The sequence below is a fragment of the Hymenobacter fodinae genome (genome assembly GCF_004745825.1).
GTDB classification, from domain to species: Bacteria; Bacteroidota; Bacteroidia; order Cytophagales; family Hymenobacteraceae; genus Hymenobacter; species Hymenobacter fodinae.
This window is the reverse complement of sequence record NZ_SRLA01000001.1, coordinates 741,732-1,664,477: the sequence shown is the minus strand read 5'-3', so window position 1 is coordinate 1,664,477 and position 922,746 is coordinate 741,732. Positions and strand designations below refer to the sequence as shown.

The 922,746-nt window shown below is 56.0% G+C and carries 762 protein-coding genes, 9 tRNA genes, 2 pseudogenes and 3 riboswitches (2 of these 776 running past the window's edge); of the genes and pseudogenes, 379 read left to right on the top strand and 394 right to left on the bottom strand.

Annotated features, from left to right (window positions below; all coding sequences use genetic code 11):
- Window positions 1-401, top strand: partial view of a superoxide dismutase gene (locus EU556_RS06985; protein WP_135432465.1) — the 3' portion only. 349 nt of this gene lie to the left of the window's left edge; only the last 401 of its 750 coding nucleotides appear in the window; its start codon lies off the left edge, out of view; it ends in the stop codon at window positions 399-401.
- An 84-nt stretch (window positions 402-485) separates the two neighbouring features.
- On the opposite strand, the gene EU556_RS06980 is transcribed toward EU556_RS06985, so the two are convergent.
- The 5 genes from EU556_RS06980 to EU556_RS06960 form a co-directional block, all read right to left on the bottom strand.
- Window positions 486-2,045 (bottom strand): PepSY domain-containing protein, encoded by a 1,560-nt coding sequence (locus EU556_RS06980; RefSeq protein WP_135432463.1) that lies wholly within the window; start codon window positions 2,043-2,045, stop codon window positions 486-488.
- A gap of 24 nt (window positions 2,046-2,069) precedes the next feature.
- Window positions 2,070-4,445 (bottom strand): TonB-dependent receptor, encoded by a 2,376-nt coding sequence (locus tag EU556_RS06975; RefSeq protein ID WP_317128704.1) that lies wholly within the window; start codon window positions 4,443-4,445, stop codon window positions 2,070-2,072.
- Window positions 4,446-4,553: 108 nt separating this feature from the next.
- Window positions 4,554-4,937 carry a hypothetical protein gene (locus EU556_RS06970; RefSeq protein WP_135432462.1) on the bottom strand — a complete coding sequence of 128 codons (384 nt, stop codon included), beginning with the start codon at window positions 4,935-4,937 and terminating at the stop codon, window positions 4,554-4,556.
- Between the two features lie 164 nt (window positions 4,938-5,101).
- Window positions 5,102-6,262: a glycosyltransferase family 4 protein gene (locus tag EU556_RS06965; RefSeq protein ID WP_167855486.1), complete on the bottom strand. Its 1,161-nt coding sequence runs from the start codon at window positions 6,260-6,262 to the stop codon at window positions 5,102-5,104.
- A 170-nt stretch (window positions 6,263-6,432) separates the two neighbouring features.
- Window positions 6,433-7,770, bottom strand: coding sequence for a carboxypeptidase-like regulatory domain-containing protein (locus tag EU556_RS06960; RefSeq protein WP_135432458.1), 1,338 nt, complete (start codon window positions 7,768-7,770; stop codon window positions 6,433-6,435).
- Between the two features lie 141 nt (window positions 7,771-7,911).
- Between EU556_RS06960 and EU556_RS06955 the strand changes: the two genes are divergently transcribed.
- From EU556_RS06955 to EU556_RS06945, 3 genes are all read left to right on the top strand, one after another.
- Complete coding sequence (locus tag EU556_RS06955; RefSeq protein WP_135432456.1) at window positions 7,912-8,928, top strand: alkaline phosphatase D family protein; 1,017 nt, start codon at window positions 7,912-7,914, stop codon at window positions 8,926-8,928.
- 359 nt (window positions 8,929-9,287) lie between these two features.
- The gene (locus EU556_RS06950; protein WP_135432454.1) at window positions 9,288-12,173 is read left to right on the top strand and encodes an endo-1,4-beta-xylanase; all 2,886 of its coding nucleotides are present in this window, start codon (window positions 9,288-9,290) and stop codon (window positions 12,171-12,173) included.
- A 177-nt stretch (window positions 12,174-12,350) separates the two neighbouring features.
- Window positions 12,351-15,557, top strand: a complete 3,207-nt coding sequence (locus tag EU556_RS06945; RefSeq protein ID WP_245327471.1) for a glycoside hydrolase family 3 N-terminal domain-containing protein — start codon at window positions 12,351-12,353, stop codon at window positions 15,555-15,557.
- Between the two features lie 213 nt (window positions 15,558-15,770).
- Here the strand turns inward: EU556_RS06945 and EU556_RS06940 are convergent, their stop codons facing one another.
- A complete protein-coding gene (locus EU556_RS06940) occupies window positions 15,771-16,655 on the bottom strand; it encodes an alpha/beta fold hydrolase (protein ID WP_135432452.1) in 885 nt (294 codons plus the stop codon).
- 187 nt (window positions 16,656-16,842) lie between these two features.
- Between EU556_RS06940 and EU556_RS06935 the strand changes: the two genes are divergently transcribed.
- Window positions 16,843-18,492 (top strand): 3-(methylthio)propionyl-CoA ligase, encoded by a 1,650-nt coding sequence (locus EU556_RS06935; RefSeq protein WP_245327469.1) that lies wholly within the window; start codon window positions 16,843-16,845, stop codon window positions 18,490-18,492.
- A 262-nt stretch (window positions 18,493-18,754) separates the two neighbouring features.
- On the opposite strand, the gene EU556_RS06930 is transcribed toward EU556_RS06935, so the two are convergent.
- Together EU556_RS06930 and EU556_RS06925 are read right to left on the bottom strand one after the other, a co-directional pair.
- Window positions 18,755-19,276, bottom strand: coding sequence for a DUF2059 domain-containing protein (locus tag EU556_RS06930; protein ID WP_135432450.1), 522 nt, complete (start codon window positions 19,274-19,276; stop codon window positions 18,755-18,757).
- 75 nt (window positions 19,277-19,351) lie between these two features.
- Complete coding sequence (locus EU556_RS06925; protein WP_135432448.1) at window positions 19,352-20,527, bottom strand: acyltransferase family protein; 1,176 nt, start codon at window positions 20,525-20,527, stop codon at window positions 19,352-19,354.
- 373 nt (window positions 20,528-20,900) lie between these two features.
- On the opposite strand from EU556_RS06925, the gene EU556_RS06920 reads away from it, so the two are divergent.
- The 3 genes from EU556_RS06920 (at window position 20,901) to EU556_RS06910 (ending at window position 27,054) form a co-directional block, all read left to right on the top strand.
- The gene (locus EU556_RS06920; RefSeq protein WP_135432446.1) at window positions 20,901-24,032 is read left to right on the top strand and encodes a SusC/RagA family TonB-linked outer membrane protein; all 3,132 of its coding nucleotides are present in this window, start codon (window positions 20,901-20,903) and stop codon (window positions 24,030-24,032) included.
- A 118-nt stretch (window positions 24,033-24,150) separates the two neighbouring features.
- Window positions 24,151-25,716, top strand: coding sequence for a SusD/RagB family nutrient-binding outer membrane lipoprotein (locus tag EU556_RS06915; protein ID WP_135432444.1), 1,566 nt, complete (start codon window positions 24,151-24,153; stop codon window positions 25,714-25,716).
- Window positions 25,717-25,764: 48 nt separating this feature from the next.
- Window positions 25,765-27,054 carry a hypothetical protein gene (locus EU556_RS06910; RefSeq protein ID WP_135432442.1) on the top strand — a complete coding sequence of 430 codons (1,290 nt, stop codon included), beginning with the start codon at window positions 25,765-25,767 and terminating at the stop codon, window positions 27,052-27,054.
- 118 nt (window positions 27,055-27,172) lie between these two features.
- On the opposite strand, the gene EU556_RS06905 is transcribed toward EU556_RS06910, so the two are convergent.
- The 6 genes from EU556_RS06905 to EU556_RS06880 all read right to left on the bottom strand — a co-directional run bounded on the left by EU556_RS06905 (window position 27,173) and on the right by EU556_RS06880 (window position 33,105).
- Window positions 27,173-27,763, bottom strand: coding sequence for a DUF1989 domain-containing protein (locus EU556_RS06905; protein ID WP_135432440.1), 591 nt, complete (start codon window positions 27,761-27,763; stop codon window positions 27,173-27,175).
- Entirely contained in the window at window positions 27,732-28,424 is a 693-nt protein-coding gene (gene gntA, locus EU556_RS06900) for a guanitoxin biosynthesis heme-dependent pre-guanitoxin N-hydroxylase GntA (protein WP_135432438.1), read from the bottom strand. Before gntA ends, EU556_RS06905 begins: the two co-directional genes overlap by 32 nt.
- A gap of 407 nt (window positions 28,425-28,831) precedes the next feature.
- Window positions 28,832-30,610 carry a glycoside hydrolase family 10 protein gene (locus EU556_RS06895; RefSeq protein WP_135432436.1) on the bottom strand — a complete coding sequence of 593 codons (1,779 nt, stop codon included), beginning with the start codon at window positions 30,608-30,610 and terminating at the stop codon, window positions 28,832-28,834.
- A gap of 174 nt (window positions 30,611-30,784) precedes the next feature.
- Window positions 30,785-31,417 carry a M15 family metallopeptidase gene (locus EU556_RS06890; protein ID WP_135432434.1) on the bottom strand — a complete coding sequence of 211 codons (633 nt, stop codon included), beginning with the start codon at window positions 31,415-31,417 and terminating at the stop codon, window positions 30,785-30,787.
- Window positions 31,418-31,514: 97 nt separating this feature from the next.
- Complete coding sequence (locus EU556_RS06885) at window positions 31,515-32,747, bottom strand: serine hydrolase (RefSeq protein WP_135432432.1); 1,233 nt, start codon at window positions 32,745-32,747, stop codon at window positions 31,515-31,517.
- Window positions 32,748-32,895: 148 nt separating this feature from the next.
- Window positions 32,896-33,105: a hypothetical protein gene (locus EU556_RS06880; RefSeq protein WP_135432430.1), complete on the bottom strand. Its 210-nt coding sequence runs from the start codon at window positions 33,103-33,105 to the stop codon at window positions 32,896-32,898.
- Between the two features lie 202 nt (window positions 33,106-33,307).
- Here EU556_RS06880 and EU556_RS06875 point away from each other — a divergent pair, with 202 nt between their 5' ends.
- The 5 genes from EU556_RS06875 to EU556_RS06855 all read left to right on the top strand — a co-directional run bounded on the left by EU556_RS06875 (window position 33,308) and on the right by EU556_RS06855 (window position 38,602).
- Window positions 33,308-34,132, top strand: a complete 825-nt coding sequence (locus EU556_RS06875; RefSeq protein ID WP_135432428.1) for a hypothetical protein — start codon at window positions 33,308-33,310, stop codon at window positions 34,130-34,132.
- A 118-nt stretch (window positions 34,133-34,250) separates the two neighbouring features.
- Window positions 34,251-35,087: a rhomboid family intramembrane serine protease gene (locus EU556_RS06870; protein WP_135432426.1), complete on the top strand. Its 837-nt coding sequence runs from the start codon at window positions 34,251-34,253 to the stop codon at window positions 35,085-35,087.
- Between the two features lie 164 nt (window positions 35,088-35,251).
- Entirely contained in the window at window positions 35,252-36,202 is a 951-nt protein-coding gene (locus EU556_RS06865; protein WP_135432424.1) for a T9SS type A sorting domain-containing protein, read from the top strand.
- A gap of 179 nt (window positions 36,203-36,381) precedes the next feature.
- A complete protein-coding gene (locus EU556_RS26460; protein WP_135432422.1) occupies window positions 36,382-37,509 on the top strand; it encodes an esterase/lipase family protein in 1,128 nt (375 codons plus the stop codon).
- A gap of 67 nt (window positions 37,510-37,576) precedes the next feature.
- The gene (locus EU556_RS06855) at window positions 37,577-38,602 is read left to right on the top strand and encodes a ferredoxin--NADP reductase (protein ID WP_135432420.1); all 1,026 of its coding nucleotides are present in this window, start codon (window positions 37,577-37,579) and stop codon (window positions 38,600-38,602) included.
- A 98-nt stretch (window positions 38,603-38,700) separates the two neighbouring features.
- Here the strand turns inward: EU556_RS06855 and EU556_RS06850 are convergent, their stop codons facing one another.
- Entirely contained in the window at window positions 38,701-41,133 is a 2,433-nt protein-coding gene (locus EU556_RS06850) for a glycoside hydrolase family 31 protein (protein WP_245327467.1), read from the bottom strand.
- A 205-nt stretch (window positions 41,134-41,338) separates the two neighbouring features.
- Here EU556_RS06850 and EU556_RS06845 point away from each other — a divergent pair, with 205 nt between their 5' ends.
- Together EU556_RS06845 and EU556_RS06840 are read left to right on the top strand one after the other, a co-directional pair.
- Entirely contained in the window at window positions 41,339-42,391 is a 1,053-nt protein-coding gene (locus EU556_RS06845; protein ID WP_135432418.1) for a glycosyltransferase, read from the top strand.
- A gap of 23 nt (window positions 42,392-42,414) precedes the next feature.
- Window positions 42,415-42,885, top strand: coding sequence for a YdeI/OmpD-associated family protein (locus EU556_RS06840; RefSeq protein WP_135432416.1), 471 nt, complete (start codon window positions 42,415-42,417; stop codon window positions 42,883-42,885).
- Window positions 42,886-43,095: 210 nt separating this feature from the next.
- On the opposite strand, the gene EU556_RS06835 is transcribed toward EU556_RS06840, so the two are convergent.
- Window positions 43,096-45,156 carry an alpha amylase C-terminal domain-containing protein gene (locus EU556_RS06835; RefSeq protein WP_135432414.1) on the bottom strand — a complete coding sequence of 687 codons (2,061 nt, stop codon included), beginning with the start codon at window positions 45,154-45,156 and terminating at the stop codon, window positions 43,096-43,098.
- Between the two features lie 122 nt (window positions 45,157-45,278).
- Between EU556_RS06835 and ggt the strand changes: the two genes are divergently transcribed.
- Complete coding sequence (gene ggt, locus EU556_RS06830; RefSeq protein WP_135432412.1) at window positions 45,279-47,006, top strand: gamma-glutamyltransferase; 1,728 nt, start codon at window positions 45,279-45,281, stop codon at window positions 47,004-47,006.
- A 593-nt stretch (window positions 47,007-47,599) separates the two neighbouring features.
- On the opposite strand, the gene EU556_RS06825 is transcribed toward ggt, so the two are convergent.
- From EU556_RS06825 to EU556_RS06805, 5 genes are all read right to left on the bottom strand, one after another.
- Window positions 47,600-47,965: a hypothetical protein gene (locus EU556_RS06825; protein WP_135432410.1), complete on the bottom strand. Its 366-nt coding sequence runs from the start codon at window positions 47,963-47,965 to the stop codon at window positions 47,600-47,602.
- A gap of 110 nt (window positions 47,966-48,075) precedes the next feature.
- A complete protein-coding gene (locus EU556_RS06820; protein ID WP_135432408.1) occupies window positions 48,076-48,459 on the bottom strand; it encodes a hypothetical protein in 384 nt (127 codons plus the stop codon).
- 138 nt (window positions 48,460-48,597) lie between these two features.
- Window positions 48,598-48,939: a hypothetical protein gene (locus EU556_RS06815; protein WP_135432406.1), complete on the bottom strand. Its 342-nt coding sequence runs from the start codon at window positions 48,937-48,939 to the stop codon at window positions 48,598-48,600.
- A gap of 101 nt (window positions 48,940-49,040) precedes the next feature.
- Window positions 49,041-49,595 carry a YceI family protein gene (locus EU556_RS06810; protein WP_135432404.1) on the bottom strand — a complete coding sequence of 185 codons (555 nt, stop codon included), beginning with the start codon at window positions 49,593-49,595 and terminating at the stop codon, window positions 49,041-49,043.
- Window positions 49,596-49,631: 36 nt separating this feature from the next.
- Window positions 49,632-50,153, bottom strand: a complete 522-nt coding sequence (locus tag EU556_RS06805) for a hypothetical protein (RefSeq protein WP_135432402.1) — start codon at window positions 50,151-50,153, stop codon at window positions 49,632-49,634.
- A 380-nt stretch (window positions 50,154-50,533) separates the two neighbouring features.
- On the opposite strand from EU556_RS06805, the gene EU556_RS06800 reads away from it, so the two are divergent.
- The 23 genes from EU556_RS06800 (at window position 50,534) to EU556_RS06695 (ending at window position 89,825) form a co-directional block, all read left to right on the top strand.
- Window positions 50,534-50,758, top strand: a complete 225-nt coding sequence (locus EU556_RS06800) for a hypothetical protein (protein WP_135432400.1) — start codon at window positions 50,534-50,536, stop codon at window positions 50,756-50,758.
- Between the two features lie 27 nt (window positions 50,759-50,785).
- Window positions 50,786-51,601: a universal stress protein gene (locus tag EU556_RS06795; RefSeq protein WP_167855484.1), complete on the top strand. Its 816-nt coding sequence runs from the start codon at window positions 50,786-50,788 to the stop codon at window positions 51,599-51,601.
- A 233-nt stretch (window positions 51,602-51,834) separates the two neighbouring features.
- Window positions 51,835-52,656, top strand: a complete 822-nt coding sequence (locus EU556_RS06790) for a universal stress protein (protein ID WP_135432396.1) — start codon at window positions 51,835-51,837, stop codon at window positions 52,654-52,656.
- Window positions 52,657-53,140: 484 nt separating this feature from the next.
- Window positions 53,141-54,709, top strand: coding sequence for a carboxylesterase/lipase family protein (locus EU556_RS06785; RefSeq protein ID WP_135432394.1), 1,569 nt, complete (start codon window positions 53,141-53,143; stop codon window positions 54,707-54,709).
- 302 nt (window positions 54,710-55,011) lie between these two features.
- Window positions 55,012-57,768, top strand: coding sequence for a substrate-binding domain-containing protein (locus tag EU556_RS06780; RefSeq protein WP_135432672.1), 2,757 nt, complete (start codon window positions 55,012-55,014; stop codon window positions 57,766-57,768).
- Between the two features lie 181 nt (window positions 57,769-57,949).
- Window positions 57,950-58,801, top strand: a complete 852-nt coding sequence (locus tag EU556_RS06775; protein ID WP_135432392.1) for a carbohydrate kinase family protein — start codon at window positions 57,950-57,952, stop codon at window positions 58,799-58,801.
- Window positions 58,802-58,913: 112 nt separating this feature from the next.
- A complete protein-coding gene (locus EU556_RS06770) occupies window positions 58,914-62,108 on the top strand; it encodes a SusC/RagA family TonB-linked outer membrane protein (RefSeq protein WP_135432390.1) in 3,195 nt (1,064 codons plus the stop codon).
- Window positions 62,109-62,127: 19 nt separating this feature from the next.
- Entirely contained in the window at window positions 62,128-63,609 is a 1,482-nt protein-coding gene (locus EU556_RS06765) for a RagB/SusD family nutrient uptake outer membrane protein (RefSeq protein WP_135432388.1), read from the top strand.
- On the top strand, window positions 63,609-63,752 hold the full coding sequence (locus EU556_RS25990) for a hypothetical protein (protein WP_167855483.1): 144 nt from the start codon (window positions 63,609-63,611) through the stop codon (window positions 63,750-63,752). The genes EU556_RS06765 and EU556_RS25990 overlap by 1 nt, the downstream gene beginning before the upstream one ends.
- A gap of 58 nt (window positions 63,753-63,810) precedes the next feature.
- Complete coding sequence (locus tag EU556_RS06760; protein WP_135432386.1) at window positions 63,811-65,073, top strand: sugar MFS transporter; 1,263 nt, start codon at window positions 63,811-63,813, stop codon at window positions 65,071-65,073.
- 52 nt (window positions 65,074-65,125) lie between these two features.
- Entirely contained in the window at window positions 65,126-66,562 is a 1,437-nt protein-coding gene (locus EU556_RS06755; protein ID WP_135432384.1) for a glycoside hydrolase family 30 protein, read from the top strand.
- Window positions 66,563-66,775: 213 nt separating this feature from the next.
- On the top strand, window positions 66,776-68,908 hold the full coding sequence (locus tag EU556_RS06750) for an RICIN domain-containing protein (RefSeq protein ID WP_135432382.1): 2,133 nt from the start codon (window positions 66,776-66,778) through the stop codon (window positions 68,906-68,908).
- Between the two features lie 161 nt (window positions 68,909-69,069).
- Complete coding sequence (locus EU556_RS06745) at window positions 69,070-70,533, top strand: glycoside hydrolase family 30 protein (RefSeq protein ID WP_135432380.1); 1,464 nt, start codon at window positions 69,070-69,072, stop codon at window positions 70,531-70,533.
- Window positions 70,534-70,551: 18 nt separating this feature from the next.
- On the top strand, window positions 70,552-72,030 hold the full coding sequence (locus tag EU556_RS06740; protein WP_135432378.1) for a glycoside hydrolase family 30 protein: 1,479 nt from the start codon (window positions 70,552-70,554) through the stop codon (window positions 72,028-72,030).
- A 338-nt stretch (window positions 72,031-72,368) separates the two neighbouring features.
- On the top strand, window positions 72,369-75,440 hold the full coding sequence (locus EU556_RS06735) for a SusC/RagA family TonB-linked outer membrane protein (RefSeq protein ID WP_135432376.1): 3,072 nt from the start codon (window positions 72,369-72,371) through the stop codon (window positions 75,438-75,440).
- Window positions 75,441-75,469: 29 nt separating this feature from the next.
- Complete coding sequence (locus EU556_RS06730; RefSeq protein WP_135432374.1) at window positions 75,470-76,891, top strand: RagB/SusD family nutrient uptake outer membrane protein; 1,422 nt, start codon at window positions 75,470-75,472, stop codon at window positions 76,889-76,891.
- A 142-nt stretch (window positions 76,892-77,033) separates the two neighbouring features.
- Window positions 77,034-77,852, top strand: a complete 819-nt coding sequence (locus EU556_RS06725) for an SDR family oxidoreductase (RefSeq protein WP_135432372.1) — start codon at window positions 77,034-77,036, stop codon at window positions 77,850-77,852.
- An 11-nt stretch (window positions 77,853-77,863) separates the two neighbouring features.
- A complete protein-coding gene (gene uxuA, locus EU556_RS06720; protein ID WP_245327463.1) occupies window positions 77,864-79,054 on the top strand; it encodes a mannonate dehydratase in 1,191 nt (396 codons plus the stop codon).
- A gap of 265 nt (window positions 79,055-79,319) precedes the next feature.
- Window positions 79,320-81,794 (top strand): glycoside hydrolase family 2 TIM barrel-domain containing protein, encoded by a 2,475-nt coding sequence (locus EU556_RS06715; protein WP_245327461.1) that lies wholly within the window; start codon window positions 79,320-79,322, stop codon window positions 81,792-81,794.
- The gene (locus EU556_RS06710) at window positions 81,795-84,551 is read left to right on the top strand and encodes a glycoside hydrolase family 2 TIM barrel-domain containing protein (RefSeq protein ID WP_135432370.1); all 2,757 of its coding nucleotides are present in this window, start codon (window positions 81,795-81,797) and stop codon (window positions 84,549-84,551) included.
- Window positions 84,552-84,754: 203 nt separating this feature from the next.
- Window positions 84,755-87,001: a beta-glucosidase BglX gene (bglX, locus tag EU556_RS06705; RefSeq protein WP_135432368.1), complete on the top strand. Its 2,247-nt coding sequence runs from the start codon at window positions 84,755-84,757 to the stop codon at window positions 86,999-87,001.
- Window positions 87,002-87,192: 191 nt separating this feature from the next.
- Entirely contained in the window at window positions 87,193-88,368 is a 1,176-nt protein-coding gene (locus EU556_RS06700; RefSeq protein WP_245327459.1) for an alginate lyase family protein, read from the top strand.
- Between the two features lie 227 nt (window positions 88,369-88,595).
- Entirely contained in the window at window positions 88,596-89,825 is a 1,230-nt protein-coding gene (locus EU556_RS06695) for a glycoside hydrolase family 88 protein (protein WP_317128703.1), read from the top strand.
- Here the strand turns inward: EU556_RS06695 and EU556_RS06690 are convergent.
- Both EU556_RS06690 and EU556_RS06685 read right to left on the bottom strand, forming a co-directional pair.
- The gene (locus EU556_RS06690; RefSeq protein WP_135432366.1) at window positions 89,822-91,219 is read right to left on the bottom strand and encodes a sensor histidine kinase; all 1,398 of its coding nucleotides are present in this window, start codon (window positions 91,217-91,219) and stop codon (window positions 89,822-89,824) included. The genes EU556_RS06695 and EU556_RS06690 overlap by 4 nt on opposite strands.
- Entirely contained in the window at window positions 91,220-91,885 is a 666-nt protein-coding gene (locus EU556_RS06685) for a response regulator transcription factor (RefSeq protein WP_135432364.1), read from the bottom strand.
- Window positions 91,886-92,397: 512 nt separating this feature from the next.
- On the opposite strand from EU556_RS06685, the gene EU556_RS06680 reads away from it, so the two are divergent.
- From EU556_RS06680 to EU556_RS06655, 6 genes are all read left to right on the top strand, one after another.
- A complete protein-coding gene (locus EU556_RS06680; protein ID WP_135432362.1) occupies window positions 92,398-96,777 on the top strand; it encodes a CusA/CzcA family heavy metal efflux RND transporter in 4,380 nt (1,459 codons plus the stop codon).
- 62 nt (window positions 96,778-96,839) lie between these two features.
- Entirely contained in the window at window positions 96,840-98,057 is a 1,218-nt protein-coding gene (locus tag EU556_RS06675; RefSeq protein ID WP_135432360.1) for an efflux RND transporter periplasmic adaptor subunit, read from the top strand.
- 139 nt (window positions 98,058-98,196) lie between these two features.
- The gene (locus EU556_RS06670; RefSeq protein WP_135432358.1) at window positions 98,197-98,649 is read left to right on the top strand and encodes a thioredoxin family protein; all 453 of its coding nucleotides are present in this window, start codon (window positions 98,197-98,199) and stop codon (window positions 98,647-98,649) included.
- Window positions 98,650-98,653: 4 nt separating this feature from the next.
- Entirely contained in the window at window positions 98,654-99,739 is a 1,086-nt protein-coding gene (locus EU556_RS06665; RefSeq protein ID WP_167855482.1) for an FAD:protein FMN transferase, read from the top strand.
- Window positions 99,736-99,981, top strand: a complete 246-nt coding sequence (locus EU556_RS06660) for a DUF4266 domain-containing protein (RefSeq protein WP_135432354.1) — start codon at window positions 99,736-99,738, stop codon at window positions 99,979-99,981. The genes EU556_RS06665 and EU556_RS06660 overlap by 4 nt, the downstream gene beginning before the upstream one ends.
- Before the next feature lie 74 nt (window positions 99,982-100,055).
- Window positions 100,056-101,339 (top strand): DUF3570 domain-containing protein, encoded by a 1,284-nt coding sequence (locus EU556_RS06655; RefSeq protein ID WP_135432352.1) that lies wholly within the window; start codon window positions 100,056-100,058, stop codon window positions 101,337-101,339.
- A gap of 92 nt (window positions 101,340-101,431) precedes the next feature.
- Here EU556_RS06655 and EU556_RS06650 read toward each other — a convergent pair whose 3' ends face one another.
- The gene (locus tag EU556_RS06650; protein WP_135432350.1) at window positions 101,432-102,637 is read right to left on the bottom strand and encodes a helix-turn-helix domain-containing protein; all 1,206 of its coding nucleotides are present in this window, start codon (window positions 102,635-102,637) and stop codon (window positions 101,432-101,434) included.
- 120 nt (window positions 102,638-102,757) lie between these two features.
- Between EU556_RS06650 and EU556_RS06645 the strand changes: the two genes are divergently transcribed.
- Both EU556_RS06645 and EU556_RS06640 read left to right on the top strand, forming a co-directional pair.
- A complete protein-coding gene (locus tag EU556_RS06645) occupies window positions 102,758-103,219 on the top strand; it encodes a hypothetical protein (protein WP_135432348.1) in 462 nt (153 codons plus the stop codon).
- Between the two features lie 196 nt (window positions 103,220-103,415).
- Window positions 103,416-104,282, top strand: coding sequence for an AraC family transcriptional regulator (locus EU556_RS06640; protein ID WP_135432346.1), 867 nt, complete (start codon window positions 103,416-103,418; stop codon window positions 104,280-104,282).
- Between the two features lies 1 nt (window position 104,283).
- Here the strand turns inward: EU556_RS06640 and EU556_RS06635 are convergent, their stop codons facing one another.
- Entirely contained in the window at window positions 104,284-104,580 is a 297-nt protein-coding gene (locus EU556_RS06635; RefSeq protein ID WP_135432344.1) for a hypothetical protein, read from the bottom strand.
- A gap of 188 nt (window positions 104,581-104,768) precedes the next feature.
- Between EU556_RS06635 and EU556_RS06630 the strand changes: the two genes are divergently transcribed.
- The 4 genes from EU556_RS06630 (at window position 104,769) to EU556_RS06615 (ending at window position 108,799) form a co-directional block, all read left to right on the top strand.
- Entirely contained in the window at window positions 104,769-105,182 is a 414-nt protein-coding gene (locus EU556_RS06630; protein WP_245327457.1) for a DUF983 domain-containing protein, read from the top strand.
- Window positions 105,183-105,319: 137 nt separating this feature from the next.
- Entirely contained in the window at window positions 105,320-106,762 is a 1,443-nt protein-coding gene (locus EU556_RS06625) for an alpha-amylase family glycosyl hydrolase (protein ID WP_135432342.1), read from the top strand.
- Between the two features lie 138 nt (window positions 106,763-106,900).
- Entirely contained in the window at window positions 106,901-107,380 is a 480-nt protein-coding gene (locus tag EU556_RS06620) for a DinB family protein (RefSeq protein WP_167855481.1), read from the top strand.
- 72 nt (window positions 107,381-107,452) lie between these two features.
- Window positions 107,453-108,799 (top strand): alpha-amylase family glycosyl hydrolase, encoded by a 1,347-nt coding sequence (locus EU556_RS06615; protein WP_135432338.1) that lies wholly within the window; start codon window positions 107,453-107,455, stop codon window positions 108,797-108,799.
- Window positions 108,800-108,869: 70 nt separating this feature from the next.
- Here the strand turns inward: EU556_RS06615 and EU556_RS06610 are convergent, their stop codons facing one another.
- The 3 genes from EU556_RS06610 to EU556_RS06600 all read right to left on the bottom strand — a co-directional run bounded on the left by EU556_RS06610 (window position 108,870) and on the right by EU556_RS06600 (window position 112,009).
- A complete protein-coding gene (locus tag EU556_RS06610) occupies window positions 108,870-110,450 on the bottom strand; it encodes an N-acyl-D-amino-acid deacylase family protein (protein WP_135432336.1) in 1,581 nt (526 codons plus the stop codon).
- Between the two features lie 48 nt (window positions 110,451-110,498).
- Complete coding sequence (gene blaOXA / locus EU556_RS06605; RefSeq protein WP_135432334.1) at window positions 110,499-111,314, bottom strand: class D beta-lactamase; 816 nt, start codon at window positions 111,312-111,314, stop codon at window positions 110,499-110,501.
- Window positions 111,315-111,433: 119 nt separating this feature from the next.
- On the bottom strand, window positions 111,434-112,009 hold the full coding sequence (locus EU556_RS06600) for a YdeI/OmpD-associated family protein (RefSeq protein WP_135432332.1): 576 nt from the start codon (window positions 112,007-112,009) through the stop codon (window positions 111,434-111,436).
- Between the two features lie 84 nt (window positions 112,010-112,093).
- On the opposite strand from EU556_RS06600, the gene EU556_RS06595 reads away from it, so the two are divergent.
- The 3 genes from EU556_RS06595 (at window position 112,094) to EU556_RS06585 (ending at window position 114,480) form a co-directional block, all read left to right on the top strand.
- The gene (locus EU556_RS06595) at window positions 112,094-113,044 is read left to right on the top strand and encodes an aldo/keto reductase (RefSeq protein ID WP_135432330.1); all 951 of its coding nucleotides are present in this window, start codon (window positions 112,094-112,096) and stop codon (window positions 113,042-113,044) included.
- A 129-nt stretch (window positions 113,045-113,173) separates the two neighbouring features.
- The gene (locus EU556_RS06590) at window positions 113,174-113,656 is read left to right on the top strand and encodes a GNAT family N-acetyltransferase (protein ID WP_135432328.1); all 483 of its coding nucleotides are present in this window, start codon (window positions 113,174-113,176) and stop codon (window positions 113,654-113,656) included.
- A 107-nt stretch (window positions 113,657-113,763) separates the two neighbouring features.
- Window positions 113,764-114,480 (top strand): DUF421 domain-containing protein, encoded by a 717-nt coding sequence (locus EU556_RS06585; RefSeq protein WP_135432326.1) that lies wholly within the window; start codon window positions 113,764-113,766, stop codon window positions 114,478-114,480.
- Between the two features lie 13 nt (window positions 114,481-114,493).
- Here the strand turns inward: EU556_RS06585 and EU556_RS06580 are convergent, their stop codons facing one another.
- Window positions 114,494-115,180, bottom strand: a complete 687-nt coding sequence (locus EU556_RS06580; protein ID WP_135432324.1) for an alpha/beta hydrolase — start codon at window positions 115,178-115,180, stop codon at window positions 114,494-114,496.
- A gap of 123 nt (window positions 115,181-115,303) precedes the next feature.
- The gene (locus tag EU556_RS06575) at window positions 115,304-116,503 is read right to left on the bottom strand and encodes a serine hydrolase domain-containing protein (protein ID WP_135432322.1); all 1,200 of its coding nucleotides are present in this window, start codon (window positions 116,501-116,503) and stop codon (window positions 115,304-115,306) included.
- A gap of 83 nt (window positions 116,504-116,586) precedes the next feature.
- Here EU556_RS06575 and gloA2 point away from each other — a divergent pair, with 83 nt between their 5' ends.
- The 3 genes from gloA2 to EU556_RS06560 all read left to right on the top strand — a co-directional run bounded on the left by gloA2 (window position 116,587) and on the right by EU556_RS06560 (window position 119,562).
- On the top strand, window positions 116,587-116,976 hold the full coding sequence (gene gloA2, locus EU556_RS06570) for an SMU1112c/YaeR family gloxylase I-like metalloprotein (protein ID WP_135432320.1): 390 nt from the start codon (window positions 116,587-116,589) through the stop codon (window positions 116,974-116,976).
- 256 nt (window positions 116,977-117,232) lie between these two features.
- Window positions 117,233-119,134 carry a phosphoglycerate dehydrogenase gene (gene serA / locus EU556_RS06565; protein WP_135432318.1) on the top strand — a complete coding sequence of 634 codons (1,902 nt, stop codon included), beginning with the start codon at window positions 117,233-117,235 and terminating at the stop codon, window positions 119,132-119,134.
- Window positions 119,135-119,157: 23 nt separating this feature from the next.
- Window positions 119,158-119,562 (top strand): cupin domain-containing protein, encoded by a 405-nt coding sequence (locus tag EU556_RS06560; RefSeq protein ID WP_135432316.1) that lies wholly within the window; start codon window positions 119,158-119,160, stop codon window positions 119,560-119,562.
- A 32-nt stretch (window positions 119,563-119,594) separates the two neighbouring features.
- Here EU556_RS06560 and EU556_RS06555 read toward each other — a convergent pair whose 3' ends face one another.
- On the bottom strand, window positions 119,595-120,950 hold the full coding sequence (locus tag EU556_RS06555; RefSeq protein ID WP_135432314.1) for a D-alanyl-D-alanine carboxypeptidase/D-alanyl-D-alanine-endopeptidase: 1,356 nt from the start codon (window positions 120,948-120,950) through the stop codon (window positions 119,595-119,597).
- A gap of 214 nt (window positions 120,951-121,164) precedes the next feature.
- On the opposite strand from EU556_RS06555, the gene EU556_RS06550 reads away from it, so the two are divergent.
- The 4 genes from EU556_RS06550 (at window position 121,165) to EU556_RS06535 (ending at window position 127,508) form a co-directional block, all read left to right on the top strand.
- Complete coding sequence (locus EU556_RS06550; RefSeq protein ID WP_135432312.1) at window positions 121,165-122,604, top strand: Gfo/Idh/MocA family protein; 1,440 nt, start codon at window positions 121,165-121,167, stop codon at window positions 122,602-122,604.
- A 323-nt stretch (window positions 122,605-122,927) separates the two neighbouring features.
- Window positions 122,928-124,571 carry a CTP synthase gene (locus EU556_RS06545; RefSeq protein ID WP_135432310.1) on the top strand — a complete coding sequence of 548 codons (1,644 nt, stop codon included), beginning with the start codon at window positions 122,928-122,930 and terminating at the stop codon, window positions 124,569-124,571.
- 332 nt (window positions 124,572-124,903) lie between these two features.
- The gene (gene yidC / locus EU556_RS06540; RefSeq protein WP_135432308.1) at window positions 124,904-126,799 is read left to right on the top strand and encodes a membrane protein insertase YidC; all 1,896 of its coding nucleotides are present in this window, start codon (window positions 124,904-124,906) and stop codon (window positions 126,797-126,799) included.
- Window positions 126,800-126,980: 181 nt separating this feature from the next.
- Window positions 126,981-127,508 (top strand): DUF6438 domain-containing protein, encoded by a 528-nt coding sequence (locus tag EU556_RS06535; RefSeq protein ID WP_135432306.1) that lies wholly within the window; start codon window positions 126,981-126,983, stop codon window positions 127,506-127,508.
- A 72-nt stretch (window positions 127,509-127,580) separates the two neighbouring features.
- On the opposite strand, the gene EU556_RS06530 is transcribed toward EU556_RS06535, so the two are convergent.
- Entirely contained in the window at window positions 127,581-129,254 is a 1,674-nt protein-coding gene (locus EU556_RS06530; protein WP_135432302.1) for an ABC transporter substrate-binding protein, read from the bottom strand.
- An 86-nt stretch (window positions 129,255-129,340) separates the two neighbouring features.
- Between EU556_RS06530 and EU556_RS06525 the strand changes: the two genes are divergently transcribed.
- The 7 genes from EU556_RS06525 (at window position 129,341) to lepB (ending at window position 135,536) form a co-directional block, all read left to right on the top strand.
- A complete protein-coding gene (locus EU556_RS06525) occupies window positions 129,341-130,021 on the top strand; it encodes a metal-dependent hydrolase (RefSeq protein WP_135432300.1) in 681 nt (226 codons plus the stop codon).
- Between the two features lie 102 nt (window positions 130,022-130,123).
- Complete coding sequence (locus EU556_RS06520; protein ID WP_135432298.1) at window positions 130,124-130,939, top strand: ParA family protein; 816 nt, start codon at window positions 130,124-130,126, stop codon at window positions 130,937-130,939.
- Window positions 130,940-131,140: 201 nt separating this feature from the next.
- Entirely contained in the window at window positions 131,141-132,097 is a 957-nt protein-coding gene (locus tag EU556_RS06515) for a ParB/RepB/Spo0J family partition protein (protein WP_135432296.1), read from the top strand.
- Between the two features lie 13 nt (window positions 132,098-132,110).
- Complete coding sequence (locus EU556_RS06510) at window positions 132,111-132,725, top strand: DUF5683 domain-containing protein (protein ID WP_135432294.1); 615 nt, start codon at window positions 132,111-132,113, stop codon at window positions 132,723-132,725.
- Window positions 132,726-132,737: 12 nt separating this feature from the next.
- Window positions 132,738-133,397, top strand: coding sequence for a DUF5683 domain-containing protein (locus EU556_RS06505; protein WP_135432292.1), 660 nt, complete (start codon window positions 132,738-132,740; stop codon window positions 133,395-133,397).
- A 14-nt stretch (window positions 133,398-133,411) separates the two neighbouring features.
- The gene (dapB, locus tag EU556_RS06500; RefSeq protein ID WP_135432290.1) at window positions 133,412-134,131 is read left to right on the top strand and encodes a 4-hydroxy-tetrahydrodipicolinate reductase; all 720 of its coding nucleotides are present in this window, start codon (window positions 133,412-133,414) and stop codon (window positions 134,129-134,131) included.
- Between the two features lie 178 nt (window positions 134,132-134,309).
- The gene (gene lepB / locus EU556_RS06495) at window positions 134,310-135,536 is read left to right on the top strand and encodes a signal peptidase I (RefSeq protein ID WP_135432288.1); all 1,227 of its coding nucleotides are present in this window, start codon (window positions 134,310-134,312) and stop codon (window positions 135,534-135,536) included.
- A gap of 110 nt (window positions 135,537-135,646) precedes the next feature.
- Here the strand turns inward: lepB and EU556_RS06490 are convergent, their stop codons facing one another.
- Entirely contained in the window at window positions 135,647-136,312 is a 666-nt protein-coding gene (locus EU556_RS06490) for a uracil-DNA glycosylase (RefSeq protein ID WP_135432286.1), read from the bottom strand.
- A gap of 112 nt (window positions 136,313-136,424) precedes the next feature.
- Between EU556_RS06490 and apaG the strand changes: the two genes are divergently transcribed.
- Both apaG and EU556_RS06480 read left to right on the top strand, forming a co-directional pair.
- Complete coding sequence (gene apaG / locus EU556_RS06485; RefSeq protein WP_135432284.1) at window positions 136,425-136,811, top strand: Co2+/Mg2+ efflux protein ApaG; 387 nt, start codon at window positions 136,425-136,427, stop codon at window positions 136,809-136,811.
- A gap of 192 nt (window positions 136,812-137,003) precedes the next feature.
- On the top strand, window positions 137,004-137,834 hold the full coding sequence (locus EU556_RS06480) for an O-methyltransferase (RefSeq protein WP_135432282.1): 831 nt from the start codon (window positions 137,004-137,006) through the stop codon (window positions 137,832-137,834).
- Window positions 137,835-138,273: 439 nt separating this feature from the next.
- Here EU556_RS06480 and kdsA read toward each other — a convergent pair whose 3' ends face one another.
- Window positions 138,274-139,098 carry a 3-deoxy-8-phosphooctulonate synthase gene (gene kdsA / locus EU556_RS06475; protein ID WP_135432280.1) on the bottom strand — a complete coding sequence of 275 codons (825 nt, stop codon included), beginning with the start codon at window positions 139,096-139,098 and terminating at the stop codon, window positions 138,274-138,276.
- A gap of 73 nt (window positions 139,099-139,171) precedes the next feature.
- A complete protein-coding gene (locus tag EU556_RS06470) occupies window positions 139,172-139,774 on the bottom strand; it encodes a methyltransferase domain-containing protein (RefSeq protein WP_135432278.1) in 603 nt (200 codons plus the stop codon).
- A gap of 115 nt (window positions 139,775-139,889) precedes the next feature.
- Between EU556_RS06470 and EU556_RS06465 the strand changes: the two genes are divergently transcribed.
- Window positions 139,890-140,837 (top strand): hypothetical protein, encoded by a 948-nt coding sequence (locus EU556_RS06465; RefSeq protein WP_135432276.1) that lies wholly within the window; start codon window positions 139,890-139,892, stop codon window positions 140,835-140,837.
- A gap of 85 nt (window positions 140,838-140,922) precedes the next feature.
- Here the strand turns inward: EU556_RS06465 and cphA are convergent, their stop codons facing one another.
- The 3 genes from cphA to rpsA form a co-directional block, all read right to left on the bottom strand.
- A complete protein-coding gene (gene cphA / locus EU556_RS06460; protein WP_135432274.1) occupies window positions 140,923-143,559 on the bottom strand; it encodes a cyanophycin synthetase in 2,637 nt (878 codons plus the stop codon).
- Between the two features lie 328 nt (window positions 143,560-143,887).
- Window positions 143,888-143,958, bottom strand: a tRNA-Cys gene (locus tag EU556_RS06455).
- Window positions 143,959-144,229: 271 nt separating this feature from the next.
- A complete protein-coding gene (gene rpsA / locus EU556_RS06450) occupies window positions 144,230-146,227 on the bottom strand; it encodes a 30S ribosomal protein S1 (RefSeq protein WP_245327455.1) in 1,998 nt (665 codons plus the stop codon).
- Between the two features lie 649 nt (window positions 146,228-146,876).
- On the opposite strand from rpsA, the gene EU556_RS06445 reads away from it, so the two are divergent.
- Complete coding sequence (locus tag EU556_RS06445) at window positions 146,877-147,398, top strand: hypothetical protein (protein ID WP_135432272.1); 522 nt, start codon at window positions 146,877-146,879, stop codon at window positions 147,396-147,398.
- 68 nt (window positions 147,399-147,466) lie between these two features.
- Here EU556_RS06445 and EU556_RS06440 read toward each other — a convergent pair whose 3' ends face one another.
- A complete protein-coding gene (locus EU556_RS06440; RefSeq protein ID WP_135432270.1) occupies window positions 147,467-148,531 on the bottom strand; it encodes a fatty acid desaturase family protein in 1,065 nt (354 codons plus the stop codon).
- 220 nt (window positions 148,532-148,751) lie between these two features.
- Entirely contained in the window at window positions 148,752-150,002 is a 1,251-nt protein-coding gene (locus EU556_RS06435; protein ID WP_135432268.1) for a DUF3298 and DUF4163 domain-containing protein, read from the bottom strand.
- Between the two features lie 126 nt (window positions 150,003-150,128).
- Here EU556_RS06435 and EU556_RS06430 point away from each other — a divergent pair, with 126 nt between their 5' ends.
- Window positions 150,129-150,995, top strand: a complete 867-nt coding sequence (locus EU556_RS06430) for an alpha/beta fold hydrolase (protein WP_135432266.1) — start codon at window positions 150,129-150,131, stop codon at window positions 150,993-150,995.
- A gap of 97 nt (window positions 150,996-151,092) precedes the next feature.
- On the opposite strand, the gene EU556_RS06425 is transcribed toward EU556_RS06430, so the two are convergent.
- From EU556_RS06425 to tsaD, 4 genes are all read right to left on the bottom strand, one after another.
- Complete coding sequence (locus EU556_RS06425; protein WP_135432264.1) at window positions 151,093-151,584, bottom strand: HNH endonuclease; 492 nt, start codon at window positions 151,582-151,584, stop codon at window positions 151,093-151,095.
- A 152-nt stretch (window positions 151,585-151,736) separates the two neighbouring features.
- Window positions 151,737-152,543 (bottom strand): C40 family peptidase, encoded by an 807-nt coding sequence (locus EU556_RS06420; protein WP_245327454.1) that lies wholly within the window; start codon window positions 152,541-152,543, stop codon window positions 151,737-151,739.
- 165 nt (window positions 152,544-152,708) lie between these two features.
- Window positions 152,709-153,182 (bottom strand): SsrA-binding protein SmpB, encoded by a 474-nt coding sequence (smpB, locus tag EU556_RS06415; protein ID WP_135432262.1) that lies wholly within the window; start codon window positions 153,180-153,182, stop codon window positions 152,709-152,711.
- 94 nt (window positions 153,183-153,276) lie between these two features.
- Window positions 153,277-154,287: a tRNA (adenosine(37)-N6)-threonylcarbamoyltransferase complex transferase subunit TsaD gene (gene tsaD, locus EU556_RS06410; RefSeq protein WP_135432260.1), complete on the bottom strand. Its 1,011-nt coding sequence runs from the start codon at window positions 154,285-154,287 to the stop codon at window positions 153,277-153,279.
- Between the two features lie 283 nt (window positions 154,288-154,570).
- On the opposite strand from tsaD, the gene EU556_RS06405 reads away from it, so the two are divergent.
- The 12 genes from EU556_RS06405 (at window position 154,571) to EU556_RS06350 (ending at window position 169,854) form a co-directional block, all read left to right on the top strand.
- Window positions 154,571-159,151, top strand: a complete 4,581-nt coding sequence (locus EU556_RS06405) for a translocation/assembly module TamB domain-containing protein (protein WP_135432258.1) — start codon at window positions 154,571-154,573, stop codon at window positions 159,149-159,151.
- Between the two features lie 74 nt (window positions 159,152-159,225).
- Complete coding sequence (locus tag EU556_RS06400; RefSeq protein ID WP_135432256.1) at window positions 159,226-160,119, top strand: cell division protein FtsX; 894 nt, start codon at window positions 159,226-159,228, stop codon at window positions 160,117-160,119.
- Window positions 160,120-160,181: 62 nt separating this feature from the next.
- Window positions 160,182-160,493 carry a DUF3098 domain-containing protein gene (locus EU556_RS06395; protein ID WP_135432254.1) on the top strand — a complete coding sequence of 104 codons (312 nt, stop codon included), beginning with the start codon at window positions 160,182-160,184 and terminating at the stop codon, window positions 160,491-160,493.
- A 187-nt stretch (window positions 160,494-160,680) separates the two neighbouring features.
- Entirely contained in the window at window positions 160,681-161,469 is a 789-nt protein-coding gene (locus EU556_RS06390; RefSeq protein WP_135432252.1) for an undecaprenyl-diphosphate phosphatase, read from the top strand.
- A 4-nt stretch (window positions 161,470-161,473) separates the two neighbouring features.
- Window positions 161,474-162,301, top strand: a complete 828-nt coding sequence (gene truB / locus EU556_RS06385; RefSeq protein WP_394346107.1) for a tRNA pseudouridine(55) synthase TruB — start codon at window positions 161,474-161,476, stop codon at window positions 162,299-162,301.
- 149 nt (window positions 162,302-162,450) lie between these two features.
- Window positions 162,451-163,404, top strand: a complete 954-nt coding sequence (locus EU556_RS06380) for a bifunctional riboflavin kinase/FAD synthetase (RefSeq protein WP_135432250.1) — start codon at window positions 162,451-162,453, stop codon at window positions 163,402-163,404.
- A gap of 103 nt (window positions 163,405-163,507) precedes the next feature.
- Window positions 163,508-164,983 carry a T9SS type A sorting domain-containing protein gene (locus tag EU556_RS06375; RefSeq protein WP_135432248.1) on the top strand — a complete coding sequence of 492 codons (1,476 nt, stop codon included), beginning with the start codon at window positions 163,508-163,510 and terminating at the stop codon, window positions 164,981-164,983.
- Between the two features lie 52 nt (window positions 164,984-165,035).
- Window positions 165,036-166,271 carry a carboxypeptidase-like regulatory domain-containing protein gene (locus EU556_RS06370; RefSeq protein WP_135432246.1) on the top strand — a complete coding sequence of 412 codons (1,236 nt, stop codon included), beginning with the start codon at window positions 165,036-165,038 and terminating at the stop codon, window positions 166,269-166,271.
- Window positions 166,272-166,301: 30 nt separating this feature from the next.
- A complete protein-coding gene (locus EU556_RS06365) occupies window positions 166,302-167,006 on the top strand; it encodes a CoA transferase subunit A (protein ID WP_135432244.1) in 705 nt (234 codons plus the stop codon).
- A gap of 44 nt (window positions 167,007-167,050) precedes the next feature.
- A complete protein-coding gene (locus EU556_RS06360) occupies window positions 167,051-168,361 on the top strand; it encodes a serine hydrolase domain-containing protein (RefSeq protein WP_135432242.1) in 1,311 nt (436 codons plus the stop codon).
- A gap of 27 nt (window positions 168,362-168,388) precedes the next feature.
- Window positions 168,389-169,045, top strand: coding sequence for a CoA transferase subunit B (locus EU556_RS06355; protein ID WP_135432240.1), 657 nt, complete (start codon window positions 168,389-168,391; stop codon window positions 169,043-169,045).
- A 119-nt stretch (window positions 169,046-169,164) separates the two neighbouring features.
- Complete coding sequence (locus EU556_RS06350; RefSeq protein ID WP_135432238.1) at window positions 169,165-169,854, top strand: 2'-5' RNA ligase family protein; 690 nt, start codon at window positions 169,165-169,167, stop codon at window positions 169,852-169,854.
- Window positions 169,855-169,871: 17 nt separating this feature from the next.
- On the opposite strand, the gene EU556_RS06345 is transcribed toward EU556_RS06350, so the two are convergent.
- Complete coding sequence (locus EU556_RS06345; RefSeq protein WP_167855480.1) at window positions 169,872-170,354, bottom strand: hypothetical protein; 483 nt, start codon at window positions 170,352-170,354, stop codon at window positions 169,872-169,874.
- 173 nt (window positions 170,355-170,527) lie between these two features.
- On the opposite strand from EU556_RS06345, the gene EU556_RS06340 reads away from it, so the two are divergent.
- The 4 genes from EU556_RS06340 (at window position 170,528) to EU556_RS06325 (ending at window position 175,287) form a co-directional block, all read left to right on the top strand.
- A complete protein-coding gene (locus EU556_RS06340) occupies window positions 170,528-171,643 on the top strand; it encodes a T9SS type A sorting domain-containing protein (protein ID WP_135432234.1) in 1,116 nt (371 codons plus the stop codon).
- A gap of 282 nt (window positions 171,644-171,925) precedes the next feature.
- The gene (locus tag EU556_RS06335) at window positions 171,926-173,551 is read left to right on the top strand and encodes a bifunctional GNAT family N-acetyltransferase/carbon-nitrogen hydrolase family protein (protein WP_167855494.1); all 1,626 of its coding nucleotides are present in this window, start codon (window positions 171,926-171,928) and stop codon (window positions 173,549-173,551) included.
- A 154-nt stretch (window positions 173,552-173,705) separates the two neighbouring features.
- Window positions 173,706-174,410, top strand: coding sequence for an energy transducer TonB (locus EU556_RS06330; RefSeq protein ID WP_135432230.1), 705 nt, complete (start codon window positions 173,706-173,708; stop codon window positions 174,408-174,410).
- A 166-nt stretch (window positions 174,411-174,576) separates the two neighbouring features.
- Window positions 174,577-175,287 (top strand): SDR family oxidoreductase, encoded by a 711-nt coding sequence (locus EU556_RS06325; protein ID WP_167855479.1) that lies wholly within the window; start codon window positions 174,577-174,579, stop codon window positions 175,285-175,287.
- Between the two features lie 169 nt (window positions 175,288-175,456).
- On the opposite strand, the gene EU556_RS06320 is transcribed toward EU556_RS06325, so the two are convergent.
- Window positions 175,457-176,185 (bottom strand): RDD family protein, encoded by a 729-nt coding sequence (locus tag EU556_RS06320; RefSeq protein WP_135432226.1) that lies wholly within the window; start codon window positions 176,183-176,185, stop codon window positions 175,457-175,459.
- Window positions 176,186-176,294: 109 nt separating this feature from the next.
- On the opposite strand from EU556_RS06320, the gene EU556_RS06315 reads away from it, so the two are divergent.
- From EU556_RS06315 to EU556_RS06285, 7 genes are all read left to right on the top strand, one after another.
- On the top strand, window positions 176,295-177,263 hold the full coding sequence (locus EU556_RS06315; RefSeq protein ID WP_135432224.1) for a stage II sporulation protein M: 969 nt from the start codon (window positions 176,295-176,297) through the stop codon (window positions 177,261-177,263).
- Window positions 177,264-177,298: 35 nt separating this feature from the next.
- Window positions 177,299-178,354 carry a hypothetical protein gene (locus EU556_RS06310; RefSeq protein WP_135432222.1) on the top strand — a complete coding sequence of 352 codons (1,056 nt, stop codon included), beginning with the start codon at window positions 177,299-177,301 and terminating at the stop codon, window positions 178,352-178,354.
- A gap of 80 nt (window positions 178,355-178,434) precedes the next feature.
- Complete coding sequence (locus tag EU556_RS06305) at window positions 178,435-179,283, top strand: DUF4129 domain-containing protein (RefSeq protein WP_135432220.1); 849 nt, start codon at window positions 178,435-178,437, stop codon at window positions 179,281-179,283.
- Window positions 179,284-179,287: 4 nt separating this feature from the next.
- Window positions 179,288-180,577: a DUF4350 domain-containing protein gene (locus EU556_RS06300; protein ID WP_135432218.1), complete on the top strand. Its 1,290-nt coding sequence runs from the start codon at window positions 179,288-179,290 to the stop codon at window positions 180,575-180,577.
- Between the two features lie 164 nt (window positions 180,578-180,741).
- Entirely contained in the window at window positions 180,742-181,818 is a 1,077-nt protein-coding gene (locus EU556_RS06295) for an AAA family ATPase (protein ID WP_135432216.1), read from the top strand.
- Window positions 181,819-182,370, top strand: a complete 552-nt coding sequence (locus EU556_RS06290) for an NADAR family protein (protein ID WP_135432214.1) — start codon at window positions 181,819-181,821, stop codon at window positions 182,368-182,370.
- Window positions 182,367-183,722: a DUF58 domain-containing protein gene (locus EU556_RS06285; RefSeq protein WP_135432212.1), complete on the top strand. Its 1,356-nt coding sequence runs from the start codon at window positions 182,367-182,369 to the stop codon at window positions 183,720-183,722. The genes EU556_RS06290 and EU556_RS06285 overlap by 4 nt, the downstream gene beginning before the upstream one ends.
- Before the next feature lie 139 nt (window positions 183,723-183,861).
- On the opposite strand, the gene EU556_RS06280 is transcribed toward EU556_RS06285, so the two are convergent.
- Window positions 183,862-185,661, bottom strand: a complete 1,800-nt coding sequence (locus EU556_RS06280; protein ID WP_135432210.1) for a hypothetical protein — start codon at window positions 185,659-185,661, stop codon at window positions 183,862-183,864.
- A 134-nt stretch (window positions 185,662-185,795) separates the two neighbouring features.
- Here EU556_RS06280 and EU556_RS06275 point away from each other — a divergent pair, with 134 nt between their 5' ends.
- Both EU556_RS06275 and EU556_RS06270 read left to right on the top strand, forming a co-directional pair.
- Entirely contained in the window at window positions 185,796-187,904 is a 2,109-nt protein-coding gene (locus EU556_RS06275) for a beta-N-acetylhexosaminidase (protein ID WP_135432208.1), read from the top strand.
- Window positions 187,905-187,924: 20 nt separating this feature from the next.
- The gene (locus tag EU556_RS06270; RefSeq protein WP_135432206.1) at window positions 187,925-188,794 is read left to right on the top strand and encodes a hypothetical protein; all 870 of its coding nucleotides are present in this window, start codon (window positions 187,925-187,927) and stop codon (window positions 188,792-188,794) included.
- A gap of 31 nt (window positions 188,795-188,825) precedes the next feature.
- On the opposite strand, the gene EU556_RS06265 is transcribed toward EU556_RS06270, so the two are convergent.
- The 18 genes from EU556_RS06265 to EU556_RS06180 all read right to left on the bottom strand — a co-directional run bounded on the left by EU556_RS06265 (window position 188,826) and on the right by EU556_RS06180 (window position 213,869).
- Window positions 188,826-192,608, bottom strand: a complete 3,783-nt coding sequence (locus EU556_RS06265; protein WP_135432204.1) for a hypothetical protein — start codon at window positions 192,606-192,608, stop codon at window positions 188,826-188,828.
- Window positions 192,609-192,675: 67 nt separating this feature from the next.
- On the bottom strand, window positions 192,676-196,395 hold the full coding sequence (locus EU556_RS06260; RefSeq protein WP_135432202.1) for a sensor histidine kinase: 3,720 nt from the start codon (window positions 196,393-196,395) through the stop codon (window positions 192,676-192,678).
- A gap of 146 nt (window positions 196,396-196,541) precedes the next feature.
- Window positions 196,542-196,802, bottom strand: a complete 261-nt coding sequence (locus tag EU556_RS06255) for a hypothetical protein (protein WP_135432200.1) — start codon at window positions 196,800-196,802, stop codon at window positions 196,542-196,544.
- A gap of 104 nt (window positions 196,803-196,906) precedes the next feature.
- A complete protein-coding gene (locus tag EU556_RS06250) occupies window positions 196,907-197,461 on the bottom strand; it encodes a DUF420 domain-containing protein (protein ID WP_135432198.1) in 555 nt (184 codons plus the stop codon).
- The gene (locus EU556_RS06245; protein ID WP_210116225.1) at window positions 197,448-198,086 is read right to left on the bottom strand and encodes an SCO family protein; all 639 of its coding nucleotides are present in this window, start codon (window positions 198,084-198,086) and stop codon (window positions 197,448-197,450) included. The genes EU556_RS06250 and EU556_RS06245 overlap by 14 nt, the downstream gene beginning before the upstream one ends.
- Before the next feature lie 27 nt (window positions 198,087-198,113).
- On the bottom strand, window positions 198,114-198,455 hold the full coding sequence (locus tag EU556_RS06240) for a cytochrome C oxidase subunit IV family protein (RefSeq protein WP_135432194.1): 342 nt from the start codon (window positions 198,453-198,455) through the stop codon (window positions 198,114-198,116).
- Between the two features lie 73 nt (window positions 198,456-198,528).
- A complete protein-coding gene (locus tag EU556_RS06235) occupies window positions 198,529-199,302 on the bottom strand; it encodes a cytochrome c oxidase subunit 3 (RefSeq protein WP_135432192.1) in 774 nt (257 codons plus the stop codon).
- 23 nt (window positions 199,303-199,325) lie between these two features.
- The gene (locus EU556_RS06230; protein WP_135432190.1) at window positions 199,326-199,913 is read right to left on the bottom strand and encodes a cytochrome c oxidase subunit 3; all 588 of its coding nucleotides are present in this window, start codon (window positions 199,911-199,913) and stop codon (window positions 199,326-199,328) included.
- Between the two features lie 145 nt (window positions 199,914-200,058).
- Window positions 200,059-200,910 carry a heme o synthase gene (gene cyoE, locus EU556_RS06225; protein ID WP_135432655.1) on the bottom strand — a complete coding sequence of 284 codons (852 nt, stop codon included), beginning with the start codon at window positions 200,908-200,910 and terminating at the stop codon, window positions 200,059-200,061.
- A gap of 53 nt (window positions 200,911-200,963) precedes the next feature.
- Entirely contained in the window at window positions 200,964-202,043 is a 1,080-nt protein-coding gene (locus tag EU556_RS06220; RefSeq protein ID WP_135432188.1) for a COX15/CtaA family protein, read from the bottom strand.
- Between the two features lie 161 nt (window positions 202,044-202,204).
- Window positions 202,205-204,064 (bottom strand): cytochrome c oxidase subunit I, encoded by a 1,860-nt coding sequence (locus EU556_RS06215; RefSeq protein ID WP_245327453.1) that lies wholly within the window; start codon window positions 204,062-204,064, stop codon window positions 202,205-202,207.
- Between the two features lie 25 nt (window positions 204,065-204,089).
- Window positions 204,090-205,157, bottom strand: coding sequence for a cytochrome c oxidase subunit II (locus EU556_RS06210; RefSeq protein ID WP_135432186.1), 1,068 nt, complete (start codon window positions 205,155-205,157; stop codon window positions 204,090-204,092).
- A 92-nt stretch (window positions 205,158-205,249) separates the two neighbouring features.
- Window positions 205,250-206,590 carry a quinol:cytochrome C oxidoreductase gene (locus EU556_RS06205; RefSeq protein WP_245327452.1) on the bottom strand — a complete coding sequence of 447 codons (1,341 nt, stop codon included), beginning with the start codon at window positions 206,588-206,590 and terminating at the stop codon, window positions 205,250-205,252.
- Window positions 206,591-206,596: 6 nt separating this feature from the next.
- Window positions 206,597-207,331, bottom strand: coding sequence for a c-type cytochrome (locus EU556_RS06200; RefSeq protein WP_135432184.1), 735 nt, complete (start codon window positions 207,329-207,331; stop codon window positions 206,597-206,599).
- Window positions 207,331-207,855: a DUF3341 domain-containing protein gene (locus EU556_RS06195; protein ID WP_135432182.1), complete on the bottom strand. Its 525-nt coding sequence runs from the start codon at window positions 207,853-207,855 to the stop codon at window positions 207,331-207,333. Before EU556_RS06195 ends, EU556_RS06200 begins: the two co-directional genes overlap by 1 nt.
- Window positions 207,848-209,308, bottom strand: a complete 1,461-nt coding sequence (nrfD, locus tag EU556_RS06190; protein WP_245327451.1) for an NrfD/PsrC family molybdoenzyme membrane anchor subunit — start codon at window positions 209,306-209,308, stop codon at window positions 207,848-207,850. Before nrfD ends, EU556_RS06195 begins: the two co-directional genes overlap by 8 nt.
- A 76-nt stretch (window positions 209,309-209,384) precedes the next feature.
- A complete protein-coding gene (locus EU556_RS06185) occupies window positions 209,385-212,441 on the bottom strand; it encodes a TAT-variant-translocated molybdopterin oxidoreductase (protein WP_135432180.1) in 3,057 nt (1,018 codons plus the stop codon).
- A gap of 159 nt (window positions 212,442-212,600) precedes the next feature.
- Window positions 212,601-213,869, bottom strand: a complete 1,269-nt coding sequence (locus EU556_RS06180; protein WP_245327450.1) for a c-type cytochrome — start codon at window positions 213,867-213,869, stop codon at window positions 212,601-212,603.
- A 492-nt stretch (window positions 213,870-214,361) separates the two neighbouring features.
- Between EU556_RS06180 and rpsF the strand changes: the two genes are divergently transcribed.
- The 6 genes from rpsF to priA all read left to right on the top strand — a co-directional run bounded on the left by rpsF (window position 214,362) and on the right by priA (window position 223,009).
- Window positions 214,362-214,736, top strand: coding sequence for a 30S ribosomal protein S6 (gene rpsF / locus EU556_RS06175; protein WP_135432176.1), 375 nt, complete (start codon window positions 214,362-214,364; stop codon window positions 214,734-214,736).
- Window positions 214,737-214,745: 9 nt separating this feature from the next.
- Window positions 214,746-214,997, top strand: coding sequence for a 30S ribosomal protein S18 (gene rpsR / locus EU556_RS06170; RefSeq protein ID WP_045687822.1), 252 nt, complete (start codon window positions 214,746-214,748; stop codon window positions 214,995-214,997).
- A gap of 95 nt (window positions 214,998-215,092) precedes the next feature.
- Window positions 215,093-215,536: a 50S ribosomal protein L9 gene (gene rplI / locus EU556_RS06165; RefSeq protein ID WP_135432174.1), complete on the top strand. Its 444-nt coding sequence runs from the start codon at window positions 215,093-215,095 to the stop codon at window positions 215,534-215,536.
- Between the two features lie 225 nt (window positions 215,537-215,761).
- Entirely contained in the window at window positions 215,762-218,152 is a 2,391-nt protein-coding gene (locus EU556_RS06160) for a GSCFA domain-containing protein (protein WP_135432172.1), read from the top strand.
- Window positions 218,153-218,244: 92 nt separating this feature from the next.
- Window positions 218,245-220,281 (top strand): thioredoxin domain-containing protein, encoded by a 2,037-nt coding sequence (locus EU556_RS06155; protein WP_135432170.1) that lies wholly within the window; start codon window positions 218,245-218,247, stop codon window positions 220,279-220,281.
- Between the two features lie 184 nt (window positions 220,282-220,465).
- Window positions 220,466-223,009, top strand: a complete 2,544-nt coding sequence (gene priA, locus EU556_RS06150; protein ID WP_245327449.1) for a replication restart helicase PriA — start codon at window positions 220,466-220,468, stop codon at window positions 223,007-223,009.
- An 814-nt stretch (window positions 223,010-223,823) separates the two neighbouring features.
- On the opposite strand, the gene EU556_RS06145 is transcribed toward priA, so the two are convergent.
- Window positions 223,824-224,405, bottom strand: coding sequence for a hypothetical protein (locus EU556_RS06145; protein ID WP_135432166.1), 582 nt, complete (start codon window positions 224,403-224,405; stop codon window positions 223,824-223,826).
- Between the two features lie 224 nt (window positions 224,406-224,629).
- Between EU556_RS06145 and EU556_RS06140 the strand changes: the two genes are divergently transcribed.
- The 3 genes from EU556_RS06140 to EU556_RS06130 all read left to right on the top strand — a co-directional run bounded on the left by EU556_RS06140 (window position 224,630) and on the right by EU556_RS06130 (window position 227,195).
- Window positions 224,630-225,409, top strand: a complete 780-nt coding sequence (locus EU556_RS06140; protein WP_135432164.1) for a class I SAM-dependent methyltransferase — start codon at window positions 224,630-224,632, stop codon at window positions 225,407-225,409.
- Window positions 225,410-225,479: 70 nt separating this feature from the next.
- Complete coding sequence (locus tag EU556_RS06135; RefSeq protein ID WP_135432162.1) at window positions 225,480-226,715, top strand: S-adenosylmethionine:tRNA ribosyltransferase-isomerase; 1,236 nt, start codon at window positions 225,480-225,482, stop codon at window positions 226,713-226,715.
- A 126-nt stretch (window positions 226,716-226,841) separates the two neighbouring features.
- Window positions 226,842-227,195: a hypothetical protein gene (locus EU556_RS06130; RefSeq protein ID WP_135432160.1), complete on the top strand. Its 354-nt coding sequence runs from the start codon at window positions 226,842-226,844 to the stop codon at window positions 227,193-227,195.
- A 68-nt stretch (window positions 227,196-227,263) separates the two neighbouring features.
- Here the strand turns inward: EU556_RS06130 and EU556_RS06125 are convergent, their stop codons facing one another.
- A complete protein-coding gene (locus EU556_RS06125; RefSeq protein WP_317128702.1) occupies window positions 227,264-229,834 on the bottom strand; it encodes a M14 family metallopeptidase in 2,571 nt (856 codons plus the stop codon).
- Between the two features lie 207 nt (window positions 229,835-230,041).
- Between EU556_RS06125 and EU556_RS06120 the strand changes: the two genes are divergently transcribed.
- Window positions 230,042-231,979: a CocE/NonD family hydrolase gene (locus tag EU556_RS06120; protein ID WP_135432156.1), complete on the top strand. Its 1,938-nt coding sequence runs from the start codon at window positions 230,042-230,044 to the stop codon at window positions 231,977-231,979.
- An 88-nt stretch (window positions 231,980-232,067) separates the two neighbouring features.
- Here EU556_RS06120 and EU556_RS06115 read toward each other — a convergent pair whose 3' ends face one another.
- Complete coding sequence (locus EU556_RS06115; RefSeq protein ID WP_135432154.1) at window positions 232,068-232,328, bottom strand: hypothetical protein; 261 nt, start codon at window positions 232,326-232,328, stop codon at window positions 232,068-232,070.
- A 149-nt stretch (window positions 232,329-232,477) separates the two neighbouring features.
- On the opposite strand from EU556_RS06115, the gene EU556_RS06110 reads away from it, so the two are divergent.
- Entirely contained in the window at window positions 232,478-232,954 is a 477-nt protein-coding gene (locus EU556_RS06110; RefSeq protein ID WP_135432030.1) for a hypothetical protein, read from the top strand.
- A 98-nt stretch (window positions 232,955-233,052) separates the two neighbouring features.
- Here the strand turns inward: EU556_RS06110 and EU556_RS06105 are convergent, their stop codons facing one another.
- Both EU556_RS06105 and EU556_RS06100 read right to left on the bottom strand, forming a co-directional pair.
- Window positions 233,053-234,462 (bottom strand): RagB/SusD family nutrient uptake outer membrane protein, encoded by a 1,410-nt coding sequence (locus tag EU556_RS06105; RefSeq protein WP_135432028.1) that lies wholly within the window; start codon window positions 234,460-234,462, stop codon window positions 233,053-233,055.
- Window positions 234,463-234,482: 20 nt separating this feature from the next.
- Window positions 234,483-237,449, bottom strand: coding sequence for a SusC/RagA family TonB-linked outer membrane protein (locus EU556_RS06100; RefSeq protein WP_135432026.1), 2,967 nt, complete (start codon window positions 237,447-237,449; stop codon window positions 234,483-234,485).
- A gap of 449 nt (window positions 237,450-237,898) precedes the next feature.
- Between EU556_RS06100 and EU556_RS06095 the strand changes: the two genes are divergently transcribed.
- Window positions 237,899-239,068: a ribonuclease D gene (locus EU556_RS06095; RefSeq protein WP_135432024.1), complete on the top strand. Its 1,170-nt coding sequence runs from the start codon at window positions 237,899-237,901 to the stop codon at window positions 239,066-239,068.
- 72 nt (window positions 239,069-239,140) lie between these two features.
- On the opposite strand, the gene aceA is transcribed toward EU556_RS06095, so the two are convergent.
- Together aceA and aceB are read right to left on the bottom strand one after the other, a co-directional pair.
- Window positions 239,141-240,430, bottom strand: coding sequence for an isocitrate lyase (aceA, locus tag EU556_RS06090; RefSeq protein ID WP_135432022.1), 1,290 nt, complete (start codon window positions 240,428-240,430; stop codon window positions 239,141-239,143).
- A gap of 140 nt (window positions 240,431-240,570) precedes the next feature.
- Window positions 240,571-242,202, bottom strand: coding sequence for a malate synthase A (gene aceB / locus EU556_RS06085; protein ID WP_135432020.1), 1,632 nt, complete (start codon window positions 242,200-242,202; stop codon window positions 240,571-240,573).
- A gap of 325 nt (window positions 242,203-242,527) precedes the next feature.
- Between aceB and EU556_RS06080 the strand changes: the two genes are divergently transcribed.
- Window positions 242,528-244,012, top strand: coding sequence for a helix-turn-helix domain-containing protein (locus tag EU556_RS06080; RefSeq protein WP_135432018.1), 1,485 nt, complete (start codon window positions 242,528-242,530; stop codon window positions 244,010-244,012).
- A gap of 37 nt (window positions 244,013-244,049) precedes the next feature.
- The gene (gene mltG / locus EU556_RS06075; protein ID WP_167855478.1) at window positions 244,050-245,099 is read left to right on the top strand and encodes an endolytic transglycosylase MltG; all 1,050 of its coding nucleotides are present in this window, start codon (window positions 244,050-244,052) and stop codon (window positions 245,097-245,099) included.
- A gap of 7 nt (window positions 245,100-245,106) precedes the next feature.
- Here the strand turns inward: mltG and EU556_RS06070 are convergent, their stop codons facing one another.
- The gene (locus EU556_RS06070; RefSeq protein WP_135432014.1) at window positions 245,107-246,597 is read right to left on the bottom strand and encodes a hypothetical protein; all 1,491 of its coding nucleotides are present in this window, start codon (window positions 246,595-246,597) and stop codon (window positions 245,107-245,109) included.
- A gap of 108 nt (window positions 246,598-246,705) precedes the next feature.
- On the opposite strand from EU556_RS06070, the gene dtd reads away from it, so the two are divergent.
- Window positions 246,706-247,152: a D-aminoacyl-tRNA deacylase gene (gene dtd / locus EU556_RS06065; protein ID WP_135432012.1), complete on the top strand. Its 447-nt coding sequence runs from the start codon at window positions 246,706-246,708 to the stop codon at window positions 247,150-247,152.
- A 32-nt stretch (window positions 247,153-247,184) separates the two neighbouring features.
- Window positions 247,185-247,511 carry a nucleotide pyrophosphohydrolase gene (locus EU556_RS06060; RefSeq protein WP_135432010.1) on the top strand — a complete coding sequence of 109 codons (327 nt, stop codon included), beginning with the start codon at window positions 247,185-247,187 and terminating at the stop codon, window positions 247,509-247,511.
- On the opposite strand, the gene EU556_RS06055 is transcribed toward EU556_RS06060, so the two are convergent.
- Together EU556_RS06055 and gcvT are read right to left on the bottom strand one after the other, a co-directional pair.
- Window positions 247,508-248,221 carry a 2-phosphosulfolactate phosphatase gene (locus EU556_RS06055; protein WP_135432008.1) on the bottom strand — a complete coding sequence of 238 codons (714 nt, stop codon included), beginning with the start codon at window positions 248,219-248,221 and terminating at the stop codon, window positions 247,508-247,510. The two genes, EU556_RS06060 and EU556_RS06055, sit on opposite strands and share 4 nt — an antisense overlap.
- A 99-nt stretch (window positions 248,222-248,320) precedes the next feature.
- Window positions 248,321-249,427, bottom strand: a complete 1,107-nt coding sequence (gene gcvT / locus EU556_RS06050; protein ID WP_135432006.1) for a glycine cleavage system aminomethyltransferase GcvT — start codon at window positions 249,425-249,427, stop codon at window positions 248,321-248,323.
- 317 nt (window positions 249,428-249,744) lie between these two features.
- Here gcvT and EU556_RS06045 point away from each other — a divergent pair, with 317 nt between their 5' ends.
- The 3 genes from EU556_RS06045 to EU556_RS06035 are packed head-to-tail and all read left to right on the top strand — an operon-like array spanning window position 249,745 to window position 252,206.
- Window positions 249,745-250,110 (top strand): CZB domain-containing protein, encoded by a 366-nt coding sequence (locus EU556_RS06045; RefSeq protein ID WP_135432004.1) that lies wholly within the window; start codon window positions 249,745-249,747, stop codon window positions 250,108-250,110.
- A gap of 51 nt (window positions 250,111-250,161) precedes the next feature.
- A complete protein-coding gene (locus EU556_RS06040; protein ID WP_135432002.1) occupies window positions 250,162-251,715 on the top strand; it encodes a sensor histidine kinase in 1,554 nt (517 codons plus the stop codon).
- A 47-nt stretch (window positions 251,716-251,762) separates the two neighbouring features.
- Window positions 251,763-252,206 carry a response regulator gene (locus EU556_RS06035; RefSeq protein WP_135432000.1) on the top strand — a complete coding sequence of 148 codons (444 nt, stop codon included), beginning with the start codon at window positions 251,763-251,765 and terminating at the stop codon, window positions 252,204-252,206.
- A 145-nt stretch (window positions 252,207-252,351) separates the two neighbouring features.
- Here the strand turns inward: EU556_RS06035 and EU556_RS06030 are convergent, their stop codons facing one another.
- Both EU556_RS06030 and EU556_RS06025 read right to left on the bottom strand, forming a co-directional pair.
- Window positions 252,352-252,927 carry a ribonuclease HII gene (locus EU556_RS06030; protein WP_135431998.1) on the bottom strand — a complete coding sequence of 192 codons (576 nt, stop codon included), beginning with the start codon at window positions 252,925-252,927 and terminating at the stop codon, window positions 252,352-252,354.
- A gap of 138 nt (window positions 252,928-253,065) precedes the next feature.
- Window positions 253,066-253,311 carry a hypothetical protein gene (locus EU556_RS06025; protein WP_135431996.1) on the bottom strand — a complete coding sequence of 82 codons (246 nt, stop codon included), beginning with the start codon at window positions 253,309-253,311 and terminating at the stop codon, window positions 253,066-253,068.
- A 433-nt stretch (window positions 253,312-253,744) separates the two neighbouring features.
- Between EU556_RS06025 and EU556_RS06020 the strand changes: the two genes are divergently transcribed.
- From EU556_RS06020 to prfB, 8 genes are all read left to right on the top strand, one after another.
- The gene (locus EU556_RS06020; RefSeq protein WP_135431994.1) at window positions 253,745-254,317 is read left to right on the top strand and encodes an NUDIX domain-containing protein; all 573 of its coding nucleotides are present in this window, start codon (window positions 253,745-253,747) and stop codon (window positions 254,315-254,317) included.
- A gap of 79 nt (window positions 254,318-254,396) precedes the next feature.
- A complete protein-coding gene (locus EU556_RS06015; protein ID WP_135431992.1) occupies window positions 254,397-255,212 on the top strand; it encodes a lysophospholipid acyltransferase family protein in 816 nt (271 codons plus the stop codon).
- A gap of 23 nt (window positions 255,213-255,235) precedes the next feature.
- Window positions 255,236-255,523, top strand: a complete 288-nt coding sequence (gene gatC / locus EU556_RS06010; protein WP_135431990.1) for an Asp-tRNA(Asn)/Glu-tRNA(Gln) amidotransferase subunit GatC — start codon at window positions 255,236-255,238, stop codon at window positions 255,521-255,523.
- Between the two features lie 3 nt (window positions 255,524-255,526).
- Entirely contained in the window at window positions 255,527-258,583 is a 3,057-nt protein-coding gene (locus tag EU556_RS06005; RefSeq protein ID WP_135431988.1) for a tetratricopeptide repeat protein, read from the top strand.
- 13 nt (window positions 258,584-258,596) lie between these two features.
- Complete coding sequence (locus EU556_RS06000) at window positions 258,597-259,319, top strand: ABC transporter ATP-binding protein (RefSeq protein ID WP_135431986.1); 723 nt, start codon at window positions 258,597-258,599, stop codon at window positions 259,317-259,319.
- Window positions 259,320-259,420: 101 nt separating this feature from the next.
- The gene (locus EU556_RS05995) at window positions 259,421-259,969 is read left to right on the top strand and encodes a cob(I)yrinic acid a,c-diamide adenosyltransferase (RefSeq protein ID WP_135431984.1); all 549 of its coding nucleotides are present in this window, start codon (window positions 259,421-259,423) and stop codon (window positions 259,967-259,969) included.
- Between the two features lie 158 nt (window positions 259,970-260,127).
- Complete coding sequence (locus EU556_RS05990) at window positions 260,128-261,192, top strand: branched-chain amino acid aminotransferase (RefSeq protein ID WP_135431982.1); 1,065 nt, start codon at window positions 260,128-260,130, stop codon at window positions 261,190-261,192.
- A gap of 118 nt (window positions 261,193-261,310) precedes the next feature.
- Window positions 261,311-262,388 (top strand): peptide chain release factor 2 gene (gene prfB, locus EU556_RS05985; protein ID WP_135431980.1). Its coding sequence is split into 2 segments (ribosomal slippage): window positions 261,311-261,370 and window positions 261,372-262,388, totalling 1,077 coding nucleotides; the frame shifts between segments, so codons are not numbered across the junction.
- Window positions 262,389-262,476: 88 nt separating this feature from the next.
- On the opposite strand, the gene EU556_RS05980 is transcribed toward prfB, so the two are convergent.
- Window positions 262,477-264,099 carry a SusD/RagB family nutrient-binding outer membrane lipoprotein gene (locus EU556_RS05980; protein WP_135431978.1) on the bottom strand — a complete coding sequence of 541 codons (1,623 nt, stop codon included), beginning with the start codon at window positions 264,097-264,099 and terminating at the stop codon, window positions 262,477-262,479.
- 12 nt (window positions 264,100-264,111) lie between these two features.
- Complete coding sequence (locus EU556_RS05975; protein ID WP_135431976.1) at window positions 264,112-267,372, bottom strand: SusC/RagA family TonB-linked outer membrane protein; 3,261 nt, start codon at window positions 267,370-267,372, stop codon at window positions 264,112-264,114.
- A gap of 629 nt (window positions 267,373-268,001) precedes the next feature.
- On the opposite strand from EU556_RS05975, the gene EU556_RS05970 reads away from it, so the two are divergent.
- Both EU556_RS05970 and EU556_RS05965 read left to right on the top strand, forming a co-directional pair.
- Window positions 268,002-271,202: a SusC/RagA family TonB-linked outer membrane protein gene (locus EU556_RS05970; RefSeq protein ID WP_167855477.1), complete on the top strand. Its 3,201-nt coding sequence runs from the start codon at window positions 268,002-268,004 to the stop codon at window positions 271,200-271,202.
- A 20-nt stretch (window positions 271,203-271,222) separates the two neighbouring features.
- Window positions 271,223-272,641, top strand: a complete 1,419-nt coding sequence (locus EU556_RS05965) for a RagB/SusD family nutrient uptake outer membrane protein (protein ID WP_135431972.1) — start codon at window positions 271,223-271,225, stop codon at window positions 272,639-272,641.
- A 77-nt stretch (window positions 272,642-272,718) separates the two neighbouring features.
- On the opposite strand, the gene EU556_RS05960 is transcribed toward EU556_RS05965, so the two are convergent.
- The 4 genes from EU556_RS05960 to lon all read right to left on the bottom strand — a co-directional run bounded on the left by EU556_RS05960 (window position 272,719) and on the right by lon (window position 278,838).
- Window positions 272,719-273,447 (bottom strand): SDR family NAD(P)-dependent oxidoreductase, encoded by a 729-nt coding sequence (locus EU556_RS05960; protein WP_135431970.1) that lies wholly within the window; start codon window positions 273,445-273,447, stop codon window positions 272,719-272,721.
- 116 nt (window positions 273,448-273,563) lie between these two features.
- A complete protein-coding gene (gene hslU, locus EU556_RS05955; protein ID WP_135431968.1) occupies window positions 273,564-274,973 on the bottom strand; it encodes an ATP-dependent protease ATPase subunit HslU in 1,410 nt (469 codons plus the stop codon).
- Between the two features lie 105 nt (window positions 274,974-275,078).
- Window positions 275,079-276,137, bottom strand: coding sequence for a type IX secretion system protein PorQ (porQ, locus tag EU556_RS05950; RefSeq protein ID WP_135431966.1), 1,059 nt, complete (start codon window positions 276,135-276,137; stop codon window positions 275,079-275,081).
- Between the two features lie 199 nt (window positions 276,138-276,336).
- Entirely contained in the window at window positions 276,337-278,838 is a 2,502-nt protein-coding gene (lon, locus tag EU556_RS05945) for an endopeptidase La (protein WP_245327448.1), read from the bottom strand.
- A 280-nt stretch (window positions 278,839-279,118) separates the two neighbouring features.
- On the opposite strand from lon, the gene EU556_RS05940 reads away from it, so the two are divergent.
- Window positions 279,119-281,131: an OmpA family protein gene (locus tag EU556_RS05940; RefSeq protein WP_245327447.1), complete on the top strand. Its 2,013-nt coding sequence runs from the start codon at window positions 279,119-279,121 to the stop codon at window positions 281,129-281,131.
- 159 nt (window positions 281,132-281,290) lie between these two features.
- Here EU556_RS05940 and EU556_RS05935 read toward each other — a convergent pair whose 3' ends face one another.
- The 7 genes from EU556_RS05935 to EU556_RS05905 all read right to left on the bottom strand — a co-directional run bounded on the left by EU556_RS05935 (window position 281,291) and on the right by EU556_RS05905 (window position 288,979).
- On the bottom strand, window positions 281,291-281,791 hold the full coding sequence (locus EU556_RS05935) for a DUF6702 family protein (RefSeq protein WP_135431964.1): 501 nt from the start codon (window positions 281,789-281,791) through the stop codon (window positions 281,291-281,293).
- Window positions 281,792-281,911: 120 nt separating this feature from the next.
- Window positions 281,912-283,258: an RIP metalloprotease RseP gene (gene rseP / locus EU556_RS05930; RefSeq protein WP_135431962.1), complete on the bottom strand. Its 1,347-nt coding sequence runs from the start codon at window positions 283,256-283,258 to the stop codon at window positions 281,912-281,914.
- A gap of 135 nt (window positions 283,259-283,393) precedes the next feature.
- On the bottom strand, window positions 283,394-284,566 hold the full coding sequence (locus EU556_RS05925; protein WP_135431960.1) for a 1-deoxy-D-xylulose-5-phosphate reductoisomerase: 1,173 nt from the start codon (window positions 284,564-284,566) through the stop codon (window positions 283,394-283,396).
- Window positions 284,567-285,191: 625 nt separating this feature from the next.
- Window positions 285,192-285,647 (bottom strand): 3-oxoacyl-ACP synthase, encoded by a 456-nt coding sequence (locus EU556_RS05920; protein WP_135431958.1) that lies wholly within the window; start codon window positions 285,645-285,647, stop codon window positions 285,192-285,194.
- 384 nt (window positions 285,648-286,031) lie between these two features.
- Entirely contained in the window at window positions 286,032-286,877 is an 846-nt protein-coding gene (locus EU556_RS05915; RefSeq protein ID WP_135431956.1) for an endonuclease/exonuclease/phosphatase family protein, read from the bottom strand.
- A 33-nt stretch (window positions 286,878-286,910) separates the two neighbouring features.
- The gene (locus EU556_RS05910; RefSeq protein WP_135431954.1) at window positions 286,911-287,387 is read right to left on the bottom strand and encodes a hypothetical protein; all 477 of its coding nucleotides are present in this window, start codon (window positions 287,385-287,387) and stop codon (window positions 286,911-286,913) included.
- A gap of 92 nt (window positions 287,388-287,479) precedes the next feature.
- Complete coding sequence (locus tag EU556_RS05905; protein WP_135431952.1) at window positions 287,480-288,979, bottom strand: GH3 auxin-responsive promoter family protein; 1,500 nt, start codon at window positions 288,977-288,979, stop codon at window positions 287,480-287,482.
- A gap of 186 nt (window positions 288,980-289,165) precedes the next feature.
- On the opposite strand from EU556_RS05905, the gene EU556_RS05900 reads away from it, so the two are divergent.
- Both EU556_RS05900 and EU556_RS05895 read left to right on the top strand, forming a co-directional pair.
- The gene (locus EU556_RS05900; protein WP_135431950.1) at window positions 289,166-289,594 is read left to right on the top strand and encodes an OsmC family peroxiredoxin; all 429 of its coding nucleotides are present in this window, start codon (window positions 289,166-289,168) and stop codon (window positions 289,592-289,594) included.
- Window positions 289,595-289,709: 115 nt separating this feature from the next.
- The gene (locus tag EU556_RS05895) at window positions 289,710-290,198 is read left to right on the top strand and encodes a hypothetical protein (protein WP_135431948.1); all 489 of its coding nucleotides are present in this window, start codon (window positions 289,710-289,712) and stop codon (window positions 290,196-290,198) included.
- A gap of 150 nt (window positions 290,199-290,348) precedes the next feature.
- Here EU556_RS05895 and dnaA read toward each other — a convergent pair whose 3' ends face one another.
- From dnaA to EU556_RS05880, 3 genes are all read right to left on the bottom strand, one after another.
- Complete coding sequence (gene dnaA / locus EU556_RS05890; RefSeq protein ID WP_135431946.1) at window positions 290,349-291,842, bottom strand: chromosomal replication initiator protein DnaA; 1,494 nt, start codon at window positions 291,840-291,842, stop codon at window positions 290,349-290,351.
- Between the two features lie 142 nt (window positions 291,843-291,984).
- Window positions 291,985-292,911: a bifunctional metallophosphatase/5'-nucleotidase gene (locus tag EU556_RS05885; RefSeq protein ID WP_135431944.1), complete on the bottom strand. Its 927-nt coding sequence runs from the start codon at window positions 292,909-292,911 to the stop codon at window positions 291,985-291,987.
- A 91-nt stretch (window positions 292,912-293,002) separates the two neighbouring features.
- Window positions 293,003-293,758: a 5'-nucleotidase C-terminal domain-containing protein gene (locus EU556_RS05880; RefSeq protein ID WP_135431942.1), complete on the bottom strand. Its 756-nt coding sequence runs from the start codon at window positions 293,756-293,758 to the stop codon at window positions 293,003-293,005.
- A gap of 290 nt (window positions 293,759-294,048) precedes the next feature.
- Here EU556_RS05880 and EU556_RS05875 point away from each other — a divergent pair, with 290 nt between their 5' ends.
- The 5 genes from EU556_RS05875 to EU556_RS05855 all read left to right on the top strand — a co-directional run bounded on the left by EU556_RS05875 (window position 294,049) and on the right by EU556_RS05855 (window position 300,393).
- The gene (locus EU556_RS05875; protein ID WP_135431940.1) at window positions 294,049-295,827 is read left to right on the top strand and encodes a methylmalonyl-CoA mutase family protein; all 1,779 of its coding nucleotides are present in this window, start codon (window positions 294,049-294,051) and stop codon (window positions 295,825-295,827) included.
- A 129-nt stretch (window positions 295,828-295,956) separates the two neighbouring features.
- On the top strand, window positions 295,957-298,071 hold the full coding sequence (gene scpA / locus EU556_RS05870; protein ID WP_135432643.1) for a methylmalonyl-CoA mutase: 2,115 nt from the start codon (window positions 295,957-295,959) through the stop codon (window positions 298,069-298,071).
- A 33-nt stretch (window positions 298,072-298,104) separates the two neighbouring features.
- Window positions 298,105-299,478, top strand: a complete 1,374-nt coding sequence (locus tag EU556_RS05865) for a DUF3696 domain-containing protein (protein WP_135431938.1) — start codon at window positions 298,105-298,107, stop codon at window positions 299,476-299,478.
- Window positions 299,479-299,943, top strand: a complete 465-nt coding sequence (locus EU556_RS05860) for a hypothetical protein (protein WP_135431936.1) — start codon at window positions 299,479-299,481, stop codon at window positions 299,941-299,943.
- Between the two features lie 9 nt (window positions 299,944-299,952).
- Window positions 299,953-300,393 carry a hypothetical protein gene (locus EU556_RS05855; protein ID WP_135431934.1) on the top strand — a complete coding sequence of 147 codons (441 nt, stop codon included), beginning with the start codon at window positions 299,953-299,955 and terminating at the stop codon, window positions 300,391-300,393.
- Window positions 300,394-300,651: 258 nt separating this feature from the next.
- Here EU556_RS05855 and EU556_RS05850 read toward each other — a convergent pair whose 3' ends face one another.
- On the bottom strand, window positions 300,652-301,413 hold the full coding sequence (locus tag EU556_RS05850; protein WP_135431932.1) for an SDR family NAD(P)-dependent oxidoreductase: 762 nt from the start codon (window positions 301,411-301,413) through the stop codon (window positions 300,652-300,654).
- Between the two features lie 99 nt (window positions 301,414-301,512).
- Window positions 301,513-302,442, bottom strand: a complete 930-nt coding sequence (locus EU556_RS05845; protein WP_135431930.1) for a helix-turn-helix domain-containing protein — start codon at window positions 302,440-302,442, stop codon at window positions 301,513-301,515.
- A 421-nt stretch (window positions 302,443-302,863) separates the two neighbouring features.
- Between EU556_RS05845 and EU556_RS05840 the strand changes: the two genes are divergently transcribed.
- The 3 genes from EU556_RS05840 to EU556_RS05830 all read left to right on the top strand — a co-directional run bounded on the left by EU556_RS05840 (window position 302,864) and on the right by EU556_RS05830 (window position 305,864).
- Window positions 302,864-304,306: a Gfo/Idh/MocA family protein gene (locus EU556_RS05840; protein ID WP_135431928.1), complete on the top strand. Its 1,443-nt coding sequence runs from the start codon at window positions 302,864-302,866 to the stop codon at window positions 304,304-304,306.
- Between the two features lie 148 nt (window positions 304,307-304,454).
- Window positions 304,455-304,949 (top strand): hypothetical protein, encoded by a 495-nt coding sequence (locus EU556_RS05835; protein ID WP_210116224.1) that lies wholly within the window; start codon window positions 304,455-304,457, stop codon window positions 304,947-304,949.
- Window positions 304,950-305,132: 183 nt separating this feature from the next.
- Complete coding sequence (locus tag EU556_RS05830; RefSeq protein ID WP_167855476.1) at window positions 305,133-305,864, top strand: HAD family hydrolase; 732 nt, start codon at window positions 305,133-305,135, stop codon at window positions 305,862-305,864.
- A 195-nt stretch (window positions 305,865-306,059) separates the two neighbouring features.
- Here EU556_RS05830 and EU556_RS05825 read toward each other — a convergent pair whose 3' ends face one another.
- Window positions 306,060-307,652, bottom strand: coding sequence for an ABC-F family ATP-binding cassette domain-containing protein (locus tag EU556_RS05825; protein ID WP_135431924.1), 1,593 nt, complete (start codon window positions 307,650-307,652; stop codon window positions 306,060-306,062).
- Between the two features lie 532 nt (window positions 307,653-308,184).
- Between EU556_RS05825 and EU556_RS26625 the strand changes: the two genes are divergently transcribed.
- The 3 genes from EU556_RS26625 (at window position 308,185) to EU556_RS05820 (ending at window position 308,681) form a co-directional block, all read left to right on the top strand.
- Entirely contained in the window at window positions 308,185-308,313 is a 129-nt protein-coding gene (locus EU556_RS26625) for a hypothetical protein (protein ID WP_262709636.1), read from the top strand.
- Between the two features lie 72 nt (window positions 308,314-308,385).
- Window positions 308,386-308,535, top strand: coding sequence for a hypothetical protein (locus tag EU556_RS25985; protein ID WP_167855475.1), 150 nt, complete (start codon window positions 308,386-308,388; stop codon window positions 308,533-308,535).
- Window positions 308,490-308,681 (top strand): hypothetical protein, encoded by a 192-nt coding sequence (locus EU556_RS05820; RefSeq protein ID WP_135431922.1) that lies wholly within the window; start codon window positions 308,490-308,492, stop codon window positions 308,679-308,681. Before EU556_RS25985 ends, EU556_RS05820 begins: the two co-directional genes overlap by 46 nt.
- Before the next feature lie 101 nt (window positions 308,682-308,782).
- Here EU556_RS05820 and EU556_RS05815 read toward each other — a convergent pair whose 3' ends face one another.
- Window positions 308,783-309,823 carry an SDR family oxidoreductase gene (locus tag EU556_RS05815; RefSeq protein ID WP_135431920.1) on the bottom strand — a complete coding sequence of 347 codons (1,041 nt, stop codon included), beginning with the start codon at window positions 309,821-309,823 and terminating at the stop codon, window positions 308,783-308,785.
- Between the two features lie 224 nt (window positions 309,824-310,047).
- Between EU556_RS05815 and EU556_RS05810 the strand changes: the two genes are divergently transcribed.
- Window positions 310,048-310,755 carry a hypothetical protein gene (locus tag EU556_RS05810; protein WP_135431918.1) on the top strand — a complete coding sequence of 236 codons (708 nt, stop codon included), beginning with the start codon at window positions 310,048-310,050 and terminating at the stop codon, window positions 310,753-310,755.
- A 61-nt stretch (window positions 310,756-310,816) separates the two neighbouring features.
- Here EU556_RS05810 and EU556_RS05805 read toward each other — a convergent pair whose 3' ends face one another.
- The 3 genes from EU556_RS05805 to EU556_RS05795 form a co-directional block, all read right to left on the bottom strand.
- A complete protein-coding gene (locus tag EU556_RS05805; protein WP_135431916.1) occupies window positions 310,817-311,227 on the bottom strand; it encodes a DoxX family protein in 411 nt (136 codons plus the stop codon).
- Window positions 311,228-311,313: 86 nt separating this feature from the next.
- Window positions 311,314-311,817: an ankyrin repeat domain-containing protein gene (locus EU556_RS05800; protein WP_135431914.1), complete on the bottom strand. Its 504-nt coding sequence runs from the start codon at window positions 311,815-311,817 to the stop codon at window positions 311,314-311,316.
- A gap of 277 nt (window positions 311,818-312,094) precedes the next feature.
- The gene (locus tag EU556_RS05795; protein WP_135431912.1) at window positions 312,095-314,473 is read right to left on the bottom strand and encodes a SulP family inorganic anion transporter; all 2,379 of its coding nucleotides are present in this window, start codon (window positions 314,471-314,473) and stop codon (window positions 312,095-312,097) included.
- Window positions 314,474-314,957: 484 nt separating this feature from the next.
- Here EU556_RS05795 and EU556_RS05790 point away from each other — a divergent pair, with 484 nt between their 5' ends.
- Both EU556_RS05790 and EU556_RS05785 read left to right on the top strand, forming a co-directional pair.
- The gene (locus EU556_RS05790) at window positions 314,958-315,719 is read left to right on the top strand and encodes a DUF2490 domain-containing protein (RefSeq protein WP_167855474.1); all 762 of its coding nucleotides are present in this window, start codon (window positions 314,958-314,960) and stop codon (window positions 315,717-315,719) included.
- Window positions 315,720-315,847: 128 nt separating this feature from the next.
- Window positions 315,848-316,639: an SDR family NAD(P)-dependent oxidoreductase gene (locus EU556_RS05785; RefSeq protein WP_135431908.1), complete on the top strand. Its 792-nt coding sequence runs from the start codon at window positions 315,848-315,850 to the stop codon at window positions 316,637-316,639.
- A gap of 80 nt (window positions 316,640-316,719) precedes the next feature.
- Here the strand turns inward: EU556_RS05785 and EU556_RS05780 are convergent, their stop codons facing one another.
- The 5 genes from EU556_RS05780 to EU556_RS05760 all read right to left on the bottom strand — a co-directional run bounded on the left by EU556_RS05780 (window position 316,720) and on the right by EU556_RS05760 (window position 320,994).
- A complete protein-coding gene (locus EU556_RS05780; protein WP_135431906.1) occupies window positions 316,720-317,691 on the bottom strand; it encodes a YitT family protein in 972 nt (323 codons plus the stop codon).
- Window positions 317,692-317,828: 137 nt separating this feature from the next.
- The gene (locus EU556_RS05775) at window positions 317,829-318,212 is read right to left on the bottom strand and encodes a hypothetical protein (RefSeq protein WP_135431904.1); all 384 of its coding nucleotides are present in this window, start codon (window positions 318,210-318,212) and stop codon (window positions 317,829-317,831) included.
- Window positions 318,213-318,284: 72 nt separating this feature from the next.
- Window positions 318,285-319,451, bottom strand: a complete 1,167-nt coding sequence (locus EU556_RS05770) for an NAD(P)/FAD-dependent oxidoreductase (protein WP_135431903.1) — start codon at window positions 319,449-319,451, stop codon at window positions 318,285-318,287.
- A 72-nt stretch (window positions 319,452-319,523) separates the two neighbouring features.
- Window positions 319,524-319,964 (bottom strand): DUF4174 domain-containing protein, encoded by a 441-nt coding sequence (locus EU556_RS05765; protein ID WP_135431901.1) that lies wholly within the window; start codon window positions 319,962-319,964, stop codon window positions 319,524-319,526.
- Between the two features lie 16 nt (window positions 319,965-319,980).
- Window positions 319,981-320,994, bottom strand: coding sequence for an alpha/beta hydrolase (locus EU556_RS05760; RefSeq protein WP_167855473.1), 1,014 nt, complete (start codon window positions 320,992-320,994; stop codon window positions 319,981-319,983).
- Between the two features lie 245 nt (window positions 320,995-321,239).
- Between EU556_RS05760 and EU556_RS05755 the strand changes: the two genes are divergently transcribed.
- The 3 genes from EU556_RS05755 to EU556_RS05745 all read left to right on the top strand — a co-directional run bounded on the left by EU556_RS05755 (window position 321,240) and on the right by EU556_RS05745 (window position 324,078).
- Window positions 321,240-321,983 carry a L,D-transpeptidase family protein gene (locus EU556_RS05755; RefSeq protein WP_135431897.1) on the top strand — a complete coding sequence of 248 codons (744 nt, stop codon included), beginning with the start codon at window positions 321,240-321,242 and terminating at the stop codon, window positions 321,981-321,983.
- Between the two features lie 125 nt (window positions 321,984-322,108).
- Window positions 322,109-322,663 carry an NUDIX hydrolase gene (locus tag EU556_RS05750; protein ID WP_135431895.1) on the top strand — a complete coding sequence of 185 codons (555 nt, stop codon included), beginning with the start codon at window positions 322,109-322,111 and terminating at the stop codon, window positions 322,661-322,663.
- 317 nt (window positions 322,664-322,980) lie between these two features.
- Window positions 322,981-324,078: a YncE family protein gene (locus EU556_RS05745; RefSeq protein ID WP_135431893.1), complete on the top strand. Its 1,098-nt coding sequence runs from the start codon at window positions 322,981-322,983 to the stop codon at window positions 324,076-324,078.
- Between the two features lie 187 nt (window positions 324,079-324,265).
- Here the strand turns inward: EU556_RS05745 and EU556_RS05740 are convergent, their stop codons facing one another.
- Complete coding sequence (locus EU556_RS05740) at window positions 324,266-325,666, bottom strand: DUF5723 family protein (protein WP_135431892.1); 1,401 nt, start codon at window positions 325,664-325,666, stop codon at window positions 324,266-324,268.
- 142 nt (window positions 325,667-325,808) lie between these two features.
- On the opposite strand from EU556_RS05740, the gene meaB reads away from it, so the two are divergent.
- Window positions 325,809-326,786, top strand: coding sequence for a methylmalonyl Co-A mutase-associated GTPase MeaB (gene meaB / locus EU556_RS05735; protein ID WP_135431891.1), 978 nt, complete (start codon window positions 325,809-325,811; stop codon window positions 326,784-326,786).
- A 174-nt stretch (window positions 326,787-326,960) separates the two neighbouring features.
- Here meaB and EU556_RS05730 read toward each other — a convergent pair whose 3' ends face one another.
- The 11 genes from EU556_RS05730 to EU556_RS05680 all read right to left on the bottom strand — a co-directional run bounded on the left by EU556_RS05730 (window position 326,961) and on the right by EU556_RS05680 (window position 342,246).
- Window positions 326,961-329,582: a DUF5916 domain-containing protein gene (locus EU556_RS05730; RefSeq protein ID WP_167855472.1), complete on the bottom strand. Its 2,622-nt coding sequence runs from the start codon at window positions 329,580-329,582 to the stop codon at window positions 326,961-326,963.
- A gap of 228 nt (window positions 329,583-329,810) precedes the next feature.
- Complete coding sequence (locus EU556_RS05725) at window positions 329,811-332,735, bottom strand: M56 family metallopeptidase (RefSeq protein WP_135431887.1); 2,925 nt, start codon at window positions 332,733-332,735, stop codon at window positions 329,811-329,813.
- Entirely contained in the window at window positions 332,732-333,151 is a 420-nt protein-coding gene (locus EU556_RS05720) for a BlaI/MecI/CopY family transcriptional regulator (protein ID WP_135431885.1), read from the bottom strand. The genes EU556_RS05725 and EU556_RS05720 overlap by 4 nt, the downstream gene beginning before the upstream one ends.
- Window positions 333,152-333,473: 322 nt before the next feature.
- On the bottom strand, window positions 333,474-335,948 hold the full coding sequence (locus tag EU556_RS05715) for a TonB-dependent receptor domain-containing protein (RefSeq protein WP_135431883.1): 2,475 nt from the start codon (window positions 335,946-335,948) through the stop codon (window positions 333,474-333,476).
- Window positions 335,949-336,434: 486 nt separating this feature from the next.
- Window positions 336,435-337,154 carry a DUF4097 family beta strand repeat-containing protein gene (locus EU556_RS05710; RefSeq protein WP_135431881.1) on the bottom strand — a complete coding sequence of 240 codons (720 nt, stop codon included), beginning with the start codon at window positions 337,152-337,154 and terminating at the stop codon, window positions 336,435-336,437.
- Between the two features lie 49 nt (window positions 337,155-337,203).
- Complete coding sequence (locus EU556_RS05705) at window positions 337,204-337,983, bottom strand: DUF4097 family beta strand repeat-containing protein (protein ID WP_135431879.1); 780 nt, start codon at window positions 337,981-337,983, stop codon at window positions 337,204-337,206.
- Between the two features lie 91 nt (window positions 337,984-338,074).
- Window positions 338,075-338,938 (bottom strand): zf-HC2 domain-containing protein, encoded by an 864-nt coding sequence (locus tag EU556_RS05700; RefSeq protein ID WP_135431877.1) that lies wholly within the window; start codon window positions 338,936-338,938, stop codon window positions 338,075-338,077.
- A gap of 18 nt (window positions 338,939-338,956) precedes the next feature.
- Window positions 338,957-339,493, bottom strand: coding sequence for an RNA polymerase sigma factor (locus EU556_RS05695; RefSeq protein WP_135431875.1), 537 nt, complete (start codon window positions 339,491-339,493; stop codon window positions 338,957-338,959).
- A gap of 171 nt (window positions 339,494-339,664) precedes the next feature.
- On the bottom strand, window positions 339,665-340,024 hold the full coding sequence (folB, locus tag EU556_RS05690; RefSeq protein WP_135431873.1) for a dihydroneopterin aldolase: 360 nt from the start codon (window positions 340,022-340,024) through the stop codon (window positions 339,665-339,667).
- A gap of 150 nt (window positions 340,025-340,174) precedes the next feature.
- Complete coding sequence (locus tag EU556_RS05685) at window positions 340,175-341,212, bottom strand: DivIVA domain-containing protein (protein WP_135431871.1); 1,038 nt, start codon at window positions 341,210-341,212, stop codon at window positions 340,175-340,177.
- 101 nt (window positions 341,213-341,313) lie between these two features.
- Window positions 341,314-342,246, bottom strand: coding sequence for a WD40 repeat domain-containing protein (locus EU556_RS05680; RefSeq protein ID WP_245327445.1), 933 nt, complete (start codon window positions 342,244-342,246; stop codon window positions 341,314-341,316).
- A gap of 135 nt (window positions 342,247-342,381) precedes the next feature.
- Between EU556_RS05680 and EU556_RS05675 the strand changes: the two genes are divergently transcribed.
- Together EU556_RS05675 and EU556_RS05670 are read left to right on the top strand one after the other, a co-directional pair.
- Window positions 342,382-343,041, top strand: coding sequence for a 4'-phosphopantetheinyl transferase family protein (locus tag EU556_RS05675; RefSeq protein WP_167855471.1), 660 nt, complete (start codon window positions 342,382-342,384; stop codon window positions 343,039-343,041).
- 106 nt (window positions 343,042-343,147) lie between these two features.
- Entirely contained in the window at window positions 343,148-343,759 is a 612-nt protein-coding gene (locus tag EU556_RS05670; RefSeq protein ID WP_167855470.1) for a redoxin domain-containing protein, read from the top strand.
- Between the two features lie 89 nt (window positions 343,760-343,848).
- On the opposite strand, the gene EU556_RS05665 is transcribed toward EU556_RS05670, so the two are convergent.
- From EU556_RS05665 to EU556_RS05620, 10 genes and pseudogenes are all read right to left on the bottom strand, one after another.
- Entirely contained in the window at window positions 343,849-344,718 is an 870-nt protein-coding gene (locus EU556_RS05665) for a transglutaminase-like domain-containing protein (RefSeq protein ID WP_135432637.1), read from the bottom strand.
- Window positions 344,719-345,191: 473 nt separating this feature from the next.
- Window positions 345,192-346,919, bottom strand: coding sequence for a ubiquinone-dependent pyruvate dehydrogenase (gene poxB / locus EU556_RS05660; RefSeq protein WP_135431865.1), 1,728 nt, complete (start codon window positions 346,917-346,919; stop codon window positions 345,192-345,194).
- A 91-nt stretch (window positions 346,920-347,010) separates the two neighbouring features.
- A pseudogene (locus EU556_RS05655) lies at window positions 347,011-347,588 on the bottom strand (DUF1572 domain-containing protein).
- A 61-nt stretch (window positions 347,589-347,649) separates the two neighbouring features.
- A complete protein-coding gene (locus EU556_RS05650) occupies window positions 347,650-348,117 on the bottom strand; it encodes a hypothetical protein (RefSeq protein WP_135431863.1) in 468 nt (155 codons plus the stop codon).
- 71 nt (window positions 348,118-348,188) lie between these two features.
- Entirely contained in the window at window positions 348,189-348,539 is a 351-nt protein-coding gene (locus EU556_RS05645) for a low molecular weight protein tyrosine phosphatase family protein (protein ID WP_135431861.1), read from the bottom strand.
- A 41-nt stretch (window positions 348,540-348,580) separates the two neighbouring features.
- Window positions 348,581-349,888, bottom strand: a complete 1,308-nt coding sequence (locus EU556_RS05640) for a hypothetical protein (protein WP_135431859.1) — start codon at window positions 349,886-349,888, stop codon at window positions 348,581-348,583.
- Window positions 349,889-350,006: 118 nt separating this feature from the next.
- Window positions 350,007-350,465 carry a hypothetical protein gene (locus tag EU556_RS05635; RefSeq protein WP_135431857.1) on the bottom strand — a complete coding sequence of 153 codons (459 nt, stop codon included), beginning with the start codon at window positions 350,463-350,465 and terminating at the stop codon, window positions 350,007-350,009.
- Between the two features lie 58 nt (window positions 350,466-350,523).
- Window positions 350,524-352,152 carry an acyl-CoA carboxylase subunit beta gene (locus EU556_RS05630; RefSeq protein ID WP_135431855.1) on the bottom strand — a complete coding sequence of 543 codons (1,629 nt, stop codon included), beginning with the start codon at window positions 352,150-352,152 and terminating at the stop codon, window positions 350,524-350,526.
- A 214-nt stretch (window positions 352,153-352,366) separates the two neighbouring features.
- Window positions 352,367-353,371 (bottom strand): MlaD family protein, encoded by a 1,005-nt coding sequence (locus tag EU556_RS05625; protein ID WP_167855469.1) that lies wholly within the window; start codon window positions 353,369-353,371, stop codon window positions 352,367-352,369.
- Window positions 353,372-353,436: 65 nt separating this feature from the next.
- A complete protein-coding gene (locus EU556_RS05620; protein WP_394346106.1) occupies window positions 353,437-354,243 on the bottom strand; it encodes an N-acetylmuramoyl-L-alanine amidase family protein in 807 nt (268 codons plus the stop codon).
- Between the two features lie 162 nt (window positions 354,244-354,405).
- Between EU556_RS05620 and EU556_RS05615 the strand changes: the two genes are divergently transcribed.
- From EU556_RS05615 to rplS, 8 genes are all read left to right on the top strand, one after another.
- Window positions 354,406-357,228 (top strand): putative LPS assembly protein LptD, encoded by a 2,823-nt coding sequence (locus tag EU556_RS05615; protein WP_135431851.1) that lies wholly within the window; start codon window positions 354,406-354,408, stop codon window positions 357,226-357,228.
- A gap of 213 nt (window positions 357,229-357,441) precedes the next feature.
- On the top strand, window positions 357,442-358,257 hold the full coding sequence (gene panB, locus EU556_RS05610) for a 3-methyl-2-oxobutanoate hydroxymethyltransferase (protein ID WP_135431849.1): 816 nt from the start codon (window positions 357,442-357,444) through the stop codon (window positions 358,255-358,257).
- 104 nt (window positions 358,258-358,361) lie between these two features.
- Entirely contained in the window at window positions 358,362-359,069 is a 708-nt protein-coding gene (locus tag EU556_RS05605; RefSeq protein WP_135431847.1) for an RluA family pseudouridine synthase, read from the top strand.
- Window positions 359,070-359,372: 303 nt separating this feature from the next.
- Window positions 359,373-360,146, top strand: coding sequence for an acyl-CoA desaturase (locus tag EU556_RS05600; RefSeq protein ID WP_135431845.1), 774 nt, complete (start codon window positions 359,373-359,375; stop codon window positions 360,144-360,146).
- A 258-nt stretch (window positions 360,147-360,404) separates the two neighbouring features.
- The gene (locus EU556_RS05595; RefSeq protein ID WP_135431843.1) at window positions 360,405-360,953 is read left to right on the top strand and encodes a 30S ribosomal protein S16; all 549 of its coding nucleotides are present in this window, start codon (window positions 360,405-360,407) and stop codon (window positions 360,951-360,953) included.
- Window positions 360,954-361,070: 117 nt separating this feature from the next.
- Complete coding sequence (gene rimM, locus EU556_RS05590; RefSeq protein ID WP_135431841.1) at window positions 361,071-361,646, top strand: ribosome maturation factor RimM; 576 nt, start codon at window positions 361,071-361,073, stop codon at window positions 361,644-361,646.
- Window positions 361,647-361,657: 11 nt separating this feature from the next.
- On the top strand, window positions 361,658-362,335 hold the full coding sequence (gene trmD / locus EU556_RS05585) for a tRNA (guanosine(37)-N1)-methyltransferase TrmD (protein WP_135431839.1): 678 nt from the start codon (window positions 361,658-361,660) through the stop codon (window positions 362,333-362,335).
- Between the two features lie 179 nt (window positions 362,336-362,514).
- Complete coding sequence (gene rplS / locus EU556_RS05580; RefSeq protein ID WP_135431837.1) at window positions 362,515-362,895, top strand: 50S ribosomal protein L19; 381 nt, start codon at window positions 362,515-362,517, stop codon at window positions 362,893-362,895.
- Between the two features lie 165 nt (window positions 362,896-363,060).
- On the opposite strand, the gene EU556_RS05575 is transcribed toward rplS, so the two are convergent.
- Complete coding sequence (locus tag EU556_RS05575) at window positions 363,061-363,480, bottom strand: hypothetical protein (protein ID WP_135431835.1); 420 nt, start codon at window positions 363,478-363,480, stop codon at window positions 363,061-363,063.
- 146 nt (window positions 363,481-363,626) lie between these two features.
- Here EU556_RS05575 and EU556_RS05570 point away from each other — a divergent pair, with 146 nt between their 5' ends.
- Window positions 363,627-366,620: a M1 family metallopeptidase gene (locus EU556_RS05570; protein WP_135431833.1), complete on the top strand. Its 2,994-nt coding sequence runs from the start codon at window positions 363,627-363,629 to the stop codon at window positions 366,618-366,620.
- Window positions 366,621-366,816: 196 nt separating this feature from the next.
- Window positions 366,817-367,344: an inorganic diphosphatase gene (locus tag EU556_RS05565; protein WP_210116223.1), complete on the top strand. Its 528-nt coding sequence runs from the start codon at window positions 366,817-366,819 to the stop codon at window positions 367,342-367,344.
- Window positions 367,345-367,453: 109 nt separating this feature from the next.
- Here the strand turns inward: EU556_RS05565 and EU556_RS05560 are convergent, their stop codons facing one another.
- Complete coding sequence (locus EU556_RS05560; RefSeq protein WP_135431829.1) at window positions 367,454-368,164, bottom strand: DNA repair ATPase; 711 nt, start codon at window positions 368,162-368,164, stop codon at window positions 367,454-367,456.
- A 285-nt stretch (window positions 368,165-368,449) separates the two neighbouring features.
- Here EU556_RS05560 and EU556_RS05555 point away from each other — a divergent pair, with 285 nt between their 5' ends.
- From EU556_RS05555 to EU556_RS05545, 3 genes are all read left to right on the top strand, one after another.
- Entirely contained in the window at window positions 368,450-368,857 is a 408-nt protein-coding gene (locus EU556_RS05555; protein ID WP_135431827.1) for a 6-pyruvoyl trahydropterin synthase family protein, read from the top strand.
- A complete protein-coding gene (gene folE, locus EU556_RS05550) occupies window positions 368,850-369,530 on the top strand; it encodes a GTP cyclohydrolase I FolE (protein WP_135431825.1) in 681 nt (226 codons plus the stop codon). The genes EU556_RS05555 and folE overlap by 8 nt, the downstream gene beginning before the upstream one ends.
- A gap of 134 nt (window positions 369,531-369,664) precedes the next feature.
- Window positions 369,665-370,576, top strand: coding sequence for a TIGR01777 family oxidoreductase (locus EU556_RS05545; RefSeq protein ID WP_135431823.1), 912 nt, complete (start codon window positions 369,665-369,667; stop codon window positions 370,574-370,576).
- An 80-nt stretch (window positions 370,577-370,656) separates the two neighbouring features.
- On the opposite strand, the gene EU556_RS05540 is transcribed toward EU556_RS05545, so the two are convergent.
- The 8 genes from EU556_RS05540 to EU556_RS05505 form a co-directional block, all read right to left on the bottom strand.
- Window positions 370,657-373,032, bottom strand: coding sequence for a transglycosylase domain-containing protein (locus tag EU556_RS05540; protein ID WP_245327444.1), 2,376 nt, complete (start codon window positions 373,030-373,032; stop codon window positions 370,657-370,659).
- Window positions 373,033-373,238: 206 nt separating this feature from the next.
- Window positions 373,239-373,625, bottom strand: a complete 387-nt coding sequence (locus EU556_RS05535; RefSeq protein ID WP_135431821.1) for a hypothetical protein — start codon at window positions 373,623-373,625, stop codon at window positions 373,239-373,241.
- Window positions 373,626-373,705: 80 nt separating this feature from the next.
- Window positions 373,706-374,086 carry a hypothetical protein gene (locus EU556_RS05530; protein WP_135431819.1) on the bottom strand — a complete coding sequence of 127 codons (381 nt, stop codon included), beginning with the start codon at window positions 374,084-374,086 and terminating at the stop codon, window positions 373,706-373,708.
- Window positions 374,083-374,463, bottom strand: a complete 381-nt coding sequence (locus EU556_RS05525; RefSeq protein WP_135431817.1) for a hypothetical protein — start codon at window positions 374,461-374,463, stop codon at window positions 374,083-374,085. Before EU556_RS05525 ends, EU556_RS05530 begins: the two co-directional genes overlap by 4 nt.
- Window positions 374,460-374,705 (bottom strand): hypothetical protein, encoded by a 246-nt coding sequence (locus EU556_RS05520; RefSeq protein WP_135431815.1) that lies wholly within the window; start codon window positions 374,703-374,705, stop codon window positions 374,460-374,462. Before EU556_RS05520 ends, EU556_RS05525 begins: the two co-directional genes overlap by 4 nt.
- 54 nt (window positions 374,706-374,759) lie before the next feature.
- Entirely contained in the window at window positions 374,760-376,340 is a 1,581-nt protein-coding gene (locus tag EU556_RS05515) for a DUF4153 domain-containing protein (RefSeq protein ID WP_167855467.1), read from the bottom strand.
- 118 nt (window positions 376,341-376,458) lie between these two features.
- The gene (locus EU556_RS05510) at window positions 376,459-376,758 is read right to left on the bottom strand and encodes a winged helix-turn-helix domain-containing protein (RefSeq protein ID WP_135431811.1); all 300 of its coding nucleotides are present in this window, start codon (window positions 376,756-376,758) and stop codon (window positions 376,459-376,461) included.
- A 64-nt stretch (window positions 376,759-376,822) separates the two neighbouring features.
- Window positions 376,823-377,485 carry a hypothetical protein gene (locus EU556_RS05505; RefSeq protein WP_135431809.1) on the bottom strand — a complete coding sequence of 221 codons (663 nt, stop codon included), beginning with the start codon at window positions 377,483-377,485 and terminating at the stop codon, window positions 376,823-376,825.
- 157 nt (window positions 377,486-377,642) lie between these two features.
- Here EU556_RS05505 and EU556_RS05500 point away from each other — a divergent pair, with 157 nt between their 5' ends.
- From EU556_RS05500 to EU556_RS05480, 5 genes are all read left to right on the top strand, one after another.
- Window positions 377,643-378,002 (top strand): hypothetical protein, encoded by a 360-nt coding sequence (locus EU556_RS05500; protein ID WP_135431807.1) that lies wholly within the window; start codon window positions 377,643-377,645, stop codon window positions 378,000-378,002.
- 818 nt (window positions 378,003-378,820) lie between these two features.
- A complete protein-coding gene (locus EU556_RS05495; protein WP_135431806.1) occupies window positions 378,821-379,240 on the top strand; it encodes a hypothetical protein in 420 nt (139 codons plus the stop codon).
- A 39-nt stretch (window positions 379,241-379,279) separates the two neighbouring features.
- Window positions 379,280-380,074, top strand: a complete 795-nt coding sequence (locus EU556_RS05490; RefSeq protein ID WP_135431804.1) for an NUDIX hydrolase — start codon at window positions 379,280-379,282, stop codon at window positions 380,072-380,074.
- Window positions 380,075-380,082: 8 nt separating this feature from the next.
- A complete protein-coding gene (locus EU556_RS05485) occupies window positions 380,083-381,024 on the top strand; it encodes a UbiA family prenyltransferase (RefSeq protein WP_245327442.1) in 942 nt (313 codons plus the stop codon).
- 87 nt (window positions 381,025-381,111) lie between these two features.
- A complete protein-coding gene (locus EU556_RS05480) occupies window positions 381,112-381,714 on the top strand; it encodes a hypothetical protein (RefSeq protein WP_135431802.1) in 603 nt (200 codons plus the stop codon).
- A gap of 46 nt (window positions 381,715-381,760) precedes the next feature.
- On the opposite strand, the gene EU556_RS05475 is transcribed toward EU556_RS05480, so the two are convergent.
- Window positions 381,761-382,420: a DsbA family protein gene (locus tag EU556_RS05475; protein ID WP_135431800.1), complete on the bottom strand. Its 660-nt coding sequence runs from the start codon at window positions 382,418-382,420 to the stop codon at window positions 381,761-381,763.
- A gap of 298 nt (window positions 382,421-382,718) precedes the next feature.
- Here EU556_RS05475 and EU556_RS05470 point away from each other — a divergent pair, with 298 nt between their 5' ends.
- Window positions 382,719-385,040 carry a beta strand repeat-containing protein gene (locus EU556_RS05470; protein ID WP_167855465.1) on the top strand — a complete coding sequence of 774 codons (2,322 nt, stop codon included), beginning with the start codon at window positions 382,719-382,721 and terminating at the stop codon, window positions 385,038-385,040.
- Window positions 385,041-385,131: 91 nt separating this feature from the next.
- Here the strand turns inward: EU556_RS05470 and rho are convergent, their stop codons facing one another.
- Window positions 385,132-387,357, bottom strand: coding sequence for a transcription termination factor Rho (gene rho / locus EU556_RS05465; protein ID WP_135431796.1), 2,226 nt, complete (start codon window positions 387,355-387,357; stop codon window positions 385,132-385,134).
- A 703-nt stretch (window positions 387,358-388,060) separates the two neighbouring features.
- Here rho and serS point away from each other — a divergent pair.
- The gene (gene serS / locus EU556_RS05460; protein WP_135431794.1) at window positions 388,061-389,335 is read left to right on the top strand and encodes a serine--tRNA ligase; all 1,275 of its coding nucleotides are present in this window, start codon (window positions 388,061-388,063) and stop codon (window positions 389,333-389,335) included.
- A gap of 131 nt (window positions 389,336-389,466) precedes the next feature.
- On the opposite strand, the gene EU556_RS05455 is transcribed toward serS, so the two are convergent.
- The 4 genes from EU556_RS05455 to EU556_RS05440 all read right to left on the bottom strand — a co-directional run bounded on the left by EU556_RS05455 (window position 389,467) and on the right by EU556_RS05440 (window position 393,257).
- A complete protein-coding gene (locus EU556_RS05455; protein WP_135431792.1) occupies window positions 389,467-389,733 on the bottom strand; it encodes a UBP-type zinc finger domain-containing protein in 267 nt (88 codons plus the stop codon).
- 32 nt (window positions 389,734-389,765) lie between these two features.
- Complete coding sequence (locus EU556_RS05450) at window positions 389,766-390,212, bottom strand: OsmC family protein (protein WP_135431790.1); 447 nt, start codon at window positions 390,210-390,212, stop codon at window positions 389,766-389,768.
- A gap of 130 nt (window positions 390,213-390,342) precedes the next feature.
- Window positions 390,343-391,407, bottom strand: coding sequence for a glycosyltransferase family 9 protein (locus EU556_RS05445; RefSeq protein ID WP_135431788.1), 1,065 nt, complete (start codon window positions 391,405-391,407; stop codon window positions 390,343-390,345).
- Between the two features lie 98 nt (window positions 391,408-391,505).
- Window positions 391,506-393,257 (bottom strand): DNA polymerase/3'-5' exonuclease PolX, encoded by a 1,752-nt coding sequence (locus EU556_RS05440; protein WP_135431786.1) that lies wholly within the window; start codon window positions 393,255-393,257, stop codon window positions 391,506-391,508.
- A 211-nt stretch (window positions 393,258-393,468) separates the two neighbouring features.
- On the opposite strand from EU556_RS05440, the gene EU556_RS05435 reads away from it, so the two are divergent.
- The 5 genes from EU556_RS05435 to EU556_RS05415 all read left to right on the top strand — a co-directional run bounded on the left by EU556_RS05435 (window position 393,469) and on the right by EU556_RS05415 (window position 397,229).
- Window positions 393,469-393,864 carry a hypothetical protein gene (locus tag EU556_RS05435; protein WP_135431784.1) on the top strand — a complete coding sequence of 132 codons (396 nt, stop codon included), beginning with the start codon at window positions 393,469-393,471 and terminating at the stop codon, window positions 393,862-393,864.
- Window positions 393,865-393,941: 77 nt separating this feature from the next.
- On the top strand, window positions 393,942-394,322 hold the full coding sequence (locus EU556_RS05430; RefSeq protein ID WP_135431782.1) for a hypothetical protein: 381 nt from the start codon (window positions 393,942-393,944) through the stop codon (window positions 394,320-394,322).
- Between the two features lie 104 nt (window positions 394,323-394,426).
- Window positions 394,427-394,834, top strand: coding sequence for an EVE domain-containing protein (locus EU556_RS05425; RefSeq protein ID WP_135431780.1), 408 nt, complete (start codon window positions 394,427-394,429; stop codon window positions 394,832-394,834).
- Window positions 394,835-395,019: 185 nt separating this feature from the next.
- Window positions 395,020-396,600, top strand: a complete 1,581-nt coding sequence (locus tag EU556_RS05420; protein ID WP_135431778.1) for a hypothetical protein — start codon at window positions 395,020-395,022, stop codon at window positions 396,598-396,600.
- 68 nt (window positions 396,601-396,668) lie between these two features.
- Window positions 396,669-397,229 carry a DUF4252 domain-containing protein gene (locus EU556_RS05415; protein ID WP_135431776.1) on the top strand — a complete coding sequence of 187 codons (561 nt, stop codon included), beginning with the start codon at window positions 396,669-396,671 and terminating at the stop codon, window positions 397,227-397,229.
- Window positions 397,230-397,754: 525 nt separating this feature from the next.
- Here EU556_RS05415 and EU556_RS26745 read toward each other — a convergent pair.
- Both EU556_RS26745 and EU556_RS05405 read right to left on the bottom strand, forming a co-directional pair.
- On the bottom strand, window positions 397,755-399,221 hold the full coding sequence (locus EU556_RS26745) for an OmpA family protein (RefSeq protein ID WP_135431774.1): 1,467 nt from the start codon (window positions 399,219-399,221) through the stop codon (window positions 397,755-397,757).
- Window positions 399,222-399,807: 586 nt separating this feature from the next.
- A complete protein-coding gene (locus EU556_RS05405) occupies window positions 399,808-401,103 on the bottom strand; it encodes an aminopeptidase P N-terminal domain-containing protein (protein ID WP_135431772.1) in 1,296 nt (431 codons plus the stop codon).
- A gap of 156 nt (window positions 401,104-401,259) precedes the next feature.
- Between EU556_RS05405 and EU556_RS05400 the strand changes: the two genes are divergently transcribed.
- Window positions 401,260-402,303 (top strand): glycosyltransferase family 9 protein, encoded by a 1,044-nt coding sequence (locus EU556_RS05400; protein ID WP_135431770.1) that lies wholly within the window; start codon window positions 401,260-401,262, stop codon window positions 402,301-402,303.
- A 159-nt stretch (window positions 402,304-402,462) separates the two neighbouring features.
- On the top strand, window positions 402,463-403,695 hold the full coding sequence (locus EU556_RS05395; RefSeq protein WP_135431768.1) for a M16 family metallopeptidase: 1,233 nt from the start codon (window positions 402,463-402,465) through the stop codon (window positions 403,693-403,695).
- A gap of 88 nt (window positions 403,696-403,783) precedes the next feature.
- Here the strand turns inward: EU556_RS05395 and EU556_RS05390 are convergent, their stop codons facing one another.
- The 4 genes from EU556_RS05390 to kaiC are packed head-to-tail and all read right to left on the bottom strand — an operon-like array spanning window position 403,784 to window position 407,901.
- On the bottom strand, window positions 403,784-405,493 hold the full coding sequence (locus tag EU556_RS05390; RefSeq protein WP_167855464.1) for a PAS domain-containing sensor histidine kinase: 1,710 nt from the start codon (window positions 405,491-405,493) through the stop codon (window positions 403,784-403,786).
- A gap of 1 nt (window position 405,494) precedes the next feature.
- Entirely contained in the window at window positions 405,495-405,776 is a 282-nt protein-coding gene (locus tag EU556_RS05385) for a circadian clock KaiB family protein (RefSeq protein WP_245327440.1), read from the bottom strand.
- Window positions 405,777-405,828: 52 nt separating this feature from the next.
- The gene (locus tag EU556_RS05380) at window positions 405,829-406,152 is read right to left on the bottom strand and encodes a circadian clock KaiB family protein (protein ID WP_135431762.1); all 324 of its coding nucleotides are present in this window, start codon (window positions 406,150-406,152) and stop codon (window positions 405,829-405,831) included.
- Between the two features lie 18 nt (window positions 406,153-406,170).
- On the bottom strand, window positions 406,171-407,901 hold the full coding sequence (kaiC, locus tag EU556_RS05375; RefSeq protein WP_135431760.1) for a circadian clock protein KaiC: 1,731 nt from the start codon (window positions 407,899-407,901) through the stop codon (window positions 406,171-406,173).
- A 398-nt stretch (window positions 407,902-408,299) separates the two neighbouring features.
- Between kaiC and EU556_RS05370 the strand changes: the two genes are divergently transcribed.
- The 5 genes from EU556_RS05370 (at window position 408,300) to EU556_RS05350 (ending at window position 415,753) form a co-directional block, all read left to right on the top strand.
- Window positions 408,300-408,752: a YDG/SRA domain-containing protein gene (locus tag EU556_RS05370; RefSeq protein ID WP_135431758.1), complete on the top strand. Its 453-nt coding sequence runs from the start codon at window positions 408,300-408,302 to the stop codon at window positions 408,750-408,752.
- A 46-nt stretch (window positions 408,753-408,798) separates the two neighbouring features.
- A complete protein-coding gene (locus EU556_RS05365; protein ID WP_135431756.1) occupies window positions 408,799-409,443 on the top strand; it encodes an O-methyltransferase in 645 nt (214 codons plus the stop codon).
- A 115-nt stretch (window positions 409,444-409,558) separates the two neighbouring features.
- Window positions 409,559-412,540, top strand: coding sequence for a TonB-dependent receptor (locus EU556_RS05360; RefSeq protein WP_135431754.1), 2,982 nt, complete (start codon window positions 409,559-409,561; stop codon window positions 412,538-412,540).
- Window positions 412,541-412,810: 270 nt separating this feature from the next.
- Entirely contained in the window at window positions 412,811-414,928 is a 2,118-nt protein-coding gene (locus EU556_RS05355; RefSeq protein WP_135431752.1) for a LysM peptidoglycan-binding domain-containing protein, read from the top strand.
- Between the two features lie 117 nt (window positions 414,929-415,045).
- Window positions 415,046-415,753, top strand: coding sequence for a LysM peptidoglycan-binding domain-containing protein (locus EU556_RS05350; protein WP_135431750.1), 708 nt, complete (start codon window positions 415,046-415,048; stop codon window positions 415,751-415,753).
- A gap of 134 nt (window positions 415,754-415,887) precedes the next feature.
- Here EU556_RS05350 and EU556_RS05345 read toward each other — a convergent pair whose 3' ends face one another.
- The 5 genes from EU556_RS05345 to EU556_RS05325 form a co-directional block, all read right to left on the bottom strand.
- A complete protein-coding gene (locus tag EU556_RS05345) occupies window positions 415,888-417,087 on the bottom strand; it encodes a DUF4249 domain-containing protein (protein ID WP_135431749.1) in 1,200 nt (399 codons plus the stop codon).
- 65 nt (window positions 417,088-417,152) lie between these two features.
- Entirely contained in the window at window positions 417,153-418,373 is a 1,221-nt protein-coding gene (locus tag EU556_RS05340; protein ID WP_135431747.1) for a DUF4249 domain-containing protein, read from the bottom strand.
- A gap of 16 nt (window positions 418,374-418,389) precedes the next feature.
- Window positions 418,390-419,541, bottom strand: a complete 1,152-nt coding sequence (locus EU556_RS05335; RefSeq protein ID WP_135431745.1) for a DUF4249 domain-containing protein — start codon at window positions 419,539-419,541, stop codon at window positions 418,390-418,392.
- A gap of 71 nt (window positions 419,542-419,612) precedes the next feature.
- Window positions 419,613-420,725 carry a DUF4249 domain-containing protein gene (locus tag EU556_RS05330; protein ID WP_167855463.1) on the bottom strand — a complete coding sequence of 371 codons (1,113 nt, stop codon included), beginning with the start codon at window positions 420,723-420,725 and terminating at the stop codon, window positions 419,613-419,615.
- A 67-nt stretch (window positions 420,726-420,792) separates the two neighbouring features.
- The gene (locus EU556_RS05325; RefSeq protein WP_135431741.1) at window positions 420,793-421,956 is read right to left on the bottom strand and encodes a DUF4249 domain-containing protein; all 1,164 of its coding nucleotides are present in this window, start codon (window positions 421,954-421,956) and stop codon (window positions 420,793-420,795) included.
- Between the two features lie 240 nt (window positions 421,957-422,196).
- Between EU556_RS05325 and dnaE the strand changes: the two genes are divergently transcribed.
- The gene (gene dnaE, locus EU556_RS05320; RefSeq protein ID WP_135431740.1) at window positions 422,197-425,913 is read left to right on the top strand and encodes a DNA polymerase III subunit alpha; all 3,717 of its coding nucleotides are present in this window, start codon (window positions 422,197-422,199) and stop codon (window positions 425,911-425,913) included.
- A gap of 76 nt (window positions 425,914-425,989) precedes the next feature.
- Here dnaE and EU556_RS05315 read toward each other — a convergent pair whose 3' ends face one another.
- Complete coding sequence (locus tag EU556_RS05315; protein WP_135431738.1) at window positions 425,990-426,865, bottom strand: YsnF/AvaK domain-containing protein; 876 nt, start codon at window positions 426,863-426,865, stop codon at window positions 425,990-425,992.
- A gap of 42 nt (window positions 426,866-426,907) precedes the next feature.
- Window positions 426,908-427,321 carry a YsnF/AvaK domain-containing protein gene (locus EU556_RS05310; protein WP_245327436.1) on the bottom strand — a complete coding sequence of 138 codons (414 nt, stop codon included), beginning with the start codon at window positions 427,319-427,321 and terminating at the stop codon, window positions 426,908-426,910.
- Between the two features lie 579 nt (window positions 427,322-427,900).
- Between EU556_RS05310 and trxA the strand changes: the two genes are divergently transcribed.
- Window positions 427,901-428,230, top strand: a complete 330-nt coding sequence (trxA, locus tag EU556_RS05305; protein ID WP_135431734.1) for a thioredoxin — start codon at window positions 427,901-427,903, stop codon at window positions 428,228-428,230.
- Between the two features lie 88 nt (window positions 428,231-428,318).
- On the opposite strand, the gene EU556_RS05300 is transcribed toward trxA, so the two are convergent.
- On the bottom strand, window positions 428,319-429,281 hold the full coding sequence (locus tag EU556_RS05300) for an energy transducer TonB (RefSeq protein WP_135431732.1): 963 nt from the start codon (window positions 429,279-429,281) through the stop codon (window positions 428,319-428,321).
- 150 nt (window positions 429,282-429,431) lie between these two features.
- On the opposite strand from EU556_RS05300, the gene EU556_RS05295 reads away from it, so the two are divergent.
- Entirely contained in the window at window positions 429,432-429,746 is a 315-nt protein-coding gene (locus EU556_RS05295; protein WP_135431730.1) for a hypothetical protein, read from the top strand.
- 75 nt (window positions 429,747-429,821) lie between these two features.
- Here EU556_RS05295 and EU556_RS05290 read toward each other — a convergent pair whose 3' ends face one another.
- Together EU556_RS05290 and EU556_RS05285 are read right to left on the bottom strand one after the other, a co-directional pair.
- Entirely contained in the window at window positions 429,822-430,286 is a 465-nt protein-coding gene (locus tag EU556_RS05290; RefSeq protein ID WP_135431728.1) for an AsnC family transcriptional regulator, read from the bottom strand.
- A 599-nt stretch (window positions 430,287-430,885) separates the two neighbouring features.
- On the bottom strand, window positions 430,886-433,111 hold the full coding sequence (locus EU556_RS05285; protein ID WP_135431726.1) for a protein-disulfide reductase DsbD family protein: 2,226 nt from the start codon (window positions 433,109-433,111) through the stop codon (window positions 430,886-430,888).
- Between the two features lie 220 nt (window positions 433,112-433,331).
- On the opposite strand from EU556_RS05285, the gene EU556_RS05280 reads away from it, so the two are divergent.
- The gene (locus EU556_RS05280; protein ID WP_135431724.1) at window positions 433,332-434,663 is read left to right on the top strand and encodes a hemolysin family protein; all 1,332 of its coding nucleotides are present in this window, start codon (window positions 433,332-433,334) and stop codon (window positions 434,661-434,663) included.
- Window positions 434,664-434,742: 79 nt separating this feature from the next.
- On the opposite strand, the gene EU556_RS05275 is transcribed toward EU556_RS05280, so the two are convergent.
- The 3 genes from EU556_RS05275 to EU556_RS05265 form a co-directional block, all read right to left on the bottom strand.
- On the bottom strand, window positions 434,743-435,018 hold the full coding sequence (locus EU556_RS05275; protein ID WP_135431722.1) for a hypothetical protein: 276 nt from the start codon (window positions 435,016-435,018) through the stop codon (window positions 434,743-434,745).
- An 87-nt stretch (window positions 435,019-435,105) separates the two neighbouring features.
- Window positions 435,106-435,615: a gamma carbonic anhydrase family protein gene (locus EU556_RS05270; protein WP_135431720.1), complete on the bottom strand. Its 510-nt coding sequence runs from the start codon at window positions 435,613-435,615 to the stop codon at window positions 435,106-435,108.
- A gap of 86 nt (window positions 435,616-435,701) precedes the next feature.
- Window positions 435,702-436,685 (bottom strand): radical SAM protein, encoded by a 984-nt coding sequence (locus tag EU556_RS05265; protein ID WP_135431718.1) that lies wholly within the window; start codon window positions 436,683-436,685, stop codon window positions 435,702-435,704.
- A 263-nt stretch (window positions 436,686-436,948) separates the two neighbouring features.
- Between EU556_RS05265 and EU556_RS05260 the strand changes: the two genes are divergently transcribed.
- Window positions 436,949-437,431, top strand: a complete 483-nt coding sequence (locus EU556_RS05260; protein WP_135431716.1) for a hypothetical protein — start codon at window positions 436,949-436,951, stop codon at window positions 437,429-437,431.
- 9 nt (window positions 437,432-437,440) lie between these two features.
- Here the strand turns inward: EU556_RS05260 and EU556_RS05255 are convergent, their stop codons facing one another.
- The 4 genes from EU556_RS05255 to accD form a co-directional block, all read right to left on the bottom strand.
- Window positions 437,441-438,202 (bottom strand): endonuclease III domain-containing protein, encoded by a 762-nt coding sequence (locus EU556_RS05255; protein ID WP_135431714.1) that lies wholly within the window; start codon window positions 438,200-438,202, stop codon window positions 437,441-437,443.
- A 128-nt stretch (window positions 438,203-438,330) separates the two neighbouring features.
- Window positions 438,331-439,035, bottom strand: a complete 705-nt coding sequence (locus tag EU556_RS05250; protein ID WP_135431712.1) for an OmpA family protein — start codon at window positions 439,033-439,035, stop codon at window positions 438,331-438,333.
- A 412-nt stretch (window positions 439,036-439,447) separates the two neighbouring features.
- Window positions 439,448-440,185, bottom strand: coding sequence for an OmpA family protein (locus EU556_RS05245; RefSeq protein WP_167855462.1), 738 nt, complete (start codon window positions 440,183-440,185; stop codon window positions 439,448-439,450).
- 219 nt (window positions 440,186-440,404) lie between these two features.
- Window positions 440,405-441,295 carry an acetyl-CoA carboxylase, carboxyltransferase subunit beta gene (accD, locus tag EU556_RS05240; protein ID WP_135431710.1) on the bottom strand — a complete coding sequence of 297 codons (891 nt, stop codon included), beginning with the start codon at window positions 441,293-441,295 and terminating at the stop codon, window positions 440,405-440,407.
- Between the two features lie 342 nt (window positions 441,296-441,637).
- Here accD and EU556_RS05235 point away from each other — a divergent pair, with 342 nt between their 5' ends.
- The 3 genes from EU556_RS05235 to EU556_RS25975 all read left to right on the top strand — a co-directional run bounded on the left by EU556_RS05235 (window position 441,638) and on the right by EU556_RS25975 (window position 444,167).
- Window positions 441,638-442,642 (top strand): OmpA family protein, encoded by a 1,005-nt coding sequence (locus EU556_RS05235; RefSeq protein ID WP_245327434.1) that lies wholly within the window; start codon window positions 441,638-441,640, stop codon window positions 442,640-442,642.
- Between the two features lie 197 nt (window positions 442,643-442,839).
- On the top strand, window positions 442,840-443,079 hold the full coding sequence (locus EU556_RS25980) for a hypothetical protein (protein ID WP_210116222.1): 240 nt from the start codon (window positions 442,840-442,842) through the stop codon (window positions 443,077-443,079).
- A gap of 263 nt (window positions 443,080-443,342) precedes the next feature.
- Window positions 443,343-444,167 carry a T9SS type A sorting domain-containing protein gene (locus tag EU556_RS25975; RefSeq protein ID WP_167855460.1) on the top strand — a complete coding sequence of 275 codons (825 nt, stop codon included), beginning with the start codon at window positions 443,343-443,345 and terminating at the stop codon, window positions 444,165-444,167.
- A gap of 79 nt (window positions 444,168-444,246) precedes the next feature.
- On the opposite strand, the gene EU556_RS05225 is transcribed toward EU556_RS25975, so the two are convergent.
- From EU556_RS05225 to EU556_RS05215, 3 genes are all read right to left on the bottom strand, one after another.
- Window positions 444,247-447,090: a TonB-dependent receptor gene (locus tag EU556_RS05225; protein ID WP_135431706.1), complete on the bottom strand. Its 2,844-nt coding sequence runs from the start codon at window positions 447,088-447,090 to the stop codon at window positions 444,247-444,249.
- Between the two features lie 315 nt (window positions 447,091-447,405).
- On the bottom strand, window positions 447,406-450,165 hold the full coding sequence (locus tag EU556_RS05220; protein ID WP_135431704.1) for a TonB-dependent receptor: 2,760 nt from the start codon (window positions 450,163-450,165) through the stop codon (window positions 447,406-447,408).
- 508 nt (window positions 450,166-450,673) lie between these two features.
- Window positions 450,674-451,678 (bottom strand): MBL fold metallo-hydrolase, encoded by a 1,005-nt coding sequence (locus EU556_RS05215; RefSeq protein WP_135431702.1) that lies wholly within the window; start codon window positions 451,676-451,678, stop codon window positions 450,674-450,676.
- A 204-nt stretch (window positions 451,679-451,882) separates the two neighbouring features.
- Between EU556_RS05215 and EU556_RS05210 the strand changes: the two genes are divergently transcribed.
- The 14 genes from EU556_RS05210 (at window position 451,883) to EU556_RS05145 (ending at window position 469,270) form a co-directional block, all read left to right on the top strand.
- Window positions 451,883-453,937 carry an ATP-binding protein gene (locus EU556_RS05210; protein ID WP_167855459.1) on the top strand — a complete coding sequence of 685 codons (2,055 nt, stop codon included), beginning with the start codon at window positions 451,883-451,885 and terminating at the stop codon, window positions 453,935-453,937.
- A gap of 541 nt (window positions 453,938-454,478) precedes the next feature.
- The gene (locus tag EU556_RS05205) at window positions 454,479-454,856 is read left to right on the top strand and encodes a response regulator transcription factor (protein ID WP_135431698.1); all 378 of its coding nucleotides are present in this window, start codon (window positions 454,479-454,481) and stop codon (window positions 454,854-454,856) included.
- A 238-nt stretch (window positions 454,857-455,094) separates the two neighbouring features.
- The gene (locus tag EU556_RS05200) at window positions 455,095-455,853 is read left to right on the top strand and encodes a sugar transferase (RefSeq protein WP_245327432.1); all 759 of its coding nucleotides are present in this window, start codon (window positions 455,095-455,097) and stop codon (window positions 455,851-455,853) included.
- Entirely contained in the window at window positions 455,853-456,593 is a 741-nt protein-coding gene (locus EU556_RS05195) for a TolC family protein (protein ID WP_135431694.1), read from the top strand. Before EU556_RS05200 ends, EU556_RS05195 begins: the two co-directional genes overlap by 1 nt.
- Window positions 456,590-458,719: a GumC family protein gene (locus tag EU556_RS05190; RefSeq protein WP_167855458.1), complete on the top strand. Its 2,130-nt coding sequence runs from the start codon at window positions 456,590-456,592 to the stop codon at window positions 458,717-458,719. The genes EU556_RS05195 and EU556_RS05190 overlap by 4 nt, the downstream gene beginning before the upstream one ends.
- A 45-nt stretch (window positions 458,720-458,764) precedes the next feature.
- A complete protein-coding gene (locus EU556_RS05185) occupies window positions 458,765-460,210 on the top strand; it encodes an O-antigen ligase family protein (protein ID WP_167855457.1) in 1,446 nt (481 codons plus the stop codon).
- A complete protein-coding gene (locus EU556_RS05180) occupies window positions 460,203-461,111 on the top strand; it encodes a glycosyltransferase family 2 protein (RefSeq protein ID WP_135431688.1) in 909 nt (302 codons plus the stop codon). The genes EU556_RS05185 and EU556_RS05180 overlap by 8 nt, the downstream gene beginning before the upstream one ends.
- Window positions 461,108-462,316, top strand: coding sequence for a glycosyltransferase (locus EU556_RS05175; RefSeq protein WP_135431686.1), 1,209 nt, complete (start codon window positions 461,108-461,110; stop codon window positions 462,314-462,316). The genes EU556_RS05180 and EU556_RS05175 overlap by 4 nt, the downstream gene beginning before the upstream one ends.
- A gap of 120 nt (window positions 462,317-462,436) precedes the next feature.
- Complete coding sequence (locus tag EU556_RS05170) at window positions 462,437-463,636, top strand: glycosyltransferase (RefSeq protein ID WP_135431684.1); 1,200 nt, start codon at window positions 462,437-462,439, stop codon at window positions 463,634-463,636.
- A 98-nt stretch (window positions 463,637-463,734) separates the two neighbouring features.
- The gene (locus tag EU556_RS05165) at window positions 463,735-464,772 is read left to right on the top strand and encodes a CgeB family protein (protein ID WP_135431682.1); all 1,038 of its coding nucleotides are present in this window, start codon (window positions 463,735-463,737) and stop codon (window positions 464,770-464,772) included.
- 24 nt (window positions 464,773-464,796) lie between these two features.
- Window positions 464,797-465,684: a glycosyltransferase family 2 protein gene (locus EU556_RS05160; RefSeq protein ID WP_245327430.1), complete on the top strand. Its 888-nt coding sequence runs from the start codon at window positions 464,797-464,799 to the stop codon at window positions 465,682-465,684.
- Between the two features lie 172 nt (window positions 465,685-465,856).
- The gene (locus tag EU556_RS05155) at window positions 465,857-466,948 is read left to right on the top strand and encodes a glycosyltransferase family 2 protein (protein ID WP_245327428.1); all 1,092 of its coding nucleotides are present in this window, start codon (window positions 465,857-465,859) and stop codon (window positions 466,946-466,948) included.
- Between the two features lie 52 nt (window positions 466,949-467,000).
- Window positions 467,001-467,786, top strand: a complete 786-nt coding sequence (locus EU556_RS05150) for a glycosyltransferase (protein ID WP_135431678.1) — start codon at window positions 467,001-467,003, stop codon at window positions 467,784-467,786.
- A gap of 122 nt (window positions 467,787-467,908) precedes the next feature.
- The gene (locus tag EU556_RS05145; protein WP_135431676.1) at window positions 467,909-469,270 is read left to right on the top strand and encodes a lipopolysaccharide biosynthesis protein; all 1,362 of its coding nucleotides are present in this window, start codon (window positions 467,909-467,911) and stop codon (window positions 469,268-469,270) included.
- Window positions 469,271-469,328: 58 nt separating this feature from the next.
- On the opposite strand, the gene EU556_RS05140 is transcribed toward EU556_RS05145, so the two are convergent.
- The 3 genes from EU556_RS05140 to EU556_RS05130 all read right to left on the bottom strand — a co-directional run bounded on the left by EU556_RS05140 (window position 469,329) and on the right by EU556_RS05130 (window position 473,692).
- A complete protein-coding gene (locus tag EU556_RS05140; protein WP_245327427.1) occupies window positions 469,329-471,437 on the bottom strand; it encodes a beta-galactosidase in 2,109 nt (702 codons plus the stop codon).
- Between the two features lie 199 nt (window positions 471,438-471,636).
- Window positions 471,637-472,341, bottom strand: a complete 705-nt coding sequence (locus EU556_RS05135; protein ID WP_135432623.1) for an SGNH/GDSL hydrolase family protein — start codon at window positions 472,339-472,341, stop codon at window positions 471,637-471,639.
- A 211-nt stretch (window positions 472,342-472,552) separates the two neighbouring features.
- The gene (locus tag EU556_RS05130) at window positions 472,553-473,692 is read right to left on the bottom strand and encodes a cystathionine gamma-synthase (protein ID WP_135431672.1); all 1,140 of its coding nucleotides are present in this window, start codon (window positions 473,690-473,692) and stop codon (window positions 472,553-472,555) included.
- Window positions 473,693-473,887: 195 nt separating this feature from the next.
- Here EU556_RS05130 and EU556_RS05125 point away from each other — a divergent pair, with 195 nt between their 5' ends.
- The 8 genes from EU556_RS05125 (at window position 473,888) to EU556_RS05090 (ending at window position 479,948) form a co-directional block, all read left to right on the top strand.
- Entirely contained in the window at window positions 473,888-474,826 is a 939-nt protein-coding gene (locus EU556_RS05125; RefSeq protein WP_167855455.1) for a DUF2167 domain-containing protein, read from the top strand.
- Between the two features lie 71 nt (window positions 474,827-474,897).
- Window positions 474,898-475,608, top strand: coding sequence for a TVP38/TMEM64 family protein (locus EU556_RS05120; RefSeq protein ID WP_135431668.1), 711 nt, complete (start codon window positions 474,898-474,900; stop codon window positions 475,606-475,608).
- Between the two features lie 144 nt (window positions 475,609-475,752).
- Window positions 475,753-475,826: transfer RNA gene (locus tag EU556_RS05115), tRNA-Arg, on the top strand.
- A gap of 178 nt (window positions 475,827-476,004) precedes the next feature.
- Window positions 476,005-476,412 carry a hypothetical protein gene (locus EU556_RS05110; protein WP_135431666.1) on the top strand — a complete coding sequence of 136 codons (408 nt, stop codon included), beginning with the start codon at window positions 476,005-476,007 and terminating at the stop codon, window positions 476,410-476,412.
- A 197-nt stretch (window positions 476,413-476,609) separates the two neighbouring features.
- Complete coding sequence (locus EU556_RS05105) at window positions 476,610-477,500, top strand: AraC family transcriptional regulator (protein ID WP_135431664.1); 891 nt, start codon at window positions 476,610-476,612, stop codon at window positions 477,498-477,500.
- 74 nt (window positions 477,501-477,574) lie between these two features.
- On the top strand, window positions 477,575-478,312 hold the full coding sequence (locus tag EU556_RS05100; RefSeq protein ID WP_135431662.1) for an SDR family oxidoreductase: 738 nt from the start codon (window positions 477,575-477,577) through the stop codon (window positions 478,310-478,312).
- Between the two features lie 209 nt (window positions 478,313-478,521).
- Entirely contained in the window at window positions 478,522-479,535 is a 1,014-nt protein-coding gene (locus EU556_RS05095; RefSeq protein ID WP_135431660.1) for an NAD(P)/FAD-dependent oxidoreductase, read from the top strand.
- 86 nt (window positions 479,536-479,621) lie between these two features.
- The gene (locus EU556_RS05090; RefSeq protein ID WP_135431658.1) at window positions 479,622-479,948 is read left to right on the top strand and encodes a 2Fe-2S iron-sulfur cluster-binding protein; all 327 of its coding nucleotides are present in this window, start codon (window positions 479,622-479,624) and stop codon (window positions 479,946-479,948) included.
- A 120-nt stretch (window positions 479,949-480,068) separates the two neighbouring features.
- Here the strand turns inward: EU556_RS05090 and EU556_RS05085 are convergent, their stop codons facing one another.
- Both EU556_RS05085 and EU556_RS05080 read right to left on the bottom strand, forming a co-directional pair.
- On the bottom strand, window positions 480,069-480,554 hold the full coding sequence (locus EU556_RS05085) for a hypothetical protein (protein ID WP_135431656.1): 486 nt from the start codon (window positions 480,552-480,554) through the stop codon (window positions 480,069-480,071).
- A 201-nt stretch (window positions 480,555-480,755) separates the two neighbouring features.
- Window positions 480,756-487,004 carry an alpha-2-macroglobulin family protein gene (locus EU556_RS05080; protein WP_135431654.1) on the bottom strand — a complete coding sequence of 2,083 codons (6,249 nt, stop codon included), beginning with the start codon at window positions 487,002-487,004 and terminating at the stop codon, window positions 480,756-480,758.
- A gap of 190 nt (window positions 487,005-487,194) precedes the next feature.
- Here EU556_RS05080 and EU556_RS05075 point away from each other — a divergent pair, with 190 nt between their 5' ends.
- The 3 genes from EU556_RS05075 (at window position 487,195) to EU556_RS05065 (ending at window position 489,647) form a co-directional block, all read left to right on the top strand.
- Window positions 487,195-488,109 (top strand): DoxX-like family protein, encoded by a 915-nt coding sequence (locus EU556_RS05075; protein WP_135431652.1) that lies wholly within the window; start codon window positions 487,195-487,197, stop codon window positions 488,107-488,109.
- Window positions 488,110-488,129: 20 nt separating this feature from the next.
- Complete coding sequence (locus EU556_RS05070) at window positions 488,130-488,810, top strand: DUF4166 domain-containing protein (RefSeq protein WP_135431650.1); 681 nt, start codon at window positions 488,130-488,132, stop codon at window positions 488,808-488,810.
- Window positions 488,811-488,879: 69 nt separating this feature from the next.
- Window positions 488,880-489,647: a fatty acid desaturase family protein gene (locus tag EU556_RS05065; protein ID WP_135431648.1), complete on the top strand. Its 768-nt coding sequence runs from the start codon at window positions 488,880-488,882 to the stop codon at window positions 489,645-489,647.
- Window positions 489,648-489,686: 39 nt separating this feature from the next.
- Here the strand turns inward: EU556_RS05065 and EU556_RS05060 are convergent, their stop codons facing one another.
- Window positions 489,687-490,277: a DinB family protein gene (locus tag EU556_RS05060; RefSeq protein WP_135431646.1), complete on the bottom strand. Its 591-nt coding sequence runs from the start codon at window positions 490,275-490,277 to the stop codon at window positions 489,687-489,689.
- Window positions 490,278-490,577: 300 nt separating this feature from the next.
- On the opposite strand from EU556_RS05060, the gene EU556_RS05055 reads away from it, so the two are divergent.
- Entirely contained in the window at window positions 490,578-491,624 is a 1,047-nt protein-coding gene (locus tag EU556_RS05055) for a ComEA family DNA-binding protein (RefSeq protein WP_135431644.1), read from the top strand.
- Window positions 491,625-491,669: 45 nt separating this feature from the next.
- Here the strand turns inward: EU556_RS05055 and EU556_RS05050 are convergent, their stop codons facing one another.
- Complete coding sequence (locus EU556_RS05050) at window positions 491,670-492,464, bottom strand: phosphatase PAP2 family protein (protein WP_135431642.1); 795 nt, start codon at window positions 492,462-492,464, stop codon at window positions 491,670-491,672.
- Window positions 492,465-492,625: 161 nt separating this feature from the next.
- Between EU556_RS05050 and EU556_RS05045 the strand changes: the two genes are divergently transcribed.
- On the top strand, window positions 492,626-493,492 hold the full coding sequence (locus EU556_RS05045) for a hypothetical protein (RefSeq protein WP_135431640.1): 867 nt from the start codon (window positions 492,626-492,628) through the stop codon (window positions 493,490-493,492).
- Between the two features lie 66 nt (window positions 493,493-493,558).
- On the opposite strand, the gene EU556_RS05040 is transcribed toward EU556_RS05045, so the two are convergent.
- Complete coding sequence (locus EU556_RS05040; protein WP_135431638.1) at window positions 493,559-494,551, bottom strand: hypothetical protein; 993 nt, start codon at window positions 494,549-494,551, stop codon at window positions 493,559-493,561.
- A gap of 147 nt (window positions 494,552-494,698) precedes the next feature.
- On the opposite strand from EU556_RS05040, the gene EU556_RS05035 reads away from it, so the two are divergent.
- Window positions 494,699-494,890: a cold-shock protein gene (locus tag EU556_RS05035; RefSeq protein WP_135431636.1), complete on the top strand. Its 192-nt coding sequence runs from the start codon at window positions 494,699-494,701 to the stop codon at window positions 494,888-494,890.
- A gap of 180 nt (window positions 494,891-495,070) precedes the next feature.
- Here EU556_RS05035 and EU556_RS05030 read toward each other — a convergent pair whose 3' ends face one another.
- Together EU556_RS05030 and ricT are read right to left on the bottom strand one after the other, a co-directional pair.
- Window positions 495,071-495,577 (bottom strand): gliding motility lipoprotein GldH, encoded by a 507-nt coding sequence (locus tag EU556_RS05030; protein WP_135431634.1) that lies wholly within the window; start codon window positions 495,575-495,577, stop codon window positions 495,071-495,073.
- Window positions 495,578-495,580: 3 nt separating this feature from the next.
- Window positions 495,581-497,146, bottom strand: coding sequence for a PSP1 domain-containing protein (ricT, locus tag EU556_RS05025; RefSeq protein WP_167855453.1), 1,566 nt, complete (start codon window positions 497,144-497,146; stop codon window positions 495,581-495,583).
- Window positions 497,147-497,522: 376 nt separating this feature from the next.
- Here ricT and EU556_RS05020 point away from each other — a divergent pair, with 376 nt between their 5' ends.
- The gene (locus EU556_RS05020) at window positions 497,523-498,326 is read left to right on the top strand and encodes a M57 family metalloprotease (protein ID WP_135431632.1); all 804 of its coding nucleotides are present in this window, start codon (window positions 497,523-497,525) and stop codon (window positions 498,324-498,326) included.
- 342 nt (window positions 498,327-498,668) lie between these two features.
- Here the strand turns inward: EU556_RS05020 and EU556_RS05015 are convergent, their stop codons facing one another.
- The 7 genes from EU556_RS05015 to rsfS all read right to left on the bottom strand — a co-directional run bounded on the left by EU556_RS05015 (window position 498,669) and on the right by rsfS (window position 507,988).
- Complete coding sequence (locus EU556_RS05015) at window positions 498,669-501,302, bottom strand: S8 family serine peptidase (protein WP_135431630.1); 2,634 nt, start codon at window positions 501,300-501,302, stop codon at window positions 498,669-498,671.
- A 171-nt stretch (window positions 501,303-501,473) separates the two neighbouring features.
- Window positions 501,474-502,637: a zinc-dependent alcohol dehydrogenase gene (locus tag EU556_RS05010; RefSeq protein ID WP_135431628.1), complete on the bottom strand. Its 1,164-nt coding sequence runs from the start codon at window positions 502,635-502,637 to the stop codon at window positions 501,474-501,476.
- 198 nt (window positions 502,638-502,835) lie between these two features.
- Window positions 502,836-503,813, bottom strand: coding sequence for a hypothetical protein (locus EU556_RS05005; protein ID WP_135431626.1), 978 nt, complete (start codon window positions 503,811-503,813; stop codon window positions 502,836-502,838).
- Window positions 503,758-504,555 carry a UDP-2,3-diacylglucosamine diphosphatase gene (locus EU556_RS05000; protein ID WP_135431624.1) on the bottom strand — a complete coding sequence of 266 codons (798 nt, stop codon included), beginning with the start codon at window positions 504,553-504,555 and terminating at the stop codon, window positions 503,758-503,760. Before EU556_RS05000 ends, EU556_RS05005 begins: the two co-directional genes overlap by 56 nt.
- On the bottom strand, window positions 504,530-505,192 hold the full coding sequence (locus EU556_RS04995; protein WP_135431622.1) for a LutC/YkgG family protein: 663 nt from the start codon (window positions 505,190-505,192) through the stop codon (window positions 504,530-504,532). Before EU556_RS04995 ends, EU556_RS05000 begins: the two co-directional genes overlap by 26 nt.
- 182 nt (window positions 505,193-505,374) lie before the next feature.
- A complete protein-coding gene (gene ftsH, locus EU556_RS04990) occupies window positions 505,375-507,495 on the bottom strand; it encodes an ATP-dependent zinc metalloprotease FtsH (protein ID WP_135431620.1) in 2,121 nt (706 codons plus the stop codon).
- A 100-nt stretch (window positions 507,496-507,595) separates the two neighbouring features.
- Window positions 507,596-507,988, bottom strand: a complete 393-nt coding sequence (gene rsfS, locus EU556_RS04985) for a ribosome silencing factor (protein WP_135431618.1) — start codon at window positions 507,986-507,988, stop codon at window positions 507,596-507,598.
- Between the two features lie 42 nt (window positions 507,989-508,030).
- On the opposite strand from rsfS, the gene EU556_RS04980 reads away from it, so the two are divergent.
- From EU556_RS04980 to rlmB, 5 genes are all read left to right on the top strand, one after another.
- Window positions 508,031-508,792, top strand: a complete 762-nt coding sequence (locus EU556_RS04980; protein WP_245327426.1) for a biotin--[acetyl-CoA-carboxylase] ligase — start codon at window positions 508,031-508,033, stop codon at window positions 508,790-508,792.
- 289 nt (window positions 508,793-509,081) lie between these two features.
- A complete protein-coding gene (locus EU556_RS04975) occupies window positions 509,082-509,609 on the top strand; it encodes a T9SS type A sorting domain-containing protein (RefSeq protein ID WP_135431614.1) in 528 nt (175 codons plus the stop codon).
- Window positions 509,610-509,900: 291 nt separating this feature from the next.
- Window positions 509,901-512,882, top strand: coding sequence for a protein O-mannosyl-transferase family (locus EU556_RS04970; protein WP_135431612.1), 2,982 nt, complete (start codon window positions 509,901-509,903; stop codon window positions 512,880-512,882).
- 177 nt (window positions 512,883-513,059) lie between these two features.
- On the top strand, window positions 513,060-514,334 hold the full coding sequence (locus EU556_RS04965; RefSeq protein ID WP_167855452.1) for a GWxTD domain-containing protein: 1,275 nt from the start codon (window positions 513,060-513,062) through the stop codon (window positions 514,332-514,334).
- Window positions 514,298-515,233 (top strand): 23S rRNA (guanosine(2251)-2'-O)-methyltransferase RlmB, encoded by a 936-nt coding sequence (gene rlmB, locus EU556_RS04960; protein WP_245327425.1) that lies wholly within the window; start codon window positions 514,298-514,300, stop codon window positions 515,231-515,233. The genes EU556_RS04965 and rlmB overlap by 37 nt, the downstream gene beginning before the upstream one ends.
- Window positions 515,234-515,341: 108 nt before the next feature.
- Here the strand turns inward: rlmB and EU556_RS04955 are convergent, their stop codons facing one another.
- Window positions 515,342-516,469 (bottom strand): mannose-1-phosphate guanylyltransferase, encoded by a 1,128-nt coding sequence (locus EU556_RS04955; RefSeq protein WP_135431608.1) that lies wholly within the window; start codon window positions 516,467-516,469, stop codon window positions 515,342-515,344.
- 168 nt (window positions 516,470-516,637) lie between these two features.
- On the bottom strand, window positions 516,638-517,576 hold the full coding sequence (locus EU556_RS04950; RefSeq protein WP_135431606.1) for a KpsF/GutQ family sugar-phosphate isomerase: 939 nt from the start codon (window positions 517,574-517,576) through the stop codon (window positions 516,638-516,640).
- Window positions 517,577-517,791: 215 nt separating this feature from the next.
- Between EU556_RS04950 and recQ the strand changes: the two genes are divergently transcribed.
- Both recQ and EU556_RS04940 read left to right on the top strand, forming a co-directional pair.
- Window positions 517,792-519,981, top strand: a complete 2,190-nt coding sequence (gene recQ / locus EU556_RS04945) for a DNA helicase RecQ (protein ID WP_245327424.1) — start codon at window positions 517,792-517,794, stop codon at window positions 519,979-519,981.
- Between the two features lie 167 nt (window positions 519,982-520,148).
- Entirely contained in the window at window positions 520,149-521,858 is a 1,710-nt protein-coding gene (locus EU556_RS04940) for a carbamoyltransferase family protein (protein ID WP_135431604.1), read from the top strand.
- A 114-nt stretch (window positions 521,859-521,972) separates the two neighbouring features.
- Here EU556_RS04940 and EU556_RS04935 read toward each other — a convergent pair whose 3' ends face one another.
- Entirely contained in the window at window positions 521,973-522,395 is a 423-nt protein-coding gene (locus tag EU556_RS04935) for a BrxA/BrxB family bacilliredoxin (RefSeq protein ID WP_135431602.1), read from the bottom strand.
- Window positions 522,396-522,636: 241 nt separating this feature from the next.
- Here EU556_RS04935 and EU556_RS04930 point away from each other — a divergent pair, with 241 nt between their 5' ends.
- The 3 genes from EU556_RS04930 (at window position 522,637) to EU556_RS04920 (ending at window position 526,284) form a co-directional block, all read left to right on the top strand.
- Window positions 522,637-522,930, top strand: a complete 294-nt coding sequence (locus EU556_RS04930; RefSeq protein WP_135431600.1) for a hypothetical protein — start codon at window positions 522,637-522,639, stop codon at window positions 522,928-522,930.
- Window positions 522,931-523,075: 145 nt separating this feature from the next.
- Window positions 523,076-524,140 carry a tetratricopeptide repeat protein gene (locus tag EU556_RS04925; RefSeq protein WP_135431598.1) on the top strand — a complete coding sequence of 355 codons (1,065 nt, stop codon included), beginning with the start codon at window positions 523,076-523,078 and terminating at the stop codon, window positions 524,138-524,140.
- Window positions 524,141-524,247: 107 nt separating this feature from the next.
- Window positions 524,248-526,284, top strand: coding sequence for an OmpA family protein (locus EU556_RS04920; RefSeq protein WP_135431596.1), 2,037 nt, complete (start codon window positions 524,248-524,250; stop codon window positions 526,282-526,284).
- Between the two features lie 136 nt (window positions 526,285-526,420).
- Here EU556_RS04920 and EU556_RS04915 read toward each other — a convergent pair whose 3' ends face one another.
- The gene (locus tag EU556_RS04915) at window positions 526,421-527,473 is read right to left on the bottom strand and encodes a hypothetical protein (protein ID WP_135431594.1); all 1,053 of its coding nucleotides are present in this window, start codon (window positions 527,471-527,473) and stop codon (window positions 526,421-526,423) included.
- An 849-nt stretch (window positions 527,474-528,322) separates the two neighbouring features.
- On the opposite strand from EU556_RS04915, the gene EU556_RS04910 reads away from it, so the two are divergent.
- The 4 genes from EU556_RS04910 to EU556_RS04895 all read left to right on the top strand — a co-directional run bounded on the left by EU556_RS04910 (window position 528,323) and on the right by EU556_RS04895 (window position 532,715).
- Window positions 528,323-528,841 (top strand): hypothetical protein, encoded by a 519-nt coding sequence (locus EU556_RS04910; RefSeq protein ID WP_135431592.1) that lies wholly within the window; start codon window positions 528,323-528,325, stop codon window positions 528,839-528,841.
- Between the two features lie 283 nt (window positions 528,842-529,124).
- The gene (locus tag EU556_RS04905; RefSeq protein WP_167855450.1) at window positions 529,125-530,660 is read left to right on the top strand and encodes an ABC transporter substrate-binding protein; all 1,536 of its coding nucleotides are present in this window, start codon (window positions 529,125-529,127) and stop codon (window positions 530,658-530,660) included.
- A gap of 79 nt (window positions 530,661-530,739) precedes the next feature.
- Window positions 530,740-531,726, top strand: a complete 987-nt coding sequence (locus tag EU556_RS04900) for an ABC transporter permease (RefSeq protein WP_167855449.1) — start codon at window positions 530,740-530,742, stop codon at window positions 531,724-531,726.
- A 227-nt stretch (window positions 531,727-531,953) separates the two neighbouring features.
- Window positions 531,954-532,715 (top strand): ABC transporter permease, encoded by a 762-nt coding sequence (locus tag EU556_RS04895; RefSeq protein WP_167855448.1) that lies wholly within the window; start codon window positions 531,954-531,956, stop codon window positions 532,713-532,715.
- A gap of 673 nt (window positions 532,716-533,388) precedes the next feature.
- Here the strand turns inward: EU556_RS04895 and EU556_RS04890 are convergent.
- From EU556_RS04890 to EU556_RS04880, 3 genes are read right to left on the bottom strand one after another with little or no spacing between them, the layout of a single operon-like run.
- Window positions 533,389-534,297 (bottom strand): SDR family oxidoreductase, encoded by a 909-nt coding sequence (locus EU556_RS04890; protein ID WP_135431584.1) that lies wholly within the window; start codon window positions 534,295-534,297, stop codon window positions 533,389-533,391.
- 21 nt (window positions 534,298-534,318) lie between these two features.
- Window positions 534,319-534,960, bottom strand: coding sequence for a peptidylprolyl isomerase (locus tag EU556_RS04885; RefSeq protein ID WP_135431582.1), 642 nt, complete (start codon window positions 534,958-534,960; stop codon window positions 534,319-534,321).
- A gap of 36 nt (window positions 534,961-534,996) precedes the next feature.
- On the bottom strand, window positions 534,997-535,590 hold the full coding sequence (locus EU556_RS04880; protein WP_135431580.1) for a GNAT family N-acetyltransferase: 594 nt from the start codon (window positions 535,588-535,590) through the stop codon (window positions 534,997-534,999).
- 123 nt (window positions 535,591-535,713) lie between these two features.
- Here EU556_RS04880 and EU556_RS04875 point away from each other — a divergent pair, with 123 nt between their 5' ends.
- Window positions 535,714-536,346 (top strand): DUF2238 domain-containing protein, encoded by a 633-nt coding sequence (locus EU556_RS04875; RefSeq protein WP_135431578.1) that lies wholly within the window; start codon window positions 535,714-535,716, stop codon window positions 536,344-536,346.
- 93 nt (window positions 536,347-536,439) lie between these two features.
- Here EU556_RS04875 and hemC read toward each other — a convergent pair whose 3' ends face one another.
- The 4 genes from hemC to EU556_RS04855 form a co-directional block, all read right to left on the bottom strand.
- Window positions 536,440-537,408 carry a hydroxymethylbilane synthase gene (gene hemC, locus EU556_RS04870; protein WP_135431576.1) on the bottom strand — a complete coding sequence of 323 codons (969 nt, stop codon included), beginning with the start codon at window positions 537,406-537,408 and terminating at the stop codon, window positions 536,440-536,442.
- A gap of 206 nt (window positions 537,409-537,614) precedes the next feature.
- The gene (locus EU556_RS04865; RefSeq protein WP_135431574.1) at window positions 537,615-538,751 is read right to left on the bottom strand and encodes a DNA polymerase III subunit; all 1,137 of its coding nucleotides are present in this window, start codon (window positions 538,749-538,751) and stop codon (window positions 537,615-537,617) included.
- A 9-nt stretch (window positions 538,752-538,760) separates the two neighbouring features.
- Window positions 538,761-539,999: a GlmU family protein gene (locus EU556_RS04860; protein WP_135431572.1), complete on the bottom strand. Its 1,239-nt coding sequence runs from the start codon at window positions 539,997-539,999 to the stop codon at window positions 538,761-538,763.
- A 200-nt stretch (window positions 540,000-540,199) separates the two neighbouring features.
- Window positions 540,200-540,445: a type B 50S ribosomal protein L31 gene (locus EU556_RS04855; protein ID WP_135431570.1), complete on the bottom strand. Its 246-nt coding sequence runs from the start codon at window positions 540,443-540,445 to the stop codon at window positions 540,200-540,202.
- A 201-nt stretch (window positions 540,446-540,646) separates the two neighbouring features.
- Here EU556_RS04855 and EU556_RS04850 point away from each other — a divergent pair, with 201 nt between their 5' ends.
- The 3 genes from EU556_RS04850 (at window position 540,647) to EU556_RS04840 (ending at window position 542,474) form a co-directional block, all read left to right on the top strand.
- On the top strand, window positions 540,647-541,042 hold the full coding sequence (locus EU556_RS04850; RefSeq protein ID WP_135431568.1) for a hypothetical protein: 396 nt from the start codon (window positions 540,647-540,649) through the stop codon (window positions 541,040-541,042).
- A gap of 114 nt (window positions 541,043-541,156) precedes the next feature.
- Window positions 541,157-541,744 (top strand): RdgB/HAM1 family non-canonical purine NTP pyrophosphatase, encoded by a 588-nt coding sequence (gene rdgB, locus EU556_RS04845; protein WP_135431566.1) that lies wholly within the window; start codon window positions 541,157-541,159, stop codon window positions 541,742-541,744.
- Between the two features lie 100 nt (window positions 541,745-541,844).
- Window positions 541,845-542,474, top strand: coding sequence for a uridine kinase family protein (locus tag EU556_RS04840; RefSeq protein ID WP_135431564.1), 630 nt, complete (start codon window positions 541,845-541,847; stop codon window positions 542,472-542,474).
- 72 nt (window positions 542,475-542,546) lie between these two features.
- On the opposite strand, the gene EU556_RS04835 is transcribed toward EU556_RS04840, so the two are convergent.
- Window positions 542,547-543,989, bottom strand: a complete 1,443-nt coding sequence (locus tag EU556_RS04835) for a hypothetical protein (protein ID WP_135431562.1) — start codon at window positions 543,987-543,989, stop codon at window positions 542,547-542,549.
- Window positions 543,990-544,144: 155 nt separating this feature from the next.
- Here EU556_RS04835 and EU556_RS04830 point away from each other — a divergent pair, with 155 nt between their 5' ends.
- The 8 genes from EU556_RS04830 (at window position 544,145) to EU556_RS04795 (ending at window position 552,741) form a co-directional block, all read left to right on the top strand.
- Window positions 544,145-544,483: a hypothetical protein gene (locus EU556_RS04830; protein ID WP_210116221.1), complete on the top strand. Its 339-nt coding sequence runs from the start codon at window positions 544,145-544,147 to the stop codon at window positions 544,481-544,483.
- Window positions 544,484-544,653: 170 nt separating this feature from the next.
- Complete coding sequence (gene secDF / locus EU556_RS04825; RefSeq protein ID WP_135431557.1) at window positions 544,654-547,629, top strand: protein translocase subunit SecDF; 2,976 nt, start codon at window positions 544,654-544,656, stop codon at window positions 547,627-547,629.
- 144 nt (window positions 547,630-547,773) lie between these two features.
- Window positions 547,774-548,370, top strand: coding sequence for an RNA polymerase sigma factor (locus EU556_RS04820; RefSeq protein WP_135431555.1), 597 nt, complete (start codon window positions 547,774-547,776; stop codon window positions 548,368-548,370).
- A complete protein-coding gene (locus EU556_RS04815; protein ID WP_135431553.1) occupies window positions 548,345-549,769 on the top strand; it encodes a hypothetical protein in 1,425 nt (474 codons plus the stop codon). The genes EU556_RS04820 and EU556_RS04815 overlap by 26 nt, the downstream gene beginning before the upstream one ends.
- A gap of 137 nt (window positions 549,770-549,906) precedes the next feature.
- The gene (locus EU556_RS04810) at window positions 549,907-550,794 is read left to right on the top strand and encodes a hypothetical protein (protein ID WP_135431552.1); all 888 of its coding nucleotides are present in this window, start codon (window positions 549,907-549,909) and stop codon (window positions 550,792-550,794) included.
- Window positions 550,791-551,225: a c-type cytochrome gene (locus EU556_RS04805; protein WP_135431550.1), complete on the top strand. Its 435-nt coding sequence runs from the start codon at window positions 550,791-550,793 to the stop codon at window positions 551,223-551,225. The genes EU556_RS04810 and EU556_RS04805 overlap by 4 nt, the downstream gene beginning before the upstream one ends.
- A gap of 7 nt (window positions 551,226-551,232) precedes the next feature.
- Window positions 551,233-551,823, top strand: coding sequence for a YceI family protein (locus tag EU556_RS04800; protein WP_245327421.1), 591 nt, complete (start codon window positions 551,233-551,235; stop codon window positions 551,821-551,823).
- A gap of 12 nt (window positions 551,824-551,835) precedes the next feature.
- Complete coding sequence (locus EU556_RS04795) at window positions 551,836-552,741, top strand: DUF5777 family beta-barrel protein (protein WP_135431548.1); 906 nt, start codon at window positions 551,836-551,838, stop codon at window positions 552,739-552,741.
- A gap of 86 nt (window positions 552,742-552,827) precedes the next feature.
- Here EU556_RS04795 and EU556_RS04790 read toward each other — a convergent pair whose 3' ends face one another.
- Complete coding sequence (locus EU556_RS04790) at window positions 552,828-553,460, bottom strand: NifU family protein (protein ID WP_135431546.1); 633 nt, start codon at window positions 553,458-553,460, stop codon at window positions 552,828-552,830.
- 237 nt (window positions 553,461-553,697) lie between these two features.
- On the opposite strand from EU556_RS04790, the gene EU556_RS04785 reads away from it, so the two are divergent.
- Window positions 553,698-555,068: a sodium:proton antiporter gene (locus tag EU556_RS04785; RefSeq protein WP_135431544.1), complete on the top strand. Its 1,371-nt coding sequence runs from the start codon at window positions 553,698-553,700 to the stop codon at window positions 555,066-555,068.
- A 69-nt stretch (window positions 555,069-555,137) separates the two neighbouring features.
- Window positions 555,138-556,508, top strand: a complete 1,371-nt coding sequence (locus tag EU556_RS04780; protein WP_135431542.1) for an HTTM domain-containing protein — start codon at window positions 555,138-555,140, stop codon at window positions 556,506-556,508.
- Window positions 556,509-556,573: 65 nt separating this feature from the next.
- Here EU556_RS04780 and aroC read toward each other — a convergent pair whose 3' ends face one another.
- Window positions 556,574-557,653 carry a chorismate synthase gene (aroC, locus tag EU556_RS04775; protein ID WP_135431540.1) on the bottom strand — a complete coding sequence of 360 codons (1,080 nt, stop codon included), beginning with the start codon at window positions 557,651-557,653 and terminating at the stop codon, window positions 556,574-556,576.
- 149 nt (window positions 557,654-557,802) lie between these two features.
- The gene (locus EU556_RS04770; protein WP_135431538.1) at window positions 557,803-559,284 is read right to left on the bottom strand and encodes a BatD family protein; all 1,482 of its coding nucleotides are present in this window, start codon (window positions 559,282-559,284) and stop codon (window positions 557,803-557,805) included.
- A 252-nt stretch (window positions 559,285-559,536) separates the two neighbouring features.
- Between EU556_RS04770 and EU556_RS04765 the strand changes: the two genes are divergently transcribed.
- The 5 genes from EU556_RS04765 (at window position 559,537) to EU556_RS04745 (ending at window position 563,432) form a co-directional block, all read left to right on the top strand.
- Window positions 559,537-560,259, top strand: coding sequence for a ferritin-like domain-containing protein (locus EU556_RS04765; RefSeq protein ID WP_135431536.1), 723 nt, complete (start codon window positions 559,537-559,539; stop codon window positions 560,257-560,259).
- A gap of 33 nt (window positions 560,260-560,292) precedes the next feature.
- The gene (locus EU556_RS04760; protein WP_135431534.1) at window positions 560,293-561,171 is read left to right on the top strand and encodes a ferritin-like domain-containing protein; all 879 of its coding nucleotides are present in this window, start codon (window positions 560,293-560,295) and stop codon (window positions 561,169-561,171) included.
- 195 nt (window positions 561,172-561,366) lie between these two features.
- Window positions 561,367-562,086 carry a ferritin-like domain-containing protein gene (locus EU556_RS04755; protein WP_135431532.1) on the top strand — a complete coding sequence of 240 codons (720 nt, stop codon included), beginning with the start codon at window positions 561,367-561,369 and terminating at the stop codon, window positions 562,084-562,086.
- A 13-nt stretch (window positions 562,087-562,099) separates the two neighbouring features.
- Window positions 562,100-562,978: a ferritin-like domain-containing protein gene (locus EU556_RS04750; RefSeq protein WP_135431530.1), complete on the top strand. Its 879-nt coding sequence runs from the start codon at window positions 562,100-562,102 to the stop codon at window positions 562,976-562,978.
- Window positions 562,979-563,243: 265 nt separating this feature from the next.
- Window positions 563,244-563,432: a hypothetical protein gene (locus tag EU556_RS04745; RefSeq protein ID WP_135431528.1), complete on the top strand. Its 189-nt coding sequence runs from the start codon at window positions 563,244-563,246 to the stop codon at window positions 563,430-563,432.
- Window positions 563,433-563,549: 117 nt separating this feature from the next.
- Here EU556_RS04745 and queG read toward each other — a convergent pair whose 3' ends face one another.
- Both queG and ruvB read right to left on the bottom strand, forming a co-directional pair.
- Complete coding sequence (gene queG, locus EU556_RS04740; RefSeq protein WP_135431526.1) at window positions 563,550-564,509, bottom strand: tRNA epoxyqueuosine(34) reductase QueG; 960 nt, start codon at window positions 564,507-564,509, stop codon at window positions 563,550-563,552.
- A gap of 562 nt (window positions 564,510-565,071) precedes the next feature.
- Complete coding sequence (gene ruvB, locus EU556_RS04730) at window positions 565,072-566,118, bottom strand: Holliday junction branch migration DNA helicase RuvB (protein ID WP_135431522.1); 1,047 nt, start codon at window positions 566,116-566,118, stop codon at window positions 565,072-565,074.
- A 221-nt stretch (window positions 566,119-566,339) separates the two neighbouring features.
- Between ruvB and EU556_RS04725 the strand changes: the two genes are divergently transcribed.
- Together EU556_RS04725 and EU556_RS04720 are read left to right on the top strand one after the other, a co-directional pair.
- Complete coding sequence (locus EU556_RS04725) at window positions 566,340-567,020, top strand: DUF3575 domain-containing protein (protein ID WP_135431520.1); 681 nt, start codon at window positions 566,340-566,342, stop codon at window positions 567,018-567,020.
- 124 nt (window positions 567,021-567,144) lie between these two features.
- On the top strand, window positions 567,145-568,122 hold the full coding sequence (locus EU556_RS04720; protein ID WP_135431518.1) for a hypothetical protein: 978 nt from the start codon (window positions 567,145-567,147) through the stop codon (window positions 568,120-568,122).
- Window positions 568,123-568,134: 12 nt separating this feature from the next.
- Here EU556_RS04720 and EU556_RS25970 read toward each other — a convergent pair whose 3' ends face one another.
- Window positions 568,135-568,470 carry an HIRAN domain-containing protein gene (locus tag EU556_RS25970; protein WP_167855447.1) on the bottom strand — a complete coding sequence of 112 codons (336 nt, stop codon included), beginning with the start codon at window positions 568,468-568,470 and terminating at the stop codon, window positions 568,135-568,137.
- A 136-nt stretch (window positions 568,471-568,606) separates the two neighbouring features.
- On the opposite strand from EU556_RS25970, the gene EU556_RS04710 reads away from it, so the two are divergent.
- Together EU556_RS04710 and EU556_RS04705 are read left to right on the top strand one after the other, a co-directional pair.
- Entirely contained in the window at window positions 568,607-569,068 is a 462-nt protein-coding gene (locus EU556_RS04710; RefSeq protein WP_135431514.1) for a DUF4268 domain-containing protein, read from the top strand.
- 111 nt (window positions 569,069-569,179) lie between these two features.
- Window positions 569,180-569,569, top strand: a complete 390-nt coding sequence (locus EU556_RS04705) for a hypothetical protein (RefSeq protein WP_135431513.1) — start codon at window positions 569,180-569,182, stop codon at window positions 569,567-569,569.
- A 146-nt stretch (window positions 569,570-569,715) separates the two neighbouring features.
- Here EU556_RS04705 and EU556_RS04700 read toward each other — a convergent pair whose 3' ends face one another.
- Entirely contained in the window at window positions 569,716-570,150 is a 435-nt protein-coding gene (locus EU556_RS04700; RefSeq protein WP_135431511.1) for a hypothetical protein, read from the bottom strand.
- A gap of 196 nt (window positions 570,151-570,346) precedes the next feature.
- Here EU556_RS04700 and EU556_RS04695 point away from each other — a divergent pair, with 196 nt between their 5' ends.
- Window positions 570,347-570,778 (top strand): hypothetical protein, encoded by a 432-nt coding sequence (locus EU556_RS04695; RefSeq protein WP_135431509.1) that lies wholly within the window; start codon window positions 570,347-570,349, stop codon window positions 570,776-570,778.
- A gap of 77 nt (window positions 570,779-570,855) precedes the next feature.
- Here the strand turns inward: EU556_RS04695 and EU556_RS04690 are convergent, their stop codons facing one another.
- A complete protein-coding gene (locus tag EU556_RS04690) occupies window positions 570,856-571,557 on the bottom strand; it encodes a hypothetical protein (RefSeq protein WP_135431507.1) in 702 nt (233 codons plus the stop codon).
- Between the two features lie 64 nt (window positions 571,558-571,621).
- Window positions 571,622-572,854 carry an acyl-CoA dehydrogenase family protein gene (locus EU556_RS04685; RefSeq protein WP_135431505.1) on the bottom strand — a complete coding sequence of 411 codons (1,233 nt, stop codon included), beginning with the start codon at window positions 572,852-572,854 and terminating at the stop codon, window positions 571,622-571,624.
- 509 nt (window positions 572,855-573,363) lie between these two features.
- Between EU556_RS04685 and EU556_RS04680 the strand changes: the two genes are divergently transcribed.
- Window positions 573,364-575,103: an APC family permease gene (locus EU556_RS04680; RefSeq protein WP_135431503.1), complete on the top strand. Its 1,740-nt coding sequence runs from the start codon at window positions 573,364-573,366 to the stop codon at window positions 575,101-575,103.
- Window positions 575,104-575,273: 170 nt separating this feature from the next.
- On the opposite strand, the gene EU556_RS04675 is transcribed toward EU556_RS04680, so the two are convergent.
- Complete coding sequence (locus tag EU556_RS04675; RefSeq protein WP_135431501.1) at window positions 575,274-577,757, bottom strand: TonB-dependent receptor; 2,484 nt, start codon at window positions 577,755-577,757, stop codon at window positions 575,274-575,276.
- Between the two features lie 58 nt (window positions 577,758-577,815).
- Window positions 577,816-577,923, bottom strand: a riboswitch (TPP riboswitch).
- Between the two features lie 198 nt (window positions 577,924-578,121).
- On the opposite strand from EU556_RS04675, the gene EU556_RS04670 reads away from it, so the two are divergent.
- Window positions 578,122-578,367: a hypothetical protein gene (locus EU556_RS04670; protein WP_135431499.1), complete on the top strand. Its 246-nt coding sequence runs from the start codon at window positions 578,122-578,124 to the stop codon at window positions 578,365-578,367.
- A gap of 176 nt (window positions 578,368-578,543) precedes the next feature.
- Here EU556_RS04670 and EU556_RS04665 read toward each other — a convergent pair whose 3' ends face one another.
- From EU556_RS04665 to pnuC, 4 genes are read right to left on the bottom strand one after another with little or no spacing between them, the layout of a single operon-like run.
- A complete protein-coding gene (locus tag EU556_RS04665; RefSeq protein ID WP_135431497.1) occupies window positions 578,544-578,975 on the bottom strand; it encodes a GNAT family N-acetyltransferase in 432 nt (143 codons plus the stop codon).
- Window positions 578,976-578,988: 13 nt separating this feature from the next.
- Entirely contained in the window at window positions 578,989-579,864 is an 876-nt protein-coding gene (locus tag EU556_RS04660; protein WP_135431495.1) for an aldose 1-epimerase family protein, read from the bottom strand.
- Between the two features lie 27 nt (window positions 579,865-579,891).
- Window positions 579,892-580,446, bottom strand: a complete 555-nt coding sequence (locus EU556_RS04655) for an AAA family ATPase (protein WP_135431493.1) — start codon at window positions 580,444-580,446, stop codon at window positions 579,892-579,894.
- Window positions 580,446-581,120 (bottom strand): nicotinamide riboside transporter PnuC, encoded by a 675-nt coding sequence (gene pnuC, locus EU556_RS04650; RefSeq protein ID WP_167855446.1) that lies wholly within the window; start codon window positions 581,118-581,120, stop codon window positions 580,446-580,448. Before pnuC ends, EU556_RS04655 begins: the two co-directional genes overlap by 1 nt.
- 1 nt (window position 581,121) lies before the next feature.
- Between pnuC and EU556_RS04645 the strand changes: the two genes are divergently transcribed.
- From EU556_RS04645 to EU556_RS04635, 3 genes are all read left to right on the top strand, one after another.
- Window positions 581,122-581,577, top strand: a complete 456-nt coding sequence (locus tag EU556_RS04645) for a rhodanese-like domain-containing protein (RefSeq protein ID WP_245327418.1) — start codon at window positions 581,122-581,124, stop codon at window positions 581,575-581,577.
- Window positions 581,578-581,663: 86 nt separating this feature from the next.
- Window positions 581,664-584,192 carry an ATP-dependent helicase HrpB gene (gene hrpB / locus EU556_RS04640; protein ID WP_135431487.1) on the top strand — a complete coding sequence of 843 codons (2,529 nt, stop codon included), beginning with the start codon at window positions 581,664-581,666 and terminating at the stop codon, window positions 584,190-584,192.
- Window positions 584,193-584,325: 133 nt separating this feature from the next.
- Window positions 584,326-585,027 (top strand): hypothetical protein, encoded by a 702-nt coding sequence (locus EU556_RS04635; protein WP_135431486.1) that lies wholly within the window; start codon window positions 584,326-584,328, stop codon window positions 585,025-585,027.
- Window positions 585,028-585,104: 77 nt separating this feature from the next.
- Here the strand turns inward: EU556_RS04635 and EU556_RS04630 are convergent, their stop codons facing one another.
- Window positions 585,105-585,950 (bottom strand): oxidoreductase, encoded by an 846-nt coding sequence (locus EU556_RS04630; protein WP_135431484.1) that lies wholly within the window; start codon window positions 585,948-585,950, stop codon window positions 585,105-585,107.
- A gap of 466 nt (window positions 585,951-586,416) precedes the next feature.
- On the opposite strand from EU556_RS04630, the gene guaB reads away from it, so the two are divergent.
- The 8 genes from guaB to EU556_RS04590 all read left to right on the top strand — a co-directional run bounded on the left by guaB (window position 586,417) and on the right by EU556_RS04590 (window position 596,740).
- Complete coding sequence (gene guaB / locus EU556_RS04625; RefSeq protein ID WP_135431482.1) at window positions 586,417-587,889, top strand: IMP dehydrogenase; 1,473 nt, start codon at window positions 586,417-586,419, stop codon at window positions 587,887-587,889.
- 213 nt (window positions 587,890-588,102) lie between these two features.
- Window positions 588,103-590,202: a PP2C family protein-serine/threonine phosphatase gene (locus EU556_RS04620; RefSeq protein ID WP_135431480.1), complete on the top strand. Its 2,100-nt coding sequence runs from the start codon at window positions 588,103-588,105 to the stop codon at window positions 590,200-590,202.
- A gap of 14 nt (window positions 590,203-590,216) precedes the next feature.
- Entirely contained in the window at window positions 590,217-590,546 is a 330-nt protein-coding gene (locus EU556_RS04615; protein ID WP_135431478.1) for an STAS domain-containing protein, read from the top strand.
- A gap of 23 nt (window positions 590,547-590,569) precedes the next feature.
- Window positions 590,570-590,983, top strand: a complete 414-nt coding sequence (locus EU556_RS04610; protein WP_135431476.1) for an ATP-binding protein — start codon at window positions 590,570-590,572, stop codon at window positions 590,981-590,983.
- Between the two features lie 180 nt (window positions 590,984-591,163).
- The gene (locus tag EU556_RS04605) at window positions 591,164-593,479 is read left to right on the top strand and encodes a peptidylprolyl isomerase (RefSeq protein ID WP_135431474.1); all 2,316 of its coding nucleotides are present in this window, start codon (window positions 591,164-591,166) and stop codon (window positions 593,477-593,479) included.
- A gap of 261 nt (window positions 593,480-593,740) precedes the next feature.
- Window positions 593,741-595,129 (top strand): peptidylprolyl isomerase, encoded by a 1,389-nt coding sequence (locus EU556_RS04600; protein WP_135431471.1) that lies wholly within the window; start codon window positions 593,741-593,743, stop codon window positions 595,127-595,129.
- A 122-nt stretch (window positions 595,130-595,251) separates the two neighbouring features.
- On the top strand, window positions 595,252-596,220 hold the full coding sequence (locus tag EU556_RS04595; RefSeq protein ID WP_135431435.1) for an AAA family ATPase: 969 nt from the start codon (window positions 595,252-595,254) through the stop codon (window positions 596,218-596,220).
- Between the two features lie 82 nt (window positions 596,221-596,302).
- Window positions 596,303-596,740 carry a hypothetical protein gene (locus EU556_RS04590; protein ID WP_135431433.1) on the top strand — a complete coding sequence of 146 codons (438 nt, stop codon included), beginning with the start codon at window positions 596,303-596,305 and terminating at the stop codon, window positions 596,738-596,740.
- Between the two features lie 99 nt (window positions 596,741-596,839).
- Here EU556_RS04590 and EU556_RS04585 read toward each other — a convergent pair whose 3' ends face one another.
- On the bottom strand, window positions 596,840-597,724 hold the full coding sequence (locus tag EU556_RS04585; RefSeq protein WP_135431431.1) for an SDR family NAD(P)-dependent oxidoreductase: 885 nt from the start codon (window positions 597,722-597,724) through the stop codon (window positions 596,840-596,842).
- A gap of 193 nt (window positions 597,725-597,917) precedes the next feature.
- Between EU556_RS04585 and EU556_RS04580 the strand changes: the two genes are divergently transcribed.
- Entirely contained in the window at window positions 597,918-598,496 is a 579-nt protein-coding gene (locus EU556_RS04580) for a GNAT family N-acetyltransferase (protein ID WP_135431428.1), read from the top strand.
- A 32-nt stretch (window positions 598,497-598,528) separates the two neighbouring features.
- On the opposite strand, the gene EU556_RS04575 is transcribed toward EU556_RS04580, so the two are convergent.
- Window positions 598,529-599,698, bottom strand: a complete 1,170-nt coding sequence (locus tag EU556_RS04575) for a hypothetical protein (RefSeq protein WP_135431426.1) — start codon at window positions 599,696-599,698, stop codon at window positions 598,529-598,531.
- A gap of 200 nt (window positions 599,699-599,898) precedes the next feature.
- Here EU556_RS04575 and recA point away from each other — a divergent pair, with 200 nt between their 5' ends.
- The 5 genes from recA (at window position 599,899) to EU556_RS04550 (ending at window position 604,992) form a co-directional block, all read left to right on the top strand.
- On the top strand, window positions 599,899-600,987 hold the full coding sequence (gene recA, locus EU556_RS04570; protein ID WP_135431424.1) for a recombinase RecA: 1,089 nt from the start codon (window positions 599,899-599,901) through the stop codon (window positions 600,985-600,987).
- 324 nt (window positions 600,988-601,311) lie between these two features.
- Complete coding sequence (locus tag EU556_RS04565; protein WP_245327416.1) at window positions 601,312-602,019, top strand: DUF3108 domain-containing protein; 708 nt, start codon at window positions 601,312-601,314, stop codon at window positions 602,017-602,019.
- 250 nt (window positions 602,020-602,269) lie between these two features.
- Window positions 602,270-602,968, top strand: coding sequence for a response regulator transcription factor (locus tag EU556_RS04560; protein WP_245327480.1), 699 nt, complete (start codon window positions 602,270-602,272; stop codon window positions 602,966-602,968).
- Between the two features lie 159 nt (window positions 602,969-603,127).
- On the top strand, window positions 603,128-604,219 hold the full coding sequence (locus tag EU556_RS04555; protein ID WP_135431418.1) for a sensor histidine kinase: 1,092 nt from the start codon (window positions 603,128-603,130) through the stop codon (window positions 604,217-604,219).
- A gap of 59 nt (window positions 604,220-604,278) precedes the next feature.
- A complete protein-coding gene (locus tag EU556_RS04550; protein WP_167855445.1) occupies window positions 604,279-604,992 on the top strand; it encodes an RluA family pseudouridine synthase in 714 nt (237 codons plus the stop codon).
- 74 nt (window positions 604,993-605,066) lie between these two features.
- Here EU556_RS04550 and EU556_RS04545 read toward each other — a convergent pair whose 3' ends face one another.
- On the bottom strand, window positions 605,067-606,590 hold the full coding sequence (locus EU556_RS04545; RefSeq protein WP_135431416.1) for a glycosyltransferase family 39 protein: 1,524 nt from the start codon (window positions 606,588-606,590) through the stop codon (window positions 605,067-605,069).
- 186 nt (window positions 606,591-606,776) lie between these two features.
- Between EU556_RS04545 and rplM the strand changes: the two genes are divergently transcribed.
- The 7 genes from rplM to EU556_RS04510 all read left to right on the top strand — a co-directional run bounded on the left by rplM (window position 606,777) and on the right by EU556_RS04510 (window position 611,469).
- The gene (gene rplM / locus EU556_RS04540; RefSeq protein WP_135431414.1) at window positions 606,777-607,229 is read left to right on the top strand and encodes a 50S ribosomal protein L13; all 453 of its coding nucleotides are present in this window, start codon (window positions 606,777-606,779) and stop codon (window positions 607,227-607,229) included.
- A 38-nt stretch (window positions 607,230-607,267) separates the two neighbouring features.
- On the top strand, window positions 607,268-607,654 hold the full coding sequence (gene rpsI, locus EU556_RS04535; protein ID WP_135431412.1) for a 30S ribosomal protein S9: 387 nt from the start codon (window positions 607,268-607,270) through the stop codon (window positions 607,652-607,654).
- Between the two features lie 21 nt (window positions 607,655-607,675).
- Window positions 607,676-608,443 carry a 30S ribosomal protein S2 gene (rpsB, locus tag EU556_RS04530; RefSeq protein WP_135431410.1) on the top strand — a complete coding sequence of 256 codons (768 nt, stop codon included), beginning with the start codon at window positions 607,676-607,678 and terminating at the stop codon, window positions 608,441-608,443.
- 141 nt (window positions 608,444-608,584) lie between these two features.
- Window positions 608,585-609,424 (top strand): translation elongation factor Ts, encoded by an 840-nt coding sequence (gene tsf, locus EU556_RS04525; RefSeq protein WP_135431408.1) that lies wholly within the window; start codon window positions 608,585-608,587, stop codon window positions 609,422-609,424.
- 482 nt (window positions 609,425-609,906) lie between these two features.
- A complete protein-coding gene (locus EU556_RS04520) occupies window positions 609,907-610,602 on the top strand; it encodes a carboxypeptidase-like regulatory domain-containing protein (protein WP_135431406.1) in 696 nt (231 codons plus the stop codon).
- 39 nt (window positions 610,603-610,641) lie between these two features.
- Entirely contained in the window at window positions 610,642-611,064 is a 423-nt protein-coding gene (locus EU556_RS04515; protein ID WP_135431404.1) for a roadblock/LC7 domain-containing protein, read from the top strand.
- A 42-nt stretch (window positions 611,065-611,106) separates the two neighbouring features.
- Entirely contained in the window at window positions 611,107-611,469 is a 363-nt protein-coding gene (locus tag EU556_RS04510; RefSeq protein WP_135431402.1) for a hypothetical protein, read from the top strand.
- Window positions 611,470-611,568: 99 nt separating this feature from the next.
- On the opposite strand, the gene EU556_RS04505 is transcribed toward EU556_RS04510, so the two are convergent.
- The 4 genes from EU556_RS04505 to EU556_RS04490 all read right to left on the bottom strand — a co-directional run bounded on the left by EU556_RS04505 (window position 611,569) and on the right by EU556_RS04490 (window position 614,982).
- Window positions 611,569-612,627 carry a DUF3089 domain-containing protein gene (locus EU556_RS04505; RefSeq protein WP_135431400.1) on the bottom strand — a complete coding sequence of 353 codons (1,059 nt, stop codon included), beginning with the start codon at window positions 612,625-612,627 and terminating at the stop codon, window positions 611,569-611,571.
- An 86-nt stretch (window positions 612,628-612,713) separates the two neighbouring features.
- Window positions 612,714-613,937 (bottom strand): hypothetical protein, encoded by a 1,224-nt coding sequence (locus EU556_RS04500; protein WP_135431398.1) that lies wholly within the window; start codon window positions 613,935-613,937, stop codon window positions 612,714-612,716.
- A gap of 31 nt (window positions 613,938-613,968) precedes the next feature.
- Window positions 613,969-614,697: a hypothetical protein gene (locus tag EU556_RS04495; RefSeq protein ID WP_135431396.1), complete on the bottom strand. Its 729-nt coding sequence runs from the start codon at window positions 614,695-614,697 to the stop codon at window positions 613,969-613,971.
- Between the two features lie 39 nt (window positions 614,698-614,736).
- On the bottom strand, window positions 614,737-614,982 hold the full coding sequence (locus EU556_RS04490; RefSeq protein ID WP_135431394.1) for a hypothetical protein: 246 nt from the start codon (window positions 614,980-614,982) through the stop codon (window positions 614,737-614,739).
- A gap of 147 nt (window positions 614,983-615,129) precedes the next feature.
- Here EU556_RS04490 and EU556_RS04485 point away from each other — a divergent pair, with 147 nt between their 5' ends.
- Window positions 615,130-615,315 (top strand): hypothetical protein, encoded by a 186-nt coding sequence (locus EU556_RS04485; protein WP_135431392.1) that lies wholly within the window; start codon window positions 615,130-615,132, stop codon window positions 615,313-615,315.
- A gap of 72 nt (window positions 615,316-615,387) precedes the next feature.
- On the opposite strand, the gene EU556_RS04480 is transcribed toward EU556_RS04485, so the two are convergent.
- Window positions 615,388-616,413, bottom strand: a complete 1,026-nt coding sequence (locus EU556_RS04480) for a YeiH family protein (RefSeq protein WP_135431390.1) — start codon at window positions 616,411-616,413, stop codon at window positions 615,388-615,390.
- 100 nt (window positions 616,414-616,513) lie between these two features.
- Complete coding sequence (locus EU556_RS04475; protein WP_135431389.1) at window positions 616,514-617,407, bottom strand: LysR substrate-binding domain-containing protein; 894 nt, start codon at window positions 617,405-617,407, stop codon at window positions 616,514-616,516.
- Between the two features lie 229 nt (window positions 617,408-617,636).
- Between EU556_RS04475 and EU556_RS04470 the strand changes: the two genes are divergently transcribed.
- The 3 genes from EU556_RS04470 (at window position 617,637) to EU556_RS04460 (ending at window position 623,163) form a co-directional block, all read left to right on the top strand.
- Complete coding sequence (locus EU556_RS04470) at window positions 617,637-619,697, top strand: S9 family peptidase (RefSeq protein WP_135431387.1); 2,061 nt, start codon at window positions 617,637-617,639, stop codon at window positions 619,695-619,697.
- 119 nt (window positions 619,698-619,816) lie between these two features.
- Window positions 619,817-620,413: a hypothetical protein gene (locus tag EU556_RS04465; protein ID WP_135431385.1), complete on the top strand. Its 597-nt coding sequence runs from the start codon at window positions 619,817-619,819 to the stop codon at window positions 620,411-620,413.
- A gap of 812 nt (window positions 620,414-621,225) precedes the next feature.
- The gene (locus EU556_RS04460) at window positions 621,226-623,163 is read left to right on the top strand and encodes a sensor histidine kinase (RefSeq protein WP_135431383.1); all 1,938 of its coding nucleotides are present in this window, start codon (window positions 621,226-621,228) and stop codon (window positions 623,161-623,163) included.
- A 10-nt stretch (window positions 623,164-623,173) separates the two neighbouring features.
- On the opposite strand, the gene EU556_RS04455 is transcribed toward EU556_RS04460, so the two are convergent.
- A complete protein-coding gene (locus tag EU556_RS04455) occupies window positions 623,174-624,460 on the bottom strand; it encodes an MFS transporter (protein ID WP_135431381.1) in 1,287 nt (428 codons plus the stop codon).
- Between the two features lie 257 nt (window positions 624,461-624,717).
- Between EU556_RS04455 and EU556_RS04450 the strand changes: the two genes are divergently transcribed.
- Window positions 624,718-627,579, top strand: a complete 2,862-nt coding sequence (locus EU556_RS04450; protein ID WP_135431379.1) for a PAS domain-containing sensor histidine kinase — start codon at window positions 624,718-624,720, stop codon at window positions 627,577-627,579.
- Window positions 627,580-627,704: 125 nt separating this feature from the next.
- Here EU556_RS04450 and EU556_RS04445 read toward each other — a convergent pair whose 3' ends face one another.
- The 8 genes from EU556_RS04445 to EU556_RS04410 all read right to left on the bottom strand — a co-directional run bounded on the left by EU556_RS04445 (window position 627,705) and on the right by EU556_RS04410 (window position 637,880).
- On the bottom strand, window positions 627,705-629,855 hold the full coding sequence (locus EU556_RS04445) for an FUSC family membrane protein (protein WP_135431377.1): 2,151 nt from the start codon (window positions 629,853-629,855) through the stop codon (window positions 627,705-627,707).
- 152 nt (window positions 629,856-630,007) lie between these two features.
- Window positions 630,008-630,898 (bottom strand): cyanophycinase, encoded by an 891-nt coding sequence (locus EU556_RS04440; RefSeq protein ID WP_135431375.1) that lies wholly within the window; start codon window positions 630,896-630,898, stop codon window positions 630,008-630,010.
- 64 nt (window positions 630,899-630,962) lie between these two features.
- Window positions 630,963-632,525 (bottom strand): FAD-dependent oxidoreductase, encoded by a 1,563-nt coding sequence (locus EU556_RS04435; RefSeq protein WP_135431373.1) that lies wholly within the window; start codon window positions 632,523-632,525, stop codon window positions 630,963-630,965.
- Window positions 632,526-632,617: 92 nt separating this feature from the next.
- The gene (locus EU556_RS04430) at window positions 632,618-632,971 is read right to left on the bottom strand and encodes a hypothetical protein (RefSeq protein WP_135431371.1); all 354 of its coding nucleotides are present in this window, start codon (window positions 632,969-632,971) and stop codon (window positions 632,618-632,620) included.
- 168 nt (window positions 632,972-633,139) lie between these two features.
- Entirely contained in the window at window positions 633,140-634,108 is a 969-nt protein-coding gene (locus tag EU556_RS04425; RefSeq protein ID WP_135431369.1) for a bestrophin family protein, read from the bottom strand.
- 156 nt (window positions 634,109-634,264) lie between these two features.
- Complete coding sequence (locus tag EU556_RS04420) at window positions 634,265-636,109, bottom strand: MutS-related protein (protein ID WP_135431367.1); 1,845 nt, start codon at window positions 636,107-636,109, stop codon at window positions 634,265-634,267.
- A gap of 58 nt (window positions 636,110-636,167) precedes the next feature.
- Window positions 636,168-637,301: a hypothetical protein gene (locus tag EU556_RS04415; RefSeq protein ID WP_135431365.1), complete on the bottom strand. Its 1,134-nt coding sequence runs from the start codon at window positions 637,299-637,301 to the stop codon at window positions 636,168-636,170.
- A gap of 147 nt (window positions 637,302-637,448) precedes the next feature.
- A complete protein-coding gene (locus EU556_RS04410; protein ID WP_135431363.1) occupies window positions 637,449-637,880 on the bottom strand; it encodes a RidA family protein in 432 nt (143 codons plus the stop codon).
- A 122-nt stretch (window positions 637,881-638,002) separates the two neighbouring features.
- Here EU556_RS04410 and EU556_RS04405 point away from each other — a divergent pair, with 122 nt between their 5' ends.
- Both EU556_RS04405 and EU556_RS04400 read left to right on the top strand, forming a co-directional pair.
- Complete coding sequence (locus tag EU556_RS04405) at window positions 638,003-638,800, top strand: energy transducer TonB (RefSeq protein WP_135431361.1); 798 nt, start codon at window positions 638,003-638,005, stop codon at window positions 638,798-638,800.
- Window positions 638,801-638,963: 163 nt separating this feature from the next.
- Window positions 638,964-640,520 (top strand): DNA integrity scanning protein DisA nucleotide-binding domain protein, encoded by a 1,557-nt coding sequence (locus EU556_RS04400; RefSeq protein WP_135431359.1) that lies wholly within the window; start codon window positions 638,964-638,966, stop codon window positions 640,518-640,520.
- Between the two features lie 213 nt (window positions 640,521-640,733).
- Here the strand turns inward: EU556_RS04400 and EU556_RS04395 are convergent, their stop codons facing one another.
- The 5 genes from EU556_RS04395 to EU556_RS04375 all read right to left on the bottom strand — a co-directional run bounded on the left by EU556_RS04395 (window position 640,734) and on the right by EU556_RS04375 (window position 644,690).
- Entirely contained in the window at window positions 640,734-641,240 is a 507-nt protein-coding gene (locus EU556_RS04395) for a DUF4442 domain-containing protein (RefSeq protein ID WP_245327412.1), read from the bottom strand.
- An 81-nt stretch (window positions 641,241-641,321) separates the two neighbouring features.
- A complete protein-coding gene (locus EU556_RS04390) occupies window positions 641,322-641,867 on the bottom strand; it encodes a PPC domain-containing DNA-binding protein (protein ID WP_135431357.1) in 546 nt (181 codons plus the stop codon).
- Window positions 641,868-641,981: 114 nt separating this feature from the next.
- A complete protein-coding gene (locus tag EU556_RS04385; RefSeq protein WP_167855444.1) occupies window positions 641,982-643,214 on the bottom strand; it encodes a DUF4097 family beta strand repeat-containing protein in 1,233 nt (410 codons plus the stop codon).
- A 21-nt stretch (window positions 643,215-643,235) separates the two neighbouring features.
- Window positions 643,236-644,000 carry a hypothetical protein gene (locus EU556_RS04380; RefSeq protein WP_135431354.1) on the bottom strand — a complete coding sequence of 255 codons (765 nt, stop codon included), beginning with the start codon at window positions 643,998-644,000 and terminating at the stop codon, window positions 643,236-643,238.
- A 120-nt stretch (window positions 644,001-644,120) separates the two neighbouring features.
- Window positions 644,121-644,690: an RNA polymerase sigma factor gene (locus EU556_RS04375; protein ID WP_135431352.1), complete on the bottom strand. Its 570-nt coding sequence runs from the start codon at window positions 644,688-644,690 to the stop codon at window positions 644,121-644,123.
- 318 nt (window positions 644,691-645,008) lie between these two features.
- On the opposite strand from EU556_RS04375, the gene EU556_RS04370 reads away from it, so the two are divergent.
- Window positions 645,009-645,539, top strand: coding sequence for a hypothetical protein (locus EU556_RS04370; RefSeq protein WP_135431350.1), 531 nt, complete (start codon window positions 645,009-645,011; stop codon window positions 645,537-645,539).
- An 88-nt stretch (window positions 645,540-645,627) separates the two neighbouring features.
- On the opposite strand, the gene amaB is transcribed toward EU556_RS04370, so the two are convergent.
- Both amaB and EU556_RS04360 read right to left on the bottom strand, forming a co-directional pair.
- Entirely contained in the window at window positions 645,628-647,226 is a 1,599-nt protein-coding gene (gene amaB, locus EU556_RS04365; protein WP_135431348.1) for an L-piperidine-6-carboxylate dehydrogenase, read from the bottom strand.
- A 129-nt stretch (window positions 647,227-647,355) separates the two neighbouring features.
- Window positions 647,356-647,775 carry a hypothetical protein gene (locus EU556_RS04360; RefSeq protein WP_135431346.1) on the bottom strand — a complete coding sequence of 140 codons (420 nt, stop codon included), beginning with the start codon at window positions 647,773-647,775 and terminating at the stop codon, window positions 647,356-647,358.
- Between the two features lie 205 nt (window positions 647,776-647,980).
- Here EU556_RS04360 and EU556_RS04355 point away from each other — a divergent pair, with 205 nt between their 5' ends.
- The gene (locus EU556_RS04355) at window positions 647,981-648,385 is read left to right on the top strand and encodes a hypothetical protein (RefSeq protein ID WP_135431344.1); all 405 of its coding nucleotides are present in this window, start codon (window positions 647,981-647,983) and stop codon (window positions 648,383-648,385) included.
- A 91-nt stretch (window positions 648,386-648,476) separates the two neighbouring features.
- On the opposite strand, the gene EU556_RS04350 is transcribed toward EU556_RS04355, so the two are convergent.
- Both EU556_RS04350 and EU556_RS04345 read right to left on the bottom strand, forming a co-directional pair.
- On the bottom strand, window positions 648,477-649,985 hold the full coding sequence (locus EU556_RS04350; RefSeq protein WP_245327411.1) for a Do family serine endopeptidase: 1,509 nt from the start codon (window positions 649,983-649,985) through the stop codon (window positions 648,477-648,479).
- Window positions 649,986-650,249: 264 nt separating this feature from the next.
- Window positions 650,250-650,696, bottom strand: coding sequence for an Hsp20/alpha crystallin family protein (locus EU556_RS04345; protein ID WP_135431342.1), 447 nt, complete (start codon window positions 650,694-650,696; stop codon window positions 650,250-650,252).
- Between the two features lie 242 nt (window positions 650,697-650,938).
- On the opposite strand from EU556_RS04345, the gene EU556_RS25965 reads away from it, so the two are divergent.
- The gene (locus EU556_RS25965) at window positions 650,939-651,076 is read left to right on the top strand and encodes a hypothetical protein (RefSeq protein ID WP_167855443.1); all 138 of its coding nucleotides are present in this window, start codon (window positions 650,939-650,941) and stop codon (window positions 651,074-651,076) included.
- Here EU556_RS25965 and EU556_RS04340 read toward each other — a convergent pair.
- The 12 genes from EU556_RS04340 to EU556_RS04290 form a co-directional block, all read right to left on the bottom strand.
- Window positions 651,073-651,894 (bottom strand): hypothetical protein, encoded by an 822-nt coding sequence (locus EU556_RS04340; RefSeq protein ID WP_135431340.1) that lies wholly within the window; start codon window positions 651,892-651,894, stop codon window positions 651,073-651,075. The genes EU556_RS25965 and EU556_RS04340 overlap by 4 nt on opposite strands.
- Before the next feature lie 21 nt (window positions 651,895-651,915).
- Window positions 651,916-653,121, bottom strand: coding sequence for a M20 metallopeptidase family protein (locus EU556_RS04335; RefSeq protein WP_394346104.1), 1,206 nt, complete (start codon window positions 653,119-653,121; stop codon window positions 651,916-651,918).
- Window positions 653,122-653,142: 21 nt separating this feature from the next.
- A complete protein-coding gene (locus EU556_RS04330; protein ID WP_135431338.1) occupies window positions 653,143-653,538 on the bottom strand; it encodes a hypothetical protein in 396 nt (131 codons plus the stop codon).
- A gap of 2 nt (window positions 653,539-653,540) precedes the next feature.
- Window positions 653,541-654,098: a sporulation protein gene (locus EU556_RS04325; RefSeq protein ID WP_135431336.1), complete on the bottom strand. Its 558-nt coding sequence runs from the start codon at window positions 654,096-654,098 to the stop codon at window positions 653,541-653,543.
- Complete coding sequence (deoC, locus tag EU556_RS04320) at window positions 654,079-654,750, bottom strand: deoxyribose-phosphate aldolase (RefSeq protein WP_135431334.1); 672 nt, start codon at window positions 654,748-654,750, stop codon at window positions 654,079-654,081. Before deoC ends, EU556_RS04325 begins: the two co-directional genes overlap by 20 nt.
- Before the next feature lie 182 nt (window positions 654,751-654,932).
- Complete coding sequence (secA, locus tag EU556_RS04315) at window positions 654,933-658,340, bottom strand: preprotein translocase subunit SecA (protein WP_135431332.1); 3,408 nt, start codon at window positions 658,338-658,340, stop codon at window positions 654,933-654,935.
- 170 nt (window positions 658,341-658,510) lie between these two features.
- Window positions 658,511-659,539: an acyltransferase family protein gene (locus EU556_RS04310; RefSeq protein ID WP_135431330.1), complete on the bottom strand. Its 1,029-nt coding sequence runs from the start codon at window positions 659,537-659,539 to the stop codon at window positions 658,511-658,513.
- A gap of 184 nt (window positions 659,540-659,723) precedes the next feature.
- A complete protein-coding gene (locus EU556_RS26285) occupies window positions 659,724-660,653 on the bottom strand; it encodes an SDR family oxidoreductase (RefSeq protein ID WP_210116220.1) in 930 nt (309 codons plus the stop codon).
- A complete protein-coding gene (locus EU556_RS26280) occupies window positions 660,650-661,963 on the bottom strand; it encodes a family 1 glycosylhydrolase (protein ID WP_210116219.1) in 1,314 nt (437 codons plus the stop codon). Before EU556_RS26280 ends, EU556_RS26285 begins: the two co-directional genes overlap by 4 nt.
- 185 nt (window positions 661,964-662,148) lie before the next feature.
- The gene (gene glf, locus EU556_RS04300) at window positions 662,149-663,330 is read right to left on the bottom strand and encodes a UDP-galactopyranose mutase (RefSeq protein ID WP_135431327.1); all 1,182 of its coding nucleotides are present in this window, start codon (window positions 663,328-663,330) and stop codon (window positions 662,149-662,151) included.
- A gap of 66 nt (window positions 663,331-663,396) precedes the next feature.
- Window positions 663,397-664,515, bottom strand: coding sequence for a glycosyltransferase family 1 protein (locus tag EU556_RS04295; RefSeq protein ID WP_245327410.1), 1,119 nt, complete (start codon window positions 664,513-664,515; stop codon window positions 663,397-663,399).
- A 289-nt stretch (window positions 664,516-664,804) separates the two neighbouring features.
- Window positions 664,805-665,326 carry a GNAT family N-acetyltransferase gene (locus tag EU556_RS04290; protein ID WP_135431325.1) on the bottom strand — a complete coding sequence of 174 codons (522 nt, stop codon included), beginning with the start codon at window positions 665,324-665,326 and terminating at the stop codon, window positions 664,805-664,807.
- Between the two features lie 140 nt (window positions 665,327-665,466).
- Between EU556_RS04290 and EU556_RS04285 the strand changes: the two genes are divergently transcribed.
- Window positions 665,467-666,486: an aldo/keto reductase gene (locus tag EU556_RS04285; protein WP_135431323.1), complete on the top strand. Its 1,020-nt coding sequence runs from the start codon at window positions 665,467-665,469 to the stop codon at window positions 666,484-666,486.
- Between the two features lie 54 nt (window positions 666,487-666,540).
- On the opposite strand, the gene EU556_RS04280 is transcribed toward EU556_RS04285, so the two are convergent.
- Window positions 666,541-667,032 (bottom strand): DUF6756 family protein, encoded by a 492-nt coding sequence (locus EU556_RS04280; protein ID WP_135431321.1) that lies wholly within the window; start codon window positions 667,030-667,032, stop codon window positions 666,541-666,543.
- A 176-nt stretch (window positions 667,033-667,208) separates the two neighbouring features.
- Here EU556_RS04280 and EU556_RS04275 point away from each other — a divergent pair, with 176 nt between their 5' ends.
- On the top strand, window positions 667,209-668,018 hold the full coding sequence (locus EU556_RS04275; protein WP_135431319.1) for a hypothetical protein: 810 nt from the start codon (window positions 667,209-667,211) through the stop codon (window positions 668,016-668,018).
- 124 nt (window positions 668,019-668,142) lie between these two features.
- Here the strand turns inward: EU556_RS04275 and dapF are convergent, their stop codons facing one another.
- Entirely contained in the window at window positions 668,143-668,940 is a 798-nt protein-coding gene (dapF, locus tag EU556_RS04270; protein WP_135431317.1) for a diaminopimelate epimerase, read from the bottom strand.
- A 75-nt stretch (window positions 668,941-669,015) separates the two neighbouring features.
- Window positions 669,016-669,504: a DinB family protein gene (locus EU556_RS04265; protein ID WP_167855441.1), complete on the bottom strand. Its 489-nt coding sequence runs from the start codon at window positions 669,502-669,504 to the stop codon at window positions 669,016-669,018.
- 99 nt (window positions 669,505-669,603) lie between these two features.
- Between EU556_RS04265 and EU556_RS04260 the strand changes: the two genes are divergently transcribed.
- From EU556_RS04260 to EU556_RS04250, 3 genes are all read left to right on the top strand, one after another.
- On the top strand, window positions 669,604-670,488 hold the full coding sequence (locus EU556_RS04260) for a class I SAM-dependent methyltransferase (RefSeq protein WP_135431313.1): 885 nt from the start codon (window positions 669,604-669,606) through the stop codon (window positions 670,486-670,488).
- Window positions 670,489-670,652: 164 nt separating this feature from the next.
- Window positions 670,653-671,612 carry a Ppx/GppA phosphatase family protein gene (locus EU556_RS04255; RefSeq protein WP_245327408.1) on the top strand — a complete coding sequence of 320 codons (960 nt, stop codon included), beginning with the start codon at window positions 670,653-670,655 and terminating at the stop codon, window positions 671,610-671,612.
- A gap of 99 nt (window positions 671,613-671,711) precedes the next feature.
- Window positions 671,712-672,779 carry an Ldh family oxidoreductase gene (locus EU556_RS04250; protein WP_135431311.1) on the top strand — a complete coding sequence of 356 codons (1,068 nt, stop codon included), beginning with the start codon at window positions 671,712-671,714 and terminating at the stop codon, window positions 672,777-672,779.
- A gap of 81 nt (window positions 672,780-672,860) precedes the next feature.
- Here EU556_RS04250 and EU556_RS04245 read toward each other — a convergent pair whose 3' ends face one another.
- On the bottom strand, window positions 672,861-673,697 hold the full coding sequence (locus tag EU556_RS04245; RefSeq protein ID WP_135431309.1) for a murein L,D-transpeptidase catalytic domain family protein: 837 nt from the start codon (window positions 673,695-673,697) through the stop codon (window positions 672,861-672,863).
- 300 nt (window positions 673,698-673,997) lie between these two features.
- Window positions 673,998-674,876, bottom strand: coding sequence for a murein L,D-transpeptidase catalytic domain family protein (locus tag EU556_RS04240; RefSeq protein WP_135431307.1), 879 nt, complete (start codon window positions 674,874-674,876; stop codon window positions 673,998-674,000).
- A 263-nt stretch (window positions 674,877-675,139) separates the two neighbouring features.
- On the opposite strand from EU556_RS04240, the gene hscA reads away from it, so the two are divergent.
- From hscA to EU556_RS04220, 4 genes are all read left to right on the top strand, one after another.
- Window positions 675,140-676,999, top strand: a complete 1,860-nt coding sequence (gene hscA, locus EU556_RS04235; RefSeq protein WP_135431305.1) for a Fe-S protein assembly chaperone HscA — start codon at window positions 675,140-675,142, stop codon at window positions 676,997-676,999.
- Window positions 677,000-677,224: 225 nt separating this feature from the next.
- Window positions 677,225-678,433: an anhydro-N-acetylmuramic acid kinase gene (locus tag EU556_RS04230; protein ID WP_135431303.1), complete on the top strand. Its 1,209-nt coding sequence runs from the start codon at window positions 677,225-677,227 to the stop codon at window positions 678,431-678,433.
- A gap of 113 nt (window positions 678,434-678,546) precedes the next feature.
- Window positions 678,547-681,597 carry a SusC/RagA family TonB-linked outer membrane protein gene (locus EU556_RS04225; protein WP_135431301.1) on the top strand — a complete coding sequence of 1,017 codons (3,051 nt, stop codon included), beginning with the start codon at window positions 678,547-678,549 and terminating at the stop codon, window positions 681,595-681,597.
- Between the two features lie 30 nt (window positions 681,598-681,627).
- Entirely contained in the window at window positions 681,628-682,968 is a 1,341-nt protein-coding gene (locus EU556_RS04220; RefSeq protein ID WP_135431299.1) for a RagB/SusD family nutrient uptake outer membrane protein, read from the top strand.
- Between the two features lie 85 nt (window positions 682,969-683,053).
- On the opposite strand, the gene EU556_RS04215 is transcribed toward EU556_RS04220, so the two are convergent.
- From EU556_RS04215 to EU556_RS03940, 57 genes and pseudogenes are all read right to left on the bottom strand, one after another.
- Window positions 683,054-683,500, bottom strand: coding sequence for a hypothetical protein (locus tag EU556_RS04215; RefSeq protein ID WP_135431297.1), 447 nt, complete (start codon window positions 683,498-683,500; stop codon window positions 683,054-683,056).
- Window positions 683,501-683,540: 40 nt separating this feature from the next.
- A complete protein-coding gene (locus EU556_RS04210) occupies window positions 683,541-683,858 on the bottom strand; it encodes an FtsB family cell division protein (protein ID WP_135431295.1) in 318 nt (105 codons plus the stop codon).
- Between the two features lie 159 nt (window positions 683,859-684,017).
- Window positions 684,018-685,289 (bottom strand): phosphopyruvate hydratase, encoded by a 1,272-nt coding sequence (gene eno / locus EU556_RS04205; protein ID WP_135431293.1) that lies wholly within the window; start codon window positions 685,287-685,289, stop codon window positions 684,018-684,020.
- Window positions 685,290-685,565: 276 nt separating this feature from the next.
- Complete coding sequence (locus EU556_RS04200; RefSeq protein ID WP_135431291.1) at window positions 685,566-686,348, bottom strand: LytR/AlgR family response regulator transcription factor; 783 nt, start codon at window positions 686,346-686,348, stop codon at window positions 685,566-685,568.
- 27 nt (window positions 686,349-686,375) lie between these two features.
- Window positions 686,376-687,410: a sensor histidine kinase gene (locus EU556_RS04195; protein ID WP_135431289.1), complete on the bottom strand. Its 1,035-nt coding sequence runs from the start codon at window positions 687,408-687,410 to the stop codon at window positions 686,376-686,378.
- A 16-nt stretch (window positions 687,411-687,426) separates the two neighbouring features.
- Window positions 687,427-689,784 (bottom strand): outer membrane beta-barrel protein, encoded by a 2,358-nt coding sequence (locus EU556_RS04190; protein WP_135431287.1) that lies wholly within the window; start codon window positions 689,782-689,784, stop codon window positions 687,427-687,429.
- A 273-nt stretch (window positions 689,785-690,057) separates the two neighbouring features.
- Window positions 690,058-690,630 carry a 50S ribosomal protein L17 gene (gene rplQ / locus EU556_RS04185; protein WP_135431285.1) on the bottom strand — a complete coding sequence of 191 codons (573 nt, stop codon included), beginning with the start codon at window positions 690,628-690,630 and terminating at the stop codon, window positions 690,058-690,060.
- Window positions 690,631-690,838: 208 nt separating this feature from the next.
- Window positions 690,839-691,828: a DNA-directed RNA polymerase subunit alpha gene (locus EU556_RS04180; protein WP_135431283.1), complete on the bottom strand. Its 990-nt coding sequence runs from the start codon at window positions 691,826-691,828 to the stop codon at window positions 690,839-690,841.
- A 149-nt stretch (window positions 691,829-691,977) separates the two neighbouring features.
- Window positions 691,978-692,583 carry a 30S ribosomal protein S4 gene (gene rpsD, locus EU556_RS04175; RefSeq protein ID WP_135431281.1) on the bottom strand — a complete coding sequence of 202 codons (606 nt, stop codon included), beginning with the start codon at window positions 692,581-692,583 and terminating at the stop codon, window positions 691,978-691,980.
- Between the two features lie 125 nt (window positions 692,584-692,708).
- Window positions 692,709-693,101, bottom strand: a complete 393-nt coding sequence (gene rpsK / locus EU556_RS04170) for a 30S ribosomal protein S11 (protein WP_022822149.1) — start codon at window positions 693,099-693,101, stop codon at window positions 692,709-692,711.
- A 79-nt stretch (window positions 693,102-693,180) separates the two neighbouring features.
- On the bottom strand, window positions 693,181-693,558 hold the full coding sequence (rpsM, locus tag EU556_RS04165; protein ID WP_045688471.1) for a 30S ribosomal protein S13: 378 nt from the start codon (window positions 693,556-693,558) through the stop codon (window positions 693,181-693,183).
- A 26-nt stretch (window positions 693,559-693,584) separates the two neighbouring features.
- Window positions 693,585-693,701: a 50S ribosomal protein L36 gene (gene rpmJ / locus EU556_RS04160; RefSeq protein ID WP_045688470.1), complete on the bottom strand. Its 117-nt coding sequence runs from the start codon at window positions 693,699-693,701 to the stop codon at window positions 693,585-693,587.
- Between the two features lie 9 nt (window positions 693,702-693,710).
- The gene (gene infA, locus EU556_RS04155) at window positions 693,711-693,929 is read right to left on the bottom strand and encodes a translation initiation factor IF-1 (protein ID WP_022822146.1); all 219 of its coding nucleotides are present in this window, start codon (window positions 693,927-693,929) and stop codon (window positions 693,711-693,713) included.
- A gap of 4 nt (window positions 693,930-693,933) precedes the next feature.
- Window positions 693,934-694,704, bottom strand: coding sequence for a type I methionyl aminopeptidase (map, locus tag EU556_RS04150; RefSeq protein ID WP_135431279.1), 771 nt, complete (start codon window positions 694,702-694,704; stop codon window positions 693,934-693,936).
- A 4-nt stretch (window positions 694,705-694,708) separates the two neighbouring features.
- A complete protein-coding gene (secY, locus tag EU556_RS04145; protein ID WP_135431277.1) occupies window positions 694,709-696,022 on the bottom strand; it encodes a preprotein translocase subunit SecY in 1,314 nt (437 codons plus the stop codon).
- Between the two features lie 12 nt (window positions 696,023-696,034).
- Window positions 696,035-696,481, bottom strand: a complete 447-nt coding sequence (rplO, locus tag EU556_RS04140) for a 50S ribosomal protein L15 (RefSeq protein ID WP_135431275.1) — start codon at window positions 696,479-696,481, stop codon at window positions 696,035-696,037.
- 13 nt (window positions 696,482-696,494) lie between these two features.
- Window positions 696,495-696,674 carry a 50S ribosomal protein L30 gene (gene rpmD / locus EU556_RS04135; RefSeq protein ID WP_135431273.1) on the bottom strand — a complete coding sequence of 60 codons (180 nt, stop codon included), beginning with the start codon at window positions 696,672-696,674 and terminating at the stop codon, window positions 696,495-696,497.
- A 6-nt stretch (window positions 696,675-696,680) separates the two neighbouring features.
- On the bottom strand, window positions 696,681-697,283 hold the full coding sequence (rpsE, locus tag EU556_RS04130; protein ID WP_135431271.1) for a 30S ribosomal protein S5: 603 nt from the start codon (window positions 697,281-697,283) through the stop codon (window positions 696,681-696,683).
- A gap of 6 nt (window positions 697,284-697,289) precedes the next feature.
- Window positions 697,290-697,640 carry a 50S ribosomal protein L18 gene (gene rplR / locus EU556_RS04125; RefSeq protein ID WP_044003239.1) on the bottom strand — a complete coding sequence of 117 codons (351 nt, stop codon included), beginning with the start codon at window positions 697,638-697,640 and terminating at the stop codon, window positions 697,290-697,292.
- Window positions 697,641-697,649: 9 nt separating this feature from the next.
- The gene (rplF, locus tag EU556_RS04120; RefSeq protein ID WP_135431269.1) at window positions 697,650-698,204 is read right to left on the bottom strand and encodes a 50S ribosomal protein L6; all 555 of its coding nucleotides are present in this window, start codon (window positions 698,202-698,204) and stop codon (window positions 697,650-697,652) included.
- Between the two features lie 20 nt (window positions 698,205-698,224).
- A complete protein-coding gene (rpsH, locus tag EU556_RS04115; RefSeq protein WP_135431267.1) occupies window positions 698,225-698,623 on the bottom strand; it encodes a 30S ribosomal protein S8 in 399 nt (132 codons plus the stop codon).
- Between the two features lie 190 nt (window positions 698,624-698,813).
- On the bottom strand, window positions 698,814-699,083 hold the full coding sequence (gene rpsN, locus EU556_RS04110; RefSeq protein ID WP_135431265.1) for a 30S ribosomal protein S14: 270 nt from the start codon (window positions 699,081-699,083) through the stop codon (window positions 698,814-698,816).
- Window positions 699,083-699,637 carry a 50S ribosomal protein L5 gene (gene rplE / locus EU556_RS04105; RefSeq protein WP_135431263.1) on the bottom strand — a complete coding sequence of 185 codons (555 nt, stop codon included), beginning with the start codon at window positions 699,635-699,637 and terminating at the stop codon, window positions 699,083-699,085. Before rplE ends, rpsN begins: the two co-directional genes overlap by 1 nt.
- Window positions 699,638-699,666: 29 nt before the next feature.
- Window positions 699,667-699,915 (bottom strand): annotated as a pseudogene (gene rplX, locus EU556_RS04100) (50S ribosomal protein L24); the annotation flags it as partial.
- A gap of 3 nt (window positions 699,916-699,918) precedes the next feature.
- Entirely contained in the window at window positions 699,919-700,287 is a 369-nt protein-coding gene (rplN, locus tag EU556_RS04095) for a 50S ribosomal protein L14 (RefSeq protein WP_044003245.1), read from the bottom strand.
- 1 nt (window position 700,288) lies between these two features.
- Window positions 700,289-700,579, bottom strand: coding sequence for a 30S ribosomal protein S17 (rpsQ, locus tag EU556_RS04090; RefSeq protein ID WP_135431259.1), 291 nt, complete (start codon window positions 700,577-700,579; stop codon window positions 700,289-700,291).
- A 2-nt stretch (window positions 700,580-700,581) separates the two neighbouring features.
- Complete coding sequence (gene rpmC, locus EU556_RS04085; RefSeq protein ID WP_135431257.1) at window positions 700,582-700,794, bottom strand: 50S ribosomal protein L29; 213 nt, start codon at window positions 700,792-700,794, stop codon at window positions 700,582-700,584.
- 1 nt (window position 700,795) lies between these two features.
- Window positions 700,796-701,221, bottom strand: coding sequence for a 50S ribosomal protein L16 (gene rplP, locus EU556_RS04080; RefSeq protein ID WP_135431255.1), 426 nt, complete (start codon window positions 701,219-701,221; stop codon window positions 700,796-700,798).
- Window positions 701,222-701,260: 39 nt separating this feature from the next.
- On the bottom strand, window positions 701,261-702,130 hold the full coding sequence (gene rpsC / locus EU556_RS04075) for a 30S ribosomal protein S3 (protein WP_135431253.1): 870 nt from the start codon (window positions 702,128-702,130) through the stop codon (window positions 701,261-701,263).
- Window positions 702,131-702,135: 5 nt separating this feature from the next.
- Window positions 702,136-702,618: a 50S ribosomal protein L22 gene (rplV, locus tag EU556_RS04070; RefSeq protein WP_135431251.1), complete on the bottom strand. Its 483-nt coding sequence runs from the start codon at window positions 702,616-702,618 to the stop codon at window positions 702,136-702,138.
- 2 nt (window positions 702,619-702,620) lie between these two features.
- A complete protein-coding gene (gene rpsS / locus EU556_RS04065) occupies window positions 702,621-702,899 on the bottom strand; it encodes a 30S ribosomal protein S19 (protein WP_088844274.1) in 279 nt (92 codons plus the stop codon).
- A 3-nt stretch (window positions 702,900-702,902) separates the two neighbouring features.
- Window positions 702,903-703,730, bottom strand: coding sequence for a 50S ribosomal protein L2 (gene rplB, locus EU556_RS04060; protein ID WP_135431249.1), 828 nt, complete (start codon window positions 703,728-703,730; stop codon window positions 702,903-702,905).
- Between the two features lie 39 nt (window positions 703,731-703,769).
- Window positions 703,770-704,057, bottom strand: coding sequence for a 50S ribosomal protein L23 (gene rplW / locus EU556_RS04055; RefSeq protein ID WP_135431247.1), 288 nt, complete (start codon window positions 704,055-704,057; stop codon window positions 703,770-703,772).
- Window positions 704,057-704,695, bottom strand: coding sequence for a 50S ribosomal protein L4 (gene rplD / locus EU556_RS04050; RefSeq protein ID WP_135431245.1), 639 nt, complete (start codon window positions 704,693-704,695; stop codon window positions 704,057-704,059). Before rplD ends, rplW begins: the two co-directional genes overlap by 1 nt.
- An 8-nt stretch (window positions 704,696-704,703) precedes the next feature.
- Window positions 704,704-705,324, bottom strand: coding sequence for a 50S ribosomal protein L3 (gene rplC, locus EU556_RS04045; protein WP_135431243.1), 621 nt, complete (start codon window positions 705,322-705,324; stop codon window positions 704,704-704,706).
- Window positions 705,325-705,595: 271 nt separating this feature from the next.
- Window positions 705,596-706,450 (bottom strand): O-antigen ligase family protein, encoded by an 855-nt coding sequence (locus tag EU556_RS04040; protein ID WP_210116218.1) that lies wholly within the window; start codon window positions 706,448-706,450, stop codon window positions 705,596-705,598.
- Between the two features lie 605 nt (window positions 706,451-707,055).
- Window positions 707,056-707,361, bottom strand: coding sequence for a 30S ribosomal protein S10 (gene rpsJ, locus EU556_RS04035; protein WP_022822123.1), 306 nt, complete (start codon window positions 707,359-707,361; stop codon window positions 707,056-707,058).
- Window positions 707,362-707,382: 21 nt separating this feature from the next.
- Complete coding sequence (gene fusA, locus EU556_RS04030; protein WP_135431239.1) at window positions 707,383-709,524, bottom strand: elongation factor G; 2,142 nt, start codon at window positions 709,522-709,524, stop codon at window positions 707,383-707,385.
- Window positions 709,525-709,628: 104 nt separating this feature from the next.
- Window positions 709,629-710,096, bottom strand: coding sequence for a 30S ribosomal protein S7 (gene rpsG / locus EU556_RS04025; protein ID WP_135431237.1), 468 nt, complete (start codon window positions 710,094-710,096; stop codon window positions 709,629-709,631).
- Window positions 710,097-710,180: 84 nt separating this feature from the next.
- Window positions 710,181-710,609, bottom strand: a complete 429-nt coding sequence (rpsL, locus tag EU556_RS04020; RefSeq protein WP_045688446.1) for a 30S ribosomal protein S12 — start codon at window positions 710,607-710,609, stop codon at window positions 710,181-710,183.
- Between the two features lie 217 nt (window positions 710,610-710,826).
- A complete protein-coding gene (locus EU556_RS04015; RefSeq protein WP_135431235.1) occupies window positions 710,827-711,702 on the bottom strand; it encodes a hypothetical protein in 876 nt (291 codons plus the stop codon).
- A gap of 118 nt (window positions 711,703-711,820) precedes the next feature.
- Entirely contained in the window at window positions 711,821-712,171 is a 351-nt protein-coding gene (locus EU556_RS04010) for a DUF3467 domain-containing protein (protein WP_135431233.1), read from the bottom strand.
- 122 nt (window positions 712,172-712,293) lie between these two features.
- Window positions 712,294-716,646, bottom strand: coding sequence for a DNA-directed RNA polymerase subunit beta' (rpoC, locus tag EU556_RS04005; protein ID WP_135431231.1), 4,353 nt, complete (start codon window positions 716,644-716,646; stop codon window positions 712,294-712,296).
- A gap of 152 nt (window positions 716,647-716,798) precedes the next feature.
- Window positions 716,799-717,077 (bottom strand): DUF7660 family protein, encoded by a 279-nt coding sequence (locus EU556_RS26910; protein ID WP_449404962.1) that lies wholly within the window; start codon window positions 717,075-717,077, stop codon window positions 716,799-716,801.
- A gap of 61 nt (window positions 717,078-717,138) precedes the next feature.
- Window positions 717,139-721,014, bottom strand: coding sequence for a DNA-directed RNA polymerase subunit beta (gene rpoB / locus EU556_RS04000; RefSeq protein ID WP_210116234.1), 3,876 nt, complete (start codon window positions 721,012-721,014; stop codon window positions 717,139-717,141).
- Between the two features lie 286 nt (window positions 721,015-721,300).
- Window positions 721,301-721,681 (bottom strand): 50S ribosomal protein L7/L12, encoded by a 381-nt coding sequence (gene rplL / locus EU556_RS03995; RefSeq protein WP_110976700.1) that lies wholly within the window; start codon window positions 721,679-721,681, stop codon window positions 721,301-721,303.
- Window positions 721,682-721,748: 67 nt separating this feature from the next.
- A complete protein-coding gene (rplJ, locus tag EU556_RS03990; protein WP_135431229.1) occupies window positions 721,749-722,303 on the bottom strand; it encodes a 50S ribosomal protein L10 in 555 nt (184 codons plus the stop codon).
- A 20-nt stretch (window positions 722,304-722,323) separates the two neighbouring features.
- Window positions 722,324-723,019 carry a 50S ribosomal protein L1 gene (gene rplA / locus EU556_RS03985; protein ID WP_135431228.1) on the bottom strand — a complete coding sequence of 232 codons (696 nt, stop codon included), beginning with the start codon at window positions 723,017-723,019 and terminating at the stop codon, window positions 722,324-722,326.
- A gap of 18 nt (window positions 723,020-723,037) precedes the next feature.
- Entirely contained in the window at window positions 723,038-723,481 is a 444-nt protein-coding gene (gene rplK / locus EU556_RS03980) for a 50S ribosomal protein L11 (RefSeq protein ID WP_135431226.1), read from the bottom strand.
- 187 nt (window positions 723,482-723,668) lie between these two features.
- On the bottom strand, window positions 723,669-724,235 hold the full coding sequence (nusG, locus tag EU556_RS03975) for a transcription termination/antitermination protein NusG (protein WP_135431224.1): 567 nt from the start codon (window positions 724,233-724,235) through the stop codon (window positions 723,669-723,671).
- Between the two features lie 21 nt (window positions 724,236-724,256).
- A complete protein-coding gene (gene secE, locus EU556_RS03970; RefSeq protein ID WP_135431222.1) occupies window positions 724,257-724,451 on the bottom strand; it encodes a preprotein translocase subunit SecE in 195 nt (64 codons plus the stop codon).
- A gap of 56 nt (window positions 724,452-724,507) precedes the next feature.
- A tRNA-Trp gene (locus tag EU556_RS03965) sits at window positions 724,508-724,578 on the bottom strand.
- Between the two features lie 118 nt (window positions 724,579-724,696).
- Window positions 724,697-725,884 (bottom strand): elongation factor Tu, encoded by a 1,188-nt coding sequence (tuf, locus tag EU556_RS03960; RefSeq protein WP_135431220.1) that lies wholly within the window; start codon window positions 725,882-725,884, stop codon window positions 724,697-724,699.
- Between the two features lie 166 nt (window positions 725,885-726,050).
- A tRNA-Thr gene (locus EU556_RS03955) sits at window positions 726,051-726,122 on the bottom strand.
- A 58-nt stretch (window positions 726,123-726,180) separates the two neighbouring features.
- Window positions 726,181-726,253, bottom strand: a tRNA-Gly gene (locus EU556_RS03950).
- 66 nt (window positions 726,254-726,319) lie between these two features.
- Window positions 726,320-726,399: transfer RNA gene (locus EU556_RS03945), tRNA-Tyr, on the bottom strand.
- A 243-nt stretch (window positions 726,400-726,642) separates the two neighbouring features.
- Complete coding sequence (locus EU556_RS03940; protein WP_135431218.1) at window positions 726,643-729,243, bottom strand: M1 family aminopeptidase; 2,601 nt, start codon at window positions 729,241-729,243, stop codon at window positions 726,643-726,645.
- A gap of 98 nt (window positions 729,244-729,341) precedes the next feature.
- On the opposite strand from EU556_RS03940, the gene EU556_RS03935 reads away from it, so the two are divergent.
- The 3 genes from EU556_RS03935 to frr all read left to right on the top strand — a co-directional run bounded on the left by EU556_RS03935 (window position 729,342) and on the right by frr (window position 731,382).
- On the top strand, window positions 729,342-729,845 hold the full coding sequence (locus EU556_RS03935; protein WP_135431216.1) for a biotin/lipoyl-containing protein: 504 nt from the start codon (window positions 729,342-729,344) through the stop codon (window positions 729,843-729,845).
- Window positions 729,846-729,945: 100 nt separating this feature from the next.
- Entirely contained in the window at window positions 729,946-730,707 is a 762-nt protein-coding gene (gene pyrH, locus EU556_RS03930) for a UMP kinase (protein ID WP_135431214.1), read from the top strand.
- A gap of 111 nt (window positions 730,708-730,818) precedes the next feature.
- Window positions 730,819-731,382, top strand: coding sequence for a ribosome recycling factor (gene frr / locus EU556_RS03925; RefSeq protein WP_135431212.1), 564 nt, complete (start codon window positions 730,819-730,821; stop codon window positions 731,380-731,382).
- An 87-nt stretch (window positions 731,383-731,469) separates the two neighbouring features.
- Here frr and nadD read toward each other — a convergent pair whose 3' ends face one another.
- The 7 genes from nadD to EU556_RS03890 all read right to left on the bottom strand — a co-directional run bounded on the left by nadD (window position 731,470) and on the right by EU556_RS03890 (window position 736,799).
- Window positions 731,470-732,042, bottom strand: coding sequence for a nicotinate (nicotinamide) nucleotide adenylyltransferase (nadD, locus tag EU556_RS03920; RefSeq protein ID WP_135431210.1), 573 nt, complete (start codon window positions 732,040-732,042; stop codon window positions 731,470-731,472).
- A 17-nt stretch (window positions 732,043-732,059) separates the two neighbouring features.
- Window positions 732,060-732,644 (bottom strand): guanylate kinase, encoded by a 585-nt coding sequence (gene gmk / locus EU556_RS03915; RefSeq protein ID WP_135431208.1) that lies wholly within the window; start codon window positions 732,642-732,644, stop codon window positions 732,060-732,062.
- Between the two features lie 9 nt (window positions 732,645-732,653).
- Window positions 732,654-732,938 (bottom strand): hypothetical protein, encoded by a 285-nt coding sequence (locus EU556_RS03910; RefSeq protein WP_135431206.1) that lies wholly within the window; start codon window positions 732,936-732,938, stop codon window positions 732,654-732,656.
- Between the two features lie 22 nt (window positions 732,939-732,960).
- Complete coding sequence (locus EU556_RS03905; protein WP_135431204.1) at window positions 732,961-733,599, bottom strand: sigma-70 family RNA polymerase sigma factor; 639 nt, start codon at window positions 733,597-733,599, stop codon at window positions 732,961-732,963.
- 63 nt (window positions 733,600-733,662) lie between these two features.
- Entirely contained in the window at window positions 733,663-734,484 is an 822-nt protein-coding gene (locus tag EU556_RS25960; protein WP_167855439.1) for an O-antigen ligase family protein, read from the bottom strand.
- Between the two features lie 498 nt (window positions 734,485-734,982).
- A complete protein-coding gene (locus EU556_RS03895; protein ID WP_135431200.1) occupies window positions 734,983-736,041 on the bottom strand; it encodes a glycosyltransferase family 9 protein in 1,059 nt (352 codons plus the stop codon).
- Complete coding sequence (locus EU556_RS03890) at window positions 736,038-736,799, bottom strand: glycosyltransferase family 2 protein (protein ID WP_135431198.1); 762 nt, start codon at window positions 736,797-736,799, stop codon at window positions 736,038-736,040. Before EU556_RS03890 ends, EU556_RS03895 begins: the two co-directional genes overlap by 4 nt.
- 138 nt (window positions 736,800-736,937) lie before the next feature.
- On the opposite strand from EU556_RS03890, the gene EU556_RS03885 reads away from it, so the two are divergent.
- Window positions 736,938-737,741: a T9SS type A sorting domain-containing protein gene (locus tag EU556_RS03885; protein ID WP_135431196.1), complete on the top strand. Its 804-nt coding sequence runs from the start codon at window positions 736,938-736,940 to the stop codon at window positions 737,739-737,741.
- Between the two features lie 316 nt (window positions 737,742-738,057).
- Here the strand turns inward: EU556_RS03885 and ahcY are convergent, their stop codons facing one another.
- A complete protein-coding gene (gene ahcY / locus EU556_RS03880) occupies window positions 738,058-739,377 on the bottom strand; it encodes an adenosylhomocysteinase (protein WP_135431194.1) in 1,320 nt (439 codons plus the stop codon).
- A 141-nt stretch (window positions 739,378-739,518) separates the two neighbouring features.
- Complete coding sequence (locus EU556_RS03875) at window positions 739,519-740,271, bottom strand: DUF4397 domain-containing protein (protein ID WP_167855438.1); 753 nt, start codon at window positions 740,269-740,271, stop codon at window positions 739,519-739,521.
- Window positions 740,272-740,433: 162 nt separating this feature from the next.
- Here EU556_RS03875 and EU556_RS03870 point away from each other — a divergent pair, with 162 nt between their 5' ends.
- Window positions 740,434-741,060 carry a hypothetical protein gene (locus tag EU556_RS03870; RefSeq protein WP_167855437.1) on the top strand — a complete coding sequence of 209 codons (627 nt, stop codon included), beginning with the start codon at window positions 740,434-740,436 and terminating at the stop codon, window positions 741,058-741,060.
- Window positions 741,061-741,217: 157 nt separating this feature from the next.
- Window positions 741,218-742,405: a class I SAM-dependent methyltransferase gene (locus EU556_RS03865; RefSeq protein WP_135431188.1), complete on the top strand. Its 1,188-nt coding sequence runs from the start codon at window positions 741,218-741,220 to the stop codon at window positions 742,403-742,405.
- A gap of 204 nt (window positions 742,406-742,609) precedes the next feature.
- On the opposite strand, the gene EU556_RS03860 is transcribed toward EU556_RS03865, so the two are convergent.
- Window positions 742,610-743,209 carry a DNA-3-methyladenine glycosylase gene (locus EU556_RS03860; protein ID WP_135431186.1) on the bottom strand — a complete coding sequence of 200 codons (600 nt, stop codon included), beginning with the start codon at window positions 743,207-743,209 and terminating at the stop codon, window positions 742,610-742,612.
- A 114-nt stretch (window positions 743,210-743,323) separates the two neighbouring features.
- A riboswitch (cobalamin riboswitch) is annotated at window positions 743,324-743,551 on the top strand.
- Window positions 743,552-743,741: 190 nt separating this feature from the next.
- Between EU556_RS03860 and EU556_RS03855 the strand changes: the two genes are divergently transcribed.
- Window positions 743,742-745,694, top strand: coding sequence for a TonB-dependent receptor (locus EU556_RS03855; protein ID WP_167855436.1), 1,953 nt, complete (start codon window positions 743,742-743,744; stop codon window positions 745,692-745,694).
- 34 nt (window positions 745,695-745,728) lie between these two features.
- Window positions 745,729-746,820, top strand: coding sequence for a YncE family protein (locus EU556_RS03850; RefSeq protein WP_135431182.1), 1,092 nt, complete (start codon window positions 745,729-745,731; stop codon window positions 746,818-746,820).
- 171 nt (window positions 746,821-746,991) lie between these two features.
- Here EU556_RS03850 and EU556_RS03845 read toward each other — a convergent pair whose 3' ends face one another.
- Window positions 746,992-747,267: a hypothetical protein gene (locus EU556_RS03845; protein WP_135431180.1), complete on the bottom strand. Its 276-nt coding sequence runs from the start codon at window positions 747,265-747,267 to the stop codon at window positions 746,992-746,994.
- 278 nt (window positions 747,268-747,545) lie between these two features.
- Here EU556_RS03845 and EU556_RS03840 point away from each other — a divergent pair, with 278 nt between their 5' ends.
- From EU556_RS03840 to EU556_RS03825, 4 genes are all read left to right on the top strand, one after another.
- A complete protein-coding gene (locus EU556_RS03840) occupies window positions 747,546-747,899 on the top strand; it encodes a hypothetical protein (protein WP_135431178.1) in 354 nt (117 codons plus the stop codon).
- Window positions 747,896-748,468, top strand: a complete 573-nt coding sequence (locus tag EU556_RS03835; RefSeq protein ID WP_135431176.1) for an AraC family transcriptional regulator — start codon at window positions 747,896-747,898, stop codon at window positions 748,466-748,468. The genes EU556_RS03840 and EU556_RS03835 overlap by 4 nt, the downstream gene beginning before the upstream one ends.
- A gap of 116 nt (window positions 748,469-748,584) precedes the next feature.
- The gene (locus tag EU556_RS03830) at window positions 748,585-750,078 is read left to right on the top strand and encodes a hypothetical protein (RefSeq protein WP_135431174.1); all 1,494 of its coding nucleotides are present in this window, start codon (window positions 748,585-748,587) and stop codon (window positions 750,076-750,078) included.
- 119 nt (window positions 750,079-750,197) lie between these two features.
- Window positions 750,198-752,540 carry a B12-binding domain-containing radical SAM protein gene (locus tag EU556_RS03825; protein WP_135431172.1) on the top strand — a complete coding sequence of 781 codons (2,343 nt, stop codon included), beginning with the start codon at window positions 750,198-750,200 and terminating at the stop codon, window positions 752,538-752,540.
- A 423-nt stretch (window positions 752,541-752,963) separates the two neighbouring features.
- On the opposite strand, the gene EU556_RS03820 is transcribed toward EU556_RS03825, so the two are convergent.
- The 3 genes from EU556_RS03820 to EU556_RS03810 form a co-directional block, all read right to left on the bottom strand.
- On the bottom strand, window positions 752,964-754,073 hold the full coding sequence (locus EU556_RS03820) for a hypothetical protein (RefSeq protein WP_135431170.1): 1,110 nt from the start codon (window positions 754,071-754,073) through the stop codon (window positions 752,964-752,966).
- A 52-nt stretch (window positions 754,074-754,125) separates the two neighbouring features.
- Entirely contained in the window at window positions 754,126-754,662 is a 537-nt protein-coding gene (locus tag EU556_RS03815; RefSeq protein ID WP_135431168.1) for a GNAT family N-acetyltransferase, read from the bottom strand.
- 484 nt (window positions 754,663-755,146) lie between these two features.
- Complete coding sequence (locus EU556_RS03810) at window positions 755,147-755,389, bottom strand: hypothetical protein (protein WP_135431166.1); 243 nt, start codon at window positions 755,387-755,389, stop codon at window positions 755,147-755,149.
- Window positions 755,390-755,569: 180 nt separating this feature from the next.
- Between EU556_RS03810 and EU556_RS03805 the strand changes: the two genes are divergently transcribed.
- The 6 genes from EU556_RS03805 to EU556_RS03780 all read left to right on the top strand — a co-directional run bounded on the left by EU556_RS03805 (window position 755,570) and on the right by EU556_RS03780 (window position 762,868).
- Window positions 755,570-755,642 (top strand) — tRNA-Gly (locus tag EU556_RS03805).
- A gap of 334 nt (window positions 755,643-755,976) precedes the next feature.
- Window positions 755,977-757,332 (top strand): DNA phosphorothioation system sulfurtransferase DndC, encoded by a 1,356-nt coding sequence (gene dndC, locus EU556_RS03800; protein ID WP_135431164.1) that lies wholly within the window; start codon window positions 755,977-755,979, stop codon window positions 757,330-757,332.
- A gap of 39 nt (window positions 757,333-757,371) precedes the next feature.
- Window positions 757,372-759,483: a DNA sulfur modification protein DndD gene (gene dndD, locus EU556_RS03795; RefSeq protein WP_135431162.1), complete on the top strand. Its 2,112-nt coding sequence runs from the start codon at window positions 757,372-757,374 to the stop codon at window positions 759,481-759,483.
- Window positions 759,484-759,497: 14 nt separating this feature from the next.
- Window positions 759,498-761,075, top strand: coding sequence for a DndE family protein (locus tag EU556_RS03790; RefSeq protein WP_135431160.1), 1,578 nt, complete (start codon window positions 759,498-759,500; stop codon window positions 761,073-761,075).
- A 15-nt stretch (window positions 761,076-761,090) separates the two neighbouring features.
- A complete protein-coding gene (locus EU556_RS03785) occupies window positions 761,091-761,618 on the top strand; it encodes a hypothetical protein (RefSeq protein WP_135431158.1) in 528 nt (175 codons plus the stop codon).
- 2 nt (window positions 761,619-761,620) lie between these two features.
- Window positions 761,621-762,868 carry a DNA sulfur modification protein DndB gene (locus EU556_RS03780; protein ID WP_135431156.1) on the top strand — a complete coding sequence of 416 codons (1,248 nt, stop codon included), beginning with the start codon at window positions 761,621-761,623 and terminating at the stop codon, window positions 762,866-762,868.
- 38 nt (window positions 762,869-762,906) lie between these two features.
- Here the strand turns inward: EU556_RS03780 and EU556_RS03775 are convergent, their stop codons facing one another.
- The 4 genes from EU556_RS03775 to EU556_RS26805 all read right to left on the bottom strand — a co-directional run bounded on the left by EU556_RS03775 (window position 762,907) and on the right by EU556_RS26805 (window position 766,581).
- Window positions 762,907-764,055 (bottom strand): cysteine desulfurase family protein, encoded by a 1,149-nt coding sequence (locus EU556_RS03775; RefSeq protein WP_135431154.1) that lies wholly within the window; start codon window positions 764,053-764,055, stop codon window positions 762,907-762,909.
- Window positions 764,056-764,120: 65 nt separating this feature from the next.
- Window positions 764,121-764,567, bottom strand: a complete 447-nt coding sequence (locus tag EU556_RS03770; RefSeq protein WP_135431152.1) for a hypothetical protein — start codon at window positions 764,565-764,567, stop codon at window positions 764,121-764,123.
- A 44-nt stretch (window positions 764,568-764,611) separates the two neighbouring features.
- Entirely contained in the window at window positions 764,612-765,745 is a 1,134-nt protein-coding gene (locus EU556_RS03765; protein ID WP_135431150.1) for an HNH endonuclease, read from the bottom strand.
- Window positions 765,746-766,353: 608 nt separating this feature from the next.
- Window positions 766,354-766,581, bottom strand: coding sequence for a helix-turn-helix domain-containing protein (locus EU556_RS26805; protein WP_135431148.1), 228 nt, complete (start codon window positions 766,579-766,581; stop codon window positions 766,354-766,356).
- A 129-nt stretch (window positions 766,582-766,710) separates the two neighbouring features.
- Between EU556_RS26805 and EU556_RS03755 the strand changes: the two genes are divergently transcribed.
- On the top strand, window positions 766,711-767,091 hold the full coding sequence (locus EU556_RS03755; protein ID WP_135431146.1) for a hypothetical protein: 381 nt from the start codon (window positions 766,711-766,713) through the stop codon (window positions 767,089-767,091).
- A gap of 428 nt (window positions 767,092-767,519) precedes the next feature.
- On the opposite strand, the gene EU556_RS26435 is transcribed toward EU556_RS03755, so the two are convergent.
- The 3 genes from EU556_RS26435 to EU556_RS03740 form a co-directional block, all read right to left on the bottom strand.
- Window positions 767,520-768,581 (bottom strand): DUF6371 domain-containing protein, encoded by a 1,062-nt coding sequence (locus EU556_RS26435; RefSeq protein ID WP_394346103.1) that lies wholly within the window; start codon window positions 768,579-768,581, stop codon window positions 767,520-767,522.
- A 103-nt stretch (window positions 768,582-768,684) separates the two neighbouring features.
- Window positions 768,685-770,040, bottom strand: a complete 1,356-nt coding sequence (locus EU556_RS03745; protein ID WP_245327404.1) for a DNA primase family protein — start codon at window positions 770,038-770,040, stop codon at window positions 768,685-768,687.
- A 435-nt stretch (window positions 770,041-770,475) separates the two neighbouring features.
- The gene (locus EU556_RS03740; RefSeq protein WP_135431140.1) at window positions 770,476-770,769 is read right to left on the bottom strand and encodes a helix-turn-helix domain-containing protein; all 294 of its coding nucleotides are present in this window, start codon (window positions 770,767-770,769) and stop codon (window positions 770,476-770,478) included.
- A gap of 385 nt (window positions 770,770-771,154) precedes the next feature.
- On the opposite strand from EU556_RS03740, the gene EU556_RS03735 reads away from it, so the two are divergent.
- Window positions 771,155-771,892, top strand: a complete 738-nt coding sequence (locus tag EU556_RS03735; RefSeq protein ID WP_135431138.1) for a hypothetical protein — start codon at window positions 771,155-771,157, stop codon at window positions 771,890-771,892.
- A 158-nt stretch (window positions 771,893-772,050) separates the two neighbouring features.
- On the opposite strand, the gene EU556_RS03730 is transcribed toward EU556_RS03735, so the two are convergent.
- The 3 genes from EU556_RS03730 to EU556_RS26430 form a co-directional block, all read right to left on the bottom strand.
- Window positions 772,051-773,421 (bottom strand): site-specific integrase, encoded by a 1,371-nt coding sequence (locus EU556_RS03730; protein ID WP_135431136.1) that lies wholly within the window; start codon window positions 773,419-773,421, stop codon window positions 772,051-772,053.
- A gap of 269 nt (window positions 773,422-773,690) precedes the next feature.
- The gene (locus EU556_RS03725) at window positions 773,691-776,180 is read right to left on the bottom strand and encodes an outer membrane beta-barrel family protein (protein ID WP_245327402.1); all 2,490 of its coding nucleotides are present in this window, start codon (window positions 776,178-776,180) and stop codon (window positions 773,691-773,693) included.
- On the bottom strand, window positions 776,153-776,548 hold the full coding sequence (locus EU556_RS26430; RefSeq protein ID WP_245327400.1) for a carboxypeptidase regulatory-like domain-containing protein: 396 nt from the start codon (window positions 776,546-776,548) through the stop codon (window positions 776,153-776,155). The genes EU556_RS03725 and EU556_RS26430 overlap by 28 nt, the downstream gene beginning before the upstream one ends.
- Before the next feature lie 407 nt (window positions 776,549-776,955).
- Here EU556_RS26430 and EU556_RS03720 point away from each other — a divergent pair, with 407 nt between their 5' ends.
- Together EU556_RS03720 and EU556_RS26425 are read left to right on the top strand one after the other, a co-directional pair.
- Window positions 776,956-777,468, top strand: a complete 513-nt coding sequence (locus EU556_RS03720) for a response regulator transcription factor (RefSeq protein WP_245327398.1) — start codon at window positions 776,956-776,958, stop codon at window positions 777,466-777,468.
- Window positions 777,469-777,633 (top strand): winged helix-turn-helix domain-containing protein, encoded by a 165-nt coding sequence (locus EU556_RS26425; protein WP_245327397.1) that lies wholly within the window; start codon window positions 777,469-777,471, stop codon window positions 777,631-777,633.
- Between the two features lie 18 nt (window positions 777,634-777,651).
- Here the strand turns inward: EU556_RS26425 and EU556_RS03715 are convergent, their stop codons facing one another.
- On the bottom strand, window positions 777,652-779,187 hold the full coding sequence (locus EU556_RS03715) for an ArnT family glycosyltransferase (protein ID WP_135431134.1): 1,536 nt from the start codon (window positions 779,185-779,187) through the stop codon (window positions 777,652-777,654).
- Window positions 779,188-779,350: 163 nt separating this feature from the next.
- Here EU556_RS03715 and EU556_RS03710 point away from each other — a divergent pair, with 163 nt between their 5' ends.
- Window positions 779,351-779,854 (top strand): DUF421 domain-containing protein, encoded by a 504-nt coding sequence (locus EU556_RS03710; protein ID WP_135431132.1) that lies wholly within the window; start codon window positions 779,351-779,353, stop codon window positions 779,852-779,854.
- Here EU556_RS03710 and EU556_RS03705 read toward each other — a convergent pair.
- The 5 genes from EU556_RS03705 to EU556_RS03685 form a co-directional block, all read right to left on the bottom strand.
- Complete coding sequence (locus EU556_RS03705) at window positions 779,826-780,362, bottom strand: hypothetical protein (RefSeq protein WP_135431130.1); 537 nt, start codon at window positions 780,360-780,362, stop codon at window positions 779,826-779,828. The two genes, EU556_RS03710 and EU556_RS03705, sit on opposite strands and share 29 nt — an antisense overlap.
- 185 nt (window positions 780,363-780,547) lie before the next feature.
- The gene (gene uvrB / locus EU556_RS03700) at window positions 780,548-782,584 is read right to left on the bottom strand and encodes an excinuclease ABC subunit UvrB (RefSeq protein WP_135431128.1); all 2,037 of its coding nucleotides are present in this window, start codon (window positions 782,582-782,584) and stop codon (window positions 780,548-780,550) included.
- Window positions 782,585-782,811: 227 nt separating this feature from the next.
- Window positions 782,812-783,177, bottom strand: a complete 366-nt coding sequence (locus EU556_RS03695) for a DUF6970 domain-containing protein (RefSeq protein WP_135431126.1) — start codon at window positions 783,175-783,177, stop codon at window positions 782,812-782,814.
- Between the two features lie 118 nt (window positions 783,178-783,295).
- Complete coding sequence (locus EU556_RS03690) at window positions 783,296-784,894, bottom strand: outer membrane beta-barrel protein (RefSeq protein ID WP_135431124.1); 1,599 nt, start codon at window positions 784,892-784,894, stop codon at window positions 783,296-783,298.
- Between the two features lie 4 nt (window positions 784,895-784,898).
- Window positions 784,899-785,480 (bottom strand): RNA polymerase sigma factor, encoded by a 582-nt coding sequence (locus tag EU556_RS03685; protein WP_245327396.1) that lies wholly within the window; start codon window positions 785,478-785,480, stop codon window positions 784,899-784,901.
- Window positions 785,481-785,985: 505 nt separating this feature from the next.
- Between EU556_RS03685 and wrbA the strand changes: the two genes are divergently transcribed.
- A complete protein-coding gene (wrbA, locus tag EU556_RS03680) occupies window positions 785,986-786,597 on the top strand; it encodes an NAD(P)H:quinone oxidoreductase (RefSeq protein WP_135431120.1) in 612 nt (203 codons plus the stop codon).
- A 76-nt stretch (window positions 786,598-786,673) separates the two neighbouring features.
- Here wrbA and EU556_RS03675 read toward each other — a convergent pair whose 3' ends face one another.
- Together EU556_RS03675 and EU556_RS03670 are read right to left on the bottom strand one after the other, a co-directional pair.
- Window positions 786,674-787,423: a LytR/AlgR family response regulator transcription factor gene (locus EU556_RS03675; protein ID WP_135431118.1), complete on the bottom strand. Its 750-nt coding sequence runs from the start codon at window positions 787,421-787,423 to the stop codon at window positions 786,674-786,676.
- Window positions 787,424-787,630: 207 nt separating this feature from the next.
- Entirely contained in the window at window positions 787,631-788,893 is a 1,263-nt protein-coding gene (locus EU556_RS03670) for a sensor histidine kinase (RefSeq protein ID WP_135431116.1), read from the bottom strand.
- A gap of 242 nt (window positions 788,894-789,135) precedes the next feature.
- On the opposite strand from EU556_RS03670, the gene EU556_RS03665 reads away from it, so the two are divergent.
- From EU556_RS03665 to EU556_RS03655, 3 genes are all read left to right on the top strand, one after another.
- Window positions 789,136-790,065, top strand: coding sequence for an ABC transporter ATP-binding protein (locus EU556_RS03665; protein ID WP_135431114.1), 930 nt, complete (start codon window positions 789,136-789,138; stop codon window positions 790,063-790,065).
- The gene (locus EU556_RS03660) at window positions 790,062-790,907 is read left to right on the top strand and encodes an ABC transporter permease (protein ID WP_135431112.1); all 846 of its coding nucleotides are present in this window, start codon (window positions 790,062-790,064) and stop codon (window positions 790,905-790,907) included. The genes EU556_RS03665 and EU556_RS03660 overlap by 4 nt, the downstream gene beginning before the upstream one ends.
- 247 nt (window positions 790,908-791,154) lie before the next feature.
- A complete protein-coding gene (locus EU556_RS03655; RefSeq protein WP_167855435.1) occupies window positions 791,155-793,665 on the top strand; it encodes a TonB-dependent receptor domain-containing protein in 2,511 nt (836 codons plus the stop codon).
- Window positions 793,666-793,867: 202 nt separating this feature from the next.
- Here EU556_RS03655 and EU556_RS03650 read toward each other — a convergent pair whose 3' ends face one another.
- Together EU556_RS03650 and EU556_RS03645 are read right to left on the bottom strand one after the other, a co-directional pair.
- Window positions 793,868-794,626: a LytR/AlgR family response regulator transcription factor gene (locus EU556_RS03650; RefSeq protein ID WP_135431108.1), complete on the bottom strand. Its 759-nt coding sequence runs from the start codon at window positions 794,624-794,626 to the stop codon at window positions 793,868-793,870.
- Between the two features lie 97 nt (window positions 794,627-794,723).
- Window positions 794,724-795,908 carry a sensor histidine kinase gene (locus EU556_RS03645; RefSeq protein WP_135431106.1) on the bottom strand — a complete coding sequence of 395 codons (1,185 nt, stop codon included), beginning with the start codon at window positions 795,906-795,908 and terminating at the stop codon, window positions 794,724-794,726.
- Window positions 795,909-796,238: 330 nt separating this feature from the next.
- On the opposite strand from EU556_RS03645, the gene EU556_RS03640 reads away from it, so the two are divergent.
- On the top strand, window positions 796,239-798,728 hold the full coding sequence (locus EU556_RS03640) for a TonB-dependent receptor domain-containing protein (protein ID WP_135431105.1): 2,490 nt from the start codon (window positions 796,239-796,241) through the stop codon (window positions 798,726-798,728).
- A gap of 253 nt (window positions 798,729-798,981) precedes the next feature.
- Here the strand turns inward: EU556_RS03640 and EU556_RS03635 are convergent, their stop codons facing one another.
- The 10 genes from EU556_RS03635 to EU556_RS03590 all read right to left on the bottom strand — a co-directional run bounded on the left by EU556_RS03635 (window position 798,982) and on the right by EU556_RS03590 (window position 810,897).
- On the bottom strand, window positions 798,982-799,743 hold the full coding sequence (locus tag EU556_RS03635; protein WP_135431104.1) for a shikimate dehydrogenase family protein: 762 nt from the start codon (window positions 799,741-799,743) through the stop codon (window positions 798,982-798,984).
- Window positions 799,744-799,903: 160 nt separating this feature from the next.
- A complete protein-coding gene (locus EU556_RS03630) occupies window positions 799,904-800,551 on the bottom strand; it encodes a DedA family protein (protein ID WP_135431103.1) in 648 nt (215 codons plus the stop codon).
- Window positions 800,552-800,644: 93 nt separating this feature from the next.
- A complete protein-coding gene (locus EU556_RS03625; RefSeq protein ID WP_135431102.1) occupies window positions 800,645-801,313 on the bottom strand; it encodes a spermidine synthase in 669 nt (222 codons plus the stop codon).
- 159 nt (window positions 801,314-801,472) lie between these two features.
- A complete protein-coding gene (locus EU556_RS03620; RefSeq protein ID WP_135431101.1) occupies window positions 801,473-802,810 on the bottom strand; it encodes a PQQ-dependent sugar dehydrogenase in 1,338 nt (445 codons plus the stop codon).
- 223 nt (window positions 802,811-803,033) lie between these two features.
- Entirely contained in the window at window positions 803,034-803,864 is an 831-nt protein-coding gene (locus EU556_RS03615) for a phosphosulfolactate synthase (RefSeq protein ID WP_135431100.1), read from the bottom strand.
- A 183-nt stretch (window positions 803,865-804,047) separates the two neighbouring features.
- Window positions 804,048-805,445 carry a tetratricopeptide repeat protein gene (locus tag EU556_RS03610; protein ID WP_135431099.1) on the bottom strand — a complete coding sequence of 466 codons (1,398 nt, stop codon included), beginning with the start codon at window positions 805,443-805,445 and terminating at the stop codon, window positions 804,048-804,050.
- 156 nt (window positions 805,446-805,601) lie between these two features.
- Window positions 805,602-806,633 carry an NAD-dependent epimerase/dehydratase family protein gene (locus tag EU556_RS03605; protein WP_135431098.1) on the bottom strand — a complete coding sequence of 344 codons (1,032 nt, stop codon included), beginning with the start codon at window positions 806,631-806,633 and terminating at the stop codon, window positions 805,602-805,604.
- Between the two features lie 53 nt (window positions 806,634-806,686).
- Entirely contained in the window at window positions 806,687-807,370 is a 684-nt protein-coding gene (locus EU556_RS03600; RefSeq protein ID WP_245327393.1) for a tyrosine-protein phosphatase, read from the bottom strand.
- Window positions 807,371-807,475: 105 nt separating this feature from the next.
- The gene (locus tag EU556_RS03595) at window positions 807,476-809,935 is read right to left on the bottom strand and encodes a GumC family protein (RefSeq protein WP_135431095.1); all 2,460 of its coding nucleotides are present in this window, start codon (window positions 809,933-809,935) and stop codon (window positions 807,476-807,478) included.
- A 35-nt stretch (window positions 809,936-809,970) separates the two neighbouring features.
- The gene (locus EU556_RS03590) at window positions 809,971-810,897 is read right to left on the bottom strand and encodes a polysaccharide biosynthesis/export family protein (RefSeq protein ID WP_135431093.1); all 927 of its coding nucleotides are present in this window, start codon (window positions 810,895-810,897) and stop codon (window positions 809,971-809,973) included.
- A gap of 238 nt (window positions 810,898-811,135) precedes the next feature.
- On the opposite strand from EU556_RS03590, the gene EU556_RS03585 reads away from it, so the two are divergent.
- The 4 genes from EU556_RS03585 to hpf all read left to right on the top strand — a co-directional run bounded on the left by EU556_RS03585 (window position 811,136) and on the right by hpf (window position 814,002).
- Window positions 811,136-812,275 (top strand): acyl-CoA dehydrogenase family protein, encoded by a 1,140-nt coding sequence (locus tag EU556_RS03585; protein ID WP_135431091.1) that lies wholly within the window; start codon window positions 811,136-811,138, stop codon window positions 812,273-812,275.
- Between the two features lie 159 nt (window positions 812,276-812,434).
- Complete coding sequence (gene rpsU / locus EU556_RS03580; protein WP_135431089.1) at window positions 812,435-812,632, top strand: 30S ribosomal protein S21; 198 nt, start codon at window positions 812,435-812,437, stop codon at window positions 812,630-812,632.
- A 152-nt stretch (window positions 812,633-812,784) separates the two neighbouring features.
- Window positions 812,785-813,672, top strand: coding sequence for a tyrosine-type recombinase/integrase (locus tag EU556_RS03575; RefSeq protein WP_135431087.1), 888 nt, complete (start codon window positions 812,785-812,787; stop codon window positions 813,670-813,672).
- A gap of 30 nt (window positions 813,673-813,702) precedes the next feature.
- Window positions 813,703-814,002: a ribosome hibernation-promoting factor, HPF/YfiA family gene (hpf, locus tag EU556_RS03570; RefSeq protein WP_135431085.1), complete on the top strand. Its 300-nt coding sequence runs from the start codon at window positions 813,703-813,705 to the stop codon at window positions 814,000-814,002.
- A gap of 118 nt (window positions 814,003-814,120) precedes the next feature.
- Here hpf and metK read toward each other — a convergent pair whose 3' ends face one another.
- Window positions 814,121-815,383, bottom strand: coding sequence for a methionine adenosyltransferase (gene metK / locus EU556_RS03565; protein WP_135431083.1), 1,263 nt, complete (start codon window positions 815,381-815,383; stop codon window positions 814,121-814,123).
- A 360-nt stretch (window positions 815,384-815,743) separates the two neighbouring features.
- Between metK and EU556_RS03560 the strand changes: the two genes are divergently transcribed.
- Window positions 815,744-817,081 carry a hypothetical protein gene (locus EU556_RS03560; protein WP_135431081.1) on the top strand — a complete coding sequence of 446 codons (1,338 nt, stop codon included), beginning with the start codon at window positions 815,744-815,746 and terminating at the stop codon, window positions 817,079-817,081.
- A gap of 67 nt (window positions 817,082-817,148) precedes the next feature.
- On the opposite strand, the gene EU556_RS03555 is transcribed toward EU556_RS03560, so the two are convergent.
- The gene (locus tag EU556_RS03555) at window positions 817,149-819,605 is read right to left on the bottom strand and encodes a S9 family peptidase (RefSeq protein WP_135431078.1); all 2,457 of its coding nucleotides are present in this window, start codon (window positions 819,603-819,605) and stop codon (window positions 817,149-817,151) included.
- Window positions 819,606-819,862: 257 nt separating this feature from the next.
- On the opposite strand from EU556_RS03555, the gene EU556_RS03550 reads away from it, so the two are divergent.
- Window positions 819,863-821,314 (top strand): glycoside hydrolase 5 family protein, encoded by a 1,452-nt coding sequence (locus EU556_RS03550; protein ID WP_245327391.1) that lies wholly within the window; start codon window positions 819,863-819,865, stop codon window positions 821,312-821,314.
- A gap of 48 nt (window positions 821,315-821,362) precedes the next feature.
- Here the strand turns inward: EU556_RS03550 and EU556_RS03545 are convergent, their stop codons facing one another.
- Together EU556_RS03545 and EU556_RS03540 are read right to left on the bottom strand one after the other, a co-directional pair.
- Window positions 821,363-822,010 (bottom strand): HD domain-containing protein, encoded by a 648-nt coding sequence (locus tag EU556_RS03545; RefSeq protein ID WP_135431074.1) that lies wholly within the window; start codon window positions 822,008-822,010, stop codon window positions 821,363-821,365.
- A gap of 214 nt (window positions 822,011-822,224) precedes the next feature.
- Window positions 822,225-822,659: a GNAT family N-acetyltransferase gene (locus EU556_RS03540; protein WP_135431069.1), complete on the bottom strand. Its 435-nt coding sequence runs from the start codon at window positions 822,657-822,659 to the stop codon at window positions 822,225-822,227.
- A gap of 146 nt (window positions 822,660-822,805) precedes the next feature.
- Between EU556_RS03540 and EU556_RS03535 the strand changes: the two genes are divergently transcribed.
- Together EU556_RS03535 and EU556_RS26620 are read left to right on the top strand one after the other, a co-directional pair.
- Window positions 822,806-824,215 (top strand): PQQ-dependent sugar dehydrogenase, encoded by a 1,410-nt coding sequence (locus tag EU556_RS03535; protein ID WP_135431067.1) that lies wholly within the window; start codon window positions 822,806-822,808, stop codon window positions 824,213-824,215.
- Between the two features lie 104 nt (window positions 824,216-824,319).
- Complete coding sequence (locus tag EU556_RS26620) at window positions 824,320-824,451, top strand: hypothetical protein (protein WP_262709628.1); 132 nt, start codon at window positions 824,320-824,322, stop codon at window positions 824,449-824,451.
- A gap of 140 nt (window positions 824,452-824,591) precedes the next feature.
- On the opposite strand, the gene EU556_RS03530 is transcribed toward EU556_RS26620, so the two are convergent.
- The gene (locus EU556_RS03530) at window positions 824,592-825,599 is read right to left on the bottom strand and encodes a cation diffusion facilitator family transporter (RefSeq protein WP_135431065.1); all 1,008 of its coding nucleotides are present in this window, start codon (window positions 825,597-825,599) and stop codon (window positions 824,592-824,594) included.
- Between the two features lie 162 nt (window positions 825,600-825,761).
- Here EU556_RS03530 and EU556_RS03525 point away from each other — a divergent pair, with 162 nt between their 5' ends.
- The 3 genes from EU556_RS03525 (at window position 825,762) to EU556_RS03515 (ending at window position 830,673) form a co-directional block, all read left to right on the top strand.
- Window positions 825,762-827,141 carry an Nramp family divalent metal transporter gene (locus EU556_RS03525; protein ID WP_135431063.1) on the top strand — a complete coding sequence of 460 codons (1,380 nt, stop codon included), beginning with the start codon at window positions 825,762-825,764 and terminating at the stop codon, window positions 827,139-827,141.
- A gap of 140 nt (window positions 827,142-827,281) precedes the next feature.
- Entirely contained in the window at window positions 827,282-829,756 is a 2,475-nt protein-coding gene (locus EU556_RS03520) for a TonB-dependent receptor (protein ID WP_135431061.1), read from the top strand.
- Window positions 829,757-829,812: 56 nt separating this feature from the next.
- A complete protein-coding gene (locus EU556_RS03515) occupies window positions 829,813-830,673 on the top strand; it encodes a transporter (protein ID WP_135431059.1) in 861 nt (286 codons plus the stop codon).
- 90 nt (window positions 830,674-830,763) lie between these two features.
- Here EU556_RS03515 and EU556_RS03510 read toward each other — a convergent pair whose 3' ends face one another.
- From EU556_RS03510 to EU556_RS03500, 3 genes are all read right to left on the bottom strand, one after another.
- Entirely contained in the window at window positions 830,764-831,135 is a 372-nt protein-coding gene (locus EU556_RS03510; protein ID WP_135431057.1) for a hypothetical protein, read from the bottom strand.
- A 154-nt stretch (window positions 831,136-831,289) separates the two neighbouring features.
- Window positions 831,290-831,679 (bottom strand): SPW repeat domain-containing protein, encoded by a 390-nt coding sequence (locus EU556_RS03505; protein WP_135431055.1) that lies wholly within the window; start codon window positions 831,677-831,679, stop codon window positions 831,290-831,292.
- 189 nt (window positions 831,680-831,868) lie between these two features.
- Window positions 831,869-834,469 carry a lamin tail domain-containing protein gene (locus EU556_RS03500; RefSeq protein WP_167855434.1) on the bottom strand — a complete coding sequence of 867 codons (2,601 nt, stop codon included), beginning with the start codon at window positions 834,467-834,469 and terminating at the stop codon, window positions 831,869-831,871.
- Window positions 834,470-834,637: 168 nt separating this feature from the next.
- On the opposite strand from EU556_RS03500, the gene EU556_RS03495 reads away from it, so the two are divergent.
- Window positions 834,638-835,633, top strand: a complete 996-nt coding sequence (locus EU556_RS03495) for an aspartate-semialdehyde dehydrogenase (protein WP_135431051.1) — start codon at window positions 834,638-834,640, stop codon at window positions 835,631-835,633.
- A gap of 423 nt (window positions 835,634-836,056) precedes the next feature.
- On the opposite strand, the gene EU556_RS03490 is transcribed toward EU556_RS03495, so the two are convergent.
- The 3 genes from EU556_RS03490 to EU556_RS03480 all read right to left on the bottom strand — a co-directional run bounded on the left by EU556_RS03490 (window position 836,057) and on the right by EU556_RS03480 (window position 838,404).
- Entirely contained in the window at window positions 836,057-836,818 is a 762-nt protein-coding gene (locus tag EU556_RS03490; protein ID WP_135431049.1) for an alpha/beta fold hydrolase, read from the bottom strand.
- An 82-nt stretch (window positions 836,819-836,900) separates the two neighbouring features.
- Complete coding sequence (locus tag EU556_RS03485; protein ID WP_135431047.1) at window positions 836,901-837,662, bottom strand: alpha/beta fold hydrolase; 762 nt, start codon at window positions 837,660-837,662, stop codon at window positions 836,901-836,903.
- Between the two features lie 193 nt (window positions 837,663-837,855).
- Complete coding sequence (locus EU556_RS03480) at window positions 837,856-838,404, bottom strand: YceI family protein (protein WP_135431045.1); 549 nt, start codon at window positions 838,402-838,404, stop codon at window positions 837,856-837,858.
- 276 nt (window positions 838,405-838,680) lie between these two features.
- Here EU556_RS03480 and EU556_RS03475 point away from each other — a divergent pair, with 276 nt between their 5' ends.
- Complete coding sequence (locus EU556_RS03475) at window positions 838,681-842,163, top strand: PAS domain-containing hybrid sensor histidine kinase/response regulator (protein ID WP_135431043.1); 3,483 nt, start codon at window positions 838,681-838,683, stop codon at window positions 842,161-842,163.
- A gap of 114 nt (window positions 842,164-842,277) precedes the next feature.
- Here EU556_RS03475 and dxs read toward each other — a convergent pair whose 3' ends face one another.
- On the bottom strand, window positions 842,278-844,221 hold the full coding sequence (dxs, locus tag EU556_RS03470; RefSeq protein WP_135431041.1) for a 1-deoxy-D-xylulose-5-phosphate synthase: 1,944 nt from the start codon (window positions 844,219-844,221) through the stop codon (window positions 842,278-842,280).
- A gap of 264 nt (window positions 844,222-844,485) precedes the next feature.
- Here dxs and EU556_RS03465 point away from each other — a divergent pair, with 264 nt between their 5' ends.
- Entirely contained in the window at window positions 844,486-845,571 is a 1,086-nt protein-coding gene (locus EU556_RS03465) for a lysylphosphatidylglycerol synthase transmembrane domain-containing protein (protein WP_135431039.1), read from the top strand.
- Here EU556_RS03465 and EU556_RS03460 read toward each other — a convergent pair.
- The 3 genes from EU556_RS03460 to EU556_RS03450 form a co-directional block, all read right to left on the bottom strand.
- Window positions 845,558-848,164: an erythromycin esterase family protein gene (locus EU556_RS03460; protein WP_135431037.1), complete on the bottom strand. Its 2,607-nt coding sequence runs from the start codon at window positions 848,162-848,164 to the stop codon at window positions 845,558-845,560. The two genes, EU556_RS03465 and EU556_RS03460, sit on opposite strands and share 14 nt — an antisense overlap.
- Window positions 848,165-848,285: 121 nt before the next feature.
- A complete protein-coding gene (locus EU556_RS03455) occupies window positions 848,286-849,743 on the bottom strand; it encodes an aldehyde dehydrogenase family protein (protein ID WP_135431035.1) in 1,458 nt (485 codons plus the stop codon).
- Window positions 849,744-849,932: 189 nt separating this feature from the next.
- Complete coding sequence (locus EU556_RS03450; RefSeq protein WP_135431033.1) at window positions 849,933-850,349, bottom strand: lipocalin family protein; 417 nt, start codon at window positions 850,347-850,349, stop codon at window positions 849,933-849,935.
- Between the two features lie 229 nt (window positions 850,350-850,578).
- Between EU556_RS03450 and EU556_RS03445 the strand changes: the two genes are divergently transcribed.
- The 5 genes from EU556_RS03445 (at window position 850,579) to EU556_RS03425 (ending at window position 856,550) form a co-directional block, all read left to right on the top strand.
- Entirely contained in the window at window positions 850,579-850,881 is a 303-nt protein-coding gene (locus tag EU556_RS03445) for a LysM peptidoglycan-binding domain-containing protein (RefSeq protein ID WP_135431031.1), read from the top strand.
- 361 nt (window positions 850,882-851,242) lie between these two features.
- Window positions 851,243-851,356: riboswitch (SAM riboswitch) on the top strand.
- Window positions 851,357-851,745: 389 nt separating this feature from the next.
- Window positions 851,746-853,134: an O-acetylhomoserine aminocarboxypropyltransferase/cysteine synthase family protein gene (locus EU556_RS03440; RefSeq protein WP_135431029.1), complete on the top strand. Its 1,389-nt coding sequence runs from the start codon at window positions 851,746-851,748 to the stop codon at window positions 853,132-853,134.
- Window positions 853,135-853,497: 363 nt separating this feature from the next.
- Complete coding sequence (gene metX, locus EU556_RS03435; RefSeq protein WP_135431027.1) at window positions 853,498-854,559, top strand: homoserine O-acetyltransferase MetX; 1,062 nt, start codon at window positions 853,498-853,500, stop codon at window positions 854,557-854,559.
- On the top strand, window positions 854,525-855,802 hold the full coding sequence (locus EU556_RS03430) for a homoserine dehydrogenase (RefSeq protein WP_135431025.1): 1,278 nt from the start codon (window positions 854,525-854,527) through the stop codon (window positions 855,800-855,802). The genes metX and EU556_RS03430 overlap by 35 nt, the downstream gene beginning before the upstream one ends.
- 160 nt (window positions 855,803-855,962) lie before the next feature.
- Window positions 855,963-856,550: an HPP family protein gene (locus tag EU556_RS03425; RefSeq protein ID WP_135431023.1), complete on the top strand. Its 588-nt coding sequence runs from the start codon at window positions 855,963-855,965 to the stop codon at window positions 856,548-856,550.
- Window positions 856,551-856,562: 12 nt separating this feature from the next.
- Here the strand turns inward: EU556_RS03425 and EU556_RS03420 are convergent, their stop codons facing one another.
- Together EU556_RS03420 and EU556_RS03415 are read right to left on the bottom strand one after the other, a co-directional pair.
- On the bottom strand, window positions 856,563-857,783 hold the full coding sequence (locus tag EU556_RS03420; RefSeq protein WP_135431021.1) for an alpha/beta hydrolase: 1,221 nt from the start codon (window positions 857,781-857,783) through the stop codon (window positions 856,563-856,565).
- Between the two features lie 126 nt (window positions 857,784-857,909).
- Entirely contained in the window at window positions 857,910-859,130 is a 1,221-nt protein-coding gene (locus EU556_RS03415) for an alpha/beta hydrolase fold domain-containing protein (protein WP_135431019.1), read from the bottom strand.
- 131 nt (window positions 859,131-859,261) lie between these two features.
- Here EU556_RS03415 and EU556_RS03410 point away from each other — a divergent pair, with 131 nt between their 5' ends.
- Both EU556_RS03410 and EU556_RS03405 read left to right on the top strand, forming a co-directional pair.
- Window positions 859,262-860,167, top strand: coding sequence for a S66 peptidase family protein (locus tag EU556_RS03410; RefSeq protein ID WP_135431017.1), 906 nt, complete (start codon window positions 859,262-859,264; stop codon window positions 860,165-860,167).
- Window positions 860,168-860,186: 19 nt separating this feature from the next.
- On the top strand, window positions 860,187-860,702 hold the full coding sequence (locus tag EU556_RS03405) for a GNAT family N-acetyltransferase (protein WP_135431015.1): 516 nt from the start codon (window positions 860,187-860,189) through the stop codon (window positions 860,700-860,702).
- A gap of 80 nt (window positions 860,703-860,782) precedes the next feature.
- Here the strand turns inward: EU556_RS03405 and EU556_RS03400 are convergent, their stop codons facing one another.
- The 3 genes from EU556_RS03400 to EU556_RS03390 form a co-directional block, all read right to left on the bottom strand.
- Window positions 860,783-861,817, bottom strand: a complete 1,035-nt coding sequence (locus tag EU556_RS03400) for a M28 family peptidase (RefSeq protein WP_135431013.1) — start codon at window positions 861,815-861,817, stop codon at window positions 860,783-860,785.
- A gap of 250 nt (window positions 861,818-862,067) precedes the next feature.
- Window positions 862,068-863,615 carry a cysteine--tRNA ligase gene (cysS, locus tag EU556_RS03395; protein WP_135431011.1) on the bottom strand — a complete coding sequence of 516 codons (1,548 nt, stop codon included), beginning with the start codon at window positions 863,613-863,615 and terminating at the stop codon, window positions 862,068-862,070.
- A 274-nt stretch (window positions 863,616-863,889) separates the two neighbouring features.
- Window positions 863,890-865,029, bottom strand: a complete 1,140-nt coding sequence (locus EU556_RS03390; protein ID WP_135431009.1) for an endonuclease/exonuclease/phosphatase family protein — start codon at window positions 865,027-865,029, stop codon at window positions 863,890-863,892.
- Window positions 865,030-865,156: 127 nt separating this feature from the next.
- Between EU556_RS03390 and EU556_RS03385 the strand changes: the two genes are divergently transcribed.
- The 5 genes from EU556_RS03385 to EU556_RS03365 all read left to right on the top strand — a co-directional run bounded on the left by EU556_RS03385 (window position 865,157) and on the right by EU556_RS03365 (window position 874,749).
- On the top strand, window positions 865,157-868,654 hold the full coding sequence (locus EU556_RS03385) for a DUF7948 domain-containing protein (protein WP_135431007.1): 3,498 nt from the start codon (window positions 865,157-865,159) through the stop codon (window positions 868,652-868,654).
- A gap of 130 nt (window positions 868,655-868,784) precedes the next feature.
- Window positions 868,785-869,258, top strand: a complete 474-nt coding sequence (locus EU556_RS03380; RefSeq protein ID WP_210116217.1) for a ribosome maturation factor RimP — start codon at window positions 868,785-868,787, stop codon at window positions 869,256-869,258.
- 84 nt (window positions 869,259-869,342) lie between these two features.
- Window positions 869,343-870,632, top strand: coding sequence for a transcription termination factor NusA (nusA, locus tag EU556_RS03375; RefSeq protein WP_135431005.1), 1,290 nt, complete (start codon window positions 869,343-869,345; stop codon window positions 870,630-870,632).
- Between the two features lie 123 nt (window positions 870,633-870,755).
- Window positions 870,756-873,884, top strand: coding sequence for a translation initiation factor IF-2 (gene infB, locus EU556_RS03370; RefSeq protein ID WP_135431003.1), 3,129 nt, complete (start codon window positions 870,756-870,758; stop codon window positions 873,882-873,884).
- 385 nt (window positions 873,885-874,269) lie between these two features.
- Window positions 874,270-874,749 (top strand): hypothetical protein, encoded by a 480-nt coding sequence (locus EU556_RS03365; RefSeq protein ID WP_135431001.1) that lies wholly within the window; start codon window positions 874,270-874,272, stop codon window positions 874,747-874,749.
- 83 nt (window positions 874,750-874,832) lie between these two features.
- On the opposite strand, the gene EU556_RS03360 is transcribed toward EU556_RS03365, so the two are convergent.
- The 3 genes from EU556_RS03360 to mscL all read right to left on the bottom strand — a co-directional run bounded on the left by EU556_RS03360 (window position 874,833) and on the right by mscL (window position 876,920).
- The gene (locus tag EU556_RS03360; protein WP_135430999.1) at window positions 874,833-875,291 is read right to left on the bottom strand and encodes a hypothetical protein; all 459 of its coding nucleotides are present in this window, start codon (window positions 875,289-875,291) and stop codon (window positions 874,833-874,835) included.
- A 114-nt stretch (window positions 875,292-875,405) separates the two neighbouring features.
- The gene (locus EU556_RS03355; protein ID WP_135430998.1) at window positions 875,406-876,410 is read right to left on the bottom strand and encodes a DUF3078 domain-containing protein; all 1,005 of its coding nucleotides are present in this window, start codon (window positions 876,408-876,410) and stop codon (window positions 875,406-875,408) included.
- An 87-nt stretch (window positions 876,411-876,497) separates the two neighbouring features.
- On the bottom strand, window positions 876,498-876,920 hold the full coding sequence (gene mscL / locus EU556_RS03350; protein ID WP_135430996.1) for a large conductance mechanosensitive channel protein MscL: 423 nt from the start codon (window positions 876,918-876,920) through the stop codon (window positions 876,498-876,500).
- 230 nt (window positions 876,921-877,150) lie between these two features.
- Between mscL and EU556_RS03345 the strand changes: the two genes are divergently transcribed.
- From EU556_RS03345 to EU556_RS03315, 7 genes are all read left to right on the top strand, one after another.
- Window positions 877,151-877,939, top strand: a complete 789-nt coding sequence (locus EU556_RS03345; RefSeq protein WP_135430995.1) for an enoyl-CoA hydratase/isomerase family protein — start codon at window positions 877,151-877,153, stop codon at window positions 877,937-877,939.
- A 136-nt stretch (window positions 877,940-878,075) separates the two neighbouring features.
- Window positions 878,076-879,578: an MATE family efflux transporter gene (locus tag EU556_RS03340; RefSeq protein WP_135430993.1), complete on the top strand. Its 1,503-nt coding sequence runs from the start codon at window positions 878,076-878,078 to the stop codon at window positions 879,576-879,578.
- Between the two features lie 127 nt (window positions 879,579-879,705).
- On the top strand, window positions 879,706-880,140 hold the full coding sequence (dut, locus tag EU556_RS03335) for a dUTP diphosphatase (protein WP_135430991.1): 435 nt from the start codon (window positions 879,706-879,708) through the stop codon (window positions 880,138-880,140).
- A 118-nt stretch (window positions 880,141-880,258) separates the two neighbouring features.
- Complete coding sequence (locus EU556_RS03330; RefSeq protein ID WP_135430990.1) at window positions 880,259-881,269, top strand: sugar nucleotidyltransferase; 1,011 nt, start codon at window positions 880,259-880,261, stop codon at window positions 881,267-881,269.
- A gap of 115 nt (window positions 881,270-881,384) precedes the next feature.
- Window positions 881,385-883,217 (top strand): tetratricopeptide repeat protein, encoded by a 1,833-nt coding sequence (locus EU556_RS03325; RefSeq protein WP_135430988.1) that lies wholly within the window; start codon window positions 881,385-881,387, stop codon window positions 883,215-883,217.
- On the top strand, window positions 883,210-883,980 hold the full coding sequence (locus tag EU556_RS03320; protein ID WP_135430987.1) for a DUF4292 domain-containing protein: 771 nt from the start codon (window positions 883,210-883,212) through the stop codon (window positions 883,978-883,980). Before EU556_RS03325 ends, EU556_RS03320 begins: the two co-directional genes overlap by 8 nt.
- Window positions 883,964-885,355 carry a murein hydrolase activator EnvC family protein gene (locus EU556_RS03315; RefSeq protein ID WP_135430985.1) on the top strand — a complete coding sequence of 464 codons (1,392 nt, stop codon included), beginning with the start codon at window positions 883,964-883,966 and terminating at the stop codon, window positions 885,353-885,355. Before EU556_RS03320 ends, EU556_RS03315 begins: the two co-directional genes overlap by 17 nt.
- A 346-nt stretch (window positions 885,356-885,701) precedes the next feature.
- On the opposite strand, the gene EU556_RS03310 is transcribed toward EU556_RS03315, so the two are convergent.
- Window positions 885,702-886,658 carry a GAF domain-containing DNA-binding protein gene (locus tag EU556_RS03310; protein WP_135430983.1) on the bottom strand — a complete coding sequence of 319 codons (957 nt, stop codon included), beginning with the start codon at window positions 886,656-886,658 and terminating at the stop codon, window positions 885,702-885,704.
- Between the two features lie 317 nt (window positions 886,659-886,975).
- Here EU556_RS03310 and EU556_RS03305 point away from each other — a divergent pair, with 317 nt between their 5' ends.
- The 11 genes from EU556_RS03305 to EU556_RS03255 all read left to right on the top strand — a co-directional run bounded on the left by EU556_RS03305 (window position 886,976) and on the right by EU556_RS03255 (window position 905,170).
- On the top strand, window positions 886,976-887,200 hold the full coding sequence (locus EU556_RS03305) for a Sec-independent protein translocase subunit TatA/TatB (protein WP_135430981.1): 225 nt from the start codon (window positions 886,976-886,978) through the stop codon (window positions 887,198-887,200).
- 13 nt (window positions 887,201-887,213) lie between these two features.
- Complete coding sequence (gene tatA, locus EU556_RS26615) at window positions 887,214-887,609, top strand: twin-arginine translocase TatA/TatE family subunit (protein ID WP_135430979.1); 396 nt, start codon at window positions 887,214-887,216, stop codon at window positions 887,607-887,609.
- 13 nt (window positions 887,610-887,622) lie between these two features.
- Window positions 887,623-889,065, top strand: a complete 1,443-nt coding sequence (gene gatA / locus EU556_RS03295; protein ID WP_135430978.1) for an Asp-tRNA(Asn)/Glu-tRNA(Gln) amidotransferase subunit GatA — start codon at window positions 887,623-887,625, stop codon at window positions 889,063-889,065.
- 12 nt (window positions 889,066-889,077) lie between these two features.
- A complete protein-coding gene (locus tag EU556_RS03290) occupies window positions 889,078-891,063 on the top strand; it encodes a LysM peptidoglycan-binding domain-containing protein (RefSeq protein ID WP_135430976.1) in 1,986 nt (661 codons plus the stop codon).
- A 246-nt stretch (window positions 891,064-891,309) separates the two neighbouring features.
- Entirely contained in the window at window positions 891,310-893,583 is a 2,274-nt protein-coding gene (locus EU556_RS03285) for an NADP-dependent malic enzyme (protein WP_135430974.1), read from the top strand.
- Between the two features lie 112 nt (window positions 893,584-893,695).
- Window positions 893,696-894,475 (top strand): DUF885 family protein, encoded by a 780-nt coding sequence (locus EU556_RS03280; protein WP_135430972.1) that lies wholly within the window; start codon window positions 893,696-893,698, stop codon window positions 894,473-894,475.
- A 177-nt stretch (window positions 894,476-894,652) separates the two neighbouring features.
- On the top strand, window positions 894,653-895,258 hold the full coding sequence (ruvA, locus tag EU556_RS03275) for a Holliday junction branch migration protein RuvA (RefSeq protein WP_135430970.1): 606 nt from the start codon (window positions 894,653-894,655) through the stop codon (window positions 895,256-895,258).
- A gap of 134 nt (window positions 895,259-895,392) precedes the next feature.
- On the top strand, window positions 895,393-902,850 hold the full coding sequence (sov, locus tag EU556_RS03270; protein ID WP_245327389.1) for a T9SS outer membrane translocon Sov/SprA: 7,458 nt from the start codon (window positions 895,393-895,395) through the stop codon (window positions 902,848-902,850).
- 211 nt (window positions 902,851-903,061) lie between these two features.
- Entirely contained in the window at window positions 903,062-903,442 is a 381-nt protein-coding gene (gcvH, locus tag EU556_RS03265) for a glycine cleavage system protein GcvH (protein WP_135430969.1), read from the top strand.
- A 19-nt stretch (window positions 903,443-903,461) separates the two neighbouring features.
- A complete protein-coding gene (locus EU556_RS03260) occupies window positions 903,462-903,869 on the top strand; it encodes a VanZ family protein (RefSeq protein ID WP_135430967.1) in 408 nt (135 codons plus the stop codon).
- 47 nt (window positions 903,870-903,916) lie between these two features.
- Window positions 903,917-905,170, top strand: coding sequence for a M28 family metallopeptidase (locus EU556_RS03255; protein ID WP_210116216.1), 1,254 nt, complete (start codon window positions 903,917-903,919; stop codon window positions 905,168-905,170).
- A gap of 238 nt (window positions 905,171-905,408) precedes the next feature.
- Here the strand turns inward: EU556_RS03255 and EU556_RS03250 are convergent, their stop codons facing one another.
- The 5 genes from EU556_RS03250 to EU556_RS03230 all read right to left on the bottom strand — a co-directional run bounded on the left by EU556_RS03250 (window position 905,409) and on the right by EU556_RS03230 (window position 910,354).
- Window positions 905,409-905,954, bottom strand: coding sequence for a hypothetical protein (locus EU556_RS03250; protein ID WP_135430963.1), 546 nt, complete (start codon window positions 905,952-905,954; stop codon window positions 905,409-905,411).
- Between the two features lie 332 nt (window positions 905,955-906,286).
- Window positions 906,287-907,183, bottom strand: coding sequence for a YicC/YloC family endoribonuclease (locus EU556_RS03245; protein ID WP_135430961.1), 897 nt, complete (start codon window positions 907,181-907,183; stop codon window positions 906,287-906,289).
- Between the two features lie 212 nt (window positions 907,184-907,395).
- Window positions 907,396-908,532, bottom strand: a complete 1,137-nt coding sequence (locus EU556_RS03240; protein WP_135430959.1) for a polysaccharide biosynthesis protein — start codon at window positions 908,530-908,532, stop codon at window positions 907,396-907,398.
- A gap of 229 nt (window positions 908,533-908,761) precedes the next feature.
- On the bottom strand, window positions 908,762-909,283 hold the full coding sequence (locus EU556_RS03235; protein WP_135430957.1) for an acyltransferase: 522 nt from the start codon (window positions 909,281-909,283) through the stop codon (window positions 908,762-908,764).
- 72 nt (window positions 909,284-909,355) lie between these two features.
- Entirely contained in the window at window positions 909,356-910,354 is a 999-nt protein-coding gene (locus EU556_RS03230) for an AAA family ATPase (protein WP_245327388.1), read from the bottom strand.
- Window positions 910,355-910,673: 319 nt separating this feature from the next.
- Here EU556_RS03230 and EU556_RS03225 point away from each other — a divergent pair, with 319 nt between their 5' ends.
- Complete coding sequence (locus EU556_RS03225; RefSeq protein WP_135430955.1) at window positions 910,674-911,081, top strand: 4-fold beta flower protein; 408 nt, start codon at window positions 910,674-910,676, stop codon at window positions 911,079-911,081.
- A 146-nt stretch (window positions 911,082-911,227) separates the two neighbouring features.
- Here EU556_RS03225 and map (EU556_RS03220) read toward each other — a convergent pair whose 3' ends face one another.
- From map (EU556_RS03220) to mutS, 4 genes are all read right to left on the bottom strand, one after another.
- Window positions 911,228-911,992: a type I methionyl aminopeptidase gene (gene map, locus EU556_RS03220; RefSeq protein WP_135430953.1), complete on the bottom strand. Its 765-nt coding sequence runs from the start codon at window positions 911,990-911,992 to the stop codon at window positions 911,228-911,230.
- A 295-nt stretch (window positions 911,993-912,287) separates the two neighbouring features.
- Window positions 912,288-912,370, bottom strand: a tRNA-Leu gene (locus EU556_RS03215).
- A 90-nt stretch (window positions 912,371-912,460) separates the two neighbouring features.
- Window positions 912,461-912,536 (bottom strand) — tRNA-Gly (locus tag EU556_RS03210).
- Between the two features lie 229 nt (window positions 912,537-912,765).
- Entirely contained in the window at window positions 912,766-915,477 is a 2,712-nt protein-coding gene (gene mutS, locus EU556_RS03205) for a DNA mismatch repair protein MutS (RefSeq protein WP_135432592.1), read from the bottom strand.
- Between the two features lie 328 nt (window positions 915,478-915,805).
- Here mutS and EU556_RS03200 point away from each other — a divergent pair, with 328 nt between their 5' ends.
- A complete protein-coding gene (locus EU556_RS03200) occupies window positions 915,806-916,342 on the top strand; it encodes an RNA methyltransferase (RefSeq protein ID WP_135430951.1) in 537 nt (178 codons plus the stop codon).
- A gap of 77 nt (window positions 916,343-916,419) precedes the next feature.
- On the opposite strand, the gene EU556_RS03195 is transcribed toward EU556_RS03200, so the two are convergent.
- A complete protein-coding gene (locus EU556_RS03195) occupies window positions 916,420-918,924 on the bottom strand; it encodes a T9SS type A sorting domain-containing protein (RefSeq protein WP_135430949.1) in 2,505 nt (834 codons plus the stop codon).
- Window positions 918,925-919,633: 709 nt separating this feature from the next.
- Here EU556_RS03195 and EU556_RS03190 point away from each other — a divergent pair.
- Together EU556_RS03190 and EU556_RS03185 are read left to right on the top strand one after the other, a co-directional pair.
- The gene (locus EU556_RS03190; RefSeq protein WP_135430947.1) at window positions 919,634-920,068 is read left to right on the top strand and encodes a hypothetical protein; all 435 of its coding nucleotides are present in this window, start codon (window positions 919,634-919,636) and stop codon (window positions 920,066-920,068) included.
- The gene (locus EU556_RS03185; RefSeq protein WP_135430946.1) at window positions 920,065-920,850 is read left to right on the top strand and encodes a J domain-containing protein; all 786 of its coding nucleotides are present in this window, start codon (window positions 920,065-920,067) and stop codon (window positions 920,848-920,850) included. Before EU556_RS03190 ends, EU556_RS03185 begins: the two co-directional genes overlap by 4 nt.
- Before the next feature lie 91 nt (window positions 920,851-920,941).
- On the opposite strand, the gene EU556_RS03180 is transcribed toward EU556_RS03185, so the two are convergent.
- Both EU556_RS03180 and EU556_RS03175 read right to left on the bottom strand, forming a co-directional pair.
- Window positions 920,942-921,712 (bottom strand): TerC family protein, encoded by a 771-nt coding sequence (locus tag EU556_RS03180; RefSeq protein WP_135430944.1) that lies wholly within the window; start codon window positions 921,710-921,712, stop codon window positions 920,942-920,944.
- 158 nt (window positions 921,713-921,870) lie between these two features.
- Window positions 921,871-922,362, bottom strand: a complete 492-nt coding sequence (locus tag EU556_RS03175) for a YajQ family cyclic di-GMP-binding protein (protein ID WP_135430942.1) — start codon at window positions 922,360-922,362, stop codon at window positions 921,871-921,873.
- Window positions 922,363-922,594: 232 nt separating this feature from the next.
- Between EU556_RS03175 and EU556_RS03170 the strand changes: the two genes are divergently transcribed.
- Window positions 922,595-922,746: the start of a GNAT family N-acetyltransferase gene (locus EU556_RS03170; protein ID WP_135430940.1), read on the top strand. 289 nt of this gene lie beyond the right edge of the window; only the first 152 of its 441 coding nucleotides appear in the window; its start codon is at window positions 922,595-922,597; its stop codon lies off the right edge, out of view.

Below are 922,746 nucleotides of genomic sequence, written 5' to 3'. Positions count from 1 at the left end.
ACTGGAACCACTCCTTCTTCTGGCTACTGCTGGCCCCCAAAGGCGGCGGGCAGCCCACCGGCGCTCTAGCCGCGGCCATCAACAAGGACTTCGGGAGCTATGAGAAGTTTCAGGAGGAATTCACGAAAGCGGCCACCGGTCGCTTCGGTTCTGGCTGGGCTTGGCTGATTCACGACAAGCAGGCGGGCAAACTGGCCATCACCTCTACCCCCAACCAGGACAACCCCCTGATGGACCTGCCCGGCATTCAGCGCGGCACGCCCCTGCTGGGTCTCGATGTGTGGGAGCACGCGTACTATCTCAAGTACCAAAACAAGCGCCCCGACTACGTGAAAGCCTTCTGGAACGTAATCAACTGGGCCGAGGTAAACCGTCGTTTCGACGAAGCCCGCAAAGGTTAAGCTGCACCCGCTTACAACACAAAAGGCCGCTCCAAGCTAGTTAGAGCGGCCTTTTTGTGTTCGTGGGTACCTCACCCACTCTTCCTACTTCACTTTCACAAACAGCCATAGGCCTAGCAACGACACTGCCAGCACGCCCAGCGCGGAGAGCATAGTCACGATGTCGCGGATGTCTTTCCCGGCTACGGTGCCGATGAAGTGGAACTTGTGCAGGAAGGCAAAGCTCAGCCCCTCATAGCGGTTGGCATTTTCGACGCGGGCGGCGAGACGGCTTGTGGCCGGCTCCACGTAGAGGGTAGTTTTGCCGGGAGTGTTGTAGGCCACTTTCACCACGGGCAGGCGCTTGTTGATGAAGCCGTATTCGCCCTCGAAATGATCAATGAACTCCGTCTTTTCAACTGACGGCAAAGCCGCCGCGCCATCTCCTTCCTGAAAAAACGTGTTAGCTAAGGCGCGGGCGTGCCGCGTGGCCCCATCGGGTAGCAGCTGACCGGTGGCGGCGCTGTAGTAGGCCACTGCCTCGGGCTTCACCGCTTCAACAGGCTGCCCGGTACTGGCTCCGGGTGCAGTTTTGTTAGCCGTATTGTCATCGATGGGCAGATGAAAAACCTGGTAGTACACCTGCCCGTCAAATTCAGCGAGAGCCACGTTTTGCACGGTTTTCCACTGGAGCGGCAGCGCAGTCAGATCGACCTGCAACTGGCCTAGCGGTATGGCAGGGGCGTGCTGGTAACGCAGCCGGTCGTCGGGGTGCAGCTTGAGGTATACGTGATAAGCCCCGCTGCCGGCAAAGGTGAGCGTGACGAAAGCCACCGCCAACCCTACCTGCCGGTGGTACTTGCGCAGCCACCCCACTGTATCCTGAGCATTGCGCGGCTTGCGGAAGCGCTTCCACATGAACCCGTATATCACTAGGCCACTCAGGGTGGAAGCTAGAATGATGCTTAGCAGCCCCAGCATTACCACTACCCGAAATGTGTTGCCGCCAACCAGCTCCAGAAACGACCAGTTGTGCAGCAGGTCAAACACCTTGATGAAGGCACTGCGGGCGCGGTTGTTGAACGTGGCCATCCGGGCGGGCATCGTTTCCACGTACACCGTCAGCCCATCGGGCCGGTCGAAGGTTATTTTCCAGACGGGCAGCAGACGGTTCACGAACTTGTATTCCCCGTCAAAAGCTGTCAGGCGCGTAGCCGAAGCCACCCGCGCGGTGGAGTCTTGCGCGAAATACCGGGCCAGCTGCTCGGCGTATTGACGGTCGGCGGTGGCGGGCAGCTCTAGGCCAGTAGTGGCGCTGAAGTAGCGTGGCACGGCTGTAGGCGTTTCTATTAGTACCTGATACGTGGGCTGCCCCTGCCAGCGCACCAGCCGCACGTTGCGCAGACTGGGCACGTTGTTCTGGCGGAGCACCTGCTGCAAAGGCACCGTGAGGCGCGGGGCGGGCACGGGCACCAGAAACTCCCGCGCAATCTTCGGCCGGAACCAGTTGCTCATCAGCGGGTGCGTCAGGCCACTCAGGGTCCAGAAGATAACGGGTATCACCGTGATGATGCCCAGGATGCGGTGCCAGCGGTACATATTGCGCTGCACCACGCGCCGGACTGATCCGACCGGGGCGGCAGGCGCTTGAGTTGTTGGTTGCATACTATATGGGTTGCAGGCCAGCGCCTACTTTTTGCCGATGAAGTTGTATTGCACGCCCACCGTGAAGGTGCGCGGGGCTCCGGGAGTATAGGTAGTGCGGTCGGTGCGGGCGTTGCCGCGGGTGGCGGCGGTGGCGTACAGCTCGTTGGTAGCGTTGAGTAGGTTCACGAATACCTCTAGGGTTTCGCGCCAGCTATAGCCGGTGCGCAGGTTGAGCACGCTCACGCCGCGGGCCCCAAATAGGCCTTTGTCGTTGTACTGCACGCGGTTTACTTGGTCCTGGTACCAGCTGCTGATGCGCTGGTACTCGGCGGCGGCGCGGAAGCCGGGCAGCCACTGCGGCTTGTAGGTCAGCTCGGTATTAGCCACCCAACGCGGGGCCTGGGGCATGTCGTTGCCGTTTACGTTCTGCACTGCATCGGTTTGGATGGCGCTGAGCTGGAAATCCTCGAAGCGGTGCACCGCGTTGGTACCGCCGAAGCGAAAGAACAGCTCGGCCGTGGGCTTGTAGGTCAGGCTGTACTCGATGCCGCGGTGCAGGGTTTTGCCGGCGCTTTGGTAGTCAGTGGAGTTATCGGGCTGCCGGATGTTAAGCAGCTCATTGCGACCATCCAACTGGTACAGGGCCACATCTACATATACCTTGTTCTCGAGCAGAGAAGCCCACCCCCCAATTTCACGGTTGAAGAAACGGGCTGGCTTCAGGTTGTAGTAGAACTCGGCCGGTGCCCCGGCAGGCGTGTTGGGCCGCTTCCGAAAAATGGCCGTGAGGCCCGGCGGCGAGAAGCCCTGGCTGTAGTTGGCGTACAGCCCGCGACCGTGGCCCAGATCATACGTCAGCCCAATTTTGGGCGTGGCCTGCTGGAAGGTTTTGTTGCCGCTCGACTGGTCGAGGTAGTTGTTATAATCGAACGACAGCCGGTCGAACCGCCCGCCTAACGTGAGTTGCAGACGCTCCAACGGGTGCACATCCAACTGCGCATACACTGCCGAGTTAAGCAGGTCGGTGTCGTAGTCGGCAATGGGCCGGTCGGGTCGGTCGGCTGTTACGGTGTAGCGCTCCACCGACTTCTTATCGGCCCGTAGTTGAGCCGCGAGGTCAATTTGGTGGGCGTTGTACTGGGTGGGCGAGTAATCGAAGCTGGTACCCGCCAGCAGCTTTGAGTTCAGCCAGTTGAACTGCACACTGTGCTGCGCCAGCAGACCATAACTCTTGAACTTGCTCTCGTTAATCTCACCAGTGGCGGTGCTAGCCCCCGACCGCCACCGAATGCCGTAAGTGGGGTTTTGCCCAACGTTATTATCACGGAAGAAGGCCGTGAGCGTGGTTTGGTTACACTCGTTCCACTGCTGCTCGGCGGTGAGGCGGGCGCGCAGGGCGTAGGTTTTGCGGTACGTGAAATCAGTGGTGCTGCTGTATTGACGGCGGTAGTAGGCCACGCTGTCAGTGGGGCTGCTAGTCTGGGAGTCGTAGTCGTTGTAGGAGGCCGCGGCGGTGAGGCGGGTCTTGTCCGACAGGGCATACTCCACCCGGCCGTTCACCGATACCTTGTCGTAGTCGGAGCTGGCAGCCCAGCCGTTGCGCTGCCGGGCCACATAGCCACTCACGTAGGCCCCCAATTTCGGGGAGGCCATGCCCCCACCCCCAAACTGCAGGCGCCGGTAGCCGTACTGGTCTGCCTGCACGCCCACGCTGGCCGTGGGCACGCTGGTGGGCCGCTTGGTCAGCACGTTGAGGGCGCCGCCCACGGCCTCAGGGCCATAGAGCGAGGAAGCCGGCCCTTTCACTATTTCGATGGAGTTGATGGCCAGCGGGTTGGTTTCCAGCAGGGCATTGTGGTTGAACACGCCCATGGGCCGCAGTGGAATCCCATCTTCCAGGTACAGAAAGTAGGCCGAGGTGCCAAAGGGCTGCCGGATGCCCATGGCGTGCTGCTCGTTGCCGTAGTTGAGCATCACCACGCCCGGCACCTTATTAATCAGCTCTACCAGCAGCGTGGGCTTGGTGTCCTGAATGACGGTGGGCGAGAGTTTGGAAATGGCCACCGGAGCGTCGGTGCGCAGCTGGGCTTCGCGGCTGGCGGTTACCACTACTGTTTGCAGGTCTTCCACGGCTGGCTCCAGCGCCACCCGTAGGCCACTGCTTTCGGTGGGCACAGCCAGCGTAAAAGGCTTGTACCCCACGGCCGACACCACTACCTGGGTGGCATCGGTGGTGAGCGAAAACTGGCCGGTGGCATTAGTTGCCGTTCCGAGTTGGGCGTCGGGGGTGCGCACGGTGGCACCCACCAAAGGTTCTTTGGTGGTGGCGTCGAACACGCGGCCCGTGAGGGTACGCTGTGCCCACGCCGCCTGGCTCATCAGTACGAGAGCCAGGGGCAGCAATACACGTTTTTTCACTGAAAAAAGGTTGATTGTACGGCAGGCCGTGCCCGTTTCTGCTCACCACAAAAGGCAGCACGAAGCCGGGCCGCTAGGCCTGTCAAATTCCGAGAAGGCGGGGTACAATCAGCCCTGTGCGGGCGGGTAGTCGGGGCCGGGCCGGTCCCAGGCATAGTGGCCTACGCGGAAGGCAGCGTAGCGCGTAGCTTCCAGAAAAGTGGCCGGGGGTGTGAGGCGCAAAGGCACCACGGTAGCGCAAAACAGCGTGAGGGTTTCCTGCGCAGCCTGCTTGCTGCCGGTTTGTTGTTTCTGCTCCCGCTCTTCCTGGGCTTTTAGCTCCTTGCGCAAATGGCAGCGGCCGTTACACTTCAGCTGAGGCTTGTCGCGGTTGATACAGAGTACCCGCGCAATGTAATCCTGGTTCAGCCACCAGCCTGCCACAATGCCAAACCGCCCGGTGCATTGCACCATGAGCGAGCAAAGAAGCAGAATAGCAACGGCTTGGCGCATGCGGGAAGAAAACAAGAAGAGCTAGGCCAGTTAGCTCCGCGGCTGCAAAGGAACAACCTGAACCGTACGCGGCCAACTTTATTCTTCGCCTACGCGCTTACCAGGCCTGGGGGTTATGGTAGCGCTTGGCAGCACAGGCCTAGCCACGCTAGCCGTCTGGCAGGCTAGTGGCTTGCGTGTACCAGCGCTTGCTCGTAGAGCGCAACCAACTGGGGCCTAATAATATCGGGGTGAAATTCCTGTTCGTAGCAGCGCCGCGCATTCTCGGCCATCACCGCGTATTCTGCCTCTGACAAGGCAAACAGCTTATCTAGGGCCTGCGCTGCTTCTTCGGGCGAGGTCACGGCAAACCCGGCGTTGTAGGCTGTCACTTTATCGTGGATCGGTACCTGCGTTGAGATAATAACGGGCTTGTAGCAGGACAGTGCCTGTGCAATGCTAAGCCCAAACCCCTCTGAGCGCGACAGTTGCATGTACACCTTCGACTCCGCCAAGACGGTATTCCGGTCGGCCTCCGATAGTTTGCCGGTAAACACAACGTCTTCCCCAACTTTCAGCTTAAGCCGATGGCAGAGCTGTTCCCTTTCGGCCGTTGCCTGCTTATCAGCGGGGCCAATCAGGGCGTACGTCACTCCCTTCGCGTGGTCCGAGGTCGTTTTAAATAGGTGAAACGCCGTTAGTGCTAAGTCTATCCCCTTGGTGAATATGCTGAAGCGGCCAATAAAACATACCTGAGGCTTCAGAGCCGCAAGGTTTAGCGGAATATTGGTGTCGCTCACTTGGTTTGCTACCACGCGTACCGGCGAGTTGGTAATGTTTTTCAGGTAGCCCGCGCACCTGGCCGTAATTCCGTGCACCACGGCGGCATTATCCAGCACGTATTTATCAAACACCCGGGTAAAGGCATTGCGGTACATCCGCTTGAGGACCGGCCGCTTCTTCTTGAAAGCCGGATCATACACAAACGAGTCGTGTGGGGTTATCAGGTATGGAATGTTATACTTGGTCAGCAACCTACAGATCAAATAATTATCGAGGTTGTAGATGTGACTCAAATGGAAAATGCACGTCTCGCCCCGAACTGTTTTCAGCCAGTTTTGAAAGGCAATTGGCAGTTGCAACTTATTGCAGTTTCTTATCCCAAACTTGTGGATACAAATGTCATCTGAATGCTCCACCTGGTACCAGTCGGGGGCTTGCTCTAAGCTGAACTCGATAAACTGAATTATAAAATCGGCCTTTAACGCCTGGGTTAATCGGTAGTTGAATTCGGCCAGCCCATCAGCCGCTTCCGTGCGGTAGTGGCCGGGGATATATACTGTCACTCTGTTAGCCGCTCGGTCGGTCATTATCTACAAAACGCCCAAGGCGGTTGGCGGTCATCAATTGCGCGTTGTCTAAACGCACCGCGTACCTAAGACGGTATTCCGTAGGCTTGGGTTAGAAAAAAGCCTCCCGCTGTAGCAGGAGGCTTTTTGCTGGAGCCTACAGCAGGCTAGCGGGCAGGCCTAGTGGGGGCGGGCTTCACCATTGTGCCGAAGGCACCCTTCTTCTCGAAGGCGGCAATAACTTCGTCTTCCACGGGCGTGCGACGCACTACGGGGTTGTTGGCCCAAAACTCGGGGTCGTATTTGATGCTGCGGATGGCCGTCAGGTCGCGGTCCTGCAGGCTCACGCGAGCGTACGGGATGCTGGTGGGCGTGGTGTTGGTGTCGTAGAAGAAGGTAAACGACGACACGTTAAGCGGCGTCACGTCTTTGCCGCTTACGAGGTTGGCGGTCAGGTTGGTTTTCATGTACTCCAACGGGGCCACCTCCCCTTCTGTGTTCTGGAAGCTCATCTCAATGTCGAGCTTGGTGTCGCGGAACTTCTGATCGGGATTGTTCGTGCCGCCCGTGAAGTTAGGTGTAGTCATGTGGTAGCGAACTACGCGGTAGGTGTCAATATCAATCCAGATGGTGCCTTCCGACTTGTACTTAGTCAGCTCGGGCCGGGTATTGAAGTTGATTTCCGCAATGCCGCCCTTGGTTGTGTCGGCTCCGGCCACAATGCCCTTCAGCTCCAGCTCGTAGTTTTTCACCACGTTGGGGCTCAGCAAGGCGAGCGACTTGGTAGTATCGGCGCTGGGGTCGAAGAGACCGTACGACTTGGTGTAGAGCGAGAAGTTGCTGAAGTTGGTAATGGCCTGCTTACCGGCGTAGCGACCCTGAGCAATGGCCGTACCCTCAATACGGGCGTTGTTCGACTTCACGTTCCAAACTACCTCCTGCAGCTCGGTGGGCTCGTTGTCGATGCGGGTAGTTTGGCGGTAGAAGGCCTTGCCATAGAACTTGCGGCGGTAGTTGCGCTGCATGTTGCGGAAGGCCCGGTCTACGAGCTGAAAGGGGTAGCTGCCCACTTTTACTTCGGGCAGCACAATGGAGGCCGAGCCCAGCGCAATTTCAATGACCTGGGTGGGGCTGGTGATGCGCAGGGTGTCGCGCACGTGGCCTAGCTCCGAGGCCAGCAGCACTACCGGCAGCTTCGCCACTTTCAGCGTAAACTCGCCTTCCATGTTGGTGGCAGTACCGTTGCCGGTACCCTGCACGGCCACGCTGGCGAAGGGTAGCCGCTCCTTAGTGTCTTTGTCAATTACAATACCCTTTAGCTGCACCTGGGCCTGGGCGGCGGGGGCCAGCAGCACCCCGAGCAACAGAAACACTACCGGCAGCAGCCAGCGACGGAAGGAAGTAACAGAGGAAGGTTGGGCAGTTGAATACAAAACAGCCTGGTAGTTTAGAAGATGAAACGAGTAACCCAGCCCCGACATAACGCCAATTGGGGCCAGAGGCATATACCACCTTGCAAAACTAAGGCCGTACTGTGGCAAACCGAAGGATTTTATCGGCAAGAGAGGCCTAGGCCTCTCTATACTTTTGCGTTGGTAACACAGACTTCATCTGCGGGCCAGCGCTACCGGCTGCATCTTTGCCATATGAACAAGCCTTTGTCTTTTCTGCTCGGCGCCAGCCTGCTATTGAGCGGCACCACTGCCAGCGCTCAAAAAACCAAAGAAGAGCTGCGGATTGCTTTTGGCTCCTGCAACCGCCACGACCTGCCCCAGCCTCTCTGGGATGATATTGCCCGCGACCAGCCCAACGTCTGGATTTGGCTGGGTGACAACATCTACGGCGACTCCGACGACCCAGCCGTGCTGCGCGCCAAATACGACGCCGAGTTCAACCAGGAGGGCTACCGCCGCCTGCGCGAGCAGGGCACCACTATCATCGGCACCTGGGACGACCACGACTACGGCCGCAACGATGGCGACAAAAACTACCCCTTTAAGGCGCAGAACCAGCAGCTTGCACTTGATTTTCTGCAGGAGCCAGCTGATAGTCCGCGACGCAAACAAGAGGGCATTTACGCAGCCTATACTTACCGCGTCGGCCGTAAAAAGGTGAAGGTGATTTTGCTGGATGACCGGTATTTTCAGGATACGCTTTACCGTGATGCCCAGCAAGTGTATCACCCTAACCCGACCGGCGACATCCTCGGGGAGGCACAGTGGCAGTGGCTGCAGCAGCAACTCCAGAACTCTGATGCCGATGCGCACATCATTGCCTCGGGTATTCAGTTTCTGCCCCAGGAGCACCGCTTCGAGAAGTGGGCCAACTTTCCGGCTGCCCGTCAACGTCTGCTGCAGCTGCTGGCCTCCAGCCAAGCCAAAGGCGTACTGCTCATCAGTGGCGACCGGCACATTGGCGAAATATCTAAAATGACGGTGCCCGGGGTGGCCTACCCCGTATATGAAGTCACCTCCAGTGGCCTAACCCATCCGGCCACGCATAACACCGCCGAGCCCAACCAATACCGAGTGGGGCCACTAGTGAATGACAAGCACTACGCCCTGTTTCAGTTTCGTCGGCAACGGCGGAAGCTAGTAGTTACGGCCTCCTTGCGCGGTGACGCGGGTAAGGTGTTTTACACAAAGCAAATAGTGTTGCATTAGAGTAGGCTCAATCTCACACTGTGCTACTTGACATCAGGTTCTGATTCACACTTCCACAGCACCGGTGGCCTAGGCCACTCTATGTGTTGTGCTATACCTCATCACTAGCAAGTTATAGCTTATTAAAGCAAGCCCCTATCTGGCCTAGCTTGATTACATAATTTTGTGATTAATAGATTTTAACCTACCGAAACCGATTGCAATTTACTACCGCAATCGGTTGCATATTCTTTCTGTTGGGGGCTCCTATTTGGTGCGTTTGGAGGGATAATGATGATTCTATATTAGGACAAATATTAGTTGATGTAGAATTCGGCTAATGTCATTCCTGTCCTCATTCATCCCAAACCCACCACAGTATGATCAAACTCCGACGCTTATTCGGGCTTCTTGGATTGCTGTCTGCCCCCCTGGCAGTGCACGCGCAGAACGCTCCGGTTACGGTTCAGGCCGAAGCCGGCACCATCCGGGACGCGGCTGCCACTCCGGCTGCCCTTACATTCTCATCTGAAGCGGGAACCGGCTTTTTGCGAGTTGTTGGCGACTTCGTAACCCTGAACGGCTCAACGCAGAGCCCCAACGCCGACAACCGGGTGGTATCGTACAACATCACCTTCCCCGGCCCCGGCACGTATGATCTGTACGCCAGAGTTCGGGTTGGAAGCGGTGGCTTCAACGACGACAGCTATTATGTGCCCAACTCCTTCGGGACGCGGTCGGCGTTTGAAACCAGCCGCTGGGTAAATGCCAATGGCCTAGCCGGCGGCGGCTACACTAATGCCACCGACGTGGTTAGCGCCGCGGGCACAGTAGGCACCAATAACGTCTGGAAATGGGTGAGAATGTCGTCCTTCGGGTCCAGCGCTTATACGGTTCCGGCGGGTAGCCTCACCCAAACTTTCGAAATTGGCAGCCGCGAAAACGGGCTTGACATCGACAAGTTTGTGTTCGGGGCCTCGGGGGTGTTCTTCACCGTTGATAACCTCGACAAAGGCCAGCAGGGCTCGGTTACGCCCCCGCCCCCACCCTTCAACCCGCCCGGGCCGCCCATTGCCACGGGCAAGCCGAAGTTCCTCGGCGGGGTGTACAGCAACCCGCAGAAAGTCAACTTTGGGAAGTACTTCAACCAAGTGGTTTCGGAGAATGGCGGCAAGTGGGGCAGCGTAGAAGGCACCCGCAACGTGATGAACTGGGCCGACCTCGATTCCTCCTACCTCAGAGCTAAGCGCCAGAATATTCCCTTCCGGATGCACGTGCTAATCTGGGGCAACCAGCAGCCTTCCTGGATTGAGAACCTCCCCCCGGCTGAGCAGTTGGCCGAAATCAAGGAGTGGTATGCAGCCGTGGCGCAGCGCTACCCCGATATTGCCTTCCTGGAAGTGGTAAACGAGCCTACTCACGATGCGCCCGTCAAGCAAAGCCCCACCGACCAAGGCAGCGGCAACTACATTGAGGCCCTGGGCGGCAAAGGCGCTACCGGCTGGGACTGGGTAATTACCTCTTTCCAACTGGCTCGCCAGTACTTCCCCAACACCCCGCTGATGCTCAACGACTACAGCGTGGAAAACACCACCGCAGGGGCGCAGCAGTACCTCAATATCATCAACCTGCTGAAGCAGCGCAACCTAATTGACGTGGTAGGTATTCAGGGTCACGCCTTCTCCACGCAGCCTACACCGGCGGCTTCGCTCACGGCCAACCTGAACCTGCTGGCATCTGCTGGCTTCCCACTCTACATCACGGAGCTTGATATTGACGGCCTTCAGGATGAAGTGCAGCTGGCCGAGTACCAGCGCGTGTTTCCGCTGTTCTGGGAGCACCCCGCCGTGAAGGGAGTTACACTGTGGGGCTACCGCCCCGGCCATTGGCGCACGGCCCAGGGTGCCTATCTGGCCTACGAGAACGGTGCCGAGCGGTCGGCCTTGAAGTGGCTCCGCGACTACGTTCAGCGCACCGATATTTCTACCATCACCACTGGTAATTTGGCCGCTACCACTTTCTGCGTGGGCAGCCCGGTTAGCGTACCCTTCACGGTGGAGGGAGCAGTAACCGCTAACCGCACCTTCACGGCGCAGCTCTCCGATGCGGCGGGCAGTTTCACGGCTCCTACGGCCATCGGCTCCGTCACGGCTTCGGCGGCGGGTAGCTACACCATTGCGGCCACCATTCCGGCCACGGCCACCGCGGGCACGCTCTACCGCATTCGGGTAGTAAGCACCTCACCTTCGGTTTTCGGCAACGCCAACAGCACCAACCTCACACTGAAGGCCCTGCCCACGGCTACTTTGAGCGGTACTACGGCCATCTGTGCCGGCTCTAGTGCTACCCTGAGCGTGGCTCTCACCGGCACAGCACCCTGGTCCGTGACCTACACCGATGGCACCACGCCCGTAACGGTAACGGGTATCACGGCTTCGCCCTATACGTTCTCGGTGAGCCCAGCTAGCACCAGCACCTACGCACTCACGGCCGTTTCCGATGGCTCCTGCACCGGCACCGCCCTCAGCGGGCAGGCGGTAGTAACCGTGAACCCGCTGCCAACCCCTAGCCTAGCGGTTACGCCTGCCAACGACGTGTACACCGGGGGCGTGCCCACTACTCTCTATCTGGGTTACGGACCACAAAGCGTAACGCTCACGGCTACGGGCGGCACCAGCTACAGCTGGAGCCCCGCCGCTGGCCTCAGCAATGCCGCCATTGCCAACCCCGTATTTACGGCCACCCAGCCCGGCGTGTATCGCTATGTAGTAACCGTAACCAACGGGTTTGGCTGCTCGGCCACCCAGGAGGTAACGCTTACGGTGCTGGACGTGCGCTGCAGCAACAACGCCAATTCCGACAAGGTGCTGGTGTGCCAGAACGGCAAGGTGATTTGCGTATCGGTGAATGCCGTGCCTGCCCACCTGAAGAAAGCCGGCAACGGCCTGGGCTCCTGCACGCCCGAAGCCAGCAGCAACGTGGCTAGCGCCATGGGCGACGCGCTAGGCCAGTCGTTTGATACGTACCCCAACCCATTCACCGACCGCTCCGTGATTCGGTTCCGGAGCGCCGCCACGGCACCGGTGCAGCTGCAGGTGTACAACCAGCTAGGCCAGTTGGTAGCCACGCTTTACCAAGGTGTAGCCGAAGCCGGCCGCGACTACGAAACCACGCTCGAAGGCCGCTCCCTGACCGAGGGCGTATATACCTGCCGTCTGGTTTCAAATGGCAAAGTGGAAACCAAGCGCCTCGTGCTGGTGAAATAACCACTGAGGTTCTTTAGCTTTCGAGTACATAGGTAGAGAGGGCAGCTGAATTCAGCTGCCCTCTCTTTTCTAGGCCACTTGCGCAGCAGCTTACCCTCCCGTTTGGGAGCAGCCGATATTCATCCTTACCAAATACCTTAAATTCGCATTCTACCCATTTAACTACTGCCCTTTCCATTGTCTTCTTCTCGCCTCCTCTCTCTCTTGTGGCTGTTGCTGGTGTTGCTGAGCCCGCTGGATAGCTCGGCTCAAAGCCGCCAGAAATCTTCTACCAAGAAAAAATTTGCCCGCACTGAATCTTCACGACCAACTGCCCAGAAAGCACCGTCGTCAAAGACCTCGAGTGCGAAAGCGGCCAGCGCCAAAGCTGCGCAAGCCGCCAAGAGCCGCAACCAGCCCGTGCCGTTTGCGGGCCAGCTAGGCCAGTCGCGCTGGGTTGACTCGGTGATGAAGACGCTGACGCCCGACCAGCGGGTAGCACAGTTGTTTATGGTGGCGGCCTACTCTAACCGCAAGCGGATTGATGAGGACTCCGTATCGGCCCTAATTCAGCAGTACGGCATTGGGGGCCTGATTTTCTTCCAGGGCGGCCCGGTGCGTCAGAGCAAGCTCCTAAACCGCTACCAGAGCCAGAGCAAAGTGCCCCTGCTGGTAGCTATGGACGCCGAATGGGGAGTGGGCATGCGCCTCGACAGCGTGCAGCGCTTTCCCTACCAGATGAGCATGGGCGGTATCCGCGACAACCAGTTGGTCTACGATATGGGCACCGAGGTAGCGGCCCAGTTCAAGCGCTTGGGCATGCACGTCAACTTTGCACCGGTGGTAGACGTGAACAACAACGCCGCCAACCCTGTCATCGGCTACCGCAGCTGGGGCGAAAACCGCGAGAACGTAACCGAGAAAAGTTACCAGTACATGAAGGGCATGCAGGACGCCGGCGTGCTGGCCGTTGCCAAGCATTTCCCCGGCCACGGCGACACCGACACCGACTCCCACCTGGCTCTGCCTTTGCTCCGCATTGACCGCAAGCGCATTGACACCCTGGAGCTGTACCCCTTCAAGAGCTTGATTAAGCGCGGCATTGGGGGCATGATGGTAGCCCACCTTAACATTCCGGCCCTCGATACTACGGGCCTGCCCTCTACCCTTTCTAGGCCTATCATCCAGGATTTGCTGAAGCAGAAGCTGGGCTTCGAGGGCATCATCTTCACCGACGCCATGAACATGAAGGGCGTTATCAGCAAGTACCCGCCCGGCGACGCTGACTTGCGCGCTCTGCTGGCTGGCAACGACATTCTGGAGTTTTCGAAGAACATTCCGCTGGCCCTGAAAATGGTGCGCGAGGCCATCAATAAAGGCCAGCTCAGCCAGGCCGACCTCGATGCCCGCTGCCGCAAGGTGTTGGCCCTGAAGGAGTGGGCAGGCCTGAACAAGTATAAGCCCATTGACCTGCGCAACCTCACCGCCGATCTGAACACGCCCCACGCCCAGTACCTCAGCCAGCACCTCACCGAGCTGAGCACCACGGTGCTGCGCAACCAGAAAAACCTGCTGCCCCTGCAGCGCCTCGATACCCTGCGCCTGGCCACGCTCACCATCGGCACCAAAGACACCACCGACTTCCAGCGTATGGTAGCCGATTACGCGCCGGTGCGCCACTTCTGGCTGCCTGCCACCGCCAGCATGGACGAGCTGACCAAGATGCGCGAGACCCTGAAAGCCTACAATACGGTGCTGGTGGGCGTGAATAATCTCGGTCGCAACCCCGCCACCAACTTCGGCGTGACGCCTGAAACCAACGTGTTCTTACATGAGCTAGGCGGTAAAGGCCAGAAGGTGATTGTAACGGTATTTGGTAACGCTTACGCCGTTGCCAAAATCCGGGACCTGGACCGTGCCGACGCGGTGGTACTGGCCTACCAGGAAAGCAAGAACGCCCAGGACGTAGCCGCTGAGGTTATTTTCGGAGGTATATCGGCCAGCGGCAAGCTGCCCGTGACGGTATCAGACCGCTACAGCTACGGCACTGGCCTAGCTACCAAAGGCGGCATCCGGCTCAGCTACAGCTTCCCCGAGGCAGTGGGCATGAACAACAACCTAGAGGCCCGCGTGGACTCCATCATGAACGGCGCCGTGGCGGCCAAGGCCTTCCCCGGCGGCGAGGTGGTTATTGCCCGTCGTGGCGTGGTGGTGCTGCGCAAAAGCTACGGCACGCACTCATTCCAGGATGCCCCCGCCCAGGGCGGCAAGCCCAGCCGGCCCGTCCGCAACGACGACCTCTACGACCTGGCTTCGGTGACCAAGGTATCGGCGGCACTGCCGAGCCTGATGAAGCTGCAGGACGAGGGCAAGTTCAACCCCGACATGATGCTAGGCCAGTTGTTCCCCGAGTTCAAGGGCACCAACAAGGACAACCTGAAGCTGCGCGACGTACTTACCCACCAAGCCCGCCTGAAAGCCTGGATTCCGTTCTGGCGCGAGTACACTAAGCCCCGCGGCCTGTTCAACTCCCTCTTCGGCAAGAGCCCCGACCCAAAGGACGTGCCGGTTAATCAGCCTTCGGAGATGAGCCGCCGTTACTTCCGCCCCGATTCCTCGGCTCGTTTCCCACTCCGGGCGGCCGGCAACCTCTGGGCCCGCAAAGATTTCCCCGAGCGCATCACCCGCGAAATTGCTGAGTCGCCGCTGAACGAAAAGCCCGGCTACGTGTACTCAGACTTGTCGTTCATTATGTACCCCCGCTTCATCAAAGCCGCCTCGGGCAAAACGATTGACAAGTTTGTAACCGATGAAATCTACCGCCCCTTGGGCGCCACCACGCTGGGCTACAACCCCACGCGCCGCTTCCCACTCAGCCGCATCGCACCCACTGAGTACGACTCTCTGTTTCGCCACAGCCAGCTGCACGGCACCGTCCACGACGAAGGCGCGGCTCTGCTCGGCGGCCTCTCGGGTCACGCGGGCCTGTTCGGCAACGCCAACGACCTAGCTAAGCTGGTGCAACTCTACGCCTGGAACGGTCGCTACGGCGGGCAGCAGCTCCTCAAGCCCGAAACCGTAGCCGAGTACACCCGCTGCCAGTTCTGCCCCGACAACCGCCGCGCCCTGGGCTTCGACCGCCCCGCCGCCAACCCCACGGTGAATTCAGCCAAGAGCGTATCGCAGCTCAGCTATGGGCACACTGGCTATACGGGCACCTATTTCTGGGTTGACCCTAAGGAGGAGCTGACCTGCATCGTGCTCACCAACCGCGTAAACCCCACCCGCCGCAACAACAAGATTTCAGAATTAAGCGTCCGGTCGGGCGTGTTGCAGGTGGCGCTGGAGAGCATCCGGCAGCCCCATAAGCAGGCCGTGGAAAGCACGGTACCGCAGGAAAATTAGAAGTATTCTGTCTGATTATCCTAAACGGAAGCCGCTCCTGAGGTTCAGGAGCGGCTTCCGTTTTTTGAGTTATTTGAGGCGTCTCCTGCTGCACGTCATCCTGAGCAGCGCGAAGGATCTTACCACGAAGCGTTAGGCTCTAGGCCAGTCGTTCATGCGTGAGAAGATCCTTCGCGCTGCTCAGGATGACGGCTTGAGTATTGTATCGTGTCTCTAATTAGCCGACAGGAAAGTCTCCATGGCCGTGAGAGTTTCTAGGGGGGCACTCAGGTGGGGGCAGTGGCCGGTGGCCTGCAGCTTCACTAGCGTAGACTGGGGCAGGTGTGCGTGCAGGTACTCCCCTACTTCTTCCGGAGCTACGGCATCCTGCGAACATTGCAAGATCAGGGTTGGGATGTTGAGCAATGGCACCTCGGCCCGGTTATCGGCCAGGAAAGCGGTGGTGGCAAACTGCTTAGCAATCTGAGGGTCGGTGTTGCAGAAGAAGCCGGCCAGCTCCTCCCCCAACGACGACTCATTTCTGGCCCCCATCAGAATAGTGGCAAACATATTGGCCCAGCTAGAGTAGTCTGCGTCCATGAGCTGCAGCAGCTGATGCACATCCTCGCGCTCGAAGCCGCCGTGGTAGCCCGGCTCATTGGTGTAGCAAGGAGAGGGCGCCAGCATAATGCACTTTGCAAAATAAGCGGGCTCCTGAATGGCGGCCAGCATAGCAATAGTGGCCCCGATGGAGTGGCCTACCAGCACCACATCGCGCAGATTCAGCACCTGGCAAATATCCACGATATCCTGCGCGTAGCCCTCCAGCGAGCTGTACTTCACTGGCTCGTAAGCCTGGAGGTCTGATTCGCCGGAACCCACATAGTCAAACAGTACCAGCTTGTAGCGCGTGGCCAGCGACGTGGTAAGGTAGCGCCAGATGTGCTGGCTGCAGCCGAAGCCGTGGCAAAACAGCAGCACCTGCTCTCCGCTGCCAATAACCCGCACTTTGTTGCGCTGCAATAGTGGGTGGGTATACTCTAAGGCCTCAAGTGACTGATTAACAAAGGGCTGACCGGGAGTGAGCGAACTAGGAAAAGTTACGGTACGAAACTGCATACAGGTACTACAAACGCTTATTTATCAAGCTCATCAGTAACAACTTGACCACGGAAAGATACTGGCACATACATGAATCGAACCTCAAATAGTTTAATAATTAAATTTTATAGCTACATATTGCTATACTAAGCTCGACGCTAGTAGTTGGCTGGGAAGTAAAACTATGCGGGCAAATACCTAGCTTATGGGTCCCACCAACAAGATTCCCATGCTAGGCCTGATGATGAACGAGCCCCTGCGCATTGCGGGGCTACTGGAGCACGCTGCTAAGTGGCACGCTGACACTGAAATTGTTTCTCGCCTACCCGAGGGTGGCCTACACCGCTACACCTATGCTGCGGCTCACCAGCGCAGCAAGCGGCTGGCCAATGCCCTAACGGAGCTGGGCATTCGTGGCGGCGACCGGGTGGGCACGCTGGCCTGGAACACGCACCGCCACTTTGAGCTGTATTATGGTATTTCGGGCATGGGCGCAGTGTGCCACACCATCAACCCCCGCCTGTTTTTTGAGCAGCTCGTCTACATCATCAACCACGCCCAAGACCGGCTGCTGTTCTTCGACCTCACCTTTCTGCCCCTGGTAGAGAAGCTGGTGCCCCAGTGCCCCACCGTGGAAAGCTGGGTGCTGATGACCGGCCGGGCCCACCTGCCCGAAACCACCACCCTCCCCAATCTACGCTGCTACGAAGACCTGCTGGCGGCCCATAATGCCGAGTACGAGTGGCCTACGTTCGACGAAAACACGGCCTCCTCACTGTGCTACACATCCGGCACCACCGACCAGCCCAAGGGCGTGCTTTACTCCCACCGCTCTACGCTGCTGCATAGCTACGCCGCCTCTCTGCCCGACTGCTTTAACTGCTCCGCCCGAGACGTGGTGTTGCCGGTGGTGCCCATGTTTCACGTCAATGCCTGGGGCATTCCGTATGCGGCGCCCATGAACGGCTGTAAGTTGGTGATGCCCGGCCCCGGCCTCGACGCGGCCAGCCTCTACGAGCTCTATGAACAGGAAGGCGTGACGTTTACGGCCGGCGTGCCCACCATTTGGTTTGGGCTGCTGACGTTTATGCGCGAGAAACAACTACAGTTTTCCACCCTCCGGAAGATGATTGTGGGCGGAGCGTCCTGTCCGCCAGCTCTGCTCAAGGCCTTTGAGGAAGAGTTGGGCGTAGAAATTCGGCACGCGTGGGGCATGTCGGAAACCTCGCCGCTGGGTACCGTGTGCACCCTCAAGCCCCAGCAGCTCAGCCTTAGCCCCGACGAGCAGTTTGCTATCCAGACCAAGCAGGGCCGAGCCATTTTCGGCGTTGACATGAAGATTGTGGATGATGCCGGCCAGGAGCTGCCCCACGACGGCGTGGCCTTCGGCGACCTGCTGGTGCGCGGGCCGTTCATCGTGCGCGAGTACTTCGGATCCGACCAGCCGAGCGGACTCACCGCCAACGGCTGGTTCTGCACCGGCGATGTAGCTACCATAGACCCCAATGGCTTCATGCAAATCACCGACCGCTCGAAGGACGTTATCAAGTCGGGCGGCGAGTGGATTTCGAGCATCGAGCTGGAAAACCTCGCCGTAGGCCACCCCGCCATTGCCGAAGCCGCTGTGATTGGCGTGCCTCACCCCAAATGGAGTGAGCGGCCCCTACTGGTTGTCGTCCGCAAGCCCGAAGCCCAAATCAGCAAACAAGAGCTACTGGCCTACTACGAAGGCAAAGTAGCCCGCTGGTGGATTCCGGAAGCCGTAGAGTTTGTAGACCAACTCCCCCACACCGCCACCGGCAAGCTCCTCAAAACCAAGCTCCGCGAAGATTTTGCCGGGTACGAGTTTTCGTGATGAGGTGATAAGGTGACGGAACGAGTTGGTGAAGTGTCCTAGAACTGCTCTGTCATTGCGAGCATGTGGCATATCGAGCTATCATTATAGCCAGCCTTCCATCTCAGAAAGTAACATCCTGGAGAAATAAGAAGCCCTTACTTCTGCCAAGAAGTAAGGGCTTTTAAACATGATGAACGGTTCGCCTATGAACAAGGAAGAACTAGGTCGTCGGGCCTCCGCACAGTGACGCGCTAGGCCACTTCACTCATCCACTCAATCACTATTTCACCGTTCCCGTGCCTGGAGTTGCTTGCTGACTTTGCATTTTGTCGGCAATGGCTTTCTGCAATTCGGGTAGGTGCTCCTGCACGCGGCGCTGGCCTATTTCCATGCCGGCTTGCATAAGCATGGGCATTTTCTGGATGGTTTTGCGGCCAGTAGGCGTCTGATAGAACTTGTTCAGCTCTTTGAGTTCTTTTTCGGTGAACTCCTGAGCGTAAAGCTGCACCAGGTCTTCCTTCATAGACTGCCAGCTCATGTACTTCGTGAGGAAAGCGCGCATTTCAGGCTCTACCGCTTTCATTTCGGGGCGCTGCTCTAGCTGCACATCCAGCATGCGGCTGGTCATTTCCGTCATGTTCTTTTCGCTGCCAGTTACGGCCAGTAGCTCTTCGGCCGCTTTGCGGTGACTCGCGGATATCGGCGTGGTGGAGGCCGCGGCAGGAGTAGCGGGGGTTGTTTGGGCACTTACGGCCGGGGCAGTTAGCACAAGGGCTGCTGCCAGTATCCACGGATGTTTCATACTTCCAATACGAGAAAGCAGGGCCGTCGTTGGTGTGAGTAGTGGAAATCAGGTACTGAGGTGGCCTAGAGCAGGCTACACTTTAATGATGATCTGCTTCTTATACATCACCCACAGAATGCCCAGCCAAATAAGCACGCATGCAATGGCCCCCGCCAACGAGGCATTAATGGGGCTGAAATACGGCACAAACAGCGTGTCATACATCCACGTCCGTAGGCCAGTTGGGCCGTTAGGGCCGGGCACTTTAATCATGTTCAGCAGGCGCGGTACCAAGCTAGAAAGGAAAAACACGGTGATGGCATTTACGCCGTACACCAAGGGTGCCTTAATCCAGCCACGGTAGCCCTGCACGTCGCAGAGCCAGTAGAATGCGGCTAGTACCGCCACCGCTAGGCCACCGGCGTAAAGCACGTAAGAGCTGGTCCAGAGGCTTTTGTTGATGGGAAACCAACCGTTCCAGATCAGGCCTAGTACCACGCAGGCGCCCCCTGCCACAAACAGCCAGGCCACTTTCGTTGCTGGGGCCACCTCCGGTTGCCGCAGCCAGCGGGCCGTGAGCATACCCAGTAGGCCAGTACCCACGGCGGGCAGGGTGCCCAAAATCCCTTCGGGATCCCAGGTGCGGCTTGATTTCCAGAGGTGGGCTTCCCCCAGAATAGTACGGTCGAGCCAGGCGCCCAGGTTGGTGCTGGCCTCCAGGTTGGCGGGCCCGTAGCCGGGTACTGGCACCAACTGCAGCAGCACATTGTAGAGCACCAAAATGGTAGCCAACAGGCCTAACTGCTGGCGCCAGGTGGTTTTCAAGAACACGATACCACATATCAGGAACACCAAGGCAATGCGGGCCAGCACGCCTGGGATGCGCACCGTGCTAAAATCGAAACTAGGAAACAGGGCCGAGAATAGGCCTAGACCATACAAAATGGCCGCCCGCTTCAAAATGCGCAGCATGATGCGCCCGTGGGTTTCGGGCTGCTGCCGGGCCCCATCGAGGGCATAGACCAAGCTTACGCCTACAATGAATAGGAAGAACGGAAAGATGAGGTCGGTGGGCGTGCAGCCGTGCCAGTGGGCGTGCTCCAGCGGGGCATAGATATGGTCCCAACTACCGGGATTGTTCACCAGAATCATGGCCATTACCGTGATGCCCCGGAAGACATCAAGCGACACAAGCCGGCCAGGTTGGGAAGCTTCGGCTAGGGGCTGGGTGCCGGTGGTTTGCACGGCGGCCTGTGTAGTAGTCTGCATGTAAGAAATTTAATGAGATAACAGTAGCTTAGGGCAACAAAGCTCAGGTGTGGTGCTAGATGCTAGCGGGTAAGTTGAGGCTTTACAATGAGCATTCAAAGTGCGCGGGGCAAGCTAGAGAAACCTCTATATAGTTGATTGCTGAATTTGTGCCTGCTAGCTTTAGCAGCACTTTTTTTCAATTTTTTCAATAAAACTGGCCGTCCTTACCCGAGTTGGGTACTTTTTTCGGTCGTTCAGTTTCATTTTTTACGTCTTTTAGTTTTTCCTTTCTTTTCAGCCTGCCCCCGACAGGCTGTTTTTGATTAGTGTTTCTCGGCGTCCTGCTCCCGCCGGGGCCCCCTCATCCCCACTCATCTCTCACTCACTCTTTATGAAAAAACTTCTATGGTCTCCGCTGGCCCTAGGGGTGCTGCTGGCTTCCCCGCCGAGCTACGCCCAAACGGCTGCTACTCGCACCATAACTGGCGTGGTTACCGGTGCCAACGACCAGCAGCCGCTGCCCGGTGTCAACGTCTTGGTGAAAGGTACCACCCTCGGTACCCAAACCGACGGGGAAGGTCGCTACTCCCTGCCTAACGTGCCGGAAGGCAGCACCCTGGTGTTTAGCTTCATTGGCTACACCAGCCAGGAGTATCGCCTGGGCAACTCCCCCTCCGCCAATATCAGCCTCGCCCCCGACTCTAAGAGCCTCAATGAGGTAGTAGTAACGGGCTACGGCATCAAGCAGGAGCGTACCGACCTAAACTACAGTGCCCCTCAGGTGCAGGGTTCTGAACTGGTAGAGACTCGCCAGACTAACATCGTGAATGCCTTGCAGGGCAAAGTAGCGGGTGTGCAGATTACCAGCTCGGGCGGGGCACCCGGCGAAGGCGCGGCCATTGTAATCCGGGGCGGTAACTCCCTCGATGGCAACAACCAGCCCTTGTTTGTGGTGGATGGCATCATCATGGACAACAACTCATTCGTGGAAAGCACAGCGCCGGGGGGCGGCTCGGGCTTCAACGGCTTGCTGGGTCGCTCTACGGCCAACCAGAACCGCGCCGGCGACTTGAACCCCGAGGACATTCAGAGCATGACGGTGCTGAAGGGGCCGGCCGCGGCAGCTATTTATGGTCTGCGCGCCGCAAACGGAGCCGTAATTATCACTACCAAGAAAGGCGCGGCAGGCCGGGCTACTATCACCTACCGCACGCAGTTCTCAGTAGACGAGGTGAACCGCCTCCCCAAGCTTCAGGACCAGTACAAGCAGGGCGCCAACGGCGTGTTTGACGCCACTACCCGCAACTCCTTCGGGCCGCGTTTTCAGCCCGGCGAGCAGGCGTACGACAACTTGGGCGACTTCTTCCAGACCGGCAAGAGCTGGCAGCACTACCTGACCATGTCGGGGGGCACCGACCGGAGCACGTTCCTGTTTTCTGGCTCCCGCACCGATGTTTCGGGCGTGGCGCCCACCAGCCTCTACGATAAAACCACGCTACGCCTCTCGGGTACCTCCAAGCTCACGGAAAAGCTCAGCGTAACGGGCTCGGCTCAGTACCTGAACGTGGGGGGCCGCACCCCGCTGCAAGGCCCTGGCCTGTTTGCCAGCACGGGCGGCTACTTGGTTAGCTTACTAAGCTGGCCCCGTAATGACGATGCCCGCAACTACCTCAACCCCGATGGCACCCGCCGCCGCCTGCTGGGCACGGGCACCTCGGCCAACGACGCCGATAACCCCTACTTCACGGTATACCGCAACCCGCAAACCACGCGCACCAACCGCTTTATCGGCAACGTGCAGACCACACTGGACCTGTACAAGTGGTTGGGCCTGAGCTACAATATCGGCACCGACTTCTACGTGCAGAAAGACCGCTCCATTCGGGCGGTGGGCACTTCGCAGGCTAGTAACCAAGACGGGGGCGTGGGTGAAACGGCTACCCTAAACCGCCTGCTCACCTCCAACTTCCTGGTGACGCTGAAGCACGAGCTGAACGAAAACGTGAATGGCTCGCTGGTACTGGGTAACACGGTAGAAATGAGCCGGGCCGAAGTCACCGACAACCTGGGTCTGATTTTCCTGAACCCGTTCCCGGCCATTCCATCCATCAACAACACCGTCAACCGCAACACGCTCATCACTAATACTGAGCGGCGACTGATTGGTAACTTCGCGCGCCTCAACGTGAATCTATTTCAGCAGGTGAATGTGGAGTTGAACGGCCGGATCGACCAGTCTTCTACCTTGCCTAGGCCAGGTGAAAACAAGAACTTCGGCCGCACGTTCGGCTATGGCTCCGTGGCGCTGGGCTGGCAGTTCACCAAGCTGTTTGGCCTCGACCAGAACCCTTGGCTGAACTACGGTAAGATTCGGGGCTCGGTAGCCGAAGTGGGCAAAGACACCGGCCCTTACCGCGTTGACTCGCCGCTGGCTCAGGCCACCTACATTGGGGGCGGTTTTCGTAACGGCTTCTACGGCTCCAACCGCTTGCTGGTGCCAGAGCGCACCCGCGCCTACGAAGTGGGCATCGACTTGCAGTTCCTGCGCAACCGTCTAGGCCTGGAAGCTAATATCTACCAGCAAGACACCCGCGACCAGCTGATTGCTCCTCGCGTAAGCCAAGCCACGGGCTTTATTCTGCAGTACATCAATGGCGGTACAGTTACCAACAAGGGTATTGAAGTGGCCCTGCGTGGTACGCCCGTGCAAAGCTCTACCGGTTTCAACTGGGATATCAACGCCAACTTCTACGCCAACCGTAACAAGGCTACCAAGCTGCCCGGCTTCCTGACGGAAGTGTACCAGTCGGATGCCTTTATCATTGACGTAGCACGCGGTGGTGCCTTCCCTGGCAAGCCAATTTCTTCCATCAGCTCCCTTGACTTTCAGCGCGCCCCCGATGGGCAAATCCTGATTAACGCTACCACGGGGTATCCGCTGATCAACACTAGTACCTTCGTGTACGCAGGCAACCGCGCCCCTGACTATACTGTGCAGGTGACCAACAACTTCCGCTACAAAGATCTGTCGTTGGCCTTCCTGCTTGACTTCCGTAAGGGCGGCAAAGTGGTAAACGGAAACGACTGGTTTGCGACCCGCCAGGGCCTAAGCGAGCGGACCCTCGACCGCTACAAGCAAGTAGTATTCTCAGGCGTAGTGGCGCAGGCTGATGGCTCATATGTGCCGAACACCCGGCCCGTGGAAGTTACCCAAGCCTACTATCAGAATATCCTAGGGGCCATCGGCACGCCTTTCATTGAAGACGGCTCTTGGTCGCGTCTGCGCTACGTTACGCTGACCTACAACCTACCCACTACCCTGTTCAGCAATTCCAAAACCGTGCAAGGGGTGGAGCTGGCAGTAACGGGCCGGAACCTGGTGCTGCTCACTAAATACAGCGGCGTCGATCCGGAAACATCGGCGGCTGGTGCGGGTGTGCGCGGCGGCGGTTCCAGCGGCTTCGACTATGGCAGCGTGCCCGGCACGCGTGGCGTGGACATGAGCGTACGCGTGAAATTCTAGCACTCAACTGCTGAACGCTGGGTGAGCGGGGCCGGTTTCTGGGGCATACTGCATCAGTTTCAGATCCTTCCTGGCTCTCACTCAGCCGTCAGCAATTGACAATAAACAGACTTTGTACATGAAACGATATCTTCTTTTTCTAGGCCTGCTTCTCGGAAGTGGAGCCACGCTTACGTCCTGCGAAAGTTTCCTGGACACCAATACCGACCCTAATAATCCTACTACCTCCACGCCGAACTTTTTGCTGCCTGGCATTATTTCGCAGGCCGTGCAAACGCAAATGTTCACCTCGCTTACCACCACGTACATCACGCAGTACACGGTGCGCAAAACTCCGGCTGCCAGCACCGACCAGTTTGTGCTGACCAATGCCAACAGCACCAACCTGTTCAACTACACCTACTATTACTCCGGCGGTAACATCCCGACCATGACGGCCGCCGCCCAGCAGGAAGGCTCGCCGCACTACATTGGCGCGGGCAAAATTATCCAGGCCATGCTGCTGGCGCACGCCACCGATATGCTGGGAGATATTCCGTATTCGGAGGCTTACCAAGGTGCCGCCAACTACACGCCCAAATACGACCCCCAGGAGCAGATCTACCAGAACATTCTCACGCTCTGCGACGAGGGAATTGAGCTGATGAAAACTCCGGTGGCGCAGGAGTTCCGGCCGCTGTACATCACTTCCCCCAGCATTTCCGGTGACATCCTCTTCAAGGGCGACCTTACTAAGTGGATTAAGTTTGCCAACAGCCTCAAGGCACGGCAGCTTAATCACCTGAGCAAGAAGAGCAGCTACAACCCGCAGCAGATTCTGACGCTGGTAGACAATGGCATGACCAGTTCTGCCGACGATGCCCAGCTCCAGTACCAAGTAGCTGTAGCACCGCTGGCCAGCACAACGAATATTTTCGGGACTACGCGCAACAACTACCCAACGGCTACTTTCTCCACCAACATCATTAAGTACCTGAACGGTAACGTGGCCGGCGCTGCCTACCCCGGCGTGGTAGACCCTCGCCTGACCATTATGGCCACGGCCACCAGCACCGGCAACGACCCCGGCGTGACCCAGTCTGCCACCACCAACATTGTAAACGGCTTCACCGATTTCTACAGCTCCTGGTATGCCCGCGACCTGGGCTACTTTGAAGTGCTGAGCTTCCATGAGCTGAAGTTTATTGAGGCCGAAGCTGCCTTTAAGGCTGGCAACCTCGATCGGGCCCTGAAGGCGTACCGTGATGGTGTTCGGGCGCACATGCTCAAGATTGGTGCGGGTGGCTCCAACGGTAACCCAGCCGTTACGTTCCCGGTACTGACGACTGCTCAGGTTGACGCCTACCTCGGCAGCGCGGCCGTGGCGCAGAACACCAGCGAGCTGAGCCTCAAGCGCATCATGGAGCAGAAATACATTGCCATGTTCCTAAACCCGGAGTCGTGGTCAGACCTGCGCCGTTACGATTTCAGCCCGGAGATTTACGTGAACCTGAAGTACCCAGCCAACGCTAACGCAGTGCTGGCGGCCAAGCCCGATTTCAAGGACCGTTGGCCCCGCCGAATGCTACCAGGCGGCACGGAGGTGCTCTACAACCCGCAAGCGGTGAGCAAGGTCTTCTCTGATGTGAATGCTACCAACAACGACGACTACATCACGAAACCGCTGTGGTGGGACCGTCCCTAAGTAGCCTAGCCTTCGCGCGTATTCCTGACTTTTTAACGGACCCTCTCCATGAAATATAGCACACTCCGCCGCTTGGTTCCGGGCCTACTGGCCGTAGTCGGTGGCCTAGGCCTAGCCAGCTGCGAGAAAGAAATTGATACCTATTACGACGAAATAGGCCCCCAGTACCCCACGTTCCTCTCCAACGCCCTGCCCACCATCACGAAGTACGCGACGGGTGAAGTGGTGCAGTTTGAGCTGCAGTTCGCCCAGCAAACGGCTCCCATTCGTGAAATTCGCATTCTGCAGAAAGTAGAGCCCTCCCGCGACTCAACGCTGGCCCAAACCATTCCGTACCGCCCGGCCTTTTCCAAGCGCAAAAATGCCGATACGCTGGTGGTAAACTTTGTAGTGCCAGCCGGCCAGAACAAGGCCAACGTGCGCGTGGATGCCGTGGTAGTGTCGGAGAATTCTCAGACGAAAACCCGGTCCTTTAACTTCCGCCTTGCCGAGTCTACGCCGACGATTAAGGTAAATACGGTAACCAACGTAACGGCCCCGACCGGTGCTACTCCCGTGCCCGGCGACGTGGTACGCTACAACGTGCTGCTGAACGAGGGCGGTATTAATACCGCCTCGGCCCTTACATCCACCGGCACGCTCTATAAGGACCTCGACAGCTTGGTGACCTACGTGAAAGTGGGTAATGCCGCTGAACGCCGGGCGCAGCGGGCCGTACGCCTTCCGGCTGGCACTGCCGCCCAAACTGGCGCGCAAACAGCCGTGAACGTAGATGTGACCATTCCGGCCGGCAGCAGCGGCCAAACCGTGCAGTACCGATTTGAGGCAAAGTCGCGCTACCAGAACACGACGCCTCCCGCTGCACCCAGCGTCCGGACGGCTACAGCTACTGCCGCGGCCATCACGCCGGGCACCGCTACTGGCCTAGCCACTGCTACTACTGTTACACTCACGTATGCCGGTACCACTGGCGGCGACTTAGCAGCTTACGACCTGACGACGTTTGCCGCTGTGCCGGCAGCAGGCGCCGCTACCAGCAAGGACGTAAGCATTAGCAGCACCGCTAGCAATGCCGTGCAGCTGAAGGCCCTCAACACTACCAAGTTTGCGGCTACCACCGCGGCAGTGTATAATGCGGCCACGCTGAACAGCATCCGGCAGGTGTACCAAACCACTGCCGCCGCCAGCCAGCTCACCACCCTCGACAACGTGGCCGTAGGCAGCGTGTACATAGCCCGACTACGTAACGCCGACCAGTACGCCATCTTCACAGTTACGGGCATCAACCGTACCTCCGCTAGCGACGTGACCGTAACACTAGCTGTAAAGTCGCTCTAGGCCACTAGGCTACGCTTAAAACGCAAAAAGCTCCTCTCAGCAATTGAGAGGAGCTTTTTTAATGACCAGTAGGCTAACAAGTTCGCGCTAGGCCAGTACCTGTGGCTGTAGGTGTCAGCTAGTCTAGAATCTGGTAGCCGATGGGCTTAAACGAGTAGTTATTCGACATTTCTGCCGAACAGGCCGTCATACCGATGAGAAGGTCTGTTTTGGCTTCCAGGATAACATAGTCACCGGCTTTGCTTTTGGGCGGCAGTACATCTATTCGGCCGGTTTCGCCATTCACGGTTACGTGCATGAAGATGTTAAAACAGATTGGAATGGCGTCGGGGCTGATGCCGTATTCCTTTAAGGCTTCGCAGAGGTTACCGAAACAGCCGCGGTGCGGGTGCGTGTGGCCGTAGATGATGCGAAAAGTATCGGCGCTGCAGGGAGTCAGCAAAAAATCGTGACGGCCCACGGTGTCCTCCACCAGTTCAAACATAATGTTGCTGCGGTTGGAGTAGAATGGGTGGCCCTTGGTTAGGAAGATGGTCTCAGCGTAATCAATGGTACGCCCCGAGGAAAGGTACTCGGCCCGGTCATCGAGGTTATAGCACACGAAGTCTGAAACCTGCTCGCCCTCAATATCTACTACTTTCAGCTTCTGCCCCTTACGCAGGATAAAGGCGGTGCCGCTACGCGGCGGAATGATGGTTAATGGCTCCATGTTGGCTTAAGAAAGGACACTTCCAGGTTTCGTCATACGCTTTTCCACTGTACTGGTAGGCTTCGGATGCCTCGCCGTAGTCCTGAAGCATGGGGTTGATGGAGCCCGAGTAGGCCACGTCGCGGGTTCGGATGGTGTCGCGGATGCTATTGTAGCGGTCGTTGTTGCGGATTTGCTCAAACTGAGCGTGCGGGTTAAACACCATGGTGGGATACGCAAATTGGCGCGCTGCCCGGGAGCTGCCGGGATGCAGCCCAATCACAAAAAACGCTTCCTCTTTCAGGCTGAAGCTAAAGTCTGGTGAAGAGGGGTCGGCCACTACTCGGCGGTCGTACCCGTAGTGCTGGGCGTCTAGGTTGGAAAGGGACTGTAGGCGCTGCCAGAACAGCTCTTCAAACATAGCCTCGTTGGGTGCCTCAGGCCCCTTGAAGATAACGGCCGCACTATGGTAGAGCTTTTCCGACTGCCGGTAGGTATCCACGAAATCATACACAAACTCCAGAATGGCCGCGTCGTCTTTAGGGCAAGCTAAGTGGTCAACTACCAGGCATTTGATCTGCTGGAAGGTAAGGGCCGTTTTGGCCGCTACGCAGGGGAATTCCTTCTTTTTTATAAAAGAAAGATATTCACTACTATATATATCATCTTGAATGTCAATCATGTTTCAGGTCTTGCAGTAATAAAACCATCGGAATAATTAAAATACCGACGAGTTAGATTTACGCAGGACCTGAACCATATGTTGACCTGAAAGCTGAGGGACAATAGGCTACTTGCTTACTCCGTATTGTGGAGCTTACAGCCATTTTGGCAGCTTTTTACTCCGTACAAACCCCTAGATTCGGGGCATATATTTTTACAAACTGCTGGAAGAGTAGTACTAAATACTGAGGCGTACTTTTCTTCTTTTGTTGAAGAAAAACCATAAAATCTTACACAAAATATTTACTTCAGGCTGCTAAGCTTTCTGGCATTTTCAGTGCAGCCCCAGCCTATCTAGTTCTGCATTTACTAAAACAGGTGGCCTAGATAAGCCACCTGTTAAAGAGTGTAGCAGGAAAACTAAGCTCAGCGTCCGCCAAACAATCGGTCAAAGAAGCCACCCCGCTTGCGCTTGGTCTTCGTTTTTGTCTTGACCTTAGTAGGAGCTGTGCTACTTACCGTGGGCCGGGGCGTTGGCACTGGCCTAGCCGGTACGGTGGGCGCGGGCACCGTAGGCTGGGGCGCTGGGGCCGACGGGCCGGGAGCAGGTGCAGGAGCTTGAGCCACCACAATTTCAGCGGCGCGGCCAGTACTTAGCACCCGCACCGGCGAGCTTTCATTGTGCAGGCGGTCGACGGCAGTAAGGTAGTAGGCGTAGGCCACTCCGCGGCGGGCAGTGGTATCGGCGAAGAACAAGCCGCGGCCCAACTGAGGGCGCAGCACGGCCAGAATATTGCGTGGGTCGTCGGGGGTGGGCTGGGTGTTGCTATCGAAACGGTAGAGTACGTAGTAGGCGGCCGCGTCGCCATCAGAGGCCACGGGGCTGGGTTGCCAGGTAAGCGTATTGGCCGCGGCAGAGGCCGTGAGGGTCAGGTTTTGAGCCGGGCGCGGGGGCACGGCATCCAGCCAAGGCATGGCGGGCACCAGCGCCGGGTACCGGAACTCGTGCTGCCGCAGCGAGTCGGTAGTGTGCAAGGGATTCGACAGCAACGACTTCGAGCTGAAGAACACGCTCCCTCCTACTTCGGTGGGGAAAGTGCGGTTGAAGCGCACCTGCCGGGGCAGCTCGCGGGGGTTGCGCCACGTGGTATCGGCGCGGGTATTTTCGAGCATGCGGTACGCTCCGTGCCCGATGTAGAGGTGGCGGCCGTTGCTGTTGCGGGCCCACCATTCCACCAGCACCGGGTACTGGGCTACTTTAAAATTAGTGCTCCAATAGAGCTGGGGCAGCACGTAGTCGACCCAGCCCTGCCGCAGCCACTCCAGCGCGTCGGCGTAGAGGCCGTCGTAGCCCTGAAAGGCTTTGGTAGCCGAGCCGTTGGGGTCGGTGGTCTGGTTGCGCCACACGCCAAACGGCGAGATGCCGAACTTCACCCAGCGCTTGGTGCTCTGGATAGTATCATGCAAAGTGTGAATCAGCGTGTTCACATTCTCGCGCCGCCACCCGGCCAAGTCTAACTGGTTAGGGTTGTACTGGGCGTAGGCCGCCTCATCGTGGATGGTAAGCCCACCCTCAGGATATGGGTAGAAGTAGTCGTCGAAATGGACGCCGTCGATATCATAGCGCTTCACCACGTCGAGGATTACCTGCGTGATATAGTTGCGCACCTGGGGTAGGCCAGGGTTGTAGAGCAGCTTGCCCCCGAAGCGCAGAAACCACTCGGGGTGCTGGCGAAACGGGTGGTTGGGAGCGAGGCGCCGCGTCACGGAGTCCATAGAGGCGCGGTACGGGTTAAACCACGCGTGAAACTCCATACCTCGGTTGTGCGCCTCCTCAATCAGAAAGGGCAGCGGATCGTAGAGCGGTGTGGGTGCTTTGCCCTGGGTGCCCGTAAGCCACTTGCTCCAGGGCTCCAGGCTGCTCTGGTAAAAGGCATCGGAAGCGGGCCGCACCTGCACAAATACGGCGTTGATGCCGCTGCGCTGGTGCTCATCTAGAATACGGCGATACTCGCGGCGCTGCTGATCCGGGGTGAGGCTGCGGCTGCTAGGCCAGTCAATGTTCTCCACGGTGGCAATCCAAACGCCCCGTAGTTCGCGCTTAGGCGGCGCATCGGTGGCGGTGGCAACGTGGCTGGTCAGCAGCCAGGTAAGAAGCAATAAGGCAAAAAGCGGGAAGCGGCCGGGGGCAAAAAATCGAGACATTGCCCAAAATTACGCTATTCAGCCGTGGCAGAGTCGCCTGCCGCTGAAATAGTAGTGGGCCCTAGGCCAGGTCTGGCGGTTAGGCACACAGCCCGCCTCCGGCTTGGGCCAGCCGACAACAACGAACACAACGCAATTACCTCCTTCGCTTAGTCTGTTGGGCCCCAGAAAACGTTACGCCGAGGCTAGTTGATCGAACGGAATATCGAGCAGATCGAACTCAGCCCAGCTTTGATGATCAAAGTGCCACCACTCGCCGGGGTAGTTAATGAAGCCATGGTACTGCATAGTGGCCAGCAAAATACTGCGGTTCAGCATCACGTGGGCCGGCAGGTCGCCGTAGCGGGAGCGGGCGGCGGGCGTCAGCTCATCGAAGTCAGTAGGGAGCGGCACCCGCTTGCCGTTGCTGAGCATGACTAGGCCTACATCCACGGAGCAACCCCGGTTGTGGCGGGAGCCCCGCCAAGGAGGAGCAGCAAAGTTTTCGTCCTGAATCTGCTCGTACATGCGCACCGTTATGCTATAGGGCCGATACGCATCGTACACGCACAGGCCTAGGTCGCGGTCGGCTAGGCTGGCTTGCACCTGGGCCAGGGCTTCCGCTACGGGTTCGCGCAGGAGGGCCCGCGCCTCCGGATACACAGCCTCGCCCAGCAAATTGTCGGGGGTGGCGTAGCGAATATCAAGCACAACGGACGGAATCAGCTCGGCTAGGTCTACGAGCCGCTGCCCCGCATTGCTTTGCACCAACTGGTGGTATTCTTCAATGGAAGAAACAACGGAAAGCCCATATGACGACTCAGACATACACGAAATACCCTCAACGGTAATTATGGCACAAGTAAGCTACTCTCTTACGCCTGCAAAGCTCCACGGTTATTTTATGGGGCGCACGGGCTACTTGTTACTTCCGGCTTTTGGCTGCTCGTTTCACCTCATGGGCATACACCACCTCTCCCAACCGCCGCAGAAAAGGTAAGCCAATTGCGTCGTATTCGTACTGGTCATCGTTAAGCACGCCATCAGAATTGACGTAGACAACCGCGCTGAGTAGAAGCTCCACGTGCTGGTCGGGGTTTCGGATGTAGGCGTTGTCTATCAGAAAGCCGTAGGCCTGCCCTATCTTGTTAAAAATCTGCACTCCGGTGGGCAGTGGGCCAGCCAGCAGAAACTTGGCGTAATTATCAGGATAGGCCGCCGGGGAATAGCGCGGCCGGTTACTGGCCCGTGGCGCCATGCTCAGGTAGCGCCGCAGCAAACCCAGGTCGGCTGAGTCGAGAGCCAAGCGCTGCGAGGCAGGCACCGACTCAGGAAACAGCACGGCCCGTAACACATTTTGCAGATCAGGCAGCGAGGTAGTGTTTTTAGTAGAGAAGTCGAGGGGCTCCTCTACGCGTTGGCTGCCTTGAAAGTAGGCTCGCCCAATGCGCCGACCATGCTGCCGTACGCTAGGCCACTTCCCTTCGAAGGACGCAGCCGGCTGCACGTACAAGGGGCGCTGCAGCGCAGTATCGGCGTAGATGCTGATGGGGTTGGTGTGCCGGGCGCCGGGGTCCTGGTCGCCCACCGAGAGGCGGTGGCGGAGCACCGTGTGGTGCCAACCGTGGCGGCGTATCCCCTCGTTCAGGGCCTTCGGACCCACAAACTCATATAGTCGGTTGTAGGCATCATTATCACTCACCAGCAGCATTTTACGCACGTACTGGGCTAGGCTGGCCCGCCCCGTGGCACTGCTAGTGTCGCGGAGCACACGTGTTTGGCCGGCAAACGCAGAATCGATGCGCCACGGCGACTCAGGCGTAAGCTCCGGAATGGCTGCCGAAAGAGCCCGCAACTTTTCTAAGGCCAGCGCGGCCGTGGGCAGCTTGATGGAGCTGGCCGGGTAGAAGTACTCCCGCGGCCGGACCCGCAACCGGTAGGTTCGAAAATGGGGCTGCCCCTGGGCGTCGCGGTTGATTTGCGTATACAAAATCTGAAGCCGGTGAGCTCGGGCCTCATGTAGCACGGGCGCCAGCACAGTGTCTTGCCGTAATAGGCGACGTAAGGGGTTGCCCGGCTGGGCCCGTGCCAGCAGCGGCAATAGTGCTAGGCCACTCAGACCAATAAACCGCCCGCTAAATCGAGAAAAAGCCGCCATGCCCGCCAAGTTACAAGGTGGCGCTCAACAACCCCTTGCTGCTATAACACAAGCAATCCGCCCGCAGGCGGAAGGCAGGAGACTCCTTAGCTGGAGTACTGCTGCTTCCCACCTGCGGGCGGAATGACATGCCAGCCTATGTGTGGGCTTAGCTGTTGTGCTCGGGGCCGCCGTCGGGGCCCGCGTTGGCGCCGCCCTCTAGGCCATTGGTTTGGTCGGCGTCGCCGTAACCACCCCGAATACCGTCGCCCTCGTCCTGAGTCAGGTCGCTCTGGTGGGTTTGCGGGGTTTCACCTGGTTGGTTTTCAGCATTTTGCTTGTTGGGTTGTTCGGCAGAATTGGGGGTGGGCGTGTTCATAGGAATAACAGAGGAAGGGATGATACATCAAGAAAACCAGGCGAGGCCCGGCGTTGGCTATACGCCAGCCACGGGCTGCGGTTGGGGTTAGGCGCGGCTGGGCTTTTTTTGCCGCACCACCTCCCCTATCTTGCTTGCCAGGGCTTGCGGCTTACGCTAGGCCTCTGCCCACTTTCTACCTTATCCTATTTCCGCTGCTATTATGTCTGCTCCCGGCAATGATGTCTTTCTGCAAAAAACTGATGATGAGCTACGCTACCTGGTAGCGCATTCTGAGTTTTACCACTCGGCCCTGATTATGGCCGCCACCCAGGAACTACGCCGCCGAGGAATTCAGCTGCCAACTACCCCGCCGCCCCCATCAGCGCCGCCCCTGCCCTACGACTACGAGGAGCCCGAGCCGGCAGCGTGGAAGCGCTGGCTGCCCGTCGCGCTAGGCCTGGTGTTGCTGGTAATAACGGGGTGGCTGGTGCTGCGCCCCAAAGCCCAGCCCGTTGCCAAACCGGTCAGCACGGCGCCTATTGTGCTGGAGGCTGTGAGAGCCCAGCGCCTCCCCGATTTTGAAGCCGAAACCAAGGCCCAAGTGCAGCTGGTGCGGCAGCAGCTATCTGCCGCCGACCGTGCCGACACCACAGCTACCGGCCGCTACCTGCGCATGGCCCGTCGCTATTTTCTGGCCGAAAACCAATCGGCTTACCTCACCAACATTGCTAAGGGCGACTCGGCCGCTGGCACTTTCCCCGGCCAAATTGACCTCACGCTTGAGCGCATTAGTTGGTTTATGAAAGCTAAGGCTTATAACCAGCACCTGCACCCCGTGATGGAAGAGCGCCTCGACCTGATGCAGCAGGCCCTGGTACTGCGCCAGAACTCACTTCTGAACTTCAAGTCGCGCTACGAGTCTGGCCGCCCCATGATGGACCGCGACATGAACCGGGCGGACTTTGAGGCTACGGATATCAGCAACGAGCTGCGTGGCAAGGCCTCCGAGCGGGCCCCCATCCAGGGCAACATCACCGACCTCTAGGCCACTGAGCCCGCAATCCTGTCAGGTGCCTGGGCCCTGGCAGGATTTGTGACGCCCCCGAAGGGCCACCGGGTAGCCACCCCGCGCATGCAGCGGGCTACCCGGTGGCCCTTTACTCATGGCTGGCCCCGACCTTACCTCCTTATTTGCGCAAAAAACCGATGCCGAGCTGCTCTACCTGGCGCAGCACGGGCAGCGCTACCCGGCAACGGTAGTGCAAGCGGCCGTGCAGGAGTTGCAGCGCCGGGGCCTGATTCCGGAGGAGTTGCCCCAGGGCTCTCGGCCTCGGCCCCAGCCTGCCGCCCCGGAGCCCGAGCCTACCGGATGGGCCTTTCTGCGCCAGGTGAGCCGTGGGGTATTTTGGCCGCGCCCCGGCTATGTGGTCACGCCCTTGCTACTGTGGCTGAACGTACTGGCCTACGTGCTGGTGGCTCTGGCTGGGAACCATGCGTTGGCCCCTACCGGCGCTGAGCTGGTGCGCTGGGGAGCCAACTTCTCGCCCCTGACCCTGCCCGGCCAGCCCTGGCGCCTGCTCACTAGTTGCTTTCTGCACGGCGGACCCGCCCACTTACTCATGAATATGTCGTCGTTGGTGTTTCTGGGGCTGATGACGGAAGGCTTAACCGGGCGCCTCCGGCTGCTGGTAGTCTATTTGCTGAGCGGAGTGGGCGGCAGCCTGCTCAGCCTGTGGTGGCACACCCAAGGAGTACTGTCGGTAGGAGCCTCGGGGGCTATTTTTGGGCTGTATGGACTACTGCTGGCTACGCTGGCTGGGCACCCCACCTCCTTCGACCGCTCAGCCCGACGTACGGTGCTGCTTTTTGTGTTCTATCTGATGGCCAGCAGCCTGGCGGGTGGCCTAGAAGCACACACCACCGACAATGCCGCCCACGTAGGGGGCCTCCTGACAGGCTTGGTGCTCGGTTGGCTGTGGCCCCGTCGGCGAGTAGAGTAGGCAGCACCTGTTCTTTGGGAGGGGCACTGCCATTAAAATGCTGCCTCGTGCAGCTTCTAGAGTATTTTATTGTCTATATAATATATTTCTCACAATCCTCTGACATTTAGCCATATCGCGCGTATAGGAGGTTATTGTGCCTTTACCTCTCAGTCTTCCTTCTTATGAAATCAATCTTACGTACTGTAACGGCGGCGCTGGTGGGGCTGCTGTATTCTACTATGGCCCTGGCGCAAACAGCTCCTACGGTTAATAATGGCAGCATGGAACTCTGGGAAGCCCGCCACACCAAGGAGGTTCCGCAAGGTTGGTTAAACACCGACGATATTATTGCGCTGCTGGCCAACGTACCCAGTTTACCAGTTAGCTCTGGCACCATGACCAAATCAACCGACAAGCATGCCGGCAACTTTGGAGCCCTGCTGGAAACGAAGAATTTTGATGTTCTTAGTCAGATTGTGCCCGGCGACATGTACTTAGGCACCCGCCTCAATCCCAATGGAGGGGGTGACTTCCTGGGTGGCGTTCCTTATACCAGCCGTCCCACGCGGGTGCAATTTTGGTATAAAGCAACCCAGGCCCCTAACTCTACCAGCCGGCCAGCCTTTGCTGTTCAGCTGCTGAAAACCACTGCAGGAAATACGCAGGAAGTTGGCTTTGTGGGTGTATACCTGCCAGCTACGACCACTTATACATTGGTAGATCTACCTATTCAATACTCGCAGACAGTTGCCCCTGATACACTGCAGATGCTGTTTACCAGCGACTTTGATAAAACCACAGTAGTAGGCAATCAGTTGTTTGTTGATGACATTGCGCTTACTGGGGTAGTAACGGCTTCGCGCAACCCAGCTACTGATGCTGCCCTGCAGATTTATCCTAACCCTAGCAAAGGCGGGGAGTTTTCGCTGGCTTCCTTGGGTAACGCAGCCATTGCCACAGCCCCGTTCACCGTATCCGACGTAACCGGACGCGAGGTACTACGCCAAGCGGCCGCCTCCCCCGCCGACTCGCACGGCCGGTTGGTAGACTTGCGGGGGCAACGGCCTGGCCTATATACCCTGCGCTTGCAAACGCCCGATGGGCCCGTGGTGCGGAAGCTGGTTGTTGAATAGCCGGCGCTTCTGTTCATAGTTTGCCTGGTCCGGCCGCTACCGCTCGTAGTGGCCGGACTTTTTTACTTGTAAACGGTTTAGCATGTGCCAGACCTACTTCAGGTTTTACCTTAGGCCTGTAGCTTGCCGAATGCCGTCAAATCCTCACCTTTCTACCTCCTCAACCCAATTTCTACCCCGTGCCGGAAACTCCCGATTCACCTGATTTTTCTTCTGCCCCGGACGGAAGCCGCTGGCGACGGGTAGCGGCAGCGGCCGGGCGCGTAGCGCGGGCTCCCTTGGCTGGGGCTGAGTTTCTGTATCGGGCCGGGCAGGAAAACGTGCACTTTACGCTGCCCGTGCTCAACGGCGCCTTCGGCGACCAGCTGGCCGCCCGCCACGACCACCGGGCTATTCAAATGAGCTTCCGCCGCCACGAGGCCGATGTACCAGTGGCCGATTTGCGTCTGACGCCGGGGCCGGCCGGGCAGCCGCAGAAAACAGTGGTATTTCTGCACGGCCTCATGGGCGATGAGATTATCTGGCAAACGGGCTCCCCCACTGGCCTCCGCTATGGACCCGCATTGCAGCAGGAGCTGGGTGCGTGCTGCCTATACGTACGCTACAACTCTGGCCTGCACATTTCCGAAAACGGCCAGCTGCTCCATAAGCTACTCACGGAGCTGGTGCAAACTTTCCCCGCGGCTGTGGGTGAGCTGGTGCTGGTAGGCCATAGCATGGGCGGCCTAGTAATCCGGAGCGCTGGCTATTATGCCGACCAGGAGGCCCGCGCAACCCGGGGTACCACTGCTGCTGAACCGGGGGCTCCAAGCAACTGGCTAGGCCACCTCCGCGACGTGGTGCTGCTGGGTGTGCCCAATGATGGCTCGTTTCTGGAGCAGAACAGCTTTTTCACTTCCCTGATTCTGCGCAAAATAAACCTATGGCCTACTCGCTTCGTGAGTGGGCTGATTGATAAGCGCAGCAACGGCATTAAGGACCTCCGCCACGCCCGCCTGGTGGAACAGGACTGGCAGAACCCTCACGCCGATGACCTGTTTCCGCCCCGCACCGTGGTACCACCCCTGCCCGGCGTGCACTACCACGTGCTGGTGGGCTCCCTGCTAAAGTCGGCTACCTCGGTGCTGCACGAGTATTTTGGTGATGGGCTGGTGGGGGCCGGCAGCGCCCACGGCCGCATTTTCCGCGACCCGGCCGCCCCGCCCGATTTGCGCATCAGCACCCAAGTGTATCCTAAGCTGCACCACGGCACCCTGCTCAGCAACCCCGAGGTATACGCCTACCTTCGCGACGTGGTGGCCCAGTAACTTACCCCTCAGTGCAGAGCACGGAAGTGGCCTAGCGCGCTCCGCTCAACATCCAGCATACCCCTCCGTGACTATTCCGCTCCGCATTACCCGCATTCAGGCAGAAGCGCCACAAGCCAAAACGTTCTGGCTGGAAGCAGATTCACCCCTGCCCTTTCGAGCAGGCCAATACTTGACGCTCTTGCACCCGCGCCACCCGGAGTTGCGGCGCTCCTACTCGTTGTCATCGGCGCCCGAGGTGGATACTGGCCTAGCCATTACGCTGCGCCGCCTTGATAATGGGTTGTTTTCACGATGGCTGGTTGACGATGCGGCTGTGGGAGATGAAGTTCTGACGCTAGGCCCGGGAGGGCTGTTTACGCTGCCTGACCCCGCCGAAGTGGCCTACGAGCAACTACTGCTCTTTGCAGCTGGCAGCGGCATTACGCCACTCTACTCTATACTTAAGTCGGTGCTGCATACCCAGCCGGAAGTACACGTATTGCTTGTTTACAGCAACCGCACTCCCGAGGATGCTATTTTCCGGCGAGAACTGCAGGAGTTGGCCACCCGCTTCCCCGACCGGCTGCACGTAGAATTCCTGTTCAGCAACCACCCCAACTTGGCGCGGGCGCGGCTTTACAAAGACCTGCTTGTGACCCTGGTACGGGAGCACGCCACCACTACCCCAACTCGTATGCTGGCATACGTGTGCGGCCCTCTGGATTATATGCGGATGTGCACCTACGGTTTGCATGCGGTAGGCCTATCTGCTGACCATATCCGGCGTGAAAACTTCGTACTGCCTCCACCCACTCGGCCCGATCTTCCGCCCGACACCGCTACGCATACCGTGCGGGTGGAAGCCAACGGCCAAGTGCATCAGTTTCCCGTCGTCTACCCCGATACTATTCTGCGGGCCGCGCGCCGCCATGGTCTAACCCTGCCCTACAGCTGCGAGGCAGGCATCTGCGGTAACTGCGTAGCTCGCTGCGTGGAAGGCCAGGTGTGGCTCTCTCACAACGAGGTGCTTACGGAGCGCGACTTAGCCCGAGGCCTGACGCTGACTTGCGTAGGCCACCCCGTGGGCGGCGACGTGCAACTAGAGCTGTGACGCTACCTACTACCCTCGTTTCTTTACTTCTAGGCCACTAAAAAGCCCCCGCCAGTCTGAGAACTGCGGGGGCTTTCTGTATGAAGCGCCTTGAGAATCTACCCAATGATCAGCTCCGTAAAACCAGCATTAACCACTACACTTGGCAGCGTGAGGCCGGTTTCCGTAGTCGTTTCGCTGCCTGCAACGTCTGCGCCATCTAGGCTGAAGGCAGCGGCTGCGAAGGGCAAGCCGTGCAGCACTACGTGGTAGGTGGTGAACGAGGTCTGGTAGTCGCCTTCGGTTTCCTGCTGCAGCACTAGGCCGGTTTCGGTGCCTTTTACTTTGAAGCGGCGCGTGGTGCTCTGGCCATTTTGGTAACCGTAGCCTTCCCCGCCGTCGTCGTACAGCACGCTGGTTTCGGTGCCGTTCTTGTAGTACACATGCAGGGTAACTTCTTCCACTACTTTCTCGCCCACGTACTGCATAACGGGGTACATGGGCACTACGGCGCCGGCCTTGATAAAGAGCGGAATCCGGTCGAGGGGCGCGCTGGCCCACACTTCGGCACCACCGGCTTTGGCCTCATCGGTCCAGTAGTAGAACCACTGGCCTTTGGGCAGGTACATCCAGCGGCCATCGGCGCCGGGTGTGGTGATGGGGCATACTAGCAGATGGTCGCCGAGGGCAAACTCGGCCATCCGCAGGTAGGTGTCGGTGTCGGTCTGGTCGAGGAAGGCCAGGGGGCGTAACATGGGCGTGCCCTGCTGGGTGTACTGCCAGAAGGTGGTGTACATGTAGGGCAGCAGGCGGTAGCGCAATTCAATGAAGCTCTTGGCCAGCTCAGCATACTGCTCCCCAAAGCTCCAGGGCTCCTGGTCGCCGTGGTCGCCGGAGCTGTGGGTGCGGAAGAACGGGTGGAAGGCGCCTAGCGCTACCCAGCGCACGTACAGCTCGCCATCGGGCGTGTCAATGAAGCCCCCGATGTCCGAGCCGATGAAGCTGAAGCCCGAGATGCTCAGGCGCTGGCACTGAATGTTAGCCAGCCACAAATGCTCCCAGGAAGCCACGTTGTCGCCGGTCCAGCCGGAGGAGTAGCGCTGCCCGCCCGAGTAGGTGCTGCGCGTGATGGTGAACGGACGGTTGGGGTAGCTGAACTGCTTTACGCCGGCGGCCGTGGCCCGCGCCATCTGCATGCCGTAGATGTTGTGCGCCTTCTTGTGCGAAGCCTGGTGGCCGTCGTAGCTGAAGCGCACGTCATCGGGGAAGGTACCCTTCTCGAACACGGCCGGCTCGTTCATGTCGTTCCACACGCCCTTCACGCCGTCTTCCTGAATCAGGCCCTTAAACAGGCCGGCCCACCACTCGCGCACTTCGGGGCGGGTGTAGTCGGGGAAGTTACAGAGGCCGGGCCACACCGAGCCCTTCATCAGCGGCCCATCGGCGCGGCGGCAGAAGTAGTCGTTCTGCAGGCCCTCGCGGTACACGCTATAGTTGGGGTCAATCTTGATGCCGGGGTCGATGATGACGATGGTTTTGAAGCCATCTTCGGCCAGCTCGCGCACCATGCGCTTGGGGTCGGGGAAGTGAGTGGGGTTCCAGGTGAAGCACCGGTACCCATCCATGTAGTCGATGTCGAGGTAGAGCGCGTCGCACGGAATCTGCCGGTCGCGGAAGCCCTTGGCGATGCCCTTGAACAGGCTTTCGGGGAAATAGCTCCACTTGCACTGGTGGTAGCCCAGGGCCCACAGTGGGGGCAGCTCGGGCGGGCAGGTCAGGCGGGTGTATTCCTCGGTCACCTCCATGAGCGAGGGACCGTAGATGAAGTAGTAGTTCATCTCGCCGCCCTGGGCCCAGAAGCTTGCCACGTCGGCCCGCTCGGCAGCAAAGTCGAAGGAAGCCTTGAAGGTATTGTCGAAGAAGATTCCGTGGGCAATTTTCTGGTGCAGGGCCAGGAAAAACGGAATGTTCTTGTAGAGCGGGTCGGAGCCCTTCACATAGCCGTAGGTGTCGGTGCCCCAGTTGGTGAACTGCTTGCCGCGCAGGTTCATGTTCTCGGGCTTGTCGCCGAGGCCGTAGTAGTGGGCGCCGCTCTGCACCAGCTTGCTCATCTTCACGATGTCGTTGCCGGTATCGTAGTCGTACTCCCAGTGGAAGCCCTTCTCATCCTCGCTCAGCACTGAGCCGGAGCGGTCGAGCACACGGCTGGCTAGGTTGGCCTTGGCAATAGTGCAGATGAGGCGGTCGGTGGTGATGCGGTAGTGGTCGGGCTTTTCCCGGAACTCCAGAAACTCGGGCTCTTGCCGGGCCGGCACACCTTCGGGGAAAGCGTAGCTGAAATCGGGGGCAAACCCGTTATCAGTGGCAAACCGGAAGCGCAGCACTTTATCGGTAATAACCTGTAGCCGGAGCTGCACGCCATTGTCGCAGAGAAAGAGAAAGTCAGCGCCAGTCTGCTGACAGGAAACAACTTGACCAGGATAAAACTCCTGCTTGGCCCGAGCGGCCAAGTCGTTTACCATGTAGTTGTTCTCTTGGATAGTATCGGCCATGGTGGTGAAGGGAGAGAGTAACCCAGCCGCAGCGCCAGCCGCGCCGGCAGGGTCGGTTTAAGCTTGCAAGGTAAAAATGATTCTGGCCACTTCCGGCCCATTACGGTTGAGTTTTTCGGAAAAAGGCCTCTGCAGAACGCGGCGGGCGGCATTTTTCTCTACCTTGCCGTACTAGGTTAGTGCCGCCTTCTGTTATCCCCCCTTTATGACGCCTGCCGCATCCCACGTACTGCTACTCGGCTGGGACGATTCTCCCCGCACTGGCGAGCAGCTTGCTCCGCCCGTGTTTACCCTGGTTCAGGCCCTGGCGCCCTACACGCCCCTAGCCATTGTACTGCCCCGCCGCCCTATCACGTTTACCTCCGCTCCAAACTCCCACGTCACCGTGTTGTCGGAGCTTACGCCTGCGCAAATCAAGGCCTTACCAACTCGTCCGGATCATGCTGCGGGCTGGCAGGCCCCGGCGGCGCCCTACCTGGGCAGCTCTGTAGAGGCTCAGGGTGCCCGAACTGTTGGTGCATCTGCTCCGCTGGCTACACCGGCCGAGCCTTACATTGGGCGGGCGGCGCATGCCTCTACTGCCACGCCAGGTACCGCCATTGCCGCCCAGCGCACCGCCACGGTTGGTCTTGCTTCTCCGGAGGTGCCCGAGCCGCAGCCCATCAGCCCAACGGGTGGCCTACTGAACCTCGACGATTTTGAAGCGGACGGCGCGGAGCCCGAGGCCACCGAAGCTCAGGACCTCGCCCAGCCGCAGGATGATGTAGTACCCGCTCTCCCCACCGTAGAGGTGCCAGTGGCCGCTACGCCCCTTGCGGAGAACTTACCCGACGGCCTGGCGGCTTTGCAGCTCACCCCAGCTCCTGATGCTGACCTTAATTTTCAGGTGATTCAGTACGCTCGCCTGGCCTCCCGCCAAGTAGTAACGGAAGAGTTTGCCGTGATATATGCTACCGACTGGCCTACGTGGCTGGCCGCCATGGAAATCAGGCAGCAAACGGGCCGGCCGCTGGTGCTGCACGTGCACAGCCTGGCCCAGGACCGCAACACGCCCGCCGACCGTGGCTGGATTCAGGAGCTGGAACGCTTAGCCATGCGCCGGGCCGATGTAGTACTGGCCTCATCCGAGGACGTGGCCGAACGCTTGCGTGCTACTTATCCGGTGGCAGCGCAAAACCTGCAAGTGGTAGCGCCAACCGATACTACCAAATTAAATACGGTGTTGAGTGGGTTGGAAACTGCCTGGGCTCACCGCTAGATTGTCTTTTTCCTTCTGCTTACATGAGTACACCCGCCCCCCAACACGAATTCGACGCCGACCTGGAAATGGACGCCTCCGATAATGGCGTTTTCCTTGTTGTTCCCTTCAACGTGCAGGAACTGTACGGCACTACGGCGGCCTTACCCGTGCGCGGCACTATCGATGGCTTCCCCATTCGGTTGAGTTTGCTGCCACTGGGCAACGGGGAGCACATGCTGCCAGTGCGCAAAGAAATCCGGAACGCCATTGGTAAAAGCTGGAGCAGCACCGTGCACGTGGTACTGGAGCGCGATACTGAAGAGCGCCCCGTAGATGTTCCCACTGAGTTGCGCGACGCCCTGGAATATGCCGGCCTGCAAGCCAAGTTCGATGAGTTACCCTACGGCCGCCGCAAGGAGCTAGCCACCTGGGTAGGACGGGCTAAGAAAGGCAACACCCGCGACGAGCGTGCCCAAGAAGCCGTGCAGCGTGTCAAGACAGGAGCTAAATAGTGGCCTAGGCCAGTTTCGTGTACCGGCAATACCCAAACAGGTCCCGTTGCGCTAGTCGCAACGGGACCTGTTTATTTACTAAGCCCGTCATGTCGAGACATCTCGCGCGCTGGCGTTGTTAGCAAAACCAACGATTCAAGCGAGATGTCTCGACAAGCTCGACATGACGGTTTAGAATGGTCGTTGATTCGCTTTAGGCCACTTTTAACTTTATATCCGAGTTAGCACAAGGGCGGTGCGGCTGGTTACGTAGAGGCTGAGCTTGTTTACGCCGTCTTCCTCGAAGGTTTCGAAGGTGACGGTGTTATCGATGCGGCCGAAACCGCCGAACTGTGGGTCGTCGGAGTTGAGCAGGATGCGGTAGCGGCCGGCCAGTGGCACGTAGAAGCGGTAGTCGGGCACACTGCGGTCGACGTGGAAGCTGAAGACAAAGAGCAGGTTGCCACGTTCGAAGATGAGCACCTGGTTATTGGTGTCGATATTCAGCTCGCGGGCCATACCAGCGGCGGTGGGGCTCAGCAGGCGAGTGGCTTTGGCCACCTTGATCATCTCCTGATCGAAGCGCAGCAGGTACTGAAATTTCAGGTCGAGGTTATCAGCTAGGCTCCACTGGCGGCGGGCGAAGTGGTAGCTCCAGTTGTTGCCCTCGCGCGGAAAGTCCACCCACTCAGGATGGCCAAATTCGTTGCCAATAAAGTTGAGGTAGGCCTCCCCGCCTAGGCTAAGCGTAATGAGCCGAATGAGCTTATGCAGGGCAATGCCGCGGGCCGCAATGGGGTCGGGGTCGTCTTTGTGCATGTGCTCGTAGATGGCTCTATCGAGCAGCCAATGGGCCAAGGTTTTGTCACCCACCAGGGCTTGGTCGTGGCTTTCGGCGTAGGCCACCGTTTTCTCGCCCAGGCGGCGGTTAGTGAGCACGTGCCAGAGCTCATGTAGATTCCAGTCCTCGTCGCGGGTGTGTTTGAGCAGCTTGATCCAGTAGTCCGGAATGCCCATGCCCAGGCGGTAATCGAACCCGATACCGCCTTCTTCGATAGGCCTACACAAGCCCGGCATACCGCTCATGTCCTCGGCAATAAGAATGGCGCTGCGCTTGATTTCGCGGACCAGGGTAGTAACTAGCTGCAGGTAGAGGATGGCATCGTCGTCGGCATCGGCACCAAAGTATTGGTCGTAACTTCCGAAGGCCACGCCCTCGCCGTGGTGATGGTAGAGCATGCTGGTAATGCCATCGAAGCGGAAGCCATCAAAGTGAAACTCTTCCAGCCAGTAGCGCACGTTGCTGAGCAGAAACTGCTGCACCTCGGGCTTGCCGTAGTCGAAGAGCTTGGAGTCCCAGCCGGGGTGGCTGCCCCGCTCGCCGGGGTGGAAGTACTGCGCTTCAGATCCATCGAAATCGGCTAGACCCTCGGCTTCGTTTTTCACGGCGTGGGAGTGCACTACATCGAGCAGCACCGCAATGCCGCGGCGGTGGGCTTCATTAATGAGGTGCTTCAGCTCCTCGGGGGTCCCAAACCGCGACGATACGGCGAAGAAGTTGGCCACATGGTAGCCAAAGGAGCCATAATACGGGTGCTCCATAATGGCCATGAGCTGCAGGCAGTTGTAGCCCTCGGCCTGAATGCGCGGCAGAATGAGCTCGGCAAACTCCAGGTAGGTGCTCACCTTGCCCTCCTCGGTAGCCATACCCACATGGGCCTCGTAGATGAACGGCTCCCGCACGCAGTTCGGAATCCGGAACTTCTGGTCGGTCCACTCAAACTGGGTTTCGGGGCGCCACACTTGCCCCGCAAAATCGTGGGTTTCGGGGTGCTGCACGGCGCGGCGCAGGGTGGCCGGCAGGCGGTCTTTGCCGCCTTTGCTGGTTACCACGTGCACCTTAAACAGGGAGTAATGGGTAAGCCTATTCTGGTACTCCTTATCGGCCAGGAACACTTCCCATACGCCATCGGTGCCGCGCGTGAGCGGGGTGGCCTGCCGGTCCCAGCCGTTGAAGTCGCCAATCAGGTAGAGCGCTTCGGCGGCCGGGGCCCACTCCCGGAACCAGTAGCCTTTGCGGCGTGCATCGTAGTTAAGGCCTAGCCGCTGGTGAGCCAAGGCAAACCTGCTCAAGGAGCCGCATTGCTGCCGAATTTCATCGAGGCGTTGCTGCAAACGCTGCTGGCGCGCCCGTAGTACGGGCTCGAAGGGCGTCAGCCAGGGGTCCTGTTGCACCATCGGGAGCAGGTCAGAAACTTCTTCGGGGGCGGTTGTAGGGGTGTCGGTCGTCATGGCGAAAGGCACAGGTAGGTGTGGCCCAAAGCTACGCGGATTGAGGAATTTAGGACGTGAATTGGCGAAATTGTGAATTTGCGAAGAGCATTACCCCACTACCTTCTTCGTACCTTGGGTGTATGAAACGCTTTTTCTACCCACTGGCTTTGGCAGTATTGGTTGCCTGCACCACTACCCAAACCACCACTCCCCCTGCTGCTTCCGCCACCCTAGCCGCTCCTGTTCCGGCGGCCACACCCGTAGTTACCGATAAAGCCATGGTGGTTTCGGCCCACCCTGAGGCTACGCGCGTGGGCGTAGAAATCTTGCGCAAAGGCGGCAATGCGTATGATGCGGCCGTGGCGGTGCAGTTTGCGCTGGCTGTGGTGTTCCCGGTGGCCGGCAACATCGGCGGCGGCGGCTTCCTGCTCTACCGCGGGGCCGATGGACAAGAAGGCGCGCTCGATTTCCGGGAAACTGCCCCCGCCGCCGCTACCCGCGACATGTACCTCGACGCGCAAGGCAACGTGGTGCCTAACCTGAGCACGCTAGGCCACCTCGCGGCTGGCGTGCCCGGCACGGTAGCCGGCATGGTAGAGCTGCACAAAAAGCTGGGCAAGCTGCCCTGGAAAGACGTGGTGCAGCCCGCAGTGGACTTAGCCTCAAACGGGGTTAAACTGACTAAAAAGGAAGCCGCTGGGCTGAATGGCAATCGGGAAGTCTTTGCCAAAATCAACCCCTACAACGCTTATTTAAAGCCGGCGCCGTTCAACGAGGGCGACGTAGCGAAAAACCCGGAGCTGGCCCGCACCCTGGAGCGCATCCGCGACCAGGGCCGGGCGGGTTTTTATGAGGGCGAAACGGCCAACCTAGTGGTGGCCGAAATGCAGCGCGGCAAGGGCATCATCACCAAGCAAGACCTGCTGAACTACCAGCCCAAGTGGCGCACGCCCCTGCACGGCCAGTACCGCGGCTACGATGTGCTTACCTTCCCGCCACCAAGCTCCGGCGGGGTGGCCCTGCTGCAAATGCTGCAGATGCTGGAGCCCTACAACCTGGGCAAAGCTGGCTGGCACTCGCCCCAGGCTACGCACTGGATTACCGAAGCTGAGCGCCGCGTGTACGCCGACCGCGCCACCTACCTCGGCGACCCAGATTTCGGCAAGGTGCCCGTGACGCAGCTGTTGGAGAAATCATACAATAAGCAGCGCATGGCTACTACCCTGGCCTACCGCGCCACGCCTAGCGCCCAGGTAGCGGCGGGGAGTGGCCTACCGGGGTATGAGTCGGACCAGACGACGCATTACAACGTGGTAGATGCCCAGGGCAACGCCGTGAGCTGCACCACCACGCTCAACGGCGCCTACGGCAGCAAAGTAGTGGTAGCCGGCGCCGGCTTCCTGCTTAACAATGAGATGGACGATTTCAGCAGCAAGCCCGGCACCCCCAACGCCTACGGACTGGTGGGCGGAGCAGCCAACGCCATTGCGCCCGGCAAGCGCATGCTCTCCTCCATGACGCCCGCCATCCTGACCAAAAACAAAAAGCTGGCCCTGGTAACCGGCACGCCCGGCGGCAGCACCATCATTACCAGCGTGCTGCAATCCATCCTGGCTACCGTTGATTACGGCCTGAACGCTCAGCAGGCCGTAGCCGCGCCGCGCCTGCACCACCAGTGGCTCCCCGACCAGATTGACGTGGAAGCTGGTGCCCTGGTACCCGCCGCCCAGGATTCTTTGCGGGCCCGCGGCTACACCCTGAACCCACGCAACCCCTGGGGCCGGGTAGAGGTGATTCGGGTGCTGCCCGGCGGCAAGCTGGAAGGCGGCGCCGACCCCCGTGGCGACGATGCTGCGGCTGGGTATTAATATATTAATTAATTAGATTTCATAAGTTAACTTTTTCAACAAGCCTATGCATAAAATAACGTTTAAGAATAATATAGATAAAATTCTAGGTTGGTATTTTTTATTAATTGGATTGACAGGCATCGCCACTTTTTTTCAACTGTTCTTAAAATTAGACAATCAATTTTATGGCCAACTAATAATCTACTCCTTATTTGCATTTAGCCTTTTGAACGTATTTACAGGATACAAGATTCTATTAGGCAAGCTATATTATTATATACTCGCCATTATTATCCAGATATTACAGATAAGCACTTTCTCCTACGAAGGCAAATATTACAAAATACGCAACGGCATTATCGCTATGGGTATATCTATAAAAAATGGAATTTTTCATCAAATGAATGATATACCAGATATAAGCTTTGCAATGTCTGAAGATCCTTTGATAGATAAAATAAAATTTAATATATTTCCACTGTTTATAGTATTCATTATTTTAGCGAGAATTTTTTCATACATAAAATACATAATTGACCCCAACACTACGAAATAAAATAAGAGGCCCGTTCTTTATCAATAAAGAACGGGCCTCTTATTTTATTTGGTTCTTATGAATTCTGAGCGTCTCGGGCGAGCTGTAGCTTGCGAGCTACGTCGGTGAGAGATTTGGAGAGCTCGTCGAGGGAGTTGATGTAGCGGGGATTGGAATCGTCTACAAAGCTGTTGATGTGCTCGGCCAAGGTTTGCAGCACGTCGCTGATGGGGTTGACATCAGTACCGCTGAGGAAGCCTTTGAGCTTTACGAGGTCGGCGGCAATGGTGGCGTGAGCGGTTTCGCCGGATGCGCGGAGCATGGAAATCCAGCCGTCGATGTTTTCAGTAGCTAGGTTCAGGGCCTGGCCTAGGTCTTCGGTGCGAAGCACGCGGAGGGAACCCTCCAATTGGTCGGCGCTGGCAGAATGCGAGATTGACATACGGTATGGAGTTGGGTGAAACAACAGGAGCCTTTGTGTACTGCTTCCTTCCGCTCAGGGTTGGCCTCGGTAACACATACCACGTTTCTCTTAGGCCATGAAGCTGAACACTATAAGGTACTGGCCGCTACGCGCAACGCTTGCGCCAAGTCCTGCAGCTTGCCCTTCGACTCCGCATCGGCCGTGGCGGCGGCCTGGGTAGTTAGCCCAGCTAGTTTTTGCAGACAATCTTTCACCTGCGGCCCGTTGGGCGTCCCGTGGTCGATGGCGTTGTAGAGGTTTTGCAGCTCCAAAATCAGGGGGGCAAACCGGTCACCTTCCACCGTCTGCAAGAGGTTCATCCAGCGGTAGAGGTTGTCGCCGGCGGCGGGGAGCAGGTGCGGTAGTTTAGTGGTTTGCAGGGCGTGCAGAGTAGCTTCGAGGTGGGGCTGGCTGCCCGCTAGCACGGAGCCCGCCGGCTGCTCCTGGCCGGAGGTGGAGTGAGTAGATTCCATAGAAAGAAAAGTAAAACAGAAGAATTAACGATGATGCTCTGGGCCATACGCCCGGCTGCCCTCGTCAAAAAACAGCCTCGCCCATAGAAGGCAAGGCTGATAAATAGGGCGGCAGTGGCCTAGGCAGTTCCTGAATGCTTACGACATTTTGAGGTTGCCGGCGGCCGTGATGAGCACCTGGCCCAGGTGGCGCAGATGGTCGCCTACGCCGTCGTGCATGTTGCGGGCAATCAGGGAGGTTTCCTGGCCTAGGTGCTGCAGCGAGTTGGCAATGGCCGGACGGTCGTCGTTTTGCACGTGGCCGCGCAGGTTGCGCAACTCACCCTGCAGGCCCGCCAGCGCCGAGCCACCCAAGCCATCGAGGGCCTGAATCCAGTTGTCGATGGCCCCGAGCCCCGAGTCGGCGGGGTGCTGGCCGGGATGTTCAAAAGCGTGGTAGATACCTTGGATAGTTTCTTCGATGCGGGCAGCGTGGTCCATATGTGGAAAGGGAGTTGTAGAGTGGAACGTTGCTAAACTGTACGCCAAGGGTGCCGCCCACGTTGCGCCGCCCCGCCCGGAGTGGCCTAGGCTACTGCTGGTCAGCCCCGGATGGCTACTACCTCAAACTCCAGCCGAAACTCGTTGCGAATGGCATAGCTACCCAGGTTCTGAAAAAAGCTACTGGAGTTATAATTGACCCCGAATTGGGTGCGGTCGAGGGTGGCTACGCCGTGGAGGCGTAACTGGCCGGTGGGCAGGCGGGTGATGGTAAGCGGAAAGCGCACGGGCTTGGTAACACCTTTCAGCGTGAGGTAGCCCAGAGCCTGAGCGCCCTGCATTTCCTTTAGTACAAATACAGCCGTAGGATACCGGGCGGCGTCAAAAAAATCGGGGCCGCGCAGGTGCTCAGCCAGTTGGGCCTGGTCTTGCGCAATGGTACGCATATCCACCTCCACCCGGCCTTGGTGCAAGCGGCGTCCGTCATAGGCCACTTCGCCTTGCCGTACCTGCACGGTACCGGTTGGCGCGTAATCGCCCACTTCGGCGTAGCCCGTCCAAGTGATGCGGCTGGCGGCGGGGTCGAGCTTATACGTAGCAGGCACGGGCTGGAAGGCACACAGGCCTAGCAACAGAACTAAAAGCCACAGTTTCATGGGAGACAAATTGAAAAGATGAGCAAATGGACTGGCCTAGCGGACGGTGGCCTCGGTTTCAATCAGGCCCATGCCTTTGTAGAGCTTGCCGGTTTTGTCTTTGGCCAGAATGTACCAGAGTGCATCGCCGCCGTAGAGGCGCTGGGCGCTATCGGCGTAGCGGTAGTTTTTCGCGAAGGTGTAGGTGCGGCCGGGCTGTAGGTGGCCGTTGGGGCACTGGAATAGCTCAGCAAACTCAGCGGGGGTTTCGCGCATGTTGGCTTGCCAACCGGCCTCGCTGTACCAGATAAAGCTGCCGCACTCCACCACGTCTAGCTCGCCTACCTCGGAGCGCACCATAGTGCTATGCTTCCAGACGTAGCCGCCGGGCTGGGCGGGGTTGGGCTCGGGGTAGTTGGGATTGGGCGTGTGCCAGAGCGTGAGACCCACCGGCACCTGCCGCAACTTATCGGGGAGGGCGCGGGTGTGGTCGGTCCAGGCCGGGGGCGTAGTGGGTTGGGCGTGTAGGCCAGGGGTGGCAGTGGCACAGAGGGCGCCGGCCAATAGTAGCTTTTTCATGGTAGTGGGGTGAGGTGAAGCAGTGTTCCAAAGGTGCCCGCTTCAAGCAGGCAAAACGCCCCGTTTCCGGTGCTGGCACGCCCCACTTCATGATCTGGCACCTATTCCCGCTCGGTATCCTCAGGCGCGCTTATCAGGGTTGGCCATGATTTATATCATCTTCTAACCTAATTATTGTCAGTGCTTTACTTCTTGTTATTCCAGAGCTTCACATAGTACTCGTTCTTTTCCACGGGCCTCTCTGGCTCCTCAACCAGCCCCACCATGATTACGCCCACGCTGTTCTTCTCGGTTCTGCTTATTTCGGTGCTCGCGCTGGCGGGCGTTTATCGGCGCGGTACGCAACGGCCCACGCATACCAGCTAATTGCCGTCCGCGCCATGACCCAGCAGCCCCGCCTCCACTACCCTCAGCCCAGGCGCTTTAGCCCCTCGGGACCCAAGCCGCAATCGGCCATCAACACCCCCGCCCTTCAGGCCACTCAGCAGGCCGATGCCGCCCTGCCCCTCGACGTTAGCTGGGGCTGCGACTTCCTGGGCTTTCCGGGCACCCAACGGCCCACCCACTACCAGCCGCGCCCCGACGACGATGCCCCAGCTATGTAGGCCACCCCAGGCTTGATGTCTGCCGTTATGAGTCCGTCTCTCGTTGTCCTCACCGATTTTTTTGCCGTTTCCAACCGGGCCCTCTCTTACGCAGCAGGCCTAGCCGTACCGCTGGGCGCGCATTTGGTCTTGCTGCACGTGCGCCACAACGGCCTTCTGTGCCCCGAGGAAGAAGCTGCCGCACCCACCGTACAGCAAACCCGCCAGGCGCTATACTCCCTGGCCGACACGCAACCGGTGCCCACTCAGGTAGAGATATCGGAGCAGGTGCTGCCCACGGCCGTCACCGAAGCCATCCGTCACCACCAGCCCCAGTTGCTGGTGCTAGGCCACCCCGGCGCCGAAAGTCCGCTGGCCCGCGACTTCGCCAAGGCCGCGCTGAACTTGCTGCACCACGTTCGGTTTCCGCTGCTGCTGGTACCGCCGCCGGGCTGGGATGCATTTCCGCCGCGCCGCGTCCTGCTGGCCCTCGATGGGGAGCCTTTCTCCCTCTACGACAGTCAACAGATTCTGCCCCACCTTCTGCAGGCCCTGCAAGGTATCCTCGCGCTGGTGCACGTTACCGACTCGACGGTGCCTTCACCCGCTGCCTCGCAGGTGCTGCGCATGGTGCGTACCAGTGGCCTAGCCGAGAGCCTAACCGCCGAACAGGTGCACTTGGTGCCACAAACCACTTCCGTAGCCGCCGACATTCAGCGGGTGAGCGGGGAACTGAATGCCGATATGCTGGTGCTGATTGCCCGCCCCCATTCCGTGTTAGACGGCCTAACGCACCGCCGCAGTACGGCGCAACTCCTTCGCGAAAGCGCCATTCCGGTTTTGCTCTTGCCCGCCCTGTCTTAATCCTGCCCTCACTCCCTATTCCTTGCTTTTTGCTCACCTGAACTTCTGCCTGAGTGTGCTCAGCGGCTTCTATCCGTCATCCCGGTAGGCCCTATGGTACGACTCGCTGGCTAGCTGCCGGGGTAGCCGCGTGGTGCTGCACGTAAATCGGCCTTCCGTTTTCAACTGATCTGTGGCTTGCTCCTCTCTGTTTTTAGTTCACTTACAATACGGCCTATGCGGCTACTCTCGCTATGCAGCCAACATTTGTGGTCTTCACTGATCTTTCGGAGCCAGCCGAGGTGGCCCTGAAGTACGCTACCCGCTTAGCCACTGAGCTAGCGGGCCGCCTAGTTCTGCTGAATGTATACCAAGACCCGCTGCTGGAGCCAGAGTCGGCAATGATAACCATGCCCCTGGTGCTAGAAAGCCGCCAGCAACTAAAGGCCGCCTTGGTACAGCGCGCCCAGCAGCTGCCCATACCCACCGAAACTATTGTCTCGGCGGAAAGCCTGGAAGCCACTATTGCGGAGGTGGTGAAACGCTATCATCCGCTGGCGTTTGTGCTGGGTCGGGAACACCCCGAGTCTTTCCTCGACCGCCTCCTCCCCTACCAGGCGGCGCCCGTTTTGCAGGCGGCTCGCTACCCCGTGCTGCTCGTGCCCGAGTGCTGGCGCGACACCCAGCTACCTAGCCGCCTAGTAGTAGCCATCGACGAGGACAGCTTCTGGCTCACAATGCCCTCCCTAGCCCTGGGTACCCTTATGGCTCGGCTGCGGCCGACTACCACGATAGTACACGTGACTCCTCACGATGGACCTTCGCTCGCCGAGGCAGGATTGCAATCAGTGCGCCGCACCGGCCTGTTTGGGGTACTTCCTAATGACAGCTTGTACGAGGTGCGGGGCGAAGCTCCTGCCGATGGCATAGCACGAGCGGCCCAGGAGCTGCAGGCTGATTTGCTGGTGGTTATGGCCCGGCCGCACACATTCCTAGGAGGCCTCTTTCACCGCAGCGTCACGGAACGGCTGCTGCGGCGCAGTTCCCGCCCGGTTTTGGTGCTGCCTACTACTTAACTAGGCTGCTTCTGCCAGCCTCTCTGCCCTACACTCAGGCTCGCCTGCCCATCCCGCTCAGGTGCCCAGCTGCATAGCTGGCACCTGAGCGGGATGGGCAGAAATTTTGCTCTAGTAGTAGTTGGAAGCAGTAGTTAGTGGCTTACGCTTGCTACAGCCAGGCGCCAGAGAATACCCTTAGTGCTTGGCGTTGCCTCCCCTTGCCCACACGAAATCAGTAGTGAACCTCCGGCTCATACTCTAGGCCACCTAGCCACCCCCATACCACTCAGTGGTGGGCGGCTGGGTGGCCTAGACCGTTGTACAACGCTAGGCCTGGCAACTTACTTACTCATCGGTAGGCTTTGTAATCTAGGCAGGTACGGCGGTTGTCACTAGCCCAGCAATTTCTTTTGCAGATTGCACCGCATCTTCCGCACCTAAACGGACCGGTACGTTATGCTTTCCCTATGCAGGCGCCCCGGCTACTTCTACCTCTTGTGTCATGATCAACGCTTTCTGGCGCGCCGCCCGCCCGGCCACCGTAGCCTTTACCGTACTCAGCTGGTTGCTAGGCCAGGGGCTTACGCCCTCGGCAGCCCACGCCCAAGCTACCGACCCTATCGTAAAAACCCGACGAGCCCGCCTGCAGGGCATCCGGGAAGGCAACTTGCGCGTGTTCCGGGGTGTGGCCTATGCTCAGCCGCCAGTAGGTCCGCTGCGCTTCCGCCCTCCGCAACCGCTGAAACGGCAACCGGGCTTGGTGCCAGCCCAGAAGTTTGGCTCTAAGGCTTTGCAAGCAGCCGGCAATGAGGCAGTGCAGGGCTCCGAAGACTGCCTTTACCTCAATGTGTGGGCGCCCGACGCAGTTCCCCGCAAAAAACTACCGGTGCTGGTGTGGGTACACGGCGGGGCCTTTACGGGCGGCTCGGGGCAGGATAACGATGCGTGGACCTTCGCGGCCCGAGACACTATCATTGCCGTGAGCTTCAACTATCGGCTTGGCAGCCTGGGCTTTTTGCAGTTGGGTAAGCGTCTCGGCCCCAGCTACACCCAGGCCGGCAACGCGGGCATATTAGACGCTGTGGAGGCTCTGCGCTGGGTGCACCAAAACATTGCGGCCTTTGGCGGCGACCCAAACCGGGTGACGGTGATGGGCGAGTCGGCCGGCGCGAAGATGGTTGGGGGCCTTCTGGTGACGCCGGCGGCGGAGGGGCTGTTTCAGCAGGTAATTTTGGAAAGCGGGGCCGTGCAAGCCGTGCGGGATACGGCCACGGCGGGCTCCACCACCCGGCAGTTGCTGCAAGAACTTCACCTGACCAACCCGCAGGAGTTGCTAACCCTACCGGCAGAATCGTTGGTGCGCGCTCAAACGGCCTTTACCAATGGTGCCGGCGGGCTGCAGGTGTTTGGGCCGGTACTCGATGGCCTTACCATTCCGACTCCTGCCCTCGACTACGTGCGGCAGCGTGCCAAACGGCCCTTGCGTGTGCTCTTGGGCACCAACCGGGAGGAAGCCAACTTATTCAGCGGGCCCGGCTCCATTATCCACGAGCCTAATGAAGCGGCGTTGCAGCGGGTGTTCGGGCCGCGCAACAGCCCCTACGTTTGGCAGGCCTATCAAAAGCTCAGCCAGACTCAACCGCCCCTGCAAGCTTGGAACTCAGTGCTGACGGACTACCTCTACCGCCTGGCTACTTACCGCTTGGCCTCAACTATGGCTGAGCAAGGTACTCCCACCTGGCTCTACCGCTTCGACTATACCAGCCCCACCTTCCGCCCGATGCACGCGCAGGAGCTCAACTTCGTGTGGAATGCCCCGGCCGGTAGCTCGTCAGCAGCTACGGCAGCAGCCCCACTTACTGCCCCTACTAAGGCAGCCAATGCCGCCCTGGCCGCTGAGATGCACAGCTACTGGGCGCAGTTCATCAAAACAGGGCAGCCAGGTGGCCAGTGGCCGGCCTATAACCCTACCAAGCGAGAGGTTATGATTTTTGATGTACCGAGCCGCATAGAGCCCATCTTGGCACCGTATGAAGATGCCGCCTTCCCGGTGCAGGGCTACGGGTGGTAAACCACTTGCAGCTGATGACGGCCTAGTATAACCAACCTAGGCCCAGCACGCCTTTAGCCAAATATCTAAGAACCGTTTACTCCTTCAGCCAACTCACCCCCCGAACGCTTTTATTTAGCTGCTAAATCCTATAAGCTGAACAAAGCTCTTTGGCCAGTTTTGGCACTACACTGCCCATAAACTGGTATCTTTGATATGGTGCAGGAAGATCTTCCTGCCGTACCAAACTTCCCAAACATCTCGTGAATAGACTACCTGTCCTTCGTTTCGGTTGGCTGGTGCTGCTGCTTTTCAGCTGCCTGATGCTGGAGGGCTGTTCAAAGGAAAAACCTCCGGTGTACCGAATAGGCTTTTCCCAGTGCAGTATGTCGGGCCCCTGGCGCAAAGCCATGCTCACGGGCATGGAGCGCGAGCTTAGCTTCCATCCCGAGGTAGAGCTGCGCATGCTCGACGCCCACGACGACAGCCGGAAACAAGAGGAGCAGATTCGGGAGCTGGTGCAGGAAGGCGTGGACCTACTTATCGTCTCTCCCTACGAATCAGAGCCCGTTACGCCCGCCGTAGAAGAGGCCTACCGCCGTGGCATCCCCGTAATTCTGCTCGACCGCCGCACAGCTTCCGAACAATACACCGCCTACGTGGGCGGCAACAACGTGGAGGTGGGCCAAACGGCGGCGCGCTACATCGCCCGCCTGCTCAAGCAACGCGGCAACATTCTGGAAATTCTCGGCACGCCGGGTTCGTCTGCTACTTCCGAGCGACACCAAGGTTTTGTGCAAGGGCTATCAGCTTACCCTGGCCTACGAGTGGTTGCCCAAGTAACCGGCGACTGGACCGTGCGCACCCTCAAGCCGGAGCTGACGAAGGCTCTACAGGCGCACCCCGAAGTAACCATGATCTTCTCCCACAACGACGGGATGGGACACGGGGCCTATGAGGTATGCCAAGAGCTAGGCCTCACCAAGCAAGTGCGCATCATTGGGGTAGATGGTTTGCCCGGCGCAGACGAAGGTCTGGACCTAGTGCAGAAGAAGATGCTTCATGCTTCAATCCTGTACTCGCCGGGAGGTGAGGAAGCCATCCGGACGGCCCTGAAGGTGCTGAAAAAGGCGCCTTTCAATAAGGAGAACATCCTAGGCACTATTGTTATCGACTCGACGAACGTGCTGACGCTGCTGCAGCAAAACGATAAGATGATGAGCCAGCAGCAGGATATTGAGCGCCAACAGGGCCTCTTGCACCGGCTGCAGCAAACCTACGCCAGCCAGCAGGTAGTACTCAACTGGTTGCTGGTAACACTATTAGGGGCCGTGGCGTTGGGCGCAGCCGCCTGGTACTCGGCCCGCAAAAACCGGCAAATCAACCACCTGCTGGCCCTCCAGAATACGGAGAACGACAAGATTAACCGCCAACTGCTGCGGCAGAATGAGGAAATCTTGCAGCAGCGCAACCAGTTAGAGGTGATGGCCGAGCAGGCCCGCGCCGATACCGAAGCCAAGCTGCGTTTCTTCACCAACTTTTCACATGAGCTGCGCACCCCACTCACCCTTATTCTGGGTCCGGTGGAAGAGCTATTGACCAGCAGCCCCGACCTGACCGCGCCCCAGCGTCAGGATCTGGCCCTGGTGCGCCGCAATACCCAGCGCCTGCTGCAACTGGTGAACCAGCTGCTCGACTTCCGCAAAATTGAAGTAGGCAAGATGGAAGTACGCGCCACCGAGAGCAACTTGGTGGCTTTCGTGCGCGAGATTGTGGATGCCTTTGAGAAGCCAGCCCGCCTGCGCGGGGTAGATCTGCGCTTTCAGGTGGCCCAGCCCGTGCTCATGGCCTGGTTCGATGGCAACATCCTGGACAAGGTTTTCTTCAACCTCCTCTCTAACGCCCTGAAGTTCACGCCCGACCAGGGCCGGATAACTATCAGCCTGCAACCCGCTGATGAAGGCCGATCGGTGCGCGTTAGCGTGGCTGATACTGGCTACGGCATCAGCACCCAAGACCAGGCTCACATTTTTGAGTGGTTTTACCAGGGTGAGCAAGGGGCCGTGGCCAAGGGTTCGGGCATGGGCCTAGCGCTGGCCCAGGGCTTGGTTAAGCTGCACCAGGGGCAGCTCACGTTCAGCAGCCAGCCGGGCCAGGGCAGCACCTTTGTGGTGACGCTCCCCCGCGAGCTACCTGAGGCGCTGCACTCCCACGGCCCCACTGCGCCCCTGCAGCTTTCCCTCGATGAGCCCGAACCTATTACCTCCGACCTAGGCCACCACTTGAGTGAAACACCCACCGAAGCGGCCAGCGAAACGTTGGTTTTGGTGATTGAAGACAACAGTGAGGTCAACGACTTCCTGACGCGCAAGCTCCGGACCGATTTTCGGGTGCAAAGCGCCAGCGACGGCCATACCGGCTTCCGCATGGCCACTGAGCTGATTCCGGATTTGATTGTGTGCGACGTAATGATGCCCGGTCTGAGTGGCCTAGAGGTGGTCACACAACTGCGGGCCGACTGGCGCACCTCGCACATTCCGGTGGTGCTGCTCACGGCCCGCACCGCCCCCGAGCAACAGGTGGAGGGCGTGCAAGCCGGCGCCGACTTGTACCTAACCAAACCGTTCAACCCTACCTTCCTGCTTGAGAGCATCCGCACGCTGCTGGCCAACCGCGCCCGGCAGCGAGAGCACTTCCGCCGGGAGCTATCCATTGATACAGCCACGGTAGCGACTACCAATCCTGACCAGAAATTCCTGGCCGACCTAACTGCCATTGTAGAGGCCAACCTCACCCGCTCCGACCTGAGCGTGGAGGACATTGCCCGCAGCCTGGGTATCTCTCGTATGCAGCTCTACCGGAAGGTGAAAGCCGTGCTGGGCACCGGCGTTACCGACTTCGTGCAGAACCTGCGCCTGACCAAAGCCCGCGAACTGCTGCTCGACGAATCGCTCACGATTGCGGAGGTGGCCTACGAGTTGGGCTTCTCTTCGCCTTCCTACTTCTCGGCCAGCTTCAAGGCGCATTACCAGCTGGCCCCCTCCGAGTTTCGTACCCTGCACATAGCTCCGCACTACTGATATAATTCTGACATCTGTGTTACAATAGTGTTACCGGGCCTCCTAAGGGCCCGGTTTTTTGTTTATATAAATCGTTTGCAGTCAATCAATTACAACTTTTTCATTGATTGAACACATTTTGAAAGATTTGTGAATGCCCTCGGCGGCGCGGAAGTAGACTTTTGCTAGCACTACTACCGCTATGAATCCTTCACCCGCCATCGTTTGCATAGGGGAATTCCTCTGGGACATGCTGCCCGCCGGCCGCCAGCCCGGCGGTGCGCCCTATAACGTAGCGGTGCAACTGCAACGGCTAGGCCACCCAGCCCAGCTTATCAGTCGGGTTGGGGAGGATGAATTAGGGGCTGGCCTGCTGGCTGAGCTGGAGCAACAAGGCCTTAATGGTCAGCTGATCCAGCGCAGTGAAACCCACCTGACGGGCGTGGTGAAAGTAACGCTCAGCTCCGGCCCGCGGGTGTACAAAATTGTAGAGCCCGTAGCCTGGGATTACCTCCAGCACACCGATGAACTTCGTGCCGCCGTAACCGAGGCGCGCATGGTAGTGTACGGCTCGCTGGCAGCCCGCAGCGCCACTACCCGCGAGACACTGTACCGTCTTCTGCAGGTGGCCCGGTTCAAGGTCTTCGACGTGAACCTGCGCCCCCCGCACTACACCCGCACGGTAGTAAAGTACCTGCTCCGGCAAGCCGACTTAGTAAAACTCAGCGAGCAGGAGCTGGCCGAAATCATGGGCTGGCTAGGCCAGTCAAGCGCCGAAGCTACTGCCCTACCCTGGCTGGCGGCGCACTTCAACCTGGAAGCCGTGTGCCTGACCAAAGGCGCCGCCGGCGCGACCCTCTGGTACCGCAATGAACTTATAAGTGAACCTGGCCACCCAGACTCTACAGAAGAGTCTCTGGGCACCAGCGACGCTTTTCTGGCGGCACTGCTCACGCACTGGGGCACTCATAGTGCCGCCGAGTGCCTACGCGCAGCTTTAGCAGCCCGGCCGCTTGGCACCGCGCCGCCCGTGCCCGCCGCTTCTTTCCCCTAGGCCTCTTCTGTGCTGGCCTTCCTCCTAGCTCATTCCCGATTAGCTGCCTCACTTCAGGGTGATGGTAGTTTCCAGATTCCCCTTTAGTCCCACTTCTTAATCCCCCTCTTCTATGCCGTTTTCACTACAATTCCCACACGGCTCTGGCTTCCGTAGCCGCCTTTGGCTTACGCCAGCGGTGGGCGGTGTGCTCCTTTCGGGCCTCACTCTAGCGCAGCCGGCAGTAGCCGCGGCTGCCCCCGCCGCCGCCAAGCGCGATGCTGCTTCCCTGGTAAACAGCCCCGTGAGCGGGCGTGTAGTTGACGCCAAAGGCGAAGGCCTGCCTGGCGTAACGGTGCTGCTGGAAGGCACTACCCTGGGCAGCGCCACCGATGCTACCGGTGCCTACACTATTGCCAACGTACCCGCCGGTTCTTACACCCTAGTGGTGTCTTCGGTGGGCTTCACCACTTCCCGCCAGGCTATTACCGTTGTCGACGGCCAGCCCACGCAGGTTGCCAGCGTTACCCTCAACGAGGATACCCAAGCCCTGAAAGAGGTAGTGGTAGTAGGCTACGGTACCCTAAGCCGTCAGGAGTTGACCACTTCCGTGGCCTCCGTTTCGGCGCCGCAGATTGAGCGTCAGCGCGTAGCGGGCTTCGACCAGGCCCTGCAAGGCCAGGCGCCTGGCGTACAGGTAACGGCCCCCACGGGTGCCCCCGGCGCGGGCATCAACGTGCGTATTCGCGGTAACAGCTCCATCACCGGCAGTAACTCGCCGCTCTACGTTATCGACGGCGTACCCGTACTGCCGACTTACGACCGGGAGCTGAGCGTGGGCAACCAGAAGCCCAACCCCCTCAACACCATCAACCCCGCTGATATTGAGTCAATTGACGTGCTCAAAGACGGTGCCGCCGCTGCTATTTATGGTGTGCGCGCCGCCAACGGTGTAGTGGTTATCACCACCAAGCGTGGTAAGTCGGGCAAGCCGCAGGTTGGCCTGAATGCTTACTACGGTGTGCAAGAACTGCGCAAGAAGCTAGATGTGCTGGACTCCCGCCAGTTTGCCGAGTACTACAATGAGTCGCAGATCAACGGCGGCGCAGCCCCTGGCTTCACCGACCTGAACAACCTGCCCTACAACACCGACTGGCAGGATCAAGTATACCGCTCGGCGGCCATTCAGAACTACCAGCTGAACGTGAGCGGCGGCACCGACAAAACCCGCTACTACGTGGCTGGTGGCTACTTCAAGCAGGACGGTATCATCCTGAATTCAGGCTTCGACCGCTTCAACTTCAAGCTGAACTTTGATCAGCAGGCGGGCACCAAGTTCCGGGTGGGCACCAACATGAACATGAGCCGCACCAACACCAACGGTAGCGTGCGCAGTGAGCTAGGCCTAGGCAACTCGGGTACCGTACTGGGTACGCTGGCTCAGATTCCGACCATTCCGGTGCGCGACGCCAACGGCGTGTACGCCACCAACCCCTTCTCGCTTTCCGACAACCCCGTTGGTAACCTCCTTGAGACCAGCAACAAAGCCGTTACCAACCAGGTAATCGGCAACCTGTACGGCGAGTACGACATTCTGAAGAACCTGAAGTTCCGTTCGTCGCTGGGCATCGACTTCCGCACTCAGCTGGAGAACGAGTTCATCACCCGTAACTATCCCGGCACATCGCGGGCCGATGCTTCTACGCGGGGCAGTGGCCGCACTGGCACCACCCAGCAAACCATCTGGCTGTGGGAGAACACGGTGACGTATAACCCGCAGTTGGGTGAGAAGCACAACCTGCAACTGCTGGCCGGCCAGTCGGTGCAGGAGTCGAACCGCTTTGCTTCCAACGCTTCGGTGCGGGGCTACGCTTCTAATGCCGTGCCCTACCTCTCGGCCGGTACGGAGCGCCTGGGCACCAGCAGCTATGAAGAAGAATGGGGCCTAACCAGCTTGTTTGCCCGTGCTATCTATAGCTTCGATGACCGCTACCTCGCTACGCTGAGCTTGCGCCAGGATGGCACTAGCCGCTTTGACCAGCACTACGGCTACTTCCCAGCCGTAGCCCTAGGCTGGCGCATCTCCAAGGAAGCCTTCTTCCCCCAGAACACGCCTATTTCTGATTTGAAACTGCGCGGCAGCTTTGGTATTAATGGCAACCAGGAGCTGGGCTACACTTACCAGCGCTTTAGCGCCTACAGCGCCGGCTCCAACTACGCGGGCAGCGGCGGCACCATTCAGGGTGGTATTCGCCCCGACCGAATTGGCAACCGCGACCTGAAGTGGGAAACCTCCAAGCAGTATGACTTGGGCCTCGACCTGGGTATGTTCAACGACCGGTTGACGTTCAACTTCGACGCCTACCAGAAGCGCTCCAACAACCTGTTGCTGAGTGTGCCGCTGGCCCCCAGCACTGGCGCCGAGCAGCTGAACATCATCCAGAACGTGGGCACGGTTGAAAACAAGGGTCTGGAATTCAACCTGGCTACAACCAACGTACAGGGCGAAAACGGCGGCTTCACCTGGACCACCAACCTGAATGCCTCACTCAACCGCAACAAGGTTATTGACCTAGGCACCCTGGTGAACGACCAGAACCAACTGGTTGACCGCACCATCATCAACAGCAACAGCATCACGCAGAAGGGCCAGCCCCTGGGCGTGTTCTACGGCCATCAGGTGCAGGGAATCTTCCAGTCGGAAGATGAAATTAAAGCGGCACCCACGCAGCCGGGCAACCCCAAACCAGGTGATATCCGCTTCGTGGACGTGAATGGTGACAAGAAGATTGACAACAACGACCGCACCATCATTGGCAACCCCAACCCCAAAGTAATTGGGGGCGTGACGAACACCTTCACGTTCAAGGGCCTTGATCTGAGCGTGTTCTTCCAGGGCAGCTTCGGCAACGACATTTACAACGCCAACCGTCAGGCCCTGGAGTCGCTGACCGGTCCGGTGAACCAGCTCACCACGGTGCTCAACCGCTGGACTCCCAACAATACCAACACCGACATTCCGCGGGCAGTCTTCAACGACCCCAACAACAACGGTCGGTTCTCGTCGCGTTGGATTGAAGATGGCAGCTACGTGCGTCTGAAAAACCTGACGCTGGGTTACACACTGCCCACGGCTCTCACTAGCAAAGCCCGGGTAGGTAGCCTGCGCGTGTACGTGAGCGGTCAGAACCTCCTCACTTGGACGGACTACTCGGGCTACGACCCAGAAGTAAGCGCCGACCCTTTCTCTTCCACCAGCATCGGTCGCGACTTCGGCGTGTACCCACAATCCCGCACTTATACCGTTGGCCTGAACGCCACTTTCTAAGCTGAGCTCCGCCCTTCCCATGAAAAAGATACTTATTCCTGTTTTTGCGTTGGCCCTGCTCGGTAGCTGCGACGTCCTGGACAAGCAGCCCCTGCCAACTATTGCGCCCGAAAACTTCTTCCAGAATGCTGACGATGCCGAAGCAGCCCTCACGGCCGCTTACGACGCCCTGCAGGCCACTGGCCTTTACAGCCAAGATCTGGTAGTAGTGGGCGAGATGCCCTCCGATAACTGCACCAGCACCAACGGCGACGTAACCACGCTGGACCGCATCAACTGGACGCCCACCACCAGCCAAGTAACCAACATCTGGCGTGCTGCCTACATCGGCATTAACCGCGCTAACGCGGTGATTAAGTACGTGCCCAACGTATCGATGGCAGCCGAGCGGAAAAACCAGATTCTGGGCGAGGCCTACTTCCTGCGGGCCCTGCACTACTACAACCTGGTGAAGCTGTACGGTGCCGTTCCACTGCGCCTCGACCCTACCGAAACCGGCGACCCGTCTGTTATTGCGCTGCCCCGTACCTCATCTGAAACGGTATACGCGCAGATTGTTACTGATCTGACCACCGCCGATGGTCTAGCACCGGCCACCAACACCAACCGCGTAACAAAGGGAGCCGTGAATGCCCTGCTGGCTAAAGTGTATCTTACACAGCGCCAGTGGGCCCAAGCCGTAACGGCCGCCAACAAGGTTATCAACTCCGGCACGTATTCGCTGTTGCCCAACTTCAAGGGCTTGTTCCCGGCTGAAAACAAAGCCCCCGAAACCATCCTGGAAGTGCAAAACCAGGGCAACGCCGATGGCAACAACATCCTGCCCGACCTGGTGCTGCCCTCGCCCCCGGCAACCTACTCGTTCCCGAAGTTTAACATCCCAACCGCCGAACTGCTCCAGTACGCCGATACCTCGTCGTTCTTGGCAGGCGGAACCCGCAAGCCCAACGCCGACAAGCGCTGGACACTGGTGGGCCGCACCAACGCGGGTCGTGACTACGCTAGCTTCGTGTACAGCCGCAGCAGCACCGCCAACGACAACGGCGCATTCGTGTACAAGTGGCCCGGTGCTCCCAACGCGTTTAACAGCCCCGACAACACCTACATCCTGCGCTACGCCGACGTACTGCTGATGTATGCCGAGGCTGCTAACGAACAGAGTGGTCCTTCGGCCGATGTGCTGGCCAAGCTTAACCTCATCCGGACCCGCGCCGGGCTGCTCCCGCTTACTTCGGCCTCGCCCCAGTACGCCAGCAAAAAGGCTATGCGTGATGAAATCGACCGTCAGCGCCGCCTGGAGCTAGCCTTTGAAGGTGAGCGGTGGTATGATTTGCTGCGCTATGCCCGCCACAACCAAGCAGAGGCTGGTGCCCACTCCATAACGGCTCTCGACCTGATTCAGGAGAAGGTAAGCCGTCCGGACGCGAACTACCTGCTGTTCCCCATTCCGCAGGGCGAGATTAACAACAACGCCCAGCTCCAGCAGAACCCTGGTTACTAGTGCTTTTTCGGCCCGGCGGTCTGCAAGCTGCCGGGCCGATTTTGGTTGCTACCACTAGCAGTGGCCTAGGCCACTTGCAGGTTGATTTCGCTCCGCTGTATCCGCTAGAGTCAGCGGAGTTCCTGGGCCGGCCCTGCGATTAGGGGACGCGGGCCGGCCAATCGGGAACCACTTTCCTCCCTTTCTTCCCCTACTGCTTGTATGGCTGCTCCTATTTCCGCATCCACCTTACCCCGGCCCGAGGCCACTACTGAAGAGCCAACCCCGCGCTACACTTCGGCGTTGGCGTCCCTCACCGTGTTGTTCTTTATGATGGGCTTCATCACCTGTCTGAACGACATCTTAATTCCGTATCTCAAGGCTATTTTCAGCCTCAGCTATACTCAAGCCAACTTCATTAACCTGTGCTTTTTCGGGGCCTACTTCGTGATGGGCATTCCGGCGGGCAAGCTGGTGAAGCGCATTGGCTACAAGGGCGGCATGCTCGTGGGCTTTTTGATTGCAGCACTGGGTGCCTTCCTGTTCTACCCCGCGGCCGAAAGCCGCTCGTATGGCCTGTTCCTGGGTGCGTTGTTCGTGCTAGCTACTGGGGTGGTGCTGCTGCAAGTAGCCGGCAACCCTTACGTATCTATTCTGGGCCCCGCCCGTTCGGCTCCGGCCCGGCTTACCCTCACCCAGGCCTTCAACTCCCTGGGTACCACAGTGGCCCCGCTGCTAGGCACGGCCTTTATTCTCTCCAATCTGCCCGACCTGGAGTCGGCATCCGCGGCGGCCATTGATGTGCGGGCCGTGCAGGTGCCTTACCTGGGCATTGGCGTAGTGCTCATCGTGATTAGCGTGCTGCTAGGCCTGCTTAAACTCCCCACCATTACGCTGGCCCAGACCGAGCACGACCCCAACCGCCGGGCCTGGCACTACCGCCATCTGGTGTTGGGTGTGGTGGGCATCTTCGCCTACGTGGGCGCCGAGGTAGCCATTGGCTCGCATATTGTGAGCTACCTAGGCCACTCCGATATCATGGGCCTCTCACCCAAACTGGCCGGCGACAAAGTGGCCTACTACTGGGGAGGCGCCATGGTGGGCCGCTTCTTGGGCGCTTACCTCCTGAACAAGTTCAACCCCGGCCGGCTACTGGCTTTCAACGCGCTGGGTGCCGTGGTGCTGGTGCTACTTTCCATCAGCACGCGGGGCGAGGTAGCCATGTGGAGTCTGCTGGCCGTGGGCCTGATGAACTCTATCATGTTTGCCACCATCTTCACGCTGGCCGTAGCCGGCCTGGGCCGCCACACCGAAGAAGCCTCGGGCCTGCTGAACGTGGGCATTGTTGGCGGGGCCGTGGTGCCCATGCTCTTCGGGCTGGTAGCCGATACCAGCACCCTCCGCTGGGCCTTCGTGCTGCCCGTACTGTGCTACGTGTACATTCTGTGGTACGGCCTCCGGGGTCACCGCCCAAGCCAAGCCTAGTTTCCTTGTCACTCAAGCCTTTGGGCTTTCTTACTCCTTCCACCCGTTCTGCATGTCTTTGCTCTCCAAACCAACTCTTTCGCTGGCCCTGCTGCTAGGTCTAGGCCTGGGCACCGGCTGCCAGCGCATGCCTCAGGCTGGCGCTTCCTCGGCCTCCATTAAGAAGGGCACCGCGGCTTTCTGGCTCACCAACCCCGATAAATCGGCGCTATTCCAAGCGCAAACGGCTCCGGCTTGGACCACCAACGCCGCCACCGGTACCGTTATCGAGGTAGACGATAAGCAGACGTTTCAGCCCATTGATGGGTTTGGCTACTGCCTCACGGGTGGCAGCGCCGAGCTGCTGCACCGCATGACTCCCGCAGCCCGCACCGCCATTCTGAAAGAGCTATTTGCTACCGATGGCAACAACATTGGGGTGAGCTACCTGCGTCTGAGCATTGGCGCTTCTGACCTCGACGCCACCGTGTTCAGCTACGACGACCTGCCCGAGGGCCAGACCGACCCCACGCTGGCCAAGTTCAGCCTCGCTCCCGATAAGCAGCACCTGATTCCAGTGCTGAAGGAGATTCTGGCCATCAACCCCACCATCAAAATCCTGGGCTCTCCCTGGTCGCCGCCCACTTGGATGAAGACCAACGGCAACTCCAAGGGCGGCTCGCTCAAGCCCGAGTTTTACGATGCCTACGCCCGCTACTTTGCCAAGTACGTGCAAGGCATGAAGGCTGAGGGCATCCGGATTGACGCCATTACGGTGCAGAACGAGCCACTCCACCCCGGCAACAACCCCAGCTTGCTCATGCTGGCGGAGCAGCAGGCCGAGTTTGTGAAGAAGAACCTGGGCCCCACGTTCAAAAAGGAGAAAATCGACACGAAAATTATCGTGTACGACCACAACGCCGACCGTCCTGATTACCCCCTGACCATCCTCAACGACCCCGAGGCTAAGCAGTACGTGGATGGCTCGGCTTTCCACCTCTACGCTGGCCCCATTGACGCCCTGAGCAAGGTACACGACGCTCACCCCGATAAGAACCTTTATTTCACGGAGCAGTGGGTTGGCTCAAAAAGCAAGTTCTCGGAGAACCTGCCCTGGCACATGCGCACCCTCATTATTGGGGCTACCCGCAACTGGGCCCGCACCGTGCTGGAGTGGAACCTGGCCGCCGACCCCCAGCAGAACCCCCACACGCCTGGCGGTTGCACGGAGTGCCGCGGCGCCCTCACCCTCGACGGCAACAACGTGACCCGCGAGGATGCTTACTACATCATTGCCCACGCCAGCAAGTTCGTGCGCCCCGGCTCGGTGCGCATTGGCTCCACTACTTCGGAAACGCTGCCCAACGTGGCCTTCAAAACACCTGGCGGCCAGCGCGTGGTAATTGTGCAGAACAACTCCAAAGAAACCCAGGCGTTCAGCCTTCGCCACGCGGGCAAAACCCTCAGCACCACGCTTAATGCCGGTGCCGCTGGCACCTACGTGTGGTAACCCCCCTCTTTTGCCGGGAGCTAGGCCATTGCTAGTGGCCTAGCTCCCAGGTATAGTACCCCTCCGACCTGATTACCTCCTGCCCCGACCGGCCCGCTGGCCCAGGACAGGAACAAGCGCTTAACGCGGAGCCACCTACTCCGCTTTCCCGCTGACTCTCCGGCCTCCCAAGGGCCTGTTAGTGCTTTTTATCACAACCAAAACCCCACCACCATGAACACCAGTACTTTTTGGAGCACCCGGGTGCCCCGCACCCTCAAATGCCTGGCGCTGCTGGCCGGCATAGGCCTAGGCCACTCCGCCGACGCCCAGAGCTTCCTGCGCGCCGATGGCGGCCGCATTGTGAATGCCAGCAACCAGGAGGTTATCCTCAACGGCATGAACCTGGGCAACTGGGCCGTGCAGGAAGGCTACATGATGAAAGTGGGTTGGCCCGGCCTCGATGGCAAGCAAACCCAGGGCAAGGTGAAGAAAACCCTCTACAACGCGGGCATGAGCGACGCGGCCGTGGAGACCTTCTACCAGAACTACCGCGCCAACTTCATTACCAAGCCCGACATCGATTACATTGCCAGCAAGGGCTTCAACTGCATTCGGCTGCCCCTGCACTACGAGCTATTCCTGACGCCCTCGCAGCGGGCCGTGCGCAACAGCGTGATGCGCGGCACCGTCACCTACGACTCGTACGTGAGCCAGCTGACGGGCTGGTACAACAACAATCAGCTCTTCACCGACCCTAACAACATGGCGGCGCTTAGCATGATTGACAATGTGCTGGCTTGGGCCCAAGCCAACCAGATGTACGTGGTGCTGGACATGCACGCCGTGCCGGGCTCGCAGGGTACCGATGCCAACATTGCCGACCAGATTGTGGCCAACGACCTCTGGAACCGCCAGATCAACCAGGACGTGCTCAACCGGCTGTGGGCTTTCATCTCAAACCGGTACAAAAACGACTCGCGGGTGGCTATGTACGACCTGATTAACGAGCCGAACAACTACCCCAACAACCAGAAAATCCACGATGTATTTCAGCGCCTGATTACCACCGTACGGGGGCAGGGCGACAACCACCTGATTCTGGTGGAAGGCAACGGCTGGGGCAACGACTACAACTACATGGAGCCGTTCACCTTCTCGAACCGGTCCAACCTAGTGTATAACTCGCACCGTTATAGCGGCACGGGCTACGAGATGGACAACGGCGTGAACTCCACCGGCGGCGGGCCCAACGACCTGCGCTTCATTGGCAACCTGCGCAACTTCCGCACCACCCACAATGTGCCCATTTGGGTGGGCGAGACCGGCGAGAATTCTGACACCTGGATGCGCGACGCGGCCAAAAACCTCAACTCGGTGGGCATTGGTTGGTGCCACTGGACCTACAAGCGCTTCGAGGACCGCAGCAACCCGGCCTTCATGCACATCAACCCGCCCTACGTGGTAGATGGCCCCGCGGGCCTGAACCAGGTACTCACCAACATTCAGTTTGCGAACTGCGTGCCCAATACTACAGTGGCGGCCGTATCGCCGAACCAGAACGGTATTGTGAACTACCCCGGCGGCGGCAACTACAGCGGTACTGGTGGCACCACCAGCAGCGGCCCTGCCATTGGGCGCATCTATGAAATCAGCTCCAAGAATGGCGGCAAGGCCCTGGAGGTGTCGGCTAGCTCCCAGAGCAACGGCGGCCGGGTGCAGCAGTGGGGCTGGGTAAGCGCGGCCAACCAGAAGTGGAAGCTGGTAGATGCCGGCAGCGGCTACGTGCGCATTGTGAACCTGAACAGCAACAAGAGCCTGGATGTGGCTGGCCCTAGCACCGCCGATGGTGCCTTAACTCACCAGTGGGACTGGCTGAGCCAGGATAGCCAATACTGGCAGATCATCAGCAATGGCGACGGTACTTACCGCATCATCAACAAGTACAGCGGCAAGGCTCTCGACGTGCAGGACAATTCCACGGCCGATGGAGCAGCCGTGCAGCAGTGGACCTACGGCGGCGGCAACAACCAACGCTGGTACTTCTCCGATCAGGGCGCTGCGGCCCGCGTTGCCTTGGCTACCACCTCGGCGGCCAGCGCTGCAACCGATGCTCGCCTGCAGGTGTACCCCACCCTGGCAAGCTCCGAGCTGAACCTGAGCTATAACGCGCCCGCCAACCAGCGCCTGCACTTGCGCCTGGTAGACCTAACCGGCCGGGTAATCAGCCAACAAACTGACCGCGCCGTGACTTCAGGTCAGAATCTGCTCAAGCTGCCAGTAGCCGCAGTGCGCGCGGGCACTTACCTCGTGCAACTCGACACCCCCGAGGGGCTGCTGGTGCGCCGCGTGGTAGTAGCGCATTAATCTGAAACCCGTCAGCCCCGGCCGTGGGTCGGGGCTGATTTTTCGCTTTCTCTATCGACTAGAACCTGTACTCATTGCATGCTGCTCAGCTAAGCCTTTCCCCACTGGCCTAGAAGCCATAAGACAGCTCCTTACACGATAATCCTTCCGCTACTCCTATCATGAAACTCCTTCCATCTCATTTCCCTAAGAGCGCGGCTGCCGTGTTACTGCTAGGCCTGGTAGCCAGCTGCGGCGGCGGCAACAGCACCCCCGACCCGACGCCTACCCCACCGCAACCCCCGGTGCCACCCGTCACGGCAGGCCCCTCGCAAGTGGCCGCCTGGACCACCACCAGTGACCGGAGCACGCTGTTTTACAAGAGCACCCTGCCCCTGAACTTCCAGGCTCCGGTAGGCCAGAACCCCACCATTACGGTGGATACCACCCAGGTATACCAGACCATTGATGGCTTCGGCTACACGCTTACCGGAGGCAGTGCCCAGCTCATCAACCAGATGAGCGCTACCGAGCGAGCAGCCTTGCTGAAGGAGCTATTTGCCACCGATGGTAACAACATCGGGACCAGCTACCTGCGCATCAGCATTGGAGCATCGGACCTGGATGCGCAGCCGTTCACCTACGACGAAACGGGTACCCCCGACCCTACCCTGGCCCAGTTCAGTCTGGCCCCGGATAAGGTGAACCTGATTCCGGTACTGAAGGAAATTCTGGCCATCAACCCCACCATCAAAATCCTGGGCTCCCCCTGGACGGCGCCCACCTGGATGAAGAGCAATAACAGCTACGTGGGCGGCACCTTGAAGCCGGAATACTACGGGGCCTACGCCCAGTATTTTGTGAAGTACCTGCAGGGGATGCAGGCCGAGGGTATTCGCATTGATGCCGTGACCCTGCAAAACGAGCCCCTGAACCCCTATAATAACCCCAGCATGGAGATGTCGGCCCAGCAGCAGGCCACCTTCATCCGCGACCATGTGGGTCCGGCGTTTAAGGCGGCGGGCATCACCACCAAGATCATCGTCTACGACCACAACCTCGACCGGGCTGACTACCCGCTGGCTGTGTTGCAAGATGCGCAGGCGCGGCAGTACGTGGATGGCTCGGCCTTTCACCTGTACGCCGGCAGCATCTCCGCCATGACCAACGTGCATAACGCCTTCCCTGATAAGGCCGTGTACTTCACGGAGCAGTGGACGGAAGGCCCCGGCAGTTTTGCGGGCGACTTTAACTGGCATATGAACAACCTCATTATTGGGGCTACGCGCAACTGGAGCCGCAACGTGCTGGAGTGGAACTTGGCCTCTGACCCCGGCTACGGCCCCCACACGCCCGGCGGCTGCACCAAGTGCATGGGCGCCATCACCATCAGCGGCAACTCCGTGACCCGTAACACGGCCTACTACACGGTGGCCCACGCCGCCAAGTTTGTGCGGCCCGGCTCCCAGCGCATTGATACCAATGTGCCCGGTGGCCTACAGAACGTAGCGTTTAAAAATCCCGAGGGCAAGAAAGTCCTCATCGTGCTCAACACGGGCGCGGCCCAAACCTTCGACATTAAGTACCGGGGCAAGGTAGCCACCACTCAACTGGCCGCTGGGGCCGTTGGGACCTACATCTGGTAACTCTTTTTCTTCTTACGCATGCATAAGTTTCTGATTGCCGCGGCGTTGGCGTCCACTCTCGGCACCGCCGCCACGGCTCAAAAAGCCTCTTCTACCAAGTCTAAGTCCACGTCTTCGTCGTACTCGGCGGCGGGCAAGCAGGTGCAGGTGTACACCACCGCCGACAATTCGCAGTTGCGCCTCTCGGCCACCGACAAGCTCCGCTTCTCGGCCCAACCCCAGCCGCTGGAAACCCAGCCCACCGTGTTCGTGGACCCCACCCACGCCTTCCAGACCCTGCTGGGCATTGGCGGGGCCCTCACCGATGCTGCCGCCGAAACCTTCGCCAAGCTGCCCAAGGCCCAGCAGCAGGAGTTTCTGCGCGCCTACTACAGCCCCACCCAAGGCATCGGCTACACGCTGGGCCGCACCAACATCCACAGCACCGACTTCGGCACTGACAGCTACACCTACGTGGCCGAGGGCGACAAGACGCTCAAGTCCTTCAGTGTCAAGCACGACGAGCAGTACCGGATTCCGCTCATCAAGCAGGCGATGGCGGCCGCCGGCGGTAAGCTCACGATGTACGTGAGCCCCTGGAGCCCCCCGGCCTGGATGAAGGACACCAAGACCATGCTCAAGGGCGGCAAGCTGCTGCCCGAGTACCGCCAGGTCTGGGCCGACTATTACGTCAAGTTCATCAAGGAATATGAGCGGCAGGGCATTCCGATCTGGGGCCTGACGGTGCAGAACGAGCCCATGGCCGTGCAGAAGTGGGAGTCGTGCGTGTTCACGGCCGAGGAGGAGCGCGACTTCGTCAAAGGCTACCTCGGCCCGACCTTGAAGAAGAGTGGCCTGGGCGGCAAGAAGCTCATTGGCTGGGACCACAACCGCGACCTGATCTACCAGCGCGCCACTACTCTCTTCGATGACCCCGAGGCCAGCCAGTACTACTGGGGCCTGGGCTACCACTGGTATGAGACGTGGACCGGCTCGGGCATGCAGTTCGAGAACGTGCGCCGCGTGCACGAGACCTACCCCGACAAGCACCTGATCTTCACCGAGGGCTGCGTGGAGAAGTTTCAGTTCAGCGGTATTAATGACTGGGCCCTGGGTGAGCGGTACGGCTACTCCATGATCCATGACTTCAACGCCGGCACCGAGGCCTGGACCGACTGGAACATCCTGCTGGATGAGACGGGCGGGCCCAACCACGTGGGCAACTTCTGCTATGCCCCCATCCACGGCGACACGCGCACGGGCAAGCTCTTGTACACCAACAGCTACTACTACATCGGTCATTTCAGCAAGTTCATCCGGCCCGGCGCCCAGCGCGTGGCCACGGCCAGCAGCCGCGACGTGCTGCAGACCACGGCCTTCCGCAACCCCGACGGCAGCCTGGCCGTGGTGGTGATGAACCAAACGGACAAGGAGCAGCCCTTCCAGCTCTGGATCAAGGGCCAGGCCGCGCCAACCACTAGCCGCCCCCACTCCATCATGACCCTGCTCGTCAACTAGCGCCGCTAGGCCACTCAGTTGCGCCTGACATTCGGCTGCCCCGCTCCCACCTGCTGCGGAGTGGGGCAGCCGAATCTGTTTTGGCCGTGGCTATTGAAATAGTGGCCTAGACAGAAATCCATGGCCACGTTCTGCGTCATGCGCCCCCTCTCCCCATGGTAATGCACATCAAGCAGGTGTGAGGAATAAGTGGGGTGAGGGCCTCCTACCTCAACAGTAGTGAACTAGGCGCCGTTTTCCGTAATCGTTTCCGTAAATAAATCCCGTTTGCAGCGTCCTGGGCCCGACAAGTTTGTGGAGATTACACTCAGTAATTCCCCCCATCAGCCCTGAGTGATATGCGAAAATTTACCCACCTGTTGCTGCCCGCTGCGGCAGTAATGTCCCTGTCGGCCCATGCCCAAACCAGCCAGGTTACGGGCACGGTGCTGAGTTCCTCGGATAACTCTCCCCTCCCTGGGGTGTCGGTTGTGATTAAAGGCACCACCACCGGCGCCACCACCGACCCCGATGGCAAGTTCACGTTGCCCGTTCCCGCTACCGGCGACCCGGTTCTGGTGTTTTCCTTTATTGGCTTTGAGCCCCAGGAAGTGCGCGTTAACGGCCGCAGCTCTGTTGGTTCAGTGAAGCTCGGGGAGAAGGCCACTGCCCTGAATGATGTGGTTGTAGTAGGCTACGGCAGCCAGCGCAAGCGCGACATTACGGGCTCGGTAGCCTCCATCTCGGCGGAGCAAGTGGCCGAAACGCCCATCACCCGGGCCGACCAGATTCTGCAGGGCCGCGTGAGTGGCGTACAGGTTACGCAAACGAATTCGGAGCCGGGCGGAAACGTTTCCATCCGCATCCGGGGCACCAACTCCATCAACTCCGGCAACGAGCCACTGTTTGTGGTGGATGGCTTCCCGGGGGCCGGCGACCTGAACTCCATCAACCCCAGCGACATTGAATCGATTGAGGTACTAAAGGACGCTTCGGCCACGGCCATTTACGGTAGCCGGGGTGCCAACGGGGTGGTTATCATCACCACCAAAAAGGGCAAGGCTGGCCGTAACGCCATCAACTTTGAGGCCTACACCGGCGTGAGCAACGTGCGCAAGAAGTACGACCTGATGAATGCGCCCGAGTTTGCCACCTACCTCAACGACGTACAGCGGCTCAACAACCTTGAGAACAAAACCAATACGCCTCTCCCCTACACCCAAGAGCAGATAAATGCCATGGGCGAGGGCACCGATTGGCAGGACGAGATTTTCCGGCAGGGCCGCCAGAGCAACTACCAGTTGGGTTTTAGCGGCGGCAACGAGGATACTCGCTACAACCTCAGCTTCAACTATTTTGATCAAGAAGGCATCATTCTGAATTCGGGCTTTAAGCGCGGCTCGGTGCGCCTGAACCTAGATCGGAAGGTGAGCAACAAGATCAACGTAAGCTTCACCAGCCAGCTTTCCCGCACGCAGCAGCGGCTGACCACCGTGAACACCAACGGGGGTAGCAGCGGGGGCGTACTGCTCGACGCCCTACGCTTCAGCCCCATTCAGCCCGTGCGCGATGCCAACGGGGCCTACACCTTCCAGAACCAGCCCCTGCCCGCGGTAGAAATTGCCGGTAACCCAGTGGCCTACGCCGAAAGCGCCAAGGACAACCTCACTACCACCCGCGCCCTAATTAACGTGGCCGGCGAGTACCAGCTGCTGGAAGGCCTGAAGCTGCGGATTTCGGGCGGAACGGACCTGTTTGCCAACCAGCGCAACCAGTTCATCCCCTCCACGGTTTACGTGGGCCAGAACACCAACGGCTCGGCCACCAAAGCTTCCAACAGCAACTACAGCTGGCTGAACGAGAACACCCTGACTTACGACCGCAAGCTCAACGAGAACAACGCCCTGAACGTGGTGGCCGGTCTGACCTTCCAGGAGTTCGTGAATGAGAACTACACCGCCGCGGCCAACAACTTCTTCACTAACGCCCTGGGCTCCGACAACATAGGCCTAGGCGCTAACGTGCTGACGCCCAGCTCAGGCAAGAACTCCAACCGCCTGGCCTCCTACTTCGGGCGCGTGAACTATCGGCTGTTTGAGAAGTACCTGTTCACGTTTACCATGCGCGCCGACGGCTCATCCCGCTTCGGGCCGAACAACAAGTGGGGCTACTTCCCTTCCGCTGCCTTCGCCTACCGCCTGATTGACGAGAACTTCATGAAGGGCTTCACCTCTCTCAGCGACCTGAAGCTGCGCGCCAGCTACGGCATTACGGGCAACCAGGAAATCGGGTCGTATCAGTCGCTGGGGCGCTACGGGCTGAGCGCGTACACCTCCGGCGCTACGCGTTTGGTAGGCCTAGCGCCCTCCAACGTGCCCAACCCCGACCTGAGCTGGGAATCGACGGCCGCCGCCGACGTGGGGATTGACGTGGCTTTCTTTAAAAACCGCCTCAGCGTTACGGCTGACTACTACTACAAGAAAACCACCGACTTGCTGCTGCAGGTGTCAATTCCGCAGACGACGGGCTTCTCCAACATTCTGCAGAACGCCGGCAGCGTGCAGAACAAGGGCTTTGAGTTTGGGCTGAATACGGTCAACTTCGACTCGAAGAAGTTTACCTGGAACACCAACCTGAACTTCTCGCTCAACCGCAACAAAGTGCTCGACCTGAATGGCGAGTACCAGCGCTTCGTAGGCCAGTCGAGCACCAGTATTTTCCCCGGCGCCACGGCCGCTACCAGCGTGCTGCGCATTGGGGAGCCCATCGGCTCGTTCTACGGCTACGTGTTTGATGGTATCTGGCAGACCCAGGAGGAAATTACGGCCAGCGGCACAACCGCCAACGTGCGCCCCGGCGACCCGCGCTACCTCGACCTGAACGGCGACAAGAAGATTGACGGCAACGACCGCACTATCATTGGGCGGGCCCAGCCCAAGTTCATCTACGGCGTCACCAACGGCTTCACCTACGGCCCCGTGAGCCTGAACGTATTCATTCAGGGTGTGCAGGGCACCGACGTGCTCAACCTCAACCGCTACGAGCTGGAATCGGGCTTTACCACCACCAACAAGCTGAAATCGGTGAATGACCGCTGGACCGGGCCCGGCACCAGCAACACCATCCCGAAGGCCAACAGCGTGGTACGCCGCAGCACCGGCATCGTGAGCGACGTGGTGGAAGATGGCAGCTTCGTGCGCCTGAAAACCGTCACGGTATCCTTCAATGTGCCCCTGCCCGAGTCTGTTACCAAAACCATTAAAACGGCCAGCGTGTACGTGACCGGCCAAAACCTGATTACGATTACGGACTACTCCGGCTACGACCCGGAAGTCAACTCGTTCGGCAACTCAGGCCTGAGCCTGAACACCGACTACAACGCCTTCCCCAACACCCGCACCTTCATTGGCGGCATCCGGATTGGCTTCTAATCGAACAGGTACTCCTCATTCCCACTGACATGAAAAAGAAGCTTCTTCTTCTCGGCATATGTTCCCTTGGCTTCTTCTCTTCCTGCGAGTCTTTCCTGGAAGAAAAGCCCTATGATTTCTTGACCGCCAGCAACTTCTACCAAAACGAAGGCGATGCCATTGCGGGCCTGAACGGCGTGTTCAGCCTGATGCAGGCCCAAACCTACTACGGCCGCACGGTGTGGCTAGTAACCGAGCTGCCCGGCGACTACATGGCCGTGGTGGGCGCCACCACCGGCGACCGGGCCGAGCTGAGCCGCTTTACCTACACCGCCAACAACGGCGAAATCGGGAACTGGTGGGTAAATAACTACCGCCTGATTGGCCGCGCCAACGACGTGATTGAGAAGGTGCCGGCCGTGAGCATGGACGAAACCAGCAAGAACAACATCCTTGGCAACGCCCGCTTCCTGCGCGCCCTGGCCTACTTCGAGCTGGTGCGCTCCTACGGCGACGTGCCCCTGCTGACCGCCCCCATTAAAGGCCCCAACGACGACCTGCGCCCCGCCCGCACGCCCAAATCGGTGGTCTACGACCAGATTATTCAGGACCTGCAGTTCGCCGAAGCCAGTTGCCTGAAGGAAAATCAAATTCCGGCCGGCAACAAAGGCCGCGTATCCAGCGGGGCTGCGGCCAGCCTGCTAGCCAAAGTGTACCTCACCCGCGCCAGCACTTCTGACGCCAAAGGCACCGACAACCAGGATGCCCTGGCGGCCTGCAACCGCGTTATCAACTCTGGCTTGTATAGCCTCATGCCGAGCTACGGCGACGTATTCCTGCCCGACCGTGAAAATAACGCCGAGCACATCTTCTCGGTGCAGTTTGATTTGCCCCCGAACGTGGGCAACATCATTGTGCGGCAGAACCTACCGGCGGCGCTGGGCGGTTTCGCCTCGTTTACGGCCGAAGATTGGTTTGTGCGCTCGTACGCGGCTACCGATGTGCGCAAAGACTGGAACCTGAGCAACAAGGCCAACACCACCACGCTGCCCCAGTACTTCTTCAACAAGTTCCGCGACGATAAACGCATTGGCAACGACTCGCGCGCCAATTGGCTGATTCTGCGCTACGCCGATGTGCTGCTCATGCAGTCAGAAGCGCTCAACAACCTCAACGCCGCCGATGTGACCAAGTACCAGGGCATCAACCGGGTGCGGCAGCGGGCCGGCCTGGCGGCGCTGCCCACCACGGCTACTACGAAAGATGCCTTCGTGGATTTGTTGGTGCAGGAGCGCGCCTGGGAGCTGTGCGACGAAGGCCACCGCCGCTACGATCTGATCCGGCTGAATCGCCTGAAGCAGGTGGAGAAAACCATCTTCAACCGCGACATCAGCGACAACTACCTGCTGTTCCCGATTCCGCAAACGGAAATAGCCCTCAACCCCAATCTGGTGCAGAACCCCGGTTTCTAGGCCACTGCACCCGTGCCCAAAGCCGCGCCTGCGGGTTCCTAGGCCACTTCTGGCCACTGGCAGGCGCGGCTCAAGGCCCTTTCTTTCCTGAATCTGATTTGTTGGGAGTGCCCCACAACCGCACTCCGTTTACCCCAACCGCATGAGTGAGAATTTTTCCCTGGAGGGCAAAGTAATTGTAGTAACCGGCGGCACCGGCATCCTAGGCCAGTCGTTTATTGATGCCATTGAAGAAGCTGGCGGCACCGTGGGCATTTTGGGCCGCAACGCCGCCGTGGCCCACGCGCGGGCCGAGGCCATCAACGCCCGCGGCGGTCAAGCCATAGCTCTGGTGGCCGATGTGCTGGAAGAAGACCAACTGCGCGCCGCCTGCCAGCAGCTAGTACAGGCCTACGGTCGCATTGATGGGCTGGTAAACGCCGCCGGCGGCAACGCCCCCGATGGGGTGCTCAACCCTGATCAAGACGTGTTCAAGATGAACCTGGATGGCATGAAGCGGGTGATGGACCTCAACATTTGGGGAGCCATCCGGCCCACGCAAGTGTTCGGGGAGGTCATGGCGCAATCGGGCCGCCGGGGCAGCATCGTCAACATCTCGTCCATGAACTCGAAGCGAGCCATTACCAAGGTGCTGGGCTACAACATGGGCAAGGCCGCCCTCGATTGCTACAACCAGTGGTTTGCGGTGGAAATGGCCAACCGCTACGGCGACAAACTGCGCATGAACGCCCTGGCCCCCGGCTTTTTTCTGACGGAGCAAAACCGCACCCTGCTCACCACCCCCGACGGCGGCTTTACGGCTCGCGGTGAGCTGGTTATCCGGCAAACGCCCTTCAAGCGCTTCGGCCACCCCGACGAGCTGAAGGGCGCTTTGGTGTGGCTGCTCAGCGACGCCTCCCAATTTGTAACCGGCTCCATGATTTGCGTGGACGGCGGGTTCTCCATCTTTGGCGGCGTTTAACTCAACAGCATATGCACCCCCAACAACCCTATTCAATGGAGCAAACCATGCGCTGGTTTGGTCCCCAAGACCCCGTAAGCCTTTCTGATCTGCACCAGGCCGGCTGCACCGGCGTGGTAACGGCCCTGCACCACATCCCGAACGGGCAGGTATGGCCAGTGGCCGAAATTAAAGCCCGGCAGACTGAGATTGAGTCCGCGGGCATGCGCTGGAGCGTGGTAGAAAGCGTGCCCGTGCACGAGCACATCAAAACCCAGACGGCCGGCTTCGAAACGTTCATTCAGAACTATCAGCAGAGCCTACGTAACCTGGCCGAGTGCGGCATCCGCACGGTTACCTACAACTTCATGCCCGTGCTGGACTGGACCCGCACCGACCTGGCCTACGAGGTAGAGGACGGCTCTAAAGCGCTACGCTTTGAAATGGCCGCCTTTGTGGCCTTCGATGCACTGCTACTCCAGCGCCCCGGCGCAGAACGGGCCTACCCGGCGGAGGTACTGGAGAAGGCCCGCCAGCGCTTTGCCGCCATGAGCGACGAGGACAAGCTGCTGCTGCAGCGCAATATCATTGCCGGCCTGCCCGGCAGTGAGGAGAGCTTCACGCTAGGCCAGTTCCAGGAGGCCCTGGACGCGTACCAGGGCATCGACGCCGACAAGCTGCGCCAGCACCTGATTTACTTCCTGCAGCAGGTGGTTCCAGTTGCCGAAGCCGGCGGCATCCACATGGTCATTCATCCCGACGACCCGCCATACCCCATCCTTGGCCTGCCGCGGGTGGTAAGTACCGCCGCCGATGTACAGGCTCTCTTCGATGCGGTGCCTTCGCTCAGCAACGGCCTGTGCTTCTGCACTGGCTCCTTCGGCGTCCGCTCCGATAACGACCTGCCCGCCATGGTGCGCCAGTTCGCCGACCGCATCAACTTCATTCACCTGCGCAGCACCCGCCGCAACGCCGAGGGTGACTTCTTCGAGGACAACCACCTGGAGGGCGACGTGGACATGTACGGCGTGGTGCGCGAGTTGGTGCACGTAATGCAGCAGCGCCAAGTGAGCCTGCCCATGCGCCCCGACCACGGCCACCAGATGCTCGACGACTTGCGCAAGAAAACCAACCCCGGCTACTCCGGCATCGGCCGCCTCCGTGGCCTAGCCGAACTACGTGGCCTAGAGCTTGGCATCCGCCGCAGCCTATTAGAAAGCTAAGCTAGAATACTAGTTCCCCTCCTCGGCTGAGGAGGGGCTAGGGGTGGTTGACTGGCCTAGAACGACTTTGCCAGAACTGTCTCAAAATGCCCGTCATGTCGAGCTTGTCGAGACATCTCGCGTGCTGACGCTGGATTAGTGTTGCAACGATTCGAGCGAGATGTCTCGACAAGCTCGACATGACGTTCGGGTGGTGTCGTTCTAGGCCGATTTCCATCCCAATCCACCTCTCCCACACCTACCTGAAAACAACCCGAGCTTGAGAGTGAATCACCGAGTAACGCAAAGTAAAAACCTGCTCCTGCTACTCCTGCTACTGACTGGCCTACACCCGACGTTCAGCCAGCAGAAAACCCGCCTGAACACTGGCTGGGAGTTCGTGCGCCAGGATTTGGGCGGCATTTGGGAGGCCGTGCGCCCCGTGGGTGCCGGCAACCCCGAAAGCGTGCCGCTCTGGGACAAAGTGACGCTGCCGCACTGTTTTAACGCCCGCGACGCCGTGGACCCGGACGTAAACTATTACCAAGGTCCCGGCTGGTACCGCACGCAAGTGGCGATGCAGAACCCCTACCCCGGCGGCCGCACCCTGCTGCACTTTGAAGGTGCCGGGCAGAAAACCGACGTGTACATCTACACCACCAAAGTAGGCAGCCACGTGGGCGGCTACGATGAATGGACCGTGGACATCACCCAGGCCGTAGCCGACTTCCAGAAGACCGACGTCTACCAGAAGCAGTTCAAAGGCCAGATTCCCATTTCCATCCGCTGCGACAACTCCCGCGACCTGGAGATGATACCCTCCGACCTTTCGGATTTTAACGTGTACGGCGGCCTGTACCGCTACCTCAACCTGGAATACCAGCCCGCGGTATCGTTGAGCCGGTTGGTAGCCAAAGCTGAGGTAGATAAGGCGGGCAAAGCCGGTACTCTCACAGTGAAAGCAGTGTTGCCAGAGACAGTAGCTGCGGGCTCCGCGCCAGTTTTGGTGCGCCTGCTGGACCCGCGCGGCAAGCAGGTGGCCCAATACAAAGGCACGCTGGCCGCGAAACCCGGCGAGCAAGACTTGCACCAGTTTGCCGTGAAAAGCCCGCGCCTGTGGTCGCCGGATGTGCCCCAGCTGTATACCGTGCAGGTGACGGTAGGCACCGGCGCCCAAGCGTATCAGCAGAGTGAGAAAGTAGGGTTCCGCCACATAGAGTTTGTGGAGAAAGGACCCTTCATGCTGAACGGCAAGCGCCTGCTACTGCGCGGCACTCACCGCCACGAAGACCACGCCGACGTGGCCGCCGCCATGACGGAGCCCATGATTCGGCAGGAGATGGTGATGATGAAGCAGATGGGTGTGAACTTCATTCGCCTAGGCCACTACCAGCAGTCGCGCATCGTGCTTAACCTCTGCGACTCCTTGGGCATAACCGTGTGGGAGGAGATTCCGTGGTGCCGGGGTGGCCTAGGCGGCCCCGTGTACCAGGCCCAAGCCAAGCGCATGCTCACCAACATGATTGAGCAGCACTACAATCACCCCAGCATCATCATCTGGGGACTGGGCAACGAGAACGACTGGCCCGGCGACTTCCCCGAGTTCGATAAGCAGAAGATCCGGGCCTTTATGACCGAGCTCAACGACCTCTCGCACCAGCTAGACCGCTCGCGCTACACCGCTATCCGCCGCTGCGACTTTTGCAAGGACATTGTGGATGTGTACTCGCCCTCTATTTGGGCGGGCTGGTACCGCGGCATCTACACCGAGTATAAGGAGGTCAGCCGCAAGGAGTTTGAGGGCGTGAAGCGCTTCCTGCACGTGGAGTGGGGCGGCGACAGTCACGCCGGTCGCCACTCCGAAAACCCCGACAACGCCCTGGCTAAAATCACGGCCGGCAAAGGAGCCGACGAGCGGGCCGGCGACGCCTCCCTGTTTGGGGGCAGCGCCCGGGTTTCCAAGGATGGCGACTGGAGCGAAACTTACCTCTGCAACCTCGTGGACTGGCACCTGAAGGAGCAGGAAACTATGCCCTGGCTGAGCGGCACGGCCTACTGGCCCTTCAAGGACTTCTCCACACCCGTGCGGCCCGATAACCCCATCCCCTACATGAACCAGAAGGGCGTGGTAGAGCGCGACTTCACCAAGAAAGAGGCCTACTACGTGTTTCAGTCGTACTGGACGGTGCAGCCCATGGCCCACATCTACGGGCACTCCTGGCCCGTGCGCTGGGGCGACGAGGGCGAGCTGAAAATGGTGAAAGTATACTCCAACTGCGAGCAGGCCGAGCTATTCGTGAACGGCAAAAGCTACGGCGTGAAAAAGCGCAACAGCCAAGATTTCCCCGCCGCGGGCCTGCACTGGAACGTGCCCTTCTCAGCGGGCCAAAACCAAGTGCGCGTAGTAGCCCGCCAAGGCAAGCAAACGGTGCAGGACGAAATCACCTTCCGCTACCAAACCCAGAAATGGGGCAAGCCCACCAAGCTCACCCTCGAAAAAGTAGCCGAAGCCAACGGCCTGACCACCGTGGAAGCCAAGCTATTCGACGCCCAGGGCGTGCAGTGCCTGGATGCGGCCAGTTGGGTGGAATTCTCTCTGGCCGGCGCCGGCAAACTCCTCGACGACCTGGGCACGAGCAGCGGCTCGCGCAAGGTACAGGCCTACAATGGGCGCGCTATTATTCGGCTGGAAGGCAAACCCGGCCAAACTGCGGTGGCAGTGCAGTCGCCTGGCCTAGAACCCGTGTTACTGACGTTGTAAATGAAGTTGATACACTCTATTCCTTTCCTCAACCACAGGCCTAGTAGCTCCCGCCCCACATGGCGCGGGCTGCTGCTAGGCCTGTGGCTTGCCCTGCTTGCTGGCCCCGCCGTGGGCCAGCGCGTGGTGCAGTCTATTAACTCCAACTGGCTTTTTCGCAAGGACGAAGCTGGCCTGGAACCCGCGCAGGCAGCCGCGGCTAAGGGTTGGGAAGCCATTTCCCTGCCTCACACCTGGAATGCCGCCGATGTGCTCGACGATGAGCCGGGCTACTACCGCGGCGTAGGCTGGTACAAGAAAACCCTGTACGTGCCCGCCGCCTGGCAGCAGCGCCGCGTGTACCTCTACTTTGAAGGCGCTAATCAGGAAGCCGAAGTGTACGTGAACGGGCAGCTGGCCGGTCGCCACGCGGGCGGCTACACCGCCTTCCGGGTGCCCATTATTGGGTTGTTGAAGTTCAGCGGCCAGGCCCCCGCCGCCACCGAAATACTGGTGCGCCTCACCAACCGCCATAACCCCGACATTCCGCCTCTGTCCGCCGACTTCACCTTCTACGGCGGCATCTACCGCGACGTGTACCTGGAAGCCACCGCGCCCGTACACTTCGACCTCGACAACTTTGCCTCTAATGGCACGTTCGTCACCACCCCGGCCGTATCGGCGGAGGCGGCCGAGGTAGTAGTGGCCGGCGCCCTGACCAACGAATCAAACACGACCCGCAAGGTGACGGTGCTTACCCAGTTGCTGGACCGCGACGGGCGCACGGTGGCCAAGCAGCAAACGGCGCTGACCCTCAAAGCCGGCGAAAAGCGCCCGTTCCGCCAAGCTCTGCCGCGCGTGCGCCAGCCCCAACTCTGGTCGCCGGATGCGCCGTACTTGTACCGGGCCGTGTCGCAGGTGCTGGAGGGCAAGCAGGCCACGCCGCTGGATGAAGTCACCAACCAAGTAGGGATGCGCTGGTACCGGTTTGATGCGGCCCAGGGCTTTTTCCTGAACGGGAAGCACCTCAAGCTCATCGGCACCAACCGCCACCAGGACTACCCTGGCCTAGGCAACGCCCTGCCCAATGCCCTGCATGAGCGCGACGTGCAACTGCTCAAACAACTGGGCGGCAATTTCCTGCGCGTGTCGCACTACCCCCAGGACCCCGCAGTGCTCCAGGCTTGCGACCGGCTAGGTATTCTGGCCTCAGTGGAAATTCCTATCGTGAATGCCATTACCGACTCGAAGGGCTTCTTCGCCAACTGCCGCACCATGCAAACGGAGATGATCCGCCAGGGCTACAACCACCCCAGCGTCATCATTTGGGCCTACATGAACGAGGTCCTGCTGCGCCTGCCCGCCGGCATCAAGCGCGACAACGAGCTCGGTAAAGTGTACCTGCGGCGCGTAAACCGCCTAGCCCAGGAACTCGACAGCCTAACCCGCCGCGAAGACCCCGCCCGCTACACCATGATCGTTAATCACGGCGACTTTGAGCTGTACCAACTGGCCGGCCTGCCGGCCATTGCCCAGCTCGTAGGCTGGAACCTCTACCAGGGCTGGTACTCCGGCGACCTAGAGGGCTTTCCGAAATTTCTGGACCGCCACCACCAGGAGCTGCCTACCAAGCCCCTGCTGGTAACCGAGTACGGGGCCGACTCCGACGTGCGCCTGCATTCCTTCCAGCCTCAACGCTTTGATAAAACCTCGGAGTACGCCAACCGCTACCACCAGTTCTACCTCAAAGCCATGCTAGACCGGCCCTTCGTGGCGGGCAGCACGGTCTGGAATCTGGCCGAGTTCAACTCCGAAACCCGGCAGGAGGCCGTGCCTCACATCAACAACAAAAGCCTGCTCACCGGCGACCGGCAGCCCAAAGACGCATACCTGTTCTACCAGGCTCATTTAGTCAGAACGCCTTTCCTGAAGATTGGCAGCCGCTCCTGGACGCTCCGGGCCGGTCAGGCCGCGGGCCCTGATTCCTTGTTCTGCCGCCAGCCCGTGGAGGTCTATACCAACCAGCCCGCCGTACGCCTGCTGCTCAACGGCCGCGACCTAGGCACCCGCCCCGCGGAGTTTGGCGTGGCCCGCTTTACCGTGCCGTTTGGGGCCGGCCTCAACCAGCTCCGCGCTCAAGCACCTGGCCTAGCGGTAGAGGACTTTACGGATATAGAGTTTCAGCTCCTTCCCACCCGCCTCGACTCCCCGCAGCTGCCATTCACGGAACTCAACGTGAGTCTGGGTGACGCGCGTACTTTCACCGACGACAACCTTCACCAAGTGTGGGTACCGGAACAGGCCTACACGCCCGGCAGCTGGGGCTACGTGGGTGGACAGGCCTACAAACAGCCCGGCGACCGGCTCCCCTACGGCTCCGACCGCGACATTCTGGGCACTGCCTACGATGCCATCTACGAAACTCAGCGCCTAGGCCTCAGCCAGTTCCGCCTCGATGTACCCGACGGGGAGTATGAGGTAGTGCTGCACTTTGCGGAGCTGGAAGCCGCTCCCCAGGGCGAGCAGTTGGTCTACAACCTCGCGGGCAACAGCAATGCCACGGGAGCCGCGGCTCCTGCACAAGGCCGCTCGTTTTCGGTGCTGGTGAATGCGCTGCCGGTGCTGCCCGAGCTGAGCACGGCCACCTACCTGCGGCCCTTGCAGGCGGCGAGCTTCACGGTGCACGCGTCGGCCAGGGGGCACAAGGGCATTGTCATTGATTTCACACCCGGGCAAGGCCAACCCTTCCTGAACGGGCTGCAAGTAAAGCGGCTGTAGTCGCGGCGGTAGGCAGTTGGGTTGCCCGCCACTTGTGTCAACGCATCCTGAAGGCTATTGCGCAGGGCGCCGCTAGGCCACTCGCTTGGGCAGATGTAGGGGGTAGAATTTCTACGCTCTCAGCTGCAAGTAGGAGTCGGCTCCGCTGCGCATGGTCTTCAGCTTTTTCTTTCCTGATTCGGCCCTAGGCCACTTTTCGCTTCATGTTCTCTCTTCCTTCCAAATCAACCTTCCTCCTCGGCGTCTTATTACTTCCTTTCACTGGCCTACACGCTCAGCGCGCCACTCCAAATCCGGCTACGGTGGAGCAGCGCGTTACGGCCCTGCTAGGCCAGATGACCCTGGAGGAGAAAGTCGGCCAGCTTGTGCAGTACTCGGGGCGGGAGCTGACCGGCCCGGCCAGCTCCCGCAAAACCGACCTACTCAACAGCATCCGCAACGGGCAAGTAGGCTCCATGCTGAACGTAAAGGGCGTGGCCGACACCCGCGCCATTCAGGCCGAGGCTCTGAAGTCGCGCCTACACATTCCGTTGTTGTTCGGGCTTGATGTCATCCACGGCTACCAGACGGTATTTCCGGTGCCGCTGGGTGAGGCGGCTTCCTGGGACCTAGATGCCATTCGCCTCTCCGCCCACGTTGCCGCCAAGGAGGCCGCTGCCTCCGGCATCCACTGGACGTTTGCGCCCATGGTGGACGTGGGCCGCGATGCCCGCTGGGGCCGGGTGATGGAAGGCGCCGGCGAAGACACCTACCTCGGTGCCCAGATTGCCAAAGCCCGCGTGCTGGGTTTCCAGGGAGAAAAACTGGGCGGCGCCGATGCCATCATGGCCTGCGCCAAGCACTTTGCCGCCTACGGTGCCGCCATTGCCGGCCGCGACTACAACGCCGTGGATATGAGCGAGCAGCAGCTCTGGGAAACCTACCTGCCGCCCTTCAAAGCCGCCGCCGATGCGGGCGTAGCCACGTTCATGAACTCCTTTAATGCCCTCAACGGAGTGCCCGCCACGGCCAGCAGCCACCTCCAACGCGACATCCTGAAAGGCCAGTGGAACTACCAGGGCTTCGTGGTGAGCGACTGGGGCTCGATCCGGGAGATGGTGCCCTGGGGCTTTGCGCCCACCGTGGCCGATGCCGCCCAAAAAGCCATGACGGCCGGCAACGACATGGACATGGAAAACGACGCCTACGGTCCGCACCTGGCCCAGCTGGTGCAAAGCGGCCAAGTACGCGTAGCGCTGGTAGATGATGCCGTGCGCCGCGTGCTGCGCAAGAAGTTCGAGCTAGGCCTCTTCGACGACCCCTACAAGTTCTCCGACGACAAGCGCGAGCGGAACGTACTCCGCGACCCGCAACACCTGGTAGCGGCCCGCGACGTGGCCCGCAAATCAATGGTGCTGCTTAAAAACGAAAACCACCTGCTGCCTCTGGGCCAGCAGCGCACCATTGCCGTAATTGGCCCTTTGGGTAAATCAAAGCGCGACTTGGCCGGCGGCTGGACGGTTATTGCCGACACCGCTCACATTGTGTCGGCGTTTGAGGGCATAAGCCAGCGGGCCGGTAAAAAGGCGCGCCTGCTCTACGCTAAGGGCAGTGAGATTACCGGCGACTCGCGGGCGGGCTTTGCCCAAGCCGTAGAAACTGCCAAAGCTGCCGATGTGGTGGTGCTGTGCGTGGGCGAAAGCTGGGATATGAGTGGGGAGGCCAAGTCGCGGGCTGATATTCACTTGCCCGGCGTGCAGGAAGAACTGTTTCAGGCCCTGAAAGCCACAGGCAAGCCCATTGTGGCAGTAGTAATGGGCGGACGCCCGCTCATCTTCAACACCATGGCCGACCAGGCCGACGCCATCCTCTACGCCTGGTTCCCCGGCTCAGAAGGTGGCCACGCCCTAGCCGATGTGCTTTTCGGCGACTACAACCCCTCGGGCAAGCTTCCCTCTTCCTTCCCCCGCTCCGTAGGCCAGTTGCCGCTCAGCTACCAGCAGTATAACACCGGCCGGCCCGTCACCAAGCCCACCGATATTACCTACAAGTCGGCCTACATTGACGAGCTCAACACGCCCCGCTACGCCTTCGGCCACGGCCTGAGCTACACCACCTTCCGCTACGCTGATCTGAAGCTCAGCCAGCCTACCATGCGGCCTTCGGAAACAGTGCAAGTGCAGTTCACCCTGACCAACACGGGCCCCGTGGCCGGCGAAGAAGTGGTGCAGCTCTACCTGCGCGACCTAGTATCGTCGGTGGTGCGCCCAGTGAAGGAGCTGAAGGACTTCCGCAAGGTCATGCTCAAGCCGGGCCAAAGCCAGACCATCAGCTTCACCATCAACAAAGACAAGCTAGCCTTCTACAACTCCCAACTGCAATGGACCGCCGAGCCCGGCGACTTCCAGCTCATGATTGGCAGCGCCTCCAACGATATCCGCCTGGAGAGCACGCTAGTTCTCGCGCCTTAGTTGAGTTTATCTACCGTCTGCTGCAAACTTAAAGGCCGTCATGCTGAGCGCAGTCGAAGCATCTCTACCGCTGACTAACTACTGGCCTAGAGAAGCGGTAGGAATGCTTCGACAAGTTCAGTTTGGTGGGCTGAATAAATAACGGTTGTCAGTTACACCTATCCTCATGCCCTAAAACAGAGGCCCGCACCATGTCGATGAACCCCAAGGTCGTTTTCCTTCTGTTGCTTCTGCTTGGGTGCTTCGTGGCTCGGGCTGATAGGCCTAGCCGGAAACTGCAGAAGCAGGCGGTGGCGGTGCTGCGTGCTCAGGTACTGGCAGAAGCGGCCTGGGCCCTGCAACAAGAACCTGAAACCGTGACCAGTACCCGCTCTCCGCGCAGCGCCGGTGGCCCCCACGACTTTTATTCCGAAGGCGACTACTGGTGGCCCGACCCCGCCAACCCCGCGGGCCCTTACGTGCAGCGCGACGGTCAAACCAACCCCGACAACTTTGTGGCTCACCGGCTGGCCATGATTCGGTTCAGCCGCATCATTGGGGCCCTGGCCTCGGCCTACCAGCTCACTCACGATGCACAGTACGCGCGCCACGCCCTAGTGCACCTGCGAGCTTGGTTCATTGATCCGGCCACGTTGATGAATCCCTCCCTGCTCTATGCTCAGGCTATTTCCGGTCGTTTTACCGGGCGCGGCATTGGCATCATCGATACCATTCAGCTGCTAGAAGTAGCGCAGGGCGTGCTGGTGCTGGAGCCGGCTTTAGGGGTGAATGATGTGGCCGGAATCAAGAGCTGGTTTGCGCAGTACCTGACTTGGCTCACCACCCACCCGTACGGCCAGGACGAGATGCGGGCGGCCAACAACCACGGCACGTGCTGGGTGATGCAGGTGGCCGCATTTGCGCGCCTCACGGGCAATCAGGAGCTGCTCACGTTCTGCCGCGAGCGGTACAAAACTGTGCTCCTCCCCTCCCAAATGGCCGCCGATGGTTCCTTCCCCCTCGAAACCAAGCGCACCAAGCCTTACGGTTACTCCCTCTTCAACCTCGACGCCATGACGATGATCTGTCAGATGTTGAGCACGCCCCAAGACAACCTTTGGACCTACCAGACTGCTGACGGTCGCGGCATTCGGCGGGGCATTGAGTACCTCTATCCTTACGTCAGAGACAAAACTGCCTGGCCCTTCCTTCAGGACGTCATGTACTGGGAAAACTGGCCAGTAGCGCAGCCCTTTCTGGTGTTAGGCGCCGTGCAGTTTGGCAATCCAGAGTGGTTTGCCACCTGGCAGCGCCTCGACCACCAGCCCGCAGTACCCGAAGTTGTACGTAACCTCCCCGTCCGCCACCCCCTACTTTGGTTGCCATAGCACTCACTATCACCAGTAAATACCGTCATGATAAGCTCAGCCGAAGTAGCTCTACCGCTAACTGCTGGCCTAGGCCTCTGCAACAAAGTGGTGGAGGTATTTCGGCTTCGCCCAGTGTGACGGACTACTGCTTAAAGAGCCCCCAATTTCTACTTCTCTCCTCCGCGCGCTAGGCCACTTCGCAGGTCTCACAAGCCGCATTAGTTCCTTCCCACCACAGCCCATCCATGATGAAACTTCATACGCTAGGCCTTGGCCTCCTGTCGTTGCTCGCGGCTCCAGCCCTAGGCCAGTCGAGTCTACCTAAGAAGACGCTCAAGCTGGCTGAAAAGCAGGCCACCCTCATGCTGGAGCAAGTACCACTCGCGGTGCAGCAAAAGCCCGCGGCGCCGGGCAAGCTTCCGCCGGTTTCGCCCCGCTCGCTCACGCCCGCTGGAGAGTTGGCCGTGGTGCCTTCCAAGGACTGGACCAGCGGCTTTTTCCCGGGTTACCTATGGCTGCTGTCGGAGGCGACGGGCCAGCCCAAGTGGCAGACGGCTGCTAGAACCTACACGGCCAATATTGAGCGTGAGAAGCTCGACGTTACGAGCCACGACGTGGGTTTTAAAATCTACTGCAGCTTCGGTAGCGGCTACCGCCTTACCCAGGATGCGGCCTACCGCGAGGTAATTGTGCAGGCGGCGCGCACGCTTAGCACTCGGTTCAACCCCAAAGTGGGCGCCACCCGCTCCTGGGACCACCACCGCGAAACCTGGGGCTACCCCGTCATCATCGACAACATGATGAACCTGGAACTGCTGTTCGCTGCTACTCGCCTTTCCGGTGATTCCTCCTTTTACAAGGTTGCCGTCAGCCACGCCAACAAGACCCTCGCTAACCACTTCCGCCCCGATTTTAGCTCTTACCACGTGGTAGATTACGACACGCTGACGGGCAGCGTGGTAAAGCGCACCACCCACCAGGGCGCCGCTAATGAGTCGGCGTGGGCGCGCGGACAGGGGTGGGCGCTGTACGGCTTCACCATGTGCTACCGCGAAACCAAAAATAAAGCCTACCTAGCTCAGGCCGAGCAAGTCGCGCGCTTCATCCTCAACCACCCCAACCTGCCCAAAGACCTGGTGCCCTACTGGGACTTCAATGCCCCCGGCATTCCCAATGAACCCCGCGATGCTTCTGCCGCCGCCATTATGGCCTCAGCACTCTATGAGCTAAGCACCTACAGCCCAGCCAGTGCGGACCTATACCGTCGCTCGGCCGATAAAATCATGGACAGCCTGGGCAAGCACTACACCGCCAAACCTGGCAGCAGCCGCGGCTTCCTGCTCCTGCACAGCACCGGTCACAAGCCCGCCAACAGCGAAATCGACGTGCCTATTATCTATGCTGATTATTACTTCATGGAAGCCTTTTTGCGCCGCCGCAGTTTGGCTGCCGGCAAGCCGTTGTCGTTGCGCTAGGCCTCCGGGTGCTGCGCCGGAAACAGCAACGTAAATGTGGTACCCTGGCCTAGCGTGCTATCCACGGAAAGCTGAATCCCCAGCAACGTACACGCCTTGGCCACAATAGAGAGGCCTAGGCCAGTGCCTCCGATGTGCTTGTGAGCCAGGGCATCGGAGCGGTACAATGGGTCAAAAATGCGCGACAGATCCTCGGCCCGAATCCCAATGCCGGCATCGGTAATGGTACACCGTAGGCCACCCTCCGAGTCGGTCAGTCCAATGATGATAGCGGAGCCGGCCGACGAGTACTTCACGGCATTGGACAGCAGATTATCCAGAATCAGATCTACCATGAACGGGTCAGAGGCTACGGTCTGGGTAGCGTGGTCCTGCACGTCTACGCGAATGCGCTTAGCACCCAGCTCTGAGCGGAGGCGGTAGAGCACCTCGTGCACCGCGCTTACTACTGACAGCTCCTGGCGGCGTACCGTCATCTGCCCCGCATCGTCGAAGCGGGCCAGCAGGAGGAGTTGGTCCACCAGCTGGGTCAGGCGGTCAATTTCTTTGATGCTGAGCGTGATGCTCTCCACATATTCGGGGGCGGTGCGAGGCTTGCGCACCAGCACTTCTAGCGTGCCCTTAAGCACGGCCAGGGGAGTGTGCAGCTCATGGGAGGCGTCGGCCGTGAACTGTTTTTCCCGCTCCACGGCCTGCTCAATGCGGGCCAGTAACCCGTTAATAGCGGTGGCCAGCGTGTGTAACTCATCGGGGCGGGCGGGTAAGGCAATGCGCTCAGTGAGGTTGTTGCGGGTGATGCGGTTGGTGGTGGCTGTAATTTCGCTGATGGGCGCGATGCTGCGCCCCGCCAACACCCGCGCGCAACCAAACAGGCCTAGCAGCACCACCGGGAATGAGAGCAGCAGCACCACCCCCAGGCTGCTGAGCACGTGCTGGGCGTCCTCCGAAGAAATGGCCGCCACCACGTAGCCCACTGGCTGCCCATTACGCAGAATGGTTTCCTGGGCCTGCCGCACGGCTTTTCCCCGCAACTCTAGGTTGAGCAAGCGCTGCTCAGCCTGCTTGGGGTCAAACACCAACTGGTCGGCCTTGAGGTTGGGCGAGCGGTCGAGCAAGTGGCCGTACAAATCGTTTATCTGCAAGAAAATAGGGTCGACGTCTACTTCGCGGTGCTCCCGCTCCTCCCACTCGCCGCGGTGGGCAAACTGAATCCGGTGCCCCACAATGCTCAGCTCCCGGCTGTGCTTAGCCGCCTCAAAGCGCAGGCGGGCATCGAGGCCGGCGTACACTTGCTGCCGCACCACCAGAAACACCAGCGCGTAGGCCACGGCCACCAACGCGGCGGTGGCCAGGGTATACTGCAGCGCAATGCGGTTTTTGAACGTGAGAGCCATTTAGTCGCGGGCGACATAGCCAATGCCGCGGATGGTTTGCAGGTAATCTTCGTCTTTGCTGAGGCGCAATTTCTTGCGCAGGGCGTTCATGTACACGTCAATCACGCCGGTATTGTACTCGAAGTGAATGTCCCAGACCTGCTCAATAATGCTCTGCCGGCGGCACACGTTGCCCTTGTGGCGCAGTAGGTACTCCAGCAGGGCAAACTCCTTTTGGGTCAGGGCAATTTCCTCATCGTCGCGGAACACCTGATGGGTAGCCACATCCAGCGCAATGGGCCCCACCGTGAACCGCTCGGGCGGACCCGCCGCTGGCCGCAGCTGCACCCGGATGCGCTCCAGCAGCTCCTCGAAGTGGAAAGGCTTCTTGATATAGTCGTTGGCGCCGGCCTGTAGACCTGCAATGGTATCCTGCACGGTGTCCTTGGCCGTGAGAAACAATAGGGGCGTATGGTTTTGGGCGGCCCGCAACTGACGGCATACCTCTAAGCCCGAGAGACCGGGCAGCATCCAATCTACCAGCAGCAGGTCGTAGGCCTGTTCCAAGGCCCGCGCCAACCCCTCAAGGCCGTTGTCGGCCACCTCCACGGCGTAGGCCTCTTCTTCCAGGCCTTGCTTCAGAAATCGGGCAATGCCGGGCTCGTCTTCAATGACCAGAATGCGCATAGGATGCTTTTATCGATGAGTGAAAGGCAACTGTTAGCAGGCCTAGAAGCTAAAGTCTAGTTCCCCTCCTTAGATAAGGAGGGGCTAGGGGTGGTTGACTGGCCTAGAACAACCACTCTAAAACGTCATGCTGAGCGGAGTCCAAGCATCTCTACCGTTGGCTATCCACTGGCCTAGGGCTAACTCAACGAACCGGTAGAGATGCTTCGACAAGCTCAGCATGACGAATACTACCGCGACATCAGCACGCGAGATGTCTCGACAGGCTCGACATGACAGTCAGGCTAAACAACGAGTAGTCAACCACCCCTAACCCCTCCCTATCTAAGGAGGGGAACTAGGCTCTAATCTTAGCTTAGGCCGTTGTTTTCAGGCTGTGAACCTACTGCTTATTGGGCGTTGATGATAGTGCCCAACCAGTCGTCACGGTGATTTTAAGGAAATCTTAAGGTGCTTGCGGCCACCCGCCTGGGCTGAGCTTGCGTTCTTTGCGGACGCAAAACCGACTTTCGATGCTTTCAAAAATCATAGCGGCCAGCATTCATAACAAGCTGTTCGTGGTGCTGCTGCTGGTGGCGTTGGTGGGCTGGGGCGGCTATTCGGCCGCCCACCTGCCCCTCGATGCCATTCCCGACGTCACCAATAACCAGGTGCAGGTTATCACGCAGAGCCCGGCCCTAGCGGCCCAGGAAGTGGAGCAGCTGCTCACGGTGCCCCTGGAACTGCAGCTGCGCACCATCCCCGGCGTGACGGAAATTCGCTCCATTTCGCGGTTTGGGCTCTCGGTGATTACGGTGGTGTTTGAAGACGACATCGACACCTACCGCACCCGCCAGTTGGTGGCCGAGAAGCTCACCACCGCTCAGGCCGAGCTGGGCACTGGGGCCGCCCCCCAAATGGCACCTATCACAACTGGCCTAGGCGAGATTTATCAGTACAGCATCCACGTCAAGAAAGGCTACGAAGACAAGTACTCCCTTAGCGCCCTGCGCGACGTGCAGGACTGGCTTATCAAGCGCCCCCTGGCCGGCGTGCCCGGCGTGGTAGACGTGAGCAGCTTCGGGGGCTACGTGCGGCAGTATGAGGTTAGCGTAAACCCCGATCAGCTCAATGCGGCCGGCGTGACTATGCCGGAACTGTTTCAGGCCTTACAAGACAACAACGCCAACACCGGCGGTTCTTACCTAGAGCGCGGCCGCAATGGCTATTTCATCCGGGGCGAGGGCCGCGTGTCGTCGCTGGATGATGTGGGCACCATCGTTATCAAGCAGGCCGCCCAGAATGCGCCCCTGCTGGTGCGCGATGTGGCGCAGGTGCGCTTCGGGCACTCCATGCGCTACGGCGCCATGACTCGCAACGGCGGCGGCGAAACGGTGGGCGGTATTGTGCTTATGCTCAAGGGTGCCTCTTCGGAGCAAACCATCAAGGGCGTGAAGGCGCGTGTAGCGGAAATCGAAAAAACCCTGCCGCCTGGCCTAGAAGTGGTGCCCTTCCTCGACCGCACCAAGCTTATCGACAAAGCCATTCACACCGTCACCAAAAACCTAATTGAGGGCGGCGTCATCGTGATTCTGGTGCTTCTGATTCTGCTGGGCAACTTCCGGGCGGGACTGGTAGTGGCCTCCATGATTCCGCTGTGCATGCTGTTTGCCCTGGGCATGATGCGCACTTTTGACGTGTCGGCCAACCTCATGAGTCTGGGCGCCCTTGACTTCGGGCTGATTGTGGACGGGGCCGTGATTATCGTGGAAGCCATGATCTTCCACATCGTGCACTTCCGGCAGGAAACGGAGCACGAAACCATGGACCAGGTGGCCGAAACGGCCGCCACCCGCATGATGCGCTCGGCCCTGTTTGGGCAGCTCATCATCCTGATTGTGTACTTCCCCATTCTTGCCCTCACCGGCATTGAGGGTAAGATGTTCCGGCCCATGGCCCTCACCGTGAGCTTCGCCATTGTGGGCGCTATGCTCCTCTGCCTCACCTACGTGCCGGCCGTGTCGGCATGGGCCTTGCGCAAGGATATCAAGGAAGAAGGTACCCTGGCCCACCGCATCATGCAGTTCCTGCTGCGCGGCTACGAGCCCCTGATTCAGGGCGCCCTCCGGATGCGCGGGGCCGTGGTGGCGCTGGCCCTAGGCCTGTTGGCGCTGTCGGGGGTGCTGTTTTGGCGCATGGGCGGCGAGTTTATTCCCCAGCTTGATGAGGGCGACTTTGCCGTGAACGTAACGCTTTCGCCGGGCTCCTCACTGAGCCAGAGCATTGCTACCACCACCAAAGTGCAGCAGATTCTGCTCCAGAAATTCCCAGAGGTAGAGCAAGTGGTGGGTAAAATTGGTACTTCCGAAATCCCCACCGACCCCATGTCGTTCGAGGATTCCGACCAGATTGTAGTGCTGAAGGACCAGGGCGAGTGGACGTCGGCTGACTCGCGGGAGGGGCTGGCGGGCAAGATGAACGAGGCCCTGGCTAACATCCCCGGCGTGAACGTGGAGTTTCAACAGCCCATTCAAATGCGCTTTAATGAGCTTATTTCAGGCGCGAAATCGGATATCAGCATCAAGATTTACGGCGAGGACCTGGCTGTGCTGTTTGAGAAAGCCACTCAGGCCGCCGCCCTCATTCGTCCCCTGGAAGGGGTAGGCGACCTGAAAGTGGAACAGATTGCGGCCCTGCCCCAGCTGCGCGTCACTTACGACCGCCAGAAACTGGCTCAATATGGCCTCAATGTGTCGGACCTGAACACCCTGCTGCGCTCCTCCTTCGCGGGCGACGTGGCGGGCCAGGTGTACGAAGGTGAGCGGCGCTACGACCTGGTTCTGCGCCTCGACAGCACCAGCCGCCAAGGCCTCGGCGACCTACGCAATCTGTACGTGGATACGCCCTTAGGCCAGAAAGTGCCGCTGGAAGAAGTTGCTACGGTGGCCTACCGCAGCGCCCCCGCCCAAATCTCGCGCGACGATGCGCGCCGCCGCATCAACATTGGCGTAAACGTGCGCGGCCGCGACGTGCAGAGCCTGGTGCAGGAAATTCAGGGCAAGCTCGATGCCAGCCTGAAGCTGCCCACGGGCTACAGCATCAAGTACGGCGGGGCCTTCGAGAACCTGCAGCAGGCCAAGGCCCGTTTAAGCGTGGTAGTTCCTATCTCCCTGCTGCTCATCTTCTTGCTATTGTACCTATCCTTTAACTCCGTGAAGCAGGCGGCCCTGATTTTCACGGGTATTCCGCTGGCTACCATCGGGGGTATTCTGGCCCTGTGGCTGCGCGGGATGCCGTTCAGTATTTCGGCGGGCGTGGGCTTTATTGCGTTGTTTGGGGTGGCCGTACTCAACGGCATTGTGCTGGTAGCCAGTCTCAACGAGCTGGCTCATGCCGGCGTGCGCAACGTGCGCGAACGGGTGCTACGGGCCACCGCCGAGCGGTTCCGGCCGGTCTTGCTCACGGCCTCCGTGGCCTCGCTAGGCTTCTTGCCCATGGCACTGAGCAACTCGGCCGGCGCGGAGGTGCAGAAGCCTTTGGCTACGGTGGTAATTGGCGGGCTGATTACGGCCACCTTGCTTACCCTATTGGTGCTGCCGGTGCTCTACACCTTCTTCACCTCTGATGATGCCGATGCGACACCAACCGCACCCACCGCACCAGATGGATCGCCCGCTAGGCCAGTGGTAGCGCTTAGTGTAGTGCTAGCGCTGTTGGGTTTGCCCGTACTAGGCCAGGCGCAGACGGTCCCTTCAGCACCGACAGCACCCGTGGGTTCTCCGCTCACGCTGCAGCAAGCCTTGCAGACTGGCCTACGGCAAAACCTGTCGTTGCAGTCGTCGGCGTTGCAGGCCCAGCAGCAGCGCGCCCTCACCCGCACCGGCTACGATATTCCGCGTACTGTGCTCGATTACCAGCGGGGCCAGATTTCGGGGCCGCTTACCGACCAGAGCTTCAACGTAATTCAGCAGACCTCGCTGCCCAACGTGTACGCGGCCCAGCGCCGTCTGCTGGAAAGTCAGGCTCTCACGGCAGAACAGCGCGGCCGGGTGCAGCGCCGGGAGCTCAGCCAGAACATTCGCAGTACCTACTACGAGCTGCTGCTCACCTACCGCCGCGCCGCCCTACTGCGCCGCCAGGATAGCTTGTACCGCCGCGCCGCCCGGGCCGCAAAAATCCGGTATCAAGTAGGTGAAACTAACCGGTTGGAGCAGGTATCGGCCGAGGCCCGCTCGCGGGAGCTGCAGAACCAGTTGGCCAACACGCTTACCGCCATTGCCGTGCAGCAGCAGCAACTAGCCCTCCTACTCGGCACTGCGCCCACCCGCATCGATACCACCGAAAACGCCGTGGCCGTGCTATCGGCCGCTGATACCGCCAGCCTTTCCTCCGACTCTAACCCCACCCTAAGCCTGTTGCGGCAGGAACTGACCCAGAGTCAGCGCCAGACCCAGGTGGAACAACTGCGCCGCCTCCCCGATGTGCGCGTGGGCTACTTCAACCAGAGCATCAACAAGGAAAAAGGATTTCAGGTGGCGCAGGCGGGGCTTTCGGTGCCGCTGCTGGGCGGGGCGCAAAAGGCCCGCATTGCCGCCGCCCGCTTGGGTGAGCAAGCCGCCGACAACCAACTGACCTACGCCACCACCCAGCTGACGGGCCAGCAAGCTGCCCTGCGCCAGCAACTGCGCCGGGCCCGCGCCTCCCTCACTTACTACGAGCGCGACGCCCTGCCCCAGGCCCGCCTCATCCTGACTACGGCCGAAAAAAGCTTCCGCGCCGGCGACATCGACTACGTTACTTACGTGGTGAATACCGAGCCGGCCTGGCAAATCCAACAGGCCTACCTCGACCAAGTGCGCCAGTACAACGAGGTAGTTATTGGTCTGCAAGCCTTGGCGGGCACCGATGAGTAACGGCATCTGTTGCTAGGCCACTGTTTCTTTTCACGTTTATCCTGCCCGCTGGGGCTGGCTCCATGAAGTTTCTCCTTTCGCCTTCTTTCTCGCTTCCGCTGACCTCCCTCCTGCTGGCTGCCAGCCTTGCCGGCTGTAAACAGGGGGCTTCCCCGGAGGCCAAAGGCGCTACGCCGCCCCGCCCCGAAACGCCCGAAGCTCCCGCTAACCCCGACCAGGTAACGATTTCGGCGGCGCAGGCGCGGGCAGCGGGCATTGCGCTGGGGGGCTTCACGCGCCAGAACATGTCCTCAGAGGTGCAGGCCAACGGCGTGGTAGATGTGCCCCCGCAGAACCTGGTGTCTATTTCGGCGGTGCTGGGCGGCTACGTGCAGCAGGTGCAGGTGCTACCGGGGCAATTCGTGAAGAAGGGCGCCACCGTGGCCGTGCTGCGCCACCCCGACTATATCAAGCTCCAGGAGGCTTACCTGCAAAGCCGGGCCCGGGTGCGCTTCCTGAGCCAGGAACTGGAGCGCCAGCGCATTCTCGACGTGGAAGATGTGGGCGCCAAACGCAAGCTCCAGCAAGCCCAGGCCGACTACGCCACCGAGCAGGCTACCCAGCGCAGCTTGGCCGCTCAGCTTGGCCAGTTGAATATCTCCGCCGAGCGCCTGGCTGCCTCGGGCCGCATTCAGCCCACCGTGAGCCTCACTACCCCCCTTTCTGGCTATGTGCGTACGGTGAGCACCAACCCCGGCCAGTATGTGAACCCGCAGGATGTGCTGGTAGAAATAGTTGACCGCTCCGACCTGCACCTACAACTTAAAGTGTTTGAGCGCGACGTGGCGCGGGTGCGGGTAGGCCAGAGTATCCTGTTCACGGTGCCCAGCCGGAAGATGGCCCAGGAAATCCTACGCGCCCGGGTGTTCTTGGTGGGCAAAGCTTTTGAGAATGATGCCCGCACGGTAACGGTACACGCCCACCTCGAAGGCCCCGAAACCGAAACGCTGCTGCCCGGACAGTACGTGGCCGCCCGCATCCAGACGGCCGGACAAAAGGCCCGCACCTTGCCCGAAGATGCTATAATTCAGGCCGGGGAGCTGAGCTACGCCTACGTACAAACCCAGGCTTCCGACAGCACCGCCACCTTCCGGCGTGTGAAAATTCGTGCCGGCGCCACGGCCCACGGCGACGTAGCCGTAACCCCCCTCGACCCCATTCCCGATACCACTCGGCTGGTTCGGCAGGGCGCCTACTTTCTGGATGCCGAACGGGCCAAGGGGCAGGGCGGCGACGAATAAAAAGCAGGCAGCACGGGTGACCTAGCCGCTGGTGGCGAAAAATTTAGAGCTGTAAACCGCCGAAAAATAAGCGCCGCCGTATGGGGGAACGGGTTGTGTTTTAATCTGGTTTTAATCACGACCTTTTGCCCTCCCCTCTATGCGCTACCTGTTTGTTTTCCTCTTTTCCCTACTGCTCAGCCGCAGTCAGGCCCAGACCCTAGCGGTTACCTGGAATGCCAACCTTACCCAGGCCCTGCAACAGGCCAAAGCCACCAACAAACCCGTGTTGGCCGTGTTTTCGGGCTCCGACTGGTGCAAGCCCTGCATCATGCTCAAGCAGGAAGTGTTCGACCAGCCGGAGTTCCAGCGATACGCCCAGGATAAGTTTGTGCTGGCCCGGTTCGACTTTCCGCGCAGCAAGAAAAACAAGCTCCCGGCCGAGCAGACCAAGCTCAACGAAGAAGCGGCGGCGCAACTCAATAAAGAGGGCTCTTTCCCGCTTGTGGTGCTGCTTTCCCCTGAAGGAAAGGTGCTGGCTAAAACCGGTTACCGCCCCGGCGGGCCCGCTGCCTACGATGCCTATCTGTCGCAGCTGCTCGCTAAACGCTAGGGGTATGCGTATCGGTTTTTCTCCCGCTACGCTTCGTGGCCCGTTGTTCTGGGTGCTGTTACTGGGCTGGCTGCTACTTGCCGCCGGGGCCGCTGTTGCGCAGGCTCCGGCCAGCCCGAAGGCCCGGAACTTCACTCGCAATGCCCATGTGATGGGCTCCCACTTCACATTCACGGCCGTCTCGGCCGATGATTCGCTGGCTTGGCGCGCCATTCGGGCCGGTATCCGGGAAACGCAGCGCATCGACCGGCTCTTTTCTTACTGGGATTCTACTTCGCAAATCACTCAGGTAAACCGCCAAGCGGGCATCAAGCCGGTGGTGGTTGAGCAGGAAGTGTACGACCTGATTCAGCGGACGCTGAAGCTTTCGGCCCTGAGCAACGGCGCCTTCGATATCACGTTTGCCGGCGGCGAGAAAATCTACCGGTTCGACCGGAAAGAGCACGCCAGCCTTCCGGCCCCGGAAGTAGTAAAGGCCTCCGTGGCCCGCATCGACTATAAGAAGGTACTCCTCGACCCCGCCACCCACTCCGTGATGCTGCAGGAAAAGGGCATGCGCATGAACCTGGCGGGCATTCTGCAGGGCTACGGCGTACGCAAGGCCCAGGCCCTGATGCGGCAGATGGGCATTCAGGGCGGCCTCATCAACGGCTCGGGCGACGTATCGTGCTGGGGGTGGCAGGGTGATGGTTCCCTGTGGCGCATTGCCATCGGCGACCCGGCTTTTCCGCAGTCGGTTTCCTCGTGGCTGAGCGTAACCGACGTGGCCGTGGTGACTGCTGGCAACTACGAGCAGTACTTCACGGTGCAGGGCAAATACTACGGCCACATCATCGACCCGCACACCGGCTATCCGGCCACGGGCCTACGCTCTGTCACCATCATCTGCCCCGATGTGGAGTTGGCCGACGGCCTGGATGAAGTGGTGTTCGTGAAAGGGCCGGAGGAAGGTTTGGCGTTCATCAACAAACTAAAGGGCGTTGACTGCACCCTGATTACCAACGAAGGCCGCACGCTCACTTCCCGAGGTATGGCCATTAATTATTACTCCACTCAAACACCGCAGGCCGCTGCGGCCCCTACGCCATGAGTTACTCTACAATTTCATTGCCGCGTGCGCGGGCAGTACTAGGCCTGTTGGTGCTGTTAGGTAGTAGTGGCCTCAGCAGCTGCGTGTCGGTGGCGGCCTACCAGAAAATGTACCTCAACGATGAGGATATGAAGCTGGCCAACAAGCGTATTGAGGTGTATGAAACCAACTTCGAGAGCTACCGCGAAGGAGTCGGCGGCGCTAACGGTGGCAAAATAGGCGGGGGCTGCGGCTGTAATTAGCCACGTTCCGCTTTTTCTGCTTCGCTAGGCCACTCGACCTTCTCCCCGTCCGTCTCCCACAGCCTCCCCTCCTTATGCTTTCTGGTTTCTACCTCTTCTCGCAGCGCTCTGCGGCCGCAGCCCTGCTGGCGTTGCTGCCCGCGCTGGCTTGGGCGCAGGCCACTCCCGTGCCCAACCGCGTCGATGGCTACGGCGCTCCTAATACCACGGCTCCGAGTCCGCCCGACCCCAGCAGCCACGGCGAAACCGAAGTCAACATTCTTTCCAGCTACTACCAGCAGGATGGCGACCATGGCGCCGTGCAGGGCGGCCGCGGCACCCAGTACCTCACCGACCTCACGCCCACCATCATCCTGAACGTGCCCCTCGACTCGGTTACGCGTGTGTCGGCCAACGTGGGCGTCGATTACTACGCCTCGGCATCTACTGACCGCATTGACCAAGTGCTTTCGTCGCCTTCCTCGCACGATGCGCGCTATCACGTAGACTTGGGCTACTCGCGCCAACTGGCCGACAAACGCACTATTGTGGGGGTGGGCGGAGGCTTCTCTAAGGAGTACGACTATCTGTCCTTCAACCTGACGGGCTCCTGGGCGCATGCCTCCCTGGATGGCAACCGGGAGTTGAGCGTGGCCGGCCAGGCCTTCTTCGACCGCGCCACCCTGATTTTACCTGCTGAGCTGCACGCTGGCGGGGGGCAGGAACACGGCTCGGGCTTCGATACCCGCCAAAGCTTCAACCTGAACGTGGTGTACTCCCAGGTGCTTACCCAGCGCCTGCAGCTGGCCCTGAGCACGGAGCTGGTGGCCCAGCGGGGGCTGCTGAGCACGCCATTTCACAGGGTGTATTTCCGGGAGACGGGCGAGGCCCTAGGCACTGCCAAAACGGAGCGCTTGCCCCGGCAGCGCTACAAATACCCGGTGGGCCTGCGCCTGAACTACTACGCCACCGACCTAGTGCAACTGCGCAGCTACTACCGCTTCTACAACGATAACTTCGGCATCTCGGCCCATACCCTGGAGCTGGAAACGCCGGTAAAGGTGACGCCCTTCTTTGTGCTGTACCCTTTCTACCGCTTCCACACCCAAACGGCCGCCAAGTATTTCGCGCCCTATCTACAGCACTCCGTGTTCGATGAGTACTACACCTCCGACTACGACTTGGCGGGCTTCTCTGCCAATAAGCTAGGCCTAGGACTGCGCTACTCGCCGGTGTACGGCATTGGCCGCTTCAAAACACCCCTCGGAGGGCGCGTGGCCAAGTTTAAGGCCCTCGATCTGCGCTACGCCTACTACCGTCAAACCACCGGCCTAACCGCTAACCTCATCAGCGCCGATTTGTCGTTTACTATGCCGTAGCGGCGGTCTAGTTCCAACCTTGGCGCCTCACCCCCTAACCCCCTCTCCGAGGGCGAGGGGGTTAGGGGGTGAGGCGCGCTACCAGAACAAGCTTAACCCACCGGATAATCACGTGGGGCATAGCCGGTGAACTGCTTGAAGATGCGGTTGAAGGTGGTTTTGGAATTGAAGCCGCTATCCAGGGCAATGCCCAGCAGCGTGAGCCGGTGCGCATCAGGGGTGCGCAGGCGACGCTTCACTTCTTCAACCCGGTAACCGTTTACCAGGTCGTTGAAAGACTGACCGAAACCCTGGTTGACGGTGAAGGAAATCAGGCGGGGCGCTAGGCCAGTATGCGCGGAGAGTTCAGCCAGCGTGAGTGTGGGGTTGAGGTAAAGCTTTTCTTCTTCCAGCGCCCACCTGATGCGCGCCATAGCAGCCTCATCCACGGCAGCCTTCGGGGCGGCTTCGGTTGTGCTGGGGGCTTCTACCAATTGGTTCTCGACTGGCCTAGCTTCAGGCAATACCGGAGTTGGTGTTGCTACGTAGGCTGGCTGTGTGCTTTGCGCAGGTTCTTCCAAGGCCATTTCGGGCTGGAAATTCACTGCCTGCATATCAGCCTGCCGCAGCCCTACTACCCCAATCAGAAACACCACTATTCCCAGAAGTTCCGTGGAGTAATCGTAGGTGTAGTAGAGGTCAAAGAACTCGCGTAGCACCAGTTCCAGCAGCCATTGTACGCTCACCACGCCCACCAGCACTAGTAACGTGCGCAGCCACTGCAGGCGCAACTGCGAGGTTTCGGAGAAGTTGTCGAGCAGCCAGCGGCGGTACTGGCCTAGCAGGCGCAAACTCAGGCCCAGGTACACCACCAACGACAGCCAGGTGCCCAGAAACTCCAAGCGGTACGTGTAGGGCCGGTGCACGTGCTGCCAAAACCAGTTGCGGGTTTCGTAGGTCTGCAGCCTCAGCCACCCATACAGTAACGCCTGCGCCAGCACCGGTACAAAGTGCCAGAAGTGCCGCGGCTGCAGCCGAAACTCATGATTTACGAGGCTCCTGACGTAGAAGTACAGCAGCGGCCCAAACGCCAGGGAGTAATAAATGGGCGCGAAATACCAGTTGGGGTTTTGCCCATAAATGTTAGCCACCCGAAAAAAGCCATCGAGCAGCCACAGCGCAATGCTGAGCATGAGCAGGGCCAGAAAGCGGCTGGGTAGCCGGTTCTGCCGCGCAAACCAGAGCAGCCCAGCCGCAAACAGCGCCTGCGCTATTACGGCAAACAGAACAACAACCAGAGGCGTAAGCGGCAGCTGCATAGTGGCGGGATGGAAGTTGAGGCGGCAAAGGCTCCGGCGGCCCACCGGAGGGCAGTTGATATCTTTACCCCTGCGACCAGCAAAATACTGGTTTCTTCCCTGGCCTAGCACGGAGCCCGCATGAAGCAGAAAATTCGGGAATGGCTGCGGCGCTACCTGCCCGCCGAAGTGCTGTCGGTGGTGGCTACACTGGCGGGCGCCACGCTGGTACTACGCAGCACCCACAGCCCACTTAGCGCGGCGCTGGCGGGCACCTGGGCAGGCAACGTGGCCTATTTCGGGTACCTGCTGCTGCAGGATATGCGCTTGGCCTACCGCCTCCGCCATGCCCGCGGACTGCCCTACACGTGGGGCACTTTCGGGCAGAACGTGCGGGCCCTGGTGGTAGAGTTTGGCCTGGCCGAGGTGGCCGACAGCTTCCTGATTCGGCCGGTGCTGATGTACTACCTGCCCCGCTGGCTAGGCCACTTCGGCGCGGGCATCCTGCTGGCCAAGCTGCTGGCCGACGTGTCGTTCTACGTGCCCGCCATTATAAGCTACGAGCTCAGCAAAAAGCGCCTGCGTAAGTTTGATGAGCCTTGATGCACTATCTAATCTGTAGCTATTTCTTAAGCACATCATCCTAACGCAGGAAGAATCATATCAAGTCTAAACGAAACGACTGGCCTAGCACCTTATGATGACGTGATTAGATCCTTTGCTAGCTCAGGATGACGCTCTTTTTTAACACCTCCTACCCTCATCACCCCGTCACTCCCGTCACCTCGTCACTCGAAATATGAAACCACCTGGCTTACCGGTCTTTACCCTAGAGTCGTTTCCGCAGAACCGGCCGCACCGGCCCTGGTACTTGGAGCGGCTGGAGCGGCACGTGGCCAACTTCCCCGGTATCAGCCAGCCCCACGCCCACAACTTCTACCTGCTGCTCTACGTCACGCAGGGCCACGGTACCCACACCATTGACCTGGTAACCTATGAGCTGCAGCCGGGCAGCCTGTTCTTCATGACGCCGGGACAGGTGCATCATTGGCAGCTCTCCGATGATGCCCAGGGCTACGTGGTGTTTTTTGAGGCCGACTTCTACCTGTTCCGCTACCCCGGCCCCCGCCTCTATGAATACCCATTTTTCAACTCCGCTTACCCGCCTGTCCTACATCTAGGCCTATCGGATGAGGCCATCCGGCCCCTGATTGAGCGCATGTGGGCTGAGGACACTACCCCTGCCCCGCAGCAGGACGAGGTAGTACGCTCCTATCTGCACATTTGCCTAGAGCTGGCAGCTAGGCACTATAACACCCCGCTATTCCCCGCCCCCGACGAACCCCGCCACGCTCAGCAACTCCTGCGCGAGTTCGGGCTGCTGCTCAACGAACACTTCCGCATCCAGCGCAGCGTGCAGCACTACGCCGATTTGCTCCACGTGTCGCCCAACCACCTCAATGCCCTCTGTCGGCGCCAGCTGGGCAAAACCGCCAGTACACTTGTTCAGGAACGGGTGCTAGTAGAAGCCCACCGCCTGCTGCGCCACACCGATGCCACCGTAGGCCAGGTAGCCGATGCGCTGGGCTTTGAGGATGCCTCCTATTTTGGGCGCTACTTCCGCAAGCACACCGGCCAGACACCTGGGGAGGTGAAGGGCGGGTGACTCATACGGCCCTGAGCACCAAGAAGAACAGTAAGTAGCTACCAAAAAAGGCGAAATAGGCTCTTGCTAATTTATGCCGGCTTTTGGCAAGCATAATCGCCCCCATACAAAGGTTAACGACCACACTCAGGTACGGTACTAGCCCCGTAATAATAAAGGCAGTGAGAAAACCGGGGCTGACGGTTTGACTTTTGCTTGTGAGCACTGCCAAGCTTGCTGCCACCCCAAAACAAGCAATAAGACAACCATTAATCTTGAGCGGAATCGAGTACTCCTGATAAAAGGCACGCCAATTCATAGGTCCATAGTAAGGTGCTCTTTGTGTCTGAAAAAGCAAGCAGGCTACAGCACCGCTCTTACTGCTACAAGCTATTAGCTAGCTAAACCATAAGCATTGATTTGTACCAAACAATCCCGCAAACGTAGCTACCCTACCCAGTTTGGCCGTAGTAGTTTTGTATCAACGCTTCTGATGCGCTTACCGCTATGCAAAAGACCGATTCTACGTTCCTCGCAATGCTGGAGCAGAAATGTCCCCGCTGTCATCAAGGACCTTTGTTTTCAACCAGTGCCTTCAATCTGAGCCGATTCGCTGATATGCCCGAGGCCTGCCCCGTGTGCGGGCAGCGCTATGAGCCCGAGCCCGGCTTCTATTGGGGGGCTATGTACATCACCTTCGCCTTTTCCACGGGCATCATGCTGGTAGTGGGCTTTCTGGTGTATTTCCTCCTCAACGACCCCGATACCTGGGTGTACGTGACGGCCGTAGCCTTCTTTGCCGTAATTCTCACCCCGCTCAGCCTACGCTACTCCCGCACCCTTATGCTGTACCTGTTCGGGGGCGTGCGTTATCAGCCTGATCGAGCCAATGGCACCGGCCGGGCCACTACCGCCTCCTAGGCCACTTCATATTGCTTTTTGAAACCAGCCCACCGCGGGGCTGCCCCGGCCCAATAGCTACGGTAGTCTTGTGGTGGGATGGTTTTGCATTGTATAGGCTCTGGCCAGCTCCGTCAGAAAACTGGTATGTTGCGGCTATGTCAACTACCCCTGTTCGTCTGCTCAGTTTCCTCCTGCTAGGCCTGTTAGCGGCTTGCTCCGGATCCGGAAATCCGGCCTCGGCGCCCTGCGATGTACCCGTGCCCAAGGCCTATACCATCCGCCACCCCGCCTGGGCCGACTCCGCCAGCATCTACGAGGTTAACATTCGGCAATACACGCCTGAGGGTACGTTCCGGGCGTTTGAAGCCCATTTGCCACGGCTCCAGAAAATGGGCGTGGGTATCCTATGGCTGATGCCGGTGCAGCCCATTGGTCAGCTGAACCGCAAGGGTACCCTGGGCAGCCAGTACTCCATTCGGGACTACCGCGCCATAAACCCCGAGTTTGGCACTCTGGAAGACCTGCGCCACCTCATAAATGAGGCCCACAAGCGCGGCATGCACGTGATTTTGGATTGGGTGGCCAACCACACCAGCTGGGATAGTAAGCTCAGCCAAGAGCACCCCGACTGGTTTACCAAGAACAAGCAGGGCCAGTTTCAGCCGCCCGTCTCGGACTGGCAGGACGTCATCGACCTCGATTATCGCAAGCCCGAGTTGCGCCGCTACATGCAGGAAAGCATGACCTACTGGGTGCGCGAAGTGGGTTTCGATGGTTTCCGGTGCGACGTGGCCGGCCTGGTCCCCACCGATTTTTGGAACGATACCCGCCAACGGCTCGACAAGATCAAGCCGGTATTTATGCTGGCCGAGTGGGACGAGCTGTTTCCGCCCACGTTCCTGAAGCGTTCTGAATTCGACCCCAACACCAAGCTGCTGGAAAAGGCCTTCGACATGACTTACAGCCTGCGCCTGCATGCCCTCCTCGACAGCATCGCCAACAACAAGAAGCCTGTAGCGGCCCTCGATACCTACCTGGCCGATGAGCGCCGCCGCTACCCGGCCCAGGTGTACCTAATGTACTTCACCACCTCCCACGATATCAATAGCTGGGACGGCACAGAGTATGAGCGGGTGGGTGCCAATGCCCAGCCCCTGGCGGTGCTGGCGGCCCTGCTGCCGGGCATGCCCATGGTGTACTCGGGCCAGGAAGCGGCCCTGAAAAAGCGTCTGCGTTTCTTCGACAAAGACACCATCCCGTGGCGCGACTACCCACTGCAGGATTTCTACACCCGCCTGCTCCAGCTCAAAAAGCGTAACCCAGCCCTGCGCAACGGCGACGCCTGCAGCGAGTTCGTGCGACTGCCCGCCAGCTCCGACCGCCAGGTGTACGTTTTCGTGCGGCGCAAGGGCAACACCGGGGTAGTCACGGCCGCCAACCTCGGCGCCCAGCCCCACGAGGTGACCATGCGCACCCTGGGGCCAGGCGTGTACCGGGAGCTGTTCAGTGAGCAGGTTCTTAAGCTGGGCTCGGGCTCCCGGGTCCTGCTGCCACCCCACAGCTACCGCGTGTACGAGCGCCTGCCCAATCAGAAATAGAAGTGGCGAAGTGAGGAGGTTACGAAGAGAACAGTAATGAGGCGAGCCGTTATAAATAAGACCTGTTCTGCTCCCTCACCTCCTCACCCGCACTTATCACTTCATCACCTAGCACCGATTCGCTTCATCATTTTGGCTATGGAATCTTTGCTCATTGCTCAATATGATCTAGTCAGGAGTGCCCGCGGGGTGCTGCTGGCCTACTGCGCCACCATGGCGCCGGCTGACTTTACGGCTCCAATATCGGCCTTCAACCACACCAGCATCCGCGACCTGCTGGTGCACTGTGCGGCCACGTATCAGCACTGGCTCGTGAATGTGGCGCTAGGCCAGTCGTGGCCCCTGCCTGATGCTGCGGCAGTGCCAGATATAGCCGCTCTAGGCCAGTTATATGCGCAAACAGATACGCTGGTGACAGATTTTCTGGAGCACTTTCGGGGGCAGTGGCACACGGAGCTTTCCTTGCGGGTACCCCGCCGTTCCGAGCCAGTGCAGCTTACTCCGTTGGCCTTGTTCACGCACGTACTCACCCACGAGTTTCACCACAAAGGTCAGGTGCTGAGCATGAGTCGGCAGTTGGGCTACGTGCCCGTTGATACCGACGTTATCCGCACCTAACGGCCCTGGCGGCAGCCCAACTCGACGGTTTTGCGTAGGCACACGAGTTTGTTTGTCTTTTCGCTTTCTGCCGTGACCCACTCCGAGCCACACCCCCACGCGCATTTATTTCAGGTTAAGCACCCCGCGTGGGCAACCCACGCCAGCATTTACGAAGTCAATATCCGGCAGTACACGCCGGAGGGCACGTTTCGGGCCTTTGAGGCGCACTTACCGCGGCTGGCCGCTATGGGCATTACCATCGTCTGGCTGATGCCGATTCACCCCATTGGGCAGGTGAACCGCAAGGGCACGCTGGGCAGCCAGTACGCCGTGCAGGATTATTACGGCGTGAACCCTGAGTTCGGGACCCTGGAGGATTTGCGCCATCTGGTGCAAACGGCTCACTCACTAGGCTTATATGTGCTGCTCGATTGGGTAGCCAACCACACCAGCTGGGACAACCCGCTGGCCACCGAGCACCCCGAATGGTTCACCAAAGACGCGCTAGGCCAGTTTGTGCCGCCCGTGGCTGATTGGCAGGATGTCATCGACCTCGACTATAACCAGCCCGCCCTGCGCCGCTACATGACCGACGCCCTACTCTACTGGGTGCGCGAAGCCGACATCGACGGCTACCGCTGCGACGTGGCCGGCCTCGTGCCCACCGATTTCTGGGACGACGCCCGCCAAGAGCTGGATCAGCTGAAGCCCGTATTTATGCTGGCCGAGTGGGACGAGCTCTACCCCTCCGGCGGCCTGACGTGGGAAGAATTCAACGGCGACACCAAGCTACTGGAGCGCGCCTTCAACATGACCTTCGGGCTGCGCCTGCACTACCTCCTCGACCACATTGCCGAGGAAAAAGCTCACCTGCACGACATTGACGTGTACTTAGCCGCCGAGCGCGCTAAGTATCCGCCGAGCGTCTACCTCATGCACTTCACCAGCAACCACGACGTGAACAGCTGGGACGGCACCGAGTACGAACGCCTGGGCTCCAATGTGCTGCCCTTTGCCGTACTTACCTGCCTGCTGCCCGGCATGCCGCTGGTGTACTCGGGCCAAGAAGCCGCCCTGAACAAGCGCCTCGCCTTCTTCGATAAGGATACCATTGACTGGCAGGATTACCCGCTGCAGGATTTCTACACCCGCCTGCTCCAGCTCAAAAAGCGCCACCCCGCCCTGCACAACGGCCAGCTCGAAAGCCGCTTCCAGCGCCTCCCCTCCGCCCCCACTGTGTACGCCTTCACCCGCCACCACGGCCCCGCGTCCGTGCTGGTAGCCATCAATAGCAGTCCAGAAGCTCAAACGTTGGAGCTGCCCGAAGAAGCCACCGGCTCCTACCTCGACATTTTCAGCGAAGAACAACTCCTGCTCCAGCCCAACGACACCTTACCCGTTCCCGCCCACGGCTGGCGGGTGCTGAAGAAGCTGTAGTACATACATGTGTCCCTCCTACCCCCCCTCTATTTTTGGAGAGGAAACCGGGGGTGAGGCACCCTGCTAGTTACTTTTTCCCAGCCCCATAGAGTATCTGCCCGTTGCGTACGCCTGTGTGCTTTCCTTCTTGCACCGTCAGGCGGCCGTTGACCAGCACATATTTCATTCCTACTGAATATTGATGCGGTTGAGTGAAAGTAGAGCGGTCCTGCACCGTGGCGGGGTCGAAAACGACGATGTCGGCGGCGTAGCCGGGGCGCAGCAGGCCACGGTCGGTAAAGCCCATGGTTTGGGCCGGCAGGCTGGTCATGCGCCGGATGGCGTCTTCGAGGGTGAGTACCCGCAGCTCACGCACGTAGTGGCCTAGCACGCGGGCGTTGGAGCCGTACCCGCGCGGGTGCGGCATGCCCTGCTGCCACACCCGGATGCTGGCATCGGAGGCCACCATATTCTGCGGGTAGCGCATAATCTGCTGCACATCGGGCTCACTCATGCCATGAAACACCATGCCCGCATCGTGCTGCAGTACCAGCTCCAAGATGGTGGCAGCCTCGGCGCGGGCCGTGTGGGGGCGCTTCCGGCGACGGTTGATTTCCTCGATGTTAAGACCCTGATAGCTCGTGTCGGGTGGGAAGCTGGCCACCACGGCGTAGCTGAAGTGCTTGAGGCCCCGCCGCTTCAGGCGCCGGAGCATATCGGCTTCCACGGCCGCGCGTACTTTCGGGCGTTGCAGCCGCACGCGCAGGGAGTCGCGGCCATCGGCCTGCACGTCGTCGGGAAGCAGGGTGCTGAGTGAGGTGGAGCTGGCCGTGTACGGGTATTGGTCGATGGTGACTTGCTGGCCGGCCTGACGGGCTTGCTCAATAAGGCCGAGCAGCTTATCGGCCTGGCCCCAGTTCTGCTGGCCGCCTAGTTTCAGGTGGGATATTTCGAGGGGCAAGCCGGCCTCACGGGCTACTTGTAGTGCCTCCTGAATGGCAAAGGTTACGCTGTCGCTTTCGTTGCGCATGTGGGTGGCGTAGAGGCCGTGGTAGTGGGCCGCCACCCGGGCCAAGCGCACCATCTCGGGTGGCCTAGAGTACGTGCCCGGTACGTAAATCAGCCCCGACGACAAGCCTACGGCGCCCGCCTGCATAGCCTGGGCTACTAGGGCTTCCATCTGCTGCAACTCCGCCTCGGTGGGGGCCCGCTTGGTCCGGCCCATCACAGCCTTGCGCACAGTGCCATGCCCAACAAAGGAGGCCACATTCACGGACAGGCGCAAACTATCCAGCAGCCGGAAATACTGACCTAGCTCCGGCCGTGAGGAGCCGCAGTTGCCGGTTACCACCGTCGTCACGCCATCATAGAGAAAGTTATCGGCGGTGGGCTGCTGCACTTCGTCGTCCTCGATGTGGGTGTGCACATCAATAAAGCCCGGCGCCACGGCCAAACCCTTGGCATCAATAACCGTAGCGGCCGTAAGACCCGCCGGCAACTGGCCTACGGCCACAATCCGCCCGGCCCGAATGGCCACGTCGCCGTAGGTCCAGGCGTTGCCGGTGCCATCGTAGAGCCGCCCGTTGCGAATGACTACATCGGCTTGGGACGTTTGGCACAGGCCTAGGCGCGTGAGAAGCAGCAGACAGAGCAGAAAGAGAAAGCGCATTGGGTGAAGATATAGCAGCCGCGGTTACTCACAACCTGTTGGCTCCTGCTACAGCCACTTCAGCTCCCTCAATACCGCCTCAGTTATGGCTCGGCGGGCACCAATGAACTGCTCGTTGGCGGGGCCTGACTGCGGCTCAATATTTAGCACCACATACACAGTGCGACCATCGGCACGGTCTACCCAGCCTACAAACCACGCATTGTCGGGGTTGGTGGCGGAGCGGAAGCGCCAGCCGGTTTTGCCGTAGAGCGTGTACTCGGGCATTTTCTGCAGCTGCAAAACGCGCTTGACGGCTCGTTGGTGCTGGCCGGCCACAGGCAGCTTCTCGGCGTGCAGGCGGCGCAGGAACTCTACCTGCTCAAACTGCGTGATGCGCGAATTACCGTCCAGCCAAAACGTATCCAGATTTTGGGGTGTGACATCCATGCGGCCGTAGGCCAGTTTCCGGAGCCACTGCTGGTATGGCTTCACCCCTACCCGCCGGGCCAGTTGCTGGTAACACGGCACGCACGACACGCGCAGGGCCTGAGCGTAGCTCATGTCCTGGTTCCACTGTGGGAAGTAGCGCTTCACCCCATCCCACTTGCAGATGGTGGCCGTATCGGGCAGGGCGCCGGTTTGCAGGCCGATGAGCGTGTTGGGAATCTTGAAGGTGGAGGCCGGCAGAAAGCCCTGACGGCAGCGCTTCAGGTTGTAGGCCACATACTGACCGGTAGCCTCCTCAAATAACAGAATAGAGCCGGTTACACCGTACCGATCAAAGTGCGGCTGGAAGTTGCGCTCCGTGATAAGTGCGGCCGGCGTAGCGCCCAGCAGCAGAATGCTCCCTAGGCTCAGGAGCAGCAGACAGATTCGTAGCATGCCGGTGAAGGTAAGGCACCCGCGGCAATAGTCTGCCTGGCCTAGCGCGGGCTCAGTTGATGAACAAGACCATCACGCTGAGCTGGTCGAGAGTGACGTTCTGTTTTATCTACCCTGACCTACGCGCGGCGGTTTTGGGCGGCATTGGCTACTATTCGCGCAATTCGCTGCTGGCGGGTTTCGGGGCGGCGGGCGGCGGCCAGGTTCTGGAGCAGCTGCTTGCGGGCGCTGGGTGGGAAGTTGTTGAAGTGCCGTTGTGCTTCCGGGTTGGCGGCTAGGGCGGCGGCCAGATCCGCTGGTATTACCAGCGCCTCTACCTCGTCGAGCGCCTCCCAGCTGCCGTTCTGCTGGGCAGCAGCAATGCGGGCTTCGCCGGCGGGCAGCATTAGGCCCGCTTTCCGCAACTCTGCAATGCGCTGCTTGTTTACCGCCGACCACACGCTTTTAGGCTTGCGTGGGCTGAACAAGAGCCGGTAGCAGGTGGCATCTACTTTGCGGGGATGCGAGTCAATCCAGCCGAAACAGAGGGCTTCCTCTACCGCGTCGGCATAGGTCATCAGGCGCTGGCCGCTTTCCTTTTTATACAGGGTGAGCCATACTCCGGCGGGCTGCTGGTGGTGGGCTGCCAGCCAGGCGCGCCAGGTGGCTCGGTCGGGCACGTCTACTACTTCTAGGGTGTCGAGCTTGCTTGCCATGCCCCAAAAATACCCGAAAGCTCCATAACCCCAGGGGCGCAATTGGGGTTTATGCTGACCATACCCTCACTTCGCTTTTTCAGTATGCAACACCGTGAACTAGGCCGCTCCGGCCTGCAGATTGCCCCGCTGGTGCTGGGCGGCAACGTATTTGGCTGGACCGCCGACGAGGCCACTTCCTTCCGCATACTCGATGCCTTTGTGGCGGGCGGCGGCAACGCCATTGACACCGCCGACGGCTACTCAGTATGGGTGCCAGGCCACGTGGGCGGCGAGTCGGAAACTATCATCGGCAAGTGGCTGCAGCAGCGTGGCCGCCGCGACGACGTCATCATCGCCACCAAAGTGGGCTGGGAGGTCAACCCCGAAAACAAGGGCCTCAAGAAAGACTACATTCTGCGGGCCGTGGAAGGCTCGCTCAAGCGCCTGCAGACGGATTACATCGACCTGTATCAGTCGCACAAAGATGACCCCACCACGCCCGTGGAGGAAACGCTGGAGGCCTACGCCCAGCTGGTGAAAGAAGGCAAGGTGCGCGCCATTGGAGCTTCCAACTTTGATGTGGCCCGTTTGCGCGAGTCCATCGAGGCCAGCGAAAAGCACGGCTACCCCCGCTACGAAAGCCTGCAGCCCCTCTACAACCTCTACGACCGCGCTGAGTTTGAGCAGGAATTGTTGCCGCTCATGCAGGAGCAGAACATTGGGGTGATTCCGTACTACGGTTTGGCGGCGGGCTTCCTGACCGGCAAGTATCGCTCTGAAGAGGACCTTAAGAAAAGCGCCCGCGGTGGCGGTGTCGGCCAGAAATACCTCAACGATAAAGGCCTGAAAATCCTCGGTGCTCTCGATGCGGTGTCGGCGCGCCTGCAGGCCACCCAGGCCCAGGTAGCCCTGGCCTGGATCATGGCTCAACCCGGCCTTACGGCCCCCATTGCCAGCGCCACCAGCCCCGAACAGGTAACCGAGCTGCTCAAAGCCACCGAGCTGCAGCTAAGCCCCGAAGACCTGACAGAGCTAGGCCAAGCCAGCGAGTAAATAATCAGCAACAGACAATGAGCAATGAGGACTGTGCCCCATCACCCATTGCTCATTGTCTGTTGCTGATTTGTACTGTCGGGTTCTGGTTGTAGCTTGCCTGTACTCCCAGCACTTTATTTCTACTGCATGACCATTCGTATTGCCACGCACAAGGACCTGGATGAACTTTACAGCCTGTGGTGTGAGCTAATGGATGAGCATCAGTCGTTTCACCCGGTGTTTGGGTACCACCCCACCGCCGATTTTCAGTTAAAGCGCGTGTTGCGTAGCCGGCTGGCCGAAAACAACACCCGCATGTTTGTGGCGCAGGGCCGCTACGGGTTGCTAGGCCTGATGGTAGCTACTTACCAGGTGGGCAGTTCGGGGATGCACTACTTCCGGCGCGGCTACATCGCCGAAACCATTGTACGGGAAGAGTACCGCCGCCAGGGCCTCGGGCGGGCTTTGTTTGCAGCTGTCAAAGACTGGCTTACAGCCCAGGGCGCCGACCATCTGGAGCTGCAAGTGGCCGTAGCCAACCCCGCTGGGCGGCGGTTCTGGGAGTCGCAGGGCTTCGCTCCTACCACCTTTCATATGATGCAGCCGCTGCCCAAACCGCCGGAAGAGTAGTTCTCACTCGCACTGGTAAAACCGTACGGCCCAGCTAACCGGAAGCACAACAGTTTCGTTAGGCCTTAAAGCATGGTTCTGCTACCATTGCTTTTGCCTTCGATTGTATGCTGCTTGCCGCTGATATTAAGCCCTTTGACTGGGAAAGAATCCTGTTTTCTGCTGATGCGCCGCCCCTCTTTCTGCTGGAGGTGGCGCTCCGCTGCATCGTAACCTACCTGCTCATGCTGGCGGCCCTGCGCGTTACGGGCCGCCGGGGCGTGCGGCAGCTCTCTATTTTCGAGCTCAGCATCATTCTGGGTCTGGGCTCGGCGGCCGGCGACGCCATGCTCTACCACGACACGCCCCTGCTGTATGCCGCCGTGGTGTTCCTGGTCGTGACGGTGTTGTACCTGCTTTTCAATCGGCTCACGGAGAAATACCCCGGTTTTAGCGACTGGCTGGAGGGCAAGCCAGTGCTGTTGGTGAAAGACGGGCTGATTCAGCTTGCCAATTTTCAGAACCAGAATCTCACCCAGAAAGAGTTGTTCGGGGAGCTGCGCCAGCTGCAGGTAGAGCACCTAGGCCAGGTGCGCCGCGCCTATATTGAGGCTACCGGCGACTTCAGCATTTTCTTCTACGAGGAGCAAGAGCCCGTTAAACCTGGCATGCCCATTTGGCCAGAACGGGTAGAAGAGACCCGTAAACGGGTTGAGACGGCTGGCCAATTTGCCTGCTCTACCTGCGGCCACGTACAGGAGCTTCCGCGTGGCGGCACCGCCACCTGCTCCAATTGCCAAGCCGATGAATGGATACCCGCCTGTGACACCAAACGGGTGGCCTAGTGCGGCCTACACTCTACTTTCCCTCCCTAGTTTTTTGAGCTAGTTGTTGCGTCAGCCAACGCACTACATCCACATCTACCTGGTCGCGGCACTCATCCAGCCCGTGCCGGCAGCCGGGGTACAGCAATAGCTCCTTGGGTTGCTTGGCGCGCCGGTAGATATCTTCGGAGCAGGCGGCCGGCAACACTTCGTCGGCGGTGCCGTGGAGCACCAGCAACGGCCGCGGACTCACGCGGGGCGCTAGGTCGGTGCCGTAGGTTTGGCTGCTCATGGCTACCACTGCCGCTACATCTTCACTTAAGGCGCCGGCACTGATGACTACAGCCCCGCCGAACGAGTGGCCTACTAACGCCACGGGGCCATACCCGCGCAACTGACTGAGATATAACACCCCAAGCAACGTATCGGCCACGCATTCTTCGAGATAGTTAGGCTGGCGGTAGTGCAGACGCAGGGAGGCAATGCCCTGGGCAGCCAGTTGCCCGGCCAAGCGCGGGTACATGCCCCAGGCCGGTCCATCGAGGCCCCCGCCCGCGCCACCAACCCACACCACTGCCGCGGCACCGGGCGCCGCGGGGTGCAGGCGCGCCGTAATCTGGCCGGCATTGGTGCGCATGACCAACTCCTCCACCCCATCAACGGTGTTTTCAACCCTTACCTCTTCCAGTACAAACTCCTGTTCCTGCCGCTGTCGTGCCATCTTTTTGCCCTACTAGGTGCTACCTACCGGTGTACTGCTTCCGCGGCAACATTGATGCAGACGAGCTGCTAGTTTGCGCACTTCTCTGGCGGGCAGCAAGGGCCTAGCCGGACTTTTAACCGATTAAGGCTTTGAATTTTGCTTGGCCGTGTAGGGCACGTAGTTTTCCCACTGCCAGGGCGTGTCGGTGTCGCCGAGCAGGCGCGCTAGTAGCTGCTTGAAAATGCCGTCGGCGTTGGAGCTGTTGCTCAGCAGCAGCAAGCCCTTATTGCGGTCGGCAAACACCACGCTGTGGTTTTCCCAACCATCATCGTGGCCCTCCTTGAAGTAGGCGTGCCCGTACTTCGGCGACTCAAACGTGCCCCACCCCAGCCCGTAGGCCAGTCGGATGGTGCGGTTGCTATCGGGGGCGGCCACGGTGGCTAGCGGCCCGAACTGCGCTTTGTACGGAATGCGCACTTGCCCGCGGGTCATTTCCTGCTTGGCGGCGGGCGTGAGGCCGCGCCCCTGCATCACGGCAGCCAGAAAGGCGGCGTAGTCGGCGGGTGTGGTTTCGAGGGAGCCGGCCGCGCCGGGCTTGGTGCGCTTGCGTTTGTCCAGCGGCTGGCCCTGCTCATCGTAGCCCAGGGCGTAGTTGCTCTCGAAAGCGGGCTGCCACACGTAGCTCGTACGCGTCAGGCCCAGGGGCTGAAACACTCGCTCGGCGCTTAACTCAGTCAGACTTTTCCCTGTCACTTGCTCCACTACCAGCTGCAGCAGCTGCAGGCCTTCGCCGGAATACCAGTAGTGGGCACCGGGCGCAAACTTGAAGCGCAACTTTTTGTCGGGCTCAATCCAGCGCCAATTGGGTAGGCCAGTGGTGTGCGTGAGGGCCATGCGGGCCGTGAGCTGGCGCCACCGTTCGTCGCCGGATAAGTCGCGGTAAGCCTCGTATTCGGGCAGGGGCTTGGGTAGATACTGATAGAGAGGCCGGTCGAGGTCGAGGCGCTTTTCCTGCACCAGCTGCATTACTAAGTAGGCAAACACGGCTTTGCTCAGAGATGCCCCATACATGGCGGTGGTCGGCTCCAGCGGGGCGCGGGTTGCCACATTACGCAGCCCGTAGGTGCGCAGGTAGCGCACGTTGTTGTCTTCCAGCAAGGCCAGCGCCAGGCCTGGAATGCGAGCCGAATCCATGAGCTGCAGCACTAGGCGGTCGATGTCGGGGCTGCGCAGGCGGCGCCCATCTAGGGTGTGAAACGTAACTGGCTTTTGCGCTTGCGCTACTCCTAAGTTCACGCTCAGGGCAATAACCAGCAGACACGCAGGGTAGAGTCGTTTCATCGAGGCAGCAGCTAGTGACCAGAGAAGAAAATCATTTTCCCCGATATTGCCGCGCTACCTCCTGCTCTCCTACTTTACTCCCGATGCTTTCCCTGCTCCGCGTCCACCATATTGCCATCATCTGCTCCGACTATGCCGTTTCCAAACGGTTTTATACCGAGGTGCTAGGCCTGGAAATCCAGCAGGAAATCTACCGCGCCGAGCGCGACTCCTATAAGCTCGATCTGGCCCTCAATGGGCAGTACCTGATCGAACTGTTTTCCTTCCCCGAAACGCCGGCTCGCCTCTCACGCCCCGAAGCCACTGGCCTCCGCCACCTTGCTTTTGCCGTTGCAGACCTTGACGCCACCGTGCTCGGCCTGGAAGCAGCCCAAGTGGCCTACGAACCCATCCGAGTAGATGAGTCTACCGGCCGCCGCTTCACCTTCATCCAGGACCCCGACGGGCTACCGATTGAGTTTTACGAGGTCTAGGCCACTACCAGCAAAAGCCCCGGCTGTAGCCGAGGCGTTGGGCATTGGCCCTGCCCGAAAGGCCAAGTGAGCTTGCATACTATGCTCACTAGTAATGAATAAACCCACTGGCAATTACAGCTGCCTGAGTGGCCTAGCAGCTTTTACGTATAGTGTGGCAGATGGCGAGGCCCAGCATCTACAGCGGCGTTTGAAATCGTAGTTGTGCGCTTGCGGCTATGGCGGTCATCTGATTCCGTTCTACCTTGCCCCCGCTATGCCCGAACCGCACCAACCGCTCCCCTACCTTATCATTGACTTTGACAGCACTTTTACCCAGGTAGAAGGGCTCGATGAACTGGCCGACATTGCCCTGCAGGGCCAACCCAACCGGGAGGAAGTGGTAGGCGCCATACGGGCCCTCACCGACCGCGGTATGAGCGGGGAGCTGAACTTCTCGGAGTCGCTGAAGCAGCGGCTGGAGCTGCTGCCGGCCCGGCGCGAGCACATTGGGCTGCTAGTGGAACGCCTAAAAGGCAAGGTTTCAGAAAGCATCCGGCGCAACCGCGACTTCTTTGAGCGCTTTCCGGGGCGGGTGTACATCGTCAGCAGCGGGTTTCGGGAGTTTATTGAGCCAGTGGTAGCTGAGTTTGGCATCGACGCCGACCACGTGCTGGCCAACACCTTCACCTTTGATGCCGACGGCCGCATCACCGGCTTCGACACGGAAAACGTGCTCAGCCGCGACGGCGGCAAAATCCTGCAGCTTCGCCAGCTTGATCTGGCCGGCGACGTGTACGCCCTCGGCGACGGCTACACCGACTACCAGATCCGGGAGGCAGGCCTAGCCAACCGCTTCTACGCCTTCACCGAAAACGTGCACCGCGAGGCCGTAGTAGCCCGCGCCGATGAAGTGCTGCCCTCTTTCGACGAATTTCTCTACCAGAATAAGCTTCCGATGACCCTTTCCTATCCGAAAAACCGCATCAAAGTTCTGCTCCTCGAAAACCCCGATCCGCGCGCCGCGGAGATGTTTCGCCAGGAAGGCTACCAGGTTGACTCCGTGCCGGGTGGCCTAGACGAAGATGAACTGGTGCAGCAGATTGAGGGCGTGAGCATTCTGGGCATCCGGAGCAAAACTCAGGTGACGGCCCGGGTGCTGGAAGCCGCCAACCGCCTGATTGCCGTGGGCGCCTTCTGCATCGGTACCAACCAGATTGACCTGACGGGCTGCATGAAGAAGGGCGTAGCCGTGTTTAACGCCCCCTTCTCCAACACCCGCTCGGTAGTAGAACTAGCCCTCGGCGAAATCATTATGCTGGCCCGCCGCATCCCCGAGAAAAGCCCCAAAATGCACCAAGGCGAGTGGGATAAGTCGGCAAAAGGCTCCTTTGAAATTCGGGGCAAAAAGCTCGGCATTGTGGGCTACGGCAATATTGGCTCCCAGCTTTCGGTAGTAGCCGAGGCAGTGGGTATGCAAGTGCTCTACTACGATGTGGCCGAAAAGCTGCAGCTCGGTAACGCAGTAAAGTGCCGCACCCTGGAGGAGCTGCTCCGCCAGTCGGATATCGTGACCCTGCACGTAGATGGCCGCCCCGCCAACACCAACCTGATTGGGGCCGCGGAGCTAGCCATGATGAAACCGGGTGCCCTGCTGCTCAACAACAGCCGCGGCCACGTGGTAGATGTAGCGGCGCTGGCGGCCGTGCTACGCTCCGGTCACTTGGGCGGCGCGGCCGTTGATGTGTTTCCGTACGAGCCCAAGACCAACCAGGAGAGCTTCGAGAGCGAGCTACGGGGCCTGCCCAACGTGCTGCTCACTCCCCATATTGGCGGCAGCACCGCCGAAGCCCAGCGCAACATTGCCGAGTTCGTGCCTGAGCGCATCATGCAGTACGTGAACACCGGCAACACCCAGCAGAGCGTCAACTTCCCCAACATTCAGCTTCCCGACCAGCAGGCCCACCGCCTCATCCACATTCACCACAATGTGCCCGGCGTGCTGGCCCGCATTAACAACGTGCTGGCCCAGCACCACGTCAACATTCTAGGCCAGTACCTGAAAACCAACGAGCACATCGGCTACGTGATTACCGACATCGACAAGCAGTACGAGCAAGAGGTAATTGGGGAACTGCGCAAAGTAGAGCACACCATCAAGTTCCGGGTGCTGTACTAGGCCACTATCTTGAAGCTAGACTTATGACCGCAGAGAACCACGCGCAGCAAACTATTCCCGCCATCCGCCTCTTCAACTTGGCGGATGGCAGTTGCACGTTTGAAGTAGGCACGTTGCCTACCAGCGTGCCGCTGCCTGTTAGCTTTTTCGAAGCCGAAACGGTCATATACGATTACCAGAAAAAGCCCCACCCGGCGCCGCGCCCCCAATATGTAGTTACACTGCGGGGCAAGTTGCGCTTCACCGTCAGCAACGGCGACACCTTTATTCTGGAGCCCGGCATACTCCTTCTGGCTGAGGATACGCAAGGCCCCGGCCACCAATGGGACCTCTTGGAAGGAGAAATGTGGGAACGATTATATCTGCCTTTTCCTGCCGAAGCCTCTTCACACTTTATTCCCACGAATAAGGCTATTTCCGAGAACTAGAGCAATTCTTGGTAGTAGAAATGGGTTTGAATTTACATCCGCTCCCGCACTTGGGTTAGCACACGTTCCATTTCCTTCCGGATGGCGCTAGTTTCGGCGATGTGGTTGTTGTTCATGAAGCTGAACGCCAGCAGCCGGCCCGACTTGGTGCGGAGGTAGCCGCAGAGGTTGTGGTTGTTGCTGAGCGTACCGGTTTTACCCCACAGCCAGGGGGTACGCGGGTCGCGGTACACGCGGCGCAGCGTGCCCTGCCCTCCGCCGGTGGCCAGCAGATCAAATAGGCGCGCTTCGGGCACCTCCTGGTGCAGCTTTAGCAGCAAGGCTACTAATGTGCGCGGCGTAACAAGGTTGAGGCGCGAGAGGCCAGAGCCATCTACCCACTGTGGGGCATCGGGTAGGGTGCGCAAGTAGTTGGCCTGCATGGCCCGAATAACTCGTTTGGTACTCAGGGAATCATTGCTGAGGCTGGAGGCACACATCAGCAGCAGTTGCTCAGCCAGAAAATTGTCGCTCACGCGCAGCATGCGGCGGTACAGTGAATCTACGGGCAGGCCGCGCAGGGTACGCACTGAATCCTGAGGCCGCAAGCGCAACGCCAGCGGCACGATGGGGCGCCGCAACGTGTCTTGCAGCAGTTGCAGTAACAAGGTCTGGCTGGTCCGGAAGGGCGTCTCATCCACCCAGTTTTTGGCGCTGGGAAATACGGTAAAGCGGTTTTCGAGCACAGCCCGGCGCACGTGGTCGTCAGTAGGGTTAGGGAGTTGTGCCGATGCCGCTTCAGTGAGGGGGCGGAAGAATTTAGGGTACACCCGGGGCAACGGCTGCCCGGCTTTGCCATAGAAGCGCACGGTGTGGCCGTACACTGGCAAGGGGCCACGCTCGGGCTGGAAGTAGTAATTGTAGTCGTCCCAGGTCCAGCCGGGGCCGAAGGGCTCTACGCAGGGCACGGGCGCATAGAACAGCTTTTCGGGGCGGTTTTGCAGGAAGATGAGGGCCCGGCTAGAAGGTACATCGCCGTGGAGCAGGGTTGGGTCGCCGGTGCCCCAGAACAGCAAAGAATCGGGGCGCAGTACGTAGTGCAGGCTGGGTAGTGAGTCGGGCAGCAAGTGCAAGCCGGCGTAGAGGCTGAACAGCTTCATGGTGCTGGCTGGCGTGAAATACCGGTCGGAGTTCAGCTCATACACCGATTGGCCGGTAGCCACATCGGTCAGGCAAACGCCCACGTTGTGCTGGCGCAGCACCGCCGACTCCTGAAGCATCTGCTCTAGCCAGACTGGCCTAGCAGGGTTTGTAACTGCGGGCACTGCTTTTTTCTGGGCAACAACCGGCGTAGCCAGCAGGGCCAATAGGCCTAGCAGCGCACTCAGGAAGAAACGAAAGAACGACATGGAGGGGAGGCAATGGGCAAAAACTCTCGCAACTTGGGCAAAAGCGTGGCGCTTTTCAAGTCTTTAGCTTTCCTCTAGGCCACTTCTGCACTGGTAGCGCCGAGAGGTTGCTGGCTTTACTCCCCGCTTGGGCAGGTTCATGATTGTGGGCAGGAGCAACTTCCTATCAGCTAGACAGTATGCTTCTGTGTATCATCACCTGACTTTCTGCTCCATGTCTATTACCAATGAACTACTTAACACCGTGCTGCGCGAGGCCAGCCGGGAAGTATCCCGTAAAGAGTTTCTATCGCTGGCAGGCCGCGGTTTGGCCGTGGGCGTAGCAGCCAGCACCCTGGCCAGCTGCCAGTCGGAAGGCCCCGCCGACGCCAAAGCCGCTACCACGCCCACCACGGGTACGCCCGCTTCGGAGGTAAACGGCTCCACTACCTACACTTCACCCGCTGGGCAGAAAGTACCGTCCTCAGAGGCCGTGTCGCCGCCGGCTAAGGTGCCTACGGCGCTGGATCAGCCCATTGAGCTGGAAAAGTGGAAGTCGGACGTAGACCCGCAGTCGGGGCCGGTGCCCACTCCCCTACCGCCCGACAAGCGCGTGGGCTACGCCCTGGTAGGCCTAGGCCACCTTACCCTGGAGGAGATTCTGCCCGCGTTCGGGGAGTGCAAGAAATCGAAGCCGGTGGCCCTGGTTAGCGCCTCACCCGAGAAGCTCAAGAAAGTAGCCCAGCAGTACGGTATCAAGCCCGAAAACTGCTACAGCTACGAAACCTACGACAAGCTCAAGGACAACCCCGAGGTGCAGGTGATTTACATTGTGCTGCCTAACTCCATGCACGCCGAGTACACCATTCGGGGTGCGCAGGCGGGCAAGCATATCCTTTGCGAAAAGCCCATGGCCAACTCCTCCGCCGAGTGCCAGGCCATGATTGACGCCTGCAAGAAGGCCGGCAAAAAGCTGATGGTGGCCTACCGCATCCAGTACGAGCCTTACAACCGGCAGGTGCGGGATATGGTGCGCGACAACAAGTTTGGCAAGCCCAAATACATTGAAGCCCAGAACAGCCAAAGCTCCGCCAACCCCGACCACTGGCGTCACAAGAAAGCCCTAGCGGGCGGCGGCGCCCTCCCCGACATTGGTCTGTACTGCTTGAACACCAGTCGGTTTGTGCTGGGCAACGAGCCCACTGAAGTCTTTGCCTACTCCTACAGCACGCCCGGCAACCCGTTGTTCAAAGAAGTAGAGGAAGTAATGTCGTGGCAGATGCGCTTCCCGGAGGGCGTCCTCGTGAACTGCATCACCCACTACAACACCCATGACTCGCGCTTTTACCGCGTGAACACGGAGCGCGGCTGGATTCACGTAGACAACGCCTACGCCTACACTGGCCAACAGTTGCAAACCTCGCACGCCGAAGGCCCCGCCAAGATGAAGAACCAGATTGTGCTGAGCGAGAAAAATCAGTTTGCCGCCGAAATGGACCACTTTTCGGAGTGCGTGATGGAAGATAAAGCGCCCCACACCCCCGGCGAAGAAGGCCTGCAGGACCACCGCATCATGGAAGCCATCTACCAGTCGGCCCGCGAAGGCCGCCCCGTGAAGCTAACCGAAGTAAAAGGCACCGACGTCTTCCGCGGCCCTGAGCCAAAACAGGCCTAGGAACCGTTGTCTATCCAGCCCGTCATGTCGAGCTTGTCGAGACATCTCGCCTGCTGATGTTGTGGTAGACACTGTCATGCTGAGCTTGTCGAAGCATCTCTACCTCTGGCTAAATAAGTGGCCTACAGAAGCGGTAGAGATGCTTCGACAAGCTCAGCATGACGGTCTGTCTAAGTTATTCTAGGCCAGGCCACCACCCCTAGCCCCTCCTGAGATAGGAGGGGCTAGGGGTGGTGGCTTTAATTAATTACTCAGTTCCCTCGCGCGTAGCGCAAACTTTCCTAGGCGGGGCCGAATTATTCCCGCTAACTTTGTTTCCCGTTATGCCAGACCGAACCCCTACCCCCACGGCTGCAACGGCCAAGTACATTTTCGTCACCGGTGGAGTGACCTCCTCGCTGGGCAAAGGCATCATTTCTGCCTCCCTGGCCAAGCTGCTGCAAGCGCGCGGCTTCCGTGTCACCATCCAGAAGTTCGACCCCTACATCAACATCGACCCCGGCACGCTCAACCCGTATGAGCACGGCGAATGTTATGTAACCGACGACGGCGCCGAAACCGACCTCGACCTAGGCCACTACGAGCGGTTCTTGAACGTACCTACCTCGCAGGCCAACAACGTGACCACCGGCCGCATCTACGACCACGTTATCACGAAGGAGCGCGAGGGTGCTTACCTGGGCAAAACCGTGCAGGTAGTGCCCCACATCACCGACGAGATTAAGCGCCGCATGCTACTGCTGGGTCAAACCGGCGAGTTCGACGTGGTGATTACCGAAATCGGGGGGTCTATTGGTGACATCGAGAGCCTGCCCTTCGTCGAGTCGGTGCGCCAGTTGCGCTGGGAACTGCCCGAGAACAGCTCCCTGGTTATTCACCTCACCCTGCTGCCCTACCTGAAGGCGGCTGGCGAGTTGAAAACCAAGCCCACCCAGCACTCAGTACGCGACTTGCGCAGCGCCGGCCTGCAGCCCGATATTCTGGTGTGCCGCTCCGAGCACCCTATTCCGGCCGAGATGCGTCGCAAAATCGCGTTGTTCTGCAACGTCAACATCAACTCCGTTATCGAGAGCCTTGATGCCGACAGCATCTACTCGGTGCCGCTGCTCATGCTCAAAGAGCACCTCGATGAGCGCGTAATCAAGAAGCTGAAACTACAGGGCGGCACGGCTCAGCCCGACCTGGAAACCTGGAAAGACTTCCTAGGCCGCCTGAAAAACCCCACCGAGGAAGTAACCATCGCCCTCGTGGGCAAATACGTAGAGCTCCCCGACGCCTACAAGTCTATCAACGAAGCATTCGTACACGCTGGCGCTCAGAACGAGTGCAAAGTAACCGTGCGTAGCATCCAGTCTGACCACATCAACCCCGACAACGTGGCTCAGCTGCTGCACGGCGTAGATGGCGTGTTGGTAGCGCCCGGCTTTGGTGAGCGAGGTTTTGAGGGCAAGATCTTGGCGGTGAAGCACGTGCGCGAAAACGGCATTCCGTTCTTCGGCATTTGCCTGGGCATGCAGGTGGCCGTGGTGGAATACGCCCGCAACGTGCTAGGCCTATCGGAAGCTTCCTCTACGGAGATGAATCCGCAGACGCCTGCCCCCGTCATTGCCATGATGGAGGAGCAGAAAAACATCACCCAAAAGGGCGGTACCATGCGCCTGGGCGCCTACGACTGCGAGCTGCGCCGCGGCTCTAAAGCCGCTAAGGCCTACGGCCGCAACCACATCAGCGAGCGTCACCGCCACCGCTACGAGTTCAACAACGAGTACCTCAAGCAATTTGAGGAGGCCGGCATGATTCCTTCGGGCATCAACCCCGACACTGGCCTAGTAGAAGTAGTGGAGGTACCCAACCACCCTTGGTTTGTGGCCGGGCAGTTCCACCCCGAGCTAAAGAGCACGGTGCAAAACCCACACCCACTGTTCGTGCGCTTCGTGCGCGCCGCCATTCAGCACCGGAAGGTGTAGGCCACTAAGGCAATCTACAGAGACCGTCATTCCGAGCTTGTCGAGGAATCTCACGTGCTGATGTTGTAATAGTAACCCTATTGCCAGCACGCGAGATTCCTCGACAAGCTCGGAATGACGTTCTTTTGGTAGGATGATTCGTGCTGTTTATCGAACTACTTCGCCAGTCTACCCCACGCATTTTCACCTTTCCTCCTGACAAAAGAGCCGACTCAACAAATATTCGCCTGACAAGTCCGACCTTTGCGGGAATGTCGCCGGATTTTTGACGGGGACGCGGGGCTGCCGCTGGTGGTGGCTTCGATCTTTTTTCTCTGTACGTACCACTACTAATGGACAGAAATTCAGCAATTGGCCTGTTTTTGATATCGGCCTTGCTCATCATCTACCTCTACGTCGTGCCCCGCCCCAAGCCGAGCGACGAAGCCAAGAAGCCAGCCCAAACCACCGCCGCTGCTCCGGCCGCTGCTGCTACTCCCGCACCACTGGATTCCGCCGCGGCTGCTCAGCAACTGGGTGATTTCGGTGCCGCTGGCGTGGGCAGCGCCCAAACTACGGAGCTGAAAAACGACAACCTCACCATAACGTTCTCCTCAAAAGGTGGCCGTGTAGAGGCTGTTCGTCTGAACAAGTATAAGACCTTCTTCGGCAAGCAGCTTGATCTGTTCGACGCCCAGAGCGCCCAACTAGACACTCGCTTCCGCACTACCGACGGCCGTCAGGTAAAGCTTTCAGACCTGTACTTCCGGGCTGAACCTCAAGGCAATACGGCCATTCGGTTTGTAGCCGATGTAGCTGGTGGCCAGATTGAGCAACTGTACACTCTGCCCGCCAACAGCTTCGAGCTGAGCTATAACCTGCGCTTCAACAACCTGAATAGCGTGGTGGCCCAGGAGCCGCTCACGTTCACCTTCTTGGACCGTGTGCGCCAGACGGAGCAGGACATGAAGCAAAACCGCAACCACACCACCATCAACCGATACCTCGTTTCCGGCGACCATACCGCCCTGGCTGAAGCCTCGGAGAAGCCGGAAGAAATAAAGGTGACGGAGCCGCTGAAGTGGGTTGCGCACAAGCACGACTTCTTCGTGGCCGGCATCGTGGCCGACAACCAGTTTCAGTCGGGCCAGCTTAACTCTACGGTTGACCTCAACGACTCGACCTTCATCAAGACTCTGAGCAGCACGCTGACCATTCCGGCCGCCGATGTGCAGCAGGGCAAAGCCAACTTCCGCTTTTACTTCGGCCCGAACTCCTTCAACACCCTAAAGGAAGTAGCGCCAGATTTCGACCGCAACGTGTACCTGGGCTGGGGCATTTTCCGCTGGGTAAACCGTTTTGTGGTGCTCCCCACCTTCCACTTTCTGGAGCAGTTCATCAGCTCCTACGGCATCATCATTGCCCTGCTGGTTGTGCTGATCAAGCTGGTGACCTGGCCCCTGACCTACAAAACGTATGAGTCGCAGGCCAAGATGAAGGTGCTGAAGCCGGAGATTGACGCCATCAAGGAGAAGTACCCCGAGGATCAGATGAAACAGCAGCAAGAGACCATGAAGCTGTACAGCAGCATGGGCGTCTCGCCGCTGAGTGGCTGCGTACCCACGCTGCTCACGCTGCCGATTCTGTTTGCCATGTTCCAGTTCTTCCCCAACGCCATTGAGCTGCGCCAGCAGCCCTTCCTGTGGGCACACGACTTGAGCACCTACGACGACCTGATTAAGCTGCCCTTCACGGTGCCGTTCCTGGGCAACCACATCAGCTTGTTCACCCTGCTGATGACGCTTTCGACGCTGGCCATGACCTACCAGAGCAACCAGAACAACCCGGCCGCCATGCAGGGCCCGATGAAGTTCTACAGCTACCTCATGCCGCTGATCTTCTTCTTTGTGCTGAACAGCTTCTCAGCCGGTCTGACCTGGTACTACCTCATCTCTAACCTGGTAACGCTGGCTCAGCAGGCCATTACCCGCCGCTTCGTGGATGACACCAAGCTGCGCGCCAAGTTGGAAGCCAACAAGATTAAGAACAAGGACAAGAAGCCTAGCGGCTTTGCGGCCCGCCTCCAAGATGCTATGAAAGCTGCCCAGGAGAAAGAAGCCCAAGCCCGCCAAGGCGCTGGCGCCCGCCCTGCCGCCAGCAACGACACCGACGACTCGGATGATGCTGACTCTGGCACCGGTGCTTCGGATATATCTCCGAAGAAGCCGCGTAAAACGCGTCGCTCCTAGGCCACTCCCTTACAGAAAGCCCCAGTTGCAGCCGCAACTGGGGCTTTCTGTTTTAGAACGAATATCGTACTGCTTCTAATAGGCTGTGGCCACGTTGCGGTACTGGCCTAGGTCACTATCTAGTCAACCATTCCGGCGTGGTTTTTGGCTATCCACCTGCGTACTCCTCTTCTCTACTCTCATGCGCCTACTCCTGCCTATTCTGCTGCTAACTGCTTCTTTGACTAGCTGCACCGCGCAGACTCCGCGCGCCTCGGCTACCAAAGTAGTAACCACGAAAACAAAACCTAAAGCCAAGCCCGTGGGGGCCACCGCCACTAAAGCCCCAGTAACGGCTCAGCCGGCGGTAGTCTTCCGCCGGACGCCCTGCTTCGGCACCTGCCCGCATTATGAGGCCAGCTTCTTCCCCGATGGTCGGATGCAGTACGAAGGCTTTGCGTATGCTCCGGCAGCTGGGAAGCGCGAAGTGCAGCTACCCGCGGCGGTGGTTACCAGAATCATGCAGGACGCGCAGAAGATTGGCTTCTTCCAAATGCCAGATGAATACCCCACCAATTTCTCCGACATGCCCTCCACCATTCTCACCATCCGGGGCGCCAACGGCACCATGAAAACCGTACAGGCCGAAGAAAACTTCCCTCCCGCTCTACAAAAGCTATTCGATTCTATTGACCAAGAAGTGGTCAAGGCCTTTGAGGTAACCAAGTAGTGGCCTAGGCCTATCAAAAACAGAAAAGGAGCCCTGAGTAAGTCAGGGCTCCTTTTTTGTTTTCTGTGTTTGCTATTGCTTACGTACCCGTTCCAACACCAGTTGGTTCATGGGGTTGGGTGTGAGACCCTGCACGTTGTTTTGGGTGAGGCGCACTACCTCGTCGTAATAGAGGGCAATAACCGGGGCCTCTTCCACAATGATGCGGTCCATCTGGCGGTAGAGGTTGTAGCGCTTCTCGGTGTCTTGCTCCAGCTTGGCTTGCTCGTACAGGCGGTCGTAGGCCAGGCTCTTGAAGTGGGTTTTGTTGGGGCCCGCCGGCGAGAAGTTCTTGCTGTAGAACAGCGCCAGGTAATTTTCCGCATCGGGATAGTCGCCGAGCCAGCTTTTAGTGAAGAAGGCCGAGCTACCGTTATCCACCATTTCCTGGTGGGCGGCGGCCTGGTTAACGTCAATATCTACCTGCACGCCCACGTCGGCCCAGTTCTTCTGTAGGTACTCGCACACTTCCTTCCGCTCGGCTACCGTAGCTAGGCGCAAGTGCAATGGGTGGCCTAGGTCATACCCCGCCTGCTTCAGCAGTTGCCGGGCCTTGGCTGGCTGATACGTATAGCCGGGAACCAGCTTCTGACTGTAGGATGGCAACGAGGCCGGCACGAAGCCCGAGAGTCCTGGCACGCCCACGTTGTTGAGGAAGTAGGCCAGTAGCTCGGGCTTATTGAGCGCGTAGTTCAGCGCCTGCCGTACGCGCTTATCCTGCAGTGCTTTGCCGGCCTCGGCGTTATCGCCGCGCAGGCGGGTGGGGTCCAGTTGTAGGCCTAGGTATTCGGTGTTGAGGTAAGGTACTTTCTGCAGCCGGAACTTCCCTTGGAAATCCTCGCGCACGGTACCATCGGGGTACATGATTAGGTCGCGGGAGCCGGCCCGGATGCCGCTTAGGAAGTCTAGCTTGCCTTGCATAAAGGTCAGGAACTCCGATTTGCGGTCCTGAATGAAGCTGATCTGCACAGCATCGAGGTAGGGCAGCTGCTTGCCCTGCGCATCCTTGCGCCAGTAGTTGGGGTTGCGGTGGTAAATAATGGCGTTGCCCTCATCCCACTCTTTGAAGAGGAACGGCCCCGTACCCACTGGGTGCTCTCGGAAATCCTTGCCGTACTTCTGCACGGCCTCCCGCGGTACCACGTAGGCGTAGGGCATGGTCAGGATGCCTAGGAACGGAATAAACGGCTCCTTCAGGTACACGCGCAGCGTGCTGTCGTTAGTAGCCACGAAGCAGGTATCTGATGGCTCACCTTTGGCATTCTCCAGGACCTTCCCGCGGAAAATCCAGCCGCCGGGGCTGGCCGTGGGTCCATCTAGCAGGCGCTTAAAGCTGTACACAAAATCCTGGGCTACCACCGCACGGCCTTTGCCACTGGGGAACACCTCCGAGTCGTGGAAGCGCACGTTGGGCCGCAGCACAAACGTGTAAGTCTTGCCATCGGGCGAGATGCTATAGCGGCGGGCCAGGGCGGGGCCGGGCTTCAGGCTGTCGTCTAGCTCCACTAAGCCATTATAGAGCTGCGTGGCCGCCCAGATGTTGGCCTGCTTGTTTGTGAAAGCGGGGTCGAGGGAAGTCAGCGCCTCGGGCTGGTTGTAGCGGAATACGCGCCGGGCATCCGTGGTCGGGCCGGTCTCAGAGCAGGCCGTTAGCAGAGGCAGCAGAACAAAAGCATAACCGGCAGCACGGCGCGAAAACGGAAACATGGGAACGACGAAACAGTGTATATTTGCAAAGGTATCCCACAAGCCGGGTTTCCGGTTCAAGCGCCGCCGCGCGGCCTTCCTTCCCTATGAATTTAACCTACTACGGCCATTCTTGCTTCCTTCTTGAAGCGGGCGGCAGCAAAGTTCTCTTCGACCCGTTTATCCGCCCTAACCCCCTCGCGAAAGATGTGGACGTGGACAAAATTGAGGCTGATTACATTCTGCTTAGCCACGGCCACGGCGACCACGTAGCGGATGTGGAAGAGATTGGTCAGCGCACCGGCGCCGAGCTGGTAGGCATGGTAGAAACCGTGGGCTGGTTTGGGCAGAAAGGCCTGAAAGCAACCTATGGTATGAACCTGGGTGGCACCATTAGCCTCCCCTTCGGGAAGGTAAAAATGGTGGCTGCGGCCCACTCCAACTCCCTGCCCGATGGCTCATATGGTGGCCTAGCCGCTGGTTTTGTGGTAGAAACGGAAGGCAAAACCTTTTATTTCGCCGGCGACACCGCCCTTACCTACGACATGAAACTGATTGGGGAGCGATACAAGCTGGACTTCGCCCTGCTTCCCATTGGCGACTTTTACACCATGAATGTTGATGATGCGCTGATAGCCGCCGAGTGGACGGGGGCCAGCAAAGTCATTGGCATGCACTTCGATACGTTCCCGCCGCTGGTTATCGACCACGACGAGGCCAAAGCCAAAGCCACGCAGGCCGGCAAAGAGCTGGTGCTGCTACGCGTTGGAGAAACCATTACTTTGTAAAAAAGCTAACGGCGGATAGTCTTTCGGCTATTCGCTTACTACCTTTTGTACTTGCTACGAAAAGCTAACAGCTAAAACCAGTAGCTAACAGCTTCTACTCTCATGGGAAAAATTATTGCGGTAGCCAATCAGAAGGGCGGGGTGGGCAAAACCACCTCCTCGATTAACCTCGCAGCCTCGCTGGCGGCGCTGGAGTATCGGACCCTGCTGGTTGACGCCGACCCGCAGGCTAACGCTACTTCCGGCGTGGGCTTCGACCCGAAAGACATCCAGAACAGCATCTACGAGTGCATGGTGGATGGCATCAACGCGCAGGACATTATCCTGAACACCCAGGTGCTCCCCCACCTCGACCTGATGCCCTCCCACATTGACTTGGTAGGAGCTGAGGTGGAGATGATCAACCTGCCGAACCGAGAGGAGAAGATGAAAGACGCCCTGCGCCCTCTCGTGGACCAGTACGACTTCATCATTATCGACTGCTCGCCTTCGCTAGGCCTCATCACAGTAAACGCTCTCACGGCTGCGCACTCCGTAATCGTGCCGGTGCAGTGTGAGTACTTCGCTCTGGAAGGCTTGGGCAAACTGCTAAACACCATCAAAATCATTCAGAGCCGCCTCAACGAGGAGCTGGAGATTGAAGGTATTCTGCTCACGATGTACGATGTACGCTTGCGCCTTTCTAACCAAGTGGTAGAAGAAGTAAAGCTGCACTTCCAGCAGTTGGTGTTCGATACCATTATCCCTCGCAACGTGAAGCTGTCGGAGTCGCCGAGCTTTGGCATTCCGGTACTGCTGCACGATGCCGAGAGCAAGGGCAGCATCAGCTACCTGAACCTTGCCCGCGAGATTGTGGAGAAGAACATCGTCTCCGCTGACCCCGAGCAGGAGCAGCCCGCCGAGGATACCGCGGCCTAGGGTGGCCTAGCCGGTTATAGCTTAACCAAATCAGAAGTTTGAAAGACGGTCAGTAACTCAAGTTGCTGACCGTCTTTCTTTTTACTTTATGTTCCACGTTTTTTCCGGCGTGGAACAAAAATATCCCGGTCATCCCGGGCGTTTGTGTATTTTTGAATCCCGCTCTCGTCTGCCACTACTAGGTGAGAGCTGAATGCAGGTATGTCAGAGAAGAACGAAGATAAAGCTACGCCGGCAGCGGCTGCCGCAGCGGCCAAACGAAAAATTGGTGGCCTAGGCCGGGGTCTCAACGCCCTGATTGAAGGCAGCTACGAGAAGAAAAGCGAGCGGCTAGGCCTGGTGCCTCACCCCGTGAACTCCGTAGGCCTGATTCCGGTAGGCCAGATTGAGGCCAACCCCTACCAGCCCCGCACGCACTTCGACCAGCAGGCCCTTCAGGACCTGGCCGAGAGCATTAAGGTGCAGGGCATCATCCAGCCCGTGACGGTACGCCAGACCGGCACCAACGTCTACCAGCTGATTTCGGGGGAACGGCGTCTGCAGGCCTCCAAGCTGGCGGGTCTCGATGCTATTCCGGCTTACATCCGCAAGGCCGACGATCAGCAGATGCTGGAAATGGCCCTGATTGAGAACATTCAGCGGGAAAACCTCAACGCCATTGAAATTGCCCTCAGCTACCAGCGTCTGGTAAGCGAGTGCAACCTCAAGCAGGAAGAACTCGGCGACCGGGTGGGCAAGAACCGCTCTACGGTTACCAATTATCTGCGCCTGCTCAAGCTCCCGCCTGATATTCAGATCGGCCTGCGCGACAACGTTATCAGCATGGGCCACGCCCGCGCCCTGGTAAACGTGGAGGACATGGAGCAGCAGCTAGGCCTGTTCCGTCGCATTGTGGCCGAGGATCTGTCGGTGCGCCGCGTAGAGCAGCTCGTGCGCACGGGCAGCGCTGCTCCGGCCGAAGGCGAGAAGAAAGCGTCTCAGCCCGTTGAGCCGGTAGTACCAGCCGCTGAGCTGCGCCGCACCGAGCGTCACCTCACGGAGCGGTTTGGTAGCCGGGTACTGGTAAAGCCAGGCCCGCAAGGTCGGGGCGAAATCAAGATTGCCTTCGACTCAGTAGAGGACATGCAGCGTATTCTGCATATTCTGCAGCCCGCTTAACACTCTTCCTGCCATGCCTGGGCTTTCAGACGCAGTAGCTCCCTTTCTGCTGTTGGCGGCACTGCCGCTAGCCCATGCAACGCACGCGCAGGTACCAGTTCCTACTTCCGCGGCTACCGAAAAACTAGCTTGGTGGTCTGTTACTCGTCCGCAGAAAGCCGGGATATTTTCGGCTCTGCTGCCAGGTGCGGGTCAGGTGTATAACGGGCAAGCTTGGAAAGCGCCACTAGTTTGTGGGGCTGTAGCTGGCTCCGTGTATATAGAGGTACATTATTGGCAGCGGTACCGAGAGTATAAGGCGGGGCGGCAAGCAAGAATGCAGTTGGCTCTAGGCAACGCCTCGGCAGTTGACCGAGGGCCTCGCTCCAGCAAAGAGCCCAGCGATGCAGCACAGCTGTACCGTTTTAACTCTTATCGTACTTCCCGGGATTTGTGGCTAGGCCTGAATGCGGTGGTGTATGGGCTGCAAATTCTGGATGCCGTTACGATTGCGCACCTGCACGACTTTGATATCAGTGAGAAGTTAGCCCTTCGCTGGCAACCAACAGCCCTGCCAGTGGCCTCTTCTGGCTGGGCACCTGGCCTACGGGTTGCCCTGATGGTTCGTTCTTCCAACCGTTCTTTCTAACCTACGCCGCACATGCCCCACACCTTTCAGCCCCGGGTGCTTCTCATTTGGCTGGTTACTATTGTGATGGCCTTACGTACCTTGCCGGGGCAGGCGCAAACCGTTACTACCGGTCCCGACTCTGCGCGAGTCTCTACCCCGGATGTAAATGACTCCTTGCGCCGCACGGAGAAGCTTTTTGGCTGGCGCGTAACCCGGCCGCAGAAAGCAGCGCTGCTGGCGTTAGTGCTGCCTGGTTCAGGTCAGATTTATAATCGCCAGTACTGGAAGCTGCCGTTGGTGTACGGTGGCCTAGGTGGCATTGGCTACGGCCTGGTGTTTTACCAAACGCGCTATAAGGAGTACGTCAACGGGAAAAACCAATTTGTTGATGCCCAAAACGCAGGTAAGCCCATTTCCATTAGTGAACTCTCTGGGTCCCGGGTTAAGCAGGAAACCAGCATCGCCAACGTGCAGCGGGGCATCGTCTTCTACCGGCGCAACCGCGACACCTTTATCGCTTACACCGCGCTGGTGTACGGTGTCACGATTTTGGATGCCTTGGTGGCCGCCCACCTGCGCGACTTTGATATCAGTGAAGACCTGAGTATGCGCCTAGACCCAGCTGTCCTGCCCTCGTCTTCCTTCAAGCAGCCGGCCACTGGCCTAGCGCTGACGTTTACCCTAAAATAACTCTCCCTTCTCGAATGAAGCTTCTCCTGATCGGCTACGGCAAAATGGGCCGGGCCATCGAGGCCCAGGCCATTGACCGGGGCCACCAAATTGTTGGCATTGTAGATCCCGCACACCCCAACGTTCATATCACCGATTTCACGGCTGCTACGGCCGATGCGGCCATTGAATTCACGCATCCCGATGCCGCTTTCCAGAACGTGCAGGCCTGCCTGCGCCAGGGTATTCCGGTGGTCTGCGGTTCAACTGGGTGGCTTCATCACTTTCCCGAAGCGCAGGCTCTTAGCCAGCAGACGGGTACACCATTATTCTACGCCTCCAACTACAGCGTGGGGGTGAATCTGTTCTTCCATTTCAACGAGTACATAGCTGCCAAAATGCATCAGTTTGGCGGCTATGATGTGCAAGTGCGCGAGATACACCACACGCAGAAAGTAGACCAGCCCAGCGGCACCGCCCTGACAACCGCCGAGGGCATTTTGCGTCACTTCCCCAATAAGACTACGTGGCGCAACGAGGCAACCCAAGCTCCGGAGGAACTAGCTATTATCTCGGAACGGGAAGGTGCCGTGGTGGGTACCCACATCGTGACGTACTCCTCCCCTGCCGATACCATCGAGCTAAAGCACGAGGCCCATTCTCGCGACGGGTTTGTGCAGGGTGCCTTATTGGCCGCGGAGTGGCTTCCGGGCCATCAAGGCGTATTCGGCATGAAAGACCTGCTAGGCCTATAGGTGCACCTGTGCGCTAGAGGAATTACTTTGTGGAAGCTCCTGGTACTTCCTACTCTGCTTCTCACTACTGCACAGATTCACGTCTTGCTTATCTTCATTGCATTATTTCGCATCTTCCGGCGTTCATAACTGGAAGCGACCGGTATGTACCGGTTGTCGTTTTTTGGCCCTGACTATTATGGCTGTACAATCCTGGGAGAAATACCTCGAAAAGAATAAACCGGCTCCGGCACCTGTCACGACCAATGGCAAGCCGAAAAAGCACAAGGGCCCAATCAGAGAGTGGACCGACGCTATTTTGTTTGCGGTAGTCGCGGCTACGCTTATCCGGTGGGCGACCTTCGAGGCCTACACCATCCCGACGCCATCCATGGAGCACTCCTTGCTGGTGGGCGACTATCTGTTTGTGAGCAAGCTGCACTACGGCCCGCGCACCCCGCAAACGCCACTGCAGGTGCCGCTCACGCACCAAACTATTTGGGGCACTAATATCAAGAGCTACTCGGAGGCTATCCAGCTGACCAGCCACCGCTTGCCGGGCTTTTCTTCGGTGAAAAACAACGACGTGGTCGTGTTCAACGTGCCAACCGAAGCCGAGCATCCCGCCGACTTGCGCACCAACTATATTAAGCGCTGCATTGGCATTCCCGGCGATGTGCTGACCATTGTTAACGGCCAAGTGTCGGTAAATGGTAAGCCTGCCAAGAACTACCCCGAGATGCAGAGCAGCTATTTTCTGCAAATATCGCAGCCTAATGACGACATGCGGGATGCATTTAAGAAGTATGGCGTTGTCGACTACGACAATACCGAAACTGGTATGCCTTCTGCTCCATTCGGACCCGACCCAACATATGGTGATGGTTATCGCGTAAACATGACGCCGGCGGCAGTAGCTTACTTCAAGCAACAGCCATACGTAAAAGGCATCATTGATTTGAAAACCCCGGCTGGGCAGCCTGAGCCTGGACAGCAAGTATTCCCAAATAACCCTGACGCGCCGTATAGCCAACCCTTAGCTAACCCGCCTTATCCTACTTGGAACAAGGACAACTACGGTCCTATTCAGATTCCGAAGAAAGGTCAGACGGTGCAGCTCACGCCGCAAAACACGCCGTTGTACCAGAAGATTATTCTACGCTACGAGCACAATGATGGCATGATGCTGGACCCGAACGGAGTAATTACGCAGAATGGTCAGCCGCTCACGAGCTATACCTTCAAGCAGGATTACTACTTTATGATGGGCGACAACCGCCACAACTCACTTGATTCCCGCTTCTGGGGCTTTGTACCCGAAGACCACATAGTGGGGAAAGCAGTGCTTATTTGGTTGTCGATAGACCCACACGCATCTTTCCTGAAAAAGATCCGCTGGAACCGCTTGTTCAACTTGGTTGATTAACACCGAGGTTGATTGATGGGCATGGATTTGTGTCCTTAGCCTTCCAAAGCAAAAACGCCTTCCTCTCATGAGAGGAAGGCGTTTTTGCTTTTATATCGTGACTTGGTTAGCTACCAATTGATGGGAGCTAGGCCATTTTTCTCCAGATATGCATTGGTCTGGCTGAAGGGCTTGGAGCCAAAAAAACCACGGTCGGCGGCGTAAGGCGATGGATGAGCGGCTTTGAGCACGAGGTGCTTGCGAGTATCTATGATTTCGCCCTTTTTCTGCGCGTAGGCCCCCCACAGGATGAATACTACATGTTCTTTCTCTTCCGATATCTTTTGGATTACGGCGTCGGTGAACTGCTCCCACCCTTTCTTTTGGTGGCTACCCGGCTCGCCCGCGCGCACCGTGAGGGTGGCATTAAGCAACAGCACACCTTGCTCAGCCCAGCGGTCGAGGTTGCCATTAGGGGCTGGAGGCGTGTTTGGCAGGTCGCTCTGCAACTCTTTGAATATATTCTGCAGGGAAGGAGGCGTCCGGACACCCTCGGCCACCGAGAAGCTTAACCCATGGGCCTGCCCTTTACCGTGGTATGGGTCCTGGCCTAGAATCACAACTTTCACCTTATCAAAGGGGCAGGCATCAAAGGCGTGAAAAATTAGCGGCCCGGGCGGGTATACTGTAGCCGTGGCATATTCGCCCTTTACAAAGGCAATCAGGTGCTGAAAATACGGTTTTTCGAACTCGGCATGGAGTACCTTGCGCCAGCTTTCTTCTATCTTTACAGACATACAGGAGTATATTATTTTGCGGTTGGTTAAGCCTCTTGGAGCTCTGGCTGCGTAGATAAACTAAATTCCTAATACGGCTGTTAGCTTTCTCCCACCCCGGACCTCAGGAGCCATGAATACGACCACAACACAGGGTGTCACCGTTAGCGTAACCACCAATTACCTGCCCGACTATTCGAGCCCAGGTCAGGAACATTACGTTTTCGCTTACAAAATTGATATCCGCAACGACAGTGAATTTACTGTTAAACTGCTGCGCCGCCATTGGTACATCTACGATGCTAACGGCGCCGTGCGCGAAGTAGAAGGCGAAGGCGTAGTAGGCCAGCAGCCCGTACTGGAACCTGGCGAATCGCACCAGTATGTTTCGGGCTGTAACCTTAAGTCGGGACTTGGCAAGATGCGGGGCTCATACCAGATGGAGCGCCTGATGGATGGCAGCGAGTTTGCTGTTGAAATTCCCGAGTTTACGCTTGTGGTTCCGTACCGCTTGAACTAATAGTTGCTTGCCCTAGGCCAGCACAGAAACGCCTTTCTTCCCAGAGCAGCTTGTTGCCTTGGTTGAAGAAAGGCGTTTCTGTGCTGGCTGAGTAGCCTATTCGATCTTAAAAAGCCGCGTAGCTTTGCTGGGCACATTTCAGTCAGCGGCTAGGCCAGTAGTACGGGTCGCTCTTCTCCTCACGTTCGTATTTTGCTGTTTCAACTTCTTAGCTACCTCCGGTTTCTGTTGCAATCAGGCAACACGCATGGGCTACACTCGCCTTTCGTTTTTGGCCTGTATGCGCACGTAATTGGGCATGATGGGCAGTTTGCCGCTTACGAACCCATTGAAACCCGGCGCCGGGAGCTGTTACAGAGCTCAACCAGTATTCAGGTGCGTGACTTTGGGGCTGGCTCGCACACAGGGGCCGGCCGAACCCGCCGCATCCGCGACATTGCTCGTGCTGCTGCCAAGCCCCGGCCGCTCGCGCAGCTGCTGTTCCGGCTAGTGAATGCGTTTCAGCCACGCACGGTGATTGAATTGGGCACATCTCTAGGCCTTACGACGTCTTACTTGGCTTCGGCCGATTCTCGCGCGCGTGTGCTCACGTTTGAGGGCTGCCCGCAAACGGCAGCCGTTGCCCGCGAAACGTTTGCTGCTCTAGGCCTAGGTAATGTAGAGCTCCGGGAAGGTAACCTTGACGAGACCCTCGCACCGGCGCTAGCGGCCCTCAATGCCCCCGTTGACTTTGCGTTCTTCGATGGCAACCACCGTTATGAGCCCACCCTGCGCTATTTCGAGCTGATGAATGCGCACCGTACCGATGACAGCGTATTTGTATTGGACGATATCCATTGGTCGGAAGAAATGACCCGTGCCTGGAAGGCCATCCAACAGCATCCAGATGTTACCCTGACCATTGATTTGTTCTTCATTGGATTGGTATTCTTCCGGCGCAAGCAGCCTAAACAGCACTTTATCCTGCGGTTTGATAACTTCTTAGATAAGCTGCTAGAGCATACTCGCCGACTTTCTGCTTAAGCATCAAGCTCAACCAAAACTAAAAATACTAACCACAGTAGCATAAGAGCCGTTGAATGCTAGTATATTTGGCAAACGTACGGTTGTCACCCCGCCAACGCGGCTGCTTAAAACAGCGAAGCCCGTGCTTGGGGCACGGGCTTCAGGATAAGAAGGGTGTTTAGGCCACCCTCAAATCCAGTCGTTATGGACAAGGGTCGTACAAACATGGATGGGCTTCAGTTTGAATGCTCCATTCATGTGACCACTACTTTCATGGTAAAAGTAGTGGCCGCTTTAGGCGGAATCGGAGGCGTATACCTCCTTTTCGGACTGTAGCGGTAACGGTAGCAGGGGGCGCAAGCTCTCTGCTACTTTCGTTTTCAACGAAACAAATATAGCGTATGTTTTTGCAAAATGTGGCCTCCGTTGGCACCCATTTGCTAGCAAAAGAAGTGGCCTAACGCACCGCTTCCCGCACGCGCGTGAGCTTAATCAGTAGGTCTTCCAACCGATCAAGTGACAGCATATTTGCGCCATCAGATTTGGCGGTGGCGGGGGTTGGGTGAGTTTCAATGAACAGGCCATCGGCGCCCACCGCAATAGCGGCTTTGGCAATAGTCTCGATCAGGGCTGGCTTGCCTCCCGTTACGCCGCTGCTCTGGTTGGGCTGCTGCAAGGAGTGCGTTACGTCCATCACCACGGGCACGCCAAACTCGCGCATCACTGGCAAGTTCCGGAAGTCTACCACTAGGTCGGCGTACCCAAAGGTGTTGCCACGGTCGGTCAGGATCACGTTCTCGTTGCCCGATTGGCGCACTTTATCCACGGCAAACTGCATCGACTCACCAGACAGAAACTGTCCTTTCTTCACGTTTACAACTTTGCCAGTTTTAGCGGCAGCAATGAGCAAGTCGGTCTGTCGGCACAAAAAGGCCGGAATCTGCAGTACATCCACAAACTCGGCGGCCATAGCTGCTTCCTCCGACTCGTGGATGTCGGTAACGGTTGGCACACCAATCTCGCGGCCTACTTTCTCTAGAATACGCAACGCCTTTTCGTCGCCGATACCTGTGTAAGAATCGAGGCGGGAGCGGTTGGCCTTGCGGTAGGAGCCTTTGAAGATGTACGGAATCTGGAGTTTATCCGTAATGTGGCGCACCTGTTCGGCAATACGCAGGGCCATGTCTTCGCCCTCAATCACGCAGGGCCCGGCCATCAGGAAAAATTGGCCAGAATTAGTATTGCGGAAATGCGGCAGCGTGTTAGCAAGAGTTTGTAGCATGAAAGCGCAGGTTAGAGTTTAGCCGAAGCTTGGCGGGTGTATAGAACAGAGACAAGTGGCCTAGGCCACCCCATTATTTTCTTCTCAGGCATATAAACAACTCCCGACCCTGCCGGGGCGGAATGGAATTGAAAGCCGTATCGAAGTGCACAAAGTTGAAGTATGGTTGAAAGTACGCGTGGTACTCTTCGCGGGAGCCGCCAAACGGTGGCCCAGGCTGGCTAAAGGTAGTCGCAAATAAGAGGCCTACCAGCGTACCTCCGGGACGCAGCAACTCGGCGCAGTGCTGGGCGTACGCGGGCCGCAGGTCAGGATCGAGGGCGCAGAAGAAGGTCTGCTCCACCAGCATATCGTAGGGCAGCGAAACGGGCAGCTGAAAAAAATCCTGTTGCAGCAGGTGGCCTAGCGGGAAGTCAGGCACCCGCTGTTGCAGGTCGTGCAGGGGGGCCGCGGCCACATCGGCTACAAATACATTCGACCAACCAGCATAATGCAGGTACTCAGCCTCATAGCCTCGTCCCACGCCCGGAATCAGGATGCGGCGTGCATCTGGCGGGCCCAGCTGCGCAAAATAATCTCGCAGTGGCGGCGTTACCGCACCTGTATCCCAGGCCGTCTGGCCGGTAGCATAACGCTGCTGCCAATACGCAGCATCAAGGGTATAATCCAGTTGCATATGGTGGCAGGATTGTATCTTGGGACTTGCCTGGGTACGGAACTCCGTTATTTTTGCCCTAAAGGTAATGCCTTCGTCCGGACCATCCGGGCTTCACTTAACCCCCTCTCCTTCCATGGAACAAGACAACAGCCCCGAACCAAAGAACAATAACAAATGGCTCCTGCTTATCGCCCTTGTCCTGCTCTTGGTCGGCATCAATGGCTTTCTGTTCTACATGAATCGGCAAAAGACGCAGCAGAATGAGCAGCTGCAGTCGGAAGTACAGGTGAAAGACACCAAGCTGGAAGAACAGATCAAGCAGTACGAAGCTCTAAAAGCTGATTTTGAGCGGCAGAGCCAGGAAGTGCAGGGCATGGGCCTCGCCAACGATTCGCTGGAAGCTAAGCTGGCCCAGATTAACGCCGACCTGCTCCGGCTACGCTCCTTCAAAGCCGGTAGCTTTAGCATTGCCGAGCAGCGCCGCTTCAAGCAACGGGCTGCTAACTTCGAAAATCAGCTGCGCAAAAAAGACGAAGAAATTGCCCAGTTGAAGGCCGACAACGAAGCGCTTTACACTGAAACCACTACGCTCAAGGAGCGTCAGAACAAACTGACTGACACCATCTCCACGGTAGTTCGCTCCAACCAGGAGCTGTCGGAGAAAGTATCTATTGCCTCGCGTTTGCAGGCCGAGAATATCCGGGTTGGAGTAGTTAACAGCCGCAACAAGGAGAAAGACGACGATGACAACGAGTTCAAGGCTCGGCGCGTGGAGAAGGTGAAGGTAACGTTCAACCTGGCCCGCAACGACGTGTCGCCGAAGGAAACCAAGCAGATCATGATGCGTCTGATTGAGCCAGACGGTGCAGCCCTGTATAACCTGAGCACCGGTGGTGGCACATTTACTATTGATGGCTCTGAGGCATTTTACACGGCTAAGCAAGACATCGTATTCGACAACACCCGTCAGCCTGTGCAGTTTCTGTACGCCAAAGGTGCTGCGTACAAAACCGGCTTGCACACGGTAGAGCTGTATGAAGGGGGCGTTATGATCGGCAAAACCACCTTCACGCTGAAATAGGCCTAGGCCACTTCCTAGCCTTAACTATACAAAGAAGGCCGCCCTCTTGGGCGGCCTTCTTTGTTATGGAGCATTGGATATTGACTTATACTAGGGCCTTGGTTTTGGCCTCATACTCATCGAGTTTCTTGATGGTATCCTTGATGTTTTCTGTGAGCAGCACGATTACGGAGCCTTCTTGTGCAGTGCTCAGCACATGATCAATGGCATCCATCTCGTTTTCGATGTAGGTGATAGGCAACTCCGGCGCATCTAAACGCAGCCCTTGCATCATGATTTCCTTGAGCTGCTCGGCGGTCTTGCCACGCAGGTCACGGTCTTGTCGCAACACCACTTCATCAAACATTTTACCAGCGACCCGGGCAAAGCTGAGCGTATCCTCGTCGCGCCGGTCTCCTAGGCCTGATACTACCCCAATTTTGCGCGTGGCCTCAGTGGCCCCCAGGAACTGAGCAAACTTCTCAATCCCGTGCGTATTGTGGGCGTAGTCGACGATGACTTCAAACTTAGGGAACTTGTAGGTGTTCATCCGGCCTGGCATTTTGGCCGCGGAGGGCACAAACGTGCGCAACCCCTGTTTGATTTGCTCTTTATCGAACCCATAGCAATAGCAGGCCAAGGCTGCCGCCAGTGAGTTTTCGATGTTGAAGGTAGCCCGGCCACCGAACGTAATTGGGAAGGCCGTGGCGTGGTCGATGCGCAGCTTGTAGCTGTTCTTGTAAATCGTGATGTAGCCTTCTTCGTACACCGCCGCTAGGCCACCGTGCTCAATGTGCTCCCGAATGCGGGGGTTGTGCTCGTTCATGCTGAACAGCGCCACGCAGCAGTCAACCTTCTCGCGCATTGCATACACTAAGTCGTCGTCAGCATTCAGAACGGCATACCCATCCTTGCGCACAGTACGGGGCAGTACTCCTTTCACGTTAGCCATTTCCTCCACGGTGTATATATCGCGGAGGCCTAGGTGGTCGGCGGCTACGTTGGTCACTACCGCTACATCGCAGGTATGAAAGCCCAGACCGGAGCGCAACATACCGCCGCGGGCCGTTTCCAGCACTGCAAAATTCACGGTAGGATCTTTCAGCACAAACTCGGCGCTTTGGCCGCCCGTACAGTCGCCGCTTTGCAGCTGCACGCCCTGAATATAGATACCGTTGGTGGTGGTGTATCCCACCTGATGCCCAGCAGTGGCTACTACGTGCGCAATAAGCTGCGTAGTGGTGGTTTTGCCATTAGTGCCGGTTACGGCCATAATTGGAATACGAGCAGTGCTACCCCGCGGGAATAGCATATCTACCACCGGCGCCGCCACGTTACGCGGCAAGCCCTCAGTAGGCGAAATGTGCATCCGGAAACCAGGAGCAGCGTTTACTTCAATCACTGCACCCCGCGCCTCATTTAGCGGCACGGCAATATCGTTGGTCAGCAAGTCGATGCCGCAGATATCGAGGCCAATGATGCCCGCTACTCGCTCGGCCAGCAACACATTGTAGGGGTGTACTAAATCGGTGACATCAGTAGCGGTACCACCCGTGCTAATATTAGCTGTGCTCTTCAGGTACACTTCCTGTCCGGCCGGCAGCACCGAGTCGAGGGTCAGGTCGTGGGTTTTAAGGATATCGAGGGTGTGCTGGTCGGCTTTAATGCTGGTCAGGACTTTCTCGTGACCTATCCCCCGACGAGGATCTGTATTTACCTCATCGATGAGTTGCTGAATAGTGCTCGTGCCGTTGCCTTTTACGGCCGCCGGCGTGCGCTTGGCCGCTGCAATCAGTTTGCCATTCACAACTAGCATACGGTAATCGTGCCCTTCAATAAAGCGCTCCACAATTACCGCGCGTGAATACACTTGGGCAGCCTTTAGGCCCTCTACCGCGCCTTCCCAGTCTCGGATGCAAATGGTAGCTCCTTTGCCATGGTTGCCATCCAGGGGCTTGGTCACAATGGGGAAGCCCAGTTCTTCAATAGCGTCGCGCAGTCCTTCTTCTGAGTACACGGTGGTGCCGCTTGGTACTGGTACACCTGCATCCCGCAGCATTGCCTTCGTCCGGTTTTTGTTGCCGGCTACCTCTACACCCGCGTGGGAGGTATAGCTGGTAGTGGTGGCCCAAATGCGTTTTTGGTTTACGCCGTACCCTAGCTGAATAATGCTGCTGTTCTTGAGCTGGATGTAGGGGATATTGCGCGAAGCCGCTTCCGATACTATACTCCAGGTGCTAGGCCCGAAAAACTCCTCTTCCCGAATCTCGTGCAGTTCCTCAATTACGGGCTTAAGACTAACAGAACGCTGGTGGCACAAATCATCTACGATTTGCACGGCAGCCTCGGCAGCCATCCGACCGGCGCGCTCCTCCTGATAAGCAAACACAACAAATTCTACTCCTTCCTGATGCGCCGGATACGATTTACCCCAGTGCACAGGCATGCCGGCTGTGCGCTGCAGTGCCAGTGCTACATGCAGAATCACGTGGCCTAGCGGCTCACCATCGGCCAGTTGCTCTTGGGTGAGAGGCGGATTTTTCTGCGCTGATTTGCTGGAATCATTGTTTTGCGGCTGCGCTAGCTCCGGTAGCAGGTCCGGTAATTGCTCCGCTAACGCGGGCACTGTATTCGACCACGCGTCGGCCAAGTCCTGCATGTCGACTTTCATTACGATGAGCTTGAAGTGCTTCACGGACCAGTAGCTGGGTCCGCGCATCGTGCGGAGGTCAATAATTTTCATGGATGATGAACGGGAAAGAAGTAGTTGCGTGCGCGCTCTTACGCAGAAACGAAATGTAGGGATAATACCGCAAGAAAGGCTTTTTCTCTTCTGCTGGCTTGCTAGGGGCACCTAAGTCATTCTCAGGCACCAAGAATTTTGAAAAAGCATGCTCTTGCATGCTGTTCCGGGCTTCTGTTTCAGCTGCGAGCAGAGTGACCTTAATATCGCAGTACGGTGGCCTAGGCTAGGTGTTATAGTTGGGCGAGGCTTAAAACGCAAAAACCCCGGTCGGGGCTAATCGACCGGGGCACACAAAGCGTACTCTAGAAAACAGGAATTGTAAGAGAGGTGACGAGCGGATTCGAACCGCTGTAGGAGGTTTTGCAGACCTCTACCTAGCCACTCGGTCACGTCACCAGTGGTTTTGAGGATGCAAACATACGCTTTAATCCGACTTAAGCCAAAGTGCAGGTCAGTTTTTACCCAGGTGCGTTGGTAACTAATTGGAGCAGTGAGAGAAATTTTACGCATCTATGAAGCAGTTGCCAATTCAACTGGGGTGGCCTAGCGGTTAGCTAAGACATTGATCATTTGAGTGCAGCTCCAGTACTTCTCTTGCGTGCAATTAGATGGCAACAAAAAAGGCCCCGGATTGCTCCGGGGCCTTTTTGCTTAGAGAGAAGGAAGCTTAGGCTTTCTCGTCTTCTTTTTTGTCAGCATCATCGTTGCCGAGAGCGTGCTTCACGGTGTCTACTACGTCGCCGGCAACTTCCGTTACCTTGTCGATAGCAGCCGAAGCAGCACCCGTTACAGCCGACAGGATACCACCTTCAGCGGGAGCATCTTTAGCGGAGAGCTTCTGCTCACCAGCCTGACGCTCGCTGCCCATCATCTTGTCGCGCAGAGCCGACAGAGCATCCAGGTCACCGAGGGTCGACTTCTCAGCCGCCTGTGGCTTCTTCAGGTCGCTGATTTTGCCTTCGCCTTGGGCGGGAGCAGCACCAGCAGCGGGCTTCTTCTTCGCGAACTTAGCGTTGCGGGAATCATCTTCCTGAGACTGGTTGAACACGGCAGTGTGTGACAGCACGATGCGACGGTCATCCTTCGAGAATTCAACTACGCGGAAGTCCAGCGATTCGCCGTTCTCAGCGTTGCTGCCATCTTCTTTCACCAGCGACTTGGGGTAAGCGAAGCCCTCGATGCCGTACGGCAACTCGAGAACAGCACCGCGGTCGTTTTTCTCGGTGATAGTAGCCTTGTGCACCGAACCGGGGGTGAATACCGTCTGGAACGTATCCCAGGGGTTTTCTTCTAGCTGCTTGTGGCCCAGGGCCAGACGACGGTTAGCAACGTCCAGTTCCAGAACTACCACGTCCAGACGATCACCTACCTTCACTACTTCCGAAGGATGCTTGATCTTCTTGGTCCATGACAGGTCCGAAACGTGCACGAGGCCGTCCACACCTTCTTCCAGCTCAACGAACAGGCCGAAGTTGGTCAGGTTGCGCACCAGACCGTTGTGGTTGGTACCTACTGCGTACTTCGTAGCGAAGTCGCCGCGAGTCCATGGGTCTTCGCTCAGTTGCTTGATGCCCAGGCTCATCTTGCGGTCTTCGCGGTCGAGGGTCAGGATCTGAGCCTCTACTACGTCGCCCTGCTTGATGAAGTCCTGTGGGTTACGCAGGTGCTGGCTCCACGACATTTCTGAAACGTGGATCAGGCCTTCTACGCCGGGGATGATTTCCATGAACGCACCGTAGTCGGCAACGTTCACGATGCGGCCTTTCACCTTCGAGCCTACGCCCATATCGGCGGGCAGCGAATCCCATGGGTGAGGAGTCAGCTGCTTCAGGCCGAGGCTGATACGCTTCTTGGCTTCATCGAAGTCCAGAACTACGATGTTCAGCTTCTGGTCGAGCTGCAGTACTTCGCTCGGGTGAGCGATGCGGCCCCACGAGATGTCGGTGATGTGCAGCAGACCGTCTACGCCACCGAGGTCGATGAACACACCGAAGTTGGTCATGTTCTTGATAACACCCTCGAGGATCTGGCCTTTCTCCAGGTTGTTGAGGATGGCTTCGCGCTGCTTCTCGAGGTCTTTCTCGATCAGGACTTTGTGCGAAACTACCACGTTGTCGAAAGCGGCGTTGATTTTCACCACTTTCACTTCCATGCGACGACCAACATAGATGTCGAAGTCACGGATAGGCTTCACGTCAATCTGCGAGCCGGGCAGGAAGGCCTCAACGCCGTCCAGATCCATGATCAGACCACCTTTGGTACGACGCTTTACCACGCCTTCCAGCACGGTGTCGTTTTCCAGGGCGTCATAGATAGCTTTCCAAGCCTGCTTGATCTTCGCCTTCTTGCGCGACAGGATCAGCTGACCGTTGGCATCTTCTTGGTCTTCAATGAATACCTCTACCTGGTCACCGATTTTGAGGTCGGTCAGGTCACGGAATTCAGTGATAGACACCAGACCATCGGATTTGAAGCCGATGTTCAGGATTACATCGCGGTCGGTGATGCCTACCACGGTGCCTTTTACTACTTCTTCTTCCTGTACCGTCGTGAGGGTCTCACCGTACATCTGTTCCATCTCGGCGCGCTGCTCAGCGGTGTAGTTACCACCGAAGCTGTTGGCTCCAACATTGTCCCAGTCGAAGTTGTCTACTAACTCTGCCATTAGTTTGCTTATAGCCCTGCTCTACACGTCCGGCACAGGGCCAACTCCGGAACGCGTTTTTACTTGATACACAGAGCCAAAGCTCCGGCCCGCCACCCTGGCGGGGGCGCAAAGATACGGAAGTTTGGGGAGAGTTAGAAATGCCGTCTTGCTGTCTAAATAAGTTGGATGCAATCAGTCTGATATAAGAACGACATCCTTAAAGCATCGTGGGTTGTATCTCAGCTTACAACTATCCCCTGAAACTAGATTTGATCCGTGATTCGATACGGTCACCTCATACCTTTTCTCTTGTATACAGTAAGTAACACGAATGTTTTTGCTATTTGAGCCAATAACATAGCCTGTTACTTCGCGGCCATTCTCTCTTATAGTTTCGCCATTTCCAGCGGCTTACTTCTAGGCCAGTAAATAGCAGCACCACTGTAGCTATAGCTAATATATTCCTCCTATTATTCTGAACTCTAATTAACCACTTGTTCCGAGTAACGGTTGATTTTCTTGCCCTTCTGTTCATTCTCAAACGCTATTGAACAAGATGCAAAGAGAAGTAGATATTGCATCTCCTCGATATACCCTATCTATCTACTTAACTATTCGTATTGCTCAGTATTCGTATCTCAACCATTGTCACATAAACACTCGCTTCATGACCCGATTAGAGATTATCAGAAAGACCAGCGTTGCCTACAAGGAAATCCTCAGCAAGATCGAAACCAGGAGAGCTACCTGGAAGAACGATACTCGGAACCTGCTGCTGGAGCAGCTGAACGAGGTGCAGCGGGAAGTGAACCTGAATTGGTACGTGGATACTGATAATTACTTGGAGAATCGGGAGGTGATATTTCTGTCATTTAACTCCTCTCCCAGCGGCATCAAAACCGTATTGCACGACGAGCAACAACATGAGACCGACTTCCGCCACTATGTAAAGAAAGGCGGCGCCCTGCTCTACTCCCAACTTTCCGACTCACGGGTATACGTAAGCATTCAGTACCCCGAGATTGTGGAGCTGAAGGACTGCGGGGAGCCCAAATTCCTAGATAGCTTCGAGCCTGAAGAGCTAACCTCTGATATTATTTTGCACCACGTACAGGAGTTTTTGGAGGAAATGATTCACTGGGAGCAAAACGTGCGCGACATCCCAGGCTTCCGAGTCATTTCTCAGTAAGCAGCAAAACCAAAAAGCCCCTCACCGCTAGCAGTGAGGGGCTCTTTAGTTAATAGGCCTAGCCGAGACTACTTGCGACCTAGCTCCCGCAAGTGAGCAACGTGGGAAGCCACGGCGTAGCGCATCTTGGGGTACTCATTGTATGTAATATTGAACTCCTCGCACACCTGCCGAATAATCTTGTTCAGGGCGGGGTAATGCACGTGCGAGATGTTAGGAAACAGGTGGTGCTCTACCTGAAAGTTGAGGCCGCCTACCAGCCAGCTAATGACTTTATTGTCGGTAGCGAAGTTGGCGGTGGTTTTGATCTGGTGGATGGCCCACTCGTCCTCAATCTTGTTGGTGGTAGCGTGAGGCACCACGAAGCTGGTGTGCTCCACCGTGTGCGCCAGTTGGAACACGATGCTCAGGGTAAAGCCGGCCACGGCCATAAACACCAAGAAGCCTACCAGCCAGCCCAGGAAGCCCACCGTGTAAATGGGCAGGGCCACGAACAGGCCTAGGTGCAGCACCTTGAAGCCCCAGAATACGCCTTGGTCAGAGGCAGACATCTTCTTGATAGCCATTTCACCGATTTTGCCACGGAAATACTTCTGGTAGTCCATGTAGAAAATCCAGGCGATGAAGAGCAGGGCATAGAAGAACCAGAAGTACAGGTGCTGGAAGCGGTGGAGCTTGCGGCGGGGTTGCTCAGGGCTCAGACGCAGCCAGGGCTGAGCATCCAGGTCATCATCCACACCTTCCACGTTGGTGTACATGTGGTGGATGAGGTTGTGCTTCATGTTCCACATGAAGGAGTTGCCACCCATTACGTTGAGAGTAAAGGCTGCGAACTGGTTAACCCATTTACGCTTGCTGAAGGAGCCGTGGGCGCCGTCGTGCATCACGTTGAAGCCAATGGCGGCCCCGATGCCGCCGAGCAAGGCGCACTCCAGGATGCCTAACCAGGCAGTGGGTGTCCAGAACACTAGGTGGAGGTACACTGCCACGAAGGCAGCAGTAAGCAGAATAGCTTTGAATAACAGGGTTTTGCCGCCGGTAGTTGATTTTCCTGCCTCGGCGAAGTAGGCATTGGTCCGGCGTTTCAGCTCTTGGTGAAAAGAGCGCGAGGCCGAGAATTTGGGTGCTTGCATATGGTGGTGAGAAGAAGTCGGGGGTAAAGATACTCCTTCTAATACCGATGAACTTGATAAGGTGCCAAAGGGCGGTATTTTGTACGTAAGCCAGTTGGTTGCACTACGCACAAGAATCGGGCGGTCACAGTGGCCATAACGAGCAAAGTCAGACTGGCCTAGCAACTACTTACGCTCACATAAGTAGTTGCTAGGCCAGTCTGAAGTCTCACTACCGGTATTACTTACGCACTACCTCCCTCCCACCGCCTACGGGCAGGCCCGGTTGCAGCAGAGGTTGCAGCGCCGAGAAAGGCACGAACACCCGGATTTCACCCTGGGCGTACGAGGCTACCTCGTAAGGTACGTATACGAACACGGCGCCACCACTAGTAAGAAACACGTTGTGCGTAACGGGGAGTGTATTCTCGAAAAGAGCTTTGGACAGGGGCTCACCGGGCCGGAGCCCGAGGGTGAGCCGGGCGTACTGGCCTAGCAGCTTCTCCAGGGCATGCTCAGTACCGGGCCGGAAGATGTCGGAGTAGCGCAGGGGTCGGCCAGTGCGGGTGTCGTAGCTGCGCACGGTAGTGCCGTAGTTACCATGGGCACCGCCGCTATAATCAAAGACAAAGAACCCAATACTAAGCAGATTACCCTTGTTCCAGAGCACGTACGTATCGGCTTCCGTTTCATAGTTAAGAGTAGCAGCCGGGCGGTAAGAACTACTGGTATCGGCCAGGGCAGCTTCTACCAGGGGCCCTACGTCTTGCTGGTAGTCCTTCAGCGCGTCGCGCTTTTGCTGCCACACGGCGGCCAGGGTAGGATTAGGCGTAGTATCAACGGTATCGCCGCGCAGGCCGCGCAGCAGATGGTACTGGATGGTTTGCTGCGCGGCCCCGCTGGTAGGCAGTAGGGCGTGCAGGCGTGTACGGCCGAAGATGGAATCCTGCGGGTGGTTGGGCCGGGCGGGCACCGAATCAGTGAAAACCCGAGATACGAAGCCAATACCGCCAGGGGGCTGCACCAGCCGGAACTGCAGTGGCTGGCCCTGCTGAGAGCCCACCAGCAGGAAGCCGTTTTGCTTTAGCCGCCAGGCTGGGCCCTCTCCTGTTTGCGGTAGGCCACTGGTACGGAGGGTAATACTATCGGGAGAGCTGCTGGTGCCGCTTACCTCGTGGGGCTGGCCGTCGGCGGTAGCGTAGAAACCCCAGATGCGGTTTTCGCTGAAGTCGCCGCGGCTTTTGCCAAAGCTCTGCAGGTGTAGCGTCACGGTATCGGGCGTGCCGGGCACCACGCCGCGGTACTGCCGGTACCACGCGCCCGGCGAATTGGATGGATTGGTCGCCGCCGCGGTGGTAGGTGGTGCTGCGCCCGTGGTGGTAGCGGCGGTATCAGATTTGGATTGGCAGGCAACCAGCAACAGGCCTAGGCCTGCTTTGGCAACTATGCTACCTGTACTGGCATCTAAACGGGGGCGGAATATATAGCTCATCCGCTCAAAGGAAGGAGATTCAGAATAGGTGTACAACTTATTGGCGTAAGCTCATCGATACTCTCCCCCAAACGTATGTATCAACTCAATTAGCCTCCATTTCTACACCTCCTAAACCTGACTTTCATGAGCTACATCAAAGCTGGCACCGATGCCAACGGCAACGACGTTAAACTGCATTACATCGATCAAGGCGAGGGTAACCCCATCGTGCTGATTCACGGCTGGCCCGCTTCCTATGAAATGTGGGAATATCAGCTGGCTGAGCTGCCCAAGCACGGTCACCGCGTAGTGGCCTATACCCGCCGCGGCTTTGGTAATTCCTCCAAAACCTGGGAAGGTAACGATTACGATACGCTGGCCGACGACCTCAAGGCCGTGCTAGACACGTTGGACCTGCAGAACGTGACGCTGGTAGGCTTCTCAATGGGTGGCGGCGAGGTAGCCCGCTACATGAGCCGGCACGGCGGTGCCCGCGTTAGCCGCGTGGCGTTTGTTTCGGCTGTAACTCCTTTCCTGCTCAAAACCGATAACAACCCCGACGGCGCCGACAAGGAAGTATTCGATAAAATGGTAGAGGGCATCAACAAAGACCGCTTCGACTTCCTGCAGACGTTCGGCAAGCAGTTCTTCGGTGTGGGCGTAATTAGCCACCCCGTAAGCCAAGCTACGCTGGACTGGATGCAGTCGATTTGCCAGTTGGCTTCGCCCCGCGCTACTGAGCAAGACGTGTATGCCTTCGCCGCCACTGACTTCCGCCAGGACTTAGGCGCCATCCAAGTGCCCACGCTGGTTATCCACGGCAGCAGCGACGATACGGTACCGGCCAAAGTGAGCGGCGAGCGGATGACGCAGTACGTGCCGCACGCTCAGTACGTGGAATACAGCGGCGCCCCGCACGGCCTGTTCATCACGGAGAAAGACCGCCTCAACCAAGACTTGCTGGCCTTCGCGGGCGGCGGCTCGGCTCAGCAAACTGCCGACCGTTACTAAGTAGCCTCACGTAGCCACAAAAAAGAGCCCCTGGCCTAGGCCAGGGGCTCTTTTTTGTGAGAAATAAAAAAACCGACCAGCCCGGAGGCGGTCGGTTTTAGTGAAGATAGGCGTGCCAGTTTTGGTCGAGGGTACCGGCGCTGAGTTTGAGAAATCCGGTAAGGGTAGGTTTTTTGGGCTGTTGCCGAATGGTGAGCCCGGCTTCTTGCGGGGTTCTGTGGCCTTTAGCGTGGTTGCATCTGGAGCAGGCCGTAAGCAGGTTGCTCCAACTGGAGTCGCCACCCCTACTCCTGGGCAACACGTGGTCCAGAGTGAGGTTTTTGGTGGAGCCGCAGTATTGGCACTCGAAATGGTCCCGCTTCATGATGTTGTGACGGCTCAGGGCAATGCCTTTGTAGGGCACACGCACGTACCGCTGCAGCCGGATAATGCTAGGCTTGGGGAAGGCCGTGCTTACCGTGCGCATCACGCCATCTGACTTGGCAATCAACTCCGCTTTTTCCAAAAACAGAAGCACAAAGGCTTTCTGTACACTACACAGCGTTATGGCGGTGTAGTCGCCGTTTAACACGAGCACTTTTTGATCCATATGCGCTATAAGAAAAAGAATCTGTCCTGCCTGAAAGCTAGATGATTCTTAGCGCATTAACAAGTGCTCGTAGTGGTTGATTGCTGGTTATTTATTGGAATAACCCAACGCCCACTATATCTCGCTATATAGCCATCGACCTACCGTACCCATCAATCATCCGACAGAATGCGCTTGATGAGACGCAGCTTGTGAGAATACTTTTTCCGGTCGCGGTTGTAGATGCCGTTGTGGTCGAGGGGGTCTATGCGGACTTCACCGCTGGCGTGCAGAATCTGCTGGTCTTCGAGCAGTACGCCTACGTGGATGATGCGCCCTTCCGCGTTATCAAAAAAGGCCAGGTCACCGGGGCGGGTCTGGGCCACGAAGTGTACCACCTGGCCTACGTTGATCTGCTGGTGAGCATCGCGCGGGAGCTGCACGCCAATAAGACCATAGAGCTGCTGCATGAGGCCCGAGCAGTCAACCCCGAACATGGTCTTGCCGCCCCACAGGTACGGCGACTTCAGAAACGTGAGAGCCATTTTCTGCAACAGACGCAGGCGCTGGTCGACGGGGCCGTGAGGACCATGGCCGTTCTGAGGGTTGGTGGCGGCGCCGTTGTAGAACATCTGCTGCTCACCAAGGCGCAGGGTCATACCATCGAAAAACGGCAGACGAGCGCCCAAGCTCACTGGTATGCGCGTTGTGGTATTGCTCACCATTTGCACCACGTCGAGGGTGCGGGGGTGGTCCTGGGCCTGCCAGGCCTGCAGGTAGTCGGGCGTAACGGGCGTGTGCTGCTTGAAATCAATCCAGCCCACGTATTGGTCGGCGGCGCTGCGCACCTGGCACCAGTTGCCCTGCACCAACAAAATAGAATAGCACTCCCCGAAGATGAGCTGGGTAACAATTTCGGCCTTATCAGAAGGCTCGGCGCGTACCGGCACGACGCTCAGGGCGCAAATTCCGTGATCCAAAGGTGACGTTGTGAGATGATGAAGTTGCGAAGATAGCTACTGCTCCACGTAACAGAGTAGCAGAATTTTACTACCCAAAACTGCTATCGGGCGAAATTCTTGCTTTAATCTGAGCCTACCAAGCCTGCTTCGCAAATTCGCTAGCGCACAACATCAGCACTTGTGTTAGTACTCCCGAGCGCGGTCCATTTCGCGGCGCTGGTCCTTGGCTTTGATGTCCTCGCGCTTATCGAAGAGCTTCTTGCCTTTGGCCAGGGCAATTTCCAGCTTGGCAAAGCCCCGGTCGTTCACGTACATGCGCAGCGGAATGATGGTGAGGCCCTGTTCCTGGTTTTTGTTGGCCAGCTGCTTTAGCTCGCGCTTGTTGAGCAGCAGCTTGCGGGCCCGGGTGGGCTCATGGTTGTTGTATGTACCCTCAGTGTACTTGGCAATGGTGAGGTTGTGCACCCACAGGCTACCATCGGTGTGGAAGGAGCAAAACCCATCCTGGATTTGCACGCTGCCCTCGCGGATGCTCTTGATTTCGGTGCCCTGAAGCATAATGCCGGCATCATACTTCACGATGAAGGCATATTCGTGGCTAGCGCGGCGGTTAAGAATGTTAACGCGCTTGGGAGTATCGTCTTTTTGTTTGGCCATGAAAAAGTAGCCGCAGGAAAGGCGGCATAAGCAAGGTTCGCAAATGCGGGCAGCAAGGTTGCGAATAATTCGAGAGAAGGCGTGAACGAGTGGCCTAGGCTAGCTTTAAGCGTGGGTCGGAGCTGACGAGCTGATCGGCGAAGTCACCGGCTTCGTATTGGAAGTGGGCCGTCATGGCTACCATACCGGCATTGTCGGTGCAGAATTGAAAGGCAGGGATGAACACCTGCCAGCCTTGCACTGCCGCTTCATCCTGCAAGGCTTGGCGTAGGCCACTGTTGGCGGCCACGCCCCCGGCCAGGGCAATTTGCGTGAGGCCGTTATCGGCGGCGGCGCGACGCAGCTGACGCAGCAGCGTCTGGATGATGGTGTACTGGATGCTGGCGCACAGGTCTGGCAGGTTTTCCTGAATAAAGTTGGGGTTTTGGGCTGTTTCTTTCTTCAGGAAGTAAAGCACCGAGGTTTTAAGTCCGCTGAAGCTGAAGTCGTAGCCGGGCATGGCACCCACTGGGAACGGGAAACGCGTGGGATTACCTTCGCGAGCCAGCTTATCGAGGTGGGGGCCGCCAGGGTACGGCAGGCCTAGCAGCTTGGCGGTTTTGTCGAAGGCCTCGCCGGCGGCATCGTCAATGGTCTGGCCAATAATTTCCATGTCCATGGCGCTGCGCACGATGACTAGCTGAGTGTGGCCGCCACTCACGGTGAGGCATAGGAAGGGAAATACTGGCCTAGGCTCTTCAATAAAATGCGCTAGAATGTGGGCCCGCATGTGGTTTACCGCAATCAGGGGCTTACCCAGGGCCAGGGCCAGGGTTTTGGCAAACATGCCTCCTACTAATAAAGAGCCGAGCAGGCCCGGCCCCTGCGTGAAAGCCACGGCATCAAGGTCGGCCTTTGCCACACCCGCCTTTTGGAGAGCGGCATTTACTACCGGAATCAGGTGTTGCTGGTGGGCGCGCGAGGCCAGCTCGGGCACCACGCCGCCGTATTGCTCGTGCACCTGCTGGGTGGCCACCACATTGGAGCGGATTTCGCCCCCGACCATTACGGCCGCCGAGGTATCGTCGCAGGAAGATTCAATGGCCAGGATAACGGGATGTTGCATGGTTATACGAGGAAGGTAAACTGATGAGGGTGGCCTAGAACCAGAGCAGGCGCCCATTACAGAGTCAGGACGAGAGAGTTTTCTCGCATTTTAACACCAGAAAACTGCTAGCTTGTTCGACAAAGGTCGGGCAAAATGCTAAACCTTGCAGCCTCGGCGTTGTCAAAGCTCAACCCCAACGCGTTGCTACCCGTTTCTTGCCGTGCGTAGGCTAGGCAACGCTTGGGGGTAACCCGCTATCTTTGCCCTGGCTGGCCTCCTGCCTCTCCCCTATTTGCTGCCCGTGCCCCGCTTTATAACCGTCATCCTCAAGGTCCTGTTTGCGCTGCTCATTGTGGTAGTGCTGGCCGTAGTGGGTGCGTTGGTAGCGCTACGGGTGCCCAGCGTGCAAACCAACTTGGCTAAGCGGGCGGCAGCCATGCTTACCAACAAGCTCGGCCAGAAGGTGCTGGTGGGGCGGGTTGATGTGCGGCCTTTCTCGCGGGTGCTGCTAGAGGGAGTACAAGTGCTGGACCGCCGCGGCAACGAGTTGTTCAACATTGGGCGGGCCGACGCCGACATCCGCCTCTTCTCGGTCTTCGACCCTTCTCATCTGCACGTGGGCAAGCTAATTTTAGAGGAGCCGCGCTTCAATCTGGTTACCTACCAGAACAGCCCCGACACCACCAACCTCACGGAGTTTATTACAGCCGTGAAGCGGCTAATTGGCCCCTCCGACACCACCAAAGTCAGCAAGCCCTTCGACTTCAAGATTGAATCGATAGGCCTACGCAACGGCCGGTTTGTGCTAGACCGCCAGAATGTGCCGCGCATTCCGGAGTATGGCCGCACCATGGACTACGCCCACATGCGTCTCGACAGCATTTATGCCGATGCCGATCAGCTGTGGATTAAGGGCGACACCATTCACGCCAATATTCAAGGGTTGCGGACGGTGGATACGCCCTCGGGCACGCGGCTCCGGGAGCTTACCTCCAACATGACCTATGGCGACAAGTTCTGGGAGTTTGACAAGCTGATGCTGCGCGTGCAGAACAGCCAGCTCAGCAATTACATCCGCTTCGAGTACGAGCACTTCCTCAACTTCACCGATTTCAACGACTCGGTAAAAGTCATTGCCCGACTGCAGCCTTCGCGGGTGTACTCCGATGATATTGCCAAGTTCGCGCCCCAGCCTTTCGTGCGCGACCTCAAGGAATCCGTGCTGATTTCGGGTCAGGCGAAGGGGTATGTGCGCAACTTCACCACCAAAAACCTGGATATTACCTACGGCAAAAACAGCCGCGTGCGGGGCGACATCAACGTGGAAGGCCTGCCCAACTTCCGGGAAAGCTTCGTGGAGATGCGCCTGCAGCCGTCGGTAGTAGACGGGCGCGACATTCGGCGTTACATTCCAGCTTCGGGGTGGCCCTACGTGCAGCGCCTGGGCGTGGTAAAGCTGAAAGGCCAATTCCTGGGCTTCTACAACGACTTCGTAGCCAATGGCTCCTTCCAAACGGCGCTGGGCTCAGTGGTATCCGACGTTAACTTGAAATTCAAGGACGACCCGCGCTACTCCAGCTACGAGGGCCAGGTGCGCACTACAGGCTTCCAGCTGGGTCGCCTGCTGGGCGATGAGCGCACCATACGCGACGTGACCTTCAATGGCAAGGTGGAAGGGGTAGGCTTTGTGCCCGCTACGGCCCGCGTAACGGCCAACGCCACAGTGCAGAGCATTTGGCTGAATGGGTACCGCTACCGCAACATTACCACCAACGGCCGCTTCAGCCGGGAGTCGTTTACGGGTAAGATTGCCGCCAACGACCCCAACCTGCAGTTCGACGCCGATGGCACCATCGACCTTAATAAGAAAGAGCAGGCCTTTGACCTGCGCGCCCGAGTGCGACGTGCCAGCCTGAAAGCGCTAGGTCTCACCCAGCAGAATGTAATTATAGCGACTACCGCCGATGTGAAGTTTCGCGGTTTGCGCCTGGATGAGTTGCTGGGTTATGCCCGCCTACGTAACTCTCGCCTGAGCTACAACGGTCGCACTGTTCCCGTAGACACCCTAGACTTGGTAAGCCAGTTTGGGGGTGGGCAACGCCGGCTCAATGTGCGCTCTGAGGTGCTCAACCTAAACTTGGCAGGTAACTTCACGCCATCCACTGTTCTGCGCGATGTATCTACCCTGCTGACGGAGTACCAGCTCAACTTTGAAAGCAACGACGAGGTCATTGCCAACTACTACCGCCGTAAGCGTCAGCGCCCCATTCCGGAGTACCAAATTGCGCTCGATCTGTACCTGAAGAAGCCTAACCCGGTGCTGCATGTGTTTATGCCTCAGCTCACGGTGTCGGACTCAACGGTCATCGACGGGTCCTTCCGGAATGGGCCTACGTCGATTTTTGAGTTGGGCGGGCACGTGAACGAGGTGCGCTACGACAGCCTGCTGCTCGTAAACAACGACTTTGAATTCAACACGTCTAAGCTGCCCTACCAACCCGAGATTCTGGCCCAGGCCAACGTAACCTCGGTACGGCAGCGCGTACCTGGCCTAGGCGCCACCGAGAAGTTTTACGTGGAAGGCGTGTGGGACCAGGAGAAAATCAACTTTGCTACTTCCCTGGCCCAAACCGGCACCACCAACCGCGCCCAGATCAACGGAGCCCTGGTATTCCTCAACGACGCCGTGCGGGTAGTATTCCGGCGCTCTGGCGTGAATGTACTGGGTAAGGAATGGACGATTGCACCCGACAACTCCCTGGTTATTTCGGGGGGCGGCAAGGAGTTTGACTTCCAAAACCTAACGCTTAGCAACGGCAACCAGAGCATCAGCGCCCAAGGCTTTATCTCTCAGAATGCCAACAAGCCTTTGGCCCTTACAGTGAAGGACTTCGAGCTTTCGACTCTGAACGGCCTCACGGGTCAGGAGAAGTTTGCGGGCCGCGTGAATGCGCTGGGCACCATCAGCGGCATTTACGATGAGCTGGTTATTAATTCTACGCTCTCAGTTGACTCGCTGAAGATGGATGATGTGCTGATTGGCGACGTGAAGGGCCGCGGCGACTGGGACAACCGGGCTAGCCGCCTGGCCGTGAACCTGGATGTGGAGCGTGACCAGCAGCGCGTGGTGCAGGTAACTGGCACGTTTGCGCCCGGCGAGGCCGAGCAGCAGCTAAACCTCACCGGCACGCTGGCCAATGCTCCGGTAAAACTGGCCCAGCCCTTCCTGCACACGCTTTTCCGCGACCTGGGCGGCACGGCGCTGGGCACGTTGCGTCTCACGGGCCGTCTAAACGCCCCGGTGCTCACGGGAAATATTGACGTAACCAACGGGCAGCTGACGTTTATTTACCTGGGCACTACCTATACCTTCTCCGACCGAATTCGCTTCCTGGAAGACCGAATTGCCTTGCAGAACATAACCGTGCGTGACCCCCAGGGCAACACGGGCGTGGTAAACGGCAATATCTTCGAGAAGGGTTTCCAGGATATGCGGCTGGAGTTGAATGCCTCGTTCCGGAAACTGCAGGTGCTTAATACTACCCGCAAAGACAATGAGCTGTACTTCGGACAGGCCTACGCCACGGGTACTGCCCTCGTGCGCGGCCCGGCCGACAATCTGTTCATTAACGTAACGGCCCGTAGCGAAGCCGGCACACGCATTTCCTTGCCTTTCGACAACGCCGCCAAAGCCGAGCAAGCCAGCTACATCCGGTTCGTGAACCGTAACCTGCCCGATACTGCCCGCACGAAAACGGTAGCTACCACCACGGCCCAGACGGATATTTCGGGTATCCGGTTGAATATGAACCTAGACATTACCCCCGATGCCTATTTGGAAATGCTGCTCGACGAAAGCACCGGCGACATTATCAGGGGTACGGGCAGTGGGCAACTGCGCCTGAATATTGATACGCGCGGCGACTTCAACATGTATGGCCAGGTGGAGATTGTGCGCGGGGCCTACAACTTTACCCTACAGGGCCTGGTGAACAAGGAGTTTGTGGTGCGCCCTGGGGGTACTATTGCCTGGAACGGCGACCCACTGGCCGGCGAAATGAACGTAACGGCCACCTACACCCAGCGCACCTCTTTGGCTCCGGTACTGGCAACCAGCACCTCGGTGGTGCCCGTTACGGCCGTTATGAACCTGACGGGGCCATTGCTGCAGCCTATTATCCGGCTGAATCTGGAATTCAACGATATTCCCTCGTCGCTGGAAGGCGACCTGGCACCGTTTCTCTCAGCCCTCCGCAACGACGAGCAGGAGCTGAACCGGCAGGTGTTTAGCCTTGTGGTGTTCCGCCAGCTCACGCCCGTGGGCTCCCTGGCCGTAACTCGGTTGCAGGGTGAGAACAATGCTATTGGCAACAGTCTAGGCCAGATCATATCTACGCAGCTAGGCCTATTAACCTCCCAGATTGACCCCAACCTGGAAATCAGCTTTAACCTAAACGGTCTGACTTCGGAGCAGCTCCAAGCTCTGCAGGTGCGCCTCAGCTATTCGTTCCTCAATGGCCGGTTACGCGTAACGCGGGAAGGGGGCTTCGGCAACAACGCCCTGCCTACGGGGAGCACCCAGCCCGGCGGCGTACCGCTGCCCACAGCGCAGTCGTCGCTGGTTGGCGACTTGAGCCTAGAGTACTACCTGCGCCCCGATGGCAAGTTCAGGGCAAAGCTGCGCTACGAAACCACTCCCCGTGATTTGACGGCCCAGGCCCAGCTTGCCAACCAGGCCCGCGTAGGCCTCTCCTTGTTGCACACTGAGCAGTTCGACTCGATGCGGGAGCTGTTTGCCCGCAAGCGCCTGCGCCGCCGCGACCAAAACGCCCGGAAGGCCCGCGAGCTTCAGATTGAGGAAGACCCCCGTACTAGCATGTAAAGGTGAACTTGTGAACTGCTTCTTTCACAACTTTGCCTTTATAACTTCGCTCTTCACAACTTCACCTTTACCCAATGTCCCAACCGCGTACCACCCGTAAGAAGAAGCTAGGCAGCTACCCGCACACCATGGTAGTGTTTAGCATTACGCTGGCGCTGCTGGTGATTGGGCTGTTTGGGCTGCTGCTCATTCACGCGCACAAGATGTCGAACCTGGTGAAGGAGAACCTGGAAATGCAGGTCTATCTGGAGCGCAACCTACCCGAGACCCAGCTGCTGCGCCTGCAGCAAGACTTCGCCCATAAGCCTTACGTGGCCTACAAAAATGGGCAGGCTCAGGTGCGCTTTCTTTCCAAGGAAGAAGGCGCCAAGCAGCTCATCGACCAGACGGGCGAGGACTTTCAGCGCTTCTTGGGCGACAATCCGTTGCGCGACGCTTACCTGCTCAAAATCAACGCCGACTACGGCGACGCCAAAAACCTGGCCCGCATCAAGGAAGAGTTACGTCAGCAGCCCGGCGTGTTTGAGGTGGAGTACGTGGAAAGCCTGATTACTTCCGTCAACGAAAACCTGCGCAACGTGAGCTTGGTGCTGCTGGGCTTTGCTGCCGTGCTCACGTTTGTAGTGGTGGTGCTCATCAACAATACCATCAAGCTGGCCATGTTCTCGCAACGCTTCCTTATCCGGAGCATGCAGTTGGTGGGGGCCACGCAGGCGTTTATTCAGTGGCCGTTTTTGCGCCGCGCCGTGTGGCAGGGGCTGGCGGGTGGTATTCTGGCGGGGCTGCTGCTCTTGGCCTTGCTTCAATACGCCTATTTGCAGTTAGAAGAGTTGCGCCTGCTGCGCGATGAGCGCCTGATTGGTGCCCTGATTGTACTGCTGGTGGTGCTAGGCATGGGCATAGGCTTCTTGAGCTCCTGGCGGGCGGTGCGCAAGTATTCGGGCATGTCACTTGACGACTTGTATTAATGAACTACCCGGTTGGTTGAATTTGCGCGGCACCTTCTGCCAACCCTCCTACCTTTGCAGTTATGGAACAGACAACTCCCCGCTTCGCCTTCGGGCCGCGCAACTACCGGCTGATGTTCATCGGGCTGGCCGTGCTGGCTGCTGGCTTTATCACGATGATGCTGGACTCAGCTGATTACGGTGAAGGTTTCCTTGGCATTACGCTGGGCCCCATTCTGCTGGCCGTGGGCTTTGGCATTGAGTTTTGGGCTATCATGAGCCGCGCCGGCAGCACCGCCCCCGTGGCAAAGGATGCCGCAACGGTGAATACTGTACCATCTCAGCCTGTGCCGCCTACTACGGTACCACCGGCCGCCCCTACGTATAAGCGCTAGGCCACTCGCCTGCCAGCTCAGAACGTCATGCTGAGCTGGCCGAAGCATCTCTCCCTCTGGCTAACTACCTGGCATAGACAAAGCGGAAAGGATGCTTCGGCCAGCTCAGCATGACGTTCTCCTATGCTTATGCTACGCCATTCACTAGGCAACTAGCCTCCCTGTTTACTTCCCCAACTCTCCCTCTATGTCGTACTGGCACGCGCTGCTGCTCGCTATTGTTGAAGGCCTGACCGAATTTTTGCCCGTTTCCAGCACGGGGCACATGATTATTTTCGCCAACCTGCTCGGCATCGGGCAGTTGCCCTTCACCGATACCTACATTACCTCCATTCAGTTTGGAGCCATTCTGGCGGTAGTGGTGCTGTACTGGCGCCGGTTTCTGCAGAGCTTTGACTTTTACCTTAAGCTGGCGGCAGCGTTCATTCCGTTCGGGATTTTGGGCTTTCTGCTGAAAGACACCATTGAGGATTTGCTGAAAAGCGTGACAGTGGTTGCTATTTCACTGGTAGTAGGCGGCGTGGTTCTGCTGTTCGTGGATAAGCTGTTTACCAGTCCGCGTAAAGAGGTGACTACGCCTAGCTTTGCGCAGGCCCTCAAAATTGGCTTGTTTCAGTGCATAGCGCTGGTGCCGGGTGTTTCGCGTTCAGCCGCAACTATTATTGGTGGCCTAGCCCAGGGCTTCGACCGGCGCTCAGCGGCCGACTTCTCCTTTCTGCTGGCCGTCCCGACTATGACGGTCATTACCGCGTATCAGCTCTACAAGACCTATAAAGTAAGCGCGCCGGGCTCCGAGGACATCAAGCTGCTGCTATTTGGTAACGTGGTGGCCTTCATTGTGGCGCTGCTGGCCGTGAAGTCGTTCGTAGATTTTGTGTCGCGCTTCGGCTTCCGGGCATTTGGCTTCTACCGCATTGTGGTGGGCGTCGTGATTTTGGTGATGGTGTCGTTGGGCATCAGCCTGCAGGTGCTGTAAGACCATGATGAACGAAGAACAACCTACTTCTCCCGCCCGCTTCGACTTTGAAGCCGGCGAAGTGCTCCTCCTTGATAAACCCTTGACCTGGACCTCGTTTGACGTGGTGCGCAAGGTGAAAAATACGTTGCGCATCAAAAAAATCGGGCACGCGGGTACCCTCGACCCCCTGGCGACGGGCCTGCTGATTTTGTGCACCGGCAAGAAAACCAAGCAGATCGACCTGATTCAGGCCCAGGAGAAAGAGTACACCGGCACCTTCCGGCTAGGCCAGACTACCCCTAGCTTTGACCTAGAGACGCCTGTAGACCAAGAACTGGCCTACGACCACCTCACCGAAATCGAGCTGCGGGCGGCTCTGGCCCCTTTCGTTGGTCTTATCAATCAAACGCCCCCGTTGTTTTCGGCGGTGAAGGTGAACGGGGAGCGGGCATACGAAGTAGCCCGCCGCGGCGACGACGCCGAAATTAAGAGCAAGCAGGTCACCATCAGGGAGTTTGAACTGACGCGCATTGCCCTACCTGAGGTTGACTTCCGGGTGGTGTGTTCCAAGGGCACCTATATCCGCAGCCTAGCCCGCGACTATGGTGCTGCACTAGGCGTGGGCGCCCACCTCACCAAGTTGGTACGTACCCGTATTGGCGAGTACCGCCTGGAGGATGCCCTAACCATGGAAGCCATACAGGCTTTGCGACCACCCCGCCCCGAGGGGGAAGCTGACCGTCCGCCGCGGCAGCGCCGGGAGCGGCAGCCCGAGCGCCGGACTGGCCTAGAGTATTATCAGTCACAGCAGGACGCGGCCGCCGCGCCTGATACGCCACCTGTTTCTTAACTACCCCACACGCCCTGACTGGCCGTATCTGAGTGCGGCGGCTGGGGCTTTTACGTAGGCACTGGGGAGTGGCCTACGCAAGGTCGGGCCCGGTGCTTTACCTTCGCAGCTTCATCAGCTCCCCCTTTTCATCTAGCTTACCCTCCACTATGGACATCATCCGGGACCCCGCGCAGTTTCCGCACTTGGGCAACGCCGTAGTAACCAGCGGCACGTTTGATGGCGTTCATGTGGGCCACCAGCAGATTTTGCGGCGCCTGCGCGAAGTGGCAGACCAGAGCGGCGGCCCGGCCGTTGTTATTACCTACTGGCCCCACCCCCGCCTAGTGCTGGCCCCGCCTACCTCCCACCCGGCACCCATGGACCTGCACCTGCTCAACACCCAGGAGGAGCGCAGCCAGAAGCTGGCCGAGTACGGCGTTGACTACCTGTTTATTATTCCGTTTACGAAGGAGTTTGCCGCTTCAACCTCGGAAGAATATATCCAGAACATTCTGCTGCGCACGGTAGGCACCAAGAAGCTTGTAATTGGCTACGACCACCGTTTCGGCAAAAACCGGGAGGGCGGCTTCGAGTACCTGAGCCAACACGCCGACCGTTACGGCATGAGCGTGGAAGAGATTCCGCGCGAAGACGTGGACGCCGTGGGCGTGAGCAGCACCCGCATCCGGCGGGCCCTAGAGGCCGGCGACGTAGCCACCGCCAACCGCTACCTCGGCTACGATTATCCGCTGACGGGCCTAGTAGTAAAGGGCCGGCAGCTGGGGCGCACCATTGGGTGGCCTACGGCCAATATTCAGTGTGAGGAGTCCCTGAAGCTGATTCCGGCCCGCGGCGTATATGCCGTAATGGCCACCACGGCGGCGGGCACCCACCACGCAGCCATGCTCAATATTGGCGTGCGCCCTACCGTGGGCGGCAACCTGGCTCAGACTGTAGAGGCTCACTTGCTTGACTTTGAAGGCGACCTGTACGACCAGCCCCTCACCGTACAATTCGTGGCCCGCCTCCGCGATGAACAGAAGTTCGATGGCCTCGATGCGCTTAAAACGCAGCTGTTTCTGGACGCCGAAAATGCGCGCCAGCACCTCATTGGAGGCTAAGCAAGTTATATATATATTTCACTGTGCGACAAGGCAATAACAAATTTATTGTTAACCTTATATCATCAGAAACCTATCAATTTCCCTTCTATTATTTTATTCTGTGCTAAAAACTTTACTCCTGCCTTTCTCGGTTTTCCTCGTGCTATTGCTGGGTACTTGGAACGCTACAGCGCAACCTACCTGGCAGCGGCTGTATGGCACCGCTGAGCACGAATCCTGCAGCCGCCTTCTTAAACTCAAGGATGGGGGCTACTTACTCATTGGTAATCATCAAGCCAAAAATGGGTACAACACGGAGCTTTACCTGATCCGTACCGACGAGCGCGGCAATCAGCTCTGGACTAAGCGCCACCCCATTAGTGATTGCACTCAACTAAGCTCTGTAGCAGCCTGTGAAAATGCAGCTGGCCAGGTGTTACTCTCCATGCTCACGGGGCAGGATGTGATAAACCGCCCTTTTACTTCTACGGGCTTACTGCTTATGCTGAAGACCGATGGAGCTATTGCTTGGCAGCAGCGCACTGAGCCAGAAACTGGCGAGGCACTACCCTACAGTGGAATAGCACTTGATAAGACTGGCAATTTTTGGATAGCCACCAACCGACCTACGGGTTCAGCACTGCTACGCCTAACAGCAACTGGTGAACAGCTTCAGCAAGTACCTTTCGCTATTCCTTCAGGCACTTTACCTGCCCCTGCCCCACCAAGTATACCAGCGGGCCCCACTTTCATATATAATCTATTTCAGCTTCCAACTGGCTTATTTGCCTATGCGGGCTCCAGGGCCGGCACGAAGCTCATTGCGCTTTCAGACCAAGGAACACAAGGACGTGAAACGGCACTCCCTTCGTGGGCCTACCAAACTCAAGGCAATACCTACGTCTCAAATGTAGTCTCCTTGGGAGGTGATGACGTGCTGGTAGTATCAAACGGCCAACTTGATAAGCTGCAATTAAATTCTTCTACTATTTATTGGAGCCGCGCTTACTCTAAGAGCACTCTTTTACTACAACCTAGCCAGGCAGCATCTCTACCCGATGGCCGCATTTTGGTATTGGGCGCAACTGGTGGCAGTCATGTATATAGTTTGCTCCTAACAGTGTTAGACGCAACCGGAGCGCAACTTTACGCCGAATCCGCAGGTTTGCCTGGTGCCCAACAGCCGGTACAATATGAACTTGGCAAGAGTTTATCAGCGGTGGGAGCTGGCTTGTTTGTTGATCCGCAAACTAAACAGGTCGTAGTCTGCGGCAGCTTGCGGGGAGATAATCCCGCAGAGGAAATCTTTCTGAGTGCGGGCCCTTTAGAAAGCCTTCGTACCGCTACGCTCCAACCTCTGACGGCTTGGCCTAATCCGGTTACGAGCACCGAAACTCTCACTATTCCGGCTGATTTTGCCCAAAATGGCCAATTTGAGCTCTACTCTATGCAGGGCAGTTTGGTGCACCGATGGCCGGACGCAACCGACGAGGGAGAAGCGCATTTATCTATGCAAGGTATTCCGGCGGGCATGTATCTGCTGACTGGCAAGCAGGCCAACGGTGCGCGTTCTACCATGCGCGTAATAAAGAACTAAGGCATTTTATTGGTCAGCCAATCGGAGGGCAGTTTACCCGTTTATTTGCGGTATGGCCGCTTCTACTCGCTTGCGTATTGCTGTAGCTCTCCTATGCTGGCTGTTGGCGGCTACACCTGGCCTAGGCCAGGTGGGCACGCTCACCGGCACCGTGCGCGACTCCGTAACGCAGGCGCCACTAGAGCTGGCCAGCCTGTTTCTGGCCAATACTACTTATGGAGCTTCTACTACTGCCAAAGGGGAATTTTCGCTGCCAAACGTGCCTGTAGGTCAGTACGATCTGGTGATTTCCTACCTGGGGTACAAGCTATATAAACGGTCGGTGGTCGTGAGGCCGGGCCCGCAGACGCTTACGCTGCTGCTCACACCTTCGGCCCAACAGTTGCGGGAGGTGGTAGTACGGCCCAACCCCAACCGCGAGGCCGATTACCAACGGTTCGTGCAGGCCTTCCTAGGCCAGTCTACTTTCTCCCGGCAGTGCCGTATCCGTAACCCCAAGGATGTGTACGTGGACTACGACAGTGACAAGAACGAGTTGACGGCTACTAGCCCTACGTTTGTGCAGGTAGATAATGCGGCCTTGGGCTACCGCGTCAAGTACTACGGCCTCAAGTTTACTCAGAACTTCCGGGAGCAGTACGTGGTGTTTTACGGCTGGCCAGTGTTTGAGGAGATGAAGGCCCGCTCTGAACGGGAGCGGCGCCGTTGGGCGGCCAACCGCGACCAGGCCTACCGTGGCTCCCTCACGCACTTTCTGCACAGCATCTATACCAGCCAAGTAGTACCCGCAGGCTTTCTGGTGCAGAAGATGCGCATCGTACCCAACCCTAAATTTCCCCGCGCCGATAGCTTGGCCAAGGCCCTGCGGCTGGCGCGCCGTAACTCGGTTTTCTCGCCAGCCGACCAGGATTCATTGGCCCGGTGGGTGAAAGTGCCCCGTGCCTTTTCCATGCTCTACACGGCCCCTAGGCCTCTTGATAGTCTGCGCCGGGTGCAGCCAGACTCGGGCCGGGTGTGGCTGCGCTTCCGCGACTACTTGCAGGTTACGTACCAGAAAGAGGCGCCCGATCCCTCTTATTCCACTCCTAGGCCAGTAAGCGCGGCGGCAGCCGCGGTCTTACCCAAGGGGCAGCTTTCCACGTTGGTGCTACTCAAGCCTGAAATCGAGATTCAGAAGAACGGCCAGCTCACGGACCCGTTAGGCGTTTTTACCGACGGCTACTGGGGATTCGAGAAAATGGGTGAATTTTTACCCCTCGATTACGCGCCGGTTTCTTCGGCTCTCTGACCCAAATTTCCCACCCACCCTTCCTTTCCCATGATCAATAAAGTTGTAGCCAACGCCACTGAGGCCCTCCACGGCATTACCGATGGCATGACCCTGATGCTCGGCGGCTTCGGCCTGTGCGGCATCCCCGAAAACTCTATTCAGGAACTGCTACGCCGCGGCGTGAAAAACCTCACCTGCATCTCCAACAACGCCGGCGTCGATGATTTCGGCATCGGGCTGCTGCTCCAGACCAAGCAGGTGCGCAAGATGATTTCCAGCTACGTGGGCGAAAACGCCGAGTTTGAACGTCAGCTGTTGAGCGGCGAGCTGGAAGTTGAGCTGATTCCGCAGGGTACCCTGGCCGAGCGGTGCCGCGCCGGCGGGGCGGGCATTCCGGCCTTCTACACGCCAGCCGGCTACGGCACTGAGGTAGGCGAAGGCAAGGAAAGCCGGGAGTTTAACGGTAAGATGTACCTGCTGGAAACCGCCTTGCACGCCGATTTTGCCTTTGTGAAAGCCTGGAAGGGCGACACGGCCGGCAACCTCATCTTTAAAGGCACGGCCCGCAACTTCAACCCCATGATGGCCACGGCCGGCAAAATCACGGTGGCCGAAGTGGAAGAGTTGGTACCCGCTGGTGAGCTAGACCCCAACCAGATTCACACGCCCGGCATCTTTGTGCAGCGCATTTTCCAGGGCCAGCACTACGAGAAGCGCATTGAGCAATGTACCGTGCGAGCTACTGCCCACTAAACTCCCCGCGCAGTGGCCTAGGCCACTATCTACACTGCTGCCTCATGAAACAAACTGCCCTCGGGCTGCTGCTGACCCTCACGGTAAGTGGCACCTACGCCCAAACTGCCGCGCCGGCCAAACCTAAAGTTGCGCAGAGCAAGGCGGTAGCCGCTCAGCCCGCCCAGTTGCCAGCCATTGATGCTCTGCTGCGCGAGTATACTGCTGCAAATAAAGTACCTGGGGCCAGCGCCCTCATCATGCGCAACGGCAAGGTAATCTACCGCAAGGCATTTGGGCTGGACGATGTAACTGCCAAAACGCCGCTGCGCGAGGATGCTATTCTGCGCATCGCTTCCCAAACCAAGGCCATTGCCAGCGCGGGCGTGATGATGCTTTATGATGAGGGCAAGTTTCAGCTCGATGACCCCATCTCGAAGTACCTGCCCGCTTTCCGCAGCCCAAAGGTGCTGGCCACCTTTAACCCCACCGACTCTAGCTACACAACCGTTCCGGCCAAGAGCGAAATCACCATCCGGCAGCTCCTGACCCACACTTCGGGCATCAGCTACCCGGTTATTGGCTCCAAAGAGGCACGAGCCATATACGCGAAAGCGCACATTCCGAGCGGTATTGGTACGCCGGGTGGTAAGCTGAGTACCTCCATGGATGCGCTAGGCCAGTTGCCGCTACTGCATCAGCCGGGCGAGAAGTTTACCTATGGGCTGAGCATTGATGTGCTAGGTTACCTGATTGAGGTGCTATCGGGCCAGCCACTAGACCAGTTCCTGCGCACTCGCCTATTTGAGCCCTTGGCCATGCGCGACACCTACTTCTTCCTGCCCAAGGAGAAGCAGCCCCGTCTGGCGGTCCTTTACACGGAGGATGCCAACAAGAATACGGTCAAGGCGCTGAACCCTTTCGCCGCAATGGGCAGCATTAACCCCGATTACCCCAAAACGGCGGGCACGTATTTTTCAGGCGGTGCCGGGTTGTCGTCTACCCTCGATGACTACGCCGTCTTTCTGCAGATGATGCTCAACGAGGGCCAGTACAACGGCAAGCGTATGCTGAAGCCTGAAACCGTGCGCCTGATGACCAACAACCAGATTGGCGACGTTAATCAGGGACTGAATAAGTTTGGCTTGGGCTTCAGTGTTGTTACGGCCAAGGGCGCAGCGCAGGCGGGCTTATCAGAGGGCTCGTTTGAGTGGGGCGGCATCTTCGGAACTACTTATTGGGTTGACCCCAAGGAGAAGATTGTGGCCCTGCTCTACACCCAGAAGTACCCCAACAGCTACGGCGACCTGACCGACAAATTCAAGCACCTGGTTCGCGAAACGATTATTGAATCAAAGCCAGCGCCGGTTAAATAAGCTCCCACTCCTCCCACCCCACCCATCATGCTCGACAAACACGGCATTGCCAAGCGCATTGCGCAAGAAGTACAGAACAACTCCTACGTCAACCTGGGTATCGGCATCCCGACCTTGGTGGCCAACTATATCCCCGAGGGCATCAACGTAGAGCTGCAATCGGAGAACGGCCTGCTGGGCATGGGCCCCTTCCCCACCGAGGCCGAAGTAGACCCCGACCTCATCAATGCCGGCAAGCAAACCGTTACTACTCTGCCCGGCTCCAGCATCTTCAGTTCCGCCGACTCCTTCGCAATGATACGGGGCGAACACGTGGACCTTACCATCCTGGGCGCCATGGAGGTATCGGAAACCGGCGACATTGCCAACTGGAAAATTCCGGGCAAAATGGTGAAAGGCATGGGCGGCGCCATGGACCTGGTTGCTTCGGCCAAAAACATCATCGTGGCCATGCAGCACGTGGCAAAAGATGGCTCCAGCAAGCTGCTGCCGTCCTGCACCCTGCCCATTACGGGTCTGCGCTGCGTGAAGAAAATTGTGACCGAGCTGGCCGTGCTAGACGTAACGCCCGATGGATTTGTACTGCGCGAGCGGGCCCCCGGCGTAACCGTAGACCAGATTAAAGCTGCTACCGCCGGCAAGCTCGTCATCCCCGACGAGGTACCAGAAATGCAGGGCGTGTAGGCCACTGCGGCGGCCATTGATGTATGAACCAGTTCTTCTCCCCTACGTGTACCGTGGAGAGGAACTGGTTTCTTTGCTCTGTTAGAATCCCTGAGCGCTGACTTTCTTTCCCCGTATGCATGGATTTACAGCAGCACTACGACACCATGCGGGCCACGGCCTTTCGCCAACTGGCCCAGGGGCAAGCCGAACTAGACTTGCTAATTGAGTCAGAACACGATACGCGCCGAGGTATTACGCTGTTGGCTAGGCCGCCCGCCTCCATCAGAAACCGCTTGGAGGAACTGCTAGCGGAGTTCAGAAGTATTGAGCCCGACCAATATTTCTATCCGCCATTGGATATGCACCTCACTATCCTTTCTATTATTTCCTGCTACCCAGGCTTTACTCTGGATTTGATTGAGCCTGCTGCTTACCAAGAGGCCATGCGGCATATACTGGTGCAAGTGCGTCCCTTTACCATCACCTTCGCGGGCCTGACAGCCTCCGCCGGCGGCATCATGGTGCAAGGCTTCCTAGAGGGTACTGGCCTAGAGCAGCTGCGCAACAGCGTCAGAAGCTTTTTCCGTAGCTCGGGGCTACAGCAGTCCATTGATCAGCGCTATAGCATTCAAACGGCTCACTCCACCATCATGCGCTTTAAAAGTCCTCTACACAACCCGGCGGCGCTATTGGCTACCATGCAGGAGCTTCAGCAGGAAGTAATAGGCTCTTTTGCAGTTGATACCGTGGAACTGGTGTACAACGACTGGTATCAGCGGGCTGCCAATACTGTTTTACTAGAGACTTATCCGTTGCGTCACGAGTAGAGCGCAGTGGCCTAGGCCTATTTTCTGGTACGGATGTAGGCCTGCGCCATGATGCGCTGGGCCGCTTCTAGGGTGAAATGGGCAAAGTAGCGGCGCAGGTGCTCCAGGGCTTCGATGGCACTGAGGCCACCATCGTGCACGGCCTCAGCCAGGTAGTCGGCCAGGGTATCGGGGTAGGCCGTGAGGGCCGGAAACTCAGCGTGCTCCTTGTAGCGGCTCAGGATTTGAATGCGCAGCCAGGTGGGCGCACCGGGCACTTGCTCTAGCAGCCGCTTCATCAGGAGCTGCACTTCATCCATGAATAGGGTGCGCGCTAGGCCAGGGGGCGGCGGCACCGTTTGGCCGGGCTGCGCTACCAGCAGCACCGCGGCGGGGCTGTCGGGCTGCCAGTGCGCTACGGGCCGGGGCGCACACAGCCACGCCGTAGGCGGATACGCCTCCGAAGCTTGCAAAATAGCAGCCAACGTGAGCAAACGACGTTCGGGCATAGGTGCGGACATTCCGCAAGATACGAGACTAGTGTTAGCCAATGATGAAGTGCCCTCCTGCGTGGGGACAGTCAGCCCACCCGAACCTAGCCTAGCCGCCCCGCACAGCAGCCATACCGGTAGCAATAGCCGAGTAATTAATGCTGTATCTTCCCCCAGGTATATTCCGACATCTACTATCTGCTATGGCTCACTTCTACCAGTTCCTCCCCTTTCTGCTGCTGCCCGCAGCCTCCTTGCAGGCCCAACAGGCCATTACCATCACCCGCAACGACATGCCCAACGTGGGCGATACGCTTCGCCTGAGCCAGACAACCGCCTTCACCGGGCCGGCTCTCACCCAAAAAGGCCCCAACCAGACCTGGAACTACTCTGCCCTGCGCCCCACCAGTCAGCGCGTGGAGCGCTACACGGCGGTAGGCAGCACGCCTGGCTTGTTACCCATTGCCTTTGGCTCACTCGGGGGTGTCAATCGGGCTACTATTGCTACTCAGCAGCCATTGGGCACGTTGGCCAGCGCGGGTTTGCCTCTCACCGATGTGTACTCGTTTTTCAATGAATCGGCCGCTGATTACCGGCAGGTAGGCTACGGCGCCGTGCTTTCCGGTACGGCCCTCCCAGTCACGTATCAAAGTCAGCAGTTGCAGGATGTAGTGTACCGCTTTCCCCTGGCCTACGAGCAGCGCGACTCCAGCTATTCTGATTTTGATGTAAGTGTGCCCCAAACTGCTTATTTGCGCCAACGTCAGCAGCGCGTCAACAGAGCCGATGGATGGGGTACGCTCATCACTCCGTTCGGTACGTTTGCTACGTTGCGTGTAGTTAGCACACTGAAGACCCGCTATTCTATCTCTTTACCGGGCCAAATTGATACGGTGGCGGATGCGCCCATCACGCGGGAGTACAAGTGGTTGGGCAAAGAGCAAGGAATCCCGCTTCTGCGGATTGTCACAACGGAAGCAATTGATCGGGAAGCTGTTGTGCTAGTCGAGTACCGTGACATATATCGTCGTCTCGGAGGCACGTTGGCCACCACCAGGCGCCTACCTGAGTCGGCGGTTACCGCTTACCCCGTCCCGGCCGCGACCACCGAGCCCCTGCACCTCACGTTGCTGGGTACTGGCCTAGCCACTATTACGGCTACTGATCTTACGGGCCGGGTGCTTTTCCGGCAAACCTTAACCGCCTCGTCTCAGCCGCTGGTACTGGCCGCAGAGTTATTCAAAGGCACCCGTGGGGTTATACTGTTGCGCGTAGAAACCGCCGATGGGGTAGCCGTGCGACGCGTAGTACGGCAGTAGCGGCGGGAGTGGCCTACAACTCAGTGCCCAACTAAAGCAGGCAACTGGTAACTAAACCTTGTGCTCTGTGGGAGCGGCTAGATTCGCTATCCATGACCCTTTTTGCCACCAAACATGTTGTGGCACCGTAAGACAACTGCCGTTTGAGAAACCCAACGGTATCTTTACACTGCTTCCACGACACTTCTTTCTGATTATATGGCCACTTCTGCAAATGGCAAGGCGGGCGGCAGCCACGCCAAAAAACAAACTCTTCCGGGCATGCCTGCAGCTCCTGAGCTGATGACGCCCACCTCAATACCAGCCCACAAGCTGGTGTTGCGTACTCTGATGCGTTCTGACTTTAAGGCCGTAAAGCAAATCATGGACAAGGTATACTCCAACATGGAGGGTGCCTGGGCCCAAGATGAGTATAACGCCCTTCTCAAAAAATTTCCCGAAGGCCAAATCTGCATTGAGGACAACGGTCAGATTGTAGCCGCCGCCCTGGCTATCATCGTCGAATACAGCAAGTTTGGTGACAAACACACCTACGCCAAGATTACTGGCAATGGCAAATTCGACACCCACGACCCCAACGGCGACACCCTCTACGGAGTGGACGTATTTGTGGACCCCGAGTACCGGAGCCTGCGCCTAGGCCGTCGTTTATACGACGCACGTAAGGAGCTCTGCGAAAACCTGAACCTGCGCGCTATGGTGGCCGGAGGCCGCATTCCGGGCTACGCGGCCTACGCCAACGAGATGACGCCAGCTAAATACGTGGAGATGGTACGGGCCAAAGAACTCACCGACCCCATCCTTACCTTCCAGCTGGCCAACGATTTCTACGTGCGCAAAATCATCCGCGGCTACCTACCCTACGACTCTGAGTCGAAGGCCTACGCCACGCTGCTGGAGTGGATCAATGTGTACTACGACGAGGAAACCGACAAGCTGATTGGTAACCAGAAGTCGAACGTGCGCATTGGCATCGTGCAGTGGCAGATGCGCGCCACCCAGAACCTCGACGACTTCTTCCAGCAGATGGAGTTCTTCGTGGATACCGTATCGGGCTATAAGGCCGACTGCGTGCTGTTCCCGGAGTTCTTCAACGCCCCCATGATGGCCCTCACCAACGAGGAGTCGCCCTCGGTGGCTATCCGCTCGATGTCGGCCTTCACCGAGCCCATCAAAACCAAAATGATGGAGCTGGCCGTGAGCTACAACATCAACGTTATTGCGGGCTCTATGCCGCTCTACGATGATGGCAAGCTCTATAATGTAAGCTACCTCTGCCGGCGCGATGGTACCGTGGACGAGCAGTATAAGCTGCACGTGACGCCTGATGAGGCCAGCTACTGGGGCATGCGCGGCGGCGACAAGCTGCGGTGCTTTGATACCGACTTCGGTAAAATTGGTATTCTGATTTGCTACGACGTGGAGTTCCCCGAACTCTCCCGGATGCTATCAGATGAAGGCATGAAGATTTTGTTTGTGCCCTTCTGGACCGACACCAAGAATGCTTACCAGCGCGTACGTCTCTGCGCCCAGGCCCGGGCCATTGAGAATGAATGCTACGTGGCCATTACCGGCTCGGTGGGTAACCTGCCCCGCGTTGAGAACATGGACATTCAGTACTCGCAGTCGGCGGTGTTCAGCCCTTCTGACTTCGCCTTCCCCCACGACGCCATTGTAGCCGAAGCAACTCCTAATACCGAGATGACGCTGATTGCCGACCTCGATTTAGACCTGCTCAAGGACCTCAACACCAGCGGGGCCGTGCGGAACCTGCGCGACCGGCGCAAGGATCTGTACTCGGTAAGCTGGACCAAGAAATCGGAACAGCGCGACGAGGAACTGCTCAGCCAAGGTGAGGAGCGCGCTATCAAAGCGCCTGCTCGCCGGAAGGCAGTTGCTCAGGGGTAAATTTCCAAGGCTAATTAGCCTATAAGAAAGTGCCCTTCATACCTGGTATGAAGGGCACTTTCTTTTTATCTACTACAATTGCTGAAGCTCAAAAGGGCATTTCCTGCTTCAACCACCATTTATACTAACTCACTAGATTTCGTTACTTGTTTTCATGAAGTCACTTTACCTTCTCTTAGTAACACTACTTTGTTTTTCAATTAGCACTCAAGCGCAGAAGAATTCTTCAAAACAAGTTAAATTCAAGAAAGGCCAAGCGGAACAGGGGCTCATGTCGAAGGATGGCCGCCGAATAGGCAAATGGAATTTCTACGGTCATAACGACGAGCTAGAAATGACATTTGATTATGACTCTAGTAGAATAACCTTTGTGCAGCCCGATACCAGCCGCTACTTGATTCGCGTGGGTGAACAATGGGAATTGAAACCTATTACCCGCGCCCCCAGATTTCTGGGCAGCAACAAGCAGAGAACTGTAGACTTAGCTACTAAGCTGCGTTATCCGGCAAATGCCTTACGCCAAGGACAGCAAGGAAGTGTGGTGCTGGCCTACACCGTTGGCACAGATGGCCATACCAAGGATTTCTTGTTTGAAAAAAGTGCTGGGACCTTATTCGATCAGGAAGTATGGCGGGTAGTGAAAGACTTGCCCGATAGTTGGGTTCCTGCTGTTTACCAGGGTCAGCTAACGCCTGCCAAATTTTATATAGTTGTGCATTTCAAAATGGCAACGGCGGCAGATGCCTCAAGCAAAGGGCTCCAACCTGCCTCATTGCCCCTAATAGCTCCCCAAGGCAATCATTACGTAAATGAAGTTGTGGTTACGGGCCGAATTGGTGTCGTCACTCAAATTCGTTAGCCTGCGCCACCCTAGGCCATTAGCTGCAATGAGAATGCTCCCGGCCCGCCGACATTGGTGGGCCGGCTTTGTTTTAACAAGAACGAGTGGCCTAGGCAGCAGCTTACTAGTTTTTGATGTAAACTGCGGCCCCCTAACGCCATCTTTCATTCTTTCACCTCCCTTTATGAAACGCGTACTAATTACCGGGGCCAACCGGGGCCTGGGCCTCGAACTCACTCGCCAATATCTGGAGCGGGGCGACACGGTGTATGCCGCTTGCCGCAACCCTGATGCAGCTGCTGAATTGAAGGCGTTAGGCACTACTCGCCTGCACCTTATTCAGCTTGATTTAACGAGCGAAGACTCTATTGCGCAGGCGCAGAAAGCAGTGCGTCGCCACACCGCAGCTCTCGACATCCTCATTAACAATGCCGGTATTTTCCCGGGGGCTGGTCCCGAGGACCCCGCCAAACAGAACCTAGGCGCCCTCACCTCCGATAATGCCCTCACGGTATTTAAGGTAAATGCCATTGGTCCTGTGCTAGTAGCACAGACCTTTCTGGAGCTGTTGAAAGCCGGAAACAAGCCGCGCATCATCAGCCTTTCTTCGGGCCTGGGCTCCCTTACCTGGAAAGCTTCTGGTGAGCCGTACCATTACTCGGCCAGCAAAGCCGCCCTAAATATGTATATGCGGGCACTAGCCGCCGAAGTAGGCACCTATGGTTTGATTTCGGTGCTGGTAGATCCGGGTTGGATGCGGACGGGTATGGGAGGCTCTAACGCGGCCATTCCGCCTGCCGATTCGGCTAAAGGCATCATCCGCCTCACCGACCAATTGCACGCCGAAGAAAACGGCAGCTTCGTAACCTGGCAAGGGCAGCCGGTACCATGGTAGGCCAGGTATAATCACCCATTCAGGTATAGGGGGCAGCATTCTTCGGAGTGCTGCCCCCTTCTGCATCAAGACCTAACGGCGCGGCTGCAGCCGTTAGGGAATAACTTACTAAGGAAAAAGACCGACCTGCCCCTAAGTGCAGGTCGGTCTTTTGGTGCGGCGAGGTGGCCTAGCGGGCGTTTTCTTCCTGCAACAGAGCGGCATGGTCGCGCAAGATGGTGCGCAGAAAGGGCTCGTCGTGCAGGGTGGTTTGAATATTGGTGAGTGTCTTGACTTTGTTGGCCACGTCGTTGAGCAGCACATAGTTGTTTCGAGCAACGGCTTGCTGATACAGGCGCCTAATTAGGGCCATATCGTGGTCAGATAAGGCTGCAACCTGGGAGAAAACTACTTGATAACCAGGTGGCACCAGGGTCAGCTCGAAATCGGGGCTATTTTGGGGGCTGCGCATACTGACCACAGTGGTGCCGGCGGCCAGGTCGCCGAGGCGCTGCCCGCGCCCGTTGATTAGAGCCGCCAGCAAGGCCACTGTACCGCCGGTCATCTGAATTTCAAACAGCCCAATGAGCCAGCGCAGCAGATAGTCGCCGAGGCCTGGGCGAGTTCCGTCGAGGCGCGTGACTTTGATGCGGCGCACCTGCTTACCCAGGCTCTGGCCGTTGAAGAAAATTTCGCACACGGGATGATACACCAGCAGTGGTGCCGCCACCAGCACGTAGAAAAACGTGTTTTTGAGCGTGCCCGAATCCAGCGCCTTATCCAGCAGGAACCCTACCCCGAGGGCCCAGAGTCCCATCACTAGCCAGTCGAGCAGTTGGGCCACAATTCGGTCGCCCACGCTGGCCGTGTCGTACTCCACCACTACATTTTGGGCGGTTTGGATGCGAATGGTACTCATGTAAAAAGAAAAAAAACCAGCCCGATGGGTGCCAGTCCGAAACCTGTATATTTGACCAGCGCCATTATCGGCGCCCGTAATATTAGCTGTTTTACCGGCGGCACACCTTATGCGCGAAGCCGTATTCTTACGCCAGAATCAGGAGCGTTGGCATCAGTACGAAACGCAGCCGCCTACCGGACCCGATGAACTAGCCCAGCGGTTCATTGAGCTGACCGACGACCTGTCGTACGCCCGAACTTTCTATCCGAACTCGACGACCACCGTTTACCTCAATGGGCTGGCCAGCAAGCTACACCAGGCCCTGTACAAAAACAAAACCGAGGACACGAGTCGGCTGGGGCAGTTTTGGCGCCTTGAGTTGCCCTTGCTCATTGTGCGGCACCATCGGGTACTACTGGGCACTTTCTTGTTCTTTCTGCTTTGCACGGCTATCGGAGCTCTATCCGCGGCTCTCGACGACACCTTCGTGCGGGTAGTGCTCGGCGACCGGTACGTCAACCAGACGCTGGCCAACATCCAGAAGGGTGACCCCATGGCCATTTACAAAGGCACCGACGAGACGCTGATGTTCCTGCAGATTACGCTCAACAATGTAAAGGTGTCGCTCTATGCTTTTGCGGGCGGTATTACGGGCGGGTTGCTAACGGGGTACATGCTGTTTCAGAACGGCGTGATGCTGGGTTCCTTCCAATACTTCTTTCACCAGAAGGGCGTGCTGCTGCCCTCAGTACTCACCATCTGGATTCATGGTACGCTGGAGATTTCCGCCATTATTCTGGCGGGCGGGGCGGGCCTCATCATGGCGCGTAGCCTGCTGTTTCCGGGTACGTATTCCCGGGCTGACGCCCTGCGCCTCGGTGCCCGCGACGGCATGAAGCTAGTGCTAGGTCTGGTACCCATCTTCGTGGTAGCCGGTTTCTTGGAAGGCTTTGTTACACGCCACACCGAAATGCCCATGTGGGCCAGCTTAGCCATCATTGGTACCTCCGCTTCTTTTATTCTGGGCTATTTTGTGGTGTACCCGTGGTGGCTGCACCGGCGTGGTGCCAGCCTGCCTAAACCATCTGCTTTCTAAGCTTACTCTTTTTCTATTTCTCCACGTTTACCCGTATGCGTTACCTGCCATTTACCCATCCCTCCCACTTTTTAAAGGAGCGTGACTTCGGGCAGAAAATAGAGGCCTCCTTTGATTTTGTAAGGGCCCACTTTAAACCCCTGGGCAAGGCATTGCTGATGATTGTACTGCCCGTTGCGTTACTCATTGGAATAGTATCGGCAGTGATGACGCTGGAATGGCTCAATAACATCGCAACTCTGCAGAGCTCAGTGGCGGGCAAGAACAATCCGGCAGCCATCATGAGCTCCGTTTTTTCCGGCATGTTGCTTAGCCCAGCCTACCTAGTAATTCTCTTCGGAAGTCTGGTTCTCCTTACCATCCTCGTCCTGACAGTGTATGGCTACGTAACGCTCCGGATGGAAGCCGCTCCTACCACCGAAGTTGAGGTGGCAGATGTGTGGCGGTTGGTGCGACAGCGCTTTTTCGGGACGGTATTGGCCTTTCTAGGCCTAGGCCTAGCCTTTATGGTAGTGTTCTTCTTTGTTGCGCTAGCGGCAGGCCTGATTAGTGCGCTCCTAGTAGGAGGAGGTGGAGGAAGCAAGGTATTGCTCGGCATTGCGGTAATGCTCATGCTCACTCTAGTTTTCGGCTCATTCACGTATATCTCCGTTGCGCTCAGTTTATTCCTGATTATTTGGGTGCGGGAGCGGTTGGGCTTTTTTGCTACCATCGGGCGCAGCTTCCGGCTCATCTGGGGAAAATGGTGGTCTACCTTCGGCCTGTTAGCCGTAATGCTGATTATTAGTATCGTCATCCTGCTAGCCATTACGATGCTGACCTCCCTGATCAGCTCGCCTTTTGCGCTAGCAACCTCACAGGGTGGCCTAGAGGGCAGTGCCCGTGTTGGTTTTGTGGTAGCGACTGCGCTGCGCTCCATCCTGAGCTTGGCCGTATACCCATTAATTCTGCTGGCCATAGCTTTTCAATATTTCAACCTGATAGAGCGCAAAGAAGGCGAAAGCCTGCACTACTTGGTAGATGCCATTGGACAACCTGCTCCCGAAGTACAGCCCCAAATCCTGCGCCCCGACGACGAAGGCGAGTACTAGGCCTATCCATTAGCGGGCGTACTGGCCTAGCCGAACTGCCGCTTATTCTTTACGTGTTTCGCGTGCTATTTTTCTTTCATTTGTTCGCTCACCACTGCCGGCAGGCCCTACGTTTGGGGCTGATGCTAGGCCTATTGTGCAGCCTGACGCTGACGAGCACGGCAGCCCCGGGCCCAAGCGTGCAACCGCCCGTGCGGCCGCCTAAGTCGCCTATTCTGCCGCCGGAAAGACCAGCACGAGATACAGCCACGGCCGAGCAACGCCTCATCTCTCTACCCGGCGACCAGCAACTGCCTGCCGTACTGCGCCGCCCCTCCGAGCAACGCCTGCAGGAACTGCGCAGCCAGCGCGAGTTTCAGTACGTGAAACCCGAGGAAGAGCCCAAGGACCCCAGCATGTGGTCGTTGATTTGGTGGCGCCTGTCGGAGTGGTTCCGTAAGCTGCTCTCTGGGCCGGGCTATGAGAATCGGGGGCGCTACGTGGTGTATTGCCTGTTTGGCCTCGCGTTTCTGTACGTGCTCGTGCGCCTGCTACGCCTAGACTTCACCACCCTGTTTGGGCGGCGAGCTTTAGCGGCAGAGCCCCTACCATATGAGTCGGCCATCGAAGACATTCATGCCGTGGACTTTGCCACCGCGCTGGCCGAAGCTGAGGCGGCGGCCAACTACCGCTTGGCCGTGCGCTTAGGATACTTGCAAGTGCTGCGCCACTTGGCCGAGCAACGCTTGATTGACTGGCAGCCCGAAAAAACCAACCATTATTATCTGCAGGAGCTGGCGGGCACTCGTTGGGCCGCGGAGTTTGCTACCCTCACCCGGCAGTTTGAGTACGTGTGGTACGGCGAGCTGCCCATAGCGCCCGAGGCGTACCCGGCCCTGCGGGAAAGCCGCCAGCACTTCCTCCACCAGCTCACCCGCGTTGCCGCCTAGGCCTATGACCCGCTTCCGTGCTTTCTTTCTGGGGTTAGTGCTGCTGTTTGTGGCCTTCGTGCTGGTTGAGTACTTCCGGCCTACTCCTACTAACTGGCGACCCACCTTCATCAACCGCGACAAAATCCCGTACGGCACCTACGTCTTGTTCGACGCGTTGCCGCGCGTATTTCCGGGTCAGGCCATCACCACCATTCGGCAGCCTATTGCCAACCAACTGCTGCCCACGCTTAACGAGGACATCAACCCCGATTCGGTGCTGTCTCCCCAGTCTCAGTTGCCCCTGCTAGGCCAGGCAGCTTCTTATATTTTTATCAACGCTGATTTTTATTGCTCCCGCCTCGATCGTGATGCCCTACTGCGCTACGTTGCGGCGGGTAATACGGCCTTTATTGCGGCCGAGCAATTTGACAATCTGCTGCAAGACACGCTGCATTTTGATACCAAGCCGGCCCTGGATCTGGATAGTCTGATGGCCCGCCGGTTCCAGCGCTCCAGACGCAACCTGGCTCCTGCCTCTCAACAGGCCAGCCTTACTCTGCTCTCTCCCCCCCGTGGCGCGGCAGGCCAGTACCGCTTTCCTACTGATGATGTGCAGTGGCATTTTGAAGCCTACACGGGATGCCGGGCCACCGTACTGGCCATCGATGCCCAGCGGCGGCCCGTGCTGCTGCGGGTGCCGCTAGGCCAGGGCGCTTTCGTGCTGAGCTCCACGCCGGCCGTCTTTAGCAACTACACGCTGCTCCAGCCACGCGCCACCACTTATGCATTTGCGGCACTGTCAGTGCTGCCGGCTGCGCGGCCGGTGTTCTGGGATGAGTACCAGAAGCAGGGGACTTTGGGTGAGCAGTCGTTGTTGCGCGTGCTAAAGCAAAATACCGCCTTGCGGTGGGCGCTGTATACTGGCCTAGCCGGCCTAGCGCTGTTCACGTTCTTCGAGGCCCGCCGGCGTCAGCGCGTTATTCCCGTGCTGAAGCCGTTGCCCAATACTACGCTGCTCTTCACGCGTACCGTGGCCGCGCTGTATCGGCAAGGGGCAAACCATGCGCTTATTGCCGAGAAAAAGATTGGGCTGTTTCGGGAGCAATTACGTCACCGTCTACAAGAACCCACGCTCGATTTAAACGATGAGGCTACCCGTGAGCGACTAGCCCAAAAGGCCGGGATACCGCGCGCGCAAGTAGATGACCTGATTAAGCTGATACATCGGGTGGAAACCGCGCCGCAAGTTACTGCTACCGATTTGCTGCGTCTTAGCCGAGCACTAAGCGACTTCAGAAAAGCCGCATTCTAAATTGCACTTAACTCAAAAATATAATCTTACCGTAATTGTACTTTATCAATTCACTGGATTGCGGCTTCTATCAGCTTAAACACAACACATATATATGAAATAATATTATAACTAAACCTCACCAACCAACTCCTCATTTCATTCGCTTTCGATCTGCCTAACATATGGATAATTCATCAACTTCTTCGGATCTAGGCCACCACTTGCCAGAGGACACCACACCCCAAGCTCCTGCTACTGAGTCACTCCACGACGCAACTTCTTCGGCTTCGGAAACGCTTGCTCCGCGCACCGATTTCAGTCAGCTCTCCGCGCATGCCGCCGCTATCCGCCAGGAGCTGGCCAAGATTATTGTGGGCCAGCAGGAGTTAGCCGAGCTGTTGCTGACGGCGCTGCTTGCTGATGGCCACGTGCTGCTAGAAGGCGTACCGGGTGTTGCCAAGACCCTCACGGCCAAGCTGCTCTCCCGCACCCTCGATGTGCCGTTCAGCCGCCTGCAATTCACCCCTGACCTCATGCCCTCCGACGTGTTAGGCACCTCCGTGTTTCGGCCGCAGCGCGGAGAATTTGAGTTTCGGCCGGGCCCTATCTTCGCTAGCATCGTGCTGATCGACGAAATCAACCGTGCTCCGGCCAAAACGCAGTCGGCTCTGTTCGAGGTAATGGAAGAACGGCACGTAACCCAGGATGGCACCACCTACGCCATGCCGGAGCCGTTTCTGGTACTGGCAACCCAAAACCCGGTGGAGCAGGAAGGCACCTACCGCTTGCCCGAAGCCCAGCTCGACCGCTTCCTGTTTAAGCTCCACGTGGGTTACCCTACCGCCGAGGAAGAAGTACAGATTCTGCTAGGCCACCACAGCGGCTTTGGCGGCGTCACGACTGATGCTGTACAGCCCGTACTAACGGCCGCGCAGTTGGCCGACATGCGCCAGTTGGTCCGTCGGCAGCACGTGGAGCCGAAGCTGCTAGAATACATTGCTCGTCTTGTAGGCCAGACCCGCGCCCATAAGGGTCTCTACCTCGGGGCTTCGCCACGGGCTTCCATCGCTCTGCTCAATGGGGCCAAAGCCCTGGCCGCCCTCCGCGGCCGCGACTTTGTGACGCCCGAGGACATTCAGTACCTGGCGCCAGCCGTGTTGCGCCACCGCATTCAGCTCACGCCGGAGCGCGAAATGGAAGGCGGCACCCCCGACGACATCGTCAAGCAAATTATCCAGCAGATTGAAGTGCCCCGCTAAATGAAGTACTCCACTTCCTGGCTGCTTGATGAGCTCACGCAGGGGCACCGCCTCAAGTACTTATTCTTTTGGGGGCACCAGCCCAGCAAATCGGGAGAGTTAACCAAGTCGTGCTTCAGCCAGTGGTGGCTGGCTGATTTTGTAGTGACGGGCATCACTTACCGCTCCACGGAGCACTGGATGATGGCCGAGAAAGCGCGGCTATTTCAGAATACGGAGCTCTTGGCGAAAATTCTGGCGGCTCCCAGCCCGGCCGAAGCTAAGAAGCTGGGCCGCCAAGTCACAGGTTTCGACCCTGCGGTGTGGGATGCCCGCAAGTACGAGATTGTTCGAGCTGGCAACGTCCACAAGTTCAGCCAGCATCCTTCGTTACGAGACTTTCTGTTAGACACCCACGACCGGGTACTGGTGGAAGCCAGCCCCGTTGACAGCATCTGGGGCATAGGCTTGGCGGCCGACTCAGTGGATGCGGAGCACCCGGCGCGCTGGCAGGGCGAGAACCTGCTGGGCTTTGCCCTGATGGAAGTAAGAGACCAGCTACGCACCACATGAGTTTTTTCCTGACGCCCCGTTTTTTTGTAGTGCTAGGCCTGTTGGTGGTGGGCTTTGTGGTGGCTTTTCTGGTGCCGGGGCTGCTAGTGCCGCTGCAGGTGCTGCTGGCGGCCCTTCTCCTGCTGTCGTTCATTGATATTGTTCTGCTCTACGCGCCGGGGCAGGGGCAGAAACGCCGGCCGTTATTTGGCCGGCGGGTGTTGGGTGACAAACTCGCCAACGGCTCCGACAATGAAGTGGCGCTCTATATTGAAAATCACTACCGCTTCCCAATCAGCGCCGAAGCCATTGATGAGATTCCACACCAGTTTCAGCGGCGCGACGTGCTGTTTGAGGCAGAAATAGAGAGCGGCCAGACGCACATTATTCGCTATCAGCTACGGCCTACCAAGCGGGGCGAATACCACTTTGGGGCGCTAAACGTGCTGGTGGCCTCCCCTCTAGGCCTGGTACGCCGCCGGTTCCGGTTTGCGCAAGATCAGATGGTGCCAGTGTACCCCTCTTTCCTGCAGATGCGCCAGTTTGAGCTGCTGGCCATTCATAACCGCCTCACCGATGTGGGCGTGAAGCGCATTCGGCGGGTAGGCCACAGTATGGAGTTTGAGCAGATCAGGCCGTACGTTCCCGGCGACGACTCCCGCAGCCTCAACTGGAAAGCTACTGCCCGCCGCGCCACCACTCCGGAGGCCGCCGAAGCCTTGGTGGTGAATCATTACCAGGATGAGCGCGCCCAGCAGGTGTACTGCCTCATCGACAAAGGTCGGGTAATGCGCATGCCCTTTGATGGCCTCAGCCTGCTAGACTACGCCATCAACGCGACCTTGGTGGTGAGCAACATTGCCCTGCTCAAGCACGATAAAGCGGGGCTGCTCACCTTCGCCGAAAAGCCCGAGCGCCTCGTGCCCGCCGACCGGCGCAGTGGCCACCTGGGCAAACTGCTGGAGGTGCTGTACAAGCAGCGCACGAAATATTTGGAAACCGACTTTCAGGCCCTCTACACCCAAGTCCGGACGCATATTAAGCAGCGCAGCCTCCTCATTCTGTTCACCAATTTCGAAACGCTGAGCGCCATGCAGCGCCAGTTGCCTTACCTGCGCCGCCTGGCTAAGTCGCACTTGCTGCTAGTGGTGTTCTTTGAAAACACGGAGTTGCGGCAGTACCTGGAAACACCCGCCGCCACTACGGAGGATGTGTATAACCAAACTATTGCCGAAAAATTTGCGCAGGAGAAGCGGCAGATTGTGCTGGAGCTAAACCGTTACGGCATCTACTCTCTCCTAACTCCTCCCCAGCAGCTCACGGCCAACACCATCAATAAGTATCTGGAGTTTAAGGCGCGTGGCCTGATTTAGGGTTTCAGGCCATGCTAGGCCACAACATTGCTTGGCTACCTTATATAAGTCAAACCCCGCCCGGCGCGCCAATACATAGTTGGGCGTCGGGCGGGGTTTTATATGTTTTAGGTATCAACTGTTGGCCCAGCGAGGCTGGCTAATCAGGGAATCCTACCAGCTTCAGGTCATCGATGAGCAAGCGCGTTTTGCCGGGATGCCAGAGCTTGACAACCACTTTATCGAACTCACCACGGCGAGGAGTGTGCACGTCGAGCGGCAGGGTGTTCGTTTGGCCAGGTTCGAGGGCGCGCTCCAGCCGGATGTAGCTTTCTTTTACTACAGCATCGCCTTTGCGGAAACTGACTAGCAGCAGCGTCATGTGCCACATATCCCACTGCATTTCCTCGGTTCGGGCCTGCACCGTGGCTCGCAGCCAAGTGTAGTCGCCGGGTTGTAGCGGCACCGTATACTCGGGGGTATTCTGCCGCACCGTGTCCATCAGGAAGGAGCAGCGCCCCACCAGCGGCGGACCAGCGCAGGCAGCACTATCCTGCGTTTCAAACCCTTCTTGTAGCAGTACTTTGGCATTGTCGGTGGGGCCTGTGTACCAGCCGTTGCTGTCTAGCAGTAGGCGCGCTTCTTTGGGCACCTCGTAGCGCCCGAGTATGCGCAGCCAGTAGGCACGGGTCATGTCGCCGGCAACCAGCAGCCCGCCCCGGTGTGCTTGGTGGGTGAGCCACAGGTTGTAGTACACACCCAGCACAAAGAACACGGCGTAGGCCAGTACCCACCGAGGCCGGGCCAGTATCCAGCCTAAGGAAGCAGCCAACGGCCAGGCCAGCACGGCGTAGCTCTGCACCATAGCCCGCTGACCCAATGAGCCACCATACCACCAAATGTCCCAGGCGAACGTGACGTAAATGAAAGCTACGGTAAACAGCAGAATAGCCCAGAAGCTGCGCGGCACCCGGTGCCGCAGCGGTCCGAAGCCAAGCAGGGCCGTAACGAGCAAGGGTGAGTACAGCAGCCAGCCGCTCCGGAAGCTGAAGATACCGTCCCAGAGATGGGGCTTGAGCCAGCTGAAGCCCTGATCCTGGTAGCTATACACAATCCAGTCGCCGCTTACGTAGTGCCAGTACAAGGGCTGAATAGCTACAAAGGCGGCGCCGGCCACTCCCGCGCCCAGCAAGAGGCCTAGGTGTTGCTGCCAAAAAGCAAGCCGCTCGCGCACCGACGCCCAGCTGGGCTGCATCCCCCAGAACAGCGGGAGCAGCGCGGCCAGAATTTCGGTGGGCCTCGTTAGCACCATTAAGCCTACCACGGCCCCAATAGCCACGGCCCGCCCCAGCGTAGGGCGCCGGTAAAAAGCCGGAGTCAGCAGAATCAGCACGGCATACCACAGAAACAGCCAGTTGTGGGTCATGGCCCCATTAATGGCGGAGTAGTCGAGGTAGTTGGTGCCGAGGACTAGCACCAACAGCGTCAGCACCGTAGGCCACTCCCCAAACCGAGGTAGCAGCGCCCGGCGTACCAGCCACAGGCCTAGCAAGGCCACCAACGTGTTCGCAATCTGCAGAATCAACTGATAAGGCGGGGAAAAGCCATCGGCGGGGTAGCCAAGCGGCTCGGCTAACGTGTGCGCCAGTAAGAAGAACGGAAGCTCCTGTAGGGCCAGGCCCGAGGAGTATTTCATCACATAGTGGCCGCTCTTGGGGTGCAGGAAGGCCTGATCGAAACCGGGCGCGGGCTTGTACTTCGTTACCACCTCGTCCCGAAACTTGAGTTCCTTCAGGTCGTGGTACACGAATATGGCCGGCAAGTACATGTAGTACCCAGAGGCATCCCAGCTGATAACTGCTTCAGTTTGCGTGTTTTTCCATTTTGGATAGTACCAGAAGGATACCAGTACGATAAATACCGAGCAGAACAGCCAGGCCAGACGGGAGGGCGACTTCATGCAGTACAGAAACAGCGGGCCGATAACTAGTGAAGGAGAATAGGCGTAATCGGGCGCAAAATGAGAAAAAAAGCCACGGGTTCCTGTACCGGCCCGATGCTTGTGTACTTTCGAGTCTCCACCCTCCTTCCGCTATGCCTCGGTTCCTGCTCCCTCGTTTCTTCTTTTTAGTACTGCTTTTCTGCACTGGTGGCTTACACGCTCAACCTACCACCGATACGCGTGGTCTGTTGCCCGTACCAACTCAGGCCGCTTGGGGCCAGGGCCGCTTCCCCATTAAGGCGAGCTTTACCTGGCAGGTTTCTACGCTAGCCCCAAGCAGTGCCGCCGATTCTGCCATTACCGAAACCGTCAACCGCTTCCTGCTGCCAGCCTTATCAGCGGCATCACCCTCGGCTGATGCGGTCCGTAAAGCCCGCCTTGCCTCGCAGGTGCCAATGGCCAATTTGGTAATTCAGTACGGGCGGGCGGGTCAGTTGCTGGCTTTAGGCGAAGATGAGTCATACAGCCTCCGCGTGACGCCCATGGGCGTATCCCTCAATGCTGCTACCCACCTGGGCGTACTGCGCGGACTGGCTACTCTCCGGCAACTCGTTGTGCATGAGAAAAAATCGTTCTGGTTTCCGGAAGTAGACATCACCGATTCGCCGCGCTTTGTTTGGCGGGGGCTCCTGCTTGATGCAGCTCGCCACTTCATGCCCCTGCCTGTCATCAAGCGTAACCTAGATGGCATGTGGGCTACCAAGCTCAATGTTATGCATTGGCACCTGTCCGATGATCAAGGGTTCCGGGTGGAGAGCCGCGCTTTGCCGCGCCTGCACACTATGGGCAGCGAAGGACAATTCTACACGCAGGCCCAGGTACGAGAAGTACTGGCCTACGCCTCCCGGCGGGGCATCCGGGTGGTGCCGGAGTTTGATATGCCGGGCCATACCACGGCCTGGTTGCCGGGCTACCCTGAGCTTGCTTCCAACGACTCCACGTATGGTGTTTCGCCGCGTTGGGGAGTCCTTAATATTGCCATCGACCCGACTAAGGAAACCACCTACCAGCTGATAGATAAACTACTGGCCGAAATGACCGCACTGTTTCCGGACCCTTACTTCCACATCGGGGGCGATGAAAATGATGGCCGTCAGTGGAAACGCAATCCTCGCATTGCCCAGTACATGCGCGACAACAAGATGGTAACGGATAAGGGCCAAGTGGATAAGCATGCTTTGCAGACCTTCTTCAACCGTCGTATTGCGCAAATGCTCACCAATTACAACAAGAGAATGGTGGGCTGGGACGAAATTCTGGGTCCAGGCTTACCGACCGATGCCGTTATTCAGAGCTGGCGCGGCCGCAAGGGTCTTTATGATGCAGCTAAACAAGGCCATCCTACCCTGCTCTCCAATGGCTACTATATTGATCTGAACTACAGCGCCGCCAGCCATTACGCCGTAGACCCTTTGCCCCAGGATGCGCCCCTTACTGCCGAGCAGAAGAAGCTGGTGCTTGGTGGGGAAGCCACCATGTGGGCCGAGTTCGTGGATTCCGTCATTGTCGACTCCCGAATCTGGCCTAGAGCAGCGGCCGTAGCCGAGCGGTTGTGGAGCAGCGGCTCCGTTACATCGGTGCCGGATATGTACCGCCGCTTGGCGCTGGTTAGTCAGCAGCTAGATGCTATGGGCCTACAGCACAAAAAGGCCCCGGAGAAGTTGCTTGCCCAACTGGCCCAGGGGCAAGCGGTGGCCCCGTTACGCACTTTCGCCAGCGTGCTAGAGCCCGTGAAGGAATACAAGCGCCATTTCCAGGGGTTCAAATACACCACTCAAACGCCCCTAACCCGGCTTGTGGATGCAGCCTTGCCCGAGTCAGATGCGGCGCGGGAGTTTGGCGTAGCCGTAGATGCCTTGCTGGCGCGGCGCGCGGCCTCGGCTGGCACCCTCCCCGCTGATACTCGTGCTACCCTGGCCGCATTGCGAGCCACGCTGCTGCGCTGGCAAGCCAATGATGCCCTAGTGCAGCCCCTTCTTACGACCAACCCTACGCTTACGGAATACGCCCCGCTTTCTATTCAGCTGAAGGCGCTGGCTACCTTGTCGTTGGAGCGCTTAGCGCAGCTGGAAAAGAGGCAGGCGCCTACGGCCGCGTGGCAGGCGGCGGCCCTCAAACAACTGGAGGCGGCCAAAGCACCTGCCGGCCAAACGGAGTTGGCCATCGTCCCGGCAGTGCGCCGGCTCGTAGAAGCGAAGTAACAGACCTACGCTCTCCACTTATGAAACGCTCGTACCTGGCTGCCATCTTATTGCTTGCTGCTTGCCAACGCCCCCAGCCCGAAGCCGCCGACCCCACCCGCTCCGGAGAAGCCACGGAGCCGACCTCCGTTAGTGCGGCGGCCGCTCCTACGCTGGCGCGAGTAGCCCCCATTTTACGCGGCGTCTGGGTGAAAGCTGATTACCTGGCTGACGTAGCACGCACAAAATCCCCCTTGAAGTCGGCCCGCAAGCTAACCGACCTTGTGGCCTTTTCGGTGGAGCCCGGCCGGGCCAATGGCGACAGTCTGCTGGTGGATGCCAACTACAACAACCATGAAGCTGCTACTTTCCAAGTTGTGCTGCGCCCGGGCCTGCAGCCAACCTCCCTGCCCACTACCTGGTCTGATTACGCCCAGCTTACCAATTTTTACGAACTGGCCTACCGCCTGAGCCCGACCGATACGGTACTGGTGCTTAATAAGTACAACCAGCAAAAACGCCTGTTGCAATCGGTGTCCTACTCGCGCATTCCGGGCGTACCGCCGTCAAATTCGGCGCCTTCTGATGGCTTGCAATACTTCGTTAACCGGCAGCTGTTGGCTGGCACCTACACCGCCCTCGATGCGAAAGGCAACAAGAAGGAGGTTCGGTTTACGCCCACCGGTCAGGTTGAAGGTCTCGACAATTTCCGCCAGTACTACGTGGCCACCGACTTTGTCGTGACCGTCGAAAACAACCTCGACAACCTTATTTTCGACATCGGCACCAAGCGCCAGCAGGACTACGTGTACACCATCAGCCACGACACTGTGCGCCTCTATAATGCCCGCGTAGCCGAGCCCGACTTACTACGCGGCCCATTGCAATACACGCTGGTTCGGGTGCGCTAGGCCACCTGCGGCAGCGCAACGCCTGGAGTAGTTAGAACAGAACTGCCACCTGCATGCGCCCGGTATGCACGGCGTTTAGGCCGTTGGCCTTGCGGCCGTCGTAGGCCACCGTAATGTTGAGGCCGTTGCTGAGGCGTTGTTCCAGGTTCAGGTTCCAGGTGAAATTGCTGCCAGGGCGCAGGGCATTCAGGATTTCCAGCCCTACCAGTGAGGCTTGCTCTCCCTCAAACCCTACCCGCACATAGCGCGTGGTAGCCGACAGGGTGCGCTTGCCAACCTGACTAACGCGGGTTTCTATCCCCATCTCATCAAAGGTGCCGCGCGTGTCTAGCTCGGGGCCCGCGGTATTTTGCTTGGTGGTACGCAGGTACGTGCCCGTAAAGCGAAGCGACTGTGAGGGTTGATAGCTCAGCTCAGGCGCAATTTCGTACTGCAGCAGCCGAAAATTTCGGTTTGTGAGGTAGTTAGAAGCATTCTGCCGAATAGTGCGGCTGGTAGTAAGCCGCCCAGTGAGCGACTGAGCAAGGGTACGCCGCAGCAGTAGGCTCTGGCTGGCCAAGTTGCGTATATCGGAGCCTTGCGTCAGGAGCACCTTCTGCTGGGCTTGCTGCACCGTAAACTCCGCCCCGAAAATGGGGTTTGAGCGGTTGAAGTATAGGGTGTTGCGCAACAGCTTGTTCAGGCTTAGCAGCAAGCTGTCCTCGGTCTGGAAGGCAAAGGGGTTGAGCCGGGAGCTGAGGCTATTCTCAGTGGTTTTGCGGTCGAGTGTGACGGTAGTAATGGCCGAGAACCGCCCGATGAAGCTGCGTAGGCCAGGTTGCTCCCGCCAGCCGCGCGGGGCATTGGTAGTAAGGCGGTAGCTGAAGCGGTTGGTAAAGGCCAGAATGTACTCATCGGTAGGCAGGTACACCTTTATGTGGGTGCGGTATTGGGCATCCAGCGTTTGAGCTTCGAAGAATTCGGCCTTGTCCTGCTGTCCGTTTTTAGGGTTGGTGTCACCGGCGTAGTAGTGCGTCCCTTGCCCATTAGGCACGGCAATGAAGGCGTAGTCGCGCTTTAGTTCGCGGCCCGTAGCCACGGCATAGCTCAGCTCAGAGCGCAGCATGTTATCGAAGAAGCTGGCGTTCCAATCGAGCTTGCTGAGCACCGTGCGCTGGCGGGCACTATCCAGAGCAGCCAGGTCGCGGTAGGTAGCCAGCAGGGAGAGCTCTTGGGTGCTGCCTAAGCGTGTGGCCATGGTGCCCTGCCAGGTTTGGGCCCGGCCCCGCCCGCGCAGGGCTCTTTGGTCGGTGGTAGGAGTTTGGTCGCGGCGGTAGCTGTAATCGAGGCGGAAACGAGTGCGGGCGGAGTCTCGACTTTGCACAAACAGCGCGTGCTCATCAAAGTAGTTGGCCGAAGTCAGGGAGTCGCCATTGGGCAGAGCCACGCGGTTTTTATCGAAGCGGTACGCATAGCCGGGCACTACGGGGCCACCCACGTAGCGGGCCGTAGCCTCACCGCGCGCCCAACTAGAGTGCCGCCGGCCTGCCTCCGAGTTGAGCACAAACAAGCTGCCGCGTAACTGCACGTTTCCAGTTTGGTGGGCCACATCGAGCCAGTGCTGTAGGCCACTCACCTCGCCGGCCCGGTAGCGCCGACTCAGGCGGTAGCCAATGGCGTTGTCGGCATTTTTGACTACGCCCAGGGCAAAGTTCAGAATGTTCTCTTCCTTGGGTGTTGGGGCCGTGCCGTTGATGGTGGTAGTAGTGGAGGTAGAAGCGCTCCAGTTGCGGTCAAACTCAATATCCCGGTACCGGTCAATAGGCGAAAACCGGTGGCTGGTGTACTCGTAATCCAGGGAGCTACGCAGCTTGTACCCTTCTAGGCCAGGGAGCCGCACGGGCCGATCCTGAATGGTGTAGCCCACGCGCATGGCCCGTCCCTTCGCCGACTCCGGCGAGAAACGGTTTAAGTCCAAGTCTGAGGACGCCAGATCCACGAACACGGTGCTCGTAGAATCGAGGCGGTAACTGGCTCCTACTGTAGCAAGTTGCTTCTGAATAGGTGTGGGCAGCACCCGCACCGGCGAGTAGTTGCCCTTGCCCTCCCCCACGTACTCATATACCCGGCCGTTGGCATTCGGGAATTTGGTGCTGAGGTTGTAGCTGCCTTGCCCAGTGCCCACGTTGGTAAAGCGCACGTTGTACACGTTGCGCGTAGAGTCCGGCGGGTCAGAGTACGCATACACGGGCACGCCGTTCACCTCATTGAGGTTGTACTGCACCTGCCGCCGGTCGTAGGCCTGTAGCTCCGCGCCCGGCGTCACGGCCCGGCTCACGTTGTCGCCGATGTTCCGCAACAGGTCCCTATCCGTGTCCGATAATACTAGGTTGGGAGAGTTGTCGGGGTTGTCTGATTCGCGGTAGAAGTTGGCGTGCACCTGCAGCCGGCCCAGCTGCTGGTAATGACTCACGTGCAGGAGCGAGCGGGCGTAGTTGAAGTCGGAGTACTCGAAATCAATCTTGATGCGCGAGTTGCGAGTTATCAGGTGCCGGGGCGAGAAGGTTACCTCCGCCTGGTTGTAGTCGATAACATAATCGAAGTCGAAGCCGCGCACCATCAGCCGCCCATCCAGGTATACCCGCTCTGAGTTGGCCAGCACAATGATAAACTGCTCCCCGTTGGGGCCGCGCAGGCGGTACGGGCCCTGCACATTTTCTATCGGTGCCACATCAATGCTGGCAAATTTTCCCTTGGCCACGCCGGCGGCGGCAGTAGTGGTGGCAAACACTGGCCTACGCGGCGCGCCATCAGCTCCTACCCCACTCCGGGCCGGCGTAACTGTCGTCACCGTTTGGGTGTTATCGAGCGGCCGTGGGGGCACTGCTCCGGCAGCAGGTGGGTTAACCGGCACTGTGGGCGGAGCCGTCACGAAGGTACCTGTACTCGTTCCGGAAGCATTGGGGTACTGGAAGAGTTGAGTATTGCTAACCGCAGGACCTACCGCACCACCCCCGAATCCGCCCAAGGGTAGTTGCCCGAAATTGGCTTCCACGGCTGCACCCTGAATGTTTTTGTAGAACCGCAGGAAGTAATCGGGCTTATTGCGCAGCACCACATCGCCGGCCGTCAGGTTCCAGCGCGGGTGCGTGAGCGTGATAAAAATGCGGTCAAACTCCTGCAGCTGCTGAGTATTGCCCTCCGGTTGAAATGGCACATTCTGGTCCGAAATAGCCGCCGTGAGCGTAATCTGGTCGGTTAGGCGCCCTTCCAGTTGCAGGTTCAGAGACGAGTTGACGAATACGTTCTGGGTGTTGCCAAAAGAAACGCCCCTGGAGAGGTTGCCGGTCTTATTGATGCCCGGCGTACTGAGTATCTGCTCCTTCACCGTAAAGTCTTCCAGCCCAAATGGTCGCCGAATAAACTCCAGGCTATCCATCATGCGGCGGGGCCGCAAGTACCGGGCGGCCGACAGCTGCACCGGCAGTACGCGGTAGCACACCAATACGGAGTCTAGGCCACTGGGCAATACCAAATCGGGCTGCCCGGGCTTCGGCGACGGGAACCGCATGGAGGGCCGGATGTAGCGGTAGCGCCCACTCCGGTTGTCGTAGGCCACTGAGCGCCCCTCAATGGCTACTGAGGCGGGCACAATGGTCAGCGTGTCTTGCAAGCTGAACTCGGTAGTGTCGCGGTTCGGCAGCAGGCGCACCCACGTGCAGCGCCGCGTGTTAGCGGGCGTTAACTGTTGAGCATTGGCTCCCGCGCCCACCCCTGCCAACAGAATGAGCAACAGCCAGAAGCGCAGGAAAAGGTGCGGAAAGCTGCTACTCATTCAGTAAAAATACGAGGCCTGTAGTTTAGAGCTAACACAACGTTACTGGCCGCCGAATTCGTGCCACTTATCCAGCCAGAGGAAGCTCAATGCAGAAGGTGGTGCCTTCGCCTTCCTTGGTCTCAAACCAGATAGCGCCACCGGCACTCTCAATACCGCGCCGCGCCACTGCTAGGCCTATCCCCGAGCCCTTTTCCTTGGTAGTGAAGTTGGGTACAAAGATCTTTTCCTTTACCTCGTCAGGGATGCCGCTTCCATTGTCTTGAATGCAAATCTGCACCCGGCCTCCCTCCAACAGCTCCATACTGGCCACAATGTGCGGAGTCCGGTCGGCGGGCACGGCTTGCACTGCATTAATCAACAAGTTATTGAAGGTGCGAACCAGCAGGTTTTCGTCGGCATACACTATGTAGCGTCCGTCTTCCGCATCGTGAGGCAGCTTCACCTCAATTTCTCGGTTGCCCACGCCTTGGTGCAATGCTACGCACCGGCGCAGTACGGCAGCCACATCTAGGCGCTCGGGCTTCATGGCCGGCAGATTGGTGAAGGTGCTGAACGACGTGGCAATGTCCGATAGCACATCAATCTGAGTAATCAGGGTCTGAGAAATCTTGCTGATCAGCTCTTCGGTATTGGGGCGCTGCTCCTGAATGGCTTTTTGCAAAAACTGCAGGCTCAGCTTCATGGGCGTAAGTGGGTTCTTGATTTCGTGCGCCACCTGCCGGGCCATTTCGCGCCAAGCAGCTTCCTTCTCCTGGGTGGCCAGCTCTTTCTTGCTGTCCTCTAGCTTGAGCAGCATCTGGTTGTATTCGCGCACCAGCAGCCCAATCTCATCCTCCGACTCGTAGGCCAGTCGCTCGTTCTGGCCAGTCAGAGTCGTCTGTTTCAGCTTTTCCGTAATCAGCTTCAGCGGCTCGGTCAGAATGCGAGAGGCCACAAACGCCAGCACCAGGAACAAGATGAACATCACCGTGAAGATGTTCAGGATGGTGGAAATCAACTCAGTAAGCTTATTATCCAGGTCTTTTTCCGAGTCGAAGAAGGGAATACCTACGTAGCCCAGTACCGCACCCGGCCGGCCCGGCGAGGTAGCAGTTGCCCGCAGCGGCAAGTACAGCGCGTTGAAGGAAAGCGTGCCGGCCCGCTCCGTAAGCAACACCCGAGGCTTGCCCCCCTCCCGCAGCTCAGCTACAGCCTGCGGATTTATTAACGTACTCAGCAGCCCCGATTCCAAGATGAGCGGCTGGCTGCTCACCAGCAGTTCGCCCCGGGAGTTATACAGGTTCAGGTCTGTTTCCGTCAGGCCAGATACGTTCTCGGCCAGCTCCACCAGATCTACCCGACTGGCAGAATCAGCTAGTAGGTCGCGGTTCTTGAGCAGATTGTCTTGCACAGCCTGGGCCCGGCGTTGGTACAGCCGCCGCAAGTCGCGCTTGTACGAGTTGGTTACCTGACTGGCCGTAGCAATACTCACTACCAGCAGCGGCACCAGAATACCTAGGTTTAAGAAAAGCTGAATCTTGGTGCTGAAGTTGGTACGCAACAGCTCCACGTACTGCCCCCGAACCAGCAGATACAGGCCTAGACCTACCACCCAGAAAAAGGTAAACAGCAAAAACAGGAAGGAGAAGTTCGCTAGCCAATCGGTGAAGGAATACGTGGCGGTCGTAACCACAACCACCCGATTCTGCCCCTTTGGTCCGCGTACTCCTAAGTGCTGGAACCCATCCATTGACAGGCCGGTGCTGTACAGCCGGGGGTCTTGCAGCAGAGCGCTGGGAAACTGATTTACGTAATCAAAGTTACCTTCATTATATACCAGCCGATTGTTTTCGTAGCCAGCGTAGCTTAGCTCGGTTCCTAGGCCAGGCTGAAAGTACTTCTGGTCCATCAGCAGCTCCGGTACTACGCTGTTGGCAGTAAGCTTTTTCAGCGACAGCTCCAGCACCACGTGACTAGTATCGCCCTCGGCCATGGGTATGGGCAGAAAGGCCGCGTACCGGCGGCTCACAAACGACGTAGTTCCGCGCAGCAAGTAAATATTGGGGTGGTCAGTGGGCACGGCCTGCGGCAGCAGATAATCCTGCATTTGCTTCAGGCTGCCCGGCATCCCCACAGCCAAATCATTCGGCCCGAATACGGTGATGTTTACCTCGTACTTATCGAAGTAGCCGCGCAGGTAGTACTTGGCTATCTTTTGCCTGATCAGGTCTAGATTAATAAAGGGACTAGCCAGCATAGACCGCAGGCCGGGGTCCTCGGCCATATCCACGGCGCGCTCTGCCAGCAGATATTCCCCTTGAAGGTCGTTGTCTACCAACAGGTTTCCCGCAATAGTTTGCTTGTTAAGAAGCAATTGCTGGTCGAAGTGCTCGTAGAGGGCCAAGGCACCTACCGCGGAGCTTACCCCCAACATCAAGAAAATGAACAGGTATACCTGATAAGGCAGCACCGCTCCCCGAGTTTTGAGCCCAGTGATGCGCAGTACTAGGAAGAAGAGCAGCGTCAGGCCCAGCAGAATCAAATCAATCTGCTCAAAAGCTAACCCCAGCGGCAGGATAAAGACCGTAGCAAACAGCAGCAGCGTGATGCCCAACCGGCGTGTGGCGGGCCGTACTATACTCACAAACACCAACGATAGCAGGTAGAAACCAACCAAGTATCCGATGGTATGGAGCACAATGGCTAGGCAGAGCAAAGCTTTAATTGAGCTAAACTGAATGCTCTGCGTGATGTCTAGTACCAACAGAGAATTGTTGAAACTGCTGGTGTAGAAGTCAAATAGGAGTTCTAGCAGTCCAAAGAAGAGAAGCACCGCTACGCTCCCGACCACCCAGCGCTGAACACCGGTCGTATGCTGGGTCCAGCGTAGTACCCCGTAACGCCGAAACAGCAGCAACGCATAGTACGCGGCTACTACGAACAGCATGGCATTAAGCAGAAGGTCTCCGAGTGAGGGCGATAATAGTGAAGCGGCGTACACCCGTGGGTCAAAGAGCCGTAGCTCAATGAATGAAAACGGTAGGCCTAGATACAGCATCACGGCCCTGAACAAAGCCAGTGACAATACTACCGTAGCGGCTCCTTCTACTACCCTTCCCTTCTTGAAAAACCCACGTGCCAGCCGCACACAGGCAGCCAAATACAGCGCAAATCCTATCAGCAATAGGCCTAGGGGTAAGTAGCGTCCGGTAATAGGGTCGGCCTGCAGACTTTCGATGGAGAAAAGGTACTTGCCCTTTTCAGAGTAGATGCGGGGCCGCTTACTCGGGGTCGTTTCCCTAACAATTTGTACCGTCAAGTCACGGAAAAGGGCCCGTTCTGAGCCTTCGCGCAGGTAACGGTTACTAATGCCGTAGCCTATTTCCAAGGGCACATATGTCAGAATTACGTACGGCCCTGCCACGTGGCGCATGGTCAGGAATTGCCCAAATCTAGTTTCAACCAGCTTCTCGTCGTATACCTGAACGGCGTGCTCCGGCTCTGGCTTAACAATGTGGTCAGACCAGTACAGCAGCTTTTCCCCTCGAAAAATAAAGGTCGGATACGTGGTGTGGCCTACCAGCGACTGAAAGCTGATGGTGTTGGCAGCTACATCCTGCGCTAATTCAGCTGCTTCCTGTCGGGCCGTCTCTTCTGCCCCTACCACTTGCTGTTGTAAGCGAGAAGCAGCCAAACGCAATACAACCTCCGGCGTACGGCTGTACCGGTTGCTCACGTAAGCTCCAACAAAGCATAGGGCCGCCAGTAAGAGTAACAGTACGGGCGAGAGACGAATAAACTTCAAAGTTCAGCGTAAATAGCGAGTGGCCTACCCAGTTGGGCTTAAGCGCTGATGATAAGCAACAAAAATGCCGCCCTTGGGCGGCATTTCCTAACCTAGCATTTTTACCTCAGTGCTGAGCACTATAATGAGGGTACAAAGGGAGCTTGTTACCGGCTGTTGGCTACCTTTTTCTTCTTACTATTCCGGTACCAGAAGTAGCCTACTGTCCCCATCAGTACATATGGAATGGTCATCAGGTACAGAATGCCTTTGTTGAGGCCCGTGGTGTCGTATCCATCCTTCTCCTGACGAGAAGCCTCAACCTGGGTTTTACACATGGTGCACTGCGCCTGCACAGACAGCGGCAACACACTGAGCAATACTCCTAGCAACAGAGCTAATGTTCCGGCAAAAATTGTCTTTTTCATCCTAGTACAACTTCTAAATTAGGAAGGCAACGCATGAACTGTATTTGCAACCACGCTAGGCCTCTACAGTAGAACAACCGCGCAGGCAAACAATTCCCCTGGTATCAGGTATAGTAGGGCGCTATCATGAAATACACAACTACACCCGTTACAGATACATACAGCCAAATGGGATACGTCCAGCGGGCAATACGCCGGTGCTTCTGAAACTGTTCGGTTAGAGCGAAATACAGTGTAAAGAGCACCAATCCTACTGTAACGGCTGCCAGCACAATATGGGTAAGCAGAATAAAGTAGTAAACTCCTTTGATTAGACCGGTTCCGCCAAACTTTGTGCTTGGCACCTGTGAGTGGTAGGCCACATACGATACCAGGAACAAGGACCCCAATAAAAAGGCCATACCCATCATGGCCCGGTGCCGCGCCACGTTTTTGCGCCGGATGAAGTAGTACCCAATCATCAGAAACACGGCCGTCAGCGAATTCAGAACCGCATTTACTTTTGGCAGTGATTTTACTTGCGCGCCTTCTATTCGGAATACCTCTGGGAAGAAGTACAGTACCGCTACTGCCACCGGGATTACAGCGCCTAACACGGCAGCCATAACCTTGTACTTGGTGAAATTGCCGGGGTTAACGGCTGAATTATTCGTGGTCATAAGTGTAAAGCAACACTTCAATTTCGGTCATGAGTCGGTTGATTTCCTTCTCGCTGGTGCCATTGTATATGCCCCGCACGCGCCGATCTTTATCAACCAAAAATACCTGCTGACTATTCAATGACCCACTAGTTGAGCCATCAATTAGTGGCAATCTAAACTCCTGTGCAGCCACTTTGTTCAGACTGGCTTCATCACCTGTCAGGAAGAACCACTTTCCGGCAATTGCGCCAAACTGCTCCGCATAGCGAGACAGTACAGCCACAGAATCGTGTGTAGGGTCCACACTGAATGACGCCATCCGGACCCGCGGCTCTCGTCTAAACTTCTCCTGCACACGCATGAGTTGTGTATTCAGGCGCTGATAATTTGCATTACCCGTCTGAAAGAAGCTTGCCACGTATAGACCTTTGTCTGCCAGCTCCGCCTGTGAAACTTCCCGCCCCGACTGTGCCGGCAACCGAAAGTCACCAATCTGGTGAAAAACAGTATCGCGCTGCCACTTTCCGTCAACCTGCGTGGAGTCCACGTGGTCGGGCAGATAAGTTGGCAGCGCGTAACGGTTAGTTCCGAAGCTCTTCAGAAACAGAAAAGCTAAAACCGGAACCAGCAGAATGAGGCCCAACACAAGTGTTTGTTTGGGCCTCATCCGTTAGGAAACGATGTTGTCGACGGCAGCACCGATGGCATTACCCTCGGTAACGAGGGCGACGAGCAGCCAGATAAGCAACGCCATAGGAATCATGATGCTCCAGATCAGTCCTTTGGTCTCATGCTTCAAGTGCATGAACTCGGCCACAATAAAGAACGCCTTGAAGATGGTCAGAATGATGAAAATGGAATTACGCAGGGTGCTGGGGTCCATGGCAAACACGAATACAAATTCCAGTGCCGTAATACCAACCAAAACAAAGAACGTCTTCCAGATCCAGCCCGTGTTGGGCTTTGGAATTTCTCCTACGTGCGCGGGAGCTGTGTTTACGTGATTAGCCATTGTAGTAAGGAAATCAAAAACCCGGGTAGCTAGTCAGCTCATAAGCCGATTGCTACCCGGGTATACATGAAGATTAAACGAGGTAGAAGAAGGTGAAGACGAATACCCACACCAAGTCTACAAAGTGCCAGTACAGGCCTACTTTCTCCACCATTTCATAGTGGCCACGCTTCTCGAACGTACCGTTGGTAGTTGCAATGAAGCAGTACACTAGCAAGCAAACCCCAGAGAATACGTGCGTACCGTGGAAGCCCGTAATGAAGAAGAACAAGTCAGCAAACAGCACCGGGCCATACTGGTTCATGGTTAGGTTAGCGCCAAAGAAGCGAGTACCATCAGCCATAATGGTTGGCTCATCATGACCACCGATGAAGTGGCTCCATTCCCACGCCTGTGAGCTCAAGAAGGTGGCACCGAACAGGATAGTCCAAAGCAGCCATTTCTGTACGTCAGCCTTATCCATCCGGTGGCCTGCCTCTACTGCCAGTACCATCGTAACCGAGCTAAAGATCAGGATCATCGTCATCAAGGCTACGAAGCCCAGCGGAACATCCATGCCATGTAGGCCAGGAAAGGCATTAAACACCTTATCTGGCACTGGCCAATAGTCGGTTGAGAACTTGAATGCGCCGTGAATTTTCTCGTCAAACGCTGCATAGCGGTGACGGATCAGGCCATAAGTGGTCAGGAAAGCGGCGAACGTGAAAGCGTCCGACAGCAGGAAGAACCACATCATCAGCTTGCCATAGCTAGCTTTGAAGGGCTCGTTTCCTCCGTCCCAGGTGCCGGTGCGCGGCTTATCCAGGGCGGAATCAGGAATCGTCTGCGTCGTGGAAATGGTGGACATAGCGTGCGGGGGTTGACGAAAATCTAGTGGTTCAAAAGTAGGAACAAATACAGGTACAACCAAAGCGCGCCGAGGAAGTGCCAGTAAATGGTCACGTTGCCAATCGAGAGCATTTGCCGTGAATGCACCTGATAGTTAAAGCTTTTACGCAATACCACCAGTAAAAAGATAAGACCGGTTATCAGGTGAAATCCGTGTACTCCGGTTAATACATACAGAAAAGAGCCAGAAGGGTTGGCATCGGTGCCGCCAAAAAAGATGCGGCTATCAACCAACTGCCCCCACATCGTCCACTGACCAGCCAAAAAGGCCACCCCCAACAGGAACGTTAGCAACAAGCCGGTACGTGCCTGGTTTATCTCGTCTTTGCGCGCGGCAAACCAAGCCCATTGCATCGTAGCTGAGCTTACAACGATAATACAAGTGGTAATGAGAAAGCCGGTAGGCAAATCAAACTCAAGCCAGTTGCCTTCTTCGCGTCGTACGATGTAAGCACTCGTATAAGCCGCGAAAATCATGGTGATGCTCACCATCATAAGCCAAAGCAGAAACCGTAACGGATGTACGCCAGTTGCGGGCTGCTTGCTATTTAAAGCTTCTGCAGGATGCATAAGAGTTAAGAGTTAGTAGTGCTAAAAAGGCGTCTAGTAGTATCCTAGGCCTGCCCTCTAATAACAAATGCTCGCTTCATTTTGTGCGCACTTAGCGCTTGAGGCACGGCTATATTTCCAAGTTTTTACAGCTCCTTTCAGCTACTCATGTTTTGTCTAATACCAACGCAATCTGCACGATTGGCAGGTATAGAAATGAGCCGAACATAATACTCATAGCAGCCTTTTTGCTGACCGTGCGCATTAAGTAAAAAGTTTGCATCAAGAAAAGCACTCCGCAGATGGCCGCCACCATAGGATAGGTAGTGTTAGTCATCCCAAAGTAAAAAGGCAACAGACTCAGCGGAATCAAGACGAGTGTATACGTCATAATCTGGAAAGCCGTGCGCAGATCCTTTTTTCCGGGTGTAGGCAGCATCTTGAACCCTGCCTTTTTGTAGTCATCATCCAGCACCCAAGCAATAGCCCAGAAGTGTGGAAATTGCCACATAAACTGAATTCCAAAGAGTATCCACCCTTCTATCCCTAAGTAACCAGTTGCGGCTACCCAGCCGATAAGCGGCGGTAAGCCACCCGGAATGGCTCCTACAGCTACGCAAATTGGAGAGATTGTTTTTAGTGGGGTGTAGATGAAGCCGTATAGGATCAATGACACTAACGACAACGCTGCCGCCAGCGGATTGAAAAAATACGTGAGTAGGCCTAGGCCTATGACGCCCAACACAGCAGTGAAAGCCCAAGACTCTGCTACTGACAATACACCCATAGGCAATGGGCGCTTGGCAGTTCGCTTCATCTGCTTGTCAAGCTCAATCTCAAAGATCTGATTGATTGTGTTAGCAGAACCCGTCACAGCTAGGCCACCTACCATCACCAACAACGCCTTGCCCCAATCTAGCTCATGGGCTCCCAGCAAATACCCGATAGCGCTTGAAAAGGCTACTGTCAGCGCCAGCCGGAATTTGATTAACTGAAAAAACGCCCTGGCTTTACTCATCAACTGTACAAACAAGTGACCGGGTAAAACGCACCCGGAACGGGGCCGCAAAGTTACGCAACAACGACCGGAATAGCGGTCTGCTGCTGCAATTTAGTGGCCCGTCGGTAGTCAATAAGCGCAATAAACTGTGCCCCGAAGAGCAACGTAGCAACGGTAAGATGCACTGGCTGCACTATAGCAGGAAAAGAAAAATACGCCAACGTAACACCAGCCAGTATCTCAAGTCCTATGCAAGCCAATATGGCTGTAGCCATGATATGGAGCTTGCGTGAGGGTAATAAGTACATGCGGTAGGCCACATATACGTTTACCAGTAACAAGACTGCTGAAAAGGTCCGATGGAAGCGGAAGGAACCACCTAACTGGCCTACCCACTCTGCCCGATTCAAATAGTTATTGCTAAAGGCTACCATATCAATTTGCTCCCGCACTTGAGTACCCAGCACTATTTGGCCAAAGGTGAGCAAAATAGCAACCCACAGCCATCCGGTTAGCCCTGGCACAGCTCGTACAGATTGCCAGGTGACTTGCTCCCGTTGCGAACGGTCAACCGCGTAGATCAGTAATGCCACAATGAGTAGTGCCAAGCCCATATGAATGGTAACCATAATAGGAAGCAGGTTGGTCGACACTACTAACGAACCTAGCCATCCTTGCACCAAGGTTAGGACGAAGGAAGCAAATGCCAGCCAAAAAACTGGCCTATCGCGCTTCCAGTAAGGAGCTGCGAATACGACTGTCAGTATCATGAAAAAGCCGATCAGCACGCCAACTAGTCTGTTGATGTATTCAATCCACGTTTTCACCGGATTGAAATCAGTTTCAATGTATTGGCTCGGATGAGCAAAGATGTCTCCGGCAACCTGGTGGAAGCCCATGCGCTCCAGCTTTGCGGCCAACTTCTTGTTCTTTTCTACCCGCTGAGCAGTGTATACTTCCTTATAATTGGCCGGTAATTGACTTATATGAGTTGGTGGTACCCAGGTACCAAAACACCTAGGCCAGTCAGGGCATCCCATTCCTGAACCGGTGCTCCGAACGATTCCGCCCACCAAGATCAGGGCATACACGGCTATAACCGTGAGAATTCCAATAAAACGAAAGCGACGTACGTAGTCAGGAAGAAGCATCTTGAAGTGATACAGGTGTTATTTAGCAAACAATCTTTTCACAAAGTTTGCTTCATAGAATGCAAAAACCGGCACCGACTAAGCCGATGCCGGTTGCCTGAAAAGGAAAAGGGCCGCCGTAAATACAGCGGCCCTTTTCGATTACTTATGCCTTTCGGCTGCTATTCCATTTCCTTTTCGTAGGGCAGGTTTGAAGACTGCGTCTGAGAGTAAGGAACGTTCTGCGGGATGAAGTCATCTGCAGCGCCAGGCTTGCTATAGTCATAGGGCCAGCGGTGAACAGCTGGGATAGCACCAGGCCAGTTGCCGTGACCAGGAACTACTGGAGTAGTCCATTCCAGCGTGGTAGAGCGCCATGGGTTCTCGCTGGCACGACGGCCGCGGAAGATGCTATAGAAGAAGTTGAAGACGAACACAAACTGAGCGAAGAACGCCAGAATTGCGGCCACCGAGATAAACTTGTTCAGATTAGCAAACTGGCTGAACGTATCGAAACCGGTCCAAGCGTAGTAGCGACGGGGGAAGCCGGCGATACCCACATAGTGCATGGGCAGGAATACGAGGTATACACCGATGAAAGTGAGCCAGAAGTGAACATAACCCAGTTTCTCGTCTAAGTGACGACCAAACATCTTCGGGAACCAGTGATATACACCAGCAAACAAACCAAAGAAAGCCGAGCTACCCATTACCAAGTGGAAGTGAGCTACCACAAAGTACGTGTTATGCATCTGAATATCGAGAGCGGCGTTACCCAGTACGATACCCGTCAAACCACCAGCAATAAACAGCGACACAAAACCAATAGAGAACAGCATGGCCGCAGTGAAGCGAATATTACCGCGCCACAATGTTGCCAACCAGTTAAAGGTTTTTACAGCTGACGGTACTGCAATGATCAGGGTCAAGAACATGAACACCGAACCTAAGAAGGGATTCATGCCTGTCACGAACATGTGGTGAGCCCACACAACGAACGACAGCAGCGAAATACCCAGCAACGAACCGATCATGGCACGGTAGCCGAAAATAGGCTTACGCGAGTTGGTAGCGAGAATCTCGGAAACCATACCCATAGCAGGCATGATAACAATGTATACCTCAGGGTGGCCTAGGAACCAGAACAGGTGCTGGAACAGAATGGGTGAGCCACCGGTATTCGGCAACGCTTGACCAGCAATGTAGATATCCGACAGGAAGAAAGAGGTACCGAACGAACGGTCAAAGATCAGGAGAAGAGCGGCAGAGAACAGTACTGGGAAAGCTAACAGACCCAGAATAGCGGTCAGGAAGAATGCCCAGATAGTCAGTGGCAACTTGCTCATGCTCATTCCCTGAGTACGTAGATTAATTACAGTAGTAATGTAGTTAACGCCACCTAATAGCTGCGACACAATGAACAAAGCCATCGACACAAGCCATAGCGTCATGCCAGCTCCCGAGCCAGGAATAGCCTGAGGCAAAGCGCTCAACGGAGGATAAATAGTCCACCCAGCTGCTGCAGGTCCTGTCTCAATGAACAGGGAAACGAACATGATAACACTGGAAATAAAGAAAAACCAGTAAGACAGCATGTTCATGAAACCCGAAGCCATGTCACGGGCACCGATCTGTAATGGAATCAGGAAGTTCGAGAACGTACCCGATAAGCCAGCGGTCAGTACGAAAAACACCATGATGGTGCCGTGCATCGTTACTAGAGCGAGGTAAAACTCAGGGTTGAGTTTACCTGCTTCAATCCACTTTCCAAGCAGTGGCTGCAGCCATTCGAATGTAGATTCGGGCCAACCGAGTTGCAAACGGAATAAGCTAGAAAGCGTACCACCAACAATTGCCCACAGCATACCTGTAATCAGGAATTGCTTAGCAATCGTCTTATGGTCGGTGCTAAATACGTACTTCGACAAGAAACCTTGCTCGTGGTGCTCGTCGTGGTGCGTATGCTCATTGTGCGAGATGCCAGGCTCGGTTACCCCGGCCCCACCCTGCACTTGGGCTTGATTAGGAAGATTAGCAGCCATATGAGAAGCGTGCGTTTATAGTAAATTAAAGCGAAGCTTTAGCAGCAGGCACTACTGCAGCGGCAGGAATTGTCGCTTCCTTGCTAGCCAATTTGTTCGTCTTTTGCTTGAAGCTAGCCAGTACATCTGGGTTCTGCTCCGAAAAGGACTTCTGCTGAGAGAACCAAGCAACATAGTCATCTGGTTCATCTACCACAATGTTCAGCTTCATTGCAAAGTGTCCACGGCCGCAAATTTGGTTACAAGCAAGTTCGTAGTTGAACTTAGGATTGCCAGTTTGAGCACGCATCTCGTCCGTTGACTTAGTAGGCGTGAACCAGAACTTGGTTGGCATACCGGGCACAGCATACATCTGCACGCGGAAGTGAGGCATATATACTGCGTGCAACACGTCACGTGAACGGATACGCAGTAGAACTGGGTGACCCTTGGGAACGTGAATTTCAGGAGCTACAAAATCGTCTAACCCGCTCTGGTCACTCAAGTCGAAACCAAATTCATTGGTAGCGTCAATCAGACGGTAGTTTACCATACCAAGCTTTTGGTCACGACCAGGGTAACGTACAAGCCAGTTGAACTGCTTACCCATCACTTCCAGTACTACAGCATCCTTAGGAGCAGGACCAGTAATACGGGACCATTCTTTCCAGCCTGCGAACACCAGACCCGCCATTACAACAGCTGGTATAAGGGTCCAAATAATTTCAATCTTGTTGTTGTGAGGGAAGAAGAAAGCCCGACGCCCTTCTTTGTGTTGGTACTTATAAGAGTACACGAACAACAAGATATGGGTAAGCGTAAACACAATGCCCAGAATAATCATGGTAGTCCAGAACATACGCTCTGTGGCATGACCATGAACGGAAGCAATCGGAGGGTTCATTTTGTCATAATTGTCGACAAAAGACCAAGCGAAAGCTGCCCCCCCTACTATCATAAAAATGATAAATAGGATGGCATTGACGCGATTACTAACTCCGACTTCACGGTTAGTACTACCCGAGAAGATGGAGGTCAAAATCTGGAGGCGGAACAGCAGGCCAAATACGACCAGCAGCAACGCCAAGACCAGAAGAATACCAAGTGTAGTCATGAGATAAGGGTAAGCTGAAAACTGTAAGAGAGTTGAGGTGAGAGGCTAGCTATAACGCTCTTCCCCTCACCTCTCAATGCTCATGTCTATGATTAGGTCGTATGGTGCACACTCTCATCCAAGAATGGATGATGAACAGGTACCAATGAGGCCTGCGATAGGCGTTTGGTTATCAAGAGCAAGAAGGAACCTAAGAAAACCAAGCCCGTCCCTATCTCTATGATAAACCCATTCTCAGCCTGCATAGTTGCCGGCATGATCATTAAATAAAAGTCAAACCAATGACCGATGAGAATGGCAATGCTTACAATCTTCAACATGATCATCTGACGCTTTGCATCCCGTGTCATGAGAACAAGGAATGGGAAGGCAAAGTTGATGAACAGATTGAAAAAGAACAGCCAAGTATACTGCCCGTTAAAGCCACCCAGACGCTGATTGAAATAAACAGCTTCTTCAGGAAGGTTGGCATACCAAATCAGCATAAACTGCGAGAACCATACGTAGGTCCAGAAGATGCTGAAGCCAAACATGAACTTGCCAAGGTCGTGTAGGTGACCTTCTTTAATGGATTGAAGATATCCAGCTTGCTTGAGGAAGATTACGATAAGAGTAGTTGCTGCAATACCAGATACCCACCATGAAGCAAATACATACCAGCCAAACATTGTGGAGAACCAGTGAGTGTCAATAGACATCACCCAGTCCCAAGCAGACATGGAAGAAGTCACGGCAAAGAGCACCAAGAAAAGAGCCGAAGCTGTGATGCTCTTATGGAAGTACTCAGTGCCACCATTCAAATCCTCCTGTAGTGACAGGCTACGAAGCTTGTTGGTGAATACTACCCAGATGATAATGTAGGAAACCGTACGGATGAGATAAAAAGGAATGCTCAGGAAACCTGATTTGCCAGCTATGATAGCATCATAGTTTGCATTGCCTTTCTCCATAATACCGGGTAGCGTCCAGTGGAAGATATCATGGTTGAGCAAGCCAACCACAAATATTACAACCATCAATACACCACCAGGCAGTACCCAAGCGCTTAATGCTTCATTAACACGCTTAATAAGAACAGACCATCCAGCATAGGCCACATATTGAATGGCCATAAATACAGTACCAATCACTGATACCCCTGTGAAGAAGACGTTATTGTGCCAAAGGCTGACAATTAGACGCTTCAACCAAATAGGACTACCATGATGGCCAGTTCCTTCGTGACCTGCAGCAGCGCCATGGCCTGCAGCTGCACCATGAGCTGCTGCTGCACCTTCGTGATGCTCAGCTCCAATGCCCATTGCAGCTACAATCAGCCCGATAACCAGCAAAATTACGCCGGCTACAATGAAGGTAATAAATCGTTTACGTGCATTCGGTGAAACCTCCAGGTATTCAGCCGTCACGTTTTCGTGATGGGTCAGAGTTGCCATATTGAGTTAGTTCGCCGTTCCGTTACGTGCTTTATCACCTTGTGCTGGGGTAGTAGAGCCTTTGTCTGCCTGTGCCTCTTCTACTGGGCCTTGGTTCACAGCTTCAGTAGTTTGAGCTGAGTCGGTGGCAGAAACCCCTTTGGATGCCAACAGGTCAGTTAACCCGTCAGGGCCTTTACCAAGTTGTAACACACGCACGTACATAGCAATCTTCCACCGTTCTTCAGGATTGACCTGTGAGCCGTGTGGCATCATACGGCCTTTGCCCCACTGAATGACGTGGTAGATATGGCCTTCATTCATGGTCTTGTAAGCACCAGTAGAGTAGTTAGGCACACCCTTAAACTTTACTCCTACTGGACCCTGACCATCACCTTGCTCGCCGTGGCAGTGCTGACAGTTACGGGTATAAAGAATCTGCCCTTCGGCCAGATTCTCTTTGGTATAAGCGTATGGCTCACGCAGAGTCTTTTCTGCAATCCCAACGCTGTCCTTACCAATATGCGTGAAGTAGTTGAGCTTGCCGCGAGGAACCGTACCAATAGCAGGTACTCGCATGTTGAGGCCCATCGGGTTCACCTTGTTGGTGCTTTCCTGTTTTAATGGCTCGTAGGGGATGGAATAGTACATCTCCGGAGCGTACTCCACTCCTGGGTCATCGGCGCGGTTGCAAGCGGTGGTGAACACCGATGCCAGCAGAACCGCCGACGCTTGCAGAGTTATTTTCAGCGAATGCGTCATTAGAACTTAGACATTTCTTTTTGGTTCACCTCAGAAGCACCGTTGTCACGCAGCAGCTGCGACAGTTTTACCATGTCGGTATTTTCGTTTACCTCAATGGCCATTACAAACTTGTCATCAGTTGAGCGTACATCCAGTACAGGAGTTTTCCAACGTGGGTAAAGCTTACTTATGGTATAGAAGGTAATCACCATACCATGGCAGCAGAAGAATACCGTTAATTCGAAAGACACTGGGATGAAGGCAGGCAGAGCAATATGGGGTTTACCACCAATGATCATAGGCCAGTCAAAACCTAGCGTATAGATCTGTAACCACAGTGCAAAGCACAATCCGGTCAGGCCGAAAAAGAAGGCAGCAATTGGCAAGCGTGAACGCTCAATGCCTAGCGCGTCGTCAATACCGTGGATTGGAAACGGGGTAAATACCTCGTAGATCTTGACGCCCGCTTCACGGACGTTCTCAACAGCGTGCAACAGCACGTCTTCGTCGTCGAAGATGCCGAGGGCGAAGCGCTTAGTCATGCTTATCGTAGTTTACAGGAGCCGAAGCCGGAACCCCGTGGGTGGAGGGTTGATGTGTAGTTGGAGCATGGTGAGGATCGTGGCCTGTGTACGTTGGGCCGTTATCCACAGTGTACTTCAGTACCGACTTCACTTCCGCCATGTTGATTACCGGGAAGAACTTGGCAAACAATAGGAAAAGAGTGAAAAACAAACCAATCGTACCTACATAAATGCCGATATCGATAATAGAGGGCGAGAACATTACCCAGCTTGAGGGCAGATAGTCACGGTGCAGCGAGGTAACGATAATTACGAAACGCTCGAACCACATACCGATGTTCACGATGATCGACAGGATGAATGTCAGCGGAATGCTGTAACGTACCCGACGAATCCACACCAACTGTGGCGTGATTACGTTGCAGGTCATCATTGACCAATAAGCCCACCAGTAAGGACCAGTAGCACGGTTGATGAAAGCATACTGCTCGAATTCAACCTGAGAGTACCAAGCAATAAAGAACTCTGTGATGTAAGCCACACCCACAATAGAACCCGTTACCATCATGATTTTATTCATGAGGGCGATGTGCTCAATAGTGATGTAGTCCTCCAGTTTAAATACTACCCGAGTGATCAACATCAGGGTGAGTACCATTGCGAAACCCGAGAAGATAGCACCTGCTACGAAGTAGGGAGGGAAGATAGTGGTGTGCCAACCTGGAACTACAGAGGTAGCAAAGTCCATCGATACGATGGTGTGTACCGAAAGTACCAGAGGAGTAGAAACACCGGCCAAAATCAGCGAGACTGTTTCGTAGCGTGACCAATGTTTTGCCGAACCCTTCCAGCCCATGCTCAATAGCGAGTAGGCCACTTTTGCAATCGGACCTTTTGCGCGGTCACGGATAGTAGCAAAGTCAGGAACTAGACCCGTGTACCAGAATACCAGAGATACAGTGAAGTAAGTCGAAATAGCAAACACGTCCCACAACAGAGGCGAGTTGAAGTTCACCCACAGAGAACCGAATGTGTTCTGGAAAGGGAATACCCAGTAAGCGAGCCAAGGACGGCCCATGTGAAGTACAGGGAACATTGCGGCGCAGATTACAGCGAAGATCGTCATGGCTTCTGCAGCGCGGTTAATTGAAGTCCGCCACTTTTGACGGAACAGCAGCAGAACTGCTGAGATAAGCGTACCAGCGTGGCCGATACCTACCCACCACACGAAGTTGGTGATGTCCCAGGCCCAACCTACGGTTTTGTTAAGGCCCCATTCACCTATACCGTACCACAAGGTCCGGTACACGGAATAGAAGAATACGCCGAGGAGAACAAGGGCGACGCTCAGGGCGGCCATCCACCGAACATTCGGGGCGGCTTCTACCTGGCGACACACGTCCTGGGTGACGTCGTGGTACGTTTTCCCCCCGGTTACGAGCGGCTCCCGTACAGGCGATACGTGCTGCATATGTTTAGACTTAAAGGAGTAAACGGGAAGGGCTATTTAGCGCTAGGCCACATGGCACTCCCCTATGGCTCTGTTTCTAGGCGTTACGAACTTCTGATTCCGTGTTACGGATCTTGGTCAGATACGTGATGTTCGGCTGCGTGTTGATAGTGTCGAGTACGTGGAAAGCACGCTCGCCATCTTCGCGGCGCATGATCTGCGAAATGCGGGAGTTGGGGTCACGCATATCGCCAAATACAATAGCCTGAGTGGGACAGGACTGGGCACAAGCCGAGACAATTTCACCATCCTGCGGACGGCGCTTCTGCTTTTTGGCTTCCAGTTTGCCGAGCTGAATCCGCTGCACGCAGAAGGAGCACTTCTCCATCACACCACGAGCACGTACTGTTACGTCGGGGTTCAATACCATCCGGCCTAGGTCCGTGAACATGTGGCCATTTACCGTTTCGAACTTCTCGTTAGAGTAGTACGAGAACCAGTTGAAACGACGCACTTTGTACGGGCAGTTGTTAGCGCAGTAGCGGGTACCAACGCAACGGTTGTAGGTCATTTGGTTCAGACCTTCCGAACTGTGCGTGGTAGCCAATACGGGGCACACCGTCTCGCAGGGAGCGTGGTTGCAATGCTGGCACAACATAGGTTGGAAAATCACCTTCGGGTTGTCCGAAGGATGCTCCATCGCCTCGTAAGTATCCAACTTGCCCTTCGTTTCGAAGTCTTCTTTATGCGCGTCTGAGCTGTAATAGCGGTCAATACGTAACCAGTGCATTTCGCGACGGTTGAGAACTTCCTGCTTACCAACTACTGCTACGTTATTTTCTACCTGACACCCAACTACACATGAGCCACAGCCAATGCATGAGTTGAGGTCGATAACCATACCCCAGTGGTGGTTCTTGTACTCATAATCCTGCCACAAAGAGACTTTATTAGGCTTCTGCGGGCCTTCAGGAGTAGAGATAGTCTCGTACTCAGTTACATCCTTAGGATCTTTGATATAATCAGCCAAAGAAGCCTCTTGCACCACGGCCTTGCGGTCCATGATTGTATGGTGCGTCTGGGTCTGAGCAATAGGTGATTTTGCGTCCGTCTCCTTGATGTTTACAACGTTGGTATAGAGAATACCATCGTTGCGCATAGAAGCGAGGGGCAATACGTTTGCGCCTACACCATTGGCTACTTTGCCCGCATTGGTGCGGCCATATCCTAAGGCGATGCTTACAGCCCCATCAGCCTGACCTGGCTGAATAAGCACTGGCAACTGAATCGTCTTATCATTTGCACTTACTTCTACTACATCACCTTGCTCCCACTTACGCTCAACAGCCATTTTGCGGGATACAGCAACATAGTTACCCCAAGTTGCTTTTGATACAGGGTCAGGTAGTTCCTGAAGCCAAGGGTTGTTGGCGTAAATGTTAGCGCCATTACCAATACCTACCTTCTCGTAGATAGTAAGTTCAATACCTGAAGGCTTAGGCGCTGACTTAATAGCCGAAATAGCTGCATTCACGTCAAGTGGCTGAGCCACTTGAGCCACCGGAGCAGGCGAAGCAGTACCAACTGCTACCCCATCGTGTACAGCCTTATCCCAAGCTTTCTGGAAATTACCGCCTAACACCCCCTTCCACTGATTGCGAAGGTAGTTATAATAGGTAGTTGGGCTTCCTGCCCAAGTCAACAGCGTGTCTTGCGCTTGACGAGTAGCAAACAGGGGCGTAATAACTGGTTGAGCTAAGCTCAACGAGCCACGCTTCGGCTCATAGTCGTTCCAAGACTCGAGGAAGTTGTGGTCCGGTGCCGCGTATGTGCATAGGATACCAGTTTCGTCAAGACGGTCGTTGAGCGAAATAGTAGTCTTAACCTTCTTGAGGCCATTAACAACTTGCTCAGCTAGGGGATGATCGTACGCAGGGTTAGCATTGTAGAAGATTACTGCCCCTACTTGACCGGCGTTCATCTCACGAATGAGACGAGCCATGCGAGCGTCATCTCCCTGACGAATCATGGAAGGAGCAGTAGTATCTACTGCTGTAGAACCCAATGTCTGGTTAATTGCAGCAACTAGGGTTTGTACCGCTGGGTCATTAGAGCCAGCTACAACTAATGCTGCACCGCGAGCATTTTTCAGGTCCCGGACAGCCTTGGCAAGCTGCTTGCTTTCGTCGTTGTAGCTTGACGCAGCGTCGCCTCCTACAATTGCATTGTATAGAGCCAGTACCACTTCGCCTTGCATAGAAGGCTTCACGGCTACCCGTACGTCAGCGTTAGAACCCGTCAAAGTCAGCGCCGACTCAAACTGATAGTGGCGCGACATCTCACGCTTCTCGCTCGATACCTTACGGTTCGTGATATACTGCTGAGCGTACTCTACTGGTGACAGCCAGGTACCTAGGAAGTCAGCGCCAACACTTACGATAGTACGAGCTTTGCTGAAGTCGTAGGAAGGCAAAACTCCACCATTGGCCTGTAGTAAGCCTGATGCAGAGTTTACATCATACATCACGTGCTCCGTGCTTGGGAAGCGGGAAGCAAATTCAGCAATAACCTTCTTCGTAGAAGGGCTGATGATAGTGGGGGACACAATGGCAATCTTGCCCGTAGTGCTAGCTAGAGCAGCGCGCACCTCTTGGTCAACCTGGTCGCGGTCAGTCTTAACGTGCTCATTGCCTTTCTTAATAGCAAAGTGCTGCAGACGACCACCATCATACAGGCTTAAAACTGCAGCCTGAGCACGAGCTGATAAGCCGCCACGTGTGATGGGTGATTCAGGGTTGCCTTCAAACTTGATTGGGCGACCTTCACGAGTTTTAACCAGGATGCTGTTGTAGTCCTGGCCGATAAAAAACGTGGAGGCATAAAAGTTCGCAATTCCTGGGTCTACCTCCTCTGGCTTATTGAGGTATGGAATTGCCTTTCTGATGGGGGTTTCGCAGCTGGCGAGGGTTGCGGCGGCAATGCCGAAGCCCATGAGCTTGAGAAAGTCGCGGCGGGGGGCCACCGTGGCATCCGAAGCACCATGAGATTCTTTCACCGGCAGGAAGTCTGCAAACTCGGTGAGCGCATTCTTCATGAACTCCGGTGAGTTCTCCAGTTCCTCAATTCCCTTCCAGTACTTAGGCGACTCTTGCATTTGTTTAGGGGACTTAGGGTCTTGGGGACTTGGGGTTTCGGCTATGTGGCCCCGCTTAGTCCGCAAGTTTAAGGCTTAGTTAAAGGCTTAAGGCTTCTTGATTCAGGAGCCTAGACTGTTGCTTGCAACGGCCTAGGCTCCTGAGATCTTATTGACCTGTTAGTAGTGGCACTTCGAGCACTCCGTGCCGCCGTTAGACGATACTGTGAAGGGAACTGCACCATTCTTGGTGTCATGGAGCTTCACAAGATTATCGTAGTAGGCATTGCCTTTCGTGTTCAGAGGAGTTTCGCGGTGGCAGTTAATGCACCAGCCCATGGTCAGCGGAGAGTACTGGTATACTACTTCCATATTCTGGATCGGGCCGTGGCAGGTCTGACACTCAATACCACCTACTTGTGTGTGCTGAGAGTGGTTGAAGTAAGCAAGGTCAGGTAGGTTGTGAATCCGAACCCACTGGATAGGCTGCTTACGCTCGATAGCGCGGTAGATCTTTTTGATTTCGGGCGACTCCGTTTTCACCTGCGAGTGGCAGTTCATACAGATGTTGGCCGAGGGAATGTTGGCAGACTTGCTCTTGTATACCGACGTATGGCAGTATGCACAGTTGATTTGGTTTTCGCCAGCGTGCAACTTGTGCGAGAAGGCAATAGGTTGGGTAGGCTGGTAGCCTTGCTGCAGGCCTACGCCCATAGCCCCTTGTACCGACTCATATAATACTGCCAGAACGAATACTACTCCGACAATTGCCCGAACAGCAGTAGACTTGTAGATTTTCGAGTAGTCGAAGCGCTGTTCAATAATCTCCACGTCACGACCATCAAGATCTTTGCGGCCACGGAGCACATCCTTCATGATGTTAGCGATGATAACCAGCGTTACCACCAGTACAATCAGTACTACTACCAACACAATGAGAAGCACGTTCACGTAGCTTCCTGCACCGGCAGCTGCATCATCACCAGGAGTTTTGCTGCCCTCACCAGGAGCAATATTGTTCCCGTTTGCATTATCGGTAGGACCAGTTGCTTTTCCTTCTTGCGAAGTGACCCAAGCTACGATGGACGTAACTTCTTGATCAGAAAGCTGGAAGCTAGGCATCTGCTGCTTACCATACTGGTTGAATAGCTTAACAGCGTATTCATCGCCACTGGCAACTACTTTACTGGAGTTCTTTACCCATGGAATGATCCAAGACATGGGCCGGCGTTTGGTAATTCCAGCCAGAGCCGGACCTACTACTACGTCGTTCACGGCGTGGCACTGGGCACAGTTACCTTTAAACAAGGCATCGCCAGCCGCAATAGCGGCGGCATCACCGCCACCGGCGGCGGGTGCAGTGGCTGTAGCAGCAGTTGCGCCAGCCGTAGCGTCGGGCGCTACGCCTTCCTTACTCACGGCCGGAGCCGAGCCTACCGTTTGAGCCAAGGATTGACCGTAGGCTGCAAGCGTCAGAAACAGAGCAAGAAGGAGATGGGGAAGAGAACGAAGTCGGATGCTATTCATAGCACAATTTGACGGGGAAAAAGAAACTCGGGGGTGCTCCAAGGCCACAAATGTAGGTCGGGAAACGCAGAGAACAAACCCGCTTCTGCTAATTTTCGCCCTTTGACAGTAGTCTAGAATTCGTCTAAAAAAGGCTTCAGTGGTGCTACTTCTACAACATTCATCCACTTAGCCCACTTTATACTCCAAGACGCTCCAGCTTCGTTCCTACTCCTATTTTCTCGGTGTACACCTATTATATAAGGTACCTCATTTGCAACTCTACAACGAAGAAGAAAGTTTTGCCTACTGACTATCAATTCCTTGCTAGAAAGACAATGATGAATTATTTATCATTATAGTATAGCACCGAGCTAAAAACGTGTTACCTTTGCCCCCTCATTTAGTTTTTCACACAATTTTCACCCCGTCGTAATGGAAGTAAGAAATTACGAGACGGTCTTCATTCTGACTCCCGTGCTGAACGAGAGCCAAGTGCAAGAGACGGTCGAGAAGTTCACCCAGGTGCTTAAGGAAAATAGCGCCGACATTATCAACACTGAAGCTTGGGGCCTCAAGAAACTGGCGTACCCAATTCAGAAAAAGTCCACTGGCTACTACTTCCTCGTGGAGTTCACCGGTTCGGGCAACATCGTGGACACGCTGGAGCTGGCTTTCCGCCGCGATGAGCGTGTAATCCGCTTCCTGACTACCGTTCTGGACAAGCACGCCGTAGCTTACGGCGAGCGTCGTCGTAAGGGCGAGATGAACCAGCAGAAAGCAAAACAGTCGGAAGCCGTAGCCCAGTAAGTTAGAAAGATGAGCCTCGCCAACGAAAAAATCCACAAGCAGGATACGCGCAAGAAATACTGCCGCTTCAAAAAGAACGGCATTAAGTACGTAGACTACAAAGACCCGAACTTCCTGCTGAAGTTTGTGAACGAGCAGGGTCGCATCCTGCCCCGTCGTATCACGGGTACTAGCCTGAAGTTCCAGCGTAAAGTAGCTCAGGCTGTGGCAAAAGCCCGTCACCTGGCGCTAATGCCTTACGTAACCGACTCGTTGAAATAAGTTGTCAGTGTTTAGTTGTCAGTTGTGCGTTGCTAGTCGGGCTACTTGTAGCTGATCATCAACCAACAATTTGCAGCTAGCAACTCTATAAAGACATGGAAGTAATTCTGAAAGACGACGTTAAAGGCCTGGGTTACAAGAACGACACCGTTACTGTAAAGCCTGGCTACGGCCGTAACTACCTGCTCCCGCAGGGTCTGGCTATCCTAGCCGACAAAACCAACAAGAAAATTGTAGCCGAGAACATTCGTCAGGCTGCTCACAAAGCCGAGAAAGTGAAAGCTGATGCTCAGGCAATAGCTGACAAAATCGGTGATGTAGTTCTGGATATTCCAGCTAAAGTGGGTGAAAGCGGCCGTATCTTCGGTCGTGTGACCACGCTTCAGCTGGCCGACGCACTGAAAGCTAAGGGCATCGAGGTAGACCGTAAGCGTCTCTCGTTTGACTCGGAGCCCAGCGCAGTAGGTGAGTACACGGCTTCGGTTGACCTGCACCGTGAAGTAAAACACAAGGTACGCTTCAACGTAGTAGCTGAATAAGCTATTCCGCTTGCGTATAAGAAAGCCCGGCTGCTTGCGTAGCCGGGCTTTTTTTCTGGCTGAGGTTGTCTTGGAGTTTATACTAAGGTGCCTCAAATAGTGCTATTTTACATTGGGAGGTTAGTTAACCCATTCCCGCCGCTGCTTTAGCGGGTTTTTGGTCGAACCAACGATGTTAAGTAGGTTGCCTGTCCGTTGGCCGTATTAGGGCCGTATCAAGGAGAAATGTTTCGAACTGAATTACCACTTACGCCTCATCCGCAACAACTGCCGCACTCCGCGCGGGTGTTGACAATTGGTTCCTGCTTTTCGGATTCCATTGGAAACCGATTAGCAGATTTTAAGGTGGCGACACTGGTAAACCCTTTTGGTACCGTGTTCAACCCTGTTTCAGCGTGCAAACTCCTTCGTGCTGCTGCGGGCGAAGACATGGATTGGCAGCAGCATGTAGTGGAAGCGCGAGGCCGCTGGCAGAGCTATGACTTGCACGCGACACTTGGGGCAGAATCACCCGTTGACTTACTCCAGCACATACAAAGTATTGTGCGGGAAACAGGGGTATTTCTGGCTACCGCTGATGCAGTGGTGTTGACGCTTGGTACAGCTTATGCCTACCGCCTACGCGAAACCGAAGAAATCATTAGCAACTGTCATAAGGTACCCGCGGATAAATTCGAAAAAGAACTGCTGACTGCCGATGAAATTATTGCGGCTATAGCAGAAACGCACGCGTACTTACGACGCATTAACCCACGTTTACGCTTCATATTAACGGTGAGCCCCGTGCGTCACCTGAAAGAAACGTTACCACTCAGCTCGGTTAGTAAATCCATGTTGCGCGTGGCGTGCCACTTCCTTAGTGAGTTACTGCCTGACGTGTCTTACTTCCCGGCGTACGAGTTGCTGATGGATGATTTGCGGGACTACCGCTTTTATGCATCAGACATGCTCCATCCCTCCGATGTAGCCGAGAACTATATCTGGGAACGGTTCACACGTACATATTTTGACACGGCTTTTGGCCGATTCAAGAAAGAATGGGAAGGCATTAGGCAGGCGCTGGCTCACCGCCCACTGCACAGTGCCGCATCAGAGCACCGCCAGTTTTTAGAAGGCACCCTAGCACGCCTGCAACGCCTGAGTGCGCAAGCTGATGTGCGCATGGAGCTTCTGCACGTAGAAAGAGAACTTGCTTCGCTTCCGCTCCCCCCTCCCCCACCAACTCCTGAACCCGACGAGGATGAGGACGAGGACGATTTCTTAGAAGAAGATCAACCCCAGGAGGCTGACCAGGCCCGCGCCGAATTGCTTAGCCAAGGTAGTGGCCTACTCATAGAAGCGGAAACGTCTGACGAGCAACAGGCAGCAGAAGCTGATCCAGACGAGGCCTACGAGTCGGCGTACTCAGGGGCCACTTTGGAATATGCGCAGGAAGAAGAACCTGGGGAGGAAGCCGATGGGAGCATTTCAGAGGCAGAAACACCTGTACGCAAGAAAAAGCGCCGGTCACGCGGTGGGGCTAAGCGTAGTAAGCGCAAGGCGGCCCGCCTAGCTGCAGAGGCCGAAGCTGCTTTGGCCGTGACGGCCGTTGATACACCAGTAGGCCAGTCCGACATAGAATCTGGCGCTGAAACGGCTACTTCCTCGGAGGACGCCCCAATTGCTGATGGCATTACTTACATTACAGAAGCTGAGTTATTCGGAAAAACGGATAGGCCTAGCGCACCAGAGGCAATTAAATCTAGTAGCGAAGAACTACTACCAGTAGCAGAAGATCCGTCAGTAGTAGCCGATGCTCCAGAAACTGCTGAACCGACCGAACAACCCTCGCGGCGGCGTAACCGTCCGCAGCGGAAAGGACGGCAACAAGACCGAGAGCCTCGCCGTGGCAACCGCCAAGCGCTGTATGCGGTGCCGCCAGCGGAGGAAGCGGAAGCTAGCATAGAAACTGAGCAGCCCACTGTGGAGACTCAACCCCTTGCAGCGGAAGTGGCCCCCATGACGGTACCAGAAGTTTCGGAGACAGGTACTCCAGAAGCTGTTGCCCCAGAAGAGGCACCTATCCCTAACGCTTCAAAAGGCCGTTCGCGCAGCCGCGGTGGAGCGGGTCGAAACCGCGGGAAAGCAGCCCAGAACCGAGTGGCCGCAGCTGCCGAATCGGCGGCCACTGCAGCGCAGCCCACCCCTCCTAGTGCTGAAACGCCCGTGGAGACTGTGGCACCTGCTGCCTCCGCACCGTTGGAGCCTTCCGAGGCTCCGGTAGTGCCTCCCCCCTCACTACCAAAGCGGGCACCACGGAAACCTTCTGCGGCTCCAGCGCCGACAGCAGTCACTCCGCCCGTAGAGGAAAACTCGTCAGAAACTTCGTCACCACCGACAGCACCTCCTGCCAAAAAGCGCGCTGCCCGGAAAACGGCTTCGACTGTTGCGCCGGAGCCAACTCCTACTTTAACGACGAGCGCCGCAGAATCAGCTCCTAAACCATCCCGTAGCCGCAAGAAAGCAGCACCAGAGCCAACTCCGACGCCGGAGGGTGCCACGGCCCCCGCACCTAAACGCGCTAGGCCACCTCGCCGCAAACCAGCGCCTGACCAGGGGACGGAAGCTAGTGAGTAGAGTGGCCTAGCGTCTAGGATAATCAATGCAACAGAAAACCCGGCCCTAGGCGGCCGGGTTTTCTGTTTATACCGCGTTATATCTGTCCGTCGATGACATCATCACTCCCTGCCTTCAGCAACCGCCTCGCCCAAGAAACTAGCCCGTATCTGCTACAACACGCGCACAACCCTGTTGACTGGTACCCATGGGGAGAAGAGGCATTAGCACGCGCGCAGGCAGAGCAGAAGCCGATTTTGGTGAGTATCGGGTACGCATCTTGTCATTGGTGCCACGTGATGGAGCGGGAATCGTTTGAGGACCCAAAGGTGGCGGCGGTTATGAATCAGCATTTTGTCTGCATCAAAGTAGACCGGGAGGAAAGGCCCGATGTGGACCAGGTGTACTTAGATGCGCTGCAGGCTATGGGGCTGGCGGGCGGTTGGCCGCTCCATGTATTTCTTACTCCGGAGGCTAAGCCTTTCTACGGTGGCACGTACTTTTCGCCCCGTAACTGGCTTGAGCTGCTGGAAAGTATTGGTACTGGGTACGCCGGAGAATATCGGGATGAACTAACTGCCTCCGCGGAGCAATTTACGCGAGCAATTCAGGCCAGCGAACTTGACAAGTACCGGACGCCAACCACTAGCACGGGGGTTTCCGATGAAGAATTCAAGCAGCTCATATATAATCTAGCTACCCGATTTAACAGGGAGAAAGGCGGTACTAGCCGGGCGCCCAAGTTTCCAATGCCTAGCATCTGGCGCTTTCTGCTCCGAACTCTCGCGCTAACCAATAGCGACGCAATCTTGGCCCAACTGCATCTCACCTTGCGCGAACTGGCTTGGGGTGGAATACATGACCAAGTGGGAGGCGGCTTCGCCCGTTACGCAGTGGACGCCGACTGGCTGGTACCGCATTTTGAGAAAATGCTGTATGATAATGGCCAATTACTAAGCCTGTATGCTGAAGCGTACCAACGGACTCAGGAAAAGCTATATCAGCAAGTAGCCTACGATATAGTTGGGTTTATACAACGTGAGCTGCTGAGCCCGGAAGGCGGTTTTTATTCCTCTCTTGATGCCGACAGTGAAGGCGAAGAAGGCAAATTCTATGTTTGGACCCGAGAGGAACTGCAAGAGGCACTTGGCGATGAGGAACCATTGGCCAGCGAATATTTCAACTGCACGGCATTAGGCAATTGGGAGCATGGACGCAACATTCTGCACCGCCGCGAGTCAGACACTTCATTTGCTCAGCACCACCAGCTCAGCCCTTCAGTTTTGCAGCAGCTAGTAGCCGGATGGAAAAAGAAGCTCCTTGAGTTGCGCGAAACCCGCATCCGCCCTGGCCTAGATAACAAGATTCTGACAGGCTGGAATGCGTTGCTACTGCAAGGGCTTTTAGATGCGTACCGCGCATTTCAGGAGCCGAGGTTTCTGGAGTTAGCAATGGGCAACGCTACCTTTCTGCAGCAACACCTCCGCCAGGGCAACCACTTATACCGCAGCTACAAGAACGGGCAAGCCAGCATTGATGCCTTCTTAGAGGACTACGCCCTACTCATACAGGCCTACATTAGCCTTTACGAAGCCACGTTTGCGGAGGAGTGGCTACAGGAAGCTGATGCATTAGTGGCCTACGTGCTAGAACACTTCTTCGACCCCAGTGAAAACCTATTCTTCTACACCAGTGCGCAGAGCACAGCACTTATAGCCCGCAAAAAGGAGTTGTTTGACAATGTGATTCCGGCTTCAAACTCTGTAATGGCCCACAACCTGCATCGGCTAGGCCTGCTCCTTGAAAATGAGCGTTACACAGAATTAGCGGGACGCATGCTCCGGCAAGTGCAGGAACTAGTAGTTCAAGAGCCGCAGCACCTGGCCAACTGGGCAAGCCTATACGCCGCCCACCTGCGCCCAGCCGCCGAAATTGTCATTGTGGGCCCCGAAGCAGAAAAATTTCGGGCCAGCCTTAGCCAGCATTACCTGCCCAACAGTGTGCTGGCGGGCACTTCTACTAGCAGTGAGTTGCCGCTGCTCAGAAACCGTGAGGCTGTTGGTAATCAAACGACCATTTACGTTTGTTTTAGCCACACGTGCCAGCGCCCCGTGCACTCCGTAGCTGAAGCATTGGCCCAACTGGCCTAGCGTCCGTTTTCTGCCACGTTCGTCTGTTGCTATAGTGGCCTAGGCCACTTATGTAAGCTCAGGTTTCGCTGCACCTATGTGGAGGTTGCTATATAGAAGTGACCTGGGCAAATCGTAAATGGCTCGTTACTTCATTGAGCCCGGCCATTTATCTTTACTGTTCGCATTCTGTTTCCGACTTCTTTTGAGCCTCACGTTTGACTTTGTTCAGCCGCAGCCAGAACCGGCCGCCGACCGCGTTACGCTCTTCGCGGACGTGATTCTGCCGTTGCCGCTGCCCAAGCTGTACACCTACCGCGTCCCCTTTGAACTAAACGACCAAGTGGTGATTGGGGGCCGGGTAATTGTGCAGTTTGGCGCCAAAAAAACGCTGAGCTGCATTGTGGCTGCCGTACACGAGACGCCGCCCGCCAACTATCAGGCGAAGTACATCCTGGAGTTTATCGATGATGCCCCGGTGGTTACCCAGCCCCAGCTAAAGCTGTTTCGCTGGATGGCCGACTATTACCTCTGCACGTTGGGCGAGGTGATTAATGCGGCATTGCCTGCCGCCCTCAAGCTTAGCTCAGAGAGCCGAGTGCAGCTGCATCCGGCATTCGAGGTCGATACTAACCCTTACCCGCTGAGTGAGCAAGAGCAGAAGATCGTAGATGCGCTTAGCACGGGTGAGGAAGGCAAATCCATGACCTTTACGGAGGTGGGCGACTTGCTCGGCATTGCCTCCTTCCATAAGTACATCAAGTCGTTGATGCAGAAGGACGTGGTGTTTCTGTTTGAGCACCTGTCGGATAAGTACTCGCCCAAAGTGGTGAAGAAGGTGCGCCTGGCTCACCACTATGTAGCTGAGGCGGCTCTCGAGCAGCTATTTACGCAGCTAGCTTCCAAAGCCAAGCAGCTCGATGTGCTCATGCGCTACCTGCAACGGGTGCCCGTGTATCAGAATGAGCATGCCAACCACAAGGGGATGGAGAAAGCGGCGCTAACCAGCGCCCCTCACCTTTCCCCTTCGGCGGTGAATACGCTAATCAAAAATGGCGTACTAGAGCAGTTTGATGTTATTGTGTCGCGCTTTCCGATGGAGGATGACGAAGCTGCCAATATGCACTTCACCCTCAGTGAAGCCCAGCAAGAGGCGCACGACGACATCATGCGGCAGTTTCAGGAGAAGGATATTGTGCTGCTCCACGGCGTAACGGGTGCGGGCAAAACGGAAATCTACATCAACCTGATTCAGCAGGCACTGGAAGGTGGAGGGCAAGTGCTGTATCTGCTACCTGAAATTGCCCTGACGGCCCAAATAGTAACGCGCCTGATGCGCGTGTTTGGCTCTAGGTTGGGGGTGTACCACTCCAAGTTCTCCGATAATGAGCGGGTAGAGGTCTGGAATGGCGTGCTCTCGGGGCGCTTTCAGGTGGTAGTGGGTGTTCGGTCGTCGGTGTTTCTGCCCTTCGATAATCTAGCGCTGCTGATTGTTGACGAGGAGCACGAGTCGAGTTACAAGCAGTATGACCCCGCCCCCCGCTATAATGCCCGGGAAGTGGCCCTGATGATGGCCAACTTCCAGGGCGCAAAAACGCTTTTGGGCTCAGCTACCCCTTCTGTAGAAACCTACTACCAGACCCGCACCGGACGCTATGGCCTCGTTTCGTTGACTAAGCGCTTTGGGGAGGCAGGCTTGCCGGAGATTGAGCTAGTAGATACCCGAAAGTCAAGGGAGCAGAAAACCATGCTCAACCATTTCACGCCGGAGCTGATGCAGGAAATGGAGCGCAAGCTGGCCGCGAAGGAGCAGGTAATTCTGTTTCAGAACCGCCGCGGCTACGCTCCTTTCATCAATTGCCTCGACTGCGGCTGGATACCGAAGTGTAAGAACTGCGCTGTAAGCCTTAGCTACCATAAACATGCCCACGAGCTGCGCTGCCACTACTGCGGTTACCATGACCGAATGCCAGTGGAGTGTCCGGCCTGCGGCTCCCGCAACATCAAAACGGTGGGGTTTGGCACGGAGAAGCTGGAAGACGATCTGAAGATTATGCTGCCTGCTGCCAGCGTGCAGCGCATGGACCTGGATACTACTCGCGCCAAGAACTCCTATCAGCAGATTATTTCTGACTTCGAGAAGCAGACAACCAACGTGCTGGTGGGCACCCAAATGGTGACTAAAGGGCTAGATTTCGCTAACGTGAGTCTGGTAGGTATCATCAATGCCGACAGTATCATCCATTACCCCGATTTTCGGGCCCATGAGCGAGCCTTCCAAATGTTTGTGCAGGTGAGCGGGCGGGCGGGACGCAAGGGTAAGAAGGGCAAAGTAATTATCCAGACGGGCGACCCGCAGCAGGTTATCTTCGATAAGGTAATTCGCAATGATTACCTCGAATTCTACGAGTACGAGATTCTGCAACGCCGCGAGCATGGTTACCCCCCTTTCATGCGCGTGATTCGCCTCACGGTAAAACACGTAGACCCAGTAGCGGCCGAGCGGGCTGCCATCATGCTTACCCAGGAATTAGTTGACCGGTTGGGCCGCGAGGCAGTGCTCGGACCGGAAGCGCCGTACATCTTCCGGATTCGTAACTTTTACCTGCAGGAAATCACCATCAAGCTCAGCCGGGAGCATACCGTGCTGCGGTCAGCGAAGGCTGACATTTTGGAGTCCATCAACCTAGTACGCGACCATAAGGATTTTAAGCAGGCCCGCATTGCAGCCGATGTAGATCCGATGTAACGCCAAAGTGGCCTAGCCATCGATGAGATAGGCTAGGCCACTTTGTTTACACTCAAGACGTATTGTTTGGCCTACTTCGGGCGCCGATGGGCTGTTTTTCCTTTAAAGAGAAGCATAGCACCACCTATCAAGGCCAATATTATCCCGAAGCCAATGGCCGCCAAAGGATAATACCCTGTGCTGTCTGAGTTCAGGCCATTAATAACGGATGCGCCACCGCTTAAGACCAGTAAGCCTCCTCCAATGTGTGCTATTTGCGTAACCCCAAACTCACGGCGGGCTTCGGGTTGCTTTGCTGGCAGTGTATCGGGCACGCTTGTTTGTAGGCCAGTAGCCGGACGCAGCGAGTAATGCGGGCTGCCCTCACCCCTTCCGATATCTTCGACACGCTCCCTTTGCGGGTTTGAAGCAGCTGGCAAGGTCGGCTGCTCGGAAACAGAAGCAACAAGGGCTGCGGGCTCTTCCGGTACTGGCCTAGCCGCTACTGGCGCTGCAGCAACAGAATTAAAGCCACCGCCAGCCGGCAGTGCCGAATGTGTAGTCTGACAACTGGCGAGCAGGCAGACGCTAAGCCCAATCAGGCTGCTAGCCGGTGTCAAATAGTACTTACTCATAATCCGAAAAGAATAGGTGAAGGGAAATTGCACACGTTACCTTCTAAAAACGCTGCGTAGCAGTGCGGCATAACGATAGGCGGGAAATAGCCCGAGCAAGATAGAATAAGAAACGAACTATATAGCGCAGCTTAAAAAAACAAACCACCCCAACTGCCTGCGCAATTGGGGTGGTTTTGATTAGGTAAAAAGCAGTAGGCTTATACTTCGTCGAGCAGGCCTAGTACGATGAACACGATACCGATAATGGCAATTACGGTACCGAGGATTGGAATGATGAGACCAACCAGAATACCTACCAGCAGCAGCACGATACCGAGCTTGATGTTACGGCTGATAGCGTTAGCGTCTTCCTTAGAGGCAACTTCCGACTTCTTGTTCACTTGCGCTTTAGCCGCGAGCTTGTCGGCTTTTTTAGCGATGCTGCGCACCAGTGCCTTTTGAGCCAGCGTCAGCTTGGGAGCTGCGGTAGGCGCTTTGGCAGGAGCAGTAGCAACAGCGGCACGCTCAGTGGTAGCTGGGGCTGAGGCGGGAGCAGGCTGAGCAACTGCAGCAGGAGCCGTTTCGGCAGGAGCAGTTGCCGGAGTGCTAGCTACAACAGCTTGGTCAACCACGGGAGCAGCAGCAGGGGCTGGCGTCACGATGGTAGCGCGCTGGGTGCCGTGGTAGGCAGAAGCAGTCTTGGGCAGCATGGCGTATTCAGCACGGTTACAGCTGGTTAGAGCTACGGCTACAGCCGCTACGGCAGTCAGCTTGTGAAGGAGTCCGGACAAGTGTTTCATGGAAAAGAAGGTTGGTTAAAAGTGTGTCAGACGCGTTTTCTACGGGCGAAAGTAATAATTGGTCATAAAAACGAATATTAAATATGCATTCATATGAATTATAGCAAGATAAGACAGGCTTGCCGCTACCCGCTTACAGTAGCGTTTCACACAACAGTAGTCAGGGCCGAACGCTTCCGGCAATTAGGATGTTAGTCCATTCGCCGTTTAATTGCACTGTGCGTATGTTTTCTTCTCCTCTGTTGTTTTTGCGTGTAAGTCTGGCTGGTTTGCTGCTCTTTCCGGCGGCGTGCACCCAGCCACCTACTGAAAGCACTGCTGCTCAGCTTTCCCAGTTTCAGGGCAGCGTAGTACCTGACAGCAGCGGCTATGAGCGGCGGGCCCCGAATGACCTTAATGGCATCGGTAAATATTACATGGGACGCCAGATTGCCCATGTGATGGGACATGAGGGCTCCGATTGGCTTGAGCGGCCCGACCGCCAACAAGAAGAAGGAACCGATATTCTGTTGCGGGAGCTTCGCCTCAAGCCCACGGATGTTGTGGCTGACTTGGGAGCTGGCACAGGATATTTCACCTTCCGCTTAAGCACGCTGGTGCCGCAAGGGAAAGTGCTGGCCGTAGATATTCAGCCTGAAATGCTTGCGGCTCTAGAAGCAAATAAAGCCCGCTTCAAGGCTCCAAACGTAGAGCCGGTGCTGGGCACCACTAAGAACCCAAATCTGCCCGCCAATAGCGTAGACCTAGTGCTTGTAGTGGATGCTTACCATGAGTTTGACCACCCGCGCGAGATGATGCGTGCTGTGCGCAATGCGCTACGCCCAACAGGCCGGTTAGCGTTGGTAGAGTACCGGGCTGAGGATCCGAACGTCCCTATTAAGCGGATTCATAAGATGTCGGTGGAGCAGGCCAAGCGCGAAATGGCGGCCATAGGCCTAGAGCTAGCCGATACCATCGAAACCTTGCCTCAGCAGCATCTGATGATTTTCCGTCGGGCAAAATAGCCGTCTTTACCCAAGCCTAGGCCTATCGGCACGGTCAGGCAGAGTGCGCCAGACGCTTTACCTTTGTAGCATGTCTGCCTCTGCCGCTCCCGATCCTCGTCATCTTTCTATTCACGACTTTACATATCAGCTGCCTCCCGAGCGAATTGCGCCTGAGCCCCTCGCTGACCGAGACCAGTCGCGCCTGCTGTTTTACCGGGCCGGCCAACTGCAAGACCGTCGTTTCCAGGAGTTGCCTGATCTGTTGCCACCTGACTCCTTATTGGTATTCAACGATACCAAAGTGGTGCGGGCGCGGCTATTTGCGCATAAGCCCACGGGCGGAGTAGTGGAGCTGTTTTGCTTGGAGCCGGTAGCTCCGCATACGGCAATTGAGCCGGCTATGCAGCAAACTAGTAGCTGCGTGTGGAAATGCTTAGTGGGAAATGGGAAGCGCTGGAAAAGCGGCCCAGTATTACTGGAATTTACGGTTGAGGGGCAGCCCGCAACCCTCACGGCAGAGCGCCAAGAACAGGGCGAAGGCTTCGCACTTATTCGTTTCAGTTGGGAGCCGGCTAGCTTACCATTCGCGGAGGTTCTGCGGGCAGCGGGGCACTTGCCTCTTCCCCCCTACCTAAACCGCCCCGATACTGAGGTTGATGCGGTGCGCTACCAGACGGTGTATGCCGCGCACGAGGGAGCAGTGGCGGCCCCAACCGCTGGCCTACACTTTTCTGATGCCGTTTTGGCCGAGCTACGTGCGCGGCATATCACGTCGGCCCACGTAACCTTGCACGTGGGCGCAGGCACATTTCAGCCGGTGAAAGCAGAGCAGATGCTAGGCCACCCTATGCACGGTGAACCCATCAGCGTTACGGCTGCTACGCTGCGGCAGCTCCTAGAGCACTGGCCTAAGCCTATCGTGGCAGTAGGTACTACCAGCCTTCGGACCTTGGAAAGCCTGTACTGGCTAGGCGCCCGGCTGGTGCAGCAACCCGAAGCAACAGCAACATGGCACGTAGGCCAGTGGCAACCGTACGAAGCCGCTACGGAGGTTACGGCCGTAGCGGCCCTGCAAGCGTTGCTTAGCTACCTAGAGCGTACCGGTGCCCAAGAGTTACACGCTACCACACAGCTGCTTATTGCGCCAGGTTACAAGTTCAGGGTAATTGGGGGGTTAGTTACCAATTTTCATCAGCCAGAAAGCACACTCTTGTTGCTAGTGGCGGCATTGGTAGGGCCCAGTTGGCGCCACATCTACCAACACGCGCTAGACAATGGATACCGCTTTTTGAGCTACGGGGATAGTTCTTTACTGCTGCCCTAACGCCGTTTTTGAGTACCAGAGCTTAGTTACCAACCTCAACAGTTACTCTTGCTTTCGTCTGCTGCAACTTATTTTCAGCACCGCGTATAAGGACACAGGTTTACTTTCCAAACCTATTCCTTAACCATGAAAAAGATCCTGATGATAGTTGCTGCGGTAGCCTTTTCTACGGCAGCTTTCGCCCAAGGCGATACCAAAACTGTAGCAAAAGATGATGCTACCGGCGCCAAAACTACCGTAACCACCCGCGATAATGGCACCATGAAAGTGGAGTCTCAGACGGGCCGTACGGAAGCTGGCGAGAAAATTCACAACACCAAAGAGGACGCTAAATATGCTGGCCAAAAAACGGGCAGCGCCGTTAAACGAGGCGCCCAGAAAACTGGCCACGTAGTAAAAAGAGGTGCTCAGAAAACCGGCCATGCTGTGAAAAAAGGCGCCAAAGCTGTTAAAAACAAAGCTGAAGACGTAGTAGACTAATCTGCGTCGTCACATAAAAAAAGCCCCGCTACGGTTGTAGCGGGGCTTTTTTGTGCGTTATGGGTGGCCTACTGGCCTACCATGAAAATGGCGTTGCCAAATAACAGCTTACCACCCTGCCAGAAAGCCCGGAACAGAGGGTTGTCGCCGAGGTACACTACTTGCCCGCGGCCCAGGTCTTGAGTGCCCAGCACGAATGTATCATTTAGCACCCGCTGGGCCTTGCGGCCGGCAAAGCCAGCCGTGTAGCTGTTCTTCTTTAACACACCCACGTTCCAGCCCCCCGCGGGCATGAAGCGGTAGTTCGGAATATCACGCAATAGAGCGTAGTACGTGTCACCGTACCCAAAAGCGAGCGGGTGGGTATTATCAAGCTGCACACGGTAGACACTGCCCTGCACCCGTTCTCCAATTTGCTCCCGTTCGGCATCGGCGTAGCGGCGTAGCGCGGCGTAGGGGCTGGCTTTCTTGGCGGCGGCAGAGTCGGCGGGTTTGGTTTTGAGTAGGAAGTCTTTCTTGCCAGCCAAAAAGCGGGAGGCGCCCTCTAGAGCTACGAGCTTACCACCTGCCCGTACCCAGGCTTTTACACTCTCCAAGTTACGTTCCGAGAGGATGTCCTCGTAGCCTCCATCAGGCAGAATGAGCACGTCAAACTTGGCCAGGGGCACGGAGCTGAAGTAATCGGTGCCAACAACGGTGATGGGGTACCCAAGCTGCTGCTCAAAAAAGTGCCACACTTCCCCAAAGGCCGTAGCATCAACGCCTGGGCCAGCTAGCACTGCTACGTTGGCTTGCTTGATAGGCCGCACGGAGCGGGATCCTAAGTCGCCACCGCTGGTAGAGAAGCCCGACTGCACAGCCTGCAGCAGCACGCCGGCAGAGTCGGCTTGGGCACGCACCAGCTGGTCGAAACGCGCACCCAATGATTCATTACCGGTGCGAGTAATAACCACCGTGCCGCGCTGGTATTTCTGACCTTCGGTTTCGAAGGGTTCATCTGCCACCCGCACCTTTACGCCCTGCTGCAGCAACCGCCCCAGGAACCGTACATCTTGGAGGCTATTCCAGCGAGCCAGATATGCATACGGACGCTCGACTGGCGCGGCAGCACTTCCCTTCACTGTAGCTGCCACTGGCCTTGATTGAGATGCCTCAACCCGGCTTTTCAGCGCGTAAGCCTTTAAGCCAAATGCGTATGGCAACGACCACGAAGTGAGGTCATATGTCAGGGAATCTTCGAGGGCCGACTGCGGCTCAAACAGCACTTTCACCAGCGTCGATTTTGGCTGGTACATGCTCACAACCACGTCGTGCGGCTCAATCTGCACATTATCGGTTTTGCCAGTGGTGTAGTCAAAGCCCTTGAGCTTACTGCGCTTCGTGGCGTAGCCATATGCAATCTGCTGGCGGTCGAGGTACTGCGTCAGGGCGCGTACTTGCCCAGGGTCGCCGCTGCCGGCCAGCACAAATGATTTGTACTCCCCTTTAGGCTTGGTGCTGGCGTTAGTATAGAAGTTTTGAAACTCCTTCACCAACTCACTATGGCGGTCAGAAGCTGCCTGAATAGTGGCCAGGCTGGTAGCATGGTGGTGGGCAATGCGCTGCGACAGAGTCAGTGTGTCGCCATCGGCTTTGGTGTACCGGATGCCGGCCGGACTGCCGCCGCCTTGCTCGTAGGTCATGCCAATGGCCCCATTAAAAGACGGCCACGTATCGCCGTAGAATGGCGCGAACAGGTCGTATGTTTCGCGGGTGAAGTACAGCCAGTTGTTTTTATCAAATACTTGGCGGTTGTAGTCGCCAATGATATTCTGAAACTTACGCTGCCACTCTGTGAGGTCAGCGTGGAAGGGCTTGGCCGCCGGCGAGAAATAGTAGGGGTTGTTCGGCCCCATCTCGTGGAAATCGGCGTGTACCTGAGGCAGCCACTGGTTGTATACCAGAATTCGCTGACGGCTTTCCTGCTGCGTTTGCCAGGCCCAGTCGCGGTTCAAGTCAAAGTAATAATGATTGTAGCGCCCACCGGGCCAAGGCTCCCGATGCTCCCAGGCGTAGGGCGAAGCGTTGGCCTGCTGATTCCGGACGCGGTTGTACCACATAGCATACCGGTCGCGGCCATCAGGATTTACGCAGGGGTCTACGATAACCACCAGGTTCCGCAGATACTGCTGCATCTGCTGGTTTTGCGGATTAGCCAGATCATACAGCACCTCCATTACCGCCTCCGACGACACAGCCTCATTTCCGTGCACGTTATAGCTCAGCCACACCACGGCCGGCTGCTGGCGCTGAATTGCCCCTTTTTCTAGGCCTGCCAAGCGCAAATTGTTGTGCCTGATATTCTCCAGCTGACTCATATTGTCGGCGGTGGCTACGTACACCAGCTCTAGAGGTCGGTTTTCGTAGGTTTTGCCGTAGCGCTGCAGTTTCATTTGGCCGGGCGTGTGCTGCACTACGTGCTCTACGTACCGGAGCAACGCCGCATGAGGGGTAAACTGAGTCCCGAGCTCATAGCCCAAAAACTGGGCAGGGGTAAGCAATGGCCCTTCAGAGGTTGTGGCAGGGGTTTGCGCAAAGAGCCGGGGCGCCCACATCAGCAGAAGCAGCAGGTAGGCCACCCGAAAGCGAGAATTTAGCACGGAAAGGAAAATTGTGCAGGCTGCAGCCCGCATAGTACAAGTTGAACTCAAAGAAAGCAGAAAGAAGCGTTGCTACGGATATAAAAGCCGCAAACCTTGTAATCGCATCAACTAAAGATGTTTTGCGGGCGACGACTGCCAAGCGTATAGCAGCAAAATCAGAAAAAACAGGATAGATTGGGCTCCTTCGCCACCTCTCTATTCAGCATGTTTAAAAGCTTCCCTCCTACTGCTGCCTTCACGGGCTTACTCCTGGCCGCGGCCTTCTGCAGCTACGGGCAATCAGCCGTTACATATCCGGTAGCATCTGATGCCGACAAAGCGCAGATGGCCGTTATCCTAGCGGATACCGCCTACATCCAGCAGCACTATACCAAAACGGAGTATCAAATTCCGATGCGGGATGGTACCAAGCTCTACACAGTGGTATACGCACCGAAAGACGCCGATAAGGTCCGCTACCCAATTATGCTTAACCGTACGCCCTACGCAGTGGGTCCCTATGGAGCCGGCAAGTATAAGCACAACCTAGGCCCCAGCAGCACCATGATGCATGAGGGCTACATCTTCGTCTATCAAGACGTGCGCGGCCGATACATGTCGGAGGGTCAGTTTGTGGATGTGCGCCCCGAAAAAGATACCCATAAAGGCAAGAATGATACTGATGAGGGCACGGACACTTACGACACCATAGAGTGGCTACTGAAACATGGCCCTAAGAACAATGGCCGCGTAGGCCAGTGGGGTATCTCCTACCCCGGCTACTACACTGCCACCGGCTTGCTGAGCCGGCATCCGGCACTGAAAGCTTCTTCGCCGCAGGCTCCCATTGCCGACTGGTTTTGGGATGACTTCCACCACAACGGGGCCTTCTTCCTGCCGCACGCCTTCAACTTCTTAGCCTCTTTCGGGCTGGCTCGTCCTCAACCTACTCCCACTGGCAACCCCGGCTTCAAGCATGGCACTCCCGACGGCTACGACTTCTTCTTGAAGATGGGACCGCTGAAGAATGCCGATGCCAACTATTATAAGGGTAAGGTGGCCTTCTGGAATGAAATGGCCAGCCACCCGAACTACGATGAGTTTTGGCAGGCCCGTAACCTGCGGCCCCACCTCAAAAACCTCAACAAGGGCACGGCTGTGCTCACCGTAGGAGGGTTTAATGATGCTGAGGACTTGTTTGGGGCCTTAAGAACGTATGAGTCTATTGAGAAGCAGAACCCCGGAATGCGCAACGGCCTCGTTATGGGTCCGTGGGTGCATGGTGGCTGGGCCCGCGGCACCGGTGAAATGGTGGGGAACGTGGCCTACGGGGAGTCTCCGTCGTTGTACTATCAAAAGGAAATTGAGGCGCCGTTCTTCAAGTCTTATCTGAAAGATGGCAAGCCGGCCGCCACGCCTGAGGCCACCGTATTTGAAGGAGGCACGAACCGCTGGCGCACGTTTGACGCCTGGCCTCCCAAACAGGCTCAAGACCGCACGCTCTATTTTCAGGCAGCCGGCAAAATTGGCTTCGAAAAACCCAGCACTGGCCCCGAATATGATCAATATCTCAGCGACCCGGCACACCCGGTTCCATTTTCAGAAGCCACCACCACTGGCATGACACGCGAGTACATGACCGACGACCAGCGTTTCGCTAGTCGCCGCCCCGACGTACTAACGTACCAAACAGAGCCACTTACTGAAGATATGACGTTGGCGGGGCCCATTCAGGCCTTGCTGCAGGTAGCTACCACTGGCACCGACGCTGACTGGGTGGTGAAAATTATTGACGTGTACCCAAACGATATACCTGACAATCCGCGCACTAACCCCGCCGTGAAGCTGGGCGGCTATCAGCAGATGGTTCGCTCAGAAGTAATGCGTGGCCGCTTCCGTAACAGCTTCTCCAAACCTGAAGCTTTTGTGCCGGGGCAAGTAACGGCCGTACCTTTTACCGTGCAGGACCTCTGCCACACTTTCCGGAAGGGCCACCGTCTCATGGTGCAGGTGCAAAGCTCCTGGTTTCCGTTGGTAGACCGCAACCCACAAACCTTCGTGCCTAACATTTTTGAAGCCGACGAGAAAGATTTCCAAGCCGCAACTCACCGCTTGTATCACTCGCCAGCGCATGCTTCGCAACTCACCGTGAAAGTACTCTAGGCCGGCCACTTCAGCTATTAGCTATAAACGCTAGAAAGCGCCCCTATACTTGGTATAAGGGCGCTTTCTGGTACCTAGGGCTACTATTCTACATCCGGGGCACGTTGTAGAAATCCATTTCTTGGGGCTTCTCTCGTAATTCATACAGCACACTTTCCGATACCCCTCGTCCAAACAAGCTTAGGCCAGCGTTAAATACTACCAACGCCGCCGTGCCAGCTGCTATCCACTCCGACGTAGGGGCATTGTTGCGCTTTTTATCTGCGGCCCACTGAACCAGGCAGGTGCCTAGTCCAACAACCACTAGCCCGGCGGGGGCGAATGTGAGCCATTTTTCTTTGTGCGTCATAGGAGTGTTAGAATGTATCAGAAGTAGTGAAGATGGTGCCAATTCCGGAGTTGCACAAGGCCTGCTAATACAATCGTACCTTTGGGCCTGAATGTTTTGCTCTGGCAGCACATTTCTGCTGCGCTAGGCCTCCTCTGACCGCTTTTTTTATGCCTTCTGCCTACGAACAACTTCTTCGGGTTGCTTTCCCTATTGCCGCCGATGCCAGCCGATTCTTACCACCTGCTACTCTCTCAGCCTACGATACCTTCCGGCAAGCCTCGAAAGCGGATATTGCTTTCCGCTTCGAACGAGTACGCTTAGGCGTAGCCCTAGCCCTGATGAAGCTCCTCGCCGATCTAGGCGACCATGAGGAAAGCCGCCGCGTGATGGACGTGCTGCACCGCGCACTAGGTGCCCGCTCTGTCACTGAAATTGACGCCACCATCAACAAGGATGCGAAGGTGTTCGAGCGTCTGTACACCAATCTTTACGTGAACGAGGACGGTGAACTGCTGCTAGGCCTCTTCGAACGCACCCTCGATGCCGACACCCAGCCCCTCATGGATGGAGTTATCCGCGAGGCAATAGAAGTAGCCACCCAGCTTGACTTCAGCCATCACGAGGAAGACGAAGACGACCAATAAGGTCTGGCTGGCCTAAGCAAGCCAACAAGAATAAATATTAAAAAGGCCGCAACGAAGATCGTTGCGGCCTTTTTGTGTAGTACGCGTTTACTAAAAATTTAGTAGCCTGGGTTCTGCACTAGTGTAGTGTTCACGTTAGTCTCGCGGAACGGGATGGGCAGTACTAACCGGTCGCTGGTAATAGGGAATGTAGTGGCCGGGTTTGAACCAGTTGCAGGGATGAAGATGTCCGTGCCAGTCCGCTTCAGATCATGTATCCGGAAACCTTCAAACGCTAACTCCAACTGACGCTCACGCAGAATAGTAGCCAAGGAAAGTTGAGTAGCAATCAGAGGGGTGGCACCTGAACGAGTGCGAATTCGGTTGATATCCGCTAGAGCAGCAGGGGTGTCACCAGCACGGAAAGCTGCCTCAGCGCGGATTAAATACATTTCAGCAAGGCGAATTACCGGAATATTCTGCCCATAGGTGGTCCACTTACCAGAGCGCAGCACACCCGCACGAGTACCCGTTCCTACGTACAAGAGGGCAGCTTCCCCTCGAGCATCAGTAGGCTCATACTGAGCGGCGAATGCTGGTAGCACCTGAATATCGCCGCGGCCAAGTTGCCCAATGCTGGCAAAGTGAGTGGCCAGGCCACTGTTAGACGTACCAGCGTTGTTTTGATCGTTCTGCTGAATTTCTAGCAGTGTCTCCGACGAGTTGCGGTTGGTAAATACCGATTGCAGTGTGGGCGACAACGCTTTACCGCTGTTCTTGATAACATCGTCAGCTAGTGTACCTGCTTGTGCAAAATTGCCCTGCTGCAAATACACCCGGGCCAGCAATGCCTTGGCCGTGTAGCTGGAAGCACGTGTGCCATTATTCTTAGGCAGCAACGCAATAGCCTTCGTCAGATCCTCAATAACCTGAGCGTATACTTGTTCTACAGTAGCCCGTGGCTGCAACGTAGAGGCTTCCTCCACGCTCTTCACAGGCACCAGGTTGATTGGAATACCCAGCTGCGAATTACCTCCGCCAACCTGATACTGCTTGGCATACAACCGCACCAGTTCAAAGTGCATGTCGGCGCGCACAAACCGAGCTTCGCCTTCGTATTGCGACTTCAGGTTAGCAGTTGATACCACGGGCAGCGCATCAATAATTAAGTTAGCCTGATTGATAGCCTGATAAGCTGCGCGCCAGATGCCTTCCGCGCTGGTATTCTGCGCGTTGGTAGTGCGGTTGGCTAGCTGAATATAATTTTGAAATGAGCCCTGGAAACGGATGTAGTTGTTCACTGCCATCAACTCAGGCACCAGAATTAGGTTGGTGCCGTACAGGTTCGGATCGTCGAGCCGAGCGTACATGCCCACTACGGCACTACCTACGTTCGTCTCATTGTTTAATGCGGTAGCAGCATCAACTGACTGATAGGGGTCAATGTCCAGCTGCTTATCGCAGGAGGCTAGGCCTAGGCTAAGACCCAGAGCTAAAACCGTGGCTGAGCGAGAAAATATCGTTTTCATCAGAAGAGAAAGTCAGAAAGTTAGAAGCCCACGTTGATACCAACCAGGTAAGTCTTGGCCAGTGGCGGCGTGTAGAAGTCGTGCCCAATCAAGTAGTTAGCAGCTCCGAATGCAGCGGTATTAACCTCAGGGTCATAGCCATCATAGTTGGTGATGGTAGCCAAGTTTTGAGCAGACACATAAATCCGGGCAGACTGAATACGTCCCTTCTTCACAATAGCCGAGGGGATATTGTAGCCCAGCGTTACGTTCTTCACGCGGAAGAAAGAACCACCGGTGACCCAACGCGAAGACTGTACGGTTCCGTTCCCGGCATATAAACGAGCTTGAGGCACATTTGTCATATCACCGGGCTTCTGCCAGCGCTTCAGCTGATCAATCGTCTGGTTGTCGAAATAATCGCCATTAACAGCTTGATACACACCCGCCGCGTTGTAGATGTCATTGCCGTACACGAACTGACCTAAAGCACTTAGATCAAACCCTTTAAACGACAGATTATTCGTGATACCACCCGTAAAGTCGGGATTAGGGTTACCTACTATCTGCAATGCTGCCTGTGAAGAAACATTAGTGGTAGAGCCATCAGCCGTATAGTAGAGCGCATCGCCATTTTCAGGATTCACGCCCGCATATTTCCGGCCGTAGAAGATACCAATTGGCTGGCCTTCCCGAACGCTACCCAGGTAGCCACTCTGAATGGGAGCTGCCAGGGAAGTGATTTTATTCCGATTGAATGAAATGTTGAAGTTGGTGGTCCATTTGAACGGGCCATCAAAATTGCGCGTGTTCACGGAAATTTCCAGACCACGGTTACGCAATGAACCAACATTCTCCGTTACGCTAGTGTATCCGTTGCTGTAGGCCAGGGGCCGGCTAAGGAGCAGGTCACGGGTCTTCTTTTCGTACACATCTACTTCGCCGGAGATACGGTTATCGAAGAAGCCAAACTCCAAACCAATATCAGTTTGAGCTGTACTCTCCCAAGTTAGGCTAGGGTTACCAACCGTAGTGCTGGGCACAATGCCAGCCTGGTCGGCATAAGGCAGAGCGCCATACAAGTTCCGGGAGGCGAAGTTGCCGATTTCAGCGTTACCTGTTAGGCCATAGCTAGCCCGTAACTTCAGGTAGTTGAGGATGGAGTTGTCCTTTAGGAAGCCTTCCTCCGAAATCAACCAGCCAATTGAGCCCGCTCCAAATGTACCGTAGCGGTTATTAGACCCAAAGCGCGAAGAACCATCGCGGCGGACGCTACCCGAAACCAGGTATTTGCCCTGGAAGGCATAGTTGACACGCCCGAAGTACGATACGAAGGAGAAGCCTGAGCGAGTAGAACCCGAGCCGGCTGTTTTAATGGCGGCGCTAGCTACGCGCGTAAACTCAGCGTTCGGGAAACCACGCCCTTCAGCCGAAGTCGTCTGGTTGTCTGACCGCTGGAACGAGAAACCAGCCAACGCTTCAATGCTATGATCTTCCCCAATAGTTTTGAGATAGGTAGCCGTGTTGTTGGTGGTGTAGTTGATTACCTGTACCTGGTTGCTATAGCCATACCCGCTGTTACCACCATCCTGCGTGCCTGCTGCCCGATAAATATCCTCGTTCAGATTCAGGAAGTCGGCCCCGGCCTCCGTACGAAGCGTCAGGTTCTTGATGGGCTGATAAGACAGGTTGACGTTGCTGAACGAACGGTAGGTGCCTGCACGGTTAGAGCCCTTATCCAAGTCCAGCAGGTTGTTGTAGTACAGCGTGTTTCTGTTCAGTTCTCCGGTAGCAGGATCGTACTTGGGCTGAATAGGTGGCAAAGCGTTCAGCTGAACGGGGTTGGAGAAGGCGTTGTCGTTGGGCGTACGGTCGTTGACCGAGCGCGTGAGCGACAAGTTGAACCCCACCTTGATCTTGTCAGAAATAGAATGATCGAGGTTGATGCGGGCACTGCCCCGACGGTACCGGTTGCCGATAATGATACCGGTCTGGTCATTATAAGTGGTGCTCAGATAGAAGCGCGTTTTGGCATCGCCCCCGCTCACGTTCAAGTCATACTGTGTGACTTTACCTTTACGGAAAGGCTCATCGCTCCACTTCTGATCGTAAGGAGAATCGTAGTCTAAGCCATTGCCTTCAAATTCTTCACGAGGATCATACCCTTCATTTGTAGCAGCTTCAGTAAACAGCTCCTTGTACTGCGCAGCATTCAGGAACTTGCGGCGCTTGGTAGTTTCGCTGGTACCGATGTAGTAACCTACGTTTACCTTGGTTTGTCCCTGACGACCCTGCTTGGTTGTGACAAGCACTACGCCATTGGATGCACGAGAGCCGTAGATGGCCGAAGAGGCCGCATCTTTCAGAATGGTAATCGACTCAATGTCGTTGGGGTTCAGATCAGCCAGCGGGTTCAGAGGCTCCGTATCAGACCCTACATCTTGCGAGGTTACAGGGATACCATCAATTACGTAGAGTGGCTGGTTAGAAGCCGTTACGGACGATGAACCACGCACCCGGATTTGTACGCCAGCACCAAGTTTACCGGAGGTTTGGTTGATTTGAACACCCGGAGTACGGCCTTGAATGGCTTGCTCAAAGCTTACCGTAGGTACGTTCTGTACGTCCTTGCTGCTGAGCTGCGTAACTGAGCCAGTTACGTCAGCTTTAGTCTGGGTACCGTAGCCAACTACCACTGCTTCGCCGAGCTCGGTGGCGCTGCTTTTCAGCGTTACCGGCACCGATGTACGGTCTGCAACAGTTACGTTTTGCGTTTCAAAGCCAATAGAGCTAATTACTAGCGTAGCGCCTGGCTGTACAGTTAGGGAAAACCCACCGTTGGCATCGGTGCTCGTGCCGTTGGTGGTACCGCGCTCTAGAACGGTTACGCCAGGTAGCCCCGTGCCACCAGCATCCGTTACACGGCCACTAACGGCACGTGTTTGGGCCGATGCAGTTGAAGCTAACGCTAATCCGCAGGCAAGAGGAATGAGGAAATTTTGTTTCATATAATCTGGACCTTGAGGTCGATTAGAGTGAAAATTCACCGGTCTAAAATTTCCGGTGTTGCAATCCCGAAACGACTATGATTCAGCCGTTACCGATTCGCAAATTAAAGAGTAAAGCAACTAAACGCGTAATTATTTCAATAATCGCCTCAAATCGTAATGAGATTCATTACATATGCACATTACTATTATGCAGTTTAGCAGTTTGTTAGGTCGTTCTGCTTGCCTACTATTTCTATTTAGCTGCTCGACACCTTCTTTCCATCTAAGCAGCTTTTAGCTAATATGCCCGCTTTATAGTACCTCTTTCAATAGCACTTCCTATGGCAGGTAGTTGTTGATAAAGCAGCTAATTGGTTTTGCCTTTACAGGCTCCCTACCTTTACCAGCCTGGCCTTCCTAATGCAGAGTAGGCCTTGCTGGATACTCTTCGCCTATTTCATTTGTGAATGCCTAATCTTCAGTACCTGACTACTGCCGCTCAAGTGCAACAACTCGCCGAAGCGTTGCAGACGGCACCTCGCATTGCCATCGACCTTGAATTTGACGATATGCGCCACCGCTACGGGCGCAACTTGGCGCTAATTCAGCTCTTCGATGGCCAAGAAGCCTATTTAATTGACCCTCTGCCTCTCACTAACCCGGCCCACGAGTTGGAGCCACTATGGGCTATTCTGCGTGACCCCGCAGTTGAGAAAATTTTCCATAGCTGTAAATCTGATATTCTACTGCTCGATGAACTGTACGGCGTGCACGTGCGCCATATCACCGACACCAGTGTGCAATACACACTCTTGGCTGAAGCAGACAATAATATTTCCTTAGGCCGTCTTATTCAGGCGGAGCTAGGCATTGAGGTTGATAAGGGAGAGCAGAAGTCGAACTGGTTGAAGCGCCCACTCACGGACGCGCAGAAAGAGTACGCCGCCAATGATGTCATCTACCTGTTTGAACTAGCGGACCGCCTCACCGCCAAGCTGGCAGCCTTAGGCCGAACCGAGTGGGCAGAGCAGGAAAATGCCGCCTTAGAAGAAGTGCGCTACGTGCGCGATGAACGGCCTTACATGCGCAATGCCGGCAAGTACCGAATCATGCCCAATGAGCTGCCCCTGTTTCGGGACTTATACATGCTGCGCGACCAGATTGCCCGCGACTTAGACCGGCCACCGTACATGATCTTCGCCAACGACCGCCTGGCGGAGCTGGTGCGTGATACTCCGCGCAACCTCAACGATTGGAAATCGGCTCGTGGTTTACACCCTGAGCTGAAGCGCACTCCATACTTAGACCAGCTCGTAGCGCTGTCACCGGATAACTTTGTTTCACGCCCCGAGCCGCCACAATCAGGTGAGCAGCGCCGCTTTCCTTTCCGTCGGCGCTTGACTGGAGAGAAAGCGGCCCAGGCAGATGCCCGCGAGCAATTGCTTACGCAATTGAAAACCTATATCACTGCCGATGTAAATGGGTTTGTGGCCAACCTGGTGCTCTCGAACCGGCTGATTGCAGATATAGTTGAGCTTGGTGCTGAGCAATCGTTGCGGCCATGGCAAAAGACAATTTTACGCGAAACCTCCGAGCGACATGGCCTAGACTACAACCAAATTGCCAAACCATTCTAGGCCACTTGCCTCTACTACTACGCAGCAACAGCCCCGACTTTCCTCGGGGCTGTTGCTGTTTTACGCAGGTGTTTAGTGCTGCTGAAATTGTGCCTCCTCTGTGCTCCCTACCAAGGCACCCGTACTCGCTTTTCCCGCCGACACCACATTTTGCACCGCATCAAAGTAGCCGGTTCCTACGAAAGCTTGGTGCTTAACGGCTTTAAACCCTTGCTTCTGCAAGGCAAACTCTCGCTCCTGCAGCTCAGAGTAGCCGGCCATTCCTCGGTCGCGGTAGGCCACTGCCAGCTCAAACATACTGGTATTGAGGGCGTGAAACCCAGCCAGGGTGATAAATTGGAATCGATAACCCATGGCCGCCAACTCTTCCCGGAACGTTTCCATCTGCTCTTTGCTTAGCTTGCTGGCCCAGTTGAAAGAGGGAGAACAGTTGTAGGCCAGTAGCTTGCCAGGAAACTTAGCGTGAATGCCTTCCGCAAATTGCCGTGCCTGCGCCAAGTCGGGCGTGGAGGTTTCCATCCAAATTAAGTCGGCGTAGGGCGCGTAGGCCATTCCGCGGGCAATGCCGGCTTCTACGCCGCACCGCACCCGGTAAAAGCCCTCGGCAGTACGCTCCGCCTCTGGCAGAATAAATGGCCGGTCCCGCTCATCAACGTCGGCGGTGAGCAGGTCCGCGGCATCTGCATCAGTGCGAGCTATCAGAAGGGTAGGCACCCCAAGTACATCCGCGGCCAGCCGGGCGGCAACTAGCTTATTGATGGCCTCCTGCGTGGGTACGAGCACCTTACCTCCCAAGTGCCCACATTTCTTTGCGGAGGATAGTTGATCTTCAAAGTGTACCCCTGCGGCGCCAGCCTCAATCAGCATTTTCATCAGCTCAAACGCGTTCAGGTTGCCCCCGAAACCGGCTTCGGCATCGGCCACAATGGGCGCCATCCAATGCACGTTGCCTTCTCTGGTTACACTTTGAATCTGATTGGCCCGAAGCAGGGCATTATTGATGCGCTTCACTACGGCTGGCACACTATCGGCGGGGTACAGGCTTTGGTCGGGGTACATGTGGCCGGCTAGGTTAGCGTCGGCCGCTACTTGCCAGCCACTGAGGTAAATGGCTTGCAGTCCGGCTTGCACTTCCTGAATGGCTTGGTTTCCCGTGAGGGCGCCTAGGCCAGCTACGTAACTTTCCTTATGCAGCAGCTTCCAGAGCCGCTCGGCCCCTTGGCGCGCCAGCGAGTATTCAATTTGTACAGAGCCGCGCAGCCTCAGCACGTCATCGGCTGAATACGGCCGCTCAATACCTTCCCAACGTGGGTTAGTAGACCAATCATGCTGTAATGCGGTGATGCGCTCTTGCTTGTTCATGGGAGTGGAAGTGAAAGATGGACTGTAGTTTTTGCAGACAATGCGTGGCCCTGCCACTCAGGAAAGTGGCATAGGAGGCTGCCAGAAGAGGATAAGGATGAGGTAGCCCGACAGCTGCTTGCGCCGGACTATCCTTGCCGCTAGGCCAGTTGGTCGTAAGCCGGCACGGTCAGAAATTCGATGAACTTCTTACTGGTCACGAGGTGATCGAAAAGACGGACGGCTTCTTCATAGCGCCCCTGCTCAAAAGCCCTTTCTCCTACTAGCGCCTTAATTCTCTCCAACTGACCGGGCACTAGAGAGCGGTACAGTTCAACCGTAACGGGCCGACCATCCTGCAAAGTGGTGCCGGGCGTATTCAGCCACTGCCACACCTGAGCCCGGCTGATTTCCGCCGTGGCGGCGTCTTCCATGAGGTTATAAATGGGTACGCACCCGTTACCGCGCAGCCACGACTCGATGTACTGCACGGCTACATCAATATTTAGCTTTAAGCCCTCTTCGGTAATGGCCCCATTGGGAGCTTCAATCAGATCGGCAGCGGAGACGTGCAGGTCGTTGCGCTTGTTGTCAATCTGATTAGGCTGAGGCATCACTTCGTTGAACACGGCTAAGGCTACCGGGACTAGGCCAGGGTGCGCTACCCAAGTACCATCGTGGCCGTTGCGTGCTTCACGTACTTTGTCGAGCCGCACTTTCTCAAGGGCAGCTTCGTTAGCTTCCGGATCATTCTTAATAGGAATTTGGGCCGCCATACCACCCATGGCGTGCACGCCGCGCCGGTGGCAGGTTTGAATAACCAGTTGGGAATACGCCGCCATAAATGGTACCGATATGGTTACCTCAGCGCGGTTAGGCAGGCGGAATTCTGGGTTGAGGCCTAGCCGCTTGATGTAGCTGAAAATGTAATCCCAGCGGCCACAGTTCAGGCCGGCAGAATGCTCGCGCAACTCCCACAGAATTTCGTTCAGTTCGAAGGCAGCCGGTAAGGTTTCAATCAGCACTGTGGCTTTAATGGTGCATTTAGGCATTCTTAATGACCACTGCGCAAAGCCAAACACATCGTTCCAGAGCCGGGCTTCGAGGTGACTTTCAATTTTGGGTAAGTAGAAATAGGGCGCCGTGCCGCGCGAACACAGTTCATGGACGTTATGGAAGAAATACAAGCCAAAATCAAACAGTGCTCCGCTAACTGGCTCCCCGTCTACCAACATGTGCTTTTCCAGCAGATGCCAGCCGCGCGGCCGCACCATTAGCACGGCTGTCTTTTCCTTGAGCGTATACTCCTTCTGCGGGGTAGTGAGGGAAATAGTAAGGCGCACTGCATCACGCAAGTTCCGCTGCCCTTCCACCACATTGCTCCAAGTAGGAGAAGTAGAATCCTCCAGATCAGCCATGAACACCTTGGCCCCCGAGTTCAAGGCGTTGATAATCATTTTGCGCTCGGCTGGCCCCGTAATCTCCACGCGTCGGTCCAGCAAATCCGCGGGTAGAGGCGCCACTGTCCAGGGCTTCTCCCGGATCAGGCGGGTTTCAGGCAAGAAGTCTGGCCGTACGCCGGCCTCCCACTCCCGCTGCCGCTCTTCACGCTGGACTAACAACTGCCGACGGGTTTGATCGAACCGGCGGTGTAACTCGGCTACAAATGCAAGGGCTGAGGGAGTTAGAATTTCAGCAAACTCAGAGCTGTAGGCCCCAGTAATCTTAACGCGCTCCGGCGTGCGGTACGTGGGGACCGTGGCTACTGCATGAGGCTCGGTAAATAGTTTCATGGGCAGAGAAGTGAAAGTGGCTGGATGCGAAGCCAAGCGGCTACCTAGGCTAAACATACCAAAGCGAATATTATTAAACAAGCGAATATTCGCTAAAAATAAATTAGTCGCTATCTGCGCAGATACTTGCAGGTATTTAATTTTAGTAGTTGCTTGCCAGCTAGTTTGGCTTAAACCAGGCCCTGACCGTACGCTGCCCAGTGGCTATGCCGTTAACGCTAGCTCTGGGTGCGTCTTGGCTACTTCCACCCGCGTAGCTTAGCATCAGCGCCTTTACAACGCCTACTACCTGCCACCTTCCACCTGCTTCTTACTCTTTCCCACTATGCTGAGTCACGGTCAAGTTGTCCGATTAATTTTCGGACTAAAGCTTCGCGAGCTACGCCAGGAGCGCGGCTACACTCCCGCGGAGCTGGCCCGCGCCTGCGATGTTTCGGTCTCGTACTTAAATGAGATTGAAAAAGGAAAGAAGTATCCAAAGGCCGACAAGATTTTGAGCCTGAGCAAGGTATTGGGCGTCAGCTACGACCAGCTGACTTCCCTAACCTTAAGCCGCCGCCTAGAGCCCATTTCGGAGCTGCTGCAATCGAACCTGCTCAAAGAGTTTCCGCTGGAAATGTTTGGGCTGGACCCCTTGCGGATTGTGGAGTTGATTGCCGATGCGCCGGCTAAGATGAACGCCTTCATCAGCACTCTGTTCGAAATTGCGCGCAACTACGAAATGCGACAGGAGCACTTCTTTCTGGCGGCGCTCCGCTCTTTCCAGGAGATGCACGATAATTACTTTGAGGAGTTGGAGCAGGACGTACGCACCTTCGTGGTTGAACACAAGCTTCAGCACACTGCTCCCTTCGACCGCTCGCAGCTCATGCGGGTGCTGGAGGAAAAGTACGGCTACACCCTCGACCGCACTACGCTGCAGGAGTACCATAACTTAGGGCGCTTGCGCTCCGTGTATCAGCATAAAAGCCGGCGGCTATTGCTACGACCGGGCCTTACGGGCGCTCAAGAAGGCTTTGTACTGGGTCGAGAAGTAGCTTTCAACTACCTCAACCTACGGGAGCGGCCCTACGTGAATGCTACTTTCCCGGTGCGCTCATTTGAGGAGGTACTCAACAACTTTAAGGCTTCTTATTTTGCCGGGGCGCTGCTGATGGAAGAAGAGTCGCTGGTACGGGATTTACAGCGGCTGTTTGCGCACAAAAAGTGGGAGCCTACGTTACTGTTGGAGTTGCTCACCAAGTATGATGTTTCGCCGGAGATGTTCATGCAGCGCATTACGAACTTGCTGCCCCGGCACTTTGGCTTGCAGAGCTTGTTTTTCCTGCGCTTCGACCAGGCCAATTCTTCGGCGGCCTTTAAGCTAACCAAGGAGCTTCACCTCTCACGCCTACACAACCCGCACGGCAACGAGTTGCACGAACACTACTGCCGCCGCTGGGTTTCTCTGCGCCTCATTGCCGAGTTGCGGCAGCAACCCGTGGCCAACACTCCTAACTTCACGCTGGGTGCTCAACGCTCCCGCTACCCCAACGGCGACGAATACCTCTGTTTAACGCTGGCTCGGTCAGGGGCTGCTACTGAGCCTGCCGTTAGTGTTACCGTAGGCCTGCTCTGCGACGATACCCTGCGCCAGAAGCTCCGCTTCCTCGACGACCCAGCTATTGCGCAGAAGGATGTAAACGAAACCTGCGAGCGGTGCACGTTCTTCGACTGTGAGGTACGCGCGGCGGCCCCAGTAGAAGTGGAACGCCGCCAGCGCCAACGCGAGCTGGAAGAGTCGGTGGCGGCGCTGGTAAATGGAGGCTAAAGCTGCCTCAGGTTGAAATATTAGTGAGTTACCAGAGTTGAAGAAGTCGTTTTTTGCCCGTTGGGGGTGGCCTACATTTATCCTGCTACTGTTGCTAGGCCTAGCCGGGTTAGGCGCGGCGTGGTATGTGCTGTGGAAGCCCAATGTGAAGCCCTCAGCCTTTGGCCCCGCCTACCTGTACATCCGCACTGGAAGCGGCTTTGCGGCCGTGCAGGACTCGTTGAATAAGTATGAACTACTGCGCGACTCCAGCACGTTTGCGTGGCTGGCCCGCCAGCGCGGCTATTCGCACCACGTGCGCCCGGGCCGTTATCTGCTGGCCCCCAACCTGAGCAATTCTGCGTTGCTGGATAAGTTGGAGCGCGGCGAGCAAGATACCGTGGCTTTCGTGCTCGATGCATTTAAGTACAAGCCCCAACTGGCACGCCAGGTTGCCCGGCACCTTGAGGCCGACTCCGTAAGCCTGCGCCGCCTGTTGCAGGACAATGCGTTTCTGCAGCGCCAATACCAACTCGATACCACTACCATTCTGACGCTGTTTCTTCCCGGGCCCTATCGCCTGTTCTGGAACACCTCGGCGCAGCAGTTCCTAGACTCAGCAGCGGCTACTCACCGACGGTTCTGGACGGCGCAGCGTCGGCAGCGCGCCGACTCTCTTCGGCTTTCGCCCACACAGGTGCACGTACTAGCCAGCATTGTGCAGCGGGAAACTGCCAAGAAAGAAGATAAACCGGTTATTGCGGGGGTGTACTTAAACCGCTTGCGCCGCGGCATGCGCCTCCAGGCCGACCCTACTCTACTGTGGGCTATTGGCAACTTTGGAGTGAAGCGAGTATTAAACAAGGATAAGCTCGTCGATTCCCCTTATAATACTTACAAGCACAAAGGCCTCCCTCCCGGCCCAATTACCTCTGCCAATCGGCAGAGCCTGGATGCGGTGCTTAAGCCGGCGGCCCACCAATATCTGTTCTTCTGCGCCCGCCCCGACCGCAGCGGCTACTCCGATTTCGCCGAGACTTTTGCGGAACACAAGCAAAACGCCCGCCGCTACCAGCACATGCTCGACAGCTTGCGCATTCTGCGCTAGAATACGCTTAGTACAGCTTTAGTAGCCGCAGTTGCAGGGTATCTTGCTGTGCAATGCGTTGCCGGGCCAGCGTTTCTTCATAGCCTAGGCCAGTATACTCGGAGTGCTCCAGAAACAGCAGCGGAGAAGTTAGCAATGGTTCAGGCCAAGCTGCTACGGGCTGTTGCTGACGTAAGGAGTTAAAGCGGGTAACGCCGGTTACGCGCCAGTAGTCATCTAGCAGCACGTAACGGTAGCCGCGGCGGCGTAAAGTTGGCAAAGTGCGCTTATCCGTTATGGCAAGAACGGAGTCAGCATAGAAAGGAGACAGGCCTAGGCTGACGGTGCTGGCCACTTTTCCGCCGCCGTGCGCCTGTAACCAAGCTGCCACCAGCGGGTAATGCGTGGGGGCGTAAGCGTAGACTTCACGTTGCAAGCGGTAGACATTTCCCACAATTGCAATGGCAATGAGCCCGGCCAGTATCCCCCTGGGCAGCCATTGCCGGAGCCCCACAAATGCCAGCACGTACAACAACGGATAGGCCCATAGTAAGCCTCGGGGCGCTTTTAGTAAAAGCGTCATTCCGGTGAGTAAGCACGCGGCCCACACCAGTAAGTAGAACATAAAAGGCAGTTGCCCTCGGCTAGGCCACTCTCGGCGCAGCTTTAGTAGCAAGAGAGCCAGCCCTAGGCCCAGCAACGGCGACTCAAATTGCCACAGGTAGCGGAAATAGTAGAGCCCGTCGAAGCGGAGCGTGTTGCTACGGCCGGCCGCGTTTGCAGCATCCGGAAAGGCCACTTTATAGTAAAACGCCGGCCACAGGTACCAGCGCAGGCCTGCAGCTACTCCTATAGTCCCTAGTACTACATAAGGGGCTGCCAGCAGTGCCACTACCCGTACCAAGTTGCTGCGCTGCCACACTAGTCCATCATTTTGCCACAGCTCCAGTACAACCAGAATAGGTATAGTCAGGATGAACTTGTAGTTAATGCACAGGCCTAGCATTAGCCACACCGTGGCCCTTAGCAACGTTTGTCGGCTCGGCTGCTGCAGGCGCCGCCAATACGCAGCTAGCAGCCCTGCAAAGCAGAACAAGCTTCCAGAACTCATAGTAAAGTCGCGGCCCGAGAACGTGAGCAGCACCGACGTACCGGCAAAGAGCGTTAGTAGCGCCAGTTGCCACCCCGGTAACCGCAACTGCTGGCCTACCAAGCGGAGTAGCATGGCCAGGGCCAGAACAGCTAACAGGGCATTCAGGTGCTGAAATACGCGGTAATCAGAAGTAGCCCATGCCAGCGGCGCGTACAGCAGGTAAAAACCAGGGCTGCCGTGGTGGAATATGTTGTGCACATTCCCGGAGACTACTTCCTGCACTATCTGCCAGTTGCGTACTGAGTCGTAATCGGGCAAGGCTACGGTATGCAGGCCGTACAGGCGCAGGGCGGCCAGGGCTACCAGAGCCAGCAGCCACCAGAGGTTGAGGTTCGCGTAAGGAATGTCGTTCTTCGTGGCCGCCATGCGCAGGGTAGAGCGTGCGGCGAAGTACGGCAATATCCGTTGAACCCCATACGGCCACTGCGCCACCACCTGCTCAGCAGTGGCCCTTTCACCTTATCATTCTTCCTTATGCGTACTGTAATTCAGCGCGTCCGGCACGCCAGCGTAACCGTAGACGGCCGCGTGACTGGCAACATAGGTCAGGGCCTGCTCGTGCTGGCTGGCTTTGCCCCTACCGATGACACCCGCCACCTCGACTGGATGGCCCGCAAGCTGGTGCAGCTGCGTATTTTCTCCGACGAGGAAGGTAAAATGAACCGCTCAGTGCAAGATGTGGGTGGCCAGGTACTGGTGGTCAGTCAGTTTACCCTTTTGGCCGATGCCCGCAAAGGCAACCGCCCAAGCTACATTGGTGCGGCTCCACCGTCAGTGGCAATTCCCCTGTATGAGCAATTTGTAGGCATGCTTGAGCAACTGCTAGGCCAGGCGGTGCCCACCGGTGAGTTTGGCGCCGACATGCAGGTTGAACTGCTCAACGACGGCCCAGTTACCATTGTGCTCGACTCGCCGGAATAAGCAAGCCGCATTTCCATCTTTTTTCTGCTCCCATGACAATCGAAGAAGCCCAGCAAACTGTTGACCAGTGGATTCAGACTACCGGCGTCCGGTACTTCAATGAACTCACCAATATGGCCATGCTTACCGAAGAAGTAGGCGAGGTAGCCCGCATTATTGCCCGCCAGTACGGCGAGCAGTCGTTTAAAGAATCAGACAAAGACAAGGTCTTAGCAGATGAGCTGGCCGACGTCCTGTTCGTAGTGATTTGCTTAGCTAACCAAACCGGCGTAAACCTCACCGAAGCCCTGCAGCGCAACTTAGCCAAGAAGACCAAGCGCGACGCCGACCGTCACCGCCAAAACGAAAAGCTGTTCTAGGCCACTACAATACGGCCGTCCCGAAATACCGGCACCAAACTGTATACATCCTCGCGCACGCAAAACTCCATATCCTTGTGCGACTCTAGGCTGTTGAGACGCCGCACATGCGCGGACTTTAGCAGATAGGCGGCTACATCGGGTTGGGCGGCCTGCCACAGGTCGAGGGCGGCTAGGGTAGCATCGGAGCTGGTTACGTCAAACTCTTGCGCCAGCCGGTGGGCTAGCGCCCCACCGAACAGGGTGTCTTCGAGGCAAAATTTACCTTTCCAGCCCGCACATACTACCACCACATCTTGCTGCTGCTTCCGCACAAAATCAACTACGGCACCTAGGTTCAGGAAAGCGCCCAACACCACGTGTTCAGCAGCAGCAGATAAATGCAGGGCACGGGTGCCGTTGGTAGTGGTGATGGCCACACTGCGCCCCCGCACCGGCACTACGCCATCGAGGTAGCCAAAGGGCGAGTTGCCCAAATCTACGTTTTCGGCCTGCCGTCCGTCGCGCTCAGCGGCCGTGAGGTAGCCCTGGCTCGCCATTTCCCGGCATGGCTCCAGCTCACTAAAGGGCACCATGTGTGTAACACCCTGGGCTAGTGCCGTTACAATAGAAGAAGTAGCCCGCAGAATATCCACCACCACTGCCACCCGGCCTCGCAGGTCATAAAGTGGAAGTAGCTCCGGGGAAAAACAAATATCGAGGGAAGGCATGGTGAAAATTGTTGCGGAGAAAACAGGATGGGTGAGTAAACAAAATTGCCAGCTACCAAGCCGTAGCCTGGTAACTGGCAATTGCTCATGACATACAGCTTAAGCCTCTTCGGTACCGGGCACGAAGGGCAGCTTTACTACGGTGGCGGGCAAGTTCTTGCCGCGCACCTGCACAAAGATCTTGCTGCCGGGCGCGCTCAGCTCAGTTTGCACGTAGCCTAGGCCTATGCCCTTGCTCAGGCTAGGTGACTGCGTGCCACTGGTAACGTCACCAATTTTCTCGCCGGCTTCATTCACCAGCTCGTAGTGCCCGCGCGGAATGCCGGGGCCATCCATCAGGAAGCCCACCAGTTTGCGCGAAACCCCAGCTTCTTTCTGCTGCTTAAGGTTATCGGCGTTGGTGAAGTCTTTTGTAAACTTTGTAATCCAGCCCAGCCCGGCCTCCAGAGGCGAGGTTTCGTCGGTGATGTCGTTGCCGTAGAGGCAGTAACCCATTTCCAGACGGAGGGTGTCGCGGGCGCCAAGGCCGATGGGCTTCAGGCCGAATGGCTTACCGGCTTCCATTACGCTGTCCCAGACTTGCTTGGCGTGCTCATTAGGCACGTATAGCTCAAACCCACCTGCCCCGGTGTAGCCCGTGGCCGAGATAATGACGTTGGGGGCACCAGCAAACGTACCCTGCACGAAGGAATAGTACGGAATGCTGGTCAGGTCAGTATCGGTGAGGCTCTGGAGGGCTTGAATGGCCTTGGGGCCCTGCACGGCAAACAGGCTAATCGAGTCGGAAACGTTTTCCATTTCGGCCCCCTGCGTATTGTGCTGCTGAATCCAGTTCCAATCTTTGTCGATGTTCGACGCATTTACCACCAGCAGATAGTCTTCCTCAGCCAGCTTATACACCAGCAAGTCATCTACAATGCCGCCCTGGGTGTTGGGCAGGCACGAGTACTGCGCTTTACCGGGCTGCAGCTTACTGGCGTCGTTGCTGGTCACGCGCTGAATCAGATCGAGGGCCTGGGGGCCGCGCACCCGAAACTCGCCCATGTGCGACACGTCGAAGATGCCCACGGCCCGGCGCACGGTGTGGTGCTCTTCCAGGTCGGAGGAGTAGCGCACGGGCATATTATAGCCCGCGAAAGGCACCATTTTAGCACCTAGCTGCTGGTGCACATCATTCAACGGAACGGTTTTGAGGTCTTCAGCCATCAGAAAATGGGTGGTGGGAGAAAAGAAGGAAAACAAACTACCCTAAGCGAATTACCTTAGCTACGGAGGAGCTTTCATCCGTATAAGCTCTGGCTTTCACACTTGTGGTAACAGCGCCTCAATGTTTGCTCATAGGCCTACGGGCAGGTATCAAGCGCCGGGCGAAATTAGCCAATTCCTAATGCCCTTGGGCCAACTGCCCAGGCTTATCTTTGTGGTTACTTCTTGCCCCGCGCAAGAGCTTTTCTGAGCTACTGCTCATTTTACTGGCACCTAGCCATTTTCTCGCTGTCTGGGCAGCCTCTGATGTAGAATTTATGACCGATGAGCTCAAACAGGATTTCGATTCCGCTCTGATAAAGCACCTGTCGTTCAAGTCCAAGCTACGCTCTTTCCTATACGGTAGCGGCACCAGCCAAACACCCATCCGCGACCCGAACGTGTGCAGCTTCGGCCAGTGGATTAATACCCGGGTGTTAAAGGAGTACGCTCATATGCCCATCAGCCACGAACTAAACCGGGTGCACATTCGCATGCACCAGGTAGCCAACCGCCTGATGGATCTGCTGCAGCAGGGCCACCAAGACCAAGCCATTGCGGGCTTGGCAGAAGTTGATCAGATTGCAGATCATATAACAGAGCTCTTGCGTACGATGCAGCAACAGCTCCGCACGGGCCGCTAGGCCACTTGCTGGCAGCCTAGTGGCCTAGCGCTTTCATCTTCCCTGCCCGGCATGAAGCTTCGAATTTCTACTAAACTCTTCGCTGGCTTTGTGGCCATTTCGGTGCTGTTTGCGGCCGTAGTGGTTATCAATTACCAGCTTTCTCGCAAGGTGCTACGCAATTCTCAGCGCGTAGAACGCTCCCAGCGCATCACGGGTGAGGCTACCACCCTACTGCGCAACATCATTGATATGGAAAGCGGCTTCCGGGGGTATTTGCTTATTGGCAATGAGGTGCTGCTGGAGTATTACTATGAGGGTGAGCGAAACCTGCTAGGCCGGTTCGCGGAGCTTCGCGACGAGTTGCCCATCAACACTCCTCAGTACAACCGCATGCTACGCGCGCAGCAGCTTTACCAGCAATGGACGGCCTACTCTCACCTGCTCATCAGTGAAAAGCGGGAGGCCCTACGCCGGAACCCGAACCAGATAGCGTTGGAGGGACTGGAGCACCGCAACCTCACCTCGGGGCTCACCGGCAAAATCCTTATGGACCAGATCAGGGTGGTGTTTACGGCGTTTGAGCAGGAAGAAACCCGCATGCGCCTGGGGCAGCGCCAAAAGCTACAGGAAAGCATTCGGGAAACGCGCGTGCTATCAGTGAGTATCACGCTGGCGACTATCTTCCTAGGCCTGCTGTATGCGTCGTATCTGGTGCGCCAACTCTCGCACCGCATTGGAGGCATGGTAACGCTTTCTCGCAGCATTGCCGATGGCGAGTATGCCACCACGGTTCTCGACACGGAGCAGGACGAGCTCACGGAGCTGGCCGACTCGCTTAATATCATGTCGAATACCATTGATGGGACTATTACGCAGCTGGAGCGCCGCAATCAGGAGCTGGATCAGTTTGCCTACGTGGTTTCTCATGACCTGAAAGCGCCGCTGCGGGGCATTGAAACGGCCTCTCGTTGGATTGAAGAAGACATGGGCCAAGAGTTGCCCGAGCATATTCGGGAATTTTTGTTGCTGATGCGCACTCGCGTCTTCCGCATGGAAAACCTCATTAGTGGTATTCTGGAGTTGTCTCGGGTGGGGCGCACGAAGCAGGCGGAGGAGCGCGTGAACGTGCGCGAACTACTGCAGGAAATCCTCGACTCACTGGCTCCGCCGCCGGGGTTTACTATTGAGCTACCCAGCTATTTGCCCACGCTCACTACCAACCGCGTGCAGTTGCAGCAAGTGTTCAGCAACCTCATCAGCAACGCCCTTAAGTACCATAACCACCCGGAGACGGGCTTGATCAAAATTGGCTGCCGCGAGGAGCGTGGGCAATTTCAGTTCACCGTTCAGGACAACGGGCCAGGTATTGCCCCCGAGTACCACGAGCGGATTTTCGTCATCTTCCAGACGCTAACGGAGCGCGACACCCTGGAAAGCACGGGCGTAGGCCTAGCCATAGTAAAGAAAATAGTGGAAGGGCGCGGCGGTACTATTCGCGTAGAATCAGCTGAGGGCCAGGGGGCCACTTTCATCTTTACCTGGCCTAAGGAAACTTCCCGCCGTGCAGAATCACGCTCGAAAGAAGCCCTAATCTCGGCTTCCTATGCCCAAAGTCGTCGGTAGCACGTATACGCGCTTAGATATTCGGACTTTATCCGTTTTTCGACCCCATGATAAGCGACGACTCTCAACCTAGCATTCTGCTCGTCGAAGACGATCAGATGGATATAATGAATGTGCAACGCGAGCTACGGAAGCACAACATTGATGTACCCTTGCATATTGCCCGCAACGGCAAAGAAGCCCTAAGTCTGCTTCGGGGCGAAGACGGGAAAGCACAGATCCCTAAGCCTAATGTGGTGATGCTCGACATTAACATGCCCCGCATGAATGGACTAGAGCTACTGCAGATCTTGCGCTCCGACCCCGACTTTGTAGGCCTCAATGTGTTTATCACCACCACCTCTGATCTTGAAACCGAACGGTTCAAAGCCCAGGAGTTGGCTGTCAGCGGATACATCATCAAGCCGCTAAGCTTTGATAAGTTTGGAGAAGGAGGCGCCACGGTAGATGGTTTTAGCCTTTTCCTGGACCTGCTCCGGCTGAAAGATTAAGCCGCACAGTTGCAACTGAACCTGAGGGTACCATAAGCCAGTTGCACCAATTATGTATGACCTTGGTATCTGGCAACAGTGGCCTAGCAATGGCCGGCGCTAGTATGCTAAGGTCTTGCTGTTTATAAAATCATCGGAACTTCGGCTATAGCAGCCGAAACCCCATTCGGTGGTGCTCTGTGGGCCCGTGGTCCCTAATGGCCGCCCGATGGGTTGGAGTAGGATACCCAGCATTTTGCTCCCAACCGTAGTACGGAAACTCTGCCGCCAGCTCCCGCATCCGGTCATCACGGAATGTTTTTGCCAGCACCGAGGCCGCCGCAATAGAGCGGTATAATCCATCGCCCCCAATAATGCAGGTGTGCGGTAGCACAGGATGCGCCCGAAACCGATTACCATCCACCAGCAGGTGCGTGGGCTGTATGTCTAGCTTTGCTACGGCCCGGTGCATCGCCAGATAACTCGCCTGCGCAATGTTGATAGAGGCTATTTCCTGTGGCGACGCCTCCGCTACAGCCCACGCTACGGCTTCCTGGCATATTTCGGCGCGCACCAGCTCCCGCCGGCGAGCTGTCATTTGCTTGGAGTCGTTGAGGTGCTGAGAAGTAAAGTCGGGCGGCAGGATAACAGCGGCGGCAAAAACGGGCCCGGCCAAACACCCCCGGCCTGCTTCATCGAGTCCGGCTTCCAGGGGGTGGCCCGTGTACGAAGCGAGTAACATTCCGCAAAGGTACGCTAGGCCACTCTCATCTCTACATCAGGAAAACCCGCGTACACACAAAGGAACAGGCCTCCCCTACTGCATCTGGCAATAGGAGAGGCCTGTTCTAGGTGCTGCTATTCCGCAGCGGATATGGTATTATTTGTGGCTGCCAGCGGCCGAGCCAACGTCCGGACCATCATTAGCCCCACGGCGGTTGCCCTGTTTGTCACGCGGGCCTTCATCCAAAGCGTCGTCTTCGTCGGTGGTGATATACACGTTGGTAGTGGGGCCTAGGCCACCGGTGTTCTGTATGAGTTCAGACTCAGCCTGGGCATGCTTCAGGTTGAATAGTGGGTCGCCAGGCTGTTCTTGAGTAGTTTGCTTTTTTGACTGATTGGCCATACAACTTACTGCATCGACCGGGATGTGAACGATCGACCTTCCGATGATACGCACCCTACCTAGTCGAGGTTGGAGGCGGACCCTTACAGGATTTTGGTAATTGAGTGGCTTGCAGAAGGCGTAAAACAAAAAAACCGCTGCTTGAAGCAGCGGTTTTTTCAGTGTGTTGGCCGGCAAATCATTCATCCACCCTACTCCTTTGCCGACAACAACACAACGCAGTAGAAGCCTTCCTTTCCATTAACCCTACGTGCGCCATTCATTACTGATACAAATGTATACTAGCGCTATCCTTGCTTGCTTTGGAACTTGGTAAACAGTACTACTTTACCGACCAACTCACTCTTCTACCCGGTAGGTGTATACTTAGTGCCTATAAAGCTAGAAATCAGTCTTACCTTTACGCCCATCACCTTCCAGCTATTTCTTGCTTATGTCCAATAAGAATCTTTCCGAGCTCGACGAAACGCACAACCCTTGGCAAACGCACAACAGCGAGGTCAAGTACGAAAACCCTTGGATCAGGGTGCGGGAAGACCAGATTACGAATCCTGCCGGAAATCCGGGCCTCTATGGCGTAGTATCCATGAAAAACAAGGCGCTGGGTATTGTGCCGGTTGATGAGGAAGGTAATACATGGCTGGTAGGCCAGTACCGTTACGCCCTCAACGAATACAGCTGGGAAATCCCGATGGGTGGTGGCCCAGTAGAGCTTGACATCTTGGAATCAGCCCAACGGGAGCTGCGCGAAGAAACCGGTATCACGGCCCACCGCTGGACCAATATTGCCCGGCTGCACACATCAAACTCCGTTACTGATGAGGAGGGGTTTGTGTTCTTGGCGCAAGACCTAGAGTTTGGCGCAGAAGAACCTGAGGACACCGAGGATCTGCACGTCTGGAAGCTGCCCCTTTCTGAGGCTATTGAAATGGTGATGAACAACCGGATTACGGATGCCATTAGTGTAGCCGGCCTGCTAAAGGCGGCTCGCGTGCTGGCGCAGTAAGCTGGCACAGCGAGGCTGGAGTTGCTTAGCTCGGTTCCAGCCTCGCCGTTACTCGCGTATCCCTTTTACCTTTGCAGGTATGCGTCGCTTGATACGTTACATAGGCCACCGGCTCTACACCACTTGGGCAACCTTTTGGTTTGTGCTGCCTTTCGTGCTGACCTATCCGCTGCAGTGGCTGATGAGCCGCCAGAAATGGCACCGGCAGCTTCACGCTCTTAACCGGGGCTGGAGTATTTTCTCCATCCGGATGTGGGGGGTGCCCGTTACTATTATCAAGAAAAACCCTCTTCCTGCGGATCAGCCGTGCGTGTATGTAGCTAACCACGGCTCCTACATCGATATCCTGATGTTGTTCAAAGCCATTCCGGGCTTTCTGAACATGGTGGGCAAGAGTGACCTGGCGGAGGTACCCGTGTGGGGTCCTATTTTCGGTAGCACCTATATTACTGTCAACCGCAACAGCGCCGTAAGCCGGGGACGCTCAATGGTAGAAGCACGGCGTAGTCTGGAGGCAGGCCGCTCAGTGGTTATTTTTCCGGAGGGTACTATCTCTCCTAAGCCCGGCGAAGAAATGGTGCCGTTTAAGGAAGGTGCTTTCCAACTAGCTATTGCGGCAGGCGTACCTATCGTGCCTATTTCTATGCCGCTCAATCACAAGTTCATGCCCAGTATCAAGGGCTCGCTGCGAGTGCGGTATTCTCCGCTGCGGCTAGTTATGCACGAGCCGATTCCAACCACCGGCCTTACCTTAGCCGATGCCCCGGAACTAAAGGACCGGGTTTACACGATTATTGCCAGTGAGTTCCTATCCGAAGGAGCTGGTATTCCGGAGCCTAGTACCTGGCGTAAGCCCCAGCCTGCAGTGCAGGAAATGGCCCTGCCTAACTCTTAATTCTACGTTTTACTTTTCCTGTTGTGAGCACCGACCTAGCCACCCTGCGTAAGCTGGCCCATTTGGCCCGCCTAGAATTCGACGAAAACAAGGAGCAGCAAATGCTCGGCGACTTAAATAAGATTCTAGACTGGGTTGATCAACTTCGCCAGCTCGATACGTCCAATGTAGAGCCTCTGGTTCACCTTTCGCACGAAATCAATGTGCTGCGCCCCGATGAAGCTCACAACACGGTGAGCCACCAGGAAGGCCTGCGCAATGCTCCGCGCAAGGACTCTGACTATTTCCGTGTCCCGAAAGTTTTAGAATAACGGTTGCTACTTCCTGCTGCTTCCTCGCATAGCCGCTGGCATGGCCCGCTGCTGCTACTAGCCATCTTCACCGTCTTGGCCGTGGGGCTGGCGGGTTGGCATTACGCCACTGGCGATGATGCCGTGCTACCGCTCCGGCCAGTAGCCCAGCTAACGGCTGTTCCCACCACTGTCGCGTCCGTCCGCATAGGCCTAGCTGAGCTACCTGTTCAGGCGAATGGATACCTGCTCACGCAGACTTATGACGTGGATGGCCCCTACGTGCAACCTACGGCTGCCCTACTACTTGTAGGCCTGTTAGGCGTAGCATTGGCGTATTTTCTTGCCTCCGTTAGTACTCTAGCGCGCCCAGCATTTATCATTGGCACGGGCCTGGTGATTTTCCTGCTGATGTCGCTGAATGCTGACTTGCTAGGAGTATTTAATGCACGGGAGCAGTATTTCTTGATTCTGAGTTTGGTGCTACTGGGCGGCAGCACGTTTGCCTTCCACGCTTTTCTACCCAACATCAGCTTTACTAGCAGGCTGCTGGTGCTTGGTGCTATAGTGGCCGTACTGGGCGTCTTGCTCTTTACGCGCAGCCAATACGCAACCGATGTTACGGCCCTCCATCTCACGGCTTTCTTCACGGCCTCGGGAGCCGTGACGTTTGCCCTACTAGTCTTGTGGGTGGCCTACGAGAACATCTTTGGGTTACTATGGCTGAACACGCAGGCTGAAACGCCTAGTGGCCGTTTTGGGCTATTGCCATTTCTATTAACCAGCCTGCTGTACCTGGGCACGTTGCTCTTGTATTATTGGAATAATGGTGAACTACTCATCCTGCCCGGTTGGCACCTCGACCCGCTCGTGCTACTGGTGCCTGCCGTGGTAGTTGGCTGGTTAGGCCTACAGCAGCGTAGCGCCACGTACGGTTCCTTCGTTTCATTTTGGCCTGGGGCCACTTACCTCTACTTGGTCGTTGTCCTGTTGGCGGCCACGGCGCTTGGCTACGCGTTTGCCACCGCCAACGACCCATTTCTCTTTGCCGCCCGCGACTTTACTGCCGTCGCGCTTCTAGCTATTGGCACCGCCTTTCTGCTATACGTGCTAGTGAATTTTGGTCCGTTGATTCGCAAAAAGATGGCAGTACACCGTGTGGTGTATGAGCCGCGACGCTTTCCATTCTTCGCCATGTATCTGCTAGGCCTAGCAGCTGTGGGGGCCGTTGAATTACGCAACAATTTTTTTGTAGTCGATCAGGTTAAGGCGGCCTACTACAACAACCTCGGCGACCTTACTCGCCTGCAGAGCGAGCTGGCGCCAACCACTGATGCTTTGGCCTTACTAGCCGAACGTTACTACGCTGAGAGTGATGAGCTTGACCTGCATAATCACAAAGCCAGCCTAGGTCGGGCAGCGTTATATCGTTTCCGGCTGCAGCGCCAGAATGAGATCAACATCCTGCGACGCGCCCTGAGCCGTAGGCCATCCGAGAAAATTTCGCTGCGCCTGGCAGCTCTTTATAACGAGCCAGCCGACTTCTTCGACCGGTTAGAAGTTCTGCGAGCAGGTTTAAAGAGCACCCCACGTAGTGCCTCTATCGCCGGTGACCTAGCGCAGCTCTATACTCGCTCTTCCCTCTCCGACTCCGTTGCGTATTACCAAGCGCGCGCCGAAGCACTGGCCCCCAACAGTTCCGTCCTCCAGTCCAACCGACTGGCCTACCTCATGCAGCAACAGCAGTGGTCAGCGGCTCAACAGCTCGCTACCGAGGCTGCTGATGCTACCGACCCGGCCCTGCAAAGCAATCGGCTTCTGCTAGGCCAGCTGACCAACCATCGTTCGGAAACAGCTTTAGAAACCCCGCCATCAACGGAGCCACTATCCCCTGCCACATTTGCGCGCTTGTACCATTATGCCCTAGGCCAAGTTACGCGCCGAGATACGGCTCTACTGCCCACACTCAAACAACTTGCCGCGCAACCAGACAACACGCCGTACGCCGATCAGCTTCTGTTTCTACGTGCCCTTACGCAGCAGTACGGCGGTCAGCCAGTAGCAGCGCAAGCTACACTGCGTCCTTTAGCTACCGGCTCCGGACCCGCGGCTGCTTACTACCAATCTATCCAAGGGCTGTGGTTGCTAGATCAGCGACTATACGCGGCGGCCGCTCCGCGCTTAGCCGAAGCGGTGCAGAATGGCGCTGCGGCGGCAGGGTTACCCCAAGCCTACGCACTGGTCTTAAGCGGACAACTTGATTCTGCCCGCCGGGTAGCTACTTATCTGCTCAAGCAACCCCAAGTGCCCTTGCCAGGTCTTACCCGCGACCTATTTACAATCATACAGCCTGCTTTTGGCGCCGATTACGCTCAGGCTTCCGATTCCCTGAAGGCACAATACTTGGTATTACGCGGTGACGAGTTCCCAGCCAGTACCGACCTTTTAGCCCCTGCCGCAGCAATTCAACAGCCTGCGCCCCGTCAAGCGGCCCTTCTAGCTCAGCTACCGCGAGCAGTGCGTGCTGGACAGCTAGCCCCAGCTCAGCAAGTAGTGCAGCGCTTCGCACCCGCAGTCAACACTCGTTCTATTCAGGCCTCGGCCTGGAATGTGCAGCGGGGCGAACTACTAGTTCGAACTAAGCAATGGCCAGCCCTGCAGCAACTCACGGAACAGGCCTACCTCCAAGGACCCGACTTGGCTTGGCGGCGTTATTTTGAGGCGGTACTCGCCGAAGCGCACCAACAGCCTCAGCAGGCAGCCAAGCTCTATGCTCAGCTCGTGCAGGAAACTCCTTTTGTTGAAAGTGGTATGCTGGCAGCAGCCCAGTTTCATACCCAGCGCAATGATTTCATTACTGCTTATAACACCTTACTGCGGGGAATTGACTACAATCCGGAGTCAGCAGAGCTGTTGAAAGCTTACGTTTTGGCCGCCATTCCAGTGGGTCTGAACGAGTATGCAGCCGCTCCGCTCGAGCACTTGGCCGCGTTGCTTTCCCCTCAGGAATATAGTACCTTTCGTACGCTGGTAGAGTCGCGGCGCACTGCGCAGACAGCCTCCACGGCTCCCTGGAACTAATCTGATTTTGGTTATGCTGCACCCCGTCATTGAAACCACTGACATCTCCAAAGTCTACCGGATGGGGACCGAGGAAATCCACGCGCTGCAATCCGTTTCCATTACCATCCAGCGCGGCGAGTATGTAGCCTTCATGGGACCCTCCGGTTCTGGTAAGTCAACCCTCATGAATATCGTAGGTTGTCTGGATACTCCTAGCGGCGGTAGGTACGTCTTAAACGGCCATGACGTAAGCAACATGACCGACAATCAGCTGGCCGACGTGCGTAACCGCGAGATTGGCTTCGTCTTCCAATCATTTAACCTACTCCCGCGCGCTACCGCCCTCGATAACGTAGCCCTGCCTTTGATTTACGCTGGTTATGGCAAGTCAGAGCGCCAGGAAATTGCTCGTGAGGCCCTGCGCAGCGTAGGCCTAGCTGAACGGGCTCTGCACAAACCCAATGAGCTTAGCGGCGGCCAGCGCCAGCGCGTGGCAATTGCCCGCGCACTAGTGAATAACCCTAGCATCATCCTCGCCGACGAACCTACCGGAGCCCTTGATACCCGTACCAGCCATGAAATCATGGACCTGTTCGAGGCCCTGTACGTGAAGGGCAATACCATTATCATGGTAACGCACGAGGAAGATATTGCGCGCTATGCTCACCGTATTGTGCGGCTGCGAGATGGTCTGATTGAAACAGATATTATCAATCACGAGGTAAACACGCACCATCAGTTGGTAAGTAAATAGGGTTGCTGCGCCCGGCGATAGGCAACGCCTTCCGGCTAGGCCGCAACTTTCTGCCCCGTTGCCTGTCTATCGAGTACGTTTCCCTTCTACTTATCCTGCTCTTGAAAATCTATACCAAAACCGGCGACCAAGGCTTGACTTCCCTTATTGGCGGTACTCGCGTCCCTAAATCTAGTTTGCGGATCGACTGCTACGGTACCGTTGATGAGCTAAACTCCTACATAGGCCTAGTGCGCGACCAGGAAGTCAATGCTACTCGACGTCCGTTGCTCAAGGAAATCCAGGATCGGCTCTTCACAATCGGTGCTTCATTAGCCTCCGACCCCGAGAAATCCAAGATGAAAATTCCGGACTTACACGCCGAGGACGTAACCCTTCTGGAGCAGCAAATGGACCAGATGAACGCTACCTTGCCTGAGTTGCGGGTATTTGTCTTGCCGGGTGGCCATCCCGCTGTTTCATTTGCCCACGTGGCCCGGTGTGTTTGCCGCCGCGCCGAGCGCTTAGTTATCCAGTTGCGGGAAGACTCCTTTGTCGCCGATCTGGTGGTGATGTATTTGAACCGCCTTTCTGATTTTCTGTTTGTACTAAGCCGGCAAATGGCGCATGACTTAGGCGCCGAGGAAGTTACTTGGCAACCTCGAATGTAGATTCTCATCCACACCCCCAAGTCACTTTCTTTCTGCATTTTACTCGCTCCTACTGCCCTCCCACCCCTCTCTTACAACCAGTGGTTAGCTGAGTCCGTTTTAAAGGTCTCTCCTATTCGCTATTGTACCCTTATTCCTACCCACCCCACTTTCTTCCTATGATTGACACCCTCACCATCCAGACGAAGCGCACCAGTGCTTCCCGCCTCCCCGAAGTGGACTTCAACCACTTGGAGTTTGGCAAGACCTTCTCAGACCACATGCTGGTAGTCGACTACCACGATGGTGAGTGGCAAGAGCCGCAGATTGTCCCTTATGGCGACATGACCGTGAGCCCCGCTAATTCAGCCCTGCACTATGGACAAGCTATTTTTGAGGGCATGAAGGCCTACAAAAATGAGCAAGGAGAGGTATACATGTTCCGTCCTTACGACAACCTGCACCGCCTCAACGCTTCGGCAGAGCGTATGTGCATGCCGACTATTCCTGAGGAAATCTTCATGCAGGGCCTAACTCAGCTACTGCGTCTAGACACTCCGTGGATTCCGAGCTTTACCGGCAGTGCTCTTTATATCCGGCCGTTCATGTTTGCAACCGACGGTTTGCTGGGTGTGCGCCCCTCCGATTCGTACCGGTTCATGATTATTACCTGCCCCGTAGGCCTGTATTATAATAAGCCCCTGCGCGTGCGCTTTGAAGAAAAGTACGTTCGCTCAGCTGAGGGTGGCGCCGGCTTCGCTAAGAACGCGGGTAATTACGGTGCGGCCATGTATCCTACCAAGCTAGCTCAGCAGGAGGGCTACAACCAGCTTATCTGGACTGATGCTTCAGAACATAAGTATGTAGAAGAGTCTGGCACCATGAACGCTGTGTTTGTTATTAATGGCAAAGTTGTTACACCAGCCCTTAGCTCTTCTATCCTTGATGGCATTACCCGTCGTAGCGTGCTCCAATTAGCTCGTGACTGGGATATTCCAGTTGAAGAGCGCAAAGTGTCTGCGTTGGAAATTCTCGAAGCACAGGCCAACGGCACCCTGCAGGAAGCCTTCGGTGTAGGTACCGCTGCTACCATTGCCCCTATTGCCGTCATTGGTTACCAAGGAGAAGACTACGCCCTTCCTATGCCACCCGCCGACGCTTTCTCGCACCGCGTGTCAGCAGCCTTAGCAGACATCCGGAGTGGTAAGGCTGCTGATACCCACAGTTGGATGGTGCGCGTGTAATTTTCAACGCGCTTCCCTAGTTATAAAAACTGAGGCCAACTTCACATGAAGTTGGCCTCAGTTTTTATGTTGACCTTTGCCACTTACCCATTCTTTCCATCATTCACTTTTTGTCCCGATGACCCATGAACAGGTAAAGGACTTGAAGGGCCGCGCTGAGGCCCTGAGGAGGTACCTTTGACTACGATAACCGTAAAGCACAAGTATTAGAAACAGAAGCTCAAACCACTGCTCCAGGCTTTTGGGATGACTCCAAAAAAGCTGAAGCGGTCATGAAAGACATCAAAGCCCTCAAAGTATGGACTGATGACTTTGAGGCCGTTGAAAAAGCGGTGGGTGATGTAGAAGTGTTGTATGACTTCTACCGTGAGGGCGATGTCTCTGAACAAGAGATACAACAGGAGTTTGAAGCCGCCGAACAAGCCGTTGACCGACTTGAATTCAAGCGCATGCTCTCCGATGAGGAAGACCAATTATCGGCCATCCTAGAAATTAACCCCGGTGCGGGCGGAACCGAAAGCCAGGACTGGGCAGAAATGCTTATGCGCATGTACATCATGTGGGGCGAAAAACAAGGGTTCACCGTACGTCAGGTTAGCTATCAACCCGGCGAAGGAGCAGGTATTAAATCAGCTTCATTAGAAATTGATGGCCCATTCGCTTACGGTTACTTAAAAAGCGAAATTGGTGTACACCGTCTCGTGCGAATTTCGCCCTTTGACAGCAGCGGCCGGCGTCACACTTCATTTGCATCCGTGTTTGCTTATCCGGTAGTTGATGATACTATTAACATCCAGATCAATCCTGCTGACATCTCCTGGGACACTTTCCGAGCCGGCGGTGCTGGAGGTCAGAATGTAAATAAAGTAGAAACGGCAGTGCGCTTGACCCACGCTCCTTCAGGTATCATCATCGCTGTGCAAATCGAGCGCAGCCAGTTGATGAATAAAGAGCACGCACTACGCATGCTAAAGTCTCGCCTCTATCAAATTGAGATGGACAAGCGCAACGCCGAGCGGGATAAAGTAGAAGCAGGCAAAAAGCGTATCGACTTCGGCTCCCAAATCCGTAACTACGTTCTGCATCCCTATAAGCTTATTAAAGACCTCCGCACAGGTATTGAGCGCACTGACGTGCAAAACGTACTGGATGGTGATTTAGACGAGTATATAAGAGGTTATTTGATGCAGAGCTAGCCTCATCACATCGCACATAGGTGTACAAGAAAATGCAAAAGGCTGCCCAAATTGGGCAGCCTTTTGTGTACTCTACGATATAACTTGATTAGTCTACAACGTCCCAGAAGATCTTCGTGTACTGATCCACACCAGCCGGAACGTTAGCAGCATTCGTGCTAATTTCCGATAGCGGATAAATCAAGCGCTTGGGAAGTCTACCAGGAGTAGCTGCCTCTAAAGAAACCGGGAACTTTGGCAAACCCGTGCGACGGAAATCATCCCATGCTTCGGTGCTTGCCACCGTATTTTCAGCCAAATATTTTTGGTAGATGATGATTTCTTGTTTACCCAAGGCGCCGTTTACTGTAGCCAAGTCATAATTGACTTTAGGGTTTGTAGCGTTTGCGGTGATATAGGTGTTATACTGCGTTACACCTGGAGTAGCCGTTGTAGCAGTAGCAATTGTACCGTTATTCACACCCGTGGCAGTTCTCAGGTTTGAGTTAGCAGGACGATAGAATTGCATAAAGGAAGCCTTTATACCGTCCAAGTAGTCTTGCTTGGCGGCAGCTTCACCACCCGTGAAGAGACCACGAGTTTCGGCCTCTGCTTTCAAAAACAATTGCTCTGACAACAACATGATAACGGTTGGAGCAGTTGGGCCTTTTAATAATCCTCCATTAAGCAGGAAACGCGAACCAATGTTGTTACCTGTTACTGCAGGAGGGTTGGCCTCGCCCAGGTCGGTACCATAGTATCCAGGCGTAGCAACACCACCTATTAACTTTGTTCCCTGACCATAGAGCTGGGAAAGACGTGGATCACTGTTATCCTTGTACTGGTTGATAATATAATTGGTCGGGATAATAAAAGCCCGGTCGCCAGAAGCAGTACCAGCTGCAGTTGCACCGTAGCGATTATAGAACGGGTTCTGCTGACCCGTGCTTTGCGCGTAGTTAGGTTGTACATCCACATCAGCAGTGATAAAGCCATCTGTTGCGGTTTGCAAAGCCGCTAGTTGCGTTTTAACGCTAGCACTTGCATCTGGGGTCTGAGACTCACGCATTAGGATACGCAGCTTCAAACTGTTTGCAAATTGTTTCCACTTAGTCATGTTACCAGCAAAAACAATGTCCTCAGCTGCGCCAACAGTAAGTGCAGTGTTATTAGCTGCAGCAGTATTGATGTCAGCAATGGCTCCAGTTAGTTGGACTAAAAGGTCAGCATAAATGTCAGCAGCCTTATCGTAAGCAGGAGTCGTTTCAGCAGCACCTTGTAGCGCTTGAGAGTAAGGAATATCTCCCCACTGATCCACCAGCAACAAGAAGTTGTAGGCTTTCATGATACGAGCAATAGCCGCGTGGTTAGGATACGTGCCAGCTTGCCGTTGAATGATGTTATAGTCATTCAGGTTATCATAAGTGGCAGTAAATAGCGTTGCGTTATACGAGTTAGAGTAGTTGTACGTACGCTCTTCACCGAATCCACTCACACCACCCGATTTGCCCCAATAACCAGTGGCGAAGCTTGAGTAGGTGTTGTAGTTATTGCCGTTGTTGATCCCGCCATTATAGTTGGCAGCGGTAGCAGCTAGTGCCTGTGCCAGGATTGCATCAGGCGTTGCTGCCGTCAACGCGTTAGGGTTAGTGTTGATGTCTAGGAAATCATCGCAGCCAGTTGCGGCAAGCATAAGCGCCCCAACTGCGAGTACTTTAAATGATATTTTCATGAAAGTCTGAAATTAGAAAGTTGCGGAAAGAGTAGCTCCGTAAAACTTGGTGGGGGGCGTCTGCAGGTTGGAGTTCAAACCAATTGCGTTGCCGCTGAACAAGCTGAATTCTGGGTCGGTATAGATGTTCTCTTTCGGCACCCAAGTGAAGATGTTACGTCCGTATAGATTCACGGACAATCCTTTCACAAAACCAGTCTTCGACAGCAGTGTGGAGGGGACAGCGTAGCTCAACGACACCTCACGAATCTTAAAAAACTTACCCGTGGTCACATAGTTTTCTGCTACTGTACGGTTCCAGGTTGAATTTTGAGCCCAAAATTCAGCCCCACCAGGAGTATAACCAGAGGTATTTGCAATATACGTCGTGTTGCCACTCGCATCCGTTTGAGGGATCACAGAGTTTGGATAGATGAAATCCTGACGGCCATACATTGCGCTACGTGCACCAGCACCCGTAAAGTCAAGGTCCTCACCGATACCGTTATACACTACATAGCCCGTGCGAAGTTCCCCTTGACCGGCCAATGTAATGCCTTTAAAGGTAATGCTAGTGTTGAAGCCGTAACGATACTTAGGCTGCGTATTACCGAAATTCTGGTTGTCAGCCGCTTTAACCGGATAGTAATATACCGTTGGGTCAGTAGTGTCGTACGTGTTTCGAGTTGGAGCCATGATAACACGGCCAGCAGCGTCACGCGAATAGTGTGAACCTGCTAGGTAAGGGAAAGGCTTACCAGGAATAGCATAAAGTTGGGCATTACCACCCGTAGTCAGTGCAAGCTGCGGTAGACCGTCTGGCAAAGAGATTACTTCGTTGTTGTTATAGTTGAAGTTACCACCTACCGTAACAGTTAGGCTGTTTTCAAGACGAATTGGGGTAATATTCAGGTCAGCTTCAACACCGCGGTTCTCTACAACACCACCATTTAGTAGCAGAGAGCTGTAACCAGAAGTCTGTGAGATTTGCGTTGGAATCGTTTGCCCGCTGCTTCGCTGGGTATAATAGGTAATTGCACCAGCTACCCGACGCTGCAGGAAGCTAAGTTCAATACCTGCTTCAATCGAGCGGGTCGTCTCAGGACGCAGTCCAGGCTGTACTAAGCCATTATCAGCTTGAAACGAAGCGGTCGAACCAAATGGGTAGCCAAAGCCCAGAGAATAAGTAGAATTTAGGCGGTATGCGCCGCCAGTCTGGTAAACACCTGTACCAGTTTGGTTCAAGTTTACTTGGCTTACTTTAGTGATACCACCGCGAATTTTACCATAGTCTAAAAACGACACATCTTTTAAAGCTGGGATAGCATTTGTAAAGATGAATGACGCATCTAGACCAGGATAGAAGAAGCTACGGTTATCTGGATCCAAGAAAGATAGATTGTCATAACGACCCGATCCGTGAACGTACAGGTAATCCTTGTAACCTAACGTTAGATCAGCATAGAAAGCATAGATACGTGTTCTTGCACTACCGTCGCTACCAGTCAAGTTACCTACACGGTTGCCCAAGTTAAACAGGCCCGGAGTGGCCAGTGCAGTAGAGGCTACAGAGTTAAAACGGGAGTCCAGCTGCTGTACGTTGTTCCCAAGAATAGCTTGCACAGAAAAATCACCGAACGTTTTGTCCACGCTAGCGAATAGATCCGAGTTTATACGGTTAAGGTTGCTAGTTACGTCACGCACAAAACCAGTTCTTTGCTGGCCCGTTGACTTGTTTGTATTAGCAAGTGTATAGGCATCAAACAAGAACTTGTCCTGAGTAGTTAAATTAGCTTGGTTGATGTTAGTAGTACCAAGTCGATACTGAATACGCAACCAATCAAACACTTTATACCCCAAATCAATATTACCTACGATCGTGTTCTGACGATCTTTAGCGCGAGTATTGTCTATATTGAAGTATGGGTTAGAGTAGAACGCGTTAGCGTAACCATTGGGGTTAGCAAACTTATTGTTTCGCCAGTCGCTATAAGAGGTCAAAGGCGACATGGACGTCGTGTTAAACACGGCGTAGTATACACCTGTAGGGGCATCTAAGTTAGCAGTCTGATCTACTACCTGTTGTGCATACGAAATATTGAAGCCAACCGAGAGCTTACCTAACTCGTGCGAAGCATTCAGACGGAAAGTATTACGGTCATACTTGTCCTTGGGAATAATGCCGTTGTTATGCACATTTTGAAAGGAGGCATAAAATTTATTTCGTTCATCACCCGCCGAAAAAGTTACACCATTCTGCATCTGATATCCCGTATTGAAAAACTTACGTCTTTCATTAGGGCGTGATGAATATGGTAACATTTGGAGGCTACCATCAGCCAGTTGTTCCCCAAATGGTACCATGCGGCCATCATAGCGCGGACCAAACTGCTGATTTTCATAGCCTGTGTAGGCGTTTTCCTCCGGAACGTCTACACTCCCATCGGGTGTAAAGTCCGGACGGTCATTCCTCCCTGCCCGATCACCATTCCAGGAGTTTGCGCCAGGACCGAATTCATTTTGGAATTTAGGCAGGAATGAAATTGATTCAAACTGTGAAGTTTGAGAAAGAGTAATTTGTGGGGCACCACCACCTTTTTTGGTAGTTACAATCAATGCACCGTTAGAAGCCTGTGAGCCGTATAATGCAGCTGCATTAGCACCCTTCAGTACAGAGATAGATGCAATATCATCAGGATTTAGGGCGGTTAAGACCTCATTTTGAGAGATGACACCATCAATTACTACAAGAGCTTGGTTGTTACCTGTTAAGGAACGACCACCACGCAGCGTAATAGCCACTGACGGGTTAATGCCGTTATTCAGCGTCTGAATTTGCAAACCCGATACTTTACCGGCCAATCCATTTGCTACGTTGTTAACGCGAGCCTGGGTAACCTCTTTCGTATCAAGAGTAGCAGTTGCGTAACCAACCTGTTGAGACTGGCGCTGAATACCAAGAGCCCCAGTTACTACAACCTCACCTAATTGCTTAGAATCGGAAGCAAGTCCGATATCGATGGTAGATGCATCTCCGATGGCACGCTCTACTGCTACATAACCAATAGAAGAAAACGTAAGTGCCGTTGCAGATGCTGGAGCACTGATGGTGTAACTACCATCGGCATTTGTAGAAACGCCAGTAGTTGTGCCCTTCACCAATACTGTTACGCCGGGCAAACCTTGGCCATTGGCACGGTCAGTGACACGTCCCGAAATTTGACGGTTCTGCGCGGCCGCCTGCTGCAACAGGACAGGTGCGATCAGAAGCGCACTCAATAAAGTTTTTTGCATGTGAGTGAGTGTGGGTAAATGTGACTATGAGTGAATTATAAAGGAAAGAACGTCTCTAACATGCTAACCACAAGATAGTGAACTCTATTTGAAAGAAAAGAAACAATCTCTAGAGGGCATGGAACCGCAATTTATAAAAAAATATCAATCGGAAAATTTCACTTCATATAACGTCAAAATGGTGAACCTAGCATATACGTGTATTGCATATAACACATCCTTACAGGCGATTACGGATATCCTTTCATAGATATTATTTAGCTGTCTCTTAAGGCAGGAGGCTATTGTGTGTTCATACTATGTCTTATTTCTAAAATAGCATATCAATACACTTATACATTTTAGTGCATGTTATCCATATTGGATTAATCCTATTTGTTGAACTATTTGAATAGCTTCCATTGAGATATATACTGATAGGTAATCAACAACTCTTTCTAATCTGAAAGCTAGTGAACTGCCCCTTATGCGAGAGATATCATATTAATAACCTATTAAAATTACGCTTTTATCAAATAAATAGAGGTTTTGATAAAATACCTTCATAACTTTCAGATCTCGTTTGTTGGGCCATGCTAGATCTAACCCTAGTAGACCGCTCTTTTCTACTTTCACTCACACCTTATTACATGAACAAAACGCTACTTTTTGCAATACCTGTAGCTACTCTTAGTGTAGCCCAAGTATTTGCACAAACTCGCACAATCAGTGGTAGAGTAACTGACCGTGCTACAGGCGAAGGTCTACCTGGAGTAACTGTACTAGTAAAAGGTACTACTTCAGGAGTTTCCACCAATTCTGACGGTACATTTAACCTGAATGCACCATTAAATGCTGACGTCCTAACTTTCAGTTCTGTCGGCTATTTGGCAGCCGAACGTGCAATCGGGAGTGAAAGCCAGATTAATATAGCCCTTGCAGCTGATACCAAAAGCTTGAGCGAAGTGGTAGTAGTGGGCTATGGTACTCAGGAACGTGCTGAGTTAACAGGTGCTGTAACTAGCGTAGGAGCACAGGAATTCAAGAATACCCCCATTGTAAGCGTTGACCAAGCACTGCAGGGTCGCGCTCCAGGCGTACAAATTTCTCAGAATTCTGGTACCCCAGGCTCGGGTATCGCGGTCCGTGTCCGGGGCTCTTCTTCTATTACAGCAGGTAACGAGCCGCTGTACGTTGTTGATGGCATTCCAATTAACACCGGCAGCTATACCAACATCGGTACGGGTGGTCAAACGACCAATGCTTTGTCAGATATCAACCCTAACGATATCGAGTCTATTGAAGTGCTGAAAGATGCCGCTTCTTCGGCGATCTACGGTTCACGTGCTTCAAATGGTGTTGTAATCATTACTACAAAGCGTGGTAAGGCAGGTAAAACCAAGGTAAACCTTGGTTACTACACTGGTATTCAGAAAGCTTGGAATCAACTAACTCCCCTAACTGGTCAACAACAGACCGAACTGTTTCTTGAGCAGCTTCAGAACCGCTATCCAGTAAACGCAGCTGGTCAGATCCCTGCTTTTGGTGTACCCTTCCGTAGCTATGCCGATGCTGCCGCTTATGGCTTTGGTGGAGCTGGCCTATCTATTGTAGGTGGAGTTTACCAGGCTGTGGACGATGGAGATGGTGTTCGGGATGTAGCTACCTTTCAGAACCCTGCTAGTGCTCCAAACACCAACTGGCAAAACGAAATCTTCCGTACTGCTCCTATTAGCAATTACGAGCTAACGCTCAGCGGTGGCAATGCCGGCACCAAGTTCTTGCTGTCGGGTAATTATTTCGATCAAACCGGTATAGTCTTAGGCTCGGACTTCAAGCGTGGCAACGTGCGCTTGAACCTTGACCATGAGATTAATACGCACATTCGGGTAGGCACTAATCTGGGCCTAAGCCGTTCGGCCAGTAACCGTATTCAGAACGATAACAACATTAACGGGGTAGTAAGTACTGCTATTTTGGTAGCCAGTGACATTCCAAAGTATCGTGCGAATGGCACCTACTATAAGGACCCCGGTGCCTCTACTGAGAACCCATTGGCCGCCGCCAAGGAGCCATTCTTGGAGTCGATTAGCGCACGTTTAATTGGTACTACATTCGCTGAATTTGAATATATCAAGAATTTGCGCTTCCGCACCACCGTAGGCTTAGATTACTTGACTTTCCGCGATAATACCTTCAACCCAACCACTACGAATACTGGGGCAGGCGCCAACGGCTCTGCTGTGGCCTCTTATCGCCAGGACGCCAATTTCAACTGGGATAACGTAATCACGTACAGCAAAACCTTTGCTGAATCGCACGATGTTACAGCCCTGGTTGGGGTAAACTACCAGCAAGACCGATTCTCAGAACTGTTTGCTACTGCTTCTAGCTTCCCAGGAAACGATATCCGTCAGCTATCGGCAGGTGCCTTGAAAACGGGTGCTTCGTCTTCCGCTACGGGCTGGAACTTGTTCGGTGCATTTTCACGCCTGAATTATGCTTACAAAGGCAAGTACCTACTCTCCGGTAGCATTCGTCGTGACGGATCTTCCCGCTTTGGTGAGGAAAACCAATACGGTATTTTCCCGGCAGTCTCGGGCGGCTGGCGTATTTCAGAGGAAAGCTTCATGGATGGTCTCAGTCAGATCAGCAACCTAAAGCTCCGGGCTAGCTATGGCGAAACCGGTAACTCTGATATTGGCAACTTCCCTTCTCTTGCTCTGATTGGCACAGGTGCTAACTACCTGCAACTGGGTGGCCTAGCACCTAGCCAGCTCGCTAACCCAAGCTTGAAGTGGGAGCGTACCAGCCAGACTGACTTTGGCATTGACCTAGGTTTCTTCAATAACCGCGTCAACTTCATCGCCGACGTCTATAAGAAGAAGACCCGAGACCTGTTGCTGGCTCGTCCTTTGGTGTTTGACACTGGTTTCGGTTCATACACCTCGAACATTGGCAACATCGAAAACAAAGGCTTAGAATTAGGCTTAACTACTGTAAACTTTAATGCTGCTGAGCCCGGAGCTTTTGAATGGACAACAAACTTTAATATCTCCTTTAACCGGAACAAAGTAACCAAACTGTCGGGCCCTGCTTCTGCAGCAGGCTTTGCTAGCTGGCTTGCAGAAGGTCAACCCCTAGGAGCGTTCCGCGGCTACCGCGTAGAAGGCATTTTCCAGACGCAGGAAGAGATTAATGCTCTTGATGCTAATGCGAAAACTCAAACTGGCGTTGCTACCTCTGTTTACCAGACTACGCTCACTCGCCCTGGCGATATTAAGTTTAAGGATATTAACGGTGACGGAGTAATCACTTCTGCGGACCAGGAAATATTGGGTAGCGCTCAGCCTAAGTTTTATGGCGGCTTTACTAATACACTGTCGTTTAAAGGATTTGACCTTACCGCATTCCTACAGTACAACTACGGTAATAAGATCTATAATAACACTAAGTCTTTCTCGGAAGGCATGAACGGTGTATTTGGTCAGACTGCCGGTGTATTGAACCGCTGGACCCCAAATAACACAAACACGGATATTCCGCGTGCAGTATACGGTGACCCGAATAACAATCGTCGCGTATCAGACCGCTTCATTGAAGATGGTTCTTATGCCCGCTTGAAAAACGTTGTGTTGGGCTACACCTTCTCAAGTGCGCTTGCTTCGCGTGCTCACGTAAGCTCATTGCGCATTTACGCTCAAGCTCAGAACTTGGTAACCTTTACCAATTACTCAGGCCTTGACCCCGAGGTTAACACCTTCAGTGGGAGTAACACTTCGCTTGGCACTGACTTCTTGGTTTACCCACAGGCTCGCACAATCACCTTCGGTGTTAACCTAGGCCTGTAATCTTTCCCTCTTTGCAACTCATGAAAAATATCTTTTTAACACGTTTAGCTGCTGCTGCACTATTAGTGTCATTAGCTTCTTCCTGTGATAAGCTGCTCGATGTAAAGCCACAAGCTAGTTTACCTGCTGAAACTGCTCTTACTACCAAGCAGGGCGTAGAAGCCGCTCTGATTGGCGCCTATGATGCCGTGCAAAGCGGTAACTACTGGGGCCTGCGTTACATTCTGTTTGCCGATATGGGCGCAGATAATGTTCGTTGGACGGGTACTCTACCAAGCTTTCAGCAAATCAACCAAAACAACATCACAGCTGATAACGTGGAGTTGAGCAGTATGTGGTCTTCTATCTACAGTGGCATTAACCGCGCTAACTACGTAATTGAAGCCGCTGGCGCTCTGTCTGACCCATCTTACACTCCTGCTACAGCTATTGCACAGGCAAGAGCTTTGCGTGCCTTCCACTACATGAACCTATTAGGTTTCTGGGGTGGCACGCCTGAAGGCTATAATAAGCCAGGTGGAGTAGGTGTTCCATTGCGTTTGACGCCAACCAAGGACATCAGTGATGCACAGATTGCTCCTATTCCTCGCTCGACTGAGCAGCAGATTATTCAAGTAATCAACGATGACTTTGATTACGCTATAGCCAACTTGCCTACTGCTTATACCAGCGCAAATAACCAGAACCGTGGCCGAATCACGAAGAATGCGGCTATTGCTCTAAAAGCACGCTTTGCCCTGCGCAATGGTGACTACCCAACAGTAATATCACTGACTGCACCTTTGCGTGATGCATCAGGCAACCTGCCTCTGTCGGCTAACTACGTTGACCTTTGGGCACTGAAGAATCAGCAGGAGTCTATTTGGGAGCTTCAGTATGATGCCACCGACGCTAACTCGATTGCCTTCTATTGGTATCCTACCGCTAACGGTGGACGCAACGAAGTAGATCCTGCTACTGGTCTACCTGCTGCACACGAAACAGGTGATAAGCGTTTACCCGTTAATGTAAACTCCTCACCTGCTGGCACTACGCAGAAGTTTAGCCGTGTAACTGGTGATGACAACGTTATCTTGGTACGTAACGGTGAAACTATACTTAACCGTGCTGAGGCGTTAGCTCGCGTAGGTGGTGTTGCAAACCTGACTGAAGCAGTTAAGCTACTCAACTTGATTCGGGTACGTGCTGGTTTGGCCGCTTATGTGCTGACTCCAACCGCTACGGATTTAACGGGCCAAACTGGTCTTGTTGCCGCTATCCTGAAGGAGCGCCGTGTGGAGCTTGCCCACGAAGGACACCGTTGGTTTGATTTGCGCCGTACGGGCACGGTATTGAGTACCCTAACAGGTGTTACCCAACCCTTCCGCGTACTATGGCCCATTCCACAGCGTGAGGTACTGAATAGCTCGGGTACCATTACACAAAACACTGGCTATTAATTTTAGCCAATGGTACATGAAAAAGGAAGGCCCTGACGTTTGTCAGGGCCTTCCTTTTTCATGTACCATTGATTGGTTTACAGCTCTGTTATCCGTAAAGCTACTTGCTCTTGCTTTTCCGTTGGACGTTGAAGCCAATCCAAAATTTTACTAGCTACTTCCTCTGGCTTGGCTAGTTTGCCTTCTTCAAAGAAGCCAGCAAACTTTGCAGCTTCACTGAAGCTATGTTGATCGGCAGTGCGGATATGTGCTTGCATGGGAGTGTCGAGGATGCCGGGGGAAAGACTGCGGATGCGGATTCCGGTACCGCGGATGTCTTGTTCTTTCTGGGCAGTGCGGGATAGAGCATCAAGCGCAGCTTTGGATGCTGAGTAAGCACCCCAACCATCAACGGCTCTCTGGGCGGCGCCACTGCTGATGTTTAGGATTGTGCGCGGGACTGAAAGGCTGGAGTAGGCACTCAGGAATGTGTTCATGAACATGGCAGGTGCCACGGTATTGACATCAAAAACAAACTCGAAGTGCTCGTTCTGGTGTTCACCTAAGTAGCCTATATCACCTAGCACGGCTGCATTATTGATTAAAGTAATACTTTCAGCATCTGGCCTAGCAGTAAAAACCTTGTGCAAGTTGTTCTGCACGGCTAGCATATCTGATAAATCCAGAGGTTGGTGCGTGTACCGCTCGTGAGCAATAGTGGCGTGCCGTGAGACGCCCAAAACAGCAATATCTGGTATTTGTAGGGCAGCTTCTGCAAGGGCCTTGCCAAGACCCCGACTAGCACCAGTAATAATGTAGTAATGCATATGGGAGAGAAATGAGATGAGAAAGCGTACATAAAAAGTACGGTAGAAAGCAAAAGGAGGTGACCTAGGCCACCTCCTTTTGCTTTATTAGCCACTTACCGCAGACGTAGACTGGCCTAGAGAATATACTGGCTCAGGTCGCGGTTACGAACCATGTCCCGCAGCCGCTCTTCTACTAACTCACGAGTGATGAGAATGCGGGCGTTAGGGCCAATCTGATCGGGTACATCAAATAGAATATCGTTGAGCAAGCGGCTCATAACGGTGTGTAGTCGGCGGGCCCCAATGTTTTCTACTTCGCTGTTAACCTCGAAGGCGATACTAGCTAACCGCTCCAAGGCTTCATCATCGAACGAAAGCTCCACATTTTCTGCCTTTAAGAGGGCTTCGTACTGCTTGGTCAGTGCGTTTTTGGGGTCTCTGAGAATACGGTAGAAATCATCCTTGGTGAGGCTTTGGAGCTCTACACGAATGGGAAAACGGCCCTGTAACTCCGGGATAAGATCGGAGGGCTTAGCCACGTGGAAGGCACCGGCCGCGATGAACAGGATGTGGTCGGTGTGGATGATGCCATATTTGGTGCTGACGGCAGAGCCTTCCACAATCGGTAGTAAGTCGCGCTGTACGCCTTCTCGACTCACATCGGGTCCACCACCGCCTTTGCTGCTACGGCTAGCTACTTTATCAATTTCGTCGATGAATATGATACCGGCGTTTTCGGCGTGACGGATGGCCTCGTCCTTCACCTCGTCCATATCGATGAGTTTGGCAGCTTCCTCGTCTAGCAGAATTTTCCGGGCTTCGGCAATAGTAACCTTGCGCTTCCGGGTTTTCTTAGGAATCATAGAGCCCAGCATATCCTGGATGCCGGCCATGGAGGCTTCGTCTAGGCCTGCCGGTCCACCAATCACGCCAATGCCGGGCGAGTTATTCTGCTGCACCCGGATGTCGATTTTTCGGTCTTCCATTTCTCCATTCCGAATCTTCTCGCGAAAACGCTCGCGCGTGCGTTCGTTGAGTTCATGATCAGAATCGGGCACTTGATTACCATCGGAGCTGCCGAAGCCAACACCGGGCTTTGTGATGCTACCACCCGAAATAGGCGGAATTAATGCATCAAGGATAAGATCCTCGACGGCTTGGGCGGCTTGAGCTTTTACTTCCTCTTTACGCCGCTGCCGCACCATGTTCACGGATTGCTCTACTAGGTCGCGTACCATGCTCTCTACGTCGCGGCCTACATACCCCACTTCTGTGAACTTAGACGCTTCTACTTTGGTGAAAGGGGCCCCGGAAATGCTTGCCAAGCGACGGGCAATTTCAGTTTTGCCCACGCCCGTGGAGCCTATCATGAGGATGTTGTTCGGTACGATTTCGCGCTGCATTTCGGCAGGAGCGTGCAGACGGCGCCACCGGTTGCGCAGCGCAATAGCCACGTGGCGCTTGGCATCGTGTTGGCCAATGATGTATTTATCGAGCTCGGCCACAATTTGTGCCGGCGTCAGAAATTCAGCAGAATCTAACATAGGGTGAACGGGTAAACAGGAACAGGTGCCGGAGTATAGCCGGAATCACGAGGAAAGGTTTTGCTGGAGCTTGCAGCACGCATTCTTCTGTACCGGCGCCAAGAGCTACTCTTTCTTCTTAAACAAGGAATTAACATTTCGAGCAACCGTAAAATAATTAGCGGCGCCCGAGGCGTGGTAGCCCGCGTGGGTGTAATCGAGTTGGAACTCGCTGATGCGTAGCATGGCCCCAAATGAAAAGCCCGCCCCGCCCGAGGTATTTTCCAGACGTAGCTCGCGGCGTTGCAAATGGTTATAGCCAACGCGCAAGTTAAAGTTCTTACTAAGCAGCAACTCCCCTCCTACTACAAAGTGCCGGGCAATTTTGTCGCCCAGGGTCTTTTTAGGCTTAATCTCATTTCCGAACTCATCTAACTGTCCGCGCTGGTTCGGGTCGAGGTAGACAATATCGAGTTGCTGTAGGTGGTGGGCAGAGACGGAAAAGCGGAAAGGCAGATGTTCGGGCTTGATAGAAGTGCCCAACTGCACATCAAGCGGCATAGGCTCCCGGCTGGCCCCTTCGTAGGGCTTTAGTTGATAACCAGCGTTGCGCACCACCAAGCCAACTGTAAAGTCTTTAGTGGGGTGCTTGAATAGGCCACCTACATCCGCCAACGTCGCTACCGAGTGGTTGCCGCTAATACCCGATATGGCGAGCTTGAGGGTACCAGCTAACGTGAAGCTGCCACTGGTGTAGGAGTCAGAAGCGCTTAGGGCGTATTCATTGACCGAAAAATCACCTAGGCTATTACCGGCGGCATCTACCTGTTCAAACTTACCGTAGTTTAGGTAGGTTAGCCCCACTCCAAAACGACCAGCGCGCTGTGTATTGAACACATACACGGCTGTGCTCTGCTTGATGTCGGCCAGATAATCAACGTAGCCCAAGGCTAGTCGGCCATCCATATCGGCGTGTAAGAGGGCGGGGTTGCCGTAAAGCATAGTACCATCGGCATCCCGCGACGATACATTAACTCCGCCTAGGCCGGCTAGCTTAGCACTGGCGGGTAAGTTGAGAAACGAAAATGCCTGCTGGCCTCCAATTTGGGCAACAACAGGCCTAGCAGCGCCTAGTATTCCAATGCAGGTAAGTGCGGCGACTGGATGGCGTAGCAGTTTAATCATTGCTCCAAGATACAGGGAAACCCGATGACCGGCATAGCACGCTGTAGCCCACATTTTATTGCGCAGCAGCACGAAAGTAGTGGCCTAGCCGAGGACATGAGCAAAAACTTTCTGCCTGGCAAGAAAACGGAAAGAGCGAGGGAGCTGTATAGCCTGCGGCAAATACAGCTCCCTCGCTCCCATTCCTGATAATAGATGACTAATTAACTTCTACACTAGGCCCAACTACGGCTACGGGCTCATCCCGCACTACTAGTTTCATGGGGTGAGCCACCTTCTCCTGAAGCAGAGCTACCTGCAGCACATCATCCACCCGATCGGCGTAGTGAATGGTGAGGTCCTTGAGGTAATCGGCCGGGATTTCGTTGATGTCTTTGCGGTTCTTATGGCACAGGATGATGTCCTTAATACCAGCTCGCTTGGCTGCCAGTATTTTCTCCTTGATACCACCTACGGGCAGCACTTTACCCCGCAAGGTTATTTCACCCGTCATGGCCAAATGGCTCCGGATTTTACGCTGGGTAAATACCGAGGCAATGCTGGTGAAAATAGCAATACCGGCGCTAGGCCCATCCTTGGGCACGGCGCCCTCCGGGAAGTGGATGTGCAGGTCGTACTGATCGAAAAGGCGATAATCGATGTCCAGCTCCTCGGCACGGCTGCGCAAATATGAAAGGGCCGTAACGGCTGATTCCTTCATCACGTCGCCAAGCTGACCGGACAACGTAAGCTTGCCCCGCCCACGGCTCAGCAGGCTTTCAATAAAGAGGATGTCGCCCCCAACTGAAGTCCAAGCTAGGCCTGTTACAACGCCGGCGGTTTCATTGTCTTGGTATAAGTCCCGGTCGAAGATGGCGGCACCGAGGATACGCGACACATCTTTAGGCTCCAAAGTGGCCGGGTAGTCCTCCTTCATGGCTTTGCTCTTGGCCAAGTTTCGCACCACACCACCCAGCTTGCGCTCTAGGCTTCGCACCCCCGACTCCCGGGTATAATCGTCGATTACCCGCTGCAGGGCACCGTTAGTAATAGCAGCATCCTTAGGGCCTAGGCCATGCTCCTGAAGCAACTTAGGCCACAGGTGCTTTTTGGCAATCTGGGTTTTTTCCTCCAGGGTGTAGCCCGTCAGATCAATGATTTCCATTCGGTCGCGCAAGGCGGGCTGAATGGTCTCCAGTGAGTTGGCGGTAGCAATGAATAGCACCTTGGACAGGTCGTACTCTACCTCCAGGTAGTTATCGGTGAAGGTGGAGTTCTGCTCTGGGTCTAGCACTTCCAGCAGAGCCGACGATGGATCGCCCCGGAAATCGGAGTTGATCTTGTCGATTTCATCGAGCACGATAACGGGGTTGGAGGCGCCCGCCTTCTTGATCTGAGAAATGATGCGGCCGGGCATGGCTCCCACGTAGGTTTTGCGGTGGCCCCTGATTTCGGCTTCATCACGCACGCCCCCTAAGCTCATCCGCACGTACTTACGGCCCAGCGCTTTGGCCACGGAGCGGCCCAAGCTGGTTTTACCCACGCCGGGCGGGCCATATAGGCACAAAATGGGGGCCTTCATGTCCTGCTTTAGCTTGAGCACTGCCAGATACTCGATGATGCGCTCCTTAACCTTCTCTAGGCCATAGTGGTCATCATCCAGAATCTTCTTGGTACGCTTCAGGTTGAAGTTATCCTTGGTATACTCCGCCCAGGGCAAATCCAGCAAGAACTCCACGTAGTTCAGGCTTACGGGGTACTCGGCAGCCTGCGGGTTGATACGGCCTAGCTTGTCAAGTTCTTTTTCGAAGTGCTTACCAACAGTTTCAGGCCACTTTTTGGCTTTGGCCCGGAGGCGTAGCTTCTCAATTTCCTGGTCTGGCCCATCAAACCCCAATTCATCCTGCAGCACTTTAATTTGCTGACGCAGGAAGTAGTCACGCTGCTGCTGGTCGATGTCGGTGTGCACCTTCGTCTGGATTTCACGCTTGATTTCCAGAAGTTGAATTTCACGCATCATCAGCTCCAGCAACTGAGTGCCGCGCTCCACGCCGTCGTTGATTTCGAGCAGCTTCTGCTTCATGCCCACCTCCACGTTGATATTAGAGGAAAGGAAATGGGTCAGGAAAGAAGGCGACTCAATGTTTTCCAGAGCCAGCTGCGCCTCCTGAGGAATCTCGGGGTTAAGCTTGAGCATTTTAGCCGCCGCATCTTTCAGCGACGACACTAAAGCTTTTACTTCTTTGGAGTTCTTGTTCGGGAAAGTTTCGGCGGCGTAGCTTACCCGCGCCGTGAGATACGGCGTGCTTTGCGTTTCCTCCTCAATTTTGAAGCGCGACTGGCCCTGAATTATGATGGTGGTGTTACCATCTGGCAGTACCAGCAACTTCAGAATTTTTGCCATAGTACCCACCTGGTAGAGGTCGGTCAGGCCAGGGTCGTCGCTCTGTACATTTTTCTGGGCTACTACTCCCACAATCTTATTGCCCCGGTAGGCTTTGCGTACCAGCCGGATGCTTTTTTTGCGGGTGACCGTGACGGGCAATACCACGCCCGGAAATAGCACCGTGTTGCGAACAGGCAGTAAGGGCAGAAGAGCCGGAGACTCCTCCGGGCTTAAGGGCTGATCTGGGTCAGTAGCCACAATAGAAACCACTTCAGCAGGATCATCACTCATCAGCAAAAGGGTAGAAAGCGGCGTTTTCGGATCAGATTGATTCATGAGCAGGGAGAGCGGAAAGGGAAATAAAGTGCCATAATGACAGCCGAAGAGGCCGGCACCCTTACCCCAAGCAAGATATTCTTTCGAAGGTAAGTATTCGGCAAGTGCCATGCCATGCTCTTGCTTGGGCATGTAAGGGATAAATGCCGCCAACCCGGCATCTTTCTCCAGACAGAATCGTCAGGTTAGTATATACAAAACAACCGCTAGATGCATCGAAAAATTCCTATTTTTGGTCTTCTTTGCGCTGGTCTCCCACCGCTCTTGTGCTTATATTTTTATGCTTACCTTTTTCCGTCTGCTTCTATCCTGCTTGTTGGTGTTTTTCCCAGTTATGACCTGGGCGCAGCAAAAAGGTGGCCTACCCAATTCTCAACGGAAGCTCTCGGGCAAGGTAGTGCAACGAATGCGCCTACGGCCAGATGCCACCCCTGATTTTCCTAACGTAAACCGGCTTGCCTATTTTGAGGATAAGAAGGCATTGCGGGCCATTGAAAAAGCGGAAAAGCGTAAGAACTGGACGGCTGCCCGCAACTTGCTGGATGCATACGTAGGCCAGTTCGGCATCGAGAACTTTTACAAGAACACCACCATGCTCTGGCGCCTGGGCCAGCTCTGGGATAAAGCTGGCAACGATAGCCGAGCAAAGGTATACTATAGCTTGGCCCTAAAACACCGCCGCCAAGATCTCAAGAAGGTGCAACTCTACTATGACTCGTTGGAGCGCAAGGATGCCGACTTGTACGTGCCCCTGAAAACGTACTACGACATTGTAGAGTACCGTAAGAATATCGCAACGTTTCGCCCCCCCAAAGGCGTGTACACTTCGATGGGGGAGGTCATCAACTCCCTGTCAGAGGACTACGGCCCTACGTTAAGTGCCGACGCCGACCAGTTGATTTTTACCTCTAAACGCAAGCTCCGAGGCATCAACAACGTGGTGGATGAGGATTTATATACCGCCCGGTTTGAGAATGGCGTCTGGACAGAAGCGGAGCCCCTGCCCAAGCCCATCAATTCCCCTTACAATGAGGGATCGGCCTGCATCAGTAAGGATGGTAAGACGCTGTACTTCGCGCGCTGCGAGTGCCCCACTTGCCACGGCAACTGCGACCTGTACGTATCCACCTTCAAGGATGGGCAGTGGTCGGTGCCAAAAAGCCTGGGCGCTACGGTTAACTCTACTGCCTGGGACTCGCAGCCCACGCTTTCGCCGGGCGAGGACACGCTCTATTTTGCCTCGGACCGCTTGGGGGGCTTTGGCCTCTCGGATATCTGGTACACCGTGAAGCAAAAGAACGGGCAGTGGAGCCGGGCTCTCAACATGGGCCCGACGGTAAACACCCGCGAAAGTGAAGTGAGCCCATTTTATCACCCGCTGTACCACGTTCTGTACTTCTCCTCACGGGGGCAGCTCCTAAATTTTGGCGACTTCGACATTTATAAGACGTACCGCGTGCGTGGCCGCTGGCAAGAACCAATTAACATTGGGCCACTGGTAAACGGTAAAGGGTCGGAGTATTATTTCACCATCGATGCCGACTCAAAGAGCCTGTACTACGCCCGCTCGGAGGAGAAGGACATGAAGAACCTCGACCTCTTTTCATTCCCGCTGCCGATGGAAGCGCAGCCATTGGCTACTACTCACGTAGAAGGCTCCCTAATCGACTCGGTAAGTAGTAAACCGCTCAACGGTATTGTCAGCATCATCGACACCGACAACGGCATTGAGGTAGCCAGCAAATACCTACGCGACGACGGCTCCTTTGATTTTGACCTGATTGAGGGCTCTCATTACGTGATGCTGATTCAGAGCCCCGACTTCTTTAGCGTGGAAAAAAGCTTCGCGCTCCAGGGTGATACGGTGATGAAGCTGATGACTAACTCCATCGACTACCGGATTCCACTTGTCTTCAAAAACATTGAGTTTGATCAGGACAAGGCCACTATCCGAACCAGTATGCAGCCTATCCTAGACCGCATTGCCGTGTTCATGGTCGACCACCCGACGTTCCGGCTCAGCATTTCGGGCCATACCGATTCTAAGGGTGACCCTGATTTTAATATGACACTCTCGCAGGATCGGGCCGAGGCCATCCGAAAATACATTGAGCAGAAGGGCAAGCTCAAGCCCAACCGTATTGAAAGCATGGGGTACGGCAGCACCCAGCCGCTGAAGGAAGAAGCCACCGCCGAAGACGCCCGCACCAACCGCCGCGTAGAGTTCCGCCTGATTAAGCCTGAAGGCGAGGCAGGCAGCAAGAAAGACACAGGAGCAGGTAGTGGCTGGTAGGCCACTCTCACCCATCTTATGATGAGTTAACACAAAACCGCTCCTCGTAGCTAAACAATTAAAAAGCCCTTACCACCGCGTGTTGGTAAGGGCTTTTTAATTGTTTATGACCTCGCTTTATACAGAAAGCAGGTCCTCGCAAGGGGGGATGAGAGTGGCCTACCATTTTAACTGTTGCTGTTCCTGCCCACTGCGGAACAATAGACTCTGCTTCTGCCCAGCGGCTTCCAGGTTCACAATGTTCATTTGATCCGGAAACACATCGAGCAGCAGCTTGTGGCGCATTGACACGCTCTGGACTGGCCTAGGCAGCTTAGCGGTGAAGTATACCCAGTGCGAATCGTGTTCGTGCTGGATACCCACCAAGGTTAGGGGCAGTACTTCGCCGGGCTTAGTGCTGAACTCCACGGAGCGCCGTACTAGCTGCAGCACTAGCGTATTCACCTGCTCTTTTGGAGACTTATCTAAGCTGATACCAGCTGACTGGCCTACAGACAAAGCTTTTTCAAAATCATCACTGAACACTTTCAGGGCTATTTCCAACTGCAGCTTCTGCGGGTTATAACGCAGCTCCATGATGCTGGCGTGGTAGGCGTGCGCCCAAGCGGCCAAGCTCAACAGCAAGGCTACCGGGAGCAACAAGAGAATTCTACGAGACATAACAATATGCTGGCTTGACAAAATGCACCGGACCTTCCTGCGTCCGTCACGGCCGCTCCGAGTAGAACGACTATCGTGCCAGAGCAAGAAGGTCCGGAGCTAGGTTAGTTGGGAAGTGGCCTAGAAGTGGAAAATAGTTTTGAACAGGCCGTTGCCGAGCACGAAAACCATCAGCATCAGAATAAGAGCCATGCCCACTTTCTGAGCGCCTTCCAGGAATTTATCCGAGGGCTTGCGGCCGGCAATCATTTCGTAGAGCAGGAAGATTACGTGGCCGCCATCGAGAGCCGGAATGGGCAGCAGGTTCATGAAGGCCAACACCATGGACAGCATACCGGTAAGAGTCCAGAAGCGTAGCCAGTCCCACTTGCCGCCATACTGCTGGGCAATTTCAATGGGGCCGCCCAGCGACTTGCGTAAGGAAGCCTGCCCGCTGAAGATTTTACCGAACGCCTTCATCTGGGTGGTTACCACGCCAAACGCCTGCTTGGCACCCACCGGTATAGACTCTACGAGGCCGTACTGGCGGGTAGCGTAGTTGAGCAAGGACTTAGGCTTGAAGCCGATTTTGCCGTCGTCGTCTACTTCCACCGTCAGCGTTACAGGCTGGCCGGCGCGTTCTACTTGCACTACCGTGGGCTTGCCAGCGTGATCTTTCAGAGCCTTCTGCAGCTCGGGGAAGAACTGGATCTTCTGGCCGGCTACCTGCATGACACGGTCGTTGGGCTGGAGGCCCGCTTTGGCGGCGGGGCTGTTGCTCACCACTTCATCTACCACGAAGGGGTCGAGGGGCAGCACGAACGCGGCTTGGCCTTCATCGGAGAGGCGGTCCATGAAGTTGTTGGGCACCGGGATATCCACGATTTGCCCGCTGCGGTCGACGGTGTAGTAGGCGTTGTTGCCAAGCACTACTTCGGGGCTGTACACGTCGTTGAACTCCGTGAACGGGCGGCCGTTGATTTTCACAATTTTGTCGCCGTTCTGGAAGCCGATTTCCTTGCCTAGCTCATTCGGTACTATGCCGTAGCGAACTTCGGAGGCGGGCAGGTAGCTCTCACCATACTTAAACGTGAGCAGCGAGAAGATAACGATGCCGGTAATCACGTTCATGATGATGCCGCCCAGCATTACGATGAGACGCTGCCAGGCTGGCTTGGCCCGAAACTCGTTGGGTTGCGGCTCGGCGGCCAGGGCTTCGGCGTCCTGGGTTTCGTCGATCATGCCGTGGATGGCCACGTAGCCACCCAGCGGGAACCAGCCGAGGCCGTACTCCGTCTCGCCAATTTTCTTCTTGAACAGGGCGAAGTTCATCACGCCCGGCAGCGGAAACAGGAAGTCGAAGAAGATGTAAAACTTGTCGACCCGGATCTTGAAATATTTGGCGGCCGCAAAGTGTCCGAACTCGTGCAGACCAACTAGTATGGAAAGGCCCAGCAGCATCTGCCCGGCCATGATCAATCCTTCCAAAGAGAGTAGAGTAATGAGGTGATGAGTAGGTTGCGCCCTCGCAGAAGCTCGGCAGGGCACCATAAACGGCAGGTTACACAAACAACGCACCGAAAGGCAACGACGTGCCCCAAGCGGAACATTTCGGCCAGGGTGTCAGGAGTGGCCTACCAGCTCCTGCGCAATTCGGCGCGTTTCGCGGTCGGTTTCCACGTAGTCATCCAGGCTCGGAGCGGCAAGGTACGAAACCCGGGCGAGGCTGGTTTCTACCACCTCCGACATTTGCAGGAACCCGATTTCGTCGCGCAGGAAGGCGGCCACGGCAATTTCGTTGGCCGCGTTCAGGATGCAAGGAGCATTGCCGGCGCGGCCCATGGCCTCGAACGCCAGCGCGAGGTTACGGAAGGCGCTGGTATCGGCCTGCTCAAACGTCAGCTGAGGATAATCGAGGAAGGAAAACCGCGGGAAGGTATTAGCTAGGCGCTGCGGGTAGCCCAGGGCGTACTGAATGGGTAGCTTCATGTCGGGGAGGCCTAGCTGGGCTTTCAAGGAGCCATCCTCGAACTGTACTAGGGAGTGAATGATGCTTTGCGGGTGAACAACTACGTCAATCTGGTCGTTGCGCAGGCCGAAGAGCCACTTGGCTTCAATCACCTCCAGGCCCTTGTTCATGAGGGAAGCCGAGTCGATGGTGATTTTGGCGCCCATGTCCCAGTTGGGGTGTTTGAGCGCCTGAGCCTTAGTTACCTGTGCCAGCTGCTCGCGGGTGCGCCCCCGGAACGGACCACCCGAGGCGGTGAGGATGATCTTCTCAATGGGGTTCTGCTCCTCCCCCACCAAGCACTGAAAAATGGCGGAGTGCTCTGAGTCGACGGGATACAGGCCTACGCCGTGATCCTTTACCAGTTCGGTAATAAGCTGGCCTGCTACCACCAGAGTTTCCTTATTGGCTAGGGCAATGGTTTTGCCGGCCCGAATGGCGCGCACTGTAGGCAGCAACCCCGCGTAGCCTACCATGGCGGTCAGTACTACGTCGGCATCGTCGCGGCCGGCTACGTCGGCGAGGGCGGCGGCTCCGGCCAGCACTTCAGTTTCGGGTTGCGAGGCCAGCGCGGCTTTGACGGTGGCATACTTGGCGTCGTCGCCGATAACTACGGCGGCGGGCCGAAACTCCTGGGCTTGTTGAATGAGCAGTTCGGCGTTGGAGTGAGCCGAAAGCGCGGTAACGGTGAATTTGCCAGGCTGGCTACGGATTACATCAAGGGCCTGGGTACCGATGGAGCCGGTGGAACCGAGCAGGGTAACACGTTTGGAAAAGGAATCGGGCATACGGGAATGGGAACTACCTCAAACAAAGGTAGTGCAATGCGGGCGGCATTTTCTGGGGGTTGCAGTTAGGTTCTAGGAAGTATGTTTACGATAAGGAAGAGAAAACCTAACGGCCCGATTAACAGAAGTCCCGATAGCCACCTCTCCCGCCAGGATGGAATGTATCCCCCAGCTTTGCCCTTCCATCCGCCCCGGCCCATTGACACGACAGGCATTAACTCTCCGCTAGGATATTTTGGAAAGAGTAGCCTAAGCAATACCCGTAACCAGCCCAGGTACAGTAGCGGAAAAAACAGCAGCAGCTTCTCACGCAAGTCAGTCGTTGACCACGAGGCCAACAAGCACCCTACGCAAAATATTGCGGTTATCAACCCATACTCACTGAAGTAGTTGCCGTCAATAATCCTTTGAGTTGCTCCCCACAGTATTGCCCAAGCAAAGAGCCATACATGAAAATCTTTCGCAAGGCTTGCAGCGCCGTTCTGCTTTAGGGCTTCAGAAAAGCAAGTCAGGATGAGAAGCAAAAACAGTACTACCGCTGGCCAAATCAACGCTTTGCGGTTGGGCCGTAAGCCACTTGGTTTCGGTTTATGCTTCTTGCCGGTCTTCTTTTTTGTGGTGCCCACTACTGTATTTCCTGAATCTTGACAGGCTTCCCATTAAACACCACCTGCTCTCCGGCCCGCTTACCCGCCAGCACCGCCGCTACCGGCGCGGCCGGAGAAACGGCGAAGTAGTCTAGGCCACCTATCGGGAGCTTGCCGGCGCTGATGCTGATGTAAAAGTGGCCTAGGCTCGTCCGAACCAGGGCACCGGGGCGCACGGTGTCGCAGGGGAGTTCGGGGTTGATGCGGGTTAGCTCGCCTTGCAGCTGCTGGGCCTGGTGAAGCTGCACGGTGTTTCGGTCGCGCTCATTCTGGGCCATGGCGCGGCCGGTTTCGTATTTGTCGCCGGCGCTGCTCTTGGTTTCAGAGTTGGCCGATTCCTGCGCGGCCTGAATGGCGGCCTGGCAGGCGTCAATACGCTCCTGCACGTAGGCCAGGCAGGCGGCGTGAAGCTGGGGTTTGATTAAGGTTTCCATAGTACTACGTTTTCCTCTCCCTCATCATTCTCCTCCTCAATTAGCTCCCAGTTGAGTACACGAGCAAGTCGAACTAGAAATAAGATATGCTGCTGCGGCACTTTGCCATTTTCCAATTTCTCACAGACAATCGGAATCATATTGAATTCATCAGTCCATGTGTCGTCGTTGTAATGAAAGTTGCCACAGTGTCCTCTCACCAAGGCTAACGTCATTCCTGAATAACCAAAGGTATTCCTGTAGCTTACTTGTCCCACTCGCTGCAGTTCTGGAAGTGTATCTAAGTAAGCTCTAATAGTAGCTGTATCTGCAACGCTAGTGTACGTATTGGAGCATCTAATTTCATAGTACCCATATAAGTGGCTCCACATAGCTGCTACAAGATTACTTCAGCACCAGCGTCACCAGCACGGGGAAGTGGTCAGAAGGGTAGAGCCCGCGTATAGAATCGGTGAGTACGGCGTAATTCAGAACGTCGAACTGCTTGCTGACGAAGATGTGGTCGATGCGGTCTTGTAGGGGAGCGTCGAGCTTGAAGCCAGTAAATGTGCCCACCGGGCCGTAAGGTGGCTGCTTGGTGGCCTGGTAGGCGTTCTGCAATACGCTTCCAATGGTCTTGATCTGCTCGGTATCGGGGGTGGAGTTAAAGTCGCCGACGCAGATAACCGGGGCATTTTTAGCAATTTCCTGCATCTTCTGCACCATCAGCTTCCCCGACTGGCGGCGGGCTTCCACGCCTTCATGGTCGAAGTGGGCGCTGAAGAAGTAAAACTCTTGCTTCGTTTTCAGATCCTGGAACTTAGCCCAGGTACAGATGCGGTTGCAGCAGGTGGCATCCCAGCCTTTGGAGGGCTTATCGGGCGTTTGGCTGAGCCAGAAGTCGCCGGTTTGCAGCATTTTCAGCCGGTTTTTCTTGTAGAAGATGGCCGAATGCTCCCCGGCTTCCTTGCCATCGTCGCGGCCGTGGCCCACGAAGGCGTATTCCGATAGCTCCGCTACATCGTTAAGCTGCCCGCGGAAGCCTTCCTGGGTGCCGAACACGTCGAAATCATGGTAGCGCACCAGGTTTTTCACCATCTCCTTGCGGTTCGGCCAAGCATTGACCCCGTCGCTGGCCACGTTGAGACGCAGGTTGTAGGTGGCTACTCGCAGGGGTTGAGCGTTTTTTTGGGCGACAGAAGATTGGCTCCACAGCAGAGCACTCAGCAAGACAAGAAAAAGCAGGCGCATGGAAAAGAGTAAAGGATGGAAGGCGGGGCCAAATTACGTTTTCTGGCTTTCCTCGGCGCTTACTTGATCATGGCACTGTACGGCGGCCCGCACTTTCATCACCCAATCCAGGTCCTCCGGCTGCACCACTACCACCCGGAAGCCGTACCGTTCACCCTCCAACTTCACCCCTTCCGAGTCATCCACGAGTAAGTCGATTCCGAACGTAGGCGGGTGCTTGGTAGAGCGCACCTGCACCTTGCGGTCATGGCGCTGTTGATTGACTACGCCATCCAGCCGGATACCATGCAGCCAGAAAAGCCGTCTGATGTACCAAGCGCTACGGTAAGAGGTGGTGTATACCCATACCTCCCAGCCTTGAGCCCGACATAAAGCAACGGCTTCGGCTACCCCCTGGCGCAGACCTTCGCTACTGAGCATCTGCGCTAAGCGGGGCCAATGAGGCCGTTCAAGCGGGAATAAGTAGTTGTTGCGAATTAGGTTATTGTCGAGGTCGAAGGCAATCCGCATGAGAACTTACAAATCCCAAACATTCTAGGTCAAACTGTTTTCAGATACCTAAGCGCTAATTGTCCATGCCAGCATACTGGAGGGCACAAATTTCATGACAAGGTAGATAACAGTCCTTCCGCAACCGTGCGGTCATTACTCAACCGCGGCACCTTGTTCTGGCCGCCCAGCTTGCCCAGGCTTTTCATATAGCGCTGAAAGGCTCCGGCGGGCAGGGGCGTGAGTTGGAGTGGCGCGAGAATGTTGCCGGCCAGCAGGTCATCGTAATACACGTTGCGGCGGCGTAGGCCAGTATCGAGGGCGGCGGCAAAGGCGGCGGCATCGTGGGGTGGCCTAGCAAACTCGATAAGCCACTCGTGGCGGGAGGGCACGGTGGGGTCGTCGCTGACGCGGGGAGCCACGGTGAATTCTACCACTTCTACCTCGGGGTGTTGCTGCATGGCCTCGCGCAGGGTCTGCTCTACTTCTTCCCCGATGACATGCTCCCCGAAAGCTGACAAAAAGTGCTTGATGCGGCCCGATACCACTACCCGGAACGGGTACTTCTGGGTGAAACGCACGGTGTCGCCGAGGCTGTAGCCCCAGAGGCCGGCGTTGGAGTTGAGCACGAGGGCGTACTGCTTATCCAGTTCCACTTCGGCCAGGGTCAGGCGGGGCGGGTTGGGCTCGAAGAACCGCTCGGCGGGGATGAACTCGAAGAAGATGCCCGCATCGAGTAGCAACAGCATGCCGGGGTTGCCGGGCTCATCCTGGAAGGCCAGGAATCCTTCGGAAGCCGGAAACAGCTCTACGCTATCCACTGGCCTACCAATGGTATCGAACAGCTTTTTGCGATATGGCTCGAAGTTCACGCCGCCGTACACGAACAGATCAAACTGCGGGAACACCTCCCCTACTGGCCTACCGGTGCGCGCCACAATCCGGTCAAAGTACATCTGCACCCAGGGTGGGATGCCAGAAATGAGGCTCATCGGCTGAGGCAGGGTTTCCTCCACAATGTGGTCGAGCTTGGTTTCCCAGTCCTCAATGATGTTGGTCTGGTAGCTGGGCATCTGATTGCGGCGCAGGTAGCCCGGCACATGGTGGTTCACAATGCCCGACAAGCGCCCAGTATGAATGCCGCCCACCGTTTCCAGCTCCGGCGAACCTGACAGGAACATCAGCTTACCATCGAGGAAACGGCTTTTACCGGTTTTGTGCACGTAATGCAGCAGGGCATCGCGGGCACCGTTGATGTGGTTCGGAATGCTGTCTCGGGTGAGCGGAATGTATTTGGCGCCACTGGTAGTGCCGCTGGTTTTGGCTAGGTAGAGTGGCTTACTGGGCCAGAGCACGTTGGCCTCGCCCGCTTTCACGCGGTTGAAATACGGGCTCAGAGCCTCGTAGTCGCGGACCGGCACGCGGGCGGCTAAGTCCTGGGCCGTGCGAGCTTCGGCCAGATTATGGTCGCGGCCAAAGGCGGTGCGGGCGCCTTGGGTTAGCAGTTCTCTCAACACTCGCTGTTGGGTGCCAATGGGGTCTTGCTGCCAGCGGGCATATTGGCGGGCAATGTAAGCGGCCACCGGCCGACTAAGAGTGGATTTCAGACCCATGACAAAAGCGAGGTTGTGAAGTTGCGAAGTTGGGAAGGTTTTAGGACACTGCTACGCCTCCCGGTGTGGCGAAGGCTCCAGTAGCTGAAACCCTGCGGAGCTACAGCCAGCCTTACTAAGCTCATCTTTTCATAAGTTTCTCCCGTAACAACCGCACAAACTCACCTTTCACAACTTCTCTTCATCATGATCAACCAACGTGGCAATGCCGTTTGGAACGGCGACATCAAAGGCAGCGGCGAAATTTCTACGCAGAGTGGCACCGTAAAAGCGCCTTACTCAGTAGGAGCCCGGTTCGAGGGCCAGAAAGGCACCAACCCTGAGGAGCTGATTGGCGCGGCCCACGCCGGCTGCTACACCATGTTCCTGACGGGCCAGCTCACGAAAGCCGGCGCCCAGGTTAAACAGATCCGCACCGAGTCGAAGGTGACGCTAGATACGTCGGGGGAGATTCCGAAAGTGGTGAAGATTACTCTGACCACGGAAGGCGAAGTGGAAGGCATCACGCAGGAAGAGTTTCAGAAGCAGGCCGAGAATGCCAAGGAGCATTGCCCCATTTCGCAGTTGCTGAGCGCGGTGCCGGAAATGGAGCTGGCTTCGGCGACGCTGAAGTAGCCCCTGTCATTTTCTGAACCGCCGCCCTAGGCCAGTACTCGCCTTGGGTGGCCTAGGGCGGCGGTTCAGGAACTATCCCTTATTTTGCGGGCTCTTAGCTACCCATTGCGCCCTTATGCCTCCAGCTTCTACCCGAATTCGTCTTCAGCCCGCCAACAATTCCCGGATTCCCTTCTGGGGTCAGCTGTTTATTGGGGGCATCTGGATAGCTTACACGCTCTCGCTTATCATCACCGATAGCGGCGTCAACGACCTGCACTTCCTGCACTACGTGTTCTTGGCGTTCAGCCTCGTGTATGTGGGCTACGTGCTGGTGCACAACGCCCCGGTGTTTGGCACCCAGAGCTACCTAGAGTTTACGCCCGCCTACATTGTGCATAAAGACGGGCTGTTCCGCCCGAAGCAGGCTTTTCCCGCCGAAGAAATCTCGGCGCTGGAGCTGGTACCACAGCAGCTACGCGTGCAGCTGAAAGAAGGAGGCACGTATGCCCTGAGCTTGCGCCAGGTAAAAGGCACCAAGCGCAAGCGGGCCCTGCGTGAGCAGATCCGCAGCTTCTCCAGCAAACACAACATTCCGCTCCGCGATACCCAAGCTCAGGCGTAGGTGGCCTAGAGCTGTTGCATAAAAGCGAAAAGCCTTTCACTGCTAAGTGAAGGGCTTTTCTATGTCGTTTCGAGTAACGCAGCATCTGAGCGGGCTCCTAGGCCACTTCTCCCGCTGACGCTCATCTGTGCAGCGAAAAGAATGGCTTTCTTATTTGCCGGCGAACTTCTTCCGTAACTCCTGAATGGTGGTGCGGAAGCTTTTGTCGGAATCGATCAGGTCGGAAACCGTTTGGACGGAGTGGATAACGGTGCTGTGGTCGCGGCCGCCGAAGTGGTGGCCGATGCTTTTCAGGGAGTGGCTGGTGTGCTCTTTGGCGAAGTACATGGCCACTTGGCGCGCCGTTACCACTTCCTTCTTGCGCGTTTTAGCTTTTAGCAGCTCTACCGGCACGCTGAAATACTCGGCGCAGGTTTTCTGAATGAAATCCAGGTTCACCTCAGCCTCTACTTCCTCAATGATGTGCCGAAGGGCTTGCTTAGCCATTTCCAGGTCAATCTCGCGGCGGTTGAGGCTCGACTGGGCCACCAGCGAAATCAGCACGCCTTCTAACTCCCGTACGTTGGTATTCACGGAGTGCGCCAAGTACTCCACCACTTGCGGCGGGATATCGATGCCATCCTGCTGCATTTTGTTCTGGATGATGGCCATGCGCGTCTCGAAGTCGGGGCTTTGCAGGTCAGCGGTCAGGCCCCACTTAAAGCGCGACAACAAGCGGTCCTCCAAGCCTACTAGGTCGCGGGGCGGCCGGTCGGAGGTCATCACGATCTGCTTGCCGGCTTGGTGCAGGTGGTTGAAGATGTGGAAGAACATCTCCTGGGTCTTGTCCTTACCCGACAGGAACTGCACGTCGTCCAGAATCAGGATGTCTACGAGCAGGTAGAAGTTTGCAAAATCCTGCACAGCGTTGGAGCGCAGGCTCTCGATGAACTGGTTCGTAAACTTCTCCGCCGAAACGTAGAGCACGAACTTATCGGTATTGGTGGCCTTGATGTGGTTACCGATGGCCTGCACCAGGTGCGTCTTGCCTAGGCCTACCCCACCGTAAATCATCAGCGGGTTAAACGACGTGGTGCCGGGCTTGTTGGCCACAGCCAGCCCCGCCGAGCGCGATAACCGGTTACAGTCACCCTCAATGTAGTTCTCGAAGGTGTAGCTGTGGTTGAGCTGGGAGTTGAGGTAGTTCCGGTCAATAGCCTTGCTGGCCTCGAAGGGGTTGCGCAGCGTAGCCGGTTGAGCGGGCTGCGCAGCCGCTGCGGCCACGTTGCGCGCCGACGACGACATTGGGCCGCTAGCCAGGGCTGCGGCGGGCGTAGTTTCGGGCGCCGGACCTGCCGCCTTATGCGAAGTGGGCAGATTGAGCGTGCGCGGCTTGGTTTGGGCGTTACCCTGGTCTACTACGATTGAGTACTCCAGTCGGCCCTCAGGACCCAGTTCCTGGTAGATGGCTTTCTTTAGCACATCCACATAATGCTCCTCCAGCCATTCATAAAAAAACTGGCTGGGGACCTGAATGATTAAAACATTATTGTGGAGCTGTACCGGGACGATGGGTTGAAACCACGTCTTGAAGCTCTGCTCACCAATGTTTGCCTTGATGACGCGAAGACAGTTGACCCATACGGTTCGGCAATCCTTCAGCATCAATCAAATAGGGCAGCAGCAACAGGTGCAAGGTGAGGGGAACAGGAAACGACGGCACGCCCAAAACAGGCCCGTTTTTTCAAGAGGGAGACAAAAATGTGGAAAAGTCAGGAGACAAAAAAACGCGTCTATCTCTTGCTTTTTACGCCTCGCGGACAGGCATGACCGAGGCAGCCGCTACGGCCGGCCGGCGCGAGCCCCGCTCGAACGAATAATCTAAACGGCCGAGGTTGATGCCCGACCAGCCGACCTGGTTGATTAGGGTCTGGTGGCCATTTGCTCCCAGTACAACGTCGGGCTTATCGAGGAACGTATGCGTGTGACCACCCAAAATCAGGTCGATGCCCGGTGCGCCGGCGGCCAGCTTGAAGTCATCCACCTTCGGGCCCTGGTACTTGTAGCCCAGGTGTGAGAGGCAAATCACCAGGTCGCACTTTTCGGGGCCGCGGAGCTGCTTCACCATGTCATTGGCCACGGTGATGGGGTCGAGGTACTTGGTGGCACCGAAGTTCTTGTCGGCCACCAGGCCAGCCAGCTCGATGCCCAACCCAAACACGCCCACCCGGATTCCCTGCTTGTCAAACACCTTGTAGGGCTTGAAGCGGCCGGCCAGCGGCGTGGCTGAGAAATCGTAGTTGGCAATTAGGAAGGGGAAGTTAGCATTGGGCAGCTGCTTCTGCAGCCCCTCTAGGCCATTGTCGAAGTCGTGGTTGCCGAGGGTGCTGGCATCGTACTTCATCTGCGACATGAGCTTGTACTCCAACTCGCCCATGAAGAAGTTGAAGTAGGGCGTGCCCTGCCAGATGTCGCCGGAGTCCAGCAGCAGCACGTTGGGCTCCTCTTTGCGCACCTGCTCAATTAGCGTGGCGCGGCGCGCCATGCCACCCATGCCCGCCCACTGGGCCGCATTATCGGGGAAGGGCTCAATGCGGGAGTGCATGTCGTTGGTGTGCAGAATAGTAAGGCGGGTGGCCTTTTTATCGGCCGCAGCGGCGGGCAGGCTCACGCCCAGCAGGGCTACGCTGGCGGCTCCTAGGCCAGTATGTTTCAGAAATTCGCGACGATCCACGGAGTTGATTTCTTGAGATGCTGATGTACTACTTGCGGATGAGTAGGCTGCTCGGAAGGATACAGAATCTTTCCTCAGCCGCCCTCGGCTCTTACTTCACGCGGCCTTCCAGCTTGGCTTCAATGGGCAAGCCTTGCTTGGTCCTCTCTCGAATGGCCTCAATGAAGGCGCTCCGTAGCAGCACGTTGGTGTGCCGGAACTTGATGGGCTTGAAGAACACCATGTTGTCGCCGCCGCTGGCCAGGTAGTCAGATATGGCAATAGTATAGGTCCGGGTGAGGTCAAGAGGCTGGCCGTTAATGCGCAGATTCTCGGGTTTGCCATCGGCCGACACCGTGTAGAACGCACCCGACACCGGCATTTTAGCTTTGGCCGCGTAATTGAACAGCTCCTGCACCACGGGACCGGGGGCATCCAAGACCACCAGCTCGTTCTCAAATGGCATCAGCTCGAAGATAGAGCCCACCGTAACCGCACCAGCTGGAATGGGCGCCCGTAAGCCACCATTCGACATCACGCCCAAATCAACGGGCTGGCCGATTTCCTTGCTGGCCCGCATCCGCTGAATATCGGAGGTAAAGTTGGAGAGCGGTGACTCCCCGTTATTCTTGGTAATGGCTACCGGGGCCGTGCCAATTACTTCGGTCATCTGGGCTGTTACGCGCTGGCGATAGGGCTCAATGGTGGCAGCAGCCGTGGGGTCGTCGGGGATAGATTTACCGACGGGCAGGCCCGTTACGGGTGCCAGCTGCGCCTTAGGCTGATAGGCGGCACGCTGGCAGGCCGGCGCCAGCGCTACGGCCGTTAGCAGGCCAAGGGCCGCTACGCGAGAACGAAGAAAGTGCATCAGGTCTGAGGGAAATGGAATGCGGACCACAAAGATAAGGCAGTTGCGCCGGAGTTGCGCGGCCTAGGCCACTCTCCTAAGCAGAAGGGCAGCGCCATCAGCAGGCCAGGAATGAGTTTCGGCCTGAGTAGATGGTGAGCCTGATCCATAATGAAGAGCAAACAGTATACACCTGCGGTGCATACTGACACCAAGCGTAAGCTCTGGCCTTGCATCGTCCGTTTATGGCCTTGAAACGGTATCTTTAGCCCGCTTTCTGTTGCCTGATTTCCACCCCACCCCGCCACCTTATGGCCGATACGCCCCGTTCTACCCCGGTTTCTTTTGCTGAGTTTGAAGCCGTCACGACGCCGCAGTGGCAGGAGCGCATTCGCCGCGACCTGAAAGGCCAGGACCCGGCTGCCCTCGCCTGGCACACCCCCGATGGCCTCACTGTTGAGCCCTTCTATCACCTCGAAGCCCTACAAGCCCTGGGCGGTGCCCCCACACCGCTGGTACGCACGGAGCCCACGTGGCGGAACGTGCCCACCTACAGCATTCCGGCCCACGACCGCGGCCACAAGGCTATTGACCGGGCGGCGGAAGGGCTGGCCCGCGGGGCCGAGGGAGCACACTTTCTGCTCTCGAATGCCGGCACCTTTGACCTACACTACCTACAGCAAAAGCTACTGCTGGAGAGCACCTATGTGGGCTATTCCATGCGCAGTGGCCTAGGCGAGCTAGTGAAGCACCTGCAGGAACTGAAAGTGACGCCGAGGGGCTTTTTTGTGCTGGACCCTATCACCTGCCACGCGCCTGACGTACCAGCACAGTTGGCTGAGCTGCGCTTGGTGCTGCAAGCCAGCCAGGCATGGCCGGAGGTAAAGGTGGTAGGCATCAACTCGGGTTATTACGCCGACCGTGGCGCTACCGTAACCCAGCAGATTGCCTTTGCGCTGAGCACAGCAGCCACGTATTTGAGCGAGCTGCCAAAGGATGAGCTTACCGTGGAGATGGTAGCGCGGGCCCTGCACGTGCAAGTGGGCATCAACCCCAACTACTTCTTTGAAATTGCCAAGCTGCGCGCCCTGCGCCGCTTGTTTGCCACATTGCTCCAAGCGTACGGGGTACCCGTTGAGGTAGCGCAGGAGCTGCCCATTTTCGCCAGCACCTCTTCCTGGAGCCAAACCACCCTCGACCCGCACACCAATCTGTTGCGCGTCACCACCGAAGCCATGAGCGCGGTGCTGGGTGGAGCCACCGCCGTGAGTGTAGGCCGGTTCGACAGTCTGTTTCACGAGCCCAACGAGTTTGCTGAGCGTCTGGCCCGCAACCTACCCATTCTGCTGCGCGAAGAGGCCTACCTCGACCGGGTGCAGGACCCCGCCGCCGGCTCCTACTACCTCGAAACCCTCACCGACCAACTCGCCCACCAAGCCTGGACCTTGTTCCAGAAGATTGAGGCGCAGGGTGGCCTACCGGGCGCTACTGGGCTGGTACTGCAGGAGCTACACGCTTCGGCTCAGGCGCAGTTCCGGCGCATTGCCAACGGCGAGCAGGTAGTAGTGGGCACCAACCGTTTCCAGAACCCTAATGAGCAGTTCGACTACAACCCCAAGCGCCTGTTGCGCAGCCGGGAATTCGACAGCACCCGCGCCACTTATCCCACGGAGGTATTACGCCTGGCTACAGCTATGCACTTCGACCGGCGTGAGCGGCGGCGCAAACGCTCGGCTCTGGTGTTGCTTGGTTCGCACACCAACCAGCATATCCTAGAGTCGTTTCTGCGGACCTTACCGGCAGCGGAGCGCCCCGAGTTGCGCGAAGCCCACCCCGAGGGTACGCTGTCGGTGCTGTTTTCCTCAGCCGAAGAAGCTACCCTCATGTACGCCACCCCTGAGCAGTACGGACGCTTGGCCCGGGCAATCAACCACGTGCCCATCGACGAGCCCGATTTCATACCCTCGGCCCTGCTGACTGCTGATTTGCCCACCATGCAGGAGGCCATCCGCGTGTTTGGCTTCCAGGAATTCACGGTGCAAGGCTACAGCACCGAAGACGTACTGGCCCGCCTACAAGGCAAGAAGTAGCCAATCTATCGTCATGCCGAGCGCAGTCGAAGCATCTCTACCTCTGGCTAATCAACTGGCCTAGAACAGCAACGAAGCAGTAGAGATGCTTCGACTTCGCTCAGCATGACAAACCCCATCCGACTCCAGATGAAACCTGATTTCTCCCAAATAGCGTACGACGCGGCCCAGCTGCCCGCGCCTCCTGTTGAAACTGCTACTTCTACCACTCCTGAGGGCATTCCGCTCAAGAGCTTCTACACGGCGCAGGATGTAACTGGCCTAGGCCACCTGGGCTTTGGGGCAGGGCAGGCGCCGTACCTGCGCGGGCCGTACGCCACCATGTATGTGCAGAACCCCTGGACCATCCGGCAATACGCGGGCTTCAGCACGGCCGAGGAATCCAACGCCTTTTACCGCCGTAACCTGGCCGGTGGGCAGAAGGGCCTGTCGGTGGCGTTTGACTTGGCGACGCACCGGGGCTACGACTCCGACCACCCGCGCGTGGTGGGCGACGTGGGCAAGGCTGGCGTGGCCATTGACTCGGTGGAGGACATGAAGATTCTCTTCGACCAGATTCCGCTGGATCAGATGTCGGTGAGCATGACCATGAACGGGGCGGTGCTGCCGGTGCTGGCCTTTTACATTGTAGCGGCTGAGGAGCAGGGCGTGAGCCCCGAGAAGCTGGCGGGTACCATTCAGAACGATATTCTGAAGGAGTTCATGGTGCGCAACACCTACATCTACCCGCCTCTGCCGAGTATGCGCATCATTGCGGATATCTTCAGCTACACGGCGCAGCACATGCCCAAGTTCAACAGCATCAGCATCTCGGGCTACCACATGCAGGAAGCCGGAGCCACCGCCGATATTGAACTAGCCTATACCCTCGCCGATGGCCTGGAGTACGTGCGCGCCGGCCTCGCGGCGGGCATGACCATTGATCAGTTTGCCCCGCGCCTGTCGTTTTTCTGGGCCATTGGCATGAATCACTTCATGGAAATTGCCAAGATGCGCGCCGGCCGCCTGCTGTGGGCCAAGCTCATCAAGCAGTTTGATCCGCAGAACCCTAAGAGCCTGGCCCTGCGCACGCACTGCCAGACCTCGGGCTACTCGCTTACCGAGCAGGACCCCTTCAACAACGTAGCCCGCACCTGCATTGAGGCCATGGCCGCGGCCCTGGGCGGCACCCAGAGCCTGCACACCAACGCCCTCGACGAAGCCATTGCGCTGCCCACCGACTTCTCGGCCCGCATTGCGCGCAACACCCAGCTCTACCTCCAGCACGAAACCGACATTACCCGCGTGGTAGACCCCTGGGGCGGCTCCTACTACGTGGAAACCCTCACCCACGAGCTGGCCGACAAAGCCTGGGCACTGATTCAGGAAGTGGAGGAGCTGGGCGGCATGGCCAAAGCCATTGAGACTGGCCTACCGAAGATGCGCATTGAGGAAGCCTCGGCCCGCAAGCAGGCCCGCATCGACTCAGGCAAGGAAATAGTGGTGGGCGTGAACAAGTACCGCCCCAGCGAGGAGCAGCAGATTGACGTGCTCGACATCGACAACGCCGCCGTGCGCGAGTCGCAGATTGCGCGCCTGAACCAGATTCGGGCGGAGCGCGATGGTGCCGCCGTGCAGCAGGCCCTGGATGCCCTCACGGAAGCTGCCCGCTCTGGCAACGAGAACCTGCTGGCCCTGGCCGTGAAGGCGGCTCGCCTACGTGCTACGCTGGGCGAGATTTCCGATGCCCTGGAGAAAGTATACGGCCGCCACCAGGCCACTATTCGCGCCATTTCGGGCGTGTATTCTGCCGAGATGAACTACGACGAGGAATTCGCGAAGGCCCGCCAGGCCGCCGACGACTTTGCCGCCAAGGAAGGCCGCCGCCCCCGCATGATGGTGGCCAAAATGGGCCAGGACGGCCACGACCGAGGCTCCAAGATCATTGCCACCTCCTTCGCCGACGTGGGCTTCGACGTGGACATTGCGCCCCTGTTCCAAACCCCCGACGAAGTAGCCCGCCAAGCCGCCGAAAACGACGTGCACGTGGTAGGCGTGAGCAGCCTCGCCGCCGGCCACAAAACCCTGATTCCGCAGCTCATTGAGGAGCTCCGGCAGCTCGGCCGCGAAGACATCCTCGTCATTGCCGGCGGCGTCATCCCCGCCCAGGATTACGATTTCCTCTACAACGCCGGAGTGGTCGGCATATATGGCCCCGGGACAGTTATTGCCGTAGCGGCGCAGGAGATTTTGGAGAAGTTATAAGCATAACAAAACGACATTAAAAGCAAACCTAGCATGACAAATACACCAGAAAGAAATATTCTTAAAACGCTGTATCTGGACAATTTTAGATCCTTTCAAAAAACGAAGATTGATTTTTCAAAAATAACTTTGTTAACAGGAGCTAATAGTAGCGGAAAAAGCTCCATAATAAATAGCATTTTATCAATAGTGCAGTCCGAACAGTTTCCTTATTTCTTATCATTAAATGGTAAGTACGTTGAACTAGGAGGATTTGAAGAAATAGCTAGAAATGGTAAAACAAACAATGATATTGAGATTTCAGGAGAATATTTTACTGAAATTTGGTATGATCGAAATAAATACAAAACTTCATTTAAGACAATTTGGGAGGTAAATACGGTAAATGACTCACCAAAAATAAAAGAACTATCGTTAGAGAATGATTTTTTAAATATAAAAATATCATCCAAGTATTATGAAAACGAAGATGGACAAAAAAGGCAAACATATTGTTTAAGCATTCAAGCATTTGCCTTAGGATTTATATTAAAAGAACTTAAAAAACGATTCCAAAACATTCCACAAATTAAAAACTCCAAAAAACAAAAATATACTAAAAATGTTATATCATTTGAAGACGCTAAATTTGATTCTTTAGAAGAAATGTTTAGCGATTTTATGGATAATGAAACAAATTATTTTATGAAACACATTAATCACACTATCTTTAGCACAATTGGGTATATTGAAAACAAATTCAACTTCATAGGATCGTTCAGATATCCACCTCAAAGGACATATTATCAGAAGTCAGGATCAAAAAGAAAAGTGAATTTTTCGGGAGAAGGATATGTAGACCAGTTAGTTGAATGGGAGGAGAAGAACGATATTAAAATGACAAAATTAAAAGACACACTTATAGATTTAGAATTAGCAACAGATATTAAATCACACAAGTTAAAAGGCGGTCGATTTGAATTGAAGCTAAAAACCAGCGAAAAATCTTTTCAATCTTCACTTAGCGACGTAGGATTTGGCTTAAGCCAGTTTTTACCTATAATTGTAGCAGATCTACAGTTAGGCAGCAACTCATTATTAGCAGTATCACAGCCAGAAATACATTTACATCCAAAAGTACAAGCCAATTTTGCGAATTATCTAACCAAACAAATAAACGAAAATAACAAACAGTATATAATTGAATCACATAGCGAGTACCTTATTAACAGAATAAGATTATTAATAGCTGAAGGCGAATTAAGCACAAATGACGTCAAGGTTTATTATCTAGAAAAAGTTGCCAATACATCAATATTACATGAAGTTAATTTTGAGAAAGACGGCAGGATAACAGGAGCACCTGACAGTTTTTTTGATACATACATGATGGACGTAATGAATATTGCTATTGCAGCAACGGAATAGATGAAAGACATATTTATCGACAATAATGTTGCAAAGAATTTTTGCACACCATTGGATCCAGAATACAAAAAACTTATTCTTTGGTTGATTAAGGATACAAAAGATATAACAACGACACCGCACTTAGTTGTATCTCAAAAATTATTAGTAGAATATCTCAGATCATCAATAGGTGCCTATTCAGAAACAAGTATACCAGCCATAATTGACCTATTGACAAGAGAAGGAAGGCTAAAAAAAATAAAACCTGATGCAATACAGGCATTCAAAGACGAGCATTTCTCCAAACGCCGCGTTTCAAAGTTTAAATCTAATGCTCAAGATCATGAACATATCCCTGTTGTACTATTATCAGAAAGAAAAATTGCTATCACTATTGATGAAGGCTTCACGTTTGATTTATTAAACTTCCCTGGATTCTCAGCAACTGTCGCTAGCAGGCCAGAAAACATAAATTATAATTGATATAGAGAAATGCGCATTGACGAGATAGACCAGGAAGACGCGGATATTGATTGGTTTGCTACGGATAGCAACGGCTATATCTTGCATGTGGCTTCCGGCGGCGGGATACTGCCCGAATCGGTGGCGGCGTCTCAGGAGGCGCTGCTAGAGCTACATCAGTATTTCCTGACGCGGCCGGCTGGCGGTTCGGCGGAGGCGGTGCAGCTGGAAGTGGGAGCCGATGAGAGCAGTTACCCCGGCGCGGCACGCTATGCCCAGCGCGGCCTGTTTTCCTTCGCCAAAGCGCGCCTCCACGAGCGGGCCGATTCGCGGTATTACGTGGTGGCTAGGCCAGCCCGGCCGCTGACAGTGGCAGACCTGCCGGAGCACATTGCCGCGCTGCTCCAGAAAACCTGGCTGCCCGGCTCAGTAGCCGACCTGACTACTCTGAACGTTTCCATCATACCCTAAGCAGAACCGGCCCGCTAGTAGCGGGCCGGTTCTGTTTCTCCCCTGGTGCTTTATTAGGTTGGCTGAGTGGGCCACAGTACCCTGAACACTCCAGAACGCCAGCACGCGAAATGTCTCGGCTGCGCTCAGAATGACGGTTATAGGTAGATCGTTCTAGGCCAGTCTACCACCCCTAACCCCTCCTCATCTGAGGAGGGGAACTTGCTTTCTAGCTTTAGTTTGCCCTTCTGCCGTTGGCTAATTGCTCTGCCTACTGGCCTAGAGGTGCATGCCGCCGGATACTTCCAGACGCTGGCCGGTTATCCAGCCGGCGGCATCGGAGCAGAGGAAGGCAATTACGCCTCCTACGTCGCTGGCCAGGCCGGCGCGGCCGAGGGCGGTTTGCTCGGCAATGTGGGCATTTACCTGGGGGTTGTCGCGCACGATGCCGCCGCTGAAGTCGGTGGCGATGGCGCCGGGCGCTACCACGTTTACGGTAATGCGGCGGGGGCCCAATTCCTGGGCCTGGTGCTTGGTCAGGACCTCGATGGCGCCTTTCATGCTGGCGTAGGCCGCCCGATTGGGGAATACACTGCGGGTGAGGCCGGTGGAAATATTGATGATTCGGCCGCCATCCTGGAGGAGGGGTAGGGCTTTCTGGGTCAGGAAAAACACGCCTTTGAAGTGCACGTGCAGCATGTGGTCGAACTGCGCTTCTGTGGTTTCGGCGAAGGAGGCCCCTAGGCCAGAGCCGGCGTTATTGATCAGGAAGTCAAACCGCTCGGCGCCAAACGTGGTGGATAAGGTGGCGGTTACCTGGGCGTAGAAGGCCTCGAAGCTGGATACGTCGGCGGTATCGAGCTGGAGCGCGGCGGCCTGCTGGCCTAGAGCCTGAATTTCGGCCACGGTGGCCAGCGCCTCGGCTTCTTTGCTTTGGTACGTGAGCAGCACGTTGGTGCCTTGCTTGGCCAGGCTCAGGGCCGTGTCTTTGCCGATGCCGCGGCTGCCGCCCGTAATGAGGGCAATGGTGGAAGTGGTCATGTGGAATGAAGTGGTTTACCTACTGGCAAAGGTCCGCTCCATGACCGGGCAAGCAGTTGGGCGCAACAATCCGGTTGTTGCTCCATTCAATCCGGTTGGCTACTGCCGGAACGCCGCCGGCGACAGCGAGGTGTGGCGCTTGAAGAAGTGAGAGAAGTCGGCTACTTCCGCAAACCCCAGGCTGTCGGACACCTGCGAAACCGTCCAGGTGGGTTGCTGCAATAGGCGCTTGGCCTCTTCCACGTAGCGCTGCGCAATAAGGGCAGTGGTGGTGTGGCCGGTTTGCTGCTTGAGTGCCTTGTTGAGATGGTTGACGTGCACTGCCAGCCGGTCGGCAAAGTCCTTGGCCGACCGCAGCGGCAGCTGTTGGGGCGGCGTGGTAAGCGGAAACTGCCGCTCCAGCAGCTCCGTGAACAGAGACGCAATGCGGGCCGCGGCCGTAGGGGCCGCGGGCTGGACCGGGAGGGGCTGCAGCTTCTGGCCCGCATGAAGCAGCTCCAGCACGTAGGTGCGCAGCAAGTCGTATTTATAGGCGTAGGGCGAAGCCAGCTCCCGCTCCATCTTCTCGAACAGGGCATTAAGCTCGGTCCACTCAGCATCCGACACCTGAAAAGCCGGAAACCCACTCGCCTGAAACAGCGGCAGCTCCTCCAGGATAATCCCGCTCTTCGCCGGCAGCAGAAACTCGCTCGTGAACACGCAGAAGCGCCCGGCCTGCGCTGGGTTCTGCGGCACCCAGTAGTAGGGCACTTTGGGCGTGGCAAAGAGCAGGGCGTTTTGGTCGAGCTCGATGGTTTTGTTGGCGTACTCGGCCCGGCTGCGGCCCCTAATCAGGCTGATTTTGTAGTAGGCGCGCCGGTCGTAGGGCATAACGGGCATTTCAGGATAGTCCCGAAACTGCTCCTGAATGTTGAACACGTTGAAATGCCCGACGGCCCGCTCCGCATCCGGGGGCAGCAGCGCGTGCGGCTCGGCCCCAACGGCCGTAGCCAACCGCTGATAAAACTGATCGAGCGAAGTAGCTTTCATACAGGCAAAAATACGGTAGAATTCACGGCCCAACGCGGAGCAGGTGGCCTAGCACGGAGCCTCACGGCGCAGCAAACGACAGCAGTACTGGCAAGAGCCAACCACAGGCCTCGACTTAGCACCAAACCGCTTTCCGCGTACAATTGATGTTGATTAGAGGTAGAAATGCCTTAGCTCCGTTCAGCCGGGTAGTCTGTTTAGTCATACCCACCTGGCCTAGGCCACTACGGCTGGAAACTGCGAGAGGCCTAGACCAACTGCACTCGGCATCTAGAGGCAAATTATGTGCGCAGCAGTAGGCTATCTGCCTGATTTGTCTACCTTAAGGCTCCTTATTCTATACGGGCCCAAGAGACACGCGGGCCCGCCTGCCCCGCCGCCCGCCAGCTGGCGCGTGTTTCGATACTATTCCCATTTCTCTATGAGCCAGACCACGCCCCTACCCTCCCGGCGCGAATTTATCAAGCAGAGCGCCGCGGCCGCGGCCACATTCATGATTGTCCCGCGCTTCGTGCTGGGCGGCAAAGGCTACACCGCCCCCAGCGACCAGCTCGTAATTGCGGGCGTGGGCGTGGGCGGCAAGGGCGAAAGCGACCTGGCCTCCTTTGCCAAATCCGGGAAAGCGCGCATCGGCTACCTCTGCGACGTAGACGACCGCCGGGCAGTTAAGTCGAGACAGGCGTTTCCGCAGGCCAAGTATTACAAAGACTGGCGCCAGCTGCTCGACAAGGAAGCCAAGAACTTCGATGCCGTATCAGTGGCTACGCCCGACCACAACCACGCGGCCGTTACGCTGGCCGCCATGCAGCTAGGCAAGCACGTGTACGTGCAGAAGCCCCTCACCCACGACCTTTACGAAGCCCGCGCCCTCACCGAGGCCGCCAAGCGCTACCCCGTAGTCACGCAGATGGGCAACCAGGGTGCCTCCGGCGACGGGGTGCGGCAGCTGCAGGAGTGGTACGATGCCAACCTTATCGGGAAGGTGCACACCGTGTACTGCTGGACCGACCGCCCCGTGTGGCCCCAGGGCATTGCCTGGCCCTCGCCGGCTTCCGGCGTGCCCCCGGAACTTGACTGGGACCTGTGGCTGGGCACGGCGCCCTTCCGCCCCTACGTGGATAAGCTGGTGCCCTTCAACTGGCGGGGCTGGTGGGAGTACGGCACCGGCGCCCTCGGCGACATGGGCTGCCACCTGCTGGAAGCGCCTTTCCGGGTACTGGGCCTGGAATACGCCAGCTCCGTGCAGGCCAGCGTGGGCAGCGTGTATGTGGATGAGTTTAAGCGCGGCTACTTCCCCGAGAGCTGCCCGCCTTCGAGCCACGTTGTGCTGACGTTCCCGGCCACCAAAAAGAACAAGCAGGAAGTTACCGTACACTGGATGGACGGGGGCATTCAGCCCGAGCGGCCGGATGAGCTCGGCCCCAACGAGCTGTTCGGCGACGGGGGCAACGGCATTTTGTTTGTGGGCAAGAAGGGCAAGATGATGGCCAGCACCTATGCCGCCGATCCGCGCCTGCTGCCGCTTTCCCGCAACCAGGAAGTGAAAGTGAAGCAAACTCAGGCCCGCGTGCCCGGTGGGGCCGAGGGCCACTACGCCCAGTGGGTAGAAGCCTGCATCGCCGGGCACGGCAACCACTACGTCAGCGCCCCCTTCGAAACGGCCGGCCCGCTCACGGAGGCCCTGCTCATGGCCAACCTGGCCATCCGGGGCTACGATTTGCAGCGGCCAAAAACTACCGGCCCTGGCGTAGACTACCCCGGCCGTGGCATTGAGCTGACCTGGGACCCGAAACAGCTTCGCGTCACGAACTTCGACGATGTGAATCGTTTCGTGAAGCGCGACTACCGCCCCGGTTGGCAATAAGCAGAAGGCTATAGGCCAGGAAGCTCGTCTAAAACCACTCATCCTGAGGAGCGTAAGCCCAGAAACCCGACGCCAACGTCTGTGTGATGTTGGCGTCGGGCTTTTCTACCAGATGCCCGGCCCAGTCGGCGCTTACACGTAATCAGTTATGAAGAAGACACAGGCGGCTCTTTGGGGCTTGGTGGCGGGGGCGGCTGGCGTGGCCGCTATGACCCTCGCCGAAAAAATAGAGCAGCAATTTACCCGCCGCCCCAACTCCTACGTGCCCGCCCACACCCTGGAGCGCGTGCTAGGCCTACCGCATCGGCCCGATGAGGAGCGCTTGGTGCTTAACCATACCATGCACTGGGGACAGGGTATTCTGCTGGGGGCGGTGCGGGGCCTCATGGCCGCGGGTGTGCTGCGCGGGTCCGTCGGCTCGTTTCTGTTCATGAATCTGCGCTTGCTTAACGACCAGACCCTGGAAAATGCCACCGGCGTGGGTGCCCCACCCTGGACCTGGCCCCGCGACGAGCAAACCATTGACCTGATTCATAAAGGTATTTACGCCTTCGTGACCGGGGCCGTAGCCGACCGCCTTATCCAAGGGCCTACGCGCCCAGCCGTTCCGCGTGCCGGCTGGACCGTAGGACAACCTGCTTAAGTCCTGAGCTAGGCCTATACATTACCCCTTCTGGCACTAGCTCAGCCTTATGCTAGAACTGGCCTCGCCAGAACTTGCTAAACTTGCCTTTGCCAACCGGCCCGCCCCTAGCGGGCCGGTTGTGGTTACAGCCTGCCATTTCTTTCCCTATTTGCGGTTGCTATGCAGCCGAAGCCTTATCCCATGCCCGTAACCACTGTCCTCTTCGATTTAGACGACACCCTGTTCGACCACGCCAATACCGCCCGGGCCGCCTTGGCAACCAGCACCGCCGGGCTACCTGAGTTTGCGGGCACTGACCTGGAGACGTTGTACCAGCAGTACAGCGAGATACTGGAGGAAATGCATCCGCGGGTGATGGCTGGGGAGTACACCCACGAAGAGGGCCGCCGGTTGCGGTTTCAGCGGTTGCTGGCGCCCTACGGGGCAACCCGCACCGATGCCGCTCTGGCCGACTTTGTGCAGCAGCACTACAGCCACTACCAGCGCCTTCGCCACCCCATTGCGGGGGCAGTACCGCTGCTGGAAGCGCTAAAGCCTCACTACAAAATTGGGATATTGACCAACAACCGCCTAGCCGAGCAGCAGGAGAAGCTTCAGCACCTGGGCATGACGCATCTGGTAGATGCCCTCATTACCTCCGAAGAAGTAGGTGTGCTCAAGCCCAACCCGCGCATTTTTCAGGAGTCCTTAGCCCGCCTGCACAGTCGCCCCGATGAAACCGTAATGGTCGGCGACAACTGGCACGCCGACGTGGTGGGCGCACTGGAAGTGGGCATTCGCCCCATCTGGCTCAACCGCACCGCCAGCCTCCGCCCCCTGGCCCATGTGGAGGAAATAACCAGCTTTGAACCCTTGACCGAAGTGCTGCTGACAATTACCGGTGAGTTGTTACCGGCTGAGAAGCTGTCTTAGAATAGCAGGTTGTGTGCTAGAGGCTAGTTCCCCTCCTCAGATAAGGAGGGGCTAGGGGTGGTTGAAGTGGCCTAGAACGATACTAAAACTAAAATCTAATGTTAGAAGATGTTCAATGGGCGGTCAACCACCCCTACCCCCTCCTCATCTGAGGAGGGGAACTAGTTTTTAGCTTTAGTCTATGACTTGAGTAGGCTAGGCCAGTTCTATCGTGACGTCTACCCCAATAGCATCTACGAAATACTGATCGTGAGAAATTAACAAGATGGAACCGCCGAAGTCCTTTACCGTGGCAGTAAGCACTTCTTGGCTGTGCACATCGAGGTTGTTAGTCGGCTCGTCGAGGATGAGCACATCGGGGGCGTTATTGCGCACGATGAGGCAGCAGAGCAGTAGCTTCAGTTTCTCGCCACCGCTGAGGTCGGCGCAGCTCCGGTCCCAGGCTTCGCGGGGAAATTGTTGGTAGTGGAGCACCGTTTTCAGCTCGTGCTCTAACAGGCCGCGGGAATTGAAGCGCTGCACTTGCTCAAACACCGTCAGGTCATTATCCAGCAGGGAGTAGTCCTGATCGATGTAGAAGTAGTCGAAATCGGCCACGAATATCTCTCCCGAGGTAGGCTTCAGAGCCCCGGTCATAAGGTGCAGCAGCGTTGATTTGCCCGCGCCGTTGCGGCCGGCCAGGCGCACCCGCTCGCCGGAGCGCACCTGAAACGTCAGCGGCGCGGGCCACAGCGGCTGCTCCCCGTAGCTGAAGTTGATGGCCCGGGCCTCTACCAGCGTTTTGCCCCGGTGCAGGTCTGATTTGGCCAGGTCGATCTTCAGGAGTTGCTGCTCCTGCAGTTGGGTCCGGAGGTGCTTCACGTCTTGGGCAATGCCGTTGATTTTATCGGTGTGGGCTTCTTTGAGCTGGGCGGAGCTTTGCTGGGCTTTGCTCTTCAGGCTTCCGGCCACAATGCGGGGCAGGGCTTTCTTCTGGCCCTGTGCCTTGCCACGTGCCTCCTGCTTGTGGCGCTGCTCGGCTACGTCGCGGGCCGTTTGTTGGGCCTGGCGCAGGGTCTTTTCCCGGTCCTCTAGCTGGGCGTGCAGGGCCGCTAGCTTGGCGTCTTTTTGCTCGCGGTAGAACGTGTAGTTACCCCCGTAGGCCTCAAGGGCAGTTGGCGTTAGCTCGAGCGTAAGATCCAGTAGGTTCAGCAGGGTTCGGTCGTGGCTGACGACCAGAACGGTGGCCTTACTACGCCGGATGAAGGTGTACAGCAGCTGGAGGCTTTCGGCGTCGAGGTGGTTGGAAGGCTCATCAAGCAGAATGATTTCCGGGGCGTGAATCAGGGCGCCGGCCAGAAATACCTTGGTTTTCTCTCCGCCGCTTAGCTCCCGCAAGGGCTGCGCGAGGTGCAGGTGCGGCAGGTGCCAGAACGCCAGAGCTGCTTGCACGCGCTCCTCCAGGTCCCAGTCGTCGTTGAGCACGGTGAAGTTTTCCGGGCTGGCCTCCCCGGCGAGAATGTCTTGCAGGGCCTGCAGCTTTTCCGCTACGCCCAACGCCTGCGCCACGGTATGGTCATCGTACTGGCCTAGGTGCTGAGGCACGTAGTAGGGCCTTTCCGGCAACGTGACTTCGCCGGCGGTAGGCGGCAGCCGGCCAGCCAGAAGTTGTAATAAAGTGGATTTTCCGACGCCATTATTCCCGACGATAGAGGCCTTGCCTCCTTTCGGGATGGATAGCTGCAGGTGCTGGAACAGGATTTCTTTATCGGGATGGGCATAGGTAAGCCCTGTAGCTATGATACTCATATAGAAAAACAATAAGATGATGGGGAGATACCAGACAGCAGGAGCTTGTCTTGAAAAATGACACGAAGCCACCGCCCTGAAATGGGACTGAAGAAACAGACCTAGGCTATAGCTCTTCATGGCAAAGCCCCTACCAGCAGCAGACACGTACGCCCAAACAGCATCAGAGCAGCAGGAAGTTGACGTAGCCGGCTACGCGCAACGCCACAACTGCGCAGGTCAGCCGTTAAGTTGTCTGGAAAAAGAGGACGCGAAACAGGCCTAGGCCACTAAATGGATTACATGCAAACTGAGTTTGGCCAGGAACAAGCAGCCTGACGGATAACTGGACATTTCAAGCCCGCGGTCTTCATTCTGTGCGTTACAGAATGCGGCTGGGGCGCCATTATTATCTCTACTCAGTGATTTCCATTGGAGTACGGTTAGGGTTAACCTGCTGCAAATATAGGGCTTTCCATTTTTACTAAGCACCTCTTTAGCGGGGATGCGCCAATCGGTAGCTTAATGCCGCATTTTCCGCTGCTTCCCTGCTATGCCCAGCCCAACTCAACTTCAGCTTCTGGGCTCCTTCGTGGGCACGCCGGAGCAGCTGCGCATTCACCTCCCTCCTGCCACGGGCGTAGTAGTGCACACTTTAAAGCCGGAGAAACGTTGGAGCTGACTGGCCTACGGTAAACATTGGCGGTTGTCCGGCGAGGTGCGTATAGGTAGCTCCACCTACTGAACTTCTTTCATGAAAAACGACACCGATACCTTCGCCACGGGCCCCGCGGGCGTAGTAGCGCGCATTGAACACAACAATCAGCCCCTCACCGTAGTGAAGCTGCAAGAGGCTATGTGCAACAGCCAAATGCCCTGGAGCAGTACCTGCGCAACCGCCTAGGCCTGTCCGCCGATGCCCTGCTACTGGTGCTGCCTACCGAGGGTGCCCCACTGCTAGGCCAGGGCCCCGCCGAACAACTCTATAACGACTTTCTCTCCAAAAATACCGCCGCCGTGGTAGAGCAGCCCTGGCAGCCCCTGACCTAACCATGTAGTTAAGGCGCCTGAGTTTACCGGGCCCAAACGCAACAACGCCTCCCGCTGCTTCTTGCAACGGGAGGCGTTTGTTTTAGTGGCCTAGCGGGCTGTTACTCGTTGGCGCTTTCATTTTCGTCTGCTACCTCAGAGCTACCATTTCTGCCAGAAAGCAGGGCCACCAGCACACCACCCGCTAGCGCCGCAAAAGCTCCCGTGATGACGGGGTGCAGGCTGGCGCGGGTGTAAAGGCTCTTTTTCATGACGTAGCCAGGATGGTCGCCGTGCACTTTACCGTCGCGCACGTAGGGGCCGTGCAGCGAGCCGGCAGGGTTGCGCGGGGGCTCGTCGCGGGCCTGCATTTTCATAGTGGCCTTGGCGTTCATGAAGTCCATGGTCTTGGGGAAGTGCTTGTTCATGGTGCTGAACATCTTCCCGCCGCCCCCAATGTATACGTCGCGCTCGGGGTGCTCGGCGGCGTGCACAATGGCGTTGGCTACTTCCTCGGGCTCGTACACGGGTGGGGGTAGCTTGGGCTCCTTGTCCATGTAGTTGCGGGCGTGCTGAGGGAAAGGTGTGTTAATGGCCGCCGGTTTGATGAGCGTGACGGAAATAGGGGCCCCCTCCTCTTCCAGCTCAATACGCAGCGCATCAGTGAAGCCCTTAATGGCGTGTTTACTAGCCGAGTACATGCCCTGGAGCGGAAAGGCAATGTCAGAAGCCACGCTGCCCAGGTTGATGAGCGCGCCGCCTTTCTTTTTGAGGTGCTTCACGGCCGTTAGGGAGCCATAGACCACACCCCAAAAGTTGGTCTCAAACATCCGGTGGTTGTCCTCGTGGCTGACCTCCTCCAAGCGGCCCCAGATGGAGGCCGCGGCGTTATTAATCCAGGTATCGAAGCCGCCGAAGCGCTCCTTGGCGGTAGCGGCAATCCGCTCAATGTCGGATACGCTGGCTACATCGGCGGCTACGGTAACTACCTGGGCACCTTTGTGGCTGAGTTCAGCGCCTACGTGATGTAAGTCGGCTTCGCTGCGGGCAGCCAGCACCAGTTTGGCGCCACGCTCGGCGGCCATGCGGGCGGTGGCCAAGCCAATACCGCTGGTAGCGCCCGTAATGACGATGGTTTGTTGTTTCAGGGGTTTGAGTTTCATAGGGTCGGTAAGTTCAGAATGGTGGTCGTATCTCTCAATACGTCAGGCTGAACCGCCCGGCTATGCAAAATCAGGGCATAAGGCTACCTTTCTGGAGGGGCTGCATTAGATAGGTGCTATATTTTTTACTTCTTGTTGAGGTAAACTATAGTTGCCGTAGTGGCCTAGGCAGGGCTATCGGCAACGCGCGTATCTATTCTCCTTCCTCTTTATATTCTTCTTACATGCAGAAAACCTTTATTCTGTTATCGGGTGCGCTGCTGGCAGGCCTAGTGCCCATGTTCACCGCCCACGCTCAGCAACTGCAAGCCGTAGGCGTGGCGGGCAGTTTCAACATTAACCAAACCTGGGCAACACAACGCGAGCTGACCCTAGGTAGCACCACCGTTCTTACTCACACCGACCAGGCCCGGGAAGATGATACCGGCAACCGGGTTAGTGTGTACGCACGGGTAGGCCTTAGACAAGGACGCTTTTTTGTTCAGCCAGAAGCAGCCTATACTAAGGTACTGGGCAACCAATACGAGGTACAGTTTCCCAAAGGCACCTTCTACTATGCTCCCTGGATTCGCCGCTTAGAGGTTGGGGCCCTGGCGGGTTACCATATAACTGACAAATTTTATGTGGTAGCCGGCCCGGTGGTAGCCCGACACGAGCGGGAAAAGGCGATAAGCACTTCAACGGAGAGCTGGGTTGCTGCCTACAATAGCTTGTATGCCAGCACTGAGCGGGTGCAGGTGCTAGGCCAGGTGGGCGTAGGGGTGCAACTCTGGCGCTTTGATCTGGGATTCCGTTGTGAGGGCAGCCTCACGCCTTACACGCGGCAGCTGCGCTTCGACAACAACACCTACGCGTATCGACAGAGCACGAATCAGTACATCTTCCAGGTGGGGTTTCTGCTCTTTGACAGCAACCACCCTTGGGCGAAGTAGCCCACATGCAAAACGGCCGGACTTATGTCCGGCCGTTTTGCATGTGGTAAGTTTAATAGGTCTAGGCGCCTACCGTAGCCGGGCTGCGCCGACGCATGGCGTTATCAACGCTCCACACTCCTCCCCCTTGGGCTGCGATGTAGAGGAACACGAAGCAGAATACTACTGCTAGTTCGCCCTTGTTCACGATGGGCAAGGCGTGCTGGGGCGCGTGAGCCATGAAGTAGGCCACCGCCATGGTGCCGCTGGCAATAAAGGCCGCCGGACGCGTCAGGAAGCCCACCAGAATCAGGAGCCCGCCTACCAATTCAATAATACCCGCCACACCCATGAGCGAGGCAAGTTCTACGGTCGTGCCGTCGCCGCCGGGGAACCCCAACAGTTTCTGGCTGCCGTGCATGGCAAAAAGCAGGCCCACTACTATGCGCAACAAGGCGTAAGCGTACGAGGCGTATGTATTTCCGCGGTCCATAAGCGTTAGGCGTTAAGGGTTGATACAATAAAAAGAACTTGACGACGCCACCCCGACCAAAGGCCTAGTAGGGTGACCAAAGTGGCCTAGGCCTTGCGGCCGAAGTGCTCATCAAAAATTCGGAGGGCCTCCGTGTTGCCCTGTTGCACGGCCAGGTCGGGGGCCGTCAGGCCGCGCACGTCTTTCACGTTGATGTCGGCACCAGCTTGCAGCAGCACCGGCAAAATGTTGTTGCGGCCAAAGAGGGTGGCAAACATGAGGGCCGTGCCGCCGTTGCCGTTTTGCACATCCAGCTGGGCGCCGTGCTCAATGAGCAGACGTGCCACCTCGGGGTAACCCTTGAAGCTGACGCCCATCAGGGCGGTGTTGCCGGAAGCATCCTGCACGTTGGGGTCGGCGCCGGCCTCCAGTAAGAGGCGCGTGGCTTCTACCTGATCATCATAGGCAGCCACAATCAGGGGCGTAAAGCCTTTGCCGTTTTGCAGGTTCACGTCGAGGCCGCTGGCCAGGAGTTCCCGGAGGTGGGCCACGTCGCCATTGCGGGCAGCATCAATCAGTAAGTCTTCGGGCCGGGCAGAGGTAAAGTCCATAGGAGCAGCAGTACGGGGTAAAACAAGTTCGTACATACTACGACGATGCCGAAAAATGGATTAGCCCGCCTGAACAGCTCGTCTTACACGGAGCACTCGGGAGTACCCGTTGCCACCTGGCCTAGGCTGTCTGTGCAGGCAGCTACACAAGAGCTTCTGCTTTATCCTAGGGTCAACAGGATTCTCCTTAACCTTATTCTACATAGCCTAGGCCACTAACGCACCAAGGCCGAGCTACTGGCTCGGCCTTGGTATCACTTCCCCTCAAAAGTGATTTTTACGGAGTGCCCAGCGGCGCGTCGCCGCGCAGGGGCGGAATGGCAATGATGGGGCCGCCGGTATTGTGAGCCAAGATGGAGTAAATGGCCGGGGGCTGGTGCAGCGTGCCATTGAGGCGGGTTAAGCCATCGGGGCGCAGGTGGTAGCGCAGCGTGGTTTCGTACTCGGCAAAGTCGCGGCTGGTATCTACCTGCAAGTCCTGGATGCGGCCGGCGTGCGAGTCGTATACCCAGCCGTGGATGTGCAGCGGGCGGCGCTGCTGCCGCGCCTGCAGCACAGCGTTGGTCTGGTAGAGGTTATACACCTGCTCAATCACGTTCAGCTCCACGAGGCGACGGTAGCGTTCCTCGTCGGTTTCTAGGGCCTCCAGCTCGGTGCGGTAGCGCTGCATTACTTCGCGCACATTGCCGAGCCAGCTGGTGAGCAGGCTATTTTCGGGGCTTTCCATGGCTACTTGCACGCCGCCGCAGCCATAGTGCCCGCACACCACAATGTGCTCTACGCCCAGCACGTCTACGGCGTACTCCAGCACCGACATCAGGTTCAGATCGGTGCTGACCACCAGGTTGGCCACGTTGCGGTGCACAAATACCTCGCCCGGGGCCGTCCCGATTATTTCGCTGGCGGGCACGCGGCTGTCGCAGCACCCAATGAACAGAAATTTAGGAGCGTCTTCGGTTGTTGGCTCGGCGCCGGGGTGGCGGGTATTCATCAGCTTCTGACTTACCCAGTTCCGGTCATTGTTAAACAGCTTGTAGTAAGCCTCAAACTCGGCTTCGGGCTCACTCACGCGGCGTTGTTCAGCCAGGGCCTGGGTGTAGTCGTCGCCTTTGCGCAGAAACACCACCTGAATGTTGCGCTGCCGGGCCGTGTCGCGGAAGTGCTCGATGGCACTGAGAATGTCGCGGTCAATGAAGGCGGAGTTGGTGCCGTCGATTTCCAGGGTGGCATTTTCGGGAATGTCCTTGAGCACGGTCAGGATACTGGCCTTGTTCAGAAACGACACATGCTCGCCGAGGCTGATCCGGATTTTGTCGCGCCCATCTACCTTCTTATGCTCGAAAAAGTGGGCGTTGCGGTAACTCTCCCGCAAGATAAAGAACATACCCACAGCCGCCCCAATCCCAATACCGATTAGCAGGTCGGTGACCAAAATGGCCACAATCGTCGCCAGAAAGGGCACATACTCCGTAATACCACCCTTGAACTGCTCCTTAAACACACTCACGCGCGCCAGCTTATAGCCCGTCACGAGCAGGATAGCAGCCAGGGCGGCCCAGGGCACCATGTTTAGCAGCTTTGGGAAGAGCAGCACACTGATCAGCAGGAAGGTACCGTGCAGCAGAGCGGCCAGCTTGGTGCGGGCGCCGGCATTCAGGCTCACGGAGCTGCGCACAATAACGGAGGTAACGGGTAGGCCACCCAGCAGGCCACTCACCAGGTTGCCCACGCCCTGGGCTTTCAGCTCCCAGTTGGTAGGGGTTTTGCGCTTGAGCGGGTCCAGCGCATCGGTAGCTTCAATGGAGAGTAGCGCCTCCAGACTAGCCACAAGGGCAATAGACACAGCAGCCAGATACACCTTAGCATTGGTCAGCTGGCTGAAATCGGGTAGAGTAAACAGGTTCTGGAAGTCGGCGGCGCTCGATACCACCGGCAGTTGCACCAGGTGGGTACCCCTGAGGGCCAACGCAGGGTTCAGGGCCAGCACCAGCTGGTTTACCAGCACGCCCAGCACCACCACAATCAGGGCCCCGGGCACCTTGGAAAACACTGGGTGCTGTTTGATGAAAGACTGTTCCCAGAGCACCAGCACCGCCAGGGCCAGCACCGCAATGCCTAGGCCAGTAGGCTGAATGTGATGAACGGCCGCTTCAAGCAGGGCCATAATGGTCGAGCCGGTTTTGGGGAACAGGGCCAGGGTCTCGGCCGCATCAGCATCGTAGCCTAGCAAGTGGGGAAGCTGTTTCATGATCAGGATGATGCCGATTGCAGCCAGCATGCCCTTAATCACGGCCGAAGGAATGAAATTGCTGATGATGCCGGCCCTTGCAATGCCCAGCACAATCTGCATTAATCCGGCCACGCACAGCGCCACCTGTAGTGCCCCAAACGAACCTAACGACTCTAGTGCACTCACTACCACCAGAATCAGGCCGGCCTCGGGCCCCGAAATGCTTAGCGCCGACTTGCTCAGCGCCCCTATTACCAGCCCGCCCACTATGCCCGCAATGATGCCCGCAAACAGGGGTGCCCCCGAGGCTAGCGCAATGCCCAAACACAGGGGCACCGCTACCAAGAACGAGACAAAGCCACCCTGCAAGTCGTTTTTGAAGTACGAGAAGTCCACAAAACGAGAAGCACCAGGTTGTTTACTCATATAAATACTATTAACCAAATACAAGAGAATACCACGCTTAGCCACTAGGCCTAGCGAAAGAATGCGGGTAAGCGCAACAGATGAAGCCCTGCAGATTTGGAGGGTGTGGCACCACGCATGAAGCGCCATTGAGTACTAAAGGATCAGAAAGGGCGAAACCTACTGTTTTACGCGGCCAATCACCCGAGCAAACTCCCTCTAACTCTTTAGAAGTTATGTACTACACAAATATATCTATACCCCTAGTGCGAGAAATTAAGCACTAGTTAAAAGGACCTTATAAGCACATTAAATGCGGATTACAATGGGATTAAAACAGTATTATAATCCCATTAAAGCGTCTGTCTTAGGTTGTCACGCAAGCTGCCGGCCCATGCCCTGAACGTACTGGCGGAAACGACACCGTGCTACTGCTAGGCCACTAGCGAATGGGTTGTTTTGAGTGTGGCACATCCGTTCGGTTCAACTTTTCGTTAGCCAATGCGTGTTAACTTCTTCGCAGTTTAGGGGGTGGGTGTGGCTGGTGGGGCTCCTGCCAGGTAGCGTGCTGGCCCAAGCTACTCCGCCCGAGCGCATTACCGACCGCAACCACAACGCTTGGCTGGCCTACTTCAGCGACGCCCGCCTTACACGGCGCTGGGGCTTGCATACCGAATTTCAGTATCGTCGCACCCACGGCCTCCGAGACCCGCAGCAGTACTTCTACCGGACGGGGCTGAACTATCACGCCACCGAGCAAGTGCTAGTAACGGGCGGTTACGTGTACCTACTCTCCCTTCCCTACGGTGACTACCCCGAAGCGGGCCGCAGCCACGAGCGGCGGGCCTTTGTGCGGGCTGAGCTGGAAAGCTCGCTTGGGCGCCTTGCGCTGGCGCACCGCTATACCCAAGACTTACGCTGGCTACGGGGACCTGGGGAGGCAGCCTACGCCCTGCAGCACCGTTCCCGCTACCGGCTGCAGTTGCAGTTTCCGCTCACCCGCCCCAAGGTGGAGGCCGGCACGCTCTATGCCCTGGCCTCCGATGAAATCTTCATCAGCTATGGCCGCAACGTGGGGGCTAACGTGTTCAACCAGAACCGGCTCTATGGTGGCCTAGGCTACCAGATTACCGACGCCCTGGGGGTAGAAACCAGCTACCTGCACCAGACCGTGCAGCACGATGATGGTGTGGTATTCGAGCAGAACCATACCCTGCAAATCAGCCTCAACTTCAACCCCGATTTCCGGCCGGCTGCCCAGCGGTAGCTTGCTGCAGTGGCCTAGGGCAGTTCTGGCCATCGGCTGTACTCTGCCTAGTTCACTAAAGTCCACCTAAGACAAAATTCGGCTTTGTGGGTTACACAGAGAATCGATTTTAATCTGACCATTCAACTATGGACTTACAACTGACCGGCAAAGTGGCCCTCGTAACGGGCTCTACGGGCGGCATTGGCTTGGCAATTGCCCGCGGCCTGGCCGCCGAGGGCGCACATATCATCATCACGGGCCGCACGGAAGCGCGCATCCAAGAGGCTCGGGCTACTATTCAAGAGGCCGTGCCGCAGGCTAACGTGCGCGGCGTGGCCGTTGACTTTGGCAAGCCCGAAGAGGTAGCCGCCCTGCTGCGCGAAGTAGCCAGCGTGGATATTCTGGTCAACAACGTGGGCATCTTCGACCCCAAGCCTTTCACGGAAATTCCGGATGAGGACTGGCTGCGCTTTTTTGAGGTAAATGTAATGAGCGGGGTACGCCTTTCGCGCCACTATTTCCCACAGATGCTGGCTAAAAACTGGGGCCGCATCATTTTCATTTCCAGCGAATCGGGCCTGCAGATTCCGGAGGAAATGATTCATTACGGCACCACCAAAACGGCGCAGCTGGCCGTAGCACGTGGCCTAGCGGAGCTGACAAAAGGCACTAACGTGACGGTAAACTCAGTGCTGCCGGGCCCTACGGCTTCGGAGGGAGTGCAGGAGTTTATTGGCAAGCTGTCTGCCGAAGGCAAAACGCCCGAAGAAGCTGAGCATGAGTTCTTCCGCGACGCCCGCCCCTCTTCTCTCCTGCAGCGCTTCGCCACCACCGACGAAGTAGCCAACATGGTAGTGTACTTGTCCAGCCCGTTGGCCTCGGCTACTAATGGCGCTTCTGTGCGCGTTGATGGCGGCGTTATCCGGAGCATCGGCTAGGCCACTTGTTGCTCACGAAGAAGCCCCGCTGAGTTCTCGTCTGTTGAGAATTCAGCGGGGCTTTAGCAATTGCTAGAGGACTAGTGGAGGGGTCGGCGCTTCACTAGGCCACCCTTGGTGTCGCGCACGCTGCTCATCACCACAAACGCCTGCGGATCGAGGCGGTCAATTTCGTCGGTGAGGCGGGACACTTCCAAGCGGGTTACCAGCGTGAAAATGATGTCGAGCGACTCAAGCTGCTCGCCCCGGCTGCCGAAGCCGCGCTTGCCCATGTAGAGGGTAGCGCCCCGGCCCAGCTTCTCGGTAATCATACGCCGGATTTCGTCGGAGTGCTGCGAGATAATGGTGACGCCGGTGTACTCCTCAATTCCTTCGATGATGAAGTCCATGGTTTTGGCCGCCGCCAGGTACGCCAGAATAGAGTACAGAGCCGTGGTAATGGACAACAGCAAAGCCGCTACCCCGAAGATCATGATATTGATAACCAGCACAATGTCGCCGACACTAAGTGGCGTCTTCTTGCTGATATACACGGCTAGAATCTCGGTACCATCGAGCACGGCCCCTCCCCGGATAGCCAAGCCAATGCCAGCCCCCAGGAAAAAGCCCCCGAACACGGCAATCAGCAGCTTATCGGTGGCAATAACCGGGAAGGAAATTACGAGCAGAACCAGGGCGAGCCCCAGAATAGCCGCCAGAGTGCGCAGCGCAAAGCCTTTCCCCAGTTGATAATACCCCATAATGATGAAGGGGATATTGATAATCACGATTAGCGCCGATAAGGAGAGACCCGTCAGCTGGTTGAGCAACAAGGAAATACCCGTTACCCCGCCATCAATAAACTCATTCGGCAACAAAAACCCTTTCAGCCCCAGGGCGGCCGAAAAAATACCCGCCACAATCATCCCGACCTGCAATAGCCCCCGCCGCACCCGACGCCGGGCGGCACTCAGCGCATCGGCCGGAAATTCGGGTAGGGGTCCGGTTGGCAGAGGAGCTTCCTCGCCGGGTACTCGTTTGTTGCGCTCAAACAACAGTTGCTGCAAAAACATACACTTAACTTAAACTTCGTAGAAAACGCCCTTGTCAGATTACAGGGCACTAGGCACTACCCCAGTGCAAACGCGGCGTGGCCTGGCGTTAACCTAGGTGGGCCACCCCGCATACACAGCAATAAACCAGGGTATAGTTACGGAGCGTTGGGCGCAACAGCCGTGAGCAACAGGCGCACCCGAAACAGATCGGGCAGGGCGCAGGGCCGTATTTCGGTTAGCAGGCCTACGGCCGAGGGCCACACGGGGCGGGCCCAGGTCAGCATTACGGGTGGTAGGCCACTTGCGACCAGCACGGCGGGCACTTGCGGAACGGCCGGCAATAGGGCGGCTTGCTCTAGCAGAGCGGCCGCTGAAAACTGAAAATCGGGTTTGTTAGGTTGGTGCCCAATCGTCAGCTCAGCCCGGGGGTTGCCGGGGTGCGGCGCCCACGCCGGAGCCGGGCACGCCAAGCCACCCAGCCAGAAGGCCAGCAGCAGCGCCACGCGCAGCGAGAGTGATATGGCAGAGCGAGTCAGCAAGGACAGAGTGGGCTGGCCCAGGTAAGGCCTAGTAGTAAGAACGTGTTGAGCTACATAAAGTTAAAAATCCTTTTAGCCGATGGCTTTCACGAAGGCCCGCTCCAGCCACGGTACACGGGCCAGCAGCAGCAGCGCATCAACCAGCCAGGGGCGCACCGCCAGCAGCCGCATCAGGCGGTAGCGCTGGCGCAGGGGCCGGCCAATCCGACGCTGCACCTCGTCGGTGTAAAGGTGCAAAGCGGCCGGGCTGAAATTATTCTGCTGAAAACAGCGCTTGGCGTGCTCGGCCGCCAACATTCCGCTCTGCACGGCCTTGTCAATACCGTGGCCTTGCATGGGGTCTATCAGGGCGGCTGCGTCGCCGCAGAGCAGGGCCCGGGGGCCCGTGAGTGGCCTAGCCGAACCGCCCAACGGCAACCCAAAGCCCTGGATCTTGCCCAGTGGCCGGGCCTCCCGAAACCGGGGAGCTAGGCCAGGGTGCTCCGACAGCAACTGCCGCAGAACCTGTTTCAGGTCTACCTGGTCGCGGGCAATGTCGGAGGAGAGCATCCCGAAGCCTACATTATACACGCCATTGCCCACCGGAAACACCCAGCAGTAGCCAGCCAAATGGCGCCGCAAGAAATAAAAGTCGCTGGTGGTTTCAGGCGCGTGCTGCACACCCGTGTAATAGACGCGCACGGCGGCACAGTGACGGCGGCGGTCAAGCGGCCAAGGCACGAGCTGCCGCCCAACCACAGAATTGGCCCCATCGCAGCCTATAACCAAACGAGCCGTAAGCGGCGCCAGTTCCGGGCGGCTGGAGCGCAGAGCGACGTGCGCAGGAGTAGCTTCTACAGTCTGCACGGGCCAATTCTCTAGTATTTCTGTGCTGGTGTGGCGGCGCACAAGCTGCAGCAGGGCATCATCGAAGTGTAGGCGCGGGCTATTAAAGGCAGGTGCTTTCCAGCTGATGTGTACCTCGGCGCCAGCGGGAGCTACCAACCGGCTGTGCGCCACCTCGGCGCGGTGGGCTGCCGTGAGGGCAAGCACCTCGGTAGCATACGCGGGGTTGAGGCGCGCCAATGCTTTAAGCGTAGGGCTCGGGATGGCGTCGCCGCAGATTTTATCGCGCGGAAACTGCGCTTTGTCTACCAGCGCCACTCGTAGGCCACTATCCCGCAGCGCTAGGGCGCAAGCAGTTCCGGCTGGGCCAGCCCCAACCAGAAGCACATCATACATAGTAGCAGACTCAGACACGCGGGCAGCAGATATATCACTCAAAGGTAACGCTCTGCTTCCGCCCACTTATAGCTCAACGGTGCTCACAGCTTATGGCTTGCCGGTGCCCCGCGCCTCTTCCCGGCGCATGGGCATCACGTCGATGGTCTGAAAAAGCGACTTAGGGGTTATGGGCTGCGTTTCCCGCCGCTTCACGCCGCCGTCTTTTCCCAGGAGCACTAGCGTAAATCCGGTGGTGTTAACCCTGAGCTTTTGGGTGACATACTGCTTATCGGCCGCCGAAAGCTGGTCGAACAACACTTCCCGCACAACGATATCGCGCTCTTGCATACCAGCCTCGGCGGCGGCAAACTGTTGCTGCTGGGCCCGCAGCTCCGGTTCACTAGCTGTGGGCGCGCACAGCAATACCACGCGCTTTTGCCAGCGCTGCTTGGGTAGCCAAGAGGCAAGCGGTTGGGCAGAAGGTTGGGCCAGCGCAGCCATTGCCAAGAAGGTGAAAGCGGCCAGCAGTAGGTAAGCAATGCGTTTCATTCTCCAGCATACGCAACTAGGCCACTCCTAGCTGAGCAGTAGGTAGTGGCAGCACCCGCCCCAGCCATTCAAACAGCACTCGGTAGGCTTCGGCGCGCACTTTTTCCCGGGAAAGAAATACATCGTGGATGGCGCCTTCCAGGGCGTGCGTCGTTACTCGGGTGCCTAACCACGGGGCCAGCTCCCGGATGTGGGCCACGTTGAGCACTACATCCGTTTCAAATACATCTTCCCGATGCCCCCGGCGGGCCGTGCGGTCGGAGTGTAGCACCAGGATGGGAACCTCAATGCCGAGGGCACGCCGCACCTGGGCGTGCCCCCATCGGATGGCCCGCAGCCAGCCCGCGTTCATGGAGAACACGCGGTTAGGCTTCCAGTCCAGGTTGTAGTCCCACTCGCCCTGAAACGAGCGGTGCAGGCTTTCCCCGTAGATGGGAGACAGATTAGCTTTCAGGGCCATATCGGGCCAACGGGCGCCCAGGCGCTTCATCATCGGAATACCAAATTTCCGCAGCAACCAGGGCTGATGCATTTCCAGAAACGGGCTATTAAGCACCATAGCGGCCACCCCGGCTTTTGCCTTCCGGTACCACATGTACAGCGAAACAATAAGGCCGCCGGTAGAGTGGCCACTCAGCACAATGGTGGTGTTGCCTTCTGCCCGAACACGAGCCAGGGCGGCGTCGAGGTCATGAAAGTACTCACGCAGGTCGCGGACGTTGTTGGGGCGCTGGTGCGACCGGATGGAGCGGCCGTACTTGCGCAAATCGAGGGCGTAGAAGTTGAACTGGTGGGCCCCGTAGTTCAGGGCCAGTTCGCGCTGAAAGAAGTAGTCATTGAAACCATGCACGTAGAGCACAGCGCGGGTGCTGGGCCCCTCGGCCAAGTGGCGGACCAACGTGCTCACTACCGGACCTTCATAATCCGGAGAATCGTCGGGGGTGATGGTCAGTTGTTCGAAGCCTTCCCCAAGTAGGTCGGGCACGTAATCGGAATAGGAAGCGGGAGCAGACAGGTCGAATTGTGGCATACTTGCCATACGCAGCCAACAGGCTAAGTGGTACAGATGAGCTACCGATGCCGCAAACCCTCATGCTGGCCGCGAAGCAGAGTGCAGTTGTGACTTCTCGCCTCACTCCTCCCTCCTGACTGATGGCACAAAATAAACCTGATGCCGAATATAGCACTTCCTATACTTTTGCAGATTCTAGTAGCGTTGGGCTACTACTACCAGGGTTGCGCCTGCTGCGCAGCTCTAGGCCACTCCCTCTCTCCATGCGTCTGTTGCTCTGGGCCACTACCCTCTTCACGGCCTGTTATTTCCCCTCCTCTACCCCTACCGACTCGGCTTTCCGCCAAGACCAACTTCGTTACCCCCGCGTCCGGGATGCCTACGCCCTTGCCGGTAGCCGTATGCATTCTGTGCTGCAAGAGCACCACCTCGACCCCGAGCGCCTAGAGCTGTTCATCCGGGCCCTGAAGGTGGGCCGGCGGGTAGAGGCCTGGGGCCGCAACCAGGGCGAAGGCGAGTACCAGCTGCTGCGCACATTCCGGCTGGCGGGCACCTCGGGCACGCTCGGTCCTAAGCGCCAGACCGGCGACGGCCAGGTACCCGAGGGCTTCTACCACATCAACCGCTTCAACCCCAACAGCCAGTTTCATCTGTCGCTGGGGCTTGATTACCCCAATGCCGCCGACCTTGCGCGTAGTGGCCTAGACGACCCCGGTCAGGATATTTTCATCCACGGCTCCGACGTCACCATCGGCTGCCTACCCATCACCGATGCGGGCATCCGAGAGCTGTATGTACTGGCCGTAGAAGCCCGCGCGGCCGGCCAAACGGACATCCCGGTGCACATTTTTCCGTTTGAGCTTTCCGCAGATAACCTCGCCATTCGCATGGCTAGCAAGCACTTGCTCTTCTGGCAGGAGCTAGCTCCCGGCTATCAGTACTTCGCCGACCACCACCAGCTGCCTGCCGTAACCATAACCGAGCGTGGTTCTTATGCGGTGCAGTAACCCGCCCGTATTGCATAGCCAAGGCAGGTGCCCGCTACCGGTACTGCCGTGAATCAACTGCGGCGTTCCAATTGTTACGCGAGTGGCCTAGCTCTTGTGTAAGGCAGGCCCCGTACTTTGCGCTTATGTCTATTCCTTCTATTTCAGACGTTCCACTTCCTACAAATTTGCGCGAGTCGGCGGTGCTGGTGCCGGTGTTCCGCGATGCCGCCGGGCAGGTACAGATTGTGATGGTGCGCCGCTCAGCTTTTGGCGTGCACGGCGGGCAGTTGGCCTTCCCCGGCGGCAAGCGCGACCCCGAGGATATTTCTCTACAGGCTACAGCCATGCGCGAGGCTCATGAGGAAGTGAGCCTGCTGCCTGGCAACGTGGAGATACTCGCGGCCCTACCCACGGTGCCGGTGCTTTCGGGCTTTTGCATTGCCCCGTTTTTGGGCCGCATTCGTCGGCCGGAAGTGTGGGAGTGGCAAACCCGCGAAATAGATGAAGTGCTGGAGATTCCGTTGCTCCACCTCGCCGACGAAGCTACCCACGTTGAGGAGACATGGCAGCTCCCCGGGTGGCCTAGCGCCCGCCGCGTACCCTTCTACCGCATCGGCGCCTACAAGCTCTGGGGCGCCAGCTACAACATCATTCGCCCCCTCATCCCACGCCTGCTAGCCGGCGAATGGGAAGTGTAATAAGGTGACTGAGTGAAGTAACGGGGATGATGAGGTGAAACAGAAACAGGAATAAAAGGCCGTCCTGTCGAGCTTGTCGAGACATCTCGCGTGCTGACGTTGTAGTGGTATTCACTCTTCTTTCCTGAGAAAGAGTGACTGGAGGTGAAGTTCAAGCGAGATGTCTCGGCAAGCTCGACATGACGGCCTAGAGGCCTAGGCCACCTTCTTCATCACCTCGTCACCCCATTACTTCCTCACCCCATCACCTAAATCTGGCACGAAATTGCGTTATAGGGTGAGTCATTAACGCACATTGCGTTTTCACTATCTTTTCGATGAAACGACTTTCGCTTCTGTTGCTTTTACTGTTGCCGGCCGTGGCTTCGTTTGCCCAGCGGGAGCAGTCTATCTGGCTGTTTGGCCAGCAGGCTGGGTTGAGCTTTCCGGCCGATGGGGGGGCGCCCACTCCCCTGCTTACTAGCAAGATGACCACCTACGAGGGCTCGGCAGTAGCCACCAATCAGCAGGGTCAGTTACTGTTTTACACCAACGGCGAGTTTGTGTTCAACCGCCAGCACCAGGTGATGCCCAACGGCAAGAAGCTGATGGGCTCCAACTCCAGCACCCAGAGTGCGCTCATCGTGCCCGACCCCGGCAGCGGCAACGTGTTCTACGTGTTTACGGTGGCGGCCCAAGGCAACGGCAACGGCCTGCGCTACTCCACCGTGGACATGACCCGCGACAACGGCCTCGGCGACGTACCCCGCGCTAATGCCCTCCTGATTACGCCCGTGGCCGAGAAACTAGCCGCCGTGCGCCACCAGAATGGCCGCGACGTCTGGATTGTGGCCCACCGCTGGAACTCCAACGCCTTCGTGACCTTCCTGGTAACCGCCGACGGGGTGCAGGGCACGCCCATCCTGAGCAACGTAGGCTCTATGCACGCCGGCCCCGGCCGCAACGCTATCGGCGCCATGAAGTTCTCGCCCGATGGTAAGAAGCTAGCTGTGGCCCTATGGCGCGAGGCTAACAAGTACGAGGTTTTCGACTTTGACCGCAAGACCGGCAAAGTCAGCAATGTGAAGGCGTTTGCGCCCTACCCCGAGGCCTACGGCGTGGAGTTCTCGCCCGATGGCAGCAAGCTCTACGGCTCCAGCAACGGCGAAGGCGGCGGCGAGGCCCAGATCTTCCAGTTCGACCTGAAAACCGGCAAAGCCACGGTAGTGGGTAAATCGGCGAACCGCAAAGTGGGCTCCCTGCAGCGCGCTCCCGACGGCAACATCTACGTGGCCCGCGAAGACAACCCCTTCCTCGGTGTCATCCAAAACCCCAACTCCGACAAAGCTACCTACCTCGACAACGGCCTCAAGCTCGGCGGCCGCCGCAGCAAGCTAGGCCTCCCCAATTTCATCACAGAGCCTGAGAATAGGTAACACGGTGATGGAGTAATGAGGTGACGGGGTGATGAGGGAGTAGATAACACAAGCACGTCATCATGACGAAGGAAGGATCTTACCCCGCGTGAACGACTGGCCTAGCGCCTCGTGCTGCCGTGACAAGATCCTTCCTTCGTCAGGATGACGTGTTGTTTTGCGGTTTATCCCGTCACCTCATCACCTCCTACTGCGACTGGCCGCCGAACTTGAAGCGGAGGAAACCGGCGGCTACGGAAACGTAGGGGTTCTTCGAGGCCACTAGGCCTATCACGTCGCGGGTGCTAATGCCGGCTTCATAGGCCGAGGTAGTGAGGGTAAAGCCCAGCGGCACGCTCACGCCGTAGCCCGCGCCCCCGGTCAGGCCGCTGCTGAGGCGCAGCCAATGCACGGGTTTGTAGTCGAGGCCGGCGCCCACGAAGGCGGAGGGCAGGTTGCCGGCTACGTTGTTGAGGGGCAGCGTCACGTCGAGGCCGGCCTCAAAGTATTCGCTGATGCGCAGGCCGGCGCCGGCGCGCAGCTTGGTGGGCAACTCAGCGCGGCGGGTTTGGCTGGCCTGATAGTTAAAGAGGCTATCGGTGCCGGCGGCGAAGATTTGGGTGGCTTCCTTGATGAAGTTGTAGGTCCCGACGCCGCTGGAGTTGAGGCGCTTGAGAGGCTGGTCGTTGGCCGTTACCAAGTTACCTTCCCAGTCCATGTGGCCGATGTCGGTAACGGCCACGCCCAGCCGGAGGGCTTTGCCCGCTTCGGCGGCTAGGCCTAGGTCGAAGCCGTGGCCGGTGCCCACGGGCTTTAGGCCATTGCCGTTCCGGATATTGAAGCTAGGGTTAGCAGCAATAGAGCCGTAGTCGATATCAAACAGTGGCGACATGGAGCTGTAGGCCTGTAAGTCGCCGGGCTTGACGCGGATATCCACAATGCCCAGCCCCTGAATGTAGCGGTACCCCGCCCCAGCTGAGAGCTGGAACAAGGGCAAATCAATCAGGCGTGTGCCCCAGGCTAAGTTGAACTCGTTGAGCAGGGAAAACTGCAGGTCAGTACCCGCCAGCGCCTCCGACACCAGCGGCACGTTCCCGCCTGCTCCCGCCGAGGTATATATCGGGGCGTTGCGCCCCAGAAACAGCAGTTCCGCCGCGTTCTGGTTCAAGCCAACGTGCCCCGCCGTCCGGACGCGGTTGCTGATGGCTATACCCCCAATCACCGGCAGCTGCACTGATAGGCCAAGTGTGGTGGCATCGGCGTTTAGGTTCAGGGCATTGTCGGAAGTAAACGCCCGCGCCAACTCCAGCCGATCCGTCTGCGGGAGTTGGTCTCGGGTATTGTAGATGAACTTGCGCAGTTGCTGGCGCGTGAGCGACTGAGAGCCCAAGCCGGCCCCTACTTCGCCCAAGGTAAAGGAGAAGGTAGCGCCGCCCACTCGGCCCAGGTTGGCTGGGTTGATGCCGATAGCTTGATAGTCGGTGGCGAAGGTGGTGGCCACGCCGCCCCGGCCCGTGGCCGTGAAATTGCTGAGCTCATTCTGGGCCCGCAGAACGGTGGGCACCGTAAGGGCTAGCCCTACCAACAGGGAAAGACGAGTGCGTTGCATAAGACGGAATTGTGGCCGAAGCTTCGTTAGTTTGGGGCCGATACCCTGGAGCTGACCTTCTAGGCCACTGCCCGCCTACTTTACGTAGGCAATCGGTAACGGCTTCAAAACTAACGAAGCTTCCGGCACATTTCTCTTCGCTTTGGCAAAACGCTTTTCCGTTTCTGAGTACACCGATGGCATTCTGGCCGGCAACCGCGTGCTGCTGAGCCGGGCCATTACGCTGGTGGAAAGCACCCTGCCCTCCGACCAGGCCCTGGCCCAGCAGGTGCTCGATGCGGTGCTGCCCTACGCGGGCCGGTCGGTGCGGGTGGGCATTACGGGGGTGCCGGGCGTGGGCAAAAGCACATTTATTGAGGCGCTAGGCCTGCACTTGGTGCGCGAGCAAGGCCACCGCCTGGCCGTGCTGGCCGTTGACCCCACCTCCCAGCGTAGCGGCGGCAGCATCCTCGGCGACAAAACCCGCATGAACCAGCTGGCCGCCCACCCGCAGGCCTACATCCGGCCCTCCCCCGCTGGCCGCAGCCTCGGGGGCGTCACGCGCAGCACCCGCGAGGCCCTGGTGCTCTGCGAAGCCGCCGGCCACGACGTGATATTCGTGGAAACCGTGGGCGTAGGCCAGAGCGAAACCGCAGTGCACGGCATGGTCGATTTCTTCCTGCTGCTGATGCTGGCCGGCGCCGGCGACGAGCTGCAGGGCATCAAGAAGGGCATCATGGAAATGGCCGACGCCGTAACCATCACCAAAGCCGATGGCGGCAACGAGCAGGCCGCCCGCCGGGCCCGCGTGGAGTATCAGAATGCCTTGCACCTGTTTCCGCTGGCCCCCTCGCAGTGGAGCCCCGTGGTTACGGTGTCCTCGGCCCTCACAGGGGCGGGCGTACCGGCTGTGTGGCAGCTGATTGAGCAGTACGTGCAGCAAACCCAGGAAAGCGGCTACTTCCAGCGTCGCCGCCAAGAGCAGAACCTGCACTGGCTCCACGAAACCATTCGCGAAACCCTGGAAACCCGCTTCTACGCCCGCCCCGATATTGCCGCCCGCCTCCCCGAAATCCGGGAGCAGGTCATGAACGGCCGCAAGTCGGCTTTCGGGGCCGCAGAGGAACTGCTAGGCCAGTAGGCCACTATACCGCAAATTCCGTTTCGCGATGAGCGTAAATAGAACGTCATGCTGAGCGGAGTCGAAGCACCTCTACCTCTGGCTTACTTCTTTGAGTAGCTCCAGTAGAGATGCTTCGACTCCACTCAGCATGACGTTCGGCTTTAAAGATGCTGTTAGTGGCAATCTACTGGCCTAGCTAGCTAGGCGGCGCTTAATCATCAGGTAGTCGAGGTAGTACAGGATCTTAATGGATATGTTGTTGTTGTGCGGGGTATTGATGGTGTTGTTCAGGTTATCGAAGTAAAGCGGCGTGGCCTCGTTGGCTTCGAGGAAGGAGGAGCTGGCGTTCTTCCACACGATGCTCACCTGCGAGCCGGGCGCAAACCACCACGAGTACACGGCATCCACGTTGAAGGCATTGAAGGTGTTGTCGCGGTTGCGGCGGTAATCTACCAGTACTTCCTGGCCGTTTTTCCCGAGACGGGCGAAGTCGGCGTAGTTCACGGTACTAGTGTAGTGCCGCGTGCGGATAGTCAGCGACATGCGGTTGTTGAAGGTATAAGCTCCCGAAAGGGTATTTGTGACCGTGAGCACACGACGGCGGCCTAGCAACACATCGGTGGGGTAGTTTTTCCGGAAAGCTGCATCGTCGGGTAGGCTCTCATCCAAATCGCCGTTCACGTAGCCCACCTGGTTTTGCTTCAAGTTCCAGTCGAGGTTGTACCGGAAGTTAAGCTGGTTGCTGACGCGGTAGCGGGGCGAGATACTCCAGCCGTAGCCCATGCGGCGCGGCCGGGCGCGCTCTAGGCGGTCATCGGTGTCGTACCAACGTACGCCGCCGCTTACGTCCAGGGCCAATTTTTTGCGGTAATCCGAGGAGATGTACCCGCTCACGTTAGCATTGGCCGGCAGCCGCACAAAGTAGTCGCCCAGCGGGTACTGGCGAGGCTCGTAGTAGTCGTGGGTTACGGGGTTAGCGTCCACGTCCATCCCCACCGACAGGAAGTTCTTGGTGAAGGTAGTATTGAAGCCGGCCGCTACGTTCGCGTTTTGGTAGCGGGTAGGCTTATAGAGCAGGGAGTGGTTGAGGTTGAAATACGTGTAGAGGTTATTAACCTTCCAGAAGGGCTTGTATTTGTTGTAGTTTGCATACACGCCCTGGCTGATGTTGTTGTTACCGAACAGGATGCCCAGGTCGTTGGGGTTGTAGGTATCCGACTCAATGCCGTGGTTCAGGCCCCAAGTGAAGTTGCCGCTAATCTTGCTCACGCCCACTTGGTATTTGTAGCCGTTCTGGTCGTCGATCTGCTTCTCCGAGGCAAACACGTTGCCGCGCCGCCGCGAGTACACCACCCGGCCATCCACGGCGTAGCTGTTCTTCTTGTTGGCGAAGCGAAACAGGCCGCCCGTGACGTTGGCATCGTAGGTGCTGCCCCAGCGCGTGACGTTTGTATTGATGAGCGAAACGTAGGAGTTGTTCTTCAGGCTTTGGTCTAGCACCATGATGCTGTAGTTGCTGAAGGGCTGAGTAAGCACGTCGCGCTGGCGCCCATCCACAGAGTCGCGCACGGTAGCATACACGTCGTTGCTGAGCGCATTAAACACCCCAACGCCCAAGCCGTTTTTGGTGCGGCCCGATACTTTGGTGGCGTTGAGCAGGCGCGTCACGCCGGGGTTGCTTACTACTGCCTCCCCTGGCCTACGCTGCCCGTCGGGGCCTAGCTGGCCTTGGCGCAGTTGGCTGCTTACGTTGTCAAACCCAATGGGCGTGGCCCCCACCCGGCGGGAGTAGAACAGGTTACCCTTGTTAAAGAGCTCAGTACCCTCGGTGAAGAACTGACGGTTTTCCTGAAACTGCACCTCAAACGGCGAGAGGTTCAGCACCTGGTTGTCGCTCTGCACCTGCCCAAAGTCGGGCACCAGGGTGGCATCCAGGGTAAAGCTTTCGTTGATGCCCCACTTCACGTCGGCGCCGCCGTTGAAGCTGGTGCTGGTGTTGCGGGTGCCTTGCTCCTGGTACGGAAAGTGGTTGACGTAGCTGGAAACGTAAGGCGTAAGAGAAAGGCGTAGCGGCGGCGTAATGTCGCGGAGGCCGCGCAGTTCGCCCCACTGGTTTACAAAACCATCGACGGCGGGCTTCACCTCATTCCAGAAGAAAGCCTGGTTGTCGCGCTTGCGCTGGCGCATGAAGTTGAGACCCCACACCTGTTCCGGGGCCTTGCTGAAGCGGATAGCCGAGTACGGAATGCGCATTTCACAAAGCCAGTCGGTGCCGCGCATGGTGGTGCGCGAGTCCCACACGGCGTTCCAGTTGCCATCTTCCCCGCCGGCCGGCGAGTAGCGCGCATCTACCTGCACCCCGCCCGTGCTTACAATGAAGCTGTAGCCGTTGAGCTGGTCGTGGTAGGTATCCAGAAAAATACCGAAGAAGTCAGAGTTGCCAATGTCGTCGCGGGCACTTAGCTCCCGCATAATCGAGTCCTGCGACACATCGTGCATGATGGCGCCCACATAGAGGTTGGCGTCGTCGTAGAGCACGCGTACTTCGGTGGGGTGCTTCTCGTGGGGGCCGGGGTTGGGGCGGTTCTGGATGAAGTCGGTGGCAATGGGCGCCTGCTGCCAGATGGGCTCATCCAGCAGGCCATCGAGCTTAATGGCCTCAGTGATGCGCAGGGCCTGGAGCTGGCGCTTGGGGGCCGGCACGGCGGCTTGCGCAGCCGTAGTCGTGTTGTCGGAGGTGCTGGCAGATTGCGCCTGGGCTAGGCCAGTGAGCGTAGTTAGCCAAAGTAGCAGGAACACACGGAAGCAATTCACGGCGTGTGGGTGGGCGGAGAAGTGGGACAAGCGGGTACGTAGGGGGTGGGTAACACCCGAGGCACTGGCCTAGGCCAGGTCGGGACGAGGTAGCGGCGCCAGTATATAGCGGGCGCGGAATGTGGCAATAGATGCCGGCAAGGGCTGTACCGTTGCCTCTTCACATAAACTTCATGATAAAAAAAGGCCACCGTTGCAGCGGTGGCCTTTTTAAGGGGCGCTAGGCCTCTATTCACTCACATTTATTTGAATGTTGCGGCTGGTTTTGCTGCCCTTGCTGTCTTTCGTAGCCGGGACATCCAGCATCTGCCGGTACTTGTTGGTCAGGGCCTCAGATTGCTTTTTGCCGTTCACTGTCAGTCCTTGGTCATTGAGCTGAAACTGAAAGGCTTTCTCGTTGGCACCCAGCAATCCGTCTTTGCGCAGCTCCGCCCGAATTTCGTCGGAGTCGAGGCGGGGTGGCGCTGGAGGGGCGGGAACACCAGGAGCACCTGGCACACCGGGCGCGGCTGGTGCAGAAGGAGCGGCCGGGGCAGCGGGCACGGGCGGTACCGGCGGCACGGGCGGAGTCATGGCTCGCGGAGCCCGGGGTGGCCTAGGAGGCGCGGGCGCATCACCGTAGCTCGTGCTGCTGTTGCTAGAGGTGTTGCGGGTAATGTTGTACGAGCCCTTCGTGAGCTTATTGCCCGTTTGGGTTTCCACCAGCTTCAGGTATTTCGCGTGTACGGCTGCGGGCTGCTTCTTCCCATTCACGATAAGCTCGGTGCTATTAAGCTTGAACTGGAAGTTACCGTCATCCTCAATCAGGCCATCCTTGAGCAACTCGCGGCGCAGGGCCTCATCTCCCCCACTGCTGGTGCGGAAGCTGGTGCCTACGCGGGCGGAGCCCCGCAGAGTGGTTTCGCGCTCTACGCGTTCCGTTTCGCGGTGGGCTGCTTCGGTTTCCCGGTGGGCAGCCTCGGTTTCGCGGTGAGCCGTTGCTAGCTGCCGCTCCAGGGCCGTTATTTCCTGGCCTAGCCGCGTGGCTTCCTTCTGATTTTTTTGCTTGTAGGCCAGGTCGCGGCGGCGGTCGAGCTCACTGATGCGGCGGGCAACATCACCCTCGCGCCGAGCTTTGTCGCTTTCGCGGCGGGCCAGCTCACTTTCGCGCCGGGCCGCATCGGCCATGCGGCGGGTAGCTTCGCTGTCTTCCAGGCGCAGCACGTTACCACTCAGCACCCGGAAGTTGCCATTGAGGCCTTTAAGCTCCTCAAATTGGCGGTGGGCGCCGCTGCCTTCCCGCAGGCGGTCTTCCATTTCTTCGCGCTGGTCGCGCAGCTTGTCCAGGGCTTTTTCTAGCCGCTCCATTTCTTCTTCGGAGGTAGCATTGCCTTGGGCCTCGCGCAAGTTCTGCTCGGCTTGAGCCAGCGCCCGGCGCGTGGTGCGCTCCAGCTCACTGCGGTCGATGTTAAACGTCAGGGCTTTCAGCTCCGGATTCACGCGCCACAACTGGGCCCCGGCCTCTGCCTGCCGACGAATCCGGCTCAAATCGGCCTCGCTTATACCGCCTCTGGGTACGGTAAACACACGAGAGAAATTGTCGTTGAAACGGAAATCAGAGCCTGGGGTAGCACTGCTCCACACCCGACCGTTGGGGCCCACGCTAATTACCTCTACGTCCTGCTTGTTTTTCTTGCTCTTCTTATCGACTGATGCCGTTTCTACGCGCCGACCATCCACGTACAGATCCGTCAGGCGGCCTTTTTTGTCCTTCTCAATAACGACAGTACCGGGGCGGCGGGCGCCCTCCTGCACCACTACTACTTGCTTGTTGCGCTTGCGGTGCTTCTTGCCTTTGTCGTCGTCATCATCGTCCTGCAAGGCAGGTGCCGCAGCAGCCTCATCCAGTATTTCTACTGCATCCTCGGCCTCCTCAGCATCTTCGGCATCCAGCAGTTCCTTATGCGCTACTAGGTTGGTGTTGGGTGCGGCTTGCAGGAAGGGCAACTTGCTAAGGGCACCTCCTTCTTTATCATCGGGGCTGTTTGGCCTAGGATCGGCCATGGCTACCGCCGAGGTCAGGAGTACCATACCACCCAACACTACGCACGCGGCCATAAAGCCCTCGGAGAAGGTAGGAGCCGTGCGGCCCTGCACCAGCCGCTTAATACGGCCCAGTACGGAGCCATCGGGCCCCAGCGCCGACAGTGCCAACTGCGCCGGTGTGGCCGGTACGGCGCTCAGCTCGGCCAGGGCCGCCAGGGCGCGGGCTACCGTGAGCGGGTTGCCGCCCACCATGGCGGTGGCCATGTCGTCGCAGCAGTTTTCGCGCTCAGTGCGCAGGCAGGCCGTCAGGAACCACACGGCAGGGTGATAGAAGAACAACGTTTCGGCCACCGACTGCAGCAAGTTCACCAGATAGTCGCGGCGCGCTACGTGGGCCAACTCGTGGGCCAGAATGGCCTCTAGATACGTCTGGCTCAAGCCCGTCACTGTGCCCAGAGGCAGCAGCACCACGGGCCGCAGGTGGCCTACCACCACCGGCACCCGCACCAGCGCCGACTCCAGCAGCTCAATAGGCTGGTGCAAGCCGGCCCGACTGGCAAGGGCGCTTAGGCGTTCCTGCCATTCCTGGCCCAGCGGCTGCACGCGGTAGCGGCGCAGGCGCTGCACGTAGGCCAGTCCGCCTAGCAAGCGCAGAGTCATAGCCAACAGGCCTAGCAGCCAGGCGGCCACTAATACGGGCAGGTTCTGATCAAAATAGGTGAGCCACGCCTGCAAGCCAGCCGGAGCCGGCGCAACTTCCGAAGCCACGGCCGCCTCAGCTGTTACGGCAGTAGTTGCAGGTGCTACTGTAGCAGCGGCCGGTTGCTCTGCAGAGGCAGTGGGGGCGTCCGGCATCGCAGCATCGGTCGTTACCGCTACTGCTGCGGTTTGGTGCTCAGCACGCGCGGCGGTATAGTACCGCCCAAACGTGATGCCCGCCAGTACCAGCAGCGCCACTAAGGCAGCGGCAGCCGTGTTGTAGCGCACCACCGCGCGGTGCCGCTGCAACAGCAGCAGCAACCCGGCCAGGGCCAGCGCAACCACCGCGCCCTGCCACAACGAGTGCACTAAGGTCCAGCCCAGGGCGCGAATCAGCGCGGGCGGCAAGAGTTGTTCGAGCCAGTTCATGGGGCTTCATTGGTTGAGGGTGGGGTGGTGTCGTTCTTAATCTCGATGTCGTTGAGCAAGCGCCGGATCTGCTGGAGCTCCTCCTGCGAGGTGCGGCGGTTGCCGAGCGCCTGCATCACCAGCTTCATGGCCGAGCCACCGAAGGTTGACTCCACGAAGCGGTCGAGCAGCAGGCCCTGGGTTTCCTCCTCGCGCACGGCTGCCCGGTAAATGTGGGTCTTGCTCTCATCGTCGCGGAAAACCAGGGTTTTCTCCAGCATTAACTGCAGCAGCTTGAGCGTGGTGGTGTACCCTACGTCGCGCTTCTTGCTGAGCTCGTCATTGACGAACCGGACGGTGCTAGGCCCATATTGCCAGAGCACTTGCAGAATTTCCAGTTCAGATTCAGTAGGTTTGGGAGCGGGTGACTTGTTCATGAGCGGGCTGTTTATCCTACGAAGTAGTTCGTACATCAAACATATACGAAGCGCGTCGTACATGCAAGCATAATCTACGATTTATTTCGTACAATATTACTTTTGCACGCCCAATTAATTTATTGTCAAGCACCTATGCCTGAAGAACAGGCGAATATTTCTGTGTACTTACCTCAGCACATCATGTTGAGCAGAGCGAAGGATCTTGTCACGGTAGCACGAGGCGCTAGGCCAGTCATTCACGCGGGGTAAAATGCTTCGCTGCTCTCAGGATGACGTGCGCGTTTAGATAGCTATCATCCCCGCTTCCTAGGCCACTCTCCTACCCTTTGCCGCCTTGCAGGTCGTCGTTCTGAATGGTCTTGCGGTTTTTGGCAGGCGCGGAGTCCATCTTGCCGAACTGCCAATTGAAGCTCAGGCGCACGGCGCGGTTATATCCATAATTCACATCCTGGGAGACGAAGACACCCTCCTGTTCCAGCGTGGCCGCGTAGCGAATGGTGCGGGCAAAGGGGTTTTCAACGGCCAAGGACAGACTGCCTTTCTTCTCGAACAGCTCCTTCTTCACCGACAGGGTATGCCACACGTTGCCGTTGGTGCGGCCCTGCAAAAACACCCGGGGCGAGTTGACATACACTGCGGCTTGCGCGCTCAGGCCGTGCTCAAAGGTCCAGGCCGAGGTGAGGTTGCCGTTGTAAATCCAGCCCTGATTGCCGATACCCAACGCGGCGCTTTTCACCGACAGGTAGTAGCCATTTACGCTTCCGTTTAGGGTCCACTTGTCGGTGAGCTTGGTTGAGCCGTACAGATTGAGGCCGTAGGTGGCGCGGCGGGCCACGTTCTGGGGCCGTGTGTAGAAAATAGTCGCGTTGGAGGTGTCGCCGGGGATAAGCTGGCTGGCGGGCACGTTGCTGGCAAAGGGCTGAAAGGCGTTGTTGGTCTGGCGCCAGTAGCCCGAAATATTCAGGGTGGTTTTCTTGACGGTAGTGCTGTAGCCCAGCTCATAGGCATCGGTTAACTCCGCCGTCAGGTTGGGGTTGCCGGAGCTGGCCACCCGCCGGTTGCTAATATCCAGGTATGGGTTGAGCATGTAGATGGATGGCCGTTGCAAACGCCGGGCGTAGCTCAGCTTAATCTTTTGCTCCTTCTCCTTACCAAAGTCGCGGGAAATGGTCAGCGTCGGGACGAGGTTGGTGTAGCGCTGCCGCACCGTGGTGCTGCTCGATAGGAAGTCACCGTTTACACGGGTATGCTCCACGCGGGCCCCGGCCTTAATGCTGTAATTCTGGGGCAAGCTGAAGCCGTAGGTACCGTAAGCGGCAAACACGTTCTGGTCGTAGCGAAACTCGTTGGAGCGAGCCGGCACAAACACCAGGCCACGGCCATCGAGGCTGTCGGCCTCAATGCGGTAGTCGCTTTGCTCATTGCGCAGGATGGTTTTGGCGCCTAGCTCCAGCAGGTTGGTGCTATCCAGAGGCTGGGAATAATCGAGCTGCAGGGTGGTTTCGCGGCTGCGCCGCTTGTTCCGGCTGGTTTCCAGGTAGTCTAGGCCAGTCTCGGGTCGCGTTTGATCAAGGTTATAGGCGCTGGTATTGGCGGAGCGGCTCTGTAAGGCCAGCAGGCTTAGCTCCTGCTTGGGCTTGAAGGTGTGGGTGTAGCCACCATTTAGGTTCAGCTCGGGCCACCAGTTAGGGCCCCACGGCCGCCGAATCTCACGCGTGAACTGGTCAACGGTCTGCGGCGCCACGTAGCTCGACCGGATGGTTTGGGTGCCCGTGGAGTGGTAGAGGTCGGTGTAGATGCCTACGTTGAAGGCATCTTTCTCGGTCAGGTCGTAGTCGAAGCCCAGGCGCCCGTAAATGCCACCCCCACTGTTGCGGCCCTCCCGCTGCTGCAGGAGCCGGGCCGTTTGCCCTTCGCCCAGGAAATCGGTACGGTCTACGCTGCCCCGGTTAGGGTTGTAATGCGCGTAAGAGCCCAACTCGGGGTTAATGCCGAGCTTGCCCTGGCGGATGCTGAGGCTGCTGTTGAAGTTACTGTTGCGGGTGCCCGCCGACAGGTTTACCGAGCCCGTTACGCCGGTCAGGTCGTTCTTCTTCAAAATGATGTTGATTACGCCGCCCGTGCCTTCGGCGTCATACTTAGCCGAAGGCGAGGTAATAACTTCCACTGATTTCACCTTGTCGGCGGGCAGGCGGCGCAGGGCGTCGGCCACGCTGCTAGCCAGAATGGAGCTTGGCTTGCCGTTGATGAGCACCCGTACGCTGGTAGAGCCGCGCAGCTCCACGTTGCCATCGGCATCTACGGTGAGTAGGGGCACTTTGCGCAGCATTTCGGCCGCCGTAGCGCCGGCATTGCTGATATCTTTCTCGGCATTATAGACTATGCGGTCGGCACGGGTTTCTACCAGCTCCTTCTGCCCCACTACCTGCACCTCCCCGAGCTGCTGAGTAGAAGGCGCCAGCAGCAACTGGCCTAGTGAGACAGTGGTGGTGCCTACCGTTACTTTTTCCACGGTTTTAGTCGCGAAACCCACAAAACTGACCGTCAGCTTATAATCTCCGGCGGCCAGCTTATCCAGCACAAAAGCGCCTTTGTCGTCGCAGGTGGCCCCGGTAATGGGCGTGGTGCTGCCAGGACTAAGCAGGGTTACCGTCGCAAATTCTACGGGCCGCTTGGTAGTGGCATTGAGCACCGTACCGGTGAGGCGGCCCGTATCAGCAGCGGTGGCCGTTTGGGCCCACAGCATGCAAATGCTGCTCAGAAATGCCCATAATCCGAATGTATAACGAAGCATATCAACGACTTAAGTAAGCTGAAAAGAAAATTGATAAGGCACGTAACTACCTGGCTAGCAACTCAGGGAGCTGTAGCGAGGGGAAAGAGAAAAAGCGGAAAAACTCAGAGAAAAAGGACCGGGAGTGGCCTAGCGCCACCCCTGGCAAAAGTTGTTATTGACTGCGTAAGCACTCAGGGAATACCCTCCTTTACTCTACCCGGCTGAGGTGTAGTGACCCAGGGCTGAGGCGGCTTTAGGTCACATTATCAATACGAAATATTTCGTAGGGTAAACATATAGTATTGCCTCTATACAACCAAGTGCACCTACGAAATATTTCGTTTATTATTTTATTATTGACTATCAACTTAATACCTCACCTGCTTCTACATTCCCTAGCTAACCAAGGCAAAGATTTTTGCCCCTGCTAAAGATTCTTGCTAGGCCACTCTCTTGTGCCGGGTGCCACCCCAGCAGCATATAGCGTGGCCTGGCAGCCCCCGGCTACTTCCGCTTGCGGAAGTAGACATCCCCACTCACTGACTCTAGCCGCACGGCAGGACCGCCGCCGTTGCCCAGCGTACCGCGCACCTGGTACCCCACAATGGGGTTTTCCTTGCGATTAACGAAAGCTATATCTTGATCAGTATATACTTCGCCGGTAATAGTTTTAAACGCTATGTCGGCGTTCTGTTGGGCGGGCCAGTTTACATCCACGAAGCCGCTGATAGATTTCACGTCCAGGGGGGCCGTTACGCCGTTAACTTCAATGTTTCCGCTAATGGTGTTCACGCGCACCGCCACGCCGGCGGGCACTGCCACGTCTACTTCCATTTTAAGGCAAATACCCCCGCCAGTAGCTTGGCCATTGCGCCAGTTGCCGCCCCAACGGGTAGCACCTTCGCCATCGGGGCAAGTAGTTACCTGGCTGGTTTGCACTAGCTTTTCATCCAGGTTCGAAGTGATGGTATAGCCCTCGGCCGTCTTGTTGGAGGTGAGGGTAATGGCCTCATTCAACTGCCCGCCGTTGATGGTGACGGTGGCGCGCAGTACCATCTCGGAGCCACTAGCCGGATGGATTTTTATAGCCGTGGCGTGTTTCAGCTCCAGGTTCAGGCGCTGCCCGGAGGGCATAGCGGCCTTTTGTTCGAGTACTTTTTGGGCGTAAGCTCCCAGGCTGCTCAGTCCGACCAGGACCGACAGCAACAGCAAGAAACGAAACATGGGGAAGGAAGTAGAAAGGTGAAAGAATAGATCCTGGCCTAGGAATGCACTATTTGGCTTTGCGCACGTACACGTCGCCGCTCACATTTTTGAGCGAGATGGAAGTGCCGCCCCCATTGATAGCACCGTTGAGCGTCTGCCCGCCGATCTGGGTCAGGCCATTGCTGTTGGCGGGTTTAGGCAAAGCAATATCGAAGTCGGTGTACACCTCGCCCGAGATGGTGCGCATGGTCAGCGTGGCTTTGGTTGCGGTGGGCAGGGCCACATCAATAGCGCCGCTGATGTTGGAGATAGAGCTGGGGCCGTTGCCCAGGGAGTTGTAGCGCACTGTGATGTCGCCGCTGGTACTGTTAGCTACTACGGGGCCCGCTACGTTTAGCAGCTTGGCATCGGCGCTCTTCATAGCCACTTCCAGCTTACCCTGTAGGTTTTGCAGCAGTACAGCCCCGCCGCCCCACTGCACTTCCCGGTACACCACATCGGCGTTACGTGGGACCCGAATGGTGTAATGCCCATCTTGACGCGACGCTTTCACGATGCGCACTGTATTGGCCTCCTTAGTTACAGCTAGGCCCATGCGGGTGTTGTCCACGGCCGAGTTATACACGGCCCGCAGGCCTTCGGCGCGCTTGGGCGGCTCTTCGGCTTTGTCGCCTTTGATGATGAGTTCGTCGCCCTCGTAGCCTTCCACGGTCACTTCGCTGCCGTACTGCATCTCAATAACCACTTTGCGGTCGGAGCCGCTGAGCTTGGTGCGGTACTCTTGGGCCTGGGCGGCAGTGCCGGCTAACAGCAGGCCGAAGAAGAGAAGAAATCTATGCTTTTTCATAAGAAGGAGTCAGTTGCAGATGGATTCGGTCGGGCAATCGGGAGCCGCGGACTCCCGTTGTCGACCTGTTTCCACACTAGAGAAGAAAATGTTAAATCAGAATGCTAATGCCCTGGCGAGCTTGGTCGCGCACGGCGGGTAGCGCGTCGGGGCGCTGGGAAAGGCGTTTGAGTTGGGGTACGGCCTGCTTGTCGCGCAGCTTCACGAGCAGCTCAATCAGGGTAATCTGCACGTTGGGGTCGGTCTGCACGGGCAGGGCCTGGATGAGCGCCGGAGCTACCAAGGAGTCGGCCCGTAGGCGGTAGAGGGCTTCAGCCGCTGCCAGACGCACGTTGGGGTTTGGGTCAGCATTGAGCGTGTTGATCAGCACCAGCACGGTAGGGTCGCCGGGGCGGGAGTTGCCGGAGGCCTCACTTACCAACTGAATGCGGTGGCTGGCCGTAGCGGGCTGCTGGGTAGCGGCCGTGAGCCGGGCCGCCAGTTGCTGCGCATCAGCGGCGGGCGTAACGGCCGCTACTTCTGGCGCGGCCGGCTGACGCAGCAGCAACCCGAATACCGTACCCACCGCCAGCAGTGCAATGCTAGCCGCAATCCGCAGCCACATCACGGTATTCGATGCCGTTGAAGTTCCTGTGGTCGGATGCATTGGTACCACTTTCGCCTCATGTGACTTAGGCTGGCTGCTGGTAGGCAGCTTCGCTTTTTCCGCGGCCAGCATGGCCTGGAAATCGTCGCGCAGGCCCATGGGTGGTAGCACGGGGGGCAGGTCGTCAAGAGCAGTGAGGAGGATGCTATATTGGTCGGCCTTCTCTTGGCAGGCCGGGCACTGCGCCAGGTGGGCCGCTACCTGGGCCCGCTCGGCGGGCGGCAGGGTGCGGGCGGCATAATCCACCAGCAACGGCTCCAGGTCAGAGCAGTCAGGCGAAGTAGGCAAATGGTTTTCGTTCGGTAACATGACTAGGTAGTCGAAAAATCAGCTGAAGTAAATTTTGCGCAGGGCCTCCAGGGCCCGATGCGCTTTCACGCGGGCCGCTCCTTCTGAGCAGCCCAGCATCTCCCCTATCTCGGCGTAGTCGAAGCCCTGGAAGCGGTGCAGCACCAGAATCTCGCGCTGGGCGGAGGGCAGCAGAGCTAAGGCTTCCTGCACGTCCTGCCCATCGTAGGAGGCTGCCACGCCGGCCATGGCAGCGCGGCGCAGGGTGGGCGTCCGCTCGGCCACTTCCAGGTCGCCGGCCGGCACGTGGTGCTTCTTCCAATGGTCGGCGTACACGTTGCGGGCCAGTTGGTAGATCCAGGCCTTAAACGGATGGGTCGACTGGTAGCTGGCCCGGTATTTCAGGATGCGCAGAAACACGTTCTGCACTAAATCCTGGGCGGTGTCCCGGTCGTTGGTGAGCCGCAGCAGAAAGCCAAACAGCAGCCCTTGGTAACGCTCAAACAGCGTGGATAGCTGGTCGAGGTCGTTGTCACGGACTTGCTCCATCAGGGTTTCGTCGCTGGGGCTTTGCACGGGGTAGAAAGAGCTTTTGGCGGGAGAGTTGTCAGGAGTACCACCCGATTTACCATTCGTTACAGAGGTAGGAAAATATTTTTCATCACCCCCTTAAAACAGCAGCGGCTCCGCAGTGCCATGCACCACGGAGCCGCCTTATTGCTTGCGTTTTCTAGTGAACTGTTAGATCTAGGCCCGCCGCCGTTCCAGCGTTACGCGGGCGCGGTGGCAAATGCCGCCCAGCGGCGGGTTGAATTTCGAGACGCTGATGCGCACGCCCTCGATGTAAGGGAATTCCTCCATGACCCGGTCCATTACGCGGTGGCCTAGGTGCTCTAGAAGGCGGGCGGGGGCCAGCATTTCTTCGGTTACCACACGGTAGAGGACCTCGTAGTTAACGGTTTCGTGCAGCTTGTCGGAAGCCCCGGCGGCGTGCAGGTCGGTATCGATATATAGGTCAACTCCATACTTATTGCCGATTTTCTGCTCTTCATCATAGTACCCGTGAAAAGCAAAAAACTCCATTCCTTCCAGTGCAATCTGACCCATGTGGTGAATTTGTGAAGTGGTGAAATTGAGAAGCGCGCTAGTGGCCTAGCCGGTTGTTCTTCCCAGCTACAAAACAACGAAGCCTACCGGAAAGGCAGGCTTCGGAGGAGCAAATGACGCAGAATACGATCTTTCCGCGTTTAGCTGATGCTAGATTTCGTCGAAGAAAGATTTCTCGCCTAGCGTAGCGGTAGCCGCCATACCAGGGTGACCGGGGTGCGTAGCCGGCGAAGGCTGAGCAATTTCGGGGTGGTTGGGGGTTACGGGCTGAATATCGGGAGCAATGGGGTCTACCTGGGGCGCCATGGGGTCGGGCACGTGTGAGGGCGCGATGGGGTCAACGTGGGGGCCGGGCGAGATGCCGGGGTTTTCGCGGGGAGCACCGGGGCGGTCAATTTCGGGGCCGGGCGTTTGGGCCGGAGCACCGGGGTCGGGTTGCTGGCCGGGCTTGGGGTTGTAGGCGCCGGGCTGAGCTACCACGGAACGGGGCTCGGTTACGGCCGCTGAGCCACCGAAGGAAGCAGCGTTGCCGCCGGCTACGGCAGCAACAGATGAGGTAGAGGAAAGAGTAGTATGCATGGTAGCGTCTTTTTTAGGTGAGTCGTCGGCGGGTTGCGAACGATTCACTTTTACGCTAGCCGCCCGCGAAAGGATGGCGGCGGTGCTGGCTTTGGGTCGAGCTTTCGCCTTTTCCACCTTATCGAGCGCATCAGAAGCCAGACGGTGCAGGTCACCCACCAACCCTTCCAGTACGTTCTCTAGGCGCTGGCATTCCTGGCCTAGGCCAGTCACTTCCTTTTGCATATCGGCAATAGCACGCTCAGCCTGCTGATAAGCCTCATCTACCACGGTACGCGCCTTCTGGCGGGCATCGGCCAGGAGCTGTTCAGCCTGCAGCTGGGCTTCCCGAATGCGCAGCTGGGCGTCGCGCTGGGCTTGCTCGGTGATGCTGTTACCAGTGTCTTCGGCTGTTTTGAGTGTGCGGTAGAGGCTGGTTTCCACCTCCCGCATTTTGCTCACCTCCTGCGTGGCGTGGTCGAGCTTCAGGCGTAGCTCCCGGTTTTCGTCGCCCATCCGCTCCCACTGCTGAGAAAGCGTGAGCAAAAAGGCTTGTACTTCGTCCTTATCAAGGCCGCGGAAGGCTTTTTCAAAGGTTTTCTGCCGGATATCGAGAGCGGTAATTTTCATGGGTGGTACTGCGGATTAGGTATTGAGTAGCCAGGAACCGGGTACGGGAAATAAGATGGCTACGGGTAGTGGCCTAGGCCACTGCTGCCTCCTTTTTCTCACTACTCACTACTAAGCTCCCAGACCGCGAGGCTGCGGTCGTCGCTACACGAAACTAGCCTATTCTGCCTTCCCGGCCAAAATAACTTGTTTACGGAGGTGCCGTGCCCAGCGTGCCGAGCCCTATCAAGCACCCGCAGGAGCGTGAGTGTAGCCGTATCCCAGAGCTTGATGCTTTTGTCCATGCTGCAGGTGGCGAAGTACTGCCCATCGGGTGAGAAGGCCACGTGGTTGATGGTGAACATGTGGGCCACCACGCTGGCCGCGGACTGGTAGCCAGCCGCCACATCCCAAGTGCGCAGGTGAGCGTCGCGGCCGGCCGTAAAGAGGGTGCGGCCATCGGGCGCGTAGGCCACCGTGAATACCGAGTTGGTGGCCCCCTCCAGTACTTGCTTCACTTGCAAGGAGTCGGCATCTAGCACCCGCACGAGCCAATCGGAACCCCCAACGGCCAGTTCGCCACGCTTCTCATGCAAGGCCAGGCAGCGCAGACTTTTATCCGACAGCTTCAGCAACTGCTCTACTTTGAAGTCAGTGGCCCGCAGCACTGCCAGAGTTCCGTCGCCGAGAGCTACGTAAAGCCGCTGCCGGGCCTGTGAATACACCATATCAAAAATGGCGGCGGGCGGTAAAGCGGTAGCGTAGGCCAGTTTCTTTTCCTGCAGATCAATGCCCTGCAGCCCTTGGAAGTTGTGGCCTAGCAGCAGCAGATTTCGCTGGGGCAGGTGTAGCAGGGCGTACACGCTGTTCTCAACTTTCGCCACCAGTTCGCCGTCGCGCTCCGGGTGGTCGGCACTCCAGGCGGCCACCATCCCATCGGCGCCAGCGGAGTAGAACACCTCCTGCCCCGGCGTGCCCGCCAGCGCGTACACGCAGTCGCGGTGACCGGTAAGAGAGGCGAGTTTCTGAACCTGGGGGCGGTAAATGGAAGACAAGAGGTGATGGAGTAAGAAGGTGATGGAGGTGAATAGGAAACAAAGGTACGGTTGTCATGGCGAGGACGAAGCACCCGCTGTGCTGCCGTACCTTTACCTCACTACTCCATCATCTCGTCACTTCATCTCGTCAAGTTGCCTTTACACTCCATCACTCCGGTATCGCAAACGGCCGTGCTAGGCCTGTGGCAGCTTACCGAGACCATTCCGGCGCTGTGGGACCTGCTGCCAGCGCAACCGCACTACCTCGCCCGTTACCCCGATGGCCGCGACGAGCTGCGCGCCCGGCAGTGGCTAGCGGGGCGGGTACTGGCGCATCAGCTTCTGCGGGAAGTGAACGATGCGCCCGCCACCCTGCACAACGACCCCAACGGCCGCCCCTACTTTGCGGAGCTGCCGGGCCTAGGCCTATCTATTTCACATTCTGGCGAGTGGGTGGCGGTATTGCTAGACCCCCGCGGGGCGGTTGGCACAGATATTGAGCTGGTAAGAACCAAAGCGCAACAGTTGGCGCCGCGGTTTCTATCGGAAGCCGAACGGGCCGACGCCGGCGACGATGCAGTGAAATACAGTCTCTACTGGAGTGCCAAGGAGACGCTTTACAAACTGCACAGTCGCCGGGGCCTGGTGTTGAAAGAGCAACTAGTGCTCGAACCGTTTGGACTGCGAGAGGCCGGTGTGTTGACGGGACACCTGCTCCTCGAAAACTCTCGCAGCCAACACCAGATTTACTACCAGCGCGTACCTCCCAATTACATCCTAACTTACGCCCTCAGTGAAATGGTGAATTTGTGAAGTGGTGAGTTTGACCTCCTTTCTGCGCCAGTGGCGCGCCCTAGGCCAGTCGAACAGCATGCTCACTAAGTCACTCAATCACTTAATCACCATTTTTCCAACCTGCATGTCTCTTCGTCGAATCTCGATTATTACTGCGGCAGCCCTGCTTTTCTGTACGGTGGCCGTTAGCGTAGCCCGGGCTCAAGGCAGCCGTTCGGTTGCTGATTTTAGCCTCAAGAACAGCGCTAATACGGAAGTATCGCTCAAGAGCTACGCAGGCAAGAAAGCGGTAGTCGTGGTGTTTGTGAACCCCAACTGCGCCTTCTCGCGCCTGTATCAAAACCGCTTGAGCACGCTTGCTTCGGGCTACAGCGGGCGGGGCGTAGAGTTCTTGTTCATCGACACGCCCATTAACTTGGAGGCCAGCGCCGATGGCACCGATGCCGAAAAGCTTAAAATCAAGACCACGGGCGGCGCCGACGTTCCGCTCCTGGTAGATGAAGGCCAGAAAGTAAGCGCCATGCTGGGTGCCACCAAAACCCCCGAGGCCATTTTGCTGCAACCTGTAGGCGACGGATTTGCAGTGCGCTACAAAGGCGCCATCGACGACAACGCCCAAGTAGAGGCCTACGTGAAGGAGCGCTACCTGCAACAAGCCCTCGACAACGTGCTGGCCGGGCGCGCCGCCGGCGTTACCGACAAGCGGGCTGCTGGCTGCCTAATAAAGCAAAACTAGGCCAGTCCTATCTTCCGTTTACTTGAAGCATAAAAAAAGCCTCCTACGTAGAGCGGGAGGCTTTTTTTATGCTTCAAGTAAACGGAAGACTATTCCTCATCAGGAGTCGCGTCGGTGTTAGGCGAGTCGGTGAGGATAGAAAGGAGCTGGCCTACTTCGGCGGCTTTGGCGGGCTCCTGCAGCTTCTCAAAGCTCAGTTGCAGGTTGCGTAGGGCGCGCCGCACAATGTCGATATGGGAGCAGGGCTCAAAGAATATCTCGTTCGGCGTGAGGTTGAGCTGGCCGATGTAGTGTTCGATATCGGTACGCGACAGTACCAACCCGCGGTTGTAGCAGTTGATGTAAAACGGCTCCACGGCCGGGTTTTCCGGGCGGTACGTCAGCACGAACAGGTTGGGCAGGTTCACACCGTACACCGGCAGCTTCAGGCGCTGGGCCACCAGCAGGTAAATCACGCACAGGGTAAGCGGGTTGCCGCGCCGGGTTTCCAGCACTAGGTGCAGCATGGAGTTGGCCGGCGAATGAAAGTTCTGGGTGTTGGCCGCGAACTTGTGGGTTCTGAATAGCACGTGGTTCAGCGTCTGCACCTGGTCGGCGGGGTGCATCTCGGGCTGCAGGAGCGTCCAGACCTCAAAGCGCAGTTGCTCAATGGCGCGGTTTAGCACCTGAAAGTCGGCGTCGGGGTACTGGTAGGAGTTTAGGAGCCACATGCCCTCCAGCAGGTTCTCACCACCGGAGTCGCGCCACACGCGCAGGCGTTGTTGCAGGCCATCAAACTGTAAGTGATGAATCAGATCTTCGAGCCGCTGCTGCTGCTGAGTATCCAGGGTTTCTTCCCACGACTCTTCGAGGAACGGAATGATGCTCTCCCCCAGCGTCTGGATTTTCTCCTGAATCTGCGGGGCAATTTCCGGATCGTCAAGCAGCGAGATGAGGGCTTTGATTTCTTTGTTGGTCATGTAGCTAAGCTGCGGGTCGGCGGCGCAGGCCGCCCGGCATACGAGAAGGGCAAATAAACGCAACCGACGCGGTTTCATCACGGCAAGTTGCCTGGAAATAACACCTGGCGGCCATCAGAATGTTCAATCAGCCAGATACTATATTTCCCAAAGCGCCTAGGCCAACTATACATACTGGCCTAGGCGTTATAACAGTGGGCTGTGTAGGCGATGTACTAACTACCCATCATGTCGAGCTTGTCGAGACATCTCGCGTGCTGAGGTTATGGTAGTAATCAAACTAGTCTAGAACAGCCCAATTAGCACGTCATCCTGACGCAGGAAGGATCTTACCCCGTATGAACGACTGGCCTAGCGCTGCGTACTAACGTGATAAGATCCTTCGCAAGCTCAGGATGACGTGCTTTTAGGGCGAGCTAGCGGGCAACGTCAGCACGCGAGAGGCCTCGACAAGCTCGACATGACGGGTTAGTCTACCGCAACAGATTGGTTTTGGCCATTTCCAGCACCTCATCTCCTCGGCCATTCATAATAGCCTTGAGCGTGTAGAGACTGAAGCCCTTCACCTGGCTGGCGTCGATGGTGGGCGGCATGGAGAGCTCTGTGCGTTTCACAACGGCATCGAGAATAACGGGGCCGGGGTGGGCCAGCATTTCAGTAATGGCCGTGGGCAGATCGGCAGGGTCAGTGACGCGGATGCCGCGCACCCCAGCGGCTTCGGCTAGGGCCGCGAAGTTGGGGTTTTCTAGCTCGGTGCCATATTCCAGAATACCGGCCGCCTTCATTTCCAGCTCCACAAAGCCCAAGCTGTTATTGTTGAAGATGACCACTTTCACGGGTGTCTTCAGCTGCTTGAGCGTCAGCAACTCGCCCATGAGCATGGCAAAACCACCGTCGCCGGCCAGCGCAATTACCTGCCGGTTGGGGTAGGCCAGTTGTGCGCCCAGGGCCTGGGGCATAGCGTTGGCCATACTGCCGTGGTTGAAGGAGCCAATGAGGCGGCGCTGTCCGTTGAAGCGGAGGTAGCGTGCTGCCCAGATGGTGGGAGTACCTACGTCGCAGGTGAAAATGGCGTCTTCGGCGGCTTGCTCATTCAGCAGGCGCGCCACGTACTGCGGGTGCATGCTGGTGTCGCCGGGCTCCCCGGTAGCCAGTTCGTCTAGGTCTTGGCGGGCCTCACGGTAGTTATCCAAGGCCTTTTCCAGGTGGCGGCGGTCCGATTTATGGTTGAGCAACGGCAGCAGGGCTTGCAGAGTAGCAGCCACATCACCCACTAGGCCTACCTCTACCCGAGCGCGACGACCAATGTGCTCGCCTCGTACGTCAACCTGCACGTTGCGCGCTTCCTGATTCAGGAACTGAGTATAGGGGAAGTCGGTGCCGAGCAACAGCATGGCGTCGGCGGCCATTAGGGCCTCATAGCCCGAAGTGAAGCCCAGTAGGCCACTCAGCCCTACATCGTAGGGGTTGTTGGCCTCCACGTACTCTTTGCCGCGCAGGGCGTGTACTACGGGGGCACCCAGAGCTTCGGCTACTTGCAGCAAATCCGCATGGGCATCTGCACAGCCAGCTCCGGCCATAATAGTCACTTTATCACAAGTATTCAACAGGTCGGCGGCGGCGCGCAGGTCTTCGATAGCGGGCACTAGGGTGGCGCGGCTGCGCAATACGGGCAGGCGCGGCTCCGGGGCTTCCGTCTTCTGGTGGCTGATGTCGCCGGGCACTACTATCACCGCCACGCCTCGCTGGGTGAGGGCCGTTTGAATGGCTACTTCCGTGGTGCGCACGGTTTGGTCGGGGTGGCCTATCAGCTCACAGTAGGCGCTGCACTCCTTGAAGGTGTTCTCGGGGTGAGTTTCCTGGAAATACTGGGTTCCTATTTCGATACTGGGGATTTGGGCGGCAATGGCCAGCACCGGCACGCGGCTGCGGTGGCAGTCATAGAGACCATTAAGCAGGTGGGTGTTGCCGGGGCCGCAGCTACCGGCGCACACTGCCAGGGTACCCGTTACGTGGGCCTCGGCCCCGGCGGCAAACGCCCCGGCTTCTTCATTCCGAACGTGGATCCACTCAATACCTTCTCGCGCCCGAATTTCGTCGGTGATGCCGTTGAGGGAGTCGCCCACCACGCCGTACACACGCTTCACGCCCGCCGCAATCAGGGTATCTACTATAATTTCCGAGACAGTCTTCTTCGCCATAGTCTTCAGGGGTTATGTCTGAGGGCTATACGGGAAGGTTGCCGTCGGGGCCGCATAAAATATGGCAACCAAGCTCAGCCGTAAATTCTGGCTAGGCCTCCCGGGCGGTGCCTTTCAGGTACTCATCGGTGAAATGCGCTTTGCGCGCGGGCTGGGCAAACTTCTCGGCGTTGTAGGCCTGGGAATTCCCCCGCGGAATCGACAACGACTGCCACTCCCCGTTGCGCACCATCTTCCCGATAAACACAATCTGCCCGATGTGGTACGGGTAGTGAGCCAGCTGTCGGTTGATGGCCTCCGTAATGGAATGACCCTGGTTGCGGATGTACACCGTCTGGTGGCTGTTTTCGGGCGTGACGGAATCCAGCGCCGCAAACAGGCACTGCCACCCCTGCTCCCACTTTGCTAGTAGCTCTTCCCGGCTCTGAATGTCGTTGTCAAACTCGGCTTCGCGCTGACGCCACTCCTTCTCACCGTCGGTGGTCAGAAAGTCCGTCCAGCGGGAGAGCATGTTGCCCCACAGGTGCTTTACGATGGTGGCAATGCTGTTGCTCTCGGCATTGTACTGCCAGAACAGGGCCTCGTCGGGGAGTTGGGCGAAGTTTTCTCCCCCAGTTGCTTGTAGTACTCGAACTGTTTCCGGACGCTGGTGAGGTAGTCGGCGGTCATGGCGAAAAGGGTTACGAGGTGGACTTCCCTGGAAGATAACACCTTTTCGGAACGCTGCTTTCTAGGCCAGTAGCCCCGCTATTCCCTTCACATTCAGGCGGGCAAATTTCCGCACCCGCTCAAACTTAGCCACTGTGGCAGCTAGCTCCTCATCCTCGGGCTGCTTGGCGGGCACATGGGTAATCAGCAGCTCAAACACCGAAGCGGCAATATCCATGTACCCCAGAATAAGGAGGTAAAGCTGCTTCTTCTGATCCTCGGAGTACCCTTTAGTGCGGATGGCTTTTACCAGCGTGTCGAGCTGGTTGGTTTCGTCGGTGTACAAATCGCGGAGGCCACGGCGGGCGCTGGCGTAGTCGGCCTGCTGCTCCTCGGTGGCTGAGTGCAGCGCAAACGGAAACGCCTCTACGAAAGCAGTGGCGGCCAGGAAGGTTTTCTCGGCGCCATACACGGCCGTCAGGTGCTTTTGCAGGCTGGTCCAGAGGCCGGTGCGGGCCTTGTCAAAAGCGGCGGTATTCTGGTCGGTCACGGCGAAGATGTTTTGGAGTGGGCCGCAAAGGTAGGTGGCCGAGAAGTTTGACTCTATTCTATCGCCCGAAATCAGCCTAATAACCCACGACGGTAAACATCCTCTACTTTTTCGCGCAGCAAGTATTGCAAGGTTGGTTGCATGAAATCGTACTCGTCAGGAATATACAAGCAGACAATTCTCTTTTGCTGATACACTAAGGGGAAATGCTTCCGGATAAAATTGCGGTGTCCTTTCTCCATAACTATCACCGTATCGGCCCAATCAAGAAGCTCAGTACTCAGTACCTGCAGTGCTGAAGCTGCCGTGCCAGCAGATTTTACTTCGAAGCGCGGATCTTCCTGATACAATTTCTGTGCGGTAGCGCTTCGCATACGGTTGATTGTACAAACGAAGAGCAGTTTTAAAGTAGAAGCAGACATAGATTACAGACAAAATATTGCTTCCTCTTACCGAGCCCCCTCTACTTTGTCTTGAACCTAATGGGATAGTCCTGCCGCAGCAGGTAGCCGTCTTTGGAGATGAAGCCGCGCGGCATCACGGTCACGACAAACTCGTATTCGTGGTGAGGCTGCAGCTCCATCTCCACGGTAAAAGACTTGTGGTCAGTAGAAAAGCCTACGGGCTTTTTCAGCGGGAAGTATTCTTTGCCGCGAGGACCAGGGCTGAATGACATCCCCTCCCCCATTTCTCTATCGAACTGAATTACTAATGTCCGGTCAGTAGCGTCGAGTTCTGCGGTGCCATTGGTAGCGGGCAGAGTGCCTAACACCACCGGCTGGCGAGCCGTAAACCCGGCCAACAGTGCTGCTTTGTCCCAGCCTTCGGGGTAGTAGCCCGACTGCTTCACGAAGCGCTCTACGGCTTCCGGGTTAGCATAGTCCAGCTCGATTATTTCCTTCACCGCCTGCCGCTTGCTCTTGGCCGGCGCATAGTAGGCCTTGTTGATGGCATAGCCCATGTAATAGCCCAAATCGGCGGTGGTGCTGGCGGTGGAGCCGTTGTACAGCCAATGGGCATAATAAGTGGTAAACATTTCCTGCTTGAACGCTTCCCGCAGCTCCTGCTCGTGGGCGGCCCCATAGGTAAAGTAAGTCCCCTGGAGCGGCTTACCCATAATCAGCTCGGTTACAAAGTCGCAGGCACCCTCCTTCAGCGACTGGCCTAGCAGGTTGGCCCCACCCTCGTGCTGTTGGGTGTGCACGTATTCGTGCACGTTCAGCGGAACGATGTTGTCCATGGACTGCTCCTTGAATACGCCCGGCAGCCACGGATTCTTAAACTCCGAAACATCTGTTTGCGCATTTCCGGTAGCTATTTCTGTCCCGATAAGCACCTTACTCCCATCTACCGTACCGCCCGAGCGCAACCCACCGATGGTAAAGTACATGCTGGCCTCCCGCATCTCCGGATACAGCCGCTTAAACCGCCGAATGCTCTTTTCAATATCCTTGGTTTTCGTTTTCACCGCCAGCGTATTCGGCCGGATGGATGCCCAATACTTTGGCAGCTTGTTAATCAGGTCCACCCACAGTTCCGCCGAATAGTCACGCGCCTTCATGAACGCCGCCAGCCCCTCAGTACCCGGCTTGATATACAAGTTGTTGATGTAGGCCAGCTGCTTAGTGCGGTTCGCTGTGGTCCGGATACTGTCGTAGGCCACCCAAAAACGGTCAATGTCCTCCGTAAACACCTTCTGCTTCTTAGCAGACTGGCCTAGAGCTGAATTTATACTGCCCGCCAACAGCAGTAGGCATAGTATTCTTTTCATCTGGATAAAATAAGTAGTATCACGACAAAAGGTATCTAGAAAACGGAATATTGCGGCATATCCTAATGAAAGCGGCCCGCAGCACCGGGTGGTGCTGGCGGGCCGCACAGTAGAACTGTTAATTAAATATCGGTTCAAGCTTCAACCTCCTAATTAACCATTTTTCTGCATTTTGAACTGGCTGAATAGTTTTGAAATATGATATAACTGCAGGTATTAATAAAACAAACAATGCCATACCTATTCTCTCAAGCAAGGTAGGGGCTCTAAACTCATTATTAATAGTCATTTTATCATCAGATAGAATAAAAAACAATGATATAAAACCAGCCAAAAAGCTAAACAGAATAATATGGTATGATGGTTTTATATCTAAATTAAGTTGCACAAAATCAGTTTGCACAACTTGGCCTTTTATAAGTGGCTGAATAGCGCCATTAGCACCTCCTCCACGCTTTCTTATTAAAAAACGAGTCCCGTCAACCTTGACATCGTAGGCTTTACTTTTTAGCTTCCATATACCCGATTCTTTTAACGATATATATTCTAGAAACTGATATACCTGATCTGTCGTCATTGACGACTTATATGATTTCTTTATTCGAAATAACATACAAACTTATTTACAATATGAATCAAACCTGAATTACACCCACGTTGTAGGCCTTCTCAATCGGCGCATGGTTAGCCATGGATATGCCTTGGGAAATGACTTTGCGAGTTTCCAGCGGGTCAATAATAGCATCTACCCAGAGGCGGGCTGCGGCGTAGTAGGGCGACAGTTGCTCGTCGTAGCGAGCTTTGATGCGGTCTAGCAGTTCCTTCTCGGCTTCGGGCGTAATTTCCTCGCATTTGGCTTTTAGGGAGGCAACCTGGATTTGGAGAAGGGTGTTGGCGGCGGCGGCGCCGCTCATCACGGCTAGCTGGGCGGTAGGCCACGCTACAATCAGGCGCGGGTCGTAGGCCTTGCCGCACATGGCGTAGTTGCCGGCTCCATAGCTGTTGCCGATGATAACCGAGAACTTCGGCACTACCGAGTTGCTCATGGCATTCACCATCTTGGCGCCGTCCTTAATGATGCCGCCATGCTCACTCTGCGAGCCCACCATGAAGCCCGACACGTCGTGCAGGAACACCAGCGGAATCTTCTTCTGGTTGCAGTTCATGATGAAGCGCGCGGCTTTGTCGGCTGAGTCACTGTAAATAACGCCGCCCATCTGCATGGCGCCCTTCTTGGTCTTCACAATTTTGCGCTGGTTGGCCACAATGCCCACGGCCCAACCATCAATGCGCGCTAGGCCACAAATCAGCGTTTGGCCATATAGGTCTTTGTAAGGCTCAAACTCCGAGTTATCGACCAAGCGGTTGATGATGTCCATCATGTCGTAGGGCTTGGCGCGGTCGGCGGGCAACAGGCCTAGAATCTCCTGGGGGTTCTCTTTAGGCGGCGCGGCGGCTTTGCGCGAGAAACCGGCCGTAGCCTGCCCACCCAGTTTATCGAAGATGTTCCGGATATGGTCGAGGCACTCTTCGTCATTGGCAAACTTATAGTCCGTCACGCCCGAAATTTCGGAGTGGGTAGTGGCCCCGCCGAGCGTTTCGTTGTCGATGCTCTCCCCAATGGCCGACTTCACCAGATAGGAGCCCGCCAGGAATACCGAGCCGGTACCATCTACAATCATGGCCTCGTCGCTCATAATGGGCAGATAGGCGCCACCGGCCACGCACGGGCCCATGATGGCGGCCAGCTGCACAATGCCCATGCTGCTCATCACGGCGTTGTTGCGGAAGATGCGGCCGAAGTGTTCCTTATCGGGGAAGATTTCGTCCTGCATGGGCAGGTACACCCCCGCCGAGTCGACGAGGTAGATGATGGGCAGCTTGTTTTCGATGCTGATTTCCTGAGCCCGCAGGTTCTTCTTAGCCGTAATCGGGAACCAGGCGCCGGCCTTCACGGTGGCATCGTTAGCCACTACCACGCACTGCCGGCCTTGCACCCATCCCACTACTACTACCACGCCACCGCTAGGGCAGCCGCCCTCCTCCGGGTACATCCCCTCGCCGGCGAAGGCCCCAATTTCAATGGTTTCCGAATCCTTATCGAGCAGGTAGTCGATTCGCTCACGGGCGGTCAGCTTGCCTTTGCTTTTGTGGGCCGCAATGCGCTTTTCGCCGCCGCCAAGCTGCACGCGTTTGAGGCGCTGCTGGAGCTGAAAATTCAGTTGCTTACTGCTGTCTTCGTTCTTGTTGAATTCGAGATTCATGGGTGGGATAGGAAGGGTGGGAAGCGGGAATGAGCGGTGAGAGTGAATGAGCGAGGAGGTAGTTATACCGGCCTAGATGGTGCTAGCAGCGCCAGCTAAACTCCGAGCTCACTACGTCACCACTTTACTCATTCACTGTAGGTGGGAAAGCAAGAAATCCGCCTGGGTGGGCGGATTTCAAAGGTAAGCAGAATGTGGAACTGGCCTAGCAGGCTTACTTCACCGTGGTCTTGGCTTCCGTTTCTACGGTGGTGCCATTAGGCTTGGTAGTAGTGGTTTCCACCTCTTTCTTGGTCTTGTCCTTACCGCCACCAAATACTGAGAAGTGCACGTAGCGCTTGGGGTTGGCTTGGAAGTCGGTGAGCAGGGTGTTGGTGCTAGCCGCCGTGGCGTTGAGGTTGTTGTAGAGCAGCGTATCATTGATGAGCTTACCCAATGAGCCCTTCTGATCGGTGAGGGAGCGATTTAGGGTAGTCATGGTTCCCTGGGCTTCCGTCATGGTAGCATTGAGCTTGCGCATGGCGGGGCCTACCGGGGCGTTCTTCAAGGAGTCGCTGAGCAGAGCGAAGTTGCTGGCGATACGGTCGAACTTGGCGCTAGTCTTATTTAGGTCAGCGGTCAGGCGCGCCATATTGGTGGTAATCTGGTTGATGTTGCGCTGGTTCATCAGCAGCAAATTTTTAAGGGCCTCGGTGCTGCCCTGGGCATTTTGCAAGGTGGCCTGCAGGCTCACTTTAGCATCCTTATTCAGGAAGCCGTTTACCTTAATCAGCGTTGAGTCAACGGTACCCAGGACGGGTAGTGCTTTAGCCTGGAACGCATCGGTGATGCTGGCCACCGTGTAAGAGCGTAGCTCTTCGCCGCCATCATATACCTTGGTATTCTTGCCTAGGAACAGCGTAATAGTTTTCGAACCGAGCAGTGAGCCACTCAGGCTAGCCACGGTAGAGTCGCCGACGGTCACGCCCTTCTGAAGCTCCACGGCAACCCTTACCCGGTTGCCTTCTTCCGGAATCAGGCTCATTTCTTTTACCTGCCCTACTTTGATACCGTTGAGAATAACCGGGTTGCCAATGGTTAGCCCATCTACGTTATCGTATTTGGCATAGTAGGTTCTGTCAGAAGAAAGCAGGTTACTGCCCTTCAGAAAATTGAAGCCCAGCACTAGCAAGGCAATAGCGACGATGCCCAAGAGGGCCACTTTTATTTCTTTCGACACAGGGGCCAGAGTAAAGTGAGAGAGTAGCGGAGAGGTAGAAACCGATCAGACGAGGTGGCCTAGGCCTATTCGCCGTTCATCGCCTCCAACTCATTTTTGTAGTCGCGGAAGGCGCGGTAGATGCCTGCAGCTATATACGTTTGCCCCGCTTTATCGTTCAGATACTGTTCTTCGGTGCGGTTCGTCAGGAAGCCCGACTCTATCAGCACTGAGGGCATAGTTGACTTCCAAAGCACCAGAAAGCCCGCCTGCTTCACCCCCCGCGAGGGGCGGCCTACCGTAGTGCGCAACTGCTTATCTACCTTCTGCGCAAACCGGATGCTATTCACAATGTGGGCGCTTTGGTAGAGCGAGAATAGAATATGACTCTGGGGCGAAGTAGGATCGAAGCCGTTGTATCTCTCCTTGTAGTTGTCTTCCTGCAGAATTACGGCGTTTTCGCGCTTAGCTACCGAGAGGTTAGCATCCGTTTTGTGCGGGCCCATAGTCCAGACCTCGGTGCCATTAGCCGACGGCGATGAAGCATTGCAGTGCACAGAGATGAACAGGTCGGCATTGTGCTTGTTGGCAATACCAGCCCGGTCGGCGAGTTCCACGAACACGTCGGTCCTGCGGGTGTATACCACTTTCACTTCGGGCATCTCCTCCTCTATCTGGCGGCCCAGTGCCAGAATAATTTTCAGGGCCACATCAGCCTCGCGGGCTTTCACGCCGGCACACCCTCTATCCTTGCCGCCGTGGCCGGCGTCAAGCACAACAGTGCGCAAATGATACCTGGAGGGGGCCGGTACCGGAGCATCCGGCACAACAGCCCGCGACGAGCCGGCGAAAAATAACAGGCCCGCCGCGCTGAGAGCTACAATATTCCGCACGGAGTTCGTTAGTTGGAGTAGCTACCCGCTACCTTTGCAAACCGCCACAAAATAAACGATAAAAACTACGTGGCCCCGCTAGCGCCTGTGTTTCATCTGATTTTAGACGCACCCGGCCAACGGCCACGGTTCTTCTTCCTACTATTTTCACTGCTGTTGGGCTTGGCGGCAACTCAGCCTGGCCTAGCACAACAGCGGCCGCGCACTACCAACGTGCCCGCCGACGTGCGCCCAGCGCCACGTGTCATCAATGCCCCGCAGCCTAACGCGCCAACTCGGAGTGATACGCTAGGCCTAGTAACTGGCTCTCCCGACTCGTTGCGGGTGGCTGCTGGCGGCCGCAAGGGTGCCGTGGAAACAACCGTGAAGTACAAGGCCAAAGACTCCATCCGGTTTGAGGTGCAGAACAAGCGCGCTATTCTGTACGACAAGGCCAACGTGGACTACGGCGACATGAACATTCAGTCGGCCAAAATTACGGTAGACTATAGCACCAACATTGTCACGGCCGAAGGTCGCCAAGATTCCACTGGTCGGCTGCAGGATCGGCCGGTATTTAAAGACGGGGGCAGTACCTACCAGGCGAACCGCATCGACTATAATACCAAAACCAAGCGGGGCCGCATCACCGATGTCGTCACGAATATGGGCGAGGGCTACATCCACGCCGAAACTATTAAAAAGAACGACCGGAATGAGTTGTTTGGGGTGCGGGGCCGCTACACCACCTGCAACCTCGAAGACCCGCACTTTTATATCAACGCCTCCAAGATGAAGGTGATACCGGGCGAGAAGGTCGTGACGGGTCCTTTCAACTTGGTTATCGGGGACATTCCGACGCCACTAGGCTTCCTGTTCGGCTATTTCCCAACCCCAAAGAGCAACAAGCGCGCTTCGGGCTTGCTGATTCCTACGTTTGGCCAAGCAGCCGACCGGGGCTTTTTCCTGCGCAATGGCGGCTACTACTGGGCTGCTAACGACCACATTGGTGTGCGCCTTACCGGCGACATCTACTCCGGCAACGCCGACCGGTTTGGTGGCTGGCGAGGCACCGCAGAAATGCAGTACATTACCCGTTATCGGTTCAGCGGCCTGCTTTCTTTCAACTACAGCTCTCAGCCCACTGCGCAGCTTCTTGGCTCGACTGACGCGAATACCAACCCGGGCTATAATGTTCCCCGCTCATCGAAGAATTATGCGCTGGCGTGGAATCACTCGCCTGTAGCTCGTCCTAACGGGGGGCGTTTTTCAGCCAACGTAAATATCAGTAGCAATAACTATTACCGGCAGAACTCTTACAACGTTCGCAATTACCTGCAATCGGCTTTCTCCTCTACTATCTCTTATTCAAAGCAGATCCGCAACTCACCTATTAATTACGCCCTGCAACTCAGCCAGTCTCAGAACACCCAGACGGGTACTATGAACTTTACGCTGCCTGACGTAACGGTGGGCGTGGCCCGGCAATACCTCTACGATCTAGTAGGCCTAGAACCACGGGGCAAGTTTTACGAGCAGTTGGCAGTTGCCTACACACTGGTAGGCCAGAACCGCATTTCCAACGCCACTTCTCAAACGCTGCTCAACGGTGGCGCCATTCCAGTACTAGGTGGCTCCCGCGAAACTGGTGTCATTCCGTTTAAACCGGAGAACTTCAATAAGTTACTGCGTAACTCTCAAAACGGCATTCAGCACCAGTTTCAGATTACATTAGGTAACTACACGCTGCTGAAGCACTTCAACTTCAACCCTAGCGTTAATTACAATGAGGTCTGGTACTTCAAGAGTCTCAACTATAGCTACAACTCTGTTGCTCGTGCTGTCCGGATCGATACTACGAATGGGTTTAAGCGCTTGAATAGTGCTTCTTATGGTGCTAACCTGAGTACTAACTTCTACGGGACTATTGTGCGTAAGGGCACACATAAAATTCAAGCACTCAGGCATAAAGTTACACCTAGTTTGAGCTACCAATTTTCGCCTGATAACACCCTTACCAGCGGCGCTTTTGGTATTACCGAACTAGAAGACTTAGTTGACCCAACAACAGGTCGCCCTTTCCGAAATGACCCAGCCCTCGAGGATCTACTGAAGGCTAATGGTCAGCCTTATCAAAACGCACAGTTGCTGCCTCGCTACAATGGTTTTCTCTTCGGTGTACCTACCACACGGAAGGTCAGCGCTATTAACTTTTCTCTCCAGAACTCTGTGGAGATGAAGGTGCGTAACAATAACGATACTACGGGTACTACTCCTTTCAATAAGGTCAGCCTGATTGATGGCCTAGATTTCAACATTGGCTACAACTTTGCGGATACTGCCTTTAATCTGAGCCCACTGGGTATCGTATTCCGCACGCAGGTAGCACGTAAGCTCAACTTACTGGTGAACAGCAACTTTGTATTCTACCAGCAAGACTCTACCGGGCGCGCGATTAACCATTATCTGTGGGACCAGCAGAAAAAGAAAATTGCTCGCTTATCATCGGCTAACCTTACCATTAGCTACCAATTCAATCCGAGCTCTGGCGACCGAAAATCGGCTATCAAGCGGCCTGTCGCTCCCGCCAACGACCCTACCCTCGGTTCACCTACTCGCCTCGACCCCTACGAGGACTACGTGGATTTCGAGATTCCCTGGGACCTGAGCACTAACCTCACGGCTACCTATGCTAACCAGGGCCCCCTACCCGAGCGGCTATACCGGCCCCGCAGGTCACCGTATACGGCGGTAAGCCTCAACCTGAACGGCTCGGTAAAGCTTACTGAAACGCTCCGCTTCGGCTTTAGCACCAACTACGACTTTGTTAATAAGAACCCAGCTTTCACCTCGCTTGACGTGTTCAAGGACTTGCATTGCTGGCAGATTAATGGCAACTGGCGCCCGTTTGGCCCCACACGCGGTTATTTTGTGACAATCGCAGCCAAGTCGGCGCTACTGCAGAGCTTGAAGCTGAGCCGCAACCGCACCTTCCTAAACTATTAGCGGCAGGAGCTGGCTATGGCGTGATAGGCCACCCGGATAGTTTCCTGTGCTTGAAATAGTGCCCAACTGGCCTAGCGCACATACCGGGGCACTGGAGTAAGACTAAGTTGATTAACAGTTGCGGAAAATTTCTGCAGTTTTGGGCCGTCATCTGTTTGCTAACGGATGAGCTGTTTCCTTCTTTCCTCTTCAGCCTTACCATCCCCTTTTACTATGTCTCAGCACAAAGAAGTCAAGCTTGTGACCACGCATCAATTGCTGGCCATGAAGCAGCGCGGCGAGAAAATTTCCATGCTCACGGCCTACGACTTCTCGATGGCGCAGATTCTGGACGGCGCCGGCATCGACGTGCTACTTGTCGGCGACTCGGCCTCAAATGTTATGGCCGGCCATGAAACTACGCTGCCCATCACGCTGGATCAGATGATTTATCATGCCCAGTCTGTAGTGCGGGCGGTGAAGCGGGCCTTTGTGGTGGTAGACATGCCGTTTGGCTCTTACCAGGGTAATTCATCGGAGGCGCTCCGCTCTGCCATCCGCATCATGAAAGAGTCGGGGGGGCACGGTATCAAACTTGAAGGGGGTGCCGAAATCAAGGACAGCATCATTCGCATTCTTACGGCTGGCATTCCAGTAATGGGCCACTTGGGCCTCACTCCGCAGAGCATCTATAAGTTTGGCACGTACACTGTGCGGGCCAAGGAAGAAGCTGAAGCCCAGAAGCTCATTGAAGATGCCCTGCTACTAGAGGAAATTGGCTGCTTCGCGCTGGTACTCGAGAAAATCCCGTCGGCGCTGGCTAAACAAGTAGCCGAAAAACTAACAATTCCCGTAATTGGTATCGGGGCCGGCCCCGATGTGGATGGCCAGGTGCTGGTAGTGCACGATATGCTGGGCATTACCAAGGAATTTAAGCCACGCTTCCTGCGGCGCTACGCTGACCTCGGCGACGTTATGCACGATGCGGTACAGCGCTACATTCAGGACGTAAAGGGCCGCGACTTCCCTACTCCCGACGAAGCTTATTAATCTCCCTAAACAGTTATCATGAGCAGTACGCCCGCTGCCTCATTTGATCAAGCAAGCCGCTAATACTTGTTTGGGGCTCATTGTTCATTGCCCATTTCCCGCTAGTGAATCGTCCGAATCTGTGGTCGGAACGGAAAGAAATTCTGTTCGAAGACAACCATCTGCTCATTATTAACAAGCCCGCCGGCCTGCTTGTGCAGGGTGATGCCACTGGCGATGAGCCTCTTTCTGCCAAAGCGGAAGAATACCTACGTTTTAAGTACAAGAAGCCTGGTGCCGCCTTCGTAGGCGTAGCGCATCGTCTCGACCGGCCAGTGAGTGGGGTAGTAGCGCTGGCCAAAACCAGCAAAGCCCTAAGTCGCCTCAATGAGATGTTCCGCGACAATAAGGTGCATAAAACGTATTGGGCGCTGACCGGCAAGTGCCCCGAGCCTACCAGTGGCCACCTAACCCACTGGCTGGTAAAAGACCCCATTCGTAACACTACTAAGGCGTACTCAGAGCGCCACGGACAAGGGCTGAAATCAGATCTGGACTACCAGGTGCTAGGCCAGGCGGGTACCCGGTGGCTGGTACAAGTAAACCCCATCACGGGTCGTCCCCACCAGATTCGGGTGCAGCTTAGCACTGGCCTAGGCACCCCTATTGTGGGTGACGTAAAATACGGTTTCCTGGCTCCCTTGCCCGACGTTAGCATTGCCCTGCATGCCCGCCGGCTAGAGTTGCAGCACCCCGTCACGAAAGAGGCTATGTGCTTTGAAGCTCCCGTGCCTGACATTGCCCACTGGGAAGCTGCCAAAACGTATTATTAAATCGCGTACTTCATAAAGTAGCCGCCAGCACAGGTGGCGAACTGTGTCCAGACCCACAAGTGGCCTAGCAGCTGTAAGTGTTCAGCACACAGTTTGCCACCTCTGCTGGCGGCTTTTTTGCTCGTGCGCGTAGCAACCCTCGTAAGGCTGAACAACATTTTGGCCTTTTATATAGGGAAATTGCAGGCAGCAGTACCCTGGCAGTAGTTTTGCAAACTAGCTGCTGAACTTATCCTTAGCTTTCGAGCTTTTGCGGAATGAGTACTAGCTGCTTCTAGCTCTGTTTCACCTCTTTTTTGGCCCATGGCGATACTCGTTTTCTTCGTAGCGCACTACTATTTGTCGCTCTTCACGCAGACTTTCTATCTGCACCGCTATGCGGCCCACAAGATGTTCACGATGAACAAGTTCTGGGAGAAATTCTTCTTCCTGTTCACGTACATCTGCCAGGGCTCTTCTTTCCTGTCGCCGCGGGCATACGCGCTGCTTCACCGCATGCACCACGCCTATTCCGACACGGAGCTGGACCCCCACTCTCCCCTCTTCTCATCGAATGCTTTTTCGATGATGTGGAAGACCAAGAACATCTACAATGATGTGCTCAACAAGCGCTACGAGTTAGCAGAGCGTTTTGAGGGTGATTACCCAGAGTGGGCGGCCGTTGAGAACCTGGGCGACAAATGGTACTCACGCATTGGTTGGGGCGCCCTCTATGTGCTGTTCTACGTGCAGTTTGCTACGGCCTGGTGGCAGTTTCTGCTGCTGCCCATCCACTTCCTGATGGGCCCCATTCACGGCGCTATCGTGAACTGGGGTGGGCACAAGTATGGCTATCAGAACTTCGACAACCACGACCACTCTAAGAATACCCTGGCCCTAGACTTCCTCGCTTTTGGGGAGCTGTTCCAGAACAATCACCACAAACTGCCCATGCGCGTTAATTTCGGCGTAAAGTGGTGGGAGTTTGACCCTACTTACATGTTTATTTGGGGTATGGATAAAGTAGGCGTTGTGAAAATTAAGCGCAAAGTAGAGGCACCGGCTGATAAGAAGCCAACCAAGAAAATGGCTGCCTAAGCATTGCCAACATACTGTAGAAGGGCTGTTCCGCTGGCGGGGCAGCCCTTTTTGCTTTCTTAGTTCAATTCATAATATCACACTTCTGGACTGGCCTAGCGAGGTTAAATCTTCATGAGCTAACTACTACTAGTTCTGTAGCAGCCGACTTTCTTCCAGAATCATAAAGCAACGGTTCTATTCTACCGGACTTTTCCCTACCTTTGCGCCTCACTTTCAATCAGACGCACGAGATGCGTCGCTTAACCAACCCGGTTTATGGCAGTTAAAATCCGCCTCGCCCGCCGTGGCCGCAAAAAGGCCGCTCAATTCGACATCGTTGTTGCTGACTCCCGTTCGCCCCGCGACGGCCGCTTCATCGAGAAAATCGGTACCTACAACCCTCAGACCAACCCTGCTACCATCAACTTCGATGGCGACAAGGCATTTGAGTGGATCATGAAAGGTGCCCAGCCCACCGATACGGTGCGTGCTATGCTCTCTTACCGTGGTGTGCTTTACCGTAAGCACCTGCAGCTTGGTGTAATCAAAGGCGCTATTTCGCAGGAAACGGCTGACCAGCGCTACACCGACTGGAAAGAGCAGAAAGACGCTAAGATCGAAGGCAAGCGTACCAACATCGGCACTGCTAAAGAGGAAGCTCGCAAAGCTGCTCTGGCTGCTGAAACCAAAGTTAAAGAAGCTCGTGCTGAAGCTCAGCGTCAGAAGCAGGCTGCTGCTCTGGCTGCTGCCGCTCCCGCTGCTGAAGGCGACGCTACCGAAACGGCTGAAGCTTCGGCTGACACCACGGAGGAAGCTGGCGCCTAGTTTTAGGTATACGGATGAAGGTGATGAGGCAATAAGAAGTGCTGCGGACTATTGCCGCCACACTTCTTGTGCTCCCTCATCACCTTCTCACGTTTTTCCTCTCCTGATTTCGTTCTCATGACTCTCGACGACTGCTACCAACTCGGTTCCCTTGGGAAGCCGCACGGCCTGAAAGGCTTCGTGGTGGCTTTCTTCGACGTAGACGACCTTGATGATTACCGCAAGCTTAAGTCGGTATTGCTGGAGCTGCCTTCAGCACCTGGCAAGCTAGTGGCCTACGAGGTAGAGAAGGTTCAGCCCCAGGCCGAAAACCGTGTGCTGTTCAAGCTCAAAGGCATTGACCGCGTGGAAGACGCTGAGCCGCTTCGTAATGCGAAGCTCTGGCGCCCTTTGGCAGAGCTGCCCAAGCTGGAGGAAGATCAGTTCTACTTTCATGATGTCATCGGCTACACCGTAGTAGATGAGCAACTGGGCACCTTGGGCACCGTAGAGACTTTCTACGAGCTACCTCAGCAAGACTTGCTAGCCATGCGCTATCAGGGCAAAGAGGTGCTGATCCCGGTGGTAGATGAATTGATTTCACGGGCTGATGAGCAGGAGCGTAAGTTATACGTGAGTTTGCCGGAAGGCTTGCTTGACGTGTACTTGTCATCAGGCTCGCGGGATCGGGACGAACCACTGGAAGACGAGTAGGCCACCCCATCATGCGGATCGACATTGTCACGTGCCAGCCGGATTTGTTGGTTAGCCCTTTTGCGCACTCCATTGTAAAGCGCGCCCAGGATAAAGGACTAGCCGAGATTCATCTGCATGATCTGCGCCGCTATGCCATTAACAAGCACGGCCAGATTGACGATTACGTATTTGGCGGCGGGGCTGGTATGGTACTACGGGTAGAGCCTATTGCAGCTTGTTTCGACGAGCTAATGGCCCAACGCAGCTATGATGCCATCATCTACTTAACTCCCGATGGAGAAACGCTACGCCAGCCACTCGTAAACCGGCTATCCTTAGCTGGCAACCTGCTGCTGCTATGCGGGCACTATAAGGGCGTTGACGAGCGAATCCGCCAGGCCTACATTACCCATGAAATCAGTGTGGGTGATTATGTGTTGAGCGGTGGAGAACTAGGAGCTGCTATTTTAGTAGATGCTATTGTGCGGCTTCTTCCCGGCGTACTCGGTAACGAAGAATCGGCCCTAAGCGACTCGTTTCAGGACAACCTGCTCTCCCCGCCCGTGTACACACGGCCTGCGGAGTGGCGAGGCTACGAGGTGCCCGAAATTCTACTCTCCGGCAACACGCCTAAAATTGACGTTTGGCGCCACGACCAAGCGCTAGAACGGACCCGCCAGCGGCGTCCGGACTTATTACCCGACTGAGGTTGTGGCTTTGTGAAAGTGCTGGTCTGCTGTTACGCTTCCGTAAGTACCGCAGCCAGAACTACTAACTCGCAATTTCCCTATCTCAGCATTTCACAATTAAAAAATAGAGCGCTATATTTGCGCCTCTTTAACAGAAACCTCGGACGGCGCGGCCGTCCTTCACAGTTTTTCCAGCCATGAGCGTACTACTCGATTTTATTCAGCAGGAATCCCAGGAGCGCCGCGCCAGCTTCCCCGAATTTGCCGCCGGTGACACCATCAATGTTCACGTAAAAATTCGTGAGGGCAACAAGGAGCGCATTCAGCAGTTCCAGGGTGTAGTTATCCAGCGCAAGAACACCAACTCGAACGGCGAAACTTTCACCGTCCGTAAAATCTCGAACCAGATCGGTACTGAGCGTATCTTCCCCCTCTTGTCGCCTAACATCGACAAGATCGAAGTAATCCGTCGTGGTAAAGTACGTCGTGCTCGTCTGTTCTACCTGCGTGGCCTGTCGGGCAAAGCTGCTCGTATCAAGGAGCGTCGTTTAAACATTGCTGAGAAAGTAACTGCTTAAGCTGCTTCTCACCCCAGAATATAAAAAGCCGGCTTCCTACCAGGAGGCCGGCTTTTCTATTTTACAGGTCAATTCCAATATTCTGGAGTGGCCTAGCTGAATGCTTGTTGCTCATCAATTTGAACACAGCAATGATAGCAGCACTTACGCGATGCTACAGTAAGCTTAGCGACTTGCGGAATCTTGGCTCAAGTCCTGCTCGGCGCTTGACTGTGGTGACTGTACCTGCTTGGCGGCAGCGCTAAGGGCTTCCCCCAAGTTGGCTACTCGTTCAGCGGTGTTAGGATTATCCGCGAATACGGCTGCTTTGCTGGTGTTCGTGCCGAGGCGGCTTAGCAACTGCGCTACTAGGTTCTTATCAATGGTACCTCCCCCGAAGTGTGCTTTCAACGCCTGCATGTCTGTTACAATTTGGTGCAGCTCGGGGTTGTTCACGTCTTTCAGGTCTTCGATCCAGCGCTGAAAGTGATTGTCTAGGCCAGAGCGCGAGGCTTCTTCCTGCAAGTCGCTGGTCAGAATTTTTACGGCTCCGTCGAGGTGGTTTTGATGCTGAGTATCGTCTTTGGGCTGCTTATGAAAGGACATAGAAGTAATGAGTTAGGCCGGTAGGCAGGATTAAGGAAGGGAATACCAAGGCAAACGGAAGAGGTTAGTAAAGGTTATGGCGCGGCTATCCGCCGCCAGAGAGTACTTTCGTGGTATCACCCGCCCATTTCCTCTTATTCGTCTGTATGAGAAAACTTTTATCGTGTGCCTGGTTAGCACTGCTTCCTTTATGCACGCAAGCGCAATCTAGGCCTGCCCCAGCTAGCTGGCAGCAGGAAACCAATTATTCAATTGATGTTACCCTTGATGATAAGCAGCACATTTTAACAGGTCAGGAGGAGCTTACCTACGTCAACAATTCACCGGGTACGTTATCCTACATCTGGTTTCATTTGTGGCCTAATGCTTACCGAGATAATACCACAGCCTTTGCCCGTCAGCAATTGCGCAACGGCTTTCGGACATTTGAGTTTGCCAAGGCTGCACAGCGTGGATTCATTGATGGCCTAGACTTTAAGGTGGACGGCACGGCCGCCAAACTTGAGTACGACCCCAACAACCCCGACATTGCTAAACTGGTGCTGCCTAGGCCACTTGCTTCGGGTGCCAGCGTGACAATTACCACTCCTTTCAGAGTAAAAATTCCTGACTCCTTCTCTCGGTTTGGGCACGTTGGGCAGAGCTACCAGATTACGCAGTGGTACCCCAAACCGGCCGTGTTCGACCGGAAAGGCTGGCACCAGATGCCTTATCTGGATCAGGGAGAGTTTTATTCTGAATTCGGTACGTTCGACGTGCGGATTACGCTGCCGGCCAACTATACCGTGGGGGCAACAGGCGTACTGCAAAACCCCGATGAACAGGCTCGCCTCGATCAACTAGCAGCCGCTACAGCAGCTAAGAAAACGCAGAGTGATTTTGGAGAGGATGTGAGTTTCCCAGCCTCCGCGGCCGAGTCGAAAACGTTGCGCTACGTGCAAGATAAAGTGCACGACTTCGCCTGGTTTGCCGACAAGCGTTTCAACGTACTAAAGAGCGGCGTTACGCTGCCCTCGGGGCGCCAAGTAACCTCCTGGGTTATGTTCACTAATAAAGAGGCAGAGAAGTGGGTAAAAGGGCTGCAGGAAGTAAACGATGCCCTGACGTATTACTCGCAGTGGGTAGGCGAGTATCCGTATGCTTCCGCCACGGCCGTTGACGGCGCACTTAGTGCCGGGTCGGGCATGGAGTACCCGATGGTAACTGTAACCATGCCCGCTGCCATTGTGCACGAGGTAGGCCACAACTGGTTTTACGGTATTCTGGCCTCCAATGAGCGTGACTTCCCGTGGATGGACGAAGGAGTGAATTCTTACGTGGAGAACCGGGTGGAGGAGCGCAACAACCCAACAGCCGGCCAGTTTAATTTCCTCATAAAGGTTCCTGCATTGGCACGTACGCTGGACGTAGATGGTCTTGATGCCACTGCGCTTAACCAGGTACCTTACCAGATCATGGCCAGCCGCAGCCTAGATCAACCCGTCAGCGGCCCCACGTCGGCGGCGTACGGTAGATTAAACTACTCCTTGATCGTGTACGGCAAAACTGCCTCACTGCTGAAATACTTGGCGGGCTACCTGGGGCAGGAGAAGTTTGACGCGGCCATGCAGGCCTACTACCAGCGCTGGCAGTTCCGCCACCCCTACCCCGAGGACATGGAAGCGGTATTTGAGGAAGTGAGCGGGCAAAAGCTTGACTGGTTCTTCAAAGACATGCTCACCAACCAAGTACATTACGATGCTAACCTTTCCGACCTTTTAGTGGAAGGCCAGCAAGTGAAAGTGCTGGTTCGCAATGATGGTTCGGCTCCGTTTTCCGTGCCCGTAGCCACTCTTGATGCGCAAGGCAAAGTTCTGGAAACCCAATGGACACCAGTATTTGGCAGCACCAAGGGCGATGAAAATGATGAGGTACAACTCAACTTCCGCAAGGAAGGAGTAGCATCGGTGGTAATTGACCCTGGTTACCTAACCCCTCAACTAAATCGCCGCGACGACCAGTTAAAGGTAGCAGGCGGTTTCCGGTCTTGGGAGCCCCTCCACATTCGGCCTTTAGCCAGCGTAGAGCGCTGGGACCGGAATACGATCAACTGGTTGCCAGTAATTGGCGCTAATACCTCCGATAAGTTTATGCTGGGGGCTGCTTTCTACAACAATGCGCTTGCCCCTAAGAAGCTTAACTTCCTGGCTATGCCCATGTACAGCTTCAACCGGAAAGAACTGAATGGCATTGGTAACATCAGCCTCAATGTATTGCCCCAGAAGAACGTGCGGCAGCTTGTAACGGGGGTGTTGGTTCAACGGTTTGAACGCTACCAGAAGCTGGAACCTAGCATCACGCTTACGCTCCCGCACTCAGCCTACGACCGGCCTCAGCACTCGTTGAAAGGCACGCTGTCGTACATAAAAGACCAAGACCTGCGCCGCACTAGCAGCATTCAGTCGTTGGAATACCGTGTGGAGCAGGGCAACGCCTTGCAGCAATGGACAGCACACGTTGAACTGAATCATTTCATTCCCTCCCAAGCCGACGATATCCCATCTAGTGAAGCCACCTTGCTACGAGCAACAGCCACCTACGGGCGCTACTACGCAGCTAAAAAGCAAGTACGAGCCCGCCTTTTTGGAGGCCGGTTCCTGCAATCTTCCAACTTCACGGAGTTCTACATGGGCCTGAGCGGCAGCCCCGACTATCGGCGGCAAACCGCTTTCCTAGACCGTCAGCAGATTTCGGATGCCTTCACAGCGCAAGTGCACCAAACCGATGACCGCGACGGAGCCTTCAAGAGCTTCATGCCTACCACTACTGGCCTACAGGCTAACAGTCAGCGTTGGCTGAGTACTCTAAATCTGGAAGCTGATCTGCCGATAACCAGCCTAGCCGTATTTGCTGATTTTGGAGCTACCAAAGAGTTTCAGACGCTGTACGAGTCGCGCGGGGCTCAACGCTTGTACTACGATGCAGGCTTAGTACTGCCGTTGTTTAAAAATGTCTTCCGGCTGTACCTACCTGTGGCGGGCTCACAGTATCAAGACGGTTTGCCTAGCAGCCGCAAAGACTTTACCGACCGCCTGCGCTTTGTGCTTCATCTAGAACAGCTCAACCCCTTCCGGCTTTTAGACGAGCAGTTAGCCCAATAAGCCGCTACCCTTTCTGAATTTTAAGTTACTTGGCATTCCGAGCCGAGAAGCTACTGGCCTAGGCATGGTCGGAGCTCTCAGCTCGGAATGTCTATTTTCATTAAGCCCCGTGTGTATGCGTGCTTCTGGTTTAGTGCTCGGAGTACTCCTTAGTAGCCTAGGTTTAGCCACAGGTTGCCAAACTGATTATGCTGATTTGCCGCCCTACTCCAAGGAGCGACGGCTACTACAGGTAGTAGTTGAAATACCAGCGGGCACCAACCACGAGCAGCACTACGACCCGGCAACCCATGAGTTTGTTCCTACGCAGCAGGCCGGTGTGGAGCGTGTAGTGGAGTTTCTGCCTTTCCCGGGCAACTATGGCTTTGTTCCGGGCACGCGCTCTACCACTCAGGCCAACAGTACCTCTGTGCAGCCGGTTCAAGCCTTGGTGCTAGCCGAAAGCGCACCCGCTGGTACCATTTTAGAGGTGGTCCCTATTGGAGTGGTATTGCTGGATGTGGACGGCGCCCTGGAGCAAACTATTTTGGCGGTTCCGGCTCGTCCTGCCCAACGCATTCTGCCCGATGTTACTGACTGGGCTACGCTTCAACGACGCTACCCGGCGGTTCGGCAGGCGCTAGGCCTCTGGTTCCAGCACCGCAATCCATCCGCGGCCACCCGCATAGCTGGCTGGAAAGATGAGAAATACGCCGAGCAACAAATTAAGGCACAGTTGCAGTAAGCAAGTGGCCTAGCATAAGCCCTTATTGATGTTACAGGTAAGGACAAACAAAAAGTCCAGCTGGCGGGCGCCAACTGGACTTTCCAGAATAGACAAGGTTCTCTATTGACTACTCAATTTTGTTCATGCGCTCCTTCACAGCTTCCAGAGCCACACGCATATTCACAATGTCGGCGCGGGCGGCTTCCTGCTCCTTCAGGTTCATGTCCACCATGTTGTTGTACTGGAGCAATTCAGCGGCATTCTGAGCCAGTTGCTGCTGAATTTCAGCCTTCTTGGCCTTATTCTTCTCGATATCTTTCTTGATAGCGTCGGCCTTGGCGATTACGGCGTTGTGGTTGTTCTGCGACGATACCAGACCTTTTTCAGCCTCAGCCACCTGAATGGCCAAGTCTTCACGGTAGAGCATGCGAGCGAAATCCTTCAGGTAGCCTTCAGCGGCTTTCCACTGCACCGGAGTAGCTTCTTTGCTCAAGTAAGCGTTACCCAAGTCAATCGACCACCATACGGTAGTGCCGGTAGGCACAGCGTCCACCTTGCTGATTACACGAATAGGGGTTTTAGAAACAGCCTCGATAACTACACCATCCATGGTATAGATACCTTTGTCAACTTTCACTTTGCCGCCGAACTCCGTGTCGAGCTTCTTTTTCCAGGAATCCTCTACACGCTTGCTGTCTAGCTGCACTGAAACACGCTGGCCTTTGCGCGGAATGCCTTTGATAGCCATGTCCGTTTCGTCAACCGGCGACTTTTGCGCGAAGCTGGTTACCGATAGTACAAATACTAGCAGTAAAGAAAGGAGTACGCCTCTTTTCATATGGAATGGAATGAGTTGAGAAGAAATGATTTACAGGTTTAATCGGCTTGTTTACAGATATCCGACTCATCAAATTTAAATAGACTGCAAGCCAACTTCGCATACCTCAGATTGTTTTTTTTGAAGATTGGGCATTTTTGTTGAATATGTCATACGCGGTATAATTTAACTACCAAAACAGCATATATATGCTGCTATATAGACCAAACTCATGGCCCTAATACACTCCTCTTTCTTCTTTGGAGAATGCAAACAAATGCCCCACCGCCCGGTTTGATGTCAACTATGCAAGTAACAGTCTGTCGTAAAGAACACTTCAACGCTGCTCATCGTTTGCACAACCCTGCCTGGAGTGACGAGCAGAACCAACGGGTGTTTGGCAAGTGCAATAACCCTCATTACCATGGCCATAACTATGAGTTGATTGTGCGCCTTACTGGGCCAATTGATCCTGAGACTGGCTACGTATATGACATGAAGCGCCTCAGCGACCTGATGAAGCGCGAGATTCTGGATATCTTTGATCATCGGAACCTCAACCTCGACACGGAAGACTTCCGCCACCTCAACCCCACGGCCGAAAATATTGCCGTCGTAATATGGAATCGGTTGCGCCCGCACTTGGCGGCGCACCTAGGCCTATCGGTCACGCTGTATGAGACCGAACGCAATTTTGTAGAATACCATGGATAACCTAGTGCCCGCGGCCTCCGCTGCGGATGGCGCAGCTCCGGCGGCCGATGGTCACCTGACTTCGTCGCTCCGTACTCCCCTCCGCTCCGATGCCTTTACCCTCAGTGATGAGGAAAAAATTACGGCTATTGCTGGCCACTTCCGCGAGATCATGGAAGTGCTTGGGCTCGATCTGTCAGATGACAGCCTGAACGGTACGCCCAAACGCGTAGCTAAAATGTATGTGCAGGAGTGGTTCCGGGGTCTCAACCCCGAGCATCGCCCCGACGTGAAGCTGTTTGAAAACCGCTACCAGTACCAGAACCTGCTGGTAGAGCGCGACATTACGCTGTTTTCGTGCTGTGAGCATCATTTTGTGCCCATTATTGGAAAAGCGCACGTGGCGTACTTGCCCGGTGAGCACGTGGTAGGCCTAAGCAAGCTCAACCGCGTGGTGCAGTATTACGCCCGGCGCCCGCAAGTGCAGGAGCGTCTTACGCGCCAGATTGCAGAGGAGCTTAAGCAGGCGCTTCGCACAGAGGATGTAGCCGTACTGATAGAGGCCGACCATCTTTGTGTGATGAGTCGGGGCGTAAACGACACTAGCAGCGGTACACTCACGGCTGAGTATGGTGGCGCCTTTACCACTGATAATTCCCTGCGCCAAGAATTCCTGCGGCTGATAGGCAAGTAGCAGATACCGCTGCTTTACACACTTATAGCTGTTGCGAGTTATCTATAGGCTGTTAGCTTGCACCTCCGTACTCTACCTAACCCGCTGAGTTGCTCACATAGGCAACTGGCGCTACCACCTGGCAACTTTTTCTAATGGCCCGCAAAGTTCTGATTACTGGTGGCACCGGCCTGATAGGCACTCGCCTCGCTGAGATGCTCATTGACGCAGGCTACGAGGTGGCGCTGCTGAGCCGTCATCCGGGCGCATCGCGCTACCGGGGTTTCCGCTGGGACCCGCAGGCAGGTACTATTGATGAAGCAGCCATCACATATGCCGACTACATCATTAACCTGGCTGGTAGTAGCGTTTCGGACGGCAAATGGACTCACGAGCGAAAGCGGGAAATCTTGTCGAGCCGCCTGGCGGGCACGAAGCTGGTAGCGCGCGAGCTAGCCAAGGGGCACCACCACGTGCAAGCGTTTATTTCTGCCTCTGCTATCGGCATCTATGGCGACCAAGATGACCGCGTAGTTGATGAGCAGACGCCCCCCGCTCCCAATGATTTTCTGGCCGAAGTATGTCAGCAGTGGGAAGAAGCGGCCCAAAGTGTGGCGCAAGGCGACATCCGGACGGCTATTTTCCGGATTGGCATTGTGCTGAGCCCGGATGGCGGTGCCCTGGTACCGCTAGCCCGTGTTGTGAAGATGATGGCGGGCGCCCCGTTAGGCTCTGGCCGACAGTATATGTCCTGGATTCATCTGGATGACTTGTGCCGGTTGTTCATCCAGTCGTTAGAGGAAACCAAGTGGGAAGGCACCTACAACGCCGTTTCGCCCCACCCCGTCACGAACCAAGAGTTTACCAAAACCCTGGCCGAAGTGCTGCACCGGCCCTTGGTGTTGCCAAAGGTCCCAGAGTTCGGGCTAAAGCTGGTAATGGGAGAAATGAGTGAGATTGTGCTGGCTTCGCAACGCGTTAGTGCTGAGAAGGTACAGCACGAAGGCTTCACGTTCGAATATCCGGAGTTAAAGCCCGCGCTGGAATCTTTTTATAACGAGGACTAAGCCCTATACCTGTAAAAGCAGTACGCCCCACCTGGCCTAGGCCAAGTGGGGCGTACTGCTTTTAAGCTTTCTAGGTCAACCTACAGGCTATCTGGCACTGCCATGGTGCCGTTGTTTAAGTTTTCCAGCAAGTTGTCTACTACAATAGTATCTACAGCTTCTACTCGGCGCCGGCGTGGTTCTGCTTCAGAGATGCAGTTATACTTCTTGCTGATTTTCACGGTAGGCTGCGGGAAAGGGCCCATTGTAATGCCAAGGTCTGGGTCGCGGTACACTTTTTCCATGTACTTGCCGAAGATGGGCAACGCCATGCGGCCACCTTCGCCCTGCTGCGAGCCTTGGAAGTGAATGCTACGGTCTTCGCCACCTACCCACACGCCTGTTACCAGATCTTTGGTAATGCCCATGTACCAGCCATCGGAATAGTTACTAGTAGTACCTGTTTTGCCGCCAATCTGATTGTTCTTCTTCCATAGCTCATAGTCCCAGAGGGCCTGGGAAGTTCCACCGGGCTCTTCCATACCGCCGCGCAGCATGTACACCATCAGCCAAGCCGTTTCCGTTGGGAGTACGCGTTGCTGCTGTGGGTCAAACTGCTTGATGACGTTGCCGTTCTGGTCCTCAATGCGAGTGATGAGCATGGGCTCGGGCCGGAAGCCCTGGTTAACGAACGTACTGTAGGCATTCACCATCTCATACACGCTCACATCGCCGCCGGAGCCCAGGCCAATGCTGGGCACCGCCAACAGATTGCTCCGGATGCCCACTTTGTGCGCGTACTTCACCACGTTGTCCCACCCTACTTTCTCGGTGAGTTGAGCCGTAACCGAGTTCACCGATCGAGCCATGGCATGGCGCAGCGTCATATTAATGCCCGTGTATTCGCGGGTAACGTTGTCGGGTTGCCACTCCATGGGCTGCCCATTTTCCACGTAGTTGATGGTTACACGCTGATCCCGAATTCGGTCGCAGGGGGTGTAGCCGTTATCTAGGGCCGTGAGGTATACAAAGGGCTTAAAGGTGGAGCCCGCTTGGCGCTTGCCTTGCTTTACGTGGTCATACTGAAAGAATTTGTAGTCTAGCCCACCTACCCAGGCTTTGATGTGGCCCGTGAAAGGGTCCATGGTCATCATGCCGGCGTGCAGGAAATGCTTGTAGTATGCCAGCGAGTCGAGCAGAGAAAGGTTCAGCGAATCCACTCCATCGCCCTTCCAAGTGAATACAGCAATCTTACGCTTGCGGTGCAACGCTTCCTCCAGTAGCTCAGGGCGGCCCTTGTAGCGCTCGGCCAACTCTTTGTACTGCTCCGTGCGCTTGATCTGGGTTTCAATGAAATCCGGAATCTCATTACCCTTCTCATCCACCCAAGGGTTTTGCCCGCGGTTGCGCCAGAAGTTATCAAACTGCCGCTGCAGCGTCTTCATGCGCTCATGCACCGCCTCTTCAGCATACGTTTGCATGCGCGAGTCGAGGGTAGTGTAGATTTTCAGGCCGTCGCGGTACATGTCGTAGCCATTTTCCTTACACCAAGCAGCCACCTGCTGGCTGATAGCGCCGCGGAAATAGTTTTCGGGGCCATCTACGTGCTTCTCTACCTGGTAGCGCAGTCCGAGTGGCCTAGCCTGATACTCCTGCACCTGTGCACCAGTTAGGAAACCGGCCTGCCCCATGCGGGTGAGCACCAGGTTGCGGCGGCGCATGGCAGCCTCAGGATGAAACCGGGCGTTATACGCAGTAGGCGCATTCACGGCCCCAATAAGCATGGCGGCCTGCTCTGGCTGGAGGCTGTCGGGAGAGGTACTGAAGAAGGTTTTGGCCGCTACTTTGATGCCGAAAGAGCTGGAGCCATAGTCAACGGTGTTAAGGTAGAGCCGCAGAATTTCTTCCTTGGTATAGCGGCGTTCCAACTCCACGCTGGTCAGCCATTCCTTGGTCTTGCTGATGATGGTGTTGAGGACTGGAATGTGGCCTAGGCCACCTGTATTTTCCTCACGCCGGGTCCGGTAGAGGTTTTTAGCCAGCTGCTGCGTGATGGTAGAGCCCCCGCCACTGCCGCCGCGTACTACCCCTACCACCGCTCGGGCAATAGCCGTGGGGTCGATGCCGGAGTGGTCGTAATAGCGCACGTCCTCGGTAGCAATCAGCGCCTTCGTTAGCCACGGCGACATCTGATTGAGGGGCACCGGCGAGCGGTTTTCGCGGAAGTAGCGGCCCATCAGCACCCCATCGGCCGTGTACACCTCCGAGGGCTGCTCAACCTTGGGATTTTCCAGCTCTTCCAGGCTCGGCGACTTGCCAAACAAGAACAAGAAGTTCATGCTGACCAAGATGGGGTACAGCAGAAAGATGCCTAGTCCCACTACAAAAAAGCCCCACATGGTACGGGAAAGGATGTTAGGCCATTTCCGGGTGGGCGGGGTGGGGGCAGTTGTATTCGGAGAGTCTGGTGCGGACATTCAGGGCGCGTTGAGGCGAACAGGGCGCTACGGCCCGGCAACTAAGGCGCAAATATACCAGTTAGGTGCGGGAGGCAGATGAAAAGCCACGCGTTTTAGCCGGGCTTGCGTTGCGCCTATCACGGAAAAGAACGACGGTAGGCCACTCATTATTCGATAATTACTAGTTGTACCTGGCTGGGTTATACAAATGACCTGTCGATGCTCTACCGATACTGAAGAGCGGAGCTTCGATACATCATTTCCAGCAACCCCAGCGCACTCAGCCCCATCCCAATTCCATAGCCCCAAGTACAGTAAGTGGAGAGGACGCCAAATCCATCTTCGCGAGTCATTGAGGCAAATAGCATAAAGCACAATACTTCGTGACAGAACGTGCAGCTCCATAGAATTGCTACCCGTGCGGGGGTGGTGGCTTTTTTCACCAGCGCCCATCGAAAAAGAAACAGCACCAACCCTGGCCACGCAATGGGTACCACCAGCAGTAGGTTTAACATGCACATCGTAATAATATCCTTGCTTTGCTGGAGCCAGGCCAGGGCAATAGCTATGTCGGACTGTTCAGCTGATACTGTCGGTTCTGAATATTGCATAGAAAGAGTAGAGTGGAATTGTGTAGAAAGTGCCTCACCTCAGGAGGGGAAATACTCAAGTTTATACTTGCTCCTGCTCATCAGCCAGCTATCAGCAGCCAGCCTAAACCGATAGCACCGGGGATGAGCAATACGCCACCGGCAACGTAAGCGCTCCAGCCCGCCAGGCGCCAGCAGAATTGCCAGAACCACCCGTTGAGTGAGTTGGCCACTCGGTTAGCAACCCGCCCAATTTGCCAGGGCAACAGAAGCAGGCAGGCCAGGCACAGAAGCAGCAGCCACCTCTCCGCACCTGGTGTGTGCAGCCATATTTCGTGCTGGAACACTAGGTTGAGCAAACCGAACAGGCCTAGCCCCACCGTCAGAAAGAAGCCGGCGGGGGCTGCGGGTAGCACCGTATTTACCCCAAAGTGGATGACGCGCCTAATTGGATCGGGAGGCCTAACAACTGGGTGGTTCATAGCGGCAGCCAGTTAGCAACCAGCCCGACCAATGCAGCCGTACTTGCCAGGTGAAAGATGACGCACGCCCAGAATACCACCTCCCGCTGCCACTGCGGCGCATCGAGGAGGCTACCCGGCGAGCTAGGTAAGGCAAGCGGTAAAGTACCCCAGTGCAGCGTGCCCAGGTTTACCAGTACCAACAACAGGCCTAGTAGCCAGGGCTGAAACCAGAAGCGCTCCAGCTGCTGCGTAGCCAGGGCATCGGCGTGGCCGCTGGCATACCAAGCCGGAAATTGACTCCACGTCCAGAGTACCGCCAGTGCCGTGATAAGCACCGATAAGCTGCGGCCCGCCGATACCCGCGGCGCCGGCGCATGAGTTGTGGGCTGGCTCATGGCGTAACTGCCACGGCGGGCGAAGCTCCTGGAGCCCACAACAACATCACGTGCAGCAGCGTCCAGACCACTAGGCCTAGCAACAGGCCCGCCCCGGGTAGTACCACCCGGTATAGGCGCCGGGCACGCTCTAGGGGCGTGGCGGCCAGTTCACGCCAGCTGAGCAGGAAGGCTAAGCCCCCTACGCAGGCAGCGCACAGCAGCACCCCGCCTAGGGTAAGCAACGTGGGGAGAATCGTCATGACTAATAAGTTGTAAGTGGAAACACACTTCTGTTTCTGATCAGAAGACCAGGCCTAGGGGGTTTTGGTGGCGGGTACGGGGCCGTACAGTTGCTCGTAGGCTTGGGCTTCGGCGTAGGTCCAGCTTTGCCAGGTGTGGTAGCGCGGATACGCTTCTTGCCAGCGTGCTAGGCGCTGCTTCACCAAACGATGGGCCTCGGCCGGCGTAAACTTTGTTTCACCGTAGCCAGACTCATCTATCACTATAATGCGGGTCATGCCATCTAACACGGCCTCGCGGGCGGCCAGCTCGGGCAACATCCGCTCGGGCATTGCAAGCAGAAATCCGAGGTCTAGCTCTTCGAAGCGAGGCTGCAGGTTGTAGCGCGTAATCCAGACTTCCCAGTTCCCGGCCGCCAGCAGTAGCAGCACTGCATATGTAGCCCAGCCGTTGAGGCGCACGAGCGAGAAGGCCGAACGACGCTGCCAGATTTTGAGCAGCACCGTACCTAGGCCAAACAGCGTCAGGAGCAGAAACCCATACACCCCAATGCGCTTGTAGGCCAGGCCCGTGTGCAGGATGTAGTAATAGTTGCGCAGCCCTACCGAAATAACGAGCACCACATTCTGCACCACCCACACGGTGGCGCCCCAGCGCAGGGCGGGCAAGCCCTTTCGGTAGAAGTTGAGGTTGCGACGAAAAAACCACAAGACAATGCCCATGGCCACCAGAATACTCAGAATGAGCACGTACGTCCCCTCGTGCACAAACTGGGTAAGGTTGAAGCCCTGGCGAGGGGTGAAGCCGAACCACAGCAGTTTAATATCCAAGCCATTGACCACCAACAGCAACACGTTTACCAATCCAAACACTGCCACCGCGGCTATATATTCCTTGCGTAGATCAAGGGTGCGAAACTTCTTGGTGCTGAAGTCGGGGTGGCGTACTGCTAGGGAAGCTACTCGGTCGCGCTGCCGCCGCACAAACTCCCCGAAGCGCGACTCCTGATCGAGGAAGTAATGGTAGGGCACAATAACAAGGGCCCCAATCGTCAGGCCGAGCCCCAACAGGAAAAACAGCAGGTGCGGCACCGATACACTGGCTAGCAACTGGCCTAGCCACTCCCCTATTTTACCAAACAGCTGATTGCTTAGCTCTGCGTACTGCGGGCTGCCGAGGGAAAACAACACGTGAAATACCGCCAATATCACTAAGGGCAACACCAGCACCCTACCATAAAAGCGGGTGCGGGCCCAGCCCGCCGAGCCACCGTGTGGCAGACGTAGGTAGGGTAGCAGCCCTGGCAGCGCCAGCGTGACGCTTCCCAGCGCCGTGAGTAAGGCAGAGGCTACCAGCCGCAGCTGTGGTTGATTGCGGTAGCCCAGAAACAGTACCAAAGATATTACGCAAGCCAGCCGCGCCGCCCCCGAGCCAAGCCACACCACTAGCGCCGCGCTGAGTAGTGTGCCCGCCAGCGTCGTCCAGAACCCCACTGATTTACGCTGAGCAGCGTGGCGCGTCAGGCCTAGCAGCGTTAGCCCCACAACTAGTAGCGTGTAGAGGGCCAAGTTGAGCCCGACTTCCTGATTCCAAAACAGCACGTCGAAGGCGATGGCGCCCAGCGGTACCATGACTTTCTGCAAAGCCGTGAGCATGAGAGGGTGTGCTCGGCGCGCCTGTGGTTCTGGCGCAATTCCAGCTAAAGAGGCTGATGTAATCATGTTAAATATTTTTAAAAGAACTTTGAATTACAAAGTATAAAGACAAAAAAATTTAGCTCCCTGGCCGCAGCAGCTTTTCGAGAGCCGTTAGATGGTCTTGAAAAGCTTGTTTGCCCTCCGTAGAGGCCGAATAAGTGGTGTTTGGTTTCTTACCCACAAACTGTTTGCTAACCGCTACGTAGCCTGCCTTTTCAAGGGCCGATACGTGACTAGCCAAGTTGCCATCGGTCAAGTCGAGGGCTTCTTTCAACTCGTTAAAGCTCACCGTTTCGTTAGCCATGAGCACGGCCATTACGCCCAACCGTACACGGTTGTCGAAAGCCTTATTGAGCGTATGGATAACATGTTTCACGGGCAAACTTCTCGGGAGCAACTGGCCCTAGGCCAGTAGGAATGGTAAAATGGCAGGCGGGTGGCTAGGCCTGTTTCCGCTCGTAGCGGTTGTACATGAGCAGGCCGTAGAGGATGTGCCCAAACCCAAAACCGAGCGCAAAGAACGCCAACCCAAAGCCGGGGAGCAACACAGCTACTAATCCGAGCACAATTTCGGTAAGGCCAAGCCACCGAATTTCGTCAAGCGTGTACTTGCTGCCATTAAGTAAAGCGAGGCCGTAAAAGGTGAGCAGCCCTGGCACTACTAGGCTCACTGCGCCCCGCACAAACAGCGCTAGACAAAACAACCCGCCCGCAATCAGCGGAATAGCCAAACTAAGAGCCAAGCGTCGGCCCAGGGCACTCCAAACCGGCAGGCCCGCCCGACGCGCCCGGCGTACCGTGAAGAACGTGGCAACAACTAATGCTACTGCAATTATTGCTAATGCGAAGCCTAACAGGTAAGGCAGCACCAGCCAGCGCTCCTCCTCAGTGCTTTGCAACAGCCGCAAGTAGCCTACTGAGCCATAGCTGCTGCTTGGAAACCACTGCAGCAAAAACCAGTGGCCTAGGCCTGCCCCCGCCAGCGCCACCACGCCCGCCCCTACTCCGGAGAGGCCGCTCAGGGAGATGAAGCGGGAAGAACGCTCCATGATGGCGCGAATCTCGGTAAGCTGGGCGAGCGGATCGGTAGCGGGCTGCATCATAGCTAAAAGCACTTTGTATTACAAAGCACGTAAAGTTATTCGGCATTGCAAACACTCTTGACTACATTTTTTGCCCCTTTTGGAGATTACTTAACGTTACGCCCCTACCCCTTGCGCAGCAGTAGGTGCCCACGTCTAATCTTATACCCCTGCATTTATGCTTTCCAAGGGCTTCTTCACACTATTGGAATACAAGCTAACTGAAGCGCTGGCCGAGTCCGAAGATGAAGACCTACGCAGATGCTGGTGCGATGGGGTGCTTGACGCTGAATGGGCAGAGGAATACTTGCCTCACTATGTCAGGAAAAGTAAGGTCATAGTGCTGCGAGCGTGGATAGAAGGCTCCAACCACAAAATGCTCATCAACCAAATGCACCCATTACACTTGCATCTAGGCCGGCTGTCGTTTAGAGCTTATTTGCGAGGCGAAGACTTGGTCCAATGGATTGTTGAGGGCATAGATCCTACTCAGGTTACAGTAGATGAGCGCGAAGCCTTCCACATACAACTGCCTTAGACTTATGTAACAGCCATTATTGGCCACTCTTTCAATATCTGGGTTGACAACATACATTCATAACATTATAGCATAGTCTAGAAACGCGTTTACCACTACCTCATGACTAGCCGGCAGCGCCTCCCCCGCTGTTCTGGCTCTCTCGGTTGTGGGGTGCATTCTTTGCTATTCCGTGCTTTTATCTGATTATTCTATTCATCCATAGCAGTACAAATCATCAGGGGCTGTAACATCTTTATTACTGGGCGTTCTGGCTATCTACCCACTGATGTTAGCCGGAGCATTAGTAGGTAATGTGTTGCGCATGCCCATAATGCCATTCTTATTCAAAAGGGCGGATGCGGGGGCGACTGCCCCCTCCCGAGTAGTTTGGCTAGAGAAGGTACGCTGCTGCTCTTTGCGGCCTCGGTGCTCTTTTGCGTGTTTGTCTCCTAGTCTTTTCATCCGGCTTCACCGTTGCGAGCCTAACACAATCAAAGCCAGCGAATATGCCATTGGCTTTGCTATGAATTTTCTATTTCCTCAGTTTGCCGTGGATGCTGACAGCACCTATAGCAGCCTGCTGGGTCTGCCGCGACTGGCTCCGCCCAATAACCAATATTTCTGTATAAACAGCTAATATCTAACCCAAAGGCCCCGTGTTTCCCAAAGCCGGAAGAGCGGTGTCAAAATAGAGCTGGTTTTCCCATTAAAACACGGTTTTCAGGCAAACTAGCGCGCTTTTGCCTTCCGTATATCCCGGTGTTCTTATCCTCCAACCAGTACCACCTTTCTCCTGATTGCAGTCGGAGCAGTGGCCTAGCTTATTTCACTCTATTATGGTTAACTCTTACTCGTCCGTTCACTCTACTCTTATCCGGACATTGCTACTATGGCTGCTTAGCAATTTAGGCGGCACGCTGTGGCTGATCATAGATTTCTCACTGGAGCGGCTGACGGATTACACAGTTGCGCTATTGGTAGGCCTAGTGGCGGCCATGATTTCCCTGGCTATTATTCCGCTTGTAGTACCGTTTTTCGCCGTCATGACCCGCTATTCCGATTGGCCGCGGCGGACGATGGCACTGATTGGGGTAGGGCTTTTTTTCCTAGTAGCCAACTATTTACTACTGCTATTATTGCCGGTAACCTCCCTCACGGGCCTGCTTGATTTGTCTTTGCCGTACTTAGGTTCCGCCATCCTGACCGTGCTCTGGCTATATGGTCCGGCGGCCCGGCCGGCCCTGGCACAATCGTAGGCCAGTAGCCCCGCGGCTCGTTTCTGCGTACGTACGCGGGTGAAAGTTCGCCTCCAGCTATTTGAGTTTGAAGATCTGCCTTGGTTTCCGCGCGTAATTCGGGCGGGTATGATGGACTACCTACGCTTCATGATTTCGGCGCTGGGTACCTACCAACCCATTGTACCCTTGCTGCAACGCGCCTTACAACTCACCCACCAGCCACAGATTGTGGAACTCGGGGCCGGGGCTGGCGGAGGTACTGAGGGCGTGCTGCGGGCTTTGCAAACCACTGGCCTACCACCGGCTCGCATCTGCCTTACTGATTTGTATCCTCAGCCTGAGGCCTGGCAGCTGTTGGCTCGGCGCACGCCCGGCCTGAGCTTTGAAGCCACCTCCGTGGATGCCACCGCTGTGCCTGCCGGTTTAGTAGGCTTCCGGACGGTGTTTTCGGCTTTTCATCATTTTGCCCCTCCCACGGCCGAAGCTATTCTGGCCGATGCCGTGCGCCACCGCGCCGGTATTGGCGTGTTTGAAGGAGCCGGCAAGCACTGGGCCGAAATCGGGTTAGCACTCACCGTACTGCCCATTGCCCAGCTACTGATAACACCATTTATCCGGCCGTTCCGGTGGAGCCGGCTGTTTTTTACGTATCTGGTGCCGCTCATCCCGTTGTTTACAATCTGGGATGGGTGCGTCTCGATTCTGCGCATGTACCCACCGGAGCAGCTGTTGGCCCTGGCACGCCGCGCTGACCCGTCCGGCGCCTTCACTTGGCAATCAGGAAAAGTCCGTCATTGGTGGGGGCCGCAGGTGACGTACTTGGTGGGAGTTCCGCGAGAAAATACGCCGTAAGCCGTAGCTTGCGCCGTTCGCCCTTCCGGAACCTGCTCCTGCCCTTTGCCCCACGGCTCCGTCTGCCCATGCCACTTGCCGCCTATCGTCGCGCGCTGCCTCTGCTGCGCATTCCATTTTCTGTGTACCTGATGCCGGTGTTCTGGTTTGGCTTGAGCGCCCTGCGGGAGCCCTTCAGCCTGGCGCGGGCTGCGGGGGTGTTTGTGGTGTTGCACCTACTGGCCTACCCCGCTTCCAATGGCTACAACAGCTACTACGACCGGGATGAGGAAAGCATTGGCGGCCTAAAACACCCACCTAAAGTGTCAAGGGAGTTGTTGCACTTAGTCTGGTTGTTTGATGCGCTGGCTATTGTGGGGGGAGTGCTTCTATCTCCGTTGTTTGGCGCTTTGGTAGCGGGCTATCTGCTGGTATCGAAGGCCTACAGCTTTGAGGGGATTCGGCTAAAAAAGTACCCATTACTCAGTACGCTGGTGGTAGTGGTGTTTCAGGGAGCCTATACATTCCTGATGACCCAAGTAGGCGTGCACGCCAGCTCCACCGAAATATTGGCGCCGCAAAACCTCTTACTGGCCTTAGTGAGCAGCTTGTTTCTGTGCGGTTCTTACCCCCTCACTCAGGTATATCAGCACCAGGAAGACGCCCGCCGCGGCGACCAAACCCTGAGTTTACGTTTGGGCATCCGGGGTACTTTCCTGTTTGCGGGGCTAGGCCTCCTCACGGGGGCAGCCGTTTTGGCAGTGGCCTACATCTGGCGGCAGGAGCTCCCTAACCTGCTGATTTTTCTGCTGGCCACGGGGCCCGTGGTGGTTTTGTTTCTAAGCTGGGCCCGGGCTGTGTGGATGTCACCAGCCCAGGCCAATTTCGAGCGGACCATGCGCATGAATCAGGTTTCCTCCGTGTGTCTAAGCGCGGCCTTTCTCCTGATGTTGCTCCGGCAATGGCTCTAGGCCTGTTGCCGCACCCAGCTCAACCTGAACCGTACTTTCCTGCGTAGAAAGCCTTATTCTCTACTACGCTCCCAAATCACGTATTGTATGCGGCGCACTCTTCTTTGCTTGCTACCCTTGGTGGCAGCGTGCTCGTCACCTTCTGAGCAAGCTAGCACAGTTTCGTCCTCCGATACTGCTCCAGCCACCGCCGAGCCCATGGATACGGCTCGGCCGGCCATAGTCAATGCCCAGTCTGACACGTTGAAAACGGTACGGAAGCGGCACATCTTTTCGGCTCCCGCTACCCCCGATGTTTTCACGCTGGCGCTACGAGGCCCAAACCTACTTAGCAGCGAGGCCACGTTTACCATTACCACCACTGGCGGTCAGGTAATTTTTCGGGAAGTGCTAACCGCTCCCGATTTAGAAGCAGCTCTGGTATATGAGATGAAGGATTCTACCGCTACGCAAGCGGAGCGCGAGGCTTACGTACGCCGCCGCATGGATGAGTTCTTTGCCGAAAAAAACTTCCAGCGCCCAGCCTTACCGGCTAGTGCCACCTACCAACCTGGCCTAGCTGACCGCACGGCCTGGGATGATCTGCACCAGCGTTCCGATGCCCTTGGCTTTCATTACCTCGTGGGGAAGGAAGACCGTCGGGTAATTGCTTGGTCCCCGTTACGCAAGCAGGTAATCCGCGTGCAGTAACGGCCTCTGCGTTTTTACAGAATCCAGAAACCCAATGCCCAGGTGGCTAGGCCTCTGCAGCTTGCTGCAGAGCCTGCTCTAGGCCTTGAGCAAATGCGTCATAGGGTTGATAACCCCGACTAAGTACATACCCCTGCGACCCTACGCGCAGAATACTCGTGGGGAAGCCCTGCACGCCAATTCGGCTAACGGCCGCAAATTCCTGTTGCACTGCAGTAGCAGTTCCGGGTTGTTCATACACCCGCCTAAATTCATCGGCCTTGATTCCATAGGGCTGCACAAAAACTTCATAAGTAGCCACGGCATTCAGATCCTCGCCGCGCTCAAATAAGGCTATTTGCACATCGTGCGCGAAAGCCGCTGCTCTGCCTTCGGGGTCAAGCTGCCGGAACGCATGCAGGGCACGGGCTGGCGGTTCAGAATTCTGGACGTAGGTTCCTGCCTGGCCTAGCTGTTTGTAGGCCTCTCCAAATTGTACTCCGGTTACCTGCTCTACTTGGCGTAAGGAGGTTGTAATGTACTCCCACGTGTCCCCAATCGGGCCTACCTCTTCCTGCGTAATCATGCCGCCGCTAAGTATACCAATGGTAATGCGACCGGCATATTCTTGGGCTACTCGCTGTATAACTGGGCTCATACCATAGCACCAGCCACAATAAGCATCATATATATAAAGTAGCTCGGGAAGGTCTTGTGTTGTAGTCATAGCGTGCAAAGAACTTAGATGTACCTCCCATAAACAACCATGCTTTTCAAAATGCAATATGTATGCTTGAGGTTAAGTAGTTGTGGTTAATTATTTTACTTACAACCCAAATTAGAGCTACGTTATAAACATTTGAACAATAGTTTTTTAAAAATCCCAAAACCAGATAATTCCTATTAAATATTGAAAGGGAATATGTACATATTTACTGACTTAGTTTCATATCTTCCTGACCAACTCTCCCTTTTCTTCGCTCAATTTCATGCGTATACGTTCTACTTTCTTAACACACCTAATAGTGCCTCAACCCCTAAAAACAGGACTTTTTGCTGCTTGCCTTCTAAGTGCTCCGTTAGTCTCCTTCGGAGAAACTCTTAAATGGGTTGGAGGATTTGAGGCTAGTATTACAGCTGCTACTAGCTGGATAGTTGTAGATCCTAATACATACCAGCCAGCTGGTACTGTAAACAAAGCACCGACGACCAGCGACATCCTAATTTTTGATGGTGCGCAGACTCCCACCCCTGTTGTACAAACCGTAGCTGGCAACCAAGATTTTGGACAGATACGATTAATCAACAATGCTGCCGTAGAGCTTGTCGCACCATCTAATGGTAATGGAGAAGGCATTATCAGGATTAGCAACTTGGCTAATGATGATTTGGTAATACCTACAGGCTCATCCCTAACCCTGCGTTCCACAGCTGCTACAACAAACCGTTACATCGTTATAACCCTTGCTGCTGGTGCAACTGGCACTATAGGCGGAGCTGTGAGCCTAAATGGAAATTCCAATGGTTCTGCTTTGCCTCAACGTTTGTTAGCAGCTACAGCTGGGGCAATTCAAGTTCAAAATAATGGCATTATTACGGCAAGAAACATAATTGGCTATCCATTTGGCACGACTGGATCTATTCCTACCGGGAATAACAATGTAAACCAAGACCTTGCTACTACTGCTGGTTCAGTAGTCTTTAATGCTGGTTCTACCTTTGAACAATTAACTGGTGGATATGCATTCAGCAATGGCGCCAGCCCAGTTACTGTTTTTAACAGTGGTAGCACCTACATTTATTCTGGTACCCCTAGTGCAAGTACCTTTTCGCCTACGGCCCAACAATATGGCAATCTGCAACTGTTAACAGGTGTTACAGTCACGGGCAGCAATATGGTTATCCTTAACGACCTTACAGTAACTGGGGTAACAGCAAATTTAAATTCTTTAAATACCTCTATTGGGGGAAACGTTGTTATTAATAGCAATGCTACTCCGACTGCAGGTGTGCTAAACTTTATACCTGCTAGCGCCAGCAATGTTACCCTTAACGGAACCGCACTTCAGCTGGTAGGCGGCATCGGGACCGGGACAGGTTCGGGTACTTTAACATTTGGAGGCAACGCACGACTAGTAATTAATAATACTTCGGCTTCAGGAGTTACTATGCTCAAAGCTGTAACAGTGCCTGCTGGTTTAACTCTAACAAATGGTATTTTAACTACACTCTCTACAGGCACCATTAGCAATGCCATTACGGTACCTTTTAACGTCAATACTAACTCTGATGCCTTGCTCACCGGTGGGAGCGGTACTAGCTTTGTAAATGGCCCCCTAACTCGTTCTACTAACGCCACTGCTAGCGGGCAGCCTAATATTGTGTATCCTATCGGTGCTATCAGGGGTACAACCCCTGTTTATCGCCCTCTTACTTTCTCGCCAAATCAGCCCACTGCCGGCACTTATACCGCGCAGCAATTTGAAGGGGCACCTGTAAATCGCACATTCCCTGCTAGTACTGATGGCAGCATCAAACGTGTATCACGTATCCGCTACTTCACATTATCGTCTACAAGCGGTACATTCAACAACGGCCGTATCACCTTGACGTTCGGTCCCGACGATCAGGTTGACAACGCTAACGCTCTACGTGTTGCCCAAAGTGTCGGTACTACATGGGTAGGCCTAACTGGAAATACTACCTTCACCGCTGCTGCTGCTCCGTATGCGACAGGCTCTATTACCACTAGCCAACCATTTAATACTTTAGGAGATTTCGTACTGGCTAGCACCCAGCTCAGCCAAGCTCCTGGCAACAACCCTCTCCCGGTTAACTTGATCAGCTTTACAGCCCTGCGCCAGTCACAAAATGTATTTGTTAAGTGGGCTACTGCTACAGAAAAGAACAATGCTTATTTCGAGGTACAGCGGAGCATTGACAGTAAGAACTTTACGACCGTTGGTAGAGTGAACGGCCAAGGGACTACTGCTACGGGTACTACGTATAATTTCACTGATCGAAAGCCTCTTGCAACCACGACTTATTATCGCCTCCGTCAGGTAGACACGGATGGAACAGAAACGTATTCCTCTGTAGCTGCAGTTGCCGGCACCGATAAAATTGAGGCCTCCTTCTACCCTAACCCGACCAACAGCCAGGTTACTCTACCTGCGGTAAGTGGCTTAGTGAAGTACCGCATTTACACAGCTACCGGGCAGAATGTGGCCACTGGGCAAGCTGCCGGCGGTTCAGTTGTTGATATACAGCACGTGCCTATGGGCGTGTATTTCTTGGAGCTCATTTCCGCTGACAAGCACAATGTACAGCGCTTTGTAAAGCAATAGCAATAACTCAACACTAAGCCCTAGGCCACTAAAAAGCCCGCCTCCATGTACATGGGGGGCGGGCTTTTTAGTGGCCTAGGGCTTAGTATGATTAGCCGTTCATGGCCATCAGGAACTCTTCATTGTCGCGGGTTCCTTTCATGCGGTCTTTCAGGAACTCCATGGCTTCAGAGGCCGTCATGTCCGACATAAACTTGCGTAACACCCAGATGCGGTTTAGCTCATCCTTGCTCATAAGCAAGTCTTCGCGGCGGGTACCAGATGCCGGCACGTCAATGGCGGGGAAGATGCGCTTGTTAGCCAATTTGCGGTCTAGCTGCAGTTCCATGTTGCCGGTACCTTTGAATTCCTCAAAGATTACCTCGTCCATCTTCGAGCCGGTCTCAATCAAGGCAGTGGCAATGATGGTCAACGAACCACCATCCTCTACGTTACGGGCCGCACCAAAGAAGCGCTTCGGCTTGTGCAGAGCGTTGGCATCCACACCACCCGAAAGAATCTTACCGGAGGCGGGCTGCACCGTGTTGTAGGCCCGGGCTAGACGCGTGATAGAGTCGAGCAGAATTACCACGTCATGTCCGCACTCCACGAGGCGCTTGGCCTTCTCCATGGCAATGGTGGCAATCTTCACGTGGCGGTCAGCAGTTTCATCGAAGGTAGAGCTGAGCACCTCGGCCTTCACTGAGCGAGCCATATCCGTCACTTCCTCGGGGCGTTCATCGATGAGCAGAATCATCAGGTACACCTCGGGGTGGTTTTCGGAAATAGCGTTGGCAATTTCCTGCAGCAGCACCGTTTTACCGGTTTTAGGCTGAGCCACAATCAGACCGCGTTGTCCTTTACCAATAGGAGCAAACAAATCCAGAATGCGCGTGCTGTACTGCGCCGATTTGGTTGTGAGCTTCAGGCGCTCTTCCGCAAACAGCGGCGTAAGGTTGTTGAACGGAATCCGGTCGCGGGCTTCCTCTACAGAACGACCGTTGATGCTCTCCACTCCTACCAAGGCAAAATACTTCTCGCCTTCGCGGGGTGGGCGTATGGTGCACTTTACCGTATCGCCAGCTTTAAGGCCAAACTGCTTCACCTGCTGGGGCGACACGTAAATATCGTCGGGGGAAGCGAGGTAGTTGTAGAAGGGGCTGCGCAGGAAGCCGTAGCCACCGTCGGGCATCATCTCCAACGTACCATCGCCCGGAATCACGATATCAAGCTCCTGCCGGGCGGGACGCTGCTCCTGGTTTTGGCGAACCTCGCCGTTCTGGCGCTGCTCTACGCCCTGCCCTTGGCGTTGCTCCAGCCGCTCGGCTAGGCGCTGCTGGCGTTGTTGCTCACGCGCAGCATAACGCTCTTCCCGGCGCTGCTCCCGGCCTTCACGGCTATCGGGGCGAACAACGCCTTCGCGTACAATCCGGGGGGCATCGTTGCGGAATTCCCGAGGCTGATCGACGCGAACATCCTGGCGGGGCTCCCGACCATTCTGGCTGACGTCCTGCCGGTTCTCCCGGAAGTCACGGGGCTCCCGGCCATCACGGGTAAAGCGCTGTTCGCGGCCGTCGCGCAAGGGAGCGGGGGCCGTAGGGTCAATAGGACGCAGCTCGCGGGGAAGCACCTGGGGCACTGCTGGCGCGGCCGCAACTTCTTGCTCGGCAGGGACTGCAGCGGGCTGGGCATCAGCTACCGGAGCTTCAGGCTGAGCCTGCTCCGTTGCTACTGCCGCTCCGTTAGCGGCCGGCTGCTGCATGGGCCGACCATTCCGGTCGGTGCGCTGGCGGCGTTCTGGGCGCTGATAAATCTTGATGGGACGGTCAGCGCCATTTTCGGCGGCGGCAGGTTCGGGGGCAGCGGCAGGAGCTGGAGCTTCCGCAACAGGGGCGGGCGTCGTATCGGCTGGGGCGGCTTCGGGAGCGGGCGCAGGTGCAACCGGGGCGGGAGCCTCAGGGGCCTCAGCTACGGGAGCCTCTGCAGCGGGGGCTTCCGCAACAGCAACGGCGGGCTCAGGAGCCGGGCGGGTGGCTTTGGCAGCGGGGCGGGCCGGACGAGTGGGCCGGGGAGCCCGGGCTGGACGAGCCGGCGCGGGAGCCTCAGCAACGGCAACCTCCTCACTGGGTGCTTCGGTGGAGCTGGCGGCCTCTGCTTTTGAAGCAGCTGATTTCACTTTTTTAGGAATCTTGTCTGGCGGCGTTATAGCTTGTTGATCTAGAATCTTATAGATAAGATCCTGCTTACTGAGTTTTTTGAAGTTGCCGACACGTAGCTCTTCTGCAATTTCCTTTAACTCGGACAGCAGACGGTCCTTCAACTCTTCGATAGTGTACATATAAGAAGCTGGGCGAAAAAATCAGGCGGGGCACAAAGCCAAATGGGAGGCAGCACAGGCCATTCCGGACACAAAGGCAACCGCAGTGCGGCGCGCATTCAACAGGATTCGGGAACGAATACGGAGGGGTAGTAGCGGGGTGGCGCTAAAGACAAAACGGACCGTACGCGAGGAAATATACTTACTGCGGGTCCGGTATCAGCTGCCGGCTTGCTAACGCAATGTTAGCTTAATACGGATGAACTGCCAAATCGGATACGGTAATTTTAGCTCCCAAATTTTTCAGTACTCAGCAATTGTACGAATCCTGGTAGACTAAGGCAATGCGAAGCTATTGAATAGCCGCTGCAATACGTCATTCGGGAGCAGCCTTACCGTGCTAGGCCAGGGCTATAGTTGCTTAACGCCCTGGTTTTGAGAGAAAGTTCATCTTGCCTTGTACTTGGTCATCAGCTGTTGTTCTAAAAGGCAATCTGTCCCTGGCATTTTGTAGTTCTCTCGGAGACGGTTGAGCTGATGTGCGAGACAACCTTTTATTACAACTACTCCGCAACCTCAACTGTAGCCGGTTACGCAAGAGATTAACCTCTGCTTCCTGACAACCGTACCGACTGGCCTAGATGCGGGTTAATCTGATTACTCTGCAACATCTGTTAATCATCTTCCTACTTTTGCTGTATCTAAATCCGCGTTTTCTGCTATTATGCTGCAAGTTTCCGTATTGAAAGAGCACACTGATGCGGTGCTGGCCGGCTTGGCCAAGAAGCATTACAAGACTGCTGAGGCCGATGTACAGGCTATTCTGGAGCTAGACCAGCGCCGCCGCCACCTGCAAACGGAGCACGATTCCGCGCAGGCAGAAGCCAATGAGCTGGCCCGCCAGATTGGTACACTGATGAAGTCTGGCGATAAAGCGGGGGCGGAAACGCTAAAGCAGCGCACCGCAGAGCTTAAGCAGCAAACGAAAGCCCACGCCGATGAGCTAGCCCAAGTAGAATCGGCTCTGCAGCAGACGCTGTACAAGCTACCCAACCTGCCCCACAGCAGTGTACCCGAAGGCCGCAGCGCTCAGGACAACGAGGTAGTGCGCGAGGTGGGCCCGCAGCCCCAGTTGCCCGCCGATGCCCTCCCCCACTGGGAGTTGATCAAGAAGTATGATATCATCGACTTCGAGCTAGGAAATAAAATTACGGGCGCGGGTTTCCCAGTGTACAAGAAGCAAGGCGCCCGCCTGCAACGCGCGCTCATCAACTTCTTTCTTGACGAAGCCCGCAACGCAGGTTACGACGAAGTGCAACCTCCTATCTTGGTAAATGAGGCTTCCGGCTACGGCACGGGCCAGCTCCCTGATAAGGAGGGCCAGATGTACCACGATGCGCAGGACAACCTCTACCTCATCCCTACGGCAGAGGTGCCCATCACGAACCTCTACCGCGACGAGATTGTGGGTACTGAGCGCCTGCCCGTGCGCAACGCCGGCTACACGCCGTGCTTCCGCCGCGAGGCTGGTAGCTGGGGTGCCGATGTACGCGGCCTCAACCGCCTGCACCAGTTCGACAAGGTGGAAATTGTGCAGATTACCCACCCCGACCACAGTTACCAGCAGCTGGAAGAGATGCTAGGCCACATTGAGGGCCTGCTGCAGAAGCTAGAGTTGCCCTACCGTGTGCTGCGCCTCTGCGGCGGCGACATGGGCTTTACCTCGGCCCTCACCTACGACCTGGAAGTGTGGAGTGCCGCCCAAGGCCGCTGGCTGGAAGTATCGTCCTGCTCGAACTTTGAAACCTATCAGGCCAACCGCCTGAAGTTGCGATATCGCGCTGAAAACGGCAAAACTCAGCTCTTACACACGCTCAACGGCTCAGCCTTGGCCCTGCCGCGCATTGTGGCTGCTCTGCTCGAAAATAACCAGACGCCGGAAGGCATCCGGTTGCCCCAGGTGCTGCACTCATATTGCGGGTTTGATAAAATTGCCTAAGCCACAAGCCTAGGCCACTAAACGCAACACGCGCCCCTTACTGAGTAGGGGGCGCGTGTTGCGTTTAGTGGCCTAGACAAATGAGCCAGCTTGTATTCTAGCTGTCGAGCTAAGATGGCTTATTTGGCAGCCTAGTATTCGGCTAGTTGCTGGTCTTTGTAGCACCATGCCCATTGCTCGCCGGGCTCGGCAGAGGTAACAACGGGGTGCTCCGTTGCCCGGAAGTGCTGGGTGGCGTGCTTGTTTTTGGAGGAGTCGCAGCAGCCAACGTGCCCGCAGGTTTGGCATACGCGCAGGTGCACCCAGGTATCGCCTATAGCTACGCACTCGGGGCAGATGTGCTCAGTGGGGGCAGGCAGCAGGGTTTCGATGGATTGCAGATGTGAACAGAGGGCCATACGTGAAATGCGAGTTTTAAAGTTGAGGTACGCTAAGCAGTTACCACAGTAGTAAGCACCCGGAAGGCGCCGCTAGTCAGGGCCTTCTGCACGGGGCATTTATCGGCAATGATGTGCAGGCGCTGCAGCTGCTCAGCAGTGAGCGGCCCCAGCAGACGGAGTTCTTTGCGCACCTCCTCTAGCGTTTCCCCCGCCGACTCACACTTGTCGCAGTCTTGGCGGTGCACCCGCTCGTGGCTCAGGCGCACTTCAATGGCTTCGAGGGGCCACTTCTTCTGATTGGCGTAGAGGCGCAGCGTAATAGCGGTGCAAGAGCCCAGCGCCGATAGTAGCATGTCATAAGGCGTAGGGCCTCGGTCTAGGCCACCCACGGCCACTGGCTCATCAATAAAGAAGGTGTGTGCCCCGGCCTGCACATCGGCCAGCAGTGCCTCAGCACCCACTCGCACTACCACTGTTTTTTCGGTTTTCTCAAGCATAGCTACGCTATAGGCCACATGGGCGCGTTCGTGTTGTCTGGTTAGGTTGAAGGCCCCGATAAGATAGCAGCTTTCCTCTGGTTACGCCATCAATCAACCCCCTACTGTTGAGCTATACGCGAAACCTGGACTATCGTCCATCGTGGGCGGGGGGCAGGTCGAGGTCGAAACGAATGTCGCGCATGCAGCGAAAATGTCCCTGCGGGCATTTCTCGTAGCCAATTTTAGAGCACGGCCGGCAGCCCAGACCCTTCACCTCCAGCACCCGAAACTCGGTGCGGTACGGGTACATGCCAAACTCCGGTACTGTATTGCCCCACACGCTGAAAATTTCCTTTCTGAAAGCCGCGGCAATGTGCATCAGGCCAGTATCATGGCTTACTACAAAGCGGGCCTGCCGCACCAAAGAGGCAGATTGATTTAGCGAGAACTTACCGCAGGCATTGAAAATCACCGTTCGGGCCGGCGTATCATTAGCCCCCGATGACGGAAAATAATAGGGGCTTTCCGGAATGCGACCCGGCTCTGGCGGCGACACCGCTACTTCCTTATCGAAGGCTAGTTCTATAATATGGCCGGTGCTTTCGTCTTCGGGGCCTCCTAATAGCACCACCGGCTGGCGTAATAATCCGCACAGTTCAATTATGCGCTCAACGGGCAAGCGTTTGGTGGCGTGCTGCGCCCCAATGGCAAAGGCCACGTACCCGCGCTGGAAGCCCGGCGGCAACGTGCTACTATCCACTTCATCCTTGGCCGGAATAAAATAGTCTAGGCCTAGGCCATCTGGCTTCACGCCCAAGGGCGCCGCCGCGGCCATATAACGGTCTACGATGTGCTGCCGGGGCAGGGTGTTGATTTTCCAGTTCACCAACAGCCACTTGCGCAGGTTTAGCTTATCGAAGCTCGAAGACTTCACGCCTAGTTGCAGCTTAATAAGCGAGGTGCGCAGGTTGTTGTGCAGGTCAACTACGAAATCAAACTGCTCGGCCTTCAGCTCGGCCACCAACTCCGGCAAGCTGCCCGTCAGGTAATGGCCTTTGTCTACGTTGGGGTTCGGCTCGATGAGGCCCCTGTACGCCGGCTTGGTAGCCACGTGCACTACGGCCCCCGGCACTTGCTGCTTTATGCCCCGGAGCACCGGCGTGGTGAGAACAATATCGCCAATGGAAGAAAAGCGCAGGACGAGAATTTTCATATAATGCTTTGCGACTGGTGGCCTGCCACTGAACTCCTGCTCAGAAGTAACATGAATGATGGCTCCTGAACACGTGAGCAGTCCCAATCAACTACCGGCTACCCAAACAACGAGTCCTTAAATTCCAGAGGGGGCTTGATGGCGGCTTTGCGTTGCGCGAAATACTCCGCTGCTTCTGCCGCCGACTTCGTGTTGAAGGTCATTTCCTTGGTTAGGCCACCCTTGCGCCCCATAAACACCCCGTAGCGCATATCGGCGTAGCCGTTGGTGTGGTGGGCGTCGGGGTTGATGCTGAGCATTACCCCTTTGTCGAGGGCGTAGCGCACCCAGCGCCAATCCAAGTCGAGGCGCCAGGGGTTGGCGTTTATCTCGATAATAACCTTATGCTCGGCGCAGGCATCAATTACGGCCTTATGGTCGAGGGGGTAGCCTTCGCGCCGCAGCAGCAAGCGGCCGGTGGGGTGGCCTAGCATGGTGGTATAGGGGTTCTCAATGGCTCGCAGCACCCGAGTAGTGGCTTTGCGCTCGTCCATGCGCAGGTTGCTGTGCACCGAGGCCACCACAAAGTCGAAAGATTCGAGCACGGTGGGCGTATAGTCCAGGGAACCGTCACTGAGTATATCCGACTCAATGCCCTTGAAAATCCGGAATGGGGCCAGTTCTTGGTTTAGCTCATCTACCTCGCGCTGCTGCTGGCGCACGCGCTCCGGTGTGAGGCCGTTGGCGTAGTGTGCCGCCTGCGAGTGGTCGCAGATACCCAGATACTCGTAGCCCTGGTCGCGCAGGAAAGTGGCCATTTCTCGCAGGCTGTGGCTACCATCAGAGTACGTACTATGGTTGTGCAGGGAACCCCGCAGATCTTTGTTTTCGAGCAGAAGAGGCAGCTTTTGCGCTTGGGCCAGGGCCAGCTCGCCTAGGCCCTCCCGCAACTCAGGCTCCACGTACTGTAGGCCTGCCTTCTGGTAAATGTCCGCTTCCTGCTCAAACCGTTCTTTCTTCAGCAGCTGGCGTAAAGTGGCGGGCCGACTGGGCGCCGCCTCGGCCAGCGTCTCCGAAAGATGGGCTTCGGCGGCAGAATGCAGGAATAGTTGGTTGGTAAAATTGGCTGGCGACACCAGCACGACTTCTACTTTCACACCGGAGGGAGTGGCCGTGCCGCGCCAGGCAAATGGTCCACTGCGGCGCGGGTCGGGCGTGATACCCTGAATCTTATCCAGCAGCTCGTGGGCGGCGTCGGGCTGGGTGGTGGCGGCTACCAGGGTAACGGTTTCTACTACCTCAAGGCGGCGGCGCACTTCACCGGCCACGGCCACTTGCTCGGTTTGCAGGGCTTCCCGCAGGTGGTTGGCTAGGTCCTGTGCCAACTCTTCTGCCTGCGGGTACAGCAGCTTGCCTTGGCTTTGGCTGGAAAATTCCAGCGCGGCCAGTATAGTCTCCTGCGTCTTTTTCCCGAAGCCCTTGAGCTTGCTGACCTCATCTTTCTCGGCAGCCTCGCGAAGCTGCTCAGGGCTTTCCACGCCCAGGTCTTTCCACAGCGTCCGGATTTTCTTGGGCCCGATGCCTTTCACCTGCAACAGCTCCACCACCCCGGGAGGCGTAATGCTCAGCAGCCGGGTTAGCTCCTCAAATGTTCCCGTATCCAGCATTTCGGCTACACGGGCAGCGGCCGTTTTGCTAAGGCCCGTGCGGTCGGGCAGGCCCGTGCGCTCCACATCCGACACCGGAAAGCTCAGGGCTTCCAGCGCACTGGCGGTGCCTTCGTAGGCCCGGATTTTAAACGGATTTTCGTCGTGCAGCTCCAGGAGCTGAGCGGCCAAACGGAAGGCACGGATAAGAGCGCGGTTGTCCACGGGAGCAGGATAAGAGGGCGGAAAAATGAGGGTGGGGCAAATGTACGGGGCAAAGTTGTAGATTGGCGGCTCGTTGGAGCCACTTGCAGCTACTACCCCTTTGCCTGCACTCCTGATGGCACTTCCCTTTCTAACGCAATTGGCTTTTTACCGTTATCTGCAGAAGACATTACCGTCTGCTACTAGCCACTTGCCCAAACCGCCCTCTCCTATGCGTTTGTTCACCATGTTAGCCTGCCTGAGCGTGCTGCTACTGGCCGCCACCTGCAAACCCGGCGCCGATACAACCATGAAACTGCAACAGCTTGAGCGCACCTGGCTGCACGCCCACGAGGAAGATCAGGCCGATGTGAGCGTGTACCGCCCCAACACCTACGCCTTCCCTCCCTCCCGGGGCCGTACCGGTTTTGCCTTCGACCACAACGGGCTATTCACGCAGTTTGATATTGCCCCCACCGATGGTATTGAGGGCCGCAAAGGCCGCTGGACCGTTGAAAACGACCATACCCTGCGCATCACGCTCGACGATAAGAAAGACCCTGATTACCTGCTGGAAATTGTCTCGCTAGAGAACGACGTTCTAAAGGTGCGCCGCAAAGATCTGTAGTGCTTGCAACGTTTCTAACCCCGAAAGGCCTCCTCAACAAGGGGGCCTTTTTCATATCACCTGCTTCACTATATATCATGCGCATTCTTACTAGCTTATTTGCAAGTGCTTGTCTACTCATTGTGAGTAGCTGTAAAGAAGACACGGTTACGCCCAAGAATCTATTCGGGCGGCAATGGTATAACTCGTTTGAGCAAGACCAGAATGGCTTTTTCACCTTCCGTACTACTTCTCAAACCATCGGTTGGCGTTATGATGCTTTCCGAATGGAGACGGACGGCAGCTTCATTGAGTATGGCCTAGGCCCCTCTGATGCTGGCGAAGAGCGCCCTGGCACCTGGACGGAAACCGGTAAACACACCTACCAGATCAAGTTCACGGATGCACAACGGCAAGGATACACGCTTGAGGTGCAGGGAGTAGACACGGAAACACTACGAGCGCGCCGCATTTATTAACAACCCGTAGCCCGGCACGCTGTGCGGGCAGGCCTAGGCCAGTAGTACTGGCTAGGCCTGCCGCTTCTGCGTACGCACGCCTCTTCTTTTGTAGCTTGCAGGCCATGAACTATTGGCTTGTAAAATCTGAACCCGCGGCCTACTCCTGGGCCGATTTCAACCGCGACGGTGGCACCGACTGGACTGGTGTGCGCAACTACCAGGCACGTAATTTTCTGCAGCAAATGCAGCCCGGCGACCTGGTGCTGTACTATCACAGCGTCAGCGACAAGGAAGTAGTGGGCGTGGCCCAGGTAGCTGCCCCAGCCGCCCCCGATGCTACCGCCGAGGCAGGCAGTGGCTGGGTGGCCGTGCACCTAAAGCCCCAGGAGCCCCTACCCCGTCCAGTATCCCTCGCCCAAATCAAGCAAGATCAGCGCCTGAGTCAGATAGGCCTACTGCGGCAGTCACGCCTGTCGGTGATGCCGCTGCGGGCCGAGGAGTTTGATGTGATTCTGGAGCTTGGGGCGTAACATATCCGCCTTCGGAAGTACCCTCGCGGCTGCCCAGTAGGCGGCCGCTTTTTTTATGCCTGAACCCATATGGAATACCTGCGGTTGGGGCATCAAGTATCTGCCAGTGCGCGCGGCAATGCGGCTACTTCATTGTATCTTACTTCTAGTACTGACTCCGCCTGGCCTACGTACCTCTTCGCCCTATGAAATACGCGTATCCTGCCCTTTTCCTGCTGCTGAGCTGGTTTCTGGCACCTGCCAGTGCTCAAACGCCGCCCACCCCACCCGCCCCCAAACAAACGGCTCGCTTAGAGCTTCCCCTGGAGTCTTACAGCAGTGATGTGCATGTACAAACGCTGCCCGAAGACAGTAGCCTGGTAGTATTGGTGGAGAGAGACCTGCCGTTATCCACCAAATCGGAGTTTTACTTTCAGCACTACAACCACCAGCTACAGCCGGGGCGCAAGCTGGTGCTGGAAGTACCCCGAGAGTACGAGTTCAGCCAGATTTGCGCCGAGGGCTCTGATGTGTACGCGCTGTTTACCTCCTCCACTCAGGGCAAGCTGTGGGTCGCGGCCTTCGATACCCGCACTGGGGAACTAGGCAAAGGCGAATTCGACACGAAGCTGACGCGCTACGTGCATAACATGAAGGCCTTGGGCGGTAACCTGTTTGTTACGGTAGGCCTAGATCAGCACCTGACTATTCTGCTGCTGGATTTGCACACGGCGCAGTTTAAGTTTTTGCCCTCCGTGTATGAGCCGCTGCCGGCTACTCTTACCTTCCTGGCCGACTCCGTCACGAAACGGGCTGAATTTATCCTGAGCGAATCAAATGGGTTTAAGTCGCGCCTGCAGGTGAAGCAGCTCTCTGAGCAGGGCCAATTGCTGCGCTCGGAGTTTGTGCAGGCCGAAAGCGAGCGGGGCCTCATCTCGGCCCAGCTCAGCCCCGGCGACAGCGCCGCCCGCTTGCTGGCCGGCACCTATACCCTACGCGACTCCCGCTATTCGCAGGGCTTGTTTGCGGCCGACCTAACCGCGGGCGTTACGGAAACTGGTCAGCGCCGCTCCTTGCGCTTTTATGATTTCCTGAATCTGAAGCACTTCTTCGATTTCATGAGCCCTGCGCGCGTGGCCCGTATGCGCCAGCGGAACCAGAAGCTGCGGGCCGCTTCTCGCCAGCACCGCCTCCGTTACCGCCTACTCATGCACGATATGATTCCCTTCCAGGGTGCGTACGTACTGGTAGCTGAAGTGTATTATCCACGCTACCAGTATGGCTACGGCACGTATTACAATACAGCGGCTTACCTGCCCATGTACAACCCGCTATACGGAGCTAACTCGTACAACCGCGGCTACAACCGCAATGGCCGCAACGTAGATGGCTACCGGTTCACCCATGCCCTAGTGTGCGCCTTCGATCGGCACGGCAACCTGCTCTGGGATAATGCCTTTTTGCTGAAGGACGTGGAAACCGGCGAGCTGGCTGAAACTGTGCAAGTGCGCCCCATGCCCGATGGCAAGCGCTTGGTGCTGAGCTACCTCTACGAAGACAAGCTGCGCTACAAAATCATTGACCAGGCCACTTCTTCGCCCAATGATTTAGAGGCCGTATTACGCACAGGCGAAGAAAGCCACCCCGAGAAAACGCTGGGTACTTCTAACTCCGAGTTGCAGGCTTGGTACGGTAGCAAGTTTGTGGCCTACGGCTACCAGCGCATTCGCTCATCGGGGTTCACTACCCGGAATGTGTTTTTCATAAATGCTATTGCCTTTGAGTAGGCCACTGCCCCGAACAGGTTACTCGCAACTACGTATGTCAGGGGCACATCCTATTCCTTTGCAGTCTTATGAAACTCCGTACCCTCTCCTTCCTCACAGTGCTGGTCTTGCTCATGCTGGCTGGCTGTCGGGCCGGTGGACCGGGCCAACCCGCCCGCACCGTAGCCCAGTTCTTTAGTAAGTATGAAAACCGACCGGGCTTCAAAGCCACCGATTGGTCAGCGGGCCTGACCACTCGCTTGGTGCTAGGCCGGTTGGCCAAGCTCGGGGGCGACAACGACCTCACCCAAGCCTTAAGCTCTATCCGCAGCGCGAAGGTGCTCACGTTTGCTCCCACCACCAGCAGTGCCCGGGAGCTAGTGGCCCAGGGCCTGACCAAAGAGGTAGATGGCCTGCTAGCTAATGAGCGCTACACCCCGCTGGCCCTCGACAATACCGACCACGCCACCGTATTGCGCTACGCCACTCGCCAGCAAGGCGACCGGATAACGGAGTTTGTGGCTACCGGTAACGTGCAAGGCGCCCCCGACTCGTTCATGCTAATTTCAGTAGGCGGCAATTTCACACAGGAGCAATTCAACCAAATCAAGAAGTTCCTGCCCAGCGTAGCCGGCGAGCTTTCTCGATAATTTATTCCGTTACACCAGCTTAAAAAAGGCTGCTCCATCACTGGGGCAGCCTTTTCTGTATCTAGATATCTCCGTGAAGCAACAGTCTGTGTAACTGCCGACTCAATCAGACGGCATACGACGCATACTATCCCAACCCGGCGCTGTACTTACTCCACTACGTTTTCACTGTTCTAGGCCAGTGCCCGTGAGAAAGGTAGACCTAGTTTGGATGCTTGGTGAGCCGATACGGTATGCTTAAGAAGGTGGCTAACCTTGGTAAGAATTATATAAAATCTGCGCTGACAGAGGCCTAGAAGTGATGCTCCTGCTGTATAGGCGCAAGCAGTAAAAGTTGACTACGGCACAACATGTAGCAGGCTAGCCGATGATATAGCTAAACCACCCATATCCTCATGCGCAAAAGGGCTAAGCTCGCTGCTGTGAGAGTGGCCTAGCTGGTTCTTTGCGGTACAGACAGGATAGACAATAAAAAAAAGCGGCGCACCTTTCGGTACGCCGCTTTTTACTTGCTACTCCGGCCGATTAGGGCTGAGGAGCGTTCGGGATGAAGAATTCGAAGTGGAACTCTACCCGACGGTTTTGCGACATGTTCTTAGCAGACGTGTTAGGAGCAGCGGGCTCCGACTCACCACGACCTTCGGTTACCACGCGAGCGGGGTCAACCTGCTTGCCAGTGAAGTAGCGCTTCACCGAGCCAGCACGACGCTCCGACAGAGCTTGGTTGTACTCGTCGGTACCGCGTGAGTCAGCGTGGCCAACTACCCGGATGCTGTACTCAGGGTGATCCTTCAGAGCCTGTACCATCTTGTTGAGGGCAGGGTACGAAGTACGCTTGATCACGGTGCTGTTGGTCTCGAAGCGGATGGGCTGCTCGAGTTTCCGGATGGCCGGATCAATTTCCATGGGGCAGCCGTTGGCGTCTACACGAGCACCTTTAGGCGTATCGGGGCACTTATCAGCCGCATCTGGAACACCATCACCGTCAGCGTCAACTACCAAGGGGCAGCCGCTAGCGTCTACTTGCGTACCGGCGGGGGTGTCGGGGCACTTGTCGTCTTTGTCAGCTACGCCGTCGCCGTCAGCATCGGGGCAGCCGCGCAGAGCAGCCGTACCAGCTTGGTCGGGGCACTGGTCGTCTTTGTCAGCCACACCATCGTTGTCGCGGTCGGGGCAGCCTTGCATAGCAGCCGTACCAGCTTCGGTGGGGCACTGATCTTGGTAATCTGGAACGCCGTCCTTGTCGCCATCGAGGGGGCAACCATTTTCGTCAACGACTACGCCAGCGGGCGTGTCGGGGCATTTGTCTTTGCGGTCAGAAACACCGTCACCGTCAGTGTCTTTTGCTTTACCCAGGGCAAACGTGAGGCCCACAGTGTGCTGCAGGAAACGGTCGTCCCACTTATTGTCGTCGCGGTTGGGCTCACCATCAATGTTGGCGTTCAGCGGAATGTGCTGGCCCGTCTGCACGAACAAGCTCACGGCGTCGCCGAGGCGGAAGTTCAAGCCAGCGGCGCCAAACAGGTCGAAGTACGTCTTGTCCTGGTCGGTGCGCAGTGCTTGGTTGTTGCGGTTGATGGTACCCTCACGGCTGGTGTAGGTGAAACCAGGAGCGGCCAACAGGTAAGGACGTACGAACGACTCCTCTTTCAGCAGCTTGAATTTCAGGCCCAGGTTTACGTTTACTACGTTGGTGGCAAAGTTGCTGCCGAAGTAAGGGTTGCCCGCTGGGGCCGACTTTGCAAACTCAACGTAGTTACCGCTCAGCATCAGGTCGAGACCATCGGTGAGATAACGGTTGATGGAGATGCCAGGGCCGTACTCGTTGCTTTTCCACTTCCAATAGTCGGAGCCGAAGCTGCCTTTGTACTGGAAAGCATTACCAGTAATGCTGATGGCCGTTTTGCGGTCTGACGACTGCGCTTGAGCCCGCGGGGCAGCCGCCAGAAGCGACAGACCCAGGGCTGTTGTGGTTGCTAAAAGGTGTCTCATATGGGCGAAATTAGGTGAAGAAAATAGTACAGCCAGAATCAAGCACCGCATGCGCAGCACGACCCCGGCTAAGCTGCCTATACTTTCCCCAACGAATAAAGTTGTATCCCAAGCATTAGAAAACCTTTAATGCAGCGTCTAGCGCTAGTCTAAATCCAACTAACACAACCCATTATATTCACTATATTTATTATTTAAAGCTCGTCTTTAGAACTCAAACTAATTACACTATTCCGCGAAAAATGCTTTTGACCAGAAGCATAAAAAAAACTGGCGAAAAGGGTAACTGCTCTGGCTGTTTGCCCTATAGAACTCCCAGCATATAGGGCCAGGGCCATTTTGAGAATATAGGAGTATCATTGCTTACTGCCCCCCATGAAACGCGGCGCAGCTACCTTCTGGCTGTTCCCAAGTTGACAACTTATTCTAGGTAAGTTCCATTTCTGGATTATTTATTTACTAGTTATCCTCTGGTCAGTTCAGCTTTGCCAGCACTAACTGCCCAAAGCGTAGATTGAATCATCCTCAATTAAAAAGGGATGGCCTTGTGTTAGGCCATCCCTTTTTTTGCGGTAAACCGCACAATTTAGCGCGCCTCGCGCATCAAACGCTCAATATCAGCGGCCTCTAGCGGAATGTTCTTCATCAGGTCATCATTGCCAGTGGACGTGATGAGGATGTCATTCTCCAGACGAATACCCAGCCCTTCTTCCCGAATGTAGATTCCCGGCTCGCAGGTATACACCATGCCGGGCTCAAACACGCGGTACTTCGCTCCTACGTCGTGCACGTCGAGGCCCAGGTAGTGGCTGGTGCCGTGCATGAAGTACTTCTTGTAAAGCGGCGCGGCAGGGTCCTGGTGCTTAACGTCTTGCTCGTTAAGCAAGTCCAGCTTAATAAGCTCTTGCTCCATGGAGTGGCCTACGGCAGCATGGTAAGCCTCAATGTTGTTGCCGGCCACTAGTTGCGAGGTAGCAAACTTCATTACCCGCAGTACGGCCTCGTACACGTCGCGCTGGCGCTTGGTAAACGTACCGTTCACGGGAATTGAACGCGAGAGGTCAGCGGCGTAGTTGGCGTACTCGGCCCCGAAATCGAGCAGCAGCACGTCGCCGTCCTGGCACTCTCGGTCGTTGCTCACGTAGTGCAGAATGCAGGCGTTGGCGCCGCTGGCAATGATGCTGCCGTAGGCGGGGCCGCGGGAGGCGTTGCGCAAAAACTCGTGGAAGATTTCAGCCTCAATTTCATATTCCATCACGCCGGGCTTCACGAAACCTAACAAACGGCGGAAGGCTTTATCCGTAATGTCGGCGGCGCGGCGCATCAGCCGGATTTCCTCATCGCTCTTGATGGCCCGCAGATGGTGCAAAATGGGCGCGGCGCGGCGGTAGGTGTGCAGCGGGTAGGCCTCTCTGATCCACTTGATAAAGCGGGCGTCGCGGGTTTCTACTTCCACCACCGAGCGAATGTGCTCGTTGGCATTCAGGTACACATTCTCAGCCTCGTTCATCAGGGCTGGTAGCACCGTCTTGAAGGAGTCGAGCCACATGATGGTGCGCACGCCGGTTTGCTCGCGGGCCTGCTCCTTAGTGAGCTTGTAGCCTTCCCACACCAGAATATGCTCGCTGGTTTCCTTCAGGAACAGGATTTCGCGGTACTGGGGCAGCACGGCATCGGGGAAGATAACCAGAATGCTTTCTTCCTGATCGACGCCGGAGAGGTAGAACAGGTCGTTGTTTTGGCGGAAGGGCATCGTACCGTCGGCATTCGTCGGCATGATGTCGTTGGACTGGAAGATGGCCAGGGAGGCTGGCGGCAGCTGCTGGGTGAAGCGGCGGCGGTTCTCAATAAACAGATCAGGCGAAATAGAGCCGTAGCGCATGGGCACAGAGCGGGGTAAAGTGGCACAAACGGAAACCGCCGAAGCGGCCGGGGCAAGTTAGGCAGTTCCGCGCGGCTTTGGCGTAGTGGCCTACGCTATCTTCTGCAGTTGGCAAACGGCCGCTAGTGCGGTACCTTTGCCAATTGCCCTTGCCCTATGCCTGACTCTGCCAACCGCTCCGCTATTCTGCTCATTCAAACCGCCTTTATCGGCGACGTGATTCTGGCGACGGCGCTGCTGGAGTACTTGCACCGCACCGAGCCCGATACGCCCGTAGACTTTCTGGTGCGCAAAGGCAACGAGGGCTTGCTGAAGGGCCACCCCTACGTGCGCCACGTGCTCGTCTGGGACAAGAAGAAGGAGAAATACCGCGGCCTTTGGCACCTGCTCCAGCAAATTCGGCGCACCGGCTACGGCCGCGTAGTAACACTGCAGCGCTTCGCCAGCACGGGTTTCCTGACTGCCTTCTCGGGCGCTACAGAGCGCATCGGCTTCGATAAAAACCCCTTTGCCCGCGGTTTCACCCGCACGGCGCCGCACATCATTGGCGATGGTGTGCACGAAGTGTCGCGCAACCTGCGCTTGCTTGCTCCCGCGTACGACGGGCCAGCCATTGCGCCCCACCTCTTCCCTACTGCTCAAGACGAAGCGGCTGCCGCACCCTACGCCGCCGTAGGCCAGTATGTGTGCATTGCGCCTACCTCGGTGTGGTTTACCAAGCAGTTTCCTGAGGAGCAGTGGCTGAAGTTGCTGGCGGCCTTGCCCGCCCACTACACCGTGTACCTGTTAGGCGGCCCACCCGATGTGGAAGCCTGCGAGAAGCTGCTGCAAGCCAGCGGCCGAACGAATACGGTTAACCTAGCGGGCAAGCTTTCCCTGCTGGCTTCCGCGGCCCTTATGCGCGGGGCGGTGCTTAATTACGTTAACGACTCGGCGCCCATGCACCTGTGCTCGGCGGTAGGTGCGCCGGTTTGCGCGGTGTATTGTTCCACGGTGCCTGCTTTTGGCTTTGGCCCGCTGAGCCCCTTCTCCAGAGTGGTCATGATTGAGGAGGAACTGGCCTGCCAACCTTGCGGCCTGCACGGCTACCGCAAGTGCCCGCTAGGCCACTTCCGCTGCGCCCATGGCATCAAGACCCAACAGCTCCTAGCTGTTTTGGCTGAGCGGGAGGCGCAAGCCATACCTGAACGAAAGGTGTGAAAAACAGAAGTGGCCTAGCATGATGTGAAGGACGCTAGCCTAGGCCACTCTCACTCACCGTTACCGTACCTTTGCAACCACTCTCGGGGCTACGTGGTTATACTCGACCAGACTGGCTAACTTCCACGTCTTGGCTCTCCGTTTCTAAGATTCTACCTAATGTCTGATTACGACCTGTACGAGCTGCCCAACGGCATCCGGGTTCTGCATAAAACCGTTCCGCACACCAAAATCGCGCACTGCGGCTTCCTGCTGGATATTGGCTCTCGGGATGAGAAGCCAGCCCAGCAAGGCCTGGCTCACTTCTGGGAGCACATGGCCTTTAAGGGCACCGAAAAGCGCAAGAGCTTCCACATCCTCAACCGCCTCGAAACGGTTGGTGGTGAACTGAATGCCTACACTACTAAGGAGAAAATCTGCTTCTACGCTTCCCTGCTCAGCACCCACTTCGAGCGGGCTATGGAGCTCCTCACCGACCTCACGTTTAACTCGGTTTTTCCGGAAAAGGAAATTGAGAAAGAGCGTGGCGTAATTCTGGAGGAGATGTCGATGTACCAGGATGCTCCCGAAGACGCCATCATCGACGACTTCGACGCCGTGGTATTCGGAAACCACTCTCTAGGCCACAACATTCTGGGCACCCGCGAAAGTGTCAGCAGCTTTCAGCAGGAAGACTTCTTCAAGTTCCTGGGTGAGAATGTGCGCACCGACCGGCTGGTGTTTAGCACCGTAAGCAATCTGCCCTTCTCAGAAGTGAAGCGCCTGGCCAATAAGTATCTGGCCCCGCTGCCAGCCCAGCTCGGCGCCCGCCCTCGCATTCCATTTGGGGCGTATAACCGCGTAGAGCGCATCGAGCGTAGGCCTATCTCGCAGGCGCACTGCCTGATTGGCGGGCCGGCGTACTCGCTGGAGGATGAGCGGCGCATTCCGTTTTTCCTGCTGAACAACTTGCTCGGAGGCCCTGGCATGAACTCTCGCCTCAACCTGGCCGTGCGTGAAAAGTATGGCCTCGTGTATACTATTGATGCCAGCTACTCGCCCTACACCGATACGGGCTTGTTTGGCATCTACTTCGGCACCGAGAAGAAGCAGGTAAACCGCACTATTTCGCTGGTACAAAAGGAGCTGAAGCGCCTGCGGGAACAAGCCTTAGGCACGGCTCAGCTACACACTTCCAAAGAGCAGCTAATGGGCCAGCTGGCCATGGCCGAGGAAAGCAACGGCGGCCTTATGCAGTTGCTGGGCAAAAGCACCCTCGACCTGGGCCGCGTCGAGTCCATCAACGAAATATTCGACCGAGTGCGGCAGATTACTTCATCTGAGCTGCTGGAACTCGCCAACGAAGTGCTGCACGAAGACCAACTCAGCATCCTGCAGTACCTCCCCGAATAGGCCTACGCGGCGGGCTATTACGTGCATTTTAACAACAAGAGCCATTGCCAAGGGCAATGGCTCTTGTTGTATTTAGGGGGCCACGTGCCTATTGCAGCCGGAAGTAGGCCGTGAACGTAGAGCCCGTACCTAGCTCGCTCTCCACCTCAATGCGGCCGCCGGCATTTTCTAGTATTTTCTTGACCATATACAGGCCAATGCCGCTACCCTCTACGTGGTCGTGGAAGCGCTGGAACATGCTGAAGAGCTTGTGGCTCTTACGCACATCGAGGCCTAGGCCATTATCTTGCACCCGCAACAGTACGTAGTCGTCCATCTTGTGGCAACTGATGCTAATGCGGGCGGGTCGGTTGGGCGAGTGGTATTTGAGGGCATTACTGAGCAGGTTATACAACACCGAGCGCAGGTTTTTCTCTGAAAATCGGATAGTAGGGCACTGATCGACGTCGATTTCCAGCTCCGCCTCGGCGGCCTGCACCAACGGCACCAGATCAAGGCAAATGTCCCGGATGACGGCGCCTAGCTCAACCAGTGTTTCGGGCTGGTCGTTTTCCTTCTGCAGCTTCGTAACCTCCGTAAGGTGTTCTATGGTCCGTTTGAAGCGGTCCACGGAGTCTTGCATCATCTCCATGATGGGCTGCACCTGCCGCAGGCCAGAGCCGTCGGAGGGCAACTCTGAGAGCAGGGCGTGCAGCAGCCCTTCAATATTGTTAATGGGGGCTTTCAGGTCGTGCGAGGCAGTGTAGATAAAATTGTCGAGGTCAACGTTGGCGCGGGTTAGCTGCATGTTGTTTTCCTGCAACTGCCGTTGCGCCTGGTCTACGCGCTCCAGGGCCAGTTTTTGCTCGTGAATGTCGGTGTAGGTGCCAATCCACTGAATGATTTCCCCGTCGCTGTTACGGGAAGGCAGTGCCCGCCCCAGCATCCAGCGGTACTCGCCGTGGCGGTTCCGGATGCGGCACTCTACCTCCAGCGCTTCTTCCGTGCGCAAGGCAGTTCGCCAGCTGCTCACTGCCGTCCGAATGTCATCGGGATGAATGCACGCGAGAAGCCACTTGGCCAGCGGCAGGTTTTGCCGGGGGCCGGCGTAATCGAACCAACGGCGGTTGAGGTAGGTGTTACTCCCTTGAGGGTTGGCCGTCCAGGCAATCTGCGGAATGCCTTCCAGTATACGGCGAGCCTCGGCGGCGGCCTGCTCTACGGCCTGCCGGGCCGCCGTTTCCCATTCTAGCTCCTCAATTTTCCGGCTGATTAGGTCGTTCTGCTCCGCCACCAAGGCCTGGATATCCTGAATTTCCTGCTGCGCCGACAGGTCGGTGACGATAACGGCCAGCACGGGCGCGTCGTTGAACTGCAGCCGGTTCATGGAAACCGAGAACGGCAGGAAAGAGGTGTTGCGCGCTTGCAGGGGTAGCTCTCCCCGGCTTTTACCGGCCCAGCCCTGCTCTAGTAGCTCGTTCCAGTACGTGTGAAACGCCACCGGCACAAAGGCTGTAAACGAGCTACCCATCACCTCTTCGAGGGCATACTGCAGCCAACTTGCCAAGCAGGCATTACAGTACAGCACTGTACCATCGGGGCTAAGCAGCAGGGCCCCTTCATTCATTTGCTCGATGAGGGTCCGGTAGCCCTGGTCGGCGCCATGGAGCGTGAAAATTTGTGGGCCATCGGCGCCCTGTACGGCCAGTGCATCAACGGCCCCCGTCCGGATAGCCGAAATCAGCTCTTCGGCTTCCTCCAGTTGCCAGCGCAGCTCTTCGTTCTTGCGCAGCAGTTCAGCGTACGTTTCAGCAGACACCTCACTCATGGCTGTTATTCAGGGGCAAGTCCGGTAAACCAAGCGCTTCCATCACCCTTTTCGTCTCCGACAGGTCACCGATTAGGCGGCGCACCGGCAGGGGCTGCTTCTTAACCAAGGTGGGGGCGGCAATAATCTGCTCACGCTTCGCCAGCGCGGGCTGCTGATAGATATCGATAATAAGCAACTCGTAGCGCCCCCGCAGGTGCTGCTCACACAGTGCTTTGATGTTGCGCACCGCCCGGGTAGAGTTGGGCGTTGCCCCCGTAATATACAGATGCAATATGTATTCGATTGCTGGCTCTCCTTCTGCGTCGGCCGCGGTTTCGTGGTGGCTACTTCGCATCAACCGCCCGGATATCCAGTCCTACCAGAACCCGCTCCTGATTAGATAAGTCGCCAATAATTTTCCGAATGGGCACCGGCACCTTCCGTACCAGCGTAGGAATAGCCAGAATTTGGTCGCCGGCAGCCAGCTGCGGATGCACTAGTAGGTCAATTACCTCTAGTTGGTACCTGCCCTTCAGGTATTCCTCGCAGTACTTCTTCAGATTCGCCAACGCCGTCACCGACTTGGTGGTCTGACCTGCCACGTACAGGCGCAGCTCCCAGGTTTCTTCTTCCATTGTAGGTGCCGTGGTGGCAACGTCAGTGTTCATGCTGGTAATTAAAAAAGCCTATTGATCGGCCGAAGCGGAGGTATGCTCACCTTCAGCAGCATCGGCCGGCTGATGCTTGCCATTGCCCGAGCGCAGTCGGCTTTGCTCTTCGTGGCTGATCTGGCGAAGCTCCTCTTCCACCGATTCAAACTCGGTGCGTAGGTTGGCAATGGTGGCCTCCAGCACGAGGCGCTTGCGGGCCAGCTCCCGGTCTTTGCGTTCTAGCTCTAGGCGGGCGGCCCGAGCCTGGGCCTGTTCCTGCAACTGCTGGGTCAGGCGGCTAGCCCCGGTCACGATGCCGGTCGGACCGATTACCACATCCAGGAGCTGGATACCGTGGTTCGTAACGATAAATTCACGCACTTGGTTGGAATGCGCCATACCACGTGCCTTCAGAATGCTGATACCGCGGTTTCGCTCGCCCACGCCTTCTAGGTCGCGCACGCTTATCCAGGTATCTACCAAAGAAGAAACGCCCTCTTCTGTCATCTCCTGTCGCTCATTGCGGGCACTGAGCAGGGAGGTGAACATGGCCGTGATGTTGTTCACCTTCAGAAAGTCGATGAGGCGGGTGAGCATGCTCCGCACCTCCGAGATATTGCCTACCGTAATCAGGTTGCTGATAGGGTCAATAACAACCGCATCGGGCTTGTGCTCACTGACCTGCTTATGAATGCTTACTAGGTGCTTCTCTAGGCCATTAAGCGTTGGTCGGGAAGCTTCAATCTGCAGCTGCCCGTTCTCTATCCAGGGCGCAAGACGGATGCCAACCGAATTCATGTTGCGCACCAACTGCTGCGGCGACTCCTCGAAGGCAAAAAACAGACAGCGCCCACCTTTCTCACACACCTCATTGGCAAAGCCCGCCGCTAAGGTAGTTTTGGCGGTGCCCGCTGTGCCAGTTACCAAAATGCTGCTGCCTTTGTAAAAACCTTTCAGCCCAAACATATCGTCTAGGGCTGGCACTCCCGTTGAGACCAGTTCATTCGACACCTCATGGTTGAGGAGCAGCGAGGTTACCGGCAGCACAGAAATGCCTTCTTGCGTAATCAGGTAAGGATATTCATTGGTGCCGTGGGTGCTACCGCGGTATTTTACAATGCGCAGCCGGCGGGTAGTGATTTGGTCGATAACGCGGTTATCCAACAGAATCACGCAGTCAGAAACGTACTCCTCTAGGCCCTGCCGGGTGAGGGAGCCGTCGCCGCGCTCCGCCGTAATTACCGTAGTCACGCCTTTGTCTTTGAGCCAACGGAATAGGCGCCGAATCTCGGAGCGCAACACCGCTTGATTTGGGAAACCCGAAAACAACGACTCAATGGTATCGAGCACTACGCGCTTAGCCCCAATTGAGTCAATGGCGTAGCCGAGCCGAATGAAAAGGCCTTCCAGATCGTACTCACCAGTTTCTTCAATCTCCGAGCGGTCAATGTGCACGTGGTCGATGCGGAGCTTGCCGGCGGCTTGTAGGCCAGTCAGGTCAAAGCCCAGCGACGTAACGTTGGCGGTCAGCTCCTCGGCGGTTTCTTCGAAGGCCATGAGCACTCCCGGCTCGTCGTACTCCAAGATGCCGCGTACTAAAAACTCCACTCCCATGAGCGTTTTGCCGCACCCGGCGCTGCCACATACCAGTGTTGGCCGCCCTCTGGGTAGGCCCCCTTCCGTAATCTCATCGAGCCCATCGATTCCGGTAGGAGCTTTAGGCAATTGAGGCAGGCTGGGGTGAGAAGTGGCGTTAAAGTCTTGCATGAAATAGACGTTTTGAAGCGCTAGTTTAGAAAGCTTCACTCTGCACGACAGGAGAAGTGCAGGGTCCAGGGTTAAGCCGAAAGTAGTAGGAGAAGAAGTTACCGTTTGGCAGAGTGCTACTATGGCAAAAATTTGAGCCAAACCTCCTGAAGAGCAACTAACTAGGGATAAAACAGATAATAGAGCTCTGCCTAAACCTATATTGCTTTCATGATTTACACGATGTCATAAAAGCTAAAAGTACCGCTTTCGTTCATATTGCCTTGTGTTTAGGAGAGGCTTGCTTCCATAAACTGCCCTTAGCCCTCTCAATCCGGCTTTTAAAAGTAGCGGGTGGTTACCTGCTACTCGATCAGCACATGGCTTGCTAATTCTACCCGTACACCCTTCTTCTATCTATGTCACTTCGCGTCTTTGGCCACGTCAGCTACTACCGGCCCGGCGACATCTTCCGGAACCGACTGGAGCTGAGCCGGGCAGGCGTACACCGGCCTACGCGGGCGGGCATCAGTGGCACTCCCACCGAAGGGGCCGACTCTATTGTGCTGGCCGATCAGTACGAAGACGATGCATTCTCAGACGACGAGCTAGTATATGCCGGCCACGGTGGCCGCGACCCTAACACCGGCTACCAAGTCAGTGACCAAGAGCTTAATGCTAAAAACCAAGCGCTGGTGCAAAGCCATGCCACCGGCCAGCCCGTGCGCGTAGTGCGCAAAGTGGCCTACGAGGGCGAAAGCGTATATCGGTACGAAGGCTTATATCGGGTGGTAGGTGCTACTTTTGAGGCCGGAAAGTCTGGATTTCAGGTCTGGAAATTCCGGCTCGTTCCCCTCTCCCTTGCGGCCTAACTGCCCGTGCACCCTGGCCTAGGCCGCCGTTTTTCACCTCCGCTATATGTACCTCACCGACGAAGCCCAGGCCTACGCCGATCAGCATACTACGCCCGAAAGCGCCCTGCTTGCTCGCCTCAACCGCGAAACCCACGTGCAGCTGCTACACGCGCGGATGCTCTCGGGCCACGCCCAGGGCCGGCTGCTGAGCATGCTGAGCCACATGATACGGCCGCGGCGGGTGCTGGAGCTGGGCACATTCACGGGCTACTCGGCGCTGTGCTTGGCCGAAGGGCTGGCTGAAGAAGGCGTGCTGCATACCATTGAGCAAAACCCCGAGCTGGAAAGTCGCATCCGGCGCTACGTGAGCGAGGCAGGCCAGGAAAGCCGAATTCAGGTTCACATTGGCGACGCCCGCCACGTGCTGAGTAGCCTAGCCGAACCCTGGGACTTGGTATTTATCGATGCCGACAAAATCAACAATGACACCTACTATGAGCTGGTGCTGCCCCAAGTGCGCCCCGGTGGTTTCCTGTTGATTGATAACGTCCTGTGGGGCGACAAAGTGCTGCCCTCCTATTCCGTGAAGCCATCGGACAAGGACACCTTTGCTGTGCGCGCTTTCAATGACAAGGTGCAGGCAGATGACCGGGTAGAAAACGTGTTTCTGCCCCTGCGCGACGGGTTGTTGCTCGTTCGGAAGCGCTAGGCCGCGCCACTTTATAGCGCGCCGGCTATCTATTAATTCGGATATTTTTACGAGCGGACTAAACGCCAGCGGGTGTTTTGCGTCTATTGCGACAGTGGTTTATCATCCCTGACGTATGCCTAGACGTTTTCTACTATTTATTGCCCTGTTATGGGCGAGCTTGGGGGCAGCTCATGCCCAGTCTTCCGTGAGTGGGCGCGTTGTTGACGCCACCGACCAGTCGCCCTTAATTGGGGCCAACGTGCTGGTGCGGGGCCTGTCGGCAGATTCAGTAAAAAGCGGCGCCGCCGCCGATGCCGATGGTAGCTTCACCGTTACGGGCCTGCCCAACGGCCGCTACGAGCTCACTATTTCCTTCCTGGGCTACCAAACCCTGCGGCGTGAGCTTACACTGGCCGGTCAGCCCCTGGCCCTGGGTGCTTTGCCGTTGGCTACCGGGGGCGTGACGCTGAAAGGGGTGGAAGTGGTAGGCCAGGCGGCGGCAGCCGTGCAGAAAGGCGACACCTCGCAGTTTAATGCGGGTTCTTACAAAACCAACCCCGACGCCAACGCCCAAGACCTCATCACAAAAATGCCCGGCGTAACGGTTGACCCCACCTCGGGCAAGGTGCAAGCCCAGGGCGAGCAAGTACAGCGGGTGCTGGTAGATGGTAAAGAGTTTTTCGGCAACGACCCCGACGCCGTGCTGAAGAACATTCCGGCCGAGGTAATCGACAAGATTCAGGTGTATGACCGCGCCTCCGACCAAGCACAGTTCACCGGCTTCGACGACGGCAACCAGCAGAAAACCATCAATATTGTTACTAAGCCCCAATTCCGGAACGGGCAGTTTGGGCGCGTGCTGGCGGGCTACGGCCCCCAGGATGATCGGTACCGGGTGAGTGGTAATATCAACTCATTTAAAGGTAAGCAGCGCCTTTCCGTAGTAGCTCAGAGCAACAACGTGAATGAGCAGAACTTTGGTACCGAGGACTTGCTGGGCGTGGTGGGCGCGTCGCGGCAGGGCGGCGGGGGTGGCCAAGGTCAGCGAGGCCAGGGTGGCGGCCGCGTGGGTGGTGGAGGCGGGGGTGGCAACTTCCAGGGAGGCGGCAACAACTCCGGCGACTTTCTGGTGAACCAGCAGGGCGGCATTTCGAAAACGCACGCCATCGGCCTGAACTACTCCGACACTTGGGGCACCAAAACTGATGTACAGGGCAGTTATTTCTTTAACCTCAGTGATAACACCTCCCGCACCGACCTGCTGCGCAACTACGTGGCCCCGGCCGGCTCTGCCCGCGACCTACGCTACAACGAAAACTCCCTGACCACGAGCCGCAACATCAACAACCGCTTCAATCTGCGCCTCGACCACAAGTTTGACTCCCTGAACTCTATTTTGTGGCGTCCAAGTCTGTCGGTGCAGCGCAATACCGGTAACAACAACCTCAACGGCCGCACATATGAAGTGGCCCAGGGTGAGCAGGAACAAGGCCTGGGCGGCAACCTAAGTGACTACCGCTCGGCCTTAACGGGCATTACGGCGGGCAATCAGTTGCTATACCGCCACCGGTTTCAGAAGCGCCGCCGCACACTTTCAATAGGCCTGAATACCACGTACAATTCTAAAAACGGCGACAACAACCTGCTCTCTAGCACTTCGTCGGTTGATACTACGGGCACCACCCAGACGGCGCTGCTCAACCAGTTTTCGGAGCTGACGCAGCGGGGCTGGGCCTGGAATGGCAATGCCAATTATACCGAGCCGCTAGGCCAGTACAGCCAGTTGCAGGCCGAGTACCGGATTGCGTACACGCCTAATAACTCCGATAAGAAAACCTACAATTTCTCGCCCGGCGAGCAATCGTATACCGTTCTGAATGATACGCTGAGCAGTGTGTTCGAGAGTCGTTACCTCACCAATGCGGGCGGCCTTACCTACCGTTTTCAGAATCAGCAGCTGCAGTGGATGGTGGGAGCTACCGTGCAATACGCCCAGCTCCGCAGCGACCAGGAATACCCGCGGCCGGCCCTCACCGAGCGTAACTTCCTGAACCTGCTGCCCAACGCTATGGTGCGCTACAACTTCTCGAAGCAGCAAAACCTGCGTCTGAACTACCAGATGCGCACCAACTCACCCAACATTAGCCAGCTGCAAGAGGTAGTAAACAACGCCAACCCCCTGCAGCTCACGACCGGCAACCCTAACCTGCGCCAGGAAAACCAGCACAACCTATTTATCCGGTACTCCTCAGCAGTGCCGGAGAAGTCACGGTCTTTCTTTGCTCTCATTGGCGGCTCCTACACCGATAATTACATCACCAACAGCACAATTTATGCGGCTGGTGGCCCGGTAATAGTTGATGGTATTGTAATTCCGGCCGGTGGCCAGCTCACGCGCCCGGTCAACCTCGACCAGCAGTATAGCCTGCGCTCCTTTATGAACTACAGCCTGCCGCTGGCTTTCATTAAGTCAAACCTGAACCTGAACGCCAACGCTACCTACTCACAAACGCCGGGCCTTGTGTTCGAGCAGTTGAACTATAGCCGCACCCCCAGTGCAGGTTTGGGTGTGGTGTTAAGCAGCAATATCAGCCCCCAGCTTGATTTTACGATCTCCTCAAACACCAACCGCTCGTACGTTCGCAACAGCCTGCCCAACCAGGTAGACCGCACCTACACCCGCCAGAACACAGCCTTGCGCTTAAGCTGGATTATTGCGAAGGGCGTGACGGTACAGTCGGATGTCAGCCACCAGTTGTATAGTGGCCTAGCGGGCGGCTTCAACCAGAACTTCGTGCTTTGGAATGCCTCGGTGGGTAAAAAGCTCTTCGCCAACCAGCAGGGCGAAATCAAGCTGTACGGGTTCGACCTGCTCAAGCAGAACAATAGCCTGAGTGTGAACCCTACCTCGGCTTATCTTGAAACCACCCGCACCAACATTCTGCAGCGCTATTTCATGCTGATGTTCACCTACAACATCCGCAACTTCGGAGCGGCCGGCAACAACGCCCTGCCCGGCGAAGGTCAGCGCCCCGATGGCATGCGCCGCGGGGGCTTTGGCCCTCCCGGCGGTGCTCCCGGTGGCTTCGGTCCGCCCCCCGGCGGGGGCATGTAGGCCACTTGCTGTATACCTTGCATGCCATCGGCGTCGTTGCTGATGGCATTGCTGTTTTATGTGGGCCAGCAGAGCGGTACAGGGTGGCCTAGCATCCCAAAAAAGGCAGACGTGGCCCAAACCTGCGTACTGGGCAGAAGGAAAGTAGTATTCTACCTTTCTTTTGTACTTGCGGCCGGTGAGCAGCAGTTCACCTAAAATTTCCCCTTCTTTGTAGATAACGGGGCGTTCCTGCTCAATATAGGCCGCCCCGAATGTTGCTTGCTTTCCATGAAACGACTTGTATTCTTCCTGTGCGGCCTGCTCCCGTGGCTAGCCTCTGCGCAGTCGGTTACTGTTCCGAATACCCTGGATGTTGCTGGCTTGCACCTGCGCTTTACCCCCGCCGGCCGCTTTGCCGTTCAGCAAAAAGTAGACGCCTTGCGCCGTCATCAGGCCTCCTTTCAAGCCCGGGTGACGTTAGCCGATGCCTACTTTCCACTCATTGACCGGGTATTTCAGCAGGAAGGCTTGCCGCTGGATTTTCACTACTTGGCCTTGCAGGAAAGTGGCCTACAGGGCGACGCGCAGAGTATTCATGACGCCGTGGGCTACTGGCAGTTCAAGCGAGAGTCGGCCGTAGACTTTGGCTTGGTGATGAACGATGAGGTGGATGAGCGCAAGCATATTACGGCCTCCTCGAAAGCCGCTGCCCAATACCTGCTGCGCAACAACAAGACTTTTCACAACTGGATCAACTCGCTCCTCAGCTACAACTTAGGCCTCACCGGCACCAAGCCCTATACTCTCCCCACTGACTACGACGCCACCGGCGTTGAAATCACGGAGCAAACCAACGCCTACATCCTCACTTTTTTGGCGCACAAGCTCGCCTTTGAGCCAGCAGTAGGCCTCAATACTCACCCCCCTTTGCTGTTACAGGAGTTTCCGGCTCCGGCTGGACAACCGCTTTCGGTGCTGGCTCAAACACTGCAGCAAGACCCCAACGAGGTAGCTAAGCACAACCGCTGGCTGCTTGCTCCCACCGTCCCGACCGACCGTGTGTACACCATGTTGGTCCCAATTACCGATCCGTTGCAGCTCACGGCCCTGGCGGCTCAGCAAAAGAATGCCACCAATGGTCAGCTGCTCAATACGCCCCAGCCCGATCCTGAAAATGTAGATTTTGTGCGGGTGAATGGTCTCCGGGCTCTGATTGCGCTACCCAACGACACCAAGGAAAGCCTGGCCCAGCGTGCCCAGCTGAAGATGCGCAAGTTCATGCAGTACAACGACCTGTACGCTTTCGACAACATTGTACCTGGGCAGCCTTACTTCGTGCAGAAAAAGCGTGACAAAGCCGCCGTGGAATACCACGTAGCCCGCCCCGGCGAAAGCGTGGCAACGGTGTCACAGAAGTATGGCATCCGAGCAAAAGCCATTTGGAGCAAAAACCGCATGGCGCGTAACGAAGAGTTGCGGGCCGGCCGCGTGCTATGGTTACAGCATACTCGTCCCAAGAATGTACCCGTCGAGTATGCCGATGGCAATAACGCTACGGCTCTGGCGGCTTTTGAGCGTCCGGTTACGGCTCCTGCACCTGCTCCGGCTACGCCTCAGCCAGCTAACCGTACTCCTGAGCCCAAGCCTGTTGCCAGCCAGCCAGCTGCCCGCCCGGCAGTAGGTGAACCTCAACCGGAAGAGGAAGCTGTAACCTCCAGCACCACCGTAGTACAGCCAGACAGCGCCACGGACGAGCACACGGAGAACCTAAACGACTTGCCGCCTGCTCCGGCCAAGCCACAGGCCATACCGAATAGCTCCCCTTCCCAACCCGCCCAGACGCCCAGAAAGCCGCTTCCCGCCGCAGCACCCATCGCCGACGAGCCTCGCGACGAGGAGCCGGTAGCGCAGCCCACCCCCATCCCTTCTGCCGCTACTCCTGCCCCGGCCATGAAGCCTGCCCCCACGGCTGTTACCCCTGCTAGTGCTGCCCCTGCGGCCACCACACCGGCTGCGCCAGTTGTGCCCGTACCAACCGTGGTGCAGCCCATACCCGCGAGTGGCCTACACACCGTTGAGCCCAAAGAAAACCTATACTCAGTGGCCCGCCGCTTCTCGCTGCGCCCCGCCGACATTATTGCCTGGAACAACCTGCCCGCTGCTCCTTCTTTGCGCATTGGCCAAGTGCTGCGCCTCACGCCTCCCGCTACGGTAGCACCTACCCCAACTATGGAACCAGCCGCGCCAGAAATTATTCGGCACACGGTACAGCAAGGCGAAACGCTCTACAGCATCTCTCGGCGCTACGCCGTCACGCCCGCTCAGCTCCAGGAGTGGAACAACAAAACAGATACCGGCGTCAAAATTGGTGAAGTACTAGTGGTAAAACCCACAACCAAACCTTAACCCAATTTTCCCTGATCTAGGCCACTCCAGGTGGCCTAGATCAGGAAAGGTATTTCTTTACCTCCTCTTGTCACTCTAGAACTCGATTCTATTTTTCTTACTCTACTCACTTTACGAATGCGTTTTCTTTTTAGCGCGCAACTTATTGCGGGCTTATTGCTTGGCTCACTTTCCGCACATGCTCAAAAAGCCAAGGTTACTGACCCTCTTTCTGAGGATTCTGTGCGGGTCATGTCGGGGCTAGTACAAACAAGTGTACGCCAATTGCGAGCTATTTATTTCGAGCCCAATGATGCTCAGGCCACTCAGCTCATCGAAACCGCCTTACAGGATATTCCAGTACTCAACCAACGCCTGAGCCACTACACCGCGAGCCTCTCCCCGGAGCAGCAGCAGGCCTTAGCGAAGCGTCTCCGCCAACAGCCCTGGCAGGTTGAGTTACGCACACTTTTAAGGAGCCCACAATTCCGCAACTTCGACGCCCGTGCGGCTAAAAATCCAGCGTTGCAAACCGCTGCGGCCCGCCTTAAAGCCACTGGCATCGTTGGTAGTCCTCTCCCCTCCCCTCCCCACCTAGCGCCTTCCGTAGCCACCGTTAGCCCCGCTGCTCCTACTATGGGCCTAATGCCAACTACTTCTAAAACAGCTCCAGCCGCAAAGCCAGCACAATCGACAGCTAATCAGCACACAGTACAAAAGGGGGAGACTCTTTTCAGTATTGCGAAGCACTATGGTGTGTCCACAGCGCAGTTACAAGAGTGGAATGGCAAGTCCGATGCAGGCGTCCGAATTGGAGAAGTGCTTATTCTGGAGGCTGCTAAATAACCAAGAGCCATCATTCTACATAGAATAGCAACCTATTTGCCTGTATCAACAAAGGGGGTATTTACGAAAGCTGTCCTCTAATAGCTCTTGTATGTACCCTCTTTGCTTTTTACGCATGCTTCGTGCACCTGACCTTACTGCCAAAAACTAGGCCGTGTATCTGTTCCGCGCTTGCGACAGTCGAGACAGTCACTAGTTGAGTACACATAATATGTAGTATCGCTTCGTGGTCTTAGTTTGAACGTCTTTATCGGAATTGGTATCCCAGTACTAAAAAAGAAGGTTAATAGTTCTCTATCTCCTGTTGGGTGTAGGTCTCCAAGATGTGGAACGGTATCTGGGCTGCACATTTCATAGCCGGACAGCATGTTCCAGTTGTTGGGCAGTTGCTCGCGTCTGATGAAGATACGCTTCTCGCTCACGGACTGAGCTCCGACAAAACCGATGACCGGCTCGCTGGCATCGGCCACGTTGTGCACGTTGCCCGTGAGCTGGGTGGGCAGCGGGTCGAACAAGGTGCCGATGTTTTCTGTGTTCTTGCGCAGGGCCTCCCAGTAGCTGTACTCCTCCGCGCTCAGCGCGTACTGGCGCACCAGGATGCTGTACTTATAGCGCAGCTTCACCGAGTTCGACGGCAGCAGCGTCAAGGGCTGCTGCGAGATAACGTTCTGGCCGAGCTTCACAGTGGTGCCCAGCTTGATGGCCGTTGAGTTCTCACTGGCCCAACAGTGATAAATATCCTTAACTCTAAAAATCATCTTGCCTGGCATATTTTTGTCCGCAGCAGGCTCGAATTCTAATAAAGACGGCACCATAGATGTGAACTCCCATGTCTCATCATATGACCAACGATAATAGGGTCTTTCGCTGACTTGGTCATGGGTATTGACGTATAGCTGCAGCCCTTGAGCTTCTGTTCGCCATGATACTGAGTCAATCTCCGGTGTAGCATTCACTGGTGTGTACTCAGATGCGTATTCCTTCCCTCCTACAGTAGTAAAGTGTAAACGCACTAACTGTCCGGCAGAAATGGCAAGCGCTGCCGATTGATAAGTGCCAAGAGGACCCTCTACCAAAGGATAGCGTCCTCCGTTTTTTTGTTCAATGTAAACTTTGGCTTTGCTCTCTACTGGTGCCGTTGTCTGCTGATTTAGATTAACTGCGTGCGAGAGTTTAATCAGAGATTTACCATGACTATTAATTGCACCATCCACCACCAGATAGCCTGAGTCACTCGCCGCTATTTTTGGCTCAAACGGCTCTATGCATCCCGTAGCTACTAATAGACATATCCATAAAACAAATTGACGACTGGAAACAGGTAAAGAATTCATATAAATTATATATCAAATATCATTTTCAATAACTGAGCTTTATATCTAAAGTACACTTCTAATATCTATTGCCAAAAGCTAGGCCGCACATTCGTACCTCGCTTGCGACAATCTACACAATCAGATGTTGCATATACAACATAGAGCAGCCCGTTCGCTTTGTATGAGCTAATCGGTGTTGGCATACCTGTTTCAAAAAAAGCGAAGATTTCATCCAATGAGGGTGGCGGAAGTGCGCTAGCGGGGTCTGGTATAGTATAATGTTCGCACATTTCATAGCCAGTTACAGATCTCCATTCCCTAGGTAACTGGCTATGCGTAATAAAGATACGCTTCTCGCTCACGGACTGAGCTCCGACAAAACCGATGACCGGCTCGCTGGCATCGGCCACGTTGTGCACGTTGCCCGTGAGCTGGGTGGGCAGCGGGTCGAACAAGGTGCCGATGTTTTCTGTGTTCTTGCGCAGGGCCTCCCAGTAGCTGTACTCCTCCGCGCTCAGCGCGTACTGGCGCACCAGGATGCTGTACTTATAGCGCAGCTTCACCGAGTTCGACGGCAGCAGCGTCAACGGCTGCTGCGAAATAACGTTCTGGCCGAGCTTCACAGTGGTGCCCAGCTTGATGGCCGTTGAGTTCTCACTGGCCCAACAGTGATAAATATCATCCAACCGAAATACAAAGTTTTTATTCTTGTATTCTACAATAGAAGCTTCCATGGACGTGAACTCCCAGGTTTCATCGAAGCTCCAGCGATAATAGCGCGACTGCTTAGTATCATCGTGAGTATTTACAGCAATTTGCAAACCTTGAGCACCGGCTTCCCAGGTAATTGAGTCAACACTTGGAGTAATCTTGGCTGGGGTAAAATCAGAAGCATACTCCCGTCCATTCGCGGTAGTAAAATGCAACCGGACCTTTTGCTCTGCTGCTAGCGACAAAACCGGTGAAGTGTATGTTCCAGCTGGGCTTTCCTGTAGTAGAAAGCGGTTACCACCCTCTTGCTCCAAGTATATGCGTGCCTTAGTCTCTGCCGGAGACTTATTAATATTTGCTAATCCTGTAGTGCGGGCGAGCTTGATTACAGTAATACCATGACTGTTAATAGCCCCATCTACTACTAAATAACTACTAGGTGCATCCGCCACTTTTGGCTCAAATGACTCAATGCAACTAGTTATTACCAACGAGCTCATCAATAGAGCAACTCGCGTAAATCGAAGGATATTATTCACTTTTTTGTGTGAAAAGGCTGTAATAACCGCAGTATGCGGGGCAAATTGTAACATACATCAGCAAGTATCGCTATTGCCAGAAACTGGGCCGCACGTTTGTCCCGCGCCTACGGCAGTCTACGCAGTCAGGCGTTGACACATAATAATCGCCGGTCTGCTTATCCTGTACTATGGGCACTACTTCTCCTCGTTGGAAAAAGCCTAATATCTCTGCGGGCGTAGGTGGGGGCGCTAATGGCCGGGGAATAGTATCGATCTTACAAGATTCATAGCCAGTTACAGATCTCCATTCCCTAGGTAACTGGCTATGCGTAATAAAGATACGCTTCTCGCTCACGGACTGAGCTCCGACAAAACCGATGACCGGCTCGCTGGCATCGGCCACGTTGTGCACGTTGCCCGTGAGCTGGGTGGGCAGCGGGTCGAACAAGGTGCCGATGTTTTCTGTGTTCTTGCGCAGGGCCTCCCAGTAGCTGTACTCCTCCGCGCTCAGCGCATACTGACGCACCAGGATGCTGTACTTATAGCGCAGCTTCACCGAGTTCGACGGCAGCAGCGTCAACGGCTGCTGCGAAACAATGTCCTCACTCAGCCGGGTGGTCGTCCCTACCTGAATAGCCGTTGGCGCTTCATTACCCCAGCAATTGTAGGCGTTTTCCGTACGATCCACTACCCGTCCGTTTTTATATTCCAGAAAAGACTGGTAGGCTGAAGTAAACTCCCAAGTTTCGTCGTAGGTCCAGCGATAGTAGCGTGACTGGCTGGTTTCATCATGAGCATTGACATAAATCTGCAGTCCCTGGCTGGTTGGCTGCCACGACACAGAGTCAATAAGAGGTGTAGCTTTTATAGGTGTATAGACCGAAGTATACTCACGCCCATCAGCTAGCGTGAAGTGCAGACGTACAGCTTGGCTTGTGGACAGGTCTAGTGCCGCTGAAGTATACGTACCGGGGGCTGTTTCACTTAATGAATATTGCCCGCCACTCTGTAGCTCGATGAACATGCGGGCTCTGCGTTCAACTGGGGCTGTGCCATTCTGAGTGAGGTTTACAGTGCGTTTTAGCCGTATTGTACTCACCCCTTTTCCATTGATGCTGCCATCTACTACAAGCACATTGCTATCCTTCACTGCTACTTTCGGCTCGAACGATTCGACGCACCCTGAAAAGAAATATAGGCCTGATACTAACGCTATACAGGTGAAGAAATGGCGGTTCATGTAGTCTCTAAAAAGTGTAGCAAGTCCTTAAGAGGGGTATTGATGAGTACTTCTACACCAGACCCAAAGCGCTATTGCCAAAAGCTTGGTCGTACGGTCGTCCCACGTTTGCGGCAGTCCACACAATCAGTACTTGAATAATAAATACCACTCTTATCAGCACCAATAGGAGTTGCTTCTCCTGATGCAAAAAAATCAGCGCTTTTCGCCGTATCCACCACGCATCCCTCGTATCCAGTTCGCACCCGCCAGTTGTTGGGCAGTTGCTCGCGTCTGATGAAGATACGCTTCTCGCTCACGGACTGGGCCCCGACAAAGCCGATGACCGGCTCGCTGGCATCGGCCACGTTGTGCACGTTGCCCGTGAGCTGGGTGGGCAGCGGGTCGAACAAGGTGCCGATGTTTTCTGTGTTCTTGCGCAGGGCCTCCCAGTAGCTGTACTCCCCCGCACTCAGCGCGTACTGGCGCACCAGGATGCTGTACTTGATAGCCAGTTTAGATGAGCTCACAGGCACTAAAATTAGCGGCTGCTCTGATATCACGTTACGGCTTAATCGTAAAGTATTTGCCAGTGTAATAGTAGTTGGAAACTCACTACCCCAGCAATGATTGATGTCTTCCTTGCGAAATATTAACTCTTTGTTTTTATACTCCAAGTATGACACATAGCGTGATTTTATTTCCCATGTTTCATCATAGCTCCAACGATAGTGGCGTGTCTGCTGAGCACCGTCGTGAGCGTTGACGTATATCTGCACTCCTTGCTCATTGGTCTTCCACGACACGGAGTCAATGGCAGGTGTGTGCTGTGCAGGTGTATATTCTGAAGTATATTCTTGGTCACTGGCAAGCGTAAAATGCAAACGGAAGAGTTGTTCGCGGGGTAGCATCAGAGCCATCGACTGATAAACACCTGGCTGGCTCTCGGTCAATGGGTACTGGCGTCCGCCTTGCTCTTCGATATAAACTCGAGCCTTGCGCTCTACAAGTACAGAGGCATTCGGGGCTAAGCCTGTGGTGCGAGTAAGCTTTATAGTAGTACGCCCCTCAGAGTTAATGCTGCCATCGACTACGAGTATATTGGCATCTTTCGCTGCCACTTTCGGCTCAAAAGAATCGACGCACCCTGACAAGAGATACAGGCCTAGTAATAACGCTATACCGGTGAGGAAACTTAGGTTCATGTAGTCTCTGATAGGATTGGAAGCGCTCTGGCTGCGCATAACGAATCAACTAGCGCCCTTAAGCGAGCTATTCCCAAAAGCTCGGTCGCACATTCGTCCCGCGTCTGCGGCAATCCACGCATTCAGGATAGGAAACTGAAAAACTAGGGTTGTAATAGCCAGGGGGTGGATCAAGTATTCTAGTTATAGGACTTATTTGTCCGAGTTGAATCAAGTATAATATCTCCTGTGTTGAATGAGATGGTGGGGAAACAAAGGGAGTAGGAAGCACCCAAGTTTGACATGATTCATATCCAGTTAAGAGATTCCAAGTAGAAGGCAGTTGCTCACGCTTGATGAAGATACGCTTCTCGCTCACCGACTGGGCTCCGACAAAGCCGATGACCGGCTCGCTGGCATCGGCCACGTTGTGCACGTTGCCCGTGAGCTGGGTGGGCAGCGGGTCGAACAAGGTGCCGATGTTTTCTGTGTTCTTGCGCAGGGCCTCCCAGTAGCTGTACTCCTCCGCGCTCAGCGCGTACTGGCGCACCAGGATGCTGTACTTATAGCGCAGCTTCACCGAGTTCGACGGCAGCAGCGTCAACGGCTGCTGCGAAATAATGTCCTCACTCAGCCGGGTAGTCGTCCCTACCTGGATGGCCGTAGGTGATTCACTGCCCCAGCAATTATAGATATTATCTTTACGACGTATCAGTTCCCCATTTTTGTACTCCAAATCTGCTTGAGCAGCAGAAGTGAATTCCCAAGTTTCGTCGTAGCTCCAACGGTAGTACCGAACTGAATGAGTTTCATCATGGGTGTTAACTGCTATTTGCAAACCTTCATTGGTTGGCTTCCATGACACCTCGTCTATAGCAGGCGTGTGCTTAGCTGGCGTGTAAGCCGAAGTGTACTCCTTCCCACTTGCCAATGTCATGTGCAGCCGCACTAATTTTTCCTTGGGTAGCGACAGGGCAGCAGATTGATATGTACCGGCCGGACTTTCAATGAGCGTATATCGTTTTCCCGTTTCTTCTTCTATAAATACACGGGCTCTACTTTCTATCCCTGCCGGAGTATTTTCCGCTAGGCCTGTCGAGCGTGATAATTTGATAACCGACGCGCCCTGTGCATTAATAAAGCCATCTACCACAAGTACGTTACTATCCTTCACTGCCACTTCTGGCTCAAATGGTTCTATACAACCTGCCGTGAAGAGTAAGGCTAATAGGTAATAGTTACGGGAGACCATAGAATTAAATAGGCAGTAGCGTCCAAATAAAATATTGTACCGGTTAAATATAGGTCCTTAAATTCAGTCGAGTCATCTATAGTTTAATAGGATATGCTAAAAATATGAAGCCATATCCAGAGCTATCATATTGATTACATGATTACATAAAAACGACCGGTTTTACAACTTTCCTTTCCGGCACTGCGGCGGTAACTTTACTCTCTACTTTGTGCCTCTAATGGCCTAGGAAGTTTGTACATGCCCGTATTCTCACACCTTCACTGCCACACGCAATACTCGCTCCTCGATGGTCAGGCCAGCATTTCGGCCCTGATGAAAAAGGCCCAGGCTGATGGCATGCCCGCCGTAGCCCTCACCGACCACGGCAACATGTTTGGGGCGTTCAACTTCGTGGCCGAGGCGAATAAATACAACGTCAAGCCTATTGTAGGCTGCGAATTCTATTTAGTAGAAGACCGCCACAAAAAGAGCTTCAGCCGGGAGAAGGGAGAGCGGGACAACCGTTACCACCAATTGCTGCTAGCAAAGGACCAAGCTGGCTATCAGAATCTGGCCAAGCTCTGCTCCATGAGCTTTATTGAGGGTGTGTACTCCAAATACCCGCGCATTGATAAGGAACTGCTGCTGCAATACCACGAGGGGCTAATTGCCACTAGCTGCTGCATTGGCGCCGAGATTCCGCAGGCTTTGCTCTGGAAATCAGAGGCCGAAGCCGAAGCACTGCTGAAGTGGTGGCTGGATGTGTTTGGGGAGGATTACTATATCGAAATTCAGCGTCACGGTATTGAGAATATCGACAATACCGGTAAAAGCCAGGAGGATCTAAATCAGATTCTGCTGAAGTGGGCTAAGAAGTATAACGTGAAGGTCATCTGCACTAATGATTCCCACTACGTGAATCAGGAGGATTTTGCGCCTCACGATTTGCTTCTGTGCGTGAATACTGGTGAGGAGCACAGCATTCCGGTGGGTGACTTCCAAACCAAGTATTTCCGGCTAATGTCGTCGGATAATAAGGTGCTCTACGACCACCTCGATAACCTGCGCCCCCTGGCTTCCTCCGACGATCAGATCCGCCGCCAGCTTATGCGCATCGATGAGGAAGCCCAGATGCCCCGCCCTCGCTCCCGCTTCGGCTTCCCCAACGACCAGTTCTATTTCAAGACGCAGGAGGAAATGAGCCAGCTGTTCCGGGACGTGCCGGAAAGCCTGGACAACACGAACGAAATCATCGATAAAATCACGCCGCCCAAACTAGCTCGTGATATCCTGCTGCCCAACTTCCCTATTCCGGCCCCTTTCGCCAACGCCGACGAATTTCTGCGGGAGTTGACCTATGTGGGGGCTTTCGGGCCCTCAGCTGGAAAAGGCAGCTTGACAATGACCAAGCCGCCCCGCTACGCGGAGCGTACCCCTGAGATTGAGGAGCGCCTGGATTACGAGCTGCGTATTATCCAGACGATGGGATTTGCGGGCTACTTCCTCATCGTGCAGGATTTCATCAACCGGGGTCGCGACATGGGCGTGGCCGTGGGACCGGGACGGGGCTCGGCGGCCGGCTCAGCGGTGGCCTACTGCGTGGGCATCACCAACATCGACCCCATTAAGTACTCTCTGCTGTTCGAGCGTTTCTTGAACCCGGAGCGCGTGTCGATGCCCGATATTGACATTGACTTCGACGACGTGAACCGTCAGCGCGTCATCGATTATGTGGTAGATAAGTACGGCAAAACCCAGGTAGCGCAGATTATCACCTTCGGTACCATGGCCGCCAAGTCTAGTATCAAGGACGTGGCCCGGGCCATGGAATTACCGCTGCCCCTGACCAACGAGTTAGCTAAGATGGTACCCGAAAAGCCCGGCACCACCTTAGCTGGGGCTTTTGCCGAAAACCAGGAGTTGGACATGATCCGGCGCGACGACGCGCCCGACAACCTGCGCGGGCAGATTTTGCGCCTAGCTGAAAAGCTGGAAGGATCAGTGCGTAACACTGGCATTCACGCCGCCGGCGTTATCATCGCTCCAGACGACATCACCAAGTACATCCCCGTTTCCACTTCCAAGGATTCGGACCTGCTGGTTACCCAGTTCGACGGGAAGGTGATTGAGTCGGCCGGGATGCTCAAGATGGACTTCTTGGGGCTGAAGACGCTGACAATTATCGTGGATGCGCTGGAGCTTATCAAGAAGAACCATGGCGTCGACATCAACATCGACGACATCCCGCTCGACGACCCCAAGACGTACGAACTGTATCAGCGCGGCGATACTATCGGCACGTTCCAGTTCGAGTCCGAGGGCATGCGCATGTACCTCAAGGACCTCAAGCCCACCAACATTGAGGACTTGATTGCCATGAATGCCCTGTACCGACCGGGCCCCATGCAGTTCATTCCGAACTTCATCAACCGCAAGCACGGCCGCGAGGAAATAGAGTACCCGCACGAGTTGCTAGAGCCTATTCTGAACTACTCCCAGGGCATCATGGTGTACCAGGAGCAGATTATGCAAGCCGCCCAAATTCTGGCTGGTTACTCCCTGGGTGGCGCCGACTTGTTGCGCCGGGCCATGGGTAAGAAGGACATGAAGAAGATGGCCCAAGAGCGGGAGAAGTTCTGCGAGGGAGCCGAGAAGCTGCACGGCATCAAGCCGAAGAAAGCCAATGAGGTGTTCGACGTGATGGAGAAGTTTGCGGCCTACGGCTTCAACCGCTCCCACTCCGCCGCCTACTCGGTAGTGGCCTACCAAACCGGCTACCTCAAGGCAAACTACCCCGCCGAGTACATGGCCGCCGTGCTCACCAACAACATGTCGGACATCAAGAAGGTGACTTTCTTTATTGAGGAAGCCCGCCGCCAGGGTGTGCCCGTACTAGGCCCCGACGTGAATGAATCTATCCTGAAGTTCAACGTGAACGAAAAAGGCCAGATCCGCTTTGGTATGGCGGCTGTGAAGGGTGCTGGCGAAGCAGCCATTGAGAGTATTGTGGCGGAACGGGTGAAAAAAGGCCCTTACACTGACATTTTTGACTTCTCGAAGCGGGTAAACCTGCGGGCTGTTAATAAGAAAACCTTCGAAAGCCTGGCCTTGTCAGGAGCCTTTGATTCGTTTGAGCGCTACCACCGACGCCAGTTCGTGGAGGCGCCTGCCAATGATCAGAACCTCATTGACAAGGCCGTTAAGATGGGGCAGCAATACCAGGCCGACCAGGACTCGGCCCAGCAAAGCTTGTTTGGCGGCGGCGCGTTTGGGGCCGTAGCCATGCCCCTGCCGAAAGTAGCCGACATGGAGCCCTGGCCCGCCACTGAATTGTTGCGCCGCGAGAAGGAAGTGGTAGGCTTTTACCTCTCAGGCCACCCGCTAGATGATTTCAAGCTGGAAATCGACTCCTACTGCACGTGCTCTCTCGACAAGGTGGAGAATTACAAAAACCGCGAGGTGACAGTAGCCGGGCTGATTTCGAACGTCATGTTCAAGACCACCAAGACCGGCCAGCCCTTCGTGTCATTTAGCGTGGAAGACTACGAATCAAGCTTGAACCTAGCCCTATTCCGCGACGATTATAGCCGCTTCTCAGCCCTGATTAATCCCCGCAACTACGATAAGGAGCAGGTACCGCCCATGTACATCCGGGGCAAGTATGCACAGCGCTTCCGCGACTCCGACCAGTTCGAGTTCAAGATCCTCACCATGGAGCCCTTGTTCAACGTGGCAGAGAAGCTAGCTAATGGGGTGCGCGTACAGCTGGATCTGCGCACCATCACAGAGCCTTTCATGGACCGCTTCATGGAGGCTGTAGAAGGCTGCGCCGGCTCTAAAAAGCTGGAAATCAAGTTTGCTGAGCCTCATGAGCACCTGACCGTTGACACCTATTCCCGCCGATACCGGATTGAGCCGAAAGAGTTTATCCGGAAGATGCGCGAGATGGAAATTGACGCCTGCCAGTTGATATAACCTAACACTTCACCTGCTAGACCACCATAAAAAAGGCACCCAATCTTGGGTGCCTTTTTTATGGTGGTCTAGCAGGCTACACTGTTTGATTACTGTCGTTGATGTCGCGGCGGGTTACGTCCGTGTCATTGAGACGCTCCACATCTACCTCGGTTTTCCGAACGGTGTCGCGGATGGTTTCCTCCCGCTCAGTAACTTCTTTGCCCAGCGTTACTTCTTCTACCACGCGGGCTTCTTTGCCTACAACAGCACGCTCAACGCTTTCTGTAATTTCGATTTCGCCTTCTCTGAAGGCGGCAAAGTCAGCCTCCGTAGCTGGGCGGTCTACCGGATGACGCTCCACATTTACGTGCTCCTCACGCAGACGCACGCTTGCTTCTACCGGGCGCTCCACAATGCGGCTGCGCAACCGGGCACCACCCGTCTGCTCTACCCGCTTGCCTACTTGCAAGTTCTCTTCAATTACCTGCGCAGACATGCCCGCGTCGCCAGTGGAGGCAGCGGTAGTATTATCTTGGTAACTATTGGCAGTTGCGCCACTGCTAGCATAGCCAGTTTGACTAGCGCGCTCATCTACATCAACGGCGCCAGCCTGGTCTAGTATCTCGGCAGCACGATGGGCGTGCTCAGCTGATGAGCAATGCACAGTTACCAAGGAATGGCTCTGCCGTGCCACGTGCGAGTACCGACGAGCATCATCAGAATCGTCGCCCCCAAACAAGTTGCTGAAGAAGTTGCTGATGCCATCTCCGGTACGACCAGCAGCATCACCGACGGCTTCTGTAGTAGTGCCGCTAGTATTCTGGTAGTTGCTGCTGTCACTGGTGCGGGCCGTTGAGCCCGATGATGCTACATCTACACTATCTTGAGTAAAGCCCGCGGCGGCAAGTTGGCGGGCTGCCTGTTGTGCCTCAGCGGCACTGTCAAAAATTCCTACAACAGTCTGGTTCATAGCGAAAGAGATTAGAAAAGAAAAAGGAGCAGGTAAGTGATATTATTCAGTAGGCCTAGGCCTTGCAGGATCTGTGGTTGCAGCAGGAGCTGTACCAAGCGGCGCTTCACGCACTACCTGCACGTCCTCGTGCAGCAGTGTGATAGGTTGCGAATGAGTGGTATTGATGGTGCGTTTCGTAACCCTGATTTCCTCCACTACCAGCAGACGCGTAACAACTACTTCCCGCAGCACCGGAATTATAGTCACGTCGCCATCGTAGCGTAGGCCAGGAGGCGGAGCACCATCAGCTACATACTGATTTATGGGCACCCGCTCTACCTGCACTTCTTCGTGCTTAAGAGGCAGTTCCAGCAGTTCTTCACGCTCGTGCACCGTTTTTGTAAGCCGCACACGTCCACTCTCCACTACCTCACGATTGATAATGGCTTGCTCTTCGATTACAGGGATGACCAAAGGCTGATTGGAAACGGGGGTCACCCTACCGGTTGTGCCTGGCGAGGAAGAAGATTCAGGGGGATTAATAGGCTGGTCCATGGCGCACTCTTACGCTGCCACATACCAGTTGTTTATACAGCAGCGCTTACAATAATTTAATTTTCACATTAAATATTATAATTTTCATGACAATACGGCAACCCTACTACACACTGATCAAGCCATTGACTACACTAAGGAAGCTATCTATCCCCTTGCGTGCGTTTCCACTGATAGGATATAACTTATATGTTCAAAATTCAGGTATACAGATTGTTGCAACCTAGGCAACTCTAGGTTCTGATAGTATTTCTACCGTTTATATACTCTAAGTAATCCAAGAATCTCTGCAAAGTCACGGTCAGTAGGCCACTTGTTCCTATTAACCTCGCTAATCAAGCCCTTTTAACCCTACAGAATAAGCACTGGTATTGACCGCGAAAACTGCCACTATGGCCGAGTGAACTTTCCGGCCCGCTGCTTGTTGAAACGCAATCTGCTACCTTGCGGTCCGGTTGACCGTAAACGGCAAACACATTCCAACAAACCCCTACTGTTATGGGACATAAAGCCATCGAAATTACCGATGCTAACTTCGACCAGATCATCAACTCCGATAAACCCGTGCTCGTGGATTTCTGGGCCGAGTGGTGCGGTCCGTGCCGTATGGTAGGACCGGTAGTAGAGGAGTTGGCTGGTGAATACGAAGGCAAAGCCGTTATCGGCAAAGTTGACGTAGACGCCAACCCGCAGACCTCTGCAAAATTTGGGATTCGCAGCATTCCCACCCTGCTCGTCTTCAAGAACGGGCAGATTGTTGACAAGCAAGTAGGTGCTGTTCCGAAGCACGTGCTGGCTCAGAAGCTCGATGCTCAGGTAACAGCCTAAGACGCTAAAGCCTCTTTATACGAACTACGCCCCGCTTCTCATGTGAGAAGCGGGGCGTAGTTCGTATAAAGAGGCTTTAGCGGAGGGGTTATTCGTCGTCGGGGTTAGTGGCGCGGGCCTCAGTGGGCGGCACCTGCACGGGCCGTACACCTTTCAGCAGCGCAAAGCTCGGGGCAAAGTTGATGGGCATGGTGAAAGTCATGGCCGTTGGAAGGTTATACTCGCGGCCTGGCTCAAACGCAGGCAAGCTAGCCACCACTCGGCAGGCTTCCCGATCGGCATCGGGGGAAAGACCCCGCACCACGCGCACCTGGCCTACACGACCATCTTCCCCCACAGTGTAGCTTACGTGCACGGTACCTGTTATACCTTTCCGACGCGTGTTTTTAGGATAAATAGTATTACGAGCCACGTAATTGAGTAGGGCTTCTTGCCCGCCCGGAAACTGGGGAAGCTGCCGCACCTGCACTTTGCCCATGTAGGGGCTGCCATCTTGATTGAAAAAAGCCAGAGCCAACGGTTTGCCTTGGCGGTCTGGTAGGGCAATAGCGCTTAGCTGACCCGTATCATAGTAGTAGTGCCACTCGCCTACTAGCCTACCCGTGTGGTAGCGGCCTTCAGAACGTTTCTGGCCGTTGCGATGCACACTGATCCAGCGGCCTACCCGTTGCCCATCATTGTACTCACCGCGCTGACTGACGCGGCCGTCTTCGTACCACCCCACATACAGGCCCGTGGCTTCATCATCGTGGTAGTGCACTTGGCCAGCCTTCGCGCCGGAAGGATGATACCAGGTAAATAAGCCGTCACGTACCGGCGGGTCAATGGCCGACAAGACACCCCGTAGCAGGAGCGTGCCATTTAAGGCGTACTCCTGCATAGTATACGTCCCAAGCAGTTCGCTTTTCCGGTCAACGAGCCGGTAGTGCGTGGCGCTGTCGGGCACTGTTACTTCATCATGGTCATTCAGATAGATGGCGGGTAAGCTCTGCGCCGACACCCAAACGGGCAGGCTTACCGATACCAGCAGCGCACTGAAAAGACCTTTCATACGTATGACGCTTATACTACTTGCCTATGGGTTTCGACGAAATATACCTACTCCTACTGTCCAGCCCAAGCACAATTGGCTGAAGTCATGAAAAATACTATATTTCCTGTATCTCAGACTATTACCTCCCACCCCATTTTCTCTCCATCCATGAAAAATTTCTTTGTCTTCCTGCTTCTGCTTAGCCTGTATGGCTCGGCCGTACAGGCTCAAACGGCTCCGGCACGTACCTCCAGCACAGTTACTACGTCTTCGGCTACGCGCACTAGTGCGCAAACTTCAACGGTAAAGTCGACAACTGGCCCTACCAAAGCCGATGGTACTCCGGACAGAAGATACTCGCAGAACAAAGTGGCTAAGTCGTCAACCGTTACTGGTCCTAAGAAAGCCGACGGTTCTCCAGACAGACGCTATAAGGTCAACAAGACTACGACTACCACCTCATCGGCCACGACCAAAAAGTAGCAGTACTTTGGTAAGCCTTACACACAGAAAGGCCCCGATGCAGTATCGGGGCCTTTCTGTGTGTAAATGGGTAAGCTAGAGGAGTTGAATAGGACGGTTGAAAGCCTCTTCCAGCGAAATCAGCGTTTCAGTCCGTTCGATGCCCTCAATCAGCTGAATTTGCCCGTGCAATACGTCGCGCAAATGGTTGGTGTCGCGACAAATCAGGCGGGCGAAAATGCCGTAAGCTCCAGTGGTAAAATCGATGCTTACCACCTCTGGAATCTGCCGTAACTGGTCTACTACGCTGCTGTATACCGAGCTTTTCAGGAGATAAATGCCTAGGAAGGCCCGAACACCGTAGCCCAGCTTCTGGTAATCGATTTTGAGGGTAGCCCCCTGCACGATACCCAATTCCTCTAAACGAGCCATGCGCACGTGTACCGTGCCACCCGATACATGAACCTTACGGGCAATTTCAGTATAGGGCATTTTAGCATCTTCAATGAGCAAGGCTAAAATATTGCGGTCAGTGTCGTCAAGTTCGTAATTGCGGGCCATTTTTTAGTAAGTTGATTGAATATATTTCAATTCAAGAGCTTCATTATTAAAAACTATGTAAATTTTTACCCAAATGTCTGAAATTATTTTATAATAATAATCAACAACCTACATTTGTCATAATCCAACGCAGTCGGCAGCGGAGCAGTAACTTAACAATGTAGAGTGATGAAACTGGCAGACATGCCCTCCTCTCTCGGGGGTGGAGATTCGGGAAAAACTGGTCCGGCGGCCGGCTAACTACTCCGTGGAGGTTCGAATCCTTCTTCTACAGCTTTTTCTTCTTTGGGTGGATAATCGTGAGGAGGGAAAACGGGACGTATCTGGGTGGGTGCGTTCCAATTGTGAGAGGCGGCATCTGGGTGGGTGCCGCCTTTTGTTTTTTGTATCTCCTCCGGCTATTCTCTATCAACACGCGATTTACATGTGAAATCGGGTGCAAAGAACGCCATTTTTATGGCCATTTGCCCGAACACTTATAAAAAACCCGCTAGGCCACTGACAGACCTAGCGGGTTTTTAGTTTTAACAAGTGGTATCAGATGCTGTATCAGATAGTAGCAACTCCGGTTACTCTACTTGGGTACGCCCTGCTCTGCGTTACTGCTTCGCTACGGCTTGCCCTTGTTGTTTATACTGTGCCACGCCAGCATCAAGGAAAGCAATGAACTTGTTGATATCCGACTCGTAGGCCACTGGTGGTGCCAGTACTACGGGCTTTTCCACGGTGCTGCTAGGATCGAGTAGCGCGTAGTACGGCTGGGCATTCATGTTAAAGCGCGTAATCTGGAAGTCGAGGTTTTGCTCGCCAATAGTCTTTTTTACCCGCTGGTCGCGGGGAGAAGTGTACCATTGGTTGGCAGGTAGTTCGGTTTTGTCGTCGGCGTAGAGTGCTACCAGTATAAAGTCATTCTGTAGGCGCTTCAGCACGCGAGGGTCGCTCCACACGGTTGCTTCCATTACCCGGCAATTGCCGCAGTTATGCCCCGTAAAATCCACGAACACGGGCTTACCCTGCTGGCGGGCACATGCTAGTGCTTCCTGCAGAGTGAAGTAGCCTGATAGATTGTGAGGGAGCTCCAGAGTTTCAGCAAAGCGCGGCGTAGTGCACAGCTCCGTACTGGCAGTGGCTACGGCTGGGGTGGCATTCGCATTTAACCAAGCATAGTCTTGGCGGGTAGCCGGCGGAGCCAGGGCCGAGAGCCCATTGAGCGGCGCGCCAAACAGGCCCGGTACCATGTACAGCATGAAAGCAAAAGCTACCGCCGACAGTAGGAGGCGAGGCACGCTTACGTGGGTCGTTTCGCTGTCGTGCGACAACCGGAACTTGCCCAGCAGGTACAGGCCTAGCAACCCGGCTAGCACAATCCAGATGGCTAGGAAAATTGGTCGCGGCAGCAAGCCCCAGTGGTACGACAAGTCAGCTGAGCTCAGAAACTTAAAGGCCATGCCCAGCTCCACAAACCCAAGTACCACTTTCAGGGTGTTTAGCCATCCCCCGGAGCGAGGCATTGATTTCAGCCACGTTGGGAACAGCGCAAAGAGGAAGAAGGGCAGCGCAAAAGCCGTGGAAAAGGCTAGCATACCCAGCGTGGGACGGAGCAGTTCGCCGTTAGCAGCGGCAATTGCTACCGAGCCCACAATGGGTACTGTGCAGGAGAAGGAGACCAGTACCAGGGTGGCCGCCATAAAAAACAGGCCCGACCAGCCTCCCTTGTCAGCCTGTGCATCTACTTTGTTGACTAGGCTGCTAGGAGCATTTATCTCGAACAGGCCTAGGAACGACATGCCGAAGATGATAAAGATGACAAACGACAGCAGGTTGGGGAGCCAGTGCGAGCTGATAAGATTGGCCGCATCGGCCCCAAACAGCAGGCTCAGCACCACGCCCACCCCAGTGTAGATGCTTACGATGGACAGACCGTATACTAGTGCTTTGGTAATGGCTTCTCCTCGGCTACGGCTGTTGTTAGTGAAGTACGAAACCGTCATGGGCAGCATTGGGTACACGCAGGGCATCAGCACGGCTACTAGCCCAGCACCGAATGCCAGCAGTAAGTACTTCCACAAGCTTAGGCCACTTCCGGCGGGCTGATTGCTAGTCACAGCCACACCGGCGGCAGCGCTCTGCGGAGCTGCCGCGGGCGCAGTCGTCACTTGCTCAGTGGAAGTGGTAGCTGGTGCCGTAGCTGCCTGCGCAGTAGTGTCTGCGGGAGCAGCGGGGGTGGCCGTTTGCGACGACGCAGGGGCCGAAGCAGTAGGTGTGGTGGCGGCTGGTGCTACGGCTCCCGACGTGCCTTGGCTTGGAGCAGCAGGAGTAGCGGTTGGCGCTACGGCCGTACCAGTTACTTCCAGCGGTCCGAAGGAAAGGGTTTCGTTGCCCGGAATGCAGCGTCCATCTACGTCGGTGCAGCTCTGGTACTCTACGTCGGCCTTGATGGTGAGGGAGCCAGGCTGCAGCACTCGCACCCGCTGCCGAATTGTCCCGGTCTTTTCGAAGTAGGTGACGTTGCCCTTAAACACCTCGTCATAGTGCTTTTGGGCTCCTACTGACTTAGGTGGCCCAAGCAACTCATACGCGGGGCTTTTAGTGAAGCTAAAGCTAAAGACCGTAGGCCCGAGGTCTGGATCAAAATCAGTGGCATAGAGGTGCCAGGTATCCTGGATCCGGGCATTCACCACAAGCTCCACCTCGTCGCCCACTTTTAGAGCTGTTTTGCTTACGGTGGTGCTTAGCTTGGTAGGCGTAATGACCTGGGCTAAGACGGGGTAAGCGCTAAGCAGCCCCAGCAGCAGGGTCAGCCGAAATATTTTTACTAGTTGCATGCAAAAAAGAGGAAAGACAAAGTAAAGAGGCGTGCAAGCCCACAAAGTACGCCAGTACCCGGCATAGTTCCACCTTATCCTGCACCAACAGGCTCGGCCGTCGCAGGTTTTAGCGGCTCAACCACGTGGCCTAGGCCACCCCTACCCGAACCGCTTGCGCATATTCTCGTACTTTTGATACATAAAGGGAGCCAGGCCGGTCGAGCCGTGCCCCGCATCTATGATCTTAAATATCTTACTTACCGTTCTGCTGGTGTTGCTGAACGGCTTTTTTGTGGCGGCGGAGTTTGCCTTCGTCAAGGTTCGGATCTCGCAGATTGAGATCAAAGCCCAAGGTGGAAACCGGCTGGCGAAGCTTGTGCAGAGCATGCTGCACGATCTGAATTTTTATTTATCGGCCACTCAACTTGGTATTACGCTAGCCTCGCTGGCCCTGGGTTGGATTGGAGAAAGCGTGGTGGCTGAAATTGTGATGGCCATTATTGACAAGTTTCATATAACGCTGTCGACCACGGCCGTACACCAGATTTCCCTGGTCACGTCCTTTTCCATTATTACGATTCTGCACATCGTGTTAGGTGAGCAAGCGCCGAAGGTGATGGCCATTCAGAAGCCTGAAAGCACCACAATGGCCATTGCCATTCCACTGTGGGCCTTCGCCAAGATTACCTGGATTTTTATTGTAGTGCTTAACACGCTCTCCAACATGGTGGCCGGCTTGTTTGGGGGCCACGTTACGCACGGCCCTGAAGCTCACTCGGCGGATGAGCTGCGCTTATTGCTAGACCAAAGCAAGCAAAGTGGAGAGATTCAAGACTCGGAGCACGAGCTGATTGAGAATGTGTTTCAGTTCAACGACCGCATGGTGAAGCAAATCATGGTGCCCCGCACCAAGATTGCCGCCATCGATGTAAACCTCCCCCAAGACGAACTCTTGGAGACGGTGTACAACGAGGGCTACTCCCGCATTCCGGTCTACGAGGGCAACATCGATAATATTGTGGGGGTTCTATACGTGAAAGATTTGCTGCAAATCATCCGTCGGAACGAGCCCATTTTGGTGCATAAGATTATGCGCCCGGCCTACTTTGTGCCGGAAACCAAGAAGATCAACCGTTTGCTGCGGCAGTTTCAGCGCAAGCACATGCACATGGCCATCGTCAGTGATGAGTTTGGTGGCGTTTCCGGTATCGTGACCATTGAGGACATTATGGAGGAGCTAGTAGGCGAAATCCAGGATGAATACGATAACGAAGTGCCCGTGGTAGAAAAGGTGTCTGACCTGGAATACCGGGTGAACACTGCTACCCCTATCCCCGACGCTAACGAGTATCTGCCTTACCCTTTACCCGAAGGCGACGATTATGAAACCGTAGGAGGCCTACTGAATGTCATCTATGGCAACATTCCGGAAGTAGGCGATGTTGCCGTCCTCGACAATTACGAATTCCGGGTTCTGAAACGCTCCCGCCGCGCCGTAGAGCTTGTGCAGTTGCGCGTAACATCGGAGCAGGAGCGAGAAACCGCCGATAATGAAGAGCTCAGTCTATAGCCAGTTAATTCGTAGACCCTAAAAAAAGCCTCGCCAGATATCTGGCGAGGCTTTTTTTATTCTACAGTAGGCATAGAGCCTACACCAGAATACGCAGCACGGCTAGTGCAACACCAATGCCCACAAACAGCCAAACCTTTTTGGAGCTAGACTTTTTCTTTTGCGGGTGTGTAGGAGCCGCCGCTTTTGCCACGATAAAATCTACCTGGGCCACCGGGCTTGTTACCGCAGGCGGTGTTGTCACCAACGTAGGTTTACCAGGTCCATCAGGCAAGGAATAAGCAGGAGCTGCCGAAGCAGCCGCACCGATACACAGCAGCCAACCGGCCAGCAAATAGGAATAGAGAGTACGCATATGCAAAGAGTAAAAGCTTATAAAGTCGTTAAGCTACGCTGCTAACATATGCGCCTGCAACTCAAAAACCTGTCTGGTGCCGCGGGCTTAGAACCAGCTAGCGTAGAGCACATAATTATCTGCCGTACGCTGAATAGTAGCCCGCTGCTCTTCGGTAATGGGCTTGATTTTGCGGGCGGGAATACCTGCGTAGAGGTAGCCCGGCTCACACTGCGTGTTCTCCAGCACTACGGCCCCCGCGGCAATAATGCACCCCTGGCCTACCACGGCATGATCCATTACAATGGCACCCATGCCAATTAGTACATCGTCTTCCACAGTACAGCCGTGCACAATGGCTTTGTGCCCAATACTGACGCGGGACCCGATGGTGGTAGCGGCTTTCTGGTAGGTGCAGTGAATAACAGCCCCATCCTGAATGTTGGTTTTATCCCCCACCCGAATGCTGTTCACGTCGCCGCGCACTACGGCGTTGAACCATACGGTGCACTCGGCCCCAAGCGTTACGTCACCAACTACGGTGGCATTATCGGCCAGAAAGCAGTTAGGGCCTAATTGTGGATGGATGCCCCGAACGGGCAAAACGAGTGCGGGCATAAGAGCAGAATAGAAGTGGATGACCGGCAAGCTACTACGCAACGAGCTATTGCAAACAAGTGCTGGTGCACATTTCTGCTACTCGATTACCGCGCTAGCATGCGTCGCCAAGTGCCCTTCTCCCAATTATATTTGAGAGTGCTGGGCAGGGCTTGCCAGAAATATTTACTGGTTTCTACGGCAAAGCTGGGCTGCATGTAACAATTAATCGTGCAGCCCTCGCACTGTGGCAAACGCCCTTCTAATGCCGCCAGCTGCTGCACTGGCCCAGAGTGATAAAGCTCTAGCAGCTGCCCATTGATAGGAAATTTCTTTTCACCCAAGTGGTAACACGGCAACACCAGTTCATTGGACGGAGAAATTACCAGAGTAGTGCTGGCCGCCCGGCACACGGGCTTTGCCACGTGGTTGCCCCCATCGCGGCGCAGTTGAATGAAGGCCTCGTTCAGATATACTCCTTTGCGCTTCCCGAAATTAGAGAGGTAATCTAGCTCGGCACTGGTAAGCTGCTCTCCGGTCTCAACGGCATTATACTCAAAGGCTGGGTTGAGAATCAGCATCAGCTGGTTGGGTTGCGCGATGTCGCGGTACACGGCTTCCAGATCCGGAAGGTTCTCTCGGAACACGGTGAACAAAATGTCGGGCCGCTCGCCTAGCTCCCGCGCTACCCGTATGCTTTCAAGCACGAAATCATAACAAGCCACACCCCGGCCTCTATCATGCACTTCCTTCTCCGAAGCATCCAGCGAAAAATGCAGCATATCTACCTTGCCGCGTAGCTTCTCAGCGTACTTAGGGTAGAGTAAGCAGTTGGTAGTGAGCGTGGTGATGAAGCCCATTTCATGGGCTAGGCCTACAAACTCATGGATTTGCCGGTGTAGCAGTGGCTCACCACCCGTGAAGTCAATAACTGATACGCCTAACTGCTTTAGATCGCGCAGATTTTGCGCTACGTCCTCCAGCTTGATATAAGGCGAGGGTTTCTCCCAAATATCGCAGAATGAGCACCGCGCATTACACCGGTAGGTAACGTAGTAATTGCACAAGACCGGATGACGAACAAGACGCATAGGCTGGTAAAGGTAGTGCACATCCACAACTCAGGGTGCAGCCCTCGCTTTAAACAATACTACGTGCAACCTTATTCTACTTGTAGCTCTCTACTCCTATGCATTCTTCGCTAGGCCACTTAGGCTAAGCGAGAACAACTGACTGCCCTGACTGCTGCTTCGGCTAAGTAGCGGCGTTCGACTGGCCTACGTAAGCATGGCTAGGTTTACCTGTTAGTGTTGTATCTGATTTTACCTTTTACGTTACCTCTATGCGTATTTCTATGCTGCTTGTATCCGGCACCTTCGTGTTAGCAGGCTTTTGCGCCAGCAGTTGCGCCGAAGACGATACTCCTGCCGAGCCCAGGGCCGACGAACTAATTTTCGGGCAATTTTACGGTGAGTGCTCAGGGGAGCGTTGCATCGAAATCTACAAGTTCGATGCCCGCAAGCAGGAGCTGGCCGAAGATGTAAAGGACCTCTATCCCACTGCCGGCACTCCCTACGAGGGCGAGTACACTCTGTTGGCTTCTAGCTTTTATCGGCACGCCGAAGACCTAGTCCAGTATATACCGGCCCAGTTGCTGCGCGAAGCCAACGGCCCGATCGGGCAACCCGACGCCGGCGACTGGGGCGGTTATTACCTGGAAGTAAATAAAAATGGGAAGCGGGGCTTTTGGCTCATTGACACGCAAAAGCGCAACCTGCCGGCTTACCTCCACCCGCTCGTGGATACCCTACAGGCCCGAATTGATAAACTACCGTAGGTCACTACCCTAGTGCGGTAAGGCACCCCAGGCCGTATTCCATTTTTTTGGTGTGGCAGCCATAGCCTCCGCAGTAGCAGGGCCATAATGCTCTAGGTAATAGTTGCAGAAGCCTTTCAGCGGGCAACGAGCACAATCTGGATTGGTGAACAAGCAGACCCGCTGCCCGTGCCAATAGTTGTGCTTGTGAAAATTCAGCAGCACCAATGGATCTTTGGGCAGTTGCTCCAGTAGCACCTTGTGCGCTTTGTCGGCAGAGGCTTTGGGGGCAATCATGCCTACGCGCTGGGCAATGCGGTGCACATGCGTATCGACGGGCAAGATGGGCTTGTGAAAGTTGAACAGCAGGACTAACGATGCCGTTTTCAGCCCGATACCGGGCATATCGGTTAACCACTGCAGACCCTGCTCAGTAGGCCACTCGGCCAGAAAGTCAAGAGTAAATTCTCCGCGTTCCGCCTTGATGCGGCGAAGCACTTCTTGGATGCGCGGTGCCTGGGTATCGGGCCAGCGTGTTGTCCTGATAGCATGGGCTAACTCCGCCGTGGGCGCGTCCAGCACACCCTGCCAGTCGCCAAATGCTTCCAGCATACGGTCGTAGGCCAGTTCTTCGTCGGCGTGCGTGGTGCGGTGCGACAAGATGGTAGAGATGAGCTCCCGCATGGGGGTGCGGCGCGGGTGATCCAGCGTCAGGGGCTCGAAGAACTCATTCAAGATGAGATGATCCTGCCAGGTCTTGTCGGGGGCGGGCGAGGTGTAGGTGGTGGGCATAGCCCGTTTACCCGCTAGCCCGGCCGTAGGTTGCGGCCAGGGTACTGACCTCCGACACAAAAACAAAAAACGGCGGCACTCCAAGAGTGCCGCCGTTTGTACTAGGCGTTGCTTTCGCAGGCTGCAGCTTAGATGGTGCCTTTCTCAGCAGCCTTCTTCAGCTTTTCGTTGGCGTAGATGGCAATTTCTACCCGACGGTTAGCCATGCGGCCAGCTTCAGTAGAGTTGTCGGCAATGGGCTGCTTAGAGCCGTAGCCCGATACCGTGAAGCGCGACGCGTCAACACCCTGCTGCTGCGCGTAGTTGGCCACGGCCTGAGCACGACGCTGCGAAAGTGGGTTGTTGATAGCATCCGAGCCAGTGTTGTCGGTGTGGCCTTCTACCAATACGTTGGTGTCGCCGTACTTGATGAGGGTTTTAGCCAGCTCGTTGATGTTGTCTTCGGCAGTAGAAGTCAGAGCGGCCGAGTTCTTGGCGAACAGGATACCCGAATCGAAGGTGATTTTGATGCCTTCGCCTACGCGCTCAACTTTAGCACCAGCCATTTCGCGCTTCAGCTCAGCGGCCTGCTTGTCCATGCGGCGGCCAATGAGGGCACCACCAGCACCACCTACTGCAGCACCGATAATGGCACCACCAGCGGTGCTATTCTTACCACCAATTACGCGGCCCAATACACCTCCTACTACGGCACCACCACCGGCACCCAGCAAGCCGCCTTTTACGGTTTTGCTCATGGGCTTTTTAGTGGTAGTGGTTTGTGCTTGAACGAAGTTGCTGCCCAACAACAGCAGAGCTAGCAACAAAGAGAAATACGAACGAAGGGTTTTCATGAAAAGAGGGTTGAGTGTGTTGGTGTGATGAAGGCTTTCTGTTTAACGCTACAGTTGCGCGGTACAAATATCAACTAAATCGCCTACTGTGCTACAAGGCATTTTGCAACCACCTTGCCAAAAACGAATAAACCGCAAAAAAATTATGCAGATACACATTTTGCCCATTTGTCACTTCCCAGTTTACACTCAGCGGCCTCTGTTAACACTTCGTTATCAGGTATTTTTGCGCTTATCAATGGCTCGCAATATCTTGTAAAAGTTCTATCGTTTTGCTGATTCAGTGCTTGAGCTAGTAGAAAATTCATCCTTTTGAATGGCCACAATTTCTGGCTCGATCTAAAACTGGTCACTACAAAAAAGAGGGCCACCTGTATAGGTGGCCCTCTTTTTTGTTTGCGTGCACGATGACTTACAGGCGGCCTTCTTCGGCAGCTTTCTTCATCTTCTCGTTGGCGTAGATAGCAATTTCTACCCGACGGTTGGCTTGCTTGCCTTCAGCGGTAGAGTTGTCGGCAATGGGCTGAGTAGAGCCATAGCCTTTCGTGGTGATGCGCGAAGCATCAACGCCCTGCGACGTAGTGTAGTTGGCAACAGCCTGGGCCCGACGCTCTGAAAGAGGCTGGTTGATGGCATCCGAACCGGTATTGTCGGTGTGACCTTCCACCAGCACGTTGGTGTCGGGGTACTTCTTCAGTACCTCAGCCATTTTCTGGATTTCGCTCATGGAAGCGGCCCGCAGATCAGACTTGTTAGTATCGAACAGGATGCCGGAATCGAAGGTAATCTTGATGCCCTCGCCTACGCGCTCAACCCGGGCGTTCTGCATGTCTTTCTGGAGCTCCTCAGCCTGCTTGTCCATTTTGCGGCCAATCAGAGCACCACCGGCACCACCCACGGTAGCACCAATGATAGCGCCAGCGGCGGTACCGCTTTTGCCACCAATTACGCGGCCTAGCACGGCGCCAGCTACTGCACCACCACCGGCACCCAGTAGGCCACCTTTAGCGGTTTTGCTCATGCCAGTTTTGCGCGGACCGGTACCGTTGGTATTGGCTTCCGGAATATTAGGGTTTCTGGTGGTAGCGCAGGAGCTTACAAGCAGCACTAGCGCCATCAGCAACGTCAGAAGAGAATTACGATTTTTCATCGGAATGGAATTAGGTAAGCAGAAAAGAGAGAGGTGTGATTGGGTGAGCTTCTTTACTTGAGTTAAACGGAAAAAGTTAGGCAGACATAGCCTGAACTATATTTTCAGGTTTACCAATTACCGTTTTCAGTAAATCAAAAAAGACTTCCCGCCTAGGCCACTTGCCCAGACAGGAAGCCTTTTCCAAAAAGCTTGCCGAAAGTTTACCTGCTCGCCTGCTTACACCGCCGTCGAGGCCTTAGCATCCTTCGTTACAGGCACTTCAGCTTTTTGCAGCATCGTGAGCAGATCCGTGAGTTTTTGTTTTAGCTCTTTGCGGTCCACAATGAAATCCAGGAAGCCATGCTCCAGCACAAACTCCGCGCTTTGGAATCCCTTGGGCAAATCCTTACCAATGGTTTCCTTAATAACACGGGGGCCCGCAAAGCCGATAAGCGCACCTGGTTCCGCAATATTGAAGTCGCCGAGCATAGCGAACGAGGCCGTTACCCCACCCGTGGTTGGGTCGGTGAGCAGGGAGATATACGGGATGCCCGCCTCCGAAAGCAGAGCCAGCTTGGCCGACGTCTTGGCCATCTGCATCAGGGAGTAGCCAGCTTCCATCATGCGGGCCCCGCCGGAGCGCGAAATCATCAGGAACGGCAGGCGGTTCTGGCGAGCGTAGTCAATGGCACGGGCAATCTTCTCCCCTACCACCGAGCCCATAGAGCCCCCAATAAATTTAAAGTCCATGGCAGCTACCACTAGGCCTAGGCCATTGAGCTGACCATGAGCTGAACGAACGGCGTCTTTCAAGCCGGTAGCCTTCTCGGTAGCTGCTATGCGCTGCGGATACGCCTTGGTATCAACGAAGTGCAGCGGGTCGGCGGAGTGCATGTCGGCATCCAGCTCCGTGTAGGTATGGTTGTCGAACAGGAAGTCGAAGTACTCGGCTGCGTCTATGCGGTCGTGGTAGTTACACTTGGCGCAGGTAGCTAGCAGACGCTTGTGCTCGGCCATTGTGGCCACGGTTTTACACTCGGGGCACTTGTACCACAGGCCGTCGGGCGTCTCTTTCTTCTGCTCCGTCGGGGTGACGATGCCTTTCTCTACGCGCTTAAACCAAGACATATGTTCTTCTTAAATGAGACGTGAGGGGAAGGAAATGGCCCGAGTTCAGTGTGTACCCAGCGGCCACTGCCGAGCTTTTTCTAAGGTGCAAGTTACGGCAGATTCCAGCAGTGGTGAAATAGGTAGCCAGTAAATGGTCAGCAGGGCTTACGTAAGGCAGGCTATAGCACCGCTACAATTTCGGGGGCGGGGCGTCTTAGCCGCTTACTCCGCCTTATGCTGACTTCCTACTTCCTAGGCCAGTCTGATTGGAACATGCCGCCAGAGTGCGTTACCTTGCCACGAGAGAAGGTAGGCAGAGTGGCCTAGCTTGCTCAAGTTCGGAATGAAATGTGTCTTTCTGTGAAAAAAATTTCCTCTTTGGCGGTGTGGGCCCTGTGTGCTGCCACTGCCTTGCCGGGCTGCGTAGCCTCTAAGAAATACGACGACCTAAAAGCTCGCCAAGCCTCTACCGAGCAAGCCCGCGCCGATATCGAGCGTCAGCAGCGCCAGGCAGTGGCAGAGCTCAAAAAAACCACCGATGAGCTGGCCCAAATGCGCCTGCAAAACCGCCGCCTCATCGACGACTCTACGGAAACCGGCCGCAACCTGCGCCGCACTCGCCAGCTCAACACGCAGCTCACCGACTCGTACGATAAACTGCTGAAGAACTCCGACCGCACCATTGCCGACAAAAACGCCGACTATAACAAGGTAGCAAAAGATTTGGCCCGCCGCGAGGCCGAGTTGGGCGAGCTGGATACCAACCTCAAAAAGAGCCGCGCCGACATCGACAAGCTGACTGCTGACCTCACGGCCCGCGAGGCCCGCCTGGCAGAACTGCAGAAAGCACTGGCTCAGAAAGACAAAGCCGTAAACGACCTGCGGGCTAGCGTGAGCAACGCACTACGCGGCTTCAAGGGCACCGATCTGGAAGTAAAGATGAAGGACGGCAAAGTATACGTGTCATTGTCGGAGCAATTGCTTTTCAAAACGGGCTCGACCAAAGTTGACCCCAAAGGCCAAGATGCCTTGAAGCAGCTGGCCGCCGCCCTCCAAAATCAGCCCGATGTGAACGTGGTGGTAGAAGGTCATACCGATAACGTGGCGTTTACTAGGCCTACTGCAGCCATGCAAGACAACTGGGACCTGAGCGTACTGCGGGCCACCGAAATTGCCCGCCTGCTCACCACTGGAGGTGTGCAGCCTCAGCGCGTAACGGCCTCAGGCCGCTCACAGTATGTGCCTGTAGCCCCCAACGACACGCCCGCTAATAAAGCCCTGAACCGCCGCACCGAAATCATCCTGACGCCCAAACTCGACGAGCTGTTTAAGATCCTGGATACAAATTCATCTAGCGGTCAATAGCCCTAGGCCACTATTAAATACAAGAAGAGCGGCGCAAGATGCACTTGCGCCGCTCTTCTTGTATCTTACTTTCGCATAATTACTTACCCCCATTCTTATGAAAAGAAATACAGTGCGATTTTTGTCATTACTATTAGGATGTTTTTGCCTAGCCACACAAGCTTGGGCTACGCATGCCGCTGGAGGCGAAATTCTGTATGAACCTATTCCAGGTTCAGGGAGCCGCTACCATGTTATCATGCGGCTTTATCAGAATACAGCAGGTACGCCTGTTCGGTTTGGAGAACAAGTCCCCCTTATATGCAGCAAGAACAGTTGCGATGGCACTGGCACTGGAAGCTTTAAGGTTGATTTGCTCCGCACCCGCCGCCTTGCACCGGATGTTGTACGGTGCAATGATGAAACGTTTGAAACTCATGTATTTGAAGGAGATGTAGAATTACCCACTGCTCGGTGGACTTTGAGCACTTTCGCAGAGAACCGTTCTCTTGGCATCCGTAACATAGGGCAGTCGAATACACATAACTTATATATAGAGTCTTTTTTGGATAACTCTACTGGCTTGGTAAATAGCTCACCTAAGTTTACAGCCTATAAACTGCCTTACCTGGGTGGCAACCAACTTAGTCAGTACAGCTCCAGCGCATTTGATATAGATGGTGACTCACTGGTGTACCAGGTAGTTGCTCCTTTGGAGAATATGGCAGCTCGAATTAATCAAGCGGCCTGCCCCAACGAAATAAGCCCTTATCGAGCCGCTCCTCATTTTACTGTAGATGCTGCTACTGGGGCATTACTGCCTACCTCGGCACGAATAGAATTAGGAGAGTACTTATTACCCATTCGGGTAGATGAATACCGGAAGCTGAACAACGTTTGGACGAAGATTGGCAGTGTCACCCGAGACCAGATATATTGGTTAAATAGAAGCACGAACTCCACTCCCACTATCACCGGGCTCACAGTAAATAGCAGCACCACTACGCAACCGCTGGAGCAGATTATTAAAGTAAACCCTGGCCGAACGGTTGCTCTCACGCTCACTGCCTCTGATACCGATACTGGGCAGAAGCTACGTTTTGTAAGTGACGTACCAACCATTGTACCGGGTACAGCTATTCAAACCTTGAACGCCACGCAGGCTCGTCTTACGTGGGCAGTGCCTACAAACTTGCCTTTTGGGCGTTATCGACTCACTGTGGCAGTAGCCGATGATGGATGCCCCCTTAATGCCAGCGAAGTCCGGACGATTACTTTCCTGGTTACGGACCAAGTACTGGCGACAACCACGGGTAGGCCTCTTTATTTGCCAGCCAGCCCGAACCCCTTCCGCAGCCAAGTTTCCTTTAAGCTTTCTACTCCACAGACGGTTACTATCACGGATGGCCTAGGCCGGCTAGTGGAACACGTGACTAGCCGCACGGATGGCACCGTTACCTGGCACCCCACAAGCTCAGTAGCGCCAGGTATGTACTTCGCTCGTTCGGCTGATGGAAAGCAATTGGTACGGCTAGTGCGCGAATAACGCGGCTAAAACAGCTTAACAAAAAGCGCCGATTCCATTGGGAGTCGGCGCTTTTTGTTAGTGACGTGGCTAGGCCAGTCTACTTGGTGGTAGGAAGGTTCACGATAACGCGGGCAAAGTAGAAGCCCCCGTTGTAGCCAAACTGGTTGGGGTTGTAGATAGTGCGGCCCCGGTTGGTGTTATCAAGGCTGGAGTTGTAGTTCAGCAGTGGGTCGACGGAGAAGTTAGTGGCGCTGTTGCGCGGATCGACGCGGTATTTGTCGGGGTAGACGTTGAAGATGTTGTTGGCCCCAACGGTCAGCCCTATTACTTTGGTTAGCTGGGCGCTCAGCGTCAGGTCAGTTACCCACTTGGCCCGGAACGTCTGGTCGATGGAGGAATACAGGAAGTTGGGGTTACCAGCTGGGCTGCCTAGGCGGGCATCCTTGTACTGCACGGCTCCAAAACGCACGGTGCGCGCTTCGAGGCTGAAGATGCCCAGCGCATACCCGGCCGTCAGGTTGATTTTACTGCGGGGTTGAGCGTTTTCAAGGCGGCCGCGTTGCTGCCGATCGAAGAGGGTGTTCTGTAGGCCAGTCTGGTCAGCATCAATGGTGGCCGAGCTGTTTACCTTGCGCACCTTGGTCTCATTGAAGTTGGCCGCTACCGTTAGCGTTAGGTTGCCGGGCCCCAGCGGCATGCGCTGGTTGGCCACAATATCAATACCACGGGTGCGGGTATTTACGGCGTTGGCAAAGAACTGTACTTGGCTCACGGGCAGATTGCCCAGAATAGCATTTACGGTGGCATTGGCGCGGCTAAACTGCGACGAGAGCACAATTCGGTCCCGAATGTCAATCTGGTAGGCATCGACGGTGATAGAGCCGCTCTTCAGCAGGCGAGCCGTGAGGCCTAGGCTGTAGTTCTTCGACTTTTCCTGCTTCAGGGCTGCCACTCCAAATCCTTGCTGGCCGGTGCCGCCGGGCGTGTAGCTGTTGCGGACAATAGGGTTGTCGTTGCTGACGGTGAGCACCTGGTTGGGAGCACCCTGCACAAACTGGGTGCTGGTATTGGTGAAATAGCGTTGCTGCAAGGAGGGCGCACGGAAGCCGTTGCTGATGGCGCCGCGCACGGCCACGTCGGGCAGAATGCTGTAGCGCGCGGCCACTTTACCACTCATGTTAGAGCCAAAGTCGCTGTAGCGCTCGGCCCGGCCGGCTACACCAACGAGCAGCTTCTCCGTGATGTCGCTTTCCAGATCAAGGTAGCCCGCTACGTTGTGCCGGGAGCGGTTCAAGGCATCGGAAGGTTGGTAGCCAGGAAATACCTGCGCTCCGGCGGCGGCAAACGTGGGTGGCGTGCCCGGCGTCACAATGCGGCCGTAGTTCTCGTAAGAGCCCCGCTCACCGGCTTTGATGCGGTAGTTGTCGTCGCGGTACTCGCCCCCGAAGGCCACGTTCAAGGTGCTCAGCACGGCCACGTTAGTGAAGCGCCGCGTGAAGTTGAGGTTGGAGGTATTCTGCCGGAAGGCAATTGTGCCGGCGTAAAAGTTCGTGGGGCTGATACCAATGGGCAACGAAGCATTCAGCGTGTTGCTGATATCGAATCGGATTTCATTACGACCATAGGTGTTGCTCAAGTCAATATCAAACCCTAGTGCCCGGGCCCGCAACCCCGAGATAATAGACTGATCATTGATGATGGTGTTAATAAAGGGCAAAAACCCATTGGGGTAAATGGAGGCATCTACCTGGGTAATCTGGTTGGGCAGGCGGTAGAAACCGGCGGCTTTACCTGTGCGCTGCATGGCGCCAGCCGTAATGTAGGCCTCTAGGCCTATGGCGGGAGCCAGCTTATAGCCGAAGTTCAGGAAGCCGCCGTAGTTGCGCGCCTCCGACTGGCCTAGCCGCAGGTTTTTGCGGTTGTAGCCGTTCTGCGCTACCAAGGCATCATCCTGAGCCTTTAGGTCGCGGCGCTTTTCCTCGGTGTTGGCGCTACTAGGGAAGTTGCCGCTGTTGCCGCCTAAATAAATGAGCGGAGCGGTATCAATGCCGCTGCGGTTGGTATATCCGCGGTTGCTGAACTGTCCGCTCAGGTCGAGGTAGCCGCGGCCGTTGAGACCTACACCCACGTTGGCATCGGCTTGGTATAGCTCACCGTCCCCTTCATACGTCTGCCCCACAGTGCTGCTGGCTTGCACGCCGGTGGTGTCGTCTTTGAGCTGAATATTGATGACGCCGGCAATGGCATCGGAGCCATACTGGGCGGCGGCCCCATCGCGCAATACCTCAATGCGCTTGATGGAGGCGTTCGGGATGGTGTTTAGGTCGGTACCTACAGAGCCGCGGCCCACGGTGCCATTGATATTCACCAGCGCCGATGAGTGCCGCCGTTTGCCATTCACCAGCACCAGCACTTGGTCGGGGCCCAGGCCGCGCAGCGAAGCGGGGTCTACGTGGTCGGTACCATCGGAAATAGCCTGCCGCGACGATTGGAACGAAGGCGCAACGTACGTCAGGATCTGCGACACATCGGTTTGGGCAAACACCTTGATTTCGCGGGCCGAAATCACATCAACAGGCGCCGTAGTCAGGATATTAGAGCGGCCTTCCGTGGCCCGCGAACCCGTTACTACGACCTCATTCAGGGCTGTTTCATTGTCTACCAGTCGGACGTCGATGGAGGTGCGCCCGTTCACGGCAATCTGCTGCGTAGCCGAGCCCACGGCCGACACCACCAGAGTAGCGGTGGGTGGTACACTCAGGCTGTAGCGGCCGCTACCATCGGTGCTGGTGCCATTGGTAGTGCCCTTTTCTAACACGGTAACGCCCGGCTGAGCCGCCCCATTACTGTCCAGCACCCGCCCCGTGACGGTACTATTCTGAGTTTGGGCATGGCTCACAACGGCAATGGCTACTGCAGGGAGAAGTAGTAGTCTTTTCATACAAAGAACTAAATGAGAAAAAATAGGAAGCGGACAATCCGCCCAATAAACTCAAGCCAGTGTGGGCATTTTTGGTAGGCAGGGCGCGGTATACTCCGGTCAATATAATCACCGGATATTGATACTTGCCTATTTACTGTCGAGATATTCGATTTCCTCGATAAACGTTACTGTATTGACAGTCAGCGCCCACCGGCGCCAGGCCAGCAGACGCGGTAGGCCACTCTCAGCAGCTTAACTCAGGTGGGCATAAAAAAGGCTGCCCCAGCAAATGCTGAGGCAGCCTGTAGTGTTGGCCCTTCGTAGGGAAGTGGCTTAGAAAGACACGTTCACGCGGCCAAAGTAGAAACCACCACTGTAGCCAAACTGGTTGGAGCTATAGGGGAAGCGGCCCCGATTGGTGGCATCTAGCGTAGTATAGTTCAGGCTCTGCTCGTTGTTGTTGGGGTCTTGGTAGAGGCGGTCGGGGTACACATCAAACAGGTTATTCACGCCAATGCTCACGCCCACTTGCTTCAGCACCTGAGCACTCAGCACCAAATCCGTTACCCACTTAGCCGAGAAGGTTTGGTCGATGTACGAACGATCGGGGTTGGCATCTTTGGTTTGAATTTCCCCAAAGCGCACTGTGCGCAGGTTTACGCTAAAGATTTTGTAGCCGTAGTCGGCGCTCAAGTTGATTTTGCTGCGGGGCTGCCCATTGGTGAGGCGGGCACGCTGGGCCCGGTCGAAGAGGGTATTCTGCAGGCTGGCGTTTTCATCGATGAACCTTGAGCTATTGAAGCTCCGCACGCTCGTCTCGTTGAAGTTAGCCGCGGCCGTCAGCGTCAGGCGGCTGTCAGCCCCTAGGGTTAGGCGCTGATTCGCTACGATATCTATGCCGCGGGTGCGGGTGTTTACAGCATTAGCAAAAAACTGTACGCCCTGCACCGGGTTCTGGTTGGGGCGCTGGTTGGCGTCGAGGATAGCGGCCACGGCAGCCGTACCCCGGCTGAATTGAGAGCTGAGCACAATCCGGTCATCAATATCAATCTGGTAGGCGTCTACCGTCAGCGTGATGTTGCGCAACACGCGCGCCGTGAGGCCTAGGCTATAGTTGTTCGAGGTTTCTTGCTTGAGTGAGCCAATGCCGAAAGCCCGCGTAATGGGGTCGTCGTTGTTGGTAGTAAGCACGTCGCGTAGCTCACCGCTGGTAAACTGCGTGCTAGAGTTGGTGAAGTAGCGCTGTTGCAACGAGGGCGCCCGGAACCCGTTGCTGATGGCGCCGCGCAGGGCTACGTCGGGCGTAAGGCTGTAACGGGCCGCTAGCTTGCCGCTTACATTGGAGCCAAAATCGGAATAGCGCTCGGCCCGGCCAGCCACGCTTACCAGCAACTTCTCCGTAATGTCGCTTTCGAGGTCAATGTAGCCAGCCACGTTGGTGCGGGTGCGGTCGGTAGCATCGGCAGGCCGGTAGCCGGGGAAGCCCTGCGCCCCAAAGGCTGCCCGGGCACCGTTAACGGTGCGCGTTCCGGCGGCATACGATCCTTCTTCCCCTGCCTTAATCTGAAAGTTATCGGCTCGGAATTCACCCCCAAAAGCCACGTTTAGGGTGCTGATGACGGGCACACTTACGAATTTGCGCGAAAAGCCCAAGTTCACGGTGTTCTGCTGAAACACTAGTGTGCCGGCGTAGAATGAGGTAGGGCTGTTTTGCAGAGAAGCATTCAGCGTGTTTTCCAGCTCATAGCGCAGGCTGTTGCGGCCGTAGGTATTGCTCAAATCAGCAGCAAAGCCTAGTACGTTACCCCGTATGCCCGTGATAATGGAGGCATCGTCAATGGTGCTGTTGATGAAGGGTAGGAAGCCGTTCGGGTAAATGCTGGGGTCGTTTTGGGTTACTTGGCTAGGAAGGCGGTAGAGTGCGCCTGCGCGGCCAGTACGGCGCGTGAGCCCGCCAGCTACGTAGGCCTCTAGGCCAATGCTGGGCGCTAGCGTGTAGCCCGCATTCAGGAAGCTGCCGTAAGTGCGCACGTCGGAGCTACCCACTCGAATGTCGCGGCGGTTAAAGCCACGCTCCGCAACTAAAGCGTCGTCCTGGGCTTTCAGGGCACGTTTTTGGTCGTCAGACAAACCACTGGGGTAGTTGCCAGTGTTGGTACCCAGGTAGATAAGCGGAGCCGTATCGCGTCCGCTACGGTCTACGTAGGAGCGGTTGCTGAACTGGCCACTCAGGTCCAGAAAGCCCCGCCCGCCGAGCCCGATACCTACATTGGCATCGGCCTGCACCAACTCACCATCCCCCTCGTAGGTTTGGCCTACCGTGCTGCTGGCCTGCACGCCGGTGGTATCGTCCTTTAGCTGAATGTTGATAACACCCGCAATGGCATCGGAGCCATACTGAGCAGCCGCGCCTTCCCGTAGCACCTCAATGCGCTTAATAGCAGCCGGTGGTATCACGTTCATATCGGTGCCCACGGAGCCGCGGCCCGGCGTACCGTTGATATTCACAAGGGCAGAGGTATGACGGCGCTTGCCATTCACTAGCACTAGCACCTGGTCGGGGCCTAGGCCACGTAGAGTGGCGGGGTCCACGAAGTCAGTGCCATCGGTTACCGTTTGGCGCGTGCTCTGAAACGAGGGCGCGATGTACGTTAGAATTTGCGTAACGTCGGTTTGCGCGTAGGCCTTGATTTCGCGGGCCGAAATTACATCTACTGGGGAGGTCGTGAGGATGTTGGACCGGCCCTCGGCGGCACGAGAGCCCGTGACTACCACTTCGTTCAGCGTGGTTTCGTTATCGGCCAGCCGCACATCAATAGTGGTGCGCCCACTAACCGGAATTTGCTGCGTTACGGACCCAATGGCCGAAATAACCAGTGTAGAAGCTGGCGAAACGCTCAGGCTAAACCGGCCATCGGCATCGGTGCTGGTGCCATTGGTAGTGCCGCGCTCCAGCACTGTTACGCCAGGCTGGCCCTGGCCAGCAGGGTTAGTAACGCGGCCCGTAACCGTTACGTTTTGGGCCGCAGCCGTGAGACTAGTCACCGACAGTGCCGCTACCAGCCCCGTGCGAGCAGAGAAAAGTGTATTCATAGAGGTACAGAGAAAAAACAGCTATACAGCTCCTAGGCCACTACACAGCAGCCAGGGCTAGAAAACTCAAAAGAAAAAGGCCGCTTTTCAGCTCTTGCCCACCGATTGCACTTCCTATCGAAGCCAGCACTGACTTCTTCTTTTTGGCGAATACGCACAACCGGCGCTAAACGCTGTTAGCGTTCAGCTAGAAGAAACATCCTTACAACAGGAACAATGGCAATGCACCAGGCACGCCTATGCTGCCGAGCGGCAGCCTATCACAGGATCAACAACAGCAACAACACCCCACCTCAGCCCGCTTATTGCGTGGCTGTATTAAGGAAGGGCGAGGTAAGCAAACGGTAGTCACCCAAACTTCTTCCGAAGACCAGATGGTTGTGACAGAATTTTTCACGCGGCAAAAACAATACGTCCGGCAAGGCCATGACCTAACAGCCGGAATCTGATGCCAACTACTATGAACTAGGGCAAAATGTTTTAACTCTATTTTTACTTAGGTGCTATATTATTTAGGAGAAGCCACGGCCGAGGATTGCCACCATTTCCCACTCTTGAGTTGTTCTGCCATATCTACGCGCTGGCCGGGGGCTGGCAGTAGCAGGGGCACTTCAGGTCCGGCTGCGGCTACTAACCGCTCAATAGGCTCTTGCCAGCCGTGAAAAGCCAAATTGAAGGTAGCCCAGTGCAGAGGTAGCAGCGCTCCACCGCCCAGTGCTTTGTGGGCAACTAGTGCTTGGTCGGGGCCCATATGAATGTCGGACCACAGCTCATCATAGGCGCCTACTTCTAACATCACTAAGTCAAAGGGTCCGTAGGCCTCTCCTATTTCACGGAAGCCAGATTCGAAAGGGCCCGAGTCGCCGCCGAAGAAGGCGCGGTGCGTGGGCCCCAGAATGCACCAGGAAGCCCAGAGCGTAGTGTCGCGGGTGAGGCCCCGGCCAGAAAAGTGACGCGCTGGAGTGGCCACCAACGTGTGCGAGTGGCCTAGCGCCACTTCCTGCCACCAGTCTAGCTCCGTGATTTGGGCAGCCGCTACTCCCCAGCGCCGCAAGTGCCCACCTACTCCCAGTGGGCAGAAGAAGGGCACACCTGTATGAGACAGCGCCCGAATGGCATCTTTATCAAGGTGGTCGTAGTGGTCGTGGGAGAGAACTACGGCATCAATCTTCGGGATCTCCGGCATGGGCAGCGGGGGTGCAAAGAACCGTTTAGGTCCCACGGCTACTGGCGAGGCGCGCAGTCGCCAGACGGGGTCCGTGAGAATGCGCAGGCCATCTAGCTCAAGCAATGTGGTGGAGTGGCCTAGCCAGGTTACGCGCAACGCCTCCGCGGGTACGGGCTCTTGCAGGGCAGCCGCGTCGGCGCGGAAAGGCCCCAGCGGCTGGCGCGGCGCCCGCTCTTCGCGGCCCAACAGCCAGCGCCGCAGCATCAAGCTATAGTTCGCCGACATCATACTAGTGGGCACTGTGTTGAGGTATTTTTTACCGTCGAAGCGGGAAGGGGTTTTCATATAAAAGTGGTGCTGCTAATGCGGCACTGTAACCCAGACGGATAGCTCACGCGTTTACTTTACCTGGCCTAGCTCATGCAATCCTTTGCGGCTAAAATGCGGCCACACATTACAGCCATGTACCCCCGCGTGCTTAGGCACGAATTCTGTTTTTTATTTGCTGAGTACTACTTTGTGGCTGATTGGCCTTTTGCCTCCCCTACCATGACCATCCGAAAATTAGCTGCTGAGCGGCGGCGGCGCGAAGCTGCCGAAGCTGAGGTACTGCGTCTGCGCGCCCAACTAGAAGCCGTTTCTACCAGCCTAGCCACGGCCCGCATTCCGGCCAACGCCGTCGAGAGCTTATCGGAACTCATCAACGAGCTGAAACGCACGGGGCAGAAGTTAGAAGATCAGCAGGGCTTAGCACGGCAAGTAATCGACAACAGCCCCAACCTGATTTATGTAGAGGATGAGGCAGGACGCTGCGTGCTCACCAACAAGAGCTACCTGCACCTGCATAACCAGCGCATCGACCTGAATCGGCTGGACGCAAAGTTGCCCAGCTTGCCCGCTGGCCCGCAGCCCCCCGACTGGCCTAACAACGCCTCGGCTTCTTTTGAAGAGTGTTACCAGCTAAAGGATGGCCAAACAGTGTGGTATTACACCACCAAGAGCCCCCTACTGCGCAGCGACGGGTCGCGCTACCTGCTCACGTACTCCTCCGACATTACGGACCTTAAGCGTGCTTACCGTGTAGCCGAGGACTCTGTGCAAGCCAAGCAGACGTTTGTAGCCACCATGAGCCACGAAATCCGGACGCCTCTGCACGGGGTGATGGGCCTCACGGAACTGCTCAAAAAAGGTCCACTGACGAATGAGCAGAACGATTACGTGGAGATGATTCAGTCGAGCACGGAGAATTTGCTGGTCATTATTAACGATATCCTGGACTACGCCAAAATTGAGTCGGGCACCATTGTACTGGAAAACATCCCCTTCGATATCAGCAAAACGGTGCAGGACGCGGCCCGCTCGCTTAGCTTCAAAATAGCTGAGAAGGGCCTGCTGCTGCACATTGTAAACCTCAACGAAAAGCTCCCCCAAGCCCAGGGCGACCCATTCCGCCTGCATCAGGTACTGGTAAATTTGATCAGCAACGCTATCAAGTTCACCCAGCAAGGCATTATTACCATTACCATTGATGCGCGCCCAGCCCTCAATGGTACATTACCCGTGACATTCAGCGTAGCAGATACCGGCATAGGGATTCACCCCGACAACCTGCAACAGATTTTTAATAGCTTTCAGCAGGCTGATAGCAGCATTCCGCGCTTGTACGGAGGCACTGGCCTAGGTCTTACTATCTGCAAAAACATTGTGGAGCTGCAAGGCGGGCAAATTGGGGTTCGGAGTGAGCTAGGCCAGGGTAGCTGCTTTTACTTCACTATTCCGTACCTGATCAGCAATGAGCCCATACAGAAAGAGCCGGCGGTCCCGCAGCCGCTTGATCTACTGGAGGGCCTTACGGTGCTGCTAGCCGAAGATAACTCCGTGAACCAGCTGATTGCGGTAACTATGTTGGGGCAATGGCAAGTTCGGGTTGATATGGCTCAGAATGGAGAAGAAGCCATTACCAAAGCTCAGCAGCGCAAGTATGACCTTATTCTAATGGACGTGCAGATGCCACATTTGGATGGCTTAGCTGCTACGTCTTGGCTACGCGCAGAAGCTAATCTTAACCAACAGACTCCCATTATTGCGCTAACCGCCGATGCAATACGCATCAGTGAAGACTCTTACCAGCAGCTCGGCTTCACCGATTTTCTCACGAAACCCTATTCTGAAACCGAACTGTATAATCTATTGGCTCAGGTGAGCCAACGCCAGCCTACCCCACTCCCTCCGGCCCCTGCTATCCCTCCCCACGACCCAAATCTGCGGTACGATTTTTATATGTTGGGTAAGCTCGCTACCAATAAAGAGTTTATCCGGAAGATGCTGGAACTATTCATTCAGCGAGTACCTGGCCAGGTAGAAACGCTGCAGCAAGCTATTGAAGAGGAAAACTGGGAGGAGGTAGCCCGTGAAGCACATACCCTTAAGTCAACGTTCGGAAGCCTGAACATTCAGCCTGAAACAGGTCACCTGAAGCGACTTGAGGAATTAGCCGCTTTACAAGCCCCTACAAATGAGCTATATACACTAAGCAGTTCGATTTCCAAGGCCACGCAGCAATTTGTTGACCTATTCGCGCAAGAGCTAGCTCAGTTGTCTTAATCTTATATTAGTGTTAAGTCATGTTTAAGCTGTAATGCTTGCTGATGTTGTACAGCACTTGGCCTATCATGTAGGTATATAGGAGGTTATCTGGTTCGCAATCGATTGCAACTACTTATTTAAATCATATTACAAGCCTAATTGCGTGGTTTAATAACACGTCATTGTTCACTAATTGAAATACAACTTTATCCGTATAAACAACAAAAAATCAGCTTATTGAGCGTTTAAAGTCAATTTTTGATATAAAAATCACTACAATGCATAACTAAGATGGTTATGCCCCGTATCAGGTCTGTATTTTGAAAATTATACTTCTCAAAATACTTGCCTTTTCTGCTTAAATAGCCTGATACCAATGCCAGATTGTTTTTTTATGGTAAAACGCAAGCGCCACCATAAGAGAAATATATTTGGATAATTAGTATTAAGCACCTACTTTTATAACTATTACCACATTAGATTTACTCTACCTAGTAAATCAGACTAGTCTATCTCGTATGAATAGATATTTTACAGCTTGCCTCACTCTCCCCCGCATATGAGAAAGACTTTACTTATTGTTGACGACGAGCCGTCTATTTGCCTCATTCTGGAGCATTACTTCAACTTTGACTATCAGGTTGTTCTGAAGTCAAATGGCTCAGAAGCAATGTCTTGGCTCGAAGAAGGAAACGCTCCTGACGCTATCGTCGCGGATTATTCCATGCCTGTCATGGATGGGCTCGATTTTATTAAGCGCGTTCGGGCTCACCATGCCCACCGCTACACTCCATTGGTAATGCTTTCGGGCAAGGACGAAACCAGTAATAAGATCAAGTGCCTTAAGCAAGGCGCCGACGACTACGTGGTAAAGCCTTTCAACCCCGAGGAGCTCGATTTACGAGTTAAAAAGTTGCTCGACCGAGTTCGGGCCTGACTTTTGCTAAGATATTTCTGCACTATTCTGCTCCCGCCCGCCTTTCCTTGAGCCGTGCAACACTCAAACTCCAGAGCTTATGAATGCCAGCATCACCAACCTATTGTTTCAAGAAACAATCCCGGATAGGTCTAGGCCTCAGATCCCTGCTCCAACGCCTGAGGCTAAGACCACTGGCCCGTCTTCTCCGGTAGAGCCTCCCAAATCAACCTCAGACTTTACTCAGCGCCCTCCAAAAGTGCGTTTCCTATTAGGAAAGCGCATATTCGATGTGTTGTTTGCCACGCTGGCGCTGATTTGTCTAAGCCCACTTTTCCTGCTTGTAGCTATTCTTATCAAGCTAGAATCGAAGGGGCCCGTGTTCTACTACTCTTACCGAGTGGGCATGGGATACAAGATCTTCAAGTTCTGGAAGTTTCGCTCGATGCGGCCAGACGCCGATAAGCTGTTGGCTTCTATGAAGGGGCTAAACCAGTATCAGGCTTCGGCAGATCAGGAGACGACCTATGTTTCTCCCCTCTGCCCCAAATGTCGCACGCAAGGAATGTCGTGCCGCCAGCAACTAATTGACAGCAAGGGCGAAGTAATCTGCGAAAGCCAGTATCAGCTAGCCAAGAAACTGGAAGCCGAAGCTACCTTCATAAAGATTGCCAATGATCCGCGCGTTACTCGCATTGGTCAGTTCATCCGGAACACCAGCATTGACGAGTTGCCTCAGCTCTTCAACGTGCTCCGGGGCGATATGTCTATCGTTGGCAACCGCCCCCTTCCGCTGTATGAAGCCGAGAAAATCACCACGGACGAGTTTGCCGCTCGCTTTATGGCTCCTGCGGGCATCACTGGCCTATGGCAGGTAAGCAAGCGTGGCAGCAAGAGCATGTCGGCCGAGGAACGCAAGTTGCTAGACGTAGAATATGCTAAAAACTACTCTTTATTGAAAGATCTGCAAATTGTCTGCAAAACAATCCCGGCTTTGTTCCAGAAAGAAAACGTGTAATGAAAAAATTATTGGGCGGCCTCTTTTTGGTTCTGCATACTACATTAGTCCTAGGCCAGACCAAGACCACTGCCACTGAAAGTTGGCAAACTACTTTCTTTGACGCTCCCAACACGGCTATTCCTCTGTTAACAGCCGCCGCAATCAAGCACTCGGCTCAGCTTAAATCCATGGAGATTGAAAAATCAATCGGCCAACAGGATATCAAGCTTGCGAAGAAAAACTTACTGGAGAGCGTGGTATTGGGTGGTAGCTATACCTACGGCAACTTGGCCAGCATCACCACAGCTGACATTGACAACCCCAATCAGTTCAGAACTACCAGTGCTCCTCGGTATAATACGGGGGTAAGCGTAGGCCTGCCGCTTGGTCAGCTCACGAACCGCGGCAACCGGGTTAAGAAAGAGGAACTCAACTTTCAGCGCCTAGAAGCTCTGCGTCAGGAACAGGAAAACATGCTCCGTCGGCAGGTTATTGAGATGTACCAGAACGTTTTGCTGGCCCGCAAAACGCTAGCCCTGCGGCAAGAGGCCCTTGTGACGGTGCAAACCAACTACCAACTGGCCGAAAAGCAGTTCCGCCAGGGCCAGATTACACTGCCGGCTTTGTCGGCGGTTAGCACGCAGCTCACGGAGCTCTCCGTTTCGCAAGAAAGTGCTCGTAGTCAGTACGATACTTCTTTTATGATCTTGGAAGAATTTGTCGGCTCCCCGATTTCTTCTTTAATGACCTCTCGATGAACCTTTCTGACTTGCTCCGTTTGCTGGCGCGGAAATGGCCACTCCTCGTACTAGTGCCCCTAGTACTCAGTGCCTCAACGTATTTCTTTGCGCGAAAGATGCCCAAAGTGTACGCTTCGGACACTACTATTTACACTGGTATTGCGTCAGGTTATTCGCTGACCGGCAATGCCGAAGCCGATTATAACAAGACAAGCAACGCATTTGATAACCTCGTAAACCTGATTACCTCTCGCTCTACAAAAGAGGAAGTACTATATCAGTTACTGGCTACTCACATTTGGCAAGTAAGCCAGCAGCCTGCCTTGTTAAACGCTGCCCCTTATGATGCCCTGCGCGAAAGCGTTCCGGTTAAACTGCGCCAGGAGTTGACCGGTCCAACTAAGGAGGCAACGTTAGAGAATGTACGGCGCTTTGCTCAGGCTAATAATACCAACGCGCTGTACAAGCTGCTGAATTCTACCAACCCTACGTACTCTATCGAGGCCCTCTCGCAACTGACGGCCGCCCGCATTGGAAGTAGCGACCTGATTAAGCTGCAGTTTGAGAGCTATAACCCAGAGCTGTGCCGGAGTACGTTGGCTTCCGTTACTAAAGTGTTTTTGGAGCAGTCTAAAAACCTACGGGAAGGGCAGACATCCTCCGTTATAGCCTACTACGAGCAGGAGCTAGAGCAGGCTAAAGCCCGCCTAGCTAAAGCAGAAGGCGAAAACTTGGCCTTCAACCGCGACAACAACATCATTAATTACGAGGAGCAGTCGAAAAACATTGCTACGGAGAAAGAGGCGTTAGCGACTGAACTCTCGCAGGTGAGCCAGCAGTACGCGGGGGCGCAAGCCGCTCTGCGCGCCATCAATACAAAGCTGGGTGGCCGGCAGGTAGCCTTGGTGTCGAGTAACGGTGATGTAATTAAACAGCGGCAGAAGCTCGCCCGCTTAAACGCTGCCATTGCCGACCAGCAGCTCTACACTCAGCAAGAAGAGCCCGGCGCCGCCGCTAAGGTGAAGCAGTTGCAGGCCGAGGCCGATAAAACGGCGCAGGCAATTCAGGCCAACGTTGACAACTACTACGCGCACAGCAACTCCACCGAGGGCGTTCCGAACCAAGACTTGCTTTCTGAATGGGTGCAAGACATGGTGCAGGTAGAGTCGAGCCGCGCTAAGCTGGAGGTGATGAACCGTCGCAAGCAGGAGTTTGAGCGGGAATACCAGCGCATGGCTCCGCTAGGTGCGACACTCAAGCGCATTGGCCGCGAAATAGAGCTGGCTGAGAAGAATTACCTGACGGTACTCAACAGCCTCAACGCTAGTAAAGCCTCACAACAAAACACACAGCTCACAGCCAACCTAAAAATTATTGACCCACCAAACCTGCCGGCCCGGCCCAAGACCAGTAAGCTCATGCTGCTCGTACTGCTGAGCGGTGTTGGTGGTTTTGTGTTCGTGACGGGCTTGGTGATAGGCCTAGGGATGCTCGATAAGTCGTTGCGCAACCCCACCGTGGCGGCCCGCCGGATTGGCCTGCCCGTGGCGGGTATGATGCTGGATACCCACGCGGCTCCCAAATTGCTGCAGGCCTCGCAGCAGCGCAGCCTCGATCAACTGGTGCGCCATATTTTGCTGAAAGCAAACTCTAACCCGGTAACGTCTCCCTTTGTGGTAGGTGTATTCAGCGTGCAGCGCCAGGAGGGTAAAACCACGCTATGCCAAGCGTTGGCGCAGCGGTGCCACGAAATGGGGGTCCAGACTCTGGCCCTCTACCCCGATGGTAACAACAACGACGAAACGCTGGAGGCTCCTACCCTCTTTTACCCCTCGGAGGCGGCCGCCGTACAGGGCTGGCCGTTAGACCAGCTGATTCAGCATGCCGTACCGAAGCGTATGACCGAGCTGAGCGCCCCGAATGTGCAGGTAGTGCTCATCGAATTCCCTGCTCTGCGCGAAGAGGCCTTGCCCGTGGGGGTACTGCGCCAGCTTAACCTAGTATTCCTGACGGTACCTGCTACCCGGGCCTGGCGCCTGACCGACCACGAAACCGTGGAGCGTCTGCGGGCTTCTACCACGGCTCCGGTTGAAGTTGTACTGTCGGGGGTAGCCTTGCACGATGGCGAAGAAGCTCTGAGCTAGCTCACTGCTTCCCGGCTCACCGCATTGTTGCCTGCATTTATGAAAATGACTCCTTCTTTTTCCCAAAACCTACTTAACTCCCGCTGGCTGTTACCAGCGGCGGTGCTGGGGGCGTTGGGAGCAGGTTGGCTGGCGGGCATGGCAGGCCCGGTTATTCCGGGGGTTCTATTAGGACTGCCGCTGCTGGTCTTCTTCTTATATCTGGTTTTCCATAGCCCACGGTCGGGCATGGTGGCCTACGTGCTGTACTGCTTTATTCTCGGCTTTATTGGTCGCCATGTGGTTACCAATATCCCGCTAGGCCTGGGCATGGACGCCGTGCTGCTGCTCACGTGGTTAGCCGTTCTTCTGCGCCCCGAGGAAGTTGAGTGGAAGCGTATTCAGAATGACATCTGCCTGCTAGCACTGCTTTGGTTTATTATCAATGTTCTGCAGCTAGCCAACCCCTCTGGAGCTAGCACTACCGGCTGGTTTTATGAAATGCGCAGCCTCACGCTTTACTGGGTGCTGGCCGTACCGCTGGGCTTTCTGGTATTTAACACGCAACGCGACCTACGCCTGTTTCTGATTCTGGTAATTGGGCTCTCCGTGCTGGGGGCACTCTATGGGATGAAGCAGAAATTCATTGGCCTAGATGCCGCCGAGCAGCAGTGGCTCGACGCCGGCCAATACCGCACCCACCTTATTTGGGGCAAGCTGCGGGTGTTTTCTTACTACAGTGAGGCCGCGCAGTTTGGGGCCTCGCAGGCGGAAATTGGCCTGGTGTGTTTGGTACTGGCCTTGGGACCGTTTACCTGGTGGAAGCGAATTCTCTTTGCCGTAGCTAGTGGCCTACTGTTTTACGGCATGCTGATATCGGGTACGCGGGGAGCCATGTTCGTGGTAGCTACCGGCATATTCGTGTACTTGGCGCTCAGCAAGCAGATCAAGATCTTGATTTTAGGCTGCCTGGTAGCCGGTGCTGGTTTTGGCTTGCTCAAGTACACCAGTGTGGGCAGCAGCAACGCCGATATCGTGCGTCTCCGGTCTTCCCTCGACCCCGAAGACCCTTCTTTTCAGTTGCGCCTTTCCAACCAGTTGAAATTGCGTAAATTTCTAGAAGACAAGCCTTTCGGTGAAGGCGTGGGCACCATTGGTCGCTGGGGTCATGAGTTCAACCCTAACAAATACATTTCTACCATTGAGCCCGACAGCCTGTATGTAAAAATCTGGGCTGAGTACGGGATTGTAGGCTTCATCATCTGGTTTGGGATGATGGTGTACATCCTGGGTAAGTGCTGCGGCATCGTCTGGCGCATCCGCGACCCGCTGCTTCGGCAAAAGCTGCTGGCCCTCACGGCAGGTTACAGCGGCATTTTAGTAGCCAGTTACGGCAACGAGGTGATGAACCAGATTCCGTCGGCTATGATCATCTATCTGTCGTGGGTTTTCGTCTTTTTGGGCCCCGAGCTCGACACCCCTCCTTCTACCGCAGTAGTTAAGCATGTCTAGGCCACTCGTCTCCATTATATCGGTCAACTACAAACAGGCCCGCGTTACCTGCGAGATGCTCGCGTCGGTGCAGCGGGTTACTTACCCCAACGTGGAGGTTATTGTGGTTGACAATGCCTCGCCCGAGGAAGAGGTGGCGCCTATTCAGGCCCAGTTTCCCGACGTGCAGGTCATCCGCTCTGCCGAGAACCTGGGCTTTGCGGGCGGCAACAACTTGGGTATTGCAGCAGCTAAGGGCAAATACTTGCTCTTTCTCAACAACGACACCGAAGTAGAGCCAGGCTTCCTGGAGCCGCTGGTGGAGCTGTTCGAAACTAACCCCAAGGCTGGTATTGCCTCGCCCAAGCTTATTTTCTTCGGCACCGACAACCTGATTCAGTACGCGGGCTGCGGGGGCATTAATCCCTGGACCGGGCGTAGCGTTACCTACGGCCACCTGGAAAAGGATCAGGGCCAGCACAACGCTTCTTCGCCTACGGCCCTAGCTCACGGCGCAGCCATGATGGTGCCCATGCGCCTGATCAAGGAAGTGGGCCTGATGCCCGAACTCTACTTCTTATACTACGAAGAACTAGACTGGTGCGAGATGATCAAACGGGGTGGCTATGAGTGCCACTACGTGGGCGACTCCACAGTTTATCATAAGGAGTCGGTTTCTGTAGGCCAGGGCTCCGTGATGCGCACGTATTACATGTACCGCAACCGGCTGCTATTTATTCGGCGCAACTCAACGGGCATGCGGTTCTGGAGTGGCATGCTGTTTTTCTTGTTCGTAGCTGTACCCAAGCAAGTAGCCGTACATGCCCTGCGGCTAGAGCAAAAGTATTTAAGTGCATTGTGGCGAGGCCTTAAGTGGCATCTGCACCCCCACAACGTACATCAAAATCATTATTTACGATGAGCTTATTCCTACCCCTGATTTCTTTGCTTTTGTATGCGGTAGGCCTCTTCCTGCTCTTCAATGTGCTGTACCTGCTGTTTTTTGCTTTGGCAGGACACTGGAAACAAGCACCCATTGCTCCCAACGCAACAGCCTCGGCCCCCCTCCAGCGCATGTGCGTACTTATTCCGGCCTACCACGCCGACGCCGTGATTCTGGAAACGGCCCCAGCCGCCAAGCGCCACGCTTATCCGGGCCAGATGCAGGTGTACGTTATTGCCGATGGCCTACAGCCCGCTACCGTAGCCAAACTGCGCAGCCAGGATATTGGCGTGATTGAGGTAGCCTTTGAGAAAAGCACAAAAGGCAAAGCCCTGCTGGTAGCTCTACAAACGCTGCCTGCCGAGAGCTACGACGTGGCCGTGGTATTAGATGTAGACAACGTAATGGATACCGGCTTCCTGACGGAAGTAAACCGGGCCTTTGCCGCTGGCTACCGGGTAGTGCAGGGACACCGCACCGCCAAAAATGTTGATTCGCCCTTTGCCGTGCTGGATGCCTGCAACGAGGAAATTAATAACCACATCTTCCGCCAGGGTCACGCTAGCCTGGGCATGTCGGCGGCGCTGATTGGCTCGGGCATGGCCTTCGAGTATGGCTACTTCAAGCAGCTGCTTCAGGACATTGGCGATACGCCGGGCGAAGACAAGGAGATGGACTTCCGCATCGTGAAAGATGGGGTTAAGATCGGCTACCTCTCCAACTCCTACGTGTTCGATGAGAAAATTCCCAACTCAAAAGCTTTCACCACCCAACGCACCCGCTGGATTGCGGCGCAGTTGGAGTTTCTGAAAAAATACTTCTGGGAGGGCCCCGTGCAATTGTGGCGCGGCAACGGCGAGTTCTTTGACAAAGTGCTGCAAACCTTGCTGGTACCGCGCATTCTGCTGCTGGGGGTGCTAGGCCTGTTGCTGCTGCTTTCGCTGCCAGGTTGGCCAGTGGGTCCTTCGCCGCTGTTTTGGGCTGGCTTGCTGCTCGGCACTGGAGCGTCACTACTCATTTCGCTACCGGGCCGTATGTACAACCGCCAAGTAGGGCAAGCTATTTGGCACTTGCCTATTGCGTTGGGTGCCATGGTAATAGCCCTATTGCAAACCAAAAAAGCCAAAGCCTCCTTTTTACCTACTCCGCACGCTACAACCGGCGCCGAGGCTGCTCAGCCCTAAACTCCGCTTCATATGCCTTGGGAATTGATTGCCTTACCAACGCTGATCTGCTTTGTTGTTGGCCTCAGAAAAGGCCTGAAGGTTTTTTCTAACCGGTAGCTGCCAACTCACGTGTGTTCCATGAATAACCAGAACATAATTATCGTTTCCCAACAATCCTGGGACACTACCATTGGCATAAACTCGCGTAACCTAGCCAAGGAGTTCAGCAAAACAAATCGGGTGCTCTACGTGAACCTGCCGCTTGACATTAACACGCTGCTGCGCTCGTACCAGCAGCCGGAAGTGAAAAAGCGGCTGCGGGTAGTACTGGGCCAAACAGAAGGCATGGAGCAGGTAGAGCCCAACATTTGGGTCTACAACACGGGAGTCATTTTTCTGTCGGCGAACTGGCTGACTTCCAAATCTCTATTCAAAGCAGCCAACCAGATTAACAGCCGGCTGCTGGCGCGCAGTATTCAGAAGGCGGCCAAACTACTCGGCTTCGACACCTTTTACTTCTTTCAGGACGGCCTGATTTATTCGGCGCTGGACCTACCGCACCTGCTGAAAACCCAGCAATACATTTACAACATCCGCGACTACGTACTGCCCCAGCCGTACTTTAAGCGGCACGGCCCCTGGATTGAAGCAGAACTCATCAAGCGAGCCGACGTGATAACGGCCAACTCGGGCTGGCTGCGCGATTACGCCCGCAAGTACAACTCCCACAGCCACGATGTAGGCCAGGGCTGCGTGCTCTCGTTGTACCAGGCAGATGGCCACTTCAGCACTCCGCCGGACATGGCCCCAATAGCTAGGCCTATCATTGGGTATACAGGTTACCTGACGGAGTTGCGCCTCGACATTGACTTGCTGATCTACATTGCGCGCCAGCGCCCCGAGTGGCAGTTGGTGCTGGTGGGCCCGGAGGACGAGGCATTCACAAAGAGTCAGTTGCATGAGCTTCCCAACGTCCATTTCCTGGGCACCAAAACCCCCGACCAGCTACCTGCCTACGTGGCGCATTTCGATGTGTGCATCAACCCGCAGATCGTCAACGAAATCACCATTGGTAACTACCCCCTCAAAATAGATGAGTATCTGGCCATGGGAAAACCCGTTGTAGCCACCGAAACTCAGGCCATGGAGATGTTCCTGCCCCACGTGCTGGTAGCTAGCACCCACGCCGAATGGGTACAGCAGCTAGAGCAGGCCCTGAACGACCACAACGAGGCAGCGGTAAACGCACGCATTAGGTGCGCGCAGAGCCACACCTGGGAGGCCGTAGTGTCTAAAATTTACGATGCCCTGACGCCCTCGTTGCAAGCCGCGTCTTAGTAGAACACTGGCTCGCATAGCCACCACAGTAGGTTTACTCTGCTCAGTTTTCGCAACTGCACTCTAGGCCACTAACACCACTTAAACGCAGAGCACCCATGCTAAAGGATGTTTTCAAAAACAAAAAGGTCTTATTTATTGGTGTAGCTTTCTACGAGTATCATTTAGAGATAATTAAGAAGATTGAGCAGTACGGCGCAGAGGTAACCTTTTTTGCCGAGCGAGACACCTCCATTAAATATGGCATTGTAAATCGGTTGTTTCCTTTTTGGCTCGACGAATATCAGCAGAAGCACTACACATCTATTCTCAAGAAAATTGCGAATAAAGAATTTGATTACTTTCTAGTGATCAGAGGCCTACGCATGCCGCTTTCGTTTGTGCGCGCAGTAAAGGCCATGAACCCGGGCATTACCACTATTATGTACCAGTGGGATGCCAACGTTAATAGTCCTTTTCTGGAGCTGGAAGCCGACTACAACATCACCGGTGAATTCGACAAAGTACTGTCGTTTGATTACAAAGACGTAGAGCAAAACCCCTGGATTCAGTATAGCCCAACCTTTTACATCGACGAAGTAAAAAAGCTGGCGCATAATACCCAGAATGAGCGCAAGGAAATTGATTTCTTCTATTTCGGCTCTTACCTCCCGGAGCGCTACGCGGGGCTAATTAAATTCAAAGAGTTTGCCGACCGGCATGGCTACACATTGCATAGCCATTTCTACATGTCGTACCGGTATTATTTGATTGAGCGACTAAAGGGCACAAAGCTGGATAAAAGTCTGATAAGCTTTGCCCCCATGAGCCGCAAAGAATACCTGGCGCTTTTCAATAAATCGAAAGCCATTGTTGACGTGAGCAACGCCAAACAAACCGGCATGGCTATGCGCGTAATTGATGCCATTGGCACCGGCAAAAAGGTATTAACTACAAATGCCTGGGTTACGAAAGAGCCCGGCTACAATCCGGAGCAAATAGCCATCATTGATTTAAATGATATCAAGCTGCCCGCTTCTTTTTTGGAGAAGGAGCTGGAGCCTAGCCGCGTAGACTACTCGCTTGACAAATGGCTGGAAAACATATTCGTAGGTAGCCCTTCTCCGGTTCACACACTCAACGCCGACTTAGCCTAAAGACCCAGTTTAATACGAATAATCATGAAAATGCCCCCGCTTTCCGTACCGAACTGGATTCAAAAGCATTTATTCTTACATAAGAATTTTGCCGACCTCACCCCGGCTGAAGTAGAGGAGCTTCGGACGCGCTTAAGCAAGTTTAAGCACGTTTCCCCTGACGTATCGGTGGTAATTCCGGCCTGGAACGAGGAAAATAATATTTATCGTACTCTTTCTACGCTGGCCTCTAATACCACCACGCTGAAAGTAGAAATTGTGGTAATCAATAATAATTCCACTGACTCAACGCAGCAGGTATTAGACACGCTCGGAGTAACGAGTTATTTCGAACCGATGCAGGGCATTACGTATGCTCGGCAAACTGGCCTATACAAGGCGAAGGGCAAATATTTGTTGTGCGCCGATGCAGACACGTTTTATCCGCCACACTGGATTGAACTCATGACGGCGCCCATGATTAAATCGGCCAGCATTACGGGGGTATATGGCCGTTACGCATTTCTGCCGGAGGATGGAACAGACCGTAAAGGGCTGTGGGTGTACGAAATGATTGGCAACGTGCTGACCGGTATTAAAAAACGGCACCGCGAATTCATGAATGTGCTTGGCTTTAATATGGGCCTGGTTACGGAAATAGGCCGGGAAACCGGTGGCTTTAAGGTGCACACAGCCCGCACATTTAATAACGCCGAAAACGTAGAAGAATCAGAAGACGGCCGAATGGCAATTCGGTTGAAAACCCGCGGGAATTTAAAGCAGGTAACTGACCCCAGAGCTATTGTATTTACTTCTACTCGCAAGCTGATGCAAGACGGCAGTATTGTTCAGGCCTTCCTGAATAGACTTAAACTACACACGAAATATATGGCAGAATATATTACTGGCCCCGCCATAAAAGTCCAGGACTAGTTTTCAACATACGTAATACACCACCGCAGTATTTCTGGTACGCTGTGCGTGGCGTGGTAGTGCATTTCATCGGTTTCTGCTCATGCTTGTAGTTTGTTTTTGGTTATTTCTGGCCGTTGTTTTCTATACCTATGTAGGATACGGCCTACTGGTAGCAGTGTGGGCCTACCTTGTGCGAAAAAGCACGAAGCAAAAGCCCCTCTCAGTCACATTTGAGCCCGAGGTGACTTTGGTGGTACCGGCCTATAACGAAGCCGATATTCTGGCGGCTAAAGTGCGTAACTGCCAAGAGCTCGACTACCCCACTGATAAGCTGCGGCTAATGTTCATCACCGACGGCTCCACGGACAACTCGGGTGAGGTGCTGGCCGCTTACCCTGAGGTGCAGCACCTGCACATTCCGGAACGGGGCGGCAAGTCGTTGGCTGAAAACCGGGCCATTCAGCACATTACCACGCCCTACGTCATTTTCACGGACTGTAACACGCTGCTAAACCCTGAGGCAGTGCGGGCCATGGTTACGCACTACCAAGACCCACGCGTGGGAGCGGTTTCCGGCGAGAAGCACGTGCTCAACGACGGTACCGCCTCGGGTTCCGGGGAAGGTCTCTACTGGAAATATGAGTCGATGCTGAAGCGCTGCGACTCGGATATATACAGCCTAATGGGAGCCGCCGGCGAGCTGGTATCCTTCCGGACGGAGCTATTTGATCCGTTAGAAAAAGACGTTATCCTCGACGACTTCATCCAGTCGATGCGCATTGTGGGGGCGGGCTACAAGGTGGTATACGAGCCGAAAGCTTATGCCATGGAGCCGCCTTCTGCCTCACTGAAGGAAGAAATGCGCCGCAAAGTGCGCATTTGCGCAGGTGGCTGGCAGGCCATGTCGCGCCTCACCTTCCTGCTCAACCCCCTGCGCCAACCGCTGGTAACGTTCTTGTACGTCTCGCACCGGGTACTGCGCTGGAGCCTCACCCCAGTTCTGCTGGCGCTGCTGCTCCCCCTCAATGCCTACCTGGCCTACACCGAGCATGGCATCTATACGGTGCTGTTGGCGTTGCAAGTGCTGTTTTACGTGGCTAGTGGCCTAGGCTGGTTAATGGCCACCCGCGGTCGAAAAGCCGGCGCAGCCTTGGTGCCGCTGTATTTCACTATGATGAACGTGGCAGCCTTCCGTGGTTTTGGACGCTTCATGCGCAACTCCCAGCCCGCCGCTTGGGATAAAGCCCAGCGGGCCGTGGCCGTTCCTACCACTACTATCTAGGCCACTGCGCCTAGCCCTTTTAGATACCTCCTTCTATTACGCACCTGAACCGATGACAACGGCTAGTTTCCCTGAGGTCACACTCCTGATTACGCACTACAACCGCAGCAAATCTATTGAGCGGCTGCTACGCAATTTTGCCGATCTGGGAGTTTCTTTCGGAGACATTGTGGTTTCAGACGATGGCAGCAAGCCAGTGCACCAACAGGCTTTGCAGGACTTGCAGCAGCAGTACCAGTTCCGGCTGATAACCACTCCCGTGAACAAGGGCCTCGGCAACAACCTCAATAAGGGCCAGGATGCGGTTACAACTCCTTACACGCTGTATGTGCAGGAAGACTTTGTGCCCTCCCGTGAATTTACGCCGCATTTCCAGGACGCCTACGCCATCATGCAGAAGGCCGAGGACATCGACATTGTTCGGTTTTACGCCTACTATGCGTACCCATATCTGAAGCCCTACGGCCAAGGTTTTTCAGAAATGCTCTACAAGCCGTGGTACCTGAACACTACTAAGATTTACCACTACAGCGACCATCCGCACCTGCGGCGCAGCTCTTTTATGGAGAAGTTTGGCCGCTACAAAGAGGGCATCAAAAGTGACCGGACGGAATATCTGATGTGCTTGTCATTTATCCAGAACCAAGGCAAAGGCCTGTTTTATGACAAGTTCAATGATCTTTTCACCCAGGAAAACTCGGCGGAAGAGCCCAGCACCGTTACGCGTAGCAACTGGCGCAACAGCGACAACCTGCTGATTGCGATGATCCGCACGGTGTTCCGGCAAGTGAAATACAACTACGACCTACACCTCGGGGCTCGAGTTAAAAGTGCCTGATCTGCGCTACCGCCCTTTACTCTACGCCGGCTCTCCGGCGTAAGGCCCTCGTTCCTAACCCGACCTTCTCTCTTTTACCACCTTGGCATTTCTAGGCCAGGGGATGGCACTTCAGCATTGCAATGGGAAATAGCTTGACCAGTAAAATTGCCTCGTTCTTGAGCAACAAACACTTGATGTCGCTTACGGGCAATATGACTGTACAGGCAATCAACATCGTGTACTTTGGCTTGCTCTTCCGCTATATGAAAGTAGAGGAGCTTGGCGCGTACGTGTTCTTCAACTCGGTGCTAGGCCTAGCCGACTCCTTGCGGGCCGGGTTCGTGACCACTGCCTTCATGCGGTGGTATTGTGGCGCCGCTGCTAAGCGCGCCGCCGAGGTAATGGGCTCAACCTGGGTTATCAGCATTGCCATTACGGTGCTGTTTGGCCTGCTCAATATTGGGGCATACCTGCTGAGCTACCCCCTGGCCAACGAAGGCCTGAACCTGTTCATCAAATGGTCGGGCCTGACGCTGGTGTGCATGCTGCCCTCCTTCGTGGGCATGTGTGTGCTTCAGGCAGAGCAGCGCTTCGATAAGCTCTTGTACCTGCGCTCTATGCAGTTGGGCTTGTCGGTAATAGGCCTGTTTGGGCTTCTGTGGCTGCAAAAAGTGACGGTTACCAATGTTGTTTACACCAACCTGTTTGCCGCTTCTTTCACTAGCCTGGTAACGCTGGTGGCGGGCTACACTCGGCTCGGCGACATCCAGCACCGCAGCACGGAGTGCATACGGGAGCTGGCTAACTTCGGTAAATACAGCGTGGGCAGCCAAATTGGCGCCACTTTGTTTCGCAACTCCGATACGTTCATTATCAACTTTATGCTGGGCCCGGCCGCACTGGCGGTATATAACTTGGCGCAGCGCTTCATGATTATTATTGAGCTGCTGGTGGGCAGTTCCATTGCCACTGCCATGCCCATGCTCTCGGTGGCCTACAACAAGAACGATAAAGCTGAGTTGAGAAGTATTCTCACCAAGAATGTAGGCATTGTTACGTGGGTTTTGCTCCCAATTGTGGGGGGCACCATTCTGCTGGCCGAAATTCCAATCTACATCTTAGGCGGCAGCAAATACATCGGCACGGAGGCGGCTAACCTGCTACGCATATTTATGGCCATGGCCATCCTCTTCCCCATCGACCGGTTTACTGGTATCACCCTCGAGGTAATCAATAAGCCGCGCCTCAACCTGATTAAGGTGTTCATGATGCTGGCCATTAACGTAGCCGGCGACTTTGCGGGGATTTACCTGTTCAAGGGAATTTATGGGGTGGCCATTGCCAGCTTCCCCACGGTACTATCGGGTTTCTTGTTTGGATACTTGCTGCTGCGCAAAGACCTCTCCTTGTCGCTGACGGAAATGGCCAAAGTTGGCTTGGTAGAGAGCAAAGCTATTATCACAAAATTCCTGAGCGCCTTCAAGCGCGTACAGAGCGTGTAGCAACTCCACACTCAATAAGTTACGCAGCGCAGTGACCTAGGCCACTGCGCCGCGTAACTTATGGGGCCAGCACAAATACAGGGGTTTCTGTTACCTGCAAGGAGAGTTTGCCGTTTTGCACAGGCACCCGCTGTTTGTCCATGCTTTCTTTGCCAATGGCCGGCTTATGTACGTCGGCGTAGGTGGCCTTGCCAAGGTTCAGCGTATAGGGGGCCGTGCGGCCTTTCTCATCGGGCACTACCAGCACGTAGGCCGAGCGTCCATTCAGCTCGTAGCGGTCCACGATGGGGTCGGAGTGCAGAGTTTGCTTATAGGTGTAAGCCCCTAGCAGCTTGTTAGCCTGACTGATGTATTGAGCCGCTGGCCGGGGCGTTTTGTCGTCGTTGAGTAAGCCCATGGAGCCAAACCGCGTAGGATTTTGCGGGTTGTCGTCGTAGAGTTGATATAGAAATACGCGCTCCACTCCCCAGCGGGCGTACAGCAAGGAGGTGCGAAGAATCCAGTCGGCCTGGGTTTGCTGCACCGTTTTGTTGCCGATAGCAATAGCTTTGAGCGGGCTGCCCTGGTTGAGGTCGTAGCCGGTTTCCGTAATCCAAACGGGCATGTTGCCGGCGTACTCGTGCGCCATTTGCACAAAGGCCTTGGCTACTTGCCCTGCTTCTGACAGTTCAGGAGCCGCCCCGCGCGTGGGCTCTCCGCCTTGCGAGGTGCGGGCATCGTTGGAGTAGAGATGGTAGTTGATTACATCCCAACACAGGTTCACACTGCCATCGGCCTTATAACCCCGGTTTTGGCGGCACCAGTCTATCATGCCCTTTACGTAGTCGGGGGTAGGTGCCGCTAGGCCACCCATTACTACTTGCATCTTAGGGTCGGCATTTTTCACTCCAACCCCAGGCCCCAGGGTATTCTTGTGCCCATCGTAAAACGCCGACAGGTTAGCCGCGTACTCTGCGGCCGTCTGATAGGCTTTGCGGCCCTTCCACCATTTGTCGCGCTCATTATCGCACTCTATGTAACGAATGAGGCCTAGGCCAGTCTTTACTTCATTTACGGGGTCGGCGGTCCAGCGAGGCGGGCGGGTGCTTACTTTTACCAGCGGCCGCGCCACGGCTTGGTTGCTGCCATAACGCGCGGCAAACTGGAAAGCTACTTTGGCCTGCTCCACGTAGGAAGCGGGAGCTTTCAAGTCTTTACCAAACTGCGCGGGCACGTTTTCGGCGTCTCGCTCCGTAGCCGGGTACGACTCCTGCATCCACTTGGGCAGCGTTTTAATGCAGGCTAATACCTCTACGCCCTCTTGCTTCAGACGGCTGTACATGGCATCGTAATTCCAGCTGCCGTTGTGTGAGGGATTGAACGTGTAGCTGCCAGGTTGCGGCTCCAGTCTTTCCCAGTCGAGATAGTGCCGAATACCGGTAAAGTTTTTTACCGCCTTCAGCCGGGCCGGGTCTACTTCCGATGGGTTATTGCCATCCTCCAAATTCCACTCAAACCCATTTACCCCAAACATCTGCTTCAGCTTCACGGCCTTTTGAGCAGCTAGCGTGCTGGCGCTGGGGGCTGGGGGCATTTTGGCCGCTTTATACGTGCCGTACAGCTCAATTTCGGTCGGATACACCGTGCCCGAGGTAATGACTAGGTAGCGCGCGTTGCGAATAGGTTGCGCTAGGGCATACTCCTTGGGCTCACTCGGATCAGGCCCCACCCACTGCTGATATTCGTTGCCCGCAAAGGTGGCAATCGGAATCTGCTCCCACCCCTCGGTGATGATGGATAGCACCATGGGCGCCCCGGAGCTGCTGCCTTCTCCATCGTACATCTTCACGCTTTCAAGCACAAACGACTCCCCTTTCTGCAGCGGATAATACGCCTCATACTGGTCGAGTAGCTTGCCCCAGCCCCGCGAAATATTGGCATTGGTAATGCCATCAAACAGGGCCGGGATACCATCGGGAGCATTGGTAAGCAGGTACCAGCGCTGCGGGTCAATGGGGATTTTGCCGGTTCCTTCTACTGCCTCGCGGGTATTGCTGGTGAGGGTTGCGGGCACTCCTACCCCACTGCTTTCCTCCTGCAACTGCGGGTATACCCGGCGCAGCAGCACAAACAACACCACACCAGCCACACACACGGCTACAAGTATCTTCAGAAGGGTTCTTCCCATTACTGGCGGATTTAGCGAGGAGTCAGGCTGCAAAATAGGGTGGTGCGAATGGCGCATGCCGGGGCAAAATACGCGCAATGCTACAAACGCACGCAGCTCAGCCAGAAAACTAGCGCTAGGCCAGCCATTGAGCGCACCCACGAGAGTGGCGTACTTGGGTCATTGCAGCATGGTTCTGGACGCACTCCGCCCTATAGGCCTAGCGCAGCAAGGTACGCACCACGGGCAAAGCTTGGTCGGCCCACTGCCGCATGTGCTTCCCCGAATAATGAAGCCCATCAGAAGTGAACTGGGTGGGGTCATTGGCAGCCGCGCGGGTGAGGTCGGTAATAGCAAGGTAGGCCACCTGCGCTTGTTGACATTCCTGCTCAGCCGCCGCATTAAACTGATCTATTTCGGCGCCAATTCGGGCTTGGTCGTAGCCCCGCGCGTAAGGCGTCTGCCCCCAGTCCGGAATGGAAAGCACCAATACGCGGCCGGGTCGGTTGCCCGCCAAGCGGACAACTATTTGCAATAGCTCTCGAAACTCAGTGCGGTAAGTAGCTAAGGGCTGCCCGCGGTATTGGTTATTTACCCCAATCAGCAGGGATACCAGACCGTATGTTTTCTGCACATTGGCAGCCTTGATTGCCGCCTGCAGTTCAGCGGTAGTCCAGCCAGTGCGGGCAATAATATCCGGCTTCAGCAAGCCTTCCGCCTGGCCTAGCTGCGCCAGTTGCACACTCCATCGGTCAGCCTCCGGCACGCCTTCCCCAATAGTGTACGAATCACCGAGCGACAGAAAACTCACTGCATTGCCGGCTGAGGTGGGCGGGCCAGGAACCGTAGTGCTTGGAGCTGGATCGGAAGATGGCTGCCCGCAGCTAAAGCCGAGCAGCATGAATAGCAGCAGAAAAGAGCGCATATACCGGGAGACCATAGTCATGAGGGGAAAGCATGTACGGACCTACTAGCCACGGCAGATTGCGTAAGGCTCTACCTCCCAAGCCAGCTTACACATACTAACAGAAAAACCCGCCTGGCACCAAGCACCAGACGGGTTTCCTGTAGTAATAGCTATACGCCTGGCTACTAGCCTAGCCACCACTTGACTAGGCCAGTAGCCAGAAAATGCTCTACCCAATAGCTTGCTTTAGATCCTCAATCAGGTCCTCGGCGTCTTCAATCCCTACGCTCAGGCGGATTAGCGAATCGGAGAGGCCGGCTTTACGACGTTCCTCGGCCGGAATGCTGGCGTGGGTCATCGTGGCCGGGTGGCCTGATAAGCTTTCTACTCCGCCAAGGCTCTCGGCTAGGGAGAAAAACTCAAATTTCTCCAGCACGGCTATGGCATCCTCCTTCCGGTCGCCTTCCAGCACAAACGAAATCATGCCGCCGAAGCCGCGCATCTGCTTGGCTGCTACCTCGTGGTTGGGATGGTCGGGGAAGCCGGGCCAGTACACTTTGCCCACTTTAGGGTGGCTCTTCAGGAACTCGGCTACGGCGCGGCCATTCTCGCAGTGGCGCTGCATGCGGACGTGCAACGTCTTGAGGCCACGTAGCACCAAGAAACAGTCTTGGGGGCCAGGCGTGCCGCCGCAGGCGTTCTGCAAGAAGCGGAGGCGCTCGTGCAGCTCGTCATCTTTCACCACAATGGCGCCCATTACTACGTCGGAGTGGCCGCCCATGTATTTGGTAAGCGAGTACATTACCATATCGGCGCCCAAATCTAGGGGCGTTTGCAGGTAAGGTGTCGAGAAGGTGTTGTCAACCACCAACAGGGCGCCTACTTTTTTGGCTACGGCCGAGGCGGCTTCAATGTCAATGATATTCAGCAGCGGGTTGGTAGGCGTTTCCACCCAAATGAGCTTGGTCCGCTCGTTAGCTACAGCCTCCACCTGGCTCATATCGTGCATCGATACGAAATGGAACTTGATGCCGTAGTTGGCGAAAACCTTTGTGAAGAGACGGTAGCTGCCGCCGTAGAGGTCATTCGTAGAAATTACCTCGTCGCCGGGCTGCAGCAGCTTCACAATGCAGTCGATGGCCGCCATACCTGAGGCGAAGGCCAGGCCGTGCTTGCCGTTATCGAGGGCGGCCAGTGCGTCTTGCAGTTGGGTGCGGGTAGGGTTATGCGTACGCGAATACTCGAAGCCTTTGTGGTCGCCGGGAGAGCGTTGCACGTAGGTCGAGGTCTGGTAGATAGGCGTCATGATGGCCCCGGTTTCGGGGTCAGGATGCACGCCGGCATGAATGGCTTTGGTTCCGAATTTCATAAGGGCGGGATGCGGGAGATTAACGTCTCGTAAACACTGAGCGCAAAGGTAGGAATGTCTGCCGGACGCGACCGAGTGGCCTAGCCGGGCAAGTGTCCGCACTAGAAGCACTTTATGTGTGCGCTTGTTTTAGCTTATCCCGATAGCGTTCTATCTTACCAACAAAATTCTATTCATCCTTTTTCACTTATCCGCTTGAAAAAACTTCTACTCCTAATGGCTTTCGTGTGTCTGCACCTAAGCACCCGCGCCGCTGGTACGCCCCCCGATTCTGCGGCTCTGCTAAAAGCCTACGTGCAAGCCGTGCAAGACTCCTTGCACTACCAAACTGGCCACGTAGCCCTGCCCGATGGTGTGGGCGAAATCAATGTTCCGAAAGGCTTCCGTTACTTGGATGTGGCCCAAAGCACGAAAGTGCTGACCAAGCTGTGGGGTAACCCCAGCGGTGAGAACCTGGGCATGCTCTTCCCCATCGACCGTGGCCCTCTGGATGAAAACAACTGGGCCTTCGTGATTCAATACGACCAGATGGGCTACGTGAAGGACGATGATGCCGACGACATTGATTACGACGATCTACTCAAGGACATGCAGTCGGATCTGGTTGAAACTAATAAGGAGCGGGCCGAGGCCGGCTATGGTGCCGTAACGCTGGTGGGCTGGGCCGCTAAACCCTTTTATGACAAGCAGCTTAATGCTTTGCACTGGGCCAAGGAGCTGCAATTTGCTGGCGAGAACGAGCATACCCTCAACTACAACGTGCGGCTGCTCGGGCGTAAGGGCGTGTTGGTGCTGAACGCGGTAGGCACTCCCGGCCAGTTAGCTGAAGTGCGGAGTAGCATCCCTGGCGTGATGCAGGGTGTGAGCTTCAGCAAAGGCCTTCGGTACGCCGACTTCAACCCCAAACTAGATGAGGTGGCAGCCTACGGCATCGGAGGCCTTATTGCCGGCAAAGTGCTAGCGAAGGTGGGCTTCTTCGCCCTTATTCTGAAGTTTTGGAAAATCTTGCTGGCCCTGCTGGCTGGCGCTTGGACGGCCATCCGTCGCTTTTTCGGCGCCAAAACCAGTGCCACTGACGAAGTTCAACCAGCCCTGGCCGGCGGCCCCACCCCCGACGCGGAGCCTGAAGCGTAGCCTTCGACCCCAATCTTACGTTCTTACCTTCGGGCCGGCCCACAAAAGCCGGCCCGATTGTTTTCCTGCCTATGTCGTTTCTTAAAGAGCTATTCCAGAAAAACGCATCCACGCTGCTGTCTATGTTCTTGCTGGTGGCGCTACCTGTGTTGGGCAGCTCCTCGCTCAGTTACATGCTCTACCGTAACCAAGCGCTGCTAGAGCACCTCACGCCCGGCCAGAGCATATTCTATTTTGTGGCTATAGCGTTTACCATGGCCTTTGCCTTTACCCCCACCACCTTTGTGGCCCTGGTAACTGGCTTTTACCTGGGGTGGCCGGGCCTACCGGGTATGGTACTGGCCTACGCGCTAGCGGCCTTCATTGGCTACCACATTGCAGCCTCCCTAGACCACGGCAAGATGCTGCAGTTTCTGCGTCACTTCCCCAAAGCCGATGCCGTGATGCAGGAACTGAAGACCCAGAGCTGGCAGCTCATCATTCTAACCCGCATCTCCCCCGTGCTGCCATTTGCCCTCATGACCTTCGTACTGGCGGTTATGCGCGTAGACCGTCGCCGGTTCTTGCTGGCTTCAGTTGTGGGCATGTTACCGCGGAGTTTATTTTTCTACTGGCTCGGCACCAAAGCTCAAGACGTTTTTGCCTTGCTCAAAGACCCCGACACTGGCACCACAGGCAAACTGTTAGTGATAGGGCTAGTGGCCGTGTCGTTATTCGGTCTTTACTTCCTTTTCAACCGGGCTTTACAACGAGCACTTAGCAAGAGCACCAGAAAAGAGTAAAAAAATTTCCCTGAAATTCAGCACCTTGCAGTCTTTCTTCAAAAAATTAGGGGCAAAATAGTAGGCCTAGCTTGCACAACCGGAATTTTACCCGCTATCTTTGCACAACCAAAACGGAGAAACGCTCTGCGAAATGGTAAAATTGGTTGTGTAGCTCAATTGGATAGAGCATCTGACTACGAATCAGAAGGTTTAAGGTTCGACTCCTTACACGACCACGAAAAGGCTCTCAGCACTTGCTGAGAGCCTTTTTTGTTGCTTATCGGATATACCCAAACCAGAAGACGTTGCGTAAGCTGACACTATATGATGTTGCTACACATGTTTTCTTAAACTGGGATTTATTTCCTTACAGATGTGTTACGGGGTACTGCTCTGCTCTACGTAACACACCTCATGCATTTGATTGCTTACCGCCCAGAATACCGTATCTACCTAGATACGCACCTCAACATGCTGCTCTATGAGCAGTTGGAGGAGATGACTTTTGCTAGGCATCTTCCTTACTACTTAGAAGATTGGCAGCGGGCCTTGGAGCAGCTACAGCCCGGCTTTACCGTACTGAGTGATGTACGCCGTACGCTGGGGCCGAATTTAGATCTGCTGCCAACCTTTCTGCGCAGCTATGAGCTTATGCAGACTGCCGGAGTTGTTATGATGGCTGAAGTATATCCATCGGGGCCTACGCGCATGCCGGTGAGCCGCATTTTAAACAAATTGTCCTCACTGCCTACACGTCAGTTTACGGACGTGGCTGCCGCCGAAGATTTTTTGTTGGGCTACGGCACCCCAATAGCTTCTTAAAGGCATAGTAAGTATACTGACCGCTTAAGCGCTACTCAGAGCATTCTGAGTAGCGCTTGTGTTTTTTACCGTTAGTTGAGAGTGCTGCGCTCATTAGTGACAACCAGGGTAGCCGCTACTAGGTCTTGAAGTAATATGAGCTAGGGCCATCTATTATGCTTGGCGATATGCAGCTTTAGAAAACAGTAGTTTTGACTATGTATACGCTTAGCAGCAAGCAGTCCATACCGGTCTATACTTCCGAGCGCAATCCGGAAGCCGGCAACAAACCTTTTACCATAGTTCGCTCGGAAGGGGCATTGGTGTATGAAGAAGATCTGCTGATACCGCACCGCAAGGCCTACCACTTACTGGTATTTGTAAAGCACAACCCTGGTCGGCACTGGGTAGATATGACGCCTTATGAGCGACGCGATAATGCGCTGTACTTTACGGCACCTCACCAAATACTGGTAAAGGAAGCTCCTACTCCCTTCTGGGGTACCTTCCTGACCCTTACAGATGAGTTTTTGGGACTTGAGCAAAACGCCTCCTTGCAGGATCTGCCCCTCATTCAGAATCCCCAAAACAGGCATGAACTACTGCTTACGGAAGCAGATGCAGCCTTTGTGGAGGAAATGCTTATCAAGCTGCACACCGAATACTACCGCCCCGGCGAGTGGCAGCACCGGATGCTGACTGGCTATTTAACGGTACTCCTTACGCACTTAAGCCGGTTATATACCGAGCAGTTTAACGGCGCCGAAACAGCAGCCGACAAGCTGCTATTGAAGGCCTATCAGGCGAAGATTGAGGAGGGCTTCCGTGAAATGCACGAGGTAGGCCAGTATGCGGCGCTGCTCCATATTTCGGCGGGGCACTTGAGTGAGGTAGTAAAGACCCAGAGCGGTCAGCCAGCTATTAAGCACATCCATGCTCGTTTGGTGCTGGAAGCCCGGCGCATGTTGTTTTACACGCAACAGTCAGTAAAGGAAATTGCTTTCGACCTCGGGTTTGCGGAGGCGTCTTACTTCAACCGCTTCTTCAAGCGCGAAACAGGCCATACCCCTGCTGAGTATCGCACTACCATCCGTAAAATGTACCAGTAACACCGCAAAATGTGTGTTAGCAGCCTGTGATGCTCCCGGTAGCTTTGTTCTATCGAACATGTAAAGCCTTAAAGATGCAGACCGTACTTATTACCGGCGCCAACCGGAGCATTGGTTTTGAAGCCGCACGCCAACTATTACAGCACGGCTACTACGTATTCTTAGGAAGCCGCGACCTGCAAAAAGGTCAACAAGCCGTAGACCAGCTCAAGTCGGAGGGCCTCTCGCAGGTTGAGCCTCTCGAGATTGACGTAGCCAACAGTGCCTCTATAGCTGCTGCCCGGCAGGCGCTAGGCCAGAAGATCCAAGTGCTAGATGTGCTCATTAACAATGCGGGCATTCTCGGGGGCATGTCGCAACCGGCTCTAACAAGCAGCATCGACATGATCAAGGAGGTGTTTGACACCAACGTGTTCGGGGTGATTGAGGTAACGCAAGCTTTCATTGACCTGATGCGGCCCTCGGCGGCGCCCCGGATAGTTAACGTAACCTCCGGGCTTGGCTCGCTTACGCTGCACAACGACCCCTCCTGGAAATATTACGCCGTGAAGGGCGCAGCGTATATGCCATCCAAAACGGCGCTAAACGCCTACACCGTAATGGTAGCCTACGAGCTGCGCGACACAAACTTCAAGGTGAATGCCGTAGACCCCGGTTATACAGCCACCGACTTTAATCATCATAGCGGCCCCGGCAGCGTGCAGGATGCTGCCGCCCGTTTAGTAAAGGCCGCCATGCTAGGTCCCGATGGCCCCACTAGCCAGTTTTTCAGCGACGACAATGCCCCGGAAACAGGCATAAGCCCGTGGTAGCGCTAGGCCACCTGCCCAAAAAGCCCCTCTATCCGGAGGGGCTTTTTTGTGTTATATAAGCATTGCAGCGCAGATGTATGGGAAAGCTGTGGCGCTGACGCGGCCGTGCCTATCTTTGCACCCGCACTTACGCGCAAGCCCAACGTTTTTGGCTGGCTAGCTGTTATATGCATGGCCATGGGCCGTTTGTTTGTTTTCACTTTTTGCTGATGAATTCCATTTCCACCGATATCTGTATTATCGGGGCCGGCCCGGTGGGGCTGTTCGCCGTATTCGAAGCCGGATTGCTGAAACTGCGCTGCCACGTGGTAGATGCACTGCCCCAGGTGGGTGGCCAGCTCTCCGAGATATATCCCAAGAAGCCCATTTATGATATCCCGGGGTTCCCGGAAGTGCTAGCCGGCGACTTGGTAAGCAACCTCATGCGTCAGATTGAGCCCTTCCACCCGACGTTTACGCTGGGGGAACGGGTAGAGCGTTTTGCCAAGCTCGAAGATGGCTCCTTCCAGCTGTTCACTTCCGATGGCACTGAAATTCTGTGCAAAGCCATTGCTATTGCTGGTGGCCTAGGCTCGTTCGAGCCTCGCAAGCCCGCCATCGAAAACCTGGAGAATTACGAAGGCGGCAAAGGCGTGTACTACATGGTGCGCGACCCCGAGACGTTCCGCGACAAGCGCCTGGTTATTGCAGGCGGCGGCGACTCAGCCCTTGACTGGACCATCTTCCTGGCCGATGTGGCTAAGGAAGTAACGCTGGTACACCGCGGCACTACGTTCCGGGGTGCTGCCGACTCGGCGGAGAAAGTGAAGAACCTGCACGACGCCGGTAAAGTACGCCTAGTACTTTCTTCCAACGTAACGCACGTGCACGGCCCCGAGCAGTTAGAAGCCGTTACCATCACGCCTAACAGCGGCGATGCCGAAACCCTGCATGTGGATAGCTTTATTCCGCTGTTCGGCCTCACGCCTAAGCTTGGCCCTATCGGCGAGTGGGGCCTGGAACTGGAGGATGACGCCGTGAAGGTGAACACGGTGGACTACTCAACCTCCGAGCCCGGCATTTATGCCATCGGTGACATCAACACCTATCCCGGCAAGCTTAAGCTCATTCTTTGTGGCTTCCACGAGGCGGCTTTGATGTGCCAAGGCGCATTTAAATACATCAACCCCGACAAGAAATACGTGCTCAAGTACACGACCGTAAACGGGGTTCCTACCTTATAATTTAGCTGCCAGTTATCAGTTGTCGGTTGCCAGTACACGCAGTACCAACCGGCAACTGACAACCGGCAACTGCTAACTGACCATATATGACTGACGAAGTACGCGTATACGTAGAGGAGTCGCCGGGGCACCGGCGCGAGGTAGTGGCGCCCACCGACATGGGCCTGAGCCTGATGGAAGTTCTGAAAGCTTCGGGTTATGATATTCAGGCTACCTGCGGTGGTATGGCCCTGTGTGGCACCTGCCATATTGAGGTACTGGCCGGCCCGGCGCTGGATGAGCCCTCCGATGAGGAGCTGTACATGCTGGAGAGCCTACCAGTCATGAGCCAAGGCAGCCGCCTTTCGTGCCAGGTACGCGTTACGCCGCGGTTAGATGGCTTGGTACTGCGCTTGATGCCTCAACAGGCCTAGAGCTCATCAACTTAATGGATACTTACCCAGCGTTGCTGGGTCTTGACCTTACCCGCTAAAAGCCACGAAGCCCACCTTACAATTAAGGCGGGCTTCGTGGCTTTTAGCGGGTAAGCACTTTTAGCGCCGACGATGCGTGCTCTTTCGTGTGCTTGACGATTTTTTGCTGCTGGTCGTTTTCTTCTTGGTAGTACTAGGCCTGTGCTTAGTACTGCTGCTACGATGCGAAGAGCTACTCCGGTGGCTACTATGGCTGGAGCGGCTGCGGTGCGCTGATGAGGTAGCGCGGTGATAGGTAGGTTTGGCTTCGGCCTCCTCTGACTTTGGTGAACCTTCTGTTTCCAAGGCCCGGGCAGTAGCTTCTACAGCCGGCTGGTTGACCGATTCTTCGCGTACGGTGGCGCGCAGAGCCGCCGCTTGCTTCCGCCGAACGGGCATTAAGAAGTCCCGCTCGGCTCGCTCCTGAGCCGAAAGTTTTTCTTCTCCAGGCAGTGCCGTAGGGGTAACAGTAGCCGAAGCCGAAGGTTGTTTGTCGCCCTGGGCCAGCACCGGCGCGCTTCCCAGCAGCAACCCGGCCATCAACACATATAGCTTACGCATCATCATTCTGAAAGAGAAAGGCTGCAAAGGTACGGCCCATAACTTTTAGACTCAACCCCTCTTTAATCCTAATGCTCTCAAAGCCTGCCTCATCCATGAAATAGGCCGGTTCGTCTGGAGAAAAGCCAACTAATGCTTTACACAGTGAAACCGGCTACGGGCCTGTGACTCCCGCAGCCGGTCGCGTTATTTCTGAACAGGCCTAGCCTATGGCTGCGGGGCAATCTGCAGCCTCGTGCCAGCAGAGTGAGCCGAAAACTCAGGGGCGTATAAGCATTGCAGTTGCGAGAGGCCACCGCTGAAATTGCCACTTTGAGCAGCCCGCAGCCGATACTCGAAGGTGTGCGTGCCCTTGGGGAAGTAGCTCATAAAGAAGTTGGTGGCCGCGTCGCGGGGGCTCTCGTAGTAGCCTAGGCCACCCTGGTAGCGGTAGCCCGAGGTTTGGCCGATAAGCTCAAGGCCAGCGGCGCGCTGGTCTTTGAGGTGCACATATTCCAGCGCGCGGTCGGAGCGCAACACGAGGCGCACCACCAGCACGTCGCCCACGCGCAGGGGCGTAGCGGGCGTAATAGGCTCCAGCACGGGGCCACCAGTAGTGCGCTGCTCGCGGTAGAGCTGGCGCTCTAAGGCCAAAGAGGTGGTAGCAGGCGTCACTTTATCAATCTGCTCGAAATACTGCCAATATAGCGCGCCCCAGGCCACTCCGGCGTCGGGCTTGGTTACCGTCACACGGCCTTGATCAGGCGTTATTTCCGTAGCGAGCCAGTTGGTTTTGAAATAGCCAGTGCCCGCTTGCTGAGAGGTAGGCACTACGGCCTTCCCTCCTACCGTCACCGTTATGGGTTGCGTAGGCTGAAGCCAGTCGGAGCCGCGCAACAGCAAGGCATAGCAGGCATCGGCAGTAGCCCGGGTGCATTCCCAGTTTTGGGTTTGCTTTTGCTTCAGCAGCCACAGCTTCATCTCGTCCACCGATTTCTGGTCGTTCTGCACTTCGTCGTAGGTCTCTATGAGGGTAGCCTGGGTTTCGGTGGGGGCATCCTGCCAGTAGTAACCGCCGCGCACCTCTTTCCAGTACATGCCCAGCTCCGCAGAGTGCAAGGCATTTTCAGTAAGCGCCAGCATGATGTTGCGCACCGTCGCCGGCTGCACTTTATAGCGGTGCAGGCCTAGCGCAATTTGAGCCTGTAGATAGCGCGTTTGCCCTTGCCAGTGAGCAGCTACTTGCTGTTGGTAATACGTTAGAGCCGACTGAGCCGCTTTAGAAACGGGCTGCTCTAGCCAGAAACTGCGGGCATACAGCGCCTGGACCTGCAAGACTGATACGTTGTTCTGCTTTCCATTACCATTGGACTGCTTGCGTAGCACGGTATAGTCGCGCTCCAATTGCCCGTCGAGGTAAAGGAGGGCCCTGCGCAGAATCTCGCGCGCCTCACTATTGCTGTTAGGGTTAAATGCCCCCAGCTTGTTCAGTTTGCCGAAACCCGCCACAATAAGCTGGGTGATATACCGGTCTTCGGGCATACGCTCAAACCAGGGGAAGGCACCGTTGGGCTGCTGCATTTTGGCCAGCTTGGTCAGGTCGCGGGCCGTTTCAGACTGCAGCCGGGGCTCATCGAACAGCGTGACGAGGCGGCGCATGCGCTCGGTATCTGTTTGGGCCTCGCGTACCCAAGGCGTTTCCTGCAGAAGCAGGCTCTTGAGCTCTTGGTTCTGCTCTAGCTTACTGGTGAGGGCCACCTTGTCGCCGGCCTGAGCGGCGCGGTTCCACTCGGCCAACATGGTTTTGAAACGTGGGTTACTCTGCAGAATTTTGGCGGCCAGCAGGTTGGCGTAGAGGCGACTGAACACCTGCTCGGAACACTCATAGGGGTATTCGGTGAGGTAAGGCAGGGCCTGCACAGCATACCAGGCCGGGTTCTGAGTCATTTCTAGTGTGAGAGAATAGTTGCGGCGCGTGGCTGAAGGCGTGCTTATTAACTTCTTCAGCTCAAACTCCCGCGTGGCCGGCCCAACAATAGGCAGCGGCAAGCTTTCCGTAATCAGGACGCGGTTGGGCAATACTGGCAGTGTGTTTTCCTCGCCATCAGATACAGTAGTGAGCTGTGAGCTGCCGTTCGTATGCTTGTTCTGACGACGCTGTTGGCGCTTTTCTTTCCCGGAGGTTGGCGCTGTACTCGCGGGGAGCGTAGAGGCCTGCGCTACTACCCGGTACGTGACGGCTTCGAGCGGCACCTGGCCTAGGGCAATTTCCGGAATGCTTAGCTCCCAGCCTAGGCCAGTGCTCTGGTTGGCTTTCAGCTCAAAGGCAACCTGATTGGCGCTTTTAAGCAACTGCCCTTCAAGGGGCTGCTGGGTGCGGGCATCTAGCAGGAACAGCTGGGCCGTGCCGCTCAGGGGCTGCGCAGTGAGGTTGCTGAGCTTAGCGGTGAAGCGCAGTTGGTCGCCTTCACGGAAGAAGCGAGGCGCGTTGGTAGTTACCTGCAGTTGCTTCTGCGTGACCAGCGTGCGGGCTAGCATACCACTGTGCAGCTGTTGGTCGTGAGCCAGGGTCAGCAGTTGCCAGCGCGTTACGGCTTCAGGCATCTGGAACTCCAGCACCATTTCGCCGCGGGCGTCGGTGCGCAGTGCGGGCATCCAGAAAGCGGTTTCGCGGAAGTCGGTGCGGGCCTGAACTCCGGAGAGGTCGGGTCGGGCCGGTGCGGCAGCCGCCGCCCCAGTTCCTACAGTTTCATTTAGTTGCTGGGCATCAGCCATCATTGGGGCAGGCGCGGCGGCTACACTGCCGGTGATGCTACGGGTACCGCGCAGCGTTACGCGAGTGTTGGTGTAGGGCTTTGTTTCCACTATCTCCTCCACAGCCTTATACATTGGCTGCTGGCCGGGTAACAGGTCTTCTCCTTTGTAGCCCCACATATTCAGATGAGGGTATTCTCTGTCAGTAGTGACCGCGAAACGAGGCCGCCGCATCCAGATTTCCTGAGCGCCCTCTAACCGGAATGCCCCTTGCCACCCCAGAAGGGTTGTCCCGGGATTCCAAGGAAAAGTAAGCGGCATAAAAGAATGCACCTGAAAAGCATCCAGCGACGCATCGTAGAGCGTGGCCAGCAGCTCGGCCTGGGCGGGCTTGCCATTGGCTTGGTGCACCGTAACACGCCAAGTTTCGCGCTGGCCAGGTAGAAGCTTGTCGCGGAAAGTAGCAATGCTCAAGCGCAAAGGCGCTGGGGGCAGAGATACTTTTACTGAAGCCTGATTGGTGTAGAGGCGGTTATCCTGCACGTGGGTAACGTACGCCGTAAGCGCTGCACCATCTAGTGAGGCTGTGGTAGGTACCTCAATAATGCGCTGCTGGCCGGCGGGTACCTGCACCCGCTCCCGGTAGAGTAACTGCCCTTTGGCCTCAGCCTCAAAAAGTAGTTGGCTAGCCTGCGCAGAGCTGCCGACCAGAAAGCGCGCCGCCTTGCCGGGCACGACGCTATCCTGCAAGCTCACAAACCAATGCGGGGTGGGCACCGGCAACTCTTTCGTGGTGGCTGAAAAGAGAGTGAAATACCGCTCGGCTTTCTCCCGCTGGGCGCCGGTAGTGGCTAGGGTGGCTTCCAGCACGTAACGGCCCGGCTGTTGTTGCAGCAAGGCGGCTAGGCCACTCTGTTTGTCAGCAGCTTCGGTGTTGTACTCTTGCGTAGCTACCAGCGTTCGGGCCCACGTGCTGTCTACGTCCTCGGGGCCGTATGCATCAAGCGGAAACTGCCGCTTAAACTCTTCCTGGGGTAGCCCTTCCCGCTCGGGCCGTTCCCAGAGGCGTGGGCGCGTGGCTTGGGCTGGCGGCGTCAACCGATAGAGCCGTAAGGTGGCACGGGACGGTACCGGCGTTCCGGTGGCATTCGTAACCGCCAAGCTCACTCCTTCTACTTTCTCTCGGTTTATAAGGACTGGAATTTGCAGCTGCACACTAAGCAATGTTTCTCCAACCGTGATATTCTGCTCTCCTGAACGTGTTTCGCCGGCAGCATCAGTTACATCTGCGTAAACTATAAAATAGCAGTTCTCGGGTAGTCCGAACCGCCGTTTCTCCGCTTTAGAACCATCATCCTTAGCCAGAAACGTAATGGTAAACTTGCCCGCGGCATCGGTTTGCGTGGTACCACTGAGGACTTCCATATCCGTAATGCCTCCATTACTACCCAGTAACGGACGGACGGAAAATCGGCGCACCCGAAACTGCACTATAGCCCCATCTACGGGCTGCCCCGCATAAGCGGTAGCCGTGCCGTGTACAGTCACGTGCTGGCCTAGCGTTGGCGTACCCGCCACGGGCTCAAGCACCACCTGAAACGAGGGCCTCTTGTAGTCTTCGACTGAGAAATACAGTGAGCCAGCATCCGTTTGTAAGCTCATTTGCCCATTCAGCAGGCCCGTTGGCAGCACAAATGAGCCATGAAATGAGCCGAATTCTGACGTTGTGAACGTGAGGGTTTCAACAATCTTCCGGTTAACATCTAGCAACCGAATGGAGACGGGCTTACCCGCCTGCAATACCGCTTTGCCATCTTTCTTCTCCGTCACGATGCCTTTGAAATACACCGTTTGGCCCGGCCGGTAAATGGCCCGGTCGGTGTAAAGGAAGGTGCCGGTTTTTATGGTCTGCCAATTGATTCGGCTGGACGCTGGGTTATACGTCCGGTTGGTGTGGTCCAGTAAGGAGTCTGCCCCGCGGGTGAGCAGCAGGCGCAGAAGTGCACTGTTTTCATCGGCAGGCAACGCTACCTGGCCTAGGCCACCCGCATCGGTCGTAACGGCGGGCCCAGGCCTGCCTACGGTCATGTTGTTTTTTTCGTTGAAGGACTGCCAGTAAGGCACCACCTGCACCCCGACAACGGGCTGGCCAGTACGGCGGTTGAGAACGAGAACTTCTTCTTGCTGCTTCGTGGCGCTGCTGCGATGCACGTGACTCAATTCACTAACGCTTACGTGGTTGAAGTAAGTGGCTTCACCCGTTTGCTCGGTGCCAGGAGCATCAGGCATGGTGCTGAGAACTACTACATAGTGGCCTAGAGCCAGCGCAGGCCCCGCGTGCTGCACCATGTGCGACTTATAATCCTGCGCTCCGGGCACGTTCAATGTCCAGTTGGCAGCGGGAGCAGTGGCCAATATGCGGGCGTAACGCTTCCGGAAATCGGCGGCAATGCCATCGGTAAGGCCTCCACGCTCTAACTGCCGCACCGCCTGGGCCACCGGAATCCGATAGGCCTTGGCGTACAGCTTCGTGATGTTGCGCACGCGCAGTTGCAGTAGCCACGGCTGGTTAGGCAGCAGTACTTCTTCGGTGGTAAAATTCAGCTCCTTGGTTTCGATGCGCTGACGGAGAGCGGCTGCTTGCTTCGCACCTTGCGAGGTGGGGAAACGCTTTTCGGCCCGCAGGGCCAGCTCCAGGGCTTTGGCGGGCCGGTTATACTCCCAGGACACAGCCTCTTCCCAAATAAAGCTGGTACTGATGGGTAGGGCAGCGTATGTTTCGGCCGCTCGAGATAAGGCTTGGCGGTAAAGCGAATCGGCAGTGACTAGGACAGTATATTGTTTCACAAACCGCAGCCGCTGAAGCTCTAAATCGGCGAGGGCAGCCTGATTTTTAGCGTCTGTTAGGCGAAACTGGGTGAGCTGTTGTAAGGCCTGCAGAGCGAAAAACCGTCCGTTTAAGGAGTCGGCCCGGGGAGCTTCCAGAGGAAGGCGTGCGAACTCAGCGGCAGGACTGAAATACGCCGCACGATTGAGTTCAAACTGATCTAGTGGTCGTGCCACGTAGTACTCCTCGTTACGCAACGCTTCCACGGCCCGGTGGCCTAGCAGGTCATACAGCGTCGGCCGGAGTGCTCGGCCCTCAGCGTCGCCACCGCGCACAGCATAGCCCAGCGCACTCAGCTTCATCTGTTGCTGGCGTTGAGGAGCCTCCATAAGGGAAGCTTGATAGTGCTGCACAATGGCGCTACCCAGGCGAGCAGCATCCCAGGTTTGAATATCGGTGGCGCTGTAGTCGGGGGCTGAGCTGGTAGCAGTGCGGGTACGATCATGCAACTGATACCGGTGCTGCTGGTAATACTGTGCATAGAGCTGGCCTAGCAGGCTGTGCAGGATAGGCCTAGCCGGGAACGTGGCCGTTTTCAGGTCGGCTTCAACCAGCGCAATGGCTTTTTCATTGGAATCTTCTTCTCTGGCATCGAGCAGGCGCAGCTTGTACAGGAGTGCCCGCAGGTACTCCGGCGTGTCTTGCCGCTTGCGGGCGGCTTGGTACAGGGGCTCCAGCAGCTTAGCGGCGGAAGTCGTTTGGTCATTAGCCAGAAGCTGATCAATCTTTTTCCAGGTGGCCGGGTTGCTCCCCCCGCCGCTGGCCGGAGTAGTTTGGGAAGAGCCGCTGGAGAACAACATGAGCAGGAGCAGTAAGCTGAACAGGAAGGCGCGCATAGGAACGTAACGGATAACCGGAACAAGTTGGTAAAAAGTAGATGCCTCGTTCAGCTTAATTCCATAACGACGTCGGTAAAAAACATTGCCTCACCCTGAAAATCAGCTAGAAAATCAACCGCACTTGCTTGGCCGCTCGGCTCGGCAGTAGTACCTTTCTTAGGTATTACTACTTGGGCAAGGCACTACCGTGAAAAATCCTCCTATCTACGTGGAAGCGCGTATTAATTGCCCCATGGATGCGCTGTGGGCGCACACCCAACAGCCTGAGTTGCACGAGCAATGGGACCTGCGCTTCACCGAAATCCGCTACCTCCCCCGCCCCACTGAGGCCGAGCCCCAGCAGTTCCTCTATGCTACCCGCATTGGCTTCGGGCTGGGCGTGGCGGGCAAGGGCGAAAGCGTGGGCACCAAGGAGAAAAACGGCGAGCGAACTTCGGTGCTCAAGTTCTGGTCGGATGAGTGGCTGTCCTTGATCCGGACGGGCGCGGGCTATTGGAAGTACATCCCCACTGAGAACGGCCTGCGCTTTCTCACGGGCTACGATTACCAAACTCGCTTTGGGTTGCCCGGCACCGTCATCGACCGGGTAGCCTTCCGGCCCCTCATTGGGTGGGCCACGGCCTGGAGCTTTGACTGCCTTCGCTTGTGGCTGGAGAAAGGCATTCGGCCCGCTACTTCGGTGCGGCTGGCGCTGGTGCAGTGGCTGGTGCGCCTGGTGCTGGGTCTGAGTTGGATATACCAGGGCGTGGTACCTAAGCTGCTCTTCCCCGATACCGGCGAGCTGCGCATTATGCAGGGGGCGGGCTTCAGCGCCACGGTAGCGCAGGGCATTGCCACGGCCGTGGGCGTAGGCGAAATACTGTTTGGGTTGCTGTTCTGGCTGCTGCCGCGGGGTGGCCTACGGGCCGTGTATTGGCTGAATATGGTGGGGCTGGTAGTGTTAGGAGCTGGTGCGCTGTTCAGCCAGCCGGCCGTATTTGTGGCGCCGTTCAATCCACTCACGCTGAACTTGTGCATGATGACGATGGCCGCCGTAGGCCTATTAACCTTATCCGACGAGCTGCCCAGCGCCAGCCGGTGCCTGCGTCGGCCTCCACTCTAACCCACTATTCTGGTTTATCTATGGAATCCATCTATCAGCAACAGCTTGGTCCCGAGTTTCAGAAGCTTCACCCCCGCATTCAGGAGCGCTTGGCGTTTGCGAGCGGGCACCAGCGCGCATTTATTGGGGAGGGCACTATGGAGCGAGTGTGGCACGGCCCATTTTACACCCAGCCGTTTCTGCGGGTAGGCCTGCTGCGCAATATCATGTTTCCGGATGCAGGCCAGAACATTCCCTTCCGCATTGAAAACTATGCTTACGTGGATCCCCTGGGCCGCGAAACCGTGACCTGGATTCGTCGCTTTCAGTTTCCCAAGCACACCCGCTGCTTCGATGCCACTATGATTCGGAGCCAGCAGCGCAACCGTATTGTCGATTACCTCGGCACGCACCAGCACTTGGCCGTTGATATTGATCTGGCCGTAACGGCGCGCGGTGGCCTACAGCTACGGTCGGGGGAGCAACGCTTCTATGAGGGCCTACTGAATTTCCGGTTTCCCATGCTCTTCTCGGGCTTGGCAGAGGTAGAGGAGTGGTACGATGACGAGGCCGGCTGCTACCGCATTCAGGTAGAAGTCAGCAACAAGATTTTCGGCAAGCTCTTCGGCTACCACGGCTCCTTCCAGCCTCGCTGGGAAACGGTGGCTCCTACGGCCATTCCTGAATACGCACTGCCCCGCCGCCACGAGCGGCGCGAGTAACCACCGGCGTAGCCCCTATTGCTTCCTCCTAATATCTATAGCACTGTTACTTGGTCACTTGCTTTACCCATGAAGTCTACTGCCATTTCCGCCCATTTACAGCTTACGCCCGGCCAGCGGTACGTAGAACTGGCTCGCCCCTGGACCCTGGTGGCCCTGTATAGTGGCCTAGCGGTGGCCGGTTGGTGGTGGCTGGCTGTGCCGGTGGCAGTAGCCGTGTGTTTGGCAGCCTTTGTGCAAATGCACGATGCCATGCACAATGCGCTAGGCCTCTCTAAGCCCGTGAATGAGCGTATTCTGACGCTGAGCGGCCTATTGATTTTGAAAAGTGGCCACGCTCTGCAAGTGACTCACCTGCGCCACCACGGCCGCTGCCTCACCGAGGATGACCCCGAAGGGGCGCCAGCCACCTGGAAGTTCTCGCGGGTGCTGTGGCAGGGGCCATGGCATATTCTTATGCTCCGCCGCGAGTCCTTGCGCATTGCCCCCAACACGCGGCGCATTCAGCTACTGGAAACGGCTTTCACAGTGCTTCTGCTGGCAGCATTTGTGGGATTATATCTTCTAACTGGTTCTCTGGTGGGCTTGGTGTACTGGGGCGTGGCATTTCTGATGAGTGCCACCATGCCCATTTGGGCTTCGTACATTCCGCACCACGTAGCCTCCCGCTACCCAGCCGCGCGGGTTGCGGCAGCTATGGCCCAAATCTGGACGCCGGTAGTATCGTCGTTTGCCTTCCACCACGTGCATCACCACTACCCCCGCGTGCCTACGGCCCTGCTGCACCGGGCGGCGGCAGAACTGCCTCCCCCACCCGAGGAGCTACATCACCACTAACGCCAACAGCCTCTGTAACAGGCCTAGCTAGCCAGGTAGTTACTCTTTGCCGGCGCTTACGCCCTGACCGTCCAGTACGGCTTCGGCTTGGGCAATGTGGCGTTGCATGTGTACCACCAGCAGTTCCAGCGCATCGGTGAGGCGGGGCAGCAGCAGCGGAATGATGGGGTTAGGAATTCGGATGGCGTTGGCATTGACGCCGCGAGTTTGCTCAATCAGGCCCGTTAGCTCATCAAGCTGGCGGCTGAACACTTCCAGCACCGTGCGAGGCAGACGAAACCCGCTGGGCGCATATTGCTGCGGCGACTTCATGGCTTTCTCAGTGGCCGGCACCCGCATGGCATCCGTCATCTTCTTGCCAAAAAACCCGTGCGCTACTGTTTCGGCGGGTTTAGAGCCACGCTCTTGCGCCGCCTTGATCTTTTTGCTGATGACGGGCAGATACAACCCACCCACAATATTGAGGTGCTCTAAGCACTGGCCTACGCTCCATTTGCCGGGTCCCGGACCGCGGTTGAGCTGGTCATCGGTGAGGGGCCGGAAGCGCCGGTCTACTGTTTCGCGCACCTGGCGCAGGTCGGCGGCCAGAGAATCCAGAAACTCAGTAGTACGGCGGGTGGTGGCAGGCATGGCAGTGGAAAAGTAAATCTAATTGCAGATGTAATGATACGCGGCAGCCGCGGTTTAGCCAACGGGTGGGGCTAGTGGTACGCATAATTTACCCCTAGGTAACACTGTTCTGCTTGGAGTTTGGGTGGTTCAGGCACTCATGTAACGCATGCTGACTACTACATATGATAAGCGGCCGCATTTATCACACTGCATAGTGTCGCTGAACTTGGCTTTAGTGATATATTAGCTAGGTTATTGAACGGCTACTGGCGCCAGGCCTAGCTACTATTTGCTACTCGATTTATTTCTGTATTCGCTATGGCCGAGCCGCGCACTGCCCGTCCTACTCCCGCTTCTGGTCGGGCCCGTAAACGCTCCTTTCTTACGTCCGTTCAGGCAACGCTACGGCGGAAGTTTGGCTTTTCTCGGCGCGAAACGTCTGGATTTATTGTGTTGGTGCTACTCATGGTGCTGCTGCTTTGGCTCCCAGAACTGCTGCGGCCAGCCCTACCCCACTACAACCCTGCGCCTGACCAAGCACGCCTCAATGCGCTGGCCGCCGAGCTGGCGGCGCAGCGGCAACCCCGGCAGTACGCGTCGCGCTATCCGCGCCGGGCCTACCCCGCTCGGCCTAGCGTACCGCAGGTTGCGCTGGCGCCCTTCGATCCTAACCAGCTCACGGAACTTGACTGGCAGGCCCGTGGCCTACCGGCCTTTCTGGCGCGCCGCCTGGTAAACTACCGCACCGTATTGGGTGGCTTCAAAGCCAAAGAGCAAATCAAGCGCACGTATGGCCTTGCCGACTCCTCGTACGCCCGGCTTGCTCCTTACATTCAGCTCCCTGACCTGCTGCCGCCCCGCAACAGCCAGCAATACGCTAGTGGCAAAGGTGGCCTAGCCTCGCGTTTTCCGGCCCGTACTACGGCCCCAGGGTTTGCTCGGAAGCCTACACGACTAGCTGCTTTTGACCTGAACCTGGCGGATACCACGCAGCTCATGCAAATCAGGGGCATTGGGCGCGGCTACGCGCGGCGAGTAGTAGAGTACCGGCAGCGGCTAGGCGGTTTTGCGCAGGAAGAGCAACTGGGCGAAATCTATAGCCTCCGCGACGCCCCCGACCTAGTGGACAGCTTGCGCAAATACACCTTCGTGGGGGCAAGCTTCGTTCCGGCTACCATCAATATCAATACGGAGCCGTTTGAGGTGTTGCAGGCGCACCCCTACATTGGGAAACGGCTGGCCCGCGTGGTAGTGGCCTACCGGCAGCAGCATGGCCCGTTTCGCCAGCCCACCGATCTGCGCCAGATTCGCATACTTGATGAGGCTACTGTGGAAAAGCTGCGCCCATATTTGCGGTTTAACTAGCGCAGCAGACGCGCCTGAGCGGGCTACCAAGCAGTGCAGTGAGGCCTAACGGGTGTGCACCGCCAGCGAAACACCCATGCCACCGCCGGGCATGTAGGCAGGCACTAGCAGCAGTTTCTCCCCCAAATGCCCCGGCAGCCAATGTGCCGCTACTGGGTACAAGTGCCATACGGCTTCGGCAGAAAGCACCCCTATGCTGGCTCCGGCTAGCACATCGGTAATCCAGTGACGGTTATTGAGCATGCGCATGGCGCCGGTGGCCGTAGCCACGGTGTAGCCACCTACCGCCACCCAGGGCCGGGTGCGCCCGAATTCCTCATATAGTAGCGTGGCCGTCATGAATGCCTCGGCGGTGTGCGCCGAGGGAAAAGAGCTGAAATCCGCTGGGTTATCGGGGCGCTTGGTATGGCTGAGACTTTTTAGGTTGCTAACTACTCCGGTGCTAAGCGCGTGTGAAAGGCCATAGATTATGGTGAAGGGCATCACTCCGCGGGTGCCTTTCATTCCGCCGGCGTAGAGGCCGTAGGCCACCACAATGGGCAGGTGCCGGCTGTAGTCATCGAGGCTGGTATGGAAATGCGGAAAAGCCTCGTGCGTTTCCTCCCCCACTTCTTCCTTGAGCTCATCCAACACGTTCTCGTTGCGGCTGATGTACCCTAGGCCTATCAGGCTAACCGGAATGGCCGTTTGCCACACTATGGGCTTCTTCACCCACCTAGCAAACCCTGAGTGCGGTGTTGCGGCGGGCACGGAATCTGGCAGAGCGAGGGGCGCAGTTTGGGCAATTAGGGGCTGGCCCGCTAGCAGGGTCAGGAGCAGTACAGTAAGAGCCAAACGCATTCCTAGAGGGGACTTGAGGTAAAGTGAGGGCTAACAAGTTACCTATTTAACCCGTCCTGTTACGTACCCTTCCGCCAGAAACCCCGTAATTACCGGCGGCCTCGTTTTTTGCTCGGCCTATCTTGCGTAAAAGCGCTGATAGAGCGGCCTACTTCCTGCCTATGTTATTTCTGCTGCGCGATAAGCTCTTCCCGATTGTTGTCTTCTTGCAATCCGTTATCTGTGGCTGCAGCCCCGATAAAGGCCGGGGTGAGTTTAAAAAGGTGCAGCAGGCCTACGAGTTGCAAACTGTAGGCCGCCTCGACCGGCAGCGGGTAGCAGAAAGCTCGGGCTTGGAAATGGCCGACAGTGAAGGAGACCTCTGGACCCACGCCGACGGCGGCAACACCGCCAAGCTCTATAAGGTCACGCCCCAGGGTGATTTACTGCAAACCCTAGACTTGACTCCCCTGCTCAATATCGACTGGGAAGACCTTGCTCAGGACGACGAGAAGCGCCTGTATATCGGCGACTTTGGCAACAACCAGAACAAGCGCCGCAACCTGCGCATCTACCGGCTCAGCGGCCCCGATCTGAAGCGCGTTGATACCATCCGGTTTGAGTACGCTGATCAGCGAAAGTTTCCGCCGCGCAAGCCTGCCCGCAACTTCGACTGCGAAGCCTTTTACTACTACCAGGATAGCCTGTATCTCTTCACTAAAAATCGGGGCGAAGGCAATTGGGTGAAACAATACGTGCTGCCTGCCCAGCCGGGCCACCATACTGCCCGCCTAGCCGACAGCCTGAAAATCAATACCTGGATTACCTCAGCCGACATCAGCCCCGACGGCCGGCGGGTGGCCCTCCTGGGCTATGGTCACGTGTATTTATTTGAGCGCTTGCCGGGCCAGCGCCTTTTTGATGGGCTGAAAACCTGCCTGCCAATTCCTTCTACTGGCCAAGCCGAAGCCCTTGTGTTTACGAGCAACCAAGACTTCATTTTCAGCAACGAGAAAGGCCGCATTTACTACGCCAAGAAAAAAGAATAAACCTAGGCCAGTAAACACGCGCGGCGCACCTAGGTGCGCCGCGCGTGTTTACTGGCCTAGAAGCTGCTACTCGGGCTTAGCTTGAGCCGAGTCATCGTGCGCTTCGGCCCGCCGTGGGGCAGCACCGTAATCTGGTGAGTCTTGCGGGTTGTTCCGGTCACCGGCCGCGCCGCCATAGTTTTGGGCAGCATCCTGTTTGTCGTAGTCGCCTCGGGAGGGAGAGCCGGGCTGGCCGCTGTTGTTGGCAGAGTCGTACTCATCATTATACGAGCCTCCTTTGGAGCCAAAGCCCTTTTGGTCGCTGCCCTGAGCACTAGCGCCGGTGGCGTTGTAGCCGCTCCGGGTGGTTTCTGCCGTGCTGGTGCCCGCCTCCTGCTCGCCGCGGGCAGGTTCGGTTGCTCCCCGGCCAGTGTCGAGGCCTGCTGGGCCTTGCTCGGGGTGGCCAGGGCGGTAGTCCTCGGCTTGGTTGCGCTGCTGAGTTTGGGGCTGTGCTGCGGCCGTACCATTACTGGTTCCACCGCCCAGCGACGATGTGCCGTAGTTGTCGCTGTAGCCCGAGTCTAGGCCTCTGGGGGCGGCGTTATCGTTGGCAAAACCGGGGCTCACCGAAGAGTTTTCCTGGGCAATGGCGGGGTCTACTTCGGCGCCATAGCGGCTGCCCATGGGCTCCTCAAAGCCGGCAGGCTTCTGCTCCCGTTCCCCGTCATAGCCGGTGGTAGCAGCTGGGGTGTTTAGCGTTCCGGCGTAAGTTTCGGGTCCGCGGCTCAGTTCATTGCCGTAGCCGCCCTGGGTAAGGCCTTGGGCCGACTGACGCCCAAATTCCCCTCGGCTGGGGCTTTGGAGTTCGTTTTCCTCGTGGTTGTGGTCGTTAGCAAAGGGCTGCTGACCGGTAGTATTGGCTGGTGTTTGAAGATTATGCAGGTTAGGCTCCTGGGCTGAATGCCCCGCCTGTTTCTGGTCGTTGGGGTGGCCGCCCTGACCTACATTGGCATCCGAGTTAGCCAACGACTCGCCGGCGGAAGCCGAGTTCTGGTTTGGGGAAATAGATTCGTCTGGCATAGGAGAGTGCAGTATCGCGTGGGATGAGTAAATTCATACGGACTGTTGCGCTATGTGTTTATGTAATCCCACCGGAGGTGTTTCCGTAGTTTGGAAATACCCCTTAGTTTTACCGCATTCTTTCACCCACAATTGTTAACACCTGCTATGAAAACTGGCAAAGTGAAATTTTTCAACGAATCGAAAGGCTACGGTTTCATCGTGCAGGACGAAAATGGTCAGGAAATTTTCGTGCACCAGACCGGCCTGATTCATGAAATCCGTGAAAACGACCGGGTTTCGTTCGACATCATCGACGGCAAGAAAGGCCAGAACGCAGTTAAAGTAGAGCGTATCTAGCCTTCGGCCCCTCCCATCTGCCTATTGCCTGCTCCAGTTCCCGCCCTCGGGCCGCGGGCTGGAGCAGTTTTTTAGTGGCCTAGCGCCAAGAAAGAATACGATTTAGGTGAACACACAAGACCCCGGCAGCTAGGTGATGTACCTACCCGCCGGGGGCTTGTGTGTTGATGCGTGGCCAGCCTATTTAGCGGCTGTCGTATGTTTCGACACGCGCACGCCCACGGCCATAATGTTGGGCAGCTGATCTTGGCGCATATACTGCTCCAGCATGATTTTGTAGGGGCCGGTTTGTGAGAAGTGCTGGTTGGGCAAGGCCAGGAACTGATGGTCGTAGATATCCCCTGTGCCATTGCCCCGAGGCTCCCCGGTTTGAGGGTCCATGAGTAGCATCTGGTGCAGCAGCCGCGAAATGGGTTTGCCGTCGGGTCCGGTAAGAGTATGCTTCACGTAGAGGTTATAATACTCGTAGCCAGATGCATTGCGCACGTTGAAGTACACGTCGTAGCGCTGGGTGGTGTCGGGTATTTCAAACTCAAACGTGGGCTTTTCCTGCACTGCCCACACGTAGGGCACGCCCGAGGGTGATTTCAGGTCGATGTTCTTCTCATACACCTGCCCTGGGTCGCAGGCAGTCAGGGACAGGCCTAGCAAGCTGAATGCTGGTAGTAGCCGAAGTAGTGTGCGCATACCTTACGAGGCTGGGTTAGGAGGAGTAGCACCACCCTCCGATGAGCGCCCGGGCCGAGAGCCCCGCCGCGAGTGGCTGCGGCGGCGTTCCTGACCGGGTTCACCAGCGGGCCGGGGCGCATCGGGGCCAGCTTCTGGAGCAGCACCACGGGACGGCCGCCCCTCTTGGGACCGAGATGGGCGCCCTTCACCTGCGGGAGATTCGCCCTCAGCACCGGTGCGTGAGGCATCATTGCGCTTGCCTTCACCACGGCCCCGCCCCCGGCGGTTCAGCGGACGAGCGGCGGCTCCGCGTGGGCGCCGTGTTTCGCCCGCGGTAGTGTCTGAGGTTTCGGCGGGAGCTTTCGGGTCAAGTACCGACGGGTCGGGAGGAGCCACTTTGCCCGTTGCAGGGCGGCTAGCTTTTGGAGCCGCCGGCGCAACCGCAGTAGCAGGCTTGTCCTTTTGCTTCTTCCGTTTGCTGCGCTTCGAGCCTTTAATCTTATCATCCAGGCGCTCCAGAGAGCCCTCCACAATGGCGGTTACTTCAGGGGCCTTCTCTTCTTCCCGCACAGGCGGCAATAAGCTTTCGGGCTTTTCGCCGCGCTTATTCATCTCCTGCACTTCGCGCACGCGCTCCGTGGGCAGCACCACCCAGTTGTTGTCGCCGCGCACGGCAAACCACATTTTGCGCTTGAAGATGTCGGTTTTCTGCAGCACGTAGTCGCCCTTCTCCGTGAGCAGGGGGCGTTGCACTTGCGGAATATCTTTCAGGGCATCGAGGTAAGTATCCAGCTCGTAGTTGAGGCAGCACTTCAGGCGCCCGCACTGGCCCGAGAGCTTGGCTGGGTTAAGGCTTAGGTTTTGGTACCGGGCGGCGGTGGTGCTTACGCTCTTAAAATCGGTGAGCCAGGTAGAGCAGCATAGTTCACGCCCGCAGGAGCCAATACCACCTAAACGGCCCGCCTCATGGCGCAGAGAAATCTGCCGCATTTCTACCCGCACCCGAAACTCATCGGCCAAGCGCTTAATTAGGTCGCGGAAGTCAACGCGGTCTTCGGCGGAGTAGAAGAATGTGGCGCGGGTGCGGTCGGCTTGGTACTCTACATCGGAGAGCTTCATTTTGAGGCGCAGTTCATCTACCACCGACCGGGCCCGGAACATAGTACCGGTTTCAAGGTCGCGCACCGCATTCCAGCGCTCTACATCTTGGTCGGTGGCCACGCGCAGGATGCTGCGAATATCCTTCGAATCGAGCGGCACCTTCTTTTTCTTCATTTGCAGGCGCACGAGTTCCCCCTTCAGCGAGACGTGGCCTAGGTGCCAGCCGTTGCTGGCCGCTTCCACTACCACGGCGTCGCCGGTGATGAGGGGTAAGCGGCTGGTATTGCGGAAGAAGTCTTTGCGGCCGCCTTTGAAGCGGATTTCAACTATGTCAAATTCTTTAAAATCACTGGGCAGGTCAAGGTCTTGAAGCCAGTCGAATACATTAAGGCGGGTACAGCCGCTACTACAGCTGCCTTTTGAGCCGCAGCCCTTGGCAGATGTAGTGGAGCAGCCTCCACCGGAGGAGCAGGAAGAGCAAGCCACGGCTTGTAGAATCTATAGGTAAGGCGGAGGAAAGGATTCCGCACGAAAATGGTCTTGTACAAAGATACAGATTTAGGCGGCCTAAGGCCGGCCGCTGCAAGCAGCCCCCCTTCGGTACCGCTACCGGCATCGTTGTTTATGCTTCCAAGTTAGGGAAGCAGCCTTAAACGGTAGCATAAGGCCAGAAGGTTTCACGAGCCAGCTTTTTCTTACATCAAAAAAATTCAACTCTACACATTAACTGCTCCTTTTTTATTTCATACTTATCTTCTAATAATTGTATATAATTTTGGCAAAATAACTCCTCGCATTTTGACAAGTCACTAATAAAACCCTACCTTTTCATCGATCTTTTCACCAACCACAACCAAAACACATGAAAAACTCAAGAGTACTCACCCCACTGGCGTTGTTTGCTGCCACTGCCCTCTCACTGGCATCTTGCCAGGAAAAAGCCAATGTTGAAGTAAAGAACGAAGTATCAGAAAGCACCATTAGCCAGATCAAGGCGCTAGGCTTTTCGGCTGCGGAGGCACGCAAAGTAGATGGCGGCGTAATGGTAGAAGGTGACATTCTGCTCACCAACGACATGCTCGCCAGCAAGCCCGATTATAAGGTGATGCGCGTAGGAGAAGATGAGCAGTACCGCACTACCAACCTAGTTACGGGCCTGCCCCGCACCATTACGGTACGCGTGTCTACTACTCTTCCCTCGGCTTATGTTACGGCTACTGACGAGGCAATCCGTCGCTACAACGCCCAGAACTTGCAACTGCGCTTCTCACGCGTAACGTCGGGTGGCAGCATCGTGCTGAGTAAGGCTCCCTCGGGCTCATCTTACTTGGCTTCGGCAGGCTTCCCATCGGGCGGTAACCCTTATAGCCAAGTGTTGGTTAACTCCGATGCCCTCGGTACCAGCTACGCTACCACTACCATCGCCTCGGTATTGGCCCACGAAATTGGTCACTGCATTGGCTTCCGCCACACCGATTACATGAGCCGTCAGTATAGCTGCGGTGGTTCGGCTGTAAACGAAGGTGCTAGCACAGTAGGCGCCATTCTGATTCCCGGCACTCCTTCGAGCCCAGATCCAAACTCCTGGATGTTGGCTTGCATCGGCACTGGTGTAGACCGTCCGTTCAATGCCAACGACCGCACGGCGCTTAACTACTTGTACTAAGCACCAGGCCTCTACTGGCCTACTAGCTTAGAAAAAGCCCCCGGCTCTGGTGAGCCGGGGGCTTTTTGTTGGTACTGCTTTGATTGAGAGGCTTTAGTGCTAACAGAAGGATGCAGCACGTATTCTTCCTATTGCTTTTGCGGCGGCATGAGTACGGCAGCATACCTGGCCTAGCGTGTGCCATTAGCAGCCGGGAAGGGTACGAGCCCAACATCTACGTTCTTAACCGTCCGTGTAGAGCAAAGGCTGTGCTGTAGTTTCTAGTTGCTGACGGCTTGCCTTTCGCCGTCTATGAGCAACAAAGAGCAAACCTAATGCTCTACTGGCCTAGCGGCGCTTAACCTATAGCACAAGTATCCGACGGGTCACCTCTGAACCGCTTTTGGTGCTAATGCGCAGCAGGAAGGTACCTTTACCCGGCGCAGGCAGCCTTACCGAATTAATAGTGCCATCGGCAGCGGCTTCACCGCGCACGCGTCCCAGCATATCATACATACGTACTCGCAGCGGTTCCCCTTGGGGACCAACTATAGTAATAGGCTCCCCGGCTGCTACGGGCACCGGATACACTAGCACGTCCGTCTTGCGCACAAAAAAGGCCTCCTCCACGGAGCTATAATACACGCGGCCATTCTCTGCTTCTGCCCGCACACGGTACTCGCTGCGGCCTACCACCGGCGCCTGATCGGTTAAGGACAGGGCTAAGGCTGGGACCACCGTCTGGATTACGCGGAATGAACCATCAGGCTCACGGCGCTCTAGCTGCACTGTTTTTAACCGATACGTAGTGCCCAGTTGCAGCTGGAACTGCACCGTATCAGACACTAGCTGTTTCGGGATAAAAGAGCGGATGTAGCAGCCGTAGGTCTGTTGCGTAACATCGGGGGTGCTGCCTCGCTCTCCTGACCTTCCCCGAATAAGGGGTGCCACTGTGTAGTAGCGCTGCGCGGCTTCGACTGGCGTCAGGAACATAACGGTGTCGGCTACTAGTCGGTAAGGCTCTAGGTGGGTGGCCCCCAACTTATATACTTGGTACTGTGTGGCGCCGGGCACCCGCGCCCATGTCAGCAGCGTTTCATCGGGGCAGGCATAAGCTACTTGCAGGGCCAGTGGCATAGCCACAAAAACCTCATCAGACTCATAGGCCGCAGCGCCGGTGCTCAGGCGAACTTGCACAAGGGCTGTAGTATCGGGCGTAGTCCATACGGCGTATTGCTGCGCGAGGCTCACCACTGGGTTGAGCACCTGCCACTGTGGTTGACCCACAAAACGATACTCCAAGCGGGCGGTAGTGGCCGCTCCCGCCCACTGCCAGCGCAATACCGTGGGTTGGCCGGCCGGCAGGTTGCGGGCGGCGCTGGGCTGCGTCCAGGTAAACCCTTGCTCGAACTCGTAAGCCACACTGAATGCTTGCGAGCCCTGGGCTACTTGGTATCCTCGCACGTGCAACTCATAGGTGCCAGCCTCCGGAGCGTCGAGAGTAATCTGCTCCGCATTGTTAAGATGGTCGGGGCGCCGCCGGGCGGGTAGCTTCAGTGAATCGAGGTGTGGATAGGTGCTTAACGTCCAGGGTAGCCAGCGCTGGCCGCTGGTGGTACTCACCAACGTCAGGTCGAGGTCGTTGAGGAGGGCACGGGAGGCATTGGCGGCAGCTTCAGGGTCAGCCCACACCAACGTAACTTTTAACTGCTGCGTACCAGCCGGCACGGTTACGGGTATTATTTGCTCCTGCCCCTGGCCTACGCTGCCTTGGGCAAACCTATTCTCCAGCACTGTGCGCACAGCCCCCAGAGCATCGGCCTGCCCGTAACCTGAGTCGAAATCTACGGCTGGGCGGCCAGTGTCGTCGGCGCTATTAAGCAGCGCGGCTTTTACCAGCGCTGCGGGTGGCACTATGCCGTGCTGGTCGCGGTAGGCCTGTTGCACGAGCAAGCTAATGCCCGATACCAGAGCTGCCGCCTCGGAGGAGCCCCCGTCGCCGTAGGCCACTAGCTCGGGTTTTACGCGGCCATCGTAGGCGGGTCCGCGAGAACTAAGCGGTGCCACCTGGCCTAGCGCATCAGTAGCCCCCACTAGCAGCACGTTTTTGGCCATTTTAAACTGCCCGGTGAGGTTGGCTACGCCCGCCAGCTTGGCATACGGCCCTTCAGTGCTGGCCTGGTTGCCAGAGTTACCCGAGGAAAATACGTGCAGCAGCGTTGGATACTGGCGAGTTTGCTCGTCATAGGCTTTCGCTTCCAGCCCGTAATAATTTTCGATGCCTACTCCATACGAATGGTTTTGCACCGTTACGCCTTGCCGGGCCAACAAAGCCCCCTCATCGGGCAGCAAATTTTCATAGTCCGACTGCGCAATGCGGGCTTGCCAAGCGGCGCCCTTGCCATTGGGCGACGAGTTGCCGCCGCCCGCAATTAGCGTAGCCATAATGGTGGAGTGCGAGGACAGCAATACTGCCTGCGGATTGGGGTTTACCAAGCGCCCTTTAAAGTCAATATCCTGAATATCTAGCGGATTTTCTTTAACGGACACCGCTAGGCCACTCCCTGTCAGTTGCGGATAACGGCTATGCACGGAGCTCACCGTATTGGCCGCGAAGTCGGCGCCGTTCAGCTGCCGCTCATCGTGGGGCTTGCGGTGAGATGTATCCACAAACTGCACCCACTGGCAGTTGGCCAGTGCGGCTGGGCTGGCCCCTTGCACGCGCAGCAGATGCGGCTGCCCCTCTTCGGGCACTACCGTAGCGCGGGGCTGCTCCCGGGTCAGCCAGGCCCGAAACGCCGCTACATCAGTCACGCTCACCCGCACTGCTTGGGTCGCTCGGTTAGTCTGCAGGCCCGGTGCTAGGCGCTTGGCTGCTTGCGTGGGCGCGCTACTTTGGCCGAAGCTGTTTCCCGGAAGCCAGCCAATAACCGTTCCACACAGCACCAGGGGCAGGAAACGACGAACAAGCCGGCAGGCCAGTACAGCAGCAGACATAACAGGGGTTTTGGTTGTGGTGAGAGCAGAGCGGCGCGACGGATAGCACGAGGCTACCCTGTTCAAATGTAGGAATAAATGCTGTTGCGCTGCTCCTCCTCACCTACCGGCTAGGCCACAAAAAAGGGCCGGCCAAAGGCCAGCCCTTTTTTCAATGAGCGAAGCCCTTACTCACGGCTTCAGCACCACTTTTACGCAGTTGTCTTTCTTGTTGCGAAAGATGTCGTACCCGTGCGCAGCCTCAGAAAGCGGCAGGCGGTGGGTGATAATATCGTCGAGGACGACCTTGCCCTCTATCACGTATTGCAGCAGCTTGTCGATATGCTTTTGGGCGGGCGCTTGGCCTCCCCGAATGGTAATGCCTTTATCGAAGAACTGATGAATGGGGAAATTATCGAAGGGGGAGCTATACACGCCCAGTACCGACACGATGCCGCCGCGGCGTACGGCGCTCATACAGGCCTCCAGTACTTTAGGCGAGCCTTTTTCAAAATTCAGCACTGCTTTGGCCCGATCAAGCAGGTTGCGGTCAGGCTCGAAGCCTACGCATTCTACGCACACATCGGCGCCGCGGCCGCCACTCATATCCCTAATCTGCTCCACCGTCGACTTGGCGTCTTCCCAGAGAATAGTCTCGGAGTGGGTGGCAGCCTTGGCCTTATCTAGCCGGTACTGCAGCGTATCAACTATGATAACCCGTGCTGCACCGCGCAGCCACGCCGATTTGGCGGCCATTACACCCACCGGGCCAGCCCCAAAAATGGCTACAATTTCGCCGCCTTTCACCTCGCCCCAGTCAATGCCGGAATACCCGGTGGGGAAGATATCGGTCAGGAACAGGGCTTGCTCATCGGTCAGCGAATCGGGAATTACGCGGGGGCCAAAGTCAGCGTATGGTACGCGCACGTACTCGGCTTGGCCTCCATTATACCCACCGTAGAGGTCGGTGTAGCCGAACAGCGCCCCACCTTTTTCGGTCATTAGGCCACCTTCGGGGCCGTAGTGGTCGGGGTTGGAGTTTTCGCAGTGGCCTGGCAATTGGTGGTTACAGAAGTAGCACGTACCACAGGCAATAGGAAAGGGTACTACTACCCGGTCGCCTACTTTCAGCTTGCTGCCTACTCCTTTGCCTACTTCTTCTACAATGCCCATAAACTCGTGGCCTAGCACCATGGGGCGGGGCTGCGGAATGCTGCCGTTGTAGATGTGCAGATCGGAACCGCAAATGGCCGTGCTGGTAACGCGGATGATGGCGTCGCGGGCGTCTTCGATTTTGGGGTCATCCACGGTATCGACGCGCACGTCTCTCATCCCGTGATACACGAGTGCTTTCATATTTGGCTGTAGGAGTTGTGGAGTGGAAAGGACAGCGGCCCAGAAGGCTTACCTATCCTAACGGTTCAGCTATGACAGGGGTTATGGCTGAGCTTACTCACACTCGGTCTCCACTCTTCTGCTTCCTATAAAAAGCCCGCGGCTTATCATGACCTGCCGGAGGCCTAGCTCGCGCCTTAATCTCGTGAGAGCAATGGCCTAGAGCCGGTACACCTGTAGGCCAGTAGCGGAAAGCACGTAGGCGTACTGCTCCCCTACCAGCACCTGCCGCACTTGCTCGGGTGGCAAGCCAGGCAGCGGTACGATGCGCTCCGTGAGGTTGTACAGATGAAAGAAATGCACCCCGTCGGCGGCTAGGTAATACAGCTCGTCACCACGGAAACCCAGCGTGGTCAGGCCCGGAAAAGGCAGCTTCTTACGGTAGTTTCCCAGATTATCGAATACATACACCCCATTTTTATTATCCACCAGGTAGAGGTTGTTCTGGTACTCGCGCAGAAATCGAAAGTCGGGGCGGCTTCGCCCGATGAGGATGTCCAGTGGGGTGGTGATTGTAAACCGGCCGCTTGTGGCGTCCAATTGCCGCAACGTCAGGTCAGATTCGTTCAGCAGCCAATACCGGTCGTCGGGCGCTAGTGTAGCAGCCCGCACCATACCGTCGAAATAATCGAGTAAGGAGAGCTTGCTGATGGGTGCCAGAAATCGGTCAAGCAAGACAAGCTCTTGCCGGTCGTCGTAAAAGACCAAAATTTTGGTGGTGTTCCAGGCCTCTAGCTGAGCCGTGTGGCCTGGCAGCGGCGGCGAGTACACGTTGAGGGCCTGCCCATCGGGCCCGTACTGATGCACGTTGTTTTGGACGTCGGTTACGTAGAGGTTGCCTCGCCGGTCGAGAGAGGCCGGGCCCGTTTTGCTGAGTGCCACCGTCCGCACGAGTTGCCACGCACCCAGTGCGGCTGGTTTGGTGTCGGCGGGCACCGTCAGGACCGGGGAAGCTTGGGCCGCGGGAGCTACTGAGCCGGCGGCTGGAGCCGTGGTCTGGGCACGCGCCGATGCTTCAAGTATGCAACTGGCAGCAAGGCCCCACAGCCCCGCCGACAGTTGGCTAGGCCACTTGAAGTGCTTACTTGTTGCTTTCTTTTGCTTCGAAATGCCGCAGTGCCAGTTCAGTGCCATCATATTGGCCGTAGGAGCAATAATTGACCCATTCGCCGAGGTTAAGATAACGACTACCGGGGGCTACGGCTACATCAAGCGGCAAATGCCGATGCCCAAAAACATAGTACTCGTGGTGGTAGGCCTGTTCCAGTTCCCGGCAGTACTGTAACAACCACTCCTCCTCCCCAAAATATTTGCTATCGGCCTCCCCATTTTGTAGCCGGCTATGCTGGCTCCAGCGGTTGGCAATGCCAATGCCCAGGTTAGGATGTATACGGGCGAATAACCACTGCGCCAGTGGTGAAGCAAATACTCGCTTCAGTACTTTATACGTATGGTCACCAGGGCCCAAGCCGTCGCCGTGGCCAATGTGGAATTGGTGGCCCCCTATGCGCTGACTTACCGGATGCCGGTAAATCGGAATACCCAATTCTTTAGTGAAGTAATCGAACATCCACATGTCGTGGTTGCCCGTGAAGAAAATCACCGGAATACCCGCGTCCGTCAGCTCGGCTAGCTTGCCCTGCAGCCGGATGAAGCCGCGCGGTATGGCATGCTTGTATTCAAACCAGAAGTCGAAAATATCGCCGAGCAGGTAGATGGCCGCGGCATCGTGGGCAGCCATGGTTAACCAACGCACAATGCGCCGCTCCCGCTCCAGAGAGCGGGCAGCGTCGGGGGCGCCCAAGTGAAAATCGGAGGCGAAGTATACTTTGCGGCCAGGCGGCAGCGCGAGGTTAGGTAGTTGCGGCGGGCGCGTCATCCAGCAAAAACAACACAATGCTGCGCGGGCCGTGGGCTCCGAGTACCAGCGTTTTTTCAATATCAGCCGTTCGGCTCGGCCCTGTGGTCAAGGATATCATGGATGGTATCCGGTCGGGGCCGTATTTCTGCTGCACCAGTTTCAGTGCGTCACCAATATCGGGTACTACCTGCGAGGTGCGAGCCAGCACGAGGTGTTGATCGGGGTAGATGCTCAGGCGGCGGCCACTGCTGCTAGCGCCACTTACCAAAATACTACCAGTGCGAGCTACGAGTGCTTCGCAAGATGTCAGGCCGGCATCGGCGTGGGCCAAAAAATCAGTCTCATCCCCTTGGAAAACTAAATTACCGTCGTGCAGAATCTTTTTAAGCTCTGGCTCCCACACAAATAGCCGATCTAGCTCCTTCTCTTTTTTGTACGCAAACAGCTGATCATAGAAGTGCTCCTCCGACTCGCAGTAGTAAAACACCCCGCCTATCCGCACAAAGTTTTGGGCAAAGTCAATAGCTAAATCTGCCTCGGCTACTGGCCTAGGGTATAGTGGGGCGCTGAAATCGGGCCGAGCAGGTTGCTCTGCCGGCTTCTGCAACGCCTCACGAATACGGCGCAAAATTATGTCGCGAGAGGAATTGGCCATACGGCAAAGGTAGTAGTTGCAGGACAGAAGCTGTGCATAGGCTGCGGTTAGAACTTACCCTATCGGGTGGCCTAGCCATCTGCGTATTTATTTTGCCTACTCATGGCTTTTGTATGACCTAGGCGCTAAAACAAAAAGGCCTGCTGTAGTCAGCAGGCCTTTTTGTTCTTTATACTTCGTGCTTACACTGGGCTCACGGCATTGCCGCTAGGCTCGGTGGTTGCTCCAGCCGAATCATTTGGGCTGTCGATGCCCGGCAGGTTCAGGTCAGGCAGGTCGTTACCCAGCGGAACACCGGGGTGCTCTTGCTTCCGCTCGCTGAGAGTTTCGCTGCGGTCGGTGCCGGCCATGTGCGCCTGGTACGTGGTCTGGCTATCAAATGGGCGCTTACCTACTAGACGCTCCAAGTCATCCTGTTGCAGGATTTCCTTTTCGAGCAGCTCCTTGGCAATTACCTCCAGCTCATGGCGACGCTCCGTGAGCAGTTCCTTCGTGCGGATGTAAGCGCTTTCAATAATGCCGCGTACTTCCTCGTCAATCATCTGCGAAGTAGCTTCTGAATAGGGCTTCGAGAAGCCATACTCATTCTGCCCTTTTGAGTCGTAATACGAGATGTTACCAAGCTTATTGTTCATGCCGTACATCGTCACGATGCTGTAGGCCATCTTCGTGATGCGCTCCAGATCGCTCAGTGCTCCGGTAGAAATCTTACCAAACACCAGCTCTTCAGCTGCGCGGCCACCCAGCGTCATGCACATTTCGTCCATGAGCTGCTCAGTGTTGTAGAGGAACTGCTCGCGGGGCAGATACTGGGCATAGCCGAGGGCAGCTACTCCACGAGGCACAATGCTCACCTTCACCAATGGGTCAGCATGCTCTAAGAACCAGCCGGCAATAGCGTGACCAGCCTCATGGTAGGCCACAATCTTTTTCTCACCGGGGCTGATGATTTTATTCTTCTTCTCTAGGCCACCAATCACGCGGTCAACGGCATCGGTGAAGTCGAGCATGGTCACCATCTTCTTGTCGCGGCGGGCGGCAATAAGCGCTGCCTCGTTGCAGACGTTGGCAATTTCAGCACCGGCAAAACCAGGAGTCTGAGCAGCCAGCTTCTTGGCTTCCACATCAGGGGCCAGGGTCAGCGGCTTCAGGTGCACATTGAAGATCTGGGTACGACCGTTGATGTCGGGCTTGTCGATGGAAATCTGACGGTCGAAACGGCCGGGACGCAACAGCGCCGAGTCCAGCGTATCGGGGCGGTTGGTAGCAGCCAGGATAATAACACCCGAGTCAGTACCGAAACCGTCCATTTCTACCAGCAGCGAGTTCAGCGTGTTCTCGCGCTCGTCGTTACCACCGGGCACGTTGCCCCGGGAGCGGCTGCGGCCGATAGCGTCAATCTCGTCGATGAAGATGATACAAGGAGCTTTAGCTTTGGCCTGTTTGAACAGGTCACGTACCCGAGCAGCACCCACACCCACGAACATCTCCACGAAGTCAGAACCAGACAGGGAGAAGAATGGCACATCGGCTTCGCCAGCTACAGCCTTTGCCAGCAGGGTTTTACCGGTGCCGGGAGGGCCTACCAGCAGCGCACCTTTCGGGATTTTACCGCCGAGAATGGTGAACTTAGAAGGGTTCTTCAGAAACTCTACGATTTCCTGTACTTCCTCCTTTGCTTCTTCTAGGCCAGCTACATCTTTAAAGGTAACCTTCACTTTGTCGCCACCCTCAAACAAAGCCGCACGCGACTTACCAATATTGAAGATCTGACCACCGGGCCCACCCGCTCCGCTCATGCGGCGCATCAGGAACCAGAAGCCCACGAACAGCAGGAGCATGAAGCCCCACGTGGTAACATAGTCACCGTAGCTAGTTTCGTCAGCCACGCGTAGGCCTACCTGCCGGTCGGCGGGCAAGGTCGCTTGTATCTTGTCGAGGTCAGCCTTAAAGGTCTTACCATCAACTACCCGGAAGCCGAACTGTGGGCCAGGGTCGTTAGCGGTAGTGAGCGGACCGCGTGACATGAGCTTCTGCTTGTACTCCGGCTTGGCCAGGGCTTCACGCTTCAGCGTGACCTTTACCTGCCGGTCATTCACGAGCGATACGTCGGCCACGTCGCCCGCGGTTAGCATCTGCTCAAAATCCCGCTGTTTAATTTCTATCAGGGTGGTGCTGCGGTTCAGGTAGATCATCCCCAGGATGAATACTACCAGCCCCGTCAGCACCCACAGCTGCATCCCGGGCCGGGGCGCGGGATTAGGCAGCATGGGTTTTTTCTTTTTAGGGCTTGTATCAGGCATGAATAGGGGTTACTAAAGCGAAAAACAAAAGCGGAACACGCCAACGCTGGGTTTGTTGGCGCAGAACCATCTCAGCTACCAAGACGCAACCAGCCAGAATTTACTTTACCGCAGCCGCAGTTTCTTCTTCTACGTGGGTAATTTCAGCGTCACCCCACAACTCCTCCAGGGCATAAAACTGCCGACGGTCGCGCAAGAATACGTGCACTACTACATCCACGTAGTCAAGCAGCACCCACTCGCGGTTCATGCGGCCTTCGGTCTGCCAGGGGTTCTGGCCGGTAAGCTTCTCTACTTCTTCTTCAACTGAACGCGCAATAGCGTCAATTTGGGTATCTGAGGATGCTGAGCAGATAATAAAATAATCCGCCACAGCATTTTTTAGGTCTTTGAGGTTGAGTACCACGATATCGGATGCCTTCTTCTCTTGCATGCCGCGTACTACTACATCTGCCAACTTGTCCGAATCCTGCCGAACCAGGGTACTTTTCATGGGGTATTGTTAGGTTTGAACGTCACAAAGTACGAAAATCAGGTGGACGCTATATCCCCCCAAACTCTCTTCACGGGCCAACAGCTTGTCTGGTTGCCCGAATGTGCCTCCACAAACACCGAGGCACAGCAACTGGTTGTCCAAAACCGGGCCACGGATGGTTGTTGTGTCATTACCGACAAACAGACCGCCGGCCGGGGCCAACGCGGCAACCAGTGGGAAGCCGCGCCGGGCGAAAACCTGACCATGTCGGTGGTGTGGCAGCCCGCGTTTCTGCCGGCCGCTGATCAGTTTCAGCTTAGCCAAGCCGTTGCGCTAGCCATTCACGACTGGGCAACCGCCTTGCTCGGCCCTGATTCCGGGTTACGGGTCAAGTGGCCAAACGACATGTACTACGGCAGCCAGAAGTTAGGTGGCATATTGATTGAGAACACACTTCAGGGGCCGAAGATTCAGTATAGCATCGTAGGAATTGGATTAAATATAAACCAGCGTGAGTTTGGAGTATCAACGGCTACTTCGCTGGCTCTCCTGACGGGACGCGCCTACGAACTGACCACAGTGGCGAGCCGGCTGCTCGAAAGTCTGGAACGCCGATATCTGCAGCTCCGCTCTGGTCGGGTTGGAGCCATACGACAGGACTATCTGCGGGTACTTTACCGCTATCAGGAAGAACATACCTATGAGGTTGATGGCCGCCAAGTCCGGGGCGTAATTGTGGGAGTGGATGAAGTTGGGCGTCTGGCGGTGCAAATTGCAGGGCAGCTGCGCTATTTTGATCTCAAGGAAATTCGCTATGTATAATCCTATCCTTGATTTTTCATTATACCTTTGATAGATCACTCAATGACAAAGTTTTCACTATATATTAGGCCAACGATAGTTTTTGGCTTAGCGTATAGTTTTTAAACCTTTGAGCAACTTTCTGCTCTTAATAGTCATCTACTACTGCACAAGGGGGCCGCACTCATTGCAAAATGGGCATGGTGCTTGTCATAGTAGTATTAGAGCAAAGCTAACTGCCATTATGGGCGGGTAGCTTTCACATATTCTCATCGGCCACCTAGGTGGCTGCTTTTCCTGACCTAATGCCATGAACATATTTACTCGTATTCTTTCTTTGGTCATGCTACTGCTTGTGCAGTTGCCCATAGTGGCTGCCACCGTTACGGCCCGCCCCGGTGGTGCCCTGCCCTGGCACACGGACAAAGCAAGCTACTTGCTCACCAAGCACGAGAGCCGGACTTGGTACACGTTACCCAAGTATAGCTTCTCTACCCCGGCTGCTTCTTTCTTGCATTTCAGCCAAGGGTTTACGCAGGCGCCTACAGTAGCTGCCCCTAGCTCAGCTGCACGTGGGCTAGCTCCTACGTTGTCGGTATATCCTAACCCAGCCCGTGGACTCGTGACGGTTTCACTGGGCCAAAAATTCACGGCCGATTATAAGCTGCGGTTGAACAACATCATTGGGCGGGAAGTACGCACGGTATCGTTGCGCCCCGAGGCAGCTGACGGTGGCATGGCTCTTAACCTCTCTGACTTGCCGCCGGGTATGTACTTCTACAGCCTCGTGCTCGACAACAAAGTAATGAGCACGAAGCGACTGGTTTTGCAGAACTAGGCTAGGCCACTCACTTCAATCAAACAAAGGCAGCTCTTCCACGGGCTGCCTTTTTTGCTGCTGGTTGTCAGATGCTTGTTGCACTTTTTTACCAGCCTGTTGTTTTGGGAGGCTCACGGTTGGTAGAGCTACTTTAGTGGGTTGGTTGAGTACGTTTGCCCCATTGGTTGATTCAAAGAAGTGGCCTAGCTACTTATTGTCTACTTTTGGTCTTTCGCTGATTTCTTATTTCTGACTTAAACCCCGTCGTGCTGCGACGGGCGGACCTCGCCCCGCCCCTACTCATTCCTTATGCGGAGTTACAAAAGCCTGAATAACCTAATTGGTTGGCTGGTATTTGCCATTGCCACCCTTACCTACATCCTCACCCTGGAGCCCACGGCCTCGTTCTGGGACTGCGGCGAGTTCATTGCCTGTTCCTACAAGCTGCTGGTGCCGCACCCTCCGGGAGCTCCTACCTTCCTGCTGCTCGGCCGCCTGTTTTCACTGCTGTCGTTTGGCGACGTCACCAAGGTATCGGTGCTTGTGAACATGCTCTCGGCCCTAAGCTCCTCGTTCACGGTGCTCTTCCTGTTCTGGATCATCACCATGATGGCTAAGAAGCTGGTGATGCACCGCCCCGGCATGCACGACGATAGAGGCCTAGAACCTACCAGTGGCCAAACCTGGCTGATTTTAGGCGCCGGCGCCGTGGGGGCTCTGGCCTACGCCTTCTCCGATTCGTTCTGGTTCAACGCTGTGGAGGCCGAGGTATACGCCATGTCGTCGTTGTGCACGGCGGCGGTGGTGTGGCTGATGCTGAAGTGGGAGAACCGCGCTGATGAAGCCGATTCTGACCGGTGGCTGGTGCTAATTGCCTACGTTATTGGCCTCAGCATTGGGGTGCACTTGCTGAACCTGTTGGCCATTCCGGCCCTGGGTTTCATTTATTACTACCGTCGCACCAACAACCCCACGCTAACGGGTGGCATCATTACGCTGGCCATTAGCAGCGTCATTGTAGGCCTCATTTTGGCCGGCATCATTCCGGGCTTGCCCACGCTGGCTGGCAACTTCGAGGTGTTCTTCGTGAATAGCATTGGCCTACCTTTCAACTGGGGCCTGGTGATATTCCTGCTGGTGTTTGTAGGCCTGATCTGGTTTGGTTTCCAGCAGTCATTCAAGCGTCGTAGCCGCCTACTGAACACGGCCATGCTGTCGTTCGTGTTTATTCTGATTGGGTACTCCTCGTACCTGATTGTTCCTATCCGGAGCAGCTACCACCCCACCATCAACGAAAACGACCCGGAGGATGTGTTGTCCTTCGTGAGCTACCTGAAGCGCGAGCAGTACGGCGACCGGCCCCTGCTTTACGGCCCGCAGTTCAACGCACAGCCTGTTGCCCAGAATGATGGCGCCCCGCGCTATGTGCGCAAGGGCGACAAGTACGTGGTGGCTGAATACCGCCCCGAGTTGGAATACCGCCCCGAGGATAAGATGCTGCTGCCTCGTCTTTACAGCAACGACCCGCTGCACATGCTCTATTACAAGAAGTGGGTGGACATCCAGGAGGGCGTGAAGCCAACTATGGGTCAAAACCTCTCCTTCCTGACGCGTTACCAGATGGGCCACATGTTCTGGCGCTACTTCATGTGGAACTACGTAGGCCGGGAAAGCGACATTCAGCAAGCCGGTATTCTGTGGCCTGGTGCTAGCAATGCGGGTCTGCCCGAGCGCATTGCCGATAGCGAAGCCCGGAATAACTTCTTCGCGCTGCCGCTGATTCTGGGTATTCTAGGCCTGTTTTACCAAGTTCGGCGTGATGGCCGCAATGCCTTCATCGTAGGTCTGCTATTCGTATTTACGGGTCTGGCCATTGTCATCTACCTCAACCAGCCGCCCATCGAGCCTCGTGAGCGGGACTACACCTTTGCGGGTGCCACCTTCGCCTTTGCCATCTGGATTGGCCTAGGCGTGCTGGGGCTGGCTGATGTGCTGAAGACCGCCCTGAAGGCTGATACCGCCCGCGCCGCTGTGGCTACGCTGCTTGGCTTGGTTATTCCGGGCATTATGGCCGCCCAAGGCTGGGACGACCATGACCGCTCCGACCGCTACAACTCCGTTGACTCGGCCAAGAACCTACTTAACTCCTGCGCCCCGAACGCCATCTTATTCACCAATGGCGACAATGACACCTTCCCACTCTGGTATGCCCAAGAAGTAGAAGGCATCCGAACCGACGTGCGCGTGGCCGTACTGAGCTACCTGAACACCGACTGGTACATTGATCAGATGAAGCGCCGCGCTTACAAATCGCAGCCGCTGCCTATCTCGATGGAGAATGCCAACTACGCCCAAGGCACCAACGACTACCTGCCTTATGCCGAAAACCCGGCGGTAAAGGAAATCGACGTGCGCCAGTTTATGCAGCTGGTAAACCAAAACAGCCCGTTGCTGCAGGTGTCGTACGGCGACGGTACTAAGTCCCTGTTGTCCTTCCCTTCGCGCAAGTTCTACCTACCTGTTGACACGGCAGCAGTAGACAAAATGGGCATCATTCCGGCCGAACGCCGCAAGCAGTTGGTGCCCCGCATGGAGTGGGAAGTAAGCAAGAGCGCTATTGAGAAGAAGAGCCTGGTAATTCTGGATATTCTGGCTACCAATAACTGGCAGCGCCCGGTATACTTCTCTAGCACCGTTGACTCGCGCGACTTTATGGGCCTGCAGCCCTACTTCCAATTGGAAGGTATGGCCTACCGCATTCTGCCCGCCAAGGACCCGAATTATGACCCGCGCGGTGAAGAAGGCTACGTGACCAACGACATCATGTATGACAAGCTCATGAAGACCTTCGCTTACCGAGGGCTAAATGACGCCAACATTTTCTATGATGAGAACAACCTGCGCTTCCCGGCCAACTACCGCGACAAATTCTCGCGCCTAGCTAACTCGCTGCTGGCGGTGGGTGATAAAGCTCGGGCAAAGCAAGTAATTGACAAGTGCTTTGACGTGATGCCCGACAAAGCCGTTCCGTACGATTACTACGTGCCCCAGTTTATCCCGGCTCTGGTAGAAGTAGGCGAAAAACAGCGCGCCACCGAAATTATGGACACCATGACGGGTCGTGCTGAACAGGCTCTGGCGTACTACAGCACCCACAACAGCGCCATGTTTGACCAGGAATATCAGACGTACCTACTGTCGTTGAACAGCGTGGGCCGCGCCGCCCAGCAAATCGGCGACCAGCAGCGCGCTTCTAAGGCCCTAGGCCTGTTGCAGCAATACATGCGCTAATAGCATAAGCTCCACCTCTTGTAAAAAAGCCCGCTTCTATTCTGGAGCGGGCTTTTTGTTTATACTGTGGCCTAGCCCTGCTGTTGGGTGCCTTGCCTCCCGAAAGCCGTAGCTAACCGCCTTGGCCTTCTCCTCACTTGGTTACGTACGTTGGTTATGAGTTCATGTAGTCTATTCATGAGAGCCGTTTTCTCCTGCTTGCTAGTAACCTTGTTCAGCCTGAGCAGCCTTTCCGGCCTTCGGGCCGCACCGCGCCGCGACTTTGCCGAGCAGTACCGGCCCGGCCGCCAGGTTCTGGCAGACACCCGCCGTGAGGACGACAGTTTACGGGTATACCTGCGTTTTCCGGGCAACAACTTTCGGCCGGGGCAGGTGATGTACGTGGCCGCGTGGGCCAGCTACACCGCCAAGCAGCCCAAGTGGCAGTATCCAGTCCGGATGCGGTCGGGTCACTTCCGGCAGGAGCCTAGTGGCACCTGGGTAGATATAGCGCTGCCCCTGAGCCGCGTACCATTGGGGCAAATCATTAGTGTGCAGCCTAGTTTAGTGCCCGCGTCGGCTGCTACTGCTCCCAGTAAAGCGCAACCTTCCAACGCCCAGCTTCCCCCGCCCAATTCTGACTACACCGATGGAGCACTTTGGCTGACCATCACGCCCGCGCGGCTTAACTCCTCCTACATCCTGACTGATTCGCTAGGCCTCCCTTTGCTGCGACGCTACTTGCGGACGGGTGAATCATTCGGGGTATCCAGTTACGGGGCTGAGCAGATTCTACAAACCCGGCGATATGCCCTCAGCTCCCAGCCGGCATTGCCTCCCATGACCAACCCCGCTGCGGTAGCCCAGCCCCGCACATTATCCCTTGCTGATTCTGCCTCGTTCTCAACTGGCCAAGCCGTGCGTCTTTCCAGCGGCTTATACTTGATTCGGGCTGGCAGCAACTCTGCCTGGAGTGGCCTATTGGTGGAGGAAAACAGTTTCCCTGAGCTTACCTCGGCCGATGAGCTAATTGCTCCGCTTACTTTTTCAACCACCTCAGCCGAGCGTAAAAAGCTGTTCGATGCCCCCGATCCGAAAAAGGCCGTCGATAAATTCTGGCTTGATTTGGCGGGCGGCAACCAGGCCCTAGCAAAGCAGCTCATCCGCACGTATTACGGCCGCGTAATGGAAGCGAACCGTTTATTTTCAGCGCATAAAGCTGGTTGGCTTACTGATCGGGGCTTGATGTACTTGGTGCTAGGGCCACCCGAGTCGGTGTATCGGGAGGTAGGCCAGGAACAATGGGTGTACCGGAGTGACCCCGAACGTGCGGCTACCTATACGTTCCGCGCTAAACCCAGTACCTTTGCACCCGAACACTATGAATTGGTGCGCCGCCCCGAGTACGAACGTCTCTGGTATGCCGCCGTCGAGCAATGGAGAAAAGGAACAACCGTCCGGGCCGGCCGCTGAATGAGCGCCGCCAATTTTTTGATTCCGAGAACCGGCCCGTGACGCCGCGCCGTCCAGCGCGCGAGGGAGAAGGTCGTGAGGAGCGCCCCGCCCGCCGCCCCGAAGGGAGCCGCGACGACCGGCCCCGCTACCCTCACCGCCCCGCCACCGACCGGAGCATCGACATGATTTTTGGCCTGCGCCCCATTCTGGAAGCTTTGAATGCGGGCCGTACCCTTGATAAAATATTCCTGCTGCGCGGCACAAAAAACTCCATGACGCAGGATATCCAAGCCTTGGCTAAGGCGGCGAACATCCCCATGTCGATGGTGCCGATTGAAAAGCTCGACGGTATTACACGCAAGAACCACCAGGGCGCAGTGGCTTACGTGTCGCCCATCGACTACATGCCCCTCGACAGTATTCTGGCTGGGCTGTATGAAGAAGGAAAAACTCCGCTCCTGTTAGTGCTTGATCGTATTACCGACGTCCGCAACTTCGGTTCTATTGCCCGTAATGCCGAGTGCTTGGGTGTGCACGCTATTGTGGTGCCCAGCCACGGCGCCGCCCAAATCAACGGCGACGCGCTGAAAACCTCAGCCGGCGCGCTTAACCTGATTCCGGTGTGCCGCGAGGCCAACCTCAAAAATACCCTCACCTTTCTTCGCGAATCGGGTGTGCAGGTGGTAGCGTGTACCGAAAAAACCGACTCCAGCCTCGAAACCGGTGCCGTTGACCTGACCGGCCCACTGGCTGTACTCATGGGCAGCGAGGAAGATGGTATCAGCCCCGAATATCTTCAGATAGCCGACCACAAACTACGCATCCCAATGGCTGGCCAGATCAGCTCTCTAAATGTATCAGTAGCCAGCGGTATCATGCTGTATGAGGTACTACGCCAGCGGTTGGTAAAAGGCTAGGCCACCCTTAGCTTTCCTCAGCCGTTTGTTTGTTCTCGGCGACAAAAAGCCCTTACCTGCTGCACGGAGGTAAGGGCTTTTTTATAGGTTTCTACTGGCCTAGCAGCGCTAGTTATAGCCGAGGCCTTTCTTAGTCTTCACGTCGGCCACAAATTCTTTTACTCGTTGCTCCTCAGTACGCTTACAGATGAGCAGCACGTTGTCATACTCGGCCACAATAAAGCCTTCTAGACCTTGTACCACTACTAGGCGCTCAGAAGGGGTTTTAATAACGCACTCCCGGGTATCGTAGAGGAGTGCGTTGCCATCCACCACGTTTTCATCAGCGTCGTGGTGGCCCATGCGGTGCAAAGAGTCCCAGGTGCCTAGGTCGCTCCAACCAAAGTCGGCGGGCAATACATACACATTATCGGCCTTTTCCATCACGCCGTAGTCGATGCTGATGTTGCGGCAGCGTGTGTAGGCTCGGGTGATAAAGTCTTCCTCTCGCTCAGTACCCAACTCGCTGTAGCCCTCGTCGAAAACCTCGGCAATATCGCTGAGGTAGTGGTGGAAGGCACTGATGATAGCATCGGCGCGCCATACAAATAGGCCGGAGTTCCAGAGGAAGTCGCCACTGGATACGAACATCTTCGCCAGCTCCAGATTAGGCTTTTCCGTAAAGGTTTTCACTTTAAATAGCCCCTTGGGGAAGTTGCTCTGCTCTACCCCCTTTGCCGCTACCACATCCTTCGACCGGACGTCTTCGTCGATGAACTGAATGTAGCCGTAGCCAGTGTCGGGCCGAGAGGGCTGAATTCCGAGGGTAATGAGCACGTTGTGCATCTGCGCCGCCCCCAACGCTTTCCGGATGGCATCCCGGAAATTTTCCTCATGCATTACGGCATGGTCGGCAGGGGTTACAATGATGACGGCTTCCGGGTCGCGCTGGGCAATGCGGTAGCTCGCGTAGGCAATGCACGGGGCGGTATTGCGCCCAATAGGCTCGCCCAGAATCTGATCTGAGGGCAGTTCCGGCAAATGCTGCTGGACTAGGTCGGTGTAGTCGCGGTTGGTTACCACGAATACGTTCTCGGGCGAACAGATACCCCGGAACCGGTCGACGGTGAGCTGGAGCATGGAGCGGCCCATGCCCAATACATCATGGAATTGCTTGGGATGATGCGTACGGCTGAAGGGCCAGAAGCGGCTGCCGATGCCGCCGGCCATAACCACGAGGTAGGTGTGCTGTTCCATAGGAGAAGGACCTGAAGTCCCTACAGTGGTGAAAATGAGAGAGTAGCAAGATAATATCAGCCAGTCATGATTCACAGGCCTAGCCTGTTGAGCGCAACTGCTGGCTCAAACTAAGCAGGTAATAAGCAAACTAGCATTCATTAAACCATATTTATTGTTCGGCGGGTACTACACTAGCCCCTCCCGCAACAAGTCATGCAGGTGAATAAAGCCGCAAAAACGGCCTGCATCGGTCACTACTAATTGCGTGATATTGCGGGCCTGCATTCGAGCCAGTGCTTCTACCGCAAAGTCATCAATATCGATGGTAACGGGGGCAGGTGTTAGAATGTCAAGAGCTCTGACGGTATCTAGGCGGCCCTCGAAGGTAGTCAGCATACGGCGCAGGTCGCCATCGGTTATGATACCAACGAGTTCACCAGCGGTATTGAGCACGGCCGTAGCGCCCAACCGCTTGCCAGATATTTCCAGAATAATTTCTTTTAGAGCAGCATCGTCGTGCACCTGGGGCTGCTGATTTTGACGGCTCAGGTCCCCTACTTTCAGGTACAGCTCTTTCCCGAGGGTGCCACCAGGGTGCAGACGAGCAAAATCTTGCCGGCTGAACGCCCGACTCTCCAACAAACACACAGCCAGCGCATCACCCAGGGCCAGGGCCACGGTAGTGCTGGTAGTGGGGGCCAAGTTATGGGGGCACGCCTCCCGTGTTACGGGCGCGTGCAATACGTAATCGGCCTGCACGGCTAGGTATGACTCGGCGTTGCTAACCAACGCTGCCAGCGGTACTCCTTTGCGCTTGAGCAGGGGCACCAGCACTTTTATTTCGGGCGTATCGCCGCTTTTGCTGATGGCAATTACAAAGTCATCGGCCTGTATCATGCCTAAGTCGCCGTGAATAGCGTCGGCGGCGTGCATAAACAGAGCGGGCGTACCCGTCGAGTTTAGCGTAGCCACTATCTTCCCAGCTATGTGGGCGCTCTTGCCGATACCGGTAACTACCACCCTACCTCGCAAAGAGAGAATAGCAGCTACGCATTGTGCAAAATCCGGGCTGCTGCCTAGGCCATCGGCTACTACCTGAATAGCCTCAGCCTCTTGCTGAAGCACTTTTTTTGCAATTAAGATGGGGTCGTTCTGCTGTTTCAATCTAAATTTGATATCAAATAGAAAGGAAGAGGCGGCCAACCGAGGCTAAATAGCTTTATCTCCGCTGCTCTACGCTCTCTATCTTAAATTTTGTCTAGATTAGGAATGCAACTTCAAGTATGTACTCCAGTCTGCAACCCCAATCAGCGTAAGTGAGGATGACTATGCCAGCCGCCGTGAAAAATCAAGTGAAGCAAGAGGCTGATCTGAAAGGCAAGTTAAAGGAAGTTTTCGGGTACGGTCAGTTCCGAGGCGTCCAGGAGGATATCATCCAGAACGTTATCCGGGGCAATAATACCTTCGTGATTATGCCTACCGGGGCCGGTAAAAGCCTGTGCTACCAACTCCCTGCCTTGGTGTTGCCCGGCACGGCTATTGTGATTTCACCCCTGATTGCCCTGATGAAAAATCAGGTGGATCAGCTCAACGCTTTCGGAGTAAATGCCCAATTCCTGAACTCGACGTTGTCGAAGTCAGAGATGAATAAGGTCAAGAAGGACGTTATCAGCGGCGAGGTAAAGCTGCTATATGTAGCGCCTGAGTCACTGACCAAAGACGAAACCATTGAGTTTCTGCAAAAGGCTACTATCTCCTTCGTGGCTATTGACGAGGCCCACTGCATCTCGGAGTGGGGCCACGACTTCCGGCCCGAGTACCGTAAGATCCGCAGCATTATTGATGGCCTAGGCGTGCAAGTGCCCGTAATTGCCCTCACGGCTACGGCCACACCCAAGGTGCAGCAGGATATTCAGAAGAACCTGCAGATGGACGATGCGTCGGTGTTTAAGACCTCGTTTAACCGGACTAACCTCTACTACGAGGTACGCCCTAAGCATAACACCAAGAAACAGCTGATTCAGTACGTGAAGCAGCGTAAGGGCTTGGCGGGCATCGTGTATTGCCTCAGCCGCAAGAAGGTGGAGGAAATTGCGGAACTGCTGCGTGTAAACGACGTGCGCGCCCTGCCCTACCACGCTGGCCTCGACCCCCACGTGCGTATGGCCAACCAGGATGCTTTCCTGAACGAAGAGTGCGACGTGATTGTGGCTACTATTGCCTTCGGCATGGGCATTGATAAGCCCGACGTGCGCTTCGTAATTCACTTCGACACGCCCAAGAGTATTGAAGGCTACTACCAGGAAACCGGCCGCGGCGGCCGGGATGGCCTAGAAGGCGACTGCCTCATGTTCTACAGCTACGATGACATCGTGAAGCTGGAGAAGTTCAATAAGGACAAGCCCGTAACCGAGCGCGACAACTCCAAGCTGTTGCTGCAGGAAATGGCCAACTACGCCGACTCGGCGGTGTGCCGCCGCAAGCAGCTGCTACACTACTTCGGCGAAAGCTACCCTACCGACTGCGGTTTCTGCGACAACTGCAAGCATCCTAAAGCCCGCTTCGAAGCGAAAAACGAAGTGGTAATGGCCCTGAAAGCCGTAGTGCAAACGGAGGAGCGCTTTGGCCTCGATCATATCGGGACGGTGCTAATGGGCATGAACAACCCTCACGTGGAGAGCTATGGCCATAACCAGCTGCCTGTGTATGGCCAGGGCAAGGACCACGATGCCCAATTCTGGCACTCGTTGCTGCGCCAGGTATTACTGGCCGGATATCTGGAAAAGGATATCGAAAATTTTGGCGTAATTAAAATCACGTCAAAGGGAATTGACTTTATTGAGAATCCGCATTCGATTAAGCTCACTCAGGATCATAACTACGAGGAAGAGGTGAAAGAAGAACAGGAACAAGAGGAAGTCCAGCAGGCCGCGGGTCACGACGAGACCTTGTTCGACATGCTGAAGGCGCTGCGCAAGAAAATTGCCCAGCAGAAGAACCTGCCCCCCTATGTGCTCTTCCAGGACCCGTCCTTGAAGGAGATGGCTACCACCTTCCCCGTGAAGATGGAGGACCTCGCGCATGTGGGTGGCGTAGGCCAGGGTAAAGCCCAGAAATTTGGGGCTCCCTTCCTGGCACTCATCCAGAAATACGTGGATGAGAATGACATTATTACGGCCGCCGATGTGGTAGTGAAATCGGCCGTTAATAAGTCTAAGATCAAGATTTACATCATTCAGCAAATCGATAAAAAAATGGATCTGGAAGAAATTGCGTCTTCCAAGGGCATTGATATGCGGGAGCTGATGGAGGAAATTGAGCACATCTGCTACTCCGGCACCAAGCTGAACCTCGACTATTACATTGACGGAGTACTAGACCAGGACCGACAGGAGGAAATCACCGATTACTTCTTGCAGGCTAGCACCGACAACATTGCCGTAGCCCTAAAAGAGCTAGGCTCTGATGAGTACACGGAGGAAGACCTACGCCTGATGCGCATCAAGTTCCTGAGCGAGTACGCCAACTAGTGTACCCTACTAATTTCTCAAAAAGCCTCGCCAGTGCGAGGCTTTTTGCGTTCTAGGCCACTTTTACCCAGCAGTGCCTCGGTACCAGCGGGAGTAGCCTAGCGGTTCTTGGCAGCCTAAATTGCGTAGTTTCGGCCCTGTTTCCATGCCTCCGTCAGGTACTCTATATGTCACAAGTTATTCTTGGTATCAACTGCAGTGGGTTTCACTCTTCGGCCTGCTTGCTCGGGCCCGATGGAGAGGTGCAAGTTGCTATTGCCGAGGAACGCCTGACCCGGGTGAAGCAGGACAAATCTTTTCCGCGCCAGGCCATCCGGTACTGCTGCGCGGCGGCGGGTATTGAGCTGCACGACGTTACGGATGTTTTTATTGGCTGGAACCCGGCACCCTATCTGCTGCACCCCCGCCAGAACTTGGCTGATGCGTTTCAAGACCGGAGCAAGCTGGCGCAGCTTACACTCAATGAGTTAGCAGCTTTACAAGGCAACGTTACCAGTATTGACCAAACCTTGACTAGTGCGCTGGGCTCTCAGCTACGGCTGCATTACGTGGATCATCACCGTGCCCACTTGGCTAACGCTTGGCTGCCATCAGGCTTTGCGGAGGCCGACTTTTTCGTAGCCGATGGCTTCGGTGAAACCTCTACTGGCCTACTGGGTACGGCTACTGCCGCCGGAATTAAAGAGTTGGCCGCCAATCGTACGCCCCATTCGCTAGGCCTGTTCTACGCCGCTTTCACGGAGTTTCTAGGGTTTCGGCCCAACGGCGACGAGTGGAAAGTTATGGCGCTGGCGGCTCGTGGTAACCCAAACACTTGCTACGAGCAGCTGCGTCCCCTAATTCAGGTGCAGGATCTGCAGTACGAGGTTGACCTGCGCTACTTTGAGTTTTTCCTGTTTTTCACGCCCCACTATTATTCCCCAAAGCTGGTAGAGCTGCTAGGCCCGCCCCTATCGCCCGGCGCCGAGCCTACGCAACGGGAATTTGATATTGTGGCGGCGGTGCAGCGCATCACCGAAGAGGTGGTGTTTGAGCTGCTGACTAATCTGCACGCCCGCACCGGCCAACATCGGTTGGTATTGGGCGGCGGGGTGCTGATGAATTCAGTGCTAAACGGCAAGCTCACTCAGCGCACACCCTACCGGGAAGTGTTCATCGGGGCCACCCCCGACGACACAGGCATCAGTGTGGGCAGCGCCCTCTACGGTCGCCGGTTTGTGCTAGGCCACTCGGCTTCCCTCTCCCAAGCCAGTAACCACAACTTTTTTGGGCGGGAATATTCCGAGCAGGAGCTGGAGACGGAGCTGCAGCGACGCAAAGTGGCCTACGAGAAACCCCTTGTCATAACCGACGCCACGGCGGCCCTGCTGCAAGAGGGCTTGGTGGTAGGCTGGTTTCAGGGCGCTTCTGAGTTGGGGCAGCGGGCACTAGGCCACCGCAGCATTTTGGCAAACCCCACCCTACCCGATATGAAGGCCCAAGTAAATGCCAGCATCAAGTACCGGGAAGCATTCCGCCCCTTCGCCCCGGCTGTACCCGTAGAGCGGCAGCACGAGTATTTTGCAATACCGCCCGGCGAAACGGCCTACTTCATGGAAAAGGTGTTTCCCTTGCTGCCCGATGCCCAGCGCCAGCTTCCTGCCGTAACCCACGACGATGGTACTGGGCGCCTGCAAAGCGTGCGAGCCGAAGAAAATGAAGTATTCCATCAGCTTCTGTTAGCCTTTGAGAAGTTGAGTGGGGTACCGGTGCTGCTCAATACATCCTTCAACTTAAATGGCATGCCCATGGTAGAGTCGCCGGCCGATGCCCTGGATTGTTATTTTCGCTCCGGCCTAGATGCCTTAGTATTGGGGCCGTTTCTGCTTAAAAAGTAAGCAACTCTACTGGCCTAGAAACAACGAAACCGCGTGCATCACTCAGGAGCACGCGGTTTCGTTGTTTTTAGGCCAGTTCAGAAGCTACGTGCGTAGCTACTGAAGCTTAGCAACTTAGCAGTATTCTTCAAAAGCACCCTGCAGGTTATTGGCAATACGCATCAGGTCATTGCCTTCGATGTGGTAGCGCTCAATCATATGCACCAGCTCTCCGTCTTTAAACAGTGCAATGCAGGGGCTGCTGGGCGGATAAGGCAACAGGTGCTCACGTACCTTGGCTACGGCTTCCGTCTCCATACCGGCAAATACGGTTACCAGCTTGTTGGGCTTTTTGTCGGAGCTGGAAACGGCTAGCTTCAGGGCGGGACGGGCCTTACCAGCCGCGCAGCCGCACACCGAGTTTACGGCTACTAATACAGTGCCGCTCTGCTCGTTGAGCACAGCGTCCACTTCTTCGGGGGTCATCAATTGCTCGAAACCGGCCTCAACGAGGTCCTGACGAATCGGGGCTACCATGTATTCTGGGTACGTGGCCATAGGAGAAAGCTAGGCTTTTAATGAAAAACGAGGGCTTGACAGTGGGCCCATCGGAAGTGCAAAAATACGCAAACTCTTCCGGCAGACCAGCAATCAGCCCATCAACCCTCAGAAGCGGCCGGAAGTTTGCGGTGGCAGTAGATTTTAAAAATGCCTCTCATGCCTTTCCCAAAAACTGCGTAAGCCCGACGCTTGTTGTACTTGCACATAGCTCATCTACACTACCCTAATTCGCTTTCTTATGACGTATAAAGAATTTATTGATTCGCAGACCCAGCCCGAACCACCCACTGGTCTTTCACCTCTATTAGAAGCACTGTGGTATGCTGGCCGCGACGAATGGCACCGAGCCCACGATATTGCGCAGGACAACGAGCACGATCCACTCCACAACTGGCTGCATGCATTTCTGCACCGTCAGGAAGGCGACTTAGGCAACGCAGCTTACTGGTACCGACGCGCAAACCGCCCCGTGTATGCCCGCGGTTTGCGAGAAGAATGGCAGGAGATGGTTCGGAGCCAGTTACCAAATTAGCCGAGCTTACTCTTTTAACCCAGCCTTCAATTGGTCTAATAATTATTAAAATTGTTATAATTAATAATATTTAAAACGCTATTTTACCGGCATTGACTTAATTAAAATTATATTTATCCCGCGTCAATGAAACTGGCGGGAAGATATGCTGAAAACTATACTAGCCATTACAGCTATGGCCTGTATTACCAGCGCAGCGCACGCGCAGGTAGATACGGTTAGGGCTACCACGTTGCCCCCGGCTCAGTTGGCCGAGAAACTCTATAATAGTGGAGTAGCCAAGTACAACCAGAAAAGCTACCGGGCCGCCATCCTGGATTTCGACAAAGCACTGGCGGCTAAGCCTGACTTTGCCAAGGCGTTCTACAACCGGGCCACTACGCACTATGAGCTAAAGGAATACCAGCCGGCCGTGCAGGATTACGACCAAGCTATCAAGCTTGATCCTAGCACCTTCGGCCCCTATTTTGGGCGGGGCCAGGCCCGGGAAGCGCTAGGCCAGTCGGCAGAGGCTGAACAAGATTACAGTAAGGCCACTGAGTTACAAGCTAGTTACGCCCCCTCGTGGTACTATCGCGGTGCGCTGCGGTTTGAAAAAGGCAAGTACCAGGAGGCAAAAGCGGACTTTGATCAGGCAATTAAGGCGGACCCTGCTTACGCTTACGCGTGGCACGACCGGGGCAGCGCCCAGCGTCAACTCAACAACTTGCCCGCTGCCATTCAAGACTACAGCAAAGCCCTCAGCTTGCAGCCCGATCTGCTGCCCGCTTTGCTGAACCGTGCCGCCACCAAGCGCCGCGCCGGTGACCTGAAAGGTGCTCTGCAAGACTACTCCGATTACCTGAACAAGAAACAGGATAATGCCCTGGCCTACACCAACCGCGGTGCAACCCGGTTTGAACAGGGAGATTTTAAAGGAGCTGTTGAGGATTTCTCTAAAGCTGTTGCGCTACGGGCCGACTATGCCTACGCCTGGAACAACCGCGCCGCTGCATACCTCAAGCTGGAAGACTACGCGAAAGCGGAAGCTGACGCGTCAAAAGCTATTGCCCTGAATGCGCAATATGCGGAGGCCTACCTCAACCGGGGCCACGCCCGCGAAATGCTGCGCCACCCCGAGCAAGCCTGCCAAGATTGGCGCAAAGCCGCCGAGCTAGGCCTGGAGGCAGGCAACACGTACGCCGCCAACTCTGGCTGCGGCGCCGACTAATACCTGCAACGCATCAATGGGGCACCTACAGAACGGCTTTGCTTCCGCCACACCGCCATGCTTTCTGCGGTCCTAGGCGCTAGCATCCACTCCTGACTACCAATCTCATGTATAAATACTTACTAGCCTTCCTGCTGCTCACAGGTGCCGCTCAAGCTCAGAATGTAGAGTTTAGCAAAGACCGGTTCGGCAATGATAAAGAAGGCCTCAAGGCCGCTTTAAAAGAGGTAAAGGCCGGCGACGAGTGGTACGAAATGGACCCTCCGCGCTACGAGCAGGCGCTGGCTCATTACCTAGCCGCTCAGAAATTTAACCCCAATAATGCCCAACTGAATCTGCGCATCGGCGACAGTTATCTGCATTCAGGCTTCAAGCCCCGCGCGCTAACGTATCTGCAGAAAGCCTACCAGCTAAACCCCGACGTAGACCCGCGCATACACTATTTACTGGGCCGGGGCCTGCACCTGAATGGAAAATGGCAGGAGGCTATTGCGGAGTACAAGCGCGCCACGCCGGCTAGCGGTTCCAAAAATACCGCAGCCTTCACGCAGGATATCCAGAAGAAAATAAGAGAGTGTGAAAACGGGCAGAAGCTAGCGGCCAAACCAACTCGCGTGTTCATCGATAACGCTGGCCCGGGTGTAAACTCTCCTTACCCCGATTATGGCCCCGTCATCACGGCCGATGAGTCGGTGATTCTCTTCACCTCCCGGCGCGACAACTCTACAGGTGGGCAGCATGACCCAGAAACCGGCGGTTTTTTTGAAGACATTTACCAGAGCACCCGCACAGGCCAAGGAGAATGGTCGGCGGCTCGCAACCTGGGTGAGCCGGTAAATACCGACGGCCACGATGCTACCGTAGGCCTCGCCCCCGACGGCCAACGGATGCTCATGTACATGGAAGATAATGGCGGTGACTTGCACGAGTCGGATTTGCGGGGCACGCAGTGGCGCAAGCCCCAGAAGTTGGGCTCCCGCATTAATAGCCGCGCCCACGAGTCGTCGGCGGCCTACACCCCCGATGGCCGCAGCCTGTTCTTCGTTACCGACAAGGAAGGTGGCCTAGGCGCCCGCGACATCTACAAAATCGAAATTGATGGGCGTGGTCAAGCCATTAACCTCGGCCCTACTATCAACACGCAATACGGTGAGGAAGGCGTGTTTCTGCACCCCGATGGTAAAACCATGTACTTCTCATCCGAGGGGCACAACTCCATGGGTGGCTACGATATCTTTAGGTCGGTATTTGAAAACGGCAAGTGGAGTGCCCCCGAAAACCTGGGCTGGCCCATAAATACGCCCGATGATGACGTTTTCTTTGTAATATCCGCCTCTGGGCGCCACGGGTATTATTCCTCCTTCCGGGATGATGGCCTAGGCTCCAAAGACATTTACCAGATTACGTTCCTCGGTCCTGAAAAGCAGCCACTCCTCAGCCAAGAAGATCAGTTGCTAGCCTCCCGAGTGCAGCCGGTCAAGGAAACGTTGTTGGCACCGCCGGTGGCCATTGCTTCGGCGCAGGTAACCATCCTAAAGGGAACCGTTACGGATGATAAAACCAAAGAGCCCCTGGAAGCCACTATTGATGTGATTGACAACTCCCGGAACCAGATTATTGCCTCCTTCCGGGCCAATGCTCAATCAGGCCGCTACCTAGTATCTTTGCCTTCTGGACTCAACTACGGCATTGTGGTGCGCCAGGATGGTTATCTGTTTCATTCCGAAAACTTTGACTTGCCGGCGGGCGCCGCTTATGCGGAAGTAGTAAAAGATATTGCCCTCAAAAAACTCGATATCGGTGTGAAAGTGGTGTTGAACAACATCTTCTTTGACTTCGACAAGGCCACTCTTCGCGATGAAAGCACGAGCGAACTGGAGCGTTTGCAGAAGCTTCTTACCGAAACGCCAGCTCTGCGCCTAGAAATTTCAGGCCACACGGATAACGTTGGTAATGCAGCCTACAACAAAGATCTGAGCCAGCGGCGGGCCAAGGCAGTAGTTGATTATCTGGTGCAGAAAGGCATTAGCAAAGACCGGCTCACCTTTGCCGGCTACGGTGATACCCAACCTGTTGCACCCAATACCACCAAAGGCGGCCGCCAGTTGAATCGCCGCACCGAGTTTAAGGTTACTGGTAAGTAACAGTGCGTGGTGTAGGCCTATTTAGCACTGTTTCCTAGGCCTAGCTAACCACCACGACCATAGCAAGCTCGGCTTCTCTCAACGCTCTAGTGCGTGCTAAGAGAAGCCGGGCTTTTCGTTTACAGCCAGTAAGTATCTATCCTACATAGCTACGGCTCGCGTGCTCGGCAGCGGTTTGCTCCGCTTCTAGTTTGCGTAGAATATCAAGCGTAAAGTGCCACAGGTTTTCATACGGGATAATCTCAATCTCCCCGTAGGCCTCACCAGGCTGGGGCGCCGCTTTCAGGCGCTCCAGCAACGGCAGCGCCTTCTGCTCGCAGGCCTGCGACCCAAAGTTTTCCTTCACGGTTAGCACCAGCATCCGGAAGAATAATTGGCTGCGCAGGGTAGCCGGATTACGTAAATGCCGTTGCTCATACTTTCGCAGCCCTTCCAGTCGGGCCAGCAACCCTTCAATGTCTCTGCGACGTAAGAAATACAGGAATTGTAAAATCAGAATGGCTACGTTATAGCCCTGCTTGTCACGGCTGTAATCGGGCACGGTTTGCACTAGCTGCGCGAAGTGCCGCATCTTAAGTGGCGACTGTTCTGGCTGAATCAGCTGGATGTAAGCCTCGTAGAGTTCCCATCGCTGCTGAGCTGCGGGGCGTTGCTTGCGGTAATAAGGGTTGCGGCGTGCTTGCTGCAGCAACTCGTAGGCCTCTCCGTACTGCGCAGCATGCATAGCCAGTAGCAGATAAATCTCGAGGTAGTAAAACCAGTTGCCAGATGAGTAGTGGAAGTCTTTAAAATACTCTTCGGCTAGACGCAGGCCTTTTTCAGCCCTCCTACACTGCAAGTGCGCATACACACTCATGTAGTTGTTGAAACGCTTATCAAAGCGTTTATCGTTGATTTTGCCTTGCTTGAGCGCCTTATCGGTAGCGGTTGTCAGCCGAATAATTTCCTCGTAGTTACCAGTTAGCTCTTCCCTCGACATTTTCGTCACGTACAGGAAGTAGAAGGTATTGTAGCTTTTCGCCTTTTTATGCAGGGCTTCTAGCCGCTCTAGATAGTCAGGCAACTGCTTTAGAATGAACTGCCGCCACCGCACTTTATGCTGCGAAAACACTTTAATCTCATAGTAAAGCTGTTCCGCTTCATCTTCTAGCTCCAGCAGCTTTTGCAACTCATTGAGCTGCTTGTTCATAGCCTTAAACCTCGCTGGGTTACGCATTTCTGCATAGAGTATGCGCAACATCCGGGCGCACATCACGGCGTATTGCGTTAGCTCGGCCTCCGTAGCTAACGTAAGCGCTTTTCGGTACAGCCTCTCTGCCAGCTTGTATTCAGATTCGCCACTTAAAATTTTAGCTTGATGCAACAGGCCTAGGCAATGCTGCTCATGCCTTCGCGACACCACGTGGCGCGCATCCGTATGATCCAGGAAATACAAGTGGTTCAGGAGTTTCTGCTGAACCCGGGATTTTAGCTTGCGAAACGCCGTTTGGCTTTTCGCCTCCGTAGTTCCATATAAGGTTTTAACTATCTTGTTCTGCGTAATAGTCGGGTCACCTTCCAGGAGGCGTACTAGCTGTAGGTCTTTGCTAGCACCATTTCGGTCAGAAAAATCTAAAAATGGTAACACCGCTAGACGCCGATCTGTCACAATTTTTACTAGCGTAGTCAATTCATCCATACCGAAAAGCTTATTTGGCGTGTCTCAGCGGCTATTATACTAATATATGTTGAGCTAATTGCTATGTCACAAAAACACCATAAACATCCTTTCCATAGGCCTAGCTCTGCTTGATCTTTGTACTAGATAAATTTTATCTTTTTCAGTCGTTTTATGTCACAATAATGCCATAAAACGTCCATTTATTTATACTTCAGGAGTAGCTCTACAGTGTCTAAACAACGAATTAACTGAGTTGCTTAGCTCGAAACGGCATAAAATTTCACGTCACGTTTACCCGGTTTCTTTCCTTTACGCCGGCTGGTTTGGTCCCCACATTTGTGTCAGTCAACCACTTGAACCACAAATATTTCCCATACCATGTTAAACTTCATTGCCGTAGCTCTGCTCCAGTTTTCCAGCCTGACTTCTTCAGTTGCGACTTCTCAGTCATATACCGAATTAGCCTCTTCCAAGCAACAGGCCAGTATTGTTGAGCATGGCACGAGCGGCTGGGGTGACGGCTACTTGGCCGCCGTTGAGCATGGCACGAGTGGCTGGGGTGACGGCTATCTAGCTGCGGCCGAGCACGGTACCAGCGGCTGGGGTGACGGCTATTTGGCAGCAGCAGACCACGGCACGAGTGGGTGGGGTGACGGCTACCTCACAGTAGCATTCCACGGTAAGAGTGGCTGGGGCGAAAGCGACCTGGCAGTAGCTGAGCATGGCACCAGCGGCTGGGGTGACGGCTATTTGGCAGCAGCAGACCACGGCACGAGTGGGTGGGGTGACGGCTACTTAGCCGCCGTTGAGCATGGCACGAGTGGCTGGGGTGACGGCTATCTGGCTGCGGCCGAGCACGGCACCAGCGGCTGGGGTGATGGTTACCTCACGGCATAAGGGCAATACGCCCCTCAAGCTAAGTTTGCAGATAAGCAGTTGTCCTGTTAAAACGTGGTAACTTGCCCGGCAGCAGTGCTTGCACAGTTGTCAGTTCATGAAGAGAATTTTAGTAGGCTTGTTTTTACTGTTGTGGAGTGGTCTGGTCGGCTGCTCCACAACCGTTTCATCTGTACCCAACACCGTACATGTTCGCTGGGCTCGGGACCCCGAGAATCTTGACCCATTGATTGCGAAGACGTCGGGAGCGTTAGAAGTTCTCAACCTACTCCACTGTAGCCTTTTGCAGGCCAGCGAAGCTAAAGGAGACTTCATTCCGTGGCTGGCGCAAGAATTCCCCCAAGTAACTCTTATCAGTGATTCGCTGATGAAGGTTACCTACCAACTACGCCCAGAAGCTACCTGGGATAATGGCAAGCCCATTTTAGCCAGTGACGTAGCCTTTACGCTTAAAGTAATGCACTGTGCTGGCCTTCCTACTGAGCTAGCACAGGCGCGTTTTGGGTTTGTGCGCGACATAGAGCCTGACCCACATGACCCGCGCCGTTTTTCCCTGCTCTGCCGAGGACAATCAATTGATTTTGTCCGCAGCTCTGGCGACTTCAGCATATTGCCGGAGTACGCACTGGATCCCAATGCCACTTTGCGCGCTATACCCGTTGCTGATATGGGCAAACCACTTCCCCAAGTTCAAGCATTTGCTCGGCGCTACTTAGCGGGGGAGTTTTCGCGGCATCCGGAGCGTGTACCGGGTAGCGGCCCCTATCAACTTGAGAACTGGCAACCAGGTCGGCAGCTTACCCTCACGCGCAAGACAGCATGGTGGGGAGACCAGGTTCCCTCGGCTCCTCCGCAGCTCTGGGCTTATCCGCGCCAAATCAATTATCAGATTATTCCGGAGGCAGCCACGGCCGTGCTGGCCCTGCGTCGAGGCGATATCGACTTGTACCCCTTGATTCCGGCCAACGAGTTTGCCCGACTGCAACAGTCGCCCTCAGATCGGGAGCAGTTACAATTTCTCACAGCCGATTCATACGAGTGCCTCACAGCGAATTTTAACATGCGCTCTTCGCTCCTGAAAGACCGCCTAACTCGTCAGGCACTCACGTATCTATTTAATGTGCCCGCGCTCATCAAAGCATCGCAGCTAGGCCATGCGTATCCTAGTGTAGGGTTGATCAGTCCGAGCGTAAAGCAATACTACAACGACAGCCTTCCCTTGCCAGCTTACAGCCCCGACCGCGCAATTGCGCTGCTCCAACAGGCGGGTTGGAAGCAGCAGCCTGACCGTAGTTGGACCCGAACAGCTGCCACCGGCCGCCCAGAGCAACTGCGCCTGAGCATCAGCTACCGCGCCGGAGAGCCGTCCTTCGAAACCACCGCTCTGCAGTTTCAGGCAGCGGCGGCTACCATAGGCATCCCGATAGAGTTGCGGCCTACGGAAGCTTCTTTGCTAAGCCGACAAGTGCAGCAGGGTAACATGCAGATTCTTTTGCGCAACATGAGTGGGCAGCCATTCGCGTATGATTTTACGCCCATCCTACACTCGCAAAGCACCGGCATATACAATGCCTCTGGGTTTGGCTCACCATCTAGTGACCGACTCATTGAAGCCATTGCCCAAGAAGATAGTCCGGCTAAGAAAGCCCGGCTTCTGCGCAAATTTCAGCAGTTGATCTACGAAGAACGGCCGCTAACAGTACTGTATTTCCTCCAGTACCGCATAGCCGCCGCACGGCGGCTGGGGAAGGTACCCGTGTCGGGGCTGATGCCCGGCTACGTGGTAACCAGCATCCGTCCTGATTCGGCGGCCAACTAATATGCAGTTGAGCCGGTATTTGCTGCTTAGGCTGGGGAAAACAACGGTAGCAGCCTGGGCTATCATTTCCTGCATCTTTTTGCTCTCGCGCCTGACTTCTGGCGATGCACTTATCCGGTCTGTGCTAGACGAGGCCTTCACGCAGCCTACCATTACCGCAACCGAACGCGCCCAGACTGAAGCCTTGCTGCGGCATCGGTTTGGGTTAGATATGCCGCTCTTTTACGTTTCCTTCTCCACCCCGGCTGGTGCTACCTCCCCTACCTGGATGTGGCACGGTACTACCAACCAATACCACCGGTGGCTTAATTCACTCCTACACGGCAATCTAGGCCACTCTTACCGAGAAGATACTGCCGTAACAGAACTCTTGCGGAGGGCCATGCAGTATACACTGCCGCTCACGATGTTGGCGGCTTTGTTGGGAGTGGCCCTAACGTTTGAATTATGCATTTGGCTGGAGTATCACCCCGCGTGGCGCTCTGCTATGCTGTCCATTCTATACGCTGTGCAGGCGATGCCACTCTTTGTTATTGCCTTAGTGCTGCTACTACTGTTAGCCAACCCCGATGTGCTAGCATGGTTTCCGGCGTATGGGCTGGGTTCACTAGGAGCCATGTCTCCGTGGGAGGGTGGCCTAGGCCAGTATCTCTACCACATGGTGCTGCCCCTAATCAGCCTGATACTAGTGAGTGTGCCGGGCTTAGTTATCCAACTGAGCGCCTCTATGCAGCTAGAGTTACACGCCGGGTACGTGGCTACCGCCCGGGCCAAAGGTGCCACCCCGCGTGCCGTAGTGCGGCACCATATTTTTCGCAACGCACTACTCCCCGTTTTGCCCTTACTCGCGGAACTCTTGCCCAATTTAGTTGCCGGATCAGTGGTTGTGGAAATGATTTTTGCCCTGCCTGGCATGGGTCGGCTGCTGGCCGAGGCCGCGTCAACGCAAGACTACCCGGTACTGCTGGGGGCAGTGCTGCTGGTGTCGCTGGCCCGGTTGTTTAGCCAGCTCTTAGCCGATGTACTTTACCAGTGGGTTGACCCACGGATCAGGCTCTCGGCATGAAATGGAAACTCCGGCGGATTTCTCTCCTAGCCTTGGGCTGGCTGTTGCTGTTGCTACTCGGGGCAGCAGGCGCCTCTACCACCACTCCCCCACCCGATTTATTAAATACCACTGTTGCTCCCTTTCATCCAGATCATTGGTTAGGGACTGATACGGTAGGCCGTGATGTGTGGGCTAGTTTGCTGGCCGGTGCCCGCTCTACTCTCCTCATCAGCCTACCCGCTGCCTTGCTTGCGAATTTGGTGGGCGGATTGCTGGGGGCGTTGGCAGGTTTTTTTGGCAATACCCGCCTACGTATTACCTATGGCTGGTTTGGCGCAACAGTAATTTCAGTATTGGCGGCAGGAGTACTTCTGGGTCCATTGTGGAACTCCCCCTACATGTTGCTAGTGGGAGCCATAGGCCTAGGTGCCGTGACTGGCTGGTTGCTGAGCCGCTCCAATTGGGGCCGCAGGCTCCTTCCCATCCCGTTGGATGATGTGATTCAAGCACTTGTTGCCTTACTCGATTCCGTTCCGTTACTGGTTCTGGTTCTAACGGTAGCGGCTATTCAGCAGCCTTCGTTACTAGGCTTGATTGTGCTCCTTATTTGCACCTGCTGGACTACTGCTGCCCGGCTCTTGCGAGCCGCTACACTGCGCACTGTGCCGTTGCCCTTCATCATGGCCGCCGAAGCAGCAGGCCTACCGCCACTCCGTATTGTTTGGAAACATATCTGGCCCGTTGTCTGGCCAGTGCTTCTGGCGCGTATGCCACTCAGCATCGCCTTGATTATAGGCCTAGAGACCACCTTGTCTTTTCTAGGAGTTGGCTTGCCGCCTGAAGTTGCCAGTTGGGGTAGGCTTTTAGCTTCTTCGCGGCTTGCCCCTACCGCTTGGTGGCTAATAGTGTGCCCTGGTATGGCCATATTCTTAACTATTTGGTCTCTACAGGCGCTGACGAAAGCAAAAACTTTCAATGTCACGACAGAAATCGATGTCACAAAATGAGGCGTTTTTTCACAAAATCGCCTGAGCTTTTAGCATCTGCCGCGCACTACGCTTTTGCTTATCTAGCTTGCCCAAAGCCTGTATCTTTTACAGTAAACAGGTAGCTAACTAGCGGCTTTCCTGATACTTCACAATCTATCACAGACAAATACAAGTCACAATTAGCGCAAAAGTGTCCTTTACAGCACTGTTATGCCCCCTTAATATTGTTATGTGGAACGGCACAAAGGAATAAAAGGCCAACTCGTTTCATTCCGCTCTTTCAATTGTTAACTCACAGAGTTATGCTCTCTCAACGTCGGAGGAGCTACGCTATTCAGGCACAACTCCTGCATACGTAACGCGTCAGACGACTTTCGTGGCCCCCGGGCTTACGGCAGCTGATAGAAATGTACTACTCTGTAGTAGTAACTAGAACCGACATCTTCAAAGGCACGGTAGTTCTAGTGGAAAAACTTCTCATCGGAGAAGTTTCGTCGTAAGACATTTAATTATTAAATATTAGACTCAGGCTTCTGCAGTTGCTCGCAGGTATGCCTGATCTTAAGGTTGTTGCAATAGGTGTGTGAAAATCCCGCAGGCGTTGTCTGCGGGTTTTTTTATGCCCGTATAAAGCGCACCAGAGGCATCGTTCCTTCATACAGGATGTGGCCGGCTTTACTTAAGGTAAGCCTTACGCACTGGCGTCCGTTTGCCGCGCTAACAGCGCGATGCCTTGGGCGAAAGTGCGAGGTTGGTAGCCCAGATCTGTTTTAGCTTTCGTGATGATGAAGCCGGTCCGTAACGGGCGTGTGGCAGGCTGGGAAAAGGTGCTTGCATCTACTTTTTCGATGAGTGATGCATCTAGCCCGAAGAACTCTGCTACTTGTAACGCCATTTGGTACGGAGTCAAGAGTTCTTCCCCACTGATGTGGTAAATGCCAGTTGCGTTATGCTTAGCAGCCAGCCAACAGCCTTGTGCTAAGTCCTCCGCCAGGGTGGGCGTGCGGAGCTGGTCGCTGACAACTTTAATGTGCTTGCCAGCTCGTAAAGAGTCCCGAACCCACAGAACAATATTGGTGCGACCATATTCATGGGCGGTACCGTAGACTAGCACCGTCCGTAGTATAGCCCACGGTGTGCGGCAGGCCTGTACAGCCTGCTCCGCAGCCAGTTTACTTTGACCGTAGAAATTCACAGGCCCAGGGGCAGCTTCCTCCATGAGTGGGCCATGCTCGCCGCTAAAGATAAAATCAGTGCTTACATGCACTAGGTGCACATTGTGCTGCTCACAAGCCGCTACCAGGTACTCAGTTGCAGTTACGTTGTTTTGCCAGCACGCTTCCTGGTGAAGCTCACACTCGTCTACATTAGTCATAGCGGCGGTGTGAATAAGGTGCGTTGGCTGCTCAGTGGCTATTACCTCCTGCACTTTGGCTGGGTTGGTAAGGTCGAGTGGCACGAAGCGTACCTGGGGGTAGAGCGCGGCCAGCTTGTTCTCCCCACGGGAAGTAGCAATCAGCTGCACCCCCACCTGCTGGTGTAACAGAGCCACCAATTTCTGGCCGAGCAGACCATTAGAGCCGGTAATAAGTAGTTTCATGGTGTTGGTAGCGGGCAGCTTTTAGCGATACTGGTAGCCGTAGAGCTCCGTGATTTTCTTTTTTTTCACCTTCTCTACCTTCACCGTCATTTTGATATCCGTAACGGGGCGGTTGCGTTCAGCCACAGGCTGCTGGGCTATTTTGTCGACCACTTCTAGGCCACTGATAACTTGCCCAAACACCGTGTAGGCCCCATTTAAGTGCGGGGTACCGTTGTGGTTTTCTACAATGTAAAACTGTGAGGCGCTGCTGGCTCGTTGTGGATTTACCATGTCGCCGGTACGGGCGGCCGCCACTGCCCCGTATTTATGCGTAAACTCTGGCCGGATTTCAGCCGGAATACGCTTTTCATCCGGTGAGCCAGCGCCATCATTCGAGGGATCTGTATCCTTGGAATTAGCGTCCCCCCCCTGAATCATGAAGTTGGGGATAACCCGATGGAATGTCGTGCCATTATAAAAGCCGCTCTGAGCCAGCTTCAGGAAGTTGGCCTTGTGCAAAGGCGTCTGATCGAAAAGGATCAATCGGATATCACCCTGCGGTGTGGTGATGGTTACGAGTTGGTCTTTCTTGGATTTGCGCGGCCATATGGCAGCCTGTAGCGAAACAGAAACTAACAGGAAAGCCCATACCAACAGGGTAAGGCGAGCGGATAACTTCATGCAAAAAGAGGGTTAATAACAAGCTAAGGCCCCAAGTTACGCGCTTTCGGCAGCGAAGGGTGCATACTCCCTATGCAACAGGGCATATTGGTCTAGATCGTAAAGCTGCCCATCTGCGCCCCGGTAATCCTGGCGGAAACAGCCCTCGTGTCGAAATTGCATACGCTGAATCAGCTGGGCACTGCGCTTATTTTCGGGCCGGAGCAGGCAGTATAGGCGCACCAGGCCAAGCTCTTCAAATGCCCACCGCAGCACAGCTCCTAAGGCCTCTTGCATGAGGCCCTGTCCTTCTGCTTCGGCGCTGAGCAGGTAGGCCAGTTCGGCTTTCGGAATTTCCCAGGCCACATTGCGCAGGGTCACTAGCCCTAGTAGCTGCTCCGCCTCGGCGTGCCACAGGCCTAGCTGATAGGCCCGACGCTGTTGCCAGTCGCGCTGCCGCTCCCGAATGAATGCGGCCGTTGCCGCCAGGGTGCGCGTAGCCGCCAGCGTTTTGGGAAAGTTCAGCCGCAGGCGCTCGTGGTTTGTGGTTAGTAAGCTGTGCAAGGAAGCCGCATCGGTGGTTTGCCACGTGCGGAGTCGCAGCCGAGTGGTTGCCAGAGTCAGGTCTGAAGAAATAGCAAACTCATCCATAACTAAGAGGGGGTTGATATAGCTTCAAGCGCGAATTCCGGAAATTTATTCCACAATTTCCAGCTATTTCCCGGGGGCCGCGTATGTGGGCCAAGCTCCTCCTTATTATTCAGGTTTCCCTGCATGAACAACCCGGCTCCTCCCGCCCCCGCTTTCCGCTGGTTTCCGGCCTTATTACTGGTAGTGTACCTGCTTGAGTTTGTGGCACTGGGTATTAATCCAGCCGAGCGAGGCACGTGGTGGGCCGAGAACATTCCCATCTTTCTGATTGTGGTGGCTTTGGTGGTGCTGTACCTGCGCGGGGTACGATTTTCCAACCTGGCCTACGCCCTCATGAGTGTACTCCTGTTTATGCACACCATTGGGGGGCACTACACATTCGAGAAAGTGCCCTTCGATTGGTTTAACACCTTGTTTGGCTTTAAGCGCAACATGTACGACCGCGTAGCCCACTTCACGGTTGGGTTTTATGCGTATCCCATCATTGAACTTACTGACCGCAATGGCACCATCCGCAACCGATTTATCAGCTATTTATTCCCGCTCTGCGTGATTGGTACCGTAGCCATGAGCTACGAACTCATTGAATGGGTGTACGCAGTTACGGCCGGCGGAGAAGCCGGAGCAGCTTTCCTCGGTAGCCAGGGCGACATTTGGGACGCGCAGAAGGATATGCTCGCCGATACCAGTGGTGCCGTATTTGCCCTAGTGCTGTACGCCCTGTTTGGTCGCGGCCCGCAGCGTGCAGAGGCCTAGGCCACTCAGCCAAACTTGTTTCAAGTGAAAAAGGCCTACGCAAATCATCTGCGTAGGCCTTATTGGTTTTTTGCCTCAGTTCAGCAGCTAGGCCTAGGCCACGTTCTCGGCACTCCGCACTTGGCGGATATCATCTAGAATCTGCTGCCCACCGCGAGCCAACACTGTTTCGGCAATGCGAATGCCTAAGGCCTCGGCATCATTGGCGGGAGCAGTTTGCTTTACGTCAATAAATTGCTGCCCATCGAGGCTGATGAGGCCGCCGTGCAAGTGCACATTTCCCTCGGGTGTGAGCGTTGCCAGCGCAAACGATGGGATGCTGCAGCCGCCCTCCATCGTGCGCAGAAAGGCCCGCTCCGTTACCAGGGCCAGGTGGGTATCGGGGTGGTCGAGCACGCGCCGTAGTTCTGCCTTCAGGCCCGGCTCCAGGTTACGAGCCGACTCAATGGCCACACTGCCTTGGCCGGTAGCCGGAATGTATTGCGTCTCGGGGAGGACGTACCGGATCAGGCCGTCATATTCCATGCGGTGCACGCCAGCGTAGGCCAGTACCAACGCATGATATTGCCCTTCCTCAAGCTTACGTAAGCGGGTTTGCAGGTTACCGCGGGCCTCGGCCGTAGTGGCGTGCGGCAGAAAGCGCTTCAACATGGCCTTACGGCGAGTGCTGCTGGTGCCCAGGACCAGGTCGGGGCGCTGCAGGTCGAGGTTAGCATCGAAGCTCACAATAACATCGTTGACTTTCTCCCGCTCCATGAAAGCTAGCAGTTCCAGGTCTTCGGGAATGGAGCTTTGCACATCTTTGGCGCTATGCACTGCAATATCAATGTGGCCCGTGCGCAAGCTCTCTTCCAACTCCTCCGTGAATACGCCTTTCGCGCCAATCTTGTCGAGAGACCGATCCAGCACTACGTCGCCACGGGTAGTGATAATGACGATTTCGGTGGGCAAACCGGCTTGCTCTAGGCGAGCAGCTACGTGGTTCGCTTGCCAGAGAGCCAGCTTACTGCCACGCGTCCCGATGCGGATGGGCTTTTTCACGAGAAGATTTCTTGTTAACATGTGAAATTGTCGGCTTTCTTTGAGCCGCCGCTGAATAACAGCCGCCCATTGCAGACCGGTTCCGGCAGGTGCGTTTTGCCTAGGCCTACCATCTGCTCCGGTGCCAAGGCAAAGATACTGGCCTACTCTCTTACCAACCGGCTATAGCAGATTTAGCACCTGCTATAGCTTTTTACCACGCTGTACTTTCAGCGTTTACAGCACCTCTAGGCCATTTTCAGCAGCTCTGCCACTCGCAGTGACGTATCCACGAAGACCATTCTAGGGTTGGCATTGCGCTCTACGTGATAGTGCGCTTCGTTTAATTCCCGGGTGATAGTATCGGCGTTGCGGGGTGTTACAAAGCGGCTAAAGCCTTGCACAAATTGCTGCTCGCTGGCGGGCAGGTGGGGCACCAGGTTCGGATCGACGCCAAACAGGAGCACCTTGCGCAGTAGCGTAAGGGCATACTGTAAGAGCTCCTTCTGATTCTCCCGGCCCAGCTTCTGGAAGTCGTCGGCGGTAGTGAGCATCTTATCCACCTTGCCGCCGAAGCAGGTGCGCATCCAATCGGCAAAGAAGGCAAAGTAGTCGTTATCAGCCGTGGCAGCATCTTTTGAGGCCAGCGCCGCGCCGGGGTTTCCTTCTACCACTTGCGCAATCTGCCGGGCTTTGGCTTCCGGGACATGGTGTACCGCATGCAGCCATTCTGTAAGCTCTGGCTCGGTAAGTGGGCGTACCACCACCGGTTGCACCCGACTGATGATAGTAGGCAGCAATTGCTCGGGGGCGTTGCTCACCAGCAGAAAAATGGTAGCCGGTGGTGGCTCTTCCAGCAGTTTCAGCACAGCATTAGAGGCCGAGGGGTGCATTAGCTCCGGCAGCCAGATAACCACCAACTTGAATTGCGCCTCAAAGGCCTTCAGCGAAACCAGCTTCAGCAGCTGCAGGCTCTCTTCCTTCGAGATACTGCCCTGCTTGTTTTCGGCCCCAATGTGCTGCATCCAATCGTTGAGGCCTTGGTAGGGATTCGCCAAGACAAACGTCCGCCAATCGGCCGCAAACTTGCTGCTAACAGCATCTTTGGGCACCGCTTTGGTAGCTGTAACGGGCACAATAAAGTTGAGGTCGGGATGAATCAGCTTGTCTATTTTCTGACAGCTGGAACATTCCCCGCAGGAATCTTCGGCCTCGGCCGGACGGTTTTCACAGTTTAGGAACGCCGCGTAGGCCAGGGCCAATGCCAGCGCCGCCGAGCCCTCTGCCCCCCTAAACAGCTGGGCATGGGCCACGTGCTGCCGCTGCACCGACTGCACCAGCACCTGCTTGACGCCTTGTTGACCCGGAATTTCAGAGAAACGCATGCCGTTATCTTACAGCTCTACTCCGGCTTGGGGCGCGGCCGGAGTGGCTCGGTCCCATACTCGGTCTTTAATTGTAGCCTCAAATACATGGCTCATAATGGCTTGCTCAGCTTCATCGTAGGCCAGGTGGCGGCGTGCCATTACGCGCTCGGCTACCTCCGCCACCTTCGGCAGCCGGAATGTTTCGAAACCTGCCGCTCCGCCCCAGCTGAAGCTTGGAATGAAGTTGCGCGGGAAACCAGCCCCGAAAATATTAGCGCCCACGCCCACCACCGTACCGGTATTAAACATGGTGTTGATGCCGCACTTGCTGTGGTCGCCCATCATTAGGCCACAAAACTGCTGACCCGTATTCACAAAGCGACCGGCCGCGTGGCTCCAGATTTTCACCGGGGCGTAGTTGTTCTTCAGGTTAGAGGTGTTGGTGTCAGCGCCTAGGTTGCACCACTCCCCTATCACAGAGTTACCGAGGTAACCATCGTGGCCTTTATTGCTGTAGCCGAACAGGATGCTGTTGCCAACTTCTCCACCTACTTTGCTGAAGGGGCCAACAGTATTGTCGCCACGCATTTTAGCGCCCGCGTTGATGTGTGAGCCTTCGCACAGGGCCATGGGGCCTTTAACAATGGCTCCCTCGTGCACCTGACTGTTTCTGCCAAGGTAAATGGGTCCATCTTCGGCGTTCAGAATAGCGGCCCGAATTTTCACGCCCTCCTCGATAAAGATGTTCTCGGGAGCGTACACGATAGTATGCGCGTCGCCCACGGGCTGCGACTGACGGCCTTTGGTTAGCAAATCGAAGTCGCGGCGAATTTCGGCGCCGTTACGCAGGAACAGGTGCCACACTTCCTTGATGGCCGTTACCGGCTCCGCTACGTCGCGGGTGCGCTGGAAGCCATCCTGAATCAGCTCTGCCACCTGCGAAGCATCAGCCAGGTGCGCGGCCACTAACATCTGCTCATCAAATAGCGCCTCGCCGGGCTGCAATTGCTGCACCTGCTGTACCAGCAACGCATCGGGGCACACGGCGCCGTTAATGACCAGCGCCGGTCCTTGCGTGTTGCCGGCCGGAAACTTCCCTTGCAAGTAGGTCTCCGTCAGGTACCCCACTTGCTCGTTTTTGAGCCAATGCTGCCACTTCTCGGCAATGGTCAGGATGCCACAACGCAGCGCCGCCACGGGGCGAGTAAAGGTGAAGGGTAACAGGCGAGGCCGAATTAGAGGATCGTCGAAAAGCAGGGTAATCATGTGCGGAGAAGGAGTTGAACAGAAGCAAGGCCAGCCAAGGCGACCTAGGCCACTCAGTACGCTTGAGAAATACGGCGCAAAGCCAAGAGCGGCGGGCAAAAGTACGATTCGTGGGGCATCTGCCACGGATAAAAGAAAAGCTCCTTCCATTGCTGAAAGGAGCTTCTTTATAGGGCAAACGGCTACGAGCCAGTAGCGAACTACTTCTTCTGGTAGCGGTTGCGGAACTTCTCTACGCGGCCAGCGGTGTCGAGCAACACGTTTTTGCCGGTGTAGAAGGGGTGCGATTCGCTGCTAACTTCCACCTTAATGACGGGGTAAGTCTTGCCGTCTTCCATCGTGATGGTCTCGTTAGAGCTCATCGTCGAACGGGTAACGAATTTGAAGCCGCTAGAAGTGTCCTGGAACACAACTTCGCGATACTCGGGGTGGATGTCCTTTTTCATGGTTTAATACCGTTTGTACCTGAGTGCCTGCCGATTTTGCGGAAGGGACTGCAAAAGTACACGTTACGTCGGAATATCAAAAATGTGCATCCACTTTTCCGCGCATGCAACCTCAGCCATCCGCCGCTGCTCTTGAAATTGCTTATGTTTGGGCCGCTACCCTAGTCTATAGCTACCCAGTTTTACTTACCTGCTTTGTCTATGTCACGCCCACTTTTTGCCTGTCTTGTGCTGCTCGGCAGTGGTGTTTTGCTAGCCTATGGCGCCTCCATCACGTCTTTCCAAGCTACCTACGACGATACCAACGTAGTAGTGGAATGGGAAGTCACTAACGAAGGCGGCGTGCAGGAATATACCCTGTTCCGAAAGGCCAATAATGAGCCTAGCTTCAGTAAGCTCGCCAGTGTGGAGCCCAGCAACCAACGCTCCTACCAGTACATCGATCAAAACAGCTACCGTGGCCTAGCAGGTGGCCCTTTCACCTACCGCTTGCAGGTATGTACCGCCTCTGGCCAGCAAAGCTTCCATACGGTTCTCAACCAGACGCCCAGTGCCTTCGAGCGCTCCTGGGGCAGCATCAAATCTATGTTCCGCTAGCGGCGGCACGGTGAAGGAATGAGTGAAGTAGGCCAGGCAGCGCCATCGATACCCTAAACTTTCTGCTCGGTACGGTAGTAATACTCTTTTCCCACGCCACTCATTCACTTCTCTATGCGCCTTTGCTTTGCTTCTAACAATGCCCACAAGCTAGATGAAATTCGGCCGCTGCTGCCGGCCTCGGTAGATCTGGTTAGCTTGGCTGCAATTGGCTGCGAAGAAGAACTTCCGGAAACCCAGGATACGCTGGAAGGCAATGCGCGTCAGAAAGCGCAGTACGTGTGGGACCACTACGGCGTAGCTTGCTTCGCCGATGATACTGGCCTAGAAGTAACGGCGCTCAACGGAGAACCCGGCGTATACTCAGCCCGATACGCGGGCCCGCAGCGCTCCGCCGCCGATAATGTGCAGAAACTACTGCATGAGCTCCAGGGCCGCTCCGACCGTTCGGCCCGCTTCCGGACTGTAATTGCGCTGGTGCTGCCGGGCGGCGAGGTACACGAATTTGCTGGTGCTGTAGAAGGCACAATTGTTAATGAAGTGCGCGGACAGGAAGGATTCGGCTACGACCCCGTTTTTTGTCCGATTGAAAGTAACGGGCGCACTTTTGCCGAGATGAGCTTGACGGAGAAGAATGCCGTTAGTCACCGTAGCCGAGCCGTGGCGAAGCTGGTTCACTTCTTGAATCAGCGGCTGAAATAGAGTTTCGTCAGGCCATTTCCCCGCTTTTTCTCTTACTCCGCAGCAAACTTCTTACTTTTGCAGGGTTGGCCCCGCCGGTACGGGCCTATTCCCACCCCCAATGCAACACCCTTTCATCGTCGGTATCACGGGCGGTAGCGCCTCCGGAAAGACAACGTTTTTGCGCCGGCTGCTGGCTTCGTTTCCCGAAGAAGAAATCTGCCTGATTTCTCAGGACAACTACTACCACCCCCGGGAAAGTCAGTTGGTAGATGCCCAGGGCGTCACGAACTTTGACCTTCCCAGCAGCATTGATTCGGCAGCTTATGCCGCTGACGTATTGCGCATTAGCCAGGGCCTGGAGGTGCGGCGGCAAGAATACACTTTCAACAACCCCAACGTGGTGCCCGCTGAGCTGGTATTTCGGCCCGCTCCCATTGTAGTAGTAGAAGGCATCTTCGTATTCTACTTCGAGGAAGTAGCTAAGCTCCTCGATCTGAAGGTGTACATTGATGCTCGGGAACACGTGAAGCTGCAGCGCCGCATCGTGCGCGACCGGGATGAGCGGGGCTACGATCTGGAGGACGTACTGTACCGCTACACCAACCACGTGGCCCCCACGTACGAGAAGTACATCAAGCCCTTTAAGCATGACGCCGACATCATCATCCCTAATAACCGGCACTTCGACCGGGGCCTGGACGTGCTGGTGGGCTACCTGAAAGGCAAAATTCCTACTAGCGCTTCGTAAGTACTGGCCTAGCGGCATGATAAAGCCTCGCTACTCTTTTGAGTGGCGAGGCTTTTACTTTTTTCGCGTTGGTTAAAACACCCACAACGGCTGCTTAGGCAGAATGGCTTTCTGCTTTTCCAGGTACTGCGCGGCGGCAGACAATTTTGCGCGGTCATGCACATTCACCAGAATCAGAGGGCCGGCCTTATCAGTAAGGCTAAGTACAAAGTCTTGCTCCGGCCTCAGACGCTGTTTGCTTAGGCTAGGCCAGTTCTGCTGCAGGTAGCGCAACGCGGCGGCGTGTTGCTGCGTGATGATGACTACGGGCAGGTAGGCTCCTTCCTTGGCGGTAACGAGAGTTTTGTCTTTGCTTAGGATAGGAGTTGACGTGAGCGTGTAGGTGCTGCGGAAAGCGTCACGGAAGGGCAATACAATAGGGGCAGCGGGGTCGGTGTCGGTCCAGTACAGCACTTTCCGGAACAGGTTCACATATTCAGTGGCTGCCTGCGGGAAAGTGGCATCGAAGGTGGCTACGGCCTGCCGCACAAAGGCGCTGTCAATAGCGCGGCCACTTTCAATGTAGCTTTCCACCTGCGGATACAGGGCTTTAGCGTACCGGTTAATGTAGTCATCGTTGTACCACTCACCACTCTCTGTCTGACCGGCCTGCTGCTTGTAAATCCACTCGCCAGCGGCTGTGGCCAAGCCTTCTTCCATTAAGGAGTAAGCGTAGCGCCAAGTGGGCGAGCCGCTGTTGTGGTACCACCGTTCCACCTGTTGTTGCAGCTCTTGCCGCTGCTGCATGGAAAGCGAATGGCTCATCTCATGAAACATGATGGTGCTACCCGACACAAAATCGGTGGAGGCTGGGTGGCAGTCGAGCAGCACAATGTTGCTGGCCACGGTGGCGGAGTTGGTGAAGGTGGTGGCGGGGCCAGGCAAGGGGCTCAGCAGAATCCGGTAGGGCAGTTCATCGGGCCAGCTGCTACCGTAGAAGGTGCGCAGTCGGGTGAAGTGCTTGAGTAGTTGCTTCTGGTTGAGGTAGGCTTGATAGGCCTGCCGCTCCTGCATGAGCTGCGCCAAGTAAGGCTGCCAGAGCAACTGCTCGAAGGCGGGACTCAGGGTTTGATACACCTGGCCTAGCTCAACGAGGGTTTGATTGGGCATGAGGCCTAGGGCACGTTGTTGCAGATCAGAAAGGTCTTTGGCGTCGGCGGCGCATTTGATGAACAGACTCCAGCTGCTACCCGAGGAGCCGAGCCGTTCAGGCGGGTAGTCGGGCCACTCGAAACTTACTTCGCGAGGAAGCTGCTGGTAGCGCCGAATGGCGGCCTGCGCCGCGGGCGTGTTAAAGGCGCTTTGCTCAAACTGCTGCCGTATGCCACGGTAACCTTTACCGCCGGCTACCACATCAACAAACCGCACCAAACTGAATGTGCGGTTAACTTCCACGGTGGCCTGAATGCCCGCCGACTGGCCTAGACACACGACCTGCATCAGCACCAGCAGAATGCTTAGCCCAACATATTTCATATAGCAATAAGGATAGTACTGAGCAGTAAGGTGCATAAAACGCCGGCCTTAGCGCACACTATGTCAGGATACTTTGCGCCGCGCCTGCCAAAAAGGTATATTTGTAATTCCTACTCTTGACGACCTTGCGCTTCTTACCCATCTTTTTACCTCGCTTGCGTTTCGCGCTGCTCACAGCCACTGTGCTGTTTGTGCTGTCGCTGAATCACCAGGCTGTGGCTACGCTCCGGGTACTCCCGGCGGGTAAAGCCACGCAGGTAAGTGCAGCCCCCCGGGCTGCCGTGGTGAAGCAGCGTGTAACTCTAGAAGCCACCTCGCCGCTGGTATTTTTGCTGGCGCCGGCGGCTGATGCCTGGCTGCCCCTGCCCACGCCGCAGGGTAGTTTCACTTGGTTGCTGGCCCGAGTAGCGGAGCCGCAACCGCGCCCCAGCGCCGTACCGGATCTGTTCCGCAGTCGGCTGCTCGTTGCCGCCCTGTCGCCGCACGCGCCCTAGGCGGAGCTCGTCTGCCGAGAAGCAGATGCCTTGCTAGGCCACTTGGTATCCTCCCCCGTTGCTGATGCGGCCGGGAATACTAGCCTACAGCAGCATCATACTCGCTTTTCCGCAGCTCCGCCGCGCCGCATCAGCCCCACTCCGGATTCAGAATACCTACTTTTTATCAAATGCGAAATAAAGGACTCGTCATTACGCTGACGCTTATTGTGTCGGCGTTGTGCATCTACTTTCTGACGCTCACCTTCGTGTCACGCGGGGTGCAGCGCGACGCGGTGGCCTACGCCAGCCGCGGGGGCAAACTTGTGGAAAGCAAGCGCCAGCACTACCTCGACTCGGTGTGGCGCGCGCCCGTTTTCGGGCCCCTCACCTATAAGGATGTGCGCACCTCGGAGCTCGGCCTTGGCCTTGACCTAAACGGTGGTATGCACGTAACGCTGGAAGTATCCCCAGTGGAAATTGTGCGGGCTATGTCGGCCAACTCGAAAGACCCCGCCTTCAACAAAGCCATTGCTCAGGCTCAGGAACTGCAGAAGGCTAACCCTTCTACGCCCTTCACCACCCTGTTTGCGCAGACCTACCGCGATGCCGCTCCGAATGGCAAGCTGGCCTCCATCTTCGCCAACACGCTCAACAAGAGCCGCAACATCGACATCAATTCTTCTGATGCAAAGGTGTTGGGTGCCATCAACAAGGAAATCGAGGAAGCCATTGACCGCTCCTTCAACATCCTGCGTTCCCGTATCGATAAGTTTGGCACCAGCCAGCCCAACATTCAGCGGGTAAAGGGTACCGGCCGTATTCAGGTTGAATTGCCTGGTGTAGACAACCCCGACCGCGTACGCAAGCTGCTGCAAGGCCAGGCCAAGCTGGAGTTCTGGGAAGTGTGGCGCACCGATGAGTTTGCCCCTTACCTGAACCAGCTCAACGATGTGCTGAGCGCCAAAGAAGCTACGGCTGCTCCGGTAGCTGCCACTACTCCTGCCGCCACCACCGACACCACCAAAGCTGCCGCCAACGACTCTACTTCCCTGGCTAGCCAGCTGGCCAAGAAAGGCACCGCTACAGCTAAAACCGACTCGGCTGCTCCCAAGAAAAACGTACTGGCCAGCCTGTTCACGATGCCAGGCACGCTGGGCGCTAACGTGCGCGACACGGCTCGTGTGAATGCCGTACTGCGTAGCCCCGACACCCGCGCCGTACTGCCCTCTAACCTGACCTTCCTGTGGGGCGTGAAGCCCGACGTAATTGAAGGCCAAGAATACCTGCAACTCTACGCCATCCGCAAGTCGCGCGAGGGCGAAGCTCCCATCGGCGGTGAAGTTATCAGCGACGCCCGCGGCGACTTCGACCAGCTTAGCGGCCGCGCTGAAGTTTCGATGCAGATGACGCCCGGCGGTGCCCGCAAGTGGCAGAAGCTGACGGCGGCTAACATTGGCCGTCAGGTAGCCATCGTGCTCGACGATAACGTGTACTCGGCTCCCGTGGTGCAGGCTGAAATTGCCGGTGGCAACTCCAGCATTTCCGGCAACTTCACCATTGAAGAAGCTCAAGACCTGGCCAACATTCTGAAGGCCGGTAAGCTGCCTGCTCCTACCCGTATTGTAGAAGAAGCCATTGTAGGCCCCTCGCTGGGTCAGGAAGCCACTAACCAGGGTCTGTACTCTTCGCTGGCTGGCCTCGTAATCATCATGATCTTCATGGCCGTGTACTACGGCCGGGCTGGCATGGTAGCCGACGCTGCCCTGCTCTTCAACATGTTCCTGATTCTGGGTGTATTGGCCCAGTTCTCCTTCGCTCTTACCCTGCCCGGCATTGCCGGTCTGGTACTGGTAATTGGAACTTCGGTAGATGCTAACGTACTGATCTTCGAACGGATCCGGGAAGAACTAGACCACGGCCTGCAAACGCAGGACGCTATCAACAAAGGCTACGGCCGCGCCTTCTCGGCTATCTTCGACTCCAACGTAACCACGCTGATCATTGCCCTGATTCTGGGCTTCTTCGGTACGGGTCCGGTGCAGAACTTCGCCATTACCCTGGGTATTGGCGTGTTCACCTCCTTCCTGTCGGCGGTGTACGTGTCGCGCCTCATCATTGAGCGTCTCACCAAAGGCAAAGAAAAGTCGTCCCTCACCTTCGACACCGCTATTTCGCGTCACCTGTTCAAAGGCACCAACTTCGACATCGTGGGCAAGCGTAAGTACGCCTACATTGCTTCGACGGTAGTAATCGTGCTGGGCTTCGTGCTGATGGCTATGCAGGGCGGCCCGAACCTGGGCGTTGACTTCCGCGGTGGCCGCGAGTACATCGTGGACTTCAACAAAGCCATTCCGGCTTCGGATGTGCGCGACGTGCTCACGCAAGACTACTTCGGGGGTGCTGGTACGGAGGTAAAAACCTTTGGTGCCAACAACCGCTTGCGCATCACCACGGGTTACCTGGCGGCTGATGAAAGCACGGATGCCGATAAGAAAGTACGCACTGCGTTGGAGACTGGCCTAGCCAAGAAATACGCGGCTGAAAACCCTGTTATCAAGAGTTCTTCGAAAGTAGGCGCTACCATTGCCGACGACATCAAAAAGACCTCGGTAGTGAGCTTGGGCCTGACGCTGCTGGCCATCTTCGTGTACGTACTGTTCCGCTTCGAGAAGTGGCAGTATTCGATGGCGGCCGTAGTGGCACTGTTCCACGATGCCCTGTTGGTAATTGCCACCTTCCCCATTGCGCGGGCCCTCGGCCTGAACTACGAGATGGACCAAGTATTCGTGGCGGCGGTGCTTACGGTAATTGGCTTCTCGATGAACGACACCGTGGTTATCTACGACCGGATACGGGAATACCTGCGCGAGAACAAGCACCTGACATTTGCTCAAGTGGTAAACCCCGCTCTGAACAGCACCTTCTCCCGCACCATGATTACGTTCACCACGGTGTTCCTGGTAGTGGGCGTACTCTACGTGTTCGGCGGTGAAACCCTGCGTTCGTTCTCCTTCGCCATGCTGATTGGTATCATCTACGGCACGTACTCGTCGCTGTTCATTGCGGCGCCGCTGATCCTGGACACCTACGGCCGCAAGGAAAAAGCCAACCTTAATGCTGCCACCGACGCCGGTGCTCCTAAGCTCTCGACGGCTAATATCTAATGTTTGACGTGGCCTAGGCCACCGCACAACAGCCAAAAAGCCCGGTCCGGAAGGATCGGGCTTTTTTTATTAATTTTTCTGAATCCTCAGGCAACCTTTGGGCAAGCTGCGCCGAGTGGGTTAGTAGATTGACGCTCCGCTACCGTGGTTACTCCCGACCCAGAACATGCGCTTCTTACCCAGTTGCTCGCCGGATGCCGTGCGAACGACAGGGCTAGCCAGCGGCAGCTGTATCTGCGCCACTATGCCTATGCATTCAGCATTTGTCTGCGCTACCTCCACGACCGGGACGCCAGTCAGGAAGCAGTAAACGACGGATTCATCAAAGTTTTTCAGGAGCTCCCCCGCTTCGATCAGCAGCGCTTCCCCGATCTGGCTGGCTCACTACGAGGGTGGCTGCGACGCATCATGGTACGCACCGCCATCGACCACTTCCGGGCCCGGAACCGGCACGCCTTTCAGGTAGACCTAGAAGCCGTACCCCCCCCCCGAGATGCAGCCTCTACTCCGCTCGATACCTTGTCGTTCGAGGAATTGCTGCGCCTGATTGCCCAATTGCCTCCTGCCTACCGGACGGTTTTCAATCTCTTCGTGATTGATGGCTACACCCACGAGGAAATTGCCGACCAGCTAGGCATCTCCGTAGGTGCTTCCAAGTCGAACCTGTTCAAGGCTCGGGCCCACCTCAAACTATTGCTTAAACACCAACAACACCATGCGTACGCCGGATATGTCAGATGAAGAGCTAGACCGGCTGTTCCAACGGGGAGCCGAAGCCTTCCCCGACGAGACATCCCTCAGCGGCTGGCTGCGCTTGGAAACGCAGCTAGAGGAAGCAGCGCGGCAACACCAGGTGCGGCGCCAGCTCTGGCAGCGCGTGGCCGGTTTGTTTGCCACGGAAATAGGTGTGGTAGCTCTGTTTCTGCTGCTGTGGCTAAACTACTATCCTAGTGGCCTAGGCACATCCCATCCAACCCCGGCGTCTGAAACCAAATCTGCACTTCCTTCAACTGCTTTTGCTGTCCCGACACCTTCTGCCTCTACGCAGCCAGCAACAACGGCCCGAACGGCTACAGGGCCACAAGCTCCCAGCCGCGCGCCGAAAGTTGCTGCTCCTCTAGCTGAATTAACTGATTCACCTGCACCAACTAGTGCTTTACCGGAAGTCCGGTCAGGGCGGCTTCTTCAAATTTCACGCGCGAAGACGCCGTTTGCGGGAGCTGCTCGTCTGGCAGCGGGTAGCTTCCGCATTGACCGCCCTACGCGCAGCGTGCCAGAAGAGCGGGCCCCAAAGCTGCAAGATGTTACGGCGGTAGTGCCTACAGGTACTACCAGTGGCCTAGCCCAATCTGCCGTTCCTCAACAGCCATCAGTGACCGAGCCAGGTGCCTTAGCGGCAGTGAGCCAGACCGGAAGCGAGGCTGACTCCGTGACCCGCCCCATTGCTCTAGCGCCGCAAGTAATTGGTCCTATCAGTACGGCTACCGATTCAGTGCGGCCGGAGCCGCGAGCCCCACAACTGACCTACCGTTTTTGGGTAGGCTTAGTCGGGGGGCCGGAGCTATCGGGAGTACTGCCCAGCCCTAGTCCGCGGGCTGGAGGTACGGTGGGCGTGGTGGCCGAATATCGCCTGACCTCGCGGCTGCGGGTGCGCACGGGAGTGCTGCGTAGCGTGAAGCGGTACGGGGCCCGCGGCTCCGACTACCGTCCGCCAACCGGCTACTGGACGTGGCGCATTCCGGTGGATGAAGTTGACGCTAACTGCCGCATTCTGGAAATCCCCCTCGACTTCCGCTACGACCTACGGTTGCGCCCCACCTACTCCCTGTATGCCAGCGCAGGCCTTACTACGCTTAACCTGCGCAATGAACGCTACACTTACCACTACGAGCTGAACGGCGACTATATAGCGCGCACTTGGAGCTACCCTAAAGGCGGCACGCAAGCCCTGCAAATGCTCCGCGTGGCAGCAGGCTACGAGCGTAACCTCACTCCCCGTTGGGTAGTACAGGCCGAGCCTTTCCTGAATGTTCCGCTGAACGGCGTGGGCTTTGGGCAAATGCGGTTAAGCAGCACGGGCCTGCTGCTGGGCATCCGCTATGGTCTAGGTCACTCCCGGACAGCAACGCCGGCCCCCTAGGCTACCCCTTCCTGCTACGGTATTGGCTTGCCCGATACCCTCCTCCATTGGCTTCATTTTTTGAAGTCCAGGCTCTGCCATGCCTTTTCCGAGACTTCTCTCCTGCCATCATTCTTTCACTTAACCTACTCACAGCCATGCTCTACTCTTTATCCTCGTGGGCTGCCCGTCCGGCCGCCCGGCTCACCCTGTGGCTTCTTCTCGGCTGGCTACCGCTCCTCAGCAGCTGCAGCGACTCAAAAGACAAACCAGTTGTCACGCCTGACCCCACTATTAAAGTGGCCTCTACCGCCAGCCTGGGCTCTTTCCTGACCGACAAGGAGGGTAACACGCTCTATTATTTCACGCGCGACACCGACGGCAAAAACGTGTGCACGGGCGGCTGCGCGGCCGTGTGGCCAATTTTCTACGAGGCTGATATTCAAGTAGGCGGCGACCTGCAAGCCAGCGACTTTACCACCCAGATGACTGCCGACGGGAAACCTCAGACCCTGTACAAAGGCTGGCCGCTGTACTACTACGCGCCGCTGGTGAACGGCCAGAATGTGCGCGAGGCCACCGGCCAAACCTCCGGCGACGGGGTGGGCAACGTGTGGTACGTGGTCAACCCTTCTTACTCGGTGATGGTGGCCACCAAGAGTGTAGTGGATAAGTCAACCAACCAGAGCGGTAACAAGAATTTCTTGATTGATGCCAAGGGCCGCACGCTCTACACCTTCGTCAAAGATGACCGTAACCCCACCACACTGGCCACCAATTGCACCGGCAATTGCGCTACCGTCTGGCCGCCGTTCTACACCTCGGGGCGCAACTTGCCCTCGGCTTTAAAAGGCAGCGACTTTGGCACCATCACCCGCACAACTACCACCAGCGGCCCCTACGGCGACGGTGCCGTTACCAACCAGCAGCTTACTTATAAGGGGAAACCGCTCTACTACTACACCGCCGACAACCAAACTCGCGGACAGGTGGAAGGCAATGGCCTAGTGAGTGAAGGCGACAAATGGCTGGTAGCAACCCCATGAAGCCGGTGTTAGACTTCCGAAAGCCACTCGTGACGGGGTGCATCCCCCTAGCTCCCCGTCGTGGCTGGTGGCCTAGCCTGCTGCTGTTGGTGGCCCTACTGCCCGCCTGCACCTACGATAATGCCGCTGACCTGCTGGGCAAAAATCCGCCAGCCCCAGCCTGCGACACGGTAGCCACTACCTTCTCCACGTCCGTCGCACCGCTGTTGCAGCAGCGGTGCGTGAATTGCCACAACACCAACGTGCGCAGCGGCGACGTGAGCCTTTCCACCTACGCGCAGGTGCAGCGCGTAGCCGCCGATGGTCGCTTGATGGGAGTAATTACGCATGCGCCCGGCTACCCAGCCATGCCCGTTGGGGGTGCTAAGCTATCTGACTGTGAAATAGCCCGCATCCGCGCGTGGGTGCGGCAAGGTGCGCCTAACAACTAACCCGCCTATGAAACGACATATGTTGCGGCCCTTCCTACTGGGCGGCTTACTACTGGGCACGTACTGGGCACAGGCGCAAGAAACCCGCTACCAGACCCGCACGGGCACTACCTCCTTTTTCTCCTCTAGCCCCCTAGAAGCTATTGAGGCCCGCAGCCAGCAAACGGCGGCCTTACTGGATTTGCAAACCGGCCAACTAGCCTTCAGCATTCCCATCCGGTCGTTTGAGTTCAAACGCAGCCTCATGCAGGAGCACTTCAATGAGAACTACTTGGAGTCGGAGCGTTACCCTAAGGCTACGTTCTCCGGCCGGTTGCTGCAAGTGAATTTGCCCGAGCTACGGGAGGCAGCCTCCAAGGTACAATCGGTGACGGCGGAAGGCGACCTGACCATTCATGGCGTTACGCGCCGCGTGCAAGTGCCGGGCACCCTGCAGTTGCAGAATGGGCAGCTGCTGGTACAGGCCACCTTTAACGTGGCACCGGCCGACTACAAGATTGAGATTCCGGCCTTGGTGCGCGACCACATTGCCAAGAACGTGCAGGTGAAAGTGCGCCTCACCGCCGATGCTCTCCGAACTATGGCTTCTCGTCCTTAACCCCCTATGGCTATGCTTTCATCAAGCACCTACTGCCGCCTTGTGGGCGGGCTAGGCCTGTTGTGTTGCGCCCATAGTGGCCTAGCGCAAGATACCCTGCTGCAAGACCTGGAGCGCCAGAACCCCGATAGCGCCCGGCAAGTACCCGTAACGGCTACCTTTAAAGGTACGCGAGTTATCAATGGGCACTCCGTGGAAACGCCGGGCGGCGGCACGCTCATCTTCCTGATTTCGCACCGCTTTGGTACTCTCAATAGCGGCGCCTACAACTTTTTCGGCTTAGACCAGGCCACCATCAGGCTGGGGCTGGAGTATGGTATTACCGATCGGTTGGCGGTGGGTATTGGGCGCAGCTCCCTGGAAAAGACGTTTGATGGCTTCGTGAAATATCGGGCCCTGCGCCAAAGCACTGGCCTAGGCGCGGCGCCCGTGAGCGTAACTTTGTTGGGCGCTACGGCCCTCACCAGCCTGCGCTACACCAACGAGGGTTTCGAGCACACATTTCCGCGCCGCCTCACGTACACCTGGCAGGCCCTGGTGGCCCGTAAATTCTCGCCCGGCCTCTCCGTGCAAGTGAGCCCCACGGTGGTACACCGAAATTTGGTCGACACTGAGTCTGATGAGAACGATGTGTATGCCGTGGGTTTCGCTGGCCGCCAAAAGCTCACCAAGCGGCTGGCGCTGACTCTAGAGTACTACTACCGCCTGCCTAATTCACGGGCTACTGGCCTACGCGATGCCCTGGCTGCCGGACTCGATATTGAAACGGGCGGCCACGTGTTCCAGCTGCACGTCACAAATTCCCGAGGTATGATTGAGCCATTCTTCGTGCCCCGCACCAGCGGCGACTTCTTTAAGGGCGACATCTACTTTGGCTTTAACGTAGCTCGCAACTTCACTCTTAAGCCCAAGCTCTAGGCCACTAGTAGTACCTTGAAACGCAAAAAGCCCCGGCTGTTATGGCCGGGGCTTTTTGTTTAGGTATTATATGGCAGTGCAGAAGCTTAGAAGGAAGCGGTTACGCCTTCGGCTACAACTTCTTTTACTTCGGGTACCATACGCTTGAGCAGGTTCTCGATACCTGACTTAAGCGTTACGGTAGCCGAGGGGCAGCCCGAGCACGAGCCTTGCAGGTTCACGGTTACGATGCCGTCTTGGTAGCTCTTGAAGGTGATGTTGCCACCGTCTTGCTCTACGGCGGGGCGCACGTAGTTCTCGAGCAAGTCGATGATCTTCTGGCTAGTCTGCTGGTCAACCTCCGAAGAGTTGCCAGTAGCAGCGGCCTGTTGGGCAGCGTGCTGCTCAGCAGCGGGGTCAACGGTGAAAATGGGGCCGCCGGCCTCTACGTACGACTTCAGGAAGGTGCGCAGCTCGGGAATGAGCTGAGCCCACTGGTGGTCGGTGCCTTTGGTAATAGTTACAAAGTTCTGGGCAATGAATACGCGGCTTACGTAATCGAACTGAAACAGCTCCTGGGCCAAGGGTGAGTTGGCGGCAGCTTCCGCGTTAGGATAGTCTACGCTCACCCCGTCCGTCAGGAACTGGGTGTTGAGCACAAACTTCATGGATTCAGGGTTGGGGCTGGCTTCGGCGTAGATAGAAACCGGAGCAGCGGGGGCAGTGAGTTGTTCAGCCATGTTTGAAAGACTTGGAGACAAGCGGGAGAAAAGCAGCCGGCAGCACTGCCGGGCTGGTAGGTACAACCGCGCGGGGCGGCAGAAGTTACAAAAGTACGCAAGTATGCGCAGCTACAGACGGCTGCTCACAAGATAAGCAAGCAGGAGCCGCCTACCAGGCCTAGAGTATAGAACCATAGCTATAACTACCCCGCAAAAAAATCAGTTTCAGGAGGTGGCTACCTTTGCCGCTTGCCTATGGTTCTTTCTGCCCTGCTTCTCACTGCTGCTACTGCGCCCCCGTGGCCGTTGCTGTTGCCCTTCTTCACCTTGCTCGGACTTATTGCCGTGGGGCCGCTACTATTCCCCGAATTCTGGGAGAAACGATACGCCTATGTGGCAGTCGGCCTAGGAGGGCTCATGCTACTCTATTACGGGTTGGTACTGCACGACTGGCACACGGCCGCAGAAACGCTGGCCGAATACTTCTCCTTTGTGACGTTGCTGACGGCGCTGTTTGTGGTAGGCGGCACCATGTACCTCAATATAAACCTGGCCGGCACGCCCCGCCGCAATGTGCTCCTGCTGGCCATTGGTGCTGTCCTGGCCTCGCTTATCGGCACTACGGGCGCCTCGCTGCTGCTCATTCGTCCCCTTATCCGGCTCAACGATAAGCGGGTGAGGCCCTACCATATTGTGTTTTTCATTTTTCTGGTCAGTAACGCCGGGGGCCTGCTCACTCCCCTCGGCGACCCACCATTGTTCATTGGGTTTCTGCGCGGGGTGCCGTTTTTCTGGACGTCGTGGCACCTTCTGTTTCCGTGGCTGCTCACTACTAGCCTACTGTTGCTGCTCTTCTGGCTGCGTGACCGGCGCACCCCCTTCCCCGCCCCTCTTTCGCGGAGCGAGCAGCGCCGCGCCCGCCGAGAGGGTGGCCTACCGCTCTACGACTTTCACGGCCGTTACAACCTACTTTGGCTGCTAGTGGTGCTAGGGGCTGTATTTCTCGACCCGGCCCGGGTGCCCTGGCTGCCCGCCCTTTCTCTTGGAGAAACGCGCATTTCTTTTGTGCGCGAAGTCCTGCAGTTGCTAGCCGCCTGGGGCTGCTACCGTACGGCTTCGCGCCAAGCGCTGTCGGCCAACCATTTCAACTTCGCGCCTATTCTGGAAGTAGCGTTTCTGTTCTTCGGCATCTTCCTGACTATGGTTCCGGCCCTGCAAACGGCCGCATCTATTGCCTCTAAGCCCGCCGTAACGGAGAGCCTCACACCTACTTCCCTGTATTGGCTGACGGGCATCCTCTCCGCCTTCCTCGACAATGCGCCCACCTACGCCTCTTTTGTGAGCTTGAGCATGGCCGGACACGACCTCCCCTTTACTAGTGCTGCGGCCGTGCAGCAATTTGCCGAGGGTGCGGACACTATGCCTCTGCTGCGGGCCATTAGCAGCGGAGCCGTGCTGTTTGGCGCACTAACGTACATTGGCAACGGCCCTAATTTTTTGGTGCGCTCCATTGCTGAGAAGGAGGGCGTACCCATGCCGAGTTTCTTTGGCTACATCGGGCGCTATGCTGTTCCGTATTTACTGCCTGTGCTGGCCATAGTCAGCATTTGGCTGTTGTTGGCTTGATGATTCAAAGTCAACCGGGCGCAAACTCTTTCCCCCTGGCGGTACGTAGGCTAAGCAAAGCCCGCTGCCATGCCCCACCGTTTACTTGCTGCCTTGTTTCGCCCCATAGATATTGCTTGGCTGGTAGTCTTCAGAGTGGGCACGGGCGTACTATTGGCGCTGGAAATGGCAGGCAGCTTGGCGCTGGGCTATTACAAAGAATATACTCAGCCCAAATTTCACTTCTCGTATCTGTGGTTTGATTGGCTACCTCACTGGCCGCCGGCCGTAGGTATAGGCCTGCACGCAGGGGCAGTAGCGGCGGGCATAGCCGTGGCAGCTGGGTGGCGCTACCGCCTCAATGCCTTTCTGCTGACGATCTGCTACACGTTGTTGTTTCTGGCCGAGCAAACGCGCTACATCAACCACCTGTACCTTTATTGCCTGCTGGCAGCCTGGCTCTGTGTACTACCCGCCCATCGCGCTGCCTCTACCGATGCGCGCGCCGGTCGGGTAGCACCCTCCGCTACCGTGCCGGCCTGGGTGCGCTACGTGCTAATTTTCCAACTGAGCGTGGTGTACTTCTACGCAGGGTTGGCCAAGCTTAATGCAGATTGGCTCCTGGCTCGTCCGCTTAGCGTGTGGCTAGCGCCCAAGGCTACTTACCCAATACTGGGGCCCGTGCTAGGCCACTGGCTAACGCCCTGGGTGATGAGCTACGCCGGCCTGGCCTTCGATTTGCTGGCGGCGCCTTTGTTGCTCTGGCGCCGTACTCGCCCCTGGATGTTTGTCGTGGCCGTGGTATTTCATCTTTCCAACGTCATCATCTTCGGGCTGGGCACTTTCCCGTGGTTTTCCTTGATGATGACCGGTTGCGTGTATTTTCCACCCAACTGGCCTAGGCGGGTGCGCGGCCTGCGCCGCTGGCTGAGCGCACGCGTGCCCGTTGCAGCAGTGCATTGGTCTCCCAACCGCTTAGCTATTCCTCGGCACGCGGGGCTGTTGTTAAGTGGCCTAGGCCTATATGCGGCAGTTCAGCTGCTGGTGCCGCTGCGGTCTTTGCTGTACCCCGGCGACGTGCACTGGACCGAGGAGGGTCATCATTTTGCCTGGCATATGATGCTGCGTAGCAAGTCGGGTCAGATCAGTTTTCGGGTGGTGTTGCCCGATGGGCGCACTCAGGTAATAGCTCCCAGTACCTACCTCACGCCGCGTCAGTGCAACAAGCTAGCTGCCCAGCCCGATCTGATTATTCAGTTCGCTCACTTTCTGGCCGAGGAGTACCGGCAACGTGGCCTAGGCCCGGTACAGGTGTACGCCGATTCCTATCTGCAGCTGAACCGTCGTCCGCCCTGCCCGCTGGTTTCTCCTTCCCTTGATTTAGCGGCTCAATCTCGTACCCTAGCCCCCGCCCCCTGGATTTTGCCAGCTCCAGCGGCGGTGGAAGCGCATAAGCAGTGAGGGAAGCAAGTAGGGAAATGACCTCGGCCATTTTCTTACTTCCCTCATCTCCTCATTATTAAAACTTACGCTTTGTTACTGCGGGCACGCAGCAGCATATCGGCCAGTACGAGGTTGGTCATGGCATCCACAATGGGGACGGCGCGGGGTAGCACGCAGGGGTCGTGGCGGCCTTTGCCGGCCAGCGTAATTTCTTCGCCCTGGTTGTTGAGCGTTTTCTGGGGCTGCAGAATAGTGGCAACGGGCTTGAAGGCTACCCGGAAGTAGATATCCTGCCCATTGCTGATGCCGCCCTGAATGCCGCCTGAGTGGTTGGTACGGGTTCGCACCTGGTCGGCCTCGTCGCGGTAAAACTCATCATTGTGCTCAGAGCCAAAGAGCAACACCCCGCTAAAGCCCGACCCGTACTCAAAGCCCTTTACGGCATTAATACTCAGCATGGCGTGGCCTAGCTCAGCGTGCAGCCGGTCAAACACCGGCTCACCCAGCCCAACAGGCACTCCTTTGGCTACGCCCGTTACCACGCCGCCCACCGTATCGTGCCGGTCACGAGTCTGCCGAATCAGCTCGGCCATGCGCTCAGCCGTTTCTGGATGCGGACAACGCACAGGATTTGACTCAATCAAGTTCAGATCGAGGGCCTCGTAACCCACGGGCACCTGCACGGCCCCCACCTGCGACACATAGCTGCTAACCTGGATACCGTGCTGCTCCAGCAACTTCTGAGCGACGGCTCCGGCGGCTACCCGCGCTGCGGTTTCGCGGGCAGAGCTGCGCCCGCCGCCCCGGTAGTCGCGGCGGCCGTACTTCTGGTCGTAGGTATAGTCGGCGTGCGAAGGCCGGTAGGCGTGCTCAATGTGCGAATAGTCGTGGCTAGCCTGGTCCTGATTGCGAATGAACAGCCCAATGGGCGTGCCAGTGGTGTAGCCCTGAAAGATACCCGACAGCACCTCCACTTGGTCGGCTTCCTTGCGGGGAGTGGTCAGGTCGCTTTGCCCGGGCCGGCGCCGATCTAGGGCCGCCTGAATATCAGCTACCTCCACCGCCAGCCCCGCCGGACACCCATCAATTACCACCCCAATGCCCGGCCCGTGCGACTCGCCAAATGTGGTAATGCGAAACAAGGTGCCGAAGGTATTAGACATGGTGCAGGGCTAAAAAGGTGAAGGAATGAAGTGGCCTAGAGACCACCTAGTAGGGGGTGTTAGCGGCGCAAAGTAGGCTGGCCGCTACCGTAAAGGTATAGCGGGTTCGGGCAAGACCGCATTTTTCCCGCTTCTCCTCGCTCGCTACATTACCTGTTGGCTCGCCACCAGCCCACCGCAGCGCCGGCCAGCAACACCAGCAACAGCACGTTGGCATAGCGGCGTACATCCTGGTAAACCGTTATTTTCTGGGGCGTGTTGTCGGCGTCACGCAGGGCTTCCTGATAGAAAGGGTCGGTGGGGTCAGTGCGCACCTGCTGCGCCTCTTGCACTGGCCCCTGCACCAACGGGCGCAAATCAGAGCGCAACGTGTCGTACTTCGCGGTAGTAGGGTTAAACACCACCAGCGCAAACAAACTATCAAACGGCAACGCCCCCGGCTTCCGGGCTACCAATCGATATCGGAAGCTTTTGCGCCCGCCTACCCGCCCACCTTGGCGGGTGGTGCTCTGTTCTACATCGGGGCCATACACTTCTAGGCCAGGGGGCGGCGCTACTGCGGGCATATTCAGGGCCGATAAATTGCCCTCTCCTTCTACCACAAAGGAGTACGCAAATGTTTGACCCGTGCGAAACGACGTGCGGCTAATGGCTTCGCGCAGGCGGTAGTCGCCCACGGGCACCTCGTCGCGAAGGGGGTGCGGCGGCAGGGGCAGCACTGCAATGGTAACCGGCGCCGTGAAGTAGGTTTTGTAGCCCTCCATCCGGTTATCTAGGCCCGGCTCGGGCTTCTTGGCCACTCGGTACTTCACCATGCGCAGCGGCACTACCGGGAAGGTGAGTGGCTGAGCATTCAGCGGATACAGCTGTGCCTCATACAGCCGGTAGCGCAAGAATGGCTTACCCCCTACCTGCACGTTTTCGGGCACTATCTCCTGCTCGTCAAATGTCTCTTCCCACACCGTGCGCTGCCGCAACAGCCGAATAATAGTCTGCAGTTGGTCAGCAAAGTTGTAGAAATCCAGCACGCCCTGGTCTTGGGGGGTGAGGTAGAAGTAGAGCCCGATATGCACGCCTTCGCCCACGTAGGCCCGCGTTTTGTCGGGCACCAAGGCCAGAAAAGCTTGGTCTTTGGGCTCCACAAAATCCTGGGGCTTAGGCTTGCCAAAAAGCTGATCTAGTAGGCCTATGGCGGGCGGAGCGGCACTGCCGGGTGGTCCGGCGGGGGCAGTGACCTGGGGGCCTACATTCAGCGTAGTGCCTGCTGAGCGCACCGTAAGGCCGTTGATGGTCATGGTGAAGGGCTTCACTTCGAACTCACCTTCCGCATAAGCGGCGTAACGCTGGGTAATGGTCAGCTCCGTAGAGCGTGCGCCATTCACGATGCGAGTAGTGGTGGTACTAGACTTCCCGCTTTTCTTAAACCCTTCTAGTTCGGGGAACGGAGAGTAGCGCTCTAGTGGTGCACCCCGCAGTTGGAAGCTGATGGTAAAGTACTCACTGATGGTAAAGGCGGAGGGCCCTAGCACTATCTCTGCTTCGGCACGAGGTGGAGCCGATTGTGCCATGGTAGGCAGCGCCCCCAAAAACAACAGCAGTATGAGCAGAGTCAGGCGAAATAAAATCTGCATGAGCAGCACGCATTGAGAAAGAGTCAAATCTACGTAAATCCCTGGCAGTGGCCACTTTTACTGCTGTGCTTACAAACGGGCAGAAAAGTGTTGTTATAAGATTTTGGCCTTTCGCAATCCGCTTTTCGCGGGCTCGCGTACCTCCAATCAGAATCCCCTAAAGCACTTGCTTAAATCCAAAAAAAGCCGCTACACAGCGGCCTGGAAGAATATTGCCCTTACTTTTTTCTCACTCCAAATTTCCCCTTTCCTATGTCTAACATCACCAAATCAGGTGGAGACGACGCGGAATTCGCCAAGCCGCTTTACACGCCAATCAAGCGCCGCTCCTTTTTCATGTACGCTGGTGCTACGGCCGGTGCTACGGCACTGCTGCTTTCTGGCTGCGATGACGATGACGATAACAATGGCACGCAACCTGGTGCTGTTAGCTTAGGCTCCGGCGACGTAGGTGTTCTAAACTACGCTTACGCTCTGGAACAACTAGAAGCTGCTTTCTATGCCCGAGTGGTAGCCTCGCCTTTCTCCGGAATGACAACCGATGAGCGCACTGCCCTTACCGCTATTGCGCAGCACGAAGCCATTCACCGCGACTTCTTCAAGGCAGCTATTACAGCGGCGGCTCCTACGCAAATTATCGGCTCGCTCACTCCGAAGTTTGATAATATCAACTTCTCAGACCGCACGTCGGTACTGAGCACCGCTCGTACCTTCGAAGACTTGGGTGTATCGGCTTATAATGGCGCCGGTTCTCTGATTCAGAATTCTACTTACCTGCTGATTGCTGGCAAGATTGTGTCGGTAGAAGCACGCCACGCGGCCTATATCCGCGACCTGATTACGCCCGGCAGTTTCTCGGGCAGCGACGTGGTAGACGCTAACGGCTTAGATGTGCGCCGTTCGGTATCGGAGGTGCTGACACTGGCCCAGCCCTTTATCACCGAAACCATCAACGGCGATAACGTAGGTAAATAACTCTCCTTCTTCCACTTCTGACTTTCCCGCATTATGAATCTGTTCAATATCATTTCTGAACTGGAGAAGGTAGATCCTGAAATCATGGACCGCCTCACCCACCGCCGGAGTGCTCTCACCGCCCTCGGCGACATGACCAAAAAGATGGCGCTGGCGGCTGCTCCTATTGCCATTGGCTCGGCTTTCAACAAAGCTATGGGTCAGAATAACAGCAATGCCACGGTAAACGACATTCTGAACTACGCTCTGCTGCTAGAGCGCCTGGAGTATAGCTTCTACAACCAGGCCCTGAATGCCGCTACGCTTTCTACTACGCTCACTGGTGATGCTCGCACGGCCATCACTACCATCCGGGCCCATGAATTGGCTCACGTAAACCTGCTGACGGCGGCCCTGGGTAGCAATGTAAGCCCCGCCACTGCTCCTACCTTCGACTTTGGCGCCAATGCCTTCACCACGTACGCTGGCTTCCTGACTCTGGCTCAGGCCTTCGAGGATACGGGCGTACGGGCTTATAAGGGTCAGGCCACTAGCATTCCGCGCACCCTTAACCCCACTGTGGGTGGCAACCAGGTAAACCTGCTCACGGTGGCCCTGCAAATTCACTCCGTAGAAGCACGCCACGCGGCCCACATCCGCTACATGCGCCGCGGTGCCACGGCAGGTGCCCAAACCAGCATTATGCCCTGGATTGTAAATAAGGATGCTAACGGCGTACCCGACGCAGTGTACGGTGCTGGGGTTCCGACTACCACTTTCCCGGCCGAGGACAACGTTGCCCAAGGCGGCATTACGGCCCTCACTACCATGCTGGGTGCTACTTACAGCGCCGCTGATGTTAGCGCTGCTTTCGACGAAGGTCTCGACAGCACCACGGTAACCAACATTGCCCGCTCAGTAGTAAAATTCTAGGCCAGTAGCCTACGTACTGGAAATGAAAAAAGGGACGACCTAGATGGGTCGTCCCTTTTTTCATTTCCTCGTTTTACGCAACCTTTCCCCTGGCTTGGGGCTCTGCTATTTAGTGCATCCCGGTTTATCGGAGTACATTTGTTATCAGGCGCCCGCTGCCGGGCACCTAAGATGAGCCCGCTGAGTAATTTACGCATGTCTGAGCCACTATTTTCTAATTCTTTCCTGGCACGTACGCTGCGTCGCCGCTCGTTTTTTCGTGTGGTAGGTGCCACCGTAGCTACCTCTACCCTGGTACTGGCTGGCTGCAACGATGATAACGACCCCACGCCAACTTCTTCTACTCCTAGCCTGACCCTAGGTAGCGGCGACAATGGGTTACTCAACTACGCCTACCTCTTGGAACAGCTAGAGGCGGCCTTTTACCAGAAAGTAGTTGACGCCTTCCCATCTGACTTCACGGCTGAAGATAAAGCGGCCTTCGTTGACCTGCGCGACCATGAAGTGATTCACCGGGAGTTTTTCCGGTATGCCTTAGGCACCAATGCCTACGACTCGGCGGGCACCAGCCTAACGTTTGATTTCTCATCCTTTACCCTTACTACCCGGGCGGGAGTATATGCTGCCGCGCGCACGCTGGAGGACACGGGCGTGGCCGCTTATAATGGGGCTGCCAAGCTTATTACGGACGTTACCTCGTTGCGCCTGCTGGCCAAAATTGCTTCAGTAGAAGCCCGGCACGCCGCTTTCGTGCGCGACCAAGCTCAACCGGGCTCTTTCGCGGCTACCGACGTAATTACCGCTTCTGGTGACGCGGCTGGCCTCGACACGGCTAAAACGCCTCTGGAGGTGGTTGAGCTGATTGCCAAGTTTGTGCCCGCTACTATCGTGGCCTCCTCCCTCCCTACTATATAAGCTGCTCTTCCGGATGCATTTTCTGAAACTGCTGGCCCGCTTGGCCGAAACCGATACCGAAAGCCTGACGCTAACGGGCCCACGCCGCACGGCACTCCGCCGACTGGCTCAGGCTGGTACCGCCGCGCTGCCCGCCGTACTGACAGCGCTGCCCCAGCCCGCAGTCGCACGCGACAGCCGAACTGTGCAGGATGTGCTGAAATTAGCCTTGACCTTAGAACAGCTCGAAAACGCGTTTTATACGCAGGCACTGCAGCAACCACTCAGCTTTTTCGGCACCACGGAAAACCAGGCGGCTATTCAAACCATTCAGGGCCACGAGCAGCAACACGTGGCATTGTTTACCCGCCTACTCGTAAACGCTGGGGCCACTCTTGACCTCACTCCTCGCTTTGATTTTACGGGCAGCAAAAATGGCGCACAAGCTGCGTTATACCCTGATGTGTTCACCAACTTTGATACCTTCTTGCGGGTAGCTCAGCTACTGGAAGATACTGGCGTACGCGCGTATAAAGGCCAGGTAGAATACATCCAGTTTGATAACTTCTTGCTGGAGTCGGCTGTGCGGGCGCACTCGGTGGAGGCGCGACATGCCTCACACATCCGCACGATGCGGCGGCAGCGGGGTGCAACTGTTAAAAGCTGGGTCAGCCCCAGTGATGCTCCTATTGCCACAACCGGCTCGGTAGCAGCCAAAGCCTACGCTGGCGAGGACAGCTTCACTCAATATCTGGCCGGCAACAATCTGGTTCCGTTCGTGGACAATTTGCCGATTAACGTGGCCAAGCCACCCCTCTCGCAGGCGGCCATTTTAGCCAAGGTAGCCGAGGCCTTTGATGAACCTTTAGATGGGCTAACAGCTACTGAAGTGGTGAGCCTGTTCATCTATTAGGCAAGAATTCATCAATTAGTAAAGAGGGTAAAAAAGCGGCTTACAACAAAAAGGAACGGTAAAACCGTTCCTTTTTTCATTACAAATTCTTTGCCTTGGAACTACTAACAAGCGTTTGCTTGTATCCTGCAAACAATCTTTTGTATCTTTCTATAAACCCTAGAAAATGTCCCTTTCTACAATAGCCTTTTTTTAAGGTTTGCGTATAGCAGGTCACATTTCCTAACCGCTCTATTAATACCTGCCTTCCAAAACCCACTTCGCCATGCTTGAGTACGCCAAAACCATTCTGCTCAAAGTGAGCTTCGACAAGATCTTGTTCGAAAAGGAATTGCGCAAAGCTCTACGAATGCTAGTTCCGGCCGAGTTGTCGGAGCTGAAATCCTGGTGCTACCAGCAGTTCTCTACGGTGTATCGCCGCATATTGAACCGCGTGTTCGTACAGACCGCGTAGGGCCCTCGCACCGTCCTACAACCTGACTAGTCCCCGTCCGGGCCGCCTCAGTTGCTACTCAGCAACTCTGGGCGGGCCGGACGGGGGCTTTCGTTTTTGGATACGTCGGCTAGGCCACTACTCCTGTGGTATGCTGGGAGTGTTCTCATCGCCGGTCACGAAACGGATGTTGCGGGTAAGGCCCGCATAGCCCGTGCGCTTCACCGCAGATTGCCGAAACAGTTCAGAGAACAACTCGTGCGTGATTTCGCGCCAATCACCGACGGTAAGGTCTTTGAGGCCAGGATGGGCATTGAACTGCGGTTCCTGGTGGGGCTTCGAGAAGCGGTTCCAGGGGCACACGTCCTGGCAGATGTCGCAGCCGAATACCCAGTTGCCAAATTTGCCTTCGACTTCGCGCGGTATCTGATCTTTCAGCTCTATGGTGAAGTAGCTGATGCACTTGCTGCCATCTACCACATAGGGTTCCGTGATGGCACCGGTGGGGCAAGCATCCATGCACTTGGTGCAGGTACCGCAGTAGTCTTTGATGGGGCCATCGTAGGCCAGTTCCACGTCAACAATCAGCTCGGCAATGAAGAAAAATGAGCCCACGCCGGGCCGAATGAGGTTGCTGTTCTTGCCCACCCACCCTAGGCCACTCTTCTTGGCCCAGGCCTTGTCCAGCACCGGCGCCGAATCAACGAAGCAACGACCACCTACTTCCCCAATCTCCGCCTGCATGTCCTGCAGCAAGGTTTTGAGTTTGTCTTTGATGACAAAGTGATAGTCGCGGCCGTAGGCGTATTTGCTGACTTTGAGCGTGTCGTCGGGCTGCTGAGTTTTCTCGGGTGGGTAGTAGTTCAGCAACAGCGAAATCACCGACTTAGCTCCGTCGACTAGCAGGCGCGGGTCGAGACGCTTGTCAAAGTGGTTGGCCATGTAGGCCATCTGCCCATGCATCTGGCGGTTAAGCCAGTTTTCCAACCGCGGCGCTTCCTCCTCCAAAAAGTCAGCCTTCGAGATACCGCAGTACATAAAGCCCAACTCCGCCGCGCGGCGCTTAATAAAAGCAGTATAATGAGCGGTGGGTAGCATGATGATTGGCGGTAGCGGACCACAAAGATATCTATTCCGTTCAGGGCTGATAGCAAGTGGCCTAGCAGCTTTTTGGCTAACGGCTGGTCATCATGTAAGCAAAACCAAGCGCTAGTAACCCGAACCCAGCTAGGATCAGTCCTAACACTAGGTTAGCATAGCCAACATCTTTTTTCTCGTAGTCGTTGCTTTTTGAAGCAAGTCGGAGAGCTTTCACTGTATACACCAAGCCAGTTACTGCAAGCGGGAACAAGCTCAGAAATAAAACTCCTAACACTATGTCCTCACCAACACCTACCAGTGCCAGCAGTACAAGCACAATAGGCACTGTATAGCAGTAAGTAGCCCGCTTATAGAGCGTTACTATCCTAGCGCGGCTTATATGCGTCATTCTGAAAACGGGCACCCTCTTTAGTTAGAGCAAGTAATGTAAATGACAGATATAAAGACACGCCTCTATATCACATCAAATAGAATATTTATTATGCCTCCAATAAAAACGAAAGAGCCAGAGAGTAGCATGAAATACTACTCTCTGGCTCTTTCGTTCAGCAACTACAGCTTAGCTGAACAACTCCCCCGTGGCCTCATTACCGCGCAAGTGCTGGGGCATTGGGCGGCCAAGGTGCTTGTAGGCGTTTTCCGTAGCCTCACGACCGCGGCTGGTACGCTTGATGAAGCCTTCCTGAATCAGGAAGGGCTCGTACACTTCCTCGATGGTTTCCGCCTCGTCGCCGCAAGCGGTGGCGATGGTAGACAGGCCTACGGGGCCACCCTTGAACTTGTCGATGATGGTAGTAAGGATGCGGATGTCCATTTCGTCGAGGCCGTTCTGGTCTACGTCGAGGGCGTTCAGGGCAAAGTGGGCAATTTCCTTCGTGATGGTTCCTGTTCCCTTGATCTGGGCGAAGTCGCGGGTGCGGCGCAGCAGGTTGTTGGCAATACGCGGCGTGCCACGCGAGCGGCGCGCAATTTCAAAGGCGGCATCCTCGTAAATAGGCGTGCCCAGAATCTCGGCCGAGCGCTGCACAATGCTGGTCAGTAGCTTGGAGTCGTAATACTCCAGGCGGGAGCTGATACCAAAGCGGGCCCGCAACGGCGAGGTGAGCATACCCGAGCGGGTAGTAGCCCCAATCAGCGTAAAGGGCGACAACGAAATCTGTACCGAACGAGCATTCGGACCCGAGTCGAGCATGATGTCGATTCGGTAGTCCTCCATGGCCGAGTACAAGTACTCTTCCACCACTGGGTTCAAGCGGTGAATCTCGTCGATGAAGAGTACGTCGTTGGGCTCTAGGTTCGTGAGCAGGCCGGCCAGGTCCGAAGGCTTGTCCAACACTGGGCCGCTGGTCATTTTAATGCCCGACTCTAGCTCATTGGCAATGATGTGCGAGAGCGTGGTTTTGCCCAGGCCGGGAGGCCCGTGCAACAATACGTGGTCAAGGGCCTCGCCACGCTGCTTGGCGGCCGCCACGAATACTTTCAGGTTTTCGACCACCTTGCCCTGTCCCGTGAAGTCATCGAAGGAAAGCGGGCGCAAGGCCTTGTCAATGTCTCGGTCGGTAGCGTCGAAATGTTCGTTGCTACCCGTCATATACGGTTCGCGCATAAGCGTAAGTCGGTTCTGTTTGTCGAAAGATAACACCCGAACGGCGGGCTTTGTCCCTTCTTTAGCAAAAAATATTGTCCAAATTCTATTTTAACTAATATGATTAGCAATACGCACTTTATAACCACTTCACCGCCTGCTTCTCTAGGCACGTATTGGCAGTTTTGCTATTTTCGGGCAGCCTCTGCTCCGTTTAGGCCAGTCTGTTACCTCATCTGTTGATGCGCAACTTCTACTTTCTGCTGGCCAGCGTGGCCCTCTCCCACCAACTCACGGCTCAAACGGTAACGCCTCACCCCCAGCCCACCGATCGGCTGCTTGTGAAACTAGCCCCACTTACGCTCTTTGACCCCAGCACCAGCGCCTTGCTGCTCGGGGCCGAGTTTCGGCCGGTGCCCCGCGTAGGCCTTGAGCTAGATTACGGATTCCGGTTTACGCCGCTGCACTTGTTCAACTGGAACATCAAGAAGGAGAATATGCGCTATCAGAAGTTTAAGGCCGAGGCGCGCTTCTACTTCCCGCGCACCGAGCAGAAACAATGGTACGTAGCCGCCGAAGGGTTTTATGTGCCCGAGGAGTACGACTTGAACAAGGGTAACTTTTACCGCAACGGCGAGTTCAGGGCTTATGAGCGGGCTCACATTGAGAAAACCATTGACGGTGGTGCTTTAAAAGCCGGTATGATGCGCCGGCTAGGCCAGCGGTTCTGGGTAGATGCAGCCCTTGGCCTGGGTTTTCGGCGCATTGAAACCCAGTACACCACTCAAAACGAGCGGGCCGGCGACTACCTTTACGACGCCCCCGAGCAGAATTTCCTCAGCAAAACGCCTGACCCCGGCGTGCAACGCAAGGTACACCCAGCCCTAGCCCTGCGCCTGGCCTATACCCTGCTTCGCCGCTAACGTAGTGCCCCACTTAGGCCAGAACCTGCAAGGCGGTGCGTGGCCTGTGAACCCGAGGTGAGTGGCCCGACAGTAACTTGCTATTGCTGCGCCCGTAACTTGCGGCTTCATCCGCTGTTACCGCATGCCCTCTCCTTCCTCTTCCTGGCTCGACGCTCTCCCCCTTGATTTTTACGACCAACTGGCTCACTGCCTGAGTCTGCACGGGATGGCCGCGGCTGAGCTTCTCAGCCGACCTACCACCGAATACTCCCAGCGGCTCCATCAGCTGACTGGCCTAGAATCGGCCGACATTCAGCGGCTAAATGCCATTCAGGACCATACGGCCCTGTTGGCGGCCCTGCACACCGAGCCTCTCTCCTTATACCATTTGCTTTTGTTGGGTCGTCTGACGCTGGAAACCTCCTTGGCTGTGCCTGTGCTGGCCTACGTGCAGCAGCAAATGCACATTCAGGAAGAGCAACTGATGGCACTAAACACCTACTGCCTGGAGCTTAGTGGAGCCTTTCTTACCACGCTGGAAGAGCATTTGCCTGCTCCCGCCGGGGCCGCCTCGCTCGGCTTGCACCGCCTGCAGATTGAGGAAGCCTTTGCCCAGTATATTGCCCACATTCCGGCTCCTGTGCCGCCAGTTGCCAACCTGCGCCTCTCCGAGCCGCAGCTGCAGATGTTGCGCCTCTCGCTACTGCTGGTGCACAGCCTGCCGCAAGCCGCCGACCACCCCTTCATGCGGGCCGTTGGCCAGTTGAAAAATCTGCAGCCCGAAGCCCTGGAGCCTCTAATAGAACACCTCGGCCGCGCGCACGCGCAAGAGCAGCTTTCCCTGACCATGCCCGAGCTAATTCAGCTATACCAGGGCATGCAGGTGTGCGGCATGGTGTTCGTGTCGGATATCATGACCCGCATTGGACTGGAAGAGCTGTTCCCGACGTTGCCCCCCGATGTTGAGGCCGCCACTACCGATGAGGCACCGGCTAGCCACCGCCAAGCTGTGGGCGAGATGGTAACCGGCTTTACCCGCTGGGTACAGCACACCTTCCCCGACGCACCAGAAATTGCCCAGGCCCGCGAAGAAGTAATGGCGCTAGCTGACCTGCTCTAGGCCACCAGCCGACTAAGCCCGCTCTAACAGCACTTCAATTTCCAGGTGCAGCCAATCTTCTTCCCACGCCTTATGAGTAAGACGGGCCACTACCGGATAGCCAGCATCCAGCAGCCGCGCCACGGTTTCATTGCGGCCTTCGGGCAAGTACCCAAGCCAGAAAGCGTTGGGGCCGGTGGTGTAGACGCGCACGGCCCAATCGTCGTAGGAGCTGTCGGGCTCCCGTTGCAGGGCCAAGCCTTGGTTGGGCTGTAAGTGGGGTTCCATCTCACGTAGGCCAGTGCGGTGGGTGGTACCGGCAACTAAGCACTCCAGCAAGATCAGTGGTTCGGGAGAAGACGTAGGCATAGCGGAAGAGGATGTGACGCCGTAAAATAACATCGGAACGAGCAGATCTTTCGCGTTTGCTTGCCACGCATACCGGTAGCTCTCTGCTGCCTTCACCCAAACAGGCCTAGCGCTGCCGCGGGCCCCTCCCTTTTCGATGTATAGCAAAACTGAAGTTACCCAACTCCGCCAAGCTTTCTGGACCACCTTCGGGCAATACATGCAGCCGGTACCTTCCGCCGAAGGCGTACCCACCAACTGGATCAACTACAAGACCGGCCTCAAGCACGTGTACTTCCGCATGCAGGCCGATGGCCGCCACGCCACTATCGGCATCGAGCTCACCCACCCCGACGCGGGCATTCGAGAACTGTTTTTTGAACAGTTTGAAGCCCTAAAGCTGGTGCTGCACGAAACCTTGGGCGAGCAGTGGACCTGGGAGCCCGCCGCCGAAGATGCCAATGGCCAAACTATTAGCCGGATTTACCAGGAGCTGCGCCCCGCCAACCTGTTTAACCGCGACGACTGGCCTAGACTTATCTCGTTCTTCAAACCGCGCATTATGGCACTAGATGAGTTCTGGAGCACCGGGCAATATGCGTTTGACGAGCTGCGCTAGACTTCTGCTCATTCAGTTATTTCTACTTACACATTGAATACTTTTGGCCAAAGCTCCACGCTTTGCATGGCTGCTTTGAAGCTTTTTTACCTCTTTTCACTTTCTCTATTGATGAAAACCTCTATCCTTCTTTTAACCTTGCTGCTCAGCGCCGTAACTGTTGCGCCTACTGCTACGGCTCATCCTGTTGCTCCTACCCCCGCAGCGGCTGCTAACGGCTACATGATGATTATCTCCCGTGTGTCGCTGGGCTTCAATGCCCAAGCCAGCATTGTTACCGTGTCGCCCGATGGCAAAGAACAAGTAAAAGAAATTGACTTTAGCCGCTTCAGCCCTAAGCAGATGGCCGCTAACATGACGGAGGTGCATAAGGCCGCAATGGCTACCGTAAATCAATACACCGCCGACGGCTGGCATCTGGTAAGCGTAGCTCCTAGCGACGTAGTTGGCGGCGGCAATACCATTTTCAGCCAGACAATTTATTATCTGGAAAAAAAGTAGTCTGGCTTATACCTCGGACCCGCTTATTTTAATCGGCTGCTGACCACGCTGTAGCATCTGGTGCAACACGTTTCTTCATGAGTTGCGCTAGGCCACTTCCCCTTAAAACTAACAGCCCCTTCTCAGGTGAGAAGGGGCTGTTAGTTTTAGCTCTGATTGCCGCTCTTGCTGCCTTGGCTAGTGCTTTCTCCTCCGCTTTGTGGGCCTTTACTGGTGTGGGAAGTTTGGGCGCTGGGAGTGCGTAGTTGCGGCTCCCGGCTTTGGGCTGCCCCGGTGGTACCACCCTCATTCGAGCCCATTACGTTGCTTTCCTTCACCTCATCGAGGGAGTGGTAGCGGCCGCCGTTGTTGCCGCCCGAGCCGGCTATAGTTTTGGCAATGCCGTCGGTTGAGCCGCTGTCAGCCTCACTATCGGGCACGAAACGGCCGTCGCCGGTGCGGCTGCGCTCGTGGTGGCCTAGGTTGGGGTTAGGCCCCTCCTGACCCATTTCGATGCCCTCTTTACGGTACTCTTCCTTGTCGTGCTCCCGGCGCTCCTGCCGCCGCGACTCGGCGTTTTCATGCTTCTCGTTGGTATCCATAGCTCAGTAGATTGGAGTGGAAATCAACTGTATACGAGCTGGCTTTCTTGGTTTGTTATGCTTGAGTATCTACCAGTCAAGCAGTCTGTACTTCTCATACAGACTGGCTACTTACCTATTCACCTTAAATCATTCGTTTCTTCGTATATAGTACTTAATTCATTCTAGGCCTTATTCCCACCTTTCTCAAATCTTTATGAAAAATGTTACTCTGCTGCTTGGCCTAGCACTGGCCTCTAGTGCAGCATATGCCCAACAATCAAGTTCTAAATACCTCATGCTCGTGCGGGAAGGTGCGGAAGTTGACAACAATACCTCCTACCCATCTTTGACAGTTATTGAGCCCGACGGTACGTTCAAGACGGAAGAGTTTCGACTCTTTGGCTGGACGGTTCCGAAGAAGACAGTCAACGCCTCTGTCTCGCAAGCGGCAGTTATTGACTCCAGTAATTTAAATCAGCGCCGGGCCCGGTACACACGCAACATGGTGTATCAGGCCGAAATCAGGAAGATTAATGAACTGAGCTCAAATGGGTGGGTGCTGATTAACACTCTTCAGGAAGGCCCCACCGTGAAATACATGTTCCGCAAGGACTTCCCGGCCAAGGACGCCGCCATGGTGAAGTAGAGCCTTATAAAAGAAGAAAGAGCAACGCCGCCCAACTATTAGGCGGCGTTGCTCTTTCAGAAGCCACTCGACCTTACCTAATATATGGTGTGCCCTAATTCTTTGGCTTTATACCATTTCCCGTTTCTGCGCTGAAGCACCCATATTCTTTCTAGGCCACATTTGCCCCCACACCGGTAGTCTATTTCTACAATGGCAGTTTGCCCATCGCAGGAAAGCAAAGGCTTACTTAGACTAAATAGATGCGTAATGGGATAGCGCTTTTGCAGTACCGGAAGGCTAAACCAGTCGGCTCCGTATTTTTTATAAAGTGCACTGGCTGTATCTGCTGGCATAATGCTGTAGCTGGGTACCCATTGTGGCCGAAGTCGAAAGTTTGCGGAGCGAGTTGTCTGCTGGCGCATATAGGGCAAATCTTCAGCCCGTAGCACCTGATATTTCGTGTGCAACTCTAGTAGCGTAGCTTCATCAAGGGCAGGCGTTTGCGGAGGCCTCGGGTTGGCGAGGCTCGGCTGACGCATAGTTTCCGTCAGCATCTTACCTACATAAAAAGTAGTCACTGATTCTGCTTCGGGCTGCGCGTTAGACTGGCCTAGCAATTCCTGCACCACCCGATACGCTTGCTGGTCGAGCGTATCTAACTGGCCTATTCGATTTGCGCAGGAATGATTTTCCGGCCGCTCGCCGTAGGTCACCCACAAATACATGCCGCTAAATAGTACAAACAGGGTCACCGCCCCAAGCCACACGCGCCAGGTATCTGCTGTTGGATTGGTCATATCGATTAATAAAAACGGCCGCCCTGCTTCCAGAACGGCCGTTGTAAACTAGCAAATACAAGGCTTACTTAAAGGCCTGAATGCCGGTGATATCGGCGCCGGTGATGAGAAGGTGGATGTCGTGGGTGCCTTCGTAGGTCACTACCGACTCTAGGTTCATCATGTGGCGCATGATGGGATATTCGCCGGTGATGCCCATGCCGCCGTGAATCTGGCGGGCTTCGCGGGCAATTTCCAGGGCAATTTCTACGGAGTTACGCTTGGCCATGGAAATTTGGGCCGAGGTGGCTTTGCCTTCATTCTTGAGCATGCCGAGGCGCCACACCATCAGTTGGGCCTTGGTGATTTCGGTAATCATTTCAGCCAGTTTGCGCTGCTGCAGCTGGAAGGAGGCAATAGGCTTTCCGAACTGCTCCCGCTGCAACGAATACTTTAGCGCCGACTCGTAGCAATCAATAGCTGCACCTAGGGCACCCCAGGCAATGCCGTAGCGGGCCGAGTCGAGGCAAGAAAGTGGGCCTTTCAGACCGTCGATATTGGGCAGAACGTTTTCCTTGGGAATGCGCACATCCTCAAACACCAGCTCACCGGTGATGCTGGCGCGCAGGCTCCACTTGTTATGAATTTCAGGGGTGGTGAAGCCTTCCATGCCACGCTCCACAATCACGCCCCGGATGCGGCCATTGTCGTCCTTGGCCCACACCACGGCCACCTGGCACTCAGGGGAGTTGCTAATCCAGAGTTTAGCTCCGTTTAGGAGGTAGTAGTCGCCCTTATCCTCCAGCTTGGTAATCATGCCACCGGGGTTGGAGCCATGGTCAGGCTCCGTGAGGCCGAAGCAACCGAGCCACTCGCCGGAGGCCAGCTTGGGCAGATACTTGCGGCGCTGCTCCTCCGAGCCGTACTGGTATATGGGAAACATCACGAGGGAACCCTGCACTGAGGCCGTGGAGCGCATACCAGAGTCGCCGCGCTCAATTTCCTGCATAATCAGGCCGTAGCTGATGTAGTCTAGGCCACCGCCCCCGTACTCCGTGGGAATGGTAGGCCCGAAGGCTCCTACCTCGCCAAATTTGCGCACGATTTCGGATGGGAAGTGCGCCTGCTGAGCCCACTGCTCAATGTTGGGCGAAATCTCCTTTTTCACGAAGTCGCGCATGCTCTGGCGGATGAGCTTGTGCTCCTCAGTCAGGAGGGCGTCGATATCGTAATAGTCAGTGAAGCCAGCGGCATTCAGGGAGCCTTTGTTTTGCTGTACCTGAGCCTTGGGCGAGAGAACGTCAGCTTGCGAAGACATAGTAGGAATGTGGGTGGGGTTGTCTTTCCAAAGATAGGCATTTCGGCAAGGAACCCCGGCGCCCGGCGCCTACTGGCCTAGAGACAAAAAACCCTGACCAGAGAGGGGGCTAGTCAGGGTCTTGGGGCACGAGGCGCGGAGGAAGAATGCCAGAACCGCCTTCCGGTAACGTACCCGGCAAAAGCCAGGAGGCAGATTCCTGGCCCAAAAAGTCGTGCTAAACCTCTGGCAAAGGTTATGCCGAAAAAAATAGCTTTGGGCTAATTTTTATAAATAAAGTACCGTTTTTCGAGATTCAAAAATACTGGCTGCCTAACTGTCTGTCTAGCATTACTGATGAGCTTATTCAGTACCTGAAAAGAAGCCTCCCCTCAACGCATTTTTTCCAACCTATTGCTCACTAAGCAGGAGCGTATTTGCCTTTGCTAGGCCACTACACACGTAGGGCACTACTACGCCACAGCCGTCGGAGCCGTAGAAGGTATTGCCACCTGCTCCACCTCCTCCTTATGAGCCACGAAAAGAAGTTAAATGAGTTAGAAGCCACTGCCATTTGTGGCAACGACATTTCCTCTTCCTGCCTGTATGTGTCGGCGCTGGCCATTGCCTATGCAGGCCAGTATGCCTGGGTAGCATTGCTGTTGGTGGGGGCGGTTCTGTTTTTGTTTCGCAAGATTTACGGCGAGGTGGTAGGGGCACTGCCGCTCAATGGTGGGGCCTATAATGTGTTGCTCAACACCACCAGCAAGCGGAATGCCGCCTTGGCAGCCTGCCTTACCATTCTGTCGTACATGGCCACGGCCGTAATTTCGGCCAGTGAGGCAATGCACTACCTGCACACGCTCTGGCACGGACTGCCCATTATCTGGGCTACGTTGGGGCTGCTAGGCCTGTTCTTGGCACTGACTATTCTAGGTATTTCAGAGTCGGCGAAGGTGGCTGTGGGCATTTTTCTGGTGCACCTTACGTCGCTTACGCTACTGGTGGGCGCTACCATCTGGTTTTTGGCTACTAATGGTATCAGCACGCTGTCGTTCAACTTCACGCAGCCCGTACCGGGCGGCCAACTCCTGACGGCACTATTCTTTGGGTTTAGTGCAGCCATGCTGGGCATTTCGGGCTTCGAGAGTTCAGCCAACTTTGTGGAGGAGCAGGCACCCGGAGTATTTGGCAAAACGTTGCGCAACATGTGGGTAGTGGTCAGTTTTTTCAACCCCGTTATTGCCTTTTTGGCAGTGGCTGCCCTACCCCTGTCCGAAGTTGGCCCTCACACCGAAACTCTACTTTCCTACCTGGGCACCAAAACTGGCGGCACCTGGCTGGGCACCCTTATTTCCGTAGATGCCGTGGCCGTGCTCAGTGGGGCGGTGCTTACTTCCTTTGTGGGGGTAAGTGGCCTGATGAAGCGCATGACCCTCGACCGCATTCTGCCGCAAGCCTTTTTGCGTGAAAACAAGCGCCAGAGCAACTACCTGATTCTGATAGTTTTTTTTCTGCTGTGCGTATCAGTGCTGCTGATTACTAACGGCCAGTTAGGGCCGCTTTCTGGAGTGTATACCATTTCCTTTTTAGCGGTTATGGCCTTTTTTGCGCTGGGCAACTTTCTGCTCAAGAGCAAGCGCCCCAATTTGCCTAGGCCAGTATATGCGGGTATCCTGACCGTGGCGGTGGCACTGCTGAGCATTCTGCTGGCCCTTTACGGCAACATCCGGCTCCACCCCGATTACCTCATTGTCTTTCTGCAGTACTTCCTGCCGGCTATGCTGCTGGTATCCGTAATGCTGAACCGGATTTCACTTCTCAACCTGGGGCTGGTCGCCGTTAATTCTTTTGCCGAGCACTCACCTAAGTTTTCCCGCTTGGGTCGCCTGCTGGTGAAACGTAAGCTCCAGCAATTACACCAGCAGGAGTTTGTATTCTTTACGAAAGGCGACAACGTCTCCAACCTGAACAAGGTAATGGCCTACGTAGTCGAAAACGAGTTTACGAACCGCCTGAAAATTGTGACGATGCTCTCTGAAGGCGAGACTTTTCCGCAGGAGCTTATGAATGATATCCAGGTGCTGGACCGAGCCTACGAGCAAATCGAGGTAGAAGTAGTAGCCTTGCCCGGCCGCTTCGGCCCCGAGCTCATCGACCAACTTTCCCAGCAGTGGCAGATTCCGAAGAACTTCATGTTCATCGGCTCCCCCGGCGACCGATTTCCTTACCAGATTTCTGAGCTGGGCGGCGTCAGATTAATTATCTGATTACGGATTAAGGCGATTTGTCGGCTTACCCAGATGCCTCGATATTCCTAGCGCAACAAAAAGGGCCGCTCAGTGAGCGGCCCTTTTTGTTGCCTTCTTCGGAACACTTTCCTAATGAATTGAGACAGAAATAAGTCAATGCACCCCGGAAAATTCGTCTCAGCTTCAGATTAGAATTTCACGCCTACTGAGGCCAGGAAGTTGCGTGTGGCTTGTGGAAAATACCAGTTAAAAGTTTGCTGCTGACCGTCGGCACCGGGGTAGCCGTAGGTGTAGCCGTTGGCCACGTAGCGGCGGTTGAGCACGTTGTTTACCAACAGGCCTAGCTCAATTTCTTTCACGAACGCCGGATGAATGGCGTAGCGCACCCGGAAATCCAGCACTTGGTAGGGCTTGATGCGGCGGTCTTCGCTGGTGGAGTTATCGAGGTACTGACGGCTCACGGTTTTGTAAAGTAAGGCTACGCGTAGGCCACTTAGCGGCTGCCCCTCCAAGGTGTGCGCCGACACTACCGAGGGCGAGTACGATACCGTAGTAGTGCGCGCCTCGGCTGCTACTACGGGGTTGTAGTCGGCATCATAGGTCACGTCGCGGTAGCCCAGAATCTTGTTCCGGCTCAGGGTGAGGGTGCTGCTGAGACTGAGCTTATCATTGGCCGAGGCAAAGCCCGTTAGCTCTAGGCCAGTGCGGTAGCTGCGCGCCACGTTGGTGCGCAGGGCCGTGCCTACATCGTTCAGCTGCCCGGTAGCCACCAGCTGGTTGCGGTAGTGCATGTAGAAGTAGTTGGCCTCGAAACGCACTGCCGTGTTGGTACCCAACCAGTTGGTATTCGGCAACGACAGCCGGTAGCCGCCCTCGTAGTCTTCCAAGCGCTCAGGTTTTGCCGTTTGGTCGCCGGCGGGGCGGTCGGTGAAGTCGGAGCGCACGGGCTCACGCTGGCCTACGGCGTAGCTGGCGTAGAGCTGCTGGCCTTCGCCCAAGGAGAACGTAGCCCCGGCCTTGGGATTGAAGAAGGTATAGCGGGCGCGAGTGGTTACGTCGTTCTGGTCGTCTTCCACGCCGTTGATGCTGTAGTCAATGCGGCGCACCTGCAGGTCGCCGTATACGCCCAGGCGGGGCAGCACTTGCCAAGTAGCGCGGGCGTACGCGTTGTAGTCGGTTTTGGTAGCGTCGTTGAAGTAGTAGCGCTGCCTAATGTTGCTGTTGGAGGCGTACTGCGCCCAAATCACTTCGCCGTAATGGTCATTGGTGAAGCGGTTCCAGGCGCCGCCCAGGGTGGCCTGCAGCTTGTCGTTCTGCTTGGGCTGGTAGTTGAGCGCAAAGGTGCCGCCGTAGAAATAGTTGTCCAGCCACTTCTGGTCTACCAGATTAGTGCGGGTAATAGTGTCGCCGCCGATAATTACGTTTTGCAGGCCGTAGTCTGTGAATTTGCGCCGCGCGCGGTAGCTCTCGTAGTAGCCAAAGCCACGCGTGAGGTGCAGGGCCGCCCCTATATTCCAGTCCTGGCCTAGCCCTTGGGAGAGGTGAAGCTGGTAATGGTTTTGCTGGTAGTTGTCGGTCTGGTTGTCGTAGGTATAGTAGCTGTAGCGGCGGCCTTCGCGGCGGACGCGCTCGGCATCAGCCTCGCTTAGCTCGCCGTTATCAATGTATTGCTGCAGGAGGGTCTGGTTGCCGGTAATAGCGGGCTCGGGCACACCGTTCCAAGCCTGGTAGGTTTTCTCGCGGCCTGAGAAGGTGATAAACTTCAGCAGCGTATTGTTGGCTTGGTAGCCCGCCGAAAGGTAGTACGACTTGAGGTCCGAGAAGGCGCGGTTCATGTACCCGTCGGTGGCAATCCTCGATAGGCGTCCATCTACGGTGAAGTGCTTGCCCAGCAGGCCCGTCCCGAAGGAGACGTTGTTCTTCCAGGTGTTGAAGGAGCCGTAGGTGTTCTGGCTTTCGGCGTAGGCTTCCTGGCGGTTGTCCAGGGTGGAGATGTTGATGCTGGCCCCGAAAGCCGCGCCGCCGTTTTGGCTGGTGCCCACGCCCCGCTGTACCTGCAGGTTGCTGACGGAGGAAGCCAAATCGGGCAGGTTCACCAGAAAGGAGCCGCGCGACTCCGGGTCGTTCAAGGGCACGCCGTTAATGGTCATATTGATGCCCGTGTTGCTGGTGCCCCGAATGCGGATATCAGTATAGCCCACGCCGGCGCCAGCATCGGAGGTTACCACCACCGAGGGCGTTTGGTCGAGCAGGTAAGGCAGGTCTTGGCCGAAGTTGCGCTTGGCCAGATCCTGCTTGCTCACGTTGGTGTAGGCCGTAGCCGTACGGTCGTTGGCGCGCGATGCCGTCACGAGGGCATCGCCGGTAAGTACGCCGCCGGGCTGTAGCGTAAGCTGCAGCTGCTGGGGAGCCTCCTGGCCCAGCACCCGGCTTACCAGGGGGTCATAACCTATAAACGTAATGCGCAGCTCGTGCGCCCCAGCTGCCACGGCGGGCAGCGTGAAAGAGCCGTCGGGGGCAGCGGCCACGGCCGCGCCATCTAGCAAAATGGTAGCGCCGGGCAGGGCGGTGCCCGTGCGGGCATCACGAATGGTGCCGGACACGGGGCCTTGCGCCCATGCCGAGCCCGAAAGCGCCAACAGGGCTGCTCCGGTAGTTAGTACCTTTTTCAACAATGAAACTGGAAAGGTGGAACGGACCTGGCGCCAGGGGTCGGCACCTTCGGTGTTTCGCTCGCGGATCGTTTGTTCCCTTCGCCGGCATTACCCGGGCAGGTTCAATGGGTATGATCTCAGCCGCTACGGCCACACTGGCCTAGAGGCACCCCTAAAACTTCTGGCAGCAAAGGTAGGCAAGCGGAGGCCACTTCCAGCAGTCCGCCCCGGGTTACTTTACTTTCGCCTGATAATCATGTAACTTAGGCAGCATCCGGGCCTTCAGAAAATCCGGCGAAACAAAACAACTCCCGCGCGGCCTCCGTTATTTGCTATAGCTCGCTGCGTCCCATCCCGTCCGACCTTTAAACTCTTTTTCACCATGAACATCATCGTCTACATGCTCGTGGTTTTGGCCATTCTGGTCTACTTCCTCCTCTCCCCGCGCCGGCGGTTTCGGCAGCCCCCCGCACCCGACAACGACGATGAGGGCGGCGAGCCTCTTGATGATGGCTTGCCTGACCTTGACCTGCCGCCCGGCATTACCCGCCCCATCAACGATTGGGAACCCGACTACGGCCGGCCCACTCGTACGCCCGTGCGCCCCACTGAGCCCATGCTGCTCTAGGCCAGTGTAGCTAAGAAGCACATCAAGTAAAAACAGAACGTCATGCTGAGCGCAGTCGAAGCATCTCTACCAGAGCTAATCAGATGTTAGCAAAGCGGTAGAGATGCTTCGGCAAGCTCAGCATGACGTTTCAGTGTAATCCTGCTTCGGTTAATGAAGCTTAGTTCTTGACTGGCCTAGAGCACGGGCTCTTTCAGGTCGCGGGCCATGCGCATGTAGGGAATGGTGCCGCGGTAAAAGCGGTTACCCTCGGGCTCCAGGCCAAAGGCGCGGTAGAAGGCTTCATTCACGGCGCGGGCATCGCACCATATGCGCTGGGCACCTTTGTCACGGGCGTATTCCAGCACGTGGCGCAGCAGCCGCGAGCCAATGCCCTGGCCTTGGCAGTCGGGGCGGGTGGCAAACTTGCGGAAGCGGGCCACGTTGCCATCAATGAACAAGGAGATAACGGAAACCAGCTGGTTGTTATAGAAGGCGCCAAAGTGGTGGCCTTGGTCGTCGTAGTTCAGCTTAACGTAGTCTGGCGACTCTTGGGGCCAGAGCACTTGGTGGCGAAGCGGGTAGGTCTCGGCGGCCGTAATGGGGCGAATTTGTACTTGGTTTGACATTCAGGCCAAAAGGTTACTCAACAGTAATGCTGTAGGAAGTGGAGAATTGTTGATGGGGGCTTAGCGTCAGAATTCCTTCTTTATCGGCTAGCTCCCCCGAATCGGTAGTAGAGCTGGCAATGCCTTGCCATGGCTCAATGCATACAAACGGCGCGTTTGCACCTTTGGTCCAGAGGCCTAGAAACGGAAAGCCATCGAAGCGCACGCGCACCCCGTGGCCGGAGCGGCGGCTGCGCAAGGTTACGTGGGTAAAATCGAAATGCTTTAGTACCAGCGCATCATCGGCAAAGAGCGAGTAGCTCAGGGGCAATGTTTCTTGGTTGTTCAGCAGCGGAGCAGTGTTGCCATTTAGTAGGCCACCTTCCAGCAAGTGCCGCTCGGCCGTTACCGGCTGGTCGAAAACAAACTTGTAGTCTTCGAAAGTTTCGCCTTCCACCAGAGGGCAGCGGAACGCCGGGTGCGCGCCAATACTGAACAACAGCTCGCCGGTGCCGGGGTTTTCAACCTCCCAGCCTATAGTGAGCATGGTGCCGGCCAAGCGGTAGCTCACGCGCAGCACAAAGTCGAAAGGGTACTTGCGACGGCTTTCTTCATCGGCGCGCAGCTCAAAGGCCACGGCAGTACCGGAGTGGTCTAGCACCTGAAACTCCCGGTCGCGGGCGAAGCCGTGCTGGCCTAGCGCGTAGGTTTGGCCCTGGTATTGGAACTCGTCGTGCGGGAGGCGGCCCACAATGGGGAACAGCACCGGCGCATGGCGCGCCCACACAGCGGGGTCGGCCGCCCAGATGTACTCCAGCTCGTCCAGGTCCTTGCGGATAAAGCTGCTAAGCTCGGCTCCGTGGGAGTTGATGCCCACGCGACATTGTTCGTTCTCGAGGAAATAGGTCATTTCGAATGTAAGTGGCGGTCAGCGACCTTACGAGGAAGCAGGGCGGGAAGATTCGGCCGCCTGCAACAGCTCATTAACGTGAAAGCAGGCCTGCTCTAGGCGCTGGGCCGGGGTACCACTTATTTCAGCAAAGTTCGCTACCTGACTGCGCAATTCACGTTGGTAGAGGTCGTAAAAATACTGTCGGTGGTTGGGGTGCTCCCGCAGTGGGTCGGGCTCCCAGGGTAAATCTACGTTCAGCAGCAGCACCAGGCTGTAGTGATGCTGGGCAATGTGGCGCAAGATCCACTCGGGGCAGTGCCCAAACGCATGCTCCGACCAAATTTTAATTACCAGTAAATCGGTATCCAGAAACACCACCTGCCGGCCCAGCTGCTGGGCCCGCGCCACGGCATCTTCCTCGGCCCGCAACTGCCCGCGGGCTATGTCTTCCAGGTCGGCCAGCGTGTACTCGGGGCCACGCTCTTCTAAGTACTGGCGGGCATATTCGGGAGCCCAGGCCGTGTGGTAGTGCTCGGCTAATTGCTGGCTCAGCGTGGTCTTGCCCGTCGATTCGGGCCCAGTTAGGGAAATTCGAAGCATTAGGCTGATATGAGAGAAGTAGATTCAGCCTTGCGCAGCGCCCGGCGCCACTCCCAAAAGCCGTACACAGCCAGCCCCAAATACAGCGCGTACAGGCCTGAGGTGGGGAATAGCTGCTTGTACCAGAGCACGGGCACATAAATGATATCGACCAATATCCAGAGCCACCAGTTTTCAAGCCGCTTGCGCATCATCAGAAACTGCGCCACCAAACTGCCGGCCGTGGTAAAGCTGTCGATATAGGGCATAAAATGAGCCAGCTGAACCGCCGCGGCCGAGCCGTTGGCGGGTAGCACTACCGCATCGGTGTAGCGCGTGAGGTAGGTACCGAAGCCTACCGTAAAGAACGGCACAAATAGTCCGCAGAGAATCCACTCCAACCGGGAGGTGCGCGTAACGTGCAGCTCGGTGTTGCTGCGGCCGCCGTAGAGCCACTCGTACCAACCGTACACGCTCAGCAGAATAAACAGCACCTGCAGGTTACGGTCGGAGTAGAGTTTGGCGCCGTTGTAGATAACGATGTAAAGCGCGCAGCTGAAGATAGCCACGGGAAAATTCCAGAGCGACTCGCGGGCCGCCAGCCACACGCAGGCAAAACCGGTAAGCACGGCCACCCACTCCAGGGGCGTGTTGCCCGCGGCGGCGGTCCAGAGTTCGTACAACGACTGCGACAAAATGAAACGTCCGGTTAAGGTCAAGCTAGGCCACTCCTCCCTAGCCTGGGCGGCGGCAAAGACCAAAGCTAAGCCGCCACCGGTTAATTTTGCGGCTGCTTCTGCTTTTTCTTCCTCTCTGGCCTTGCCGCTTATGCTCCCTGAACTCACCCCCGAAGACCTGCACGCCCGCCTGCAGCGCGGCGACGACCTCCAGCTCATCGACGTGCGCCAGCCCGAAGAGTACGAATACTGCCGCATCGAGGGCAGCTACCTTATTCCGTTGGGTGAGCTGGCCAGCCGGGTAGAAGAAATTGACCCCGATAGGCCTACGGTGCTCATTTGCCACCACGGAGTGCGCTCTATGCAGGCCCTGGCCTACCTGCAGCACCGCCACGAAATGACCAATCTGCTGAACCTGCGCGGCGGCATTCACGCCTGGAGCACCCGCGTCGACCCGTCGGTGGCGGTGTACTAGGCCAGTCGGTTTTCAACCAGAACAGCTCAGCGCCTTCCGCGAAAACCCCGCGCCCTCTGCGGGCTCCCTCTGCCTGAACGACTCCCATGCTCCTCCCCGATCTACCCATAAATGACGCGCTACCCGAACTGCTCCAGACACTGGAAACGCACAATGTAGCCGTGCTGCAAGCCCCGCCGGGTGCCGGAAAAACCACGGTGGTGCCATTGGCTCTGCTGGAAGCTGCTTGGCGGGAAGGGGGCCGCATCATTGTACTGGAGCCACGGCGGCTGGCGGCGCGGGCGGCGGCCACGCGCATGGCCCAACTCTTGGGCGAGCCCGTGGGGCAAACCGTCGGGTACCGTATGCGCCTGGAAAGCAAAGTATCGGCCCAAACGCGCATTGAGGTTGTCACGGAGGTAATCCTAACCCGTCAACTCCAGGACGACCCCGCCCTGGAAGGAGTGGCGGCGGTGCTGTTTGACGAATTTCACGAGCGCAGCCTACAGGCCGACCTAGGCCTAGCGCTGGCGCTGGATGCCCAAAGCGTGCTGCGCCCTGATCTGCGGGTGCTGGTAATGTCGGCCACGCTGGATGCCGACCGGCTGGGGGCTTGGCTGGGCGCGCCGGTAGTACGCAGCCTGGGCCGCATGTTCCCGGTAGAAACGCACTACCTGAGCCCCGCACGGGCCGCTTCCGCTAGCCGCCGGCCGCACGAGAAGCTGCAAGACCTCACACCGGTCATTATTCGGGAAGCTTTGGCGGAGCACCCCACCGGCGACGTGCTGGTATTCTTACCTGGCCTAGCCGACCAGCGCCGCGTGGCCGACAAGCTCGCCTCCCTGCCCGACACCATTGACGTGCACACTCTGCACGGAGAGTTGCCCGCTGAGCAGCAAGATGCTGCCCTCCGCCCGGCGCCGCGCGGCCGCCGCAAAATTGTGCTGGCCACCAGCATCGCCGAAACCAGTTTAACCATTGAGGGCGTCACGATAGTGGTGGATGGCGGGTATGCCCGCGTGCCGCGCTTCGAGCCGCGCACTGGCCTCACCACCTTGGGCACCGAGCCCGTGAGCCAAGCCGCCGCCGACCAGCGCCGGGGCCGCGCCGGCCGCCTCGGGCCCGGCACCTGCTACCGCCTCTGGACCGCCCACGACTACGAACAGCTCCCACACCATCTCGCCCCGGAAATCCTTACCGCTGACCTCAGCGTCCTGGCTCTGGAGCTGGCCCTTTGGGGTGCCCGCGACGCCTCGGCCCTGCGCTGGCTCGATGCGCCGCCCGCCCCGGCTTTAGCTCAGGCCCGCGAGTTGCTGGTGCGCCTTCAGGCTCTCACGCCCGATGGTCTGCCCACCGCCCATGGGCGCCTGTTGGCTGGCCTAGGCCTAGCGCCCCGCCTAGCCCACCTAGTGGTGCGCGGCAAGGAAATTGGGCATGGTGCTACCGCCTGCGCCCTGGCCGCCTTGCTCACCGAACGCGACATTCTGCGCCCCGCCGATGGTTCTTTTGGGCCGCCGGATCTGCGACTGCGCCTGGAAGCTTTGGCCACGGGACGGGCCCCGCTACCCGGCCTGCACCCCGATGCTGGGGCGGTGCGCCGGGTGCGCGAAGCGGCGGCCGTGCTGCGCAACCGTGCCGGAGTAAAAGGAGAAATAGAACCTGATGTAGCCGGCCTGCTAGCTGCTCTGGCCTACCCCGACCGCCTAGGCCAACGCGAAACCCCGGAGCGCGTGCGCCTGGTCACGGGCCAGCGCGCCACGCTGCCCGCCGAGTTCTTTAGCTCCCAGGATGTCTTCTTTGCCGTGGCGGCACTAGATGGCACCGCCGCCCAGCCACGGGCTGGCCTAGCGGCTCCGCTGAGCAAGGCGGAGCTGGAAGAACACTTCACGGAACAGATTGAAACGCTGGAGGAAGTCCGCTGGGACGATGCCACTGGCCGCGTTCTGGCGCGCCGCCTGCGCCGCTTGGGTGCCCTAGTGTTATCAGAAGCCAACTTACCCAACCCCAGCCCCGAGGCCATTACAACCGCCTTACTAGGTGCTCTAAAGGCCGCAAGTATTAACCGTCTGCCCTGGAGTGAAGCCGCCACCCAGACGCGGGAACGACTAGCATTTCTTCACCACCTGTTCCCCGAGAACTGGCCTAGTGTATCGGATGAGCAATTGCTGGATGAGTTGGAAGACTGGCTAAGTCCCTACCTCACCAACGTAAAGTCGCTGACCGAGCTGAGCCGAGTTGACTTAGGCGAAGCCCTCCTTAACCGCCTGCCTGGAGGTTGGGCGCAGCGCCAAGAGCTTGATCGGTTGGCTCCGTCTCACCTAGAAGTACCCACCGGCTCCAACATCCGGCTAGACTACTCCGAGCCAGCAGCCCCAGTGCTGGCCGTGCGGTTGCAGGAAGTGTTTGGCCTGCTGGATACGCCCACGGTGGGCGGCGGGCGCGTGCCCCTCACGCTACACCTGCTCTCGCCCGGCTACCGCTCGGCACAGGTCACGCGTGACCTACGCAGCTTCTGGACTAGCAGCTACTTTGAGGTGCGTAAGGAGCTGCGCGGCCGCTACCCCAAGCATTACTGGCCCGAAAATCCGCTAGAGGCGCAAGCCATTCGGGGCACCAAAAAGCAGAATGGGCTCTAGGCCACACTTAACTTTTACCAGGCCCCACCAACCCTGTTTTATTAAATATTAGCTGGCGTCAATATTTCGGCATAATCCTTGGGTTTAGCGGACTCTCTCACCTACGCCTTACCTCTTTTCTACCTTCCCATATATGCTCAAATCCTACGTTCCCGCCCTTTTGTTGACCTTGGCCGGCAGCTTCTTAAGTCATGAAAGTATTGCTCAGTATACGCCCACCAAGTGGCGGTTCTATTTTGAGGCGGGCCCAAAAATCAGCGACTTTCGCGCAATGTCTTACGGCGGCACCTACCGGCCCCAGTCGGCCACACCTATCTTTTCGGAAGCCGACCGCCGCGTAACTATTCGGAACACCTTCTCGGGCTTTATGCAGGTCAAGGCCTTCAAACCGTTGTCGGAGCATGTGGTGCTTTCGGGCACGGTAGGGCTCGATATGCAGCATCTGAACTACAAAACTGGCTATACCCAAACCGTAGTCAACAGCATGATTACCTCCTACGAACAACAGCACATCAGCCGCTTGCTGACCCGTGCCCGCGCCGACTGGGGTATTCACTACCAGTTCAACATTGGGGCTACGGGCCACCTGATGCCTGGCGTATCGGTAGGACAAATGGTGAACCTCAGCAAAGACGGTTACAGCTACACCTTCATTCAGCCGGGCTTGTATTTCACTAACGACCGGCTCTTGCTCTCGGCCACCGTTTCTGATACTCCCTACAATGTGCTCATCCCGGGAGCTTCACATTTTGAAGGCAATGTGAATGGTCCGTACACCTATGATGCTGAGTACCGTATCAGGGAGTTTCAGCTGGGCATCGGCGCTAAATTCTAATTGGTCTGTTTCTCTTGCCATACAGCAAAAGCCCCGCAGTTGTGCACTGCGGGGCTTTTTATTGAAACAAGCTTTACTTATTCGCCAGCCGGGAAGTCGGCGGAGTCGCCAAGGTCGGCTACTGCTTCCAGCTCTTTCACTAGGCCAGTGAATTTTTCGCGGGCACCTTTCACGGCAGCTTTGCCGAGGGGTAGGTGCAGCGGCGGATTCTCCTGGCGCACCACGTCGAACATGATTTTGGCGGCACGCTGTGGGTCGCCGGGCTGCTTGCCGCTATAGCCCTGAATGCCCTTCAGGTTTTCACCCACCGTGGAGCGGTAGTCTTCAATATTGGTATCGGCGTAGGTAGCCGAGCTGCCGGCCCACTCAGTGCGGAAGCCGCTGGGCTCAATGTTGGTAACCTTGATGCCGAGCGGGGCTACTTGCTGGGCCAGGCTCTCCCCAATGGCTTCCAGGGCAAATTTACTGGCATTGTACACGCCCACACCAGGGAAGGTTTTCAGGCCCCCGATGCTGGTGATGTTGAGCACGTGGCCACTTCTCCGCTCGCGCAGGTGGGGCAGCACGGCCCGCAACACGCGCAGCGGCCCAAACACGTTCACATCGAATTGGCGCTGCACCTCAGCATCATCAATTTCCTCAATGCTGCCCAGGGAGCCGTAGCCCGCATTGTTTACGATGACATCGAGCTGTCCGAAGTGCTGAATGGCACCTTCCACTGCTTGCTTTACTTGCTGCTCCTGCACAACATCGCACACAAAGCCCCGGCCGTTTTCGCCGGCTTTTTGCGTAAACTCATCGGCCTGCTCTTGCTTGCGGAAGGTAGCGGCTACTTTGTCGCCGTTCTGAAGGCAATATTCGGCTAGCTCTTTGCCGAAACCGGTGCTGACGCCGGTGATAAACCAGGTTTTAGGGGTTGCCATGAAGATTCGAGGGGAAATAATGAGAAAGCGCCTCTCCAAGAGTTGGGAGGCTGGGAAGTATAACTGCTGAGAACAGCGCAGGGTTTTGCGTGGCCTAGCTAAGCCCGGGCGTTAGCAGCCATTTGCGCGAGCCCTCCACCATTACTCTCCCTGCCATGCAGAACTCATGCTCTGCTCATCTAGCCACTTCATATTTGTGCATACGCCGGCTTAGCCCATCTTGGCTAGGCCAGTGCCGCTAAACGCACGTTCCGCTCTCCCTACTAACTCCCCTCAGCAGAAAGCCCCGGTGATTTTCACTGGGGCTTTTTCTGTCCTTGGCTGCAAGTGAAAAATGTACGCTCACGGCTGTTTAGGCAAGATTTAACATAAGCACAATTTGGAAATCGAGAAGCCGAACACCGGAAACCCAATTATTCGCCGTAAATTTACCCGGCAATAAGCGGAACCTAACCTACTTGTTGCCATGGCCGACCACGCTGCCAAAATTGCCTTCGAGGCGCTTACCTACGACGACGTCCTGCTACTGCCCGGTTATTCGGAAGTACTGCCCCGCGACGCCGACCCCAGCTCCCAGCTCACCCGCAACATCCGGCTTAAGCTTCCCTTCGTTTCCGCGGCCATGGACACCGTGACCGAGGCCGAAATGGCTATTGCTATGGCCCAGGAAGGTGGCATTGGCATGATTCATAAGAACATGAGCATTAAGGCCCAGGCCGAGCTTGTGCGCCGGGTGAAGCGCTCAGAGAGCGGCATGATCCTGGACCCCTTCACGCTGGAAGAAACTGCTACTCTGGCTGATGCCAAGAAGCTGATGCGCAACAACAACATCGGGGGTATTCCGATTGTGGATGACCAGCGCCGCCTCAAAGGCATTCTAACTAACCGTGACTTACGTTTCGAGAAAGACATGACCCGCTCGGTATCGGAGGTGATGACCAGCGAGAACCTGGTAACCGCTGACGCCGGCACCGACCAAAACCTAGCCGAAGACATTCTGCAGGAGTCGAAAGTAGAGAAGCTGCCCGTAGTAGATACCGAAGGTCGTCTCGTGGGCCTCATTACGTATAAGGACATTCGGAAGCGCCGCCGCACGCCCAACGCCTGCAAAGACGAGTTCGGGCGTCTGCGCGTGGGAGCCGCCGTGGGCGTAACCGCCGACTTGATGGACCGCATTGCCGCGCTGGTGGAAGCTGGCGTAGACGTAGTAAGCGTAGATACTGCTCACGGCCACAGCAAAGGCGTACTCGACGCCGTGCGCAATATCAAAGAGCGTTTCCCGAAGCTGGAGGTAATTGCCGGTAATGTGGCTACTGCCGAAGGTGCCCGCGCCCTGGCCGATGCTGGTGCCGACGCCGTGAAAGTGGGTGTGGGCCCCGGCTCCATCTGCACTACCCGCATTATTGCCGGCATTGGCGTTCCCCAGCTTTCGGCCGTGCTAGAAGCTGCCCGTGGCCTAGAAGGCACCGGCGTACCGCTCATTGCTGATGGTGGCATTAAATACTCCGGCGACGTGGTGAAGGCTCTGGCCGCCGGCGCCGGCACCATCATGATTGGTTCTTTGCTGGCTGGTACCGAAGAGGCCCCCGGCGAGGTGACGCTCTTTGAAGGCCGCAAGTACAAGAGCTACCGTGGTATGGGCTCGGTTGAAGCCATGGAAGAAGGCTCCAAGGACCGGTATTTCCAGGATGCTGAGGATGACGTGAAAAAGCTGGTGCCTGAGGGCATTGTAGGCCGCGTGCCATACAAGGGATTAGCCTCGGAAGTACTCTACCAACTCTCGGGTGGCCTACGCGCCGGCATGGGCTACTGCGGAGCTGCCACCATTGAGGCGCTGCAAACTGCTCGCTTTGTACGCATCACGGGCGCCGGCCTGCGCGAGTCGCACCCCCACGACGTGCAGATCACCCGCGAGGCTCCCAACTATAGCAGCCGGTAATTATGGTTGAGCTTAAGGCTCACAGAGTTTGCCGATGGCCTTCTTGGGTCATCGGCAAATTTATTTTTATTGAGGCCGCATTGCCAGCGGCTTACCCCCTGCCCAATACCTAATTTCGTTAGAACACAACAAGAGTTAGCTTCCAGCCCTGTATCTTGGCTGTCCTTTTAGCCCGCTTGCCGGTCTCTAGGCCTCTGTACTCAACCCCGATTCATGTCTCTCTCCCGGAAGTTATCTTCCTTTATGCAGCCATTTGCCTTACTCAGTTGGGTGGGGCTTCTGGTGTGTACGCTTCTCTACGCCCGCCCCACGCTGGCGCCCGGAGTTGGTACCCCACCAAGCTGGCTGTTGCTGGGAGTGCAGGCTATATTCGCTGCTGCCGTATTTCTGCAGGAGCGTGCTCGTCCCGACCGTTTGCGTGGGCTTGATTTCGTAGGCCTGCTCCGCAGCTTGGTTTTCGGCCCTGGTCTGCTGGCCACCATTTGCGTGCTGCTGCACCTAATTGAGCGGCTGTTGAAAACCCAGGTGCCCAGCACTAGCCCCATGCTGTTTACGGTGCTTTACACCGTGAATGTAGGCCTGTTCATCCTCTTCCTGGCTCGCACCAACTACAGCTGGCGCTCCTTGGTCCTTTTCCGCTCCTCAGCCCGGTTACGCCGCATTTGGGAGTGGTTTGAGTTGCTATTAGGCATCACGCTGCTTCTGAGCCTGGTACCCCGGTCATTGCCCTATAGCCTGACGACAGCCCTGTTGGGTGGCCTAGCGGTGCTGGGCGTGTACATCAGCAGCCATCAAAAATGGGTGGCCTATCTTAACCGGCGTCAGAAAATTCAGGCTGTATTGCTGCAGGCGGGCATTATTGTAGCAATGGGCGTCTTCGCCGCTTACTTCTTACAAACTCAATATGACCCCCTGCTGGTAGCACCGGCTCCGCAGCACGCCTTTTTGGTGCTGAACGCGTTCTTCGCGGCGTTTTACGCCTTTATGGGGCTGATGGTAACGTTCTTTAACTTGCCCACAGCCGGCGTATTTGAGCAGAAGCGCGAAGAAATCCTGAGTCTGCAGCGCCTGACCCAGCTCATCCAGAAAAGTCAAACGCCCGAGGAGGTGTACCGCATGCTTTTCGATTCGGCCATTCAGACGGTAGAGGCGGATGCAGCTTGGCTGGAGGTAGAAAGCACCGAGGGTATTGACTACACCGGACAGCACTACCACATTAGCCCCGATCAGGCCGCGGCCATTCAGCGGTTGCTCACGGAGTATAACCTAGGCCACATAGAGTACCTCAACAATGACTTGCAGAACAGCGCCGGCTTCCGGAGTTTGGAGTTGTCGTATGGGTCCATGATTGTGATGCCCCTGCGCTCCAGCAAGCGTCAGTACGGAGCCCTCTACATGCTAAAAGAGCAGCGCCAGGGCTTCGACCGCGAAAACCTGAGCATTCTGCAGACCTTCACGAGTCAGACGGTACTAAGCATCGAAAACCTGCAGCTGATGCAGGCCTCCATTCAGAACCAGCTGGTGCAGGAGGAGCTAAAAATTGCCTCCTCGGTGCAGGACAGCCTGATTCCGAAGGACCTGCCCATTGATAACTGGTTTGAAATCAGCTCCCATGCCCAGGCGGCCAAAGAGGTAGGTGGCGACTTCTATGACTTCCTGCATTTGCCCGGCCGGCGCCTGGCCGTGCTTATCGGCGACGTATCGGGCAAGGGTATTACTGCGGCCTTCCACGTAGCCCAGATGAAGGGAATCTTCCACGCCCTGATGCAGGAAAACCCACTGGCCCGCAACGAACGAGAGAAATTTCCGGTGCCCAGCAAGTTTATGGCGCAGGCCAACAGCGCTCTGGCTCGCTGCTTAGAGCGGTCTGCCTTCATAACGGCGTCGCTCTATATCATTGATTATGAGCATGGCGGGTTTGTATTCGCACGAGCTGGCCATTGCCACACGCTGTATTACCACTCCATTAAGGAGGAGGTATCATACTTCCACACGGCTGGCCTAGGCTTGGGCATCATCCGCAACGACTCTTATGAAAAGCACATCAAGAACCAGTTTTATGATTACAACCCGGGTGATGTGATGGTCATTTACACCGATGGCATTGTGGAAGCCCGCAACGCCGCTGGTGAGGAGTACGGCGAAGACCGCCTGCAGCAGATGCTAGAGCGCACCTATTACATGGATGCGGCCGTTATTAAGGAGAGTATCCTAACTGACTTAGAGGAGTTTAGCCGTGGGCAGCCCATGCATGACGACCAGACATTGCTCGTCATTAAATTCCGGGCTTCCCAACCCGATATTCCCCTTTAACGTAGCCTTGGGATATGAAAATCAACCAACACACCACCGACCATACGCTCACCCTTGTTCTGGATGGCGAACTGGATGCCAGCTCGTCCGTTCTGCTTGATACGGAGCTGAATCAGCCTTCCATTCTGGAGTACCAGAAGGTGCTCATCGACTGCCAGCGGCTGAACTATATTTCATCTGCCGGTTTAGGTGTTTTTATTTCGCACCTGCAGCGCTTTCAGGATGCCAACGTGAAGCTGGTGTTCTTTAACATGCAAGAAAAAGTGCATAACGTATTTGAAATCCTAGGCCTAGACTCGCTCCTGACGATTGTACCGTCAGAGGCTGAGGCTACCGCTATTTAATCCTACGGGACTATCCGCAGAGAATGAAAAACGCTATAAGAGTCAGCTGCACTCGCCGCAACCTAAAGGTAGTGCGTGACTTTGTGAGCGAATTTCTGGAACACTACAAGCTCTCAGAGCTGCATATCAACCAAATTGTGTTGGCGGTGGATGAAGTAGTGGCCAACCTCATTATTCACGGCAACAGTGAAGACGAATCACGGTTTCTGGACGTCCGGCTCAGCATGAAGAATCAGGAGTTCGGCATCGAAATCGAAGATGAAAGCCCAACTTCCTACTCCCCTGCCAGCTACCGGGAGCCCGATTTGCAGGAGTTCGTGCGGATTGGCAAAAAAGGTGGAGTGGGCATGATGCTGGTAAACCGCATTATGGATCGGGTGGAGTTTACCACCCAAGGGCTCCACAATATCTGTCGGCTGCATAAGAAAATAGTCTAAGCTTCGTTAGGAGCTAGTGAGAAAAGCACCCTTACCAAGGGGTGCTTTTTTTATGTCTGGCAGACTAATTGCCGAACTCCGCGCGGCGGAAAAAAATCCGTAAAATTGCGTTGGTCAGCCGTCCATGCCCGGAGCACACTCCGGCCGGCTTGAGCGCTTAGAAGAATACTTTCCTCCTGTATGCACAACCGCTTTTTGTTTGCTGGTACGGCTGCCGCCGCCGCGCTATTGGCCGGCTGCCAAACCACAAAACCCACTGCTGCTACGGCCAAGCAGCCCGTTGTAGAAACCCTTGGCACCACCCAGGTTCCTACGTCGGAGTTTAGCTATGTATATCGCAAGAACAATAGCTCGGCGCCCGAATTTGGCACTAAAGCCAGCGTAGCCGAGTATCTCGACCTCTATACCAATTTCAAGTTGAAGGTGCTGGAGGCCGAGCAGCGTGGCCTCGATACCACTCAGGCCTTTAAGCGTGAGCTCGACGGTTACAAGCAGCAACTGGCCCAGCCCTACCTCACCGAGAAAAGCGTGACCGACAAGTTGGTGCGGGAAGCCTACGACCGCATGAGCAAGGAAGTGAATGCCTCGCACATTCTGTTGCGCGTGCAGCCCGATGCCGACCCTAAGGATACGCTGGCCGTGTACCAGCGCATTATGGCCCTGCGGCAGCGTGTAACCGGCGGCGAAGATTTCAATAAGGTGGCCCGGGAAAGCTCCGAGGACCCTTCAGCCCGCGACAATGGCGGCCAGCTGGGCTACTTCACGGCCATGCAAATGGTGTATCCGTTTGAGTCGGTGGCTTACAACACGCCCGTAGGCCAGGTGTCGCAGCCGGTACGCACGCGCTATGGCTACCACATCATCAAGGTGAATGATATGCGTCCGGCTCAGGGCGAAATCAAGGTAGCTCACCTTATGATCCGGACCACTCCCGGCATGCCTAAGGCCGACTCAGTGACGGTGAAAAAGAAAGTGGATGAGCTGTATAGCCGCCTTACCCAGCGCAAAGAGAGCTGGGAAAAGCTGGTGGCGCAGTTCTCAGAGGATGCCGGCTCGGCGGCTAACAGTGGGGAGCTGCCTCCTTTCGGCACGGGCCGTATGATTCCGAGCTTTGAGGAAGCAGCGTTCAAGCTCCAGAAACCCGGCGACCTGTCTAGGCCAGTCCAGACGCCTTACGGGTGGCACATCATTAGACTGATTGAGAAGCAGCCCGTGCCTTCTTTCGAGGCTATGGAGCCCACGCTGAAAAGCAAAGTGGCCAAAGACTCGCGGGCGGAGCTGAACCGCGCCGCTTTCCTGAAGCGCGTCCGGACGGAAAACAACTTCACGGAGAACTCGGCCGGCAAAGATTACGCCTTCGCCAAAGCCGATACCGCCGTTGTGAATGGCCGCTTCCGGTATACCGCCCCTGCTACTAGCACAGCGCCTGCCAAAGGCAAGAAGGCCACTGGCGACGCGCAAACGCTGTTTACTATTCAGGGCAAGCCGTATTTGGTGTCCGACTTTCTGGCCTATGTACAGCAAAACCAGAAGCCCCGGCCCGGAGCAGATGCGCGCTTTACCATGCAGCAGCTCTACGACCAGTACGTGGACCAAAGCCTGACCGAATACGAAAAGGCCAACTTGGAAAACAAGTACGAGGACTACCGCATGCTAGTGAAGGAGTACCGCGACGGTATTCTACTGTTCCAGTTGATGGATGAGAAGGTATGGAGCAAAGCCATTGAGGATACCGTTGGCCTGCAGCAGTACTTCACCGCCAACCAGGCCAAGTACCAGTGGGAGCCCCGCGTGCAGGCTACCGTAATCAGTGCGGCCTCGCCTCAGCTGCTAGCCAAAGCTCAGCAGTTGCAGAAGGCCGGCAGCTACCCGCTTAAGAGTGGCCTACCCGCTCCTGTTCCTTTCAAAGCTAATTCGGCCGAACTGCCCGCCGCGGTACCCGCGCTAGACGAGTTGGCCTTCCGTCTGGCCAACGACGAAACGCTGACCCGCACAACTGTAGTAGGCCACATCAAGAAAGGCGAATCGGCAGCCCTGGCTCGTCGCCGTGCCGACCGCGTAGTGGCCTACCTGCGCAGCAAAGGTGCCAATGCCGCCCGCCTCACGGCCTCAGCCGACTCGCGCGCAACTGCCGGCAACGTAACTTTTGAGCTTACCACCACCAACCCCACTGCGCTGGAAGCTCTGCTGAACGAGCAGAACCCGTTGTCAGTGCAGGTACAGCAGCGTAACTTCCAGAAGGGCGACAACAAGGCTGTGGACCAGTTCTTGGCCAGTGGTCCCGGCACGTATACTACCCAACAGGATGGCCGCTACTACTCCGTGCAAATAGAGAAGCAACTACCGGCTGGCCCTAAAACCCTCGCCGAAGCCCGCGGTCAAGCTACTTCCGACTACCAGAATTACCTGGAAAAAGAATGGGTCAACCAGCTGCGCGAGAAGTATCCGGTGAAGATTAACCAAGCCGAGGTAGACAAGCTGATAACAAAGCAATAGTGGCCTAGAACGCCCTCAGCAGTTGATAGGAGCTCGAATGGACTAAAAACCCGTTTAGGCTCCTATCTTCTTTTAAGGGGATGCAACGCTAGGCCACTCACCTGGCTCTACTCCCAAACGCGCAGCCGCCAACGAGGCGCTGGGTTGTTTTTGCCGGAGAAAGTATTTATGATGAAATTTACGGGCGGCTTTTGGCGTTTTGCCTGCTGTCTGGCCTACGGAGCTTACGTGTTCCGGTGGGCATTACTTGGTAAAGATTCCATGATTCACTTTTTGCATACGTCGGCCCGTGGGGTGCTCCTGAGTGCCGCCCTGCTGGCGGCATCCGTTACGGCTAGCCACGCGCAGCTTGGCGTGGGACGCCCTGTTGGCCGCCAGGTTCTCGATGGCATTGTCGCGAAGGTCGATAACCAGATTGTCCTGCGCTCCGACGTAGAGGCCCTCTACGCCCAGGAGCAGGCTCGCGCCGAGGGCAAGCCCCTGCCGCCCAACCTGCGCTGCCAGATTCTGCAGAGCCTGGCCCTCAACAAACTCATGCTAGCCAAAGCCGAGACTGACTCCGTAGTGGTGGAAGACTCGCGGGTGAGAAGCGAGTTGGACCGTCGCATGGCCTACTTCATCCAGCAGATCGGCTCGGAAAAGAAGCTCGAAGAGTATTACAACAAACCCGTCAAGCAACTCAAGGAAGAGCTGCGCGTGCAGGTGAAAGAGCAATTGGTGCAGCAGGAAATGCAGGAGAAAATTTCCGGCAAAGTATCGGTTACTCCCCGTGAGGTGCGCCAGTTCTTCAACCGTATTCCCAAGGATAGCTTGCCGTACTATTCTACAGAAGTGGAAGTAGGCCAGATTATCCGGTTTGCCAAAACGAATACCAAGGCCAAGCAAGCTGCCCAAGCTAAGCTGAATGAGCTGCGCGCCCGTATTCAGGGCGGCGAAGATTTCGCGACGTTGGCTAAGCAGTTTTCGCAAGACCCCGGTTCGGCGGCCGAAGGTGGTTACTTAGGTTTCTTTAAGCGTCGTGAGTTGGTGCCTGAGTACGAGGCGGCCGCCTTGCGCCTGGAGCCCGGCCAGCTTTCGCCAGTTGTAGAGTCGCAGTTTGGCTTCCACCTCATCCAGCTGATTGAGCGCAAAGGTGACAGCTTCAGCACGCGTCATATTCTGCTGAAGCCTGAAACCGGCGCTGCCGATGCCAACGAAGCCGCTCAGGAACTGACCAAACTTCGCCGTCGCATCCTCAGCGACAGCATTACGTTTGCTAAAGCCGCCAAGGATAACTCCGAAGACAAACTGACGAGCGGCAACGGTGGCCTCATTGCAAACCGCCAAGACGGTAGCTCTTACCTACCCCTCGACAAGCTCGATCCGGCTATCTTTTTCGCCATTGATACCATGAAGGTGGGTAGCATCACGCCGCCCATGCCTTACCGCACCGACGACGGCAAAGACGCCATGCGTATTCTGTGGTTGAAGTCGAACACCCCGCCCCATCAGGCTAACCTCACCGACGACTACCAGAAGATTGCTGCCGCGGCTCTCAACGAGAAAAAGAATAAAGCGCTGGATGAGTGGTTTGCTGCCAACCGCAACACTGTCTATCTGGAAGTAGACCCGCAGTATGTTGACTGTCAGGTCTTGACCTCCTCTAACTAAGATTGAAGTGAAATAAAAGACATGGGAAGCAGGGCTTCTCATGTCTTTTATTGTTTTAAGCCGCGTATGTAGCTACCGCCCCCTGATGGGCGTCTCCTCACTTCTCTTCTTCATACTTATCTATGGCTAGAACATTCGCATCAGATAAAGAAGCCGCCGACTCGCTGGCGCAGGCGTACCGCACGTTGCGTCAGGAAATTGGCAAGGTGATTATTGGGCAGGATGAAGTGGTAAAGCTGGTGCTGACGGCCGTATTCTCGCAAGGCCATTGCTTGCTAGTGGGAGTTCCTGGCTTAGCCAAAACGCTGCTGATTCAGACCATTGCCGACTCGCTAGATCTTTCCTTCAACCGGGTGCAGTTCACGCCCGACCTGATGCCCTCCGACATTGTGGGCTCCGAGACGCTAAATCAGCAACGCGACTTCCACTTTGTACCGGGCCCTATCTTCGCCAACATCGTGCTGGCCGACGAAATCAACCGGACGCCGCCCAAAACGCAGGCGGCCCTACTGGAAAGCATGCAGGAATACGCTGTGACGGTGGCTGGTAAACGCTACCCACTAGAGCGGCCGTTCTTTGTACTGGCTACGCAAAACCCCATTGAGCAAGAAGGTACATACCCCTTGCCCGAAGCGCAGCTTGACCGCTTTATGTTCAATATTGAGTTGGGCTACCCCAGCTATGAGGCGGAACTGCAAATTGTGAAGAACACCACCTCCGATACCAAACCCACAGTCTCCAAGATTCTGCACGCCGATGAAATCCAGGCCTACCAGCAGCTGGTGCGCCGCGTGCCCGTGGCCGATAACGTAGTGGAGTATGCCGTAGGCCTAGTGCATAAAACCCGCCCTAACACCGACCGGGCTGGCGCCCGCGCCACGCAACTGCTGGAATGGGGAGCTGGCCCGCGGGCTTCTCAGCACCTAATTGTAGGAGCCAAGTGCAACGCGCTGCTCAACGGCAAATATTCGCCCGATATTGAAGACGTGAAAGCCGTGGCCTTGCCCATTTTGCGCCACCGTTTGGTGCGTAACTTTAAGGCCGAAGCCGAAGGCATCACCGTAGAGCAGATTGTAAAAGAACTTTTATAAGTAGAGCCTCAGGGGCCACAGGTGTAGTCAACGTATAGGCGCAGCCTACAAAGTCCCTGAGTTTTTAAGTCCCCTAGCCCATATGGAAGCAGCCGGTTACTACCAGCAGTTTGAGCGCAACGTCCGAATCATTCTTGATGCGCTGGATGCAGGCCTCAATGTTCGCACCACCCATCTTCCCACGTCGTTGCCCATTGAGGTATATGTGCTGTGCGAAGTCCTCAACCAAGGGGGCGAGCATTTTCGCCTTACCACCCAGGGCCTCGATACCATCCGCGAATTTGCTGCCCAGTACCTGCAGCATGAGTCGGCTACCGAGGCTACAATGCGCCGCATTCTGGAAGACAAAAAGGCCATGATGCGGACGCCCGAAGGCCGAGTGCTCACCAAGGAAATGCTGATCCGTCGCCTGGAGTTTTTCAATGAAGCCGCTCGCCTTGTAAACGTGATGCGCACCCAGCACGCCTTGGGCAGCCCACCACAGTCTCGTTCGGGCAACGGTATTGCCTTGCAGAAATAGTCAGGGAGTGGCCTAGCCACCTGCCTGCACTACCTAAAACAAAAGCGCCACTTCTGCAGAAGCGGCGCTTTTGTTTTATTGCGCTATGGTTTTCCCGCACTATGACATGGAAGCCAGTGCCTCTTTGCGCACCTTGGTATTGCCGTCTTTGGAGTGCTTGAGGTCAAGCTCACCAACGGGCTCCTTCTTGAGGTGGCTAGGCACTTCATCGCCGTGCGGGCCTTTAGATACGGTTACGCCCCCATCTACATAATAGATAGAGCCCGTGACGAAGCTCGCCTCATCCGAAGCTAAGAATAGGTAGACGTTGGCTACTTCTTCTGGCGTACCACGGCGGCCCATAGGTACGCCTTGCGTGGTTAATTTTTCCATTTTAGCATCCATGGGGCCCGTTTCCTTATGAGTCCAGGCCGTATCGATTGGGCCGGGGCCAACAATGTTGGAGCGCACACCAAACTTAGCCTGCTCTACTGCCACACCCTTTTGAAAAGCGTGCACAAAGCCTTTGGTGCCACCGTAGGGTGTGTTCTGAGGCTCGCCCATATGGCCAGCTTCGGAGCCGGCTGACACAATGTTGCCGTGCGTTTTCTGCAGGTGCGGAATGGCCGCCTTGGTCATCATGAAGTTCGAGTAGATGTTGTTCTTAATCATGTACTCAAAAGCTTCCAGCGGATATTTATCAATGGTGGAAGTTGTTGGGAAAGCGCCGGCATTGTTTACCAGGATGTCCAGTTTGCCAAACTCTTTCACAGCCGCTTTCACGCACGATTCGGCGGCTTCTTCCAAGGAGATGTCGGCGAGGTACCCAATAGCACGGCCTCCCTCAGCCAAGATTTCATCTACCACTTCGCGTACTGGGTCAGAGTCTAGGCCTACTACTACCACGGCCGCGCCTTCACGAGCAAACTTCTTGCTGATGGCTTCTCCAATACCGGAACCACCGCCGGTTACAATAGCTACTTTATTTTCAAGTCTTCCTTTCATCGGAGTAAATGATTGAGTGATAAAATGCAGCGCGGCAACTGGCCTACGCCCAGCTCAGCCTGCCCAGAGGCAGCAGAGCCATTTTCCTGAACGAAGTGCAGCCCGACAGGTTTTTGTTGCGTAGGTCACGTAGCAACCACTTTGCCTTCTGTGGCTTATTCCCCGGACGTTTGGCCGGCAACTGCCCAAAATCATGTACGCCGCCTCACCGCCTCTTCGTGCTCCTGCTCACACCCCGCTGCTATCAGCCCGGCTCACGCTACGCCCCTACCTGCCCTCCGATCAGGCCGCATTCTTTCAAGTAATTGACGAGGACCGCCCGCGCCTACGCCCCGCTTTTCCCAACCGGGAGGCCAGCGTGCAACACTTACCCGACGCAGCAACGGTGCTGGCTATGTTTGCGCAAGACTGGCAAGCCGGCCGCTTATATGTATTCGGCATCTGGCACACGCAAACCCAGGCGTACCTCGGCGACATTAGCCTCAAGCCGAACTGGACCACCCCTATTTCCGCCGAAATAGGGTACTATCTTTCGGCTGCAGCTGAAGGACACGGCTACGCCCGCGAGGCTTTGGCCGCGATAGTGCCCTTTGGGTTTACCACGCTAAGGGCTGAGCGGCTGCTTATCCGCTGCCGCGCCGATAACCCGCGCAGCTGTGCCGTAGCTGAATCAGCTGCCTTTACGCCTCTGCCACCGCGGCCACGCCTGCTCCAACCCTGTGCGGACCGCTCTATCCGCTACTACATTCGAAGGCGGGAGGAGACTAGGTAGAGCTCTAATCAGGTGCACCGGTCCGTAGGCCACTAGTTTGCGTCGTGCCGCAACTTCTTGAGCAGAAAGCTCTGGTTGAAGTTCATGTACAGGGCAAAGGAGAAGTCAAACAGTCCGTTGTTCAAGTCGTAGAGCGGCTCAAAGCGCGTGGTCAGGATGAGGTTGCCGGGCAAGCGGTAGTCACGCAGTACGCGCAAAATCAGCAGCTGCCTCTGCCGCTCTACGTAATCGGGGTCAGCCGGCGAGACAGATATGGAGCGATATAGGCGCCCACCCAAAGGCGAAATGTACCCGTTGCCATGCCAGTAGGCCACTTGCACGGTAGACAGCTTGGTATCTACCCCTGCGTTGAGGTATAGCCCTGTTCCGCTCTGGAAGGGCAATTCTTTAGTAAAAGAATAATCGTGGAAATACGTCACGTAACCGTCGAAGTGCACGGCCGACACAAAGTTGTAGGGCAACGCCCGGCGCACACGTAGGCCAGTAGCCGCGTTAAACAGCGTTTGCAGGGGTTTATCAATGGTGTCAATCTGGCCACCTCGATGAGTAGCCGTAAACTGAAACGGCAGGCCTACCACCCACTCTGCTGAGTCGTTGAGTAGCCGGTGCTCCGCCGTCAGACCACCAGCCACTTCTTCCTGAAAGTTGCTGTAGCGGTACTGCTGACGCTGCCAATTCACCCAGGCATCAAGGTTGGTACGTGGCGACTGATACAAGTACTGAGTACCTTCTTCCAAGCGGTTCGTAATCACGCGCTCGAAGTCAAACATCGGCTCAATGTAGCCGTGGTAGAGGTTGCCCTGAATGTTGCCAAACAGCAGGCTGTGGCGCCCCTGCTGGTACCGTACAGTAAACAACGGGCGTACTTGCCGCAGCCGGGGGGTGCCGTAGTCCTTCCATAAGAAAACACCTGCTTCCAGCCGCAGATGGTCCGACGGAAAATACACCAACCGGGGCGCCAGCTGCGCTCCAAAGTAGGTCAGGCCGGGGTCAATCTTATTAAAGTACTCGTTGTCTTTGTTGAACAGGAAGCCTTCTACGTCTAGGCGCAATTGGTGCTCATACGCTGGGCCCAAGGGCATGGGTCGCGTAAAGGCTCGGTTGTCTAGCTGCGCGCAAGCTGGCTCTAGGCCACTCAGCCACGCTACTAAGGTCAGTATCAGGAAGGTAGAAAAGGGGCTGTTTCCTAAAAATTTTAGCACAGAAAAAACATCCTAAAACCGACGAATTTTTTTAGCATTGTGGGCACAAAATATAGCCCGGCGGCGTTACCATGAGCCGGCCCGAAAAGGGGCTAGCAATGCAGCTCCACTAGGCCACTCGCCACATTGCGCGAGCCAGTCAAAAGGGCTACATTCACCAAACCTAAGAAGCATTTCTCAATAACCCCCTCTATAGAAGTATGGCTGCAACCACTGACAAGGCCGTCAACGCCAACGCCGAGAAAATGAAAGCCCTCCAGCTGACGCTGGACAAGCTGGACAAGAACTACGGCAAAGGCACCGTGATGAAGCTCAGCGACAACAAGGTGATGGACGTCGAAGTCATCAGCACCGGTTCGCTGGGTCTGGATATTGCCCTGGGTGTGGGTGGCCTACCAAAAGGCCGCGTAGTGGAAATCTACGGCCCAGAATCGTCGGGTAAGACGACCCTGACCATGCACGCAATTGCTGAGGCGCAGAAGAAAGGCGGCATCGCGGCCTTCATCGACGCCGAGCACGCCTTCGACCCGCTGTACGCCAAGAAGCTGGGCATCGATACCGAAAACCTGCTGATTGCACAGCCCGATAATGGTGAGCAAGCTCTGGAAATTGCCGATCAGCTGATTTCCTCAGGTGCCATCGACATCATCGTAATTGACTCTGTAGCTGCACTGGTGCCGAAAGGCGAACTGGAAGGCGATATGGGCGACTCGAAAGTGGGTCTGCACGCTCGTCTGATGTCGCAGGCGCTGCGGAAGCTCACCGGTACCATCAACAAAACCAACTGCCTCTGCATCTTCATTAACCAGCTGCGTGAGAAGATCGGTGTAATGTTCGGCTCGCCCGAAACCACTACCGGTGGTAACGCCCTGAAATTCTACGCTTCGGTACGTCTCGACATCCGTCGGATTGGCCAGATCAAGGAAGACAAGGACAACGTAACCGGTAACCGCACCAAGGTGAAGGTGGTGAAGAACAAAGTTGCTCCTCCCTTCAAAGTGATTGAGTTCGATATCATCTACAACGAAGGCATTTCGAAAGTAGGCGAGATTCTGGACCTGGGCGTAGACATGGGCATTATCGCCAAGTCGGGCTCGTGGTTCTCGTACGATGGCAACCGCTTGGGCCAGGGTCGCGAAGGTGTTAAAACCATTCTGCAGGATAACCCAGAGTTAGCCGATAAAATCGAGGCGCAAATTCGCGCCATGGTGAAAGGGGAGCCGGAAGCTGCTCTGGCGGCTATTCCGGAAGACCGCACCCTCGACGACGACGACACCGTAGAGCTGTAGGCCACTTGTGCTTAGCAATGTAAAAGACCCCGCCGATATACAGGCGGGGTCTTTTTTTGTGCAGCTTATTGCTAGTTTGCAGCTGCTAAAACCAATCTTCGTGAGCTTTCCGTAGAGACGTATTCATGCCCGGGTTGAATCCATTATCTTTGCTGGCATCGCATTTGAGAAGGCACCGGCTATATCCTATTTCGCCGTTATTACATGACTCGCCGCTGGTTCCTTTTTCCTTCACTTCTTCTGCCGTTAGCGGCACTGCTAACTGCTTTTGGGCCTTCCGATGCGACGCGTACTATCCCGAATAATAGCTTTGCCAAAGGCGAAGTGCTACAGTACAAAGTGCATTACGGCCTGATCAACGCGGCTGAAGCTACTATTGAGCTGGCTGATAACATTCACCGCGTGAATGAGCGCCCTTGCTTCCGGGCTACCGTCACGGGGCGTACCACGGGCTCCTTCGATTATTTTCTGCGTATTCGGGACACGTGGCGGTCTTACATCGATACCACCAGCATCTTGCCCCAGCGCTTTTTCCGCAACATCGAGGAGAAGAATTACCGTAAGCAAGAAACCGTCGACTTCGATCATGCCCGGGATGTGGCCGCCGTCGAAAGCCACAAGCGGAACAAGAATGACGTGAAACGGGGCACTTTCAAAACTCCAAATAACGTTCAGGACATCGTCAGCGGCTTTTATTACCTTCGCACTCTCAACTACGACCAACGGAAGGTGGGAGAAATTATCAAGGTACAGGGGTTCTTTGATGAGGAAGTCTTCAACATGGATGTGATTTACAAAGGCCGAGAAACCGTTGAAACCAAAGCAGGTGCCATCCGCGCCATCCGGCTCGTCCCGAAAATGCCCGACAATAAACTCTTCCGCGGAGAAAATGCCGTCTCGGTATACCTCTCCGACGACCGTAATAAAATTCCGGTGCTGATTCAGGCAGAACTGGTATTGGGGGCTGTAAAAGTTGATATGTATAAATATCAAGGCCTGCGAAACCGTCTGAATCTGGTAGCTAAAAATTGACTCTGCCTAAAAGCGACTCCGTCTGGGTCGCTTTTTTTTTGCCTCATTTTTCAACCTCCACCGTATGGATTTCACCGAATCGTCCTGGCAGCCAGCAACCTCTTGGTCGGAATCTGAGGAAATCACCGCTGTTGCCGTTGCACCACGCCAACCCGTGGTCGGCGGTAATGAAAACGTAACACGCCGCGCCCGTCGGCCGGCGGTACTTTTGAACTCGCGCATTCTGTTTTACCCTAAACCGCCCCGCAACGTGCAGCCAACCGCCAACCCCAACGCTTACAAAATCCTAGTAGTCGATGATGATCCGGACATCGTGGAGCTGCTGGAGTACAACCTGCGCAAGGAAGGCTACGAGGTGGCCTCCGCCCCCGACGGCCGCAAGGCCCTTGAGGTAGCCCCGCAGTTTGGTCCCGACATCATTCTACTGGACGTGATGATGCCCAACCTAGATGGCATTGCGGCCTGCCGCCAGCTCCGCGAAATGCCCCGGTTCAAGGAAACCTATATCATTTTCCTAACGGCCCGTGCCGAGGAGTTTTCGGAAGTAGCCGCCTTTGAAGCTGGTGCCGACGACTTCATTGCCAAGCCCATCAAGCCGCGCGCCCTGATGAGCCGCCTGGCTGCCTTCGTGCGCCGCGACAAAGACCCCCAGGTCCAGACCGACAGCATCGAAATCAACGGCCTGAAGATTGACCGCACCGGTTTTGCCGTGTACCAGGAAGGCAAGAAAATCAGCTTACCCAAAAAGGAGTTCGAGCTGCTGGCTTTCCTGGCCGCCTCACCCCACAAAGTCTTCGGCCGCGATGAGCTGCTGCAGAATATTTGGGGCAACGACGTATTTGTGCTAGCCCGCACCGTGGATGTGCACGTGCGCAAAGTCCGAGAGAAAGTCGGCGACCATCACATCCAAACCATCAAGGGCGTAGGCTACAAGTTCAATATCGACTAAGCCTCGTTGCCCCCGTCAGCCTGTTACCAAAAGGACCTTACTAGTTTGAGCGAGCCGCTGCTAGGCCAGTCGTTCAGGCAAGTAAGGTCCTTTCCTCATACCATTGAGCCTCCATGTAGGCTCGTTACCTAGTAGCCTTTCGCGCTCTTCCTTTAGAGAATGAAACTCTCTTCCCGCACCATTGCCATACTACTGTCGTTGCTGGTGGCTACCATTCTCAGCTTACTGGCTTGGCTAGGCCCCCGATTACCCCTGCGGGAAGGCGTACTGGTGGCGGGCATCAGTATTGCGGCCTGCTTCCTGCTCCTCTACCTCATGTTTGAGGCTCTCATTTTCCAGGAAATCAACAACATCTATGAGGGCCTGGAGCACATCAAGCGCAAGGAATTCCGGCGCATGTCAAACAAGTTTCTGTTTCGGCCGGAGCCTCTTAAGCGCATGCGCGACGAGATTCTGGACATGGCCCAGCGCAAGCAGCAGGAAATTGATGAGCTGAAGCGCCTGCAGGTATTACGGCGCGAGTTTCTGGCCGATGTATCGCACGAGCTGAAAACGCCCATTTTTGCAGCGCAGGGCTTTGTGCATACCATTCTGGATGACGATGAAGTGGATGAGTTCACGCGCAAGAAGTTCCTAGCCAAAGCGGCCTCCAGCCTCGATGCCCTGGATGCACTAGTACAGGATCTGGTCACGATTTCGCAACTAGAGAAAGGCGTGGTACGTATGCGCCGCCAAAGCTTCGACCTGGTGCAACTCGTGCACGATATTTTTGAACAATTAGAGTTGAAGGCGGCCCGTCGCAACGTGCAGTTAGCGTTGTCGCCGGCAGAATTCCCGGCCGGTGGCCTACAGGTGCTGGCCGACCGCAACCGCATCCGCCAGGTACTCATCAATCTTATTGACAACGCCATTAAGTATGGCCGGGAAAATGGCCACGTAACGGTAGCGCTGGTGGAGAGCGGCAAAAGTATCCGTATCAGCGTGCACGACGATGGAGAAGGCATTCCGAAGCAGCATCAAAACCGCATCTTTGAGCGATTCTACCGCATCGATAAAAGCCGGAGCCGGGAGTCGCGGGAGGCGGGCGGCTCGGGCCTAGGCCTCGCTATCAGCAAGCACATTGTGGAGGCGCACAAGTCTACCATCCGGGTGCAGAGTGAGCTAGGCCAGGGTACTACGCTGGAGTTTAAGCTTCCTAAACCAAAGCTAGCTACAGGGAAAGAGGTGAAAGGCGACGAGGTGCTGAAGTGATGGGTGAAGCACGTCATTACCTTTTCTCAATTTCACCTTCCGTACCTTTGTAGCTCCTTATGAAGCTACCCGAGTTTAAAGACCTGATTCTGTTTGAAGACGAGGACTACGTCGTCATCAACAAACCCCCCTTTTTAGCTACCCTCGACGAGCGGTTTGGCGGCGCGCCCAACATCCTGCGTCTGGCCCGCGAAGTGTATGATGATGTGCAGGCCTGCCACCGCCTAGACAAGGAAACCAGCGGCTCATTGGCGCTGGCTAAGAACCCAGCGGCTTACCGTCACTTGGCCATGCAGTTTGAAGACCGGCAGGTAAAGAAAATTTACCATGCCGTATCGTGGGGCGTGCACGAGTACGAAGGACTGGAGGTAGACCGCAGCATCGAAACTACCACTAAAGGCCGGGCCCGACTGGCCTACAAGGGCAAACCCGCCGTTACGCTGGTGCGCACCCTAGAGGCATACGCCCGGCACACCTTGCTGGAATGCCAGCCTATTACTGGGCGCATGCACCAGATTCGGTTGCACCTAGCCTATCTGCAAGCTCCTATTGTAGGCGACACCATGTACGGCGGCGACAATTTTTACCTGTCTTCGCTGAAGAAGAAGTTCAACATGAAGCAGGGCGAGGAGGAGCAGCCATTTATCAAGCGTTTTGCCCTGCATGCTCGTCAGCTCACGTTCAGCCTGCTTAACGGTGAGCCTGTGACCATCGAAGCCCCCTATCCCAAAGACTTCCGGGTGTTGGTTGAGAACTTGCAACAATACCGCTAGGCCCAAATGAAGCAAAGGCCCTTTCTCTCATGAGGAAGGGCCTTGTTGTTTAAACAGGTATTAGGTGGCTAGGCCTAGCGCGGCTGAACAGCACCTGGTTTATAGAGCAGCACGTAGCCCCGGTACACTGGGTAGCGCGCCAGCACTTTTCCCTGCACAGCCACCAATTGAGCCGGTCCCTCATCTTCGCGGTCATACACTACCCAAATACGTCGGTGCCCTTGCTGTTGTAGCTTGAGTAAGCCGTAGGTGAACGGATCCTGTTTGGAGGGCTGCTGCCCAGCTTCCTGCAAGAACAGTCCAGATAGTTTAAGCCGCGGGGTATGTTCCTGAGTGTAATAGCGCGCAACGGGCGCTACGTTGTAATAAGCAAACACCGCGTCGCCGGGTTGTTGGTGCGTGGCCACAAGCTCCAGACCTGACCGAATATTGGTATAGTCACTCTGAAATGGTTTGCCTAGGTAACGCAACTGTTGTTGGTTTGCCAGCACTACTACTGCGAGGAGAGTTAAAACCCCGGCGGCCCATTTGTGTTGGCGACCTAACCATTGCGCGCCCCAGCCCAACACCAGCAGCACCAGTGGCAACATAAACAGCACCAGCCTCGACATAAGCGAGTAATAGTGTAGCGCCGAAGCAGCTAAGCAAGCAGCTATTGGTACCAGCAGCACCCAAGTCAGGAAATGTGGGCGTTTGAGTAGTTGGTAGAGGCCTAGCGGAAAGCAGACGACAGCCAACGCCGCTGCCAACGCCGTTTTACCCACCGTTTTATTGATAAGCTCGCCCAATTGCGTGAGAAGCAGTTGCAGTTCTTCGGGGTTACGAGGCGGGAAAGCCAGAAACATTTCACGGTGATACTGTTGCAGATAGCTCGACTCCACGTTGGTTTGCAGTAGGAGCAGATAGTACGCGCCAAAGCAGATCAGCCATGCTAGGCCAGCACCAAGTATCCAACCCATTGCCGTCCAGTCGCGCCGCAGCCAAGCTTGCTGCAAATACCACAGCCCTATTCCGGCCAACACAAACACTGCGGGCATAGAAAACCAGATGCTGAGGCAACCCAGCGCTATCCACACCCCGGCTTCTCTACCTCTAAACTGACCGCGCCCGATATAATAGGCAGCCTCTATCAGCACTAGTGCTGCTAAGCCGTCGGTGGCATATTGCTTACACACGGTACCGTAGTCAACGAACACTTTTCCAAAGGCCAGAAAGCTTAGGGCAAACACGGCTACAACCGGGGTAAGCCAGCGCTGCGTTTGGCGGAAGAACAGGCCTAGCGTGAGCATACTGGCCAGCACTGGCACCAGTCGTACCGCCAACTCATTGTTCCCAAACAGACCGATGGAAGCTTTCACCAGCACTGAAAATAGCGGAGGCGAATATTGCTCATAGTCGAGGTTGCGGAACAGGCCTAGGTAAGTACGCTCCGTGAAATTGCGCAGCAGGTTGGCCTCATCCAGATACAATGAGCGCTGTTGCGCCCAGATCACACCACGCAAAATCACTCCTAACCCTAACACTACCCAGGCCAGCCGGCACAGCCAAGTTGCCCGCGCATACACAGTAGAAGTAGGCTTGGTGGTAATAAACTCCATAGTTAGCGAAATGGGGCCGCAAGGTAAGTGCTTTCCAGAATCAGCCAGAAGCCGGTAGTAACTGTTTCAGGGACAATTATTATCGCATGGCTTTGAATATTCGAAGTAAGGCGGTAACTTTGTGTCCGTTTTTCCCGAACCCGTGTTCGGTTTCTCCTCATTTCCAAACGCTTATCCTCCTCCCCAATGGATCATCTGAGCTTCAAGACGGTATCCGTCAACAAAGCCAATGCCGACAAGGCCTGGGTTGTGGTTGATGCCAGTGTTGCGCCGCTGGGCCGTCTGGCCAGCCAGATTGCCAACATGCTGCGTGGCAAGCACAAGCCAAGCTTCACGCCCAACTCCGACTGCGGTGACAACGTTATCGTTATCAACGCCGACAAGCTGCGCGTAACCGGCAAAAAACTGACCGACAAGATTTACATCACGCACTCGGGCTACCCCGGCGGTCAGAAGCGCATCAACCTGCGCGACAAAAAGGCTAAAAACTCTGCCAGCGTAATTGAGCACGCAGTAAAAGGCATGCTGCAAGGCAACCGCCTCGGCCGCGAGCAATTCCGCAACCTGTTCGTGTACGCTGGTGCTGAGCACCCCCACGAAGCTCAGCAGCCCAAAGCTGTTGAACTCACCAACCTCTAGGCCACCTCGGCTCCCCCATTTTCTAACTCATTCTATTAATGGAAATTTCCAACACCTCTGGTAGAAGAAAAACCTCGGTGGCTCGCATCTACATGCAAGCCGGGCAAGGGAATATCACTATCAACGGCCGGGACATGAAGACTTACTTCGGTAACGAACTCCTGGAAAACATCGTGAACCAGCCTTTGGCGACGCTCGAGCAAGTAGGGCAGTACGACATTAAGGTAAACGTGCGCGGTGGTGGCATCTCGGCTCAGGCTGAGGCTATCCGTCTGGCCATCTCGAAAGCCCTCGTAGGCGACAACACGGAGGTTCGCCCCGCGCTGAAGAAAGAAGGCTTCCTGACCCGCGACCCGCGCATGGTGGAACGTAAGAAATTCGGTAAGCGCAAAGCTCGTCGTTCGTTCCAGTTCTCGAAACGCTAATCTTCCAGAGGAACCCCTATCATGGCTCAGACCACCACTTATAAAGAACTGCTTGACGCTGGTGCCCACTTTGGTCACCTCACGCGCAAGTGGGATCCGAAAATGGCGCCGTACATCTTCATGGAGAAGAACGGCATCCATATCATTGACCTCAACAAAACCCTCGTTTCGCTCGAGCAGGCGTCTGCGGCTATCCGCAACATCGCTAAGAGCGGCCGTAAGGTGATGTTCGTGGCTACCAAGAAACAAGCGCAGGAAATCGTAACGGAAGAGGCTAAGCGCCTTAAAATGCCGTTCGTAACGGACCGTTGGTTGGGTGGCATGCTCACCAACTTCACCACCGTGCGCAAGTCGTTGAAGAAAATGAGCACCATCGACAAGATGGTGAAGGAGAACACGGCCTACGCCGCCCTCGCTAAGCGCGAGAAGCTGATGATGTCGCGTGAGCGTGAGAAACTGGAGCGTGTTCTGGGCGGCATCGCCGACCTGAGCCGTCTGCCCGCTGCTCTGTTCGTGATTGACGTGAAGCGTGAGCACATCGCCGTGAAAGAAGCCCAGAAACTGGGTATCCCGGTGTTTGCTATCTGCGACACGAACTCGAACCCCGAGCTGGTGCAGTTCCCGATTCCCGCTAACGACGACGCTTCGAAGTCAATCCAACTCATCGTTGGGGTGATTGGCAAAGCTATCGAAGAAGGCCTCTCAGAGCGGAAAGTCGACAAGGAGGATGCCGACAAGAAGCAAGCTGAAGACGAAGGCATTCAGGAAAAACAGAACGCTGACGAATAGTCTGCCTGTTCATTGAAAAAAGGGAACATGCGAAGCGCTCGGCTCCGATGTTCCCTTTTTCTTTAACTGCCCGCTACTGGCCTAGGCCACTATGCGGTACCAGATCAGATAACCCTCACACCCTCATATACTCTCACAACAATGGCAGCAATTACCGCCGCAGACGTGAATAAGCTCCGCACCATGACTGGCGCGGGCATGATGGATTGCAAAAAAGCTCTGACGGAAGCTGAAGGCGACTTCGAAGCCGCTCGTGACATTCTGCGCAAGCAGGGTCAGAAAATTGCCGACAAGCGCTCGGAAAACACTACGTCGGAAGGCCTCGTGCTGGCCGCGGTTAGCGAAGACGGCACCAACGGCAAACTGATTGCTCTGGCTTGCGAAACTGAGCCTGTTGCAAAAGTTGAAGACTTCAAGAACCTCGCTCAGCAGATCCTGGACGCAGCTGTTAAAACCAACGCTGCTACCAAAGAAGAACTGCTGGCTGCTCCTCAGGCTGATGGCCGTTCGCTGCAGGACCACATCACGGACCTGATGGGCAAAATTGGTGAGAAGCTCGACGTAGTGGCCTACGAGAACGTAACCGGTGAGAAGGTTGCTTCTTACATCCACTCCGACAACAAGAAAGGCGTTCTGGTGGCCATGAAGAACGTAGGCGGTGCCGACGTAACCACTGTAGGCCGCGACGTAGCGATGCAGATCGTTGCGATGAAGCCAGTTGCTCTTGATAAAGATGGCGTTGATGCTGCTACCATCGAGCGCGAAATCGAAATCGGCAAGGAGCAGGCTCGCTCAGAAGGCAAGCCAGAGGCTATGCTGGAGAAAATTGCCCAAGGCAAGCTGAACAAGTTCTATAAGGAGAACACCCTGCTCAACCAGGAGTTCGTGAAGGACAACTCGGTTACTATCTCGCAGCTGCTCGACAAAACGTCAAAAGGTCTAACTATCTCTGAGTTCAAGCGCGTAGCCATCGTAGGCTAAGCAACAAGACTAACACATATAAAGCCCCACCGGTGTATTGCCGGTGGGGCTTTTTTGTTGCTTTTATGCAATTCTACTGTTCAGCTTACACATCGAATTTTGCACCATTCAGAGCAGTCCCAAAATGAAACAAGCATTAAGTTACTTATATATTAACTCAGATAATGAGGGCATTACAAATACTAATGTTTTAAAAATACAAATTAATAATATATAGTTAATATCCCATAATGGGCATTAGCCTGTTACTTTCGAAGATTCTTTAGGCGCTAAAAAATTTATTTAATCTTAAAACCATAGGCTTTTATAACCCGTATAAGCCCATTGAACGGGTATAAATACCATTTTATCTAAAATGGGATAATATAAATTATCTGTTATTCAAGTACATACACTGTTTCCTTCAAATATTCTATATCACCTTTGTATACGCTCCAAAGCCCGGACTACCCTCCTGTCTTTTACCATAAAATACCTTTTGCATGAAACTAAGTGCTAACCCATTTCACCCGATCACGGGCGACTTACTCCCGGCTTACCGGGACGCGTACTTACGCGGTGATTTATCAATCGAGAACACAGAGGCGGTCGACGCCTACATGAAAACCAACAGCTCACAAGCTGATGCCACCCTGCGTCGGTTTTATGAGATGAAAAACCAGGGTCAGCAGGTGCGGCCAGTAGGTTGGGTACAGCGCCAGTTCGATATGATTCGGACGGAGCCGCAGCGTTTCCGTCAGCGGGCAGCTGCCCTGCTGGTAGGCAGCGCCCTACTAGGCGGCGCCGTATTTGCCGGCACGAACACGCCTAATACGCCTACCGATAACTTCCCTATCACGGCTGATGCCACCGTGGCTGAGGCCGAGGCGGCAGAAGCATTAGCAGCTAACGCAACGGCTGTACGCGTAGTAACCATGCGCGGCCGCATCCTGAATGAGGATGGCCAGCCCCTAGTAGGTGCTACCGTGCTAGACCGGGCCAACCGTCGCGGGGTATCTACGGACCGGAATGGTAACTATGCCATTGTGGTTCCGGCCAATAAGACCACGCAGTTGCAGTATGCTTACGCGGGCTACAAGGAGGAAGAGGTACTGATGAATGGCAAGAGCACTTACAACGTGACCCTACTGCCCCGTACCGAAGCTAAAACGAAAAAGCATCATTGGTGGCAGTTTTAGTGGGCTGTTCCACTCTACACCTTCGGCTAGTTGTAGTAAATGACTATTCCTTTCCTCAATAGAGTCCGCATCCGCCAGATTACGGTAGGCACGTCCAATGAGGCAGGTTTACAAGCCCGCACAGTTCTTGAAAAGCTCTTGGCCGAAATGCCAGAACTCTTGCTGACCTGTGTGGTGGAAGTGCAATCCGGTCGCGTGCTGGCTTCGTATACTAGAGAGAGCCACCTCAATCCCAATCACCTTAGTTTGCGGTACGCCAAACTGTTGCAGCTCACCACTAAAACGTTAGCGGCTCAGCAAATCCCGGGTGGCCCTCTCACTGATATCACCGTGCTACTGGAAGACCAGTTTCACATCGTATGGCCGATGCGTAATGGGCACTGGTACTGCTTCGTGGCCGTACGTTTCGCCGATGCCAACCTAGGAATGGCGCGGGACATTATGCGCCGGCATACTGCTTAACACAGAGTAATTACCCCTTTACATCATTTTTCACCATTTCCCATGGCTTCGCCGAAACAAACCGTTAAAGAAATTCTGGAAGAGCTGCCCACCCTGTTGGCCGTGGCCGTAGTAGAGACCGAAACCGGCATGCCGCTGGCGGCTCACTCGAACCTCTCTGACTTCGACATTGACACTGCCGCTGCCTACAACACGGAGGTGGTAAAGCAGAAACTGAAGGCCATCAAGGCGCTCAACCTGAACCAGACGGTACAGGACATCCTGCTCACACTCACCGACCAGTTGCACCTGATCAAGCTCTCGCCCACCGGTGACAAGTTCATCTACCTGGCCGTGAACGCGCGCGACACGAACCTGGCCGTGGCGCGCCAGATCCTGAAAGGCCAGACGGCCGTGCTTGCCTAATCTATAGACGAATACACACGACAAAGCCCCACCGGCCGCTGGCTGGTGGGGCTTTGTCGTGTGTATTCGTCAGCTGATCAACAAATAATTCTAACTAAATCAGCCTCCGCTCATTTTCATGCGGTAAGCTCGGACGCGTGCTTCTGCGTTCTGCCGGATATTGTAGTAAAACAGGCTGTAATCGGCGATGTGGAAGGAATGACGTAGTTCCGGGCGGCCAGGCAACAGAAAGCGAGGATACCCGTCGCGGATGGGTTTGTGCACCCACACTAGTCCATTGTGCACCTTAGCATCTACCACACGGGTGTCGCGGCGGTTGAAGGCACTTGGTACGCCCCCTAAGTTGAGACGGGCTTCGGCGGTAGCTGTATCGCGCGTCCAGGTGAGCGGGTTAGTAGCTACGCTATTACGGTACGGAGCATATTCCTGTCCCCAGTCAGCCGTATTCCAGGCCACGTAGCAACCTGTTTGGGTAGAGTCCTCGCAGGGCTTTATTACCTGTAGCATGTCCTCGGGTACATTGAACCCCACCAAATAGGCTGCCACGAGCTGATGACGCAGCTTTGGGTCGCGCTCGAAGTAGTCTTGTAGAAGGTGCGAGAGGTGGCGGGTGCCCTGGCTATGGCCAGCCAGAATTATCGGGCGGCCGTGATTATAATTATCGAGGTAATATTGGAAGGCCTGTTTAACATCGGAGTAGGCCAGATCAATGGCGTCCTGCCCGTTTTTAGTCTTCTCATCGAAGAAGGAATATAACGTAGCCTGTCGGTAGCGGGGAGCGTAAATACGGGCGGTACTGTTAAATACCGAAGCCTGCTTCCGGATGGTTGTAATATCGGTCAGGTGATTAATGGCCTTATTACTCAGATCAGCATTCCAATGCCCCCGGCCCAAATGCGTGGTAGGATGCACGAAAAACACATCCACGGGTGCGTCGCGCTGACGGTCCCGCAGCAGTGTACCCCGAGGTACAGCATCAGCCGAATCAAGCCGGTCGGGCAGAGCGGCCCAATTGTCCTCCATGCGGTAGTCGGGAGCTTCTGAGACGTCTTTTACCGGGTTGAATCGGTGACCAGGACGCAACACGCCCAAGCAGGAGCTTACGATAAGTACTAAAGGCCCCAGCAGAATCAGGCGCCAAGGAGAGGTTGTAAACACAGCGAATAAGAGCGAATATGCGCGCTGCTAGACCTGTAGAGCCACTATCCTACAGGCCTAGACAACTTATAAAGTCAACCGTAAAGTTACTCGGTGAAGGTATTCTCGAGGAGCTTTTCCTGACGCAGGTACACGATCTTGAAGTTCTTATCAAAACGGGCCCGCACCTGGGCCCGGGTTTGCTGGCGCTTCTGCAACGACTGGCGCAGGGCCTGTAACTTTTCCACATACGTGGCCACCCGCGAACCATCATTGACGGGCGGACTGATTTTGAGCGTGCCCGGCTCAATTTGGCTTTGCGCCTCTAAAAACTCCGGGAAATACGTCTTGCCCAACTCATCGGCCACGGCAGTTGGCGTAGTGTTCTGCATGAGGTAGAACCGCTCTACTTGGGGGGCCAAATAGGTGCTAGCTGCAAAAGGCGCCGCCTGCATGTCCTCGTAAAAAGCAGTAAGAACACCCTGAATACGCGTTTGCGCCGCAGCTTCCGTAGTGGGGTCGGGGGTGGTAGTGGTTGGCGCGGGGGAAGTAGTGGCCGGTGCGGTAGCTCCCGACTGGCCTACGGTGTCAGTGGGGGCGGCTGGGGTAGCTGGTAGCACAGGCGCTACCCGTACGGTTTCGGGTGCGGCGGCGGGCGGAAGGTCAATCTGCTCAGCCTGGGGGCCCGTTTCGGGGCGAGAAGACACAGTATCGGCGGCCGTGATGGTAGTACTCGTCAGGCGCTCCGATTCTTTATTGCCAAGCATCAGGTAGGCCACTATAGCCAGCAAAGCCACAATACCTCCCACAATGAGTACCGTGGTTAGCGGGTTGCGCGAGGCCGCATCGGTAGCTTCAGGAAAGGTGTCATCCTCAAACGTATCGTTGGCGGCGTACTCCTGCTCAGGCTGCGGTGCGGCGGCAAACGGACGCGCTGTTTTTCGGGGCGGCAGAAAATCAGGGGCAGGAGGCGTTGTCGACACGCGAGGTGCTTCCGCTCTGGGTGCCTCCGCAGGCGGTACTATTGGCGGCAGCATGGGGTCCTCCACGGGGGCGCTGGTTGTGGAAGGAGGCGTTACGGGCGGCACCACCGGTGGCCTAGCCACCTCAGGGGCTGGCGTTGGCGCTGAGTACGTCGGATAGATCTGGTCGGCCGCAATTACCGGGGGCTTGTCGGTAGTGGCGGGTGGTGTGGGGGCCGCGGGGCTGGCATTTTCGGAGAAGAGCAGCTTGCGCTTTAGAGTTTCAAACTCCTGGGGCGTGATGGTGCCCGCATCCAGCCACTCTTTCAGTTGGCGCAGGGTGTCGAGGGGAGAAGGATCTTTTTCCATGACAAGAGGCCAGCAACGCTAGCGCGAGGAGTTATTTACGGTCGAGGTTGGTAAGCCGGGCGCGGCGGCGCTCCACCTGTGCTTTACGCAATTCCAGCAGGCGCGCGTTGTCGAGGAGCTTCACGGAGTCTTCGGCCGACTTAAGCTTGTTGTCGGCGTTCTGCTTTTTGAGCTGCTCAATTTTGGCCAGGTTGCTCTGCGTGTTGGTGGCCAGCGAGGCCCGCTCCTTCTCCAACTTCTCCTTTTCCTTCTCTGATTCCTTGAACTGCTTTTCGGCCTCAGCAATCTGCTCGCGGTAGGCTTTCACACGCGCCGCTGCCGCAAAGCTCTGGGTGATGGTACGGAGGGAGCTAAACTCCGAGGGCGTGCCGCTGGCGGTTATAAAAGCATCAGGGCCCAGCGCGGCCCACACCGACAGCTCCGACACCGTATCGGAGGGGGCCGTGACGGTGGAGTACAAGTCAATTAGCTTACCCGACACGCTGGACATGGGCGCCTGCTTCGCTACCAGAATATCCTTCTTGCCCACGCCCAGCACCCCATCTCCCCTCAGCCGGATGTTATAGGTATCCTTGAGCCAGGTTTGCCAGAAGTCGCGAGTCCATTGGGCGGTGCCTTCCACCTGCACTTTCACCGCGTCGCGCTCTTTGCGCTCAAAGTTTACGCTGCTGTTGCGCGCATCATACAGCTGCGCCTGCGCGGAAGTCGCGGCCAATACCAAGGCAAACAAAGCCAGTAAGCCAGTCGAAAGACGATTCATAAATATCTAATTCAGGGATGAGCAACCGAAACGCGGTTATCAGATACCGTGCCGGTCAAAGGCGGCCTGCAGGTCTTGTTGCATGCCCGTGAAGCGCCGGACGGCCGCCTGCACAAATTCCTCGTCGAGGAGCAGGTGCACATCTTCCTCGCTGGTTAGGTCTAGCTCACTTACCTTGTAGGTTTGCTCGAAAGGGCCTTTTTCCAGTTTGATGAGGTACTTACCATTCCAGGAGAAAAGCGTGATTTTGGCATCGGGGTGCGGAATGATGGCTAGCTGGCGCATGGCGAGACAAGGATATTGAGAAGGCGAAGATAGGCAGCCGCCGTTAAGCCGTGGGCGCAAGCTCAACATAACAGCCCTGCCACGTTTGCGTACACCTTTTTACCTCTCTCCTACTCTACGTTTCACCTTTTCCCCTCCCTTTCACTTATGCCACAAGGAGATAAATCGGCTTACACCGACAAGCAGAAGCGGCAGGCCGAACACATTGAAGAAAGCTACGAGAAGCGCGGCGTTTCGGAAGAAGAAGCCGAGAAGCGCGCTTGGGCCACCGTTAACAAGCAAGACGGGGGCGGCAAGAAAAGCGGCTCCGGTCGCAAGAAGGCCGACAAGTAACAACACCATACAGCAAAAACGGCGGCCTCTCTCAGGAGAGGCCGCCGTTTTTCGTTTGTGAGTGGCCTAGGCCTATACTGCCTGCAGAATTACGTAGAGGGAGGCCACGGAAATAACCGCCCAAAGCAACACACCCAGCACGAAGGGCTTAGGGCCTACCGCTTTGATGGCTTTGCCTGAAAGCCCGGCGCCGATAAAGAACAGCGTCACTGTCAGCCCCAACTTAGCTAGCTGTACTACAGTGGGCGCCGCTACCTGCAGGGCGGGCACGTAAGTGTTGAGTAGCATAACTCCGATGAAGCCCAAGATGAAGTACGGAATCTTCACTTTCACATCCTTCTGCTTGAAGGCAAGGGCGGTGCCCAAGGCCACCGGAATGATCCAGAGGGCGCGGGCTAGCTTTACGGTGGTAGCCACCTGCAGGGCTTGGTCGCCATAGGCGGCGGCCGCACCCACTACCGAGCTGGTATCGTGGATGGCAATGGCGCACCAGAGGCCAAACTGGTTCTGCGTTAGGTGCAGATAGTGGCCTAGGGGCGGGAAGGCAAACAGCGCCAGAGCATTCAGGATGAATACCGTGCCCAGCGCCACCGACAGTTCCTCTTCCTTGGCTCGCAGCACGGGCCCTACTGCGGCAATGGCGCTACCCCCGCAAATGGCGGTGCCACAGGAGATAAGGTGAGTGACGTGACGACCCAGTTTAAGCCAACGTCCTGCAACATACCCCAGCACCAGCGTGCCGGTGATGGAGGCCACCGTGAACAAAATGCCTTGCCGGCCAGCCTGCACCGCAGCGTGGGCGTTCATGCCAAAGCCTAGGCCTATCACGGAGTACTGCAGCAGCTTGGCAGTAAGGGCGCGGGTTTGGGTAGTGAATGGGTTGCCCACAGTCTGGGCCAATACTAAGCCTAGTGCTAATGCCACCGGTGGCGAAGCCCATGGCGTCAGGCAGAACAGCAAGAACGCCACAAATACCACTTGTTGCCCGGTTACGGACAGGCCTAGAACTTGGTGGGGCTGACGAAACGACTCCCAGAAGCCTTGGGTCAGGCCAGTGGGTTGCGCAGAATGAGAGGGACGAGGAAGAGTGGCTTTCATGGGGTGGAAACTTGCTCCCAAAGGTACGCTACCCCCACGCGGCCGGATAACCAATAATTGTTATTGAGTATTACCTGAAGTTATACTGCATAATAACCTATTATTGCTCATAGTGCTTGTGGGCGTAGGACAGAAAGCGCGTAGCGGCCGACGACAACGGCTGTCCCTGCACCCACACTGCCTCAAACTGCCGGGCCAACTGCAGGGCGGGCACGGCCACAATTTCCAGCTCCCCGGCCGCCACCTCCCTCCCTACTGCCCGCCGCGATACCACCCCCAGGCACCCGGGAGCCGCGGCCAAGTACAGCTTAATCGCCTCAGTGCTGTCGAAGTAAAAGGCCACCCGCAGCTCCGAAAGCTTCAGCTGATGCGCCTTGAGGGCATATTCCAGCACTTCGAGAGTGCCGGAACCCCGCTCCCGCAGCACCAGGGGGTGCTGGGCAAACTGCGCCACCGTTAGTTGAGTGGAGGCCGCGGAATCGGGGTGGCGCACGGCTACTAGCTCATCTTCCAGCAGCAACTCGTAGTGCAGGTCGCGGCTTTTGCTGCGGCCCTCCACAAAACCCAGGTCGAGGTGGCCCTGCAGCAGCGCCTCGGCGATTTGCTCAGAGTTGCCGTTGAGCAAGCTCAGCTCAATGTGCGGGTAACGGGCCTGGAAGGCCGGCAGCAACGGGGGTAGCACATATTGGGTGAGCGTGGTGCTGGCTCCCAGCCGTAGGCGGCCTCGGGCGGCGCCGTGCAGCAAGTGCAGCTGCTCCGTGAATTCCTGGTGCAGAACTTCCACGGCGTCGGCGTGCTGAAGCAGGAGTTGGCCGGCCTCGGTGAGACTGATGCGGTTGCCGCGCCGCTCAAACAGGCGCTGGGCGTAGCTGCGCTCCAGCTCCCGAATGTGTTTGGTAATGGCGGGCTGGGTGATAAACAGCTCCTGAGCGGCTTTGGTAAAGCTCAGGTGGCGGGCTACCGACTGAAAAACGCGCAGACGAAAATCGGGCATGGCCGCAAGGTACGGGGCAGCAAGCAGCCAGGAAATTCTGCTGGCGTGTAGAGACGCGTATTTGCGTCTCAATTGTTGCGGAGGTTATCTACCCAACAGGAGGTTCTAGGCCAGTCGTTCTGGCTCCGAAACATGAACACGCGTCTCTACAATCGAGCGGTTGGGCTTCTTATGACTCGCTAGGCCACTTCTGGCTAACTTGCTTCTTTCTTATCCCTGTTGAATTCCCATGAGAAAATACTTCCTGACGGCGCTGGTGTTTCTGCCGCTGGCTGCTTCAGCCCAACAAACCACGTATACCCCCGAGCTGCTGATGAAGCTGGGCCGCCTGGGCGAAATGCAGGTGTCGCCGGACCGCAAGCTAGTGGCCTACACCGTCACGCGCTACAGCCTAAGCGAGAATAAGGGCAATACCGATATCTGGGTGGTGCCCGTGGCGGGTGGCGCAGCCCGGCAGCTGACCAATACCCCCAGCTCGGAAAGCACAATTAACTGGCTGCCCGATGGTCGGCTAACTTACTTAGGTGATGACAACGGCACTGATCGGATGATGGTGATCAATGCGAACGGCTCTGGCAAGCAGCCGCTACGCAATCAAAATTCAGAAGATGAGGATTTGAGCAATGTGAAGTTTTCACCTAGGGGTAACTTTATGCTCTACACGAAGGACGTGAAAACCGACAAATCAGTGCAGGACTGGTACCCCGATCTGCCCAAGGCCGACGCCAAGCTCATCGACGACCTAAACTACCGCCACTGGAATACCTGGGACGATTTTAAATCGAGCCACGTGTTTTTCCAGCCCGTCGGCGACGATGGCAAGCCCACCGGCTACGGCAAAGACGTGATGCCCGGTGAGAAGTTTGATGCGCCCCTGCAGCCCCTGGGTGGCTCAGAGCAACTGGCATTTTCACCCGACGGTTACCGCTTGGCCTACACCTCGCGCAAGCTCTACGGCAAGGCTGAGGCCGAAAGCACCAACTCCGATATCTACCTCTACGACATTCGGGAGGGCAAAACCCAAAACCTGAGTGAAGGCCTGGGCGGCTATGACACTGAGCCTATCTTCTCCCCCGACGGCTCGAAGGTGGCCTGGCTGAGCATGGCCACGCCGGGCTTCGAGTCGGACCGCAACGGCATTGTGGTGTACGACTTCAAGACCAAGAAGCGCGAGGACATTACGAAAGGCTCAGAGCAGGCGGCCGCCAACATCCGCTGGAGCCCCGATGGCAAGACCATCTACTTCGTGAGTGTGCGGGAAGGCACTGAGCAGTTATTCTCCATTCCGAGCAAGGGCGGCAAACTCAAGCAGCTGACTAAGGGCGCCCAGAACTACAACAGCTTCGAGCTGGCCGGCCCCGACGTGGCCATTGCCAATAAAACTACCCAGGCCACGCCCGCCGACTTGGTAAGCGTAGACCTGAAAACCGGCCGCGAAACGCCCCTCACTACCATCAATCAGCAGGAGCTGGCCGGCGTGAAAACCGGCAAGAGTGAAGCCCGCTGGGTGAAAACCACCGATGGCAAGCAAATGCAGGTGTACGTGATTTATCCGCCTGATTTCGATGCCAGCAAAAAGTACCCCGCCCTACTCTACTGCCAGGGTGGCCCCCAGAGCCCCATTACGCAGAGCTGGAGCTACCGCTGGAACTTCCAGCTGCTGGCTGCCAACGGCTACGTTGTGGTGGCGCCCAACCGCCGCGGCCTGCCGGGTTTCGGGACGGAGTGGAACAACAGCATCTCCGGTGACTGGGGTGGCCAGCCCATCCGCGACTACCTCTCCGCCATTGATGCCGTGAGCCAAGAGCCCTACGTGGATAAAAACCGCCTGGGCTGCGTGGGTGCCAGCTACGGCGGCTACTCAGTATACCAACTGGCCGGTAAGCACGAGGGCCGCTTCAAGACCTTTATTGCTCACGCCGGCCTCTACGACCTCACCAGCTGGTACCCCAGCACCGAGGAAATGTTCTTCGCCAAGCACGACATGGGCGGTGCCCCCTGGGACGCCACGCTGCACAAGAGCTACACCGACTTCAACCCCCAGCAGTTCGCCAAAAACTGGGATACGCCCATCTTGGTCATCCACGGCGGCAAGGATTTCCGGGTGCCTGAGGGCCAAGGCATGGAGGCCTTTGGCACGGCGCAGCTGCGCGGAATTCCGAGCCGTTTCCTGTACTTCCCTAACGAAGGCCACTGGATTACCAAGCCTCAGAACGCCGTGCTCTGGAACCGGGTGTTTTTTGATTGGCTAGCCCGCACGCTGAAGCCGGAAGGCCACGCGAGCAACTAGTTGCGACTTTCCGCTGAAACTTCTGCTAAAGCCTGCTCAACTCCGTTGAGTAGGCTTTTTTATTTAGTGGATGCAAGCCCCGCCCAAGTAGTACATTTAGCAAATTAACCTTAGCTATTATGCTTTCTGTATTCCGCTATATCAGCATCCTCGTAGGGTGCCTGGCTACCTATTGCAGTTATGCTCAACGCTCTTCATCGGATGGCAAGCAAACCGTAACCATGTCTGCGCCTTTGCAATTGCCACTAATTACGTTTGTGCCCAACGCCGTTATACGCTTGAGCCCACAAGACTCATTGGCGCGGGTGGCCTACGTAAAAAACAAAGTCAAAAGCATTTCCAAAATCAAGGTACGGGAGACCTCGGGGCAAATTGACACCCTGGAATACACTGAGCTAGACCGCCAAGGCAATAAGAGAATAACGTATAACCCAGCCTTTGGTGCCCGCACGCTACGGCGCTACGACTCGCAAAACCGACTGCTGGAAATTGTGCAGTTACCACACCCCAGTTTTCCTTATCAACTTCGGGAGGTGCTTGACCCGGTGCGCAATACCTACACGGCTTACCATGACCTCTCCGACGCGCCCAACCATCTGTATCGGTCCGTTGTGCACCATCACCACGGCGATACGCTGGTAGGCACGGCAGAGCTGCATCAGCCAGAAATGCGCGGGGTACACGCTCAATCGGATAGTGACGCGCAGCTATACTAGCGGCCCTGATACAACCCGAATTGACCTGTTCGGATACGACGAGACGGGAAAGCCACAGGTGTACGAAGGGCTATATTACATTTTCAAAAACAAGGCTCCGGTAGAAGCAGGTAGCGTTTCCTACCAGCAAGCCCTGCAACACCTGCTAAATACTTCGGCCCAAGTCCGGCAGTTACGTAGCCACGGAGCGTCAGACGCAGCCATTATACAGCAGCAAGTAACCAGACTAAAAGGTTTTTATCAGCCTACAAGCCACTGGTGGTACGACCAAAAGCAACAGCTTATTCGGCGGGAAAATAACTCGTTGGCAAAGGCAAACAAATCGTCTTCGAGCAACCAACAACCAAAGCCGAACAGCATGACCATCACTGAATCGACTTCTAGTCAAACAGTGTTTCACTATAATCACCAGGGCCGGGTAGTGCGAGAAGAAATACAGTCTGTTTTTCCTCTTAAAGCCGATTCAGCCGCAACTCACACGATAACTCGGCATGAGCTGGAGAACACATATTCTCCAAACGGACTGCTATTAACCGAAATGTGGACTACTAATAACCGGGTTTCGCGGTACGAATACCGCTACACTTACTTCTAGGCCAGTTCGTCTTACTCGTCTTGTTTTTATAACCGGGCCTTTTGATAACCTACCCATTCGTTGGGTAGGTTTTTTTATCTCAGGATACTTCACCCTTTTATCATCTAACACTCCTCTTTGGAGCGGTGGACAAACCCAGTATCTGCAAACCACTTTTGTAACCACACGAAATTGTATTTATTTACCTAAGTAGCGCCTCCTTCTGACACACCTGCATATGTGGTTTCGGTTACTGATTGTACTTCTCTTAGGTACGCAGCTGGCCCTAGGCCAGTCGGGCAAGGGCACTGAACCAGCGCACATAGTACGGGACACACTGCTACTCAAAGACCCCGAGGGTCCGCATATCTCGGAGGCCTACCGCTATTACACCGAGCCCTTCACAGTGGCTCCTGACCCGGAGCGGGCGGAAGCGCAGTGGCGGGCAGGCAACTTCCGGCCGGGGCCCTGGCACAAGACCCTCAACCTGGGGTTTCTGCACGAGCGGGTGTGGATGCGCTTGACTGTGCGCAACACCGAAGCGCTACGACTGCGCTTTCTTTGGAGCATCTTCAACTTCACCGACAGCGCTGCCCTCTACTGTCGTCGGCAGGGCGAAACCCGGTTTACGCGGCTGGGTGCGGCCAGCTCCTGGGTGCCGGCCGCCGAGCGGGCGTACCCGGCCCGCTCCCTCAGCTTTCCCTTCACGCTAGAGCCCCACGAAACTGCCGACCTGCTGCTGCGCATTGACTTGCATGCCGGGGCCTTGTACCTGCCCACCTACATTGAAACGGCTGAGCATTTTCTGGCCTGGGAAATGGGTTTTCCGTTTGAACGGCACTGGGTGTGGCTGCTGGGCTTTTATCTCAGCAGCGCCCTATTTAACCTCGTGCTATTCACCTTCCTGCGCGACCGTATTCATATCTGGTACGTGGCCTACGTGCTTTGCGTCTCCATTTTTCTGATGATGGAAGACGGCCTAGATGCCATGCTGCTGCCCACTGGTGCCTACCAGCTGCTCTGGTCGGTGGGGCAGTTTAACTTTACGGTACTGGCGGCGGCAGCTGGCATTCACATTATGCTGTTGTTTCTGCGCCTGGGTCAGAGCTGGCCTAGGCTGCACCGGGCGGGCCACTGGCTAGCGGGACTGGCCATGGGGTTTGTGGTGGTATACGCGCTGCTGTTTTCGTGGGCCGTGCGGCACAGCTTACTGTTTCTGCAGGTGCTGAATACCACCCGCGAGTTGGTGTTGATTTCTTTGTTTGTGTACAGCTGGGCTACCCTCTTCATCCTGGCTCGCTCGAAGCCCCGGCGGCGGCTGGCGGCGTACTACGCCCTCACCTACTTTTTCTTCACCGTAGGCTTTGCCATTTTCTGGAGCAACCACGCCGGCCTGAGCAGCTACAACCCCATTTACCCAAACCCGTTGGCCTGGGGGCTGTTCCTGGAATTGTTAGTATTGAGTGCCCTGCTTACGGGTCGCTTCCGGCACACCTTGCGTCAGAACGCCCGTCTGCGGGTACGCCAACTGCGACAGCGCAACGCACTGGGCGCCCGCCTAATTGAGGCTCAGGAAGAGGAACGCACCCAACTGGCACGGGAGCTGCACGATGCCCTGGGCCCCAACCTGGCCGCCCTGCACTTGGCCTGGCAGAGCCCGGCCGTACAGCAGGCTATCAGCAGCTCCCCCGAGGCCGCTGCCGCCGGCAAGCAAACCCAACTCCTGCTGCGCCACCTGCGCGATGAGGTGCGCACTTACAGCCATACTTTGCTGCCCGCCGAGCCCGGCCAGGAAAGTCTCGCCGAGTCGGTGGCGGCGCTGGGCGAGTTGCTAAACCTCTACGGGAGCCCGAAAGTGCACGTGCACTGCGATGATGGCCTAGAGCAACTGCCGCCGGTAGTACAACAAGCGGCCTACCGCATTTCGGCGGAGCTGCTGAACAATGCCGTGCGCCACGCCCGTGCTACTGAGGTTACGGTGCAACTGCAGCGCCAGCCCAGCGCCCTTGAAATAGTGGTGACCGACAATGGGCGAGGCTTTCCTACTACTAATACTACCGCTACTTCCGGCATCGGACTGCGTGGGGTGCGGGCCCGCGCCGATTATCTGCACGGCAAAGTGACCATTAGCAGCTCAGAGCAAGGCAGCCAGGTAAGCGTGCTACTTCCTTGCTAAGGCCTGCTGTTTACGCTGCCCGCACTTCGGCTTGAGATAGCGCTTGCGGGCGGCTCAGCCCGTAGCACAAGCCCAGCACGAGTACCCCACACCCTAGGCCTAGCGCCGGGGCACTCACTAGGTGCAAGGCCCAACCAGTAATGTAAGAGCCGCATACGCCACTCAGGTTTACTAGCGCCATGTAAGTAGTAAACTGAGAGCCCTCTATCTGCGGGCGGCACAAGGTCATGAGCAGCGGTAGGGCGGCCACGCTCAGGCTTGGGTCGGCTAGGTTCCAGACCAACAGGCCTAGTGTGGCTACGGCCTCTTGCTTCCACCAGAAGCTCAGGCTACAGAACACCAGCAGAAAGCAGCCCAGTACACCTAGCACCCAGCGCTGCAGCCGGGCCGGACCCACACGGTCGGCCAGAATGCCTCCCACCACAATCAGGGCTAAGGAGGTGAGGCTGCCCCAGCTCCCCTGCAGCATGGAAAGCGTACTATCGGACCAGTGTAGCTCCCGAATCAGATGATTGGAATAGGCCCAGCCGAACACGCTGAAACACAGATAGGCCAAGGCAATTCCTCCAAACAACCGCAACGACACCGGCTCACTGATGGCCCGAAATAACTCCCGGAACAGCCAGCTCACTGAGGGGTTATCGGCGTTTTGCGCCAGGGCCGCGCGGCGCTGGTGGCGACTGGGTAGCAGTTGGTCGGTTTTGTCGAGGCGAATGAAAAAAGTCAGGATGGTAAAGGCTAGCAGGGCGGCCGACTGGGCTAGTGCGGCCCAAAAGAAGCCGTAGTGGTGCAGCACCCACGACAGGCCCGCCGCCCCAGCCGAAATGCCCAACAGAAAACCACCCCGCATGCACGCATTCACGCGCCCCCGTTCGGCCTCCGGTACCACTGAAATGGCAATGGCATCAACGCTGGCGTCCTGGATGGAGGCAAAGACGCTGTGCACCACAAACGCCAGAGTGAGCAATGAAAGTTGGGCCACGGGCTCACGCACCAGCAGCAGCAACAGCGAGGCCAGCACCGCTACTAGTTGCGTAAGCACCACCCACTGCTTGCGGTGGCCAATAACGGAGTACTGATACTTGTCGATGAGTGGCCCCCACACGAACTGAATGGTCCAGGGCAGGCCTACCATGGCGGTAAACGTGGCCACCGTTTGCACTGGCAGCTTCTGGGCGTTGAGGTAGTTCACCATGGCCGTCAGACCAAAGCCGGCCGGAATCCCCTGCATGCCATACAGGTAAAAGAACGTACCGTAGCGCAACCCAGCGCTTTCCCGCAATACCAGATTCTTCACGTTTGATGCGCTGGTTATAAGTAGTTTATCACTCCGGAGAAAACGCACCGCCGGCCCTTGCACCAGGAAGGAAGCTGAACCTTTACTTTCTTTGCGCCGCCGATGTACTCACTAGGCCACATAGCGGCTGGTTTCTCGGCGTGCTGAGCACGACAAGACGCTGCTTCTCACGGCTATACAAAAGCAAGCTAACCCGTTTCGAGATACTATACTATTTTTAGGTGCTCCTGTAAGCTACGCCCACTATCTATCTGCTTATGTCTGCTGCTGAGACGGTATTACCGGCCGATGTGGTCGAGCCTACGGGGTTTCTCCACACGCTGCTCTCCATGTCGCTGACCGCCGTGGCGGTGTTGCGGCCTCTCTATCATCCCACGCAAGCGGTTATTCAAGACTTTGCCTGGGTGTCTCTTAATGAGGCCGGCCAGCGCATGCTACAACAGCCAGAGCACCCTTCGTTGTCGTTGCTGACGTTGTTTCCGACGGCCAAAGCCGATGGGGTATTTGCCAAGTGCTGCCTGGCCTACGAAACCGGCGAGCGGCAACACAGCCAAACCAACTATCAGGCCGACGGACTTGACGGCTACTTCCTGCTGGTGGCCCAGCGCTACGAAAACGTATTGGTAGTCAACTTTACTGATACCAACGACCAGCCCCGCACCCCCGTAGAGCAAGCCCTGCGCGAAAGCCAGACCCGCGAGCAAGAAGCCCGGGCCGAGGCTGAATTGCGGCGTCAGCAGCTGCATCACGTGTTGGAGCAGGCTCCGGCCATGATTTGCATCTTCGACGGCCCCACCCACATCTTCCAGTTTGTTAACCCACCCTACCAGGCGCTGGTAGGAGACCGGCCGCTCATCGGCAAGCCGATAGCTGAGGCCATGCCCGAACTGACCGGGCAGCCCATTTTTGCCCTGCTGGACCAGGTTTACCAAACGGGCGAGACCTATTACGCCCACGAAATGCTGGTACAGCTCGACCACGCCAACGAGGGCCGCACGGAGCTGGAGAAACGGTACTACAACTTCATCTACCAAGCCCGCCGCGACGTAACCGGCACCATCGATGGCATTTTGGTATTTGCTTACGAGGTTACGCCCCAGGTACAGGCCCGCCAGCAGGTAGAGCAGCTCAACCACGAGCTGGAGGCGCGCGTGCAGGAGCGCACCCGGCAGTTGCGCCAGCAAAGCCAGCGGCTGGAACGGCTGGTGCAGGAAGCACCCGCCGCCATTGCCCTGCTCGATGGCCCCAACCTCGTGTTTGAGCTGCTGAATGAGGACTACCAGGCCCTATTTCCTGAGCGCACATTGCTGGGCAAGCCCGTGGTAGAGGCTCTGCCCGAACTGCTGAACACCCCGCTGGGCGAGGTGCTGCAGCAGGTGTACCACACGGGCGAAACCTTCGAGGGGCAGGAGTTCCCGATTCCGTTTGTGGGGCCCGACGGGCAGGAGCAGAACCGCTACTTTGACTTCATCTACCAGGCCCGCTACGACGTGGCCGGCGCCATCGATGGCATTCTGGTGTTCGGCTTTGACGTGACGGAGCGCGTGCAGCGCCGCCAGCAAACCGAGATGTTGCAGACCCAGCTGCTAGCCAGCGCCGAACAACGCGCCCGGCTGCGGCAAGACGTGCTGCAGGTATTTCAGCAGGCCCCCCTTGCCGTGCTGGTAATGCGCGGGTCCACCCACGTAGTTGACTACATTAACGACTACGGCATAGAGCTGATTGAGGGGCGCGAAATTATCGGTAAGCCCTTGGCCGAGGTGCTGCCCAACATGCTTAATCAGGGTTTCATACCCTTACTCGACCAGGTATACCACACGGGAAAAACGCAGCGCGGGCAGGAAGTTTTGCTACTTGCAGACCAGCCCGATGGGCAGCCGCCGCAGCCTTACTATTTCACGTACACGTACCAGGCCTACGAAGAGGAAGGTCAGCGAGTGGGCGTCGCCATCTTCGCCACCGAGGTTAGCCAGCAGGTGGCCGCGCGCCAGGCCATTGAGGCTGGCGCCCAGCGTTTGCGCCTGCTTACTGATGCGTTGCCCGTACTCATTGGCTACCTTGACCAAGAGCGGCGCTACCAGTTCGCCAACGAAGCGTACAGGGCTTGGTTCAACCAAGACCCAGCTGCTCTGCTGGGCCGCCACGTCTGGGATATTGTGGGGGAACAGGCCTATGCGGCCGCGGCCGGCTACATAGACCGGGCCCTGGCCGGGGAGCGGGTCAGCTTCGAGGCCACCATGCCCTACCGGCCCGATTTCACCCGCCACATCCGCACCGACTTTATCCCCGATGTGCAGGCCGGCGCCGTGGTGGGCTTCTACACGCTCGTGACGGATGTAACGGAGCAGGTAGTGGCGCGCCAGCAGGTGGAAGCACTAAACCAAGAGCTACAAGCCCGCAACGCACTCATCGAAGCCAGCAACGCCCAGCTCACGCACGCCAACGCCGACCTGGACACCTTCATTTACACAGCCTCTCACGATTTGCGCATGCCCGTAGCCAACATCGATGGGTTGGTGACTGCGCTTCGGCAGGAACTGCGGGAGGAGGCCGTGACCACGTGCGCTGTGGAATATATTCTGGATTTGATGGACAATGCGGTTGCTCGTTTCCAAACCACCATCGGGCATCTCACCGATATTGTACACCAGCAACAGGGCTGGGAGCAGGGGCGGCAACGGATAGATGTGGCCGCTATGGTAGAGGATATCCGCCTCGACCTGGCTCCCCTGCTTGCAGCCGCTCAGGCAGAATTGCAGGTAACGGTAGAGGAATGTCCGGTGCTGCATGGCTCCCCGAAGGATGTGCGGAGTATCATTTTCAACCTGCTCAGCAATGCCCTCAAGTACCACGACCCAGCCCGCCCCGCCCGAGTGCACCTGCACACAACCTGCAATGCGCAGTGGGCCGAGCTGTGCGTGCAAGACAATGGGCTAGGCCTCACCGCTGAGCAGCAAGGCAAGCTTTTCGGCCTCTTCACCCGCCTTCACGACCACGTAGACGGCTCGGGCGTGGGGCTATACTCCATCAAGCGGCTAGTTGAGAACCGAGGGGGCAGTATTAGGGTAGAAAGTGAGGTGGGCGTGGGTTCCACCTTCCGGGTGCAGTTGCCAGTGTAGTGTCTGCCGCTTTTGGCTACTCCTACCCTTCCCCAAGCGGTGCTTTTCACTGCTTATCTGCTCAGCCGCTTGCTAGTAGCCTTCTCGCTTGGCAATGAAGTTCATAGGAAGCCCTGCTAGGCCACTTACCTCGCACTGCTTGTTTCGCTGGTAAGCGTTTCTTCCGTTACTTTCCGAATATCGGAGCTGACTTTTTGAATGAAATCGAGCTGCTCTACGAGCTGCGGGTCAACGGGTGCCTCGGCGGGTACCCCGGCGCTTTCGGGGGCGGTGGGCAATTCGGCTTCCTGCGGGTCGAGGGTACGTAGGCTCCGGGTCAGGGCGTGCTGGGCGTGCCGAACGGGTTTAAGCAAACTAGCAACCTGCGGTGCTTGGCGGCCACTGCTGAGCATGGCCGAGGTGATGGAAGCCACGTTGGAGGACAGGATGTGGTTGAGCACCACAAACTCGTGCACCTCGTTAGGGCGGTGTTGCTTGCCCCGCGGCTCCGACATCATGCGCTGGAAGGCCGCTGCCAGGTTGGCGGAGCTCACGTACACTTCTTTGCGGGCCAGCTTATAGTCTACTACTGCCACGGGCGAGCCGTTCAGGGCTTCGGCCAGGGTTTGCAGGTAGCGCAGGTTGGCACGCAGCACTTGTTTCATATAGTCCTGCAGCTGGTCAGATTCCCAACGCGGAAACAGCAAATACGCCGCGCCAAAGGCTAACAGGCACCCGGTTACGGTATCAATTACACGCTCTTCTACCACCTGCAGGTAACGCAGCCCCATGAGGCTGAACAGGATCAGTACGAAAGGCGTCATGAAGGTGACAGCCACGATGTAGTTGCTGCGCGTGAAGCTAAAAGAAACCAGCATGAACAGGCCTAGCAGCACCACTAGGGCTACTTTATCATGCACCAGCCAGAGCACCACGCTGCCTACCACACCACCTACCAGCGTGCCTAGCACCCGCTGCACATTACGCTGCTTGGTGAGGCTGAAGGCCGGCTTAAGCATGTAGGTGATGGTCATCAGAATCCAGTAGCTGTGGTGGCCAGGCAACACCACTTTGGCCACCAGAAAGCCCACCAGGCAAGCCAGCGTCATGCGCACTGCGTGGCGAAATACGCCGGAGTTCAGGGTAAGGTGGTCGCGCAACTGCTCTAGCCCAAAGCTCTGGTGGCCTACAAACCGGCCAAACTCCAGGTCGTTGCCAAGGCGCGTGGGGGCGCTGGCATCGAAGTAGGCCTGAATATCCTGGAGGCGCTGGTTGAGGTTGCGCAGGTTTACCAAAATCTTCTTCAGCACCAGCGTATGCCCCGGCTGGGCGGGGTCTTCGAGGGCATCGATGCGGAGCTTGAGCTGCTCTAGGCCAGCGGTTAGGTTCACGCCCGGTCGAAACCCGTGGTTGGCCTGAATGGCGTAGCCCATGTTTTCCAGCTCGGCGGCCATCAGCTCGGCTAGCTCGGCAATGGCCTCTAGCACCCCCGAGGGCCCAAAGCGGGCCCGAATGGCGGCGTAGTCGTAGTACGTTACCGTGATGTGCTCGTAAAGGTCGATGACATCCACGAAGGTGAGTACCAAGCGCCGCCCGTTCCCCGTCGATTCCTTGATCATCTGTCGGGTTTTGAACAGCAGCTCGCGCACGGCATCCTGCTTCTCGTTCACGGTCACCTGCTGGGCTACTAGGCGGCGGTAATCTTCCTCTAAGCTGGTGCCCGTGCGGTAAAACTCGGCCTTCAGTCGTAGGAAATCGGCAATGGACCGAATGCACTCCCCCAAAGCCTGCTGGGCCGGGCGGTACGGCCGAATCTGGTAAGTGAGCAGGCTGATGAGCATATACCAGATACCGCCCGCCGTTACTAGGCCAGTATACTGCAATAGCTGCAGAAACGGCAGGTGCCGGTCCATCATCAAAATCAGCAGCAGCAGGCCGGCCGTACCCACCGAGGCGGCGCGGTTGCCGTACACCAGAAACAGCGTAAACACGAAGCTGAGCACCACTACCTCTAGGCCTAGCAGCCACAGATACGGCTGCACCACGCCCGTGAGCAAAGCCACCAGCGGCAGCAGGGCAATGCCGGCCAGCATGCCGTTGCGCTTGTGCACCACCGGGCCCGGCGAATCAATAATGCTAATGCACAGCGCGCCCAGCGACACGGTGAGGCCCTGGTCTAAGTGGCCTAGCAAGCCCAGGGCTACCCCCGGAATCAGGATGGAAAGCGTGGTGCGCAACCCATCGGAGAAATCTTGGCTGGAGAAAAAGTACTGAAAATTGCGGGTATGGTCGTTCATTGCAGCAGGCTGCGGGTGCGGGTACGTGTCGGCTATACGATAGTACGCAGTTGGCGGACGGGCTCCGACGCCCGGCCAAACTACCAGAAAAAAGCCGAGCCTGCGTAGCGCAGACCCGGCTATTATCTGAAAGCACATGGCTAGGCCACGCCTTAAATATGGATCTGCTCGATAATGGGCAAGGTATACCGCTCCCCGCGGGCCAGCATGTGCACCCGCAGGTCGCGGATGGTGAAAGGCATGCCCGGCTCTACCTCATGGATGTTGGTAGACGAGCACGTCATGCCATCTACTACTACCACCATGCCGTCGCCAATTACCTCCAGCTCGCGGCCCTGGGTAATAACTACGCCCGTGTTTTCCTCCAGCCCCAGCCCAATACAAGCCGGATTGGTGGCAATAATCTGGGCCATGCGCACAATACGGCCGCGGGCCACGAAGTGCGTATCAATGGCTACGTCGCGCAAGAACTCTAGGCCAGTGGTGATGTGAATTTCATCCTTGAGCATGCCGGCATCGTTGCGGCCCTGGTAAATCATGGGGGTGCTCATGGCCGTGGCCCCGGCGCTGGTGCCGGCAATCAGGAACCGCTCAAATGTGTAACGCTCCTGAATAATGCGCTGCACCAACGTGCCGCCTAGCAGGGCAGTAAGCCGCAACTGGTCGCCGCCCGTGAACATAACCCCTCCGGCCTTGCGCAGCACGCTTATCAGCTCTTCGTCGTTGGCTTGGTTGCGGTCCTGGATGTTAAGCACTTCTACGTGCTCGGCTCCTAGCTCCCGAAAAATCTCAATGTATTCCTGCCCCGCCTGCTCGGCTTCTTCCGAGGCCGTTGGAATAACCACAATGGGCCCTTTGCCCTTAAGCTCATCCACTACGCGCTGCAGAATAAGCGTCGGGGCCACGTCGGGGTCTTTGCTCGATTCGCTTTGCGAGAGTTGCTCTTTGCGCTCGTGCCCCCCAATCGGAATCAAAATTCCCTCTGGGTGGGGGCAACTGGCTTGTCGGGGAGATTTGGCGGCGTGTTTTTTGGCGGTTGGCATAGCGCGGCGAAGAGAAATGAAAACAGTACTGGCCTAGGCGGAGGCGACATCAAAACCCCAGCCTTTACTCCTTAACCGGGGCTAAGTTGGAGTTGGCGGGGCCGTTTAACAATTCTCCAAATGGGGTGAAGCGCGAGCCATGGCAGGGGCAGTCCCAGCTTTTCTCTAGGCCATTCCAGTGCACCACGCAGCCCAGGTGAGGGCAAATGGCTGAGCACTCGTGGGTCTGGCCGGCATCGTCGCGGTACACGGCTACTTTGGTAATGCCGTGCCGCAGTACCGCACCCGTGCCGGGCTTAATCTCCGATTCTTTGCTTACGTCGCCGCCGGTGAGCAGGTCGGTGTACTCGGCGGCCACGTTCAGGTTCTCGCGCACAAACTCCTTCACCGATTCTGGGCGCACCGTCACGCGGCCGGGGTCGTAGAGGTTGGCCCAGGGGTTGGGGCGGTTCTGAATCAAGTCGGTCACAATCTGTGCCCCCAGCGTGCTGTGGGTCATGCCGTGGCCTGAGTCGCCGGTGATGATGTAGAGGTTATCCGAGTCGAGGGGGTTGCGGCCGGCATAGCCCAGCCCGTCGGAGGGCTCCATCACCTGCCCCGACCAGCGGTACTCGATGCTTTCTACTGAGGGAAAGTGCTCACGCGTCCACTCTTCCAGGCAGCGCAGCCGCTCCTCGGGGTTTTCTTCCTGGCCAGTTTTGTGGTCTTCGCCCCCAACCACTAGCAGGTCGTGCTGGGCGTTTTCTTCAGTTAGCTCCTGCAGCCGGATGTAGTGGTAAGGGTCGGCCGTATCCCAATACAGCGCCCGCGTAACAGAGCCCTTGGGCACGCGCGCCGCCAGGGCATAGGTGCGGTACGGGTGCTGCTTGGTGTGCATCACTACCCGGTCGTTGAAGGGCGTGTTGGTGGCTACTACCACGGCCTTGGCCTGCACGTCCACCTCATCGGATACGACGGCGCGGGCTTTGCTGCCCCCGTGCACCTCCGTTACGTGGGTGTGGGTAAAAATTTGGCCGCCCTGCCGCACAATGGCTTGGGCTAATCCCTGCAGATATTTCAGAATATGAAACTGGCCCTGGTTCGGAAACTTCAGGCACTCGCCGGTATGGAAGCCTTTGGTGTTGGCATTTTTGAGACGCTTAACGCCGCCTAGGCCAGCCCGGTGAGCTGCTTCCAGCTCCTCATCCAGTTCTTTAGGGTCGCCATCTTTGGGCAGAAACAGGTAACCATCGAGCCGGGTAAAGTCGCAGTCGATGTTTTCACGATTGACGATTTCCTCGATGCGGGTAATGGCCATGCCGTGGCTATCGGCGGCGAGGCGGGCCCCCGCTTCCCCAAACAGGTGTTCCAGGGTGGTATATCGGTCGTCGAGGGCGTTAGAGAGGTGGGCCGTGGTGCGGCCGCTTTCCCCGCTGGCCAGTTCCCCATCTTCCAGCACTACCACCTTTAGCCCTTCCCGACCCAGCAGGTACGCCGTTGTAAGTCCCGCAATGCCCCCGCCCACCACAACTACATCGGTAGTAATGGCTTTTTTCAGCGGTTTGAAAGTGGGTAGCGGACTAGCGGTGCCAAACCAGGAGGAAGTAGTAGAGCCAGAAGTGCGGGTAGGATTGGGGGTAGCAGCCATAGAAGCAAAACGAGAAGATGAGCTTCTCTCTACGCCAGGCTTTTAACCCAGGTTAAGGTTCAGCTTACGCCAGCTTCTACCCCTCCTCTGCCCTACTGCTGCTGGAAGCCTACCTGCTTGAGCGCCGCTACGTCGGTGGCTTCGACTTTGGCTTCCAGAGTGCGCCCCGTGGGGCACGAGCAGGTGCGGCAGTTGCCCAAAATGGCCGTAGTGCTGATTTTGATACTGTACAGCTTGATGTTCTTCTGCCCCACGTACTGCTCCACAACTGTCTGAAAGCCCTCGTCGGTGGAGGGGTTGGTGGCTGAGGTTATCCACGGATCGGCGCAGAAGGTTTGCGCGTAGCGGACGGTAACGGGATTGGCCGGCGCAGGCTCGGCGTCAGATTTTTTACACGCGGCAACTCCGGCCGCAAGGGCGCATAACAAGGCAATCCGATTCCACATGGTAGTAATACGATAAGGTTATTTCTACTCCTGTAGAGGCAGCTTGCCGCGGAAAGGTTGTAAGCAGGTAGCTTTTGCTGTGAGGGTGGTCTAGCCCGCCTGTAGTAAGATAAAAGCCCACCAGGCTAGGCCTAGTGGGCTTTTGAGAGGCAAGGATGAGCCTGTTTTTTAGTATAAGATGTCGTTGACGGGCTCCAGCTTGCTGGGCACTTCCGTTTCGCCCAGCATCTGGCGCAGGTCAATTTCAATGGTGCGGCAAATGGCCGTCATGGGCACGTCGTTCATTTCGTTCTCAAAGGGGTTTTCGCTGGTGTGGCCTACCACCTCAATGGTATTGAACACCCACGACACCAGCACCGAAAATGGCACCGTCAGCCAAATGTGGTCGGGCCCCATCTTGGCAAACTCGCCGATGAGGCCTAGCGGTAGCAACGCCACAAACACCCAAATGAACACGTAGCTAAAGAAGGCGTACTGGCGCGGAAAGGGCGTGTTCTTGATTCGCTCGCAGCCCCCCTGCAAATCATAAAGGCGCTCTAGCGTACCCATCATAGTCACGTGCTGAAAGTCGTTGAGCAGGCCCCGCTCCTCCCGCAGCACCCGCAGGTCGGCGGCTTGCTGGCGGATGAGGTGGGCGGGCGGGTTGGCCACCTGCCGTAACCGCTCCGACTCTTCCGCATCCAGGAAAGGAGCTACGGCGGCATCCCACTGCTCGGGCTGGCGGCGCAGGTTTAGCCGCAGGGCATTGCACCAGGCAATTTGGCGGTACACCAGCCGCTGGTGCCGCACAGAAAGCTCCTGGGCGGAGGCGGCCGGCGCCTCTACCCCCGGAGCATCTACCACGGAAGTCACAAATTCTAGCGCCTCCACGGCCCAGGTGCGGCTGGTGTTTACAATACCGCCCCACAGCTGCCGTCCTTCCCAGAAACGGTCGTAGGAGCCATTGTTTTTGAAGCCGATGTAGAAAGCTACGGCCGTACCCAGCAACGCCACCGGCTGCCACGGAATAGATACCGAATGGAAATTCAGCGGCCCGTAAATGAAGCACACCACCAGGGAGTAGCAGGTAAAAACCACTACACTCTTCCAAGCGAACTTCCAGATGACGCGCCAGCGCAGATTATTACGAACGTACACGAAAAGTCAGGTAAAAAGGTAACACCGGAGCCACGTCGGTTGAGCTTACGCAAAGTACGAGTCTGACCTTAATGTGGCCGGATTGGCAGTAAAAACTTCTACTCAGGCAGTTCGTTACGGCATTAATTTAACTGAACAACAACGCGTTGCACCCGCTTAATCCAGCATAATACCCATCAGACGCATGAGTTGACTAGCATTGAAAGCCCGGCACACGCCTGGTGTGAGATGGTAGTCGAAGCGCAGCGTGCCGTCGGGCTCCAGGAAACTATTGAAGCTGAAATTGCGGACGGTGCCGGGCAGTTCCTGCTCCAGGGCGGCCAGCTCCAGGTCGTGGGTGCTGACTAGGCCACTGGCCGGGCGCTTGTGCAACTGGTGCACCAAGGCGCGGGCCCCGCGGTGGCGGTCCTGGGAGTTGGTACCCTTCAGAATTTCATCGAGCAGGTAGAACACGGGCAACTGGGCCGCGGCGGGTGCCTCGGCCAGGTCTAGCAACAGGCGCAAGCGCTTTAGCTCAGCGTAGAAAGAAGAGGTATTTTCGGCGAGGTTGTCGTTGGTGCGCATGGCCGTGTACACTTGCATGGGGCTGCACCAGAAACTATTGGCGGCTACTACAGCACCGGCCTGAGCCAGTACCAGGTTGAGGCCTACGGTACGCAGGAAGGTGCTCTTGCCGGCCATGTTCGAGCCCGTAATTACGGTAGTCTGGCCTAGGCCACTCAGACTGAAGTTATTGGTGATGCGCTGGTGGTCGAAGATAAGGGGGTGGCCTAGGGCTTCGGCCGCTACCTCCAAGGGTTCGGTGCTCAGGCTAGGCTGTGCATACTCGGGATTAGCGGCCCGAAAGGCGGATAGGCTCACCAATGCATCCAGCTCGGCGGCGGCTTCCAGCAGAGGCTCCAGCTTACCACCGAGGCGGCGCTTCCAGCGCTCCATCTGCCACATCCCCCACAGGTCCCAGAGCAGCAGGCTGTTTACCGTACCGGCCACGGCTGGGTTCTGGCGCAACGAAAACCACCCGGCAATGCGGGCCAGCCAGCCCAGCAACTGGGAGGCCGTAATGCCCTCGGCTACTTGCAGCGTGCGGTGCAGACGGCGCAAGGCCGCATCTTGCCAGTCGCGCGCCTCAAACAGGGCCAACTGATCGTGGGCGGCCCGCAGGGCGTCGCGCATAGCGGTGGCGTGCTGGTAGTAATCCGCGCGCTGGGCGCGGAAGGTAGAGTTAAGGAAGCTAGTCAGCAGCAACCCGCCGAACAGGTACCAGGGGCCATAGTCGTTCAGCAGGGCCACTAGGCCACCCACCGTGAGCAGGGGCAGCACCACCAGCAGGGGCAGCAGCCAGCCTTTACCCATGAAGAAATCGGGGAGTTGCAGCCAAGTAGCAAACTCTCGGGGGTCTTGCTCCTGGCGTGCGTAGTGGCGGGCCCGGGCTTGCCACTCTTGCTGCCAGGCCACATCGGGGGCCAGCTCGGCGGTGGCCTGCTGCCGCTCCCGTACCGCCGGGGCTGGGCTCGGGGCCAGCAGCCAGCCCGCCAGCCAGTCCTGGCCTAGCCGGGAGGTACTGCGGTTGAGTAGCTGAAACAGGGAGTGGCTCCCGAATACATCGAGGTCGGCGGCGTAGGGGTGCTGGGTATCGAGGTAGCGTAGGCCGGGGTCGAAGCCCGTGAGCTTGCCTTCTAAGCGCAGCTGCTCGTCGCGGTTGAGCTGGGCCAGCAGGCGGTGATGCTCCCGCTGGTAGCCGACTGTAGTATGCCAGCGCACCAGGCCCAGAAACACGAGGTAAGCGGCAAACAGCAGCCCGAAGCCAGCCAACACTTGCCCGCTCGTAAACAGCAGCCACGCCCCTACGGCCGCGCCCCCAAACACCAGCAGCCGCACCAGCGCCACCATTCGGTGCCGCCCCGCGAAGTAGGCTTCGCGCTCCGTATAGTGAGCTAGGTTTTCCTGGAAAAGCTCGGCGGGTGAAACAGACAGAGGACGAACAGCGGAAGAAACAGGCACGGCAGCAGAATCAGTGAGGCCACGAAGGTACGCAGACCCGCGCTAGGCCTGTCTGCCGCTACAGCAGCCGGCGCAACGGACTGTTAGGCTTCAGATAGCGGGCCATTTCGGCAAAGGTGAAGGATACGCGAAACTGCTCAGCGTACATTTTCCGCATGAAGTTCGACATCATATCGTATTCCACGGAGTGATTAAATGAAATGCGGCCGTTGGCCTCAATTTGCATTTCGTCCGGAGGGTTTCCCGGCCCGATATGCTGACTGCGCAACCCCGCTATATCCGTTGAGTCAAAATCACTGGTTGAGTCGCGAATGTATTCGCGGAGCTGCTGCTGAAGTTGCGCTTCACAGGCAGCTAGAAAGGCGTTGCGCTTTGCGGGGTCAATTTCATTTTCATACAGTCCCTCACCAGTGCGCAGGTCCACAACCTTGGTCCAGAAGCGGCTGTTCACGTTGGCAGCCGTGTATTCATCACGCAGTGACACGCTCAGCAAGCCTCGGTCGTTGTAGGTCACTTCAGAGCTTACGCCCCCATAACCTTGGAACTCGCCACTTTTGTGGTTGCGGTGCTCTTCCTGTAATTCTTCCAGCGTCTGCTCCGACAGGTCCTCTATGTAAAATAGCCAGTAGAGCTTCTCCGTGATGTCCATATCAGAGACGGTAAACTCCGGGGCCGTAAACTCCCCAAAGTAGGTCCGCTCACTTACGTGCGCTTTCTGTACCGGGCCGCTGACGTGGTAGGGCGTAAGTTGCGCCAAAAGCTGTTTGTCTGATTTGGCGGCTTGCCAAGTGCCCGCTAGGCCACCTTGGGGCTGTTGGCGTAGTCGGAAATACGCAAATGGGTGGCGCGCTTTTCCACCGGGGCCCCAGCCCGCTGCTACCGTATCGGGGCGCTCAGGGTCTACTTCTCGCAGCCATATTTCCCCATTGGGCGCCAGGGTTCCCCATAGCCTAATGGGCTTCTGCTGCTTGAGGTAGTAATATATCCCGACTACTTCCGTCTTGTTCAGCTGGCTGGTAATAGCCAACCGAAACGGGTATTTCCCAGCAATGGAGCCTTCGTAGCTGCCTAGCACTGGCGCTGTACGGGTAGTGTCGGTGGTAAGAGCTGCCGCCGTTCTGGCTGGCGTAGTTGTTTTCGATTCGCAGCCCCAAAAGGTCAGCAGCACGGCCGCCACATACAGTATTCGCACAGAAAGTATAGTTAGGGTAAGCGTTGTAAAGGGCTCTACGGTTTAGAAAGGGCATAACATGCTGCGCCCGCACCTGAGTATCACCACACAGCAATATCAATAGCTAATCGGCTCGGTGTGCAATAGAAACTCTCAACCGTTTCTAGTTCAACTTACCACCGCAATGCATTTCAGCTCGATAGCAATAGGCGTGGGCAGGCAGTTGACCTCCACGGTGGTGCGGCAAGGCTGGTTGCTCTGGAAGTATTCGGCGTAGAGGCGGTTGTAGGTGGGGAAGTCGGCGCGCATGTTGGTCAGGTACACGGTCACGTCCACGAGATCTTCCCAGCGGGCACCGGCTTCTTCCAGGATGTAGCGCACGTTCTGAAACACGGCGTGGCATTGGCGCTCGAAGTCGTAGGCCACTATGCGGCCGTCGGCGTCCAGCTCCACGCCGGGCACCTGCTGCTGGCCGCGCTGGCGGGGACCCACGCCAGACAGAAACAGCAAGTTACCAGCGCGGCGGGCGTGGGGGTAGAGGCCTACCGGCTCGGGGGCGCGGCCAGAGTTGTGGGCCGAGGAAGTTACGTCAGGTGCCATACCGCCAAATCTACCGAAATACGGCGCTTTTTGCATGGCCCGCGAACCTCAACCGGGGCTGGTGCGGTTGTTGTCCCAGAACTAGTCGGTATTTTAAGCTTCCCTCCCCCTTATCTCGCTTTATGACGCCTACTTTCCGCCGTGTTACGCTCGCGCTGACATTTAGCGCCATGGCTCTCGCGCCCGCCTTCGCTCAGCAAAAGCTCAAGGCGCCCAAGCAACCCGCTGCTGGTGAAATTTATGATGCCGTAGAAAAGCCCGCTGTGCCTGTGGGTGGCCTAGAGGCTTACGCCCAATACCTCGCCGACAAGCAGCAGTACCCCACTGCGGCGCTGCAAGCCGGCACCCAAGGCACTGTAAACGTTACGTTCGTAGTAGAAAAAACCGGCTCTATCTCCAATGTGGTTGTGGCCCAGCCGGTGGCCCCAGAGCTGGATGCCGAAGCCATTCGCCTGATTAAAGGAGGCCCCCGCTGGACGCCCGCTCAGCACCGGGGCGGGGTGGTGCGCCAGCGCGTATCGGTTCCTATTACCTTCCAGATACCCGCCGGCACCGAGGGTGGAGCCGCTAGCGGAATTGCCCCTGCTGGTGCTGCCACCGGCCCCACTACCCAAGTGGTAACCCCTGATAAGCCCGCTAGGCCAGTAGGGGGCACCGACGCCTTCTTCGAGTGGATTCAGAAAAACCAGAAGTACCCAGCCCTGGCGCGGCAGCGCAAAGTAGAAGGCCGCGTTATGATGGAGTTTATTGTGCAAAAAGACGGTACGCTGGCCGAAATTAAACCCATCAAACGGATGGGCTCGGGGCTAGATGAAGAAGCCATCCGGCTGATTAAGGCCGCTCCCAAATGGGAGCCGGCTACTTATAAAGGGCAGCCCATGAAGCAAAAAATGGTTTTGCCTGTTGTATTTCAGCTGTAGCCCGGCCCTTATGGGTAAAACATGTTCGTGGTGCAACGCAAGCTGGTTTTACCCACTCCTTAAAATATATCCTTGCTCTACTCGTCTGCGGTTGTATACCGGCTCTTGATGCGTATGTGGCCCGCTGGTATCCCTGCTCTCGCTATTCTTTCCGCCCTTTCCGATGTTGTCGCCCCTGCCCCTCATTTCGGCCCCACCCGTCGCCTTTGGCCATCCATTACCCCTGCCCGATAGTTACTCCATCTGGCCCTACCAGGCCCGCTTCCGACAGGCGGCACAGGTGGTAGCTAATGGTATTTTTGAGGCCCTCGACGACGACCTAGACCCTTATGTGCTGCTGCTGGCCCTACCCGCCGACCCGGATGAGGAGTCGGTTTCGGTATGCTTGGAGCCGGAGGACTGTGGCTTCGATGCCTCGGCTTTTGCGGGAGCCATTGCGCGGGGACAGTACCTACAGCTTACTTCTGAGTGGGGCCCCGCCGACCCTGAGGTGATGCCCGAACCGGTAATTCAGCGCCGCCAGCATGCCATGGGCCTGCGGCGTTCGGTACAAGAGGTGCTAGAAGAGCTGGATAACCAAGGCAAGCGCGTGTCGTACGCGGGCTTCCCCATTCAAATAGACCGCCACTTCGTGATTCCGGTGCTGCAGCTCAACCGTAAGGTAATGAACAGCTACCCCACGCTGCAGCCCAACCGCTTTTACACCGATGGCCGCATTCTGCCCCACTCCTTGCTCAAGGCAGCCATTGTGCGCTTTAATGAGGAGTGCCTGAAATCCTTGACGGAACCCGAACCGGGCTCAGGCCTACTAGTGCGCCCCCGCGACACAGACGAGCTCGTGCGGGCTGCCGGCCAGTTGTTCATGGATACTCCGGCGCAGGATATTGGCATGAACCCCTCGGCGGCCAAGCTATTCAGCACCTGCAACACCATTTCCTCGTTGCGTTATGAAGGCGCCGAGGGAGTAGGCAAAATGATTCTGGCCCGGCGCGGCCACCCAAACCTCACGGAAATCTTTGCCCTCACGTGCCCCACGCCCCTCACCGACTACCGGGCCGTGCGTAAGCTCTTGGAGATGACCACCGAGGACGTGAGCCTGCTCGCCGACGCCGAGAACGTGTATGCCCTGGGCCGCCAGGTAGGCCACTATGATACTACCCGCGAAGACTTGTTCGTCATTAATTTCGTGAACCACTACGCCTGGGAGTTTCAGCACGATGGGCAAGTGCTCATGCGGGCTCACTACGGCTTGCCCAGCCTGCCGCGCACTCACCTCAACCGCAATAAGTTCCGGCGCGACCTGAAGCGGACGTTCCAACTCACCGACCTGGATAAAGTGGAGCGCCTTTGGGATGTGGTGCAGGAAGCTAGCCGTCAGAAGCACGGCACTCTGCTCGTGATTACCACCGAAGCCCTGGCCGAAGCCGACCGCCTCAAGCTGCAGTGCACCCTCATTGAACCTGTACCGCTCACCCCGCTCATTACTAGCCTGGTAACTGCCATCGACGGCGCCGTTCTACTCGACCCAGATGCGTACTGCTACTCCATTGGAGTAATTCTCGATGGCAAAGCATCCGGCCACGGCAACAGCACGCGCGGTGCCCGCTTCAACTCCGCTATCCGTTACGTAGATAGCTCGCCCTACCCCTGCATTGCCATTGTAGTGAGTGAGGATGGCTTGGTTGACGTCATCACCAAGGAAAGCCTGCGCGAACAATAAGTGTGGTGATGAAGTAATCAGGAAATAAAGAGGCTTACAAAGTAGTCTAACTAACTTCTATAAAACCCCAGCGGGGCGATACTCATCGTTTGCCAGATGGTGTCGCCCCGCTGGGGTTTATTCTTATCTAGTCTAGGCCACTTGACCACTGATTCGCGTCGACGCCATAATAGCGCCCCCTGGCCTAGGCAATTTTCTTACCTCATTAGCTCATCACTTCTTCGCCCTAAACGACCAAGTGATTCGGAAGGTGGCTACCGTGTCGCCGGCTTGGTCTAGGCCAGTGCTGGTGCACACCACGGTGCGGCCTTCACCGGTTGCGCGGCTTTCTGCCATGGCCTGCGCTATGGCAGCGCCATCGTGGCTGGTGAAGGCAATGAGCCCTACAGCCTTCTTGGTAAACTCGGCTTCCATACCCACTACCAACATAGATACCGGCGTGCCGCTTTGCACGTGCATCATGGCTAGTAGGCCACTGGCCATTTCGGCGGCCATGCTCAGGCAGGCGAAGTAGATGCTGCGAAACGGGTTTTTGGTGAGATACTTAAAGGGCACCGTTACGGTGGCCTGCTCCAGCGCTAGGTCCCGAATGCGCAAGCCGGCCAAATAGGCCATGGGTAAGCTGCGCAGCATAAATAGCCGCAGCTTCAGGGGGTTTTGAATGGTGCGGCGGAACTGCGCCATCCGGGGCGTATCGGGAGGGGTGGGCAAGGAGGTCATGTCGAAATATACCGAATTGCGGGAAGTTGTTCGGCACGCCTACTTTCTTAGCTCCTGCCCACGGGTTACCCTTCTAGGCCACTACTTACGGATCGTGCGAGGAGATTTGCGGGGCTTGCTCTCCGCTGGCTGTACGCTCAACTCTTTGTAGCCGAACGTAGCATCTGTCTCGCGCCGGAAATCCAGTTCTGGTAGTTCTCCCAGCACTAGTTCGGCAGTTGTATACACAATGTTGCCGTCCAGCAAGTGCCCGCCAATAGTGCGGCCCGTAGAATCCGCCACCGACAGGTGCAAGTGGCTTCCGTTTACCGACAACGTCCCCACCAATGATACAATTTCGAAGTGCCCTCGGTAGACTGTGGGCCCCTCTTGGTTGGCGAGCCGCAGCGTGGTAGTGGTTAGACTGCCCACGCACGTCAGGATAGCGGCGGCTTTAAGCTGGTGCTGCGCTGCGAAGCTGGTTAGCTGCTGCCGCAAATCGTCGCCGGGCTTCAGGCGCAGCGCATAGGCTCGCATAGGTGATGAAGCAGCAGTAACGGGTGGCCTAGCAGACATAGCAGGAGTAGGTTGCGCCGCGGCTACCAATGCCGGCAGCACCAGCAGCCCCAACAATAGAAATCGAATCATGCCGCCAAAGTAACAACCAACTGGCTAACCTAAGCACGATAAAGGCCCCCTCCTCCCCTGCTTGGCACAGGAGAAGAGAGGGCCTTTGCGCGTACAGGAAGCACGCCGAAGCGGTTACTTATTGAAGCTCACGTTGCCGTAGCGCACCTTGATATTCACGTTGCCAGCGGCACGGGTGGGTACGCTCCCGAAGCTGCCTTGCATGTCGCTGGACGAAGCGCTGCTTTCCTCAGAATCTACGCGCACTAGGCGCTTGTCTACCAGCAGCTTGCCGTGTTCCGTATTCACGTCGAATTTGAAGGCAGCCTCGTCCGGGAAGTTCAGCTGGATGGTGCTGTAGCCCCCATCTACGTTGATTTGACGGAAGTTTTTGCCAGTACTGCGCACCTCAAAGTTGGGGCAGTACTGCACAGTCATGTCCAGCTGATTGCTGAGCTTATCCACACTAAACTTGGAGTAGCCCGAGGTACCCCGCAGGTTGCTCACATTGCCCAGGGCTACGTCGCCGTATTTGCTGTGCACCGTCAGGTCCTTCACCGTTCCAATGTCAATATCAGAGGAGTTATTGCGTAGGTCCACCACGTCGCCGGCCGTTAAGCGCAGCTTGGAGTACGAGGCATCGATGCTGGCTTTGCGCACGTACGGGATGGCGCACTGCCCATTGTTTACTCGCACTAGGTTGCGGCTCCCATCTAGGCGGGCCGTGCGCAGGCTGCCGTATTCCACGGCCAAGTCAGTTACGCCACTCACATCACCGGTCAGAATAACCTCCCCAAAGCTGTTGAATAAGTGCAGGGGCGTGTTCTTGGGCAGCCACACGGTATAGTTCACCTCGTACAGCTTGGTCCGGCTCCAGCATTCGCGGGGCATGGCGCCAAAGCGCGACTTCACGCTGATGCCTTCAATAGCGGGGTCTTTTTCCGTGAGCTGCACCTGAATCATGTCTTGCAGCTGCTGGGCTTTTTCTTCGGTATCAGAGCGCGTGATAATGTCCACGTCGGTCCGCACCTCATTGCGGCTCCACACGTTTACCTGCACCCGGCCGTATCGCGTATCCAGGGTGTAGGGCTTGCCAGTGGCCGCAAACGTGCGGCTTAGCTTGCGCATTTTCTCTACGGCTGGCGCCTGCGCATCATCTTGGGGGCCTTGGGCCGTGCTGCCCTGGCAGGCATCGGTGGGGCCGCCCTGCCCCTGAGGCCAAGTCGTATCCTTAGGCTGCGGATAGTACTGCGGGGTTGTACCCGAGGCCGGATCGGTGGCAATTTGCGCGCTTACCGGCCCAGCTACCACGGCCAGCACCCCCAGTAACGAGAGCACACGACTGGGCCGGAAAGTGAAGAAAGGCATAGTACGACGGGAACCCATAGCTTATGGCATCCGGCGGCTATCAGCCACCATGTACGGTTGATTATGATAATCCCGGATTCGCTCCCGCGTGCGCAGCTGCTGGGTCAGCAAATCCAGTCTGATTTGCAGGTTGCGGTTCATGGCTTCCAGTACCACATCGGGCTCGGGGTTGCGATAAAGCTCCACCTTCAGCTGCCGATACGTTGAGTCAAGCGAAGTAAGTTCCTGCTGCCAGTCGGCGCGCGGGGCGGCGGGCGTTTCGGCATCCAGGGCAGTTAGCTCCTGCTGGCGCTCTGTAATCTGCGCGGCATAGTACGCCTCCATGCGCTGCACGGCACCACCCAGCCGTTGCTCGGGGCCCTCCGTAGCGGAGGTAGCCGTGAGGGCAGGGCCCGTGTAGAAGCTGGGGCCAGTTTCTGCCGCTGCAGTCATCTCCGCTGCTACAGTCGTGCTAGTGCCAGTAGCGCGCGTCCAGATGGTTGCGGGGTGCTGGGCTTGCCAGAAATAACCCGCCATCAGGAGCGCGGCCACCGAGGCGGCAATGCCATAGGGCCACGCGGTACGGGCAGCCGGCGGCGTGGTAGGAGCCACGGGAGCCTGTGGCACCGGAGCTTCTTCTGGGTACAGGGCTACAACCCGCAACGGCGCTTCTTCCTCGGGGGAGGCAGCCGGTGCAGCAAGTTCTTGTTCGATGTCGTCCCACAAATTTGGGCGCGGCTCGAACGCGTCAAAGTCGGCGCGGTGGCGCTCAACAAAGGATTCAAGTCCGGTTTTCTTGTCGTTCATGTCAGGTGGTGAAGCGCGCTAGGCCACTAAGTCCGGTATCGTCTGGCAAGGGTGGTGGGCGATACAAGGGCCGCGGGCTAGCAGCAAGCAGGCGGAGTCAGGTACGCTGTCGAATACGTGCTACAGGCCGTGTTGGCGGGCTAGTTCAAGTAATTTTTTCCGAGCCCGGCTGTATTGCGACTTCGAAGTAGATTCAGTGATATGTAAAATGCTGGCAATTTCGGCGTGGTCGTAGCCCTCTAGCAGGTACAACGATAGCACCACCCGGTAGCCATCGGGGAGCTCCTGCACGCAGCGCCGCACCACATCGGCCCGCCACGAGAGGTCTTCCGGGTCGAGCCCTAGGCTGTGGTCGTCGTGGTCGAGGGCGGCGCCGTCGTGCTGGTCGGCCAGCGGCACCAGCTGTAGGCGCCGGTTGCGCAGGCAGTTGATGCTTTTGTTGATAACGATGCGCTTCAGCCAGGAGCCAAATGAGGAGTCGCCCTTGTAGCTGTGCAGCTCGCGGAAGGCACTCAAGAAAGACTCCTGCAACACATCCTCGGCCTCAGCGAAGTTGCCGGTGATGCGCAGCGAAGCGTTGAACATGGCTTTAGAATAGCGCTTGTAGATTTCAGCCTGCGCCCGCCGGTCGCCCAGGCGGCAGCGCTCCACCAGCGGAGCGTTGATGTCAGTGTATGCAAATGCCTCCATGGGTTGCGTCTGGGTTGGCGGATGTTCGGAAAGGTGTGAATCGTAAATATCCAACTTTTCCGGGCTAAATCGGCGAGTACTATTCGGGTAGCAAGTGAAAGACAGGCCTAGGCCAGTGGGGTTGCACTTAGTTGCCAAGACAACAGCTAATTGGAGATTGTTCAATAGCTTTAGCCGCCCGCGGCTGGGCTTCATCATTATAATTTCTCTTACCAATCAGCCCAACGGCTGCCTTCTTACCAAGTGAGGAGGCCTAACCATTGAAAATTCGTGCTTTCTAGGCCAGTGCATTATTCACCTATCAGCTCTATTTTTTCCATGAAAAAAATTTTCCTTGGTGTAGCATTCTTGACTGGCCTAGCTGCCTGCAGCAAAAAAGAGGCTGAGCCAGTTATCGACTTTGGGCCTAACGACGGGATTACACAGCGCGACGCCAGCAACCGCCTCAATGGCTCAGTAGACCCTACTGACTGGATTGCCGATGAAACCTGGACTAAAGAGGAGCAAAAGCTATTCTCGGTTTACGTTAACCTAAACGCGGCTACGCCAATGGGCATCCAGCCGCGTGGCTTTTTTCCTAACCCTAATACCACACAGAAGGGCGGTTATGGCTTCTATGGCATTCCACATGGGGCCATGTGGGCGATGGTTTTCGTTGACAAAAACTACAACGTGGTAGAAAGGCTGGAGTATGGTCCATTCAGTGTTTCTGATGTATTATTTCACTTCGACCTACCCGCCAATAAGTTTGCTCCTAATTCCACTTACCGGGTGTACTACATCATCTATCAAAAGTCGCCGGCCATCTTGTATTCAAAGGGGCACGGTGATATCAAGATTGGCTCCTAGACGTGTAAGAGCGAGCCTATAAACAGAAAGCCCGACTGAAAATCAGTCGGGCTTTCTGTTACTCAATGTTAATTAGCCCTAGGCCACCTTATACATCAAACTTGATACCCTGAGCCAACGGCAGATGGGTGCTGTAGTTGATAGTGTTGGTTTGGCGGCGCATGTAAATACGCCACGCGTCGGAGCCAGACTCCCGACCGCCGCCGGTTTCCTTCTCTCCCCCGAACGCCCCGCCAATCTCAGCGCCGCTAGTACCAATGTTTACGTTGGCAATGCCGCAGTCGGAGCCGGCGTGGCTCAGGTAGGTTTCGGTTTCGCGCATGTTCAGGGAGAAAATACTCGATGACAAGCCTTGCCGCACACCATTCTGCACCGCAATGGCTTCTTCTACGCCACCACTGTATTTGATGAGGTAGAGAATGGGCGCAAAGGTTTCTTCCTGCACGGTGTGGTACTCGTTGCGGGCTTCCACCAGCGCGGGCTTCACGTACGTGCCGGTTTCGTAACCGGCACCTTCCAGCACCTCACCGCCCGTCAGCAGCGTGCCGCCTTCCTGCTGCACTGCCGCTAGGGCATTGGTGAAGCCTTCCACGGCTGCGTTGTCGATGAGCGGGCCCACGAGGTTGCCCTCCTGCAAGGGATGACCAATGGGCAGATTGGGGTAAATTTTCAGCAGGCGCGCCTTCACATCCTCAAAAATGCTTTCGTGGATAATAAGGCGGCGCGTGGTGGTGCAGCGCTGCCCGGCCGTACCCACCGCGCCAAATACTACGGCACGCATGGCCATATCTAGGTCGGCGTGCTCAGTGAGGATGATGGCGTTGTTGCCGCCCAGCTCAAGCAGCGCCCGGCCCAAGCGGCCGCCTACCACCTCACCCACCTTCTTACCCATGCGCGTACTGCCCGTGGCAGATATCAGTGGCACGCGCCCATCGGCGGCCATGGCGGCCCCAGTTTCTGCGCCACCAATGACGAGGTTAAATATGCCTTCGGGCAGCTCATTCTCCTGCAGCACCTCTTTCAGGATGTGCTGCACGGCCACGGCTACCAGCGGCGTTTTTTCAGAAGGCTTCCAGATGCATACGTCTCCACACACGGCGGCCAGCATGGCGTTCCAGCTCCAGACGGCCACCGGAAAGTTGAAGGCTGAAATAATGCCTACCACGCCCAGCGGGTGGTATTGCTCATACATGCGGTGGGCGGGCCGCTCTGAGTGCATGGTGTAGCCGGTGAGCTGGCGCGAGAGGCCTACCGCGAAGTCGCAGATGTCAATCATCTCCTGTACTTCGCCCAGGCCTTCCTGCAGAATTTTGCCCATCTCGTAGCTCACCAGCTTGCCCAGGGGCTCTTTGTACTGGCGAAGCTTATTGCCGATCTGACGCACAATCTCGCCGCGCTTGGGTGCGGGCACTAAGCGCCAAGTCTTGAAGGCTTCCTCGGCAGTTTTTACGACTCGGTCGTACTCTTCGGCGGTAGCAAAGGCAACAGCACCAATCAGGCGGCCATCGGTGGGTGAGTGAATGGCGTGGGTGCTTTCTGCCGTTTTGTTGCCCCAGCGTAGGCCAGTGCTCCAGGCGGCGTTGTGGGCTTCTACACCCAGCTCTTGCAATACCTGCCGGATGCCGTGGTGGTCGTGGTCCTGTACATCGGTGCCGGTGGCGGCCGCTTCTTCAAGGGCTTGTTTCATGGGAAAGGTATGGTTGGGGGTGGGATAACGCTAGCACTTGCTCTAAGGCAAAGCTACTAAAATAGGCGCGGGCCCATTGAAGTGGGCACCTTCCTCCTTTCCCAATCTGCCTTTCCGGCGCTAGGCCTCCTATTCGGTGCGCACAGTCCGTAACCACTCCTCCGCCGACACCACATCATCGAAGAGTTGCAGACGCAGGTGGTCGTTGAAGGGATATTCTCCGCTGACTATGGCCGCCTGGTCGAGTAGGTCGGAGGGCTGTACCACGTGCGCAATAAAGCGCAGTCCCAAGTGTGTGGCGCGCGGCGCCCATACGCTCTGCAACCATTCTACCGAGTCGAACCACGGCCCCGAAAGTTGGCTGTTATCGTTGAGCAGGTACCGGCAATGGATGGTTTCCATAGCTCTCAGGAAGTTTTCAGCCCCATTGTAGGCCTCCATCGGATCTACGAAGCCCCGCCAGATGGCGCGCAGCCAGCTCTCATCTTCGTCGTACTCAATTTCGCAACTGCTACCGTCGCGCAGATCTAAATGCTTAGCAATTCGCATAGAAGCCAAAGATATTCTTCGTAATGTAGAGATAACGTGTAAGCTGCCGAGTTGGGTTGCTAGCGTTCAGGTTGCGGCAGGCTTCCTACCACCTTGCCTGCATGCCGGGCTCCTCAGTGTGCTCTTAGGGTGAGCGAGTTGGCCCCGCTTCCCGCTGCCTGCAAATTCTACCTCCCCGGCTCCGCCTTCCTCGTATAGCTCCCTTATGTCTGCCGAATCTTTCACGATTACCCCCCGCCCCGACTTAGGTATTCTGGTTGTCCGTTGGGCCGAAGATGCCCCCTTCCCTCAGCTACAAGGCAATTTTTTGGCCCTACTTGCCGCCGCGCGAGAGCATGCTACCTGGCGCTGGCTGCTTGATGTTCGGCGCCGCGACCAGCTTGATCCGGAGCTAGGCCACTGGACCACCCACGTATTTTTCCCGGAGGCCGCGCAGCTTGCCGCGGGTACCTTGCGCATTGCCGTGCACTGCTCCCCAACCCGACTACTGGTGTATGAATCCTCCCCCGATCAGCAGGAATACATTCAATACGGCACTGCCCCCGAGCGTTCCTACCAGCTCCACCTCTTTATTGAAGAAGGCCCTGCCATGACGTGGCTACTGGCTTAGACCACGCTAATAGACCACCGTGAGCTTACTGTACTATAAAAAAAGCCCTCCACCTTGCGGCAGAGGGCTTTTTCAGTGAAGCGGAGTTAACTTACTCAGCTTGCCCGATTGGATAATAGGCTTTGCGGCCATCGGGGTACACGCCTTCTACCAGCGCGCCCTGACTTTCCTTGGCAGCCTCCAAGTACCGCTCTACGTCCTGGGGCTTGGTCACCTTGTTTTTATCAATGCGGGTGATGATGAAGCCATCAGCAATGCCGGTTTCGCGGAAGTTGGAGTCCTTGATACCGTTGATTTTAGCACCACCTTCAATACCCAGCTTGCTCAGCTCCTGCCGGCCTACCGGTGCCAGCGTAGCCCCTTCGTATTTCACTGTGGAAGCTACTTCCTCCCGAATAATATCGGTGGTACCGGTAGAGTTGCGCAGGGTAGCAGAAGTAGTGCGGGTATCAGTGCCGCGCAGGTACGTTACCTTGATCTTGTCGCCGGGGCGGAAGCGAGCCACTTGCTCTTGCAGCTGCGAAGAGGTGTTCACTTTCACACCGTTGATTTCGGTAATGATGTCGCCTTCCTTGATGCCAGCATCCGCAGCAGAGCTGTTTTTGCCCAAGCCCATCACGTACACGCCATTCAACGAGTTCAGCTTTTTCTCCGAGGCCAGCGTGGCATCTACCTCCCGGATTTGCACCCCGAGCAGAGCGCGCTGCACCACTTTATACTTCAGCAGGTCGGACACTACCTTGCTCACGATAGAGCTAGGCACGGCAAACGAGTAGCCCACGAAAGAACCCGTCTGCGAAGCAATGGCTGAGTTGATGCCGATCAGGTCGCCGTTTAGGTTTACCAGGGCACCACCCGAGTTACCGGGGTTTACCACGGCGTCGGTCTGCAGGAAAGATTCAACGCCCATGCCGTCCTCGCGGCGCAGGATGTTGATGTTCCGGCCTTTGGCCGAAATGATACCCGCCGTTACGGTCGAGTTCAGGTTGAAGGGGTTACCCACAGCCAGCACCCACTCCCCTACTTTCACGTTGTCGGAGTTGCCGTACCGGATGAAGGGCAGGTTATCGGCCTCTACTTTCAGCAGGGCCAGGTCAGTGTTTGGGTCGGCACCGACCAGCGTAGCCTTGTACTTACGCTTGTCGTCGAGGACTACTTCAATTTTGTCGGCTTTCTCAATCACGTGGTTGTTCGTGACGATGTAGCCATTGGCCGCGATAATTACGCCCGAGCCGGAGCCCTGCTGAGGGCCTTGCGAGCGGCCGCGGCCCTGGTACTGGTCAATATCATCACCGAAGAACTGACGCAGGAACGGGTCCATACGCATGGCGCTATTGTCGCTAGCCTTCGGGGCATACTCGGTCATTACGTGCACGACAGCCGGCGTTACCGAAGCGGCAGCGGCCGTAAAATTCAGGCCTTCGGGCACGGTATACGTGCTGCTGCGCAATTCACTGGCGTACCGAACGTTGGGGTCAGCGGCAACAGCCTGCGGCGAATTGGTGCGCTCGGGCTCCAGCAGCTTGTACCCACCCACGGCCACACCACCACCTAAAATAGCGGAGCTTAGCAGGCCGAGCATCATTTGTTTTGCTTGCATGGGTAGTAAAGAGGTTGAAATGAAAGAGAAGTCAGAACTGAAAATACAACAGAAAGGTGAATAACCGGTGAACCGGCGCCATACTAACGCTAGATGTCAGCTCACCCGTATTCGGTTGCATGCCTGTTGAGGGATGAAAACAGCCCGTTGGTAGAATATCTCAACCAGTGGGTGACTAGGCATCATCTCTCGTTGCTAGTATAACAACACATGTACCAAGAAAAAAGGCACCCGCGAAGGTGCCTTTTTTGCAGGTTTTTTGGCTTAGCGAACTTCGATCTGGTGCTTGATTACCTTCTTGCTGTCGAAGGGGAGCGTGAGGCGCAACACGCCGTCTACCAGTTGGGCATCAATGGCAGTTACATCTACCGTCTCGGGCAGGCGGAAGGTGCGGGAGAAGGTGCCGTAGCCCGACTCTACCCGGCGGAACTTAGGAGCCTCTTCGGAGGCTTCGGGAGCTTTCCGCTCACCGCTCACGGTCAGTTGGCCTTCTTGGAAGTCAATCTTGATGGCTTCTTTCGGCACGCCGGGCAGCAGTAGGTGCAGCTCAAAGCCTTGGGCTGATTCTAGCACGTCGGCCTGGGGTACGAAAGCTTTAGAAGGCTGTTTTTGCGAAGTGGGTAGGGTTTCGCGCAGCATCTCGTTTAGCACGGAGTTAATAGCGCGGGAAGGGCGAAGAGCGGGCAGGTTGTTATACAGAAGCGTTGCCATGGGTTACGAACTGTTTTAAAGTCTTAAGTCAAGGGTTAGTAAAGTGCCGTTGCTGACACACCCTATCTTAATAAATTCTGTACCACTTGACTTAACACACATATATCAAGACAAAAAGTCACAAAATAGCTAATACTTAATAATCTTAATTCCTCAAGACAATTCATTTTCTACGCCTATTAGCTCTAAACGCGTTATTCACAACCAACCTAATTACGACAATATGTCACTTCATATTCAGAATGTCACTTTTAATCAACTATAAAGCTGCTAGGCCACTCGGCGATACGGTGCGCCGAAGCACTAACCGCCGCCAAGTGGCCTACAATACTCTTATACGGAAACAGGTGGCTAGCTACGCCGCTACCAACGCAGATTAATGTTGCGTGGGGAGTTGACGCCGTTCCTGCGCAGTATTGTCGCTGAACAGCGTGAAGCGGGCATCTAAGCCTATTACTGGAGTTACAATGTTCGTACGCCCGCCGCTGATCTGCTTGCCCGTAATGGCGTCATATTGCGGCACAAATACTGCGTACACTGTCTGGTACGCAAACCAGGGCGTAATATCTACGTGGGGTGAAAGGCGCACCCCCACTTCTGCCCGCAACGCACCAAAGTCAATAGTGCGCTCCTTGAGTTGGTTTTCGTCCCGCTGAAAACGAAGGTAAGCGGCTGCTTCGTAGGCCACTCTGGGGCGCAGGGCCACCGTTTCGCTCAGGGGGAAGAGGCGGTCCACATCAAGGCGCAAGCGGGCCAAGGCCCGGTCATCTTGATTGGCAAAGTATCCTTTAGGAGTTGAAACAGCATACTCAATTCCCAGGCGCTGCCCAACGTTGAAAGCTCCTATCTTACCTAAGTGGCGCACGAATACGCCGGGAATTACATTGCCCGGCTGGCCTAGGAAGTCGCCGTAGCCCTGCCGATACTGGCGTTGCAACCGAAGCGTAGCCCCCCCGCTCCACTGCTCGCTCCAGAAGTGCTCATACCCCAACCGCAACTGCCCGCCGGAAAAGGCAGTTCCGACGCCGTTGGTGTTTAACGCGCTCAGCCCTAAGAATAGGTAGTCATTATTTTTCAAGGTCAGTTCCGCCTGTAGCTCTGGCTGAAATACTGCAGATCTATCCAGGCGCTGCTGGGCAGTAGCTGCAAGGCCGGTCAGGAACAGTGCTGAGGTTAATAAATAAGCTCGAGTATGCATCAGTAAGTAAGATGAAATTGGCTAGGCTTGTTGCTCAGCAAGCTCGCGTAAGGTTAGCCAAGCCATCAGACCCGGACCCGTTTCGAGAGCTTTCGTATCTATATCAAAAGTAGGGGTGTGCACCGAGGACGTGTACCGGCTGCTGCCATCGGCCGCGGCGGTACCTAAGCGGTAGAAACAGGCGCTAGTGGCCTGGGAGAAGTAGGCGAAGTCCTCGGCAGCCATCCATTGGTCTAACTCCACCACGTTTTCGCGGCCCAGGTATTCCACGGCGGCCTGCTCCACGCGGTTTGTCAGAGCGGGCTCGTTCTCCAGGTAGGGGTAGCCACGCCGGATTTCAAGCTCGCAGGTAGCGCCCATGCTTTCGGCTAGGCCTTCGCAAAGGCGGCGCAGATGCTCGTGGGCCTCATTACGCCACTCCTCATTTAGCGTCCGGAAAGTGCCTTCCATATACACCTCATTCGGGATGACGTTGGTAGCGCCCTGGGCAATAACCTTCCCAAACGACAGTACGGAAGGCAATTTCGGGTTAGCCCGCCTGCTCACAATCTGCTGAGCGGCCACGATGATGTGGGCGGCCACCAACACTGGGTCAATGTTCTGCTCGGGCATAGCGCCATGGCCACCTTTGCCGCGCACAGTTAGGTACAGCTCATCAGTGCTGGCCATATAGCGGCCCGCCCGGATGCCAATTTTGCCGGCCGGCAGCCGCGGAAATACATGCTGGCCTAGCACGCTGGCCGGCTTGGGGTTTTCGAGCACACCTTCTTTAATCATCAAGGAAGCGCCCCCTGGCAGCAGCTCCTCGCCGGGCTGAAACATCAGCTTCACGGTCCCCTCAAACTCCTCGCGAAGCTGCGTGAGAATGCGCGCTGTGCCTAGTAATGACGAGGTATGCACATCGTGGCCGCAAGCGTGCATCACGCCGGGGTTTGTAGACTTGTAGGCCACCTCATTCTGCTCTGTGATGGGCAAGGCATCCATATCGGCCCGCAAGGCCACCGTACGGGCGCCAGGGTTGCGTCCTTCAATCAGCGCTACCACGCCCGTGTTGGCAATGGGCTGCGTTTGCAAGCCCAGCGCGTGCAGCTGCTGCGTTACGTAGGCCACCGTGTTGTGCTCCTGAAAAGAAAGCTCCGGGTTGGCGTGCAAATGCTCACGCAGGGCAATGGTTTCGGCGGCGGCTTCAGCAGCCAGGGTCTGGATGCGCGGAATCAGGTGCAGCATGCTCGGGTAAGTAAAACGGTACTATTCAAACAACACACTCAGGTGCGGGCGCACTGTCAGTAACATGGGCCGCCCAAAGGTATTGGGGTTAAAGGCCGCTTCATCCTGCTCGGCGGAAAAAGATATCCGGCTTACCAGCACACAATCCGCAAACTCCAGGTACTGGCCGCGCTTGTCGTTATTGTATCGGATACGGCCCCGGACCGCTACTGTAAAATCCAGCAGCACCGCCTGCTGCGTCCGTTGCACCAATGTAACATCTACCACGCCAGCATGGGGCCAAAGCGTTACTAACAGCCGCAGCCCTTGGTGGTCGACGCTGAAATGAATACCTCCATTGTCGTTCTCGGTGGGCACCACTTCCAGTCCCTGCAATAGGTCAAGCTCCTCCCACTGCAATTCCCGCACAATGGGCACGGCTAGAACGTTGTTTTATTGAGCAATACCTGCGACGACTCCAGCTGTGCTTTGGGGGCCAGCAGCCTAATACGCTGCAGAGCCTGTTCGGCTTCGAGGCGCGTGGTGTAGTCGCCTACCCAGAGGCGGAAGATGGGCTGCTTATAGGCCAGGTAGTCGGTTTCCTCGGGGTAGCGACTAATAATATTGCGCCGGATGCTCATGGCCTGCTCCTTCTCCAGCCCCACGTAGGCCAGTATCCGGAAGCCCTGGGCATACTTTACGTTTTTGTTGGTGTAGGCTTGGTCGCGCAGGCGCTGCTCTATCTGGGCGTTTACCTGGTTGGTGGGCATGACTGGCCTAGCGGCCGTGGCGGGCGCTGCAACCGGCACTTTGGGCGCAGTAAACACGGGCCGGTACTTGCTCAAATCTTCGGCCGGAGCTGAGGTGGCGGCGGAGGCAGGCCTACGGGTAGTGTCAGGAGCAGAGGAAGCGGAAGGTGCCGCTGGCCCCGACGACGCGCAGGCGCCCAACGAAAACAGGGTGGAAAGCAGCAGCACGTTACGAAGCGAGTGTTTCATGGGAGTTGTCTTCCAGCAGAACCAGACTATTTGAGGAGCCGATGCGGTCGGCGCCAGCAGCCACGAGGGCCAGCGCCGCCTCCCGCGTGCGAATTCCGCCGGATGCTTTGATACGAATGTGAGTGGGCAGCGACTGGCGCATCAGCTCGATGTCGTCCACGGAAGCGCCTCGGCCGGCGAAGCCCGTGGAGGTTTTCACAAAATCGGCGCCGGCTTCCGCGCATATCTCACAGGCCAGCACAATTTCATCCTCGGTCAGCAAAGCCGTTTCAATAATTACTTTGAGAATGGCGCCGCGCAGGTGACAGAGCTCAGCCAGTTCCCCTACTTCTTCCTCTACTTCCTCTACCCGGCCAGCTTTCAGAGCGCTAATGTTGATGACCATATCCAGCTCCGTCGCGCCTTCCGACAGGGCTTGGTGCCCTTCGAAGAACTTTACCTTAGCTAGGCCATACCCCAGCGGGAAGCCAATAACCGTGCACACCGGCACGCCCGTATCTCGCAGGTTTTCTACCGCTAGGCGCACGTAGCATGGCGGCACACACACGCTGGCAAACTGATGTTCGGCGGCCTCCTGGCAGAGTTGTTCAATCTGTTCGGGTTGCGCGTCAGGCTTGAGGAGAGTGTGGTCGATGTACGAGGCGAGGTTCACGGGGCAAAGGTAGGGGGATGTAGCGCGAACTTGGTAGTGCGCGTTTGGTTGATTGACGTAGGTACATAACCGCTCATACGCTAACCTTGCGGGAAGGTCTGTAGAGCGACGAAAGGGCCCTACAACAAACGGGCCGCGCTTCCAGATTGGAAACGCGGCCCGCTTATAAAACCCTGGTTTTCTTAGTCAACCAGCACGCAGCGGTCGTTCAGCAAGTCGTCTTCTACCGACTTGAACTTCACATCGCGCACGATGCGGCCATCCATGTACTGCACGCTTACTTTCTCGTTGCGGTTAGCCACTTTCTGCGACTTAGCCGGCTGCTGCTTCTCCAGTACCTGGGGCTGACCAGCGGCCTGCTCCAGATCCTCGGGGCCAGCGCCCAGCGACACAGAGGAAACCTCTTTCTCAGCTTTCAGCTTGGGCATGGGCGGCGCTACTGGCAGCTCGTCTTCAGTGAAGTACTCGGGCTCGTCGTAGCCTTCCTGGCCGGGCTGCATGGGCACGTCGGCGCGGAACAGGAACTGGATGGTGTCCTCGTTCACCTTACCAATCATCTGCTTGAACAGCTCGAACGACTCGAACTTGTAGACCAACAGCGGGTCTTTCTGCTCGTACACCGCGTTCTGCACTACCTGCTTCAGGTCGTCCATGGCGCGCAGGTGCTTGGTCCAGGCCTCGTCGATAACCGACAGCACTACTACCTTCTCCATGGCCCGTATTACATCGTGGCCGCCGGTGGCTTGGGCACGGCGCAGGTTGGCAATAGCCTGAATCTGCTTGCGGCCATCCGTGAAGGGAATAGCAATGTTCTCGTAGGGCGAGTTCTGGCTGAGCAAATCGTTGATCAGCGGCATGTTGTTGCCGGCGATGAAGTCGTTCTTGCTCTGGTAGTAGCCCAGGGCCTCGTCGTAGAGCTTCTGCGTGAGCTGGCCGGCTTGCACGCCGCTCAGCTCCTGCGCCGTCAGGTGGGTATCGTAACCGAATACCCGGATGATGGCCAGCTTAAAGTCTTCGAAGTCGTTGTTGCCTTTGTGGCCTACCACGATGTCCTCGCAGACGTCGTAGATCATGTTCCACACATCCAGCTCCAGACGCTCGCCGTGCAGGGCGTTGCGGCGGCGCTTGTACACCACCTCGCGCTGGGCGTTCATTACGTCGTCGTACTCCAGCAGGCGCTTACGGGTGCCGAAGTTGTTTTCCTCTACCTTCTTCTGAGCGCGCTCAATAGAAGAGGTAATCATGGAGTGCTGAATTACTTCGCCTTCCTCCAGGCCCATGCGGTCCATGAGCTTGGCAATCCGGTCAGAACCGAACAAGCGCATCAGGTTGTCCTCGAGGCTCACGAAGAACTGCGAAGAACCTGGGTCGCCCTGGCGGCCGGCACGACCACGCAGCTGGCGGTCAACGCGCCGCGACTCGTGGCGCTCCGTACCAATGATGGCTAGGCCACCCGACTCCTTCGCGGTGCCGCGCAGCTTAATGTCGGTGCCACGGCCGGCCATATTGGTGGCAATGGTAACGGTGCCCGGATAACCGGCAGCAGCTACAATCTCAGCTTCGCGCTGGTTTTGCTTAGCGTTCAATACCTGGTGAGGAATACCGCGCAGCTTCAGCATGCGGCTTACCAACTCGGAAATTTCTACCGACGTAGTACCTACCAGCACCGGACGACCAGCTTGCACCAGCGTCTGAATTTCCTCGGCTACGGCGTTGTACTTCTCACGTACGGTCTTGTACACCTTATCATGCTCGTCTTTGCGGGCAATGCCACGGTTGGTGGGAATCACCACCACGTCGAGCTTATAGATTTCCCAGAACTCGCCAGCTTCGGTTTCAGCCGTACCCGTCATGCCGCCCAGCTTGTGGTACATGCGGAAGTAGTTCTGCAGGGTCACGGTGGCGTAGGTCTGCGTGGCGTCTTCTACGCGCACGTTTTCCTTGGCCTCAATGGCCTGGTGCAAACCATCAGAATAACGACGACCTTCCATTACGCGGCCGGTCTGCTCGTCCACAATTTTCACCTTGCCGTCATCGGTCAGGATGTACTGGTCATCCTTCTCGAACAGCGTGTAGGCTTTCAGCAGCTGGTTGATGGTGTGGATACGCTCTGACTTCACCTGGAAGTCGTCCATGAGCTTCTCCTTGGTGTGCAGCTTCTCTTCGCCGCTCAGCTCTTTGCTGTTTTCAATGGCGGCCAGCTCCGAGCCAATGTCGGGCATGATGAAGAAGTGCGGGTCTTCGCCCTGGCCCGTGATGAGGTCAATACCTTTCTCGGTCAGCTCGATCTGGTTGTTCTTCTCGTCGATGGTGAAGAACAGCGGCATATCGGCCTGGGGCATCTGGCGCTGGTTGTCCTGCAGGTAGAAGTTCTCGGTCTTCTGCAGCACGGCGCGCATACCAGTTTCCGAGAGGAACTTGATCAGCGGCTTGCTCTTGGGCAGACCACGGTAGGCGCGGAACAGCGCTAGGCCACCCTCGCCCTCTTTCGGGCCGTCTTTACCCTCCTTGATGAGCTTGCGGGCCTCTACGAGGTAGTTCTGCACCTGCTTCTTCTGGGCTTCCACCAGCATCTGAATGCGGGGCTTCAGCTGATAGAACTCGTGCACATCGCCGCGCGGCACGGGGCCAGAGATGATGAGCGGCGTCCGGGCGTCGTCAATCAATACGGAATCCACCTCATCGACCATGGCGTAGTGGTGCTTGCGCTGCACCAGCTCCTCAGGGTCGCGGGCCATGTTGTCGCGCAGATAGTCGAAGCCGAACTCGTTGTTGGTGCCGTAGGTAATGTCGGCGAGGTAGGCTTTGCGACGGGCATCGGTGTTGGGCTGGTGCTTATCGATGCAGTCAACCGAGATGCGGTGGAACTCGAATAGCGGCGCGTTCCACTCCGAGTCACGCTTGGCGAGGTAGTCGTTTACGGTTACCACGTGCACGCCGCGGCGGGCCAGGGCGTTCAGGAACGCGGGTAGCGTTGAAACGAGGGTTTTGCCCTCCCCCGTCGCCATTTCCGATATCTTGCCTTGGTGCAGTACTACGCCGCCAATCAGCTGCACATCGTAGTGCACCATGTCCCAGGTAACTTCGGCGCCAGCGGCTTGCCACTTGTTGCTCCAGATGGCTTTATCGCCCTGGATGGTGACGTTGCTCTTGCGACGCGCGTACTCCCGGTCGTAGTCGGTGGCCGTTACCACCAGCTGCCCGTTCTGGGCGTAGCGGCGGGCGGTTTCCTTAGTAATGGCAAAAGAAACGGGCAGCACCTGCATGAGTACTACTTCCAGTTCCTTGTTGCGCTGCTTCTCCAGGGCATCAATCTGGTCGAAGAGCTGCTCCTTCTGGATGGCATCCAGCGAAGCATCTTCGTTTACACGCTGATGTAGGGCCGCAATCTGGTCGTCAATATTTTTGAGGTGAGCATCAATCCGGGCACGCACCTCATCGGTGCGGGCGCGCAGCTCATCGTCGCTGAGTTGTGCCAGATTGGCATATTCGGCGTTTATCAGCGCCACATACGGAACAATCTCCTTCAAGTCCCGGTCCGACTTAGAACCGAAAATCTTGGCGACGGTTTTCCCTAGAAAATCAAACATGCTGGTTTACCTTAATTGAAACGCCGGGGCGCACCTCAAATTTACAAGATTTCTAGCCAAAATCGCCCCATATCATAACGCACCGTCAATCTGACCGATTTTGGCCAATTGCCGGGTGGCGCGGCTGACAAGCAGCGGGCGACTTAGGCTTGAGAGGAGCCCCAACTAATTTATCTAACTATTTCGGCCGCAACGTAGTGCGAATTTCGCTTAAGCCAGGGCTTTTCTACCCCGTGCCACAAGAGAAATGCGGCGGCAAGAACCGTTAGCAACAACAGCGCCAGCGCCAACCACGGGTTCCCACGAAACAGGCCCATATGTAGTAACAACTGGATTATAGGAAAGTGCAATAAGTACACCCCATAGGATAAATCTCCCCACTTTCCGGCGCGGAGCTGAAAGCGCAGCCGCTTGGAAAGAAACAGCACCACGGAGGCGTAGCAGATGGGCTCTATTACCACCCGGAGGCTATGCTCATGCAGCAGCCAAAACAACGGCGCTGCCGCCAGCACTACCCACCCTAGGTACTGGCCTAGGCGCCGCTCTTCCACGCCAAACAAAGCGCCTAAGGCAAACAAGTGCAGCATGCCCGGAAATTGCCGACTCAGTTCGGCTACCATCTTCGGGCTTAGCCCGGCCACTTGGCCTAACCCCCACTCCCACCCCAGGGCTAGTACGAAGCATATCGCCACAGCCGTATACGCCCCCAGGCGACGGAACAAAAACACTAGGATCGGCACGCAGCAGTAGAGGCACAACTCTACTTTAATCGTCCAGAGGGAGGCATTCATGACCGGCACTGGGTGCTGCACAAATACGCCGGGCAAGGTGGGCTGCAGGAAGTTGAGAAAGGTAGCGTTGGCCGCGATATACTTGTAGGCCTCCTTTGAGCGCAGGAATTCTATAGCGGACAATCTGGTAGCGGCTAGGCCTATCAGCCACGCTACCAAGATGGTAGTTAGGTAAGCCGGATACACCCGGCGCACCCGCTTCTCAGCATATTCAAGTACGGAGCTGCTGCGCAGAAAGCTTTGCGTGACCAGGCAGCCGCTAAGCACGAAAAACCCCTTTACTGCAAAGTCAGCCGATAAATACGTTAGAAAGGGCTGAAACGCCGGCAGCTCCGTTAGCACGGCCAAGTGGCATAACACGACAATGAGGGCTAGGCCTAGCCGCACCGCGTCGAAGTTGTTTTGCATAGATACTGAGGCAGAGTAGCGGGGTGCAAATTACAGGTTAATCTCACCCCTACCTCGCTACTGGCCTAGACCATAACGACGAAACCCCGCTGCCTCGATGAGACTGCGGGGTTTCCACGAAAGGAAGAATTTTAGGTCGGGAAGTACTCTGATAGCAGCAGGTAAGTGTACTTAACCGGCTCCTCTAGGAAGCAACGGCCATTGGCTCATCAACTGCCGCCTGCTTGATAGTTTCCATTACCTCCGTTACGCAGCCGTACAGTCGTTCTTCTACGGAGGGCAACAGGTTACCTTGCTTGCTGCCTAACACGCTGTAGGTGGGCCGGGCAGCCGCTAGGCCTAGGATTTGCACGGCGCGCGGTACCACAAAAGAGGTATTGAGGCCAGCCATATCAGCAGCTAAGCGGGCTAAGTCGGCCCAGGTGTAGGAGCCTTGGTTGGCGAGATGCCACACACCACGCTCCTCATCAATGAGCAGGTCAAGGGCCACGTTCACCAGATCGGGTACGAAGGTTGGTGATATCAGCACATCATCGGCGGCTTCGAAGGGCTGGTTTTTATGCGCCGCACGCAGAGCTGAATACACAAAGTTGTACTCATCCCAGGGGCTAAAAAACGCACTCGTTCTTACGACTAGCGCCTCGGGCATACGTAGCAGTACATCACGCTCAGCTAAGCGCTTGCTGTTGCCATACACATTTAGGGGGCGCGGCGTGTCGTTCTCCACGTAGGCTTCCGACTTATTGCCGTCGAACACTAGGTCGGAGGAGAAAGTCAGCAGCTGAATATCGCGGTATGCACAGGCGGCTGCCAACACGGAGGGGCCCGTGGTGTTTTCGCGGTAGCAGCGGGCGTATTCGTGCTCCGCATCGTCTACTCGCACATAGCCAGCCGTGTTTACTACAGCCCAGGGGTTGTAATGAGCCAGGGCTCTTTCTACTTCCAGCGGATCAGAAATATCCAGCTCTGCGCGGCCCAGGGCAATTACATCTATACCCCGGACGCCACAGAGGCGCTTAAACGCCTGGCCTAGCGTGCCGTTGGCGCCGGTAATCAGCAGGGGCTGCACCGGGGGCAAGCTGGCGTTTACTTCGTGAAGGTCAAGTACTCTCATAGCTCAAGGGTGTTGGTGGTAGGTCGGTGATGGTGGTACACAAAACGGTCGTCTCGCTCCCACCATCCTTTATTATGTAGTAGCGGGTGGTTGTAGTGGCCCTGCGTGGCTAGGCTTTTCACCATTTTGAAAAGAGCCGTAGGCCTGGGGCTGCCGCCGCGCAGATCGAATACACCGCTCTCGTAGTAGGCGCCCTCTTGGGTAAGCAGGGTATTCCAGTCGTAAGCGCCCAGCAACGACCAAATGGTGATGGCGCGCATATCTACCCCCTCTTCCTTCAGCTTGTTTGCCGCATCCCAGGCATACTGAATCCAGCGCATTTGCTCCTCGCGGGTGCATTGCAGGTGCACCTCCGTAATGGCAATGGGCAACTGGTACCGCTCCCAGGCTTCCAAGAGTAGGTCATGCACCCCGGCCAACCGCACGCGTTGCACTCGCACGGCTTCTACGTCGGCGTAGTTTACACGGGCTTCGCTTTGGCGCAGGTGTTGAGCAGGAAAGTGCTGATGGTTTTCGTCGAGGAACCGCTCACTGGTGATGTAGTAGTTGATACCCAACACATCAGGAGGCAGCGGATCGTGTACTAGATTTAGCAGCTCGGCGCTGGAAGCGCCATTCTCGCGGAGGTAGTTCCACAGGGGGTGCTGCTCGTTGATACGTCCGCAGAGTAGGTCGAAAGTGAGCCAGCGCCGGTTGTTTTCAAACTCAGCCTGGTAGACCAGTTGGGGCGTACAGTGCGTTTTGCCCAGATCCTCGGTCTGTACTAATTGAGCATCGGGGGTCACCTGCCGGATAGCCTTCATGGCCTCGCGGGTGCCCTTGATGTGGTTGAGCTGAATCCGAACGAAGGTTTGGTCGTCGAGGCCGTGGGGGTACCAGATACCGTAGAGGCCGCTGAAGCGCGCCGTAGTCAGGGGCTCGTTTACGGGCGTGTAGTGCTTGATCCAGGGGTAGCGCTCAGCTACCATTTTGGCGAAGTGGGCCAGCCCCGGTACAAAGTTTTTCTTGTGTAGCGCCGTGTAGCGCGGGCCGCTGCCGTGGTGGAGCAGCGTCACAATGGGGTCGATGCCCAGTTCTTGCAGACGAGCCATTCGCTCATCGGTCCAGGTCCAGTCGGGGTTGTCTAGACTTTCGGGAGCTACTTGCTCCCACAAAATGGGGTAACGCAGCTTACGGATTCCCAGCTCAGCAATCAGGTCCAGGTCCTCTAGTCGGTCCCGGTGGCCACTGCTTACCAGCTGGTCAGAATACCCATTTCCAATTCGCCGGATGGTGCATTCTACGCCGCCCCACATTTCAACATGTTCCATGCTGCTTTCATTTATGGCTGCAGGTTCAGATGGCGTAGTGTTGAGTTAGCAACACCTGAAAACAGATCTGTCATTCTGGGCTAGTGAGGAGAAGCCTACCGTTACCAGCCGAGTGGCCTAGCAACCAGTACACTTTCCATCACGAGCCCAGAATGACAGCATCTGGCAGCCAGTTGTAAAAACCGCTATTCCTTGGCCGGATCGCGCGGTACGAGCTTATTGATAATCGACGGAGAGCCCGTAATAGCTGGCACTACGGTCTTCTGCGCTTCTTCGGTTTTCTCCGTAAGTTTTTTGTACAAGGTGAGGGCTTGCGCTACTACCTGGTCCATGTTATAGTACTTGTACGTAGCCAAGCGGCCTACGAAGTGCACTTTGGGCGTCTCATCGGCCAGCTTCTTGTACTTGTTGTACAGTTCGGCGTTTTCGAGGCGTGGTACGGGGTAGTATGGGTCGCCCTCGGCTTTGGGGTACTCATACACCACGCTGGTTTTGGGGTGCTGCTGGCCCGTAAGCTGCTTGAACTCCGTAATGCGGGTGTAGAGGTGCTCGTTGGGGTAGTTTACTACCGGAGCGGGCAGGAACTGCTCGGTGTTAAGCGTTTCGTGCTTGAACTCCAATGAGCGGTAGGGCAGCTTGCCGTATTTGAAGTCGAAGTACTCATCTACCGGACCCGTGAAAATCATTTCCTTGAAGGGAATGAAGTCAATGATGTCGTGGTAGTCGGTGTTGAGCATCACCTTGATGTTGGGGTGATTCAGCATGTTCTCGAACATGCGGGTGTAGCCGTGCAGAGGCATGGCCTGATAGGTGTCGGTGAAGTAGCGGTTGTCGCGGTTGGTGCGGGTAGGCACGCGGCTCGTTACCGACTTATCCAGCTCCGAGGGGTCCATGCCCCACTGCTTGCGGGTGTAGTTACGGAAGAACTTCTCGTACAGCTCGCGGCCAACTTTGCTTACTACTACGTCCTCGGAGGTCTTGATAACTGGCACGCTCTCGGCCAGCGACTCCAGGAACTGCTCTACCTCAAAGCTGTTCAGCGAGAGGCCGTACAGCATGTTAATGGTATCGAGGTTGATGGGCATGGGCACGTGCTGGCCATCTACGGAAGCCAATACGCGGTGCTCATACGGACGCCAATCGGTGAAATTGGAAAGGTATTCGAATACGTCTTTCGAGTTTGTATGGAAGATGTGGGGTCCGTATTTGTGGACCAGGATACCCTCTTCGTTGTAATGGTCATAAGCGTTGCCAGCAATGTGGTTGCGCTTGTCCACCACCAGTACCTTTTTATTGGAACGAGTCGCAAGCCGCTCGGCCAATACGCTGCCAGCGAAGCCGGCCCCTACGATGAGATAATCGAACATAACGAAGCGGTGTTTGGAAAGAAATGAGGGGGAAAGAACAGGTGATGGAGTAAGTAGCGTGCAGGCCTAGGAAAGAGCTGCGGTAAGCGGTTTGCTGGTAGCAGGCGCAAGTTTCTGCTGCATCAGCCGTACCATCTGTTCCCAGGTTTGGTCCCAAGAGATAGTAGCCAAGTAGTCATCGGTGCGTTGGCGCCAGTCGGCGTCCTGTGCCTGGGTCAGGGCTTTTTCAATGGCCTTACCGAATTCATCTGCCGTAGCGGCAATCTGGACGAGGTTCAGTTCGCCGTAGGGCCGAACTACGTCGCGGATGGGGGTACTCACGACTGGCCGTCCGGCGGCCAGGTATTCGGGAGTTTTAGTGGGCGAGATAAACTTGGTGCTCTCGTTATCAGCAAATAGCAACGTGGCTACATCCCAACCGCTCAAATACGAAGGCAGTTCCTGATAGTCTTTGCCGCCGAGGTAGTGCACGTTCTGCTGACGAGGCAAAACAGCAGGGTCAATCTTCACTACGGGCCCAATAATCACGAATTGCCACTCGGGGTGAGCATCGGCCAACTGGCGCAACAATTCAATGTCGAGGCGCTCGTCTACTACTCCAAAGAACCCTACCCGTGGGTGCGCAATGCCGGCCTGGTCGGCGGGGTCGGCTTGTGGTTGCCGGGCCTGCCCGAAGTGCACCTTATCGATGCTGCTGGGGAAGGGGTGCGCATCGTCGTGCTGCTGGCTTTTAGCTTCGTAAAGCGTGTGGCCGCCGGTAAATACCAGCGCGGCTTTTTTAAACAACTCCTGCTCCCGCTCGCGCAGAGCGGGTGGAGCAAATTTAAAGGCGGCCAGCTCGTCCATGCAGTCGTACACCGTCAGGACGGGTTGGAAGGAGCGCGACTTGCCCAGCGCCATGGGGGTATAGTACCAGAAAATGTATTTCTCAATGTGCTGCTCCCGGAAGTAGTTAGCCAACACTTCTTCTTGAGCTTGGTCGGCGGCATCGTCTTGGCCACGCAGACGAGCGGGCAGATGCACTACCAATACTTTAACACCGTTTTGGCGCTCCTTCACCTCCATGTGAGGCTCAATCAGGTCGTCGGCGTGATAGAAGGGCTCTTCTACATAAAACACGCGACCGTGCTGCGCGAAGCGGGAAAGCAAATGTTGAGGGCGCTGCCATACAAAGTCCCAATGCAAATGAGCAAAGCAAACTAAATCTGGCAGAGCATAGCGTAGGGTTTCGCCAGATGCAGAAGTTGTGGTTGAGGGAGAGATGGCAGAGGCACGCGCAGGTGACTCCGCTGGTGGAGACAGCGACATAGGGTACGGTATAAAGCGTTAAACAGACGGCACTGCCCCTTTTCGAACCTGCAATAACTGGCAGTGCTTGTCTGGTTATGTCTCTATACGCCCTCCTTCATAAAAAGATATAGACGAGCTTCACTATCTGCGTTTTGTACTCTGGAGCTTACTGACATAGAAATAGTCAGTTACTGAGAAGGTGTTGCATCTCCAACACATCTTGCCACCCGTCGGCCGTGCGTAACCACTCCCGGCGTACTCCTACTTTCTTGAAACCAGCCACTTTAAACAGGTTTACGCTGGCTCTGTTGTGTACGGCAATAGTGCAATAGAGTTGATGCAACCGTAATACTTGGCGCGCATAAGGCAGCAATAAATCCAATGCGGCATGAGCGTAACCGCGGCGGCGGTACTGGCCTAGCACCATAATACCTACGCCGGCTCGCTGATGCAAAGGGTTGAAATCGAAAATATCTAATGTACCAACCGCAATTTTAGTATCCTGCTGGCATAGGACTAATCTAAGCTGACGCACCTCCTGAAAATCAGCCCCCGCGTTGTCTAGATATTGCCGTAGTGTATAACGGGAAATGGGAGCCAATGTATCGGACACGCCCCACACGGTGGGGTCGTTTTCTAAGGCATAGAGAAACTCAAGGTCGTCGGCCTCGAGGGGGCGCAGGAATACAAGGTCAGAGGAGAGCATACGAATTACTCGGGTTTCTAGGCCAGTACAGATGAGGAGCCCGCTTTCAAGGTAGTACTTAGGGCAGAAGCCGAAATTATACGTCAACAATCCGCTTTAACCAGGAGTTTGACAAGGATTCACCTCTAAACTTCTCTGCTATGAAATACAACCTGCTGGGCAATACAGGCCTGAAGGTATCGGAACTATGCCTGGGCACGATGACCTACGGTGGTAAAGGCTGGGCCGCGGCCATGGGTAACTTAGACCAGCAAGCCGTGGACGAGCAAGTAAAACGAGCCGTGGAAGCGGGCATAAACTTCATTGACACCGCCAACGTGTATTCCGAAGGCTTGTCGGAGGAGCTGACCGGACAGGCCATCCACAACCTAGGCCTCTCCCGCCACGATATTGTGTTGGCTACCAAAGTGCGCGGTAAGATGGGCGAAGGCCCTAATGATGCCGGCCTTACGCGCAAGCACATCTTCCAGCAGGTAGATGACAGCCTACGCCGCCTGAAAACCGACTACATCGACCTCTACCAAACCCACAGCTACGACCCGCTCACGCCCTTAGAAGAAACCCTGCGCGCCCTCGACGACCTGGTGCGCAGCGGCAAAGTGCGCTACATTGGGGCCAGTAACGTGGCCGCTTGGCAATTGATGAAAGCCCTGAGCTACTCTACCTACAACCACGTGGAGAAGTACGTGTCGTTGCAGGCCTACTACACCATTGCTGGCCGCGACCTGGAGCGGGAACTGGTGCCCCTGCTGCAAGACCAAAAGGTAGGTCTACTGGTGTGGAGCCCATTGGCCGGCGGCTTCCTCAGCGGCAAGTACACCCGTGAAAATGAGAACGAGGAAGGTGCCCGCCGCGCCAACTTCGACTTCCCGCCGGTAGATAAAGAAAAAGGCTTCGACATTATTGATGCCCTACGCCCGCTGGCGGAAAGCAAAGGCGTATCGGTGGCGCAAACGGCGCTGGCGTGGCTGCTGCATCAGCCGGTGGTGTCCAGCGTCATTATCGGAGCCAAAAAGATGGAGCAACTCGAAGACAACCTCAAGGCCGTGGATGTGCAGTTCTCGCCCGAGGAGCTACAGCAGCTTGACGAAGTCAGCAAGCTGGCCCCCGAGTACCCGGGCTGGATGCTAGACTTCACCAAAGGCGACCGACAGGCCTAGGTCTGCTGGTTTTACAGTAAAGAAAAACGGGCCGAAGGTTCGCTTCTCTACGCCTCAGGAAAGACTCTTAGCTCCGCGGGTTAAGAGTCTTTCCTGCACGGGGGAGCCAATGCCGTAGAGCGCGTCGTGATGGTTCACGCATAGAAGCCACGTGTACTTTTTCGAAATCAGGTAGACTTCGTCTAGGTAGCAGCACTCGGCCAGTATGCTGCGGATGGCGCGGGGCGTCCCCTGATAGAACCAGAAGTTGTCCTCGAAGTTGACCGTTTCGTTGAGCATCAGCCAGACGGTTTCATTAGGGTCGATCAAGGAGGTCAGTAGTGTAAGCGGATCGTCTGCACACACTAACCCCACGGCACCTGGCCGCAAGTGTTCCCACAACCAGCAGGGGCGAGCCGTCGGGTGATCCAAGCAGCAAAATGCACGGTAAATCTGCTCTTCCAAGCGGGCCCATTCGGTAGTGAAGGGCAAAGGCGCAAAGTCCTGCTCGGGCAACTGCAGACGCTGGCGGGCTTGTTCAATTTCAACACGTAGATCAGACCACATCGAGCTAAGGTAATCAGGCCCCTATATAACCGTCACAAACTCATAGTGAGTTTGTGACGGTTTTTGTTTGTCGCCGAAGCTTATCTCGTATTTTAATTTTTATGCCATTAGCTGCAATAAGCCACATACGGTTTGCGTAACTATGCTTATCGCAACAACTATATTATTCTATACTGATGCGCTTTATATTCTTCTTAGCACTATGGTGTTTACTCACGGCTCCTACAGCCATTCAAGCACAGAGCAAGCTGTATCTTGACCTAAAGGTGGGCATCAATCACAATGCCGCTGAAGGAGTTTACTTCGATAAAAGTCGCTTGCCCTTCAAGCCCTACAGCACTTTAAAGGACTTGATGTTCGATGAGCAGGGCGTAGCCATGCTTCGGTTGCAGATCAACGAGAAGCTAGGAGTAGCTACAGGTTATAGCGGGAGTGCCTTAGCATGGGGATACAGCCTACAAATGCCGCAGCAGTATACCCTCAACCCGTATCATGGGGAATGGCGCGGTCATAGCAAAAGTGCTTACATGCATCAGTTACCCTTACTGGTTAACAGAACGCTTGGTGAGTACAATATCAGAGAAATAGATACCATTCGGCATACCTATTTGGCTAGCTTCCGGTTAGATGCCGTCTTTGGCGGAGGCGCGAACCGGATCGGAAATAACTGCCTAGACTGTGGTGGTTTTGGCGGCGGAGGACTCTACGACACGATTGAATTCAAGGAAACATACATCGTGCGACGCAAATGGGGTGGTTTCCTCACTGGCGGGGTTACTGCCCGCTTTTACCGCCTAGGAAAAGAACGGTTGAACCTAAGCCTCTTCTACACCCATGGCTTAACCGATATGCTTTTGGTGCCGGTAGCGTACCAATACAACTCCCAACGAGGCTCCACTACGCTCCGCATCCGTGGCTCAGGCTTCAGCGCTACGCTAGGCCTGCCCATACGGCTCAAAACGTTTGGCAAAGCGCCTCCAGGGTAAATGACCTGCTGAACGTAAAAACGGTCATTACGAGCGGAGCGAGAAATCTGGATTAGCCTCAACAGGTTTACTCAGATTCCTCACTTTGTTCGGAATGACCGTTTTTTAGTGGCCTAGAATCCGACTATACCTCGATGGAGCCGTCGAAGACGCGGGTGGCGGGGCCGCTGAGGAAAATGTTGGTGAAGGAGCCGTCGGGTTTGGCGTCGAAGGCTACGCGTAGGTCGCCGCCGGGGGTGCGCAGGTGCACGGGGCTGGTGGCGCCGCGGCGCGAGGCGGCCAGGGCTACAGCCGTTACGCCGGTGCCGCAGCTCAGGGTTTCGTCTTCTACGCCGCGCTCATAGGTGCGCACCTGCCAGGGCTGGCCGGGTACTACGGGGGCTTCTACGAAGTTGATGTTCGTGCCTTTCTCCCGGAACCGCTCGTTGTAGCGGATGGCGCGGCCTTCGCTGTACACGTTCAGCTCGGCCAAGGTGCTCATGGGCTGGAAGCGTACCAGGTGAGGCGAGCCGGTATCGAGGAACACACCGTACTCTTCTACTTCCTGCTGGCCTAGCACGTCTTGCATGCGCAGGTGCACGGTGCCGTCGGCATCGATGCGGGCCTCGTGAGGGCCATCGGCGGCCAGGAACTTGGTTTCGTTTTCAATGACGCCTACCTGCCGGGCAAAGGCCACGGTGCACCGGCCGCCGTTGCCGCACATGGAGCCCAGGTAGCCATCGGCATTGAAGTACACCATCTCGAAATCGTACTGCGGGTGCAGACGGAGCAGAATCAGGCCGTCGGCCCCGATGCCGCGGCGCCGGTCGCAGAGGAAGCGCACGAGCTGGTGGTTGCTGGCATCAAACTGCTGGCTGCGGTCGTCCACCATCACGAAGTCGTTGCCGGTGCCTTGGTATTTGTAAAAGGAAAGCGTGCTCATAGGTATCATTCAGATAGCAAAGATGGTCGACCGGACCTAGACCACCACGTCGGGCTACTGGCCCTAACAGAATTACTAGGCAAAAGCTTTCCGCAGCAGCGCAAGTTGGCCCGTGTGGTATTGGTTGTGTTGCACTAGGCCGTGCAGCAGCACGTAGGTAGAGCCGGGCGTGCTGGCGGGGTAGCCCGGCTGAGGTTCAGGGAGCCGGTCTAAGTCCGCGTCGTACAAACCGGCTACGGCGGCCAGCAGCTGCTCGTGCGCTTGCCGGAGCTGCTGCTGGGTTTGCTGCCACGCGGCTTCCGTAGGCTCGGCGGGCACAGGTGGCCAGTTTTCATCATCGGTGGGGCCTAGCAGCGTATTGGTTTCCAGTCGGCGACGCACAATTTCAAGCCAGGTGTGCAGGTGCAGTACAATCTCCCAGATACTGTGCGCCCCCACCAGCGGATGCGCGGCGGCCTGGGCGGCCGTGATGCCTGCTAGCGTAGCCTGCAGCGAAGGGCCCGACCAGGCATCTCCGTCGTAGGCCCGCCTTAGTTGGTCGAGTAATCGGTTTATTTCTTTCATCAGCTTTCCCGCTTGCTGTTGCTTGCACCATACGGCCCAGAACTGCGCCATCCCGTACCTTTGCCGCCCTGCCCTGCTGGGCAGCGTAAAGATAGCCTTATGTACACTTTCCTCACTACCAGCCCCTGGGCCGATTACGAGCTGCTCGACGCGGGCAACTTTGAAAAGCTGGAGCGCTTTGGTAAACATATTCTGGCCCGGCCCGAGCCGCAGGCTATTTGGGACCCGCACCTGGCGCAAAGCGAGTGGCAGCGGGCCAATGCCACCTTCACCCGCGAGAAGGGCAGCCAGGAGCGCGGCCAGTGGAAAATAAAGCCCGGCACGCCCGAGCAGTGGATTATCGGCTACGAGCGGCCCGATGGCCTGAAGCTGCGCTTCCGCCTAGGTTTGTCGTCGTTTAAGCACGTAGGCCTGTTCCCGGAGCAAGACCCCAACTGGCAGTTCATCTACAACCAAACCCGCCAGCGCAAAGCTGCCCAGCCGCGGGTGCTGAACCTGTTTGCCTACACCGGGGCCGCTACCCTGGCTGCCCGGGCCGCTGGCGCCGACGTCACTCACCTCGACTCGGTGAAGCAGGTAAACTTCTGGGCCCGCGACAACATGGAGGCCTCCAACCTCGATGGGGTGCGCTGGCTGGTGGAAGATGCCATGAAATACGTGCGGCGCGAGGTGAAGCGCGGCAGCAAGTACCAAGGCCTCATCCTCGACCCGCCCGCTTACGGCCGCGGCCCCAACGGCGAGAAATGGCAGCTGGAAGATGAGCTTAACGAGATGCTCAAGCTCTGCAAAGAGCTCCTCGACCCGCAGGACCACTTCTTCCTGATCAACCTGTACTCGCTGGGTTTCTCGGCCCTAATCCTCGATAACCTGGTGGCAGAAATCTTCCCCGGCATGCAGCAGAAGCGGGAAATTGGCGAAATATACCTGCATGACGCTGGCGCCCGTAAGCTCCCGCTGGGCACCTTCTGCCGGTTTGCTACTTGAGGAAGTGATGAGGTGATGGGGTGAAGAGGTAAAAAGAAAGGGTAATGTTGAGCTACCTGCTTATCTGCTGCCGTATTACTGTCCGTTCTGTTACCCACACCACTCTTTGCCCCATCACCTTTTCCCTCATTACTTCATCACTCAGTCACCTCATCACCTACTCCGTGTCACAGCATCCTCCTCGTCATCGTCGCCTGGCCCTGATTGATATGGGCACCAACACTTTTCACCTGCTGATTGTGGAGTTGCCCGAGCCCCGGCACCAGGAGCTCGTCACGCTCCTGAAAACCAAGGTGGGTGTGCGACTGGGCGAAGGCGGTATCAGTGCTGGCCGGATTGCCCCGGAGGCTTACGCCCGGGCCCTGCAGACCTTGATTGGGTTTAAGGAGGAAATTGAGCTGCACCAGGTGACGGAAGTGCGCGCCACCGCTACCAGCGCCATGCGGGTTTCGGCCAACGGGCCCGAGCTGGTGAAGGACATCTTCGAGCAGACGGGCATTCGGGTAGAAGTTATTCCCGGCGACCGGGAGGCGGAGCTGATTGCCAAAGGTATTCGGGAAGCCGTGCCGCTAGGCCAGGTCCCGCACCTGCTCATGGACATTGGGGGCGGCTCCGTGGAGTTCATCATTGCCGATGAGCACACCATTTTCTGGAAGCAAAGCTTCGAAATTGGAGCCCAGCGCCTGCTTGATAAATTTTTCACCGCCGACCCGCTGCCTACTTCGGCCGTACAGGACCAATTGATTTACCTGGCACAGGTGCTGGCACCCCTGACGGCGGCTGTAGCCCAGCACCGACCTGCGGCGCTGGTGGGCGCTTCCGGCACCTTCGATACGCTCTGCGACCTGCAGGCTGCCCGCGCCGGCCAGCCCGAACTGGTAGGCCACGCTGCACCGGCCACCCGCATTTCTTTCGAGAGCTTCCGCACCAGCTACGAACAGCTCCTGCACCTCGACCACGCCGGCCGCCTGGCCCTGCCCGGCATGACGCCCATGCGGGCCGATATGATTGTGGTAGCCTGCGTGCTGATTGATTTCGTGCTGACCACCTACGGGCTCAACACCATCACGGCCTCCGCTTACGCGCTCAAAGAAGGTCTGCTAAGCGAGCTGCTAGGCCAGTAGCCCCCTCACCTACACTAGCCGCACCGGTTCTGAACCACGCAGCCAAGTCGGCTTATTCTTGACGTGGGAAGCTTTGTACTTCCCACCACACTTTTTTCCATGGCTACCACGCTTTCCTATACCCACCTTTTCAGCTTCACGGAAGCCGTTTTTAAAAGCATTGGCTGCTCAGATGAGGATGCCACGCTGGCCACTGAAACGCTACTGGCCGCCGACCTGCGCGGCATCGACTCTCACGGCGTAGCGCGCCTCATTGGGTACGTGCGCCTCTGGGAAGCCGGCCGCATCAACCCCACGCCCCGGGTGGGCGTGACCTACGAAACGCCCAGCACCGCCGTGGTAGATGGTGATGGTGGCCTAGGCCTAGTGGTAGGCCCGAAAGCCATGGAGGTGGCTATTGAAAAGGCCCGCCAAGTAGGCACGGGCTGGGTGTCGGTGAAGAACTCCAACCACTTCGGTATTGCGGGCTACCACGCCATGAAGGCCCTAGCCTACGACATGATGGGCATTGCCATGACCAATGCCTCGCCCCTGGTAGCGCCCACGTATTCGCTGGAACGTCTGCTGGGCACCAACCCCATTGCCGTAGCCGTACCCGCCGGCGACCAGCCCGACTTTGTGCTCGACATGGCTACTACCACGGCAGCTAACGGTAAGCTGGAAATTGCCCAGCGCAAAAACACGCCCATTCCCGAAGGCTGGGCCCAGAATGCCGACGGCACTGGCTCAACGGACCCCAACGCCGTGAAGAACGGCGGTGCCCTGCTGCCTCTGGGTGGGGCCACCGGCTCGCACAAGGGCTACGGCCTGGGCGCCGTAGTAGATATTTTCTCAGCGGTCCTCAGTGGGGCAAACTACGGCCCTTGGGTGCCGCCCTTCGTGGCCTTTCTGCAACCCTCAGCTAACCCTGTGGGCGAAGGCCTAGGCCACTTCTTTGGAGCTATGCGCGTAGATGCCTTCCGGCCCGCCGCCGAGTTCAAGGCCCACATGGATAACTGGATTACCACTTTCCGCAACGCCCGCGCCGTGGAAGGCCAGCACGTGCTCATTCCCGGCGACCCAGAACGCGAAATGAGCGGTAAGCGCCTCATCGAAGGCATTCCGCTCCTCGACCCAGTAATCAAAGATCTGGAAACCGTGGGGGCCAAGTTTGGCGTGAAGCTGTAGTACACCTCAGCTAACTTGACATTAAAAAGCCCGCTCTGCTTGTACAGGGCGGGCTTTCTATTTTCTAGGCCAGTAGGCCCATTAAATCATCTGAGTGCTGTCGAGCAGGCGGTTGATAGCAATGTCCTCGTTCAGGTATTTGGAGGAGTACTGCTGGTCGGGGCCATTCAGGAACAGGCAAGTGCCGCCATTTACGGCTTCAATGATGGCATCCTTCTCGTCCATGGGCAGGGCGGGGCAACCAAGGCTGCGGCCCAGGCGACCATACTGCTTGATGAAGTCTTCGCTCACGTAGTCGGCGCCGTGCATTACCACGGAGCGCGACAGTGCGTTAGTGTTGTAGCCTTCATCTACGCCTTGCAACTTCAGGGAGCGGCCGTGCTTTCCGGTGTACTCACCCTTGGTCACGTAGAAACCCAGGCTGCTCATGTTCGACTCGTTCTCATTGGAGAAGTTCGTCGCCATGTTCTCACCGGAATTATGACCGTGGGCAACCAGGGTATGAAACTTCACTTGCTTGGCTGCCAGATCCAGCACCCACAGGCGTTTCTCAGTAGAAGGCAACCCAAAGTCAACTACCGTCAGTAGTTGCTTGTCGTTGTTGAGCTTGCCTTCTTCTTCGAGGTTGAGGTAACCCGTCATGGCTTTCTCAAACACCTCGTAGCGCAGGCCCTGCTGGGCTACCCCCAGTTCCTGATACAAATCCTGCAGACGCTGGGTGTACATCGCCTCTTTGGTGAGTACGGGCGCTACTACGCGGCGCACGGCCGTTTTGGGCGTAGCGGCTTGGGTGCGGGCAATAGGAGCCGCCAGGGGCGTAGCCAAGAACAGCGAAGCCACAAACGGAAGTACCCGACGGGCTACCCGACGGGCCCGGCGCTTAAGGCGCTGACGGCTTACTACACTCTTCTTTTCCATCTGCACGAAATGTTGTGGTTGTGAGAAAGGCTCGGGACAGAGTATTGCTGAGCCAGGGAGATATACGCACTACATCGATAAACGATACACCTACCTTTCGTCGAGATATAGTGGCTTTGCTGTATTTAAAACTAGCTGGCTACGCTCAGAGTTCCCCGCCCCCGCAAAAGGCCGATACCACTGTGCTACAGAACAGCTATCTGCTCACTTGCCGTTACCAACAAAAAAACCTCGCCAGCACATCCTGACAAGGTTTATTGTTCATAATTGATAAAGACGCTCACGGCCAAGTCTAGCTGCCTAGCGCCAGCCTCGCGCCGCCAACTGCTGAGCGGCCACAGTAGCATCTAGCCACTTCGACTCTAGGCCTGGGCCACTTATGTAGAGGCAGCCGCCCTCCCCTACTGTGTTGATAATACCACGGTATTGATCGGGGGGCAAGGCAGGGCAGCCACGACTGTAGCCTGCCTGCCCGTAACGGGCCAGGTGCTGCTTACTCACGTAGTCGGCGGCGTGCAAAACTACGTAGCGGCGCAGGGCGTTGTCGTTCTGGCCCGCGTCGAGGCCGCGCAGGCGGCGCGAGAGGCCGTGCTTGCCCTGGTACGTATCCTGGGTGCGGTAGAAGCCCAGCGCCGTGCACTCCGACCTCATCACGTTAGAAAACCGCCGGGCCCGCAGGTGGCCCGAGCCTTCCCCGTGCGCTACGTGGCTGCGGTGCAGCACTTGTCCGGCTTTCAGATCCAAAACCCACAGCCGTTTTTCGGAGGAGGGCATATCCATATCAGCCACGGCCAGCACGCCGGGCTTACTCACGCGGCCGTTTTTCCGCAGGTTGAGGTAGCCCACGCAGGCTCGCTCCAGCACCTCCAGGCGCAGTTCGGCGGCCTCTGGGCCCAAGCTGGCGTGCAAGGCCTGAATTTGCTGGTGCAGAGAATCAGGGACACCGGCCAGGGGAAGCAGGGGCGTGAGGCGCAATGAATCGGGCAGTGCCGCAACGGCGGCCGCTGAGTCAGGTAAGGTGGTGGCCGTTGGCTGCTTGGGTGCCGCATATAGGCTGGTAGTTTCTCCAACCGAGGTCTGGCAGGCCGGCAACACCCCCACTAGGCCTAGCGCAGCCCCCAATGATAGTGGCCTAGCCCACGGCCTGAGCACACTCAGCAAGCGTAACAGTTGATTCATAGCAGACAGCACGATTCGGCCCGAAAGTCTGCATTTACTGGCCCGAATGCAAGCTTCTGGACCCTTGAACGCGGCTGGCTGAGTGGTTCAAGTCTGGCAGCAACAAAGCTAGAGTGCCATGTACTACGGTCTAGGCCACTGCTGGCTACGCCAGGCGGGCATTTTTCTTCGCTACTTTTGTGCCTTCCGGGCAGATTGCCTGTTATGGTTCTTTTCGCCCCCTCTTCTCGCTTATTCTGCGTGCTCTGGCACGCTGCTCCCATATGGCCAAAGTCGCAATTAATCTTTCCACCGGCAGCCTGCAACAGGAAGAAATCATCGTCGGTATCGACCTGGGCACCACCAACTCCCTGGTGGCCTACATTCACCCCGATACGCGCCAGCCCCTGGCCATCAACGACCAAGGCCGCGGTACCATCGTGCCGTCGGTGGTACACTTCCCGCAGGGTGGCGAAGACCCGATTGTGGGCACTGATGCCAAAAGCTACCTGCTCACCGACCCGCAGAACACCATTTATTCGGTAAAACGTCTGCTGGGCAAGTCGTACCAAGACCTAGGCCAGCACGCCCAGGACCTAGGCTACAAGGTTATCGACGACAATTCCGAAGGCCTGGTAAAGATCCGGGTGGGTGATAAGTTCTACTCCCCCATTGAGCTATCGGCGGAGATTTTGAAGGAACTGCGGGCCCGCGCTGAGCACGCCCTCAAAACGCCCGTGAATAAAGCCGTCATTACGGTACCCGCATACTTCAACGATTCTCAGCGCCAAGCTACCCGCGACGCCGGCCGCCTGGCAGGCCTAGAGGTGCTGCGCATTGTGAACGAGCCCACGGCCGCGGCCCTGGCCTACGGCATCGGCCTCTCGCCCGATGAGGAGAAAACGGTAGCCGTGTATGACTTGGGCGGCGGCACCTTCGACGTGAGCATCCTGCGCATTCAGCAGGGCATCTTCGAGGTACTCAGCACCAACGGCGACACCTACCTCGGCGGCGACGATATTGACCGCGCCATTATTGATTACTGGAGTGGTGAGTACCAGCTCTCGACAGTGCTATTCAATAATGGGGGTGCTCAGCAGGAGTTGCGCTTGCTGGCGGAATCAGCTAAGAAGCATTTGAGCCAGAATGAGGAGTTTTCGGCGGCTTTCGGCGGCACTACGCTCCCGCTTACCAAGGCTAAGTTTAATGAGTTGGTGGCCCCGCTGGTGGAGCGCACGCTGGTATCATGCCGCCAGGCGCTGACCGATGCCAAGCTCACGCCCCAGGACCTGAACGCCGTGCTGCTTGTGGGCGGCTCTACCCGCGTGCCGCTCGTATATGATTCAGTATCGGAGTTTTTCCAGCAGCCCGCCAACAATTCCCTCAACCCCGACGAAGTAGTTGCCTTGGGTGCCGCCATCCAGGCCGATATCCTGGCCGGCAACCGCCGCGACGTGCTGTTGCTCGACGTGACGCCCCTTACGCTGGGCATTGAAACCTTGGGCGGCCTGATGGACCCCATCATCCCGCGCAACTCTAAAATCCCGACCAAAGCCGGCCGCCAGTACACTACCTCCGTGGATGGCCAGGTAAACCTGAAAATTTCGGTCTACCAAGGTGAGCGGGACTTGGTAAAGGAAAACCGCAAGCTGGCTGAATTCGATCTGCGTGGTATCCCGGCCATGCCCGCCGGCCTGCCGAAGGTTGACGTGAACTTCATCCTGAACGCCGACGGAATTCTAAAAGTAGAAGCCATTGAGCTGCGCTCGAACACCCGCCAGGCCGTGGAAATCAAGCCCCAATATGGCCTCACCGACGAGCAGGTGGAACAGATGCTGATGGACTCCATGACCCACGCCCGCGAGGATATTGCGGCCCGCATGGTAATTGAAGCTCGCACCGTAGCTGAGCAGATGCTGTATCAGGTAGAGCGCTTTGTAAGCAAGAACGGCCAGCACCTCACCGCCGAGGAAACCAGCCAGACCAATGCCGGCGTGGAAAAACTCAAAGCCGCCCTCGCCACGCAGGATAAAGACACAATCCTGAAAGCCGTTGATGAGCTGGAAGAACTCACCCGCCCCTTCGCTGAGCGCGTGATGAACATCAGCATCAGCCAAGCTATGGCCGGTAAAAAAATTGAGTAACGTATGAGTTGGTAACCCGATGCCATAAGCCGAACTTGCCACGTGTGTTTCCTTCTACAAAAGAGCCCTGCTGCCGTTAGTAGGGCTCTTTTGTTTTATTTGCTACACACAACCTAGCATGTCAGCTATTCACACCCGCAAGCCTCGTTTTAGCAATAGGTAGTACAAAAAATATTTTGAACTAGGGAACCCAGTAGTAAACGGTACAAACCTACCATTTAGCGCATGAACCAACAGCTTGTTCGTCTTTATCAACTCGCTCAGCAGCCAAGCCGGCGGATCATTGGGCTCATGTCGGGTACTTCGTTGGATGGGCTGGATGTGGCGCTTTGCCGCTTGCACGGGCACGGGACTAGTACGCGGCTGGAGCTGGAACACTTTGCTACTGTACCCTACGATGACGATGTGCGCCACCGAATTAGGCAAGTATTTGCGCGGGAGCAGGTGAGCTTGGAATACCTAACGCTGCTCAACCCCTGGCTAGGCCACCTGCACGCCGACATGATCCTGCAGTGCCTGCAGCAGTGGCAGGTTGCCCCACGAGAAGTAGACCTCATAGCCAGTCACGGCCAGACGGTATACCACGCGCCCCAACACCAGCACCAGCGCCCTGACTTTCCCCTCAACGCTACCCTCCAACTCGGCGACGGCGACCATGTGGCCGTGCGTACCGGTATCATTACCCTCAGCGACTTTCGGCAGAAGCACATTGCAGCCGGTGGTGAGGGTGCCCCGCTTGCCGCGTACGGCGACTACCTCCTGCTCAGCAGCCCCCATGAGGAGCGGCTCCTGCTCAACCTAGGTGGCATTGCCAACTTCACCTACCTGCCCCGCACCGGCCAAGATGCCAGCACCGCTTTCAGCACCGATACCGGTCCTGGCAACACGCTGCTTGATGCCACCGTCCGCCAGCACCGCCCCGAACTGGCCTACGATGAAGACGGCCGCCTCGCCAGTACCGGTCAAGTACACGAAGGCCTGCTGGCTGAGCTGCTAGGCCACCCCTTCTTTGCCGCCGCCTTACCCAAAACTACTGGGCCCGAGCTTTTCAGTCCGGCGTATCTGCAACAGGCCCAGGAGCGCAGCAATACTACTGGCCTAGGCTTAGAAGACACCTTGGCTACCCTCACGGAGTTCAGCGCCCTGGGCGTGGCCCGGGCCGCTACACAGGTTTTCGGCCCTAGGCCTGCCCTGGCAGTGTATGCCAGCGGTGGCGGTGCCCACAACCCAGCCTTACAAGCCGCCTTAAGACGCCACCTCCCCAACTGCCGCTTTGATACCACCGAAACGCTCGGCGTGCTGCCCGATGCCAAGGAAGCTATTCTGTTTGCGCTGCTGGCCAATGAAGCCGTAGCCGGCCAACCTGTAAGCATTGGGGCAGGCCGCCAGCGGGTGCCAGCAGTGAGCATGGGTAAGATTTCGTTTCCCGGATAAGCTTAACGGCATAAAGCACAAATAATCCTTCTTTTCGCTATGTTTAATGGCTTGCTATCAGCTCAGTAGAGCGGGTAGCAAGCCGTTCTTTTTATTCCCCTAATCATCTCCCTATGCCACACGCTTACTCTCACCCCAAGCGCCACAGCCACTGGGGCTGGCTGGTGCTGCTCCTGCTGCTACTGCTGGGGTCTGCGTCATCCGCATCGGCGCAGAATACCCGTTATACCATCCGGGGGCGTGTACTCGACGCCCGCTCAGAAGTGCTGCCGGGTGCCACCGTGCGCTTGCTCAACACGGTACTTGGGGCCAGCTCTGATGTGGAAGGCCGGTTTGAGCTTAGCGCCAGCCTGGCGCCGGGCAACTATCAGCTGGAGGTAAGCTCCGTGGGGTACAGCCCCGTGCGGCGGCGCGTGGTGCTGGGCCCAGAAACTACGGTTACTGTGCCCGATGTGTCGTTGAGTGAGGACCTAGTGCGCCTGAACGACGTGGTGGTGACGGGTACCTCCGTGGCGACCAGCAAAAAACAGCTAGGCAATACCATTGCTACGGTCTCGGGAGATGAGCTGCGCACTACGGTGCCCACCCAGATAGATCAAGCCTTACAGGGCAAGTTTGCGGGGGTGCAGATTACCCAGAACTCGGGTAACCCCGCCGGCGGTATTTCGGTGCGCCTGCGCGGGCCCAGCACGGTAGCTGGCTCCTCCGACCCGCTCTACATCATCGACGGGGTTATCATCAACAACGACTCGCCCCAGCTGCTTGATTTGGGCGGGTACGCGCAAAACCGTCTTGTCGATATCAGCCCCAACGACATTGAGCGCATTGAAGTGATTAAGGGTGCCGCAGCGGCGGCCATTTACGGGTCGCGGGCCTCCAACGGGGTGGTGCAGATTTTTACGAAGCGTGGCAAGGAGGGCAAGCCCCAGGTGACGGTATCGTCGCAGTTCCTGACCTCGCAAATCCGCAAAACCCTCGACTATAATGAGTACCCATTCCGCTTCACCAACACCATTGCTACTGACCTGAGCCAGGTGCCGGTGCAGCGTTACGATTATCAGAAGGAGATTTTCCGCACGGCTATTGGTACTGATAACTATGTATCGGTGACGGGTGGCAACACGGGCACGAAATATTTTGCCTCTGGCAACTACTTCAATAACCAGGGCATCGTCAAGAATACTGATTTCAACCGCGGGGGCGGGCGCCTGCGGCTTCAGCAAACCTTGGGTTCAAAAGCTAGCATTAGTGTGGGTGCCAACTACGCGCTCAGCCAGAGCCGGGAGGTACCAAACGGCGGCATTAATGAGGCTTACGGGGCCCTCACGGGATTTATCTTCTCCAATAACTTCATTGACCCAAGCCCCGACCCGGTTACTGGCCGCTACCCCAGCACCGCCCTTAACATTGCCCGCACCAACCCGCTGGAAGCCATTAACCGCTTCAACTTCCGCCAGCGCACTTCCCGTTTCATCGGCGATGCGCAACTGAACCTCACTCCCTTTGCGGGCTTCACTATTGATTACGTGCTGGGCTACGACGCCAGCACTCAGGTTGCCACCGGCTTCATCCCGACCAATAGCACGGCGCCCACCTACACCACTGGCCTAGCCCGCCGCGCCGACCGCTCTTCCTTCCTGGTCAACAACGACCTGACGTTTAGCTACAAGCGCGATTTTACGGAGTGGCTGGCCAGCACCACCACGGCGGGCGGCACGCTGCAGTATGAGCGGGCCCTTTCTACTGGCATTCAGTCTATCAACTTGTCGCCGGTGGTGGAAATCATTAATGGCACTACGGTAGCGGGAGAAGAGCGGACCGAGCGCACTATTCAAGGGGCCTTTCTCCAGCAGACGTTTGGTCTCTATAACCGCCTGTTTATAACGGCTGCCGGCCGCGTTGATGCGGCTTCTGTGTACGGGGCCAACAACCGCACGCAGTTTTATCCCAAGCTCAGCGGCTCCTACGTGGTATCGGAGGAAAGCTTCTGGAAAGAAGGTGGCCTAGGCCGCTTCGTGCCGCAATTCAAACTGCGCGCCTCCTACGGCGAAGCCGGCAACCTCACGGCTATCGGCGCTTACCAACGCTTCACCAATTTCAACCCTTTGATACAGGGGGCGCTGCCGGGCCTAGGCACTTCTACGCTGCAAGGCAACAACAACCTGAAGCCAGAGCGCCAGAAAGAGTTTGAGGTAGGTACTGATCTGAGTTTGCTTAACGACCGGTTGGGCATTGAGTTTTCTTACTACGACAAGCGGGTGCAAGACCTGCTGCTGCAGCGCGACCTCAATTTCAGCTCGGGCTTCCTCAACCGCTTCGATAACATTGGCAACATGCGCAACCGGGGCGTGGAGCTACTGGTGCGCGCTACGGCCGTAAAATCGGAGCGCGTTACCTGGAATATCACGGGTACGTTCACGCACAATAAAAACCGCATTACCAACATTCCAGGCGGGGTAGTAACCTTCCCTAACGGCTTTGGGTTGGTGGCCGGGGTTGAAGGGTATCCACTGGGCACGTATTACGGCACCTACTCGGCCCGCAACCCCGATGGCTCTCTGCTGCTCACAACCGCAGGCCTGCCCCAGCGCGAGCGGGGTGTGCAGGGCACCTTCGGGGCGGCCAACACGCCCCAGCGCGCCGCCGATGGACAACCATCAGGTGCCTTGCTAAACGGTGTCCTTGGCGACCCGAATCCGCGCTACGTGGCCTCGCTCATCAATGAGGTAGGCCTGCTCAATGGTCGTCTTTCGTTTAGGGTGCAGTTTGACACCCAGCAGGACTTCGACGTGTTCAACTTCACGCAGCGCGTGGGTAGCCGCGACATTTTTGGTGGCCTAGCTCAGTACGAGCCGGAGCTGCGCGGCGAGGTAGCCAAAGGCACCAGCGTAGCCACCTACAACACGTTCGACCGGTGGATTGAAGACGGCTCCTTTATCAAGCTACGCGAAGCTTCCATCAGCTACCTGCTCAAGCCCAAGTTTCTGGGTATGCGCGACCTGCGCTTTTCCGTGGCGGGCCGCAACCTGTGGGTAATAACCGACTACAGCGGCTACGACCCCGAAGTAAGTGCTGCCGGCCAGAGCAACGCCGTGCGCGGCTTCGACTTCGTGGAGGTGCCCATTCCCCGCTCGGTGTCGGTGGGCTTCAACGCGTCGTTTTAACTGATTCTCTGACTTTGCTTTTCTACCGATATGCGTCACTTTCTACTTAGGCCGCGCCGCCTGCTGGCCGGCATCCTGCTCGGAGGGCTGCTACTGGGTACTGCTGCCTGCGACTTGGACCTAGCCAACCCCAACGCCGCTACCGATGCGCAAACCCTCACCACCCGCGAAGGCCTCTTTGCCCTGAGTGTAGGCCTACGCCAGATCTATTCTACGGCGGCCCTTGAGCCCATTATCCTCACCACGGGCACCACCAGCCGGGAGGTGAAGGGCATCACCACGTTTTTTAACATCACAGAACTGGAGCAAGGTGGAGCGCAGTTGTCCCCGAGCAATGCCAATACCTCCGCCCTGTTTGCCCGCAACTACCGCGTAGTCCTCATTGCCGACCAGCTGATTGCGGCTGCTCCTTCCGTACTAAGTGCAGATGCGGCCGCGCGCAGCGGCGTACTGGCGCACGCCTACCTATTTAAGGCAGCAGCGCTGGCCGGCGTGGCGCTAGGCTTTGAGCAAGGCCCACTCAGTGCCGAAGCATCTCCTGGCTTTGTTCCTCGACAGCAACTTCTGCAGGAAGCTATTCGCCTGCTTGACCTGGCTACGCAAGAGCTAGCCGCTACCCCACCTTCCGCCGAGTTTACTACGCAAGTAATCGGCCCCGATTTCAACCTCCCCAATACGGTACAGGCCTACCGGGCCCGTTTCAATCTGATGGCCGGCAATTATGCGGCGGCTCTGACGGCGGCTAACCTGGTGAATCTGACGGTGCGCTCGGCTTTCACCTACTCCACGCAAAACCCCAACCCCGTCTATCAATTCACTATTCTGCCGGGCACCAACTTCCGGCCCCGCGACCGGTTTGGCCTGCCTGCGAGCTTAGTTGAGCCCGGCGACGGCCGCCTGGCGTTTTACCTGACCGGCCCGGTAGTGGCAGACAATAACAACGGCAGCACCGATAACATCCGCAGCCTAGCCGGCTTCTTCACCAGCCAAACCAGCGCCATTCCCGCTTATCTGCCCGACGAAATGCGCTTGATCCGGGCCGAGGCGAACCTGCGAGCTGCAACGCCCAATACCGCCGCCGCTCTCGCCGACATTAACGCCGTGCGTACCCAAACCACCGGCGACCTGTTTGGGGTGTACGCTGGCCTACCGGCCTACTCCGGGCCTCTTACCGTAGATGCCTTGTTGCTGGAAGTGTACAAGCAGCGTAGCGCTGAGCTTTTCCTGAGCGGCCTACGCCTTGATGATAGCCGCCGCTTTGGCCGACCCGCCCCGCCCGCTTCTCTTACAGAGCGCACGCGCAACTTCTACCCCTATCCGCAGCAAGAACGCGTCAACAACCCCAACACTCCCGCCGACCCAGCTATCTAATTCTACTCACTCATCCAGTATCAAAAAGCCCTGCTCATACACATGAACAGGGCTTTTCCCTTTATTCGAGTTAGCGTTTTAGAAGTTACTTCACCGGCGCCACCAGCGGCACCAACCCGAAGCCCAGCACCTGGCGGGCTGTGGAGTCGCGGAAGGTAACGTCAAGCTGGAAGTGAGGGTACGGCTGCAGCGTATCGGCTTTGTAAGAAAAGGCTACGAAAGGCTGCGGTACTTGCGTGTCGCGGAGGCGGTAGCCTAGTTTGTAGAGGCTGATGGTGGGGCCATACTGCTTGCCCTGTTTATACAGTGGCTCAGCGGCTTTCCGGAATTGCTGAGCCGACAAGCCTTGGCGTACTTCGGGCGCTAGATGGCCGTAGGCCACTGCCCACTCGCCCCGCACCACAGCTAGCAGAAACTGCCGTGCCACCTGCACTTGCGTTGTAGGTGCCTGCGCGGGTTGAGCCAGCAACGGCAAGAGCAGCAACAGGCCTAGCAGCGCCAACCGCTCCGAGAAAGATCGAAGTACATTCATTGGGGAGGCAAGGGCAACTACCACGCCACAACAGGGCAGCTTACTCCTCCTTCTCTGGGGCTACCAGCACGAATACGTCCTCGCCGGGACGCTTCATGATGTATTTCTCGCGGGCGAATTTCTCCAGCAGTTCGGGGCTGCTCAGCAACTCGGCGCGGTCCTTCTTCACCTTATCAATTTCGCGCAGGTAGTACTCTTTATCGGTGCGTAGTTCCTGCCACTTGGCGTACATGTCGTACTGCTTCACAAAGTCGTTGGCATCGAACACGAACATCCACACCAGAAAGCCTAGGCCAGTCAGGAAGTAAAAGCTGCGCAAGAAGCGCGGTACCCGGCTGAATGCATCGGAGAAATTCATGGCAGAAGCAGCTAATGGAGCTGCTCACTGAGCAGCTGGTACACAAATATCACGATTTAGGCCAACACCAGCACTACGCAAAAACGGTGTCGCCGCCCATAGGCCACGACACCGTTCTGTAATAAACACTGCTCAGCGCTACTCAGCGCCAAGTGTGCTTTACATTTTCTTGCCGGGGAAGTAGGCCACCTCGCCCAGTTCTTCCTCGATGCGGAGCAGCTGGTTGTACTTCGACATACGGTCGGAGCGCGAAGCCGAGCCCGTCTTGATCTGGCCGGTGTTCAGCGCCACTGCCAGGTCGGCGATGGTGTTGTCCTCCGTCTCGCCCGAGCGGTGCGACATGATGCTCTTGTATCCGTTACGACGGCCTAGGTTGATGGCATCAATCGTCTCGGTGAGGGTACCGATCTGGTTTACTTTGATGAGGATGGCGTTGGCAATCTGCTCATCAATACCGCGCTGCAGACGGTTTACGTTGGTCACAAACAGGTCGTCGCCTACCAGCTGTGTGGTCGAGCCAATGCTGTTGGTGAGGTCTTTCCAGCCGGTCCAGTCGTCCTCGTCCATGCCATCTTCAATGCTGATGATGGGGTACTTCTTGGTCCAGTCGGTCCAGTAGGCCACCATCTCCGAAGAAGTCAGCTTGTCGCCGGTGCTCTTCTTGAAGTGGTAGTGACCATCGGAGTAGAATTCCGAAGCAGCAGCGTCCATGGCAATCATCACGTCGTCGCCGGGCTTGTAGCCAGCCGTTTCAATGGCTTGCAGTACCACTTTAATAGCGTCTTCGTTCGACTTGATGTTCGGGGCGAAACCACCTTCGTCACCTACGTTCGTGCTCAGGCCTTGCTTCTTGAGCACGTTTTTGAGGTGGTGGAAGATTTCAGTGCCCCAGCGCAGCGCCTCCGAGAACGAAGGAGCGCCCACGGGCATAATCATGAACTCCTGGAAGTCGATGCTGTTGTCGGCGTGCGAGCCGCCGTTCAGGATGTTCATCATCGGTACGGGCAGCGTGGTAGCATTTACGCCGCCTACGTAGCGGTACAGGGGCATGCCAGCCTCAGCGGCAGCGGCACGGGCAATGGCCAGCGAAGCACCTAGAATAGCGTTAGCGCCCAGGTTAGCCTTGTTGGGCGTGCCGTCGAGCTCCAGCATGATCTTGTCGAGCAAGCCTTGCTCGAATACCGAGAAACCAATCAGCTCTTCAGCAATCTTGCTGTTCACGTTTTCCACGGCCTTCAGCACCCCTTTGCCCATGTACTTCGACTTGTCGTCGTCGCGCAGCTCCACGGCTTCGTGCTTGCCAGTAGAAGCGCCCGAGGGCACGGCGGCACGGCCTACGGTGCCGCTTTCGGTGGTCACGTCCACCTCCACGGTTGGGTTGCCGCGCGAATCAAAGATCTGGCGAGCGTGGATTTCGGTGATGATACTCATGAGAAATGGGTTGAATGGAAGAATAGAATGGCTTGGGGAATTTCACAACCCAAACCCGACTAGGCCCGGTTGCGTTGGGGCGGCAAGGTACTCAATTGGTCCTTTTTGGCCAGTGCGAAATATTGCCAGTGCAAAGTCAGCATCAGAAACAGCCAAGCAGGTACAATTCACTCTTTCCTTCAAGCTATTTGATAGCCATTGCCCCGGTAGACTGGCCTAGAACGCTCATGCCTCGACCAGCTCGACAGGACGTTCCTTTCTCCTTCTAGGCCATCACTACCCTTCCAGCCATTTCCGAAACTCCGGGGTTTGCGCGGCGCTGGTGGTGAGCGTCACGCTGCTGGCCCGCAGCTTCACGGCCAGCCGATTGTTGAAATACGGCTCTACTTTCTCCACAAACGCAATATTCACCAACTCTGAGCGGTTCAGGCGCCCAAACCTAGTGGGGTCAAGCTGGCGCTCCAGCTCCGTGAGCGTGCCGCCGAGTGGGTAGCGCGTGCCGGCCCCATCCACGGCAAACGTCACGCCCTCATCGGCCTGCACGTAGGCCACATCATCCGTCTGCAGGACGTAAAGACCGTTGCGCATTCTCACCGAAAAGCGCTGTTTGTACTGGGGCTGCGCATTCTGACGCAGGGCCTGGCCTAGCTCGCGCACTATCTCGGGGGTAAGAGCTGGCACTGCCGCCGTTGGTGCCAGACTTTGCTGCAGCAGCTGGTACTTATTCAGTGCCTCCTGAAACTGCTCGTAATCGAAAGGCTTCAGCAAATAGGCAATGCCATTGCCGCGGAAAGCAGGCAGCAGAAACTGGTCGTAGGCGGTGGTGAAAATGATGGGGCAGGTTACCCTAAACCGCTCATACAGCGAGAATACATTGCCATCGAGCAATTCAATATCAGAGAAGATAAGGTCGGGCCTGGGGTGCGTTTGTAGCCAGTTGAGGGCCTTCTCCACACTTCTCACTACTGGTGGCGCCTCTGTTACTAAGCCGGCCCGCTCTAAAAACTGCACCGTTTGCCGAGCCGCCAGCTCTTCATCTTCCAGAATCAGAATGTTCATCAACTGCTTATTGACTTAGTCTGTCTGCTACGCCGCCGACCACGTTTGCGCTTGACGTACCATTGGCACCGTTACACTGAATACTGCGCCGGAATTTTCTACCCCAATAGCTTTATTGAACAGGAGCTTGTACCGCTCCCGCAAGTTGGACAGGCCTAGGCCAGTAGAATCAACCGGTGTGAGCTTGGGCCGAAGCGCGTGCCACACCACCAACTCTGTTTCCGTGACTTTAATGGTGATGAGCAGCGCGTCATCTTCGTCGCCGGCATTGTGTTTAATGGCATTTTCCACCAGCAGCTGTAGCGTACCTGGCACTACTAGTAGCCGCTCCAGCTCTGCTGCTTCGGCTAGCTCCTGCCGGAACGAGTAGGCCGCGCCAAAGCGGTGGCGCAGCAAGTAGATGTACTCGTTTACGAATTGCAGTTCCTCGGCCATCGTCACAAAATCATCATCCTTGTGCCGAATCAGGAACCGGTACAGATTAGCAAAACGACCTAGGTAGGCATTCGCCTCCGCGGGGTCTTGCTGGATGAGGCCGCGCAGCACGTTGAGGTTGTTGAACAGGAAGTGCGGATCAATCTGGGCTTTGAGGTTGCGCAGTTCACTCTCCGTTTGCGCTTTCTGGGTTTGCAGCAGCCGTTTCTGCACTTCAAAATAGCGCTTTCCTGCCATCAGGATGCCCAGCATCCCGTAGCTCTGCGTGTGCTGTATAATGGAGTTGAGCACTTCCTGGGCGCTCCAGTGCAGAGGGTGCTTGCTGAACAACAGCTGGTAGCCAAACAGGTAGCAATGGGCATCGAGCACCACAAACACCGTAATACTGGCCAGCACCACCACGGCATTGCGCCGCTGTAGTGCCAGCGGCAGAAACCGAAACACCAGCAGATACACCGCCGCCGAGTCAAGCAGGATGGTGTAAAGAATACCCGCCAGCGCCCGCTCAACCCCGAAATCGTGCCGATAGCTGGAATAGATAATAGGCGACGCCAGCAGCCAGTATACTACCAGCAACAGAAGGTCGGAGTTATAGGACCGCGAGGGTTTCAGGGACGAGGAATTCATAGCCGCCCGGAAGATGCTATTCTTTATCTGATTTCACGCGGCCGCGTTCTTCCTCTAGGCCAGTACTGCGCTTACGAGCGGCTTTCAACTGCTGATTGCCGAGCTTGTAGGTGAAGCTGGCCCGCAGTTGCCGGCTCTCCCCATAGCTCAGGAAGTTCACGTCCAGATCTTGGTAGCGCACCGTTCCACGTTGTTTATTCGAAAACAGCGCGTCGTTCAGATTCAGCCGCAACGTAGCCCGCTCATGCAGCAGAGTTTTCTGCAAGCCTAAGTTTAACGCGCCAAATGCCTTGAAATTGACCAGTCCATTCACGCCCGCCGTCTGGTAATACCCTGAGGCTTCAAACGTCACACCCCGCGGCAGCTTCACATTCGATTGGGCGTAGAAGGTTGCTGCCGTCCGGCCGTTGCGGTAGGTGCTGCCCAGGTACTGGCTCAGATACTGATTGTAGAATACGTTCACGCCGGCGTAGCCCGTCATCAGCTTGCCCAAGTTCAGCGGAAAGTTCAGGGTGGCGCTGTACCGCTCCAAGTGGTCAAGGTTAGCCGAAGTAGAGTAAATGGCGCTGTCTTGGGTAACCGTCACTAGGCTAATAGCGTCACGCGTGCGGCTGTAACCTAGCATAAAGAAGGGCTGCTTGTTATAAGTCAGGGCCAGCTTATAGTTGTTGGTAAACTGGGGCTTCAGGAACGGGTTACCGCGCTGTGAGGTGTAGGGGTCTAGATACAGGATGCTGGGGTTTAGGTCTTGGTAGCTAGGCCTATCAATGCGGCGACTGTAGGCCAGGTTCAGCGCTAGGGATTTGTATACGACTCTGTCGAGGCTCAGGCTCGGGAACAGCTGCCCGTACTGGCGCGCTACTCGTCGGCCATCGGCTTGCGATATGGCCAGGGTGTTCGTCCACTCGCCCCGTAGGCCACCCTGCCACCCAATGCCAAACTGCCGACCTTCCGCCTGCGCATACCCTGCTCGAATACTTTCCGTGTATCGGAAGTTATCGTCCCGCTCCTGGCCCCCACCCGACAACTGCACAGCACTTGCAATGCTAGCTTGGCTAGCTTTTACCCCTGCAGAAACCTTCAGTCCTTCTCGCACCGGCCAGCGGTAATCTAGCTTCACTGAGCGTAAGCCTATATTGGTAAGCTGATCGTTTCGGAGGCGCTCCTGCCGTTTCTGCCGTTCGGCCGTCACGGTGTTCACCAAGCGCCCGTAGCTGTCCGACTCGTACCGCGAATAATCCACGTCGGCCGTCAGCTCCTGGCCTAGCGTATCCAGCAGCAGCTTGTAATTCACATTAGCCGCGTACGAATCCGTCACCCTACGCGTATCGTTCGTCGTTTGTACGCCCGTGCCGTTGTCGGCTATTGTCTGGTTCTGCCCGTTTACTTGCGTGCGGTTAGTATAGCCATTCAGCAATAGGCCTAGCGTCTGCCGCCGTGAAAGGCTATAATCGGCCCCGGCTCGCAACGCCTGCACGTTAGCCATCCGTGGCTGGTAGCTCATCTGCCGATAACTGCCTTCCGCTTCAGTAGCCCATCGCTCGGTGTTCAGTTGCTCGTACGTTTTGCGGTATGTGTAGCTGTAGTTGCCAAACAGGTTAAGCTGCTTTGTGCGGTGGTTCAGGTCGAGCGTGGCACTGCCCTTCCCGAAGCGCCCGTAGCCCGCTGCGGCCGTAAGCGTGCCGTTTGTACCTAAGTCAGCGTTTTTCTTCAGGATAATGTTGATGATGCCCGCGTTACCCGCGGCGTCATGACTAGCATCGGGCTGGGTTAGCACCTCAATCCGCTCAATGCTGCTACTCGGAAAATCCTTCAGTACCCCCACCACATCAGTGTACTGGGTTGTCCGGCCGTCAATCTGGATAATGACACCTTCCCGCCCAGCCAGACTAATACGGTTGCTCATTACTACTAGGCCAGGCACTTTCTGTAATGCCTCCAAGGCCGTAGAACCTGCCGTCAGACTACCTTCCACGTTCACAATCATCTTACCGGCCTGCATTTCAAGCAGCGGTTTCCGTCCTATTATCTCAACGCCCTTTAATTCCTGCGATGCAGAAGCTAGCACAATGTTCGGCACGCGTACCGGCCCGCTGCTCACTGTGAATATTTCACTCCTGCCCTTCCCAAATCCCAGCGCCGTCACCACTACCCTGTAAGTTCCCGCCTCAACGCTCTTTATAACATAGGCCCCCTCCTCATTGGCTTGCGCTGCCTGAGTTACTACAGAGTCTGCCGCTGTCAACAGCGCTACTGAGGCAAACGGCACTGGCCTACGCTGCGCATCCACAATCTGACCGCTCACCGAAGCTTGCTGCGCGAAACCAGTGCCTAAAGTCACCAGCAGAAGAAGGAAAGTAAAGTAGGCTTTCATATCGTCGGGTTTGAATAGAAGACATCCAAAACACGCGCTATTCCTCTGCCTCCCTATGCCACTTCCGTCAAACTCATGCAGAATTCCAATAAACTCCCGTAAATCGAGCACGAACCGAGTAGCATCTTGCAGCTTTGCTGCCTCGTCAGGCTCCCTTTCCCCTTTTCGGATATGTCGCCGGGCGTGAGGTGCCCCGCCATACCAACTGACTGAGCATGAAAAAAGGGACGTACCTCTCGGCACGTCCCTTTAGTATTTCAGCAGTAGCTAGAACTATGAAGCAGCTTCTTCGTCAGCTTTAGCTTCGTCGCGGGTCTCGCCTTCTTCTACCGTCGTGGTAGCAGTGTCAGCAGGAGCAGCGGTTTCAACTACAGCAGCGGGAGCTACAGCTTCGCCAGCGGGAGCATCAGCCTTCTTCTTGCCGCGCGAACGACGAGTAGTGGTAGCTTTAGCTTCAACGGCAGTCTTACTAGCCAGCAACGTCTCGTTGAAGTCTACCAGCTCGATGATACACATCTCAGCGTTGTCACCCAGACGGTTTTCGCTCAGCTTGATGATACGGGTATAGCCACCTGGACGAGTAGCAATTTTAGCCGACACCGTGCCGAACAGCTCTTTCAGGGTTTCTTTGTTCTCCAGAACCGAGAAAACGAGACGACGCGAGTGCGTGGTGTCGCTCTTAGCTTTGGTCAGCAGGGGCTCAACGAACTTGCGCAGAGCTTTGGCTTTAGCAACCGTCGTGGTCACGCGCTTGTGCATGATCAGCGAAGAAGCCATGTTCGAGAGCATGGCGTTGCGGTGCGAGGCCGTACGGCCGAGGTGGTTGATGGTTTTACCGTGACGCATAAAAAGAAATGAAGGTGTGGGCTTGCGAACGACGACCACGGCGGAAAGCTAGGCTTTCTCATTAGAACCGTCGTCCCTTGGGCTCACTGTTTAAGAGTGTGAAATTGGGAGTGCAAAGGTACTCAATACCTTGACACAAAAAAGGGGCTGAGATGAAATAGTGTCCTAAGCCACTTTTTCAATCTCAGCCCCTTCTTGACTAGAAATGCTATTCTTCGTCGAGCTTGTACTTGCCCAGATCCATCCCGAAGGTCAGACCCTTTTCCTCAACGAGGTTCTCTAGTTCAGTCAACGACTTCTTACCGAAGTTGCGGAACTTCATCATGTCAGCCATGTCCAGCTGCACTAGGTCGCCGAGAGTTTTGATGTCGGCGGCCTTGAGGCAGTTGTAAGCACGCACGCTCAGGTCCATATCCGCCAATGGCGTCTTCAGCACCTTGCGCATGTGCAGCGTTTCTTCGTCCACAGTCTCTTCCTCTTCGGCTTTAGCCGTTTCGAAAGTCATGGTGCTGTCCGAGAACAGCATGAAGTGCTGGATAAGAATGTTGGCGGCACCTTTAAGTGCATCCTCCGGGTGGATAGAGCCGTCCGTGTGAATCTCGATGAGGAGCTTCTCATAGTCGGTCTTCTGCTCTACACGGGTGTTTTCGATGCTGTACTTCACGTTCTTGATAGGCGTGAAAATGGCGTCGATGGCAATCTGACCGAATACTTGGTCAGCGGGCTTGTTCTCCTCAGCGGGAACGTAGCCACGGCCTTTCTGAATCGTGAACTCAAACTCCAGTTCGGTAGCTGGGTCCACGTTGCAAATCACCAAGTCCGGGTTCAGCACCTGGAAACCGTTAGTGAATTTGTTGATGTCACCCGCCGTGAACGTATCCTGGCCCTTTACACGAACCGTAATTTTGTCCTCGATAGCGTCGCTAACCTTCTTGAAGCGAACCTGCTTGAGGTTCAGAATGATTTCGGACATGTCCTCAATCACCCCTTCGATGGTCATGAACTCATGCAGAACGCTGCTGGTGCGAACCGACGTGATGGCGTAGCCCTCCAGCGACGACAGCAGGATGCGGCGCAGAGCGTTGCCGATCGTGACGCCGTAGCCTTTCTCCAGCGGTTTAAATTCAAACGTTCCGTAGAAGTCGTCAGATTTCTCCATCACGACCTTCTCCGGCATTTGAAAAGCTAAGATTGACATAAGTGGGGCGGTTTGAAGTAGTGAATAGCAGGTAGTAAGAATGCGGCCAATCTAGCCTAATTCCTTACCACCTGCTACCCAAATCCATTTATAACAAGGAAAAAAGTCGAAGCAGGAAAACGGCCCAGACTGCTGGGCCGTTTCCATTATTACTTCGAGTAAAGCTCGACGATGAGCTGCTCCGTGATCTTCTCCGGAATCAGGTCACGCGAGGGGGCGTTGAGGAACTTGCCAACCAACTCCTTGCCATCCCACTCCAGCCACGAGAAAGCACGGGCGTTGCGGGCGCTCAGGCTCGTGGTGATAGCCTCCAGCGACTTCGACTTTTCGCGTACGGCAACAACGTCGCCAGCGCGCAAACGGTAAGAAGCGATGTTAACTACTTCGCCGTTTACCGTGATGTGCTTGTGCAAAACCAGCTGACGAGCAGCACGACGCGTAGGAGCAATGCCCAAACGGTAAATCGTGTTGTCCAGACGAGCCTCCAGCAGAGCCAGCAGGTTGTCGCCGGTGATGCCAGGCATAGTAGCAGCTTTGTGGAACAGGTTCTCGAACTGCTTCTCAAGTACGCCGTACATGTACTTCACTTTCTGCTTCTCCATCAGTTGGACAGCGTACTCGCTTTGCTTCTTACGACGACCACGGCCGTGCTGACCGGGAGGATATGCTTTTTTGGTGAGTGCCTTGCTTGGGCCGAAGATCGGCTCATTGAAGCGACGGGCAATCTTGGTTTTAGGACCAGTATAACGTGCCATTTCGGGGTTGTTGAGTGATGTGGGGGTTGAACCGCGCGTGTCGGGCTCCGGAGGCGCACCTTGCAGGGGAGTAAAGGCGCATCAGAAACCCGACACCGGTGGCCTAAAAAGGCCTGTTCAATAAACTAAACGCGACGACGTTTGGGAGGACGGCAGCCATTGTGGGGCAGCGGCGTCACGTCCTTAATGGTCGTTACCTCAATACCCACGTTACCCAGCGTACGAATAGCCGACTCACGGCCAGCGCCCGGACCCTTCACGAACACCTCAGCTTTGCGCATGCCCAGGTCATGAGCTACTTTGCCGCAGTCCGTAGCAGCCATCTGAGCTGCATAGGGGGTGTTCTTCTTAGAACCCCGGAAACCCATCTTACCAGCTGAAGCCCAAGAAATTACTTGGCCATTGTTGTTGGTGATGGAAATGATGATGTTGTTGAACGAAGCCTTGATGTGAACCTGGCCTACTGGCTCAACAACGACAACGCGCTTCTTGGCTTTGTCTTTTCTCTTTTGTGCCATTTGGTTATCGCAAAAATCTGCGGGAGGTGTTGAAGTGTGCTCCCAACAACGGAAGCCACACTTCGATTCCCACTACGGTTTATTTAGTAGCCTTCTTCTTGCCAGCAACGGTCTTACGCTTGCCCTTGCGGGTACGCGAGTTGTTCTTGGTACGCTGACCACGAACTGGCAGACCTTTGCGGTGACGCAGACCCCGGTAGCAACCGATGTCCATCAGGCGCTTAATGTTCAGCTGCACTTCTGAGCGCAGCACACCTTCGGTCTTATACTCAGCAGCAATCACGCCGCGGATTTCGCCAGCCTCAGCTTCAGTCCAATCCTTAACCTTCTTGTTCAGGTCAACACCTGCTTTGGTTAGGATCTGCTGAGCAGAAGGACGGCCAATGCCGAAAATGTAGGTCAGCGCGATTTCACCGCGCTTGTTGTCTGGGATATCTACCCCTGCAATACGAGCCATGTGCTTTATTAAAAAGTCTGGTGCTACTACCCCTGACGCTGCTTGTAGCGCGGGTTCTTTTTGTTGATCACGTAGAGCTTGCCTTTGCGGCGGATGATTTTGCAATCAACGCTACGCTTCTTGACGGACGCTTTGACTTTCATGTCGTCGGGTTATTTGTAACGGTACACAATTCGTCCCTTCGACAGATCGTAGGGCGACATTTCGAGTTTAACCTTATCTCCCGGCAGAATCTTAATGTAGTGCATCCGCATCTTGCCCGAAATGTGGGCAATCAACTGGTGACCGTTTTCCAGTTCCACTCGGAACATGGCATTGGAAAGGGCTTCCAGGATGACACCGTCCTGCTCAATGGAAGTTTGTTTGGCCATAAGGCTACTGTAAGGCTTTTTCTATGTATTCGAAGGAGGTAAGTATTTCCGCCTTGTCTTTACGAACAACTACTGTATGTTCAAAGTGCGCCGAAGGCTTAAGGTCTTTGGTGCGGATAGTCCAGCCATCCTTTTCCTGTACCACACTCTTAGTCCCCAGATTCACCATAGGTTCAATGGCAAGTGTCAAGCCTGTTTGCAGCTTAAGTCCCGCTCCACGTTTACCGTAGTTTGGTACTTCTGGCCGCTCGTGCAGCTTCTTACCTATTCCGTGGCCGACTAGTTCCCTTACTACTCCATAACCCTGTTTCTCAACATGGTTCTGAATAGCAAAGCTGATGTCGCCCATTCGATTACCTGCCACTGCCTGTTCAATGCCCAGGTACAGCGATTTTTTGGTTTCCTCCAGTAACTTGAGCACCTCCGGTGCCACCTCCCCTACTGGGTAGGTGTAAGCGCTATCTGAATGATAGCCGTTAAGTAATACGCCTGCGTCAACTGAGATAACATCGCCACTCTTCAGAGTGTAATCTCCCGGAAAACCATGCACGACTACTGAGTTAGGAGAAATGCACAGGCTATATTCAAACCCATTATACCCCTTAAAGGAAGGCTGTCCACCATGGTCCCGGATGAATTCTTCTGCGCGCTGGTCTAGCTCTCGCGTAGTAATTCCTTCCCGAATCATGCTAGCTACTTCTCCGTGAGCTTGGGCCAGTACTTTCGCACTAGCCCGCATGAGTTCTATTTCTTCTTCTGTCTTGTAAACAATCATGTTGTTACGAAGCCAGAGCAATGTTTTGTGAGCGGCCTCGTACTTTGCCCGACTTCATCATGCCATCGTAATGACGCATGAGCAAGTAGCTCTTCACTTGATTCATGGTATCTAGTACCACACCCACCATAATGATGAGAGAAGTACCACCGTAAAACTGAGCAAACGGCCGGGTTACACCAGCCACTGTAGCTAGTGAGGGGAGGATAGCAATAGCAGCTAGGGCTACTGCACCAGGCAGCGTAATGCGGGTCAGTACTTCATCAATGTATTCTGAGGTATCACGGCCAGGCTTAACCCCCGGAATGAAACCACCACTGCGCTTCAAGTCATCCGCAATCTGATTGGGATTAACACTGATAGCGGTGTAGAAATACGTGAAGATGATGATGAGCAAACCGAACACGAGGTTGTATACCCAGTGGTTGGGCTGAAACCACGTGCCAATGAGACCAGCAGTTTCACTGTCTTTGTTCCAAGCTGAAGCTGCAATAGCGGGCACAAACATCAACGACTGAGCGAAGATGATAGGCATTACACCAGCAGCATTCACTTTCATCGGGATGTACTGACGCTGCGAGCTTAGTTGAGCGGCACCACCTACCTGCTTAGCATACTGCACCGGAATCTGGCGCACTGCTTGTGTTAGGATAATAACGGCCATTACAACTAAGAACAACACGGCAAGCTCGATCAGAAAGATCAGCGAGCCACGCATCGTGCGAGCAGTTGCTTCACCGATCAAAGCACCAGGTAGCCGAGATACAATCCCGATCATAATGATCATGGATATACCGTTACCGATACCTTTATCCGTTATTTTCTCCCCTAGCCACATACAGAACAATGTTCCGGCAGTGATAATCAGTGCCGTAGATATTGTAAAGAAAGGACCAGGATTGGTGATTGCTTCCGCATTGATTGTAGCAATAAACCCGACGGATTGCAGAGCTACAATCGGGATGGTCAGCACCCGAGTATATTGGTTGATCTTCTTGCGACCTGACTCACCTTCCTTCTGAAGCTTCTGGAAGTAAGGCACCGCAATCGTGAGCAGCTGCAGCACGATTGAGGCTGAGATATATGGCATGATGCCCAGCGCGAATACCGAAGCGTGGCTGAAGGCACCACCGAGCAGCGTATCTAGAATACCTAGTACTCCGCCGGCGTTAGCCTTCAATCTATTCGGATCCACTCCGGGCAGCACCACGTAAGAACCCAGCCGATAGATGGCAATGAAGAAAAGCGTATTGAAGATCCGCATACGCAGATCTTCAATCGCAAAAATGTTCTTAATCGTGGTGATGAACTTGTTCATTGCCAATCAGGCTTAAAGCGTCACAGCTTTACCACCTGCCTTCTCAATAGCTTCAATAGCCGACTTAGAGAAAGCATGGGCATGTACTTCCAGAGCTTGGGTGATTTCACCACGACCTAGAACTTTGATCTTGGCGTTCTTGGAAGCCAGACCAGCATTTACAAAGAAGTCTTTGTCCAGAGTGGTAGCACTGCCGTTCTCGGTCAGAGCAGCCAATACGTCCAAGTTAACAGCTTTGTACTCGACGCGGTTAATGTTGGTGAAACCAAACTTAGGTACGCGACGCTGAAGGGGCATTTGCCCACCTTCGAAGCCCGACTTCTTGGAGTAACCCGAACGGGACTTGGCACCTTTGTGACCGCGCGTCGATGTGCCGCCACGGCCGGAACCCGTACCACGACCTACGCGCTTCTCATTGCGGGTAGAGCCAACGGCGGGTTTGAGATTGCTGAGATTCATTTTCGGGAGATTCCTAGAGTTCGGTTACTTCCAACAGGTGCTTCACGGCATTAACCATACCAGCAACCTGGGGCGTGTTTTCCACTTCCTTGGTGCTGCCGATTTTGCCTAGGCCTAGGGCCTTGATAGTGCGCTTCTGACGCTCGGGGCGGTCGATAACGCTCTTAACGAGTTTGATTTGGATCTGCGCCATCTGCTCTTAGCCGTTAAATACTTGGGAGAGAGTGATGCCACGAGCCTGTGCAATCTGCATGGGGTCGCGCATTTTCAGAAGGGCATCAAAGGTAGCCTTAACCACGTTGTGGGGGTTGGACGAACCTTTTGACTTTGCCAGAACATCCTTGATACCAGCGCTTTCGAAAACAGCGCGCATAGCACCACCTGCAATTACACCAGTACCAGCAGCAGCCGGCTGAACCAGCACGAAACCACCAGAGTACTTACCTTCCATCACGTGAGGAACCGTGTGCTTGTACAGCGGAACCTTCACGAGGTTTTTCTTAGCGTCGTCAATGCCTTTCGCAATGGCGTCAGTTACTTCGTTGGCTTTGCCTAGGCCATAACCTACGGTGCCATTGCCGTCACCTACTACTACGATAGCTGAGAAGCTGAAGCGACGACCGCCCTTCACTACTTTAGCTACACGGTTGATAGCAACAACCTTTTCTTTTAGATCTGAGTCGCCAGTGCGCGACTGCTCCGCGTTACGGTCGTTGCCGCGACGGTCATTGCCACCACCACGACGGTCGTTGCCACCGCGGTCATTGCCACCACCACGAGGGCCGTTGTTAAATTCTGCCATGATGATTTAGAAATTGAGGCCGCCTTCGCGGGCTCCTTCTGCCAATGATTTTACGCGGCCGTGGTAGAGGTAACCGGAACGGTCAAATACCACTTTCGAAATTCCTTTTCCTGTAGCACGGGCGGCAAGTTCTTTGCCAACTGCGGCAGCGAGGGCTACTCCGTTGCCCCCTTCCACCGAAACGTGCTTCGAGGAAGCAGACGCCAGCGTGTGACCAGTCGTGTCGTCAATAATCTGAGCATAGATGCCCGTATTGCTGCGGAACACTGACAAACGCGGACGCTCGGACGTGCCAGCCACCTTAGTGCGGATGATGCGCTGGATCCGTTTTCTTCTAGTTGCTTTATCGAAAGCCATGGTGTGATGTTATTTCGAAGCCGTTTTACCAGCCTTACGACGAATCTGCTCACCCACGAAGCGCACGCCTTTGCCTTTGTAAGGCTCAACTTTGCGCAACGAGCGAATCTTGGCGGCTACCTGGCCTAGCAGTTGCTTGTCAATGCTAGTCAGCGTAACGATGGGGTTTTTACCCTTTTCAGTTACCGCCGTAGCAGTTACTTCCTTCGGCAGAGCCAGGAAGATGTTGTGAGAGTACCCCAGCGAAAGCTCGAGGGTGGTACCAGCCATAGCGGCTTTGTAACCTACACCTACCAGCTCCAGCTTCTCTTCCAGACCGTTGCTAACACCGCTAACAGCGTTATTCAGCAGTGAGCGGTACAGACCATGCATGGCCTTGTGACGCTTCTGCTCGGTCGGACGCGTTACCACCAGCTGACCATCTTCGGTAGCTACGGTAATGTCGCGGTCAACTGGAACCACCAAGGTACCCTTTGGGCCCTTCACGGTTACCGTGTTTTCGTTGCTCACTTCAACCTGCACGTTGGCGGGCAGGCTGATGGGCAGTTTACCAATGCGTGACATAGTCTCGTTTTCCTTTCAGATTAGTAGACGTAGCACAGCACTTCGCCGCCCACGTTCTCGGCTTTCGCCTCTTTCTCCGTCATCACGCCTTTCGACGTCGACAGAATTGCAACACCCAGACCGCTCAACACGCGGGGCAGGTTCTCTACGTGAGCGTACTTACGCAGACCGGGAGTGCTCACGCGCTCCAGCTTCGTAATAGCAGACTGCTTCGTAGCGGGGTTGTACTTCAGCGCGATTTTGATCGTGCCCTGTACAGCGCTGTCATCAAAACGGTAGCTCTGAATGTAGCCCTTCTTGTAGAGCACCTTCGTAATCTCCTTTTTGATGTTGCTGGCCGGGATTTCTACTACCCGGTGGTTTGCCTTGATGGCATTGCGTACCCGGGTCAGGTAGTCGGCAATTGGATCTGTATTCATTTCTGTAGAAAAGAGGCGCCCATTTTTAGGGAGCCGCAAAGATAGGAAAATTTCGCCGCCACGAAAAGTGGCGACGAAATTTTCGGTTAAGACTACTTGGCTCGACTTACTTAGGCTCGGCCAATGGTTTCTTTCGGCAACCTGCCAAATAGAACTGCCTGATAAACTTTATCCGACAGTTATAGCTGAATTACCAGCTAGACTTCGTTACACCGGGGATTTTGCCGGCTAGAGCCATCTCGCGGAAACGTACGCGGCTGATGCCGAACTTACGCATGTAACCACGGGGGCGACCGTCAATCTTGTCGCGGTTGTGCAGACGCACAGGCGACGAGTTCCGGGGCAATTTGTCCAGACCTTCTAGGTCACCAGCAGCTTTGAGGGCTTTACGCTTCTCAGCGTAGCGAGCTACTAGAGCGATGCGCTTCCGCTCGCGGGCTTTGATGGATTCCTTAGCCATTAGCTTTGTTTCTTGGCGTTAGCGAACGGCATACCGAAAGCTTTCAGCAGTTCATAGCTCTGCTCATCGTTTTCAGCGGTCGTTACGAAGGTGATGTCCATACCAGAAATCGACTTGATCTTATCGATCGAAATTTCTGGGAAGATGATTTGCTCTTTGATGCCTAGGGTATAGTTACCACGGCCATCGAAGCCTTTGTCGTTAATGCCTTTGAAGTCACGAACGCGGGGCAGAGCAACTGTCAGCAGACGGTCCATGAATTCATACATCTGCTCGCCGCGCAGGGTAACACGGGCACCGATAGGCATGCCTTCACGCAGTTTGAAGTTCGACACCGAACGCTTGGCGATAGTGGCAACGGCTTTCTGACCAGTGATGGTCGTCAGCTCGTCAACACCGTTATCTACCAGCTTCTTATCGGCAACGGCTGCGCCAATACCGCGGTTGATGCAGATCTTGGTGATGCGTGGTACCTGCATGATGCTCTTGAACTGGAATTTCTCCTGGAGCGCAGGTACTACTTCTTTCTGATATTTTTCTTTGAGTCGAGCCATGGTCGTAGAGCGGATTAGGCGTTAGTCGAATCCGTGCGCTTCACGTTGCTCACGTGAATCGGTGACTCGATCTTGGTGATGCCGCCCTGGGGGTTCTTAGCACTAGGTTTGTTGTGCTTAGTTACCAGGTTTAGGCCTTCCACGATAACACGCTGCGTAGAACGGTTCACCGACTTAATCACACCGGTTTTGCCTTTCTCGTCACCAGCAATCACCAAAACGGTGTCACCGGTTTTCACATGCAGTTTCGCGGGCGTTGCTTTCGTTTTCGTTGCCATTGCTTAGAGAACTTCAGGAGCCAGCGAAACGATCTTCATGAACTGCTTCTCGCGAAGTTCACGGGCCACGGGGCCGAAGATGCGGGTACCGCGGGGCTCGTCGTTATTGTTGAGCAGTACGGCGGCGTTGTCGTCGAAACGAATGTAAGAACCATCCTTGCGGCGTACTTCTTTCTTCGTGCGAACTACAACAGCCTTCGATACAGTGCCTTTTTTAGCGTTGCCGGAAGGAATAGCCGATTTGATTGCTACTACAATCTTATCGCCTACGCTGGCGTATTTCTTGCCCGTGCCACCGAGGACACGGATGCAGAGAACTTCTTTGGCGCCGCTGTTATCAGCGACGGTCAGACGGGATTCTTGCTGTATCATCTTACTTGGCGCGTTCTAGAATTTCTACCAGTCTCCACCGCTTGTTTTTGCTCAGCGGACGGGTCGACATAATGCGAACCGTATCGCCTTCGCCGCATTCGTTGTTCTCGTCGTGAGCCATGAATTTGGTCGACTTGGTAACGAATTTGCCGTAGATGGGGTGTTTCATTTTGCTTTCCACAACTACCGTGATGGACTTATCCATCTTGGAGGAGGAAACGCGGCCGATGATTTCTTTACGCAGGTTCCGCTCGGTTGCGGTCGTTGCCTGCTGTTCTTCGTTGCTTGCCATCGTTAGTTAGCAGTGTTAGTTGCCTGCTCGTTCTCGCGACGCTTCAACTCGGTCAGCAGACGGGCGACATTTTTGCGGGCTTGCTTCAGACGAATCGGATTCTCCAGTGGAGAAATAGCGTGCGCAAAACGCATGCTCTGGCCGTTAGTCTGCTCAGCTTTAATCTGGTTTTTGAGGTCCTCTAGCGAGAGGGCACGGATTTCAGCGTTCTTCATCTTACTTGTTTTCTACGTAGTCGCGACGAACAACAAATGAAGTCCGAACCGGCAGCTTCTGAGCAGCCAGACGTAGCGACTCTTGTGCTACTTCCAGGCTAACGCCATCTGATTCGAACATGATGGTGCCGGGCTTCACTACAGCCACCCAATACTCGGGCGAACCTTTACCCTTACCCATCCGCACTTCAGCAGGCTTCTTGGTGATCGGCTTATCAGGGAAAATGCGGATCCAAACTTGACCTTCGCGTTTCATGGCGCGGGTCATGGCAATACGGGCAGCCTCAATCTGGCGAGCCGTAATCCAAGCCTGTTCCAGCGACTTGATAGCGAACGAACCGAAGTCAATGGAGCTGCCGCGGTGGGCTAAGCCATGCACGCGACCCTTTTGCATCTTGCGATACTTGGTCCTTTTCGGTTGTAACATGATTTATCTTGAATTGAAATTCGAAAGAAGAGAAAAAGCCTAGCGACGCGGAGCACCGCCACCCTGACTGCCACGGTTCTGGCCACCGCCGCCACCGCGACGCTGTCCACCACCTTGACCACCACGGTTGTCACCGCCACGGCCTTCGCCACCACGGTCATTCCGGTCACGACGCGGGCCACGGTCACCACCACGGTCACCACGCTCACCACGTGGGCCACGGTCGTTACCACGGCTTTCGCCACCTTGGTTAGCGGGAACCTGGTTAGGAGACAGGTCGGGCTTGCCGAACACTTCACCACGCATTACCCACACCTTGATGCCGATTTTGCCATATACAGTCTGAGCTTCCGACAGAGCATAGTCAATGTCAGCGCGTAGCGTGTGTAACGGAGTGCGGCCTTCTTTGTACTGCTCAGAGCGAGCAATTTCAGCACCACCCAGACGGCCACCGCACTGAATCTTGATGCCTTCGGCACCAACGCGGATTGCAGCTTGGATGGCCATCTTCATAGCGCGACGGAACGAGATACGCGCTTGGAGCTGCTGAGCAATGCTCTCACCTACCAGCTTAGCATCAAGTTCAGGACGCTTAATTTCGAAGATGTTGATCTGAACGTCTTTGCCGGTGATTTGCTTCAGCTCGTCTTTGATCTTATCAACTTCGGCGCCGCCTTTACCAATTACCACACCCGGACGGGCCGTGTTGATAGTAATAGTAACGCGCTTCAGCGTACGCTCGATAACGATGCGGCTGATGCCACCCTTCGGGATACGAGCGTTGATGTATTTGCGGATTTTTTCGTCCTCAACCAGTTTGTCGGCAAAGTCCTTGCCGCCGTACCAGTTCGAGTCCCATCCTTTGATGACGCCCAGACGGAAGCCAACCGGATTTACTTTCTGTCCCATAGTGCTTATGCGGTGGCTTCTGCCGTGGTTTCAGTGGATTTCTTAGCGGAGCTACGACGAGTCTTTTTCGGAGCAGCTTCGGCGGTGGTGGCGGCGGGCTTGGTCTCAGCAGCTTGCAGAGCGGCAGCTTTGCTGCCCAGCGGTGCTACTTTTGAATCAATTACCAGCGTCACGTGGTTGCTGCGCTTGCGGATGCGGTGACCACGGCCCTGGGGGGCGGGGCGCAGACGCTTCAACTGGCGACCTTCATCCACGAAAATCTCTTTGATGTATAGGTTCGCATCTTCGATACGCTCGTCTTCGTTTTTCTGCTGCCAGTTGGCCAGAGCCGACAGGAGCAGCTTTTCGATACGAGCAGCGCCCGAGTTAGCCTCGAACTTCAGCAGGCCGAGAGCACGGGTCACTTTCTGACCGCGCACCAGGTTGGCTACCAAGCGCATCTTGCGCGGCGAGGTAGGCACGTTACGGAGTTTAGCTACTGCTTCCATTCTTAGCGCTTGCCTTTATCTTTCTTGGCAATGTGGCCGCGGAAGTTACGGGTCGGGGCAAACTCACCGAGTTTGTGTCCTACCATGTTCTCCGTCACATATACCGGGATGAACTTATTGCCGTTGTGAACGGCGAAGGTGTGGCCTACGAAGTCCGGAGAAATCATCGAGCGGCGAGACCAAGTCTTCACCACCGACTTTTTGCCGGTTTCTTCCATTGCCGTTACTTTCTTCTCGAGCCGGAAGTCAATGTACGGCCCTTTTTTTAGTGAACGTGCCATTGATTACTTCTTGCCTTTACGGTTAACGATGAGCTGCTCGGAGTACTTGTTCTTGTTGCGGGTCTTCTGACCTTTAGCGAAGATGCCGTTACGGCTGCGTGGGTGACCACCCGACGACTTACCTTCACCACCACCCATGGGGTGATCGACAGGGTTCATTGCAACACCACGAACACGTGGACGACGACCCAACCAGCGATTACGACCGGCTTTGCCGAGACGTACGTTCATGTGGTCACCATTCGACACAGTACCAACCGTAGCCATGCAGGTAACGAGTACCATGCGCATCTCGCCGGAAGGCAGTTTCAGGGTGGCATATTTGTCTTCGCGGGCTACCAACTGAGCGTACGTTCCAGCCGACCGAGCCATAGCTGCACCGTTGCCGGGCATTAACTCGATGTTGTGAACGATAGTTCCCAGCGGAATCTCGCGGAGGGGAAGGGCATTGCCTACTTCCGGGGCCACACCCGTACCCGACACTACAGTTGCACCTACGGTTACACCGGCAGGAGCAATAATGTAGCGCTTTTCACCATCGGCGTAGCTCAGAAGAGCAATACGAGCCGTGCGGTTAGGGTCGTACTCAATCGTCTTCACCGTGGCTGGAACACCAGCTTTGTCACGCTTGAAGTCGATGATACGATACTTGGCTTTATGTCCACCACCGATGTAGCGATTGGACATTTTGCCCGAGTTGTTACGGCCACCGGAGTTTTTCATGGGTGCCAACAGCGACTTCTCCGGCGTCGACGCAGTAATCTCGTCGAAGGCCGGTGCAATGCGGAAGCGCTGACCCGGTGATGTTGGTCTTAGTTTTTTGAGTGCCATTACTCTAGCTTAGAAAATGCTCTTTGCGAAAAGGCGGGCTTACAGGCCGCTGTAGAAGTCGATAACGTCGCCTTCTTTCACGGTTACCACGGCGCGTTTGCCGTGAGCACGACGGCCGGAAACTGCCCCGCCTTTCGTGAACTTAGATTTCAGCTTGCCGATGGTGCGGATGGTGCTGATGCCCGTTACCGTTACCCCGTACAGTTGCTCAATTTCTTTTTTGATCTGAACCTTGTTAGCGTCAATAGCTACTTCAAAGGCATACTGGCCTTTTTCGTTCAGAGCCGTGGCCTTCTCGGTCACGATGGGCTTCTTCAGGATGCTCATTACTCAGCAGTGGTATAGAGTTGTTCCAATGCCGTCAGGCCATCCTCCGACAGCAGCAGCGTGTCAGTGTTCAGCAGATCGTGGGTGTTCAACGCTACGGGAGTAGCCACGCTCACTTTCTGGATGTTGCGGGCCGACAGCACCACGTTTTTATCAACTGCGCCCGTTACGAGCAGCGTCTTCTTGCCGTTGTTTAGCTTCAGACCGTTCAGGATGTCTAGGAAATCCTTGGTCTTGGGGGCCGACAGCGTGATGTTTTCCACCAGCGCTACTTTGCCATCCTTAGCGAGGCTAGAAAGAGCCGACAGACGAGCAAGACGCTTGGTTTTTTTGTTCAGCTTGAAGCCGTAGTCGCGGGGCTGAGGACCGAACATACGGCCACCACCTACGAATACACCCGACTTCATAGAGCCGGCTCGAGCACCACCGGTGCCTTTTTGCTTCTTGAGTTTCTTGGTAGTGCCGTGCACTTCGTTGCGCTGCTTCGACTTGTGCGTACCCTGGCGCTGGTTGGCCAAGTACTGCTTCACGTCGAGGTACATCACGTGCTCGTTCGGCTCCAGACCGAAGATGGCGTCAGACAGGGTAACCTTGCGGCCAGTGTCTTCGCCTTTGATGTTATATACTGACAGTTCCATTTGCTAGGTTATTTTTCCAGGACCACGAAAGAGTTCTTGGCACCGGGAACCGAGCCGCTCACCAGGATGAGGTTTTTGTCGGCTACAATGCGCATTACCTTTAGGTTCTGCACTTTCACACGGTCGTTACCCATGCGGCCACCCATACGCATTCCTTTGAATACGCGTGAAGGCCATGAGCAAGCACCGATAGAACCGGGGTGACGCAGGCGGTTGTGCTGACCGTGAGTCTGGCCGCCAACACCAGCAAAGTTGTAGCGCTTTACAACGCCCTGGAAACCTTTTCCTTTTGAGGTACCAACCACGTCAACGAATTCGCCTTCCTCGAAGAGGGTAGCGTCGATGGTGGCGCCAGCGGCGAAATTGGCAACCTCGTCGGTACGGAACTCAACGAGTTTTTTCTTGGGAGTGGTTCCGGCTTTAGCGAAGTGACCAGCCAGTGCTTTGGTGGTGTTCTTTGCTTTTTTCTCGCCGTAGCCGAGCTGGATGGCAGTGTAGCCGTCCGTTTCGATGGTCTTAACCTGCGTCACTACGCACGGACCCGCTTCAATGAGCGTGCAGGGAATGTTCTTCCCGTCCGGAGTGAAGAGGCTTGTCATACCGATTTTTTTACCGATGATGCCAGGCATTCGATTGGGGTTTTAGAAAAAGACACAGTTGAAAACGCCCAAGTGGCGTTTTCGGAAATGGAGTGCAAAGCTAGGAAATTGTTCTGTGATAAGCTACCTACCTTCCGAAATATTTTCAGCGTCACGGAGTTAGCCTAGTTCAGCACTAGTCTTTCTGGTAATCAGTGACTTTCTATTGTCCTCCGCTCCTACCTGTACCTCCCAGTTGTAACTGAAAGCAGTACACCTGCAAGCTGACTCTGGTTTACTGCTCCGGAAAAGTGCAATCCTATTAGCATGGTCGCCAAAGCCCTCCCTCATATTCACTGTTTTCTCCTTTTGCTCCTTCCAATGCTAGCAGCAGGAAGAAAAGAGAAAAGGCTATTCCAATTTGTGTCTCAATGGTGTATTCAACCAAAAACGATATAGTAACAATTATATACTGCGTTAGCAGTAGCGGTGCGTAGCGAGTCCCACTAGTAATGCCTGGATAGTAAAAACCTATTATGAACAGAACAACCCCCACACACCCGAGGGCCACAGTGGTAAATAAGAATTGGTTGTGCGGTAGAATGTAGGCCTCTGGCTGAATGTTAGGAAACTCTCGCTTATAATGCTGAGCTAGCTCCTGCTCCATGTCTGCTTTGCCAACTCCAAACCAGGGGTTCTCCTCTACCACTTTGAGAGCTACTTTGTAAGAGTAAACCCGACCAACTAGGGAGTAGTTATTAGCCGATGCGGTATGGTCAACTCTGCCTACATCCTCCCTAGTATTAGCCGATTTATTTCTGAAGGTTGGGAAGCAGATGTAGCTAAATAGCGGCAGCAATACCAACGCAGCGGCTAGGCCTGTTGCTCTTTTGTATTGCTTCCTGTAAAGTATCAGCCAAAGTAAAGCAAAGCCTCCTAGCACATAAAACGTTACTAGGCCACTTCGAACAGCTAACAGATGCTGGTACAGAGCTAATCCTATGATTGCCATCCGCAACCAGAAGCGGGCACCTGGCTCAATCTTTTCCTGCCCTAGCAAGGCGGCTCCCACTGCAATAGCAAGGGTTACAATGAGGCTGAATCGTATATGATCGGGCTCAGTGGGCATTACCTTGGAACGTAGATAAAGCTCATTGATTTCGTCAACGTGCAGCAAGTAGTTTCCTGTGCTAACAGCGGCGCTAATTACCGTTACTACAATTAGTAGATACCACAGCAAACGGAGCTGTCGGGTTGGAATTGGAGGCAATAACCAGAAGCCAATAGGCAACGCTAGGAAAGGAAGCTGCAGCACAATATCCCGTTCATATTCCCGTAGGTTGGCACTGTTAGTCAGTAAGCCTGATGCAGCATGTATCCCATAAATAAGCACAAAGGGCAGGTAGACGGATTTACTGCTACGAGTATATGCATCGCGGTGCAGAACAAAGGATACTAGGCCACATAACAGTACCCCAACTATGCCAATACTTGGCAGGATACGAAAGAAAGTGCTCGTAAAGAGGCCTACAATAATGCACGCGCAAAAAACGGTGCTAGCCGTTAGTATTCGTGGGATAGTCAGTTGTGAACTGAGTGAGGAGGGCATGCAAGCGAGTACGGAATGAGCGGACCTGTAAGTAAGTTACCGCTGTCAAAAGCTCTATCATACGGTAGAGCTTACATCTTACGGCACAAGTTGCACCTATTAAAACGAAAACACCCCACCGAATCCGAAGAATCGATGGGGTGTTGTTCCTAATTAGCTAGGGAAATCAGTCCTCAGACTTTGATCTCAACGTCTACGCCGCTAGGTAGCTCCAGCTTCATCAGAGCATCTACAGTCTTCGACGATGTTGAGTAAATATCAACGAGACGCTTGTAGGTGCAGAGCTGAAATTGCTCACGCGACTTCTTGTTCACGTGGGGCGAACGAAGAACGGTGAATTTTTCCTTATCGGTTGGCAGTGGAATAGGACCGCTTACGATAGCGCCCGTAGCCTTCACCGCCTTCACAATCTTCTCCGACGATTTGTCCACCAGGTTGTGGTCGTAGGATTTCAGTTTGATGCGAATTTTCTGGTTCATGTCAATTAATGAGAAAGCGGATTAGCGAATGGCGTTACCCTTTTGCTTGGCAATGATGCCGTCGGCCAAGTTCTGCGGCACCTGATCGTAGTGCGAGAACGTGAGCGAAGCCGAAGCACGACCCGACGAGATGGTACGCAGCGAGGTTACGTAGCCGAACAGCTCCGACAGCGGAACGTCAGCCTTGATAACGTTAGCACCACCTTTCGTGTCCATGCCTTTCATGATACCCCGACGACGGTTCAGGTCACCGGTTACAGCACCCGTGTATTCGTCTGGCGAAACTACTTCTACAGCCATGATCGGCTCGAGCAGTTTTGGACCAGCCTGCTTGCCAGCCTCACGGAAGCCACCACGAGCAGCGAGTTCGAACGACAGAGCGTCTGAGTCAACATCGTGGTAAGAACCAAAGAACAGGCGTACACGCATGCCTTCAATGGGGAAACCAGCCAGCGGACCGTTCTTCATGGCTTCTTCGAAGCCTTTCTGAACCGGAGCGATGAATTCGCGAGGGATAACACCACCCGTGATGTCGTTTACGAACTCCAGACCTGGCTTCTCTGGGTCGGTCAGTTTCGGACCGAGTTCGAATACGATGTCACCGAATTTACCACGGCCACCCGTTTGCTTCTTGTAAGTCTCGCGGTGCTCAACCGTTTTGGTGAGAACCTCTTTGTAGGCTACCTGAGGAGCACCCTGGTTGATTTCCACCTTGAACTCACGACGCATACGGTCGATGATGATTTCGAGGTGAAGCTCACCCATACCTTTCAGTACGGTCTGACCCGTCTCGGGGTCAGTCTGTACCACCAGAGTAGGATCTTCTTCCACGAGCTTGGCAATAGCCATACCCATTTTATCAACGTCAGCCTGAGTTTTGGGCTCAATAGCGTAACCGATAACGGGCTCAGGGAAGGACATCGATTCCAGTACTACGCGCGACTTCTCGTCGGTCAGCGTATCACCAGTTTTGATGTCTTTGAAACCAACACCAGCAGCAATGTCACCGGCCTGGATCTTGTCGATGGGATTCTGCTTGTTGGAGTGCATCTGCATCAGGCGCGAGATACGCTCCTTCTTGCCAGTGCGGTTGTTAAACACGTACGAACCAGCGTCGAGCTGACCGCTGTAGCAGCGGAAGAAGCACAGACGGCCTACGAATGGGTCGGTAGCAATTTTAAACGCCAGAGCAGTGAAGGGCTCGTCGTTGTCGGGGTGACGCTCCACTTCTTCGCCAGTGTCAGGGTTGGTACCCATGATAGCAGGCATGTCGAGCGGCGAAGGCAAGTAAGCCATAACCGCGTCCAGCATAGCCTGAACACCTTTGTTTTTGAACGCCGAACCGCACATTACGGGCGAGAACTTCATGTCGATAACCGCTTTGCGGATAACGTCCATCATTTCCTCGCGGGTGATGCTGTCCGGATCCTCGAAGAATTTCTCCATCAAGGTGTCATCGTACTCAGCAACGCTTTCCACGAGCTTCTCACGCCACTCGGCTACCGTGTCCACGAGGTCTTCGGGAACCGGAACTTCTTTGTAGGTTTTGCCTTGGGTTTCGTCGTCCCACACGATGGCTTTGCCAGTCAGCAGGTCAACTACACCTTTGAAGGTATCTTCAGCGCCGATTGGGATCTGCAGCGGAACGGGGTTAGCACCCAGCTTCTCTTTGATCTCGTTAACAGCCTTGAAGAAGTCAGCACCAGCGCGGTCCATCTTGTTTACGAAGCAGATGCGCGGTACTTTGTATTTGTCAGCCTGACGCCATACGGTCTCCGACTGAGGCTCTACGCCCGAAACGGCGCAGAACAGAGCCACGGCACCGTCCAGAACACGCAGTGAACGTTCTACCTCTACGGTGAAGTCTACGTGACCGGGGGTATCGATCAGGTTGATTTTATATTGCTTGGTCTCCGGCGTTGGATCACCCTGTACGGTAGGGTAGTTCCAGAACGTGGTAGTAGCAGCCGACGTGATGGTGATACCACGCTCCTGCTCCTGCTCCATCCAGTCCATCGTGGCAGCACCTTCGTGCACTTCCCCGATTTTGTGGGTTTTACCGGTATAGTATAGAATGCGCTCCGAGGTTGTGGTCTTACCGGCGTCGATGTGCGCCATAATCCCAATGTTCCGGAGGTATTGCAGGTCTTTGTTTACAGCCATTGCTTTTTTGTGACGTAGGGACTTCAGTAGTTGAGCTTGAGGAACACGAAAATCTCTTTTCTCATTCCCAGAGCAGCAACTTCTAAAGCCCCTGTCTGTCTAAATTAGAAGCGGAAGTGCGAGAAGGCCTTGTTGGCTTCGGCCATCCGGTGGGTGTCGTCCTTTTTCTTAACGGCAGCACCTTCACCTTTAGCAGCGGCAATGATTTCGCCGGCCAGCTTGTCTTTCATGGTTTTCTCACCACGACGACGAGCGTATTGAATCAACCACTTCGAGCCTACGGCGATACGACGGTCGGGGCGAACTTCGGTCGGCACCTGGAAGGTAGCACCACCTACGCGGCGGCTCTTTACTTCTACAGTAGGCATCACGTTGTTCAGGGCTTTACGCCACATCTCCACGCCGCTCTCTTTGGTGCGCTGCTCCACTAGGTCGCAGGCATCGTAGAAAATGGTGTAGGCAAGGTTTTTTTTCCCGTCGTACATCATGTAGTTTACGAAACGGGTTACCAGCGTCTCCTTGTATTTGGGGTCGGGCAGGAGGATGCGCTTCTTTGGTTTTGACTTTCTCATGTGTGTAGAAATGAGTGGTAAGTAGCGAGCAGTGGGATAAGAACCATGTGCTATCCGGCACTGGGCACTACCTCACTCGTTCAATTACTTTTTCTTGCCGGGTGCTGGTTTACCGCCTTTGCCTGCTGCGGCAGCCTGGCCGGGCTTCGGACGCTTAGCGCCATACTTGGAACGACGCTGCAGACGGCCGTTTACGCCGGCGGTGTCAAGGGCGCCACGGATGATGTGGTAACGCACACCGGGAAGGTCTTTCACACGGCCACCACGGATCAGCACGATGCTGTGCTCCTGCAGGTTGTGGCCTTCACCCGGGATGTAGGCGTTAACTTCTTTGCCGTTGGTCAGGCGCACACGGGCAACTTTACGCATAGCCGAGTTCGGCTTCTTAGGCGTGGTGGTGTACACACGGGTGCAAACGCCACGGCGCTGCGGGCACGAGTCAAGAGCCGGCGACTTCGACTTCGTCGTCAGCTTCTCGCGGCCTTTTCGTACTAACTGGTTGATGGTAGGCATCTACGGAATGTTTTGTCAAGGAGGGTTCTCTCCCAAAAATTAGGCTTGCAAAGGTATAGAAGTTGCCTCGAAATAGCAAACAGGTTGAAATAGTTAATTTTAGGGAAACCCAACGGCCCTTTTTTGAGCCACTAGCCTAGGTAAAAGACAGCCATACAGTAGCGTTTAAGCCGTGAAACGAGGCTTTTCTAGCGCCGTCCCCTCCCCTCTCGCCAACTTATACTGTTAGCTCCGGCATTTTCCAACGCTGACCCATTAGTTTGCGCAGGGTTCGCTGCCAGCCAGGTAAGTTTCGGTAGGCCAGTTCCTGCTGGTGCAGCTTTGGCAGTTCAAGCCGTTCAAACTGTAAGAACAGCTGTGGCTGAGTGCCATACTTCTCTACTACTTGGGAGATAACTGGCCTAGCGTCCTTCAAATTCCAATAGTGCCACAGATAATTCGGCACATCTTCAATAGCCCCCTCCGCCGCGAAGCGCAGGCTCCAGGCCAGTTGCTCCATCATATGCTTATTATAGGTAGCATATAGCTGTTCGGCCAACGCCATTACTTCCCGGAGCAGATAGACTTTGTCGCTACGGAAGGCAAGCACCCCAGAGTTGAATAGCTCGGTATCGGGTGTTACGCGCATGATATGGCCGCCGCTAGGCCACTCACTGCCGCGCAGGTGCTTGTAGACTTTGCGGCTAAGGGTGTTTCCGCTGATCAGCCGACCTTCGTTCTGGTGCATATAGAAGGTACCAGCGGCAATATGCTCGAATAGGGGTGCGGGGTCTTGCCGCCAGATAGTGTCAGTGTCCAGAAAAAAGAGGTTGCCGGGGTAATGCATAGCGGCATGTTCCAGTACGCCTACTTTAAGCAGGTACACCTTATTCGCTGCACCACGCCATGCCTGCCATTGCATGGGCTCAACTGCTGGGTATTGGATATCGGGCCGGTGGCCTAGGACCTGTTGAAAAGAGGCCGCGTCGTCGGTATAGATCAAAATCTGCGTATCCGGCCGCTTCGGAGCTACCTGATCGTAGGACAGAATACTATAGAAAGCTTCGTTGCGAATATCTGCAGAGCCGTAGGCCAGGTAGATCAGGTAGTTCATCCGGTAAAGATACTAGCACATAGTCACCTTATCCTGACTGGCCTAGAATTGTCTTTAAAACAGAAACGGCTTCTACCATCTCGGTAAAAGCCGTTACACTCGTTGTATTATTCCGCTTCTAGGCCTCTCCCATCTTACCTCCGAAACCCATTGGATAACCTTGCTCCTCAGGTTGCAGTTTGATGGTGCCGTATGCCTTTTCGTACCGCTCAATGTTCTCCGCTAAAGCAGTAGCCAGACGCTTGGCATGCTCGGGAGTGAGAATGATCCGAGATTTTACCTTGGCTTTCGGCAAACCCGGCATTAGTCGAATGAAGTCGATAACGAATTCGCTGGTGCTGTGGGCAATCATAGCTAGGTTGGCGTACTGGCCCTCAGCTACCTCTTCCGTTAGTTCAATGCTGATAGCATTTGGGTCCTGGGGTTGCTGCGGCGCGTTGGGGTCAGCGGGTTGATTGGGTTGGTTCATATAAGTAGAAACGAAAAGAGTTACGACAAGAAGGAGTGGCAGTGCTGCTCACTTCCGCAAATAAACAGAAAAAGCCGGCCGAATTGCTTCGACCGGCTTCTCCTATTTACGCTACTTCAGAACTACTCCGACACGGACTCGCGGCGCGAGGTGCGGGCGGGACGCTTGGTAGGAGCCGCAGCTTCGTCGGTCTTCGCAGCCTGAGCGGCTTCGAAATCCTCCTTCGAGCCCACGACCTGACGCGTGTATTCGCGCAGACCGGTACCGGCCGGAATGAGGTGACCTACGATTACGTTCTCCTTCAGGCCCAGCAGTTCGTCGGCCTTGCCACGGATGGCAGCTTCCGACAGCACCTTGGTCGTCTCCTGGAAGGAAGCGGCCGAGATGAACGACTGCGTACCCAGCGAAGCCTGGGTGATACCCTGCAACGTGGGCCGCGATACGGCCGGCTGTGCTTCGCGTACTTCTACCAGAGCTAGGTCGCGACGACGCAGGCTGGAGTTCTCGTCGCGCAGGCGACGGGCACTCACAATCTGGCCAGGCTTCAAGTTGCTCGAGTCGCCGGCGTTCGTTACCACCTTCATGTCGATGATGGTATCGTTTTCTTCCATGAACACGATCTTGTCGATAACCTGGTGCTCCAGGAAGGTCGTATCGCCGGCGTCGAGGATCACAACTTTCTGCATCATCTGGCGAACTACCACCTCGATGTGCTTGTCGTTGATCTTTACACCCTGCAAACGGTATACTTCCTGAATCTCGTTCACGAGGTACTCCTGCACCGCGCCGGGACCCTGAATGCTCAGGATGTCGGACGGCGTGATAGCACCATCGGAGAGCGGCATACCAGCCCGGATGAAGTCGTTGTCCTGCACCAGAATGTGCTTTGACAGCGGCACCATGTACTTCTTCTTCACGCCGTCTTTCGACTCCACGAAGATTTCACGGTTACCACGCTTCACCGTACCGTAGGTTACTACACCGTCGATTTCCGACACAACAGCCGGGTTCGAGGGGTTACGAGCTTCGAAGAGCTCCGTAACGCGGGGCAGACCACCGGTAATGTCGCGGGTTTTGCCCACGGCACGCGGGATCTTAGCCAGAATCTGACCAGCCTTGATTTTTTCGCCGTTCTCTACATTCAAGTGCGAACCTACCGGGATGCTGTAGCCCTTCGAGCCTTCCATGTCGCCCTTTTTGCCGGGGCGCACGATGATCGAGGGGTTCTGATCCTTGGCTTTCGATTCGATAATCACTTTCTCGCGGTGGCCGGTCTGTTCGTCCGACTCCTCGCGGTAGGTGATGCCTTCGGTGATGGCGTCGTACTGAACGGTACCATCGAACTCGGCCAAAATAACGGCGTTGTAGGGGTCCCAGCTGTTCAGCTCCTGGCCTTTCTCTACCTCCTGACCTTCGTCAACATGCAGGAATGAGCCATATGGAACGTGGTTCGAGATAAACACCTTACCGGTACCTTTCTCCACGATACGAATCTCGCCCGAGCGACCCATTACCACTTTCACTGGTTCGCCGTCGGCGTTGGCAGTTTCTACGGTCCGGATGTCTTCGAACTCAATTACACCGTTGAACTTGGCGCGGAGGCTAGCCTCTACGGCAATGTTTGAGGCAGTACCACCCACGTGGAAGGTGCGCAGGGTCAGCTGGGTGCCGGGTTCACCGATCGACTGAGCAGCAATTACGCCTACAGCCTCACCTTTCTGTACCATGCGGCCCGACGACAGGTTACGGCCGTAGCACTTGGCGCAAATACCACGCTTCGACTCGCAAGTCAGTACCGAACGGATTTCAACCGATTCAATGCTGGTAGCATCAATACGGCGAGTGATGTCCTCCGTGATTTCCAGGCCAGCAGCCAGGATAATCTCGTCGGTCAGCGGGTCTACGATGTCGTGAACCGCTACGCGGCCCAGGATACGCTCGGCCAGCGGCTCTACTACGTCCTCGTTGTCTTTCAACGCAAAGGTTTCGATACCACGCAGCGTGCCGCAGTCGGTTTCGTTCACGATAACGTCCTGCGAAACGTCTACCAGACGACGCGTCAGGTAGCCGGCGTCAGCCGTCTTCAGAGCGGTGTCAGCTAGACCTTTACGGGCACCGTGGGTCGAGATGAAGTACTCGATTACGTCTAGGCCTTCTTTGAAGTTCGACAGAATCGGGTTTTCGATAATCTCACCAACCGAACCCTGCAACGACTTCTGTGGCTTAGCCATCAGACCCCGCATACCGCCGAGCTGACGAATCTGCTCGCGCGAACCACGGGCACCCGAGTGCATCATCATGTAAATCGAGTTGAAGCCCTGGTTCTCCTTCTCGAGGCGACCCATGAGGGTTTCAGTGATTTGGTTGTTGATGCGCGTCCAGATGTCGATAACCTGGTTGTAACGCTCGTTGTCGGTAATCAGACCCATCTGGTAGTTCTGCGTTACGGCAGCTACATCGGCCTGAGCTTGCGCTACGAGGGCATCTTTCTCTTTCGGGATGTTGATGTCACCCAGACCCATCGACAGACCACCTTTGTAAGCCGACTGGAAGCCCAGCGTCTTGATGTCGTCGAGGAACTGCGCCGTGCGGGCCATGCCCGTACGCTTGAACACCATTGAGATGATCTGCTGCAGCTTCTTCTTCGTCAGCAGTTCATCAACGAAACCTACTTCTTCTGGTACCAGCTGGTTGAACAGCACGCGGCCAGCTACCGTCTCGATGATCTTCGTTACGAGGTTATCTTCCTCGTCGCGAACTTTCGTGCGCACCTTGATATAAGCGTGCTTAGAAAGCTGACCTTCGTTGATAGCAATAACCACTTCCTCGTCCGAGTAGAACATGCGGCCTTCGCCCTGGATCTGCTCATCTTCGGTGCTGCGCTTGCCTTTAGTTACGTAGTACAGGCCTAGAACCATGTCCTGAGACGGTACCGCGATGGGCGCGCCGTTGGCGGGGTTCAGGATGTTGTGCGAGGCCAGCATCAGCATAGAGGCTTCCAGGATAGCGGCCGGTCCTAGCGGAACGTGCACAGCCATCTGGTCACCGTCAAAGTCAGCGTTGAAGGCCGTACACACCAGCGGGTGCAGCTGAATAGCTTTACCCTCGATGAGGCGAGGCTGGAACGCCTGGATACCCAAGCGGTGCAGCGTAGGAGCACGGTTCAGGAGCACTGGGTGGCCTTTCAGCACGTTCTCCAGGATGTCCCATACTACGGCGTCCTTGCGGTCAACGATCTTCTTAGCCGACTTCACCGTCTTCACAATACCGCGCTCGATGAGCTTACGGATGATGAACGGCTTGAATAGCTCAGCGGCCATGTTCTTGGGCAGACCGCACTCGTGCAGTTTCAGCTCGGGGCCTACTACAATAACCGAACGGCCAGAGTAGTCAACGCGCTTACCGAGCAGGTTCTGACGGAAGCGGCCCTGCTTGCCTTTCAGCATATCAGACAGCGACTTCAGTGCGCGGTTACCTTCGGCACGCACGGCGTTAACCTTACGTGAGTTGTCGAACAGCGAGTCTACGGCTTCCTGCAGCATACGCTTCTCGTTCCGCAGAATCACTTCAGGAGCCTTAATCTCGATCAGGCGCTTGAGGCGGTTGTTACGAATGATTACGCGACGGTACAGGTCGTTCAAGTCGGAAGTAGCGAAACGGCCACCATCCAACGGAACGAGTGGGCGCAGTTCCGGCGGAATAACCGGCACCATGCGGATTACCATCCACTCAGGCTTGTTCTCGATGCGAGTAGCGGCGTCGCGGAAAGCTTCCACTACGCGCAGACGCTTCAGAGCCTCCGCCTTACGCTGCTGCGAAGTTTCGTGCGCAGCGGAGTCACGCAGCGAGTACGACAGCTCGTCGAGGTTGATGCGCTCCAGCAACAGCTGCAGAGCATCAGCACCCATGCGGGCAATGAATTTATTCGGGTCCTCGTTTGGCAGCATCTGGTTCTCACGGGGGAGCTTGTCGATGATGTCGAGGTATTCGTCTTCGGTGAGGAAGTCGAGCTGCTGCACGCCTTCTTCGCCCAGTACACCCGGCTGCACTACTACGTAGCGCTCGTAATAAATAATCTGATCAAGCTTCTTAGTAGGCAGGCCTAGCAGATAGCCGATTTTGTTGGGCAGGGACTTAAAGTACCAGATGTGCGCAACGGGCACCACCAGTTCGATGTGGCCCATCCGCTCCCGACGTACTTTCTTCTCGGTCACCTCTACGCCGCAACGGTCGCAGATAATGCCTTTGTACCGGATGCGCTTGTATTTACCGCAGTGGCATTCCCAGTCCTTTACGGGACCAAAAATCCGCTCGCAGAACAAGCCACCCATTTCGGGCTTGTACGTCCGGTAGTTGATCGTCTCAGGCTTTACAACTTCACCGTTCGACCGTTCCAGAATGGATTCGGGCGAGGCCAGCGAAATGGTAACTTTCGAGAAGTCCTGTACCAGTTTTTTGTTTTTTGCAAACGCCATGTAGAGTAGCTGTTGTTAGCTGGTGGCTTTTATCTGTTCGTTGGTTCCGCCAGTCTTAAGAGTGGTCGGAAAGAACATAACAGTTCGACTCTGCGAAAAGTGCTCTGTGGGTCGGATAGGTACGCCGCGCAGTAGTTTTTCGCCAGGTCTTTTTACTCGTAAAATTTGCCGGCATACAATAGCAGCGCGAAATCTTTCCAACTAGGAGCTCCGGAGATTGATTGGCTATCTTGACCATATCTCGAGATAGCATCTAAGAAGCTCGCAATTGAATCGTTTTCCCAGCCATTTGCTCCTAGACTATAAGGTGAACTTTGTGTCACCTTATTCTTACTGACTTCATCTAATCTGTCATCCGACAAAGCTTGGACAAAGCGTAGAAAGTCTGTTTTCGAATTTATATTCTCCAACAACTCGTCTAGTTGCTCCATTGATTAGGCAATGATAAAACCGGTTACAGACTTTAAAATCTGCAACCGGTTTTTACTTCATTTAGTCAAGCGTGATTTCCAGGGCCAGACCGCGTAGCTCGTGGATGAGTACGTTGAATGACTCGGGGATATTCGGCTTGGGCAGTACGTCACCTTTTACAATGGCTTCGTACGCTTTAGCACGGCCTACCACGTCATCCGACTTCACAGTCAGGATTTCCTGGAGGACGTTGGAAGCACCGAAAGCCTCAAGAGCCCACACTTCCATTTCGCCGAAGCGCTGACCACCGAACTGGGCTTTACCACCGAGCGGCTGCTGGGTGATGAGCGAGTACGGTCCGATTGAACGGGCGTGCATCTTGTCATCAACCAAGTGGCCTAGCTTCAGCATGTAGATTACCCCAACAGTTACTGGCTGGTCGAAACGCTGACCAGTCAGACCATCGTGCAGGTAAGCACGGCCGAAGTGCGGCAGACCAGCTTCCGCCAGTTCCTTCGATACTTCCTCTTCGGTAGCACCGTCGAAAATTGGGGTAGCGTAGGTGCGGCCCAGCTTGAGGCCAGCCCAGCCCAGTACGGTCTCGTAAATCTGACCAATGTTCATCCGGCTTGGTACACCAAGCGGGTTAAGCACGATGTCCATCGGGGTGCCATCAGGCAGGAAGGGCATATCCTCATCGCGTACGATGCGGGCTACTACACCCTTGTTACCGTGACGGCCTGCCATTTTATCACCCACCTTCAGCTTACGCTTCTTGGCGATGTATACTTTGGCCAGCTGCACGATACCAGCGGGGAGCTCGTCGCCTACTTCCAGCGTAAACCGGTCGCGCTTGAAACGGGCCGTGATGGTGTTACGCTTCTTAGCGTAGTTTTTCACCAAGTCAAGCACCATGCTGTTTACACGAGTGTCGGCGGTCCAGCCTTCCAGCACGAGGTCCTTGAACATGTTCACCTCTTCGGGAACTGCGTAGTTGCTCTCGTCTTTGTAAGGGTTCTTCTCGGGGAAGAGATTTTCAGCAATATTCTTCTTGCCGAATTTCACACCCTTCGAGATGATTTCGTCGCCGAACTTGTGCTTCACGCCTTGAGAGGTTTTGCCTTCCAGCAGCTGCACTAGCTTATCGATCATCACGGCTTTGATGCCGCGAAGCTCTTTGGCATACGCATCCTTCAGCTCTTCTACTTCCTTCTTCGACTTGGCCCGTAGGTTTTTGTCTTTCTTAGGACGCGAGAACAGCTTAGTGCCGATAACTACACCGTTTAGTGAAGGTGGCGCCTTAAGCGAGGCATCCTTCACGTCGCCGGCTTTGTCACCGAAGATGGCACGGAGCAGCTTCTCTTCTGGGGTCGGGTCAGTCTCACCCTTTGGCGTGATCTTACCGATGAGGATGTCGCCTTCGCGAACCTCAGCACCCAAACGAATGATACCGTTGTCATCAAGGTTACGCACGGCTTCTTCGCTCACGTTCGGAATTTCCGAGGTCAGCTCTTCTTCGCCACGCTTGGTCTCACGTACTTCCAGCTCAAACTCCTCAATGTGAATCGAGGTGAAGATGTCGTCACGTACTACACGCTCCGAGATTACAATAGCATCCTCGAAGTTGTAGCCCTGCCACGGCATGAACGCCACCTGCATGTTGCGGCCTAGTGCCAGCTCACCATTGTTCGTGCCGTAGCCTTCGCACAGCGGCTGACCTTTGGTTACCCGCTCGCCCTTCTTCACGATGGGGGTCAGGTTGATGCAGGTATCTTGGTTGGTCCGACGGAACTTGATCAGGTCGTACGAAATCTTCTCAGCATCGAAGCTTACGAGGATATCGTCTTCCGTCAGGTCGTACTTCACCACAATCTTGTTGGCATCAACATAATCGATGACACCGTCGCCTTCGGCTACTACCAGAGTGCGGGAGTCGATGGCTACGCGGCCTTCTAGGCCAGTGCCTACGATTGGAGCTTCAGCCTTCAGCAGTGGAACTGCCTGACGTTGCATGTTCGAACCCATCAGGGCCCGGTTGGCGTCATCGTGCTCCAGGAACGGAATCAGCGAAGCAGCTACCGATACGATCTGATTCGGAGCTACGTCCATGTAGCTGTACTCGTCGGGGCCTACCACGGGGAAGTCACCTTCGAAACGGCCTTTTACCAGCTCGTTGATGAAGTTACCTTCTTCATCGATGCGGGCATTAGCCTGCGCGATGTGGTGGGTATCTTCTTCCTCGGCGGTCAGGTACTTCACGTTCTCCGTCGTGTCTACCTTACCATTCTCAACCGTACGGTAAGGAGTTTCAATGAAGCCCATCGAGTTTACCCGAGCGTGCACACAAAGCGACGAAATTAGACCAATGTTCGGTCCTTCCGGCGTTTCGATGGTGCACAGACGGCCGTAGTGCGTGTAGTGAACGTCACGTACTTCGAAACCAGCACGCTCCCGCGACAGACCTCCTGGCCCCAGTGCTGATACGCGACGCTTGTGCGTCACCTCGGCTAGCGGGTTGGTCTGGTCCATGAACTGAGACAGCTGGTTCGTACCGAAGAACGAGTTGATTACGCTCGACAGAGTACGTGCGTTAATCAAGTCAACTGGCTTGAAGTCCTCGTTGTCGCGCACGTTCATGCGCTCTTTGATGGTACGCGCCATACGGGCCAGGCCTACACCAAACTGGGCGTACAGTTGCTCCCCTACCGTGCGTACACGACGATTGCTCAAGTGGTCAATGTCATCGACAATGGCCTTCGAGTTGATCAGGCCAATCAGGTATTTCACGATGAGAACGATGTCCTCATTGGTCAGCACGCGGGCATCCCAGTTCGTGTCAATACCCAGCTTCTTATTGATACGGTAGCGGCCTACGTCACCAAGGTCGTAGCGCTTATCCGAGAAGAATAGCTTTTGGATGATGTCGCGGGCAGTTTCTTCGTCAGGAGCTTCCGTGTTACGGAGCTGACGGTAGATTTGCTCAACGGCTTCTTTCTCCGAGTTGGAGTTGTCCTTCTGCAGGGTGTTGTAAATAATTGCGTAGTCCGCAATGTTTACGTTCTCACGGTGCAGAATTACCGATTTGGCACCAGCGTTCAGAATAACGTCGATGTCCTCCTCCTCAATGGTAGAGTCGCGCTCCAGCAGAACTTCGTTCCGGTCAATAGACACTACTTCACCGGTGTCCTCGTCTACGAAGTCTTCCGTCCAGGTGCGGAGCACCCGAGCGGCCAGCTTGCGGCCTACTGCCTTCTTGAGGTTTTTCTTGTCGGCCTTCACCTCTTCCGACAACCCGAACAGGTCAAGGATGTCTTTGTCGGTACCGTAACCGATAGCGCGAAGCAGCGTAGTAACCGGGAATTTCTTCTTCCGGTCAATGTACGCGTACATTACGTTGTTCACGTCCGTGGCAAATTCAATCCACGAACCTTTGAACGGGATGATACGGGCCGAGTACAGCTTGGTGCCGTTAGTATGCTTGCTCTGGGCGAAGAACACACCGGGCGAACGGTGCAGCTGCGAAACGATAACGCGCTCTGCCCCGTTAATCACGAAAGAGCCCTTTTCGGTCATGTAAGGGATGTTGCCCAAGAACACTTCCTGCTCAATCGTTTCGAAATCTTCGTTGTCCGTGTCATTGCAGACCAAGCGCAACTTAGCTTTCAGCGGTACCGAGTACGTCAGGCCCCGGTCGATGCACTCATCAACCGAGTACTTCGGCGGGTCGACGTGGTAGTCGATGAAGGTCAGTACGAAGTTTTCGCGTGAGTCCGAAATCGGAAAGTTCTCGGCGAATACTTTGAAGAGACCCTCATCGGTACGGTTCTCGGCAGCCGTTTCCAACTGGAAGAAATCCATGAACGAGCGAACCTGCACGTCCAGGAAATCCGGGTACTCAATAACCTTTTTAATCTTGGCGAAGTTGATCCGCTCGTCAGCTGCCTGCAGTTTTTGCAGGCCTGTCTGTGCTTTCGGTGTAGCCAATGTATGTGGGGTTAGGAAATGGACACTGAGAGAATCCAGTTCAGGGCAGTAGCAACACCACTACCTTGAAAAAAATGAAAGTTGTTGGCGCACGAAAGCGCAAAGCAGAACTTTGCGCTTCAGCGTCCGTAGGCACAAAAAGCCGCAAAGCGGCGTGCAAACGAACTTCCGACTAGTTTGTTGCCTACAAACAGGAAAAGACCTGGCTTAGTTGCCAGGCCTCTCCATATTTGCTGGTTTTAAGAGCAGGCAGCAGAAATTACTTAACTTCTACTTCAGCGCCAGCTTCTTCCAGTTGCTTCTTCAGCGACTCAGCTTCGTCTTTAGCAACACCTTCTTTCAGGGCTTTGGGAGCACCGTCAACCAGTTCTTTGGCTTCTTTCAGACCCAGACCAGTCAGGTCTTTCACCAGTTTCACCACAGCCAGTTTGCCAGCACCAGCCGACTTCAGGATTACGTCGAACGAGGTCTTCTCCTCAGGAGCGTCAGCAGCGCCAGCGCCAGCACCACCAGCTACCATTACGGGAGCAGCAGCAGCAGGCTCAATGCCATACTCGTCTTTCAGGATAGTAGCGAGTTCGTTTACTTCTTTTACCGTCAGGCTAACGAGCTGCTCGGCGAATGCTTTCAAATCTGCCATTTCTGTAGATTGTTAAAAAAGGGGTTGTTGAACTTTTGGAAACTATAGTGAAAAAGATGAGCAGCGGTTAGCCTGCAACCTCTTCTTTTTCGGAAAGCGTTTTGAGGATGCCAGCCAGTTTGCTGCCGCCGCTCGACAGAGCAGAGATAACATTTTTGGCGGGCGACTGGAGCAGACCGATAACTTCACCGATGAGCTCGTTTTTGCCTTTCAGCGTGCTGAGGCTAGTCAACTGGTTAGCACCGATGTAGATGCTAGCATCTACGTAAGCGCCTTTCAGAGCAGGCTTAGGCTCTACGTTCTTACCGTAGTTTTGAGCCTTGTAGAAGTCCTGCAGCAGCTTGGCAGGAGCATTGCCCGATTCTTTTGAGAACAGGATGCCCGACTGACCTTTCAGCGCAGCGTCCATCTCAACAGTGTCGGTACCCAGGGTATCGAGAGCCTTGCGGATGAACGTGTTCTTATACACTTTGAACTCCATGCCGCGGTTGAAGCACAGGCGACGGAATTCGTTGATTTTCGCCACCGACATTCCCGAAGCATCGGCAATGTAGAACGCGTTGTGCGATTGAAACTTCTCGCTCAACTCGTCGACGAGGGCTTGTTTGTCTTCCCGGATCATATCGTCGTGTTGATTAAAAATTAAGCGGAAGTTACCTGCGTGTCAACCGGAACGGCGGGCGACATGGTGCTCGAGAGCGTGATGCTCTTGATGTAGGTGCCTTTGGCCGAAGAAGGCTTCAAACGCTGAAGCGTCTGGATTACCTCGATGGCGTTTTCAGCAAGCTTCTGCTCGTCGAACGACACTTTACCAACCGAGCAGTGGATGATACCGGTTTTGTCAACTTTGAAGTCGATTTTACCAGCTTTCACTTCCTGAACAGCTTTAGCTACATCAGTCGTAACCGTACCAGACTTAGGGTTTGGCATCAGGCCACGAGGACCGAGTACGCGTCCCAGACGACCAACCTTAGCCATTACCGATGGCATCGTGATGATAACGTCGATGTCAGTCCAGCCTTTCTCGATCTTGGCGATGTAGTCATCCAGACCAACGTAATCAGCACCAGCTGCAGTAGCTTCAGCTTCTTTGTCGGCGGTAACGAGAGCCAGAACGCGAACGGTTTTGCCGGTGCCGTGAGGCAGTGTGGCTACGCCACGTACCATTTGGTCGGCTTTGCGGGGGTCAACACCTAGGCGAACGTCGATATCCACTGAAGCGTCAAACTTGGTGTAGGTAATATCCTTTACCACTTTGGCGGCTTCTACCAGATTCCGAACTTCGGTCAGGTCGTGCTTAGCAAGGGCTTCCTTGCGCTTTTTGCTTACTTGTGCCATTTCTTCTCCGTTGTTAAATTATTCAGCAAAAGGAGAAGTGCCCGACACAGTGATGCCCATGCTGCGAGCCGTACCGGCTACCTGCAGCATTGCCGACTCCACTTTGAAAGCATTCAGGTCTGGCATCTTCGTCTCAGCGATGGTGCGCACCTGGTCCCAGGTAACCGAGCCAACCTTGTTACGGTTAGGCTCCTTCGAACCGCTCTGGAGCTTAGCAGCCTCCATGAGGAGAACTGGCACCGGAGGAGTTTTCACAACAAAGTCAAACGACTTGTCGGTGTACATGGTGATGAGTACAGGACAAACTTGGCCGGCCTTATCTTGGGTGCGAGCATTGAACTGCTTGCAGAACTCCATGATGTTAAGGCCTTTGCTACCAAGTGCAGGTCCAACCGGTGGCGCGGGGTTCGCAGCACCTCCCTTTATCTGAAGCTTCAGATAACCTCTAATTTCCTTGGCCATTTGGTTTGAAAGGCTTCGGACACTGCATCGTAACACGCAGAATCCTCAGTTTTTGATTGCTCCTAGTGGAAGCCCCGCCAATCCGGAGCGGATAACTGGCGACGTTGCTTATGCTGTTGGTATATTAGAGAGCTTAGAACTCAGAGTCAGATGATTCTCAGTTCTAAGCTCTCAGATATAATTCAGCTTATGACTCTTTTTCGACCTGAGTGTAGCTTAACTCCATTGGAGTACTACGGCCGAATATTTTTACGATTACGTTGAGCTTTTTACGCTCTTCGAAAACTTCAGAAACCGTTCCCGACATACCGGCAAAACCACCATCTACAATCTTCACTAGCTCGTTCACTACGAAGGGGGTTTCAAGGGTTGCCGTCTGCTCTTCTGCTTCGTCTACGATACCGAGGATACGGTTAACTTCCGAAATATGCAGAGGAACTGGCTTCGTGTTCTGACTAGCTGCTTTCCCTTCTTTATCACTTAGAAAACCGATTACTCCCGGTGTGCTCGTGATAATGTGGTCAACTTCTCCGTGTGTCAGATCCGCGTGGATAATAATATAGCCAGGGTAGAGGTTTCTCTCACGCACGCGCTTTTTGCCGTTACGCATTTCGAACACCTTCTCTACTGGAATAAGTACCTGAGGCACCAAGTCGGATAGGCCGTGGCGGCCGATTTCCGTTTCCAAGTAGGTTTTGGCTTTTTTCTCTTGTCCGCTAACTGAACGGACCACATACCATTTTAACTCGCCCATTATCGTCGTGTGTTCTGCCGCTTACCGGAACGAAGTGTAAAACGCTTCCAGGCTCTTGCTGAACGCCACATCCATAACACCAACCACTGCAGCGAACAGAAGTGAACCAAGCAGCACTAGGCCAGCACTCTTCTGTAGTTCTTCTATAGAAGGCCACGTTACCTTGTAACGCATCTCCTCAGAGGTTTCGCGGAAATAATTGGTCAGCTTACTCATGATGCGGCACCGGTTAGGCTTGGTAGGTGCGGCTGCACTGGCAGCCTTGATTCTTGCACGGGCGGAGAGATTCGAACTCCCATCAAAGGTTTTGGAGACCTCTATTCTACCCTTGAACTACGCCCGTGTATGCGTCCCTATCCTTCAAGGTGCTGGATTGGGACTGCAAATGTACTGAAGTGTTTAGACAAAACAAATCCGCCCCCGAAAAATATCGAGGGCGGATTATTTTATTCTAGCAGAAACTAGTCGAGAATTTCAGTTACCTGACCAGCACCTACGGTACGGCCACCTTCGCGAATAGCGAAACGCAGACCTTTTTCCATAGCTACCGAGTTGATCAACTCAACCGAGATGGTTACGTTGTCACCAGGCATAACCATTTCCACGCCTTCGCCCAGCGAGATGATGCCGGTTACGTCGGTGGTGCGGAAATAGAACTGAGGACGGTAGTTGTTGAAGAACGGCGTGTGACGACCACCTTCTTCTTTCGACAGCACGTATACCTCAGCCTTGAACTTCTGGTGAGGCTTAACCGAACCGGGCTTGCAGATAACCATACCGCGACGGATGGCTTCTTTCTCAATACCACGGAGCAGCAGACCTACGTTGTCGCCAGCTTCACCGCGGTCAAGAATTTTGCGGAACATCTCAACACCAGTTACGGTCGACTTGAGGTTCTCAGCACCCATACCGAGGATTTCTACTTGCTCACCCGAGTTGATGATACCACGCTCGATACGACCGGTAGCAACCGTACCACGACCCGTGATAGAGAACACGTCCTCTACTGGCATCAGGAAGGGCAGGTCGGTCAGACGAGCAGGAATTGGAATGTAGCTATCAACAGCAGCCATCAGTTCCTCGATCTTGGGAACCCAGTTGGCATCGCCATTCAGGCCACCCAGAGCAGAACCCTGGATAACTGGAATGTTATCGCCGTCGAAGTCGTAGAACGACAGCAGTTCGCGGATTTCCATTTCTACTAGCTCGAGCAGCTCGGGGTCATCCACCATGTCCACTTTATTCATGAACACTACCAGTTGAGGTACACCTACCTGACGAGCGAGCAGGATGTGCTCACGAGTCTGAGGCATTGGGCCATCTGTAGCAGCTACTACGAGGATAGCGCCGTCCATCTGAGCAGCACCCGTTACCATGTTCTTCACATAGTCAGCGTGACCGGGGCAGTCAACGTGAGCATAGTGACGGTTTTCGGTAGCGTATTCAACGTGAGCGGTGTTGATCGTGATACCACGCTCTTTTTCTTCGGGAGCGTTGTCGATCGAAGAGAAGTCACGCTTAGCGGCCAGACCTTTGTTCGCCAGAACCGTGGTGATTGCAGCGGTCAGGGTGGTTTTGCCGTGGTCGACGTGCCCGATCGTACCGATGTTCACGTGCGGCTTGGAACGATCAAAATTTTCTTTGGCCATTGTAAGAGAAATTAAGAGACTTTAAAGTAAAGAGGGGGAAAAAGCGAAGTGGCTATACTGCAAGAAAGCGAAACGCAGCTCCGTTTAGTGAGGACTGCACGTCGCTTTACTTGTCTGACAGATCCAACAGAGTAGACCAGCTATACCGTTGGTACTCGTAATTCTGAGCCATTTATGGGATTTGAACCCATGACCTCTTCCTTACCAAGGAAGTGCTCTACCACTGAGCTAAAACGGCTTATTTTAATAAAAAAGTACGCTAGCAAATTAAGTTAGCCCAGAGAACTTTTGCACTGAGCGGGAGACGAGGTTCGAACCCGCGACCTGCAGCTTGGAAGGCTGCCGCTCTACCAACTGAGCTACTCCCGCATATTGAGCTTTCGAAAAACAAGGGTTGATTAAAAATCTCCCCGTTAATTCATCAACTCATAAGTGTGGGGGCGAAAGGACTCGAACCTTTGAACCCGAAGGAGGTGAGTTACAGTCACCCGCAATTGCCGCTATGCGACGCCCCCAGCTTATAAATCTCTCATCGTTTATGAGAAACTAACCCATTCATTTCCGTGGCTGGAGCCGTTCCGGTTGTGATTGGAGCTGCAAAATTAATGGCTTTCTGATGCAAGTCAAGCACTGAGCAAAAAAAGGTTTCACATTTTTTCTTCACGTCTACCTACTAAGAAGCTAGCTTATCTCACAAGCACCTGATTATCTACGCTAAGCAGATTGCATCCTTCTACTTAGCAGACACAAAAAATATTTTATTGAATAAGGCTGTAAATCGATTTTAAACGCTCATCTTTTTCCTTAGCCCGGATATCCTGTAAAGTTGGCTTTAGGACTGGCATACTCGTTACCAACTCATTTAACCCTTTATATGCTCCTAAGCGCACGTAGTACATCGGGTGAGTTCGAGCAAGTGTCTCTAGCCGTTGAATGCCTTTTTCCCGCTCGATGGGAGGCATACGTTGCATTAACGTTCCAAAATTCTCTAATAAGGTATAAAGCACTTCTCCTGGAGCGTCTTTGCTTCTGGCTAAGAACCACTGATAATGATCAGCTGTACCATTAAGAGCGTAGTAATTTGACAAGGCTGTAATCAAAGCCGGATTTTTAGTTTCCTGCAGGCCATTGATTGGCTCACGAGTAGCTACAGTAGGGGCCTTAGCCAACGCATCGACGGCTGCACTGGCTACTACATAAGAACTATCTCGTAAGGCTGCGGCATATACTTCTCCGAAATCCTCATTAGGAAATGACGCTAACGTAGTAATGGCAGCGGCCCGGACTACACCTTTCTTCTCATTCAACGCCGCACGCTGAATTTCTTTGCGCACAGCACTACCTTCTGCTCCCTTGTAACGACGTAGCCCCTCTAATGCAGTTTGCCTAATTGCCCAGAAGTTGTCGTTAATAGCGTTACGGAATAAGGCACTGACATTGAGGTCAGCCGTCTTGTTCTTAAGACCATCAAGGGCTTCGAACTTCTGCAGATAGTTACGAGCGTGGGAATATTGATAGATCAACTCATCTTGAGTTCTTTCTTCATCAATTTGAGCCAGCAATATTCCTTCACTGTCGAACTTTACTAAGCTAGGCCTCTGACTAGAGGGTAGCTTAAATGTTTGATCAGCCTTAGTTACTACAATGCGGTGGTCGGTAGGCTGATTATTACTCCAAGTAGTAACAGTAACTGGTAAACGGTATACTGGCTGAAACAAGGTATCCTGCACTTGGCGTACCCGCAGAGCTACCTGACCGTTGTCATAGCTATGAGTAACGCGCAATTCCGGATGACCGCGCTGCATGAACCATTGATCGAAGAACCACATCAGGTCCTCACCCGTCACGTCTTCAAAAGTCATTCTCAGCTTGGCAATTTCAGAAGCAGAGAATTTATTCTGGGTTAGATAACGATTGAGGGCCGTGAAGAAAGCTTCATCACCAACATAGCTCCGTAACATGTGTAGCACTCGGCCCCCTTTATCGTAAGAGTGCCGGTCAAACATATCTTCCCTATTAGCATACCGATACCGGATTAAGGGCTCCCGTTTAATTTGCGCCTCTTGCAGGTAGTTATTCAGCTTGATCTGTAGCACTAGGCCAGCAGCATCGGCACCGTATTTATGCTCAGCCCACAGATATTCTGAATAGTCAGCAAATGACTCATTTAACGGCAAGTTGGCCCATGATTCTGTCGTGACATAGTCCCCGAACCATTGGTGAAACAGTTCGTGCGTAATTACAGCCTCCGTATCATAGCTTACATCTGGCAGCTCACGGCTAGTGAACTGCACGAGCTGTTCCTGAATAGTAGTTGCCGTGGTATTCTCCATAGCCCCTGACACGAAATCGTGCACAGCCACTTGCGAGTACTTCTCCCACGGAAAATCAATTCCTAACTTTTTGGAATAGTACTCCATCATTTCGGGAGTGTTCCCGAATACCTGCTTAGCAGTATGCTGATATGCGGGGTCAACATAGTAGCTGACATTTTTTCCGCGCCATACGTCAGAAACCACTGCAAAGTCGCCGACGGCAAGCATGGTAAGGTACGGTGCTGCTGGCAACGATTGCTTCCACACGTCGGTGCGCGTACCATCAGCGTTGCGTTGCGAGGAAGTGAGCAGACCATTGGAGAGAGTTTTGAGTCCGCTCTCAACGGTAATGCTGATTTCCTGCGTCATCCGCTGGTTTGGTTTGTCAATTGTCGGAAACCAACAAGAGCTTCCTTCCGTCTCACCCTGCGTCCATACCTGCCGGGGCTTGGTCTTGTCCGTACCGAGAGGATTTATGAAATACAGGCCTTTGTCGCCGGTAATGGCTTCACTTCCGCCAGTTGAAGGCAACTCATTAGGCTTGGCCACATATTGGATGCGAACCTGGCACGGCTCAGTACGAGTATAAGAGCGGTCAAGGGAAATGGTCAGCTTCTTCTTATCGTAAGCAAACTTCAGGTCCTTACCCTTTTTGGTACTGCTATTTACTAGCTCTACACTTTTTATGTCGAAGCCTTTAGCGTCTAGTACCAGTTGGTTCTGTGCGTAGAAGTGAGGACGAACAGTTAGAGTAGCAGTGCCAAGCAACCACTGTTTTGCCCAATCGAAGCGGACGTCGAGTTTGGTATCTAATAAGTCATGAACAATAGTAGCCGCGGGCTGAAGGGGGTTCGTAGGTGGCAGCCAGTTAGGCACAGGTAATTGTGCAGGCGCAGGCGTAGCCGCGGCGGCAGCAGGAGCTGCTACTTTCTTGCGAACAGCTGATTTGTTAGTGGCTGATTTAGACGTAGTAGTAGTCTGAGCCGGGGCTACTATATAACAGGTCAGAATCAGGCTAAGCGCACCGAGGACCGGATATTTCATGAAGAAACGCAATAGGGGAATGAAGGGTCAAGTTCCGAATTTATTTCAGATTTGACCTATCTTTAAGCCCTTTTCCGCTCTACCCTATCCTTTCCCACATGCTACAGGTACGCACCGGTCCCGATCAACTCTGGGACATCGATTACCGCTCCGGCGGCCCCATTACTGTGAACGGGCAAGCATTTGAATGGGACTTGGCAGTTCTGGGCAACGGGCATTACCACATACTGCATAACGGAAAGTCCTATACTGCGGAGCTTGTATCAGTGGACTACGCGGCCAAAACGTTTGTATTGAACCTCAACGGGCAGCGCCTAGAGCTACAGGCTAAAGACCGATTTGACTTGTTGCTAGACAAACTGGGAATGAGCAATGCGGCCACTAACAAGGTTAATGAGCTAAAGGCGCCCATGCCGGGTCTTATTGTAGACATTCGGGTAGAGCCTGGTCAAGTTGTGCAAAAAGGAGACCCTCTGCTGGTACTGGAAGCTATGAAAATGGAGAACATTCTGAAAGCGCCTGGTGAGGGCACTGTTGCCGCGATTAAAGTGGCATTGCGCGACAACGTCACGAAAGGCCAAGTGCTAGTTCTCTTTAGTTAGGCCACTCATTAGAAGAAACTCCATTGGTAACTTTGCATTGGCAGTAGGCACTGGCCTACGCTAGCTTATACACTGCATTTCACGCCTAACCCCTTTTGTTTTGAAGTATAAACGAATTCTGCTAAAGCTGAGCGGCGAAGCTCTCATGGGCCAGCAACAGTACGGTATTGACGCCGTCCGACTGATGCAGTACGCGGAAGAAATCAAGACGGCAGCGGCCACCGGCACCGAAATAGCCGTGGTTATTGGCGGTGGTAACATCTTCCGGGGTGTACAGGCCGAGGCATTTGGCCTAGACCGCGTGCAAGGTGACTACATGGGCATGCTGGCCACGGTAATCAACTCGATGGCTTTGCAGAGCGCACTGGAAAAGCTAGATGTGAACACCCGTTTATTGTCAGGAGTGACTATTCAGCGCGTGTGTGAGCCCTACATCCGTCGCCGAGCGTTGCGCCACTTGGAAAAGGGCCGCGTAGTCATTTTTGGAGCCGGCATTGGTTCACCGTACTTCACCACGGACTCAGCAGCTTCGTTGCGCGCTATTGAAATTGAGGCTGACGTGGTCTTAAAAGGTACTCGGGTAGATGGCATTTATACGGCTGACCCCGAGAAAGACGCTTCAGCGGTGCGTTACCCAGACATCACGTTTGATGAGGTGATGGAAAAAAACCTTAATGTGATGGACATGACGGCCTTTACGCTCTGCAAAGAGAATAATTTGCCAATTATTGTGTTCGACATGAACAAAGAAGGCAACCTACAACGCCTGATTGCCGGAGAGAAGGTAGGTACGCTGGTGAGCATGAACACAGCTAATGCGCAACCGTCTTCGGCTACCGGTACCCTGCAGCCAGCCGTTTAACCAGTTGCGCCCGCTGAAATACTCATTACTTAGTATGACGAAGTGAAAGTTGAGGTGAGTCCGTAAATACCTGGCCTAGACTTTCATTTCTCACTTTTCATACCTTCACACATGGACGAAGAAATTAAGTTTTACCTCGACGAGGCAGAAGAATCAATGGGCAAAGCCCTGCAGCACACGGGTGTTGAGCTAACGCGCATCCGGGCTGGCAAAGCATCACCAGCTATGCTCGACTCGCTGCGGGTAGATTATTACGGTACCCCTACTCCCGTAGCGCAGGTTGCTAACGTATCGGCACCCGATGCTCGCACGCTGTTCATCAAACCATGGGAGAAGAACATGATCAGCGAGATTGCCAAAGCTATCAAGAACAGTGACCTAGGCCTGAATCCTCAGTCGGATGCAGAAGGCGTGCGCTTGAACATCCCGGCCATGACGGAAGAACGACGTCGGGAATTAGTAAAACAGGCTAAAACAGAATCTGAAAGCGGCAAAGTGCGCATCCGGGGCATCCGCAAAGATGTGAATGACTCGTTGCGCAAGCTACTGAAGGAAGGTGCTTCAGAAGATGCCATTAAAGACGCAGAGGCCAAGGTGCAAAAGGCTACTGATTCGTATATCACCAAAGTAGACGACCTGTTGAGCAAGAAAGAAAGCGAAATCATGACCATCTGATTTCGGCTGACTTTAGCCCATAAAGTAAAACCCCGCTCATCCAAGGTGAGCGGGGTTTACTTTAATTACCATGTTACCTTTACTGGCCTAGCGCCAGAAGCCTCCTTGTTCAATTCGGGCTTCTACTGCATCTGGCACTAAGTATCGGATAGATTTACGCTCACGAACACAGTCGCGAATAAACGTGGCTGAAATGTCCAACAAAGGAGCATCTACCACTTTCACACCTGGGTGCGCATTTACATCGGTAGCATCTACTCCAGGCCTAGGGTACACATATACTTCATACTCCTTGAGAATGCGCCCTGCCTCTTTCCAGCGTGGTAGGCCGGGCAAGTTATCCTCCCCCATCAGAAGTACAAAGTGGTGAGATGGGTGACGACGATGCAATTCATCGAGGGTATCGATGGTATAACTAGGCTTAGGCATCTCAAACTCGATGTCGAGAACATCTAGCTGCAAGTTTCCAGCAATAGCTAACTGCACTAATTCGTAGCGGTAAGCTTCAGGAAGTAGTTCCTGGCCTACCTTAAATGGGCTTTGAGGCGATACAACTAGCCATACCGCATCCAAATCGGTGTGAGTGGCCATGTAATTGGCCAGAATCAGGTGACCCGTGTGGATGGGATTGAACGAGCCAAACAGCAACCCAACTTTCATTTCCGAAGTGGGGCTACTCACAATATCTCTGACTCAGCCATGATAAACTTACGGATGAGTTGCTCAGCCTCATCGATAGCTCGATCTAGATCGTCGTTGACGATGGTTACGTCGAATCGATCCTCGAACGTAAGCTCGAAGTTAGCTTTGTAAAGACGCGAAGAAATACTAGCGGCAGAATCAGTAGCGCGGTTACGCAGACGCTGCTCCAGAATCTCTAGTGATGGTGGTTTTACAAATACAGCTAATGCACGGTCTTTGTAAAACTCCTTGATGCTCAAACCGCCTTTTACATCTACGTCCAACACGGCATGGTGGCCTCCTTCCCAGATACGCTCAATCTCAGATTTGAGCGTACCATAGAAGGCACCTTCGTATACTTCTTCCCATTCCACGAAGGCATCGTGTCGGATTTTCTCCTGGAACTCCTGCACGGAGATGAAGTAATAGTCTTTACCGTTGGCTTCTGTCCGGCCGCGCTTATCGCGCGTACAGGCTGATATTGAGAAGCTTAGCTCTGGAATTCGCTCCAGTAGCCGATGAACAATAGTGGTCTTGCCGGCTCCGGAGGGAGCCGAAAAGGCGATGATTTTACCCTGCATGGGGCAAAATTAGGCCATTTCTGCCTGAACGCGCGCAAGAATTGCGTTAGGTAGTGAAGAAGGCGCTCCTTTGCGGCCTACATGCTGCGACAGGAAATCGATAAAAATACGCTGCTTATCGATACTGTCGAAACAGGGGGAACAATCTTCGGCATGATTTACGAAGTAATCTTCGTCCTCAGCCGTGGGCTCCTGGCCTACGATAATTTGGTCGAGTATTGTATTCACGCGTTCACAGTCGGGGGCACTGGGCGTAGCCCCGCTCTGGTTGGTTTTTGTAGAGGTAGTCTTCATAACATTTTTTCCTGGCAGGACCTTATTCGGTGTCTTCTGAATCAATTTCGTCGCCGTCTTCGGAGCCGTAGCCCATTGACTTAGCGTATCTCTCAAGCTTATCCTTCAGGAAATTACGCGCCCTGTGTAGGCGGGAGCGCACCGTCCCGATAGGAATGTCTAGTACTTTAGCCATTTCCTCATACGTGAACCCTTCTAGATCACAGAGGATAATGACGGTGCGGAAATCAACCGGCAGCGAGTTGAGGGCGCTGGCCACTTCGTCGCCGATGAGGTCGCGTACGGCTTGCTGCCGCATGTCAGAGGAGGTGCTGCCGGCGTCGCCTTCGGCCTCCACATCTTCTGAGTTGTAGTACCCTTCGATTTCGCTGTAATCAACCTTGGCGGGTTGCTTACTTTTTTTGCGAAAATCGTTGATGAACGAATTTTTCAGGATGCGAAACAGCCACGCTTTGGCGTTTGTTCCCTGCTCGAAGTACTCAAAGAAGCGATATGCTTTCAGATAAGTTTCCTGTACGAGGTCATTTGCGTCATCTTCGTCCAGCGTGAGGCGGAATGCGAAGTTGTACAGCGAATCGAGCACAGGCATGAGTTCGGCCTGAAAACGCCGGTCTTTTTCCTCTTTGCTCAGTTTGGGTACCCGTTCGGGAGAGTCGCTCATAAACGCTGAAAATTGCGGCCGAATATTGAAAAAAGACGGCCGATAGACAAATGATGTTACGGATTATACCGTAGGAAGGGCGGAAGGTTTTAGCGTTTCAGCTTCTTGACTTACACGGCGTTCGGTAGCTACCACGATAAACCCGTAGAGAAACACGAACAAATTAAACCCGATCTGCAATTCAAGCAGCGAATCTACCAGCATAGCGGTAGCTTCCATCAACAGGAAGTGATACACGTACGGATTGCGACGCAGCCTAGGTTGCATGAAGGGGCCAAATAGCACCAGCAACCATGCGCTTAGGCCTACTATCCCGCCACCTAAGAGTTGATGGAGGTACTGATTATGAACCATTACGCGGTTTTCAGGGCGTAAACCAAAATCCTTCCAGCTATACTGATCCATCATGGCGGTATAGGCATCGGCAGGGCCTACTCCTAGCCACGGGTGCACCTCGGCAATGATGAGGGCCGTCTGCCAGGCTGCTATGCGCCTAGACAGGGAGTACTCGTTGATATCGTGATTGAGTTGGATTTGCTGCACATCCCAAATGGTAGCATCTACCCGCTGATGCACGGGCTCCAGCGTATAGTAAGCCAGTGCTGGCGCTGCCAGAAGCAGGACGAGCACTCCGAGCCCTAGCAGTAAGCGACGGCGCAACAATAGATGTAACGCTCTGAGCAGCGCCATTCCGTAGAAGACGAATAGCCCCGTGCGATAGGCCAGTAAGTGCAGCGTAAGGACGCACAAGCCAGCAGCTATTAAGAGACCTAGGCGCAAGGTGGAAGTTGCATAGGTACTGCGGCGCAGCAGCAAGGCAAAAAAACCTGCCAGAGCTAGCATCAACCCAAAGTGAATGTGGAAAATACCGGTTACGGAAGGCATACTCTGCCCTAACCCAAACGCTTTGTTTGCCGCTGCCGGATCAAGTAAGTATTGACCAAGAGTGGCTAGGCCTATTGTAATGGTCCCGCTCACGTATAGCAGCCCTATCCCAAAACGTTGCCGACTTGAGAGCGGTACAGCTACGCCAAAGGCTAACGGCACCCCTAACCAGGGCAGTAGCCGGTATGCTTCATGGCGCCAGACATCCCACTGATCTGTGTAGAAGCCACTCAGCAACAATAAGCAGTAAAGTGCCGCTGGGGCCCACACTGTGCGTAATCTTACCCATTGCTGCAGTGCTCGGCGTAGGTTAGGGTTGGCCAGTGCAGCTAAAACTCCTGTAACAGGGCTCAATGCTACCAACGCCCGCGAGGTGAGGAGCCCGACGACACCGGCGACGCAAGCCAGCAGTAGTAAGTGCTGCGACAGGCGCCCTGTGCGCCACCAGGAATGCCACCAAGGCTCTTGAGCAGATGAATGTGTAGTCTGACTGCTCATTCAGACTACGAAATCAGATGAAACGGACACTTGTGGTAACGGCTGCCACGTTTGAATAGAGGCAAAGGCCTGGAGCGGCTCTACCGCTTTTATGCAAGTACAGGCGGTAGGCTGCTTGCGGCAATCTTGGCAATCGGGCTTATCAAACACCAGATACTGGGCGTGCGGGCCTAACGGAGCCCAACGGCCCGGGTGCATGGGCTGGATGGGCGGATAGAGGCCTAGCGCATTTCGCCCCAGTGCCGCCGCTAAGTGTAGTGGTCCAGTACTGCCGGCAACTAAACCATCGGCGGCACTGATAAAGGCCAGAAGCTGAGGTAAGCTAAGCTGCCCTGTTAGGTTGGCGGTGATAAATGGTTGGTACTGCTGTAACCAGTCGCGCAGCTCCTCTCCTTCTGCAGCGGTACCAGTTACGAATACACGATGTCCGTCTTGGTGGAGCAATCGAGCCAATGCCCCAAAGTGGGGTAGCCCCCATTCCCGGGCACTACCCCGGCTGCGCGGATGCAGAATTATATTCAGCTGATGAGGTTGCCGGCTAGCTAGCACCGCTTGTACCTGCTCTGGCACGGCTACTCTAGGCTGCAGGCGCACCAGCGCGGCGGTATCTGACAGCGACGGTGTAGCAGAGTGGCCTAGCGGCCGGAGCAATTGCAGGTTGAGCTGTGCTTCGTGCAGGGGCGAGTGTCGGCGGCTCAGCGCTACGAGGCGGTTACAGGTCAGCCAATGAAATAGCCGGTTGCGCGTGCCAATACGGAGTGGTATTCGAGCACTGCGGGCCAGTGTAGCCACTACTTTGTTAGGGAACACGTGCAGAATGGCGTAGGCCTGTTGTTCCTGCAACCGTGCTAGTTGCGTTGCGGCCGGTAAGGCCAACAGCTCGTCATAGTTCAGGAAGCTATCAACCCAGGGGCAGGCTTCGGCAACGGCTTGCGTGTAGGTTCGCCCCAGCAGCACAACGCGGCAACCGGGGTATAACTGCTTGAGGCGCCCGGCCACCGGCAGCGTGAGAACCACGTCGCCGATAGCATCGGTGCGGCTTATGAGGAACGTTTTCATGCGGCGGCCTTGGTTTTGAGCTTGGCAAATTTCAGGAAGACTCCCCAGGCCGAGATGGTCGCAATGCTCAGCCCAGCGAAGCCATCCAGAAAGCCTAGCCGGAAAAAATATCCGTGCACAAACTTCCAACACGGCTTCAGCAGTAAGTGAAACACCGACACGCGCTGCTTGCCACGCAACCATAGCTCTTCGGCCGCAATGCTGGTAAAGCGGTTGAGTTGCTGCACATGCTGCTCAACGGAGTCATATGAATAGTGCAGGGCATCGCCAGCAAGGGTACCCACTGACTGGCCTATGGCTACTTCATACCGCTCGTGCAGCAGCAACCCTTCCCACTGGCCTAGGCGTCGGTCGTAGAGGCGCAGCTTGCGGTCGGGATACCAGCCGCCGTGGCGCACCCAAGAGCCGCAGTAGTTGGTAAGGCGAGCCAGGGTGTAGCCAGCATGCTGCCAGTTGTTTTTCGCGACTTGGATACTTTGGCGTAACTCCTCTGTCAGGACTTCATCGGCGTCAAGCTGCAATACATAGTCATGCTGGGCCTGCGAGGTGGCGTAGTTTTTCTGCTGCACATACCCCTCAAAGGCATGCTGCACCACTCGGGCCCCTAGTTGCTGGCTGATGGTCACTGTATTGTCCGTGGAGAAGGAATCAACCACAACTACCTCATCGGCTACACCGCGCACTGCTTCCAGACAGCGGGCAATATTGCGCTCTTCGTTGTAGGTGATGATGACAACTGATAACGGGACGGCAGGCATACGGGGCAAATATCCGCATTTTGGTTGCTAATCGGTTTCGGAGACAAGGGCGGCGCGTAAGGCTTGCAGAGCAACAGGTTACGTTTTGCTGGCCAGCGGCATAAAGTAAAGCCCTAGGTTACTTCAAATCAGACGGATATGAAATTTGCACGTGCTTCTGCTTTTCTGAATTTGCTCTTGCTTGGTTTGATTGGCTGCGAAAGCCCAAGCACTACGTTTGATGCCTTCCCTATTCGGCACCCGCAGAACCTGGAAAAGAAGCTGGGCTCACGCGTCCGGTTGGTTTCTGCGCGAGATACGCTCGAGCTGCGGGTGCACCACGAACCTCACTCGGGGCGTACTGTCATTACGCAAGTGGGTACTTCTGATACGCTACTGAACGCGTGGGCGCTACGCCATCACCAGCTATACTACTTAGTGCAACCCCTCAGCGACGGCGCCTGTTGGGTACATGCCGTGCGCATTCAAGCTAACAACATACAGGGTCTTGCTACTGGCTGGGAACAGATGATGGACTTGTCGGAGCAGGTGAAGCAAGGCACCTTTCCAACGCTGGTTCGCTACCAGAATGTGCTGAACGACTCAAGCCGACTGCGGTTTGACGCACGCCAACTGCACAAGTTTTACTCTACGGAGCTTGACAGCTTTCCGGTATACCGGTTTGCATCCGTCAGTGCCAATCCTTCCCCTACCCTCACTGCCGAAAGCCCTACACTTTACCCAAACCCGGCCCAGCATTACGCTACTTTGCGTTTTACAGAAGCAGGCAAGCGCACCATACAACTGCTCAGTCTCACGGGACAATGCTTGTACCGCACGGAAACAGCGGCCAACACGCTCACGCTACCCGTGGCTCAATTGCCCGTAGGCCAGTATGTAATTAGAGCTAGTGGCCTAACCAAACAAAAGCCAATTAGCCTGCAGTTACTCGTCAGTCGCTAGCGTATAGAATTGGGGCATGCTCTCCGAAGAGCAGCCTAATGACAAGGGTATTGAGCCAAGAGGACTATTCGTGACCGTAGCGGGCCTAATGCTAGGCCACATGTGTAGTGCACAAGATGGTATGTATGCTCATTGTACGGAAAAACGCTTTGTATTAGGAGTCCTTAGTGGAGCATGACTGGTCGCTGCTGGGCACGGTGGTATACTCAAACATAGAAGACTATACCGGCCAGATGCCCCTCAAGGTCACTTTCATCAGTAACAAAAAGCCCCACTCTATAACAGAGCGGGGCTTTTTGTTACTGATGAAAGTGGCCTAGTAGCGGTACAGGTCCGACTTAAAGGGACCCTCTACAGGAACATTGATGTAATCAGCCTGCTTAGGCTTCAGCTCATCTAGCTCTACGCCAATTTTGGCGAGGTGCAGGCGGGCTACCTTCTCGTCAAGGTGCTTGGGCAGGGTATATACTTTGTTCTCGTACTTATCAGCGTTCTGCCACAGCTCCAGCTGGGCCAGCGTCTGGTTCGTGAACGAGTTCGACATTACGAACGAAGGGTGACCAGTGGCGCAGCCCAGGTTTACCAGGCGACCTTCAGCAAGGATGATTACCTCTTTGCCGTCGATGTTATAGATATCAACCTGGGGCTTCACTGTGTCTTTGGTGTGGCCGTAGTTTTTGTTCAGCCATGCCATGTCAATTTCATCGTCGAAGTGACCGATGTTGCAGACGATGGCCTTGTCTTTCAGCGCACGGAATGACTCTTCGGTGATGATGTCGCAGTTACCGGTAGCGGTTACTACGATGTCGGCCTCCTTGATAGCGTTGGCCATTTTCTTCACCGCGTAGCCATCCATGGCAGCTTGCAGAGCGCAGATGGGGTCAATTTCCGTCACGATAACGCGGGCTCCAGCACCACGCAGCGAAGCAGCGGTACCTTTTCCTACGTCGCCGTAGCCAGCCACTACGGCAATTTTGCCAGCCATCATTACGTCAGTAGCCCGGCGGATAGCATCTACAGCCGACTCTTTACAGCCGTATTTGTTGTCGAATTTCGACTTGGTTACCGAGTCGTTTACGTTGAAGGCAGGCATGGGCAGCGTGCCGTTCTTCACCCGGTCGAGGAGACGCAGTACGCCGGTCGTGGTTTCTTCCGACAGGCCTTTGATGCCAGCAGCCAACTCAGGGTACTGGTTCAGCACCATGTTAGTCAGGTCGCCACCGTCATCGAGGATCATGTTCAGGGGCTCGCGCTTCTCGCCGAAGAACAGCGTCTGCTCAATGCACCAGTTAAACTCTTCCTCGTTCATGCCTTTCCAGGCGTATACCGGAATGCCAGCAGCAGCAATAGCAGCAGCAGCGTGATCTTGCGTAGAGAAGATGTTGCACGAAGACCACGTAACATCGGCACCCAGCGCAATCAGCGTTTCGATGAGCACCGCCGTCTGAATGGTCATGTGCAAGCAGCCAGCAATGCGCGCACCCTTCAGGGGCTGCGAATCACCGAACTCCTCGCGCAGAGCCATCAGGCCGGGCATTTCCGCCTCGGCCAAGCGGATTTCCTTGCGGCCCCACTCGGCGAGGCTCATATCTTTTACTTTATACGGAACGTAAGCCGTGGTCTTGGTCTCAACCATGATGCAGAGAATGTTTGCGAATCAACCACAAAGGTAACTGATTTGTTAGCCTTTTCCTGCTACTCCTGAGCTACAGGCACTTAAACGCAAACAGCCTGCTCCCTAGTTGAGCAGGCTGTTTGCAGTACTGGCCTAGGCCACCTAGTTGTTGGTAATTACAATAGCCTTGGTGCGCAGGTCGGTAGCTACGCTGGAACTCTTGATACCGCGCACTAGTACAGTATAAATTTTGCCAGCATCATAGGTTTTGGTTCCTGTGCCGGAGCCAGATCCGTCACCCACACTTGCTTCGGTAGCGGCCGTTAGTCCCGTGCCGGTCGAAACCGCCAGATTATAGGTGCCAGGTGTTATCTCCACAAAAGAAGACGCCGACCCAAACGCAACGTTAGGAATGATATCGACGGTGCCCAACGCGGCAGGCTGCGAAAGGCTCACCGGGCTCGGTGAGCCCAAGCCCAAGTGCACCAACCGAATTTTGGCTTTGCCGGCAGCAGGCGCCGTTAGGTCGTCTGATACTACTATTGCATCGGCTGAGCCCAGGGCAGTAGAAGGAGAGTACGCAAAAACAGAGTAGCTCTTGTCTTTCTCAATGGTAGCCTGCTTGGTCACCACAGTCTGATTAGAGCTAGCGTCGTTGATTTTCAATGTGGTTGTGCCCGTCGTAGCCGATACATAATTGCTGAGTTGCCCGTAGTCGAGCTGGCCTAGCTCTTTATCGTTTGCCAACACCTTTACCCGCGCATTTGCCGAGGGAGCAGCGTGAATCAGTAGCACCCGGCCCTGCTCGGGCGTAGGGTCAGATTTGTCGTCGTCGGAGCAGGAGCTGAAAGCCAGGGCAGCCGGCAGGGCCGCAAACAAAACGGAGCGGCTAAGCAGGGAGGTCAGGGTTTTCATAGAAGGTATGCGGGTTGGTGAATGAAATACTGGTAAGCAGCCGACAGAACGTAGGCCTCGCCGCATTTGTTGAGTGGGTTTAAAACTTTTCTTCGATGGATTGCACCTTTTCCTCGGTGAAAAGCTTAGGTAGCTGTGGATTAGCCGACTACATTTGTCCTCATGCTCCATTCTATGATGATTCCAAATTTTAGCCTTGTGCGCCGCGCCCTACTCCTATTGCCTCTTGTTTTCGTGACATTCTTTGCTCACGCTCAGCAGGGCCCAAGTACCTTGATTCGGCTCAGCCCCGAAGATCAGGCACGAGGCTTAAACGGCGTCCAGAAGAATTTTTTCTTCGCTACGAGCCTAGGCACGCCGAAAGAATCTGATTATCAGAGTGCTGGTTTCTTTGGCCAGAAGCTCCGCCCTTACTTAGCCGGTAACCCCGAGGCTCTGCAGGAACTCAACAACTACCGTCGCCAGAAGTGGCTATTTCTAGCTGAGCGTCTGACGTTTGTGGGTGCCGTGGGCCTTTATGGTCAGCAGGTACTCTCTGACCCCGAAGTGCAGCAGTACCACAACAACACCCAGAAAGTAGCCATTAGCATTGCTGCTGCGAGCTTGTTGTCGAACATTTTCATCTCGCGCCACACCAATGAGCACTTCCAGCGGGCGGTAGATGCGCACAATGCGGGCTTGCCTGCTGCCCGCACGGGTGCCCTGCAGATGTTGCGCCCCAGCACGGTTGGCCTTACGGCTAGCCGGTGGGGCCAGCCTCAGGTGGCTTTGAGCTGGAACCTGCGCTAGGCCACTAGGCGTTATCTATTTCAGACAAGTTTTCGGGAGGAATCCGGCAACTAACTTTCCACTTCGGGAGGTCAGTTGCCGGATTCCTCCTTACGTTTGGTAAACCTTTCTGCCTTGGTCGCTGACTAAGGCTTGTGTTTTTTCGTAGGAACCCTACATGGAATACCCGCTGCCGGCAGCGGCCCGGCAATATGTGGCCGAGCATCTGCACGACGACCCCGCCCAACTGGCGCTACAGGCCCGCCGTTACCCCGGCCTGCCCGTCCCGGACCTTGTGCGCCAGATACAGGCTCGCCAGAAAGCCCGTGCGAAGCTGCCGGAATGGGCCGAAAATCCCGACCTGATCTTCCCGCCGACCCTATCGGTGGAGCAGGCCTCCTCGGCCCGTACGGCTACGTTTAAAGCCAGCCTAGTGCAGGGCCAGCGCTTGGTTGACCTTACCGGCGGCTTTGGCGTTGATACGGCTCACTTTGCCGCTACCATTCCGGAGGTGCATTACGTAGAGCGTAACCTCGCGCTGGTGGATGTGGTGCGCTACAACCTGACTCAGTTGGGCATCGAGAATGTGAAGTGCCACAACGAGGATGCGGTACACTACCTGCGCAACACCCCGCTGCACTTCGACTGGATTTACCTGGACCCCGCCCGGCGTGACACCGCCGCCCGAAAGATATTTCGGCTGCAGGACTGTGAGCCCGATGTGTTGCGCATCATGCCCCTGCTGCTGCAAAAAGGCCGGAGTGTGCTGCTCAAGACCTCGCCCATGCTCGATATTGAGCAGGCCATTCAGGAGCTGCGCCACGTGCGTCGCCTCTGGATACTAGCTGTGGACAATGAGTGTAAGGAGGTGTTGTATGAGTTGGGCCCTGAGCCAGCCGTGGACCCTGAGCGCTTCACAGTGAACCTTACCCGCCACGGCCAGCAGCAGGAGTTCCGGCTGAACCGGGCCCGCGAAGGCCGCGCCATTGCCCGCTACGCCCTGCCCCAGCAGTACCTCTATGAGCCCAACGTAGCCGTGCTAAAGGCGGGCGGTTTCCGCAGCGTCGGGACGGCGTTTGAATTGCTGAAGCTGCACCAGCACAGCCACCTTTACACGTCTGATATTCTGCGCCCCGAGTTTCCGGGCCGCATTTTCCGAATCAAAGCTACGGAGCGCTACGATGCCGCCGCCCTCCGCGCCCACCTTGGCCCCGAGGCCCGCGCCCACGTCACTACCCGCAACTTCCCCGACACCGTGGCCGAATTCCGCCACCGCACCGGCATCCGCGAAGGCGGCGACCTATACCTCTTTGCCACCACCAACCTGGAGGGCAAGCTCATGGTGCTGGTGTGTGAGAAGTTGTAATGAGGTGACTAAGTGAAGAAGCACCGAAGTGAGTAGCCTAGAAGAGTAGGTGTCTTACACGAGGCGACATATCGGTAATTAAGAGACTACAGAAAGAAGTAAGCCCCAGCGGGGCGGCACTGCTCGTTGAACGAACGGTGTCGCCCCGCTGGGGCTGATCCAGTAATAAGCTAGGCCACTTCACTCATTCGCTCACGCGCTCGTTCACTTCGCAGGGCTGACCCATTTGCTGCCTTTCAGGCGGAAGCGCCAGGGCAAGGAAACGTCGTCGCCGGCGTAGTCTATACCAACCCTAGGCGAGGCAATAACATCATCGTAGGCCACTATCTCACCTCGGTCTTCCATCCAGATCAAGTCGCCGGTGAGGTCGGTGCCGTAGTGGGCGGTGGTGATGCCGAGGGCTTGGGTGAGCAGGCCGGGGCCAGCTGTAAGGTTGCGCTGCACGGAACTCATACCCCGGCGCAGGAGCATTTCCGGGATGCCTTCGGTGGGCTCTAGCCCTCTGATAAGCACCGCATCCGCTTTGCCGGCTTCGTTGGTGATGATGTTAAACAAAACGTAGCGGCCGTAGATCAGGTAGGTGTAGGCCACTCCCCCAGGCTCGTACATAACTTTTGTGCGGGCCGTGTAGCGGCCCAGGTGGGAATGGCAGGCTTGATCGTTGATGTGGGCATAGGCCTCTGTTTCCACAATGCGGCCGCCGGTTAGTACCCCACTGATGCGTGTGTACAGGTACTTTCCAATCAGGTCGCGGGCAATTTCTACGGGGTCGGGGCGACGGTAGTATTCGAGAGGAATCTTCATAGAGGAATGCGAAAACGGGCACGCAGGAGCTACTGTGGCCTACGCGGCAGCCACCAGGAGGCAGCAGCAGGTAGACTCCGAATACGGATAAGCCAATGCTTAGGTCACATTGCCTATCTTTGCGGCTGTAAAGGTGGCCAGACCCCAACTGCGGGGCGAGGCTTAAAAGGGAATCCGGTTTAAAGCCGGAGCTGTCCCCGCAACTGTACGCTTCACGTTACCAGGCGGTCATTCCCCCTGCCACTGTTTCAAAGAAGGCAACTGCGCTCTGTAGTGCCGGAGAAATGGGAAGGCGACCGACCCGAAGCAAGCCAGGAGACCTGCCTTTGCATTTCCCATGTTCAGCGCCTTCGGAGGAAAGGCGGAGAATGACTGCAGTAGGCTGCCTCCGGGCGGCTTGATTCCCTGTATTCGGCCTCGGCTTCGGTAGGGCATTCCGGCTTCGGAAAGCAGTACCAGAAGTTTTGAACTGATGTTTCCTACCCCGGAAATTTTGGTTCGGATGTTTACCTTTTGTGCGCCCCTCCCCCGTTTGACCGCCCCTGTCCGGGCAGGGTCAAGCCTTGCGCTGCTGGTAGCCGCCAGCTGGCTGATGGCGGGCACTGCCGCTGCACAAAGCACTCCCGCTTCCTCCCTCGACTCCGTGCAAGCGTTGCCCTCAGTGCGCGTCGCAGGCCTGCGGCTAGACCGCTTCGCGGTGGGTAGCCGTCGTCTGGTGTTCGATTCGCTAGCTCTCAACACGTACCGGACTGGTACGCTGGCCGATGTGCTAAGCGCCCGCTCTACCCTGTACATTAAGAACTACGGTCCCGGTCAGCTGGCTTCCATTTCGGTGCGTGGGACTACGGCCCGGCACACGGCCGTGCTCTGGAACGGTTTCAACATTAACCTGCCTTCCCTAGGGGAAGCTGATTTTGCCTTGTTGCCAGTTAGTGGAGCTACCGAGGTATCGATTCAACCTGGCCCCGCCAGCGCTACGTACGGCAACGGAGCTGTGGGCGGCACGGTGTTGCTGTTGGCGGCGGAACGATGGGGTGCCGGCTGGCGCGGTTCGGCACAGGCCGACTACGGCAGCTTTGGACTGCGAGCCGGCAACTTGGAGGCTAGCTATAGCAATCAGAAATTGGCCCTGCGCACCAGCCTGCTTTACCGCCAGGCCGATAACAACTTCACGTACTACGAGCGGGCCGCAGCTGGCCGGGTGCGGCGTGAGCAGGAAAACGCGGCTCTCCGGCAAGCCAGCATCACCCAGGACCTGATGTTGCGCCTAGGCCAGCGCAGCGAGCTAACGGCTGCCATCTGGCTTACTGACGCCGACCGGCAGATTCAGCCGGGCATCGGCACCAACAACACCAATGCCCGCGAGCGGGACCAGAGCCGCCGACTTACGGCGGGCTACCGTTATGTAAGCGCCCGCCACGAATGGGCAGCGCGGGCAGCTTGGTTCGAGGACGTTATCAACTACCGCGACGACGTAAGCGGCCTCAGCGAATCGACGGTGCACACAACCCAGGCCCAGGCCGAGCATACGTGGCGGCTGGCTCCTAACGCTTCCCTGCGGACCGGGCTAGAGGCGCAGCACTTCGCGGCTCAGGTAGATGGCTACGGCACCCGCCCGCGCACCGAGAACCGCTTCTCGGGCTTTGCCCTGCTGCGCTACGATCCACGGCCTCGGCTACGCCTCTCTCTGAACGTGCGCCAAGCCGTGCTGCCAGGTCAGCAGCCTCCCCTCACTCCTACCATCGGTGCGGAGTGGGTAGGCTGGCAAACCACCACTCACGCTCTGAGTCTCAAGGCCAGCGCCTCGCGCAGCTACCGGGCCCCCACGCTGAATGAGCGGTACTGGCGCCCCGGCGGCAACCCCGATTTGCTGCCCGAGGAAAGTGTGGGCTACGAGGGTGGCCTAGTGCATGAGCTTACCCTGGCGCCCGCCCGCCTGCGCCTACGCACCGAGCTGACAGCCTACCGCCAGCTGGTAGAGAACTGGGTGCAGTGGACGCCGGGCGCGAGCTACTGGTCGCCGCGCAACCTGCGGCAGGTGCGGGCCCAGGGTCTGGAGGCCAGCACGCAGTTGGGCTGGGAGCCGGGGGCCTACCACCTCACGGCCCGCGCATCTTACGCCCTCACTCAATCGGAGAAGACCCGGGGCACGGCCGCCGATACCGACCCCACGGGCCGGCAGCTACCCTTTGTGCCCTTGCATGCGGCGGCCTTTAGCACCGACCACCTCTGGCGCGGCTGGCAGCTCAACACCACACTCACCTTTACCAGCTACCGCTACACCGATGCTTCCGCCACGCAGTTCCTGCCTTCTTACCTGCTGCTCAACGCGGCCGTGGGCCGCACCGTGGCGGTAGGCCCCACCTGGAAAGTGCTGGTGCTGGCGCAGGGCTACAACCTCACAAACCGCAGCTACCAGAGCTACCAAAACAGCGCCATGCCCCTACGCAACGGCACGCTAAGCCTCCGGCTACTGTGGCACTAACCCCATCGTCATTTCTTTTTTCACTCCTTTTAGTATGAAGCCTGTTTCCGCCTTCACTGGCCTACCGTTCCGCGTGCTGCTCAGCAGTGCTGCCGCCCTTACCCTGTTCAGCTGCGACCCAAACAACGACCCTACTCCCGAGGAAAAACCCGTTGTGACCAGCAGCGTGTTCGTGGTGAATGAAGGCAACTTCCGCCGGGCCAACTCCGATATCAGCTTGTTTAGCAAAGCCAATAACCGGGTTACTAATGCTTATCTGTATACATCGGTAAACGGCCGACCCCTCGGCGACGTGGCTCAGAGCATAGCCGTGCAAGACTCGCTGGGCTATATCGTGGTCAACAACAGCAACAAGCTGGAGGTAGTGTCGCTGGCTAAGTTTCGCTACAAAGCCACGATTACCGGTCTGAAGCTACCGCGTTATTTCGTAGCTGCCTCTTCGGATAAAGGCTACGTGACAGAAACAGTGGCCTACGGCGGCGACGGGCAGGTATCGGTTATCAACCTGAAGACCAATACCGTAACCAAGACTATTGCGGTGGGTGCCCAGCCCGAGCGACTAACTATATCGGGTAACCGCCTGTACGTGACCAATAATGGTGGCAACACCGTCACGGTTATCAATACGGCTACCGACGTGGTGGAAGGAACCATCACGGTGGGCGACGCCCCGAACAGCGCCGTAACGGACCGCAATGGCAACGTGTGGGTGCTCAGTGGCGGTAATGTGGTGTATAACGCCGACTACACGGCCATCGATTACTCTAAAACGACCAAGGGCAGCCTGTCGTTGATTGTGCCCGGCCAGCTGACGGCCCAAACCCGGGAAGTAGCCACGAACACTAGCTCACCGGGTAGGTTAACCATTAACGGCCGCCGCGACCAGCTGTACTACACCTACCGGGGTGGCGTATATACGCTGAACATCGGCGACGCGAACCTGCCTACAAACCCGCTTATTCGGCGGAGCTTCTATGGCCTAGGCGTTGACCCGCAGGACAACACCATTTACGGCGGTATTGGCTCCTTCACCACCAACGATAAGGTTATTCGTTACCAAAGCAACGGTGCCGCCATCGACTCGTTCACGGTGGGCATTGGCCCGAACAGCTTCGTATTCTATTAGCAGAAGAGAAATGAGAGGCAGTAAGAATTACTCTCATTTCCTGCCTCTCCCTTCTAGTCAGATAGAGGGCTTAGTTTATAAGAATTTCATACTTGAAACGCGAAATGGCCGGCTCCTTCTGGGAGTCGGCCATTTCGCGTTTAGAGGTACTTAGGGTCAAGGCCGGCGTACTTAGTCAGCAATACCGTCGCGGTTGTGGTCTTGCGCATCGCCGGAGGCTTCGTACTCTTGGCGGCCGGTGGGGCGGGTGTCTTCCGCTCCGCGCAAGCCCGCGGTGGCCGAATCGGAGGCGGTGGTGTGGCCTGGGTCGGGGTCTTTGCGCTTATAATCGCCGCGCTCTACGTTGGTGTCACCTTTATCGGTGCCCGTGTCGCAGGCAGTGGTAAATACGGCCGCGGAAAGCAGCAGGCCAGCGGCTACAAAGCGGAGGGAGAAAATGGTTTTCATGGTGTAGGGAAGGGAAGCACAAAAAAGGGAAACTATTCTGCTGTACGGCTGACCTCGTTCGTGGTTTTTCCGTACAAACAGTTCCTTGACGAAACGGCACCGTGGCGAAAGAGTTAGGTAGGGGTTACGTCGAGAACTACGATCTGTTTTTATAGTCCACATGCACAACCATGGCTACACGTTACCCATACACTCTGCCCCAGCGCGGCGACCCGCCCCACGTACTCCGCAAAACGCTACGTAACTAATATATTTGCCGCCCCCTGTTTGGGCCGCTTATGAACCGTAACTCCACCTGGTCTGTTACTACCAAACCGCTTCTGCGGCGGGCCGCCATTCTGGCGGCTACCAGCTTTGGGCTGGCTCTGCTGCTAGTAGCGTATTTGTTTGGCGTACAAGACCATTTCTTCGGCCGCCTGTTTGGCGCATTTTTCGTATTTTTCTGGCTGTTGGCTGTTACGTTTCTGGGCATTGTGCCCTTCGTGACGTGGGCAGCCGCCAGTTGGTTCGGGAAAGCCTGGACTGAGGATACGCCGGCTCCTACCCGGCGTCCTCGCTCAAGCGCAGCCCCTTCTCCCACTCGTAAACCCACGCGGACCGCTACGCGGTTGGACTCAACTAAACACCCGTGAAAACGACGCTCCTCCACATCAAAAATATGGTTTGCCCACGCTGCATTGATGCCGTGCGCACCCTTCTCGAACAAGCTGGCTACCATGCCACCGATGTAAAGCTCGGCCAGGCGCAACTCGATCAAAGTACGCCCGTGGATCCCGCTTCGGTTGCCCCTATCCTGCGGGAAGCGGGCTTTGATGTGCTGCTGGGCCGGGCCGATCAACTGACCGAACAGATCAAGGCGGCCCTGGTAGAATACCTGGAGCACCTACGCACGGCGCGCATGCCGCTGACTACCTCCGCCTTCCTGACGGAGCGCTTCGCGGCCACCTACTCGCACCTGAGCAAGGTGTTCTCGCGCACGGCCAACCTCACCATCGAGAAATATCTCATCCGCCTGAAAATTGAGCGCGTGAAGGAGATGCTGAGCTACAACGAAATGACTCTGAGCGAAATAGCGGAGCAAATGCGCTACAGCAGCGGCCAGCACCTCAGCAACCAATTCCGGCAAGTGACGGGCCGCTCCGTTAGTGAGTTCCGCCGTGACCTGATGCCGAAGCGCCTCTCGCTTGACCAGCTGGTGTAGGCCACTGCGCCGGGCACAACCTTGCACGTGTCCAGCGTGAATCGTGTAAAACATTGCCTCCGAAGTCGGGGTACTATTGCAGAGTGATTCTGCCGTAGTACCCCGACTTCTTTTTTATGCGCTTCTCCATCCTACTCCTACCCGCTTTGCTGCTTTCGGCCACTGCCTATGCCCAGCATGATATGCACAACATGGCCGCTCCAGCCGACACGTCCCGCACTAAAAAAGCTGCGGACCACAGTCAGCACATGGGCCATACCATGCCGGGTATGGCAGCCGCGCCCGATACCTCGCGCAAGGCTCAATCAATGCAGGGGATGGACCACTCGGGCCACGACATGAGCAGCATGGCCGGCATGGACCACGGGGGCATGAGCATGAGCCACGCCTACTCCCGCAACCTCCCCATGAGCCGCAACGGCTCCGGCACCGCCTGGAACCCCGACAACACGCCCATGTTCATGTGGATGCACCACAAAGGCCAGTGGATGATTATGAACCACGGAGCTCTGAACCTGCGCTATACCAACCAGAACATCGGCCGCAACAGTGGGCAGCGCGGCGGCAGCACCGTGGATGCACCCAACTGGTTTATGACCATGGCTCAGCGCCGCATTGGGGAGAAAGGTCTTCTGAACCTCACGGCCATGATTTCCCTGGACCCGCTCACGGAAGGCGGTAACGGCTACCCGTTGCTGTTCCAGAGTGGAGAGGCCTACAAGGGCCAGCCCTTGGTTGACCGCCAGCACCCCCACGACTTATTCTCGGCCTTGAGCGTTGCGTACACCCATGCTTTCTCCGAGGACGTTGACCTGACGGTGTACCTGGGCTACCCCGGTGAGCCGGCCATTGGGCCCGTGGCGTTCATGCACCGGATTTCGGCCATGCCCAACCCCGATGCTGCCCTAGGCCACCACTGGCAGGATGCCACTCACATTGCCTTCGGGGTAGCCACGGTAGGTCTCCGTTACAAGCAGTTCAAGCTGGAAGGCTCCAACTTCACCGGCCGGGAGCCTGACGAGCACCGTTACGGCTTCGATAAGCCCCGCGCCGACTCCTGGGCGGGCCGCCTAAACTGGAACCCTACGCCCTCGCTGGCCCTGCAGGTATCGAAGGCCTACATTAAGAGCCCTGAAGAGTTGCACCTGGATGAGAACGTGCGCCGCACCACCGCTTCCATAATCCAGAGCAACCAGTGGGGCGACTACCGCTTTATCACCTCGGCGCTGGTCTGGGGTATGAACAAGCACGTGGAAGCCGATGGTCATAGCCACGGCAGCGCCTCTCACTCAGTGCTGGCTGAAACCAACGTGCAACTGGGCAAGCCCGCCGTGTACGGCCGCTATGAGTTCGTGCAGAAATCCAACGAAGAGCTAGGTATTCCCCTGTTCGGACCTGCCGATGAGGAAGTAACCGCCAACTACAACGTGCACGCCCTCACCGTAGGCGCCAACTACCGTGTGGCCCAGCTAGCCAAGACTGACCTCACCCTGGGTGCCCAGGCCACCGTCTACCGCCCCGACTCTGATATCCGTTTCTTCTACGGCCGCACGCCCGTTTCGGGGCAAGTGTATCTGCGTCTGAATCCGTCCTTGATGAAGCGCATGTAGCGCGCCTTCCTACTTGCTGCGGTGAGCATTAGGGCGAAGCAGTGACTGGCCTACGGAACGGACTTTAGCGCCACGTCGTTCGGGCGTATCTTTGTGGTCCTTTTTGACTTCGTGCTGCCGTGTCTGCTTCGCTCAACATCCTGCTCATTACCCCGCCGCTCACGCAGCTGAACACGCCCTATCCGGCTACAGCCTACCTGAAGGGCTTTCTCAGCTCGCGCGGCTACCGCGTAACGCAGGCTGATCTGGGCCTGGAGCTGGTGCTGAAGCTGTTCTCGCAGACTGGCCTAGCACGGGTGTTTGATGCCGTGGAGGCCGGCGACTATGACTTGAGCGACAATGCCAAGCGTATGTTGCGCCTGCGCCGCAGCTACCTCAGCACCATTGAGCCGGTCATCCGGTTTCTGCAGAACAAGGACAATACGCTGGCTCCGCGCATCTGCCACAGCCGCTTCCTGCCCGAAGCCAGCCGTTTCGACAACGTGGCCGACCTGGAAAGCGCTTTCGGCACCATGGGTCTCACCGACCAGGCCCGCCACCTGGCCACGCTCTACCTCGAAGACCTCGGCGACCTGATCAAAGAAACCGTGGGGCCGCAGTTCGGCTTTTCGCGTTACGCGGAGAAGCTAGCTATGTCGGCCACTACGTTTGATGGCTTGCAGGAGGCGCTGGATGCTCCCGCCAATCTGCTAGATCAGATGCTGCTGGAGCTACTAGATGAGCTGGTAGCCCGCACCGAGCCCGATGTGGTTGGCTTCACGGTACCCTTCCCCGGTAACCTCTACGGGGCGCTGCGTCTGGCTGGCCGCGTGAAAGAACTACGCCCGGCCACCAAAACCCTGATGGGCGGCGGCTATCCTAACACCGAGCTGCGCCAGATCAAGGAACCCCGCTTCTTTAACTACATCGACTTTCTGACCCTGGATGATGGTGAAGGTCCGTGGCTACGGCTGCTGGCCTTTTTGAGCGAGGAAAAGGAACGACAGTCTGCGCTAATCCTAGAACGTCATGCTGAGCTTGTCGAACCGCAGGTCGCCGTTAGGCAAGCATCTCTACCTCTGACTAACTCCAATCGTGCAGGCGAAGCGGTAGAGATGCTTCGACAGGCTCAGCATGACGTTTTAACAAATCACCAGTTACCCTTCCAGCGGACTTTCCTGCGGAATGAGGCGGGTGAGGTGGTGTATATCAACCAGCCTTTCCCCGATATTCCGCACCCGGAGGTGGGCACGCCGGACTATTCGGATCTGCCATTGACGGAGTATTTGTCGGTGATAGAGGTACTGAACCCCATGCACCGGCTCTGGAGCGACGGGCGCTGGAACAAGCTCACGGTGGCCCACGGCTGCTACTGGAAGCGCTGCTCGTTCTGCGACGTCACGCTGGACTACATCTCGCGCTACGAAACTGCGCCCAGCACCCTGCTGGTTGACCGTATCGAGCAGATTGTGCGGCAAACCGGCCAGACCGGCTTCCACTTCGTGGACGAAGCTGCCCCACCCCTGGCCCTGCGCGACCTGGCTATTGAACTGCTAAAGCGCCGCGTGAACATTACCTGGTGGGGCAACATTCGCTTCGAGAAGACCTTCTCCCCTGACCTATGCCGCCTGCTGGCTGCATCAGGATGCATTGCTGTATCGGGTGGCCTAGAGGTGGCTTCTGACCGCCTGCTGGCCCTGATGGAGAAGGGTGTAACTATTGCCCAGGTAGCCCGCGTGACGGATGGCTTCACCCAGGCCGGCATTATGGTGCACGCCTACCTGATGTATGGCTTCCCCACCGAAACGGCCCAAGAAACCGTGGATTCCCTGGAAGTGGTGAGGCAGCTCTTCGGGGCGGGCATTGTACAGAGTGGTTACTGGCACCGGTTTTCGATGACGGCGCACTCGCCTGTGGGTAAAAACCCGGCGAAGTATAAGGTGCTGCCCATCGGCCCCGAGCCCGGCCCATTTGCCTGGAACGACCTCTGGCACGACGACCCCACCGGCACCGACCACGAGCAGTTTGGACCTGGCCTAGCGAAGGCCCTCTACAACTACCTGCACGGCGTGGCCCTCAACGAGCCACTGAGCTTCTGGTTTGATTTCCGCGTGCCCAAGCCCACCGTGCCGCGCCACCTGATTCAGCAGGCCCTGCAAGAGCCCGTGAAGCCCGACTTCGCCAAGCAAAACCAGCGGCTGTTCTGGCTGGGCAATGCCCCCGAGCTAACCATGGAAGCCGGCAAAAAAGGCCCCCGCGCCGTGCTCACCTTCTACGAACAGGCGGAGGACTTCGAAATAAAAGTCCCCGCTGCCCTAGGCCAGTGGTTACAGGAACTGTTGTCAGAACTGACCGCTGATTACGATACCAAAGTTCTGCTGAAAGATGCCGCCCGCACGTTTCCCCAAGGCCAGAACTTCGAGCAGTTCCTACAGTCTCAGAGCTGGCAGTTGCTGCGGGAAAAGGGTCTGTTGATTCTGTAGACTAGGTAGGGATAGAACAGAAGCTCCCCTCCTCAGATGAGGAGGGGTTGGGGGTGGTTGCCCCATCGTTGTTTACCAAGAACGTCATGTCGAACGCAGTTGAGACATCTCGCGTGCTGACGTTGCAGTGGTAATCAACTGGCCTAGAACAGCCCAACCAGCACGTCATCCTGACGCAGGAAGGATCTACTCATGGTAACGCGAGGCGCTAGGCAAGGCGTGCTAACGTGATACCCCGCCCTAACCCTTCTCCGCTTCATTCGCGGAATCCTCAGGAGAGGGGCTTTGATTACTACTGCAACATCAGCAGGCGAGATGTCTCGACTCCGCTCGACATGACGTTCTAGTGTAGTCGTTCTAAGCCACATCAACCACCCCCAGTCCCTCCTTATCTAAGGAGGGGAGTTGATGTTCTACTAGCCCTTACTTAGTCACTAGACGGAGCCAGTCGGTGAGGCCTTCCCAGTAGCCGGGGGCGGGCGTAGGCCACTGCCACTGGCCGGTAGCGGCGGCACGGCCGGGGACGATGAAGGCGGCCGTGGCGCGCGGGTAGGTGCGGACCATGCCATTGCGGCGGAGGCTCAGCACCCTGCGCAGGTTGCGGTAATTGTCGGAGATGTTGAGGGAGGTGTCGAGGGCGGCGTAGAGGCCTAGGGCCGGGATGCGCTGCTGGCTCAGGACCTGATAGGCCTTGGCCTCGGCGACGGTGCGGGCGGGGGCGCCTTCCAGTACTACAAAGGCGGCTTGGGGCTGGGCTTGCGCGGCGGCAGCCACGGCCCATGGTGCGGCGGGCCCGCGGCTCCAGATGCCTACTTTACTGCTATCCACGGCGGCTTGGGTGCGCAGTAGGGCGAGGGCGGCACCTACGGCAGCGGTAGCCCCTGAATCGGTTGGGACGGTGGCGGGCAGGGCCAGGGTGACGTAACCCTCTCGGGTCAGGCGGACGGCCTGGGCAGCGGGGATGCCTAGCATCACCACGGCTGGGTGGCGCGCAATAGTATCTTCGGGCAGGCGCAGGGTGGCCGACTGGCCTAGGCCAGCGTCGCGCAGCTTTATGGCTTGCTCGCGGTAGCCACGGGGGGCGGCTTCGCCCCGGCGCACCCACACGAAGTCAACTTGTGCGCTGTCCCAGCTGAGTACGCCGCGCAGGAAGTCGCCCTCGCGGAGGGCTTGCAGGCTGATGCCGCCGGGTTGGGCGGGGTCTTGCTCCAGGCGCAGCTGGGGCTCCTTATAGCGCAGCTGGCCGGCCGGGAAGGAAAGACCGGGGTTTTCGGGGAAGCTGATGTCGCCCTGCAACTGGCCGGGGGTGGCCTCGCGCAGGTCCAGGGCCACGCGCAGCTCGGAGCCGCGGTAGGTGATGGGACCTTCGTAGTGGCCCGTGGGCAGCGGAATGATGGGCTGGTCGCGGGAGCTATCCAGGGAGCAGGCCGTGGTGAAAGCCAGGGCCACGGCGCTCAGCCACCACCGGCCCGACTGGGCTCCTACCGAAGCGGATTTCCGCTCCGCCGAACAAGCATACCGAACTGATTTCAAGGGCAAGCAGCTAAGGGGTACAGGGCGCAAAGGTAGGCGACACACACTTGCCCTACAGCCCCTTGCGCAGAATGAGGTCGGTCTGCACGTCTTGGCCCAGCACAAACTCGTGCTGCCCGATGGGCTTAAACCCAAAGCGGCGGTAAAACTCAATGGCGCGGGTGTTCTTCTCCCACACGCCCAGCACCACTGCCCGGCACTTCTGCTGGCGGGCTTCCTCAATGGCCCGGCGCATGAGGGTGGCGCCCAGGCCCGTCCCAATCCAGTCTTTCAGAATATACAGGCGCTCAATCTCCAGCCGGTCTTCGGGTACTTTACCCTCCTCCTGGCCTAGCGTGGAGTGGAGCTTGAGCTTAGCGTAGCCCACCACATCCTGCACCAGCTGGGCCAGCAGAAACACGGTGTTGGGGTCCTGCAGCTCCGCCAGCTGCTGCTCAGGCCCGAACGTAGCCGCCAGGTAAGCCGCCATATCCTCGAGCGTGTTCTGGGCCGCGAAGGTATCGTGGAAGGTCTGCCGGCCCAGCTCGGCGAGTTGGGCCGCGGTGGCCGCGGTGCGCTTAGCCACCAGAATACGAAGCGGAGAAGTCATAAAAAGAAACCAGATCGAGAAAGAGCCGCAAAGGTAACAGGCCTAGCGCGGCTTCTACAGAACGTAACTCCCCTCCTCAGATGAGGAGGGGCTGGGGGTGGTTGATGCTAGCGGAACAACTACACTAGAACGTCATGTCGAGCGCAGTCGAGACATCTCGCGTGCTGACGTCACCAAAGTAATTCAAACTAAAAGCACGTCATCCTGAGCGGAGCGAAGAGTCTTCTTACGCATGAACGGCTTGTTCTAGGTCAGTCGCGCTGATGGGTTACCCCAACCCTTCTCCGCTTCATTCGCGGAATCCTCAGGAGAGGGGCTTTGATTACCACTGCAACATCAGCACGTGAGATTCCCGGTCCCTGGCTTGATACGCCACATGCTCGGAATGACGTTCAATATTGGGTCGTTCTAGGCCAGTCAACCACCCCTAGCCCCTCCTCATCTGAGGAGGGGAACTAGCTTTTAGCTCTAGCAATGCCTGCCGCTAATCCACGGTATCATTGCCGCGCCGCTCGCGCCAGCCGTAGCGCAGCATCAACAGGCCTAGCACCAGCAGGGTGAGGTTGATGATGAGCTGCACGGATGTGATGGACTCGGGGCCCTGGGTGCTGTACAGGGTGTAGAGCACGTACATGCGCAGGGCCTCCCCAATCACGAGCAAAGTACCAGAAAGCAGAAACAGCAGCCCCACCAAGCGGCGTGTAGGGGGCGAAAGCGGCCAAGGCATATGGAGTAACGTATGATAGGTGAGGCAGCAGGCAGGGCCCTCATGAGGTACCCGCCGCTGCGTAGAACGCCTACTTACGGAAAAGCTGCCACCTACAGCGAAAACTCTGCTCACTTCCCTAGCCGCAGCAGTTGCAAATTGATTTTAGGCGTGTACTTTTGCCATTACCAACCTTCATCAGCGAGAGTAGCTCAGTTGGTAGAGCATCAGCTTCCCAAGCTGAGGGTCGCGAGTTCGAACCTCGTTTCTCGCTCATTGTAAATCAGCCACTTAGACACAAATCTAAGTGGCTGATCTGTTTTTGGGTTATACAATAGGTTATACAAGTCTCACTACAGTATCAGTTGTCAATACGCAAGCCTAATGATTACTTACTATCATGACTTATGTAACCCTCTTTTTATGTACCATGCGCTCAACTGAATACGGATCAGCCTCTGTAATACACTCGTTATGTTAAGCGTGCTTAGCTAACTTTGAAGATTAGGCTGTTTCAGTGCAGTTGATTTATCATTCGAATAGAGCGCGCCGCCATTAAGCCATGTTCGCGGTTATTTGAATGAACTCTCCCCTTTTGAAGATGCTTTATGGCTCTAATACTTCCTTTCATAGAATCTGAAATCCAAGATCAATACCAGGCCCAGGACAATAGTCGGCCTTGGATCGTAGGGTTTAGCGGTGGCAAAGATTCCACTATGCTACTCCAACTGGTATGGAAAGCTATTCAGAAGCTTCCTGAAGAATTGCGCTGGCGACCGGTTCATGTCGTGTGCAATGATACAATGGTGGAGAACCCTCGCATCGTCCGCTTCATTGAAGATACTTTGCATAGGATTGAGGCAGCGGCAACTAGCCAAAGCATGCCTTTCTACGTGCACCGTACTACTCCCCGATTGGAGGATACTTTTTGGACAAACTTACTTGGCAAGGGCTATCCAGCTCCGTCTAGTACGTTTCGGTGGTGTACTGAACGACTGAAAATCAATCCGACCACGCACTTTATCAAAACTAAGATTAACGATGCGGGTGAAGCTATTATCTTATTAGGTACTCGCTCAGCGGAAAGCTCACGCCGGTCACGCTCAATGGCTAAGCACGCAGTGCATGGGCAACGTTTGCGTAAACACGTATTGCCTAACGCTTATGTGTATGCTCCAATTAAGGACATTGAGACAAATGAACTGTGGCAGTACTTGAGCCAAGTGCCCCCACCATGGGGCGGGACGCATAAAGAGCTAATAACTCTGTACCGCAATGCCAGCACAGAAGCCGATTGCCCATTGGTTATTGATGACGAAACGCCTTCCTGCGGCAAAAGTCGCTTCGGCTGTTGGGTATGCACAGTGGTGGTAAAAGACAAGTCCATGGATGGCCTCATCATGAATGGGGAATCTTGGATGGAGCCACTTTCTGAACTACGTGATTTTCTAATTGAAGCTCGCGACAACCCAGAGCAGTATCGCCAGCGGCAATTACGCAACGGAACTACCCGTGAAAACTATTGGGGGCCATATACTCCCAAAACTCGAGCGGAAATCCTACGCCGTCTACTTGAAGCCCAGAAAGAAATCAGGCAGGAATATGATGAGACAATGACCTTCATTACTCATCAGGAATTAGTAGCAATTCAGGTAACTTGGTACCGAGATGGTATCTTCAATTACAACGTTGCGGAGATCTATAATGCCATCTTCAACACCCACCTTGATATGAGTAAGCATACAAATAAGATTCGTGAGGAGGAAAAGTGGCTGCGGGAAGTGTGTAAGGACAATCCTGATCATTTCGATCTAATTCAACAAACCGTCAAGATTGTTAAAACTAAGTCGCTGATGGTACGCAAGCGCGGCTTGCAAACGGATATTGAAAATATGCTGGATGATTATATCAACCCGCAGCAAGCAGCTACTACCAAGGAAGAGACGGTAGCGCTAAATAATTAGAATACCCCGCTCCGTGCCGCGGGGCATTGCACAGCAAACATGATTATCAAGCAAGTAGAGCTAGAGAACTTCCGGATTTACCGGGGGCGCAATACCGTGGACCTTTCTCCCAAGGATGGGCAGAATATCTACGTGGTCAGCGGAAAAAACGGCTTCGGTAAAACCACCTTCCTCATGTCGTTGGTCTGGTGCCTGTATGGGCGGCAGATGCAAGAGGTAGATGAACTGTACGAGCGGGAGATAAAAGAAAAAGGCGGTTATACGAAGTACATTGTAACAAGCCTAAACCGCCAAGCCAAAGCGGATGACGATACTTCGTTCTCGGTTAAGCTGACCATTACCAATGCCATTATTCCGGCGCTGACTTGCGGTGAAATCTCTATTAAGCGTACCTACAACACCCGCACGGCCACCGAAGATCTCGAAATCCTAATTGATGGGTTCGAGAATGAGCTAATCAAAGGGCTAGGCGACGAGAAGACGCGGGGTGAAGAGAACTTCATCCGTGACTATCTGCTGCCGATTGAAATAGCAAAGTTCTTTTTCTTCGATGCGGAGAAGATTGTAAGCCTAGCCGAAGTGAATACTCCGGAACAGCGCAAGAAGCTGAGCCGGGCTTATTCCGAAATTCTGGGCATAAAGAAGTATGAGGACGCTAAAGCAGAAATTGAGGAAACTCAACTCCGAATTCGTGCCCGTACGGCCAATGCCAAGGAGAAGGAGCTTATCAACAACCTCAATAATGACATTACCAATCTGCGGTTGGCTATCGGTGATAGTAATCAGCAGATACTTGACTTGAAGGATCAGCGGACTCAGCTTAAGTTTGAATCGGATGAGATTCAAAACAAGCTGATTCGAGTAGGCAACCTAATTACGCTAGAAGAGCTGGAGGCCTTGCGTGCTTCGGGCAGTGAGCTAGAAGGTCGCTTGAGTGGGATTCAATCTGACTTAAGTAAATCCTATGAACTGGTACCGTTTGCTATTGCCGCTAACAAGCTGAGCGAGGCAGCTAGCCAGGTTAAGATTGAGGCAGAGTTTAAGGAGGCCAAGTTTCGCCAGGAAAATGCAGTCAATGTCGAAGACAAGCTGCTTGATGAACTGTCAGAAGAAATTGACCAGTGCGGCAAAGTAGTAGCCGGTAGCATTCGGGATTTCTATAACACGACATTCCGTAAGCTTATCCGGCGGCACTTAGCTACGGAAGGCCCTACTTTTCCCGAAGACTTCAAATTACTGCACGACCTGACTGAATCGGAACGGGCACAGATGCAGACCTTGATTGATAACCTGCGCCTCTCGTTCCGCCAGGAGTTTAAGCGGCTGCACTTCGAATACAACCAGACGCGTAACGACCTGGGGCAGATTAAGCGACGGATTGCGGATGCCGAATCCTTATCAGAGGACGCAGTAGTAAAAGCCGACCGCCAGCGGAAGAAAGAAGTGGACGACGAAATCGACTACTTAGGAGAGCAGATTGGCGGTTTGGAGCAGTCTATTGCTACTCATCAGCTTTCCATTGTCAACAAGGAAAAGCAACTTGACGAATTGCGCAAAAAGCTACGGGCTTCGGCGCAAGATCTGGAAAAGGACGCGCTAACAGAAGCTCTTTCAAAACGCCTGCGCGACTACATCACGCTGTACAAAGAGCGTAAGAAAGAGTCGCTGGCGAAGCAAATTCATAAGGGCTTGAAGATGCTTATGCATAAGAAGGGCTTTGTGCATAGCGTGAAGGTGCACATCATCGGCGGCGATATTGAGATTGATCTGTACAACAAGCGCGGCGAAGTCATCCTAAAAGAAGGCTTGTCGAAGGGTGAGCAGCAGCTGTACGCTACGGCACTGCTGTATGGATTAGTAGAGGAATCGGACTTTGACTTCCCGATTTTCATCGACTCTCCGATGCAGAAGTTTGACGACCAGCACGCTGAAAACATCGTGCGGCACTTCTACCCAAGCATTGCCGACCAGGTGATTCTGTTCCCACTTATTAATAAAGAGATGTCGGCCCGCGAGTACGACATGCTGCTACCGAACGTAGCTCGGTCTTACCTCATTGTGAACCAGGACGCCGACCAATCAGGCTTCGAAGAAGTAGCCCCTGACAACTTGTTTGCGCGGTATTCGAACCTTTATCACTCCTCCAACTAATTGCCCTATTTGCCGTGCTGCTTCATATTAGAACTTCAGAAGCCAACAAAACCGTCGTCCAAGAACTGACGCGGCGGATGTTTCCGCAAGGTCAGCCCGAATACATTATATCCCGCATTGCGCTGGCCTACTCCATTTCGCGGGGTGAGCGGCTGGATCTGAAAGACATCAAGAACAGTCAGGGTAAGGAATACAAAGAAGAAACCTTGTTCGGCAGCAACAAGCCGTATTATGTGGCCCTTATCTGCCAGCACTACGGTATACATAAGGAAGACCTGAACCTGCCGCGCTACCTGAAAATGCACATCGATGATGGCTTGGAGCGGCTCAACAAGATTTTCGCGGACAACCGTAATTATACGGGTCTCGACTTTCTGATTGAACATATTGAGCGAGGCTCAGAGTCGTTGGAAGAGGTGGAAGTTGGCAAGCCCGCTCCGAACAACAACCAGACGGTAACCAAAGGTTACTTTGCTGGCTCGCTCACTTTGCAGTTTGGTCACACGCTGGATGAAGCCCATACACCTATTCGGGTGGTACTGAACGATACCAATGTGCGCAGCAATGCTCACTTAGCAGTGGCTGGCAACTCAGGCACCGGCAAGACGCAGTTTGCATTGGACCTGCTGCGTCAGTTCGTGGAAAATTCGAATGGTGGCATCAACTTCCTGTATCTTGATTTCAAGGGCCTGAAGCAAGACGATGTAAAGGGCATGCAGCCGTTTTTCGACCGTACTAAGACTACGTTCATTAACGCACCGGAAAAGGCTTTCCCATTGAATCCGCTCACGTTTATCGACAACATAAACGAGAAGAACCGGTTGATGGGCATCAGCAAATTCGTGGACATTATTGCCACCTACGCGCCGCGCATGGGAGCCACCCAAATCCAACAGCTGAAGGATGCCACAAAGGAAGCTTTTGCCCGTAAGAAGGGTGGAGCCTACCCGTCGTTGCGTGACATCAGCGAGTGCCTGTTTGAAGTGACCGGCGGCAAGGCCGACACGCTCACCCAGATTATGAGCAGCCTGAGCGACTATGAGCTATTCGCGACCCAGACCGACCCCAAAGCTAGCTTCCTCAATCAGAACTATTACCTCAGCCTCTCCGGCGACTTGGATCGCACCATCCGCTTCACGGCCTCGTTCCTGGCGATTTACTACGTCTACAATACATTTATGAGTATGGAGAATGCGCCCGTGACCAACGGTGTGCAGGCCCTACGCTACGTGCTGCTGATTGACGAAGCACACGTCTTATTTAAAGACAAAAAATCAAAGGAATTACTGGAAAGCATCCTGCGCGAGATTCGGTCGAAGGGCGTGGCCGTGGTGCTGCTCTCGCAAGGTATCGAGGAGTTCAACCAACCCACCTTCGATTTTTCCAGCATGTGCGCTAATGCTGTCCTACTGGAAATCAACGACCGTCTGAACCTTAAGCCCATGTCCCGCTTCCTGGGTTTAGGCGATGCCGAGACCCGCTTGCTGGGGCAAAGCATGAGCAAGATTCAGAAGGGGCAGGCAGTAACGAATGTGAAGGAGTTTAAGCGCGGAGAGTTGTTTGAAGTAGAACAATATTGGTCGAATAAATAAAGGCTTTAATACATTATGCCGGCACTACCACTAATCCAAATTGCTGCATTGTATGCAGAAGATTACTATAAGTTCGAAGCATACATATCACCAACTAACTTAGGGGTAATAAAAGAAGCAATAAGCAAATGCAAAATAGTTGGCAACCAGAAACACAAATTTGAGCATAATATAACCGATAATATAGCTCCTAAGAAAAAGGGTTTTTATATATACGTTATAGAGGAACTTGGATTACCTATAGAGTTCAAGTATCTTTTATACATAGGACGCGCAATAAAAACCAACACATTTAAGAGCAGATTTTATAAATATAGAAATTCTATTGGAAAAACTGATAGTGCTAAAAATATTGTTCGCCTTACTAACCTATGGCCCGATAATACATTTGTGTATTTTTATGAAATTAAAGATGATAAGATGACAAGCGAAGTAGAGAAAATATTAGTAAATAAACTAAGACCACCTTTTAACGAAGAGTATTTTACTGACAAAACAGTTAGCTCAACTGATTTATACCAATTGGCTCAACAAAATTCATAATCATGAGGAAGCTCCTTATCCCTTCTCTGAAAGGCAAAATTGGTGACTGGGTCTACTTCAACGCAACAATGAAGTTAAGTGATGTAGCTGACAAGATGCGCATCAATACTGTTTCAGAGGTTCAGGAATTATATTCCCATAATATAAATGAGGTATTGCAAAGAGATGTTACTAATAAAAGAATCAGCAAACTTTCTCAGTATCTTAAAACTCAGAAAGACCATTTTCTAAGTACTCTTATAGTAGCAATCTATAAAGGCTCTCCGAAATGGTCTGAAATTAGGATTGAGCAAAGTTTTGAGATAGATGGAAAGGAATTGCAGGAGAAAGACGCATTGTTCCTCGATGGTCGATTAGGCATATTGTCGTTGAATGGGGATGAAAGTCTATTTGTACTAGATGGTCAGCACAGACTTATTGGAATGAGGGATGCATATAAAAATGCACCTGACACCCTTGGTGGCGATGACATTTCTCTGACCTTTGTCGTGCATAGCCCGCAAACTATTCAGAAAACCAGAAGGTTGTTCACAGTTCTTAACCGATATGCCGAAAAGCCTAAGAAGGCTGAGTTAATTATTATGGAAGAGGATGATGCTGCTGCAATTATCACAAGACGGCTCGTATCATCTCATGACATCCTTAGTCAAGCTAAAGCTATATCATCCTCTAAGGCATTTGCAATGCCTACGAATGACAGCACAAGCTTTACGACACTTGTATGCCTATACGATATTACAAAAATAATTATCGAATTTAATAAAATATATCCTTCAACTAAAAACATCTATCGTTTATCTGATGATAAATTAGATGAGCTATACAATGACAAAGTCTTGCCATTTTGGGATTTTTTCTTCTCATCATTTCCTGATGTAAAAAAATTCATCCAAGGCAAAGCAAGTGACACATTCACTAGAAACCGTGCGACTGGAGGCAGCTTATTATTACGCCCTCTAGGCCAAATATTAATTGCCAGTGTCTATAAAAATTTTGCAAATGAATCTCCTAAACGTTTCAAAGCATTTAAAGCTCAAATCAAAAAAGTTGATTTTGATTTGAGCCACCAAAACTGGAAATATACATTTTGGGATAATGGCACTATTGTTACGAAAAGGCCTGCCTTGAAGAAGACAGTATTGCTATATATATTAGGCGAAACTATTGACAAAGATGCAATGGAAAAGTCGCTGACTAAACTCTACGAAGAGCACGGTGACAAGTATGAAAATAGTTTAGTGCTAGTCTGAGCACTTATACTTTAGATAATTTAGTATGAAGGGACTATTCAGTTAAGAATATAGTTTCTTAACTTTTCTGCTAATATCGAAGTGCTGTTTATAATATGCTCAACATCTATTAAGCTATTAAACCTCCCTAGACTAAACCGCAGGCACGAAAACGCCGCCGTTTCATCCAGCCCCATTGCCAGCAGTACATGCGAAGGGTCCATCGAAGCAGCCGTGCAGGCGGAGCCATTGGAAACAGCAATACCTTCCAAGCCCATAATCATGGCGTCGGAATCGCAGCCTTCGAAAAGAATGTTGGTGGTGTTGTAATGGCGATGCTCACGGTTACCGTTCACGCGGGTGCCGGGGATGGCGAGCAGGCCGGCTTCCAACTCATCACGCAGCGCACCGATGCGGGAGGCTTCCTCCTTCATACTTTGGCGGCACAACTCGGCGGCGTGGCCTAGGCCCACGATGCCGGGCACGTTGAGGGTGCCGCTGCGCCAGCCCCGCTCGTGGCCGCCGCCATGGAGCAAGGCCTCCAGCTTCACCCGGCGCGGCTTGCGCTGGCGCACGTAGAGGGCACCAATGCCTTTGGGGCCGTAGAACTTGTGGCCCGAGCAGGTGAGCAGGTCGATGCCCATTGTTTCTACGTCGATGGGCATTTTGCCCACGGCCTGGGTGGCATCGGTCATGAACAGCGCCCCGGCTGCGTGGGTGAGGGCCGCAATTTCCTGGATGGGCTGAATAACGCCGGTTTCGTTGTTCACCAGCATCACCGATACCAGAATGGTATCTGGACGCAGGGATTGTTGCAAGGTGGTGATGTCGAGCAGGCCGTCGGGCTGCACGGGCAGATAGGTTACCTCGTAGCCCCGGGTTTCGAGGTAGCGGCACACGTCGAGCACAGCGGTGTGCTCTGTTTGCACCGTGATGATGTGCTTGCCCCGGCTGGCGTAGTTCTCGGCCACTCCTTTTATAGCCAGGTTGATAGCCTCAGTTGCGCCGGAGGTAAAGATCAGCTCCTGAGGTTCGCAGCCTAGCAACTGCGACACTTGCTGCCGCGCCAGTTTCACAGCCTCGTGAGCCCGCAGACCGAAGGGGTGGGTACTAGCAGCGTTAGCGTACTCCTCGGTCAGGAAGGGCATCATAGCTTCCAGCACGCGAGGATCGAGGCGGGTAGTGGCGTTGTTATCGAGGTAGATCATAGCGTCGGCTTCTAGGCTGTAAAGATACCTACGCCTGCTATAACCGCTGACTTACCCCTTCGCTTTTACTTTGGGCTATAGGCAGCCAGCAAGGTGCTGCGGAGTATGGCCCTGGTCTTATAGGCTTCGAGTAGCTTCCATAAGTTCAGGTCGAGACGGGCATACGCAACAGCATCCTGGAGCTTTGTGAAGCTATCAATTTTTAACTCACTGGCCTCAAGGTCTACTCCCGGATTTGGTTTTAACTGCCAAAAGCCTTCACCCCGAAGATGGAAGAAAGCGTAGACAAATTGGCGGAGCTTATAAGACATTGTAGCACCTAGCTTCTCATGGTAGTGCCGAAAGGAGGCAATCAAGTCAGGAGTGTAATGGATTTGGTTGTTTGTGATCTGCGCCGTCTCAATGTTGTCCAGAACCGCTAGTAGCAAGGCCGGCTTGTAGGGCTTCTCTCCATCTTCCTTCGTTGTGTTTGGGTTCAAGGATTGGAAAGCTTCGATGTAGTTTAAAAGCATTTTGGAGTAGTAGCTGGCAAGTAAATCTCGTAGGTCTGGATGGTCTACTGTTGCACAAGTAGCTTTAGGTCCTCTAGCGTCAGCCAAGGTCGGCGGCGGTGCAACATCCGGTGACAATTAGAGCAAACCAAGACCAAGTCATCCAGTTGGGTGAGCGTTTCTTCGGTCAACTCAGAAATGGGACGCAGATGGTGTGCCTCAATGAAACCCTCTCCTAGTGCCCCGTATTTTTCGAGAAAGGAGAACTCACATACTTGGCAGCAAAGATTCCCATCGATTAGCAGCGCTCGTTCCTTCACTGCCTTAACCAAGTCACGGTTCCGCTCCTTTATCCGGTGAAGACGAAACTTCTCTTTGCCTTCCGGGAATGCCAAAGCTTCATCTTCTTCCGCAATCAAAGGCACCTCAACATGAGTTGCTTCAGGCTCTAAGGTAACTGCTCTACTTTCCTGCTCCTGTACCTGAGGCTCCGTTGTGGAATTGCTGGCAATGGAAATAACAACAGCTTGTTCGCTCATTTGATTACCCAGTACCCAGAGGAAGGAATGGGCATCAAGTAGCGTAGCCTCCTTATCTTTTGTTTTGAGAAATTTCTGAACCTGCTTAATAATACTGAGAAAAGTACTGTAGTTCTCCCAGGAGATATTACGGCTCGTCTTGAATTCAAGAATTCCTATCAGTTCGAATATTTTGTCAAATTTTTCCTGTGAAATCGGAGTAAACCTATTCTGCTCTTTTATAAAAAATAGATAGGCAATGAATTGGTAATTGAGCCCTATCCTATACAATCTATCAAATGATACTTCATCTGACACCTTACTTTTATAAAGATCATACAGCGTAGCATCAAGGTCTTTACTAGCTGGCATATTCTTCAGCGTATCTCTACTCCTCCAGACAATAAGATTGTTATTGACTACTTGCCCACCATGCTTGACGGTGTTCATTATTGCGGAGACTACGCTCTTTTGAATCTTGCCATTTCCAATATCCGCAGTCTTCCATAGCGCACTATTGAGCTGTTGCCGAGCTTCTTTATAAACTGAGCTTTTATAACCTTCTTCCTTATCGAGGTATTTTGATGCTTTAAAAGTTGTGAAAGGATGCCTATCTATCTCATCAATGAACCTTATGAATTTGGTATAGTTTATCTCTAAAATTTTTATTAAAACTTCCATATCAACTACATTTTATTAAAAACAAGTAGCTATACATATGTCTACTTTACGAAAAAATACTAATATACAAAATACTATCATGGGTAATATTTTCTTGCCATTATTATCTTCACAGACAATTGTTTTGCGAGACATTACTCGTTACAAAAGTGAAGTCAAAGGTGTATGGGTTTTAACTTGTGGAAGGAACCGGCCAATTGAAATACTCCTTGAGCTTAATAAACCCTGTTTCATGCCTAACAGCTATATGATTGTTGGCAACAGTTCTCAATACCTGCTTTCTAATTTGATTAAAGGTGTGTTCGGGGAATCTTATAAAGATTCCCCTTTTTCTTTGTTCAGTAATTTCCTTGTCTTCACTTGAGTTAATCAGGCAGGGAACAGACTGCTTATCAGCACCCTGATTTACCTATTCCAAAAGTGAGAGTACCCGGTCGCAGGTTTTGTTTCCATTTAGAGACTACCCCTCCCCCTACTTTTCATAGCTGTTACCGCCCCTACTGCTTTTCTCTTAAGGCAGATAACCTGAACATAGCGTATTCAATTTTTTAGAGGGTTAATCACTGATTTACCTTTCTTAAAATTGTTACATTTTTTTGACAGCCGACCTATTCAGCATCTGGAAAGTCCATTATATCCTTCAATCTAATCTGCAAAGCCTGGGCCAAGGAGACCAGCACGTCCAAAGTAACTGAAAACTTGGCCTGTTCTATTCGTTGGATAGTAGCCTTCGCTATATCGGCATGATCAGCTAGTTCTTGCTGGCTGAATCCTCGGGCTTCACGCAGCTTTCTAATGTGTATGCCAAAAGCCTGAAGTACGACTGGGTGTTTCACATTGGCAAGCTGCCAATAGCCTAAAGAGACAATGGCATCATATATGCAACCAAATTTCTATCTTTGATCTGTCTATACTTTGGCGAAACAGCCTAAGAGACCCCTCGTATTCACTTCAATTAGTCCTTTATGAGCCTTTCTGCTGTTCGCCTTAGCTCATCCTTAGAACTTAACATCTCTATCCAAAGGCCGCCATGGTGGCCAGCCAGCGATACAGCGGTATATGTGGATGACTCACCAGCAGGCCTGAAGGAGGAAGCAGAATTGACGGCAGCAAGGCAATCCATTCAGCAGATAAACGAGTCTCTCTTAGCTCTGTTTACTCACCTGTTTGAACATCATCAGCCACTGCCAAGCCTAGGCGAAGTATTTCTTGTTAATGGCTCTCTCCTCCGCGTTACCAACAAAATATTTATGCTACTGGGCAGTAAGCCTCACGGCAGTCTGCTTCAGTATATGCTCAGCTGTGACGACGAAGATCTGGTCAAGGACTTCCACGAGGAAGTATAGAACCGGCTCTTATGCTTCCACTAGCTGGCACCCAGCATCTGTACGTCGGCCCAGTTCCTGTCCTTGTAATACAGGCTGATTGGTCTAGTGAAGTATTCCGGCAAATTTGTGATTAGTCCACCTCAGCCGATGAGATAGTTGTTGCTGCCCGTCATGATCAAGCGCATCAGCTATACGAAATCCTCAGCAGCACTAGGCAGGAGGTTGAAGCAATGTTGAAAGCTCTCTACCGAACGACAGGACAATGGCTAGCCCTAGAGGGCGAAATTCGCCTCGCAGAAGCATGCATTGTTCCACGGATAGTCGGCCGTCGCCTGTTTGTCCAGCCGCAACAGCGGCAGGCTATAGGGCTACTATATCTTTTAGCCTGCGACTGCTACCAGCTGTTATATGACAAGGGTGACTACCCTATTTAGCCAACCTTTTGGTTACAGACTATCTGCGTCCCAGTTCAGCGGATAGCCTGCCCAATTCTCCAACAGAACATCTGCCAGATCAATGCCTACCTTTTTCTGAGATGGAGTCGCCTGCTTCTCCAGTATATCAGATACGGCTATCCGGAAGCCCATACTGCGCAGCTCATCCGCCTTCGCACACCATTTAGCATAAGCCCGCCCGTGCTCGGAGGCGTCTGGATAAAGGGTGATAGGGTACTCTTTGAGGGGGTGAAGCCGTTCGGCATTTAGGTAGTCTAGTGCTCCTACAGCCAACCAAGTAAACTGAGGGAAGTATGGTGTACACAGTACTGCTGTCTTAGGTGCCTCTACAATTGCAACCGGGCTACCTGGAGACAATGCCGTCAACTGTCCCATTCCATATAAGGAGGGGCTTCGCTTGACTTCATGTGCCGGGTCCAAATAGGCCTGTAGCCACTCTGGGCGGGGCTTCCCGCTTCGGTCGTAAACGTGGGCCAAGGATGTATGCACCCACGTCGTACACCGCCTAGTGACACCATCAGCCCCAACCTTTTTCGCCGTATGGCCATCCTCATCAAACAGGACGACCTGGCCACCACGCATACGTCCTTGCGCGTCCCGTTGCCAGAAAACGGTGGCACCCGGCCAGTGCGCAGACGTTCCTATTTCAAAACGTCGGATTAGATCGTCCGCTACGTCCCCACCAAAGTGGCGCTGAAGCAGGGTGGTAAAGACATTGTGCGCGTACCCTTGCATTGATCTGGCCACTATCTCCTGAGGAATAAGGCGGAGAGGGCGCTTTTGCGGCGGGCGATGCTGAGCCGGTCGCACTCGCACCTGGGGCAGCGCGTGTAGCGTGTCCACATAGCGTTTTCCAGCTTCGTCCTTGTCGTAGGGGCTAGTGGCGTACCCACACTTATCCGTGCGGTTGCAGTAGCCTAGGTGGGAGGGTAGTAGTTCGCCGGTATGAGTATCAAGCCAGCGGGTAAAAGAACGGCGCTGGCCACAGCCAGGACATTCAAATCGGGTCTTGGAACCGGCGTATGGTTGAAGCCGGTAACGAGGGGTTGACATGAAAAATGTTTGTCTTCTGCTTGCATCCTCTGCACCTGCTGCACCCTCAGGGGAGCCGAGAATGCAGGAGGTGCAGAGGATGCAGGCCAGAAGAAACCTTCTTTTAGATGATGTGATGGGCGCGGGATATGAAGTGAACGTGCCCGTTGCTTCGGCGCGTCCCGATGATGCCACAGCCCTCCAGTCGCTTGGCGAAATTCCGGCTGTGCACAAACCGGAAACCGTTGTCCTGACAGAACGACTTATAATGGAGGTATAGCTCTGCTCGGGTCATGGTTCGCTCCGGATCAGGCACGTAGCCCTCTTCTGCTAGAAAGGTGCGCACGCTGTCAGCTTGGAGTTTGTACGCCTCCACCTGCTCGCGTACTGCGTCACAATCAGTGAAGCAGCCGCGCTTTAGGAGACGGTGCAGGCCGTCCAAAACCCAATTAAATACCCCGGAAAGCTCCGATGCGATGATCTTGGTGGCTAGTTGCCTGTCTTGCTCTGCCTCCGGTATGGTCTCCTTGAAGGGCACAATCAGGAACCGGCGGAAGTAGGCAGGAGTGTGCTCCACGTCGCTTGGCAACTCGTTGCAGTTGAAGATCATCTTGGCATAATCGGTTATGGTAAATGGCTGGCCGAAAGGCAGCCGCACCTCCACCGGCTCGCCGGACACGAGCTGCTTAAAGACGTTCGCCTCCAGTTTTCCATTGATCTCGCTGGCATAATTGACGAGCTTGTCGGCTAGGTGCGCACGACAGTAGGCGGGCTCTGTCGTCAGGTTTTGCAGTGAGTAATGGCTGATGTTTTCCTTCCCCAGCAGGGCCGATACAATCTCGAAGAAGACGGATTTCCCATTAGCCCCAGTGCCGTACAGCAGCAGCGTCTTTTCCATTTTCAGCTTGGCCGGCGACACAAACAGGTAGCCCAGATACTCGGCCAGCAGGTCCTGGCAGTCCTTGTCTGGCTGCACCCGGTCTAGGAAGGCTTGAAACAGGGGAGCCTCCGCCTGAGGATCATAGGCGAACGGTAATTGGTGCGTGAGGAAGTCCTTGCGGTCAAACGAGCGGAGACGCTGTCCTTCAATACCCACGTCAAAGGTGCCGTTCGCAAGGTTGATTTTCACGATGTCACGGCTACGTTCGGGGGAGGATAAGTAGGCGCTGCTCAGAAACTGCCGGTAGAGCTGCTCACCGAAGGGCGCGAATCGCGCGTCGTACCTATCAACGCCGAACTTTTCAGCAGCCTTTTGAAGGAAAGCCCTAAGATCGTCTTCCAGCAGCTCCTTCCAGTACGCCCCGTTGTAAGCGTAGAGGCGTCCGTTTTTGCGGCTCAACCCCCATTGGTTACGTTCCGCCAGCGCAAGTACCTCCTCCACTACGGTGATGAGGTAGTGTTTCTGCTTGAGCTTGTCTGCCTCTGGGCCTACCAGGGCGCGGAAATCAAGCGGCGTCATTTGCTGAAGCAGCTCGTCCATGACAGCAGAATGCTCTATCGGCTCGACCGTGGGTGATACCCACTTCTCGGCCTCATGCTGGACATGAGACTGTAGTGAGTCTATAGTCAGGTTGTGGTCTTGCATCTGCTCTAGCATTGGGGAGCTCCTCCCTGGCTGTTGCTGCTTGTTGAGCGTGATTTGCTAAGTGGTGGCAGGTCTTTAAGAGCTCCCAGCAAATCTACCTTAGTGGCTCTCAGCCGGTCTCTTGTGGCTCTTATCTCTTTTTCTAAGCTGCTCAAACAGGCCTGAAGCTCAACTCTGTCTTGGTCCATCTCCTGTATGAGTACTTGACACCGCTTTTGAACCTCCTCTATCTCATAGATTAGAAGGAAATCATCCTGGGTGGAGAGGCAGTAGGTTACCTTGCGACGGAGTGACCCCATCGAAAAGAACCGGTTGTTGAAGATGTTAAAATTAATAAACATTGGTTTTTACTTCGCGCTTGCCTTCTGCTAACCAGGTCAGTAGATCGGCTCGGTTGAAATACAATTTGTTGCCCCGCTTACAGTGAGGGATGTTGCGGGAGGAGCAGAGGGCATAAATGCGAGCCTTGCTCAGTTGCGTAATTTTGATGGCCAGTTCTATCCCGCCTACTTCGGCTGCTGGAGCGGTAGAAGGCAGAAGCTCTAGGAGAATTTCGCGCGTAATCCGGCTGAATTCGTCCAGCAGTTGGGGGTAGCCGACACTAGCGGTTATTAAGGTACTCATGGGTGTTGTTGCTCCGGGGAAGATGAATCCGGAAGACGACTGCAAATAGAGAAAGCTGGGGTCAGGATTTGTTTGACCCTAGCCACATGAATAAAATAAATTACAAACCCTTGTTATTCAATGTAATACGTATAATACAAAAGTTGTATACAACCTAATTATAAGTAGTTATTAAGTATTCAATATTATATATTCTTATAGTTAAGCAGGGCGCAAATAAGACTTAGAGCCTGTTGGGGAATTATGGTAGTCGGTTAAGGCAGGGGGCATGTTAGCCCACAGAATCCGCGCTGTGCGCTGCCTCGGTCGCATTGCGGTATCGAAAGAAATTTGGCAACTTCGATCGCTTTTCTTCCGGCACATTATAATTGTCCGCGCTCAAGCTATGCACGTTAAAGGTAGGGTTTTGCTTGGCGTGGCTACTGCGGGGCTGAGTGCCTGCGAAACCAATCACATGCACTCGGCGCCGGCCAACGCGTTGCACAGCTACGAGGCCATGATTACTGAGTACTTGGCTCAGCGCGCTGTTGAGCCTCAGGTTATTATCAATACACCAGATACCCTTACGACTTTCAATGGCACGACTATCCGCTGGCGGGAGTACAAAAACGGAGTGCTTATTATCATTAACGGTCTCGTAATCAACACCAATGAACTGACCACGTTCAACAACGTGTGGGGCAATGAGCCGGATAGCCTAAGCGCGGCCACTGCCGTTACGCAGATAAAGTATTATAAATCCGACAACTACGAACTTACCGGTTTAACCCTGATGTACCAGCCATGCAACGGCCTGGCGTGCGGCGTGGCCTATCATATACTCTTCGACCACCAGACGGGTCAAACCAGCTGCTTTGGCCGATTTAGCACTGGCTTGGAGCTGGACCTGTACCGCTTCGGGGATGATTACCGCCCCGACTACCTAGGTAAAACCTTCCACGGGCGCAGCCACTGGCTTCGGGACACCACGGTGTTTACCTATTATCAGCTGGCCGACAACGGCCGCTTCGCGCTAAGCAAAGACCCGGCGGGCAGGGCGTACTATTTCAAGCATATGACTTCCGACAGCGACTCCATCCCCGAAAACTTCGAGGAGCATTGGGTTGCCCAAATTCAGCAATAACTGAGCGCAGCCGCGCACATTGTGAGCTTTCTGAGCCTGACGCTGGTGCTACTGCATCTACCGGAAAGACTTAAAACCGAGACGGGACTCAGTTATTGTCGCGTTGGAGTGCTATGCATCTGCTCTCCCCTAAGCAGCACTCAATGCTAATTTGAAACTTAGAGCAAACCTTTGAATGCTGCGTCTACAACATCAGATGCAAAAGAATCAAGGTATACCGCAGTAACTGATTCAGACTTGTGGCCCATCGCTTGCGAGATGACGGCAGTGTTTTCACCCCTCATTTTTAGCGTCGTTGCAAAACTGTGGCGAGCTACATATGTGGTTAGAGGCGCTGCAATACCAGCCTGTTTACCCAACTCTTTTAAATCTTTGTTGACCTGCCCTAGTACCTTATGCAAGCGATTTTTCACTTGGTCTGGGTTTTGGTGCTTCTGTAGATCAAGAATAGGGAAGATATAGCTATCAGGACTACTGAATGTAAATCTCTTGTAAGAGGTCAACATTAAGGCAGCTGGATTCAAAAGAGGCAATGAAAACTTACCCCCCGTTTTTTGCCTTTTATAGTTGAGTCGCACCGGATAGCCTTGTTCGTTGACTCCTTCTAGATTGCGCCAACGCAGCTGAGCTAAGTCCACGAAGTTAATTCCGCCACAGTAAAAAGAGAATAGGAATACGTCTTTCGCCAGCTTTTGCCGGTCGTTCACAGGCTCTAATGCCTCTAGCTTACGGAGCTCCTCACGGGAAATAGCACGCTTGGCAGTTGTAACATCAAATTTGCCGACCTGGAATTTGTGTCTTTCGGCAGCGTTGGCAGTGAATGGATAGTTAGATGCTTTTACTAAGCCAGCTGCTATAGCTTTGTTAAATACGGTTCTTAGAGTGCGAAAGCGTAGCGACAAAGTAATCTCTGTTATTCCTGTAGCACGGAGTGTTGCCTCCCATTCGTTGCAAAATGCTACAGTTATATGATCAAGGGGAACATCATACTGCTTGATCCAAGCAGCTTTGGCAGCAATTAAGCCTTTCCCTATAGGTGGTTCAGGAGCATTACTCTCAGCTCCTATAAACTTAGCTAATTGGTTACCTAGGTCACGGTAAACACCTGCATTACCTACCTGGCCAGTTGTAATCATACTTGTGGCCAACTCTTCAATAAAGGCCAGAAGCTTCACACGACGTTGGGCCTTACGACCTTCAACTGCTTTCTTAAAGACAGCTTTCGCGTCGTGTTCTTCGTCGTTTTCAGCTAGTATATCTGCCGCAGCTTCGTACTTCTTCCGCCATTTCTCAAGCTCTTTTAGAAGTTCCTCCCTTTTAGGTTCTGGATAGCTACGACGAATCTCCTTTTTATCTGCGTTCCAATACTTAGGCAGCAAGCTCAAGCCTGTGTAACGATAGACTTGCTTTCGATTCTTTGTAATCCGAACTACAAAAGGATGTGCTCCGTCTGCTAAGGTCTTACTTGTATAGTACACCACCTTAACAGTGGCTTTGCCCTCTTTGTGCTCTGTTGTCCTAGTGCTCATAGCGTATAACCCGGATTATACATTGGGTTATACAAACCTAACAAAAAGGCTAATAACAACGATAAAGCAAAATATCAAAAACCTGACTTTTACACCCTTTAAGACACTTATAACAAACAATGACAAACAGTAATAAGTATATATCCTTAGCTTCCCAAGCTGAGGGTCGCGAGTTCGAACCTCGTTTCTCGCTCAATGAAAAAGCCGCTCGCCCTAATCAAGGCAAGCGGCTTTTTCATTTCTAGGCTAAATATTTCTTGAAGCCCCCACTACTTCCCAAACTGCCGCAGGTTGTAGGTGAAGCTCAGTAGGAAATACCGTGTCAGGACGTTGCTGCGGACGTCTTCCAGGTAGGTATCGGTCACGTTGCGGACTACGCTGCGATTTTGCTTGAGCAGGTCGTAGGCCTGTAGCTTCAGCTCGCCCTGCTTGGCTTTGAAGAGTTGGCGCGTGAGGGCCAGATTCCAGAGAGCTACGCTCTGGTTGAAGCCCGCCGAGCGGCCCGCGTAGCGCGTCAGCCACAGGTCGCTGCTGATGGCCCAGTTGCCGGGCAGCTGATAAAACAGGTCGGTTTCCAGGGTTTGGGTCCAGTATGAAGTGTTTTGCTGAGGCAGCAGCGAATAGGTGGCCCGCTGGTAGGTGGCGTTGGCCCGCAGGCCGAGCTCCAGGTGGTCGTTGAAGGCGGAGTTGAGGCTCACGCCCTGCCCGAGGTTCCAGGAGCGCGTGTTGTTGGCCTGGTCGCTCACGAAGCTGCGGCTGCGGGTAAGGTTGCCGTTGGTGGTCAGGTTCAGGTTGAGCTTGTGCCAGGCCAGGCGCTGCCCCCACGACACGAAGCCGTTGAGCGTGGCGTAGCCATCGGCGTTTACAGGACGGGTGGTTTGCACGCCCCGGGCGCTGAACGACGTAGCCGACACAATGCGGTCTTGCACCTTGCTGCCGTTGAGGGAGGCAAACACGCTGCGGTTGTTCACGTCATTGAACTGGGTGTACGTGCCCGAGAGGGTGTGAATGTACTCGGGGCGCAGGTCGGGGTTGCCAAGGCGCACGCTCAGGGGGTTGGTATTATCGGCCACGGGCTGCAGCTGCACCGCGGTGGGCGCCTGCAGGCGGGTGCGGTAGTTAAGGCGCACCGTGCGGCTCTGGCTGCCGTTGTAGCTGAACAGGGCGTTGGGCAACAGCTGCTGGTAGCGGCGCGTGAGGGCCACGTCGGCGGTTTGGTTGTTCACGCGCAGGTCGGCCTGATGGGCATCCAGGCCTAGGCCATAGGTGTAGCGCAGGCGCTTGGTTTGCAGCGTGAGGCCGGCACGGTGGGTGCGGAAGTTGCTGCTGAAGCGGTTGCTGAGCGCGGGGTTCAGGCGGGTATAGCCCCCAGTGGTTTCGTCGAAGTCGCGCACCTGGCGGTCGGCGCTGCTGTGGGTGTCGGCGAGGTTGTAGTGCAGCTCCAGCTTGTGCTGCAGGCTCAGCGGCTCGGTGTACGAGACGTTCAGCGTCTGGGTGCGGGCGGGGTTATCCTGCCCAATGCGCTGGTTGAGCTGGTTGGCGGTGGGCGTACCGTCGGGGGCGAAGAAGGTGTTGGTGGCTTGGTTAAGTGCGTCGCCGTCCTGGTTGTTGAGCACCGTGTTGAGGTTGGCTGAGAGCGTGCGGCCCAGCTTCTTGAACCGGCGCATCAGCAGGGTATTGCCGCCGCCCCAGAGGGTGTTGGCGTCGGCATCGTAGCGGCTCAGGCTTTGGTTGAGCTGCCGCTCGCCCACGCTGGTTTGCTGCTGACTCAGGTTCAGGCTGTTGCTCTGGCGCCACCACAGGCTAGGCGTGAAGCGCAGGGAGGTCAGGGAGTCGAGCTTGTAGTCGAGGCGCAGGTTGAAGCGCTGGCTGAGCACCCGGTTGCGGGAGTCGGCCTGCTGCTGGGTCAGCAGCGACCCGTCCGGCTGAGTGGTCGTGCCCGTGGCCACGTTTTCGCGCCGAATCTGCTGGCTGTTGCGGATGGTGCTGCGGCTGGTGAAGTAGCTGGTGGCCACTTCCGCGCGCTTGCCCCAGGCGTCGCGGTAGTTCAAGCCCCCCGATAGCGCCTCCGTAATGCCAATGGCTTGGTTGGCGCCCCCGCTGCCGCTGCTGAGGCCCTGGCGGCTACCGCCCCCGCTGGCTATCCGCACCGGGCCGCCCCCGCCGCTGCCGGGTCCCTCGAAACCGCCGGGCAGGGCAACGCCTAGGCCACTCCCGCCGGGGCCGCTGCTGGCGTCGCCGGCCGCGGGGCTGCCGTTGTCGCCAAAGCCGGTTTGGTTGAGGTTGTTGGCCTGGCCTATGGCCGAGAGCTGCCGCCCATTATTAAAGCGGTTGAGCCCCAGCCGGGCCTGGTAGCGCCCATCGGTGCCCGCCCCCACCCCGTTCTGCCCGAAGTAGCCCTTGCGCTTGTCGCGCTTGGTCACCAGGTTCAGGGTTTTCTGCTGGGTGCCATCATTAATCCCCGAGAAAGCCGACTGGTCGCCGCGCTGGTTGTAGAGCTGCACCTGATCGATGATGTCGGCGGGCAGGTTGCGGGTGGCCATTTTAGGGTCGTCGCCGAAGAAGGGCTTGCCATCTACCAGCACCCGCTGCACGTCCTGGCCGTGGGCCTTGATGTTGCCGTCGCGGTCTACCTCCACGCCGGGCAGCTTCTTCAGCAACGATTCTACGGCCGCGTTGGGCTGGGTTTTGAAGGCTTTGGCGCTGAAGGCCACCGTATCGCCCTGCACACTCACGGGGGCCCGCTCCTGCTGCACCACCACCTCGCCCAGCTCTGCGCCATGGCCCGCAGCCGCAGCGTTCCCACCGGCACCTCTAGGCCACCGGCGCCCACATTCACCGGGTGCAGCTGGCTCTTATACCCCAGAAACGTCACGAGCAGGAAGTAACGCCCACTACCCACGTTGCGCAAGGTAAAGCGCCCGTCGCCATCCGTAATCGTGAAGCTGAGGTAAGAAGAATCCCGCCCCGCCAGCAGAGAAATAGACGCCTCCCGCAGCGGCTTGCCCGTAGCCGAGTCCGCCACCGCTCCCAGAATCTGGGCTTTGCCCGTGGCGGGAGCGGCGGGCTTCTGGGCCCACGCGGTGCTAATGACCAAGCAGCAGAGAATAAGTAGAAAGTAGCGCATGGGTTTGGTGGAGGGAGAGAATAAAGATTGTGCTGTAGTGCCCTAGAGGGCACTAGAGGCTAGAGAGCTAGCTCCCCTCCTCGGATGAGGAGGGGTTGGGGGTGGTTGACCGGAGCGTTGTTTACATGTTTATCTAGCCTGTCATGTCGAGCTTGTCGAGACATCTCACGTGCTGATGTTGCCACACTAACTGTCATGCTGAGCTTGTCGAAGCATCTCTACCGCTCCGTTGCAGAGGCCTAGACCAGTTGATTAGCCAGCGGGAGAGATGCTTCCTGCGCTCAGCATGACGTTCTTAAGTAGCCGTTCTGGAGCAGTCGTTCTAGGCCACATTGACCACCCCCAACCCCTCCTCATCTGAGGAGGGGAGTGCTGTTTCATCACCTCTTACTTCCCTTCTCTCCCCCATGCCTTCCATTCTCCTTATTGAAGACGAACCCGCGCTGGGCATGATTGTGAAAGACAGCCTAGAGGTGCGCGGCTTTACGGTGCGCTACGCCGCCGATGGGCAGGAAGGCCTGGAACTGTTCCGGGAGCAGTGCCCCGACGTGGTGGTGGTGGCCGATGTGATGATGCCCCGCCTCGATGGGTTTTCCCTGGCGGAAATCATCCGGCGCGACAACCCTGCGGTGCCCATTATCTTCCTCACGGCCCGCTCCCAACCGGCCGACGTGGTGCGGGGGTTTGAGCTGGGCGCCAACGACTACCTCAAAAAGCCTTTCAGCATGGATGAGCTGATTGTGCGCATCAGGGCCCGCCTGGGGACGCCAGCCCCAGCCGCGGCGCCGGCTGGGTTGCTGGGTATCGGCCGCTATCAGTTTGATTACCCGAAGCAACGCCTGCGGCTAGGCCTGCACGAGGAGGAGCTAACCCACCGTGAGGCCGAGCTGCTCAAGCACCTCTACAACCAACGCAACTAGGTGCTGGCCCGCACCGCCGTACTGCAGGAAATTTGGGGCGACGACAGCTTCTTCAATGGCCGCAGCCTCGATGTGTTTATCACCCGCCTGCGCCGCTACCTCAAAGACGACCCTCAGGTGCAGATTGTAAATGTGCGCGGCATCGGCTACAAGCTGCTCTGCTGAATTGGTACTGGCCTAGGCCTATTTTCGCTGCCCGAGTATCAGCGTAGTGCACGGCCCATCCTGGTACAGCACGCGGGTTGTAAATGCGGAGTCGAGCTGAGGGCGCACCTGGACGGCGCAAACCACTACCGTATCCTGGGGGTGCAGCTCCGGAATCTGGCGGGCACTTTTAAGTTGAAACTGAAGACCTTTCTCGGTGCGGCAGGCCAGTTGGTAGTACTGCAGCACCGGGTTATAGTCGAGGGTAGGCTCGTGGGGCTTCGGCGACACTATATCATCAAACAACACCGGCGACAGCACCGTGAAACGCGTGAGGCCTGGGTGCGTTGTTGGCAATGAGGAGAGATACGCCCGATAAGGATGGTACTCGGTATATCTGCTTTTTTCCAGAGTGGTGATGCTCTCAAGCAGCAACCGGTAGGGCAGCCAAAAGACCAGACCCACGAACAGCGCCAGACTTGTCCCGGTGCTCCACGTGGGGGCATATTGCTGGTGCAACGCCCGGAAGATGCACGCTAGGCCCAGGCCTACCAGTAGGGCCAGCGCCGGTAATATTGGCCCACTGTACCACATGAGTTTAGTGGCCGAGTTGCTGATGAGCAACAGCCAGGTACCGGCAAACAGGCCTATCAACACAGCTGCCCGCCGCAGCACCGGGTTGGGCTGCAGCCATAGCAGCAGTACCGCGGGCCCCACAAATAAATACCACGGCACAAACTGTTGGTTCTTCAGGTACAAAAGGTAGAACAGCGGTGAGCCTAGGTTATTGTTCTGCACTGTAGTGTAGCGCCCCAGCAGGTCGTTGTACTGCACGGCCTGCCAGTAGCCTGGCGCCGCCAGTTCGCGCAGCACATAGTAGCCTCCTACTGTCATGATGAACAGGCCTAGCCCCGTGTAAACTCGCCATTGGGTAAGCAGCTTCCCTGCCTGCCGGCGGTAAAGGGCATAGAGCAACAGCGCCGGCAGGCCGAGCAAGCCCGCAATACTTTTCGTTAGAGCGCCCCCAATAAGGCCCGCCGTCAGCAGCCACCAGTCGCGGGGGCGGCCGTCTTCCAGGTACCGAAAAAAGGCTGTCCAGATGAGCGTTTGCCAGAATCCGAGCAGGGCATCATAATCTCCGCTGCGCGCCATGTGGAATCCAGTGTAGCCCAGAGAGGTCAGTAGCACCAAACAAGACAACACCCCCGTGCCCATATCGCGCAGCGTCCGGACGCTAAACCAGTACAGTAGGCTCAAGGTCGCAAAGGCCGCCAAGGCACTGGGCAGCCGGATAGCCAACTCGGTGTTACCCAGCAGCCAAATGGCCAGCACCTGCAGCCAGATCATTAGGGGCGGCTTGGTGTTCCATAAGTCGGGCTGCCCCCCTATGTGCGTTACCAGCCACTGCTTGTTCAGGGCCATTTCGCTGGCGTTGATGGCAAGGCGCGCCTCATCCCACGGACGCATACCAGTGGTGCCGAGGCCATATAGCAGGGGTACGCTGGCCACTAACAGCACTAGAATGTATACTTGAACAGGAAGGCCAGAAGCCCATTGGCGCAGGGGTACCCGCATATAACAATACTTCAGAATAGCGAGGTGCTCAGCTTATCGGCCCAGCAAGTTATGGTCAAAGGTAGCCCGCTAGGCCTACTATTCTAGAGTATAGCTCCACAGCAACCTGGCTATTTGCGCGTGGGTATAGCTATGTTACCGAACTGTTAACTCCCCTCCTACTATGCACTTTCTATCAGACCTCCTCGGCCTCCACGCGAGTTCGCACAGTATCACTACCCTGCAGATGTGCGCCCGCGCCATTGTGGTGTTCCTCTGGGCGCTTGCCCTGTTACGCCTGGCAGGCCACCAAGCTTTCGGCAGCGGTAGCACCCTCGACATGGTACTGAAGGTGGTGTTTGGGGCTGTGCTGAGCCGCGCGATTGTGGCGGCCTCTCCCTTCGGGGCTACGCTGGCAGCGGGTGCCGTGCTTATAGGCCTATACCGACTGCTCACCTACGTGGCGTTCTTCTCCGACACGGTAGGCCGCTTGGTTAAGGGCGATGCGCTACTTCTCATCGACCACGGCCAGCTCCTACCGCTTAACCTCCGCAAGGTTAGCTTTTCGGAGAAGGACCTACGGGAAGGCCTCCGCAATAGTGGCAACCTCGACGACGTGACTCAGGTAGAACGGGCCTATCTGGAACGCAACGGCCGTATTAGCGTGGTGTTGAAGAAGCCGGCGTAAGGGGCTTCCGGAACAGGTAGCGCGTTTGAGTGAGCGTTTCTATAGCAGTGGTACCGGTGTAGGTAGGCCGTTGCGGATCATTGTAGGCCAGGGAGGTTTCTACCTTTTGTGTGGCTTTGATGGGCTGAGCCGAGGTTTGCACCTCCACCAGCTCCCATCCTTCCTGGGCTAGCTCATTCAGCGCTCCTACTAACAGCGCATCTACTTCGCCAGGCTCGGGGTTGGAAAACAGCCCCTGCTTGGGTGGCTGCAGTTTAGTCTGGCCATGCCAAGCCGGTGCCAGATACACGCACCGGTCGTTGTAGAGCCGCACAATCTGGTACTGAAACCGCTGCCCTCCGGCCGCTGGCAGCACCGTGCTCATAAGTACAGGCTGCAGTGCCGTTTCTGGGAGGTTGGGCAATGGGCTTGCCTGGCTCTTAGCGTGCGGAGGAGTTGATTGGGCCGCGGCCAGCTGTAGCACCAATACAGCGGGTAACAGCATACTGAGGCGTAAGGATAAAGACATAAGCTGTAAGAGAAATAATGAAAGAAGGCACTGGTCTAGCGGGCGTGTTGCAACCCGCTAGGCCAGTGCCTTCTTTCTACTTTCGTGCCGAAGTGCAGTCTTGGCCCGCAATCTAAACTTTGATGTAGGACTCGGGTGCCTGAAGCACAAAGCTCTTATACTGGCAGATTGGAGCCGGCGCTATGCTACTCGCGCTTGGTTTTAAGCACCTGCTTGAGGGCGGCTAACTCGTCGCGGAGCTTGGCGGCGGTCAGGAAGTCGAGGTCTTTGGCGGCGGCTTCCATCTGCTTTTCGGTTTGCTTGATAAGCTTCTCCAGCTCAGGGCGTGCCATTACCGATACTACCGGCTCGGCCGCAATAGCAAGAGTTACATCATCGGAAGGACCAGCGTAGCCCTGCGCCTCAACGATGCGGTAGTCTGACAAGGACGTTTGCTCCATGATGGCCTCACGGGACTTACGCACCGTGCGGGGTGTAATGCCGTGCTCCTCGTTGTAGGCCATTTGGGTGGCGCGGCGGCGGTTGGTTTCATCAATGGCCCGCTGCATTGAGCCCGTAATCCGGTCGGCGTACATAATGACCTTGCCCCGGTCGTTACGGGCGGCACGGCCCATAGTCTGAATCAAACTGCGCTGGTCGCGCAGGAAGCCTTCTTTATCGGCGTCCAGAATGGCTACCAAGCTTACTTCCGGCAAGTCAAGGCCTTCGCGCAGCAGGTTTACCCCAATCAGCACGTCGATTTCGCCGAGGCGCAGTTGGCGCAGAATCTCCACGCGGTCCAGGGTCTTCACATCAGAGTGCACGTATTGAGACTTAATGCCCAAGCGCTCCATGTACTTCTGCAGCTCCTCGGCCATGCGCTTGGTCAGCGTTGTCACCAGCACCCGGTCGCCCATTTTCACGCGGTTATCTACCTCGTCCAGCAGGTCGTCAATCTGATTGACGCTGGGGCGCAAGTCAATTTCCGGGTCCAGTAGGCCAGTCGGACGAATGATTTGCTCTACCACCACGCCCTGGGCACGGGCTAGCTCATAGTCAGCGGGTGTAGCCGACACGAAAACGGCCTGCCGAATCATGCTCTCAAACTCGTTGAACGTGAGCGGGCGGTTATCGAAGGCCGAAGGCAAGCGGAACCCGTACTCGATAAGGGCGGCCTTGCGGCTCCGGTCGCCGCCCCACATGGCCCGGATCTGAGGCATGGTGGCGTGGCTTTCGTCTACTACCAGCAGGTAGTCGTCGGGGAAATAGTCGAGCAGGCAGAAGGGCCGGGAGCCCGGCTGCCGGCCATCGAAGTAGCGCGAGTAGTTCTCAATGCCCGAGCAGTAGCCCAATTCCCGAATCATTTCCAGGTCGAACTCCGTGCGCTCCACAATGCGCTTGGCTTCGGCATCGCGCCCTTCCTTCTCGAAGTAGGCGTGCTGCTGCACCATGTCGAACTGAATTTCCTTGATGGCCTGGTTAAGCGTGTCCTTGCCCGTCACGAACAGGTTGGCCGGGTACAGGGTCACCGATTTCTCGTCGCCCAGCTTTTTGCCGCTGGCCGGGTCAATCTTGTGAATGGCCTCAATCTCGTCGCCGTAGAAGAAAATGCGGTAGGCGTGGTCGGCGTAAGCCGGGAAGATGTCCACCGTATCGCCCTTTACCCGGAACGAGCCGCGGGTAAACTCCTGCTCAGTGCGCGAGTACAGAATCTGCACAAAGGAATAGAGCAGGTTGTTGCGCGAATACCGTAGGCCTGGCGCCAGGTAAATCACGTTTTTCCCGAACTCCTCGGGGTTACCAATACCGTAAATGCACGACACCGACGCCACCACAATCACGTCGCGGCGGCCCGAGAGCAGCGTGGAGGTGCAATGCAGCCGCAGCTTCTCAATCTCCTGGTTAATAGCCAGGTCTTTCTCGATGAAAACGTCGGTGCTGGCAATGTAAGCCTCCGGCTGGTAGTAGTCGTAGTAGCTGATGTAGTACTCGACGGCGTTGTTGGGGAAGAACTGCTTGAACTCGCCGTAGAGCTGCGCAGCCAGGGTTTTATTGTGGCAGAGCACCAGGGCCGGCTTGCCCGTTTGGGCAATTACGTTGGCCATGGTAAAGGTTTTACCCGTGCCGGTGGCTCCCAGCAGCACCTGCGCCGGCTCCCCGTTAGTAACGCCCTCTACCAATTGCGCAATGGCGGTAGGCTGGTCGCCGGTGGGTTTAAACTCTGAGGTCAGTTGGTATTCCATGCAGGGAAATATAGGCCAGAAAGGGTAGCCTATGATAACTGAATTAGAATACGGGAGGTTTCCCGGTAAAAGAAAAAACGCATCTGATAAATAGACGCGTTTCATTCCATAGCCAGAGGCCTAGGCCAATAGCAGAAACCCCAGCAAGACAGCACATCGGTAAAGAGTGGCCTAGCGCGCCGCGTAGGCCACTAGAACGAAAAACTTACCGTCTCACCATTTCACCTCTACCGCGGGTCGCGCCAGAGTAGGACGGGATTGGTGGCAGTAGTCGAAAAATCGGTGCAGCGGCCGTCGCCCTTGCCCGCCGGGCCGCCGCTGGCCGCGCACAGCACGTTGCCACAGTGGTCGAACAGGTAGTTGAAGTTGTCGCAGCAGCCGCCGGTTACTAAATATACCGTGTTGCCTTTATACGTGTACTGCGTCACCTCGACGGCGGGGTTCTGCTTGGGCTTTTGCTTGAGCTGCTCAATGAGCGTGACCGAAAAGTCGGCGGGGCAAGGGGGAGCCGCCGCATCTTCAGATAAATCGGCGTTGCAGGCAGTAAGTAGAAAAAGCAGCCCGGCGGCCAATAGGGTAAAGATTCGATTCATAGAGGGTGGTGAGAGGAGAGCCAAGCCGTGCGAACAGCTCAGGAGAGGTGAAATGCCCGCGCCCGACGCAGCCAGCCTCCGTATGCTTGTTGGGGGCTGGCCACCTTGTGCTGCTGGGTTAGTGCAGCGCTACTACTGGCCGGGTGGTGCCAAATTCCACGCTGGCTTCGAGGCCCACGGAATAGGGGCGGCTCTGGTGCAGAGTCGCTTGGTTGGGGTGGGCGTTGAGGGTAGTCAGGCCGGCTTCGGCAACGGGCCCTACGGCGAGGCTCCACTTGGCAGTGGCAGGCTGGTACCGCACGCCGGCCCCACCGCGCACCGTGGTCATCACCTTGCGGTACGGCGACTCCTGCGACGACATCGTGTAGGTGCGGGTAACCGTGGGGGAGCCTTCCAGCTCAGAGTGCGAGCTCAGGAGCACGTTTACGGCAGCGCCCACTTTGGCGTAGAGCGTGGCACCGGGCTTGCTGGAGCCGTAGCGCACCGTTACGGGAATACCTGTGCTACGGTAGCGGTAGGAGGTAGTACGCGCTTCCCGGGGTACCGGCGCGCGCACACCAGCGCTAGAGTTGAACATCACTAGGTCGCTGCTGCGTACTTGCTTGCCATCTATAAAGCCATACGAAGTAGCAGAGGAAGCTCGCTGCTCGGCAACTTCCACTCCTGAGCCTACGCTCCACTTTTTGCTGATGGCGTAGTCAAGGGTGAGAGCGACACGCTGGGCTAGGCCAGCCCGCAGGTTACGGCGGTACTCCGTTTCGGCACTCTCGCGGTAGTAGCTGTTGAGGGCTAGCGTTACGGCATCGGCTTTCACCTTGCTATCGGCCTGCGAGAAGTTGATATTGGGGTTATAAGCCGAGGCGGCATACGTTCCGCCTACACGCAAGCGATGCCACAGCTTAGGCGACTGGCGCTCCTCTGCCTCCGGCGCCTCTACCGCCGCTAGTTGGGTGGCAGCCGGGGCTGGCTGCGCCAACAGAGAAGGTTTCAGGGTATCGGGCAGGCCTAGACCCAAAGAGTTCCGCAGCCGCGACGTCAGGTAAGAAAGGCTCAGCACATTGTCGGAGGTAGAAGTAGCGCCGTACTGGCCCTGGGAGGCAAAGCCGTAGTTTACACTGCTTTCCGCCGGAGTGCGACCAGAGCGCCCGTATGCGCTGGGGTAGCCGGCAGCATAATTCCCTAGGCTACCTGCTTGGTAGGCCTGTTCATGAGCCGAACTAGGTGCGCCAGCCGCCGCATACAGGCTTTCTGCTGCGCCTTCCGTTGCAGTACTATGTGCTCCCGAGTGGCCTAGCGGACCAGTTGCCAGCAAGCCATCCGTCTGCGCATCGGCAGCAGCTTGTGCACCACCTAGGGCGGCGCTAGATGCCGCACCGTCTTGGCCCGACTGGGCTATTTGATTTTCAGCTGATGTTCCGGTGCCTAGGCCACTATGGGTATTACCAGAGCGTGCGCCAACGGAAGCCAGCTGCCGCGAGTTGCCTTTGTTGAGTTGCCACATAGCAGCCCAACCGCCGAAGCCCAGCGCCAGCAGCAGGCAGGCTGCGGCCACCCACCGGTGCACCGTCAGGCGGCGCCGATAGGTATCATTTTGTTGTACTACCAGCTCGTGGTCGAGCTGTTCCCAGAGGTTCGTGCGTGGCTGAATTTCGGCCTCCGCGAAGGTTTGCCGGAACAAGTGTTCCAGGTCGCCGGAGGGGCGCGGGTTGTTAGACATATTATTAGGAGCGGAAGCCATGGGTACGCTGCGCGTCGAGACGCTCTACTTTACTTTTCAAGATTGCCCGAGCCCGGGAATATTGTGATTTGCTGGTGCCTTCGGAAATTCCCAGCATCTCGCCGATTTCCTTGTGCCCATAGCCCTCAATGGCAAACAGGTTGAACACCATGCGGTAGCGCGGCGCCAAGTCCTGAATCATGCCCAAGAGCTCTTCGAAATTGTAGTTTGAGAGGGTAAACTCTTCGCCGGCCAAGTCCTCGGGGTATTCCCCACCGTCGCTAACAGCTACCAGGGGCGCGTTGCGACGGTGCTGGCGCAGGGCGGCATTCACCATGATACGGCGAATCCAGAATTCTAGGGGGCACTCCCGGCGGAAGCTACCCAGGTTTTTAAACACCGTCAGAAACCCTTCCTGCAGCACGTCTTCGGCCTCAAAGGTGGTTTGAGCGTAGCGCATGCACACGGCCATCATGCGGCCCGCGAAACGTTCGTACAGGTATTTCTGCATCAGGCGGCTACCAGACAGGCAACCGTCGAGCAGCTCATTGTCGGAGAGCTGCGAAGGCGGAGTGATAGTGCGCACAGGAGCGGATAACGACGAGGATAGGGACTCCGAGCGTGCAGTGGTGGCTCGGCCTGGTAACAGGCTGCGCAGCCCGCCCCCTCCTATTGACGCCGACAAAGCGCTCATGGAGTTACCCGGCCCGCACGGGGTCCGGTGGTAAGACGCTCACCAGCGGCCGCCCCCGCCTGGGGTTCTGAGCCGCGCAAGTAAGAATGCTGCATACGCTACTGAATAGAATAAAAAAGGGTAGTCTGAACCCTACCACATGCAGGTGAGGCGGGGTTTCGGAATGAAGATGCCAGTCCTCGTCCGTTTGGTTGCATACCATCCGGATAAATTTACAATCTCCAGAATGCGTGGCCATCAGGTAGTAGATAGATAGTGGGAATAAATCGACCGCAACATTGTCAGATGTTATCATGTATGTACATATATTAGCCCTACTTATTCTTGCAGCAACCTAGTGTCTGTACATACGTTTGGCAGACTTCACCTTACCTCTTTCACCCAAACCCTATACCCCATGAAAACTCTTGTCCTGTTCTACTCCACGTATGGTCACATCTGGAAAATGGCCGAAGCCGTAGCTGAAGGTGCCCGTCAGGTAGCCGGCAACGAAGTAGTGGTTAAGCGCGTGCCCGAAACACTGCCCCAGAACATTCTGGACCAAATTGGCGCTACTGGAGCGCAAAAGGCATTTGAGCATATTCCGGTAGCTACGCCGAACGAGCTAGAACAATACGATGCCATCATCTTCGGTACGCCTACCCGCTACGGCAACGTGTGCGGCCAGATGCAGGCCTTCATGGACTCAACGGGTTCCCTCTGGGCCCAGGGTAAATTGGTAGGCAAAGCCGGCGGTGTGTTCGTGAGCACGGCCACCCAGCACGGCGGCCAAGAAACCACTATCCGTTCTTTCCACACCGAGTTGCTGCACCACGGCTTTGTGATTGTAGGCCTGCCCTACGCTTGGCAGGGTCAGATGGGCCACGAAACCGTAACCGGCGGCACGCCCTACGGCGCCAGCACCGTGGCCGGTGGCCAAGGCGAGCGTCAGCCTAGCGAAAATGAGTTGGAAGGTGCCCGTTTCCAAGGCCGCCACACCGCCGAAATTGCCAGCAAGCTGGCGAAGTAAGGGAGGCAAACTCCTCTATACCCAACAGCCCGGTCAGGAAAACCTGACCGGGCTGTTGTATTTTCTACATTTACTGTTATAACTGATTATATGCCTTAATTAGGCTAGCAAACGACTCCCGGTACGTATCGCCGATGGGCAGGAGACGGCCGGCTACCTGCACTTTGCCGCGCTCCAGGTGCTCAATGCGGCTTAGCGCCACCAGATACGATTTATGAATGCGGGCGAAGCGGTCGGGCGGTAGCACCTCCTCTACCCGCCGGAACGATTGCAACGTGAGCACTTTGCCCGTGGTAGTGTAAATCATAAGGTACTCCTTCATGCCCTCGATGTAGAGAATATCATTGAAGGCGACGCGCTGCAGGCGGTGCTCATTCTTGACGAACATAGCATCGGCGGAGGCTGCCTGAGGCTCAGTGGGGGCCGTTGGGGCAGGCGCTAGGCCAGTAGCCTGTGGGGCTGCGCTGCTGCTGGCCAGTTGCTGCCGTACCTTTTGCACGGCTTGCAGAAACCGCTCGAAGGCAATGGGCTTAAGCAGATAATCGGCGGCGTTCAGCTCGTAGCTACGCACGGCGTACTGGTCGTAAGCAGTGGTGAAGATGATACGCGGGCCAGGTTGGGGCAGCAGTTGCGCCAGCTGCACACCGGTGAGGCGCGGCATATGAATATCCAGAAACACTAGGTCTACGGGCGTATCCTGCAGAAAGGCTAGGCCAGCCAGCGCATCATCAAACTGCCCTTTCAGCTCTAGGCCAGGTACCTGCGCGCAATAATCAGCTAGCAAGTCGAGAGCCAGGGGTTCATCATCGAGGATAGCGCAGGTCATGAAGTAGAGGTATGGAGTTGATTGGTTGAGAGGCAACCTGTTGTAGGCTGGTTGTAGCGGCTAGCGGTAAATATACTGGTGGCCAGCATTCTGCTTGGCAGCACGTTCAAGCAACAGCCTATGCCCGAGATGCCTAGTGCTACCGAACGGTTGCCTGAGTGGCGATAAATGGCCGGTGCTAGGCCAGTGCAGCCCGGCCGCGGTGGCCTAGCTTTGCAGCGTAAGCGTAACCTTGTGTTGGCCGGGGGGAGTTTGCACCTCCAAGGTGTAGCGCCCCGAGTACAGCAGCTCAAGCCGCCGGTGCAGGTTCACGAGGCCCACCCCACCGGGTTGCTTGGGCAGGTCGCGGGCGGCATCGGGGTCGGCCACGTAGTTGAGTACCGAGAAGCGGATTAGCCCATCGGCCGCCAACTCCAGCACAATATGCACCGCCACTGGCCTAGCGGCTAGGTCGCCGTGCTTGAAAGCGTTTTCTACCAGCGGCAGCAGCAGTAGCGGCGCAATGGGTTGGGCACAGTCGGGCGAGGCGCCGCTGATATCCAGCCGAATGGCATCGGGGGCAGAGGCGGGCAGGCGCAGGCGCTGCAAATCCAGAAACGCATTCAGGTGGGCCAGCTCCCGGCTCAGTGGTACGGTATCGGTGCTGCTTTCATACAGCAGGTAGCGCATAATCTCGGCCAGGCGCAGCACTGCCTCCGGGGCCTTGTCGGACTTGCGGCTGGTGAGGGAGTAGATGTTGTTGAGCGTGTTGAAGAGGAAGTGCGGGTTGATCTGAGTTTTGAGCATGGCCAGCTCCGTCAGTAGCTGCTGGCGTTCCTGCTCGCGGCGGTTGCGCTGCCCGCGCACGTAGTCGCCGGTGATGCGCAAGGCCGAGCTGCTGCCCACAATAAATACGCCCACAAACCCCGCGGCCAGCACCCGCATCCACTCCTCCGTAATAGCCGACTTGGAAGGCTTTACCACGGTGGTAATGGGCTTCTTCTGGCCAGGCGCAGTCTCCGTGACCTGGTACGTGCTCCTCCCCCCCTTTTTCGGCGACGTATGGTAGGTAATTTCGCCAATCACCAGGGCATAGGGCGTGACGAGCAGCGTGGCTAGCAACAGGTACTGAATAACCTGGGCCCGGGCCAGCGTCCGCGGAATCAGCCAGCGCCACGTTAGGTAAAACAAGGTAGCGGCAGCAAGGTCTTCCAGGGCCAACCGACCCAGCAGCGTCAGCAGCGGTTGCCACTCTGCGGGAGTGGTGGGCACGTGCGTGAGGCCAGAAACGGGATTGATAAGCTTTAGGAAATCGAAGGCTAACAGCCACAGCCACAGCAAGGCATGAATTCCGGCGGGCACCCGCCCGGCATCCGGCGCCACCGACCAGTTAGTGGGTCGGAGCAGGGAGCGGAACCGGGCCCGCCAACTACGCCGGGTAGCAGCTTCTTCTGAGCCTAGGCCTGTAAGCGGTACGGATGATATTTCCATGCCGAAAAATACGCTGCTACCGGCTCCACACAGCGCCCTTTTCAATCAACCCGGCCCTAGGGCCCGCCAACGCCTCCTTGCCCGCGGTGAACCTGACTTAGGCCAGTTCAGGAACGGATTTGATGCGTTTGACGGGCAAAACGAACTGTTACAGGCCTAGCACTTTGCGTTGGTTGAATAGCAGAATTAGGATATAGCCCGCTGCCTAGGTTTGCTTCCGGTTCTACGATTCTTTCTGCGCTATGATAACTCCTACATTACTCCTGGAAACCCAGGACCTATCCTTCCGCTTCGGCCAGCGGCCTATCCTCCACAATATCAACCTGCAAGTGCCCACGGGCAGCATTTATGGGTTTCTGGGACCGAACGGAGCGGGCAAAAGCACGACTATGCGGCTGCTGCTAGGCCTGCTGCGGCCTGCCGCCGGCACGGTGCGCCTCTTCGGCCACGACCTGGCTCAGCACCGAGTAGCTCTGCTCAGCCGGGTGGGCGCCCTCATCGAAAACCCCTCCCTCTACGACCACCTCACGGGGTACGAGAACCTGGAGGCTACCCGCCGCCTGCGCGGCATTCCGGCCGCCCGCACTGCCGAGGTGCTGGAGTTGGTGGGCCTGAGCACTGCCTCGGCGCGGCGCCCGGCCAAGGAGTACTCCCTCGGGATGCGGCAGCGCCTGGGCTTGGCGCTGGCCCTACTTCCCGACCCCGACCTGCTGATGCTGGATGAGCCCACCAACGGCCTCGACCCCAACGGCATTATAGAGATGCGGGAGCTGCTGCGGCGGCTGCAAAGCGTAGGCAAAACCATTCTGCTCTCTAGCCACCTCATCGCCGAGATTGAAAAAGTGGCTACTCACGTGGGTGTTATTCAGCAGGGCAAGCTGGTGTTTCAGGGTAGCCTACCAGAGCTGCAGCACTTGCAAACGGGTCGGGCCCACCTGGTGCTGGAGACGGCCAGCGCCGACACCTGCCGCAACCTGCTACCCCAGCTGCTCAGCGAGGCTACCATAACTGGCCTAGGCACGCTGCGCCTGCCCTATCATTCCCGCGAGCAAGTAGCCATGTTGGCCGAAGCTCTTGTATCTGCCGGGCAGCCGATATACGGCCTCCGCTCAGAGCAGCCCAGCCTCGAAGACACCTTCCTCCACCTCACCGAAACCAACGCCGCCATATGAGCGCTACCCTACCCTCCGCCGAGTTTGCCGTAGCCTTGCCGGCTACCCCTTCGCCCCTGCTGCAGTTGCAGCGTGCGTTGTCAGGAGACGTACTGAAGCTGCGCCGCACGGCGGCCCTGCGGCTGTCGTTGTTTAGTGGCGCGCTACCGGTGCTGCTCACGTTTTGTATCTTTTACTTCAAAGGCCAATACATTATCCGGGGTGGGGTTGACCCATGGCCTCAGTTTGTGAGCATGGCCTGGCAAACCGCCGGTACCCTGCTGCTGCCCCTGTTTGTGGTGCTACTCACCAGCTTGGTTGTAAACGTTGAGACCAAGTCGGGGGCCTGGAAGCACCTGTTTGCTCTGCCAGTAGGCCGGGGCGCGGTATTCACTTCCAAGCTGCTGGTGCTGCTGGCGCTGAATGCGTTGGCGTTGAGCTTATTTGCGGGCTTGCTGCTGGGGGCTGGTTTTCTGCTAGGCTTAGTGAAGCCGGGGCTAGGCTTCCAAACCCACCAGGCGCCGGTGCAAACGGTGCTCTGGATGCTAGGCCACACTTACGTAGCCACGCTGGGGCTGCTGGCGGTGCAGTACATTGTAAGCCTGTACTGGCGCTCTTTTGTGGTGCCGGTGGGCGTGGGCATGGGCGCGGTGGTGGCTACCATTGCTCTGCTCAAGTGGGAGCACGTGGATAAGATTCCGTATTCGGCGCCCATTGGCACTACCATGCTCATGAAAATGGTGAAGGGTAGTGGCCTACAGGTAGCACACGAGTTGGCCAAGCATGAGTGGTACAGCCTGGCGTGGTTTGCCGGCGCCCTCCTCATTGGGTACGTGCTACTGCAGCTGCGCCGCGCCGATTAAGTGGCCTAGCCAGCTTTTTATCTAGTCATGGTGCAACCCTGCTAAGCTCAACGGTGCCTCTGCGCCAGCGCAGCACTTCAGCCACCTACTTCTACCGCTCAGCCTCCCCTTCCTACGGCTCAGCAGATTTCACTTTTAACTTCCTCCTTTTTACCTGCTCTTTGCTAGTGCAATCTGCGTTTCACTGATGAAAAACTCCTATCTACCTCTATCCTTAGTCTTAACGGGCCTGCTATCGGCCCCAGCTATGGCGCAGACTGCGCCACCCGCCGGCGCCCCTGCTGGTACTCGCCCCGCCGGTGCCCCCGGCCAGGCGCCCGCCGCCAAACCAGTTCTGCCCCAAACTCCGCAGGGCGCTGGCCGACTGACGGGAATTATTCAGGATGCCGCTACCAAGAAACCAGTTGAGTATGCTACCGTGGCGCTGCTCCCGATGGCCGGTAACACGCCCATTGATGGTACCGTCTGCGATGAGCGGGGCCGCTTCAGCCTGAAAGGGCTGGCTGCTGGCTCTTACCGGCTGCAGGTGAGCTTTGTGGGCTACACCAGCCGCACCCAAAATGTAATCATCACCGACGGTGCCACCGACCTGGGCACACTCACGCTGCAGTCGGCGGCGCAGAAGCTGGGTGAGGTAACTGTAACCGGCGAGCGGGAGGTGGTAGAAACCAAGCCCGACCGCATCGTTTATAACGCCGACAAGGACATCACCAACTCGGGCGGCACGGCGGCCGATGTGCTGCGCAAAGTGCCCCTGGTGAACGTAGACCCCGACGGCAACGTGGAGCTACGCGGCACCAGCAACGTGCGCGTGCTCATCAACAACAAGCCCTCGGGCATTGTGGCCTCCTCAGTGGCTGATGCCATGAAGCAGATTCCGGCCGACCAGATCAAGAGCGTGGAGGTGATTACTACGCCCTCGGCTAAGTATGATGCGGAAGGCACCGGCGGTATCATCAACATTATCCTAAAGAAGAATAGCTTGGAAGGCGTGAACGGCTCGGTAGGCCTAGCCGGCGGTACGCGCAGCTCCAACGGCAACGCTACGCTCAACTACCGCAAGGGCAAGGTGGGCCTCACCAGCTCAGTGAGCGGCTTTGCCTTCTATAGCCCCAACCGCAACGATTTGGTGCGCTACCTCAAAAGCCCCAATGGCACCGAGACCAAGCAGCTGGATCAGGATGGCGACGGCAACACCCTGGGTGGCGGCGGCTTCGGGCGCCTAGGCCTCGACTACGACCCGGCCCAGTACCATAACCTTACTTTGAGCGTGCAGGGTAACCTGTTCCGCAACAGCGGCAACTACGACCAGTTCAACAATGTGCTGCTGCCCGTATCCAGCCAGTTCACGCGCGACACGGAGCGCCGCTTCCGCACCCAGAGCTACGATCTGAGCGGCTCGTACACTCGCACCTTCGAGCAGAAGCGCCGCGAGTGGAGCGTGCTGGCCCAGCACACCCGCAACCGCAACGTGCAGGCCTACTACCTCGACCAGTTTGCGGGCAACACCAGCGAGAACCTGGCCAAGAACTACCGCGAAGAGTCGGACAACCTAGCCCGCAACCTCGAAACTACCCTGCAAACCGACTACGCCCATCCGTTCTCGGAAACCGCGTTGCTGGAAACTGGCGCCAAAGCCATTCTGCGCCGGGTAAGCAGCGACTACGACGTATTCAACAGCCCCAGCGTACGCAGCCTCGACCCCGTGTACAACCCGGACCGCTCGAACCTGTTCGATTACAACCAGGATGTGCTGTCGGCCTACGGCACCTACGGGTTTTCGGCCTCAAAGAAGGTGAGCTTCAAGCTGGGCGCGCGGGCCGAAAACACCCGCATCAACGGCAACTTCCAGCAGCAACAGACCGAAAACTCAGGCGTAACGCAGAACTACACCAACGTGCTGCCTAACCTGAGCATGAGCTACCAGCCTCAGAACCCCAAGAAGCCCGGTCAAACCCTGCGCCTAGCGTATTCGCGGCGGATTCAGCGGCCCCAGATTTTCTTCCTGAACCCCTTTATCAACTCCTCCGATACCCTCAACATCAGCTACGGTAATCCGCAACTGCGCCCCGAGCTGACGGACAGCTACGAAATCAACTACACCACTTTTGTGAAGGGCGCGGTGCTGAACATGAGCACGTATGCACGCCGCACCGGCAATGCCATTGAGTCTTACCGCTTCGTGGATGAGCAGGGCGTTAACAATCAGACCTTCCGCAACATTGGCCGCAATGCTACCTACGGGGTCAGCTTGTTCGGCTCGGTGAAGCCTCTGCCCAAGTGGGACGTAAGCGGTAACGTGAACGTGTACTACGTGTCGCTGAAAAGCCCCGCGCTGGGGCTGAACAACAGCGGGGTGATGTATAACCTGAACCTGAACTCGGGTTATAAATTTGAGAAGGGCCTGAGCCTGCAGTTCTTTGGAGGCCTGAACTCGCCGCGCGTACAGCTGCAAGGCAAGCAAGCGGCCTGGACGTTCTACTCAGTAGGTCTGCGCAAGAACCTGCTCAAGGATAAAGCCGACCTGACCCTGAACGCCGATAACTTCCTCTCGGCCACCCGCAACCTGCGCTCCATCCTCGATACCGACCAATTCCGGCAGGAGAGCAACAACTACATCTACCTGCGTGGGGTGCGCCTGGCCTTCAACTACCGCTTCGGTAAAGCCAGCACGCAGCCCCAGAAGCGTCGCAAGAGCATCCAGAACGACGACACCAAGCAAGGCAGTGACGGCGGTCAGGGCCAGGGGCAGCAGTAGTTAGGTGATAAAGTGATGAAGTGACGGAGTAAAGGCACGTCATCCTGAGCTTGTGAAGGATCTTACCACGAAAGAACGACTGGCCTAGCGCCTAGTATTCTCGTGATAAGATCCTTCCTGCGTCAGGATGACGTGCTTTTTACTTATCACATTTTACTCGATTGCTTAATCACCTCATCACTCCGTCACTCCGTCACCAAAATCACATCTTCCCATGATACCGCAGCAGCTCCATGAAGGCGTCGCGGTAGGTTTCGCCGATGGGAAGGGCGGTGCCGTGCACTTGCACGCGGGTACGCTCCACATACTCAAGGTGGCGCAGGCTGATGAGGTAGGACTTGTGGATGCGAGCAAAGCGGCCCGGTGGCAGCAGCTCCTCCAGCTTCCGAAATGATTGCAGCGTCAGGATTTTGCCGCCACTGGTGTACAGCATTAGGTATTCCTTCTGGCCCTCCACGTAGTAAATATCGGCTACCAGTACGCGGCGCAGGCGGTTGTCGTGGCGCACAAACAGCGCTTCACCGGCGGGGGCTTCGGCCAGGGCTTCGGGCGCTACTGTAGCGGAGGCAGTTGCCGAGTGGCCTAGGGCCGCGCGGGCCCGGTGGGCAGCCTGCACAAACCGCTCGAAGGATATGGGCTTGAGCAGATAATCCAGAGCGGGCAGCTCGTAGCTCTGCACGGCGTAGTCGGGGTGGGCGGTGGTAAAGATGATGCGCGGCCCGGGCTGGGGCAGCAACTGCGCCAGCTGTAGGCCAGTCAGGCGGGGCATCTGGATATCCAGGAACACCACATCCACGGGGTTATCCTGCAGAAAGGCTACGGCGGTCAGGGCATCCTGAAACTGGCCTTTCAACTCCAAAAACGGTACCTGCCCGCAATACTCCGCCAACACCTTCAGGGCCAAGTGCTCATCATCCACAATAGCACAGGTGAGCGGACGACGCGGCACGTTAGATTCCATAGAGTGTGAAATGGTGAAGTGTAGAGTTATGAGGTAAGTTTTGGGCCGGAGCGCACGCAGTACAGAGACTAGCCTCGTAGCGCTGTGCGTCGGAGTTCTAGGCCAGTGGTTGAGGAAGAGGTACCACAGGTGCCGGCACATCTTGTGGCGCCGGAGCCATCTTCGAGCTGACTAGCGCTTTTCTATCTAGCTGCAGCGACATTCTAACGGAATATTCCTCGTTGTTTTCGACTACCACCAGCGCGTGCTGCTCTGGGTACAGCAGTGTTAAGCGGCGCTTGAGATTAGCCAGCCCTACCCCTCCCCGGCCGGGCGGCACAGCGCCCGAGTTAGCGCGCCGGTTGCGCACGGTAAAGTGCAGTTGCCCGTCGTCGGCTAGCTCCAGCGAGAGGCGCACCACGTGTGGCCTTGCGGTTAGGTCGCCGTGCTTGAAGGCGTTTTCCACCAATGGCAGCAGCAGCATGGGCGGCAGTTGGTAGGCGTGCTCAGCCCCGGGTGGCAGCAGCACCGTAAACTGAATGGCCTCGTCGGCTTCATCGGGCGGGAGGCGCAGGTGCTGTAGAGTCAGGAAGCTTTGTAGGTGGTTGATTTCGCGGGCCAGCGGCACGGTGTCGGCGGCGCTGTCGTAGAGCTGGTAGCGCATCAGCTCCGAGAGGCGCAGCACCGCCTCCGGCGCCTGCGGTGAGGCATTCAGCGTGAGCGAATAAATGTTGTTAAGGGTATTAAAGAGAAAGTGCGGATGCAGCTGGGTTTTGAGCAGGGCCAGCTCAGTGCGCAGGTGCTGCTGCTCTAGCTCGCGCCGGTCGTCTCGCTCCCGCAGGTAGTCGCCGGCCAGACGCAGGAAGAAGCTCAGCAGCAAAATTAGGCCGCCCAGTAGCAAGTAATACGACTGCAGCACCCGCACGTAGTAGTCCAGCGTTTGCGAAACGCCCTGGATCTTCACCTCCTCAAAGGCGTAGCTCAGGCCAATGCGCAAGATGGTAAACGTGGCCAGCCCCAGGCCTAGCGTGAGAAAATAGGCCGGTAGCCGCGTCCGGACGAAGAGGTGCGGCATCAGCAGCCAGTTCAGGTAGAACAGGCCTGAGTCGAGCACATCAGTCAAGAAGGCATTCAGCCAGAAATGCTCTTCCAGCACCGGCAGAAACGGCCCCACCCGCAGCAGCCGCAGCTGCACATCAAAGTACAGCAACAGGCCTAGCCACACCATATGCGGCCAGGGCAGGCTTTTCAGGAAACGGGGCAATTGCAGGGGGCGGCGGGCCGCGGAAAAAGAAGTACGCATGCGCAAGCTGGAAGCACTACTGGCCTTCCAGCCCTAAAGTAGCTATTCGTAGGCCACTAGCACGGTCCTTTTCAACCAGTGCCCCGGTGGCTTCAATCAATCTGAGGCTGGTTTCAGCGAACCACTGGGCCCTTTAGCCGCTAGGCCACATTCCGGGGCTGGTTGAGGCAGACCATGGGTTAGTATGCCGCGAAGTTACCCTTGGTTGAATTTTGGGAGCGTTGGAAAAAATAAGCTCTACGTTTGACGAGTTGTGCCACCTATCCGCGTGTAAGCTGCTTTATAGGGCAGCTATTCTATTTCTCTCTGCGTATCTTTTTCCTGCTGTAGATGAAGCAATTCAGTACTCTAGTGCTGCTGGCGTTGCTGCCGGTGGCAGTTATTCAGGGCCAAACCTCCTCACCTTCCCCTACTGCGGTGCAGACATCCAAGGGCACCGGCCGCCTAACGGGGCGCGTGCTGGATGCGGCCACCCAAAAGCCTATTGAGTACGCCACCGTGGCCTTGCTGCCGGACGCTGGCACCACGCCCCTCGCGGGGGCCACCTGCGACGAGCAAGGCCGGTTTGAGCTTAAGGACTTACCCACGGGCTCCTTCCGGTTGCAAATCAGTTTTGTGGGATATGCTACCCGGCTTGAGCCCATTAGCCTTACGGGTAGCGCGGCTGATGCAGGCACCCTTACGCTGACCGCCTCGGCCCAAAACCTGGCGGGCGTAACCGTGACGGGCGCCAAACCAATGGTAGAAACCAAGCCCGACCGCTTGGTGTACAACGCCGAGCAAGACCCCAGCAACACCGGCGGCACAGCCTCAGACATTCTGCGCAAAACACCGCTGGTAAACCTCGATGGGGAGGGCAATGTACAGCTGCGCGGTACCAGCAACGTGCGCATTCTCATCAACAATAAGCCCTCGGCCCTACTTTCCGGCAACCTGGCCGATGCGCTAAAGCAAATTCCGGCCGACCAGATCAAGGCCATTGAGGTTATCACAGCCCCGTCGGCGAAGTATGATGCCGAGGGCTCAGGGGGCGTCATCAATATTGTGCTCAAGAAGAACAGCCTGCAGGGCATGAGTGGCAACGTGGGCATAAATGGAGGCAACCGCAACCAAGGCCTTAACGGAGCCCTCAATGCCAAGCGTGGCGTGGTGGGCATCAACACCAAGCTCAGCGCTTTCCGCAGCCTCTATCCTTTCAAGAGCAGCACCGACCGCACCAGCTACCTGCCCGATGGCACCACCGGCCAGCTTACGGAGCGCACTACCTCCCGCAACCAAGGCAACGGGGGCTACGGCCAGGTAGAACTCACCTACGACCCCTCTCCTCAACATAGCTTTACCCTCAGCGGCAACAGCAACCTCTACAGGAATAACGCCCCCCAGAAGCTGTTCAATCAGTACCTAGGCCAGTCGGCGCTAGACACGCTGTACTCGCGCGACATCAACCGCCGCGACGTGAACCGCAACTACGACCTGAACGCGGGCTACACCCGCACCTTTGGGGAGAAGCAGCCGCGGCGTGAGTGGAGCGTGCTAGCCCAGCATACTAGCAACCGCAGCCGCGAGCAGTACCGCCTCGACCAATTCCCGACCGCCGAGCTACGGGGCCCAGTTGAATACCAAGAAGCCAGCCGCAACGTGGCCCGCAACCTCGAAACCACCTTCCAAACCGATTACACTCACCCGTTCGGGGAGAAGAACACGTTGGAGATGGGGGCCAAGCACATCCGCCGGCGCGTGAGCAGCGACTACACCGTGGATACCCTGCTAGCCAGCCAGCAAACGGCCTTTGTGCGTAGCGACTTACGCTCAAACCGCTTCAATTACCAGCAAAACGTGCTGGCGGCGTACGGCACCTACAACTTCGCCCTGGGGAAAAAGCATGCCATCAGCCTGGGCACCCGCTTGGAGCGCACAGCCATTAAAGGTGAATTTCAGAGCGAGACGGGCCGCTTCCAGAACGACTACCTGAACGTGCTGCCTAACCTGAGCGCCACCCGCACACTCAAGAAAGAAGGGCAAACCCTCCGGCTGAGCTACTCCCGCCGCATTCAGCGCCCCCAGATTTTCTACCTGAACCCATACGTGAATCAGGTTACGCCTAACTCCGTGAACTTTGGCAACCCCAAGCTGCGGCCCGAAATAGCTGATCTGGTGGAATTGACCTACGGCACGTTTGGTGAAAAGACTTCGCTGAACGCTTCAGGTTTTATGCGACGCACGGGCAACTCCATTGAGCGGTTCAGCCAGTACAACGAGGCCCTGGCCCGCAACGAAACCACCTACGGCAACCTGGCTACTGCTACCATCTACGGCGTAAACCTGTACGGCTCCTGGAAACCCGTGAAAGACTGGGACCTGAGCAGCAACCTCAGCGGCGACTTTACTAGCATTCGAAGCAGCATCCTGAACCGGCCTAATCGCCGGGCCAGCGTTTACATGAACGTGAACAGCTCCTACAAGCTAGGCAAGGGCTATACTTTGCAGGGGTACGGGGGCTTCTGGACCGGGGGCGTAGAGCTACAAACGCGCTATTCCGGCGGTTTGTATTACGGCCTGAGCGCCAAGAAGCTGCTACTCGCGGAGAAAGCCGATTTCACGGTGGGCATCAACAACTTCCTGGCTCCGGGGCGCGAGTTCCGCAGCACCACCATCACCCCCGACTTCATCAACCAGGGTAGCTTCTACTCCTACCAGCGCTCCATTCGGGCTTCGTTTAACTACCGCTTCGGCAAGCTCGACGGCGGTCAGCGCCAGCGCCGCACCATTCGCAATGACGACTCCAAAGGCGGCAGCAGTGGCGGCCAGCAAGGAGGCTAGTAAAGAAGTTATAAGGTGACGATGTGCTAAGACGAGTGGCCTAGAGCTATTGATGAGCAGTATGTGGCCTGGCAGCACCGCCCTGGAATACACCTTTTCCCTGTGCTACATAACAACACGCAAGCAAAAGCCCTGACCTCTGCAGTAGAGGTCAGGGCTTTTGCTTGCACATTAGCGAAGGTCAAGGAGACAGTAGCTGCACAGCTCTGCTTTCTACTTTTTGACCTTTGTTTAAGAGGCCTAGGCCACTTCATTACTGCTCACCCTCGTTACCTCTCTCTGTATTCCAGATTTTCCAGGCTTCCTCAGCTTGGATGCAGAGCATTTCGAAACCGTTTTTGGCTTGTGCCCCTACAGCTAGGCCACGCTTCATAAACTCGGTTTCGCGGGGGTTGTAAATCAGGTCGTAGAGGTAATGCTGGCTCGTGAGCGTATCGTAAGGGATGGGAGGACACTCGTGCTCATCGGGGAAGGTGCCCAGCGGCGTGGTGTTGATGAGCAGCGGATGCTCACGCATGATTTCGGGGGTGAGTTCATCGTAGGTGAGCCCCTGGCCTAGCGGGTTGCGCGACACAACCCAGAAGCCAATGCCCAAATCGCGGAGGGCAACTTCCACGGCTTTGGAGCCGCCCCCACTACCTAGAATAAGGGCCCGACCAGCAAAATCGGGGGGCAAGAAGCCTCGGACGGAATCACGGAAGCCAATCATGTCGGTATTGTGCCCGATGAGGCGCCCGTCGCGGGTAAACTGAATGGTATTAATTGCCCCCACGCGAGCCGCTGAGGGGGCTACTTTGGTTAAGTAGGGCCACACCTTCTCTTTGTACGGAATGGTTACGTTTAGTCCGCACAGGTTGGGGTGCTTGCTTAGCAGGGCCGGCAGTTCATCAACCGTCGGTAGCTCAAACAGCTCGTACTGGCAGTCTTCCAGGTTGAGGTTTTGAAATTTCTGGGTGAAATACGTCTGAGAAAACGAGTGCCGCAGGGTGCGACCAATCAAGCCAAATTCACGCATACGAAAGCCCTTGGGTAGCCGGGATAAAGCAACAAAAAAACCACCCCGGCCCAAAGCCAACGGGTGGTTTTTATTCTTACCGGTAACTCAATAGATTGTTGCCTGCACGTACACGTAAGTCAGGTGGCTAGTCGGCTAGGCCACTGCGAGCAGGTTAGTGTTATGCTACTGGAGCGCGGCGGGCCTTGAAGAACTCCCACACTGCCGGCAGCACCGACAGCACAATGATGGCTACTACCACCAGCGAGAAGTTTTTCTGCACGAAAGGCATAGAGCCAAAGAAGTAGCCAGCCCCTGTCAGGAGCACTACCCACGCCACAGCTCCCGTGAGGTTGTAGGCCAGGAACTTGGTATAGCTCATAGTACCTACGCCCGCCACAAACGGCGCAAACGTGCGAATAATGGGAATGAAGCGGGCCAGGATGATAGTTTTGGCGCCGTGCTTCTGGTAGAAAGCCTGGGTTTTCTCTAAGTGCTCACGCTTCAGAAAGCGCGAGTTGCCACTAAACACCCGCGGCCCCAGAAAGTCGCCGATGTGATAATTGAGGGCATCGCCCAACACTGCGGCCACAATGAGCAGCCCCATGAGTGCCCACACGTTAAGGGGCGAGCCGGGCAACGCCGCCAGAGAGCCCGCCGCAAACAACAAGGAGTCGCCGGGCAGGAAGGGCAGCACCACCACGCCGGTTTCCACGAAAATGATGAGAAACAGGATGGCGTAGGTCCAGACGCCGTAATCCTGCACCAGCTCCGTCAGGTGCTTATCCAGGTGCAGTACGAAGTCAATCAGGTGCTTTATGATTTCCATAGAGTGGGGGTTGAGCCTACAAAGAAAGCAGTTGCACCCCAAACCACAGAGGTTAAGCCGCAATCTGGGTTGCAAATATGCCGCAGTATCCGTCTAGGCCACCTTGTGCAGAATGTAGAGCAGGTTCAGCAGCTCTACTTCCACTTCCTTCACCTCAAGGCCTAGGCGTTCCCAAAACTCAGTGGCGGACTCCAGGTTTATGAAGACGGGGTCGGCGGTGAGGCTATTAAAGAGCACGCGCCCCCCAGGCTGCAAGATTCGGCTGATATGCTCCCAGAAGCTTCCGGAGCCCAACCCGGCGGGCAGGAACAGGTCCAGAAATAAATCAATGACGATCAAGTCAACGCTCTGGTCGGGAGCTGTGGGCACCCACTCAAACGCGTCGGCGCATACAATGCGCAGCGTTTCATCGGCCCGAATACCAAACTCCTCTTCAGCAATAGTGATGATGACAGGATCAAGCTCTACCGCCGTAATAGCGCCCCTGAACCCAGGAGTTTTACGTAGCACCTGCACAACACTGCCACCCCCTAGGCCTAGCGCCAGTACGTGCCGGGCCGTTTCGGGCTGCGTAAACCGGATACCGTAGCGAAGTACCCGCTCTAGAGAACCATAGGAGTAGTTGGCGTTAGCCGTATCGAGAGTTTTTTGCCCTTGGTACAGCGTTACTTCTACGGTGCCGCTATGTACGGTTTTCACCCGGCGCGTAAGCGGCATGGCGTAGCTAACTAGCTGGCGCAAGGAGGTGAGCAGCTGCTTCATCGGGGCCCAAGATACAGTAACTACCACGTAAACAGAGAGGCCTAGAGGCGTCTTGCACGCGCTCTAGGCCTCATTTAGTAGGTTACAGTAACCAGCAGTAGATACCCACGGCTCCTGTTCAGATCTATAGCAAATGGCTTGCGTTTAGCCGTAGCTAGGTTAAATGGCTGCTACCCGCCAGACTTTCTCGCCGGCATCATCTAGCACCAGCAGGGAGCCATCCGGCATTTCGGTAATTCCTACCGGACGGCCGTACACTTCTTTCTTTTCTTCATTGGCAATAAAGCCCGTTACAAAGTCTTCCATGCCGCCGCTGGGTTTGCCATTGGCGAAGGGTACAAACACCACCTTATAACCCGAAAAAGCCGAGCGGTTCCAGGAGCCATGCTGCCCGATGAAGGCACCCCCTTGATACTTGGCCGGAAAGGCTTGCCCATCGTAAATAGCGAGGCCCAACGAGGCCGTGTGTGGCCCTAGGGGTACCTCGGGCACCACCGCTTTCTTCACCAGGTCAGGCCGCTCACCCTTCCGCCGCGGATCTTCGTGCTGTCCAAAATACGAGTAAGGCCAGCCATAGAAAGCGCCTTCCTGTACGCTGGTCAAGTAATCGGGCACCAACTCGTCGCCCAACTCATCGCGCTCATTCACGGCCGTCCAGAGCTTGCCGGTACCTTTTGCCCAGTCCATACCCACGGGGTTGCGGAGGCCACTAGCGTAAATCTTCTCACCCGAGCCATCGGGGTTTATCTCCAGAATATTGGCGCGGCGTACTTCATTCTCGGCACCGTGCTCCATCACGTTAGAGCCCGAACCCACGGATACGTAAATCTTCTTGCCATCGGGGCTGGCGAGCAGGTTACGCGTCCAGTGGTTGTTGTAGCCGCCTTTTGGCAGACTCAGAATCTTCTCCCCCTTACCGGTTATTTTGGTTTGGCCGGACTGGTAAGGGTAGCGCCATACACCATCGGTGTTGCCCACATAGAAATACTGGCCTAGCACCAGCATGCCCAGTGGCTGGCTTAGGTTGGCTAAAAAGGTTTCCCGTACATCGGGCTTACCGTCCTTGTTGGTATCGCGCAGCAGCGTAATACGGTTGGCGCTGGTTTCCCGCAACGATTTTGAGGGGTCCAGATCTAGGGCAGCCGTTACTTTTTTCTTGGTAGTAGTCGGGATAGTGTTGGCTTCTGCAATCAGCACATCCCCGGAGGGCGTAATGTAGGCCCAACGCGGGCTCTGAAAGTTGCCGGCGTACTCTTGAATAGCAAAACCGGCGGGCACAACGGGCGTTTTGCCCTGGGGCCAGCCAATTACTTTGCTACGCTTGGTGGTCGATTCGGTGGCGTATGGCTCCGGAAGCTTCACGTTGGTGGCTGCCGTGGCCACCGTATCGGCGGGCGTGTTGGCCTGAGCTTCGGCCTTTTCCTGCTTAGATGGGCCGCCGCACGCCGCTAGCAGGCCTAGACCGAGTACGGCCGGATAAAACTTAGATGTAAGCATTGTCAACTGTAAAGCGAAAGAATAGGCGCCCATCCGTAGGGCGCCAGCTAGGCTATTCTTACTGCTTTCTGTTGAGTTGGTTACGATTACCCTTGTTCCGGCTTCAGCTCCTGCTTCTTGGCTAACACAGGCCTAGGTGCAGCCTAACGGGCTTGAGCCGGCAACAAAAAAGCCCAGTGCTACCGGCCGTAGCACTGGGCTTTTACTATAAAAGCAACGCCGCTTACCCGCGGGGCATGGAGGTACCGGGCTTGCCAGTAGGCTTCTCCGGACGGAAATCTTCGTGCACGGCGTCCATATCGAGGAAGTGCGTGAACGTGTCACCGCGCAGGCCCAGACGGATAGTTTCGAGGCTCACGATTTCGTTGGGCGCAATATTGCCCAGGTTTACGTTGGCTCCGAGCAGCTTGATAAACCACACTTGCTGCGCTTTCTGCGGGGCTTCCCACAGAATTTTCTCAAACGGAATCTGCGTCAGAATTTCTTCTACCAGCCCCGAGCGTACTTCGCCCGTGCTGCGGAACAGGCCTACGTTGCCAGCTTCGCGGGCTTCCCCAATTACTTTAATGGCACCGGCTTCTAGCTCGGTCTTCATTTGCGAAATCCACTTGTAGGGCGGAATGATCTTTTCCGCATCCTTCGAGCCTACTTCAGACAGGACTTTTACGTCTTTAGAGAGTTGCTGAATGTACTCCAGCTTACGGTCGTGGTTCAGGTCGATGGAGCCATCCGATACTTCGGCGTACTCCATGCCAAATTCTTCTAGCAACCGGCGGTAGTCATCAAACTGGTTCCGGATGATGAAGGCCTCAAACAGCGTCCCCCCGAAGTATACCGGAATGCCGGCCTCTTTGTAGGCGGCCAGCTTGCGCTTCAGGTTAGGCGTCACGAAGGAAGTGGCCCAGCCTAGCTTCACAATATCGGTATAGGGTGCGCCTACTTCCAGGAAATCTTCCACCTCCCGTACGCTCAGGCCTTTATCCATCACCATGGTGAAGCCTTGTTCGCGGGGTTTTTCGGTACGCTCAGGGAGTTGATTGAGGGTGTAATTCATTCTTACGTGTCTTTCTGAGAATAAACAAACAGGGTACGCCAGCGCTAAGCCCCTTATAGAGTGGCCTAGCGAAGCGCCCAAAAGTACGCCCGAATTCTGTAACCGCTGAAAACGCCAAGAGCCCGACCCAATTAGTGACGTCACCAACTGGGCCGGGCTCTTAACATTCAAGCTTGCAGCTGCCTATTTTCGGTACTGATCAATCAGCTTAGCCAGAGCTTTTTGCGACTCTAGCTCCGGAAAGTAATCAAACAGCAGCCGGTGCTTATCAAAGTCAAGCACCAAGGCGTTTTCCAGGCACTGGTACGCCTCGCGGTAGCGGCCGGCCGCTAATAGGTAAGCGCACAAGCGGTAGTGCAGCTCTGCCTCAAGCGGCTGAATCTCTACGGCGTTGCGCATCAGGTCAATAGCCCCATCAAAATTGCCCTGCTCATACAGCAAAATGCTCCAGTTCAGCCAAGCGTCTTTGTTGTCAGGGGCCACTTGGGTAGCGCGCTCGTAGGCCTCTATCGATGATACTACGTTGCCAATCTGGTACTCCGCAGCGGCCAAGGCTAGCCAGTATTCTACGCTTTCTTCGTATAGGCTCACGGCCTTCCGGAAGAAATGAATGGCCTCGAAATACCGCTCCTGCGCATTCATCACAATGCCAATGCCAAACCAGGCTTCATCGATGGTGTTATCCAGATCGATGGCGCGCTGATAAAACTTGCGAGCGTTGTCCCACTCAGCCAGTTTCTCGTAGCACTCGCCAATGTTGCACAAGGCCTCGGGCGTGGGCTGCCCTTCTGGGTAGCTGAGGTCAAATTCCTCAATGGCTTTACGGTAGCGCTCCAGGCTCACGTAGGTGCTAGCCAGGAAGCCATGCGCTTCATGAAACTTGCCATCGATGAGGATGGCGTAGTCGAAGGCGCTTATAGCATCATCGAACTTGCCAGCCCGGTAGTACGCCTGCCCTAAGTTGTACCAAGCCACCGCCGAGTACGGGTCGTCGTCGGTGAAGCGCCGGAAAAACTCCAGGTTCTTTTCCAACCGCTCACTTACTTCCAGGCAGTACAATAGCTCCTGCACCGCCACATCGTTGTCGGGGTTCAGGCGCAGGCTTTGCTTGTAGTACTTGGCGGCGCTCTTAAACTTCTGCCAGCTTTGATAGGCCAAGCCGAGGTTAAAGAAGATGTCGTCGCGGTCCTGGGTACGCTCGGCAGCCTGCTGGAAGAAGGCTACAGCTTCGGCAAAGTCGCCTTTTTGAGTGGCAATGATACCCCGCGTAACAGCCACATCCGGGTTGTCGGGGTCAAGTAGCGCTACATCTTCAATTTGCTGAGCCGCCGCGCCATACTCACCCTTCATGGCCAGCACTTGTGAGCGGTCAATGAGCAGTTCGGTGCTGAAAGGATATTGCGCAATGGCTGCTTCGCAGGCTTGTAATGCTTTATCGTACTGAGTATTGGTAGTATAATGGTCGATAATGTTCTCAAAATCGGCCAAGTCAAAAAACACGGGCTCATTCTGGGCTACCATCCGCTCAAAGCGGCGCACGGTGTCCAGCACTTCATCCCGGTCCTCAAAATTCTCATTCATTCTCATGCTGCTACAATCGGCACGCGGCCGCCATTTTGGCAGGCTACGCAAAGGTGAGCGGTGTATCTCACCCAAATAAGGTGTCGGTCCTGAATATACAACAACCGCACCGGAGGCGCGCTGGTTCAGGCCATAATTCGCTTCGTAAAAGTTCTTTTACTGGCCTAGCACTCCTGCCGGTGGAACAGGCTGCTTTGTAGTTGACTGATGGGCAATCAGCTCCTGGCAACACCACGTTATAGTATCTGACAGCGCCCGAAACGACTTGCCTAGTACGCGCTGTACCTTCTCAGCGCGGTACTCTACTGGCCGCCGACCTGCCCGGGCGGTATCTTTAGTAATTAGTGGCCTAGCCCCCGTTAACACCGACCGCACATGCTCCAGCCGCCAGATTGTTTCAGCGGCCCAGTTTGGCACTGCTACAGTTGGTGGCTTACGGCGGAAGCACGCGGCGGCCTGCGCCAGGAAGTCACGCAAAGGTATGGCCTGGGCACTCAGCACAAACCGCTCACCGCTGATGGCAGTATCCAATGTAAGGCGCAGAAGCATATCTACTACATCGCGCACGTCCACTACGTTAATGTTGCCGGGCGTGTAGAAGGCGTGCTGATCATAGGCATAGCGAAATAGACGAGTACTGCTACGGTTCCAATCAGCCGGCCCCAAAATTACGGAAGGGTTAACGGCTATAGCTTGCAATCCTTCGGACACTCCACGCCACACTTCCAGCTCAGCTAAGTATTTGGAGGTAGCGTAAGCATTATGCTCGGCGCCTAAATCCCACTTAGCGGTTTCATCTAACTGCACTGGGCCCGCAGGTTGTTCACCACTTTTACTGCCCAGAGCTGCTACCGATGATACATAACCTAACCGGATGCCGGGCCGCTCCAGACAGGCGTCTACTACATTGGCCGTTCCTTCTACATTAATCTGCAGCAAGGCAGTTTCATCCTGTGGTGCATAGGACACCAAGCCCGCACAGTGAAATACGTGCGTAACGCCTTCTAGTGCCACCCGTAGGCCTAGCGCGTCGCGCAAATCTCCCTGCACCCATTCAACCTGACCGGCATTGGCTATACTCGGAATGTTTTCTCCCCGGTACAAAGCCCTGACACTTTCGCCCCGCGCTACTAATTCTGCAATCAAAAAGCTGCCTACTAGGCCACTACCCCCGGTAACGAAAATCATGCAATCAAGCTGAGGCGAAAAACCCGGATGAAACTACCCACTAAACAGAGTACTTACAATGTGCTGTTGAGAAGAGGCAATGATAAGACCTTTTGCAAATAACCACTGAGCAAAACTTTGGAGCGTAGCGTCTCCACGTGCTTTATATGATGCGCGTCAGTGCCGAGCATATCTACCATGCCCGCGTCTATCATTTTCTCTGCCACGCGCTTGGCACCTGCTGAGTAGTAACCAACAATAGAGTTTAGATTCAACTGCAACAACACCCCACTCTCCCGAATGCTTTCCAGCTGTTCAAACCGCCCATACATATAGGTGTAGCGCTCTGGATGGGCTAGCACGGGTTGGTAGCCGTGGGCCTTTAGCTGAAACATGGTGTCAGCAAAATTGAAGGGCTCGTTGATGTAAGACGTCTCAACCAGCACATAACGCTTGTCGCCCCCGAAACTTAATAGAGCTTCCTTAGCATCTAACTTTTGCCCAAACCACTCATCCAGGTAATATTCAGCCGCACACTCTAGCCCTATACCCGTTATACCCGCAGCTTTCACAGCGTTGCGTAGCGCGCCTAAAGCTCCCCGCACACTCTCAGGGGTGTTGCGGTAGAAATCGCCCATTATGTGAGGGGTCATTACCAGCTTGCGGTATCCTAACTGCTGCATGGCCCGCACCAATTCTACCGACTGCTCCAACGTTTCTGCCCCATCGTCTAGGCCAGGTAGCAAGTGAGAATGCATATCAGTTCCCAGCGCTGCCAATGTCACTGCTACTTCAGGAGTTGCTGGCAGCTTTGAGCCAAAAAGTTTCTGAAGGAACGATGCCATGCTACCTGAACAACTTAGTTATGAAAACCGCTTGCGGATTTTTTCTACTACACTACTCGGCTGAGCTTGAGCTTCCTCATAATATCCTTGCCCATACCCCTGGCCGTAACCATACCCGTAGCCGTAGCCATACATACCGCTGGCCTTTGCATCGTTAAGAATGGTCGTAATCTTGGTGAAACCGTTCGTACGAATCAGCTTGTTAATATTTTTGAGGAAAGCCTTTTTCGAATAATTAGCCCGTACAATATAGATTGGCACATCCGCCTTACGCATGATCAGAATACCATCGGTTACTAGGCCTACTGGCGGAGTATCAATGATAATTACATCGTAAAACTGATACAGGTGCTCAATCAAATCATCAAAGCGTGAGCTTAAAATAAGCTCTGAAGGGTTAGGTGGCGTCGGACCAGCGGAAATAAAATCCAGGGTCGGAATGGTAGTATGCTGAATGCATTCCTGCCAGGAGTGTTTGTCAATTAGGATGGTGCTTACGCCCTTGATATTTTCTGCATTAAATGCCAAGTTTACCTTGGGCTTACGCATATCCAAGTCCAGAATCACAACTCGCTGATCCGAAGCAGCGATAATGCCCGCTAGATTTACTGTCACAAAGGTCTTGCCCTCGCCACTGATAGTAGAAGTCACAGAAATCAGGCGCTTCTTTTTAGAAGAAGCCATAAACTCCAGGTTCGTCCGGATAGAGCGAATAGCTTCCGAAATAGCTGATTTAGGATTCTTGTCCACGATCAGCTTAGATACAGACATTTTCTCCTTGTCGTAAGTTGGAATCACGCCAAGCACCGGTGAAGACGTATTGCGTTCGAGCTCCCCCACATTCGTGACCGTGTTATGCATCAGGTAACGAACAGCAATCAAGCCAAGGCCAAGCACTAGGCCTGCTGCTAGTCCAATAGCATACACCATGGCACGCACGGGAGCAATAGGGGCATTAGGCAGGTTAGCTGGCGAAAGTACTTGAAAATCGGCCGTAATGCCTGCACGAGCAATATTGTATTCCAGCGTTTTGTCCATCATAAGCAAACTATACTTCTCATATAGCTCGCGGGGACGCCTTAAACGCTCAATCTGGGTTTTTATCTCAGGCAACTCAGCCAAACGGGCTTGCAGCTCATTGTCTTTACCATTCATCTGATCCAACTGACGCTGTAACAGTTGCTGGTTTTGACGGAGCAGCTGCATGATATTACGCTTAACAAACGCGATCTGCTGTTGCAGATTCTTGATTGTCTGCGTTTCAGGGGTGTAAGAATTAGATATGCGGTTGATATCTAATTGCAAGCCATATAACTCCGACACCCGTTCGGTTAACTCAGGGGACTTGAGCTCGGCCAAAGCTGGAATGCTCTGCTCTGCTGACACACCTTCCACGGCTACAAATCGGTTTTGCTCTATCTGACCATTCAGGTTTCGCAGTAGTGTTAGTTGCTCCTGCAACTCCTGGCGCTCTTTCTCCTGCTCTTTTAATGTCCCCGTTAAGCTGCCTAATTCGCTTTCTGCATCGAACAGCTTATTTTGCTTCATGTAATTTTGAAGCTGCTCCTCTGCCTGACGCAGCAACTGACGGTTCTCATCCGACTGTTCCGCCAAGTACCGAAGCGTTTTAGCAGATTGCTCTTGCTTACGCTGAATTTTTTCTACTAAATAAGCTGTGTCAACCTTATTGACAATATCGTGTGCTTTTAATGGGTTATGGTCAGTAAATGAGATGCTAATGGTATTAGCATCCGGATTTACTACCTGCACCTGCAAATTGGAGCTCAAATACCCATTGATGAAGGCATCATCTCTGATGATAAAATAGAAGCTCCGCTCAACATCTGTCGGACGGAAACGTGAGGTTTGCTGAATTTTAAAACGAAACCCAGCTGTTTCTATTACTTCGTTAATATTGGCTTTATCAGTTTTCTCCTGTCCTGCCTCCTGATAAGTTAGCTCAACTTGCTGCGGCGACAGAAACCGTAAACCGAATTTGGTATTAAGCTGCCCGGCCCCACCTGCTTTGGTTTCGTAATCAACCTTGAAGGGAGAAGTGCGGTAGAGTTCTGTTTCTAGCACTGTACCCTCTGCATAATAGTTTACTTCTAGGTCAAGTGAGTCACGCAGCCTACGGTAAATCAGATCAGACTTTATTAGCTCAATTTCTCCTGAAAGCTGTGCGATGGTTTGCTTCTGCTCTACCATTTTACCTAGCCCTTCTAGGCCAAGTACCCCCGCCTCCGTCTTCTCATCTATCTTGAGAACAGAAGACGATTGATACACTGGACTGGTGTAGCGCAGAAACAACCACGAACTTAGCAACCCCAGAATAACAAGCAACAACACCCAAGGCAAGCTCTTACGAGCTACCATTACTAGGGTAGTTAAATCTAATCCGCCGCCTTGGTCTTCATCCGCCTCACCTCCGGCACTACGGACTAAATCTTCTAGTTCAGCTTCTTCGTTCAGAGCCATACAGGCAGATACTCAGTAAGTAAATAGGAATGCTGCTATTTAACAGCATTCCGAATGAGGAAAAACGTTGTAAAGATGCCCACTACACTTCCTATCAACCCAAAGTAGGGCTGAGCATCACTTAACGTTTCGTACACTGGCCGACGTATAGGCTCCACGTAGATAATATCGTTGGGCTCAACTTGTAAGCTTGCCCGGCGCATACCATCAATCGTAGTTAAGTTGATGATTTGTACCTGCGGGTTTTTCAAGTCTCCTCGAATCAAGCGTATGTTATCAGCTCGACCGGCTTGGCCCGATTGTGAGTTCGTCCCCACGTATCCTCCGGTAATACCTCCCGCTGAGGCCAGTACTTCAAGTAGGTTTACGTTGTCATTATATAGTGGTATTACTTGTCCTGGACCGCCAGCAACAGCACCCATTACAACTACGCGATTATTTGTTATACGCGTCTGAACAAAGACATCTTTATAGTAAACGCTATACCGCTGTTGCAGCACACTATCTGCCTCCAGCAATGTGTAACCAGCCAGACGTAAAGGATCTATCATGGGCAGCTTGATTATACCGTCATGCTGCACTAAGAATTCGCTCTGACCATACCCCTGCTGTTGCTGAGTATTTCGTCCACCAGCTCCACCTCGATTGAATTGTTGCCGGTTTCCACCATTTATCCCACCAGGGGAACCAAATCCTAGCTCACCATTAGGGTCAATGATTCTCTCGCCCTTGTTAGTTGCTACCTGAACGTATAGGTAATCATTAGGCTGAATTATATAGTTCCGCTCAGCTCGGTTAACAACGTCTCGTAACCGTGCAGTGTCAAGTGCTCCGGCACCACTAGTTCGCAGCAGAATGTTTTGCTGGCGCAGCTTAGAAGTCGTACAAGAGAAGGATAACAGTGCAGCGCAAACGCATAACACACACAGGCGCAGAAGGCGGAGGATCGTGTTTTCTTGCATGCAAACCGGAGGACCGGGTTCAAGGTCAGGACTTCATGGAAAACCCAAAATCACAAATAGGAATTCCGGGAAAGAACTATCAAAGTAACCGAATCGGTCCGCCCTTTCAAAATTTAGGCCACTTCAGCCCGAAATCCTGTACTGGCTTCTGCCTTACTAAAATCGTACTTTCGCGGACCCAAAACAGGCCTAGCCCTGTTCATATCGCATTCCCACCCCACCCTTACTCCCACCCACTATGGAATTGGTTGCCACAGAAAACCAGACAATGATTGCCCAAATGGTGCGCGATTTTGGCGCGCAACAGATCAAGCCCAACATGATGAAATGGGACGAATCCCAGGAATTTCCTGTGGACGTTTTTCATAAGCTCGGTGAGCTAGGCCTTATGGGCGTGTTAGTACCTCAAGAATATGGTGGGGCCGGCTTTGGTTACGTTGAATATGTGACGGCTATTGCCGAGCTGTCTAAGATTGATGGCAGTATTGGCTTAAGCATGGCGGCGCATAATTCCTTGTGCACTGGCCATATTCTACAGCACGCTTCCGAAGAGCAAAAGCATAAATACTTGCCGAAGCTAGCATCTGGCGAGTGGATCGGCGCGTGGGGCCTCACGGAGCCAAATACAGGGTCTGATGCTGGCAACATGCGTACCGTAGCCGTTGAAGATGGCGACTACTATGTGCTCAATGGAGCCAAGAACTTTATTACCCATGGCAAAACCGGTAATGTAGCCGTAGTTATTGCCCGGACCGGTGAAGTAGGCGACTCCCACGCAATGACGGCATTTATCATTGAGCGCGGTACCCCTGGTTTTGAAGCTGGTCGTAAGGAAGACAAGCTAGGCATGCGAGCCTCTGAAACCACCGAGCTTATCTTCACCGATTGCCGCGTACCTAAGGAAAATATCATCGGAAAAGTAGGCGACGGTTTTGTTCAGGCCTTAAAAGTGCTGGATGGGGGTCGTATCAGCATCGCGGCCCTTAGCTTAGGCATTGCCCAGGGCGCTTATGAAGCGGCTCTGCAGTACTCGAAAGAGCGGCACCAATTCAATCAGCCTATCAGCAGCTTTCAGGGTATTGGGTTCAAGTTAGCGGATATGGCCACCGAAATTGAAGCAGCCTCGCTTCTTACCTATCGGGCAGCTGATATGAAGGACCGGGGTCTGAATGTTAACCGTGAGTCAGCAATGGCAAAGTTGTACGCCTCGGAAGTGGCGGTGCGTACTGCTAACGAGGGCGTGCAAATCTTTGGGGGGTATGGCTACACTAAAGATTACCCGGCAGAGAAGTACTACCGCGACGCCAAGCTCTGCACTATTGGGGAGGGCACCTCTGAAATTCAGAAGCTGGTTATTGCCCGCACTATTCTGAAGTAACCTCCAGCAACGTGGAAGCGCATTAGGGTGGCCTAGCGCTAAAATGAAGCAGATAAACTGTTGAATCATAGTTAATCTGCAAACCATTTGCATCTACCACGTAGACTTCCTTATCTTTGCAGCCCTCTAGCCAGGAAAGTTTTCAACCTCACTGAAGATATGATCATCGTACAAATCAAAGAAAACGAGTCGGTTGACCGTGCGCTCAAGCGCTTTAAGAAGAAATTCGAGCGCACTGGCGTGCTGAAAGAACTGCGTCGCCGCACGTTTTTCCAGAAGCCTTCCATCACCAACCGCAAGCAGAAGCAGAAAGCTATCTACAAGCAGGAGATGTACGGCAACGAGGCTAACCAATAGTCTCCAGAAGCTTCCTACAAGCTAGATAAAGCCGGCTGATGTGTGCTCTTGTAGCATAACAGCCGGCTTTTTCGCGCTCTTTCCATTCGTTTTTTTCTTCCACTGAATTCCATACATTGGGTATCCGCAGCACAGCTGTTGAAGCCCAACGTATGGAATTGTTTTTTGATTATTTGCGGTTTGAGCGGCGCTATAGCCCGCATACAGTTCTGTCGTATCAAACCGATCTGCGCCAGTTTTCTGCTTTTCTAGAGGCCACTTACGAGTTGAAAGACCCGGCGCAGGCTGACCACATGCTGATTCGCTCTTGGGTGGTGACCTTGATGCAGCAGCATCAAGACCCACGTACGGTAAACCGAAAGATTGCCTGTTTACGCTCTTACTATAAGTACCTGCTACGCACGGGGGCCATCCAGAAGAACCCCATGTTGCGCATCACTTCTCCTAAAGTAGCAAAGAAGCTCCCCGACTTTGTGGCCGAGGATTCCCTAAATGGTTTGCTCAATACGTTTGCCTTTACGGATGATCTTACTGGCTCCCGCGACCAACTAATTCTGGAACTGCTCTATGGCACGGGTATCCGCCTCTCGGAGCTGATAGGTATCGCCCACGAAGACATTAGTTTAGCCAGTAAAACTGTGCGTGTGACGGGTAAGGGCAACAAGCAGCGCCTTGTGCCACTCAATCCTACTCTACTTATAGTTATAGAACACTATATAGCGCACAAGCAACGCGAATTTGGTTCTGAGAGCAACGCCCGCCGGGCACTCCTCGTTACGGACAAAGGAGAGCCGCTCTATGAAAAGTTTGTGTATCGCACGGTAAAGCACTATTTGAGCCAGATTACCACTGCATCAGGCCAGCAACACCCGCATGTGTTACGTCATTCCTTTGCCACCCACTTGTTGGGTAAGGGAGCTGACTTAAACGCTATTAAAGAGTTGCTAGGCCACGCTAATTTGGCAGCCACCCAGGTGTACACGCACTTAAGTATTGACAAGCTCAAATCCGTATTTGAAAAGGCCCATCCAAAAGCCTGATTTTTTCTTTTACCCTTAACCCAACATCCGATGAAAGTACAGATGCAATCGGTGCATTTCGACGCCGACCAGAAACTGATTGACTTCATCCAGAAGCGTCTTGATAAACTCGAAACTTTCTATGACCATGTCACAGAGGGTGAAGTAATTATGCGCCTGAATAACAAGGATGGTATAAATAATAAAACGGTAGAAGTGAAAGTGCGCGTCCCCGGCACTACGCTTTTCGCCCAGGAAGATGCCGGCACTTTTGAGGCTGCCGCTGATGCCGCTGCTGATAGTTTGAAGCGTCAGATTACCAGGTACAAAGAAAAGCTTGTGAGCCACTGAGCACTTGTAGCCAAGTGGACTAGCACTACAGGCTAGGCTACCTGGACATGTTCACAACTCATAAAAAAAGTCCCGACTGCCAAGTGCAGCCGGGACTTTTTTTATGGGCTAGGCCACTCTACAGGGCAAACTCCGACTTGATCTTATCTACGTAGTCGAGCTTCTCCCACGTGAAAGTTTCAACGGTCTTAGTTGAGTCATCGGCCAGCGTTACCTCTTTCGTGCCAGGCTGCCGACCCATGTGGCCGTAAGCAGCCGACTCAGCGAAAATGGGGTTCTGCAGGCCTAGGCGCTGCACAATAGCATAAGGGCGCAGATCAAAAATGCTCTGCACTTTGGCGGCAATTTCACCATCGGTGAGCTGGTGACCGAACGAGCCCGTTGCCTTGGTGGTGCCGTAGGTAGTCACAAATACACCTACTGGCTCGGCTACGCCAATAGCGTAGGCCACCTGCACGAGCACTTGATCAGCAACACCAGCTGCTACCAGGTTTTTGGCAATGTGACGAGCAGCGTAGGCCGCTGAACGGTCGACTTTGGACGAGTCTTTACCGGAGAAAGCACCACCGCCGTGGGCTCCTTTCCCGCCATAGGTATCCACAATAATTTTCCGACCGGTAAGGCCGGAGTCGCCGTGAGGACCACCAATTACGAACTTGCCAGTGGGGTTGATATGATACTTGATATCCTCAGTGAAAAGCGCCTGCACCTCTTGGCTCAGTTGGGCCTTCACGCGCGGAATCAAGATGTTCTTGATGTCCTGCTCAATCTGGCTCAGCATCACCTGCTCGTTCTGGTCGAAGTCATCGTGCTGGGTGCTAACCACGATGGTTTCGATGGCTTCCGGGGTGTTGTCGTCGTTGTAGCGGATAGTTACCTGGCTCTTGGCGTCGGGGCGCAGGTAGGTCATCTCCTGACCAGCCTTACGGATAGCCGACAGCTCACGCAGCAAACGGTGCGAAAGGTCGAGGGCCAGAGGCATGTAGTTTTCGGTTTCACGGGTAGCATACCCGAACATCATGCCCTGGTCGCCGGCGCCCTGCTCTTCGGGCTTGGCGCGCTCAACACCCTGGTTGATGTCGGCCGACTGCTCGTGCAGGCGGTTCATCACCTCACAGGTATCGGCGTTGAAGAGGTACTCAGGCTTGTTGTAGCCGATGCGGCGAATTACCTCCCGAATGATGGGCTCGGCCTCCACGTGGGCCGTCGATTTAATTTCGCCGGCTACCAGCGCAAAATCGGTGGTAACCAGGGTTTCGCAAGCGACTTTGGCCGTTGGGTCCTGACGCAAGTATTCGTCGAGAATGGCATCAGAAATCTGGTCGGCTACTTTATCGGGGTGGCCTTCCGAAACAGATTCGGAGGTGAACAAGTACGGCATCAGCTAGTAAGGTAGAAGTACGCAAGGGGCCGGCAGCCCCTGCCCCACCCTGGCAACTGACCAGGCAGGGCCGCAAAGCTACGAGTTTTCTACATGGTGAAAGGATGATAAGATGGAATTCCTGCTGATCTGCCTTAGAGCCTTTACTCTGAAATTGCTATATGATTCAGGTGCACACCTAAATCATGACCGGAGTGAGAGAACCTGCCTTTTATAGGTATCAGCTACGATTTTATTAACTATTTCTGGCATTCATGAACGAAGGCTAGCCCATGACAACTACTAATTATTCGTCTTAATACAAAAACCACAATTTGTTAAGGACTGCAGGCTAGTACCTTTATAAAAAAATTATACTCTATGAAAAAAGTTCTACTTGTTAATATATTACTCCTGATTTCTGTCATAGCGCAAGCACAGACTTTTGAGCCAGGATACGTTGTGCTCAGCACAGGTGACACCCTGCGGGGCGAGATACAAAATGACTTTTGGGAAGAACCACCTTCCGAAATTCGCTTTCGGCGCGGTACAGAGGACCTGATTTATATGGCCGCCGACTTGCAGAGCGTATGTTTAAGTAAAAGCCGCTTACTACGTAGTGCTCTGGTGCCCATTGATCGCTTTGCTCAGGTACGTGTTGACCGACTTACCCGCGGTACTCCTAAACGTCAATTGCTAGAAGTGGTGCTAGCAGACGTGTGGGTAGATGGCCCTGCTAGCCTGTTAGGTATAACGATAGACGCCTCGAAACACTTTTTTGTTCGGCGTGAGCAACAGCCATACCTAGAGATGGCGGAACGCCTATGCTTAACAGAGCGAAATGGTAGGCAGTATATCGCTGATGCTAATAATTACCACGCCCAACTTCTTCAGTATTTCGGCGACTGTCCGTCAGCAGTGAAGATGGCTGCAACGGCCTCCTTTACTGCAAAGGATCTTACACGCGTTGTGCAAACTTATAATCAAGAATGTTCTGCTGCTCGCCATCTAGGAACCGAAGCTATTACGGAGCAAGTTCCGCGACCTAAGGCGGCCATGTTGGTAGGTCTAACGGCTGGCTTACGCTATAACTCCTTGCGCCTCTCTACTAGTCCTATGCAGCAGCCTACTTTAGGCAACGATGCACTGAAAGGGCTTAATGACGATGGCCGATCTCATCTACAATTGGGTACTTACTTGGATTTGGTTCTTCCGGGTCGGCGCCTTGCCTTGCACACAGCCGTGGTAGGTGCATTGTATGGTCGCCGTGGAAGCATAACTCTACCATCTCAATATGCACTTCGTACTGGCGTGTATGATTGGCGTGGCCTGAATGCAGCTTTCCAGTTTGGTTTACGCGGCTTGCTTCCAGTTGCACCCAATCTCCGAGTGCTTGTAGGGTTTGGATATGAAATCAATACTTTCTGGCGCACGAAGTCTTACACAAACCTAAATCCGACTTACTACGGACAAGAATTTTTGTATGGTTTCCGCGGCACTGCCCTACCGTATATGGAGGCAGGGTTTCGTTATAAGCGCTATACGTTTGCGGGTACGGTGCGTACTTACGAAACAGAATATTTCACGCACCGATTTAAGAGCTCAACGGGCGAAGATTTAGCTATTGACTATATCTATACTCCCATTAGCTTATCAGCGGGAATTAGCTACCAGCTAAATCGTAATACTGATAAATTCCCCACCTCAAAGCAGCTCTGAGCACCACCCCGTCTCTAAAATTCTGAAGCAAGGCGACGCATCAATAAGCTTTGCTAAGCTAAGCCACCTACTGTCTGCCGGAACTTCCAATGGTAGCACCTGAGGCAGGCTTGAGGTTGGTCTCGAACAGCTTCAAAATGCGCTTGTACTCATCGGTCCAGGAAGAGGATTCCACAAAACCATGGTCTTCTACGGGATACACGGCTAGCTCCCAATTCTCCTTGTGCAGCTCAATGAGGCGTTGCGAGAGCCGCACAATGTCCTGGAAGTGCACGTTGGTATCCACCATGCCGTGGCACATGAGCAGGGCACCCTTCAGGCCATTGGCGTAATAAATGGGTGAGGAGCGGGCGTAGGCCACCGAGTCGTTGTAGGGCTCATTGAGGATGTTGTCGGTGTAGCCGTGGTTGTAGTGAGCCCAATCGGTAACGGAGCGCAGGGCGGCGCCGGCCTTGAACACATCGGGCTGGGTGAACATGGCCATCAGCGTGATAAAGCCGCCGTAGCTACCGCCGTAAATACCAATGCGTTGGGGGCTCACGCTGTATTTCTCGGTTAGCAGCTTGGCACCGTCTACCTGGTCGTTGAGGTCTTTGCCGCCCATAAAGCGGTAAATACCGGTGCGCACGTCGCGGCCGTAGCCCGCAGAACCGCGGTAGTCAATATCGAGTACAGTGTAACCCTTGTCAACCAGCAAGTTGTGGAACATGTACTCGCGGAAGTAGGTGCTCCACCACTTATGGGCGTTCTGCAAGTAGCCGGCTCCGTGCACAAATATTACGGCCGGCCCTTGCGCCTGCGGGCTGCTAGGCCTGTAGAGGCGGGCGTACACATCGGCTCCATCGCGGGCCTTGATGGTAATGACCTCGGGCATGCGCCACGCGTAGCTTTCAAACTCAGGGGTAGTGCTATGGGTGAGGCGGCGCATTTTTGCGCCGGGCTTATTGTCCATCACGTACAGCTCCCAGGGTGTGTTGGCGGTGCTATAGCGAACGGCCAGGGTTTTCTCATCGGGCGAAAGCGTGACTTCGCTGCTGCCGGGCAGTGAGGTTATTTGCGTCAGCTCGCCGCCACTAACGGGCATGCGGTAGAAGTGCTGCTCGCCGGGGTGCACTTTGTTGGCCGTGAGGTACCAGGTTTTCTTGTCTTGGCTGAGCTGAGCCCGCTGCACCTCAAATTTGCCGCTGGTAAGAGCTTTCTTCTGGCCATTGGTTACATCGAGAGTATAAAGGTGACTGTACCCGCTTTCCTCGCTCTGGAACCAGATGCGGCGCGAGTCGGGCAGCCAGCCCACGTTGCCCTCGTCGTAGCCGATGCCGGGGCCGTTGATCCAGGCGTCGTCGTGCTGCCGATCAAGCAGATTAATTTTTTGAGTGGCCGGGTCGAGGCCTACAATCCATCGGTCTTTATTGTCGGTGCTGCGGATGACCAGGAAAGCGCGCCTGCCATCCTCAGACCAAAACGGACCGTAAGGAATCACGCGGCGCAGCTCCGTGGCGGGTTTTTCCTTCTTGCCAGCTGCTGACTTCGCTTTGGCCGAGTCGGCGGGGACGGGAGCTTTGGCAGGCAGCTGGTATTCTTTGCGGTAAGCCGGCTGTTCATCCAAACCTTTCAGCTCGCGGTAGCCCAGCACAAACGTGGTGTCGCGCCCAATGTCATAGAGGCCTAGCTGATACGCCGTTTGGGCGGCGCCTACTTTGGTGCGGGTGCTGATGTCTTCGGTGAAGCCCGAGGCCGTCACGAAGTTGGGCACAATGGCTACTTTTTCGGCACTAGGCTCCTGAGCCAATGTGTACGTCACGTAGCGGCCATCGGGCGAGAGGCGCAGGTTGCGCACCGACTGCTGGCCTACCCAAATGGCTTTGGGCCGCAAGCGGGCCAGGGCTTTCTGTTGGCGCTGGCGAGCTTTGGCATCCTGGTCCTTCAGCTTGATAATGTCGAACAGGGCCAGCTGCTGAGCTTTTAAGAACTTCTCGGCCTTATCCGTAGAGGCGTCGCTAGGCCTATTGCCGCGGCGGAAATCGGTGCGCTGCACGGTTTCGCCGGTGGCGGGGTCCCAGGTGTAAAGGTTGCCCGCGCGGGTGTAGCTGATGAGCTGCCCCTGAAGGGCAAAAACGGGGTCTAGCTCCCGCTCGGCGGTATTGGTTACGCGGTGGGCCCGTTGGGTTTTGAGATCCAGCAGATAAATGTCGCCGTCCTTCTCATATACTTTGCGGGTGTGACGTTGATCGTATTCGCCGTTGGCAGCCGGCAGAGCGTACTGCTCCCGCAGGCTCACTTTACGGGCCGTGCCACCGCTGGGACTGATACTGTAGAGCGAGTCGCGGCGGGCTTTCTCAGGGTTCCAAGTAAAGTAGATGCGCTTGCCATCTTCGGCCCAGGAAATGTTACTGGGTGAGTTGCCGATCCACTGCGCAGGATCGCGCATGATTTTCTCAACGGTAAGCGGCCCGAGTTGCTGGGCAGTGGCAATGGGCAAAAAAGCGGGCCCAGCGGCCAGCAGCAGGAGAAGTCGTTTCAGCATAGATGCGGCGAGTAGCAAAGCCGGACTGCAACTTACGTCACGGCAGGCAAGGGACATAGTGCCGACTGCTTGCGTTGCACGGCTGGGGCCATCACGGGGCAAATGCACTCGCCCAACGTTTGTCTTAGGCCTGCCCGCTACATACTTTGGATGGCGTTTGGAGTGGCCTAGCCGAACTTTTAGGCTGCGCGCATCCTTGTAGGTGGCCTACACCCGTACCCGCACCAACTACGCTCTCCGCCTCGTTTGGCCCTGTAATGCAGCCCCTCCCCTCTTTTCAAATAGCTCCTGCCCCAACTCTTTTCACCCAACGTCTGCACTGGATTCAGGTGGCGCCCGCTGCGCCCTACTTCATCACCGACGAAGGGCAGAACTGGACGCCTATTGGCCAGAACGACGCCATCACCTGGCCGGATTTTGCTGGGCTGTTCCGTCGGAAAAATATGGCCGCCGTGGAGGGGCACCTCGCGTGGTTGGCGGCGCACGGCGTAACGTGCTTGCGGTTTATGCTGGAGTACTGCCAAACGGAGAACCGCTACCTGGAACGACCCGTGGGGCGCTTTCAGCCCCATATGGTGCGCCTCTGGGATGATCTGTTTGCTCTCTGCGAGCAATACGGCCTGCGGGTGCTGCTCACTCCTTATGATACGTTCTGGATGTGGAAGCGGTGGCGCCATCACCCCTACAACCAGGTGCACGGTGGCCCGTGTACTCATCATTCGCGGTGGTTGCTCTGCCCCAGCACACTCACGGCCATTAAAAACCGCCTGACGTTTGCCACGGAGCGCTGGGGTGGCAGCGGAGCCCTCTTCGCCTGGGACTTGTGGAATGAGATTCACCCGCGGCATTCCCGGGGTCGCACGGAAGGCTTCTACGACTTTATTGCGGAAATCAGCACGCATCTGCGGGAGGTGGAGACGAGACTATACGGGCGTACTCACTTGCAAACGGTCTCGGTATTCGGGCCCGTGCTAGATGAGCACCCGGCCCTGGCAGATGTCATTTTTCGGCATCCGCAGCTCGACTTTGCTACTTCTCACTTCTACGATGCCGCTACCATAGACCACCCAAAGGATACGGTACGCTCAGCAATCCGTACGGGGGCCCTGGTGCGGGAGGCCCTGGAGCATCAACGGCAACTCGCTCCCTTTTTCGATAGCGAGCATGGCCCCATCCACACGTTCAAAGACCGGCGGCGCACTCTACCAGAAGCCTTCGACGATGAGTATTTCCGGCATATGCAGTGGGCTCACCTGGCCTCCGGCGCGGCGGGCGGTGGTATGCGCTGGCCTAACCGGCACCCGCACGTGCTTACCCACGGCATGCGGGCGGCGCAGCAAAGCTTGGCCTCCTTCACAAAGCTGATCGACTGGTCGCGCTTCCGGCGCCGGAACCTCAACCACGAGTTGCAACTTTCCACACCGGCGTTTGTGGGGTTTGCCTGCGGCGATACAACTCAGGCGGTGGTATGGCTGCTGCGGCAAGACAGCCTCAAGAAGCGCGGCGGCACTATGCTACAACAGGTGCGCCCACTGCCTGTGCAACTTAGTCTGCCGGGGCTGCAGGAAGGCAGTTACCTGGTGCACCTCTGGAACACAACGGCGGGCCACCGTACCGGGCAACTGTTGCTGCAAGCCACCTCTGCCCCGTTGGTTATTGAGATACCCGAAGTGCGCTCAGACATAGCCCTAGCTATAGTGAGAGTGTAGCAGCCCGCAACGAGTCGATACAGATAACTTATCTGTGGGCTTTTGCCATTACACTCCCCCACTTTCCCATGCTTTCAGCTCAGCCCGCAGGTTACGGCGGGCCTGGGCATCGAGCTTGTTGCGAAACAGTGCGGTTTGGTAAAGGACGGGGGCGGTGAGCAGCTTCTCTAGCACCTTACGGCGGCCGCGGCGGTAGAGAAAATCGGGCACGAGACGGTACTCCTGGCGCACTTGGCGGGCATACTGCCAGTAGTCAGCTTCGGCGGCACCCAAGATTTGCAGGTCGGCATCCAAGAAAAAATGCAGGTCGGAGTCGGCGGCGGGCTGAGGCTGGGTGTGGTCGTTGGTGCGCTCAATGAGGTAGGCCACCCGCTGGCGGCGCGCGGGCGAGAGCGTGGAGTGGCCTAGAAACTCGAGGGCTAGCGCGGCACTTCGGGCTTCATTGTCGTCGCGGCGGGTGCTGTACACGGCATCATGAAACCAGATGGCCAGCTGCACCACTTCGGCATCCTGCAGGGTAGCAGCGTGCTGGTCGGTGCAGTCGAGCAAGGCCCGAATGTGGTGCAGGGAGTGGTAGTGGCGGTCGGAGCCCTGGTAGGCCTCGGTGAGCTGCTTGAGCATGGCCGTACGACGCGCTTCTTCCGGGATGAGTGGAGCAGTTAACTGGTGCCAGCGAGCCGGCAAAGTGGTATTCATAACCATAACTATACGGAAGCAACCAAGTGGCGCACTACAGGAAGATACTACCTCAGGTAGGCAGAATAAATTAGATGAGCTTTAGTTTTTTTCATGCAGCAGCCTTCTTTACCCGAAGCGGCTGGCTAACAAACACGTAGGCGTATTACTATATCTGGGTTGGTCTCGCCCGCATGTCGCGGCCCTGGCCGGGGGGTGGTCTAGGCCACTGGTGTTAATTTGCCGTGGGCGTACCGTAGGGGTTAGGCCGCCGAATTTCCAGGTAGCGCTCGGGGGCAGTCAGGTCCTGGAAGCCGAACTGCCGGTAGAGCCCGTGGGCATCGAGGGTAGCCAGCAGATAGCGGCGCAGGCCCTGCAGCTCGGGGTGAGCCCAGATTTCGGCCTGCAGCTGCTTGCCGATGCCCTGCCCCTGAAACGCAGGCAGCACAAACACGTCGCAGAGCCATGCGAAAGTGGCTTTATCGGTAACGACGCGAGCGTAGGCCACCTGCTCGCCGGTTGGGGAGTACACCCCAAAATTCAGGGAATTGGCAATGGCCCGCTGCACTGTTTCCAGCGGAATGCCCTGCGCCCAGTATGACTCCTGGGACAGGTAGCGGTGAATGACCTCGACGTTGAGCTGGGCAGGGTTGGTACTGATGGTAAACATGTACGGAAGCAGGCAAAACCAGTGGCCTAGGATTGAGGGAGCTAGGAGCCGGCAAGGTACGGCCGGAAAAGGTGCGGCCACCTCATCCATAGAAGAGAATAATTCGTTCATCGAGAAACTTCTACACGTTTAGCAAGCCTCTGACTATGAAAGCTCTGTACGCATTATCCATTACCAGCCTCTTACTAGCTGGTGCCACCAGCGGCCACACGCAAACCCTGCCGGTGCTTACTACCTTTCCCGTAGGCACCGCTACGGTTACGGTTTCGGCGTTGAGCACTGGCCTACAGGTACCGTGGGAGCTGGTGTGGGGGCCCGATAATTTCATCTGGATGACGGAGCGCGGAGGCCGCATTAGCCGCGTAAACCCGAGCACGGGCGCCGTTACGCCCCTCATTACGCTTAGCGACGTGGTAACCAGCTCAGAAGGTGGCCTACTGGGCATGGCGCTCCACCCTGATTTTGCAACCTCGCCCTATGTGTATGTGGTGTACAACTACAACGACAATGGCTACAAGGAGAAGCTGGTGCGCCTGACGTATGCCAATGGCACGCTGGGCAGCCCGCTGGTGCTGCTGGGCAACATTCCGGCCGTGAGCACCCACAGTGGCTCGCGCCTGCTCATTATGCCCGACCGCACCCTGCTTATGACCACCGGCGACGCTCAGGACCGGCCCGCCGCCCAAAACCGCGCTTCCCTGAACGGCAAGATTCTGCGCCTAAACCTCGATGGCAGCATCCCGAGTGATAACCCAGTGACAGGCAACGCCAGCTACACCTTTGGGCACCGCAACCCGCAAGGCTTGGTGCGAGCCGCCAACGGGCTACTCTATAGCTCAGAGCATGGCGAGAATGCCGAGGACGAAGTAAACATCATTGAGCCCAACCGCAACTATGGGTGGCCTACGGTGGAGGGCCTCTGCAACCTCAGCGCCGAACAGGCCTACTGCACCGCCAACAACGTGCGGGAGCCCATTTACACCTGGGCGCCTACCGTGGGCGTAGCCGCTCTTACGTACTACGACCACCCTGCCATTCCGGGCTGGCGCAACAGCTTGCTGGCTGCCACCCTGCGCGGCAACAAGCTCACCCAAATTCCGCTTACTGCGGCGGGTACGGCCACGGCCGGAGCAGGCGAGTCCAGCCTGACCTCCTTCGGGCGACTCCGAGCCATTTGCGTGTCGCCGCAGGGGCGCGTGTACGTGGGCACCAGCAACCGCGACGGCCGCGGTGCCCCCGCTGCTACCGATGACCGCATTCTGGTACTGGAGAACCTGGCCTACGTAGCCACGCCCACCACAACTGCCCGGACGCAAGCTCTAGGCCTGTGGCCCAACCCTGCCACCAATAGCGTAACCCTACGCCTGCCCGCCCCCGCTACTACAGCGCTGCCCACAGAGCTACGCGACGCCCTGGGCCGGGTGGTACTTACCAGTCGATTTGCGGCGGGGCAGTCGGCGCTAGATGTGTCGGTGGCGGAGCTGCGGCCGGGGTTGTATTCGGCTAGCGTGCTTACTCCTACTGGCAGTTTTACGCAGCGCCTGGTGGTGGAATAGCCATGAAGCGGCCTAGAGCCCAGCGCCGCAACCTGAGCCGGAACGCCAACTCTTCGCGTCCGTATGGGAAGAACAAGCTGTTTTCCACATCTACCTTCTTTCCAATGCTTCCTCCTTTTCTCAAACGCCGCGAGCGTACAAGCGGCTCCGAGCCGGAGTCCAACAAATGGATTTGGTACGTTTTCGGACTGATGACGCTGTTGTGGCTGCTTTACTCCTGGTTTTTCGATAAGTAGCCAGCTAGTACTACTATAGAATGACTACTTTCTCAGCCAGCAGAAGCTACCTATTAAAAAAAGGAGCGAGGAACCCGAGTGTGGCCTAGTGGCCAACCAGATTCCTCGCTCCCGCTTTATATAACCTCACCGCAGAGTTGCTAGGCCTGTTCCTCTTCTTCTAAGAGCAGCTGATGGCGCTCGTTTTTTACGGTGTTAGCCAGGGTCCAGGGTATTTCCTGGCTGAAGGGGTGCTGTCGCACGGGGCAGTCGGGCATGTGGCAGTGCGAGCAGGCTGCGAAGGTGCATGGGTCGGCGTGCACAAACATTTCTACCTCCACCTCAAACTTGCTGGCCACAAACTCCTCAATGCGGTGCACCTGGCCATGGGTTTCGTCGAGAGTGAAGTAATAGGGCATGGTCACATGGCAGTCTACGTGCAAATCGGCGCCGTAGCGCAGCACGCGTAGGTTGTGCACATCAATCCAAGACGGCTGGCGGTGGGCCTGCAACTCAGCAATCACCTGTTTTACCGTTTTCACATCCGACTCGTCCATGAGCCCCCCAATGGAGCGCCGCAGCATGCGGTAGCCATTCACCACAATAAATACACCCAGCACCAAGGCAGCGCCGGAGTCGAACAGTACGTTGTCAGTGAATAGCACCAGGAGTAGTGCCGCGCATGACACCAAGGTGCTTACGGAGTCCATGTAGAGGTGCTGCCCATCTCCTACCAGCGCCACGGAGTTGTGCTGCTTGCCCGCGCGCACGAGCAGGAAGCCCACCACCAAGTTCACCAAGGCCGTAAAGGCCAACAGAGCCATACCCCAGTCGGGCCGCTCCACTGCGTGCGGATTCAGTAAGGAGAGAATGGCAGTGCGAAAAATATACACGCCTGCGGTCAGAATCAGGGCACCCTCAAACCCGATAGACAGGTACTCAATCTTGCCGTGGCCATACGGATGGTTTTCATCCTTGGGCAGGCTGGCCAGGTAGATGCTATAGAGCGCAAACCCGCTGGTGACTACGTTGATGATGGACTCCAGCGCATCGGTAAGCACGGCCTGAGAGCGGGTGAGTAGGTAGGCGTAGAATTTAATTGCCACCAACACTACACTGACTACCAACGATAGTAGCCCGTAGCGCGTTTTGAGGGGAAGTGAAGCCATGAGTACGTAACTGTGGAGCGAACAACAAAATTCAGGTAAAAAACCTGGTAGGCTACTGCGGACAAAACTTTTTAAAACAAACGCAGTAATTAACCTGTCTTAAAAATAAATTTAGACTACCCTAAAATCTGTTACTTTGTGACTTCAAGTACCTCTGACTCTATGCCTCCAGCCATACAAACTCCTCCCGTTGTTACTCCTTCCGAAGCGGATGTGCAGGCCGCTACCGGCTGGCGCCGGGCCCGGAAGCAAAACTCATTGGCCGAGGTGTACGCCTCTATTCGGGTGCCCGCGCAGAGTGCGTCGTTCTGGCGCAAGCTGCTAGCATTTTGGGGGCCGGGGCTTATGGTGGCGGTAGGCTACATGGACCCCGGCAACTGGGCTACCGACATTGAAGGCGGCTCGCGTTTCGGCTATACGCTGCTTTCGGTCATTCTGATTTCCAATTTGTTTGCCATGCTGCTTCAGCACTTGGCCGCCAAGCTGGGCATCGTAACGGGCCGCGACCTGGCCCAGGCGTGCCGCGACCATTATTCGGCGCCGGTAGCCAAGGTGCTGTGGTTGCTGTGTGAGGTAGCCATTGCCGCCTGCGACCTAGCGGAAGTTATCGGCTCAGCCATTGCCCTAAACCTGTTGTTTGGGCTCCCGCTGACCTGGGGTGTATCCATTACCATTCTAGATGTGCTGGTGGTCTTGTTCTTCCAGAGCAAGGGGTTCCGGGTGCTGGAAAGCATTGTGGCGGGCCTGCTGACGGTGGTGTTTGGGTGCTTTCTCTACGAAATCATCATCTCGAAGCCCGATTGGTTTGGCATTGTGGGTGGCCTAGTGCCCCAACCTCAGATCGTAACCACCCCTAAGATGCTGTACATCGCCATCGGTATTCTGGGGGCTACCGTTATGCCGCACAACCTGTACCTGCACTCCAGCATTGTGCAAACCCGGGCCTTCACCCAAGATGAGCCGGGCAAGCGCATGGCCATCAAGTTTGCTACTATTGACAGCACGGTGGCGCTGTTTCTGGCCTTCTTTGTGAATGCAGCTATTCTGGTAACCTCGGCGGCAGCATTTCACCGCAACGGACACCAAGACATTGCCGACATTGCCGATGCCCATAAGCTCCTGGCGCCCGTACTGGGGGCCAGTGCCGCCTCCATTCTGTTTGCAGTAGCTCTGCTGGCCTCAGGTCAAACCTCTACGCTCACCGGCACTCTAGCTGGTCAGATTGTGATGGAAGGCTTCCTGGATCTGAAGCTCAAGCCCTGGGTGCGCCGCCTAATTACGCGCGGTATTGCCGTAGTGCCAGCCTTCATAGTAGCCTGGCTGTACGGGGAGAAAGGCACGGGTGAGCTACTGGTTCTCAGCCAAGTGATTCTGTCGTTTCAACTCAGCTTTGCCGTTATTCCACTCGTGCTCTTTACGGGCAGCAAAGCCAAAATGGGCGTGTTCGTAAACAAGCCCTGGCTGCAAACGGCAGCGTGGAGCGTGTCGGGCATTATCGTGCTGCTGAACTGCTACCTACTGTTCCAGACCTTCTTCAGGTAAACCAAAAGCGCTGCTATAGGCCTAGGCCAAGCAGCGCTTTTTTGGCTTTTCGCTTTTAGACTACTCTAAATTTTTATTTAACCCGGTTTAAACGCAGTAACGGCGGTCTATCGGCTGCTTCTACTCACGGCACTTGTTTTATGAAACACACTCTTACTCTGTTGCTTGCCTTGCTCCTTAGTGGTAGCAACCAGTGGGCGCTGGCCCAGTCTACGGGTAGTATTAGGGGGCAGGTACTGGCCGAGGGTAAGCCGCTAGAGTTGGCTACGGTGGTACTATCTGGCAGCGGCATGGGTACGGCCACTGATGCCCAAGGCCGCTATGAACTGCAGCAAGTGTCGGCGGGCAGTCAGGAACTAGTCATTTCAAGTATCGGATTCCAAAGTCAGCGGCAGCGCCTGACGGTAGTGGCCGGCCAAACTCACGCCCTGAATGCGCAGCTTACTCCAACCCCAGCGGCCTTGCAGGAAGTGGTGGTAACGGGGGTTTCCAGGGCTACAGAGCTGCGCAAGAGCCCTGTGCCCATTGCCGTGCTCAGCCGCCGGGAGGTGCACCTCAATGGCAGCAACAACGTGATTGATGCCGCCGTGAAAGGCGTGCCGGGCTTGAGCGCCGTAACCACTGGCCCCAATATTTCCAAGCCTTTCATCAGGGGACTGGGTTATAACCGAGTGCTCACGCTCTACAACGGGTTGCGCCAAGAGGGCCAGCAGTGGGGCGATGAGCACGGCATCGAAATAGACCAGTACGACATCGACCGAATTGAGGTAGTGAAGGGCCCAGCCAGCCTAATTTACGGCTCCGATGCGGTGGCCGGCGTTATCAATATGCTGCCGCGCTTGCCTAACGGGCCCGCCGGCGAGCTACACGGCGACGCCCTGACGGAATATCAAACGAACAATAACCTCATTGGCACCTCGCTAGGCCTGCACTACAACCGCAACGGCTGGCAGTACGCGGCGCGGGGCTCATACCGGCTGGCACAGGCCTACCGCAATGCCCTAGAAGGTCGCGTATACGGCACGGCTTTCCGGGAACTGAACCTAACGGCCATGGCCGGGCTGGAGAAAACCTGGGGTTCGACCCAACTCTACACCACTCTCTACGACAACCTGCAGGAAATTCCCGATGGCAGCCGTGACTCTCTGAGCCGGCGCTTCACGCGGCAGATATTTGATGGGGAGCTGGATGATATCAAGCAGCGCCCTATAGTTGCAGATGCTGACTTGGCCACGTACCGCATCAACCCGCTGCACCAGCACATTCAGCACTACCGCCTGCTTAGCCGGACGCGCCTAAAGTTGGGGACCGGAGAACTGCACGCGCTGCTGGGGGCACAGCAAAATATCCGCCGCGAGTATAACCACCCCACTGCTCCTGCGCAGGCTGGCCTAGCCGTGGCCCTTAACACCTACAACTACGACTTACGCTACGCCGCTCCTGCCTGGCAGGGCATAGAGACAACGCTGGGCCTAAACGGCATGTACCAGACTAATACGAACCGTAACGCCACCGACTTCCCCATTCCCGACTATTCCCTGTTTGACGTTGGGGGTTACCTCTACCTGAAGAAAACCTTTGGCAAGCTCGATCTTTCGGGCGGCCTCCGCTATGATACGCGGGTGCTGCGGTGGGCTGATTTTTACGTAGGCGAGAACCCGGCCACCGGCTTTCCACAGCAGGTGGGTGCCGGCAGTGGCCTAGCGCCGCAGTTCCCGGCTTTTCGGGGTACGTACCGCGGCCTGTCGGCCAGTATAGGCGCCACCTATAACTTGTCAGACCGGCTGCTGCTGCGCGCCAACGTAGCGCGGGGCTACCGGGCGCCCAACATCACGGAGGTTGGTTCCAATGGCCTCGACCCGGGCGCCCACATTGTGTACCTGGGCAACCGTAGTTTCGGGCCCGAGTTTAGCCTACAGCAAGACCTCGGACTGAGCGCCTACCTGCCCGATGCCGAGCTGAGCGCCAGCATCTTCAATAACTCCATCGACAACTACATTTACCAAGCCCGCCTGAATGGCCCCGATGGGCAACCCGTGGTGCTGGTGCCGGGCAACGCTACGTATCAGTATCAGCAAGGCCGGGCCCGCCTCTATGGGGCCGAGGCCACCGTGAATCTGCACCCGCGGGCCTTACCCAGCTTGCTGTTTAGCAACAGCCTGGCCTACGTAACGGGCCTCAACCGCGAGGCCCAACTGCTGGAGGCCAATGGCAGCGCGGCCAAATACCTACCCCTGATACCACCGCTCCGCACGCGCTCGGAGGTGCGCCTCACCCGGGAGCACCCCTGGGGCCGCTTGCTACACCCCTACGTGCGGGCCGTGCTCGACTACAATGCGCCGCAAAACCGCTTTTACGCCGTAGATAACACCGAGACGCGCACGGCGGGCTACGCATTGCTGGGGCTGGGAGCAGGGACTGGCCTAGCCAGCGGCCCCGAGAAGCGCGAGTGGCTTCAGTTTTTTCTCCAGCTGGATAATGCCCTCAATACCACGTATCAGTCGCACCTTAACCGCCTGAAGTACTTTGAGTACTATGCCGCTTCGCCGACCGGCCGGCGAGGCATCTACAATCAGGGGCGGAACCTGAGTCTCAAAATAACCATGGTTTTCTAGGCTTCTTTTCGGGCGTTTGCGTAGGGGCGGATTACACCCCCTACTCCTCTCCCCTCATGTTTACACGCTACTCAGTTTTGTGGCTCTTGGGTGCGCTTGCCCCGTTGCAACTAGCTGCCCAAGACCTTAAAAAGTCGTCGCCTTACGACTCGGCTCACTTCGACCTATTCCATCCGGTGCCACGCAACCAACTCCGGGAGCTGCGCCCCGACCGACCCGGCGTTACGGAAAGCCCCTTCACGGTAGATGCTGGGCACTTTCAATTGGAAACGGACGCTGTACGCCTGATTAACTCCCGCGAAGACACGATGCGCAGCCGCGACTTTCACGTGGCCTACGCAGTAGCTAAAATGGGCCTAACGCACCGCACCGACCTGCAGGTGGAGGTGCCACTCTACAGCATTGGCAAGGAGCGCGGTGAACATCAGTCGGAGTGGAACAAGAGCCGCGGGTTTGGCGACTTGGCCATTCGGGTGAAGCACAACTTCCTCGGCGATGATCAGGAAAGCCCCGTTGCCATGTCGGTAGTGGCCTACACCCGCCTGCCCACCAGCAAACAGGCCCGCAACGGCGCCATTGAAGGAGGTCTGATTCTGCCCGTCAACATCATGCTGCCGCACAAGTGGAACCTGGATGTGCAAATAGAGTCTGACCTAAATTACGACTCGGAGCAGCGTAATCATTACCTGCGCATGATGCCTTCTGTGGCCATCGACCATGAGTTTAGCGACTTATTCAGCTTTCTGGTGGAAGGCGTAACGCAGTGGGATGCTGAGCACTCGGGCTGGCGTTCTTCCATCAATGTGGCGCCCATCTTTTCCATCAACAAAAACCTGCAGGCCGACTTTGGCGCGCACTTAGCCTTGAGCAAAGAAATGGATCGGGAGTTCTTCGTGGGCTTCACGTTCCGGCGCTAGGCCACTATATCGTTATATAACACGGCCCCGGCTTCCAGTGAATGGAGGCCGGGGCCGTGTTGTAATTGTAGGCTGCCTATGGGTGACCGGTTATTGATCCGTCATGAGGCTGCGGGTATGGGCTTTCCAGTCGGTGAGAAACCACGTAATCACTGATACCAGGCCTAGTACCCAAAACAGGTTGCGCTCGGAGCTACCGGCCGGAAAGTTGAATAGCAGCGGAGCCGCCAGCAAGGCAATGCCCGTGAGCAAATCGAGCCAGCCGTGAATAGGAAACGGAATTACCTTAAACAAGCCCAGCTTGAAGTCGGTAAGTAAGGTGATAAGCAAATAGCCGCCGGCCAGCACGAAGCAAGCGGTATCAACGGCCGGGTTTAGCTCAAACATGATGGGCGCCATAGTGAGCACCGTGATAAAGGTTATATCGACTACGCCGTGCGCGGCCGGAGACAGGACTTTCATACGCTACTGAGTTTTTGAGGGTGGAACTCTACCTGTAAATACGGCCCCTGCAGAACAAGGATACGGCTGACCTTCCGGCAGTTAGAAGCAAAATCACAAAAAACCCCGTAGCGGCGGCCACGGGGTTTTCTCGCTTGTGCGGGCCAGTTACGGCTTAGTGATGCGGCATCATGTTGTTGTGCGTCCGGGTATGAGTATCGGCGCGCCAGTCGGTCAGCATCCACGAGCCCAAGAACACCACACCCATAATCATGAAGAAGTTACGGGCCACGGTATTATCGTCGTGAAAACCAAAGATGAATGGGGCCGCCAGCAGGGCTAGGCCACTCACTAGCTCTAGGCCACCGTGCATGGGGAACGGGATGAGGCGCATGACACCCAGGGGGAAGTCAGTGGCCAGCGTAATCAGCAAGTATCCAGCAGCCAGTACGTAACAGGCGGTGGCATAGGGGCCGTCGAAGTTGAACAGCGTGGGCGCCAGGGCAAATAAGGCAATGGTCCCGTAATCAAGCATGCCGTGCATGCGAGGTGAAATGACTTTCATAGCTAGATGGTGTTAGAGAGAACGAACACCCTTGCTTACGCCCCTGAAAACTAAAGGATATAGCTGAGCTGCAGCTTTTTGCCACAACACAGCCTGCTAACCACCTGCTACTCACGCTGCCCATGCCTGCACAACGGGGCACACCTTGCGCCTAAGCAGTGGCTTACGTTGTCACTTATTGCCTGCTTGTCAGAAGCGGGCTCCTACTACTACGGTATTGCGATACTCGCGCTTTTCGCCGCCATTGGCCCTGAATAGCTCCACGAGCAGCACGTAGTAGCCCACAGCAGCTTTCTGATTCTGATCGGTGAGCCCGTCCCAGCGCCAAAAGCCTTTCGTGGCCCAGGTTTCGTTGCGCACCAACCGACGCACTAGGTGGCCCTGGGCATCGTAAATAGTTACCGAGCCAGTGTAGCCGGGGCCATCAAGCTGGTAGCTGAGCGTGGTAAAGTCCTGCTGGCCGTCGTCATCGGGCGTGAACAGCTCGGGCTCCAGGGTCAGAACACCCGCGCCGGTGGGGTCAGTCTGCTGCTGAGAATTTGGGCGGCCTGGGCTAGCGTACCCCACACTGCTGGCCGCGGAGTGGAAATTCACGGGTAGGCTCGGCCCCGTAGCTCTAATTCGCTCCAACGACACCCCATCTCGCGAGTCAAGCAAAGCCAAGTGCTGCTTTTCGGTGTACGCATACCGGTCAAGCTCCTTCCCCAGCGCATCGGCCACTGCTACTAGGCCAGCATCATCGGGATAAGAAGGCAGCGCAGTCATGGTCAAAAACGCCGCGGGGTCGTGGGTTGGATAGTGGGCCCGCACCACCTCAGGTTGAGTAGTCAGTACTACCAGTTGTCCGGGGCTGAGCAGCCACGCCTCCGAGGTAACGGTTTCCCAGGCCAATGACCCATCCGTTTTCTGCCCGCCCAGCTGCCATCCCCGCATATCCAGATAGTTAGCAGAGCGGTTGAGCAACTCCACAAAATCAACTCCCCCGGAGCGCGGGTTAAACAGAACCTCGTTCACAACTACATCGCCTGGGCTCACCGGCACGGGCAACGCAAAGGTGGCCGAAGTAGCAGGTCCCGCCGCGTTGCCAGCACAGTCGGTAGCTCGCTGCACGGTTACCGTCAGCGGCTGATTGGCCAGGAGTGCACTACCCAGGGTGAGGTCTACTACCCTAAAATCAGGACCCACGGGAGCGGCCCGCGTAATGGCCGTGCCGGTGCTGAGCGCGTACAGGGCCGGCGTGGCGGCCGCCATACTATCCAGTTTCTCGCCAAAATACAGCCGCACCGCCGTAGCCGATACTGCCAGGGCCCGCAGGAGCTTGGGCGCTTCCCGGTCGGGGTTGGCAAGCTGCACCGAGTTGCGCCGGCCAGGGGTACCGCCGCTGGGGTCGAGGCTGGCGGCCCAGTTATCAGCACCCCCGCAGGGGTTGGCCGGGTCATGCATTTCCAGCGTCCAGCCGCCGTCTTTCTTGCGAGTATCCTTATACCACGTGTCGGAGTAGCTTACCTCGAACAGGGTACGGCCATCTTTGCCGCGCAGCACCAGCTGGTCGGCGGCATTGCTGAGGCTGGGAAAATTCGTTAGGCCAAATACTTTACCGTAAGCTCCAAACTGCGCGGTGCGGGTGCTGCCGCATACCACGGCATACTCACCGGGCAGCAGCACTGCGCCGGCCGGAAATACAGCGGCGGTAGTACTACCAGGTTTCTGGAGGCGCACACCCGCCAGGTCTAGCAACGCAGTAGCCGAAGGGTTATAAATTTCTATAAACTCCGAAGCGGGTAGCCCTACCGCCGGAGTTTCGTCGGCCATAATTTCGGTAATGAGCACCTGATTGAGCTTCGGGGCTACCGGAAAACCGTTGTTCTGGACGGTAGCCACCAGTGGCCCCGGTGCCCCATTGCCAAATTGGTCGGCTACGTTGCGGGCCTCCACGGTTATGGTGCCCAACGGTAGGTCGGTAGCAAAGGTCAGGTGCACCAGCGTTGGGTCGGTAGCATCACGCTGGGCCGAGGTGGGCGCTAGGCCAGTCGTTAGCCGATAATTACTCACCACCTGGCCTACCGCTACGGTTTCATTGAAAACCAGATCTAGCTGTTGCGCGGCGGGTACGCTAGCCTTTACCAGTACCGGCGGCGTGGTATCCATCACCCGGAAATCATCGAAGTAAAACGCCTTGCTGTTGGTTGCGGAGTAGGTGGCTACTACTCCGCAGTAAGCGCTACGCTGGTAGGTGGCGTCGGAGGCAGTGCCCTCACTTGCGTAGGCCACTCCGCCGGTCAGGTCGTGCTCCAACGTCCACTGGTGTTGCACGCTGCGTGTCACTCGCACCCGCACCACATTGTTATTCGTTGATTTCAGCGTCCCGTCGGCGCCATTCACCACATACACGAGGCTGCCCGTGGCATCCTTGCGGAACAGGGCCACCTCATCGGGCGTACCACCCAGGCGCACAAAGTAGCCCTTAGTGCCGGTAGCCGTCAGATCGGCTTGGTCGGCCATCAGCCACACATCGGTGTAGTTGCCGCTGCTGGTTGCTAGTTTCAGGTTAGCCCAAAACTCCCAGGTGGTGCCCGTAGTAGCCGTGCAGGGCGTAACCAGTTGCAGCACGGTGCCAGTGGTGGCAGGGCCGTTGATTTGCAGCTGCTGGGCCGCATTCACCTGGAAAGAAGCCACGTCGCCGGTCCAGGTGGGGTTTTGCGTAAAGTTGCCATCGGCAAACGTATCCTGAAGCTGCGCTGCAGCCGGAGCCGCGCTTAGCAGCAGCGGCAGGAGTAACCAATTTTTCACCAAGAATAGACTGAGTAGCTTATGCATTGGGAGAATAGCCCGCTTCTGCGGCCCATAGCTGCTCAACAGACTACGGGAAAGTGCCAGAAGCTTGGTATTCTATAATCAGGAAGGAAATATAACCAGAAATTCGCGCCGTACATTTGCAGCCGTAAAACACCTAAACTCATGAAAGTAGCCGTAGTAGGTGCCACCGGCCTGGTCGGGGGCGAAATGCTGAAAGTCTTGGCCGAGCGCAATTTCCCGGTCACCGAACTCCTGCCCGTGGCTTCCGAGAAATCGGTAGGCCAGGAGATTGAATTTCAGGGGAAGAAATACAAAGTAGTAAGCATGGACGATGCCATTGCGGCCCGTCCGGCAGTGGCTATTTTTTCGGCTGGCGGCTCTATCTCCAAAGAGCAGGCCCCACGTTTCGCCGAAGTGGGTACCGTGGTAATCGACAACTCCTCGGCCTGGCGCATGGACCCCACCAAGAAGCTGGTAGTACCTGAAATAAACGCGAAAGAACTAACCGCGGAAGATAAAATCATTGCCAATCCCAACTGCTCTACTATTCAGATGGTGGTGGCGCTCAACAAGCTGCACGAGGCCTACAAAGTGCAGCGCATTGTGGTGAGCACCTATCAGAGTGTAACGGGTACCGGCAAAAAAGCCGTTGACCAGCTGATGCAGGAGCGCGCCGGCGGCGAAATCACCAGCCAGGCCTATCCCCACCCCATCGACCTGAACGTGCTGCCTCACATTGATGTGTTCGAGGACAACGGCTACACCAAGGAAGAGATGAAGATGGTGAAGGAGACCAAGAAAATTATGGGCGATGAGAACATCCGCGTAACGGCCACCACTGTGCGCATTCCGGTGGTAGGCGGCCACTCCGAGGCCCTGAACGTGGAGTTTGAGCAGGAGTTTGAGTTGGAAGATGTGTACCGCATCCTGCGCGAAACCGAAGGCGTGGAAGTAGTAGACAACCCCAGCCAGAACCAGTATCCCATGCCTAAGGATGCCCATGGCCGCGACGCCGTGCTGGTCGGCCGCCTGCGCCGCGACGAAACCCAACCCCGCACTCTCAACATGTGGGTAGTAGCCGACAACCTGCGCAAGGGAGCCGCTACCAACGCCGTGCAGATTGCCGAAAAAATGCTGCAGATGGGTTTGCTTAGCTAGTGAGCCTGATCTGGTTTCTCATAGGGAGCTGAGCAACGCCTCTTGCTATTTACGTCAGCAGAGAGGCGTTGCTCAGCTCCCTATGTCGTTTTTGGCTCAGGTAGCATTCCTTTACAGCTTATTTACCCCACTATAGTTAGTATCTTTTATATGAATCTCAAGCTCTACGCGCCCGCCGTTTTACTGCTTCTAGGCCAGGGAGGCCACGCCTAAAGTGCAAGGCCGGCTGCTCCTGGCAGCAGCGCGGTGCTCGACCAAGAGGCTATGCGCGTAGTGAAAGCACAAAAAATTGTAGCCCCGGCCATGCTGCAAGGCAAGCCCGTGAAAGTCTTTCTCACGTTGCCCATGACTTTTTCAATCGTTGGCAACAACAGCTTCAAGCAGAGCCTCTATACAAGGTAATCTCTTGGCTTACTGAGCTTTTTACTTGCTGCCGAATACCAGTTCTGCGAAGCCCTGAATGGCTTTACGGGTGTCTGTAGGCCTCTCCAGAAACCCTACGTGGCCTACCTTGGCCAGCCACAACACGGTGCAATGATCGGGCAGGAGGCTCTCTTCGTGGGTTTTCTCCAGTGGCACCGCTTTATCGTCTTTGCCTGCAATGAATAGCACTGGATAAGTAGCTTGCTCCAATACTGCTCGTCGGTCGGGGCGGTGCCCGATGGCCTCTAGGCCACCTACTGCTGTCTCTACGCTTACCGACGCGCCAATACGTTGTAGCAGGGCCACTTCATTGCTCATGGACTCGCGTTGAGCCGCGGAGAACTGTGGCTTCAGGAACTCCGCCGTAAAAGCTTCTACCCCGTGCTGCTCCAAAAACTCCCGGTTGCGCTGCCGTCGCTGCGCATCCTCTTCTGAGTCGGGCAGCGACGAAGAATGAAACAAGCACAATCCTGCCACTTGAGCCGGAAACTTTTCCGCAAACGCCAGCGCTACGTATCCGCCCATGCTGTGGCCTACCAGCAGTACTTGGTGTACCCCTTTCTCCCGAAGATACTGGTGCACGTATTCGGCTCCTGCCTCCAAGGAATAGTCGGTTACTGCTGCTGGCTCAGGGCCATACCCCGGCAGGTTGGGCCTAAGCGTCTGGTAGTGCGGTGGAAAATCGCGCAGAAAATCTTCCCAGATTTCATTGCTTTCCAGAAACCCGTGCAGAAATACCAACGTGGGGGGAGTAATGCTCATAATGCCACCGAAAAAGTGTCACTCAATACGAGTGCGTCTCGGTGAGCTGTACGCGCCAGCTTAGTACCCCGTTAAGACTCAGCTACTCATCATGCCCTAAGAATACCTGTTCGGCAAAGCTTAGCATTGCCCGGCGTGTGGCTTCCGGTTTTTCTAAGTAGCCGAGGTGGCCTACGTCGGCCAGAAATAGCGCGTGGCTTTGCGCTGGTAGCGCCAACTGGGGCAGCAAGCTGTCAATTGTTACCGCCACATCCTCTTTGCCCCCGATGAAGAGCACGGGGAAGGTAGCGGCGCGAAGTACGTCTGTGCGGTCGGGACGGTTTTTCATGGCCTCTAGGCCACCTAGCACGGTAGCTTCGGGCGTAGCTTTACCAATGTCTTCCAGGAATTCCTGCGCCTGCTGCAGCCGGTCGCGGTTGGCAGGGGCAAACAGCGGCCGGATGAAGGAGTCCATAAACTTCTGCACTCCATGCCGCCGCACAAAGTCCTGGTTTTTGTCGCGGTTGGCTTTCTTCTCCTCCGTATCGGGCAGGGCAGTAGAATGAAAAAGCACTAGGCCACTGATTAGCTCCGGATGCGCCTCGGCCAGAGCCAGCGCCACATAGCCGCCCATACTATGGCCCACCACTACGGCTTTGTCAACCGCTTCCTCCCGTAATTGCTCGGCCACGTAGCGGGCCTGCGCATCCATGGTGTAGTCCTGAATGTGGTGCACGTTGGTGCCGTGGCCTAGCAGGTCTAACATCAATACCCGGTACTGGGGAAGAAAAGGCTGGGTAAACTCTTGCCAGATAGCGCTGGACTCGGCGAAACCATGAAGAAATACGATGGCTGGCTGTGGCATTTTACTTAGCTACGGGTTGGTTACCGCCAAATGTAAAACATCTGGTAAAAGCACTCCATGCACCGTGTTCTCCATAGAGTATAACCCTTTTTGAAAGCCTTATAGCAGGTCACTTGGTAGCATATCCTTCACATGCAAAACGCCAGCAGCCTGAGGCCACTGGCGTTTCAGAATGACTTATGACAGGTGTGGTCTAGGCCACTACTTCTTGAGCCTGTTTCACCAGCTGCACGCTAGCGGAGAGCTTCACCTCGTCGCCGAGCACGATAGAGCCGGCTTCGGTTACGGCGTGGAAAGTCAGGCCGAATTCCTTGCGGTTGATTTTGCCGGTTATTTCAAAGCCCGCCTTCTCATTGCCATAGAAGTCGGTAGCCGTGCCCCCATACTCTACATTCAGCGTTACGGGCTTGGTTACGTCTTTCACGGTTAAGTTGCCGGTCAGTTTGTACTCATCATCCTCTACTTTAGTGAGCGAGGTAGAGGTAAACGTGATTTGCGGGTAGGCTGCAACATCAAAAAAGTCGTTGTTGCGCAGGTGCTCATCGCGCTGCTCCTGGTTGGTGTCGATGCTGTTTACGTCCAGGGCAAAAGAAATTTGGGCGCCTTCAAAGCTGTCGTTCTCCGTTACTGCCTGCCCTTCAAACTTCTTAAAGGAGCCCGTAACCGTCGAAATTACCAGGTGCTTGATCTTAAACTGTACTTCTGAGTGCGTGGGGTCGATAACCCAAGTGGTAGTAGCCATGAGGCGGGTAAATTAGAAGTGACGTGTGCGTGTAGAATTGAGCGGTGAAGCAGCGAAGCATGCATCAGCGTATTGCGATGCAAATATACAGATTCATGCGTCAATCAATGTACATACATCAATTATTTTTCTCGTTTAGTTCCCGCTCTCTAGTCTGTATGGGTTCATTTGGTACTGCTAGCACATGAGCTGGCTTGGCGATAGTGTCGGTAATTACTAACTTTCTTGACTATAACATTAGCGTAATGTCGCTACTCACTTCCCATTTGATGTTCTGTGAAGTCAACGACTGTCAGCTCTCTGCCTGAAATTGAGAAACCCGACCTTACTTTACTGGAAGCCGTCTTTGATGCCGTAGTTCTAGTATCGGCCGAGGGCGAACTTACCTGGGTTAACACTGGCTTTGAGCAACTTACTGGCTTCTACAACTTTGCACAGATGCCTGATCTGTTGCTGAGAGCCTTGGTAGCAGGTGGCACCAGCCCCACACAATTCCGGGAGCAGTTGCAGGCGGATTCTCCTCTTCGGGTGGAGGTACCATTGCCGTGTGCCAACGGGCAGCGCTTGTGGGTGCACTTAAAACTGCAGCCCTACGGTACTACTGGCACCTATTTGGGGTTACTAGAAGATATCACCACACGCCATCAGACTGCTTTGGAGCAGGAAGAGCGTTTCCGTTACCACACGGAACACGTGCCGGGGGTGTTATTTCAATGGCGCCAAAGCAACATTGGTCCGTCGGGGCTCACTTATATAAGCCCTCAGCTCGGCTCCATCTTCGGCATGACGCCCGAGCAAGCCAACCGGTTGATGGACTTTGTGCACCCCACCGACCGCGCGCAGTGGGACGAATCGTTGCAGCGCACGCGCCTTGACAATTCAGAATGGCTGTTTGAAGGGCGCTTGTTGATACCCGGGCAGCCCATGCGGTGGTGCCGAGGGAAAGCGCAGCTAACCTGCTCTACCCCCGAAGGCCGCTTGTACAGTGGCCTACTTACCGACATAACTGCTCTTAAGCAGGCTGAAAACACGGTACAGGAAAACGAGCAGCGCTGGCGCTTGGCCATGGAGCGGTTTGGCGACGGTGCCTGGGAATTCAACTACCGCACCGGCGAAGAGTATTTCTCTAACGCCTACTACGAAATGCTGGGGTACGCCGACTCCGGGGCGGAAGCAATGCCGAATACCTGGATGCACCACGTGCACCCCGATGACCACGACCCAAGCCTGGAAGCAGCCGGGGCCTACCTACGGGGAGAAGTACCTATATACTCCGTAGAGCGCCGCTTGCGTTGCCGTAATGGCCAGTACAAGTGGGTGCTGGCCCGGGGGCTGATTACCCAGCACGATGAGCAGGGCCAGCCCCTGATTATGACGGGCGTCCACACAGATATTTCAGCTTTCAAGCAGGCTGTTTCGGCCCTGGAAGCCAGCACGCTGCGCTTTTCTACCACTATTGCCAACTTTCAAGAAGGCATTATGCTGGAAGATGAGCATCAGCGCGTGATGCTAGCAAATGACGCACTATGCCGCATTTTTGCCTTAGACATAACGCCAGATCAGCTTATTGGCTACGATACCAGCTCATTGAGCCAAAGTATTAAACACCACTTCCGCCAGCCGGAAGTATTTGTGGAGCGCTACGAAACCATAGTGCACGCGCGAGAGCTGGTTACGGCGGAGCTGTTTGAGCTGGCCGACGGACGCACAGCCCAAGGCGACTTTGTGCCCATTTTTGAGGCGGAGCGCTACATTGGGCACCTGTGGAAGTTTCAGGACATTACGGAGCGCAAGAACAGCGAAGATGCCCTGCGGCGCCGCGAGGAGAAATACCGAGGCATAATTGAGAATATGAATCTAGGCCTGGTGGAAATGGACCTGGATAATCGGGTGTTGTTCACCAACCAAACGTTCTGCGACACCACAGGCTACTGCGGCAATGAGCTTGGCGATGAGCACATGATGGCCGAAATACTCAGTGCCGAAGAGCTCACCAAAATGCACGAGCGCAACGATTTGCGTATGCAAGGTGTGTCGGAGACGTATGAGCTGCCCATCATCACGAAAGATGGACAGGCAAAGTGGCTGTTGGTGAGTGCTGCCCCGCTTTACAACGATGCTCGCCAGACGTACGGAAGCATTGGGATTTTTCTCGACATCACGCACCAGAAGCAACTGGAAAGCCATCTGCGCAAAGCTAAAGAGCAGGCAGAGGAATCGGCGAGGGCGAAGGAGCTATTTCTGGCGAACATGAGCCACGAAATCCGGACGCCTATGAACGCTATTCTGGGCATGGGCCAGCTACTGGCCAAAACGCCTCTCACCGAGGATCAGCACACCTATCTGCGAGCTATTGCTACTTCCGGCGAAAACCTGCTAGTAATTCTGAACGATATCCTCGACCTGTCGAAAATTGGAGCCAGCCAGTTGCTCATTGAGAACATTGGGTTCAGCATGACGGGCTTGCTTCACCAGATTGAGAAGAGCCTGCACTTTAAGGCTGAGGAAAAAGGGCTCACCTTCCATACTCAGGCCGATGAGCGAATTCCGGCAGTACTGCTCGGCGACCCGTACCGCATTACGCAGGTGCTGCTAAACCTAGCCGGTAACTCCGTGAAATTCACCGAGAAGGGTTCCGTTACGGTTTCCTGCACGCTGGAGCACGCCGAAGACGATTACGTCGACCTGCGCTTTCTGGTAGCTGATACTGGCATTGGCATTGATGCCGAATACCTAGAAGATATTTTCAAGGAGTTCAGCCAGGAAGACTCTTCCGTTACGCGGCGGTTTGGCGGTACTGGCCTAGGCCTCAGCATCAGCCGGCAGCTAGTGCACCTGATGGGGGGCGAAATCAGTATTGACAGCCAGAAGCACGAAGGCACGCACAGTTACTTTACGCTACGCCTGCCCGTGGGCACCCCAGCTGATTTGCCACAGAAAACGCTGGTTACGCCTGGCATTCGGGAGCAACTGCGCAATCAGCGCATCCTATTGGTGGAAGACAACAACTTCAACCGTCAGATTGCCAAAGGCTTCCTGCGTAATGCCGGGCTAGAAGTAGTAGAAGCCGAAAACGGAGCTATAGCCGTAGAGCTAATCCACCAACAGTCCTTTGCGGCCGTGCTCATGGACGTGCAAATGCCCATTATGAATGGCCTAGAAGCCACGGCTTATCTGCGCCAGGAGCTGAACTTCACCACGCCCATCATTGCGCTTACCGCCAATGCCATTAAAGGGGAGCGGGAAAAGTGTCTGGAAGCCGGCATGAACGACTATCTGCCCAAGCCATTCCAGGAAGACGACCTCCTGAAGATGCTGTGCCGCTGGATTTTGCCCGAAGCTGCTCAGGAAGCCCTCTTAACCGTTGCTCCTACCGACACGGCTCCTGAAGACGCTGCTCCCCAGCCTTTCTACAACCTGGATATTGTGCGCAAGATTGGGCAAGATGATGCCTCGTTCACCGTCCTGATGCTGGAATCGTTTATCGAGGGCTGCACGGAGGCAGTGCAGGAGCTGCAAGCTGCCAATGCCACCCAAGACGTAGTTGCACTGCGCGCCGCCACTCACAAGCTTAAGCCTAGCCTGGAGCACCTGCAGGTCAACCGCCTTCTGCCCCTCATCACCACCCTAGATTCCTGGCACGCCGCCTTTGATGCCACCATCATCCCGAGCATGGTCGCCGAAGCCACCAAGCTTCTGCAGCAGCTCATAGAGCAGATGACCCAAGAGCTGCACACACTACGGGCGGAGCTGGAGTAAGCTGCTAGGCCACTGCTTTACACAGCCTGATGAAACTGTCAGGCTGGATAACACCAAAAAGCCCCGCCGGATAGTTCCAGCGGGGCTTTTTGTTTTTACTACTGGCCTAGCGGCTTACAGCAACACTGTTTCTGACGGGACTGAGGCTACTACTTTGCCGGCCATTTCGCGGAGGGCGGCGGCAATGCCGTCGGCGTCGAAGCCGCACTCTTTGTAGAGTTCGTCCTGGGTGCCGTGCTCCACAATGCGGTCGGGGATGCCGAGGCGCTTAACGGGGAGGCTGTAGCCGTGGTCGGCAAGGAACTCCAGCACGGCGGCGCCAAAGCCACCGGGCAAGCAGCCGTCCTCTACGGTTACAATGGCTTTGTACTGGCGGGCAATGTTGTGCAGCATCTCCTCATCGAGAGGTTTGCAGAAGCGCATATCGTAGTGGCCGGGGTTGAGGCCTTCCGCCAGCAACTTTTGGGTGGCCTTCACGGCGTAGTTGCCGATGTGGCCGATGCTAAGTACCGCTACGCCTTCGCCCTCGCGCACCACGCGGCCCGTACCGATGGTGAGCTTCTTGAGGGGCTTGCGCCACTCCGGCATCACGCCTTCACCACGGGGGTAACGGATGCTGAAGGGGCCCGCGTTTTCAGGCAGGGTAGCCGTGTACATGAGGTTGCGCAGCTCCTCCTCGTTCATGGGCGCCGACACAACCATGTTGGGGATGCAGCGCATGTAGGCCAAGTCGTAGCAGCCGTGGTGGGTGGGGCCATCGGCGCCGGCAAAACCGGCGCGGTCGAGGCAGAATACCACGTGCAGGTTTTGCAGGGCTACGTCGTGCACCACCTGGTCGTAGGCGCGCTGCATAAAGGACGAGTAGATGTTGCAGAACGGCACCAAGCCCTGCGTAGCTAGGCCAGCGGAGAAGGTTACGGCGTGCTGCTCGGCAATGCCCACGTCGAAAGCGCGGTCGGGCATGGCCTTCATCATGATGTTCAGCGACGAGCCGGAGGGCATGGCCGGCGTCACACCCATGATTTTGTCGTTCTGCTCGGCTAGCTCTACCAGCGTTTCGCCAAATACATCCTGGTACTTAGGCGGCTGGGGCGTGGAGTAGGTTTTCTTATGGATTTCGCCGGTAACCTTATCGAACAGACCCGGGGCGTGCCACAGCGTCTGGTCTTTCTCAGCCAGCGCGTAGCCTTTGCCCTTCACCGTTACGCAGTGCAGGAGCTTGGGCCCGGGAATGCTCTTGAGGTCGTTGAGGATGGTAGCGAGATGCTGCACATCATGGCCATCCACAGGGCCGAAGTAGCGGAAGTTCAGTGCCTCGAACAGGTTGCCTTGCTTCAGCAGCGTGGCCTTCATGGCTTGCTCAACGCGGCGAGCAATCTGCTGGGGGTTGGGGCCGAACTTCGAGAGCTTGCCCAGCACATTCCATAGCTCATCACGCACCTTATTATAGGTGCGAGAAGTGGTGATATCAGTTAGGTATTCCTTGAGCGCGCCCACGTTGGGGTCAATGCTCATGCAGTTATCGTTGAGGATAACCAGCAGGTTGGACTTTTCTACCCCAGCGTGGTTGAGGGCTTCAAAGGCCATACCGGCCGTCATGGCCCCATCGCCGATTACGGCAATGTGCTGACGGTTGAACTCTCCTTTATAGTCAGAAGCTACGGCCATGCCCAGCGCGGCACCAATACTGGTGCTGCTGTGGCCTACGCCAAAGGCATCGTACTCACTTTCGCTGCGCTTAGGGAAGCCCGACATGCCGTTGTAGCGGCGGTTGGTTGGGAACCGGTCGCGGCGGCCGGTGAGGATCTTATGGCCATAGGCCTGGTGGCCTACATCCCACACCAACTGGTCGTAGGGCGTGTTGAAGACATAATGTAGCGCTACTGTCAGCTCTACTACGCCCAGGGATGCCCCGAAGTGGCCCCCATAAATGGAAACTGAATCGATAATAAATTGTCGTAACTCCTGGCTCAGCTGCACCAGTTGGTCCGGACTGAGCTTTTTCAGGTCGTCGGGCGAGTCAATAGCCGCCAGCAATTCACCAGGTTCGACAATCATAGGGGCAAGAGCAAGAGGGAGATATATAGCAGTTCAACAGTAAGGGTATGTAAAAGGTTAACATCTAGCCAACCCCAACTGCGTACAACAGGCAAAGGTACGGGTTTTCCGCTCGACCGGTTCGAGGCTGGACACTAAGGTTATGTCATTGTGGGAAGGCCGGTTTCGCGTGGCTGACTCTTGCCGCTCGTCAATTAACTGCCCTTTAATATCCTCCCCTCCAGTAATCCGTACCTTTACCCGCCCACCTAAGTCCTTTTGCTCATGCCCCAACTCACGGAATCGCAGAACGAGGAACAGCAGCTGCTCCACAAGCTCCGCCCCTCCCGCATTATTCTGCCGGTTCTCATTGGCCTGAGCGTGGTGGGCTTTATGTTCTGGCGCAGCTATAAACCCGGCGACCTGGCCCCTCTAGCCAACGCCAAGCCGGTGTGGCTGCTGATTATGGCCGTGGTGCTGGTGGCGCGCGACGCGGGCTATGTGTACCGCATCCGGTACCTCACCCAAAAAGTGCTGAGCTGGCGCGCCAGCCTCGATGTAATTATGATCTGGGAGTTTTCGTCGTGCGTGCTACCATCGGCGGTGGGAGGCACGGCGGTGGCGCCCGTCTTGCTGCACAAAGAAGGTATTCCGCTGGGCCGGTCAGTGGCCTACATTATGGCTACCGCCATGCTCGACAACTTATACTATGTGCTGGCAGTACCGCTGGTAGTGCTGATTGGCGGCGATGCACTGTACCCACACGAGGCCTTGCAAGGTGGTCTAGTAGCCACGTTGCGCATTGCTTTTATTGCTAGCTACGTCTTCGTGTCGGCTTACGCCTTTCTAATGGTGTACGCCATTTTTGTGAACCCTCGGTCGGTGCGGCGTTTGTTTATCCGGCTGTTTTCCATTGCGGGTTTGCGGCGCTGGCGCAACAAGGCCTACCAGCACGGCAACGAGTTGGTGCTGGCCTCGGCCCAGCTCCGCGGCAATGGGGTGGCCTACTGGTTGCGCGCCGCCCTCAGCACGGCCTTCGTCTGGACGGCGCGCTACCTCGTTATTGGCTGCCTGATTTCGGCGTTTATCGACGTGACATGGTCGGAGTTCTGGCTGATTTTCGGCCGCAACCTCACCTATAAAGTTATCCTGCTGATTGCCATTACGCCTGGCGGGGCGGGCATTGCGGAGGGGGCCTTTCCTACCTTCTTCGGCAAATTTATCGGTACGCCTACCATGACCAGCTTCATGGTACTGCTCTACCGCATTGTAACGTATTACCTCTATCTGGTGCTGGGTGCCATCTTCCTCCCCCGCTGGATTACACGCATCTTCGGCAAGAAGGACGCGAAGGAAATTATGGCTTCGTAGCGTTGAGCGTGGGCGCCGGCTCCGCGGGTGTGGGCCGCTGGTAGGTTCGCCAGAACTCCGGGCGGTACTCCGTATGGTCAGCCTGATATATCTCACTGTTAACGAAGCGCGGGTCGCCGGTTACGGTGAGTGGCGGTAGCTGGGTGCCGGGTGGTAACACGCTAAAGTATTCCTCGCAGGCCTTTTGGTAGTAAAATGGATTCTTACCAAGCACCCGCCCCGCACTAACGGCCTGGCCCACGCTAGAAGCTACGTGGTAGCGCCCAGTAGCAGCTTTCTGGTAAGTAACCATGTGCGCCGTCCGCTGGTCTGAGTACACGTTAGTATAGAGGTGGGCTATTTGGTTTTGGCGACCATAGTATTTGTGCGCCACGGCATTTTGCTGCACTGTGTCGCCCTGCCACAGCGCCTCGTAGCGCACTACGGCGTAGTCGCGCTGTTGCACGTAGAGCCGGCCCGAGAAACCAGAATTAAGATAAGTACCCGTGCTGCGGTGGTTGGCGCGCTTGGCCGCAAAGCTGATGACGTACACCGTTTCGGGGCCTTCCTGTACGCTATCAAGGTGATAGGCAAACTTACTTAAGGCTCCACGTTTGAAGAGTGGAGATGTACGAACCGGGTCTGCGGTAGAAGCATAGAACCCTTGCCCGCCTTCTCCCCAACCAAAATGCCCGAGTGGCGCCTTGGAGGTAACCAATACCTGCGCCTCCTGCACCCGGTGTTGCTGCACTACCTCCAGCATCAGAAACCCACCGGCAAAGTGTTTGTGCTCGGCCGGCTCGAAAATCTGACTTACGTACTCTATTTCATGCTGGAGCGTATCGAAGTTGCTGACGCGGCGGTGAGTGTACAGCTGCGCCATGTAGTCGTTCTGCTCATAGTTGGTGGGAATAGCCGCCAGCACCTTTTTCATAATCCGGCGCGGATCCAACGACTCACCTCTCACTTGCACGTCGCGGAGGGCGTAGGCCTGTGGGGCTAAGACTACCGCTATGGGTTGCGCCCTGGTTGTGGCTGTAATCGTGGCGTAGCCCACGCTCGACACCTGCATGGCTGCCCCAAGGGCGGCGCGAGGGATGGTCAGGGCAAAATTCCCTTGCTCGTCCGCCATTACGCCTAGCCCTAGGCCAGGCAGTGCTACCGAGGCAAAGGGCACAGGGCCACGGGTTTTCTGATCAGTCACCTTGCCTTTCACCGTGAAGCTGGCCGCACTGGCAGGAGCCTGCCGCAACACCAGCGGGGGCTGACTAACCGATTTGTTCGCAAGCTGACTGGGCCGGGCTGGGTCCTTATTCGCCAGCGGTGCAGCATCGTTACTGGTCTGCGGTTCCTGCAGCCGCGGTGGCCTAGTGGTCTTCAGAAACAGCACTCCATCTACCACCTGTGCCCATTCGGCCGTGAAGGGTGTGTATTCCAGAATAGAGTAGGCCAAGAAGCGCTTACCACCAAAGTTTTGCCGCAGGTTGAGAAACAGCATCTCGGGTCCTAGGCTATCTAGGCGCGCTTCCAGACTACCAGCAGAAGGTGCCGAAATGGCTTTGGCTGGCTCGCCAACGGCGCCGTAACTGCCGCCCGCCGTGGCAGTACCCAAGATGTAGGCCTGTTCGCCCAGTGCTTTCTTCACATGCCAGCCCATCGGCCGAAACGCCTGCATTTCGGCGTTATCGATGAGCTGCGTTTGGTTGCTGAAGTGGGCCGTGGCTCCCCAGCAAATGATTTTCTCCTGGGGGTGCTGCCGCAGATACCACAGCAGATGGTCGGCCATTTGGGCGTCGCGGGGGTTGTTGTCGCGGGCCTCGAAGGTTTCGCGGTCTTTTACGTTGGGGTCGTTTTGGGCGTAATCACGGGCCAAGGCTTGCAGTCCGCGCAGAGTTTGGCGCCAGTGCTCCGCTTCTACCCGCCGGCTGGGAGTAGCGGCGGCCGCAGCCAGCAAGCGGTCGGCCAGCTTCAGGTTTTTCTCCCACTCTGCCAGCGTGTGCCCCGCCGGAAACCCGTTGAAGTGCTGCATGAAGTTCAGCACCTCGTCTAGGTAATCGTAATTGATGGCGGCGCTGGCTTTATTTGATTCCAGAAACACTTCCAGATCATCCACCAATTCCTCGCCGTAGCTACCCGTCAGCTGCGGATCGAAGCCCATCACGCGCAGCTTACGCGCCGCGACCAAGTCTTCCACCGGCTGAAACTCCTGGGTATAGGTCCAGATGCCGAATACGCTGTTTTGCAACGCTTCCTGGGCAGGCACACCAGCGGCTATTTGCTGTTGTGCCTTGTGCATTTCATAAAAGCCGCTTTCCATCCCCAGGGTAGTAAAGCCCATCTGCTGCTGAAGAAAACGCACTAAACGCGCTTTGGCCTCAAACACATTGCCCTCTCCGTGGCTGGGCTCACCTAAAAATACCACCCGCGCCGACCCAATTTCCTGGCGCAGAAATTCTAGATCGGCAAAGCTGGTATCGGCGGCACTACTGCTGCGGATAGGATGTACGACAAGGCCGGCTTTACCGGCGGTAGTAACGGTTTGGCCTAGGCCAGTCTGCAGGCCTAGCAGCAAGCATATACAGCTGGTTACCAGCCATCGGAAATTCACTGACATAAAAATCAAGTTACTAACACTGTATAGTTACAGCAGCAATCTATACCGTTTTTCAGATATTTAAAGCAAAAGGCCCGCTCTACAGAGAACGGGCCTTTTGCTTATTCATTGAGCCTATGCCTTAAATAGGATACTCGCGGGGGGTGTGCTGCACAGTTACCCACTGCACCCGGGTCATTTCCTCAATTACCCACTCGCCCCCAAAGCGGCCCATGCCCGATTCCTTTTCGCCGCCGAAGGGCGCATTGGGCTCGTCGTTCACGCTTTGATCATTCACGTGAATCATGCCGGTTTCCACCTGCCGGGCCAGCTGCACGCCGCGCTCCACATTGCGGGTATGCAGGGCGCCGCTTAAGCCAAAGTTCAGCTCATTCGCCAGGCGCAGCATTTCCTCATCGTCCTTAAATGGAATGAGCGCAGCCACAGGGCCAAATATTTCATTTTGGGCGATGGGCATATCGTTGCGCACCTGCGAGAGTACCGTGGGGTAGAGCACCGCACCCTCGGCCTGACCGCCAAACTCCAGCTTAGCACCTTGAGCTATGCTTTCCTCCACATCCTTCTGAATCCGCTTTACCTGCTTCTCATCAATGAGAGGGCCAATATCGGTTTCGCGCTGCAGTGGGTCGCCCACCTTAAGCTCTTTAGTGCGGGCCACCAGCTTGTCGCGGAACTCATCATACACCTTCTCGTGCACCAAGAAGCGGTTTACGGCCATGCAAATCTGGCCTTGGTGCATGAATTTGCCCATCATACCGCCGGCCACGGCCTGGTCGATGTCGGCATCTTCCAGCACGATGAACACGTTGTTGCCGCCCAACTCCAGCGCTACTTTCTTTAGGCCTTCGCCGGCCAGCTTGCCAATGTTCTGGCCTACCGGCGTGGAGCCCGTGAAGGAAATCATCTTGGGCGTGGGGTGCTGCACAAACGGGTCGCCGATAACCGACGACTTGCCCACCACCACGTTAAATACACCGGCCGGCAGCCCAGCTTCCTCAAACAACTTAGCCAGCAGCGTACCGCCCGTAGCGGGGGTTTGCGAGGCTGGCTTTACCACAATGGTATTGCCGCAGGCAAGGGCGGGGGCAATAGAGCGCATGGAGAGGTGGACCGGGAAGTTCCAGGGGCTGATGATGCCAATTACGCCCAGTGGTTTGCGGTACACCCGGCTTTCTTTGCCTGGTGTGCTGGAAGCTAGAATTTGGCCGTGCATGCGACTCGGGAAGGAGGAAGCTTCCAGAATTACCTCGCGGGCTAGCATTACCTCTACCTCCCCTTTGGCGTGGGCGCCACCCGCTTCTTTGGCAATCCACTCGGCAAATTCATCTTTGCGAGCTTCCAGGATAGCGGCGGCTTTCAGCAATATATCGCGGCGCTCCTGGGGCAGCGTGGCGCTCCACGTTTTGGCGGCCTGGTGAGCAGCCTCGTAAGCCTCATTCAGCTCGCCCAGGCCCGCGCACTTAAACTCGAGCAATACGGAGTTATCGAAGGGGTTGATGTCTTGGATGTGGTCGTCTTCACTGCCATCTTTCCAATGGCCGTTGATATACTGTTTGTTGAGGTTGTTGTAGCGTTCCATGTGAGGAGGGGAAAGGAAGATACACAGCCGCAGGTAGATGCTAGGCTGCTTGCAGGTGAAAGAATAGGTTTGAGTAACAACCACTCATACAGTAAAACCTCCCTGCTGCTCAGCTACATAAATCATAAAAAAAGCCCTTCTACTCAACAGTAGAAGGGCTTTTCGGTGTTTTTCAGACTAGCTTTGCGCCTACTCTTTTTCGAGGCGTAGCTCAGCGCCGGCGGGGCTTTTCAGCGTCAACTTATCGTCGGTGAGGGTAACCACACTGAAGGTGTTGCTTTCGGCGGCTCCTTCGGGCGTCATGGTGATGGTTTTGCCGGTTTGGTCGAAGGTGTATTTACCGTTGGTGGCACCGGTGGGCGAAGTCATGTTGTACTGGCCATTGGCGAAGAACGTGATGCGCTCATCTTCTTGGGCATCGGTCTGCTTTACTTTATCACCGCTGGCATCAAGCTCTTTATCGGTTTTCCAAACCTTGCTGTCTTTGCCGTAGAGCATGTTTACGCCTTCTACTTTGCCTTCTTTGCTGCCACAGGAGGCAGTGAAGAGTGCGAGGAGCATGAGTAGGCTGGCCAGATAACGCAGGGTCAGTGATTGAGTTTTCATGAGAATAGGGAGATTGGTGAGGAAGACCAGCAGCACTCACTGCTAGGCCTAGTGAGAAGGTTCAGTTACAGCGCTTCTACGGTGGCCTTGCGGAAGATGTTTAGCCCATAAACAGCTCGTCTGTAACGGCACAACTTATTGCAGACCTCAGCGTAAGACGCTTGTAACGGTTTACCGCATCTGCCTGACAACCGGCCCCTTCCCTCACACTTTAACCTTGCATATAGCCATGGGACTGTTTGATTTCCTCTCCAATGACGGCGATAAAAAACCAGTAGAACCCGCTAACAAACCTGCTGCTGGCGGCGCTACCGATTTCTTCGGCAACTCCAACCAGGCAGCCGCTCAACCTGCCGCAGCACAAGGCGAAACCTACACCGTAGTAAGCGGTGACTCGCTCTCGAAAATCGCCAAGAACCACTACGGTGATGCCTCCAAATGGCACCAGATTTACGATGCCAACAAGAGCACTATCGGCTCTAACCCCGACCACATTGAGGTAGGCCAGGTCCTGACGCTTCCCAAGCTGTAGGCCGCTCCTTCCTATTAAAAATATCCAAAAAGCCGCCTTGCAATAGGGCGGCTTTTTTTGTTTGCTCCCGCCGTCATTCTCGGGGCTTTTTCAAAAATTTATCGGGTTAGTTCCTGGCGGTGAATCGGAGTTACAACCAACAACATCGTTGCTTTCTTATGGTTGCTAAATGGCTTACAGCTTCTATTTAAGCTCATTTTTAGCCACTTATAGCATATCAGCATTGTTCTATAATAGGCCTAGGCCATCAAACTTAGGAGCAAAAAAATATTTCATCAATCTATTGCAGATATCAAAACCGGCTATACATTTGCAACACCAACACGGTACTCCTCTGCTCGCGGCAGAGTAGTTTTCATAGGATTTATACAGAAGCGGCGAGAGAACAGGCTCCCTGACCCGCTGGCAACCTTCGACCGCGCGAAAGGTGCCAATTCCTGCCCGACCAAGCATTTGCTGGCGGGGCATATAACTCAGAGTGCCATGGAAAACACCCTCGCTTTCGCCCTTGTACACCCATCTGCCCCGGCTGCCTTGCTGCATGCCGCCACGCCGATGGGTTTTTGTGTTGCCCCCACCGCACTGGTGGCCGCGCACACTACCGCGCGAATGCGAATGCGCTGCTGTTGCAGCGCCTGTTGCTGTAGCTAGTCGCCCATAGGTCGGCTCCTCAGCGCCCCCTCCCCTTCCTGCTAATGCCCTTCAACTGGTTGTGCCGCTAGGCCACCTCGCTGGGCTCCTCCGCATCCTGACGACCCCATTTGGCGCGTTCCAAGCGGTTTCAGCTACGCTTCGTTGTGGCCCCCTCCACTGAGCATTTACTACCTCCTCTTCCTACCCCAACTCTTTACAGATCAGACCGTCATGTCCACGCCAAACTTCCACTTCGAGACGCTCCAACTCCACGCCGGCCAGCAGCCCGACCCCGTAACCGGTGCCCGCGCCGTGCCACTGTACCAAACTACCTCTTACGTATTTAAGAACGCGGAGCATGGCGCCAACCTGTTTGCTCTGAAGGAGTTTGGCAACATCTACACCCGTCTGATGAACCCCACCACCGACGTATTTGAGCAGCGCATTGCCGCGCTCGAAGGCGGGGTGGCGGCACTGGCTGTGTCGTCGGGACAGGCGGCGCAGTTCATTGCTCTCAACAACATTCTGCAGGCTGGCGACAACTTCGTCTCGACTTCGCACCTCTACGGCGGCACCTACAACCAGTTCAAAGTGGCGTTTAAGCGCCTGGGCATTGAAGTACGCTTCGCCGACGGTGACCAGCCCGAGAAGTTTGAGGAGCTGATCGACGAAAATACCAAGGCCATTTACCTAGAGACCATCGGCAACCCGAGCTTCAGCATTCCGGACTTTGAGCGCATTGCAGCCATTGCCGAAAAGCACGACCTGCCCCTCATCGTGGACAATACCTTCGGCGCGGGCGGCTACCTGTTCCGCCCCCTGGAGCACGGCGCCCACATTGTGGTGGAGTCGGCCACGAAATGGATTGGCGGCCACGGCACCAGCATTGGCGGCGTAATTGTAGACGGCGGCAAGTACGACTTCGGCAACGGTAAGTATCCGCAGTTTACCAAGCCCTCGGAGGGCTACCACGGCCTGGTGTTCAATGATGTATTCGGCAAAAATGGCCCCTTCGGCAACATCGCCTTCATCATCCGGGCCCGCGTGGAAGGCCTGCGCGACTTTGGCCCTTCGCAGAGCCCCTTCAACTCCTTCCTACTGATCCAGGGCCTCGAAACGCTGAGCTTGCGCGTAGAGCGCACCGTAGAAAACGCCCTGCGCGTGGCTACTTGGCTGGAGCAGCACCCACAAGTGGAAGCCGTGAACTACCCTGGCCTAGCCAGCAGCCCTTATAACAAGCTAGCCCAGAAATACCTAAAGCGCGGCTACGGCGGGGTGCTCACCTTTGCTATCAAAGGCAGCAAGGAAACCGCTACGGAGTTCATCAACAATCTGAAGCTCATCAGCCACCTGGCCAACGTAGGCGACGCCAAGACGCTCATCATTCAGCCCTCGGCCACCACGCACCAGCAGCTTTCTGAGCAGGAGCAACTGTCGGCCGGGGTAACGCCCACCCTGCTGCGCCTGTCGGTGGGTATTGAACACTTTGAGGATATCCGGGCCGACTTGGCGCAGGCATTTGAAGCCGTGCGCAATGCCGCCCCGCTGCAAGCTGAGTCGAACGGTAGCACCCTGCTGCCCGAGCCGGAACCCGAGCACGCCGCTACGCTGGAGGTCTAAGACCAAGAGAGGGGTTGAGCAGCTGGTTGTCGCGTCGTGGGATGACAGCCGGCCCTTGACCTTCAGCGGGCGTACCGCGGGCAACTCAGCGGCTTTTTTGTGAGAGAGGAAGTCGTTGAAACCAGTTGCCCGCCCATAGCCGGGGCTGAGCCAGAGCGTCTACTGGCTCAGCCCGCGGGCTTTGGAACATCTAGAAACTAGCTCCCCTCCTTAGAAAGAAGGGGTTAGGGGTGGTTGATGTGGCCTAGAACAGTTTTTAGAACTAGAGCTAGCAGTCGTGCAACGCTCCGGTCAACCACCCCCAACCCCTCCTCATCTGAGGAGGGGAGCTAGTACTAGCCCCTACTTTTTTGCTTTTGAAGTATGTCAGATTTCGATCAACAGATTTTCCGGCTACCTAGGCCACTCCGACTGGAAAGCGGCGCGGTACTGCCGCACGTGGAAGTGGCCTACCACACCTACGGGCGGCTGAATGCCTCCCGCGACAACGTGGTGTGGGTGTGCCACGCCCTCACGGCTAACGCCGACGTGCTGAGCTGGTGGCCGGGGTTGTTCGGGGAAGACACGCATTTTGACCCGGCCGACTGGTTTATTGTCTGCGCCAATATTCTGGGCTCCTGCTACGGCAGCACCGGCCCGCTTACGCCTAACCCCGAAACCGAGGAGGTGGCCTACCAGCAGTTTCCCCTGCTAACCATACGCGACCTGGTTTCGGCGCACGAAGCCCTGCGGGAACATCTGGCTCTGACGCGTATCAACACCCTGATTGGTGGCTCTTTGGGCGGCCAGCAGGCTGTGGAGTGGGCCATTCAGCGGCCCGAACTATTTGAAAACTTGGTGCTGCTGGCCACCAGCGCCAGGCACTCTGCCTGGGGCATTGCCTTCAACGAGGCCCAGCGTCTTGCCATCCAGGCCGACCCTACTTACAATACCGCTACGCCCAACAGCGGCGCAGCTGGCTTACGGGCCGCCCGGGCCGTAGCCTTGCTCAGCTACCGCAGCTATGAGGCCTACGGCCAGGCCCAAACCGAGCCCGACGATACGGTGCTCACCGATTTCCGGGCCAGCTCCTACCAGCGCTACCAGGGCGACAAGCTCGTGGCGCGGTTCAATGCGCACAGCTACGTTACGCTGTCGAGGGCCATGGATTCGCACAACGTGGGACGGGGGCGCGGCGGTGTGAAAGCGGCTCTCGGTCGCATTCGGGCGCGCACGCTGGTAATCGGTATTACTTCCGACGTACTGTTTCCGCCCAGTGAGCAGCAACTGCTGGCCCGGCACATTCAGGGCGCTATGTATGCCGAAATGGGCTCTCAGTACGGCCACGATGGCTTCCTGATCGAAACCGCACAAATCACGCACTTCCTCAAACGCTTTTTCGCTCCTAGCCATGTCAGCCAACTTGCCCCTGAGTTTTCCAACTAGCATTTCAGCCCCAGCTACCCAGCCGTGGCGCGTAGGCCTGATTGGTTTCGGCTGCGTAGGCCAGGGCCTGTACGATATCCTGCAGCAACGGCCAGAAGCGGGCTTCAACATCAGCCGCATTGTGGTGAAAAATCAGCACAAAGAGCGCCCCTTGCCCGCCAACCGGTTTGAGTTTGACGCCAACGCCCTGCTGGCCGACGACACCCTGGACGTGTTGGTGGAGGTAATCGACGACGCCGACGAAGCATTCCGGCTGGTGTCGGCAGCCTTGCGCCGCGGCCGCCAGGTAGTAACGGCCAACAAAGCCATGCTGGCCCGCCACCTGCCCGAGCTGGTGCAGTTGCAGCGCGAAGGCCAGGGCACGCTATTATATGAGGCCGCCGTGTGTGGCAGCATTCCGGTTATCCGGACCCTCGACGCCTACTTCGGGTCCGAACCGCTGCGTCGCTTGACCGGCATCCTGAATGGCTCTTCCAACTACGTGCTTACCCGCATGGGTGAGGATTCTTCGGACTACGCCCCGGCGCTGGCAGAAGCCCAAGCCAAAGGCTTTGCCGAAACGGACCCTTCGCTGGACATGGGTGCCTTTGACCCGCGCTCCAAGGCTGTGCTGCTGGCGGCCCATGCTTACGGGGCCTTCCTACAGCCCGAGCAGGTGTTGAACCTGGGCATTGAAGGCATTAGTGCCGTAGATATTGCCTTTGCGGCTACCCTAGGCCAGAAAATTAAAGTGGTAGCGGGGCTGCAGCGCCTCCCCGACGGTCGCGTAACGGCCTTGGTTACCCCGCAGCTGGTAGGGCCGGAGTCGCCGCTCTATTCCGTTGACCATGAGTTCAACGGCGTGGTAATTGAGGCTGACTTTGCCGGTGAGCAGTTTCTGCGGGGCCGTGGGGCCGGCGGGCACCCCACCGGCTCAGCCGTACTGGCCGATTTGGCAGCCCTACGCCAGGGCTTCGCTTACCAATATCCCAAGGCTGCTGCCGATGCCCCGGCCTACGCCTCCGACCTGGAAGTAGAAATCTACCTGCGCACCGACGAAGACCGCCTCATCGACTTGCTCGACTTTAGCGAAATTTCCGAAGAAGCCGACGAGGACGAATACGTGGTAGGCTACGTGGCCCTAGAAAACCTCATCCGCCACCGCGACACCCTGCGCAAATACGGCGCCTTCGTGGTGCGTACCGGGCAGCTGCGCCCCATCAGCACGGCCGTAGCGGCGGTGATGGAAGAGGAATCCTTGTAGATATCACCTCTTACGCTTAATCCTGACCAAGTCCCTAACTCCACGCTTATCGGATTAGGGACTTTCGGTTTACAGTACCTTTGCGGCCCCATTCAGTTCTCTGGGAGCCGCTGAAATCTGGTAGGCCAGTGACGGAGCCGCCAGCTGCTCCACCATTAGCATGCGAAACAAACTGCGGAAACACGCGCGGCAGGCGCGTTATATTTTATACCAAGAAACCCTCTTTGATTTTAAGGAGCACCTCTGGACTTTCTTGGGCTCCTTCGCTGGCATTGGCCTGATTGGGCTGCTCAACCGCCATTACCTGGGCCCGCATGATACGCTGCTGCTGGTGGGCTCGTTCGGCGCTTCCTCGGTGCTGGTGTATGGTATAATCAACAGCCCGCTGGCCCAGCCGCGCAACCTGATTGGAGGGCACGTGTTAAGTGCCCTCATTGGCGTAACGGTGCAAAAGCTGGTACCCGGTGAGTTGTGGCTGGCCTCGGCGCTGGCTGTGGCGCTATCCATCATCGGGATGCAAATGACCAAAACCCTACACCCGCCGGGAGGGGCCACAGCTCTTATTGCCAATGTAGGCTCGGCGCAGATAAAGGCGCTGGGCTACTATTACGTGCTGATGCCCGTGCTGTCGGGCGCAATTATTCTGCTGCTGGTAGCGCTGTTGTTCAACAACATAACCCCCACCCGCCGTTACCCTGCCAACAAGTATTGGTATAAGGTATGGCAACGCGGTTACGGCCGGGCATAGACCAAGGCGACTCTACCTAGGCCTATCCGTTAGCGTCGGGGCGATTCTCGGGGCAGGTTCAGGAGCTGGTGCCCCTGACTCAGGTGGCCTAGCCGACTGCACTTCGTCAGAATCTAATGGACGTACTTGGCTACTGTCCGGCGCTATCACCGGAGGAAGGCCAACCAGTTGCACCGGCTTGCTTTCCGGTGGAGGCGGCGGAATCAACCGAATGCGGCGCGGCGCGAGTAAGGCCACGGCCAGCGGTTGGGGTTTGAGAGCGGCGGCTAGCAGCGGCCCTGGTGCTCCGGCCCCCAGTAACGGCCGCAGAAAATCACGGGCGGTGGTAAACACAGTATCCAGATACACGGGCTCCACGGAGTAGGGCACGTGCCCGGCCCCACGCAGGCGCCGCAACACATTGGGCACGCCCACGGCCGTAGCTCGGGCACTGATGGCCCCGCCGCCGTACACGCGCTGAGCCGGTAAGGGGTTGCCAACGTGGCCCTTGCCGTAGGGTATCAGCCCGTCGCGGGTGCCATGGATATTGCAGACGGGAATATCGCCGGGTTGCAACCAGCGCAAATCGGCCAGGGCCCCGCACATGTTTACCACGCCCCGCGGACGGCTGCTGTAGCGCGGGTGGCCACCGGTGCCTTCTAGGCCACCTAGGTCGGCCAGACCTAGGTAAGCGGGTACCTCCGCGGGCTTATCCATGTACGCCGTAAGCAGCGACATAAAGCCACCGGCCGAGCTACCACCCACGAAAATGTACTGCGGGTGCACCCGGTATTTGCGAGTGGTGGCGGCATCGTGCCGAAAGAACCGAATGGCCGCCCGCATGTCCTGGGTGGCACGGACGGCGGCCCGGCCGATACCCACGGTATCAAATGGGAAGAAATAAAGCCGGTAATCAATACTGGCCGTGACGTATCCCAACTTGGCTAGCCGAGTGCATAGGGCCGTCATGATGGCATCGTCGCGAGTACCGGTGAGAAAGCCGCCTTCGTGGGCCAGCACAATGAGTGGCCGACGGCGCACAGTATCACCGGCCGGCTGGTACACATCCATGTACAGCGTTTGGGTCCGGCCGAGGAAAGTAGTAGCCTGGGCAAACTCTACATCGCGCTGCACCGTCACTTGCCGAAAGCGTGGCTGATAGTAGCGTCCCCGCGTAGTATCAATTTGCGCCTGCCCTACCAGCGGCGCCAGAAACAGCGTTGCCAGCACAGCCAGCAACCAGAAATACTTCATGCCAAAATCGGTGTGTTGCAGCCTACTGCTAGTGCTGTCTGCCACAAAGATACGGCCTAGGCCACCGCTCGCAGTATCTGGATTTCTGGCAATTCCTGCTACGCCTGTTGTAGATCGTCAGGTGAGTTACTCGAACACCACACGGCGGGTACCTACCCCCTCGGCCTGCACTATGTACGTACCAGCCCGTAGGTTTTCGCGCGCAATCAGCAGTTCGGGCTGCTCCCACTGCAGGCGCCGCACCACGCGGCCCGTTACGTCGAGCACCTGCACGGCGGTGGACCGGAAAGTACTGCTGGTAGGCCAGGTCAGGCGCACTGCGGTGGCCGCGGGTACTGGGTAGGCCTGTAGCACTGCCGCACTTGAGTTAGTTTTCGTAGCGGTAACGGTGCTGGGCTGCCGCAGCAGGGGGCGCAGAAAGTCACGCACGAAGCGCACCGTAGTATCCATGTAGGCCACTTGCGCCGCCGAGGTACCCGAAAAGGGCACGTGGCCGGCTCCTTTAAAGGTGTAAAACGGGTTCTGAACTCCTACGGCCAGGGCCCGTGTGTGCAGGGGCGCGCTGCCATACACTTTCAACGGCGGCAGCAAACTGCCCACTTTACCACCAGCGTAGGGCAGCACGGCATCGGTGGTGCCGTGCAAGCTCACGAATGGTACGTCGCCGGCTTCTATCCAGGTGGGGCTGCCTATCGCACCACTCAGGTTGATAGCTCCGCGTACTTTGCTGGAGTAGCCGGGGTTGCCACTGCTGCCTTCGAGCCCGCCCAATGTGGCTAGGCCTATGTAGGTGGGAACCTCCGCTTCCTTGTCCAGGTAAGCCGTTTCCAGTGCCGTGACGGCTCCGGCCGAAGTCCCGCCCACATAGATAAAGTCGGGGTGGATGCGGTAGGTTTTTGTGGTAGCGGCATCCTGGCGGAAGAAGCGCACGGCCGCGCGCATGTCCTGCGCCGCTCGGATAGCAGCCCGGCCCAGGTTAATGGTATCGTAGGGTAGAAACACAATTCGGTAATCGATGCTGGCCGTGACGTATCCCATCTTGGCAAACCGAGTGCACAGCTCCACTACATCTTGGTCGGTCCGATTGCCGGATACAAAGCCACCGCCGTGGGCAAACACCAGCAGCGGCCGGCGCCTCACCGTGTCTCCCTCCGGCTGATATACATCTAAGCTAAGCGAGGCGGCATTGCCGAGGTAGTTTACCGACGAGCCGTAGGCCACGGTTGTGCGGGCCACGGTGCTGAAAAGCGGCTTGTAATACCGACCTCCTGTTGTGTCGATCCGGCTTTGCGCTTGGCTAAACTGCGTTAGAGATAAGAGAAGCAGAAGTGTAAAAACGTGTTTCATACGGTGAGCTATAGCAGTGTTGAAACCGGTAACCTGAGTAGAAATTACTTATATTCTGCCAATCCTATACTTGGCATCCGCCGCAGAGGTTGTGTAGGTTTGCCGCCAGCACTCTTTTTACTCCTGTTCCTATGGCAGCCACCGCGCCACGCCCCCTTCGTTCTGGCGATAAAGTAGCCATTGTTTGTACTGCCCGCAAAGCTTCGCCCGAGGAACTAGCTGCTGCCGTCGCCACCCTGCAAAACTGGGGGCTGGAGGTAGTGCTGGGCGAAAGCACGACTACTGCCCAACATCAGTTTGGAGGCTCCGACGAGGTGCGCGCCCGCGACCTGCAGCGGCAGCTCGACGACCCCAGCATCCGAGCCATCCTATCGGCCCGCGGCGGCTACGGCACCACCCGTATCATCGACTCGATTGATTTCTCCCGCTTTGCTCAGGACCCCAAATGGGTGGCTGGCTTCTCTGACATCACCGCCCTGAACAGTCATTTGCTGGCGCTAGGCCACCAGAGCATCCACGGGGTGATGCCCATGCTGTTTCATCAGGAGGGGGGCGAAGAATCGTTGGAAAGCCTGCGGCGGGCCTTGTTTGATGAAGCAGTGGCCTACACTGTGTCGGCGCACCCGCTCAACCGCCTAGGTACCGCTACCGGCGAACTAACGGGCGGCAACCTGAGCCTGCTGCAAACCCTCACCGGCACCCGCTCCGACTGTCCCACTGCCGGCCGCATCCTGTTTCTGGAGGATATTGATGAGTATCTCTACGCCATTGATAGGATGATGGTACACCTCGACCGCACCGGCAAGCTCCGTGACCTAGCTGGGCTGCTCGTAGGCCACTTCACCAACCCGCAAGACAACACCGTACCCTACGGCCAAACGCCCAACGAAATAATCGACCACTACGCTGGCAAGTACGGCTTCCCCGTGGCCCACGGCTTCCCCGTAGGCCACGAGCCTCAGAACATGGCCCTGATCTGCGGCCGTGAAGCCCGCCTGACTGTAGATGCCACCGGCGCCCGCCTGGAGTATTTATAACTGTTATTTTTCAAGCTCGATGACAATTCGAATGCTGTCCACTGCGGAGCTACCACCTTACCTAAATGGCCTAGCGCACCTGCTGCAAGATGCCGTTGATGGCGGTGCCTCCGTGGGCTACTTGCCCCCGTTGGCCCTGGATGTTGCCCGACAGTTCTGGCAAGGTGTTGCCGACGCCATGCAGGCTGGCAACCGCCTTCTTTGGATTGCAGAGGAAGCAGGCACCATACTAGGCACCGTGCAGCTCGATTTAGCCACCAAGCCCAATGGCCTCCACCGCGCCGAGGTAGCTAAGCTGCTCGTGCACAGCCACGCCCGGCGGCGCGGCCTGGCCCAACAACTCATGCAAACCCTGGAAGCGGAGGCTCGGCGCTTGCACCGCACCACCCTCGTGCTGGATACGCTGCAAGGTGCCCCTTCGGAGCTACTGTACCAAAAGCTGGGCTACACCGCGGCGGGCGCTATTCCGGCTTTTGCCCGCGTAGGCAGTGGCGCTTTAGAACCGACTGTGGTGTATTATAAGCTGCTGGCCTAGGTCAAGCTTTGACTACGCAAACGAAAAGCCCCAACAGTTTCTGCTGCTGGGGCTTTCCAATTCTTCTAGCCAAGCCAGAATTACTCGCCGTAAATGGTGGTGAGCACCGTCTGGCCGACGGCTTTGAGCGTGCGTTTATCAATGATGCTCATGTTGTCTTGGGTGGTATGGTGGTAGGCGGGGAAGTACTCATCACCGACTGGCACGTGGTCGATGATGTCGATGGTGCGCACGCCAGCTTGGTTGGTGTACACGTGGTCGTCGGTAATGCCGTAGCTGTCGTTAAAGAGGAAGAAGTCGGAGAAGCCGAGCTGAGAAGCCGTGTTCCACACCTTATCTACCACGTCGCGAGCCTGCTGGCGGGAGAGTTCTTCGCGGCTAAACTTGGCGTCTTTGGCGCCTACCATATCCAGCAGAATGCCGTAGCTGGGCTTGTAGTTTGTCGGCAGCATGTGTTTAGCCCAGTACTGTGAGCCCAGGCACCAGCTCGATTCGCCGTTGGCCTCTTGGCGGGCCAGCAGGTTTTCTTTTTCACCCTGGGTGCTGCTGTCGTAACCGTAATCCTCGGAGTCGAACAGGATAAAGTCAACGCCCACGCCCGGCGCTGCATCTCCTTGCTGGGCAGCCAACACGCGGGCCATTTCTAAGGCAATTCCCACGCCGCTGGCCCCATCGGAGGCACCATCAAGCGGAGCGTTCTTTTTGGTCTTGTCCTTATCAGCGAAGGGGCGGGTATCCCAGTGCGTGAAAATGGCAATGCGCCGAGCGGCCTGTGGCTGGTACTGAGCCACAATATTGCGGGAGCGCAGCATCTTGCCATCAAACGCCATGGCCGTAAATGGCTGCTCCTTTACGGAGAGGCCTAGCGCCTTAAACTTCTGCACAATCCAGTCGCCGGTTTTTACGTGGGCCGAGCTGTTAGGCACGCGAGGACCGAACGCGACCTGCTTGGCCGTAAAGGTGTAGGCAGAATCAGCGTTGAAGGCGGGGGCTTTGGGGGTGCTGGGTTGCTCCGGGGCGGTAGTAGTCTCCTCAGTAGTGCTCTTCTTCTCCGGGCAAGCCGTGAGTAGCAGCAACGAGGCCAGGGCGACGGGGGCAAGACGAGTAAAATTCATGGGGCAGAAGCGAATGGGAGTGCGAAGCTCCAGCTTCGCGCGTGTGGCTGACGTGGAACGATGCTCGTTGCGTCGGCACAGTGCGGCTCGTTCAACGAGGCCCAAAGCTGGAGCTTCGGACTACAAGGTACTTCAGGAGCGGACAAGGAAAGATAGTACCGCAGAGTAGGCCGCGCCGCAAGCAGTCTGGAGCAGCCGCTAGGCCAGTTCCTTCCATATCTTGCGGCACGGCCTTCTTCAGAGTCGAAACTTAATCCTCGCTATAGGCCCAGTCGATGCCAGCTTTGGTGTCTTTCACGACTATGCCCTGCTCCTTGAGCGCAGCCCTAATCTGGTCTACCTTGTCGTAAGCTTTCGTGACTTTGGCTTCCTGGTAAAACTCCAACGTCAGGCGCAGTAGGTCTTCCGCTTTAGCCCGCGGCTCATCTACCAAGCCCAGAATGTCAGTCACGAGGGTACGGTAGGCCTCGGTGGCTTCTTGTAGCGCGGCGGCGCTTACTGTGGCCAGCGTGGTTAGGTTCGCGAAGAAACCGTTGAGCTTACGCAGCAGATTGAACAGACTAGCAATAGCCTTTGCCGTGTTCAAATCGTCGTTGAGACCGGCGAAGCAGTCGGCTACGAGCTTGCGCAGCTCGGCGTCGCCCTTGGTCGTATCGGGCGCTTGGCCTTCCGTCATGGGCTGCACGGTGCGCGCCTTAATAACTTCCGACGACAAGCTGGCTTCGTTGAGCTTATCGAGGAGGCGTAGGCCGTTCATGAGCTTGCGGTAGCCTTTGCGAGCCGCCTGCAAGCCTTCATCGGTAATGTCGACAGTGCTGCGGTAATGCGCCTGAAGCAAGAAGAACCGGGCCGTCATGGGTGAGTAGGCCTGCGCCAAGGTGGTATTGGTGCCCTCAAACAGCTGGCTGATGGTGATGAAATTGCCCACCGACTTACTCATCTTCTGGCCGTTCACCGTAATCATGTTGTTGTGCATCCATACCCGCGCCTCGTTGGTGGGATGGTTGCAGGCCTGGCTCTGGGCAATTTCGCACTCGTGGTGCGGAAACATCAGGTCTAGGCCACCTCCATGGATATCAAACTCGTCGCCGAGGTACTTGCGGCTCATGGCCGAGCACTCCAAGTGCCAGCCAGGGAAACCGTCGCTCCAAGGAGAGGGCCACCGCATGATATGGCGCTCATCAGCGCGCTTCCAGAGGGCAAAATCGAGGGGGCTGCGCTTTTCCTCCTGCCCGGCAAGGTTGTCGCGGGAGCCAGCCAGCAGTTCTTCTACCACGCGGTTGGAAAGCTTGCCGTAACCCCGGCCCGCGGCGTTATAAGCCGGCACATCGAAATACACCGAGCCATTTACCTCATAAGCAAAGCCGTTCCGGATGATTTCCTCAATCATCTGAATCTGCTCAATGATGTGGCCGCTGGCACGGGGCGTAATATCGGGCGGCAAGCACCCCAAAGCCTCCACGTGGCTTTGATACAGGTTGGTATACCCTTCGGCCACTTCCATGGGCTCTACCTTGCGGGCTCGGGCAATCTTTCCAATTTTATCTTCCCCTTCGTCGGCGTCGCCTTCTAGGTGGCCTACGTCGGTAATATTGCGCACGTAGCGCACGGTGTAACCCAGAAAGCGCAGATACCGCGTCAGCACATCAAACACCACTGGCCCGCGGGCATTGCCCACGTGGGCCTCATTATACACCGTTGGTCCGCACAAGTACACGCCCACAAAGGGTGCGTTGAGAGGTTCAAATGGGGCTTTCTGGCGGGTGAGAGTATTGTAAAGCGAGAGGGGGTGCTGCATAGGGGACAAAAGTATCACGGATTAAGACGGCATCAGCCAAATGCGCAGATTTTGTAATTGAATTGCGCTAGGTCAGTGCTAAGCCGTCTACAACACGCAACCACCCAAAATGGCTGCAAATCGGCCAGAATTTTCCGTAACCAAGTATAAAAGGTTCACCAAGCAGCACAAAACTCAACTCACTCAGTCTATAAAGTTCCGACGCGAGTACAAGAACACGACAACCGAGTATAAAACCTGAGCGATTCGGCAGGCCAGCCTGTTACGTGCAGCTTTATTGGGTGAGGTCCTCGTTGGCGTTTGATTTTGCTAGCCGATAGATGCCAGTAGTGGGGAAATGGTCGGAGTAGGGAATCTCGTAATTCACCCAGAAATCGTCGACTGTAAACTGGGGGCTGGCAAACTGATTATCGATGCGCACAAACGGCAGCTTCCCATTGTAAGTACTACCCACGCCGTTGCCTACCGTGGCCCAGGCATTCTGAAAATGGTCGGCCAACTGGTCATAGCTGTAGCTGTAAGGCAAGTCGTTGAGGTCGGCGCACAGCAGCATCGGGTACCGACAGAGCTCAAACCGGCGGATCAGGGTATCAACTTGAATGTTGCGGGTTACCATGCCGCGCTTGTAGCGGCGCATGAGGCCTAGGCCTTTCCGCCGCAGCCCTGCCTTGCTGGAGTAGCTATCCACAATATCCCGTTCCTCCATGCTCATGCTTTGGAGGTGAAAATTATAGACCCGAATGGTGTCAGCAGACGGTAGGCGCAAGTCAACCCACATGGCGTGGTTCTGGGTCAGCTTTCCAAATTTTATGGTGCCGCGGTTGATAATGGGAAAGCGCGAGAAGATAGCCATGCCAAACTCAGCTCCGGCGCTATTCGTGAGCGTTTTTGACAGGAATGATTCGCGACCCGCATCTCGCCCAATCTTTTCCATCGTCCGAAACAAGGTTTTGTCCTGCGAGCGGGTGCCGGCGGGCTCGTTGTAAAACTCCTGCAGGCACAGCACATCGGCGGGGTTCTCGGCGAGGAACTTTACCATCTGGCGCGAAGAGGTATTATCTGCGTCGCGCAGCTGAGGATACACATTGAATATGCGCACGTTGGAGGACTGCACTCGCACCACTTGCCCTGGCTTCTCGGCGGCGGTAGCTATGCGGAGCGGATGAAGCGCTAGGCCTCGCTGGAAGTGGGGCCACGTTAAGAAAGCCACCACTATAGGCAAGGCAGCTACCCGCCAGTCGCGCAGCATCCAGTAGAGGGCCAGCACCAGATTAAGAGCAAGCGCAACGGGTAGGGTGAGAGCGAAAAAAGCAGCGGGCCAGAAGGTATAGGCCGGGATCTGCACGCAGGCAATGGCCGTCAGCAACCACCCAATAATCAGTAGGGTGCACTTGAACGCAAATGAACGACGCACTGGCAAAATAAATCTGTTGGAACAGGCCTAGCAGCAAAGGTAAAAGTTACGCGTTACGAAGCCGGGCCCTACGTAAGTTGGCTTTATTTGGTTGTATATTTCACTCCTTTTATAACCAATCGTGCTGATGGCCCTTTCTACTCTCCGCGCTTATTTAATTACATTACTCCTAACGCTACTCTCTTTATCCATTTGCAGCGGCGTAACACCCCGCAGTAAGGCCGCGGCCCCTCTCCCGCGCAGCTTGCAGTTTGTAGAGAATAAGGGCCAGTGGGATGCACAGGCGCGTTACATGGCCGAGTTGCCAGCGGGGCGTCTGTATCTTACCTCCTCGGGCTTCACCTACACCTTCGCCGACCCGACTGCCCTCCGCGCCTACCACGAGCATACGGCGTTGCCCGCAACTGCCAAAGGTCAGATACGCACCCACGCGTACCGCGTCAGCTTTGAAGGCGGCAACTCCCGTGCCCTCATTCAAGGCGAAGAAGCAACCACGGAAGTACGCAACTACTTCCTAGGCAAGGACGCCAGCAAGTGGGCCAGCCAAGTTAGCAGCTTTCATCAGGCCCGCTACAAGGAGGTATACCCTGGCATTGACGTGCGCTTGTACGAAAATGCAGCCCAAACCCTGGAGTACGACTTTACGGTGCGCGCCGGTGCCAAGCCCGAAGCTATTCGTCTGCGCTACCAAGGCGCTGAATCGGTACGCCTGACCTCAGAAGGTGGCCTACAGATTCATACCTCCGTGGGCGATGTGCTGGAGCAGGCTCCCAAAGCCTGGCAAACCAGCGCCAGCGGCGAGCGGATACCGATTGCGTGTGCGTTTCAGCTTCAGAATAACGTGCTCTCCTTCCGTCTAGGCCAGTACGACCGGAAGCTGCCCCTCATCATCGACCCCACGGTAGTATTTTCAACCTTTTCCGGCTCCACGGCCGATAACTGGGGTTTCACTGCTACCTATGATGAGCAGGGTAACATGTATTCCGGCGGCATTGCCTTTGGCTTGGGGTTCCCTACCTCTACTGGTGCCACCCAAACTACCTATGCCGGTGCCTGTGACATTGCCATTCTCAAGTACAACACCACTGTCAAAGGCACAGCCGCCCGCTTGTATGCCACGTACCTGGGCGGCAACGAAGTAGATGTGCCGCACAGCTTGGTAGTAAACAGCCGCAATGAGCTAGTCATTCTGGGCACTACCAGTTCTCGCAACTACCCTGTCACGGCCCAGGCCCTCTCCCGTACCTATAATGGGGGCCAGTATGCCGATCCGCTGTTTGAGGGCACCGACGCCCCTATGGCCTACCCCAACGGCTCTGACCTCGTTATTACCACGCTCAACGCCACCGGCACTGCGTTGGTGGCCTCTACTTACTTGGGCGGCAGCGCCAACGATGGCCTTAACCTAAGCACTGACCTACTCAACAATTACGGCGACCAGTTCCGCGGCGACGTGATTACCGACGCAGACAACAACGTTTACATTGCATCTACCACCCTCAGCAATAACTTCCCTATTCGCAACGGGTTTGGCAACACGGCACTTACTGGGGCAAATGCCGTAGTGTGCAAGCTTACTCCCAACCTGAGCACCTTACTGTGGGGCAACTACCTGGGCGGTACGGGGGCTGAGGCGGCCTATTCCATCCAACTCGGAGCGGGCCGCTCGGTAGTGGTGGCAGGCGGTACCACCAGCCGCAACTTCCCCGTAACCACGGGCAGCCTCTTATCTACTGCTCCTGCTGGCGTTAATGGCTTCGTAACCCGAATTGCAGCGGCCGGTAATGCCATCAGTCAGTCTACCTACATTGGCACATCGGGTGATGACCAGGCCTACTTCGCTCAGCTCGATGCCGATGATAACGTATACTTACTAGGCCAGAGCTCAGGCAACTACCCCGTCACGGCGGGCCGCTATGTGCGGGCCAATAGCCACCAGTTTATTCACAAGCTCAATCCTACCCTTAGCCAAACCGCTTACTCCACCGTATTCGGCACAGGTCGGTCAGCCTATGACCTCTCCCCTACCGCTTTTCTGGTTGATGATTGCGAAAGAATTTACGTCTGCGGCTGGGGCGGGCGTACCAATGCCGGGTACGGCTTTGGCAGCTCTTCCACCAGTGGCCTACCCGTAACCGGCAACGCCGTGCAACCCTCCACCGACGGCTCTGATTTCTACCTAGCCCAGTTTACGCCCGGTATGGCCAGCTTGGAGTACGCTACCTTTTTCGGAGAAAACGGGGGCTCGGGTGAGCACGTTGATGGCGGCACTTCCCGCTTCGATAAGCGCGGCATGGTATACCAAGCTGTGTGCGGCGGCTGTGGTGGCACGCAGGGCTTTCCCGTTCCACCAACTGCTTCCTATTTCAACACGCGCAACGGCAACCGAAACTGTAATAACGCCGCTTTCAAGGTTGACTTTGGGATGGTGGTGGCCGACCCCGGCCCTTCCCGCTACGTGTGCGCCAGCGGGGCGCCCATTGCGTTAGGCGGTACCCCGGCCGGTGGTACCTGGAGTGGCCCTGGCGTATCGGGCAATGCTACCACCGGGTACCGCTTTACTCCTACGGCAGCGCTGGCAGGTCGCAACGTTCTCACCTACTCCATTGCAACTACGGGCATATGCGTGAGCAAGCGTCCCTTGCGCATTACGGTGGTTCCTGATGTAACAGTGGCCATCAACGCAGTACCCGCGGTATGTGTCGATGGCAACAACCTCACCCTGCAGGCTTCCCCTACTGGAGGTACCTGGAGCGGACCGGGTATTACGGGTGGCCTAAATGTGTTCGACCCCAAGAAAGCAGGTGCCGGTACGCATACCATCACCTACACGATGCCCGACACATTGGGCTGCGGCGTAGCTACCCGGCAGGTAGTTGTGAAGCCTTTGCCGCAGGTAAGTGCCGGCCCGCCGCTGACGATGTGCTCCTACGAAACGCAGCCAGTGCAGCTGCTTGGGGCTAGTCCGGCCGGTGGTACTTGGAGTGGCCCCGGCGTTACACCCGGCGGCCTGTTTACTCCGCCCGATACCAAACTCAAAGGCGCTAACCTTACCCTGACGTATACCTATGTACTAGATGGCTGCTCAAGCTCAGCAACCCGCCAAGTGGTGCTGGCTCCCTCTCCTTCCGTTAACTATCCAATCAACGTCCCGGTTTGTTCTACCGCTCCGCAGTATACTGGCCTAGCGCCCTTCTCCTGTCAGTTTGAGCCGGTGCTGGCCGGCGGCACCTACGAATGGGACTTCGGTGATGGGTCCCCAAAATCCTCGGAAGCTTCTCCCAACCACGTGTTCGAGCACGCAGGCACGTACAATGTAAAATTGGTGGCCCGCTACGCCAACTGCACCGTCGAAACCAGCTTTGTGCCGGTGGTAGTGGGGGATGTATTCGTGCCAAACATCATCACGCCTGGCAACGACGAGAAGAACGATAAATTCATGCCGCGCTTCAGCTGTCAGCCGGCCAGCTTGCGCGTATTTTCCCGCTGGGGTAACAAGGTGTATGAAACCGATGATTACCGCAACGACTGGCGCGGCGAAAACCTGCCCGATGGTATGTACTACTACCATTTGCGCGACACTGAGGGCCGCTCTGCCAAAGGCTGGGTGCAGGTAAAGCGCTAGGCCACTCCTTCAGGAGGTTGCCGGTGGCCTAGGCTTGTATTCGGCGAGATTTTATCCTATCTTTGCACCAGCAAACTACAAACACGACAGAGGGGACGGATAGTCCCCTCTTTCTTTTGCCACCCCATTCATGAAACTCGACCAAGCCCACCTAACCGAACTGCTCAGGGACAGCCTGCCAACCGACGATAGTCTGTTTGTGGTTTCCCTGACCGTGTCTGATGCCATCCGGCCGAAAGTGACCGTGACGCTCGATGGCGAGCAGGGCGTAGGTATTGATGAGTGCGCGCAGGTTAGCCGCCGCTTGGCCCGCCGCATTGATGAGCAGTACGGTGAGGATGCCAGTTACACACTGGAGGTGACCTCACCCGGCGCCGACCAGCCTCTGCGCGACCCACGCCAGTATACTCGCCATGTGGGCCGCAGCCTCAACCTTAAGCTTGCTGATGGCACCGAAAAAACAGGTACTCTGGAAGCCGTTGAGGCGGAGGGCATTCAGCTGGCAGAAGTAGTAAAAGAGAAATCCAAGAAGAAAACCCTGCCCGCCGCACTAGTGCCTTTCCAGGACATTCAGGAAGCCCGGGTAGTGATTTCGTTTAAATAAGCTGGCGGTTGCCCTCTACCGGCCGCTAGGCCAGTTGCGCACAACCCACCAACTGCCATCTAGTTAACTAACAACTAAATCAGTATGAACAGCAACGTCCTGATTGAATCGTTTGCCGAGTTCGCTCGGTCTAAGAACATTGACCGCCCCACGATGATGAGCATCCTGGAGGAAGTGTTCCGCACAATGATTCGCAAGAAATACGACGACGACTCCAACTTCGACGTCATTCTCAACGTGGACAAAGGTGACCTGGAAATCTACCGCAACCGCGAAATTGTAGATGACAACTCCGAGGACATCTGGGATCTGGACAAGATTCCGCTGGCTGAAGCCCAGAAGATTGAGCCCGACTACGAAGTAGGCGAATCGGTGGCGGAAGAAATTAAGCTAGAAGATTTCGGCCGCCGGGCCGTACTTATGGCCCGTCAAACGCTGATTCAGCGCGTGAAAGATCTGGAGCGCGACAACCTGTACCAGGCCTACAAAGATCAGGTTGGCGAGATTGTGGTGGGTGAAGTGTACCAGGTATGGAGCCGCGAAGCACTTATTCTAGACAAGGATGAGAATGAGCTGGTGCTACCCAAGGGCGAGCAAATTCCGAAAGACCGCTACCGTAAGGGGGATACTGTGCGCGCCGTAGTGCACCGCGTAGAAGTACTCAACGGTACGCCCAAGATCATCATATCCCGGGCTGCCCCGGCATTCTTGGAGCGCCTAATGGAGCAGGAAGTGCCCGAGATTTATGATGGCCTCATCACCATCAAGAATATTGTGCGCGAGCCCGGCGAGCGGGCCAAAGTAGCCGTAGAAAGCTACGACGACCGGATTGACCCAGTGGGTGCCTGCGTGGGCATGAAAGGTTCGCGTATTCACGCGGTGGTGCGGGAACTCGAAAACGAGAACATCGACATCATCAATTACACCAATAACCTAGAGCTGTACATTCAGCGGGCACTTTCGCCAGCTAAAATCGGCTCTATGAAAATAAACGAACAAACTGGTCGGGTTTCGGTGTTCTTAAAGCCAGACCAGGTTTCATTGGCTATTGGCCGCGGCGGCGCTAACATCAAGCTGGCCTCGCGGCTGGTGGGCATGGAAATCGACGTGTTCCGTGAAGCCGAAGACTTCGAAGAAGACATCGCGCTCGACGAATTCACGGATGAAATTGAAGGCTGGGTGATTGAAGAGCTCAAGAAAATTGGGCTTGACACTGGCCGTGCCGTGCTGGCCGTGAATAAAGAAGACCTCGTGCGTCGGACAGAACTGGAGGAAGAAACGGTAGAAGAGCTCTTCCGTGTCATCCGTCAGGAGTTCGAAGAACAGGAGGAAGACGAGCAGGCAGAAACTCAAAATTCCGGCGACGCGCAATGAGTGCGCGGCGGCCGGTACGGCAAGGACGTTAAATCATAGCCGGGTGGCTGGATTTAACGTCGCCCGGCAAGATTTAATATAGTACCTTTGCAACTGAATACGAGTATCGTTCGCGAGCATAGAATGGCGGAAGCAGCAACCAAACGGCTGAATCAGGCGGCCAAAGACCTGAACGTTGGCTTATCTACAATTGTAGATTTCCTAGCGGGAAAAGGGCACATCATCGAAAATAAACCCACGACTAAGCTGACGGGGGAACAGGTTTCCCTGTTGAACAAAGCTTTTGAATCGTCGGCACAGGACAAGATGGAAGCTGCGAAGCTCAGTCAGGCCAAGCGCCAGACTGAGCAAGAGACAGTTGCCCAGGCACGCCCAGCTGAACCTGCAGCAGCTCCCAAGGCTGCGCCAGCACCTCAGCCTGCTGCACCCGCTCCTGCCCCAAAGCCCGTTGAGGCTCCCGCTCCCGTAGCGGCGGCCCCTGCTGCGCCAGCACCGGCTGCTCCTGCAGAGGAGCCCCACCGTGTGCCTGGCCTGAAAGTGCTTGGTCGCATTGAGTTGGATGCCAAGGGTAGGCCAGTACCGCCGAAGCCTGCTGCTCCGGCACCGGCTCCTGCTGCTTCTCAGCCCCAAGCCCTAACCCCCGCTCCCGCCCCTAAAGTGGAGGCACAAGCTCCTGCTGCTCCCACTCCTGCAGTGGAAGCACCTAAGCCAGCGCCGGCCCCAGCCCCCGCTCCTGTTGCTGAAGCACCCAAAGCCGCGCCTGCTCCCCAGCCCACTGCGCCGGCTCCTGCCCCAGCCCCCACTCCTAAACCAGTTGAGGCTCCAGCTCCAGCAGCGGCTGCGCCAGCTCAACCTGTTACGCCGCCAGCTGCACCGGCTCCAACACCCGCGCCATCTGCCCCTGCGGCCGATGCCCCAGCAGCTCCTTCGGAAGAAGCACCTGCTGGCACCATCGTGGCGAAAGCTGACCAGTTGAAAGGCTTAACGGTGCTGGGGAAAATTGAACTTCCTCTCGATTCTTCTCGCCGTGGTGGCGGTGGCCGTGGGGCTCGCCCTGTAGCTTCCTCCGATGTTCGGAAGAGTGGTATCGGCCCCGATAAGAAAAAGCGCCAGCGCATTCCGATGAATGGTCCCGGCGCCTCGAACCAGCAAGGTGGCCAGGGTGGCGGTCAGAGCAATGCTCCGGCAGCCCCTCGGGTTACGGGCACTGGTCAGGCAGCCAATCGCCAGAATAATGGCCCCGGTGGCAACCGTCCCGGTGGTGGTCAGGGCGGAAACCGCCCCGGTGGTGGCCAAGGTGGCAACCGTCAGACTACGGCAGCACCGGCTACTACTCCCGAGCAAACTGAAAAGCAGATTCAGGAGCAGATCAAGGCTACGCTGGCGAAACTCAGCGGTGGCCGTGGTGGCAACCAGAACAACCGTGCTAAATACCGCCGCGATAAGCGTGCTGGTGTAGCGGAAGACCGCGAAGCACAACGCGCACAGAACGAACTCGACGCTAAGACGCTAAAAGTAACTGAGTTCATCTCGGCCAATGACTTGGCCTCGCTGATGAACGTATCGGTGAACGAGGTAATTAAGATCTGCCTGAATATGGGCATGTTCGTCTCGATCAACCAGCGCCTAGACGCCGAAGCCATTACGGTTATTGCCGACGAGTTCGGTTATGATGTAGAATTCCTCAGCGCCGAAGAAGACGAAGCGGACATTGCTATTGTAGATGCTGAAGAGGATCTGCAACCGCGTGCTCCTATCGTAACCATCATGGGTCACGTCGACCACGGTAAGACCTCGCTGCTTGACTATATCCGCAATGCTAGTGTAGCAAAAGGTGAAGCGGGTGGTATCACCCAGCACATTGGTGCCTACGACGTAATGACCCAATCGGGCAAGCGCGTAACCTTCTTGGATACTCCTGGTCACGAAGCGTTTACCGCAATGCGTGCCCGTGGTGCCAAGATCACGGACATTGCCATCATTGTGGTGGCGGCCGACGACTCGGTAATGCCGCAGACGAAGGAAGCCATCAACCACGCGCAGGCCGCCGGTGTACCGATTGTTATTGCGCTCAACAAGATTGATAAGCCAGGCGCAAACCCCGACAAGGTTCGTGAGGAGCTGTCGGCCATCAACATTCTCGTGGAAGAATGGGGTGGTAAGTATCAGTCGCAGGAAGTATCGGCTAAGACTGGCCTAGGCATTGATGATCTGCTGGAAAAGGTACTGTTGGAGGCCGAACTTCTCGAGCTGAAGGCTAACCCCGACCGCAGCGCCATTGGTGCCGTTATCGAAGCCTCGCTGGATAAAGGCCGTGGCTATGTAACCACCATTCTGGTTCAGACTGGTACCATGCAGGTGGGTGATATTGTACTGGCTGGTCCGCACTACGGTCGCGTGAAAGCCATGACTGACCACCGCGGCAAGAAGATGAAGAAAGCCGGCCCGGCTACCCCGGTGCAGGTGCTTGGTCTGACTGGTGCTCCGCAAGCTGGTGACAAGATTCAGGTGATGGAAACCGAGCGCGAAGCGCGTGAACTGGCTACGCAGCGTCAGCAGCTAGCCCGTGAGCAGAGCATGCGCACCAAGAAGCACATCACTCTGGACGAGATTGGTCGCCGTCTGGCTATCGGTTCGTTCAAGGAGCTCAACGTGATTGTGAAAGGTGACGTGGACGGCTCGGTAGAAGCACTAGCCGACTCACTGCTCAAACTGAGTACGCCGGAAGTAGCCGTAAACATCCTCAACAAAGGGGTGGGTGCCATTTCCGAATCGGACGTGTTGCTGGCTTCGGCTTCCGATGCCATCATCATCGGCTTCCAGGTTCGTCCTTCGCAGAGCGCCCGTAAGTTGGCCGAGCAAGAGCAGATCGATATCCGTCTCTACTCGATCATTTACAACGCCATCAATGAGGTGAAGGATGCTATGGAAGGCATGCTTGCCCCAACGGTGCAGGAAGTAGTGGTAGCCAACGCCGAGGTACGCCAGGTGTTCAACATCACCAAAGTGGGCACTATTGCCGGCTGTATGGTGACGGAAGGCACCTTTACCCGCAAGACCCGCGTGCGGGTGGTACGCGACGGTATCGTGGTGTACTCGGGCGAGATTCAAGACCTCAAGCGTTACAAAGACGATGTGTCGGAAGTGCGCCAGGGTTACGAATGCGGTATCTCGGTGAAGAACTTCAACGACCTGCGCGAAGGCGACAACATTGAAGGCTTCGAAGAGAAAGAAGTGAAGCGTACGCTCTAAGTAGCCACGCTGCTATAAATGAAGAGCCCCGGCCCACTAAGGCTGGGGCTTTTTCGTTGTATTGGGCCTATGACAGTCCTGATCAGCCCCGTTTCCCGCCCGGCTTGTTCAGGAAATTAGCCGTAAATTCGCTACCAACCCACCTTATTCTGTTGTGATGAAGACGCTTGCCGCACTTTTAACGGCTTTTCCACTGCTCCTGGCTAGCACCTATGCAGTAGCGCAGGACAGGCCTACGACCAAGCGTCAGGCACCAGCAAAGAAGCCTGCTCCAGCTGCTCAAAAGCCAGCTGAGAGTTCCCCTCAGCCTGTGATAGTCCCACACCGGGTACCGCCCCCCAGCACATCATCCGGCACAGGAGGACTATATCAAAAGGGTACTACTATGGTTAATGCTGGGCTGGGGCTGGGCACGGGATACAGCTTCGGCAGTGGCCTAGAGTCAACGCCAGCTATAAGTGTCTCGGCTGAGCGCGGCTTGGTGGAAGGGCTAGGCCCCGGCGTTCTTGGGGCGGGTGCCATGATTGGCTATAAGGGGTACTCCTACCACTACCCTAACCAGGACCGGAAGTCGCGGTGGAACACGCTGATGTTGCTGGGCCGGGGCACTTACCACTATGACCTGTTCCACCACTCCGCCATCGACACGTACCTAGGCGTGAGCGTAGGCATGCGCATTGAACTGCACAACGATAAGTACGACGGCACGCAATTGCACGACCCTGACAACCCCTATGGTGGCGTTCATCTTGAGACTGGTGTGTTTGCCGGTGCCCGTTATTTCCTTACGAAGAATATAGGTGCGTTTGGCGAGCTAGGCTACGATATGACATATCTGAAGCTAGGCCTGACTGGCCGATTCTAGGCCACTCCTAAACGTACAAAGCCCCGCTGTGCAGCACAGCGGGGCTTTGTACGTTTAGGAGTGGCCTAGCAAGCCTCATAAAGCTAGAAGAACAAGAACTTCTTGTGCTTCTTATGGCTTAGCGGCTTGCCTTTGGGGTTTACATAGCCAGCGGCGCGGGTCTGGCCGCGCTTCTGCCGGGCCGTGCCAATGCGGTTGTCTTTGAACTTGCGAACGGTGAAGCCCCCGGCGCCTTTCTCATATTGGCGACTTGGACCAGCGGCACGGCCAAAGCTGGTATTGCTAGTGCCACCGGAGCGGGCTTCCAGAATTTCCATTTGCTGGTCGCGCTTCACCTCATCGGGGTTCATGCTCATTCGCTGTTGCATACGAGCAATATCCGTTGCTGAAGCCTTGCGTTTCTTTTTTGCACCTGCATCATCGGCAGAGCGGCCGCCTCCTAGCTCAGGCAGCACAGAGCGTGGCGCCGACTGAGCATAAGCAGGAGCAGCGGCCAAGAATCCAGCACCGGCCACCAGCGTGGCAACAAACAACTTTTTCATGCAAAACAAAGATGAAACAACCCGAAAACAGGTACCTAGTACGGCGCAAACAAGAACTCGGCCAACTGGTTGTAGCGCCGCAACGGGCTTGTCTCTAAGTTAGTTCAAATATTTCTAGAACTTATACATCAGCCCAATCCCCAGAGCCTCTTTAAATTGAATCCGCCGCCCTCGGTCATCCGGAATGCCGTCCTCATTGCGGTCAATAGGTACCAAGATGTCATCGTCGTACACCAAATTGGTGGTGATGTTGGCACTGATAAGCTTGTTCACCTTGAAGTTGATGGCGTTTTCCCAGTTCACATCAATGTTCTGCGGATTGTGAAAGTAGTTGCTGAACAGCTCTAGGCGCGTTTGATACACTATGTTCTGGCCTAGGCCGCGGCGGTAGCGCACGTTGAGGTAGGCCCCTAGCTCTTCCCGGAAACGCTCGCCGGTACCTCGCACGCGCACCCCGGCCGTATCGAGCCGCGCTCCTTGTACCCCAAAGGCTCCCGCATCGGCTAACGTGCGGTCGGCCACAATCGTGAACTTGCCCGTAGCCGGCGACAAGAACAGTGAGAAATCGTCGGATGGCTTGTATTCGATACCTAAAGAAGCAAGCACGTACGCCGGCGCGAAGAAGCGCGAAAGCAGTGAGTCAATCTTTTCTAAAGATTTAGTAGGCGTCAGCTGCGTTTTCAGGTTCATCTGCGCCGTGTAGGAGAGCTTTTCTGTGAACTGGCGCCCGTACCGCGCATTCAGCTCCAGGCGGTCATCGTTCTTGCGCATGCGAGCTTTGCCGGGCTTAAGCAGCCCGTACACCAAGTCACCAGACATATCAAAGGTATGCTGCGGGCCGCGGTAGTGCACGTACGCGTTGGCTAGGCCTAGCAACGATAAAGAGCTTTGCCCACCAGCAGCCCAGTTGCTCATGCTTACCTGACTGAAATTGAGGGTACCCGCTCCACCTTTGCGCCACCCGCGGGTGGTATCTACTTCAGCGGAAATTTTATAGGCGGGCAGCGGTACTGGCACCCGATACGGAACGTTGCCCTGCGCCCCAACTTGCCGAACTATACCTACTGTGAGCAACAACACGACTGCAAAGCGCCGGTAAATCTGCCAGGCGAAACTCATCTACTAACTTCTTATTCAAAAAAAGACCGACCTCCTCTCTCCAGGAGAGGGAAGGTCGGTGGGCAAAGGTACGAAACAAGCCGGGTGCTAAGACCGATTCCGTAGAGCGTCGCGTATTTCGGTGAGCAACACTTGATCTTTTGTGGCTACTGGCTCTACGGGCACCACTTCCTGCGGCCGCTTGAAGCGGTTGGCTAGCTTCACAAGCCAAAAAATGGCGAAAGCCATCAGCAGGAAGGTAATAACAGCATTGAGGAACAAGCCATAGTTGATGGTGGCAGCATTGGCTTTCTTGGCTTCGGCTAGGGTTTCGAAGTGCTGACCATCCAACGATAAAAACCAGTTGGTAAAATCATGACCTCCGGTCAGCAGTCCTAAGATGGGCATCAGGATGTCGTCGGTCAGGGAAGCGACTATTTTACCAAATGCTCCTCCGATAATTACACCGACGGCAAGGTCCAGAACGTTGCCTTTGGAGATGAACTCTTTAAACTCAGACACAAAGCCCATAAGCGTGCATTACATGTGAAGACATAAAACGAACCATGTAAATATATAAAGTTTACAATTGTATTGTTGCGTGTTGCCGTTTCTCATCTAGTACTGAGTTTGTAGCCTGCGTGAATGTGGCCTAGCCCCCGTATGCTGTGCCAACGCTTGCTTGGCATGGCTCCCGAATGTGCAGGAGCGGCTTTGCCCCTATCTTTGCCCCATCTCTGATCCACCCTTTTGGTTTTACTATGGCTTCATTCGAAAACCTGCTGTATGAGCTGAATGCCACTACCGGCATTTTACGGCTCACCGTCAACCGCCCCGCTAAGCTGAATGCGCTCAGCGTAGCCACCATTCAGGAGATTCACCAAGCCATGCAACGAGCCCTCGATGACAAGGCCGTGCGGGGAATTATTCTGACGGGTAGCGGGGAGAAGTCATTTGTGGCGGGAGCTGATATTGCGGAGCTTACGGCCCAAGATGAAATTACTGCCCGCCGCGTAGCCGAAAGTGGCCAGGAAACCTTTTGCCTGATCGAGGAAAGCACCAAGCCAGTTATTGCCGCCGTCAATGGGTTTGCGCTGGGTGGTGGCTGCGAGTTGGCCATGGCCTGCCACATTCGGGTGGCCTCCGAAAACGCCCGCTTCGGGCAGCCTGAAGTAAACTTAGGCCTGATTCCGGGCTACGGGGGCACGCAGCGTCTGACTCAACTCATCGGCAAAGGCAAGGCCCTGGAGCTAATGCTGACCACCGACATGGTAAAGGCCGACGAAGCCCTGCGCCTAGGCCTAGTAAACCACGTGGTGCCGCAGACCGAGCTGTTGGCCTTCACCGAGCAGTTGCTTAGCCGCATTCTTACCAAAGCGCCCCTGGCCGTGGGTATGGTGATTGAGTGCGTAAATGCATATTACGATAAAGACCGGCACGGTTACCAGACTGAGGCCAACGCCTTTGCCCGCAGCTTTGGTACCGCTGACTTCCGGGAGGGCAGCAGCGCCTTCTTGGAAAAGCGCCCAGCACAGTTTACTGGCAATTAAGGTGGTGGCCAACTAACCACGCGCCAGTTGTAACAGGACCTGATGCCCCTACTACGGCGGGTGTGTCAGGTCCTTGGCTTGCTAGGCCAGTGCTGTGCTGGCTTATTCATTCTTCTATTCTCTTACTTCCCTCAGCATGAGTATTGCCAAGCGCCTGGCCTCTCAAACGGCCGTGTATGGCATCAGTAGCATTGTGGGGCGGGTACTCTCCTACCTGCTGGTTCCGGTGTATACTGCGCGGTTTGCAGCTGCCCAATACGGTATCGTGACGGGCCTGTACGCGTACGTTTCTTTCCTGAACGTGGTGTTTACCTACGGCATGGAAACCACCTACTTCCGCTTCGCCAACCGTCCCGGCACCGACCGCCGCCAGCTCTACGACCAAGTCATGAGTCTGCTGCTGGTTTCAACAGTGCTGCTCACGGCCTTGCTCATGTGGCAGGCCCCTGTACTACTCCGGCTGCTAGAGTTGCCCCCCAGCAGTGAGCGGTACGCTCACTGGATAGCCTTAATTCTGGGCCTCGACGCCCTGGCGGCCATTCCGTTTGCGCGACTACGCCTGGAAAATAAAGCCCGCAAGTTTGCCGGTATTCGCCTGACCAATATCCTGATTTCGGTGGCGCTGAACCTGTTTTTCATTGTGTTCTGTCCCGACGTGCTGTCGGGCGAATACCTGACTGGCCTACAGCCCCTGGTAGAGCGCGTGTATAACCCGAGTATGGGCGTGGGTTATGTGTTTCTTTCTAACCTAGTGGCCAGTTTCCTGACGTTGGTTATGCTGGGCCGAGAGCTTACCGACTTCCGCTTCCGGATTTCGCTGGCTCCGCTACGGCCCCTGTTGAAGTATGCCTACCCCATTATGCTGATGGGCTTAGCCGGCATGGTCAACGAAACCCTCGACCGTATTCTGCTGCCCAAATGGCTCCCCGATAACTTTTACCCGGGCCAAAGCAGCCTCACGGCCGTCGGGATTTACGGGGCCTGCTACAAGCTCAGCATCTTTATGCAGCTCGTAACGCAAGCCTTTAAATACGCCGCCGAGCCCTTCTTCTTCGCTCAGAGCACCGAGAAAAATTCGCCCCGGATATTTGCCATGGTGCTCAAATGGTTTACGCTGAGCTGCGCCGTCATTTTTGTGGTAGTAAGCGTAAATGTGGAGGACTTTGGGCGTTTGTTTCTACACCGCGCCGAGTATCTGGAGGGTTTAGTAGTGGTGCCAATACTGCTGCTGGCTAACTTGTTCTTGGGCGTCTACTGGAACCTCTCAGTGTGGTTTAAGCTGACTGACAAGACCTACTACGGCACCTACATTGGCTTCGGAGGCGCAGTGCTTACTATTGCGCTCAACTTTCTGCTGATTCCGATCCTGGGCTACTTGGGCTCGGCGCTGGCTACGCTGGCCTGCTATTTCATGATGGCGGTGGTTTGTTGGTGGCTGGGCAACCAGCATTTCCCCGTGCCTTACCCCGTAGTGCGCCTACTTACCTGGATAGGCTTAGCAGCGGGCGTGGTAGCAGTGGCTTGGTACGTGCCAATAACGGAATACTGGACCCGGCACGCCTTCCATGTACTGCTCACGCTGGGCTTTATGGGGCTGCTGCTGCTGGTTGAACGTCCTCATCGCTTGCGTACAGCGTAGCCGCCACGTAATTCCGGCGGGTATTTACCCGGAAATTTTAAAAAAACTCCTACATTTTTACCACGTGCGCCCCCTAGGCTACGCCCTAGGCCTATCTTTGCGCCCTGCCGTTGCCAGCCAATGCCTTATGCAAATCCCGATAATTAACACCTCCCACCATCCATTACCGGAGTATCAAACGGCTCATGCCGCCGGGATGGATGTGCGGGCCAACCTCTCAGACCCGATTACGTTGAAGCCCCTGCAACGCGCCCTCATCCCGACGGGTTTATTTCTGGAAATTCCAGTGGGATATGAGATGCAGGTGCGCCCCCGTAGCGGACTGGCCTACAAGCATGGTATTGGGCTCGTGAATAGCCCTGGCACCATCGATGCCGATTATCGGGGTGAGCTGAAGGTATTGCTCGTTAACCTCTCCGACCAGGAATTTGTGGTGCAAGATGGCGAGCGGATTGCCCAATTAGTGGTAGCCCGCCACGAAACCGTACGGTGGCAGCCTGTAGAAACGCTCAGCGAAACTGTCCGGGGTGCGGGTGGTTACGGCAGCACCGGCGTGCATTAACTCAACCGGATATCTGGGCCTTGCTAGGCCTATCTTTCTGCTAATATTTCCGGCGGCCAACAGGCTGTCATTCCTTTCGTACTACCAGATTACTCATCCCCAAATTCACCTACTCCCTATGAAAATCATCGTCCCGATGGCAGGTATGGGCAAGCGTATGCGCCCACACACTCTTACCGTTCCGAAGCCGCTTATTCCGATTGCCGGCAAGCCCATTGTACAGCGGTTGGTAGAAGATATTGCCAAAGTTTGCGGGGAGCAAGTGGAGGAAGTAGCCTTTATCATCGGGCGCTTTGGCGCCGAGGTAGAGAAAAGCCTCGTTAAAATTGCCGAGTCGGTAGGCGCTAAAGGCACGATTCATTACCAAGATGAGCCCCTGGGCACGGCCCACGCTATCCTCTGCGCTCAGTCGGCCCTGAGTGGCCCGGTGGTGGTAGCTTTTGCCGACACCCTGTTCAAAGCCGATTTTACTCTCGACACTTCCGTACCCGGCACTATCTGGGTGCAGCGCGTTGATGACCCCAAGCCCTTTGGTGTAGTAAAGCTCAACGAGGAAGGCCAGATTACCGACTTCGTGGAAAAGCCTCAGGAGTTTGTTTCGGACTTGGCCATCATCGGCATTTACTACTTCCAGGATGGCGAGTACCTGCGCCAAGAACTCCAGTACCTGCTCGACAACAACATCCTCGACAAAGGCGAGTATCAGCTCACCAACGCCCTGGAAAACATGAAGAACAAGGGTACTAAGTTCGTACCCGGTCGCGTTACGGAATGGCTGGACTGCGGCAACAAAGATGCTACCGTATTCACCAACCAGCGGTACCTGGAGTATCTGCAGGAGCGCGGCGAAAACTTGGTAGCCGAATCCGCTAAAGTGACAAACTCCGTACTCATTCCACCGGTTTACGTGGGTGAGGGCGTAGTCATTACGGACTCAGTAGTGGGCCCGCACGTGTCGCTGGGTAATCAGAGCAACATTCGGGGCTCGGTAGTGTCCAATAGCATTGTGCAGCAATCGGCTTCCGTGCTTCACGCCAACGTTACCAATTCTATGATTGGCAACTTCGCTACCGTAACCAGCACTCCCAACGATTTGAGCCTGGGAGATTATAACACATTGCGCGTGTGATTTTTTAGCGCCTCCTGACGTTGCAGTGGTGCGGGCTCGTGTGGCTCGGCTATCTTGTGCTAGGGTGTATCTTGCTTTCCCTAACCGCGGCCTCCGGGCCCGCGCTACTCCGTTCATGAGTCGTATAGGTGTCGTATTTCTCTTGTTGCTAGGCCTGTCGGTGGCTACGCCGGGCCATGCCCAGCAAAACCCGGCAGACCCTGGCGCTGCTCCCAGCACCAGCAAACCAGCAAAAGCCGCGAAACCCAAGAAGTTGAGCCGTAAGGAGCGCAAAGCGTTGGCTCAGCGTGCCGACATAGAGTCGGTACAACTGCAAAAACGGCCTCTCTCCGAGAAGGACCGCGAATTAAGTGAGGCCTTTTTCGTGGATGGGCTTCGCTACTTGATGCTCGAGGACTACAATAAAGCCCTAGAGCGTCTGCTAAAGGCCTACGCCCTCAACCCGGCTAATGCGGCCATCAATTACAAAATTGCGGAAACCAACCTGCTGAGTGGCAACCTGAGCGACGCCACTAATTTTGCGCAGACAGCCGTAAAGCTCGACCCTAAAAACGCCTATTATTACCTGTTGCTGGCCCAAATCTACAGCTCCCAGAAGCAGTACGACCAAGCCGCTAAGGTGTACACCACGCTCATTAAGGACGTACCAGACTCGGGTTACTATTTGTTTAACCTAGCCGACCTATATATGGCGCAGGGCAAACTCACGGAAGCTCTGAGCACCTTTGAGCAGGCAGAAAAGAAGTTTGGCCCTCTCGACGAGGTGTCCTTCAAGAAACAACAGATTTACCTCAAGCAGAATAATCTGGATAAGGCGCTACAGGAAGGAGAAGCTCTAATTGCCGCCAACCCCGATGAAATCCGCTATGTGCTGGCGCAGGCTCAAATGTATGCGGCCAACAACCGCCTGCCCGATGCTATCCGGGTGGCGCAACAGGCCTTGCAGCAGGACCCCTCTAGTGCGCAAGCCCGCATGATTCTGGCCGATGTTTACCGGCAGCAAAACAATTCTCAGGAGTCGCAGAAGCAGATCAAGCTCGCATTCGAGAGCCCTAGTCTCGACATTGACACCAAGGTTAGGATTCTGATTGACTACATCAAACAGCTTCCTAACCCAACCCTAAACCAATCGGCCCTAGATCTGGCTGAAATAACGACCCGCACCCACCCCAAGGAGGCGAAGGCTTTCTCCATTGCGGGCGACATTCAAACCATTACTGATCATAAGCCCGAGGCCCGCGCTAATTACCTTAAAGCTGTTAAGCTAGATAACTCTAAGTTTCAGATTTGGCAGCAGGTAGTGCTCATCGACGCCGAGCTCAACGAAGTAGACTCTCTACTGCTTCACACCGACCAAGCCCTGGAGCTCTTCCCCAACCAAGCTTCGCTGTGGTTTTACAACGGAGTGGCCTACATGCTTAAAAAGCAGACGGCCAAAGGAGTAAAATCGCTGGAGTATGGCCGGAAACTGGCTACTGATAACCCCGAACTCCTAGCCCAGTTTGATACCCAACTTGGCGACGCATACCACGAACTGAAAGACTATGCCAAGTCAGACGCCGCCTATGAAGCAGCCCTGGTCTTTGATGCCAACAATGCGCAAGCGCTGAACAATTACAGCTACTACCTTTCTTTGCGAGGCGAGAAACTGGACAAGGCCAAAGAAATGGCCGGTAAGCTGGTTAAGCAGCATCCCGATAATGATACCTACCTCGATACCTACGGGTGGGTCCTTTACCGGCTAAAAGATTATACTGGCGCCCGCCAACAGTTTGAGCTGGCCCTCAAAACAACTAAAGATGCCACAGTTGTTGAGCACTACGGCGACGTTCTGTATCAGCTGGGCGAGCGGGACAAGGCACTGGCAGAGTGGCAGCGGGCTCAGAAAATGGGCGGTGCTTCGTCACTCATTGACCGCAAGATTAAAGACAAGAAACTCTATGAGTAAATGTATTCCGCTGGCCTTGCTGAGCGCTGTGCTGGTACTGGGTAGCTGTAACCGCAAGCTGGCTCCTACGGCTTCCAAAACCGTCTCAACGAAGGCGCCGGAAATGGTAAAGGCTACCAACGTAGACTTTCATTACCTCAAGGCCAAAGGGAAAGTAGCTATTGACTTCCCAGGGGTGCAGCAAACGGCTAACCTGAACGTGCGCATGCGCAAGGACAGCGTTATCTGGTTATCCGCCTCGTTGGGCATTGAAGGTTTCCGGGCCTACATCACCCGCGACTCCGTGAAGGTGCTCTTTCCGCTCCAGCGTGAATATTACTCTGGTGACTATGCCTACCTGAGCCGCATCCTGAACGTTCCTATCACATTTGAGCGCGTGCAGGCCGTACTGCTGGGCGACTATCTTCCGGCCACCCCACCAAATGAAGTAACACCTACCGTCAGTACTGAAGGCGACACCCAGCGTGTGCGCTACGAACAAACTGGGCTGCTAGTGCAACAGCTCATTGATTTGAGTAAAGGGCGGGTGCAGCAACTGACCGTGCAAGACCAGCAGACCCAGAACAGCCTGCAGGTAGACTACTCCGATTTTCAGCCATTGGCGCCGCAAAACCAACCATTTGCCCACGCCACTGCCTTAAAAGTACAGCAATCCAAAGGTGCCCCAGCCAACGTTACGGTTTCGTACCGCAACGTGGATCTGGACAAAGAACGGCTTTCATTCCCCTTCTCGGTTCCGAAAGGCTATGCGCGTAAGAAGTAAGCTCTGGCTGCTGCTGCCAGTAGCGCTGCTAGTTTCGGTGCAGGCAAGCACTTCCTTGCTGGCGCAACAAAGGCCTAGGTCTAAGCCTCGTACCTCTTCTAGTGGTGGAAAATCTAAAGCTCAACTAGAGCGGGAGCGTCGCGCTACTCTCCGCCGCATTCAGGAGGCCAGCAAAATTCTGGAGCAAACGCAGCGGCAGAAGCAAGCCTCGGTAGGCCAGTTAAATGCACTCAAGGAAAAGCTGACGGTTCAGCAGGGCGTTATTCGTAATATCAGCAACGAGCTGACTTACATTGAAAACGATGTTCAGCAAACGCAAACGCAGGTTCAACACACCCAGCAGAACCTAGAGCAGCTGAAAGCAGAGTATGCGCGCCTGATTTACATTGGCTCTAAAACAGCCAATAGTTACAACCGGGTGATGTTCCTGTTTGCCTCTGAGTCGTTCAACCAATTCATGCTGCGCCTGCGCTATATCCGGCAATACGCCGAGGTGCGCCAGGCTCAGGCTGCTCAAATCAGCAACACTCAGCAGCGACTGAGTGCTCAGTTAACTGGCCTACAGGAAAAGAAACAGGAAAAAGGCACACTGCTGAACACGCAGCTTTCTGAAAAGAAAAACCTCCTGACGCTGAAAACGCAGCAGGACCAAGTGGTGACCAAGCTGAGTCAGCAGGAAGAAAGTTTGCGACAAGAGTTAGCGGCCCGCCAGCAGGCCGTTAGCCGGCTTGATAACCTGATTGCGCTGAAAGTAAAAGAAGAAATTGCTCGAGCCGCGCGTTTAGCCGCCCGACGAGCGGCGGCTGCCAAAGCTGCGGCTGCCCGTGCAAACAACCCGGCCACCGCGCCGCGCCCCGGCGACGCGCCTTCCCGCGCCAGCACCGCCGCTGCCGAAGCCGCCGAAAATGCAGCAGTGGAACGAGTAGACCGCGTTACGCTCACGCCGGAAACTGCTAGCCTGGCTTCCTCCTTCACTGAAAACCGGGGGCAGTTGCCCTGGCCCGTTGGGCGGGGTTTTATCTCCCAGCGGTTTGGGCGTCATAACCACCCAGTACTGCACAATGTAGTAGTAGAAAACCGTGGCGTAGATATTCAGACCAGCGCCGGTGAGCAAGTACGCGCCGTTTTTGACGGCAAAGTGCTAACCATTGCCAGCGTGCCCGGTATGAACAACATTGTAATGGTGCAGCACGGCGACTATTTCACGGTATATGCAAAGCTGCGCAACGTGAGCGTAACGGAGGGCCAGCAAGTGAAAGCACGCCAGCCTATCGGCACAGTGTACACAGACCCTGAGGGTACTTCTGAAGTGCAGTTTCAGGTTTGGCACAATAGCTCCAATCTGAACCCTGAAAACTGGTTGGGTCGCAAATAATTCAGTTTGCTAGGCCACTGCCCTTATCTTGCCCAGCCTTTCTACAAGGCTGGGCTTTTTATTTATTCGGCGGAAGGCACAACCATAAGCATAAAAAAACACCGTACAGGATACGGTGTCTTTCTGAGCTATGAAAACAAACTTAGCTATCAGTAATCCTTCTGCCGGAACAGGAACAGCAAGCTGTATGCTGCTCCGGAGCAATCCCCGATAACATGACGAAAGATAGGGGACTTTAGATATGCTTACTACTACCTTTCGCCGAAATGTCTATTTCTCTCGGCGAAAATCGGTTTTCTCTTTCTCTCGGTAGTGGGCAAGCTTTCGTTACCTCCTTGTCTCGTTTTTATATCAGATTAAGCCGGCTCAACAGGTTGGCTTTATATGAGTTTCCGATGGGCACTGGCATAACACCGCTTACCCGGTCGGCATTGCGCCCGGCCTCTACCACTACGGCATCAGACTCAATAGCTACAATCTTGTCCAGGCGAACGATATACTTCCGATGAATTCGCGCAAACTCCTTGGCGGGCAATTTGGCTTCTAGCTCCTTCATGGTGCTGTACACCGTGTAGCGCTCCTGGCCTACGTAAATATTTACATAGTCGCCGAGGGCCTCCACGTAGCGAATATCAGCAGTTTTCAGGCGGATTAGCTTATGCTCCTGCTTGACAAATATTTCAGTTTGCCCGCCTCCTACGTTCATCGAGCCGGCGGTATCATTGGTCATACGGAGTAGCTCTTCCAGCTTTTGTTGTTCGTATTGGAGTTGTAGGCGGGCCCGGCGCAACTCTAAGTGAGTTACTACTTCACGAGCCAACACGCTGAGCGCTTCACGTTGCTTCTGGTCAAGCCGACGCGGTACCGTGTCGATTGCGCAGATAGTGCCGAGCGGGTGTCCTTCCGGGGAAAGCAAAGGGGCTCCAGCGTAGAAGCGAATGTTTGGGTTGGAGGTAACCAGCGGGTTATGCTGGAAAAGTGGGTCTTTGCTAGCGTCTTCGACTTCAAATACACTATCCGAAAACATAGCGTAACGGCAGAATGCTTGCTCTAGCGGCGTACTGTCGGCTTCCATGCCTACTTTAGCCTTAAACCACTGCCGTTCAGAATCAAGCAAAGTAACCAGCGAAGTAGGCGTACCGCAGATATACGAAGCCAGCTTCACCAAATCGTCGAAAGCCGTTTCAGCTGGGGTGTCTAGAATTTGGTAAGCACGCAGGGCCTCCAGCCGTTCCTGTTCAGCAAGGGGGCTTATAGGTTGGTAAGCTGCCCCCGCGGATGTAGCACGCGCTTTAGAAGGCATGTATCGACAAAAAATTTGGGGTTCTACAGTAAAATGGAGTGGCCTAGATGGTGAAGTCCAGCTCCCGCTATCCTTACAAAATAGTATAGCATCGAGAACATTTCCCAATTTGACCCGGCGAACAACCGCTAAATCTGGCTAAAAAGTGCTTCCCACCGTGCGAACGGAAGGGAGTAATTCTCGTTGCCAAGTGCACGAACCTAACCGAGTAGGGAACTGATTTTGAAATTATGAGGTACCTTTACCAATCCTGACCGTACACACTTGCGTACGTTCCGCTTTGACACTTTCAAACAGCCTGTTGGCTATTCTCACTTATGCATTTCGCCACCCTTTTGCTTGGAATTGGTAACTTCGGAGGCACCGAGTTGCTGCTCATTGGTCTTGCTATCATCCTGCTTTTTGGCGCCAAGCGCATTCCAGAGCTGTTTCGGGGCATGGGACAAGGCATTCGGGAGTTTAAAGACGCCTCGAAGGAGGATAAGCCGGAGTTTCGGGACCGTCCGGTTAATCCTAACGACCCTACCGCTCCCCGTCATTAATTAGCGTTTTGTCATGAATACTCCAGTTCTTCTTTTCTTGGGTGATCTAGGCGGTGGTGAGCTTATGCTCATCATGGTAGTTATCCTGATTTTCTTTGGTGCCAACAAAATTCCGGAGCTAGCCCGCGGATTGGGCAAGGGCATCCGAGAGTTTAAGGATGCCTCCCGCGAAATTCGCAGTGAGATTGAAAACACTGGCCTGCCTCAGCAGCCATACCAGCAACAATTCAATCAGCAGCCCCAGCAATACACGCAGCCAGTGGCCTACCAGGCTCCAGCAGCTCCGGAAGTAACTCCGGTAGCCGACGTGACGCCTGCTACTACGCCCGTAGCTCCACCCATGGATGGGGGAATTACGCCGCCCGTAACGCCCACGCCGGAGCGTCCCCGCCTCGATCAAGTGAACTAATTCTTTCTTCAATTTGAGACGCTTTACCTCTCTCACGGAAGTTCGTAACGAGCTGACGGCAGGCACCACGACCTGCCGTCAGCTCGTGGAGTATTATCTGGATAACATCCAGCAGAAAAATGAGCAGCTGAACGCTTTTCTAGAAGTGTGGCCCGAAGAGGCACGTGCTCAGGCAGAGGCTGTGGATGCTAAACTAGCTGCCGGCACGGCCGGTAAGCTGGCGGGCATGGTCATCGGCCTGAAGGACGTACTGGCCTACAAGGACCACGCCCTGCAAAGCAGCAGCCACATTTTGGATGGATTCAAATCACTGTTCACCGGGACGGCCGTGCAGCGCCTGCTCGATGAAGATGCCATCCTGATCGGGCGTCAGAACTGCGACGAGTTTGCCATGGGGGCCTCCAACGAAACGTCGTTCTTTGGTCCAGCCCGCAACGCTATTGCCCCCGACCGCGTGCCGGGTGGATCGTCGGGTGGTTCTGCCGTAGCCGTACAGGCCGATATGTGTTTGGCTTCTATTGGCTCCGACACGGGCGGCTCCGTACGGCAGCCTGCTGCCTTCTGTGGCATTGTAGGCTTCAAGCCTACCTATTCGCGAATTTCGCGCTACGGCCTGATTGCCTATGCGTCGTCGTTTGATCAGATTGGCACTCTCACGCACTCAATTGAGGATGCTGCTTTGCTGCTAGAGGTAATGGCCGGGGCCGACACCTTCGATAGCACTGTTAGCCAGCGCGAAGTACCAGCCTATAGCCAACTCCTGGAGCCCGCGCCCCACTACCGCATTGGCTACATCCGTGACTGCTTGGAGCGGCCCGGCTTAAATGCAGAAATCAAAGCCGCCACGGAACGTGCCTTAGACGCATTCCGGGGGCAGGGACATGTGGTAGAAGCAGTAGACTTCCCTTACCTCGACTTTATCGTTCCGAGCTACTACATTCTGACTACTGCCGAAGCCAGCTCTAACTTGAGCCGCTACGATGGGGTGAAGTTTGGCTACCGCGCTCCTGACGCTACTGACCTGGAGTCGTTGTACAAGAAAACGCGGGCTCAGGGCTTTGGGCCAGAAGTGCAGCGGCGGATTCTGCTGGGCACCTTCGTGCTCAGCGCCGACTACTACGACGCGTACTACACTAAGGCGCAGCAGGTCCGCCGCTTGATAAAGGAAAAGACGGACGAGTTACTACGCGAGTACGACTTCTTGGTGCTGCCCACTACTCCCGCCACAGCCTTCCGGATTGGGGAGAACGAAAAAGATACGCTAGCCATGTATTTGGCTGATATCTTTACTGTACAAGCATCTTTGGCTGGGGTGCCAGCCATTTCGGTACCAGCGGGCGAGGATTCTCAGGGTCTGCCCATTGGGTTGCAAATTCTTAGTGGGGCCTTCCGGGAAGAGCACCTGCTAGCCTTTGCGAAATCGGTAACGGAGACGCTCACGCCTGTTCTGTCATAGCTTGGAAGTAAAATGAAGAAGTTGTTGCTGCGCGCTGTTGCTCCAGTGTTGGTTGGGGCAGCTCTAGGCCACACCAGTGTTGCCCAGGTTCGTCCTCAGGTTCCCCAGAACACCAGCGCGCAGCCCAACGATTCTTCCCAAGTAACGCTGGAGCTGCCGCTTGATTCGCTGGTGACTCTTCCGGCCCCCATTGACTCGGCCCGCTTGGTTTGGCTGCAGACGCCACCGGAACTACGGGATTTGGTAGGTGACCGAGTAAGCTGCTTCGATACCGATGTTCCGCATACGTTCAATGCCTCTGTTATGGCCTTTGTACGGCTGTTTACGGAGCGGCAACGCACGTACACGCAGCGGGTACTAGAACGGGAGAACCTGTACTTCCCGCTGTTTGAGAAGTACCTGGCCAAATATCACCTCCCTACTGATCTAAAATACCTAGCAGTAGTTGAATCAGCGCTGATTCCGACGGCTAAGTCACGAGTGGGCGCTACTGGCCTATGGCAGTTTATGGGTCCTACTGCCAACGACCTGCGCCTGCGCCGCGACGAGTGGGTAGATGAGCGTATGGACCCAGAGAAGGCTACTGAAGCGGCCTGCAAGCACTTGCGCTACCTCTACGGCGTATTCCACGACTGGGAAATGGTATTGGCCGCCTATAACTGGGGCGCAGGCAACATGCAACGCGTGATGCGGCAGACGGGCAAGAAAACCTTCTGGGAAGTATACCCTAAGCTGCCCGCCGAAACGCGCAACTACGTGCCCACCTTCACGGCTATCATGTATACCATGAAGCACGCCCAGGACCACCAGCTGCACGATGCCACGCTGCGGTATCAGCGGGCGGAGCTGATGGATACGCTGCAACTAGGAGGCCGTGCTTTCGACCTGACCCGTTTGGCCCGCGCCTGTGGCTACACCGATTCGATGGCTTTGGTCCGGCTCAACCCGGAGCTTAAGAAACCTTGGCTGCCCGCCGGCTACCGGCCCTATGCCGTACAGCTGCCAGCGGCAGTGCGGCCAGCTCTTGCTTTAGTTGATAGAGCCACGCTTTTCGACTACTGCCGACCGATGGCCGAACTGCCCTTCCCATTGGTGCCACGGCCAGTGCCCTTGCAGGGAGTAGCTCCACTACCCACCCGTAGCCTGCTGGCCGAAGGCGCACCACGCGAGGCCAGTGCCGATACTGCCCCACGTTACCGCCGGGTGCGCCATACGGTGCGGCGCGGCGAAACGGTAGCCGCAGTAGCCGAACGCTACGACGTGACACCAGCGCAGGTACGACGTTGGAATGAGCTTTCTAAGAGCCAATCATTAGCATCTCGCCGCCAAGTGGTGGTGTTTGTACCCATCAGGCAAGCTCCGGCCCCAGAGCCCACCGCCGTGGCTACTCGCACGGCGCGTCCGGTTCGGGTGCCAGAAGCCATTCGGTCTTCTCTAGGCCAGGTAGCAAGCCCGGCGGTTGTTTCAACGGCGGAGTCGGAGGTGCCAGCGGTGGTGGCGAAAGCGGAAACACCACGGCCAGTGAGGTCCGCTAGGCCAGCCCGGCCGGAGGCAGCTCCCGCGGCTGCGAGTGCAGTTGAGGCCGATGATTCCGTACCAAGCGAATACACAGTGCGCCGCGGCGACTTCATCGAGAAGATTGCCCGGGAGCGTAACCTCACGGTAGCGCAGGTGATGGCCTGGAACCACCTCACCTCTGAAGTAGTGCAACCCGGCCAGAAGTTAGTGCTGCGCCCTTCCGACGACAACGAGGCTGAAGCTGCCCCTACTGTAGCTGTAGCATCGGCCAGAACGGGGCGTGCTGCAGCTTCAGCGGAGCCAAAGGAAACGCCCGCTAAAATGCCCGCGGCGCCCAAAGTACACCTAGTGCAGCCCGGCGACACGCTATACAATATTTCGCGCCGCTACCAAGGTGTTACGGTGGAGAAGCTGCGGCAACTCAACCACCTAAAATCAGACGAAGTAAAGCCGGGCCAGAAATTGCTGGTGGCTGGCTAATCTTCTTTGCGAGCAGTCTTTGAAAGATGCGGATACTAGCAATAGGGTCCGCATTTTTTGTGCAGATGCCACGTGTATTTCATTGCTTATCACCCGTAGTAGGCCACGTGATGTAGGCCTCTCGCCACAATAGCGCGAGGCTCGTGTTATTTGGTAGGCATGCCGCTTAAACTTTGATTCCGGCTGATTTCGCCCCAACTTGCCTTATTAAACTCCTCAGGAGTACCCACTCGTTGCCACCCGCGTATGCTTAAAATAAATAAACAGGACGCCCTGAACTACCATTCTCAGGAGCCCGCCGGCAAAATAGAAGTAGTACCTACCAAGCCCGTCAGCACCCAGCTGGATCTGGCCCTGGCCTACTCGCCCGGCGTAGCGGAGCCCTGCAAGGAAATTGCCGCTAACAAGGACGAGGTGTATAAGTACACGGCTAAAGGCAACCTCGTTGGCGTAATCAGCAACGGTACTGCCGTACTAGGTCTAGGCAACATTGGTCCCGACGCCTCGAAGCCGGTAATGGAAGGCAAGGGCGTACTGTTCAAGAAATTTGCGGGTATAGACTGCTTTGACATTGAAATTGACGCCACCGACCCCGACGAGTTCATCCGGATTGTGAAGTCGCTGGAGCCAACATTTGGGGGTATTAACCTCGAAGACATCAAAGCCCCTGAATGCTTCCGGATTGAGACGGCCCTGCGCGAGCAGATGAACATTCCGCTCATGCACGATGATCAACACGGCACGGCCATTATTTCGTCGGCGGCCCTACTGAATGGCCTAGAGCTGGTTGGAAAGAAGATTGAAGAAATACAGGTAGTGGTGAGCGGAGCTGGCGCCGCGGCTATTTCCTGTCTCCGCCTCTACCTAGCCCTGGGCCTCAAGGTGGAAAATGTGGTGGTGTTTGACAAGGACGGCATCATCACGCCCGAGCGCACCGACCTGGCCGACATGCAGCTGCGCTTCGCAACTAACCGGCCTATCCGTACGCTGGCCGAAGCCATGGAGGGTGCCGATGTATTCCTAGGCCTGTCGGCGGCGAACGTGCTGCCGGCTGAGTTGCTGCTGAAGATGGCCGACAACCCCATTGTGTTTGCCCTAGCCAACCCCGACCCTGAAATTGGCTACGATGTGGCGCTGGCTACTCGGCCCGACATTATTATGGCGACTGGCCGCTCCGACCATCCCAACCAGGTAAATAACGTATTGGGCTTCCCCTACATCTTTCGGGGGGCACTGGATGTTCGCGCTACGGAAATCAACGAGGCCATGAAGCTGGCCGCCGTGCACGCCCTCTCGGAGCTGGCCAAAGACGCTGTGCCCGACATGGTAAACAAAGCCTACGGCGACAATACCCTCTCCTTCGGCCGCACTTACCTCATTCCCAAGCCCCTCGACCCCCGCCTTATCACGGTGATTAGCCCGGCAGTAGCTAAAGCTGCTATGGAAAGCGGTGTGGCCCGGGTGCAGATTACCGATTGGATGGCCTATGAGGATCAGCTGCGCAACCGCCTGGGTGTAAACCAGAAGCTGATGAACCGCATGACCCAGGCAGCCAAGGCCAACCCCAAGCGGGTAGTATTTGCGGAAGGCGACAACTACAAGATTCTGAAGGCGGCGCAAATTCTGCACGACGAAGGCATTGCGCACCCCATTCTGCTGGGTAACCGCCAGAAAATCGACCAGATTGCGAAGGCCAACAACCTCGACCTGGAAGGCTGCCAGATCATCGACATTCTGGAAGATGATGCCAAGCGCGAGGAGTACGCCAACCTCATTTACGAGAAGCGTCAGCGCCGCGGCATTACGCTGTACGAAGGGCGCCGCTTGCTGCGGGAGCGGAACTACTTTGGCTCGATGATGCTGGAAACCGGCGAGGCCGATGCCTTTATTACGGGTTTGAGCAAAGATTATGGCAAGTCCATTCTGCCCTCTCTGCAGGTAATTGGCGTAGAAGAAGGCGTGAAGCGAGTGGCCGGTATGTACATCATCCAGCACAAGAAAGGCCCGTACTTCTTTGCCGATACTACTGTGAACATCGACCCCACGGCCGAGGAAATGGTGGATATCATTGGCCTCACGGCCCGGGCAGTCCGGTTCTTTGACACCGAGCCGCGCATGGCAGTTATCAGCTACTCCAACTTTGGCTCTAACCCCGGCGACTTACCTGATAAGGCCCGCAAAGCCACCGAGCTGGCCAAGAAGCGCTACCCAGACCTAATTCTGGATGGCGAAATGCAGGCTAACACAGCCCTAAACCCACAGCTGCTGCAGGAGCAATACCCCTTCTCAGAGCTGGCTTCGAAGGGCGGCGCCAACACTCTCATTTTCCCGAACGTCATCAGCGGCAACATTGCCTATAAAGTGATTCAGGAAATTGGCGGCGCCGAAGTTATTGGGCCGATTCTGATGGGTATGCGCAAGCCGGTGCACATTCTGCAGCTCGGCGCTTCCGTTCGCGAAATTGTAAATATTGCTTCCATTGCGGTGGTAGACGCGCAAACTACGCATAGCAAAGTGTAAGCTTCTACTAGGCCACCTTGCACTTAGGTAAATCACTCTGTATCAACCCCTGGCGCTACATGTGCCAGGGGTTTTTGCTTGTATTACATTCAGCAATTTCTATACTTATAGTATGAAGAAAATTATCCTTCGTGGCCTAGGCCTGGTGCTGTTGTTATTGGTAGCCTTTGTGGTGAATGTGGTGTGGTTTAAGCCCCTGTTTATTCGTCTGTTCTACGAGCGGATATTTGCCGAGGTGCTGTTTGACACTCCCCAGTTGCTGTCAACATTTCGGTTGGTAGAGCCGCTGGGCATTCAGGCGCACAACAAGAAGCTAGACGACCTTTCAGAAGCAGAACATAACCGGCAGGCCGAGCGGCTCCACCATAATCTGGAGATACTGCACAACTACGACACCACTGGGTTCGACACGCAGCAACACCTGTCATACGACATTCTGGACTGGTACATGAAAGCGGAAGCTGAGGGCGAAAAATTCCGCTACGATACGTACCCGGTCAACCAGTTGTTTGGGGTTCAGAGTAGCCTGCCAGCTTTCATGGCTACCAAGCACCAGGTGCACAACAAGCGCGACGCCGAGTATTATATCATTCGGCTGAGCAAGGTGCCAACCCAATTTGCGCAGGTGCTGGAAGGCCTAAAAATTCGGGAGCAACACGGCGTAGTACCGCCCACCTTTATCATTGATAAGGTGCTGACGGAAATGAATGGCTTTGTAGCCCAAAAGCCCGATGAGAATATTCTCTACACTTCGCTGGCAGAGAAGCTAGGTAAGGTACAAGACCTGAACCCAACCGAGAAGAGACAATTACTGACCGAAGCAAAAACCCGCTTCCTAGACCTAATAGTGGGGCGGCTATGGCTACTGCCGGTTGACCCTCGCAGGCTCTGACGATTCTTGGGTAAAACCAATTTTTTTGAGCAAAAAGCCAGTAGATTTGGGATATAAACCAGATTGAGCCGTGTTGTGCAAGCAGATCAATACCTGGTCTTTTGCATCTACTGCGGGTACTTCTAGTGTGCCGCTCCTTACCTTAGGAGCAGTACCTGCTTCATATCCCTTTCCCACATGATTGCCTACCTCGACGGTAAACTTGCTTACAAAGACGCCGCCCTTGCTATTATTGATATAACGGGCGTGGGCTACGAAGTCCGCATTTCGCTGGCCACATACTCTAAACTTCCCGCCGAAGGCGAGAAGACGAAGATTTACACCTACCAGCACATTAAGGAGGATGGGCAAACGCTGTATGGCTTCTTAGACCCCAACGAGAAGGCCCTGTTCATGCAGCTGATTTCGGTATCGGGCATTGGCCCCGGCACGGGCATCGTAATGGTGTCGTCGATGTCGGTTGGGGAAATCCGGCAGGCAATTGTGCAGGAAGACGTACGCTCTATTCAGAGCATAAAGGGCGTAGGGCCCAAAACGGCTCAGCGGGTAGTGCTAGAGCTGAAAGACAAGCTGCGGAAAGATGAATTGCTAGCGAAAGCAGGCATTGACACCGTGCCGCTGGCGCGGGCACACAATACCAATCGTGCTGAAGCGTTAGCCGCTCTAGTGACGCTAGGCTTTGCGCGGGCGGCGGCCGAGAAGACTCTCGACCAAATCCAGCACAAGCATGGCAACGATTTGAGCGTGGAGGAATTAATTAAATTCGCTCTCAAGTCTCACTAGGCCAGTACTGTTACAGGCCAACAACCACTGCTCAAAGCCTAGTACCATTGCATATACTGGGTTTTGAGCGAAAGGTTGCTTGCACTGGCCTACAGTACCCATCCCCTCTATCTTTTCCGACGGATTATTGACGCTTGAATACCAGTAAGAAGTCTCTTGTTGCCTCCCTGGTAACAGTTGTATCGTTGGTAGCTTGGTGGTCGCAGGCCAAGCCGAACAGCAACCTGGCCGAGCCGTTTGCCATGCGCCAGTTATGGGCTTGGCTGCCGGGCGGCTCGCGGGGCTTGCACGCCATAGCCCCCGACACCCCCCGCACCGATACTACCCGTTACCGGCCTAGTCGGCGTCCTAAGGTTAATCCGCAGGACCGGATTGGCACGCCATTTTCGCCGCAACGCCGCCGCTCGCCGTTAGTGCTGCCGTTGCCAGGCAACGTGAACCTGGACGTGCAACCCGACGACAGCCTTAAAAACTTCGACATCCGGGAGCGGGTAGGTACGGAGGTGGATTTCCGCGACCCGAGCCGCATGACGTTTGAGGAATACTCGCGCTGGCAGCAGCAACAGGCTGTGCGCAACTATTTCCGGCAGCGCTCCAACGGGGGCGTGGCTGGCAGCCCCAATACGCCCGCCAGCCAGCGCCTCATTCCCAGAATCTACCTGGGTCCCATGGCCGACCGCATATTTGGGGGTAGCTACGTGGATATCCGGCCCCAGGGGGCCGTCACGCTGCGTATGGGGGCCCGCTTTAACCGCAACGAGAACCCCACGCTCACGCTGCGGCAGCAGCGGGTGGGCGACTTCCAGTACGACCAGAACATCAACCTCAACCTGACCGGTCAGATTGGGGAAAAGCTGAAGCTGAGCTTCAATTACGATACGCGCGCGGCCTTCGACTTCGAGAACAACATGAAGCTCGATTACACCGGCTACGACACCGATATCATTCGGAAAGTGGAGCTAGGGAACGTGAGCCTGCCGCTTAACAACTCACTCATCACGGGCGGGCAGAACTTGTTCGGGGTAAAAACGCAGTTGCAGTTCGGGCGCCTGGGAGTAACGGCTGTGGCTAGTACCCTGCGCGGGCAGGCCGATGAAGTTCGGATACAGAACGGAGGCCAGAGCCGGCAGTTTGAGCTCAAGGCCAGCCAGTATGAGCGCGACCGGCACTACTTCCTATCGCAGTTTTTCCGCGACCGGTACGATGCAGCCCTGCGTAACCTGCCCACCGTGCAGAGTGGGGTAGAAATCCGCCGCCTGGAGGTGTACGTGACCAACGACAACCGCCAAAGTGATAATCTGCGCAACGTGGTAACCCTCATGGACGTGGGTGAGCCGGTGCGGACGTACCGCCGCCAGTTCCTCTTGCCAGGCACACGCCCCACTACTCCGGCTGATAACTCCGCCAATACGCTGTTTGGCAGCATTATCACGCCGGGCTCGCCTAATAGCAACGCACGCGGCGACTTATCCACGGAGGGCTACCTCAACTCACTAGGCCTAGCTAAAAACGTTGACTATGAGCACATCCGGGCCCGTAAGTTAGACCCGCGCGAATACACGTTTAACGCGCAGCTGGGCTATATTTCGCTGAACACGCAGCTGCTACCGGAGCAGGTGCTGGGCGTATCGTTTGAGTATCTCTACAATGGCAAGACCTATAAAGTAGGTGAGACGGTAGAAGACTACGCCAACGTAGGCCAGGATCAGGTAATCTTCCTGAAGATGCTGAAGGCCACCAACCCTGCCGTAGGCCTGGTTGACTTGACTTCGCCCACGGTAAACCTGGACAACCGCAACCTGCAGACGCGCAACCTGCCGACCTGGGACCTGATGATGAAAAACATCTATGCCCTGAACGCCAGCCAGCTCAACCGCGACAACTTCCAGCTTCAAATCGTTTATAAAGACGACGTTACGGGCGTTGACCTGATTTCGTTGAAAGAAGGAGCCAGACTGCAGAACCGGCCGCTGATTGAGGTGCTGAACCTCGACAACGTAAACCCTAACAACGACCGAAACCCCGACGGTAACTTCGACTTCTTCCCCGGCATCACCATTGACACCGAACTGGGTAAGATCATCTTCCCGGAGGTGCAGCCGTTTGGCAACTACCTAGCGGCCCAGTTTGATACTACCGGCGTGGCCGGTGGCAACGCACAGGCTGAGCGGGAGCTAGCTCGCAAGTACGTGTATGGGGAACTCTATACCCAAGTACAGAGCGACGCCCAACAGCGCCAGGAGAAAGACAAATTCTTCCTGCGTGGCCGGTTCCAAGCCACCGCTACCAACGAAATCAGCCTACCCGGCATTGGGGTAGCGCAGGGGTCGGTTCGGGTGTACGCAGGTAGTACTTTGTTGCAGGAAGGTGTCGATTACCAAGTATTTTACGATCAGGCTATCGTAAAAATCCTCAACCCTAGCTACCTCAACTCAGCTAATGAGCTCCGGGTGCAGTTTGAGAAGAACGCCTTGGTACAGGTGCAGCCGCGCAAGCTGGTCGGAGCCCGCTTCGATTATCGCCTCAACAACGACGTAAACTTTGGCGCCACCGTTCTTCACCTGCTCGAAAACCAAGCTCCAGGTATCAACCGTGTCAACATCGGCGACGAGCCTGGCAACAACACCATCTACGGCTTCGATGTGAATGCCCGGCGCGAGTCGCGGGCCATTACCAAGTACCTAGACATGCTGCCCTTTATTTCCACCAAGGAAATATCGTCGGTGGCGTTTAGCGGGGAGTTTGCGCAGCTGCTGCCGGGCCGCTCCAAGCTGGGCAGCAACGGGGAGCCAGGGGTGTCGTACATCGATGACTTTGAAAACTCCCGCACCCCGTACTCGTTGGGGGGCCTGAACTCGGCTACCACGTGGCGGCTAGCGGCCACACCCCCGGCCCTGGGTGGCAACCTGACTGGCCTAGAGTCGGCGTATCGCCGGGCCAAACTGGCATGGTATACCATTGATCAGAGCTACTATACCGGTGGCACGGCCCGGCCGCGCAACATCGGGGCCAACGACATTCGAAACCACTACATCCGGGGTATCAAGCGGACGGAGATTTTCCCTAACCGCGACGTAGGCACCACAGGCAACGCCTTTGAATACTCCCTGGACCTAGCCTACTTCCCTGATGAACGCGGCCAGTACAACTACACGCCTAACGTAGACGCCGGCAGTAATGGCCGTCGGTTCTCTACGGTAACGGGCTCGGCCAATGCGGCCCGCTTTGGTGGTATCTCCCGCGAAATCACCTTCGACACCGACTTCGACAACGCCAACATCGAGTACCTGGAGTTCTGGATGATGGACCCGTTCATCAACAGCAAGAGTGGCCTAGCCACCATCACCGACTCGGATGGCCACAATGCCCCCAACACCACGGGTGGGGAGTTATACATCAACTTGGGCTCGGTCTCGGAGGATGTGCTGAAAGATGGCAACCGCCACGAGTTTGAGAACGGTTTGCCTTCTACTGATGATTTGTCGGATGTGACCCCAACTATCTGGGGGCAAGTTTCGCGGCAGCCCTTCCTGACCGATGCGTTCAACGCCGCCCCCGGTGCCCGTCCTCGCCAAGACGTGGGCCTGGATGGGGTTAACAACGACGGGGAGCGTGGCCTAGCCGGCGTGCCAGCACCATACACTGGATTTGCCGACCCAGCCGCGGACAACTTCCGTCACCACCTCGACCCCAGCTTCGACCAGGCAGACGCCAAGATTTTGGCTCGCTATAAGGACTACAATGGCTTAGAGAACAACTCGCCCGAGGGCAGCCAGCTCAGCTCTACGGCCTACCCCGACAAGGAGGACCTGAACCGTGACAACGTTATCTCTGACACGGAGCGCTACTACGAGTACCGCCTGAACCTGCGCCCTGGCCAACTGGCGGTTGGCCAGAACTACATTGTAGACAAAACGACCAACACCGACATCAACGGGGATGAAGTGACATGGTACCAATTCAGGGTGCCCGTGCGCCAGCCCACCGGTGTAGTTGGTACGCCCAACGGCCAGGACTTCGGGTTTAAGTCCATCCGGTTCCTACGCATGTACCTCACGCAATGGGAGCAGCCGGTAGTACTACGCATGGTGCAGCCACAGTTTGTGGCCAACCAGTGGCGCCGTTACCTCAACAAGATTCAGCAGCCGGGCCCCGTGCTCAACCCCGACACTGACGCCGATGCTTTCGATATCTCGACGGTAAACCTGGAGGAGAATGGAGTAGGCAATAATGCTAACGCCGATGCTATTCCGTATGTGCTACCTCCTGGCATCAACCGCGACCGGGAATTTGGCTCCAGCACCATCAACCGCCAGCAGAATGAGTCCAGCCTCCGCCTGCGGGTAGAGGGTCTGCGCGATGGATTTGCCAAGGCTAGCTACAAGAACGTGAGCCTGAACATGCTGCGTTATAAGCGCCTGCGCATGTTCCTGCACGCCGAAAGCGAAGACCGCACGGTTCGCAATGGGCAGGTGCGCGCCTTTGTGCGCATTGGCACAGACTACACTCAGAACTATTACGAATACTCCTTACCTCTGACCATTACTGAGCCAGGCTCTGTTGCTCAAGACCAGATCTGGCCCATAGAAAACCGGATCGATTTGTCATTTCAGACGTTCATTGATGCAAAGTCGGCACGCAACAAGGCAGCTAATAACTCTATTGACTATACCACCCCTTATACTATTACCGACCCCACTACCGGCGCTCAGATTACCGTAGTGGGCAACCCCGACCTCTCAGCGGTGCAGGGTGTGATGATAGGCATGCTGAACCCACGCGACGACAATGCTCCCAAAACACTGACGTTGTGGGCCGACGAGCTGCGGGTGTTCGACTTTGAGAACGAAAGCGGCTGGGCCGCTACGGCGCGCTTCAACGCCAAACTGGCTGACTTAGCTAATATCACTGCTACGGGCAACTATGTAACCACCGGCTTTGGTGGCCTACAAGATCGTCCTCAGCAGCGCTCCATCGATAATATTACTCGCGGCGATATAAACGCTACGGTAGCAGCCGACAAATTCTTCCCTGAAAAGCTAGGCCTTCGCATTCCGGTGCTGGTGCAGGCCGGCGTCGAGACCCGAGCGCCCAAGTACGACCCACTCGACCCGGACACCAAGTTGGAGCAGTCGTTGGAGAAGTTTGAGACTAACGAGGAAAAAGCGGCCTACCGCAAAGAAGTAGTTGACCAGACCAGCCAGCGCAGCATCAACGTGCTGAACGTGCGCAAGGAGCGGACCAACCCTGAGAAGAAAGTACGCCCCTACGACATCGAGAACTTCGCGGTAAGCTATTCTTACACCGAGCGCCTGCACACCGACATCCGGACCGACCGCGACTATACCCGCACCTACACGGGTGCTCTGGCCTACGTGTACCAGACGGTACCTAAAAGCTACACGCCGCTGGCTAAGGTAAAGGCCTTTGACTCGCCCTACTTGAAGATGCTGCAGGAGGTAAACTTCACGCCCCTCCCCTCTCGCTTCTCCTTCCGGGCCGACATTGACCGCCGCTACAACGAGCGGTTCCTGCAGCGGACCCTGGAGCCCGGCCAAGTGCCCGTGACGGATGGTATCCCGGGCATCTTCCAGAAGTCGTTCTTTTTCAATCGCATCTACGACATGCGCTGGGACTTGACCAAGGCACTGGCTCTAGATTATACGGCTACTAACCGCTCAGTGGTAGATGAGGGCCCCGGCCGTTCCATTGGTGACGACGATATCTCGAAGCGCAACCGGGAGCAACTCCGCGACAACCTATTTAAGCGCGGTGGCCGCACTACCAATTTCAACCAAACGGTAGCCATTACTTACCGCCTGCCCCTTGACAAGTTCCCCCTCACCGACTGGCTCTCGGCTGATGCTCGGTATGCGGCTAATTATACTTGGCAAGCAGCCTCCACAGCATTGCGGGCACCAATTAACCCAGGTGACTTAAATGATACTACTACGGTTCCACTAAACCTCGGCAACACCATTCAAAACAATGGTGAGTTGAGCGCCAATGGTAAGATTGATTTAGTGAAGCTCTATAACAAAGTGCGCTTCCTGAACATCATCAATAACGCTCCACCACCCGCGCCCCGGACTGACGCTGACGGGGCGAAGGGTCGGCAGAAAATACCCGTGCCGGGCCAGCCTCAAACAGCTCCCGCTGACACGACCAAAGGCCCCGAGCTGCGGTTGCTTAAGGCGGTACTACGCTCCTTAATGACAGCCCGCTCACTTAACTTTACTTACACCCGCAGTAACGGCACCCTGCTGCCAGGCTACCTGCCTGGGACTCGCTTCTTCGGGATGAACAGTGACTTTGATGCTCCTGGTGTTCCGTTCTTGCTCGGGAAACAGTATGATCTGGACGGTCTTTTCGAACGTGCCTATTCACGGGGTTGGTACACCAATAGCAGCCAGTACCTTAATACCCCCCTCAGCTCGCTGCTGACTGAGAATTTGGCCTTGCGTACCTCTTTAGAGCCAGTTCGCAATTTTATTATTCGCTTAGATGGCCGGCGCCAGCTAGTACGCAACCGAGAGGTTTTCTATCGCTCCTTGATAGACGAGGAAACCCAGCGCCCTATCTCTGGTGTGCCAGTTGCCAGCAATCCGCTGGGGTCCGGCACGTTCAGCACGTCGTTCATCTCTATCCAGACTTTGTTTGGCGACCTGAATGCCAGCGGCGAGACGTCGAAAGCATTTAACCGCTTCGTGCAGAATCGGGCCGTCGTGCGCGAACGGTTGGAGGCAGCGAATACCAACCCGGGTAGCTATGGCTATAACTCCCAGGATGTGCTGTTGCCCGCTTTCTTGGATGCCTACCGGGGTAAGTCGTCGGATGGCTACAAGGCTAAGAAGTTCAACCCCTTCGCCCTGCTGCCCATCCCGAACTGGACGATTGAGTATAATGGCCTAGCGGATCTGCCGTTCGTGCAGCAGTACTTCCGGTCCATCACGTTCAATCACGTTTACACTTCCAGCTACAACATCAACGGCTACACCACGGCTACTTCTTATACCCGGGAGCCTGACTTCCCCTACCTCACCAACAATAGCGGCCAGTATATCCCGTACTTCGTTATTGGGCAGGTGACTATTGCGGAACGGCTGGCTCCGCTTATTGGCCTGAACTTCCAGACCACGGGCAAAACCACCGGCCGCCTGGAGTACCGCGTAGACCGAACCCTAGGCCTGAATACCACCAACGCCCAGGTAACAGAGCTGCGCTCCAAGGAAATGGTAATAGGCCTAGGCTACGTGACCAACCGCCTGCGGATTCCGTTCCGCATTGGGGGGGAGCAGAAGATACTCCGCAACGAAATCAACGTCCGGCTCGACCTGAGCATCCGCGACAATTACACCGTGCAGCGGGCTATCCTCGATGTGACTGATACCGACTTGGGCCGCACTTCTAGCCAGACCACCAACGGCACCCGGCAAATGCAGTTGCGCCCCACCATCGACTACATTCTGAACCAGCGCCTGAACTTGCAGTTCTTCTTCACCCAAAACATTACAACACCACGGGTGCAGAATGCCTATAAGAATACGGCCACGGAAGGTGGTATTCAATTGCGTTATAGCCTCTCGCAATAAACCCTGTGCCCCCATGAACAGAAAGCCCAACCTGGCCTAGGCTAGGTTGGGCTTTCTGTTTTCTAAACCTGTAGCTGCCCCCACAGTCACCAGCCGATCGTGGCCTAGCGAATTCTCCCAAGAACATTTTCGGCATTCCATCATTTAAGCTTTACTTTTGAACCATCGCGCTACAGCGCCTTCACTCCCCATTTCTTCAAAACCGCATCACATGAATTTGCCTGCCACCCTGAAGTACACGAAAGAACACGAATGGATTCGTGTGGAAGGTGACGTTGCCTACATCGGCATCACCGACCACGCCCAGAAAGAACTCGGCGACATTGTGTACGTGGACATTGACACCCTCGACAAGGAAGTGGCAGAGGGTGAAGTGTTCGGGACGGTAGAAGCCGTAAAAACGGTATCTGACCTGTTCAGCCCCATTACGGGCACCGTGTTAGAAATCAACGAAAAGCTTGATGGCAGCCCCGAGCTGGTAAACTCTGACCCATATGGCGATGGCTGGATGATCAAGATGTCGATTGCCAACACCGCCGAACTAGATGCCTTGCTGACAGCCGAAGCCTACGGTGACTTGGTAGGCGCTTAAGCTACCTCAATTGCTGCGTATGCTACAGACCGCGCCGCCCTTGCCTCGCCGCCGAGCCTTCGTGGCTCTGCCGCTGGCTTGGGCGGCGCTGGTATTGATACTTACTCTAACTCCCTCTCAGGAAATGCCTAAAACTCCTGAGTGGGAGTTATTGGCATTCGACACGGCAGCGCATGCGGCCGTGTTCGGGGTATTGGCTATTTTATCATACTTCTCGGCTCGTCGGCAGCAGAGGAGGCCTACGTTGCGCCGTCATAGCTTCGGGATAATTCTGCTGTACTGCATTGGCTTTGGGGCCCTCATCGAGGTATTGCAGATGACGATGGACCTTGGCCGACACGGCGAATGGTCTGATTTACTTAGCGACACCATTGGTACCGTATTGGGCCTTGGCCTGATGCACCTTACGCGCCGGTACTGGCAATGAAACGGTGCCCTCTGTCCAGCGGCCGTCTAGCTACCGCAGCCCTGGCTTTGACCTGGGTACTGAGCTCCCGTGCAGTTGCTCAGAACATGGATCGGGCGCGCGAAACTATTAGCGCATTAGCGGGGCCAGCCATGCATGGGCGTGGCTACGTCAACAACGGAGAGCATCTAGCAGCCAGCTATCTGCGCAGTCGGTTTGCAGAAATCGGGCTACTTCCGCTGACGCCTGAGTATACTCAGTCTTTTACGCTCCCCATCAATACCTTCCCGGGCCGGGCTAAGCTGCGCGTAGATGGTAAATTGCTCCGCCCAGGTGTTGATTTCATCGCCGAGCCATCTTCAGGCCCTGGTTTCCTCACGGGTCACGTGTATCAGCTCGACACCCTGGTGTTCCATCAGGAAGGTGCTCAGCAGCGCTTACTGAGTATCGACTTGCGGCACCGGGTGTTAGTATTGCAACAACCCGAGGTAGCCCGGCTGGCTCAGCTTCCGGCAGCGCTACAAGCGCACCTGCGCACCGCGGCGGCTCGGGTTACGCTGGTACCTACCAAACTTACGGCCTCCCTTGCTTCTGAGCAGCAGTCCCAGCCTCAAGTTCAGGTACTAGCGCAACGCTGGCCTGAACAAGCGCGCCGCATCACGTTGCGGCTTGACGCCGTGCTCCAACCTGCTTATCAAACCCAAAACCTAGTTGGTCTCTTACCCGGCCGCGTACAACCTGATTCCTTTTTAGTCGTCTCGGCTCACTATGATCATCTAGGAAGGTTAGGCCAGCGCACTTATTTTCCGGGGGCAAATGACAATGCCAGCGGCACGGCTATGCTGCTGGAGCTAGCAGCCTACTATGCCCGCCCAGAGAACTGTCCGGCTTATTCATTGGTTTTTATTGCTTTTGGAGCTGAAGAAGCAGGCCTAGTAGGGTCGCGGTACTTTGTTGACCATCCACTAGTGCCTCTGAGCCACATCCGCTTCCTAGTCAACCTTGATTTACTGGGTACCGGTGAAGAAGGAGCTACGGTAGTTAATGGGCGTATATTCACTCAGCAGTACCAATTACTCACCAACCTGAACTCTGCCGGTCACTATCTCCCCGCTTTAGCCGCCAGAGGCCGCGCAGCCAATTCCGACCATTACTATTTCTCAGAAAGGGGTGTACCCGCTTTCTTCCTGTACACTCGGGGTGGCCCTACTGCTTATCATGACGTGCATGACCAAGCTACTACCTTGCCATTAACGGGGTTTAGAGGAGCCTTTGGTTTACTACGAGACTTCTTAAACAGGTTAGGCGCCAATTCAGAGTGAAGCGTGGTACAGGCCACCTCTTAGCTCTGATGTTTTAATGACACTGCTATTATAAGTAAGCCCTTACCCTTAAGGATAGGCCTAGCGCATGCTTAAGATTAGCTCCAGATAGAGAGTACAGATTATGCCTTACTCCTCAGTACTGTAAAAATAAAATAACAAAGCGCCCAGCGCTCTCAGCTTGTAGCTAGAGAATGCCGGGCGCTTTTTAAGATATATAATATCTACTAGGCAGCTATTAACCGTTCGTTTTGAACGAGGTCATGATCTGCTTAGCAACGTTTTCCCACTCAGGCTTCTGGCGGTCGGCGCACGTGAAGTTGCACATCAGCAGTTTGCCTTCCACATCGGTGAAGAACACCAGGTTGTATACCTCATGGCCTAGCTCAGGCTTCATCAGCTCCATGTAGCCAACTTTACGGCCGTTTACCTCTTTCACCCCGTGGTTGAACCACTTGGCTTCTTTGTACTGCTTGGAGTACATCTTGTAGAAGTTGTCGGCATACATGTCGATCATATCCTGATCGGCAGTATTGTCGGTGTAAGAGAAAGCAATGCTGGCTTCCTTGCTGTTGGTGTAGATAACGCTGGGGCGGCTCTGGGCTTTAGCGTAGTTAAAGTCCATCTGCTGCTCGCTCATCACTTCAAATCCTTTGGGGATAAGAATTTCTACCCGCTCGCTGAGTACGCGCTTCTTGATTAGTTCAACCTCGGCGAAGGGGCGAGCAGCCATCAGCAACAGCATCAGGCAAAAAACAGGGGTTACGAGTAATGCTTTTTTCATAGTTGTAGACTGAAAAAAGGTGAAATTCAAAAGGAGATCTGCGTTCTGAGCCTATGGAGGCACTCTGTTTGGATAACACAATTTACGTGCAATCCTTGGAAGTACAAGTACTTTGAAAAAAAATAGTTTTGAGGCTTTAAACAGAAGCCCCCATGCTATCAAAAATAGCTACGACAAACCTACTGAGACTGTTTTAGCTGTGAAAAGATTATTCATTAAAATAATAATATTCATATTTAAATTCTATTTATTATCAAGAATAGCCTAACTCTATTACTATTCACAAAATTCAATTTGCTGTTTCACCTAACCGACAAATACAGCCTAATAACTTAGAGTATGTTGTTGATTTGCTCCTTGATTTTCTCCAGTTCCTCTTTCATTCCAACTACTAGATGTTGAATGGTAGAGTCGTTGGCTTTAGAACCGATGGTGTTGATTTCCCGGCCTATTTCCTGCGAAATAAAGGCAAGTTTCTTTCCGGTGGGCTCTGGCAGGTACACCGTCTCGGTGAAGTAGTGCAAATGGTTGACTAACCGTACTTTTTCCTCGGCAATGTCAAGCTTCTCAATGTAATACAGCACCTCCTGCTCGAAACGGGTAGGATTGAAATACTCGCTCCCTGTTATCTCGGCCATGTGATTCTGCAGGCGCTGCCGAACCTGCTCAATGCGCATGGGGTCATGCCGCTCCACATCCGCCAGCTGAATCCGGATTTTATCAATGTAGCCTAATATTTCGTTGGTCAGGGCCTGGCCTTCATCACGGCGGAACTGGTTTACCCGATCCAAGGCTTCGTGCAAAAGAGGTAGCAACTCTTCCCACGGCACCTCCTCTTCTTCCTCGGTGGCGGCCGTTGTATCGGCGGGTATCCGCAGGGCCCCAGGCAGAGCGTGGGCCAGCGCAGTTAGCTGTTCTAAAGAAGCGCCACTACGGGCCGCAACCTGGCGCAGCTCATCTAATGCGAGCAGAAGGACCGCTTCATTCAACACAGCCCCCGTACGGGCGGCAGCACGCGGGCGGGCAAAATCCAGGTTCAGGTTGACTTTGCCACGGATCAGGCTTTTTGTTACCAGGTTTCTGATTTCCAACTCCCGATCTTGGAGGAAACGGGGTAAGCGCAGGCTTAAGTCCAGCGTTTTAGAGTTGAGCGACTTAATTTCTACAGTGGCGGCGTACGTGTCGGTTTCGCGGTGAGCGATACCATAGCCGGTCATGGATTGGAGCATGGCGAGGAAGCAATTGTTAGCTTGAGATTGAGGGATACAGCCTCCCGTGAGACACTATTAGGTGGCATAGTAGGTGGCTGTACCCCGCGACAATATTAGCATTAAATACCACTGGCCTAGATGTAGCAAACTGCCTCTTGCTGGGCGGTACTACACTTGATGCACATTAGGGCCAGAATGCACCAACGCACACTGCCTCTAGCTGCACAGCCTTATGTGAGCTTCGCTTTAGCTCGATAAAATAAATAGAGAGCTAGCAGACCAGCACTCACGCCACCCATTATGAGCACTAAGATTTCGGGAAGGGCTCCTTGCACTACCTCGTGCACCGCCAGCAAGCCAATTCCTGCGGCCATGAGTTGACGGGCCCACGTCTGCCAGGGCAACATCTCATGCCAGGATACGCGCAGTAAGCTGGCAGCTGAGGCCAAGTAATAGCCTGCCTGGCAGTATGTGCTAATTACAAAGGCTAATGCTACTCCCCCGAGGCCTAGCAACCGATACAGCGGATACATCAGCAAAATGGCCAATATCAGGTCTAGTACTGCCCCTTTGGTAATGGTATGTGCGTGCCCTTTGTGCTGCAGAAGAGCCGTGAAATTGTAGGCTCGTAACGGTAGTACTAGCCCCGAAACTAGAAACAGCGGCACTGCTGCATCGTAGCGGTGGGCGAATACTACCCCAAATACTTCATACCGGAAATAGAACAGGAAGAAATATACTGGAAAGACCAAGCTCCCGAGAACCGCACCCACATCTTGCAATATTGCTACTCGCTCTCCATCCGAAGTGTGGGGTTGGCTGAAGTGTAATAGCAAAGCACTACCCGCTGCCCCTAGTAGCAAGGGCAAAAAGGGTACATCAAGAGTTCCGTTGAAGTAGAGTGCGAAGAGGGCCGGCGTCAACAGGAAGTTGAGCGTGAACTTATCTATCCACCGGAACAGAATTTGTACCACCTCATTAAGGGCGGTATGCACCCATAGCTGGCGCACGGTACCGAAAGACAAAGGCGCCACCGCGGCCTCCCGTTGAAATTGCTGGGTGGCAAGCCTGCCTAATGCCGCTACCCGCAGGACATTAGCGGCCAGCAGCATATTTAGGAGCTGCTGGCTGCTCAGGACCTGGCCTACCAGCCAAACGTGGCCTAGCATAAATACGCCGGCATAGGCTACGCTTAGTAAGCCCAAGGCCCTGAATTGGCGGCCGAGCATTGCATACGCTTCTAACAATGCCGCGGGTACGCTCAGTAGCAGGAAGGCCCCCGGTTGCCAAGGTGCGAAGGGAGAGTTAGTGTACGCTTGCAATGCCACAAAGGCACCTGCTACCAGTATTACCCAGGCGCTCAGCATTCCAAAATGCCTCCAGTTACCTTCACGTATGAAGCCCCGCACCCAAGTGGCCGGGTACGTAAGTATTAGGGTGGGCAGGCCTAAGCAGGCCACTACCTGCAACACCTGCCACTGCACCCAGAAACTTTGGTAGCGCCCGTAGTAAGCCGGCGTTGTATGTCGCGCCAGCCATACCAGGGCTAGTATACTGGCGAGGGTAGGCAGGAAACGAATAAGAAATATGTACGCGCTATTTCCCAGCAGCGTGCCGCTCGTACTCGCTCCGGGCTTGCGCATCGCATTCGTCTTGATTCAGATAGTTGAGTATTCGCGCCGGATTGCCAGCTACTACGCAGTGACCCGCCGGAAAACTGTGCGTCACCACGGCCCCCGCCCCTACTACTGTAAAATCGCCTAACTCCACACCGGGCAATATCACGGCTCCCATTCCTAACCAACAGAAATTGCCAATGCGGATGGGGGGAGCCGGCAAACGGCGGGCATTCTGAACAGGGTCGTGATTGGCAGAAATAAGTCCTACCTGGGGGCCTACGTTTGTGAAGCGGCCGATAATTACCCCGTTATCAGCGTTGATGTAAACACCAGGAGAGTCGCCGGGGTAAGAGCCTTGCCCAACCTGCAGGCGGTGCGGCGACCGAATTGTGCTGGTATGGTGCACTGCCCACCTGACGCCCGCATTCTGGCGCAATACTCGCCGAAACAGCACATCTAGGGCATAGAAGCTCAGAGGCATTTCCGGTCGTAGCCCCATGATCCGGCAGAGCAGTTGTTTTACCACGTTATACGTCCAACTTGGTTATGGCGGCGGGAGGTACCCAGTGGCCTAGCTAATGGGTACCTTCCGCAGAATAGCCTCAATCAAATCCTGCGTCCGGATGCCGTCGGCTTCTGCCTCGTAAGTAAGCAGAATGCGGTGGTTGAGTACATCGGTGGCCACTTCCTTGATGTCTTCGGGCAGCACATAGTCGCGCTCATCGAGGTAGGCCACTGCCTTGGCGGCCCGGTGCAGGGCAATACTGGCGCGGGGGCTTACGCCAAACTGCACGTACTGCTGAAACTCCGCCAGATCGTACTCCGCCGGCTTACGGGTGGCAAAAACCAGTTCGATAATATACTTTTCCAGGGTCTCTGAAATCTGCACCTGGTTGATCTGCTGCCTAATTCCGAAGATGTCTTCCTTGGTGAGAATGGGATTCACTTCACCCTCGAAGCTCATGTTGGCCATCCGGCGCATCACTTCCAACTCGTCCGTTTTCTTCAGGTAATCCACGAACACTTTCATCATGAAGCGGTCAACCTGCGCTTCGGGCAGTGGGTACGTGCCTTCCTGCTCCACGGGATTTTGCGTGGCCAATACCAGGAAGGGTAAGTCGAGCGGATATGTCGTCTCGCCTATCGTCACCTGTTTCTCCTGCATGGCCTCCAGCAGGGCGCTCTGCACCTTGGCCGGTGAGCGGTTCACTTCATCGGCCAGCACCAGATTCGCGAAGATGGGCCCTTTCTTGACTTCAAATTCCGACTGATTCTGGTTGTAGATCATGGTGCCCACTAGGTCAGAGGGCAACAAGTCGGGTGTGAACTGCACGCGCTGGAAATGCAAGTGCAACACCTTTGAGAGGGTGCTGATGGTGAGGGTTTTGGCCAGGCCAGGTACTCCTTCCAACAAGATATGCCCGCCGGTAAACAGGCCTATCAGGAGGCGGCCAACCATGTATTGCTGGCCTACGACAACCTTGCCGACTTCAGCAAACACTTGTTTAATCTTCAACTGATAATCAGGTACCTCCGGCATCAGGGCGTCAGGAACAAAAGCGAGGGACATACGAAACGCGGAATCCGCGAGAAACTAAAGGTAACAAATCAGATGCGCTACGCGGCGTCTGCCGCACTAAAAGACCGCACTAGGCCACGCGCAACTCATAACGCGGCAGGCTTTAACGCCTCAGGCCGGCCTGCTAGTCTGCCCAACGTTGCCAGGTCACCCTTCTTTCCCGACTGCTCAACTCTAGGCCTGGTCACTCAACAGGTAGATACTCTTTACTACACGGCCTAGCTACCCCGCAGATGCATTTCAACCTCAGTGATTTGCTCGAAAAAAGTGCACCTCTTGAAAATCCGACCTCGTGGTCTACTGCGTTTGTATGATCCCCGAACTATATAACTTATTGCTGATTATGATTCCCCTTTATAACACTGCCGGAAAACAAGTTGTCTATGCCGATGATGCCTGCCGTGCCCTGTATGATGCGGAAGGAAAAGTGGTGGCCTGGTTTGACGAAGAACTGCTGTACTCACTCAATGGCCGCTATCTGGGGTGGGTGTACCAGGGGTGGGTGTATGACCGCAACGGGCACCCCGCGCTATTTGCTGAGAATGCTATTGGTGGTCCGGAGCGCCCCCCATTGAACAACTTGGCTCGCGCAATGCCTAAGAGAATGAAGCTGGCCTCCCTACCCATGCCCCTACCCCAGCGTCAACCCCGACCAGCACGTCGGAACCGCGCTTCTAGCTGGTCGCCACGGTCGGGAGCGGCGTACTTTACGCAGTAGATCTTCAAACAAACACCTCACTAGGCCACTCACCACAAGAGGTAGTGGCCTAGTGACTGATATTCAGAGCCTTATACCAGAGCTTTCTGCTATCTGGAATAAAGTACAAGCCAACAGTATGCGTATCGGTTAGAATAGCAGAGTGACTATTCCCAGATGCTGTTGGCAGCCGTAAGAATAATTGGCTTATCGTCCGTAATGACAATAGTGTGCTCGTGCTGAGCTACGAAGCTACCGTCTTTGGTAACCAACGTCCAGCCGTCGCCTAGTTGGTGAGCTATAGAAGCGCGAGTAGAAATAAAGGTTTCTACCGCCACCACGGAGTTTTTCTTAAAGCGCTTTAGGTTGTAGCGGTCGTAGTAGCATGGAATTTCAGTTGGTTCCTCGTGCAAACTACGCCCGATGCCATGTCCCACCAGGTTCTTGATAACCCGGAAACCCGACTTCCGCGCTTCTGCTTCAATCAGCCCGCCTATTTCGGCAATGCGTACGCCACCGCGAATCCGGCTGAGTGCGGTGCGTAAAATCTGCCGTGAGGCATCAACCAAGGGCTGGTGATTATGAATATCAGCGCCTAACACAAAAGAGCCGCCATTGTCGGCCCAATACCCATCAAGCTCCGCTGATACGTCGATGTTCACTAGGTCGCCCTCGTTCAATACCTTACGAACCGAAGGAATACCGTGCGCCACCTCGTTGTTTACACTGATGCACGTCCAGCCTGGAAAGCCATATGCCAACCGAGGTGCCGACTTGGCTCCCAAGGCAGCCAGAATACTTCCGCCGTACTCGTCTAGCTCTTTGGTGGTCATTCCGGGCTGGGCATACTCACGCATTTGTTTTAGGGCAGTACCCACGGCCTCGCTGATGCGCTGAAGACCTGTTAAGTCGGCTTGGGAAGTGATGGACATGAAGTGGTAGATATAAGTAGGTGTACTCTTAGAAATAGGCGGAAGGTAGGACATCATCAAAGCTGCTACCGGCAACTTTTACTCCGAATAACTTCTTACCTGTACTATCCAACACACAACCGGACCGTTGGTTAGGCAGACGAAGAGGAAATACGCGCGGCTATTGCCACTTACAGCTTCCTGATTTAGCCCTTTCGCTTGTTACCTAGCCGCATGAACGACTGACCTACAAAGAAAAGGCACATAGCGCGGAAAATTAAAAAAGCCTTTCCACTTGCATGGAAAGGCTTTTATGTACCAGAGACGGGACTCGAACCCGTACGTCCGTGAAGACAAGGGATTTTAAGTCCCTCGTGGCTACCATTACACCACTCTGGCAGCGGGCTATACTAAAGCGTGGGCAAATGTAGTGTCCCAAACCTCATTAGCCAAAAACAAAAAGAGGATGTTGCAGCGGCAACATCCTCTTGGAGCGGGAGACGAGGTTCGAACTCGCGACCTCGACCTTGGCAAGGTCGCGCTCTACCAACTGAGCTACTCTCGCTTTTGATCTTGGCGCCGTAGTGGCGTTTTGATGTGACAAAGGTACTACAGGAATTCTTGTTGTCAAGAGGTAGCAACAAAAAAATATCTAAAATTTAGCTCTGCGACCCGTTTTTGACTGATTTTCAAGGAGAAAAATTTCAGACAACGAATAAGCTTTTTCTTGAAGGTACCGAAATGCAGGTGGCCTAGCCCCGCCTCACAGGAGTTTGCAGGGCTAGGCCACCTATTTATTTCCCACCAGCGGCTAATTTTAACTCGTTCAGCTTAAGTAGGGCCTCAATGGGTGTAAGCGTATTTACATCTAGTTTTTCCAGCAACTCCCGTACGCGCTCCAGGGCTGGATCACCGGGCTCGAACATGCTAAGCTGCAGACTGGGCCGCGGAGCAGTGTGCACAGCAGCAGCTGGTTGTGCTTTAGGGGTGCGCCGCGGCTCCGTGGCGGCCGGGTTTACAGAGCCATTCAGCGGCACTACCTTGCCAGAGTTGGGCGTCTCGTCTAGTCCGGCCAGCACTTCGCCAAACTCAGTGGGCCCCTCTTCTAGGCCTGCACTGGCACGTTCCTGCTCTAGGTGGTGCATGATTTCATTGGCCCGCAGTACCACGGAGGTAGGCATGCCTGCCATGCGCGCCACATGAATACCAAAGCTGTGCTCTGAGCCCCCCTCTTGCAGCTTGCGCAGGAACAGAATGCGCCCATCAGCTTCCTTCACAGCCACATTGTAGTTACGCACCCGTGAGCAGTCATCAGCTAGCTGGTTCAGCTCGTGGTAGTGAGTGGCGAAGAGAGTTTTGGCGCGGGCCTTGGGCGAATTGTGCAAGTGCTCCACAATGGCCCAGGCAATGCTGATGCCGTCGTAGGTGCTGGTGCCTCGCCCGATTTCGTCCATCAGCACGAGGCTGCGGTCGGAGAGGTTGTTGAGGATGCTGGCCGTTTCAGTCATCTCCACCATGAAGGTACTCTCGCCCTTGCTTAGGTTATCAGAGGCCCCTACGCGGGTGAAGATTTTGTCGATGACGCCAATCGTAGCTGCATCGGCAGGCACGAAGGAGCCAATTTGAGCCAGTAGCACAATAAGGGCCGTTTGACGCAGCAGTGCTGACTTACCCGCCATATTGGGACCCGTGATAACCACAATCTGCTGGTCCTCCTGATCTAGCCGAATATCGTTGGGGATGTAGGCCTCACCGGGGGGCAACTGGCGCTCAATTACAGGGTGGCGGCCCGCTTTGATGTCGAGCACAGTGCTGTCATTTACCAGGGGCTTTACGTAACGGTACTGGCGGGCTGTAGCGGCAAAGCTGGCTAGGCAGTCAGTAACCCCAATGGCGCGGGCATTTTGCTGAATCTGCGAGACGTACTCAGCCGCCGACAGTATCAGATCGGTATAGATGCGCTGCTCAATCACGAACAGTTGGTCCTCGGCGTGCAGAATCTTTTCCTCGTAGGTTTTCAGCTCTTCCGTGATGTAGCGCTCCGCATTTACCAGGGTTTGCTTCCGAATCCAAGAGGTGGGCACCTTATCCTTGTGAGCGTTGGTTACTTCAAGGTAGTAGCCAAATACTTTGTTGTAGGCCACTTTCAGGGAGCCAATGCCGGTTTCCTGAATGGCGCGCTGCTGCATCTGAAACAGGTAGTCCTTTCCCGAAAAGGCCATTTCGCGCAGCTGGTCCAGCTCCGCATCTACCCCGTCATTCACCACACCGCCTTGGTTGGTCAGGATGGGCGCATCGACTTTAATCTTAGCTTGGATTTCCTCGCGTAGGCCAGTGCAAGGGTTGAGCTGGTCGGCGAGCTTTTGCAGGGCCCGGATGCCCGACGCGGCTAGTTGCTCGCGCATAGGCGCAATAGCCTCCAGGGCACGAGCCAATTGCAGCAGCTCCCGCGGGTTGATGCGGCGCACGGCTACCTTGGAAATCAGGCGCTCCAAGTCGTTGATTTGACGCAAGTGCTGCAGTATATTTTCCAGCAGCTCGGGGCTCTGCAGTAGGGCTTCCACCGTATCGAGGCGACGCTGAATCTGGGCGGGCTCCTTGAGGGGAAGCACCACCCACTTGCGCAGCAAACGGGCACCCATGGGCGTTACCGTCTGGTCGAGGATATCGATGAGAGGCACGCCACCGGGGTGCTGAGGCAACACCAGCTCCAGGTTGCGCACCGTGAATCGGTCGAGCCACACGTACTTGTCTTCCTCCAGGCGCCCAATGCTGCCGATGTGGCCTACGTCAGTGTGCTTCGTTTCAGCGAGGTAGTGCAGGATACAGCCGGCCGCCGTGATACCCTCGCGTAGGCCATCAATACCGAAGCCCTTGAGGGAAGTAGTGTTGAAGTGACGGGTAAGCGTGTCGTGGCAATAATCATAGCCGAACACCCACTCATCCAGCGCAAAGTGGCAGTAGTCGGGGCCGAAGCTTTCCTCGAACTCCCGACGGCTGCGCTTACAGAATAGCACCTCAGCCGGGCCGAAATTTTGCAGCAGCTTGCCCAGGTATTCAATGGTGCCCTGAGCTACCAGAAATTCACCGGTGCTGATATCCAGAAAGCTGATACCGGCCTCCTGCTTGCCAAAGTGCACGGCGCAGAGGTAGTTGTTGCTCTTGCGCTCCAGTACATTGTCGTGGAGGCTCACGCCGGGCGTTACCAGTTCCGTAATGCCACGCTTCACTAGGCCCTTGGCCATCTTGGGGTCTTCAAGCTGGTCGCAGATGGCTACGCGCTGGCCCGCCCGCACCAGCTTGGGCAGGTAATTATCGAGGGCGTGGTGGGGAAATCCAGCCAGAGGCGTTTCGGAGGAGGTGCCGGCCCCGCGCTTGGTCAGGGTGATGTCGAGAATGCGGGACGCCGTCACGGCATCCTCCCCGAAGGTTTCGTAGAAGTCGCCCACCCGGAACAGGAGCACAGCGCCGGGATGCTCCTGCTTCAGCTGGTAATACTGCTTCATCAGGGGCGTATCAATCACGGGGGCGGGCCCGAGGGAGCCGTGCGTGCGAATGGGCTTTTTGTTAGGATCGGCGACTTTAGCTTTCACTAGCAAGAGAGTAACGCCAGCGCGGAACTGGCGAACAGGATCAGAGGGTACGTAATTCGTCGGGCTGAGCTAGCGTGGCCTTACTGCTACAAGCTACGCTAACTCTAGTGGCCTAGAGCCCAGGCAGCGGTAGCATTGCTTCGCTTGGCGGGCCTGCATTGTGCCCCACCCAGCCCGACGGACTATTGGTTTTGTCTTTGCCAACATCAGCCACTCGGCCAGACGTTCCTACTTTTGCCGTATGCGCAAACTCTCCATGGAAGAACTGAACCGGCTGACGGTGGCAGACTTCAAAAATACGCAAAAATTCCCCCTCTCCCTGGTGCTCGACAACGTACGGAGCCTACACAACGTGGGTGCGGCCTTCCGCACGGCCGACGCGTTTGCGCTGGAAAAAATCTGGCTTTGTGGTATCACGGGTAGGCCACCCCAGCGCGAAATCACGAAAACCGCGCTGGGCTCTACGGAGTCGGTCACTTGGGAATATGCGCCTACTACGGTTGAGGCCGTGCAGCAACTCAAGGCCGCCGGCTACGTGGTGGTGGCCGTGGAGCAGACTACCGGCAGTGTACCCCTCCCCGCTTTTCAGCCTACACCCGGGCAGGCCTACGCGCTAGTGCTGGGCAATGAGGTGTTTGGGGTAGACGATGATGTACTGGCACTCTGTGATGCCGCTGTAGAAATTCCGCAGTTTGGTACTAAGCATTCCCTCAACGTGAGCATTGCCGCAGGCGTAGTGCTCTGGGATTTTATCAGCAAGCTGGGCTGGGCGTCCTAGGCCAGTTCACGTGTGTTATAAATAGAAAAGGCAGCTCTGAGTAGAGCCGCCTTTTCTATGGAGCAGGTGCAGAGGTATTATTTCTGCACCATCACTTTGCGTGACACCATCTCGCTGCCCGCGCCAAGGCTGATTTGGTAGATACCAGCCGCATAGCCGCTTAGGTCAACGGGCACGGCTACCTGGCGCGTGCCATTGGGCACATCGCGGCGCAGTACCTCCTGGCCTAGCATGTTACGAACGACCACCTGCAGGCCTTTTACCGGTTGAGCAAAGTTGGCCGACACCGTGAACTGGCCGGTGCTGGGGTTGGGGTACACGGTCAGGCCGGCGGCCTTCACATCTTCCTTCACACCCGTTACCACGCTCTGGATGGCCAGGTTATCAATGGCCCAGCCCCAGCCGTGCGAGAGTTGGTCGGAGAACAGGCGGAAGCGCAGGCGCACTACATCACCCGCGGCAAAGGTGGGACTCAGGTTTAGCGTACGGCCCACATAAAGGTCGGGGGTACCAACGGCAGTGGAGTTGCCATCAGCATCGGTAGCGCTATTCCAGCGCGTGAGCCACGCGGTATTGCTACGGCTGTTGTACCCGGGGGCCAGCGCTTTCCAGGTAGTACCGTTGTCATTGCTGCCTTCTACAATTACGTAGTCGAAGAAACCCGTGCTGCCGAAGGTGGCAGTAGCAGTGCTGGGCTCAACCAACACAATTTCATCAAACCGCATTACCGCCTGTGCCGGGTCGTTCTTCACAATGATGGGCACAAGCAGGTTGTAGATGATATTGCTCTCGAAGTCGACCCCGACGCCATCCTTATAAGGATGATCAGAGTTGATAGCTGGGCTGGTGAAACCTGCTGGTTGCGTTATAGTGAAGCCTTCGCCAATGAAATCCTGCTGTACATCGCTGTTTAGAGCATTCACGTACGTTTCCTGCGCCGGCTTGATGGCCACTACCCGTACGGTATACAAGCCAGCCCCGGGGTTAATAGTCCGGTTTGGGATAGAAGCTACGTCGTTGGCTATTATCCGATAGTTGATGACGTCGCCGGAGACAATAGCGCCGGCAGCCGTCGAGATAGAGCCCACAAAGGTGGTATCGTTCTGGCGCGTGAGCGTAACGTTCGGCCGACTAACGCCATTCACATTATACTCCACCACTACGCTGTTCACTCCAATGTTATCGGTGGCATTCACCGTGATTTGGTAGGGCAACTGCGTAGTTAAAATGAAGAATGGGGCCGTGTGGCGTACCACGGGCGGCACCACATCGGGGCCCACGAAGAATTGGTACTGGTTGATAACACCCCGGCGCGTAGTTGCGGGAGAGGCATACGTGCGGCCGGTTTCGTTGTCGGCGGCGGTAATGTAGTACCGCACCGTTTTGCCAAGGCCCGGATTCGGGATGGTAGCCGTATACTGGCCGTTACCGGTGCTCGTCATTGCTACGGTGGTAGCGGCACCGTTGTCGATGCTATACGTCAGCTTCACTGAGCCCGGAGTTACGGTACCATCGCTCTGCACGGTGGCATTTACTACGTAGTTCTGCGCTATTTCCGTGTCTCTGAGCGGCGTATGACGGATAGCCGTGTTAAACCAGCCAATCTCGTTGAAGATGGCCATAGTAATGGGTCCGGGGCTGTGGATAGCCTCCGCGGCCCCAAACTGGGGCGACATCAGTGAGTTTTCGTTGCCGGCGGCGTACGTTGCTTCATCCAAGTGGGAGATACTCGAACCCGTTGAAAAGGAAGTAGGGGCGTACAGCTTGGGGCGCTTTTCCGTGCTAGCGGTATTGTTAGCCGATCTGGCCAGCGGGCTATCAAAGTACAGCGCGTTGCTGGTGTACAAGGTACCTAGGGCTGCCGACGGATTAGTAAAAATCCGCGTATCGGTAATTAACTGGCCCGCCTCATTCTCAATGAAGGTGGCAAAGTTGAAGGGCGGCTCGGAGTAGCCGCCCTGGCTATTGGTAGTAGAAAAAGTAGTACCAGCCTGGAAGCCCAGCCCGTGGCCTAGCTCGTGCAGCACCACCGACACTAAATCATACTGCCCAGCACCTGGCTTGCCGTCGGTACCGAGATACCAGTTGAATGTGCTGCTAAACTGTGCGTTTATGTCGGCTAGGCCAGAACCGTTTAGCTCCCTGCCAGCCAGCTTCTCGGCTAGGGCTACTGGGTACAGTACATCGCTACGAGTGCCTCCTTCTACCCGAGTATAAAGTGCAGTGGTTCCCGCCGACCCAAGTACCCCCGTACCCAGGGGAGTCCAAGTGGCCCGCACCCGAATAGGCACGGGCGAATTGAGCAGTGACTGCCAAATATCAACCGCATACTGGAAGGCGGCCTGCGCCTCGGGCGTAAAGCCTATGTAGGTTACTTCAATACGAGAGGCAGCGGTGCCTTTACGGCCAGTGCGCTGGGCTGCGAGGTAGGACTCAGGAGCGTCTACCTTGGTAAACATATTTTCAGGCCGGGCTGGGCAAATTGTCTCAGGCACTGGCCGGGGGTCAAGAACAAACGTCTGCGCCAGAGAGGGCATAACTGCCCCGCAGGCTAACAGCGCCAGAGAAAGTAGTTTTTTCATCGATAGGAAAAAGATGTAATTGGGTTTACCTCTTAAAATTAAGTCATTCGGGCAGAATAATTCGCCCGCTTGGCTGCACCTGCGGGCCAGATTTTCTTTGTATACCTACTGCTGCATATTCTACAAACTTTCTTTAATCCAATACTAAATTACACACTTAACTTATGCTAGTGCTTTAAATCAGCCTATCATAATACTTAGCTCAAGACTCACTTGCAGCCAGCAATGCTTCACTAAAGGACGTTAACAACAACATTGCTTACACAAAACAACTCTCCAATAGCAACAGTATAGATACACTACTATATCTTAATAGGCTTCATATGTCAGTAGAATAATCCTATAAAAACCACTTGCCCTGTTTTTATCATTTTTATAGCCACATTGGATTTTTATTGCTGTGTTTATAAAATGTATGCCTCACCTCTATCACTTGTCACAATAACTCAGCTCGTATCTGCACGCACCTGTTAGCTTACTTTTAGGAGAGATGCAGTAGATGATGCAGGCCACCTAGTGCCGCTAAGCCTACAGGGTTTGTTTTCTGCTTTCACTTGGCCCACATCCTACTAAAGTGGCCTAGATCAACTGCAAAGCGGACGCTGAGCTGTGTATTGTAAAACGCTGCTAGCCCAGCTTTTAAATAGCCGGAAGAAGTAGCTACTTGCTCCCGCGACTTGTTTTCTTCGTAGCTCTTGTATTTGACCTGATGTCTGCACTGCCCTCCGCTGTGGTATCGGCCGCCGATGCGGCGCTTCTTGCCTTACGTCCTCCAGTTACGGCGGAGCTGCCAGCCGCACCAGCAGCCACCGTAGCCGATTTTCTGCACCGCACCCTTCGGCCCGTGCTTAAGCTGCAAAACGAGCGCCTGCTCGCCGTTATAGCCGACTTTCTGCACGACCACCACATTCCGTTTCGGGCAGCCTCGGTAGCAGAACAGCAGCGGCTCGTTGCGGAGCTGCTCTGGCGCAATACCAAGCTGCGCTATACGCTGATAGGCCTAGTGGTGGGCATGTTTACTACCGAAGAGTTAGGCTTCTACCGGACTCAGCGCTCAGAGCTGAACCGACGGCTGCTGGAGCTAGCTGTGCGCCGCGCCCACGATCAAACACCTGCCCTGGCTGCCCTGCTGCCCATGCCATGAGTACGCTGTATACCCTGCTGGAAGTGAGTGAGCAAGCCTCGGCTGACGAGCTGCGCAGGGCTTACCGTCGCCTGGTGCTGCTCACCCACCCCGACCGAACTCCTGACCCGGCCGCTCACCAGCGCTACCTCATCGTGAACGAGGCCTACGACATCCTGAGCAACCCCGTGCGCCGACAGGCCTACGACGCGCTACTGCGGGCGCAACGGCAACCCGCTGAGCCGCCTAGGCCACTCCACCGCGACCCAGCCCTCCGTCGACGCGGGCGCCCCCCGGCCCCGCGTCGCGCTCCTACTACGGAGGAGCGTTATGGGCATTATGCCCCGTACGCCCAGTGGGTGTGCCGCGTGGCTTTACTACTAGTACTATTGATGACGCTAGATTTTCTCTGGACTGAGCATCTTCCCAATGAAGTGGTACAAAGCGTGGAGTCGGTATCGTTGTATGCGCGCGGGCGGAGCATGGGTACCCATTCTATCATACAAACCACGCACGCTAAGTTTCGCTCCGACACTGACTCCTGGCCCGAGGGTACCCACTTACTCGTTGACCGGACCATGCTGTTTGGCGTGTTTCGCAAGGCTGCTCCGGTAGGCCACCCCGAGCTGTTAGCCGATGCCGGTGGCGTAACGATCTACGACAACTTTGTTTTTCTGCCCTTGCTACTGGCCTTGCTGGCGGGTCTAGGCCTCTGGCGGGCTCCCGCCATGCGCAGCATTAACTGCGCCGTGGGGTGCGCCTTCCTACTTCCCATTGTGCTATACATTCTGCTGGCGGTGTAGCGCCCAACCCTGGCCTAGCAAGTGGCGGCTTAGCAAAAAGCCCGCTACACGATTGTGTAGCGGGCTTTTGTTTATGCGGTCCAGAGGGCGCTTAGTCGTACTGGGACTCACGCAGCTGCACGGGGGCCGTTTTTTTGCGCAGGCGCATATTCAGGATTTCTACCACCAAGGAGAAGAACATGGCGAAGTAGATGTATCCTTTCTCAATTTCCTTGTGGAAGGCCTCCATCACCAGCATTACCCCAATCATAATCAGGAAGGACAAAGCCAGCATTTTGATGGTGGGGTTGCGGTTCACGAAGTCAGCCACTACCCCGGAGAAGGCCAGCATTACACCCATAGAAAGCACCACTGCCAGAATCATAATCAGCACATTATCAACTAGACCTACGGCGGTCAGGATGGAGTCGAAGCTGAACACGATGTCGATGACAATGATCTGCAGAATGATGCTGCCCATGGTAGCGGTGCCACCACCCGCCGCCGATTCATCCTCTTCGCCCTGGAGCTTGGTGTGAATTTCGGTGGTGCTCTTGCCAATCAGGAACAGGCCCCCAGCCAGCAGAATCAGGTCGCGGCCAGCTACGCCAAAGGGCTCCTCCAACCAGGGCAGGTTTAGGTGGAAAAGCGGCGTCTTGAGGCCTACAATCCAGGTAATGCTTAGCAGCAGCCCAATGCGGCACAGCAGCGCCAGCAATAGCCCAATGGTGCGTCCCCGCTTCTGCTGGTCGCGGGGCAGGCGGTTCACCACAATCGAGATGAAGATGATGTTGTCGATTCCCAGCACAATTTCCATGAACGTCAGCGTGAGCAGGCTGACCCAGGTCTGGGGATTAGAGAAAACGGAGAAGTCGAATTCCATCAGGCAGTGAGGACATAGTGGTGGTGATGAAGTAGTGAGAGGATGAAGTCAGGAAGAGATGAGGTGATATAGGAAGAAGGTAATGCTGTGGACAGGATACTGCACAGAAGCAACGTACCCTCATTCCTTCATTACCTCATGGCCACATCACCAGACTACTACGACTTCATATTCACGAACTGCAGGGGCTGGCCAATATCGGTGCGGCGCAGCAGGGCGATAACGGCCTGGAGTTCATCAATCTTTTTGGCGGATACCCGCACCTGATCGTCCTGCATCTGGGCCTCCACCTTCAGCTTGGCGTCTTTGATGGCTTTCACGATTTTGCGGCCCGCATCTTTGTCTACCCCGGCGCGCACCTTGATGGTCTTTTTCACGAGGTTGCCGCTGGGCTGCTCTTCCGCCGAGAAGTCGAGGGCGGTGCCATCGATGCCCTGCTTCACCACGCGGCCGAGCAGAATATCTTCGAGAGCTTTTACGCGCATAGAATTTTCGGAGCTGAGCAGGATGGTGTTGGCTTTCTTATCCAGTTCGATGCCGCCTTTCGTGTCGCGGAGGTCGTAGCGGGTCTGGAGTTCTTTTTTAGCTGTATTGACCGCGTTTTCGAGAGTTTGCGGATCTACTTTGCTGACGATGTCGAAGGAGGCCATATGAAAGAAGAGAAGAAACGTTTGGAGGTGCATACGCCAAACTGCTAGGCCAGTTTGGGTGGGAGGCCAAAGGTAGAAAGTTAGCAGGATTGGTGTAGCAGCCGCTGCCGCCCGTGGTTTCGGGTTTTGTGCGCGCATTTGCTGCGGCCAAGTTGATAGTTTAGAGGCCTAGGCCACTACCCCAAGCTGCCTATCTTGCCGTCCGTATTGTTGTTGCCCGTTCTTTCGCACCATGCCCAACATCAGCCCACCCCGCACTCCCGCCGAATGGGAAGCCTACTATCACCTTCGCTACGCAGTGCTTCGGCAGCCCTGGGGCCAACCTGAAGGCTCGGAGCGTGCTGAAGATGACGCCCACCCAACTACGACACACGCCCTCCTGCT

What these genes read in the sequence shown, in the direction of transcription:
- EU556_RS06980 (WP_135432463.1), bottom strand. Translation starts at nt 2,045, where the DNA reads ATGCAACCAACAACTCAAGCGCCTGCCGCCCCGGTCGGATCAGTCCGG.
- EU556_RS06970 (WP_135432462.1), bottom strand. Translation starts at nt 4,937, where the DNA reads ATGCGCCAAGCCGTTGCTATTCTGCTTCTTTGCTCGCTCATGGTGCAA.
- EU556_RS06960 (WP_135432458.1), bottom strand. Translation starts at nt 7,770, where the DNA reads ATGCCTCTGGCCCCAATTGGCGTTATGTCGGGGCTGGGTTACTCGTTT.
- EU556_RS06955 (WP_135432456.1), top strand. Translation starts at nt 7,912, where the DNA reads ATGAACAAGCCTTTGTCTTTTCTGCTCGGCGCCAGCCTGCTATTGAGC.
- EU556_RS06950 (WP_135432454.1), top strand. Translation starts at nt 9,288, where the DNA reads ATGATCAAACTCCGACGCTTATTCGGGCTTCTTGGATTGCTGTCTGCC.
- EU556_RS06940 (WP_135432452.1), bottom strand. Translation starts at nt 16,655, where the DNA reads ATGCAGTTTCGTACCGTAACTTTTCCTAGTTCGCTCACTCCCGGTCAG.
- EU556_RS06935 (WP_245327469.1), top strand. Translation starts at nt 16,843, where the DNA reads ATGGGTCCCACCAACAAGATTCCCATGCTAGGCCTGATGATGAACGAG.
- EU556_RS06930 (WP_135432450.1), bottom strand. Translation starts at nt 19,276, where the DNA reads ATGAAACATCCGTGGATACTGGCAGCAGCCCTTGTGCTAACTGCCCCG.
- EU556_RS06925 (WP_135432448.1), bottom strand. Translation starts at nt 20,527, where the DNA reads ATGCAGACTACTACACAGGCCGCCGTGCAAACCACCGGCACCCAGCCC.
- EU556_RS06920 (WP_135432446.1), top strand. Translation starts at nt 20,901, where the DNA reads ATGAAAAAACTTCTATGGTCTCCGCTGGCCCTAGGGGTGCTGCTGGCT.
- EU556_RS06915 (WP_135432444.1), top strand. Translation starts at nt 24,151, where the DNA reads ATGAAACGATATCTTCTTTTTCTAGGCCTGCTTCTCGGAAGTGGAGCC.
- EU556_RS06910 (WP_135432442.1), top strand. Translation starts at nt 25,765, where the DNA reads ATGAAATATAGCACACTCCGCCGCTTGGTTCCGGGCCTACTGGCCGTA.
- EU556_RS06905 (WP_135432440.1), bottom strand. Translation starts at nt 27,763, where the DNA reads ATGGAGCCATTAACCATCATTCCGCCGCGTAGCGGCACCGCCTTTATC.
- gntA (WP_135432438.1), bottom strand. Translation starts at nt 28,424, where the DNA reads ATGATTGACATTCAAGATGATATATATAGTAGTGAATATCTTTCTTTT.
- EU556_RS06895 (WP_135432436.1), bottom strand. Translation starts at nt 30,610, where the DNA reads ATGTCTCGATTTTTTGCCCCCGGCCGCTTCCCGCTTTTTGCCTTATTG.
- EU556_RS06890 (WP_135432434.1), bottom strand. Translation starts at nt 31,417, where the DNA reads ATGTCTGAGTCGTCATATGGGCTTTCCGTTGTTTCTTCCATTGAAGAA.
- EU556_RS06885 (WP_135432432.1), bottom strand. Translation starts at nt 32,747, where the DNA reads ATGGCGGCTTTTTCTCGATTTAGCGGGCGGTTTATTGGTCTGAGTGGC.
- EU556_RS06880 (WP_135432430.1), bottom strand. Translation starts at nt 33,105, where the DNA reads ATGAACACGCCCACCCCCAATTCTGCCGAACAACCCAACAAGCAAAAT.
- EU556_RS06875 (WP_135432428.1), top strand. Translation starts at nt 33,308, where the DNA reads ATGTCTGCTCCCGGCAATGATGTCTTTCTGCAAAAAACTGATGATGAG.
- EU556_RS06870 (WP_135432426.1), top strand. Translation starts at nt 34,251, where the DNA reads ATGGCTGGCCCCGACCTTACCTCCTTATTTGCGCAAAAAACCGATGCC.
- EU556_RS06865 (WP_135432424.1), top strand. Translation starts at nt 35,252, where the DNA reads ATGAAATCAATCTTACGTACTGTAACGGCGGCGCTGGTGGGGCTGCTG.
- EU556_RS06850 (WP_245327467.1), bottom strand. Translation starts at nt 41,133, where the DNA reads ATGGCCGATACTATCCAAGAGAACAACTACATGGTAAACGACTTGGCC.
- EU556_RS06845 (WP_135432418.1), top strand. Translation starts at nt 41,339, where the DNA reads ATGACGCCTGCCGCATCCCACGTACTGCTACTCGGCTGGGACGATTCT.
- EU556_RS06840 (WP_135432416.1), top strand. Translation starts at nt 42,415, where the DNA reads ATGAGTACACCCGCCCCCCAACACGAATTCGACGCCGACCTGGAAATG.
- EU556_RS06835 (WP_135432414.1), bottom strand. Translation starts at nt 45,156, where the DNA reads ATGACGACCGACACCCCTACAACCGCCCCCGAAGAAGTTTCTGACCTG.
- ggt (WP_135432412.1), top strand. Translation starts at nt 45,279, where the DNA reads ATGAAACGCTTTTTCTACCCACTGGCTTTGGCAGTATTGGTTGCCTGC.
- EU556_RS06825 (WP_135432410.1), bottom strand. Translation starts at nt 47,965, where the DNA reads ATGTCAATCTCGCATTCTGCCAGCGCCGACCAATTGGAGGGTTCCCTC.
- EU556_RS06820 (WP_135432408.1), bottom strand. Translation starts at nt 48,459, where the DNA reads ATGGAATCTACTCACTCCACCTCCGGCCAGGAGCAGCCGGCGGGCTCC.
- EU556_RS06815 (WP_135432406.1), bottom strand. Translation starts at nt 48,939, where the DNA reads ATGGACCACGCTGCCCGCATCGAAGAAACTATCCAAGGTATCTACCAC.
- EU556_RS06810 (WP_135432404.1), bottom strand. Translation starts at nt 49,595, where the DNA reads ATGAAACTGTGGCTTTTAGTTCTGTTGCTAGGCCTGTGTGCCTTCCAG.
- EU556_RS06805 (WP_135432402.1), bottom strand. Translation starts at nt 50,153, where the DNA reads ATGAAAAAGCTACTATTGGCCGGCGCCCTCTGTGCCACTGCCACCCCT.
- EU556_RS06800 (WP_135432400.1), top strand. Translation starts at nt 50,534, where the DNA reads ATGACCCAGCAGCCCCGCCTCCACTACCCTCAGCCCAGGCGCTTTAGC.
- EU556_RS06795 (WP_167855484.1), top strand. Translation starts at nt 50,786, where the DNA reads ATGAGTCCGTCTCTCGTTGTCCTCACCGATTTTTTTGCCGTTTCCAAC.
- EU556_RS06790 (WP_135432396.1), top strand. Translation starts at nt 51,835, where the DNA reads ATGCAGCCAACATTTGTGGTCTTCACTGATCTTTCGGAGCCAGCCGAG.
- EU556_RS06785 (WP_135432394.1), top strand. Translation starts at nt 53,141, where the DNA reads ATGATCAACGCTTTCTGGCGCGCCGCCCGCCCGGCCACCGTAGCCTTT.
- EU556_RS06780 (WP_135432672.1), top strand. Translation starts at nt 55,012, where the DNA reads ATGCTGGAGGGCTGTTCAAAGGAAAAACCTCCGGTGTACCGAATAGGC.
- EU556_RS06775 (WP_135432392.1), top strand. Translation starts at nt 57,950, where the DNA reads ATGAATCCTTCACCCGCCATCGTTTGCATAGGGGAATTCCTCTGGGAC.
- EU556_RS06770 (WP_135432390.1), top strand. Translation starts at nt 58,914, where the DNA reads ATGCCGTTTTCACTACAATTCCCACACGGCTCTGGCTTCCGTAGCCGC.
- EU556_RS06765 (WP_135432388.1), top strand. Translation starts at nt 62,128, where the DNA reads ATGAAAAAGATACTTATTCCTGTTTTTGCGTTGGCCCTGCTCGGTAGC.
- EU556_RS06760 (WP_135432386.1), top strand. Translation starts at nt 63,811, where the DNA reads ATGGCTGCTCCTATTTCCGCATCCACCTTACCCCGGCCCGAGGCCACT.
- EU556_RS06755 (WP_135432384.1), top strand. Translation starts at nt 65,126, where the DNA reads ATGTCTTTGCTCTCCAAACCAACTCTTTCGCTGGCCCTGCTGCTAGGT.
- EU556_RS06750 (WP_135432382.1), top strand. Translation starts at nt 66,776, where the DNA reads ATGAACACCAGTACTTTTTGGAGCACCCGGGTGCCCCGCACCCTCAAA.
- EU556_RS06745 (WP_135432380.1), top strand. Translation starts at nt 69,070, where the DNA reads ATGAAACTCCTTCCATCTCATTTCCCTAAGAGCGCGGCTGCCGTGTTA.
- EU556_RS06740 (WP_135432378.1), top strand. Translation starts at nt 70,552, where the DNA reads ATGCATAAGTTTCTGATTGCCGCGGCGTTGGCGTCCACTCTCGGCACC.
- EU556_RS06735 (WP_135432376.1), top strand. Translation starts at nt 72,369, where the DNA reads ATGCGAAAATTTACCCACCTGTTGCTGCCCGCTGCGGCAGTAATGTCC.
- EU556_RS06730 (WP_135432374.1), top strand. Translation starts at nt 75,470, where the DNA reads ATGAAAAAGAAGCTTCTTCTTCTCGGCATATGTTCCCTTGGCTTCTTC.
- EU556_RS06725 (WP_135432372.1), top strand. Translation starts at nt 77,034, where the DNA reads ATGAGTGAGAATTTTTCCCTGGAGGGCAAAGTAATTGTAGTAACCGGC.
- uxuA (WP_245327463.1), top strand. Translation starts at nt 77,864, where the DNA reads ATGCACCCCCAACAACCCTATTCAATGGAGCAAACCATGCGCTGGTTT.
- EU556_RS06710 (WP_135432370.1), top strand. Translation starts at nt 81,795, where the DNA reads ATGAAGTTGATACACTCTATTCCTTTCCTCAACCACAGGCCTAGTAGC.
- bglX (WP_135432368.1), top strand. Translation starts at nt 84,755, where the DNA reads ATGTTCTCTCTTCCTTCCAAATCAACCTTCCTCCTCGGCGTCTTATTA.
- EU556_RS06700 (WP_245327459.1), top strand. Translation starts at nt 87,193, where the DNA reads ATGTCGATGAACCCCAAGGTCGTTTTCCTTCTGTTGCTTCTGCTTGGG.
- EU556_RS06695 (WP_317128703.1), top strand. Translation starts at nt 88,596, where the DNA reads ATGATGAAACTTCATACGCTAGGCCTTGGCCTCCTGTCGTTGCTCGCG.
- EU556_RS06690 (WP_135432366.1), bottom strand. Translation starts at nt 91,219, where the DNA reads ATGGCTCTCACGTTCAAAAACCGCATTGCGCTGCAGTATACCCTGGCC.
- EU556_RS06685 (WP_135432364.1), bottom strand. Translation starts at nt 91,885, where the DNA reads ATGCGCATTCTGGTCATTGAAGACGAGCCCGGCATTGCCCGATTTCTG.
- EU556_RS06680 (WP_135432362.1), top strand. Translation starts at nt 92,398, where the DNA reads ATGCTTTCAAAAATCATAGCGGCCAGCATTCATAACAAGCTGTTCGTG.
- EU556_RS06675 (WP_135432360.1), top strand. Translation starts at nt 96,840, where the DNA reads ATGAAGTTTCTCCTTTCGCCTTCTTTCTCGCTTCCGCTGACCTCCCTC.
- EU556_RS06670 (WP_135432358.1), top strand. Translation starts at nt 98,197, where the DNA reads ATGCGCTACCTGTTTGTTTTCCTCTTTTCCCTACTGCTCAGCCGCAGT.
- EU556_RS06665 (WP_167855482.1), top strand. Translation starts at nt 98,654, where the DNA reads ATGCGTATCGGTTTTTCTCCCGCTACGCTTCGTGGCCCGTTGTTCTGG.
- EU556_RS06660 (WP_135432354.1), top strand. Translation starts at nt 99,736, where the DNA reads ATGAGTTACTCTACAATTTCATTGCCGCGTGCGCGGGCAGTACTAGGC.
- EU556_RS06655 (WP_135432352.1), top strand. Translation starts at nt 100,056, where the DNA reads ATGCTTTCTGGTTTCTACCTCTTCTCGCAGCGCTCTGCGGCCGCAGCC.
- EU556_RS06650 (WP_135432350.1), bottom strand. Translation starts at nt 102,637, where the DNA reads ATGCAGCTGCCGCTTACGCCTCTGGTTGTTGTTCTGTTTGCCGTAATA.
- EU556_RS06645 (WP_135432348.1), top strand. Translation starts at nt 102,758, where the DNA reads ATGAAGCAGAAAATTCGGGAATGGCTGCGGCGCTACCTGCCCGCCGAA.
- EU556_RS06640 (WP_135432346.1), top strand. Translation starts at nt 103,416, where the DNA reads ATGAAACCACCTGGCTTACCGGTCTTTACCCTAGAGTCGTTTCCGCAG.
- EU556_RS06635 (WP_135432344.1), bottom strand. Translation starts at nt 104,580, where the DNA reads ATGAATTGGCGTGCCTTTTATCAGGAGTACTCGATTCCGCTCAAGATT.
- EU556_RS06630 (WP_245327457.1), top strand. Translation starts at nt 104,769, where the DNA reads ATGCAAAAGACCGATTCTACGTTCCTCGCAATGCTGGAGCAGAAATGT.
- EU556_RS06625 (WP_135432342.1), top strand. Translation starts at nt 105,320, where the DNA reads ATGTCAACTACCCCTGTTCGTCTGCTCAGTTTCCTCCTGCTAGGCCTG.
- EU556_RS06620 (WP_167855481.1), top strand. Translation starts at nt 106,901, where the DNA reads ATGGAATCTTTGCTCATTGCTCAATATGATCTAGTCAGGAGTGCCCGC.
- EU556_RS06610 (WP_135432336.1), bottom strand. Translation starts at nt 110,450, where the DNA reads ATGCGCTTTCTCTTTCTGCTCTGTCTGCTGCTTCTCACGCGCCTAGGC.
- blaOXA (WP_135432334.1), bottom strand. Translation starts at nt 111,314, where the DNA reads ATGCTACGAATCTGTCTGCTGCTCCTGAGCCTAGGGAGCATTCTGCTG.
- EU556_RS06600 (WP_135432332.1), bottom strand. Translation starts at nt 112,009, where the DNA reads ATGGCAAGCAAGCTCGACACCCTAGAAGTAGTAGACGTGCCCGACCGA.
- EU556_RS06595 (WP_135432330.1), top strand. Translation starts at nt 112,094, where the DNA reads ATGCAACACCGTGAACTAGGCCGCTCCGGCCTGCAGATTGCCCCGCTG.
- EU556_RS06590 (WP_135432328.1), top strand. Translation starts at nt 113,174, where the DNA reads ATGACCATTCGTATTGCCACGCACAAGGACCTGGATGAACTTTACAGC.
- EU556_RS06585 (WP_135432326.1), top strand. Translation starts at nt 113,764, where the DNA reads ATGCTGCTTGCCGCTGATATTAAGCCCTTTGACTGGGAAAGAATCCTG.
- EU556_RS06580 (WP_135432324.1), bottom strand. Translation starts at nt 115,180, where the DNA reads ATGGCACGACAGCGGCAGGAACAGGAGTTTGTACTGGAAGAGGTAAGG.
- EU556_RS06575 (WP_135432322.1), bottom strand. Translation starts at nt 116,503, where the DNA reads ATGAAACGACTCTACCCTGCGTGTCTGCTGGTTATTGCCCTGAGCGTG.
- gloA2 (WP_135432320.1), top strand. Translation starts at nt 116,587, where the DNA reads ATGCTTTCCCTGCTCCGCGTCCACCATATTGCCATCATCTGCTCCGAC.
- serA (WP_135432318.1), top strand. Translation starts at nt 117,233, where the DNA reads ATGCCCGAACCGCACCAACCGCTCCCCTACCTTATCATTGACTTTGAC.
- EU556_RS06560 (WP_135432316.1), top strand. Translation starts at nt 119,158, where the DNA reads ATGACCGCAGAGAACCACGCGCAGCAAACTATTCCCGCCATCCGCCTC.
- EU556_RS06555 (WP_135432314.1), bottom strand. Translation starts at nt 120,950, where the DNA reads ATGTCGTTCTTTCGTTTCTTCCTGAGTGCGCTGCTAGGCCTATTGGCC.
- EU556_RS06550 (WP_135432312.1), top strand. Translation starts at nt 121,165, where the DNA reads ATGTCTATTACCAATGAACTACTTAACACCGTGCTGCGCGAGGCCAGC.
- EU556_RS06545 (WP_135432310.1), top strand. Translation starts at nt 122,928, where the DNA reads ATGCCAGACCGAACCCCTACCCCCACGGCTGCAACGGCCAAGTACATT.
- yidC (WP_135432308.1), top strand. Translation starts at nt 124,904, where the DNA reads ATGGACAGAAATTCAGCAATTGGCCTGTTTTTGATATCGGCCTTGCTC.
- EU556_RS06535 (WP_135432306.1), top strand. Translation starts at nt 126,981, where the DNA reads ATGCGCCTACTCCTGCCTATTCTGCTGCTAACTGCTTCTTTGACTAGC.
- EU556_RS06530 (WP_135432302.1), bottom strand. Translation starts at nt 129,254, where the DNA reads ATGTTTCCGTTTTCGCGCCGTGCTGCCGGTTATGCTTTTGTTCTGCTG.
- EU556_RS06525 (WP_135432300.1), top strand. Translation starts at nt 129,341, where the DNA reads ATGAATTTAACCTACTACGGCCATTCTTGCTTCCTTCTTGAAGCGGGC.
- EU556_RS06520 (WP_135432298.1), top strand. Translation starts at nt 130,124, where the DNA reads ATGGGAAAAATTATTGCGGTAGCCAATCAGAAGGGCGGGGTGGGCAAA.
- EU556_RS06515 (WP_135432296.1), top strand. Translation starts at nt 131,141, where the DNA reads ATGTCAGAGAAGAACGAAGATAAAGCTACGCCGGCAGCGGCTGCCGCA.
- EU556_RS06510 (WP_135432294.1), top strand. Translation starts at nt 132,111, where the DNA reads ATGCCTGGGCTTTCAGACGCAGTAGCTCCCTTTCTGCTGTTGGCGGCA.
- EU556_RS06505 (WP_135432292.1), top strand. Translation starts at nt 132,738, where the DNA reads ATGCCCCACACCTTTCAGCCCCGGGTGCTTCTCATTTGGCTGGTTACT.
- dapB (WP_135432290.1), top strand. Translation starts at nt 133,412, where the DNA reads ATGAAGCTTCTCCTGATCGGCTACGGCAAAATGGGCCGGGCCATCGAG.
- lepB (WP_135432288.1), top strand. Translation starts at nt 134,310, where the DNA reads ATGGCTGTACAATCCTGGGAGAAATACCTCGAAAAGAATAAACCGGCT.
- EU556_RS06490 (WP_135432286.1), bottom strand. Translation starts at nt 136,312, where the DNA reads ATGTCTGTAAAGATAGAAGAAAGCTGGCGCAAGGTACTCCATGCCGAG.
- apaG (WP_135432284.1), top strand. Translation starts at nt 136,425, where the DNA reads ATGAATACGACCACAACACAGGGTGTCACCGTTAGCGTAACCACCAAT.
- kdsA (WP_135432280.1), bottom strand. Translation starts at nt 139,098, where the DNA reads ATGCTACAAACTCTTGCTAACACGCTGCCGCATTTCCGCAATACTAAT.
- EU556_RS06470 (WP_135432278.1), bottom strand. Translation starts at nt 139,774, where the DNA reads ATGCAACTGGATTATACCCTTGATGCTGCGTATTGGCAGCAGCGTTAT.
- EU556_RS06465 (WP_135432276.1), top strand. Translation starts at nt 139,890, where the DNA reads ATGGAACAAGACAACAGCCCCGAACCAAAGAACAATAACAAATGGCTC.
- cphA (WP_135432274.1), bottom strand. Translation starts at nt 143,559, where the DNA reads ATGAAAATTATTGACCTCCGCACGATGCGCGGACCCAGCTACTGGTCC.
- rpsA (WP_245327455.1), bottom strand. Translation starts at nt 146,227, where the DNA reads ATGGCAGAGTTAGTAGACAACTTCGACTGGGACAATGTTGGAGCCAAC.
- EU556_RS06445 (WP_135432272.1), top strand. Translation starts at nt 146,877, where the DNA reads ATGACCCGATTAGAGATTATCAGAAAGACCAGCGTTGCCTACAAGGAA.
- EU556_RS06440 (WP_135432270.1), bottom strand. Translation starts at nt 148,531, where the DNA reads ATGCAAGCACCCAAATTCTCGGCCTCGCGCTCTTTTCACCAAGAGCTG.
- EU556_RS06435 (WP_135432268.1), bottom strand. Translation starts at nt 150,002, where the DNA reads ATGAGCTATATATTCCGCCCCCGTTTAGATGCCAGTACAGGTAGCATA.
- EU556_RS06430 (WP_135432266.1), top strand. Translation starts at nt 150,129, where the DNA reads ATGAGCTACATCAAAGCTGGCACCGATGCCAACGGCAACGACGTTAAA.
- EU556_RS06425 (WP_135432264.1), bottom strand. Translation starts at nt 151,584, where the DNA reads ATGGATCAAAAAGTGCTCGTGTTAAACGGCGACTACACCGCCATAACG.
- smpB (WP_135432262.1), bottom strand. Translation starts at nt 153,182, where the DNA reads ATGGCCAAACAAAAAGACGATACTCCCAAGCGCGTTAACATTCTTAAC.
- tsaD (WP_135432260.1), bottom strand. Translation starts at nt 154,287, where the DNA reads ATGCAACATCCCGTTATCCTGGCCATTGAATCTTCCTGCGACGATACC.
- EU556_RS06400 (WP_135432256.1), top strand. Translation starts at nt 159,226, where the DNA reads ATGTCCCAACCGCGTACCACCCGTAAGAAGAAGCTAGGCAGCTACCCG.
- EU556_RS06395 (WP_135432254.1), top strand. Translation starts at nt 160,182, where the DNA reads ATGGAACAGACAACTCCCCGCTTCGCCTTCGGGCCGCGCAACTACCGG.
- EU556_RS06390 (WP_135432252.1), top strand. Translation starts at nt 160,681, where the DNA reads ATGTCGTACTGGCACGCGCTGCTGCTCGCTATTGTTGAAGGCCTGACC.
- truB (WP_394346107.1), top strand. Translation starts at nt 161,474, where the DNA reads ATGATGAACGAAGAACAACCTACTTCTCCCGCCCGCTTCGACTTTGAA.
- EU556_RS06380 (WP_135432250.1), top strand. Translation starts at nt 162,451, where the DNA reads ATGGACATCATCCGGGACCCCGCGCAGTTTCCGCACTTGGGCAACGCC.
- EU556_RS06370 (WP_135432246.1), top strand. Translation starts at nt 165,036, where the DNA reads ATGGCCGCTTCTACTCGCTTGCGTATTGCTGTAGCTCTCCTATGCTGG.
- EU556_RS06365 (WP_135432244.1), top strand. Translation starts at nt 166,302, where the DNA reads ATGATCAATAAAGTTGTAGCCAACGCCACTGAGGCCCTCCACGGCATT.
- EU556_RS06360 (WP_135432242.1), top strand. Translation starts at nt 167,051, where the DNA reads ATGAAACAAACTGCCCTCGGGCTGCTGCTGACCCTCACGGTAAGTGGC.
- EU556_RS06355 (WP_135432240.1), top strand. Translation starts at nt 168,389, where the DNA reads ATGCTCGACAAACACGGCATTGCCAAGCGCATTGCGCAAGAAGTACAG.
- EU556_RS06350 (WP_135432238.1), top strand. Translation starts at nt 169,165, where the DNA reads ATGGATTTACAGCAGCACTACGACACCATGCGGGCCACGGCCTTTCGC.
- EU556_RS06345 (WP_167855480.1), bottom strand. Translation starts at nt 170,354, where the DNA reads ATGTCCGCACCTATGCCCGAACGTCGTTTGCTCACGTTGGCTGCTATT.
- EU556_RS06340 (WP_135432234.1), top strand. Translation starts at nt 170,528, where the DNA reads ATGGCTCACTTCTACCAGTTCCTCCCCTTTCTGCTGCTGCCCGCAGCC.
- EU556_RS06335 (WP_167855494.1), top strand. Translation starts at nt 171,926, where the DNA reads ATGACGCCCACCTCAATACCAGCCCACAAGCTGGTGTTGCGTACTCTG.
- EU556_RS06330 (WP_135432230.1), top strand. Translation starts at nt 173,706, where the DNA reads ATGAAGTCACTTTACCTTCTCTTAGTAACACTACTTTGTTTTTCAATT.
- EU556_RS06325 (WP_167855479.1), top strand. Translation starts at nt 174,577, where the DNA reads ATGAAACGCGTACTAATTACCGGGGCCAACCGGGGCCTGGGCCTCGAA.
- EU556_RS06320 (WP_135432226.1), bottom strand. Translation starts at nt 176,185, where the DNA reads ATGAGTACCATTCGCATCCAAACCGCCCAAAATGTAGTGGTGGAGTAC.
- EU556_RS06315 (WP_135432224.1), top strand. Translation starts at nt 176,295, where the DNA reads ATGCGCGAAGCCGTATTCTTACGCCAGAATCAGGAGCGTTGGCATCAG.
- EU556_RS06310 (WP_135432222.1), top strand. Translation starts at nt 177,299, where the DNA reads ATGCGTTACCTGCCATTTACCCATCCCTCCCACTTTTTAAAGGAGCGT.
- EU556_RS06300 (WP_135432218.1), top strand. Translation starts at nt 179,288, where the DNA reads ATGACCCGCTTCCGTGCTTTCTTTCTGGGGTTAGTGCTGCTGTTTGTG.
- EU556_RS06295 (WP_135432216.1), top strand. Translation starts at nt 180,742, where the DNA reads ATGGATAATTCATCAACTTCTTCGGATCTAGGCCACCACTTGCCAGAG.
- EU556_RS06290 (WP_135432214.1), top strand. Translation starts at nt 181,819, where the DNA reads ATGAAGTACTCCACTTCCTGGCTGCTTGATGAGCTCACGCAGGGGCAC.
- EU556_RS06285 (WP_135432212.1), top strand. Translation starts at nt 182,367, where the DNA reads ATGAGTTTTTTCCTGACGCCCCGTTTTTTTGTAGTGCTAGGCCTGTTG.
- EU556_RS06280 (WP_135432210.1), bottom strand. Translation starts at nt 185,661, where the DNA reads ATGAAGTCGCCCTCCCGTCTGGCCTGGCTGTTCTGCTCGGTATTTATC.
- EU556_RS06275 (WP_135432208.1), top strand. Translation starts at nt 185,796, where the DNA reads ATGCCTCGGTTCCTGCTCCCTCGTTTCTTCTTTTTAGTACTGCTTTTC.
- EU556_RS06270 (WP_135432206.1), top strand. Translation starts at nt 187,925, where the DNA reads ATGAAACGCTCGTACCTGGCTGCCATCTTATTGCTTGCTGCTTGCCAA.
- EU556_RS06265 (WP_135432204.1), bottom strand. Translation starts at nt 192,608, where the DNA reads ATGAGTAGCAGCTTTCCGCACCTTTTCCTGCGCTTCTGGCTGTTGCTC.
- EU556_RS06255 (WP_135432200.1), bottom strand. Translation starts at nt 196,802, where the DNA reads ATGAAAAAGACAATTTTTGCCGGAACATTAGCTCTGTTGCTAGGAGTA.
- EU556_RS06250 (WP_135432198.1), bottom strand. Translation starts at nt 197,461, where the DNA reads ATGACCACGAATAATTCAGCCGTTAACCCCGGCAATTTCACCAAGTAC.
- EU556_RS06240 (WP_135432194.1), bottom strand. Translation starts at nt 198,455, where the DNA reads ATGGCTAATCACGTAAACACAGCTCCCGCGCACGTAGGAGAAATTCCA.
- EU556_RS06235 (WP_135432192.1), bottom strand. Translation starts at nt 199,302, where the DNA reads ATGTCCACCATTTCCACGACGCAGACGATTCCTGATTCCGCCCTGGAT.
- EU556_RS06230 (WP_135432190.1), bottom strand. Translation starts at nt 199,913, where the DNA reads ATGCATCCTGCAGAAGCTTTAAATAGCAAGCAGCCCGCAACTGGCGTA.
- cyoE (WP_135432655.1), bottom strand. Translation starts at nt 200,910, where the DNA reads ATGAGTAAAGCCAGGGCGTTTTTTCAGTTAATCAAATTCCGGCTGGCG.
- EU556_RS06220 (WP_135432188.1), bottom strand. Translation starts at nt 202,043, where the DNA reads ATGCTTCTTCCTGACTACGTACGTCGCTTTCGTTTTATTGGAATTCTC.
- EU556_RS06215 (WP_245327453.1), bottom strand. Translation starts at nt 204,064, where the DNA reads ATGGCTGCTAATCTTCCTAATCAAGCCCAAGTGCAGGGTGGGGCCGGG.
- EU556_RS06210 (WP_135432186.1), bottom strand. Translation starts at nt 205,157, where the DNA reads ATGACTACACTTGGTATTCTTCTGGTCTTGGCGTTGCTGCTGGTCGTA.
- EU556_RS06205 (WP_245327452.1), bottom strand. Translation starts at nt 206,590, where the DNA reads ATGGCAACTCTGACCCATCACGAAAACGTGACGGCTGAATACCTGGAG.
- EU556_RS06200 (WP_135432184.1), bottom strand. Translation starts at nt 207,331, where the DNA reads ATGACGCATTCGCTGAAAATAACTCTGCAAGCGTCGGCGGTTCTGCTG.
- EU556_RS06195 (WP_135432182.1), bottom strand. Translation starts at nt 207,855, where the DNA reads ATGACTAAGCGCTTCGCCCTCGGCATCTTCGACGACGAAGACGTGCTG.
- nrfD (WP_245327451.1), bottom strand. Translation starts at nt 209,308, where the DNA reads ATGCAGCACGTATCGCCTGTACGGGAGCCGCTCGTAACCGGGGGGAAA.
- EU556_RS06185 (WP_135432180.1), bottom strand. Translation starts at nt 212,441, where the DNA reads ATGCAAGAGTCGCCTAAGTACTGGAAGGGAATTGAGGAACTGGAGAAC.
- rpsF (WP_135432176.1), top strand. Translation starts at nt 214,362, where the DNA reads ATGGAAGTAAGAAATTACGAGACGGTCTTCATTCTGACTCCCGTGCTG.
- rpsR (WP_045687822.1), top strand. Translation starts at nt 214,746, where the DNA reads ATGAGCCTCGCCAACGAAAAAATCCACAAGCAGGATACGCGCAAGAAA.
- rplI (WP_135432174.1), top strand. Translation starts at nt 215,093, where the DNA reads ATGGAAGTAATTCTGAAAGACGACGTTAAAGGCCTGGGTTACAAGAAC.
- EU556_RS06160 (WP_135432172.1), top strand. Translation starts at nt 215,762, where the DNA reads ATGTTTCGAACTGAATTACCACTTACGCCTCATCCGCAACAACTGCCG.
- EU556_RS06155 (WP_135432170.1), top strand. Translation starts at nt 218,245, where the DNA reads ATGACATCATCACTCCCTGCCTTCAGCAACCGCCTCGCCCAAGAAACT.
- EU556_RS06145 (WP_135432166.1), bottom strand. Translation starts at nt 224,405, where the DNA reads ATGAAACACTTGTCCGGACTCCTTCACAAGCTGACTGCCGTAGCGGCT.
- EU556_RS06140 (WP_135432164.1), top strand. Translation starts at nt 224,630, where the DNA reads ATGTTTTCTTCTCCTCTGTTGTTTTTGCGTGTAAGTCTGGCTGGTTTG.
- EU556_RS06135 (WP_135432162.1), top strand. Translation starts at nt 225,480, where the DNA reads ATGTCTGCCTCTGCCGCTCCCGATCCTCGTCATCTTTCTATTCACGAC.
- EU556_RS06130 (WP_135432160.1), top strand. Translation starts at nt 226,842, where the DNA reads ATGAAAAAGATCCTGATGATAGTTGCTGCGGTAGCCTTTTCTACGGCA.
- EU556_RS06120 (WP_135432156.1), top strand. Translation starts at nt 230,042, where the DNA reads ATGTTTAAAAGCTTCCCTCCTACTGCTGCCTTCACGGGCTTACTCCTG.
- EU556_RS06115 (WP_135432154.1), bottom strand. Translation starts at nt 232,328, where the DNA reads ATGACGCACAAAGAAAAATGGCTCACATTCGCCCCCGCCGGGCTAGTG.
- EU556_RS06110 (WP_135432030.1), top strand. Translation starts at nt 232,478, where the DNA reads ATGCCTTCTGCCTACGAACAACTTCTTCGGGTTGCTTTCCCTATTGCC.
- EU556_RS06105 (WP_135432028.1), bottom strand. Translation starts at nt 234,462, where the DNA reads ATGAAAACGATATTTTCTCGCTCAGCCACGGTTTTAGCTCTGGGTCTT.
- EU556_RS06100 (WP_135432026.1), bottom strand. Translation starts at nt 237,449, where the DNA reads ATGAAACAAAATTTCCTCATTCCTCTTGCCTGCGGATTAGCGTTAGCT.
- EU556_RS06095 (WP_135432024.1), top strand. Translation starts at nt 237,899, where the DNA reads ATGCCTAATCTTCAGTACCTGACTACTGCCGCTCAAGTGCAACAACTC.
- aceA (WP_135432022.1), bottom strand. Translation starts at nt 240,430, where the DNA reads ATGAACAAGCAAGAGCGCATCACCGCATTACAGCATGATTGGTCTACT.
- aceB (WP_135432020.1), bottom strand. Translation starts at nt 242,202, where the DNA reads ATGAAACTATTTACCGAGCCTCATGCAGTAGCCACGGTCCCCACGTAC.
- EU556_RS06080 (WP_135432018.1), top strand. Translation starts at nt 242,528, where the DNA reads ATGCTGAGTCACGGTCAAGTTGTCCGATTAATTTTCGGACTAAAGCTT.
- EU556_RS06070 (WP_135432014.1), bottom strand. Translation starts at nt 246,597, where the DNA reads ATGGCGGCCACGAAGAACGACATTCCTTACGCGAACCTCAACCTCTGG.
- dtd (WP_135432012.1), top strand. Translation starts at nt 246,706, where the DNA reads ATGCGTACTGTAATTCAGCGCGTCCGGCACGCCAGCGTAACCGTAGAC.
- EU556_RS06060 (WP_135432010.1), top strand. Translation starts at nt 247,185, where the DNA reads ATGACAATCGAAGAAGCCCAGCAAACTGTTGACCAGTGGATTCAGACT.
- EU556_RS06055 (WP_135432008.1), bottom strand. Translation starts at nt 248,221, where the DNA reads ATGCCTTCCCTCGATATTTGTTTTTCCCCGGAGCTACTTCCACTTTAT.
- gcvT (WP_135432006.1), bottom strand. Translation starts at nt 249,427, where the DNA reads ATGGCTGAAGACCTCAAAACCGTTCCGTTGAATGATGTGCACCAGCAG.
- EU556_RS06045 (WP_135432004.1), top strand. Translation starts at nt 249,745, where the DNA reads ATGACCGATGAGCTCAAACAGGATTTCGATTCCGCTCTGATAAAGCAC.
- EU556_RS06040 (WP_135432002.1), top strand. Translation starts at nt 250,162, where the DNA reads ATGAAGCTTCGAATTTCTACTAAACTCTTCGCTGGCTTTGTGGCCATT.
- EU556_RS06035 (WP_135432000.1), top strand. Translation starts at nt 251,763, where the DNA reads ATGATAAGCGACGACTCTCAACCTAGCATTCTGCTCGTCGAAGACGAT.
- EU556_RS06030 (WP_135431998.1), bottom strand. Translation starts at nt 252,927, where the DNA reads ATGTTACTCGCTTCGTACACGGGCCACCCCCTGGAAGCCGGACTCGAT.
- EU556_RS06025 (WP_135431996.1), bottom strand. Translation starts at nt 253,311, where the DNA reads ATGGCCAATCAGTCAAAAAAGCAAACTACTCAAGAACAGCCTGGCGAC.
- EU556_RS06020 (WP_135431994.1), top strand. Translation starts at nt 253,745, where the DNA reads ATGTCCAATAAGAATCTTTCCGAGCTCGACGAAACGCACAACCCTTGG.
- EU556_RS06015 (WP_135431992.1), top strand. Translation starts at nt 254,397, where the DNA reads ATGCGTCGCTTGATACGTTACATAGGCCACCGGCTCTACACCACTTGG.
- EU556_RS06000 (WP_135431986.1), top strand. Translation starts at nt 258,597, where the DNA reads ATGCTGCACCCCGTCATTGAAACCACTGACATCTCCAAAGTCTACCGG.
- EU556_RS05990 (WP_135431982.1), top strand. Translation starts at nt 260,128, where the DNA reads ATGATTGACACCCTCACCATCCAGACGAAGCGCACCAGTGCTTCCCGC.
- EU556_RS05980 (WP_135431978.1), bottom strand. Translation starts at nt 264,099, where the DNA reads ATGAAAATATCATTTAAAGTACTCGCAGTTGGGGCGCTTATGCTTGCC.
- EU556_RS05975 (WP_135431976.1), bottom strand. Translation starts at nt 267,372, where the DNA reads ATGCAAAAAACTTTATTGAGTGCGCTTCTGATCGCACCTGTCCTGTTG.
- EU556_RS05970 (WP_167855477.1), top strand. Translation starts at nt 268,002, where the DNA reads ATGAACAAAACGCTACTTTTTGCAATACCTGTAGCTACTCTTAGTGTA.
- EU556_RS05965 (WP_135431972.1), top strand. Translation starts at nt 271,223, where the DNA reads ATGAAAAATATCTTTTTAACACGTTTAGCTGCTGCTGCACTATTAGTG.
- EU556_RS05960 (WP_135431970.1), bottom strand. Translation starts at nt 273,447, where the DNA reads ATGCATTACTACATTATTACTGGTGCTAGTCGGGGTCTTGGCAAGGCC.
- hslU (WP_135431968.1), bottom strand. Translation starts at nt 274,973, where the DNA reads ATGTTAGATTCTGCTGAATTTCTGACGCCGGCACAAATTGTGGCCGAG.
- porQ (WP_135431966.1), bottom strand. Translation starts at nt 276,137, where the DNA reads ATGATTAAACTGCTACGCCATCCAGTCGCCGCACTTACCTGCATTGGA.
- lon (WP_245327448.1), bottom strand. Translation starts at nt 278,838, where the DNA reads ATGAATCAATCTGATCCGAAAACGCCGCTTTCTACCCTTTTGCTGATG.
- EU556_RS05940 (WP_245327447.1), top strand. Translation starts at nt 279,119, where the DNA reads ATGCTTACCTTTTTCCGTCTGCTTCTATCCTGCTTGTTGGTGTTTTTC.
- EU556_RS05935 (WP_135431964.1), bottom strand. Translation starts at nt 281,791, where the DNA reads ATGTCTCGTAGAATTCTCTTGTTGCTCCCGGTAGCCTTGCTGTTGAGC.
- EU556_RS05925 (WP_135431960.1), bottom strand. Translation starts at nt 284,566, where the DNA reads ATGCCCGATTCCTTTTCCAAACGTGTTACCCTGCTCGGTTCCACCGGC.
- EU556_RS05920 (WP_135431958.1), bottom strand. Translation starts at nt 285,647, where the DNA reads ATGGAAACCTTAATCAAACCCCAGCTTCACGCCGCCTGCCTGGCCTAC.
- EU556_RS05915 (WP_135431956.1), bottom strand. Translation starts at nt 286,877, where the DNA reads ATGCGCCTGCTTTTTCTTGTCTTGCTGAGTGCTCTGCTGTGGAGCCAA.
- EU556_RS05910 (WP_135431954.1), bottom strand. Translation starts at nt 287,387, where the DNA reads ATGCGGATTGCCTTCGACCTCGACAATAACCTAATTCGCAACAACTAC.
- EU556_RS05905 (WP_135431952.1), bottom strand. Translation starts at nt 288,979, where the DNA reads ATGGGTCTGAAATCCACTCTTAGTCGGCCGGTGGCCGCTTACATTGCC.
- EU556_RS05900 (WP_135431950.1), top strand. Translation starts at nt 289,166, where the DNA reads ATGATCAACCAACGTGGCAATGCCGTTTGGAACGGCGACATCAAAGGC.
- EU556_RS05895 (WP_135431948.1), top strand. Translation starts at nt 289,710, where the DNA reads ATGCCTCCAGCTTCTACCCGAATTCGTCTTCAGCCCGCCAACAATTCC.
- dnaA (WP_135431946.1), bottom strand. Translation starts at nt 291,842, where the DNA reads ATGCTGAAGGATTGCCGAACCGTATGGGTCAACTGTCTTCGCGTCATC.
- EU556_RS05880 (WP_135431942.1), bottom strand. Translation starts at nt 293,758, where the DNA reads ATGCACTTTCTTCGTTCTCGCGTAGCGGCCCTTGGCCTGCTAACGGCC.
- EU556_RS05875 (WP_135431940.1), top strand. Translation starts at nt 294,049, where the DNA reads ATGGCCGATACGCCCCGTTCTACCCCGGTTTCTTTTGCTGAGTTTGAA.
- scpA (WP_135432643.1), top strand. Translation starts at nt 295,957, where the DNA reads ATGAAACCTGATTTCTCCCAAATAGCGTACGACGCGGCCCAGCTGCCC.
- EU556_RS05865 (WP_135431938.1), top strand. Translation starts at nt 298,105, where the DNA reads ATGACAAATACACCAGAAAGAAATATTCTTAAAACGCTGTATCTGGAC.
- EU556_RS05860 (WP_135431936.1), top strand. Translation starts at nt 299,479, where the DNA reads ATGAAAGACATATTTATCGACAATAATGTTGCAAAGAATTTTTGCACA.
- EU556_RS05855 (WP_135431934.1), top strand. Translation starts at nt 299,953, where the DNA reads ATGCGCATTGACGAGATAGACCAGGAAGACGCGGATATTGATTGGTTT.
- EU556_RS05850 (WP_135431932.1), bottom strand. Translation starts at nt 301,413, where the DNA reads ATGACCACTTCCACCATTGCCCTCATTACGGGCGGCAGCCGCGGCATC.
- EU556_RS05845 (WP_135431930.1), bottom strand. Translation starts at nt 302,442, where the DNA reads ATGAAAGCTACTTCGCTCGATCAGTTTTATCAGCGGTTGGCTACGGCC.
- EU556_RS05840 (WP_135431928.1), top strand. Translation starts at nt 302,864, where the DNA reads ATGAGCCAGACCACGCCCCTACCCTCCCGGCGCGAATTTATCAAGCAG.
- EU556_RS05835 (WP_210116224.1), top strand. Translation starts at nt 304,455, where the DNA reads ATGAAGAAGACACAGGCGGCTCTTTGGGGCTTGGTGGCGGGGGCGGCT.
- EU556_RS05830 (WP_167855476.1), top strand. Translation starts at nt 305,133, where the DNA reads ATGCCCGTAACCACTGTCCTCTTCGATTTAGACGACACCCTGTTCGAC.
- EU556_RS05825 (WP_135431924.1), bottom strand. Translation starts at nt 307,652, where the DNA reads ATGAGTATCATAGCTACAGGGCTTACCTATGCCCATCCCGATAAAGAA.
- EU556_RS26625 (WP_262709636.1), top strand. Translation starts at nt 308,185, where the DNA reads ATGCCCAGCCCAACTCAACTTCAGCTTCTGGGCTCCTTCGTGGGCACG.
- EU556_RS25985 (WP_167855475.1), top strand. Translation starts at nt 308,386, where the DNA reads ATGAAAAACGACACCGATACCTTCGCCACGGGCCCCGCGGGCGTAGTA.
- EU556_RS05815 (WP_135431920.1), bottom strand. Translation starts at nt 309,823, where the DNA reads ATGAAACTCAAACCCCTGAAACAACAAACCATCGTCATTACGGGCGCT.
- EU556_RS05810 (WP_135431918.1), top strand. Translation starts at nt 310,048, where the DNA reads ATGCAGAAAACCTTTATTCTGTTATCGGGTGCGCTGCTGGCAGGCCTA.
- EU556_RS05805 (WP_135431916.1), bottom strand. Translation starts at nt 311,227, where the DNA reads ATGGACCGCGGAAATACATACGCCTCGTACGCTTACGCCTTGTTGCGC.
- EU556_RS05800 (WP_135431914.1), bottom strand. Translation starts at nt 311,817, where the DNA reads ATGGACTTTACCTCTGCCCGGCCCGAAGACTTACTGATTGATGCTGCC.
- EU556_RS05795 (WP_135431912.1), bottom strand. Translation starts at nt 314,473, where the DNA reads ATGAGTAAACAACCTGGTGCTTCTCGTTTTGTGGACTTCTCGTACTTC.
- EU556_RS05785 (WP_135431908.1), top strand. Translation starts at nt 315,848, where the DNA reads ATGGACTTACAACTGACCGGCAAAGTGGCCCTCGTAACGGGCTCTACG.
- EU556_RS05780 (WP_135431906.1), bottom strand. Translation starts at nt 317,691, where the DNA reads ATGTTTTTGCAGCAACTGTTGTTTGAGCGCAACAAACGAGTACCCGGC.
- EU556_RS05765 (WP_135431901.1), bottom strand. Translation starts at nt 319,964, where the DNA reads ATGAAACGCATTGCTTACCTACTGCTGGCCGCTTTCACCTTCTTGGCA.
- EU556_RS05760 (WP_167855473.1), bottom strand. Translation starts at nt 320,994, where the DNA reads ATGCCACAATTCGACCTGTCTGCTCCCGCTTCCTATTCCGATTACGTG.
- EU556_RS05755 (WP_135431897.1), top strand. Translation starts at nt 321,240, where the DNA reads ATGCGTCTGTTGCTCTGGGCCACTACCCTCTTCACGGCCTGTTATTTC.
- EU556_RS05750 (WP_135431895.1), top strand. Translation starts at nt 322,109, where the DNA reads ATGTCTATTCCTTCTATTTCAGACGTTCCACTTCCTACAAATTTGCGC.
- EU556_RS05745 (WP_135431893.1), top strand. Translation starts at nt 322,981, where the DNA reads ATGAAACGACTTTCGCTTCTGTTGCTTTTACTGTTGCCGGCCGTGGCT.
- EU556_RS05740 (WP_135431892.1), bottom strand. Translation starts at nt 325,666, where the DNA reads ATGCAACGCACTCGTCTTTCCCTGTTGGTAGGGCTAGCCCTTACGGTG.
- EU556_RS05725 (WP_135431887.1), bottom strand. Translation starts at nt 332,735, where the DNA reads ATGAACTGGCTCGAACAACTCTTGCCGCCCGCGCTGATTCGCGCCCTG.
- EU556_RS05720 (WP_135431885.1), bottom strand. Translation starts at nt 333,151, where the DNA reads ATGAACAAGTCACCCGCTCCCAAACCTACTGAATCTGAACTGGAAATT.
- EU556_RS05715 (WP_135431883.1), bottom strand. Translation starts at nt 335,948, where the DNA reads ATGCTTCGTTATACATTCGGATTATGGGCATTTCTGAGCAGCATTTGC.
- EU556_RS05710 (WP_135431881.1), bottom strand. Translation starts at nt 337,154, where the DNA reads ATGTTTCGTTTCTTGCTGTTGCTGTCGGTCCTGGTCGGACTGAGCAGC.
- EU556_RS05705 (WP_135431879.1), bottom strand. Translation starts at nt 337,983, where the DNA reads ATGAAAAAGCATAGATTTCTTCTCTTCTTCGGCCTGCTGTTAGCCGGC.
- EU556_RS05700 (WP_135431877.1), bottom strand. Translation starts at nt 338,938, where the DNA reads ATGTTACCGAACGAAAACCATTTGCCTACTTCGCCTGACTGCTCTGAC.
- folB (WP_135431873.1), bottom strand. Translation starts at nt 340,024, where the DNA reads ATGGGTCAGATTGCACTGGAAGGAATGGAGTTTTTTGCTTTTCACGGG.
- EU556_RS05685 (WP_135431871.1), bottom strand. Translation starts at nt 341,212, where the DNA reads ATGAAAATTACCGCTCTCGATATCCGGCAGAAAACCTTTGAAAAAGCC.
- EU556_RS05670 (WP_167855470.1), top strand. Translation starts at nt 343,148, where the DNA reads ATGTCTCTTCGTCGAATCTCGATTATTACTGCGGCAGCCCTGCTTTTC.
- EU556_RS05665 (WP_135432637.1), bottom strand. Translation starts at nt 344,718, where the DNA reads ATGACCAACAAAGAAATCAAAGCCCTCATCTCGCTGCTTGACGATCCG.
- poxB (WP_135431865.1), bottom strand. Translation starts at nt 346,919, where the DNA reads ATGGCGAAGAAGACTGTCTCGGAAATTATAGTAGATACCCTGATTGCG.
- EU556_RS05645 (WP_135431861.1), bottom strand. Translation starts at nt 348,539, where the DNA reads ATGTCTGCTTCTACTTTAAAACTGCTCTTCGTTTGTACAATCAACCGT.
- EU556_RS05640 (WP_135431859.1), bottom strand. Translation starts at nt 349,888, where the DNA reads ATGAAAAGAATACTATGCCTACTGCTGTTGGCGGGCAGTATAAATTCA.
- EU556_RS05635 (WP_135431857.1), bottom strand. Translation starts at nt 350,465, where the DNA reads ATGACGACAGATCAGGTATATCAGTTTCTAGAATATATATCGTTAAAA.
- EU556_RS05630 (WP_135431855.1), bottom strand. Translation starts at nt 352,152, where the DNA reads ATGAATCTCGAATTCAACAAGAACGAAGACAGCAGTAAGCAACTGAAT.
- panB (WP_135431849.1), top strand. Translation starts at nt 357,442, where the DNA reads ATGTCTCAGCACAAAGAAGTCAAGCTTGTGACCACGCATCAATTGCTG.
- EU556_RS05600 (WP_135431845.1), top strand. Translation starts at nt 359,373, where the DNA reads ATGGCGATACTCGTTTTCTTCGTAGCGCACTACTATTTGTCGCTCTTC.
- EU556_RS05595 (WP_135431843.1), top strand. Translation starts at nt 360,405, where the DNA reads ATGGCAGTTAAAATCCGCCTCGCCCGCCGTGGCCGCAAAAAGGCCGCT.
- rimM (WP_135431841.1), top strand. Translation starts at nt 361,071, where the DNA reads ATGACTCTCGACGACTGCTACCAACTCGGTTCCCTTGGGAAGCCGCAC.
- trmD (WP_135431839.1), top strand. Translation starts at nt 361,658, where the DNA reads ATGCGGATCGACATTGTCACGTGCCAGCCGGATTTGTTGGTTAGCCCT.
- rplS (WP_135431837.1), top strand. Translation starts at nt 362,515, where the DNA reads ATGAGCGTACTACTCGATTTTATTCAGCAGGAATCCCAGGAGCGCCGC.
- EU556_RS05575 (WP_135431835.1), bottom strand. Translation starts at nt 363,480, where the DNA reads ATGTCCTTTCATAAGCAGCCCAAAGACGATACTCAGCATCAAAACCAC.
- EU556_RS05570 (WP_135431833.1), top strand. Translation starts at nt 363,627, where the DNA reads ATGAGAAAACTTTTATCGTGTGCCTGGTTAGCACTGCTTCCTTTATGC.
- EU556_RS05560 (WP_135431829.1), bottom strand. Translation starts at nt 368,164, where the DNA reads ATGAAAAGAGGCGTACTCCTTTCTTTACTGCTAGTATTTGTACTATCG.
- EU556_RS05555 (WP_135431827.1), top strand. Translation starts at nt 368,450, where the DNA reads ATGCAAGTAACAGTCTGTCGTAAAGAACACTTCAACGCTGCTCATCGT.
- folE (WP_135431825.1), top strand. Translation starts at nt 368,850, where the DNA reads ATGGATAACCTAGTGCCCGCGGCCTCCGCTGCGGATGGCGCAGCTCCG.
- EU556_RS05545 (WP_135431823.1), top strand. Translation starts at nt 369,665, where the DNA reads ATGGCCCGCAAAGTTCTGATTACTGGTGGCACCGGCCTGATAGGCACT.
- EU556_RS05540 (WP_245327444.1), bottom strand. Translation starts at nt 373,032, where the DNA reads ATGTCCGCACCAGACTCTCCGAATACAACTGCCCCCACCCCGCCCACC.
- EU556_RS05535 (WP_135431821.1), bottom strand. Translation starts at nt 373,625, where the DNA reads ATGCAATATTCAGAACCGACAGTATCAGCTGAACAGTCCGACATAGCT.
- EU556_RS05530 (WP_135431819.1), bottom strand. Translation starts at nt 374,086, where the DNA reads ATGAACCACCCAGTTGTTAGGCCTCCCGATCCAATTAGGCGCGTCATC.
- EU556_RS05525 (WP_135431817.1), bottom strand. Translation starts at nt 374,463, where the DNA reads ATGAGCCAGCCCACAACTCATGCGCCGGCGCCGCGGGTATCGGCGGGC.
- EU556_RS05520 (WP_135431815.1), bottom strand. Translation starts at nt 374,705, where the DNA reads ATGACGATTCTCCCCACGTTGCTTACCCTAGGCGGGGTGCTGCTGTGC.
- EU556_RS05515 (WP_167855467.1), bottom strand. Translation starts at nt 376,340, where the DNA reads ATGCTCACGGCTTTGCAGAAAGTCATGGTACCGCTGGGCGCCATCGCC.
- EU556_RS05505 (WP_135431809.1), bottom strand. Translation starts at nt 377,485, where the DNA reads ATGATGCAGCCCGCTACCGATCCGCTCGCCCAGCTTACCGAGATTCGC.
- EU556_RS05500 (WP_135431807.1), top strand. Translation starts at nt 377,643, where the DNA reads ATGCTTTCCAAGGGCTTCTTCACACTATTGGAATACAAGCTAACTGAA.
- EU556_RS05495 (WP_135431806.1), top strand. Translation starts at nt 378,821, where the DNA reads ATGGTTAACTCTTACTCGTCCGTTCACTCTACTCTTATCCGGACATTG.
- EU556_RS05480 (WP_135431802.1), top strand. Translation starts at nt 381,112, where the DNA reads ATGCGGCGCACTCTTCTTTGCTTGCTACCCTTGGTGGCAGCGTGCTCG.
- EU556_RS05475 (WP_135431800.1), bottom strand. Translation starts at nt 382,420, where the DNA reads ATGACTACAACACAAGACCTTCCCGAGCTACTTTATATATATGATGCT.
- rho (WP_135431796.1), bottom strand. Translation starts at nt 387,357, where the DNA reads ATGTACACTATCGAAGAGTTGAAGGACCGTCTGCTGTCCGAGTTAAAG.
- serS (WP_135431794.1), top strand. Translation starts at nt 388,061, where the DNA reads ATGCTGCAAGTTTCCGTATTGAAAGAGCACACTGATGCGGTGCTGGCC.
- EU556_RS05455 (WP_135431792.1), bottom strand. Translation starts at nt 389,733, where the DNA reads ATGGCCCTCTGTTCACATCTGCAATCCATCGAAACCCTGCTGCCTGCC.
- EU556_RS05450 (WP_135431790.1), bottom strand. Translation starts at nt 390,212, where the DNA reads ATGCTTGAGAAAACCGAAAAAACAGTGGTAGTGCGAGTGGGTGCTGAG.
- EU556_RS05445 (WP_135431788.1), bottom strand. Translation starts at nt 391,407, where the DNA reads ATGAAAATTCTCGTCCTGCGCTTTTCTTCCATTGGCGATATTGTTCTC.
- EU556_RS05435 (WP_135431784.1), top strand. Translation starts at nt 393,469, where the DNA reads ATGCGTTTGTTCACCATGTTAGCCTGCCTGAGCGTGCTGCTACTGGCC.
- EU556_RS05430 (WP_135431782.1), top strand. Translation starts at nt 393,942, where the DNA reads ATGCGCATTCTTACTAGCTTATTTGCAAGTGCTTGTCTACTCATTGTG.
- EU556_RS05425 (WP_135431780.1), top strand. Translation starts at nt 394,427, where the DNA reads ATGAACTATTGGCTTGTAAAATCTGAACCCGCGGCCTACTCCTGGGCC.
- EU556_RS05420 (WP_135431778.1), top strand. Translation starts at nt 395,020, where the DNA reads ATGAAATACGCGTATCCTGCCCTTTTCCTGCTGCTGAGCTGGTTTCTG.
- EU556_RS05415 (WP_135431776.1), top strand. Translation starts at nt 396,669, where the DNA reads ATGAAACTCCGTACCCTCTCCTTCCTCACAGTGCTGGTCTTGCTCATG.
- EU556_RS26745 (WP_135431774.1), bottom strand. Translation starts at nt 399,221, where the DNA reads ATGAGACACCTTTTAGCAACCACAACAGCCCTGGGTCTGTCGCTTCTG.
- EU556_RS05405 (WP_135431772.1), bottom strand. Translation starts at nt 401,103, where the DNA reads ATGCGCTACGGCTCTATTTCGCCTGATCTGTTTATTGAGAACCGCCGC.
- EU556_RS05400 (WP_135431770.1), top strand. Translation starts at nt 401,260, where the DNA reads ATGCCTGACTCTGCCAACCGCTCCGCTATTCTGCTCATTCAAACCGCC.
- EU556_RS05395 (WP_135431768.1), top strand. Translation starts at nt 402,463, where the DNA reads ATGTCTGATTACGACCTGTACGAGCTGCCCAACGGCATCCGGGTTCTG.
- EU556_RS05380 (WP_135431762.1), bottom strand. Translation starts at nt 406,152, where the DNA reads ATGAACACTGACGTTGCCACCACGGCACCTACAATGGAAGAAGAAACC.
- kaiC (WP_135431760.1), bottom strand. Translation starts at nt 407,901, where the DNA reads ATGCAAGACTTTAACGCCACTTCTCACCCCAGCCTGCCTCAATTGCCT.
- EU556_RS05370 (WP_135431758.1), top strand. Translation starts at nt 408,300, where the DNA reads ATGTCACTTCGCGTCTTTGGCCACGTCAGCTACTACCGGCCCGGCGAC.
- EU556_RS05365 (WP_135431756.1), top strand. Translation starts at nt 408,799, where the DNA reads ATGTACCTCACCGACGAAGCCCAGGCCTACGCCGATCAGCATACTACG.
- EU556_RS05360 (WP_135431754.1), top strand. Translation starts at nt 409,559, where the DNA reads ATGCCTAGACGTTTTCTACTATTTATTGCCCTGTTATGGGCGAGCTTG.
- EU556_RS05355 (WP_135431752.1), top strand. Translation starts at nt 412,811, where the DNA reads ATGAAACGACTTGTATTCTTCCTGTGCGGCCTGCTCCCGTGGCTAGCC.
- EU556_RS05350 (WP_135431750.1), top strand. Translation starts at nt 415,046, where the DNA reads ATGCGTTTTCTTTTTAGCGCGCAACTTATTGCGGGCTTATTGCTTGGC.
- EU556_RS05345 (WP_135431749.1), bottom strand. Translation starts at nt 417,087, where the DNA reads ATGAATTCTTTACCTGTTTCCAGTCGTCAATTTGTTTTATGGATATGT.
- EU556_RS05340 (WP_135431747.1), bottom strand. Translation starts at nt 418,373, where the DNA reads ATGTTACAATTTGCCCCGCATACTGCGGTTATTACAGCCTTTTCACAC.
- EU556_RS05335 (WP_135431745.1), bottom strand. Translation starts at nt 419,541, where the DNA reads ATGAACCGCCATTTCTTCACCTGTATAGCGTTAGTATCAGGCCTATAT.
- EU556_RS05330 (WP_167855463.1), bottom strand. Translation starts at nt 420,725, where the DNA reads ATGAACCTAAGTTTCCTCACCGGTATAGCGTTATTACTAGGCCTGTAT.
- EU556_RS05325 (WP_135431741.1), bottom strand. Translation starts at nt 421,956, where the DNA reads ATGGTCTCCCGTAACTATTACCTATTAGCCTTACTCTTCACGGCAGGT.
- dnaE (WP_135431740.1), top strand. Translation starts at nt 422,197, where the DNA reads ATGCCCGTATTCTCACACCTTCACTGCCACACGCAATACTCGCTCCTC.
- EU556_RS05315 (WP_135431738.1), bottom strand. Translation starts at nt 426,865, where the DNA reads ATGAACCAGACTGTTGTAGGAATTTTTGACAGTGCCGCTGAGGCACAA.
- trxA (WP_135431734.1), top strand. Translation starts at nt 427,901, where the DNA reads ATGGGACATAAAGCCATCGAAATTACCGATGCTAACTTCGACCAGATC.
- EU556_RS05300 (WP_135431732.1), bottom strand. Translation starts at nt 429,281, where the DNA reads ATGAAAGGTCTTTTCAGTGCGCTGCTGGTATCGGTAAGCCTGCCCGTT.
- EU556_RS05295 (WP_135431730.1), top strand. Translation starts at nt 429,432, where the DNA reads ATGAAAAATTTCTTTGTCTTCCTGCTTCTGCTTAGCCTGTATGGCTCG.
- EU556_RS05290 (WP_135431728.1), bottom strand. Translation starts at nt 430,286, where the DNA reads ATGGCCCGCAATTACGAACTTGACGACACTGACCGCAATATTTTAGCC.
- EU556_RS05285 (WP_135431726.1), bottom strand. Translation starts at nt 433,111, where the DNA reads ATGCAACTAGTAAAAATATTTCGGCTGACCCTGCTGCTGGGGCTGCTT.
- EU556_RS05280 (WP_135431724.1), top strand. Translation starts at nt 433,332, where the DNA reads ATGATCTTAAATATCTTACTTACCGTTCTGCTGGTGTTGCTGAACGGC.
- EU556_RS05275 (WP_135431722.1), bottom strand. Translation starts at nt 435,018, where the DNA reads ATGCGTACTCTCTATTCCTATTTGCTGGCCGGTTGGCTGCTGTGTATC.
- EU556_RS05270 (WP_135431720.1), bottom strand. Translation starts at nt 435,615, where the DNA reads ATGCCCGCACTCGTTTTGCCCGTTCGGGGCATCCATCCACAATTAGGC.
- EU556_RS05265 (WP_135431718.1), bottom strand. Translation starts at nt 436,685, where the DNA reads ATGCGTCTTGTTCGTCATCCGGTCTTGTGCAATTACTACGTTACCTAC.
- EU556_RS05260 (WP_135431716.1), top strand. Translation starts at nt 436,949, where the DNA reads ATGCTGCTTGTATCCGGCACCTTCGTGTTAGCAGGCTTTTGCGCCAGC.
- EU556_RS05255 (WP_135431714.1), bottom strand. Translation starts at nt 438,202, where the DNA reads ATGCCCACCACCTACACCTCGCCCGCCCCCGACAAGACCTGGCAGGAT.
- EU556_RS05250 (WP_135431712.1), bottom strand. Translation starts at nt 439,035, where the DNA reads ATGAAAACCCTTCGTTCGTATTTCTCTTTGTTGCTAGCTCTGCTGTTG.
- EU556_RS05245 (WP_167855462.1), bottom strand. Translation starts at nt 440,185, where the DNA reads ATGAAAAATCGTAATTCTCTTCTGACGTTGCTGATGGCGCTAGTGCTG.
- accD (WP_135431710.1), bottom strand. Translation starts at nt 441,295, where the DNA reads ATGTCTTGGTTTAAGCGCGTAGAGAAAGGCATCGTCACCCCGACGGAG.
- EU556_RS25980 (WP_210116222.1), top strand. Translation starts at nt 442,840, where the DNA reads ATGAACCTATTCCAGGTTCAGGGAGCCGCTACCATGTTATCATGCGGC.
- EU556_RS25975 (WP_167855460.1), top strand. Translation starts at nt 443,343, where the DNA reads ATGGCAGCTCGAATTAATCAAGCGGCCTGCCCCAACGAAATAAGCCCT.
- EU556_RS05225 (WP_135431706.1), bottom strand. Translation starts at nt 447,090, where the DNA reads ATGAAAAGACTACTACTTCTCCCTGCAGTAGCCATTGCCGTTGTGAGC.
- EU556_RS05220 (WP_135431704.1), bottom strand. Translation starts at nt 450,165, where the DNA reads ATGAATACACTTTTCTCTGCTCGCACGGGGCTGGTAGCGGCACTGTCG.
- EU556_RS05215 (WP_135431702.1), bottom strand. Translation starts at nt 451,678, where the DNA reads ATGAAAACCCCTTCCCGCTTCGACGGTAAAAAATACCTCAACACAGTG.
- EU556_RS05210 (WP_167855459.1), top strand. Translation starts at nt 451,883, where the DNA reads ATGACCATCCGAAAATTAGCTGCTGAGCGGCGGCGGCGCGAAGCTGCC.
- EU556_RS05205 (WP_135431698.1), top strand. Translation starts at nt 454,479, where the DNA reads ATGAGAAAGACTTTACTTATTGTTGACGACGAGCCGTCTATTTGCCTC.
- EU556_RS05195 (WP_135431694.1), top strand. Translation starts at nt 455,853, where the DNA reads ATGAAAAAATTATTGGGCGGCCTCTTTTTGGTTCTGCATACTACATTA.
- EU556_RS05190 (WP_167855458.1), top strand. Translation starts at nt 456,590, where the DNA reads ATGAACCTTTCTGACTTGCTCCGTTTGCTGGCGCGGAAATGGCCACTC.
- EU556_RS05185 (WP_167855457.1), top strand. Translation starts at nt 458,765, where the DNA reads ATGACTCCTTCTTTTTCCCAAAACCTACTTAACTCCCGCTGGCTGTTA.
- EU556_RS05180 (WP_135431688.1), top strand. Translation starts at nt 460,203, where the DNA reads ATGTCTAGGCCACTCGTCTCCATTATATCGGTCAACTACAAACAGGCC.
- EU556_RS05175 (WP_135431686.1), top strand. Translation starts at nt 461,108, where the DNA reads ATGAGCTTATTCCTACCCCTGATTTCTTTGCTTTTGTATGCGGTAGGC.
- EU556_RS05170 (WP_135431684.1), top strand. Translation starts at nt 462,437, where the DNA reads ATGAATAACCAGAACATAATTATCGTTTCCCAACAATCCTGGGACACT.
- EU556_RS05165 (WP_135431682.1), top strand. Translation starts at nt 463,735, where the DNA reads ATGCTAAAGGATGTTTTCAAAAACAAAAAGGTCTTATTTATTGGTGTA.
- EU556_RS05160 (WP_245327430.1), top strand. Translation starts at nt 464,797, where the DNA reads ATGAAAATGCCCCCGCTTTCCGTACCGAACTGGATTCAAAAGCATTTA.
- EU556_RS05150 (WP_135431678.1), top strand. Translation starts at nt 467,001, where the DNA reads ATGACAACGGCTAGTTTCCCTGAGGTCACACTCCTGATTACGCACTAC.
- EU556_RS05145 (WP_135431676.1), top strand. Translation starts at nt 467,909, where the DNA reads ATGGGAAATAGCTTGACCAGTAAAATTGCCTCGTTCTTGAGCAACAAA.
- EU556_RS05140 (WP_245327427.1), bottom strand. Translation starts at nt 471,437, where the DNA reads ATGGGAAGAACCCTTCTGAAGATACTTGTAGCCGTGTGTGTGGCTGGT.
- EU556_RS05135 (WP_135432623.1), bottom strand. Translation starts at nt 472,341, where the DNA reads ATGCGCTCTTTTCTGCTGCTATTCATGCTGCTCGGCTTTAGCTGCGGG.
- EU556_RS05130 (WP_135431672.1), bottom strand. Translation starts at nt 473,692, where the DNA reads ATGAAATTCGGAACCAAAGCCATTCATGCCGGCGTGCATCCTGACCCC.
- EU556_RS05120 (WP_135431668.1), top strand. Translation starts at nt 474,898, where the DNA reads ATGTCGTTTCTTAAAGAGCTATTCCAGAAAAACGCATCCACGCTGCTG.
- EU556_RS05110 (WP_135431666.1), top strand. Translation starts at nt 476,005, where the DNA reads ATGCATTTGATTGCTTACCGCCCAGAATACCGTATCTACCTAGATACG.
- EU556_RS05105 (WP_135431664.1), top strand. Translation starts at nt 476,610, where the DNA reads ATGTATACGCTTAGCAGCAAGCAGTCCATACCGGTCTATACTTCCGAG.
- EU556_RS05100 (WP_135431662.1), top strand. Translation starts at nt 477,575, where the DNA reads ATGCAGACCGTACTTATTACCGGCGCCAACCGGAGCATTGGTTTTGAA.
- EU556_RS05095 (WP_135431660.1), top strand. Translation starts at nt 478,522, where the DNA reads ATGAATTCCATTTCCACCGATATCTGTATTATCGGGGCCGGCCCGGTG.
- EU556_RS05090 (WP_135431658.1), top strand. Translation starts at nt 479,622, where the DNA reads ATGACTGACGAAGTACGCGTATACGTAGAGGAGTCGCCGGGGCACCGG.
- EU556_RS05085 (WP_135431656.1), bottom strand. Translation starts at nt 480,554, where the DNA reads ATGATGATGCGTAAGCTATATGTGTTGATGGCCGGGTTGCTGCTGGGA.
- EU556_RS05080 (WP_135431654.1), bottom strand. Translation starts at nt 487,004, where the DNA reads ATGCGCGCCTTCCTGTTCAGCTTACTGCTCCTGCTCATGTTGTTCTCC.
- EU556_RS05070 (WP_135431650.1), top strand. Translation starts at nt 488,130, where the DNA reads ATGGAATCCATCTATCAGCAACAGCTTGGTCCCGAGTTTCAGAAGCTT.
- EU556_RS05065 (WP_135431648.1), top strand. Translation starts at nt 488,880, where the DNA reads ATGAAGTCTACTGCCATTTCCGCCCATTTACAGCTTACGCCCGGCCAG.
- EU556_RS05060 (WP_135431646.1), bottom strand. Translation starts at nt 490,277, where the DNA reads ATGCCTGCCACCACCCGCCGTACTACTGAGTTTCTGGATTCTCTGGCC.
- EU556_RS05055 (WP_135431644.1), top strand. Translation starts at nt 490,578, where the DNA reads ATGGCCGAGCCGCGCACTGCCCGTCCTACTCCCGCTTCTGGTCGGGCC.
- EU556_RS05050 (WP_135431642.1), bottom strand. Translation starts at nt 492,464, where the DNA reads ATGCGTTTGGCTCTTACTGTACTGCTCCTGACCCTGCTAGCGGGCCAG.
- EU556_RS05045 (WP_135431640.1), top strand. Translation starts at nt 492,626, where the DNA reads ATGTTATTTCTGCTGCGCGATAAGCTCTTCCCGATTGTTGTCTTCTTG.
- EU556_RS05040 (WP_135431638.1), bottom strand. Translation starts at nt 494,551, where the DNA reads ATGCCAGACGAATCTATTTCCCCAAACCAGAACTCGGCTTCCGCCGGC.
- EU556_RS05035 (WP_135431636.1), top strand. Translation starts at nt 494,699, where the DNA reads ATGAAAACTGGCAAAGTGAAATTTTTCAACGAATCGAAAGGCTACGGT.
- EU556_RS05030 (WP_135431634.1), bottom strand. Translation starts at nt 495,577, where the DNA reads ATGCGCACACTACTTCGGCTACTACCAGCATTCAGCTTGCTAGGCCTG.
- EU556_RS05020 (WP_135431632.1), top strand. Translation starts at nt 497,523, where the DNA reads ATGAAAAACTCAAGAGTACTCACCCCACTGGCGTTGTTTGCTGCCACT.
- EU556_RS05015 (WP_135431630.1), bottom strand. Translation starts at nt 501,302, where the DNA reads ATGTCTGCTGCTGTACTGGCCTGCCGGCTTGTTCGTCGTTTCCTGCCC.
- EU556_RS05010 (WP_135431628.1), bottom strand. Translation starts at nt 502,637, where the DNA reads ATGAAAGCACTCGTGTATCACGGGATGAGAGACGTGCGCGTCGATACC.
- EU556_RS05005 (WP_135431626.1), bottom strand. Translation starts at nt 503,813, where the DNA reads ATGATGGCACTGAACTGGCACTGCGGCATTTCGAAGCAAAAGAAAGCA.
- EU556_RS05000 (WP_135431624.1), bottom strand. Translation starts at nt 504,555, where the DNA reads ATGACGCGCCCGCCGCAACTACCTAACCTCGCGCTGCCGCCTGGCCGC.
- EU556_RS04995 (WP_135431622.1), bottom strand. Translation starts at nt 505,192, where the DNA reads ATGGCCAATTCCTCTCGCGACATAATTTTGCGCCGTATTCGTGAGGCG.
- ftsH (WP_135431620.1), bottom strand. Translation starts at nt 507,495, where the DNA reads ATGCCTGATACAAGCCCTAAAAAGAAAAAACCCATGCTGCCTAATCCC.
- rsfS (WP_135431618.1), bottom strand. Translation starts at nt 507,988, where the DNA reads ATGAAAAGTACCCTGGTTCGGCAGGATTCGGACAAGTTGGCAGATGTA.
- EU556_RS04975 (WP_135431614.1), top strand. Translation starts at nt 509,082, where the DNA reads ATGAACATATTTACTCGTATTCTTTCTTTGGTCATGCTACTGCTTGTG.
- EU556_RS04970 (WP_135431612.1), top strand. Translation starts at nt 509,901, where the DNA reads ATGCGGAGTTACAAAAGCCTGAATAACCTAATTGGTTGGCTGGTATTT.
- EU556_RS04965 (WP_167855452.1), top strand. Translation starts at nt 513,060, where the DNA reads ATGAGAGCCGTTTTCTCCTGCTTGCTAGTAACCTTGTTCAGCCTGAGC.
- rlmB (WP_245327425.1), top strand. Translation starts at nt 514,298, where the DNA reads ATGGAGAAAAGGAACAACCGTCCGGGCCGGCCGCTGAATGAGCGCCGC.
- EU556_RS04955 (WP_135431608.1), bottom strand. Translation starts at nt 516,469, where the DNA reads ATGGAACAGCACACCTACCTCGTGGTTATGGCCGGCGGCATCGGCAGC.
- EU556_RS04940 (WP_135431604.1), top strand. Translation starts at nt 520,149, where the DNA reads ATGTCACAAGTTATTCTTGGTATCAACTGCAGTGGGTTTCACTCTTCG.
- EU556_RS04935 (WP_135431602.1), bottom strand. Translation starts at nt 522,395, where the DNA reads ATGGCCACGTACCCAGAATACATGGTAGCCCCGATTCGTCAGGACCTC.
- EU556_RS04930 (WP_135431600.1), top strand. Translation starts at nt 522,637, where the DNA reads ATGACGTATAAAGAATTTATTGATTCGCAGACCCAGCCCGAACCACCC.
- EU556_RS04925 (WP_135431598.1), top strand. Translation starts at nt 523,076, where the DNA reads ATGCTGAAAACTATACTAGCCATTACAGCTATGGCCTGTATTACCAGC.
- EU556_RS04920 (WP_135431596.1), top strand. Translation starts at nt 524,248, where the DNA reads ATGTATAAATACTTACTAGCCTTCCTGCTGCTCACAGGTGCCGCTCAA.
- EU556_RS04915 (WP_135431594.1), bottom strand. Translation starts at nt 527,473, where the DNA reads ATGAACAAGCAGCTCAATGAGTTGCAAAAGCTGCTGGAGCTAGAAGAT.
- EU556_RS04910 (WP_135431592.1), top strand. Translation starts at nt 528,323, where the DNA reads ATGTTAAACTTCATTGCCGTAGCTCTGCTCCAGTTTTCCAGCCTGACT.
- EU556_RS04890 (WP_135431584.1), bottom strand. Translation starts at nt 534,297, where the DNA reads ATGAAACTACTTATTACCGGCTCTAATGGTCTGCTCGGCCAGAAATTG.
- EU556_RS04885 (WP_135431582.1), bottom strand. Translation starts at nt 534,960, where the DNA reads ATGAAGTTATCCGCTCGCCTTACCCTGTTGGTATGGGCTTTCCTGTTA.
- EU556_RS04880 (WP_135431580.1), bottom strand. Translation starts at nt 535,590, where the DNA reads ATGGATGAGTTTGCTATTTCTTCAGACCTGACTCTGGCAACCACTCGG.
- EU556_RS04875 (WP_135431578.1), top strand. Translation starts at nt 535,714, where the DNA reads ATGAACAACCCGGCTCCTCCCGCCCCCGCTTTCCGCTGGTTTCCGGCC.
- hemC (WP_135431576.1), bottom strand. Translation starts at nt 537,408, where the DNA reads ATGTTAACAAGAAATCTTCTCGTGAAAAAGCCCATCCGCATCGGGACG.
- EU556_RS04865 (WP_135431574.1), bottom strand. Translation starts at nt 538,751, where the DNA reads ATGCGTTTCTCTGAAATTCCGGGTCAACAAGGCGTCAAGCAGGTGCTG.
- EU556_RS04860 (WP_135431572.1), bottom strand. Translation starts at nt 539,999, where the DNA reads ATGATTACCCTGCTTTTCGACGATCCTCTAATTCGGCCTCGCCTGTTA.
- EU556_RS04855 (WP_135431570.1), bottom strand. Translation starts at nt 540,445, where the DNA reads ATGAAAAAGGACATCCACCCCGAGTATCGCGAAGTTGTGTTCCAGGAC.
- EU556_RS04850 (WP_135431568.1), top strand. Translation starts at nt 540,647, where the DNA reads ATGTCACGCCCACTTTTTGCCTGTCTTGTGCTGCTCGGCAGTGGTGTT.
- rdgB (WP_135431566.1), top strand. Translation starts at nt 541,157, where the DNA reads ATGCGCCTTTGCTTTGCTTCTAACAATGCCCACAAGCTAGATGAAATT.
- EU556_RS04840 (WP_135431564.1), top strand. Translation starts at nt 541,845, where the DNA reads ATGCAACACCCTTTCATCGTCGGTATCACGGGCGGTAGCGCCTCCGGA.
- EU556_RS04835 (WP_135431562.1), bottom strand. Translation starts at nt 543,989, where the DNA reads ATGAAATATGTTGGGCTAAGCATTCTGCTGGTGCTGATGCAGGTCGTG.
- secDF (WP_135431557.1), top strand. Translation starts at nt 544,654, where the DNA reads ATGCGAAATAAAGGACTCGTCATTACGCTGACGCTTATTGTGTCGGCG.
- EU556_RS04815 (WP_135431553.1), top strand. Translation starts at nt 548,345, where the DNA reads ATGCGTACGCCGGATATGTCAGATGAAGAGCTAGACCGGCTGTTCCAA.
- EU556_RS04810 (WP_135431552.1), top strand. Translation starts at nt 549,907, where the DNA reads ATGCTCTACTCTTTATCCTCGTGGGCTGCCCGTCCGGCCGCCCGGCTC.
- EU556_RS04805 (WP_135431550.1), top strand. Translation starts at nt 550,791, where the DNA reads ATGAAGCCGGTGTTAGACTTCCGAAAGCCACTCGTGACGGGGTGCATC.
- EU556_RS04800 (WP_245327421.1), top strand. Translation starts at nt 551,233, where the DNA reads ATGAAACGACATATGTTGCGGCCCTTCCTACTGGGCGGCTTACTACTG.
- EU556_RS04795 (WP_135431548.1), top strand. Translation starts at nt 551,836, where the DNA reads ATGCTTTCATCAAGCACCTACTGCCGCCTTGTGGGCGGGCTAGGCCTG.
- EU556_RS04790 (WP_135431546.1), bottom strand. Translation starts at nt 553,460, where the DNA reads ATGGCTGAACAACTCACTGCCCCCGCTGCTCCGGTTTCTATCTACGCC.
- EU556_RS04785 (WP_135431544.1), top strand. Translation starts at nt 553,698, where the DNA reads ATGGTTCTTTCTGCCCTGCTTCTCACTGCTGCTACTGCGCCCCCGTGG.
- EU556_RS04780 (WP_135431542.1), top strand. Translation starts at nt 555,138, where the DNA reads ATGCCCCACCGTTTACTTGCTGCCTTGTTTCGCCCCATAGATATTGCT.
- aroC (WP_135431540.1), bottom strand. Translation starts at nt 557,653, where the DNA reads ATGTCTAATACCTTCGGCACCTTGTTTCGCATTACCACATTTGGCGAG.
- EU556_RS04770 (WP_135431538.1), bottom strand. Translation starts at nt 559,284, where the DNA reads ATGCAGATTTTATTTCGCCTGACTCTGCTCATACTGCTGTTGTTTTTG.
- EU556_RS04765 (WP_135431536.1), top strand. Translation starts at nt 559,537, where the DNA reads ATGTCTAACATCACCAAATCAGGTGGAGACGACGCGGAATTCGCCAAG.
- EU556_RS04760 (WP_135431534.1), top strand. Translation starts at nt 560,293, where the DNA reads ATGAATCTGTTCAATATCATTTCTGAACTGGAGAAGGTAGATCCTGAA.
- EU556_RS04755 (WP_135431532.1), top strand. Translation starts at nt 561,367, where the DNA reads ATGTCTGAGCCACTATTTTCTAATTCTTTCCTGGCACGTACGCTGCGT.
- EU556_RS04750 (WP_135431530.1), top strand. Translation starts at nt 562,100, where the DNA reads ATGCATTTTCTGAAACTGCTGGCCCGCTTGGCCGAAACCGATACCGAA.
- EU556_RS04745 (WP_135431528.1), top strand. Translation starts at nt 563,244, where the DNA reads ATGCTTGAGTACGCCAAAACCATTCTGCTCAAAGTGAGCTTCGACAAG.
- queG (WP_135431526.1), bottom strand. Translation starts at nt 564,509, where the DNA reads ATGCTACCCACCGCTCATTATACTGCTTTTATTAAGCGCCGCGCGGCG.
- ruvB (WP_135431522.1), bottom strand. Translation starts at nt 566,118, where the DNA reads ATGCGCGAACCGTATATGACGGGTAGCAACGAACATTTCGACGCTACC.
- EU556_RS04725 (WP_135431520.1), top strand. Translation starts at nt 566,340, where the DNA reads ATGCGCAACTTCTACTTTCTGCTGGCCAGCGTGGCCCTCTCCCACCAA.
- EU556_RS04720 (WP_135431518.1), top strand. Translation starts at nt 567,145, where the DNA reads ATGCCCTCTCCTTCCTCTTCCTGGCTCGACGCTCTCCCCCTTGATTTT.
- EU556_RS25970 (WP_167855447.1), bottom strand. Translation starts at nt 568,470, where the DNA reads ATGCCTACGTCTTCTCCCGAACCACTGATCTTGCTGGAGTGCTTAGTT.
- EU556_RS04710 (WP_135431514.1), top strand. Translation starts at nt 568,607, where the DNA reads ATGTATAGCAAAACTGAAGTTACCCAACTCCGCCAAGCTTTCTGGACC.
- EU556_RS04705 (WP_135431513.1), top strand. Translation starts at nt 569,180, where the DNA reads ATGAAAACCTCTATCCTTCTTTTAACCTTGCTGCTCAGCGCCGTAACT.
- EU556_RS04700 (WP_135431511.1), bottom strand. Translation starts at nt 570,150, where the DNA reads ATGGATACCAACGAGAAGCATGAAAACGCCGAGTCGCGGCGGCAGGAG.
- EU556_RS04695 (WP_135431509.1), top strand. Translation starts at nt 570,347, where the DNA reads ATGAAAAATGTTACTCTGCTGCTTGGCCTAGCACTGGCCTCTAGTGCA.
- EU556_RS04690 (WP_135431507.1), bottom strand. Translation starts at nt 571,557, where the DNA reads ATGACCAATCCAACAGCAGATACCTGGCGCGTGTGGCTTGGGGCGGTG.
- EU556_RS04685 (WP_135431505.1), bottom strand. Translation starts at nt 572,854, where the DNA reads ATGTCTTCGCAAGCTGACGTTCTCTCGCCCAAGGCTCAGGTACAGCAA.
- EU556_RS04680 (WP_135431503.1), top strand. Translation starts at nt 573,364, where the DNA reads ATGAGCCACGAAAAGAAGTTAAATGAGTTAGAAGCCACTGCCATTTGT.
- EU556_RS04670 (WP_135431499.1), top strand. Translation starts at nt 578,122, where the DNA reads ATGAACATCATCGTCTACATGCTCGTGGTTTTGGCCATTCTGGTCTAC.
- EU556_RS04665 (WP_135431497.1), bottom strand. Translation starts at nt 578,975, where the DNA reads ATGTCAAACCAAGTACAAATTCGCCCCATTACGGCCGCCGAGACCTAC.
- EU556_RS04660 (WP_135431495.1), bottom strand. Translation starts at nt 579,864, where the DNA reads ATGACCTATTTCCTCGAGAACGAACAATGTCGCGTGGGCATCAACTCC.
- EU556_RS04655 (WP_135431493.1), bottom strand. Translation starts at nt 580,446, where the DNA reads ATGCTTCGAATTTCCCTAACTGGGCCCGAATCGACGGGCAAGACCACG.
- EU556_RS04645 (WP_245327418.1), top strand. Translation starts at nt 581,122, where the DNA reads ATGAAACGTCCGGTTAAGGTCAAGCTAGGCCACTCCTCCCTAGCCTGG.
- hrpB (WP_135431487.1), top strand. Translation starts at nt 581,664, where the DNA reads ATGCTCCTCCCCGATCTACCCATAAATGACGCGCTACCCGAACTGCTC.
- EU556_RS04635 (WP_135431486.1), top strand. Translation starts at nt 584,326, where the DNA reads ATGCTCAAATCCTACGTTCCCGCCCTTTTGTTGACCTTGGCCGGCAGC.
- EU556_RS04630 (WP_135431484.1), bottom strand. Translation starts at nt 585,950, where the DNA reads ATGGCAACCCCTAAAACCTGGTTTATCACCGGCGTCAGCACCGGTTTC.
- guaB (WP_135431482.1), top strand. Translation starts at nt 586,417, where the DNA reads ATGGCCGACCACGCTGCCAAAATTGCCTTCGAGGCGCTTACCTACGAC.
- EU556_RS04620 (WP_135431480.1), top strand. Translation starts at nt 588,103, where the DNA reads ATGTCTCTCTCCCGGAAGTTATCTTCCTTTATGCAGCCATTTGCCTTA.
- EU556_RS04615 (WP_135431478.1), top strand. Translation starts at nt 590,217, where the DNA reads ATGAAAATCAACCAACACACCACCGACCATACGCTCACCCTTGTTCTG.
- EU556_RS04610 (WP_135431476.1), top strand. Translation starts at nt 590,570, where the DNA reads ATGAAAAACGCTATAAGAGTCAGCTGCACTCGCCGCAACCTAAAGGTA.
- EU556_RS04605 (WP_135431474.1), top strand. Translation starts at nt 591,164, where the DNA reads ATGCACAACCGCTTTTTGTTTGCTGGTACGGCTGCCGCCGCCGCGCTA.
- EU556_RS04600 (WP_135431471.1), top strand. Translation starts at nt 593,741, where the DNA reads ATGATTCACTTTTTGCATACGTCGGCCCGTGGGGTGCTCCTGAGTGCC.
- EU556_RS04595 (WP_135431435.1), top strand. Translation starts at nt 595,252, where the DNA reads ATGGCTAGAACATTCGCATCAGATAAAGAAGCCGCCGACTCGCTGGCG.
- EU556_RS04590 (WP_135431433.1), top strand. Translation starts at nt 596,303, where the DNA reads ATGGAAGCAGCCGGTTACTACCAGCAGTTTGAGCGCAACGTCCGAATC.
- EU556_RS04585 (WP_135431431.1), bottom strand. Translation starts at nt 597,724, where the DNA reads ATGAAAGGAAGACTTGAAAATAAAGTAGCTATTGTAACCGGCGGTGGT.
- EU556_RS04580 (WP_135431428.1), top strand. Translation starts at nt 597,918, where the DNA reads ATGTACGCCGCCTCACCGCCTCTTCGTGCTCCTGCTCACACCCCGCTG.
- recA (WP_135431424.1), top strand. Translation starts at nt 599,899, where the DNA reads ATGGCTGCAACCACTGACAAGGCCGTCAACGCCAACGCCGAGAAAATG.
- EU556_RS04555 (WP_135431418.1), top strand. Translation starts at nt 603,128, where the DNA reads ATGAAACTCTCTTCCCGCACCATTGCCATACTACTGTCGTTGCTGGTG.
- EU556_RS04550 (WP_167855445.1), top strand. Translation starts at nt 604,279, where the DNA reads ATGAAGCTACCCGAGTTTAAAGACCTGATTCTGTTTGAAGACGAGGAC.
- EU556_RS04545 (WP_135431416.1), bottom strand. Translation starts at nt 606,590, where the DNA reads ATGGAGTTTATTACCACCAAGCCTACTTCTACTGTGTATGCGCGGGCA.
- rplM (WP_135431414.1), top strand. Translation starts at nt 606,777, where the DNA reads ATGGATCATCTGAGCTTCAAGACGGTATCCGTCAACAAAGCCAATGCC.
- rpsI (WP_135431412.1), top strand. Translation starts at nt 607,268, where the DNA reads ATGGAAATTTCCAACACCTCTGGTAGAAGAAAAACCTCGGTGGCTCGC.
- rpsB (WP_135431410.1), top strand. Translation starts at nt 607,676, where the DNA reads ATGGCTCAGACCACCACTTATAAAGAACTGCTTGACGCTGGTGCCCAC.
- tsf (WP_135431408.1), top strand. Translation starts at nt 608,585, where the DNA reads ATGGCAGCAATTACCGCCGCAGACGTGAATAAGCTCCGCACCATGACT.
- EU556_RS04520 (WP_135431406.1), top strand. Translation starts at nt 609,907, where the DNA reads ATGAAACTAAGTGCTAACCCATTTCACCCGATCACGGGCGACTTACTC.
- EU556_RS04515 (WP_135431404.1), top strand. Translation starts at nt 610,642, where the DNA reads ATGACTATTCCTTTCCTCAATAGAGTCCGCATCCGCCAGATTACGGTA.
- EU556_RS04510 (WP_135431402.1), top strand. Translation starts at nt 611,107, where the DNA reads ATGGCTTCGCCGAAACAAACCGTTAAAGAAATTCTGGAAGAGCTGCCC.
- EU556_RS04500 (WP_135431398.1), bottom strand. Translation starts at nt 613,937, where the DNA reads ATGGAAAAAGATCCTTCTCCCCTCGACACCCTGCGCCAACTGAAAGAG.
- EU556_RS04495 (WP_135431396.1), bottom strand. Translation starts at nt 614,697, where the DNA reads ATGAATCGTCTTTCGACTGGCTTACTGGCTTTGTTTGCCTTGGTATTG.
- EU556_RS04490 (WP_135431394.1), bottom strand. Translation starts at nt 614,982, where the DNA reads ATGCGCCAGCTAGCCATCATTCCGCACCCCGATGCCAAAATCACGCTT.
- EU556_RS04485 (WP_135431392.1), top strand. Translation starts at nt 615,130, where the DNA reads ATGCCACAAGGAGATAAATCGGCTTACACCGACAAGCAGAAGCGGCAG.
- EU556_RS04480 (WP_135431390.1), bottom strand. Translation starts at nt 616,413, where the DNA reads ATGAAAGCCACTCTTCCTCGTCCCTCTCATTCTGCGCAACCCACTGGC.
- EU556_RS04475 (WP_135431389.1), bottom strand. Translation starts at nt 617,407, where the DNA reads ATGCCCGATTTTCGTCTGCGCGTTTTTCAGTCGGTAGCCCGCCACCTG.
- EU556_RS04470 (WP_135431387.1), top strand. Translation starts at nt 617,637, where the DNA reads ATGAGAAAATACTTCCTGACGGCGCTGGTGTTTCTGCCGCTGGCTGCT.
- EU556_RS04465 (WP_135431385.1), top strand. Translation starts at nt 619,817, where the DNA reads ATGCTTTCTGTATTCCGCTATATCAGCATCCTCGTAGGGTGCCTGGCT.
- EU556_RS04460 (WP_135431383.1), top strand. Translation starts at nt 621,226, where the DNA reads ATGTGGTTTCGGTTACTGATTGTACTTCTCTTAGGTACGCAGCTGGCC.
- EU556_RS04450 (WP_135431379.1), top strand. Translation starts at nt 624,718, where the DNA reads ATGTCTGCTGCTGAGACGGTATTACCGGCCGATGTGGTCGAGCCTACG.
- EU556_RS04445 (WP_135431377.1), bottom strand. Translation starts at nt 629,855, where the DNA reads ATGAACGACCATACCCGCAATTTTCAGTACTTTTTCTCCAGCCAAGAT.
- EU556_RS04440 (WP_135431375.1), bottom strand. Translation starts at nt 630,898, where the DNA reads ATGCCAACCGCCAAAAAACACGCCGCCAAATCTCCCCGACAAGCCAGT.
- EU556_RS04435 (WP_135431373.1), bottom strand. Translation starts at nt 632,525, where the DNA reads ATGGCTGCTACCCCCAATCCTACCCGCACTTCTGGCTCTACTACTTCC.
- EU556_RS04430 (WP_135431371.1), bottom strand. Translation starts at nt 632,971, where the DNA reads ATGTGGAATCGGATTGCCTTGTTATGCGCCCTTGCGGCCGGAGTTGCC.
- EU556_RS04410 (WP_135431363.1), bottom strand. Translation starts at nt 637,880, where the DNA reads ATGGCACCTGACGTAACTTCCTCGGCCCACAACTCTGGCCGCGCCCCC.
- EU556_RS04405 (WP_135431361.1), top strand. Translation starts at nt 638,003, where the DNA reads ATGACGCCTACTTTCCGCCGTGTTACGCTCGCGCTGACATTTAGCGCC.
- EU556_RS04400 (WP_135431359.1), top strand. Translation starts at nt 638,964, where the DNA reads ATGTTGTCGCCCCTGCCCCTCATTTCGGCCCCACCCGTCGCCTTTGGC.
- EU556_RS04395 (WP_245327412.1), bottom strand. Translation starts at nt 641,240, where the DNA reads ATGACCTCCTTGCCCACCCCTCCCGATACGCCCCGGATGGCGCAGTTC.
- EU556_RS04390 (WP_135431357.1), bottom strand. Translation starts at nt 641,867, where the DNA reads ATGATTCGATTTCTATTGTTGGGGCTGCTGGTGCTGCCGGCATTGGTA.
- EU556_RS04385 (WP_167855444.1), bottom strand. Translation starts at nt 643,214, where the DNA reads ATGCCTTTCTTCACTTTCCGGCCCAGTCGTGTGCTCTCGTTACTGGGG.
- EU556_RS04380 (WP_135431354.1), bottom strand. Translation starts at nt 644,000, where the DNA reads ATGAACGACAAGAAAACCGGACTTGAATCCTTTGTTGAGCGCCACCGC.
- EU556_RS04375 (WP_135431352.1), bottom strand. Translation starts at nt 644,690, where the DNA reads ATGGAGGCATTTGCATACACTGACATCAACGCTCCGCTGGTGGAGCGC.
- EU556_RS04370 (WP_135431350.1), top strand. Translation starts at nt 645,009, where the DNA reads ATGAAAAAAATTTTCCTTGGTGTAGCATTCTTGACTGGCCTAGCTGCC.
- amaB (WP_135431348.1), bottom strand. Translation starts at nt 647,226, where the DNA reads ATGAAACAAGCCCTTGAAGAAGCGGCCGCCACCGGCACCGATGTACAG.
- EU556_RS04360 (WP_135431346.1), bottom strand. Translation starts at nt 647,775, where the DNA reads ATGCGAATTGCTAAGCATTTAGATCTGCGCGACGGTAGCAGTTGCGAA.
- EU556_RS04355 (WP_135431344.1), top strand. Translation starts at nt 647,981, where the DNA reads ATGTCTGCCGAATCTTTCACGATTACCCCCCGCCCCGACTTAGGTATT.
- EU556_RS04350 (WP_245327411.1), bottom strand. Translation starts at nt 649,985, where the DNA reads ATGCAAGCAAAACAAATGATGCTCGGCCTGCTAAGCTCCGCTATTTTA.
- EU556_RS04345 (WP_135431342.1), bottom strand. Translation starts at nt 650,696, where the DNA reads ATGGCAACGCTTCTGTATAACAACCTGCCCGCTCTTCGCCCTTCCCGC.
- EU556_RS25965 (WP_167855443.1), top strand. Translation starts at nt 650,939, where the DNA reads ATGTCACTTTTAATCAACTATAAAGCTGCTAGGCCACTCGGCGATACG.
- EU556_RS04340 (WP_135431340.1), bottom strand. Translation starts at nt 651,894, where the DNA reads ATGCATACTCGAGCTTATTTATTAACCTCAGCACTGTTCCTGACCGGC.
- EU556_RS04335 (WP_394346104.1), bottom strand. Translation starts at nt 653,121, where the DNA reads ATGCTGCACCTGATTCCGCGCATCCAGACCCTGGCTGCTGAAGCCGCC.
- EU556_RS04325 (WP_135431336.1), bottom strand. Translation starts at nt 654,098, where the DNA reads ATGAAACACTCGCTTCGTAACGTGCTGCTGCTTTCCACCCTGTTTTCG.
- secA (WP_135431332.1), bottom strand. Translation starts at nt 658,340, where the DNA reads ATGTTTGATTTTCTAGGGAAAACCGTCGCCAAGATTTTCGGTTCTAAG.
- EU556_RS04310 (WP_135431330.1), bottom strand. Translation starts at nt 659,539, where the DNA reads ATGCAAAACAACTTCGACGCGGTGCGGCTAGGCCTAGCCCTCATTGTC.
- EU556_RS26285 (WP_210116220.1), bottom strand. Translation starts at nt 660,653, where the DNA reads ATGAGAGTACTTGACCTTCACGAAGTAAACGCCAGCTTGCCCCCGGTG.
- EU556_RS26280 (WP_210116219.1), bottom strand. Translation starts at nt 661,963, where the DNA reads ATGGAACATGTTGAAATGTGGGGCGGCGTAGAATGCACCATCCGGCGA.
- glf (WP_135431327.1), bottom strand. Translation starts at nt 663,330, where the DNA reads ATGTTCGATTATCTCATCGTAGGGGCCGGCTTCGCTGGCAGCGTATTG.
- EU556_RS04290 (WP_135431325.1), bottom strand. Translation starts at nt 665,326, where the DNA reads ATGCTCTCCTCTGACCTTGTATTCCTGCGCCCCCTCGAGGCCGACGAC.
- EU556_RS04285 (WP_135431323.1), top strand. Translation starts at nt 665,467, where the DNA reads ATGAAATACAACCTGCTGGGCAATACAGGCCTGAAGGTATCGGAACTA.
- EU556_RS04280 (WP_135431321.1), bottom strand. Translation starts at nt 667,032, where the DNA reads ATGTGGTCTGATCTACGTGTTGAAATTGAACAAGCCCGCCAGCGTCTG.
- EU556_RS04275 (WP_135431319.1), top strand. Translation starts at nt 667,209, where the DNA reads ATGCGCTTTATATTCTTCTTAGCACTATGGTGTTTACTCACGGCTCCT.
- dapF (WP_135431317.1), bottom strand. Translation starts at nt 668,940, where the DNA reads ATGAGCACGCTTTCCTTTTACAAATACCAAGGCACCGGCAACGACTTC.
- EU556_RS04265 (WP_167855441.1), bottom strand. Translation starts at nt 669,504, where the DNA reads ATGAAAGAAATAAACCGATTACTCGACCAACTAAGGCGGGCCTACGAC.
- EU556_RS04260 (WP_135431313.1), top strand. Translation starts at nt 669,604, where the DNA reads ATGTACACTTTCCTCACTACCAGCCCCTGGGCCGATTACGAGCTGCTC.
- EU556_RS04250 (WP_135431311.1), top strand. Translation starts at nt 671,712, where the DNA reads ATGGCTACCACGCTTTCCTATACCCACCTTTTCAGCTTCACGGAAGCC.
- EU556_RS04245 (WP_135431309.1), bottom strand. Translation starts at nt 673,697, where the DNA reads ATGGAAAAGAAGAGTGTAGTAAGCCGTCAGCGCCTTAAGCGCCGGGCC.
- EU556_RS04240 (WP_135431307.1), bottom strand. Translation starts at nt 674,876, where the DNA reads ATGAATCAACTGTTACGCTTGCTGAGTGTGCTCAGGCCGTGGGCTAGG.
- hscA (WP_135431305.1), top strand. Translation starts at nt 675,140, where the DNA reads ATGGCCAAAGTCGCAATTAATCTTTCCACCGGCAGCCTGCAACAGGAA.
- EU556_RS04230 (WP_135431303.1), top strand. Translation starts at nt 677,225, where the DNA reads ATGAACCAACAGCTTGTTCGTCTTTATCAACTCGCTCAGCAGCCAAGC.
- EU556_RS04225 (WP_135431301.1), top strand. Translation starts at nt 678,547, where the DNA reads ATGCCACACGCTTACTCTCACCCCAAGCGCCACAGCCACTGGGGCTGG.
- EU556_RS04220 (WP_135431299.1), top strand. Translation starts at nt 681,628, where the DNA reads ATGCGTCACTTTCTACTTAGGCCGCGCCGCCTGCTGGCCGGCATCCTG.
- EU556_RS04215 (WP_135431297.1), bottom strand. Translation starts at nt 683,500, where the DNA reads ATGAATGTACTTCGATCTTTCTCGGAGCGGTTGGCGCTGCTAGGCCTG.
- EU556_RS04210 (WP_135431295.1), bottom strand. Translation starts at nt 683,858, where the DNA reads ATGAATTTCTCCGATGCATTCAGCCGGGTACCGCGCTTCTTGCGCAGC.
- eno (WP_135431293.1), bottom strand. Translation starts at nt 685,289, where the DNA reads ATGAGTATCATCACCGAAATCCACGCTCGCCAGATCTTTGATTCGCGC.
- EU556_RS04200 (WP_135431291.1), bottom strand. Translation starts at nt 686,348, where the DNA reads ATGAACATTCTGATTCTGGAAGATGAAGAGCTGGCGGCTCGGCAAACG.
- EU556_RS04195 (WP_135431289.1), bottom strand. Translation starts at nt 687,410, where the DNA reads ATGAATTCCTCGTCCCTGAAACCCTCGCGGTCCTATAACTCCGACCTT.
- EU556_RS04190 (WP_135431287.1), bottom strand. Translation starts at nt 689,784, where the DNA reads ATGAAAGCCTACTTTACTTTCCTTCTTCTGCTGGTGACTTTAGGCACT.
- rplQ (WP_135431285.1), bottom strand. Translation starts at nt 690,630, where the DNA reads ATGCGTCACGGTAAAACCATCAACCACCTCGGCCGTACGGCCTCGCAC.
- EU556_RS04180 (WP_135431283.1), bottom strand. Translation starts at nt 691,828, where the DNA reads ATGTCAATCTTAGCTTTTCAAATGCCGGAGAAGGTCGTGATGGAGAAA.
- rpsD (WP_135431281.1), bottom strand. Translation starts at nt 692,583, where the DNA reads ATGGCACGTTATACTGGTCCTAAAACCAAGATTGCCCGTCGCTTCAAT.
- rpsK (WP_022822149.1), bottom strand. Translation starts at nt 693,101, where the DNA reads ATGGCACAAAAGAGAAAAGACAAAGCCAAGAAGCGCGTTGTCGTTGTT.
- rpsM (WP_045688471.1), bottom strand. Translation starts at nt 693,558, where the DNA reads ATGGCTCGTATTGCAGGGGTAGATATCCCAGACAACAAGCGCGGTGAA.
- rpmJ (WP_045688470.1), bottom strand. Translation starts at nt 693,701, where the DNA reads ATGAAAGTCAAAGCGTCCGTCAAGAAGCGTAGCGTTGATTGCAAAATC.
- infA (WP_022822146.1), bottom strand. Translation starts at nt 693,929, where the DNA reads ATGGCCAAACAAACTTCCATTGAGCAGGACGGTGTCATCCTGGAAGCC.
- map (WP_135431279.1), bottom strand. Translation starts at nt 694,704, where the DNA reads ATGATTGTTTACAAGACAGAAGAAGAAATAGAACTCATGCGGGCTAGT.
- secY (WP_135431277.1), bottom strand. Translation starts at nt 696,022, where the DNA reads ATGAACAAGTTCATCACCACGATTAAGAACATTTTTGCGATTGAAGAT.
- rplO (WP_135431275.1), bottom strand. Translation starts at nt 696,481, where the DNA reads ATGAATCTCAGCAATCTCAAACCCGCCGTTGGCTCTACCCGCAATGAG.
- rpmD (WP_135431273.1), bottom strand. Translation starts at nt 696,674, where the DNA reads ATGGCGCAGATCCAAATCAAACTCGTTAAGAGCGTTATCGACCGCCCC.
- rpsE (WP_135431271.1), bottom strand. Translation starts at nt 697,283, where the DNA reads ATGGCAGAATTTAACAACGGCCCTCGTGGTGGTGGCAATGACCGCGGT.
- rplR (WP_044003239.1), bottom strand. Translation starts at nt 697,640, where the DNA reads ATGGCTTTCGATAAAGCAACTAGAAGAAAACGGATCCAGCGCATCATC.
- rplF (WP_135431269.1), bottom strand. Translation starts at nt 698,204, where the DNA reads ATGTCACGCATTGGTAAACTGCCCATCAGCCTGCCCGCCAACGTGCAG.
- rpsH (WP_135431267.1), bottom strand. Translation starts at nt 698,623, where the DNA reads ATGAATACAGATCCAATTGCCGACTACCTGACCCGGGTACGCAATGCC.
- rpsN (WP_135431265.1), bottom strand. Translation starts at nt 699,083, where the DNA reads ATGGCTAAGGAATCCATCAAAGCCCGCGAGCGGAAGCGCATCGCTCTA.
- rplE (WP_135431263.1), bottom strand. Translation starts at nt 699,637, where the DNA reads ATGGCTCGACTCAAAGAAAAATATCAGAAAGAAGTAGTACCTGCGCTC.
- rplN (WP_044003245.1), bottom strand. Translation starts at nt 700,287, where the DNA reads ATGATACAGCAAGAATCCCGTCTGACCGTCGCTGATAACAGCGGCGCC.
- rpsQ (WP_135431259.1), bottom strand. Translation starts at nt 700,579, where the DNA reads ATGGCAAGCAACGAAGAACAGCAGGCAACGACCGCAACCGAGCGGAAC.
- rpmC (WP_135431257.1), bottom strand. Translation starts at nt 700,794, where the DNA reads ATGAAGAACGCTGAAATCCGTGCCCTCTCGCTAGAGGACCTCAAAAAC.
- rplP (WP_135431255.1), bottom strand. Translation starts at nt 701,221, where the DNA reads ATGTTACAACCGAAAAGGACCAAGTATCGCAAGATGCAAAAGGGTCGC.
- rpsC (WP_135431253.1), bottom strand. Translation starts at nt 702,130, where the DNA reads ATGGGACAGAAAGTAAATCCGGTTGGCTTCCGTCTGGGCGTCATCAAA.
- rplV (WP_135431251.1), bottom strand. Translation starts at nt 702,618, where the DNA reads ATGGAAGCAGTAGCTAAACTCCGTAACGTGCCTACCTCGCCGCGCAAG.
- rpsS (WP_088844274.1), bottom strand. Translation starts at nt 702,899, where the DNA reads ATGGCACGTTCACTAAAAAAAGGGCCGTACATTGACTTCCGGCTCGAG.
- rplB (WP_135431249.1), bottom strand. Translation starts at nt 703,730, where the DNA reads ATGGCACTCAAAAAACTAAGACCAACATCACCGGGTCAGCGCTTCCGC.
- rplW (WP_135431247.1), bottom strand. Translation starts at nt 704,057, where the DNA reads ATGAGCATCCTGAAGAAGCCCATCGTGACCGAGAAGGCCACGGCTCTG.
- rplD (WP_135431245.1), bottom strand. Translation starts at nt 704,695, where the DNA reads ATGGAACTGTCAGTATATAACATCAAAGGCGAAGACACTGGCCGCAAG.
- rplC (WP_135431243.1), bottom strand. Translation starts at nt 705,324, where the DNA reads ATGCCTGGCATCATCGGTAAAAAAATCGGTATGACAAGCCTCTTCACT.
- rpsJ (WP_022822123.1), bottom strand. Translation starts at nt 707,361, where the DNA reads ATGAACCAGAAAATTCGCATCAAACTGAAATCCTACGACCACAACCTG.
- fusA (WP_135431239.1), bottom strand. Translation starts at nt 709,524, where the DNA reads ATGGCTGTAAACAAAGACCTGCAATACCTCCGGAACATTGGGATTATG.
- rpsG (WP_135431237.1), bottom strand. Translation starts at nt 710,096, where the DNA reads ATGAGAAAGTCAAAACCAAAGAAGCGCATCCTCCTGCCCGACCCCAAA.
- rpsL (WP_045688446.1), bottom strand. Translation starts at nt 710,609, where the DNA reads ATGCCTACCATCAACCAGTTAGTACGAAAAGGCCGCGAGAAGCTGACG.
- EU556_RS04015 (WP_135431235.1), bottom strand. Translation starts at nt 711,702, where the DNA reads ATGAACTACCTGATCTACCTGGCCTACGGCTCTGCAGATATTCGCAAC.
- EU556_RS04010 (WP_135431233.1), bottom strand. Translation starts at nt 712,171, where the DNA reads ATGAACCAACCCAATCAACCCGCTGACCCCAACGCGCCGCAGCAACCC.
- rpoC (WP_135431231.1), bottom strand. Translation starts at nt 716,646, where the DNA reads ATGGCGTTTGCAAAAAACAAAAAACTGGTACAGGACTTCTCGAAAGTT.
- EU556_RS26910 (WP_449404962.1), bottom strand. Translation starts at nt 717,077, where the DNA reads ATGGAGCAACTAGACGAGTTGTTGGAGAATATAAATTCGAAAACAGAC.
- rplL (WP_110976700.1), bottom strand. Translation starts at nt 721,681, where the DNA reads ATGGCAGATTTGAAAGCATTCGCCGAGCAGCTCGTTAGCCTGACGGTA.
- rplJ (WP_135431229.1), bottom strand. Translation starts at nt 722,303, where the DNA reads ATGATCCGGGAAGACAAACAAGCCCTCGTCGACGAGTTGAGCGAGAAG.
- rplA (WP_135431228.1), bottom strand. Translation starts at nt 723,019, where the DNA reads ATGGCACAAGTAAGCAAAAAGCGCAAGGAAGCCCTTGCTAAGCACGAC.
- rplK (WP_135431226.1), bottom strand. Translation starts at nt 723,481, where the DNA reads ATGGCCAAGGAAATTAGAGGTTATCTGAAGCTTCAGATAAAGGGAGGT.
- nusG (WP_135431224.1), bottom strand. Translation starts at nt 724,235, where the DNA reads ATGGGCGAGTTAAAATGGTATGTGGTCCGTTCAGTTAGCGGACAAGAG.
- secE (WP_135431222.1), bottom strand. Translation starts at nt 724,451, where the DNA reads ATGAGTAAGCTGACCAATTATTTCCGCGAAACCTCTGAGGAGATGCGT.
- tuf (WP_135431220.1), bottom strand. Translation starts at nt 725,884, where the DNA reads ATGGCCAAAGAAAATTTTGATCGTTCCAAGCCGCACGTGAACATCGGT.
- EU556_RS03940 (WP_135431218.1), bottom strand. Translation starts at nt 729,243, where the DNA reads ATGAAATATCCGGTCCTCGGTGCGCTTAGCCTGATTCTGACCTGTTAT.
- EU556_RS03935 (WP_135431216.1), top strand. Translation starts at nt 729,342, where the DNA reads ATGCTACAGGTACGCACCGGTCCCGATCAACTCTGGGACATCGATTAC.
- frr (WP_135431212.1), top strand. Translation starts at nt 730,819, where the DNA reads ATGGACGAAGAAATTAAGTTTTACCTCGACGAGGCAGAAGAATCAATG.
- nadD (WP_135431210.1), bottom strand. Translation starts at nt 732,042, where the DNA reads ATGAAAGTTGGGTTGCTGTTTGGCTCGTTCAATCCCATCCACACGGGT.
- gmk (WP_135431208.1), bottom strand. Translation starts at nt 732,644, where the DNA reads ATGCAGGGTAAAATCATCGCCTTTTCGGCTCCCTCCGGAGCCGGCAAG.
- EU556_RS03910 (WP_135431206.1), bottom strand. Translation starts at nt 732,938, where the DNA reads ATGAAGACTACCTCTACAAAAACCAACCAGAGCGGGGCTACGCCCAGT.
- EU556_RS03905 (WP_135431204.1), bottom strand. Translation starts at nt 733,599, where the DNA reads ATGAGCGACTCTCCCGAACGGGTACCCAAACTGAGCAAAGAGGAAAAA.
- EU556_RS25960 (WP_167855439.1), bottom strand. Translation starts at nt 734,484, where the DNA reads ATGCCTTCCGTAACCGGTATTTTCCACATTCACTTTGGGTTGATGCTA.
- EU556_RS03895 (WP_135431200.1), bottom strand. Translation starts at nt 736,041, where the DNA reads ATGAAAACGTTCCTCATAAGCCGCACCGATGCTATCGGCGACGTGGTT.
- EU556_RS03890 (WP_135431198.1), bottom strand. Translation starts at nt 736,799, where the DNA reads ATGCCTGCCGTCCCGTTATCAGTTGTCATCATCACCTACAACGAAGAG.
- EU556_RS03885 (WP_135431196.1), top strand. Translation starts at nt 736,938, where the DNA reads ATGAAATTTGCACGTGCTTCTGCTTTTCTGAATTTGCTCTTGCTTGGT.
- ahcY (WP_135431194.1), bottom strand. Translation starts at nt 739,377, where the DNA reads ATGGTTGAGACCAAGACCACGGCTTACGTTCCGTATAAAGTAAAAGAT.
- EU556_RS03875 (WP_167855438.1), bottom strand. Translation starts at nt 740,271, where the DNA reads ATGAAAACCCTGACCTCCCTGCTTAGCCGCTCCGTTTTGTTTGCGGCC.
- EU556_RS03870 (WP_167855437.1), top strand. Translation starts at nt 740,434, where the DNA reads ATGCTCCATTCTATGATGATTCCAAATTTTAGCCTTGTGCGCCGCGCC.
- EU556_RS03865 (WP_135431188.1), top strand. Translation starts at nt 741,218, where the DNA reads ATGGAATACCCGCTGCCGGCAGCGGCCCGGCAATATGTGGCCGAGCAT.
- EU556_RS03860 (WP_135431186.1), bottom strand. Translation starts at nt 743,209, where the DNA reads ATGAAGATTCCTCTCGAATACTACCGTCGCCCCGACCCCGTAGAAATT.
- EU556_RS03850 (WP_135431182.1), top strand. Translation starts at nt 745,729, where the DNA reads ATGAAGCCTGTTTCCGCCTTCACTGGCCTACCGTTCCGCGTGCTGCTC.
- EU556_RS03845 (WP_135431180.1), bottom strand. Translation starts at nt 747,267, where the DNA reads ATGAAAACCATTTTCTCCCTCCGCTTTGTAGCCGCTGGCCTGCTGCTT.
- EU556_RS03840 (WP_135431178.1), top strand. Translation starts at nt 747,546, where the DNA reads ATGAACCGTAACTCCACCTGGTCTGTTACTACCAAACCGCTTCTGCGG.
- EU556_RS03830 (WP_135431174.1), top strand. Translation starts at nt 748,585, where the DNA reads ATGCGCTTCTCCATCCTACTCCTACCCGCTTTGCTGCTTTCGGCCACT.
- EU556_RS03815 (WP_135431168.1), bottom strand. Translation starts at nt 754,662, where the DNA reads ATGACTTCTCCGCTTCGTATTCTGGTGGCTAAGCGCACCGCGGCCACC.
- EU556_RS03810 (WP_135431166.1), bottom strand. Translation starts at nt 755,389, where the DNA reads ATGCCTTGGCCGCTTTCGCCCCCTACACGCCGCTTGGTGGGGCTGCTG.
- dndC (WP_135431164.1), top strand. Translation starts at nt 755,977, where the DNA reads ATGGCTCTAATACTTCCTTTCATAGAATCTGAAATCCAAGATCAATAC.
- dndD (WP_135431162.1), top strand. Translation starts at nt 757,372, where the DNA reads ATGATTATCAAGCAAGTAGAGCTAGAGAACTTCCGGATTTACCGGGGG.
- EU556_RS03785 (WP_135431158.1), top strand. Translation starts at nt 761,091, where the DNA reads ATGCCGGCACTACCACTAATCCAAATTGCTGCATTGTATGCAGAAGAT.
- EU556_RS03780 (WP_135431156.1), top strand. Translation starts at nt 761,621, where the DNA reads ATGAGGAAGCTCCTTATCCCTTCTCTGAAAGGCAAAATTGGTGACTGG.
- EU556_RS03775 (WP_135431154.1), bottom strand. Translation starts at nt 764,055, where the DNA reads ATGATCTACCTCGATAACAACGCCACTACCCGCCTCGATCCTCGCGTG.
- EU556_RS03770 (WP_135431152.1), bottom strand. Translation starts at nt 764,567, where the DNA reads ATGCTTTTAAACTACATCGAAGCTTTCCAATCCTTGAACCCAAACACA.
- EU556_RS03765 (WP_135431150.1), bottom strand. Translation starts at nt 765,745, where the DNA reads ATGGAAGTTTTAATAAAAATTTTAGAGATAAACTATACCAAATTCATA.
- EU556_RS03755 (WP_135431146.1), top strand. Translation starts at nt 766,711, where the DNA reads ATGAGCCTTTCTGCTGTTCGCCTTAGCTCATCCTTAGAACTTAACATC.
- EU556_RS26435 (WP_394346103.1), bottom strand. Translation starts at nt 768,581, where the DNA reads ATGTCAACCCCTCGTTACCGGCTTCAACCATACGCCGGTTCCAAGACC.
- EU556_RS03745 (WP_245327404.1), bottom strand. Translation starts at nt 770,040, where the DNA reads ATGGACGAGCTGCTTCAGCAAATGACGCCGCTTGATTTCCGCGCCCTG.
- EU556_RS03740 (WP_135431140.1), bottom strand. Translation starts at nt 770,769, where the DNA reads ATGAGTACCTTAATAACCGCTAGTGTCGGCTACCCCCAACTGCTGGAC.
- EU556_RS03735 (WP_135431138.1), top strand. Translation starts at nt 771,155, where the DNA reads ATGCACGTTAAAGGTAGGGTTTTGCTTGGCGTGGCTACTGCGGGGCTG.
- EU556_RS03730 (WP_135431136.1), bottom strand. Translation starts at nt 773,421, where the DNA reads ATGAGCACTAGGACAACAGAGCACAAAGAGGGCAAAGCCACTGTTAAG.
- EU556_RS26430 (WP_245327400.1), bottom strand. Translation starts at nt 776,548, where the DNA reads ATGCGCTACTTTCTACTTATTCTCTGCTGCTTGGTCATTAGCACCGCG.
- EU556_RS03720 (WP_245327398.1), top strand. Translation starts at nt 776,956, where the DNA reads ATGCCTTCCATTCTCCTTATTGAAGACGAACCCGCGCTGGGCATGATT.
- EU556_RS03715 (WP_135431134.1), bottom strand. Translation starts at nt 779,187, where the DNA reads ATGCGGGTACCCCTGCGCCAATGGGCTTCTGGCCTTCCTGTTCAAGTA.
- EU556_RS03710 (WP_135431132.1), top strand. Translation starts at nt 779,351, where the DNA reads ATGCACTTTCTATCAGACCTCCTCGGCCTCCACGCGAGTTCGCACAGT.
- EU556_RS03705 (WP_135431130.1), bottom strand. Translation starts at nt 780,362, where the DNA reads ATGTCTTTATCCTTACGCCTCAGTATGCTGTTACCCGCTGTATTGGTG.
- uvrB (WP_135431128.1), bottom strand. Translation starts at nt 782,584, where the DNA reads ATGGAATACCAACTGACCTCAGAGTTTAAACCCACCGGCGACCAGCCT.
- EU556_RS03695 (WP_135431126.1), bottom strand. Translation starts at nt 783,177, where the DNA reads ATGAATCGAATCTTTACCCTATTGGCCGCCGGGCTGCTTTTTCTACTT.
- EU556_RS03690 (WP_135431124.1), bottom strand. Translation starts at nt 784,894, where the DNA reads ATGTCTAACAACCCGCGCCCCTCCGGCGACCTGGAACACTTGTTCCGG.
- wrbA (WP_135431120.1), top strand. Translation starts at nt 785,986, where the DNA reads ATGAAAACTCTTGTCCTGTTCTACTCCACGTATGGTCACATCTGGAAA.
- EU556_RS03675 (WP_135431118.1), bottom strand. Translation starts at nt 787,423, where the DNA reads ATGACCTGCGCTATCCTCGATGATGAACCCCTGGCTCTCGACTTGCTA.
- EU556_RS03670 (WP_135431116.1), bottom strand. Translation starts at nt 788,893, where the DNA reads ATGGAAATATCATCCGTACCGCTTACAGGCCTAGGCTCAGAAGAAGCT.
- EU556_RS03665 (WP_135431114.1), top strand. Translation starts at nt 789,136, where the DNA reads ATGATAACTCCTACATTACTCCTGGAAACCCAGGACCTATCCTTCCGC.
- EU556_RS03660 (WP_135431112.1), top strand. Translation starts at nt 790,062, where the DNA reads ATGAGCGCTACCCTACCCTCCGCCGAGTTTGCCGTAGCCTTGCCGGCT.
- EU556_RS03655 (WP_167855435.1), top strand. Translation starts at nt 791,155, where the DNA reads ATGGCGCAGACTGCGCCACCCGCCGGCGCCCCTGCTGGTACTCGCCCC.
- EU556_RS03650 (WP_135431108.1), bottom strand. Translation starts at nt 794,626, where the DNA reads ATGGAATCTAACGTGCCGCGTCGTCCGCTCACCTGTGCTATTGTGGAT.
- EU556_RS03645 (WP_135431106.1), bottom strand. Translation starts at nt 795,908, where the DNA reads ATGCGTACTTCTTTTTCCGCGGCCCGCCGCCCCCTGCAATTGCCCCGT.
- EU556_RS03640 (WP_135431105.1), top strand. Translation starts at nt 796,239, where the DNA reads ATGAAGCAATTCAGTACTCTAGTGCTGCTGGCGTTGCTGCCGGTGGCA.
- EU556_RS03635 (WP_135431104.1), bottom strand. Translation starts at nt 799,743, where the DNA reads ATGCGTGAATTTGGCTTGATTGGTCGCACCCTGCGGCACTCGTTTTCT.
- EU556_RS03630 (WP_135431103.1), bottom strand. Translation starts at nt 800,551, where the DNA reads ATGGAAATCATAAAGCACCTGATTGACTTCGTACTGCACCTGGATAAG.
- EU556_RS03625 (WP_135431102.1), bottom strand. Translation starts at nt 801,313, where the DNA reads ATGAAGCAGCTGCTCACCTCCTTGCGCCAGCTAGTTAGCTACGCCATG.
- EU556_RS03620 (WP_135431101.1), bottom strand. Translation starts at nt 802,810, where the DNA reads ATGCTTACATCTAAGTTTTATCCGGCCGTACTCGGTCTAGGCCTGCTA.
- EU556_RS03615 (WP_135431100.1), bottom strand. Translation starts at nt 803,864, where the DNA reads ATGAATTACACCCTCAATCAACTCCCTGAGCGTACCGAAAAACCCCGC.
- EU556_RS03610 (WP_135431099.1), bottom strand. Translation starts at nt 805,445, where the DNA reads ATGAATGAGAATTTTGAGGACCGGGATGAAGTGCTGGACACCGTGCGC.
- EU556_RS03605 (WP_135431098.1), bottom strand. Translation starts at nt 806,633, where the DNA reads ATGATTTTCGTTACCGGGGGTAGTGGCCTAGTAGGCAGCTTTTTGATT.
- EU556_RS03600 (WP_245327393.1), bottom strand. Translation starts at nt 807,370, where the DNA reads ATGCATTCTCACTTGCTACCTGGCCTAGACGATGGGGCAGAAACGTTG.
- EU556_RS03595 (WP_135431095.1), bottom strand. Translation starts at nt 809,935, where the DNA reads ATGGCTCTGAACGAAGAAGCTGAACTAGAAGATTTAGTCCGTAGTGCC.
- EU556_RS03590 (WP_135431093.1), bottom strand. Translation starts at nt 810,897, where the DNA reads ATGCAAGAAAACACGATCCTCCGCCTTCTGCGCCTGTGTGTGTTATGC.
- EU556_RS03585 (WP_135431091.1), top strand. Translation starts at nt 811,136, where the DNA reads ATGGAATTGGTTGCCACAGAAAACCAGACAATGATTGCCCAAATGGTG.
- rpsU (WP_135431089.1), top strand. Translation starts at nt 812,435, where the DNA reads ATGATCATCGTACAAATCAAAGAAAACGAGTCGGTTGACCGTGCGCTC.
- EU556_RS03575 (WP_135431087.1), top strand. Translation starts at nt 812,785, where the DNA reads ATGGAATTGTTTTTTGATTATTTGCGGTTTGAGCGGCGCTATAGCCCG.
- hpf (WP_135431085.1), top strand. Translation starts at nt 813,703, where the DNA reads ATGAAAGTACAGATGCAATCGGTGCATTTCGACGCCGACCAGAAACTG.
- metK (WP_135431083.1), bottom strand. Translation starts at nt 815,383, where the DNA reads ATGCCGTACTTGTTCACCTCCGAATCTGTTTCGGAAGGCCACCCCGAT.
- EU556_RS03560 (WP_135431081.1), top strand. Translation starts at nt 815,744, where the DNA reads ATGAAAAAAGTTCTACTTGTTAATATATTACTCCTGATTTCTGTCATA.
- EU556_RS03555 (WP_135431078.1), bottom strand. Translation starts at nt 819,605, where the DNA reads ATGCTGAAACGACTTCTCCTGCTGCTGGCCGCTGGGCCCGCTTTTTTG.
- EU556_RS03550 (WP_245327391.1), top strand. Translation starts at nt 819,863, where the DNA reads ATGCAGCCCCTCCCCTCTTTTCAAATAGCTCCTGCCCCAACTCTTTTC.
- EU556_RS03545 (WP_135431074.1), bottom strand. Translation starts at nt 822,010, where the DNA reads ATGAATACCACTTTGCCGGCTCGCTGGCACCAGTTAACTGCTCCACTC.
- EU556_RS03540 (WP_135431069.1), bottom strand. Translation starts at nt 822,659, where the DNA reads ATGTTTACCATCAGTACCAACCCTGCCCAGCTCAACGTCGAGGTCATT.
- EU556_RS03535 (WP_135431067.1), top strand. Translation starts at nt 822,806, where the DNA reads ATGAAAGCTCTGTACGCATTATCCATTACCAGCCTCTTACTAGCTGGT.
- EU556_RS26620 (WP_262709628.1), top strand. Translation starts at nt 824,320, where the DNA reads ATGCTTCCTCCTTTTCTCAAACGCCGCGAGCGTACAAGCGGCTCCGAG.
- EU556_RS03530 (WP_135431065.1), bottom strand. Translation starts at nt 825,599, where the DNA reads ATGGCTTCACTTCCCCTCAAAACGCGCTACGGGCTACTATCGTTGGTA.
- EU556_RS03525 (WP_135431063.1), top strand. Translation starts at nt 825,762, where the DNA reads ATGCCTCCAGCCATACAAACTCCTCCCGTTGTTACTCCTTCCGAAGCG.
- EU556_RS03520 (WP_135431061.1), top strand. Translation starts at nt 827,282, where the DNA reads ATGAAACACACTCTTACTCTGTTGCTTGCCTTGCTCCTTAGTGGTAGC.
- EU556_RS03515 (WP_135431059.1), top strand. Translation starts at nt 829,813, where the DNA reads ATGTTTACACGCTACTCAGTTTTGTGGCTCTTGGGTGCGCTTGCCCCG.
- EU556_RS03510 (WP_135431057.1), bottom strand. Translation starts at nt 831,135, where the DNA reads ATGAAAGTCCTGTCTCCGGCCGCGCACGGCGTAGTCGATATAACCTTT.
- EU556_RS03505 (WP_135431055.1), bottom strand. Translation starts at nt 831,679, where the DNA reads ATGAAAGTCATTTCACCTCGCATGCACGGCATGCTTGATTACGGGACC.
- EU556_RS03495 (WP_135431051.1), top strand. Translation starts at nt 834,638, where the DNA reads ATGAAAGTAGCCGTAGTAGGTGCCACCGGCCTGGTCGGGGGCGAAATG.
- EU556_RS03490 (WP_135431049.1), bottom strand. Translation starts at nt 836,818, where the DNA reads ATGAGCATTACTCCCCCCACGTTGGTATTTCTGCACGGGTTTCTGGAA.
- EU556_RS03485 (WP_135431047.1), bottom strand. Translation starts at nt 837,662, where the DNA reads ATGCCACAGCCAGCCATCGTATTTCTTCATGGTTTCGCCGAGTCCAGC.
- EU556_RS03480 (WP_135431045.1), bottom strand. Translation starts at nt 838,404, where the DNA reads ATGGCTACTACCACTTGGGTTATCGACCCCACGCACTCAGAAGTACAG.
- dxs (WP_135431041.1), bottom strand. Translation starts at nt 844,221, where the DNA reads ATGATTGTCGAACCTGGTGAATTGCTGGCGGCTATTGACTCGCCCGAC.
- EU556_RS03465 (WP_135431039.1), top strand. Translation starts at nt 844,486, where the DNA reads ATGCCCCAACTCACGGAATCGCAGAACGAGGAACAGCAGCTGCTCCAC.
- EU556_RS03460 (WP_135431037.1), bottom strand. Translation starts at nt 848,164, where the DNA reads ATGTCAGTGAATTTCCGATGGCTGGTAACCAGCTGTATATGCTTGCTG.
- EU556_RS03455 (WP_135431035.1), bottom strand. Translation starts at nt 849,743, where the DNA reads ATGGAACGCTACAACAACCTCAACAAACAGTATATCAACGGCCATTGG.
- EU556_RS03450 (WP_135431033.1), bottom strand. Translation starts at nt 850,349, where the DNA reads ATGAAAACTCAATCACTGACCCTGCGTTATCTGGCCAGCCTACTCATG.
- EU556_RS03445 (WP_135431031.1), top strand. Translation starts at nt 850,579, where the DNA reads ATGGGACTGTTTGATTTCCTCTCCAATGACGGCGATAAAAAACCAGTA.
- EU556_RS03440 (WP_135431029.1), top strand. Translation starts at nt 851,746, where the DNA reads ATGTCCACGCCAAACTTCCACTTCGAGACGCTCCAACTCCACGCCGGC.
- metX (WP_135431027.1), top strand. Translation starts at nt 853,498, where the DNA reads ATGTCAGATTTCGATCAACAGATTTTCCGGCTACCTAGGCCACTCCGA.
- EU556_RS03430 (WP_135431025.1), top strand. Translation starts at nt 854,525, where the DNA reads ATGTCAGCCAACTTGCCCCTGAGTTTTCCAACTAGCATTTCAGCCCCA.
- EU556_RS03425 (WP_135431023.1), top strand. Translation starts at nt 855,963, where the DNA reads ATGCGAAACAAACTGCGGAAACACGCGCGGCAGGCGCGTTATATTTTA.
- EU556_RS03420 (WP_135431021.1), bottom strand. Translation starts at nt 857,783, where the DNA reads ATGAAGTATTTCTGGTTGCTGGCTGTGCTGGCAACGCTGTTTCTGGCG.
- EU556_RS03415 (WP_135431019.1), bottom strand. Translation starts at nt 859,130, where the DNA reads ATGAAACACGTTTTTACACTTCTGCTTCTCTTATCTCTAACGCAGTTT.
- EU556_RS03410 (WP_135431017.1), top strand. Translation starts at nt 859,262, where the DNA reads ATGGCAGCCACCGCGCCACGCCCCCTTCGTTCTGGCGATAAAGTAGCC.
- EU556_RS03405 (WP_135431015.1), top strand. Translation starts at nt 860,187, where the DNA reads ATGACAATTCGAATGCTGTCCACTGCGGAGCTACCACCTTACCTAAAT.
- EU556_RS03400 (WP_135431013.1), bottom strand. Translation starts at nt 861,817, where the DNA reads ATGAATTTTACTCGTCTTGCCCCCGTCGCCCTGGCCTCGTTGCTGCTA.
- cysS (WP_135431011.1), bottom strand. Translation starts at nt 863,615, where the DNA reads ATGCAGCACCCCCTCTCGCTTTACAATACTCTCACCCGCCAGAAAGCC.
- EU556_RS03385 (WP_135431007.1), top strand. Translation starts at nt 865,157, where the DNA reads ATGGCCCTTTCTACTCTCCGCGCTTATTTAATTACATTACTCCTAACG.
- EU556_RS03380 (WP_210116217.1), top strand. Translation starts at nt 868,785, where the DNA reads ATGAAACTCGACCAAGCCCACCTAACCGAACTGCTCAGGGACAGCCTG.
- nusA (WP_135431005.1), top strand. Translation starts at nt 869,343, where the DNA reads ATGAACAGCAACGTCCTGATTGAATCGTTTGCCGAGTTCGCTCGGTCT.
- infB (WP_135431003.1), top strand. Translation starts at nt 870,756, where the DNA reads ATGGCGGAAGCAGCAACCAAACGGCTGAATCAGGCGGCCAAAGACCTG.
- EU556_RS03365 (WP_135431001.1), top strand. Translation starts at nt 874,270, where the DNA reads ATGGTTAATGCTGGGCTGGGGCTGGGCACGGGATACAGCTTCGGCAGT.
- EU556_RS03360 (WP_135430999.1), bottom strand. Translation starts at nt 875,291, where the DNA reads ATGAAAAAGTTGTTTGTTGCCACGCTGGTGGCCGGTGCTGGATTCTTG.
- EU556_RS03355 (WP_135430998.1), bottom strand. Translation starts at nt 876,410, where the DNA reads ATGAGTTTCGCCTGGCAGATTTACCGGCGCTTTGCAGTCGTGTTGTTG.
- mscL (WP_135430996.1), bottom strand. Translation starts at nt 876,920, where the DNA reads ATGGGCTTTGTGTCTGAGTTTAAAGAGTTCATCTCCAAAGGCAACGTT.
- EU556_RS03345 (WP_135430995.1), top strand. Translation starts at nt 877,151, where the DNA reads ATGGCTTCATTCGAAAACCTGCTGTATGAGCTGAATGCCACTACCGGC.
- EU556_RS03340 (WP_135430993.1), top strand. Translation starts at nt 878,076, where the DNA reads ATGAGTATTGCCAAGCGCCTGGCCTCTCAAACGGCCGTGTATGGCATC.
- dut (WP_135430991.1), top strand. Translation starts at nt 879,706, where the DNA reads ATGCAAATCCCGATAATTAACACCTCCCACCATCCATTACCGGAGTAT.
- EU556_RS03330 (WP_135430990.1), top strand. Translation starts at nt 880,259, where the DNA reads ATGAAAATCATCGTCCCGATGGCAGGTATGGGCAAGCGTATGCGCCCA.
- EU556_RS03325 (WP_135430988.1), top strand. Translation starts at nt 881,385, where the DNA reads ATGAGTCGTATAGGTGTCGTATTTCTCTTGTTGCTAGGCCTGTCGGTG.
- EU556_RS03320 (WP_135430987.1), top strand. Translation starts at nt 883,210, where the DNA reads ATGAGTAAATGTATTCCGCTGGCCTTGCTGAGCGCTGTGCTGGTACTG.
- EU556_RS03315 (WP_135430985.1), top strand. Translation starts at nt 883,964, where the DNA reads ATGCGCGTAAGAAGTAAGCTCTGGCTGCTGCTGCCAGTAGCGCTGCTA.
- EU556_RS03310 (WP_135430983.1), bottom strand. Translation starts at nt 886,658, where the DNA reads ATGCCTTCTAAAGCGCGTGCTACATCCGCGGGGGCAGCTTACCAACCT.
- EU556_RS03305 (WP_135430981.1), top strand. Translation starts at nt 886,976, where the DNA reads ATGCATTTCGCCACCCTTTTGCTTGGAATTGGTAACTTCGGAGGCACC.
- tatA (WP_135430979.1), top strand. Translation starts at nt 887,214, where the DNA reads ATGAATACTCCAGTTCTTCTTTTCTTGGGTGATCTAGGCGGTGGTGAG.
- EU556_RS03290 (WP_135430976.1), top strand. Translation starts at nt 889,078, where the DNA reads ATGAAGAAGTTGTTGCTGCGCGCTGTTGCTCCAGTGTTGGTTGGGGCA.
- EU556_RS03285 (WP_135430974.1), top strand. Translation starts at nt 891,310, where the DNA reads ATGCTTAAAATAAATAAACAGGACGCCCTGAACTACCATTCTCAGGAG.
- EU556_RS03280 (WP_135430972.1), top strand. Translation starts at nt 893,696, where the DNA reads ATGAAGAAAATTATCCTTCGTGGCCTAGGCCTGGTGCTGTTGTTATTG.
- ruvA (WP_135430970.1), top strand. Translation starts at nt 894,653, where the DNA reads ATGATTGCCTACCTCGACGGTAAACTTGCTTACAAAGACGCCGCCCTT.
- gcvH (WP_135430969.1), top strand. Translation starts at nt 903,062, where the DNA reads ATGAATTTGCCTGCCACCCTGAAGTACACGAAAGAACACGAATGGATT.
- EU556_RS03260 (WP_135430967.1), top strand. Translation starts at nt 903,462, where the DNA reads ATGCTACAGACCGCGCCGCCCTTGCCTCGCCGCCGAGCCTTCGTGGCT.
- EU556_RS03250 (WP_135430963.1), bottom strand. Translation starts at nt 905,954, where the DNA reads ATGAAAAAAGCATTACTCGTAACCCCTGTTTTTTGCCTGATGCTGTTG.
- EU556_RS03245 (WP_135430961.1), bottom strand. Translation starts at nt 907,183, where the DNA reads ATGCTCCAATCCATGACCGGCTATGGTATCGCTCACCGCGAAACCGAC.
- EU556_RS03240 (WP_135430959.1), bottom strand. Translation starts at nt 908,532, where the DNA reads ATGCTGAGCGCCTGGGTAATACTGGTAGCAGGTGCCTTTGTGGCATTG.
- EU556_RS03235 (WP_135430957.1), bottom strand. Translation starts at nt 909,283, where the DNA reads ATGGGGCTACGACCGGAAATGCCTCTGAGCTTCTATGCCCTAGATGTG.
- EU556_RS03230 (WP_245327388.1), bottom strand. Translation starts at nt 910,354, where the DNA reads ATGTCCCTCGCTTTTGTTCCTGACGCCCTGATGCCGGAGGTACCTGAT.
- EU556_RS03225 (WP_135430955.1), top strand. Translation starts at nt 910,674, where the DNA reads ATGATCCCCGAACTATATAACTTATTGCTGATTATGATTCCCCTTTAT.
- map (WP_135430953.1), bottom strand. Translation starts at nt 911,992, where the DNA reads ATGTCCATCACTTCCCAAGCCGACTTAACAGGTCTTCAGCGCATCAGC.
- mutS (WP_135432592.1), bottom strand. Translation starts at nt 915,477, where the DNA reads ATGAAGCAGTATTACCAGCTGAAGCAGGAGCATCCCGGCGCTGTGCTC.
- EU556_RS03200 (WP_135430951.1), top strand. Translation starts at nt 915,806, where the DNA reads ATGCGCAAACTCTCCATGGAAGAACTGAACCGGCTGACGGTGGCAGAC.
- EU556_RS03195 (WP_135430949.1), bottom strand. Translation starts at nt 918,924, where the DNA reads ATGAAAAAACTACTTTCTCTGGCGCTGTTAGCCTGCGGGGCAGTTATG.
- EU556_RS03190 (WP_135430947.1), top strand. Translation starts at nt 919,634, where the DNA reads ATGTCTGCACTGCCCTCCGCTGTGGTATCGGCCGCCGATGCGGCGCTT.
- EU556_RS03185 (WP_135430946.1), top strand. Translation starts at nt 920,065, where the DNA reads ATGAGTACGCTGTATACCCTGCTGGAAGTGAGTGAGCAAGCCTCGGCT.
- EU556_RS03180 (WP_135430944.1), bottom strand. Translation starts at nt 921,712, where the DNA reads ATGGAATTCGACTTCTCCGTTTTCTCTAATCCCCAGACCTGGGTCAGC.
- EU556_RS03175 (WP_135430942.1), bottom strand. Translation starts at nt 922,362, where the DNA reads ATGGCCTCCTTCGACATCGTCAGCAAAGTAGATCCGCAAACTCTCGAA.